This window comes from Acinetobacter sp. FDAARGOS_558 (assembly GCF_003937785.1).
Lineage (GTDB): Bacteria > Pseudomonadota > Gammaproteobacteria > Pseudomonadales > Moraxellaceae > Acinetobacter > Acinetobacter baumannii.
In genome coordinates this window covers 3,228,753-4,151,498 of sequence record NZ_RKJH01000001.1, presented here as the reverse complement: position 1 = coordinate 4,151,498, position 922,746 = coordinate 3,228,753, and the positions used below count along the sequence as shown (strand labels likewise).

The window sequence follows — 922,746 nt, the reverse complement described above, 5'->3', positions numbered from 1 at the left end:
TAAAGGCCCACTTATAGTAAAAACCACCATACCTAATCAAAAAATTAACTACTAAACATAGCTATTCAATTATAAAAAAATTAATGCTTAGCATTGAGTTTTGTTCTTTTATTATTTTTAAAAAACCTATTTTTTTCTATCAATAACACTCAATACAATGTAAAATTTCGCGTTCGTGCTTTTTATTTGTACACTCGACCTTTAGGCTAATAGCAAAATATTTGTGTGAGGCTACTAAAATATGTCAAAAAAAGATGACATTATTACCACTGCTTTAAGACTTTTTAATTCATATAGTTATAATTCTATAGGGGTAGATCGTATCATCAGTGAATCTGGTGTAGCGAAAATGACATTTTATAAATACTTTCCTTCAAAAGAGAAACTTATTGAAGAGTGTTTATTATTAAGAAACTCACTTTTACAAAATTCTCTTACTGCGGCAATCTCTAAAGAAGACGAAACCAACCCACTAGCTCGTATTAAAGCCATCTTTTTATGGTATTCAGATTGGTTTAATAGTGAAGACTTTAATGGTTGCATGTTCCAAAAAGCCTTAGAAGAAGTATTAAAACAATACCCGTCAACACATCAACCAGCAACTTTATACAAAATCTGGTTAACACAATTAATGCAAGATCTTCTTATTCAATATGAAATTGAAGAGTCTCGACCTTTGGCATTGCTTTTAGTCAATATTTTAGAGGGTATGACCATTCAAGCTCAAGTTGAGCATGGTTCAGTAAAAATTGATGACTATTGGAAGCGTGTAGAGAAACTCATTGAATTTGAAAAAATTGCACATTAAAAAATAAAGCGTGATATTATTCTTCTTATCTTGTTGAATCTTCTTCTTATTCATCACGCTGCGTCTGAAAGTCATTCTAGCTTAGAGTTTGACATTTTTTTAAATTATCATCCCAAACTAGAATATACAGACCTGTCTGTACATGGTCGATTATAACTTTAGAAAATAAAAACACAATCTTTTTTTCTTGCCCTTTTATATATAAATCAGATTTAACTATTGATAGAGAGAAAAATAGAATTTATTTTCTTTGACTTTGTTTCATTTATACTTAACAATTACGCTTCTCACACAAAGCAACACTTTTGACACAAAATAAATACAAATTCTTGTTTTACCTTAATAATGTTATATATTTATCAATTACACTTATAAACCTTTTCAACAAAAACAATTGGATTGATTAGTTTTGCTACATTCATTTTCTTAAGATCAATCTATACTATGCCGGCCATATTGATATAGGTATAAAGTATGAAAGATGGACTCCAAATTGAAGAAATGAAAAATGCGGCGGATTCAGTCGTAGGAACATTAAAATCTTTAGCTAACACTGACCGTTTATTAATTTTATGTCACTTAGCCCATGAGGAGTTAAATGTCTCTCAAATTGAAGAGAAAACACAAATCACCCAACCCACCCTTTCACAACAATTGATGATGCTACGTAAAAGTGATGTCGTTTCAACACGTCGTGATGGCAAGCAAATCTTCTATTCGATCAAGGATGATAAGATGCATTCAATTTTAAATATGCTTTACCAGTTATACTGCATAGAATAACTGCTCTAAACTTATAAAATTATAATAATATTAATGTATTCCTGAAATATGCGATTTTTCAACTTGGTAGCTGGTAATTATCCGAGCAAAGAGGATTGAAAATTCGCGTAGTTTTTCTAGCATTCCAATCTATTAAAAAAACAAAAATAACCTCTCCTATTTCTTTTTATATCTTTTCTCCCTCTTCACTAATTTTTATAGCAAATAATAAGAACTTAAGCGTTACTGGCTGTAATATAAGCAAAATATCAGATACCAAACTTTAACCAATCAATTTTCTTTATTTAAAAACAAATACTTAATATTACCAAATCTTATAAAACTGATGACTTGATATAAAAAAGCTTAAGATTCACATCACTTACGTATAAAATACTCAGCTTGTTCAACCTTTAGCCATGAATAGGTTAATAAGGCCTTTATATGCTTGAATTCTTTTCTCGATTAAGCTTAGTCACTAAAATTATTATCGCCATTATTTTAGGGATAGGCGTCGCACTATTATTTCCAACCGTTACGCCGTACTTAAGCTTGTTTGGTGAACTATTTATTAAAGCATTAAAATCGGTTGCTCCTATTTTAGTCTTTGTACTGGTTCTCTCATCTATTGCCAACTTCCAAGTCGGTCATAGTGCAAATTTACGCCCAGTATTACTACTCTATGTAGTAGGTATGTTATTAGCTGCTTTTAGTGCTGTGATCGCTAGCTTATCTTTTCCTAGCACCCTTTATCTCAACACTGTTTCTCATAATAATTTGCAAGCGCCTGGTAGTCTCGCTGATATATTAAAAAATCTGCTTTTAAGTTTTATTGCAAACCCTGTTCAAGCAATCAGTGAAGCGAACTTTATTGGTATTCTTGCGTGGGCAATTGGTCTCGGCTTAGCAATGCGCCATAGCTCGGATACGACCAAACAAGTAATGCAGGATGTTTCACATGCTGTAAGCGCTATTATTCATAAAGTCATTGCGTTTGCACCTGTTGGTATTTTCGGTCTAGTTGCAGTAACTTTTGCAGATGCTGGACTAGCAACACTTGAAAGTTATGCACAATTACTTGCTGTTCTATTAGGAACAATGCTGTTTGTTGCTCTAGTGATTAACCCAATTCTGGTAGGTTTAACAATTCGCGGTAATCCCTACCCATTAGTATTTAAATGCTTAAAAGAAAGTGGTATCACAGCGTTCTTTACACGCAGCTCAGCAGCTAATATTCCTGTAAACCTTGATTTAGCTGAACGTTTAGGCGTAAATCCTTCAACTGCGAGCGTTTCAATTCCTTTAGGTGCTACTGTTAACATGGCTGGTGCAGCAGTTACGATTACTGTACTTACTTTAGCAACTGTGCATACGTTAGGAATTCATGTTGATTTGGCAACAATGATTATTTTATCTGTTGTAGCTACAATATCAGCATGTGGTGCATCTGGTGTTGCAGGTGGTTCCCTACTTCTAATTCCAGTCGCATGTAGCTTATTTGGTATTTCATCAGAAATTGCAATGCAAGTTGTTGCAGTGGGTATGATTATTAGTGTATTACAAGATTCAACAGAAACGGCGCTTAACTCATCTACCGATGTTTTATTTACAGCCGCAGTTGATATTCGCTCAAGACAAAACTCATAGAGAACATGCCATTTCAAAGTTTACCAAACTGGTTCCAACTTGGCGCCTTCTTACTGGCAATAAATGCCGGAATGATTAATGTATTAGGGCTTATCACCCTTTTACATCAATCGGTGTCGCATATGACTGGTAATGTCAGTATGCTAGCCATGAGTTTGGTAAACTGGCAGTTTGAACACATCATATATTTAGTACTAGTTATATTATGTTATGTATGTGGATCATTTTACAGTGGTTTTATTCTAGGCAATAGCCATTTCAAATTAGGCCGCCGGTATGGCCTTCCTTTAAGTCTAGTTTCACTATTTATTTTTCTCTGTTGGTTACTGCTGCCTTATTTTCCAAAATATGGACTATTATGGGCTTGTGTCGCCATGGGGCTACAAAATGCAATGGTAAGTCACTATAAAGGAACCATTATTAGGACTACTCACTTATCGGGTGTCTTAACAGATCTTGGGCTTGCACTTGGTTATATAGCACGAGGTTTAAAAGTAGAGAATCGCCGCATTATTTTGCATCTACTTATTTTTATAGGTTTTCTATCTGGCGGTATAATTGCTGCTTTAGTTCACCCTTATTTAAAATTGCAATCATTTTTGCTTCCAGCAATTTTAAGCTTAACTCTCAGTATTTCGTATTGGGCAGTTTACTTTCATAGTTCTTCCTCTTCAAATTCGGATTAAGTCATGGTTAAAAATGCCTTACAAGCTCAGTTACTCAAAGCTGGTTTAGTTGACAATAAAAAAGCGAAAAAACTTACCAAACAAGCTCAGCATGAGCAGCGTACTGGTCAAAGCAATGAAGCAGAAATTAAAGCTAATATTGAAAAAGCTCAAAAAGAGAAACAAGCAAAAGATCAAGCTTTGAATCTAGAAAAGCAGCAGCAACTCGAAGAAAAAGCATTAAAGGCTTCAATCATTCAAATGATCAAGCAACACAAAATTGTAGATTTTGCCGGAGATGTGGCTTATCAATTTATTGACGAGAATAAGATTAAAAAGGTTTACCTATCTCAGCAAGTTTATAATGCACTTGTTACAGGCAGTTTAGTGATTGCTAAAGATCAAGATCAATATGCTTACCTTCCTAAAGCCTTAGCTGAAAAAATTGATCAAAAAATGAAAGGATTTATTTTGATCAATAATGCTGAGAAAAATGAACAAACTACTGATGAAGAAGATCCATATGCAGTATATGTAATTCCGGATGACTTAATGTGGTAACTGTTATGAGCCTTTATCAACATTCGGATAAAGGCTCATACTGCTTAAAATAAATATTAATATTTTATCATTTATTAAAAAAATTTATAAAAATTACATTCAAGCCAAATTCATTCACCACTTCATCTATTATTATCGATATAATGAATAAAACATTTTTTGTCTTTACGATGCCTTTTAGGCTTCTTCCCGATTCCAAATTTATGTCTTGACTAAATCATGTCAGTTTTAGCCAAAGATATACAACATAAACTTTGACGTGTATCCACACACCCAACAGATCAATACCTTAATTAAGTTTGATCTAACTGACTTTATTGCAAATTAAATTGCGAAATTTTACTAAAGTAGCTGATGTATAAAGGTAGTCATTCATGCTGAAGTGGTTTGAAAAACTTGTAGATCCTTATCCAACCAAAGGTTTGGATGAGCCCTTACCAACACGCTTTTTCCCATTTGTTTGGCAAGCTACTGAAGGTGTGCGTCCATATTTATTGCTACTTATTATATGTACAGCTGGTGCAGCTAGCTTTGAAGCCCTACTCTTTCCAAAAATTGGGCAACTTGTAGATTGGCTTAGTAATAGTCAGCCTGAAAGTTTCTTAAGCCAACATGCGTCAAACATCCTTATTCTCATTAGCGTGTTATTTGCTAACATTTTATTTGTTAATATTCAATCTATTATAAAACATCAAATTTTATATAGTACTTTTCCAATGCGCTTACGTTGGCGCTTCCATAACCTTTTATTAAAACAAAGCCTAGACTTTTTCCATAATGATTTTGCTGGTCGACTTTCTGCAAAGGTCATGCAAACAGCTTTAGCAGTCCGTGAATTCTGGATTATTTTAGGCGACATGTTGGCTTACGTCAGCATTTACTTTATTACCGTAAGTATTGTTCTTGGTGCAATCTCACCCACATTACTTATTCCACTTATGGTTTGGTTAGGGTTATTTTTATTAAGCGCATGGTTCTTTATTCCACGTTTAAGCAAAGTATCACAACAACAAGCCGATGCACGTGCTGTAATGACTGGCCGTGTAACTGATGCCTATACTAATATTCAAACTGTAAAACTCTTTGCGCATGCCGGGCGTGAAAGCCAATATGCAAAAGCGTCAATGAAAGAGTTTATGACCACAGTCTATGCGCAAATGCGTCTAGGTACTCTTTTTGAAGTTAGCATTAATTTACTGTCTGCTGTTTTATTTGTTGGGGTAATTGGTACCGCAGTTTGGTTATGGACTCAAGGTTTAGCAGCGTTAGGCGTAATTGCAGCCACTACTGCCATGATTTTAAAACTTAATAGCATGGCTGAGTTTATGATGTGGCATATGTCAGCATTATTTGAAAATGTTGGTACCATTCAAGATGGCATGCAAACACTTGGTAAAAAAATCAATATTCAAGACAAGCCAGATGCAAAACCACTTGCAGTCACACAAGGTGAGATTGTATTTAAAGATGTGACCTTTGCTTATAACAATAAAAATGTCATCGATCACTTTAATCTACACATTAAAGCAGGTGAAAAGATTGGTATCGTTGGCCGTTCAGGTGCGGGTAAATCTACCCTCATCCAATTACTTCTACACTTTTACCATCTTAAAGAAGGTGCAATTTTAATTGATGGGCAGAATATTGAAGATGTTACACAAGATAGTTTGAGAGCAAATATTGCTTTAGTTACTCAAGACACTTCTCTACTACATCGCTCAGTTGCCGAAAATATTAAATATGGCCGTCCAGATGCAACTGATCAAGATATGCAAAGTGCCGTGCATAAGGCAAAAGCAGCTGAATTTATTCCTCAACTTGTCGACTTAAAAGGGCGTTCAGGTTATGAAGCACAAGTGGGTGAACGTGGTGTCAAACTGTCAGGTGGTCAAAGACAACGTATCGCTATTGCGCGTGTTTTCTTAAAAGATGCACCAATTTTAATCTTAGATGAAGCAACTAGCGCTTTAGACTCAGAAGTTGAAGCAGCTATTCAGTCTAGTTTAAATGACCTAATGGTAGATAAAACAGTTATTGCAATTGCTCACCGTTTGTCTACCATTGCTCAAATGGACCGTTTAATTGTTCTTGATGAAGGTAAAATTGCAGAGCAAGGTACTCATGAAGAATTAATTGCTAAAAATGGTATATATGCACAATTATGGAAACGTCAAACGGGCGGTTTTCTTATTGAGCAAAAAGTAGTACAGGGTCAAGATTAATGCTTTATTTAGAAGATTTAAAAATTGGTGATCGTTTTATCAGTCGTGAGTATGAAATTACACTTGATGAAATTAAACAATTTGCAAGCCACTATGACCCTCAACCTTTCCATACAGATGAAGAGTTAGCCAAAGAAGATCCAATCTTTAAAGGTATTGCCGCTAGTGGGTGGCATACCTCGGCAATTACTATGCGCTTATGGACTGAATGCATGCCGATTCATGGTGGACTAGTAGGCTCAGAATCTAGTCTACGTTGGCCACGCCCTACTCGGCCTGGTGACCGTATTCATGTTGAAGCTGAAATTTCCGCCATTACGCCATCCAAAACAAAATTGGATCGTGGTATTGTAAGCTACGTTACGCAAGCCTTAAATCAGCATGGGGATGTTTTACTTATTTCAACGACAAAAATCGTTGTCTTTAAAAAGAATGTTTAATGAATCGTTGATATGATTGTCTAACAGTTTTTATAAACCCAAATTATATTTCATGACAAGATGTGTAAGAAATGCACGTAGAAAATTGATGAGAGCAACGGAACGCATATGAAAATTACCTCAGCTCGTCAAGATCAAGGTATTCCAGGAGTCTATGGCTTATTGCTATTAGATGTAGTTTCACGTTGGGGATACAACGATGAAACATTATTTGCTCCTTTTCATCTTACTAGTGAGCAATTGGCCGATCCTGAATATCGTATTTCAACACCCGTAGCAAATGAGCTGGTCAAACATGCCTTAAATCTTACCGGTGAAAGTACACTGGGTTACCATATTGGCACTCAAATGCGTATTTCCATTCACGGATTTATTGGCTACGCGATAATGACAGCAAAAGATATTACAGAAGCGATTGCTCTCGCTGCCCGTTTTATCCAATTACGCTTACCTTTTTTACAATTATATTTTTCTACTTTCGGACCAAAAGCCACATTACAATTGCAATGTGATATTGAGTTAGAACCACTTCGTACCGAAATTGTTTTAGGCTTAACCATTGGCATCATGACAATGGCAAAAGCAATGACAGGTATCGAAGATTTAGCAGGCGATGTTGACCTAGATTTTCCAGAACCAGCAGGTTTTGATAAATATAAGAACAAACTCAGCAGTACTATTCGATTTAATCAACCTCATTTAATTTCTAGTTTTGATAAAAAATATTTAGGACTTAAATTAATTAATTCAGACCCAATCGCTAGTCAAATTGCCATTAACCAATGTGAAGCTGAACTATCTGCTTTAGGCGAACGCCGCCGTTTGGCAATGCGCGTACGTGATATTTTAAGTAATTCTGAACAACATTACTTAAGCATAGAAAATGTAGCAGAATACCTACATATGTCAGATCGCACCTTAAAACGACAGTTGGCAGCTGAAGGGACTTCATTTTCAACATTAGTAGATGAAGTTCGATATCGTCATGCGACTTCTTTACTTTCACGTACAGATTATAGCCTTGAACAAATTGCAGATGAACTTGGTTACTCCGATGTCGCAAATTTCAGCCGTGCATTCAAACGCTGGAGTGGCCGTAGTCCGAGTAACTGGCGCAAAGACCCCTATTTATAATGTTATTAAAATATTGGACACAAGCTTAAGGAGTTGTCATGAACCACCCTTCAGAATTGAAGTATGCGCGTACACATGAGTGGGTAAAAATTGAAGGTGATCTTGTTATTACAGGAATTACCGACCATGCACAAGATGAACTTGGAGACTTGGTCTATGTTGAGACTCCTGAAGTTGGCAGCAAAGTAACAGCTGGCGAACAAGCCGGAGTTGTTGAATCAGTTAAAACTGCTTCTGATATTCATGCCCCTGTCTCTGGTACAGTAGTAGAAGTTAATACTGATCTTGAAGATGATCCGGATTTTGTAAATGAAGATCCATATGGCAAAGGCTGGATTTATAAAATCAAACCAGACAATATTGCAGATGTTGAAAAACTTTTAACAAATGCAGAGTATGAAGCTGGTCTATAATATAGATATAGTTTTTAATAAAAAAAACCAGTTTAGATTTAACTGGTTTTTTTATATATGTATAGATCAGATTTAAAAACCAAATTCATAATGGATCATTCATATGACAAAACTTGTGGTATTTTCCGGCGCCGGTATGAGTGCAGAAAGTGGAATTAGTACTTTCCGCGATAGTAATGGTCTCTGGGAAAATTATGATATACAACAAGTTGCCACTCCCGAAGCGTGGGAAAGAAATCCAGCTTTAGTTCAACGCTTTTACAACGAACGTCGTAAAAATATTTTAGAAGCCCAGCCGAACGAAGCTCATCAATATATTGCTAAACTACAAGACTATTATGATGTACAAGTCATTACACAAAATATTGATGATTTACATGAGCGTGCTGGAAGCCAAAATGTCTTACATCTACATGGCAATATTCGACTAGCGAAAAGTTCTGGGCCAGATGCACAATATACAACTCAATTTTATGAAGTTAATGGTTGGAAGCTCGATTTAGAACAGGACTTTTGTCCAAATGGTTACCCGCTTCGCCCTCATGTCGTTTGGTTTGGTGAAGCTGTACCTGCTTATGAAGAAGCAATTCGTTTAGTACAAAGTGCTGATATTTTTATTGTAATCGGGTCAACATTAAGCGTATATCCTGTTGCCGCCTTGGTCCATGAGATTCCTCATTATTCCAAAGCGTATTATATAGATCCCCAAGCAGATCATTCTCGTGTTCCACCTCAATATAAATTATTAACTATGACGGCTACAGAAGGTATGCACGAGTTATTTCATCAATTGACGAGTTAATATTTCCTCTTTTGATATTCTTTTTTCTTATTGAAACCATTTTTTCACGTGAAATTGATGAGAAATTATTCATCTAAATAATAACTTTTCTTAAAAGACATCCTGTCATTATTATTTTTGTAACTAAAAAACTGAATTTAACTCTTAGTTTTTTTAAATTATTAGTTTTTTAATAAGTTTTGATATTATTTTAAATTCATAATTAATTGATTTCATTAAACTAAATATAATATGTAATCAAATTTACACTTGTTTACACAAAGATACACAAAATACATCACAAAGATAACAGAGCAAAAAAATTCTTTTATGGTTGAATCTCAACCTCTTGAAATGCCGTACAAGAAAACAGCGACCTGGATTAGGTTACAATCACGGATTATGGATATAAGGACACACATCCATTATGAGTTATTTTGATCCCACCCTCATCATGTTTATGGTGTACATCGTAGCAATGGTACTTATCGGCTTATTTGCCTACCGTGCTACAAGCGACTTCTCTGATTATATTCTTGGTGGTCGTAGTTTAGGCAGTTTCGTTACTGCATTATCCGCAGGCGCATCGGACATGAGTGGTTGGTTACTCATGGGCTTACCAGGAGCGATTTATCTTTCTGGTTTATCTGAAGCGTGGATTGCAATTGGTCTAATTATCGGTGCTTGGCTTAACTGGTTACTGGTTGCTGGTCGATTACGCGTTCATACTGAAATCCAAAATAATGCACTTACTCTGCCAGACTATTTTACAAGTCGATTTGATGACCAGAAAAAGATACTTCGTATTTTCTCTGCCGTTATTATTTTGGTTTTCTTCGCTATTTACTGTGCTTCAGGCATGGTAGCTGGTGCCCGTTTATTTGAAAATTTGTTCGGTATGTCATATACCACCGCCATCTGGTTAAGTGCTATTGCAACAATCAGTTATGTTTGTATTGGTGGTTTCTTAGCAATTAGCTGGACTGATACTTTCCAAGCAGGCTTAATGATTTTTGCCCTCTTGCTCACCCCAATCGTGACTTACCTCGCAATTGGTGACACAACTCAGTTTGTGACGCTTATTGAAACTGCTCGTCCACATGCATTTAACATCATTTCTGATTTAAGTGTGGTGGCCGTTTTATCTTCCATGGCTTGGGGTTTAGGCTATTTTGGTCAACCGCATATCCTTGTACGTTTCATGGCTGCTGACTCTGTAAAATCAATTCCTGCTGCTCGCCGTATTGGTATGACCTGGATGATTTTATGTCTAGTCGGTGCTGTCGGTGCCGGTTTCTTTGGTATTGCTTACTTCCAGCAACACCCTGAACTTGCAGGTGTGGTAAGCAAAAACCCTGAAACTGTATTTATGGAATTGACCAAAATTTTATTCAATCCATGGATTGTCGGTATCATTCTAGCTGCTATTTTAGCTGCGGTTATGAGTACATTAAGCTGTCAGCTTTTGGTATGTTCAAGTGCACTAACTGAAGATTTGTACAAAGGCTTCATTCGTAAAAATGCATCTCAAAAAGAGCTTGTATGGGTTGGGCGTATCATGGTTCTTGCAATTGCCGTTCTAGCAATTGTGCTTGCGGGTAACCCTGACAGTAAAGTTCTTGGCCTTGTTGCTTATGCTTGGGCTGGTTTTGGTGCTGCATTTGGACCACTCATCATCTTGTCATTGTTCTGGAAACGTATGACTTTAGAAGGTGCTTTAGCAGGTATGATCGTAGGTGCTGTTGTTGTAATCGGTTGGAAAAACCTTTTCGCAAGCACTGGTGTTTACGAAATTATTCCAGGCTTTATCTGTGCATTTATCAGCATCATCGTAGTAAGCTTGATCAGCAAAGCGCCAAACTCTGATGTGACTGGTCGCTTTGAGCAAGCAGATAAACTCTATAAAGAAAGTACATAACTCATTGAAATAAATAAAGGGGCTTCGGCCCCTTATTTATTTTTAGTTTTGATTTTAATTTTTGAACTATCTTTCACAACTTGCATCACGGGATAACTACGAGTCTCTTTTACACCGGGTAATTGCCATAGCACTTGCCCTGCGATACGTCGAAACTCCTCCATACTTCCACTGCGTAATTTAATTAAAAAATCAAATCCCCCACTGACCATATGGCATTCAACGATTTCTGGATAGTGCACGACTGCATCAATAAACTCATCTAAAACATTGGGTGTGGTTTTATCAAGTAAGACTTCGACAAAAACCAAAAAATTTGCATTTAACTTAACCGGATTTAATTTAGCTTCATAACCTAAGATGAATTCATCTTTGGTGAGCTTCTGCACTCGTGCCATAACTGCTGTTGGAGACAAATTGACGAGTTCAGCTAATTTGCTGTTGGAAATACGCCCATCTGTTTGAAGAATATCCAAAATTTTTAAATCGGTGCGATCAAGGCTTAATAATGGGCCATTCATCTGAATTTTCCTCTAAAAAATGGGCAAAATATAGTGAGTTATTCGGTGTTTCTTCTGTAATGATAAATTATCTAAACCTCTCTACTCAAGATGAGTTTACGAGAGCTGGTTGGCGGAAATAGATATGAACACAATGGATACTTTTCATCAAATGGATAAATCTCACCAAGGCTATATCACCGAATTCAACGATAAAAGTGAGTTTGAACAACGCATTAATACAGCTTGGCGACGTGCCGAACCTGAAGCTGTAGAAGAGCTATTACAAGCTGCTGCGGTATCTGATGATTTAGATCATAAAATTTATGACCTTGCATTTAACCTTGCCCATAATTTACGTGAACGTAAGACCTCTTCAGGTAAAGCAGGTATTGTTCAAGGGTTATTACAAGAATTCTCTCTTTCTTCACAAGAAGGCGTGGCTTTGATGTGTCTTGCTGAAGCTTTGCTTCGTATTCCAGACACAGCAACACGTGATTTGCTCATTCGCGATAAAATCAATCAAGGTAACTGGAAAGAACATGTTGGCCAAAGCAGCTTAATGTTTGTGAATGCTGCTGCATGGGGTCTCATGTTAACTGGTAAGCTTATGGAAACACCAAAGCAAACCAGTCTTTCAAGTGTACTTACTGGCCTTTTAGCACGTAGTGGCCGTGGCATTATTCGTAAAGCAGTTGACGTTGCAATGCGTATGATGGGTGAACAGTTTGTGACTGGTGAAACCATCGAAGAAGCTGTCGACCACGCAAAAGTACTTGAGGATAAAGGTTTCCGCTATTCTTATGACATGTTAGGTGAAGCTGCCTTAACCGACCATGACGCTGAACGCTACTTTAATGATTACACACAAGCCATTCATGCAATTGGTAAAGCGTCTAATGGTAAAGGCGTATATGATGGCCCAGGTATCTCAATTAAGCTTTCTGCTTTGCATCCACGTTACCAACGTGCGCAAATTGAACGTGTTCACAAAGAACTCTACGGCAAAGTATTTGAGCTCGCTCGTTTAGCTAAACAGTACAATATTGGTTTAAATATCGATGCAGAAGAATCAGAGCGTTTAGAAATTTCTCTTGAGTTACTTGAGCGTCTCTGTTTTGAGCCAGAACTTGCGAACTGGAAAGGCATTGGTTTCGTAATTCAAGCTTACCAAAAACGCTGCTTCTTTGTGGTTGATTATATTATCGACCTTGCTAAGCGTAGCCAAAAGCGTCTGATGATCCGTCTTGTAAAAGGCGCATATTGGGATAGCGAAATTAAGAAAGCACAAATCGAAGGTATGGATGACTACCCTGTCTTCACGCGTAAAGTTCATACTGATTTGTCTTATATCGCTTGTGCTAAAAAATTACTTGCAGCACCAGAATTTATTTATCCGCAATTTGCGACGCATAATGCTCAAACTTTAGCAACGATCTATCATTTAGCAGATCCAAGCAAATATTACGCTGGTCAATATGAGTTCCAATGCTTACATGGTATGGGCGAGCCGCTTTATGAACAAGTTGTTGGTCCACGTGAGCAAAATAAATTAGGCGTGCCATGCCGTATTTATGCTCCGGTTGGTAACCACGAAACATTGTTAGCTTATTTAGTCCGTCGTTTACTTGAAAATGGCGCGAATACTTCATTTGTTAACCGTATTGCCGATAAAACTCTTAAAGTTGAAGATCTTATCCAGTCTCCAATTTATGATATTCGTAATGCAGCTAAGCTTGAAGGTTCAGTTGGTTTAAAACATCCATCAATTCCACTACCTTTAGATATGTACGGAACGCTTCGTAAAAACTCTAAAGGTTATGACTTAGCAAATGACACCCCACTTGCAGCTTTAGATAGCACAGCTCAAGAATTACGTAATCGTATTTGGCAAAGCCATCCGTTGTTGGCTAATACTGATTCTTTAGAACAAGGTCATTCTGTTGCAATTACAAACCCAGCACAAAATGATGAAATTGTTGGTTATGTACAAGAAGCTGATCTTAAGCATGTCGAAATCGCTCTTACTGCAGCTGAACAAACCCAGTCAGAATGGTCAAATACACCTAAGGATCAACGCGCTCAATACTTAAAACGCGCAGCTGACCTCATGGAAAGCCGTATTCAAGAGTTGATGGTATTACTTTGCCGTGAAAGTGGTAAAACTTATGCCAATGCGATTGCAGAAGTTCGTGAGGCTGTAGATTTCCTACGTTACTATGCAACCCAAGTTGAAAATCTTCCTGCAAATACAGTTATTCAGCCTTTAGGTACTGTACTTTGTATTAGCCCATGGAACTTCCCTCTTGCAATTTTCTCAGGTCAAATTGCTGCGGCATTAGTCAGTGGTAACTGTGTTATTGCTAAACCAGCTGAACAAACTCCATTGATCGCAGCCCAAGCAGTTCAGATTTTAAGGGAAGCTGGTATTCCACATGGTGCTGTACAGCTACTTCCTGGCCGCGGTGAAACAGTAGGTGCTCAGCTCAGCCAAGATAGCCGTATCGATGGCATTATGTTTACTGGCTCGACTGAAGTTGCAAAAATTTTACAGAAGACCGTTGCAAAACGTTTATCTGAAAATGGTCAATCTATTCCACTCATTGCAGAGACTGGCGGTCAAAATGCAATGATTGTTGACTCATCTGCTTTAACTGAACAAGTTGTATTAGATGTTGTAAGTTCTGCTTTTGATAGCGCAGGTCAACGCTGCTCTGCTTTACGTATTTTATGTGTACAAGAAGACAGTGCTGCAACCGTTATTAAAATGCTTAAAGGTGCAATGCAACAGTTGATCGTAGGTAACCCTGCAATTTTAAAAACTGACATTGGTCCTGTTATTGATGACGAAGCAAAACAGACGATTGACCAGCACATCCAGAAAATGAAATCGAAGGGTTATCCGGTACATCAATTGATGTTTGGTGCAACAAGCCAAACAGAATTAGATAAAGGAACTTTTGTTGTGCCAACAGCAATTGAGCTTCCTAATCTTGATGACTTACAACGTGAAGTTTTTGGTCCAGTTTTACACATCATTACCTATAAGTATGGTGAACTTGAGCAACTCATCTCAAGAATCAACGCTAAAGGTTATGGTTTAACTATGGGTCTTCATACCCGTATTGATGAAACCATCCAAACCGTAATTCAACATGCTGAAGTGGGTAACCTTTATATCAACCGTAATATTGTTGGTGCTGTTGTTGGCGTACAACCATTCGGTGGTGAAGGTTTATCTGGTACAGGCCCTAAAGCGGGTGGCCCTCTTTATATGTATCGCTTAATGCAGCATTGTTCTAACAAAGTATTAGCAACTCCATTTGCGGTAAAAAATGAGCAAACCATTTTTGAAGGCTTTAACCGTGAGGTTTATCAAAGCTTACAAAACTGGGCGAAACAACATTTACCACAAGCAAACCGTGAAATTGAACCTTTTGGTGTTGGTAAGTTTTATGAGTTACAAGGCCCTACTGGGGAAAGTAACCAATATATTATTTTGCCGCGTCATCGTGTTCTTTCAATTGCTGATACAGAACAAGATCAATTGCATCAGTTACTTGCAATCTTTGCAGTTGGCAGCCAAGCTGCTGTAATGCCAAATAGTCCATTATTGGCAAAACATAAACAAACGTTGCCAAAAGATGTACTTGATGCGATTACAACCATTAAAAACATCACTACAGATGATTTTGATGCAGTTTTACATCATGGCAACCGCGAAGAGATCTTCTCATTACAGCAAGAAATTGCTAGCCGTTCTGGCGCAATTGTTGGTATTACTCATGTTGAACCAAATGAGTCGATTCCACTTGAACGTTTGGTAATTGAACGTGCAATTAGCGTAAATACAGCTGCGGCTGGCGGTAATGCAAGCTTAATGACAATGTCTGAATAATTAAGTAATTTTCTAAAAAGCCCAAATTACGATATTTGGGCTTTTTTGTTTAATAAAATAATCTATTCTTAAATATATAAATTTTATCAATTTGAGTTTTTAATAATGATTCTTTTTGAACCAGAACAATACCAACAAAGATGCACTCAGCTTTTTAGCTTATACCGAAAACAAATTTCCGCTCTGCTACCATCTGCCCAAATTGAGCATATAGGTTCCTCTGCAATACCTAATGCATTCTCAAAAGGTGATTTAGACATTTATATTGAGGTTCTACCCGATCAATTTGAGTTTGCAATAGAACAGTTAAAAACGCTTAATTTTATAGAAAAGCAAAATACATTAAGAACAAATGAGCTTTGCATGCTCGATTCACTCAACAACGATGATGTTGCCTTTCAAGTTGTAGTAATCGGTTCAATATTCATATTTTTCTTAACCTTTAGAGATAAGCTTATAGCTTCTCCACCATTAGTTAATGAATATAATCAATTAAAGTTAGAGTCCACTCACTTAGATCATGACCAATATAGAACAGTAAAATCTAATTTTATTGAACGCGTTTTAAGTCACTCCTAGTGTAAGTATTTTTTCTTTATGAATAACTAACTAAAATTGGCTCCTTTAAGCTCAATTTTTTGGTACCATTCACCATTTGATTCTGTCTAAATTTTCTTTGTCTATGACTTCTTCTTATCGTCAACAACTTCAAGCTAAAATTGATCGCATTACTACTCAATTTTCTGAATTTACACCGCCTACATTAGAAGTGTTTGAATCGCCTGAACAACATTTCCGTATGCGTGCTGAATTTCGTATCTGGCATACAGAAAATGATATGTTTTATGCCATGTTTGAACGTAATGACGATGGCAAGCAAAAAACCGTTGTACGCATAGATGATTTTCCTATTGCAGATAAAAGCATTAATGACTTAATGCCACTTCTTTTAGCAGAACTTAAGGCCAACTCTTTACTTTCTCAGCGTTTATTTGAAGTTGACTTTCTCGCAACTTTAAGCGGAGAAATGTTAGTTACCTTGATTTATCACCGTAAGCTTAATCAGGAATGGGAACAAGCAGCTAAAGCACTTGCTGAAAAATTAAATATTAAAATTATGGGCCGTAGCCGCGGCCAGAAAATTGTTATTGGCGATGACTTTGTTGTAGAAGAATTTGAACTTTTAAACCGTTCATTTAAATACAAACAAATCGAAAGTAGCTTTACGCAGCCTAATGCACAAGTTTGCAAAAAAATGCTGCAATGGGCATGTGATGCAGCTGAAGGATCAAAAAAACACCTATTAGAACTTTATTGTGGTAATGGTAATTTCACGCTTCCACTCTCTTTAAAATTTGAAAGAGTACTTGCGACTGAACTTGCAAAATCATCAGTTTATGCGGCGCAGTGGAATATCGAACAGAACCAGATTGATAATATTCAAGTAGCTCGCCTCTCGGCTGAAGAGTTCACTCAAGCCTATCAAGGTGAACGTGAATTCCGCCGTCTACAAGAAGCAGATATTGATATTCAAAGCTACGACTTCGGTACGGTATTCGTTGATCCTCCACGCGCAGGAATTGACGATGAAACTTTAAAACTATTGCAGGGCTTTGAACGTATTATCTACATTTCATGCAACCCCGACACTTTATATGAAAATTTAAAAACGCTCACTCAAACTCATCGCGTTACTAAGTTTGCTTTATTTGATCAGTTCCCTTATACGCATCATGTAGAGTCTGGTGTCTTACTTGAGAAGATTTAAACAAAATTTTTCAATGTAACCCTATTTTATAAGGAGATAAAATATCTCCTTATTTTTCAAAGTCTTTTAATTAAATATTTAAATTTAAAAAAAATATCATGTCATCTATTCGTCATAATTTCGTTTAACTCGACCATTACTATCGAAAATTCTCTAGTTCAACTGGTGGATTTATCACATATAGAGTCTTGTATTTTAATTTATATTGGCTATATTTCGAGCTATGTTAGGTTGTATATGAAGGCTCTATGAGTTTTTGGCAAAAGCTGTTCTTGGCAGATCAACAGCATAACGAGCATAAAAACCAAACTGCTTGTGTTGAAAATGACTGCTCATGTAAAACTAATGAACAACTTCTAAGTGCGCTTGCGCAAGCGACTGATGAAGATGTCATTAAGGGAATCAAGAAAGTTCTTATTTCCCGTGGTTATAGCCGAAAAGAGTTAAATGAACTCACTCAAAAACCATCTATTCATTAATTAAAAAGCCAGTCTTGTACTGGCTTTTTTATATTTTACTTGGGTCTACAATCTGCCTGATCCACCCATCCAATAATAGGCCCCATATTAAATCTTTTATCATTTCGATTATTCTTGTGCAAATATAAACTAGAGATAGAACCGTCAAGGTATAGAGCTTGCTCGACTTCAAGATTTTTTTGGAAGAACTGAGCAAAACTATAGAAATTCACTCTATTTTTAGATATCACAAAATACAATTTATTATTTTTTATACCTACCCCATTACGTATTTTCTTTGAATCACTATTTGCTAGGAATAAGGGATTTATTTTGCCATTAATCACTAACATAGGACCGGACTGCGTAGCATAATCGGGTTGAAAAACTTTTGCTTTATATTGTTCAGTTGTCAATATAACGGCTTGTTTGTCATTCCATGCTAAAACTCCATTAGGCTGCAAAAAGAAGTTTCCCCAGCCTTTATCTTCATTTAAAGGTTGGTTCTCTCGTCCGTTTTCAATATATAGTCCTACTGGAGAAAAACCGGAATGGAACATGCCTCCATTCATCGCAAAAGTAAGCTGTTCACATGCTTTAAGTTGATATTGAATATTGTCGAAACTTTTATAATATTGATGAGTTTGCGGATTTTTCAAAAATAAGCGTAATTGTTCTAAATTAGAAATTTCAATTACCTCAAACTGATCATCAGTAGTATTTCTAATCTGTCGATACTCTAGTGCTAAAGCGGATTGTGTAAAGATTATGAAGTTCACGATACACAGTACTAGTATTTTCATTAATGCCAAACCTTAGATGTCATTTTATTTTCATAAACACACTTTATTAAATAAAAAATGTTTGAAGTGATATATACCCGAAAGTCGCTTATTCCACCTAATCAATACACTAGAACACAACTATATTCGTTATAATAGTCACAGCTTTGTATAAAAGTGATTAAACTTTATTGGATCAGCGTGAATATGCAACAAACAAATAAACGCTACCCTTTAGGGGCTCATCTTATTGTAAAACATCTCGGCTATAGCCATCATGGTATCTATGCTGGGAGAGGTCGAGTTATTCATTATTCGGGCCTCGCACATTTCATCAAAAAACGGCCCATTGAAATCACTTCCCTAGATGCCTTTTCGCATGGCAAGAAAATTCATGTACGTTCTTACGATGCACCACGCTACAGAGGAAAAGTTGTTGTACGACGTATGCGTTCACGTATGCATGAAAACCATTATCATTTGATTATTAATAATTGTGAGCATTTATGCAGTTGGGCTATTACTGGTATCGAAAGTAGTACTCAAGTTGAGCGTATGATGCATCGTTTAACCACCATTGGTTACGTGAGTTCAATCATGAGCTATATGAATGGCATGATGCTAACCGTAGCAACCACCTGCTTTGCTCTTGTTCTTTATATTAAAAAGAAATTACGTGATCAGGCAAAAATGAATATTCCGACTTATCAATTTCTAAGAGAAAAAGCCGAAAAAAGAAATATAGACCCAACCTCACCTTTAGTCTTTATAGAACCAGATAAAAAAGAAACTATCTAATTAAAAAAGTCCTCAAGTTGAGGACTTTTTTAGAAAACTTACAACTTATTTTTTAGCTGCACTAGCCGCAGTTGCTTCAGTTGTAATGTTTACAGTGATCTTATCACCCACGTTTGGTACATAGTTACCTAAACCAAAGTCAGAGCGATTGAACGAAGTTGTCGCGTTAAAACCAATCGCTGGAACTTTTGCCATTGGGTGCTCGCCTTGCTTATTTAAGACAGCATCAAGTACAACTGGCTTAGTGATACCTTTAACAGTCAAATCACCAGTAATTTTAAAATATTTTTTATCTTTAGTTTCTACTTTCGTACTTTTGAAAGTAATGTTTGGGTATTTAGCTGCATTAAACCAAGCTTCTTCTTGGAACTCTTTATCTAAAGCAGGTACATTGGTATTCACACTGCTTAAAGGAATGGTCACATTTACAGATGAGTTTGCTGGTTTAGCATTGTCAACTTTAATTACACCTTGGATGTCCGAGAAGTTAGCACTTGGGGTTGAAAAACCGAAGTGATTCCACGAGAAAACAGTAGCTGTGTGTGTTGGATCAATTTTATAGTCCACTGGTGCAGCTAATGTAACTGTACTTGCCAATGCTACTGCTAAACCGAAGCTTAATGTTTTAAGATGCATTTTTCGTATCCTTTATTGATATAGTCGTTAGTGTATACATCAAGTAATTTAATTCACTATTCTTTATAAAACGATATGTTTCATCCATGCAACAATAAAAGCGTTACAGTTGTTATTCAAAAACCATATTATAAAGTATAGGTATTCTTCTATTCGAAGCTTTCAGATTTATTAATTTTTACTACGATTTTATTGATAAATAACAAGGTAAAACATGGTTAACACTGCCCAAGCACAAAGTACTTTAACTCCTTATCGAGTAACACTTACCGATCCTTCGGGTCATCAATGGTTTGCAGATGAACCCACCGACAAAGGTGGACAAGATACAGCTCCAAATCCGGTTCAGCTTTTATTATCGGCTTTAGGAGCTTGCACTACAATTACACTAGAAATGTATGCAAATCACAAAGGCATCAAAATTGAGCATGTACAAGTTGATTTAGCATTAAATCCAAATGGTGATCCAGAAGCAGGTCAAAATAATATTGAGCGTAAAATTACTCTAAAAGGTGAATTTACTGAGGATCAGCATAAAAGATTATTAAAAGTTGCTGAAAACTGCCCTATTCATAAGCTTTTAACTTCTAATATTACGATCCAAACTGAACTTAACATTTAAATAGCCCATAAAAAAGCGCCCCAATCGGGACGCTTTTTATTCTGCTCAAAAGATTAAGCAGTTAACTCTTTTACCGCAGCAACTACAGCCTCAGTTGTAATACCGAAGAATTGGAACAAGTCTTTTGCTGGTGCTGACTCACCATAAGTTGTCATACCAATTACTTTGCCATCAAGACCAACAAACTTCCACCAGTAGTCAACGTGAGCAGCTTCTACAGCAACACGTGCACGAATGTGAGCTGGTAATACTGCTTCACGATATGCAGCATCTTGTTTCATGAACTCTTCTGCACATGGCATAGAAACAACACGAACACCTTCAAGTTGAGCATAAGCTTCCATTGCTAAAGAAACTTCTGAACCAGTAGCAATAATAATTGCTTTCAACTCACCTTTCTCTTGAGCAAGAACATAACCACCTTTTGCCGCATTTTGGATTTGCTCTTCAGTACGCGTTTGGAATGGTAAGTTTTGACGAGAGAAAATAAGTGCTGTAGGGCCATCTTTACGCTCTAAAGCAGATTTCCACGCAATTGCTGTTTCTACAGTATCAGCAGGACGCCAAGTATTTAAGTTTGGTGTGCCACGTAAAGAAGCAATTTGTTCAATTGGTTGGTGTGTTGGACCATCTTCACCTAAACCGATTGAGTCATGTGTATAAACATGAATCACGCGTTGCTTCATTAATGCAGACATACGTACCGCATTACGTGCATATTCCATAAACATTAAGAACGTTGCAACGTAAGGAATGAAGCCGCCATGCAATGCAACACCGTTAGCGATTGCAGTCATACCGAACTCACGTACACCATAATACACGTAGTTACCAGCCGGGTTTTCTTGAACGCCTTGGCAACCTTTCCAAAGTGTTAAGTTAGAACCTGCCAAGTCCGCAGAACCACCTAATAATTCAGGTAATAAAGGACCAAATGCTTGTAATGTGTTTTGGCTCGCTTTACGAGTTGCTACAGTTTCAGCTTTAGCATTTGTTTCACGAATAAATGCATCTGCTTGAGCTGAAAATTCTGTTGGTAAGTCACCGCTAATACGACGAAGTAACTCAGCTGCTTCCGTTGGATATTTTGCTTGATATTGAGCAAACACTTCATTCCAAGCTGCTTCAGCTTCATTACCTTTTGCTTTAGCATCCCATGCAGCATATACATCAGCAGGAATAACAAATGCTTCTTCAGTCCAACCTAAAGCTTCACGAGTTAAGGTAATTTCATCTTTACCCAGTGGTGCACCGTGACAGTCTTCTTTACCTTGCTTGTTTGGAGAACCTAAGCCAATAATTGTTTTACAAATAATAATCGTTGGTTTTTGAGTTTCTGCTTTAGCTTCAACTGTTGCTTGACGAATCGCATCAGCATCATGCCCATCTACACGAAGAACTTGCCAACCATAAGACTTGAAACGCTCTTCAGTGTCATCACTAAACCAGCCTTCTACTTCACCATCAATCGAAATGCCGTTGTCATCATAATAAGCAATCAATTTACCAAGCTGTAAAGTACCTGCTAAAGAACATACTTCATGAGAAATACCTTCCATTAAACAGCCATCACCTAAGAAACAATAGGTAAAGTGATCAACTACTTTTAAGTCATCTTTATTGAACTGAGCAGCTAAAGTTTTTTCTGCTAATGCAAAACCAACAGCGTTCGCAATACCTTGACCCAAAGGACCTGTCGTTGTTTCAATCCCTGGAGCATAACCATATTCAGGGTGACCAGGAGTTTTTGAGTGCAATTGACGGAATTGTTTTAAATCTTCAATTGAAAGATCATAACCTGTTAAATGAAGCAAAGCATATTGCAACATTGAACCATGGCCATTTGATAAAACAAAACGGTCACGGTTTGCCCATTGTGGATTATTTGGGTTGTGATTTAAAAACTCGCGCCAGACGACATCAGCAATATCTGCCATCCCCATTGGAGCACCTGGATGCCCTGAGTTTGCCTGTTGCACAGCATCCATTGCCAATACACGAATTGCGTTTGCAATACGACGTTCGTTTAAAGGGGTCGTCATAGATCAGAATCCAATTTTAATAGATTGATGAAAAGAAGAAGATGAATAACCATTCAATGCCGCTATATTGTCTTAAAAAAACGCCTAGGGGTAAACCCCAACACTGTATATTTCTTTATTTTTAACTATTTCTTGGTTACTCAAAAAACATTTAGATTCTTAAGCTGTGTAAAACAATAGTATTTATACTTATTTCCATACTCAACGATTGTAAGCTTCTTCCTCTTAATCAACATATAGAGTTGTATTTATTTTCTTTATTTATAGCTTTCACTTCATAGTCTAAATCTTCTTGATTAATATTTAACAAAATCAAATGTTTAAAATTTAAACATTTTATTAAAACTCTAATATAAAAATGATTAATTTTCATCTATCTATATCAATTTCCCTGATACACATATCAATTAAAACATAGTAGAAATGAAAGAAATTCATGCTTTTTAGTCAGTATGAACTGGTCCTCAAGCTCAAGTCGATGTAACATATTATGTCTTTTTGAAATAACCAAGATAGGACTTTCATGCGCGAGTACGCTGTTTTTACCTCGGAATCTGTAAGCGAAGGTCATCCCGATAAAATGGCCGACCAAATTAGCGACGCTATTTTGGATGCAATCTTAAAAGAAGACCCATACGCACGTGTTGCTTGTGAAACACTGGTAAAAACAGGCGCTGTTGTACTTGCAGGTGAAATCACAACAACTGCGAATATTGATGTAGAAGCTGTTGTTCGCCAAACTGTTAACGGTATCGGCTATCACCATTCAGATTTAGGCTTTGATGGTTCAACTTGTGCTGTAATCAACATGATTGGTAAACAATCACCAGAGATTGCACAAGGTGTAGACCGCCAAAAACCTGAAGACCAAGGTGCTGGAGACCAAGGTTTAATGTTTGGTTATGCAAGCCGTGAAACCGACGTGCTTATGCCAGCCCCTATTTCTTATGCTCACCGTTTAATGGAACGCCAAGCTGAACTTCGTCGTTCTGGTGCATTACCATGGTTACGTCCAGATGCAAAAAGTCAGGTAACTTTTGCTTATGAAAATGGCAAACCTGTACGTTTAGACGCAGTAGTACTTTCTACACAGCATGATCCTGAAATTACTCAAACTCAGCTTAAAGAAGCTGTAATTGAAGAAATTATTAAACCGATCATTCCTGCTGAAATGTTCCATGCAGCAACTAAATTCCACATTAACCCGACTGGTATGTTTGTTATCGGTGGACCTGTGGGTGACTGTGGTTTAACTGGCCGTAAAATCATCGTTGATACTTATGGCGGTATGGCTCGTCACGGCGGTGGTGCATTCTCTGGTAAAGATCCATCTAAAGTAGACCGCTCAGCTGCGTATGCTGGTCGTTATGTAGCTAAAAATATTGTTGCTGCTGGTCTTGCGGACAAATGTGAAATTCAGGTGAGTTATGCAATTGGTGTTGCAGAGCCAACGTCTATTTCAATCAATACTTTTGGTACTGCAAAAGTTTCTGATGAGTTAATTATCCAGTTAGTACGTGAACATTTCGATTTACGTCCGTTTGGTATTACTCGCATGCTTAACTTAATTCAACCTATGTATAAACAAACAGCTGCTTACGGCCACTTTGGTCGTGAAGGTTCAGATACTGCATTTACATGGGAAAAAACTGATAAAGTTGAAGCACTTAAAGATGCCGCAGGCCTTTAAGCTGATTATATTAAAAGCCCGCTCTTCAGCGGGCTTTTTTTATTATTTTTGTATTTGATTAAAATTAAACAATAGCCCCTTCAACATACATTATTTAAAGGCATGAAGTGAGTATTAAGCAATATTATTGTTTTGTGCTCTTATCACCTTCATTTAATACATCTAACAGAGTCGATTGCACAGGTGTATCTTGATGATTCTGGATATAAAGATGAACAACTTTGAATACGACAACAACTGCTAGACAAGCCATCACGCAAAACATCCATAGGCCATATGGACTACGAATATGGTGTGAACCGCAATATGGACATGATTTATCAGTTGATGCCACAACTTTGTCGCAACAAGCACAATGATATTGATATAGCATAGGTAACCCTCCTTCCCTCACTTCAACCGTTGTTGTTTTAATAGGTTTGCTACATTTTTAAATTTATACATCCTTTATATTTATCCTATGTGAAATGAAAAGATAATTCAATCTGAATGAACAATCCGTTCAAATTTCAAATATTTAATTTATACAAAGAGATAGGCTAAATATTATTTTTTTAGCACTATTTTTCTTATTTTGATATTTTGTTGAATTTGTTAAAATAGAAATATATTTTATTTTCTAGGCGAATTTATGACACAGCTCATTAATAAAGGTGGCTTTCGTGAAAGAGCCAATAGAAGCCGAAAATATCAACAATCTGAAAACAAGCAAGTAGCTCTGCCTTCAAACAAGTATCAACCTCAAACTAAGCTCCAAGATAATCAAAACGAGATGATTCAAGCAAAAGCAGGTACTTCTGAAACTTCAGATGATTAACTGTTATAAATTAAAAAGGGCCTAAATCTTTTAGATTTAGGCCCTTTTTGTATAATAGATTAATTAATCTTTATTTTTATGCTCAATTTTCTTGTGGTCTGGAGTAACTTCTCTCGCTTCGCCATCAATAATACTAGAATCATGATATTGGCTACCACCACCTTGTTGATTCTGCATATCCTGCATTTGACGCATTAAATCTGCAAATGGGTTTTGACCAGCACCTGCACCACCCATGCCGCCCATCATTTTATTCATCATGGCTTGCTGACGTTTTGCGAGTGTTCTCATTGCAATATTACGAAACGCAGTTTGTACGCCCGGAATAAGAATTAAGAGCGCTAATACATCCGATACCAAACCTGGCAACATTAATAAAAAACCAGCAAAAGCATAAGCTAATTTTTTAGTCACAGTCGGATCATTACCCAATTGTCCAGTCATCTGCATTTGTTGTAATTGCGGCATAATACCAGCCGTACTATTACGAATAAGCGTTAGACCAATAAAGAAAGCAATAATGAACCAGAAAAACACATACCATCCACTGATGAACTGTGCTACGCCAATCCATACGGCAATTTCAACAATCGCGCCCAGAACCACAATAAGAAGTAAATTCATGTAAAACTTTATCTATCTCAAAAAGAAAATTCATTGCAGTTGTTACTACTTAACTAAACTCATCCATTTTTCATTTGAAATCATGGATTAAATTTAGTTGCAAAGCTTAGACAATGTTTTTGTTGTAACCTAAAATCATAGCTAAACTAAGGTTCTGCAATACTATAAATAAGACTGATTCTAACTTAATAAAACAGTCATACTCTATTATTAATGAGTGCTATAACAACTTTATCAAGTGTTTTTTCTACAAGATTGCAATTTTTTCATGAATTGGCCGATGCTTTTATCTATTAGCAGCTTTTTTATAAAATTTAACTTACATTTTTGATATCTAATAATTGATCTACTCAAGTTACATTAATTAGCTAAACTTCAAATTCAATCTTATAAGTCTTATGAACATTAAAGCACTCTTACTTATAACAAGCGCTATTTTTATTTCAGCCTGCTCACCTTATATAGTGACTGCTAATCCAAATCACAGTGCTTCAAAATCTGATGAAAAAGCAGAGAAAATTAAAAATTTATTTAACGAAGCACACACTACGGGTGTTTTAGTTATCCAACAAGGCCAAACTCAACAAAGCTATGGTAATGATCTTGCTCGTGCTTCGACCGAGTATGTACCTGCTTCGACCTTCAAAATGCTTAATGCTTTGATCGGCCTTGAGCACCATAAGGCAACCACCACAGAAGTATTTAAGTGGGATGGTAAAAAAAGGTTATTCCCAGAATGGGAAAAGGACATGACCCTAGGCGATGCCATGAAAGCTTCCGCTATTCCAGTTTATCAAGATTTAGCTCGTCGTATTGGACTTGAGCTCATGTCTAAGGAAGTGAAGCGTGTTGGTTATGGCAATGCAGATATCGGTACCCAAGTCGATAATTTTTGGCTGGTGGGTCCTTTAAAAATTACTCCTCAGCAAGAGGCACAGTTTGCTTACAAGCTAGCTAATAAAACGCTTCCATTTAGCCAAAAAGTCCAAGATGAAGTGCAATCCATGCTATTCATAGAAGAAAAGAATGGAAACAAAATATACGCAAAAAGTGGTTGGGGATGGGATGTAAACCCACAAGTAGGCTGGTTAACTGGATGGGTTGTTCAGCCTCAAGGGAATATTGTAGCGTTCTCCCTTAACTTAGAAATGAAAAAAGGAATACCTAGCTCTGTTCGAAAAGAGATTACTTATAAAAGTTTAGAACAATTAGGTATTTTATAGAGTTAGTTTATAGCCCGGTTCACTTTTTACCATTATGATCTGGGCCATTGCTATTTTAAAACTGCTAATCTATCCATCCATTGGTTCAAATGGAGTATTCAAAATTAATTGGTAAAAAGCAGCGTCAAGCCATTGCCCAAATTTAAAGCCCACTTGTTTAAAAGTACCAGCGTGGGTAAAGCCCATTTTCTCATGAAGGCCTATACTGGCTTGATTTGTCGCATCAATACAACCAATGAGCACATGAAGTTGAGCGTGTTGAGCACGTTGAATTAACGCTTGCATTAAAACTTTACTTAGACCACAGCCACGATGTTCATGATGAATATAGATACTATGCTCAACCGTATATTTATAAGCTGGAAACGCTCTAAATGTTCCCCAACTAGCAAATCCTAATAACTTACCTAACTCATCTACTACCCCAATGACAGGGAAACCATTTTCTCTTTTTACCGAAAACCATGTTTTCATTGAATCAAGTGAACGGGGAACATAGTCGTATAATGCGGTAGAGTTAACAATCGCATCATTTAGAATTTCTAATATCGCTGCCGCATGCTCTGCTTCATTACAATCAATTAAACGGAAATTAGAATCGAGGGAATAGTTCATAAAGATTCCTTAAGAGCGGGCACCAGTTGATTAGAAACGACTAAAATATAACGAGCAACTTGAGCTGAATGATTACTGTATATGACAGGTTGATCTAATTGCATTGCCAAGCAATCCCCTTGACCTAATGCATAAGAAGTTTCACCTAATTGAATTTCAATTTTCCCTTCAACGACCCAAAGCTGCTGCTGTACCACTCTAGAGCTTTCATTAGTTTCATAAGTAATTCGAGAATGAGGCGGAAATTCAATTTCAACAATCTGAAAGGGTAATTTTAAGTTCGGAGGTGAAACTGTACGGCGTATATAGCCAGTTTCCGGATCTCGCCACTCAGCTTGTTCATTCCGACGAATAAGCGGTTGAGATGATGAATTACCCGCTTCATTCGTAAAAATTTGAGTTAAAGGTACTTCAAGACCATTCGCTAGTTTTTCAAGAACAACTGCCGTAGGGCTCGTTTCTCCTCTTTCAATTAAAGAAATAGCTGAACGGCTAACTTGGCAACGGGCAGCTAACACATCTAAAGTATATCCACGTGCTAAACGCAGCTCTCGTATTCGATGTGCAATCCTTATATTGATATCATCCATTAAAGAAGCTCAATTCCATCATTATAGATAAGTATTCCATTAAAATAGAATTACATCAAATGATTTCAAACTCTTCATTATGAATATATGGAAAATTGGGTGGACAATATAAATCTTTAGGATTAAAAACCGAAAAATAACCATTCATAGCAGCATTCTTTAAATTACTCATGCAGAACCGTTTTGGCTATGTAACAATACCCTCTAAACTATTTAAGTAAGTCTTCACATGCCATTGATTATTGGAATTGATCCAGGTTCACGCTTAACAGGTTACGGAATCATTGAAAAAGATGGTAGTAAACTACGTTTTGTTGATGCCGGTACAATCCGAACGGAAACTCAAGAGATGCCAGAGCGCTTGAAGCGTATTTTTGCTGGTGTTGAGCGAATTGTGAAATTTCATGGTCCTACTGAAGCTGCGGTCGAGCAAGTCTTTATGGCACAGAACCCCGACTCTGCCTTAAAACTTGGTCAAGCCCGTGGAGCTGCTATAGCCGCTTTAGTGAATTTAGATTTACAAGTTGCAGAATATACTGCGCGCCAGATTAAACAGTCTGTAGTGGGATATGGTGCTGCCGATAAAGAACAAGTACAAATGATGGTAATGCGTTTACTTAACCTGACCATTAAACCTCAAGCCGATGCAGCCGATGCTCTTGCTGCTGCAATTTGTCATGCCCATGCTTCAGGAAGTATGAGCAAACTAACCGTCTTGAATGCTTTAGGTGGTATGGCTCGTGGACGAAGTCGCTCTAGTAGCCGTAGACGCTAAAGTTTTATTGATTTACTACTTGAGTAATTGCTTGATTCATCTCATAAGCTTGTAAACCGCGCATGCCTTGTTTGGCAAGTTGGTCACCTGCCTGAGCATGGAGAGTTACGATCTCATGTAGGGTAACTGCTTTGTGGAATTGGGCTTTTAAGCTTGCAATCATGCCCGCCAACACATCTCCCATTCCACCAGTTCCCATACCTGCATTACCTTGCGTACAAATATACAAGTTATCTTCTAAAATTAAGCTGCCTGCTCCTTTAAGCACCCACTGGCCTGCATATTTTTGCTGCAACGCATAAATCGCAGCAATTCTGTCATTTTCAATTTGCCAAGTAGAACAACCAAGTAGTGTAGCGGCCTCCCCCGGATGAGGTGTTGCATAAATATGTAAACTCAATTTTTCAGGCTGCTTTGCGAGAAACCATAGGGCATCTGCATCTAAAACAACTTCTAAATGTGAAGTCTGATTTAAATAATTAAACCACTGTTGATAGATTTGGTGTGCCCAGTCATCACGACCTAACCCCATTCCAAAACATACTGCATCAACCTGAGATAAAATTTCTTTAATACCGTTTTCATCGAAATCATTAATATCACGAAGCATAATATTAGGAGCTCGCGACAAAATAGCCTGATGGTGGTTGCTATGACAAACCACTGTCACTTTGCCTGCACCCGCATGAAAAGCAGCTTCAGCAGCCATAATAACAGCCCCACCCATTTGCTCATGTCCACCTATCACCAAAACATGCCCATAACTTCCTTTATGTCCAAAAGCCAAACGTTTAGGAAGTTTGATATGTGTTGGCGTCAAGTAAGCAAGAGGTTTCAGCTCTTGGTCTATTGGTATTAAATTAATTAAATGAATTTGTCCTGCATATTCTTTGCCTTGGCCTGTAAATAATCCTGCTTTAAGCCCTAAAACAGTAAATGTATGATCAGCCCGTATTGCAAAAGATAAGGTAGAGCCAGTATTTGCTTTTAAACCACTTGGTATATCAATCGAAATTTTTAGCCCTGCTTGCCCATTAAATTGTTGAATAGCGTGTTGCCAATAACCGTTTAATTCACGGTTTAAACCAATCCCAAACAATGCATCAATATGACAATCAAATGTCCCGTTGATCTTAAAACCTTGGTGTATTTGAACATGATTTGCTTTAGCAAAATGGACAGCGTGGTGTAAATCAGCTGACTCGCCCAACTCAGCCGCAAATATTTCAACCTGAAACCCAGCTTGTTTGAGATAGCTTGCTATAAAATAGCCATCACCAGCGTTATTATCCTGTCCGCACCAAACAGCAATATTCTTAAAATTTTGTTTTTGAAAAAGTACAATGAGTTGTTGAGTGATTGACCAAGCTGCTTGTTGCATTAGGCCTAATGAGGAGTTTTGCGCAGCAAACCAACGTTGCTCCCATGCCTGGATATCTTGGCTATGGTAAACTACCGCCTGCATATTCTTATCCTCTTGCATTTTTCGGTTTATGACATCTTCCAACACATCACGCATTGCAGTGCAACAAATTGATCCACATGAATTAAAAGCATGGATCAAAGCTCAAGCATTAGACTTGGGTTTTGCTGATTGTGTCATTGCCAAACCAGATGCTCAAGAGCAAATGCCACGTTTTTTAGAATACCTTGAACGTGGTTATCATGCAGATATGACCTATTTAGAAGAAAATCTGGAAAAGCGAGCAGATCCAACTTTATTGGTGCCTGGAACAAAAAGTATTATTTGCGTACGTATGAATTATTTGGTGGAATCGCCAAAACCACGATATGTACCCTTCGAACCAAACTCTGCGATTATTGCCCGTTATGCTCGTGGTCGTGATTACCATAAGGTGATGCGTGGCAGATTAAAAACGTTAGCCACACGTATCCGTGAAAAAGTGGGAGATTTTGAATCTCGCCCTTTTGCAGACTCGGCACCTATTTTTGAGAAATCATTAGCTGAAAGTGCTGGGATGGGCTGGACAGGTAAACATACTTTACTCATTCATAAAAAGTCAGGTTCATTCTTTGTCTTAGGTGAACTATTTACATCACTTGACTTACCTTTTGATGAACCTGCTACTTCTCACTGCGGTTCTTGTAGTGCGTGTATTGATATTTGCCCGACACAAGCGATTGTCGAACCTTATATGTTAGATGCTAGACGCTGTATCGCTTATCTCACCATCGAATATAAAGGAATCATTGCAGAAGAATTACGTGCAGGCATTGGTAACCGGATATTTGGTTGTGATGACTGCCAATTAATTTGCCCGTGGAATAGTTTTGCTAAAACAACGTCTATTCCCGATTTCAATCCTAGACATGGTTTAGATAATATTAGTCTGCTTGATATTTGGCAGTGGGACGAAGCTACTTTTTTAGCCAATACAGAAGGCAGCCCAATACGACGTACAGGTTATCAATCCTTCAAACGTAATATCGCTATCGGTTTAGGGAACGCACCGTACTCAAAAGAAATTGTAGATCAGCTAAACAAAGGCAAAAGTTTACATGACGAAATCGTCAATGTGCATATTGATTGGGCAATTGAACAGCAACTTAATCAACTTTAGCTATCAAATTAAAAAAATGATGTTTTTTGCCCTATAGCTTTAATACGAATTCTGTATGATTATGTATAGTGAATTAATGCCATCATCATGGATATGACAATGACTCTACGTAATGATTGGACTCGTGAAGAAATCCAAGCTCTATATGAACAACCTTTTTTGGATTTAGTTTTTAAGGCTCAACAAGTACACCGTGAGCACTTCACTGCCAATACAATTCAGGTCAGCACCCTTTTATCTATTAAAACGGGTAAATGTCCTGAAGATTGCAAATATTGCTCTCAATCTGCACATTACGATTCAAAATTAGAAGCAGAAAAACGTATTGCTGTTGAAAAAGTAATTAGCGAAGCAAAAGCTGCAAAAGATTCAGGTTCATCTCGCTTTTGTATGGGTGCTGCTTGGCGTAACCCTCATGAGCGCGATATGCCTTATGTTTTAGAAATGGTACGTGAAGTTAAAGCACTAGGTATGGAAACCTGTATGACTTTAGGTATGCTTAATCAATCACAAGCAGAACGCCTAAAAGATGCTGGTTTAGACTATTACAACCATAACCTTGATACATCTCGCGAGTATTATTCCCACATCATCAGCACACGTACTTTTGATGATCGTTTGAATACTTTAGATTATGTCCGTCAAGCTGGTATGAAAGTATGTAGTGGCGGTATTGTTGGTTTAGGTGAAAGCCGTGAAGATCGCATTGGTTTGTTACATGAATTAGCAACCTTGCCTATTCATCCAGAATCTGTACCAATTAACATGCTTGTTCCAATTGAAGGTACACCATTAGCTGATGTTGAAAAACTAGATGTTATTGAATGGATTCGTACTATTGCGGTAGCACGTATCATTATGCCGCATAGTTATATTCGTTTATCTGCTGGTCGTGAATCTTTAAGTGACTCAGATCAAGCTTTAGCATTTATGGCGGGTGCAAACTCTCTGTTCTCTGGTGATAAATTACTTACGACGCCAAATACAGGTGAAGGTAAAGACCAAGCGTTATTTAATAAATTAGGGTTAACAGCTGAAAAGCCAAAACCAACTGTTTCTGAATTATCAGTAGATGCGATGAGTGCTTAACCTCATCAAAATTGAAAAGCCCTGATCATTCAGGGCTTTTTTCATTTATACAGAAGTGACTAATATGCCATAAGTAGCATTCAGAAAGGTTCCAACTCGAATAATATCTCTACCTGCCGCATGTGTAACCGATAATTCTTGGCTCAATACATCAAAGTGAAAAGATTCAAAAACATCTTGATGGTGTAAGAGCCAAGTCACTGTATCTGCTATATTATCATCTGCAATATAAGTTAAGGCTTTAAAGTCTTTACTCATAAATAACTCTTAAAAATAAATTTTATGAATTCTATATGAGTTCATTCTACCTTAAAAGAAAATCTAAGCAGCCTTCGGATTCACTAATGAACGCCCCGACAATAAGCTTGTTAACGCTTTAGGTGAAAACTCTAAAGAAAGTACATGATTCTTTAAATTGATTGAGTGGCTACTAATCAATGGTAAAAGGCCCTCTTCTGTTTCTAAAACATACTCATCCGCAATGTTTAGAATACCTTCTAGATTTGTTGTGCTAGAGGCTAGATCGTGGCTAAAGACATCATAAATTGTTTGTAAATTAAACGTCGTGTTCTGTTCAGTAGGATGTTTGAGTAAATAGTCTTTTAAAAACAAGACTAATTTATGAGCAAAGAAAAAATAATTCGGTTTATACGTGTATTTCATGTTGTTCATGGAACCAAACTCCAGATGATCTTTTATTGAATTACAACTAAAACACTAGGAATTAAACCTTAAAATTTTCTTAAAAAAATAAATATATTTACACGATATATAAAAATTAATTTTAATAATGAAAATCAACTAGTTAATTTATCCAAAAATATATAATTTATATAAAATTACAATAAAAAAATCAATTCTTAAAATTTAAAAAACTTAAATGAAAATTATTATCAAATTAATTTAAATAAAATAATTTCATGATATTTTACCATATGGTATAAATTAAAATAAAAACCGCATTTATCAATAAAAAACAACCAATCAAAATACATAAAAATATAATGTTATTCTTGTTTTTTACTTGAAAGGTGCTATATTTCCACCGCATTACTTGATCAGAATAAAAGCACTGAAGAGTAATAAAGCGATATTTATTGAATATTCTGGGGATTTTATGAAAAAATTTATTTTTATTGCGGCTAGTTCTCTTTTTAATATTGCAGCAGCACAAGCAGCTGATGGTACGATCACTATTAATGGTTTAGTAACTGATAATACGTGTACGATTGATACTGGTGATAAAAATCTCACTGTAAATTTACCAACAGTATCATCTCAATCTTTGAAAAATGCGGGCGATGTTGCTGGTCGTACACCTTTTCAAATCAATTTAACGAATTGTGCTTCAGTTGGTAAAGTCGCGACTTATTTTGAACCAGGCGCAACAGTTGATTTTAATACTGGTCGACTATTGAACCAAGCTACCTCTGGTGCAGCTGCCAATGTCAACATCCAATTATTGGGTAGCAACAATGCAGTAATTCCTGTAATTGCGAAAGGCGCTTCTGGTGCACAAGATAACTCACAATGGGTAAATGTTTCTGCTGGGGGGAATGCCGATCTTAATTATTATGCTGAATATTATGCAACTGGAGCATCTACAGCGGGTACTGTAACGTCACAAGTGAAATACACAATTATTTATCAATAAATTAAAACCAGCTTCTATTTTTAAATAGAAGCTATATCTCATCTATTATTTATTATTGAGAATATGACTCATGCTTTTTCGTGGTCGTAAATTTTTTTGGGGAATGACTTGTCTTCAAGCATTAATTGCTACTACAGGGCATGCCGAAATAGTACTTCATGGTACACGTGTAATCTATCCATCAGATGCTCGAGAAGTAAACTTACAACTCAGCAATAACGGTACAGCACCTTCCTTGGTTCAAGCTTGGATTGATGATGGAAACGCTAAATCAACTCCCGATGAAGCGAATGTCCCTTTTATCATTACACCACCTATTTCAAGAGTAGAACCCTCTAAAGGGCAAACTTTACGAATTACTGCACTACCTAATGCTTCTCAATTAAACCAAAATAAAGAAAGTGTATTTTGGCTTAATGTATTAGATATACCACCAAGGCCGGAAGGTAAAAAACAAGAAAATAATGAAGTATTAACCAATAATTTTCTTCAATTAGCGATACGTTCACGAATTAAGTTCTTTTATCGACCAGTAAGTCTAGAAGAAAATATTAATACATTAAGTGAAAAAATTCAGTGGGTAAAAAATGGTGAAAACTTGCTTATTAAAAACCCTACTCCCTTTTACATTACAATAAGCTCAGTTTTTCAAGAAATAAATCATCAAAAAACAGATTTATTAAAACAGGGTTTAATGCTTTCTCCTTTTTCAGAAGATCAAATAAAACTTAAAAATAGCAATATAACAAATATGAGCTTTGTTTATATAAATGATTATGGTGGAAGAATTGAACAAGTAATAAGGTTCTAAGCTTACCTACTTTTTAATTTAAACACCTACTCATGAACAGGCATAAAGACGATGTCAGAATGGTTCATATCCAGTATATGCTTTAAAAAGCGCACTACATATTATTTAGTATTGAGTCTCGCAATTAATATCCCCTTAACTATATATGCATCAGACAATATAAATAGGGAAAATATTTTAAAAGCTGACTTTGATACTAATTTTTTAGTGGGAAATGCACAGAAAATTGATATTGGTCGATTTAAGTACGGCAATCCTATTTTACCGGGTGAATATAGTCTTGACGTCTATATTAATGGGCAGTGGTTAGGAAAACGAAAGTTTGTTTTTAAAAGTACTCGTTCGAATGAGAATGCAAAGACCTGTTTTACCCCAGATATGCTTTTAGAATATGGAGTTAAACCAGAAATTTTTCATCATGAAGTAAGTAGTACCTTTACCTGTAATGACTTAGACAAGTGGGTTAACGATGCTTTTTATCAATTTGATACTTCTCGTCTGAGACTTGATATTTCAATACCGCAAGTAGCTTTACAAAAGAATGCTCAAGGGTATGTCGACCCACGTTTATGGGACCGTGGTATAAATGCAGCTTTTTTTGCATACAATGCTTCTGCCTATCGTATTGTAAATAATAACCATGAAACAAATCATGCGTTTATGGGTACAAATGTTGGTCTAAATCTCTATGATTGGCAATTACGCCATACTGGGCAGTGGAAATGGCAAGATCATAATGAAATACAAGAAAAGGTTTCTTCCTACACATCAAATAATACATATGCCCAAAAGGCTTTTCCCAAGCTCAATAGTGTTGTTACTTTAGGTGATTATTTTACCAATAATAATTTTTTTGATGCCCTACCTTATCGTGGGATTAACATATCAAGTGATGACCGCATGCTTCCTAACAGTATGCTCGGATATGCTCCCCAAATTCGAGGTTATGCCAAAACCAATGCAAAAGTAGAGGTGCGTCAGCAAGGAAATTTAATTTATCAAACGACTGTTACACCCGGAAGTTTTGAAATTAATGACCTTTATCCCACAGGCTTCGGTGGCGAATTACAAGTCTCTATATATGAAACAAATGGAGAAATCCAAAAGTTTTCTATTCCTTATGCTTCTGTCATTGAGATGCTAAGACCTAAAATGAGCCGATATTCTTTTACTTTGGGACATTTTAGAGATGCCAATATCAATCTAAAACCATGGCTAGTGCAAGGTAAATATCAAAGAGGTATTAATAACTATTTAACAAGCTATACAGGCTTTCAGGCAACTGAAAACTACCAGTCTTTTTTAATAGGTAGCGCATTTGCAACCCCAATCGGTGCAATTTCATTTGATGCAACTCAGTCGTCAGCTGAGTTCGAACAAAAGCCCACCCTTAAAGGGCGAAGTTATCGTTTAAGTTATAACCGACTATTTACTTCAACCAACACCAATTTAACTTTAGCTACGTATAAATATTCCACAGAAAATTATTTGAAATTACGCGATTCAATTTTAATTCGAGACTTGCAACAACAAGATATTGATAGCTTTTCCGTGGGGAAACAAAAAAGTGAATTTCAGATCACATTAAACCAAGGCCTTCCAAATCAATGGGGTAATTTTTATTTAGTAGGCTCGTGGATTAATTATTGGAACCAGCCTAATCGTAATCAACAATTCCAATTTGGATATAGCAATCAATTTAAAGATCTGACTTACAGTATTTCTGCAATTACTCATGAGCTTGACCAAGAAAATCAAAATTCTGGTCATGAAACTCAATATTTGTTGTCTTTATCTTTTCCACTTCAATTTAAAAAAAATACCGTTAATTTTAATAGTTCTATTTCAGAAGATAGCCGAACTTTAGGAATGAGTGGTTATATCGGAAACCGCTTTGATTATGGCTCATCAATTTCATATCAAGATCAAGGACAGACAAGCCTAAATATTAATGGCACCTACCGTACTAACTATACAACTATAGGCGCTTCTTTTGGTCAGTCCGATACATACCAACAAGAAATGATCAATTTAAATGGAAGCTTGGTCGCTCACTCACAAGGTATTTTATTTGGCCCAGACCAAGTACAGACCATGGTATTGGTATATGCGCCTCAAGCAACTGGTGCTCGAGTCGGCAATACCTCTGGTCTAAGCATTAATAAACAAGGTTATGCTGTCATTCCTTATGTAACCCCCTATCGCTTAAATGACATTAGCCTTGACCCTCAAGGGATGCCATCAACTGTTGAACTTACGGAAACAAGTCATCGTATTGCCCCGTATGCAGGATCAATCACTAAAGTTAACTTTTCAACAAAAACGGGATATGCAGTTTTTATTAGCACCCAAACACCTAATGGCGGCCATTTGCCATTTGCAGCACAAGTTTTTAATCAAAACAATGAAATAGTCGGAATGGTAGCCCAAGGTAGCCGGATTTATTTACGTACTCCCCTAACTCAAGATCATCTTTATGTGAAATGGGGACAAAGTAATAGTGAAGAATGTCAACTTGATTATGACATTCAATCAAAAATCTTACAGGAAAAACAATTAATTATTATGACAGAGGCAGTCTGCAAATGAAAAAAATGCTTATAAAGAGCGGTTTACTCATTACTAGTTTTTTTATTTATAACCAAACCTATGCCAACTGTACTTTAAGCAAGGGCTTTACCACAGTCGATATTCCAATGACGATTGGGACTATTGTAGTACGCCCGACCGATCCAATCGGAACAGTTCTCCAAAAGAATACTTTTACTATTTCACCCAATAATTCGACTGCAACTTGCAACCGTGCCAATGACCAAATTACAGCGGCACTTCCATTAAACTATCCTGTTAGCTCGATTGGAAATAATGTGTATGCAACCAATATTCCGGGTATAGGTATTCGACTTTATAGAGAGGCATTCGACTCTACAGATTTTTCTGGATATTACCCTTATAAACGCAGCTTGACTCCTAATACAACATATACGCTTTCACCAGGATATTTTGTCATGGAAGTGATTAAAACTGCTGCAACTACAGGTTCAGGTGCATTAGTTGCTGGTCGTTACAGTACCTATTATGTAACAGGACAACAAAATCGTCCTTTCTTAACAACTACAGTATTGAGCAGCTCCCCTATTCTTATTGCATCATCTTCTTGTGAAATTCAAAACGGTATAGATACGGTTGTTCAGCTTCCCACTGTGATGAAGTCAGGTTTTAGAGCCATTGGATCAACTCAAGGTGAGAAAAACTTTAATTTATCGATTCTTTGTAATGGTGGGGAAAATAACTCGGGTGTACCAACGAGTAATACACTGAGTTTAAGCTTTGACTACAATTCTGATACTTCAAATAGTCAGGTTATTAATAACAGTGCTGCTGACTCAACTAAAGCGAACGGAGTTGGTGTGGAATTGTTATGGAATATGAATGGCGCGAACAATCCTATTCGAAAAGGAAACAAACTAGATATTGGTACAGTAAGTTCTAACCAGACAGTACAGTACGATATTCCTTTAACGGCGCGTTATTATCAAACTGCTTCGAATGTAACAGCTGGTGAAGTCAAAGCTAATGCAACGGTAACGATCCAATATGATTAGTATTTCTTCTAAACACTAGATCTTAGTAGTAAGTAGTAGGCTTTATAGAATGAATAATTTTTAATTAATACTAAAAAAGTCAAATGATCACACACATTATTTTTTAAATTTTACTAATAAATAAATTAAAAAAATGCTCATAAGCGAAAAAAGCTAATGAGCATTAGTGATAACCACTTAACCTGAAATACAAATTGTGGGAAATAGATCACAATTTGCATGACTATAATTTCAAAATTTAGCTTAAATATCAAGTCTTTTTTTTAACAAAAGTTTGATAAATTTATTTAACCCCTTAATTTTAAATGAAAATAAGTTAAAAATAAAGTTTGCGATTTTCATTTTACAGGCTTTCTAAAGAATTATCATTCTATTAATTCAAAAAACATAAATTTTATATATACGAATGTATAGTAAAATTAAAAAGTGCTCAAATAGGAGGGTTTAGTTAAAAGTAAATATTATGTAATTCGATAAATTATAAAGCTTTACATAACCTATAAGAAAAAAAACAAACACATATCTGGAAATATTTTTCAATTACAGCCTAACTTCAAGTTTTTATTACAAAACCACATGCTCATTATTTGGAAAATATTTTGTATTTTATTATTAAGTTTAGGGGCTTTCGGAGTTGGTTTAGGTATTAGTTATTTAGATTTTTTCTTATTTTTTATTGGCTTACTTTTTTTGCTGTGTTTTTTTCTAGCCTTGAAGCAAGCAAGAGAAGATGCAGGAAGTTTTCCTGATGAATAAAAATTAATTAAGCTAATTGAAGTCAAGGCTTAAGCAATATTAAACACGAAAAGATTCAAAACAATCTAAAAGAAAATCCATCACTACCCTTACTGCAGGACTACTCCGCAGATCTTCATGAATTACTAACCAAATTTCAGCACTCATTGGGTCATCATCAGGTAATTTTACTAAATGACCTTGCTGGCCTAAAAAATCAGGTAGTACAGCTAAACCAACTGCTCCACAAGTAGCCCGCCATTGAAGCTCAGGATGATTCGTAACCATAACAGGCTCTTTATAATTTAACCGTTGTTTTAGCTTTTGCTGTTTTTGTCCTTGAACTCCACCAACTTCAACACTAATCCACCCATAGTTTTCTTCTTGTATAGCATCCAAATATTCTTGGGCTGCATATATGCCAAAAGGAACTTCACCAGCTTTACGCGCAATTAGATAATCATCTTTAGGGCGTCCAAAGCGAACTGCGATATCTGCTTCGCGATGCTGTAAGGAGGCATAATGAACATCACCGAGTATTCTCAATTGTAGCTCAGGATATTGACGATAAAACTTACCAAGATGAGGCATTACCAAATGTGCAGCCGTAGCTGGCGGTAGACTTACCGAAACTACTCCACTAATTTCCTGTTGTCCTGCCTGAGCCAGACGTTCAATAGAAAATGTTTCTTCCATCATACGTGTCACGATTTTGGCCAGACGCTCCCCCTCTGAAGTTAAAATATAAGTACGAGGTCTACGGTCCACTAATTTTAGTTTTAAATTATCTTCTAACTGGGCAATTCTTCTTGCAACAGTAGCATGGTCAACACCTAACTTTCTTGCAGCAGCTGAAAGTGTCTTCTCTTCAGAAAAAACTGAAAAGTAATGTAAATTTTCCCAATCAATCATTGTGCAAATTTTCACATCAGAGATGAATTAATATGGAATTGTACACCTTTATGTGATTACTCAGAATAAAGACATTCTTTTTCGGAGCCCAATCATGAATAAATCAATGGTGTATGCCTATACTGGTGTTGTAATCACAATGCTGTTTTGGGGCTCGGCATTTAATGCAATGTCTTATGTGATTCAATATATGCCACCTCTTTCAGCAGCAGCTGAACGTTTTACAATTGCAAGCCTTGGTCTATTTATTCTTTTTGCAGCTATAGGAAAGCTACGTTGGGCCGCATTACGGCAAAATTTAGCTATCTATCTTATTATTGGAATTATAGGTATTGCCGGTTTTAACCTAGGCTGTTTCTATGGTTTACAAACCACCTCAGCAGTCAATGGCGCTTTAATCATGGCCACAACACCTTTAATTACTTTATTGTTAACAATTTTACTTGATGGAGAAAAACTAACACTTAATAAGTCTATTGGTGTTGTATTTGGCTTAAGTGGTGTACTTTTTGTTATTAGTCATGGCCATATTTCAACGCTACTACATTTAAAAATAGCAATCGGTGACTTATTCATCTTACTAGGTGGTGTCAGTTTTTGTTTAGCGAATGTGCTATCACGCCGTTATGTAAAAAATGCTACACCTTTAGAGACCACAACCTTTTCCATGATGTTCGGTGCTTTGACTTTAATCATATTAAGTGTAATTTTTGAGCACCCTTCTCAAGCAATTGCTATGGCGCCTATCACTGCACACTTAGCTATGGGATACGTCATTATTTGTTCTACCATGATTGCTTATTTATTTTGGTTTAATGGTATTCAAAAACTAGGTGCAGGCCGAGCATCAATCTTTTTTAACTTTGTTCCGGTTTTTAGTATGTTAGTTGCCTTGTTAGCTGGTCAATCACTTAATATCTGGCAACTTATAGGCACAGCTTTAGTCATGCTTGGCGTGATGAGTAGTGGAGGATTTATTCAGATTAAACGTCCTGCACTTATAGCTAAGCCTTGCACAAAGTAATGATCACACAAATTCATCTTAATTATTGCGTTGTAACAAAGAATGTATGTTTCTTTAAAACTTAACAAATGGTTGCCATATATAGTTTTAAAACACAACAAGGAGAATTAAGATGAATTTGGATTTTACAACTATCGAAAAACAGGCCAAATTGCTAAAAGAAGAGCAAGAGAAACTAGAACAGCAAGATCATGATTTTCAGTTAGCTTTAGACAAGCATAGAGAATCATTAAAAAATTTATTTAAAGAACTTTTTCATGATCGAGAAATTAAAACAGAAAATGGAGGACAGTTTTGTGTAGTATTTGGTGATTTTAAAATATCTCTACTCATTGAAACAGCCAAATTCGAGAATGGTGTTCCTGTTAAATTAAATTCCGTTAATCCTATTATTGTTAAATTTAAAAAGGATAAGCCCGTTGCAAAAGCCCAATTTTCTGATGCAACCCAATATCTTGATAGTGGTTTTGAAACACCCCACTATCAGTACTATTACAAACACGCTGATAAAACACAATTAGTTCAATTTTCGGAGTTACCTGTATTTTTTCAAGCAATCCTTGATGCAGAAGTCTGATTATCTGCCCTCTATGGAGGGCTTTTTTATAAACTGAATTTACGGATCAAACAGACTCATCTTTATAAAAATAGTCATAACATCAGTTTCGTTTTCTCAACTCGTTTTAATTTACAAACAAAAAAATTTTAAGGTATCGGCTCAAAAAACCATTTGCTTCTTTCTCAAATAACTTGTATATACATGTTTGTATTTGTTTATACATAAATGGATCTAATAATAGAAAAGCTCTTAAAGGATAAGGAGAGTGTTATGGACTCATCAGCTGGGAAATCGAAAAGCGGATTTGTTGAAAACCGAAGTATTGACTTTATTCCTGAAAATGAAAGGCATGGCAGTATATTTGCCCAATTTACGCTTTGGTTCGGGGCCAATTTACAGATTACAGCTATTGTTACAGGTGCATTAGCCGTCGTATTAGGTGGTGATGTATTTTGGTCAATCATTGGCCTCTTTATTGGACAATGCTTTGGTGCTGCCGTCATGGCTTTACACGCAGCTCAAGGTCCAAAACTCGGCCTCCCACAAATGATTTCGAGTCGAGTCCAATTTGGGGTATATGGTGCCTGTATCCCCATCATTCTTGTTTGTCTTATGTATATTGGCTTTACGGCCACTGGTGAGGTACTCGCTGGTAAAGCAATTGCTCATCTAGCACAGATGAGTAATACAACAGGTATTTTAATCTATGCTTGTTTTATTATTATATTTGCGACAATTGGCTATCGTTTAATTCATTGGGTAGGCAAAGTTGCAAGTGTTATTGGTTTAATTGCTTTTGTTATTATTTTAACTCAAATTTTAGCTCTCTCTAATATTTCAGAATTGCTTGCTGTACGGCATTTTAGCTGGTCATCATTTTTATTAGCAGTTTCTCTTTCTGCTTCTTGGCAAATTTCATTTGGACCTTATGTAGCAGATTATTCTCGTTATCTTCCTACAAAAACATCTTCAACACGCGTATTTTGGGCAGTTGGGCTTGGGTCTTTAATAGGCTCCCAAATTTCAATGATGCTCGGTGTATTTATTGCTCAAGTCTCGAATGGTGGTTTTGTTGGCAATGAAGTTCAGTACGTTGTAGGCATGAATCCAATCGCTCTTGTGATTACTTTTTTATATTTTAGTATTGCGTTCGGAAAGGTCACTTTATCTACACTTAATGCTTATGGCAGTTTTATGTGTATTGCGACCATTTGGAACAGTTTTAAGCCAAGTGCTCAAATTTCAAAATTAACGCGACTTACAATTGTTCTTGCAATGGTAATTATCTCAACATTTATTGCAGTTGTAGGTGAACATACTTTTTTAAGCGCATTCAAATCTTTTATTTTGTTTCTTCTTACATTTTTCATTCCTTGGAGTGCAATTAATTTAGTTGATTACTATTTTATTTCTAAAGAAGAATGTGATGTAGATGCTTTATATAACCCAAATGGTAAATATGGCCGCTGGAACACAATCGGGATCGCTTGTTATTGTATTGGTATCTTACTTCAGTTGCCCTTTATTGATAGTAAATTCTATAAAGGACAAATTGCCGAAATGTTGGGTGGAGTCGATTTATCCTGGTTAGTGGGATTGTTATCCACTGCAGTTTTATATTATGTACTTGCCAAAAGAGCTCAAATAAAAATTTCAAAAGCTCTTCAACTTGAACGAGTAAAATAATGTTAAGACGAGATATCAAAGTCTAAAATAATACTTTGATATCTCATTAATATTTTTCTACTGTTGAGCAGTACTTGGTTGTGCAGAGGCAGGCAATCCAAATAACTTATCGAATGTCCAATTAAATATGAATGTATAAATTGGAATGATAATAATAAATGCAACATCTAACCAAAATGCAGCAACAAGAGAAATATTCATCCACCACGCAATAAGCGGAATTAAGAATATTACTAAAGTAATTTGAAATCCGATCGCATGCGCAATTCTTCGTTTAACCGTACGCGACTTACTTTCTTGGCGAGCCTCCCATTTTTCATAAAGAATGTTATAGATAAAGTTCCACGTTACCGCAATAGTAGTAATCATCACTGAAAGTGGCCCAGTGTGCTCTACACTATCTCCGGCCAAAAGAGCCAAACCTACTGATGAAATCACCATTCCAATAATTTCATATGAAGAAACATAAACAATACGACGTTTTAAACCTTGCATAATCTTTCAACTTTTATCACTTCTTTTTATTTTAGTTTCAGTTAAAATCACATATAAAGTTAACAGCTTTCAGTTCTACTGATATCAAAATGAATTTTAATAGTGAAAATATCGAACTTTTCTTAACCGTATTAGATACTGGATCTTTCTCGGCCGCGGCACGAAAGTTAAATCGAGTGCCATCAGCAGTGAGTATGGCAATTGCCAATATTGAAGCAGAACTTGGTTATCACTTATTTGAACGTACACACCGCAAAGTTATTCCTACCGCGGCGGCTTTAGCATTGGAACCTCAAGCCCGTATTATTGCTGAACAGCTTAGGCTATTAGCTACGCATGCTTATGAACTTTCACTTGGTCTTGAAAGTAAATTAAAAATAGGTGTGGTTTCAGATGCGAATACTGAATTACTTTTTAAAGCCATAAAGCAACTAGCAGAGAAGTTTCCTCTTCTTAACCTAGAAATTATTACAGCTCCTCAAGATGATATTCTAAATTTACTTTATACAGAAAATATTAGCCTTTGCCTTGCAGGTTCAAACCTCAATATAAAAATGCGTGAAAGCTTACAATTAGTAATGACAGAAACAGTTGTTGCTACTATCTCTGCTCATCATCCGTTTTTAAAAGAACAGAATAAGTTAAACACGATTGAAGAGTTAATTAATATTCGGCAAATTGTGGTCGCGAGTAGTGAGCTGGATATGGAAGACTCACGTTCAATCATTGGAGCAATGTACTGGAAAACGAATAGCTTACAAACAGCAATTAATATGGTCGAAGCTGGCTTAGGATGGGGAAATTTTCCCTTATCTTTGGTAAAAGAAAAGATTGAACAAGGCCACTTAGTTCAATTAGATTTTAAAAATACGAAAAATCATTTGCCTTTATCTATTTATCTTATTTGGCTTCAAGATAAACCGTTATCGAAAGCAGCCAGAGAGCTTGTCCAGATTGTTCAAGCAAACTTATCTCAAAATTATCATTAAAAAACCGCCATTTAGACGGTTTTTTTAGGAGCTATTTAGATTTATTAGACTCTATAACTTTTTCATCATAATGCTTATAACAATAGCCAAACATTGCGCCTGCACTGAAGAAAAACATTGCTTTAAACATGATGACACTCCTATGCCTTATTGATTGAAAGTTAAACTTAGCATTTAGCCATGTTTCACTTTGAGTACTATTTAAATCAGTTTTGTTCATAATGAAAAATTACGTGACAATCTTTTTCAATTTATTAAAAACACTTATTTTATTGATTTTATTATATTAATTTTCATAAAAACGAGAACTCTATGATTAAATTAAAGAAAGCAAAAAGCCTATTCATGATGAATAGGCTTCTTACTGTATTTCAGGACTAAGCAATAATAATAATTATCAAAAATACTCTACTACTGTATAAATTCCAAGTGTTTTAGTCAAGTATAAAATTGATCAATTACAAAAGGTTGTAGAAAATGAGAAACAATCTTCATTCTAGGTTTTATCCATAAAACTTACTTTAAATTTATACTATTTTTGACCCTGTACGGCTTCTATTTCTAGCTTTGAAAGTACAAAATTTTATAGATTAATATTGATAGATTTAATAAGTTCATCTCGATAGGGACCAAGAATAATTTGCTCAACCTTGTTCATTCTATTACGCATATCCTGAGCATGAGCAATATTCTTAACGTCTAGCTTTTCTTCATACTGATCTGTTCTTTTGCTAGCTAATGGTTTATTAGTTAAATGATTTAACACAAAATAAAATGTTCTACGTAGATCTTGAAAAGTAAAAGAAAGATTACATTGCTCATTAATTTTTTTTCTAAATTTCGAAATATTAATAATATGACCAGATTCAGATTTTACAGATGGAAAAACCCACTCTCCTTTATTTTGTATTCTTCGTTTTTTCATCAGATGCCAAAGAAAGTTTCCCATATAAATTTTATAGTACACATTATTATATGGATTTATAAAAGAAAGAGTTCCTTCCTCTAAATCTATATTTTTCCAATGTAAAGATTCACACTCATTCCTAAAAAGCCCTGTTAATATAAGTGTTAATAAAAAATCCTTATTTGTTTCATTTTCCTGTCCCCTACCTTTATATTCAATAATTGCTTGCACCCACTTGGTTAGATTATCCACATCGATATAGTTTCTTCGAGGTGGAATTTCTTCCCAGAGCTGTTTCTTCTTTAACAAATTAACCGGGTTTATCCTTGGTATAATTACTTCACAATTTTTATTTTGATAATACATAATTGAAAAACGATAGACCGCTCTAAGTAAACGCATAGATAAATTAGCTTTTGCATAACTATACTGAGATAGCTGAATATACTTTTCTTCAATCCTCTGTTCAGTAATATCAATCAGTTTAAGTTCACTTAAGTCTATTAAATATTTTTCTATAACTTCTCTATAGTCGGCTAATGTCCTTTCTTTTAACTCGTGGTGATTTATATATACTTGGAAAGCTTCTTTGAGATAAGGCTGATCAATTTTCTCATTTAAACTATTTTTTAATATTTTATTATTTTTAATGCTTAAAGGGTTTGAGTCAGTTAACTCTTTTAACTTCTGCTGTGCAAGTATACGGGCGTCTTCAACAGTAATTTTTTCATAATCCCCTAATTTACAACGAATTGATTTTCCCTTTACTTTCTTCTCCACAATGTAAGTTTTATAAGAGTTATTTACACGAATAGCAAAGCCAATAATCTCACTGTCACGATAAATAGCCGGTGTGAGTTCAAGTTGATCGATAAATGACTTAGTTAGCTTTACTCGTGAAGTGCTCATAAGCTAGAATCCCTATCGCTTGTGATAATTAACAATATAGCAAAATATTTTTCAGGTCTACTGCTGCTACTTTTGAAAAATACTTGTGTTTAATAAAAAAATTGATTAGTATTGCAGGCACTGAAAAGCCTTGAGATTAAAAGCTTTTCTGATTATAGGGCCTATAGCTCAGTCGGTTAGAGCAGCGGACTCATAATCCGTTGGTCCACAGTTCGAGTCTGTGTGGGCCCACCAAATACAAACCCCAAAAACTTTAAGTTTTTGGGGTTTTTTAACTTTAGATATTTTTAAAATATAGCCAAATATCACTTCATTATTCAAAAATTGTTCAATTAAACGTTAAAAGTCTTTTCCAATTTCCATATTGTTGAGCTTTCTTTTTCAACCTTTGGGACTGTTATATATGTTTGAGTTGATTATTTGACCTGATCTTAAGCTAAATTTTGTTTCAAGATTGATTTCGAGTTTTCCATTTGAACATCCCAAAACTTTTCCCATAAATCACAGTATTCGAGGCATAGGTTTTCTAAATAAGTGTAGTCTTCTTCTGTACAAGCTTGCATTAAAATAAACCATAGATCTTCTTCATGATCGTCATCTGCTGCCTCAGCAGTTTCATCTTCAGATACTCCATGCACATGGTAATAGCCACCACCCTCGACCGCTATACCTACAGCACTGGTTGCTTTTCGTAAAGGTGGACTGTACAAAATAACTTCTTCTTCAGCTACAGCTAATAAAGCAGAAACGGCTTTATAGTCTTTATAGGAATTTTCTAGAAACTCTCTCACCTGATGTGCAATTTCAGTTGGTTGATAACTCTGGCGCTCTTCCTCCGTTACTTCAAAATCATCAAGGACATCTTCAAATAAAGGATAATGTGCATATTCTGGGTTACCTTGATAATAACCGTCTTTGTCGGTCCCAGGCCGAAACCCAAACTCATCAAATATGTTAAGACTCAAAAGACAGCGCGGAAACATCTTTGCACCTGCATGCAACCTAGGTTCTAACTGCTTTGTCTGGTATTGAGCCATTAATAAAGCATCTGTAAAAGTTTGTACGATTGCATGGCGATACTCTAAATGAATACGCTTTAAGTTTTCTTTATTAATTTCACCGTTATTTAAAGTTTCTATTGCAGGATGATGAGATACTGGATGTTTCGCGATCTTGGCTCTTAATTGATTTAAAAAATTAAGATTTTTGTCCCAAAGTTCAGCTGAAATGCTTTGTTTCATCCCTGCAAGTGCTTTTTTCCTAGGATTATTAAAGTCCTCAAATTTTTTAGGCATAATCCACTCTCATTAAACTTATTAATTTTTTAAATTTCCGTATTCTGTTTTTAAAACAAATAGTTAAGTTAAAAATAAGACTCTTTTGTTGAAAATTCATATTAGAATTAAAATTCTATTAAATCAAATAGAATATTTAAAAAATTTAAAAATAATCTTGAGTAGCTTTTATAATATTCGCTTGAATAAAATTATGTTTTTGATTATGATTAATTTGATTAAAATTTTAAAATCTATATCAAGTAATAATTAGTTTCAATTATATGGAAATGTAATGTCAAAAAAAGAAGATATTATAAATACTGCTTTAGAACTTTTTAACCAAATTGGTTACAACGCTACAGGAGTAGACAAAATTATTGCTGAATCAAATGTAGCCAAGATGACTTTCTACAAATATTTTCCTTCTAAAGAAAGTTTAATCATGGAGTGCCTACATCATCGAAATATTAATATACAAAATTCAATTTATGAAAAATTAAGCTTACATCCAGATGTGAGTCCAATTGAGAAAATACATCTAATTTTTAATTGGTATATTGACTGGATTAATAGTGAGAATTTTAATGGTTGCCTATTCAAAAAGGCTTTTATTGAAGTGTCTAAACAATACACCTCAATTCGTGAACCATTTCAAGAATATACAAACTGGCTTATAAATTTATTAAATAGTTTATTAGTAGAGCTAGATATTAAAGACCCTACTCCACTTACTCATATCATCATTTCAATTATTGATGGTATTATTATTGATGGGACAATTGATAAAGATCTGATTGATCCCTCTAAGAAATGGCAATATATTGAATACTTGATTAAAACTGAAAATCCTTAATACTTCTAATATATACAATAATATTTTAAAAATTCAATTATATATTTTTCTATTATAAAATTAGAATATAATATTCAAAAATATTTTTAAATTAAAATAAATAAAATTTGTTTGGAAGATAATTTTCTACCTTTTTAGACAAACTCATATTAGAATTCTGCAACCTTATTGTCTCCCACATCTCTATGAAAAAGTTTTTAGGCAATTCTATCTTCAAAGCAGTTGGTTGGACCTATGATGCAGATCCTACAATTCTTGAGAAAAAACAAGTTATTATCGGTTTTGAACATACTTCTAACCTTGATGCGATCTTATCAATCGCTTTGTTTCAAATATTAGATTTAAAAATTCATACACTAATAAAAAAAGAACTTTTCAAAGGTCCAATGAAGCCTATTCTTGAAAAGCTAGGTGGCATTCCCGTAGACCGAAAAGCAAGCAAAGATATCGTCTCTCAAATGGTCGAAAAATTCCAAAGTAGCGATACATTTAACCTAGTAATTGCACCTGAAGCAACGCGTGCCAAAGATGGATCGGAACGCAAACCTATTCGTACTGGTTTTTGGCATATTGCTAAGGCAGCAAATGTTCCAATTGTACTGATGTATGCAAATGCAAGAACCAAAAAAGGCGGTATTTTAGGTAAGATTTATCCTACGGATTTACAGAAAGATCTTGAAACGATTAAAGAACTTTATGCGCAATATGATATTGATGTGAAAATTAACTAGCTAACTCTCTCATGAAGTTTGAGCCTATATTTTTATGTAAATTTAGGCTCTCTGAGCTTATTTAATTGGCTAACAAAACGTAAGGCAACAGTTTTCAAGAAAACCATGCCTATGCTAATATTCTGTCACTTTTGCATTTTTTAATTTTTGGAGTTCACTTCCATGGCGGGTCATTCTAAATGGGCCAATATTAAGCATCGTAAAGCGAAACAAGATGCCAGTCGCGGTAAAGTTTTTACTAAATATATTCGTGAAATTGTCACTGCTGCAAAACTTGGTGGTGCAGATCCTGCCAGTAACCCTCGCCTTCGTGCTGTTGTCGAAAAAGCGCTTTCTGTCAACATGACACGAGATACCATTAACCGTGCAATTCAACGTGGTGTGGGTGGTGAAGATAATGATGATTTAAAAGAAGTAACCTACGAAGGTTATGGTGTAGGTGGTGTTGCTGTTCTTGTTGAAACAATGACAGACAACCTGAACCGTACAGTTCCAGATGTTCGCCATTGTTTCAGCAAAACTAATGGTAACTTAGGTACCGCAGGTTCTGTTGCTTACCTATTTACCAAACGTGGTGAGATTACTTTTGACGATGTTTCTTTAGAAGATAAGATCATGGACGTTGCTTTAGAAGCTGGTGCAGAAGATATTGAAGTTTCAGAAGATGAAATTTTAGTAATCACTTCTCCAGAGACTTTTGGTGAGGTTCAAGATGCTCTTGCAGCTGCTGGTTTAAAATCAGACAATGCTGAAGTAGTGATGAGCCCTTCTACTAAAGCAGAAATCACTGATATTGATCAAGCTAAACAAGTGATGAAACTCATTGATATGCTTGAAGATTTAGACGATGTACAAAACGTTTATACAAACGTTGAGTTTAGTGATGAAGTTTTAGCGCAACTTGATGCCTAAGACGAGAAAACGCACCAACTGGTGCGTTTTTTTATACTTTATTTAATAAGTTATAACAGTTAAATACATTGTATTCTTTAATGACAAAGCTCGAATGCAGAGCAACGACATTATCAATTTTACCAATCCGTCTTAATAAAATTTCGCTGTAGTCGTCCATATTACGTGCAACTAATTCAAGAATAAAATCGGCGCTTTGACCAGTCACCAAAAAAGCATTTGTTACTTCAGGAATGGCTTCAATTTCAGAAAGAAATTTATCAAATGTCTCACTATCATGCTTGCTTAAAGAGACTTGTAGCAAAATATGCAAAGTAAAACCCAATTTGCTAAAGTTAATTTCTCTTTTGAGTTGCCCCATGATATTAGCTTCAATCAAGTGTTTAATTCGGCGATGAACAGAACTAACTGAAAGATTAATCCGTTCTGAAAGCTCATTCAAATTCAGGTCTTCATGAGACAAAATTTCCAGAATTTGTTTATCAAAACGGTCTAACTCCATTCTTTGCTCCAATTAACACGCTTTATAAATTACAGTATATCCTAAAGCTAAGCCTACTTTGGAAATCAAATATCATTAAAAGAGAGAATAAAGCTTTACCACCCTCTTAACTTAACTTTTGCTTGTTAACTGTGCAGTAGTATAACGTTCATAGCGCATTTTCAATTGCTTATAGCCTATAACTCTTCAATGATTTAATTAGTATATGAATAAAAACATATTTAATTTTTAAAAATTTTATAATTTCTTAATTAAAATCAATGAGTTTAAATAATTTTAAAAAGTTGGCACTCTTTTTGTTATGCACATATTGGAAATCTTTTATATCCAATGTGGGGAATGCCTGTGAAAAATATCAAACCATTAATTCTTGCAATAAGCACTATTAGCTTAACTAGTGTAGTTATGCCAGCTCATGCTGCTACTGATGCAGAAGTAGATGCTTTACGTAAAGAAGTCAGTGAGTTAAAGCAACTGGTCCAGCAATTATCAAATCAGCAAAAAGCGGTAACTGTAGTAAATACTCCAACAGTGCCGCCAACTACAATTGCAGCAAGCTCACCCGTTCCTCAGAGCAAACCGGGTTGGATGCAAATGCCTGATGGCCAAACGCAAGTCAAGCTTTATGGGAATGTCCGTGTAGATGCAACCTATGACTTTAAGGGGACAAATGGCAGCATTTCAAATGGTGCTAACTATCCTTTGAATAAAGATGACCCAAGACAGGACTCCTTAAATGTATCTGCAGCAACTACACGCATTGGGTTAGATCTTACTCGACCTACACAATACGGCGATTTAACAGGCAAAATTGAAGCCGATTTTATGGGAGGCAATGGCGATAATGGCAGTGGAACTTTCCGTGTACGCCATGCCTATATGTCTTTAGGCAAATGGTTAGCTGGTCAAACCACTTCACCTTTCGTCAATACAGATACTTCTCCGGAAACACTAGACTTTACCGGTGCAGTAGGTACAGGAACCACACGTACTGTACAGGTTCGCTATACTCAACCAATTAATGCTCAACAAAAAATATTAGTTGCCTTAGAAGGTGGTGATGTTGAAAAAGTGAGTAATGCTGCTGGAGGGAGCCGTTTCCCTGCTTTAACTACACGCTACGACTTCAAAACAGCCGATAATAAAGGTCTATTACAGTTACATGGTCTTGCCCATGAAAATCGAGTAGCGCCTAAAGATAGTTCATCTGAAGAAAAATTTGGCTGGGGTGTAGGCATCGGTGGCAAGTACGATATCAAGCCTCAGGATAGTGTCGTTGCCAACTATTATCATGTTAAAGGTGATGGCCGCTATTTATCTTATAGCAACTCTGCGTATGCATACGATACGACTACTCAAGATATCAACTTAGGTGAATTCGATAGTGCGGTGATCGGCTACCAACGGAAATGGAGCCCTATTTTCCGCTCTACTTTCGCAATAGGCGGTATTCAATATAAAGATGATAACGTCTATGCAAATAACAATTTAACCAATACTAGCTATAACAAAGAAATTTATAACGCTTTGGTCAACTTAATCTGGAATCCGGTTAAAAATATTGATTTAGGTGCAGAATATACTTACGGCCAGCGTGAAACTTTTGCAGGTGATAAAGGTGATTACTCACGCATAAATTTATTAGCAAAATATAATTTCTAAAATTTAGATGTAAAAAAAGAGCCACTCATGGCTCTTTTTTATTGTCACAATTAGTGCATTGCCTGAATTTTTTCCAAGAAAATTTTAGCGCGCTCATGACGTGCTTCTAAATTATCAAAGAATTCATGGGTTGGGCAATCTTCAAGAATTTTACCTTCATCCATAAAAATTAAACGGTTAGATACGCGTTTTGCAAAGCCCATTTCATGTGTTACACACATCATAGTCATACCTTCATGAGCAAGTTGCACCATCACTTCAAGAACCTCACCTACCATTTCAGGGTCGAGTGCCGAAGTAGGTTCATCAAACAACATACAGATTGGGTCCATTGATAAGCCACGGGCAATAGCAACACGCTGTTGCTGACCACCAGAAAGTTGCCCTGGAAATTTATCCTTATGGGCAAGCAGACCTACACGTTCTAAATATTTAAGACCTTTTTCACGCGCTTCTGCAACTGAACGTTTTAAAACTTTTACTTGGGCAATGGTTAAATTTTCCAAAACAGTCATGTGAGGAAAAAGTTCAAAATGCTGGAACACCATTCCTACCCGAGAACGGAACTTTGCAAGATCAGTTTTCGGATCTTTTAATGAAACCCCATCAACAATAATGTCACCTTGCTGAAACGGCTCTAAAGCATTTACAGTTTTGATGAGCGTTGATTTGCCTGAACCGGATGGCCCACAAACAACAACGACATCACCTTTTTCAATACTCGTCGTGCAATCTGTTAAAACCTGAAAATCACCATACCATTTAGAGATATGTTGGATGTCTATCATTGGCATTTAAAATCTCCAATTAGCGAATGATGGCAATTTTTTTCTGCAAACGTTTGACTAATTGCGATAGCACAAACGAGCTACAGAAATACACCACAGCGACGATTAAATAGAATGTTGCTTTCGTTTCAGGACCATAGGTATTAGCCAAAGTATCTGCACGACCTAAGAAGTCTGGTGCACTAATGACATAAACTAATGACACATCCTGAAATAAAATGATGGTTTGAGTAAGTAATACCGGAAGCATATTGCGAAAGGCCTGCGGTAACACCACATAACGCATGGATTGTCCATAGGTAAAACCTAAAGCGTAGCCTGCATTGACTTGCCCTTTTGAAATAGACTGAATACCCGAACGTACAATTTCCGAGAAAAACGCAGCTTCAAAAATGGCAAAAGTCACAACGCTGGAAAATAATGGCCCCCAATACGTATCTGATTGAAACTCAAATATCTTTGGCAACAAGAAATAAAAAATAAAAATAACCTGAATTAATGGGATACCACGGAATAAATCTACATAGAACTTGGCAAAGTTACTTGCAAGGGCGTTGTTGGATAAACGCATCATTGCCAAAGGAGTTCCAATGAGGATGCCCCCCATCATTGCAAGCACGGTTACGGTAAGTGTAAAAATAAATCCTTCTTTTAATGCCGCAATAACATCAGGATTATGCAATAGAGAAAAATCCATAATTATTTTCCTCCCGAGCCTAAACCTGGTACAGCCATGCGTTTTTCAATCCATGCCATTATAAATTTAATGGTGTATGTAATGATTAAATAGACAGGTGTAGACAGAATAAGAATGATAATGTCCTGTGAAGTCTCTTCACGCATGGTTTTGGTATAAGCAAAGAAATTTAAAACACTTAAGGCATATAAAACTGCCGAGTTTTTAAAGACGTTCATTGCTTCTGACGTAATCGTTGGCCATACCGTACGGTACGCAACTGGCAAAATCACATAACGATAACTTTGAGCGGTGGTAAATCCCATAGCCGATGCCGCGAACTTTTGACCACGAGAAACCGTGTTAATTCCTGCTCTAACATGCTCCGAAACACGCGCCGCAGTATAAAGGCCTAAAGCAAAAACACCGATAACAGCGGGTTGTTGATTTAAAATGTTTTTCCACCATCCCCCTGCTACAACATCTCCACTTCCTGCACTTAAACTGTCCGGTAAGAACTCCGGAAAAACAAAAGCCCAGAAGAATAACTGTACAATTAATGGAATATTACGGAATATTTCGACATAGCAGTTGCCGATAAAAGCAAGTGGTTTATTGGGTAAAGTACGAATTACCCCAAGGAGAGAACCTAATAAAAATGCGATAAGAAAGGCTACAATGGCAGTCCAAACCATAGTAAAGACACCAGAACCTAACATTTGTAACCATGTGGGCGCCTCAGCATAGGCATTGTAGCTAGAACTACCAATAACCTTACAAACTGATTCTGCCCATGCGGCTTTATCGACACCATATTCATTAGACTCCGCACAGAATATAGTCCAGTTTAGTGAGCCGACTGACATGTTTGCCCCTTAAATTAATATCTTTAGAAAATAGACCACTTGTGCAAATGAATTTTTACACCTGCACAAGTAAATTTAGGACAAAAAGATCCAGTTAGATTCCTGCATCTGTTGGGTGAGCTTTGAGTTTTTTATAAGATGAACTTTGTTGCATGTTCAAATTAGTATTTTTCGGTGGAATTGGCGATAAGAACCATTTTTTATATAAAGCATCCATTTGACCAGTTTTCCATAAGTTATTTACAGTACGGTCAGCAATTGCTTTAAATTTTGGATCATCTTTTGCAATCATAATGCCATAAGGTTCTGATGAAAGTACTGGACCAACAATTGCAAATGCTTTAGGTGTAGAAGACTTAGCAATTAAGCCTGCTAAAATATTATCATCCATTACAAATGCAGCAGCGCGTCCAGATGCCATCATGGCAAAAGAGTCAGCATGGTCTTTACCATAAATATTTTGTACATTAATTGCTTGGCCTTTTTCATTCATCTTAATGTACTTGTCAGATGTAGTACCTTGAGTCGTAACAACTGCTTTACCATTTAAGTCTGCCAAACTTTTAATACCAGAGTTTGCTTTAACAGCCATGCGTACTTCTGTTGCATAGTAGTTAGTTGAGAAACCCACTTGTTGCTGACGCTGTTTAGAGTTTGTGGTGGTACCACATTCCATATCAATATTGCCCGCTAAAAGCTCAGGAATACGTGTTGATGAAGTTACTGCCTTGTATTCAACTTTTAAACCAGGCATTTTCAATTCTTTTTTAATATCATTTGCAAACTGGTTACAAATGTCGACTGCATAACCTACTGGTTTACCTGCAACAACATATGAAATCGGGTCAGACGATTCTCGATGGCCAATAACGATTTTCCCAGTACTTTTAATTTTAGCTAATGTATCTGCTGCCTGAATTTGAGAAGTAGCACCAACCGTACAAAGCATAACTGTTGAAACAATGAGAGAGGTTGCAGAACGTTTCATAAGAACTCCTTGATGATCATTCCCTCTATTTGTCTACAGAATCATTCATATAGAGAAATAGAGTGATTTATTATTAAATTGCAATTATCGAGCCAACTTTTCCAAGTAGGACACGTCCATTTGCTTCACTTATTATTTATCTGTTTCGCAGAATTAATACCTTTAAAACTGCTCACATGTTTCTACTTTAATCTATGTTTTAATCTTCTGTCTATTATTAAGCTCATCTATTTACACTTAAATGTGGCAATTATTGATTACAATGTAAACACATGCACAATAAAGTGGCTTAAATTTTTCTAAAAACTGTTTTTAGCAAAAGTAACTTTTATCCCAAAAATAAAAGATCAAATTTATTAGTAGCTTATACTTAAGTTGAATAAACAGTAATAAATATTAAATTAAGCATCAAAATAATATACATAAATGTTTTATTAAAAATCATTTATAAAATTGATAGTAATATTTTTTAAGTATCTTTAAAGTTAAAAAATAAAAAAGCCCCGATTTTATCGGAGCTTTTTAAAAACTAAAATTTAAATTCCTCGCCAATCAACGCGTGCATTACGTTCAGTTTGATATATTCTTAAAACGTACTGTCCAAGCGGCAAATCAAGTAAATATTTCTGATAATTACTCCAATCGGGCGATACTTCCCCATCTTCTTCCCTTTCCCATGGTGTACCTTTTATTTCTAATAAAGGTGCAAGCATAGAACATACTGAAATATCAGCGAGGCTTAAGCGGTCACCAACCATATAACGTGCTTGGTTTTCAATTAAATAGTGGTTTAACTCATTAATAAGTTCATCCATGCGTCCTTTTGACTGACTTACGAGCTCTTCTTCAAGCTTATAGTTCTTCTTGACTAGAGTCTTGAGAAACGGTTTTGATATTTTCTCAAACTGTCGTAAGTAGCCTTGTTCGCCCATCATAATCTCTAGAGCATGATCACCTTGAGCTAAAGTATGAGCAAGTGCCCAACGACGTACATGCACCCCAAGTTCATCTGCCAAACTATCAATTTTAAGAGTTTGCTGTCTAAGTTGTTCATCACGGCGTAAAAGTGCATGTTCCGGATAAGTATCATCCAGATAAAGCGCAATTTTAGTCGACTCAGCAATCCAGCGATGGTCATCTTTTAAAATCGGCAACAAATTTTGACCTGTTTTAAGTTGTGCAAAAGCACGGTGAAATCCAGGAATCAAATTATGTGCAACGTAATCAAGTTCTTTATGGTCTAACAACCAGCGAGCTTTTTCACAATAATGAGACAAAGGAAACTGATACAAAACCCGCATAAAATCTCCACGTTTATTTTTATTTGACTATTCGTACAAAAATCGTCTTCGGTAAGTAGATACTTTAGAAGCTATTTTTAATGAAAACAATGGATATTGTGCTCATTTTTCACTGACAGTTAGGTCTATATTTTTTATATCTTTTTTTACCGTACTTATAGCTGTTTTTCATATTAAAGTCCTTTTAGTTATTCATTTTACAAATAAAAATTATAATTTATTGATTTTTAATATATTTCTATATCTCTATTTATATATTAAAAATCAAAAAAAGTGCTTTGCATTTTTATTCATAAGCTGAGCATAAGTCCTCGTTTAGTGGAAAAATATTTCTTTTGTAAGGTAATGACAGTAATACAAGGTGTCATTATGTCTAATTCTCTATCTAAAACGACGGCATACGTCCAAGTCATTCAAAATGATCAACAAGCGATTAATGCTGCTTATCAAGTGGCTGATTTTGCTTTAGAGGGTCGTAATACACGTGATCAACAACGCTTATTACCGCATGAGCAAATCGAAAGCTTTAGCCAAAAAGGCTTAGGCGGAATTCGTATTGCAAAAAAATACGGCGGTGCTTTTGTTTCCAATAAAACACTGGCACAAGTTTTCCGTATTTTAAGTAAAGGTGATGCAAATGTTGGTCAGATTCCACAAAATCAGATTAGTCTGTTAAACCTGATTGAAATCATGGGTACAGAACAACAAAAACAATTTATCTTTTCAGAAATATTAGCCGGTAAACGTCTTGCCAACGGCGGTCCCGAACGAAATACCCATGACTCAAAAACCTTAAAAACCACGCTTACTATTGAAAACGGCAAATATTTTTTAAACGGCGAAAAGTTTTATTCGACGGGAACAAGTTTTGCGCATTGGCTCGCAATTAAAGCGATTCATCCTGAAGGTCATGTGGTTTTAGTCATTGTGAATCGAGATGCTCAAGGCATTGAAATTATTAATGACTGGAATGGGTTTGGTCAGCGTACTACAGCCAGTGGTACGGTTAAATTAAATCAAGTTGAAATTAATCCTGAACTTATTTTTGATGAGCGATTATTAACACAAGTTCCAACCTATCGCGGTGCGTATTCGCAGTTATTACAAGTGGCAATTGATGTGGGTATTGCGGAAGCTGCTTTTGAAGATACTTTATCGACCATACACAAAGCGCGCCCAATTATTGATGCAAATGTTGAAAAAGCCAGCTTTGAACATTACACCCTACAAGAGGTGGGTAAGTTAAATATTTTACTCGACGCAGCAATTTTACTGCTTGATGAAGCTGCTGGATATTTAGATGAACTTGATCAACTTCAAACGGTGACTGACGAACAAGTAGCAAAAGCTTCAATTTTGGTCGCAGAAGCAAAAGTCTATGCCAATGATGCTGCCCTACAAATCTCTGAAAAACTACTAGAGCTAGGCGGTAGCCGCTCAAGCTTAAGCCAACATAATTTAGATCAACATTGGCGAAATGCCCGTGTACATACCTTACACGACCCTGTTCGCTGGAAATTACATGCCATTGGCAATTATTACCTTAATGGTCATTTCCCTGCCCGCCATGCCTGGATTTAAGGAGCAATTGTCATGACTTCATATCAATCGGTTCAAACCAAACAAACATCGGCATCAGGCCAAGCACATATTATTCAAAATGATGCAGAAGCATTAGAAATTGCCGAACAATTTGCCGAACAATTTAAAAAAAACGCAGTTGAGCGAGACGCTAAGCGAATTTTACCGTATACCGAAATTGATGCATTAAGCCAGTCTGGGCTTTGGGCAATTACAGTGCCAAAGCAATATGGCGGTGCCGAAGTTTCAAGTCATACCGTTGCTCAAGTAATTGCACTTTTAAGTGGTGCAGACGGTTCAATCGGACAAATTCCACAAAACCACTTCTATGCATTAGAAGTGTTACGCAATACAGGTACAGAAACTCAGAAAAAACGCTTATACGGCGAAGTGTTAAATGGTACTCGCTTTGGTAATGCTCTGGCTGAGTTTAAAACTAAAACTTCAACCCATAAACAAACTAACATTCGTCCACATGAAAATGGCTATCTTATTCAGGGTGAAAAGTTTTACTGCACAGGAAGTCTATTTGCTCACCGTATTCCTACCTTAGTTTTAGACGATGCAGGACGTGAGTATCTGGCATTTGTAAAAAGTGGTTCACAAGGATTAAAACTTGTAGATGACTGGTCTGGTTTTGGGCAAAAAACCACAGGCAGCGGTACAGTTAAATTTGATCAAGTTTTTGTCGATGCAGATGATGTTATTCCTTTTGATACTGCATTTTTACAACCAACCTTAGTCGGACCTTTTGCCCAAATCATGCATGCATCGATTGAGGTAGGCATTGCACGTGCAGCCTTTGAAGAAAGCTTGCAAAGAGTGCATCAAGCTCGCCCCTGGATTGATTCAAATGTAGAAACTGCAAACCAAGATCCTTTAACGATTTATGAACTAGGACGCATTGCGGTAGATGTACGAGCTAGTGAAGTTTTATTAAAACAAGCTGCTCAATCAATTGATGCCGCAAAAATTGAAACTACACCTGAAAGTATTGCTAAAGCATCCATCGATGTTGCCAAAGTACGTGCTCATAGTACCGATATCGCACTCAAAGCATCGTCTAAGCTGATTGAACTTGCTGGTAGCCGTGGTAGTCAGTCTCAAGATGGCCTAGACCGTTTCTGGCGTAATGCCCGTGTACATACCTTACATGATGCCGCACGATGGAAATATTACTTTATTGGGAACTACGTTCTTAACGGTGTGCTTCCACCTCGTCGGGGGACATTGTAATGGCAGATTTCAAAGCAAAAGAGATTTTATTAAACGCCTTTGACATGAACTGTGTTGGGCATATCAATCATGGCTTATGGACACATCCACGTGATGAATCACACCGCTTTAATGAACTGAGCTATTGGACAGAACAGGCCAAAACTTTAGAAAATGGTTTATTTGATGGTTTGTTTATAGCTGATATTACCGGTGTGTATGACGTCTATCAAAACGGTATAGATCTCACTTTAAAAGAGTCCATTCAGCTTCCGAGCCATGACCCGTCTACACTCATTTCAGCAATGGCGGCAGTCACTCAAAACTTAAGTTTTGGGGTCACTGTGAACTTAAGCTATGAACATCCATATCAATTTGCTCGCCGCTTTGCGAGTCTTGACCATTTAACTCAAGGTCGTATTGGCTGGAATATTGTTACAGGTTATCTAGATAGTGCCGAACGCTTAATTGGTCAAAAGGGTTTAAAAGACCACGATGCCCGCTATGAGCAAGCCGAAGAGTTTTTAGAACTTTGCTACAAATATTGGGAAGGTTCTTGGGAAAACGACGCAGTTAAAAAAGATAAAGCACGGCGTGTTTTTACAGATCCATCTAAGGTGCATACCATTCACCACCATGGAAAGTATTACCAGAGTGAAGGTGTGTTTCAGGTATCTCCTTCTGTGCAACGCACTCCAACCCTATTTCAAGCAGGTGCTTCACCTAAAGGTATGCAGTTTGCAACACGTCATGCTGAATGTGTATTTATTGGGGGGGATAAACCCGAAAAGATACGCGAACAAGTGAAAAAGATTCGTACTCTTGCCGAACAGCAAGGACGCTCAGCGAATGATATTAAAGTGTTTGTCGGCATAACTGTTGTTGTGGCCGAAACACATGATCTGGCTGTACAAAAACTTAATGAATATCGTCAGTATGCAAGTCCTGAAGCAGGCTTAGCGCATTATGCGAGTTCAACAGGCATTGACTTAAGTAAGTTTGCTGACGATGAAGCGATTCCTTACCAAAAAAGTAACAGTATTGTTTCAATTACTGAAAAGTTTAAAGAACAGCAAATCACAAAAAATGACTTAAAAGCTCAACATGTTTTAGGCGGTCGCTATCCCCTTATCGTGGGTAGTGGCGAAGAAGTTGCCGAATACTTAATTCATCTTTTAGATGAAACTGATATTGATGGCTTTAATTTGACACGTACTGTTGCACCTGAGTCTCACCATGACTTTATACGCTTGGTCATTCCAGAGCTACAACAACGTGGTCGCTATAAAACTGCATATAAAACGGGTTCACTACGGAACAAAATTTTTAATCGGGGTGATCAATTACCAGAACAACACCCTGTTCAAGCATTCCGATGTAGTCCCTATAACAACAGCAAAAACTTAACAAAAATTGAAGAAATAACCGCTTAAATTTGGAGATAGACATGGCTCAAACAGCCTCTAAAAAATGGCTAGGCATAGGCTTAGTCGTTGTAGTCCTTTTTGTTGCTTTGTTCTTATGGAATAAACATCGTCAAAGTGGCTCAAATGAACTTGTGATTGGCATTAGTCCACCATTTGCAAAACCTTTACAAGCTGCTGCCGATGAAGCAAAGAAACAAGGTTTAAATGTAAAACTGGTCGAATTTTCTGACTGGAATACCCCAAATATTACTTTAAATCATGGGGATATTGATGCGAACTTTTTCCAGCATCAACCTTTCTTAGATAATGCAATTAAAGAAACTGGCTTTAAATTAAAAGCATTTGCAGTAGGTGCAGCATCACATGTGGGACTTTATTCAAAGAAATATAAAAGCCTTGATGAATTGCCACAAAACGCACGTGTAGTCATTCCAAATGATCCGGTGAACCAAGGTCGTGCCCTACTTCTTTTACAACAAGCTAAGTTAATTACGCTTAAAGATTCAAACAATCATTTATCTGCACTCAAAGATGTTGTTTCAAACCCTAAAAATTTGCAATTTATTGAGGTTGAAGGACCACAGACTGCTCGTGCAATTGATGATGTTGACTTGGCTTTTGGCTATCCACATTACTTGCGCTTAGCAAAAACAGCTGACCCTAATAGTGCGCTTTTACTGGATGACAATACCAATAAACGTTATGCGATTTTGTTTGTAGTGCGTGAAGACTATGAGGATAAGGGCGACAAATTAAAGAAATTTGTTGAGATCTATCAAAACTCACCAAAAGTTAAAGCTGTGTTAGATGCTGAAATTGGGCCAAAACTTTGGTTCCCTGGCTGGAAGTAATAACGGAAAGATTATGACGATTCAGTTCAAACAGCATAAGCCTTGGTTACTCGGAATTACGATTTTAATCGTAGTTCTGGGCCTTGTCGGTTACCGTTATATTAAAAATAAACAAGCCGACGATGTTTTAACGATTGGCATTAGCCCGCCTTATGCTGAGCTATTACAAAGCGTTGCCAATGAAGTAGAAAAGCAAGGCGTTCATGTCAAACTCGTTGAATTTTCTGATTGGCGAGCACCCAATGTTGCCGTACAAAACGGTGATATTGATGCAAACTTTTTCCAGCAAAGCGTATTTCTACGTAATGCTGTTAAAGAAACGGGTTATGACTTACATGCATTTGGTGTGGGTTCAGGAAGTCATGTGGGTTTATATTCAAAAAAATATAAATCACTTGAAGATTTACCTTTAAATGCACGTGTTGCCATTCCAAATGATCCGGTTAATTTAGCCCGTGCTTTAATTTTATTGCATCGTGCTGGCTTAATTCAGCTTAAAGATATTAATAATGAACTTTCAACTACTCAAGACATTATAGCTAATCCTAAACAACTGAGCTTTGTTGAAGTTGAAGGCCCACAGACAGCACATGCCTATAACGATGTCGATTTAATTTTCGGCTTCCCCCACTACTTAAAAATGGCAAAGGTAACCGACCCACATAGCGCATTATTTTTAGATCCAATCGATAAAAAATATGCAATTTTGTTTGTGACCCGTCGCGATTACCAAGACAAAAACCAAAAACTTGCAACCTTTGTTAAAGCATTCCAGAACTCAAAACAAGCACAAGATATTCTGGATAAAGACTTTGGTAAAGGTATGTGGTTTCAAGGCTGGAAATAAGGAGAATGACGATGGTGAGTTTTGGATCACAAGTTGATTTTTCTCTACCCCACATCAAAATTCGTGGTTTAAATAAGTTTTACCAATCTCAAGGTCAAAACCTGCATGCTTTAAAGGAGATTAACCTTGATATTCCTCAAGGTAAGATTTTAGGCATTATTGGTAAAAGTGGTGCAGGAAAATCTTCCCTACTCCGCACGTTAAATGGCTTAGAACAAGTGAATACAGGCAGTATTCATATTCATCAACAAAACATTGCTGAATTGAGCCATGCTGAACTCATTCAAACTCGCCAACGAATTGGAATGATTTTTCAACATTTCAATTTAATGTCTGCAAAAACGGTTTGGGAAAATGTGGCATTGCCTTTAAAAGTTTCCAATTACAACAAAGCAGATATAGACCAACGTGTAAATGAGGTTCTAGCTCTCGTAGGTCTTGCAGATAAGTCTGGCTACTACCCATCGCAACTTTCAGGTGGACAAAAGCAACGTGTTGGTATTGCACGCGCACTTGTTCACCATCCAGAAATTTTACTGTGTGACGAGGCAACCTCGGCACTTGATCCTGAAAGTACTGCCACTATTTTGGCTTTGCTTAAAAAGATTAATCAGGAGCTGGGTCTCACCATTGTATTAATTACTCATGAAATGCAAGTGATTCGAGAAATTTGTGATCAAGTCGTGGTGATTGACCAAGGTGAGATTGTAGAGGCTGGGCAAGTTTGGTCGGTATTTTCACGACCAGAGCAACAAATTACTCAAGAACTATTAAACCTTGAGCAGATCACTCTGCCTTTTAAAATCAACCCTCTACCCGATGAAGATTCGACTCATATTATTGTAAAACTGAAATATGAGGCTGAAGCACATCAGGTTCCAGATATCCAAGAACTACTTGCCAGATTCAAAGCACCAGTCAATTTATATCAAAGTCAGGTCGATATCATTCAAGGGCACATTATTGGTTCACTTTTAGTTGGTATTCCTAACGTAGAAATTGATCTTTCATCTATACAACAAGATGCATTAACAGCAATTGCACAATTTGAGGTACTTGGCTATGCAAGACCAGCTCATTGATTTATTAATTACTGGAACTGTAGATACCTTGCTCATGGTAGGCGCATCTGCATTCATTGCCTTTTTAATTGGCTTACCTATCGCTGTTATTTTAGTGAGTACTTCTGAGCATGGCATTCATCCGTCACAAAAAATTAATCAGGCTTTAGGTTGGGTCATCAACATTACTCGTTCTGTGCCCTTTCTTATTTTAATGGTTGCACTTATTCCGCTTACTCGCTGGATTGTAGGTACAAGTTATGGCGTTTGGGCAGCCGTTGTTCCATTGACGATTGCGGCAATTCCCTTCTTTGCTCGTATTGCAGAAGTTAGCTTACGTGAAGTCGATCAAGGCTTAATTGAAGCTGCACAAGCCATGGGTTGTAACCGTAAACAAATTATCTGGCATGTACTTTTACCAGAAGCTTTGCCGGGTATTGTGGCAGGCTTTACAGTGACTATTGTGACAATGATTAACTCATCTGCGATTGCTGGTGCTATTGGTGCAGGTGGCTTAGGAGACATTGCTTATCGATATGGTTATCAACGTTTTGATATGCAAATTATGTTGGCTGTTATTTTAGTATTGATTGTTTTAGTCATGTTAGTACAAGCGACTGGTGATGCATTAGCCCAGCAACTCGATAAACGTAAAGTTTAAACACAACAGAACCCTGCTCTAGCCATGACTTTGTCATGGCTTTCATGTAAAATCAGCCACAATTTTTAATTTACACATTTGTGAGTGGTTTTCATGGGTTTTAATTGCGGTATTGTTGGTCTGCCAAATGTAGGGAAATCTACCCTTTTCAATGCATTAACTAAAGCAGCGATTGCAGCGGAAAACTTCCCGTTCTGTACCATTGAGCCAAACACAGGTATTGTTCCTGTTCCAGATCCACGTTTAGATAAACTTGCTGCAATTGTTAACCCTCAGCGTGTTTTGCCGACCACTATGGAATTTGTGGACATTGCAGGTCTTGTTGCTGGTGCATCAAAAGGCGAAGGTTTGGGTAACCAGTTCCTTGCTAATATTCGTGAAACTGATGCAATTGCTCATGTGGTACGTTGTTTCGAAGACGAAAACGTCATCCACGTAAATGGTAAAATTGATCCATTAGATGACATTGCAACTATCAATACTGAACTTGCACTTGCAGACCTTGAGACTGTTGCTAAAGCAATTTTACGTTTAACTAAAGTTGCTAAAGGCGGTGACAAAGAAGCTGTAGCAACTAAAGCAGTTTTAGAGAAAATCCAACCGTTACTTGACGAAGGTAAACCAGCTCGCGCGGCTGATTTGTCTGATGACGAACGCAAATTAATTCGTGGTTTTGGTTTAATGACTTTGAAACCAACCATGTACATTGCAAACGTTGCAGAAGATGGTTTTGAAAACAACCCACATTTAGAAGCTGTTAAAAAACTTGCTGCCGAAGAAAATGCAATTGTTGTGCCGCTTTGCAACCAAATCGAAGCTGAAATTTCATTATTAGAAGATGAAGATCGTGCTGAATTCCTAGAAGCAATGGGCATGGAAGAACCGGGCTTAAACGTAGTTATTCGTGCAGGCTATAAACTTTTAGGCTTACAAACTTATTTCACTGCTGGTGTACAAGAAGTTCGTGCATGGACAGTAAAAGTTGGTGCAACGGCTCCTCAAGCAGCTGGTGTTATCCATACTGATTTCGAAAAAGGCTTTATCCGTGCTGAAGTTGTTGCATATGATGACTTCGTACAATACAACGGTGAAAACGGCGCTAAAGAAGCAGGTAAATGGCGTTTAGAAGGTAAAACTTACGTTGTTCAAGACGGCGATGTAATGCACTTCCGTTTTAACGTTTAAGTTAAAGCTTAAAAAAGCCCCACTAGATTGGGGCTTTTTTATATTTAATGGCTTAAATCCATCATCTCTCGTTTACTGCGCGCCTCTTGTAAAATTCGCTCATGTAAAGGCCTTCTAAAGCCTAACATAAATATAAATTCTGCCAATACAAATAACGGTCCTATCGCGAGTCCAATCACATCATCAACAAAAGCAGGTTTTTTCTTTTCAAAATAATGCCCCACAAACTGAAAAGCCCATCCCACAACAAAGAAACCAATACTTGCAGCCAACCATTGTCCTAAAGAAAGTTCGGCAATTTGGCTCGCTAGTGGATACACAGCAACCAATATCATGAGCATGAGTAAACCAAAAACTTTATCTAGAAATAAATAATAGATCGTACTAGCTGCAATCAGTACCATAGCTAAAGTAACTTTAAAATTACCAATATCGATTCCTGCCCTCGCTGTTAAACATAAAATTGAAAACACGATGAGTGGAATGCCTATAAAATGCGTCAAAATATTTTGATGATTTAAATGATAAGCCGCATATTGGCTCAGTTTCTGCTCCAGATTTGACATGAGTTATTCCCTATTCACTTAACTATAGTCATACTGTACAAATAAGGAAAATTTAAAGTTGTCAGCTAATTGACAAAGTAATGAATTTTTTCATGGATGACCGAATATTGGACCTAATTTATATTACCCGATTAAAAGAAAACACATGGTTTAGTGTGCTTCCGGAAGCATTCCAAAAGTTTATTTTAGAACATGGCAAGCAAATCACCTTTGAGAAAAATAGCTACGTTTTCCACGCTCAAGATGAGTTTGATGGTATTTATACCGTCCTTGAAGGCTCAATTAGCTTAGGTTATGTCGATGTAAATGGTAATGAAGCACTTTCTGCAATTGCTGAGCCGATTATGTGGTTCGGTGAAATATCTTTAATTGATCATGAGCCACGGTCACACGACGCGATTGCTTTGAAAAAAAGTATAGTTCTGCATATTCCTGCAAAACCATTAAATGAGCTACTAAAAGAACATCCATATTATTGGTATTATTTTGCACGTTTAACTAGCCAAAAACTCAGGTACGTTTTCTTAGAACAGATTGCGATACAAACACGCAGTATTTCTCAAAGGCTGGCACAACGTCTTCTGTTCATTTTAGAAGGATACGGTAACCATATTCTTATTCAAGATCATCACATTCAGATTTCTCAAGAGCAATTAGCCAACATGCTGACTACATCTAGGCAGACGATCAACCATGAATTGAGCCTACTTGAAAAACAGAATATTATTAAAATTGCTTTTAGAAAAATTGAGATTTTAGATATTGAAAAACTAAAAGTAATTGCTCAAGTTCATTCATAATTGTAAGAAACGCTGCTATATAATAAAAACTTAAAATTAAATTAAAAAATTAGATAACACTGCAAATCAAAACATTGTTCAAACTCTATTTCCACAAAATAAATGTTTTAAAGCAGAATTTTTCACCTTACACTCAAGCTGAGCAATAATACTCAACAAGGCGCTGATTAACATGAAAAAATTATCAACAATTCTTACAGCAGGCGTATTGGCTATGTTAAGTGTTTCGGCATTTGCATGTCCAAAAGGAACTCAACTACAAGGCGGTACTGGACCAAATCACAAAGGTGGAAAATGTGTAGCGGTACATGGAAAAGCTACAGCTCAAAAAGTAAAGAAAGAGGCAACTAAAACTAAACAGGAAGTTAAAAAAGACTTAACCATGCAAAAGCATGATGCAATGACCAGTGCGACTCATGCACAACATGAATCACATCAAATGACTCACCAAATGAAGCAAGATGCTGTAAAAACTGCCAACACAGCTAAAGCTGCAACAAAACCGTAATTATCATTCACCCATTATCGTTTAAAGCAAAAAAGCGAGATTGATCATCTCGCTTTTTTATATGTATAGGCTTTATTTAGGAGATGTGTTTCCTAAATTCGGATTTTCAATCGCTTCCTTACACTGTTGTTTATCGTGCTCATAATCTGCCTGTTTTTGAGCAACCGAACTATTATTTTCAAGCGTTTCGCGCGCCCATACATCTAGACTCGTTAAAGCTTTACGGCAAAGCGCATATTTTCCTTCAGTGACCGAATCTGTCATTTTTACATTAATACGCCAGTCTGTACTGAGCTGACGTAGTGGTTTACGAACATTATCATTAATTTGACTGAGCTGTTTTTCATAAACTAAATGATCAACAGTATTGATTAATGTCCATGCCTTTTTTGCATAAACTGTCGCATCATTCGTTAATTTCGGCGCTGGTTTAATTTCTACTTTTTTATCTGAGCTCTGATTGCCATTATCACAACCTTGCAATATAAATACGCTCGCACTCAGGATGGCGATATAAACTAAACGAGTCTTTGATTTGAACATATCAAACTGCCGAATTAAACATTTCGGCACTATGCTATTAAATTCGGCTACAATACTCAATCTTTCAAGTTTTTATAATTGGTTTACTGCCAAGGTGTATTGTGTCAAATCAACAACAGATGGCTGCTCAAACAGCAACTTTTTGGCAAGGTGCCAAAGATAGTCAAGCCATCGTTCTCACCTACTTACCAGTTTCTTTTGCCTTTGGCGTTTCTGCATCTCAATTTGGTTTTAGCCCATGGGAAGCATTTTTTCTTTCTTGTTCCATGTATGCAGGGGCAAGCCAATTTTTAGTGGTCGCACTTTTAGCAAGTGGTTCTTCTATATGGTTAACCGCCTTAACAGTCATTGCACTTGATATACGACATGTACTTTATGGGCCTGCTCTTTATAATTTAATTCCCACTAAATTAAATTTAAAGAAGACAGCCGTTTGGGCTTGGGGTTTAACGGACGAAGTTTTTGCCAGTGGTATGATCCAACTTTCACAGCGCAGACAACAATGGTCCGAGTCTTGGATGTTGGGCTTAAGTCTATTTAGCTGGATGTCTTGGGCAAGTGGTTCATTATTAGGCGGGTTATTTGCAGATCAAGTCGCACACCTTCCAAAGTTTTTACAAGCAGCTTTAGATTTCTTATTACCTGCTTTATTTTTAAGTTTTTTATTAGCGGCATTTGAACGAAAGCATAGCCTTGTAGTTGCTGTATCGTTAGTGGTGTCAGCTTTGGCATGTTATTGCATTAACTTATCAGCGGCTATCTTTATTGGCATTCTTTCAGGCATTTTAGCAGGTCTATTTAAATATTATGTGCTGAAACAATTTGATGAGGTTGAAGGTTAATATGAACCTAGAAATTATTTTGGTCGGCATCATTGTGGGTATTGCTAATTTTGCTTCACGCTTCGGACCATTTTTCGTAATACAAAAACTACAGGGCAACCAACAAAGACGCGGCTCAATCTGGTTAAAAATCGCTTTAGGAAGTATTGGTATATCTGCGATTAGCGCCATGCTTGTGGTTGCAACCCTTCCACCTTTACTTGAAACCCCAAATAAGAGTTTAGCAATGCTTATCGGTTTTATGGTTCTAGCTGGTCTTTATTTTAAATTTAAGAAAATTGTTCCTGCCACCTTAACAGCCGCAATCGTTTATGGCCTTATCTATACTTATTTACCTTTATAAATAGATAAACTGATCAACCTTATATAATATATAAATGCTAGAAGTGATTAAGAATAATAACTTCTAGCATAAAAACTCATTTTTGAAATTTATTAGAAGATAAATCCATCTAGCGATTAGAGATAAAAATGTCACAAGTTAAAATTTATGCAAATGAACGAACCATTATTCAGTATCGCGAACTGCTCTCTCATGCGATCCATCAAGCACTTATTGAAGAATTGAAGTATCCCGTCGAGAAAAGATTTCAACGCTTCATTAGTCTTAAACCTGAGAATTTTATTTATCCATCTGACAGAAGCCAACATTACATTATCATCGAACTTTCAATGTTTGCAGGCCGCAGTCCAGCCACTAAAAAGCAACTTATTCAAACCTTATTTCGCAATATTGAAGAGCAATGCAAAATTGCACCTCAGGACATTGAAATTACCATTTTTGAAACACCTAAAGAAAATTGGGGCATCCGTGGTAAAAATGCAGATGAATTGCTTTTAAACTATCAGGTTAATATCTAAAAACTACTTTTTTAATTGTCCGACAAAATTACTTTTTTATGCATGATAAGGCTTAACTCCACCCTAAGTTCTGCTATGCTTAAAAAAATAATTTTGTCAGGATGATTCGCATGAGCGTGACACTCGGTACCCCACTTCAATCTTCTGCATTTAAAGTTTTATTGTTAGGTTCAGGAGAGCTTGGCAAAGAAGTTGTAATTTCCCTACAACGCCTTGGTGTAGAAGTACATGCAGCCGACCGTTATGATCATGCTCCAGCTATGCAAGTAGCACATTTTTCTTATGTGTTAAACATGGCAGATCCAGCCCAATTAAAACAACTCATTGAAAAAGTTAAACCAAATTTAATTGTTCCAGAAATTGAAGCGATTGCGACAGAAGTTTTACTGGAAATTGAAGCAAATAAAACTGCAACAGTCATCCCATCTGCTAAAGCTGTAAACCTGACCATGAACCGTGAAGGTATTCGCCGTCTTGCGGCTGAAGAACTTGGTTTACCTACATCTGCTTATCGTTTTGCTGATACGCTCGAAAGCTTCCGCGCTGCTTGTGATGACATTGGTTATCCAAACTTTGTAAAACCGGTCATGTCATCTTCAGGTAAAGGCCAGTCTCGTGTAAAAAGTTTCGATGAAGTCGATGCTGCTTGGGAATATGCGATGCAAGGTGGTCGTGTTAACCAAGGCACTGTTATTATCGAGTCTCAAATTGATTTTGACTTTGAAATTACACTCCTTACCGTTCGCGCTAAAAACCCTGAAACAGGTGAAATTGAAACTCACTACTGTGACCCAATTGGTCATCGCCAAGATGCAGGCGACTATGTCGAAAGCTGGCAACCACAACCCATGACTCCTGCAGCACTCGAGGAAGCCAAACGTATTGCAAATAAAGTGACTACAGCACTTGGTGGCTGTGGTATTTTTGGTGTAGAACTGTTTATTAAAGGCGACAAGGTTTGGTTTAGTGAGGTTTCACCTCGTCCACATGATACAGGCCTCGTCACTTTAGCATCTCAATTTCAAAGTGAATTTGAATTACATGCACGTGCAATTTTAGGCTTACCTGTAAATACAGCACGTCACAGTGTTGCCGCAAGTGCGGTAATTTATGCTGGAGTTGATGCTAACAATTTAAGTTATAGCAATCTGAATGTGGCTTTAGCTCATCCAGATACCGACTTACGTTTGTTTGGTAAACCAGAAGGCTTCAAACGTCGTCGTATGGGTGTGGCAACTGCTCGCGCTGAAAATACTGATCTTGCCCGTACTTTAGCGAAAGAAACCGCTGATCAAGTAAGCGTTCAAACTAACTCTTAATTTTTACTTATTGGTAGACCCATTTTCATGATCAATACATCGCCATTGCTGAACTATGTCTCAAGTCATCATGATATTAAAGCCATTAATCAGTGGCGAACGGATGTAGAAAAGCAATTGCAAGATTCATATGAAAATGGGCAATCTATTCGAGAAATCATTAAAGCTCGTTCAGATTTAGTAGATGAAGCGCTCGTCTTTTTATGGAAACATGCAGAACTTGACCAGTCAAAACTAGGTCTTTTTGCAGTAGGTGGTTACGGGCGCCGTGAAATGCTGCCCTATTCTGATGTAGATATCATGATTTTGTCTGAAGATGAAATCAGTGAAGAAAATGAAAAACGTATCTCTACATTTATTTCCTCTTTATGGGATGTAGGAAATTTCAAACCAGGTATTAGTGTTCGCACCATTCAAAGCTGTGTTGAACAAGCCGCTACCGATTTAACTGTTGCCACTACATTAATTGAAGCGCGTTTAATCACGGGCAATACGCAACTTGCGAAATGGCCTCGCCGTATTGTTTCACAGACATGGACAGACAAAACATTTTATGACGCAAAAATGGCTGAACAAGCCAAGCGTTATCACCAACACAATAATACCGAAAGTAATTTAGAACCTGACATTAAAAATGCACCGGGCGGTATTCGTGACATTAATCAAATTGGTTGGATTGCCAAACGCCACTTCCGTGTGAACCGTATCTATGACTTAGTGCATTTAGGTTTCATTTCAGAGTTTGAATTGGCTGTTTTAGAAGAAGCTGAAAGCTTTCTTTGGGAAATTCGACATCATTTACACCGTTTAGCCAAACGTGATGAAAACCGTTTACTCTTTGACCACCAAAGAGAAATTGCTGCTAAATTTGGTTACGTTCGTCAAGAAGGCCAACCTGTAAATTACGGCGTTGAGCAATTCATGAAACGCTATTACCGTACGGCGCAGCAGGTTTCAACACTCAATGAAATGTTGCTGGCGTATTTTAGTGAGTCTGTCATTACTCCTCGACTCCCCAACTATGAACGCAAAATTGAAGTTGTGAACGATCACTTTAAGATTGTCGACAATAAACTTGCAGTACAGCATCATAAAATTTTTGCAGAGCATCCAAGCGCGATTTTAGAGTTGTTCTATATTTTAGCCAATCGACCAGATATTGAAGGTATTCGCGCTCGTACTTTACGCTTACTTATTCTTGCTGCGAAACGAATTAACCAAAGTTATCGTGATAACCCAGAGCATCAAGCACTATTTATGTCGATTATTCGCTCACCATATCGACTATACGATACCTTGGTCGCGATGAAACGTTATGGTGTGTTAGGAAACTATATTCCTGCTTTTGGCCAAATTATGGGTCTTATGCAATATGACCTATTTCATATCTATACGGTCGATGCTCACACCTTATTATTGCTGCGTAATTTAAATCGTTTTAGAGAACCTGAATTTGCCAAAGAATTCCCTGTAGTAAGTTCGGTTTTCCAACGTCTTGCTCGTCAAGATATTGTCTTTATTGCTGCTTTATTCCACGACATCGCAAAAGGCCGTGGTGGTGACCATAGTGAACTTGGCGCAGAAGACGCGATTGAGTTTGGACGTGCACATGGCTTTACAGAGCGTGAATGCAAATTAATTGCATGGCTTATTCAAAACCATTTGCTCATGTCACTCACAGCTCAGAAAAAAGATATTTCTGATCCTGACGTCGTGAAAGATTTTGCAGAAAAACTTGGTGACATGGAGCATCTTGATTATCTCTACACTTTAACAGTTGCAGATATTAACGCCACAAATCCAAAACTTTGGAACACATGGCGCGCATCGCTTATGCGTCAACTTTATACGCATGCCCGTGATGTAATCCGTACAGGTTTAGGTCGTCCTGTTGACTACCAAATGTTAATTGAAGACACCAAATTTGCAGCAAGTGAATTACTGGTAAATAACTTTGCATTGGCTGATGTCGAAAAAGTATGGCAAGAACTTGGTGATGAATACTTCATTAAAGAGTCGGCAGATGAAATTGCATGGCATACACAAGCAATTTTAAAACATGGTGATAATCCAGAGCCATTAGTCCTCTTGCGTGCCCACCGTAAAGCAGCTCAAGATGCGGTGCAAATCTTTATTTATACACGTGACCAACCTAACCTATTTGCTACTACTGTTGCTGTTTTAGACCGAATGAACCTAGACGTTCAGGACGCAAAAATTATCACAGCAAGTACAGCATTTAGCTTAGACACTTATGTTGTACTCGATCGTTTCGGTACATTGCTTACCGACCCAGAACGTGAAGAAACCGTTAAAAATGCATTAGTGAAGGCGCTTAGCCAACCAGACCAATACCCAGGACTCATGCAACGCCGTATTCCGCGTCAATTACGTCACTTCGATATCGAAAATACAGTCGACGTAACATTAAATGAAGCCTTACAGCAAAATATGGTCGAAATTTCAACACTCGATCACCCTGGCCTACTTGCACGCGTGGGTGGTTTATTTATGATGCAAGGTTTAGACATCCATTCAGCCCGAATTGCAACTTTAGGTGAACGTGCCGAAGATATTTTCTTTGTCACCAAAAAAGATGGTAAACCGCTGAATAACGAAGAGGTCAAACTCTTCTCGGAAAAACTGAAAGCTGCATTAGATGAAGCATCTAATCAAATTTGTCAGCACTGAAACTCAACTACTTGGTAACTGTTTAATGAACTCTAGCTTGTCGTTATTACACCCGTATCCATTTGAAAAGTTAAACCAACTTTTTAAGGATACTACTCCTGCTAACCTTCCCTTGATTCCTCTATCAATTGGCGAACCGAAGCACCCAGCACCAGAGTTTGTTAAACAGGCTATTATTGATAACTTTAATCATCTATCCACTTATCCAAACAGCAAAGGCTTACCTGAGCTTCGCCAGAGTATTGCAGACTGGCTAACTAAACGCTTTAAACTTAACAGTATTAGCGCTGAAAACCACATTTTGCCAGTGTCTGGTACGCGTGAAGGAATTTTCTCTTTTGTTCAAGCATTAATTAACCGTGAAGATGCACCGTATGTGGTAATGCCGAACCCGTTTTATCAAATTTATGAAGGTGCTGCTTTACTCGCAGGTGCAAAGCCATACTTTATTAATTGCACAGAAGAAAATGGCTATTTAGGTGACTTTGATGCTGTGCCAGCAGAAGTTTGGGAAAAGACAGCCCTTCTTTTTGTATGTACACCGGGTAACCCAACAGGTACTGTGCTTTCTAAAGAACAATTTAAAAAGCTGATTGACTTATCTGATCAATATAATTTCGTTATTGCGTCTGATGAATGCTATTCAGAACTTTGGTTTGACCAAGCTCCTACGGGTTTATTAGAAGTATGTGCGGAACTTGGCCGTGATGACTACAAAAACTGTATCGTTTTTCATTCACTTTCAAAACGCTCAAATTTACCAGGTATGCGTTCAGGTTTTGTAGCGGGCGATGCTGCTTTATTAAAGCCATATTTGCAATACCGTACCTATCACGGCGCAGCAATGCCAGTACAACATCAGCTTGCCTCAATTGCAGCATGGAATGATGAAAGCCATGTTGAAGAAAACCGTAAGCAATATCGTGCAAAATTTGACTTATTTCAATCTGAGCTAGGTCATTTGCTTCCATTACAAAAACCAGATGCTGGTTTTTACTATTGGTTAAAAGTGGATAATGATGAAACTTTTGCCAAAATGCTGATGGAAAAAGCACATATTAAAGTCTTACCGGGCCGTTATTTATCTCGTGATACCGAACAAGGTAACCCTGGAGCTAACCATGTACGTATGGCGTTAGTGGCAGATTTAGCTCAATGTGAAGAAGTAGTTAAGCGTTTAAAAGCGATTTTGTAAGCCTCTTCTTAGCAGTTGTACAGCCTATTACTCAGGTTGTACAACTGGGCTATAACACTATTTATATGTAATCAAAAGCACAGCAAAAAGAATAAAAGCTACCGCAGAACAATAATATAAACCTGTTGCAGAGCGCTTAATTTTGACTAAGATTCGTTCATCGGCCAGCAGTTTAACCAATATGATATTCCAGATTAAAACCACACCGACCATCCATACACTCATAAGCAGTTTTTGAAATAAACTAAATTTATGTTGTATAAGCAGCATTAAGCTACTATAAAACATAATATTTTTTGGATTTAGAAGACTCGATTGTAAACCTAACATCAAGCTTTTAATTTTGTTGTGCTTATCTTCTACCTGATCACTTAAATTATTTACATCGGTTGAGAAATTTAGAACTGTAGATCGGGCTGCATTAAAACAAAGGAAACTCAAATAAGCCAAATACAAAGCGCCAAGCCATTTAAATATTAAAAGTAAAATACTACTTAGATTTCCAAGCAACATAAAACTAAACAGGCATCCAGCCAGAATTAAAGCATTTCCCAAAGTGATTCCTAGAACAATACCATATGTATAACGGCGTCCTTTTTGTAGAAGACTAGTGAGAATAAGAAAGAAATCTGGACCCGGTGATAAGAGTGCTAAAAAATGAGTAAATGCAATAAATAAAAAAACTTCCATAACAGCTTCATCTGTAAAACAGTCTGGAAAATCTTAAAAATAGAGCTAAACAATTTCTTGTAAATTATTGCGCGGCTGCGAGCTGGAACTGCCGAGGAGTTACCCCTGTATGTGCTTTAAAAGCTTTATGGAAATGACTTTGATCACTAAAACCTAAATTTACAGCCAATTCGGCAAGTGGCACGCCTTGTTTGAGCTGCTCTCGAGCCTGATTAATCTTTAAGTTAATTTGAAATGCATGTGGAGTTAAACCTACATTTGCTTTGAATAAACGTATGATTGCATATCTGCTTAAACCTACTCGTTGAGCAAGTTCTTCTAAAGAAATAAAAACCTCTGAGGATGAAATCACATCGATCAGATTTAAAAAGTCTTTATATAAATATTGAGGCTTTTGTATTTCTTCTAAAATAAAATGAGGTAATAACAAATGAATCAGGCAATGGAGAAGAGACTGCTCTTTTTCAAAAATTAATTTTTGCGCATCAAATAATGTCTCATTCATTTCAGTAAAAGCTTCATATAAAAATTCGTCTTTTATAATGAGCGGCTTATGCTGAGGTATATGTAAATCAAGACCTTGCTCTTGAAATTCTGAATACAGTTGATTTAACCATGCTAGATCTAAATGAAGCATCTGGTAACTCCATGCCTGATTTGGCATAGGATTACATGAATGCTCAACATGTGCGGGCACAATAACTAATGTACCCGCCGAGATCTTTTGTGCAGTGCCAAAAGAACTTTGAAAAACACTATTCCCCTCATCTATAGCACCAATTGAAAATGTTGGATGGCTATGAGACTTATAACATGTTCTGCCAAAACATGACCTTCGGGTTTCCACATAAGGCATTCGCCGATCTTGCCAAAACTCGAAAGTTTGAGGAATAGCGTTCATTGAACCCATTAACTCGCTAATGCTTTTTCAATATCAGCTTCCAATGCTTCAGGCTTGGTTGTTGGCGCATAACGATTTAAAACCGAACCATCTTTACCAACTAAAAACTTGGTAAAGTTCCATTTAATAGTACTGCTTCCTAAAATTCCTTTTGCTTCACGGGTTAAATATCTAAAGATCACATGAGCTTCAGGACCTTTTACATCTACTTTGGCAAACATAGGGAATTTCACTCCATAGTTACGCTGGCAGAATGTACCTATCTCTTTATTGCTTCCGGGATCTTGCCCACCAAACTGATTGCAGGGAAAACCTAAAACTTCTAAACCTTGGTCTTTATATTTTTCATAAAGTTTTTCGAGGCCCGCAAACTGTGGAGTAAAACCACATTTACTTGCAGTATTTACAATTAATAAAACTTTACCTTTGTAATCAGCGAATTGTTTAATATCTCCCTCTAACAATTCAGCTTCAAACTGATAAATGTTACTCATGGATAGGTTTCCTCATCATTTTTTTCTTGTGTTTTCAGTTGTAATGATGCCGAGTTCACACAGTAGCGCAAACCTGTCGGCTGTGGTCCATCTTCAAAAACATGCCCAAGATGAGCTTCGCAATCATGACAAACAATTTCCGTTCTGACCATACCATGCGTTAAATCTTCATGTTCATCAATAACGCTTCCATTCAGAGGGCGAAAGAAACTTGGCCAACCACAACCGCTATCGTATTTTGCATCTGACGAAAACAATTCCGCGCCACAACAACGACAAACATATGTGCCATGTTGCTTAGTATTCCAGTATTGCCCCGTAAATGCTGGTTCAGTGCCCTTTTGTCGCGTTATCCGATATTCTTCAGGTGATAACTCTCTTTGCCATTCTCGGTCTGTTTTATTAACTTTTCCCATGACCTGCACCTTTTATTCTGATGTAAACATAAATTGATAATCGTATTTTATATTTACGCCATTCATCAAAAAAACACTAGTCTCTGAACGTAAAATTTGTTGGATTTTAAACATCTAAGTAACAGAAAGCAAAAAGTAAGCAAAATACAAAAACAAAAGAAAGCAATTTTTTATTTTATTTCCTTTTAAGGAAGCAAAGATGGTGCTATTCTTGTGTGGCACGGTTGTATAGGACAAAACATGTCTCAGAAAAAAAGTGTGCTTTTCCAGCAACTATTACCAGTTATCAAACAGTATCAGCAATCGGGCTTTACCCATGAAAAAATTGTTGAATTACTTAAAGATCAACATGATCTGAATTTGGTAACAGTCAAAACATTTAAAAGTTATTTATACCGATATGCAAAAGTGAATCCAGCTATGTCTAAAAATACTGCTACTCTCCAATCCATGCCAACTTCACGAGAAATTAAAAAATCATCGAAGCTTGAGCATGTTTGTTATGACATTCGCGGACCAGTATTACGAGCCGCCAATGAAATGGAAGAGCAAGGACATAAAATCATTAAGCTGAATATCGGCAACCCTGCCCCATTTGGTTTTGAAGCACCACAAGAAATTATTAATGACGTTGCTTTAAACCTACCAAATGCAATTGGTTATGTAGATTCAAAAGGTATCTTTCCGGCACGTAAAGCAATCTGCCAGTACTACCAGCAAAAAGGCATCTTAAATATGCACGTTAATGACGTGTATATCGGTAATGGTGTATCTGAACTCATTGTCATGGCTATGCAAGGCCTACTCGATGATGGTGATGAAATGCTCATTCCGATGCCGGACTATCCGCTATGGACAGCTGCCGTTAACCTGTCGGGCGGTACAGCGATTCACTATAAGTGTGATGAAGAAAACAGTTGGTATCCTGATATTGCCGATATTGAAAGTAAAATTACTTCAAACACACGTGGTATTGTCATTATCAATCCGAACAACCCAACTGGTTCGGTATATCCACGTCATGTGCTTGAGCAAATTGTGGCACTTGCAAAGAAACATGACCTGATTTTATTTGCTGACGAAATTTACGACAAAATCGTTTACGATGGCATTGAACATGTTGCTGTTGCTTCTTTAGCAGGCGACCAATTATGTATTTCTTTCAATGGGCTATCAAAAGCATATCGTATTGCTGGTTTCCGTTCAGGCTGGATGGCAATCACAGGCGATAAGAGCCGTGCAGCAGACTATATCGAAGGTCTGGATATGTTAGCTTCAATGCGTTTATGTGCAAACGTACAAGCTCAGTATGCAATTCAAACAGCGCTTGGTGGCTATCAGTCTATTAATGACTTGATCCGACCAGGTGGACGTTTATATGAACAGCGTAATATCGCATGGGAAATGTTAAATGAAATTCCTGGGGTAAGCTGTGTTAAACCAGAAGGCGCAATGTATTGTTTCCCGCGTCTTGATCCTAACATTTACCCAATCGAAGATGATGAAAAGTTAATGTTAGATTTACTTCGTGCTGAAAAAGTACTATTAGTTCAAGGAACAGGTTTTAACTGGCCAACACCAGACCATTTCCGTGTTGTTTTCTTACCGGCAGAAAACGAATTACGTGAAGCAATTGGTCGTTTAGGTCGTTTCTTGGCCAATCGCCGTTAAAAAAATGCATAATAAAAAAGGCATCTTAAATTAGGTGCTTTTTTTATTTTTACATCATTTAAATAATTATTTAAAAACTAATATCACCTATTTTAATCAGATCAATAAACCAAATTAATATACTGAATAATATAAACTTTTAAAAATAATATATAAGAATTATTTTCTCAAAAAACCTCATCCATATTTTTTTACCAAACGTTTAAATTACTATATTTATCCCCTATTCCTCCTTTCGTTATTATGCAAAAAATGCATAAGTTGATATTTTTTTGCATTTCACACTGCTTCAAAATCGAGCAACAATCCCTTCCCATAACAACATCACCATATTCGATTCGGTTAATACTGATGCAAATTTAGGAAGATGAAATCAGTTACAGGACCGAACTGAACTACAAGGAAAGCTTTCAATCATCGTTATCCCATCTAAAAGATGATTGAACCCAAAGGATAGAGGTTCCTATGAAGCAAAAGAAATTGCTCAAGTATATTGTAGTTGCTATTTTACTAGGAGTATTGACGGGTTGGATCTGTCATCACTTCTTTAATGAAGGCGAGCAACTGAAGCAAATCGCTTCTTATTTCAACATCGTCACAGATATCTTTTTACGTCTCATCAAAATGATTATTGCCCCATTGGTATTTGCTACAATTGTGTGTGGCATTGTGTCAATGGGCAAATCAACTTCAATTGGTAGCATTACACTCAAGTCAATGACTTGGTTTATTACCGCTTCGTTTGTCTCACTTGCCATCGGTATGGGTTTAGCAAACTTTTTCCAACCTGGCGCGGCGCTAGACCTAGCATTACCAACAGCTCAACAACTTAGTAGTTCTTCTCTCCCAACAACTACTGGTTTTACCTTGCAATCATTCTTGAGTCACGTGTTCCCACGCAGCATTGCAGAAGCAATGGCGAACAATGATATTTTACAAGTCCTTGTTTTCTCTATTTTCTTTGGTTCAGCTCTTGCTTTTGTAAATCAGGGCAAAGAAAAAGACTCAGTTATCATTCGCTTAACTGATGAACTCAGTAAAATCATGTTTCGCATTACTGACTACGTAATGACGTTCGCACCTTTTGCAGTATTTGCTGCAATCGCTTCAGCAATTACAGTACAAGGCTTAGGCTTAATTGTTGATTATGGCATTTTAATCGCAGAATTCTACTTCGGTCTGCTATTACTTTGGGTCATTTTGTTCTCTGTTGGCGCAATCGTACTTAAAAAAGATATCTTCCGTTTAGGTAAATTGATTCGTGAACCTGTAACACTTGCCTTTGCTACAGCTTCAAGTGAATCAGCCTATCCTAAAGTTATGGATGCTTTAAATAAGTTCGGCGTGCCTAAAAAAGTAACTAGCTTCGTTTTACCTTTGGGTTATTCATTTAACCTTGATGGTTCGATGATGTACACCACCTTTGCGGTACTCTTTATCGCCCAAGCTTACAATATTGATCTGAGCTTCACTCAACAAATCTTGATTTTGTTAACGCTTATGGTGACAAGTAAAGGTATTGCGGGTGTTTCAAGAGCTTCTATTGTGGTTATCTCGGCAACACTCACAATGTTCCATTTGCCTGAAGCCGGCATTCTATTATTGCTTGGTATTGATCAGTTCCTTGATATGGGCCGTACTGCAACAAACGTAGTAGGTAATAGTATTGCGACTGCAGTTGTTGCCAAACTTGAAGGCGATAAAGTGGCAGATACTGAAGAATTACCAGAGCCTGTATTAATTAAATCAACTCAAGAACAAACAATCGCTTAAGTTTCCTTTTTCTCCCACTCTCCCAACTTAAGAGCAATTTTATACGACCTTATAAAATTGCTCTTTTTTTTCTTCAAAACTAAACAATAAAAAGTTATCAGTATTTCTATATTAAATAATAGGCCAAATTACGGATTTTAATTCCTATTAAATTTCTTAAAAGTAAACCTTAAAAACAGAATAAAAAACAATCATTCAAAAATTTATATACTTAGAAATATGCACTAACTGATTATTTTTTAATTCAATTTATGATTAATTCATTATATTAAACAATTAAGATTATTATTTAATTCGAACATGAAAAATTTTATTTTATATTCTTAATAAATATAGTTTTAAAAATCAATTCAATAAATCCACCAAATGTTAAATAAAGGCCCAACCCAACCTATTATTTTTTAATTTTATAAAGACTAAAAAATCATTTGCGTGAATTATATTAAAAAGTAAATAAATTCAGATAAATTAGAAAAACTTAATAGATTTTTAATTTTTTTCATGATATTTATTAGCGCTGAATAAAAGCAATGTTTAAATGATTGTTGTCGAAACAAAATGATATTCAAGGATGCTTTTATTCAAACAAGTTACGGATATGTTTTACATGGTATGTATTTTGCTTAGGAAAAGCAGGCGTATTCGGCAAACTTTATACTTCGTCACTTCATAAGGATATTTTCGATGTTGACTAAAACTGTTAAATCTTTCGGTTTAGCGATGGGCTTATTAGCCTGCTCTCTCCCACTTTACGCAAAAAACAATGTTGTTGTTGTCGCTACTGGCGGTACCATTGCTGGTGCTGGCGCAAGCTCAGCAAATAGTGCAACTTATACAGCGGCAAAAGTTCCAGTTGATGCTTTAATCAATGCAGTTCCTCAAATTCAAGATTTGGCAAATGTATCTGGTATTCAAGCATTACAAGTAGCTTCGGAAAGTATTACTGACAAGGAATTATTACAAATTGCTCGTCAAGTAAATGAACTTGTTAAAAAGCCAACTGTAAATGGCGTTGTGATTACACACGGTACAGATACTTTAGAAGAAACAGCATTTTTCTTAAATCTTGTTGTTCATACTGATAAACCAATCGTACTTGTTGGCTCAATGCGCCCATCAACTGCTCTTTCAGCAGATGGTCCACTTAACCTTTATAGTGCTGTTGCATTGGCCGCTTCTGATGATGCAAAAAATAAAGGCGTTATGGTTCTCATGAACGACTCTATTTTTGCTGCTCGTGATGTAACTAAAGGCATTAACATTCATACAAATGCTTTTGTAAGCCAATGGGGTGCTTTGGGTACACTTGTTGAAGGCAAACCATATTGGTTTAGACAATCTGTTAAACGTCATACCAATGCTTCAGAATTTAATATTGAAAATATTAAAGGTGATGCTCTTCCGACAGTACAAATCGTTTATGGTTCTGATTCTATGCTTCCTGATGCTTATGAAGCATATGCAAAAGCTGGCGCTAAAGCGATTATTCATGCAGGTACAGGTAATGGTTCTGTAGCGAAATATATCGTTCCAACATTACAAAACCTTCATGACAAAAACGGTATTCAAATTATCCGCTCATCACGCGTTCCACAAGGTTTTGTATTACGTGATGCAGAACAACCTGACTCTAAATATGGTTGGGTAGCAGCTCATGATTTGAATCCTCAAAAAGCGCGTCTTCTTGCAGCGTTGGCACTTACAAAAACCAACGATGCAAAAGAAATTCAACGCATGTTCTGGCAGTACTAAAATTTCTAGCCAGCCCAAATCAATTTGGGCTGGTTCTCTTTACTCGCTTTAATTTTCTCTTTAAAAAATAAAAGAACAACTTTGATCAATCCTTCACTTTCGTGTTCTCAACCTTCTGTTTAAATACTAAAATCCATAACAGTTGCCAAAATATTAAGCATTTCGTTTGAACTTTGCGTGTTAAACTATGCTGCGGTCGCATTAAGGATTGGTTTATGCAGTTTGTTCATCTCGGTATTTACACAGAATTTTCGATTACAGAGTCGATTGTTCGCATACCCGACTTGGTCAAGACTGCGGTAAAGGATGAAATGCCTGCGCTGGCACTTACCGACTTATCCAACCTTCATGCTGCTGTAAAGTTTTATAACTCTTGCCTTAAGAAAGGTATTAAGCCTATTTTGGGTAGCACAATCCGTCTTAATGATGCCCAACATCGTGCAACTTTGCTTGCAATGAGCGATATTGGATGGAAAGGACTGACCGAAATTGTTTCGCGTGGCTTTATTGAAGGCCAACAACTCAGTATCCCTTGTGTACAAAAAGAATGGGTCCTAGAGCAGCATCAAGATATTATTGTTTTACTTGGCCAACATAGTGATGTTGGGCAAATGCTTTGCTCATCTAACCCGCAAAAAGCAGAACCTTTACTTGAAGAGTGGATCGAAAAGTTTGGTAATCGTGTTTATCTAGCCTTAACACGTACTGATCGTCCTGGCGAAGAAGATTTTATTCAAGAAGCAGCCAAACTTGCAGCTAAATATAATATTGGTGTTGTTGCGCACAACGATGTGCACTTTATTGAAAAAGAAGATTTCGAAGCGCACGAAGCTCGTGTATGTATTGCAGATGGTTATGTTTTAGCAGATGATCGACGTCCACGCTTATATAGTCCAGAGCAGTATTTCAAAACTTCTGATGAAATGATTGAGCTGTTCTCAGATATTCCTAGTGCTATTGAAAACACCTATCAAATCGCTAAACGCTGTAATGTCACTTTAAAGCTCGGTACTTACTTTTTACCTGAGTATCCAATTCCTGATGGTTTTACCATCGATACCTATTTTGAGCACTTATCAAAAGAAGGTTTGGAAGAGCGCTTAAATTACCTTTACCCTGTCGAAAAGCGTGGTGAAGACTGGCCTGAAATTCGTAAACCATATGATGAACGAATAGATTATGAAGTCGGAATCATCCTGAAAATGGGATTCCCTGGTTACTTCCTGATTGTCATGGACTTCATTCAATGGGCGAAAAACAATGGTGTCCCTGTTGGACCGGGCCGTGGTTCAGGTGCAGGTTCATTAGTAGCTTATAGCTTAAAAATTACAGATCTTGATCCACTTCGTTATGACCTCCTCTTCGAACGTTTCTTAAACCCGGAACGTGTATCGATGCCCGACTTTGACGTCGATTTCTGTATCGCAGGTCGTGACCGTGTGATCGATTATGTATCACGTACTTATGGCCGTGAAGCGGTTTCTCAGATTGCAACGTTCGGTACGATGGCTGCAAAAGGTGCGATTCGTGACGTTGCCCGCGTTTTAGGGAAGTCTTATGGTCTAGCTGACCGTATTTCAAAAATGGTTCCAACTAAGCCACTTGGTGTGGATTTGGCAACTGCGATTGAAATGGAACCTCAGCTTAAAGATATTGTTACCAACCCTTCCAACCCAGATAATGATGATGCCAGCGAAATTTGGGAAATGGCATTAAAGTTAGAAGGTATTACCAGAAATACAGGTAAACATGCCGGTGGTGTTGTTATTGCACCCGGTAAAATTACCGACTTCTCTGCTGTGCTTTGTGACGCAGACGGTACTAACCGTGTAGCACAGTACGATAAAGATGATGTAGAAGCTGCAGGTCTCGTAAAATTCGACTTCTTGGGCTTACGTAACTTAACCGTTATTGAAGATGCTATCCAAAATATTAATAAAAACCGCGATAGCAATGACCCTTTAAACATTTCGCACGTCCCTCTTGACGACCCTAAAGCTTATTCTGTCTTTGCTGATGCAAATACAACCGCGGTATTCCAGTTTGAATCCGTCGGTATGAAACGAATGCTGAAAGAAGCACGTCCAAGTAAATTCGAAGAAATTATTGCGTTCGTATCTTTATATCGTCCGGGTCCGATGGATCTGATCCCAGACTTTATTCACCGTATGCATGGTGGAGAATTTGAGTATCTTCATCCATTGCTTGAAGGTGTATTAGAGCCAACCTACGGGATTATGGTTTACCAAGAACAGGTAATGCAAACTGCACAGATTTGTGCAGGTTACACACTCGGTGGCGCCGACTTGCTCCGCCGTGCGATGGGTAAAAAGAAACCTGAAGAAATGGTGAAACAGCGCCAAATCTTCCTTGAGGGTGCTGGACAAAAAGGCATTGATGAAAGCACAGCCAACCATATCTTCGACTATATGGAAAAGTTTGCAGGCTATGGTTTTAACAAATCGCACGCCGCAGCCTATGCGCTTGTTGCATATCATACAGCATGGTTAAAAGCCCACTATCCTGCCGAATTTATGGCAGCAGTAATGTCATCGGAAATGCAGAACACTGACAGTGTCGTATTTTTGATTGATGACTGCCGAAATAACGGACTCGAGGTCTTACCGCCATCAGTCAATATGTCGACTTATCATTTCCATGCGAGCGATGATAAAACCATTGTTTATGGTTTAGGGGCAATTAAAGGTGTTGGTGAACAGGCAATGCAGTCTGTTATTGACTCACGTCGCCAACAAGGGCCTTATACTGACCTATTTGATTTCTGCCATCGTATTGATTTGAAAAAAATCAATAAACGAACCTTAGAAGCACTTATCCGTGCTGGTGCGCTTGATTGTTTAGGTATTGAACGTTCAAGTCTAATGGCTCAATTGCCAGAAGCTGTACAAGCTGCCGAACAGGCACGTAGTAACCGTGAAAGCGGTATTATGGACTTATTTGGTGAAGTTGAAGAAGTTCAACGTAAACCAGCTAAACCTGTTAAGCCATGGAGTGATGAAGTTCGTCTCAAAGGCGAAAAAGATACACTTGGACTATATTTAACAGGTCACCCAATTGATGTTTATCGTCAAGAACTCAAAGCGTTTATTCCTGCAAAACTTAATGAAATTACTGCAACTCGTCGCGGTGTAACGACTGTTTATGCAGGACTTGTCCTTGATGTAGCGAATTTCCCAAACCGTGTTGTTATTGTGCTTGACGACGGAACAGCACGTATTGAAGTCAGCTGTAACCACGAACGTTTCCAACGCTTTAAAGATATTATTCAAGTTGAGCGCGTAGTCGTCTTTGAAGGCGAGATCTATGAGCGTGAAGGTTTTGATCGTCCAATGGGACGCTTGAACAAAGCGTTTAGCTTAAATGAAATCAGACAAAAACGCGCCAATAGTATTCAAATCAAATTAACCCATGATCTATTGCAACCAAGTTTGGCAAAAGATCTACAAAATATATTATTGCCTTATTGTAATGTCGATATGCATCAGCATATTGCAATACAGTTACAGATTGACCAACCATATGCTCAGGCTGAGCTTCAGCTTGGCCCACAATGGAAAGTCGCTCCTTTAGATGAACTTCTTGCCAAACTAAGAGATTACTTTGGTAAGGATAATATTCATATTGAATATCAGGTAAAATCTAAGGCAGCTAAAGCAGCAGAACCTGTTCGTCCACAACCTGTTGCCTCACCTCCTGTGGACATGACTATTGATGATGCATTGGATTCATACCAAAGCGAAGTTTCTCAATATTCGTAATTTCTGGAAATCTTATGAGTTTGTTTGACGACACCGCCGTGTCAAAACAATTAGCACAAGTGCGTATTGTCATGGTCAATACCACTTTACCAGCTAATATTGGCAGTGCTTTACGCGCAATGAAAACGATGGGCTTGAGTAAGTTGGTTCTGGTTTCACCAAAAACGTATCCACATCCAGATATTCAGGCGCTTGCTGCTGGTGCACAAGATTTATTAGAACAGGTTGAAATTGTTGAAACACTCGAAGAAGCAATTAAAGATTGCCATTTAGTTTTCGGGACAAGTGCTCGAAGCCGTACTATTCCATGGCCTTTGTTAGATGTTCGCCCTGCTTCCAAAGAAGCAATTAAGGCGGCTGCTCAAGGACAACAAATTGCGATCGTTTTTGGACGTGAAGACCGCGGTTTAACCAATGAAGAATTGGCTTTGGCAAACTATCACCTTACTATTCCTGTAAACTCGGACTATGGTGTACTTAACGTTGCTCAAGCGATTCAAGTGGTTTGTTATGAACTTCGTATGTCGGTATTAGAGCAAAAAGATGTTGCTTCTGATGCTGGGCAAATGCCGCTTGCTCAAGGTCAAAGCATGCAATGGGATGAGCCGTTAGTGACTCAGCAGCAAATGGAAGAGTTCTACCCCCATTTGGAAAAAATGCTCACCGAAATTGAATTTTTAGATCCAGAAAATCCACGTTTACTACCTTTACGCTTGCGTCGTTTATTTGGTCGTATACAATTAGATCGTATGGAATATCATTTACTTCGCGGTATTTTTAGTCGAGTCCAAGCCCTCACAAGCGGCAAATGGAAAAAAGCATCATCGGACAAGGAGGATCAATCCAATGCTTAAACAGCTTAAAGAAGATATACAGGCTGTATTCGCGCGAGATCCTGCTGCACGAAATACACTCGAAGTACTTACCACTTACCCAGGTATACATGCTTTACTTTTGCATAGGCTTGCACATGAATTGTGGAAAAAAGATTGTAAAGGTACCGCCCGTTTTGTTTCGTCATTTAGTCGTTTTGCAACGGGTATTGAAATTCACCCTGGTGCTAAAATCGGCAAACGCTTCTTTATCGATCATGGCATGGGCGTTGTAATTGGTGAAACTGCTGAAATTGGTGATGATGTAACGCTATACCACGGTGTTACCTTAGGTGGTACGACTTGGAATAAAGGTAAGCGTCACCCAACTTTAGAAGATGGCGTGGTTGTCGGTGCTGGTGCGAAAATCTTAGGTCCATTTACGGTAGGTAAAGGCGCCAAAGTTGGTTCAAATGCGGTAGTCACAAAAGCAGTTCCTGCTGGTGTAACAGCTGTTGGTAACCCTGCACGTTATATCTATAAAGATGCCGACAAAACTAAAGATAAAGATGAAGAACGTCGCCGTGATTATGCACAAAGTATTGGTTTTGCTCCGTATGCGACTACTGCTGATCAATCTGACCCAATTTTAGAAGGAATGCGAGTTTTACTTGACCGTATTCAGCACAATGAAACGCGTATGAATAATTTGTGCCAGCGTTTGTCCGAACTTGACCCAACTTTCAAAAAAGAAAGTCAAGATGAACAGCCTTTTAGTGATGAAGAGCTAAAAATTCTTGAAGAAGTTCGCCGTGAATGCGGTGCGCAGAACAAGACATCAAAAACGTAATATTCTTGATTCATAATGTAACACGCTTACCCTTGCATGTCGGTTTAGGTTTTCCTAGACTTGTTGTACCTTATTTAACTTTATAAAATGAACGGAAGATCCTATGAATTTTAAGCCTTTGGCATATATCCTTCTTGCGACCTCAAGTTTAACAGCGTGTACCATGGCACCTGTAAAAGAACAAAAAATTGAGCCGTTTGTTTTTAAGGAACCAGAGCTTACACCTCCATTTTATGCATTAAACCCATTTAATTATGATGCTCCGCCTGCATTTGAAGTTGCTTTAAAAGAAGCTGCTGCACAGCCTGTAACCAAAATGGTTGTAACTCGTCAGGACGATCCAACCAAAACACTTACATTAGATACGAATAAACTGATTGTACCTACAGTCAACAACTCACAACGTTCAATGAAGTACGCAGTTTTAGCGGGCGATAATGAAATTGATGTAACTGAAATTGATGACTTCTTACAACTTGTTGAAGGTAAAGCGCGTCACTATCCACCTCGTTTTACTGATCGTCAAGAACGTAAAGGCTTTGAAAGCAAACTTAAGGAAGTTACTCAGCGCTTAGATACTTTAGCTGCTAATCCAGATGCTTCATTTGATATTCTTATTCGTGCTTTTAAAGCAAGTGTACTTGCCCGTAACCTTGATTTAGGTACTGCTCATACCACTAAGTCTTTAGAATATGCACAAAGACTTTTAAAAATTAATCCAGATGATGCTGAAGCGAATTTCTGGTTTGGTTTTGGTTTGTCTGAAGGCGGTGGTCAACGTGAGGCTATTCCGTATTTAGATAAAGCTATTAAAGGTAATGTTCAGGAAGCATATTTAGCCGCTGCAAATAACTATATAGCAATGGAACAAAAGAAAAATGCGATTCAGACTTTAAAAAATTACAAGGTTAAATACCCTGATGAAGCTGAAGTAGCAGACCGTTTAATTCAAGAAATTGAAAAACAAGGTCGCTGGAATGTATGGCAAGTTTTAACAAACCCTGCTATGTCTTCTGCTACCCCAAGCGCAGCTACAAAAAAGTAAGCACTTAAACTTTAAAAAAGGGCTGATTTGACAGCCCTTTTTTTATGTTTGATCAATTGAAAAATACTTTAAAATTTGTATGATCAGCATATTACTGATCCACATATTTGACCATAATGTTTGTTAGAAAAAGAAACTCAGCGCTCTTCACGGTCATACTCCTCGGTTCAATCCTGAGTGGATGTCAGGTCGTCAATGTTAAGCAACAAGCTCTCAACGTTACTATTGCAAATGAGCGTAATAGTATTCTTACCCAAGATAAACTAAGTGAAGCAAGTCTTAATGTTTTGTCCATGTCAGGGCAAGAAGCTAAGGCCTGTACAGACTCCCCTGATACTTGTGTTAATCAACTTAAAAATCTGCCCCAAATTTTAGATGAACAGCTGTTATCGGCTGCGAGTGAAATGTATCTCGCAAAAGCAATGGCTTTGTCAGATTCTTCTGAATGTAAAATTAGTCGTTTCACTAAACATAAGCCAACTGAAGAACAAAAAGTTATTCAAAATAAATATGATGAATGCTTAGATCAACAGTTAAGTCTACTCGATAAGAGTATCCGTTATAGCTATGCTTATCTGTTTTCTACAAAACGTCAGCCAACTGATCGTATTTTTGATAATAGACAAGTTCAGATACGCGACTTCTATAATCAAGCGATTGCCAAAATGGTCAGTGTGTATGATTTAAGGTATCCACAAAAAAATGTGGTAGAGCCACAAATCCATATTGGTAAGAGTGTATATTCAATTGATTTTGAGTTTCATAGACAATTATCTGGCCAAAAATTAGAAAAATTAATTTCAAGTTATAACTTAAATTTCTCAGGTTTAAGAACAATCAACCGTCGTGATGGTTTCGGTTCCGAATTTGTGGCTGTCTTCCCAAGTTCAGGCAAAGAAGACATTAATGAATACATTTTAGATCCACTTAATTACAGCTATAAAAATGGTGTAAATCCTAATATTCACCATGCACGTTATTTAGCGGCGACTATTGTTGCAGAGCCTAAACATGCCAAAACCGTTCAAGAAATTATTAATGACCCAGAATTTGTGATTCGGGTCTATGATCCTTATCGAACCGATAATATTAATGTCGCTGGTAAGCAGTATCCTTTAGCTGCAAACTTCTCAGCTCCTTATGGTCTGTGGTTAGCAGAAAACAACCTAGGTGTAGCGGCTTATTTAAGCTTGATTGATCGTGATCAGCACTTAACCATGCCGCATTTATATATGCTTGAACCTTATAATCCAAACAAAAAAATTATTGTGTTGGTACATGGTTTGGCAAGTAGCCCCGAGGCATGGATTGCACTCACTAACGATGTCATGGGCGATACTGTTTTAAGAGATAACTATCAAGTTTGGCAAGTTTTCTACTCGACCAATATGCCAATTCTGGAAAGCCGGTTCCAGATTTATGCCCTTTTGAAACAAGCGTTCGGTTCGTTAAACCCAAGTGATCCTGCCGCGCATGATGCGGTGCTTGTAGGTCATAGTATGGGAGGAATTATTAGCCGTTTACTTGTAAGTGATGCTGATATTACTAAACCTGCCTTGGAGATGATGACGATCCGTCAGCAAAACCGTTTTAAGAAACATCCTATGGTGACTGAACGGCTGCAAATGCATTCAATTAGTAACTTTGATCGTGCAATTTTCTTGGCATCGCCACACCGAGGTACTGATTATGCAGATCGTTGGTTTACCTTGGCAGCACGTAAAATTATCCGCTTACCGGGTGCTTTTTTATCAGCTGTTGCAACTTCGCTCACCACAGAAAATTTAGATATTAAAGATTTCTTGAATAATATTGATAATGGCCTGATTCAAAATGGACCAAGCGACTTAAGCCATCAATCTAAATTTATGGAACTCACTGAGAATATTAATCCACATCAAGGGTTAATCTTCCACTCAATTATGGGCAACATTACCAAAAGTGATGATCCAAATGTGATTACCGATGGTATTGTTCCTTATAAAAGTGCTCACTTAGAAGGTGCTAAATCTGAGAAAGTTCTACCGGGTGGACACTCTATTCAGTTAACACCACAAGCCGTATTAGAACTACGTCGTATTTTACGAGAGCATTTAGTTGAACATGGTTTGTATAAACCATAAAAAATAAAAAGAGCCAAAGGATATCCTTTGGCTCTTTTGTTTTAGGTTAGATTTTACTGTCTAGAACGAATAATGTAATCAAACGCAGAGAGTGATGCTTTAGCGCCTTCACCTGTAGCAATAATGATCTGCTTGTAAGGTACAGTGGTACAGTCACCTGCAGCAAATACACCTTTTACATTGGTTTCGTTGCGGTCATTCACAATGATCTCGCCACGGTTGGTTAACTCAACCTCACTGTCTTTTAAGAAGTCAGTGTTTGGAAGTAAACCAATCTGTACAAAGATCCCTGCAAGCTCTACCACATGCTCTTCATCAGTCGCACGGTCTTTATATTTAAGACCCGTTACTTGTGAACCGTCACCCAATACTTCTGTGCTTAATGCATTCATAATCACAGTGGTGTTTGGCAAGCTATTTAACTTGTTTTGCAAGACTTGGTCAGCACGAAGTTTAGTGTCGAACTCAACCAGAGTTACATGCTCAACAATACCTGCAAGGTCAATCGCCGCTTCAACACCTGAGTTACCGCCCCCAATCACGGCAACACGTTTGCCTTTGAACAATGGACCATCACAGTGTGGACAGTACGCTACACCACGGGTACGGTATTCAGCTTCACCCGGTACATTCATTTCTCTCCAACGTGCACCTGTTGAAAGGATCACAGTTTTCGATTCAAGTTTTGCACCGTTTTCAAGTTCAACTTCAACCAAGCCATTTGCTGTTTGATCTGCACCAGTGATTTTGCTGACACGTTGCAGGTTCATGATATCCACATCGTATTCACGAACATGTGCTTCCATCTCGGCAGCAAACTTAGGACCTTGAGTCTTTTGCACAGAAGTGAAGTTTTCAATGTCCATGGTATCCATGACCTGACCACCAAAGCGTTCAGCCACGATACCTGTGTTAATGCCTTTACGTGCTGCATAGATTGCAGCTGTTGCACCCGCAGGTCCACCACCAATCACCAATACATCAAACGCATCTTTGGCATTGAGTGCTGCTGCGTCTTTTTCAGCTGAATTGGTATCAAGTTTTGCCACAATCTCTTCAAGGGTCATACGACCTTGACCAATGTGTTCATTGTCCTGGAATACCATCGGTACAGCCATGATTTTGCGTTGTTCCACTTCGTCTTGGAAGAATGCACCATCAATCATGGTTGCTGTGGTGTTCGGGTTATAAATGGCAATCAGGTTAAGCGCCTGTACCACGTCCGGACAGTTATGACAGCTTAGCGATACAAACACATCAAAGTTAGCTTTGAGGTTTAAGCCTTTAATCTGATTTAAAACTTCATCCGATACTTTAGGTGCATAGCCAGACACTTGTAACAGAGCCAAGATCAAAGACGTAAACTCATGGCCCATTGGTAAGCCTGCAAAGAACACACGAGGTTGTTCACCTGCTTTAGCCACACCAAAGCTTGGACGACGTGTATTGTTACCGTCAAAACGGGCTGTTACCTTGTCAGAAAGCTCAGCGATTTCAGTTACTAATTCTTTAATTTGAGCAGCTTTATCTGATTCATCTAAAGCAGCAACTAATTCGATTGGACTTTCTAAACGTTCTAGGTAAGCTTTTAATTGAGTTTTAATGTTTTGATCTAACATCTGTTTTTTACTCCAATGCATCCAAATTCTTTCAATAGATGCATAGTACGTTAAAACAATGAATAGGTAAAACAGTATGTTTTTATATATTTGATCGGTTTTTTAGATTTTATAATTTCTTCAATCAAAAAAAGCCAACCTGAGCTCATCCCAGCGCAGGTCGGCAAACTGGTTAAACTAGAGTAAGACCACACCAAATACAGCCCCAGCAATCAAAACATGCAATGGATGAACTTTTTTAATTAAAGATAATAAAGTTGCAATCACCACCATAATGACAAGTAAAGTATTTATTGCCGCTGCCTCAGAAATAATCCATGCACTGGCAAGCACAGTCCCCACAGTGACAGGTTGTAAAGCAAGCTGTAAAACACGGCGCCATTTCTTATCTTTGAATTTTGACCAGCCTCTCATCACAAATACAGTAATAAGAGATGACGGTAAAAATTTAGCAGTAGACGTCACCAATAGACCAGACAACCCTGCTACATGCCACCCTACCAAAGGTACAATCATCATATTTGGACCAGGTGCAGCTTGTGCCATAGCAAACAACGCACTAAATTCTTGCGCCGTCATCCAATGGTGAATATCAACCACTTGGCGTTGCATTTCGGGCAAAATCGTATTCCCACCACCAAATGCAATAAGAGACAACTGAGTAAAAATGATTGCTAAAGTAAGTAGTACGGCACCCATTACACACGTCTCCAAATGATGGCTGAATAAAACGCAAGTAAAATCAGCATAGTCAAAAGTAAAGGAATTTTTAGAAAGGCAATGCTGACAATTGCCACTACCACAACACAGATTGCTAATGGATTACGTAATAAAGGCTTAAGCATTTTCAGACCTGTGGCAACCAGAAGCCCTGCTGCTGCTGCTCCTAAACCTTCAAAAAGGTGTTTAACCATTAAGTTGTCTTGGAACTGCTCATAGACATAATGTAAAAGTACAACAATTACGGTAGGTGCGAAGATTAAACCAATGAGTGAGCTCACTGCTCCACGGACACCGCGAAACTCCATGCCAATCGCAACCGATAAATTAATAATATTGCCGCCCGGTAAAAATTGACACAGACCAAGTAACTCAGTGAATTTTTCAGGGCTTAACCAATGCCTTTGCTCTACAATAACTTTACGGGCTAAAGGCAGCACACCACCAAATCCAATTAAACCTAATGTTAAAAAACCTAAAAATAACTCTGTGCACGTAGGAACAGTATCCTTCTGCACGGCAATCTCAACATGGTTCATTTTCGTTACTTTTCACTTTATCCGACCAAGATAGAATGATACTTTTATGATATATCTACAAATGCTTTTATTTTCATTAACCATACCCTAAAGGTATTCCTATGCTCGATTTATATAAGCTTCATGCCTTTGTAGTGGTGGTTGAAGAAAGAAATATTACTCATGCAGCAAACCGTTTGTTTATTCAACAGCCACCTTTAACGCGTTTACTTAAAAAACTTGAACAAGAACTCGGTACACAGTTACTTATTCGTCAACCGCGCGGGATTGAACCGACAGAAGCAGGTTTAGCATTATTTAAAGAAGCACAACTTTTATTAGAACATGCCCGCCATATTCCTAAATTAGTCCAAGATGTTAGCCAAGGTAAAACTGGACAACTCAATATTGGCTTTACAAGTTCCGCAGGTTTGCATCCGCTCATTTCACTCGTATTACGTTCATATCGAGAAATATACCCTGCTGTGCAAACCAAACTTGAAGAAGCAGGCAGTCAAAAGCAACTGGACTGGTTAATTTCAGAAAAACTTGATATTGCCTTTTTAAGAGCGCCGATTAGCCGAGATATTGGTTTGAAGCATCTTCATATATTAAACGAGCCAATGGTGGTGGCCTTACCTATCGGCCATCCGCTTACACAGAAGAAAAAAATTAGTTTAAGTAACTTGTCAGAGGAAAATTTTGTTTTATACCGTCGCTCTTCAGGGCAAGGCTTATATGACAATATTTTATATAGCTGCTATCAGGCAGGTTTTAGTCCGCGTATTATTCAAGAAGCGCCACGCCCTACTGCGACCCTCAATTTAGTGGCTGCCGGTATTGGAATTAGTATTGTGCCCGCTTCAATGCATAACTTTTGGGACCATGAAATCGTCTATCGCGAGTTTGATGATTCGATAAAACTAAATGCGCCTATTTACTTAATTACACGAGAAAATGAAAACTCAGCTAAAGTGTCAAACTTCATTGAACTCATGCAAAAACTATTACCTACAATGACCTAAGTGTAAAAACTAGGCAATAAAAAATGCCTATATAAAGGCACTTTTTAAAGTCATTTTTAGCAAAAAATAGTTCAAATAAATTTTACGATTTTAAGAGTAATACTTTTTCTTTAACCAAAGCGAAACGGTGACGAGTGAAATTAAAACGGGTACTTCAACCAATGGTCCAATCACTGTGGTAAATGCTACAGGTGATGCTAAACCAAAAGTTGCAATAGCTACAGCTAAAGCCAACTCAAAGTTATTACCTGCCGCGGTAAATGAAATAGCAGTGGTACGTGGGTAGTTATTCCCCATCCGTTTACTCATAAAGAAACTAATAAAGAACATCACTACAAAGTAAATCGTGAGTGGAATCGCAATACGTAATACATCTAAAGGTAAGCTCACCACATCGCCACCTTTTAAACTAAACATCGCCACAATGGTAAAAAGTAAAGCAATTAAACTAATCGGGCTGATCTTTGGTAAAAATTTAGTTTGATACCATTCCAACCCTCTCGACTTGACTAAAATCAAACGCGTCAAGAACCCCATTAAGAATGGAATACCTAAGTACACCAAAACAGCATGTGTGATGGTCCAGAAATTGACGTCAATCACTTGCCCTGCCACACCAAAATATGGCGGCAAGAAAGTTAAGAACAACCATGCATAGGTACTAAAAAATAAAATCTGAAAAATACTGTTAAAGGCGACTAAAGCTGCAACATATTGGTTATCACCACAAGCTAAGCCATTCCAGACCAATACCATTGCAATACAACGTGCCAAGCCTATCAAAATAAGGCCCGTCATATACTCCGGATAGTTATGCAAAAAAACAATCGCAAGGATAAACATTAAAACTGGAGCAATAATCCAGTTTTGTACCAGCGATAAAGTTAAGGTTTTCTTATCCTTAAATACTTCTGGTAAAGCCGCATATTCCACTTTTGCCAATGGCGGATACATCATTAAAACCAAACCGATTGCGATTGGAATATTAACGTTATCTACACTTAATTCATTTAAAGACACAGATGCCTGAGGAAAGAAAACTCCAATCGCTAAACCTAAAGCCATTGCTATAAAAATCCATAACGTCAGGTTTCGATCTAAAAAGGAAAGCCCTTGTTTAGTCATGTTCTACTCGAAGAAAGAATTGATTAATTTTGCTCAATACACACAAATGCTTATGCACTTATGCTAAGAAAATCTAAATTTTAAAGACGGAAATCTAGGAAGATTAATCACAACACGTTGTCGTGATGAAAGGCTGATCTTGTTGTTTTATTCTTGTCCCACTCTCGTCATTTTCTATCACCTTTAAAATATCTAAAGCCCAAACAGGTAAATCAGGATTTAAGCTGTAATAAACCCACTGTCCTTTTCTTTCATCCAGTAATACGCCATGAGTTCGTAACAAAGCTAAGTGTCTAGAAATTTTGGGTTGGCTCAACTCAAGCTGTTCGGTTAGCTCACAGACACAAATATTTTGTTTATTTAGAACTAATTTAAGAATATTTAACCGAGTTTGGTCAGATAGACATTTAAAGAAATCGACTTGGTTGATCATATCTTCAACAAAATATATTCGTTATTGCAAATATACGGATATCCATATATAAATGCAATATCTTAATTTGACAATAAATTTACCATGACTGAGCTAGTGAAGATTTACCATAACCCTGCTTGCGGGACCTCGCGCAATACATTGGCGCTTATTCGTCATGCAGGAATTGAACCTATCATTATTGAATATTTGCAAACACCGCCAAGTAAAGATGAATTGATTCAACTCATTAAGGATTCGAACCTAAGTGTACGTGAAGCAATTCGTAAAAATGTTGAACCCTATAAAGATTTAGAGTTAGAACAAGACCATTGGACCGATGAACAGTTAATTGATTTTATGGTGCAATATCCAATTTTAATTAATCGCCCATTTGTGGTTACACCAAAAGGCACGCGACTTTGCCGCCCTTCTGAGATGGTACTAGACATTTTAGATTCACAAAACTTAGGCTATTTTGCAAAAGAAGATGGTGAAGTGATCATTGATGAACAAGGCCGTCGTTTAAAGTAATTGAAGATAATTATCAATATAAAAAGCTAAATGATATGGCACCATTTAGCTTTTTTGAATAAAACAGCTTAAAAATAGGACTTAATAAAAGGAAGCAGTTGCTCTCCTATTACCATGCCTAATAAACCGACTAATGCAACAAGAGGTGGAGCTGGTGACTTAACATTTAAAACATAATATAAGACACCAACAAGCAACCCTACAGCCAAAGATAACAAGTACATTTTCATCGTACATACCTTAAGGAAACAAGCTATTTAATGAGGCAGGTTCCCATACTGTTTTATTTAAAATGCAAAACACGAGCACCCAAGTGCGCCCCAGAAAGATTTTTTGTCCTTATCATTTACAGGAACATCAAGCATCCAAGCGTGGCTGTGTCCATGCATTCCACAGCTACTAGCACATGCACACAATGCACTTTGTGACTGTAATGATTGATTCGATGGTGCATTACGGTTTTCAGATAAGCGCCACTGACCACCGAAGCGTTTTACTGGCGACCATGTTGGAGATGCTGGCGGTAACGGCGGATCGTCTTGCTTAAACTCTGCCCCTGCGTACACCACTTTTCCACCTAAAACAGTGAGTACAGACTCAATCCACTGGATATCTTCTGCTTCAACTTTAAAGTAGTCATCTGACAGCACAACCAAGTCAGCAAGTTCACCTGCTGTGAGTGAACCCTTAATATCTTTTTCACCTGAGAACCAAGCCGAACCTTTCGTCCAGAGTTTGAGGGCGGTTTGACGATCTAATAGATTTTTTTCATCATACAAAGGTAACCCACCTACTGTTTTACCTGTAGTCAGCCAATACAAACACACCCAAGGGTTATAAGATGCAACACGAGTCGCATCTGTTCCCGCACCCACAGGTACACCGAGTTCTAACATTTTCTTGACTGGTGGCGTTGCTTGGGCAGCTTCGGCACCATAGCGTTTTACGAAAATCTCACCTTGATATGCCATACGATGCTGAATCGCGATACCACCACCCAACGCACCAATACGTTCGATATTACGCTCAGATACAGTTTCGGCATGGTCAATAATAAATCGTGTCGCAAATGGCTGTTTTGAATTGACGCGCTCAAATACATTGAGTAACCGACTAATACTTTCATCATAAGTTGCATGAATACGGAATGGCCATTTCTTTTCAGCCAAGTGTTCTACAATGGCTTCGAGTTCGCCTTCCATTTTTTCTGGTAAATCTGGACGTGGCTCATAGAAATCTTCAAAGTCACCCGCTGACCACGTCAGGTTCTCACCTGCTCCATTCATTCTAAATAATTCATCACCATCACCCGGAAATGTCATTTCTGTCCAACGGCGATAATCATCAAGCTCTTGACCTGCCTTTTGAGCAAATAAGTTGTAAGCAATTCGCACTGTCATTTGATTTTGATTGTGCAATTGCTTAATCACATCATAATCTTCAGGGTAGTTTTGACCTCCACCACCTGCATCAATTGCTGAAGTAATACCTAATCGGTTTAATTCACGCATGAAATGACGAGTTGAATTGACTTGATCTTCAACTGGCAATTTTGGTGCTTTCCCTAAGGTCGAATATAAAATCATAGCCGATGGCGTTGCGAGCAGCAGTCCTGTTGGCTCACCTTTTTCATTTCGTACAATCTTGCCACCCGGCGGGTCTGGTGTGTCTTTGTTAAAGCCTAATACATCAAGGGCAGCTCGGTTCAACATGGCACTAGCGTATAGATGTAAAACGAATACTGGAGTATCTGGCGCAGCTTTATTAATTTCTTCTAAAGTCGGTAAACGCTTTTCAGCAAACTGGAATTCAGTCCAACCGCCTACGACACGAACCCATTGTGGAGCTGGCGTATTATCTGCTTGTTCTTTGAGTAAGCGTAACGCATCGGCAACGGATGGCACACCTTCCCAGCGCAGTTCCATATTGTAATTGAGGCCACCACGAATAATATGCAAATGACTGTCATTTAGACCCGGTATAACGCGACGACCATTTAAGTCTACAACTTTACTTGTTGGAGTTGCGAGTTTCATAACCTCATCAGTTGTACCCGTGCGGACGACTTTACCGTCTGCAATCGCAATTGCTTGTACTTCAGGGTTTTGAGGATCTAGTGTTGTAATTTTACCGTTTTTAAGTATGAGGTTTATGTCGGTCATTCTGAACTCCATTCTTGTGAATTATCGTTCTAAAAAAATAAAGATATATCTGTATTAATATCACTTAAATATTGAATACTAGACATACCTTTATCTAAATCAGTACTGTTTTATTTTGCAGGAACTGGTGCAAGTACTTCATGTTTTGATGTTGTACGCTCAGGTGCCTTATGTACCATCGTATAGGCATAGTCCACACCCATACCGTAAGCACCAGAATGCTCACGTACAATTGCCATAACTGCATCGTATGTATCACGGTGTGCCCAATCACGCTGCCATTCGAGTAATACTTGTTGCCAAGTTACCGGAACAACACCTGCCTGAATCATGCGCTGCATGGCGTAGTCATGTGCTTCTTTCGATGTACCGCCTGAAGCATCTGCGACCATATAAATCTCATAATCCCCTTCAAGTATCGCACCAAAAGCAAAGGTGTTGTTGCACACTTCAGTCCACAAACCTGAAACAATCACTTTTTTACGATTATTTTTTGCAAGCGAATCACGTACTTTTTGGTCATCCCACGAATTCATTGAAGTACGTTCTAGTAATGGAGCATCTGGAAATACATCTAAAAGTTCTGGATAGGTATGACCAGAGAAGCTTTCAGTTTCAACCGTTGTAATGGTGACAGGAATATTGAATGTTTTAGCCGCTTTTGCTAACCCTACAGTATTATTCTTTAATACTTGGCGATCTATTGACTGTACCCCAAAAGCCATTTGCGGCTGATGATCAATAAAAATAACCTGACAATTGGTTGGTGATAGTTGTTCTAAAAGTGATTTATTCACGTCTAAACTCCATTATTCATTATATAAGGCTTTTAAAATTGCCTACTGGTTATTATCAAAACAGATAAAAATGTAAAAACATAGACAGCAAAACAGCTCGAATCTGTATCCTGTATGGATACAATCAAATCAATGATTGCTTTTTAATTTTTATAGTTTAATCATGGATATATATTTTTTAATTTTTAGTTATCCATGGATCGATTAGACTGTATTTCCACTTTTGTAAGTGTCGTAGAACATGGGAATTTTAGTAGCGCAGCTAGAGCACTCGATATTTCTCGTGATTTGGTAGCCAAACGTGTTTGCTACCTTGAAAATGATTTAAAAACAACGCTATTAAATCGAACAACCAGACAAATGAATCTGACCAGTTGTGGGGAAAAATTTTACCAACATTGCAAGGTTATATTGAGTGAATTTGAATGGGCAACTTACGAGATTAGCTATAACCAGCAATATCCTGAAGGCGAACTCAAGCTCAATACGCCCATGTCTTTTAGCAACATTTTCCTTCAACATATCATTTCAGACTTTATTGAGAAATATCCCAGTATTAAAATTGATTTGTTTATGACAGATCAGCTATTAGATGTGAATCAACACAAATTTGATCTGACCATACGCTTAGATGGATCTGCGCCAAGTTTGGCAAATAGTAAAATTTTAAATACCTATCAACGTTATTTATATGCAACACCTGAATATTTCAATCAACATGGATTACCTACTTCTTTAGAAGAACTTAAAGAACATAAGTTTCTAATTTACTATCAAGATAGCCGACATAAAAAATTGATTTTTCAAAAAGATCAGAAAGAAGTGTCTTTTAATTGTTTCCCTGTGATGACGTGTAATAATGGTGAACTATTATTGGATATGTGTTTAAAAGATCACGGTATTGTTTTTCTTCCAGAGTTTATTGCAGAGCCTTATTACAAAGAAGGTAAGTTACAGAAATGTTTGGAAGATTATACCAGTCAGCCACTTCACTTATATGTCACATGGCCAAATCGTAAGATTTTATCGAAGAAAGTAAAACTATTTATTGATTTTTTAACACATCAAATCATTCCCATAAAATAACCAATCTGGGCCTTTTCCACAGGAATTGGCCCAGATTTTTAATTAGTTTGAGTTGTTTCAATTCTCTTATTTTTAAATAAATTTAATAAATTTTGCTCGGCAGATACTGCACTGTTTTCTTCAATAAATGTGGTTGCGTAGTGTTCTAAATGTTCTTCCATCAATTGCGTTGCTCGTTTTTCATCGCCTTGTTCAATGGCATCTAAAATTGCACGGTGTTCATCTGCCGAACAATTATTATGTTTTGGAATTTCATATAAGCCAATTAATAACGAAGTCCTCGCAATAAGTGTCTGCAAATAACTGGTCATGATCGAATTTTGATTAGCTTCAATCAGCTTTAAATGAAATTGCCCTGATAGCTTAATCCACTCGGCCCAATTTCCAGCTAAACGCTCATCCGACTCTTGTTCTACCAAAGTCCGAAGCTCACTAAAATCTAGGTGATGAGACTTTTGTGCTAGTTTTTTTACAGTGGCGATTTCCAGCATGCTGCGTGCTTCAAAGACTTCTTTTGTTTCATTTGCACTATGTTTTGCGATGAGTGCCCCACGATTGGGCTGAATTTCGATGACCTTATCATGTGCAAGTTTGACGAAAACACGTCTTAACACTCCTCGCGTTACACCAAATGCTTCACATAAGGGTGCTTCAACTAAACGTGCGCCAGGGGCAAGTTGTCGATTTAAAATAGCATCTACAATAGCGTTATATATATGGTCATCAATCTCATCATTGCTCATTTCTACGGCTTTTTTTGGTGCATTCGATGACATTGATTTCTCCATTTTTATTAATGTCTCCTCTTTTTAGAACTTCATCTATTTTGAATAGTGTAAGTTTAACTTAAGCGTTTGGAAATATTTCTCTCATTTTCACACTATCTATGCTGAGCTGAACAATTCAATATTAAATCTCTAAATATCCACTTATACACCTAAATTTATTTGCTTTTTATAAAAATTAGGCACGTCTCAGTTTATAAATCTCTCTCTTTATATTCCAAAATTGTATCAAGCTAAATCACTCATCAATACACCATCTCAAGTTTGGCATAACTTTTGCTCAATAAATTGTGCACAATCTAAATATAACATTGTGCACAATTTTAATTTCATTCTTTTAGTCAGTATTTCAAGCTGCTGAAGAACGTGCCCGCCCAACATAGGGAAGTGAGTGTTCAAGATGAATAATACCGAAGCGATAATTAAACCTTCTTATGATGCAAAACTAACAAATCAAGACTTAGCTCCTTTAAAAAAGCAAACTTGGGGCGCTTATAATATTTTTGCCTTCTGGATGTCTGATGTTCATAGCGTCGGTGGTTATGTCATGGCTGGAAGCCTTTTTGCACTAGGACTCAACAGCTGGCAGGTACTTCTATCTTTACTGATCGGCATTGCAATTGTTCAGTTTTTTACAAATCTAATTGCCAAGTCTAGCCAACAAACAGGCACGCCCTATCCTGTGATTTGTCGTGCCACTTTCGGTGTGCTTGGTGCAAATATCCCTGCCGTTATCCGTGGTCTTATTGCTGTCGCATGGTATGGCATTCAAACTTATTTGGCCTCCAGTGCCTTTTTATTGGTCATTTTAAAGTTCTTTCCAGAATGGTCAGTCTATGCTGATGTTTCAACTTACGGCTTTCTTGGGCTTTCCTATTTAGGATGGGTTGGCTTCATGCTGCTTTGGCTACTGCAAGCGACTGTTTTCTGGTCTGGCATGGACAGTATTCGTAAGTTCATTGACTGGGCAGGCCCAGCTGTCTACATCGTAATGTTTGCGATGGCAGTATGGCTCATCTGGAAAGCTGGCTGGCAAAATATTGATTTAAACTTGAGCGGTGTTCAATATGACGGCTTTGCGGTTGTACTTGTCATGATTGGTGCTATTGCGCTTGTTGTCTCATATTTTTCAGGGCCTATGCTGAATTTTGGTGACTTCTCTCGTTATGGTAAAAGTTTTAACGCGATTAAAATGGGCAACTTTCTTGGCTTACCGATTAACTTCTTAGGCTTTTCTTTACTTACTGTGGTGTGTATTGCTGCAACGCTTCCAGTGTATGGAAAACTTATTACAGACCCAGTCGAGATGGTCGGTAAACTTGATAATACTTTTGTGGTGATTTTAGGTAGTTTAACCTTAATGATTGCCACTATCGGGATTAATATTGTCGCTAACTTTGTTTCACCTGCCTTTGATTTTTCCAACGTTTCACCGAGCAAAATTAGCTGGCGCATGGGTGGAATGATTGCAGCAGTAGGTTCAATTTTCATTACCCCATGGAATTTATTTAATAACCCTCAAGTGATCCATTACACCATTGATATTTTAGGTGCATTTATCGGTCCACTTTTTGGTGTATTGCTCGCCGATTTTTACCTCGTTAAAAAACAAAAGATCGTGGTAGATGATTTATATACTTTAGATAGCAAGGGTTTGTATTGGTACAAAAATGGTTATAACCACTCTGCCTTTTATGCCTTAATTCCAGCTTCATTAATTCCTATTCTCTGCGTACTTTTACCACAACTGTCTGGGCTGGCTAATTTCACATGGTTTATCGGTATGGGATTCGGTTTTGTCATTTACCGATTTCTTAACCAACCGCTTACCCATGCTAAATCGGCAATGACTAAGGTAAAAGCACAATGAAAATTAAAATTATTAATCCCAATACCACCCAAAGTATGACTGACAAAATTGCTGCATCAGCAAAGATAGCCGCAAATTCTGGTACTCAAATTATTGCCGTGAGTCCTCAAATGGGCCCCGCAACGATTGAAAGTTATTATGATGAAGCCCTAAGTGCCATAGGTGTGCTAGAGGAAATCCGCCAAGGTGAACTTCTAGATGCAGATGCTTATGTTATTGCCTGTTTTGGTGATCCTGCGCTTTATGCTGCCCGTGAAATGACGTCAGCACCTGTGATTGGGATTGCCGAAGCAGCTATGCGAACTGCAAGTTATGTAAGTACTGGTTTTAGTGTGGTCACAACCTTACAACGCACAGTGAATATGAGCTGGCATCTGGCTCATCGCTACGGGGCTACGCCATTTTGCAAAAATGTTCGAGCTTGTGACATTGCAGTTGAAGAGTTGGAGCTTTCTGACTCAGACGCTTATCAGACCATACGAGATGAGTGCAAAAAAGCGCTCGCAGAAGATAAAAGCGATGCGATTGTTTTAGGCTGTGCAGGTATGAGTGATTTATGTCTAAAGCTACAAAGCGAGTTAGGTGTAATCGTTATTGACGGCGTTGCAGCAGCCGTTAAACAAGCTGAAATTTTAGTCCAGTTAAATTTAAAAACCAGCAAAATTGGTGATTGGGCCTCACCTCCCGTGAAAAATTACACAGGCATATTGTCAGGTTTTGGAATGCGCTAAAGAGTTACTGTTTCAATTCCAGCTCAAAACTCAGAGTTGGAATTGAAACAAAGAATAATTAAAGGAATTAAGCCTCTGCTAACTCTGGCTGTTGTTCTTCTTTATAAAATGGCACATCGCCATTAATAGTTGCGCGGTGCATAATTCGATGGGCGTCGCCATAATCAAATAATGCTTTATGTTGTGTGCAACGGTTATCCCAAATCGCGACGTCACCGTCTTGCCATTTCCAGCGTAAATGAAATTGCTCTTGGGTCGCATGTTCAAACAAGAAATTAAGTAATTGCTCACTTTCTTGCTCGGGTAACTCATTAATGTGTGTGGTAAAACCCTCGCTTACAAATAACAAAGGCTCACCTGTAACCGGATGAGTACGTACCACTGGGTGAACTACTGGCGGGTTACGCTTAAAGGTTTGTAAAAGTTTTTCACGCTCTTCTTCGTTATGAGCAAAACGCTCAAGTGGAAAAGACTTACGAATATCGTGCGTTGCAGTTAAGCCACGCAATTTTTGCTGCAACTCAAGCGGAAGCCCTTTAAAAGCTGCTGTGTTGCTCGACCATAATGTATCGCCGCCTACAGGTGGAATTTTAATGGCTTGCAACACACAACCTAAAGGTGGAGTTTTACTAAAAGTCACATCTGTGTGCCAAAGTTCATTGTCACGCAAATCTTGTTTCCAACTGTCGAGCACCATCACCTCAGGTACATCTTCAATTGAAGGATAAATCGGGTGCACATGTAAGGTGCCAAAACTACGGGCCAAGTCTGCTTGTGCTTGTGGTGCTAATTGTTGCTTTCGAAAAAAAATGACCTGATGATCAAGCAAAGCCTGCTGGATTTGTTGCGTTGTCTGTTCATTTAACGCATTCAAATCAATATCGTGAATAATTGCGCCAATGGTAGGCTTGATCACTTCTATATTTAAGTTTGCTACTACTGTATTCATCTTCTTTACTACAACTGCTGACCATACCAAGGAGAAAACTGTTTTTGTAACCAACGTAAAAACAGCTCAAAACTAACTGCGACAATCGCAATCACAATAATGCCCAGAATCACCGTATCGGTAATTAAGAACTGTGCTGCCGATTGCACCATAAAACCAATACCACGGTCCGCTGCAACCAACTCAGCTGCAACTAATGTTGACCAGCCCACCCCAAGACCAATACGAATACCGGTAATAATATGAGGCAAAGCCGTTGGTAAAATGACATGCCAAAAGACTTGTGACTGACTTGCCCCTAATGACAATGCCGCACGTTCACGATTTAGCTGATGGCTTAAAACACCATGTGCACTACTAATGATGACAGGCGCCAAAATCGAGAAGAAAATCAAAAGTACTTTTGTGGTTTCGCCAATACCGAACCAAATTACAAGTAACGGCAAATACGCTAACGGCGGAATTGGACGTAATAATTCAACTAAAGGATCTAGAACAGCGCGAACCCATTTGTTCAGGCCCATCCATAAGCCCAATGGTACGCCAATCACCACGGCAGCAATCAAAGCCAAAAACACACGCGAGATACTAGCGGCCAAGTGTTGCCACAAAGTAGCCTTCATAAAGCCTTCTTGGCTGACCGATATAAATTTTTGCCAGACTGCCTGCGGACTCGGTAAAAACAGTTCAGGTACAACATGCAAAGCACTAATGAGGAACCAGAGTGCAACTACACTTCCCACACTGATTATGCTGACCGCCAAAGTACGATGCTTCTCAAAAAATGATGATAGAAATGAAGCATTTTCTGTTTGCACATTTAACTCAGGTTTAAGCTCTGCTTTGTCATATTCATAGACGTTATCTTTAGTGTTCATGTAGGTAACGCCTCCTTACCGCTTTGTTTTTGTGCCCTTAAACTTTCAAATAGCTGTTCTCTGAGCTGAATAAATTGGGGGTCCGATTTAATTGAGCGAATAGACTCACCCTGACGGTACCGTTGGGCAAAATCGAGATGTAGAGTTTCTACAATCTTGCCTGGATGCGCTGTCATTAGTACCAGCTGATTGCTGAGTAATAATGCTTCTTCAATGTCATGAGTAATCAAAAAAGAAGCTTTTATTTTGTTGAATCCATAAATCGAGCACTAACTGCTGCATGTTTTCACGCGTAAAAGCATCTAATGCGGCAAAAGGTTCATCTAATAAAATAAACGGCGCGTGACTGATCAAAGCTCTGGCAATACCAACACGTTGTTTCATACCACCAGAAAGTTCCCAAATATTGGCTTTTTCAACGTGACTTAAACCCACAATTTTTAAAATTGCACTCACTTGTTTCTCAATCTCTGCACGCTTTAAACCTTTTAACTGCAAAGCGAAGCCAACATTATCTGCAACATTCAACCAAGGAAGTAAGGCGTGATCTTGAAATACAACAGCACGAGTTACATCTGGTCCAGTTACGACTTCATGATTTACAAGCACATCACCAGAACTCGGCTTTTGAAACCCTGCCAAGATATTAAGCAAAGTTGTTTTGCCGCAACCCGACTCACCTAAAATCACGGTTAAAGAACCTTCTTCAATGGTTAGGTTAATGTCTTGTAAAACTGGCTTTTGCTGTTTAGGAAAAGTCAGATGAATATGTTTGGCTTCAAGTACACTCATGACAACTCCTTAAGGCTGCAAAAATGAAGAATTCACATTGCCTTTATAATCGGCTTTAAGTTGATCGACTTTGCCCTGACCTTTTAAGAATTTCGCTGTATCAAAAATATTTTGCGCAAATTCACCATCTAATGTTTGTTTTTGCTGAGCGTGGTCAAGGTAAATATTTCCACTTAATAAAAGCGGGATATCTTTTGCATCAGAACCTGTGAGCTGCGCAATTTTTTGCACGTTATCAGCATCTTTAACGTAAGCGGCTGGGTCTTGGTTATATTTTTCGAGTTGCTCAAGTGTGGTTTGGACAAAAGCTTTCAAAAAGTCAGGATTTTTCTCTGCAAAGTCTTTACGTACAACCCATAAGTCATAAGTTGGAGCACCCCATTCACCGACTTGTTTTGAGTCGGTTAAAACCGTACCAGATGCTTTGGCTTTACTTAAAGCAGGTTCCCAAACATAGGCAGCATCAATATCACCACGTTCCCAAGCAGCTGAAATTTCAGGTGGACGCAAGTTAATAATTTTTACTTTGTCTTCTGGAATGTTCCAATGTTTAAGTGCAGACAAAAGGCTGTAATGGGTTGTCGAAACAAACGGTACAGCAATGGTTTTGCCAATTAAATCTTGAGGAGTTTTAATGCCTGATTTATTACTCACCACGAGTGCTTCAGATGCACCAAGTTTTGAAGTAATTAAGAATACTTCAATCGGTAAATTACGGCTTGCCGCGGCAGCAAGTGGGCTTGAACCAATATTACCAAGTACGACATCACCTGAAGCCAGAGCATTGACAACATCTGAACCCGCATCAAATTTTTTCCATTGAATAGTACGTTGACTATGTTTTTCATAGTCTCCATTCGCCTGTGCAACTTTGCTTGGGTCAACCCCAGTTTGATAAGCAATCACGACAGGTTTATTGTCACGAACTGAAGCACTTGTATTATTGTCTTTTTTATTTTGCCATACGATAAATGCAACAATTGCGACTATAACAATTGCGGTGATAATCAACGGTTTGGTCTTCGTGCTCATAATTTCATGATCTTTCAATAATATAAGCTCATGGTATGCAGCTGGCCTTATAATGAAAAATAAAAAAATATGAGTTGCTTATCTGGTTTTTATAAATAACTTTTCTTCATAAGTTTTTATCTTTTGGTAAAAAGCAAATTTCAAGCAAACTTACAGATTAGTGGTAAAATTAAATTACTTATATATCAATAATTAAAAACGATATTCCCAAATCATATGATTAGAAGACCCTGTCATCCCCCTTTTAATTATTTTATCCTACTCATATTTCATCATTTTTATTTTTGTCTCTATACCCAGATTTTTGCATCTAATTAATTTTCGAGATTTTTTATAACGGTCAGATTTTTATTATCTTTTTATCTTAAAACTTCTGCAAATATTGAGATTTGGACAAATCTTTTTCTGGTTTATACATGACGCAAATTTAATTTTTATTTTTAAGAGGAGAAAAATTCTTTTGTTTAAACATTCTCAAATTTTGAAAAAAACATTAATTACAACGTCTTTAATTACATTCAGCCTCTCAAGTCATGCAGCGCTTACCTTTGGCAATGCTGAAGAAGGTCAACTTAAAGTAAGCGGTACTGTTCGAGCCAAATATATTTATGATTTTGACTCTGAACCGTCTACCAGTAAATTTTCCTTTAATGACGCCGTATTATGGCTGGACTATAATTCCCCAAAATGGATTGGCCGTCTAGATTATCGGGTTTATGAATATTACGGGCATTTAGGCGATGCCAACTGGCTCACCGATGCATGGTTGGGTTATAAAATTAATGACAACAGTAAAATTATTGCTGGCTTAAACCCCGTTCCTTTTGGCTTGGGCCGCTTTTGGGGAAATACTTATTATTTAGGCATTGCCAATAGTGCTGGTTGGGAAGATGTACACAACCTTGGGGTAAAATATGATTTCAATGATGGAATCAATGAAGCACAACTCGCCTTTTATCCTACCGATGGTGGCACCTATAGAGGTAAAAGCAAAGGCACTGTTGCAAATAGAGATTTGAGTCGATGATGTTCCCTTTAAAAAGTACTTAGAGACCGAAAACCCTGTTGATTAGACACACTTCACCCTGAGGCTGACCATAATAAAATGACGATGCTTGTCCTTTACGTAGTGCACGCATGACTTCAATACCTTTAATTGTGGCATAAGCCGTCTTCATAGATTTGAATCCTAATGTGGCCCTGATGATCCGCTTTAGCTTGCCATGATCACATTCAATCACGTTATTTTTATACTTAATCTGCCTGTGCTCAAGGTCTGGTGGACATTTACCTTCCCGTTTTAACCGTGATAAAGCACGTCCATATGTGGGTGCTTTATCCGTGTTGATCACTTGTGGAATTTGCCACTTCTTCACATTATTTAAAATTTTTCCAAGAAAACAATATGCTGATTTGGTATTACGTCTAGAAGAAAGATAAAAATCAATGGTATCGCCACGTTGATCGACTGCACGATACAGATAAGACCATCGTCCATTCACTTTTACATAGGTTTCATCAATATGCCACGAGCTCAGATCTGTAGGATTACGCCAATACCAGCGTAAACGTTTTTCTATTTCAGGAGCATAACGTTGAACCCAACGGTAAATAGTCGTGTGATCAACATTCACACCCCGTTCGGCCAGCATTTCCTGCAGTTCACGATAGCTAATGCCATATTTACAATACCAGCGCACAGCCCAAAGAATGATTTCGCCCTGAAAATGCCGACCATGGAAAGGATTCATATGCTGCACCTTTAGCTAAAACAGTCTTCAGCTTACCATTCGTGGTTATTTGCAACAGTGCCCTGGCGAATGGATCTCTAGCCGACAGTTGCCCCACCGGCCTGCCGCAAAGGCTGACAGTGCATGGATTGAGAACTTAGGCGCGTCAATTAAATAGGCAAGTCTGCGATGGGTCGAACAGGCTGGGAGTCAGTGGCGGGGCTCGCTCTGGCGGCAATTCGTGCTGTTTGGCAGCGTCAACCTTAGCGGCTTTCTGCCTGAGGTAATTAAGAATCAGCTCAATCACCTTCGGGTCTTCAATGCTTGCAATCACTTTGACTTGGCCACCGCAGTGTTCACAGACCTCGATGTCGATGTTGAAAACACGCTTGAGTCGTTGCATCCAGGTCATAGCGCGGTGGCGCTCTGCGGGCTCTTGTCACACCAGCCAGTATCGAGACCTTCCGATTGATCGGGCTTTTTGCCCCGCTTAGCGGGTGTTACTTGAACGCGGTGTTTGCTGTTCGGTGCAAAAAGCCCGTGGAATCGAGTAAGGTTGACCCTAGGCTTGGGTACCAAAGCCGCTAGCTTGGCAATGAAATCCAGTGGTTCGAAGATCACATGCGTAGTGCCATTGCGGTAAGGGGTTTTGAGCTCGTAGCGGATTTGTCCATTGGCGGTCAATGCCAGACGCTTTTCCGAGATCGCTGGCCGACTGATATAGCGACACAGGCGCTCAAGCTTATCTCGCTGATGCGCTTCGGCCATGACACCGGCGTGTAGCGAGAAGCCGGCATAGTTCGCCACTCGGCTGTTGGTGTCGGCCTGATTCTCTCGCCCCGGTAAGGTTTGTAGGGTGAAGACCTTGCGCCCCTGCTGAGGACCGGTGGCGATGCGATAGGTCACTGATGCGCCCTGCAGTTGCGTCAGCACATCGCCTTCCTCCTCTTCCAGAGTCAACCAGGTATTCTCGGCATCGCGCTCTAATACGCCTCGCTTTTCCAGACAGCGAGCAATGCGATGGCTAAGCGTGTGGACGAGGGTATTCAGCTCATCGTGGGTCGGCGCTTTGACCCGATGGAAGCGCTGTTTACCATGGCCGTCTTCGGTGTAAATCCCGTCGAGAAACAGCATGTGGTAGTGTACATTCAGATTCAGCGCGGAGCCAAAGCGTTGGATGAGCGTTACCGATCCACTTTGTGCCGTAGCCTTGGTAAAACCCGCTTTCTTAATCAGATGGGTTGAGAGTATACGGTAAACGATGCTCAAGACCTTGCCCATCAGCTCCGGGTAACGGGCCAGCAAAAAGCGCAACTGGAAAGGAAAACTCAGCACCCATTGGCGAATAGGCTCTGCGGGAAATACTTCATCCACCAAAAGTGCGGCACTCTCCACCATCCGGCGGGCACCGCAGCTGGGGCAGAAACCACGCCGTTTGCAGCTGAAAGCGACCAAACGCTCGTGATGACAATCTTCACAGCGCACACGCAAAAAGCCATACTCTAGCCGACCACATTGGAGAAAATCCTCGAATTCTCTCTGAACGTAACGCGGCAAACTTTGTCCCTGGTCATCTAAAGAAGACTTAAAGACCGGATAGTGCTGCTGAACCAATTGATAGAGAAGCGTCTGTTCGGGCCGATGACGTTCATAGTTCGGTACTTGACTCGCCCTGGCATTCCTTGCCGATGACATGAGCATCTTCCCTGATACTGTACATATAAACAGTATACAGAAGAAGCTTCTAACTGACGATCAGGAATAATTCTGGGCACAAGTTTTTAGTCCGCTATTCAACAAGAGCCAATAACATCGCGCGCATCGGGGGAGCGGTTATAGTACGCTTCTACGAGGGTGAGGTTTTCCATCGCTTCAGTGAATTTATTCAGTTTTGTCTGGATGCCCGCCATATTGAGGCGGGCTGAGGCTTCTCCACGTTGATCTTTCTGTTGGATTACGTAGTCTAAATATCCCTTATAGTGTAAGCGATCATTTTAGCTCGTCTTTTTTCTCTTAATCTCATTCGGTATCGTTATTGCCATTCGTTCACCTCAAAAAGGGAAAGGCAATAATGGCAACTAAACGAAGAACCCAGACCCAATGGCAGCAACTCATCGAACAATGGAAACAGACTGATGAGACCATTGCCAATTTCTGTGTTCAGCACGGTTTAAATCAGGCGAGCCACGGCTGAAGCCGAGAAGCCTGGCCTGACGTGCGACCGACAGTTTGTGTGTTCGGTCGATCATTTCTTTCCGCCCAGCAATCCCGCTTTGCCGAGCGCTCCGGCTAAAAAATCATTCTCCAATGTCAGTTCGCCTATTTTGGCGTGCAGCGTTTTGACATCGACGGTTGGACCTGCCGGTTCCGCCTTCGCTTCATCGCCGAAAACGCCTGTCGCCCCATCAAGGAGCTGGTCTTTCCACTGTTTGATCTGGTTGGCATGCACGTCGAACTGCTGGGACAATTCCACCAGCGTCTGCTCACCTCGGATCGCGGCGAGCGCCACTTTTGCCTTGAAAGCCGGGCTGTGGTTCCGGCGCGGTCGTCTTGTCATGGTATCTCCTGTTCCCGGCATCTAAGCCGAAGTCAGGCAGAAATTCCACTTATCACCGCTGTGCAGATTTCCCGAGCCACCTCTGATAGTCCGGGTGCACGAGCGTCATTGGGATGATGATGTCCTGCGAGTAATTCCTGCGAATCTCGCTGACCGCAGCGATCGTAAGTCCCCTCCACAAGGGGAGATCCTGATAGTCTCCGCTCGCTGGTATGGGGACCGTTTCTTTCACCACGAACCCGATTTCCTCAGGGTCAAAGATCAGCGATTTCGGACGCCGATCGCGCAGCCGCTCAGCGAGAGTCGTCTTTCCGGCGCCGAAAGGTCCGTTGATCCAGATTATCATTGTCGACGGCCTCTAACCGGAAGGCTCGCAAGAGCGCTGGGCGGCTTCGTGTGCTGGCACGATCGGAGTGGCTCCGAAGTGCTTCTCAAGATAGGTGACGCCGAACGTCACGATGTCCTGCGCGTCGAACAGGTAGCACTGAGCAAAGCCCACGACACCTTCTCGATGGCGACCGAGCTTCACGTAAGCATTTGCTATAGTTTCGACCGCATCCGGCTTTCCTTCGATAGCAAAGCAATCGAGAATGCCGTTTGAATCGTATTCTGATGCCGTTTTCCAGGCGACTTCACCGTTTCTTCCAAGCATCGGCATCTCATACGTCACCCATCGTTTGTTGGGGATATCCGCAACCGCCTCGGCGTAGTGCAATGCGGTAACGGAGTTTAGCGGCGCACCCAACAGCAGGGCCTTCCCGCCAAGGCGGACGAACCGCTCGACGGGCGACCCTTCCCCCAAGGCGTGACCGAGTTCGTGAGGCTCCGTCAGCGTTTCAGCTAGCGGACCAACCGCGACCATCGATGCATCGGGGTGCGCGCTGCGCCGCGCGCCGGGGGCTTGAACCAGAAATTGATTCAGCAGGCCGAACCCACGGTAAGTCCCGGCCGTTGCGGGATCGAACGGCGGCCAGGTACGGCGGGCTTTGTCATCCAACCGAGCGCCATTCAGAGTCTCCTCGTAGGGTGATCGGTCCCACGACGCGTATCCCATCACAGTGCCAGTCGGCCCAACCGCGGAGCGTAACGCGGCAACGACCGTCTCCGCTCCTCCTTCGACCGGACCAATCGCTTTAAGTGAGGCATGCACCATCAACAGGTCACCGGTTTGGACTCCGAGTTTTCGAATTGCCTCCGTTATTGCCTTCCGCGTATGCATCGCGATATCTCCTCTAAACTGCAAAACACTATACCTATCGAGAGGCACTGTTGCAAAGTTAGCGATGAGGCAGCCTTTTGTCTTATTCAAAGGCCTTACATTTCAAATCTAAAGTATATATGAGTAAACTTGGTCTGACAGTTACCAATGCTTAATCAGTGAGGCACCTATCTCAGCGATCTGTCTATTTCGTTCATCCATAGTTGCCTGACTCCCCGTCGTGTAGATAACTACGATACGGGAGGGCTTACCATCTGGCCCCAGTGCTGCAATGATACCGCGAGACCCACGCTCACCGGCTCCAGATTTATCAGCAATAAACCAGCCAGCCGGAAGGGCCGAGCGCAGAAGTGGTCCTGCAACTTTATCCGCCTCCATCCAGTCTATTAATTGTTGCCGGGAAGCTAGAGTAAGTAGTTCGCCAGTTAATAGTTTGCGCAACGTTGTTGCCATTGCTGCAGGCATCGTGGTGTCACGCTCGTCGTTTGGTATGGCTTCATTCAGCTCCGGTTCCCAACGATCAAGGCGAGTTACATGATCCCCCATGTTGTGCAAAAAAGCGGTTAGCTCCTTCGGTCCTCCGATCGTTGTCAGAAGTAAGTTGGCAGCAGTGTTATCACTCATGGTTATGGCAGCACTGCATAATTCTCTTACTGTCATGCCATCCGTAAGATGCTTTTCTGTGACTGGTGAGTACTCAACCAAGTCATTCTGAGAATAGTGTATGCGGCGACCGAGTTGCTCTTGCCCGGCGTCAACACGGGATAATACCGCACCACATAGCAGAACTTTAAAAGTGCTCATCATTGGAAAACGTTCTTCGGGGCGAAAACTCTCAAGGATCTTACCGCTGTTGAGATCCAGTTCGATGTAACCCACTCGTGCACCCAACTGATCTTCAGCATCTTTTACTTTCACCAGCGTTTCTGGGTGAGCAAAAACAGGAAGGCAAAATGCCGCAAAAAAGGGAATAAGGGCGACACGAAAATGTTGAATACTCATACTCTTCCTTTTTCAATATTATTGAAGCATTTACCAGGGTTATTGTCTCATGAGCGGATACATATTTGAATGTATTTAGAAAAATAAACAAATAGGGGTTCCGCGCACATTTCCCCGAAAAGTGCCACCTGACGTCTAAGAAACCATTATTATCATGACATTAACCTATAAAAATAAGCGTATCACGAGGCCCTTTCGTCTTCAAGAATTTTATAAACCGTGGAGCGGGCAATACTGAGCTGATGAGCAATTTCCGTTGCACCAGTGCCCTTCTGATGAAGCGTCAGCACGACGTTCCTGTCCACGGTACGCCTGCGGCCAAATTTGATTCCTTTCAGCTTTGAGTATAGGAAGTATAAAGCACCTTTTCACCCCTAAGCTGAAGTATCATACCCGAAATTGCTGCTCATTTTTATTGCCTAAGCCCCAGAATTTAGCTTCACAGCGCCTAAAGCAGGTCGTATTTTGGTCGATTTGACCGAAAAGTGCCTGGCGAATGGATCTCTAGCCGACAGTTGCCCCACCGGCCTGCCGCAAAGGCTGACAGTGCATGGATTGAGAACTTAGGCGCGTCAATTAAATAGGCAAGTCTGCGATGGGTCGAACAGGCTGGGAGTCAGTGGCGGGGCTCGCTCTGGCGGCAATTCGTGCTGTTTGGCAGCGTCAACCTTAGCGGCTTTCTGCCTGAGGTAATTAAGAATCAGCTCAATCACCTTCGGGTCTTCAATGCTTGCAATCACTTTGACTTGGCCACCGCAGTGTTCACAGACCTCGATGTCGATGTTGAAAACACGCTTGAGTCGTTGCATCCAGGTCATAGCGCGGTGGCGCTCTGCGGGGCTCTTGTCACACCAGCCAGTATCGAGACCTTCCGATTGATCGGGCTTTTTGCCCCGCTTAGCGGGTGTTACTTGAACGCGGTGTTTGCTGTTCGGTGCAAAAAGCCCGTGGAATCGAGTAAGGTTGACCCTAGGCTTGGGTACCAAAGCCGCTAGCTTGGCAATGAAATCCAGTGGTTCGAAGATCACATGCGTAGTGCCATTGCGGTAAGGGGTTTTGAGCTCGTAGCGGATTTGTCCATTGGCGGTCAATGCCAGACGCTTTTCCGAGATCGCTGGCCGACTGATATAGCGACACAGGCGCTCAAGCTTATCTCGCTGATGCGCTTCGGCCATGACACCGGCGTGTAGCGAGAAGCCGGCATAGTTCGCCACTCGGCTGTTGGTGTCGGCCTGATTCTCTCGCCCCGGTAAGGTTTGTAGGGTGAAGACCTTGCGCCCCTGCTGAGGACCGGTGGCGATGCGATAGGTCACTGATGCGCCCTGCAGTTGCGTCAGCACATCGCCTTCCTCCTCTTCCAGAGTCAACCAGGTATTCTCGGCATCGCGCTCTAATACGCCTCGCTTTTCCAGACAGCGAGCAATGCGATGGCTAAGCGTGTGGACGAGGGTATTCAGCTCATCGTGGGTCGGCGCTTTGACCCGATGGAAGCGCTGTTTACCATGGCCGTCTTCGGTGTAAATCCCGTCGAGAAACAGCATGTGGTAGTGTACATTCAGATTCAGCGCGGAGCCAAAGCGTTGGATGAGCGTTACCGATCCACTTTGTGCCGTAGCCTTGGTAAAACCCGCTTTCTTAATCAGATGGGTTGAGAGTATACGGTAAACGATGCTCAAGACCTTGCCCATCAGCTCCGGGTAACGGGCCAGCAAAAAGCGCAACTGGAAAGGAAAACTCAGCACCCATTGGCGAATAGGCTCTGCGGGAAATACTTCATCCACCAAAAGTGCGGCACTCTCCACCATCCGGCGGGCACCGCAGCTGGGGCAGAAACCACGCCGTTTGCAGCTGAAAGCGACCAAACGCTCGTGATGACAATCTTCACAGCGCACACGCAAAAAGCCATACTCTAGCCGACCACATTGGAGAAAATCCTCGAATTCTCTCTGAACGTAACGCGGCAAACTTTGTCCCTGGTCATCTAAAGAAGACTTAAAGACCGGATAGTGCTGCTGAACCAATTGATAGAGAAGCGTCTGTTCGGGCCGATGACGTTCATAGTTCGGTACTTGACTCGCCCTGGCATTCCTTGCCGATGACATGAGCATCTTCCCTGATACTGTACATATAAACAGTATACAGAAGAAGCTTCTAACTGACGATCAGGAATAATTCTGGGCACAAGTTTTTAGTCCGCTATTCAACAAGAGCCAATAACATCGCGCGCATCGGGGGAGCGGTTATAGTACGCTTCTACGAGGGTGAGGTTTTCCATCGCTTCAGTGAATTTATTCAGTTTTGTCTGGATGCCCGCCATATTGAGGCGGGCTGAGGCTTCTCCACGTTGATCTTTCTGTTGGATTACGTAGTCTAAATATCCCTTATAGTGTAAGCGATCATTTTAGCTCGTCTTTTTTCTCTTAATCTCATTCGGTATCGTTATTGCCATTCGTTCACCTCAAAAAGGGAAAGGCAATAATGGCAACTAAACGAAGAACCCAGACCCAATGGCAGCAACTCATCGAACAATGGAAACAGACTGATGAGACCATTGCCAATTTCTGTGTTCAGCACGGTTTAAATCAGGCGAGTTTTTACAATTGGCGTGCACCCGTCAATCCGGCACGCCGGGCTTTAAACTCGCCTCGATGGAAGCGCATACTGATCTTCTGGAGATCGCTCGTAAAGATGCCCGTCTGATGCTGGAGCGCGATATTGATCTGCAATCTGAGCGCGGTCAGGCACTTCGTCTGCTGCTCTATATTTCGGGCGTGACGAAGCCATCAGACTGCTGCGCGCGGGATAATACTGCATCAGCCAGCAATCTTGCAGCTGCCCTTCATGCATTTCATGGGCGGGCAGCAAGCGGAGTTTTTCAAAGCCGCATTTTTCATAGCAGGCAATTGCGCGTGAGTTGCGGCTTTGCGGGTCGAGAACAAGGCGCTGTGCGGCCTTGTCTGTTATGAGATAATCGCGCACCAGCGAGACAAGCTCAGTACCAAGTCCCAGCCCCCAGAAATCCGGTTCGCCGATAAACTGATCCAGCCCGTAGATCACATCCTCAACCGGTAGTTCCAGCGCCTGTTTATCTTCGCTATCCAGCGGGTAGAACTGCACATAACCAAGCGGTTTATCATCCAGTAACACCAGACACGGTGTGGTTTCCCCCTGATCCTCGATAAAAACTTCAATGACCGTTTGCAGATCGAAGTGTTTGTCACGCCCTTCGTAAAATTCCAGCACCCGCTCATCCTGCAGCCAGCGCAGCATCACCGGCGCATCGCTTTTCTGTAATGCACGTATTGCCAATCTGCCTTGCTGCACCAGCATAACCACTCTCCCGCTGAGTATAGGAAGTATAAAGCACCTTTTCACCCCTAAGCTGAAGTATCATACCCGAAATTGCTGCTCATTTTTATTGCCTAAGCCCCAGAATTTAGCTTCACAGCGCCTAAAGCAGGTCGTATTTTGGTCGATTTGACCGAAAAGTGCCTGGCGAAGGCACTGTTGCAAATAGAGATTTGAGTCGATGATGTTCCCTTTAAAAAGTACTTAGAGACCGAAAACCCTGTTGATTAGACACACTTCACCCTGAGGCTGACCATAATAAATGACGATGCTTGTCCTTTACGTAGTGCACGCATGACTTCAATACCTTTAATTGTGGCATAAGCCGTCTTCATAGATTTGAATCCTAATGTGGCCCTGATGATCCGCTTTAGCTTGCCATGATCACATTCAATCACGTTATTTTATACTTAATCTGCCTGTGCTCAAGGTCTGGTGGACATTTACCTTCCCGTTTTAACCGTGATAAAGCACGTCCATATGTGGGTGCTTTATCCGTGTTGATCACTTGTGGAATTTGCCACTTCTTCACATTATTTAAAATTTTTCCAAGAAAACAATATGCTGATTTGGTATTACGTCTAGAAGAAAGATAAAAATCAATGGTATCGCCACGTTGATCGACTGCACGATACAGATAAGACCATCGTCCATTCACTTTTACATAGGTTTCATCAATATGCCACGAGCTCAGATCTGTAGGATTACGCCAATACCAGCGTAAACGTTTTTCTATTTCAGGAGCATAACGTTGAACCCAACGGTAAATAGTCGTGTGATCAACATTCACACCCCGTTCGGCCAGCATTTCCTGCAGTTCACGATAGCTAATGCCATATTTACAATACCAGCGCACAGCCCAAAGAATGATTTCGCCCTGAAAATGCCGACCATGGAAAGGATTCATATGCTGCACCTTTAGCTAAAACAGTCTTCAGCTTACCATTCGTGGTTATTTGCAACAGTGCCAAAGCAAAGACTCGAGTCGATTTAGTATCAACCCTGTCAATGCAGATGACTCTGTACCGCAAGGCACTAATACCAAAGAAAAGAACTCAATTGTTGTTCGCGGTGCTCATACCTTTAAGAATATCTTAGGCCAAGAAAATTTCTCTACTCAACTTGGCGCCTCCGCATGGTATTCCACCATTGAAAATAAGCGTTCAGGGCAAGATGGCGATCGCCAAGTTTATTCGGTTTTTAGCAATACCAATTATAATCAATGGAATTTACAGCTTTTGGCTGGTTATCAAGACATTGATAATGCCGACATCCAATATAAAGATCATCTGACTTTGGGCGGTTTCGATTATTCATTTAACTCGGCAACCAAAGGTCAGATTTATTCAGCCGAACTGAGCTATTTATTTCCTCAGCAGTTTGGCCCCATTACCTCTGTTCGTCCTTACCTAAATTATAGTTCTTATCGAAAAGAGCAAGATGGCTTTAAAGACTCCACCCGTTTTATTCCCGGCATTGCCTTTAACTATCAAAAATTGACAGTACAAGCCGAGTTGCTGGTGGGTAAACACGATCCATATTTAGGAGACAGTGAAGGCCTTGCGGCTGGTGGAAGCAATAATAAATGGAATAAAAAAGCATTTGTAATTTTTGCTTATTACTTCTAACTCCAAAAACAAAGGCCAACATCTGTTGGCCTTTGTTTTTATCTAGATATTTATTTTTACTCTAGTCGATTACTGGTGAATTATTGAGAGGAAGTTCTGTTTTATCTTCATCAATCACATCGACATCTTGGGCGGTAGGCTCAAACTTAATTAGTAGTCCAATCACAATTAAAGGAATAAACGCAAAGATAGAAATAATCAGATAAACATCGGTTTTATATCCCGCCATCCAGATCGGTAAAACAAACAAAGCAATGGCTTGAGCAACACCTGTTACCGCACGGTTAAAGCCAACCCCAACACCACGAATCGAAGCTGGATAAGCCATAGTTGGATAAACCATCATTTGTGCCCCTGGCCCAAAGCCTTCGGCAAAAAGCCACAAACCGAGCATACCAATTGCAGTGTAGAGTAAAAAGCTATTACCGGGTTCACCAATTAATGCCAAGGCAATGAGGGCTATAAACTGGAGTAAAAAGCCTGTAAGCAACACATGACGAGATTTAAATCTGCTGGCAACAAATACACCTAACAGCCCGCCCGTAAATGCAAACAATAAATTAAGCCCGAATGTTGTAGTAATGGTCGTCAAGACATCGGTATGAAAGAAACGCGTTAAAATAGAAGGTAAAAAGAAGGCAATGGTCGTGTACTGAAATGCCACCGAAATATGAATCACAATGGCCACAATAGTTCTTGGCAAATAGGTTTTATTAAATAGAACTGCAAAACCCTCGCGCTTTTTCTTTTCAGCAGTTCTTTGTACTTTTTCAACTGTAGCGACTGCATTAATTGCATAGGATTCTTGTAGAACTTGAGCGGCTCCTTTTAAATCGCCTTGGTTTGCAAGCCAGATTGGTGACTCAGTTAAATATTTACCGCGAATAAAAATAATGAGTAACGCTGGCACTGCTCCAAAAATTAAAGATGCTCTCCATAACCAGTTGCTATGCTCAGGGGGTAAAAGAAAATAAAGCGCCAGAACTAGGCCAAAACACACCGAAGAAGCGGCATACCACATTGGGCACCATGCGGCTAAACGCGCTGCCTTATTGCTACTACCGTTAAATTTGGAAAACTCAGATAAGTATGACATTGCCACAGGCAGATCAATACCAACACTAATTCCCATAATAAATCTGGCTAAAATCAAAACCCAAACATTTGGTGCAAAGCCTGCAACAATTGCCGCAATAACAAACAGCACCATGTCCGCCATGAAGACCCGATAACGGCCAATTTTATCTGTCAGCCAACCACCAATCAGGTTACCAACAATAGTTCCGCAGACAATTGCTGAAGCTACCACACCGGTCATGACAGGGCTTAAGGAAAACTCTGAGATGACTTGCTCAATACCGAAAGAGAGCGTTGTTAAATCATAAGCATCAATAAATACACCAATCAGTGCCAACCAAATAACTTTATTCGATTTACCCTTCCCTGCAAATTTGGAAATTAATTGTGAAACATCATCGGGAGATTTAATTTCATAACGGTGGTTATGATCGAGTTCTTTTGTGCTCACTTAATAATTCCTGTATTTTAATCACAGGAACAAAATAATGATTATTCACACCATACAAAAACAAATTAATCTGATGTTTTAATCTAAATTATAGAATTATCTTTTCATTATTAACTCAGCAATAAAATCGATATAAAAAGACAAAATAAAAGCTGGCATTTAACCAGCTATTTATTTAAAGACTTTCCAAAATATTTAACTCGCCTCAGCAAGTTTTAACTCTTTTAGATTACGATATTTTGCACCTCGGTGATTTTCAGGTAAATATGGCCCAGCACCAAATAGTTTTTCTCTTAATGTTCCTTGTGCATATGAGGTTTGATATACCCCACGTTTTTGCAACTCTGGCACAATAAACTCAACTACATCGGCAAAGGTTTGATGTGCCAAAATGTAGGCAAGGTTAAAGCCATCGACATCGGTATCTTCAACCAATTGCTCTAGAGCATCCGAAACGGTTTCTGCCGAACCTACAAGTACAGGTCCATTACCACCTAAACTGTTCCAGTTAGCAATTTCTTCAATGGTCCAGACACGTTCCGGATCTGCATTTACATAAGAATCTAATAAAGATTGAATCGCGTTGGTTTGAATATATTCAACTTTATCGGTCGGTTGATATTGTGAAAAATCGACACCAGACCAGCCAGACAGCAATGTTAATGCCCCATCGTAGCTTCCATAGCTTTGATATTCTTTAAACTTAGCCTGTGCTTTTGCATCGGTTTCATCAGTGACAATCGACAAAAGCGCATAAATTTTAACAGAGTACGGATCGCGGCCTTCTTGAGCCAATTTTTGGCGAATGCCTTGTACCACTTTTTTAGTGGCAATTTTAGACGGCGCTGCTATGAATACACACTCGGCATTTTGACTAGCAAACTTCTGCCCGCGTGAAGATGCGCCTGCTTGGTAAAGTACTGGTGTTCGCTGCGGTGATGGTTCACAAATATGGATGCCCGGTACAGTAAAGTATTTACCCTCGTGCTGAATTGGATGCACTTTTTTATAGTCAGCAAAAATACCGCTTTCACGGTCACGAAGTACCGAACCCTCTTCCCAAGAACCTTCCCAAAGTTTGTAAAGGACTTCTAAGTATTCATCAGCAATATCATAACGATTGTCATGATTGACCTGAGTTTTTAGGCCCAAGTTTTTCGAACCACTTTCCAAATAAGACGTCACGATATTCCAACCAACTCGCCCTTTGGTTAAATGGTCTAGCGTACTAATACGCCTAGCAAAAGGATAAGGATGTTCAAAGGAAATAGAGGTCGTGACACCAAAACCCAAGTGCTTTGTGACTGCGGCCATCGCTGGCACAATCTGTAGCGGATCATTGACCGGAACTTGTACTGCACCTGTTAAAGCATGTTCAGCACTTTGATGATAAACATCATAAATACCAAGCACATCTGCAATAAAAATACCATCAAAAAAACCACGCTCAAGAATTTGTGCTAAATCTGTCCAATATTCTAAATCTTTATATTCAACAGATCGGTCTTGAGGATGTCGCCATAATCCAGGAGATTGATGGGCTATACAATTCATTTCAAAAGCGTTAAAACTAATTCTCTTAGTCATAAAATATCAACCAGAATTTTATTTAATTTTATACTAAAGCAATTTTTATATTTTCTTTATAATATATACCCCAAACAAAATATGATTTTATTCTAATAGTTTTTTATAATTTATTTTAAGAAATAAAAATAATATTAAGCCACTCAAAATAGCAGCTTAATATCTAAAACTATAATTTATTGTTTAGCAACTTCACCAATACGCCATTGATAAGGTGGTAATGTTCCATTCACACTAAAATCACCAATAATTCGATTTTTAAATACTCTCGGGTTATGTGAAGCTAGAGTTCGTACATTACGCCAGTACCGATCTAGACCTAAATCTTTGTCTGTTGCAGAAGCACCTAAAGCGTCAAATAAAATCGTAGAAGCATTTAAAATTAGATCGGTAATGACCGTCTGAGACTGCGCACTTTCAAGCTCAGCAAGTGCATTTTGTTCTTCTTCAAGCTGCTCATTATTTTGAAATGCAGCCAAGTAAGCACGCTGTAAGCTTTGTGCCACTTTTTCAACAATCGCTCCTGCACTATAAGCCGCGCCACGAATTTGTCCTACTACTTGTAAAATTTGCGGATCCTGTTTTACAAACTGGGAATTCGCATGCGTGTAGTTTCGGGTACGTTTAGCAACAGCTTGAGAAACATCATAGGTTGCAGCACGCCCTAGACCTGTAATGATTGCCAGTTGAACCAGTTGATAGTAAGCAGCCGAATATTTAAAACGGTCATCGTCAGGTAAAATTTCAGCTTCATCGACCAATACATCGTGGAAATATGCCGTACCACTTGCAGTAAGCTGCTGTCCAAAACCATTCCAGTCATCGACAATTTCAACACCTTCATCTTCACGGCGAACAACAACTGAGCCAGACTCTCCTTTTAAATCTGTTACCCCAACATCCACCCAGTCTGCATATAGGCTCCCTGTGGTGTAGTATTTTTTGCCTTTAACGCGAATTTTTCCGTCACTGTCTCGATATAAGTGAGTTTCAAACTGATCGATTGACTCTTTCCCGCCTTCAGACCATGCACTACCGACTGTTTCCCCATTGGCAATTCGGCTAAGCCAACGCTGTTGAAACGTTTTGTCTTTACTTACCAACACATCTTCAGTGAAACCAAAATGCACACGCAAAGCTTGCGGTAAATTTGAGTCGGCCTCTGCAAGTTCAATGAGCAATGCAAATAGTTCAGGAATAGTTGCATCAAAACCACCATGAGCTTTAGGAAGTCTTAACCGTGTAAAACCAATATCTTTAAGCCACTGAAGTTGCTCATACGGCAAAATATGCTGCTGCTCACGGATTAAAGCCCCTTCTTTAATACGGGCAAAAGTCGGTCTGAAGTTACTTGCCAATTCATCATACCGTTCAGAAGGTCCTTCACCCCATACCCGCGAAATGATTGAAGCCTGACTCAGTGCAGCGTGAGTTAATGAACCGAGATGATGCTCAAAATTTAAATTTGTCATGTAAGTAAAACCAATATTGCTTTGCTTTTACCATAAAATATTTATTTCACATGAAAACGATTATTTTTTTATAACAGTATTCAATCTTGATATAACACCAACCAAAAGCATGGCATTGCTAAGCAATTTGTTTTTTGTGAAGACTATGCTGACTTTGCAATAAGGTTTGCATATATTCTGAATAAACAGAAAGTTTTTCGAAAATATGCTCTGAGTAAAACATATCATCAATTAAGTGTGTCATTTGATTGACAGTAAAGGTATCGCATAGGCCGACCAGTGCTGCATTCATTTGAGCAAACAGAGCGCATAATTGAACATACACTTCATCTTTATTTTTAAATAATAATTTACGCATATCCAACTGATCCAAGTCTTTTAGACCCTCATCTTTTACGACTTTTACCCAATGAATTTTTATTTTTAAGAACTGTTCAAGTTGCATTAAAGCCTCTAAATCAAGCTCTAAATGGGTAATTAAAAAAACTGTAGAGATATCACTTCGACACAATGCTTTGATTAAATTTAAATAAATAAAGTCAGTCTCTCCCATCTCTATTAATTCTAAATCTAGATATATTTTTAGGCTTTCTAAAACTTCGTCTACCTTAAATACGACCTTCTTGTCAGCTTGATAGTATTTATTAAGGATATTTAGCGCAGGTGGAGTCGCCGGTGTTGTATAAATGGCTGCTTTGTTTAAGTTTGCAAAAATAAATGGCGAGAATAGATAAGCCAAACTGCTTTGCTGTGGCTCAATGTGAGACTGAATTAAATACACGGTTTGAGTTTTAGAAAAATCCCTGAGTACTTTCGCTCTAAGTAAGGTTGCTTCAAGGTTCACATACGTCTGTTCCAACTGATCTATTACCAAGGTGGAAATAGACTGATTTTTAATAATTTTATGAATAATGTTCAGTTGAGAAGTGATAAACATTTTTTAACATCCAAGCTATTTTAGAAGCGCTACACTTACACTTAGGTCTTTAAGAAACACGCATCAACCAGACCCTACACAAAACAACAATGGAACAAAAAAGAAGAATACTATCATGTACTTATATAAAATCTAAAACAGCGTTCACATTATGTCTTGAAAGTTGATTTAGGTTGGCGGTAAATCCTGTTCATTTTTATTTTGAACTTTAGAGGACTGGATATATAGCTACAGATGATTGAAAAAAAACTATAGCACGCCATCAAAACACGGTTTAACTGTTATAGTTTTATAAAAAATTTCTGTATCTACATATACAAATACAGTGAGTGCATGATTAAGAAAACTTCTTAAGGTAGGTAGTTTTCATGAAACGATCTATTGCATATCGCCAGATATTTCATCAATGTTTCAATGCAACATGTATTTTTACAAATGCAACATCAAGCCTAAACTTTGTTAACAGATTGAGAACAATCAATCGTTCTATTCTCTTGAAATATCAAGCAATTATGTTGCTTTACCCTGTTGGCACTTTACTTGCTAAGAACATTTATCACAGAAGTAAGCTTAATTGCCAAAGTACTTTTTTGCCTGAAATTAAGTATTTAAATCATTTAATCATCATCAGCTAGTTCACAGGGGGAAAGTTTATGAGCCTCGGTCTAACCGCTTTAGAATTAGCACGAATACAATTTGCTTTTACAGTATCCTTCCATATTATTTTTCCGGCCACCTCTATTGGACTTGCCTGCTTTTTGGCAGTTTTAGAATGGAAATGGTTAAGAACGCAAAACCCTATTTATAAAGATCTATTTAAATACTGGATTAAGATCTTTGCCGTTGCGTTTGGTATGGGAGTTGTTTCCGGTGTCGTGATGAGTTACCAGTTTGGTACCAACTGGAGTGAGTTTTCACGAGTAGCAGGAAGCATTACTGGTCCTTTACTTACCTATGAAGTCTTGAGTGCCTTCTTCTTAGAAGCGGGTTTCTTAGGAATCATGCTATTTGGTTGGGGCCGTGTTGGTCCTAGAGCCCATTTCTTTGCAACGCTTATGGTTGCCATCGGAACATGTATTTCGATGTTCTGGATTTTATCGTCCAATAGCTGGATGCAAACACCGCAAGGTTTTGCCATCGAAAATGGCATTATTGTGCCAAAAGACTGGCTAGCTATTGTCTTCAACCCGTCCTTCCCTTACCGCTTTGCACATATGGGTGCTGCTGCCTTCTTGGTTTCATCTTTATTGGTAGTGGGAACATCTGCTTGGCACTTGGTAAAAGGCCGTCGTGATGAATTGGTGAAAAAATCATTCTCGATGGGTCTTTGGATGGTGCTTGTGACTTCTTGTTTACAAGTGGTGATTGGCGATAACCACGGTTTAAATACTCGTGAGCATCAACCTGCCAAACTTGCTGCTATGGAAGGCCACTGGGAAACCAATCATAACGAGCCTATGCCACTACTGTTATTTGCCATTCCGGATATGAAAGAAGAACGAAATCACTTTGAAGTGGGCGTTCCATATTTGGGTAGCTTAATTTTGACTCACAGTTTAGATGGACAAGTGACTGGCTTAAAAGAATTCGCACCTGAAGACCGTCCAAACTCGACCATTATTTTCTGGAGTTTCCGTGTCATGGTTGGTCTTGGCGTCCTTATGGTCACCTTATCACTCATTGCTCTTTGGTTACGTAAAAGAGGAAAACTCTATGAAACATCATGGTTTCATAAATTTGCTGTAGTGATGGGGCCTGCAGGCTATGTGGCAATGTTGGCTGGATGGATTACTACCGAAGTAGGCCGTCAACCTTGGGTAGTATATGGCATTATGCGAACCAAAGATGGTTTATCACATACTGTTTCAGCAGATCAGGTGGGTCTAAGTCTCTTTATTTTTGTGGTGGTTTACACCATCGTTTTTGGTAGTGGAATTTACTACACCTTAAAACTCATTAATAAAGGCCCTGTATTTATCGACACGCCAAATATGGAAGCAGGCGGCGTAGGACACTTTAAAACACCGATGCGTCCACTTAGTGCAGTTGATGAAAATATTGACAGCAAACAAAACTCTGGGGAGAACCGTCATGATTGATCTTTCTTTAATATGGGTCGGTATTATCGGTTTAGGTGTTTTAATTTACGTGGTCATGGATGGCTTTGACTTAGGAATCGGGATTATGTTCCCCTTCATTAAGAATAGCCAAGAACGTGACGTGATGATGAATACCGTCGCTCCTGTCTGGGATGGTAATGAAACCTGGATGGTACTTGGGGGTGCTGGCCTGTATGCAGCCTTCCCGCTGGTCTATTCAACGGTTTTATCTGCGCTCTACCTGCCTATTATTTTCATGGTCATTGCCTTGATTTTCCGTGGAGTTGCTTTTGAATTCCGTTTTAAAGCTCATCGGACCAAACACCTTTGGGACTTAGCTTTTATTTGGGGTTCGGTTTTAACGAGCTTCCTCCAAGGGATTATTTTAGGGGCCTATATTCAAGGGATTAAAACCGAAAACGGTATTTTTGCCGGTGGCCCTTTTGACTGGCTTACTGCATTCTCCATTTTCACAGGTATTGGTGTAGTTGCCATGTATGCCACTTTAGGCTGTGGTTGGCTCATTTTAAAAACTGAAAAAGGCTTGCAGCAACGTATGTATGAGCTGATGCCAAAGTTAATTATTGCGCTGCTCATTATCTTTGGTGCCGTCAGCTTATATACGCCGTTAACACACCCCGAAATTGCAGATCGTTGGTTCTCTTTACCAAATCTGTTTTATTTTAGTCCAGTGCCTATTTTGGTCTTATTGTTTGTTGGCCTGATTTTATCGGCATGTAAAAAACAGCAAGATCACAAACCATTTATATATACCTTGGCATTGGTCTTCCTTGCCTTTACTGGTTTTGTAATTAGTTTGTGGCCAAATATCATTCCACCATCAGTTACGATTTGGCAAGCGGCAGCGCCTCATTCCAGCCAAATGTTTGCTTTAGTGGGTGCGCTTATTTTGATTCCAATCATTATTACTTACACCATTGTGTCTTACTGGGTATTCCGTGACAAAGTTCGTGTAGGTGATGAAGGTTATCATTAAGGTACGGGGGTGTTATGAAAAAGTCGTCAGTTAAACTCAGTCAAACCCAATGGTTTATTCTGTTATGGCTTGGTGGTTTTTTAGCCTTAGCTGTGATTGCGGGTTTGTTTAAAGTGATATTGATTTATGCTGCCCCTTACTTAAAGTAAACCCATCCTTATAAACAAATGCCGTTTGTAGATTCTGCAAGCGGCATTTATTATTGGTTCAGTGCATCTTTTATTTTGTTATTTCGTGCAGCCCATACATGTATAAATCAGAACAACTCGCCCATAGCATTCGCCAACTTATTGAAAGCGGCACTTTAAATGCACATGAGAAATTACCTTCATTAAGAGATCAGGTCCAACGTTCTGGTTTTAGTTTAATGACTGTGATGAATGCTTATCAGGAGCTTGAATCACAAGGTCTGATCTATTCAAAAGAAAAATCGGGATATTTTGTTGCCGAGCAAATTGCACTAAAGCCACTAGAACAATATTCGGTCGTTTCACTCAATTCTAAAATTGAAATTAATTCTTTAGTTTTTAAATATCTTAAATCGATTCAACATGAGTCTGTTGTGCCTTTTGGTTCAGCTTTTCCGGACAGTCAACTTTTAGCTGCTCCCAAACTTATTCAAATTATGGGGCAACTTGCACGGCAAAGGCAAAGCTATGACCAGACAGCAAGCCTACCTCCCGGTAATTTAGCGTTAAGAAAACTAATTGCTCAGCGCTACTGTATGCAAGGCATACAGACCGATCCAGATGACATTGTCATTACATCCGGAGGATTAGATGCACTCAATCTTTCTTTACAAGCAGTAGCCAAACCGGGTGACTATATTCTATTGCAACAAACCGTGTTTTACGGTGCTTGGCAGGCTGCTGAACGTTTAGGACTTAAGGTCATTACCATTCCCGAACATCCACAACATGGTTTTGACCTAGAGGCTTTTGAACAGGTTATTCATACATATCCAATTAAAGTATGTTGGCTCATGTTAAATAGCCACAACCCGATCGGGTTTACGGTCAGTGATGAGATTAAATATAAAATTGCCAAACTGCTTCATGAACACCAAATTTACTTAATTGAAGATGATGTGTATGAAGAGCTTTATTATGGCGGGCAAAAGCCACTTTCGATGAAATACTTTGACCAACAAAATCTGGTACTGCACTGCTCTTCATTTTCTAAAACTTTAGGGGCAGGTTTTCGGGTTGGTTGGGTCTATGCGGGTAAATTTTCGGACCATATCCAACACTTGCAGCTCATGAGTACTATTTCAGTGAATGCACTCATCCAAAATGCATTGGTTGAGTTCTTGTCTCATCATCATTATGAAAAGCATTTGCGCACACTTAGACTTTCACTTGAACGTTATAAAAAGCTGTTTTACCACTATTTGAAGCAACATCTGCCCGCGACCTGCGAGATTTATTATTACCCAAGCGGTTATTTTCTATGGATTAAATTGCCTCATAAACTCGATAGCATGCAAATTTATGAAGAACTCATCCAACAAGATATTGGTGTTGCGCCAAGCCCACTCTTTAGTGTTTTACCCGCACAGCAGCATTATTTAAGAATCAATTGTTCTTTTGAGTGGAACGAAAAAATTCAAGCTGCTTTAGATCAAGTGATTAAAACTATTCAACAAAGAGTTGAAGCAAGTCTGTAAAGTGATGCTTCGACCTAAGCACAATTTTAAAGTATTTAATTTATGATAGTTTCATCTTAAAGCGCGATTTTAAGGGTAAGAATATCTGGATGTTAATATGGAAATAGATGAAGAACTGACTCTTAAAAAAATACAGATTTTTTTGGCCTTTATGCGCTGTGGCAATTTGTCTAAAACCGCGGCAGAAATGCAACTGAGTAATGTCAGCGTTCATAAAGCACTACACTCTTTAGAAAGCGCTTTACGTTGTCCTCTTTTTAAAAATGAAGGCCGTAACCTCATTCCTTTAAAAAGTGCTTATGTATTTGAAGAACGGGCGCAAAAAATTGTACAAGACATTTTTATCACCGTAAATAAAACCAGAGAAGCCGCTGGCTTTGCAGCCAAGGTTTTACATTTAGGTTCACTTTATTCTTTGACGGTAAACACAATTCCAAATGTGATTAGTGGTCTTAAACTCAGACGTAGTGAGCTTGATATTCAACTGTTGCTGAGTTCAAATCAGGATTTGGTAAAAAAGCTGAAAGCCACTGAGCTGGATGCAATCATTGTAGCTTTAAATGAAACCACTCAAGATGATGACTTTGAAATTTTGCCAATGTTTTCAGACGATATTTTTTTGGCAGTTAATAAAGATTCAAAATATGCCGATTTTAAAGACATTGATTTAAGCCTTTTAAAAGAAGAAACTTTTTTAACTTTAACCAAGGGTTTTGCCACTCATAACGACAGCGACATCATTTTTAAAAAAGCCGGTTTTTCACCTAAAGTTGCTTTACAGGTCAATGATATTTTTACCCTCATTAGTATGGTCAGCTCAGGTGTCGGTTTCGCACTATTACCTGGTCGTATTTCTGCGGTTTATGAAAGTTCGGTAAAACTTATTCCCTTAAAACAGCAATACCACATGCAACAAGAAATTGGTCTGGTCTTTTTAAAAAGTAAAGAACGCGACCCAAACTTACTTGCTCTGATTGCTGAATGTCGTATGTTTGCATCTAACTTTAAAAGATAGAAGCTGCTGCGAATAACAACAGCTCTTTTGCCTGATTATAAAATACGTATTAACCCACCAAAGCTTTAACCGCAAAGAACAGAATAGTTGGACCCATTAAGCAACCAAGGCCCGTGTGAAAAGTTGCTGTAAGTGCACCGTAAGGCACTAAACGGCGGTCTGTAGCAGCTAAACCAGCTGACACGCCACTTACCGTTCCTGCCAAACCACCAAAAATCATCGCAGAACGTGGATTGTCTAATCCCATAAATTTCGCAGTGAGTGGTGTTGAAACCATTACACAGATTGCTTTCACCAAGCCAGTTGCAATTGATAACGCCATGACCTCAGAACTCGCACCAATGGCCGCACCCGTAACTGGCCCAACAATGTAAGTCACTGCACCTGCGCCAATTGTGGTAATACTTACCGCATCGCGATAGCCAAAAATCCACGCAAACATACAACCGACAATAAATGGCAAAATGGTCCCGAGAAATAAAGAGAAGGCACCAATAAATCCAGCTTTTTTGGCCTCAGTCGCTTGTACTTCAAATGCTGTGGCTACAATAGTAAAGTCACGAAGCATTGCACCGCCCATGAGTCCTACACCTGTAAAAAGTGCAAGGTCAGTCAAGCCTTTTTCACCACCTGTCATTTTTCCGCCAAACCATGCCAAAATCAAACCAATTACAATCGCAATTGCTGAAGCATGCACACGTCCATTGGTTAAATATTTAGAGAGCTTGGTCGACAGCCACATAATTAAGGCAATTAAAGCAAAAGCTGTAATTAAACCTAAATGTGTTAAGTCTTTTAATAATAATTCAACCATGAACTTTACCTCCGATTCGGTTTAAGGCTGTGTCCTCTTCTTTAGGTAAAGGGCTGGCTTTGTTAAATCGACTTAGACCAGCAATAGTAAGCGTACAAACTGCAACTGAGACTACAGCCGCAAAGAGTGCCATATGGCCACTCGATAATGCTGCCACTACATTTTGTTGGGCTGCCATAGCAACAACAACCGGGATATACATGGTGCCCCAGAATGAAACTCCTTTTTCAGTTTCAACTGTCATCATTCCACGTTTTTCCATCCATAACCGTATACAAATGAGTAAAATCATGGCGATACCCACGCCACCAACATTGGACTTTACACCCAATAAAACGCCTAATAGATCACCAGCAATTACACCAACCAAGGTGCAAAGTGCGAGTAAACCAACTCCATATATAATCATGACAATCCCTCATATCCTTGGATCATTTATGCTTTTGTAAAATCTGACTCAAAAAGAAAAACTATTTGCCTGTTCTTTTTGCATTGCCATCTGAATGCTGTCTAAACGTGTTCCCTGAAATGACAATACAGTTCCTTCTTTAAATGTTCGACGTGCAAGTGTAGTAAGCACCGTTCCCGGCAAAGCTTCGATCTGTAACCTCACACCTCGCTCCCATGCAGCTTGGATGGTACTTTCCCAATCTACAGTTCGACTCATATTAAAAGCCAAGTCATCACCAATCTGTTCTGGCCTGCTAAGCGTACGAGCCGTTGTACCACTTAAATAACGTATTTTAGGCTGCTTTAAAGTCACTCCCTCCATAGACGCTGCAAGTTGCTTTGCTTGCTGACTTAATAATTCACAGTGCGATGGAACCGATACATCTAATTTTTTTGCCACCACGCCTTGTTGCTTTGCCAAAACAGCAACTTGAGTCATGGCTTCAAAGCTTCCTGAAATAACAATCTGGTTATGTGCATTAATATTTGCGACAAACACCTCTGGCGTTATTTCATAAATTTGTTTGACCCATGTTTCAACAGCTGCACGGTCTGTACCAATCAGGGCCGTCATACCATAGCCTGTTGGATAGGCGTTTTGCATGAGTTCACCTCGATAGGCAACCAAACGAACGGCATCCTCAAGGGCTAAAACTCCTGCTACAACCGCAGCCGACCATGCGCCAATTGATAGACCCGCTACATAATCAGGTGTTAAGTTTTCCGCTGTTAATAAAGCTGAACTCACCACACCTGAAATCAGTAAACAAAGCTGTACTGCACGTGTCGACTGCAATGCAGCCGGACTATCTAGCATCAAAACATCTGCTTTGAGTGCATCCGATGCACGCTCAAGGTATTCTTTAACCAGAGCGTTTTGAGGTAAGTCGTGCAGCATATTGCTTCGTTGCACACCTTGTCCCGGATATACCCAAATTGAAGCCATGATATCTATTCCCTAATTCCATGGGTTTTCTAATAAAACAGCACCATCAGGACGTTTTAATAGAACTTTTCTGCTATTCCTTGCCCATTCTTTTAATGCCAAACCGCCTTGTGGAAGTTGAAGCTGTATATCCACATTCAGCCCTGCTTGCTGAAAATTTTCGAGTAGCTCAACCGCCTGCTTTTTGGCAAAAGGCTGTTCAGCTCGAATCAACAAATCTATGTCACTTTGCTCGGTTACTGTTTTAATGCCCGTTGCTAGTTCAAAGCCGAAACTTCCTGTATATCCCCAACATTCTGAAAAGTTTTTCATAATGCTGGAAATGCTCTGTAAACGTTCTGCCAAGTGCTCAAACTGTTGCGTATCTACGCGAGTCAGCGCTTCTGGCTTAAGCTGTCTGCTAATTAAAGATCTTGGCATTTGAGCTGCATATCGTTGATAGCGAAGTTGTCCTCTTACACCCACAGCCACCTGATCTACAGGAGTAATTGCCCGTCGAACCACAACAGGATCACCACGTTGCAATACCTCTCTCACCCAATGCGGAGCATCATCAGCCAAGCAATCGACCGTTATACCCCACAACAAATCATGGGCTTCGAGTTCCAGTTTCATGACCATTGCTCACGCAATAATTCACGGACCTTTTTAGACATTTGACGGTTTTGGCCATGCAGTCTTTGTTCCAGTCCTCTCGATTGCTCAGCATTAATTTCTTTAAACGCTTGAGCAATTGCCTGTTTCGCTAACAAAAGATCATCGTTTGTCGGTTGTTCAGGGTTTTCAACAGATAACAGTTCAGATAACAAACCAAGCGTGGCATAACTTTCAATGTCATAAGCCATTGGTGGAATGCTTGAGGCCAATTGCTCTAACTCATCAACCGACCGTAAGGTAACGCGTGCAGCAGATTCCTTACCCATTGCATGCACCATAACACCTGAATCTTTTAAGGCAATAATACGATTGGCTTGGTATCCATGCGCCAAGAAAGCACCAGACATCGACTTACCAACCAATAAACTCACAATTGGATGACCTGCCAATCTGGCTCTAGCATAGCTATCTACTGCACCCGCTAAAGCTTGATGAATGCCTAATAATTCTTCACGACGCCCATAGGCCTGACTTGGAACATCAACTAAACATAAAATAGCGCGTTTAGTTTCCGAATGAATATCAGCTTGAATCACTTCATTAACTGCTTTTGCTAAACTCCAGCCTTCTAATAATCCAACTTCCCCTTGTTTTGCCCGAGGGAACAGATTATTGCTGTCTTGAACAACGGCAATCACACGTACCGCTTGCTGGTCAAGCTGACCATCAGCCACCCAAATCGAAGTTGGAAAACCTTCAACTGTTTTAAAGCCCTGTGTGAGTGCTTTAAACCAATGTGCACCACGAGTAGATGCTTTTAATGTATCAACGGCGATATTCATGCTTGCTCTCCTTGATACAAAGCTTGAACTTGTGCTGGGGTAATCTGCTCAGCAGTATCAACTTGTTGTAGCTTTTCTAAATAGAATGAGTAATTTGAACTACGATGCTGATGAGGTACGCCTTGAGTTAAATAATCGATGACTCGCTGACGAATTTTCTGGCGATCATCGTCTACATAAGCATCTACCAAACCACTAGTGAAGCGCTGATTACCACCCGTAATACTCCATATAAATGGACGATCTTTGGCGTTATATTCTCGTACACCAGCTTCTTGTTCTATCACTTGTGGGCCATTTAGACCTAAACGTCCTTCTTGTGTCATTACAATATAGCTACATAGTCCAGCTGCAATTGACATACCGCCGAAGCACCCTACACTGCCTGCGACCACAGCAATCACGGGTTGATACTGCCGTAAGTTCACAATTGCAGCCTGAATTTCAGCAATTGCAGCCAAACCCAGATTTGCTTCTTGTAAGCGAACGCCACCCGTTTCCAACAATAAAATTGCAGCTGTTGGAATGCCTTTCAGATTGTCTTCAACCGCAAGTTCTAAGGCACCCGCAATTTTGGCACCGCCCACCTCACCTAAACTGCCACCTTGAAATAAACCTTCAATTGAAATTAAAACCACTAGGCGTTCTTGAATAGATCCTTTTGCAATCACCACGCCATCATCGGCTTGCGGCACAATATTTTGCTTAACGAGCCAAGGCGACATAACACGGGCAAATGGGTCGAGTAACTCTCGAAAAGTCCCTTCATCTAATAATGTTTTAGCACGCTCTCTCGCACTCAGCTCAATAAAATCTTGTTTATTTAACAAACTCTGAATATCAGTCATGAGCGATCTCCTCCAATGCTTGTTCCAGACGTAAGCGAACGACACCGGGAGTTGCACCAAAGTCATGAATATCAATATTGACCGCTGGCGGTATTTGAGCAGTAAAAATCCGTTCAAAAAGATTGTGCCAACGTGCTGCACTGCCATCTACCGAAGTCACTACCTGAATAGAGGTCTTTCCCTTTTCACCGGGTTCCATCAAAATTTCTAAATCGCCAGAGCCGACACATCCTACTAGTGCTTTTTTTACAGGTGGCTCTGTGGCCACAAATTCAAAATGAAGTGTTTCCATAATCAAAATCCCTTTTTATTTTTCACAGATGACTGCTCAACACGATCTATAAACAAGGTTGCTGCCAACAAATCTGCGGCACCACCAGCAGACGCCTTCATCCGAAGCAGGTCAATCTCTAAAAGATGCAAAGCACGTCGACCTTCTAAGCTTGAACTGCCACCCAAATCCAATACTTGCTGAGCACCTTGTTGCATACGCTTTAAACCAGATGTGCCAGAGCGATAAAGCACACAGGTATCGGTCAAATCTGTCATCATGGCAAGTAAGGCATCTAAGCGAGCGAACTCTTCTTTCATGGGTTTACTACGACTTTGATAAAGTTGCTTTAACCCAAAATTCACAATAGTTGGAAAGCCTTGTTGTGCCTGTTCTTTGGCACCTAAGATGCCTAATTTCTTTTGTACTTGCTGACCATGACTCAAAGCCTGCTTTGGAATAAAGCGATCTTCAAGCTGAGCAATCTGGCCTGCTAACTGGCATAGCTCAACAGCAGAAAAGTACTGTTGATTCGTGTGCGCTAATGCTGATGCGGTAACCATTAACCCTAATGCCCAAATTGCACCGCGATGTGTATTGACACCATTTGTCTCCAACATCATGGTCTTTTCACCTTGGCGGCCAATTTCTCCAATGTCTTCACGCAAGGCCAAACAGACTTTTCCATGATGCTTTGCAGCTTGGGCCATTGCCTCAAACATGGGTCCTAAACTTTTCGCAGAGCGCTCCATTAACTCCAAAGTCAGGTCATTGTGTGCACCACTGCCACGGCGATCGACCAAAGCTGGTTTCGGTGTCAGATTAACTTCATCAATTAACGCTTTGACTGCCATATCTGCCAAAAGCTGACCATCGCTGAGCGTTTGATATTGAACTTGTGCCATCATTACCAACTCCTGAATTTTGCAGGTGGTTGATATAAGCCATCAGACCATGTCACCAAGTCGGCAATATTTTTCGCCGCTAAAAGTTCACGTGTGGCATCGGTACGGCGAATACCTAAATCTTCAGGGAATACCACCAGACCTTCACGTCTCAAGCGCGCTGTCGTTTTTGGGTCTTGAGTTAAACCAATACTGGTCACACCTGCTACCGCAGCAATCATGGCTTGGCGCTCTTCTTGGCTGCTTGCTTTATATAGATAAGCAATGCCTTCTTCGGTCAGTAAATGGGTCACATCATCGCCATAAATCATGATCGGGGCTAAAGGCAAACCTGCGGTTTTAGCCACTTCAATCGCATCAAGACGTTCTACAAAAGTTGGCTTACCACCCTCTTGGAAGGTTTCCACCATTTGAACAACTAACTTTTTACCACGTGCCAAATAAGTTTCGGTTTCATTGGCACCTTGCAAACGCATATCTAACCATGCAGGTGTATCGTGACGACGTCCGCGTGGATCATGCCCCATATTTGGTGCACCACCGAAACCAGCTAAACGACCTTTGGTGACAGTCGAAGAATGGCCCATGCCATCAACTTGCAAAGTTGCGCCAATAAACAAATCAACGGCGTACTGACCTGCAAGCTGACACATCATACGGTTGGAACGTAAAGCGCCATCACGACCTGTAAAGAACACATCAGGACGAGCTGCAACATATTTTTCCATACCAAGTTCGGTACCAAAGCAATGCACGCTTTCAACCCAACCGGTTTCAATCGCTGGAATTAAAGTTGGATGCGGATTCAGTGTCCAGTTTCGGCAAATTTTTCCTTTTAAACCTAGAGACTCGCCATAGGTCGGTAAAATCAGTTCAATTGCCGCAGTGTTAAAACCAATACCATGGTTTAACGATTGCACATTATGCTTTTCATAAATTCCGCGAATTGCCATCATCGCCATGAGCACATGCACTGGCTTAATGTGTTTCGGGTCACGAGTAAATAACGGTTCGATATAAAATGGCTGTTCCGCCACCACCACATAATCAACCCAAGAAGCAGGAATATCGACACGGGGTAACTCTGAGACGTCATCGACCAGTTCATTGACCTGAACAATCACGATACCGTCACTAAAAGCAGCAGGTTCAATAAGTGCTGGAGAATCTTCGGTACTTGGGCCTGTATAGATATTGCCTTGACGGTCTGCCATAAAGCCCGCTGAGAGCACCACATTTGGAATGAGGTCGACTACCAAACGCGAATATAGTTCGATATAGGTATGAATCGCACCAATCTCTAGTAAACCATCTTCAATTAACTGACTAATACGCAAACTTTGTGGGCCAGCAAAAGAAAAATCGAGCTTACGCGCAATGCCTTTTTCAAACAGATCAAGATGTTCTGAACGCCCTACGCTTGGCATTATCATATGCAAATCATGCAAAATATCTGGATTGGTTTGAGCCAAAGAGCGCGATAAAAAATCAGCCTGCTTTTGGTTATTCCCTTCGAGTACAACCTTGTCACCCGGTGTAATTAAGGTTTCTAAAACTTTAATAATGTCTTGAGTTGGAATCACCACACCATCGGTATATTGGTTTGCCATCTCTAGTTTTAGTTGTTTGGCATGCCGCCGCTTTGTCCATAATCGTTCTTTATTCTGAACTGATCCTTCCATGTACTTACCTATAGATCGCAGTTTTGTTCTGAATCTATAAAAACGCTTTATGGAATTTCGATCAATCAACCTACTTCGTTAGTTATTAACTTCAGGTTAACGATTAATTTTATATTCGATGAATTTCTTCAAAAAACCAATCTAGACAGATTTTGACTTTGGGTAAATTTGCGTATTGTGGTCGGTACACCAAATAATAAGAAAAGGGCGATGAGAAGTGAATTTGAGGAAATAATCGTATCAAACGTCCGGTTTGTATATCTTTTTGCACCATAACACTACGCGCTAACGCAACACCATGTCCTTCCATTGCAGCCTGTAAAACTGCAGATGAACTGTTGATTTGCATACCACGGCTAATATTAATGTCATTCAAACCTACACTTTTTAGCCAAGATTGCCACCCCGGAAATTGTTGATGTTTTTCCATCGAAAGATCATGAATTAAAGTGATATTCTTTAGATCGTTCGGCGTTAAAAGCGATGAATGTTCATTTAAAAATGTAGGCGAACATACGGGATAAACCTCTTCATCCATAAGTTTAACGGCTTCTAAACCTTGCCATTGTCCTTGACCATATCTGACACCCACATCGACTTTTTGCTCTAAAAAATCTACGGCTTTAAGGTTAATGTCTAAACGAATATCAATATCTGGATATTGTTTTTGAAAATGATCAATTCTTGGTAATAGCCATTTTTCAGCAAATGCTGGACTGACCGCAATATTAAGCACACCTGATAGAGAATCTTGCTTTAATTTTTCTAAAGCCAAAGTGAGCTTATCAAAACCCGCACGAATATCCGGTAAAACCGATTCAGCCAGTTCAGTAGCGACCAGCCGATTTTTACCGTTAGTTTGCCGATGAAACAACGGAAAGCCTAACCAATCTTCGAGTGTACGTACCAATTGCCCCACTGCGGCCGGAGTAACATTTAACTCTTTTGCTGCAGCAGAAAAACTTTTGTGTCGTGCACTGGCTTCAAAAGCACGAAGTGCATTCAAATAAACTGGTGAATTCATAGCGCTAAAGTTTTTCTTTATTGGGTAAGTAGATTATCTCATTTGTACTTATAAATCTTTATTTCTAAAATACTCTGTAATCTCTTCATAACGATTAAATTTTTACATCTTGAGTAGGCTTGCTCACTCACTCACTTTATTTATTTTGTTATTGAATAAAGAGAATTGCCTTTAGGAGGAGAGTATTCATGTTGATCCATGCCGATTTTTCACAGGCTGTGATTATCAAACCTGAAGACTATCACTGGGTGAAATCTCCCCGTGGGGAAGTTGATCGTGTCATGCTCGATCGTATTGGCGATGAAGTAGCCCGTGCAACCAGTTTGGTGAAATATGCACCCCATACAACCTTCCCTGAACATCGACATCATCATGGTGAAGAAATCCTCGTACTTTCAGGCGTATTTACTGAAAATCAAAATCAGCACTACCCTGCTGGATGGTATTTACGCAGTCCCCATCAGTCGGGACACCAACCATCGAGTGAAGAAGGTACATTGATTTTTGTTAAACTTATGCAAATTCCTACGTCAGAAACGCAAACCTTACGGATCAATACCAACGACCCAGCACAATGGCAAGAAATAGGTTCGCGTTTAATTTGCACATTGGTTGATGCAAGTTATGAACACACTTATTTAGAAAAACTTAAGCCGCAGCAACTTTTTACTGAAAAAGCTGAGGGTGGAATCGAAATTTTGATTACCCAAGGTCAATTAGTTGATAAAGAAATAGTTTATGAAACTGGCACATGGATACGCCTACCACCGAAAACACATGCACATTTTCAAACTGGTTTATCTGGCGCTTCTCTTTATGTAAAAACCGGACACCTAGCCTCAGCCATTGCTGAATATAATTAAAGGCTCTTTATGCTTCAAAATACCATGCACCGCCAAGTATTAATTTTGGCGAGTTCCCAATCACTTTTCCAAACCGTTTCTGTCATGGTCATGACCATTGGTGGCTTGGCTGGGGCAAATATTGCAAACACCCCCACACTTTCAACGTTGCCCATCGCCTCTATGTTTTTGGGTACGGCCTTAATGATGTTTCCGGCCTCAATATTAATGGCACATATTGGACGGCGTAACGGTTTTCTATTCGGTGCTTTTTTAGGTGTGCTCGGCGGCATTATTGCATCAATCGGCATTTTTTATAGCTCACTCATGCTTCTGGCTTTGGGTACGCTATGTGTCGGGGCCTATCAATCCTTTGCTCAGTTTTACCGTTTTGCTGCCAGTGAAGTGGCAAATGATGCGTTCCGCTCACGCGCTATTTCTTGGGTAATGGCAGGTGGAATTGTTGCAGCACTGATTGGCCCAACTTTAGCACGCTTCGGCGGACCTTTATTCCAGCATTTAGAATATATCGGTTCATTTTTAATTATTAGTATCATCTCACTTGTGGCAATGGGCATTTTATCTAACCTACATATTGCCGATACAGTTGAGCAAAAGTCTGACTTTACTGCTGGTCGTCCGTGGCAACAGATTGTCTTTCAACCTACCTATTTAGTTGCTTTATTTGGCGCAATAACAGGTTATGGCATCATGATTTTAGGTATGACTGCCACACCAATTGCTATGCGACATTCACACCATGAACTTGGGTCAATTACGACAGTCATTCAGCTACATGTGCTTGGTATGTTTCTGCCTTCATTCTTTACTGGACATTTAATCGCTCGATTTGGTGTGCTTAAAATCATGTTTGCAGGTCTTTTATTATTTGCCTGCTATATCGGATTTGCTCTCTCAGGTATTCAGTTCACATCTTTTGCTATTTCTTTAATTTTATTAGGTGTGGGATGGAACTTTTTATTTATTGGCAGTACTTCTTTACTCACAGGAACTTATTCTGTGGCTGAAAAAGCCAAAGCCCAAGCTATTAACGATATGACCGTTTTTGTTGTCGGTTTGATTTGTTCGTTTAGTGCAGGTGCTTTACTGGATTTATTTGGCTGGAAAGCAATGAATATGGCTTTAATACCATGGCTGGTGATTGCCGCAGCTTCTCTCTTCTGGCTAAGCCAAAAAAGAGAAAAGCAGTTTGTTTAAATTCTTTTTAACGCGGTTTGCTCAATAGCCATTCTAGATTTTGACGGACCGCAGGCCACTCATGTTTTAAAATACTGTAAACATGAGTGTCCCGCAAAATATCATCTTTCACAATTTGATGGCTTCTTAGCACACCGTCTAGCTTTGCACCCAAGCGTACAATCGCGGCTTGACTTTGAACATTTAAAGAAGATGTGCGTAACTCAACCGCAATACAGTTTAAAGTCTCAAATGCATGAGCCAACAATAGCTTTTTACATTCAGTATTTACAGGCGTACGTTGTGCAGACTTTCGATACCACGTCGAACCAATTTCTACACGGCGATGAGCTTCTTCAATATGCATGAGAGTGGTCATGCCCAGCGCTCGCCCCGTTTTTCGGTCTTCAATATAAAATGGCAACATAGAGCCAGCTTTTTGCAAATCAAGACGTCTTTCAATTTCAGCAGTCATCTGTTCAGGTCTTGGCACACGGGTATACCAAAGATTATAGAGTTCCCCATCGCAAACGGCCTCTTTGAGCGCTTCAGCTTGAGTTACATCTAACGGCTTTAAAATAACGTGTTCACCTAGCAACTCAACAGGTGTAGTCAAAGACATCTTTATCTCCTCAATTGATATTAAGCTTTTATATTTTCAAAATTATTTATTTAAATCAGCCACACTGTACATGGCATTCGCTATAGTTTGATGACCAGATTTCGATAGGCCATCTGCCGCGCCTAAAATGTCTCGGCGTTCTTTGTTTTGCCCAAGTTTTGATTTTCCTTGCAGCTTGGTAATTTCAATCTCAATACCTACAATGGCTTTTAACATCGGTTCAAGATAATCCTTTGGTGCATCAGACATTTTCCATGGTTCAGGTTGAGAAGCTTCATGGGTGCGGGTTAAGTGAGCCACTACACCACGAACATAGCGTTCATCATCTCGAATCGTCACTTTGCCATAAGCATGCACAACCCTATAGTTCCATGTGGGTACTTGTCTGTGCTGTTCATGTTTGGATGGGTACCAGTTTGGTGAAATATAAGCATCGCCTGCTTGAAAAACGACCAATACCTCATCTCCATTTTTAATGTCCTGCCAAACAGAATTATTTCGTGACACATGGGCATGTAGCATGCCAAATTTCCCTTCATTTGCTTGCAACTCGAATGGAAGATGATTTGCATCTAAGCCATTACTTCCATGCGTAAAAAGCACCCCAAACGGATGTTCTGTAATAAGAGAATGCAATACATCCAAACGGTTTTCTGCAAAATCATCAGGGATATACATGGCTAAAAACCTCGCTGTAAATATCAGGGCTATTTATATTTTGTGTTGTAAATTTTCTGGTTTCTGTGGTTTATTAAAAAGAACCACTTTGTATTTTTTTAAGTAGACCAGAATTATGGCAAGAATGGCAAAAGTTGTGGAACTTCCGTCTATTGCAAAGATTGATAAAAGCAAAGGAAAGATAAGTGCTCAACTGACTCAAGCTTTACGTGAAGCTGTACAAAGTGGTGATTTACAACCCGGCGATCCATTGCCTTCTTCTCGTGAACTGGCTTTAACCCTAGGTGTCGCTCGCGGAACCATTATTGAAGCTTATGATCAGCTTTTAGCTGAAGGTGTGTTTGACTCTCAACCACGAACTGGCACTTATGTGTCTCATGCTTTGGTTAAAACACCTGTAATACAACATTCATCAAAAGAAAATAAACCTAACTCGATATCTTTGACCAAATCGGCACGTTCATATGCCAAAGTGCTTGATGAATTTAAGCCACTTCCCCATGTTCCTTTTGCGGTATCTGTCCCCGTCGGTCGTACTCAACCAAGTGATATCTGGCGCAAATTTGGTAATAAATATAGATCACGGGGTGCAGGAATTCCTTCAGGATATGGCGAACCGCAAGGTGTATTATCACTAAGAATTGCTATAGCAGACTATGTACGACGCTCACGTTCTGTCCACTGTGAACCTGATCAAATTGTGATTACTCCCGGTATTCAGCAATCACTTTATATTTGTAGTCAGATTTTATTTGAAGCGAAAGATGAAGTTTGGATTGAAGATCCAGCTTATCGCGGTACAACAGCCATTTTTGAACATGCTTTACAAAACATTCGGATGGTGCGTGTTCCTGTTGATGAAGAAGGCATTCAGGTTGAAACTGGGATTAAGCTTTCTAAACATGCGCGTGCTGCTTTTGTAACCCCATCTCACCAATATCCACTGGGTATGCCGATGAGTCTAGCAAGACGCACGGCATTATTAGCTTGGGCAAAACAGCGAAACGCATGGATCATTGAAGATGACTATGACAGTGAACTCCGTTATAACGGTCAGCCCTTCCCATCTTTACAAGGCATGGCACCCGACCAAGTGATTTATCTTGGGACTTTCAGCAAAGTCTTATTTCCATCGCTTAGGCTTGGCTATGCAGTGTTGCCTAAAGAACTGGTAGCTCCTTTTTGTGGGCTTAGAGTCTTAATTGATAGACACCCGCCTGCTGCCGACCAACACGTTTTGGCTGCTTTTATTCAAGAGGGTTATTTAGAGCGACATATTCGACGTACTCGAAATGTCTATGCAGAAGTTCGAGAATACATTATTGGCTTGATTGAAAAATACATACCTCAAGAGCTTGCTTGGTTACAACCGGGCGATCAAGGCATGCACATGGTGTTATGGCTTGCTCAACATATTAATGATATTGAAGTTGCAAGCTCGGCAGTCGATGCAGGTATTGCCATCAAAGCAATTTCACCGACATTTTCAAAAGAGCGGCGACGTTCGGGTTTAATTGTCGGCTTAGGCGATTTTGAACCCGAACTGATGCAACAAGCTATCAAAAAATTATCAAAGATTATTCAACAGCACGCCAAGTCAATGTAGGTAAACCTTACAACAGCAACCATAGATGAATCGCAAATGGTCCAATGAGTACCATTAAAATACCAGCAATAACCATGGTTAAACTGGCAATCACCCCTTCTTCACTATTGCGCTGCTGTGCTCTGACTGTACCAAAACCATGCGCTGCGTTACCCAAGGCGGCACCATTTGCCACATTAGAACGGATTTTAGTAATTGCCAAAATTGCATCGCCACAAATCATACCGACCAAACCGGTAATAACAGTAAATAGGGAAACCAATGCCGCCGAACCATGAATATCTTCAGCTAAAATCATGGCAAAAGGTGTTGAAATAGAACGTGCCATCAAACTGTTGGTGACTTCAGGGCTAAAGTGGAACCACTGCGCCATTTTATAGGCAGTCATCACGCCTACACTCATGCCCACAATAATCGCAATCGTAAGAACTCCGAGGTTTTTACGAATCGTTTCCCGATAGCGATAAATCGGTATAGCGAAAGCTACCGTTGCAGGACCTAATAAATTAACAATCCACTGCGTATCTTCAGCATAAGTTTGATATGAAATTCCAAAAATCGTCATCAAAATGATGGTAAGTACAGGCACACTAATTGCGGGTGATAACCAAAGTTTTGGATGTTTTTGATAGATTCGCTTTGCCACAACATAAGCGACCAAAGTCCAGATGAGACAAAGAATTGACCAGATATTCATTTCATTATGCTCTTTAGATATGCTTATGTTGAAGACGTTTTCTAGCCTCTAAGTAAGCCTTCAAACGATTGTAATAATGAATAGTCAGTGAAGTGCTTAACATGACTAAAATGGTTCCAACCGCAATGCTTAAGACGATTTGCCATCCTTCGGTCATAAACAGGGTTTTATACTGGACAACGGCAACGACTACAGGCACAAAAAATAGTAATAGCTCACCTAAAACCACGGTTGCTCCCATTGCCACCTGATCCATTTTGATAATTTTAAAGAACAGGCATAAAAGCAATAAAAACATACCTAAAATACCTGCCGAGACAGGCACACCGAGTTTTTGGTGTAAGAGATATCCGATCCACCAAAAACCAGCCAAAATGAGAATTTGTTTAACTAACACGAACAGTGATGGTTGTGAGGGTGTTCCAGAAGCAGATTCAGTACTCATTTTTCGAAATTAAATGGTTAACTACACTATTATGCTAGCTTGATTAAACCTGCTAAATATGAATTATTCATGTTAATATTATTCCAAAATGGAATAATCTATTCTTTATTATGCTTTCTCTAAAATCATTACAGTGCTTTGTTACTCTGGTTAAAACTAAAAGTTTTACCCGTACTGCTGAAGAGTTATATCTGACTCAGCCCACCATTAGTAAAATATTACAACAACTCGAAGAGCAGCTTCAGGTACAGCTTTTAGTTAAACCCGATCATGGACGAAAAAGACAAATTGAATTAACCGAAATTGGAGAGCGTATTTATCAACATGCGGTCGAGCTTCTTCAGGCAGAGCAAAACATCTTTCTTGAAATAGAAAACTATCAACAATTAAAAACAGGTACTTTAAAACTTGGCGTTCCACCTTTAGGTTCACAGCTCCTAACGACTGCCCTATTTGACTTTCATCGCCAATGGCCAGATATTGAATTGGCTTTTATGGAAGTGGGTTCACGCGGTATTGAACAGGCTTTACTCAATAATGAGCTAGACGTTGGTGTTTTATTGCAACCTTTTGATGAACAAACTTTTAATAGCATCGAGTTATGTAACTACCCTTTAATGGTACTTTTACGTCGTGATGCAACTTGGGCAACCCGCAAAAAAATAAATCTAGAAGAGCTACAACACCAATCATTTTTAATGTTTCCTGAAAATTTCTCTTTAAACAGTATTATTCTCGATGCATGTAAGCAGCATGGTTTTTACCCAACCATTGCTTGCCGTACCAGCCAATGGCACCTTTTGGCAGACATGGTGCTACAACGTATGGGAATCGCGCTTCTTCCTCAATATTATACAGACATGCTTGACCCAACTTTATTTGCAGCAGTGCCACTCGAAAAACCAAATATTCAGTGGCACTTAGTGATGGCTTGGAAAAAGAATCTTCCTGTCTCACCAGCAGTACAAGCTTGGCTTAGCATTGTCCGTCAACATTTTCAGCACATTAAACCCTAACGTTGACCACCGAAATAGCTTAGTTCAAAAACCGATAAAGCTTTTCCACAAAAAAGCTACCCAATCTTGGCTTAGCTCACTTAGACTAGACCCATCTGTTTATCACACGGACAATAACAATGAATAACGAGCATTTTAAGCTGTATACAGATTCACAATTTCTAAGTCCCTATGCATTTACAGTTTTTGTAGGACTACACGAAAAACAAATTCCATTTGAAATAGCAACCATCGACTTAGGCCAGCAAGGCCAGTTTGAAAAATCTTATATAGAAAAGTCATTAACTGCCAAAGTGCCTGTACTTGAGCATAATGATTTTGCCTTATCAGAATCTTCTGCCATTTTGGAATATTTAGAAGAACTTTATCCAGACACAGCTATTTATCCAAAAGATATTCAAGCTCGCGCAAGAGCAAGACAAATACAGGCATGGCTCAGATCGGACTTAGTGGCACTAAGAACTGAGCGTCCAACCGATGTTATTTTTATTAAGCCCACCTCCACTCCACTTTCAGAAGAAGGCAAAAAAGCAGCCGAGAAACTTTTCTTTGTTGCAGAAAAACTTCTTGTATCTGATGCCGAATTTCTTTTTGGTTCATGGAGCATTGTAGATGCTGAACTTGCCCTGATGTTGCAACGCCTTATTCAAAATGGTGATGCTGTACCACAGCTTTTAAAAACCTATGCATTACAGCAATGGCAACGTCCGTCTGTACAAAAATGGCTTGCCTTGCGACATAAATAAATCCTTATATTTACACCAAACATGAGATAAAAAATGAGTGATTCAAACTATATTCCTCCACAAGTTTGGCAATGGACTGGAGAGAAAACCGATTTAAACCAACCTACCTCAGGTGCGCGTTATGAACATACACTTCCTGTAGGGAAACATCCGCTCCAGCTCTACTCTTTAGCAACGCCTAATGGTCAAAAAGTCACTATTTTGCTAGAAGAGCTTTTAGCATTAGGACATCAAGATGCTGAATATGATGCATGGCTGATTAAAATTGGTGAAGGACAGCAATTTGGTAGTGGCTTTGTAGAAATTAATCCAAACTCTAAAATTCCAGCGTTAGTTGACCATAGCCAAAACCCACCATTAAGAGTGTTTGAATCTGGCTCAATTTTGCTTTATTTGGCTGAAAAGTTTAAAGCTTTCATTCCAACTGATATTGCTGCACGTACTGAATGTCTCAATTGGTTATTCTGGCAAATGGGCAGCGCGCCCTACTTAGGTGGTGGTTTTGGGCATTTTTATGCTTATGCACCCGTTAAAATTGAATATGCAATTAACCGCTTTGCCTTGGAAACGAAACGTTTACTTAATGTATTAGATAAGCATCTAGCAAAAAACGAATATTTGGCTGGTTCTGAATATAGCATCGCTGATATTGCAGCGTTCCCTTGGTATGGCGGTCTTGTTAAAAACTGGGTGTATAACGGCGCGGAGTTTTTAGGTGTCGATCAATATAAAAATGTTCAACGTTGGGCAGATGCGATTTTAGAGCGCCCTGCGGTACAACGTGGCCGTATGGTCAATCGTACTTTTGGTGATTTAACTACGCAGTTGCATGAACGCCATGATGCGAGTGATTTTGAGACCAAGACTCAAGATAAATTGCAGAATCAGTCTTAAAAATATCATTTAGTTTTTGACTTACCCGCAAGATATTTCATTTTTGCGGGTATTCAAAGTTGGCAAAATAGCCCGTGTATAACTCACTCAGCCAAGCGACAAAAACTCGTACGCGTGGCGAGAGCTGCCGATGCTGCGGATATAATGCAGAAACTGACATCTTCGGGATTTCCCACTCAGATAAAACCTGAACCAGACGCCCATTTTTTAATTCATTTGCCACATGGTAGCGCGGTACTTGAATTAAGCCAGCCCCTTGTAAGGCAGATAATACATAGTTTTCAGCATCATTTACCGCGATCCAACTTTTCAAAAAATAATCTTGTTTTTTGCTATTCACCATCAATTCAAATGGGTAATTCCGTCCGCCTGATGTCGAAAAGAAATTGACACAATAATGTGATAATAAATCTTCTGGTTGCTCTGGCGTTCCATGTTTATTTAAATAGTCAGGACTTGCACAAATCACTTGCGGCATATCGACCAAATGTCTAGCAATTAAAGTGGAATCATCTAAACGCCCCGCTCTCACCACGCAGTCTATGCCTTCCCTGATCAGATCAACCAAGCGATCCCCCGTACTGATTACCAGTTCAATGTCGGGGTATAACTCGTGAAATTGATCTATATTGGGTAAAACAATTTTAGTTGCATGTGCGCCTGATAAATCGACACGTAATAAACCACGGGGCTGAGCAATTACATTGCGTAAAGATGATTCGGCATCATCAAGTTCCGATAATATTTGTGTGCAGCGTTCATAAAATGCCTGTCCATCTAGTGATGGCCTTACATGCCGAGTCGTCCGCTCTAGTAAACGGCACTGTAAATTACTCTCTAACTCCTTAATGGCATTACTTGCTGTAGCACGTGGGATATTTAGCTGATCGGCTGCCTGACTAAAACTACCCAGCTCTACGATGCGGGTAAAAAGTTGCAAGGTATCAAATTTATCCATGGTGCTATCTTTTAACCCTACCTATTATTAATTTATATGGAATTATCTTATCCAATTCTGACGATTTATCCCATATTTCTATATTATTAAAATAAGCCATACTTACTCAAACAGGCAATCTAAAAATGAATATTTCAAGAAAAACAGCTCTGATTACTGGCGCATCACGTGGTATTGGCCGTGCTGTTGCAGAACGTTTAGCTCAAGATGGTTTTTATGTGATTGTTAACTATGCTGGCAATAAAGCGCATGCCCAAGCCACTGTAGAACATATTATTGAGCAAGGTGGTCAAGCCTCAGCTATTCAAGCGGACGTCGCAAATGAACATGAGGGGAGTCGTTTGTTTCAAGAAGCTAAAGCGATTAACGGTCAGTTAGATGTGGTAGTTCATAGTGCCGGTATTATGCCTATGGCAAAAATTACACCTGAAAGCCTGCCAGATTTCGATAAAGTGATTCATACCAATTTACGTGGCGCGTTTTTAATATTGGCGCATGCGGCCAAAACGGTGCCAGATGGTGGCCGGATTATTGCGCTTTCAACCAGTGTAATTGCCAAATCTTTTCCGGCATATGGCCCCTATATTGCTTCAAAAGCAGGTGTTGAAGGTTTGGTACATGTGTTAGCAAATGAGTTACGTGGGCGAAATATCACTGTAAATGCTGTTGCGCCCGGCCCGACAGGCACTGACCTTTTTTACAATGGAAAAACTGAAGAGCAAGTGGCAGCTATTGCAAAACTTGCTCCATTGGAACGAATCGGGACACCTGACGAAATTGCTGGCGTAGTTGCCATGCTGGCTGGTCCAGATGGGCGCTGGGTAAACTCTCAAGTCATTCGTGTAAATGGTGGATTTGCTTAATTTTAAAAACCGTGCGGATTATTTTAATCTGTACGGTTTTTTACTAAATAATAAAATTTCTTAAATCTATTTTATTTTAATAACTTTATAAAATTAACTAATACTAATTTATATAAAATATTCACCGCTCTTATTTATCAAAATAATATATATAAATAGATATTCCTTATTTTTGCTTATATTTAAAACCGCGTAAATTGAACCTTAACAATCTGAATCAAAGATAAGGATATATTCAATGAACGCTAAATTAAATACTGATACTCCGCAAAGTTTTATCTCAAATGGTTCAAATACGTCCTTTTCAGCCGAAGATATCCTTGCTAAAGCACAGCAATATGCACAAGAACACGAACTAAATTTTAGTGGCAGTTTATCACCTGTTGACGCATGGCAACTCGTACAACAAGGAGAAGCCGTTTTAGTTGATGTGCGTACTAATGAAGAACGTAAATTTGTGGGTTATGTCCCTGAAAGTATTCATGTCGCTTGGGCAACAGGCACGTTATTTAATCGTAATCCACGCTTTTTAAAAGAACTTGAATCAAAAGTTGCTAAAGACAAAACCATTCTTTTGTTATGTCGTAGTGGCAACCGTTCAGCACAAGCTGCCGAAGCCGCATTTAATGCAGGTTTTGAGCACATTTATAACGTTCTTGAAGGCTTCGAAGGCGATCTAAATGATCAACAACAGCGTAATCAGAAAAATGGCTGGCGCATCCACCAACTTCCTTGGCAACAAGACTAATACTTCAATCAATTTTCAGTGAATCAAGGAAAGCTTGTGACTCAATGGAACATTAATGCGGTTGTACAAGGTTTACAACAAGCAAGGCATGACTGGCGTCAGCAACAGCACAGAACAAAAGAATTTGGAGGCCGTGAACTTCCATCTAAAGAAGCTTTAAAGGCCATTTTAGATGACCTGTGCGGGATTTTATTTCCAATGCGTTTAGGCCCTGCCGACTTACGCCAAGAAACTGAAGATTCTTATATTGCCTATACCTTAAATCGGGTGCTAACAGCTTTACATGCTCAAGTACAACTGGCTTTGAATTATGAAGCGAAACGACATTTGAGTCATTCAAGCCCAGTGCAGCAGCCACAAGAACTTGCTCAAACTATTGTGCAGGATTTTGCCAACACTTTGCCCTCTATACGGCGCCTTTTAGACGGCGATGTGCGGGCGGCTTATGAAGGTGATCCAGCAGCACATAGTGTAGACGAAGTATTACTCTGCTATCCGGGCATATTTGCGATTATTTATCACAGAATTGCCCATCAGCTCTATGCTCAAGTGCCTTTATTGTCACGCATTATTTCGGAGTTGGCTCACTCTGCAACAGGTATTGATATTCATCCGGGTGCACAAATCGGTAAAGGATTTTTCATTGATCATGGTACGGGTGTGGTGATTGGTGAGACTTGTGTGATTGGGGAACGCGTTCGTATTTATCAGGCCGTGACTCTTGGAGCAAAACGCTTTGAAACCAATGATGATGGTGGTTTGAAAAAAGACTATATACGCCATCCGATTGTTGAAGATGATGTCGTGATCTATGCAGGTGCCACTATTTTAGGCCGTATTACCATTGGCCGAGGGTCAATTATTGGAGGGAATGTTTGGCTAACCCATAGTGTTGCTGCAGGTAGCCAGATTTTACAGTCACCGAATGAGTCTTATCAAAAAAATCATATTGCTGGTTAAAAACTATAGATGTGAAATAAATAGATAAGGAGATAAATAAACAAAGAACGTGCAGATTAATAAAATGCTTATTTCTAGTTTAAATATATTTTTATTTAGAAAATAGATAACTCATTAATAAGCTCAGTATTTAAAAAATTTATAACGCGATTTTAATTTTAAAACCAGAACTAATTCTAGTTTATATACATCCTAGAATTTTTATTTTCAAAAAGCCAATGTAATAAGGAAAAATGATTCATGGCGAAAAATACAGACAAAGCCCAACTTGCACTTGGGGACCATGCGGCCCGTCAACTGGCCAATGCAACTAAAACAGCTCCCCAGCTTTCTACAATTACTCCCCGCTGGCTGACTCACTTACTTCAATGGATTCCTGTTGAAGCAGGTATTTATCGCCTAAACCGTGTCAATAATACCGATGATATTCAGGTGGCTTGTACACAACGTGATGAAGCAACTTTACCTCAGACTTTTGTTGATTATGACCCTGAGCCACGCGAATACTTTTTAAATGGTGTCTCTACTGTTTTAGATGTGCATACACGTGTTGCCGACCTTTACAGCAGCCCACATGACCAAATTAAAGAACAGCTTCGCTTAACCATTGAAACCATTAAAGAACGTCAAGAAAGTGAGCTCATCAATAACCCTGAATACGGTTTACTAGCAAGTGTGACAGATGACCAACGTATTTCGACTTTAAATGGCCCACCCACTCCTGATGATCTTGATGATTTGCTACGTAAAGTCTGGAAAGAACCGGGATTTTTCCTAGCACACCCTGATGCGATTGCAGCATTTGGCCGTGAATGTACACGCCGTGGTGTACCGCCTCCAACAGTTAGTCTGTTTGGTTCGCAGTTCATTACATGGCGCGGAATTCCACTTATTCCATCAAATAAAATCCCTGTAGAAGATGGCAAAACTAAAATATTGTTGCTTCGTGTTGGTGAAAAACGTCAAGGGATTGTTGGTTTGTTCCAACCGGGTCTTGCGGGTGAACAGTCACCGGGGCTTTCAGTACGCTTTATGGGAATCAACCGTAACGCGATTGCGTCGTATCTAATCTCGTTATATTGCTCACTTGCAGTATTAACAGACGATGCTTTGGCAGTGTTAGATGATGTGGAGGTGGACAAATATCATGACTACCCAGTTAACTACAAGTAATCTGCAAGGTAGTCCAACGGGGCCTGAAGTGACTGGTGTTAACCCACCAGCCAACTTCCCTGATGAGTCCACCATTGCTCGACTTGCTAATGAGTTTTTTTCAGCAGTGCCAAGCTCAAGCAGTTCGACTTCTTCATCGGGCCTTAACTTGGACTTACCTGTCGGAGCGCCACCTCACCCACCGCAACCGGGTGAACCATTTTCTGCACTCAGTGGTCGTGCGCCCAATATCGCCTTTCAGAAAAGTCTCAATCCGGAATATCCTGAGCATATTCCAAATTTGCCAGACTATCCTGAACGTCGAATTGTAGCGTCTGCGCCTGTGGTGGGTGGAGCTAATTTGCCACGCCCACCATTTGAACCACATTTGCCAGAAGCTGCTCATAGTGAACCCAATGTGCCACGCATTGAACCAAGCTTACCAACGGGTGCTGGTGAATCACCTTATTATTTTTTAAATGATTTTTCTGCTCCGAATGCAGCAGAGCCATCTGTTAAAGGTGTTGAAGATAATTATTCGGTTGCACAGTCTTTTCAGTTGCCACATGGTGACCAGCTAAAGTCCTTACTGACGGAAGATCGTTTTGCAACGAACACGCCTCCCCAAAGTTCAGCAAGCTCTGCATTTTATTTTTTAGACTTGCCTCAAAGTGGACAAAGTTATAGTCACTATCAACCATCACAACCCACTTTTGTAGCAAGTAGTGCTCAACCACTTGATGTGCATGCCATACGTCGCGATTTTCCTATTTTACAGGAACGCGTCAACGGTCGACCTTTGGTCTGGTTTGATAATGCAGCGACCACACAAAAACCGCAGCGTGTGATTGATCGGATTGCTTATTTTTATCAGCATGAAAACTCAAATATTCACCGTGCTGCCCATGAGTTAGCGGCTCGTGCAACCGACGCCTATGAACATGCGCGAAATGTGGTTGCTCGATTTATTGGTGCACCCTCTTCCAAAGAGATTATCTTTGTACGAGGAACAACCGAAGGCATTAACCTGATTGCAAAAACATGGGGTGAGCAAAATATTGGTGAAGGTGATGAAATTATTGTTTCTCACTTAGAACACCATGCCAATATTGTGCCTTGGTATCAACTCACTAAAAAAACTGGAGCGAAATTAAGAGTCATTCCTGTGGATGACACGGGCCAGATTATTTTAGAAGAGTTACCAAAACTGATTAATGAACGCACTAAACTGCTGTCGATTACTCAAGTTTCAAATGCTTTGGGTACAGTCACACCTGTTGCTGAAGTCATTAAAATTGCCCATGCCAAAGGTGTACGCGTTTTAGTTGACGGTGCTCAATCTGTTTCGCACATCCCTACCAATGTACAAGCTCTCGATGCAGACTTTTTTGTGTTTTCTGGACATAAAGTGTTTGGGCCGACGGGCATTGGTGCGGTATATGCCAAACCAGAGTTGCTAGAAAGCATGCCTGTATGGGAAGGCGGCGGTAACATGATTCAGGATGTCACCTTCGAACAAGTAGTTTACCAACCTGCACCAAACAAGTTTGAAGCCGGAACTGGAAACATTGCCGATGCTGTTGGTTTAGGTGCTGCACTTGAATATGTGGAGAGTCTAGGTATTCATAACATTGCTCGCTATGAACATGATCTACTCGAATATGGTCAAAATGCACTGAGCAGTGTGTCTGGTTTACGTCTGATCGGAACGGCACGTCACAAAGCCAGTGTGATGTCCTTTACCTTACAAGGCTATTCAACTGAACAAGTCGGTAAAGCTTTAAATCAACATGGTATTGCGGTACGTTCTGGGCACCACTGTGCACAGCCAATTTTACGTCGTTTTGGTGTAGAACAAACCGTGCGTCCGTCTTTGGCTTTTTATAATACGACGGAAGAAATTGATTTATTGGTGTCGGTGTTACATCAACTGACACGTAATAGGCGTAGCAATTAAATTTATTAAAAAAGACTGCTTTCGAGCGGTCTTTTTTTATGGATTATTTATTAAAACTACTTGAGCTCAAAAATCATTTATAGATGTAATAAGTCAAAGTAGTTATCACTGCGGAGTCTTATTACTTTAGATCCGATTTCTAGGTTAGCCTTCGGCTCGAGCTAAAAGTCATTAATAATCTAAAAAATTTAAAGTGCTTATCACGGCGGAGTCTTACCGTTTTCAAATCCAAAGAAAGTAGCTAATTCCATTACTTTTTTAAAAAGTAACCAAAAACTTTCTCATCCACAGAACCTGTTCTCTGTTTTCATCTTTCAAAAAATATTGCAAATACATTATCTTTATAAATTATGGGCAGGCTGTGGATGAAATTTAGCACTAGCAAATGCAAGTATGAGCTCCGTTGTGCTAGTCTAAAAACTTGCAGATGACTTTAACCTGAGGAAATATCAATAGATATCCAACTTAATTAAACAAACTCCAAATCAATCTCAACGCAATCCCAATCAACAACACTCCCATCACCCTCTCAAAATAAACTCCAAACTCCAAAAATCTTTTACGTACGATAGGCTGTGCAAACAATACACTCACCACCATAAACCAGATGGCATTGACCATACACATCCAAACCCCATAAAAAACCTGAACTTTCATTGGTGTGGCCGTACTTACAACCGTCGTAAAAATTGCCAGAAAAAAGATAGTGGCTTTTGGATTTAACGCATTGGTAAGAAAACCCATCGTAAAAGCTTTAAATAAACTTGGCGTGTCACTACCTGCTTGGCCATTAATATCAATAGTGGTATTCGGCTGGCTACGTAAACACTGCCATCCTAAATACACTAAGTAAGCTGCCCCCGCTGTTCTGATCAGTGACATGAGCCATTCGCTTTGCTGAATCAAAAAGCCAATACCAACAAGTGTATAAAACACATGTACTGAAATTCCGACACCAATACCAATTGCAGTCAGACATCCAATCAAATAACCATAACGTACACTTTGTCTTACCGTAATCACAAAATCTGGTCCCGGTAAAATCACCGCCATAAAGTGAATAAGAGCTAGCGTTAAAAACTCATGCCCATACATCTGCCACATAACAATTTAGTTTCCTGAAAATCACCTAAAAGATTGTATTGCGATTTTTTAAACGCGATAATCCAATCAAAATCCAAATAACTTTTGCCTCATGAGCACAAATCAAAGTCCGGTTCTGTTAAATGAAATGGCGACCTTCGTTAAGGTTGTCGAGTCGGAAAGCTTTTCTGAAACTGCACGCCAGCTAGGTACAACACCTTCTGCTGTGAGCCGCGCGATTGCCCGTTTAGAACGTGCTTTAGGTACCCGCTTACTCTATCGGACTACACGGAAACTTCGTTTAAGTGAAAGTGGACAACAGGTCTATCAACGCTGTTTAGATATGGTGAATGCGGCACAAGCAGTCATGGAAAGTTCGGGTCAATTTCATGTTGAGCCAGAAGGTATTATTCGTCTGAGTGTTCCGAAAGCTGTGGGACATTTTATGATTCATCCGCATTTACCCGAATTTTTAGGACGTTATCCAAAAATTGATATTCAAATGCTTTTAGAAGATCGCTATGTAGATCTCATTGATGATGGCGTCGATTTAGCGCTTCGAATTACAGAGCAACCACCGGGTGGCCTTATGGGTCGAAAGCTGATTGATATTGATCACTTGGTTTGTGCCACACCTGAGTATTTGTCCAAGCATGGCACACCGAACCATCCTCATGATTTAAAGCAGCATGAATGTATTTACTTGGGTGAACAAGCCAGTGACTCAAAATGGAAATTTCAGCAAGGAAACAAATCGATCAGTGTGGCTGTGCGTGGGCGTTATGCAGCAAATCATACGGGTGTGCGTTTGAGTGCTGCATTACAGCATTTAGGTATTGCGAGCTTGCCGTACTTCGTTGCACGCCATGCTCTACAACAAGGTACCTTAGTTCAGGTTTTACCAGATTGGTATTTTAAGACCTATTATAGCGGTGGGCTGTGGTTACTCTACCCACCGACACGGCATGTCCCGCCTAAATTGAGTGTGTTGATTCAATATTTGGCAGATAAATTAGCAGCAGAGCCGACTTTATTTAAGTTAAAGTAATATAAAGTCAAAGAATTAGCACGATTGAATCCTACCTTTAAACTCTAAAGCAATCAGCTAATTCTGTTACTTTTTTTGGAAAAAGTAACCAAAAAACTTTCTCATCTACAGAACCTGACCACTGTTTACATCTATAAAAAATATTGCAAAAACATTACCTTTATAAATTATGGGCAGGCTGTAGATGAATCTTAGTTCGAGTAAATACTATCTAGAGTTCTAATCATTAGAGGTTATTAGCACGATTACTCAACCAATAAATCTTTTGGATTAATCGTATCGCCATAGACTGGTTTTAAGGTTTTTTCATAAGCCTGATGAATCACGCCTTCTTTTGCCAGTTTCTCTAAATCTTGGTTCAACCAGTCTAATAACTCTTTATCACCCTTTTTAACTGCTGGTGCAATTAAGTCCTGCTCACCTAAATTGGTAATGCCAACGGTGTAATTTGGATTTTCTTTAGCCCACGCTAAAACCAGCAAGTTATCATGGGCAAGCGCAGCACCACGTCCATCTTTTAAAGCATCAAAAGTTTCAGTGTTTTGTTCATACTTTTGTAGTTTAATTTCAGGATGCGTCTTGGTGAAGAACGAATCAGCCGTTGTACCTTTGTTTACCAATAAAGTTTTATCTTTAAGTTGAGCCACATCGGTAATTGGATGGCTTTTAGGAGAAACCACACCTAGTGCCACTTTTAGGTAAGGCTTAGCAAAATCGACAACTTCCTTACGTTCTGGCGTAACAGTAAAGTTGGCAAAAATAATATCTACTTTATTGGCTTTTAAATATTCGACACGGTTAGCCGCTTCAGTTAAAACAAACTCAACTTTGTTTTCATCACCCAGCAAATCTTTAGCAACATGCTTGGCAATCTCTACATCAAAGCCTTGGTTTTTACCTTGAGCATCTAAATATCCAAACGGCGGTTTATCACTAAATACGCCAATTCGTACCACACCATTCTTTTTGATCTGTTCAATACTTGACGTAGTTTGTGTGGTATCAGCCGTTTTTTCAGTAGACTGAGTTCCTTTGTCACATGCAACTAAACCTAAACTCAGTAAAGACGCAGCTAAAATATGCTTTATGTTTTGAAATGTTAATGTTGTCATTATTTCACCCTATCGTTCTTGTAAAAGTCTTATTTAGAATCACAGCGCCTACTTTTAGGCACTGCTCTAGCGATATCGAAAATTATTGGCCTACGTCTAAAAACACATTCGGATTAACCGAGTCACCGTAAATTGGTTTCAAGGTTTCATCATAAATTTTCTTAATTTCACCGCTTGTTCTGAGCTGCTTGATTTCAGTATTGAGCCAATTCAATAGTTGGGTATTGCCCTTTTTAACTGCCGGTGCAATAAACTCTTGATCACCAATAGACTGAATACCTGCAACATAACTTGGGTTTTTCGCGGCCCACGCCAAAGCATAAGTACTATCTTGTGAAATTGCGTCACCACGACCGTCGGTTAAAGCTTTGAAGGCATCCGAGTTTCTTTCAAACTTGAGTAAATTCACTTTCGGATAGTGCTTGGTAAAGTAGGTATCTGAACTTGTGCCTTTATTTACAATTAAAGTTTTACCTTCTAATTGGGCAATATCTGTAATCGGCTTAGCTTTAGGCGAGACAATCCCAAAAGCCCCTTTTAAATAAGGCTCGGCAAAATCGACAACTTCCTTACGTTCAGGGGTTACTGTAAATGTCGCGAACACCATATCGGCACGATTTGATTTTAAAAACTCCACCCGATTTGAAGCTTCAGTCACAATAAACTCAACTTTCTTTTCATCACCAAGCAAATCTTTAGTCACCCGTTTTGCTAGAGCCACATCAAAGCCCTGATTATTCCCCGCACTATCTACATAACCAAACGGCGGATCATCAGCAAAAACAGCAACGCGTAGAACTCCATTTTTTTTGACTTGTTCTAAAGAATGGTCTTCTTGAGCATTACTTGCCTGTTCAGTTGATGGTGTTTTACTACATGCAGTTAATAAAACCCCAGCAACGGCAAGACTGCTTAATATTTTTATTGAATTACGTTTAAACATTCACTTCCTCATGATTCAAATAATAAAAATTTAGTACGACAAAATATTTAAGAAAGCTTTCGCTCGTTCTGTTTTCGGCTGTTCAAAAAATTCTTCTGGTGAAGCCTGCTCAATAATCTTGCCCTTATCCATAAAAATAATGCGGTCGGCAACCTTACGCGCAAAGGACATCTCATGTGTCACAATCAACATGGTCATTCCTTCATTCGCCAATTTCAGTACTACATCGAGTACTTCCCTAACCATTTCTGGATCAAGCGCAGCAGTAATTTCATCAAGTAAAATCACTTGAGGTTGCATGACCAATGAACGAACAATGGCAATACGCTGTTTTTGTCCACCTGAAAGTTGTCGTGGATAATCGAGTTTTCGCTCATATAGCCCGACTCGCTTTAACAACTCATCTGCTACTTGTTCTGCTTCATCGCGGTGACGTTTTTGTACTTTAAGTGGCCCGAGCAAAATATTGTCAATGACGTTCATATGCCCAAATAGCTCATAGTTCTGAAAAACCATGCCAATTTTTTGACGAGCATTAGTCCAGTCCACGTCTTTACCAAGCACACCTGAGCCAGTTAAACGAATTTCGCCACCCTGAATCGGTTCTAAGCCGTTAATACAGCGCAATAAGGTACTTTTACCGCAGCCCGATGGGCCTAAAATAACAACCACCTCTCCTTGTTCTACATCTAGATCAATGCCCTGTAAAATATGACTTTGTGCAAATGATTTCTGTAATTGTTGTATCGATAGCAAAGGCATAATTACTCCCAGACCTTTTCTAAATGTGCCGCCAAACGAGATAAGGGATAGCAAATCAGAAAATACAAAATAAAAATAAAGCCATAAATCCAAAGAGAAGCGCTCGGCACGGTCAACAGCGAGTTTTCAATAATTTGCTGGCCAACTTTAATGACCTCAACCACACCAATTAGGACTGCCAAAGAGCTGGTTTTCACCATTCGAGTGAATAAATTAATCGCGCCTGGTGTTACTCGTTTTAAACTTTGCGGAAAAATGACGTAGATCAAAGCTTGAACATGAGTTAGTCCGAGCGCATAGGCTGAATCACGTTGATGCTGATCAATCGAAGTAATGGCTGCACGGACCAAATCGCCCATTTCTGCCGTACCCCATAAAACAAATACAACAACGCACACCCACATTGCGGAAAACTGCCAGTTAAACCATGTCGCAAAGCCGAAATAAAACACAAATAGCAAAACTAAAATTGGAATGATTCGAATAGCTTCTAAATACAGACGGCACAGCGCTTTAACGACTATGTTTTTAGAAGTCATAATGACGCCGAAAACTGTGCCAAAAATTGCAGAGAAAAACACTGAAATAAATGCAATTTTTGCAGTTGCCCAAAGTCCCCACATTAAACGTTCGAGGTGACTCGCTTGAAATAGATAATCAAGTTCCATGGCTCACCTTCCGACTTCTGTGCTCCAGATAACTGGTTAAAATAGACACGGGCAATAAAATAATCAGATAAGCCATGATGAGTAAAAACAAAGCTTCCGTAGTTTTATAGTCCATGCCAATTAAGTCTTTAGTGACAAAAAGCAGCTCAACGACAGCAATGGCGCTCACCACAGAACTTTCTTTAATTAGAAATAGGCAATTTGCCCCTATTGCCGGAATTGAAATGGCAAGCGCTTGAGGGAAAATGACATATCTAAAAATTTGAGTCGGTTGTAGACCAATACTTTTTGCTGAGTCAATCTGCCCTTTGGCCACCGACTGCAAACCTGCTCGGAATGCTTCGGCCATATAGCTTCCACCTAAAAAGGTCAATCCGATCACACCGCAAGTGAAACCATCGATTTTGATACCGAGTTTTGGCAAACCGTAATACAAAAAGAACAGTTGAATTAATAAGGGGGTATTTCGAGATAACTCAATATAGAACTGGGCAATTCTATTTAGCACCCGCACGCGATATGTGATTAAAATGCTGCAAATCAGCCCTACAATAATCGCCAAAATAATGCTGATAATTGAGATTTTCAGCGTGGTCAAAGTTGCAGAGAAAAATTGCGGCAACACACTATGGATATACTGCCAGTTCAAGGAAAATTCCAACAAATAATATTAAAACGTTATAAATATTTAGCTTTCGTCAGCCATTAAATATTTGTGCAAAGAGTTTATTTTTTTCCCAATTGGTCTAAAACTATTTTTATTAGATAAGCTTTTCTATAAGTTTGATAAATTCGATTTGGCAATCGAAAACCATCAAATCAGTTGGATACAACTGCTTAAAACATATTCACTAAAACAAAGATAAATAACAAAGCCAATAAAAAATCGGACACCAACGCCCGATTTTTATTAAATGATTTTTAATCTATTGCTTACTTTCTAAGTACATCACCAATACTTGGGTCTTTATCAAAAACCGATTTTGCATATGGGCAAAGCGGAATTACTTTTACGTCTTTTTCACGAACAAAAGCCACCAAAGCATCAAGTAATTGGCGACCTACACCTTGTCCACGATAATTTTCGTTTACATCTGTGGCATCAATAATTAGCATGCTTTCACCTGCCCATGTATAAGTCATTTCACCTGCAACGGTTTCACCATCAAGTAAGCTAAAGCTGCCGTGTTTTGTATCATCTTTTTGTTGAATATTCACAATGAATTCCTCATATTACAAATCGTATTTATTTAAAAATAACTTTGTATAATCTTTATCTATAAGAACAAATTTAACTGTAAAAAAATAGCCTATTTTTAGCAGTGAGTCTGTATGCTTTTTAAATACAATCTTCACTTAAATTAGTGAAACTCTTGCACCAAGCTATTAATATGCGCCACCGCAGCAGTTCGGTTTTCAACGCAAAGTTTTTCAAAAACATGCTCTAAATGTTTATTCACTGTCCGTGGACTCAGCTCCAAAATTTCTGCAATATCTTTATTGGTTTTCCCTAACAACAACCAGTGCATGACTTCTGCCTCACGTTGAGTCAACTGCGGGCAATATTTCAAAATATCAGCCATTTCCAAAGCCGGCGTAGAAGTTTTTATCTGGATAAGATAATTTTTTGCCACACTTGGCTCACTTTCCCACGGCGTAAGCAATAAAAGCTGTAATTGCTGAGATGGTGTTGAATAAGAACAGCTGGTTAATTTTTTAGGGTCTTTTTCATGCTCTAAGTCTGAAAACCAAGCTTTTAAGCCTGCCTCAAAACCTTCTAATTCAGGTAAATATTGATTCAGTAAATCACTGGCTTTTTGAGTTTTCCAAACAATTTTACCGTGAACATCTAGTGCGAGAATGGCTGTTTCCGTTGCATCAATCACCTGCTTTTGTTGCTGCAATAGTTTGGCATGTGCCAAATGTGTTTTTACTCTTGCTAATACTTCTTCAATATTTAGTGGCTTGGTTACATAGTCCACCCCACCGACCTGAAAACCACGCACAATATGCTCTGTCTCAGACAAACCTGTCATAAAAATAACGGGAATAAACTGCGTAATCGGACTTGCTTTAAGCTGTATACAACTTTCAAAACCATCCATATGTGGCATATTGCCATCGAGCAAAATCATATCTGGTAAGCATCGGTGTGCTATTTCAATAGCACTTAATCCATCGGTTGTGACAAGTACGCGATAACCTGCCTGATCCAGACTTTCATGTAGTAAGCCTAAATTTTCCGGCACATCATCCACAATCAGAATAACAGCCTGCTCGTTTGGTGAAGCTTGCTGAAAAGAAACATGTTGCGTACTCATGACTTATCCTGAATTAATCGTTGCGCGTGTTTTAAATCAAACTTTTGAATAGCCTGTTCAAGCTGTTCCCATAACTCGTTATGCTCCGGAAAATTTTGACGGCATTGCGTTAAAGTCTGTTGAATTCCACGGATATAACCTTGTCCAATCAAATCATTTAACTGTTGCAAGCTTTGCGGTAAATCAAGCAGATCATTATTTTCTGGTTGTTGAATTGGTGTATGAACAGCAACTTGCTCTTGCTTATATATATTTAAATCGAGTACTTGAACTTCATTATTTTCAAGGAGTGTCTCTGATTTGGAATCAATCCACACCAAGCCCAACTTATCTCCAATTTTACTCAGCAACAAATTCAGGTCGATTGGTTTTAACATAAAGTCTTCACTTAAGACGGCGTCTTGTGGATTGACTTCACGCTCGCCTGCATTGGCTGAAATAATTAAGATCGGCACATTGGTAATATTATTCTGACGCAATAATCGTGCTGTTTCCCACCCGCCCATCAAAGGCATATTTAAATCCATCAAAATCAGATTAGGTTGGAAAATAGGTACACGTCTTAAACAGTCAATGCCCGACTCGGCTTCTTCAATCATAAATCCCAAAGGTTTGAGAAAATTAGCAACTAAACCTCGATCCACAGCTTCATTATCGACAACTAAAATTCGTTTTCGCTCGCCTTGATAACCCGTAATCTGGTTGGAGTAAACATTAGAAATCGGATGAACCACTTCTTTTGAAGGTAAGTAAAACTTAATCTTAAATTGTGAACCCTGATTGAGCTGACTAGTCACAGATAACTGCCCACCAAGTAAATCGACTAATAATTTTACAATTGGTAGTCCGAGTCCTGTTCCAGTAAATCCGCCTTGAACCACATTACTGCCCCGTTCAAACGGGTTAAAGATTCGCTCTAAATCTGCCTCGGCAATACCACAGCCCGTATCTCTAATTTCAAAATAAGCCGTTTGAAAACGGTACTCGACTTTTAAAGTAATTGTGCCACTCGTTGTAAACTTTAATGCATTGCCCAGCAAATTGATGAGCACTTGCTCTAAGCGTTTTTTGTCGGTACGAACATAGTGCGGTAGGTTCTCTCCAATTTCATAAACAAACTGTAAATTCTTCTGTTCAAACTGAGGCTGAAACATTTGAATAATCTGTTCAATAAAATTGGGGAAATGCACATCCACTACATTTAAAGAAATTTTGCCTGTTTCAATGCGTGCTAAATCTAGTAAACCGTCAATGAGTGAAGTCAAATGCTGCCCACTACGGCTAATCACTCCGAGTGCCATTTTGCCTTGTTCAGAGAGTTGTTCTTGTTTTTGAAGTAATTGGCTATAGCCCAAAATACTATTTAAGGGTGTCCGTAGTTCGTGGCTAATGCCAATGACATAACGGCTTTTTGCATCATTGGCCCGTTCTGCTGCTATTCTGGCATCTTGTAAGTCTTTTGAAGTGACTTCATGGGCAGCAATTTCATCAATCAATAATGCTGTTTGCTGATGCGTTTCGATTTCAGCATTACGACGGCTTTCATCGTTTAACACTAACCACCATGCAGCAACGCTCATTAATAAAAATAAAATGGTATAAATTTTGACAAACAGCGTAAATAGTTGAGGAACAGCTGCGGCATTAATGGTTTCTAAGTAGGTTTTTTCTTGGATATAAACCAGACTCAAACTCACTGCCAAAACAATAGACAATCCTAGAGTCAGCAATAGATACAAACTGACCCTGCTATTTAAACGGCTGGCCCAACGCTCTGGTAAATAGTGCCAGATGGCTTTTTTGAGCTGAACTGACCAACGTGCATCGGGTTTACATAAATCGTGACAGCGGGCTTCAAGTGAACAGCATAGAGAACAAATCGTACCGTTATAGGCTGGGCAGCCCGCCATATCAGCAAGCTCATAATCCCGTTCACATACCACACAGTTAGCAACCGACGTCGCCTGAATTTTTTCAGGCTGGCGTGCAATGTAATATTTGCCTTTGGTTAGGTAAGCAATAATAGGAACGCATAACACCGCACTCCCCAAAGCAATGAAACTCGCCAAACCTTTCGCCATGAGTCCGAAAAAGCCCAAGTAACTCAGCATCGATAACACTGAAGCAATCAGTAAAGCGCCCACGCCTACGGGGTTGATGTCATATAAGTAAGCACGACGAAATTCAATTCCTTTCGGGCTTAAACCTAAAGGTTTACAGATAATTAAATCGGCAACAACGGCGCCAATCCATGCCAAAGCGATATTGCTATATAGTCCCAAAATACGTTCAACCGCATGGCTAATGCCCATTTCCATCAAAACAATGGCAATAAACACGTTAAAAAGTAGCCAGACAATTCGCCCTGGATGGCTATGAGTTAAGCGCGCAAAAAAGTTGGACCAAGCTAAAGAGCCAGCGTAGGCATTGGTCATATTAATTTTAATTTGCGCCAAGCAAACCAGTGCTAGAGTCAATATTAAAGCAAGCTGAGGATTTGGAATAAACTTTTGATAGGCAACCCAATATAGATAAGTCGGATTGTCTAGTTCAGAGACAGGAGTAAACAGCTGAAAAGCCAACACCATCAGCAGCATGCCCATCAAAACTTTTAAAAATCCAAAAATAATCCAAGATGGACCACCTAAAAAAACGGCAAAACGCCATGCAGTTCTATTCTTTTCTTTTTGCGGTAAGAAACGTAAATAGTCGGCTTGCTCACCAATTTGGATCACAAATGAAAAAATAAGAGTGCACGCCGCACCAAAGTAATACAGATTAAAATCGGTCGAGTTTGAAACTGCCCCAACAAAATGCAGACTACTACTTAAAATTTGTGGTTGTTTCCAAAGTACAAAAAACCACGGTAATAACAGTAATAAGAGCCAGATTGGTTGTGTGATCGCCTGAACTTTATTAATAAAACCAATGCCTTTGACCACTAAAGGCAAAATCACTAAGGCAGAAATTAAGTAACCAATAACTTGCGGAATGCCTAAGGCAAGCTCAAGTGCCATCGCCATAATTGCGGCTTCAAACGCAAGCAAAATAAAGGTAAAGCTGGCATAAATCAGAGATGTAATGGTCGAGCCAATGTAGCCAAAACCTGCACCACGAGTAAGCAAATCGACGTCTACATTATATTTTGCAGCATAGTAACTAATCGGCCAACTGGTTAAAAATATGATGGTACATACGACAATTGCTGCCCATAACGCATTGCTAAAGCCATATTGCCAAAGCATGGTTGCCCCAATGGCTTCCATCGCCAAAAAACTGACTGTCGAAATTGCGGTATTGGTTACAGTCCAAGGTGACCACTTACGTACCGAGGTGGGTGCGTAGCGGAGCGCATAATCTTCGATACTTTCATCTGCCACCCAAATATTATATTCACGGCGTGTTTTGATCACACGTTGTGGCGCTTGTTGGGGGCGTGAAGAATCTGGCATAACACTCATGTTTGGCATGTGGCTGCATTAAACCCAGCAATCCTTATGCCAAAAGTCATTTATCATGGCGATTTTTTCTAATACGCACATATACGCAAAATAACGTATTTTCAATTTTTCCCAAAAATCACACACTCAAAACCATCAAAAAACAATGATCAATATTTATGTTGATTGACCGAAAATGATTGGGAGATTGATGTTATGAGTGTATCTGAACATCCAAATCTGGACACTGTGCAAGGTGCAGATTCACAAAAAGCAGTGAATGAAACCTTAGAAGATTATACTTTACGTTATGCTCCACACAGCTTTCGGCGCTGGAGTCCCAAAGTTGTTGCTATTACTGCACTTGGTGGTATTGCCTATCTTGCTGACTTTTCTATTGGTGCCAGTATTGGTATGTCTTATGGAACAACCAATGCTATTTTCTCCATTTTATTTGCAGCGATTATTATCTTCTTAACCGGCATTCCTTTAGCCTACTACGCAGCTCGCTATAACATCGACCTTGACTTGATTACCCGCGGTGCAGGTTTTGGTTATATCGGTTCGGTCCTAACCAGTATCATTTTCGCCAGTTTCACCTTTATTTTCTTTGCCCTTGAAGGTTCAATCATGGCGCAAGGGTTATTGCTCGGTTTAGGCATTCCGCTTTGGGCAGGTTACCTCATCTCAACCGTTATGGTCATTCCACTCGTCATTTACGGCATGAAAGCTTTAAGTAAATTACAAGTCTGGACTACCCCACTTTGGCTCGTTCTAATGATTGGTCCTGTGGCGTATCTGATTTACCAAGAACCTACCTTAGTTAGCCAGTTTGCAACTTTTACAGGTCATGAAGGTTTTGCACCTGTAGATATGGCAGCGATCATGCTTGGTGCGGGTATATGCTTATCCCTAATTATGCAAATCGGTGAACAAATTGACTACCTACGCTTCATGCCTGCAAAAACAAAAGAAAATAGCAAAGCATGGTGGGCAGCGGTTATTTCAGCAGGTCCGGGCTGGGTGATTTTAGGGGCGATTAAACAAATTATTGGGGCATTTTTAGGTTTCTATTTACTCACTAAAATACCGGGCGTAAACAGCACTGAACCTGTTCAACAGTTTAATGCGGCGTTTCATGACATGCTTCCGGGCTGGGCGGCTTTAACACTTGCGGTTATTTTGGTGGTCATTTCTCAAATTAAAATTAATGTGACCAATGCTTACTCTGGTTCCCTCGCATGGACAAGTGCCTACACTCGTATTAGCAAACATTATCCGGGGCGTATTGTTTTTGTGATCGTAAACTTGGCAATTGCGCTTGCTTTGATGGAAGGCAACATGTTTGCGGTACTGGGTAAAATCTTAGGATTCTATTCAAACTTTGCAATTGCATGGGTTGTGGTTGTCGCAACAGACATTTCAATCAACAAATATGTTTTAAAACTTTCACCAAAAGAACCGGAATACCGCCGTGACATGCTCTACAACGTAAACCCTGTCGGTATGGTTGCTTTCCTTGTATCAGCAGGTTTATCGATTGCAGCATTCTTCGGATTATTGGGTAGTTTCCTAGCGCCTTACTCTCCAATTATTGCACTTGTACTTGCCTTTGTATTAACACCAATCATGGGCCTATTAACCAAAGGAAAATACTACATCAAGTCACACGATGACGGCGTTAAAGAACCACGTTACGATGCTGAAGGTACACCAGTAGCAACTGTTTATCACTGCCGCGTATGTGAGCAAGGCTATGAGCGCCCAGATATTATGTTCTCTCACAAACATAACGGTACAATTTGTTCTTTGTGTAAAACACTTGATGCTTAGCCCCCTTTACCAATTAAAAAAGAAGCTTTAAAGCTTCTTTTTTTATATCTGATGATTTAGCCAATTGGAAATAAACGCTCAGGCACCACATCTTTCATCACAATGGTTGAGATGAGCCGTTGCACACTTGGAATAGCAGATAATTTTTCATCATATAAACGCTGAAAAGCCGGTAAATCTTTAGCGACAACATGGAGTAAATAGTCAGGTTCACCAAACAAACGCTGCGCCTGAATAATTTGCGGGATGTCTATTACGGCATTTTCAAACTTCTCAACCGCCTGTTTATCGCCTTCTTTAAGCGTAATAAAAACAATCGCTGAAAACTCAAAACCGACTAAGTTTGGGTCGAGTTCTGCCCGATAGCCTTTGATAGCTCCCGACTCTTCTAAAGCCTTCACTCGTCTGTGACAAGGTGAAATGCTCAAACCAACTTTTTCTGCCAATTCAGTGATAGATAATCGGCCATTTAATTGCAATTCAGCAAGAATCTTTTTATCTGTGCGATCCATTTAGAAAAATTTACCCCAAATGTATGTGATATGAGCAAACATTTAAAAGCACATTCTAAATACATGAGCATATTATTTTCAACAAGCTCGAATAAATAGGGATTTTTTCTAAACCACGGGCGAAACCTTTGGAAAATAGTTTGCCGAGATAAGTATATGGCTTTTAATATTTTTATTGCATTTTGGAGTGTCTCCATTCTTTTTATTATTACGCCAGGAGCAGACTGGGCCTACGCCATTTCGGCAGGTATTAAGGGTAAAGTCGTCGTCCCCGCTGTTGCAGGTATGCTATTTGGGCACTTTATTACGATTTTATTGGTAGCGGCTGGTGTTGGTCTGCTTGTAGCAAATAACCCAACTGCTCTGATGATCCTTACTGTTGCGGGTTCTGCTTATTTATTATGGATGGGAATAAATTTATTACTCACCCCTCCTACTCCGAACGAGTCTGGTTCTGAAAAGGCTCAGTCATGGTTGAGATGGGCTACCAAAGGCGTTTATGTGAGTGGATTAAACCCGAAAGTTTTTTTACTCTTTTTAGCTCTGCTTCCTCAGTTTATTGATACTACTGCTTCATGGTCAGTGACAACTCAAATTCTTGCCTTTGGTGTTGTTCACATGATTAGCTGCGCGATAATTTACTTAATGGTGGGTTATGGTTCAGAAGCCATTTTGAAAACCAGACCACAGGCAGCCCAATTAGTTGGCCGTTTTTCGGGTGGCGTGATGGTCGTTATTGCGACGTGCTTATTGATTGGGCAAATTTAAAAAGTCATTCAACGAAAAGTTACTGACCATCATTTCTGGCCAGTAACTTAAATAATAAAATATAAGAAAATTTATCTCATACGTTTAAGGTTATAGGTCACGACTCCCCAAATCACCAGTTCTTGCCCCTCTTCAATATAAATATTTTGATAATCAGGATTTTCTGCTTTTAGCCACACTTTAGGGGGTTGAAATTGGGTATCAATCATTAAGCGCTTAACAGTGAAATCATTATCGATAAGTGCAATCACAATATCGCCCGATTTAGCAGGAATACTACGGTCCACAATAAGCGGATCATCAATATCAATTCCGGCATCTAACATAGACAACGAATTGGCTTTGACAATAAAGGTGGCATTTTCATTTCTAATTAAATATTCATTTAAATCGAGTGCTTGCTCAATATCATCTTGCGCTGGTGATGGGAATCCCGCAGCAACACGTTCTGTCGCCAAAGGAATGTGGTAAATTTTATCGTTGTTTGGATGAACCTGCTGTATCTTTAGTTTTGAAGTGAAATCTGTCTGGTGATCGGTTTTGACATTATTCAGTAACCAATTTTTGATAAAGTTGACTTGAGATTCAGGAACACGAATCACTTTAGTGGGTTCATTGAACTGTGCTTTACGGCCGGCGTTTTCCCGTGCACCGCCATGCTCGAATTCTTTCTTCTTTGGCATATCGCCTCCATTTCACCGTTCAAATCCTACACAAACAATGTAACTTGAAAAAGTTACATTTTCAAGTTGACGAAATATTTTTTTTGCATAACAATAAATTTCATGATCAGATTTTAATCCATTTTGCTTTTAACAGGGATGTTAAAACGGAAATGGTAATTTGAAGAGAATCAAAACCTATTGTGAAATAGTTCTTATTACTGACTGTTTTGATTTTTATCAATGAAATTCTGAACACTTAAATATGAGTTAGATTCAGTTTTTGGTATGGAGACATGCGAAATGAAAAATCAACGTGATGCAGTTTTAGGTTATGCAGATGAACAACATGCCTACTATATCCGTCTTATTGAAAATGATGCGGTATTAGGCGAAAGCTATGGAATTTTCTGTGAAAATCCGGAAAGTGAAGCAGCCGAAAGTATTATGACGACACTATTTTTAAAGAAATCATTTTGGTTAAATGGCTCAGAATTCACAGATATTGTAAAAGGCTTACATCCCCTTACCCACTCATAAGTTTAAAATAATAAAAATAAAGGAGGCATAATGCCTCCTTTATTCTCAAAAACTGTTTGCTTAAGACGTAAAGCGTCCATAAGCATCGCGTTTTTGATTACGAGAGTTCTGACCACGACCATCTGAACGGCCACGGCGGTCATCATCGTCGTCATCGTCATCACGACGGCTGCGACCACGGCCTCGGCCACCTGAACGACCACGATCATCATCTTCATCGTCATCATCATAACGACTGCGGCCACGGCCTCGACCACCTGAACGACCGCGATCATCATCTTCATCGTCATCATCACGACGGCTGCGGCCACGACCTCGGCCACCTGAACGGCCACGTTCATCATCTTCATCGTCGTCATCATAACGACTGCGGCCACGGCCTCGGCCACCTGAACGACCACGATCATCATCTTCGTCATCATCGTCACGACGGCTGCGGCCACGACCTCGACCGCCTGAACGGCCACGGTCATCATCTTCATCGTCGTCATCATAACGGCTGCGACCACGACCTCGGCCACCTGAGCGACCGCGATCATCATCTTCATCGTCGTCATCACGACGGCTGCGACCACGGCCTCGGCCACCTGAACGGCCACGATCATCATCTTCATCGTCGTCATCATAACGGCTGCGACCACGACCTCGGCCACCTGAACGGCCACGATCATCATCTTCATCGTCGTCATCACGACGGCTGCGGCCACGACCTCGACCGCCTGAACGACCGCGATCATCATCTTCATCGTCATCATCACGGCGGCTGCGACCACGACCTCGGCCACCTGAACGACCGCGATCATCATCTTCGTCGTCGTCATCACGACCGCGACCACGGCCTCGACCGCCTGAGCGACCGCGATCATCATCTTCGTCGTCATCATCACGACCGCGACCACGGCCTCGACCGCCTGAGCGACCGCGATCATCATCTTCGTCGTCATCATCATAACGACTGCGGCCACGGCCTCGACCGCTTGAACGGCCGCGGTCATCATCTTCGTCGTCATCATAACGGCTGCGACCACGACCATTACGATCATCGTTTTTATGACTTAAAGCACCAGCTTCACGAGCCTCTTCTGAGGTAAATTCATGTGCGTTACCACTGGCATGTGCAGCACGGCCAGCTTCACGAGCTTCTTCTGAAGTAAATTCATGCGCATTGCCACTGGCATGTGCAGCTCGCCCACCTTTACTGGCTATTTCTCTGACTCTTTCAGGATCCATACTTGCAAATCCACGATTTGAAGTACCTGAACTATTGTTATCATCTTCATATCTAGTATTAGCCATAGTTATATCTTCCTATATTAAAATTATAAGTCGCTACCGCTTTTATTGAACGGATAAATTTAAGATAAGAGATTTAAATTATTTTTATACCCATGCTATGTTTCAATCTTTTTAAATGTATATAATTTAAATTTCAAATAAAAACTCTAACTTCATTATTTAAATAAAGATTTCCTTAGTTAAAATATTTATAAATTATTAGCTAATTTTACTTTTTAAATACTCACCATACTTATTATTACTCAAACCTACATAACAATATATTTTTACAAATGCATTTAAAAATTCAGGCTAAATAACACAAACTTTCATAACATACAAATCAATAAAAAACAAAAACATCTTCACTATTGAAGAAACAAACATAAAATATAATTAAAATTATTTAAAAACAATAACATAAACCATTACTTTTGCATAAAAACTTTACTTGAGTGATTAAAATCAAGATTTAAAATTAACATATAATATTTGTGAGAAAAGAATGATGCAACCTACTCATACACACTCAACGCTACAATATATTCATATTTCTGTACCTGAAATTTTACTCAGTAATATTCAAATAAAAAATTCTTGGCAAGATTATAACCAAGAATGGAGCTATAGATTAGATCCGCCTCATGCAAGCCATCCTTTTCAGAGAGACTTGTATATTATTAAATCAAAAAATATTGAAACAGAAGATATAAAAAAATTACTAGATAATATAGTTGTTAAAAACAATAAAAATAAAGATGACTTAAAAAATATAGTTGAAGCGGAAACAGTAATAAAAGAAATTTTAGATTTATCTAATTATATACCTATAGAAAATTGGCTAAATGATACAGGTAATCGATCAATTATTGAAAGTATGATTGATAAAAACAAGGTTAAGTTATTAGATATTATCTAACCTAACTTGATATGTTATATTTTTTTACATCCTTATATATAAAATAACAAAGACAACTTTTTAAAAAAGACTATTTACTCATATTCACGTGCAGATTAACCAATATAGAGGGACTGAAAATTAAATAGAGGTAGTCTAGACATGGAAAATACAACGAATCAGTATCCATCAGAAGTTCCTGCACAAGTTCAACCTCATCAACCAGGTGATCAGGAGAAAATGCATCCTGAACCAGAAATTATTAAAGCATCCCATAAAGGCAGTGAAAAACTAAAAGGCAAAATTGCCGTCATTAGCGGTGGTGATAGCGGTATAGGCCGTTCAGTTGCCGTACTATTTGCCCGTGAAGGTGCCGATATTGCTGTACTGTACCTTGAAGAAGACCAAGATGCCGAAATTACTAAACAGCTTATTGAAAAGGAAGGACAACAATGTCTTTTATTAAAAGGTGATATTTCCGATCCAGACCTTGCAAAACAAAATATTGATAAGGTTTTACAGCATTTTGGAAAAATTAATATTTTAGTGAATAATGCGGGTGTGCAATATCAACAAAAAGAAATTGAAAGTATAAGTAATGAACAATTAGAAAAAACATTTAAAACAAATATTTTTGCCATGTTTTATTTAACCAAAGAAGCCATTCCTTATATGGAGGAAGGCGATAGCATTATTAACACCACCAGTATTACCAGTTACCAAGGTCATGATGAGTTGATTGACTATGCAAGTACTAAAGGTGCAATTACCTCTTTTACTCGTAGTCTATCGAACAATTTAATGAAGCAGAAAAAAGGTATTCGTGTAAATGGTGTTGCACCAGGCCCAATCTGGACTCCCCTTATTCCAAGTAGTTTCGATGCCGAAACTGTCGAAAAGTTTGGTAAAGATACCCCAATGGGTAGAATGGGTCAGCCAAGTGAAGTCGCCCCTGCTTACCTTTTCCTTGCCTCAGATGATGCAAGTTATATTACTGGTCAGGTTATTCATGTAAATGGCGGTCAAATTGTTAATGGCTAATAACATAAGTTAGAAAAAGCCCTGAAAGCGTTTAAACTTTCAGGGCTTATTTATTTAAGCCGGTACATGTGCGGCTATTTGTTCTCGTGACCAAACACGGTGTGCTTTAATCAGGTTCTTAAATTTTTCCGCAACATGCTGGAACTCATCTTCAATTAAAGTTCCTTCATCCGCCACTAAACCTAATGGTTCAAGCAAATCAGATTTATTACCTAAAAATACGATTGGCTTTAAGTGCTTATAAGCTTCGAGTAAGTAATGGCGAGCTACCCCGTCTTGCATAACCGTATTTAGGTTATCGCCATCCGGAATAATTACCGCATCATAGGCAATTGAAGGCTCAGACATTTGCATGCCATCAGCCACAATAACGTTATCTTTATGATCTTTGACTGGAGCCAAGCTCGGCGCTAGTAAGTGAAGGATTACGCCTTCTTTAATTGCCCAGTTTTTAATAGCCTCCAATGCATCAGACTTCACCATGTTATGGATAAGTACGGCAACTTTTCTACCTTGAATATCTTCAGGTGGGAAAGCTAAAAAAGATAACTTGGCAGATTTTTCAACTGCTGTTTTCTTATAATTTAGGGTTAAGTCAGGCACTTCAATACCTAAATTTGCCCCTACTTGGCGTGCCAAATCTAAGTCGATATTAGCCAAAATTTGTTGAACTTGACGCTCACGAATATGCTTTCTTTGAACTTTACTTAATTCAAAAGTATAGGCATCGACCACATGTTTTTGTTCATGCGGTGCAAGGCTTTTGTAATATAGTCGCGGTTGAGAGAAATAATCAGAGAACGTCTCACTTCTTTGACGAAGTTTATGTCCACTAATTTTTTCAGGATAACTTTCAAAACCACCATTTGATGCCGCTGGCGGTGTTTCTACTGGCCAATTTCCATCAATTGAGTTTGGTTGATATGCAGCCTGTCCTTTATGAATGGTATGCTGATGAATACCATCACGTTGATTGTTATGGAATGGACACACAGGTTTGTTAATCGGAATTTGGTGGAAGTTTGGTCCACCTAAACGGCTTAACTGGGTATCTGTGTATGAAAATAGACGTGCTTGTAAAAGTGGGTCATCTGTAAAATCAATACCAGGTACTACATGACCCGGACAGAAAGCTACCTGCTCTGTTTCAGCAAAGAAGTTATCTACATTTCTATTTAAAACAAATCGGCCAATTGGTGTAACAGGAACTAATTCTTCAGGAATAATTTTTGTTGGGTCCAGCAAATCGAAGTCAAAGTTCATTTCATCTTCTTCTTCGACAATCTGCACACCGAGTTCCCATTCTGGATAAAAACCTTGCTCAATTGCTTCATAAAGATCACGACGGTGGAAATCCGGGTCTTTACCCGCAAGTTTTTGAGCTTCATCCCATACCAGCGCACTCAAACCTTGTTTTGGTGTCCAGTGAAATTTCACAAAATGCGATTTACCTTCAGCATTAATTAAACGGAACGTATGCACACCAAACCCTTGGATCGAGCGTAAGTTACGAGGAATCGCACGGTCTGACATCGCCCAAATTACAGCATGTGCTGACTCGGGTACTAAAGACACAAAATCCCAGAAAGTATCATGCGCAGTTGCACCTGTTGGGATTTCTGTGTCCGGTTCAGGTTTTACCGCATGTACAAAGTCTGGAAATTTAATCCCGTCTTGCACAAAAAAGACAGGTGCGTTATTTCCTACCAAGTCGAAGTTACCTTCTTGGGTATAAAACTTAATGGCAAAACCGCGGATATCACGAACAGTGTCGGCAGAACCACGAGGCCCTTGCACTGTTGAAAAACGTACAAAAATAGGCGTCTGAATAGTTGGGTCTGTCAAGAATCCAGCTTTGGTTAAACGTTCGTTTCCTTCATATGCCTGAAAATAACCATGCGCCCCTACACCACGCGCATGCACAATACGCTCAGGTATACGCTCATGGTCAAAGTGGGTGATTTTTTCTCTTAAAATGAAATCTTCCAATAAAGTCGAGCCACGAATACCCGCTCTTAAGCTATTTTGGTTATCCGCTATTTTAACCCCCTGATTTGTGGTTAAAGCTTCATTAGTTGCATCATCTCTAACTGTGTCTAACTGTTCAGTTTTCTGGGTAGTATTGGCTTTATTTGCTGCATCGGCACCAGCCATTTCACTTGTTTTATTGGTTGATTTAGTATTGTCGTTCATGTCCATTACCTATGTTTTTGAAAGTTAAACTTGGGGTTGAAGTAGAAAACGTTTATAAAACTAGTTTTTAAACGTACCTAAATAAGGAAAAAGGAGTTCTACGTATTTACGAGTACTCCAAAGACCAATACTTTTATGATGAGAATCTGGGGCAAGAAACGGAGTAAGTTTGCAAATCTTTATGGCAAGGTCATTTGATTGTTGGACGCGCTCTTGTAGTGCATCAAGTTCGCCATCCGAGATATAACTAAATAGATAGTCCTGAATACGCTGGCTATTCTTTAGTTCTCTGCTGTATGCCAAGAAGTTAGAAGAATGATCACTACCAGCAATCCAGTCATGAATAATTTGGCGCTCTACAGGGTTAAACACCCCAAACATTTTTCCATTTTCTTCATTAATCATTCGCCAGAATACGCTCTGTTCAGGGTCGGTATTAAACTTAATCCATTTGTGTTCAGTTAAATGAGTGATTAAACCTGCAATGTCATCGGGATTTGATAACCATTGATTAATGGTCTTGCACCCAAACTGTCGGGTTTCGTTATGAATTAACTGACCGACAAGCGCCTTTCTTTTGAAAATTCTATGGACAAAGTCTTCAGTATTTAAATTTTTTATAATGTTTGAAGAGGACACCCCATGATTATTAAGGGCAAAACCACGTTTTAGCTTGGTCAAGAAGAGTTTTTTATCTTTATATTTATTATAAATATCTTCAATAACTTTAATGGCTTTATAGGCATGACCATTGTCAATATTGTCGATAGTGATATGAAGATTAAAGTATTTAGAATCAATACCTAATTCAGCAAGCTCATAATTCGAAATTAAAAGATGCAGTGGTAACTGCTCATAGCCTAAATTAAAACCCACAATCTCCGGAATAAACTCAGGAGGTGCATAACCCAGAGCAAGCTGCACAACTGCTTGATGATAATACTCGTCTTCTAAAAGCAGATCGAAACTGTCTAGCCCTAGACTGCGTAAAAGATCATCATAGATACAAACATGGTTTGCTTTTGGCTCACCTAACCCAAGCTCTTCGAGATAAGTAATAATTAATTCATGAAAAATAGGATCATTCCAATAATGCACTGAGCTATATAGCCATGCACCGTCTACTTTTTTGGTTGGAGACACCTTTATTAAAAACTCAAATGCCTGAGCGACGTTCTTAAAATACTCTCTATCTTGACCAGATTGTCTACGATTTAAATATGCCTGAAATTCCTGACAATTTTTTTTATTATCGTTTTCACACCATGCCTTAATCAAATTGATATCCGAAGGAAAATCTATTTCCTTCATCTCTAGTTTATCTATCTCTTTAACAAGAAAATCTCTAGCCTTTTTCTCTTTCTCAAAGCTAGAAACATCAGGATCAAGGAAAAAAACAAACAATTCATAATAATTTTGTTGATTATCTTGTAATAAGTCTAATAATCGTTTTTTCACTACAACAGGCATTTTCATTCTCCGTTTGTGAGATATCAATTACCATACGTCACCCTAACTATAATCGAGTTTTAAGTTTGTTATTTTGCGTTATTAAAAAACAAGGTAAATACAATAAATCTAAAAAATTCATATACATATAAAATAACGCAAAATTACATTTAAACTTTTAGTATTATTTAAGCTGCTGTTTTTATATAAAATTTGCAAAACTTAATCCAATTTTACATTAACTTCACCATCAAAATTATAAACATTAAAAAAATAACAAAGCAAACAATTAAATAGTTTTATAACATTTTAAAAACAATTGTAGGGAGAATTAAAATGTTCAATAAATGTTGCGAATTATTAGCAAAGGAAAAAATTAAAATTGCATTTTTTGAAAGCGCCTCTGCGGGTTACCTTGCTTATCGTTTCTCTTTAAGTCCTTATTCAGGCGATATTCTGATTGGAAGCCTTGTGAGTTACGACCTTCGTGTAAAGGAAAATACCTTGCATATTTCAGAAGAGCTTATTGAAAAATATACTGCAGAATCAATGCAAGTGACTGTTGAAATGATTAATAAAGGTAAAGAACTTTTATATGCTGACCTGTATGTTGCCTGCACAGGTCTTTTGAAAAAAGGTGGCTCTGAAACACCAGAAAAACCTGTAGGTACTTTCTTTTACTCAATATATTATAAAAATAATTTTTATAATTTTAGACGTGTTTTAAGGGGGCCTGCCTTTTTAAAACTAAGAAAGTTAATTTACTATGTTACTCAAGATATAAAACTTATTATATTAGAAGACAAAAGGCGTTAATTTTATATAAAAGTTAACAAATATACATTTAGAAATATTTATTATCTTTCTTAAATATTATGTGCTGAAATGTAATTTTTTAAATGTTCATATTAATAATGTTTATGACTTAAAATTACATACATTAAAAAATCAGCAAGTTATTTAAAATTTATAAATTTTAAGTTTACAGTTAAATATAGGGTAACACCCCTACCCTACACATTTAAAATCTACATGTTTTAATAACCCTATCTGAAGCTCTCAGATAAAACACATCGTCATAATTGATATGAGGTATTAAAAATGAGCACTACTAATAATCAAGCAAATCAACGCAATAATCAGCAGCAACAACAACAGCAAAATGACAACCGTAATCAACAGCAACACGGTAACCAACAGCAAAACGATCAACAGCAACAAAATAACCAGCAACAACAGCAAAATGATAACCGCGGTCAACAACAAGGATCTAATCAAAAAGATTCTGGCCAACAAAACTCAAATAACAACCAACAACGTTAATCGTTTGTAGTTGTTCTTTGATGCGGTCGATCATTTAGGAAGGTGACCTCACCTTCCTAAATCAAAATATAAGCATAAAATTCAATAAAATATGAGGGAATTCTGATGACAGATCAAAATACAGATCATGCTCAATTGGTAGCTGGCGATCATAACTATTCTGACTCTCGCTGGCGCGAAAGCTATCTTACTCGACCTTATTATCAAGAAGCGCAATTAACTACACCAGATCTAGATTATGATCGTGATTTCTCTGCAGCTTATGAACTTGGTCATCGAGCTCGTTCTGAATCTAAAGAAGGAACTCAGTTTGAAGATATGGAAGGCAGCTTGCAGCAAAAATGGGAAGAACTAAAAGCTGAGTCCCGCCTAAAATGGGAACACGCTAAACAAGCGATTAAAGATGCGTGGGATGATATGTAACATCCTCAAAAGGTCCATAGCTATAAGCTTATTTCCTATTGGCCCTGGGAAATAGGCTTTTTTATTGTCGTAACATTATGAGCATTAAAAAAATGGTGGCATATTAAAATTATGACTAAGATATTGATTTGCTAAATTTGGATCATCAAAAACTTCTTTTTTAAATTGTACACTCGGTGTTGTAGCGAGTACATGTGTCGGTTTAATAGTGACTTCCACTACATACTTATTTTGCTCATACTTGGCTTTTACGCCATAAATCTCAGAATCATTAATGCAAGTTCCATCTGTAAAATATACAAACATACGTACTACCTTAAATATTACTCATCATAGCGGTCTTATCAAAAATAAAGCCTGACTCAGATAATCAGGTCAGGCCTTTCATCAAAATTAACTTTGATTTTTCTTAAAATATTCAATTATTTCTTCCCCATTATTTACAGGCTTTTTCTGCGAAGGGTAAGTTTCTTCATAGGCATAGGCGGGTAAAGTAATTTTAGCTCGAATTGGAGGTAATTTTTCTTGTCCACCTGTGGTAATTCGCTCAATAAAACCAGCAAGCCAAAGGACAAACTCCTGAGTATTTTTACTTTTAGGAATAAGACTTAAATCCAATTTAATTTTTGACTCTTGCAAAGGTTTAATGAGTATTTCGGCAAAATCAATATAATTATATAAAAGCTTTAATTTTGTCCCCTTTATTTCTTGTCTGAGTTCAATCATCAAATTATTAAGATCTTCCATCGGATCATCCGTAAAGCCTTTTTTTTCTTTAACATTTTGATATATTTTCTCAGCTATTTTTAAATATTGGGGCATATCCTTACCTTTTATAGTTCGCTCTTACTAAAATGAATTTTGGATGAATATAAGTAAGCTATTGTGTTTGTTTTATTAACTTTTTGAAACGGTAACTTAAGATTGCAACAAAACGGTAACAACAAATTCTCCAAATTGTAAAAACAAAATAAATATTTGATTAATTTTATATTTTTATATATTTCATTATTATTAAATTATATTTTTTATATAAAATAACGATTAAAAAAGCCTACTAATAAAGTAGGCTTTTGAAAGAAGCTAATCTATTACGAGTTTTTATTCATGTCATGAGATGTAGCTGGATCACTTGCTTCATGCATGCCGTCATTTTTTGAATTACGATCTTGGCAAGCACTCATACCCATAGCAATTGCCAACACCATACTTACTGCACAAACGATTCTTACCATTTAAATCACCTTTATAAATATTAAAATGTAGGTTTATGAATAACATTATCTTATGTTGGCCTACCGCAGTGGTTCTCTTAACTTTTGTAGATTATGCAAGCTTTTGTAAAAACCAAAAATTATGATTAATAAAATTATATTTCTTGCAATTGATATTTTGGTTATTTTTTGGCAAGCAAAGTTTAGGAGACTCTGGTCATGTTATAAAATTCGAATTATTAAATAGTTTAGCCAAACAACACACCTAATTAGAGATATTGATATACTATACAAATAAACAATTAATAAATATTTGATATATAAGATTAAAAAATAATAGTGTGACTTATATTTAAATTATTTATACTCATATTATATTTTTAAATTTTTCTATTTTCTAAATAAAAACAGTGAAATATTTATATCAAGTTATATAAATCAATCTTTTATTTTTGCAATTGACCCACCCTAATGCTCAGCTTATGATGCTCGCGCTGACCAATTTTGTCAGTCGGTTTTAGCAGACCGTCTACCTAAGTGCACTAAAAACACGTTTTTTGGTGTGACGCCCCTCGTGCCTTTGATGGAGGAACGGGAGTGGGACACCCTTGGGTGTGCTGGTTTCTTAGGTATCAGTCTGCTAACCCTCTTTCGTTTCGCCACCATAATAATGAGCAATGAGTGGGCATAACTTCTTTTAACCAAGGAGTCACTCATGACTATTATTCTATATTTTTTAAATTCTTTTATTAAACCTACTTACATTCAACTTCTTTTACTCAAGCAGTCATTTCTTAGAGTTCTTTCTCATCCTCTGTTTAAAAGAACTACACACTATAGAGTTCGAAAAATTTTTACTTAATCTTTTTGTGTACCCATCTTGATATACAAGATTGGGGCAGAAGTTTTATTTATTCAAAATCACATAAAGATTAAAACTTCTATCAACATCACTTAACGATAACAACAACCTATGAAGAGTAACAAGAATGTTTTTTCTCTATCGTTTTGTTTTGGTGAGCCTTCTGACAATAGGTGTTTTAAATTTGATGGGGTGCAGGCCAATGAGTAAAAATGAATTTAATACGCGTTGTGTATGGGCCGGACATGACCTTTCAGCGTGTAATTGTATTTATAATTCTTTAGAGCAGCATTATTCACCCCAATTTGTAGAAAGTTTACCAAAATTAAGTTTGCAAAATATTGATGCGAAAATGAACTTTGTAGAAACCATGAATCAAACAATGCAGCAGTGCCAATTGAGTGCGAGCAAACACTAAACTAATTTATAGAGGCATGCTCTACCAAAAAATCCAAGAATGTACGTACGCGATTAGGAACATACTTATCATGGCCAATCCAGACAGCATGAAATTCTTCAGAAGCATGAATATTCCAATCTTCAAGAATTTTGACGAGTTGTTTTTGCTGTAACGCATTTCGAATCTGGAATTCATTTAGTTGAGCAATGCCAGCACCTGCCAGTGCCAACTGTAAAATTGCTTCGCCATGGTTTACTTTTAAAACTTTAGAGGGGGTTAGGCTGATTTCCTGAGTTGCTTTTTTGAATAGCCAGGTTTTGTTCTGGCGTTGATAACTTACATCTAAAAGCTGATGTTCATGTAGTTCATCTGGATGCTCAGGACAACCGTACTTTTCAATATATACAGGAGAGCAAACATACTGTTTATAAGTACTGCCAAGCGATCGGGCCACCAGATTGGAACTTTTCAAAGGTCCTGTTCGAATCGCAACATCAATTCTTTGTTCAACAAAATTAATTACTTCATCACTCAAATGAGCTTCTAATTCAATTTCCGGGTAACGTTGGTTAAACAAACTAATGCATGGCAATAAAAAGTGTGTCCAATATGAAAAACTGGTATGGATTCTAATTCGCCCTTTCGGTGTATGATTTGCGGTAACCGATTGTTCCAGTTCGTCCAAGTCATTGAGTATTTGAATGCCTTGCTCATAAAACTGGCATCCTTCACTGGTAAGCTGAAACTGACGTGTTGAACGATTGAGTAACCTGACACCCAGTCTTTTTTCTAAACGAGAAATTAACTTGCTTACGGCAGACGGCGTCATGTTACATGCTCTTGCTACCGCTGAAAAACTTCCAAGCTCGACCACCCGTATAAAAATTGCCAACTCGCCAGAACGATTGATATCAAAATAAGACATAGCAAAATTTATTTATGAATTGTATTCACAAATCTTATTCCGCTTAGCCCGCTATAACAAGGCATCAATTTGTTTCAACATACCTTTAATTCGTTTTAAAGAGTTCTTGAGATGAAACTTTATCAAGCTACCCTATTTTCTTTGGTTTTATTTACGAGCTTTGCACAAGCTGATGCAGAAAACAGCCAATGGATTACCACTTGGTCTGCGAGCCCTCAAAAAGTCTGGAATAAAGACTTCGTTTTTCCAACACTCATTCCAGAGCAAATATCTAATCAGACTATTAGACAAATGAGCAAAATTAGTTTGGGCGGTGAAGCTGTTCGGCTCGTTTTTACCAATCAATATGGTGAACAGCCACTTTATATCGATCAAACAACGATTGGTTTAGCGAACACAGCAACTCTAAAATCTAAGAGCACCTATCCCGTTTATTTTTCTGGTCAACTTAAAGCAAGAATTTTACCTGGCAAACAACTCATAAGTGATCCAATTCAGTTGCCTGTACCCGATCATACTCAATTGGTGGTGAATAGCTTTATTCAAAAGCCTACAACGTTTAAAACATTTCATTGGGATGCCAAACAAACCAGTTGGCTGATTAGTGGAAATCAGACAACAAATTTAACTACGCCAACCGATGCCAAAACAACGACGGCACGGTTATTACTGTCTGCAATAGAGGTAAAACCCAAACAAAAGGCTCATGTAGTTGCAGTTGTTGGAGACTCAATTACCGATGGGGCGACTGCAACCTTAGATGCAAATACAAGATGGACCGATTTTTTAGCGAAACGTTTATCTGTACATCGTGTGGCCGTGATTAATAGTGGCATTTCAGGAAATCGATTACTTACCGATGGTATGGGTGATAGCGTTTTAAAACGTTTAAACAGTGAGATATTTCAATATTCAGGCGTTAAAACTTTAATTGTTTTGGTCGGTATCAATGACATTTCATGGCCCGGTACAGCTTTTGCACCTAAACAGCAAATACCTTCTTTTGAAGGCTTAACTGAAGGTTATCGACGTGTTGTAAGTGAGGCCCATAAACATAATATTCAGGTGATTGGTGCAACCTTACTTCCGTTCTCTGGTGCTTTGCCTAATACCCCTTTAGATAATTATTATCAACCCAACAAAGATCAATTACGTCAGCGCATTAACCACTGGATGAGAACCAGTCATACCTTTGATGGTGTGCTTGATCTTGATGAAGGCTTAAAAGATCCAAAACATCCCAATCGATTAAATCCAATTTATGATTCTGGAGATCATTTACATCCTAATGATCGCGGCAATCAGCATATGGCAGAATTGGTAGATTTAGATCAAATTATTAAAAATTAATGATTCCCCCATCAGGTGAAATCTTCACATGATGGGGCTGCTTATTTAAAAATCATAACTCGCTATCATGTTGAAGCGGTTATCAATCCCGTTACGATTATCAAATGTTTCTCGTTCCCCATAAACATATTCGATACCCAAAGTAATCGGCTTATACGGGTTATAAAGTGCATTCACCCAACCTTGCCAAAGCTGTTTGTTTTGGGTGGTACTAGTACGCTGTAATTCGGCAAAACGGTTATCATCTTTAGCCTTCATATAGCCATAGCCTAAAGTCGAGCGAATTTGCGGTGTAAATTGATGAGTGATACCCAAAGAAACCGTGTCAAATTCATTGCTATGCATATTGTTTTGATCGTCTATTGCATAGCCACTGTTACTCCATAGCAAGAAACGTCCATCACCCTTAACATGGTAATAATCGGCTTTAAGTAATGTATCAGGGGTAATTTGATATTTACCGCCCAAGCCTACCCCCCACGCCCACTCGCTATCATTGTTAGTTCTTTTTTCTGCAACAAAACTACGGCCTGAAAGCATTGAACCATTGGCAAATTTATGATTTAAACGCCCCACTAAAGCGGGTAAACGCATTTTATTATCTGGATCTGTTGCCGCAGTATATTTCGGGTCTTCAACTGATACTGCAAAACTTGTATTTGCCGTTAAGTTATCGCTATAGCGAACAAGCGGTGATCTTAATAATGCACTACCTACAAATGTACCTGCATCAATCGTTTCTGGATAATATTCAGGGGCAATAAATGTCGACCATGTTTGACCAATAAGCCATTTATTAAAAGTTAAATAGGCATGACGTATGCGAAACTGATCACGTGTAGCCGCCCCAAAAAAGTCCATTTCTAACTTTCCGCCTACATCACCAACGGCTGTAGGTGTTTTAAAATTCAATCCGAAGCGTGTCACATACACAGTACTGTGCAACTGGTCTTTCTGTGCAGATTCTTCTGGCGTATTTTCAAGAGGAACGCCACTAATATTGTTATACATCGTAGATGCACCCTTAATTTGATAAGAAGCATCTGCTCGTATATAACCGTATAAGTTAAATTCCGCACCAGATTTAGTTAATGTTTGCTGTATAGGTTGTGGAGCTTGAGTAACTACAGGAGCAGCTTGTTCTACTCTTTTTTGAGCTAAAGATTTTTGAGCCTCCATATTAGTTTGTAGCATAGCTCGTAGTTCTTTTATTTCTTGGCGAAGTTGCTCTATTTCAGGGTTTACCTGGTCTGCAAAAGCAGAAGACATAAGCAGAGTCACAGAAACTGCCAACAAGCTTTTTTGAACCGTTGTATTTAAAATTTTCATCATGAAATTTTCCTTTAGACCTTTAAGTAGTCTTAAAAGTCTCGACATCCTTTTTGTTATGTACCTATCTAAAATAGATCCTTGAAAATTTGCCTTTCTTTCACAAGAAAGACGTTCCCTTATATTTTTTAGATCCACCCTCCCTAGTGCAGCAAAAGCAACTTTTTAATTTTCCATTTTTTATATTCTCTTCCACATTGAGAATATTCGGTTTTAAACCCTTATTTATATTCCCCAATAGTATTATTTTTTTGCAATAAACCCTTGATAAGTCAAAATTTGCGTATATGGCTGTACGCTTTCAAAGCCTGTCTTTTCCAAAAGCTTTATATATCCTTCAGTCGTTAAACTAAAAAAGTCCTCCGCCATACGCTCCAACATTTTTTGACATTGTTCTTCTGTTAACCCTTGAGCCAAACACAAATAACGTAATGTTTGAAGCTGTTGTGGATGTACACAAGTCATGAGGTCATAGGTAAGTAAAGGCGCCTTTTCTTTTAAGCGATCATAAATATCCTTAAAGAAGGCTGGTTTTATGTCATCTGCAATAAAATGAGCCACGAGAATAGAAAGTGCAGCATCAAAGCAATTCTCGAGAGGTAAAGCTGAAGTTTCACCGTGAACAAAAGTGACTTGGGCAGATTTACCTAAAATCTCCACCTGCTCCTGAGCTTTTTGCAGCATGGTTAAAGATGGATCAACCGCTGTAAATTGCCAGTTTGGATGTCTTTTAAGTAAATATTCGAGTTCGTAACCCGTACCACAGCCCACAATTAAGATATGAGCATCGGGTCGCAACACCGACTGCAAAATGGCATCCACCTGTTGGTGGATCACTTCATAGCCCGGAATTAATTTACGAATATGCGCATCATATCCTTCGACTACTTTAGGGCTATTAAAGTCTTTCGCCATTTTGCGTGTCCTCTATTTAAACCGTATTTCGATTTTCCTTTGCTGCATTTGACTTATTTAGTCAAAGACATTTCCCGTTAAATTAAGTTCAGCTCGCATAATTTCCTGCAATTTAAACTTTTGGGCTTTGCCAGAAGCAGTCATTGGAAACTCATTAAAGAATCGGACATAACGCGGCACTTTGTTGTGTGAAATGTGTTCTTTGCAAAATTGGCGGATGCTGTCTTCATCGACTTGGTGATGCTCATGCAGAATAATGCATGCACAAAGTTCTTCACCATATTTCGCATCTGGCAAGCCAATCACCTGTACATCGCTTACATCTGGATGAGTATATAAAAAGTCTTCAATCTCTTTTGGAAAGAGGTTTTCCCCACCACGAATCACGACATCTTTAATACGGCCTTTAATTTTAATAAAACCGTCTTGATCCATCTCGGCAATGTCACCCGTATGCATCCAGCCAGCCGCATCAATCACTTCACGGGTCTTTTCCTCTTCACCCCAATAACCAGCCATCACTGAATAACCACGGACGCATAGCTCCCCCAAAGTCCCTTGCGGAACAATTTGCCCTTCTAGATCAACAATTTTAATTTCAACATGCGGATGAACATGTCCAACTGTGCTTACCCGTTTATCAATCGAATCATTTACCGAGCTTTGTACACTCACTGGCGAGGTTTCGGTCATGCCATAACAAATGGTGATTTCAGACATATGCATTCGGTCTATAACACGTTGCATAATTTCACGTGGACAAGGACTACCTGCCATAATGCCTGTTCTTAAGCTCGACAGATCAAAATCATTAAACTGTTCATGCTCTAAGGTTGCAATAAACATGGTTGGTACGCCGTAAGCTGCCGTACAACGTTCTTGATGAATCGCTTTTAAAGTTTCCAAAGGATTAAATACAGCAGATGGATAGACCATAGTTGACCCATGTGTCACACACGCCAGATTTCCCATCACCATGCCAAAACAATGGAACAATGGCACAGAAATACAGACTTTATCTTGGGGGGTTAAACGAATGCCTTCACCGACAAAATAACCATTATTTAAAATATTATGATGGGTTAACATGGTCCCTTTCGGGTTACCTGTTGTGCCTGAAGTAAATTGGATATTAATAGTTTCATCAAACTGGAGCTGTCTGGCTAATTGTTTTAATTGTTCTAGCTGTTCAGAAGTTGGTGTAGTTAGTAAATCACTAAAACGATAAATACCAGTATGTTGTTGGTCATCAATTTTAATGACAAATTTTAAATGTGGCAGTCGCTCTGAACTGAGCACTTTATCTGTACAGGTAGTTAACTCAGGGGCAATTTTTGTGAGTAATTCTTGGTAATCCGTCGTTTTAAATTGAGAAGCAATAATCAATCCTTTGCATGAGACCTTATTCAACACATATTCAAGCTCATGACTTTTATAAGCTGTATTTAGATTGACTAAAATAATCCCTGCTTTAAAAGCTGCAAACTGCGTAATGGTCCATTCCACACAGTTAGGTGACCAAATCGCTAATCGGTCTCCTTTTTTTAATCCCAATTTTAATAGGCTACAAGCAAAAGCGTTTACTTCATCCTGTAAAGCTTTATAGGTTAATCGTCTGTTTTGATGAAAACTGACAATCGCTTCCTTTTCAGCATATTGCTGACAGGCCTGATCAAATTGTTCACCAATGGTCATACCCAATAAGGGTTGTGTACTTGGTCCCGAGGCGTAGCTTAACCGTTCTTGTTGCATTGAATCATTCTCCTTGATTCTTTGTAATTCTCTTCTTACCTAATCTAATTGTTGTTACTGCAACTACTTTTCCAAACTACTTATTTTGTGTCGTTTTATCCTTTATATGCCCTATTTCTTTTGCACAGCATCTACACAAAAGTCAGCAATCTGTTTTGAAAAATAGTCTTTGTGCGCATGATCAAACTTTGTATTTTGAGCTGGGTCTAGGGGTTCAACCACCACATAAGTCATAGCACCGACTACACAAAGTGCTGCTGTGTTTAAATCATCCAAGACAAACTCACCACTTGCATTTCCATCCGCAAGTATTTTTTTAATACTTTGTTTAATCAATTGCTTCACACGAAAACGTTCATGTTCAACCGTGGAATCGACAGGTTCAAACATGAGTGAATACGCAAGCTGAGGACTATTCAGTGCCCGTTTTACAAAAGTTGCCACCGCCTTGTGTAATTTCTGCTTTGCCGATAAGTCACTTTCGGTAATCGATTCAATCACCAATAGTTCTGTATTAATGGCATCAGACAAAACTTCTATTAGCACTTGGCTTTTATTATCGAAGTAGCGATAAACCAGTCCACTAGATACACCCGCTTGCTCTGCAATTGTTTGTATTTGTGCGTCTTTGAACCCTCCCTCTGAAATTATTTTTCTGGCTGAACTCAAAATCGATTTTCGATTTTGTTCCATCCGCTCTTGCATTAAAGATGATCGTTTATAGCTCATAATTTATTCTCTAACAAATAAAATGAATTGTAAATCATTTTATGAATCTGTATTCACTTTTTCAAAAAATCATTGTATGGTAATTATCAAATACCCACAAAATATTTTATGGACAACAAATATAACCAATAGGATGAAAATATCATGAACCTACGCAGCTTGAATTTCGGTCTAGATGAAACTTTAATTGCGCTTCAAGATTCGGTAGCCGCATTTTGTGCAAAGGAAATTGCACCAATTGCCCAACAAGTTGATCAAGACAACAAATTCCCTGCACATCTCTGGAAAAAATTCGGAGATATGGGCCTTTTAGGTATGACGGTTTCTGAAGAATATGGCGGTGCCAATATGGGTTATTTAGCTCATATTATTGCCATGCAAGAAATTTCCCGTGCTTCGGCAGCCATTGGTCTTTCTTATGGTGCTCATTCTAATTTATGTGTAAACCAGATTAACCGTAACGGTAATGAGCAGCAAAAACAAAAGTATTTACCAAAACTGATTTCCGGTGAATATGTGGGTGCCCTTGCCATGTCTGAGCCAAATGCCGGTTCCGATGTCGTCAGCATGAAATTACGCGCAGAGCAAAAAGGTGATCACTTTGTTTTAAACGGTTCAAAAATGTGGATTACTAACGGCGGTGATGCAGATGTACTGGTCGTTTACGCTAAAACTGATCCACAAGCTGGCCCGAAAGGCATGACCGCATTCTTGATTGAAAAAGACATGAAAGGCTTTAGTCACGGCAACCACTTAGACAAACTCGGTATGCGCGGCTCTAACACTTACCCCCTATTCTTTGACAATGTAGAAGTCCCTGCTGAAAACGTACTTGGTGGTGTGGGTAACGGGGTTAAAGTACTCATGAGTGGTTTGGACTATGAACGAGCAGTTTTAAGTGCCGGACCTTTAGGCATTATGGATGCTTGTTTAGATGTGGTAATCCCATACTTACATCAACGTGAACAGTTTGGTCAGGCTTTAGGTGAATTCCAGCTTATGCAAGGCAAACTTGCCGATATGTATTCAACTTGGTTGGCATGTAAAGCTCTCGTTTATGCGGTTGGTGCTGCCTGTGACAAAGCTGACCATGACCGCAGCCTACGTAAAGATGCTGCAAGTGCCATTTTATATGCTGCCGAAAAAGCAACATGGATGGCGGGTGAAGCAATTCAAACTTTAGGTGGCAACGGTTATATCAATGAATTCCCTGCTGGCCGTTTATGGCGTGATGCAAAACTTTATGAAATTGGTGCGGGAACTTCTGAAATTCGCCGTATGTTGATTGGCCGCGAACTCTTCAATGAAACCAAATAATAATTATAAATAAGGACGCATCTTATGAACCAATTACAAAGCAAGATTAATGTTCGAAGTGAAGACTTCAAAACAAACCAGCAAGCCATGCAAACATTGGTCACAGATCTCAAACAAGTTGCCCAGCGTATTGCTTTAGGCGGTGGTGAAAATGCCCGTCAAAAACATTTGGCTCGAGGTAAGCTTTTACCCCGTGAACGTATTGATCAACTGATTGATGTCGGCACGGCATTTTTAGAAATTGGTCAACTGGCAGCGTACAACGTTTATGAAGATGATGTTCCTGCTGCGGGTGTGATTGCGGGTATTGGTCAGGTCAACGGCATCACTTGCATGATCGTTGCAAACGATGCAACGGTTAAAGGTGGAACGTATTACCCACTTACGGTTAAAAAGCATTTACGCGCACAAGAAATTGCTGAACAAAATCACTTGCCTTGTATTTATTTAGTAGATTCAGGCGGTGCCTATTTACCAATGCAAGATGAAGTTTTCCCAGACCGTGATCACTTTGGGCGTATTTTCTATAATCAGGCACGCATGTCGAGCCTAGGTATTGCTCAAATTGCCGTGGTAATGGGTAGCTGTACCGCAGGTGGTGCTTATGTACCAGCCATGTCTGATGAAACCATTATTGTACGTAATCAAGGTACGATTTTCTTAGGTGGCCCTCCTCTGGTAAAAGCTGCAACTGGCGAAGTGGTAAGCAGTGAAGATTTAGGCGGTGGCGATGTACACACACGTCTTTCAGGTGTAGCTGACCACTTAGCTGAAAATGATGAACATGCCATTGCGATTGCACGAAACATTGTTGCGAACTTAAATAAAAAGCCAAATGAGTTAAATAAGCAAGTTGATGAACCCTTATTTGATGCCTCAGAACTCTATGGCGTGGTGCCAAGTGATGCGCGTAAACCTTTCGATGTGCGTGAAGTCATTGCACGTATTGTAGACGGCTCTCGTTTTGACGAGTTTAAAGCCCGCTTTGGCTCAACACTTGTAACGGGTTTCGCTTCTCTCTACGGCATGCCAGTCGGTATTATTGCCAATAACGGAATTTTATTTTCCGAGTCTGCTCAAAAAGGTGCTCACTTTATTGAACTGTGCACACAGCGCAATATTCCATTGTTATTTATACAAAACATCACCGGCTTTATGGTTGGTCGCCAGTATGAAAATGAAGGGATTGCAAAAAACGGCGCTAAACTGGTGATGGCAGTTGCAACCGCAAATGTACCAAAACTTACCCTGATTATTGGTGGTTCGTTTGGCGCAGGTAACTACGGTATGTGCGGCCGTGCTTATTCACCACGCTTTTTATGGACTTGGCCGAACTCACGTATTTCAGTCATGGGCGGCGAACAAGCAGCAAGCGTACTCTCAACTTTAAAACGTGATCAAATTGAGCAAAAAGGTGCCGAGTGGTCAGCGCAAGAAGAAGACGAATTTAAACAACCAATTCGTGAACAATACGAGCGCCAAGGCCATCCATACTATGCTTCTGCCTGCCTTTGGGACGACGGTGTAATTGATCCAGCTCAAACTCGTCATGTACTTGGTTTAAGTCTTGCAGCTGCCATGAACGCTCCAATCCAGCCAACCAAATTTGGCGTGTTCCGCATGTAAGAGGTGTATATGAGCTATCAATTTTTACAACTCGAACAACAAGGTCAGGTTGCCTATGTATGGCTGAACCGCCCTGAATTGCACAATGCTTTTAATACGACAGTCATTGAAGAATTGCATACTTGCTTTAAGCAAATTAATACTCGTGATGACATTCGTGTTGTGGTCTTAGCTGGTCGCGGTAAAAGCTTTTCGGCAGGCGCCGACCTCAACTGGATGAAACAGGCAGGTCAAGCATCTTCGGCTGAAAATGAAGCAGATGCATTAAAACTTGCGCAAATGCTTGATGCACTTGCAACACTTAAACAACCGACTATTGCCCGCGTGCATGGCATTGCCTTTGGCGGCGGTATGGGCTTAGCGTCGGCATGTGATATTTGCATTGCCAGCACTGATGCCAAGTTTGCAACCTCTGAAGTTCGTTTAGGGCTTGCTCCATCTACCATTAGTCCCTACGTGATTCGTGCGATTGGTGCAAGACAAGCTTCCCGTTACTTCTTAACTGCCGAGCGGATTTCAGCACGTGAAGCCAAGCAAATTGGTTTAGCACACGAAGTAGCAGATGCTGAAGACTTAGATAAAAAAGTTCAAGAAATTATTGATGCTCTATTACTCGGTGGCCCGCACGCTCAAGCGGCTTCAAAACAACTCATTCAAATGGTGAGCAACCAGACCATGAGCAATGACTTGCTGCAACAGACAGCACATCATATTGCTCAAGTTCGTCAAGGCAGTGAGGCAAAAGAAGGTCTAAGTGCCTTTTTAAATAAACAACAGCCTGCTTGGGTTTCTAACTCGAATAACAACAATTAAGGACGATCATCATGTTTGAAAAGATTTTAATTGCGAACCGTGGCGAGATTGCCTGCCGCGTAATTCGTACAGCTAAAAAATTAGGTATTAGAACGGTTGCCGTTTACTCAGATGCAGACGCAAATGCACAACACGTCAAACTTGCAGATGAAGCGGTTTATATTGGTCAGTCCCCTGCAACTCAGAGTTATTTACAGGTTGATCGAATTATTCAAGCGGCGATTGATACAGGCAGTCAAGCGGTTCATCCGGGCTATGGCTTCCTTTCTGAAAACGACCAGTTTGCGCTCGCTTGCCAACAGCACAATATTTGCTTTATTGGCCCACCAGTGGATGCCATTTTAGCGATGGGCTTAAAAGCAACCTCTAAAGCTTTAATGGAAAAAGCAGGTGTCCCTTTAACACCGGGCTATCACGGAACCAACCAAGATGCTGACTTTTTAAAACAGCAGGCAGACCGAATTGGCTATCCTGTTTTAATTAAAGCCAGTGCGGGCGGCGGTGGTAAAGGCATGAGTCTAGTTGAACGCAGTGAAGATTTTCTGCATGCCTTAGCCTCTTGTAAACGTGAGGCCAAATCGAGTTTTGGTAATGATGATGTCTTGATTGAGCGTTATGTGATTCAACCGCGCCATATTGAAGTGCAAGTGTTTGGCGATACACATGGCAACTACGTACATTTGTTTGAACGCGACTGTTCAGTACAACGCCGCCACCAAAAAGTGCTAGAAGAAGCCCCTGCTCCACAAATGCCAAGCGAGAAGCTCGATGCAATGCGCCAAGCTGCAATTGATGCTGCACGAGCGGTAAATTATGTTGGTGCAGGTACGGTCGAGTTTATTGTGGAACAAGACGGTACGGCGTATTTCATGGAAATGAATACCCGTCTACAAGTCGAGCATCCTGTTACTGAAATGATTACAGGTGAAGACTTGGTCGAGTGGCAACTTCGTGTGGCTTATGGCGAACCTTTGCCTAAACTACAAAACGAATTGCAGATTCATGGACATGCGCTTGAAGCACGGATCTACGCAGAAGAACCAGAAAAAGGCTTTTTACCCGCAATTGGTAAAATTGACTATCTGCACTACCCAACGCAAAACCAATATGTGCGTGTAGATAGCGGTATTGTTGAAGGCGATGAAATCACGACCTATTACGACCCAATGATTGCCAAACTCATCGTATGGGGTAAAAACCGTGAAGCTGCGCTTATTCAAATGCAAAATGCTTTAAGCCAATTCCATGTGGATGGCTTAGGTAACAACATTGCCTTTCTTGAAAAAATTGTACGCAGTGAGTCTTTTAAACAAGCCAAGCTTGATACCAACCTGATTCAACGTGAACAAAACTTCTTGTTTAGTCCTGAAGAAATTAAACCGGAACTGGTGGTAGCAGCGGCATTTATTGAGTTTTTAAGCAAACTGAATAACAACAGCTCAAGCCAAAAACAGCTTTGGCAAGCTCAGCCACTTTGGCGTTTAAATATTGCTTATCAGCACAGCATTAAACTGAATTATTTAAACCAAAATATTCAAATCAAATTTGCCTCAAATGAAGATGGCTTCACCGCAGAATATAACGGCCAAGGCTACCCAATTTCAGGTCAATTGATTGATGCTCATACTGCCTCTGTTCAAATTGGTGGGACTCAGCAAAAGCTATCTTTTAACCAAAGTCAGCAAGGCATTACCTTGTTCCAAAATGGACAAAGCTATAAGTTTGCTTATATTTGCCAAGATTTTAATCAGGCAGATAGCCAAGCCGATGAAGGTCACTTAAAAGCCCCAATGCCGGGTGTGGTCACTCAAGTGCTAGTCAGTGCAAATCATAGCGTGAAGAAAGACGATATTTTAATGACGCTTGAAGCAATGAAAATGGAATATACCATCCGCGCCCCTAAAGATGGCGTGATTGTAGACTCCTATTTCCAAGTCGGTGATCAGGTCAAAGCTGGCGATGAGCTTGTGGAATTTCAGCCTGCACAGGAGGAAGTTGCATGAGTGAGTTTGTCAAAATCGTAGAGGTCGGTCCCAGAGACGGCCTCCAAAATGAAAAGCAGGCTTTAACTGTCGAACAACGCTTAAACTTTATTAATGACCTAATCAGTGCAGGCCTAAAATCCATTGAAGTCGGTTCATGCGTTTCGGCAAAATGGGTACCACAAATGGCTCAAAGTGACGAGCTATTTATGCTTTTACCCCAAACAACCGATGTGCAATTTAGCCTGCTTACTCCAAATATTAAAGGTTTTGAAACTGCTCAAGCGGTAGGATGCAAAGAGGTTGCGGTGTTTACCGCAGCTTCTGAAAGTTTTACCCGTAAAAATATTAACTGTTCAATCGACGAAAGCTTTGAAAAGTTTAGCGATGTCATGAACGCAGCAAAAGCACATAACATCCGTGTACGCGGCTATGTCTCTTGTATTGTCGATTGTCCTTATGAAGGTGCAATTGCACCTGAGCAAGTGGTGAAAGTGGTTAAACGGCTCTATGACATGGGCTGCTATGAAGTGTCTTTAGGTGAAACCATTGGCACCGCAACACCTGATCGCGTTCAAAAGGTATGGCAAGCCTGCCTTGCTGAACTCGATAGCAAGGTTTTAGCTGGGCATTTCCACAACACCTATGGCATGGCAATTGCCAATATTTATCAGTCTTTACAGCAAGGTATTCGTGTTTTTGATTCGTCTCTTGCAGGACTTGGGGGTTGCCCTTATGCCAAAGGCGCCACTGGCAATGTATCAACCGAAGATTTGTTTTATTTGCTGTCACACATGGGTTTTGAAACTGGCATTAATTTAGAGAAATTGATGCAAGCCAGCCAAAATATTAGCAATGTATTAAACCGAAAAAGCTTGTCGAATTATGCCAATGCTTATTGGCAAACTAAGTGTGCATCGTAATCAATTAAAATAGCTCAGCATCTGGTATAAAGCTGAATATTAGGCAAAGTACCAGATCATCCTATCTCATCTTTATCTCATTCTGTTCAGGAATTGGGACTCAATCCCTCATGCATTTTTTTAAAATCTATTATTTATTTCTGTATTAAATGCCTCTTTAAAAAGAAGCATTTTCTACCCTATTTTTATTCTAATCCGTATTATTCTTCATCCTTTTTCAATTGTAATCCTTAAAAAATTTATCTCATTATTTATAAAAATAAGATGCATCCATTTCAATTCTTGGAGAAATATATTCTTCTACCCAATCCAACCATGCGCGTGTTTTGGCATCAATAAAATGGCGTGAAGGCAATAAGGTATAAACTCCAATATCGGGCGAACGCCACTCAGGCAAGATATGACATAATCTTCCATTTTGAACCGCGTCTAAAGCCGAAAACATTGGCAATAATGCGACACCCATATCCTGTTGTACCACATCTAGTAATAACTCAGGGTTATCTGCAATGAGTTGCCCCCCAATGTCGATTTGATAAGATTCACCATTGGCATTTAACAAATGCCAATCTGGTGTAATAGACGGGTTTACCAAGCGTAAACAGGCATGATTTTTTAAGTCTTCTGGAGACTTAGGAACACCATGTTTTTCTAGATACGCAGGTGAAGCACATAAAACAGAAAAAATAGTGCCAATTCTACGTGCCACAAAACGAGAATCTGTTAATGATTCAGTGAGATAAAGACTGACATCCACCCCTTTTGCCAACAAGTCTGGAACGTATTGTGAGGTCGTATATTCCACGGTTAATTCGGGATAATGCTTACAAAACTCGGCCATGACAGGGAAAACATAATGATGCCCAAAGCTTCCCATACTTAATACACGTAAACGACCTTTAGGTTTAGATGCCGTTCCAGTGACTTCTGCCTCTGCTTCATCCACCATTGAAATAACTTGCCGACAACGCTCTGCATAAGTTGCACCAATATCAGTCAGTGCCTGCTGGCGCGTTGAGCGTTGTATTAATTTTGTACCTAAGCGTGTTTCTAGCTCGCTGATAAGACGTGAAACCTGTGCTGTGGTCAGATCCATCTGCTCAGCTGCTGCTGTGAAACTCCCGCTATCAATCACTTTCAGGAATGCATGCATTGCATGTAAAAGTCCACCATCGAGATTTTTGCGCATAACGTAAATATCTTTTCCTAAATTACGGATTGTTGCACCAGTTTAGATCAACCACAATGACTAAATGTACATACATTGGCACTAATTCTTTTTTAAGAAGAGGAACCGATCTTTTTTATTTCGTATGTCACTTGCTCCAAATATTCAACTGGATGTTGAAAAAAGAAAGTAGTCCGAGCTACTAAAAATTCTAAGGAGATATAAATGAATATAGCTACAAAAGTCACTCCAAATATTATTGCAACAAAGGATGTGTCACTTGAAGATAAATATGTAAGTGATAACGGTACAGCATTTATGACCGGCATTCAGGCACTTGTTCGCTTGCCTCTTGCCCAAACTCGCCGTGACGCGATCAATGGTTATCATACTGCTGGTTTTATTTCTGGTTATCGTGGTTCCCCTATTGGTAACTATGATAATTTCCTTTGGCAAGTTGAAGGATTACTTAAATCCCATAATGTCGTATTTCAACCTGGTGTAAACGAAGACTTGGCTGCTACCGCAATCTGGGGTACACAACAAGCAAATCTTTCAGGTCAAGGCAAATATGATGGAGTGTCTTCATGGTGGTATGGTAAAGGCCCGGGTGTTGACCGTTCAGGCGATGTACTCCGCCATGCTAACTTAGCTGGTACCTCTGAACGTGGTGGTGTCGTTGCTTTATTCGGTGATGACCACTCATGTAAATCTTCTACAGTTCCCCACCAGTCTGAACATGTCATGATTGGTTGCGGTATTCCAATTTTCTACCCAACATCCGTTCAACAAATTTTAGACTTTGGTGTTCACGCCATCGCAGTTTCACGTTTTTCTGGTCTTTGGACTTCCATGAAGCTAGTCAGTGAAATTGTAGAAACTTCCGCTTCAGTTCATGTCGACTTAGACCGTGTCACTCCTGTTATACCAGAAGATGTTAATTTCCCAGAGGGTGGCGTTAACATTCGTTGGCCAGATCATGGCATCCAACAAGAAGAACGTCTTTATAAATATCGCTTACCAGCTGTTTTGGCCTATGCTCGTGCGAATAAAATCAATACCGTAACATGGCCTTGTGAAAATGCCCGTATTGGTATTGCTGCAAGTGGTAAAGGTTATTTAGATACCATTGAAGCCCTACGTATTTTAGGAATTGAAGATGAAACAGCCCAACAGCTTGGGCTACGTGTTTATCAAGTTGGTCTAATCTGGCCTTTAGAACCACAAGGTATTCGTGAATTCGCCAAAGGTTTAGAAGAGTTGATCGTTATTGAAGAAAAACGTCCAATTCTTGAAACACAAATTAAAGATGAGCTTTACTCACTTCCTGATGACCAACGTCCTCGTGTCATTGGTAAAGCAACTGACGGCAAAGGTGAATGGAGTACCTCTATTGAAGAAGCACCACTCATTGGTCACTATGAGTACCAGCCTGAACCGATTGCAAAAATGCTGGCTGCTCGCTTCTTAAAACTAGATATTCCAGAAAGCTTAAAAGTACAAATTCAAAGCAGAATCGACCTCCTACTAAAAGCAGAGCAAGAATCAAAACGTGTTATTGACCTTGCTGAACGTAAACCTTATTTCTGTAGTGGTTGCCCACATAACTCATCAACAGTCGTTCCTGAAGGTAGCCGTGCATTAGGTGGTATTGGTTGCCACTATATTGCCGTTTCGCTTGACCGTGGTACGGAAACATTCTCTCAAATGGGCGGTGAAGGTGTAAGCTGGGTTGGTGCATCGCCTTTTACCAATGAAAAACACATTTTTGCCAACCTTGGTGATGGAACTTACTTCCACTCAGGTTACTTGGCAATTCGTCAGTCTATTGCCGCAAAAACCAATATCACCTACAAAATCCTTTACAACGACGCTGTCGCTATGACAGGCGGTCAGCATGTAGATGGTCATTTGAGTGTTGCACAATTAACTCGTCAGCTCGATGCCGAAGGTATTAAAAAACAAGTCATTGTGACTGATGAAATCAAGCTGTTAAATGAAGAAGACGGTATTGCACCAGGTGTAGAAATTCGCCACCGTAATGAACTTGACGCAGTTCAACGTGAGCTGCGTGAAATTTCAGGTGTAACTGCTTTAATTTATGTACAAACCTGTGCCAGTGAAAAACGCCGTCGTCGTAAACGTGATGCTTACCCTGACCCAGCTGAACGTTTATTCATTAATACCGATATTTGCGAAGGCTGTGGTGACTGTTCTAAAAAATCAAACTGTTTATCTATTGAGCCAGTAGAAACAGCTTTAGGCACTAAACGTCAAATTAACCAAAGTAGCTGTAATAAGGACTTCACTTGTGCTGAAGGGTTCTGCCCAAGCTTTGTGACTGTTCATACACGTGATATGAAACGTCCTGCTAAATTTGAAGGTATTAGCGCAGGATGGCCAACATCCCCAATTATTCCTCAGTTATATGACGCTCCAAGTCGTATTATGGTTGGTGGTATTGGTGGTACGGGTGTTGTGACTATCGGTGCACTTCTTGGTATGGCAGCTCACCTAGAAGGCAAAGCAACACGTGTTATGGATATGGCAGGTCTTGCGCAAAAAGGTGGTACGGTTTATTCATACGTACAACTTGCAGCAAGTGATGAGCAAATTTCTTCGACCAAGATTCCAGCAGGTCAATGTGAATTACTCATTGGTGCAGATGCGGTAGTTGCTGGTAGTGGTGCAGCCCTCTCTCGCTTAAAAGAAGATGCCTTAGTGATTGTGAATGAAGACAGCACTCCTACTTCTGAGTTTATTAAATCTCGCGACTGGTATGCACCTATTACTGATTTAATTGACCGTCTTCGTGGTCGTGTTCGTCAAGGTCAACTGGTTTCTCTACCAGCGGCTCGCATTGCCACACTACTCTTGGGTGATTCAATTTATACCAACCAGTTATTACTCGGTATGGCATGGCAATCTGGTCGCATTCCGCTATTACGTGAAAGCATTGAAAAAGCAATTCGCCTAAATGGTACGGCTGTTGAAAAGAACATCGAAGCTTTCCGCGTGGGTTGTCATCTTGCAAGTGACCCGACTTTAGCTGCTCGTTTACTTGCAGCAATGCCAAAAACTAAAACTCCGCAAACTTTGGCTGAACTTGTTGAAGACCGTTCTGCTCGTCTAACAGACTACTGGAATGAAGCTTATGCAGCTAAATACCGCACACTTGTAGAATTGGCAGCTAAAAAGTTACCAGAAGAGTTAACAGGTACGATTGCAACTCAGCTTTACAGAGTCATGGCTTATAAAGATGAATATGAAGTTGCACGTCTACTAACAGGTAAAAGCTTCAAAGAATCGATTGAAACCCAATTCGGTAAAGGCTTACGTTTAACGTATCATCTTGCTCCGCCAGCATTACTTGGTGGCCTGAAAAATGTCCGTAAACGTGCGTTTGGTTACTGGATGCGCTTCCCAATGATGATGCTTGCTCGCTTACAATGGCTTCGTGAAACTTTCCTTGACCCATTTGCACGTCAAGAAGAACGTCAACACGAACAAGCTTGGCGTGACCGTTACATCGCATTTGTTGAAGCACTCGTTGAAGCACCAGACAATCATAACTTGGCAGTTGCTGAACAAATTGCAAAACTACCGGCAGAAGTCCGCGGTTATGGACATATCAAAATGAAAGCAATGGACGCTGCAAAACAACGTTGGGATGAACTTACCCCAACACTGCTAAAAGTCCGTAACTAAAAATTAAATCTCAAAATAAAAAAGTCATCCTGAGGGATGACTTTTTTATTGGCTCAAAAATTTATTTAGTCATTTTACGTAAAGTCAAAATCTGCTCGCTTCGTCCAAATGGACCATACACATCATGTAAAACTGCACTGGTTAAACCTATGCCATCCGAACCATATTGCTGAACGGTTTCCAAACCTAGCCATTTCCCTTGCGGATAACGGTGCATGTGGATTTGTAAATCAAGATTTGGGAAGCCCCAAGTAAATTCTCCTTCTTGTCTTGGGACAATGCCATTTGCCGCATCTACCATGCCAATTAAATGCGCAAAATCTGTGGTCGGCTGCCCTTCAACCATTTCTTTGTCATTGTTTAGCCAAACAATGCCTTTGCCCGCGCGATGCTGATCATTAGTTTTAGTGACTAATGTCTGGATAAAACCACCCGGCCATCTTTTCATGCCCGACCATTCAGTAAAGGTATCGGGATGATGAATTGGTTGATCTTCAAGCCCCGCAATCTCGGAACTGTCTTGAGTACACATGCGCCATGCTCTAGCCACAATACAAGTTTTACCTTGTGCTTGTAGTTCTGCTTCAATCAATTCAATCGTTTTACCGGCACGAATCACATGGGTCTTAATCGTAAATTCACCAAAAGCGATCAAACCAAAAATATCAAAACTAATTCGGCCAATTCGCATATCTTGTCGCGGTGAAAACTGTTCTAACTCTACTGCGATGACACCACTTGCAGGCGCCATATGCTGTTCATGAGGGTTCCAAGCACCTTGTGCATGAACAGTTGAGCAATAATGAGCAATCACTTCACCTTGAGGACCAATTGTTCTATTCAGTAATTGATAATAAGCATTCATGATTTTCTTTCCTTAGTCCTTATACAACTTCAATATTTGATGAAAATTCACGTTTTAATGCTTATGTTAACCCTCTATTTCATTGGCTCAACTGGTTTTTCCTACCAAAAACTGATGAGTCTAAAATTACAAATTTAATCACTAGGTAAAATTTCGCATGTCAATTTCACCCAGTGATTCTAGAACTTATCATTCACTAAAATGCAAAAGCATCTTGATCGAGCTCCATCACAGATTCAGCTCCTGACTCAATAGAAGCGGCATGGCTCTGTGTACGATGCAAAAGCTTTTGATAGAAAAACTTAGCTGTCGTTAATTTTGCTTTATAAAAATCTTCCTCTTGTGTACCCGATTCTAATTTTTCATGGGCAACTTGTGCCATTCGAGCCCACAAATACGCGAACACAACGTAACTGGAAAAATAAAGATAATCTACTGAAGCGGCTCCTATTTCTTCAGGGTTGTGCTTGGCTTTCTCTGCAATCAATTTGGTCAGTGACAGCCATTGCTGCTTAAGCTCAGCTAATTTTTCTAGATAAGGTTTCAGCACTTCATTGGATTGCTGTTGACCAATAAATTGATCAATTAAGTCGGTCATATTCTTTAAAAGTTTGCCTTCCGACTTTAGGACTTTACGTGCCAGCAGATCTAGGGACTGAATCTCTGTTGTTCCTTCATACAAGGTTGAGATACGTGCATCACGTACAATTTGCTCCATACCATGCTCAACAATAAAGCCGTGGCCGCCAAATACTTGAACGCCATGCTTTGCAGACTCATTACCCGACTCTGTTAAAAAGGCCTTAGCAATTGGCGTTAAAAAAGCCAGTAATTCGTCGGAGTGTTTTTGCTGTTCCTGATCGTTTGAGCTTTCGACAATATCGACATGCTGAGCCAGAAAATAAGCCAGCGCACGACCACCTTCGGAAAAAGCTTTTTGTGTCATTAACATTGAACGTACAGCGGGATGCACAATAATTGGATCGGCATTTTTGTCAGGATATTTAGGACCGGATAACGAACGCATAGCAAGGCGCTCTTTGGCATAACTTAATGCACCTTGAAATGAAATTTCAGAAGCAGCAAGCCCTTGTACAGCTGTTCCAATACGTGCGGTATTCATGAAGGTAAACATACAATTAAGCCCGCGATTTTCCGGACCAATCAAATAACCTTTGGCGCCATCAAAATTAAGTACACAGGTGGCATTGCCATGAATCCCCATTTTATGTTCAATCGCGCTACAGACGACTTTATTACGGTCCAGCACCTGACCGTCGTCACTCACATTAAATTTAGGCACAATAAATAAAGAAATGCCTTTAGTCCCTGCAGGTGCCTGAGGCAAACGGGCTAAAACAATATGGATAATATTTTCAGAAAGATCATGCTCACCCGCCGAGATAAAAATCTTTTCACCTGTAATGGAGTAGCTACCGTCCGGATTTGGTTCTGCTTTCGTTCTAATTAACCCAAGGTCTGAGCCTGCATGGGATTCGGTTAAACACATGGTTCCGGTCCAAGCCCCACTAATGAGTTTAGTCAAAAACTTTTGTTTTTGTTGCTCGGTCCCATGATGCTCAATTGTTCTCATTGCGCCATGAGACAATCCCGGATACATTGCCCAAGCCCAATTAGAACCACATAACATTTCAGAAATCGCAATCCGCAGCAATGTCGGCAAGCCTTGCCCACCATATTCTGGATCGGCCGTTAGCGAGGTAAAACCTAGCTCAGCATATTTTTGGTAGGCTTCTTTAAACCCTTTCGGGGTTGTGACTACACCTTGATTTAAATGACAGCCTTCCTGATCACCATTTTGGTTAATCGGCGCCAACTCATTTTCACAAAAATCTGCTGCTGCTTCTAAATATTGATCAATTAATTCTCGATTTACGCTTTCCTGATATTTTCTTAAACCTTGATAGTTTTGTTCTGTTTGAAGCATTTCATGCAGTACAAATTGCATATCACGTAATGGAGCTTTGTATAAAGGCATCGTTTTTTCCTTTCACTTCACTGCCTGTGTCATGGGCAGATATCGTTTTTCCTTAAAATGGACTTTTATTGTTTCAATCTCATCAAAATATCAAAAAATTTCTTATAGCAAAATATGTTTTCACTGGTTTAATAAAATTATTCTAACTTAGCCATAGAGAAAAAATATAAACATATGTTTTTAAATATAAATGTAATATAAAAAGTAGTTGATCTCGTTTAATTAGAATAAATTTATATTTTGTATTGCAAAATTTTATTCCGTAAAAAATCAATTTATAGTATGGTGATTAGACTGCTTAATCATGCAAGGACGATTTATGGAAAGCCCGAAATACACAGGTCTTGAGTTTTTAACCGCTTTAAAAAATGGTGAAGTTTCTCCATCACCTATGGCTCACACCATACCGATGGAACTCGTTGAAGTTTCCGAAGGTAAAGCAACTTATAAAGTTACTCCTCGCAAAGAACATAGAAATATACAAGGCGGTGTACACGGCGGCTTTTGTGCCACAGCTTTAGATACGGCGACAGGCAGTGCGGCCCATACCCTACTTGAACATGGTGTTGGCTATGGAACCATTGATTTAAATGTAAAAATGATCCGCCCCATGCAGGTTGATACGTCTTACTATGCGACGGCCGAGTTGATCAATGCGGGCCGCAATATTATTAGTACCCAAGGTAAAATCGTAGATGAGAACGGCAAAGTGTATGCTTTTGCTTCGGCAACCTTAATGATTATTCGCAAATAATAAAATATCTAAGCTCCTATTTATGGAGCTTTTTCTTGCTTTGCTATCTTGTTCATTTCATAAAAATCTAAGCGATCAATCACGAAACTTAACATTGCCATCGCTAAACCTAAGGCTGCACATGCTTCCCATCCCCAATGTTTCCAAGCATACACCGCAATAAAAGAACCTAAGGCGGCTCCGCCAAAATATAAGGTCATATAAATTGAATTAATACGGGAACGTGCCTCGGCCGAAATTCGATAGACCAAATTTTGGTTAAGCACATGAAATGCTGACAAACCGAAGTACGCCATAATCACACCAACAGCGTAGGCAACCAGAGACTGCTGCGCAAAAAATAGGGGTATCCATGCACTCATTAATAACCCCATGCAAATCACTGCAATTTTATTTTCAAGACCTGCTGCAATTTTCTTACCTGCCCAAGGAGTCGCAAATACGCCAGCCAAGCCCACAATTCCAAATAAACCAATTTGGAAATCGTTAAAGTGATAAGGCTCATTCGCCAAAATAAAAGTCATGGTGGTAAAAATAAGAGCCAAAATACCAAAGCCAATTCCCCCTGCAAAACCACGGCGTAGTAAATGAGGCTGGTGAGCTGCTAATGAAAATAGTGAACCATAAATCTGTAGAATATTGAGTTGGTGAGACTTACGCGCAACTGGTAACTTTACCCACATTACCCAAGCAAACACCAAAATGACAACTCCGCTAATTAAATAAACCGCATGCCAAGACCAAACTGTAGAAAGTAAGCCTGCAATAGAGCGTGCCAATAATATTCCCAAGAACAAACCGCTCATGAGAGTGCCTACAACTTGAGGGCTTTTTTTCGGACTAGCTAAACCTGCGGCGAAAGGAACTAAAACTTGAGTCGCAATCGAAAAGAATGTGGCTAAAAAGGTAAAGCCATATAAAGCTGGCAAGGTTTGACTTAAGGATAGTCCTACTTGTGCAAGCCCCGTACAACACATGAGCAAGCAAATATAACTACGCTTTTCAAAAAAGTCGCCTAAGGGAACCAATATAAAAAGGCCAACTGCATATGACAGTTGGCTAATCACAATAGTTAAAGCAACTTGGTCGGCATTAACTTTTAATGCTTCAGCAATCGAATAGATTAAGGGCTGGTTATAATAGTTTGAACCCGCACAAATTCCACATGTCATTGCCATGATAAAAATAAAGCTTTTTGACAGTATATTTTCTGCATTGGGCTCAACTATTTTTTCCATTTTTAACTACGCCCTATTTTAAAATTTATACATCGAAACAAAGTTTACACGTGATACATCAGCGGTTCTGCCATCAAACACTTCTCGTTTACCTTGGTGATATTCCATCCCAATATCCATTTGCTCAATCGGTGAATAAAAGACGTTAGCTGCGTAGTCCGTTAAGCGTTTATTAGCATCTGGGTTGAGTTTGGCATACGCCGTGTCGTCATCATAATCAAACATTGAAGCCGATAAGTTTGCACGCCATTGCTCATTAAATTTATATGAATAGCCAATATTGATGCTATTCAACTTATTCATAACCAAATCTGTTTTATCTTCGTTTAAAGAGAAATCACCCGCGGCATTTAAACTTGTTGAATTTGCCAACCCACTTTGGGTGGTATACGGCATAAATTTTTGATCACCGACAATATATTGATAATTTGCTTGTACCGATTGTTGTGGCGTGAGTTGATATTTTAAACCGCCGCCAGCACCCCAACTTACTTTTTTCACCGTGGCAGTTGCGACATCTGTAGACTTTTCATTAATAAAGCCTTGAGCAAGAGCTGTTAAAGGCCCTTGTTTAAAGGTATAGCGACCCGTTAAAGTTGGAAATGCCGATACTCTCGAACCTGTATATTCCAAAGCTACTTTTAAATCATTATTGGCATCAATTTTCCAGTCATAACGAATTTGAGGAGTACGTGTATAAGAAGTCCCCACAAATTGGGTGTAATCGACAGCTTCTGTACGGGTTTCCATGTTAGACATGAGTGACCATGTTTGACCAAAAGTCCAGTCTTTATAGGTAAAAAATGCATGACGGATACGGAATTTACCATCCCCCGTTCCCATGTTAGAGCTATCAAAGAAATCGGCTTCGATATTCCCTGTAACCGCTTTATTTGGGCTATTAAAATAAACACCTAATCGGCTTGCATTAATCATGGCATCAGAGCGTGCATGGTTTGAACGTTTTTCACTTTCAAAAGGTGTTCGGTACAGGCTGCTGGTCGTTCTACCACCCGAGTCTGGTGATGATTGAAAATCGACCGCTGCATCAATACGGGCAATACCGTAAACCTTAACATTATCTGTCCAAGTGACCCATGAAGGAGCAACAGGCTTTTCTGTTACTGTTGCTTTAGTTTTTTCAATGTTCTCTTCAATCTTAACCTGTTTGACCTGTAAATTATTTTGAGTTTGTTTCTGAGCAGCAAGTTCTGTTTTTAATTTTTGCAGCTCGGTTTCTAGCAAATTAATTCTTTGTTCTGTCGTATCTGAAGAATTTGCAAAAATAGTCCCTGAAGCCGCAGCACAAGCTGCAGCTAAAATTAATTTTTTCATCTTTTAATCCTTAAAGAAGCGTTTTTCCGTGTGTATTTAGGCTACACGTGCATCGATTAGTTCACAGTCAGTGACTGCCTGTAACTCATCAAAAGTTAAGCCGTCTACCATTTCCTTGACGTAAGCTTTTTGGTCTTTGAGTTCAATAATGCATAAATCGGTATAAATACGGTTTACACACTGCTCACCCGTTATTGGATAGCTCAGTTCTTTTACAATTTTGGGCTCACCTTTTTTAGTGACATGCTCCATATAGACATAAATCGTTTTTGCACCGACTGCCAAATCCATAGCACCGCCAACTGCCGGCACATCATCTGCCTTACCGGTATGCCAGTTTGCCAAGTCTCCATTTACCGCAACTTGGAATGCACCAATCACACAAATGTCCAGATGACCGCCACGCATAATGTCAAATGAGTCGCCATGATGCATAAAGCATCCACCGTCTAACAAAGTAACAAGCTCTTTTCCGGCATTAACCAAATCTTGATCTTCCTCACCCGGTTGTGGTGGTGGACCAAAAGCCAAAACCCCATTTTCCGAATGTAAAAAGATTTCTTTGTCTTTTGGCAAAAATTTAGCAACGTTGGTGGGTAAGCCAATCCCTAAATTGACATAAGAACCTTCCGGAATGTCATTGGCAATGAGTTTGGCAATATCTTCACGAGAACGCTTTTGAACTGACATTAGATATCTCCTACTTTTACAACGTGCTGAACAAAAATTCCCGGTGTAATAATGCACTCAGGGTCAAGCGTTCCTAGCTCTACGGTGTCATTCACTTGAACAATCGTGGTCTTGGCGGCTTTTGCCATAATTGGCCCAAAATTGCGGGCCGCTTTGCGGTAAGTTAAATTGCCCCAGCGGTCAGCTTTATCGGCATAAATCAGTGCAAAATCAGCTTCAAGTGGGTATTCAAGCACATAGTTTTTACCGTTAATGGTTCGGGTCTCTTTACCCTCGGCAACTTTAGTGCCATAACCAGTCGGAGTAAAAATAGCCCCGAGACCAGCACCTGCGGCCTGAATACGACAAGCCAAATTACCTTGTGGAACCAGTTCTAACTCAATTTTTCCCGCTCTATATAAGTCTTGAAAAACGGTTGATCCAGCAGATTTCGGAAAAGAACAAATCATTTTTTTAACACAACCGGCAATAATCAGATTTGTTAAACCACGATCACCAGAAGCTGCATTGTTATTTACAATGGTGAGTTCTTTTTTTCCTAAATCAATTAAGGCTTCAATTAATTCAGCAGGTTGCCCCGTCACACCAAACCCGCCTGTCATGATGGTTGCCCCATCAGGAATAGCTTTTAAAATCGGTTCAATGTCACTGGTGATTTTATTTATCATCTCACTTGTCCCTTTTCATCCTTAATTTAAGGTGACAGATTGATCTGTCACTCTGCCTTTTGCGGGTTAAATAGTCGGTCTTTAATAAATAACAATGGAATTACCCCGCAGATAAAATAAGCCGCAGCCATCACCAAGAGCCCTAAACCAATAGAACCGTTTTGCGATAGAAAACCAATTGTTAATGGAGAGAAAATAGAAAGTACTTTGCCGATGTTATAAGCACCACCCACTGCCGAACCTCGAATAGACGTCGGAAAGCTTTCTGTCATATAGGTGGCATTAATTGCGTAAGGCATACCGTAAAGGAAACCGAAGAACAGCATCATCCATAAAATATTGGTTGGTGTATTTAAGTAAACAATCACTGGAATAAATAAGGCTGTACCAATGGTTCCGAAAGCAAATACAGCGCGGCGTCCTAATTTATCGGCAACGATCCCTGCGATCACTTTTGCAAACATCATAATTAGAAATGTACCGACCATATACATGGCCATTTCTTTAAACTTGATGCCAAGGTCAGACTCTAAATAAGCAGGTAACCAGTTACTTACCCCGTAATAACCAAACTGCAATGCCCCAGTACTAATAATCCAAAGAATAAACATGGTTCCATGTTTTTTATCTCTTAAAATCTCAAGATATGGATTTTGACGTTTTTTAGGTTGGTTACTTTGAGCGACTTCTAGCGCTTTTAGTTGACGCGCTTTTTTCCAAGACTCAGGTTCAGGTACGCAAAAGTGCATCAAAACTGACAAAACCACAGGCGTAATTGCAATCCAGTATAGAAAACGCCAGCCATGTTCAGGAATAATATGACCTGCTAGTAATGTCGCTAATAAAGAACCTAGGGTATAACCTGTCATCAGCGTTGCTAAAACGGTAGAACGGTGTTTCGTTGGCACCATTTCAGACATTAAGATATTACAGGCAATATAAAGTGCACCTAAGCCCATGGCGCCTATTGTTCTTAAAACTGCAAATTGCATATAAGAATGTGTAAAGCCGAGTGCGCAGGTTAATATCGAAGAAAAAGCAATAAAGAAAACAATAATGCGAACCCGACCAAAACGGTCGCAAGCCCAACCACCAATAAGACCACCCACGGCCGAACCAAATAGTGTCAAGCTTCCTAATGTTCCGGCTTGCACACCAGTTAAATGAAACTCTGCTTTAAGACTAGTGAGGCTTAATGCCAAAAAACCTAAGTCGGCCCCGTCACATAAAAGTGTAAAAAAAGCGAATATAAAAGCTGTAATCCAAATCTTTTTTGGTGTTTGAATAGCTTCAGTGCTACTCATATTCTCTGTAACAGTCTTTGTTGTCATGTCCATATCCTCAGAAGGAACATGAGGCATCCCATGCCTCATGGCATTTGATTTTTTATTAGGCTGTAGCTTCCCTAATCATGTTTTTGGCAATAATAAGTTGTTGAACTTGCGTGGTTCCTTCATATAAACGGAACAAACGCACATCTCGATAAAAACGCTCAATCGCATATTCACTGATATAGCCCGCACCACCATGAATCTGTACACAGCGGTCAGCAACACGTCCGCACATTTCAGTCGCAAACATTTTTGCGCAAGATGCTTCTGTGCTAATGTTTTCGCCATTGTCACGGCGGCGAGCTGCATCTAGGACCATACATTTAGCTGCATAAATCTCGGCTTTTGAGTCGGCAAGCATGGCTTGAATAAGCTGGAAGTTTGCAATAGGTTGACCAAACTGCTTACGCTCAATCGCATAGTGCAATGCGTCGTTTAACATGCGTTCGGCAACACCCACGCTATAGGCACCAATATGCAAACGCCCTTTATCAAGCACTTTCATGGCCGTTTTAAAACCGACACCCTCTACGCCACCAATCAATGCAGAAGCAGGTACACGGCAATTTTCAAAAATCACATCACAGGTGTGTGAGCCCTTTTGCCCCATTTTTTGGTCAATTTTGCCTAATGTAATGCCCGGTGTATTGGCCTCGACTAAAAAAGCTGAAATGCCACCCGACCCTTTAATTTCAGGATTCGTCCGAGCCATTACGGTAAAAGTTGCAGCATGGGGTGCATTGGTAATAAAACGTTTGGTGCCGTTTAACACATAAAAGTCACCATCTTTTACGGCACTGGTTTTTAAAGAGGCAGCATCAGAACCAGATTCAGGCTCGGTTAAACAAAATGAACCAATAATTTCGCCACTTGCGTAACGTGGTAAATATTTCTGCTTTTGCTCTTCTGTACCATCAATCAAAATTGCACTTGAGCCAATACCGTTATTAGTACCAATTAAAGAACGGAAAGCTGGTGAAGTTTGTCCAAGTTCAAATGCAACTCTGACTTCCTCTTCCATAGTGATGCCTAGGCCACCATATTCTTCGGGAATTGTGAGGCCGAATAAACCCAGCTCACGCATTTGCTGCACAATGTCATCTGGAATTTTGTCTTTCTCTACCACTTCGTTTTCACGAGGGATCAACTCATTTTTTACAAAATCTCGAATTGTTGAAAGTAACTGCTCCAACATCCCTTCATCACGGATCATCTGTGATCTCCCTTTTTATGTATTTCCATCGTACCCATCAGCCATCTCCAGCTAATCTGGATACCATGTTTTAAATCTTGTTTACTGCGGATGTGTTTCATAGTACGAGAACAAAAATACAAATTTCAAGCTTTTTTGAAAATTAATTTCGTTTAACGAAATTTAAAATTGGAGCAATACGTAATATCAATAACTTAACTATTTTAAAAGATAATAACTACGCTCTTAAAAGAAATAAGACTTGAAATAAATTCCAAAATAAGCATCATAAAAGGAATATAGTTTTGATATGCGAAACAAGGAATTCAAAAATGAGTGTGTCAACAGGGAATAATTTCGTAGAAGTCGACTTTTCTATTCAAAAAATAGCGGTTGTTAAAATTAACCGCCCAGAAGCAAAAAATGCTTTAAACGGTGAAGTTCGCAAACAACTCGCTCAAGCTTTTACCGAGTTAAGTTTTAACGATGAGATCAATGCGGTTGTGCTCACGGGCGGTGAAGAAGTCTTTGCTGCAGGTGCAGATCTAAAAGAAATGGCAACCGCAACTTCCACAGAAATGTTATTGCGTCATACAGAACGTTATTGGAATGCGATTGCCCAGTGCCCTAAACCCGTGATTGCTGCCGTAAATGGTTATGCATTAGGGGGTGGCTGCGAACTTGCAATGCACGCTGACATTATTATTGCAGGTAAAGGTGCAACCTTTGGCCAGCCGGAAATTAAAGTTGGTTTAATGCCTGGTGCTGGCGGTACACAACGTTTATTCCGTGCTGTGGGTAAATTCCATGCCATGCGCATGATTATGACAGGCGCCATGGTCAAAGCCGAAGAAGCTTATTTGATTGGTCTTGTTTCACAAGTCACAGAAGATGACCAAACTATTCCAACTGCAATTCAAATGGCACAAAGCCTCGCAAAAATGCCGCCCATTGCCCTGCAACAAATTAAAGAAGTTGCGTTGATGAGCGAGGATGTTCCATTAAATGCAGGCTTAACGCTAGAACGAAAAGCATTCCAGTTGTTGTTTTCTACGGAAGATAAAAATGAAGGCGTTCAAGCTTTTATCGAAAAGCGTAAGCCGTCGTATCAAGGTAAATAATTTAAAACCATAATAACAAAGGAATGAAAATGGCCAGGAAAGTATTAATTAGTGCAGGTGGTTCAGGGATTGGACGATGCATTGCCGAGGTATTTTTAAACAATCAGGATGAAGTTTTTGTTTGTGATATTAATGCTAAAAGCCTAGAACAATTTCAACAAGATTATCCAAAGCTACATATATATACCTGTGATTTGGCTGATCATGAGCAAATTAAACTGATGTTTAGTCAAGCCATTCAGAAACTTGGCGGTATTGATATTTTAGTCAATAACACAGGCATCTCCGGCCCAACCGTTGCAGCAGATGAGCTAAGTTTTGAAGATTGGAACACGGTGATTAATTTAAACCTGAATAGCACTTTTTTAATTACCCAGTTAGCCATTCCCTATTTAAAGCAAGCACAGGCAGGCGTGATTATAAATATGTCATCTATTGCCGGACGCTTAGGCTATCCATATCGATTGGCCTATTCCACTTCAAAATGGGGACTGATTGGTTTTACCAAAACGCTTTCTATGGAACTCGGTGCAGATAATATTCGAGTTAACGCTATTCTTCCGGGTGCAGTCGATGGTGATCGGGTTCAACGCGTATTACAGGCCCGTGCCGATGTAGCGCAGACCTCACTTGAAGAAGTGACTCAAAATGCACTGAAAAATCAGTCGCTCAAATATTTTGTCAATCCAAAGCATATTGCAGATTTATGCCTATTTTTAGCGTCAGACAGTGGTCGCTCAATTTCAGGACAAATCTTACCAATTGATGGTGATAAACAATGCTTAAGCTAAATCACCCAACCCTATTTTTCCGTTTAATTTCAAATATAGATCAATAATCAGGATGATCGACATGACTTATGATATTAAAAGCATGGCTGTGATTGGTGTAGGTGTGATGGGCAGTGGTATTGCTCAAATTGCTGCACAGTCAGGTCATACCACTTATTTATATGATGCCAAAGCAGGTGCAGCAGAACAGGCTAAAGAAAAACTGGCTGCTACATTTCAAAAGTTAGTCGACAAAAATAAAATTACATCTGAGCAAGCAGCAGCGGCAAATAACCATTTAATTGTTGCTCATCAAATTGAAGATTTAAAAAATTGCGACCTCATTGTAGAAGCAATTGTTGAACGTCTTGATATCAAACAAAGCTTGATGCAGCAGCTTGAAGATATTGTTTCGGATAATACTATTTTAGCCTCAAACACCTCTTCTCTTTCTATTACAGCCATTGCTGCAAATTGCAAAAAGCCTGAGCGTGTTGTGGGTTATCACTTTTTTAACCCCGTTCCACTCATGAAAGTGGTCGAAGTCATTCGTGGTTTAAAAACAGACCCACTTATTATTGATGCTTTAAACGATCTGTCTCGTGCATTTGGTCATCGCCCTGTTGTAGCGAAGGACACCCCTGGATTTATTATTAATCACGCGGGCCGAGCTTATGGCACCGAAGCGCTCAAAATTTTAAATGAGAATGTCTGTGATATCAGTGAAATTGACCGAATTTTACGTGACGGCGTTGGTTTTAGAATGGGGCCATTTGAATTAATGGATTTAACTGGCCTTGACGTCTCGCATCCAGTTATGGAGTCGATTTATCATCAGTACTATGAAGAAGCCCGCTACAAACCAAACCCGCTCACCAAACAAATGCTAGATGCCAAACAACTTGGACGTAAAGTTAATCAAGGTTTTTATAACTATGAAACCGGTTCAAAAACAGGTGAACAACCTGCGAAGTTTGTAGAGCGTTTAGCACAATATTCAAAAGTTTGGATCGCTGCCGATTTCTTAGACGATAAAAAACAGCTCGAAGATTATTTAACTCAGCAAAATATTACCTTAGACACCAATTCGGAACCACAAACAGGTAGCTTATGTTTGCTCGCTTGTTACGGTGAAGACACAACCCAAGCGGCGACCCGACTAGGGATTAACCCAGAACAAGCCGTTGCTATAGACATGCTTTATGGTATTGCAAAGCATCGAACCTTAATGCCTTCACTCATTACCAAACCTGAATACCGACAAGCCGCTCACTCTATTTTCAATCTAGATGGAAATATGGTCAGCATGATTAATGAAAGTATTGGCTTTGTTGCGCAGCGCGTTTTAGCAATGGTCATTAATTTAGGTTGCGATATTGCCCAGCAAAATATTGCAACGGTAGATGACATTAATGCTGCAGTACGTCTTGGCTTAGGCTATCCATTTGGACCAATTGAATGGGGCGATCAAGTCGGTAGCGAAAAAATCTTACTCATTCTGAACCGTATAACAGCACTTACGCATGACCCACGTTACCGCCCTAGCCCGTGGTTACAGCGTCGTGTCGCACTTCATTTACCTCTTACTTTTACTCACGAGTCTTGAAAAGGAATTTCTCAATGTTAAATGCATATATCTATGATGGTTTACGTAGTCCATTTGGTCGTCATGCAGGTGAACTTGCCTCAATTCGCCCTGATGATTTAGCCGCAACTGTCATTCAAAAACTACTAGAAAAAACTGGTGTGCCGGGTGCGGATATTGAAGATGTGATCTTAGGCGACACCAACCAAGCGGGTGAAGATAGTCGTAATGTGGCACGAAATGCATTATTACTTGCAGGTCTACCTGTTACTGTACCGGGCCAGACAGTAAACCGTCTATGTGCGAGTGGTTTAGGCGCTGTGATTGACTCAGCACGTGCCATTACTTGTGGTGAAGGCGAACTGTATATTGCAGGTGGTGTAGAAAGTATGTCACGTGCTCCCTTCGTGATGGGTAAAGCGGAAAGTGCTTATAGCCGTGATGCAAAAATTTATGACACCACCATTGGATCTCGTTTTCCAAATAAAAAAATTATTGCTCAGTACGGCGGTCATTCAATGCCTGAAACGGGCGATAACGTTGCAGCCGAGTTTGGGATTAGCCGTGAACAAGCCGACTTATTTGCAGCCCAATCACAAGCCAAATATCAAAAAGCCAAAGAAGAAGGTTTCTTTGTCGATGAAATTACACCAATTGAGGTTTTCCAAGGCAAAAAATTGCCCCCTAAACTCGTTTCAGAAGATGAACACCCCCGCCCAAGCTCAACTGTTGAAGCACTCACAAAGTTAAAACCACTGTTTGAAGGTGGCGTGGTTACAGCTGGTAATGCCTCAGGTATTAATGATGGTGCAGCAGCACTTTTGATTGGTTCAGAAGCTGCAGGTCAAAAATATGGCCTAAAACCAATGGCAAAAATCTTGTCAGCAGCAGCTGCGGGTATTGAGCCACGCATTATGGGTGCAGGTCCGATCAAAGCCATTAAAAAAGCGGTTGCACGTGCTGGCCTTACTTTAGATGACATGGATATTATCGAAATTAATGAAGCCTTTGCTTCACAGGTTTTATCTTGTTTAAAAGGTTTAAATGTTGATTTTAATGATCCACGTGTGAACCCGAACGGTGGTGCGATTGCTGTTGGTCATCCACTTGGTGCTTCAGGCGCTCGTCTTGCGTTAACAGTAGCGCGCGAGTTAATTCGCCGTAAGAAGAAATATGCCGTGGTGAGCCTATGTATTGGTGTAGGTCAAGGTCTTGCGATGGTGATTGAAAACGTTTCATAACCATTGAACCGGATATCCATTCATCACAACAGCGCAGTGATGAATGGATTTATTTTGCAGAGCGAAATATAATAGCAAAACTATTGCTTTAATTATATTTGAGGATCGAATGTCTCAAAACACGGAAACTGAAAAACCAATAAATTTTGATGAGATACGTTTAGATCCTATTTCGCATATACATCGGGAAAACAACCCGCAATTTATTGCTTCTTTAGCACGTGGTTTAGAACTTTTAAGATGCTTTTCTGCAAATAATCAGGTGCTTGGCAACCAAGAATTAGCAAAAATGACAGGTTTACCTAAACCGACCATTGCACGTATTACCAATACCCTTGTGTCATTAGGTTATTTAAAACAATTGCCTAACTCGACCAAATATACATTAGATATTGGCGTTTTATCTTTAGGATATGCAGCATTATCTAACATCTCGATTCGTAATATTGCTCATCAATATATGGAAGAGATGAGCCAGTATGTTCAAGCGCCTGTAGCGATGGCAACGCGTGACCGTTTGAATATGGTGTATATCGATGTTGTGCAAATTGAAACTGCATTAAATATGCGCCGTCCAATTGGTTCGACTTTACCACTGCATAGCAGTTCTATGGGACGAGCATGTTTGGCTGCGACTCCTGAACGTGAGCGCAACTTTCTACTTGATGCGTTGAAACAAAAGAATCCAGAAAACTGGCCAGCCATAAAACGTTCTTTAGAACGAGCTTTCCGTTATTACCAAGATTATGGATATTGTTTGTCTTTAGGCGAGTGGCATAAAGAAGTGAACTCGGTGGCTGTACCTTTGGTTAGTTCTAAACACGGTCTTTATGTTTTTAACTGTGGTGCGCCAAGTTTTCATTTAAATCCGGAAAAACTTGAAGGTGAAATTGGGCCACGTTTAATTCATATGGTGCACAATATTCAAGATGCTTTGAATGAAACACATTAATGATGTATAAATTTATTTTATCGTCTTTATTGTATAAACTTCTATAGTTTACTTTCCATTAGCTATCTAAAGTTATAGTTATATGATGAAGCATAACCCAACTCAATTTATTAATTTTAGTTGGGTTTTTTATAAAACCAAATAAAACTACGCTCTTTCCAAAAGTAAAGCAGATTGAGTAATTATAAGAATTAATAAAATCTTATTTAAACGATTTACCCCCTATAGAAAAATTTTTTAAGTTTTTTTCAAAAATACAACAGCACAAAATACTACTTAATTGTTTAATTTTATTAATAACACCTATAAAGAAAATTAATATATTAGAACTTTTATTATTAAAAACAATCTACCCACAAGGTATAATTAATAAAATTTAAAAAAATCACACAATGAAAAATATATTTAAATTCAACTTAATATTTAATATAAATTAAAAAATAAATTCAATATTTTAATTTTATATAAAATATAAATATTTTATATAAAAAACTTGAAAAATTAAAAAAAACTCAGTATTTTCAGTAATCAAAAATTAACCTATATCATTACTAAAAAATTCATTCCCCAAGGAGGCAGAATAAATCCTTTTATATTACAAAGCGAAACTTTTAATAATCATTTCTTCATGTATTGGTTTAAAACATGGGGATTCTTAACAAATAAAGCTACTACATTGAGTATCTATAATGGTTAAACTTTATCAGGAAAAAATTAATAATACAGAACCTACATTTCTTCCTATTCCGAATACTATATTAAAAGATATACATCTTAAGGATCGTCAATGGTTCACTAAGTTAGTTCATCTTGAGGAAGTTTATCCATATCTAGAAATTATTTGGAAAAATCTAGATTTTTTATTTTCAAAAGAGATTAGAACTACGCATAACAATCTATTATGTGCTATTTCTGAAAATCAGTTTACTAATGATAAAGATTTACTAAGAAAACCAAGTGAATATATAAATTTATTAAAAAATAAAGCTTATTATCAATTTTTTTATACTCAATTTAGCCCTTTATTTAAGACAATTGGTAGTTGGCTTACAGGTATCTCCTCCATCAATTATGCATGGAAAGAAGAAGGTGGAGTATTGCTTAAAATTCATGCAGATATGGTTGGGAGTGGAAATATTTCTCATGGTTTGTCTCATCAATTTGAGTTAGATGCCAGTACGGTAGACTTAATTTTCCCTGATGTATTTAATAATACTTTTACACAAAATCTTAACATTCAGGAGTATGCATTTAATCTACCAGTATTCCTACTCAGTATTGCTCAATTTCCTGAAAAATTATATCCAGAGTCTTTAGGCGTTAATTTAGCAATGGCCCAATATTTAGATAAATTAAGCTTAATTAACCAATATGAAAAAAGTATTTTTAGCAATTTAAAACATAGAAATTTTACTAAAATTTCCATTTTAGCAATTAATCAATATATTAAATATAATAACACATTAGACAAGATTAATAATGGCTACAATACAACCATTAATATTATTAGAAAATTTGAAGATTCTCTATTTTCAGATTTAGTAGATTCTAAAAAATTTAGCAATAATACAGCCATGTTATCTTTAATACAGAAGCTAGGAAAATATGGTCATGGATACCATAAGCGTGGCAAGATATCTGATAAACCAATTGACGATTGGCTTATTTCAGATAACTTTTCTCCAAACCATCTTCTTAATGCTTTAGCTTCTTCCAGATATATATCACCTGGACAACCTGATAAAAGTACTTTTGTAAAACTTATCAAAAATCCTAAAGGTGCAATGTTTGGTGTATTTTCAGAACAAGATATTGAGATAGTAGAAACATGGATTAAAGATTTAGCTAATCAAGATATTACACAAACTAATTTTCTTGTTAGTAATAGTAATAACAAGATTAATTCGGTACCTATTAAAGATTTGGATGAAAAAATAATAGCTCAAGCTAATCTTAAAGCTTTAGATAAATACAGTAATTTTACTCTCCAAGAATTGTATCCACTATTTTTACATGCTGGATGTTATCCCGATATATTACCTACAGCAAAAAATTTTGCTCAAAATTGGCTTGCAGCACATAAACAAGCTTTAAAACAAGAGGGACTACCATTTTATCCATATAGTCATGAACGATTAGATAAATGGCTAGATGTTCAACATCTACATCAAGTGAATAGTTATATTCCCTTAGAAGGAATACCAAAAGAAAGCCGAGAGGATATTATTAATGATGCTATAGCCTTAGCACCATTAACCCTAATTGATGGGGCATGGCTGCGTAATGCCTCAACTCCTGCAAGGGTCAGTACGTATATTGGAGGATTACAATATCGGACACTTCTTGATGAACTCGGAGGTGGAGATATAAATCTCCACCATGGAAATATCTATAAACAACTATTAGAAAGTATGGGAATAGATATTGGGAAATTTACTGATAAAAAATTTGCCACTTCTATCTTATTTGATGAAGACGATTTCAAAGTTCCAACTTTCTGGCTAGCCATATCTTTATTTCCACATTCCTTTTTACCTGAGACTCTTGGATTGAATCTGGCAATGGAGCTTTCTGGTGTAGGTGGAGAATATCGTCGATCTGGAGACATTTTAAGTTATTACGGTTTTAGCTCACTTTTCACCAGTCTTCACAATACTATCGATAATGTAGTCACAGGACATTCAGCTTGGGCTATAGATGCTATTAAGCATCACCTCGACAATATTTTTCAACAAGGTGGTGAACAAGCGAGAGAACAACACTGGGAACGTATATGGACAGGTTATCGTTCGCTTAACCATCCACCGAAAGAAAATTGGTTCCGAAGCGGTATGAACCATCTTCTACATCGTACTTTCAAAAAAGCATTTAATGGAAAAGCACTTAATGAAAAGGTTAAGTAATGAATTATAATTTTTTATCTTTTGTTCTCACAGCATTAGTAATTAATTTAGCGCCCGGCCCTGCTATGTTTTATGTAATGAATCAATCATTAAAATATGGAGTAAAAGCTGGGTTAAAAGCAGCGGCAGGAGTTGAATTTGGCGTATTCTTCTATGTTTTGTTATCAGCATTTGGATTAATGTTTATCTTTCAACAAATTCCGTGGCTATACAAAATTATTCAATTCATTGGCGCTTTATATCTACTGTACTTAGCTTATATATCTTGGCCCAAACGTAAATCAGTAGAAAGCTCCAATGTTCTTTCACAGAACTCTACGGAAGCAGACCGTTATTCATTTAGCAAAGGAATGTTGATTAATCTATCTAATCCCAAGATTGGTCTATTCTTTGTGAGTTTATTACCACAATTTATACCTGCAAGTTCTCAACCTGCTTGGCTATATTTTCTCTTATATGGACTAATTTTCAACTTCGGAGGTATCTGTGTAAATATGACCGTTGGTGTGATGGCTCGCAAATTAAAATCGATTATACAAAGAGCATCTTGGTTTGATTATATTCCGCCCCTTCTATTCTTATCTATTGGCATTTTAACTATCACACGGGAAGGATTATGAGTTACATTCTAGGCATTTCCGCTTTTTATCATGATAGCGCTATTACCTTACTTAAAAATGGCGAGATTATATGTGCATTACAAGAAGAACGTTTTTCTCGCATTAAGCAAGACAATCGCTTTCCCCGTCAAGCATTACTTGCTTGTTTTAAGCAAGCTGGAATTACTCTTAAAGATATTTCTTATATTGCCTATTATGAAGATCCAGAAATTAAATTTGAACGTATATACACGACTTATAAAAAGAACTTTCCAAAAGGTGCATTAAATTTTGCAAAACAATATAAGCGTTTTGTTGCAAGAAAAAATATTATTTCTCTTATAAAAAAAGAACTTACAGACATTTTTCAAGAACAAGTTTTACCTCCGTTCTATATATGTCAACACCATCAGAGTCATGCTGCATCGGCATTTTATCCCTCCCCTTATACTAATGCTGCTGTGCTGTGTGTCGATGGGGTTGGAGAATGGTCAACAACTACAGCTTGGCATGGTTGTGGTACAGAGTTACGCTCTTTATTTGATATTCGTTTCCCACATTCTTTAGGACTACTATATTCTGCGTTTACCTATTACTGCGGTTTCAAAGTAGATTCAGGTGAATATAAATTGATGGGACTCGCCCCTTATGGCACCCCACGCTATGTCGATATTATTTTAAAAAATCTAATAACAATCAATCAGGATGGCAGTTTTTACCTAAATCGTGATTATTTTGACTATGAAGTCGGGAATCGGATGATCACCGATAAATTCGAAGTATTGTTTGGAGGAGCTGCCCGAGAGCCTGAAAGTATTATTACAAATAAGGAGATGGATCTCGCTGCGTCAATACAAGTTGTTACTGAAGAAATTATGTTGATGCTGGCAAAGAAAATTAAGTCTCTTACTCAAGCTGAAAATCTTTGTCTGGCTGGCGGTGTTGCGCTTAACTGTGTAGCGAATGGCAAGTTGCTACGTTCTGGTTTATTTAAGAATATTTTTGTTCAACCTGCATCTGGAGACTCGGGTGGATCACTTGGAGCAGCATATCTATGCTACTACAAGCAAATGCAAGGAACTAGGAAAGTTGATGAGTTCAGTGACCAAATGCAGGGCGCCTATCTTGGTAATGCATATAAAAATTCTGAGATTCAAGAAGCCCTAAATCAATGGGGCGCCAACTATCAATATCTTGAAGAGAATACATTACTACAAAAAACAGCAGAACTATTGGCAAATAATAAAGTAATTGGTTGGTTTCAAGGGAGAATGGAGTTTGGTCCTCGTGCATTAGGAGGACGTTCAATATTAGGAAATCCTCAATCTGAAACAATGCAAAGTGTTATGAACTTAAAGATTAAGAATCGTGAATCATTCCGTCCATTTGCTCCTGCTGTACTAGCAGAGGATGCAGCCCAATGGTTTGATCTCAATAGTTCTTCACCTTATATGCTAATAGTTGCTCCAATACATGCTAATAGGCGTAAGACAGTTAACAATGAACATAATTACTCAGGTATAGAAAAATTAAAACTCACCCGTTCTGAGATCCCTGCTGTAACTCATGTTGATTTTTCAGCAAGAATTCAAACAGTAGATGGAAAACATAATATGCGCTTTAAAAAATTGATAAGTAAGTTTTCTACGATTACAGGTTGCCCAATATTAATCAATACTTCTTTTAATGTCCGAGGGGAGCCTATTGTCGAAAGCCCAACGGATGCATATCGTTGCTTTATGAGAACAGAAATGGATGGCTTGGTTATTGGCAACTTTCTTTTAATAAAATCTGAACAACCTGAATGGCAAGAAAAAACCGATTGGAGAAAAGAATATGCGCTTGACTAATAAACCTATACTTGACCACAAGCAAGCCATTCAAGAAGTCTATCGTTGGACTCCACAAATTCGTGATTATGATAATTTTATGCATGTAGGAGCCAGATGGGTACCTTATACAATGTATTTCCATGAAAAAAATTTTCGTTCTGAGACAGTTAATACTGATTCATTAGGATTTCGCTATAGCCTTCTAAATGGAAAGCGTTTTTCTGTTGGTGAGCGTCCCTCAAATGGCCGAGTAAATTTATTAGTCGGTGGGTCTACCGCTTTAGGAGTTGGCGCTACTTGTGATGAAAATACCGTTGCCTCACGTTTAAGTGAAATTACTGGCGAACGATGGTTAACTTTTGCAGGACGCGGCTACAATGCAACCCAAGAACTACTCTTATACTTAATGAATCAAGAGCGAGTTGGAGAGATTGGTCATGTCGTAGTCTTCAGTGGCATGAATACACTAGCTCTAGAAGGTATCCCAGATGAATTTGCAAGTGAATACGGACGTTATTATTATTCTTTTGAATTCCAACATTATATGAACAAATTTAATGAGGATATGAAACGTAAAAAAGATTCTTTTGATACAGCAAATAGAGATTCATTTTTTCAACGTTTCAAAAAAGTATTTTCAAGAAATAATCCAGCGGATGAGATTATCACAGACGCAGGCATTTCCTTAGATGAAAGATTAATCCGCGCGGCAGATGCAATAACAGTTGCCCTACAACAATGGAAACTATTATTAGCTGCTCATGGAGCATCTCTAACATTTATTCTCCAGCCCTTATCACATTGGTGTAGAGAGTTTCTTACCCAAGAAGAAGATGCTGTATTCCATGCTATAGAAAGTTGTCCAAATAATTTCTATCGATTATTCAGTGGAGTATTAGGGAAAGAAGTTCATATCCCATTCTTTAATCATATCCAAAATAGAGCTAATGGCATCCCTTGTTTTGACATGAATGAACTTTTAAAAGATTCTCCAGCATTTAAAGACACAATTTTTGTTGACCGAGTACATTTTAATGACCTCGGTAATGACCAATTAGCACAAATTATTTCAACAAAAATATATAAATGACTTACAAAGGAGATAAAGATGAGAATCATCAAAAATATTTTGAGTCTATTTAAACGCAAGAAAAAGAAAAAAGGAGGTTCTATCTATCCATTACGTTAAAATAAATTCTATAAAATGAAAAAATTCTTTAATAGAATTCGTAAAATAATGCCCATTTAATTTATAAGATGGGCATTTTAACAACCATATGTAAAATAAATAAAAATCCTATAAAAGCCCTAATAACCGACCACGAATAATATCTTCTGCCTCTTTGACAATCCGGCTAACCAGTTCATCGCATGTCGGAATATCATGGATTAAGCTTGCGACTAAACCGCATGACCATGCACCTGCATTAACATCACCATTAATCATGACTTTTGGATAAACCCCTGCAACTTCTTCAATAATATCTTCAAATTTAATGTTATCGCCGAGTGCTTTTTCTTTTGCCACGATTTTTTCTACGGCCGCATTATTCATGACACGTTCAGTATTTCGCAAAGCACGCATAATTAAACGCGTATCTCGTTCGGTTGCATTTAAAATCGCCTGTTTCACATTTTCATGTACGGGAGCTTCCTGAGTCGCAATAAAACGCGTGCCCATATTAATTCCATCAGCTCCCATCGCTAAAGCAGCCGCGAGTGAGCGCCCATCTGCCATACCACCTGAGGCAACAAACGGGATGTCTAATGCATCGGCTGCTAAGGGCAATAAAATCATATTTGGCACGTCATCTTCACCAGGATGCCCACCACACTCAAAACCATCTACAGAAACCGCATCACATCCAATTTGCTGAGCTTTTAAGCTATGTCGAACCGAAGTACATTTGTGAATTACTTTAATACCAGCAGCCTTTAAATATGGCATCACCTGTTCAGGATTACGCCCTGCTGTTTCTACAATCTTTACGCCACCTTTAATAATTGCCTCTACAAAACCCGGATAATCAGGAGTATTTACGGTAGGTAAAAAGGTTAAATTTACCCCAAAAGGTTTATCGGTCATTTCTCGGCAACGTGCAATTTCTTTTGCCAGATTTTCAGGTGTACGCTGAGTCAGGCCAGTGATAATACCTAACCCGCCCGCGTTCGAAACCGCAGCAGCAAGCTCTGCAAAACCAACATAATGCATACCGCCTTGAATAATTGGATGCTCAATTTCAAATAGTTCTGTAATTTTGGTCTTCATATTCTTTCCACTCACTGTTCTATAGCCAGCCTCTTATTTCCCTAGCAGGGCTAGATGCTTATTTACACATAAATCCTATCAGTATTTAAAGTAATTTAAGTTAAAAATTTCACAATACAAAATTTTATACCACAATATAAAACAAAATAATTGATAACGGAATTATTTTTCGATAGCATCAGTTTAAATTTTAGACGGAAAATTATTTAAAGGAATGAACGATGCAGCAGAACAACAAAACCCAAAGCGAGCTTAAAACAGGCACAATTCATAAGTATTTTGATAGAAATATACTAACGCTCACCATGAGTAATGCCACTAAAAAGAATGCAATTAATTATGAAATGTATGCAGCTTTAAGTCAGGCATTAGATCAAGCTGCAACCAATCAAGACATTCATGTGGTTGTGCTTACTGGTGAAGACTCCGCATTTACCAGCGGCAATGATGTAAACGCATTTGAAAAACGAGATACCACCACTTCAGAACCACCCGCTTCGATTGTTTTCTTAAAAAGCTTAGCAACTTTTCCAAAACCGATTATTGCTAAAGTAAATGGTGTGGCAATTGGCATTGGCAGCACTATGCTTCTACATTGCGACCTTGTGTATGCAAGCCAAAACTCTATTTTTCAGTTCCCCTTTGTGAATTTGGGGCTTGTACCTGAAGCGGGTTCAAGTTACATCTTGCCAAGATTATTGGGCTTTGCTCGAGCTTCGGAAATTATTTTACTCGGTGAAAAGTTTTCGGCGGAACAAGCAAAAAATTATGGTCTGGTAAATGAAATATTTGAAGCCAATGAGCTGGATCAAGTGGTTGAAGATGTGGCAATTAAACTTGCTCACAAACCAAGCCAAGCCTTACAGCTCAGTAAAAAGTTACTAAGAGATATGCCAATTGATGATCTACTCAATCGTATTGACCATGAGTCGACTATTTTCTCGCGTTGTTTACAAGGTTCCGAGTTTAAAGAAGCATTAAGTGCTTTCAAAGAAAAACGGAAACCGAACTTTCACAACCAAACAGCCTAAAGCTTACCCATTAAAAAGCCAGCCTTAAAAAAACAAAGCTGGCTCTTATAAATGAATCAAATAGGTTTAGCTAATCTCGGTACGAATATTATTCACCATATGTAAAAGACGTGGTGCAATATCTTCTTCGAGTTTTTCACGGTTCATAATAAAGCTTGGACCACCACAGTTAAATACCAGCAAACCATGTTGTTCATGAATGAGTGGAACCGCAACCGAGTTAACGTCTTTATGCCATTCGCCAATTGAAAAACAATAACCAAAATCTTGGTAGTCTTTAAACGCTTTGTCTAGATCACGGTTAATTTTGATCCAGTCTTCTTTATGCTTGTTACGAATGGCATTAAGTAAGAACTCTCTTTCATCTTCAGGCATTGCAGCTAAACATGCACGCCCCATTGAACTTAAATGAATCGGTAAATACGTTCCGACTTGACGGCGCATGGTCATATTGCCTTTGCCTTGCACCACGTCAAGATAAATCATATTCAGACGATCGCGTGTTGCCATGGCTACAGCAGCACCAGCATAGTCTGCCAAATTTTTCATATATGGATGAGCAATAGAGCGAATCGATACGTTAGACAGCATCGAATAACCAAACGCAAGAACTCCTACTGAAAGCTGAAATTTGCTTGAGTTAGGTACTTGTTTGATATAGCCCAAACGCGACAAGGTATGTGTGAGGCGAGTAATGGTTGGTTTTGGCAAACCTGTCATCTGCGCAAGCTCTTGATTGCCCAAATGCTGATGTTTAGGCGTAAAACAACGTAATAGCTCTAAACCACGTGCTAATGCAGTAATAAATTGGCGATCATTTTCATCCTGCATATCTTCAATCGGATGTAATAATTCATGCCTTAAAGGCGCTAATAATTTTTCTGTCTGTTCTGCATCAACTGCATCGTTCATTGTCATACCAATCCACATTTTGTTTCGCACTGCGAAAATTATAATCTATTTTTTCAATAAATAGCAAAAGAGCAAACATCCTAGTCTGCATTTTAAAGATAACTTCATTTAACTTATTAAAGCGAAAGTTTAAATATTTTATTTTCTGATTTTAAATATAATTGTAATCTTCCGCTTTTAAGCCACCTACCCAATTACGCCCTTTTCTTTAAGCTCTGCTAGTTTTTCTGAAGAAACTATTCGCCCCAAAACGGCCTGCGTATGTTCACCTAGCAGCGGAGGTGCTGTTTTGTACTCTACGGGTGTTCTCGAAAGTTTGATTGGTGACCCAATTACCTTCAGTTTCTCACGTTGAGGGTGATTCATCTCGACCAGCATTTCTCTGGCAATCACTTGTGGCTCTTCAAAAGCTTGTTCCAAGTTATTAATCACACCAACGGGAACTTTAGCAGCATAGATTGCATCTACCCATTCATCTGCTGTTTTTGTTAAAAAGTGAGTTTGTAAAATTCCGATAATTTCATCACGATGCTTAATGCGGTCTGCATTTCGGGCAAAACGCGGATCATTTGGTAAATCGGGTAAACCAATACTACGACAGAGTTGAATAAACTGAGTGTCATTTCCACATGCAATAATAAAATCACGGTCAGAAGCTTTGAACACTTGATAAGGGACAATATTGGCGTGTGCATTGCCATAACGTTTAGGGATATTACCCGATGAAAGATAGTTCATTCCCTGATTTGCCATTGTGGCAATTTGAACATCAAGCAAAGCCATATCAATGTATTGGCCTAAACCCGTCACATGACGGTTGAGTAAAGCAGCCTGTATGGCAATCGTAGAGTAAAGACCTGTGGTTAAATCGGAAAATGCGACCCCTACTTTTTGTGGTCCACCACCAGGCAAATCATCACGCTCACCTGTGACCGACATGAGCCCGCCCATACCCTGAATAATAAAGTCGTAACCGGGCTCCTCTGCTCTTGGACCAGTTTGACCAAAGCCTGTAATTGAGCAATACACCAGTTTAGGATTAATCGCAGATAAAGACTCGTAGTCTAAGCCGTATTTTTTTAAAGAACCCGCTTTGTAGTTTTCAATCACGACATCGGTGTCTTGAATGAGGGCTTTAATCAATTCTTGGCCTTCAGAACTGGCAATGTCGATGGCAACCGATAATTTATTACGGTTGGTAGACTGATAATATGCAGCTTCTTGAGTGTCTTGGCCAGAATCATCTTTCATCCAAGGTGGCCCCCAAGAACGGGTATCGTCACCGACTTTCGGTCTTTCAATCTTGATTACTTCTGCGCCTAAATCGGCAAGAATCTGTCCACACCAAGGTCCAGCCAATACCCGACTTAAGTCAAGCACCCGAATTCCATTTAAAGCACCCATCTTCATCCCACTATATTTTGTGACTCATTTCCTCTAGGAAAACTTATCCATTTAAAATTTCGCATAGCGATATATATTTTTAATATACACAGCTCATTTGAAAAATCAAACTTTAATTTTCCACTAAAAATAATGATTTTTTATAAGGAAATATAGCTCAAATAAATCAATAAATTAGCCAAACACAAATCAACAATAAAGTATCGCATTGCGAAATTAATTTTCAAAATATATTGTTTTGCGTTCATCCTTTGATTACTATCGCTTCAAATATTGGTGATTTTACGAACATCACATTGATGTTTTCTGCATGTAGTAAAAGGACGAGACTATGATTCGAGATCAGGAAACCTTAAATCAACTTGTTGATATGATTCGAAAATTTGTTGAAGGTGTATTAATTCCTCATGAGAATGAAGTCGCTGAAACGGATGAAATTCCTCAAGATATCGTTGAGCAAATGAAAGCTCTCGGTTTATTTGGTTTAACCATTCCTGAAGAATACGAAGGTCTTGGCCTAACGATGGAAGAAGAAGTCTATGTCGCTTTTGAATTAGGTCGTACCTCTCCTGCTTTTCGCTCTCTCATTGGAACCAATAATGGCATTGGCTCAAGTGGCCTGATTATTGATGGGACCGAAGCACAAAAATCATTTTTCTTACCGCGTTTAGCTCGTGGTGAAGTGATCAGTTCTTTTTGCTTAACCGAACCGGACGCAGGTTCTGATGCGGCATCTTTAAAAACCAGTGCAGTAAAAGATGGCAATTTTTATGTGTTAAACGGCACTAAACGCTTTATTACCAATGCACCTCACGCTGGCGTATTCACAGTCATGGCACGTACAAACTCTGATATTAAAGGCGCTGGTGGTATTTCTGCGTTTATTGTCGACAGCCAAACTCAGGGTATTTCTCTTGGCAAACGCGATAAAAAAATGGGGCAAAAAGGTGCCCATACCTGTGACGTTATTTTTGAAAATTGCCGCATCCCTGCTTCGGCACTCATTGGTGGTGTTGAAGGTGTTGGTTTTAAAACGGCCATGAAAGTGCTCGATAAAGGACGTTTGCATATTGCTGCTTTAAGTGTCGGCGCAGCAACCAGAATGCTAGATGATTCTTTAAATTACGCCATCGAACGCAAGCAATTTGGACAACCAATTGCCGAATTCCAACTCATTCAAGCCATGCTTGCTGACTCGAAAGCTGAAATTTATGCCGCCAAATGTATGGTCTTAGACGCTGCACGCCTACGCGATGCAGGGCAAAACGTTAGCACCGAAGCTTCTTGCGCAAAAATGTTTGCAACCGAAATGTGTGGCCGCGTTGCTGATCGCTGCGTACAAATTCACGGCGGTGCGGGCTATATCAGTGAATATGCCATTGAACGTTTTTATCGAGATGTTCGTCTGTTCCGTCTTTATGAAGGGACCACTCAAATTCAACAAATGATTATTGCCCGAAACATGATTCGCGCTGCGTCTTAATTAAATTTTAAGCACTTTAAAACGACTTGGAGTGCTTTTTATCAAATGTAGGTAATGGATTATGGCTACAAATTACAAAGAAGGTCTTTCTCGTATACAGCCTCATACGTGGAAAATAGCATTTATTTTTGCATTTCTAGCACTATTGGTAGATGGGGCAGATTTGATGCTGCTGTCTTATAGCTTAAATAGTATTAAGGCAGATTTTGGATTAAATTCAGTACAAGCAGGTATGCTTGGCAGTTTTACATTGGCAGGTATGGCTGTTGGTGGAATTTTTGGGGGATGGGCATGCGATAAATTTGGTCGCGTGCGCATTGTGGTTATTTCTATTTTAACTTTCTCGCTCCTCACCTGTGGCTTAGGTTTCACCCAAAGCTTTCTTCAGTTTGGTATTTTAAGATTTTTTGCATCACTGGGTTTGGGTTCACTTTATATCGCCTGTAATACCCTCATGGCCGAATATGTTCCAACCCGTTATCGCACTACAGTACTGGGCACTTTACAAGCAGGTTGGACGGTTGGCTATATTGTTGCGACCTTGCTTGCAGGCTGGATTATTCCTGATCATGGCTGGCGCATGCTGTTTTATGTTGCGATTATTCCTGTTGTTATTGCCGTTCTCATGCATGTGCTTGTACCAGAACCAGAAGCATGGCAAAAGTCTCGACTACAACAACCAGTCATGGCTCAAAACGCATCGAAAACCTCGGCATTTAAGCTTATTTTCCAAGATAAACGAAACCGTAATATGTTTATCTTATGGGCGTTAACGGCAGGCTTTTTACAGTTTGGCTACTATGGTGTAAATAACTGGATGCCGTCATATCTAGAAAGTGAACTCGGTATGAAATTTAAGGAAATGACGGCTTATATGGTAGGTACATATACCGCCATGATTTTAGGTAAAGTCCTTGCGGGCATGATGGCAGATAAATTAGGGCGCCGTTTTACTTATGCTTTTGGTGCAATCGGCACTGCTATTTTCCTACCTCTGATCGTTTTTTATAACTCGCCAAGCAACATTCTATATTTACTGGTGACCTTTGGTTTCCTCTACGGCATCCCGTATGGCGTAAATGCAACCTATATGACTGAAAGTTTTGCGACAGCAATTCGCGGTACAGCTATTGGTGGTGCTTATAACGTCGGACGTTTAGGCGCTGCATTAGCCCCTGCAACAATTGGTTTCTTAGCCTCTGGCGGCTCAATTGGTTTAGGTTTTGTCGTCATGGGCGCTGCCTACCTGATTTGTGGTGTGATACCAGCCCTATTCATTAAAGAAAAAATATACGACCCTCAAAAGTCGTAAAGAGATCCATCACAAAAAATCCTATAGGTCCTATGCCTATAGAATTGATGGTCTAACGATCTAAACATGTGTTTTAGATGGTTAGCAGGAAATAAGGAGTTTACTCCTCAAAGTTACTCCTTATTTCCACATATGTAGAGTTTATTAATCTTCATTTTAATTTTTTAGGTAAGCTTAGCTCCCAAGGGAGCTAAGCTTAAAAATATATTGGCCTAAACTATCTTTAAGGTCGTTCACCCTGCCCCAAACGGCGTTCAATATCATCGAGTACATTTGGCAAATCAGCGACACTATCAATCACATAGTGAGCGCCCGACGCATTCATTTTTTGGTATGCCTTATCTTTTAGAATAATCTGTTCATCGGCCGATAATGCGCTCCACTCTTCATAGCTTAAACCGACTTCATTGCCACTAATCGCAAGCCCGACTGTCCAGCACCCTGCGTTTAAACCTTCGTCAATTCCCACCACAGTATCATCTACTTTTACAACGGTTTTGATGTCGGATACATCGAGTTGAATTAAGTTTTTCCATAGCATTTCAGGATATGGACGGCCATATTTCACGTCGCTAGCAGTAACGATACAGTCCGGTCGGTAACCCTGATCAGCAGCATCTTTAACTAAACGACCAATCATCATGGATGCATAGCCCGTGTTACTGCCAATTTTTGCACCACGCTTTTTAATATTTTCAAACGTTTCCAATGCGCCCGGAATTAAAGCAGAACATTTCGGAATAGAATTTAACTGATACGGAATAAAGTCTTTATATAAACGGTCAATATCTGCTTCAGTTGCAGGTTTCCCATATACTTCCTGCCATGCCGCTGCTACACGCGGCATTTTTAAAACTGCTGCAATATGATCACGTTTCTCTAATCCCATGGGCGCACGCGCTTCTTCAACCGTAATTTCAACTTTATTGTCTTTAAATAAAGCCATAAAAGCTAAAATTGGTGCGCGTGAGCCAAAATCTACAGTTGTACCAGCCCAGTCAAAAACCACAGCCTGAATTTGTGTATTGTTGGTTGTCATGATGTATTCCCCTTAATTTAATAAAAATTATACTGTTACAGCTTGGTTTATGTGGCTTTCGCAGTAGCTCGCAATCGCAGCAAGAAGTCCTTCAATGTCTCGTACATAAACTTCACCAATATTGCCAATACGGAAGCAGTTAAGATCTGTGACTTTGCCTGGATAAATTACGTAGCCTGATTTTTTCAGCGTTTCATAAAATGACTGGAAGCTAAATGTTTCGGCTGTCGGGTACAGAAAAGTGGTAATGATGGGTGATTGTGGACACTCTTTACCAAGTACCAACTCAAAGCCAAGTTGTTGCATACCTTGCGATAAGGTTTGTTGGTTTTGTAAATAACGTTGATAACGTGCAGCAACACCGCCTTCTGTCTCAAGCTCAAGCAATGCTTGATAAAATGCACGTACCACATGGGTTGGCGAGGTAAAACGCCATTTGCCGTTATGCTGCTCCATGGTATTCCACTGATCATACAAATCGAGGCTAACCGAACGTGCCAAACCTTTACATGCTTCTAGACAATCACGCTTTGCCAAAATAAAACCAAAGCCCGGAACACCTTGAATGCATTTATTTGCACTTGAAATCAGAAAATCAATTTCAAGCTCGGCAATATCCATAGGCACACCACCAAATGAACTCATGGCATCCACAATCCAGATTTTTCCTGCTGCTTTAACTAAACGGCCTATCTCTTGAATCGGATTTAAAATACCTGTGGTGGTTTCACAGTGCACACAAGCAACATGGCTAATGGTTTTATCTTCTAAAACGCGCTCAATTTCTTGTAAATCTGGTGTTTGGGTTTCTAAATAGTTCAGCTCGATCACTTCAATATTTAAGCAACACGCCATTTGCACCATACGTGCACCGTATGCGCCGTTATTGATAATCAAGATTTTGCCATCACGCGGAATAGCTGACCCAAGCACAGACTCCACAGCAAAACTTCCACTGCCTTGCATTAACACAGCCGTATATTTTTCAGGTTGGCTGGTTGCTAAGTTGACTAGACGAGAGCGAATATCTTGTACCAGCGAGTTGTATTCTTGGTCCCAAGTACACCAGTCTTTTTGCATGGCACGGCGTACTGTTGCCGATGTTGATAAGGGTCCTGGAGTAAGAAGCAAATATTTGTTCTCTAAATCCATATCGAGTTGGGGTTGCATGTTCATAATATTACTCATTTCTTTCGCGTTCATTTCAATATACATCAATCTGGTTTAAACCAGATGACAAACTAGTAAATATTTTGTTCTAATATTTCTTTCATAAAGCCAGCCCCTGTGGTCATGCCTTTGCCAGCAATAGCACTCACCAGAAAGATATTTTTTTCGGCTTCAGTGACACAGGCCAACTCATGTTCATGAGTCAGGTAATAACCATTCCAACGTTTTTGAATTGGAGGTAAATTCAGCCCTAGTTTTTCGTAGCAGTAAGCTTGAATAAACTCATTAATCTCTTCACGCTGCTCGAACTGAGGCGCTTCATTAATCGGATGGTATTCGTGACTATCGCCCACGATCAGTTCACCAAATTCGTTTTGTTTAATCAGAATGTGAATACCGAATTCTTTAATGAAACCTTGTTGTGATGCTTTAACCAGCTCGGCATGACTTGGGCAAATGTCAAAAGCCGGATAACGTGAAATAGATAAGCCTGAATAAAGAGAAGCATTTAAATTTTGGTGAAACGGTTGAGTTAGAGCCATTTGTAGGCCACAACGTTTCAGATTCAAACTTTGTAAAAGATCCGGATATAAAACATCGATGACTTCACCGTGACAGATCAAAACTTTATTTGCCCGATATGCCTCGCCACTTGCCAAACGAACCTGACAACTTTCCTTCTGATATTGGGTTTGAACAACACAGGCATTGGTATAAATCTTTACGCCGTTTCTTTCGGCATATGCCAACAGTCGCTGCCCAATCACATGCGGTTCGACCGAATAGTCTTCTTCAAAAACTAAGCCGCCTTGAAACTGCTGCGAAGGATTTAAATAGGAAAATTGGGTGACCAGTTCATCATGGCTAAACAAATGCACAGGTATTTGATATTTATTTGCACGCTCGGCAAACTCATTTAAAACCTGCCATTCAAGTGCCGTATTTGCCAGATACACACCTTGTCTTTGCTCAAATGAAATATCGGTTTCAGCTTGAATACGTTGATAAAAAGAACGCGTTTCAAGCGCGTACTTTCGCCACTGTTGCTCTGGATGGGTTAAAGTCGATGTTCCCACCATGCCAAAATTACGACGAGTTGCGCCCACAGGCTTAGCATTTTTCTCGAAGATACAAACTTTTAAGCCTTGTTCTTGCGCTTGTATGGCCGCGGACAAACCTAAAATACCGGCGCCGACAACAATTAAATCAAACTGTGCGTGATTCATAAGACTTCCAATTTGCGAAATTTAGGATGAATACACCCTTGCCTTGTTGAACAAAGCATTCAATTTCAGTCAGTTAAATAAAAATTGTGTTTAGCTAAAACTTAGTGAGCGCTTTCACGCCATTGCTGACTTCTTGCCATAATTTTTCTGGTAAATAACCAGTGAATGAGTTTTACAACACATGAGGTGGTTAAAATGAGAATACTCATCGCAACAGCAGCAACCGTGTCTCCCGCATCATCCATATTTAAAACCGCCACCGCCGCTAAACTAGTGTCTGGTGAATAAAGGAAAATGGCAGCCGACACAGTGGTCATGGCATTCACAAAAATATAAACCGATACATCGCATAGCGCTGGAAAACACATAGGCAAATACACTTTCCAAAAGGTTTTCCACTTCGATGTTCCTAGAGTTTCCGCAGCCTGATCGAGCTGTAGCGGAATTTGTTTAATGGCATTGGTTAAAGTGAGGTGTGGCACGGTGTAATAATGCACAATGGTTGAAATCACCAAAATGGTCATGGTCCCATACAGCACATTTAACGGGTTGCTTTGCTGGTTAAAAAACAAAATATAAGCAATACCCAAGACCAGCCCCGGCACAGCAAGAGGTAATAAAACCAAAGCTTGCACATAGTTCTTAATGAGTGGATATGCTTTAAAACGTTCGGTTAATAGCGCCACCATAAAAATGATTGCTGTTCCAAAAAACGTACTAAAGAGTGCCATGCGAACCGAGTTAAAGTACGCCGCCCAACCACCACCATCGACATATTCAAAACTGTAATGTGCCAAGGTTAAAGACAAATCATAAGGCCAAGACTGGATGAATGACGCCAGCACAGCCGTAAAGATAATCAGTAAAATCGCACCTGAAACCAAACCACAAAATAGGCTCAGAACGACTTCAAGTTTTTTATTCGGTGCTGAAACATAAGGTTTAGCCTGAAAGGCTTGAAACCGTGCATGGCGTTTGCTTTGTATTCGATCGAAAATAAAGACAAACACTGCCGGTAGCAATAACAAGATGGAAATTACCGCACCCATACTCATGTTTTGCTGACCAATAATCTGTTTATAGACATCAAGCGCCATCATGTTAAATGAACCGCCAATGACTTTCGGAATTCCGAAATCGGTCAGTACATAAATAAAAGCCACTAGACTTGCGCTAATGAGTCCATAGCGAATTGCAGGTAGTGTGACGTGGTAATGGGTCTTCCAGATATTTTTGCCGAGCGACAAAGATGCCTCAATTAAACGCTGATCGACACTGCGAAAAGACACCATCATCAACATCAACATTGCTGGAAATAGCCAAAAGCAGTAACTGATTAAAATACCGATTGGCCCATAAATTTGCATATCACCCAGTAAGGGTTTTAATACGCCTTGCTTACCAAACAAATAAACCAATGCCAAAGAAGGCAAAAGTGATGGCGCTAAAATGGGTAAAAAAGCCACCAGTTTAAAGAAGCCTTTACCTTTTATATTCACATTGGTGAGTGCAAAAGCATAAATACTGGCAAGAAATACTGTAATGACAGTAGCAGTACAAGCAACCCACACTGAGTTAAATACAGAGCTGAGTAAAGCTGGACTGCCAAAATAATGATAAAAATTTTCAAGCCCAACAAAATTTTGATTTTCATTAAAAAATGCAGTTTCAAACAGCATGATTAATGGAGCAATAATCACTAAAGTCAAAGTAATTGCAACGCTTGCTAAAGTAATATTTGATCTTAATGAATATTCAGTTTTTCGACGCGGCTGTGTTTTTAAAACCGCTGATGCAGCTTCATTTAACATAGTGCGTACCCTTGTTCGTCAAAGACATGAATGAGCTGATTAGGCACTTTTATAAACATGATTTCTTGCAAAGATTTGAACTTGGTATTTTCAATTTCAATTTGCAAAAGATGTTTTGCTTGCTCAATTTCATCGGTATGAATAGCGCAAAACAAACGACGTTTCGCACCTAAAAATTCAGTGCTTAATACTTTAACTGGCAAATACAACGTCTCTTTATCAGTGCCAAAATCATCAACCAACTCGACAGCTTCGGGTCTAAAACCAATGCTGTAATTTTCCCCTGCTTTAAGTTTTTGTTGCTCCAAATTTAGAGGAATAAAACCCAAAACCTCGAGCTGATTAACGACCGAACAAGTAGCTGCCAAAAAGTTCATGGTGCCAATAAACTTTGCAACGAATTGGGTTTGTGGCTTGTAATAAATATTGTGCGGCGTATCAATTTGCTCAATAACACCATGATTCATGACTACCACACGGTCAGAAATGCTTAAGGCTTCTTCTTGGTCGTGTGTGACCATAATCGTTGGCAAATTAAGCTGCGTTTGAATCGAACGGATCTTTTGTCTTAGCTTTAGACGTACCTGAGCATCGAGTGCAGACAATGGTTCATCCAAGAGTAAAATATCAGGCTTCGGCGCAATTGCCCGAGCAAGCGCAACACGTTGTTGCTGACCACCCGACAATTGGTTTGGATATTTTTTAGCAATATCAGGTAACTCAATCAGTTCTAATAATTGCTGAACTCGTTGGCTACGCTGTGCCTTATTCCATTTCTTTTTATCTAAGCCAAAAGCAATATTTTCTTCTACATTTAAGTTTGGAAATAACGCATAGTTCTGAAACACAATGCCACAGTGACGCTTTTCAGCACTCAACAACGTAATGTCTGTGCCTTTTTTTATGACTTTTCCATAATCAGATTTTTCCAGACCCGCAATTATGCGTAGTAATGTGGTTTTACCGCATCCAGAAGGTCCTAAAAAGCTCACGAACTCGCCTGCTTTAAGGTCTAAATTAATATGCGTTAGAGCCTGAAAGTGTTGGAATTTTTTTTGTATATCTATCACTACTAAAACTGAGGAGCCATGTTCAGGATATTTATAGGTCGTTAAGGTCGACAATAAATGCCCTGCTAACTCGCCTTTTGGGTTTTGACCTAGCAGAGATGATTGCAATGACGAAGGTATTTGCATAATGAGGCCCTTATCCAAAAGATCACTTTTCAAAACGCTTTGACCATTCAGCCAAAATACGTTCACGCTGCTCGGCTGCCCAATAAAAATCATTTTTTACCAGCATTTGAGGAAGATTTTTCGGGAAGTCCATAGTGGTATTTTCAATGCCTTTATAAGCCACCATTGAAAAGTTGTGTGCATAAGCTTCATTTGCTGCTTTGCTTACCGACCAATTTATAAATTTCTGTGCGCTGCTTAATTTCTTGGTTCCTTTCACAATTGCTGAGGCTTCCATTTCCCAGCCTAAACCTTCAGTTGGATAAACCACTTCTAAAGGTGCACCTTCTGCTTTTAACTTAAATGCCGGATAACCAAAAGAAACACCAATTGGAATTTCGCCCTGTGCGGCCATTTTGCAAGGTTTTGAACCCGAGTGAGGATATTGTGAAATGTTTTTATCCAAAGCCTGCATATAGTCCCATGCCTGCTTTTCGCCCCAAATTTGTATCCAAGCCGTGACATCTAAATAGCCTGTGCCACTCGAAGCCGGATTTGGCATCACAATTAAGTTTTTATAAATGGGGTTGGTTAAATCTTTCCAAGTTTTTGGAATCGGTAACTTACGTTTTTCTAATTCGACTTTATTGACACAAATTGCAGATTCCCATGCATCCATACCCGTCCAAGTTGGTACAGATTTTTGACTTATAAATTCTGGTTTTAAATTTTCAATGCCTTCAGGTTTAAAAGGCTCAAGCATGTCTTTCTTTTCCATGACCAGCAAACTGGTTAAAGCCACACCAAAAACCACGTCCGCTTGTGGGTTTTTCTGCTCTGCCAAAAGTTTAGCGGTGATTACACCAGTTGAATCACGTACCCATTTTACTTTGAGTTCAGGATAGGCTTTGTGCAATTCTTCTTGGTATTGCTTAAGCTGGTCGGCTTCCACTGCCGTATAGACTGTAATTTCTTCTGATTGTTTTGATGTTGCTGATGAACATCCCATTTGAATAGCGACCACTACACCTAAAACTGATGCAGTGCCAAGTTTAATTGTCTGTTGAACGTACTGTTTCATCTGCAAACCATCGAATGCAATTATTTGATGATCGTATTTCAACAGCTTTATATGACAGTTTAATTAATCTGGTTTAAACCAGATTTTATTTTATGCTCGCGCTTCGAAATGTAAATCTAAAACATCATGTAGCCAATATTCTTGGTCAACATCGGTAATCACACCTTCTTCATTTCTGTTGCTACGGCAAATATATAAACCGAGCGCGCCAACATTCACATGTAGTGCTTTGGCCTGCTGTTCCGATAAAGCTGTTGGATACAGATTAATATCGGCTCTGGTGATATGGCAGTTATATTGATTTGCCATCAGCAAAGTAATCGATTGCTTGAGATCATGAGTTAAAAACTCGGGAAAAAGCTCGGCATTCACACGTAAATGTTCAACCAAAACAGGTCGACCATTAATACAACGACGTCGCCAAACTGAATAAATCGGATGCCCTTTTTCAACTTTTAAATGCTTGGCATCCCAAGAAGTAGCCTGAGTCAGCTCACTCGAAATCACTTCTGTAGAAGGTTCATAGCCTTGTTCAATCACAAACTGATTAAAGTTTTTAGTCGATTGTGGGTGATAAATAATACGAGGAGAACGAACATACCAACCACGGCGGTCTAATCGATAAATCAGACCATCAGTTTCCAAAGCCAGTAAAGCTTCACGTGCAGCCACTCGTGTGGTTTGGAATTGTTCCGAAAGTACTCTTTCCGAAGGGAGTTTTGCGTGGGCTTCTAATACGCCAGATTCAATATCATGGGCAATTGCATCGCGGATAGGAATATATTTAGGTATGCGTGCTTGGTCCTGTTCCATACAAACTTAGAATTTATAAATAAAGAAATTAATAGCAATATACTGAAAAAATATGACAAAAGCTTTTATTAATGCTGATCTTTTAAGCAAAACAATCTCTTAAGCTAGTACGGCCCACTTAAATTTTTCTATAAAAAAAGAGCATTTTCATGCCCTTTTTATTTTTACTTAGTCTTTAGCTTGCGTGCTTAAAACTATCAATTTGCTTAATCTCATAAGGCAAACCGACATAATTTTCGGCCAATGTGGTTTTACCCGCAATCGAACCCAGTACATAACTCAACTCGGCTTGTTTAATCTTATGGTCAAACTCACTTTCAGTTTCAAAACGATGCAATAAATGAGTCATCCACCAAGAAAAACGCTCTGCTTTCCATACGCGTTGTAAGCATTTTTCAGAGTATTCATTTATCCCTTGTTCGGAACCTTCGGCGTAATATTCAATGAGTGCGCTTGATAAATAAGCAATATCAGATGCAGCGAGATTTAAGCCTTTTGCTCCTGTTGGTGGAACAATATGCGCAGCATCACCTGCTAAAAATAGTTTTCCAAAACGCATTGGCTCGGTCACAAAGCTACGTAACGGCGCGATACTTTTTTCAATAGAAGGTCCTGTCACTAACTTTTCACGGCTTTCAGGATCTAGGCGGTTTTTTAACTCGTCCCAGAACTTTTCATCGGACCAGTCTTCTACGTGATCTGTTAAAGGGACTTGTAAATAATAACGGCTGCGCGTTTCTGAACGCATACTACATAAAGCAAATCCACGTTCAGACTGTACGTAAATCAGTTCATCGGCTACAGGTGGCACATCGGCCAATACCCCTAACCAGCCAAACGGATAAACTTTTTCGAAGGTTTTAATTTTGTCTTCAGGCACGCTGGCACGGCAGACACCGTGGTAACCATCACAACCAGCAATAAAGTCACACTGAATTTGAAAGGTTTTACCTTGGTATTCAAATTCAACTTTTGGTGCAGTGTAGAAATCTTTTACTTGTACATGGTGAGCTTCATAAAATGAAGTGAGCTGTGCTGCTTCACGCGCAGCCATTAAATCTTTAGTCACTTCGGTCTGACCATATACAGTCACTTGTTTTCCACCCGTGAGTGCGGCTAAATCAACTCGATGTAACTCACCATTGGTTAAGATTTCGATGCCCGAATGCGGTAATCCTTTGTCTTTTAAGTTTTGGTCAACGCCTGCTTGTTTCAGTAAGTCGACCGAAACTTGCTCTAAAATTCCTGCACGAATCCGTGAAGCCACATATTCAGCGCTACGTTGCTCAACAATAATATGATCGATGCCAGCTTTATATAGAAGTTGCCCAAGCAATAACCCTGCTGGTCCAGAACCAATAATTGCAACCTGTGTCTTTAAAATATCCATAACTTCATCCTTGTTTCATCCTGACTTTTAAATTACTGGCTTTAAGTTTTGTTCACTATGTATCCAAGACGAAAATAACCGTTTATCATTTAGTTTGTCCGAATAGCGGACAGAAACAATCAAAATAACAGGAATGAAAGGATGCCTTCTCTCGATGCTTTTCTAGAGCACCCGAACTCGCATGAGAAAATTCGTCAAGATGACTACATTGCAGGATTAGCAAAAGGCTTGGCTTTATTGGAAGCTTTTGGAACAGATCGGCAACGGCTTAATGTCACTCAAGTGGCTGAGCGAACCGGTATTAGTCGTACAGCGGCAAGGCGTTACCTAAAAACTTTAAAATACTTAGGCTATTTAGAAACCGATGAACATTACTTTTGGCTCACTCATCGCGTGCTGCGCTTTTCGAGTTCTTATCTAAGCTCTGCCCATCTGCCTAAAGTTGCTCAGTCATTTTTAAATCTTTTATGCGCGCAAACATCTCTTACTTTTTCGATTGTAGTTCTGGACGATAACGAAGTGGTGCCGATTGCCCGTAGCTATTTACCGCAGCAAGATAATTTACGCGTTAGCCCTTATGGCATGCATTTAGGAAACCGACTGCCTGCCCATGCTACGTCTACAGGTAAAGTATTGCTGGCAGCACTACCTGAAGAAGCCCAACATACGTGGGTAAAAAATTACGGTTTAAAACGCTTAACGCCTTTTACCATAGTAGATGAGTCAAAGTTTTTTGAAGTGCTTAAGGGTATTTCGTTATCGGATTATTGTCTTTCTAAAGAAGAACATGAACTTGGTGTAATTGCGATTGCCGTGCCCGTTTTTAATGCACAAGGTCAAGCAGTGGCAGCACTTAACTGCATGTCTCAAACCAACCGCATACAAGAAGATTATTTGGTTCAGCAAATTTTGCCATTGCTGCGTAACACGGCAAATGAACTTAGAAATGTAATTTAAATAGACTTAGAAACTCTTGTCATCAATCAGAGGTACAAGAGTTTCAACTTATAATTTTAAACAGCGAATTCTTTAACTTGCTGGTTTGCCAAATCTAAAGCATTGCTGCGATAGGCCTGCATGTCTAAGCCTTCTGCATAGATAAAATCGACGTCATGAATGCCCATTAGCCCTAACACTGCTTTGAGATAAGGCGTGACTGCCTCAGTTTCTTGGCCGACATGAATACCACCCCGACTACTTACCACCACAGCTTTTACGCCTTCAACCAAACCTTGAGGATAAGTTTCGGTGTAGCGGAATGTTTGTCTTGCTCGTGCAACTAAATCAAACCAGTTTTTGAGTTGAGTCGGGACATTTAAGTTGTACATCGGTGCACCAATAATGAGTAAATCGGCATTTTTTAATTCAGCAATTAATTCGTCCGACAAAGCAACGATTTGTTGAATGTCTTGATTTACATTTTCAGCTCCACGAAGCGCCTGAAAAATTTCCAGATCTAATACAGGCAGGTTCATTTCAGCTAAATTGCGTATGGTAATGTCATCTTGCAAACCTTGGTCTTTACGGTGCTCAAGCATTACATCGATTAGGCGATTGGTTTGTGAACCCTCACCCATAATGCTGGATTTTAATACCAATATTTTAGCCATGACCATCTCCACGTTTTTGATGAAGCCATATTAACTCCATAATAAATTCAACAGTGGTGATATTATTTCTTTATATTGGTTCCTTTTAGGCAACAATCATGCAACATGAGCTAAGTGCAATTTCTATATTTGTGACTGTGGTTGAAGCTGGAAGTTTTGTAAAAGCTGCCGAGCAATTGCATTTAACTCGCTCAGCCATAAGTAAAAATATTGCTCGGCTTGAAGAACAGCTTGGTGTAGTTCTATTTAAAAGAACAACACGTTCACTCAGCATGACTGACGAAGGTACTTTGTTTTATGAGCATAGCCGCCGAGCGTTAAGTGAAATACAAAATGCGGCGGCGTTATTAGACCAAGGCAAAATTAACGCAACAGGCCGATTAAGAATGTCTGTGCCAGTGCTGTTCGGGCAACTTTTTGCTGCTCCGCTCATGGTTAAATTTGCTCAGCAACATGCGGACTTACAGTTAGAAATTTCATTTAATGACCGAAATGTAGACTTGATCGAAGAAGGTTTTGATTTATGCATCCGCATTGGTTCACTGCCTGACACCACTCAGCTCGTTGCCAAGCCGATTGGTGAGCATCGAATGCTACTTTGTGCCTCACCTGACTATTTAAATAAAGCAGGTCCATTAGAAAATATTGAAGACTTAGACCACCACGCCACAATTGCCGATCCGCATTTTGGTCAAATGCAAAAGTGGCGACTTCAAAAGGAAAATGACGAGCCTTTCTTTATTAAGCCCAAAGCAAAACTTCTTTTAAATGACTTACAAGCCATTAAAAATGCAGCACTTGCTGGCGCAGGTATTGCTTGGCTGCCCGATTGGCTCATTCAAAATGAATTACAGGACGGTAAGCTGGTACAAGTGTTAGAAACTATGTCGAGCATTGCTTTTCCGATCCATTTAGTATGGCCTACGTTGCCTTTTATGCCGCTGAAAACCCGCCTTGCAATAGATTATTTGGCCCAACATTTACCACCTGAACTGAACAAACAAGCTTAAAATAAATAAGGCCTTGCCCACTTGAACAAGGCTTTTTTAATATTCAAAGCCAACGTTTATTGCTCAGATTCAAACTCTTTAATTGCCTCTTTAGCAATTCGAAAACTATCTACAGCAGCAGGCACGCCACAGTAAATTGCAACCTGCAAAAGCACTTCACGAATTTTCTCTTTAGGTACGCCATTTCGAAGTGCACCTTTAACATGTAGTTTTAATTCATGCGGACGATTTAAAGCTGAAATCATTGCCAAATTAATTAAACTACGCTCAGGCTTACTTAATTCTTCACGTCCCCAAACAGCTCCCCAGCAATATTCAGTGACTAACTCTTGAAGAGGAAGGTTAAATTCATCGGCATTGTTGATTGAATTATTTACATATTCTTCACCAAGAACTTGTTTGCGAATTGCTAAACCCTTTTCAAATTTTTCATTACTCATATATTCAATCCTCCAAACAAGGTGTATTTAATTTCTAGGTAATCTTCAATACCGTATTTAGAACCTTCACGCCCTAAACCAGACTGTTTAATTCCACCAAACGGTGCAACTTCATTTGAAATAAGGCCTTTATTAATTCCGACCATGCCATACTCAAGCTGTTCACTCATTCGCCAAGCACGGCCTAAATCTTTGGTATAACAATATGCGGCTAAACCAAATTCAGTTGCATTTGCCATTTCAACTGCTTGTTGCTCGGTTTCAAATTTGAATACAGCTGCTAGCGGACCAAACGTTTCTTGGGTTGCCACATCCATATCAGCGGTAACATCTGCAATCAGTGTTGGTTCAAAAAACAATTCACCCGCTTTATGCTTTTTACCACCAACCACAAGACGACCATTTTTATCTAATGCATCTTGAATATGAGCTTCAACTTTTTTCACCGCACTGGCATTAATTAATGGCCCAATGTCATGCCCAGCTTCTAATCCATTACCAATATTAAAGTTTTGGATTTTTTGGCTTAAGGCAGCAATAAATTTTTCATAAATGCCCGCCTGCACTAAGAATCGATTGACGCATACACAGGTTTGCCCTGCATTTCTAAATTTGGCGATGAGTGCTCCCTCAATTGCTGCATCTAAATCGGCCTCATCAAATACAATGAACGGCGCATTGCCACCCAATTCTAAGGAAACTTTTTTTAAGGTTTTTGCTGAACGCTCAAGCAACATTTTGCCAACTGGTGTTGAACCCGTAAAAGTAAACTTGCGTACAACATCACTTTCAAAAATTGCATCACCAATATGAACTGCATCACCTGTAATCACACTAAAAATTTCAGCAGGCACGCCCGCTTGCACAGCTAAGTCCACTAAAGCCAAAGCAGTAAAAGGCGTTTCTGGTGCTGGTTTTACAATACAAGGACAACCTGCCGCCAAGGCTGGAGCAACCTTACGCGTAATCATGGCAGCGGGAAAATTCCACGGCGTAATAGCTGCAACGACGCCAATAGGCTGTTTATTTACAACAATACGAGCATCTGGATATGGGCTTGGAATAATATCTCCATACACTCGTTTTGCTTCTTCGGCAAACCATTCAATAAAACTGGCAGCATATAAAATTTCACCCTTGGCTTCAGCTAAGGGCTTTCCTTGCTCACTCGTTAAAATAAAAGCCAATTCATCTGCATTTGAAATAATTAAATCGAACCATTTTTTTAAAATAATTGATCGATCTTTTGCTGTTTTATTTTTCCATAACGGCCAAGCTTCTTTGGCAGCTTCAATGGCACGCTCGGCTTCAGCCTTACCCATATTTGGGACAGTACCAATAATCTCTAATGTCGCCGGATTTAAAATTTTGGATGTTTGTTGATGGTCTGCATCGCACCACTTTCCAGCAATAAAAGCTTGCTGATGAAATAAAGCGAGTTCATTAAGCTGCATGATCATTATCCTGTTGAGATCTTCTGCATTGATAGTCGAGCGATACATAAATTAAATAGCTAACCATCAACTTTGTATTATGGCATACCAAAAATTAATTTAAAAAATTTTCGGTATGCCCGAATGTTTAAATATATTTAGAAATAATAAAACAGCGTTAAGTTAAGCAACTTATTCCACTGGTTATCATCCCCTTGTGCCAATGAATTTTGATTCCCACCAATGAATGGATCATTTTTACTCATGATGTATTCAGCCACCAAAGATAGCTGTTTATGGTCAATAGACACACCAATAATATTGCGAATCGAATCTTTCATACTGTCCTGATCTTTGTCGTACTGACTGTACATAAAGTACGGCGTAATGTTTCCGATTTGCTTAACATTTTTGAAAGAATAACCAACATCTGCAGTATAGAACGTTCCTTTGTTAGCGACATAATATTCGGTGTCGTAGGACCCCATGAGTGACTGATTAGGATTAAGCTGATCCTGATTAGTTACATCATTTTTACCGCCTGTAAGGGTCACATTAAAATTGCCATAATTGGCTTTACCAAAAAGTGCCCATGCATGACGACGCCCATCACTCGAAGCGGCTTTATTTTCAATATCGGATGTCCAATAGGAGCCACCGAGTTGTGTGGTTAAACCATTAATTCCAAGATTTATATCTTGAGTCACTCGGCCTACCCACATGTTCTTTTCTTGCAAATCGGTTTTATTCGGATCATCTGAACTCACATAATTTGCAGTGTAGCGACCTGAATCTTGGGTAGAGCCTGTGTAGTTCCCACCATCTACCGCAAAATAACCCACATCAAACTTGGTTGCTGTCGGCAATTCAAAATGATAATTCAAACCAAGATTATGAACGTCTTCTAAACCTGCGGTTGTGCTCATACTTCCATATAGGCTATTTCCCCAAAAACGTCCCGGTCCAAATGGAATCGGCTGAACACCTGCCACCACTTGATCTGTTTTATTTAATTTGTACCCTACATAACCATCAATTAACGTAGAAAAATCACATAGACGGTCATATTGATAGCACCGATATTCCGCATGACCAAATAACGGCCCATGCTCGTAGTCCAGTTTTAACTGCGCAGCATCAAAACGAATTTTTTGATCAGAAGCAGTTTCGCCATAGTGTTTATCTTGATAGTTAGCGCGAACATAGCCGGATACGGTGAGCTTGCCGTATTCATCATCGGTGTTTCCAAAACTTATACCTGCGTAACTCGGATAGATTACAGCCATTAATGCTGTGCTTATAGCTGCTTGTAAATAGCTTTTTTTCATTGTCGGATTCCTTTCACTACAATGCTTATTGATGTAATTTTGCGTTTAATGCAGGTGCAGAACATTTAATCTTTCCTAGATTAAAGACGTAATACACCACCAGACTCACCAACAATCCAATCACCCATGAAATATCCGCATCCGGAATTACATCGGCCAATGCACCTGTGAAAAACGCATTTTTTAAGAACGGAATTTGTACCGCAATCCCAATGAAATAAGCCGTAAGCGCTTTTGCATTAAATTTGCCGTAAATACCACCATCACGTGCAAAAATCGATTGAATGTCATAAGACTTTTTATTCACGACATAGAAATCTAGTAAATTAATAGACACCCATGGCACCAAAATAAATAACAAGGCAAAAATCACATTCAAGAAGAAACTAATAAAGTTACTTGATGCCCAAAGCGCCGTTAAAGTCGCTAGAACTAACACAATGATTGATAACACGACTCGGATATTTCGGCTTGGCATCCACTGCCCTGCAAAAGTCTGAATAGAGGTAATACAAGACAGAACCGCACCGTATAGGTTCATGGCATTGTGACCAATGATATTGCATAAGAACAAAATCATAAGAACATAACCGAACAGCCCAGTGCCTGACTTTACCGCTTCCATCGCATCTGTGGTTGAGCCAATACTGACTGCAATCGTACCAAATGCCATCGCAAAAATAGTTCCTAACGATGCGCCTAAATAGGTAAAAATAAATGGCTTATAAATACCAATCGACTTCGGCAAATATCGTGAATAGTCTGAGGTATAAGGCGAGAAACTAATTTGCCATACCGCACACAAACCAAACATGGCAAACCAGCCTTTCATATTGAAAGAGCCTTTAGCAAGTACATCTGCATTAATATGCGGCACCATAATCATGAGGCCGATGAGCAACGAACCACCCATAAACCAAGTTCCAATTTTATTGAACTTATGAATAAAGTGATAACCGATCACGCCTATGGTAGTTGCTGCGATTGCGCCAATCACGGTCGCGGTCGGCACAGGAATAGCAGGAACAACGGTATGAAGGGTTTTGCCTGACAAAATAATGTTAGAGATGAAAAAACCTAAATAAATGAGGGTAGTAAATAGTACAACCAGCAATGCCCCATAACGCCCGAACTGCGCACGGCTCTGAATCATTTGAGGAATGCCGACCTGTGGGCCTTGTGCAGAGGTTAAGGCCAGAATCGCTGCACCAAAAAAATGCCCGCAGCAGATCGCAAGCAATGCACTTACAATATTGAGGTTAAAGGTTAAAATTGACATTGCGCCCGTAATGACGGCAAGCGGTGCAATATTGGTACAAAACCATAATGTGAATAGATCGCGAACTTTCCCATTACGTTCAGAGGGAGCAACATAATCAATGGAATGACTTTCGATAGCGAAAGCATTATTGCTATTTTCGTTTTGGCTCATATCCTTAATCTCTCTTTGAGGAATTCATTTCCTCAACATCAAAAAATCTGCCCAGCCAAAGTCATTTCAATATGACTCGGCTTCATCTTTTTATTTCCTTTTACAAACAGCTCATACCTCTGTTTGTATTGTTTTAGCCAAGAAAAAGGTAAAGCCAGTCCAATCAATACTTGATTAAGCATCGATACATCTAGTTTTACGTTTTCAACTATTTAAAGCTTTAGGCGATTGCTAAGTTTGACTGATTCATTTTTTCATCCTTGAAATTAAAATCCCGATATATTTCCACACCTCAAGTCATGACTTATCTCATGACAAATGGGTCATCAATTGGCTCATCTGAGGTACGTAACCAAACTGTTTTGGTGGTGGTGTAATCTAGAACCGCATTTGCGCCACCTTCCCTCCCATGTCCCGAAAGCCCATGTCCACCAAAAGGCGCAAGTGGAGAAACAGCGCGGTAAGTATTGAGCCAAACAATTCCCGACCCAATCACTTTAGTCATGCGGTGTGCACGGCTTAAATTGGTGGTAAAAACGCCTGCTGCCAACCCGTAAGGCGTACTATTGGCTTTTTGCACGGCTTCCGCTTCATCTTTGAAACTATCTACTGATAACACCGGACCAAATAGTTCCGTGGTAATGCAATCTGCTTGAGGTGCATCAGTGCAATCTAAAATGGTCGGTGGATAGTAATACCCTGCTCGCTCAAGGCTTTTACCACCAGTAAGCAGTTTTGCACCTTGCAGGATTGAACTTGCAACGACTTGCTCGATTTTTTGGCGTTGGCGTAAGGTACAAAGCGGTCCAAACTCGGTGGCCATTTCATGGGGTAAACCAATTTTTATGGTTTGTACGCGCTCAACCAAACGTTGAACAAATTCATCTTTAATGCTTTCTTCAACCAGTAAGCGTGAACCTGCTACACAACTCTGCCCTGTTGCAGCAAAAATAGCAGCGACCTGAGCGTTTACCGCACTTTGAATATCTGCATCAGCAAATACAATAAATGGTGATTTGCCACCTAATTCGAGTGAAACTTTTGCAAGATTTTCAGCCGAGTTACGCACAATATGCCGTGCCGTTTCTGGACCACCTGTAAACGCAACATGAGCAACGTCCGGATGACTGCTCAGCACGGCGCCACATTCAGGTCCGAAACCAGTAATTACATTGACCACTCCAGCCGGAAAACCCGCCTCATGGACCAATTTAGCAAAAGCCAATAATGGTCCAGGACCGTCTTCAGAGGCTTTTAGCACGACGGTACAACCTGCCGCTAAAGCTGGGCCAACCTTTACTGCCGATAGAAATAACTGGCTGTTCCAAGGAACAATTGCAGCAATCACGCCTACTGGTTCACGAACAATCCATGCTTGCATGTCTGCCTTATCAATCGGTAGAAAACTTCCCTCTAATTTGTCGGCAATACCTGCATAGTAGCGATAATATTCAGCGACATAGGCAATCTGGCTCGATGTTTCACGAATAATTTTGCCCGTATCACTGGTTTCAATTTGGGCAAGTTGCGGTGCAGCTTTTTCAATTAAATCAGCCAACTTATAGAGCAATTTACCACGCTGGGAAGCCGTTAAACCTGCCCACTCCGGTGCTTTTAATGCCCGAGATGCCGCCTGAACTGCTCGGTTGACTTCATCGGTTCGAGCTTCCGGCATGTGTGCCCAGACTTCACCTGTTGCAGGATTAATACTTTCAAAAGTCGCTGCACCAGATTCAAACTGACCATTAATATAAAGCTGAAAGTCTGCTGTCATGATATTCGCCTCTATGCAAATGCCGGCATAACTTCATTGATCATACGTTCTAATGAGGCTTTTTTACGTTCAAAGCTCATGCCTGTATCAATCCAGAAAGAATATTCGTTATAGCCCATCGCTTCATAAGCTTTTAAGCGGTCAATGACTTCTTGGGCTTGTCCAATCACGTTATTTTTGCGCATCGCCTCAGGTGTATAAAAAGGATGTGCAGCAATTTCTTCAGGGCTTAAAGGTGCAATTAAACCTTGATGAATTTCGCGCTCATTTTTAAACCAAGCGCCGAAGTAATTATAGAACGTATTAATTTCATCTGCGGCCAGTTGAGCATCTTCTTCACTATCTGCCACATAGGTATGGCGGAGCAACATAATTTCCGGACGCGGTACATCACTGAACTTTTCACATGCCGCATTAAAATGCCCCATGAGCTTTTCAACTTCTTCGTCACCTAAATGTAACGGTGTTACCTGTACATTACAGCCATTTTGCACAGCAAATTCGTGGCTATTTGGATCACGGGCAGCAACCCAAATTGGTGGATGCGGTTGTTGAAGCGGTTGAGGCGCCGAAGTCGTTTTTGGAAACTGCCAAAATTCCCCGTTATGCTCATAATCGCCTTTCCAAAGGTTTTTAATTGCGGGAATCATTTCACGTAAACGCTGACCTGCACTCCATGCATCCATGCCCGGAACCATACGTTCATATTCAAACGAATAAGCACCACGAGCAATACCAATATCTAAACGGCCGTTGGTAATAATGTCGGTCATTGCAGCTTCGCCTGCAAGTTTAATCGGGTGCCAGAATGGCGCTACTACCGTACCCGTACCTAAACGAACATTTTTGGTTTTATTCGCTAAATCGACTAGATTTAGAAATGGGTTTGGTGCAATGGTAAAGTTCATGGCATGGTGTTCGCCTGTCCATACCGCATGCATACCACCACGGTCTGCAATCTGACAAAGCTCAATCATTTCATCATAAAGCTGCTTCTGGGTTTGCTGATCAGAAACACGTTCCATATGCACAAATAATGAAAAACGCATGATTAAACTTCCTCTTTAACGATTTGACGAACTGTACCTGTTGTCTGATTTCCGTAATAAACACCATAAGTTTTCAAATGGTTTTCTTTGCGATAGCGCATCAGCATACTTTCTAAAGCACTGTCTACAAACTCAAGTTTCTCAAGATCATTTAAATCGACAAACTGACCTTTGGTGGCTTGAGCTACGGGTGTGTTGCATAAAAATGAAATATATTGCTGCTGGTTTTCAACGTTTTCATATACAGAGTAAATGAAGTTGGCAGAAGCATCTGGCTGATATTGTGCAAAGATTTTCTCAAGCGCTTTATCGGCACCGTCTTTATCTACCATGACATGCGGAATAGTCCATTTATGATCGGCAGTTTCTTCAAGCAAAATGGTATTTTCATGTCCAATAATGGCACTCATCACCACTTTAGGGCCAGAGATCACCTCGGCAGAAAGTTTGGCTGGTGTGAAATATCCACCACGATAATAACCAAGCCCTGCAAAACCGGTTGAAGCAAAATCTTCAACTTTACCAATTAAAATCGCATGGTCACCTGCATCGACAACTTGATAGGTTGTACAGTCAAACCATGCACTGACATGATCGATCAGTGGGTTCTGGCAAGCGCTTTTTGACCATGAAATATTTGCAAAACGATCTTCGCTTGGACGAGCAAAGGTATTTGAAACATCCTTTTGCTCTTCTGCCAAAATATTGATTGCAAAATGTGTGGCATTTGCAAAGTTATGATAATTGCTTGATGTCTTGGCAATACTCACTAGAAGTAAAGCTGGGTCCAAAGACACCGAAGCAAAAGAGTTCGCTGTAAAGCCAAGTGGCGTTCCATCTTCTTTACAGGTTGTGACCACCGTAACGCCCGTCATAAATGACCCGAAGGCATCACGTAGTTCACGCATTTTATTAATCGTATCCATTTCACTCATTGTTATATTCCTTCAGCAATGTGTGGCAAATTAAACGCTGGTTTCCAACCACGCTTGCATTGCATTATTCACTTTGTCAGGGGCAGTTAAGTTCACCATGTGACGTTCATTTTCAATGACAATTGCAGTGCCATGCTTTGCCTGTTTTGCCATCTGTAATGCCATTTCTGCAGTTGAGTTCGGATCATCCGTACCGGTCAACACCAAAGCAGGACAAGTGATCTTTGACCAGTCATCTGCATAGGTTTCATCGCCTTGTGCAAACGCAGAATACGCAGTGGTATAACCAGATAAGTCGACATTTTCGAGCCAAGTTTTCACTTTGGCAGCTGCTATACGCTCGACTTCACTTTCACCAAACCAGCGTTGTAGCGGAGTTTCAACATCAATACGGCCTGTTTTTAACTCTTCAGCTCTTTGGATGACTGCATGACGTGCCTGTGGTGTCCGTTTATACACACCATTGAGTACAGCCATCCGTTTAACTAAATCAGGACGGGTAACACTGACGCCTGTGGTAATTAGCGAGCCCATTGAATGCCCTGCTAGATTTACCGGGCCTAAATTTAAGGCTGTAATAAATTCGATGGTCCATTCAACAAAATCTTGTAATTTTGCTTCTGCTGGTAATTTGGTACTTTGACCATGTCCCGGCATATCTACTGAAATCACATGATAATGTTTAGAAAAATATTCAATTTGTGGATACCATGCCGCAGCTTGCATTCCCACTCCATGGATCAGAACCAGAGGCTCTCCTTCGCCTTGCTCAAAATAGTGAGCAATACGGTTATTTGACAGCTGCAGGGTTTTTGACATCATGACCTAACTCTTCCAAATCTTTATAACGATCACCAATACGATGATGTGGTCGACCACCTGTTGCTGCACCAATCACAACAACCAGTTCGTCGGCAGCAGGTGCATCTGGAATTGCAAATTGCAATGTTAAGTAATGAGAACGGCGGCCTTCGTCATTTTTATCCATCATTGGAATTAAAATCGGCGCATTTGCTGGGCCACGGGTATTGTTAAATGCCAAATAAGATTTCGCACCGACAGCGCTACGGTAAGTATTACCAAAATGTAAGGTGTGAATTAAAGCTGATGCATGCTCAAGTTCACCATTTAAGCCCACCACTGCACTTTTACCAAAAGCTTCAACGGCTTCGCCCGAACCGACTTCATCAAGAATAAGCTTGGTTAAATGCTCGCTTAAGATTGGCGCAATGCGACGAATTTCTGGTGTTAGGTTTTCTACATAACCTTGCCCTGCCCACGGATTTTTAATTACCGCTGCTGCTGCCACCATTTTTAAAGGCTTGGCTGCTTCTTTGCCGCCATCTACATAAGTGGTTTCTACATGAAGCACAGTTTTACGTATGAGTTCCATTGCTCTTCCTTGCAAGTAAATTATCTTGTCATTCGTATTATGGTATACCATAATACATACTGAAAAAAAAGCAAGAGTTTGCTATGCTAATTTTTATTGAAAAACATGTAATGAAACTCAACATGTTAAAAAACAGGAAAATTTAATTACCTATGAATCTTAAAATTGAGAACCCGCCCGTAACTTTACGAGAGCTGTGTTTAGATAAAGTGCGTAATGCCATTATTACGGGCTATTTCCCTTCAGGAAAAAGATTGGTTGAAAGAACGTTATGTGAAGAACTTGGCGTAAGCCGTTCTGTAGTTCGCGAAGTGATTCGTTATTTGGAAGCAGAAGGTTTAGTCGAGATTTTGCCAAACAAAGGCCCTATTGTTTCGCTACTTAACTGGGACATCGCTTCACAAATTTATGAAATTCGTCTTTTGTTAGAGCAAAGTGCTGTGGTTGACTGCACTAAAAATCTAGATGAAAAAACTGCTGAAAAATTAAAACTTCTATTAGAAGATCTTAAAGCTGCGTTTGCCGCCGATGACATCAATCTCATTATTGCGACCTCTACTCGGCTTTATGAAACTATTTTTACTACAGCCAATCACCATATTGCTTGGGAAGTGGTTCAACGTTTAAACGGTCGAATTAGCCGTCTTCGTGCCATGACCATGAAATCGACAAAGCGTGAAATTTCAGGTTATCAACGTATTAAAAATATGTGTGAGGCCATCTATCTTTACAAAGACCCTGAAAAGGCAAAACAAGCGGTTGCTGAACATATTGCTGAAGCTGCTGCTGTCGCAAAAAATATTTTAGATGCGTGAAGTCACAAATTTTAGGAAAAGGTAAATAGGCCTTTATTTAATAAGTTATAGGGAAATACGATATGTCTGCGTACTGGATTGCTCATGTCACCATTCATGATATGGAACAATATAAACAATATATGGCCACTGCTCCGCAAGCTTTTCAAAAGTATGGTGCCAAGTTTCTTGCGCGTGGCGGTGCCTCGGAAGTCTTAGAAGGACAAGAGTTTGAACGTCATGTGGTGATTGAGTTTCCAGATATGGAAACTGCACGTGAATGTTATTTTTCACCTGAATATCAGCTTGCCAAAAGTAAACGCCAAGGCTGCTGTGATGTCATGGTGAGTTTTGTTGAAGGGATCTAAATAGCTGAATTGATTTCTCAACTTGAGAAATCAATTCTATTTTAAGTTGTTATATCAGCGAGCTTATTTATATGTTTTAAATAAACCCTATAAAAACCTCACCATTAACTCATCGTTCAATCGAAAACTTTCAAGCAAACTAATCAGCTTCTTCTTTTTTAGAAGAAGGCCCCAAAGCCATACTCGAAAATACGCCATCGCGATAAATCCATGCATGTAATAATGCAGCAGACAGATGACCAATAACGACAGCAAATAATAGCCAAGCCAAAATTCCGTGTAGAGTACGGAACCAAGCGTAAAGCGTAGAGTTGGTTGGTGCTATAGGTGGAAGATCCCAACCCGGAAATAAAGTGACAGGCCAATTACCTGCCGATAGCGTCGCCCATCCGAGCAATGGCAAACTAAACATCAAAATATAAAGTAGCCAATGTGATGCATGGGCAAGAAACACCTGCCAGCGCGGTACAGTCGGCGGCAAAGGTGGAATTGGATAACAGAGTCGATTTATTAATCTTATGATGACCAATAATAAGATTGCGATTCCTAAAGGACGGTGAATATCAATTAACCACGGACGCCAAGTCATTGAGGTGGTCATTCCTACCCCAATAAATAGCATAGCCAGAATTGCTGCCGCCATAAGCCAATGCAGTATTCGAGCGGTCAAATTAAAATGACGTGGAGCAGCATTAGATTTATTTTGCATTGTTCATCTCTCCTATTTGCCCACGGCATCCGTTGCTTTGCCAAATCCAATTTCACGTAATCGAGCATTGTAAGACTGTGAATAGATAGCCGCTCGTGCTGCGAGTACTGGGTCATCTGATAACTCAATTCCCGGTGGCACCAAAGTTGGGTCAAAGTTAATATCACGACAAGCGCCATTTACCTGATCAGTCACATTTTTAACTTCCAATGTTCCGGCTATAACTTCTTTACGGTCTTTTGGCCAAGGCTGAGATGGGTCATTCACTGGGTCTCCCGGCTCGGCAAGTTGCAAAACCAAGTCCCAATAGAGCGGTCCTTCAGCCAAACGTTTTTTGATGTCTTTAAATAAGAAATCATGATCAGCTTGATCACGTTGCTCTTTCGTCAGACTAATAAATTTTGAATGAGGACGCATAGACCAACGGACTGGCTGTTCTTGTCCATTGGCTGCCCGCAATATAAAGGCATTTACGACATAAAATTCTGCACCGCTGAAACTACCAGTTAATGGCATCTTGGCCTTTTGCTCAATAGACTTACGCGCTTCGGGATATTCTTTTAAAAACGCCTCAACAAGGGCTGGATCAGGTTTCCCAGTAGACGGAACCGGTTTAAATGCTTTTTGCTGCGCCAAAAAACCTTCAGCATTTCGCGTCGGGAAATAAGGAAAGTTGTTTAATTTCATGCGCCACTGCGAATGATCGGCCGGAGAAAGCAATAAAGCCATACTCACTGTTGCGGTAGAATTATCTGCCGCATGCGGATTACCGCTTCCAATAGAAAATCGGCCAATTGCTGGTATATCAGACTTGGCAAATACAGTGGCTTTAGAGAGTGCTGCTGCCGCACCATTACTATGGTAAGTGCCATCAAAACAAATACCTTTACCATGTGCACGTCGATATCCGGGATCAAAGTTTTTTAATGTATCACCCAAAAAAGTTTTGGATGTTGTTCGATGTCCAAATAGACCAGCGGTCCAAGCAAATGCCAATACTAAAGCGCCTGCGATTACAGCAATACCCACGAATCGCAGCCAGTACTTCTTTAGAGTTTTAAAATTCAAATTATTCATTCTTCATCCTGTGTAAATTATATAGCTGCATTTATAAAGAAAAGTTTTATCCTATAAAATACGCAGGACTTCTTATCCTGTCGTCCTTTTGAACCAAGAAAATAATTTACGCTTAAGCTTATTTTTTTATAGGTAGTAGTAAAACAGGGTCTTCAATATCGTAACCAGTTTCTTCTGGAACCCCCAAATATTTAACGACAACCAACCTCTTATCTTGTTTAGGCACCTTATAATTTTGGGAAATTTTTATTGCTTTGCTGTAATGAACCGCAACATGGGTCTTACTTTGTAAAGACGGCGATTTTACAACATATTCTGTTTTATATTGCGTGATCTTTCCTGAAGGATCAAACCAAGCTGATACTTGATTCTGATGAGTTTTTAATGTTTGAATTTTTACAGTCTTACTATTACTTACGATCAAAGGAGTTAAATTCTTTTTAATTTTATTAAGTGCCTTATTAAACGCTGTACTATCTTGATCATAATCAATCTTATGTGTTTTTAGATTGATATAGAGAGATTTAACCTCGATAAGTTTATCAGGCGATTTACTATTTAATAGATAATAATAGAGTTGTGGTAGGCGTCCTCGGCCATCTTCATAATGTCTTAATACATAAAGTTTCTTCTCTTTTTGCTGATAGCCCAATACTTCAATTTTTTGTCCACCACCTACTGTCGCATAGCTATGTGCGGATAAGGTAAGAATCGTGCTAAAAGTTAAAAATTTTAGAAATTTCATCGGTTCATATCCTTGTGATCTGGTAACTATATTGTATAAATATCAATCATATTAAAATGACACTTGAGTAAGTGTTACTTGCTGTTTTTATATTCTTTTGTACACAAGCAGCCTTTCTAAGGAGACTTTATTTATTATTTCTCTCCCCCCCTTCAAAACAACTCGTCTAGCTTTTACATATAAGCCGTCATAGAAGAACAGGCTAGCACTTGCTAGCATCGACATGAGTAAACATACATGGACTAAAATTTCTAACAAAAGAGTTTAAAAAACAATCCAATATCTTTTCCCGCTCGAGTGCCCCATCTGAACTTAAAAGCTGAATGATTGTGCCCTCCACCATATATACAAATAGCTTGGCATCGGTAAAAGAAGCATCTGCGTTTAAAACTCTAAGCTGGCTATAAATTTCATTTTTTAGCCATGTTCTATAGCGCATTGCGGTCTGATAGGCGTTGGAATAACTATTTTTAATCTCAAATATGGCTTTAAATAATAAGTAATACGGCCCTTCTAAATCGGTATGTAAATAATAAAGCTTTTTAAGTTTCTCTATTGCGGGGGTACTTAAGTCGTACTCGACCATTGCGACCACTTGTTCTTGGAGCTTTTCTTTTTGCACCATAAGGCAAATTTCAATAAGCCGCTCTTTTGATTGAAAGTAATTATAAAAAGTCGCTTTCGTAATTTCTGATTCTTTCACTATTCTGTCGACGCCAATAAGGTGAAATCCACGGTGATGAAACAGATCAATTGCTTTATTTACAACATATAAGGTACGTGTTGGGAGAGCTAAATTTGGCATAGTTTTACCGTTATAAAAATTTTTGTTGTATGTAGAGATAAAAAACCTGTGCCCCTTTTGGGAGAAAAAAAGGCACAGCAAAGCCGTAAAGACTGTGCTTGGCACATCTCAAGTTTGTTGTTGCTAAGTTTTAAGTAAAAATGACTTTAAGCCTGAAAACCTTGGGGCGTTTAAGCTGCTTTAATTTTTAAGCTGTGTCGTTATAGCTTTTGGCATTGAGAGCCAAGAAATAATGGATGTGCAAAGCCAACTCCTTTTTTATTGGGAGTTCTGCCAGACATTAAATTTATGGTCGCAGAACGAGAAAGGGTTCGCGGACTGGTGAAAGATATAACCAGCACACCCGAAGGTGTCCCTCTCCCGTCCTACCGCTACGGGAGGAGACTGGGAGTTCACGCATAAGACTATCCCTCAGACGGAATAACTCTGATGCGATCTTTCATCACGGTCCGCGACGACCGTCTGGCAATGTGGCCAGCAGGCAAAGAATAGTGTCCAACCCTTTTGCAGTCAAGCACGCAAAATGCCATTTGTTTTAAATTAAATCATTAGAAAAGTAAGGCTAAATAATGAGTGGGTTATTGTTAAGTGGGGGTTGTAGAGAGAGGATTTTTAGGCTTATTGCGGTGCTCATTTTGTAATTTAAGTGAGAAATTAGAAGTTTGTTAACACTTTATTCGTTTTATATTTTGCTTCTTCTCTATTCTTTTTATTAGTTGAAATTGATAAGCTTTACATATCTGGAGTGCCAGCTAAAAGATAAATATAAAATATTATTAATTTTTTAACTACTTACTTTAAATTTATCTTATTTCATAAAAAGGCTATTCTTTTTTCTATAAAATCTTAATCATTCTCCTCCGCATACCTAGTAAAATTATTCGATTTTTATATATTAATTCTTATATATTAATTGATAATTATACCTAGAAAATTTATAAAAATTTAAATATGATTTAGAAATCAAATACACTTAATTTCTAGCTTATGGAAAATTATCTAGAAGAAAATGAAAGATACAAAAAATGGCTTAATCAATTTGAGGAAGTAGATCAACCTTATGCTCAATTGTTAATACAAAAATTACAATGGGTTTCAAGTCATGAATTTCAAGTAAAAATTAAAAATGAAATATATAGCCTTTTTAACAATGATAAGATTGCACTATTTGTCGAACGAGAAGTATCTAATGGAGAAACTGTATATAAATTTGCAAGTGAAAGACCAAGAAGAGCTATAGGTTCAGCCTTTCCTCCTATCAATAATGGTATAAATTCTAATCATGAAGTTGGAAGTGAAGGAATTTTAAATAATATTGCAACTACCCTACAAAGATCGAACTCCCAAAATTTTTTTTACTATCCTAGTGCAGAAAAAATTAGAGCAAAAAAAATTAATAAAGTGATTATATTAACGGACACTATAGCTTCAGGTAATCAAATTAGAAAATTTCTTGAAGCTTTTGCACAAACACCGTCTATCGAAAGTTGGCATTCTTCAGGTTATATTAGTTTTTATATTGTGTGCTATGCAATTACGGAAAATGCATTAGATTTCGTTAGTAAACATAAACTTAAACCACAAATAAACTATGTTTGTGTTTGTCCAACTATATCCAACTCTTTTAATCCAATAGAGCAAAAAAAAATTAGAGAGATTTGTAATAAATATAATCCTAATAAACGATCAGATCCTCCTTTCGCAGTAGGTTATGGAGATGTAGGATCACTAATTTATTATGAACATGGCATACCGAACAATGCTCCTGAAATTCTTTATAAAAGGTCAGAAAAATGGTTCCCTCTATTCAGAGGAAGAACGACTATAGATTTCAGTGAGCAATTACCAACTAATATAAAGTCATTAGATACAGAAGACTATTTAAATTTAATGAAAGATAAAAATATCGTTGTATCTAAGAAGTTTTCAAATTTAAGTGAAAAAGGGAAATCTTATATACTTGTCTTATTTTCTTTAAAAAAACCTCCTAGATCAGTACGAGCTATTTCTAAAAAGACTAAGCTTTCATCTAGCTCTGTAACCGATATAATTGTTAATCTACGCTATTTAGAGTGGATTGATGACTATAACCGAATAACAGATGAAGGATATTTACTAATAAAATATTTAAAAAAAAATGAGTCGAATAACGTTACTATACTTCCCAATATTGATAAAAAGGAATATTATCCTACATCGTTGAGGAGACCATAATGTTTCATTTAGCGTTCGCTCAAGTAACTATTACAGTTACTTGTCTGATTAGTTTTAAACTCAATCAGTCGGCTATATTCTATATAAGCCCAAGTAATAGCTCTCGCAAAAGAGTAACCAAGATCACGACAATAGCGACTAAAGTCGCTCGATTGTGTCCTCACTTATTGTCGCGATCTTACTTACCCCTCCGGGGCCAAAGTAAATGAAATCATGGTCTCCTCAGCACTATAAAATTGAAGGCAAAAAAAATAAGATTGATAAAGAAATTATTGATAGTGCATTAGAACATGCTAAAAGAATTAGATCTAAAAATAATATTAATCCCATATTCACTTTAAGACACCTTTCATATTTAGCTAACGTCGAATATAGTTTCCTTCGTTCAATAGTTTATAGAGATTTAGAAGATTATTGGGATTTAGAAGAACCTCTATATCGCTATTTTCAAATAAGAAAAAAAAATTCTTTAGAAAAAAGAAGAATTTTTATTCCGCATCCTCAACTTGTTAAAGTTCAAAAATATATTCATCAAAATATTTTGAAATTTGTTGAATGTCATGAAAATAGTTTTGCGTATACTCCTGGTATTTCCATTGTTGATGCAGCTAGCCTACATACGAATAGTAAATGGTTGATAAAATTAGACATTACAGCTTTCTTTGAAAGCATCTCCGAAGTATCTGTGTACAAAGTGTTTCGATCCCTAGAATTTCCGGCTCTTTTATCTTTTGAACTTGCAAGAATATGTACATGGAATAGTCCTAGAAACCGGAATACTATTCCACCAAGGTTTAAAATTTCAAAAAAAACCAATTATACGGTTTATTCTTCTACCGAAGGTATTGAATTGGGACATTTACCTCAAGGAGCACCAACGAGTCCAAGTCTTTCAAATCTAGTATGTAGAGAACTTGATAAACAATTGACAGCATTTTCAGTTAAAAATGAATTAGAATATTCCCGATATTCAGATGATATTACCTTTTCATCTAAAAATATAAATTTTTCAAGAAAAGATGCTATTGAAATTATAAAAATGGTATATAAAATTTTAATAAATTATGGTTTTACTCCTAATATACAAAAAACAAAAATAATCTCTCCTAAAGCTAAAAAAATAGTTTTAGGTTTAAATGTTGATAGAGAAAAAGTAAAGTTAGATAAAAAATTTAAAAACAAAATTAATCAAAACATTTATTTTTGTTTACATCCTGATATTGGTCCGGTACGACAAGCTAAATATAAAAAATTCTCTTCTGTTCTTGGTTTTAAAAATCATTTGCATGGATTAATAATATATGCTCTATCGATAGATAAAGAGTTTGGCGAAAAAGCTTTAAATAATTATAATAAAATCGTATGGCCAATACATTAAACTATTATATTTTAATTATCATATCCTTTATTTATCATAATGAGTTGAGTGCTTTAATTAATTTCAACTCATTACACATCTTTATAGACCATAACTTCCATTACTAAAAGGGGAGAAAATTAAGCTTTATCTTTATAGCTGAACTAGACTTCGTGCCACGTCCTAGCTAGTTAAATATAGCCAGTGTTTAGATATTATTCGACCATCAGCTCACTTTTAGAGTAGAAGTTTTGATTATAAATACCTCCTAAAGATAATACTAAATATTACTTCTGACTCGCTTAAACTTTATATCTTCTAATATATTACTTATTTAGTTAAGTTCTGCTTCGGAGATCTAATCCCCCAAATAACCACCTGTTACGGCGCAAGTCTGTAACAGGTAGACGTAAATAAAGCGACTCTATTATTTAAACCGTCTGTTATCACAACTTCATAATGCGCAAATTTTTTACTACTTCCGACCTTAGTTGCCGTTGCAACTAACACCCTATCTTTCGCGCCGCTCATATAGCGAATATCCGCCTGTAGGCCAGTATATGGCGCATCCCCCGCATTACACGCCATCGCAAAAGCGATATCGGCTAAAGAAAATATGACCCCACCATGTACGCCGCCCAAGGCATTCATGTGTTCGTCTTTTACATTAAGTTGACAACGCGCTTCATCAAAACTGCGATGCAGCACTTGTACACCCAATAGCTCTGCGAATTGATCAACCGCAGTAGTTTCCATTTTTTGCACAAACGTCTCCCTACTCGTGCGAGTATTCCCTAAAGGTTATGAACTCATGTGTATTGAAATCGACTTATGAATAACCGTTAAACACTATCTTGTTTAATCTGATAGTTTGAAGAACTAAAGTCCTTATAGGTCAGGCGGTCATCCAACTCTGAGCTTAAAGGCTGAACTTCTTGCATTGAGTTTAAGCAGCGCTGTGCAAGCACCATGTATTCTTGCGTGCCTCTAGTTTTCCACTTTTTTTCTTGTTCTGATAAATCGCGTGCAACTTTGGCAGGACTACCCATTGCCAATACATTTGCCGGAATAATATCTTTAGTTTTGACCAGACTATTTGCACCAATAATAGTGTTTTCACCAATTTCGGCATAGTCCAAAATTACGCTGTTCATGCCAACCAAAACATTTTTGCCAATGCGGCAACCATGTAAAGTTGTGCCATGCCCTATGTGCCCCATTTCCTCAACTAAAGTCACGCTTTGCGGAAAACCATGTACGGTGCAGCTATCTTGTATATTGGCATTTTGCTTAATATGGATACGACCAAAATCGGCACGCAATGAAGCAAATGGTCCTACATATACGCCCGCTTCAATAATCACATCACCAATTAAAACAGCGGTTGGGTGTACAAAAGCCTCTGGGCTGACCACGGGAATAACACCGTCAATACTATAACAAGGCATGATTTAACCTCTCATTTGTCGCCACCAAACCTCCGAAACGGCGCCAATAATGTGCTGTGGCATTTGGCATTGGTCCTTCTGCTGTTGCGGCAACAGACAAGAAGTATTCATCGGCAGGTTCAAATACTTTTTTATAAATATTCATTGATAACGTTCGTGCACTAATCGCGGGCCAGTCAGTTGGCAATAACTCAAGCGGTAGTGCTGGGTCTTTCAATAAAATCCGTCGATAATAATGAATCAGCAAAGTTCGAATCTGAAAGGCCTGAACAGGTTCAAGTTGTTCGTTTTCCTGCATCAGCAACACGCCAATTTCTCTAAAAATATCGAGAAACTGTAGGTATCTTTGGCGTAATTCATCGATTGGCCAGTTAGTTCTGAGCATACGGCCAATGGTATCGACCGAATTATTAAAGAGCTGCAATGTTTCGGCTTTAAACACCACCACCTGCTCACTCATATTTAAGTCAACCAACAAGCGTTGCAGTTCAATACGGTTACACCCCGGATAAGCCATTAAGTTTGTCGAAATATTGGCAAATCCTAACCATTCGAGTTCTTTTTTTAACAACGCTTTATTTTCAGTGTCGAGGCTAGACATCAGAATAAGATCCCAATAATGATCCCACTCTTTCATCTGGTCGTTATAAATACGTTGCTCGGCCTGCAAATAAGTCGAACGACTCGAATCAGTAATGCGATAAAAACTGGTTCTACCGATTTTGTCTGAACATAACCAATCATTTTTAACTAAACGAAAAACTGAGGTTCTTACAGCGCGGTCATTAAAACCAAATAGCTCTAATAACTGAATCAGGCTTGCAAGACTAATATTTCCACCCCGATGAAGTACTGAATCTCCAAAAATTGTCGAAATAAGCGAAGTTCCACTTAAGGTTTCATTCTTTACAACAGAATCAATTATTTGCTGTATTTTTGCACTCATACTCATGTCTTGGCGTTTAGTTTCAGGGTATAGATTCTATACCCTGAATGATCTTGATGTTAAGCAATCTGACGCATATCGATTACCCGCTTTGCCTTACCTTCCGAACGAGGTAAGGTCGCTTCTGTCACAACTTCTACAGTAACGCTAATCCCAATCATGGTTTTAATGCGTTTCATCAACTCCTGAGCAAGTTGATTGGCCTGTATAGTACAGTTATGACACATCTCTGTACGAATATGCAAAGTATCCATATGGCCTTTTTTAGTCACCAAAATTTCATAATTTGGAACTAAATGTGGAACTTGCAAAATTTGCTCTTCAATCTGAGTCGGGAAAACGTTCACGCCGCGAATAATCAGCATGTCGTCACTACGACCCACAATTTTATCCATTTTGCGCATTGCCAGATTTTCACCCGGTAGTAAGCGGGTCAAATCACGAGTACGGTAACGAATAATCGGTAAACCTTCTTTGGTAATAGTCGTAAAGACTAACTCGCCAAGTTCGCCATCTTTGCAGACTTCACCTGTTTCAGGGTTAATAATTTCTGGGTAGAAATGATCTTCCCAAATGGTTAGTCCTTCGCCCTCACCTAAACACTGCATCGCAACACCCGGTCCCATCACCTCAGACAAACCATAAATATCGAGTGCTTTAATATTAAGGCGTTCTTCAATTTCACGGCGAAGTTCGTTGGTCCACGGCTCGGCACCAAAAATCCCGACTTTTAAAGAGGTATTACGTGCAGTACCAAATTGCTGTTCAAGCTTTTCAATAATACTCACGCAATACGATGGCGTAACCATAATTGCAGTCGGTTTAAAGTCTTGAATAAGCTGAACTTGCTTTTCAGTTTGCCCGCCAGACATTGGAATAACCGTTGCACCTAAGCGCTCGGCACCATAATGTGCACCTAGACCACCTGTAAATAGTCCATAGCCATAAGCCACCTGAACCATATCTTTCGCGGTTAAACCCGCCATGCGTAAGCAACGCGCAACAATGTCCGACCACGTATTAATATCTTTTTGGGTATAACCCACCACAGTCGGTTTACCCGTTGTACCCGATGATGCATGTAAACGCACAATTTGCTCTTGCGGTACGGCAAACATACCAAACGGATAGTTGTCTCTTAAATCCTGTTTGGTGGTAAATGGAAACTTCGCCAGATCGTCTAAAGTTACGAAGTCGTCAGGATGCACACCCGCTTCATCGAACTTTTTCTTATAGACCGGACTATTTTCATATACAAAAGTCAGGGTTTGTTTTAACCGTTTAGTTTGCAGCTCTCGAAGCTCTGCAAGTGTTAATTGCTCAACATTATCCATTGTAAGGCTGTCCATCGCCTCTCTCCTCATTATGTAATTTTAAAAACCGTCTAAGTTAATTTAAGTTTTCCAAAATCAGTGCGACACCTTGTCCAACACCTACACACATCGTGCAAAGTGCATAGCGTCCACCGCGTTTTTTTAGCTCACGTGTTGCCGTAATCACTAAACGTGTACCACTCATACCTAACGGATGGCCTAACGCAATCGCACCACCATTTGGGTTCACGCGTTCATCGTCATCTTTTAGACCAAGCTCACGCATACAAGCTAAAGATTGGGCTGCGAATGCTTCATTCAGCTCAATCACATCCATCTGATCTAGCGTTAAACCTGTTTGCTTTAAAATTTTCTGCACAGCCGGAACAGGACCTATACCCATATATTTGGGTTCAACCCCTGCACTTGCAATGCCAATTACACGTGCTAAAGGTTTTAAACCATGTGTATCTGCAAATTCACGGTTGGTAATTAACACACACGCGGCACCGTCATTTACACCAGAGGCATTTCCGGCAGTCACCGAACCGCCTTCTTTTTTAAATGGTGCTTTTAGTTTAGCGAGTGCTTCAAGTGTTGTTTCACGCGGATGTTCATCACGGTTCACCACAACCACGTTTTTCTTACGGTCTGTAATCTCGACAGGCAAAATCTCATCGTTAAAGAAACCGTTTTGTTGTGCCGCAGCCGTTTTTTGTTGGCTACGCAATGCAAACGCATCTTGGTCTTCACGACTAATCTGATATTTTTCAGCTACATTTTCGGCAGTTTCAGGCATGCTGTCGGTGCCGTATTGCGCTTTAAGTTGCTTATTTACAAAACGCCAGCCAATGGTGGTGTCATAAATTTCAGGTGTACGGCTAAACGCTTCTGTTGGTTTAGCTTGTACAAATGGCGCACGGCTCATGGACTCTACACCACCTGCCAACACAAATTGTGCTTCACCAGCTTTAATTGAGCGTGCTGCAAGGCCTACTGCATCTAAACCCGAAGCGCATAAGCGATTAACCGTCATGGCCGGAACTGTATCAGGTAAGCCTGCTAACAGTGTTGCCATACGTGCAACGTTACGGTTGTCTTCACCTGCTTGGTTAGCACATCCTAAAAACACTTCGTCTACCGTATTCCACGGCAAGTTCGGGTGTTTATCTTTTAAATATTTGATGGGCAATGCAGCTAAATCATCTGCACGTACTGCACTTAGGGCACCTGCATATCGTCCAATTGGGGTTCGAATAAAATCGCAAATTAAAACGTCTTCCATGTTGACTCCTGATTATGCAAATTCGGTCATATCGCGTGAATATTGGGTAGCAATGTTTTGATTTTTCGCTACATATTGCTTGAGGTAGATACTCGCGCGATATTTTTCCTCTCCATACAGTGCATATAAGTTATTTAAGGTTTGGAGCACATAAGCACCGCCCATTTGTGTCAACCACTGGTAAGGGCCTTTAGGATAATTCACTCCATATTTCATGGCATTATCAATATCTTCCAGACTCGCAACACCATGTAAACTTGCTTCACAGGCTTCATTAATGAGTAAAGCGATGGTGCGTAAGGTTAACAGTGCCGGATGGTCTTTAATCCACATTACGCTGATGCCAAACTGTGCAAAGTACGCTTCAACTTTAGCGAGATCACTTGCTTCACAAAGTTCGTTATGACTAAGCACCACAGCCTGAGCTTTTTCAAAATCATGATGCCAATCCATTAAAACTACTTTACGGCTTAAGTAATGAATATTGGCTGACTCACCTTGGCTTAAACGTAAGTCGATATCATCTATTTGAAGGATATTGTCATCACTCGCAGATCCGCCTTTTAAACCTAAACGCGTTAAAAAAGCAGGTATTTGAGACCAAGTCCCTTTTAGCTGAATATGGGCATCGACTGGCTTGGCAACCACAGCTTGAGGCTGAAATGTCTCGTACTGATTTTTTTCGTTATAGGTATAAAAGCCTTGTTTTGACTTACGGCCCCAAGCACCTGCATCGACCAATTCTTTTTGAATCAGGCTTGGGCGGTAACGTGGCTCGTAAAAAAACTCTTGGTAAACGCTTTGGGTCACCGAAAAGTTAACATCTTGCCCAATGAGGTCGGTTAGTTCACAAGGCCCCATCGCAAAACCACCACATTGCTTTAAGGCATAATCTAGCTGTTCATAGCTGGTGACTTGTTCTTGCAGTGCTCTAAAGCCTTCTGCATAAAACGGCCGTGCAATTCGGTTAACAATAAAACCGGGAGTCGACTTGGTGAGTACTGGAATTTTTTTCCAATTCAACATCAAATTTTTTAGAGCCAAACATAAGCTGTTTGGTGTTTTTAAGCCTTGTACAATTTCAACCAGTTTCATGACTGGCGCAGGGTTAAAAAAGTGTAAACCCACTACGCGCTCGGGGTGAGCAATACCCGCCGAAATTGCAGTCACTGAAATTGAAGATGTATTGCTTGCAAAAATGGTTTGCGCACTACAAATTTCAGCGAGCTGTTTAAATAAAGACTGTTTAACTTCTTTTTTCTCAACGACTGCTTCAATAACCAAGTCAGCATCACGCAGCGCTTCAATTTGATTGACCACTGTTAAACGCGCTAAGGCTTCATCAGCTTGCTGTTGGGTAAGCTTGCTCTTTTCAACCAGCTTTTTAAACGTCTGCCCTAAGCCTTGAGCGGCTTGTTGCGCTTTTTGAGCGTCCAGATCATATAAAACGGTCGAGTGCCCATTAACGATCGCTAACTGGGCAATGCCGATGCCCATGGTGCCAGAACCAATAACGGCAATTCGGGCACGAGATAAGTCTAAATCTGTCATGCTTAACGCCCTTTAAAATTTGGTTCACGTTTATTCATAAAGGCTTGTACACCTTCACGGTAGTCTTCGGAACGGCCCGCAATACGTTGTAAGTCACGCTCTAAAAGCATTTGCTCATCAAAGGTGTTGTTGCTTGATTGATGAATGGCTTTTTTAATGAGAGATAGGCCAAAAGTAGGTTGTTTCGCTAAACGTTCAGCGAGTTCAGTCACTTTTGTTTTAAGCTCGGCGTCTTCAACCACATCCCAAATCATGCCCCATTCTTTTGCGGTTTCTGCTGGGAGCTTGTCACCTAACAAAGCCAATCCCATAGCACGTGCATGACCTACAGCACGTGGTAAAAACCATGTACCCGCAGAGTCTGGAACCAAACCTAAACGGCAAAAGGCTTGTACGAAGTTTGCCGATTTAGCTGCAATCACCAAGTCACACGCTAGTGCAATATTTGCCCCTGCACCTGCTGCCACACCATTTACCGCGCAAATGACAGGCTTTGGCATATTTACAATCGTTTTAATGAGCGGGTTATAGTAAGTTTCAATGGAATATCCTAAATCTGGAGCTTCAGCGTTTGGGTCAACTACACGGTCCCCTAAATCTTGCCCTGCACAGAAGCCGCGGCCTTCACCACTAATCACAACACATCGAACATCTGGATTTTTGGTCCACAGGTTTAAAACCTCGGCTACTTCACGGTGCATATCGACGTTAAAGCTATTCAGTGCTTTTGGGCGGTTAAATGTCAGGTAGCCAACACCATTTTTTTCTTCAGCAATAATATTTTGATAGTCCATCATTCACCTCTAAACACTGGCTTTCTTTTCTCAAAGAAAGCGTTAATCCCTTCGTTTCGATCTTTTGTAGCCGCCAGCCAGACAAAGTTTTGACGTTCAAACTTGAGTCCCTGACTTAACGTTGTTTCATGAATACTTTTAATTGATTGTTTAATTACGCGAATCGCTAACGGCGCTTGTTTGGCAATTTTGGCTGCAAGTTGAATGGCATATTCAACGGTTAATTCGGTCGGAACCACTTGACTGCAAATGCCGTGTTGCTCTGCCTGTTTTGCCGAAATCATTTCACCTGTCATAGCCCAGCGCATGGTGAGTTGTTGTCCAACCAAGCGTGCTAAACGCTGTGTTCCGCCTGCACCCGGCAACATACCTAAGGTAATTTCAGGTAAAGCGAATCGGGCATTTTCACCGCAAATCACCATATCTGAATGCAAAACCAACTCGAACCCAGCGCCTAAGGCATAGCCATTGACTGCGCTAATCAGTGGCTTACTAAACGCATCAATTTTCTGCCAAAGCTTCGGGCGAATATCGAGTTGCAAAGACACGGCGTCCATTGCAGCCAACTCACTAAGATCTGCTCCAGCCGCAAAACACTGGGCGTTACCCGTTAAAACCACTGCTTTGACTTGAACATTATGTTCAGCTTCTTCGAGCAACTCGCATAAACACTGCAATGTTGCATTGTTTAAAGCATTTCTTTTTTCTGGACGGTTTAGGGTTAATAACAAAACACCGTCAGCAGCTGTACTGGCTTTGATCAACTCTTGCATGACAGCCTCTATTCATCAAAACTCAAGCGAACATTTGAGCCTTTTGGTAAGGTCTGACAGCTCAGCACATAGCCCTTTTCAACTTCATCTTCTTCAAGACTATAGTTAAGGAACATGTCGACTTCGCCAGAAAGCACCTTACAACGACAGGTCGCACACACCCCACCTTTACATGCATACGGTAAGTCGGCACCCGCACGTAAAGCCGCATCAAGAATACTTTCATCATCTTGAGCCACAGAAACAATCAGCTCACGACCATCTAAAATGATGTTTACTTTTTCTTCTTTACGGTTTGCATCCGCTTCAACACTACGTTTACGCGCTTGCCCTGTATGGAAACGTTCGGTGTGAATGCGCTCTTTGGCAATACCAAAGTTCGGTAAAGTATTTTCTACGGCATTCATCATTTCGTCTGGGCCGCAGGCAAAAACATGGTCAAAGTTCGTTTCAAGCACTTCAAAATCAAAAAGTTGCTTAAGCTTTTCTGCATCAATACGACCGTTCATTAGTTCACTATCGTTGAACTCACGAGAAAAAATATTGATGAGTTGAAAGCGTTCTTTAAACTGATCTTTCAAATCCATAATTTGCTCAGCAAACATGGTTTGTTTCCATGAACGATTGCCATAGAGCAAGGTAAAGTTAGCTTCAGGTTGTTCAAATAAAACTTGTTTAATAATTGATAAAATTGGCGTGATACCACTACCCGCAGCAACGCCTAAATAGTTTTGTCCGCCCATCTTGGCTGCTTTTTGAAAAAATACGCCTTGTGGTGGCATGACTTCAAGTACATCGCCCACTTTTAAATGGTCATTTGCCCAGTTTGAAAATTGACCCTGATCAATTTTTTTAACCGCAATACTGATATCTTCTTTGCCCGCATAGCTACAAATTGAATAACATCGGCGGATTTCACCCACTTCGGTTAAATGGCGAATGGTTAAATGTTGCCCCGGTTGAAATTGAAATTGTTCTTGTTGTTCAGGTACAACGTCAAATGCAATACAAATTGCCTGATCGGTTTGCGGTGTAATACTTTTTACTTTTAATGGTACAAATTGGCTCATGGCTGATTTCCTTATCTAAAGACTTAAATACATTTGAAGTAATCAAAAGGCTCAAGACAGTCCTGACATTTATAAAGTGCTTTACAGGCGGTAGAACTAAACTCTGTTAACAGTCGAGTATGTCGGCTTTTGCAACGTGGGCACTCAACACCATCATTTAAATGAACGTGAGTTCCACACTGATGCGCCAACCCTTCAGGTGGTGCAATGCCATAAACTTGCAGTTTCTTTTTCCCTGCTTCAGACATCCAGTCCGTGGTCCATGCTTCTGATAAATCGACCATGACTTTGACCGGTGTCAAAGCTTCTGCGGTAAATGCCTCAACAATTTGTGCTTTGAGCATATCTGTTGCTGGGCAACCGCTATATGTCGGAGTTAGACGAACAATAATTTCTTGTTGATCGTTAATCTCTACACCGCGGATCATGCCCAAATCGACAACTGATAAAACCGGAATTTCAGGGTCACTTACCGTTTGTAGAACGTCCCAACATTGGTCGATGCAATGACGAATCATTTGCATGGCTCACCTCCTTGTCTTACCAGGTCATTCCCGGATAAGTTCTTTGAATACATTGCATTTCAGCCAATAAATAACCCAAATGCTCGGTATGCAATCCTTGTTTCGCACCACGGCGATAAGCACCGTTCACAGCAACATTTAATTCAAAACGCTTAAGCTCATCTGCAATAGTTTGGTTCCATTGTTCTTTTTCATTTGAAAAATCTGGAATCACACCTTCTGCAACTAATGCTTGTTCGTCTGCACTCAGTTCAAATAATTCAGCGGTAAAGCGCCATAAATTATTTAAACCGTCTTGCACACGTTGATGTGCTTCATCTGTACTTAAACTTAAACGTTCCATCCAGCTTGTTGAAAAGCGGATGTGATACTTCACTTCTTTTAAAGATTTCACAGCAAGCGCGCTTAATTCAGGAAGTGAGCTTTGCGCTAAAGCCGTAAATAAATGAAGATGGTAATGGTCCATCAACCACTGGCGTACAATCGTTTGTGCAAAGTCACCATTGGGTTGTTCGCACAACAAGAGGTTTAAAAACTCACGTTCTGTACGGAAATACGCAAGTTGGTCTTCATCACGCTTAGCTTCATCATATTGACCAGCCAAAGTTAGAAAGTTTCTTGCTTGACCTAACAAGTCCAAGCCGATATTTGCTAAGGCAATATCAATTTCTAGCTCAGGTGCATGCCCGCACCATTCAGCCAAACGCTGAGATAAAACCAGTTGGCTATCGCCAATATGTAATAAGAATTTAGATAAAACTGAATGATTCATTTGCCATTCCCCTTACATGTGCTCAATGCCATCTGGGATATGGTAAAAAGTCGGATGACGATAAACCTTGTCTAAAGAAGGATCGAAAAATTCAGCTTTTTCATCTGGCTGTGATGACTTAATCAGTTCTGAACGAACTACCCAAATGCTAATTCCTTCATTACGACGCGTGTAAACATCACGAGCATGTTGTAGTGCGATTTCATCATCAGGTGCTCTTAAGCTGCCTACGTGACGGTGGCTTAAGCCTTGTTTACTACGTACAAATACTTCGTAGAGCGACCAGTTGTTTTTATCTTCCATTTTGATTTCCTCAAATTTTTCCATAAATCTTGTTAAGCCACTTTGTTCGCTTCAAGCTGCTGTTTTTTCGCGTAGACCACGGCTGCATCACGAACCCATTTGCCGTTTTCCCATGCTTTACGGCGTGCTTCGATACGCTCGTGATTACATGGTCCACGTCCGGCAATCACTTCATTAAATTCGTGCCAGTCAATCTCGCCAAACTCATAGTGTCCTGTTTCTTCATTGAACTTTAAATCTGGGTCCGGTACTTCCAAGCCAAGTTGCAACACTTGCGGTACAGTGTTATCGACAAACTTTTGACGTAATTCATCGTTACTAAAGCGTTTGATTTTCCACGCCATGCTTTGTGCGCTGTTTGGAGAATGTTCATCGCTTGGACCAAACATCATGAGTGCTGGCCACCAGAAACGGTTCACTGCATCTTGTGCCATCTGCTTTTGTTCCGGTGTACCGTTTGCCAAAGCCATCATGGCTTCAAAACCTTGACGTTGGTGGAAACTTTCTTCTTTACAAATACGTACCATCGCACGTGCATATGGCCCATATGAAGTACGGCAAAGCGCAACTTGGTTCACAATGGCTGCCCCATCGACAAGCCAACCAATTGCAGCGACATCTGCCCAAGTCAAAGTTGGATAGTTAAAGATTGATGAGTATTTCATTTTCCCATTAATCAACTTTTCCATCATGTCATCACGGTCAGCACCTAAGGTTTCTGCTGCGCTATACAGATATAAACCATGACCCGCTTCATCTTGTACTTTCGCGAGCAAAACCGCTTTGCGTTTTAAAGTTGGCGCACGAGTAATCCAGTTTCCTTCAGGCAACATACCTACAATTTCAGAATGGCCATGTTGCCCGATTTGACGAATCAATGTTTTGCGGTAGGCATCAGGCATTTGATCCTTAGCCTCGATCGTAATTTCATTGGCAATATTTTGTTCAAATTTCTGGTAATTGTTTTCCATTCTTTCATTCCCTGTAGGTATCACCCTTAAATCTATTTTTCGATACACAAAAAACAAAGTCAACTAATTTTTTAGTATCAAATTAAATCCACAATAACAAACCAATACAAGATATTGAAATTTATACAATTAAGTTAAATGTAAAAACCTTTTTTACTTTTAAAAATCAAAATAAAGTTGACTTTTATACAAATTAATCTGAAATTATGAATCATATTTTTGCAATTTTTATAATTGATGTATCAAATAAAAAAGGAGTTTGGTCATGCTTGAACAAGCACACCTAGAAGGAACCTCAACTGACACAGATTTTCAGCAGTCTGAGCATCAACTGCCTCATCTTGCTTCTTATGTCTATGGAACATGGCATTCGTCTGACGAAGAATTACGTACCGTTTATCATGCCATTACAGGTGAATCGATTTATGCCGTAAGTAGTCATGGCATAGATATGAAACGTGTTGTTCAGTATGCCAAACAGAATGGTTCAGAACTGGCTAACTGGACGTTTCACCAACGTGCCAATGCATTAAAACAAATTGCCCAACATTTACTTGAACGTAAGGAAGACTTCTACAAACTTGCTTATGCCACAGGCGCAACTCGTAAAGATGCGTGGATTGATATTGAAGGTGGGATCCAGACATTATTTGCTTATTCGAGTCTGGTTCGCCGTGAACTCAATGATGAAAAAATTATTACTGAAGATAGCTGGATTCAACTCTCTAAAAATGGGACTTTTGGTGCTAAACACATTTTAAGTCCTAAAGCAGGTGTTGCCGTTCACATTAATGCTTTTAACTTCCCAATTTGGGGAATGCTTGAAAAGATTGCACCGACGCTACTTGCAGGCGTGCCATGTATTATGAAACCAGCAACCGATGGTGCCCAATTAACTCAAGCAGTTGTAAAAGCCATTGAAGAAACACATGTCTTACCAAAAGGCTCACTACAACTCATTTGCGGTCAGACTTATGACCTGTTAGAACAGTTAGGCCCACAAGACTGTGTGACCTTTACAGGTTCTGCTTACACAGGTCAAAAACTACGTAACCACCCTCACCTCAATAAATATTCAATTCCATTTAGCATGGAAGCCGACTCGGTAAACAGTGCAATTTTAAGCCCTGAGGCAAATGAAGAGACTGTCGATTTATTTGTGCGTGAAGTCTTCCGTGAAATGACTACAAAAGCAGGCCAAAAATGTACTGCAATTCGTCGTGCATTTGTTCCTGAAAACTTGTTAGCGACTGTACAAGAGAAGCTGACTGCCAAACTTGCTAAAGTTGTGGTGGGTGACCCTCAAAAAGAAGAAACCACCATGGGGGCTTTAGCGAGCATTAAACAAAAACATGACGTTGCAGAAAAAGTTGCTGAACTCAGCAAAGATGCAAAAATTGTTTTTGGTGGCAACGATAGCTTTACATTTAATGCAGACCATCCTGAAAAAGGCGCTTTTTTCGCTCCAACTTTATTGGTGTGCGAACAGCCTTTACAAGCGACGAATGTTCATACCACGGAAGCTTTCGGTCCGGTATGTACACTCATGCCATATCAAAACATTGAAGAATTAGCTGACCTTGTTTCACGTGGTGAAGGTAGCCTAGTGGCTTCTGTCGTTAAAAATAACGATGAGAATATTGAGCAGATTATTCAAAAAAATGCGCCTTGGCATGGTCGTGTGCATGTACTTGATGCAGAGTCAGCAAAAGAAAGTACAGGACATGGTTCACCACTTCCACATTTAGTACACGGCGGCCCTGGCCGTGCAGGTGGCGGTGAAGAGTTAGGTGGTATTCGCGCGGTTAAACATTATATGCAGCGCACTGCAATTCAAGGCTCACCAAACAGCCTGACGCAAATTACTCACTCATGGACTGTTGGCTCGAAAGTTAATGAGGACCGCGTACATCCATTTAAAAAGTCTTTTGATGAGTTAGTGATTGGTGAGCGTTTATTAACGGCGCGCCGTACAGTCACTGAGGCAGATATTGTCAATTTCGCGTGTTTAAGCGGTGACTACTTCTATGCACATACTGACAAAATTGCAGCTGCCGAGTCTTTCTTTGGTGAACGTGTGGCACATGGATATTTCATTGTGTCTGCCGCAGCAGGTCTATTTGTAGATGCAGCACAAGGTCCTGTGATTGCCAATTATGGTATGGACAACTTACGTTTTGTTGAACCGGTTAAAATTGGTGACTCAATCCAAGTTGAACTCACCTGTAAACAAAAAACACCTAAACCACAAAAAGACCCGTCTCAGCCTGCACATGGCGTTGTGGTATGGGATATTAAAGTCAAAAACCAACGCGGTGAACTTGTCGCAACTTACGACATTTTAACTTTAGTTGCTCGCGAGGCTTAATGTTTAAAATGAGATGGGGTCACCTCGTCCCCATCTCATTTTTTTAACACTCAATGGCGTTAACAGCGAGACCACCTTTTGAAGTCTCTTTATATTTCTCAGACATATCTTTACCTGTTTCCTTCATAGTCTGAATGACTTTATCTAGTGTGACAAAGTGTTCATCGTCATCATGAAGTGCCATTTGGGCTGCATTAATGGCTTTTACGGCTGCAATTGCATTTCGTTCAATGCAAGGCACCTGAACCAAACCACCAATCGGGTCACACGTTAACCCTAAATTATGTTCAAGCCCAATTTCAGCCGCATGCTCCACTTGCTCAGGTGAGGCACCTAAGATTTCGGCTAAACCTGCCGAAGCCATTGCACATGCCGAGCCGACTTCTCCCTGACACCCTACTTCTGCACCAGAAATAGAAGCATTGAGTTTACATAAAATGCCAACGGCTGCCGCACTTAAAAAGAAACGAACCACTTTATCTTCGGAAAAGTCTTTAGAGAAAGTCACGTAGTAATATAAAACTGCCGGAATAATTCCTGCGGCCCCATTTGTAGGTGCCGTCACTACTCGACCGCCAGCAGCATTTTCTTCATTTACCGCTAAGGCAAATAAATTGACCCATTCCATCGCATGAAAAGTCGTCACAATCAGGTTTGAGTTTTTCTTATTTAATAACTTATCGTGAATTTTTTTAGCCCGACGTTTTACGTTTAATCCGCCCGGTAATATGCCTTCATTAATTAATCCGTTGTGAATACATTGCTGCATCACTTTCCAGATTTCCATAATCTTGCTACGAATCTCAGCTTCACTCCGCCAGCTTTTTTCATTTTCAAGCATTAACTCGCTCACTGATAAATGATGAGTCTTACATAAGCTTAAAAGTTCAGCCGCACTGTGAAATGGATATGGAACTTTAACGTCGTTGGTTTCAGTGTGGGTGTGTGTTAATTGTCTTTGGCTAACAATAAAGCCACCACCAACCGAATAGTAAGTTTCTGCATATAAAATTTCTTGAGCCTCGTTATACGCAATCAACTCCATTGCATTGGGGTGATAAGGCAAAGATTCATCTAAAAAAAGCACATCATGCTTATAGTCAAAAGAAATAGTTTTTTGCTGATTAAGCTGGATGGCTTTATTTTCAAGAACATCTTCAATCAAGCTTGTACTTACTTGGGTATCAATATGTTCAGGGTCAAAACCCATTAAACCTAACAGAACAGACTTATCTGTCGCATGACCGACACCGGTTGCCGACAGCGAACCGTATAACTTCACCTGAACTCTAACCGTGGCTTGTAAATCGTCTTGCTTCAATAAATCTTCCACAAAACTGTATGCCGCTCGCATGGGTCCAACTGTATGGGAGCTAGATGGGCCGATGCCAATTTTAAAAAGATCAAATACACTAATAAACACGTGGTCCTACCTTCGATTCATTATTATTCGTATGTTCGTCGTTATTGTGTCCTTTCGGATAGCTCTAAAATTATCATTAAGCCATCTATAAAGCACTGAAAATAAATGGTTCATTGCCTAAAAACAACACAATCAATTGCTAATACAGCCTTTTTAAAAAATTGAATTTTCCATTAATTTAAATGGTAAATGACTCAACCAATATTGAAGAATTGTTCTTTTGAGCAAATAAAATCACAAACCTTTGCCAATTTTTTATAAAAAATATTTGGTTTTCAAGTTATTTACTTGAAATTTAAAATATTTAAAATCAATTAAAAACAAACATTTACATAGTATTTAAATCATTCATTGTCCATAAATAGAATAAAAATTCCCCTATTTACCAATAACCATATATCGTATACGATATATGAAAGAACAATAGTTCTGTCGTTAAGGAAAACGTAATGACAAGTCAGTTTAAAAAACAGTTATCTCTAATGGATCTTACATTCATTGGCTTAGGCGCCATTTTTGGTTCAGGATGGTTATTTTCAGCAAGTCATGTGGCCTCTCAAGCCGGCCCTGCGGGTATATTGTCATGGATTATTGGGGGCTTTGCCGTTTTAATTCTGGGAATTATTTATTGTGAGTTAGGCGCAGCCTTACCCCGAGCAGGCGGTATTATCCGTTATCCCGTATTTTCACATGGCCCATTACAAGGATATTTATTGGGTTCTGTGACCGTCATTGCCTTTTCAAGTTTAATTGCAATTGAAGTCGTCGCTGCCCGCGAATATGCAGCAGCATGGTTCCCTTCTCTTACCGCCGTACATGATGGTGTTCGAACTCCAACTACCATTGGATGGTTGTTTCAGTTTGCACTTTTATGCGTATTTTTTGCATTGAACTATTACAGCGTAAAGACCTTTGCAATTGCCAACAACCTGATTAGTGCGTTGAAATTTGCTGTTCCGGTTTTAGTGATGGTTGCACTTCTATACCATTTTAAACCTGCAAACTTTTCAATGACCGAGTTTGCCCCAATGGGCGCTCACGGCGTACAAGGTGCCGTATCTGCTGGTGGTATTATTTTTGCGTATTTGGGTTTAACGCCGATTATTTCGGTAGCAAGTGAAGTAAAACGTCCTCAATTTACGATTCCTTTTGCACTCATCTTATCTGTCGTTTTGGCAACGATTATTTATGTAGTGCTTCAAGTTGCTTTCTTAGGTGCAGTACCTACCGATATGTTAGCAAATGGTTGGTCAGGACTTAGTGACAAGTTCCCATTACCTTACCGCGACATTGCCATGTTATTAGGTTTGGGATGGTTAGCACTTTTAGTTGTTTCAGATGCCATTATTTCTCCGTCTGGCTGCGGCAATATCTATATGGCTGCAACTCCACGTGTCATTTATGCATGGTCAAACAGTAATACATTCTTCCGTATTTTTACGCGTGTAGATCCGAAATCAGGTATTCCTCGTTATGCATTATGGTTAACGTTTGCACTTTCAGTATTTTGGACCATGCCGTTTCCATCTTGGGATAAATTAATTTCCGTAGTTTCGGCAGCTTTAGTTTTAAGTTATGCCCTTGCTCCTGTCACAGTGGGTGCTTTACGCCGTAATGCTCCTGAGCTTGAACGTCCATTCTATGTAAAAGGCTTTACTGTTCTCGGGCCTCTCGCTTTTGTCATTGCGTCTTTTATTGTGTATTGGTCTGGCTGGAATGTCATTTCATGGCTATTAGGCGCACAAATCGTCTTGTTTGCACTCTACGTCATTTTTAAGCGCTACGTGCCAACCCAAGAAGTCAGCCTTGCCCAACAGTTAAAGTCATCAGCGTGGCTCCTTGTTTACTACATTTTAATGATTCTTGCCTCTTACCTTGGCAGCTTCGGTGATGGCGCATCACACCTATTGGCAGCGCCTTTCGACACCTTATTCGTCATGGTGATTTCTCTTGGTTGCTACTACTGGGGTATACGCTCAGGTTTACCAAAAGCACTGATTAAAAATGACGATGAAGCTTAGCGTTCGTTTGCTTAAACACATATAAGTTAAGGTTTTCTTTTGATTAATACCGTATACAAAATACAATATTTTCAAATGTAAAACCTTCGCTTTGATAACTCTCCAACGTCATAAGAACCACTTTTGACGTTCACTCTCAAGTGAGGTTGATAATGTTAAATATTACTGGTCAAAATTTTATTGCAGGTCAACGTTCAAGTGCAGGCAGTAAGTTTGTATTAAGCTACGATGCTGCAACAGATGAAGCATTACCCTATCAATTTGCTCAAGCAACTCCTGAAGAAATTGATCAGGCAGCTCAAGCAGCTGCATTGGCTTATCCGGCTTTTAGACAAACTACGCCAGAACAACGCGCTGTTTTTCTAGAAACGATTGCCAGTGAAATTGATGCGCTTGATGACCAGTTTATTGCAACAGTCTGTCAAGAAACTGCTTTGCCGGAAGCGCGTATTCGCGGTGAACGTGGGCGGACCACAGGTCAATTACGCCTATTTGCTCAAGTATTACGCCGTGGTGACTATTTAGGTGCCCGTATTGATTTGGCTTTACCTGAGCGCCAGCCACTTCCACGTCCAGATTTACGTCAATATAAAATCGGTGTTGGACCAGTGGCCGTATTTGGCGCAAGTAATTTCCCTCTAGCCTTTTCTACTGCGGGTGGCGATACCGCTTCAGCACTTGCTGCTGGATGTCCAGTTATTGTGAAGGCGCATAGCGGTCACATGGCAACGGCCGAATCTATTGCAAATGCCATTTGTAGTGCGATTGAGAAATGCGCTATGCCAAAAGGTATCTTTAGCATGATTTATGGTCAAGGTGTCGGTGAACCACTGGTAAAACATCCAGCAATTAAAGCTGTTGGATTTACAGGTTCACTCAAAGGTGGCCGTGCTCTCAGTGATTTAGCTGCTGCACGTCCTGAACCCATTCCTGTTTTTGCCGAAATGTCGAGCATTAACCCAATGATTTTATTACCCGAAGCTCTAAAAGTGCGTGGTGATAAAATTGCGACCGAACTTAGTGGTTCAGTGGTTTTAGGCTGCGGTCAGTTTTGTACTAATCCGGGTTTAATTATTGGAATTAAATCACCTGAATTTAGCCAATTTCTTGACCAGTTCAAGGCTACAATGGCTCAGCAACCGCCACAAACCATGCTTAATAAAGGCACTTTAAGAAGCTATGAACATGGTCTTAAAGAGTTACTCGTACATGACAAAATTGAGCATTTAGCGGGTCAACCACAACAAGGCCAGCAAGCCTATCCTCAGCTCTTTAAAGCCGATGTATCTCTTTTATTAGAGCATGATGAATTACTTCAAGAAGAAGTATTCGGCCCAACGACGATTGTGATTGAAGTTGAATCGGCAGAGCAGCTTGCTCTCACATTAAGCGGTCTACGTGGTCAACTTACAGCATCATTAATTGCCGAGCCACAAGATTTTGAGAACTTCGCAACCCTTATTCCATTACTTGAAGAAAAAGCAGGACGTTTACTTCTAAATGGTTACCCAACAGGTGTGGAAGTCTGTGATGCCATGGTTCATGGCGGGCCATATCCTGCAACTTCAGATGCACGCGGTACATCGGTAGGAACCTTAGCAATCGAGCGTTATTTACGACCAGTATGCTATCAAAACTATCCAGATCACTTATTGCCACTCGCCCTTCAAAATGCCAATCCGCTTGGTATTGCGCGCTTGGTCAATGGTGAAATGAGTAAAGCTGCTCTTTAATTTTTTTAAAGGAGTTTATCCAAGAGATGAACTCCTTTTTTTAGTTCAAAGCCTCCAGCGTAACCGCACATTATTTAAATAAAAAAGTGCAAAAAATGAATAGCAAGATGCTTCATCAAATCAATGCGTAACATATTTTCAAATAAGGATATTGGTATATGACGACAACACTAAAAAAGGTAGTAGCGGCCTCCATGGTTGGCTCCGTAGCAGAATGGTATGAATTTTTCCTTTATGGAACAGCCTCAGCCCTTGTCTTTGGCGAACTTTTCTTTCAACAAACTGGCAATGCTATAGATGGCATTTTGGCGGCCTTTGCCCTCTATGCTGTTGGCTTTTTAGCAAGACCCCTCGGTGGCCTCGTGTTTGGGCATTACGGCGATAAAATTGGACGTAAGAAATTATTGCAAATTAGCCTGATTATTGTCGGTATCACTACTTTTTTAATGGGCTGTATTCCGACCTTTCATCAAATTGGCTATTGGGCTCCTACATTCCTAGTGATACTGCGTTTAATTCAAGGTTTTGCTTTTGGTGGTGAATGGGGCGGCGCAGTTATTTTAGTTTCAGAGCACAGTCCAGATGATCGCAGAGGTTATTGGGCAAGCTGGCCACAAACTGGTGTACCGCTCGGAAATTTAGTAGCCACACTGGTTTTATTATTACTTTCAAAAAACCTCTCACCCGAACAATTCCTAGACTGGGGATGGCGCTGTGCATTCTGGTTCTCAGCAGTCGTGGTACTAATTGGTTTATGGATTCGAAAAAATGTAGACGATGCCGAAGTGTTTAAAGAAGCACAGGCCAAACAACAGCTTCTTGAAAAGCAACAACTCGGGATTATTGAGGTTTTAAAATATCATAAGAAATCTGTTATTGCGGGTATCGGTGCCAGATTTGCAGAAAACATTTTGTACTATATGGTAGTTACTTTTTCGATCAGTTATTTAAAGTTAGTCGTCCATAAAGATACTTCGCAGATCTTACTGCTCATGTTTGGCGCTCATCTGATCCATTTCTTTATTATTCCTTTTATGGGGCATTTAAGCGATATATTTGGCCGCAAACCTATTTATCTTATTGGGGCTGTACTTACTGCTTTTTGGGGTTTTGTCGGCTTTCCTTTAATGGATACAGGCAATGACTGGCTCATTATGTTAGCAATTGTGCTTGGTTTATTTATTGAGTCCATGACCTATTCGCCTTACTCTGCCCTAATGACTGAGTTATTTCCTACTCATATTCGCTACACGGCGCTTTCATTTTGTTATCAAGTCGCACCCATTATGGCAGGTTCGCTTGCTCCATTAATTGCCCTAACATTACTCAAAGAATTTAATAGTTCGATTCCGATTTCTTTATATTTGGTTGCCGCAAGTCTAATCTCTATTGTCTCGATTTTGCTAGTTAAAGAAACCAAAGGCCGATCTCTAGCTTTTAAAGATTAATCTTTGATATACAAATTCAGCACTTAATAATGATTTGGGTTGTTCTATACAACCCATTTTTTTATCTAAATATTTTTGATAGAGGCCCGATACAAAGTAGGTGACATGCCTGTATGCAACTTAAACTGACGACAAAAAGCACTATGGTCGGTATAACCACAGCGTAAACCAATTTGAGTAATCGGTAAGTCAGTCGCAAGCAGTTCAGTGGCGACTTGGAGACGAATTTTGCTAATCATTTGCCGAGGCGTTAAATGGTATATTTTTTTGCAATAACGTTCTAACTGAGCCACCGACACGCCAGCAATTGCGGTCAAATGCGCCAAAGTAATGGTTTCGGCGTAATTCTTTTTAATATATTCCTCAACCTGAACCATTTTATAAAAAGCAGGATGTGTATTTTCAGGCACATTTAAAACATTAGAAATACCCGCTATTCCTACTAGGTTTCCATCCGCATCAAATAAAGGTTCTTTATAAGTTAAACACCAACCCGACTGATTTTTTGCATATAAATGTAGTTCTAATTGCTCTGTTAACTTTTTACCGCGGCGAATGACTTGCAAGTCTTGCGATGTATATATTTTTCCAAGTGAATGAGGAAAAACTTCAGAAGAGGTTTTTCCCAATATTGCAGTTTTATCCTTTAGACCGCAGCGATTTACTAATGTTTGATTGACAAAGACATAGCGTGCTTCGGTATTTTTGATGAAAAACACCACCGAAGATAAAGCATCAAACAATGGTTCTATACTTTCCAGATTTTTTAAGAAATCTTCCAAAGTGGTAGTTAATTTCGGAATTTGAACCAAAGTCATGAGCTAGAGCGGACAAAGTTATAACTTGTCTACTCTAGAACATTTCATTTTTGATTTAAAGGAGAAGTAGACATCGCCATGAGGCTTTTTACACGAGTAGGAAGTAATGGTGGTCGAGAGTTAGGCAACTGCCAATCAAATAAACAAGCTGCTGCTGTTGCACACGTGCTTCCTTGGCACGCCCCCATTCCACAGCGTGTATGTAATTTTGCATCAATCCAACTATTACGCTCGGCAACTTTATCAAAAGTTACATCTTCACATCGACAAAAAATAGTTTCTGGGCGTGCAAGCGTTTTTAACTCAGCACGTAACTTAAAGCTTTTCTCAAGGAGATGTGCAAATAAACGATATCGTTGTCTTTGAGCAAATAATTGTCTCGCTTTTTCATTTTGGCCTATAGCGGCATAACCTGCGATGCTACCTTCAACCATCGCCAGCTCACTTCCGCCAAAACCTGTACACTCACCTGCTGCCCACACCTGTGGCTGTGATGTACGTTGATAGTCATCGACCGTAATCGCATTGTCCTTAATTTGACAACCCATTAACTGCCCTAATTGAGTATTCGGGACTAAACCAAATCCGCACGCGAGTCGATCACACTCAATTTCAATGATTCCCTTCGGCGTTTGTAGCCTTACCCGTTCAAGACGCTCCTGACCAATCGCCTCAACCACATAACTGTCAGGTTGATATAAACGATAAGGCAAAGATAACGCCTGTATTATTTTCGCAGGCCAACGCCAAAGTTGTAGTGCAAACTTACGAACGGAAGATGAAGCCGCCTGTTCGGCAACATAGAGAACTTGAGCCTCTGCTTTTTTTGCCGTATCCGCACTTGCTAAAAGTAATGGCCCTGAACCTGCAATCACAATGCGTTCATTTTTGACAGGTGTGCCTGCTTTAATTAAGGCTTGCAAACCACCTGCCCCTGTTACGCCAGGTAAAGTCCAACCGGGAAAAGGCAAAAACAGTTCTCTTGCTCCCGTACACAATATAAGCTGGCGATAAGACAAGTTTAGGCTGTCGTGAGGTCGCTCAACGAGTAACTGGCCTGCAAAAGGTGCGGCGACAATTTTCGCACCAAACATAAATTCAATATTAGAATGAGCCTTAATTTGTTGATATTTCTGCTGCGCCATTTCAGGTACGGGAAAAATCGGTCCAGCCCGCCAGATTTGACCACCCGCCTGTGGGTTATTATCCAATATTAAAATTCGACCGCCACTTTCGGCGGCTGTAATAGCAGCTGACAACCCTGCAGGCCCAGCACCGACAACCACCACTTCGTATTGTTTTTCCATTATTGTGTTTCCACTTTCATGTCTTGCTGGCACAGCGTCTGACAAGCAAGCACTCTGAGTCCATTAATATTGACACGGCATTCCTGACACACTCCCATTCCACAAAATGGAGTGCGTTTTTCACCACAGACAGACAAACGACTATAAGACTTCGCTTGTGCTAAAGCAGCAGCAACACTGGTGCCCTCAATCACAGAAACCGATTGTCCGTTAATAAAAAGCTGAATCATCTATGCAGCTCCTATAAAGCGATGAGGTAAAAAAGGTTCTGGATCTATATCAAAAGTTAATCCACATATGTGTGAGGCAATCAGTTTTGCTGTACCTGTTGCTGTGGTTACACCTAAACCTTCATGCCCAACCGCTAAATAAACCGATTGAAATGCAGGATGTCGTCCAATTACTGGAATACCATCGGGTGTGGCTGCGCGAAAGCCAGTCCATGCCCGAATAACATTAAGATCAGCCAAAGCTGGGAAATAATCAGTAGCTTCTTTAAGTACCCGAGTAAAGACTTCTGGCTCTACAGTTGGATCAACCGTATTGAACTGACGAGATGACCCAATAAAAAGCTGGCCCGTCGGTCTAGGCTGAATATTACAAGCCACCGAAATTCCACTTGTCGCTTGAGTACTGGCCGCATAAGCCAAAGCCACCAACGTATGCTTTACATTTAATTCAGGGTAACGGTCAGTAATCGCCAAATGACCTTTTTTAGGTTCAATCGGTAGCTCTGGAAAAAAATCTGTCGCATGAATACCGTTAGCCAAAACGATATGTGCAGCTTCTAGCCATGTGCCATCACTTAACTGAACCCGATTTTCTTCAATATGAATAACTTTAGCTTGTTGAACCTGAACCTTGTGGGGAAATTTTTTTAATAACCATTCAGCAGCACAAGGTGCATATAAAATTCCATCATCAAAAACTTCTAAACCACCATAAAGACCCTGCTTTAAGTGAGGTTCAAGCTGATGAACTTCATCTGCGTTTCGAAGTTGGCAACGGGCACCTTGTGCAGTGAGACGTTGATATTTTTCCTCAGCAATCTGCATTTCTTCTGGGCTACTTGCCAGCCATAAAGTTGGCGTTTGGCGATAGGCACATTCTTCCGAAAGTTCGTGTCCTAATTCATGCCATAGCTGAACTGACCAATGACTAAGTTTTAATTCGGCTTCCAAGTCATCCATAATGACCAAATGCCCCATGCCCGCGGCTGTGGCACCACCGATCCGAGCATCCAAAACTTGCACATTTAACCCTTGCCGAGCCAATTCATAAGCACATGCCGCCCCCACAATACCTGCACCAATGACGATGGCATCGGTTCTCATAGCTGAATACCCCAAGCAAATGGGTCATTTTCATCCATAAATAAAGTTGCTTCAGCACTCATGTAAGCTTCTCCACGAATGGTTGGAATCACATATTCCCCTGCTTGCTCATAAGAGGCAATAAACTGGCTACCAATAATGCTGGCTTGTTTCCATAACTTTCCTGACTCAAGTTTGCCATCTGCAGCCAAGCAAGCAATTTTCGCACTGGTTCCGGTTCCACACGGTGAACGGTCATAGGCCTTGCCTGGACAAAGCACGAAATTTTTACTGTCTGCTTCGGCGTCACTCGCAAATAATTCGATATGGTCAATTTCTTGCCCATCTTTACCGGTTATTCCTTGTGCCGTAAGCGCTTGTCTAACCGTCCACGCATATTCAGTAAGTTGATCTAAATTATCACTTGCAACACGTTGACCATGATCATTAATCAAGAAGAACCAGTTACCGCCCCATGCAATATCACCAGTAACTTTTCCATATTTTTCAACATTAACTTCGACTGCTTTTTTATAACGATATGCCGGTACATTTCGCACACTCACTGAATGATCTTCATGCAGTGTCGCTTCAACATCACCTACTGGAGTTTCAATTAAGTGTGTACCAACTTGTATTTTTCCCAAGTGTGCTAACGAAGCCACTAAACCAATCGTGCCATGACCACACATGCCTAGGTAGCCCGTGTTATTAAAGAAAATAACGCCCGCACTCGCTTTGGGATTCACTGGCTTACACAATAATGCGCCAACCAACACATCATTACCGCGCGGCTCTAACATGGTTGCTCTACGGAAATGGTCATATTGTTCTGATAATATTTTTCGGCGGCTTTCCATATCTCCTGTGCCTAAATCAGGAAAACCTTCAAGTACTAATCGTGTTGGTTCACCACCAGTATGAGAGTCCAAAATTTTTACTGTTTTCATAGAAGTATCCTTACATTTTCCTTTAGGATGACTGATCTCAAAACAGCAAGCTTGATCGTTTTCTTATAAATCTATGACGAAATCAGCATAGTGAAAACTTACTTCAGCTAAAATAAAGACAAAAAAATTAGGCCATTGGCCTAATTGAAATGATAAAGAATGCAGCGCTTATTTTTTCACATTTTTATGGTGAGGTAGGTGCTCATAAAGTGATTGGCACACACCATTAATATGCTCTTCAATTAACTTAACCGCCAAATCAACATCCTTGGCTTTACAGGCTTTCACAATTTCTTTGTGCTCATCATTTGCACGTGATTTGCCTTCGGAAACATTCATCTGCAATCTTAAATAACGCTCAATTTTATCGTAAATAGAACGAATTAATCCGAGCATATAAGGTCGCTGTGCTGGTTCATAAAGGCACGCATGTAACTGCCAATTTAATGTAGTCCAGCTTCCAATATCCATGTTATCAATAAAGGCATTACAAATTTCATCTGCCTTTTTATAAGTTTCTTCTGTCATATTCGGCACGGCGAGCTGAATCAGCTTCGTTTCTAACATAACCCGTACTTCAAAAATCTGAGCTAATTCTTCTTCAGAGATGCGGGTCACAATTGCACCGCGATTTTTTATAAACTCAACTAAACCTTCGGCTTCAAGTTGCTTTAAGGCTTCACGTACCGGAATTTTGCTGACATTAAATAGCTTGGCAATTTCATCCTGACGGATAGGCTCACCTTCAGCAATATGCCCTGCAATAATTGCTTCTCTAATATATTTGACAATAACTTCAGATACCGAAGGCATTGCACCAAGATTTGATACATTAAAAGATGGTAGCGTCACGAATATTCTCTTAACCTCAAAATATGACACAAACAAAAGGATGATAATTTTAGTCATCCACCATAATGAAATTATTGCTTTGAAAGCATCATTTTCGGTACGGTTTATCCTTCATACAAAGCTTTTAAAAACTATTTTTATATCACTATAAACCAATAATTTTTAAAATCATTCATATACAAAGTATACTTTATACCATTTAATTCACAAAACTATTATTAGACTATGCCGAAATCGTCATTATTTTATTGTATTTAACCAAGCAAATCGTCATAAATACCAGCATACTACCCTGTTCTCTTGACGGGAAACTGTCAAAAATTCTTATACATTGAGCTGATTATTCCTTACAAGGTAAAAATTATTATCTTGTAGAAATCTTGCTGCATAAAACTTTCAGAGTTTGAGTCACTTCATATGAGTACGCCAACAGAAGCAAAATTTTCCCTGACTTATTATACGGGTTTCTTATCTGTACTATTTGCTGCTTTTCTATGGGGTACGGCAGGCACAGCAGCATCTTTTGCAAAGGGCATCAGTCCACTTGTAATTGCTACTATTTCTGTGGGCTTCGGTGGTTTAATTCACACATTTTTAAGTTTAAAAGCTATTAAAAAAGATTACCGAAAGCTTTTTGACTATAAAACTAAAGTTTTGATTGCCGTCATTGTTTCTATTCTTTGTCCGTTTGCTTTTTATTCCTCGGTCTCATTAGCTGGTGTTTCTATTGGTACTGTTATTTCAATTGGCTGCGCCCCTTTGTTCTCAGTTATGCTTGAGTGGCTATTAGATAAACGTAAGCTTTCTTTAAAATGGCTTATCAGTTTTATTCTTGGTTTTTTAGGAGTCGTTTTACTCTCATATGCAGGCGAACATAGTCACCAACATCAAGGCGTCCAATCCGAACGGCTATTAGGTGTATTTTTTGGCTTACTCTCAAGTCTGAGTTATGCAACATATTCGTGGATTATGAAAAACTTAATCCATAAAGGCATCGACTCAAGAGCTGCCATGGGCGTGATCTTTGGGATTTCAGCAGTTCTGTTATTACCTACTTTATTAATTACAGCAACCCACCTATTTAATTATCCAAATAATATTTGGGTAGCCCTTTATATCCCAATCGTACCTATGTTCTTAGGCTATTTATTTTTTAGCTTTGGTTTAAAACGTATTCCAGCCAGTCAAGCCATGACGTTAGCTTTGGTCGAAATTCCTGTGGCAGCTTTATTGGCAGTTGTTGTCGTAGGCGAAAGTTTAACAATGAATAGTTATTTAGGTTTAGTTTTAATATTCCTCTGCGTTATTGTTCTCACTAAAAAATAAATAATAGAAATAAAAAAGAGGCTAAATTGTTAGCCTCTTTTTTTATAGATATTTACTTAGATTTCAGCTGACCAGTTACGGTACCAAGTACGGAATAATTCATACTGAGTTTCAACGTATTTACGTTGTGATTCACTCAATGCATCCGTTTCGTTAAAATGTAAGGTATATTCTTTATCGCCATTAAGTACCATTAAGTACTTGTAATAAAGGACTAAATCAGTACCTTCATCAAAAGACGATAAAACTTCTAAAGCGCTTGATAATTCTTGTGCCAAACGACGAGCTTTCGCATCCCCTGCTGCAGCTTTCTTACTAAGGTCAACCAACTGTAAAACTTCTTTAGGCAAAGCATTACCAATACCCGTAATTGCTCCCGTTGCATTGCAGTTAACGAAACCATGGAAAACTTGAGTATCTACACCAGCCATTAATGTCACAGAGTCATCTTGGGAAGTGATGAACTCAGCTGCATAACGCATATCAGCAGCACCACCAAACTCTTTAAAACCAATTAAGTTTGGAAATTCACGGCGTAATTCAAAAAACAAATCTGCACGAGTCGCAAATCCATAATACGGGCTATTGTAAATTACCGCAGGTAAGCTAGGAGCAGCTTTTAGAATCGCAGAAAAGTGTGCCTTTTGTGCAGTTGGCGATGCACCACGTGATAATACACGTGGAATTACCATAAGCCCTTGTGCACCTACTTTTTCTGCATGAGCTGCATGAGAAACGGCTTCTTTTGAATTAACTGCCCCAGTACCCACAATTGTCGGAATACCAGCAGCTACAAGTCGTGCTACACCTTCTTGACGTTGAGCTTCGGTCAATAAAGGCCAATCGCCCATTGAACCACAATACACTACCGCACTCATTCCCGCTTCAATAAGCTCATGCCCTTTTTTCACAAGCGCATCAAAATCTGGCTCACGGTTAGGAGTACATGGAGTCATTAGCGCCGGGATACATCCTGTGAAGATATTACTCATAATTATTCCTCAGTAATATAGTTAAAACTATTGGTAGTTGTACTTTTGAGTTAATCCATCTCAAAAGTTATGGAATGGGTATCAATAGCTGTCCAATCATTCTTCATATATCGTATACGATATACATAAAAAAGAATAGTCTTTGTTCTAAAATTCTTTTCATCTAAAAAAACGTATAAAAAACAAAGATAAAAACTGCAGAACTGATAAATAGGATATGTTTTGAAAGCTTTTTTCTGATTTATTAATAATAAAGATTCAAAAATTAAACGGGTCTGAAGAAAATTATTTACTTTCAAAAATGGTTAAAAAAGATACAGTAAACATTAGCCATTAGTCGCACATCCCTATTTTTACTCATTTTTACTGGTAAAGTGCTCTACATGGTTTGATACAACCTACTTAACTCAGATGCATAATTCACCTGTTACCTGCATCTGAAGTTTTTCTGCCTCTAGTTCCGCTAGGGGCTTTTTTTATGATTACTTAAAATATGTTCTATTCAATAGTTTGGAATAATACAAAGAAAAAAGCCTACTCAAGAAGCAGGCTTTTTTAATCATTTATTTTGAATCATTGGCTTTTTTAACTTTAGCATCGTAATGACGATAGCAATAACCAAAAACTGCTCCAGCACTAAAGAAAAACATTGCTTGCATCATAGCTCGGTCCTACACATGATTTAAAAGGAACTTAAAACTTAACACCTATGTTTGTTTTTCTTTGAATGAGGTTTAACAGGTTTTTGTGCATTATGAAAATTTATGTGATTAAGCTTAACAATTTATTTGGCTGACTAAAAAAGCCTGTCTTTTGACAGGCCTTCTTGTTCGAACTTAAATTAATTCTTTAATTAAAGAATTAACCACATGTTGCTTGAGTAATTTTTTTAGAAGTTGGATCAATTGTGACAGTTACTCGATTTGAACGATAATCCATTGTCATCGGTTGACCTGGAGCAACTTTACGAACAATTTCTGACTTCGTTTTTTGCTTAATTTGATCATCGGTTAAACCAGATAGCCCAACTAATTTTTGAGCTTCTTCTGAAACACAGTTCGCCTGATTATCACGGAATAATTTCCACTCTTCGACGACTTGTCCATTTGGCAAATGGCAATAACCTACCTGACCATTTGCTTCATTTCTAATTTCTAATTTCCCGCCTTGTTCAACGCAATATTGACTAGCAGGATTTGGTGAACCAATTTTTGGAGGAGTTGAATCTTTATGTTGTACTGATGAGCAAGCCGTTAACGAAACAAGCGCTAAACCAAGAAAGATAATTTTTTTCATAAATTTTGCTTCTTACTAAAAGAAATAAAGATATCAAAAAAATTTATGTTTTATATGACTTGTTTACAATAAAAAACCTTCATAGTGAGCAACTTACAAAATAATTCTCTATTGCAAATGTTAAATTATGATGCGTTATATCTAACAATAAAATTTATCTTCTATGGTCTTTCTAAAATACGCGGCCCGGCACCTTCTTGCCCCAACACATCATTGGGATTTCTTAATGGACATTGTTCTAATGACAAACAACCACATCCAATACACCAATCCATTTCGTCTCTGAGTCTTGTGAGTTTTTGAATACGCTCATCCAAATTCTTCCGCCAATCGAGAGATAGCTCTTTCCATTGTTGTGCAGTTAATTTAGAACCCATCGGATATTTACTTAGGGCTTGTTTTATTTCATCTAATGGAATACCAACTTTTTGAGCAATTTTAATGATCGCAATGTAGCGTAACACCACTAGAGTAAAACGGCGTTGGTTACCATTGGTTCTTATACTTTTAATTAAACCTTTAGATTCGTAAAAATGAAGGGTTGAAACTGCAACACCGCTACGTTTTGCAACCTCACCAACCGTTAACAAACGACTTTGATTCCTTTCACTCATTTTTATTAATCTCAAGCTTAGTTGAGGTCTTATAAAAGGATGCTAAAATTTTGTCAAATTGCAATCTAACTTTAACCTTTCAGCAATTTAATCTATTTATAAAAATTAAAAACTATAATTTGCAAAATTGAATAAAAAAACATCAAAATTATTTAAATTCACTATTCATTTTAGATTCAATAAAAATATTATGGTCTGTTTTCACAACCACATATCCAGAACATATTATAAACAAATGGCATAGGTGCGCCTAAAGGATAGACTTTAGCCTCCTCTATTTTATATGTCTTTTTTCTTGATTCGATATGTAAAATACTATCGCAACGTGCAATTACAGTTCCTTTTTTATATAGTTTTTTTCTTTCATTTTTTGCATCGAATTTATATACCAAAAAGTAAACTTTTTCCCCTACCTCTATCCTTGAATGATTAACCATAATGTAACCATTACAATACTTACATTGCCAATCGTCCATATCTTAAAATATCACATACTCAAATGAGAAAAATAGAATAACTGTTTTAGTATAAATTTATTAAAAATATAAATCTAAAAAAATATTTAAATTTAAAAAATAATACTTATTTGAGACGTTCATCACACAATTTTCCTAGCTAAAACTTAGTAGATAAATATATAAAAGACAAATAGTTACACAAATATAAAATTATTACTATTTTCCATTGAGTGCACTTTTTTAACAATAGAAAGTTAAAATTATTTTTAATAATATTACACAAATATAATATATTATTTGTTATATGTAATAAAATTAAAAAATACTTTATTATTCAGCACAAATAATAAAGATTAGATATTTTCATCATTAATTGAAAAAAATTCATTTTTATAAGCAGTTAAAAAATCTAAAATATATAAAAATATAACTTATTTTTTAATTATGGCTATTCAACGTCAAAAACTCGAACTCCCATCTGGACATAATAAATTATTACTCCATTCTTGCTGTGCTCCCTGCTCTGGAGAAGTAATGGAGACATTAATTGAGTCTAATATAAACTTTTCTATATTCTTTTATAATCCTAATATTCATCCGGTAAAAGAATATCTCATTCGTAAAGAAGAAAATATCTGCTTCGCAGAAAAACATAATATTCCCTTTATTGATGCAGATTATGACACCGATAATTGGTTTGCCCGTGCTAAAGGTATGGAAAATGAACCTGAACGCGGTATCCGCTGTACCATGTGTTTTGATATGCGCTTCGAGCGTACCGCTTTGTATGCATATGAACATGGGTTTAGTCTAATCAGCAGCTCATTAGGGATTTCAAGATGGAAAAATATGGCGCAAATCAATGACTGCGGGATTCGCGCTGCTTCACACTATCCCGATATTCAGTACTGGGACTACAACTGGCGAAAAAATGGTGGCTCTAGCCGCATGATTGAGATTAGTAAACGTGAAGAATTCTACCAGCAAGAATATTGTGGCTGTGTGTATTCCCTACGTGATACGAATCGCTGGCGTATGAGTAATGGTCGAGATCGCATTAAAATAGGTGTTAAGTTTTATAGTAATGCAATGGAAAATGATTAAAAAAACTTATAGCGATTCAAAAATAAATATTTAATTATATTTATTTACTTCTAGATTTTTCTAACCGCAAATAAAAAGAGCCACATCTGGAGAATGTGGCTAAAAGGTGTACTTAGACGAGCTTTGTTTTATTAGAATAATAAAGCTAGCTTAAAATAAGATTAATAAAAAAATTTTTATTTTAGAAAGTTATAAAAATAAGCAATTTCTTTTCTCATCAAATTTATTGTGTTAGTTTTTAATACTTTAATGTTTCTATAAAACATTTATATCCAACATATAATTTCATCAATTAGTCAGAATGAAGTGTAATTATGATTCAAAATGAAACGATCGAAGTCTCGCCAGTTCAACAACAAGACTATACTCAATGGTTAGAATATTGGGTTGCCTATCAAAATTTCTATCAGGTCAATTTACCCCTCCATATCACAAAAAAGACTTGGGATCGTTTTTTCGATGAAAAAGAACCTATTTATTGTGCTGTTGCCAAAAATAAAGAACGTATCTTAGGTTTTGTCACTTATATGTTTCATCGGTCTACTTGGGCAGAAAATAACTACTGTTATTTAGAAGATCTGTATGTATCACCTGAAGTTCGTGGACGACACATTGGTAAACAACTTATTGAGTATGTACAGAAGCAAGCCACCGAACATAGCTGTGAACGTTTATATTGGCATACTCAAGAAAGCAATCAAACAGCCCAAAAGCTCTATGATTGGATTGCACAAAATCCCGGCGTTATTCAGTACCGTATGTCTTTGAACTAAGTGAAGTTAAACACCAAAAATTTTTACTCTTTTGGTGTTTTAGCTTTAATCATTTTTGACTACCCAAATAGATTGGTACTTAAAGCTTGCTGCGAATGAGTTTGACTACCTTATCATTCACAGTTGAGCATTGATTAAATGCTGCAAAACGCTTGAGTTCCTGATCTAATTCAAAAAAGAAATGCTCTTTATCTTTTACCGTTTTTTCTAAATGTAGACTAATCACTTCTAGTTCTTTTACTGTCCGGTGTGCTTTACAGTCGATTCGTCCTACTAACTCATTTTGATAAAGAATAGGCAAACAAAAATATCCAAATACCCGTTTGGCCGCTGGTACATAGCATTCGATCCGATAATCAAATTCAAATAAAGAAGTTAAACGGTCACGATGAATAAGAGAGTTATCAAAAGGCGAAAGTATTTTTAGACCAAAATCAGTATCCAATTGTTGCTCTATTGCAGTTACATCAACATATAAAGTTTGTCCGTCGGCAAGTTTAATCGCTGATACGACACCTGCATCAATCTGCTCTTTTAGCACGACACGCATGGTTTCTTTTAAATCATTTTTCTTTAAATGAACCAATTGTTTCCACGTAAATGCACCATGAGCTCGAAGCGTATTATTAAATAAATACTGAGCATATTCGTAAAGCGTAGGCAAACTTAAATCAATATTTTCAGGTAGGCAGCGTTCAGTTAAATCGTAAACTTTTTCCATACCATTACGTTCACAGATCATCAGGTCACCTTGCATATATAACTGCTCAAAAGCACGGCGGCCTGGACCGGTATTCCACCAATTCCCTAAACTCTCTTTATTTTTCTTATCAATATCCCTTAACCGAATTTTACCTTCGGCACGAACACGTGCCAGAATTTCATTCATAAGGCGTTGATCGCCTCTATTAAAATAGCGACTTTCCCCTTTTCTGACAGACATCATTGCCGGTAATGCATATCGATAATCTTTCATAGGAAGATAAGATGCCGCATGATACCAATATTCGAAAATCTGCCGCTCACGAACCAAACTGTTTAAATGGCTTAAATCATAATTTGGCACTCGACTCCACAATATATGGTGATGAGCACGTTCAACGACAGATATGGTATCAATCTGTACATAACCTAAATGCTCAATCGCCTCTAATGTTCCTTGCCTACCTGCTGCGAATGGACTATTTTTTCCTAAGCCCTGTTTTAATAAAGCTATTTTTTTCAAAGAAGATGTCATAAAAATCAAATATTGTTGTGTTCATTTAAAAACTAAAAGTTTCAATATTATCCTATCACTTTTCTTTAACTATCTTCCCTTCAAAATAGTATTTCTTTGGGTCCGTAATATTCTTTAATCACCTAAACTTTTATTAGTGAATTTTGTTATAACTTCTTGGAGCTAACCTTACCACTAACACAATGACCAATATCACACTACATAAATGAAAAATCCAGCCTGCCTTATAAGTCCCTGTAAAGTCATGCAAAACTGCTACAAACCAAGGCGGTATTGCAGCAAGTAAAAAACCGCCTCCTTGCATAAGTGCAGATAAAGCACCCGCATTGTTCGGCTCTTCAAAATGATCTAATGCCACAATAAGTGTTAAGGCAAAACAACCTCCCAAGCCTATTCCTAAACAAATTGCCCATAACACAGATGCAAATTCAGGTATAAAAGCAAGTCCTGCAAAGCCAGCAAATTGCATGAATAGAGTAAACCACAACCACGGACGTCGATCTTTATATTGTCTAGCTAAAATAGGCAAAGACAGAGCCGAGGCTGCTTGACTCAAGGCAAGTAAGGCAAGCAATTTCCCACTTTGAGAAATACTCCAGCCATGATCTTGAAACGAAGGTGCCAGCCACGCAACCACCGAAGAATAGCCACCATTGACCAAACCAAAACACAGCATTAACAACCATGTTCTAGGTTTCTTTAATAACGTTTTTACAGGTGACAGATGGGCAGTCGAACTTACAATGGAGGGTAAAAAAATAAATGTTGATAATAATGCTAATACAGCGGGTATAGTAAAGAAAGCCAGCCCCAGTGACCATAGACCCGTTATATTGGAAATCACAGGTGCCAACCATGCGCCTAATGCACCACCACCCATAAGCATAGCTGAATAAAGCCCCATCATAGGCCCGATATGTTGACTAAACTCTCGTTTAATAATTCCTGGAAAAGCAGCCTGTATCAGCGCGACGCCTAAACCAATAATTATTGCACTAGCAATTAAACCCTCAGCTGTAGGAAATAAAAATCTAAGTGCGCATCCAATACAAATAGTCAGCAAAGCACCCAAAACAACTCTGCGTTCTCCAACCATGCTCTGTACGATTGGACCAATAAAGGCAATAAGTCCCATCAACATCATGGGCAATAAAGTGAGTAGAGCTATTCCTTGTAGACTTAATCCGGTACCTACTCGAATCTTTGAGACTAAAGGACCAATACTGGTCATAAAAGGTCTTAAATTAAGTCCAACCAGAGCGACTGTCAAAATAAGCATGGGACGAGCCAAGAAAGCTTCAGACTGCTTCATTACTTTAGGCCCGATTGCTTAGCTTGATAATTTTTCCAAAACACATAAAGATCGGTACGGTCTTCAAATCGAACAGGCACATATTCGATTTTCATGGACTGTTCAGCAAATGGTTTTACAAGATCGGCATATATTTCAGCTGTAGATAAACCAAATGGTGCGCCATCTTCATTAGAATAAGCATAGTTAACTGTTTTTATACCCGCTAAACGCATTGCAGCCATACACATAGGACATGGATGCCCGCTTGCAAATACCGAACAGCCTTCTAAATTCGCGGTTCCTAGAATTTGGCTGGCTGCACGAATTGCCAATAGTTCAGCATGTGCAGTCGGATCATTGGTTGTCAAAATTTGATTAACACCTGAAGCAATTACTTTGCCATCTTTTACAATTACTGCGCCAAATGGTCGGCCACCTTTTTCTATATTGTTATAAGCAAGCTCAATGGCTTGACGTAAAAATTCCTGATTTGCTTTCATTTATTCCTCCTCCATCTACTTTGCACCAGCTACAAGAAGGAGTTTTTCAATTTCACGATATCCTCTTGTACGTGCATGTTGTAATGGTGTGATCCCATCTTTATCTGCCAAATTCGGATTGGCACCAGCTTTTAGCAAAAGTGCCACAATTTGCTGATAGTTGGATTTGCCATTACCTAAAATGATTGCTTCTAGTAAAGCTGTCCAACCTAAATTATTGACATGATTTATGTTTACACCTGCAGCAATTAAAGTACGGACAGTTTCTACATGGCCCCGTTCTGCTGCTGGAATAAGCGCGGTTCCCCCATAACGGTTAGTACTCTTTAAATCGGCACCATGCATGAGTGTCATTCGTAAAATTTTTAAATAACCTTGTGCGCCTGCATACAAATAAGGACTATCTTGTATATTATCTTTAGCATTTACATCTGCGCCGGCCTCAATCAACATATGAGCAGCATGTAGATTGTTTGCTCTTGTTGCCACCATTAATGCTGTTGAACCTGTTTCATCACGTGCATCAATTAAGGTCTTTTGAGACAAAATATGTTTTATTAACTGAATATCGTCATTTGCAGCTGCCATGTGTAAAGGGTATTCATCCTTTGCATTTACCACATTTGTAAAACCCAAAGCACCCATCGCAATGATCAGATTGATCCATATGAGGGACTTACGCATGAAACACTCCAAATAAAAATGAATTGCATAACAATTTGGCACTAGAATAAGCGCGCTTAAAAGTATTTGAAAATTAAATTATTTAATCGATTGTATTAAGATTATAAATACTTAAGCATCTTGTTCTCTGTGTTATTGATGGTATTCATTTATGTTTGACCCTCGTCTTCTTCGTGCATTTGTAACCATTTTTGAAAGTGGTAGTTTTACAGCCGCCGCTGATAAGTTGCATCTGACACAATCAACTATTAGTCAGCAGTTAGCACGCCTCGAAGAATCGGTTGGTCACTCCCTTATTGATCGCACAGCAAGACCATTACAATTAACAGCTTCAGGTGAATATTTAATTGGTTATGCTCAAAGGATTTTGACGCTTCAACAAGAGGCCGAGGCGGTCTTAAAAGATCCAGCTGGCAGCATCCCTATTCGAATTGGATTGCCAGAAGATATGATGAGTACTGCTATGGCAGAAGTTTTCGGTCTATTCGCTCAAGAACATCGTACTATTCGGTTAGATGTCACTTCAGGCTTAAGCCGTAACCTGACAGAGCGCTATCGTAATGGTGAACTGGATATTGTTATTGTGAAAGAATCAGCAGCCAGCGCCGATTGTTATGCCTCTTTTCCTGAAGAAATGGCATGGTTTGAAAGTGAAAATGCGATTACATCTTTATCTGAACCAATTTGTTTAGTGACCTTTCCTCAAGGTGGACTTTATCGAGATGAAATGTTTGAAACATTAGAACGTGAACGGCGACGTTGGTATATTGCTTTTACAGGCAGTAGTTTAGAAAGTGTTCTAGTAAGTGTCGAAACAGGTTTGGGAATATCTTTACTACCAGTTAGTACAACAAAAGGCCGTCGTGTACGTAGATATAAATCTTTAGGTGAAGCTTCACCTATGGTTGTTTCAATTTATACATGGGAAAAAGCTGGGTTGATTTCCCAGCTTGTCGATCACATGACTACCGTTTTACATGATCGCTTCCAATCAGGCTCATAGGTTTAACTGATGTCATTTAAGCTTTCAGCAATCAGCTTTTCCGCCATTTCTTGAGTTTTCTTCAAGCCTGGCATTCTATATTCTGTATGGCCATAATCTTGTATAGATTTCCAGCGACCACCCCAGGTAAGCCCGACAGACTCAGCAACTTGCCCATATAGGCGGTAACCCTGCATAGCCCATGGGTCACGTTCAGAAATAACAACTTTACCGTTTCGCTTAAAGGCCACATCTGCCGCTAAACCAAATTGATGATAACTTTGATACCCTTTTGCTCTGGTTGTATTCGGATTGCCTGCCAACATATTTTGACGTGCTGGACTACGATAACCTTCAAGCAAAACAAGTTCATAACCATATTGTTCTTTCATAATTTTAAAGACCATAAGCAAACGCTGCTTATAGCGTGGGTTCATTTTATCCCACTTACGGTTGACTAAACTCGTATCTAAAATCGCACGGCCATCAAAACTTGTATTATCAATTGGTGAAGAATTTATAACACCACTTTCTTGAGAAGCATATTGCTGCTCTAACTGAGTTGCTTCAACAATTGCAGCTTCAATCAGGCTTTCATCTACTTCAGGTGGAGGCGATAATATTTCTCCATTTAATAATGCATAAATTTGCGGATCAGTTTTTTTAAGATACTCGGCTTCAATTCGTGTTGAACTGATTGGGCGAGTAAAAGCAAAAATTAAAATACTGGCAAATAAAAAAAATCCTGCGATTACAATCCACCATTGCTGTAAATGCCAATGTGATTGTAGTTTTTCAGGAGCCGCAGCCTGATTCATTGTTTGAGCAAATTGTCTAACTTGATTTAGCTGCCGACGCCCCTGAGGTAATAAAGATAGAACAAATGTTCTACCCTTATTTCTTAACTCATAAGACATCAAAAATGCTAGCCCTATAGCAAGACAAGCAAAACAAAAGAAAATTAGAAAAATCATCATGACTTAACTAATTCACAGCAAATGGACTTCGTGTAATCTTAATATCAACCGAAGCTTTAGGTGGTTCCACATCAGCCTCTTGTTCAACCGGAGCTTTATTTACCTCAGCGGGTTTGGCTTGAACCACTTTCGTTTGGGTAGCCGGTTTTTGCTGAACTACCTGTAGTTTTGGCTGTACAGGTTTAGCTACAGCCTGTTGCTTAGGCACAACCTGTTCACCTGTTAACTGTGCATCAAAAGGTGAAACGCGTTGTGGGTTAGGTGCGGCCTCTTTATGAGGAGCAGGCTTAAAAATGTTACTTAACTCATTCTCTTTAGGTTGCTCAAAACCATCATGGCTCATCGGATCAGTTTGCTCTTGCTGATCACTTACTGCTTGGTCATGTGCAGAAGAATTAGTCATCAAGACTTGGTCAAGCTCCTGATCTTGATTCGATTTGCTCTCAACACTTGTAGGGTCGGATGAATACGGTTGAGACAAGAACAGGAACAACGAGATACTTACAAAAACACCTGCAATAATACCAATGATGATATAGATTACGGGTGATCTCGACTTTTTTTTATTCGATTGCAAAACTCGAATAGAAGTTGGTTTTTCCTGAGCCATTTCTTTCCATCATCAAGGTAAGTAAATTGTAATATGTGCCTGCTCTTGTGGGGCAGAAATCACATTTTGATAATTAGATAATGCTTTATCATTTTGATTGTTAAGCATAAATCTTAAACCTGCAAAGGTAAGTAATGCAAAAATCAATAAGAAAATCAAAATCCAGAAAAAAGGTAGCTCACGATGGATAATATTTCGTATCTGATCAGGAATTGCCGAGAATGGCGAAAAAGCCACTTTTTTCCCTTTCAGATAATCAATTTCATCGCCTACTCGTGCCACCAAATGGTTAAGGCTTTCAATTGACTCAATTCGGTATTTACCCTGAAAACCTAATAATAAGCAGTAATGGAAGACTTCAAGAGCAGCTAATCGCTCTTTTCCACGACTACGTAGTTGCTCTAAAATTTCGAAGAATTGATAACCCGCTAACTGAGAACCAAACAGACTTAACTGTAATGGGCTAATTAACCAAGAATTTTGTAAATTAAAATAGCTTGGGTCTTGCTGGGTTACGATCGTTTCATCAATTAGCGCACAAAACGCATATTTAGCATCATGAATATCATCAGCTGAAAATTGTAACTTTTTCGCTTGTTGCTCAAATCGATTAAGCAAATCTAGAATTTTTTCACGAAAGCGCTGTGGATCAGCTGGCACATACTGATTTCGAATTAAAAAGATTAAGTAAAAACCATCATGCAATAAATCAATCAGATTAATTGCCTGTAACTTTACTTGGGACTGGCTATTATTATTCCCCCCTGTCCCAATTTGCCCATCGTCAAATAAAGAAGGAGCACCTGTAGATTGTGACATTTTTCTCTCCTTTATCTTTAAGCGTTCATGACCGCAATCAGCTCAATACTGATATCTTGGAATCCAGCCGGAACATAAATACAAATCGTTTCTGAATCCAACATACGTTGATAGAGTTCATGATGCGGTTCGATTTCAAAATAGCTCACACCCGAACGTACTGGAATAGCAGTTGGAACTTGGATTAAGTGATGTAATGGAATTGCTGGTAATGCTGCAACAACACGTTGTTCAACATCTAAAGTACTACCGATTTTAAAACGTAGAGGAACGATTTGAATCAACTCGTGGGTCTGCATCGCGCTACTTGATACAGCAATATAAAGTCTGGTATCTCGAGTAATCTTATCGGTTTCGAGACTTCCCACCCAATATGAAGGGCGAATTTCTTTAAGGGCAATACTGATGTAACGACTCGAAATAATCGTATCGAGTAAATCACGTAAAATTGTGTCGAGCTGGGTGAAGCTCTCTTGCAAATTATGATGTTTATATGCAGGCAACTGATCAACTTCATAAGCTGTCGAGAAAGTTAATAATGAACCTGCCAAACGTAGCAATTCAAAGAATAAGCGTTCCGGATGAATTTGCGGATATTGCAAGAAATGGCTCAGACCAGCATGAGCAGTATTTAAAGCATTTACCAACCAAAACGAAACGATATCACCTGAACGGAATTCAATTAATTTCTGCTCATTTTCTCGGTTATTGGTTTGAATCGTTTTAATTTTTGCCTTAATAACATTCAAGGTTCTTTTTAAATTTGAAACCAAGGTCTCAGATGCATCGACATGCAAAATGGGCGGAATAAATTTGCGGTCAATTTCAAAAGCACCTGAACTCTGACGTTTAATTTTGCCTATTGGCAAATATAGGAAACCATCTAAATTATGATCAGGATTACTATGTGCATCTAATAATTTAAACACAGCTCGACGACGTAATAAGCTGATATCAGCCTCTGTCGCGTTTGTGAACAGATCATGGGTCTCAACCAAATGTGATTGATAGCGCCCCTTTTGTGATTGATTTTGATCGATTAAATTTTGTTTATTGGCTTGTAATACTGGTAATGCCAAATAGATGACCATCTCACCACGTAAATTAAGCTCATCAAGCAAAATAGGTTCAGGTAATAAATCATAAGCAGGCGCTTGATATATTTCACCGTCTTGCCAAATCATTTCTACCGATTCAAGTGCAAGAATATGCGTACTTAACTGTGCTTCATCAAAACTAAGTTTTTGAACGCCATAGGAAAATGGCACAACAGCACGAACCGTGTGATTTAAACGTTGTTCATGATAGGTATCTTGAATCTGGAAATGTTGAGGTCTTAAAAATAAACCTTCGCCCCACAGGACTTTTTCAGCTTTAAACATATCTCTTTACCAATCTTTATTCATATTCATTTTTAGGTTGAACACCTAACATTTCCTGAACCATTTGTAATGGATGCTCATCTTTAATCACTTGTGCTAACCATTCATGCAGCGGCATTTGGCTCCATTTAATGGTCTTTTGGAGCATATAGCTCACAGGACTATGTGGCTCATTTGCTTGAAAATAATCAGCTATTTCTTGCAGCACTTTCATTGCTTGCTCGCGATTGGCCAAGTGAGTTTGTGCTTGTGGCTGAAACATAGGCTGGTCTGATACGATTTGTACAGGCACTTGATTTTCCATAGACGGTGTCGTGATGACAGCGGCCTGTTCTTGGCTCGGCGCAAGCCCAGTACCAAAAGCCTCTGCTTTGTAAATTTTACGTAAAGTGCTGTGTATTGTTTCAAATGCAGAATCAATTGCAGCAAAACTCGGTGAATCTAATCCCATTAAATGGTCGAGTGTCTGTTTTAAAACATTCCACTCCGTTAAAACCGAAGTAAACTCTTGATAATTTGAGTATTGAAAGGTTTTAGAGGTATTAAAGATCGCTTGATCAAATTGTTCTAATTCAGATGGACCTGACTGACTCTCGTACTCTTCTGTTTGCTTACGGCGTATATTTTCGTGATATAGAAAATTATCATAATCAAGCAAGTTATAATAAGGAGCTGTGTTGGTTAAAGGTACTTTCTTCAACAGCATTGGCAATTGATTAATAAGACCTTGTAATAAACCAATACGCTGATCCAAATCATCATCTTCAATAATCGGATGAATATCCTGCCAATATTGGTTCAGCATGGTATGAGTTAAAGTGATTCCCTTTACCATGCCTTCAAAACCATTTAGATGAGTCCAGGCTTCTATTACCCAAGTTAATAGACGGATATCTTTGGTTTTTTCAATGAGCAAAGTGCTTACACTCTTCGCAACAAAATCCCAATCTGCCTGTTTCCGTTCAGCAACCCAATCCCCCTGATCTAATAATAAATCATCCTGTGTTCTGGCTTTCTTTATCTCGTGAAATTCATTAGAAAATGAATAATCCTCACCACAAAGCAAGCTGTCATTAATGGGTTTAAGTAGTTCAGAAATATCAATACTCATCTAATTTTGGCTCTATTAAATTTTTAAACTTCTGATTTCAACTTTTTACTAGTCCGTTTTTTAACAGGCTTCGCCACAGGATCTAGTAAATATTGGATCTCGTCATCTTTCGCATCAATCATGATCAATTTCGGCAATTTTTGATCTGCTAACGCCACTAAAATTTCAGTTGCCAAAGCAGGTAAAACTGTAGAATTTAAGATGTTATCAACATTACGGGCGCCACTATCCACTTCAGTACAACGGCTGAGTAGCAACTCGACCAAGTCATCTGAATATTGAACTTCCGTTCCATATTGTTTTTCAATTCGAGCAGTAATTTTGCCCAATTTATGTTTAATAATTCGAACCAATAAATCATCATGCAATGGGAAATATGGCACAACTCTCATACGCCCTAAAAAGGCTGGCTTAAACTGTTTATATAAACTCGGCTTTAAATGTTCGATTAAATCTTCTGCGGTAGGCCATTCTTCTACAGGCTGATTTAAACATGCCTGCATAATTGCACTCGAGCCCGTATTTGAAGTTAATAAGATTGTCGTGTTTTTAAAATCAATAACGCGCCCTTCACCATCCTCTAAAGTACCTTTATCAAATACTTGATAGAACAACTCCTGAACATCGCTATGTGCTTTTTCAATTTCGTCGAGTAACACAACACTATAAGGATTACGGCGTACAGCTTCAGTTAAAACCCCACCCTGACCATAGCCAACATAGCCTGGAGGTGCACCTTTAAGCGAAGAGACAGTATGTGCTTCTTGATACTCAGACATATTAATCGTGATTAAATGCTGTTCACCGCCATATAACTCATTAGCTAAGGCTAAAGCAGTTTCAGTTTTACCAACCCCACTAGGCCCGACTAAAAGGAACACCCCTTGAGGTTTATTTGGATCTTCTAATTTAGCTTTTGAAGTTTTAATCCCTTGAACTAATTGTGTAAGTGCATAATCTTGCCCCATTACACGCTCACCTAATTTATCTTCAAGCGTTAAAATCTGCTTAATTTCATCATTGACCATTTTCCCAACAGGAATACCTGTCCAATCAGAAATAATTTCATTGATAATCTGAGAGTTTACTCGCTCAAAAACTAACGGCTGTTGTCCCTGAATATCAGCAAGGTCTTTGCGTATTAAATTAATCTGATCGTAGGCTTCAGACTCATTAGAATGGCTCTGCGCTTCTAATTCCTGAATTTTACGAACTAGCTCTAATTCTTTTTGCCATTGTTCCTGAGTCTCTTGGATCTCACTTTGTAATGACTCTAGTTGGTTTTTCAGATTTTCTAATCTTTCATGATGTATTGGAATTTGACGGTGTTCATTTTCCAAAATTTGTTGCTCAAGCTTTAAGTTATGTTCTTGTGCTTTCAATTGATCAAGTTTGACTGGTTGTGCATTTTGGGTCAAAGCTACACGCGCTGCTGCAGTATCAAGAACACTTACTGCTTTGTCTGGGAGTTGACGACCACTAATATAGCGATGAGAGGCATGTACAGCCGTTACAATTGCTTCATCATCAATTTGTAAATTAAAGTGCTTTTGCATTACGGGAATCATTGCACGTAGCATATCCACAGCAACTTCTTCGGTCGGTTCTTCAACTTTTACCACCTGAAAACGGCGGCTCAATGCAGCATCTTTCTCAAAATACTGTTTATATTCTGCCCATGTTGTTGCAGCAATAGTACGTAACTCGCCACGAGCAAGTGCAGGTTTTAAAAGATTGGCAGCATCGTTTTGCCCCGCTTGTCCACCTGCTCCAATGAGCGTATGCGCTTCATCAATAAATAAAATAATAGGATGAGCCGATGATTGGACTTCTTGAATAACTTGCTTTAAACGGTTTTCAAATTCACCTTTAACACTTGCACCAGCTTGCAAAAGCCCCATATCTAAAACGTGCAAATGAACATTTTTTAATGCTTCAGGAACTAAACCTTGAGCAATTTTTAAAGCCAACCCTTCAACTATAGCTGTTTTACCTACACCTGGCTCACCAGTTAAAATTGGGTTGTTCTGACGTCTACGCATTAAAATATCGAGCATCAAACGAACTTCATATTCACGCCCAATAACAGGGTCAATCCCACCATTCTTCGCTTTTTCAGTTAAATTAATTGTATATTGATCTAAAGCAGGTGTTTTTTGAGTTTTTGCAGTTGGAGTCGCGGCTTGTTCTAACTCATCTGCTTGTGAAGATGTTTTTGATTCTTCTTGTTGTTCTACACTTTTTTCACAAATTTCGAGAAACTTATGTTTCATTGAGTCTATCGGGAAGAGATCAAATAAACTCGAAGCTCTTGTTGCAATTTGATAGAGGTCTGGTGCAGTTAATAATGCAACCAATAAATGACCACTACGAATGACAGGATTTTGTTCTGCTGAAGCCAATAACCAAGCTTGTTCAAATAAACGAACAATTGATTTAGCAAAAATTGGAGTACGTGTATTACCTTTTGGTAATTGAGAGATTGTTTCTTTTAAATCATCTGCTAAAGCATCGGCTGAGATTTTATATTTTTTTAATAAAATTTTTAAATCGTTTTCTAAAGGCTGATTAAGTAACTCTAAAAATAAATGTTCAATTTCAATTTCGTAGTTTTGCTGAAGAACACAAGCATTAGCAGATTTTTCTAAAGCAGTGCGTGCAGCTGTAGAAAGTTTTGTAATTAAAATTTTTAAACTACTCATCATTACTCTCAATATTTTTAAATAATTTAATACTTAAAATCATAATGCCCGTATATTACCAAAATTTAGCTTTATCCGACAAATAACCCAGCATTACAATCATTAATATGATTTATTCGATTTCTTATATCTAAATAAAAAATCTAATACCATTTAAGATCATTTAATTAGTACACATATCTTTTTAACTTAAACATTTAAGAAAAAAAAATATACCCTCTGCTACCCTTGATTAACCAAACTTTGTTTCGGTAATAATTTACAGCCACACGATAATGAATCATTTACTCTTGCAGCTGCTTTTCCCATCACTTGCATATTTGGGTCACCGGAAACAATCGTAGAAACCGTTTTATGCGCCGGACAAGTTGCTTTATCACCTACACATGCAATTGCGATTCCATCAATTAAAAATGCACTATTACCAGAAATGACTTGCCCTCCACCTGTCGTTGGGCATCCAATCGTAATGTAAGGGCTAGCCATATTCTTCTCCTTATCCCTATAAAACGGTGAACTCAATTCGGCGGTTTTTCTTTCTACCTTCCGCAGAAGTATTGTCCGCTACAGGCTTAGATGAACCTAAACCCTCGGTAGATAAATGATCAGCAGGAATATTCTTACTAATTAAATAATTTTTAACTGCCAAAGCTCGATCTTGGCTGAGTTTTAAGTTTTTGGTCGCATCACCAGAACTATCGGTATGCCCCACAATTTTGACTTTTTTCCCGCCCACTTTATTTAAAGCAACAGCCATTTCATCAAGAATTTTTTGCCCAGCTTCAGTTAATACTGCACTACCAGATTCAAATTCAATAATTCGATTTTTTAAAGCATCATCAATAATCTTCTGCTCAGCCTGATTTACAGAAAGCTGGGAAAATAATTGATATGGAGGCTGTACCAAACTCTGAAAAGACTGAATGGTTGGCTGTATTTCTGTCGGATTTAGCATTTTCCCGGTCAGTTCAAATCGGGTTCCATTAACACTTAACTTACCCTGAGAAACTTTTTTAAGATCAGGTGTAATCACTCGTGTGACAGAGTCACTCCATCCATTTGGAGCGGCAACTGGTCGAACTTGTATTTTATCGACAACTTGATCTGCACCATAAACAGACTGCATTTTCATTAAAATAGCCTGTTTACTTGCTTCATTTGGCACTACACCTTCTACAACTATAGGCTGTGCTAAAGCATAATTCGCAATTGCATATATAAAACAGCCTTTTATAAGTTGTGAAAGTTTAATTTGATATTTTTGATTCATTGTTATTCACCCAAAAAAGTCTGTCTAAATAGTTTTAAACCTTGATTTAAACTTAATTGGCGTTGACATAAAGATTGTTCTAGCGTTGCTAAACCAGCATTCTGTTCCAAATAAGTATCAATCCATTGAGCTTGTATTAAAGAAACCCAATGTTTGCTATCCATATTCTGAGTAAAAATATCGCTAAGAGCTAAAATATCAGCACCCTGAAAACCAAAGAATAATACCGGCTGCTCCCGATGTAACAACCCAATTAATACTTCGGTATTATGCTGTTTTAAAAAACGACAAATAATACTGACCCAGAATGCCGCTATTTCATAACAATAAGCAGGATTATTAATCGGTAGAATCAAGACTTTATTTAAACGGCTAGTTCCATTTTGTAAAATTGGTTGTAGTAGTAATCCTAAACCAATCATACTTTGAGCTAACTCATAAATACTTAGCTTCATTAACTGAGCAAATGAATGCATGGTATGATTTTCATAAAAACCTACACATTCACGTTCAGATAAAACCTGAATTTGATTTGGTAAATGATTTAGCTTACCAAATAATAAATCAGAATCTTTAATCCCTCTTAATGCACGATTATTTTGAAATAAATCAACTAAGACATGCTTATAGCTATAAGGTGCATATAGTAAATTTTCATATGGCAAATCAATCTCAAGTAAATGACTGAGTACCATCGGAAAAGCTCGGCCTGAACTGTCTTCGCTCGCCAACAAATTAGCCGCCAAGAACATGTTCTCTTGTGGATTTGCAATAAAGAAATCCAATGAAGGCAACTTACTATATGCCTCTTTGAACATATTTGACTGCATTGCATATTCCAATGCTTCTGTTATCCACTGATCAAGTACCTGTATTAAGGCATATTGACCTTTTGTCTTTAAGAAATCACCACGCGCAGGGCTTTTCCCGTAATACAGAGGAGTTGTTTTTAATGTATGCATCAATGCTCCTCCTTGAATGTAGAGGTTAGTTTCCATGTCATGGCTTAACTCCCGCAGCAGGTTGTGCTAGTGCAGAAACTGGATTTTCAGTTTTGGCAGGAGCAGCAGCCTGAGCTGGTGCTTGCTGTGCGGATACAACGCGAGCAGCTTTATCCGCAGTTACTTTATCAACCAGTTGCATACCAGAGTAGCCACGGCTTGAACCGATACTTCCTGAATTACTACTAATAAGACGGAAGTTCATTTTCACAAAGAGTGATGGATCTGTCTTACTGCGCCAAAGCATTTCAAAACCACCGTTTTGCTCTTTACGCTGTGCACTATCGATTAAACGGTTAATCCCGTATTCGCCTGGTTCATCAAAAATGGTATGTGTTTGACCTTGTAAATCTACAGCCGTAATACGAGCACCCGGAATACTGCCTTGATTTGGCCAAATAAAGTTAACCCATTGCTGTACCCCATTTTCATAAGTCATACGCTGACCATCAATATCAACGGTATATGAAAGTAACTGCGGGTTTTGAATTGGATAGAGCTGGAAGTTAGACTGATTGGTTGCCGGAGCAGCTGGTGCTTGGCTATTTAACTCACCTGTTGCCATTCCATTTGTAGGTGCGACATAGCGTTGGAAGTTCATGACAAATTGTGGGTTTAAACTAATCCCCAAATCTTTCCATGTTTTTGAGGTTAAGGTATAACCACGGCGGATAACAAACGGATCTAAACTCTCTTTAACAAAACGGGAAATACTGCCGTTTTCACCAAGAATTTGTCCAATTTCACTACTTGTTGCTTGTAAAGAAGCTGATGAGTTAAATGGATATTTCTTAGCAAGATTTGCAGTAAATGGTTGATAAGCTTGCATTACCCATAGCTTATTAATTTCATCTTGAGTAGGTGTAATTAAACTTTCAAAGGCTTGGGTAAGTGGACTCACCACTAATTTTTGTAGAAGTTGCTGATCAATTTCACTGAAACCAACCGCCATCTTTTCATCTACAATTTTTTGAGTCTGGTTAAATACCGATGTCTGCTCATTTAAAGTTTGCTTAACCAATGTCATCGCATTCGGTCCGATCTCACCCGCATTCTTAAGTTCATTAAACTTACTACGTACTAAGGCAAGATTCGTCATATATTCATCAAGCAAAGATTTACCTTGCTGATCATCACGTTTACGAACCAATTGATAGAACATTTGATATTCTTGAGAAATAGGCCCTTGAGCATTCGTTACAGCCTGATTTGCTAATTGTTTATCATCATGGTTTAAAACCTTACGTTTAAACCATGCAATAAATCCTTTTTGAGGTGCTGCTAACTCGGCTTGAACGACCGGATTATCCCAATTTGTTTCAATGGCTACGCGTTCAATAAGTGTGCGAATTGGTGAATTTTGTGGTTCGCCCAATACATCAATATTTTTAACTTGCTGAGCAAACTGAGTTGCTTTTGCATAGTGAATACCACTTAAGAATTTTCTCCACTCTGCAATATATTCTTGTTTATACAATGCAGTAAGCTGCTTTCTAATTTGCTCTGGACTACCAGAGAAAGTTAAATCATCAGATTGACGGCTATTAAGCACCCAGTCTTTAGTATCCGTAGGTTTGTCTGCTGCTTCCTCAATTGCTTTTTCTACATACTCGTTCCAAGCTTTTTGAGTAAATACCCCTGGTAATGCATAACTACCCAATACAATATTTTTATTTGCGTCACCAACAATCTGGCTCACAGTTAAAGCTGGGAAGCGCACAGCAGCACGCATTTTAATTTCATTATAAACACGGTCACGTGCTGGCATACCTCTAATAACAGAGAGCAATACTTGACGTGTCTGATCTACAAGTTGAGAGTCAGCATCCAAGATCGGGAATTGTTTATCATTTGCCAATGTCATTGCATAAGATAAGATCTGCTCAGCTTCTTGAATCATATCTGCACGTGGCATCTGCCCTTTATTGGCATCAAGCCAAGAACGCCAGAAACGCGTTACCTGATCACTTAAGTGACTCGCATCCATATACTGTGGATTGCTCATCATTAAATATGCTTTTAAAGCATTATAAGCATCTTGAGGGTTGGTATCCGAAGGCTCCAAATATTGCTGAGTTTGAGCAGTTTGCTTGATCTCAACATTGGTATGATTTGCTTTTAAAGTTGCTTCGTTATTTTTTACACGTTGCAAATACTGAGCAATATTTTGCTGTGTAGGTATCAAAACAATTTGCTTAACACCTTTTAAATATTCAGCTTTTAATTTTTCACGTAGCTCATTACCTTGATATAAACCAAAACTAAATTTTAGTGGTCTATTTTCATCAAATTCGTCTAACTGTTGTAGACGTCTTTGCAAGATAAGTAAGGCCTCTAATTGAGTCGACAATTGTTGACCTGAACTCTTTTCCAATTGAACAACTTTATTTAAATCAGCTTGAACTTCGGCAATAAGTTGTTGATTGTTACGATATGACCAAACCCACACACCTAGAATAATGGATACGCCAGCTAAAGCACCAATAAATGCAATATAACGCTGACGCTTTTTGCTTGTATTGACATGCTGTTTAACCAGATCTTTATCTTTTAAAATGACATCTGAAAACAAGCCTTTTAAGAAATAACCATGGTTAGGCGTTATTTTTAGCTGATCTTTTACTTCACTTTGAGCAATTTGGGAAAGCTGGAATTCCTGTGCAATTTGCTCAGTCATTGGACTTTCTATTACGCCTTCTTGCAAAGCACTCGTGAAATAAAACCCGCGGAAAACTGGTTGGAACTGGTAAGGGTTATCTTCAAACAGTGTCGCAATAAAACTTTTTAATGCAGGTTTTAATGTCTTAAATTCTAATGGGAAAGTCATCACACTAGGTGAGATATTTTGAGAATGTCGACGGCTAAGATGAGTTGAACTGACCCCTTTTAAACCGTCATAAAGAATATTGTAGTGTTTCTCAAAAAGATCTACGGCATTATGAGAAGAGTTTTGCTCATATGGTAGTGTTGCGCCCCACGCCTGATTATATTCTTGTGCTTCATAGAATTCGAAAAATTCGGTAAAACCCGCGATCAAATCCATTTTTGAAAAGACTAGATATACAGGTACAACCACTTCTAAACGTTCGGTTAAATCCTGAATACGAGCGCGTAAATTTTTCGCAAGCTTTAATGAGTGTTCAGGACTCTGACTAACAAGCTCAGCAATACTAACAATAAGAATTAAACCATTTACTGGAGCCTTAGAACGGTTCTTCTTTAAGATATTTAAAAAGCCTAACCATTCAGAGTGATCTTCACTATAGACCGAATAACGTCCAGCAGTGTCGAGTAAAATACCCTCAGTCGAAAAAAACCAGTCACAATTACGCGTACCGCTTAAACCAGCCGAAACCATTTTTTGATGGGTTTCTTCAAAAGGAAACTTTAAACCAGAATTATAGATCGCAGAACTTTTACCAGCAGCCGGGTTACCAATGACCATATACCATGGCAACTCATATAGTGCTGCGTTCCCCTTTTTATCGCCTAGCTTTGACTTACGAATCAATTGAATAGATTCTTTCATTTGTTGGCTAATAAGTTGCAGCTCTTCTTTATCTTTATTTTTGCCGTACTCTGCTTGTGTATCCTTTTCAATCGCTTGCGCAAGTTCTTCACCTTGGACAGCATGCTTTTTACGCTGAATTAGCCAATAAATTCCATAAGCGATGAGCCCTAAAGCATATGCAGATGCTAAAGCCCAAAATATATGGCGAGGAATTGAAGTATAGGAAGACATCAATGCCACGAACAATGACAAGGCGATAATTGCTTTAGGATTCGTGATGTACTGCCACAAGTAGCCTAAAATTGTATGCATTCTATTCTCGTTCTAAGTTCAAAGTTTAAATTAGCTATTCAACACCATCGCATCATCTTCTGAATTTTCAGTGACACTCTGCACAAATGTATGTGCTGACACTGTATTTTCTCCAAAGACAAAAGGAACGATATGTTCAGGAAAATGCATACTGAGCATAAAGCCATAAATATCAACTAAATGCTGGGTATGCCCCAATGAAGATTTCACATAAATATAGTGATGTGGTTCAACAGATGTTTGTGCAAACTGCTGTTGTAATTGCTTCGATGCTTTTATATCTGTCTGATCTGAAAGAATAAGTACATATGGCTCATCTCCCTCATACTGCTGTAATTCATTTAAGTTCAGCGTATGAAGAACTTTGGCTGCTTTTTCTTGGCCCACCACAATTTTTAAGTTTTTAGCTGGTTCGAGTTCTTCGATTTTTAATGATGGGTCCGCAAGGAGGCAGCTTGCAGCAAATTCAGCCGGAATATAATCTTTGACCATCCATGATTTTTCATCAATAAGATCTTGATCAATCTCTGAATCAACAGCCAGCATGAGAAATACCTCATGCTCTTTCTTTTGAATGCGTTTTAATAAATGAATAAATTCTTGATAAGCTACACGCTCACCCAAAAAATGATATTCGATATGAACTTTTTGGGAAATAATACCAATCTCAGTAAAAAACTCTAAAATCAGATCATTACTTTGCTCATCATTCCAAACATGTAATAAATCTTCTGGAAGAAAAATATGCAAATTCAGTCGATTTAAACGGTGTACTTCAACTACTGGTGTTTCCGCATCTTCATATTCGCTATTTGGATCGACCCAAGCAGGATGCATATGATATTCACGGATCTGATGAGACTCATAAAATAAAATTGAGCGCTTTAAATGTTCAGCCAAGCGATACAAATTCTCTATATTTTGTTCTAGTTGTTGTCTGATTAAAGACATGATACGAACTTGTCTTGGTGAAGCAGTGTATTGAATATCTTCATCATTTGTCTCAGCTAAATCTTTAATTCGATAAGATAAAAGAGGCAATCCATACGAATTCAACAATTGCTCATCAAGCTCGGGGCTTTTAAAATTTTGTATTTCTTCAATAATAGTTTCATTCTCGCCTAGGGCATGTATGGCAAAAGCGGAATATACATTAAAATCCAGCTGTTCTAGAGGTTGTTCAATTGCAGCAGATGGTTTTTGACTATCATCATCTTGACTTTGATTTGCAGCCTGCTCTTTCTTTTCTTTATAGCTTTTATAAGCACTAGAAATTAACCAAGGTGATAAGATCACCAAAGTAATGATTGCTGGTAATAATAAAAAATAAAGGAAAAAGTCGATTTTATTTGGGTTATATTGAACATCACGCCAGTAGAAAATGATAATTCCACTAACAACTGTAAAAATAGCGATGAATGAGAGTAATATTTTTTTAATCATATTCGCTCTCCTATAAGGCTATAACATGTTTCATCGTTATGTGTATTAGGCTTACGAGACATTAAAAAAGCGCCTTGCCCTAAGCCACTTTCTTGGCCTTGAGTTAAGCGAACAGGTTGTATTTCAGACTCATCCAATATCAATCTTAAATCTATCGATAAAGTTGGACTGCACCAGGTTTCTACGATTTTTTTGAGCTTTAAGCTAAGCTCTTGATGAGGTAAAAATTTTAAATATTGCTGACGCTTAAGCGGTCCTATTTGAATCTCAATTTTTCCATCAATTTGTTGAATCGTTTCCCCACAAAATGTGTTAATACCAAGTAAGCTCGGTTGACTTCCACCCAAAGTGGTTAGCTGATCATCCGCTAACTTAAACGATTCCTGTACAAACTCTTTAATTGTAATTTCATGCTTAAAAATACAACTCAACATCGTCTTTAAAGCATGAACCGTATTATTTTGCCCTTGCATTAGGCCTGAAAATTCAGCGAAATATTCATCCAAGTCTTGTTGCTGATGTTGTGAGCGAACATAGCCATTCAATGCATGAAGAATATCCAAATAATCATTTTTATTTTCAATTTCATAGCGCACAGGCAAGTGATAAGTAATACTTGACTCTACATACTGACTGGTCAACTTATGATTAAATAAGCTTAAAAACTCTTTCGTTTCAGCGCGTTGTTGCCTTGGAGCCTGCTTAATTTTATTTGTATATGTATAAGGTAATGCACCTTGTATACCGGTAAGACCAACGATCAGGTTTGTTAAATGAACACGCTCATCTACTAATTCTAAACTTTCAATTTCAGTGGCCGGAAAGTTTAAGTTAAATGAGGTCTCAAATTTAAAATGGTCAGACCATGACAAAGCTGCGTCATTGGCAGGCATATGACGCAATAAACGTGTTGCTTGAATAAACTCAAAAGACTTAGGGCGTTGAAACAACTCAGCCGTTATAGAAGAGTCTTGCCACCAACGTTCTGACTGCATTGGTATAACTCCTGCTGAGATGAATAATCCTTAACCACCAAATCAACAAAACTATTAATTTGAACCTTTAAATTAAAAACACGACTTAATAGTTGACTAAAAATATATAAGCTATGCCCTCTAAATACGGATGAATCAATTTGTAATTCAGCTTTTACCCCTCTCACAAACATTGGAAATGGTTTGCCATCTACAAGTTTATGGGTAAGCGAAAATTCTAATTTTTTAATTGATTCTATAATTAAATAATTTTCTTTTGACTGCGGTAAGTTATATAAAGCCAACAGCTCTTTAACATGAGAAACAGCATCCCCTTTCATAAGCGCCAAGCTATTTAATGAAAGATGCGAGATCACACGCCACTGTTCACTTTGGCCTTGTTCAAACTTATAGGGCTTGGTAGGTCGTTTTAAAACAATGGCACGTCTCGCCAAGCTACTATCATTTAAATTTAATACGTTATTAGACTGACCCAGTGCTTCATGAGGTAAATCACGGTTTGAACATAATAATTTAGTGCTAATAAAATCTGAGCGCGTTGAAAATGGATTTAAATTTTTAGAAATAATGGAATAGCCCATTTCAACGAAATTGGACTGTAACTTTTGATAGTTTACTGAGTAAAAAAAGCGAGCTGTATCATTGTGGTAATGGCTCATCGCAAAAAACGGCAAAACAGGAACATAGCTTTCTTCCTGATTTGTTTTTTCACGCACCATATTCATCTCAAGTATTGAATATACCTGATAAAACTCAGGATGATGTGCATCTGTAACTAAAGGATATTCTAATTGCTTGTGAACTATCTTCTGAGGTTCAGCATATTTTTCAAATAAATTAATTACTGGGGTAGTAAATAATTTAAAGTTTGCAATATTTAGCTCAGAATAGTTTCTAACAACAGCTTGATCATTTAAGTTTAATTTGAAATGAATTAAAAGCTCAAATTCGGATACATGCTGAGGTATTCGCCTTAAAAAATCCAAATCGAGCTTAAGATAACTAAACTTTTCCGGGAAACAAAAGTATTCCATTAACAAACGATAAGCATGATGAGTATGTTGATCAAGGGGTAATAAACTTTCTTGTTCTGCAAAACCAATCAATTCAAATGGATTCTTGCTCAATTCTACAATTGTTTGTCCATATTTAACCGCAAAACTGGTTCCTTTTTTGAAAATACTATCAAGGACCTGTAGAGGAAAATTAGAGATAGCATCCAAATAAATAGGAAGCTTCTCATCAGTTAAACAAGCATGAGCATTATTAAAAATTTCAAATTTAAGGCTCAACGTCGCATTTTGATTTAAGTGCATATGTGCACTAGGTGTAGTTTTAAAATCTAAACCACTTAAATGAATAGGCAGTAATTTAACATCTTGAGTTGTATTAAACTCACACTGTACTCCTTTGAAACTACGAGATTTCAAAACCGTATGATGAGGTACAAGATGAGGTTCTGTAAGCTGTTTAATCTTATTAATATCTTCAAAACTAACAACTGAACACGCAGGAAAATGTCGTAAGTATTGAGGAAACATCACCTCAAATAAAGAACGAGTAAAAACGTCGTAACTGTCTGTTAGTTTTTTATCGATTCGAGCAGCAATCAGCGAAAAAGCCTGAATCAGACGTTCAATATGTGGGTCATCAATTTGCTCTTGATTTAAAGATAAGCGCTGAGCAATTTTTGGATATTTTTGGGCAAATTCCCGAGATTGTTGACCAAATTCTTGTAATTGTTTTTCATAAAACGGTAAAAGCTCTTCTATCACAACACACCCACTACGCTTAAGTTCTTGCTGAAATTACATATTGCTGCGTTGTTGGTTTTAACAATGCATCAAATACAACAGGTTCATATAAGGGGTGAATATTTAGATAAGCCTGAATACTTAAACATAATGCGCCCATATTATGTCCATCTAATAACATCTCTACCCGTATTTGTCTTAGCCGAGGTTCATGAGCTGCTATTGATTGCTCAATGGATTGGCAAATTTTATCCCGATCCAGAGGGTTGGCTGTAGAAAGTCCCACAAAATCAATAATCCCGAACTGAAGTATCGATTTTTTTACAAGTGGATAGTCATCAATCACATGATCTAACTTTGCTACCCGACTATTGAGCAAATCTTCTAAATCCTTTGCTACAGATTCTCTTAATTGCTGAATAGAAAGACCTTTTGCATAATCTTCACTTTCTGGAATTAAGCGATCAAATAAAGTTGAACGAAATCCGTATGGATAAAGCCGATCTAAGTTCATTCGAGTTCACAACAAAGTATATTTAAAGACAGCAGAGGCTAACTTTATGTCAGCCTCCACCAAATATTCACTTAAATAATTACGCTGCGTAAGAAGCTGTATTATTAGAAAGTGACCATTTCTTAGTAACAGCACCTTTAGCAGTACCGTTAATATCTTGTTGGTTATAAGTCCACTCAACAGCAGCATATTTCAAACCGAATGCTTCTGTAGGAACGCCTTCTTCGTTAACAGTTGGAGTCACACTAGAAACTAAAACGTGCTTCAATTTGATTTGTAAGTACTTGATACGTTTATCGCCATTTGCACGATAGAAGTCGATTTGTACTTCATCAAATGTATAACCAGCTGAACAAGCTTCCCATAATTTAGGGCTAGTTGCGTCTAAGTCTTTCACGAAAACCATGTCAGAATGTTCAACACGTTCAGCAGTGTGGCCGCCTACACTACTTGAAGTAGCAGATTTAGGTTGACGGATGTTATGAGACCAAGAGTTAACTTCTAACCAACCTTTGTGCTCAGAATCACGAGATTCTCCATCAACTTTATATTTACCGCGAAACTCAACGTATATATCTTTCATTTAGAACTTTCCTATTTTTAATTTAAAGTTATTCTTTAGCTGACCTTGATTAATTTGAGGACTGAGGTAACTCAGTGACAAGTCGTAAAGAAACCGACAACTCATCCAGCTGGAAATGTGGTCGCAAGAAAACCACAGATTTGTAGTGACCTGGTTGAGCAGGATCTTCTACAACTTTTACAGACGCTTCACGTAACGGGTATTGAGCTTTTGCTTCTTGAGAAGCACCATCGTCAAGTAAGACATACTGTGACAACCACTCATTTAAGAATGCTTCAACATTTCCAGCAGAAGCAAAGCTACCCACTTTATCTCGCATCATTGCTTTTAAGTAATGTGCAATACGTGAAACAGCCATGATGTACTGAATCTGACTTGATAAAGCCGAGTTTGCATTGGCTGTATCATTGTCATATTTTTTAGGTTTTTGAGTTGATTGCGCGCCAAAGAAAGCTGCGTAATCTGTATTTTTACAATGTACTAACGGAATGAAGCCTAGATCGCTTAACTCTTTTTCACGGCGATCCGTGATTGCAATTTCAGTTGGACACTTGAATACCACTTCGCCATCTTGTGTTTTAAAAGTATGTACTGGCAAGCCTTCAACTAAACCACCACCTTCAACACCGCGAATAGCAGCACACCAACCATGCATATCAAATGCATTTGTTAAGCGAGTACCAAAAGCATAAGCTGCATTCATCCACAAATATTCATTGTGGTTTTCACCAGAAACATCTTCAATAAAATTAAAGCCTTCTGTCGCAGTACCTTCTTTTGGATGATATGGGAGACGACCCAAGACATGAGGCAAAGTCAATGCAACATAACGTGAGTCTTCACTATCACGGAACGAACGCCATTGAACATATTCAGCGGTTTCAAAGATTTTTGAAACATCTCTAGGACGATCAATATCTGTAAATGATTCAAGGCCTAAAATGCTCGGACTAGCAGCTGAAATAAATGGTGCATGTGCTGCCGCTGCAACATGAGAGATTTGCTCAAGCAAATACATATCAGATGGAGTACGATCAAACTCAAAATCACCAATTAATGCTGAGTATGGTGCACCACCAAAAGAACCGTATTCTTCTTCGTAGATTTTCTTAAACAAAGTGCTTTGATCAAAGTCTGTAGCACCTTGGAAATCTTTTACCAACTCTTTCTTGGTCGTATTAAGCATACGAATTTTAATGAGCGGATTTGAAGGCGTTTCCTGACAAAAGTAATAAAGACCACGCCAAGTTGACTCAATTTTTTGGAATTGTTCATTGTGCATGATCTGACTTAACTGCTTTGAAATCAGAGCATCAATTTCTGCAATACGCTTATCAATTGATAAAGTCATATTTTCAGAAACAGTAATGGTCCCTGCCATTACTTCTTTAGCAAGCTCACCAATTAAGCTTTTAGCACGAGAATGTTCTTCTTCATTTCGTGCAATACGACTTTGTTCAACAATCGAATCTAAAAGATTAACTTCTTCATTTTCAACAAGTGGCATTGCTGCTGATTGAGTATTATTCATGATCGGCCTCCGCACTTAATTTACGGATTTGATCAGTATTTTTAAGAACCTCATCAAGCAGATCTTCTAAACGCTCACTGTTTGAAATTTTGTTTCTTAAATCGGTTAAACGCTCACGCGCCTCAACCAATTTCTTTAATGGATCAACTTGCTGTACAACATTTTCCGGGCGAAAATCTTCCATTGACTTAAACGTTAAATCAACAGCCATTTTACCGCCTTCTTCTGTCAACGTATTGTCTACTTGAAAAGCAGCTCTTGGAGACAGAGATTCCATTACTTCATCAATATTATCTAAATCGACATTAATGAATTTTTTATCTTTTAATTTTGTACGCTCAAGCTCAGATGCAGCTGAAAAATCACCCATTACACCTACAACGAATGGTAGTTCTTTCGCTTCTTTCGCATCACCAATTTCGACATCATATGTAAGCTGAACACGTGGAGGTCGAATTCGCTGAAGCTTCTTTTATACGCTTTCTCTCTTAGCCATAAGATTCTATTCCGGATTATTTAATTAAAGGGTCAAAAGGCGAACTTTTTGATTTATTGACAGTGGCTGCAGGTGCAGTTTTAGGTTTTACTGCGGTGGCCTTTGCTGGACTTACTACTCGTTTATTTGATGTTCTAGAAGTACTCACTTTATTACGCGTTGCGTACTGTTTTTTATAACTTCTTTTTTCATTATCAGTTGAACTGCTTTCCGAGTTGTTAGTTTTGAAACTCGAAGGATCAGGAGCTGGCATTGCAGTATGAATATTTTCAACTAACTGCTTTGCAGGAGGATATGTTATGTCATTCGTTAAATATCGCATTTCCTGATTACGCATTTGTTGCAATGAATTATTTGCAATGCTCACACCAGATAAAAATAAGACATCTGTGATTAATGAACCGCGTATATTTTGACTTTGCAATTGACTTGCTAAATTCAATGCTTTAACTGGTTGATTGGTTTGATAAAACCGCATAGCAGCTTTAGCTAATAAATCATTTTTTTGAGTTGTATTATCACTATCACAAACTTGTTTAAAAATATTCAATAGCTCAGGGTCATTTTGGCCTTCTGCTAGAGGATTCTTCTTAATACAACTTTTTTTAAGTTTTACAGGCTCTAGTTCTGCTGCTTGAGCATATGATAGACCGATAATGTTTCCAGTCAAAAAAAGTATCAAAATACTTCGTTTCAACACAACTTTCATTCCTCTGTTTTCTTATTTATTCAAGGCCTTACCGAAAAGTTAATATTTTTAGAATATTAAAAAATCAGTATAAAAACCTTATATTCAAAAAATTTAGTCGCAGTTTAACATATAAATAAACATATTTTATATAAAAAACATATTAACTTAAACTAAAAGCCAATAGTTAAGATGCCTATAAAATATAGCTTAATAAAGTTTTTCTTATAAAAAAATAATATTGTTAATTTTTGTAAATAAAAATAAATTATTGATTTTTATTACTTTATTTAAAAATTAAACTAAATTAAAAATTGATTTAAATATCATAAGATTAGGCATTATGAAACATTTTCTTAAGAATATTTAATTATAAAGGGCATCTAAGTTAATCCTATTTGATTAGTATCGATACAGCCCACTTTACAAAAAGACAGGCCCTACATAAAGTCCATAAAATTGTCAAGACTAATCTGTCTACCTATCATATTTTTTTAAAATTAATTTAATGCTTCCTTAGCACTAAAAAACATACTTTCCCTACATAACCATAACTTTTCTATATTTTTTGCTTAAACATGGCTTTAGATAAAAATTACAAGTAATTATTTTTGGTTCTTGTAATGGCTCAGACCAAGAGAAGTTTATTCAACCTAAATTTTATTTTCTCAAAAATTGTAGTTCTTAACTTTATAGCTCATATGAATTACCAATTTTTTCAAAGAAATTAATACTACCCATCAGTATCCAAAATATCTGGCTATTTTGGCTGATATAGATACCCTCATAGCTATAAAAAAAGCAATATTTTTAATCTGCGAATTAATCATGACTTGAATAACAAATAGATTAGTTCATTTATGTTGCTTTATATAAAAAGTACATTGTTGGCAATGATTAGCGGCTGCTTGAGCGCTAATATAAATCAAATCAATTCATCGATTGATTACATAGGTTAAGATTGTTAGAAGAGAATATGGTCTGAAATATTAATCGATAAATTTTATTTAGTACTGTCTGTACATCACAATTCCACTATTAACATACTTTTTTAATTGCAGCTTTGCTCTGCTTACTTTCACTCATTCCCGTTTTAAAGGAGAAAACCCATGTCTAAACAAATGGATCAGGCCATTCAAAGTGTCATTGACTTACATGTTTTGATCGAAAATGTTTTTACAGGTCAAAATGCAGAACAAAGTCTCACACCACTTTTAAACAGTTTTGATCAAAATTTTAAGATGGTTACGGTTCAAGGTCAGAGTATTGGTTTAGCCGAAGTTAAGAACTTATTTAGTCAAAATATTGGAAAAAAGCCCTCTTTAAAAATCACTATTCTTAAAAGCACAGCCTTATACGAATTTGAAAATTACTGTTGCGTGCAATATCAGGAATATCAGCAAACTGATGAAACCGAGACAGTACGGACTTCCACAGCCTGCATTAAAGTAGAAGACGAAAAATGTTATTGGGTTTATTTGCATGAAACTTTAGTTCCCTCATCTTCTTAACTCATCTAGAGCACCTTAAAGATGGCACCTATTTTGCTTAACAATATTACGTTTTATGAAAATCGTAATACCGATCAAAATGGGGAGCTCTCGATATGGGTTATGTTGCAAAGGAATTTACGCAAAAGAACAAGCTGATTCTCAGTATTTGTTCTTTCGTGATTCCAATATGTCTTTGGTGCGCAATCAGTTACTTACCTTTTGTTTGGCATCCTCAAGTACAAATCACAAGTTCAGGCAGTGTTCCTTACTTACAAGTAGGAAGTCGCATTGATAAAAATGTGTTCTATCTCGAAGCACAAAATGCAGTCAATCGAAATTCTGCACCACCACAAGGTATTTTGGTTAATCCGATTTATTTACCCGCTCCCCATGAAGTTGCTAAGGCTTTGGTCACCGCATTTACCACACCACCTGAACAACCTGATTCGCCGTGGTTTCACCAAAGTTTATGGCACAGTATTAAACTGGTATTTTCAGCCTTTTTTATCTCTTCATTGATTGGGATTCCACTGGGTATTTTGTGTGGTTTTTCTAAGCGTATATCCTTGTTAACAGAACCGTTTGTCGAATTTTTTCGTTACTTACCCGCACCTGCATTTGGTGCGCTTGCTGTGGCAATTTTAGGGATTAATGACGCACCTAAAATTGCCATTATTGTGATTGGTACACTCTTTCAGCAAATTCTAATTATTGCCAATACCACACGAATGGTAGATCGAAACTTAATTGAAGCTGGTTATACGCTTGGCACCAATAAGCTCAAAAGTTTATTTCACGTGGTGATTCCTGCGGCCTTACCTGATATTTACCGTGACTTACGTGTGCTATTGGGCTGGGCTTGGACCTATTTAATTGTTTCGGAGTTGATTGGTACGACCTCGGGTATTACATGGTTTATTACCCAACAGGCTCGCTATCAAAACTTTGACAACGTCTATGCGGCTATTTTGATTATTGGCGTGATTGGGCTGGTCTGTGATTGGGTATTAATGAAATTAAGTGAGCGGATGTTCACTTGGAAAGTAGGAGCAAAATAATGAACGATTCAACATTTAACGCGCATGAATACTTTCAAAAAATTTATGAACGTCCTGTGATTTTAGAAGCTAAACAACTGAGCCAAGTTTTTAAGCATGGTCAAAACGAACGCACTGTTTTAAATAAGCTCGATTTAAAAATTCATAAAAGAGAATTTATTTGTGTGATTGGTCCTTCTGGCTGTGGCAAATCGACACTAAGCCGTGTTATTGCAGGTTTAGACCCCTACCATAGTGGAGAAGTTTTAGTAGACGGCGAATGTATTACGGGGCCATGTCCTGAACGCGGCATGGTGTTTCAGGGATATACCCTTTTCCCGTGGAAAACTGTAAAAGAAAACGTAATGTTTGGTCCGCAAATGCGCGGCGCTAGTCAAATGACAGCCGAAGCTCAAGCACGCGAATGGATCAATATTATTGGTTTAGAAAAATATGAAAATCAGTATCCACACCAACTTTCTGGTGGCATGAAACAGCGCGTTGCGATTGCTAGAGCTTTAGTTAATCAACCTAAAATTTTACTTATGGATGAACCTTTTGGTGCACTCGACCCACACACCCGTCAAAAAATGCAAAAGCACTTAATGGATTTATGGCAAAACATTGATATCACCATTATTTTTGTGACCCATGACATGGATGAAGCCATTTTGCTGGCAGACCGAATTGTGGCACTCAAAGCCAACCCGGGTGAAATTAAGGAAATTATTGAAGTTAATTTGCCGCGTCCACGCTCACTCGATTTAATGAGTACACCTGAGTTCAAACAACTTCGGACACGAGTTGATTATCTGGTTCACGCTGAAGAAGACGAGCTTGACCCTGCGTTGCAAGACTTACCAAAAATACCGCGTATGACTCAAGTCAGTACAGAAAAATAAGTAAGACATTAAAAAGCCCAAGTTCAACTTGGGCTTTTTGCTTTATGGAGCTTATTTGAGTTGTTCGATGAGTGTTGGATAAATCAGCCCATCTACATTTTGTTCAGTTTTATAAATACCGTTTTCGACGTTAAATTTATTGACGTGATAGCTAGAGCCATAAATCGAGTCAAAGCCTTGAGATTTAGTAAATACTTTTTTATTGGCATTGATATCTAATAGATGCGTACCGCTAACCATCAACTCATATTGCTTTGGATCAACCCCTGAACGGTTTGCCATAATTTTAACCGCATCGGCATGGGTTGCAGGGTCATTAATATATTTAACTGTTTTATCCCACACTTGAATGATTTTTTTCCATTCCACTTGATGAGCTGTTAAATGACTCATGTTGACTGTTAAGGTGTCGTAAATTAAACCCGGCTTGTCTTTAGAGGTGTAGATAATTTTAGAGCCTGCCACTGCTTTTAATGCCTGACCTGCAACGGGTTGCCAAACAGCAATCGCGGAAATATCTGGGCTATTAAACACTTGAGGTAATTGGTTCGTCGCTGAATTTACCAGCTTCACCTCATTCGCTTTAATGTTATGGTCGGTTAAAGCTGTTGCCAATAAAAGATGGTCAACCAAGCCTTTTTCGACACCGATCGATTTTCCTTTTAAGTCTTGAATGGTATTAATGCCCTCTTTTGCAATAATGACATCATTGCCCGCAGAATAATCCGTTGCCAAAATCATCATGCCTTGCGTACCACCCGAAGCTGTTACCAAGTTATCGCCATTGGTGACCAACACAGCGTCGAGCTGATTTGCCGAAAAAGCCGAAAGCGACGCGGAATAATCAAACCATTTAAACTCTACATTTAACCCTGCTTCTTTTAACCAGCCTTTTTCAATAGCCACTTGCCAAGCCACCCAGCCCGGCCAATCACTATACCCGATGGTAATTGGTTTTGTATTTGCGGCTGCCTGAGCATCTTGTTTAGCCTCGGGCACTTTAGCCGTATTGTCACATCCACCCAATACAACTGCCGATAAAATAGATACGGATAACAACGCTTTTTTAATCATATAGAAACTTCCCCAACATTTTTACTAACAACACTTTGAGCGGTTTGATTGAGTGACTGTATATAGGCTCGCCAGCCTCCAAAATGGCTAATATCGATTGCATCCTGAATGGCATACGCTTCGCAAATAAAGCCTTTAACCCATGTACCATCTTTTAGTTTCAGGTTCCCAATACCAAGTGGTGCAGGTACTTCAGCCACAATGGCTCCAAAATTTGCTAAAGGAACATCCCATACTTCGACTTCAATTGACGTACCTGCTGCATCGCACTGCAGGCCTGGTTTTGGTGGCGTGGTATTTTTTAAAGCAAAGAGTTTATAAGCATCTGTCGTCTGAGTTTTCTTGAGCAAAGTGGCATTACGGCTAGTGAGCTGAAAATTAAGGGGCATGCCTGTTAAATGTGCTCCCACAACGGCAAGCTGTACTGAATGATTCGACTTAATCTCTAGACTTTTTTGATAATGTTGAGTTGATTTACCTAAACTCAGCGATGTCTCGGTTTGCCAAAGCTGCGCAAAATTGGCGAGTGCCTGATCGTGCCAAGCCAGTGCAATAAAGGTTACGCCGCTTGGTAGGCCATCTTCACGAAGTACATTAGGTAAAGCTAAAGCAGAAAGATCAGCAAAATTAACAAAGTTGGTATAGGCCCCCATGTGTGCATTTTTAGTCAACGGGTCGGCTTCAACTTCGGCAATGGTGTAAATGGTTGGCGCTGTCGGAACCATCAATGCATCAAAAGGTTGTAATGCCAAATTAATTTTTCGAGCTAGTACGGCGCGGTTATATTCGGCTTGAAGTGCATCTGTTGCCTTGAATTTATCTGCCTGCGCAATAATTTGAGCAATAACAGGATGAGCCTTTTCACGTGTTGTCATGCGTTCAACGGCGACTGTTCTTTCTGCCACCCATGCATCGTTATACAGTGCGGCAGCAAGCTCATTAAACGCGCTGAAATCAATACTCTCAACTTCGTAACCCAGTTTTTTTACACGCTCGACTGCAACTAAAAAGGCTTTTTCAGATTCAATATCGCCATAAAACTCAAGCTGAGCTGGAATAGCTATTTTTCGTTTAGAAAATTGAGTCGGTACATTGGCTGGATGTGCTCGTGAATATTCATCTGTTTGATCGTAGCCCTGCATTAAGCTGGCAATGATCCACGCATCATCAATATGCAGCGCAAAAATAGAAATGACATCAATGGTTCGACATGCAGGGATTAAACCTGTGGTAGAAAACCAGCCCTTTGTAGGTTTAAGGCCCACAATATTGTTATGGCCCGCAGGTACACGCCCTGACCCCGCCGTGTCTGTCCCCAAACTAAAAGGTACAATACCGTTGGCGACCACCACTGACGAACCTGAGCTTGAACCACCACTAATATATTCGGGGTTAAAACTATTTTTTACTGCACCATAGGGAGAACGAACACCAACCAGTCCCGTTGCAAACTGATCAAGGTTAGTTTTACCCACCACAATCGCCCCAGCTTTTTTTAGCTTGGCAACTACGGCAGCATCTTGTGTCGCTAAATATTGAATCTCTTTACAGGCAGCAGTAGTGTGAAAGCCAGCGACATCAATGTTGTCTTTAACTGCAAATGGCACACCATATAGAGGTAAGTCAGCAATATTCTGGTCTTTTAAAATATCAATTTGCGATTGAATCTGCTCGTTCGATGCAATTTCAATCCATGCATGATCATCATTTTTAATTTCTGCCACATAGCCAATCAGATCCTTAAGATGGATTTGCCCGTTTTGATATGCTGTTTTCCAGTCTTGGATGGTCCATAAATTTTTCAACACCCTACTCCTCATTTAGTCATTTTGCTGTATAGGCGGCATGACGGCATCCATCAGTTCTAGATGTCCTTTGATTACCCCTTTCAGCACAATAAATTGCTGGCTAATTTGTCTAAGCTCAGAACTCGCGCCCTGCATTAACATGACTTGCAATATCTTTTGTTGGTCGAGCTGAATATGAAGTGAACTAATTACCTGTGCTAAAAACTGTTGTTGTAAATCGACCAATTGATTACGTAAGGTCATTTGGCTAACGTCATAAAGCAGCGTTAATGTGCCCACCATGACTTCATTGGCCTGTGCTTGCTCTGCAATCAGGTGTTTATTAATCATGTCGACAATGGCTTGCGAGCGACTTTCATAGTTCTGCTCGACAATTTTTTGGTCGAGCGCGTTGAGGGTCGATTCAGGTACGGTAATACTGATTCGAGCCAACTTTTTTTTCGGCACAGTCTTATCCTTTTGTTTTAGGCGGCTGATTGTTTTGCTTGATATATACGCCTGCACGTACGCTGAGTAATTCGACTAAAAAGGCTTTTAAAGTTTGCTTTGGTTGAACCACAGGTTTTACATCATTCATATCGCACCTCTAGCTTGGTATTACCAAATTCAGTTTTTGTATTACTGATAAGAGATGCAGAAAATGTGCCAGTTTTTAAGTGTGTTTTGATGGATTAAACGGGTATTTATGAGTGTTTTTTGGGCAAAAAAAAGCCCCATGCACAGGGATGGGGCTAATATTTATATTTTTAAAAAGTTAATTTTTTCATCTTATGACTGATTAATCATCGTATGTGCCCATACCGATAAAGACTCTAAAACAGGCTTAAAAGATTGGCCTAATTCGGTCATTTCATAAACCACTTTAATCGGTGCTTTTTCACCATAAACCGTTCTAGAGATTAAGCCACTTTGCTCTAATTGCTTGAGTTGAAGACTTAAAGTCATTTCTGTGATGGTGGGCATTAATTGATTGATTTCATTAAAGCGTTTTGGCCCATCTTTTAGATAATACAAAATAACGCATTTCCATTTTCCACCTACCAAATCCATAGCCATACTGATATGACATGGATACGTTTTTCCATTTACCGTAACTTCACATTTATTTTCAGTTTTTGCCATTTTTAAACGCTACCTATCAACTTTGATAGTTATTGTACGCCCATACTATAAAAATTATAGTGACTATTATTTTTATAGTTTAAAGGCACTCTCATGGCTTTACTGATTTTAGCTCATCCCTACTACGCTCAATCAATTGCAAATAAAACGATAGTGAATGAACTTATAAAAACCTATCCGGACCTTGAAGTGCGAGATATTTTCCAGCTTTATCCAGACTATAAAATTGACGTCAGCGCTGAACAAGAAGCGTTGTTACGCCACGACACGATTATTCTGCAATATCCAATGTTCTGGTTTAATATGCCGGCAATTTTGAAGTTATGGTTTGATGAAGTTTTTACTTATCAGTTTGCTTATGGCTCTCAGGGCAACAAATTAAAAGATAAAAAAGTCATTATTAGTATGACGGTCGGGCAAAAAGAAGCGAACATGGTGAACGACCAAGAAAACTTAATCGATAGCTTTTTAAAAGCGGTTCAACATTCAATTCAATATACGCAAATGCAGTTAAGCGGCACATTTTTGCTTTATGACGTATCGCCATTATCGGGTAACCCAGAGTCAAAAATTAAATTAGAAGCTGTTGAACATGGCCATAAATTATTAAAGCATTTGACCGAAGCATAATAAAAAAGAGAGCATCAATATCGATGCTCTCTTTTTAATTTAGGCCACAGGTGCCAAGGTAAATAGCACTTGTCCTGTTTTCACAGTTTGCCCTTTTTCAATGGTAATGGTTTCAACCTTCATGCGTTCGGGTGCAATAATTGGAATTTCAATTTTCATTGCCTCAATTACTGCAAGGGTTGCGCCTTCTTCAACAATATCTCCCGATGCACATTCAATTTTCCAGATTGACCCCGGCATGTGTGATTCGACTGCACAGCCGCCTTCAGGAATAACTACGATTTCACCTTCATCAACAGCATCTAGGCTTTCAGAAATATATTCCTGCAAGCCCGCTTCGTGCCAACGGCGGCGTTCAGCCTCAAAATTGGCTTGTTGCATATCTTTAAAGGCTTGAATGCTGTCTTGATGTGTTTTTAAAAACTCGTTGTATTCTTTTAAGTTGAGCACCCCATCTTCAATACGAAGTTGTAGACGACCTGCCTTAAAGTCTTCACGCATTTGTAGAAGTTCAGTCTCAAAAACTTCATAAAACTTAACTTGGTCAAAAAAGCGCAGTAACCACGGTTTACCTTCTTCAAAGTTGGCATTTTTACGGTAACGGCTCCACATTTGGGTCGTGCGACCAACAAACTGGTAGCCACCCGGTCCTTCCATACCGTACACACACATATACGCCCCGCCAATGCCGACCGCATTTTCAGGTGTCCAAGTTCGTGCCGGATTATATTTTGTGGTGACTAAACGTTGGCGTGGGTCGAGCGGCGTGGCAACGGGTGCCCCTAAATACACATCGCCTAGACCCATCACCAAATAGTTTGCGCTATAAACCACATCTTTAACTGCTTGCTTAGAAGCTAAGCCATTAATACGGCGTATAAACTCGACGTTATCTGGGCACCATGGCGCATCTGGACGAACAATTTGTGTGTAGCGTTCGGTAGCAAGTTGAGTTTGCGAATCTTCCCAAGCCAAAGGTAAATAGACAGTCCGTGAAGGCACCTGCATATTTTGAATATCGGGTAATTCGGCTTCTGCCTGTTGAAGTTTCTGTAAAAGCTCCAGTTGATCAAGCTGGATTGAATCAAAATGAATTTGCAGTGAACGAATGCCCGGTGTTAAGTCGATAATACCTTGAATGTTTTGATCTTTGACCCATTGCATGAGTGCATGAATACGAAAACGTAAATTTAGATCAAGTACTAACTCTCCATATTCCACCAACAAATAGCTATTTCCTGCTGGTCGATAGGTCACGCTTGGTAAGTCAGCTTCACCTTCTAAAGTTGCTAAAACCGCATCTTTTAAAGTGTCTGGTTCTGCTTGAATAGCTGGATTAAAATCGATCTGAGTTGTATCAGTCGCGGTTAAACTTTGATGATATTTTTGATCGAGTGCTTTTGCTTGCGCATAACTCACAGGTACAAATTTGACCTTATCGCCTGCTTTTAGCTGCCCGATTTTCCAAAGCTCGGAATGAATGACTACCGCAGGACAAACAAAGCCACCTAAGCTTGGACCATCTGGACCCAAAATAATTGGCATATCGCCAGTAAAATCAATTGCGCCAATCGCATAAGCATTGTCGTGAATATTGGAAGGATGTAAGCCTGCCTCACCGCCATCTTCACGTGCCCACTCAGGTTTTGGCCCAATTAAACGAATGCCTGTCCGGCTTGAGTTATAGTGAATTTCAAACTCGTTGGCAAAGAAGGTATCAATATCTTGTTTGGTGAAAAAATCAGGTGCGCCATGTGGTCCATACATCACGGCAATTTCCCAGTTTTGGGTAAAGCTAGGAATTTGCGCTTGAGCTAAAGCTGTAGTCGATTGAGCGGAATATTCAGTAATCGGCAGCATATCGCCAATTAATAAATTACGGCCTGCGTGCCCACCAAACTGCCCCAAAGTGAAAGTCGCCTGTGACCCTAAATAGTCAGGAACATCAAAGCCACCTTTCACGCCTATATAGCTACGGCAACCTGAACGGATAATCCCACATTTTAAAACTTGGCCTTTTTTCACATTAATGGTTTGCCACATCGGCACCAGTTCGCCATCAAGTTTTGAAGGCATATCACCGCCCGTAATGACAATTTGGCTGTCGCAGTGAAACTTTAAAGTTGGCCCTTGCAAGGTACATTCAAGCCCTGCCGTATTTGGCTCATTGGCTAACAGTTGGTTTGCCACAGTTAAACTGAGTGGATCGATCGCACCTGATGGCGGCACCCCAACATCCCAATAACCTAGTCGACCTGTTACATCCTGAATGGCGGTTTGAATGCCAGCCTGCAACACCTCAATTTTTTGAGTTTTCCATTCAAAGGTATTTAAAAATCGGGTGGTTTGAGTACCTAAAGCAAACACATCACAAGCAATAATATTCTGCAAATATTCCAGATTGGTTTCAATCCCTGCCACTTGCGTGTCGGCAAGACTAGCACTCATTGCCTGTATGGCTTGGTCTCGTGTTGCAGCAGTTACAATGATTTTAGCAATCATTGGGTCATAAAAAGATGATACTGTTGAACCTGTTTCAACCCATGTTTCAACTCGTGCGTGCGGGTCAAATTTAACATGAGTGAGTAAGCCTGCACTCGGCTGGAACTGTTTAATTGGGTCTTCTGCATAAAGACGAACCTGAATGGAATGTCCTGTTGGCTCTAACTTTTCTGTGGGTGCTGACCAGTCACCGCTTGCCAAAGTAACCATCCATTCAACTAAGTCGACACCAAACACTTGCTCGGTCACGCCGTGCTCGACTTGCAAACGCGTGTTGACCTCTAAGAAATAAAATTCTTGCGTTTCGGTGTCCATGACAAACTCAACCGTGCCTGCCGAACGGTAGTTCACCGACTGCATGAGTTGAATCGCAACTTTTTGCAAGTAGTCACGTTGCTGTTCATTTAAGTGTGGTGCGGGTGTTTCTTCAATAACTTTCTGATTACGGCGTTGCACCGAGCAATCACGCTCACCCAATGCCAAAACTTGCCCTTGCCCATCACCAAAAATTTGTACTTCGATATGGCGTGCATGTTGTACAAATTTTTCTAAATACAAACCTGCATCTTTAAAATTGACCTGCGCTAAATAAGATACGGTTTGGTAGGCATCTTTTAATTCAGTTTCATTCCAGACCAGACGCATACCAATACCACCACCGCCCGCGGTGCTTTTCAGCATGACTGGATAGCCAATACGGGCTGCCTCAAACAAGGCCTCGGCTTCATTAGCAAGTAGTGAACTACCTGGAAGTAAAGGTACATTGCTTTTAATAGCGAGTTCACGTGCTGTATGTTTTAAACCAAAATCGAGCATTTGGCTTGAAGTTGGCCCAATAAAGGCAATGCCTTGGCTTTCGCACAAATCACAAAACTCGGCATTTTCAGACAAAAAACCATAACCGGGATGAATGGCTTCTGCTCCCGACTGTTTTGCAACCTCAAGGATCTTTTCAATATTTAAATAACTTTGATGGGCAGGTGCGGGACCAATCAGAAAAGCTTCATCGGCCAAAGTCACGTGTAACGAGTCACGGTCAGCTTCGGAATAAACCGCAACCGAAGCGATCCCGAGTTTTTTAAGGGTACGAATTACGCGACAGGCAATAGCACCGCGGTTTGCAATCAGAACTTTTTTGAACATGCTTACACCCCTTCCGCTTCACGGACAACCAGTTGAATTTTGGTTGGGTTATAGGCATTACATGGGTTATTGAGCTGCGGACAATTTGAAATTAAAACAATCAAATCCATTTCCGCCCGAACTTCGACGTATTTCCCCGGCCCTGAAATTCCATCATCAAATTTAAGCTGACCGTCTGGTGTAACAGGCACATTCATAAAGAAGTTAATGTTTGGGCCGATGTGACGGACATTTAAGCCATGCTTTTTTGCAATCGGATGTTTTGCCAAGGCATACATAAAGTTGTTACGGCAACTATGCATTGGGTAGGTTTCATGTGCATAGCGAACTGTATTACTTTCACATGAGCAAGCACCGCCAATGGTGTCATGGCGCCCACAGTTATCATCATGAATAACCGCAATTGGACGACCCAAGTTACTATAGAGTTTGGTGCCCTTTTCTAAATAGATTTGTTGGTTGATGGCCAAAGTGTCCATTGCGCTATAACGCTCAGTCGGGTTTTCTGCACTCATAAATAAAGTATCGACCGCTTGGTTTCCCTCAAGGTCAATAATTCGAAAATATTGGCCCTTTTTAACCTCGCACATCCACGCTTCGCCAGCAGGACAAACTTCATTTAAAACTGCTTTTTCAAATGATTGTAAAACTGTCATGATGCTTCTCCTGATTTAAATATTGCTAAGTGCGTAGTAGCGGGCTGTGTTTTGAAACGCGCGCTGATTTTGCGAACATGCATCACGACAAATATCGCTGTCTGTTAGTGAATTGGCTTTAAATAAACTGAGTTGAATATCGGCGGGTTGATAGATTGGGCTGGTGTCTAAACCATGCGACGCAGCAGATAAAAATACCAAGCAGTCCATTTCAAAACGCAGTTCAATGCTTTGATCGGTGTTATCAGAACTGACATAAGACAAAGCACCGTTTTCATCTGGTACAACTTTAGAAAATAGATTAACCGTGGCACTGAGATCTTGGCTGGCAAGTCCATATTTACACATTTCAATGAGTAAGCTGTCTAAGCCGTTTTGGTACATATCATTGCGGGCATCTTGAAATGTACGAGTACCGAATTGCTTTTCAATTTGTTCTGGTCGGCTTGGGCCACAAAGTGCATCGTTCCAACCATGGTCATCATAAACAATGGAAGCCATGACTCGGCCAAGGTCTGAGTACAATACGTTGGAAGCTTTTAAATAGGCAGTGTGTTGCCCTTTTAAACTGTCGGGCATGTTGAAACGTTCAAGCACATCGGCAGCATTTACACAAAACAAAGAAACATTTGCCTGAGCGCCAAGTGAAGTAAATTTAAGAATAGTTCCCTTTTGAATACGACCCGACCAGTGATGTCCTCCGGGTAAAAGTTCGGTCCAAATCGCCTGATTGTTATGATAACTTGCAGTGTTCATAGCCACTCCTGTCGGATAGTTTTAGACTTCCTCCCGGGCTTTTATCCCTCCGTGTAGTTCGCTAGGAACCGTGAACTCTCGGTCCAGACATACTGTAAGTATCGGAACCCTAGATCACTTTTGATTGTTTAAGACTATGCAAAGGACATGCCAGCTTAGTATTACGTTTTTGGTGAAAAGTAATACTCAATTTGAGCAAATTGGGTGCGCTTTAGAATGGAAAATAAAAAGCTGGACTCAAAATTGTGCATCTTGAAAATAAAAAAGCCCCTTTCACGAAGAGGCTTAAGAATGAATTATAAGATTGAGAGTGTTAAGGAAGCAGAATCACCTTACGGCAGTCCTCTTCTCTTTCATTAAAAATGCGGTATCCTTCTGCGGCATCTTCTAATTTCATTCGGTGGGTAATAATCGTTTCAGGTGTTAATTCGCCACGCTCAATCAATTCTAAGAGTTGCGGTAAATATTGATGCACATGGGTTTGTCCCATTTTAAAAGTTAGCCCTTTATCAAAAGCATCACCAAATAAAAAACCATGAATCGGGCCTGCATAGACACCTGGTACGCTGACCACACCACCACGGCGAACCGCGGCTATACATTGACGAAGCGCTGCGCCACTTGAACCTTCAAGTTTTAAATTGGTCAGGACTGTTTCAATGACACTGCCTTTTGCCTCAAAACCAATCGCATCAATTACCGCGTCGACGCCACGATAATTGTCCGTATTTTGAATAATAAATTCGGCTGCATCGACTTCATCAAAATTAACCGGAATAGCGTCATAGGTTGCCGCCGCATAGTTCAATCGATATTCATTGTGATCGACCATAAATATTTTTTCAGCGCCAAGCATCTTGGCACAAGCAGCACTTAATAGCCCGACTGGACCAGCACCATAAATTGCAACGGTTGAGCCACGTTTCACTTGGGCATTGGTCACGGCCTGCCAAGCCGTAGGCAAAATATCGGTCAAGAAAAGCACTTTTTCATCTGACAGTGAGCCGGGCACTTTAAAAGGTCCTTTATTAGCTTTTGGTACGCGAACATATTCTGCTTGCCCGCCCGGTACGCCGCCGTAAAGATGACTATAGCCAAATAAAGCTGCACCCGGTGGAATCTGCTTTTTATTGATAATCGCGCCGCGCCCTGTATTGGTGGTCTCACATGCAGCGGTTAAGTCGAGTTGACAAAAGAAACATTCACCACACGCAATCACAAATGGCACAATCACACGGTCACCCTTTTTGACTGCGGTGACGGCTGGACCGACCTCTTCAACAATACCCATGAACTCATGCCCAAAGATATCGCCATGTTCAGTCTTTGGGATTTTGCCTCGATATAAATGTAAGTCGGAACCACATATCGCTGTGGCAGTCACACGTAAAATAATGTCATCTGGTTCTTGAATAATCGGGTCTGCAACTGTTTCTACTCGAACGTCTTCTGCACCGTGGTAAGTAAGAGCGCGCATTTGTTATTCCTCTATTTCCTATAATTGTCATTTGATTATGAGGAGGCTTTCTTTACGGTTTGCAACGATTGTTATTTTTCACGTAAGGCATATTGCTCAAATGCAAATGAATTAAGGCTCCACTTCTAACAAAAAACGTGCAATATAGAGATGAAATCACGCCGACGAACTAGAATTCCACCCTAGTGAAAAGCATGCTAATATCCAAATTCTGACAATTACTCATGTCAAATTTACTTTAGAGGGAACAAGATGTTAAAAACTCAAAAAATCAACATCGTACAAGAATTTGATGCACCCGTAGATAAGGTCTTTGCCGCATTAAGTGAACACGAAAATCTAAGCAAACTTTTTGCCCCTGCTAAAGTCACTCGCATTAGTAATGGTAAGGATGCACGTAACGGCGTTGGCTCTGCACGTAAGATGTCTATTCCGTTTACACCTTCATTTGTTGAAACAAATTTAGTCTACAAAGAAAATGAACTGATCGAATACGCAATTACAAGCGGCATTAGCCCAATTAAGGCACACCGTGGTGTGATGCAATTTACAGACTTGGGAAATAACCGAACTCGTTTAAATTACACCATTAGCTTTAAAGGTCGCGTTCCTTTTATTGGCCCAATTATTAAAGCGGCTTTACAAAATGGCGTGAGTCGTGGCCTTAAAAAACTTAAGTTTTAATAGCCTCATACCCACTAAAAAAGCCCAGTGATGGGCTTTTTTATTTTACTGTTTCTAGACTTAACACTCAGACAGCTTTCTTAAAAAATAATCTAATAATTTATCTCGTTCATCTGTTTCCTCTTTACTTAAAAGCTGAACCATTGCCCCATCAATCAAAAACAAAAACATGTGAGCATCTTCCATTAAAGCTGTGGATTTGACGGTTAAAAGTAGGCCATGTATTTGAGTCACTAACCAGTTTCTATAATCAACCACCACTTTATAGGCAGTGGGATAAAACTTTTCAATTTCAAAAATGGCCTTAAAAGGCAAACGGTACAGCCCTTCGAGGTTGGCATGGAGATAAAATATTTTTCTCAGCTTATCAAACACCATAAGTTCACGATAAGAATGAATAATAGAAAATACCTCTTCTTTTAACCCATCTTTTTGAAAGGTTAAGCACATTTCAATGAGCCTTTCTTTTGAATGAAAATGGTTATAAAACGTGGCTTTGGTCACCTTAGATTCGGCAATAATTCGGTCAATACCGACTTTATGAAATCCATATAGGTTAAATAAATCTTTTGCTGTATGAAGCACTCTAAGTGCTCTAAATGAAGCTTCTAAATTTGGCATAGTTATACCGTTTAAAATAATTTTTTGTTGTATATAAAAGAGATAGACGTGCCGTCACTCTTAAATTGAGTGCTAAATACAGGCATGCAAAAGCCGCACAATAAAGATGTGCTCGCCTATCTCTGGTTTATTGTTGCTATGATTTTTTAGTCGTAACGATGTTTAGGTGTAAAAACCTAGAGTCGGTTAAACCAATTTATAGAGTATTTAAACGGTATAAATAGAGAGATTTTGGCAAAAGCCAAAAATTGAGAAGAATTAGTACGCATAGCGGACTCCTAGATGAAATAGAAGTTCTACCAGATCACTGCTAAATGATTATGGTGGCAGAACGAAGAAGGGTTAGCAGACCAGTCATCTAGGAACTGGCACGCCCGAAGGCGTCCCTCCTCCGTCCTACCGCTACGAAGGGGGACGAACGAGTTCACCACCAAAAAATTACTTTTTTGATGTTCTAGATGAAAACGGTCTGCTAAAACCGACTGGCAATGTAGGCCAGCAGGCAAAGGATAGTATTCGCTATTGTTGGCGTCAAGCGTAGGAAATGACATTTGTTTTAAAATAGATCATTAAAAAGTAAGGGGAAATAAATTAGTTTCTTTGTTATTTATTTTCTTAAATATTATGCTCTTGGTATATTATCTATCTTGAAATCCTATGTACTCGATCAATTAAATCTTTTTTTAATAATGGATCTAAAAATTCATCTATCTTTTCCCAATTCTTTACATAGGACTTCATTACATCATTCATGAAAATTTTTTTCATATAGACCTGCATGTAATATCCATCTATAACTACTCCTACAAATCTACATTTACTATCAATAAATATATAACCTCCATTTATCATCTGCACAAATGAACGACTTACATAATCAAGTGTTTCTTTTGTAATCGAAGTTTTAGCAATCATAAGAGGAGAAAAATCTTGAAAGATAATATCTTCGTTATTATTAAGAGGAATCCAGTATAACTTCTCACTCTCTCCTCCCATTATTGAGCATAAATTCTCAAATAAGGGTAGATGACAACTTTCTTTAGAATAGTCAAAGAAATCTAATAATTGAAACCCAGTCTTAACTTGACCAATATCAGATTCTAATGCGTAATTATTTTTATTCCACTCACTAAATAAACTTAAAAAACTAATTAACTCGTTATCATCCAATAAACCATAATATTCTTTTAAAGGGTCATTTTCTTCAATCCACGGCTTATTTTTCATAACGTATCTCTATTACTTCTTACTTAAAAATCTTATTTTTATATTACAAACTTCTATATAACTATTCTTCAAATAGCGATAAAGCATCCTTATTGCCATTTTCAGCTGCTTTTCTTAGCCACTTTTCAGCTAATTCATTGTTTTGCTGTACACCCTCACCTTTGTAGTACATCATCCCTACAGTAAATTGTGCTTCGTCATTTTCCTGTTGAGCAGCTTTGCTATACCATTCGAATGCTTTCTTATAATCTTGATTTACACCTATCCCAAGAGCATATATCGCCCCCAAGTTATTTTGTGCTTTTTCATTTCCTTGCTCAGCCGCTTTGCTATATAACTCAAAGGCTTTTTTATTATTTAGCTCTACACCCTTACCTTGTGCATAAAGTGCTGCAAGATTATTTTGCGCATCGGCATAATTTTGTGCAGCAGCTTTGCTATACCATTCAAAGGCCTTTTTATAATCTTGGGTTACCCCATAACCTTCTTCATAAAGTATGCCCAAATAGTATTTAGCTTCGGCATTATCTTGTGCAGCAGCTTTGCTAAACCACCCAAAGGCTTTCTGATAGTTTTTAACTCCACCATCACCATTTGCATAATATGCACCTAAATTATTTTGTGCTTTCACTTCTCCTTGTTCAGCAGCTTTACTATACCATTCGAATGCTTTTTTATAATTTTGCTCTACCCCTTGTCCAAGAGCATACATTGCTCCCAAATTATTCTGTGCCTCTGCATTTCCTTGATTAGCAGCTTTGCTATACCATTCAAAGGCCTTTTTATAATCTTGAGGAACAACCTGTCCCTCTACATATAATTCGCCAAGTTTTGCTTGAGCTCCTGCATCACCACTTTCTGCTAAATGCTTAATATCTTTAAAATCTGGTTGATGGCCACAAGCTAATAAGTTGATTGCTACGAAAATAATGCCGATTTTTTGAAGTTTTTTTCTTAAAATAAAAAACATAATAAATATTAAATTGTTTGTGATGAAAAATATATTGAATGAATTTTAGCATAAATCCTCAAGCACAATTGACCCAAAACCCAATCAAGCCCTACCTATAAACCACTTACTAATCCATCAACTTTTTACGGCGATACAACCCACAATTCCCAGAAAATAGCGCTGCCAACAAACAAGTAATAATCGCATAAGTGGCAACATTCATTCCAAATAGCTCAACAGCTAAAATAATAGATGTTAACGGTGCCTTACTCGCGCCTGAAAAAAGACTGACCAACCCTAAGCCTGCAAGCAATGAAATTGGTAGGTTTAAAACCGCCCCTAAAGCATTCCCTAATGTCGCCCCCACATAAAACAGTGGTGTAATTTCACCGCCTTTAAAACCTGAACCTAAAGTAATGGCGGTAAAAATGGTCTTGTTAAAAAAGTCGTAAAACTCAATCGGCACATAAAAAGATGAAATGATTTTATCGGTACCCAAACCATTGTATTGCTGATGCGCAGTGAACAAAGTAAGTAGCATAATGACGATACCGCCCACCATCGTTCTTAAAGGCAAATACCGAACATATTTATAAAAAACGTCACTCGCAAAATGAATAGCTGCAATAAAGAAACGCGCAACTAAACCAAAGATCAACCCTGCCGCAATCAGGCTCATGAGCGTGCCAAAATGAATAGCTGGAAACTCACTAATCACATAAAAAACATGCGGATGAACAATTTCGAATAGCTCAGGTATGGCCGAAGCAATCAGCGCCGACACAAAACATGGAAAAATGGCTGAGTATCTTAAATTACCTAAGGCAGTAATTTCTAAACCATAGATTGCACCTGCCAGAGGCAAGCCAAACACCCCCGCAAAGCCCGCGCCAATACTGGCGATTAAGCAAATTTTTCGATTATCTTCCGAGATTTTTAATATATGGCTCAGGTGGTCAATTAAAGCACCCGAAAGTTGAACTGCTGGCGCCTCTCGCCCTGCCGAACCACCAAACAACTGCGTTAAAATTGAGGTGATAAAAATGATGGGGCTCATTCGTTTAGGAATAAACGACTTCGGTTGGTGAATTTCATCTATGAGTAAATGGGTTCCACGTTCAATCGGTGAACCATATTTTTTAATGAGATAACCAATACCAAAACCCACAAAAGGCAAGAAATAAATAAGCCAGTGATGCAGGCTTCTCACTTTATTTGAAATATCAAAAGCTACAAAAATTAAAGTCGATGCCAACCCTGCAACGACTCCAATCACAATCGAAATGAAGAGCCAGTAGACACTGTATTTTAGAATTTGATCATATTCAGATGAAGGTAGAATTTTCATTCGCTTTCTTCAATTCGCCTTTGAGTGAGTGCCAAATTCTCAAATTGTTTTTATGCTGCCAGCTCATTAAGTGAGAAATGCTTAAACTGGGCTAAAAATTAAAGCCCGCATATGCGAGCTTTCAATACAGTGATTAATTTTTAGTATCACCAAACTGTGACAAATATCTCATAATTACTGTATTTTTTCAAGACGAAATTCGTTAACGACAACGTAGAAAAAATTCTTCACTCACTTGATAGATAAAGGTTATGTTGAGCCGTAGCGGACTAAGACTCAATCAATTTAAAACAGTTCAAAGCTTAGTGAATACTCGCAATAGCGGTTTCTGCATGACAGGTCGCGCCTTTCTCGGCACCAATCTGAATAACGCCACTGCGGTGTGCCAGTACCTGAACTTCCATTTTCATGGCTTCCATAATGGCAACCACTTGCCCCTCGGTGACCTGCTCACCATTTTCAACTTTCCAAGCGCTAATCACACCATTAATTGGGGCAAGTAAATGCTCGGCACTGACTTCTGGCTCGGCAGTCTGCGCTTGAACTGCGGTTGCTGGGACTTGTGCAAACATGCCCGCAGGTAAACCTAGACGGTGTAACTTGCCATCAATTTCAATGTAGCTCAGCAACATTGGTTGTTGATGGTTTGGAATGCCACGTTTAGTCGGCTTTAACTCTTGTTTAAAGTCATTTTCAATCCAACGCGTGTGTACATTAAATTCATCTGTAAAGTCAGGTTCATTGAGTACCGCACGGTGAAAGTCTAAAACCGACGCCACACCTTCAATTTTAAATTGCTTTAAAGCACGTTTCGCACGGGCAATTGCAACTTCGCGGGTTGGACCAGTGACAATCAGTTTTGCCATGAGTGAGTCAAAGTGGCTAGATACCAATGAACCAGTTCGAACGCCAGTGTCCACGCGTACCCCGTTACCAAACGGCGCTTCAAACAAACTCAACACACCAAAGGCTGGAATAAACCCACGGGCTGGGTCTTCGGCATTAATACGGAACTCTATCGCATGGCCTTGTGCTTTTGGTGTTTCTTTAATAGAAAGCTCATGGCCTTGTGCCACGCGAATTTGCTCAACGACCAAATCGACTTTGGAAGTTTCTTCGGTCACTGGGTGCTCAACTTGCAAACGTGTGTTTACTTCTAAGAAAGAAAGCTTGCCATCACGACTCAATAAATATTCAACTGTTCCCGCACCCACATAGTTTGCAGCCTGACAAATATTTTTTGCCGAGCTTAAAATTTGTTGGTAAATCTCATCGCTAATAAATGGCGCGGGCGCTTCTTCGACTAACTTCTGGTTACGGCGTTGCAATGAACAATCACGTGTACCAAGTACCACAATATTGCCATGTTGGTCGGCTATTACTTGCGCTTCTACATGGCGCGGTTTATCAAGATATTGCTCGACAAAACACTCACCACGGCCAAAGGCCGCTTTTGCTTCACGTACTGCCGACTCGTAAAGCTCTTTCACTTCTTCGAGTTTCCACGCAACTTTTAAGCCACGGCCACCGCCACCGAATGCGGCTTTAATGGCAATTGGTAAACCATATTGTTTGGCAAACGCTAAAGCCTCATCTGCATTATTGAGTGGATCTTGCGTACCCTGAACCAAAGGCGCACCGACTGAAGCAGCAATTTTACGTGCTTCAATTTTATCGCCTAGTTTTTCAATGGCACCTGGTGACGGCCCTACCCATTTTAAGCCAGCGTCAATGACCGCTTGGGCAAATTCGGCACGTTCAGATAAAAAACCATATCCCGGATGTACCATCGTTGCTTTTGATTTCTTTGCAACCTCAATAATGGCAGGAATGTTTAAATAAGTTTCACTGGCAGTCGCACCAGCCAAGCCCCATGCTTCATCTGCAAGTTCGACGTGCATGCTACCAATGTCGTCATCTGCATATAACGCGACCGATGCAATTCCCATATCACGACAAGCATGGATAATACGAACGGCAATTTCACCACGGTTAGCAATCAATAATTTTTCTGTATTCATCATTCATTCTCAAAATCTGTAAATTCGGCAATTTTTTTAAATTTGATGCGGCAACCTGCCGGAATCTGTGCCACCAAATCCCAATGGTGTTTAGCAACTGAGGCAATGACCGGATATCCGCCCGTTAAAGGATGATCATTCATAAACAAAACCGGCTGCCCACTCGGTGGAATTTGCAAAGCGCCAATACACGTGCCTTCGCTTTCCAGTTCATGGGTAATTTTGCGAGTTAAAGGCTGTTCACCTGAAAGTCTTAGCCCGACTCGGTTGCTTTCATTGGTTACCAGCCATTCTTGCTGACAGAGCAGCTCAATACTGTCTTGTTCAAACCAGTCTGTGCGCGGTCCCATCACAATATCTAGCTCAACGACTTCGCCAGCTTTTGGCAAATCGGTTTTACCAACTTCATTTACGCTAATATTGGCTGCCTTTACTTGCCCTTGGTAAATGCTATCTCCAAGCTTTAAAGGCTCTGGCCCTAACACTGCTAAGCTATCAAACGAAGCACTATTGAGCACTGGTTCAACGTCTATACCACCGCGAACTGCCAGATAGTTTCTTAAGCCTGCGGTTGGTGGCTGAATTTGAAATTCATCGCCTTCATCTAAATCAATCGGTTGATAGCTTGAAAAGTCTGCGGTTTGACCATCGGCAAATTTCACACGAATGTTTGAGATAGCACCTGCCACCGCAATAACGCCTGCATGCTGCATTTTGGCTTTTAGGCCGCCATTTAAAACTTCAATGACAGGTGTATCGGTTGGGTTACCCACAATACGGTTGGCACTATGCATGGCAGATAAATCCATTGCACCTGCCACACCAACACCAATATTGGTCTGATTTAAACGTCCTTCATCTTGAATGAGCATTTGTAAACTTGGCGCAGTGATCGTAAACAGTGGCACAGATTGTTTCGGCTCAGCCTTACACGTGATTTGCTGCGGTACATTCACCGTAGTTGGACGATGCGTGACATCTTCAAAATGTACAGTCATGCCCGGTAACAGCAATGCAGGATTTTTACGCTCTAAATCCCACATTTTTTCTGTTGTTGTACCAATCAGCTGCCAACCACCCGGACTGTCTTTTGGGTAAATGCCAGAGTATTTTCCAGCCAACCCCAAAGAGCCTGACGGTATTTTTTTACGGGGAACTGTTAAGCGTGGAATATCGGTAAAAGGCTTATCGGGACTGCTCATATACGCAAAGCCCGGCGCAAAACCAATAAAAGCCACATTCCACACGCTTTGGTGATGTTTTCTAATCACATCGGCAATGGACAGCCCTTGTAACTCGGCAACTTGCGCAAGGTCTTCGCCGTTATAGCAAATCGGCACAATCACTTCTTGGCCGCTACGCTCAAATCCAGAATCAATTTTGAGGCTCTGAATTGAAACAACTAGCGTTTTAAAATTGGTTTCGATCTCATTAAAAAAAACCAAAATTGTTTTTGCAGCGGGGACTAAGTCTTTAATTCCATTCAATTGCGTATTTTGCAATTTATTGTACAACGCCAATGTTTCTTCTAAGCTCGCAAGCTCAATCAGAAAACAATCGGCGTTTACCGATAAAAAACGCATTTGCTTATCCTTTTTAATTCTTCTTTAGCTATTTAGCCCATCCAAGCACGGTCAGGAATATCGGTAATAAACATGTAACCAGGAGCATGACTAATGGCAAAAGGAATTTTCGAGTTCATGACTGCTGCTTGCGGTGTTACCCCACATGCCCAAAATACTGGAATTTCACCCGCTTCTATGCGTGAAGCATCACCAAAGTCAGGTTTATTTACATCCTTAATACCTAAGCTTTCAGGGTGCCCGATATGTACAGGTGCCCCATGTACACTTGGCATACGCGCTGTAATTTTTACTGCTTCACTAATTTGATGAGACGGAATTGGTCGCATGGAAACCACCATATTTCCTGAAATACGCCCTGCCGGTTCGCACTTTATATTGCTCAGATACATCGGCACATTGGTGTCGTCATGAATATGGCGAACTTCAATACCTGCTTCTTGCAAAGCTGTTTCAAACGAAAAACTACAACCAATTAAAAAAGTCACCAAATCAGGATGAGCATTATAAATTTCTCTCGCATCAGTCACTTCATCGACCATTTCGCCATCTTTCCAAATGCGATAACGTGGAAAGTCAGTTCGAATGTCTGAATCTGCTGCAAGCTTAGTTGCATAGATGCCTTCTTCGAGCACATCAAGCACCGGGCAGCTTTGCGGGTTACGGTGTGCATAGAGTAAAAAGTCATATGCCCAATCTCTTGGCACTGAAATCATGTTGACCTGCGTCATACCCGCAGCCATGCCCGCCGTTGGTTTATCGAAACCTGCACGGATTTTTAAACGTGCATCTAATGCGGCTTCAAGCTGAGCTGGGTCAACTTTAATATCCTTATACATTGCGCTCTTCCTTATGCTTTATTTACAAATGGGCGAATTTCAATATTATTTTTTACAAGCTCGGCTTTAATGGCAGCCGACATTTCTAGTGCACCGTCGGTATCGCCGTGTAAGCAAATCGTGTCAGCCTGAATTGGGGTAAATACACCATCAATTGACTCAACCCCACCATTTTTAAGCATAGACACCACACGGCTCGCAACAAATGCCGAGTCGTGTAAAACCGCACCTTCTAGACGGCGAGATACCAGTGAACCATCACTGTTATAGGCACGGTCTGCAAATGCTTCGGACACAACTTTTAAACCAGCAGCTCGTGCTTGCTCGACTAAGTTTGAACCCGCCAAAGCCACCAAAACCAGTTCAGGGTCATACATTTTAATGGCATCAATCACTGCTGCTGCCTGAGCTTGATCATGTGCAATGGTGTTGTAGAGTGCGCCGTGTGGTTTAACGTACTGCACTTTTGAGCCTGCCACCTTTGCCAAACCATCGAGCGCAGAAATTTGGTAAAGCACGTCGGCAATCAGTTCGTCACGTGACAAATCCATATTACGACGGCCAAATCCAACAAGGTCCGGGTAAGACACATGAGCACCGATGGTCACGCCAAGTTCAACCGCTTTACGAACTGTTTTTAAAATGCCGAGCGGATCACCAGCATGAAAACCACAAGCAATGTTCGCACTGGTCACAACAGGTAAAATCTGGTCATCATTACCCATTTTCCATGAGCCAAAGCTTTCGCCCAAATCACTATTTAAATCTACAAACATGGCATTATTCCTTTATCACTTAACAAAGTCTGGCTTAAAGCTTGGTCAAATAATTAAATACTGTCGTAAATGACATATAGCCCATCCACCACGTTAACAGACATGTTAATCCACCTAAAATAAGCAACCACTTTGGATAGTTATAATTACCCATTAAATCTTTACGGCATGCAGCCACATACACAAAAATTGTAAGGCCAATTGGCAACACCAATCCGTTAAAACCACCTACGAAAATGAGTAGGCCTGCCGGAGTTGCACCCAATAACACATAGAGCAATAACGCTAATGCGATAAAGGTAATGGTCGTATAGTTGGTCTGTTTTGGTGTTAAGTTCTTTTTAAATGCAGTAAAGAATGACACTGAAGTATATGCTGCGCCGATCGTGCTACTAATACCAGCTGCCCAGAAAATTAAACCAAATAATTTAAAACCAAATGTGCCTGCCGCATATTGGAATGCTTGGGCTGCCGGATTGGCATCGTGACTGGCTAAATCAATATGAGCACCGCTTACTACCACACCTAAAAAAGCCAAGAACAACACATAACGCATGATGCCGACTACAACAATGCCCTTGGTCGCAGCTTTGGCAACTTCATTAATATTTTCAGGTCCAACAGCACCTTTATCGAGTAAACGGTGTGCTCCAGCGTAACAGATATAACCACCAACTGTACCGCCAACAATCGTAGTAATAATGGCAAAGTCGATTTGGTCTGGAGCAAAGGTTTGCTGAACTGCTTGCCCAACAGGAGGCATTACAATGACGGCCACAATAATAATCAGCAAGATTTTAAGCAATCCCAGCACGATCATGCTTTTATCCATGGCAAGCGTTGCTTTTTTGGAAGCAAAAATCAAAATGGCTAAGGCACCACTTAAAATACCGCCCCACTTTGTATCTAGGCCAAAAAGTGCATTTAAACCTAAAGCTGCACCTGCAATATTACCGACACTAAAGAAAAACCCACCCAATATCACCAGAAACGCCAGTAAGTAACCACTACCCGGTAAGGCTTTATTGGCAATGTCTGATGCACGCATCTGGGTAAGTGTCACCACTCGCCAGATATTTTGTTGGACGACATAATCAATTAAAATAGAAATTAAAATTGCAAAGCCAAACGCAGCACCTAACTTAACTGTAAATACAGCAGTTTGGGTTAAAAATCCTGGCCCCATTGCAGAGGTCGCCATCATAAAAATTGAGGCAACAATGGCCCATTGGCGATCTGATAAAAAAGAAGATTTCAGTAAAGACATATTAATGCGTTCCTCATCCATTTGAGCTTAACAACGCTATTTTCAAATTGAATCAAGAACATCATTTTTTGTCCCAAACGATATTCTTTAATCCTTTTAAATGACAAAGATTCCCTGTTCCCCAATCAACACAATCGGTGATCAAATCTTGTGTTTAAAATAAAAACATAGCTAATCCCTACGAACAATAAGACTTTTTACAGAAATTTAAAATTTTAAACTATTGATTTTTATAAACTTATCTTCAAAAGGAAGAGTGAGATAAATTTTACTTATTGAAGTACATAAGCTGCTTTTATCGTTTTACCTACAAAACAGCTTTTTTTAATAAGAAAAAATAGGGATAAAAAGCATTCAAGAAACATCTTATTTTTTAATTTGTTCATTGAGTCTTTTCATGGCACTTTCTGAAACATGAACCGCTACTTCAGTTAATTTTTCTTTCAAAGCAACGTCATTACCATGAATATAAATTGACGTGAAATGAAAAGTTTTTAAACGAATGGGCGTATTTAATATTTCCAATCGTCCGTCGGTAATTTCCTTTAATGCCGTTAAGGTTGGCACGACCGCAATACCCAAACCTTGCTCTGCTAGACGCAATAACGTCGCTAAAGAATAACTGGTAATAGAAAGTGGTTCATCAATCCCCTTTTCTTTCATTTTTGCCTTTAATTCTTTATAGGGATAGGTAATTTTGGGATAGGTTAAAATGGTATGCGACATTAAGGATTTAAAAGACATTTGCCCAATTCCACCTTTAAAAGATGGTGCCGCCAAGAAACTCAGTTCAAAGTTACAAAGCGACTGCTCAATACATTCAAAAGCCAAAGTTGGCCCAAGCAAAAAGGCCATGTCCAAGTCGCCTGTACGCACCCCTTCTTGCAAGTTAGGGGTCAGATCTACCACAATTTCAACCGAAACTTTTGGGAATTCCTGTTGAACTTTTTCGATATATTCAACCAACCACGTATACACGATAGTCTCAGAAACGCCTAAACGTATGGTTCCGGTCAGGTGCTGATTTTCGGTAAGCTCTGCAACCAAATCAGTTTCTAAACGCATAAACTTTTCAGCATACTTAAATAAGGTCATGCCTTTATGGGTCAGTTTAAACTGCCGCAAGCTTCGGTCTAAAACTTTAAAACCTAATTCATTTTCAAGAGATGTGATTTTTTGAGATACCGCAGGCTGCGTGGTTTGTAATTTAGTTGCTGCCTTATTGAAGCTATTTAAAGTCACCACCCAGTAAAATGCTTCAAGATTCTTTAAATTCACGTTTCGTCCTGTCTTAAAAATTCCTTTACTTTTATAGTATGTAAGCTTTTAGCTGAGTTAGGCTACCCATTTATTCGTTTTTAGTTAAATTTGATTTATTTCACTTAAAAAATAACGTTGAGTTTTTGATAGAAACTTACTTAAAGCGAAATGTATTCAATGTTTTCATTCTTCTAAAATCTACAAATATAAAATACTGTAAATTGCATCAACCGCCCTTAAGGACGGTTGATCGTTATAAATTAAAAGTAATTAAAGGTAATTTTTATAACATCACACGTGGTTACTGTGCTGCATTCACACCAACAATAAACTGACTACAATTTGAACCTTCAGAAGCATTACCTAATTGCTTTTCAGAAAACTTAAATTTTGATGCAACAGAAGCATAATCTTTTTTAAGGGTTTGACCTGTGAGCTCACCTAACTCTTTCACTTGTTCAGGCTTCAAGATTTCATGTTCAACTGCCTGATTCACCATTACACATGCGGTGGTCATCGCATCATAACGTGCGGCCGTTTTAGAGTAACCTATCGCACCGACTACACCACCAATAATTAAACCAACCACTACAGCCAAAGTTACATGCATTTTATTCATTTTAAATACCTAAAAAATCAAACTAAAAAGGAGCACTTTAAGAGTTTGTGCTCAAGCCTGATTAAGATAACTACTTTTTCTTGATCATAAAAGTTAGAATCTTTCAGTTTTATTGATAGTTGAGGTATCTGTTAAGTTCTAAATAACCCGTTATGATTGCTTTGAGCTAACGTCAAAGTTATTTAAAAAATTTATGAATATTTCAACTATATATTAAAAAAATCTAAGAATTATTTAAGTCTTAAAAGCTTTAGCCAGGCTAATACTTTTAAAACTTTATCTATTAATTATTTAAAAATTCAATTTTGATTTTTTCAAAATTTTCAACAGGAATGACTACTTTAAAGCTTCCTATAACTTTAAAAAACCTTTTAAAATTACTTTCTCTCAAACTATATCTAAACTTTTAATTGTACACTTCAACTCATTTCTTTAAATTACTTAAATATTTATAAATATCTTTATAAGTTAAAAAATATAAATTGAGTTTCTACTCTTCCTTCCATACATCTTCGTAACCCTGTTTATCTATTACAAATCTAAATCTCTCTTCTAACGCCAAATAAGGAATAACTTCGGGAAGATAGTTTTCTAAATGAGATATATGCATTGGTTTAAAGAAATCATCATCTTCAGAAAATTCTCCACAATAGAAAAACCATGAGACATTTTCTCCTTCTTCAAGTATATTACGTATTCCTGTAATTGGTATTTTTCCCAATGAATCTAAAGCTATAGCAACCGTTTCATTTTCCGAAGGTTTCACGAACTTAGAATTAAATTTTTTACATATATGTTTTTGCATTTCAATTACGCACATATTTATATCTAAAACCCTAATTTTTTATTTATTGCCTTAGAAAATCAGAGGCTTTCCTACTTAACTTAGAAAAAATATAGCAATATGAATATAAATTCCAAATTACACCTGAATTATTTATCAATATTTTCATATAAACACCCCATTTGCAGAATTTTAAAGACTATACAATATAGGGTAAAACTATTTAATAAACAAAAACTAAAATTTTATCTTTATCAAAAGAATTTTTTAATGAAAAATTATCAACAGCACAACTTAATATATTATATAACTTCCCATGTTTAGCTGTTAAAAATTGATAACCACAAACTACATGCTTCTTGAGCATAGGCTCTGTTTTTGCTCTACACATGTTCTATAATTATTTAATCTTCAATTAAATAATTATATATTTCACTGAGCCATTTCAAAGTATCTTCATTATTTTCAAAATAAATATTTGATAGTTGAGATATATATTTATAATCAATCATTTTTTTTATCAAAATTTCTTTAAACTCTAATTTTAACGAGTCTATTTTTTCACTCTTTGCTACCTTTTTATAATTTTTTACTACCTCCTGATATGTGATATCTTCATAATCTAAATCACTAAACCATGCACCAAGCAATTGATACATTAGAGGAAAATTACTTTCAAAATTATCTATCATTAATAAACTCCTATGGTGGATGTGAAGTCAAAATTGTATATTTACCATTACCTATAGTTATCAGCACAACTTAGGCATCATATCTATCACTTATAGTTGTTTACCTTCTACCAAGCCCCTCACCAATCACATCTATTCCATTTCCTATTACCTTTTTATCACCAGAATACAATTTCTTTAAAAAATATTATTAGTCATTTCATCAATAACCATAAATTAACTATCGTCTTTAGGTTTAAAGTATTGTAATACCCATATCTTAGGAGGATGGATATTTAATTGATAATTAAAGTTGATTTCTAACTTTTCGAGAATTTTATTGGATGATTAAAGATAACCTTCACAAGAGTTCTAATCATTACCTCACATTTTCAATAGAATTTATTTTCTCTACAATCTCATCTTTAGTAAGTGAAAATTCTCCCTCTTCGCCTGCATCCATTCCAATCAATTCATCAAGCAAATTTTGTAACTCCTCACTGAGTTCTAAATAATCCATATCAAGACGAATTAAATATGCTTCTTTAGCAACTATCCGATAATCAAATATTTCATTTTTTAAAATTAAATGAAGTTTATCTAATACTATTTTATCAATATTACGTAACATTATAAAGTATATCCTTTTTTATAGTTATCTATTTCGTATTAATTTTATCTTGCTCTGCATCTATTTTTGTAGAGAATTTATAATACCAACAACATCACCATTTATTAACTATTTAGCATTTATAATCACAACCCCATATTTACATATAGATCTTACATCGATCGTTGTTACATGATAAATAATTATTTTTTTATTAATTAATAATGTAAACTTTAATATTAAATAATATTCGACCAGATACTAATTAACAGCCAATAACACTATAGTATTTGGCTGTTTTTTTATTTAAATACAAAGTGATAAAGTTTTTTTCATAAAAAAGATTATTAAAAAAACTATTAACTGAATCTCAGATATAGCAAAAATAGTCATCATACCCACCATTATTAGCTGCCCATGGCTCAATAGATGAAGAAGGTAAAGAGACACTTAAATCAGCATGGATGTTTTTAGGTTGGGTACCACTTGTGCCATAATATATATTGTATGTACGCTTATTTACTACGGCACAAGTTGCAGTTGGTAATCAGCCCCTGGCTTCTCTTATTGTTTTACCTTCTTAACTGTCTCATCATACGCATTAGGTCTTACTTTAGAGCTTAACCCAAGTGGATTAATCCACCCTACTGGACTCGGCGTATAAGCATATACTTTATCTCCACCCAATTAAGCCAATTGAGTCTCTGGAAATAAAACGTCCTATATAATAATTTCATTATTTACTAAGGTATATCATTTAAAGCTTCATATAGTTTAGTTTTAACAATATCATCTGGTATATTAATTACTTTAAGTAATGTAAAAGCCCAATCTAAACTATCACCTATATCCTCAGAAGGTGGTTTGGTCCATAAAGGTATAATAGAAAACTTTAATTCAGGCTCACTATTAATATTAAAGTCAATATCTTTCTCCTCCATATATTTAATTATTTTTACTCTTCTATTAATTATCTCTTTTTCATCAATATTACTTTTGCTATCAAACCAGAATGACTTAGCTTTTTGAATAGACTCTATAATATATTCTGAATTAATATTACTTAATAAAGGTATTATTTTATAGCAAAATTTTATGTATACAAAATATGCTTGCTCTAGTTCCAAATCATATAGTTGGTCTATCAAGTCATCTAACTCTTGATTATTTCTCATTACTCTTTACTCCAAATTGCTTTAAAACATTACTGCAACTGCTACAAGCAGGTTTATGAGTTCCATGACGTTTATCATTAGAATTAATATTTACAACGTCAATTGTAGCACCCTCAATATTCATACCTTTCTTTAGTGCTTTATTAATCGCATCAACTTCTGCACATGCTCCATGCCATGGCGCTTGTTCTTCTTTAGGAACATCTCTAAGTGCTTTTTTTAATTGTGGATGAACATTTTTTCCTACTCGTCCACTTATACCTGTAATATTAACATTTCCAACTTGTAGATCAGCTGCAGCACCAGAAGTCTTGCCTAGTTCAAATCTAGCTCTATCTGCTGTTAATTGAGCAGGAGTTTTTTTAGAGTTAAGCCCCAAAGGATCAACCCATTCCACTGGATTCGGCGCATAAGCATATACATTATCTCCACCCAATAATCCAATAGGATCTTTGGAAATAAAACGCCCTACATACGGTGAATAATAACGATACCGGTTGTAATGAAGCCCTGTTTCTTGGTCGAAATATTGCCCTTGGAAACGGATATTATTACTGATGATCTCAGAGTCTTCAAAGAAGTTAGATTTAGCTTTTTCAGCTTTACACTCACCCCAAGCCTTATATTCAGCTTTCCAAATGACCGCACCTGTATGATCCGTCATTTCTTGTGGTGTACCCAAATGATCACAATGATAGAACCAAAAATCTTTAAAGTCTTTTGCAGTTTTGGTTACTTTCCATAATGGGTCACGTTGTAAACTATAAGGCTTATCTGCCCAGTCAGGTGTTTGATGAAGCTCTATTTCTTCTGCATAAACCGCTTGTGCCAGTGGTACAAATGAATCTTTCTCATATATATAATGCTTGGTAATTTGCTCATTCGACTCATAAGCAAGTGTATTGCCATCCCATCCATAAATGATGTTATGTTCACCACTGGTATGATGATGTTTACTTCGCTTTTGAATCCGGCGTCCTAATGCATCATAGCGGTACTCTGCCGTATATTCAGCATTACGACTTTTAATTAGTCGTCCACACGCATCCCACTCAAGATATAAATTACCCTTGGTTGATTTCTGGCAAACCAGTTGTCCATAAACATCATATTGGTATTGTTGATCTAGATATTCTTTAACTACGTTATTAACCAAACGATTATAACCATAGACTGTTTCATCTAGCTTTTGTGAATGGCTTTGAACTTTCTGACTATGATATGAATCTAGAATGTTACTCGCAGGGTCAAAACTAAATGTTTCTTTACCTAACTTACTGCTAGCCTCAAGCAAACGCCCAACTGGGTCATATTTATAATTGATATTACCCCTACGCGTATCATTAATTCCTGTTAATTGACCAGTTTTATCGTATTGATATAAACGTTGAATCAACTGCTGAGTTTCTTGAATTGCATTGTTCTGGGTCTGGCTAACTTGTTCATTTGACGGATAACCGAACTCATGACCATTAACAATATTTTGCTGGGTTAAACGTCCCATCGTATCGTAATGTTGTTCTTGACTAATTCCGTTGGCATAGTGACGGGCGATTTCTCGGTGTAAATCATCACGCTCGAAACTTACAACATCTTGGCCATTCACGATCAGACTATGAACATGACCTGAACCATAAGTTAACCAGTCAATCTTTTGTCCATCTGGACGCACAGTCTTTATTCGATCATTAATTTCATCATAACTGTGTTTCCAGACTCCAGTTTTCTTGGTTTTATAGTCTTGATGATGTTCACGAATTACATTGCCTACAGCATCGTAATACCACTGTAGGTTACTTTCAGCATTTTTGGCTTGAATAAGATTGCCATTACTATCGTAAGCAAATTCTTCAACTAATTGTTGCTCTAAATCATGCTCAACATATCCATAGCCTGCTGTACGCTGTTCTAAGCGCCCCATGCTATCGAAAAGAAACTTTTGAATACGATCTTTCGGTGCAATTCGATCTCGTAAATCTTGACCATGCATAGAAGCGACTTCAACACTACTAACAAGGTTTCCGTCTGTTTCGTCATAGTTATAAATGGTTTCTTTACCATCAAAATCAATTTCTTTAACGAGTCGGCTTGCGACATCATAGAAGAATTGGTAACTGGCACCATTTTCATTAATTAGGCGCTTGAGACGATTAAGCTTATCCCACTCATATTTAAGTTTATGATTGAGCGCATCTGTTCGTGATGCAATTAAACCTGCCGCATCATATTCATATCTGGTGATATTCTGTTTCTGATCTATATGTGCCAGTAAACGCCCTTCAGCATCATGAATGAAGTGTTCTTCTGTGCCATCAGCATGTTTAATCTTTTCAAGTTGACCAAAAGCATTTAGAGGTAAACCTTTAATAATTGGTTCACGTTGCTCAATTGTTAGATCACTATAAAAGTATTCAACTTTTTGCTTTAAAGCATTTTCTATTGCAACAACCCGACCTTTTTTGTCGTAAGTCCATTTGGTTTCTTTACCAGAACAATCGATATAACTAATTAAATTGCCTTGGTCGTCATAACTTAAGGTTTTAGTGCCACCTTTAGGATCTTTAATTGAAGTAAGTAAACCTAAACCGTTATAGCTATATTGTGTTTCACGCTTCAGTGGGTCGGTTTCTTTGGTAATGTTTCCAGCCGCATCATATTCTTTAAACCAACGTCCGCCTTCAGCATCCACCATACCTATAAGCTGACGGTTTTCATCATAAGCATAATATAGAAGGGAACCGTCTGGTTGTGTCATAGACACAATATTGCCGTGCTCATCATAATCATAAATAGTCACCGCTGCATCAGTGTCTACATGCTTAGTTACACGGCCAAAGTCATCACGGAAGAACCACTCTTCCAGCCCATCAGGATAAATAATACGGTAGGTATAGCCTTCAATATCGTAGTAATACCAAGTCTCGGCTCCATAAGCATCTGTCACATACGTTAGACGAATATTTTCGTCCCACTGTAAAATTGTATCTGAACTGCCATCATCCGCCCATTCATGATAAGCCTTAGACGTTGGTTCGACACCATCATATTCAAGGTTCATACCCCGACCTGTAAGATCGGTATAACGAGTTAAAAGATGATGGTCATATTGGTAATGATAGCTCGCTCCATTTTCGGTAATCGCTTCAACCAAATCGCCTTTTTCATTGTAGTTATAACTCGCAAGTGGTCGAGCAAGTTGACCATTTTCAACCAGCCACACATCTTCAATTCTTCCAGAAGCATTTACCTGAAATGCCACATGAATTAACTGTTTTTGTTTTTCTTTAATAACAATATCTGAAATAAAACTTAGACCTTCGAAGTGATGGTCATAACGTACTGCTAAAGTAAGTCCATTCTTGTATTCTATGGCTGAAAGTCGATAACCATCCTGATATTTTTCAAATAAGTGTTTCTCTTCTTTTTGATAAGAGATCATCTGAACTTTTTCAGAAATTACACTATAGTAAAAATCTTCAGTCTTATTATGGAAACTCTCACCTACTTTCAGGTTTGGTAACTTAACTGGACGAGCATCTGCTCCAATAAACTCAAAACCACTTAAGTGTTTTAAATATCCAGCGCGTTCCTCTGTCTCTTCAATATATTCACTCTGTGGAACAATACGGGTTGTAAACGGTGTTATCCATCTTGCACCAAACTCACCATGATCTAGTTGATAAAGATTAGATGCATATTTCCGAATTAATACAAAGCTTAAAATTGATGACACATAAGCATCTTGATGAGTTAAACACTCTGTACCTAAAGCAAAGGTAATATTTCTTTTTGTACCAGAGGTAGATTTGGGCTTGCTTTTACCACCCCTTAAATTTAATGCACATACAGTTTCACTCGGATTACCCTTTGACTTTGCTTGAACATTAGCTTTCTCAAGCTCTCCGTTTGGTTTTTGTCTTCTTTTTTCAGTGACTTGTGTAGGTTTAATATTTGCAGTCTTTGTACCCTTTAGTTTGAACTTCTGTACAGCTTTAAGCAAAACATTGAGTAGCCAAGCGATACTCATTGCTTTCGCTGGATCTGCCAAAGCCATTAAATATGAAGGTGCTTTTCTACCAAAAACACGAATAGAAGTGATTGCATTCTGGATCGGTTGTGTTGCACTAGCAGGCACAACAGCAGATACACCTTTGGCAACGGTATTTATTTGCTCTTTTACACCTGCTTTCCAAATATTTACGAGCCCATCAACAGCATTTGATATCGTTGCTTTAGGATTGCGTTGTAAATTATTTAAGTTAACTTTATTTAATTGTTTCTGCGCGTTTTTTAAATTACCAGCAGAGCTATATACTTTTCCATTAAGTACTTTTTGAATTCCGTTAGCAAAATCATTACTGATAGCTGTAATTTTTGTTCCACAATTTTGCAACATCTGGTTGACAAGGGGTTGGGCATTTTTCGCAAATTGGTCTAATTCCCCAGCAATTCTTTCATTTAAATGATCGCTAAGAATGACCAGAATCGTATCAGAAATTGTGCCTTTTGCCTTTTGTCTAACCAAATTCAACGTAGGTCTTAGGCTCATTCGCATTGTTGCCATGGTTGGCGGTGCTGGAATAATACCAATAACATCCAGTCCCAAATTCAACCAATCTGTAAAAGCTGGGCTAGGTTTTTTACTAATGTCTATAACATCATAAATTGCATCGACTAAAGCAATTGCATTTCCAATGACTGGCAGTGTGCCAAGAGTACTTTTAATCGTATTTAAATCGACATAACCTTTAGTATTCGTTTTTAGCCATGAATCAATTTTATTCATACCTGCTTTAACATCGGCGGCATACAATTTATTTAAAGGTACTACCGCGACCTGTCCGGTATTTGTTCTCACACTTGGCTTTGCTTTCGCTTGAGAAATAGTTTTTGGTGCTGTTGGCATTTTTATAAATTCTCAATTCTTATTTAAACTTAAAACTCATAGGATTAAGAGCAGTCTCTGTATTTTTCGAGTCTTGAGCCCTTAATGGATTTACATTTAATCCGCTGGTAACTGGAGCAACGGGGTTAGTTTTCCCATGCATCCATCCTTGCCCTGTCGAACTTTGGCTTAAAACCTTAGAGGTAAAATTAGTCAATTGACTCGTTAAATGTGATTCAACACCTTGTTGCACCATCGGCAACAATGCACTTGCACCATTTTCTTTTAATTGCTTTGCAGTATCGATTGTTCTCATAATCGAACTTGGATTTGTGAAAGTTTGACCTAAAGCTTTTTTAGCTTCTGTCACTGCACCTTTCAAAACACTATCTGCTTTACCCATTAAAGTTTGAGCACTCGTATCATTATCACTTGGCCACATAGGAGGACGTTTAAAATCACTCGCTTCATCCCAAGGATTACGCTTATCCTCTTCAAATACAATTTTGGCTGAACCTGTAGCTAAACCCGAAACACGAACAAAACCTTTATCATCCAGTTGTCCTTTGAACTGTTTCCCTAACGAATCAGTCACTGTATAACCGCCTTGTTTAACAAACTCACCATGTGCATATTCATGGAACAACTCAAGTACACCCTGCCCACGTTTTGGTGGTGGTGGCAAACTAGATTGAACACTTGCCGATGCGCCGCCTTGGAACACATGCTGTCCGGCATTGACTTGGAATTTCCCGCCAGTTTTCGGAAAGATTCCTGAACCATTTAAGGTAATTTGTGAACTTGCACCAGTAATTACAATTTCTTTAGGACTACTAATTTCAATGCAGTCTTCTGTCGAAGAAATCGTAATACCTTTATTAGCAAGCACATCTAAAGCATCTGACTGGGCTTGTATTTCTACCTTGCCTTGTGCAGCAACAGCTTTTAGTCCACTCTGAGCAGCAAAAAGGCTGAGCCTATTTTGGGCATGGGCAATCACATTCTTTTGAGTACTTATATTAATGCTGTCTCCAGCAATCTGATTAATTTGTGCATCAGCCGAGATGTGAATATCTTCTGAACTACTTAGAGCTATACCATCCGGTGAACTCAAAAGAAGTAAAGCTTTTTCAAATTTAGCGATTTGCTGCTGAATTTGTGAGGCAAAATCTTTTAACTGTTCAATCGATTCGATTTCATCGGTTTTCTGGTTTTTAGCAATGTCACTTAGCGCTTTACTGTTAGTTTGACTACCTTCAAGTTGCTTTTTCGCAACTTCGGCGTCAAGGTGGTCTCCTTTGGCATTATCCTGTTTATGGGTGGATACCAATAAACCTTGCCCCGCGCGCAAAGCTCCCCATTGGTCCGTACGCAGTTCAAAGCCTTCTCCACGGTCTTCACTTTCCGCTTTATCTTTAGGATGACTCAGTTTCCCGAGATTTAACTGGCTTGCACCATGGCTGCTTTGTAGCTGGGTACTAATTTGTCCCGGTGTATCATCAAATCTGAGTTGCCCAAACCCACCACCTGACACTTCTTTAGAACGGATACCACTGAGCTTTTTAGTATCAGGAAGCTTACCTTTGTTATCAAATTTGGTTGGATGGCGCTGGGCCTCATGAATTCGGCCCATTACAAATGGTCGGTCGATATCGCCATTAAAGAAGTCAATAACGACGATCTCACCGATACGCGGTAAAAACCGCGCACCATAACCTTCTCCAGCCCACGGCGTTAGAACGTCAATCCAAGCTGAATCGGTGTCATTGTTGTTGGTTCCTGCTCCACCATCATGGCTATGGTCATCACTACGCGTAAATAGGAAGCGGACTTTAATACGCCCCCACTCATCTACATAGATTTCTTCACCTTCAGGACCCACCACTTTTGCGCGTTGTGGATGAGTGACTGGACTATGAATTTGCGGGTTATAAGCTGGTGTTGTTGGAATATGACGACGTTGTAAAATCAGTTGATTCGCTTGGCGTTCATCACTGTTCTCGGGGTTTTGAATTGCCCAGTTACTTTGCGCCAATAAACCATTGATTTGATCATTTAAATCTTTAGGTAAATTATTCTGATTAAAGAAGTTTTTAGAAACAATCAAAAAGCTTTTATCTGAGCTTTCATGCTGGTCTATTTCTGGGTGTTCATTTAATTCGAAATAGTAACCCACATAGGCATCGCGGACTGTTGTTTGTGCAATAAAGCGTTTCGCCTGTGCCTCGTAGTAATTGTGGAGGTTCTGGTTTAATCGTTCAACTTGTTGATTTCCAGATTTAGTAACCCCATCCTCACCCTTTAAGTCACCAATCCATGCAGGCGCATAGTTCCAAGCTTGCTCCAAGCCAAGTGTAGCATTGTCATAATGTTCACTATGCTGATGCTTACTTTGAACACTTCCAATCCCTTCTTCTTGATCTAATATTTCTGCTTGCCAACGTTGTATATGCATAACATTGGGTTGAAGGGAACGCTCAGCAGTTAAGCGAGTCATACTGTCATATTGTTCGACCGCACTACTACGGTGGTAACGAATCGTTTTACGGTCTAAAGGCTGATATTGACTATTGGCATCAATTAACCTGAGTTTCTGAGCTTGAATAGGTGTATCGGTACTTGGAACAATATGCTGAGCTTCATCAATGAGCCAACTGATATTTTCACTACGAAGTAAGCGTGTAAGGAAATTCCAGTCACTTTCGTTATGTTGCATCACAAAAGGACGCACTTCATAAGTTTGTGTTAGACCGCTTAAATCTAAACTTAAACTTGCAGCAAATAGCGGATTTTTAGTTTGCCATTCTTTAAATAATATTTCCCATATCTCAACCACGCTTTTATTCATAAATACACGTGAATTACGGCGATATTTCCATAATGCGGTTGGATCTTCTAAGGTCAGCTTATATAAAGTTAGACTTCCATCTGATTGGCCCTGTTGAGCATGAGTAATAATGCCTGTAACGCGAGTTAATTCACCTCGCTCCGTCACAATATCTACAGCAGCCTGAACACCAATAAAAGATTTAAGTTGAATCGTTGCATTTGTCGATAGGCATAAAAGTTCTGCTTTTAAACCATCATTGAGTGCATGTACACCATCAATTCTTTGCAGAAATACTTGGTCATTCAATATCGGAGACGTAAATTGAACATGAATAGCACGTTTCTGCGGGCTAATACCCAAACTATCTAAAACTTGATGAATACTGTTCAACATCTTTATAGGACTAAATTATATTTTGCAGTATTTTATAAAATACATACAAATCTGTCTATTTCATTAGCAGTGAATTTTAAGTGTAAGAGACACTTCTTATCAGTGCATAAACAATATTTTCGAAACTTAAATATAATGAAAATAATGTTTAATTTTATATATTAAGCTTAATTTTTAGCTTATATTTTTTTTAAAATAAGATAAAGAATCTATTACTTAACAAGATAGAGGTAACAAAAAACAATACTTATCAATCTTTTGTTTTTTATATTCTTTTTTCAAAATTAATTAAAAAATTTCTTATATCTATAAATCTAGGTAGAAAAATTCTTTTATTGAATTTTTAGTTTAAAATATTTATATATTTCAAAAGACTAATTAATTTAATCTTAGAGAAAAGAGTCATCAATGTTGAGTGTTCTAAGTTGTCTGTAAACTTTATTGACAGCCATGTTTTTATAGTTAATTAGGGTTTGATAGGCGTGTGAATAGGTATTTTTAGTCTCGTAAATAGCTTTAGATAATAGATAGTTGAGTCCTGTTAAATTAGTATGTAAATAATAAGTGCTTTAAAACTATTTCATAAAAACTGTAAATGAGTCTAAATATAAGAGGACATTTAATGAAGAACTTTCTCACCAGGAAAATGTACGTAACTAGAGCTTTATTTTTTGCTGTAAGTGTTATGGTTTTGGATGTTTCCCCTATTGTTATTTCTACTACTCATGCAGCGACAGAACAAAAAATGGATAATTTATCGACTACACTTTCATTAATTTTTGCAGATAAACCCATAGAAGCTTCTTTATTTAGCCCTCAATTTTTAGGACAAGTTCCCATCACACAAATTCAAAAAATCGTTGATGATTTAAAAGTCTCTTTAGGTGCTCTTAAAAATATTAATGTTTCAAATGGCTCTGGGACTATTGATTTCGAAAAGGGAGAATTACCGGTTTCAATTAGCTTAAATGAGCAAGAACAAATTAGTACTCTTTGGTTTAGTGCGCCTCATTTTAAGACAATAAGCCTAGACGAAATGGTTAAAGGTCTACATGAAAATGCGATCGGTAAAACTTCTCTTTTAGTTAGTGTAGATAACAAGCCTGTGGTTGTAGAAAATGATAAAACCCCTATGGCTGTCGGTTCGACTTTTAAGTTACTAGTTTTAAAAGCTTATGAAGATGCGATAAAAAAAGGCGAATTAAAAAGAGAAACTATTGTTTCTTTAAAAGAAATGAATCGCTCGTTGCCAACAGGAGTTTTACAAAACTTGCCTGCTGGTACGCCTGTAAATCTTGAACTTCTTGCGCAGTTAATGATACAAATTAGCGATAATACAGCAACAGATAGCTTGATAGATGTATTAAAGAAACCTCGTATAGAAGCGTTATCACCTAGAAATTCTCCTCTGCTGACGACACGAGAGCTATTTCAACTGATTGATTCAAGTAATGAAAAGCTCAGAAATAAGTTTAAAACAGGAACAAAGTCGGCTCGTCTGGAAGCACTCTCTGAGCTAGACAAACTGCCGCTACCAAGTGTGAGTAGCATTGGAAAATCGACTACTTGGCAAGATGCTGAATGGTATATATCAGCCCATGAGATTTGTCCTCTTCTTGAAAGTGTTCAAGATGCTCCGGCTCTGAACAGTTCTTTAAATCCACTTTTTAAAAATTTAAATTGGCAAAAGATTGGTTTCAAAGGTGGTTCCGAATACGGCGTCATCAACTTTTCTGTGATTGGAAAAACTCAAAAAGGCCATAAAGTGTGTGCAGTATTTACCGCAAATGGAAATGAGCCACAACCCGAATCAAAACTAGCAATATTATTTACAGGCATACTTCAAGCTGTTGATTCTATGAATCATTAGACATAAAAGATTAAAAAATTGAAGATCATATTTAAAGGAAGAATAATGGAAGTTTCATTAAGATTCGCGAACACTGCCGATCTCAAAGTTATAAACGAACGCTATGCCGAGATTGATTTTGTACCATCACATGATGATGAACTTATTGTACTAGCTTCTATTAGTGAGAAAACTGTTGGTCAAGGTAGAGTTGTGGGTATTGATGCTAACAGCGGCGAACTCGGTGGAATTTATGTTTTTCCGGGTAATGAAGGGTTAGGAATCGCCCGTAAGGTAGTTGATTTCTTAATTAAAAATTCAGATTTTTCTATGCTTTACTGTTTACCCTTTGCCGAGTTAGAAGACTTTTACGGCTCTATGGGTTTTGCTGCTGTGAAAGACATGGCTCAGGTTCCAGAAGCTGTGCTAAAAAAACATGAGTGGTGTAACAGTAATTACGACAAACCCGTTTTACTTTTAGAAAGAAATAAATAAAAGAATATCTATAAAAAAACCGCCCCAGAAGGCGGTGGCTGAATTTAAACCAGCAATATATAGAAGTATGGTGGACGAATACTTCTATATTCTTTTATGAAGGAGTTTTATTGGTTTTCATAAAATCTTCCGATTTAAAATATTTAATAATCATATCTGCATGCTCTTCTTTAGGAGGAGCAACGGTCACAGGAAATGATTCTTTCGAAATTTTAAATCCGTGCGGAATTAATTGTGAAATTGGTGGAAATTTAGGTTTTCCGCCATCGGTAATTCGCTCGATAAAACTTGCTAACCAGAGCAAATACTCTCCTTCGTTCTCAAACTTCGGCATTACACTTAGATCAACTTTGACTTTACATTCACTAAGAGGCTTCGTGAGCTGCTCGTCAAAATCAATATAATTGAACTTAAGTTTAAACTCAGTCCCTTTAATGGCCTTACGTATCTGACTGATTAAACAATTCAGATTTTGTGTAAGGTCATTGGTGAATAAGTCGTCTTTTTTAATATTCTTATAAACCTTTTCAGCCACGGCTAAATACTTTGGCATTTTTACCCTCCTCAATCTCAATTGTTATAAAGTTTTGATCTTAAAATGTTTTATGGTTCTGATTATGATTAAACAAATGTAAAGGAGTGAAACAATATTATACTCAAACGTAAGTAGTTAAAGCTTTATGTAAAGACTATTGAACAATCACCTAAAAAAATTATGGTTTTGATAACTCATCCGCAATTTTTTTAAAATATTATTATCTTTTGAAATATTTATTTTCAATTAAAATTTACCATTTGGTAAAATTAATACGGTCTCATTTGCTGATCTCGTCTTACAAGTCCTAGAACGGATCTACGAACTCTTATTTCATCTTCAGAAAACGGTAAATGCTCTTTTAGCTCATCTATAGAAAGTGAATTATTTTCTATTAAAAAACAGTCTTGTTCGGTCGTCCAACGTGAAGCTATTGATTCGGTTTGTTTCCAGTAACGTTTCATATGTCCTAATAAATTAATCAGTCTAAAAGCTTACGATGAGTGCAAGCTTTTTATAGGTTTTGTGCGGAAAGAAGAATAGGAATAGTACCGAAATACTCAAAAATAAAAAAGCCAAACACCTCAATAAAACGCTGTTTGGCCTTTCATAAAAACTGGCTTAATCCAACTCTAATTTTTGTCTCAATTTTAAAATATCGACCAATCCTTTATCCCTTTTCTGAGATAAATTGACATCTTTATAATGTGTTAAAAGTTCTTTAGTTTGTTCTTCTAGCAACTCAGTAGTTTCTTCAGAGTGCTGAAAATTTTGCATATCATTCCACCATTCGGTCATAGGCGGTCCTAAATGGTGAATTGCCTCTTTAAATCCCTTCTGATTGGCAAGTTCCATATTTATGTAGGGGCCAAATAAAGCCCATCTCAGCCCAGGCCCACTAGTGATTGCGATATCAACATCTTCTGCTGAACACACCCCTTCTTTAACCAGTGAAAATGCCTCTCGCCACAAAGCAGCTTGTAAACGATTTGCTACATGTCCTTTAACTTCTTTTTTTAAAACAATCGGATGCTTACCCAAACTTTGATAAAACTCGGAAGCTTTCTTTAAAATTTGCGGATCTGTTAATTTTCCACCCACAATTTCAACCAAAGGTAATAGATGAGGTGGGTTAAATGGATGACCTAAAAAAATACGCTCGGGATGAGTTGCATTTTTTTGAAAGTCAGAAACTTTTAGACCTGAAGAGCTTGAAGCAATTAGTGTTTTTTCAGGGCAATATGAAGTGATTTCTTGATATAAATTTTGCTTTAAATCTAACCGTTCCGGTGCATTTTCTTGAATAAAATCAGTATCAATCACAGCATCTTTTAAGTTGTTGTAAAGCTCTAAATTTAGGAAAATATCTTGTAAATGATGACTTGAATCTGTTTGCTGATCTAAAGCGAGTAAATCACTAAGATTTGCCTGTATTCTCTTTTTAAATAATTCTTCGTCTATTGGATAAGGGTCATACACCTTTACCTTAAAGCCTTTATATAAAAATAATGCTGTCCAGCTTGCACCAATGACACCGACACCAACCACACCGATTGTTTTAATTCGTTCCATATCTTCCTCGTGACCTTATTATTTCAAAACTTTTCTTATTCCCTGCATGACTATTAAAATAGTCGACTTCTTACCTTTTCTCAGTTATTCAAAGTCAATTTATAATAAGCACGCCTAACCAGAACTTCATACCATTATTGTACTTTTCTTGCATTACCTTCATTTTTTAAGCAAATTTTGGCTACCGCTTGCAGCCCTATAAGCACTAAGGGTGTATGATTGGCAAGATTTTGAGCCATTTAACTTTAATATGACAAATACATTTTCTGACCACAAGCAAGTTGAAGTGGTATCTACTTTTGCTGAACTTGTGAATACACATTTTCAGGGAAATAAGAATGCTATTTGTTGGCACAGAAATTTGGTGGGCGACTTTAAAGAAATTGTGGCTAAACTTGAGTTAAAAGAAAATATTACCGAAATTTCTACAGAAGACCTGTTAGCACTTGAGCTTTCAGAACAAGGTGATTTGGCTCGAGATATTATTTTAAAAGACATGCAGCTCTTAACTGATATGGGTGCATCACCTGTACTTAATTTACTTAAGCATTATGAACGTGATGAAGAGCTCGATTTTATTTCAACAGATGTCTATTCATTTCATGTTGATCGTTCCCCTATTGAAACCGACACATTCTTATGTACTTATCACGGTGCGGCTAGCGACATTGTGCCGAATGATCAGGTTGAACAAAAAGTTTTAATTCCTGAAATTAGAGAAAAGCTCAAAGCTTTACATGACGGCCCAGAAGCCGAATTTGAAAGCTTTTTAGCAGAGTATTTTTTTGATTTACATTATCAGCCTAAACCCGATGCACAACCTATAAATTTAGGTATTGGACATATTTGGCGCTTAGCAGTAGATCATCCAACTCAAAAGGTTTTACCGTGTGTGCATCGGGCACCAGTTGAAAATGACGGTGAATATCGGTTGCTATTGATTTGTTAGGTATTTCAAATATCTTATATAAAACCAGACAAAAACCAAAAATTACTTTTAGAATCGTGAAGAATTTCTGGTCGTTAAACCACAGTAAAAAGATAAATCTGAACATTTACCAAAAATAAAATAATAAAAAATTATGATTTAAAGTAGTTGACCCTCACGTAACGTAAGCCCCTAGCATAAAACACGCCTAAGGAAGAAGGAGCTAAAAAGATGCTGTTAAAAGTTGGTGAATTGGCTAAGCAAACAGGACTTACTGTCCGTGCTCTTCATCACTATGACGATATCGGTTTACTTCAGCCTTCGGCCCGTTCCGATGCTGGTTATCGACTATATACCCCTAAAGACATTACTCGTTTGCATCAAATTCAAGCATTACGAGGGCTGGGTATGTCGCTAGCCGAAATCTATACGGTTCTTGAAGATCCCAATCTAGCACTTTTACCAATTATTGATCGGCAGATTCAAGCAATTGATCAAAGACTGGCAGAGCAGAAGAAATTGCGAAATCAGCTTGGACAATTGAAATCTCAGCTCATCAATGGTGAAGAACTTGATTTGGAGGATTGGCTAAATATGCTGGAGCTTATAGCAATGTACGAGAAATACTTTACGCAAGAAGAACTTGAAAAGCTTACATTTTTACAATCAGGTACTAAAAGCCACCAAGAATGGCAAGAGTTAACTCAAGCAGCAAATGCACTATTTAATGCTGGAGAATCATCTAGCAGTGAAACCGCTCAAAAGCTCGCCCATAAGTGGATGAAAACACTTGAGCAGAATACGCGCACCAATCCAGAATGGCTTGTTAAATTAAATAACATCAATTCAGCAGAACCTGAATTTCAGGAAAAATTAGGAGTAATGCCAGAAGTTGTTGAGTTTTTACTTAAGGCCTTTTCAGAGAGTAAGCTGAGTATTTTTGCTCGTTATTTATCTGATAATGAGTTTGCTTTTTTAAAGGAAAATTATGTTCGCGAAATGAAAAAATGGCCTCAACTATTAGTCGATATTGAGAAATTGATTGACGCTGAGGTTAAACCGAATAGTGAAGGAGCAAAGCGTTTGGCACAGCAATGGCTCTCTATGCTACAAGGTTATACTGGCCAAAATCCAAGTACTCAAGAAAAGATCCGTACAGCAATGCAAAATGAACCAAGCCTTGCTGACGGTACTTGGCTCAAACCAGTTACCCTACACTTTCTAGAAAAAGCAGTAGCAGCACTAATGCGTGGTGCTTAGTTCTATCAAAGCAGCTGGCTACACCATAATTTGGTGTAGCTTTTTAAAATACTCTACTCCCCCCTAAAAACAGGTTTTTTAAAAATTATTTTTTGATATTTATAATTATTTTGGTTTTCACAATTAATATATAACATTCACACGAACCCAATCTTCATACTTAGTCGCCTGAACATTGGTGCTTGATGTGATTGCCCCGTGGATAGGAATATTTTCTTTCATCCCTGTCGCAATTCGTGAACGTAATTTATCCGCCGCCCCTCCCCAAATTTGAGTGTGGCCCGCATCTTGATACAGTACATATGCAACAGATGCTGGGCTGGCAGTAGATTTAAGTTCAAAGTTATTGTCAGAGGTTACTGCCAATTGATACGGTGTATTTTTGCTGCATTGCACAGTTACATCCGTTCTTGCAGTAGGGACTGGCTGAGCACGTTCAACCGAACCAAAATCTAAGTTTCCTTGTGTGGAAACTTCACAAGTGTCTACAATGGTTAAGCTCACCTTTAATGAAGTAGATGCATTTCCAGCCTCTGCGCTATTTATTATCAACACTCCCCTAAGGGAAAATAAGGCGTATTTAATGACTTTCATTTCTTCTCCTTATCTTTTTTTGCTCTAATTTCTACTCATCTTTATATTGTCATTTTTCTGTTTTACTAAAGAAACAGTTTGAGGGTCATTAAGTTATAAAACTTAATATCATCTACTGTCAATCGATAATAACCACATGATTTTCATATTATTCTTATAATTTGTGATGAATTAAACGTAATTTACTTAGTTTAGAAAGTAGTTAATATTTTTTATTTATATTAATTGTCTACACCAATCTATCTAATGATGAATTGAAACTTTTAGATGCATTAATTCAATAGATACTAAAAAATTAAAATTATTCTTTGGTGCAGCCTAACAAAGTTTAATTTATCGCGTCTTATTAAGCTGTATTTGTAAAAGTTGTCTTAAGTTAATAATTTATTTATCAAATAGATAAATAAATTATTAACTTCTTATCGCCAATCAGAATAGAAAATTCTTATTTTTAATGATGGAAGGTAATTTCTTTACTTCAATTCCGACCAAATCAAATTCAACAAATGGATCACGCTTAAGAACATCTTGAAGATGGTCTTCATTAACGATTGTACTTAAAATAAAACCAGCGTTTTCATTCTCGATGGGTCCAGCCAAGATGAAATGACCCAAATCAATATTTTCCTTCAACCATGCTTTGTGGCTTTCAAGATGATTACGAATGATCTCACCAGAAACTTTATAAGTTAACGTAATACATGAAAGCATAATCACTCTTCTCTTTTACTTAAGTTACTAATTACTTCATCAATACTCGACAAAGCTTTTTGAATTTCAATATCTTTAATGGCTGGGGCTTTTGATGTTCCCTCTGCTCTAACAAAGTAAATATCTTTAATGCCTAAAAATTTAAAAAAAGCTGTGATGTATTTTTCTTGAAAGTCCATATGAGAGAGAGGCTCTTTTGAATAGAATCCTCCTCTTGCAGATAAAATTACTACTTTACGCCCCTCTGATAAGCCTACAGGGCCATTTTCCGTATATTTAAATGTTTTCCCAACCTGTGCAATTCGGTCAAACCACGCTTTTAACTGAGTGGGAATAGAAAAGTTATACATAGGGGCTGAGATTATAATGAGTTCACTATTTAAGAACTCAGCAACCAACTCATCGGAAAGCTGATGTTCCTTAATTACATTTTCATCAGAAATATTTATATTTAAGTTTCTAAAACCTGCTGCGATTTCTCCTGTTAAATGATTTATAGGGTCTTTAACAATATCTCTATAAGTAATTTCATTTTGATGATCTGCTTCATTCAAGCGTTCTATAAATGTAGCTGCCAGTTTTCGAGATATAGATTGTTCGCCCAGAATACTCGAATCAATATGTAAAATTTTCATAAATATCGCCTAATAAGGAATTATTATTTAAAGCTTTTAGCTGCTTTATCAATAAGTTTGGAAACTTGATCTGGATGAGAAATCAGAGATAAATGACTAGAGTTAACTCGGATTACACTTGAGTGAGTCTGTTTAGAAATCAATTCCTGTGTTCGCGGACTCAATGCATTATCGTGAGTTGTCATGAGATACCACGTAGGTTTTACACGCCACGCAGCTTCAGAAATTTTTTGCGTGAATGCTTTAGCAGAGATAGGCTGTTGAACAGATGCAAGTAATTTAGCTTGCTTTTCCGACATATCATTGGCCATTACGTTTTGAAACTTTTTAAAGTCATCTAACCAAATCAAACCGTTTTTATCAGGCTCAAGCCCTTCCATTGGAGACTTTAAGCGCGTGAGTAAATCAGATGCCGATTCATTACTATCTGGTACGAGCGCAGATAAATAAACAATACCTTTCACATTTGGTGCATTACCTGCTTCTGTTACAACCACACCACCCCAAGAATGACCAACAAGAAGTACATCACCTTTTTGTCTTTCTAGAACTCGTCTTGTCGCATCAACATCTGCATCTAAAGAAGTTAATGGATTTTGAACGGAAGTAACATGGTATCCAAGTGATTGCAATCGACTTGAAACTGCATTCCAACTCGACCCATCAGCAAAAGCACCATGTACTAAAACAATATTTTTAACTGCTGCATGAGCATTTTGAATTACAAATGGAGATAGAGTTAACGCAGATAGAATTAAACGGTAAGTTAAATTTTTAACTTTATTATTTTTCATCATCATTCATTCCTATAACTATTCAACTTTTAAAAAGTATAGTAGGTTTGAATTTATGGGATAGATGTCTTATAAGACAACATTCATGTAAAATCAGCCAAATTATGTAAGTTCATCTTATGAAAATCTTAATCTATGTGCCTCAGTTTTGTATTTATTCAGTCATAGCTGGAATTAATGATATTTTCTGGATTGCTAACAATATTATAAAAAGCAAAAACTTATTGAATTTTAAAAACTTAAGTGAGATTAATGAGTTTAAAGTTGACCTCGTAAGTATTGATGGTAAGCCTGTCGTAAATGCACAAAACAAAATGATAGATGTAGATCTTTCGATAGAAGAAGCAATAAGTAGTGATTTAATTATCGTGCCAGGAATGATGCTGAGCGATGAGCAAACTCCTATTATGCCTTCAGAATATAAAGCAGTATTAAAGTGGCTTCAAAACGAAAATATCAAAAAAACAATTATATGTGGTGTTTGTGCTGGAACCTTCGTACTTGGAGATGCAGGCTTATTAAATAGGAAGAACTATGCCACTACATGGTGGTTGTATCATACCTTTCAAAAAAGATTTCCCCATGGGAAATTAAGTTGGGGCAAAACCTTTGAAAAAGATAAAAATATTATTACAACTGGTGGTCCGCTATCTTGGATTGAACTCGTACTTTATATTATTAATCAATTTGCAGGACCGGAAGTCGCTAAAGCAACCTCAGATTTAGCAGTTGCAGGAGCACAGCCCGTATCTCAGCAAATATACGTGCCTGAAGGTTTTACGAGTTCAGTTGATCCTTTGCTCATGAAAATTGAAGAGTTTGTTAAATATACTAATCCGAATATTTCACTTGAAGAACTAGCAGAAAAATTAAATATAAGCGAAAGAACGCTTTACAGAAAAGTTAAGAAATTGACGAATGAAAGTCCTAAAGATTTAATTACTAGATTTAAAATTGAAAAAGCATGTTACTTATTAGAAAACAATAATTTATCTATTAAGATAATCGCACAAAATTGTGGCTACAGTGAAGACACTGCCTTTAGGAAAGCTTTTACAAAGATCTTAAATATGAACCCATTAGAATATAGAAAATATATTAAAAATAGAGTTTAAAAGAATTGAATAACTGAAAGGAATATCATTCTAAGATGAATTAAACGTAATTTATTTAGTTTAAAAAGTAGTTAATATTTTTTTATTTCCCTTCACTATAAATTAATTTTCTTCGGGTTTTACTTTTCTAAATACTTTAGAAAACCATTGTTTGATCTTAGCCCAATATTCCTTACTTAATAGAGCAATTGCAATTAAAAATAGAAAATCTCCTAGTACCATCAGTCCTGTGATCACGGCTGCTTTATAAGGAATATCTAGAAAAGGAAGAATAGGAAACGAAATCCAATGCAAGGCTACAAATCTTAATAAAACTAAGCCTATTTTCTTTTTGAGGTTCAATTGAGGACGTGTCATAAACAGCTTTTAAACTTAAAAATTTATAAATCTCATTATTCACTTCTTTGTGTATAGAGCATTGAAGAAGTGTGTAAAAAGCATGGAGAAATAAAAATCTCTAAAAACCGAAGAATTCTGTCCATTCTCGCAATTGCATAAGTAATGTATTCAAAATAATATCCAAACAAATAGATTATAACTTTACATATTGTTTAGCTTATAGAGCAATACTAAGAAGACTGTGAAGTTAAATTTAAAATGAATCATTTTGGCAGTTAAAGCCATCCATATTTAATTAGAGAAACATTTGATATGAAAAAATATTTATTCTTACTTTTACTGAGTTTTTACTCAATTCATTCATTTGCTTCGGACAAACTACATGGCAGTGTTTGGAAAACTATTGATGATGCCACCAATCAACCGAGAGCGCTGGTAAGATTTAGCCAAGACAAAAATGGAGTTCTATCCGCAAATATTGAAAAAATCCTTGTTCCAAGTGAAGCCAATAAATGTACGATGTGTGAAGGGACTTATAAAAATAAATCTTTAATTGGTTTAACCATTGTCAAAAATTTAAAAAACGTAGGTCAAAATAAATATGACAAAGGATCTATTCTCGATCCTCAGTCAGACAAGACTTATCGCTTTAGCGTAACCGTATCACCAGATGGGGAAAAACTTACCGCTCGCGGCTACATTGGTATTTCTGCAATTGGCCGAAACCAAACATGGTATCGAGTTAAATAATCCATGAATAGCTTGGGACCAACTCTCTTTAGCTACTCACCGATCATAATTACGGTCTATATGTGCACTATGTAAATTCTATATTTAGACCGTATTATGACCGATACTTGGCCTGAATCATCAGCATGATAATGACGAATAGCGAAGGTATGGCAGCAATCACAAATAAATGGGTAATGACCAAAAATTGAGAGAGATAACCGCCAAATAACGGCCCAATGACAGAACCCAAACGAGCAATTCCAATACTCCAGCCCACCCCTGTAGTACGAAGTGAAACTGGGTAATAACTGGCCGACAAAGCATTAATGGCAGGTTGCCCACCAACAATGGCAAAGCCGGCAATAAAAATGATAATAAACAATAAAACGATATGACTAACAGAATAGCCAATTAAAGCAACACTAATTACTGCAACCAAAAAAACAGGAATTAATACTTTATAAAATCCTGTCTTATCAATTTTAAGACCCATCACCACACTACCAATCGTACCGCCTAATTGTAGAGTGGAGCCGATCAACAATGCCTGATTTAATGAAAGCCCGAACTCTTTGGCCAAAGTCGGTAGCCAATTTGCCAGAAAATATAAACTGATCATATTTAAAATACTGATGATCCAGATGGAATAGGTAAAAAACGCACGCTGATTTTTAAATAACTCAAGCGGTGACTTTTTAACCTGAACCTCAGTATTATTGATGATTTTTATCTCTGCATTGAATGTTAATGCTGGATAAAACTTCTTTAACCAAAACAAAATTTTGGAGCTATTTTTGCTATTTTCACTTAAAAAATATAAAGATTCTGGCAACTTAAAGAATGTGATAAAGAAAATAATTAAAGGGATAATACCGCCAAAATAAAAAATCGCCTGCCATCCTCCCCAAGGAACTAGTAAGGCTGATATTCCGCCCCCCAACATTGCCCCTACCGTATAGCCACAAGAAATGACCATCATGGTAAAAATACGAGATTTATATGGAACAATTTCGGAGCTATAAGCCATCACATTTGGCATGATACCGCCTAAAAAAATTCCTGTAACAAAGCGGATTACGGTTAATTGCTCAATATTACCTACATGTGGTGTTAACAGCATCAATATGGAAAATATAAAGGTCGAGATCAGTAGTACCGGACGGCGACCAAAACGATCAGAAAGTGAACTTAATAAAAATGATCCAACAAACAAACCAAACAAACTTGCACTAAACACAACTCCCAACATCGATTTTTGAACACCCCATTCTTCTATAATCAGTGGGGCTGCGTAAGCCATGGACTGAATGTCATACCCATCCATAATCATTAGTAATAAGCAGGTAACCAAAATAAACTTTTGATAAGGTCCAACTTTCTGCTGATTGATCAAATCACTTAATACAATTTCTTTCATGGTATTCCTTTCTCCATGACTCGCTTTAAATTAATTCCATTTTAATTATGATATACGTAATCTATTTACGATTAGCGTAAAAATAAAATAGCAATATTATCGCTACAAAGTCAAAAATATTAATTTTTATAATATAAACAGTATATTAGATAGAATTATTTAATCTAACCCAAGTAATGAGCTCACCTCATCGCATGGTGTATATGGTCTGCTCATCTAATAAAAATCAAGCAAACCATACATCCTTTTATTTAAATAACTCATTTACCTCAAACAAGTTGGCTTAAAAAAATACTCCACCATCACATCCCTTTCATCCAAACTCTTTGTACTTAAAAACTCAAACATCAAGCCATCTATTAAGTTTAAAACCATGTTGGCATCGGGTTTTAACGCACGTATTTCTAAGCTAAAAATCAGTTCAAAAATTTCACGAGTCAGCCATTTTCTATACTCAATTGCCATACGGTAAGCCTGCTGGTAAGCCACCTTAATTTCAAAAAAAGCTTTAAGTAGCAAGTGATACAGACTGTTAGAGTTAACATGTAAAACTACTATTTCCTTGAGCTTATCGGTTGGCGTGCAATAACGGCTTGAATAGATAATCGCAAGCACTTCTTCTTTAAGTAGGCTTTTTTGGAAAGCTATACACATTTCAATAAGTCGTTCTTTTGAGTGAAAGTAGTTATACAAGGTGGCTTTCGGTATTTCTGATTCTTTGACGATCAGGTCTACGCCTGTTGTATGAAATCCATGTGTGGTAAACAAACGAATAGCGGTACGAATAATGTGTAATTTTTTAGAAGAGGTTTCTAAATTTGGCATAGTTTTACCGTTATAAATTCTTGTTGTATGTAAAGAGATAGAAATGCCGTCACTCTTAAAATGAGTGCTAAATACAGGCATGCAAAAGCCGCACAAGTGGTGTGCTCGCCTATCTCGAGTTTTGTTGTTGATATGATTTTTTAGTCGTGACGATTCTTAAGGTGTAGAAAACCTAGAGCCGTTTTAAAGACTGTTCCGGCGGTATAAATAAAGAGAATTTGGCAAAAGCCAATAAATAAGAAATAGTACGCATGTGCGAACTCCTTTGGGTAAGAAAGAAGTTTCGCCACATCACTGCTAAATGATTATGGTGGCGAAACGAAAAGGGGTTAGCAGACTGATTTACCCAAAAATCAGCACATCCGAAGATGTCCCCCTCCCGTTCCGCCGCAGAGGGGGCACGTAGGGATGCCCACAAAAAAGAGAGACTTTTTCGTGTGCTTTGGGTAAATACGGCCTGCTAAAACCGACTGGCAATGTGGCCAGCAGGCAAAGGATAGTGCTCTGCCCTATTACAGTCAAGCACACAAAATGACATTTGTTTTAAAATAGATCATTAAAAAGTAAAGATAAATAATTAAAATTTATTGTTCATTTGGGATTTATAAAGTCTCGGTTTAAAGGCCTTTAAATCTCTCAGTTGACTGTATAAAAAGGCATAACAAAATCAGTAAAACTTCGCTTCACCAGCAGGACGAGTTTTAAACCTTCTATGAAACCACATGTATTGTGTTGGGGCGATCCGAATCTGGTTTTCAATAATTTTATTGACGCGTTCGGCATCATTCACTTCGCATTCGCTAGGAAAATTTTCAAGTTTAGGTTCTACCAGTACATTGTATTGAGGATCTCGAATATCCCCACTTCTGTAAAAATATAAAGGTATTGCAACAGCGTTTGAAATATCCATGAGTCTTCGGTGTGCCGTGACTGTTGCTGCTTGTATTCCAAAGAATGAAGCCATGACACCTTGCTTTAAACCAAAGTCCTGATCAGGGCTATACCAGATTGCATGACCATTTTTGAGTTTTTCAATTAAGCTACGCATGTTGTCTTTTGCAATCTGATTTTTATAAACCCTAGCGCGACTACGATGAATGAGGAAATCCATAAAAGGATTATTTTGAGGTCTATACACCACATCCATATCAAAAAATAACGTACATGCAGCACCTCCGGCATCGAGTAATGTGCTATGCGTACCTAACAGCAGAATGCCCCGATCCCGATTGTCATTTAGATGTTCCAAGCCTTCTATATGAACTCTTTTTTTAAACCATGCAGGACAATACCAAGCATTTAAGGCTTCAAATATACCAATCATCGTATCGGTAAAAACCGACTTAGCCTTGGCCTCAATTTGCTCAGGTGTTTTTTCCGGAAAACACGCACCTAAATTTCTTAAAGTCGTTTTTCTTCTAGAAGCCAATAGTGTCCAAGCAATTTTTGAAAATAGTTTTGCTAAGCGCCACTGGATTGCCCAAGGCAAATACGCAAGAAACATTAGAATAAAAGCTGTGAACCAGATACCCCAATATTTTAATGATAGAAAGGAAAATTGAAATTGCCCTGATTGATACTGCGCTTCAGGTTTCGTCATATTGTAAATATCTAGAGGTATAGAAATTCATCCTAACACACTCGCACTCTACATACGTTTGTAAAGTGTGTCTTAATATTAGGCTCAATCTAGCAAACTACTGCTAAACAGTACTGGTGGGTGCTCCAATTTATTCTTTATCGGTCTTGATGGGCAATTGCTTGATAAACTCATTTAAAGACATTGGACAGCCCCATAAATAGCCCTGAAACTCGGTACAACCATTACTTTTAAAAGCACTAAACTGTTCAGCCGTTTCTATTCCTTCTACCAACACGCGAAGGTTTAAATCTAGGCCAATTTTAATAATACCCGTCACTAATTTATTGCTGCGTTTATCATCTAAAGCTGCCTGTACAAAGCTGCGATCAATTTTAATTTGTTTAATGGGCATTTTTTGTAAATAGCTTAACGATGAATACCCTGTACCAAAGTCATCAAGTGAAAGCTGAATACCATGCTTAGACAAGAAGTGCATTTTTTCAATCATGCTCGCACAATTATTTAAAGCAATATTTTCAGTAATTTCTAATATGAGCCGAGATGGATTAATATCATACCGCTGAACCAGACCAATCACAGTGTGCTCAAAGTTAGATTGCATAAAATGATCAGCACTAATATTGATTGAAAGCGTAAGATCTTTGGTCTCTTCTTTTTTACTCCATTCTTGTAAAACTTTGCAGGCTTGGGCCAGTACCCACTCTCCGATCTCTGGCATTAACCCAAAAGTTGCTGCTGCCGGAATAAACTCTTTTGTTGGAATATACCCTAAAACAGGATGATGCCATCTTAACAAGGCTTCCGCACCAATCAGCTTTTCTGACGAATTAACTTGGGGCTGATAAAAAAGCTCAAATTGTTGCTTAGTGAGTGCCAAACGTAGATTGTGCTCCATACTGCTTTCTATTTGTATTTCTAATTGCATGGTATAAATTGAAATACAAATCATAAGAGTAGCGACACAAGTGGCTATCCACCCACCATGATCACGAATATCTTCTGATAAAGGTATGGCACTATCGAGAGTAAAAGAGCTACCACTAAAAAATATAAAGCAGCCAATCGACAGTAAAATTAAAACAATTTGTAAGAAGCTTGGCTCTCTACGGTAATTCAAATATCCCAATATCGCTCCGGCAGGTAAAAACAAATGGGCCACTCGAGGGCGATCAGGCGTAGCAACATCGAAAAATAAGCAAAAAACGACTGGAAACACCAGCAAAACCGCTTGTGATAAAAGTATCCCTGCCGAAATACGGTTTATATAAATAAGAAAAAAGCTAAATATGGAAATTAGTGTGAAACAGATATCCATATAAACAATCACCCACATTTGGGCAAATGCAAAATATATAGTCCAAAATAAGCAAAACATAATACAAATAAAGATATTTGCTTTGGCTGCGATTGTAAGCTGTTGGTCCTTTAGGGAGCGATAATGTTTCTTGTGTTTTTTAAAGTAAGACGAAGTTATCATAAATAAACCAACCGTAAATATTTCTTTAAAGGACCCCAGCCAGCTTGGTCATTGATACTCCATTTCAATATTTACCAATAAAACGTAATCATTTCTCCCATTGTGATTTGTACTTATTATTTTGAGATCAAGTTTTAACCACCTTAATGGTATAGCCCGATTAGGTCACTTGAACGATACTGCTTTTTAAACACTCTATAATTTTAAAGTATCATGTCTTAACGATACATGCCTATGACTCTCAGGTACAGCCTTTAAGTGCAGAAAAATTAGTGAATTACAATTTTTGCGTTAAATATTTTTATTATTTAGATTCATCAATAGGACCATTTAAAATAATGCACATGTGTGCTTAATTAGGCTGCTAATGACCAAGTTGTGAGCTTTGTTGTTCTGAGATTGGAGCTAAAAACTAAAGAAGCCATGAGATATCCATCTCATATTTTTGATCGGTCTATCTCATGTTTACCAGAAATATTTATTTTTAATAATATAGAAGTCTCAGCTTATACCTTATTACGTTTATAAGAAAAATAAGAGCAACCTGCACACGATGCCATAATAATTGTTATGCCTAGAACCTGAAAACTATTTAATCGTTCATCTAAAATCAGCCATCCAGCCAAAGCGCTCACTGCGGGTGATGCACTTAGTAAAATCCCAAAAACTCGAGGATGCAGTTTTTTCATGGCAATCATATCTAATATAAATGGAATAGCACTCGCTAGCATCGCCATAAGTAAACATGTAAAAAGAATCTTATAACTATCAAAAATATGGATAATGTGAGATGCACCTAAAGGTGTTGCAAATAAAGCCGCTATAAACATTCCAGTCGCAACAGAGCTGCCACCACCTTGTGCAACTTTTGAGCCATAAATTACATACAGCCCCCAACCCACTGCGGCTAATAAAGCATACGTCATGCCAATAAAACTAAAGTTATTATTGGTATTGCCCAAAGGTAAAAGAAGCAAACCAATAATAGATAATCCTCCCCAAAAATAATCTAATTTATTTTTAGACATTAAAATAGCAACTGTAAGTGGTCCTAACACTTCGATAGAAATCGCAATCCCAACAGACATGTAAGAAAAAGCTTTATAAACCAAAGTATTCATTAAAGTGAGGATTGATCCATAAATAATTAGATTTTTCCAATTGGTCTGTTTATTCCACTGCCGCCATGGTTTAAAGACTACCCATAAGAAACAGGCCGATAAGGCAAGTCGAGTTAAGGTGACTCCTTCAGCAGTAAGAATCGGAAAAAGGACTTTTGCTATTGCTGCGCCGATCTGTACAGAAACTAAAGATAAAAATGCGGCTGCAAATGCCATACCTTGTTTGGAGTTTGTCTCAATCATCATCTTTACTATTGGGGGGAATGATTGAAATTTTAATTCTCTATAATCAATATATTTCTTCTATTTTTCACGGTAAAACGATTAAATAACTCTATATTTAACCTTTAATGAGAGATTTACTCATGTCAGAGATTTCTTTAGATAATTTTGATTATGCGATCTTAAGAATACTGCAAAAAGACAATAAAACTTCCCATCGAGAAATTTCTGAAAAAATCGGTCTATCCGCTGCATCTGTACAAAGGCGTATAACTCGGATGGAAGAAAAGGAAATTATTTTAAAAAATTGCGCTATCTTAAATCCTCTCAAATTTGGTGAAAAAATTACTTCTATTATTGAGGTCCGCCTTAGCGAAGATCGTTCAATAGTTATGGACAGAGCGAAGCTATACTTTGCTTCTGTTGAAGAAATTCAACAGTGCTACTTCGTGAATGGAGGAGTCTCATTTATAATTATCATGCTGAGCAATAACTTATCTCATTTTGAAAGTTTAGTTAGAAAACATTTCGCTGATAATGAAGACGTGAAAACTTATAGAACACTCATTGTTTTAGATCGCGTAAAAGTAAACTTTGAGTTGAATATTTAAATTTTTCAATCCTTGGCTTAAAAGACCCAATTGCTCTATTTTTATGTCTTGCTACATTCAACCTCTATTTCAATGCTTGATCACTTTTTTTCGTTAACTCAAATTTGTTACCATTGCACCACTGGAATGGTCTGAAGTCACTTTATACTAGGGATGCTGATTCTAAAGTTCATCCAGTTGTTGTACTTTTCTTGAATTACATTCATTTTTTAAAGACTTGAAATTGGTTAATAAACCAAAAGTAGATTTTTCGTTTTTTAAGGGTTTATTACGCATGAATAGCGCTGAAATCATGGCTGATCTCTCCAACCACACTCCAATGATGCAGCAATATCTCAAAGTCAAAAAAGACTATCAACATGCGTTGCTGTTTTATCGTATGGGCGACTTTTATGAATTGTTCTTTGAAGACGCGCATTTAGCAGCCAAACTTTTAGGTATTACCTTAACCCATCGGGGTAAAGCAAATGGCAACCCGATTCCAATGGCAGGTGTTCCCTACCATTCAGCCGAAGGTTATTTGGCGCGTTTAGTAAAAGCCGGCCGAACTGTAGCTATTTGTGAGCAAGTCGGTGAAGTTACTGGCAAAGGCCCGGTTGAACGCAAAGTTGTTCGTATTCTTACACCGGGTACTTTAACCGACGACGCACTACTTACAAGTTATCAATCGTCTAACCTTGTTGCGCTATGTATCCATCAAAACCAGATCGGTTTTGCTTTACTCGACTTAAGTGCGGGTATTTTTAAAGTTCAACAACAAGACTACAAACCGGAACAACTTCCAATCGAACTGGCTCGCCTCATGCCAAGTGAAATTTTGATTGATGAAGATCTGGTTGACCCAAATATTATCGAACAAATTAAAAAGCATTTAGATTGCCCTGTAACCAAGCGCCCAAATGTCGATTTTAATTTAAACAATGCGCAAAAAACCTTATGTGACCAGTTCTCTGTATCAACACTCTCTGGTTTCGGACTAGACCCGTTACCTTTGGCTAAAGCCGCCGCGGCAGCACTTATTCACTATGCCAAAGAAACTCAAAAAACGGCGTTACCTCATATCCGTTCAATTCTTTTAGAACAAAGTACTGACTTTATTGCGCTCGACCCAATCACGCGCCGTAACTTGGAAATTATTGAACCTTTGTTTGAGCACGGAACTTCTTTATTTCAACTTGTGAACGATTGCCAAACCGCAATGGGTGGACGTTTACTTAGCCGCACACTCATGCAGCCTGTTCGTGATACAGCATTACTTGACGCACGTTTAGATGCGATTGAGCAATTGATTCAAGGCTACCATGAAAGCCCTGTTCGTCTGGTACTTAAAGAAATTGGGGATATTGAACGTGTGCTTAGTCGTGTGGCGCTGGGTAGTGCGCGACCACGTGATTTAGTTCAACTTCGTCATGCTTGCGCGCAAATTCCATTTTTACGAAATGCTTTAGCACCTGTTGTACAAGCAAAGAAATCTAAGTTATTAGGACAGCTCGATCAGGAATTGGGTGACTTTAAATCGCTTCATCAACATTTAATGGCTGCAATTGTTGAAAATCCGCCTGTATTACTTCGTGATGGCAATGTAATTGCAGAAGGTTATGATGCTGAACTTGATGAATTACGCCAAATTCGTGATCATGCAGGTCAATTCCTCATTGATTTAGAAATAAAAGAGCGTGAACGTACTGGTATTAGCACTTTAAAAATCGGTTATAACCGTGTGAGTGGTTACTACATTGAGCTGACTCGTGCTCAAGCCGAGCAAGCCCCGGCCGATTATATTCGCCGTCAAACCTTAAAGAATGCCGAGCGCTACATTACGCCTGAACTAAAAAGTTTTGAAGATAAAGTTTTATCAAGTGAGTCGCGTGCATTAGCTCGTGAAAAAGCATTATTTGAAGCTTTACTTGAAAACCTTCGTGAAAATATTGCTCATCTACAAATGATGAGCTCAGCAATCGCGCAAATTGATGTAATTGCAAACTTTGCTCATCAAGCGCGTTTAAACAACTGGGCACGCCCTGAATTTACACCAGAAACAGGTATTAAGATTCAAGGTGGCCGTCATCCTGTAGTTGAAGCGTTAAGTAAAGCGCCATTTACACCAAATGATACTTTCCTTGATGTGCAGCACCGTATGGCAATTATTACCGGTCCAAACATGGGCGGTAAGTCTACCTTTATGCGCCAAACAGCATTAATTAGTTTGCTTGCTTACTGCGGTAGTTATGTCCCGGCACGAGCTGCCAAACTTGGCCCAATCGACCGTATTTTTACCCGTATTGGTTCAGCCGACGACTTATCGACAGGCAAATCGACCTTTATGGTTGAGATGACTGAAACTTCACAAATCTTGCACCATGCAACGAATCAATCGCTCGTGTTAATGGATGAAGTTGGTCGCGGAACCAGTACCTATGATGGTCTTTCTTTAGCGTGGGCTTGTGTGGTTGATTTAACCAAACGCGTTAAATGTCTTTGCTTGTTCGCGACCCACTATTTCGAATTAACAGAGTTGGGTAGCGAACCTGGTATTGATAACTACCATGTCACTGCTCAAGAGTTAAATGGTAATCTCATTTTATTGCATAAAGTCCAACAAGGACCAGCGAGCCAAAGTCATGGTTTACAAGTTGCAAAATTAGCCGGTATTCCAGCTAATGTGATTAAAGAAGCTCAGAAGCGTTTACGTATTTTAGAGAAGCAACAACAGCAGCATTTACAAACTAGTGTTCAAAGTGATTTGTTTGCAACTTTAGATTCAGAAGTTACCCCAAGCACTCAAGTCATAGAGAAAGTGATAGAAGTTGAAGTCTCTTCACCTGCCCTTGATTTACTTAAGCAAATCGAAGTAGACAACCTGACTCCTCGTCAGGCACTTGAACAGCTTTATGAGCTAAAAGCAGCGCTTAATTCATAATCACTCATTGAGCAAACATGTGTATAGGCATGTTTGCTCTTACTTTAAGGAGAATAAAATTTCTATTTTCTTAAGGCCACTACAATACACAGAGATCGATTTAATTTGGCAACAGATTAATCGTCGTGAACTGATTACCCAACTCTACTTACAAAAGCAAGAACACTTAGAATTAACAGATTGTTTTTATGATGTTAAACATTGGGATGCTTATCATTTAGAAAATGATCCGCCCAAATTAAAAGAACTCTATGAACAAGGGGCTTTATTTATCGGTGCTTTTGATGCGTCTGAACAGTTGGCTGGCATTAGTGTAGTCTCGAATCAGACTATTACTGATTATCCCAATGCAAAATTACTGCAATATTTTTACGTCGATGCCGATCAACAAGGCAAAGGTATTGGTGCAAAGCTGATGCAAGCGGCAAAAGAATCGGCCAAGCAATTGGAAGCCAATCAACTTTATATTTCAGCTACGCCAAGTAAGCGTACAGTAGATTTCTATATAAAGCATGGCGCGGACGTATTAAAGCACCCAGATCGTCAATTATGGGAACTTGAACCAGAAGACATCCATTTACTTTGTACACTTTAAGCTCATTACTTGACGATTTTTTTGTATATCAATTCAGCATAGAGGCAAAATTTAAAAGTAAATGTTGTAGTTGAGGTGTCTGCCTAAACAGATACCTTGACCCAAATGACATTAAAACTCATGACAAAAAAATTATTTAAACTATTGTTTTATAAAACTTATTATTATCCTGATTTTATAATTTAGCTCTTATTTAAGCTGAAACATTCTTTTGAATATCAATGTATTAACTTATCTTCATATGTATAAATAAACAATATCAATAAAAGCAATTGTTTGTTTACCCCTTTTTTGCCTAAAATAAGCTATTCGAAATGAAACCATATTTTTTAGGTAGCTGTCGCCATGACCTTTGTTGTCACTGAAAATTGTATTAAATGTAAATACCAAGATTGCGTAGAAGTTTGTCCTGTAGACTGTTTTTACGAAGGTCCGAATTTCCTAGTGATTAATCCGGATGAATGTATTGACTGTGCATTGTGTGAACCAGAATGCCCTGCAAATGCAATTTTCTCTGAAGATGAGCTACCAGAAGGTCAAGAAGTATTTATTGAATTAAATGCTGAACTTTCTCAAAAGTGGCCTAACATTACTCAAATTGGTGAACAACCTGCTGACCGCGAAGAATGGAACGGCAAACCAGATAAGTTACAGTATCTAGAAAAATAATTTCAAAAAGATCAGCAACCGCTGATCTTTTTTATACCCTATTCAAACATTTCATTGCAAATTCCTCGTAATTTGTGCACTGTTTTGCATTAAAATAGGCGCAATATTTATAAGCTTTTGATTTTTCTTATGCGGAAGTTTTTGCAGAGCATGCTGCCCCTATGCATAATCCCTGCGATTATGGTGGGTTGCGCCAGCTCTCCTCAACACACAACAACAGGCAAAACCTCTCCAAGCGGTAAGCGCATCTTTATTCCTCAAGAGCGCGTTATTATCGAACGTCCAATTCCACCTAAAGTTGAACCTGCTTCCTATCGCGCTTGGTTAAATACAGGCGATCATTATGAACGTGTACGCGAATATGAAAAATTTCTGGCGCGTCATGATGTGGCAGGTATCGTACCAAGTTTTGAATTATTAAGATCCGCTCGTGATTGGCAGAAGTGTGGCCGTTCAGAATATGCGGTACCTAACCGTGAACTTTGGAATAATTCTTTATCGACCTTACGTGTCTTTAAATATCTTATTGCCGCAAAAGTTTTAACCGACTTTGAGGTAACTTCAGTTTACCGAGACTTACCTTTAAATGAATGTGCAGGCGGCGCAAGTTCTTCTAAGCATTTATTTAACTCTGCCATCGATTTCCGTATTGGGCCAGAAGTTCCACAGCCACAAGACTATGCGTTTATTGAAAATACGAAGTTTAAATTGTGTCAGTTCTGGGCTCAGCACGGCCAAAGTTTAAATTTAGGTATTGGTTTATATAGTTCAGGACAAATCCATATTGATACTCAAGGCTATCGTACTTGGGGACCTGACTTAACCCGCAATACATCAATGTGTAATTTCTAAAATATATATCCCCTTATGCGCTTCAGTTTAAGGGGATTTGCTCATTCTATAATCAACCAAAATTTCTTGAATCGAAGATTTTTGCACTCTAGTCATAAACGTTTAAAATACGCCTATCAATATACAGGTAAATTTGACTATGCAGCAGATGTGGACAGACATTGACGAATATATCGATTCACATTTAATTCCCGAAGATCCTCGACTCGACTTTGCATTAAAAAATACCGACGAACACGGCTTTTCAAATCATCTTGCAGTTGCTCCAAATCAAGGAATGTTCTTGCAAATGCTCATTCAGATGAATAAGTGCAAGCGTGTTTTAGAAATTGGGACCTTTGCTGCCTACAGTACAATCTGGTTAGGACGTGCACTGCCTGAAGATGGCTATTTGCTTACCATTGAAGGTCGTGATACTCATGCAGAAATGGCTCAAAAGAATATCGATCATGCCAACCTGCCTGTAAAAGTTGAGCTTAAATTAGGCCGTGCTGCCGATGTACTTTCCGCAATTGACCCTCAATCGATTGAGCCTTTTGATTTTATCTTTATCGATGCCGATAAACAGGGCTATCCGGAATATTTAGAACTCAGTCTCAAATTTTCAAAATCTGGCACTATTATTGTGCTAGATAATGTCATTCGTGCCGGTGATATTTTGAATCCTGAAAACAAAAAACCAAGTATTGAAGGCATTCGTGAAACCTTTAAAGCCCTAGAAAATCATCCGCAAATTTTGTCTTGCACAGCTTTACAAACGGTTGGCTCAAAAGGTCATGATGGTTTTGCAATTGCAATTGTGAAATAATGGTTAAAAAATCATCTTTTTCATTTTATTATTTATAATCAATAAATTACTTTTATTACCCCTGCTTTTCCATATAGTTATCCACAAGATTTGCGGATAACTATATGCAAATCTCATCATTTAGCCACAAGTAATGGTACAGTCGCGTTACGGAAAATCGTGGTTGCAATACTTCCCAAGAAAAACTGATGTATTTTGCTATGGCTAAATGCGCCGAGCACAATAATTTGAATACCATGTTCTTGTTGGTACTCTAGAATATTTTGCGCCACATCGCCGTATCTATAAACGGTCACTACATCTAGCCCCGCTTGTTTCAAGTAATGCTCTGGTTCATTCAATATTTCAGGATGGTCACCGACATAAACTAAATGGCACTGTAAAGTCCGTAATAAGTCGCTTTGCGCAATACGGCGCATCATCTTTTGACATGTCGGAGAGTATTCATAAGCAAAAATAAAACGTGTCGGTACTTTGAAGTTTTCACCAATGGTCAAAACCGTACAATTTGCACCACGGATAAAGTTTTCAACATTGCTACCAATCGGTTTATGTTTTTCGGCGGCTCTTTCACCTACGCGACCTAAAATCACGATATCATTTTCGTGTAAGAGATTAAAACTTTGCTCTAGAAAATCCCCTTTTTCCTGAATTTTTGAGCAAGTAATTCCGTGTTTTTCTTTAATTAAGTCAGAGATATGTCTGAGTAAATTATTGCTGTAATCTAAAGCGAGTTCACTTTGTTTTTGCTCTAATTCAGCTAACTCTTTAAGCAACATTGCATTGCTTTCAAAGCCGATTACGCCACTAATTTCACCAAGGTGATAACTTGCCGGGTAGTAATCTAGAATTTGTAATAATACAAGCTCTCGTCCAGTTGCTTTCGCAACCCAAGCCGCTGCATCTGCAATAGCATTAATACAAGGTGATGAGTCAATACACGCAATAACACGGTTCATTTTTGCCTCTCTTCTTCAGGTCTATTTGCCTTGGAGATTTTTCTATAACTTAGCTTTAACTTAACATAGATAAAAATCCGTATGTTAAGGTTTATGTATTAAAATCCACTTTTTTGTTTAAAGATCAAACATTTTATTACATTCTTGAGACTGCATTATTCTCTTAAACGGATAAATTTTGCTGGGTTTCCTCCCACAACATGGTATGGCTCCACATCTTTTGTCACCATACTATTCATGCCAACTACAGCATGTTTTCCAATTTTAATCCCGTCTTTAACCCCCACATGTGCACCTAACCAAACATCTTTTTCAATTTCGATACCCTGTGAGCGAACTGGCTGTTGGTAAAGTGGACGGTCGAGTTGCATGCCATGATCAAATGCATAGAGATGACAATAAGCAGCAATACGAACTTGATCATGCAGTTTTATGCCTGCTCGACCGCCATCTAAGATACAGTGGTGGTTAATTGCAACCTCATTACCAATCTCAAGCGGTCCATGCAAACTACAATCTGCCGCAATAAAACAATTATCACCAATCTTAATTTTCCGACCCGGCTCGGCAAAAATATGAGCTAACGGTGAAATAAAACAGTTCTCCCCGATCTCGACCGTTTCCATATCCATTAAATAAGCCTGATATTCTTTTTGCCATTCTTCCGCCCAAACACGGTGTTTGGGTTTCAATGTCCAATATAGCCATGGCATATAATTTAAACGGTGTTTATGTTGCTCGCGGTACTTGAGTAAAGAATCAGTCATCAGTCAATTCCTCCTCAACTTTTAATTCTTCGCGACCACGAGTCACATCTCGTATTTTTAGAGCGAGTGGTTCAATTTGGTGAACCTGTAGCCTCGCTTCAATATCGACACCTGTTGCAGTATAACTTTCCTGATATTCAATTTGCTGCTGTGTCAGCTCATACTGAAAGATAGCCCATTCATTAAAATGACAAGAAAAATGAATCGTTTTCTTGGCAATCAGTTCAATACGTTCAGCTAACAATAACGATTGTCCGGCACAACCACCATATGCCCGAACAAGCCCCCCAGTTCCCAGTTTTATACCGCCATACCAGCGGTTCACCATGACAATAATATTAGTCAGGTCATTTCCTTCAATAGTTGCCAGAATTGGACGTCCCGCTGTACCAGATGGTTCGCCATCATCATTAAAGCGAACGTTATGTCCAATTTTCCATGCCCAACATTGATGTGTGGTCGAGATATCTTTATTTAATTCTAAAAACTCTTTCACTTGTTGTTCATTTTCTACTGGCGCAGCAATCGCCTGAAATCTACTTTTTTTAATTTCTTCTTCAAAAGTAACGGGTGATGCAATCGTAAAAGGCATAAATAAAATAAAGCATAATAAAAATCAAATTATAACGTGAATTTAATAGAAGCAAACCTATAAAAAAGCCCCGAATTTCGGGGCTTTTTTTCTTATCTTTCTCTTAATGCTTCTTTGGCTTTATTAAATGGTTTCAGTAAGTAATCCAGTACAGTCTTCTCACCCGTACGAATATCTACAGTTGCCACCATACCCGGTGTAATACCGAATGCTTTACCTTCTTTATTGTAAAGCTTATCGGAGTCAGTTCGGATATAAACACGATAATAGAATTGATCCTGTTTCACTTCATCGCGAATGGTATCTGGAGAAATAACCGTAACCTTACCTTTTAAACCACCATAAATTGAGTAGTCATAGGCCGTGATCTTAACCAAAGCTTCTTGACCAGGACGAATGAACGCAATGTCACGAGGCAAAATACGGGCTTCAATTAATAACTGTTCATCAATTGGAACGATGGTCATTAACTTACCGTTTTGTGGAATCACACCGCCATGCGTTGTCACTGTGATTTCTTTTACCACACCGCGCACAGGGGCTTTAAATACGGCACGCTGTAAACTGTCATTACGGCCCATGACCACTTGTTGTTGAGTTTGCGTGTCAGTATTTGCTTTAGATAACTCTTCACGTGCTTTAACGTAGTATTGGTTACGTGCATCGTTCATCTTGTTTTGCAAATCATTTGCTTCACGGCGTAAGCGTAAAACCTCAACCTCACTAGCAGCACCTTTAGCAACCAAAGGCTCTGTCATGGCCAATTCTTGCTGAACCAGTTGTAAAGCCTGTCTTAATCCTGAAAGCGTTTGTTCAAGATCGGCTCTGCGTGATTCATACAAAGCAGTCTCTTCATGAACAAGCTTCGGATCTTGTGCAACTATTTCAGGGAAAACCAGTGGTGTACCGTTCACTTCCGCACGTAAACGTGCTGCTGTGGCCTGAGCTGCAATTAATAAAGATCTCGACTCGCCCACATTTGAAGCAAAACGGGTTGGGTCGAGCTGAGCAAGAATTTGCCCTTTTTGGACAATATCGCCTTCTTGTACATTTAGCTTAGTTAAAATACCGCCCTCTAAAGACTGGATGACCTGTTCTTTAGATGATGGGATAACCTTACCTGTACCGGTCGAAACTTCTTCAAGCTTAAAAAACCATGCCCAGATAAAGAAAATCACTAAACCAATGCCCACAATCCAGATGACTAAACTGGCACGTGGTAATGGTGGTTCACTATAAGATACATTCATTGAACGGGTAAGTTCTTGTTGTTGTTCGCTCATGAATTGCCCCCTTGGCTCACTTGTTTTTGTTGGGCTGTAGATTGATTAAGTACCTGATCTCGTGGTCCATCCATCACGATTTTGCCTTCATTGACAACAATAATACGGTCCACCAGTTCAAGAACAGCTCGGCGGTGGGTCGCCACAACCAACGTTCGGTGTGCTAACCATCCTTTGAGATGATCAATTAATTGTTTCTCTGCAACATCATCAATGGCTGCTGTCGGCTCATCAAGCAATAAAATATTCGGTTGACGAATCAATAAACGAGCCAATAATAACGCTTGTTTCTGACCACCAGAGAAACCAACGCCTCCTTCTAAAACCAAGTAATCCAAGCCTTCTTTTTTCTCTTGAACAAAAGATAAAGCACCTGTTACCACCAATGCACGAAGAATGTCTTCATCTGTTGCAAGCGGTGCACCTAAAGTCAGGTTTTCACGGATTGTTCCGTAGAATAAATGTGCATTCTGGTTGAGTAGCCCCATATCTCGGCGCACATCTGATGGGTCGATTAAAGAAAGATCGAGTCCATCTAAATGCACAGCTCCCTGAGTTGGAACCTGCATACCGGATAAAAGCTGAAGCAATGTCGACTTACCAGCACCATTACGACCCAAAATCGCAATTTTTTCTCCGGCACGAATTTTTAAATGGCGGATCGCAAGACTTGGTCTCGGATCTTCTTCTCCATATTGGAACAAGATATTTTTTAATTCATAGTCGCCATTTAAAACAGCTTTGTGTACCAGATGTGAACGGTCGGCCTGATCAATCGGACGTTGCATGAGCTCATCTAAACTTTGCTTAGCAACTTTTGCCTGTTGTAGACGACCTAATACGCCCGTAATCTGGGCAATTGGCCCTAACATACGCGAAGATAGAATTGAACATGCAACTAACGCACCTGTGGTCATTTCACCGTCCATTACCGCAAAACAGCCCACTAACACCACAATGGCATAAGTTAAACCCTGAACCATTTGGGTCCACGCCATTAAGGTACCCACAATTTTACGCTGTCTCATACCAATGTCGGCTGAGACTTCATTCATATGGTTCCATTGGTTTTGGAAACGTGATTCAGCACGTAAGAGCTTAATGTCTTCAATACCTTGTACCGCTTCTACCAAAATTGCGTTACGAATTGAAGATTCTCTCATGCCTTCTTGTGCCAGTTGAGCCAGCTTCTTCTGTACCAAAATACCTGGCAAGATCATAAGCGGCACAACAAGTAGCATTACCCAGAACAGTTTTCCACCAATAATGGCAAAAATTACTAAGAATAGGAAAAAGAACGGAAAATCGGCAATCGCACTAATTGTAGTTGAGGTGACCAGTTCACGAACGCCTTCGAGTTCACGAATCTGGGAAATAAAACTACCTGTAGATTTCGAGCGATCTTTATTTTTAATTCTTAAGGCATGGCCAAATACACGATCCGACACACGTAAGTCAGCACGTTTACCAATAATATCGGATAAATATACTCGTGAAACACGTAAGGTAAACTCAAAAAGAGCGGCAATCAGTACACCACCCGCCAAAACCCATAAAGTGGGAATTGACTGGGAAGGAACCACGCGATCATACACTTGCATCGAGAAAATAATGGTTGCTAGTGCCAGCACATTGGCAATCAGCGAGGCAAACATAATATCAACGTAGCGTTTCCAGTCTCTTAAAACGATTGACCAAAACCAGTTGGCTTCATAAGGTTTGATATATTCGTCAATACGTGCATCCGGAATAGACGTTTCAGGACGCAAAATATAGACATTTTTAAGTGTAGTTTTTAAGGCGTCTAAAGATAAACTTTGCGAAAGGCCCTGATCTCCACTGAACTGGATACTCACATTTCCTTGTGTATCGGCCTTATCGATTACACCGACTTGGCCATCATTAAACTCCACCATGACAGGTAAACGCCATGGGTTGAGTAAGTCTAAGGAAAATGGTGCCTTACGAAGATTCAGACCGACTTGACGTGTCATTAACTGCAAGACGTTATCTAAATTCTGATTTTGGTTCCAATCAAGTTGTAAACGAATTCTTTCTTCTGAAGGCTCTATTCGATAATGTTTAGCAATAGTTAAGACCGCCTGTAGCCAAGGCTGGTAATTTATTTTTGTCATCATGGTTGTACTTCGAACCCCTGAATTGAAATATTATTTAAGCCATAGGCTTGGCGGGAACGTCCTGTTGCTTCAATGTACTGAACAATGCTGCTATAAATGTCATAACGTGCTGATTCGAGTTCTGAGTTGGCACTATGAATAGCTTGTTCAGCATTTAATAAATCGACCAATGAACGCGTACCGAGCTTGTATTGCTCTTGATAGAGCTCACGTGTACGAACCGTTGTTGCTTGGCGACTTGCCAAAACCTGCATTTGACGCTGTTTATTTTCAATCTGTTCGCGACTTGTTCTAATTTGGTCCAGAACATCCATATACACCGAATTCACTTTGGCTTTTGCAGCTTCTTCGGCATAACTTGCCATTTTTACTTGTGAAGCGGTAGCACCACCTTGGTAAAACTGACTGGTTGCTTCAAGCATGACTGAACTATATAAACCGTCATCTTTGTCGTTATTCGGGTTTTTACCATTAATCGCCTGACTTACCGAACCTTTCACAGCCAAGGTCGGATATCGGGTTAAACGGGTTTGTTGTTTTTGAGCTTTTGCAACCTCAACACCTGCCTGCGCGGCAATCATTTTTGGAATAGTATTAAACTCAGGTTCACCATAAAGATCAGATTGCTTCACGAGATCATCGGAAATAATCCATCCGGTATGACTAACATCTGCACCTAATAAGGTTCTTAAATGCTGTTGGTATTGACGTAATAATGATTGCTGAGCAATCAAAGCAGACTGCGCTGCCTGTAAGTATGACTGCGCCTGAATTGGGTCGGCTTGACTCGCGACACCAGCGTTTGCACGCAGGTTAGCAATTTCCTGAATACGTCGAATACCGGCGATTTGCTGCTCAGCAATTTTATTAAGCTGTAGATAACGCTGAATATTCACAATGGTCTGTGCAACGTCCAAAGCTAGAGTATCAACACTAACCAAAACATTGGCTTGTTCGACCTGAACTTTCGCTTCTTCAACATCAACACCTGATTTGACTTTACCGAAGTCATAAAGCATTTGAGTAGCACTTAAGGTTAATAACTGCCGACCTCGTTCTCCACTGCTTAAATCACCAGTCGTAATCCCTCCTGAAAGCTGGGGATAGTAACCGGCTTTAGCAACGTCAACTCCTGAATTTTGACCTGCTAAAGTTGCAATAGATTGTGAAATATCGGGGCTACGCTGAATGGCAATTTTTACCGCATCTTGCAATGTCATCGTTCTAGATGGCAAGTTAGAAAAAGATGAAGCTCGATTATCATTAAGTTGAACAGTAGGAAATTCCTGCACAATAGAACGGTCTAGCTTAAAATTACTAAGCTTGTGCATTTTGGCAACTTTAAAGTCATCACTACTTTTAGGGACAAAAAGTTGTGACAAGTTCTCTTTCAGGGTGTGGTATTGCTCACTTGGCTTAGCAGCGTATATCACGACAGGTACATGTAGTGTACTTAAAAGCATAAGCCCTTTCAGGAAAGCCTACTTTCTACATATCCCTCTTACTCTTCTTTGGTTATATCCAATCATGCTTATCTTGTTGATCTTGTTTGTTATCGTTTAAAAGCTTCTACATTCTACATAGTTTTTCACCTAAAGCAGCATAATTGATGGAATAAATCACACATTATTTTTTCATTAAATGATTGATATATGTATTTGTTTTTATTTATAAAATACTAAAAATTAAAAAAAGAGGCCTTGACCTCTTTTTAACCAAACAGATTAATGTCTTTAATTAAACTGTGAAATCATCACCTAAATAGACTTTACGTACCTGTTCATTGTCTAAAATTTCTTGTGGTGTGCCTTCGGCAATTACCGAGCCTTCACTTACAATATAAGCACGTTCACAAATTGCTAAAGTTTCACGAACATTGTGATCGGTAATGAGGACACCAATACCTCGATCCTTTAAGGTCTGGATAATATCTTTAATATCGCCCACTGAAATTGGGTCAACACCAGCGAACGGCTCATCCAAAAGCATAAATTTCGGATCTGCGGCCAAAGCACGTGCAATTTCTGCACGACGACGTTCACCACCAGATACACTCATTCCCAATGAATCTTTAATATGACTAATTTTAAAGTCATTTAATAACTCAGTAAGGCGCTGCTGACGTTGCTGTTTATTCAAATCTTTACGCGTCTCTAAGATCGACATAATATTTTCAGCAATCGTCAATTTTCTAAAGATAGAAGCTTCTTGAGGTAAATAACCAATACCCTTACGCGCACGTTCATGCATCGCTAGGTCTGACATATCCAAGTCATCAAGATGAATCTCACCTTTATCCATGCGCACTAGTCCAACTACCATATAGAAACTGGTGGTTTTTCCAGCACCGTTAGGACCAAGCAAACCAACAATCTGTCCACTTTGCATACTAAAAGAGACGTCTTTGACAACCCAACGCTTACTATAGTTTTTTGCTAAGTGTTTAATACACAAAGTTTGCGGTTGTTGAAGAGCTTGCTGCATTAGTCACGCGCTCCTGGGAAACTTTTTGAACTTGAAGGTGGAATAATGATTTGTACACGGTTTGAAGAAGAACCTTGAGCTTCAACATCACCCTTATTCATACTATATTTCAGGGTGTTACCGCGAATACTTGAACCATCTTGGTATAAATATGCACCGCCAGACAAGGTAATAATGCCTGTATCTGCATTATAAACAATCGTTTGTCCTTCACCGCGTGCGATACCTTTATCAGCACTTATTTGTTGCTGAAACTTAGACGGTCTACCTTTAGCAGTGATCGTTTGAATTTCACGTTTAGAGTTTAGCGTAGCAACAATTGAGTCAGCCTGAAGCTTCATGGTGCCCTGCTCAATCACGACATTACCCGTATAAGTCGTCAAACCGGTTTTCTCATTATAAGTTGCACGGTCTGCCACTAACGAAATTTGTTGATTACGGTCAGACGGCAAAGCAAAAGTCGAAGCAGATGATAAAGCAACGAATGTAATTACCGCAGCTTGTTTTAGGAAAGCTGAAGAACGTTTTAAATTAAGACTTTGGTGCATACTTTCCTCGAATATTAAAAAATTCGTACTGACCATTATTCAAATTGGCTTTTAGTCCTTTGCTCACAAACTCGCCTTGTGGAGACTGAACTGTCACTTGATGATTAGTTTCAATGTCTCTAGTTTTTGGATAACCAGTTAATTCATCGGTTTGAAACTCAATGGTTCCTTGCGGTGCCAACTTAGTGGCTACCACGTCACCCGATAACACAACCTTTTGATTATCATCATATCCATAAGCTTGTTTAGCAAAGAATGTTGCATCAACTTTACCTAATTTATACATAGTGGCATTGAGTTGATCCAACTTTGACGTTTTTTGTTGCATATCCTGTTCAAGCTGACGAACTTCAGCACGAATATACAAATTGCCTTTGTCATCAGTTTGAGTCAAATGGACGCCCTGCGCCGAATAAGTCATATTCTTCGCCGAACCAATGTCCAGTTTTTTTGCCTTGCCACTATAGTAGTAGTAACCACCACTCACAGCAGCAACCACTACAGCAACAATATATAAAACTCTGGTATCCATGAGCAGGAATAGCCTACCTTTTTAAGTAATCTTGTTATTAATGCGGTACTGCAAGATATTTTTCAAGAAGTTCTTGGTAAATGCCTTTTGCGATCAGCAACATATCACAAACTTCACGCACAGCTCCACGGCCACCCATCGCCTGTGTTACCAAATCCGCACGACGGCGCACTTCTTCATGTCCGTTTGGAACAGTAACACTCATTCCGGCAATGGCAAATGCTGAAAGATCCGGCCAATCATCACCCATATATAAGCAGTCTGAAGGCAGAATATTAAACTGTGCACACGCTTCACGTAGTGCCGAGCCTTTATCTTCACGGCCTTGGAAAACCAGATCGACGCCTAAATCGGACATGCGTTTTTCAACGATATTACTTTTTCGTCCAGTAATAATGATGACTTTCATACCCGCTTGTTGCGCAAGTTTCATACCCAAACCATCACGAATGTCGAATGATTTAATTTCATCGCCCGTGTTGGTTAATGTCACAAAACCATCACTTAAAATACCATCAACATCCAGAACCAATGCCTGCAAATGACGTGCTTGTTCTAACAATGCATACGATGCCATTGATTAATTCACCCCTGCCTGAATAAGGTCATGCATACTAATTACACCAATCACTTTGTTCTGGTCATCGACTACTACAAACTGACTGATTTTTTTCTGGTTAAGTTGTTGTAAAGCTTCTACAGCTCGTGCTTCTTGAGAGATCGTTGACGGTTTCTTTGTCATCACTTCAGACACAGGTAAATTTACATCAAACCCTTGCTGTTTATCGATGAGACGACGTAAATCCCCATCTGTAAAAATACCAAGTAGATGGTCTTGTTCATCAACAATTGTTGTCAAGCCTAAACGCTTATTTGAGATCTCGTAAAGTACTTGATTCATTGGTGTATCAGGTGAAACTTTTGGTAACTCTTCGCCTGTATGCATTAAATGTTTTACATGTAACAGTAAACGCTTACCCAACGCACCTGCCGGATGCGAACGAGCAAAGTCATCAGCAGTAAAACCACGAGCTTCAAGTAAAGCAACTGCTAAAGCATCGCCTAAAACCAAAGTCGCTGTCGTACTTGAAGTAGGCGCTAAACCTAAAGGGCATGCTTCGTCAGACTCACCCAGAGTTAAAGCAATATCTGCATTTTGCGGCATTGGGCCTTTATCATCACGACTAATCGTAATAAGAGGTACACCAAGATGCTTAATGAGTGGCATCAACATCATGATTTCATCGCTTTTTCCCGAGTTGGAAATTGCAATAAGTACATCGCCACGAACCAGCATTCCTAAATCGCCATGCCCTGCTTCGCCAGGATGCATAAAGAAAGACGGCGTGCCTGTCGAAGCAAATGTCGCTGCCATTTTTCGGCCAATATGTCCAGATTTACCCATACCCGTGATCACAACACGACCTTTGCATTGTAATAATATTTCACAAGCACGATTAAAACGGTCATCAATTTGTGTTGCTAATACATCTATGGCTTGTTGCTCAATGCGCAATGTCGCTAATGCACTGCTTTGGAAATCTGTAGGATTAGGCATACGAGTTTGACTCAAAATAATTGATCTGATCTCTGGTTGAGATCGGTGATTTTAATCAAAAGATTTGGGGGCATTCTAGCATAACTCAATCAGTTACACGTTTTTAAATGTATAAGATTTCACAAGCTTATAAAATTCATGCATAAAACTTTGTTAAAAATGATGCATCAGTTATGATGTAACACTATTTTTGTTGAGTGTTTGAAAACCCTTATGCAACCGTTTGTTTTATATAACTCTGAGCAACGAAAAAAAGTTGAATTTGTACCTCGCAAAGAAGGTCACATCGATATGTACGTCTGCGGTATGACCGTTTACGACTACTGTCATATCGGGCATGCTCGAGTTATGGTTGCATTTGACTACATTATCCGTTTTTTGCGTAGTCAAGGCTGGAAAGTCCGCTACATTCGCAACATTACCGATATTGATGACAAAATCATCAAACGTGCGAATGAGAATGGTGAAACAATCCAACAGCTCACCACGCGTTTCATCGATGCCATGAATGAAGATGCAGCGAACTTAGGCTGTTTAGCACCAGATGAAGCACCTAAAGCGACTGAATATATCGACCAGATGCAAAATATGATTGGCAATCTGGTGAATAAAGGCGCTGCTTACCCTGCTTCAAACGGTGATGTTTATTTTGAAGTCACCAAATTTGAAAAATATGGTCGTCTCTCTGGCCGTAAGCTTGATGACATGCAAGCTGGTGCAAGTGAGCGTGTTGATGTAGAAGTTGAAAAGAAACATCCTTTTGACTTTGTGCTTTGGAAACATGCAAAAGAAAATGAACCATCTTGGGCGTCCCCTTGGGGTAATGGCCGTCCGGGTTGGCACATTGAATGTTCTGCAATGTCGACTTGCTGCCTAGGCAATCACTTTGACATTCATGGTGGCGGTTCAGATTTAATGTTCCCGCACCATGAAAATGAAATTGCGCAAAGTGAAGCTTCGACTGGTGAGAAATATGTAAACTACTGGATGCATGTTGGTTTTATTAACGTTGATGGTGAAAAAATGTCTAAGTCTTTAGGCAACTTCTTTACGATTCGTGACGTAATGGAGAAATTCCACCCTGAAGTGATCCGCTACTTTATTGTGTCTTCACACTATCGTAGCCCTGTGAACTTCTCTGATGTAGCACTTAAAGAGGCAAAAACTTCTTTAACTCGTTTCTATCATTCATTTAAAGCTTATCAACAAGTGTACGGTCAAACGACAACTGAAACGCTTGATCAAAGCTTTATTGAACGCTTTAACAATGCAATGTGTGACGATTTCAATACTGCCGAAGCAATGGCTGTATTGTTTGAACTGAACAAAGAGTTAAACCGTGCTGTAAAAGAAGAGCAAGCTGACCAAGCGACTGTGCTTTATTCGACATTACGTCACCTCACCAACATTTTAGGTTTGGTACAACACAATGTAGACGATTTCTTAAAATCAGATATTGGACAAGATGCACTTGCTTTGTCTGATGCTGAAATTGAAGATTTCATTCAACAACGTGTTGATGCGAAAAAAGCAAAAGACTTTGCTAAAGCAGATAGTATTCGTCAGTCTTTACTTGAACAAGGCGTAGTTCTTGAAGATACACGTCAAGGTACAGTTTGGCGTCGTGCTGATTAAACGTTCAATTAGATCACAAGAGTGTTGACACTTTAATGAAACACTCTATAATGTGCTCACATTGCGGGAATAGCTCAGTTGGTAGAGCATAACCTTGCCAAGGTTGGGGTCGCGAGTTCGAGTCTCGTTTCCCGCTCCAAAATTCAAAAACCACTTAATTCGAAAGAATTAGGTGGTTTTTTTATTGGCTGTTGATTAGCTTTGACTACTCAAAATAGTCAAAATTCGCATTAAAAAATGCTTTATATTTCCGTGCCCCTTTTGAACAGTACTATCAAGAAGAAGGCAGAAAAATGAATAGTGCCCGCTTAATTGTTCAAATACTTAAATGCCTAAAGAAAAAAGAATAATGAAAATATAATTAATATTTTATGATTAAACCCATCATTAAGTTTTTATTGATATTGAAATTAAAAATGGCTTAAAATTAAAAATTAGGTTAAAAGTATATTATCGCAAAGTCTCCCCCATTGAGGAGACTTTCTAAGTATTAAATGACTTAAGGATGAATTTTTTTCAATCCATCTTCTACAGCAAATTTAGCGTCCTCCCACTGTAAGCGTGAACTGCCTTTAACTTGTTCCCATTTAGTTTTCAATTTAGATTCAACCTCGGAAAAATTAATTTCTGCATTATTATCTACACGATTTTCATAACCTAAACGATAAGCCGCCCGATAATCACGATCATATTCTAGATTCTTGTTTTCAGTATAATATGGCATTTTTTTATAGTTTTCTCGCCAATAATTATCTTCTTCTTGCCAGTCATTACTATCATCTTTTTGATTATTTGTTTGAGCTATATCATTACCTGCTATTGCCCCTACCACACCACCAATAATCCCCCCAACAACAGCACCTGGAGGGCCACCAACAACACCAAATGCAGCACCTACCGCCGCTCCTCCCAAGGTTCCTGCACCTGTAGCAACCAAATTCTCTCCCCCTTCATTCATATTGGGTACATGATTGTTATTAGTCGGTGGAGAGTTTAAATCTGGACGAGCATTATCAATTGGGGATGAAATGTCTTGTAATGGCTTGCTATTTGATACATTACCATTAGAAGGTGGCTCTTTTTGAGTCGTATGATTACCAACTGAATTTGATTGTTTTGTATTTACCATTTTCTTACTCCCTATATTTTAAAATCTAGTGTCTTTCAAAAGAGCTAGAATATTAAAAGAACTTTTGAAGTATGCTTGACAATTATTATTATAATTCACCTTTAGGTTAGTTATGTTTCATAAATACCCCTATTAAGTAAGGAGATGTTATTCATTAAAGAAATTATTTCTCATCAATAAAAATTCTTATTCAAATAATCTTCACAATTATATCATCCTTTATCCAATAATCATTATATTTCGCTAGATTAAACATTACCTACAACATTCTAGTTTTACACTACCCTGCAGGAAATTATGATTTTATGTATATGCAATTTAAAAAGCCTAGTTAATTAATGCTAGGCTTTTTAAATGTATTTTTTAAAAGATAATAATTATATATTATTTCATATTTTTAAATATATCTTCAGCTGCTTTTAGGTGTTTCGCAACAGCATCACGTGTTTGTACGAGCATATTTTTTAATTCAGAACTTTTCGTGTTTGGTATTAACTGCTTATCAATTATCGTTAAAACTTTACGGTGAACTTTAACTTGACTCATCATATAATTTTTATCAGTATCTGATGTTATTTGATTAAGCTTACTAACAATTTTATCACTATCATTTTGCAATGATTTACTAAGATTACTGGTTTGTGAAATCAACTGTAACCGACTTGCCAATGCTTGTGCATTTTTTTCATTGGCTGAATGTTCTTTAATCATCATTTCAGCATATTTCTTAGCTTCATCCATTTTTAATTTTGGTAATGCAGTTTTTGCCTGCTTAATTTCACCATTATTAGCTGTACTTAATATCTTGAAAATTTGACTATCAGTCAAATTTTCATGGTTTTCATTTAATATTTTAGAGTGATTCTTCCCATCATTTATAGTTTGTTGATTTGCTGCCATAATCTCAAATGCACTGAAGCTTAAAACACCACTAATTGCGATACAGCTAATAATTTTCTTCGTTAAAATAGCTTTCATACCAATATCCTTTAACTTAATTCATGAGTATTTCTACCTATGGGTAGCTTTTTCACATTTCCAACCTATATCCCTACTTGTAAATTCAAGGTTGGGATTATTTATTCATTATTTCAATCAACCATATTTATACCGCTCGTTGAATATTCTTCGCAAAGGGTAAATAGCTTATTTAAAGTAGATGATATAAATTTAATAATGAATCATGCCTCTGTATCCAATCTTATTAATGTAAATATAAAATATATATAATTTTAAAAAACATTAACTTAAAAAAATTTTTATTTTTTATTTTTACGAAAATAACAATAAAGCTCGTTATATTAACTTATAGATACTAAAGCTAAAATTAAATATATTTAAAGAAAATTTAAACCAATTTAACTTATTCACCCATCTATAAAAAAGCGTTCTCCTGAAGACTTTAATTCACACACTGCACACAAACAGTGACATGCACTTTTGTAGATATCGTATGAGCTGTGCAACCTGAAAGTAGAATACACAGCGAAATCAGAACCTTCATAGTGAAACGCGGTTAGCGATCCAACCATAAAAGAATTGCTCTTGGGTAGGATTTCGTTCACAGATTTCAATGTAACGTTGGCCTTGCATGATATTAAGAACTCGAACTAATACCTTCCCTCCTTCTTTACCGCACTTAGCCAGTGTTAGTGAAGAGGTAAGTAAGAAATAAAGTTCTATCTTCCAACCTAAGCTAGCCATTTCCCCCTAACACTCACATATTTTTAGCTAATTCTTTTGCCAAACATTGTTCATGCCAAGTGGTTTGAAAATTTTCAACAGCTTTTGATTTGATAAGAGGGTCTTCAAATAGCTTTGAAGAATATGCAGATTTGATAAGTTCTTGATAAAGTTGTTTAGCTTGTTGCTCTTCAAGATGATTGGCGATGTCATGTAACTCTTTAGCTGGCACTTCATGTTGTCTAGCATCCATCACGCCACTCGCTGCTTTTTTCACAGTTTCACAGTAATGAAGCTCCATCGCTTCAGATGCTGCATAACATTGAATTGAAATTGCGCTTATAAAGAGGAATATAAATCTCATAATCTCACCTTAATTTGACGCGCAAGGTTAGCAATTAATCTCCCAAAATTTAAGTTAAAAAAGGTTAATTTTTCTATTCTCTTATTTTATTTCACCTTTTGCACTTGAGTATCAGAGGCTTTTAGCACTTTTCCATCTGCTGTGACTGGTGCCATAAATGGAATTTGCTGACCTGTATTTTTATCAATTAACAGAGAATGGCGCTCACCACTTTCGAATAAGTTGTGTTCTCCCCATTGACGTAGAGCAACAATCACAGGAAATAAACTCTCCCCTTTAGGGGTTAGCACATATTCCTGATAAGCCGTACCATCTGAGGCATCTTGCATTTCAAAAACACCAACATCCACCAACTTTTTCAGCCGGTCAGAAAGAATATTTCGTGCAACGCCTAAGCTCCGCTGGAAATCTCCAAAACGGCGCATTCCATCAAAAGCATCACGCACAATAAGCAGTGACCAGCGATCTCCTATGAGATTGACACAGCGTGCAACAGGACAAGGCTCATCTTTTAATAATGTAGAGTTAGCCATTGAGTTTCCTTACCAATAATCAGTAACAAGATATCTAGTTGCATTTTAAAACCAGTCAATCTAATATTCAACCAGTTGCATTTTAAAACTAGATTGAATGGATTTAGGATAATGAAAGCTTCTCTTGTATCTTCAACGTCTCCAGTAGATAACAATAAAACGCATTCGAACCTACCTCGTAGCATAGTTTTACTATTTGCTATAGCAAGTGGTGCAAGCGTAGCAAATGTCTATTATGCACAGCCTTTGCTCGACATCTTGGCGAGTGACTTTAATGTTAGCCATGCCGCCATTGGTGGTGTGGTTACAGCCACTCAAATAGGTTGTGCACTTGCCCTCGTGTTTTTAGTGCCGTTAGGTGATCTTATAAATCGGCGTCGGTTAATGACACTGCAACTACTGGCTTTAATATCTGCATTGCTAATGGTTGCCTTTGCCCACTCTACAATTGTTCTTTTGACAGGAATGCTTGCGGTAGGTCTACTCGGCACAGCCATGACACAAGGACTTATTGCCTATGCTGCAAGTGCTGCGGCCCCATATGAGCAAGGGCATGTGGTTGGTACTGCACAGAGTGGTGTATTCATTGGGTTACTGCTTGCCCGTGTATTTTCAGGAGGAATAAGTGATATAGCGGGTTGGCGCGGCGTGTACTTTTGCGCAGCCATCATCATGCTCATGATTGCATTGACGCTTTGGAGGCGACTCCCTCATTTAAATGTTCAGCCTGTTACCATGCGCTACCCGCAACTTCTAGCTTCTATGTTAAAGCTACTGCGCCAAGAAAAAGTCCTACAGGTACGCGGCGTATTAGCTTTACTCATGTTCGCGGCATTTAATATTTTCTGGAGCGCATTGGTACTACCGTTAAGTGCACCACCCTATAACTTTTCACATACTGTAATTGGGTCTTTTGGACTGTTCGGTGTAATCGGTGCTCTAGCCGCCACTCGTGCTGGCCAATGGGCCGACCGCGGATATGCTCAGCGCACAAGCTTGGCAGCACTGTTAATATTGCTGCTCGCATGGTGGCCGCTTTCACTCATGGCCTACTCACTTTGGGCGCTGGTGATTGGCATAGTATTGCTCGACTTAGGTGGACAAGCCCTGCATGTGACCAACCAGAGTATGATTTTTCGTACTCGCCCAGAAGCGCATAGTCGGCTTGTGGGTCTATACATGCTCTTTTATGCAATAGGTAGTGGACTGGGTGCAATCAGCACAACAGCGACTTATGCTTATGCAGGATGGCTCGGTGTATGTAGTCTAGGCGCATGTGTGAGTTTATTGGCATTATTATTTTGGTGGAGAACGATGAAGCTATAACCCAAGTATTTTAAAAGTTCGCTCATCTAATTCTCTCAATTCATCCAAAGTATAGAGCCGCCCCTTTGGATCAAAAAATTTATCAAAATCAAATTGCCCTTCTTTATATAACTTATAACGTTTAGGGCCTAACCATTCTTTTTGGAAAAAATTATCGGTCAGGTTAAAAAATTCTTTGAAGGAAATATTTGCATCTATTTGACCCATTAACTGAGTCCGCTCATCTTTAGGAATATCTCGTACTTTCCTCTCATCCATAACGAAAGATCGGTTTCCAATAAGCCTTCCATCCTTACTTACGGGGACCAGAATACTTCGGCAATTCGGATGCAAAGGTGGCACTCTTTTCGCCGGGTCATTCAGTTTCCAAATAGAACCATCAACGGCTGCACAGATTTTAGAAGTCCTGCCATCTAAAACACTCACGAACCTTACATATTCAAAATTAAAATTTTTGAAGTTATATAAATAGATCTGATTTGATATATGGCTACGTAGCGTTCTAATAATTCTTTCAATATCGATTTTGGTACTGTTGAGCAATCCATCTTCGTACTTAAGGCGTTTTGTACCCGTAATACGTTTGATGATTTGCTGAGGCGTCATCCCGGTATTCATACCATCCCGAATAGCATATTCAATGCGTTGAAGGGCATTTTCACCAATTTGAGCTAAGGATTCATCAACCAAGGCACCGCCAGCCAAAGGCACTCGTTTTATTGACTGATAAAGCTGCTCTCCCTCTAAATTTTTAATAACCTTACCAAATATTTTGGCCATATAGTTTGACTCATATATAGCCAAAGCAGTTGCCGAATGAGTAAACATTTCCGGTAAAACTGTGCTAATTGAATTAAACCAGTTCGAAATAACAAGTTGAATGTTTTTTAGATGCTGAGTTGTATACTCACCACCAGCAAGAGCAAACCTCTCAGTTTCATTCAGCTCTTTCATTAAATCGCCTAACCGATCAAGCATATCCATCGTTTCACTATTAAAAAACTTATAAAGTTCATTTACCGATCGCGATGATGCTCGGTAGAGATAAGCTTGATGCTGGGTAAAAACATCAAAAAGTGATTTTTCAGTAATATTCTTCATGTAAGTTACCTCTACAAAGGTGCACTTTATTTTCCTTTTTATATCGCTGTTCTATAAAATTTATTAATAGTTTTGAGTAGTTAAAAAGTTTATAAAGCTAATTAAAATAGTACTTTTGTTTTACGAACTTTTTTTGCACACTAATATTTCTAATAAAATTAGTGAGCCACAAAATAAACTCATCTCTATACTCAAAACGAGGAAGTAGACTTAAGTCAACTTTTATCTCTCTTTCAGAAAGAGGCTTAGTTAAACATTCTTCAAAATCAATTTTGGTATATTTTAACTGTAAATCATTTTGTTCGGCTTCTTTTCTAATTTCTGCCATCACTCTATTGAGATTGGTTACAGGATTATCCGTAATCTGGTACTTTTCATACATATTTTCGTATACATTTTCGGCAATATCTAAATATTTAATGAGTTCAGCATTCTCATTCATCTCTTCATCATCCTATTTTTTTGGAAATTATGTACCAGTAAATGTTTCTATACGTAATTTAAGATTATTTTTATGTGAAAAATATTTTAATAAAAATAACAATATAATCTCCAACTTATTATTTTTTATATCATTATTAATTCTTTATAAAACATTTCCATATTTACTGACATTTTTGATAAGTTTTATATGCTGATCATTTAAACTGGTTAAATAAAAAACCGCCCCAGAAGGCGGTAGCTGAATATTATCAGCCAGATATAGAAGTAAGGTGGACAAATACTTCTATATTTAAGAGGATATTTTATTATTTTTAATGAAATCCTCAGATTTAAAGTAGTTAATAATCATCTCGGCATTTTCTTCTTTGCTTGGTTCAGCAGCCACAGGAATTTCGGCTTGATCAATTTTAAAGCCTTTTGGAATATAGTTTGAAATTGGAGGAAGCTTCTCTTTCCCTCCAATTGTCATTCGCTCAATAAAGCCTGCAAGCCACAAAATGAATTCATCTTCATTTTTAAACTTGGGCATAAGACTTAAATCAATATGTACTGATTTTTCTTTATTAAATTGATTTAAGCATTCTTCAAAATTTATAAAATTGTACTTAAGTTTGAACTCAGTACCTTTAATTGCTTTGCGAATCAAGCTAATTAAACAGTTTAAATTTTGAATCGTATCTTCAGTAAATAAATTATCTTTTTTAATTTCCTTATATACTTTATCTGCTATAGCTAAATACTTTGGCATTTCTTCCTCCTCAATATTCTTATAAACAATTGAAAATAAAAAAAATTCATCTTCTGATTATGATGAATTAATTGTAATTGAGTGAAAACAAATTAGATTTCAATGTAAAGATTACCGATATTATGTAAAATCGCACCATAACGGACCCCAAAAAAATTAAGATTGTGTTAACTGATCCGCATTTTTATTTAATAATTTTAACTAATTAGAAATGTTTTCTTTCAATTGTAAATGATTATTTTTCACACAACATGAGTAATAAATTATCATTAAAAAACAATGTAGAAATAATTTTTATAAGTACCTTTCATGCTTCTAGATTCACCATACTTTAGTCTTTTTTCAGTCATAAATTTGAAGAAAAACTTAATTAAAGATGAGGTTATAACACCTACCCATCTGTTATATTTTTTTGAAAAAATTCTGTATCTATGATTACACCTTGCCTTTCTTCATGATAGTAACTATCTAGACACGAGGTAGCTAACATGAGTTTTTTAAGAAAGAAAAATAAAGCTAGTTTTGTACTATTTATTATTACCCTCTATTCAATGCTAGGGTTCGGCTTAGGTTTTATTATTTGGGAGTATCTCCTACAAATTCCATAACTTGAGCTAATAATTGATTTTTAAAGTAGCCGTTTTGATGGTTCTTTGAAAGATAATGTTTGCTTTACCTTTATACGGCTAAACCATGGTGGTTAAAAAAATACCTTCCAAATATAAGGTGTTAATATTTGGAAGGCACTTTGTAATCAGCTAAAGCTAGTGTCTCGTAATTTCTGCATTAATTTCTAAGCTTATTTCTTTACTACGATGGTAAGCTGCTTTTAAAGCCAGCCGAATATCATCAGAGAGGTTGCCTAATTCAAACATTCGTAATGCAGACTCTGTAATACCATTCGCTAATGTGACCTTGCCACATAACTCACTAGGCTGAACATTACTTTTACGAACCATTTCTACAGCGCCTGATGCAGCTTGAAGTATTAGATCTAAAGCAAATTGCTTATCTAGCCCCATAGACACCCCTGTTTTCACCATACTGTCGAGAATATAGAAGAAGTAAGCTGGTCCTGAACCCGATAAAGCAATAATCGCATCACTTTGGGATTCTGAATTTGCCCAATAGGTTCGCCCTGTTGCTGAGTAAATTGTTTCTATCACTTCTTTATCTAAAGGCTCTAAATAGTCTGAACCAATTAACACATGAGTACCTGTATAGGTTAATACAGGGGGATTAGAAATGACTCTGATAATTTTTTTTGAACCCGTAATACTCATTAATTGTTGAATATTAACTCCGGCCATCATCGACACAATGGTTTTATCAGCTAACCATTTTTTTAAGGGCGCCAGTATAGCCTTTAAGTCTTTTGGGTCTAGTAATAGAACAACTATATCTGCCTTTTTCACCTCATGTTGCTTTTGCTTTAGAATGATTTGATTCTCAAATTTGACTTCCTCTATTAGATTAATTTTTTCTCTTTGAAAGCCTTTTAAAACTAAACCTCCAATTAAAGCTAAAGACAAATTACTGCTACCAATGAAGCAAATATTAGGCTGTACTATATTCAACATTTAGAATTATTTCCTTCCTTTAGATATACTACAAAAAGAAATATTATTTATGACGTAAGTCATGCACCGTTAAGACAAGAAAAATTTAATAAATTTTCATGAATGTTAAGTTTAATTTTACAACGATTTTAAATTCTGAGCTAAGATTACTCTTTACTTATGACTTTATGAATAACAAATTAATCTAAATTGTTAAAAATATGTAATTAAAAATAATTTTTAGCTTATCTCATTAAAGAAATAGACTTACCAGACTTAAAGTATTTAATTAAAATTTACTTAATAACAACTTTGCTCTTTTTTAAAGAAACTTTCAGCTATTCTGGAGGCTTCTTGAAAATTGATTTCATTACACACCCAAAATGATAAAAGCTTTCCATCCAAATGGAAATATTGCTTGTGATACTCCGTTACATCATCTGAATGAGGATTTCCTATAGAGAAATAATTTTCATTATTCTTTCTTACTTTACCGTTTAAAATACCGCCAATACAAATATCCATTTTTATACCAGTTATAAAGTCAACTTATACAACACAATTCTAATTTCTATATTATATAAAACAAATAATCAACTTATTTAATTATCCATATAAAAAACCCACAAAGGAAGAAGTGGGTTTTTTAACTATATTGATGATTAGAGCCGTTTAATTGAGCAAATCACTACAGATCAAATCGTCTAAAATCATCAAATTACTTTAGTTTAAGCATTCGTCACAATTGTGATATTCGAAGCTTGTGGGCCTTTTTTACCCTGTGTTACAGTAAACTGAACACGCTGACCTTCTAAAAGAACTTTAAAGCCTTGTGTTTGAATCTCAGAAAAATGTGCAAAAACATCTTTACCTTCATCAGTTTGAATAAAACCGAAACCTTTAGTTTCATTAAACCATTTTACTGTACCAGTAGTATTAGACATAAATTAATCCTAACTTTTAAAAACATTATCATTTATTATTGGGCAAACCAATAGAACTAAAAAATACACATTCTACTTAAATATCTAAAAATATACGGAGGATTATAAATAAAACTGCGAAAAGAGAGACTTTGGGTAACATGAATATTTTTGTAGTTAGTGTCGACTATACACGCTTCTTAACGAATTGCAATCGATATCTTGATTAATTCATTTCTTATTGAATACGAAGGTATCAAATTTTAACTTTCTAACTGATTTTCAATGATATTTAAATATAGTTTTCTAACACTGTATCTATATATTAATTAAACATATTTAATGCTTTTTAAAGCATTGGATTTTTAATTTTCAAATAATTTAAAAATAAGATTGTGTAGGAACTTTCAAATATTATCCTATTAATTTACTTTTTTATAAATTATACATACTTGTCTGTATACATAATTCCTATTCTGCTTTAAAGTAGACATGCAATTAACATATTGATGATAAACAGGAAGTATCAACGTGAGCGGTCTTTTAGTTTTTATAACCATTGCTTTTCTTACTTTATCAAGCCCAGGCCCAGGCGTTTTATTTACAGTAACAAATTCAATAAATTATGGTGTGAGGACAGCTTTATTTGGTATTAGTGGTTTAATTATTGGTATGTTTATTATCGCCGTGATTTCTGCAAGCGGTGTCGGACTTATTATTACTAGCAACCCTACTATCTTCACTGCTTTAAAATTTATTGGGGCCTTTTACTTAATGTACTTAGGTTATAAAAATTTTATTAAAAAATCCCCAACTCAAGACTTATTAGAAACTGAACATAATGAAAAAGGGATAAAAAAATCAAAGCTTTTCTATCAAGGGTTGTTTGCCTCACTACTTAATCCCAAAACAATTGTCTTTTTTATTGCCCTTTTCCCACAGTTTATTGATATTAAAAAAGAAATATTAAATCAGTTTTTGGTTTTATCTTTAACATTCTGCTTGATCGGATTTTTAATTCATTTAGTTTATGCCAACTTTTCCTCAATATTCAAAGAGAAGATGCTTGCCGGAAATAATTTTTCTAAGCTCAATAAAGTCAGTGGTTGTATATTTTTTCTTTTAGCAATTTTACTTATTACTCAATAAAACTATTTTATGAAAGTGAGCCAACTTGTAAGGCTATAACTCAATAGCTTTAGCAAGTTGGCTTTTTTATAAGCTGATACGATTAGCAAGCCATCCATAAAAGAATTGCTCATGCTTCGGATTTGTTTCCGTAATTTCAATATAGCGCTGGCCTTGCATAATATTAAGAAGCCGTACCAGCACTTTTTCACCTTCCTTACCACGGTTTTTAATATATTTTATTAAAGCCTGCAAAGTGGCTGGCCCATATTCACCATCTACCTTAAGGTCTACCCAGCCTTCTTTGCCCTGCCTATTCAATAAATTTAATGCACGTTGTAAAAGTGGTTTTGTGAAACTAATACCACAATTCACACCCGTGTCGAATAACTCTTCAGCAACAAGTACGCTGATCAAATTAACTTGATCAAATCGCGGCTCAAGCCAATATTGATTCCTATAAATTTCTCTGGCTGTCTCTAAGGTTAAATTCTCCATTGTACCTTGATAACCATAACTACGAGCAACGGCTTGTGTAATTCCAAATTTAGTCGCATGCCCATGATCAAGTGGATCATTTACATAGCCACCTTCGCGTTTTATTAGTGCATCTAAATATTGCTCAATATTCATAAGAGTTGTCCTCATCTTTATTAGGGCCAAACAGCTATTAGCTTTGGATATCATCTTTCGCTTTTTTTAGATCTTTCATGACTTCAACAATGGTTTTTCCTTCTTGTTTATTAATGAAATTAAATATCCACCTCACAATTGCCCAACCAGGTAAGCCACAAATAAAGAAGAATCCACCTAAAGTGATCATTCCCCATATATCTGTCACCCACTCATGTAAATTCCATTTCATGATAATGAATGAGCCACCAGTCAAGCTTGAAACAACCGTACAAATCAAACCAACGATCCATTCTTGAGGTGAACGTGGAAAGCGCATAATTAAAACTACTGCAACAACTAAGCTCACTGCTAAAACCACCATCATGACAGTGCCATAGAGATTAAAAGCGGCAGCTAGCCCATTTGAAGTTAAAAAATTTTCCATAATTTAATCCTGCCTAAAGCGTAATTTTTTGAAAAATAATCATGGCTACTGCTTTGTTATTTTTCATATTTTTATATCTAACTCTGCTATGTACACAGATTTAATCTAGTCGATCTTGTTCTTTTTAAACCGCTATGAATGACATAAGCCTCAGTAAAACTACACCGCTAGATAACCTCTCTTTTTTGACCAAAAAGTTGAGATAACAGGTTGCCGTATATCGGAAACTTTTGTGACGCATTAAATTCTTTGTTAGATTCTTCATGTTCTTGATACCCTTTATCGACGAACATTAAGCCTGATCCACGGAATCGGGCTTTTTTTATTCCATTTCTTGTTTTTAATAGTCGGTACAAACCACTCATCGACTATCGCCATTTTTATATTCTGTCGTCCAGTGAGGCAGAATAATCGTTACTTTCTTAATAAGGTATTGATAAAATTAAGAAATCAATTTCAAATAAAATATTATTTTCGTTCTATCAATATGTCCTCATAACTGATATTATAACTATAGTTATTATTAGTCAATAACTATAGTTGTTTTACTAAATATAACTTAAGTTATATATTTGTTATAAGTTAGCTGGTGCGATCATTATGGCTCTTAAAGACCGTTTAAAAGATTCAAGGATTAAAGCTAAAAAAACACAGGCAGAGGTTGCTGAAGCAGTAAAGATGTCTCAGCCTGCTTATCAAGCTTTAGAATCGGGGAAGAATTTAAAATCTGCTTTTCTTCCACTCATTGCACAGTTTTTAGGTGTAGATGCTTATTGGCTTACTACAGGAAACTCAGAAGACTCTTTTAGAGAAAGTGATGTATTTAGTCCTACTGTTGTGAGTAACGATGCAGCAGACCAATATGTCTGGATCGAAGTAGTGGAAGCGAGTTTTTCTTGCGGTACAGGCGAATCAATTGAATTTCATTTTGATGCAATTAACGGAAAAATTCCTTTCCCCGCTTCATTCTTTAAAGAAAAACGTGTTGCTCAGGAATGCATGCGTATTATCAAAGCTAAGGGCGATAGTATGACCGATTACATCAAAGATGGTGATCTGGTCGGTATTGATATTTCTCAAACAGAAGTAATTGATGGTGAAATCTATGCCGTTTATTTTGCTGGTGAAGGCATGATTAAACAAATTTTTAAAGAGGCAGATGGTTCTTTAATTTTGCATAGTTTAAATGAAAAATTTAGGGACCGACGTGTCACCGAAGAGAACGGTAAAAACTTTAAGGTCATGGGGCGTCAGTTCTGGAGAGCAGGCTAATTTAGTTATTAAATATAACTAAAATAATAATAAGAGCTTTTTAATCACTTTCGTCTTTTTATAACTTTAATTATTTAGCTTTCTTCTCGATATAAAAAAACCTATCTCCTTTAAAAGAGATAGGTTTTTTTGCTTTATTACCATGATTTTATCAACAATATGTATTTAAACGATAAAGTTGATTAAACCCAGCATAAAAGCTTTTTCCGTCTTGGTTTAACTCAATTTCTTCACCAGTTTGAAGCTGAATTTTCTTTCCAACCTCAACCCAACGATAACCATCAAGCGAGTTTTGCTTACGGACGTGAGGAACAATCCTCACATTAATTTCATTGCCATTTACGGCTGTGGCGATTTGCCACTCATTTACTATATTCACAATCATTCACTCATCACTGAGCTCATGTGATTTAACGGTATTTAATTAGAACGCTAGATTTAAGGTATGGACAATTCGTCTAGAATTTAATATTTAGCTTTATATAGGGTTATTTATAAGCTAATTGCTTTCCATGATTTCGTATCATGAAAAGTAGTACATCACAGAGCATAATATTTTGGATGCGGGGGTCGGATTTGAACCAACGACCTTCGGGTTATGAGCCCGACGAGCTACCAGACTGCTCCACCCCGCAATTGGAAGTAAGCTTTATACGCTTATATATTTTATAAAGCAAACTTTATTTTTTAATCGGTTGTAATTATTAAGAATTATCTTTTTATTAATTTTTCTTTTTATCCGCTCAAATTAAATAAGCCCCCTCAATTTCAATTTTAATGCTCTAAATTGTTGTATTTATTTTAAACAGAACCCGTTATTCATAGACAACAATTGCCATGCTTGGGTAGCTTTTATACTATCTAGTTTCAACCCATCATTTATAGTTTATATGTCTGATCCTCAGCTCTCTCTTAGTGAATATCTCGGTACAGTGCAGGAAGTCATACGCCTGACTTTTGACGAGCCTGTATGGGTGAGAGCGGAAATTCGGAATTTAAATGTTAAAGGTGGACATTATTATTTAGAGCTTGCAGAAAAAGATGCTGACACCGACAAGGTCATTGCAAGCTGTAAAGCGACTATCTGGAAGTTTTCAGCAAGTAAAATTGTTCTCAAGTTTGAACGTGAAACAGGTATTGAGTTAGCTAGTGATTTAAACGTTTTAATCAAAATTAGAGCGCGTTTCGATCCGCAATATGGATTTTCAGTCAATATTGAAGAAATAGACTCAAGTTTTACACTTGGAGAAATTGCAAAACGTTATCAACAAATTGTAGAACGTTTAACTCAAGAAGGGTTAATACATAAGAACAAACTTCTCCCTACTCCTTTTGATATACAAAATGTATTAGTTATTGCTCCTCAAAATGCTGCGGGTTTAGGTGACTTTAAAAAGGATGCGGATGCTCTTGAGCGAAATAGGGTTTGTCATTTTGTTTATCAAAGTGCGACCTTTCAGGGAAATACGGCTGCCGTCAGTCTTATGGAGTCGTTGGCAACAGGTTTAAAACAATGGGCAAATAATTTTAACTTTCCACCCGACCTGATTGTAATTATTCGCGGGGGTGGCGCTGTAAATGATTTAGCTTATTTAAATGATTATGAGCTTGCCGCTCTCCTCTGTAAACGCAGCGTGCCGATTTGGGTCGGTATTGGACATGAAAAAGATCGTACTATCCTTGACGAGATTGCACATCGTTCGTTTGACACTCCAAGTAAAGTGATTGCGGGTATTCGCAACCATATTGTTGAACGTGTACAAGAAGCTGTGGACAGCCTGCAAACAATCAAACTCTTGTCTCAACATCAAATTACGACCTATCAAAGTAAGAGTGATCAATATCTACAACATATTAAATCCTCTGCCCAAGCTCAGCTTAATTCAGCTCACCAGTTCCTTGAGCAGATGAAGGAACGCATTCAATTTGTTTCACAGCAACAAGTTAAATTTTCTTTGTCGCAAACTGAATCCCTTATGCGAGAAATTCTTTTGCAAAACCCCAAGCAAATTCAAGCAAAAGGTTATGCAATTGTAAGATCAGAAGGCAAAGCAATTCGTTCTATTCACCAAATCACTAGCTCTACCATTACTGTTGATATGCAAGATGGAGCAATTAACGCTAATATTACCGAGGTAATTCCAAATGAATGATAAAGAACTGACTTTTAAAGAAGGTCATGACATTTTAAAGCGAAATGCCGAATTACTTGAATCTCAGGAAAGCCCGGATATTGATAATTTGATGAAGATTGTTGAAGAATCTATTGGTGCTTATAAAGCTTGCAAATCTCGCATTGAAGCAGTCCAGCAAGCTTTAGATGAAACTTTTAAAGAATAAATTTCCATAAAAAAAGCCCATTTCTACTTCTCATTGAAGAAATGGGCTTAGTGAACACCACTTAGTCCTGAAATACAAAAATGTGGATTAGGTCACATTTTTGCAAAAACATAGTCCCATAAGGACCCCTTGGTGTTCAAGATTTTAATTGTGTCTATACGTTAGTTTGCTTTTATTTTAAGCAACACTAAAACAGATGAAAAAATCAACTTTTCTTCGCCCCTCTATAATTCATCTTCATTAAACGGGCCAACTAATTTATAAATTTTTCCATCTTTTGGGTTTTCATAGAGTAAATCCATATTCGGTAGAATAATATCGTCATCAATTTCGATATGCTCTACACTTTTATACAGCTCTAATTTCTGATCGTTCGCAGGCCTAACCTTTGCTAAAGCAATACTTTCTTGGTCAAACTGATCTTTAATAACGACTTTTAATCTCTTCATGAAAAAACTCCTGTATATTAAATTTTTTAATATAAATTAATTTGTTAGGTCTAAAATGAGCTAATCGCTGAATAGCCGATTGGCATGGCGAAAAAAGTTAAAATAAATGCAGCAATACGTTGTAAATTACGTTGATTTAACCAAGTGACTTTATTTGAGATTAATACTGTTCCAAACATAATCCATAAAAAAGCAATTGGGGTAATTAAAGATAAAAAGACAACAATGTGAATAAAATATAAATGAGGAATTTCCCACGCTGCATGTGGAAAAATTGCTGAAGCAAAAAGTAAAGCTTTCGGATTTAAAAGTGTCGCAAGAAACAAAGCTTTTGGCGTAATAAGCGGTCGGTCTAACTTAATATCTTCAGACGATGTCATCCAGAGTTTAAAAGCAAGATAGAGTATAAAGCCCGCACTTATCAGCTTTAATATGGCTGGAAGCCATGGAATGAAATGAGACACCGATTCAAGTAAAACACCCCATGAGGTAATTGCGATCAGGTAACCTATTACCTCTGCCGGAATCAACTTAAGAGAATGCTTTACCCCTGCTTGTATGCCAGCCGAGGCTAATAATGTATTTGTTGGTCCTGGAGTCAACAAAATAGTGACTACAAGTCCAATAAATAAAAATGACACCATAGGCAAAAAACTCTATTGATTACGCTAGGCGAAATATGTCAAAAACACTCCTGTATTGTCGACAAAATCGTTGTAACAAGAAATATTACAAATATTTTTAATTTTTTAAAATCAAATCATTAATAGAAAATGAACTCAAGCTTCACAATAAATTGTTTAATTTTAAATTTGCAAAATACGTCACATAAATTTAAAAAAACCAAATTTAAGTTAAAAATAGACTTAATTTATCTATAAAAATGAAGTGGTTATTTTTGTATCTTTTTTAGACGAATTCTCACGTTTTTCATCCCACAAAAAAGAAAAATTACAGAGCTTGAAATTACCAAATTGATCAATATATATACACATGAAAATCGTGATTTTACTGAATAGATGTATCGTTCCCATCAATTCATTGATCGCCGCTTTCATCGAATTAAATAGTTGATGGAGGATGCATGATGAATGCTTATGTACGCCCTCATCCCGATGGTTTTAAATCTTATTTAGGAAAGGATCAGAAAACCGGCCTCTATACAGTACGGGTTGGTTGGACAGTATATGAAACCAATGCCAATGGTTCTGTTTTGTATATTGTTAAAGAGGAAAGTAAGATTCCACTGGATGTAGAAAAGTTTAAAACTGACCGACCTAAAATCTATGATGCACTTTTAAATGAAGTGCAATTTCAACGCAGAAAACAATTGGCTATTGATCTTCAAAAGTCCAATATTCCCTCTTATGATCGTAAAGCCTACAAAAAGCGCCGCGGCTTTACAGGTTCTTAATTTAATCCACCCATAGTCAAGTCATACAGAAAAAGCACCCGTGGGTGCTTTTTCTTTATCGACCAGTTGCAATTAATACAAACAAGCTCAGTATTAAAGTGCTTAATGATCGTTTGCAGTGTACGTGGACTTCATGCTCAGCTCCGTGAGCGTACTGTTCTATGTTTTCCATTACGTGTGCCCTTAAAGTTCACACTAATAATTTGCCTAATTTTCATACATTAAAAAATTAGCCAAAAGTATTATATCCAAACAAATTTTATTTTTTGTTTTTAGGTATCTCTTCTTAAGGTTTTACTGTCTTTTTAGAATTTAGCTAACAAAGTACCTGTAACATTCTTATACGAGGTTAATCTCGTATTGAGCATTTGTAGATCTTTCATTTCAAAGTGCCCGATAGGAAAAATGTTTTTATAAAATGAAAAAAGATAACAATATTCGGTTTTTTAATAATAGCCTTTCAAAAGGAGAATATTAAAATGAATAGCTCACAAGAACCAAATCAATCTCTGTTTAATCAAGCATCTACTTCTATTCAAGCCTGCATTGAATGTATGTTTGCTTGTAAGCATTGTGCCTCTGCATGCCTACAAGAAGAGCATGTGCATATGATGCGTGAGTGTATCAAACACTGCTTAACCTGTGTAGAAACCTGTCAGTTATGCACATCTTTAGAACTAAGACATTCCGAGCTTGCTGAACAAGCCATGCAGCTATGTGCTAATGCATGTCAACTATGTGCAGCTGAGTGTAGTAAACACGAACATGAGCATTGTCAGGTTTGTGCAAAAGCATGTTTAGCGTGTGCTCAAGCTTGTCAGGCATATCGTGCTTAATTTTTAGACGTGTTTAGAAACCTACGGCCTATTACGTTCGTAGGTTTTTAAACTTTATAGAACAAAGAATTAAATTTTTAGATCAGCTGAGTCATTACTTTTTTTAGGCATAAAAAAAACCCGCATCTTGGGGAAAATGCAGGCTCTTAGATCTCCCACAACGACCATGAGTTCATTATTAAGCTTGAACTTTAAACCGTTAACTAAATGTACCCTTAATAAAAATAAATTGCAATACAGAATAGTCTGTATATTTGAAATATTTTATTATTTTTACATTACTTTTTCTTAAATAGTTGAGAAACATAAGCTATCCCACACTTAGAAATAACTTTTCATAGGCATTAAAAAAGCCCGTTTCACGGGCTTTTCTGCAACGTTGAGCACTCAAAAAATGTGTCTATCCATTTTTATTTGCTCTTTGCTAGCTGTTTATAAGGTCTTATCGTATCTTTTACCCTGTCCCAAGTTTCCCTGTGGATCGAGGAGATATTACGATTACCTTAAGTACATTTATAGCACATTATTTATTCATGGCTAGTGCTGTTCACGTTTTTTTACAAATGAATAAAATACTTCAAACCTTCATATTTCAAGGGTTTTCGACGCCATTTGGGTACTGGCGAGCCGTATCACAAATTGGATACCACTTCACTTGTGAATTGACAAATGCATGAGAGATGACTGGCGTCGATATTTCTTCATTAATGAGCCCTATCCTTAAACGCACCACATCAGGTTTATCTAAACGTTCACTCCAGACAGGTGAACCGCAGGTTTTACAGAACACTCTCTTTTTATTAGGCGATGCAAAATACGCTTGCAAAAGATTTTCACCCTGTACAATCTCTAAATCGCTTTTTTGTACTTGAGTGATAGCCGCAAAAGCAGCCCCTTGTGCTTTTTGACATTGTGTACAATGACAAACCATGATGGGTTCTAATTCGGCATTAATACGGAGTTGAATCCCATTACAAAGACAAGAAGCTGTATAAGCCATGATTTTCCTTTTTTATTTTTATAAGATTTAACTTACGCCTACACCTTTTTCAATGTGGTCTAAAATCGCACACGAAGCCTGTTGGTCACCACAGCAATCATCAGCTGAAGCCTGCAAAATATTAACCATTTCTTGTAGGTGGGCAATTTTTTGCTTTAATTCGGCAATGTGTTTGACGGTTAAGGCTTTCACCTCTGCACTATGCCGATCGGTATTTTTCCAAAGTGAAATAAGCTCTTTCATCTGTTCAGATGAAAAACCTAACTCTCGAGCATGTTTTAAAAAGTTTAAAGTTTTAAGGTCTGTTTCTGAATAAATACGATAGCCAGAAGCAGAACGTTGAGCTGCTTCAAGTAAACCGATTTCTTCATAGTAGCGAATCATTTTCGCTGAAATACCCGAATGTTTGGATGCCTGACCGATATTCATCTCACACCTCAAATACTAAATTTGGTTTAAGACCTGCTGTCATGATCTTAAACCAAAAGTTGATTTTCAGCACGCTTACTTTACTGGCGCATGAAAGCGTTTTAAGCGTAACGCATTGCCTAAAACAAAAACCGAAGAAAGTGCCATTGCACCTGCTGCAAACATAGGTGAAAGTAACACACCAAATGCTGGATATAGGGCACCTGCTGCAATTGGAATAAGTGCAACGTTATATACAAATGCCCAGAACAGATTTTGGCGTATGTTTCGCATAGTTGCTTTACTTAGCGCAATTGCGTTCGGTACGCCTTTTAAACTACCTGACATCAGCACCACATCGGCAGCTTCGATGGCCACATCTGTTCCTGTACCAATGGCTAAGCCCACGTCCGCTTGCGCCAAGGCTGGTGCGTCGTTAATGCCATCACCAACAAAAGCTAAGCGACCATATTGTTTTTGCAGTTGGCGGACTGTATCCACTTTGCCCTCGGGTAAAACCTCTGCCACAACTTCATCAATGTTCAGCTTTTTGGCAATTGCTTGCGCCGTATGACGGTTGTCTCCTGTAATCATGGCAACTTTGAGACCTAATTGATGCAAGGCTTCAATCGCAGCATAGGTTGTTTCTTTAATTGGGTCTGCCACGGCAATAATTGCTGCAAGTTGCTGGTCAATGGCAACATAGAGTGGTGTTTTGCCTTCTTCACCTAATTGAGCTGCAATCGCTGGGAATGAGTTGGTATCTAAACCAAGTTGGTGCATATAACGATCTGTGCCAATTTGTACTTTTTGGCCTGAAACTTCCGCTTCAATACCTGAACCTGTAATCGAGTTAAATGCTGTTACTGGTAATAAGTTTATGCCTTCACTTTCTGCTGCTTGAACAATAGCTAAAGCGATTGGATGTTCAGACTTGGCTTCGACAGAGGCAACTAAAGTCAGCACTTGCTTACGTTCAAAACCTGATTGCACATTAAAGTCTGTCAGTGTCGGTTTGCCTTCGGTGAGCGTACCCGTTTTATCAACTGCAACCACTTGTGCTTCTTGTAAAAGCTGCAAAGCTTCACCTTTACGGAACAAGACACCTAGCTCAGCACCACGTCCAGTACCGACCATGATAGAAGTTGGTGTTGCAAGCCCCATCGCACAAGGACAAGCAATAATCAGTACCGCAACAGCATTCACCAAGCCAAAAGTTAGCGCAGGCTCTGGTCCCCAAATAAACCAAACCAAGAAAGTAATTGCAGCAATTAGCATCACTACAGGCACAAACCCCATAGTGACTTTATCGACCAACCCCTGAATCGGAAGTTTAGAACCTTGGGCTTGTTCAACCATGCGAATAATTTGTGAAAGTACAGACGAAGAACCAACGGCGGTTGCCCGAATGTTTAGAGTACCGTTTTGATTGACCGTGCCTCCAACCACCTGCTGTCCCACTACTTTTTCAACAGGAACAGGCTCACCCGTAATCATAGATTCATCAATATAGCTGTGCCCTTCAACCACCTCACCATCGACTGGCACACGCTCACCCGGACGGATTTCTACAATAGTTCCACTGACCACTTCGGCAACTGCAACTTCCACTATTTGTCCATCGCGCTGAATGCGAGCAGTTTTTGGCTGCATTCCTACCAAATGTTGAATCGCTTGCGAAGTACGTCCTTTAGCTTTTGCTTCAAAATAACGTCCGAGTAAAATTAAACTGACAATTACAGCAGCCGCTTCAAAGTAAACATTGACCGTGCCTTGTGGTAAAACCTGCGGCATAAAGGTTGCCACGACTGAGAAACTGTAGGCAGCTAAAGTTCCAACAGCGACCAACGAGTTCATATCGGGTGCCAAACGCCATAAGGCTGGAATTCCTTTTTGGTAAAAACGGCGACCAGGAAAAACGAGTACTAAGGTGGTCAAAACAAACTGTAAAAGCCAGCTATTGTATTGACCAATTGTGTGCATGACCCACATGTGAAAAGCTGGAACGAGATGTGAACCCATTTCCAAAATAAACACAGGTAAGGCCAACACAATCGAAATGATCAAATCTTTTTTAAGCTGATCTAACTCTGAAGCTTTTTTATCGAGTTGCTCATCTTGTTTTTTTTCAGCTGCTTTCGCGTCATAACCTGCTTTTTTAACAGCACGAATTAAGTCTTCAACATTGACTGATGCATCTGCTTGTACCCAAGCCTGCTCTGTTGCTAAGTTGACAGTTGCCTCTTGAACACCGTCTACTTTTTTGAGGGCTTTTTCAACACGTGCAACACAAGATGCACAGGTCATGCCCTCAATAGATAACTCCACTGGTGCAGCTTTTGGAACATCATAACCTGCTCGTTCAACTGCTTTAACCAGTGCTTCACGCTGAATCGGTTGATTTGAATAAACAACGGCTTTTTCTGTTGCCAAATTAACGTTGGCAATCTCTACATTTTCAACTTTCTTAAGTGCTTTTTCGACACGACCTACACACGAGGCACAGGTCATGCCTTCGATTGGAAGTGTTTCACTATATGCTGGCAATTTTGTGTTTTTTGAGTCCATCAAACACCTCTGCAAATCTGCAAAATTTAATATTCTGTATTGAGCATACAGATTCCCATCATGGGAAGGTCAAGCATATTTTTTTAAAAAATTGGTCTTGACCTTACAATCATGACAAGGTTTAGACTCAGTGTTATCCAAACAAACATCTCATTCTTGATGGAGTATGAACATGAAACTACTTATTGAAAATATGACTTGTGGCGGCTGTGCACGTGGTGTAACAGCAACGATTCAAGATGTAGACCCAAATGCAAAAGTAGATGTAGACTTAGCAACCAAAATCGTGACTGTTGAAAGCAGTGAAAGCGTCGATAAAATTACTGAAGCACTTGAAGAAGATGGTTTCCCAGCGAAAGTGCAATAATGAATAAGGCCTAACATTTAAAGTTAGGCCTTTATTTTTGAGCGTGTTGATATTGACTCAAAGCTGAAATTTTTTAATTCGATAATCTAATGCTGCCCGAGATATTCCCAATAAACGTGCCGCTTCAGACACATTATGATTGGCTTTTTTTAAGGCTGTTAAAATCAACTGCCTCTCATGTTCTTCTAAATTAAACTCTGCCTGCAACAATTGCTCAAAGTCAGTTTCACTAGCTATAGCCTGCTCTGGGTCGTGCTTGATCTGTGGAAAAATGGCATTTAACTTAATCAGCTGCTGATCATCCGTTAGTAAAACCGCCCTTTCTAATAAGTTTTCCAACTCACGAATATTGCCCGGCCATTCATATTGCTGCATAAAAACTTTGGTCTTTTCACTTACACCCTGAATGGTTTTACCGTACATTTTTTCAAAGCGATGAAGAAAGTGTTCAACTAGTAAAGGGATGTCTTCACGGCGCTCCCGCAAAGGCGGAATCTGAACTGGAAAAATATTTAAGCGATAATACAAATCTGCCCGAAATCGTCCTGTTTTCACCGCTTGCTCAAGATCTTCATTGGTTGCTGTAATTACACGAACATCTAAAATACGAGTTTGTGAGTCTCCTACTCGCTCAAATTCACCTTCTTGCAAAATGCGTAATAGTGCTGCTTGTGCACGAGGCGAAAGCTCAATCACTTCATCTAAAAAAATCGTACCGCCATTGGCTCGTTCAAACTTACCCAAGCGAGACTGATGTGCCCCCGTATAGGCACCCTTTTCTACTCCGAATAACTCAGACTCAATTAACTCTGGTGGAATCGCTGCACAGTTTACCGCAATAAAAGGTTGGTCTTTTCTTTGGCTATTTTCATGAACTCCTCGTGCAAAAGCTTCTTTACCAACGCCGGTTTCGCCTTGTAGCAAAATAGAAACTTTCGAACCTGCTGCTTTGGTTAATAATGCACAGACCTGTTTATAAGAGGCTGATTTACCCACAGAACTAAATAATTGGTAATCGGCTTCGCTGTCGCTATAAATTGATTTCTTTAATTCAAACAGTTCAGCCTGCAACGCAATCAGTTCTTTTTCCATAGGTTCGGGTGACATGAACTGAATCAGCTCATCAGCATTTTCCCACTCTTCTAAAGGCTTACCAATAATACGGCAATGCTCATCGCCGCAAGCTTTACATTCTATTTCTTGATAAATAATGGTCATGCCCGTCGCAAAACTACTGTAGCCGCATGCATAACCCAGAAGCATCCAGCACGCAGGTTCATCACTTGGGCCAAAGTGCTCTAAATGCACATCAGCTTCAAAGGAATTGAGCCAATTTAAATCAGCATAAAACTGTTTTTTGTCGTGGCTTAAATTGAGCTGGTTGGCCTGTACTTGCACCATTCCACGAATCGCATGCATTTGTGGGCCCGCCATAAAAGCATCGTGTTCATTTAAATCGGGACGCATTTTTGTTGTAACTTCTGCATCCTTTAATCCAGCTTGATACCCTAATCGAATAAAGAAACGCTTGGTTCGCTCAAGTCCAATCATGTGCGCTAAATCTTTACGCAAATATCCCATAATGCTGGTGTGTAAAAGTAGCATCCGATATTCATCAAACCAGATTTGGCCGTGGGCAGTATCAAAGTGCAATTTAGACAGCAAATCGTGAATTTCTTGCGGATGATCTGCGTATCGTCCCGTTGTATCGTATTTTACTCGAGCCATGAATGATCTGTTTTAATCCATTAAACACATTTGGGTGTTATCTCATCTTATCGAAGAACACGATACATGTCCTAGTGCCTTAAAGACATAACTTCATACTAAAAAAGTATTTCTAAATCTCTCCCATTTAAAGCCTCAAACAAGCTAAAAAAAAATTTTACAACCCTATTCATCAAATCATGAATATCTCTATTTCACCATTCAAAAAATTTCATGAAATAGTGAATTTAAAAAACGCCGCACTTTTCATATAAATCTTAATTAATTGTTTTTAATAATAAAAATAAAGTTGGCATAGCTTTTGTAAAGCTAATAGCGCGAGCAAGGAGCATTCATCAATTTCAAGACTATGTCTTGATGGAGTACAGCATGACGCAACCTCAAGTCGAAGCATTAACCAAATATATTCGGGTCACTGGCGACTTAAACGCAGAGTTTATCGAATTCGATTTTGCCATTCACGACCCAAGTCTATTTGTGGAACTGGTTTTGCCTAAACATGCATTTAATGATTTTTGTAAGACCAATCAAGTGGTTGAAATGACCCAAGAGCAGCAAGCTTTTAATGATGCTCAGGAAGAAAAATGGCGCTATGGCACTGAAGCCACCTTAGTCGGCACGCAACGTAATAGCAACGATCACGATGATCAGATGTAAAAATATAAGGAGATAAAGCCATGACTTTAGAAATCAAAACGTCAAATGTCGAACCTATCCGCCAGAACTATGCCTATATCGAAAGACGATTTGGTAGTAAGCCAGCAACTCGATATCAAGAAGTAAGTTTTGATGTACAGGCAGAAACTAACTTTCACTATCGTCCTTTGTGGAAACCTGAAAAGACTTTAAATGACAAAACCCATACTGCCCTGCAAATGCAAGATTGGTATGCATTTAAAGATCCACGTCAATTCTATTATGGAACTTATGTTCAGCACCGTGCGCGGTTACAAGACACCGCCGAAAGTAATTTTGCTTTTTTTGAAAAACGTCAGCTTGCAGAACATTTGTCTGATGAAGTCAAAGCTAAGATCATTGAGTACCTATTGCCATTTCGCCACGTTGAACAAACTGCAAACTTACACATGATGTCTGGTAGTGCCTATGGATATGGCACCGTGCTTACCCAAGCTTGTATTTATGCCGCGATGGATCATTTAGGAATTGCGCAGTACATCTCAAGGATTGGCTTAGCTTTAGATGGTAATAGCGGCGACTCACTACAGCAGGCAAAACAGGCTTGGATGCAACATCCAGCATGGCAAGGCTTACGCCGTCTGTGTGAAGAAAGCCTCACTGAGCAAGACTACTTCAAACTTTTCTTATTACAAAACCTTGTGATTGACGGCTTTGTGACAGAGCTTGTTTATCAACAGTTTGATCAGTGGTTAGTCACTCAAAATGCGCGCGACTTAGCCATGCTGACTGAGTTTATGAAAGACACTTTAGGTGATTTACGTAAGTGGTCAGACACCGTCATTAAAACTGCCGCAGCAGAATCCGATCATAACAAACAGCTATTAAATGAATGGTTCACTGAGTCTCTAGCTCAAGTGAAAGCAGCCTTTACACCTTGGGCAACAGCAGCCTTAACAGTAGAGGCAGTTGATCAAGCAGAACAAGCCGTTATTGAACGTGCAAAAAAACTCGGCCTACAGCCACTTACAAATGCTTAAGGAGAAGCAACATGTCTAAAGTCTATCTCGCATTACAAGACAACGATACTTCACGCTATATCCTCGAAGCGATTGAAGAAGATAACCCTGAAGCTTCAATTCAGTATTTACCCGCCATGATCCGAATTGAAAGTGAAACTGATTTGGTGATTAAAGCCGAAACCGTATCTGAAAAACTAGGCCAAGATTGGGACATCCAATCGTTACAACTCAACATGATTACGCTGGGCGGCAACGTCGAAGAAGATGACGATACTTTCCGCCTTCACTGGAATTAATCACAACATAGATGTTGTTTAACAAAGATTTAAGGATGATCAATCATGACAACTCAAACGAAAGAAACCAGCAAAAAGTTAAATGCTAAAGATCGTTATCGTGCATTAACCCGTGATCTGGACTGGGACTTTTCCTATGCTGATCGTAAAGACGCCTTCCCTTATGAAGAGTTTGAAGGCATCAAAATTACTGACTGGTCTAAATGGGAAGATCCATTCCGTTTAACCATGGATGCTTACTGGAAATATCAGGCAGAAAAAGAGAAAAAACTATATGCCATTTTTGATGCCTTTGCTCAAAACAACGGTCAGATGAATGTCAGCAATGAACGCTACTTAAATGCAATCAAACTCTTTTTAACAGCGGTGACCCCACTTGAATATCAGGCTTATCAAGGCTATGCCCATGTAGGCCGCCAGTTTAGTGGAATTGGAGCACGTATTGCTTCTCAGATGCAGTCGATTGATGAGCTGCGTCATGTACAGACTCAAATTCATGCCATGAGTCATTACAACAAGTTCTTTGATGGTTTTCAGGACTGGGCGCATATGCATGACCGCGTTTGGTATTTGTCTGTGCCTAAATCATTTTTTGAAGATGCCCGTTCTGCTGGTCCTTTCGAGTTTTTATTAGCCATTAGCTTTGCTTTTGAATATGTACTTACCAATTTGCTATTTGTTCCGTTTATGTCTGGAGCAGCTTATAACGGCGATATGGCAACCGTGACCTTTGGTTTTAGTGCGCAGTCAGATGAAGCGCGCCACATGACACTTGGTCTGGAAATCGTAAAATTCTTACTCGAACAGCATGAAGACAACGTACCGATTGTGCAGGAATGGATTGATAAATGGTTCTGGCGTGGGACGCGTTTGCTTTCAATTGTAGGCATGATGATGGATTACATGCTGCCAAATAAAGTAATGTCTTGGAAAGAAGCATGGGAAGTTTATTTTGAACAGGCAGGCGGTGCGCTATTTAAAGATTTAAGCCGTTATGGCATTCGCATGCCGAAATATAGCGATGTCATTGTGAAAGAAAAAGAGCATGTCTCACATCAGGCATGGTGGATTTTCTATAACTTTGGTCATGCTGCTGGTTTCCATACATGGATTCCAACCGACGAAGAAATGGATTGGCTATCTGCTAAATATCCAGACACTTTCGATAAATACTACCGTCCAAAATGGGAATTGGCTCGCAAAATGGAAGCTGAAGGTAAACGCTTCTATAGCGCAGGTTTACCACAGCTTTGTCAGGTTTGTCAGATTCCAATGACCTTTACTGAAATGGGCGATGACCCGACTCAGTTTAGTTATCGCCATAGCATCTACCAAGGCGAACGCTACCACACCTGCTCAGATGGCTGTCATGACATTTTCGAGCGCGAGCCTGAGAAATATATACAAGCATGGCTACCTGTAAATCAAATTTTGCAAGGTAACTGTGGTAGCGGTGACCTCGAAACCATGCTCAGCGATTATTACCGTATGAATGTTGGTGCTGACAATCTAGATATTGAAGGTTCACCAGACCAACAGCGATGGAAAAAATGGAAAGGCAACGCAGCTTAAGCACAAGGAATTGTTCAGGCAGTCATCAAGCTGCCTGATAGGAAATAAGGAGATTGAACATGACTGTTCGCGCGATACACAACAATTATCAATTTGAGCCACTTGATCTACAAAAAAATTATGGCGATCAATTCTTACTTTACGTGGGTTGGGATCATCACACCCTTTTTTGCTCGGCACATGCCATGCTTGCCTCGCCTCAACAAACTCTTGGACAATTGATTGAGCAACAAATTACTGGTGGTTTTGCCCAGCATCCAGATTTTGCCAAAATTGATTGGTCAAAAGTGCAATACACCTTAGATGGTCAAATAATTAGCCCAGAGAGTACACAAAGCTTGGCAGAGCTTGGTTTTGGTCATAAGTCATTACTTCGTTTCGTTACGCCAGAATTAAATGGCTATAACGACAGTTACGTTTAATTCGGAGGTGTGTCATGAGTTATCAAGTCACCATTGAACCGATCGGAACAACGATTGAAGTAGAAGAAGACCAGACCATTTTAGATGCAGCTTTACGCCAAGGTGTTTGGTTACCCTTTGCCTGTGGTCATGGCACTTGCGGGACATGCAAGGTTCAAGTCACCGATGGTTTTTATGATGTCGGTGAAGCTTCTCCCTTTGCGCTCATGGATATTGAACGTGATGAAAATAAGGTGCTTGCCTGCTGCTGCAAACCACAGTCCGACATGGTCATTGAAGCCGATGTCGATGAAGACCCAGATTTCTTAGGTCATTTGGTTCAAGACTATCAAGCGACCGTCATTGAAATAAAAGACTTGTCCCCGACCATTAAGGGTATTCGTCTACAACTAGATCGTTCAATCGAATTCCAAGCTGGCCAATATATCAATGTCCAATTTCCAAACATTGAAGGAACTCGTGCATTTTCAATTGCCAACTCACCAAGTGAAGTCGGCATCGTTGAGCTGCATATTCGTAAAGTTGAAGGCGGTGCAGCAACGACTTATGTGCATGAACAACTTACCACAGGTGATCAGCTCGATATTTCAGGCCCTTATGGTCAATTTTTTGTACGCAAGTCAGATGATCAAAATGCCATTTTCATTGCGGGTGGTTCAGGTCTTTCAAGCCCACAATCGATGATTTTAGATTTGCTTGAGTCTGGAGATAGTCGCACGATTTACCTCTTCCAAGGAGCACGAGACTTGGCAGAGCTATACAACCGAGAATTGTTTGAACAGCTCGTAAAAGACTATCCGAACTTCCGCTATATCCCTGCTCTCAATGCACCAAAACCAGAAGACCAATGGACTGGATTTACCGGATTTGTGCATGAGGCTGTTGCCGATTACTTTGAAAATCGATGTGGTGGACACAAAGCGTATTTGTGTGGCCCACCCATCATGATCGACTCGGCAATTTCAACACTCATGCAAAGTCGCTTATTCGAACGGGACATTCACACTGAACGCTTCTTAAGTGCAGCCGATGGTGCTGCCGGACAATCGCGTTCAGCTTTATTCAAACATATTTAAAGATAAACCTTTAAGCACTCGGCTTTTTCAAATGAGCTTTGTATTTGTAATTTAGAAAGCAAATACAAGGCTCACAAGAGTTCTGCATTCCAAATTTACAGGTTAAACAGACTCAAATTTTTAAAGACCGTTAAGGAATAACGTTTTTTTAGTGACAAGCCAAACAACACAGAATAGGACATTCTATGAATAACAAAATCTCTGCAATCATATGTGGTGTAATCAGCTCCCTTTACCTTCCGTCTGCATTTGCGACAGAAAATGGCTCAGACTCTTTTGCTTTAGGTGCCGAAGGTATGATAGCAGGTGCTCTACCACCTGCTGGCGTCTACTTACTCAGTTATTATCAAAATTACCACGCATCAGAGTTTCAAAATGGTCCCAATCAGTTCCATGTTGATGTCAACGCTGTGGTTCCGCGGTTGGTTTGGATGACCGATCAAAAAATTATGGATGGACAACTCGGTTTTTATGCAGCCCAACCATTGGTTTATCAAAGGCTTAAAATAAATGGAATGGCTGACTCAAACCAAGGTCTCGGAGACTTGATTTTGGGTGGCATGCTCGGCTGGCATCAAGGAAATCATCACTGGATTGCAGCCCTAGAAACTGTGCTCGGGACAGGTGAATATGACACTCCAAGTGCGACACATCCAGTTGAAGCCAATCTCGGGAAAAACTATCACACCATTCGACCAATTATTGCCTATAGTTATGCCAACGCGGCAGGTTTAGATCTATCTACTAAATTGTCTTATAGCTGGAATACGCGTAATGACGCGACCGACTACCAGTCTGGACAATACATTGCGGGTGACTATAGCTTGGGTTATCGCATTAACCCAAAACTCAAAGTTGCAGTTGAAGGCTATGCCTTTAAACAAACCACAGATGACAAAGTAAACGGAAGTGACATTGGGTTTAAAGGACAGGCTTTTGCAATTGGGCCAGGCATTCAATATGCCGATAAGAATTGGTCTATTGAAGCCAAATTTCTAAAAGAAACCGAAGTCGAATATCGCCCCGAAGGCCATACCAGCTGGCTAAAATTAATTTGGGCTTTCTAAAACACATCAATGCATAGCTTCAACCTTTGAGGCTATGCACCTCCCTTATTTAAGAGTCGATACCATTTGAATCATCTATCGGGTTCTGGTCAAGTGTAAAAACAGTTCGCTGATAAGGTATCCCTTCCAAGTCATAAACCTGATAAATACAATCGAACAATGATTGTAAGTCTTCACTTCGGTCCATTGCCCGTGCAGTAATAAAAATTGGGCTGACCGCGCCGTTATCTAAAATCGGAATATAGTTTAAGTGTGGAAATCGAATGGTATCAGCACTTGCTGGAATAATGCAGATCCCTTCCCCCGCTGCGACTAAGCCCAAAGCCAATTGAATTTCCCGTATCTCATGCATATTTTTGGGAACCAAACTATGTTCGGCAAAAATATTTAAAAGCTGGGTCGAAAAATTGGGTTTCGGTGAAGTGGGATACATAAACATCTTTTCATCAATCAAATCGGCCAGATATACCCCTTCTGTGCGCTGTGCAATTGGATGACTGGTATGCGCGGCAACGACCAAACGCTCTTTACGTAAAAGAATTCGTCTCACGGCAGGATCACTAATTCTTAAACGTCCAAACCCGACATCAATACGGCCTTCTTTTAATGCCTGCAACTGTTCGGTTGTACTTAATTCCATGAGCTGAATATTCAGATGAGGCTGCTGCTGACGAAATAAATAAATGATTCGAGGCAGCAACCCATAAAGTAAAGACCCGACAAAACCAATGGTCATGCTTCTTTCGATGAGACCAATACGCTTGGTCATACTTTTTATTTCTTCAGCATTCGACAAAAGTTTAACAGCGTGCTGATAAAAGAAATGCCCTGCTGGTGTGGTCTGTAAAGGACGGCTTCCTCGTTCAAAGAGTTGAATTCCAAGCTCACTTTCCAAATTTTGGATTTGCCGACTCAAAGGCGGTTGAGCAATAAATAGTTTTTCGGCTGCCTTGGTGAAGCTCTGTTCTTCTACAACAGCCACAAAATACCGTAAATGTCTTAGTTCCATCAGGTTTCCATACCTTTAAGATATATTAAAATGCAAATTCAGTCTTAGACACAGTTTAACCATTCTTTTAAGGTATATACAAGCAATAACCCGATGAAGTTATAGATCACTTGTATAGCACCGATTGAAATCATACTGGCCAACATTCGATCTATCTTTATCCATTCGCGGTTAAACACCCGACGCGTTTATACGCTTCATTGACATATTAGGATATCAAGACCTTTTAAATCGTAGCGAAGGTCTTGATGACTTCCACCCTTTGGAAAGTCGGAGAACGGACATGCCACGTATTCCTGTAATCAATACCAGCCATCTTGACCGTATTGATGAATTACTTGTAGACAATATCGATACAGGTGAATTTAAACTTCACCGCTCAGTTTTTACTGATGAAGCCTTATTTGACCTCGAAATGAAATACATCTTCGAAGGTAACTGGGTTTACTTGGCACACGAAAGCCAAATTCCAAATAATAATGACTACTACACGACTTATATTGGTCGTCAGCCGATTATCATTGCCCGTAACCGTAACGGTGAACTTAATGCCATGATCAATGCGTGTTCACACCGCGGAGCACAACTTTGCCGTTACAAGCGTGGTAACAAAGCAACGTATACTTGCCCTTTCCACGGCTGGACTTTTAATAACTCAGGTAAATTGCTCAAAGTAAAAGACCCAACTGACGCAGGTTACTCTGACTGCTTTAACCAAGACGGCTCACACGACCTTAAAAAGGTAGCTCGTTTTGAGAGCTACAAAGGCTTCTTATTTGGTAGCTTAAATCCCGATGTTCCTTCGCTTGAAGAATTTTTGGGTGAAACCACCAAAATCATCGACATGATTGTTGACCAGTCTGAACATGGTTTGGAAGTTTTACGTGGTTCATCTACCTATACCTACGAAGGCAACTGGAAACTAACTGCTGAAAATGGCGCCGATGGTTATCACGTTTCTGCTGTTCACTGGAATTACGCAGCAACAACTCAACACCGTAAAGAAACTCAAGCTGCCGATAACATTCGTGCCATGAGTGCAGGTTCTTGGGGTAAACAAGGCGGTGGCTCGTATGGCTTTGAAAATGGTCACATGTTGCTGTGGACACAATGGGCAAACCCAGAAGACCGTCCTAACTTCCCAAAAGCAGACGAATACACCGAAAAATACGGTGAAGCGATGTCGAAATGGATGATTGAGCGTTCACGTAATCTTTGTCTGTATCCAAACGTTTATTTGATGGATCAATTCGGTTCACAAATTCGTGTACTTCGTCCACTTTCGGTCAATCGAACTGAAGTCACTATTTACTGTATCGCGCCTAAAGGTGAAACACCTGAAGCTCGTGCACGTCGTATCCGTCAATATGAGGATTTCTTTAATGCTTCAGGCATGGCAACACCAGACGATTTAGAAGAGTTCCGCGCTTGTCAGGCAGGCTACGCAGGTATTGCCCTTGAATGGAATGACATGTGCCGTGGTTCAAAACACTGGATTTATGGACCGGACGATGCAGCAAACGAGATTGGTTTAAAACCCATGTTAAGTGGGATTAAAACTGAAGATGAAGGCCTGTATCTGGCCCAGCATCAATATTGGTTAAAGACCATGAAACACGCGATTGCATCAGAGAAAGAAATTGCTGATCAGGGAGAAACAGCATGAGTACTCAAGACAAAGCAACTTTAGAAAATATTGCTCAGTTTCTTTATCGTGAAGCTCGCTTTTTAGATGATGAACAATGGGATGACTGGCTTGAATGCTATGCGCCAGAAGCGTCTTTCTGGATGCCAGCTTGGGATGACGACGACAAATTAACTGAAGATCCTCAATCTGAAATTTCACTTATTTATTATCCAGACCGTCAAGGTTTAGAAGATCGAGTGTTCCGTATCAAAACCGAACGCTCATCTGCAACCATGCCGGACACACGCACAAGCCACAATATTGCCAACGTTGAAGTTCTCGATCGCGACGGAGACAAAGTTACTGTTCGCTTTAACTGGAATACCTTGAGTTTCCGTTACAAGACAAATTACAGCTATTTCGGTATGTCACGTTATGTGATCGATTTTTCAGGTGATCAACCAAAAATCTTGAGCAAGTATGTCGTTTTGAAAAATGACTATATCAATCAAGTCATTGATATCTACCACCTTTAAGACATACCCACTCAGCTAAACGGACTGTTGGCTGAGGGTAAAAGTTTCAAATATTTTGTAGGATACATGCCATGTCAAACCACAATGTTGCACTTCAATTTGAAGATGGTGTTACACGTTTCATTAGTGTAGCTCAAGGCGAAACCCTATCTGACGCAGCCTATCGCCAAAAAATTAATATTCCTTTGGATTGCCGTGACGGTGCATGTGGAACCTGCCGCGCATTTTGCGAGTCAGGTCATTATGACATGCCAGAAGAAAGCTATATTGAAGATGCATTAACACCAGAAGAAGCTGAGCAAGGCTATATTCTTGCTTGCCAATGTCGACCAACTTCAGACGCCGTATTCCAGATTCAAGCGTCGTCAGATGTTTGCAAAACAGAAATTCATAGCTTTCAAGGTACATTAGCCCGCGTTGAAAACTTATCAGACTCAACCATCACATTTGATATTCAACTTGATGATGGCCAACCGGATATTTATTTCCTTGCAGGTCAGTATGTGAATGTTGCAATTCCAGAAACTGGCGAAACACGTTCATATTCATTTAGCTCAAAACCGGGCAACCGCTTAACGGGCTTTGTGGTACGTAACGTACCGAATGGCAAAATGAGTGAATTCTTAAGCAAGAATGCCAAAGCTGGTGACAAAATGACTTTTACTGGTCCATTCGGTAGCTTCTATTTACGTAATGTAGTACGTCCAGTGCTTATGCTGGCAGGCGGTACTGGCATTGCCCCATTTATGTCGATGTTACAAGTGCTTGAAGAAAAAGGTTCAGAACAGCCTGTTCGTTTAGTCTTTGGTGTAACCAATGACTTTGATTTGGTTGCTCTAGAAAAACTCAATGAGTTGCAGGCGAAATTCCCATGGTTTGAATACTGCACTGTAGTTGCAAGCCCTGAGAGTAACCATGAACGCAAAGGCTATGTAACGGGTCATATTGAAAGTGAATGGTTAAACGGTGGCGACGTCGATGTTTATCTATGTGGCCCAGTACCGATGGTAGAGGCTGTACGTGGTTGGTTAGAAACTGAAAATATCAAACCAGCAAACTTCTTGTTTGAAAAATTCTCTGCAAACTAACTTAAGGTGGAGAAATTATCTATGTCAAACCGTCAAAGATTTACGGATAAAGTCGTAATTGTTACGGGTAGTGCCCAAGGTATTGGTCGCGGCGTGGCATTACAAGTCGCGGCTGAGGGCGGACAAGTCATCATGGCTGACCGCTCTGAATATGTTCAAGAGGTTCTCACAGAAATTCAGCGTACAGGTGGTGATGCTGTCACGGTTAATGCTGACCTAGAAACCTATGCAGGTGCACAAGCGGTTGTTGCAAAAGCCATCGAACATTATGGTCGGGTAGATATCCTGATTAATAACGTAGGCGGCGCGATCTGGATGAAACCTTTTGAAGAGTTTTCCGAAGAAGAGATCATTAAGGAAGTCAATCGCTCATTGTTTCCAACTTTATGGTGTTGCCGCGCTGTGCTACCCGCCATGATTAAGCAACAAGCGGGCGTTATTGTAAATGTATCTTCCATTGCAACCCGTGGCATTAACCGTATTCCCTACTCCGCATCTAAAGGTGGGGTAAATGCCCTAACAGCGTCTCTTGCTTTTGAACATGCTAAAGACGGGATTCGAGTTAATGCTGTTGCGACTGGTGGAACCGAAGCGCCACCTCGCAAAGTACCACGCAATGCCAACTCGTTAAGTCAAAATGAAAAAGACTGGATGCAACAAGTAGTTGATCAAACAAAAGATCGAACATTTATGGGCCGTTATGGCACAATTCTAGAACAAGTCAATGCAATTTTATTTCTTGCATCAGACGAAGCATCGTATATAACGGGGTCGGTCATTCCGGTCGGAGGTGGAGATCAGGGTTAACCCTGATCTTTTTATATATTTGGATAAATAACATGATTTGCATGGAGGCAATCAGACATGGCAACCCTGTTCAAGACATTAAAAAATGACTGGTCCATATCAGCAACAGTTGCGGGCTTTCTTGCAGTTTTAATTTCTTACTCAGGCCCACTGATTATTTTTTTCCAAGCTGCTCAGCGTGCCCATGTATCCACAGATATGATGGTGTCATGGATTTGGGGAATTTCAATTGGCGCTGCCGTTTCAGGTATTTATCTTTCGATTAAATATAAGACTCCTGTGATTACCGCGTGGTCTGCACCGGGTACTGCCCTGTTAGTTACCCTATTTCCAAACATCTCATTGAATGAAGCAGTAGCCGCCTATATTACTTCTGCCATCGTTATTTTCTTAATTGGCATTACAGGTTATTTCGACAAATTACTGAAGTGGATTCCACAAGATGTTGCTGCGGGCATGATGGCAGGTATTCTTTTTCAGTTTGGTATTAGCCTATTTACCGCATCTGATAGCATGCCTTTGATTGTCTTTAGTATGCTCATTGTCTTTTTAATTGCCAAACGTTTAATGCCTCGCTACACCATGATTTGGGTGTTAGCTGCTGGAGTTTTATTAAGCCTCATTTTAGGCAAAATGAATCCGGTTGATGTGAGTTTTAATTTAGCAATCCCCCAGTGGATTAGCCCGGAATGGACTTGGAACTCAACACTCAACCTCGCCGTTCCTCTTATTTTAGTCAGTCTAACTGGCCAATTTTTACCGGGTATGGCGATTATGAAACTTAGCGGTTATGACACGCCAGCCAAACCCATTATTACGGCTACCAGTATTGCCTCGTTAGCCGTTGCCTGTATCGGTGGTATTACCATTGTACTTGCCTCGATTACCGCGGCTTTATGTATGGGTAAAGATGCACATGAACTTAAAGAAAAACGATATATTGCAGGAATCGCCAACGGAATTTTTTATATTTTAGGAGGCTTATTTGCTGGCAGTATTGTCATGCTATTTAGCTTACTTCCTAAAGAGTTGGTGGCAGCACTGGCAGGTTTAGCCTTGCTTGGTGCAATTGCTACCAATATTTCTGTTGCCATGAAAAATGATGGTCAACGTGATGCTGCACTTATTACCTTTTTAGCTAGCGCATCAGGTATGCATTTTCTTGGATTAAGCTCAGTTTTCTGGGGTATTTGTATTGGCGTAATCGCCCATTTCATTCTTACCCCACGCTCGACTCCAGCCACAAATTAAATTTTTATCTAAGTGCCCACCACTAAAATAAAGCTTCAAACGCCAAATCAGGATACAAATAATTCGCTATCCGTGATTTGGCAATTTTTTATTTAATATAAATTAAATTTCATTTTAAGATGAGTTTCTAAAATAATTGACTTTAATATTTTTTATTTATTTCCACTTTAATTCCTAATATAAATTTAGCTATATTTCTAGCTGTGATTCTCAGCAATAAAATCTATAAAAAGATATCTATAAAATCCTTAAAATTCTCACAATACAATATTCAACCCTATTTTAAACATAACAAAATCAACAACCAAAATTATTAAAATAAATTATAATTTTCAACATCTTAACCCAATAAAAAGACAATACCTTAAAGACATAAAGATATATCAATTAGGTTTTTGACTCTATTCCAATAACAAAATAGTTTATTAAAAAATAACGCGATGCTTCACAAATTGGAGGTGAAGAAAATGGACACAAGCAAGGTTAATATTAATGAGTTAATTGATAAAGCCCGTTTTACATCTTTTCATTGGAAAGTTTTAATCTGGTGCTTACTTATTATTATTTTTGATGGATATGATTTAGTTATTTATGGGGTTGCTCTTCCTCTGTTAATGCAGCAATGGTCGTTAACTGCTGTTGAAGCTGGTTTACTCGCCAGTGCCGCTCTATTCGGCATGATGTTTGGTGCCATGATTTTCGGCACACTTTCAGACAAACTGGGACGCAAAAAAACCATCCTGATTTGTGTCACCTTATTTAGCGGATTTACCTTTATAGGTGCCTTTGCCAAAGGACCAACAGAGTTTGCTATTTTGCGCTTTATTGCAGGGCTTGGGATTGGCGGTGTCATGCCAAACGTTGTGGCACTTATGACCGAATACGCACCAAAAAAAAACCGCAGTACATTAGTTGCAATTATGTTTAGTGGCTATGCAATTGGTGGCATGACATCTGCTCTACTCGGTGCATGGCTCGTAAAAGATATGGGCTGGCAAATCATGTTTTTAATTGCGGGTATTCCCCTGTTGCTGCTCCCGCTCATTTGGAAGTTTTTACCAGAGTCTCTCGCCTTTTTAGTGAAATCTAACCATAGCGAACAGGCAAAAAGTATTGTGAGTAAAATTGCACCTCAAACTCAAGTCAATGCCAATACTCAACTAGTGTTAAATGAAAGCACCACAACAGATGCACCTGTCCGTGCACTTTTCCAACAAGGCCGTACTTTCAGCACATTTATGTTCTGGATTGCTTTCTTTATGTGCTTACTTATGGTGTATGCCTTAGGAAGCTGGTTACCTAAACTCATGCTGCAAGCGGGCTATTCGTTAGGTGCGAGCATGTTGTTCCTCTTTGCACTTAATATTGGCGGCATGGTCGGTGCAATTGGTGGCGGTGCTTTAGCAGACAGATTTCATTTAAAACCTGTTATTACAATCATGTTTATTGTGGGATCAGCAGCTTTAATTCTGCTTGGTATTAATAGTCCACAATTTATTTTATATAGCCTAATTGCGATTGCTGGTGCAGCCACCATTGGTTCGCAAATCTTACTCTACACGTTTGTTGCACAGTTCTATCCGACAGCACTTCGTTCAACCGGCATGGGCTGGGCATCCGGCATTGGCCGTATTGGCGCGATTATTGGACCAGTTTTAACAGGAGCCCTACTCACACTTGAGCTTCCTCACCAAATGAATTTCTTAGCTATTGCAATTCCAGGTGTGATTGCTGCACTTGCAATATTTATGGTCAATCTCAAAGCCTCTGTTGCCGCACAAACGCCATCAACGTTTAACCCTCAAAACACGCTTACCCAGCAGTAAAAATACATGCGCCGAGGACTGGCGCATCTTTTTGGAAATGGATTATGGAATTCGTACACCGTTTTAAACCATGTAATTTAGCAATAACCACATTATTCGGTTTATTAACTAGCTCAAGTTTATGGGCAGCAGACACCACTCAACAAAGCGAAGATGAATGGAAGTTCACTTTAAAAAATGCCTATATCAACCGCGATTTTGACAATGATGCACTCAAAGACACAGGCAGTTGGTCTCAGGCAGCCTCATTATTTTATAAGTCGAAAATGCATGACACTCCGTTAATCATAGCAGACAAGCCTATTACCATTGGAGCTGATGCTTCCGTTCAATACGCCGTACGTTTGAGTTCAGACAAACATGTTGCGGACACGGTCTTACCTTTTAATAAGGAAACCCAATCTCAAGTATCTGACTTTTTAAAATACGGCGCAACTTTAAAACTAGGCTACGACAAAACCCTTTTAAGTGTGGGTGAACTCTGGTTGGATTTACCTGTAACAGCTGTGGATGCCAGCCGACAATTGCTTGCCTCTTATTGGGGAACCAATCTTAAGTCACAACTTTCAGATCAGCTTTATGCTGAAATTGGACGAGTTGAAAAAGTGTCGCCACGCAATGAAGAGGACTTTAAAAAGTTTTCCTTTACGGCAAATGGAATGACCAAAGAATCCGATGGCTTAAATTATATTGACCTACGTTATCAATTTACGCCGTCACTCAAGGGTGAATATTACTTTGGTAATTTAGAAGACCTCTACAATAAACACTATGTAGGGCTTGAGCATAATTGGAAACAACCTAATTTTGCCCTCACCTCTAAGTTTAAATACTTCAATGCAAAAGATGATGGCAATACTTTTGATATTGATGCGCAAAACATCGGGGTGCTAGAAACACTTAAAATAAAAAATCATACCTTCGGTTTGGGGTACCAGCAGATTATTGGTGAGTCGGCTTATCCATTACCGGATGGTTTTTTACCAGAAACCTATTTCATTAACTGGAATGCCACTGGCTTCTTTAAAGAAGATGAGAAGTCTTATCATGTGATGTACGGCTACGACTTTAAAGACTATGTGCCTGGCCTAAATGCAATGGTGAAATATGTTTACGGTCATGACTTTAAAGCAGCCAATGGCGAGAAAAACCACGAAACCGAGTCAAATGTGATTTTAAACTACGCGTTTCAACAGCCTTTCTTAAAAGGCTTTGCCCTGCAATATATTCGAATTGATTACAACGTAAAACATGGCAATGACTTTGGTGAAGATCGCTTGTTTGTAAACTACACTAAAAAGTTTTAATCATTTTTGATTCAAATGAAGCGGGCTAATTTTGGCTCGCTTTATTATTTTTGTGCCATAAAAAAACGCTCTTACGAGCGTTTTTAATTAATCTAGTAACTTAAGCAACATGCTTTTGTACAACAATCGAACCTACTGAATAGCCAGCGCCAAAAGATGAAATCACGCCATATTCGCCATCATCCACTTCGTGGCCTGTACGGTGTAAAGCAATAATTACACCTGCTGAAGAGGTATTGGCAAACTCATCTAGAATAATTGGTGCACGGCTTAGATCTGCATCTTTACCTGCCACATATTTCAAGATTAATTCATTCATGTTGGCATTGGCTTGGTGTAACCAGAAACGCTTAATATCGTTTGCAGTTAACTGCATTTTTTCCAACTGCGCATTAATGATTTTTGCCACCAACGGACAAACATCTTTAAATACTTTGCGGCCATCTTGACGGAATAACTTGTCATCAACCACTGCATCTTCGCTACGATTTAAGAAACCGAAGTTATTGCGAATGTTGTTTGAAAATTGGGTAAATAAATGAATATCTAAAATTTCAAAACCAGTTTTAGTAGTGGTTTCTTCAATAATAGAAGCGGTCGCCACATCACCAAAAATGAAGTGGCAATCACGGTTACGGTAGTCTAAGTGACCAGATGTAATCTCAACATTCACTAATAAAACACGGCGAGCGCCTGAATGAATTGCATCTGCCGCTTGTTTCAAACCAAAAGTAGCAGCTGAACACGCAACGTTCATGTCATATGCATAACCTTGAATACCAAGTGCCGACTGGATTTCAATTGCCACAGCCGGATAAGCACGCTGCATGTTTGAACAAGCCAAAATCACAACATCGATATCTTCAGCAGTTACACCTGCATTTTCCATTGCCTGTTTTGCAGCAATAACGCCCCACTCTGCTTGAATTGAAAGTTCATCATTTGAACGTTCAGACAAACGCGGACGTAAACGTGTTGGATCAAGAATACCCGATTTTTCAATCACGTAACGGCGCTTAATACCAGAAGCTTTTTCAATAAATTCAGCACTTGAACCACGTAATTCTTCTAGTTCGCCTGCTGCAATTTTCTCTGCATTCTCTTGGTTATATTGTTCCACATAAGCATTTAAACTGTCGGCCAGTTCTTCATTAGAAATGATTTCTGTTGGGTGAAATAGCCCAGTACCTGTGATACGAATGCCCATGTAAAACTCCTAAAAAAATGAATAGGGTCTGTTAATCTTTCATTTATAAATTGCGTTGCCAGCTAAAAACAACATAAACAGACCCCGATCTATTTTAACTGATTCCCAAACGATCCCATAACTTTTGTAGTCGAGTTGGCGAAATAGGCATCTTGGTTTTCATCGGCTGAGAAAATAAAGAAATACGTAATTCTTCCAGCATCAAGTACAATTCTTTGATTCTTGGATCATTTTTGAACTTAAATACCTTGTCCATCCATGGATCGACATCGTCAATAGCAGCATGATCTCGCTGTAGATTATTTGGCAATCGATCTAAACGCAATAGCAGCGCTTTTAAATAACGTGGATATTCCTGCCAAAGATCAACTGGCTGACAATAGACAAAATTGCCAAGTGACATTAAATCTAGCTGATCTTCAATATCATCGATACTGCGTCCAAATACGTCCGGATCAAGTACTAAAAGTTGACGACGGATTTGTTGCCACTGAATATAAATATCACTTAATTGCTCAAGTGCTTGCTGCCCATAGCTCAAAAATTGTTTTTTGACCTGTTCTAGCAGCTTATTAAATTCATCAGCATTGATTGGCAAAGTCGTAATTGCCATTTGTAAAGTCGCGTATACCAGCATTTGCTCAAGTTTAGCTTTATCGCCTAAAGGTGAATAAGCCAACGCAAGAGGTTTCGAAATCTGCTTTTTCAACTGGCGAACCAAATCGCCAAGTTGCATATGGACCAGACGAATAATACCTTCTCGATGCTGTTTAATCGCCTCTGCCTGATCGTTAAATGTTTGTATAACCACGCCAGACTCATCTTTCGCCTCAAGTTCGGCAAAAGTTTTAGTTGGCACTAAAGCTTGATATTGTTTAACAACAACACCTGTCACCTTCTGTGAAGCTTCAAAGGTAAAGTTTTCAGGGAAGGTTTTAAATTCACCTTTTTGCTGTTTCACCGGACGATGCGTTTCTACGCGACAACGAGCCTTCAACTCAGCCAAGTCACGGCCTTTGGCGATCAATTTACCTTTTTCATCAATCACCTTAATAAAAGGCACCAAATACGGATCTATGCGTTCAAATGAAAAATCTTTTTCCGTAATCTGCTCACCACGTAAAGCAAACGCCAGATAGCTAAAGATATGTTGTCGCAAATGTACAGCATCAATACCTTGCATTAGCTTACGCGCCGTATCTGGAATTGGTACGAGGTTACGACGTTTATCTTTTGGTAAGGCTTTCAATAAGGCTTCAATGAGATCTAAACGCCAGCCTGGAATCCCCCACGACCAAATATTTTCATCTACCTGTGGCAATGCCTGTACCGGAATTTGGACCGTTGCGCCATCTTCATCATGACTTGGGTCAAAGCGATAAGTAGTTGCCAAGCGTAACTGACCATTATGTAAATGATCAGGGAATTGCTGCGTGGTCGGACGGTCATTGAGCCAAAGCGCATCATCTTCCACGTATAAATAACGCGGATTTTTTGCTTCTACGGTTGCACGCCAGTCTTCAAAACTACGACGACTCGCAATTTCTTCAGGAATTTTCGACGCATAGAACTGATAAATCGTTTCTTCATCAACCACCAAATCGCGGCGACGTAATTTATCTTCAACTCGCTCTACTTCTTCAAGTTTAAGCAAGTTATGTTTTAAAAATGGTGGAACTGTACCCAGATTTCCTGTGGTTAATGCATCACGTAAGAAAATCTCATGTGCAGCAGGTTGGTCAACTTTCTCAAAATTAACCAAACGCTTCGGTTCAATAATTAAACCAAACAATGAAATTTGTGCATAAGCATTTACAATACCGGCTTTTTTAGACCAATGCGGCTCGAAATAGTGATATTTCAATAAGTCGCGTGCAGCAAGCAAAATCCATTCAGGATCAATTTTTGCTAATGTACGTAAATAGACCTGAGAGGTTTCCACCATCTCAAAAGCCATCACCCACGCAGTATTGGTTTTATGCAAAGTACTGGCCGGAAAAACTTTAGCCTTTTGCTGACGCACTGCCATAAAGGTATTACGTTCATCAGTTTTATTGGCAATGAACGATAATAAACCGGTCAGCAACGCACGGTGCAAGTTTTCATAATTTGCAGGCTTTTCATTAAAACTAAGTTTTAAACCTTCGGCCAGCTCAACCAGCTGCTGGTGTGTCTGTTTCCATTCACGTAACCGTAACCAGCTTAAGAAATGCTGCTTAGCAAATTGACGACGCTTGTTTTCCGACATTCCTGCTTCGCCTTTAGGATTTAAAGTATCCCAAAGTTTTAAATAAAACAGAAAATCTGAATCTGCTTCGCGAAACAATGCATGCTTTTGATCAGCTTGCATCTGTTTATCTGCTGGACGTTCACGCGGGTCTTGAACAGCAAGTGCACTGACCACCACCAAAATTTCTTTGAGTACACCAAAATGAGCCCCACCCACAATCATACGTGCAAGTCTTGGATCAATCGGCATACGTGCCATCATTTGGCCGACTTTAGTCAGTTCGTTTTTCTTCTCGTTCAGCGCCCCTAACTCAATGAGCAACTTACGACCATCATTGACTAGACGGAAATCTGGCGGCTCAATGAAATCAAAGTTTTCCAGCTCACCTAAACCTAAGCTCTGCATTTGCAGAATAACCGATGCCAAGTTAGTTCGCTTAATTTCAGGTTCGGTAAACTCAGGACGACTTAAAAAGTCTTCTTCGCTATATAAACGAATACATACACCTGGAGCAACACGACCACAGCGCCCTTTACGTTGATTTGCTGCAGCTTGTGAAATTGCCTCAATCGGTAAGCGTTGCACGCGTGAACGGTAGTTATAACGAGATATACGTGCAAAGCCGCTATCAATCACGTAGCGAATATTAGGAACAGTCAGTGCAGTTTCTGCAACGTTCGTCGCAATAATAATACGGCGGCCCTTTCCACTTGGGCTAAAAATCTTTTGTTGCTCAGAAACGGCTAAACGCGCATACAAAGGTAAAATTTCGGTATGTCTCGGCCCGTACTTTTGTAAGGTTTCCTGCAATTCTCGAATTTCTTGCTCTGTACTTGAGAAAATCAGAATATCTGCATGTTCTGGATGGCCTTTTTCCTCGGCATCAGCAAAGCATTCTTCTACAGCTTGTACGACTGCACGCGGCAGGTTTTCTTCAAAGTCGTCGAATTCATCGTCATCACTACCACCAATATTCATTTCTGAAATTGGGCGATAACGCACTTCAACCGGATAACTACGCCCTTCTACTTCAAAAATTGGTGCATTATTAAAGTAGTTACTAAAACGATTTACATCTAAAGTTGCCGAAGTCACGATGACTTTTAAATCTGGGCGTTTTGGCAGTAACTGCTTTAAATAGCCCATAATAAAATCGATATTGAGTGAGCGCTCGTGCGCCTCATCAATAATGATGGTGTCATATTTAGACAAGAAGCGGTCATTGCCTAACTCGGCAAGCAAAATACCGTCGGTCATTAACCGGACAATCGAATCTTGCGAACCTTGTTCATTAAAACGGATTTTAAAACCAATCGATTCGCCGAGCTTTTCGCCGACTTCTTCTGCAATACGCTGCGACACACTACGTGCAGCTAAACGACGTGGCTGGGTATGACCAATCATACCAGTCAAGCCACGCCCTGCTAACATTGCAATTTGAGGGAGCTGAGTAGTTTTCCCTGAACCTGTTTCACCAGCCACAATAATGACCTGATGCTTTTGAATCGCTTCAATTAAACGGTCAGCATATTGGGTTACAGGAAGATCCTGATTTAATTTGATTTTTGGTAAGCGCTCAAAACGCTGTCTAACTTTTGCATTAGACTGTTCAAATAATTTTTCAATCTCTGCAGTATTAGCTTTTTTATCTTTACGTAAACGATTTAAACGGTAACGATCTCTTGCCATCACCCATTGATCTATATTTAAACCATTCAGCACAGATAAATTTTCCTGAAAATTCAACAATCCTCTATTTTACGCCTTAATGACCATAAGGTAAAACAATTGGTTTTTTATATATTTTTAATTTTTTTACATTTCACCCTTGAATTTTTAGTATGTAAGCTTCATGTTGTTAGGCAAGTTTCTTTTACTATAACTGTCATTTGATTTACATGTTTTTGCAGTCAAATCGAATACAGTATTTGGGGACTTTAAAATCGAAAATTTCATACTTATTCAATTTTCCGATTTTAGTCATGTAAAAATACTATTTCCCCAATAAAGAATTTTTATTTATTCTACATCTCGTAAACAAGTTTAAATATAAACCTCAATCATGGAGACAATGATGAGCTTGATTAATACTGAAGTTAAACCTTTCCAAGCAACTGCTTACCACAACGGCCAATTCATCGAAGTGAACGAAACTAACCTTAAAGGTAAGTGGTCTGTTGTATTCTTCTATCCTGCTGACTTCACTTTCGTATGTCCTACTGAGCTTGAAGACTTAGCTGATAACTACGCTGAATTCCAAAAATTAGGCGTGGAAATCTACGGTGTTTCTACTGACACTCACTTCACTCACAAAGCTTGGCACGACACTTCAGACGCGATCAAGAAAATCCAATACCCATTAATCGGCGATCCAACTTGGACTCTTTCTAAAAACTTTGACGTTTTAATCGAGTCTGAAGGTTTAGCTGACCGTGGTACTTTCGTTATCGATCCAGAAGGTAAAATCCAAATCGTTGAAATCAACGCTGGCGGTATCGGTCGTGACGCATCTGAACTTCTTCGTAAAGTAAAAGCTGCTCAATACGTACACTCTCACCCAGGTGAAGTTTGCCCAGCTAAATGGAAAGAAGGCGAAGCAACTCTTGCTCCATCTATCGACCTAGTTGGTAAAATCTAATCTCTCTTAGATTTTAAAAACCTAAAGAACCATCCTTTATCGGATGGTTCTTTTGTTTTGAATAAGCACATCACATTTTCTACTGATACTTTTACAATTCTGCCCTTCCCCGTTACCTAAACATTGAGTAATGTCAAATAAACAACTGGTTAATTTTTGAGTACGTTTGATATGAAATAAAGGGGTGCATTTATGGCGAATACAGCGGTCGTCACTTCATGGAAATACAATGCGACATCGCGTCATTTAAAAATCTTTTATAGCGATGGCTCAGGAGATCTTTATCATCCTGTTCCTGAGTTTGTTTATGACAACTTATTACGCTCAACCGATAAAGCCGCTTTTGTACACAAATACTTAGAATTTAATTTGCACTTTACCCGACTCTCTTTGGTGATTGCCTCATAAAATTATAAAAAAGGCCTGTTCAAAACAGGCCCCAACTGGAATATGAAAAATTATTTCAGCATAACTATTTTGTGACCACTAAACACAAACCTGCGCCGACAGGCAAAATGCTACTCATGTAATCCGGATCTTTTTTAATTAAGGCTATAAATCGATTTACTTCTGCCGCATGGGATATCACATTATCGACAACTAAAACCCCACCTTTAGGCTTCATTAGGCGTTTTAAATCTGGCCAATAATTTTCATATGCATCGCGTTCAGCATCTAACAAAATAAAATCAAATTTTTCCTGAGCTGCTTTTAAGTAATCGGCTGCATCTCCTACCCAAAATTGAACAATTTCACTGAGCTCTAACTCAGCTACATGACGTTTTGCCTCTGCACTTCGCTTTGCATCAATTTCAACTGTAATGACTTGCCCACCAGTCGCTTGGGCAGCTTCGGCAAGCCACAAAGTTGAATAGCCTGTTGAAGTGCCAATTTCCAAAATAGACTTGGCTTGCTGCATACGAATAAGCTGGGAAATTAGCTGAGCAGATTCTACTTCTATATTACGATATCGTTGTAAACGATCGGATTGCTGTGAGTCATGCTGTTTAAAGGTGTCATATAAATCAGCAACTCTTTGTAAGAAAATAGTATTTGGCATCTATTTTACTCCTTCTTTATATGACAGCCATTTTATTTAAGTACTTTGTATTAATTTAAAACGCGGTACGACGCTACCATCACTCATTTGCACGGTTTCAGTAAACATATCAAGTGGTCGAACCCAAGTTGAATAATCACCATATAAACATTGATAAACAACCAATTCCTCTTCAGTTTCACTGTGTTTTGCTACAGAAAAAACTTGATAGAGATTACCTTTATAATGCTGATAAATGCCGCGTTGCAATGACATGAAAGTACCTTTTAATGTTATGACATAAAATCTTTACAGCCATATAACATATATAAAGTTTCAAACACTTTCACTTTAAAATACTGCAAAACTAAAAATGAAATTAAGATGCTCTTTCTGTACTTTCTTAACTTACGCGTTGTTGCAAACCAACATTCAAAAAAACGATTAAATTCATAAAAACATACTGTTTTACCCATTCATTGTTTTAACGTACTATGCATCTATTGAAAGAATTTGGATGCATTGGAGTAAAAAACAGATGTTAGATCAAAACATTAAAACTCAATTAAAAGCTTACCTAGAACGTTTAGAAAGTCCAATCGAATTAGTTGCTGCTTTAGATGAATCAGATAAAGCTGCTCAAATTAAAGAATTAGTAACTGAAATTGCTGAGCTTTCTGACAAGGTAACAGCCCGTTTTGACGGTAACAATACACGTCGTCCAAGCTTTGGTGTGGCTAAAGCAGGTGAACAGCCTCGTGTGTTCTTTGCAGGCTTACCAATGGGCCATGAGTTTACCTCTTTGATCTTGGCTCTGTTACAAGTGTCTGGCTATGCACCTAAAGTGTCGGATGAAGTGCTTAACCAGATTAAAGGCTTAAACCTCAAAGCTAACTTTGATGTGTTTGTATCGCTTAGCTGTCATAACTGTCCGGACGTGGTACAGGCACTTAACCTGATTGCCATTTATAACCCGAACACCACGGCAACCATGATTGATGGTGCATTCTTCCAAGACGAAGTGGAACAACGCAAAATCATGGCTGTACCGATGGTCTTCCAGGACAATGAACACATTGGTCAAGGTCGTATGACGCTTGAAGAGATTGTGGCAAAACTTGATACCAATTCAGCTGAAAAAGACGCAGCAGCACTCAATGCCAAAGATGCGTTTGATGTATTGGTGATTGGTGGTGGACCTGCGGGTGCAACAGCTGCAATCTATGCGGCACGTAAAGGCATTAACACAGGTATCGTGGCTGAACGCTTTGGTGGTCAGGTCATGGACACCATGGACATTGAAAACTTCACTTCTGTGCAAAAGACCCAAGGTCCTAAGTTTGCTGCCGAGATGGAAGCACATGTTCGTGAATACGATGTGGATATCATGAACCTGCAACGTGTCAGCAAAATCACTGGTGCAGACCAAACAGCAAATGGCTTGGTTGAAGTTGAACTTGAAAACGGTGCAAAACTTGAATCGAAAACTGTGATCCTTTCAACAGGTGCACGTTGGAGAGAAATGAATGTACCGGGTGAAGCTGAATACCGTACCCGTGGTGTAGCGTACTGTCCACACTGTGATGGTCCATTGTTCAAAGGCAAACGTGTTGCCGTGATTGGGGGCGGTAACTCAGGTGTTGAAGCGGCGATTGACCTTGCAGGTATTGTTGAGCATGTAACTTTAGTTGAGTTTGACACTAAACTTCGTGCTGACCAAGTCTTGCAAAACAAGTTAAACAGCTTGCCAAACACCACTGTGATTATGAATGCATTAAGTACGGAAGTATTGGGTGACGGTTCACAAGTAACCGGTCTTAAATATAAAGACCGTGCGACTGATGAAGAGCATGTGGTAGAGCTTGCAGGGATCTTTGTACAGATTGGTTTACTTCCAAACACTGACTTCTTAAAAGACAGTGAAGTTGAGCTAACCAACCGTGGCGAGATCATTGTTAATGACCGCAACGAAACCAATGTAAAAGGTGTATTTGCTGCAGGTGACTGTACCACTGTACCTTACAAGCAGATCATTATTGCTACAGGTGAAGGCGCTAAAGCATCACTCTCTGCGTTTGATTACATTATTCGTTCTGGGCAATAAAACTGGTCAAATCACTATCATTTGGTTCAAGCCTAGCATTACAAAATGCTAGGCTTTTTTAATACGAGAGTTACAACTTTTTAACAATTTTTGATCTTTATTAATCAGTTACTTTATGTTTATATTTTAGACATCCATAATTTTGGATGCCATGAATTAGAAGGAAAAACACAATGAATAAATTACTTGTTGCTTTAGGTCTTGCTGCGACTGTTGCCCTTGTTGGTTGTAATAAAGATAAAGCTCCAGAAACTGGTGCTACTACAGGTGAACACTTAGAAAATGCTGCTCAACAAGCAACAGCAGATATCAAATCTGCTGGTGATCAAGCTGCGAGCGATATTGCAACTGCAACAGACAACGCTTCAGCTAAAATTGATGCTGCTGCTGACCACGCTGCTGATGCGACTGCTAAAGCTGCAGCTGAAACAGAAGCTACTGCACGTAAAGCGACTGCTGATACAGCTCAAGCTGTTGAAAATGCAGCTGCTGATGTGAAAAAAGATGCTCAACACTAATTAGCTATAGCATTAAAAAAGCCCCTATCACTTAGGGGCTTTTTTAATGCTTTTTGAAAATTGCTTATGAAATTAAACCTTCATCACGCATTGCAATTTGTACAGATTGACGTTCTGCAACTTTATTACGTAGCGCAATAATATGTTTATACGGCGTTAAATCATGCTCAATTGAGTTTGACCAATTTGTTAAAACAAATAAATACGCATCTGCTGGACCAAAATTATCATTTACCAAATAGTCATAATCCGACTCAGCCAAATAATTATCGATATATTTTAAAAGACGGTCGATTTCAGCATAAGCTTTGGTCTTTTCATCGGTTGTTAACGGCGCCCCAAAAAATACCGCGTATGCATCATGCAATTCAGAATTTAAATAGCCCAACCATTCCAATACTTTCGCACGGCCTAAGCCCGAAGGAGGAATCAAATCTTGTTTAGGGTCGTGCTGAGCAAGGAAAGGTAAAATCGCTACGTTTTCAGTTAAAATTAAACCCGGATTAATTTCTAAAGCTGGTACATATCCCTTTGGGTTAATTTCATAATAATCTGCACCTTTTTCTGTTTTATGTGTTTTTAAATTTACTCGTTCTAAATCAAAATCAACATTAATTTCATTTAAAATAATATGTGCAGCTAAAGAACATGCGCCTGGCGAATAATATAATTTCATATCTGATCCTTGTTATCTCACATTAACGTTTTAAATTGGTTCTAAAAAACCTGCAAGGTTTGTACAATTCCTTAATTGTAAAAAAGCGTAAATTTATAAATTACTTACACTACCTAATATTCTTGAAAAAGTTTTCCCTTGCAAGTTGTCTTGCGTGACGATTGTTTAAAATATGATAAAACACATTCACATCACGCATTTTTATCGTTAACTACGTTTAAAAAGCTGGCTAATCCATTCCATTAATTGAGATAAGAAATCGAAAATTGGACTTTTCTGGTTATCATTTGGCTGATTCGAGTCTTTGCCATTTAAATCTAGATCGACAATCACCGGGTCATGGTCCGAAGAACGATAGGCATCTTCACCATAGAACAAAGCTTTTTGCTCATCAGTTTTATATTCTTCGTTGTAATCTAGAACCGTCGGCTCGTCAGCATTAATATGCCAAGCAAAAGTACGAACTACTTTTGGATATAAATCTGCATCAGCAATAGCATGATCCAAATTACCCGCTCCACCATTACCATTTGCATCACTTGCCCCACCAAAAACATAACTGTACGCCTGAGCGCCTTGCCCAACTTTAGCGTCATTGAGTAAGACTTTATAATTGGCTTTTTCAAATGCCAAAATCGGTGCCTCTTTTGCATAACTATTCATGTCTCCAACGAGTAAAGCATTTTGCTTAGGCACTTGCGTCGGATTTTTTGCGAGCCACTGCACAATTTGATCAACTGCTTTTACACGGGTTGGATTCCAGCATCCCTGACCATCATTTTGATCTGCATCAGAAGAGTTGGCATCTACTCCACTACATCCTTTTGATTTCAAATGGTTTGGAATAACGGTAAATGTTTTATTACCACGGATAGCTTGGAACGTTTGAGCTAAGGTCGTTCTGTTTTTCTCACCTAAATCAAGCACAACAGCTTTATTTAAAGGCTTCACACGCTTGCTGTTATAAATAATCGCTACAGCAATAACATCGGTACCTAAACGATCCAGATTTTCAGGAATAACATATTTCCAGTCTGGACCTAGTGCACTCGTTAAATGAGCAATCGCGCTGTTTGGGCCATAGCCATTGTTGGCAATTTCCATTAAACCGTAAACGTCAGCATCAATCGATTTGAGTGCACTCACAATTTTACGGTGCTGTTTATCAAACTCTGCTTGTGTGTTTGCACCACGCTCTGTTGGGAAACCTGTTGCACCATTGTCATAGTTCAAGACATTAAATGAAGCTACACGAATATGATTGGCATTTTTCGCAATAACATTTTGACGAGAGTTGGTTTGAGCAATAACTTCTGGTTGCGTACGTCCAAGCACTGGTTGTACGCGCCAACCGTTAAAACGATATTCTAAAATCCCTTCGACATTTTTAAGCTGGTAGCCTGAACGCAATGTATTGGCAGCACTAAAATTTGTAGGTAACCATGGTGTACGGTTTTGATTGTTATAACCATCATCAAAAATAATTTTAGATAATAAATTTTTCTGAGCTAGAGCTTTAGCTTCAGGAGATAGCGCTGGATATAAATTGGTTGGAATATATAAGCGACCTAAACTTAACGATAACTCACCATAACGACCATAATTATAATTCTCACTCACCGTTAAAGTCTGAGGCAATTTCACCAACATGCCTTGATAACGCTGCGGAGAATGAGTTGAACCGCCTGTTAAACTCGAAAATGGTAGTTCAAGGCTAATGGGTTGAACCTGATTTGCCATATTGCTATTACAGGTTTGAATATCTTGTTGTAATTGGTCAATCTGTAGCTGATTTTGATAGCTGGTTAAACGACCACGTAAAATAACCTCATCACCAATTTGTCCACCTTTCACCGCACTACTATTCGGAATATAAACAAAAATAGCATTGCTCACATTTGCACGTGCTTTCGTATCAGGTGTTTGAACATAAAAACCTGAGAAACCATTTGCGTAACGATAGTCGGCAGTAATTACCCCACGCACGGTATAAGTCTGGTTTTGTGCTGATGTTGCTAAATCGGCAATTGGTGTATCTGAGCTTGAACAGCTGACCGTTTCAATAGGAGGCTGAGTAGTAGTACCTGATAGATTTGTAAAATCATTTCGGTTTGCCCATGCTGTCCATGAATGGTCCAAATCAAATGCCGCTGTCGGATCAATACTCAAAGCTGGATTTTCAGTTTCAATACGTTTAAAGCTATTTCCCAAGCTTGAAACAGCAGTTCCCCATCCTGCCTCAGGTCGCTCCCCAATACGGCCAAAACGATCTACAGGTGTGCCTTTATAAACAAGCACAACTGCATCATCCCCATTAAAAGATAATGCAGCCACTTGATTTACTTTATTGCCAAGTTCTGTCTGTAATTCTGAACGCCCCACCAAAAATTTTTGTTTACTTGCAAGCGTACCTTGTAAACGGAAGGTAGCTGTTTTCGCAGTTCCACCATTATTAAATTGTTGAATTTCATAATCAGCCAAGTTAACGGTAGTACCATCCGGGTTATAAATTTCTAACCCTTTTTTATTACTGCTACCATCAACATACTGGCTAAACATGAGCTGTGCCTGAGCAACAGAACTATATGAAAATGCACCTAATGCACTTAAAAAAACCGAAAGTGTTTTTAATTGAAAAGTTTTCATGAGTAAAAATGTTCATGTGAGTTTTAATTAGCCTCTTAGCTTAAATATTGATCATGACATCTACATGAAGAAAAACACCGAAACATTTGACTTGACCACCTGAAGACTTAAAATACCGCATTTGAATTTCAATATTGCCAAGGTTATGTCGATCGATCAGTTAGAAACGCAAATTGCAGAATTGGACAATTTGCCTGAACACCGTGAAATTGTGACGTTTATGCGTCGTTCAGCCCCACTCAATACGTCTCAACGCACGGCTTTAGAACAACATCGCGATTTAATTTTGGAATATCCCGTGGGTGACTTACGTCAGCACTTTGAGCATCCGGAGCGCCCTTTAACAGTTGAAATCGGTTTCGGTATGGGCCGTTCTTTAGTGCTTATGGCTAAAGCGAACCCTGAACGCAACTATGTGGGTATTGAAGTCCATGTACCAGGCATTGCTCAATGTGTCTATGAAGCAGGTATGGCAGAGCTTAAAAATTTACGTGTACTCGATGCTGACGCAATTCAAGTACTACGTGAAATGCCTGACAACAGTATCAACTGCGTACAACTTTACTTCCCGGACCCTTGGCAAAAGAAACGTCATTTCAAACGCCGCTTCGTTATTCATGAACGTATGCAATTGGTTGAACAAAAACTTGAACTTGGTGGTACATTCCACGCTGCAACAGACTGGGAACCGTATGCTGAGTGGATGTTAGATGTTTTAGACAACCGTCCAAACCTTGAAAACTTGGCTGGTAAAGGCAACAGCTATCCTCGACCAGACTGGCGCCCAGTAACTAAGTTTGAACGTCGTGGTATTGAGTCAGGTCATAAGATTAATGACTTCATCTTTAAGAAGATTAAGTAAGAAACAGGGCTTAGTAACAAACTAGGCCCTTTTCATTTCAATATTAAAAATTAAATAAACCTATAACTTATCTTGTCCATTTTTCTGGCTAATTAAAGATTGCTAATTGAACTCAATCTCGTTATTTATAGAAAAGGTACTTGCCATACTAAAAATACTAAGGACAACACATGTTAAAAATCTTAGGGCGTGATAATTCTATTAATGTTCGCAAAGTCTTATGGCTATGTGACGAATTAAATCTTACATATGAGAGAGAAGATTGGGGCATAGGTTTTCGCTCCGCTCAATCTCCTGAATTTTTGCAATTAAATCCTAATGGTCAAATTCCAGTGATTTTAGATGGCGACTTAGTCCTTTGGCAGTCGAATAGCATTATACGTTATCTAGCAAATGCTTATGATAAAGACCATATACTCTACCCAACTCAAGCTAAGCAAAGAGCTATTATTGACCAGTGGATTGATTGGCAAGCTATAGAACTGAATAACAGCTGGACTTATGCATTTATGTCGCTCATTCGACATTCAGCCCTTCATCAAGACCCGAATTTGTTACAACAAGGTATTGATCAGTGGAATAAACAAATGCAGATTCTCGATCAACAACTTGCAAAAACTCAAGCCTATGTTGCAGGTACTGAGTTTACCCTAGCCGATATACCAATTGGGCTGTCTGTGCAACGCTGGAAAGCAACTCCTTTTGACCATCCAGCGCTTAAACATGTTGACCAATATTTTGAACGTTTAAATCAGCGTAAAGGCTTTTTAAAATGGGGCAATAACGGTCAACCTTAACCTCTTAAAATTAAGATGAGTGATGGCGCTTTACGATGCCATCACTTAAAAGTTGATAAACCTGTTTTAAATCATCTCGATTTGCTTGGGCTAATAAGCTTTGATGCATTGCCAAGATATTCTGATCTCCTCGCATTGCAGGTCCTGTTTGCATTTGCTTTGGATCATTTTCAGTAGCTTTTTTTGCTGTTTCCAGAATTAATGGATAAAGCAAGCCAAAGTCGACCTGCTCCGCATCTACAACTTGCTTTGCCATATCAAAACAATAATTACTAAAATTACAGGCAAACACGGCTGCCAAATGCAAAGTTAAACGTTGCTTGGAGGTGTATTGATACACTCGCTTACTTAGGCTATTTGCTAAATCAGAAAGTATGACTAAATCGTCTTTACTGGTCGCCTCTACAAATAATGGTGTGGCTTTCCAATCAACATCTCTTTCTAAGCTAAATGTTTGTAATGGATAAAACACCCCTGCTTTTTCATGTACCTGACTGATGACTTGAATGTCTGTACTCCCCGAAGTATGAACCATAAGCATTTCGGGAAATAACTCGTGTACCTGCGTTGCAAGTTCAGTAATAGCACTGTCTGAAACAGCTAGAATAATTAAATCAGTGGGTTGAAACTCTTGAAGAGACTGACATGCTTTCGCTTGAATTTGCTCTGCAAACTTCTTGGTTTTCTCAAAATCACGTGCATAGACTTGTACGATGTTATGTCCCTTAGCCAAAAGTGCCTTTGCCAAATGGAAGGCAACACGCCCACTCCCTAACAAACTAATTTTCATGCCAACCTAACAATATTTATTTCTATAAAAAAAAGCTTCTCAAAATGAGAAGCTTTTTTCAAATTAGAATTCAATAAAATCTGTTTTTTATTGAGCTACTGAAAACTCAATACGACGGTTTTTAAAGCGTCCTTCTTCGGTCGTATTGTCTGCAACTGGCTGTTCTGAACCATGGCCTTTAGCAACCAGTTTAGAAGCATCCACTCCTTTAGAAACTAAATAATCTACTACTGCTTGAGCACGTCGTTGAGAAAGCGCTTTATTAGCAGCGGCATTCCCTGTTGAGTCGGTGTGACCACCTACATCTAACTTAACACCAGACACTTTATTTAAAAGGGTTGCTGCTTGATCAAGAATAGCTTTGTTATCTGCTGGAATGTCACTTGAGCCACTCGCAAAGTTAATAATTTGTAAATTAAGTGCTTTAACTAGTGCGTTTACATCTACATTGTTCGGGTCAATTGCAGTTAAGGCTGTTTGCGAAGCACTTAAACTGTTGCTTACAGACTGTTCAGCTGTTTCTGGTGCTGAGGCAACAACTTCAGTATGTGGAACAAGTGCTTTTACTTTAGCAGTTAACGCTTCTAACGCTGCAGCATCACCTGCTTTCAATGTAATCTTGTCACCCACCCATTCTAAAGAAGCGTTTGGAATACCTTTTAATGCACCCAACACACCTGCCAAAGCATCCTTATCGGTAAAAGCAGCCGCATAAGTTTGACTTGTATCAACATCACAATCTTTAGTAGCTGAAAAGACTTGTTTAACTTGAGTTTGTAAAGTCGCCAAGAAACCTTGATCGCCAATTCCAGCCTGACACTGGCTCACGGCACCTTTATCATCGGTACTTAAAGTTAAAGTAGCTGGAGCAGCCGCAGCCTCTACACCGCTTGCAGCTTTAGTTTCAGGTGCAGGTGTAGCTTCTTTATGCTGGCAAGAGCGCCACAACCAAGCAATTAATAACCCGAGAATAATGAGCGCAATAATGGGTAAAAAACCACGAGATTTACCCGTAGTCTCTGTTGCTGCTGCAAGTGGCGGTGCTGTCGATGAAGTTACAGAAGATAAACCAGCTCCAATACCTAATGGAGCTAATAAGCCCACGGCCCATCCTGGTAAATATGAACGGATCGTTTCAGCATGCTGACGTAAATAGTTCACAATACTTTGTTGATCATTTCCGGCAACGTCAGAAATTGCATTAAGGCTCGGTTTTAATGCGCTATTGAGGGTATTTTCGATTTCATTATTTGGTGCTGTACCGCTTAAATGGGTAAGCACAGTATTCTTAATTTGCTCATTATGAGAAAAAAGATCGGATAATGACGGAGCCAAACTGTTTTTCAATTGTCCTATAAGATCAGGTTTAGCAGCTAATAGTGAAAGTAGAATTGGATAAAACTTAGATAAAGCGTTTGTTTTTTCGCCGAGGTATCCATCCTGATTATTTAATATTGTTGAAGATACTTTTCCTTTAAGCAGTTCTATAGGGTTTATCGACATTGGTTATTCTCCCGAATCTTATACGTCGTAACCAGCAACTTTTTGATTATTCAAATACTTCTCTTTGCTGATAGTTTTTTATTCTAATGCGCTCGAAATCTTTTGTTGTTTTTTAAATAATTTATATACAATTTTCCATCTAGTATTTACAAAACAGGCAGATCTTTATGATCTACCTGTTTATATTTTATATTGGCATTTTGCGGCTTAAAATTAAACAGCAAAAGTCTGTAAGACTTTACCTGTAAGCTTTTGACCCAGTAAAGGGGTATTTTTTCCTTGAGATAAAATAGTGTCTTTACTTACAGTCCAGCTTAACTCAGGATCTACTAACACCCACCCTGCTTCGGCTTGCCAACGTGCTGTCATATTTGCTACCTGTGCAGGAGCACTTGTCACTTTAGTTACCCATTCTAAAGGTTCAAATAGACCTTCATTAATGAGCTGAATACCTAAAGCCACATAGGTATCAAATGCAGTAATACCCGGTTGGGTCTCTGCAAATGGAGCCATTTTGGCTGAACTGCTTAAAGGCTCATGGTGGGTACAGATTGCATCAATTACACCCTGTTTTAAACCTTGGCGTAAAAGCTCTTTATCTTGCTCAGAACGTAATGGTGGACGAACATGTGCAAGTGAATTGAAGCCATCAATTAGTTGCTCAGTTAAATGTAACTGATGCATCGCTACATCGGCAGTAACCGGTAAACCTTTTGCCTTTGCAGCACGAATTAATTCGACCGAAGCGCCACAAGACAATAAACCAAAGTGAGCTTTAACACCTGTCGCTTCAATCATAAGTAGATATTTTGCAATCGCTACGGTTTCTGCAATTGCAGGAATCATTGGTAAACCTTGACGTGATGCAATAAAACCTTCATGAGCACAGCCATCTTTAGCAAGTTGTGGCTCTTCAGCATAGAAAACGACGGTTAAACCAAGACCCGCAGCGTACTCTAATGTACGAACAACGACATCGTCATTTTCAAAAGCAGCATTCGCATTTGAAACAGCAGTACAACCACCCTTTTTAAGGCCGGCCATATTTGCTGGTTGCTTACCATTTAGGCCTTGAGTCTGGGCACCGATGATATGCATGTGAATACCACCATCATGCCAAGCTTTTTCAATTAAGCCGTGAATGAGCGCACCGTTGTCTTGTACAATCGGCTTTGAGTCTGGCGGCGTAATGACGTGCAAAATACCGTTAGCACGTGCAGCTTTACCTTCTGATTTCAACGTTCCATGCTGCTGCTGACCTGGTTCACGCAAACGTGCACACAAATCAACCATAGTTGGCATTAACCATTTACCCTGACCATCAATAGTTTGTTCAACCTGATCGACTGGGGCAATGAGCTTACCGTCTTGAAGATATACAGTTTGTACGCTGTCTGTTTTTTGGATTGGGTCTAACACACGTACATTTTCAATTTTTACAATACTCATGTGATCCATTCCTTACAACGTAATCGCTTCAATTAAACCTTGTTCTTGGAGTTGCCCTTGCATAGACAACGCTAGCACAGCCATACGAACTGCAATACCGTTAGTGACCTGTTTTAAAATCACTGACTGTTCGCCATCAGCAATACTCGAATCAATTTCTACACCACGGTTCATTGGTCCCGGATGCATAACAATACAGTCCGGTTTAGCCAAGCTAAGGCGCTCTTTGTTCAAACCGTACATTCTGTAAAATTCAGATTGCGAAGATAATGCTGGTGAATCGATACGTTCATTTTGAATACGTAAAGCAATAATCACATCACAACCGGTAATGCCTTCATCCATGTTATTGAACAAACGAACATGGTCGCCATATTCTGAAAAACCAACCGGTAATAAGGTGTTCGGCGCAATCACACGGATATCTTTACATCCGAGTGTTTGAAGTGCAGCTACATCTGAACGCGCAACGCGAGAGTGTTTAATGTCACCAATAATGGCAACACTCAAGTCTTCAAATGGTTTTTTCGTCTCACGGCGAATAGTGAGCATATCGAGCATCGCTTGCGTTGGATGGGCATGACGTCCATCTCCGGCATTAATAATTGCGACTTTCGGACATACATCTTTAGCAATGAAATGTGCAGCACCTGAAGATGAATGACGTACAACGAAAATATCGGCAGCCATTGCTTCGAGGTTCCAAAGCGTATCTCGTAAAGTCTCACCTTTTGACGTGCTTGAACGTGCAATATCAATGTTCAATACATTGGCAGACAAACGTTTTGCTGCTGCTTCAAAAGTAGTACGAGTACGGGTGGAGTTTTCAAAGAAGAGATTCATAACCGTCCGACCTTCTAAAAGCGGGCGGTTAATTAAATTATTATTATCATCTAAAAAGCTTTGCGCGGTATCTAAAATCTTAGTGAGGTTTTCTTTTGAAAGGCCCTCAATCGTTAAAAAATGTTTTAAATTTCCGTCTTGATTGAGCTGAACCTGGCTCGGTTGATGCAACGCTGCAATATGCATAATGGATTCCTATGGGTCGAATCGCGAAAACGTGCATAGTGTAGCTGAATTCCGTTCTTTTCGCAGAAGAACTTTACAGAATAAGGCCCTAAATTGACCAGAAAATTTAGAGCCGTGCTCAGATTACCTTAAAGCACCAATATAATGATGTGGAACTTGTGCCCGATAAATGTCTTCGGCTGTGATTTCTGATTCTTCACTAGTTTGAATACTTACTGTCATTTCTTTTTGAGACTGCTCTGGTATTGAATCAGTCAATACCATTAATCGTTCAACACAGCGTTTTAATTCGTCATCTTCTGCTTCTAGTGCCAGTGCAATTACATATTTCGCATAGTCTTTATTTTGAACAAAGTACATTGCATCTATCACCCGTCCCGTTACTCTGCGCATACGCACATAAATTTGAGTAGCTAGTGTGAAAGCTTCTGCATTCGCTATAAAACCATTCCCCATCATATCTTTCATTTATATTCCCCTATGTATTCAAATCATGAAATTGGTTAAAAACCATCAATAATGATTAATTAAATAAGTTTTATTTCGAAAGATTTAGCAAAATACATACCAGTTTTTATATTTTAAGCTTTAAAAATCAATTTATTGGTTGCCAAGTGATAGGTTGCAATAATTTAAAAACTTTTAGACACCAAAATACGTTAAACTTTGCATCGTTAATATTTATATGTTTTGGTCAATCGAGTTTATGAATACCTCTTTACGTTTAAACCACTATTGGATTACTTGTGCTGATGGTTTAGAAACCCTCTTACAAGAAGAAATAGAACAGCTTGGCACCAAAGTGACAGAACGTAAAGCAGGACGTTTAATCATTGAAGGAACGCTTGAACATGCTTACCGTATTTGCATGTGGTCACGTCTTGCTTCACGTGTTTTACTTCCAATTCATACTTATGAACTTGAACGTACCCACGATGCGCGTGATGTAGCAGAAGAGCTTTATGAAGGTGCAATTAGTTTTGATTGGTCACTTATTTTTGCACCACAAAGTACCTTTGCAATTCGCTTACATGCAGAGCGTGAAATTAAGGTAAATACGCAGTTTGCAACCCTTCGTGTAAAAGACGGTGTTGTTGATTCCTTTATGGAAGCTGTAGGTCGCCGCCCAAGTATTGATACCAAACAACCGGAAATTACATTATATGTGCTTGCGGGCAAAACCGAGCATACATATTGCCTAGATTTATCTGGTGATTCATTACATAAACGCGGCTACCGTCGTTTCATGACAGATGCGCCAATTAAAGAAAACCTCGCAGCAGCAATTTTACAAAAAGCCAAGCTTAAGGAACGTAACCCGGAAATTGTACTTGACCCAATGTGTGGTTCAGGCACATTTATTATTGAAGCATTAATGATTTTAACTGATCGTGCGCCGGGTCTTGTACGTCGTTTTGGATTTAATGGCTGGCATGGTCATGACCGTGAACTTTGGCTTTCACTCAAAGCCGAAGCAGCAGAGCGTCATGAAAAAGCACTTGAACAACCGTTACCTAAGTTTTATGCATACGATGCTGACTGGGAAGCTGTAAAAGCAACACGCGAAAACATTATTGCAGCAGGTTTTGAAAAGCTACTAGGCGATATTCAAATTGAAGAGCGTACTTTAGCAGACTGGCCAGATTTCGGTGCTGAAAATAAAACTGCTTTTATCGTTACCAACCCTCCATATGGTGAGCGCTTAGGTGACAAAGCTTCTAACCGTTCTCTTTACTTAGGCTTATCTGCCCTCTTACAAAAGAACTTCCCAAATCAATATGCAGCAATTATTGCCGCACAAATTGAACAAGCCGATGTTTTAGCATTTGAAGCACCAGAAACATTACGCTTAATGAATGGTAAATTACCGATTTATGTTCGTTTCGGTACAGTTAAACCTGAAAAAGTCACTCAACCATTCTTGGCAAACTGGCAAGCTCAACCTGTTGAAATGGAAGAAGCTCAAGACTTTGCTAACCGTTTGCAAAAGAACATGGCTGCCTTGAAAAAGTGGGCAACCAAAGAAAATATCTATTGCTTACGTTTATACGATGCAGACCTCCCTGACTTTAACCTTGCTGTAGACTTATACGGCGACCGTTTACATGTTCAGGAATATGCACCACCTAAAAAGATTGATCCTGAAAAAGCAAAAAAACGTTTCAACTTAGCGCTTGCTGCTATTCGTGCGGTAACAGGATTAAATCGCGATGCAATCTTTATTAAAACACGTGCGCGTCAAACTGGTACCAATCAGTACACCAAACAAAGTACAGCCAATAAACGTTTCATCGTTCAAGAAGGTAAAGCTAAAATTTTAGTGAACCTGACTGACTACCTTGATACTGGTTTGTTCCTTGACCACCGTCAAATGCGTTTACGTATTGCTCAAGAAGCACGTGGTAAGCACTTCTTAAATCTTTATAGTTATACCTCGACAGCCAGCTTACACGCGGCCTTAGGCGGCGCTGCAAGTACAACCAGTGTAGATTTATCTAATACTTACTTGAGCTGGTCAAAAGAAAACTTCGTTTTAAACGGTTTAACGGTAGATCATGCAGACGAACAGCATATGTTCTTTGCAAGTGACTGTTTTGAATGGTTAAAAGAAGGTCATGAACAATATGATCTTATTTTTATTGACCCGCCAACATTCTCTAATTCTAAAAAGTTCCACGGTACTTTTGATGTGCAACGCGATCACGTCTCTTTGATTAAACGTGCAATGAACCGCTTAACAAGTGAAGGTACACTTTACTTCTCAAATAACTATCGTGGTTTTGAGATGGATGAAGAGATCGAGGCTTTATATGACGTTGAAGAAATTACTTCTGAAACGATTGGACCCGATTTTAAACGTAATCAAAAAATCCACCGTGCATGGAAAATTCAGCATCCTGGATTAAATTAATCTGAATTTGAAAAAGGAAGTTATCATTACTTCACGGTAATGATAACTTCACCATGTACATTCTTTGACTCAAAATCATAACGTGTAAATCGATCAGCTCTTTCTGGCAGAGCAACCATTTCTAACTTTTTCTTCTCTTTTCCATCAATGACCTGATTTTGCTTTTGTTCTTGATAAGGCGATAACACACTTGTGCGCAGTGAATTCCATCGAACCTGTTGTAAATAGTTATCCCCTAGTGTTTGCCGAACTTGACGTTGCTCTATTTCTGGCTTCTTCGCATCATCTTGAGCTTTCGCAATAATTACGGGTAGAGCTGCCGTTACTGCTCCTGTTTGAGTTGCAAGCGCACTTTCATTCATAGGCTGTGCAGCCCATAGATTCGTCGGTAATACCACTATACAACTTAAAATTCCCAGCACACACCCTTGCTTATTGTTCATCATGTTCATCCTAAAATTGTTATTGTTTGTTATATCGAATCAAACTAACAAGTTTTTAACCTTGTCGCAATGTTATAAAGAAACTTCCCGATAATTAGCATTGATCATTTTAAAACCTGAAATTCTTCACAGGCTTTTTGTGAATATTCAAATAGTTTTATAGATTTTTATCTTAGACTTGAACCATACCCTTAGATCACTTAACGTGATTTTATAATTTATTTGTAGTTAGATTTATTCATAAATAAACACCATACGAGGTGGAATAATGCTTCAGCAATGCTGTCAGTTATTAGAAGACCGTTTACTTAAAGTCGCGTTTATTGAAAGTGCCAGTTCAGGTTACTTAACCAGTCAGTTTTCGATTCATAAAAATAGTGGTGCTGATATTTTACTGGGTGGGTTAGTCAGTTATGACCCCAGTATTAAAATCAGTGTTTTAAAAGTTGATCCAAAGTTAATTGAAACCTACACAGCAGAATCACCACAAGTAACTGAAGAAATGTGCAGGCTTGGCCAAACCCTATTTCAACAAGCTGACATTGTTGTGAGCTGCACAGGTTTATTAAAACCTGGCGGAAGTGAAACCACGGAAAAACCTGTAGGTACTTTCTTTATCTGTATTTCTTATCTAGGACGTATTTATCATTACCATTATTTTTTATCAGGTCATGCCGAACAAAAACTTAAAACTCTCACACAGAAAGTAGCAGACTCAATTATTGCGCTTATATCTTCAAATCAGCATAAAAGTTAAATATAAAAAAAAGAGAATATGTTTCCATATTCTCTTTTCGGTTTTAGCAGAAAAAACTTAGCTGAGTTTCAGCTTATCAAACACTAAGTGACCATTTTCGCCTTTAACTAAAATGGTATCACCCGCAACAAAGTCACCTGACAAGATTTTTTGAGCTAGTGTATTTTCAACCTGTTGTTGAATTGCACGTTTCAATGGACGCGCTCCGTATACAGGGTCAAAACCAGCGTCAATCAATAAGTCAAATGCACTGTCATCTACAGTTAAACTCATATCACGATCAACAAGTCGTGAGCGTAAACGGTCTAACTGAATATCGGCAATGCCACGAATCTGTGCTTTTTTGAGTGAATGGAAAATCACCAACTCATCAATCCGGTTAATAAATTCTGGACGGAAATGCTGACTTACCGCATTCATTACAATAGTACGCACTTCATCATCAGTTGCACCTTCACCAAGTTCACGTACATCTTGTGAACCCAAGTTCGATGTCATCACAATAACCGTGTTTTTAAAGTCCACTACACGACCTTGTGAGTCGGTTAAGCGTCCATCGTCTAACACTTGTAGCAAGATATTGAAGACATCTGGATGCGCTTTTTCAACCTCATCAAACAACACTACGCTATATGGTTTACGGCGAACAGCTTCGGTTAAAACACCGCCCTCTTCGTAACCTACGTAACCCGGAGGCGCACCAACTAAACGGCTGACAGAATGTTTCTCCATGAATTCACTCATATCGATACGAATCATGGCATCATCACTGTCAAACAAGAAGTTAGCTAAAGCTTTAGTTAACTCAGTTTTACCTACACCTGTTGGACCTAAGAATAAGAATGATCCGCTAGGACGATTCGGGTCAGACAAACCGGCACGTGAACGGCGAACAGCATTCGATACCGCAACGACTGCTTCATCTTGCCCTACAACACGGTCATGCAAGAACTCTTCCATATGAAGGAGTTTTTCACGCTCGCCTTGCATCATTTTAGCAACCGGAATACCTGTTGCAGCACTAACGACTTCGGCAATTTCATTTTCAGTTACTTTTGTACGAATGAGTTTTGGCTCTTCGTTTTCTTCAGCAACTTCGTCTTGCTCCAATTGTTTTTGAAGCTCTGGAATTACGCCATATTGCAAACGTGCTGCTTCTGCCAAATCGCCTTCGCGCTGAGCTTTTTCAAAAGCAATACGTGCTTTATCAAGTTCAACCTGAGCTTGTTTAGTGCCTTCTACCAGTGTTTTCTCAGCTTTCCACACTTCTTCCAGATCGTTGTATTCTTTCTCGACTTCAGCGATCTGTTTTTCAAGATGAGTAACTTCGGCCTTACTGCCTGCGTCTTCATCTTTTTTCACCGCTTCCAATTGCATTTTCAACTGGATTAAACGGCGATCAAGTTTATCAAGTGCTTCTGGCTTAGAATCGATTTCCATCTTAATACGAGAAGCGGCCTCATCAATCAGGTCAATCGCCTTGTCGGGTAATTGACGGTCTGTAATATAACGATGAGACATTTTCGCCGCAGCAATAATCGCTGAGTCTAAAATCTGTACGCCATGGTGAGTCGCATACTTTTCTTTCAAGCCACGTAAAATCGCAATGGTATCTTCTACACTTGGTTCATCGACCAGCACTTTTTGGAAACGACGCTCCAAGGCTGCATCTTTTTCAATGTATTGGCGATATTCATCTAAGGTTGTTGCCCCCACACAGCGCAACTCACCACGAGCCAACGCAGGTTTTAACATATTACCTGCATCCATCGCGCCGTCACCTTTACCAGCACCAACGAGTGTATGTAACTCGTCAATGAATAAGATGATTTCGCCTTCGTGTTTCGCCAAATCTTTTAAAACAGCTTTTAAACGTTCTTCAAACTCACCACGATACTTAGCACCTGCAAGCAATGAACCTAAATCTAACGATAAAACACGTTTATTCTTTAAGCCTTCTGGTACTTCACCATTGACAATACGTTGTGCCAAACCTTCAACAATAGCGGTTTTACCTACCCCAGGTTCACCAATGAGTACTGGGTTATTTTTAGTACGGCGTGACAAGACCTGAATGGTACGGCGGATCTCATCATCACGTCCAATCACCGGATCAAGTTTCCCCGATAAAGCCCGCTCGGTTAAATCAATCGTATATTTATTAAGTGAGTCACGTTGGTCTTCGTGATTATTACTCATGACTTTGTCACTACCTCGAATATTTTCAATTACTTTGCGTAAGCTGTCGGGAGTTACACCTACGGCACTTAAAATATTTTTTGTTTCACCAGTTTCTGCCAAGCCCAATAAAACCCAGTCAGTTGACAAAAACTCATCGCCAGCTTTTTGCGCGTATCGATCTGCCAAGTTGAGTGCTTTAACTGCTTCTGGGTTTAAATTGACATCGCCCGTCGGGTTAGCAATAGTCGGAGCATCTTTTAAAGCCTGCTCTAGCTTTTGTTTAAGTTCAGGTAACCGTGCACCTGCTTGTTGCAACAAACTAATATTGGACGGCTCTTCCAATAAAGTACTCAAAATATGAATACCTGCTATAGCTGTATGGTCTTTACCCATCGCTAAGGATTGAGCATCTGAGAGGGCTTGCTGCAAGCGGTTCGTAAATTTTTCAAATCGCATTCTTGTTATTCCTCACAACAAATTCGTACTTGTGTAATAGATGGGAACACTTTTTCGGATTTCAAATAAATTTTTATATATTTTTCATTAAGTTACAAAAAACACTGCGAGTAAAACTCGATTATAATATGGGTTTGTTTTGTATATATTTCAAGTACACTTCGGCTATATTTTATTAAATAGCTTGGATATTTATATTTACTCTTATCTATTTTATGGTCTTCACAAAGACTTCATTGAGAATTCCCGAATTAAGAATTAATTTATCTTTCCAATTCCATCCTGTTTTTGAAATTAAAAATGCGCTTAAAACATATTATATTAACAACTTGTCTTTTTAGCTCGACTCTAGCAATGGCGGAGTTACCCCAAGATTCAAGAAGACCCGGTGGTATTGCAGTTATTCCTTTAACTTCGGATATTACTCAGGTCACTTTTCAACACAAACCGGTTTTAATTAGCCAAGAACGACAGCAGCGTTATGCTGTTTTCGGTATTCCGTTATCTACTCCACTTGGTAGTGTTCAACTCGAAACCAATAAAACCCCTATTCAAATAGAAGTTAAATCCTATCCATATGCTGAGCAACGCCTTAAAGTTACCAATCAAGACTATGTAAATCCCAATCAAAGTCAATTAGATCGTTACGCTCAAGAAGCTAAAGAACAAAATGATGTTTATAGTTCATTTACGCAAAGTCCGTGGCAAGCCTTACCAAAATTTATACGCCCAACTTCTGGTAAATTTACCAATTCTTTTGGAAGAAAACGCTTTTTTAATGGTGAAGAACGTGCTCCACACTCAGGTCTAGACATTCCAGCACCAATAGGCCAAAAAGTAGTTGCTCCAGCAGACGGTGTAGTCGTTCAAACAGGTCATTATTTTTTTAATGGACAAACTGTATTAATCGATCACGGCCAAGGCTTAATTAGTATGTTTTGCCATTTAAGCGAGATAAAAGTAGAAAAAGGCCAGCATATTCGTCAAGGGGAAACTTTAGGTCTAGTCGGTAAAACAGGACGTGTCACAGGCCCCCATTTACATTGGGGAATGAGCCTTAACAATGCACGGGTAGACCCTCAACTTTTTCTAACTACGACTCATTAATTTAAAGCTTTACGAAAGTACTTTGGCGCTTCGACATAGCCTTCTCTTAGGTAAAATTGATGTGCCAAAGGTCTTTGTATCCCCGAATGAAGTTCCATTCGGTCACAACCACGTTGCTTTGCTATCCGTTCTGCTTCTTGTACAAGCAAATGCCCCACTCCTTTACTACGCATTTTCTCGTCAACACACAGATAGCATATTTTGGCAAAGTCACCTTGTAAGGCAATTTGTGGAATAAAATAAAGCGATAAAACTCCATACACTTTTAAATCGTCAGCTGCGACCAACGTAATCGCATTAGGATCTTTACTTAGTATTTGAAATTGTTCTTGAACTACTTTTAAAGGCTGTGAATATCCCATTTGTTTAAGTAAATAACATATGGTCTCGGTATCTTCCCATTGTGCTAAACGGATATTCACTTAACTCTCCTTTTATTTTTTAATTATTCTTATCATAAAAAAAGCCAACATGACTGTTAGCTTTTTATTTTTTAGGCATTCACAAATAAAATTACGCTGCTTCAATAATTTCAAAATCGTGAGTAATTTCTACGCCACCATCTGAAAGCATTTTACTTGCTGAACAATATTTCTCAGCTGATAGCTCTACTGCTTTTGCGACCTGTTTTTCTTTTACAGCTTTACCTGTCACTACAAAGTGTAAATGGATCTTGGTGAAAACTGCCGGAATTGCATCTGCTCTCTCAGCTTTAAGCTGACATACGACATTCGTCACATCTTGACGGGATTTCTTTAAAATAGTCACAATATCAAACGAAGCACACCCACCAAGTCCCATTAATATCAACTCCATAGGACGTGGTCCACGGTTTTCACCACCGTACTCAGGTGAGCCATCCATCACTACACTATGACCGCTCTCTGATTTCGCTTCAAAAGCAACATTCTCTAGCCAATGTACACTTGTTTGCATTGCAACTACCCAAAAAAAATTATAAATTTAAGCAGGGTCTGTTGACATTTCATCTATGGATTGCGTAATAGCTAAAAATTAATCCAAATAAAACGCAAAACACAGACAAGGGCAATCCTTTGTCCAGTTTTGTAATAAAGTTTGTTAAATTTCAGCCGGAATCTGAGGTGCAATTAAAGCATCTTTGATGCAGCGCAAGGCCAGATTTTTTTGTTCGTTTCGTTGTTAAGCTCTATTGATTTAGAATGACTAAATTCCATAGTTCTTGCTTCGTAACGTCCAGAAAAATTGTCTTATGTCGCAACCATCTGTGAAATGTCAACAGACCCTTGTTTTGTACACTAACATAAAATGAGTTGATAAGGAATTTCATCTCTTCTGTGTAATAGCTCATCTCGAGCTTGTGTGAATTGTTTACCCTATTCGGAACATATCAAGCATGACTTCAAATTTTTCACAACTCAGCACAGATGCTTTATCTCCGGGGCAACTACCTGAATCCGTTAAAGCATTGTTAAAACGTGCTCACATCAACAGATATCCAAAACGAACCACAATTGTTGATGCCGGAACAGAGTCAAAATCTTTATATTTAATTTTAAAAGGCTCAGTTTCAATTATTTTACGTGAAGACGATGAACGTGAAATTGTTGTGGCATATTTGAATCCTGGTGACTTCTTTGGGGAAATGGGGCTTTTCGAACCGAACCCTCAACGTACAGCTGAAGTTCGTACCCGTGATGTCTGTGAAATTGCAGAAATTTCATATGACAACTTCCACGAACTGAGCAAACAGTATCCAGATCTCAGCTATGCCGTTTTCGCGCAACTCGTTCGTCGTTTAAAAAATACAACTCGTAAAATGACCGATCTTGCATTTATTGATGTGTCAGGTCGTATTGCGCGTTGCTTAATCGACCTATCTTCACAACCAGAAGCAATGATCTTGCCGAATGGCCGCCAAATTCGTATTACTCGACAAGAGATTGGACGCATTGTCGGGTGTTCACGAGAAATGGTTGGCCGTGTATTAAAGACCTTAGAAGATCAAGGTATGATTCAAACTGACGGTAAAGCTATTTTGATTTTTGATACTTCATTAGAAGAAACCCCAGTCACTGACGAAGACTATGATGACGAAGAATAATTACTCGTAATTATTGAATAAAGAGCAAACTTCGGTTTGCTTTTTTTATATGCAACAATGAGTTAATACACAAAGCTTACAAACTATTCTGTTTTTATGATTTAAGTTGAATACATATTCTCCGTTAGGCTAACTTAAAATTTCTTAAGGATTTCGCAGTATGCAATTTAAACCACTTGGTCACACTGGCATTAACCTTCCTGAAATTTGCTTAGGTACCATGACATTTGGTGAGCAAAATACTCAACAAGAAGCTTTCGAACAACTCAATTACGCTTTAGAACACGGTTTATATTTTTGGGATACGGCAGAGATGTATTCCGTCCCTCCTAAGCCAGAAACATATGGAGCAACCGAAACCATCTTAGGCAATTGGTTTGCACAGCATGGTCAGCGCGATAAAGTATTCCTTGCTTCAAAAATTGCAGGTCCCGGCTTTGGTGGAACACATATTCGAGACGGCCATACCAAGTTTAATAGTGAACATATTTCACAAGCGATTGATGGCTCTCTCAAGCGCTTAAAAACTGATTATATTGATCTTTATCAATTACATTGGCCTGAACGCCATACCAACTTCTTTGGAACGCTCGCTTATGGTAATCAGCAAGCCCAAAATGATTATGACACTACTCCCTTAGAAGAAACATTACTCGCTCTCCAAAAAGAGATTAATCGAGGCCGCATTCGTTACATCGGCTTATCTAATGAAACACCGTGGGGCACCATGAAGTTTCTTCAGCTTGCTGAAAATTTAGGTGTGAGTAAATTTGTGAGTGTGCAAAATCCGTATAGTCTGCTTAATCGCACCTATGAAATCGGTATGTCAGAAATTGCCAAATATGAAGGTGTAGGTTTACTTGCATACTCTCCTCTTGCTTTTGGTTATTTAACTGGCAAATTTAGAAATGGGGCTCGACCAGCCAATGCCCGCGTTACACTCTTCCCTCGCTTTAGCAGATACAGCAATCCGCAAAGTGAATGGGCAACTGAACAATATGCACAGCTTGCTGAAAAGCATGGTTTAAGCCTGACTCAATTGGCTCTGGCTTTTATTAAGCAGCAATTTTTTGTGACGAGTACAATTATTGGTGCAACCAATTTAGATCAGCTCAAAGAAAATATCCAAGCTTTTGAAATCGAGCTTTCACCAGAGATTTTACAAGGCATTGAGGCTATTCATATACAACAGCCTAATCCTGCTCCTTAAAAACAAAAACGGATGCTCAAGCATCCGTTTTTAACTTCAGTTCTATAAGTGTTAAAACTTACTTACGACCATTATAAATAGCTAATGCCGCAGGTAAATTCTTACGCATGTCATTAATACGTTGAGCGTTTGATGGGTGAGTAGACAAGAAAGATGATCCACTGCCTTCAAGCTTGTTCATTTTTTCCCAAAGCGTAATCGCTGCATTCGGGTTATAACCTGCACGCGCCATTAGCATTAAACCACCTTGGTCAGCACGGCTTTCCAAACTACGAGAATATGGCAGACCCACACCTACTTGCGTGCCTAACTGAGCCGCAGCCGCGCCTAGTTGACTCACATTACCACCATTAATCTGACTTAAGCCAATATTTAACGCTAAATCAGTTAAAGCTTGTGCGCCAATTTTACTTTTTGCATGCTCTTCCAAGGCGTGAGTCATTTCATGGCCCATAACTGCTGCAATTTCAGCATCAGTCAAGTTCAGTTTATTTACAATACCTGTGTAGAACACGACCTTGCCACCAGGTGCAACGTAAGCGTTAATCGTATCTGACTTCAATACAGCCAATTGCCAACTAAATGGCTGGCCTGTCTGATTCATTTGATTCGCATAAGGTTTTAAACGGTTAAAAACCGCATTAATACGGTTATAGGTACTTGAACTTGTATCTAAAGCACCTTTACCACGCGCTTCCTGCACCATTTTATTGAAACTTTGTGCAGATTGAGCATTTAAGGTTGCGGTATCTGCACCTGCCATATCAGCCATTGTGGCACAACCAGAAATTGTTACTGCACCTGCTGCGCACAAGCTTAGAACGAACTTTTTATTCATTAACATGGGTCACCTAAATCGTTAAAAAACTGTTTATTCTTTTGCACTTATTATAAGAAATACCACTCACGCTTTAAATCTCTCATTTCTTCACGATCATAGTATTTATGTAACGGTCAATTAGATAAAGTCATCAAATAAATCCAGAATATTAAACATATTATGTTTAAACCAAGATAAACGTGACTTAAAGTCTTAACTTTCTCTTCAAGATTAGGACTTTTCCTCTTCCAGAGTAAATAACTGTTTTGTATGAGAACAACCGGAATGAGGACACAAGCAATCAGGACAGAAAGACTCATAAATGCCGTCATGAAGAAGTCCGGATTATAATTTTGACCATAAATAATCAGCATTGCTAATGTGGGTGAACCACCTATAGCAAATAAAAAAGAATAAAAAATGGTTTTTGAAATAGTGGGTTGCAGCTTCATCCTGAGCCTATGATTCCTGAACTATATATCATGTTTTAATCTGAATCGAACCAAACCAAAACTGCACTTTAGTAGGGTATAAAAAAAGCCCCCTTTTAGGAGGCTATTTTTATCTTTGCGAATTACGCAGAGAATGGATGACGTAAAATGATTGTTTCTGCACGGTCTGGACCAGTTGAAACGATATCAATCGGACATTCGATTAATTGTTCAATACGTTTTACATAAGCCAAAGCATTTGCAGGTAATTGGTCAATGCTCGTTAAACCAACAGTTGACTCGCTCCAACCTGGCATAGTTTCATAAATTGGTTTCAAGCATTCGAAAGAAACCGCATCAGAAGAACCTACACAACCTGAATCTGTATTTTCATAACCCACACAGATTTTCACTTCTTCTAAACCATCTAAAACGTCAAGTTTAGTTAAGCAAATACCTGAAAGTGAGTTTACATCTACAGAACGGCGTAAGATTTCAGCATCAAACCAACCACAACGACGTTGACGACCAGTAGAAGCACCAAATTCATGACCCACAGTACCCAAATGTTTACCAATTGGGTCACCAGAATCACTCGCAGCATCGTAAACTAATTCAGTTGGGAACGGACCAGCACCTACACGTGTTGTATAAGCTTTCGTAATACCTAATACATAATCAAGATGTAAAGGCCCCATACCTGAACCAGAACTTACACCACCAGCAGTTGTATTTGAGCTGGTAACATACGGATAAGTACCGTGGTCGATGTCTAGAAGTGAACCTTGAGCGCCTTCAAACATTACAGCCTTACCTTCTTTGCGGTAGTCATGTAATACTTTAGTTACGTCAATCACTAATGGAGCAAGAACTTCACGCCATTGGTTGCAAAGAGCCAATACGTCTTCAAATTTAACCGCTTCTACACCGTAGAACTGAGTCAATTGGAAGTTATGTAACTCTAGCATTTCGGCTAGTTTTTCTTCTAACGCTGCACCACCACGAACAAGGTCAGCAACACGCACTGCACGGCGCGCAACTTTATCTTCGTACGCAGGACCGATACCACGACCTGTAGTACCGATTTTAGCGTTACCACGTTTCTTCTCACGTGCCTGATCAAGAGCAATGTGGTTAGGCAAAATAAGTGGACAGTTTGGAGAAATGCGTAGACGCTCCTTAACCGGAACACCCTCAGCTTCCAAAATTCCCATTTCTTCAATTAATGCTGCTGGTGAAAGCACCACGCCATTGCCAATTAAGCACAATACGTTTTCACGTAAAATGCCTGATGGAATGAGGTGTAATACAGTCTTTTTACCACCTACGACAAGAGTATGACCTGCGTTATGTCCGCCTTGATAACGTACTACCGCAGCCGCCTGATCTGTGAGCAGGTCGACGATTTTACCTTTACCTTCGTCGCCCCATTGGGTACCAAGTACCACAACATTTTTGCCCATAATAGCCTCATTACATCATGCTGTTAAAATTGGAAACCATCAGTAAAAAACTTACTGCTGGCGTTTAAATCTTTTCAATATTCCATTGTCCGTTTTGCAATACCAATTGATGTGTTGCATAAGGAATAGAACTTAAATCATCATTACCTAACAATTGAACTACACGTAAACCCTCTGAACGCGCATTCGCAATTGCTTTAAGTAAATCAGCTTCTGTACCTTTAGGTGCCACTACAGTTTCGATTTCGGCAAACTGGTTCGCACCTAAAGCATATAAATCACAACTAAAACCGGTAGCCGGACGTGCACGACCGAAGTGTTCCCCAATACCATCATAACGGCCGCCTTGCGCTAAAGGTGCGGCACGATTTGGTGCATAAACTGCATACATCAAACCAGTGTGGTAGTGGTAACTGCGAAGTTCAACCACGTCAATTCCAACATTAAGTGCTGGCCAACGGTTTTTAATCTGTTCGAGAGTGGTTTTAAGTGCATTTAATGCAGCATCAAATTCAGTATCTTTTAAAATATCTGCACTTAAATGCGCTTGTAAGGCATCTAAATCACTTGCATAACGGCCAAGTGCATAGAAATCTGAACCCATATTTAAATTTTGGGTAAATTCAGCTAACTCAGGTAATGCTTTTCTTTGATAAAGATCAGATAACTCATGCTCTTCATTTTTAGAAAGACCAGCATATTTTACTAAGCTACGAAATAGACCTACATGCCCTAAGTCTAAATGTGCGCCTTGCAAAGTATAGGCATTTTCAATTAGACCAAGCATTACGTCGACCATTTCGACATCAGCTTCAATACTATCGTGCCCATATAACTCTGCGCCTAATTGTAAAGGTGCGCGAGTCGCATTGAAATTTTGTGGTTTTGTATGTAATACAGTCCCTGCGTAACAGTAACGTGCAACACCTTCAACAGGTCTTACATGTGCATCAATACGTGCAACTTGCGGTGTCATATCAGCACGGATACCGAGTAAACGGCCTGAAAGCTGGTCAATCACCTTAAAAGTTACTAAATCCAGGTCTTGATTTGATTCTGATAATGAAGACAACGATTCGATGTATTCGATAAATGGTGTATATACCAGTTGATAACCTCGTACTGCGAGGAAATCTATAGCTTCACGGCGAAGTTTTTCAATGACTTGCGCCTGTTCCGGCAATACATCTGCTACCCCGTCAGGCAGCAACCATGTCTCTGAAATGGTCATATTTCAAGCCTAAAATCTGATCAACGTGGAACGACCCCACATAAAAAAATCGGGAACACACCCGATTTCTCTTAGTGTAGCATGATACTTTGTGCCATGCACCTGACAATTTGCATAAATCTTTCTTAATAAACTCTAAAGTCAAAAAGTAGACTCTATGAATTAAAAATAATATTCAAAGACTTATTGTTTTTGACTTCTATTATCAATAAAAGTTCTTAGACCAAAGAATGGGGCAATAACTGAACTATCACCCGGTTTCCAATTAACCAAATTTAACTTTTGAAAGAATCGCACAAATCCAATAAACGATTTGCATAGCCCCATTCATTATCATACCAAGCAAATACTTTAGCTTGATGTCCAACAACCATGGTCTGAGTTAAATCAACAATAAGTGAATAAGGGGAATGATTAAAATCACTTGAAACTAATGGTTCATCTGTTACAGCCATAATTTCTGCATAATCTGTTTGAGATGCTTTAATTAGCAATTCATTAATATGATGGACCGTAATTGGAGATTGCGCGATAAACGTTAAATCAATTGCCGCTACATTAATGGTAGGTACCCGAATTGAGTAACCATCAATACGATCTTCCATTTTTGGCATTACACGCTTTAAAGCACCGAGCGCACTAGAGGTAGTCGGGATAATGTTTTGCCCAGAAGCTCGAGCACGACGCAAATCACGATGCGCATGATCAAGCACCGACTGATCTGCCGTTACCGCATGAATTTCGGTCATAAGCGCTGTTTCTATGCCAAATGCATCATCAATGATTTTAACCAGTGGAACTAAAGCCTGTGTCGTACATGACACACTCGATATAATCTGATCAGTCGCTTTCACATCAGCATGGTTAACACCATAAACAATTGCAGCATCAACATGATCAAAAGGCGCAGCGCCAATAATGACCCTTTTAGCCCCTGCTTCTAAATGGCGGGTAGCATCAGCATGGGAGCGGAATAAACCTGTACACTCAAGTACAACATCAATTTTTAAACTTGCCCACGGTAAAAGTTCCGGCTGTTTTTGCTGCAAAACTTCAACCTTTAAGAGTCTCTGGTTAGATTGAATATTTAAATAAATCTTTTCATTTTCAATGGTGATATCAACCTTGCCATTAAAACGACCATGGGTTGAGTCATATTTGAATAAATGTACCAGTGTATGTACATCTGCTATATCGTTAATCGCCACGATTTCAAAATGAAATTGTTTCGGGCTCTCAAACCAGGCACGTAAAACATTACGTCCAATCCGGCCAAACCCATTAATGGCGATACGTTGCATGACCTATCCTTATCTACAAAACGAGAAGCGAAAGAAGGCATATAGTAAAACACGTCATGGCTAATTGAATATAGATTTTTAGCCAAATCACAGTTTTGTAAGATATTCCCTCTAAAATCGTTGGTTCGGTGGGGTTTTTCCGTTACAATTTAGCGTTTTTTAAAAATAAGCCCCGTATCACATGCGAGTTTTGTGAACAAATAAACTTGTGGTGATGCTTTTAGCCAAATTCGAAAATATGGAGTGACTTGGTTGTGAGTACTCGTTTAATGACATCTGCTGAAATTCGTGAAGCATTTTTGCGCTACTTTGAAACGCAAGGGCATACACGTGTTGCATCGAGTTCTCTTGTTCCTGCCAACGACCCAACTTTATTATTTACAAATGCTGGGATGAACCAGTTTAAAGACTGTTTTTTAGGTCTTGAAAAACGTGATTATGTACGTGCAACAACATCACAAAAATGTGTACGTGCAGGTGGTAAACATAACGATTTAGATAATGTTGGTTATACAGCTCGTCACCATACATTCTTTGAAATGTTGGGTAACTTCTCATTTGGTGACTATTTCAAACGTGATGCTCTCAAGTTCGCATGGGAATTTTTAACTAGCGAACAATGGCTTGCTTTACCAAAAGATAAACTTTATGTCACGGTTTACCATACTGATGACGAAGCTTATGACATCTGGAATAAAGAAATCGGCCTAGCACCAGAACGTATTATCCGTATTGGTGATAACAAAGGCGAAAAATACGCATCAGATAACTTCTGGGCAATGGGTGATACAGGTCCTTGCGGTCCATGTTCAGAAATTTTCTTCGACCACGGTGAACACATTTGGGGTGGTTTACCTGGTTCACCTGAAGAAGACGGTGACCGTTTCATTGAAATCTGGAACAACGTTTTCATGCAGTTTAACCGTACTGCTGATGGCGTACTTCACCCACTCCCTGCTCCATCTGTAGATACAGGTATGGGCTTAGAGCGTATTTCTGCCGTATTGCAACATGTTAATTCAAACTATGACATTGACCTGTTCCAACACTTATTAAAAGCTGCTGCAAACATCATTGGTATTGAAGATGAAGGTCAGCCTTCTTTACGTGTAGTTGCAGACCATGCCCGCTCTTGCTGCTTCTTAATTGCTGATGGTGTAAACCCAAGTAATGAAGGACGTGGTTATGTATTACGTCGTATTATCCGCCGTGCTGTCCGTCACGGTAACAAGCTTGGCGCAACAGGTACGTTCTTCTACAAAATGTTGCAACCATTAATTGAAGTAATGGGACAGGCTTATCCTGAGTTAGAAGCTCGCCGTGAAGTCATTGAAGCAACATTAATTCGTGAAGAAGAACAGTTTGCTAAAACCTTAGAGCAAGGTTTAAAACTTCTTGAAGGTGAACTTGCTCAGTTAAAAGATAAAACTATTCCGGGTGCGACTGTATTTAAACTTTACGATACTTATGGTTTCCCAACAGATTTAACTGCTGATATTGCACGTGAACGTGGCTTTATTATTGATGAAGCAGGTTTTGAAGTTGAAATGGCTGCACAGCGTCAACGTGCGCGTGATGCTGGTAAATTTGCTGTTGACTATAACAACATTGTAAAAGTTGAAGGCGAAACTCAGTTCGATGGTTATACCAACACAACCGGTCAAGGCCAGATTGTAGCGATCTATAAAGATGGCGTACAAGTTGATGAAGTTTCTGAAGGCGACGAAGCACTTATCGTTCTAAACCAAACTCCATTCTATGCTGAAAGCGGTGGTCAGATTGGTGATACTGGTATCTTCAAAAACGAAACAGGTATTTTTGAAGTTCAGGATACGAAAAAGTCTGGTGGTGCCTTTGTTCATCAAGGTATTGTGACTGTTGGTAACCTTAAAACCAGTCAAAATGTAGAAGCGATTGTTAAAGCAGACATTCGTGAAGCTACTGCGCGTAACCACTCAGCAACTCACTTGTTGCATGCTGCCCTTCGTCAAATTTTAGGTTCACATGTACAACAAAAAGGCTCTTTGGTTGCAAGTGATATCTTACGTTTTGACTTTGCAAATGACCAACCTGTGTCATTTGAACAACTACAACAAGTTGAACGTCTCGTAAATGCTGAAATCATTGCAAATACTGCTGTAACAACTGAACTACTCGACATTGAAACTGCGAAAGCAAAAGGCGCAATGATGTTGTTCGGTGAAAAATACGGTGATGAAGTTCGTGTGCTCTCTATGGGTTCAGTCATTGACGAGAAAAACTTCTCAATCGAACTTTGTGGCGGTATTCACGTAAAACGTACAGGTGATATTGGTTTATTCAAAATCACTTCTGAAGGTGGTGTAGCTGCCGGCGTACGTCGTATTGAAGCAGTGACCGGTACTAAAGCATTAGAAGTAGTACAAAAAGCTGATCATGATATTCAGCACATTAATAGCTTATTAAAAGCACAGAAAGACCAAATGGTTGAGCGTGTACAAGCCAATGTAGAATTGGTTTCTGCATTACAAAAGCAGATTGAACAACTCAACCAAAAATTGGCAAACTTCCAAGCGGCTGATTTGATTGACCAAGTTCAAACTATTGCTGGTCGTCAAACGCTTATTACTACTGTTCAGGGTGTTGATGCCAAAGCGCTTCGCAACTTACATGACAGTGTAAAATCAAAATTAGAGAACGCAGTGATTGTGTTAGCAGGTGTAGAGGGTGACAAAGTCAGCCTGCTTGCATCAGTCGCGTCGCAATACACTGCAAATCTAAAAGCAGGTGACATCATCAAACATTTAGCGACCGAGTTAGGTGGTAAAGGTGGTGGTAAACCTGACTTAGCACAAGGTGGCGCGCCACTTAACGAGAAGTTTGGACAAGTTATGGCAGCATTACCTGCTTGGCTTGAACAAAAATAAGACTTCACTTTTTGTGTAACTGACCCTGACAAGCCTCTCAGGGTCATGGCTTATATGGAACAACTATGGCATTAATCGTTCAAAAATATGGCGGTACTTCTATGGGTACCCCCGAGCGCATTTTAAATGTTGCTCGTCGTGTGAAGCGTTGGCATGATCACGGTCACAAGGTTGTTGTGGTCGTATCTGCAATGAGTGGTGAAACAAACCGCTTACTTGCCCTCGCTAAAGCCATTACCGAAACACCTGACCCACGCGAGTTAGACCAAATGGTTTCAACCGGTGAACAGGTGACGATTTCCATGTTAGCTATGGCACTTAATTCGATTGGTGTGGAAGCTAAATCCTATACCGGACGTCAAGTCGGTATTAAAACTGACAGTGCATTTACTAAGGCGCGTATTGAGTCGATTGACACAGATGTCATGACCAATGACCTAGATGCAGGCCGTGTTATTGTAGTTGCAGGCTTCCAAGGCTTCGATGCCAACGGAAATACTACAACTCTAGGACGTGGTGGTTCAGATACTTCTGGTGTTGCCATTGCAGCTGCCCTAAAAGCAGATGAATGCCAAATTTATACTGACGTTGATGGGGTTTATACTACAGACCCTCGTGTTGCCCCTAAAGCGAAGAAAATCGATCGTATTTCTTTTGAAGAAATGCTAGAAATGGCATCATTAGGTTCTAAAGTTTTACAGATTCGCTCAGTAGAATTTGCCGGAAAATATCAAGTTCCTTTACGCGTATTATCAAGTTTTGATAATGATGACGACGGCGCATTTGACGACGAATTTAAAGAAAATGTAGGTACACTCATTACTACTGAGGCAGAAGACACTATGGAACAGCCAATCATTGCAGGTATCGCTTTTAACCGTGACGAAGCAAAATTAACAATTTTAGGTGTACCTGATGAACCGGGTATTGCTTCTAAAATTTTATCACCAGTAAGTGATGCCAACATTGAAGTGGATATGATAGTCCAAAATGTTGAAGAAGATGGCACAACAGATTTCACGTTTACTGTAAACCGTGTTGATTTAGCAAAAGCTGAAAAAATCTTAAATGAAACTGCCAAAAATATTGGTGCACGTGAAGTTTCAACACGCGATGACATCGTTAAAGTATCTATCGTGGGTGTAGGTATGCGCTCGCATGCGGGTGTAGCAAGCAAAATGTTTACTGCCCTTGCTGACGAAGGTATTAACATCCTTATGATTTCAACATCTGAAATTAAGGTTTCTGTCATTATTGATGAAAAATACCTTGAGCTTGCAGTTCGTTGCTTACATACCGCTTTTGGTTTAGATCGTGAACATGGTGAAAGCAGCGCACGCGCTTAATTTTACCGAACGGTCAAGAATTCATTAAAAAATGTTTACTTGTCCGACAATAATCAAAGAAAACACAGAGCCGCTATAGTTTTTTTTATAGCGGCTCTGTTATATTAAACGGAAAGTTTTTTGGCAGTGATTATCAAAATATGACTTTGTTCTCATATTTCTGTTAGAATCTGACTGAAAACTGAGGTTGAGCTTTTTATTTGGGTACCAATATTGCAGTTTTAAGCGTTTAGCAAGGAGATAAACATGCTGATTCTGACCCGCCGTGTCGGGGAAACATTAATGATTGGGGATCAAGTCAGTGTTACTGTGCTTGGCGTCAAAGGAAACCAAGTTCGAATTGGTGTAAATGCACCAAAAGAGGTTTCTGTTCATCGCGAAGAAATTTATCAACGTATTCAACATGAACGTGCAATGCATGAACACCTTCAACATCTTGATCAAGATTATCAAGTTTCATATGAAGATGATAATTATGCACAGAAAAACTTCAATCGTTAGTATGAAGTTGTTCTCTCCCTAATTAAAGCGACTTTATAGTCGCTTTAAATTTTTTGGGAATATATAAATTTATAGACCTAATGCCCGTTTTACAGGTGCATAACTACGACGGTGTTGATCAATCACGCCATGAGCAGCAATGGCTTCAAAGTGTGCTTTGGTTGGATACCCCTTATGCTTGGCAAAACCAAATAATGGATATTGTTGATCTAATTCTGCCATTTGACGATCACGCGTAACTTTAGCCAAGATACTCGCCGCACTAATTTCGGCATGGCTTGCATCTCCCCCTACAATCGCCTCACAAGGAATAATAATTCCTTTGGGGATTTGATTGCCGTCTACAATTACCTTTTGAGGTTGTGTTTTCAGACCTTCCACTGCACGTTGCATAGCCAAAAAAGTTGCCTGCAAGATATTCAGCTCATCAATTTCTGCATGTGTAGCTTCTGCTATTGACCATGCTAAAGCTTTTTCTTGAATTTCAATAAACAACTTTTCACGTTTCTTTTCAGTTAATTTTTTAGAGTCGTTTAATCCTAAAATTGGATTATTCGGATCTAAAATAACAGCTGCAGCAACAACAGAACCCACTAATGGGCCTCGTCCTGCCTCATCTACGCCTGCAACAAACATGTATACTCCAATGAAAAAGAGGCCGATTTATAAGAATCGGCCTTCTTTAATGCTTAAAACATCAATTATTTTTGTAAAGCTTCTGCCACACAAGCATTTACAGTTTTAGAAACCACTTGGTTTACGATTGTAGCACGTGCATTCACGTCAAGCGCAGCAGCAGCTAATTCTACTGCAGTCACACTATTTGGTGCTTTTTCACTTACACAGCCGCAAACATTCGTTTGGATGCTATCACGCTGTTCAGCAGTCATATATTTTGTTGCTGTCTTCCATGCAGCAACATTATTAATTTCTGTAATACATTTCGCATTAACAGCAACTTTTAATGCAGCTACGCCTAACTGTTGAGTTGTTGTTTGTGCAGAAGCACCGCCAGTACCGGTACCTGTAGTGGTTGCACATGCAGTTAAAGCTAAAACAACTGGTGCTACAGCGAGCATCAATTTTTTCATCATTTTTTCCTTTGATCGAACGTAAGCAGCGCGTATTTTGCCTAAACTTGTGCTTAGAAGAAACAAATAAATTGATGCATTTATGCAAATTAAGTCCCTTAATCTCTAGCTCAACTTAACCGTGTTTTTTAAATTGAAGCGTTCTGTTTATAGCACGCTCTGTTACGGGAACAACATTTCTCAAATTTAACAGTTTCCCATAAAATCTAGCGCTAGAATGACAAAAAAAAGGGTCTTTTATGCCTGCCTCAACCTCTCAATACTACACCCGTACTGCACAGATTCTGCATTGGGTCATGGCCATCATTTTTATCACTGCTTGGGTGATTGGTTTCTATAGTGGAAATTTTCTAAGTTATGACGTTGATGGCAGCTTTAAAGGCGATGTCATTACGCTACATAAGAATATCGCCACCACCATTATCTTCCTCGTGGTCATTCGTCTGCTTTGGCGTTACACCCATCCTGCCCCACAATTGCCTGACACGATGTCACCAACAATGAAAACTTTAGCTCACATCGGACATTTATTACTGTATGTGATTTTAGTCGCTTTACCAGTCACTGGCTGTTTATTTAGCTGGAGTGCTGGTCACCCTGCTCCGGTTTTATATTTATTTGAAATTCCACGCCTGGTGCAAGATAACCCTGAGTTATTAGCCATTGTTAAGCCATTACATATTTATATTTCATGGTTTGCAGGTTTACTTATTGCTGGACATGTACTTGCAGCTTTAAAACATCACTTTGTAGATAAAGACAATGTTTTAAACAGTATGACCAAACAACCTAAATAAATTCAATGTTAAAAAAACCGCCTATCACAGGCGGTTTTTTTATTTAGATTTTCTGGATTTCTGAAATCCACTTTTGTTTCTCTTCATCTGAAATGAAAGAGGCTTCAAAAGAGTTAATTGCGAGTTGCTTCAACTCATCATTGGTTAAATCTAATGCCTGTTGAATGGCAAAGAAATTATCATTCATATAACCACCGAAATATGAAGGATCATCTGAGTTAACAGTCACGTGTACGCCTTTTTGTAAAAGACGGCGGATATTGTGATCTTTCATATCCTTAACAACACATAGCTTTAAGTTACTTAAAGGACAAACCGTTAATGGCATTTTTTCATTAATTAAACGAGCCATTAGTTGTTCGTCTTCTTCAGAACGCACGCCGTGGTCAATACGGTTTACTTTGAGCAACTCTAAAGCCTCCCACACATATTCAGGTGGACCTTCCTCACCTGCGTGAGCCACGATTAAGAAGCCTTCTTCACGTGCTTTAGCAAAAACACGTTCAAATTTAGCTGGTGGATGGCCTACTTCACTTGAATCAAGTCCTACAGCGATAATATCTTGTTTAAACGGTAAAGCTTGCTCGAGCGTTTCAAATGCAGCTTCTTCGCTTAAATGACGTAAGAAACACATGATCAGCTGAGAACTGATACCAAATTTGGCTTTTGCGTCAGCACATGCACGTTTAAGCCCATTGATCACCGTTGCAAAAGCAATACCACGGTCAGTATGAGTTTGCGGATCGAAGAACATTTCTGTATGAACGACACGATCTTCTGCACACTTTTCAAAATATGCCCATGCTAAATCGTAAAAATCTTGCTCATGAACAAGAACATTTGCACCAGCATAGTAAATATCTAAAAATGATTGAAGATTATGAAAGTTATAAGCTTGCTTTACTTCTTCAACAGATTTGTAAGGAATCTGAATCTGATTACGCTGTGCAATGGCAAACATTAATTCAGGTTCAAAGGTCCCTTCAATATGCACATGCAACTCGGCTTTTGGTAAGGCCTGAATCAGCTCGACTTGATTCATATTAACTCCACATCTAAAGAAAAAAGGGTGTGGTAAGCACACCCTTCTATAATTTCCTTCTTATATCCCTATCACTAAAATAGTTCTAGAAGGAAATTATAAACAATCGTATTAACCGCCAAAGGCGATAAATTTAAATACCCAAAGGGCAGCAATAATCCACACCATGTATGGAACAGTTTTTGCCTTACCCGTAAATAATTTAACTAATGCATAGCTGATAAAGCCCATTGCAATACCATCTGCAATTGAGTATGCAAATGGCATAAATACAATCGTTAAAAAGGCTGGTACAGCTTCTGTAATATCATCCCAATCGATGTGAGTGATCCCTTGGATCATCAATACACCAATGAACAATAAAGCGGGTGCTGTTGCAAAACCTGGCACAGATTGAGCAAGAGGTGCCAAGAATAAACAGCAAATAAATAAGAAAGCGACAACTACCGCGGTTAAACCTGTACGTCCACCTGCTGCTACACCTGAAGCCGATTCAATATATGGCGTAGTTGATGAGGTACCTAATGCAGCACCAGCAACGATTGCAGTAGAGTCAGCAAATAGCGCTTTTTTCAAACGTGGCAATTTACCATCTTGTAAAAGGCCGGCACGGTGTGAAACGCCAACCAAAGTACCTGTACTGTCAAACAAGTCAACAATAAAGAATACGAAGATGACACCAACCATACTTGCGGTAAACAACCCTTCAAAGTCCATTTGCATGAATGTTGGCACAATTGAAGGAATTTCACCAACCACACCCTTAAATTCATTTAGACCTAAAGCTGTGGCAATTGCTGTAACAACTAAAATACTAATAATGATTGCACCACGGACTTTAAGCTGATGCAAAATTACGATAAGTAAAAAGCCAAATAAAGCTAATAATACAGTAGGTTGTTTAATATCGCCCAAACCGACCAACGTTGCTTGGTTTGCGACAATAATTCCGGCATTTTTTAACGCAATAAGCGCAAGGAATAAACCAATACCACCACCTATCGCAAATTTAAGCGACATCGGGATTGCATTGACAATCGCCTCACGAATTTTAAAGAAACTAATTGCAAGGAATACCACACCTGAAACAAAAACAGCTGCTAAAGCTGTCTGCCATGGCACTCCCATGCCCATACAAACCGAATAGGTAAAATAAGCATTAAGCCCCATACCGGGTGCCAAGGCGATTGGATAATTAGCAATAATACCCATCACTAAGCAACCGATTGCTGCTGCCAAACAGGTCGCAACGAATACGGCGCCATGATCCATGCCGGTTTCAGATAAAATGAGTGGATTGACAATGATGATGTAGCACATTGTTAAAAATGTAGTTACACCAGCAAGAACTTCTGTTCGAAACGTGGTTTTATTGTCGCTTAACTTAAATAAACGCTCTAACCACCCTGCCGAAGAATTGGGCGCCGCCATAAGTAGCCTCTATGCAAAATCTGAGCTGTGGAATATGTACTTCTATGTAGGTATCTGAGCAATCTTGTTTTTCTGTTCAGATCTCTAGACAAAAATCTTAAATAGACGAAGCAACAAATATGCCACTCATTTGATTTCTGCTGTTATACACAGAAAATAGCCACAGCCCCTCTTGAAACACAAAAAAGCTGCATAACCCCTATGCAGCTTTTTTACTATACGTTCAATAAGTTTAACAGATTCAACAGCAACATGATCAAAATTTATGAAAAGATATGATCAATGGCACACTTTTTAAAGCAAATCACAATCGCCACTGTGCTTAGAAAAAAACTTTTTTATCACTGATATATTTTTGCAAATTATATGAAGCTAAATTGCTATGACTAACACGGTTAGGATTACGTTCGATGGTCTGTAAATTTTTTTCAGCTTCTTGAATGATCCTCATGAGCTCTTGATGTCTTTTATTTTGGGTATCTAAATATGCCCAATACCCTAATACAAATACAATACTCACGCATAACACTATTAATACTTTATTGATCATTATTATTATCTCTATGTTTTTAATGTTAATGATCTTAACAAAAAAAAATAAGGTTGTGAATACTTTCACATTTATTTACAATAATTATCAACTACACAAGTTATTGATATAAAAATGTTTTCCACTATACAATTTAAAAAATTGATTAAAAAGAAAACTTTTCACTTAAAAATTCATTTTTAAAAATAGCTATATTATTTTAAATGAAAATTATATAGACTGCTTGGCCCATTTTTATTTTGAAGTATATTTAAATTTATCGTTTACTTTAACTTCATTATATTATTTATTGAATTTTCATATATTTCTTTCATTATTTAATAGTAAAAAGCCCACCTTCCTCAATAAAGTGGGCTTTTATAAATTAATTAACCTGCGACTTCTTCAACTTTAGGTTTTACTTTTACAAGATCAGCTTCATAGATGACATCGTATTCTTCTAAATTTAAATGATGTAAACGCTGTCTAAGCTTTTTCAATGACCATGGCCATGCTGCAAAGTTGCGACCATTTGCATCAAGGTAATAACTCTTACAACCACCACTATTGAATACTGTGGTTTGTAAATGCTTTTGTACAAGCTCATTATGCTTTTTAATTATTTCTGATTTTACAGAAAGTTTAGCAATACCTTTCGCTTTCATTTGCAATAAACCATCTACAATATATTGCAGTTGGGCTTCAGCAAGACCAATGAATGAGTCGTAAACCAAGACATTTGGCCCTAGCATAAGAAATGCGTTCGGCACATTTTCAATGTTGGTTCCTAGGTAAGCTTCCGGTGAGGAGTCTTTCCAGAGTTCTGCCAGACATTCCCCTTTTTCGTTATGTACCCGTTTACCAATGGGTGGATGAGACACTTCAAAACCTGTACCCCAAATAATCACATCTACTTCGTGACGTTCACCGTTAGCTGCAACCACGGTGTTGCCTTCCACTTTAACTAAGCCATGTGGAATAAGTGTGGTATTCGGTGCTTGTAATGCTGGATAATAGTTATTGGCAAATAAAATACGTTTACAACCAATATCAAAGTTAGGTGTGACGTTTTTACGTAAAACCGGATCTTTAATTTGTAACTTTAACAATTGTTTCGCAGCAAAATTGACAGGCTTTAAAGCTTTTGGGTTGCGTAAACCAAAATTGATGACATTTAAGGCACCTGCTACAGTCTGGCGCCAAGAGGCCTGTATTTTTGGGTATTTGGCAATAATTGATTTACTTAACTCACCCAAATCCGTATCTGGTTTTGGCAGCACCCAAGGGGCTGTACGTTGGAATACAAACAGTTCTTTGGCTTTAGGTTGAATTTGGGGCACAAACTGGATGGCAGATGCACCAGTACCAATCACCGCAATACGTTTTCCAGTAAGGTCATAGTCATGGTTCCATTTCGCTGAATGGAACATTTCACCTGTAAAGGTATCTAGACCTTCAAGACGTGGAATCTGGGCTTCAGTAATTGGACCTGTAGCAAATAGAACTGTTTTAGCAATATATAAACCAGAGCTTGTCTCTAGTTTCCAGACATTTTTTACATTGTCCCATTCCGCTTTTAATAGTTCGGTATTGAATTCAATTAAGGACTCAATATCGAACTCACGGCTTACATTTTCTAAATAACTTAAAATTTCCGGCTGGCGTGCAAATAAATGGCTCCATTTTGCACTTGGGGCAAACGAGTAAGAGTACAGAGCCGAAGGTACATCACAACCACAGCCCGGATAGGTATTTTCACGCCAAGTACCACCAACGCGGCTTGCTTTTTCAATAATTTTAAAATTAGTTAAGCCTGCTTCATTTAGCTTAATTGCAGCAGCAAGACCAGAAATACCCGCACCGACAATAAAAGTGTCATAAATATGTGCAACTTCTTGGGTTTTACGGGTGCGTGTATTTGTTCTAGGTTTAGTGACCATAATTTTTCTGCCTATACAAAATTTTATTTAAATAACTGATACGAAAGCCCAAGGAACTTTGCATATAGCGTTGGAGATGTCCTTTTCATAAGCCAGAATAATTTGGCGTCGATCTGTGGCGTGGTGTAGAGCTGCCCACGATCTAATCGATTCAATGTTAAAGCCGCAACTGCATCACTGGTTGTCATGGCATAGTTCATGAGTGCATGGTCTGCAAGCTTGGAATAACGCCCCGGAATACGACCATTTTTAATGATATTGGTTGGCACCAAAGTCGGGCAAAGTACATTGACTTTAATATTGAATTTGCGAAGCTCGGCTGAAAGGGTTTCTGATAATGCCAAAACACCCGCTTTCGTTACATTGTAGACACTCATTTCTGGTGCTGCGGTATAAGATGCGGCAGAAGCCACATTAATGATTGCACCGTAATCTAGTTTTTTGAACTTTGGCACAAATGCATGACAACCATGAATAACACCCCACAGGTTTACATGCATACACCATTTCCAGTCTTCTAAGCTCATTTCATCAAATTTGCCACCTAGCCCTACGCCAGCATTATTAATAATGAGAGTTACCGGATGATCAAGTAACTGCTCTGCTTGATCAGCCAAAGTCTGTACTTGTTCTGCTTGCCCAACATCGCACTGTACAGCAAATGCTTTTTGTCCCAACTGTTCAATTAACTTTACGGTTTCTTCAGCAGCTTCTAAATTAATATCTGCGCAGACTACGCTGCCACCACGTTTTGCCAGTTCAACTGCAAAGCTTCGTCCAATCCCACTGCCTGCCCCAGTTACGACCGCATATGCGTTTCGGCTCGGCTGGTCTTTCTTACCAAATAAAATCATAGTAAATCCTAAAAAATTTTAGGGAGACGGCAGTAATTGTCATATTACTGCCATGACCAATAGGCTTATGAAACTGCACGAACTGGTGGTGTGAATTCCTTCACAAAGTAAGGCGCAATTGCACCGCCCTCGTTAAGTAATTTCTTTTTGTAGTACTCCAGATATTCGGTCGTGTCATGATCATTTGGATGGAAGTCTGGACGTAAGTAATCAAAAATCTGACCAATGGTGCTACCAAATACGCCATCTTTTGGACTAAAAATTAAGTTGACGCCACGACGTGCATCTTTCCAGAATTTTCTGGTCAACAGTTCTTTTGGCTTACGCAGTAGAGGTACAAATAAAGTTGCTGTTGGAATAAGCCCTAAAATAGTAATGAAAGCCATTAAAAAGCCCGTTGCCCGTAACGGATAATTACCGTTTAAAACCTGATAGACGTCATAAGCAATATCTTTATGCTCAGATTCTTCAAGCATATGCCACATCCATAAGGCACGACTTTTGGCATCGTCGGTATAATAGAAATTCTTTTCATGCTTCATCATGTATTCGGCAAGTACCGCCGTAAAATGTTCAATACCTGCCATGAGTGAAAGCTTTAATGGCTGCGGGAATTTTAAGAACACATATTTAAAGAAGTTCTCACCCAAGAAACGATAAAAATCGACCGGATATTCCAGCTCTTTAATTGCATCATTGAACTCATTATGCAATTTTGAATGGATAGCTTCTTGACCAATCAGCGATGTAACACGCTGTTTTAAAATCGGATCTTGAATAAATTCACGGTGGTGACGAGCTGTTTCAATCACCAGATCTTCACCATAGGTCAAAAAAACCGAAAGCGTTGCAAAGAACAAAGTTGCAAACTGGTTGTTGACGTAAAACTCGATATCAATTTCTTTACCATCAAATCCGATATTTAAATGGCGAATTGGGATAGTTCCTTTATTTGAGAAATCTATCTTTTGATACTGAGCTATAACTGATTTAGGAGAAATAATATTTCGGATAGCTTGAGCGACCATTTTCGACACCCTATAAAATTTGTTAAATACAAGGCAGCGTCAAATCAAACAGCTAAAGTTGTCTTTAGATTATTTCTTGCAATCTTTAACTGCTCTCGAACAAAAATTTGCTCGAATACCTCTGCCTTGTCATGTTTTATGAACTTAAGCGTTGTTAAGTTCACCAAATCAGGTTAAATAGTGCGCTTGCTATAACACTCGAACAAGGACAAAAAAAGCCAATCCATTTTGAAACTTTTTGCCAACTCAAATATTTTTCGATTATTTTAAATTATTTATATAAACTACTATTATTCATTATGATTTAAATAAAATACATTTGTCCTAAAATGATAAAAACATGGCTTAAAAAGATAACACACGAAATATTCTGCCTATTTCTATACATGCCTTAGTTCTATATTTGAGCGTTCCAAAAATCACACCAAGCTTTCTGTTTTTAGAGCTTTATTGCACAAATGAAAACGATAAACTGCATTCAGAGAAAAAAATTGGATGAGGAGAATAAATCATGTTTGATATGCGTTTATCTCATGAGCGTGGTGCAGCACATCATGGCTGGTTACAGTCGAAACACACGTTTTCATTTGCAAATTATTGGGATCCGAAACAAGTTGGTTTTTCAGATTTACTTGTAATTAATGACGATACAGTTGCTCCATCAAAAGGCTTTGGTACCCACCCTCACCGTAACATGGAAATTATTTCTTATGTGCTTGAAGGTGCGTTAGAACATAAAGATTCAATGGGTACAGGTTCGGTTATTGTGCCTGGTGATATTCAGTTAATGAGCGCAGGCCGTGGGGTTGCACATAGTGAATTTAATCACTCTGCTCAAGAAAACGTGCACTTCTTGCAAATTTGGGTAGTTCCAAATGAAGTGAACACAACACCGGGCTATCAACAATTGCATATTTCCGAGGAAGACAAACGCGGCAAATTGCACTTGATGATTTCACCAAAAGGTGGCGAAAAAACTTTATCCATCAAACAAGATATTAATATTTATTCAGGTCTTTTTGATGGTGAGGAAACAGCAGAGTTTGCAATTCCTGAAGGTCGTTATGTTTACCTACATGTGGCAAAAGGCCGTATTGAGGTAAACGGTAAAACCTTTAATACCGGTGATGCTGCGCGTATTCGCGATGGAGGCAAGTTATCATTTACCAATGGTGACAATGCTGAAATTCTAATTTTTGATATGCGTCCGGAAGAAATTCCAACCATGCCATAAACAATAAAAACACCTGCGTAGAAATATACGCAGGTGTTTTTTATCACATTTGAAAATCTAAAAATTATGATTGATCTTCTGAGCGTGCCATTTCGGTATTGATATAACTCATAATCATAGTGGTTAGCCCCTGCACCATTTCATCAAAACTAATAAATGGGTTGGGTAAAATAAGATGCCTTGCAACGTTAAAAATACCGCTATTAATACAAATATAGGTAATTACAGGTAAGTTATTAATTTTTAAATATTTAGGATTATGCATCATATACTTCATGATGACTTCCATTAAAGCCTGTTCAATTTTTGGAATATATTTATCATATTGCAACTCACCTGCATAACGTAAAACGGTTAAATAACGGTCATTATTTTTCTTTAATAAATCACTGAACGTATAAAAAATCATTTCAATAACAGGTTCTAACTCCAACTCTAAAATTGTAGGAGTTAGCTCTTTAATCATGTCTAAAATTTCACTCACAAAGTAGTGATTCATCGCATCATAGATTTCTTCTTTGTTTTTAAAATACTCATAGAGTGACCCCACACTCACCCCTGCAATTTCTGCAATATGACGTGTAGTGGTACCACTTGGTCCATGCAATGCTACAGCAATAAAACCTGCTTCAATAATGGTATCGACAGTGACTTTGGCTCGTGCCTGACGGGGCTTTCGCGTAGACATATTTTCTTATAAATAATCCGAACATAAGCTCAGATTAGCATGTAATTTAGCCCTACCCTACTAAAAAAACAAAATCCGAATAGTTGTCAACTTTCATGAAATATTTCTTTTAAAACTACAATGAAACACAGTTATAAGTTCTTTTATGTTTGAGTATTTCTTTTTAATTACATTAAAATATTTAAATAAAAATCAATATATTAATAAATTTTAAACTAATTTTTTATTTTATAAAAACATGAAACTTTGGATTTAGAAACTTGAAAAGTTACCCGAATTGAATCCGAACATAAACTCAGATTAACATGAAAAAATCTAAAAAGAGGTTGAGCCGTTTTACTGAACTTCCCTCTTTTTCCCGTTATTCAGTCAAATAATCACACAAATAACGGAGCAACATCACCGTAGTCAGTAAGCAGAGAAAACTGCTTTTTGAAAATGGAATTTACAGTGCCCTGTTGCAAATCAAAGCTTTTGGTTTTCGACGTAGCCGCACTATCACTGATTGATCTGAAGGTGTCACCATGATCTCGACCACAGTTAAAAAATCACTAAACAAAATTAAATTTTACCGTGAAATCGAGTTACCGGATTTTGCCAGTAAAAAATCCATCCCAATCCGTCATTTAAATATCGGATTTGAAGGTAAAGAGATTGATGTTGAATTCTATATGAACAATCAATTTGCCACGATGTTTTTTGCTACGCTTTCAGTATTTCTGACTTATGGTGAAGATCTGGTGATTGAAACAGCTCGTCATCACCGTGAATTTATTCAAGACCCAGTTTTAAAACAGCGTGTTACTTCATTGATTGGACAAGAGGCGATTCACTCTAAACTGCACAATGAATATAACGATGCACTTAAAGATGTTGAATACCCTGTCGATTTATACCGTTTCTTGGGCGAAAACTTCTTTAAATATGTGTTTTTGAAATTCCCGCAACCGCTTAAATTATCGATGATGGCTGGTATTGAGCATTTTACTGCGGTACTTGCCGAATACATGATGAAGCACGAAAAGAATTTCTACTATTCAGATGATGCAAAAAGCCGTGCTTTATGGATGTGGCATATGCTTGAAGAATCTGAGCATAAAGATATTGCCTATGATGTATATCAATTACTCAATGGTAGCTACCCACTACGAGCTTCTGGCTTCTTCTTAGCTTTCTTTACTATTTTAGGTTTAATCCCAGCAACTACCTTGTTTATTCCGGTTTTAAGAAAACCACAGGAAATGTTGACTAGAAAATTCTGGAAAGACGCGCGCCGTGGTGTAGGGCTTATTTTTGGTCCAAAAGATGGTGTATTCGGTAGCACCATTGGCCAGATTTTTGATTACTTACGTCCTGACTTCCACCCAAATGATCATGACACGACCGAATATTTAGAGTACTACAAAGACAAATTACTCAAAGAAGGTGGCGCGATTGCACCTTACTTTGTGAAGGAATTTACCCCACCTGTACGCTTGTCATAACTGGCTTGCAACCAGCCATTACTTAATGGCTGGTTTTCCTTAAATCTATTTCGGGATGAATCATGATTTTATTTGGCAAAAAGAAAGTTAAACCAAGCCAAAAAGCTTATGCCGTCGTGACGGGTGCAGGCAGTGGAATTGGACGAAGTTTTGCAGTTGAACTGGCAAAACGTGGCGGCAGCGTAGTCTGCGCAGATATTAATTTAGAAGCTGCTGAAGAAACTGTAACGCTGCTTGAACAACAGGGTGCAAAAGCATTTGCAATGCATTGTGACGTAGGTAATCCTGAACATGTCACAAATTTGGCTGAAACTGCTGAAATTTTACTTAGTCATCCTGTCACCCTTGTCATTAATAATGCGGGTGTAGGTTTAGGCGGTAAGTTTGACGAACTCAGCCTAGAAGACTGGAACTGGGTCATGAATATTAACCTGTGGGGTGTTATTCATGGTTGTCATGCATTTGTGCCAAAGTTCAAAAAACTAGGTTACGGCGCAATTATTAATGTAGCTTCTGCGGCATCTTATACCGCAGCACCAGAAATGACGGCTTATAACGTAACGAAAGCGGGTGTTCGTGCGTTGTCTGAAACACTTTCGGCTGAGCTTCGCAAATTCAACATTAAAGTGAATGTGCTCTGCCCGACCTTGGTGCCTACCAATATCATTAAAAATGGTCGTATTCCGGGCCGTTATTCAAAACTTGCAGACCATGCGCTCATGAACTACGCACTCACCACAAGTGATGATGTAGCCAAACTCACACTTAACCGTCTTGATCAGGATGAGCTTTATACCATTCCTCAAATCGATGCGAAGTTGTTCTGGCTGATGAAACGTGCATCACCAAGTTTGTATACCAAGTTTCTTGGTACCTCTTACAAATTATTTAAATAAGAAATTTTATAGGTAGTACCCATATGACTGCTCAAATGAAAACAAATGCATCAGCAAAAAAAGCTGTCAATTCACCTAACCATATTTACGATACCTTTATTGTCGGTGCTGGAATTTCCGGTATCGCCGCAGCGATTCGTCTCGACCAAGTTGGCTATACCAACTATAAAATTATTGAAAAAGCAGGACGTGTAGGTGGCACTTGGCGTGAAAACACCTATCCGGGCTGTGGCTGCGATGTACCGTCGGCTTTGTATTCTTATTCGTTTGCGCCTAGTGCAAAATGGAGTCACTTATTTGCGCGTCAGCCGGAAATCTTAAGTTATTTAGAAGATGTAAGTAATGAGTTTAATATCACGTCTAAAATTGAGTTTAACAACGAACTACTCAATGCTGCTTGGGATGAATCACGCCATTTGTGGGTACTTGATACAACTACTGGTCAATATCTATCTCGAACTGTTATTTTTGCAACAGGCCCAATTACCGAAGCCCAGATTCCACGTCTTGAAGGTCTAGATACCTTTACTGGTGAAATGTTCCATTCAGCGAAATGGAATCATGACTACGACCTTACTGGAAAACGCATTGCCGTGATTGGTACTGGTGCATCTGCCATCCAGTTTGTGCCCCAAATTCAACCTAAAGCCAAAGAGCTATTTGTGTTCCAACGTACAGCCCCTTGGGTACTGCCAAAACCGGATACGGATTTGGGTGAGTTTAGTAAATCAATTATTGCCAAATATCCAGCGATTCAGGCAAGTTGGCGTAAAAGTGTAGCGCTAACCCTCAATGCGATTAATTTTGGTTTACGTAACCCACTTGCGCTAAAACCAGTAAATGTACTCGGCAAGCAATTACTTAAACTTCAAATTGCAGACCCTGAGTTACGTAAAAACGTAACGCCTAATTTTGATATTGGCTGTAAACGTATTTTGTTTGCTAACAATTACTACCCTGCACTACAAGCACCAAATACCACGCTTATTCCACATGGCCTGGTTAAAGTCGAAGGCAATACGGTGATTGCAGCTAATGGCGAACGCCATGAAGTTGACGTGATTATTTGGGGTACAGGTTTTGAAGTATCTCACCCACCAATCGGCAAACGTGTGTTTAATGAAAAAGGCCAACGTTTAAATGATTTGTGGAAAAATAGTTCACCGGAAGCTTACTTAGGAACCAACATTGAAAATGTACCAAATGCATTCTTAGTGTTGGGACCAAACGTACTGGTTTATGACTCATTTATTGGTTTGGCAGAAGCACAGCTCGACTATATTGTAGATGGCTTGTTAAAAATTAAAAACAAAGGAATTAGCAAGTTAAATGTTAAGGCTGATGTAATTAAAAAGCACAACGACTTGGTGCAAAAGCATCTTCAAACCACTGTATTCAATAGTGGTGGCTGTAAGAGTTATTACCTTGATGCTAACGGTCGCAACTTTGCAGCATGGCCGTGGTCATTGAAAAAGCTTAAACAACGTTTGAAAAAACTAGATTTGAAGGATTATGAAGTTACATATCAAATGTCAAAGACACATTAATTTGTAAATTTGACCAAATCAGTTGTAAGGAATGGGCAGTGTATTTTAGATTTTCATGAAATACACTGCCTTCTTCATTCAATCTTCAAGAAATAAAAGAACAGGTTAAAGATGAAAGAAGGTCAATCAAGCCGTACTGCCGAAGCCGCTGCTGCTTTACGTGCGAATCACTTTAAAAATACGACAAATCCTGTATTTTCAGACCCCTATGCTTTTGAAATGACCAGTAAAGGTTGGAAAAAGCTTTTATCTACACCACTCATTGTTAAATTAATGAATTCACCCATTTTAAACCGTACCTTAGGTTTATTGAGTGGACAGGTTGTCGGCCGATCACGTTATGCCGAGGACTTACTTAACCAAGCTGTTCAACACAATATTGAGCAATATGTTTTGGTTGGAGCGGGTTTAGACTCTTTTGTACTCCGAAAATCACAGCATTATCCAACTTTAAAAATTTTTGAGGTCGACCATCCTGATACTCAGGCTGCCAAACAATCTAAACTCAAAAAATTAGGCGAACTCCCCTCTACTGTTGAATTTGTTTCTATTAACTTTGAGAAAGAATCTATCTCTGAGGCGCTTGCCCGAAGTCGCTATATACGAAAAGCTCCGGCTTTCTTTTCTTGGCTGGGCACCACTCATTATTTAAAACCAGACACTACGCTACAAACTTTAAAAAGTATTGCTGAGTTTGCTGCAAACGGTAGCGAAGTGGTACTCGACTATTCAACCGACTTTCAGGAGCTAAACGGTATTGAGCGACTTGGAAGTATGGGGGTTGCACAGTTTACCCATTTACTGAAAGAACCTTTATTAGGTCAATTTAAACCTTCAGATTTACATCAGGCAGTTGAAAAAATGGGTTTTGAAGTAGTCGAAGACTTGTCTGGTGAAGCTATTACTGAACGTTATTTTTATAACCGTGCCGACAATATACGCCATACATCGGCAACACGTTTGCTACATTTGCGTTTAAAGAAATAAAGATACTTTGACTATTGGCTATTTAACCGCATGGCATGAGGTGTTTTCCCATGCCATCTTTTATAAGCATGAATAAAACTGGCAGGTTCGGCATAACCTAACCACTCGGCAATTTGCTCAACAGAAGCTTTTGGTAATGCCAAATATTGCTCTGCCAAAACCTGTCTAACCTCTTCACGAATCTGGATAAAAGTCATTCCTTCCGATGCCAAGTGACGGCGCAGGGTTCTTGTATTTAAATGTAGTCGATCAGCCACTATATCCATAGATGGCATTTCCCCACGCATACTCATCAGTTGCTGTTGCACTAAGGTTGTAAATTTATTTTGTGATTGGCGCTTTTCTAATATTTGACGACATTGTTCTTCTGCAGTGTGCAGAACCAACTCATTCGCCATGAGTAATTTTTGATCCACTTTTTGCGGATCAAGAATTACAAAACTTTTAGCTGCGCCAAATTCTGGCATGACCCCAAATAAATTCCGATAAGGCTCGGCATCACCTTTGGGTTGGAAAGAAAAAGCCAAATATTGGCAAAAATTGTCCTGCACCAAATCTCGCTGTACCGTAATGAGTGCAGCGGCATCGCGTTCAATAATGAATTGACGCACTGAAGATGGGATATCTTGCTCATCAATTTCGATACGGATTCCTTGCGGTGTATCCGACACATCAAAGCGGGTAAAAGCAAAGGTCAAAGTAAAATAGGTTAAAGCCAAATCCAGTGCTTCACGAATGCTCGCACTACTCATCAGAGCCATGCCTAATGGCCCAAATGTGGTGAAATGATAGCGTGTCCCCACCTCTAAGCCTAATGTCGGTCTGTCTCCTAGTTGCTCAACCAAGTTATGAATCAACTGTAATTCCTGATGGCCTGTCACCACCATATTAGGGTCAAGTAATTGTTGTTGGCTAAGCCCAGTCCCTTGCAAAATTGTCTGATAAGAGATGCCTGATTCCATCGCGAAATCAGCCATTAACCGAACACTATGTACACTGCGTTCAAATGCCCATGCATACTTCACTGTATCGCTCAGAATGTCCTCGAATCACAATATTTTGTCCTCATCCATCCTCTAAATCAAGTTAATAAACGTCTATTCTGCATACAGGAAATTGCGATTTTTTCGCTCACTGTTTTTAAGGATTTTAGAGCAGCCTATGTTTAATTCGTCGTCTAATTCAAATAAAAATGTACGCATCGCCATTATTGGCACTGGCTTTGGTGGTCTAGGACTTGCCATTCGTCTCAAACAAGCAGGTTTTGAACAATTTACTCTATTTGAAAAAGCTGCCGATGTAGGTGGTGTCTGGCGTGACAACACTTACCCGGGCGCTGCATGTGATGTGCCGTCACATCTTTATTCTTTTTCTTTTGAACAGGAACTTGGTTGGAAAAATCGCTACGGGACATCTCAAGAGATTTATCAATATTTACGTCACTGTGCCGATAAATATGACCTTCGCCCGCACATCAAATTTAACACTGAAATAGCCAGCGCCGAATTTGATGCACTGCAAGGTGTATGGCACATTCAAAGTACAACTGGTGAACAGTTTGAAGCTGAATTTTTAGTGGGTGCGGTAGGCCAACTCAACCGCCCAGCCTATCCAAAACTTAAAGGCATTGAAAACTTCAAAGGTAAGGCATTTCACTCAGCGCGTTGGGACCATGACTATGACTTAACTGGTAAACGTGTTGCAGTCATTGGCACAGGCGCAAGCGCGATTCAGTTTGTACCTGAAATTGCAAAACAAGTGGCTCACCTAGACGTTTATCAACGCTCAGCGCCCTATGTTATTCCAAAACTGGATCGGGTTTACCAACCTTTAGAGAAAAAAGCTTTCCGTAAACTGCCGATCTTACAAAGTCTAGACCGTGCCTTGCAATATGGTCATCATGAAATTCGCCTACTTGCCTTTACAACTTCACTCAATGAAATGCCTTTGGTGGAATACATATTCCAGCGCCACATTCGAAAAGTTGTTAAAGATGGGAAGTTACGCCATCGTTTAATGCCGGACTATCCAATTGGTTGTAAACGTATTTTAATCTCTAACCACTGGTATGAAACGCTGACCCAACCTCATGTTGATGTGATTAATACCGGCATTCAAGAAATTACCGAACATGGCATTTTAGACACGGAAGGAAAGCTGCGTGAAGTTGATGCCATTATTTACGGTACAGGTTTTACGGCGACTGAATTTATGGCGCCAATGCAAATTACTGGACTTGATGGGCGTACATTAAAAGACACATGGAAAGATGGTGCTGAGGCTTATTTAGGCCTAACAGTAAACGGATTCCCTAACTTCTTTATGTTGTATGGACCAAATACCAACCTTGGTCACAACTCAATCGTCTATATGATTGAAAGTCAGGTGAATTATATTTTAGATGCACTGCGCACTACTTTGAAAAATAATCTGCTGTTCACCAACATTCGTGCCGAAATTCAACACGAGTTTAATCAAAATATTCAGGAAAAAATGAAAAAAACGGTGTGGGCACAAGGCTGTACCAGTTGGTATCAAACTGCTGATGGCAAAAATACCAATAACTGGCCAGGTTTTACCCTTGAATATCGCCAACGCACTCGTCGCTTTGACATTGAAAACTACACTCAGGTGTCGGCTATTTCTTAAATACGCTTCGCCATAGGAAATGAGAAAAATAAACGGAGAATTTTATGAAGTCTTTTAAAAATAAAGTCGCAGCTGTGACAGGTGCGGGTTCAGGTATTGGACAAGCAATTGCAATCGCCCTCGCCAAACAAGGTTGCCATCTGGCACTTTCTGATATTAGTGAAGCCGGGTTAGCCAAAACAGTCGAGCTTTTGGCACCTTATTCTGTCAAAGTCACCACTCAAAAAGTTGATGTAGCTAAGCGTGATGAAGTTGCCACTTGGGCAAAGGCAGTGGTAGATGAGCATGGCCAAGTTAACCTGATTTTTAATAATGCTGGTGTCGCAATAGGGAGTACGGCTGAAGGTGTGAGCTACGAAGATCTTGAATGGCTCATTGGTATTAATTTTTGGGGCGTGGTTTATGGTACCAAAGAGTTTTTGCCTTACTTAAAGCAAAGTGGTGATGGGCATATTATTAATATTTCCAGTATGTTTGGCTTAACAGCTCAACCGACCCAAAGTGCTTATAACGCAAGTAAATTTGCCGTTCGTGGTTTTACTGAATCCTTGCGCCAAGAACTTGATATGCAAAATGCTGGTGTGAGCGCGACTTGTGTGCATCCGGGTGGTATTCGCACCAATATTGCCAAAGCTGCACGTATGAATAATAGTGTCCAGTCTTTAGGAATGGACCCGCTAAAAAGCCAAGATGCTTTCGATAAATTACTTCGCACCCCTGCTGATGATGCAGCTCAACAAATTTTGGAAGCTGTTCGTAAGGACCGTCGCCGTTTACTTATTGGAGCCGATGCAAAAGCCGTTGATGTAATTCAGCGTATTCTGCCGCAAGGTTACCAAAAGATCTTTGCAGCCGCGACCGCTTGGCAAACTCGCCTACTCAACAAATCAGCAAAATAAAAATAGTGGTCAGCATGCTCTTAATCTTAAGAGATGCTGACTAATCTCACATGCTTAGTATGAGTCCTTATTATGAAGCAGCTTCTTGCATGGACCATCCGTACCACACTACGTCCAGCTTTATCCCCTAAAACACCACTAAGGCTACAACGTTTTTGTAGTGATGCAGCCAGCGCTATTGTGCTTGGGCCTCGTGGTTATCAAACAAAAAAGCAAATAATTGCTCAAGTTCCTACACTTCATATTCTGCCTAAGACCATTAAGTCAGGTCTCGGTATTTTGTATTTACATGGTGGTGGCTATGTCGTGGGCAGTAGCAAAAGCCACGCTAAACTTGCCGCTCAGATCGGACATGTAGCTCAAGCACAAGTCTGGTTACCTGAATATCGTCTGGCCCCAGAACACCCAAGCCCTGCTGCTATTGAAGATATCGTTGCTGTCTATAAAGCTTTACTTGCTTACGGACAAGACCCTAAAAAACTTGTAATTGCGGGTGACTCCGCAGGCGGCGGGCTGAGCTTAAGCACCGTAATTGCTTTACGAGATGCGGGTTTACCTTTACCAGCGGCTTTAGTTTTACTTTCGCCTTGGGTTGACTTAAGTCTTTCAGGAAACACAATAAAAACTCATGCTGCTCAAGATGCAATGCTCTCCGAAGGCTGGTTAGCTTGGTGTGCAAAAAACTATTGCGGCCAAAAATCAGCAACCGATCCAACCTGTTCTCCACTCTATGCTGACTTAACCGGATTACCGCCGGTTCTGATCCATGTCGGTACCGAAGAAGTCTTATTAGACGATGCAAAACGACTTGCTGAACAGACTGAAAAATACGGCATTCCGACGAACTTAAGGGTTTATGATCAAGTCGGACATGTTTTTCAATTTCATGCAGGTATACTAAAGGAATCTAATGACTCCATTGAGCGCATTAGGCAATTCATTGATAAACATACAGAGTCAATATAAAAAATATCATTAGACAGGAGCCTTCATCATGACAATAAACAATTATGACTATGATTACCTGATTATTGGTTCAGGCTTTGGTGGTAGTGTTTCTGCTTGCCGTTTAACCGAAAAAGGCTACTCGGTTGCCGTAATGGAAATGGGGCGACGCTGGAAAGCTGAAGATTTTGCTAAAAACAACTGGAATACCCGCCGCTGGATTTGGCGTCCGGGCATGAAACTTTTCGGTTATTTCAACATGCGTTTTTTTCGCCATGTCACCATTATTTGTGGTAACGCCGTAGGTGGCGGTTCAATTACCTATGCCAATACCCTACTGGTTCCACCTGAACATATTTGGGATGAAGGCACGTGGGCAGATGCCGCGGACTGGAAAAATGAAATGCCTCAGCACTATGCTGAAGCAGAACGTATGCTTGGCGTGACTGATAATAAAATTTTCGGCCCTGCCGACCACATGCTAAAGAAAATGGGCGAAGCAGTCGGTGTTGGCCATACATTTAAACCTACTCGTGTTGCCACTTTCTTTCCACCGGAAGGTGAAGAAGGTGGGAAGACCTACCCTGACCCTTATTTTAACGGCGAAGGTCCAGACCGTGGCACTTGTACCGCATGTGGCGGTTGTATGACGGGTTGTAAACACAACGCAAAAAATACATTAGATAAAAACTATTTGTACTTTGCCGAAAAAAATGGCGCCAAGGTTTATGAAGAAACCAAAGTAGTTGATGTTAAACCACTCAATGGTAAAGCCGATGGCAGCGATGGTTATGAAGTCACGACTGAATGTTCAAGCTCATGGTTTAACAAACAACGTCGTACTTGGCGAGTTCGTAATGTGATTTTCTCGGCATCTTCTTTAGGGACACAAGAGATGTTGTTCCGTTTAAAACAGTCCGGTTCTCTGCCAAATATTTCTGATGATTTGGGTAATCGGGTTCGTACCAATGCCGAGTCAATTTTAGGTGTTCGCTTTTTTGGTAAAGATGTCGACATGAGTAAAGGTGTTGCTATTGGTTCAAGTATTTACATTGACCATGACACTCATATTGAAGCGACTCGCTACCAAAGTGGTTCAGATGCTATGGGCCTTATGTGTACTTACATGGCTAAAGGAAAACCGGGTTGGACGCGTATTTTCTTTTGGTTATGGGCACTCATTTGCCATCCATTTATTTTCCTTCGCATGAGTAATCCTGTCAGTTTTGCACGTCAAACCTTAATTTTCCTTGTCATGCAAACTGCAGATGCGTCCATTAACATGCGCTTGAAACGTAACTGGTTCTGGCCTTTTGGTAAGGTGTTATCGAGCGAGGGTAAAAAGCTACCTGTTTATATTCCGCAGGCCAATGCATTTACCGAAAAAGTTGCCAAAATGTTTAATGGCCACCCCATGACGACCATTACCGAAATTTTGTTTAATGTACCTTTTACAGCTCACTGTATGGGTGGTTGTGCAATTGCTTCAAGTCCAGAGCGTGGGGTGGTAGATGGACAAAATCGGGTGTTTAACTATAAAAACTTATACGTTGTAGATGGTTCAATGTTAGGTGCAAATTTGGGCGTTAACCCAAGTCTCACCATTACAGCTCTGGCAGAACGTGCAATGTCTTATATTCCGGCTAAACATACTTTAGAAGAACAAGCTTATACTCAAACTCAGGGTGAAGTTTTAGAAGCAGCAAAAGTATCTGCTTAACCACATCCAAAAGCAGGTTAAAACCTCAAATAAAAGGTTTTAACCTGCTTTTTTAATATTTAAAATTTAAAGGTGTAATCGACATTCAAACGTGTTTCATTTGCCGAGTGGAAGGTCATATTCGTTGGCATGTCATTACGGTAGTGAGAAAAGCGGGCCCGCATTCCTAAGCCTTTTAACTTGCCTTCTGGAATTTTATAACCCAAATCAAACGCCAGCGAATCTTCTTTAAATCGCTGATCGCCATATTGCAGTAAATCAATATTTTCACCTTTAGCATAACGGGTCATAAAACGTAGTCCGTTTAATGACACATCACCTAATCGCGCATCTTTAAAGTCATACTCATAACGAACTGAATAGACTTTTTCATTTTTGTTCGAATAGTCCGAACTCATAAAATCAAGCACAACCGGACTTTCGGTTCCCGACAAAAATGGCAGACCAGTCGAGCCAAACGACTGCATGTAGCCCAAAGAAACCGTATGATTTTGATAGTTCAAACCAAATAAGCCACTAATATGGCGGTTATCGACTTCACCTATTTTCTTACTTCCGGTTTCCGCACTATTAAAAAAACGCACGTCACTTAAAAAATTAAGCTGATCGTTTAAAGGTTGTTTGCCGTTAAAGCCTAAAAATTGTTGCTGGTAAATGTCTTTGAGTTCAGCATGATAAGCACGTAAACGGTAGTCTTTTAACTGGTAACTTCCACCTAAAGTATAAAACGAGTCAGTGGTTGCTGCTTTGTTAAATCGATGATTGATATTGTCTGTTCCAACATCGGTATAACGAATAGAGTCACGCTGCCGTACTTCGTCGACATAAAATCCTTCGAGTTGAAGATTTGGAACTTCATTTGAAACAAAGCGGATACCGCGATAAGTCTGAGGGAACAAACGCGCTGGCGATGAAAATATGGTTGGCAACTGTGGAACCAAGTCCCCCACAAAAAGCTCATTTTTTCTAAATTTAGCCTTCCCAGTAATGCCTATTTTTCCATAATAATCATCACGCGAGTTATCAGGATTAACTGGGAGTAAGCCACTACGTGCATAGTCGTCAGCACGACTTCCCATCAGGTTAAAACCTGCCATTGCGAGCACATCAACACCAAACCCCACTGCCCCTTCGGTATAACCCGACTGTCCTTTAAAAATTAAACCCTGTGCCCAATCTCTGGCCGCCGTATAGGGATATGGGTCTTTTTTATAGTCTCGGTCGAAGTAAAAATTACGCAGTGTCAGCTCAGCTTTACTGTCTGCTATAAACTCGGCATGCACAACTTGACTAAATAATGGGCACAAGCATATCCCCACCCACCATGGTGTCTTTTTCATTTTTTAACTCAACTATTTAATTTTTAATGGATTAAGGTGCTGTTTTAAGTGAGAAGTTTTGCTCTTTCTTACTTCGGTAAAAAGCGTTGCCTAAACTTAAAATCAGGAAAATAGCTAAAATAAAGACCACACCGTAATAGGCATATAGCGTTGCAGGTGCTATGCCTTTATCTAAGAAAATGCCTGCGACTGTTGGCGATAAAATTGCCCCAATTCGTCCAAAACCAATTGCATAGCCCACGCCCCGACTACGAATTTCAGCATCATAAATTGTTGGAGAAATCGAATATAAACCTGCCACACAGCCATTAATGAGCGTGCCAAGTAATAAACCGACTGTGAGAGCAATGCTCACTTGAGATGAAACGGCGACAAATAGGAAAACACAGACAGCGGTTAATCCCAGAAATAAGCTTAGGGCATAGAATATTTTCATACGCGATGCCAATAAACCAATAATGGCTGCTCCGAAAATCCCACCAATACTAATTAAAATACCGGTACTTACGCCTTGTTCAGGCGACATTCCCATTGAAATCAGAATTTTTGGTGTCCAGCTCATGACAAAGTAAAAGCCAAACATCACTAAAAAGAATGCAAACCATAAACAAAGTGTTTGGAACCCCTGCTGCCCTGAAAATAATTTACCAATATCACCTGTATTTTTTTGATTATTCTGGCCGTAATAAGGTAAAGCTTTTAAAGCAGTTAAACCCATACGGTTCACTGTTACATTAATGCGTTCTAATGCCTGTTTTGGTCTTTTCGCCAACAAATAATCTAAAGATTCAGGTAATAACCATGCGCTAATTAGTAACATCATTATGGTTGTGATGCCCCCTGCCAAAAAGATTGAACGCCAACCTAAATGCTCAATCAAGGCCAGTGAGAGTACTCCGCCTAGTGTCGCACCAATGCCATAACCTGTAGACATTAAACTCACTGCGAGACTGCGCCAGCGTGCATTGGCATATTCACTTGCCAAGACATTACTACTCGCAAGAATCCCACCTACCCCAATACCGGTAATAAACCGAAGTGCGGCCAACATGCCGTGGCTTTGCACTAAAGCACAGCCCAACATGCTAAGACCTGCAATTACAAGACAAACCAAGATGAGTAAACGGCGACCGATTTTATCGGCTAAAGGTGCGAGAAAAATTGAACCGGCAGCCATCCCAAAAAGACCTGAACTCAGCAATAAGCCAATTTGTGCGCCTGAAAGTGACCATTCTGCTGACACGGATGGAGCGGTAAAAGCCATTACCATCACGTCAAAGCCATCAATAATATTGAGACAAATACAGATCAAAATGATGAACCATTGATAACGGCTCATATTATTGTGATTGATCTCACTTAGAACATCTCTTTCCATTTGTGCATCTCCCAATGTGGATAAGAGATACACACGACATTGCTAATATGAGCGATTGGGTGGTTATGCATATCCGTATCCATCATGACCTAGAGGAATATTTGTTTTTTTGAGCATCCTGCTCTTTTTCTATACTGAATATTTGGATCCAAAAAATCAACTAAAATTATAAATTGATTATTAAAACATCTATAAACATATAAATTATATAAGTATAAAATTATTAAAAACATAAAATTAGATTGTTTGAATATTTTTATGGATCCACAATAAAAAATCTATTATGATCGATTCCAGAGCATTTTTTAGCCAAAAAAGCTCTGTTCATTTCCATGGAATGCAAGATGCATTTATAAAACTTCAAAGGATTGTGTTATGAAACTCAAAAGAGTAAGCCAGCTTACATTGGGACTTTTTTTTGCCAGCCAATTGTTTTACACAGCGCAAGCAGCATCTCCAAAAAATCAACAACCACCGAATATCATGATTATTTTGGCCGATGATCTTGGATTTTCAGACATTAGTGCCTATGGCAGTGAGATTAAAACACCTCATATTGACAGCCTGTTAAAGCAAGGAAAAATGCTTTTCAATTTTCATGCTTCATCAATGTGTTCACCTACTCGTGCACAGCTTATGACAGGTGCAGATAATCACTTGGTCGGTTTAGGTGCCATGTATGAAACTTCAAAACGACAAGAAAAATTGGTTGGCACCGATAGTCCGCGTGCACTGCTCAAAATTGATGGATATTCAGGTCACTTAACGCAAAATGCTTATACACTCGCAGAAATTTTAAAGACTAAAGATTATTACACCTTCATGGTCGGTAAATGGCACTTAGGCTATGCTCCCGAACAAAACCCTAAAGCCCGTGGTTTTGATCAATCTTTTGCCCTGCTCGATGGCTTCGATTTACATTTTAAAGACCAACCTAAAAACTATCCGCGCAACACCCAATACACGGAAAATGGTCAAAAGGTCACACTGCCTGACCACTACTACTCAACCGACTTTTTTACACAAAAAGCGTTTGAGTACTTAGACAAAAATAAAGCGCAAAAACCATTTTTTGCCTACCTCGCCTATACTGCTCCCCACTGGCCAATACAGGCACCAGCTCATTATAGAGACTTATATAAAGGTAAATACGATCAAGGCTACGATGCGATTCGCAAACAACGCTTTGAGAAACAAAAGCAATTAGGATTAATTCCTACAAATGCAGAATACCCAGTCGAACGTGGTAACCAAGCTTTAGGCACCAAAAGCTGGAATGAACTCACCCCACAAGAGCGCAAATATGAAGCGCGTAAAATGGAAGTTTATGCGGGCATGATTACCCAGTTAGACGACCGCGTGGGTGATGTCATTCAATATCTTAAAAAGCATCATTTATATGACAACACTTTGATTGTGTTTATGTCAGATAACGGCGCTGAAGGTGGTGATCATAATTTCCCAATGGGTGATGCCGATAATCGCTATGAAAATATAGGCAATGCCAGCTCATATGTTTATATGGGACCACGATGGGCCGAAGTCAGCAGTACACCATTCACCTATTGGAAATCAGCTGCTTCGGAAGGTGGAGTACGTGTTCCATTTATTGTTAAATCACCTGTGCAAATTTCTAAACAACGTGGAATCAACAATAACTTTGCGACAGCCAGAGATATATTCCCGACTGTTATGGAACTCGCGGGTATTCAAAATAATCAAATCTATCCAACTTCAAGCACTAAAATTAAACCGTCTGGTTTTAGCCTAATTCCTGCTTTTAAGGATAATACTGCCCGTATTCGCCCTGTTAATTATTATGACTTTAAAGAATTGCATGGCAGCCGCTACGCCAAAACTGACGAATGGAAACTTGTTGAAAACTCGCCTTCTAAATTTAAAAGCCACGGTTGGGAACTCTACAATTTAAAAACAGATTTTAATGAGCAACATAATGTTTATGCAGAACATCCTGAGATCGTCAAAGTCTTAAATGATAAATATTTAAGATATGCCGATGAAAATGGTGTTGTGGATTTTGAGCAATACAATAAAAAGTAGAGAAAACCAGATGAAACAGATCATGATGCTTTCATCGTTCCTCTTACTTGGTGCATGCCAAAAAACCACGCCTCAACTAGAACAGACCACCTTGCCCGACTTAGGCAGCAAAGCTAAATGTAATTCTTATTCGGGCCTTCCTTCGGGTTGGCCTAAAAACAAAGAAGCCGGCATGGTCAAGCTTCCGCAAGGAAAAATTGTTTTAGGCACCACACAAGGTTATGAAGATGAACGCCCATTAAACTTACAGACAACTTCCGTTCCCGCTTTTTTAATTGATGCAACTGAAGTCACCAATGCCCAATTTCAAGAGTTTGTTAAACAAACGGGTTATGTCACCGATGCAGAGAAGCAAGGCGGCGCAGCTATGTTTGTACAGCCAGATCATCCAGTTGAAGAATTACAGTGGTGGAAATTTGAAAAAGGTGCCAACTGGAAACATCCTTGGGGATTAAACAACCCTAAACAACCTGCACCTCATGAACCTGTACGTATGGTGACATGGAATGATGCTTATGCTTATGCAAACTGGCTCGGTCATGACTTACCGTCTGAGCTTGAGTGGGAGTATGCAGCCAAAGGTTTTCAGCAAAACTCCGACATTGGCCCCACCCATGAAGGCCATATTGTAGCCAACTTCTGGCAAGGTGAATTTCCATACAAAAATGTTCAGGAAGATGGTTTTAAGGATGTGGCCCCTGTGGGTTGTTTTAGCAAAAACCCATTTGGTTTATACGACTTGATTGGCAATGTATGGGAATGGACGCAAACACCCTATACAGGTCCAAGAGATCATCATATGGGAGATCCATCGAAATATCGGCAAAGTCACGAACAGATTTTGCAATACACGATTAAAGGTGGGTCTTATTTATGCGCAACCAACTATTGCGCGCGTTATCGTGCTGCCGCGAGGCATCCACAAGAACTCGACCTTGCCACCAGCCATGTCGGTTTTAGAACAGTAAAACGCTTTTAAACGGATTTAAAAATGAAGCATATTTTTATTTATGGGATTTTCTTCTCAGGGACGACCCTTGCCTGCTGTTTAGCTCATAGTGCAGTCGATGTTAATTTTCAAAATACACTCACGCTAAAAACATTCAACTTCGACAGACAATATGAAAATGGGACCAGCCCCGATACTCATAGCTTGAGCCAAGGTCTGATCTATCGTGGCGACTGGTCAACCAAACTTAATGAGGTTCAGCTACACCTCAATCCAAGCATTCAATATGCTTATCGCCTAAGTAGTGACCAACACACCAATGATATGGTCATACCCTTTGACCCTAATACCAAAAAACAAGCACAAGACTACGTTAAATATGGCTTAGGAGCTGGAGTTGAATATCAAAACTTTCACATGAATATAGGTGAAATTATTCCCGACTCACCACTTACCCCACAAGTCGACACACATCAATTACGCGTGAACTACAAAGGCTTGGAATTAAAATATAAGACACCGCAACAAAATTTCGAGCTGGGTTTGATTAACCGTTATTCACCCAAAAATGAGGAGGACTACCACAAACTCGCCATATCAAAACATGAATCTGACGGACTCTATTTCTTTCAATGGGATGGCAAAACACCACGGTACCACTGGAAATTTTATAATGGTTACTTAACAGATCTCATCAATCAAAGTTACCTTGCTTTTGATTATCAATGGACAAAGCAGCACACTACAAAATTACGTGTGTTTCGCCACGACGATGTCGGTAAATCAAAGCTTGGTGAATATGACAATACATCCATAGGCGCTATGCATTTCATCAAACATGGCAACTTTACAACCGGAATTGGCTATCAAGAAAACTTTGGCAAAGATGGTATTCCAAAACTCGACAATATACCCATCCCTCATATGGTGAACTGGACCTTAGGTGCGTTTACCAAAGCAGATGAAAAGTCTTATCATTTCGTTGCCTCGTATGACTTTAAAGACTACATCAAGGGCCTAAAAGTGACCTATAAATATATTTATGGCGATTCATTTCAGACCATGAATCAAAATGATTTTGAGCAAGAAAGTGATGTGTTGATTCAGTACGACCTAAATGCTTGGGTTAAAAATCTTAAGTTTCTTTTCTTAAATATTAACTACGACACCAAACATGGCAAAAGTCTGGATGAACAGCGCATGATGCTTCACTACACGGTTAATTTCTAAATCTCTACACTCCCATAATGGCTTAACTATAGCCATTATGGATCCAAATTAAGATGAGTAAAAATTTAGCCTCTAAAATTCAAAGTAAATACAAAAGTCTTTAATAGCAATTAAAAATCTACAAAACAACCAAACCTAAAGAACAACATTTTTAAAAAATATACTGCTTATCAATTGACCAATATTTTTATTTATTATAAATTGGATCCAATAAGTGATAAGGAGTCGTCACAATGTTTATTAAAAATGCTTGGTATGTTGCCTGCCGTCCAGAAGAAATCCAAGATAAACCATTAGGTCGCACCATCTGTGGTGAAAAAATCGTTTTTTATCGCGGTAAAGAAAACCAAGTTGCAGCCGTTGAAGATTTTTGTCCCCATCGCGGCGCCCCTCTTTCACTTGGCTATGTCGAAGATGGCAACCTCGTGTGTGGCTACCATGGCTTAGTCATGGGTTGTGACGGAAAGACCGTTTCAATGCCAGCTCAGCGTGTAAACGGTTTCCCTTGTAACAAAGCATATGCAGTTGTTGAAAAATTCGGCTTTATTTGGGTATGGCCAGGTGAAAAAGCTTTAGCAGATGAAGCAAAACTGCCAACTTTAGAGTGGGCAGATCATCCGGAATGGAGCTATGGCGGAGGCCTATTTCACATTCAGTGTGATTATCGCCTGATGGTCGACAACCTCATGGATTTAACCCATGAGACCTATGTTCACTCAAGCAGTATTGGGCAAAAAGAAATTGATGAAGCCCTGCCAGTGACTAAAGTTGACGGTGACCATGTCATTACCGAACGCTATATGGAAAATGTGATCGCACCTCCATTTTGGCAAATGGCCCTTCGCGGCAATCATTTAGCAGATGATGTACCTGTCGACCGTTGGCAACGTTGCCACTTCTTTGCGCCAAGTAATGTTCACATTGAAGTAGGTGTGGCGCATGCTGGACATGGCGGTTATCACGCACCGAAAGACAAAAAAGTGTCCTCAATCGTGGTCGATTTTATTACTCCAGAAACTGAAACATCACATTGGTATTTCTGGGGAATGGCGCGTAACTTCCAGCCAGATAATGCTGAACTCACCGATCAAATTCGTGAAGGCCAAGGCAAAATCTTTACTGAAGATTTAGAAATGCTGGAGCAACAGCAGCAAAATATTTTAAACAATCCACATCGCAAGTTACTGATGCTCAACATCGACGCAGGCGGTGTCCAGTCTCGTAAGGTCATTGACCGACTACTTGCCGAAGAAAATAAAACACCTCCTGAAACATCCACACAGAAGTTTCCAAACATTCGGATTATTTAAAGGAGCATGAACATGGACGTTATCATTCAAAAAATTCACCAGCTCACCCCGACCATTCGTGCATTTGAGTTGGTTGCAGCAAATGGTACGGAGCTGCCGAGTTTTGAAGCAGGTGCACACATTGATGTGCATCTGAAAAATGGTCTCACCCGTCAGTATTCACTTTCAAATTGCTGCACTGAAAAACATCGTTACGTGATTGGTGTTTTACATGATGCCAATTCACGCGGTGGTTCACGTTGTATCCATACTGAATATCGTGAAGGCGATCATTTGAAAATTGGTGAGCCGCGTAATTTATTTGAAATTCACCCTCAAACAAAACAGGCAGTTTTATTTGCTGGTGGTATTGGTATTACCCCTATTTTGTCGATGGCATATCGGCTTAAGTCGGCCAATATTCCTTTTGAATTACACTACTTTGTTCGCAGTCATGAAATGATTGCCTTTTATGGCAACTTAACCGAGCACTTTGGTGACCAAGTCCATTTTCATATTCAAGATCAACCGGACACCGAATGTAATATGACAGAGGTTTTGGGCCAAGCTTCACCTGATAAACACTTATATGTGTGTGGGCCTACAGGGTTTATGCAGTTTGTCATGAACGCGGCCGAACAAGCAGGTTGGCATAGCGAACAGTTACATCAAGAGCATTTTGTCGCGCAAAAAGTAGATACGTCTAATAATGAAGCTTTTACAATTGAAGTGAAAGGTACGGGCCGCCGAATTGAAGTATTGCCAGAGCAGACTGCAACAGAAGCATTAATTGCAAATGGTTTTGATATTCCTGTTTCATGTGAACAAGGCATTTGCGGTACCTGTATTACCCGCGTGGTAGAAGGTATACCTGATCATCGTGATCTATTTATGACTGATGAGGAGCATGCACTAAATGACCAATTTACGCCTTGTTGTTCTCGTGCAAAAACTAAACATCTTGTGATTGAGCTTTAATTCTGGAGTTCCTTTATTCAAAAATAAAGTAACTTTTCACTTTAAGCGCTGAGAACATTTCTTAGCGTTTCACCTAAAATCACCACACTACTGTGTTCGCGCATTAACGTTTCAGCACGCCCTGCCTGACGATTTACCAATGCATCGAAAATCGAACAATGCTGTAAATGCGCATAGTGCAAACGGCGATATTCCGATAAAGCTTGGTTCTGGTCATAGGTAATGGCTTGGGCAGAAGCCATTGGCAATTGGTTGTTTTTAGCCAACGCTTGGATGAGCGCAACGTTTTGCGCTCCCTCAATAATGGTGTCATGAAAGATGACATTAAAATGGTGATAACGTTCTAGCTCAGCATCGCCAAACTCGTCTTTTTCATTAAAGAGTTTTTCAGTTTCCTGAATGCAATGTTGCAACGTCTTTTTCTGATCTTCGCTTAAGCCTTGCTCTGCCAAAGTTTTCGCAGCCAACCCTTCAAGCACACCGCGTACTTCAAGTGCGTCATGCACCAGTTTTCCGGAAATTTCACGAACCGTATAACCACGAGTTGGGTTTTTAATGAGGAGACCTTCTTGTTCGAGCAACCGAAAGGCTATACGAACAGGCTGGCGTGAAACGCCAAGTAACTCGGCAGTAGGAATCTCGGCAATTCTGGCACCGCCTTCAAGTTCCCCTGAAATAATCATTTTTCTTAGTTTTAGTAAAACTTGTTGTCCTGAAGACATTCGTTGCCACACATCATCAAAAACGTCACTTCGATGCTAGCAAGTTCATTTGCAAAATGAAATCAATTTTCTGTGTGAATCAGTATTTAGCAATTTAACTCTACCTAAACAAACACACTTATTTAAAATTTTTAAGATTATTGACCATAATATCGAGATTATTACGGATTAAATAAGCCAAGTTAATATCAATGCCTTCAAGCATTTTTTCTTCAACTTTCAAAACCACTTCATTACATTTATTTAGCTTATCAATACCGCTGTCTGTCAGTGTAATTAAAATACGGCGGCCATGTGTTGGATCAGGTTTTTTCTCAATCCAGCCATTCACCAGTAAATCTTGCAAAATTTTGTTGGCTGATTGCGGCTTTATGAAAGAGCGCTCAGCAAGCTTGGCATTGGATAAATTACTTTTTGAAGCTAAAACAGAAAGTGCAGTAAATTGCGGTAAGGTAATTTCAAGCTCTTTTAAATGTTCTGTTAAATGTTTACTAATAATTCGGTCAACACGAGCAATCATGTAACTTAACTTAGGCTCATCTTCTACTTTTTTTGGAACTAAATTCGAACGTACCATAACCTTTCAATCATCATAAGAAAATCTGTAGTGAAAGTATGAGGTTCTAACCCCATACTTTCGTTAAAACTTAGCGAGCACCTGAGCTTTGTACTAAATGTACAGGCTGTTTAGGTTTTTTGACAAGAAGTAATGCAGAGATCGCTGCAATTAAGATCACTGGAATACTTGAACCAATTACGATGGTCGAGCTTTGCCCAAGCGAGAGTAAAAAACCAGCCATTAAAGGTCCAGCAAACGAACCAATACGCCCGATTGCAACCGCAGCGCCAACTCCGGTTCCACGCATTTCGGTTGGATAATACATGGCAGCCAAACCATACAACGCCGATTGCCCACCCACAATGAATAAGCCACAACCCACTGCCGAAAGTGCAAGTAAAGCAACGGTTGGAGAAATTGCTAAACAGCATAGTGAGAATAAAATGCCGAGATAAATTAGCTTAATCACAAAGCTCATGCGTAATTTATCAAGCAATACGCCCATCAGAACCGAACCTAAAATTCCGCCAACGTTATAGCCCATCTGTACATAGTTCGCCTGTAGTTTTGATAAGCCTTGGGCACCCATCAGTAACGGCAACCAGTTCAACAAGAAGTAGAGCACCACCAATGTGCAGAAAAAACTTATCCAAAGTTGAATGGTCGACATACGTCGTTCTTTAGCAAATAAAACCTCAAAGAATGGCGTGGTTTGCTGTGCTTGAACTTTGCGTTGCAGGTAGTCATTTGACTCAGGTAAAAAGCGCATAATCAGTGGGATTAGTAAAATAGGCGCAATCCCCCCGATATAGAAAATATGACGCCACTCTGCATCGCCTGCCAATGCCATGGCGACCACCGATGTCAGTAAGCCACCAAAAGGAATGCCGCTATACATCACACTAACTGCAGTACCTTTGTGCTGGTCAGGTACAGCTTCAGAAGCAAGTGTAATCATCATGGGTAATGCCCCACCCATTCCCAAACCAGTACAAAAACGAATGAGTAGCAACAGACTAAAATTGGCCGCATAGGCGGTTAGCAAAGACATAATTCCAAAAAGTAAGATACTAAAAATCAGAATTTTCTTACGCCCGACAATATCGGCAAACCGACCACCTAATATTGCGCCTGGGAGTGTTCCCAAAATTGCAGCACTAAATGCCCACGCCATCTGGGCATTATCTAACATAAACTCAGCCCGCATTCGTGGAGCGGCTACCCCCATTGATTGAAGATCAAATCCTTCAAAAATCGCTATGGCAAAGCACAGTAGCAACGTGATTTTTGCCCTTGAAGGCTGTCCTGATATTTTTTCCATTGTGTTGTCCTTTATTGACTAGTCGTTCCATTTAGCCCTTTGTGTATTATTTTTAAACACACCAAAAATATCAGTTAAACTTATTAAAAAATCAACATATTTTTATTTAAAATTAATTTTTAAAATAATTAATATTTAAAATACAATAAATTATAAAATATTTATGAAATTTTCCAAAAAAGACTTGAATGTAAGTTTAACTGATATTAGATTAAATCCCAGAACAGCAAGAAATCATTCAAGGAGTATGAAGATGAGTTATGAAAACCGCTGGGAAACAGTAGATGTTAAAGTTGAAGATGGAATTGCATGGGTCACTTTAAACCGCCCTGAAAAGAAAAATGCCATGAGCCCAACCCTCAATCGTGAAATGATTGATGTGCTTGAAACCCTTGAGCTTGATCAAAATGCTAAAGTTTTGGTTCTGACTGGTGCAGGCGACTCTTGGACAGCGGGTATGGATTTGAAGGAATATTTCCGTGAAGTCGATACTCAACCAGAGATTTTCCAAGAGCGTATTCGTCGTGACTCATGTCGCTGGCAGTGGCAACTTCTTCGGATGTATTCAAAGCCAACCATTGCCATGGTCAACGGCTGGTGTTTCGGAGGCGGTTTCTCACCTTTAGTGGCATGTGACCTAGCAATTGCAGCAGATGAAGCAACTTTCGGTTTATCTGAAATTAACTGGGGTATCCCACCGGGCAACCTTGTAAGCAAAGCAATGGCAGATACCGTAGGTCATCGTGCATCTTTGTATTACATCATGACGGGTAAAACCTTTAGTGGTAAAGAAGCTGAAACCATGGGACTTGTGAACAAAAGCGTACCGCTTGCCCAATTAAAAGCAGAAGTGACTGAACTTGCAAATTGCTTACTCGAGAAAAACCCTGTGGTTCTTCGTACCGCTAAAAATGGCTTTAAACGTTGTCGTGAACTGACATGGGACCAAAACGAAGATTACTTATATGCCAAACTCGATCAATGTATCCACCGCGATACTGAAAATGGTCGCCAAGAAGGTTTGAAACAATTCTTAGATGAAAAATCAATTAAACCGGGTTTACAGAGTTATAAACGTACTGGTTAACTTTTGATTCTTTAATGGCAATGTAAGGACGCAACCCATGCAAAATGTACAGTTACTTATTCACGGTCAATCTGTTGATGCATCAAATCAGGCAACTTTTGAGCGTATTAGTCCAATTGATGGAACGGTAGCAACTAAAGCTGCTGCTGCAACATTGGAAGATGTTGATCGTGCCATCGATTCGGCACAGCAAGCTTTTAAAGTTTGGTCGAAACTCTCGCCTACCGAACGCCGTTTACGTTTATTAAAAGCAGCCGATTTAATGGACCAAAAGACCGAGCAATTCATTGAAACTGGAATGCAAGAAACAGGTTCAACTGCGACATGGTATGGGTTTAACGTTCACCTTGCTGCCAACATGTTACGTGAAGCAGCAGCAATGACCACACAAATTGACGGAAGCCTGATTCCGTCAGATGTGCCGGGCAATCTTGCAATGGGTGTACGGGTTCCTTGCGGTGTCATTGTTGGCATTGCACCTTGGAACGCCCCTGTCATTTTGGCAACACGTGCGCTTGCCATGCCTTTGGCTTGTGGAAACACGGTTGTATTAAAAGCATCGGAAGCCTGCCCAGCAACACATCGTCTCATTGGTGAAGTGTTACATGAAGCAGGTCTAGGTGAAGGTGTCGTGAATGTGATTACGCATGCCGCCGAAGATGCACCACAAATCGTAGAGCGTTTAGTCTCTCATCCAGCCGTAAAGCGCATTAATTTTACCGGTTCAACCAAAGTCGGCAAAATTATTGCCGAGACTGCTGCTAAATATTTAAAACCTGTTTTACTTGAATTGGGTGGTAAAGCCCCTGTTGTGGTTTTAAATGAAGCTGACATTAATGAAGCCGTAAATGCAGTCGCTTTTGGAGCATTCTTTAATCAGGGTCAAATTTGTATGTCGACCGAACGTGTTTTGGTTCAAGATAAAATTGCCGACCAGTTTATTGAAAAGTTGATTGAGAAAACCCGCTCTATTCGGGCAGGTAATCCAACCTCAAAAGACAATGTATTGGGTGTTTTAGAAAGTCGCCGCGCTGCAAACCGTATTCAACATTTGCTAGAAGATGCCCAAAACAAAGGTGCTGACTTACCTTTAGGCATTCATATTGAAGACACCACCATGCAACCGACGCTGGTACTCAATATTAAACCAGACATGCTGCTTTACCGCGAAGAATCATTTGGACCTGTATGCACAGTTCAACGTTTTTCAAGTATTGAAGAAGGCATAGCACTGGCAAATGACAGCGAGTTTGGTCTGTCTTCGGCAGTATTTAGCCAGAATATTTCACAGGCATTAGAAGTCGCTAAACAGATTGATTCGGGTATTTGTCATATTAACGGCGCAACCGTACATGACGAAGCTCAAATGCCATTTGGCGGAACAAAATCGAGTGGTTACGGACGTTTTGGTAGTAAAGTCTCTGTTGCCGAATTTACCGAACTACGCTGGATTACCATTCAAACCCAATCACGTCATTACCCGATTTAGTCAGGGTAATACGGACAACAACATATTAAATAAAAATTGCATGATGCAAAAAATAAAGCGCAGTGATGCGCTTTCCATGGAGTGAAAGAAATGCAAATGAATGCCACTCAATCACAAGACCGCGAACGGTTCGTAAAATTAGGGCAACACGATATTCATTATCACTATAAAGATCAAACGCTCTATATCAGCCCAAAAGAGCAATTAAAACCGTATCCACAAAAACTGACAGATCGGTTAATTCATTTTGCACAAACCAAGCCCGACCATATTTTTGCAGCAAAACGTAATGCTCAAGGCGAATGGGTCAAACTGAGTTATGCAGAAGTTCTACAACGCGCATGGCACATTGCTCAGGCTTTGCATGACCGTAATTTAAGCCAAGAACGACCACTCGTTATTTTAAGTGGTAATGATCTCGAACATTTAACACTCTCTATGGGTGCCATGCTGGCGGGTGTGCCTTTCTCGGCTATTTCCCCTGCCTACTCTCTTATTTCTCAAGACTTCGGCAAACTCAAACATGTGTTTGAAGTGCTCACACCTGGTATGGTTTATGCCAGCGATGGACAAGCTTTTGCCAAAGCCATTCAAGCATGCATTACATCCGACATTGAAGTGGTGACCAACAAAGGAATTGTGGGCGATCAGATCTGCACGTCTTTTCAATCGCTGTTAGATACACCAGTTTCAAATGTTCAAGAGTTTTATCAAACCCTTGATGAAAACCAGATTGCCAAATTTCTGTTTACATCAGGTTCAACTAAATTACCTAAGGCTGTACCGACCACACATTTAATGTTGTGTGTTAATCAGCAAATGTTATTGCAGACTTTCCCTGAGTTTGAAGAAACACCGCCTGTCCTACTCGACTGGCTGTCTTGGCACCACACATTTGGCGGCAGTCATAATGTCGGCATCGCACTCTATAACGGCGGTACGATTTACATTGATGATGGCAAACCCGTTGCAGGAAAATTTGACGAAACTATTCGTAATCTCAAAGAAATTTCTCCAACTGTTTATTTAAATGTGCCAAAAGGTTGGGAAGAACTCACCGAAGCATTAGAAAAAGATGAAGAATTAAGAGAGCGCTTTTTTGCCAAAGTTAAAATTTTATTCTTTGCCGGTGCTGCACTTTCAGAAGCGGGCTGGAACAGACTCGATAAAATTGCTCAGCAACATTGCGGAGAAAAAATCCGCATTATGAGCGGATTGGGCATGACCGAAACTGCTCCCTCTTGTGCTTTTACAACTGGCCCACGCGTAATGGCTGGCTTTATTGGTTACCCTGCTCCGGGATGCGAAATTAAGCTAGTTCCATGTGGTGACAAACTTGAGTTTTGCGTTCGTGGCAAACACGTCATGAAAGGCTATTGGCGCTTAAAGGCGGACCAACAAAGTACTATTTTTGATGATGAAGGCTTTTTCCATACAGGCGATGCCGTTCGTTTAGTCGATGTCAATGATCCAACCAAAGGCCTAATGTATGACGGACGAATTGCCGAAGACTTTAAACTCAATACGGGTACTTTTGTGAATGTGGGCACATTACGCAACAAAGTGCTCATTCAAGGTAATTTACTCATCCAAGATGTCTGCATTACAGGTTCAAACCTAAATGCGGTTGGCTTTTTGATTTTTCCAAAACTAGATGCTTGTGCTCAATATGCAGGTCTTAAGCTTGGTGAACATTCTGCAACAGAGATATTACAGCATCCTAAAGTCCAGCAATGGTTCCGCCAATTTTTAACGACCTTTAATAAAGATGCGACTGGCAGTTCAAATACAGTCTCAATGCTTTATTTAATGACCGAGCCCCCTCAACTCGATGCAGGCGAAGTGACCGATAAAGGCAACCTCAATCAAAGCAGTATTACGAAACGTCGAGCCGCTTTAATTGATGAACTTTATCAAAAGCAGACTGATAACCCGCTGATTATTCGGGTGCCCACCTTAAAGCAATAAGCAATTGAAATAGAAAAGGAAGCTCAAATTTCGGTTTGGGCCTTAGCCTCACTTTTGCCTAAAAAAGGTTCAACATGCCACACGATACAGAATTTGAACTATTTCGGGACAGCTATCGCAGGTTCTTAAAAGAACAGGTTGCTCCATACTACGAACAATGGGAACACGATGGCCTTATCCCACGTGATCTATGGCTTCGTCTTGGGGAAAATGGTTTTTTGTGTGTTGATGTGCCTGAGGAATATGGCGGCTATGGCGCTCCTGTGCACTACTCACTCATGCTGGTTCAAGAAACTGCTCAAGCTGGCTTTGCATCTTTAGCTGTTGCCATTGGTGGGCAAAATGAGCTGGTTTCCCCTTATCTGCAAAATATTGGAACCGAAGAGCAAAAACGTTATTGGTTACCCAAAATGGTCACAGGTGAAGTCGTGACTGCAATTGCCATGACAGAGGCCAATGCTGGCTCAGACTTACAAGCCATACGCACTCAAGCGGTTTTAGAAAATGACCACTACCGTGTGAATGGTTCAAAAACGTTTATATCAAATGGCTTGCATGCCGACCTGATCGTTCTGGTAGCAAAAACCGATCCGCAAGCCAAAGCAAAAGGTATTTCTATTTTTTTAGTGGATGCTGCTTTAGACGGCGTTAAAAAAGGTCGCTCTTTACAAAAAATCGGACTCCATGCCCAAGATACAGCCGAACTATTTTTTGATGATGTCTGTGTACCTGCAACTCAGCGTTTGGGTGAAGAAGGACAAGGCTTTGCCTATTTAATGCAAGAGTTACCTCGCGAACGTTTAAGCATTTCAATGATGGCTTTGGGGGCAATTTTAGGCGCCATCGAACTGACCAAAGACTATGTGCTGGAACGTAAAGCTTTCGGGCAACCTTTAAGCCAAATGCAAAACACACGATTTGTACTCGCAAATGCGCAAATCAAAGCCAAAGCCGCTCAAGCTTTTGTAGACCAATGTGCAGCGCTGTATCAACAACACCAGTTAAGCGTCACTCAAGTTGCCGCACTGAAATGCTTTATTACCGATGTCCAATGTGAAGTGATTGATCAATTACTTCAGCTTTTTGGTGGCTACGGTTACATGCAGGAATATCCGATTTCACGCTTTTTTGTGGATGCACGGGTACAAAAAATTTATGGGGGAACCAATGAAATTATGAAAGAAATCGTCGCCCGAGAACTGCTCGGAAAATAATTCGATTTAAAAACCAAATAAGGCAGACACAACAACTATGCCTTGTTGAAAACAAAAAATGTTATTTCAGGAAGAAATGCTATGTCGAAATTATGGATGTACTCTACCCTTATGCTCTCAGGTTCAGTGTGGGCTGGCAGTTTTATTGATAACAGTTCAGTAGAACTCACCACGCGAAATTTCTATTTTGACCGCGACTACCAAGAGCAATCTGCTTACCCTGCTGCCAAGGACTGGACACAAGGTTTTATTCTTAAAGCCAATTCAGGTTATACCGAAGGGACTGTCGGTTTTGGGCTAGATGTGCTTGCAACGGCAGGCTTTAAACTCGATGCTGATGCCGAGCATGGCGGTACAGGAAACTTACCTAGAGACACGCGTACCAATGAACCTGCCGACTCTTATGGCGAAATTGGGGTCACAGCAAAAGCGAAAATGAGCCAGACCGAACTACGCATCGGTACATTAATGCCAATGAACCCTGTTTTAGTGGCTTCACCTGCCCGTTTGCTTCCTCAAACCTATCGAGGAATTTCACTGACCAGTAAAGATATTAAAGATTTTGATTTACAGGCAGCCTACCTCGATAAAGTGAATCATCGGGATTCGACCAACTATGAAAAAATTAAAATTTCAGGCGTAAATGGACGATTTAAAAGTGCCGAAACTGATGGACTTTATTATTTAGGTGGAAACTATCAGTTTAATCCTGCACTCAAGCTCACCGCTTTTTACATGGACGTTGACGATCTTTATAACCAAACCATGGTTGGTGCTTTACACCAACACAAAATTAATGACACCACTAACTTTAGCTCGCAATTACGTTACTACCGCAGCCGAGATGATGGACAAGCAAAAGCAGGCTTAGTCGATAATGACCTCTATCATGCGCATTTCGAACTCAAACATCAAAACCATAAATTTATTTTTGGGACTTTCCAACATCATGGCGACACCGCGTTTCCGTATTTAACGGGAGGTGAAACGGGTCTACTCATTGATACATGGCCGGGCGAGTTTTTAAACCCAAAAGAAAAAGCCTATAGCTTCCGTTATGAATATGACTTTAAAGATTATGTACCGGGTTTACGTTTTATGACTCGTTACACCACAGGTCACAATATTTATGCACCTAACTTAGGTGGGACCAATTTAAAAGAACGCGAAACAGACTTTGATTTAGGCTACACCGTTCAAAGTGGCTGGTTAAAAAATCTAGGGCTACGCGCGCGCTACGCCATTTATGACAACAACATGCTCTCTACAGCCAATATCAAACCTGTAAACGAAACCCGTATCAACATCGACTACACATGGAAATTTAAATAATTAAAACCAGAGGTTCTGTCACACATAGAACCTCTTTTTATTTCGGGAAATTCATCATGAAGAAAGTTGTAACACTACTCTGCGGAATTTGTCTCATTGGCCTAACTCATGCCGAAACGCAATATAACCCACCACCTATTCAGCTTGAGCCTTTAGCAAAATTTAGTGTTGATTTAAATGCTCCTGTTTGGGAGTTAGGTACCACCAGTGATGCAGGTAAACGCCGAATTATTCCCATTACAGGTGGGACATTTGAAGGCAAATCCCTTAAGGGCCGCATTTTAAATAATGGTGCAGATTGGCAAATCGTTGACAGTAAAGGACTGGCCATTATTGATACGCGATATTTGTTAGAAACCGATGACGGTGCGCTTATTTACCTTCAAACCAAAGGTTACCGCCATGGCTCGGCAGAGACGCTAAAACAGCTTGCCCAAGGCAAAGATGTGGACCCGAAAAACTACTATTTCAAAATTACCATGCAGTTTGAAACCAGCTCACCAAAATATTCATGGCTCAATCAGACCGTTGCGGTAGGCAGTGCAATGCGTTTGGGTAAAGCAGTTATTTATGATGCCTATACCCTGAAATAATAATTTTTATAACACCTACAAAAAGGATGGAGCCTTCATTATGGATCAAAAAACTTTAGAACACTTACCGCCCATCCATCACCATTTGGGTGGACATAATATCCATTGGAATGACCAAAACACTGAACTCACCATCCACTACACGGCGCTAGAAAGCTTTACCAATCCACGCGGCACCGTTGAAGGCGGCATGATCTGCGCCATGCTTGACGATGTGATGGGACTTTTTGCATATCTCGCCAATGACCATAAACCCGCTACTACCATTAACTTAACGATGGATTTTTTAAAGCCCTGTGCTGTGGGCGAAGTCATTACAAAATGCCGATTCATTAAACAAGGCAAAACCGTACTGAATCTCGAAAGTGAAGCTTGGCAAAACAACAAAATGATTGCACGAAGCACAGCTAATTTTCTGGTTTTAGATTAATTACAAACATTCATTCAATAAGGATATGAATAAATGAATTACACCAACAATAAACGAATTTTGATGCACTCCGCTTTAGTGCTTGCCATGCTTGGTTCTTTGGCAGGCTGTGGAAGTGATAATGATGACACAACGGTTCCCTCAACAACCAAACCACCGCAGTTGTCTCCTGCTGTTGGCGTAAAAATGACAGGAAGCTGTTCAGACTTACTCGGATTTCAGTACAACAATACCGTTATTAGCTCAGCTACCCTTCAAGAAGCAGGCACATTGACGGTCGCCAATAAACCGATTGGTGCACATTGTTTGGTCAAGGGTTATATGGATCAACGGGTAAGCCCTGTCGATGGACAAACTTATCAAATTGGTTTTGAAATGCGTTTACCTGTTGATTGGAACGGCCGTTTCCTCTATCAAGGTAATGGCGGAACCGATGGCAACATAGTGCCTGCAACGGGTCAGGTCGGCAGCGGCGGTCCACTCACCAATGCCCTACATGATGGTTTTGCGGTCATTTCTTCCGACGCAGGACATAATGCTTCACAAAATCCAATGTTTGGTTTAGACCCTCAAGCCAGAATTGACTACGGTTATGGTGCAATTACCAAACTCACGCCTATGGCAAAAAACCTAATTAAAGCCGCATATGGTAAATTGCCAGACCGCTCCTATGCAGGCGGTACATCTAACGGTGGGCGTCATGCCATGATTGCTGCAACTCGTTTGGGCGACCAATATGATGGAATTTTAGCAAGTACACCAGGTTTTCACTTACCTCGTGCAGCTGCGGCTCAACTCTATACAGCACAGCAGCTCCGTCGTGTCGCAACAGATGAAAATGACCTAAGTACCGCACTTACTCTTTCAGAGCGTAAAGTATTAGCAAAAGCGATTTTAGATCGATGCGATGCTTTAGACGGTGTTGCAGATGGACTGGTTCAAGATGTCGAATCTTGTCGTACAGCTTTTGATATTCATAAGCATGTACCCGTTTGCTCAAGCACAAGAGATGGTACTTGTTTAAGTACCGAACAAATTGGCACTGTTGCAAAGTTAGCGATGAGGCAGCCTTTTGTCTTATTCAAAGGCCTTACATTTCAAAAACTCTGCTTACCAGGCGCATTTCGCCCAGGGGATCACCATAATAAAATGCTGAGGCCTGGCCTTTGCGTAGTGCACGCATCACCTCAATACCTTTGATGGTGGCGTAAGCCGTCTTCATGGATTTAAATCCCAGCGTGGCGCCGATTATCCGTTTCAGTTTGCCATGATCGCATTCAATCACGTTGTTCCGGTACTTAATCTGTCGGTGTTCAACGTCAGACGGGCACCGGCCTTCGCGTTTGAGCAGAGCAAGCGCGCGACCATAGGCGGGCGCTTTATCCGTGTTGATGAATCGCGGGATCTGCCACTTCTTCACGTTGTTGAGGATTTTACCCAGAAACCGGTATGCAGCTTTGCTGTTACGACGGGAGGAGAGATAAAAATCGACAGTGCGGCCCCGGCTGTCGACGGCCCGGTACAGATACGCCCAGCGGCCATTGACCTTCACGTAGGTTTCATCCATGTGCCACGGGCAAAGATCGGAAGGGTTACGCCAGTACCAGCGCAGCCGTTTTTCCATTTCAGGCGCATAACGCTGAACCCAGCGGTAAATCGTGGAGTGATCGACATTCACTCCGCGTTCAGCCAGCATCTCCTGCAGCTCACGGTAACTGATGCCGTATTTGCAGTACCAGCGTACGGCCCACAGAATGATGTCACGCTGAAAATGCCGGCCTTTGAATGGGTTCATGTGCAGCTCCATCAGCAAAAGGGGATGATAAGTTTATCACCACCGACTATTTGCAACAGTGCCAACAAATTGATGTATTAGCCAACATTTACCGTGGTCCTGTAAATTCGGCTGGACAAGCACTCTATGCAACCCAACCTTTCGACCCGGGTTTAGTCGGTAGTAACTGGGCAAGCTGGAAATTTGAATCTTCGGTGGGAACAGCGCGTGACCCCGTTGCAGTCGGCATTCTTTTTCAGGTTCCACCAGACCCAACTGTGACTCAAAACTCTAGACAATTTGCCTTTAATTTTAACTTCGATACCGACTATCCAAAACTCTCGGCAACCAATGATGTCTATACCGAAAGTTCCATGTCATTCATGATGCCACCCGATGAACTCAATCTAGATAAACTCCGTAATCACGGTGGAAAAATGATTGTAGTACAAGGCACAGCAGATGGCGTTTTCTCTGTAGATGACACCCAAAATTGGTACGATCAACTGCTACAACACTATAAAAATGATGCAAAAGGCACAGCACCTGAATTTGCACGTTTCTTTAGAGTTCCAGGCATGAACCATACCCGTGATGGCATTGCGACCGACCAATTTGATGCATTGACTGCTTTAGTTAATTGGGTGGAATATGGGCAAGCACCTGACAAAATCATTGCGACTGCACGCGGCGCAGGTAATCCGAGTGGTCAAGTGAATACTGAACTTCCACAAGACTGGGCACCAGACCGCACCCGTCCACTTTGCCCTTACCCGCTGATTGCCCGTTACAATGGTCAAGGTGATAGCGAAAAAGCTGAAAACTTTAGCTGTAAATAGCGCCTTATAAAATTAAAAGAGAGCTAAACAGGCTCTCTTTTTTATCTTAATCTTAGCTCAAGCTTTACTGCTTAAACTTTTTAATACTTTTAGACAAATGAGCTCGCATCATTTGTCGGGCCAATAATCCGTCCTGATCCACAATTGCGTTATAAATATTGACATGATCATGGTGAACCGCTTTTAAATATTCTTCGCGATTTTCAGGACTTTGCTCAATAGATTTAACACGTGCACGTGGAATAATTTTTTCGCCAAGATACTTTAAAAAATCAACGAAATATTGGTTTTCAGAAGCTTCAGCAATGGCAATATGGAAATCATAGTCAGCTTTTACCGTACCATCATTTGCATCTGAAGAAATATGTCGTTCAAAGTCTTCAAGCGCAGCTTTCATTTTATCGATGTGGATTTGCTTACGGCGCTCAGATGCTAAAAAGACAGCTTCAGATTCAAGACTAATCCTAAGCTCAAGCAAGGAAATAATGTCATTAATGGTTTCTAAACTGGCATTAGACAACAGAAAATTTTGCTCAACTGTCTGCTCTTTGACAAAAGTACCAATTCCGTGACGAGTCTCGACAAATCCTAATGAACGCAACTCAGTAATTGCTTCACGAATAACAGAACGGCTTACTTCAAAAGTTTCAATTAATTCAAGTTCGGTCGGGATTTTTTCTCCAACTTTAAATTCTCCAGACTGAATTTTTTCGATCAGTTGTTCTACAATAATCTGGCTTAGTTTTTTTGTTGATCTAGGTTTAATTGCGCTAGACATAATCTGAAGAACTCATGAAATGTTGAAAAAAATTATAAAATTCATTTTACTATAAACTTAGCCGATAGTCATATTCGGTTTTTAGACCCCTAAGTTATTAAAAATAAAATATTTTCTCTCACCTATTAAACCACTACTCATATTTAAAAAGTAAGCAATTTGTGCTTATTTAAATATTTAACAATTCATTGAATAAGTTAAAAAATATGCAGCTCAATAGCATTGATTGAGCTGCATAACTTTTAAATTTTGGCCTGAGTTAATTGCCCATTAACCAGACGAGTAATCTGTAGTGGATTACTATCTTTTAATGCATCGGGTAATAAAACTTGTGGTGTATTTTGGAAACATACCGGACGCAAGAAACGCTCAATCGCTCCCGTACCTACCGAAGTGCCACGGGCATCACTGGTTGCAGGGAAAGGACCACCATGTACCATAGCATCCGATACCTCTACCCCTGTCGGGAAACCATTAAACAATACACGGCCAGCTTTACGGGTTAACAAATCAAGAAGCTCACCTGCCTTAGACAATTCGTTTTCATCACCAATAATGGTTGCTGTAAGCTGTCCACCTAAAGCTTCAATACCCTTCAACAGAGTGGCTTCATCCTCTACGCCAATCACAATCGACATCGGTCCGAAAACTTCATGTTGTAGTTTTGGGTTGCCTGACAATAAAACAGATTGGTCCGCTTTAAACAGATGTGCTTTTGCTTGAGAAACTAGCTCAGGTTCCTGACCCGATGCAATGATCTCAAAACCAGCTTCATTTATTAATGCATCAATACCAGTTCGATAGCTTTTTAAAGTACCTTCATTCAACATAACCTGAGGCACAGCTTTCTGCGTGTTTTCAGCTAAAGCCGTAATAAAGCGGTCAAACTCGGGGCCTTTTATACCTAAAATTAGACCCGGTTTTGTACAGAACTGGCCACATCCCATATTAAAAGAAGCAACTGTATCTTGTGCGATTTGTTCACCACGTGAATAAAGTGCTTCAGGTAAAACCACCACAGGGTTCACACTCGACATTTCAGCAAAAAATGGAATCGGCTGAGGACGGCTCTGCGCAAGGTTATAAAGCGCCATTCCTCCTTCAAGTGAACCTGTAAAACCGGCTGCCTGAATCAGTGGATGTTCTACCAAGTTTGCACCAATACGGCCACCAAAAATCATATTGAATGTGCCTTTAGGCATACCGCAAACTTCAATTGCTTTTTCAATGGCTTCTGCAACAAGCTCAGCAGTCGCCATATGGCCAGAGTGTGCTTTAAAGACAACCGGACATCCTGCTGCTAAAGCAGCTACGGTATCACCGCCTGCAGTTGAAAATGCGAGTGGGAAATTACTCGCACCAAACACGGCAACTGGTCCTACCCCAACTTTATATTGACGCAAATCAACACGCGGCAAAGGCTTACGTTCTGGCAATGCCACATCAATACGGGCACCATAAAAATCGCCGCGGCGTAAAAGTTCAGCAAATAGTCTTAGCTGTCCAGTAACACGGCCTGTCTCCCCTTGAAGACGAGCAAGTGGCAAACCTGTTTCAAGTGAAGCGACCTCTTGCAGGTTGGCACCTAATGCTTCAATTTGGCGAGCAATTTCTTCAAGAAAAGAGGCACGTTGTTCTTGAGTCGTTTGGCTATAAACTAAAAAAGCGTTATGTGCAGCTTGAGCAGTCTGATCTACTTCTTCAAGTGTTGCCTGACTAAATACATAACCTGTTGGTTGATAGTCTTTTGCAGCTATACTTTCTAGAGCTGGCGCATTTACAGCAACGCGTTGACCATTAATAAACTGCCGACCGTTATTTTTACTCATTTTAAAGCTCCAATACCTAAACAGTTAGAATTATTGCGGACCAAGTGTCGCAATGAGAGCAGCCAAATCTTCATAGTCTGCTTGAGTTAAATCACTTAATGGTGGACGCACAGGGCCTGCATCATGCCCAACAATTTTGGCACCTGCTTTAATCATGCTTACCGCATAACCTGATTTACGGTCGCGAATTTTAATAAGAGGCAAGAAGAAATCTTTAATCAAACGATTGGTTGTTTCAAAGTCATCACTGCGAAGCGCGTTATAAAACTCCATTGCAGTCTTTGGAATAAAGTTAAATACAGCTGACGAATAAACTGGGCAACCTAAGGCTTTATATGGCGCTGCAAAAACTTCTGCTGTTGGCAGGCCACCTAAATACGACAAACGGTCTCCAATAGTTTGAGTCACTGCCGTCATCATATCGATTTGACCAGAGCTGTCTTTAAAACCGATTAAGTTCGGGCACATCTCAGTTAACTTTTGGATCGAATCGAGATTTAATCTTGATACGCTACGGTTATAAAAAATTACGCCAAAGTCTACTGAGTTACATACTTGCTTAACGTGTTCAATTAAACCTTCTTGGCTTGCTTCAGTTAAGTAATGTGGCATTAACAAAATACCGTGTGCCCCTAAACGTTCCGCTTCTTTTGCCTGTTCAATCGCCTGACGTGTCGGACCACCTGCCCCAGCAATAATCGGTACACTGCCTTTGCATGTATCTACCGCAGTTTTAATTACTTCAGAATATTCATTGCCAGTTAATGAGAAAAACTCACCTGTACCACCTGCAGCAAATAAAGCACTGGCGCCGTATGGAGCTAACCACTCAAGACGTTTTGCATAAGAAGACTTATTAAAATCTCCGTTTTGATCGAAATCTGTTACCGGGAAAGACAGTAAACCATCAGAAATAATGTTTTTTAACTCAAGAGCATCCATTTGCAAGTTTCCATACGTGTTCATGTTGTCAGACATCTTACATCATCAATCTAATTTCTTTCAATATCTTTTTTCTTTTTAAAATTAATTTTTTTATAGCAATAAAAAAGCTGCCCCAAAGGACAGCTATCAATTCAATATTTAAATACAAATCGAGTCAGATTAACGAACCAAACATGGCTTTTTATTATTAAAAGTCCAATTAGGAATTAGAAATTGCATCGCATCCGCATCATTACGAGCTCCTAAACCTTTTAATTTATAAAGTTCATGGGCTTGATTAATTTGGTCCCAATCAAGTTCGACACCAAGTCCCGGTGCTGTTGGTACCTGAATTTTACCGTCTTTAATTTCAAGCGGTGCTTTAGTCAGTTGATCTGTACCTTCTTGCCAAATCCAGTGCGTATCAATTGCAGTCACATTACCCACGGCAGCCGCCGCAACATGGGTAAACATGGCAAGGGAAATATCAAAGTGATTATTTGAATGCGATCCCCACGTTAAGTTATACATTTTACATAACTGAGAAACACGCACCGAACCTTCCAATGTCCAGAAATGCGGGTCAGCTAATGGAATATCAACAGCTTGCAATTGAATACTATGCGACATTTCCCGCCAGTCGGTCGCAACCATATTCGTGGCGGTCGGTAACCCCGTTGCTCGCTTAAACTCAGCCATAATTTCACGGCTTGAATAACCTTGCTCTGCACCACACGGGTCTTCTGCATAGGCCAGCACACCTTTTAAATGTTTACCTAAAGCAATTGCTTCATCTAAAAACCACGCACCATTTGGATCAAGCGTCACACGTGCATCCGGGAAACGGCGCGCGATAGCTGTAACAGCTTCGGCTTCTTGTTCGCCCTGTAATACACCACCTTTTAATTTAAAGTCTTTAAAACCATAACGGTCATAAGATGCTTCTGCTAAACGCTGCACAGCCTCAGGTGTTAACGCTTTTTCATGACGGACTTTATACCAATCATGGTTATGTTGAGGTGTAGTCGCATAGTCTAATGAAGTCTGTTTGCGGTCACCAATAAAGAATAAATACCCTAATACTTCAACTTCACTACGTTGTTGCCCTTCACCAAGTAAACTTGCAACATTTACATTTAAATGCTTACCAAGCAAATCAAGTAATGCTGACTCATAAGCCGTTACAACATGAATTGTGGTACGTAAATCAAAGGTTTGATTGCCTCGACCACCACTGTCACGATCGGCAAAAGTTTGCTGAATTTTTTTGAGCAAGTTTTTATATTCACCAATCGGCTGCCCTTCTACCAAGGCTTTAGCATCATTTAATGTCGCTAAAATTTTCTCTCCGCCTGGAATTTCACCTACACCAATATTGCCAGAGTTATCTTCAATGATGAGTATATTACGAGTGAAATAAGGTCCATGGGCACCACTCAAATTGAGCAGCATACTGTCATGCCCAGCAACAGGGATTGCTCGAATGGATTTAACAAGAGGTGTAGAGGTCGCCATTAAAATACTCCTTGGCATACTGATACTATTTTTTCATTACCAAAACTTATAAGACATCAGACAACATGTCAATATAAACTCGCACAAAAATTATTTTTCGAGCCTACTTGCCAAAATAATATTTTTAATCATATGATGTCATACATCTAAAGGCGCGGTTTTAGAATTAGGACTATAGAGTAGATACAACATTCCGTTTTCTCATCTATTCTATCGATGAATTTGACATGACGTCACCTATTTCACGGATATGCAAATAGGTCGATTATTAAAAAGAGTTTGTATATGGATAATCTGCAAACAAATATTGCTGTAGTGACTCAGCAAAGAGCCAAGCATACAAAAACTCGCTATTACATTCTTGCGATGATTTTTTTGGTCACGGCTTTTAATTACGGTGATCGTGCAACTCTCTCAATGGCAGCAACGCCAATGTCTCATGAACTGGGAATTGACTCAGTCACTATGGGATATATTTTCTCGGCCTTTGCATGGGCCTATGTGATTGGTCAAATTCCAGGTGGCTGGCTACTCGATAAGTTTGGTGCTCGCCGTGTATATTTCTGGAGCCTGTTTTTATGGTCTTTGTTCACTGTTTTAATCGGTTTTACCGACATTTTAGGTGATACTGCGACCATCATTACTTCACTCTTTGTACTCAGATTTTTAGTCGGTTTGTCTGAGTCGCCTGCTTTTCCGGGTAACAGTAAAATTGCTGCTGCATGGTTTCCAACCAAAGAACGTGGAACTGCCGCTGCCATTTTTAACTCATCCTCTTATTTCTCAACCGTACTTTTCGCTCCCCTCATGGGTTGGCTTGTTGCAACCGTCCACTGGCAGTCTATTTTCTGGGTCATGGGTGGTCTTGGAATCATTCTTTCCTTTATCTGGCTCAAGGTCATTTATAGCCCGACCAATCATCCAACAGTCAATCCTGAAGAAGTAAAATACATTGCTTCAGAAGGTGCTTTACTCGATATGGGCGAAAACAGCCAAAACGCTAAAAAAGAGAAAATTACTTGGAGTAAAGTTAAACAACTTCTTGCTTCACGTATGATGCTCGGTATTTTTATTGGCCAATATTGTGTAAATACACTGACCTATTTTTTCTTGACTTGGTTCCCTGTTTACCTTGTCAAAGAAAGACATCTCAGCATTTTAGAAGCGGGTTTTGCGGCGGTTGCACCAGCACTCTGTGGCTTTGTAGGCGGAATTTTAGGTGGCTTAATTTCAGATAAGTTAATTCGAATGAATTACAGCTTAAGCTTTTCGAGAAAGCTCCCTATCGTAGTCGGCTTCTTGGTTTCAACCTCAATTATCTTATGTAATTACGTAGATTCTCAAGCAGCAATTGTATTCTTTATGTCCTTATCATTCTTCGGTAAAGGAATCGGCTCTTTAGGTTGGGCAGTGATGTCTGACGTTGCACCCAAAGAAATGGTTGGTTTATCAGGTGGAATGATGAATGCATTTGGTAATACAGCAGGAATCGTGACCCCAATTGTGATCGGCTATATCTTGGCAAGTACAGGCTCTTTCAACCTTGCATTAACTTATGTCGGCATACATGCCATCGCAGCTGTCATTTGCTATACCGTTATTGTCGGCAAAATTCAGCGTTTCGAATTAAAACCTACTTCTTAAACCTTTACACCATAACGCTTAAACACATTAAGCGTTATGACCTCTCTTCAAATGTATACAAGGAACGATCATGCTGAAGCCTCTCCTAATAAGAATCAGTCCTCTCGATAATGTAGCCATTGTGGTCAATGACGGTGGCTTACCATCCTCTACATATATTGAAGAATACCAACTCACCTTGGTTGATGAAGTACCACAAGGACATAAGGTTTTATTGGAGCCGTTAAAGCAAGGTGAAGCAATTGTTCGTTATGGCGAAATCATTGGCTATGCCAATAAAGATTTACCCGCAGGTTCTTGGGTAAATGAAGCCGTTACCCAAATGCCAGAGGCACCTGAGCTAGATGATCTTGAATTAGCAACTCGCCCCGATCCTAAGCTTCCTCCACTGACCGGATATACATTTAAAGGTTATAAAAATAAGGATGGCAGCGTCGGCACAAAAAATATTTTAGGTATTACGACCAGTGTTAACTGTGTAGAGGGTATTGTCGATTATGTCGTTAAAATTATTGAACGTGATTTACTTCCAAAATATCCAAATGTAGATGGTGTAGTTGGATTAAACCATTTATATGGTTGTGGTGTGGCAATCGATGCACCCGCTGCAATTGTTCCTATTCGTACCATACATAACCTTGCACTCAACCCTAATTTTGGTGGAGAAATTATGGTGGTGAGTCTGGGCTGCGAAAAAATGCAACCCGAACGACTTTTAAATATTCCTAAAGAAAACAAATATATTCCTCTAGCAAACGAAGATATTATTCAATTGCAAGATGAGCGCCACAACGGTTTTGAAAGTATGGTGAACCATATTTTAACTGTGGCAGAACAACATCTTGAAAAGCTTAATCAACGTACTCGAGAAGAAGTTCCAGCTTCTAATTTAGTTGTAGGCATGCAATGTGGGGGGAGTGATGCATTTTCTGGAGTCACCTCTAACCCTGCCGTTGGTTTCGCAGCTGACTTGATTGTGCAATGTGGTGGTACAGTCATGTTCTCTGAGGTTACGGAAGTCCGAGATGGTATTCACCTACTTACTCCACGTGCAGCAAATGAACAAGTTGCCAAAGATCTAATTCGGGAAATGAAATGGTATGACGATTACTTAGCAGCAGGCCAAGTGGACCGAAGTGCCAATACCACACCCGGCAATAAAAAAGGCGGACTGAATAACATTGTAGAAAAAGCGATGGGATCGATCGCCAAATCGGGCCGCTCACCGATTGTAGAAGTTCTCACACCGGGCCAAAGACCGACTAAAAAGGGTTTAATTTTTGCGGCCACTCCTTCGAGTGACTTTATCTGTGGTACGCAGCAAATGGCATCTGGAATTACGGTCCAAGTCTTTACTACAGGCCGCGGTACACCCTACGGGCTGGCAGCCGTACCTGTCATTAAAATGGCAAGCCGAAACAATATTGCAAACCGTTGGTATGACCTCATTGATATCAGTGCCGGCGATATTGCGATTGGGAAGAAAACTATTGAAGAAGTGGGCTGGGAACTTTTTGAGCTGATTTTACAAGTAGCTAGCGGTGAAAAACAAACGTGGTCGGACCGTTGGGGTATCCATAACTCACTCGCTGTATTTAACCCTGCACCAGTGACCTAATAGGGTTTAGAAGATGAGGTTATATCACCTCATCTTTCTTATTTCCCCTATTAATTACGACACATTTCACTAAAACTTAACAGCGCTGCTAAAATAACATCGAAAATTAAGAACTCTATTTCTCTATGCAAAATCAGACTGCTTCAAACCTCCCCTCTACACAACTTGGAAAAGCGCTGCTTTGTCTTATGACGTCGGCATTATTATTTTCCATTATGGGAGTGTGCATTCGTTTTGCTTCACAAACGGTAGATAACGCGACCGTCGTATTTTTTAGAAATGCTGTAGGTTTATTTATTTTTATTCCGATGCTCTTTAAACAAGGTTTAGACTTTATTAAAACCGATAAACTCTGGATGCATACTTGGCGAAGCATTGTCGGGCTAGCCGCTATGTATGGTTTTTTCTATGCCATTGCGAACTTAAAACTATCGAACGCCATGGTTTTTAGTTATTCATCTCCTATCTTTATTCCACTGATTGCATGGCTTTTCTTAAAAGAAAAAATTACCAAGTCTATGATTTTTGCCGCTGTGATTGGGCTCATTGGAGTTTTATTTGTCGCTAAACCCGATCAAGGTCTATTTAACGCATTATCTTTTATTGGCTTGGGTGCATGCTTTTTATCAGCAATGGCCTTTGTCACCGTAAGAGCTTTAACCAGTACAGAGCCACCTGAACGTATCGTTTTTTACTTCTGTGTTTTTGGTAGTTTAATTTCCTCTATTCCAATGTTCTGGCATTGGCGTATTTTCACTTGGCATGAACTAGCACTACTCATTGCCGCAGGACTTTTAGCTAATATTAGTCAACTGTTTATGTCTTATGCCTACAGCTTAGCGCCAGCAGGACAAATTGGCCCAATGAATTACATTGCTATTATTTTTGCAGGAATTTGGGGATTTGTTTTTTGGCATGAATTACCGGATCTATTCAGTATTATCGGCATATTTATTATTTTATTTGCGATTTTGCTCTGTAATCCATTTTTGCAGAAAAAGCTACTTTCTCTATTTAAGGTCTAGATATAACCCATTCTAATATTAGTTTTTATAACAATTGAAAACTAATCAATTGTTATAAATATCTCCCCATATTCAACCTCTTCAAAAACTCTAGCTCTACCATGCGCATTTAATCCTTCATATTTAATTTTTGCATTCCAAGAATCAACGATTTTTTGCGCGATTAATAAAGCCTGCTCTACTGTCATCTCATCATGTAGGCTTGTAAATTCTATGAGATTCATCCAAAACTGTGTTCTATTTATCTCTTCCATCTTTCGCAAATTATTAAATTTGTCTTGATCAAACTCACTCGCTAAAAAAATATGATTTTCAATTATAAGGAAATCAGGAAAAACTAAATTTAGAATCTTAAAAAGCAAATCTACGGGGAGTTCTTTAATTTTAAAAATTGAGTAAATATACTCAATATCACCAAAGAAATTTGGTTTATTTGTATTTTTAAAACTTTCAAAACTTAAATCGCAATCCTTTTTATCCATATAATTCAACTCATCACTATTTATAAAACTAATTTCTCACGATACTCATTTGGTGAAATGCCTGTCCAGTGACGATAGGCTTTTCTAAAATTAGAGGTATCTGAAAAGCCAATTCTCTCGGCAATTTCGTCTACGGTTAAAGTTGTCTCTCGCAAATACTCATCCGCAAGCCGGCGACGAGTTTCATCTAACAGTTCCTGATAGGTTAAATCAAAACCTGCCAAACGCCGGTGTAAGGTCCGCTTTGAGATATGTAAACGTTCAGCCATTTCTTGAGCTGATGGAAAAAGCCCTGTTCCATCCAATAGTATTAAACGAATCGTTTTCACCAACTCAGGCTCCTCAAGTTCAGCAGCACCTAGCATCCGCTCACAAAACGACTTACACATGTCCGCAGTAATCGGGTTGGCATTTGGACAAGGTACATCGAGCCATTTTAAATCAAAGTGCCATTGCATTACCCCAGCATTAAACTGAACAGGACAATGAAAAACTTTTTCATATTCTTCTGCATAGTCAGGCGCTGGATAGGGCAATAAAAGCTTCTTCGCTTGAAATGGTCCTTCAAGCACCCGTTCAATTAAGGTTTGCATGGAGCTAAACCAAAACTCGCATACCAAGGGCAGAAGCTTACCAAGTGCAATAATGTCCTGCCCTTCAAAAACTGCAACATCATCTCGAATATAAAATGACTTCTTTAAAATAGGTCCTGCAAGCTTAATGTGTCGGATACCAAGCTCTACCGCTTGTCTAAAATTACGTGAGGAATATAACGCATAGCCATATACCGCAAAATCAGACAACCGCTGCTTTTGCCCTGCGCGCAGACCAATGAGTGGATCATGTGATAGCTTTTGAATATTTTGAAATAGCTGAATTTTTTGGACTTGGGAAATATATAAAGAGGATTGATTTATCTCATCTGTTGAAATATTCGTGCCAGATAAAACATCGGATATTGAATGGCCTTGCAAACCCATTTCATCAAATAAACTGGTTAAACCTAGCAAATATGTATTGGCACCTAAGAGTGTATTATCATAATTTCCTTCGATAACACTATTTGCATTTTTAAAAATATTTTTAGGCATTTAATTCACACCATCCCTAGAGTGACGTGCATAATGGCACTAAACTACCTCTTGTTGTCTCAATTTAACATCGACCATATGACGCTTCAAGCATAAAGTATGATAAGCAAAAGTATGGAAGGAATAATAATGGAACAGTCCACCTTAAAAGAATATAGCGGCTCTGCCACTGAACATATGGAACTTATTTTTTCCAAACAACGTGCTAATTTTGAGGCAGATCCTTACCCAAGTCTTGAAGCACGCCGCACAAAACTGCATAAACTTAAAAAACAAATTATCCGTTATCAAGATGCTTTGGCTGCCGCGATTAATGCTGACTTTAGTTCAAGATCACTCGATGAATCTAAACTACTAGATTTGCTTGGTTCTGTGTTGGAAGCTGATCATGCGATTCATCATTTACGCCGCTGGATGCGTCCAAGTAAACGCCGTACCGAGCTTTTATTTTTATCGAACCGTTTAAGTGTGCAATACCAACCTAAAGGCGTGGTTGGTGTGATTGTTCCTTGGAATTTCCCCGTTTATTTAGCACTTGGCCCGCTCATTGCAGCTTTGGCTGCGGGCAATCGAGTCATGATTAAACTCCCTGAAATTACACCGAATACCAATGCAATGCTAAGACGCATGCTTGCTGAAGTCTTTAATGAAGATGAAGTGGCGGTTTTTGGTGAAGAAATTACAGACCCAGCAAGATTTACCTCTTTACCATTTAACCATATTGTCTTTACTGGCTCGCCAGCGATTGGCAAAGTCGTCATGCGAGCAGCAGCTGAAAACTTAACACCTGTTACACTTGAGTTAGGTGGTAAATCACCAGCCATTGTGAGCCGTAATTACCCACTTGCCGATGCGGCAAAACGTATTACCCATGGCAAAGCAACTAATAGTGGTCAAATCTGTGTAGCGCCTGACTACGCGTTGGTTCCCAAAGAAAGTATTGATGAATTTGTTGAAGCTGCGAAATCAAGCTTTATAAAAATGTTTGGTCACGACATTGAAAATAATGAGAATTACACATCCATTGTGAACGACCGCCATTTAAAACGTATTCAAGATATCTTGACCGATGCGCAAGAAAAAGGTGCTCGTATTATTCCTTGCGACACTTACAGCTTCGATCAACAAGGCTGCAGGATGCCTGTGCACATTGTGCTGAATTGCACGCCAGATATGCGCATTATGAAAGAAGAACTCTTTGGCCCTATTTTACCTGTGGTGGCTTATGATTCTTTAGATGATGCGATTACCTATGTGAAATCGGACGAACGACCTTTAGCGCTTTATTGCTTTACACATAGCTCGATAGAACGTGATCGTATTTTACGTGAAACTCATTCGGGTGGTGTGACCATCAATGACTGGGGTTGGCATGTAGTTAACCATGATGCTCCTTTTGGTGGTATCGGCAACTCGGGCATGGGGTCATATCATGGTGAAGAAGGCTTCCGTGAACTTTCACATGCAAAAACTGTATTTATTCGTCATCGGTTTTTTCCGACTCAGCTTTTCCACCCTCCTTATGGAACATTCCTACAAAAATTAGCGATTCGCTTTTTCTTGAAAAAAGGCGATCCAAGTATTAAATAAAGAATATAAAAGAAAGCCTCGTAATGAGGCTTTTTTATTGGGTTTTAAATAATAAGATTTCTAATAAAATCACTAAAATTTATTTAAATATAATCAACCTTTTGAGCTTTTAAGATATCAAGCTGCAACATCTTTTTCTTTTTATATTTATAAGCAATAAATAAACCAATAAACCAGATTGGTGAGCACTCCAATGCAATTAAAGTGTCATGGTCTAAAGCTAAAATTACGATAGTAAACACTAAAAACAACATGGTCATCCAAGCCATAAATAATCCACCCGGCATTTTATATTTTGACTGGATGTGTAGTTCAGGGCTTTTCTTACGATAATAAATATATGAAAGCACAATCAGCATAAATGTAAAAATGCATAAAATTGAAGTGAGCGCTGAAATAATCGTAAAGGCGGTCATGACATTAGGCACAATAAATAAAATAGAAGTACCAACCGTTACGCATGCCATTGAAAATACGAGTCCGCGAATTGGAACTTTTCTTTTTGACAGCTTACTAAAGCTTTTAGGTGCATCGTTGTCTAAAGCCAAACCATATAGCATACGACTGGTTGCAAAGATTCCACTATTTGCAGAAGATAAAGCCGAAGTCGCAACAACAAAGTTGATTAAACCTGCCGCAATTGGTAATCCAACCAAGGTAAACATTTCTACAAATGGGCTCTTTTCTGGTGAAACTTTTGCCCAAGATGTGACTGCAATAATACAAACCAATGCACCCACATAGAACAATAAAATGCGTAAAGGTATAGAGTTAATTGCTTTCGGAAGTGATTTATGCGGATCTTTGGTTTCAGCAGCAGTTGTACCAACAAGTTCAATACCCACAAACGCAAAGATGGCAATTTGAAAGCCTGCCAAGAAACCGGTTACACCATAAGGAAACATCGACTCTGTTTCAAACAAATGGCTCATTGAGGCCTTAACCCCATTTGGAGAAGTAAACCCTGTCCCAATTAAATAAATACCAGCCAGAATAAATAGAATAATTGCAGTAATTTTGATGAGTGAGAACCAAAACTCAAGTTCACCGAACAATCGAACGGCCACAAAGTTGAGTATGGTTAAGATCGCTAATGAAGTAAATGCCGGAATCCAAACAGGTAAATCAGGATACCAAAACTGCATATACCCCCCGATCACGATTACATCGGCAATGGCTGTAATAATCCAGTTACACCAATACGACCAACCAAGGAAAAACCCCGCCCATGGACCGAGATAAGCCGTTGCAAAATCGGCGAAGGTTTTAAAATTGGTATTCGCAAGCAACAATTCACCCATTGCCCGCATCACGAAGAAAAAGAAGAAACCAATAATTAAATAGGTTAAAACAATTGAAGTACCCGAAACACTTAATGTTTTCCCGGAACCCATAAATAATCCAGTACCAATTGCACCACAAATTGCGATCATCTGAATATGACGATTGGTTAATGAGCGCTGCAATTTCTCTTCTTCTTGCTCAGTCATATGTTGACTACCAAGAAGATCTCCTTCCAGGAACTGCTTTCCTTTATTCTTACTCATGTAATATTTACTCCAATTTATAGCAACCGTCGTAAATGCTTTAATAATAAATAAGTTATATGATTATTAATTTAGTCCATTAAACCATTCTAAAGATATTATTAAATCACTTAAGACCTTATAAATTCCTTTTTAAAAGCTATCACCTATAACAATAAAAATTATTCATCATTCCTTTCCTTCATTATTATATTAACCTGCTCTCCAAAATATAATTTCGATAAATAATTAAAATATATAGATTAATTAAATATTTTATTGATTTACCCTTTATATAGAAAAACAGGCTAATTAATTCCAGCTCAGCAAGCAAGATTGTATTTATCCATATACTTATCTTGCGCTAGCGATAATATATTATTCCTTCTTAAATTTGGTGAAATGTATAGTAATTTCCGCTTAATTAACAGCCATTCGAAAATGTTCAGTCTCTTTGAGTTTATTGACCACTTCTGGATTCGAAACATGTTTAACTTGAACACTGAGCACCCGAACTAAAGAGCCATTTTCAACATTCAATTGTTTTGCCTGTTCTTTTGTTAATTGCAATATGTTCTGATGAGGCTGGCTATACACAAGAATGGCGCGATAATTTTCATAATCATCATTGGCTACAATGTAAGCTTCATCACCTACAGCGATATTTTCAGGTTGTTCAATTTGTACCGCTACAGACTGACTTTCTTTAATCGCCCGTAAATTTTCGATATCTGCTTGCAGCGTCGCACCACCATCAAAAATATCGACATAGCCTTTGTAGCGTAGTCCCTCTTCAAGCAAGAGGTTGTAGGCTGGTCGAGTATTGGGGTGAACAATTCCAATCGCGGCTTTAGCATCGTCAGGCAGCATATCAACATAGAGTGGATGTCTTGGCATCAACTCAGCAATAAAAGCCTTTTGTCCCACCCCACTCAAATAATCGGCTTTGGTAAATTCAATATTAAAAAACTTATGGCCTACCGCATTCCAAAATGGTGACTGCCCATTTGCATCAGAGTATCCACGCATTTCGGCAACAATCGTTTCTTCAAAATATTGGCGAAAGGCAGAGAGAAACAAAAAACGGACTTTAGATAAAAATTTGCCATTTTTATTTAAGCGATAGTCAGGATCTAAAAATAAAGTACAAAGCTCACTACAGTTAGTATGGTCATTACTCAAATACAAAGTAGGTAAAGCATTATAAACACTTAACGGTTCTGAAGCATGAACTTGGGTTCCTACATGGAAATTGTACCAAGGCTCTTTTAAACCAAGTGCGACTTCAATTCCGCAAACCCCGACAACTTTGTTGAGTTCAGTATCTTCTAAAACAAATAAGTAAACCTGATCTGCTTTTGGAAGTTCACCTGCTACGGTTTTACAGGCCCGTTCAATACGTGCAGCCAACTTTTCCATATTTGGCTGCAAAGATGTCAAACCAAAACCCGCTTTTTGCGCCAACAGGTAAAGGTCATTAATATCTTTAGGTTCAATGTAGCGAATAATCATCATGCTGCTTGTTCATCCTTTTGAATTTCCACAAAGCGAGCAAGCGCACGTTCAAAGCGTTTTAAACCTTCATCAATATCAGCAAATGGAACGATTAAAGAAGGTGTAAAACGTACAACATTTGGACCAGCAATAAGACTCAGTAAACCTTCTTCACCCGCAAGGTTATTAATATCTTTTGCTTTACCAGCAAACTCGTCTTTTAAAACACATCCGAGCAATAAACCACTGCCACGAATTGCTTTAAAGACTTCATATTTTTCATTTAATTGATTTAAAGCGTTTTTATAGTAGTCGTGACGCTCTTTCACACCTTCAAGTACTTCTAGTGTATTAATAAACTCAAAAACTGCACCTGCAACTGCACTTGCTAACGGGTTACCGCCGTAAGTCGTACCATGTGTGCCTACAGAAAAATGCGGAGCAAACTTATCTGTTGTTAACATTGCACCGACCGGGAAACCACCGCCCAATGCTTTTGCAGTCGTAAGTACATCTGGAATCACACCGTAGTTCATGTAGGCATAAAGTGCACCGGTACGGCCAACACCCGTTTGTACTTCATCAAAAATAAGTAAGGCACCAAACTGATCACACAGTTCACGTAAACCTTTTAAAAATTCGATATCAGCGGGAATAACCCCACCCTCACCTTGCACAGGCTCTACAATTACTGCACAAGTTTGTTCATTTATGACTGCTTTAGCCGCTTCTAAATCATTATAAGCAACATGGCTAATACCGTTTGGAAGTGGTGCAAAGTCTTGTGAATATTTTGGTTGGCCACCTGCCGAAACGGTAAATAAAGTACGGCCGTGGAAAGCATTGTTAAATGCCACAATGCCACTTTTACCTGCAACACCGCTGTCGAGTCCAACTTTACGCGCAAGTTTTAAAGCTGCTTCATTCGCTTCTGCACCTGAGTTACAGAAGAATACTTTATCGGCAAATGTATTTTCGGTGAGTTGTTTTGCAAGGCGTAGAACGGGTTCATTTGTATAACCGTTACCGACATGCCAAAGTTTTTTTGCTTGTTCTGTTAACGCATTGACTGCCACTGGATGCGCATGACCTAATGCATTTACTGCAATCCCGCCTGCAAAATCGATATATTCTTTATTTTCTTGATCCCAGATACGTGAACCTTCACCACGTACCGGAATGAAATTTGCCGGTGCAAATACTGGAACCATCCACTCGTTAAAGTCACCACGAGAAACTGCAAAATTATTCATCTTATCTAGTCCATTAAATTGAATTATTCGGGTTAACTGATGACCTTATTATTCAAAATCAAATTGATTCACAAAATTTGTAATTCAGTAAAAAATGAATTATTTTTTACCAATCTGATAATTGACAATTATATTATGGACAATATTGATCAAATTATTTTAGGTTTACTTAAAGATAACGCACGGATGTCTGTAACCGAGTTAGCCGAAAAAGTTCACGTCTCAAGAGCAACGATTAAAAAGAGAATGGAGTATCTTGAATCTTCGGGCATTATTACCGGATATACGGTTCGTTTTAAACCAAATGCGGAACGGAATGTCATCCGTGCATGGATGAGCATTATGGTCGAAGGCACCAAAGCACAGTCTGTGATTAAAGAACTACGCCTAGAAAGTGCGGTTGAATGTCTGCATAAAACTAACGGTAAATGGGATATTCTGGTTGAGCTACGTTCAGACACTTTAGAAAACTTCGATAAAGTATTAGAAAGAATTAGAAATATTTCAGGTATTTATAATAGTGAAACTAGTATTTTACTTGCTAGCCATAAGACCTAATCACTGCGTTCAAACTTAAATTAAACATGGGGTGAGCCAACTATACGGCTGAGCTCATCCATTCCCTTTCATTCAAAAATTTCTCTATCGCTGCTCGTTAAATCTAAAAGCGCCATCCTCATGATGAACCTATTCTAACAATCCTCAATAAATTTTTAATTTTTTTAAATAATCAAAATCAAAAACTTAAAATCTAATTTGATTTAAATTCCCACTTTTTCACTCACTCCCCTCATCAAAGCATTTGACAGAAAATTTAAAACATAATACATATAGTATTATATGTTATATGTTAAAACCTAAGGACAAGGTATAAAAATGGCTAAAACTCAACTACAACACTTCATTAATGGCGAATATGTTGCTAGCAAAGGAAATGATTTCTTCGATTTGGTAAGCCCAGTCACTGGTGAAGTCTATGCACAATCGCCGAATGCGACCGAGGCAGAAGTTGATGCAGCTTATGCTGCTGCAAAAGAAGCATTTAAAATTTGGGGACGTAGTACACCTTCGACTCGTCAAAAAGCATTACTTAACTTGGCAGATGCCATTGAAGCAAATGCTGACCGTTTAATTGAAGCGCAAAGCCGCAATACAGGTCAGTTAAAACATTTAATTGCATCTGAAGAAGTAGGTGCATCGGCAGATCAAGTTCGTTTCTTTGCAGGCGCTGCCCGCTTACTCGATGGCACAGCAACTGGAGAATATTTAGAAGGTTTAACTTCTTCTATTCGTCGTGAACCAGTCGGTGTGGTTGGTCAGGTTACGCCTTGGAACTATCCACTCATGATGGCGGTTTGGAAAATTGCTCCAGCTTTAGCCGCAGGTAATACTGTCGTATTAAAACCAAGTGACACAACTCCTGAAAGTACCCTTTTACTTGCAGAAATTGCTGCACCATTTTTTCCGAAAGGTGCATTTAACGTGGTGTTAGGCCAAGCGCAAGTCGGTTCAAAAGTTGTATCACACAAAACCCCTGCTCTTGTTTCGATTACTGGTTCAGTTCGTGCCGGATTACAAGTTGCTGCTTCTGCTGCTGCAAATTTAGCAAAAGCTCATCTTGAACTTGGTGGTAAAGCACCTGTACTGGTTTTTGAAGATGCAGACCTTGATAAAGCCGTTGAAATGATCGCTTTAACCGGCTATTTCAACGCAGGCCAAGACTGTACTGCTGCAACACGTGTGATTGTGGCTGAATCTGTTCATGACGAGTTTTTAACTAAACTCGTTGAAGCTGCAAAAAATACCCGTTTTGGCGATCCAGATGATCAAGACGCGCTTTATGGTCCACTTAACAATGCCAATCAATTAAAGAATGTTAAAGCGTTTATCGACAACTTACCTGCTCACGCCAAAGTTGAAACAGGCGGAAAACAGGCAGACCGCCCAGGCTTCTATTTTGAACCGACTGTTATTAGTGGCCTAAAACAACATGATGAAGCTATTCAAAATGAAATTTTTGGACCAGTGATTACCGTTCAGAAATTTACCGATGAAAATGATGCCATTGAAAAAGCCAACGATGTTGAATATGGCCTAGCTTCAAGTGTTTGGACCAAAGATCATGCTCGTGCAACACGCCTATCACGTGAACTTGATTTCGGTACAGTTTGGATTAATACCCATATTCCTTTAACCGCGGAAATGCCACATGGCGGCTTCAAAAAGTCAGGATATGGTAAAGATTTATCTGGTTACGGTTTTGAAGAATATACCCGTGTTAAACATGTGATGAGTTCAAACGAATAATAACAATGCGTTTTGAAAGGAGATCAAAATGAATAAGCAAGAAATGAAAGACTTGGTGACTAAAGCCCATCATGAGCTCTTTAATTTGCATGACACCACTGCTCTAGACCGTTATTTTTCTGAAGACTTTATAGAACACTCACCACTCGTTGCAAATGGTATTTCAGGTCTTCGTCAATTAGTAGAAGATTGTCCGGATATGCAACACGAAGCTGTACGTGTACTAGCAGATGGTGACTTGGTTGCAATTCATGGCCGCTTTCAAGGCTTAGATGAAAATCCATTGGTTGGATTTGATATTTACCGAGTAAAAGACGGCAAAATTGTCGAGCATTGGGATGGTCTTGTGGCAGAAGCTGCACCGAATGTAAGCGGTAGAACTCAACTAGATGGTCCGACTGAAATCGTAACTCACCATGACCCAGAGAAAAACCGCGAGATTGTGACGTCTTTCTTCAAGAAGTCATTAATTGATGGAAATTATGAAGCCTTTAAAGAATATACCGACGGTGATCAGTTCATTCAACATAGTCCAGATATTGGTGATGGCGTTAAAGCCGTGATTGATTTTTTGAACAATATCCGTAATGAAGGACAAGGTTTGGTATACTCAAAAACGCATCGCTCCATTGCTGATGGTCAATTTGTATTGACACATTCCGAAGGCAGTATTGCCGGAAATCGACATGCCTATTTTGAACTATGGCGTGTAGATAATGGCAAAATTGTTGAACTTTGGGATGCAATACCTGCTGTGCCTGAAGATGAACAGGCTGTCCATGGTTATGGCGTGTTTTAATAACTATTTATCCGCTTCATTAAGCTAAGTCTTTTGACTTAGCTTTTAGAGAATTCGCCATGTCAGCATATACGATAATTTTTGCACCTATTGCTCAAGCAACTCGTTCGGAACAAGTTGTAGAACGCTTGGAAAATGCAATTATCTCTGGTTTGCTCAAAAGCAATGAACAACTTCCTAATGAAGCAGACTTAGCACGCTTAATGGGAGTTTCACCCATTACCGTTCGCGAAGCATTAAATACTTTACGCGTAAAGGGTTTAATTGATACACGTCGCGGAAGAAATGGTGGAAGTTTTGTTTGTGAGCTACCTTCGGATTTACTTTTAAATCAACATCCTTTGCGCCAAGCTTCAAATGAGTATCTTGCCGATTTAGGTGAGTTTCATAGTGCAATTTTAAGTCATAGTGCCTATCTGGCCGCTCAAAGAACAACTGAATACGAACTTAACAAAATCAAAGAGTTGATTGATCAATTTGAACAAGCTGTTGAAGCAGATACACGTGCACAGCTTGATTTACGTTGTTTACTCACACTCACCTCATTTGCCCAATCTTCAAGACTGGCAAATCAGGAACTCACGATTCAGGCTGAATGGGCTCCGCTCATTGCCGTGCTTTATCAAGATGATGATTTTCACCGTGAAGTTGTAAAGCAATATCACCATCTTTTGTCGTCTTTTATTGACAACAATGAAAATGAAGCTGTTATTCAAGCCAGAAAAATAGTTTCAATGCTCACTGACCAAATGCTTCGATATAAGTTATCGAGTGAATAAAAATAAGAAATAAGATGGCTTATCAATACACAAGTTAGGAATATGGAATTTTAGGAGTTATAGGAATGACCCAACATTTAGATGTAGAAGAGCTTCAAAATTTGTTAAAGACGGTGGTTGACGAAACAACCTCTATCACGGAAACACTCGCAAGTAAAGCAAGTAAAATTCTGTCAAAACACGCTTCTGAAAAAAATGCAGATATTAAGCTTTCAACTTCAGAACGCGCTGCTTTGCAGAAAGAAATTAAAAAAGCACTCTCTCAGAGCCATTATAGTCAAGGTACGGGTTTTGCAAGTTATAGTCCGGCAACTCAAGATGAGCAAGACTATTGGACGCTAGAATGGTGGTATAAAAAAGAAGATCAATTACAACAAGCGAAACTTGAAAACTACCAAAATGCGCAGCGCTTTTTAGATTTCCGCTCATTTGAGTGGTTCCATAAACCTGCACAAAATAAAAGTCCATGCATACATGGTCCTTATGTGGATTATATTTGCAATGGAGCCTATACCATTACCATTGCTCACCCTGTCATGATTCATGACCATTTTATCGGTGTCATTGCGACCGATATTTTAGTTTCGGCCCTTGAAAAACTACTTATGCCAAAACTCAAAAACATTAAGCAAAAGGCGGTCATTATGAATGATTCATCTCGAGTCATTACTTCAAATGACATTAGCATCAGAACCGGGACATTATTTAAAGATAAGACTGATCAACAATTTTTCTCGCAACCCTGTCAGTCTTTCCAGTTGGTTGTCATCTAAAAAGCAAAGAATATTGGCCTTTTATTCCCGCTTTAGTGTACCACCAAGGTGATATAGCACTTTAAGTCCCTAGCTATTGTTCAAACTTTCTTCAAACAGACTTGTTTATTCAGGTCTAGGAGAAGTTTTGGCCTAAAAATAGCATCGCCTTTCTGGATGAAAAGCAAAAACAACGAAATTTGAGGTTGAAAAGACATGGAAAATAAAGCGTCTTCCTTAAAAAAATTATCGCTATGGCAAGTGACAATTATTGGTATTGCCTATATGACCCCCATGACGGTTTTTGATACTTTCGGTATTGTTTCCGGAATTACCAACGGGCATGTCCCTCTCGCATATTTACTTGCTTTAGGTGCTATGTTGCTTACCGCTTGGAGCTACGCAAGGTTTAGTCAAAATTCGGAAAAATCAGGCTCAGCCTATAGTTATACTGCCGAAAGCTTAGGACCCAAAAGTGGTTTTTTTGTCGGCTGGTGCTCTCTACTCGACTATCTGTTATTACCACTCATCAATGTGTTACTGGCTGCAATTTATCTCACCGCACTGATTCCAAGTTTGCCTTATTGGGTTTGGGTGCTGGTATCGGCGGGCCTTGTGACTTTAGTCAACTGTTTCCGTATTCGGTTACTTGCCAACTTAAGCCTCGTGTTTGTGTTCGCACCGATTATCCTCATGGTTATTTTTGTATATTTAGTGGTCCAGGGTATTGGCTCTACTCAAGGTTACGAACATGTACTTACCTTGGCTCCCCTATGGCATGGTCAGCAATCACTGTTACCACTTGTTGCTGGGGCCTCCGTTCTATGCTTTTCATTCTTGGGTTTTGATGCGGTCACCACCCTTTCAAATGAAACCAAACAACCCACCAAAAATATCCCCCGTGCAGTCATGTTAACTACACTTGCTGGCGGAGCTATTTTTTTCACAGCCGCTTGGTTTATTCAGCTTTATTTTCCAAACAATGTCCGTTTTCACCATCCTTCAGAAGCGTTACCAGAAATTGTGCTTTATGTCGGTGGTGCTTTGTTTCAGTCCATCTTCTTATGCGGACAAATTATGAACACTGTCGCCTCTGGCCTTGCCTCACATGCCAGTGCTTCGCGTTTACTGTATATAATGGGTACCGACAATATTTTCCCTAAAAAGTATTTTGGAACCATCCATAGCTCTTTAGGGACACCCTTTTTCTCGGTTTTATTTGTCGGGCTTATTTCAATGTCGGCTATTTTCTTAGATTTAGCTCAAGTTGTCAGTCTGATCAGTTTTGGTGCGCTCGTTGCATTTACAGCCGTAAACTTCTCAGTTTTTATGAAATTTTATATTAAAGATAAGCAACGCTCAGGTTTTAAAAATAAATTTCTAAACCTATTTTTACCGCTGTTATCGGTCGTCAGCATTATTTGTTTATGGCTCAATCTCGACTCGTCTTCACTGACTTTTGGATGTTTCTGGTTGGCTTTAGGCATTCTCCTATTCATTTATAAAACGATTAAAAAACAAAGTATTGCAATTAGTAATGCTTATTAATTTTTTAAGGAACTTCGTCATGAAAATTATTTCTAAACCTCAACTTTTAAAAGATGTGGAATACAAACCAAGTCAGTCTTTACAAGTGGGTAAAGAATGGAGCTGGTTAAATCCAAAACATGCACAATTTGATACATCCACGGTTAACGGCACTTCGGTAGATAACCCAGCAAACTACTATGAAAGTTCCCTCTCGAATTGGCATACATTTGACAGTTTAAATGCTGACATCGAGTGTGATGTGGTTGTTATTGGTGGTGGCTTATTAGGTTCATCAACTGCCTTACATTTAGCTGAACAAGGTGTAGATACGGTTTTATTAGAAAAAAATCGTATTGGTAGTGCAGCTTCAGGTCGAAATGGTGGACAACTCACCCCGGGTTTAGCACGTTGGGAAGCTCAAGAAATGGCCGATCGACTCAGCTACGAAGATGCCAAAAAGCTATGGCATTTTACTTCTACTGAAGCGATGCAACTGATTGATGATATCTCGGAAAAATACCAACTCAACTTTGACCGTAAATACGGCCATATTACTGCCGCCGTTCATGAAGGACATTTGGTTGGCTTAACACAAGGTGCCGATGCCCGAAAATACTTAGGTGAAGACCATACCCGTATTGTAGGTAAACATGAACTCATGGACTATATTAAGTCTGACTACTATACAGGTGGTTTAATTGATGAGTTAGGTGGACAAATCCATCCGCTGGCTCTAAACCGTGGCTTAATTTATGGCTTTTGCCAAAACGGCGGCTCTGTGTATGAGCAAACAGAAGTTATTTCAATAGAAGAAAAAGCAGATGGTATTTATGTTCAAACTGCAAATGCAGTCGTAAAAGCTAAAAAGTCTGTGGTTTTAGCGGTACACCATGCTTCATTTAAACTTTTATCTGAACAGAACAATACCACTATTCCGTTTTACACTTATGTCGCGACCACCGCTCCTTTAGAGCTTGATACCAAAGAGCTTCTGCCATTTGGACATCCGGTTTATGACACTCAGTTCCAGATTGATTACTACCGCCCTGTCTTTAATAACCGTTTACTGTTTGGTGGACAAGGTACTGGAACATGTTGGGGACCAGAGAAAACTCTAAATTATCTAGAGCATCGAATTCATACCGTATTCCCGCAAATTAAAAATCTAGAGATGGATTTCGTCTGGAGTGGAACTACTGATTTAACGGTAAATGGTGCAGTCGATAGCCGTAAATTTGGCAACAAGTTCCCGATTTATGCAGTTCACGGATGGAGCGGTCACGGCGTGGCACAGACAGTACGTATTGGTAAAGCCATTGCCAATGACTTTGTTGGGCAATCTAATGACTTTGAAATGTTATCTAAAATTGACCACCAAAATATTATTTTTGGTCGTACCCTTGCCCCAGTTGTTATTCCACTCGCTAAAAGCATGTATGGCCTCGGTGCAATGATTAATCCGGGCAAAATGGTTTCTTTCTAATTTATAAGAACGTCATTTTCTAAAAAAAGATTCGTACAGTTTTGTGCGAATCTTTTTATATCAAAGCAATATTCATTTTCAAACTAGGTTATCCCTTTTCAATCTATTACAATAACGCCGGCTTCTTTATTCAGCGCATAGTATTTTGAGTAACTCATCTTCCCAATTAAAACGTGGACTTAAAAATCGTCACATCCAGTTAATCGCTATGGGTGGTGCTGTGGGCACAGGACTATTTTTAGGCTCGGCACAAGTCATTCAGTCTGCTGGTCCTTCAATCATTTTGGGTTATGCCATTGTCGGTTTGGTTGCATTTTTAATCATGCGCCAAATGGGTGAAATGATTGTCGAAGAACCTGTAGTCGGTTCTTTTAGCTACTTTGCACAAAAATACTGGGGAAGATTTCCCGGTTTTTTATCGGGCTGGAATTATTGGGTAGTGTACATTTTGGTTGCCATGACCGAGCTTACCGCCGTGGCTAAATATGTACATTATTGGTGGCCTCATATACCTGCTTGGGTTTCAGTTTTATTTTTCTTTGTACTGGTCACTTGCTTGAACTCAGGCAATGTTAAATTTTATGGCGAATCTGAATTTTGGTTAGCTATTATTAAGGTTGCTGCGGTCATTTCAATGATTGTATTTGGCTTATATTTACTGCTTACCGCAGGTAATGACTCTATCGCTAGCTTTTCAAACCTATGGCAGCATGGCGGATTTTTCCCTCATGGATTCTCGGGCCTGTTTTATATGCTCGCCTTTTTAATGTTTGCCTTTGGCGGTATTGAACTCATTGGAATGACGGCAGCTGAAGCTGAAAATCCTGAAAAAAGTATTCCACAAGCCATTAACCAAGTCATTTTTCGAATTTTGGTATTTTATGTAGCTTCGCTGGCAATTATTATGTCGCTTATTCCATGGAATCAACTGGACCTTGGCGGTTTAGATAAGAGTCCATTTGTCATGATTTTTAGTCAGCTTGGCATTGGTTGGGCAGCACATTTACTTAACTTTATTATTTTGACTGCTGCACTTTCTGTTTATAACAGTGGTATGTATGCCAATAGCCGTATGTTGTACGGGCTAGCAGTTCAAGGCAACGCACCTAAAGTTTTTGCAAAAGTAAGCAAACAAGGTGTACCAACAGCCGCTGTTATCTTCTCTTCTATTTTGATTTTTGGGTGTGTATTACTTAACTATTTCATACCAGAAGAAGCTTTAAGCTATCTTATGTACATGGCTGTAGCAGCTTTGGTTTTAAACTGGGCAATTATTAGTTTTACCCATTTAAAATTTAAACGTTCGATGAAGCTTGAAAATAAAGTTGCCAAATTTCCTGCACTATTTTCACCTTTGAGTAACTATATCGTTTTGACTTTTATTGGCATGATTTTATATATAATGTGGACTCAAGGCTTTGAAAAGTCGGTGATTATTATTCCAATCTGGATTGCTTTTATGTTTGGGTTATATACAATTTTGAGTTGGAAAAAATCACTCTAATCTTCAAACAAGGCTTATTTAAACAGAATAAGCCTTTGCTATTTTAGCCTTTACAAATGATTTTCCTTCAGAACAAACCAATCATGTCATATGCCTATTTCTAATTTAATTCACAATAATTAATTCTGAGATATTTTATGTATTCTTTATTCATTCTAAAACAAGCAATTAGCCTATACTCAACAGATCATGATTAAAATACAAGTGTTTACATGATCTATAATTATTTGTGCTTATGTTCAGCTAAAATCGAGGCTGACAAAGTATATTGTTGCGATGCCCTTCTAGGAAAAAGACACTTCATCTAACCCAGTGCTTTACCCACATATAGATTTCGCGCTATTTACTGCGTCGCTCAATGATGAAAGACAGGAAAATTTTATGGAAAAAACACTGCAATGTCCGAAATGTGGTTCTACAGAAATTGAAACACGTGATCATGACAAATTACTTAAAACCACTGGCGGTGTTTTATTAACAGCTGCAGGCACTACGGCAGGTACTGTAGGCGGTGCCGCAACTGGTGCTACTGTAGGGGCAGCGATTGGTACTGTAGCCGGACCATTAGGTGTAATTGTTGGTGGAACTGTAGGAACATTTGTCGGTGCAATCAGTGCAGGCATTACTGGCGGTGTGGTAGGTAATATTTTTGGTAAAAAAGCAGGTGTAATGATTGATAAAAATATATTTCAGGACTATCGCTGCTTGAAATGTAAATACCGTTTTAAACAGAAGAAATAACCCTATTTCATTAAGCTTAGTTTTAAAGCACTGTTGTGACTTTAAAATATAGGAAAGCCTCTATTTAAGTTGCTTTCCTCTTAGATAAACTTAAGACAATTTATAATTTAAAAAATCTTAAGTATAAGTGTTAGATATATTTACCGTTTTCACTGGAAGTATATTAACGAGTGTTGAAAAATAGTCCATTTTAGACCAAGTATCCACATTACCGATCACATACAAACGACTCTTGGCTCGTGTCACAGCAACATTTAATAAATTTGGACTTGAGGAAGCCCAAGCTCTAGCTCCTTCCCCAGTACGATCCTTCGCTGTACCTAATACTAAAAATACGATATCCGCCTCTTTACCCTGAAAAGTATGTACAGTGCCACATTCAATGCCTTTTATTCCTGCCTCTTCAATACTGCTTTTACATGCTTGAATAACTTTTCTAAAAGGTGAAATGACATATATTTTAATTTTTGAACTATTAATTGTAGTTTTTCGCTTTTCTTCAAGCTTTCTTAAAGAATCAATCAATACATCAAGTTCTTCAGAATTAATAGGATGAGCAAAATCTATTGAATCTACATGCATCCATGTACTCACACCAATATCATAAGCTATATTTGCTGGTGTAGGCTTTCCTTCGCGATCAACACGCCCCTGAACCATTTGACCCGCATAAGCAATACTGTTTGCAATAGAAAACATAGGGTCATCACAACGACGATGTGTTCTTAAGGGCATACCAGTCCAGATTCTTGATTGATTATCTCCACTACCATCATCAATCCATGAACCAAATGGCGTTATTCTGTCAGCAATTGTTTGTACAGATTCGAAGACAGGAGACCAAGATAAATCCACATCATTTTGTTTGCGTAGAATCTCAACTACACTATCTGGTAGTGTAAATACCGGTTCAACCTGCAAAGGGTCACCAATTAAAATAGCCCTTTTACTTCGCCAGATTGCACCTGCTGCAGATTGAGGTGTAGCCTGGCCTGCCTCATCAATTAATAACCACCCTAAACTATCTTGTCCCATGCCTGCAAAAAGCCGACTAAATGAAGCTAAAGTTGTGGAAACCACAGGAACCACAAAAAACAGGCTGTCCCAAATTACAGGACGATCATGAAGGAAAAGACCTTTGGTATTTCCTGAAAGCATTTGCCCGACCATTCTCAAATTACTTAAAAATCTTTTGGCATTAGATAAAATCGTTAGTCTGTGTAGCTGTATCGATTTAATAAAAATACGGGCACGAATATCATCGATAATTTCTGAAGTATTTACTGAAGTCCTATGCAATTCTTCAAACGATAATTTCCAAAAATCAGGCCCAATGACATGTCTTACCCCTAAAGCGTGTACCGCCTGTAAATCGGAAATCAACTTGTCGCATTTTTGCCTTATTACAAGAAGCTCATCATTTAATTTCAATAACTCCTGCTCGCAAATTTTTATAATTTTATGGCTTGATGTCTTATCATTGATGAGCTTTTCATAGCGAGCGGTAGTTTCTTGTAATGATAAAGTTGCTTCACTAATTCGCTTATCATAGACTTCTGTACGGTGAGTCCGGTAACCAAATAATGCACATAGACGATCCCATAACCGAGGTCCATGTGATATCTGAATTTGCCCTAATATTTGCTGTTTAGATTGTATTAAAATAGCCTGGTCTTGTAACTCTCCCTGTATTTGACGATATAAATCTTGATGCTTATTTAATTCTTCATTTTTGAGCGTAATCGTTTCCGATAATTCTTCCTTCTTCTCCATACATTCTGAAATAACAAGTGAAGCCTGCTCTGCTTTTATTAAAACTGAACGCTTTTTCTCTAATTCTTCAATTAATTCACTTTTGACTGTGTGCCATTTCTGACAATAAGCACTAATATGAGGAATTGCATCCTCAAGTATTTGTTTCATCGATATAAATGAATTTTTGCTCTCCTCCTCATCATTCTCAGCAATATGATCCTCTTTAAAAAAAGCACGAGCAAAAGATCTCCGATTCGTACTGTTACCTAAAGCCGCAGCAATTAAACCCCATGCAGGAATTGTTTTTTGATTTTCATCCTGAACTCGTTGACTATCAAAAACTCCACTTATGACTTCAGAGAAATATAAAGAATCTGTTTCATACCGCTTGTCTAATTTACTAGTAGCAGGCAACTCCTGTGAAATATTTTTTACAGCATTGTTATTGTTGCTACTGACAACTATTGAGCTATCTCGCACCAACTCCTCAACAATGGGTGAAAATCTTCGTCCCATAAGCTGAATAGGCTGTTTAAATATAGCTTCAGGTGTAGAAAGTGCAGAAATTCGCTTAGCCCTGTCAGTAATAACCGTCGCAATAACATCGCACAGTAAAGTTGTCTTCCCAGTACCTGGCGGTCCATTTACACCGAGAATACCATCTTGATTTTTCAATGAGTTTTCTATATGAGCAACTACCGCCTGCTGTGCCAACACTAAAGGTCTATCTGGTGCGTTAGGCCAACGCGCAATAGGTAAATTGGCTGCACAGACAAGTTTTCCCATAATTTCATGATTTTTTAAAATATCTATTCGCTTATCATGAATAATTGAAGCCCCGAGATATGTAGATAACGCTTGGCCAAATGGTTGACTTAATGAACTTTGTTTCAGCATTTTATCTAGATCATCTAAATAAAATGAGTTCAGATAATTAACCTCTTGTTCAATATCCTCTAACGCTTTTTTTCTAGGTAATCGCTTTGTAGCAACTACGACTCGCCAATCTAATCCAATCTGCTCATCATGAGCAAAAATAGATCTAATTAAATCCGTTTCACTTTGCAAATCCTTCCATGAACATCGATAATCCTCTTTCAATTGAACTAAGCGATGACAACGCTGAGCAAACTCCTCCTTAGCTCTAGTAAGTCTTGCATTTAAGTCAATAAGGGGCTCTCCTTGACTTAAAGCCTGGGTACCATATACATAACTGGCTGGTGCATAGCTATCTGCACTTAAACATCCATTTTCGTTTACAGTAAAAGACGCTAACCACCCAGTACCCGAAATACGTTCACGTTCTTTATCACTCAACTCTTTGCTTACAATCTTACGCAAAACAAGTCTAGTCAATTCTTCTTGATCTGCTACACCAATATAAACTGTATGGATATACATATCCTTTAATGTTGGCTGATATTCCACCATTTCCCAAGGTAGTTTCTCACCAAATCTTAAAGTTATTATTTTTGTGAATTTATTATTATCTTTTGAAGTTGGAGCAGAAGGTATAGTAAATATTTCTAAATCACGCCAAAATGCAAGAATATGACTATCCTCAATAAAGTTACTTTTCTTATTATCCATAAAGAATCTCGAAGCTATATAGTGTTAAAATCCTGTTTAAAATAAATATATCATGCCTAGAATATTAATCCATTAGCACCATCATTCCAATATCATCAAAAATCTTCCTATACCATTTATAAATAGATATTTATCTTAAATTTAAACTCCTCAAACCGAATTAAATAAGACTATAAATTTCAAAAATTTACTCCTCAGATTGCTCACACATATCATCTCCCCATTTGTTATAGCTATAAGATATAGCATCAGAATTATAATCTGTTATATTGAGTTTCCCACCTTGGTAATCAAAAACACCTATCATAGTAGGGCTCACAACATTAATTCTATTATTTCTCCCTAAACAATAAGTATCAACTCCTTGTCCTTTGCCTTTTAACACCCACCCATCTTCTTCTAATTGGTTGATTACTTTTTTCAATTTATTAGGATCTTTTTCAAATCTAAAAGAAGAAATTTGAACTTCTGCTTTACGTATTGAGTTCACAATTTCAAGGTTATCCCCTAATAAAGCTTTCATTTTCACTTCAAATGGATATTTATCAGAAGGTTGAGAATAAATTTCACCACACCCAGTAAATATAAAAAGTATAAAAACAACCAAACTCAACTTATTTAACTTCATACTTATTTGCCCCTCACTAATCTCTTAACTTTATCTTTACACTTAAATATTTTTTCTACTAAATATTTATTATCGGTAATTCATTTCCACAGTACAATGTCCCTTGTTCTTGATAATACATACCGATATTCTATTCTTTTTCAATTGAAGTAAAAGTTAACCTATTTTCTTCATTAATAGTTTCTTTAGAGTAATCTTTAGGCCGAATAACCTCTAACTGATATTTCTTACCATTACAAAAAACATCTGAATTTTTATACGCTTCTCAAGAATCCAACCATTCTCTCTAATTCTAGGAACAATATTTCTTTGATAGGTTTCCTCATTTAATCTCTCTACAGGAATTTGAACAACAAGAAAGCTTTGAGTAGGAGCAAAAGCAATACCCTCATCCCTCAAAATAAACTTTTGATTAGTAAAGATTTTATCCAATTGTTCTTTAAAAAACTTAATTTCCCTTTAAATTGTTCTGCAGGGACACTGCTATAATCATGTGGAGTAGCTTCATTCGAACTTTTAAATTGAGGTTTTATTTCAACATCTTTTTTGCATCCTGATAATAAAAGACTAAGACCTGTAATCAATATTAAACAATTAATTTTAATCATAACTCTTTCTTATATTTTGCGTACCAACTATTAAATTTAGATTCAACAATAATTTCAACAAATCTAATTAAAACTTAAAACCAGATTATCAAATTAAAATAAATACTATAAATTCAAGAAATCTTATTTAAATAATCAAATTTACTTACCATAATATTCCATACAATTATTAACTCCTAATTTATTAAAGTATAATGCAAAATACCAATAATCTTTGCTTTTAAAATTAACTTCATCACCATCTCTTGTATAATGTCTATCATGAATAGGATTTAATATATCTATAGAATAATTATTAGTTTTACAAAAATTATAATAATTATCGTATGAATCAACAAAATCCCATTTTCTACTTAATAGTTTGTTTTTAACATCATTATAATCATTAATCGAAAAATTTTCTTTATTTATTTTTATCACAATTAATTGAGTAGAGCTTTTATTTCTATCAGTATCAACTTCGTATTTATATGTACTAAATAATTCATTAGAAAGCTCTTGTAAGCTAGTTGCGTTAGTACTACATGCTATTAGGGAGCAATAGAGACTAAAAATGAATAAAGAAAATATGAATTTTCTCACAATCATAATAATTTATCCCAATCAACTATTCATATTACATACATAACGTTTATGTCTAGAATGGATAAAACCTATATTCCAATAATCTACTAACTGATTCAATGACTGTCCTTCTCCTGATTGCATAACTGTACCTATCTTTATAGGAGGAACTAACTCAAGTTGATTCATATCTCTATCACAATAAATGTAAGCTTCTTTGTATTTTTCTTTATAGTTCCAACCCCTCTTATTCAGCCTACCATCTATTTTATTTATAAAATTATCACTATTTTGCTCTAGATCTTTCACTTGAAATATTAATCGTTCTGCATTATAGGAAGAAAATATTTTTTTACCTAAAATTTGATTACCAAAAATATATTCAGCATCACTTTCAAATTTTTTAATTATTATATTCTTATTTTCAACAACTGTTACTTCATTTTTTTTTCTAAGATCGCATGCAATACAGCAAGTACCCATTAAAATAATAGTCATAAATTTAAAAAAGGCTTTATTCCATGTTTGCATTACTTAATCTCTCTAATCTATTATTTCTTACTAGGTTTCACAGCATCTAAAATTGTATCAACACTAACAGTACCGCTCACACCTACATTGAAACCTGGTGTTCCTACTCCTAACTCAGAGGCCCACGTACCTTTTACAGGACTGCTTTTACTTACTAATGGAACCACTACGTTTGCTACTGCTCCATAAGCTCCACCACCAACAGTAACTGAAGCTCCACTTACAAATTCATTTGTAATCTCGCCCATAGTCATTGTTGTTTTGGTATAACTTGGTATGTTGTGAATATTACCACCTACACAACTAGCCCCTGCCAGATCTTTAGCGCTAAATTGTTTATTTTGAGCAACTGATTTTGCTACAGGAATTAATAGCGAATCCTTCGAACCACTAATATAATATTCGCCAGTCCATTGATTTTTAACAAAGCCCACTCCTATTCCTAAACCTCCGCCGCTACATGCAACATAATCAAATAATGGTGGCACTTTTATTTTACATAATTCTCCTGTTTCAGCATAACACTCATAATTTCGTTGACCTTGATATGCTAGACCTGACTGGGCACTAGCTGGAATACCAAACATTTCACCATAATTAAAACTATTTAATCCTTTTGGATCAATCCATTGATTTGGATCACTTACATAACTAGAGGTATTCATACCACCCTCTAACCCAATCGGGTCTTTACTTACATATCTTGCGCTATGAGGTTCATAATAACGATAACGGTTATAGTGCAATTCTGTTTCTTGGTCGTAATACTGGCCTTGAAAGCGTAAATTATTTTGTTCAAATGGATTATCTTGATTTAGTGCTTTAATTTGCGACACCGCGCCCCATGTATCTTGGAGAATTTCCCATACACACTCTCCTCGGATATCGGTCATGGTTTGTGGTGTTCCGACCTGATCACAATGGTAAAATGTGATTTGCTCTAAATCAGCACGCTTTTTCCGAGTAGTACTATTCCATACTGGGTCTTTATAAATAGAATAAGGTTTTGTTTGATATTCCTGATAATCAGGAGTTTCTATCAGTTGAATGAAATCCTTATAACCTGCTTGTAATAGTGGAACAAAGCTATTAGGTTCATAAATATAGTGCTTTGTATAACTCATCTGTGCAGATTTGACAGACTCCCATATCATTAAATCTCCATCCCAACCAAATAAGGTTAATTCATTGGTTGTTTTTTTGTAGAGTCGACGACCAAAGACATCATAGCCATATTCTGTAACTAGACCATTATTATCACTTCGAATAAGTCTGTTTTGATTATCCCAAGTCAGTTTAAGGTTTTTGCCCGCTTGAATAATCTCTGTCACATTACCTTGAGCGTCATATTGATAGTGTTTACCTTTATAACTTTTAATAAGGTTATTTTTAATTTGCGCCGGACTTAATACCGAGTCAGAATCAATTAAGTTACCTGCTGGGTCAAAATTAAAACTTTCTGTTTTATGTAAACTTTGAGCTGCGATTAAACGCCCAATTGGGTCATATTGATAATTGAGCCTACCCAAACGACTATCTTCGACTTGACTAAGCAAATAGTTTTGATCGTATTGATAGTGTCTATGTGCTTGATATTGTAAATAGTCTTGGGTTTCTTGCTCAGGTTGAATTAGCTGTGAACTCAGTAACCCTACATCATTATATTGTTTAGTTTGAATAAGCCCATTTGCTAGTAACCTTGTTGTTTCTCTATGCAAATCATCACGCTGAAATGAAGCAACTTCTTGGTTATTTAAACCAATTGCATAAATATGCCCTGAACCATAAACAAGATGATTCAGTGTATGTCCATCAGGTCGAATTGTTTTAATTAAATTTCCAAGCTCATCATATTCATAATGTAATACTGCTGTGAGCGATTTCAGTTCTGGAATTTTATAATGCTGGTGCTCTCTAACCAACTGCCCAAGTGCATTGCGATAGAAATCAATTTGGCTAACCTCATTACTGGCTCGGCTCAGTTGGCTATTGAGGTTATAGTCAAATTGTTCCGTTTGTTTCTGCCCTGTATGTAAATGGGTAAAGCTTTTCGAAGCAATTTGCCCATCTGCATAATAGTCAAATTCGGTCAGTATATTTGGTTGACGGATTTGAAATAATCGACCATTTTCATTGTAACTATAGTGCTTTTCCTCTCCATCAAAGGCCTGTTCAAGTATCAAATATCCATACGGATTGTATCCAAACAAATATTCGGCTTGATTCTGGTTAATCAGCTTTTGAATGCGGCCTTGTTTGTCCCATTGATAAGTTACGCTATGTCGATTGGCATCAATACGCTGCTCTAATAAGCCAACTTGATTGTACTTATATTCCGTTACTAAACCTTTAGTGTCTATATGCTTAAGTAAGCGTCCTTCTTCATCATGCTCAAAGTATTCTTTTAACCCATCAGGATAAATAATACTTTGCAACTGTCCTTTATCTCGGCCTTTGGTACTGTAAAAATACTGTACAACTTTATTATTTGCAGTTTGTTGAGCTGTCAGTGCACCATCTTCATCATATTCCCATGTACTACTCTTACCTGAGCAATCGGTATATGAAATCATCTGCCCCAATTCATTATATTGAATTTTCTTAACCCCACCTTTTGCATCAATGACTTCAACCAGTTGATTATCATTGTTATATTTGTACTGTGTGATATGCCCTAATGGATTGATTTCCTTACTAAGATTACCATTTTCATCATATTCCCGTTTCCAAATACTGCCTTCTGGGTCTTTAATTTCAACTAAATTACCCTGTTCATTATATGCAAAATGAATTATCCCACCGTTTGGCTGCACAATTTTAACAAGTTGATCTTGATCATTATATTCCTGTTGAGTCTCTCGCCCTTCAAAATCAATTTGACGAGTAATCCGCTTTTGCCCATCACGGCTATACCATGACTCACGCCCATCCGCTAAACGTGTGCGGTAAGTAAACCCATTGAGGTCAAAGTAATAGTGGGTTGGTACATCATAGGCGTCATAAACCGCCACTTGACGTAAGCGCGGGTGCCATTTTAGTTTGGTATGGAAACTACCATCATCCGCCCATTCTTCTACTGCTTTAGCTTTGGCGTCTGTTGATTCATAACGAATATTCTGTCCACGCCCTGTACGGTCTGTATAGCGTGTTAGTTGATGAAAGTTGTTATATTCATAAGTTCTTGTATAGCCATTCTGATCAATAGCTTTAATTAAGTTCCCTTGGATATCGTATTCATAACGTGCTAATGGTTCGGCTTTATCATCTAAAAACACCGCCATAATTTTAACTTGCTCATTAAAAGCAAATTTTAATTGGTGTTTGGCATGCTCTAATTGAAAAACAACATATTGAAGATAAGCAACCTTTTCAAAAATAAGATAACTTAAATCAATTTTTTCTTGTGTTTTTTCATTGAATTGTTGAATCAATTGATAAGGCTGTCCGACTGAAAACTGATGAAATTGAAAAGTCCAGTCTCCCCCAAAGTTTAGAACCAGATCTCCATTTTTAAGAGGTTGTATTGTTATTCCCTCATAAGGCACTTCATATGTTTCAAATGTAATGGAAGCTGGCAGTTGATGCTTTCGCCCTTTACTATCAATAAATAGATAGCCTTGGGCATTTTGTTGAATCATATTGGAAAATGGCATCATCCAACGTGCACCGACCATACTTTGATCAAACTCATCCATTTGTGAGTTATATTGCCGTGTAAAAGAAAAACCTATTTTTGGTAAATAGAAGTCTGCATGTTGAACCCGTTCAGCACCAATTGAATAGCTAATACTTTTTCCAGATTGTGAATCAGCACCTTCACATGGAGGAGCATTTAAAGCATCTGCCTGCAAACTTACAAATTCTAAAGTGTCTCCTTTCGTATGCCGTTCATATTCACCCGTCTGGTTGACTGGCACACTTGCATTACCTTTATTTTCTAATGCTTGTATAGCTTTCAGTGTTTCTTGTAATAGCCATGCCAAAGTATATTTTTGGCCAGCATTTGCTTGTTGCTGTAAAGTTTGACTTAAAGCCGCAATAGCTTGAGTTGCTTCTTGTTGCAAACGACTTGTTATATTTGGTTGTATTTTAGGGGTTAAATTTGCTTGGCTCGGCTTCCCTAATAAATCAATGAGTGGAACAGCCCAGTTGGTAAATTTGAGTTTCGGATCTCGTTTTTCTGCACTTGCACCTGCCGCAGTGGTTATTCCTGCATTTATACCTGTTGCTGGGGTCGCCATGCTTTGTAGAATGGTTACACCCAATGTTGTAGCGCTAGTAAGTAAACTGCTTAACTTCGCTTGAGTCTCTTTTAAGAAGTTCTCTAGATCTCCAGCGATCATCGCATTGAGATGTAAACCTAAACGCTTAATATCCGTTTCTTTAATTTTTCCATTTTCTCGATATAAGCACTCTGCCATTAAGCCAAACATCGGACGTAAAGCCATTCGCGCATGTGCTTCATTATTCGGTTCTGAAAATAAACCAATTAAATTTGCCGCAAGTAATGCCCCACGTTGTACAGCAGCATCACCAGTTTTTTTATCTGTAGCATAGAGCATTAGATCTAGTACACTACCCGTCAATGCAAAAATATTAGCAACCGTGGTTATATTGGCCTTACTTTTTATTTGTTCTAATGTCGTGTTTCCACACACTTGTAAATACAGCTGAACCTGACTTGCGATCATTTGCAAGTCCGCTACATCCGTCACGCTATTTAAGTTAAAAACAGCAAGTTCAACAGTAGGTTGTTTTTTAATTTCTTTCTGTTGTGTATTCTCTTTAGCCATCAATATAAAACCTTTAATTCATTCAATTGCAGCAATATTTTTCTAAGTTGAATCGCCCTATTCACCAAACTACTGTTTTGACCGTACAAAAGTATCTAAATCGCCCTGCTCTTTAAGCATTTCAAGAGATTGACTTGGATTTGTCGCCATTTGGCCAAGACTTTTCATTTGATCGGCCGATAAATTGAGATTAAGTTGTTTTGAAACAGTATTAAGGGCAGTATTAGTTACCTGATTTTTAATCTGGCCTACTGTTTGGCCAGCTAAATTAGCTAAAGTATTCTTACCTAAGTTTTTGAAACTATTTTTATCCGTTGAAAGAAGATTATTTTGCAACTGAGACATCGTATTTTGCCCCACTGCTTCTAGAGCATTTTTCATTAATCCTTGAACACTTTTGACTGGTTCAGCCCACGTATAATTACGTTTAAAATCACTGCTTTGTAGCCATGCACTTGTATTATCCTTCTCAAAAACTACTTTAGCTGGTCCGGGTGCAATACCTGTTACTTGTGCAAAACCATTTCCATCGAGTTTGCCCGTAATTTGCTTACCTAATGAATCAATGACTTTATAGCTATTTTGCTTGAAGAAGTTATCTCCACCATAACTCCGAAGTAGCTCCAATGCTCCCTGCATAGGTTTAGCTTTAGGCAACTCAGGAGCACTGGCGTTTGCACTTGCTCCTGCCATAAACAAATGCTGACCTGCATTGACCTGGAATTTCCCACCAGTTTTCGGAAAGATTCCTGAACCATTTAGAGTAATTTGCGATGAGCCGCCCGTGATTTTGACTTCTTTTGGGCTACTAATGATGACCTTATCATCAGTTGATGAAATAGTAATCCCAAGTTTACTCAGTACATCCAGTGCATCTGCCTGAGCTTGTATTTCTACCTTACCTTGTGCAGCAACAGCTTTTAGTCCACTCTGAGCAGCAAAAAGGCTGAGCCTATTTTGGGCATGGGCAATCACATTCTTTTGAGTACTTATATTAATGCTGTCTCCAGCAATCTGATTAATTTGTGCATCAGCCGAGATGTGAATATCTTCTGAACTACTTAGAGCTATACCATCCGGTGAACTCAAAAGAAGTAAAGCTTTTTCAAATTTAGCGATTTGCTGCTGAATTTGTGAGGCAAAATCTTTTAACTGTTCAATCGATTCTATTTCATCGGTTTTCTGGTTTTTAGCAATGTCACTTAGCGCTTTACTGTTAGTTTGACTACCTTCAAGTTGCTTTTTCGCAACTTCGGCATCTAGGTGGTCTCCTTTGGCATTATCCTGTTTATGGGTGGACACCAATAGACCTTGCCCCGCGCGTAAAGCTCCCCATTGATCCGTACGTAGTTCAAAACCTTCTCCGCGGTCTTCACTTTCTGCTTTATCTTTAGGGTGACTGAGTTTCCCCAGATTTAACTGGCTTGCACCATGACTGCTTTGGAGTTGGGTACTAATTTGTCCCGATGTATCATCAAACCTGAGTTGTCCAAAACCACCACCTGACACTTCTTTAGAACGGATACCACTGAGCTTTTTAGTATCAGGAAGCTTTCCTTTGTTATCAAATTTGGTTGGTTGGCGCTGTGCCTCATGAATTCGACCCATCACAAACGGTCGGTCGATATCGCCATTAAAGAAGTCAATAACGACAATTTCACCAATACGCGGTAAAAAACGCGCACCGTAACCTTCTCCAGCCCACGGCGTTAGAACGTCAATCCAAGCTGAATCGGTGTCATTATTATTGGTCCCTGCGCCCCCATCATGACTATGGTCATCACTACGCGTAAACAGGAAGCGGACTTTAATACGACCCCATTCATCTACATAGATTTCTTCACCTTCAGGCCCCACCACTTTTGCGCGTTGTGGATGAGCAACGGGGCTATGAGTCTGTGGGTTATAAGCTGGTGTTGTTGGAATATAACGACGTTGTAAAATTAACTGATTCGCTTGACGCTCGTCGGTATTACTCGCTTGCCAATCGCTTTGTTGAACTAAAGTTTGGATTTGCTGGTTTAAATCTTTGGGTAAATTATTTTGGTTATAATAATTCTTACCTATGATTAAAAACTCTTTATCTGTGCTTTCATGCTGATCAATTTCAGGGTGTTCATTGAGTTCAAACCAATAGCCAACTTGTGTATCTCGTACTGTGGTTTTTGCAATAAACTGCTTAGACTGAGCATCATAATAAGCACTTAGGTTCTGGTTAAACTTTTCTAGTTGTTGATTACTTGCTGAGGTTGCCCCATCTTCGCCATTTAAATCCTGCATCCATGCCGGACTAAAGTGCCATGCTTCTTCAAGACTTAAGCTTTGATTGTCGTAGTTAGTACTATGCTGATGTTTACTTTGGACACTACCTGCCCCATCTGTTTGTTGTAATACGTCTGGCTGCCAACGCTGCACAAATATAGAAGTCGGCTGTAAACTGCGATCAGCCATTAGGCTGGTCATGCTATCAAATTGTTCAGTTGCACTACTGCGGTGGTAACGAATCGCTCTTCTTGTCAGAGCTTGATATTGGTTATTATCATCAATAAGACGTAATTTTTGTGGCTGAATATTGTCCATATTGCTCGCCACGGTAAGCTCTGCTTCATCAATGAGCCAGCTAATACCTTCACTACGCCATAAGCGAGTTAAAAAGTCATAGTCGCTTTCATTGAGCTGCATAACAAAAGGACGGACATCGTAGGTCTGTTTCAAGCCGCTCAAATCTAGAGTCAGACTAGAAGCAAATAATGGGCTTTTTCCTTGCCACTCTTGAAACAGAATTTCACTAATTTCTTTCACACTCTTGTTCATAAACACACGGCTATTTCTGCGTTTATGCCAGAGATAAGTTGGATCACTTATAGCAAGTTTATATAAAGTTAAAGCACCATCACTTTGCCCTTGTGATGCTCCAGTAATAATACCTGTAGTACGGAAAAAACTTCCTCGATCTGTTACTTGATCAACAGCAACCTGCACCCCAATAAATGTTTTGAGTGGAATATGAGCATTGGTTGATAAACAAATCAGCTCGGCTGTCATGCCCTGATTAAGATAATGTTGCCCATCTATACGTTGTAAAAAAACCTGACTATTCAGGGATGCATCTGAAAACTGGAGATACACCGAACGATGCTGTGAGAGAAAACCAAAACTCTCTAAGATCTGAAAAATATTATTAAACATCACTTATTTTATAAATTTGAGTTGCAATCGACTATATTTTATAAAAAATAGACAGATTTGTCTATCTTGTTTATATTAACTTCAGTTTTAACCTTAGTCTTACAACTATTTTATAGGAAAAAAATATAATACTAAAACCTGAGTAAATTATGCTAATTTGCTATAAATCAGAGTTAAAATTAAAAATTATCGCCAACTGAAACAAGTAAGAATAAAAACCTAAAATCATATGCTGTGCAATTAATTAGTTTTCCTCTCTAGCGTACTGGCATAAAAAAACCGCTCCAACACCTCATCCCTCTCACTCAAACTATTGGTACTTAAAAACCCAAACATCAAACCATCTATTAGGTTTAAAACCATATCGGCATCAGGTTTTAAAGCACGAGTTTCCAAACTAAAAATTAGGTCAAAAAGTTCTCGAATTAGCCATTTTCTATACTCGATTGCCATACGGTAAGCCTGAGGATATGTCCCTTTAATTTCAAAAAAGGCTTTAAGTAATAAGTGGTACAGACTATTCAAGTTGACATGTAAAACCACAATTTCTTTGAGCTTATCAGTTGGCGTGCAGTAACGGTTTGAGTAAATAATCGCGAGTACTTCTTCTTTCAGCAGGCTCTTTTGAAAGGCGATACACATTTCAATTAGACCTTCTTTTGAGTGAAAGTAGTTATAGAGCGTAGCTTTCGGAATTTCGGATTTTTTAACAATCAGATCTACACCCGTGGTGTGAAATCCATAGGTAGTAAATAAGTTTATAGCCGTACGAATAACATGTAATTTTTTGGAAGAGGTTTCTAAATTTGGCATAGTTTTACCGTTATAAATTCTTGTTGTTTCTAAATGAGATACTTTTTTGGGAGAAAAAAAAAGGCACAGCAAAGCCATAAAGACTGTGCTTGGCACATCTCAAGTTTTATTGTTAATGCAAGTTTTTTGAGCCGTAATGACTTAAAGCATGAAAACCCTACAGGCTATCAAGCTGCTTTAAATTGTTAAGTTGTGTCGTTATAGCTTTTGGCAAAGGCTGCCAAGAAATAGTGGATGTGCAAAGCCAACTCCTTTTTATTGGGAGTTCTGCCAAAACATTTAAATTATGGTGGCAGAACGAAAGGGGGTTCGCAGACTGGAAACAAAGGAACCAGCACACCAGAGGTGTCCCCCTTCCGCCCTACCGTAGAGAAAAAGGGGGCGAACGAGTTCCCGACACACAAAACAAGAATTTTGCATATCGACTTTGTTTTCCCGGTCTGCGACAACCGGCTGGCAATGTGGCCAGCATGCGAAGAATAGTATTCCACCCTCTTGTAGTCAAGCACACAAAATGACATTTGATTTAAATTAGATCATTAAAAAGTAAGGATAAATAATGAATGAGTTATTGTTAATTTGAGGTTTATAAAAATAGTGAAAATCTTAATAGCATGTGTAAGGTGAGGTGTTTAGGATTTAAGTGAGAGCAAGTTATGTTTTTTTATTTTTAAATAATTAATTCTATTCTGATCAAACGCTAATGATTTATCCATACAAAAAAGGAGTGAATTTACTCACCCCTTTCTTATTAAATATTCGTGAATTACCAACCCCAGCACGTTCCTGTAGCCGGTTTTCCACATAACTTGTAATTTACCGCATACCAAATACTTCCACCTGTACGAGGCGTTTTATCTTTCTTAATTTCGTCACGGGTCAAATCTGCAAGATTAGAAATTGAAGTCGCCGTAACAGAACCTTTAGCGGCATTTTTCATAAGCTGTAATGCGCCCAAATCTGCGGCAGTTGAAGTACCATAAATAATATCAGTCGGTTTGGTACTTCCCATCAGTAAGGAATAATCAGCAACCGCTGCCTGATAGCCTGTTGCACTGCCCGATACAGTTAAGTCACTTTTTATTTCAGTAGTTGCCAATACATCTACAGCACCATACACACTCGCATCGGTATGATAAAAACTTAAAGGATGAACCAGATTATTAGCGATTTGCTTGTTAAACCAATCTTCCCATAAAAACTCAGTATAGTCCGTTGCATTAGCAACTTTGCTATAACCAATATCACGTGTGAAATAGACCAGTGAACGATATGGATTATTTTGCATACCGTCAGGGTTAGTTGCAGATTTCAGGCCTAAGTTTTTAGGTAATTGTTGATATGAAATCGGTTGGTTTTTTCCATCTCTTAACCATGCTTGGCCATTGGCAAGCATTTTCGCCCAAAACTCATCCGCAGTTTTACTATCGCTATAATTCCCAACAACTTTCACCCATACTTTAAGTTGACCACCGCCATCAGGCAGCTCACGGAATTCGGTCATTGTATGATGACCATCGGTCAAATAAAGGCGCCCATCATAACCAACAACAACTGTTTTCAAATCAGCCGTTTCAGTGCCCGGTTGTTCTTGACAGTTAAATGTCTCCAATTGTTTTAAATTGGCCTTTTGTAGGTCTTGCAGACTTGTAAAATCATCACGACCTTTTGCACCAATCGCTTCACAATAATCGCTAAACTTCTTACCAATGGTTTTATTTAAATAAATTAATTGATTGACTGGATCTGCTTGCCAAGTTGGGCGCTGTAAATCACCTTGCCAACGCCCTAATTTATAATAAATTTGATCATAACCAATTGCACCCTGCGTTGGGATCAAATCAGCAATCGTAACTTGAATTACGTCATTTGTTTTTGCTGTTAGAAAACGCTGGTCACGGGTATCTGTAGGTGTTGGGGAAACTACTGTAGATTGCTGATTTTGGCTATCATTGCAGGCAGTAATAGCCATCATGCTCGCAACAAGAAATACTAAACTTAGAACTTTATAAGATTTTTTCTGCATGTCTGGAAACTACCCCAATAAATTGGATTATTTTTAATCAACAGAGTTTCATTTAGATGACTAATCGATGTCATTTTGATGAATATAGTTATAGATCAATCGATTAGAGTAACGAAAAAATCGTCAATAATATTGTAGTCCATATCAAAAATGGTCTTGTAATATGCTATTTTTAAATTATGCACTGATAAAATATCTATCTTACAAACATAGACCAATACTTCATATAGATCAGTTGCTAGACTGATACTATCTAATTTAAAAACTAGAGAATTAACATCTTCAAATATATCTAAATCATGAGCGTTATTTTCATTAAAAAGCTTTCTTAACTTTTCTATTGAAATATTTTCAATATTCAAATAACTATTAGACCTCTTGCGAAAGTAAAAACCACCTCAATCTAAATTTCATGAGATATCAGAAATTAAATCGTTTTTCAGATTCTGAATTCCAGCGCTTGGTTGGTGTACCTCGACCAGTTTTTAGTGAAATGATCGAAGTTTTAAAAGAAGTAGAATCACTTAAAAAGAAATCTGGGCGTCCTCATACTTTAGCTATAGAGGATCAATTATTATTAACACTCAATTACTTACGGAATTACAGCACTCAATTGGAGTTGGCTGCAAATTACCATATCGCTGAAAGTAATGTGAATCGAACCATTAAAAAGGTTGAAGATGCATTGATGAAATCAAGACGGTTTACTCTGCCAAAACGAAGCATTACCACAGCAGACGAACAGTTTAACTGGGTCATTATTGATGCGACAGAATGTTCAATAGAACGTCCGAAAAAAAAATCAGAGTAAGTTCTACAGTGGTAAAAAGAAGAAACATACGCTAAAAGCACAAGTGATCTATCATCCGAACAGCAAACAAATCATAGGGCTAGATATATCGAATGGCAGTCAGCATGACATTAAATTGGCAAGAAGAACGGTTAAAAAATTCAAACATTGTAAATATGTTATGACCGATTTAGGGTACTACGGATTAGAGCAAGATGGCTTTAAATTATTGATGCCAATAAAGAAAAAGAAGAATTTACCCTTATTTGATGTTGAGAAAAAGTACAATAAAATGATTGGAAAAATACGAGTTGTGATCGAACATATTAATAGTCAATTGAAAACATTTAGAATATTAAGTGAACGCTATCGAAATAGACGGAAAAGATTCGGTTTACGCATTAACTTAATCGCTGCACTGGTAAATCGGATGAACTTGCAATAACGACTTTCGCAAGAGGTCTATTAACTAATGTTTTAGCATGCATATTATATACAATACCCTCTATTTAACATTACGTAATATTTAAAGTAGATTTTTCGTTTAAAAGTTCAATTAAGTATTCAAAATCATCAGGGTTATCATAGTTATTAAAAGAATACTTTGTTTCTTCAAAGTACTTCCAAGTAATGTTTAAAGGTACAGTTATACAACCAATCCCACCAGTGAGACTATCCGACAAACCACCAAAACTAGAACCAAAGTAGCCCATCAATCCATTCACTTCCTCACCTATACAGCATAAGAAATCATTAAATGACTTAATATTTCTACCATCTATAACTATTGAACTTACTAGGTCTAGAGGCTTGTACTGTTGAACCCAATGCGAAACTTCTATCCACTTCTTTTTCTCTTCTTCGTTTAAATTACACCAATCTTGTAATCTAAGCTGATTTTTTCGATATTTCTTAATTAAATCAAATTTAAACTCATCAAAATAAGTCTCCTCTTCGCATAAATTTAATATCAATTTATTATCTTTCACTTCAAAAGATTCAATACTAGAACCTAAAACCCCGAAATATTCGTTATTTTCTTTTAAGAAGAATAAATTAATGCCATAGATATCATACTTATACTTTTTACTTTTTTTATCTTTATTTATTTCACCCTCACCAAAAAAACCATGAAAAACAACTTGAGTATCAGTGATTACACAATTTTCTGAAAGATATCCGCTCCAAATAGTTACATCATCATCAAACTCACTAAATTCACTTATTTCAATATAAAAAATATACTCTTCTGTAAGTTCAGAACTCATATAATATTTTCCTCTATCTCTGCTTTATTTTTAAATTTTGACGGGTTACTAATATGAAATTTCTAATGACGAGTATTTTTTTAACACTTCAATAAAATCATCTAAATGATAAAAATCTTCTTTCGACTCAAAATTATCTTTAGAGTACTGAAAATTTATCCATTTAACTTTTAAAGGCAAATCCCGCAGTACATCAGCAAATGCATTAAAGTTATAACCTAAGTATCCTAATACCCCATAAACCTCCTCTCCAAAATAACAATACACATCTTCTTCACACAGTAGGTATTTACCATCAACTGTTATATTTAATGATAAAGGTTCCCCTCTTTCGTTCATTCTAAAATAAGCAAAATCTAACCAGCAATTTTTTTCTAGCTTTGTAAAATTTAGCCATCTCTTTTTACCTATAGTTTCATTTGAAAGACGAATCAATAGCTCTTCTTTCTTTTTAAATTTTTCAAAATCTTCTAAGTTGTTTTTTGTTATAAGATCAAAATCTGGATCAAATTCAATAGAGAGTTCTTCACCATTAAAAGTAAAGTTTTCAGAAAGAATTAAACGATTTGCTATATTATTTTCTTTTAATTCTGTAGTGAGCTTATGCCGAGATTCAATCATTATATAACAATAGCAATAATTATTTTTTCCGAGATAACTATTAAAAATCTCCAAAGACTTTTCAACCTGTTGCAAATTATTAAAATTACTTACTACAACTTTATTATTATCAACGCATATTTTTTCAAAATAAATTTCATCAATAATTTCTTTTTTTTCTTCTTCATAAATGTACTTACATAAGTTTAGTTCAAACAATTTTCGATTGTCCTAATTCTCAGATATATTTATTAAATATCTTATCATATATATCTAATATTGAATAATTTTTATAGATACATGTATGAACTAAATCAGATATGTATCAACTCCTGTTTTTCTTAATTCATATTGCAACCCAGAAGCCAAAGCAACAATCGTTAATACAGCAAAAAATGGATTCCTCTTAGATTCTTTCAATGAATGGTCGTAAAGCATGAGCTTAATCCCATCTGTATATCCTCTTTCATTGACGATAGCGAACATTGTTCCAATTTCTAATCCTTTTAGACTTGATAAATTATCTGAATATCGTTGTTGTATTGCCTTATTTGGTAAGGAAGAGAAGACCTTTAATTCAATTTCATCAAAATTATGATTAACTGTAATAACCCAAAACTTTTTATTAATTTCAAATATTAAACTTTCGACTGGGTCTTCAGAAATGGACTCTCCATCTACAACTAAATAAAGATCATCTATTTTTCGAACTTCATCAATATTTTTAATTGCATCAAAAATATCGCTTTGCACCATATTTTTACCTTATTATCAATTTCCAATTCCAAAAGTTATATATTTTAAAAAAACCACTCTATGAGTAATTTAATTTCTCAGACTATGAATACTAACGCAACAACTAACTTTAAATATCTTCCCCACTTAATTTTCTAATGGAATTAATAAATATTTTATTATAAGAGAGCTTAAGAACAACATTATAAATAAAAAGCTAAGCTCCGATTACCGAAGCTTAGCTTTGAAAAATAATTCTAATTAAAAAATTATTTATTTAATGTCTGCAAATTCAGAAACAGGTTTGTTCACTTCAACTTTTGTGCCACCAAATTTTTCACTCACAAATTTTTGTACTTTAGGTAAGTGGTAAAGTTCACCAAGTTTCGTATAGATCGGGTCATTTTTGTTTGCTTCAGCTACACCCAATAAATTGACATAAAGCTTAGTAGACTGATCAATTGGCTCACGGAAGATTGCGTCTTTCATTACATTGAGGCCACCCTCAAGTGCCAATGTATTACCCAACACAATTGCATCTACATCGTTTTTAACACGAACCGCTGTAGTCATTTGAATTGGTTTTAATTGTAAGTTTTTAGGGTTTTCAGCAATATCATTCACTGTCCCTTTTACAGGGTCAAAACCTGGTTTAAGTTTAATTAATTTAGCAGACTGCAATAATGTTAATGCACGAGCTTCGTTAGCAGTATCGTTTGGAATTGCAATGGTAGCGCCTTGCGGGAACTCATCAACGGTTTTAACTTTATTTGCATAAATACCCATTGGCTCTAGGTAAGTTGTCGCAACAGCAGCAACTTTAGCTTTATTTGAAGCATTATAAGCTGCCAAATAGTTGAATGACTGGAACGCATTTACATCTTGTTCGCCACTTGCTACAGACGTATTGAGCACAACATAGTCAGTCAAATTGGTCACTTCGAGTTTAATGCCCGCTTGAGCAGTTTCAGGAAGTGTTGCTACGTATTTCCATACGTCCGTATCAGAACCTGTTGAAACCAATTTAATTGTACGAACTGACTCAGTTTTATCTTTGGCTGCTGCTGTATTTTCAGTTTGTGCAGGTTGCTTATTACATGCAGTCAGTGTCAGTACAGAGGCACTGAACAGTACGCTAAATAATTTTTTCATAAATATATCCTAAAATAGGAAATGCCTACTCTAAATCAGAGCGAGACATTTCCAACCATTGGGTCGAAATGCAATATTTGGCTGGATATAATTTCCAGATATAGGGTTTAGAAGCCTGATTTCAGCATCATTCCTTCCGTGAATTTGCACGCTGAACAATAGAATTATGTTTTGAATCAGTTTCTAAATATGGCCTCATCATATATCAATAAATGAATATTCTACAAATAACTTGTTCGATTCTGATATATAGGCCTCTTATTGCTAAGATATTGAAAACAAAAAACATATTATATAAAGATAGTAATTTTGATTAAAATATATACTCGCTTGATTTATATGAAATTTTCGGCATTTATTAGCAAGATTTAAGCTAAATGAAGTTGTAATTTTTATTTTAAGCATAAAAAAAGCCCCTGCTTTTAACAGGGGCTTTTAGAATTTGGCGGAAGCGGTGAGATTCGAACTCACGGAGGACTCACACCCTCGTCGGTTTTCAAGACCGGTGCATTAAACCGCTCTGCCACGCTTCCATGTGCGTAAGAATACAAAGCTTATTCATTTTATTCAAGAAAAAAATCATCGCTTTGTGTTCAAGTGCATATTGTTTCATCAATTTTACAGTTGGGCAGCCAATTCTGCTCCTTCTTTAATCGCACGCTTCGCATCTAGCTCTGCTGCGAGCTTTGCACCACCAATAATATGGTAGTTCGCTATAGTCGACTCCCCTTCTTTTGGCATCAAGTCTTTTACCGACTCTTGCCCCGCACACACCACAACGGTATCTACACGTAAAAGCTGGTCCTGACCATTATGCTCAATCCAAAGCCCTTCATCGGTAACTGCTTTATATTGCACGCCACGAAGCATGCGTACACCATGCTTTTTAAGCTGGGCACGATGTACCCACCCCGAAGTCTTGCCAAGACCAATACCGAGTGGGGTTGTTTTACGTTGCAATAAATAAATTTCTCGTATCGCTGGCTCAACTACTGGTGGTTGCATACCACCTTCAGAAACATAATTTGGATCTGGGTCTACCCCCCACTCACGTTGCCACTCGGCTAAAGGTTGAGGCTGTGGTTGATGTGGAGGTTTAAGTAAAAATTCTGAGACATCGAAACCAATACCACCTGCCCCAATCACTGCAACTTTTCGTCCAACTTCAGCGCCCTGTAAAACTTGAGCATAAGAAAGAACTTGAGGTGAATTACTTCCTTCAATCTTTAATGCACGCGGCACGACTCCAGTTGCCACAATCACCTCATCAAAACCTTCGCGTTCAAGTTGTTCACGATTAACACGAGTATTTAAACGAACATCTACGCCAGTTTTTTGAAGTTTTACTTTAAAGTAGCGAATCGTTTCGTGGAATTCCTCTTTACCCGGCACAACCTTTGCAAAGTTAAACTGACCACCTACATCTGCATTGGCTTCAAACAGGGTAACTGCATGACCGCGACTTGCAGCAACAGTTGCAGCAGACATACCGGCTACACCACCACCTACAACGGCGATACGCTTTGGTTGTTTGGTTTTTAAATAAACCAATTCAGTTTCATGACCTGCACGTGGGTTTACTAAACAAGACACACGCTTATTTTTAAATGCATGATCTAAACATGCTTGGTTACAGGCAATACACGTATTGATTTCATCTACACGATTGGTCGCAGTTTTATTTACCCAAAAAGCATCGGCCAATAAAGGGCGTGCCATTTGAATCATATCTGCTTTGCCGGCTGCCAAAATCTCTTCAGCAGTTTCAGGCATATTAATACGGTTAGACGCAATGACTGGAATTGAAATATGTTGTTTTACATGAGCCGTATAATCGACAAACGCGGCACGAGGCACAGAAGTGACAATAGTCGGCACACGTGCTTCATGCCAGCCAATACCCGTATTTAATAAAGTGACACCCGCTTTTTCTAAAGCTTTCGCAACCGTAACCACTTCTTGCATGGTATTACCGTCATGCACAAGGTCAAGCAGCGATAAACGGAAACAGATAATAAATTTTTCGCCAACTTTTGCGCGGATCGCTTTGACAATTTCAACAGGAAAACGCATACGGTTTTCAATTTCACCACCCCAACGGTCTGTACGCTGGTTTACATGGCGACTTAAAAACTGGTTAATCAGATATCCTTCCGACCCCATAATTTCAACGCCGTCGTAGCCTGCCTTTTTGGCAATGTCGGCACATTGTGCATAGTCTTCAATGGTACTGAGAATATTTTTTTCAGAAAGTTGACGTGGTTTAAATGGTGAAATTGGTGATTTTATTCCACTCGAAGACACTACAAATGGCTGGTAACCATAGCGTCCTGCATGCAAAATTTGCATCAAAATTTTTGAACCATGTTTATGGACGGCGTGAGTCACCAAACGGTGCTGCGGAATATCAAATAAGCTATTCATGGTTCCGCCAGCCGGAGCCAACCAACCTTGACGGTTCGGAGAAATACCGCCAGTCACAATCAAACCAACTCCACCTTTGGCACGCTCTTCAAAATAAGCTGCCAGTTTTGGGTAGTTAAAAAAGCGGTCTTCAAGCCCCGTATGCATAGATCCCATAACCACACGGTTTTTAATGGTAGTGAAGCCCAAATGTAATGGTTTTAATAAATTGGCGTAACTTGTCATGCTGCGTCCCAATATTTTTTTGCAACTTGTTGCATAGTACTTTAATACTTTTTTGATAATTTTGGATGACCAAGAATTATTTTTTATTTGAGATTATGGTCAATCTATAAATGAAGCAGGTAATCCCATATTTTTCTTTAAATAATAAATAGCCATCAGAACAAGTGAATTAATGCTTTTTTTGCCAAAAAAAGCACCATGAATAGTGCTACAATAGCCGCCATTCAGAATTCTCGAGACCGCCTCAACGGGGTCTTTTTCATAAATGTTAGGATTAGCAATGACTGATAATGCAACTATCTTGCAGCATGTACCAGTAGGCAAAAAAGTTGGGATTGCCTTCTCCGGTGGTCTAGACACTTCAGCTGCTTTATTGTGGATGAAACAAAAAGGCGCTGAGCCTTATGCATATACTGCAAACTTAGGCCAGCCAGATGAAGATGACTACGATGCAATTCCAAAGAAAGCAGAACAATATGGCGCTGTAAAAGCTCGCTTGATTGACTGCCGCTTACAATTGGCGCTTGAAGGTATTGCTGCAATTCAGTGTGGTGCATTCCATATCAGTACAGGTGGTGTTCCTTATTTCAATACAACTCCACTCGGTCGTGCAGTAACAGGTACTATGCTCGTTACTGCCATGAAAGAAGACGACGTAAACATCTGGGGTGACGGTTCAACTTATAAAGGTAACGATATTGAACGTTTCTATCGTTATGGTTTGTTGACTAACCCAAATCTTAAAATTTATAAGCCGTGGTTAGATCAAAACTTTATTGATGAGCTTGGTGGCCGTGCAGAAATGTCACAGTTCCTCATCGACAACGGTTTTGACTACAAAATGTCAAAAGAAAAAGCGTACTCAACTGACTCAAACATGTTGGGCGCAACTCACGAAGCAAAAGATCTTGAATACCTAAATGCAGGTATCAAAATCGTTGACCCAATCATGGGCGTTGCTTTCTGGAAAGAAGAAGTTGAAATCAAACCAGAAGAAGTGACTGTACGTTTTGAAGAAGGTGTACCTGTTGCATTAAATGGTCAGCGTTTTGACAATCCGGTTGAGCTTATTCTTGAAGCAAACCGTATTGGTGGTCGCCATGGTTTAGGTATGTCTGACCAAATCGAAAACCGTATTATCGAAGCGAAATCTCGTGGTATCTATGAAGCACCAGGTATGGCCCTTCTTCATATTGCTTACGAGCGTTTGGTTACTGGTATTCACAACGAAGATACGATCGAACAATACCGCATTAACGGTTTACGTTTAGGCCGTTTACTTTACCAAGGCCGTTGGTTCGACTCACAAGCGCTTATGTTGCGTGAAACTGCACAGCGTTGGGTAGCTAAAGCGATTACTGGTGAAGTAACACTTGAACTTCGTCGTGGTAATGACTACACCATTATGAACACTGAATCTCCAAACTTAACGTACGAAGCTGAACGTTTAACAATGGAAAAAGGTGATTCAATGTTTACGCCAATGGACCGTATTGGTCAGTTGACTATGCGTAACCTCGACATTACCGATACACGTGCAAAACTAGGTATCTATACAGATGCTGGCTTGCTTTCAATCGGTCAAGGTTCTGCTGTACCTCAATTAGACAATAAGAAAAAATAATTTCTTATAAGGTCAAAAAAGCCACCTCAATAGGTGGCTTTTTTATACTTAAAGTTAAGTTAGGCAATTTCGGCGACCTGTAATGGCTGATAATAAATTTGATTACGACCAAGCTGTTTTGCCCGATATAAAGCCTGATCTGCCGCATGAATAAGCCTATCTTGTCCCATCTTTAGCCCACCCGTATATACGGTAAACCCTAAACTGATAGTGACATACTTCGACACTAAAGAAGCTGCATGAGGAATCGCTTGCCGCTCAATGGCTTTATAGATATTTGCAGCCACTGAATAAGCACCCTGTGCAGGTGTTTCAGGTAAAAGTACAACGAACTCCTCGCCCCCATAACGCGCAACAAAATCGACATGACGAATTGAGTTTTTAATTGCTGCGGCAATGCTAGAGATGACTTTATCTCCCATCTGGTGCCCGTAAAAATCGTTATAGTTTTTAAAAAAATCAATATCAATAAATAAAACAGCTAAAGGACGCTTCTCTTGATTTGCTCGGTAGTAGAAAAAATCAAACATCTCATCAAATGTACGTCGATTCGAAATTTGAGTCAGGGCATCCTGCTGGCTTAAATGCAATAACTCCGACGCTTCAATCCGTAAGATCTGTTCATTAATTTCAGCAAGCTGGTTATTTAAAAAAAGGCTCCTTTCTCTTGAGATGAGCATACTGCTAATCGAGAAACCTAAAATACAACTACCGAACAAAGCACGGCCCAGCGCAATATAATCACAATTTACATCTAACAAAATAAGAAAAGCAAAAACTAAAAATGCTGCCAATAAACCAACACAAAGCATATGCAAAGGTTTAATACCGCTTAATATGAACCCGAGCATATATAAAAATGAAAGAAGCAACATAGACTGGTTCTTAAGCGCCATATTTCCGACACTAAGCAATAACATCGCATTAATAATAATGGTTAAAAATACAATACCACATGCAGCTAAATAAAAGTGCTCGGAGAGTTTTGTAAATTTGGCAAAAACCCAGAACAATAACAGGGCAAGTGCAATATTCATTGCGCTAAGTAAGCAATGAATAAAGTCCAAAGTAATATAAGGTACCCCAATCACTAAATAGTCGGTCGGCAGGGCCAATAAAATAAAAATTAAATAAGTGAGTACACCACTTGCTAGAAACTTTGAGATGTTCTGTCTAGTTCGATCAAGATTTAAACACCAGAATTTTTTTTCCAGTTGTTTGGGCAAAGGCATATTGGCATAACGATGGGTATGTAGAGTGACCAAATACTCGATTTCTTCTTTAGATTTGAGTAATTGATGTACATTTCCCCTATTCGCCACTAGTCGATTCCTACATATTCTGCATTAACAAAATATAACATTATTTTTTAAAGCTCCCTGCGCTTTATTTTGCCATTTGTCCGTAATTCTCGTTACCATTTTCACACTTTATCGATTATCATTTGTTTTATTTCGAAGTTTGAACTGCCTTGAACTCTATTACCCTGCTCCAGCCAGATGATTGGCATGCACATTTACGTGATGGTTTAGCATTAAAACGTACTGTTCCAGATTTGGCTAAACAATTCGCCCGCGCGATTTGTATGCCTAACCTTGTACCGCCTGTAAAAACAGTAGAAGAAGCTTTAGCTTATCGCGAACGCATTCTTGCTCATGTTCCAGAAGGCAATAATTTTGACCCTCGTATGGTGCTTTATTTTACTGACCACACTTCACCAGATGAAGTTCGTAAAATTAAAGAATCAGAACATGTAAATGCGATTAAGCTTTATCCTGCTGGTGCGACCACAAACTCCGATAATGGTGTGAGTGATATTCGTAAAGTTTATGCAGTCATTGAGCAATTAGAAGAGCATCAAGTTCCGTTATTGCTTCATGGTGAAGTAACTCATAATCATGTAGATATTTTTGATCGTGAAAAACGCTTCCTAGATGAGGTATTATCACCTCTATTGAAACAGTTCCCGAAGCTTAAAGTTGTGCTTGAGCACATCACTACCAGTGATGCAGCACACTTTGTTTTAGAACAAGACCGTAATGTAGCGGCAACAATCACTCCACAACATTTATTATTTAACCGTAATGATATGTTGGTTGGTGGTATTAAACCGCACTTCTACTGTTTACCAATTTTAAAACGTCAAACGCATCAAACGACTTTGCTTGAAGTGGCGACAAGCGGTAATCCTAAGTTTTTCTTAGGTACAGATAGCGCTCCTCATGCACAAAATGCAAAAGAGAATGCTTGTGGATGTGCAGGCTGCTATAGTGCACCAAATGCAATTGAGCTTTATGCACAAGCATTTGACCAAGTCGGTAAATTAGAGCGTCTAGAAGGTTTTGCTAGCCATTTTGGTGCGGACTTCTACGGTCTACCACGTAATACTTCTACCATTACTTTGGTTAAAGAAGATAACCTCGTTCCAGAATCTTTTGATTATTTAGATAATCAAAAAATCATCCCGCTGCATGCCGGGAAAACGCTGCAATGGAGAAAAGTGTGACACAAGAAAACTCTGTCCCGGTCATTGGCCAACGTTTTCGTGGCTTCTTACCTGTTGTTGTCGATGTTGAAACGGCAGGTTTTAATGCCCAGACAGATGCATTGCTAGAAATCGCATGCATTCCGATTGTGTATGATGCTCAGGGACAATTTGTCCCTGGTCCTGCATTTCATGCACATATTAACCCTTTTGAAGGGGCTAACCTCGACCGCCGTTCGCTAGACTTCATTGGTATTGACCCATTCAACCCAATGCGTATTGCAATGGCTGAAGATGAAAGAACTGCTTTACGTCGCATTTTTAAATCGGTCAATGAAGTTCGTAAACAGCAACATTGTACTCATGCAGTACTCGTAGGCCACAACGCGCATTTTGACCTTGGGTTTTTACAAGCGGCCATTGCTCGCTCAGGCACAAAAAACCAAAACCCGTTCCATAGTTTTTCAGTGATGGATACGGTCACTTTAAGTGCAGTAATGTTTGGACAAACTGTACTTGCAAAAGCATGCATTCAAGCTGGAATTGAGTTTGATGGTAAAGAAGCACACTCTGCTTTATACGATACTCAAAAGACTGCTGAACTGTTTTGCTATATTTTGAACAAACTGTCTCCTTACCTCCTTGACAGTTTGGTGGCGGCTTCTTAAGATACCGCCATCCTCAACGTCCCTATCGTCTAGAGGCCTAGGACATCGCCCTTTCACGGCGGTAACCGGGGTTCGAATCCCCGTAGGGACGCCATATTCTCTTCATATAAAATTTTTCTCTCTAAGTTCTGTCTTCTTATTCTTTTTATATTTTTCTTTATTTCTAAATAAAATACACTTGTGCAAATATATCACTGATCCAGTATTTCCTTTACATCGTTTTACAATATAATAATTCTTATTTTTATACTGATATTTATTATCAAAAAGGTTTTAAATGGATCTTAAGCTTCGCCTTCTCTCCCTGAGTATTGCACAACTATGCTGTATTCCAGCTGCTTTTGCAGACACGAACAACTCTTCAACTACTCTTGCAACTATCAAAATTAAAGCCCAACAGGCATCTGACCAGACTTATAAAGTGGATAGTTCCAGTAGTGCTACGCGTAGTGAAATTGCATTACAAGATACCCCGCAATCTGTGAGCATGGTAACCCAAAAAGTAATTGAAGATATTGGTGCAACTCGCTTAGTTGAAGCACTTGATTTAGCTGGTGGCGTGACTCGTGCTAATAACTTTGGTGGTCAAGGTTTAACTGGTTTTAACATGCGCGGGTTTACCAGTGGTGAGTTTTATCGAAACGGGTTTCCAATTAACCGTGGCTATCCAAATGCGCCGGATAGCAACACAATTGAACGTGTAGACGTTTTACGTGGCCCCTCTTCTAGCTTATATGGCCGTGGTGACCCAGGCGGTACGTTTAACTTAATTTCTAAAACACCAAAGTCTGAGCAACAAACCACTTTAGGGGCACAGCTCAGTAGTGAAGGTTTATATCGCACTACCGTAGACACGACAGGTACTGTACCCGATGCAGAAAATATCGGTTATCGCCTAAATGTAATTGCAGAAGGTGGGGATAGTTACCGTGACCATGTCGAATCTAAACGTTATGGAATTGCACCAGTCATTCAATGGCAAGCTACTGATGCCACCAAGGTTACTTTTGAAGCCGATATTTTAAGAAACCAACATCCACTCGACCGTGGTCATACACGTTATCCAACACAGAAATCTTTTAATAGCTCACCAGAAACCTATTTATGGGAAACGGGTAAATACTACAATCGACTCTACAATGATAACAATATGACTCAATTACGAGTTGAACATGACCTTGGGAATGACTGGAAGCTAAATGCTGGCGTGCAATATTTAAATGGCAAATTGCATGGCTATGCAGTAGAAGCAAATGGCATTCAAAATGACGGAGAAACATTAGGGCGAAATTACAATTATCGCGAATTAAAATGGCAAGATACCGATGCCCAAATTAATCTCACAGGTAATTTTCAGCTTTTAGGTTTAGCCCATACTTTAGTGACTGGGCTTGAATATGAAAATTATGATTATAAGTCATACATTATTCGCTCAAGCGGAGATATCGGTAGCTACCCTATTAATATTTATAATCCAGTTTTAGGGCAACCTTTACCTGAGCTCAATCGTGTAACCACACATGACCGTGAAAACTTAAAAACAACGGCCCTTTTTGTACAAGACCAAATCGGCTTAAATGAGCGTTTAAGCGCACTCTTAGGCTTACGATTTGAACATTACGAGCACGATTACAAAAACCTATTACCAAATACTACCAACTGGAATACCAGTCATGATGCATTTATTCCACGTTTAGGCTTAGTTTATAAAGCAAGTGATGACCTTTCACTCTATGGCAATGCTGCAAAATCTTTTAAACCAAATACTGGCGCCAGCCGTAACGGAGAAGGTTTTGATCCTGAAGAAGGTACGGCTTACGAGTTAGGTTTTAAATGGCAAGCACTTGATAATATGTTATCGATTGATTCCGCTATTTTTTATGCTAATAAAGAAAATGTATTAACATTAGACCCTGTTGATTCAGCTTATAAAGTCGCTGCTGGCGAAGTTCGTAGCCGTGGCATTGAGTTAAATATTGCTGGTCAAATTACACCAGCTTGGAAAATTATTGGTGGATATGCTTATACAGATGCGGAAGTAACTAAAGACAATACTTTGCAAAAAGGAACAGCTCTAGCCAATATTCCAAAAAATAGTTTTAATCTTTTAAATATCTATGAATTTCAAGATGGCCCTTTACAAGGCTTAGGTCTAGGCATCAATCAAAAATATATTGATAAACGTGCAGGTCAGACAGCTAATAGTACCTATACCATGAAAGGTTATGCAGTTACAGATTTGGTTTCTTATTATCAGGCGACACCAAAACTTCGTCTTAACTTAGATGTGAAGAACATTTTTGATAAAGTTTATGATGAAAGTGCTTTCAATTTATATGCTTATCCGGGTGAATCACGTACCGTTCAATTAGGTATGAGCTATACGTTCTAAATTGAGCATAAAGGTACTATTTCATCCTTAGAAATAGTACCTTTACTTTAAGAAATTTTTACGCTGACTTACGTGAATTCACGCGTCCTTGAACAACAGCCTTAATATTACCCTTGGCATAATTTAAAAACACGATTAAAGGTGACAGTTTAGGATTTGGCTTTTTACCCTGCCCAATGGCTTTAAATTGTGCCGCGTACCAAATAATTTCCATAATTGCCATTTTATCGACAAAAGGTAACCCTGTTTTAATTGGTTTTACGGCGTAGCGAACGTCTTGGCCTGCGATTAAACGGTCAGTTAAATCTGTTTCAACAGCAAGTGGACGAGCAATACCAATAAAGTCGCATGCCCCACTTGCTAGAGCAGCATTCATGCCTTCTACTGTACGGAAGCCACCTGTCACCATAAGTTTACATTTTACATGCTGACGGATTTTTTCAGCGAAGTCTAAGAAATACGCTTCACGTGCAATAGTACTTGCCTTACGTTTATCAGCTTTGGCACCAGCCATTGCAGGTGCTTCGTAAGTTCCACCTGAGATTTCAATTAAGTCGATCCCTGCTTCATCAACTGCTTTAAATACCGAAATCACATCTTCTTCGCTAATACCGCCGCGTTGGAAGTCAGCAGAGTTGAGCTTAACTGAAATAATAAAATTATCAGAAGTTGCTTCACGTACTGCTTTATAAACTTCTAGTAAAAAGCGAGTACGGTTTTCGATTGAACCACCCCACTGGTCTGTACGTTTATTGGTTAATGGTGATAAAAACTGGCTAATTAAATAGCCATGTGCACCATGTAACTGTACCCCTTCAAAACCCGCCTTTTCACAAATACGAGCAGCAGTCGCAAAACGTTTAATAATATCCAAAATTTCTTCATGCGTAAGAGCACGTGGAGTACCAAACATAGTCGCTAAAGCTGGGCTAAAAGGAACTGCCGAAGGTGCAACTGTTTCTTTATTTAGGCCCTTTGGACACTGACGCCCAGGGTGAGACAATTGAATAAGTTGTACCATCCCATATTGTTTACCGACTGCTGCCCATTCTTTTAAACGCTCTAGGTCACGCTCGGTTTCAATCACCACTACCCCAGGTTCGTTTTTGGCCTCTACATTGACCATAACATTTCCAGTAATCGCACAGCCCAAACCACCTTTGGCCCATGCACCATACAAACCTAAATGTAAGTCATTCGGCTGGGCTTCATAGTTTGCAAGTGCCTCACTCATTGCACCTTTAATAATCCGGTTTTTAAATGTGGTATTTCGAATTGTGATTGGTTGTGCAATCTGGCTCATGGTTAACCTCTTTTAATATTTTAGAGCAATTACTCTAATTTAGATGAGTTATAGGTCATGTCAAGGGGAAATCGATAACTGACAATAGCACATGTCAAATTTAAAAAATATAAAAAAATGCAACTTTTTGCATTAAAAATTTAAATAAAATTTATTTTTATAAAACACAACCTTATTAAATAAATTTAACAACTTGCCGCAATTAATTGCTTGGTATATTCAGTTTTTGGGGCATTAAACAACAGCTCAGTCGGCTGATATTCCATAACTTTTGCATGTCGTAATACCATCACTTTATGACACAGTGCTTTGACCACATTTAAATCATGACTAATAAAAATATAGCTCAAGTGCTCTGTTTGCTGTAAACGTCGTAATAATTGAATCATCGCTTTTTGCGTGGTTCGGTCTAAGGCAGACGTTGGTTCATCTAAAATTAAAAGTTTAGGTCGAACTACTAAAGCTCGCGCTAAAGCAACACGTTGTCGTTGCCCACCAGAAAGTTCATGTGGATAGCGATGTTGAAAGCCCTCTGCCAACTCAACTTTTATCAAAGCTGATTCAACTTGCTGTTTAATTTCTTTATCAGTTATCGCTTTGACTTTTAACCCTTCAGCAATAATCTGCCCTACCGTCATACGTGGGTTTAGACTACCAAATGGATCTTGGAAAACAATCTGTAAGTCTGACCTGATCTTGCGTAAAGCTTTTTGTTCTAAGTGGTTGATATCTTGCCCTAGAAAGTTAATCTGTCCCTCACTTTTAATTAATCGAACCAGAGCCAAAGCCAATGAAGATTTTCCGGATCCACTTTCACCCATAATGCCTAATGCTTCGCCTTGAGCAAGCTCAAAATTTACATTTTCAACCGCATTGGTATAACCCTGAATTCGGTTAAAGAAACCACGTCGTATTGGATATTTAACATTGAGTTGTTGAACAGATAAAATTTTATGACTAGTTGAATGTTGCTCAGCGAAACCAAGATCATGATCTAACAATTGCTGGGTATAAACTGAAGTTGGGTGTTCAAAAATCTGTTGAAGCTTACCTTGCTCTACAACTTGTCCTTTATGTAATACAATCAGTTCATCAGCATAACGGCGTACCAAATTTAAATCATGGCTAATTAAAATCAGCGCCATACCATATTTGCTTTGCAAAGATTTTAATAATTCTAAAATTTGCGTCTGTAAAATCACATCAAGCGCGGTAGTTGGTTCATCTGCAATTAAAATTTTAGGTTGAAGAGCTAGCGCAGCCGCAATCATCACCCGCTGTTTTTGACCACCTGAAAGTTCATGCGGATAACGCTTTAAAATGTACTCTGGATTAGCAATTCCTACATCTTTTAATAATTGAATTACCTGCTGTTGAGCTTTCGCTTTTGACCCACCTTGTAAAATAAAATTTTCACCGACAATTTTTTCAACACGATGCAATGGATTTAAAGCCGTAGAAGGCTCCTGAAAAATCATGGCAATTTGGCGGCCGCGTATATGTGTTTGCGTCTTTTCGTCTATTTCTAAAATATTCTTTGAATCAATAATAATACGACCAGATGTTTTTAATTTTTCTGGTAATAATCCCATCATTGCCAAACAGCTTATTGTTTTACCTGAACCGCTCTCACCTACAATTGCAAGCGTATCACCAGCTTGTAAGTGTAAATTGAGACCTTCTAATAAAGGCTGATCTTGCGTAGAGATTGAAAGGTTTTCTATATTTAGCAATCTAGCATCTACATTTAAGTTATTTTCTTGGGTCAAATGCATCACGTGCCGCCTCCCCAATATAAATTAATAATGACAATACAAAAGCTAAGCTAAAAAACCCAGATAAAGCCAACCACGGTGCGTCTAAGTTATTTTTACCTTGCAACAACAACTCACCTAAAGAGGCTGCATCTGGCGGCAAACCATAGCCCAAGAAATCGAGTGCGGTTAAAGCAATAATATTAGTCGTCAAAATAAAAGGTAACTGCGATAGACTAGAACTTATGGCATTTGGCAAAATGTGCTTAAAGATAATTGCTCTATCAGTTACACCTAAAGCCTGAGCCGCACGCACATAGTCAAGTTGACGCGCTTTTAAAAATTCGGCACGGACAATTCCCACAAGTACAGTCCAGCTAAAGAACAGCATAATAAAAAATAGCCAATATACATTTGGGGTAAACATGCTGACGAAAATCATGACCATAAAGAGCATGGGTAAACCATTCCAAACTTCTACCAACCGTTGCCCTAACAAATCGACCCAGCCACCATAGTAGCTTTGTATAGCACCCACAAAAATACCAAGTAGTGCTGCACAACCTGTTAAAGCCAAGCCGAAAAGTAATGAGACTCTAAGCCCATAGAGAATACGTGCAAGCACGTCTCGCCCTTGGTCATCTGTCCCTAACCAGTTCTGCTTAGAAGGTGGTGATGGCACAGGTACAGCTAAATCTAAATTAGGAGTCTGGTAAGAAAATCTTATAAGGGGCCAAATAGCCCATCCTTTATGATTGATAAGCTTTTGTACAGCGGGATCTTTATAATCTGCTTCTGTTTCAAACACGCCACCAAAAGTGGTTTCGGAATATGTTTTAAAGATAGGCAAATAATAAGCGTCCTCATATTTCACCAACAATGGTTTGTCGTTAGCAATGAGCTCAGCAGCCAAGGACATCACTAAAATGAGGCTAAACAAGATAAAGCTTGCCCATCCTAATTTATGTTGCCTAAACTTTTGTAGTCGTGACCGCACAATAAAAGACATTATTTGCCTCCTTGTACGTCAAAGTGAATACGCGGATCAATCCATTGATACAGTACATCGCAAATAAGTCGTAAAAGCAGACTAAACAGCGTGAAGAAAAACAATACGCCAAAAATAACCGGATAGTCTCTCTGAACAACTGCTTCAAAGCCCAACAATCCTACACCGTCTAGGTGAAAAATAATTTCAATAAAAAGATTTCCCACAAAGAAAATGCCTGCTAAAGCTTCCGGCAATCCAGCAAGAACCACTAAAATGGCATTACGGAATACATGTTTATATAAGACTTGTTGGCTATTTAAACCTTTTGCATAAGCTGCCAAGACATAAGGTTTATTAAGCTCTTCTAAAAATGAATATTTGGTTAGATAAGTTAGGCTGGCAAAACCACCCAACACCATGGTAATAAGCGGCAACGTCATGTGCCATAAATAGTCCGTAATTTTTCCGAACCAACTCAATTGATAAAAATTATCTGACACTAGGTTTTGTAATGGAAACCACTGAAAATATGAACCACCAGCAAAAAAGACAATAAGCAGTATGCCAAAGACAAAGCTGGGTACTGCATAACCCACCACTAGCAATAAAGAAGTGGAACGATCAAACCATGTCCCTTGTTGCTTCGCTTTTTTAATTCCAAGTGGAATTGAAATAAGATAAATCAGCAAAGTGCTCCATAGCCCAAGTGAAATTGACACAGGCATTTTTTCCCAGAGCAGCTCAACCACTGATTTATCTTTAAAAAAGCTTTGTCCAAAGTCTAAAGTCAAATAGCCTTTTAACATCAGTAAAAAACGTTCTACTGGAGAATGATCAAACCCGTATTGGGCTTTAATTTGCTCGACCATTTCAGGACTTAATCCTTTAGCACCTTGATAATACATTTCAGTGCCTAATATACGCCCTGCTCCTAAACCACTTTCTACTTCATGAATTGCCTGTTCAACTGGTCCACCCGGTGCAATTTGCACGACCACAAAGTTGATCAATAAAATAATGAACAACGTTGGAATCATTAAAAGAAGTCGCTTTAGAATATATGAACCCATATAACAGGATTTCCTTTAGGTACGTGCTTTTATTGTTGATGTAAATATTGAGCAACTTTCTTAGCTTGGTTTGCATTACTCCACCAATACTCTATACCGGCAGAGAGCACAGGTTTCACTTTAGGCTGCTGATACATATTCCAGTACGCATACCAATAATCCCCTTTTCCATAAGTCGGGATCTGGTAATATCCTGCACGAAGTAATCGGTCAAGAACATGAGTATAAGTGATTTGCTGTTCACGGTCTTTGGCAGTGACCAGTTTTGAAATCACCTCATCAATTACCGGATTACGAATACCAGCGTAGTTATAGTTGCCATTTTGAACTGCTGCTGCACTTCCCCAGAACTGAGCCTGTTCATTGCCCGGGTTTAAAGATTGCGGCAAATTCATCGTAGTCATGTCAAAGTCATAACGGCGTGTACGTTCTAAATATTGCGGCGCATCAACCTGCCGTAAATTAATATTAATTCCTAATTTTTTTAAATTTCTTACAAATGGCATCAGTGTTCTTTGTTTGCCATCTTGCTGAATGAGAAACTCAATTTGTACAGGTTTGCCTTCGGGCGTATATAACTGCCCTTCTTTAATTTTATAACCCGCCTCAATCAGCAACTGTCTAGCAAGTAATAGGTTTTGCCGGTTAAAACCACTGGCATCTGAAGCTGGATATTTCCAATCAGCTAAAACAGCTTTTTGCATGACTGGAGAGAGCTTTGGCAAAAGAGGCTTTAGTATGGCCAGTTCATTGTTTGAAGGTCGACCTGTCGCTGCCAAATCACTATTTTCAAAATAACTTTGTAGTCTTTGATATTGTCCGTAAAACAAAGCTTTATTTTGCCATTCAAAATCATAGGCATAAGTTAAAGCTTGTCTAAAGCGGATGTCATTGAAAGGTTTGCGCCGTGTGTTAAAAACATAACTCTCGGTTGCAATGGGGTTATGATGTCTAAATTTATATTGCGTTACCAAACCTGCTTTTACAGCCGGAAAATGATAGTCAGTGACCCATTTTTTAGGATTAGTTTCTTCATGCAAGGTATATTGCCCAGATTTAAAACCTTCGAATGCAATATCCCAATTTCGGTAATAAACATACTTTAAATGATCGAAGTTATAGCGCCCTTTATTAATAGGTAAGTCTTTTGCCCAATAATTCGGATTACGTTTATAACTAATACTTCGACCTGCATCAATTTTCTCAACAACGTAAGGCCCTGAACCTATAATCGGTTGCAAGCTAATACGGGTAAAATCACGTTTCTGCCAATCTGCTTTTGAGTAAATCGGTAAACTCGCCACAACAAATGGCATTTTAGGATTATGGCTGGACTTAAAAGTGAATTTAACTTGATGTGGGTTTATCACTTCTGTTTTCACTAAGTCTGCAAGATACATTTGTAGACCAAAATTAGATTTGGTTTGATAGGTATCAAAGCTAAATTTCACATCTTCAGCTGTTACGGGCAGCCCATTACTAAATCGAGCTTTTGGGTTTAAATAAAAAGTAACTGACTGAGTTTTTATAGGATCATACGAAACTTTTTCTGCCAGAAGTGGATATAACACCCCCACTTCATCAAGTGACTGGGTCATTAAAGTATCAAAAAGATAATTTACCCCTTCTGTCGCATTTCCCTTACCGTTCATACTGTTTAAGTTATCAAATGTCCCTTGCGCAGCCTGACTCAATACTCCGCCTTTAGGTGCATTCGGGTTGGCATAAGGCATAGCAGCCATTGCCAGATATTTAGGCTTAGAATGAATTGCGATATAAGGCGTGGTCTGCTGAGCAGAGAATATAACTTGCGAAAAAACACTGAGCCCGACTAGCAGGCTCAGTTGAGAATATAACTTTTGCATAAAGTACTAATTATTCTATAAATTAGGCACTTTAATGATATCGCCAATACGCAATTGAGTCGACGGTGTTAGGTTGTTGAGTTCCGCCAGTAAAGTGGTTTCTAAACCATATTTGCTCGCAAGACCAATTAAGGTATCACCACGTTTGACTTTGTATTCCACTACAGTTTTTGGAATCACAATATTTTGTCCACGCTGTAAATTGGCATTTGCTTTTAATGCATTCATTTCAGCAAGTTCACGAACTGAAATACCCGCACGACTCGCAATAGCATTTAACGACTCACCAGCTTTAACCGTGTACTTTTCAGTATTTTTTCCTGCAACTACAGCTTTTGGGGACGATTTCGCCGTATCCGTTTTAGCTGTTTCTACTGTTGGTAAATCACCTGTTAATTTTAAGCGTTGACCAACACGAACATTACTGTTGCGAGACAAACCGTTCAATGCAGCGAGGTAATCTAACTGTAAATGATAGCGGTTAGCGATATTTCCTAGGCTATCACCAGATTTAACTGTGTAGGTCTCTGGTGTTTCTTCTTTGGTATTTTTAGCCGAAACTTTGCTAGTTGTTTCAACTTCACCAGTTAATTTTAAACGCTGACCAGCACGAAGGCCTGCAGTACGTGACAAGCCATTCAAATCCGCCAAATAACTGGTTTGTAAGTTATATTTAGCTGCAATTGCATTTAAGCTATCGCCTGACTGCACAACATATTGATCAGGAACTGATGCACCAGCCGGAACTTTTAGAGTTTGTCCCAGTTGGACATGACTGTTCGCTTTTAAGTTGTTCAGTTCAGCAAGCTCAGCTAGGCTAATTTTAGACTTGGTCGCAATGCTTGATAATGTATCACCACGCTGCACTTTATAACTTTCAGTTTTATATGATGGACCTGCTGCAAGCTTTTCATATTTACCAGAAGCCTTGCTGTCATCAACTTCATCAACAGTGATTTCTTTTGCAGGTACATTAATTTTTTGGCCTACAATTAAACTACTACCAGCTGATAACCCTGGTGTTAGGTCTGCCAACTCTTGATTAGATAATGCATAACGGTCTGCAATTAATTTCAAATATTCGCCACGTTTAACCGTATAACTCTTTGTTGCAATACGACGTGTACTTGCTTGAATTGCCTTTGGCTCTACTTTAGCAGCACGATTACCTTTAGGTTCTTTTAACTGTAATTTTTGCCCTACAAACAAGCCATCTGTTACAGACAAATCGTTATATTCAGCTAGCTGTTTCACTGACAAATTAAATTGATTTGCCACTCCTGTTAAACTGTCATTTGCTTGAACAACATAGACATCAGGTTTAGCTGCCGATTTTGCCGTAGTTTCCGCCTCTTGAGGCTTAGCATCATAGAGATATAGACTGGTTCCTACAAATAAAGTCTTTTCAGGGTCAATCTGGTTCCATTTAGCTACATCACGCCAGTTCACACCATTCTTCATGGCAATAACTGCTAAAGTATCGCCAGGTTGTACTGTATAAGTACTACGCTTACCTTTAGGTTGTACAACCACAACATCTGTATCAGTCTTAATATAAGGCTTATCTTTATTGCGCTGAGCATCTTCAGAGTTTGCAAGAGTTGCATCTTCAGCTAAAGTTTTTGGATAAGCAAAACCTTTACTTACTTCTTTACCTTGCTGCTCAGCAACAGATTGACTGGTCTGAATTGCGGTTAACTTAATTTTGCCATCATACGGATCGACAATTTCTGTACCCTGAGGTGCAAGTGCTTTTAACTCGGCAACAACTTGGTCTTTTTCAGCTTGAGTAGCTTGTGGTTCCAAAGCCTGATCAACTGTTTCCTTTTCCCCTTCAGCACGCACTGCCGCTAAAATTTTCTCGCGTTCAGTTGCTGAAATTGGCGGTTCCGTTCTCACAGGTTTGATATTTGCAGCCGGAGTGACCGCAACAGGAATACGTGGTGCACTTGGTACATCAGCTGACGCTGCAAAAGCAGCTAGTGCATCAGAACCACGAGGTGTTGCAGTTTTTACCGTTACCGAGCTGCTACTTGTTTTAGCAGGTGTCGATGGTCTTACTGGCTGAGCTGGAGTTGATGGAGTAGTTCTAACTGTGACTGAAGTTGAAGTCGTTGTGGTCGGCTTAGACGGCGAAGTAACACTTGCCCACCAGCCTGAACTTCCACCTGCTTTCATTCCTTTTAGCTTGTTATCCACTGAAGGACTTATATCAGCTGGAATCAAAATACGCATTGGACTTGCAGGATCTACTGTTTCACCACGATAGGCTGGGTTTAATGCATATAACTCAGCACGGCTAAGGCCCGTTACCGATGCGATTTCATTTAAAGATAATGGTGCAGATAAGGTAACTTCACGGAAATGGGGTCTGTTTGCAATCGGAGGTAACGAAACCCCATAAGCGCGTGGGTTTTTAATAATTTGAGCGACAGCCAAGAAACGCGGAACATAGTTCATGGTTTCTTGCGGTAATTTTAGTGACCAATAGTCTGTTGGCAAACCAGCAGCCTGATTTCGGTTAATCGCCTGTTGAATACGACCCGGACCAGCATTATAAGCAGCCAAAGCTAATTCCCATGAACCGAACTGGTTATATAAGCTTCCTAAAAACTCATAGGCAGCACGAGTAGATTCCACAACATCACGGCGTCCGTCGTACATACCCGTTTGTTGTAAACCATAAATACGACCAGTACTTGGAATAAATTGCCATAAACCCGCCGCCGCCGCACTACTTGTTGCAGCAGGGTCATATGAACTTTCAATCACTGGTAATAACGCAAGTTCGGTTGGAAGACCACGGCGTTCTGCTTCTTTAACAGTATGATATAAATAACGACTTGCGCGAGCACTTAAGCGGTCAAGGTAGGGCTGACGTGAGATAAACCAACTACGCTGCGCTTCAATACGTGGATCCCAATGATTGAGGTCCATTTTGAAGCCTACAGCCATACGCTTCCAGACATCACCGTGTTTTAAAATAAGTAAACGGTCGCCCTCTACAGCACGCATATCTGTTGCTGAAAGTAAGTCTTCTAAAGAGTCCAGACTGCTTGCATCAAGATAGCCTGCTCCACTCACCTGTTTTGTTTTCGAGGTTTTTGCAGATTGCGGAGTCGAAGAACAGCCTGTTGTAATACCCAACGCAGCTAAAGCAGAGCTAAGGACTGTAATTTTGAATAATGATGCTGCAGATGGCTGCCACACAAATGTGGTTGGTTTATACATAAAAACTTCCAAACAACTCGCGTAATATTTCTTGGGGTCTGCCCACAAACCCTAGGTCTTCGATGCCATTGTAGTAAAGCATGCAAGATAGACAAGGCAATAATTTAATGTCATTTGCATGGAAATGTTACAAGAAATTAAAAAAAGCTTGCTTTGTAACGATGGAACCGAACTTTTTGCGTATACAATACACCAAATTCAGCTCTTTTTCTTTCAGTTTAGGTTTCGATTTATGTCTCAAACAATCACACTGTATGTTGATGGTGCATGTCGTGGCAATCCGGGTTTAGGCGGTTGGGGTGCATATGTCATTACCGAACAGGGTGAACATAAATTATTTGGCGGTGAACCCGACACAACAAATAACCGTATGGAACTTACTGCGGCTATTGAAGGAATTTCTTTTTGCCCTCCTGATGCTCAATTAATTGTCTGGACAGACTCAAATTATGTGAAGCAAGGTATTACAGAATGGATTCATGGTTGGAAAAAGAAAAACTGGAAAGATGTTAAAAATCCTGACCTATGGCAAAAACTCGATGCCGTTTGTGCGGGTAGAAATATTGAATGGAACTGGATTAAAGGCCATGCAGGACATGCAGGTAATGAAATGGCTGACCAACTTGCGAATTTAGGTGCAGACAAAACTGCTCAAGAACTTAAACAACCACAGTCAGCCACTGTATCGCAAGATATAAAAAAGCCTGAACAAGACTGGTTACTAGACGATCCTTTCGGATTCGATCTGGTTGAAACAACCGAAGATGAAACGGTTACTTTAGAGCAGACACAAGAAGTTGAGATGATTGTTGTGGATGAAGAAATGAATGTAGTTGAGGCTGTAGAACAAGAAGAACAACAGCAAAATACCAATATTCATCCACAAATTGTGATGACTGAAGCCAAGCTTAAATTACAAGGCCCAAGACAACTCATACTCGATACGGAAACAACTGGTTTCTATTTCCAAGATGGTGACCGCATTATTGAAGTCGGTGCGATCGAAATGATTAACCGTAAGCTTACGGGTAGTTCGATTCACATTTATATTAATCCTGAAAAACCAGTGGGTGACTCTGTTCAAGTCCACGGTATTACAGATGAGTTTTTGGTCGACAAACCAAAATATGCAGAAATTGCAGATACCTTATTTGAATACCTAAAAGGCGCAGAAATTATTGCCCATAACGCAACCTTCGATATGAACTTCTTAGATATGGAGTTTAAACGTGTTGGGTTACCTGCTCTTTCAGAAGTTTGTGAAGTTACCGATACTTTAGCTTTAGCGAAAAATAAGCATCCTGGGCAGAAAAACTCACTTGATGCCTTAGTTAGACGTTATGAAATTCCAGCGCGTGACCGTACTTTCCACGGCGCATTACTCGATGCTGAAATTCTTTCTGATGTTTACTTGGCAATGACAGGTGGTCAAGTTTCCTTTGATATGGATGCCCTATCGCAAAGTGAAAGTGACCAGCAAAAAACGACCAAAGCTAGAGTTCAAATTGAATTACCTGTTATTTACCCTTCAGATGAAGAGCTAAACATACATGAGACTTGGGTCAAAGAATTTGAGAAAAAACATGGAGAACCTTGCCTTTTTGCAAAATAAATTTTTGATTCTCTAATGTTTTTTTAGTTTCCCCTTTTGCAAGTTAAGTTATATTAGTCGTATAGATTTTTAGCTCAAACTATTGAGCCATGACGAATATAACAATTGATTTTTTTGCAAAGGGGAATTTTTATGTCTGAGCATAATTCGATTCAATTTGATCCAACAGCGTTGCTCATCATTAAAAATGAAATTGATAATTCAATAAAACTGGTGGAAGGCGCTGTAAGTACCTTAATTGAAGAACAGGCTCTCCCTTTTGGTATTGATGATGCATTAGAACAATTTAAACAATGTACTCAAGTCTTACGTCTCATTGATATTCCGTATTTGGCAAAAATCACTCAATATTCAACCGAGTTGATGCAAAAGATTATGGCGAATCCAGAGCGCATCAATACAGATGACGTTGTTGCTTTAAGTGAAGGCACAACCATGGTTAAACGTTATATTGAGTTCATCTGTTTACGTGAAGTCGAAGTACCTCAGTTTCTTTTAGACACCTTAAATAATTTAGAAAAAGCCTTAAATAAGCCACTAACCTCTTCTGGACAACAGATTGCGTCAAAGCTTTCAACAGTTTCACTTGAGTTACCGTTACCCGAAGTGCTTATTAATGAAAGAACTCAGTTTATCCATCAACTTTATAAATTATCACTACATCAATTTTTAAATAAAACTGAAAGTGCTCGAGACTTTCAAGCATTTAAACTGATTGGCAGTTATTTAGTGAGCATGGCTCAAGGCCAACCAAGCCAGCAATACTGGCAATTGGTGAACTCTGCCTTTAGCCATATTGATGAACTTGTTTTAAATGATGCTCGCCTACGTGTGTTCATTAACCTTGAAAATGCCATAAGTTTATTTTTAGCTTCACCTGAAGGCTTTGAAGCAAACTTAACTGCTCTAGCAGATATCATGAGTATCGTGATTGGACAAGAAGACCAACTTGCGCAGCATATCCGTAGTCAGTTAAACATTGGCCATGAGTTTCTCACCGACACTCAACTTAAAGCACTGAGCCAACACTTGTATGGTCCAGACTTTGATACCATGCAAACGGTAAGTCAATTAATCTTAAGCGAAATGAATAAAGTTCGTAATGATATTGAATATAACTACCAAAACATGTCACCAGAAAAAGCTCAGCAACTACAAAGCAATCTTATGCAGCTTGCTCATACTTTTAAATTACTCAACTTAAATGAAGCTGCTTCAGAGCTTTCTCAACAAGCCAGCAGTTTAAGCCAAATCAATATCTTGAGTAATGAAAACTATGCTCAGCAGTTGATGAAAAGCATTTTATCTGCCATGAATGCCATTGGTATTTTGGTGTGCCATTATTCATCTAACCGTCTACAAATTCGTGTGAACAATACCAATATCTCTCTAGATCGTTTAGATGAAGCACATCAGACATTATTGAATGAGACCAAAAATTTAACCGATTTTGTATGCCAAAGTTTGACTCTCTATGCCAACGATCAAACTCAAAATATTGAAGCAATTGCAGGCTCTTTAAAAGAGTTGGCTGGCGCGGCTGAATTTTTAGGAAGCACAGTTCAACAAAATGCTTTGCTTGAAACTGCCAAGTTTGTCCAAAAGCAAATCGATCAAAATCAGCCTTTCAATCATGATCAGATTCACTGTATTTTTAACGTTTTAGCTGGGCTAGATATGTTAGTTGACAATTTAAAAAATAAACAGCCTGTTCTACAATCCATGTTTGATGTAGCATTGCTAAGTAGTCAACAACTTCAAAAAAAGGCAGCTTAATGTCTGAGTTATCACTTGCTTATATTTTTCATCATCAACAATTATTGGTTGACCAAAACCTTCAATTACCTAAAGTCGAAAAGTTAGCAAGTGATCTGCTTTTCACTCATGATGAACAGGTCATTGCACGTGACCTGTTGAGTGAAGAAGCCATTCCGGAAGGACTGCAACTCGTTCCAATTCGTCAACTTATTTCCAACTGGTCAAAAGAACAATTTTTACAGGCAAGTCGTGCTGTACAGTTGCTCGAATGGCGACGTAATCACAAGTTTTGTAGCCACTGCGGGCATGCTACCGAAGTACACCCTACAGAATATGCTATGGTGTGCCCTTCTTGTCGCTACCACCAATATCCGCGTGTAAACCCATGTATTATCACCATCATTACTAAAGGCGATGATGAAATTTTATTGGCGAAATCTATTCACAATAAAACCAATATGTATGGCTTGATCGCAGGATTTGTAGAAGTTGGGGAAACGCTTGAAGAAGCTGTTCAGCGCGAAGCTTTAGAAGAAGTGGGACTTAAACTCAAAAATATCCAATATATGTCAAGCCAACCTTGGCCTTTTCCAAGCAATCTCATGATTGCATTTAGAGCTGAATATGAGTCAGGTGAAATTTCTTTGCAAGAAGATGAAATTGCCGATGCGCAGTTCTTTAAATTTGATCAGCTACCTGAAATTCCATTTAAAGGCAGTATTGCACACGCAATGATTACGCAGATTACTCAAGCGAAGTAATCTGCGCTCTCAAACAGATGTTTTAGAATACTTCATCCAGAAAGTGCAAAATGGTCCGTTTAGTTCGGAAGTAATGACTTACAAAACTCGATAAACTCGCCAAAATTGTAATATGACCTGTTTTAGGAATCACAGCGATATGACTGTGATTTCCGCTTTGTCTAAGTGCCTGATCAAGATCAAAGGTATTTTCTTTTTTTACAAGCTGATCATTTTCAGCCATGAGCAGATAATGCTTAATATGATTTTGATTTACAAAATAATATGGCATCACTTCTTTATAAGAAATGCTTTGATCAAAAGCATCTTCGGCAAGCGGATCACCTTTATAATCAAAATGATAAGGACCTGCCAAACCAAAAATTGCTTTAATATTACCTAAACATTGAATTGTATTTGGCTTTGGATGATAAACAGCAGACATCACATTAAATGCACCTGCCGAATGTCCCATAAGCACAATATTCTCTGTCGAGATTTCCAATTTTTCTTGGTTCTGGTGTAAATAGTTTAACGCTTGTGTTAAGTCATCTACATAACTTGGAAAAATATTCTTTGGTGCGAGCTGATAGTTAATGACAGCAACGTCATAACCTTCTTTCGTAAACGCTTCACCTATAAATAAATAGTCTCGTTTATTACCATGTTGCCAAGCACCACCATGTACAAAAACAATGAGTGGTCGATGAGCTAAACGCTTAGTAGAACGATAAATATCTAGACGATGGCGAGGCTTTAAGCCATAACGCACATTTAAAACCTGCTCAAAACCATCTTTTGGTGTAAAACGGTTTAAAGCAAAGCTCCCCAAATCATACAGACGGAACTCTTTATAAAGAGTTCTCGCCTGCTCAATTTTGCTTTGTAATTGTTCAATCAGGTTCATATTTTATTGTGCAGAAGATGCTGGATCTGTTTGGTCCGGATCAATTGCAACAGGAGTTTGAACTGTTGGTTGAGCAAGAACGTTATTAATTACTGGTGTAGTTGTTGCACTGGCAGTACTCGCTGCCGGAGCAGGCGCTAAATCAATATTATCAATGAGCGTTACAATCTTAGTCACGTTACCGACATTTTGAAGCACATTGTTTAAGTCATTAATTTCAGCTGTGTTTAAACGACCCATCACATATAAAACACCATCTTCGGTATGAACCAGTACTTTACTGTCCGATACTACTGGAGCTTTCATTAATAAAGCACGTGTATTTGCAGTTACCCCAGCATCTTGCATGATCGTGTTATAGCTTACTTTGTTACCCACAGTAATGTAGTTATGTACAGCTTTCACATCACTCATGGCCTTAACGTTGTCTTCTGCCAACTGTTTTAAGTATGGGTCTGGCACCTGTCCAGTTAACAATACTGTGCTATGGAAGCTTTCGATGTTAATACGAGATTGTTTAAAACGCTGATCAAGCTTATAGAGGTTAATATTCGCTGTACGCTTAATTGAAGAATCAATAAATACTTGGCCTAAGCTACGTACACCACTATCTGTTCCAACTGGAGCTGTACCTGTTCCACCAGAAATAAAACTTGCGCAACCTGACAAACTTGCGACACAAAGCGCTGTTACAGCAATACGTTTCAACACTCCACCAGACTCCTATCAATCTCTTCTTGGCTTGATCATAAAACATCAGTCTTTAATTTGCTCAAAAGAGTAATGAACTCTTAATCCAAAGTAAATGCATTTTCGATCCATTGCAGATCATAATGGAATTTTGAAAAGTCTTGCTGTACTGTTTTTGCAATTTTCTGTGGAAAATCAAAACAAATCACATCAAAACGACAATAAAAATCCTGATAAGATGGGTAGCGCTGTAAAAACCTCATCGCCGTCTTAATTATTTTTTTCTGTTTGCTCAAGGTCACCATTTCACAAGCTTGACCATAATTTCCCTGCCCTCGCGCTTTTACCTCAACAAAAATCAATTCGTTACCGCGTTTTACAATCAGATCGACCTCTCCACGGCGTGAATGATAATTACTGGCGACCCATTCATAATTTTGTTCTTTTAAAAGTTTTAGTGCTGTTTGTTCCGCCCATTGGCCCAACTGCTGTGCAACTAACATAATTTTTTTGTTTCCCCAATTAAAAATGTAAATACTGTTAATGCCGGTTCTATACCTTTTTATTTTTGAATTGAACAAATCAAAAGCAGATGTTTCGAAAAATAAAAAGCCTACTGACATTGTTCACGCCAAAAACATAATTTCGGGTACACTAACCCATTAAAATTGTTTATCTGTACGGAGTAAAAACCAAATGAGTGCTCAGTTATTTGTTGTAGCCACCCCAATCGGGCACTTAGATGATATGACTTTCCGTGCAATTGATATCTTAAAATCAGTTTCTGTTGTTGCTGCCGAAGATACACGCCAATCAGCTCAATTATTCAAACACTATAATATATCTACTCCACTTACCGCATGCCACGACCATAATGAAAGCAACAAAATTGAGCAGTTAGTTCAAAAGCTACTTGCTGGTGAAAATATTGCTTTGATTAGTGATGCAGGCACACCACTTATTAGTGACCCTGGGTTTAAACTGGTCCGTGCTGCTCAAGAACATGGTATTAGGGTTGTACCTGTACCGGGTGCATGTGCTGCAATTGCGGCGTTAAGTGCTGTGGGCTTACCAAGTGACCGCTTTAGTTTTGAAGGTTTTTTACCATCAAAAGCTTCTCAACGTATTACGCAACTTGAAAAGCTTAAAAATGAAACTCAAACCTTAATTTTCTATGAAGCACCACACCGTATTTTAGAATGCGTAAAAAATATGGCTGAAGTATTTGGTGAAAACCGCCCTGTGGGTTTCGCACGTGAAATTACCAAAACTTTTGAAACCATCAAAAAAATGACTTTAAAAGATTTGGTTAGTTTTATTGAAAATGACCATAACCAAGAAAAAGGTGAAATTGTTCTTGTAGTTGGCGGTGCACCAGAAAAAACCGATCTGGAACAAGAAAAACTAGATGAGCTTTTAAAGCGCTTACTTCAAGATTTATCAGTTAAAGCAGCATCTCAACTGGCTGCTGATTTAACGGGTATTAAGAAAAAAGTCGCTTATCAACGTGCGCTTGAGTTAACACAATCTTAATTTATTAACTAAACGGTGATGACCAAAGCCTATGTCATCACCGCGCATAAATTTTGCACAACAATATTAAAGATAAAAAAATAAGAGTATTGATATGACTGAATCACTTGGAAAACTTGGCCCGCATGAAGGACAAGAACTAGAATTATTATTGTCTGGTCATAAATCGATTGCTTTATTTTATGAGTTATTACCCATTGAATTTATAAAACATCTTGAGCAAGGATCTTTATCTATGCTCAGTAAAGACATTGAAACTTCTCTGTCTCTCCCCTTTTCAATTATGTTGATCTATAAAGATGCGTCTTTAGCAGATTTGAATGAACTCATGTTATGTATTGAAAAATCACTAAAGGAGACTCAGCTCGAAGATCGCTTAGAGCTTGACCGTAGAATCGGACAACTTTTAGGTTACTCAACACAAGATATAGAGTTTTATATTCAACACATTTCAAATCGACATTTAAAAACTAAGATCTAAAATTATCTCAATATCTGCTTTGCTGATTCAACAATGGTCTCAGTCAGTACATCAAGTTGTTTCGACTGTCTTTTCCAGTGATGCCAATATAAAGGAACATCAAGTTGAGCCTCAGGCATAATATCAATAAGTGTTCCATTTTCGAGTAATGGTTGAACCTGAAGCTCGGGCACCATGCCATAGCCCAAACCTAGTTGAATTGCTTTAACAAAAGCATCTGTCGCCGGAATAAAACTATAAGGATAACTCTGCATTGGTAAACCGTATCCTTTTAATAAAACCTCTGAATGCATTAAATCTTTATGGTTAAAAATAACCGCCGGTGTTTTTCTTAAAACTTCTCGGTTAACTCCACCACTAAACCACCGATTTACAAACTCGGCCGATGCCAGCATTTTATAGCGCATTTTACCAAGAGGCTGAGCTAAGCAACCCGCCATCACCTGCTCTTCTGCTGTAATACATGCATTGACCTGACCCGTTTCTAGCAAAGTATGCGTATGTGATTGATCATCAATTTTTAGCTCTAATACTATTTTTTCTTTAAAAAGTGTTTGCTGAATACTGGGTAAAAGCCAAGTTGCCAATGAGTCTGCATTTGAAGCCAACGCAATTTTATAAAATTCTGATTCAGAAGATTTGCCCATTAAACCTTGTAAAAGATTTTGCTCCATTAACCTTGTATGACGTAAATGCTGGAGTAAAGTTTGCCCTGCTTGTGTAAGCACACATGGACGGCCACGTATTATTAAAATCTGCCCTAAATATTTTTCTAGGGCTTGTACACGTAGTGATACAGCAGAGGGAGTTATACATAAATGCTCTCCTGCTGCATCAAAACTTCCGACTTCTGCAACCGCCAGAAAAGCTTCACACTGCTTACTATCCAACATACAAGACCTAAATTATTTTTAGCCAAACCTAAATATTCTTAATTTTACTTATTTCTTAATAAAAAGTCAGATAATTCTCCCATCTGATTTTTTTCTGCTTAATGGTTATGCTTTCTCTGAGTGTGTTTTTTAAAGGTTTAGGTATTGGTAGCGGCCTAATTGTAGCGATTGGCGCCCAAAACGCTTTTGTTCTAAAACAAGGGCTTAAACAGCAATATGTATTTTGGCTATGTTTAATTTGTGCCCTATCCGATTCAATTTTAATCGCCTGTGGGGTATTAGGTTTTGCCGAAATTATGACAGCATCACCCATCTTAATCACAGTCGCTAAATATTTAGGGGCAACATTCTTATTCGTCTACGGTGCAAAAGCCTTCTATGCCGCGTTTAAAACTAACCAAGGCATGGAACTTGATAGCAGCCAAAAGCAGACTTTAACCCAAGCACTTATAACCTGTCTTGCCTTTACTTGGCTGAATCCACATGTTTATTTAGATACCATTGTACTGATTGGTTCGGTTGCGACACAGCTAGAAGATAAAATCAGTTTTGCCTTAGGTAGCATTCTTGCCTCTTGGATTTTCTTTTTCAGTCTAGGCTATGGTGCAAGATTTCTAAAACCATTATTTATCAATCCAAAAGCTTGGAAAATTTTAGATTTCATGATTGGTTGCGTTATGTGGAGTATCGCAATATCACTTCTCATCTAATGCATTCAAAAACAAAAAAGTACCATGTAAGCATGGTACTTTTTTATGCAATCAAAATTAAGCTTCTGAACCCAACATTAACTTTGATTGTTTTCTTTCTTGTAATGATTGCTTAATCACAGCATAACCCGAAGATACACCTAAATATGCAATAACAAAGGCTACGAACAAATCAGGAAATATAGTGCCTGTTCCAAACACGCCTACAGCAGCCAAAACAACAGCAATGTTGGCGATAGAATCATTTCGACTACACAACCAGACAGAGCGCATATTGGCATCGCCATCGCGGAATGCATAAAGCATTAAAGCAACAGAAACGTTAGCAATTAAAGCGATTACCCCAATTGCCCCCATGACCATCGGTTCAGGTGAAACGCCATGAAAAAATGACCAAACGACTTTTGCAATAACGAAGAACCCAAAAGCGGCCATCGTTATACCCTTAACAAGTGCTGCGGTTGCACGCCAGTAAAGGCTCATCGAAAGCACGACTAAAGACAGAGCATAATTTGCAGCATCTCCGGCAAAATCTAATGCATCTGCCCATAATGAAACAGATTGGGCTTTATAACCACCGACTATTTCAACGACAAACATGAGTGCATTAATTACAAGTGCAATCCATAACGCTTTTCTAAAGCGTGGGCTTACTTTCTTTGTAGGAGAGCAGGTTGAAGCACATCCACATCCAGCCATTTTATTTCCTCAAAAACTCTTTTATAGTGATTAAAAACCCTTGAGTAGCTCCAGAGTCAAGTCTTATGAGTCTTTCTATTGGTCAATTATCAAAAAAAGCGGATGTCCCGATCGATACTATTCGTTATTACGAAAAAGTAGGTGTGTTGGACCGAATTCAGCGCTCAGAAAATAATTATCGTGTTTACACAGATCAAACACTTGCAGACCTATTATTTATTAAACATTGCCGTGAATTAGATATTTCTCTCAGTGATATTAAAACGCTAAAAGAAATGAAAGCTCAGCCGAAACGGGCTTGTACGGAAGTCGATAACTTGGTGAATAAATACTTGATAGAAGTATCGGAAAAGATTGAGCGACTGTTGCTTTTAAAAGAAACCCTAATCGATTTAAAACAACACTGCTCTACCGACCGTACAGTAGATGAATGCGGCATTTTAAAAGAACTACAAAACCATCCTTAAATCATCATAAAACGGGCAATAAAAAAGCATCACTCAAGTGATGCTTTTTTAATATTAACGATCGCTATGTTCATCTGGTGGAACTTCTGTGATTCTTCCGCCACGAGCTAAAAACGCAGCGACTTCATCTTCCAACGCTTGGCGTTGTTTTTGTTTCGCAGTTACGGTAAGCGTTTCTGCTTCTGCAAGATCAGCATCAGTTAAGTTGCCTGCTTCTTCATCAGCTGCGCCACTTTCAGCCGCTTTGGCTTCATCTTCATCTACAGCAGAATCTTCTGCATCTTCATAATCATTGATATCTGTCATTTTTACACTCCCCACAATGATTTGTATTGCATCATCGCTATGGTCTTCAAGACCTCAGAAATTTAGCAATCTCTTTGCATTTAGCAAAGAGCCAAATTGGTCAAATCCGTATCTTTTCTGACCGAATTGGTAATGATATATAAATGATTGTTTAAAAAATATCTACTGATATTTATTTAGATCAGTAGAGCATAAACTTCGTAATTATTTTAACGACTATACTGGGTGTTTTGTAAAGCCCCTAAACCATTTGCTTGTTGCATAAAACGCTCTTTTAAGAACGAAATTTGTTCAACTTGCTTGAGTCCCACATTCCGGGCCCAAATCAATGGAAATAGCTCACTGCTTTCTAGCCAACCAATTGCCGACATACTATGCATCATCGCATCATTCTGTCCTTTACGGCGGTGTTCATAACGCATTAAGGTTTGTTCATGCGCCCATACACCACGACCTAAATCATGCAATAGTGCATCACAGAGTACCGCTGCATCTAAACAACCAATATTCACCCCTTGTCCAGCAAGTGGATGAATCACATGAGCTGCATCACCGATTAGGGCTAGGCCAGCTTTAACGTATTGTTTTGCAGCGCGCGCTTTCAATGGAAATTGTGCTCTTGAACGAACATCTAATACTTCGCCCAACATATGTTGGCTTTCTCGAGTTAAAAGCTGCATAAACTCGCGATCACTTAAAGCCGAATATTCATCGGCATAATCATCTGGCAGTGTCCAGACAATGGACTGCCAGTAGCCATTTTCACTTTCTTCAAGACTAGCCATCGGCAAATATGCCAAAGGTCCAGTAGGTAAAAAGATTTGCCGAGCAACATAATGATGAGGCTTAGACGTTTTAATCGCACAGCTAATCGCTGCTTGTTTGTAATCTAGTACATCTAGATCAATAAAGGCTTGCTCACGTACAAATGAATTGGCGCCATCAGCGCCAATAAGCAGTTTTGTTTTAAGTGTCGTGCCATCTGCCAATTGAATATGCCAACACCCAACACCTTGCTCAATACGTGTCACGCGGACTTGAGTACGATAATCTGTTAACTGCTCAAGCATTTTTTGTTGTATAGCAACATTCAATACACTTGGCTCAACCATAGAACCCAAGGCTTGTTCTGGCATTGGTCTTTGCACAGACTCATGGCCAAAATTAATTTCACCATAGCCATTTAAGTTCCACACTTGCATGCCGGTATAAGGCATTTGACGTGCCAGATCATCCCAAACATTGACTGTTTTAAGTAAATGAATCGTCGCTTGGCTAAGTGCTAAAACACGCGGGTTCATCACGCTTAATGTTTTTTCAACATCAAGTACAGGGGCAGCATCAAGCACGGTAGGCTGTACACCACCTTGTGCAAGTAATAAAGCAGTTAAGCCACCAACTAGTCCACCACCAACAATGACGACATCTAACACTTCACTCATGCTTTTAACCCCATTGCATAGTTTGCTACCAGTGGCTTAACACCCGGAATGACATCAAATGCAATTAATCCTGTATTACGGATTAATTTTAATAATGGGTTTTGGTTACTAAAGCCCCGGACTACGGTATCGCAGAACTTAATTACTCGCTGCTGGTCAGATAAACGGGCTTGTTCATAGGCAAGTAAATTATCTGGGTTACCAATATCATCAGATGCGCTTAACTGGTTCACTAAATAACGCAGCAATACATCTGCATCACGCAGACACAAATTAAAACCTTGCCCTGCAACCGGATGGATTGTATGCGCTGCATTCCCCATTAAAATAACGCGTCCGACAGCTTGTTTATGCGCAAGCACTTGTGAAAGCGGGTAACTAAAGCGTTTACCCGTTTTTTCAAATTTACCCGCTCTGTCACCATAAGTTTTTTGCAAAGCATCTAAAAAGTGTTGGTCGTTTTCTTCACCTAACCACTCACCTTCAGTGCCTTTTTTAACAGGCCATACCACTGAGCGACGGTATTCACCCGGTAATGGCAACAAAGCTAAAGGCCCTAATGCACTAAAACGTTCAAACCCTACATGCTCATGCGGTTTTGAAGTCTGAACAGTCGTAACGATCGCAACCTGATCATAGTCGTGGACATCAACACCCACACCAATTGCTTGACGACAGAAAGAATCGCGCCCATCTGCTGCAATTAATAATTTTGACTCAAGCTTTAAGACTTCATCACCACGCTGAGCTTCAATATGTACCTGTTCAGCGTCTTGAGTTAAAGCAGTTACTTGTACGCCATCAATCAGTTCAATCAAAGGTTGTTGACGTACTTGAGTTAATAAAACACGACCGAGCCATGCATTTTCAATGACTTGCCCAAAGCTTTCAACTTTCTCTTGTTCTGCAATTAAACGTGCTTTCCCAAAACTGCCTTGCTCAGTAATGTGAACTTGCAAAATTGGAGTGGCATGCTGTTGTAAGGCATCCCATAACCCTAACTTCTGATAAATCTGTACGCTACGACGTGATAAAGCCGTATTTCGCGCATCAAAACTGGAATGATAAGGGGCAACATTTTGATCATCATAGTTTGGGTATTTCACAGCTTCTAATAGCTTTACCGCGATATTAGCCTTCGCCAGCATGAGGGAAAGGCTTAAACCCACCATCCCCCCACCTACAATAATCACTTGTTGTTGCATCGAGTTTTGCTCCTTTGGCGAATACGTTTAATTATGCTTTAGCTTGCGCCATTAAATGTTCAATATCTGCAATATCTTTAACCACGTCAGCCGTTAAAACTCGTGGGCCTTTTGAGGTTGCGACTACATCATCTTCAATACGAATGCCAATACCACGCCATTTTTTATCTACAGTTTCGTCATCTAGTGCAATGTATAAACCGGGTTCAACAGTAACAACCATGCCCTCTTCATATTGGCGCCAGTCGTCATCTTTTTTATAAGAACCGACATCATGTACATCCATACCTAACCAGTGGCCTGTACCATGCATATAAAATTGACGATAAGCTTCTGTTTCAATCAGCTCACTCACATCACCTTTGAGTAAACCTAAATCAACTAAGCCTTCCGTTAAAATTTTGACTGCAACCTCATGAGGCTCACGGTACGAATTACCTATACGTACTGCATCAATCGCCGCATATTGAGAGGCCAATACCACTTCATACAATGCTTTTTGTTCGGGGCTAAATTTCCCGTTTACGGGAAAAGTACGGGTAATATCCGATGCATAGAACTCATATTCACATGCAGCATCAATTAAAACCAAATCACCGTCTTTAAGAGCTTGGTTATTTTCAACATAGTGCAAAATACAAGCATTGGCACCGCCACCAACAATACTGTTGTAAGAAGGCACACAGCCGTTTTGCCCAAATATATAATTGAGCTCGGCTTCTAATGCATATTCCATCATGCCGGGGCGAACAGTTTGCATTGCACGAGTATGTGCCTTAGCACTAATTGTTGAAGCAATTTGCATCAGCTCAATTTCTTGCGGTGATTTAATTAACCGCATTTCATCAACAATGCGATCAAGTTGAACTAACTGGGCTGGAGCGGCTTCATGACGATGCTCGGCATTCGCTTTTTTGATCCATTGGCTTACTCTGGCATCAAATGCAGCATTGTGTCCGATTCGATAATAAAGACGCTCTTTATTTAATAATTTTTCAATAATTTCTTCATCAAGCAGATCAATTGCATAAGCTTCATCTGCTTCGTACTCTTCAATTGCGCCGTCAATTCCCGCACGATAACCATTCCAGATTTCCATCTCGCGATTACGTTCACGGCAAAAAAGACTATAGCTATAGTCAGTAACGTCATCAAAGGTTTCAATGACAGCAACTGCCTCAGGCTCTGCAAAACCCGTCAAATAGAAAAAACTACTATCGGCACGGAATTTATAATCCGCATCACGATTACGGTACATTTCCTCACGCGTCGCAATAATTGCAATGCTGTTTGGACCCATTTTTTCTGCTAGACGGTTTCTGCGATGTTGAAAATCAGCTTGAGGCAATTTCATAATGATCTACTTAATTTAGAATTTTAAAGTCAAAAAATTAAACACAGCCAATAACACATCGCCTCAATTAACTTGGGCGATGTGGTGTAAACATTTCTACAATATTTTGATCAGCGGTGCCTACAGTAGAAGTTTTACTTTTTGCATAAAAGTTTTTCAACAATGAACTTTCAGCCACTGTTACTTTCTTTCTACCAATAGATAAGCTCACTGGAATAAGGCGTACAAATTCATACAATTCTTCGTAACTGCTTTCGCCTTCTTCGTCGTTATCAGAGTCTTCAAATTCTACTGCTGCAACATCTTGTAAATGTTCGATCAATTCACGCTCATCTGTACGAACATGTCCCGATGCCAAACCAAAACCGAGCACAACGCCAGCACACCAATCTGACAACGCTTGTACACGGTCTTGAAGAAGATGTTCATCATCTGGAAGCATTGGTAAATAGTCCAATTCATCTTCCGATAATGCATGTGCTACATCTTCTGCTTCATCTGTTAAAAGCGCTAAAGCTTCTTCATTTAACTCAGGCACATTAAGAGTTGTTAAAATTTGTGTCCATTCTTCACGCGTAGGCGCTTCTGTCACACAAACAATACCTGTTAATAAACCATGTAACTCACTAGGGCTTGAAATTTCTTCAATTCCTTCAAAATGAGCGTTCCATTCTGTCCAGCCTGAAATATCGTCTTGCATTCGTTTATCCAATCTCTATACTTCGTATATATTACCTTTGATTGCAATTCTGTGCGACCTCGTTATGTTAGAACAATTACAGCGTCTACAAGCGCATATTGGCGTTTTAAAAACACGCTTACATCATCTAGAGAGTGAAAATTCTGCTCTCTCGGAAGCTAAAGAACTGGCTGAAACAGAGCATCACGCACAAGTTGTGCAAAAAAATAGCATCATCACTAAAAAACAAGAGGAAATTGAGACATTAACTGAGCAACTCACTCAGTTACAAGGCCAATTTCAACAATTGAATCAAGATGCTAACACACTTGCAGAGCGTTACAGCCGCCTAGAAAAAAGTACAACCGATTTAAAAAATCGTTTTCAGGAAATTTTGGCAGAGCGTAATGAATTACGCGTTACCAAAGAAAAACTTCAGTCACAGCAACGTCAAACTCAACAAGAGTTACACGACTTGCAGCAAGATCGTGACCGTTTGTTACAAAAAAATGAACTTGCCAAAGCAAAAGTTGAAGCCATCATTCAACGTTTAGCAATTTTAGGTACAGCTCAAGATCAACATGCGCAAGAAATTCAGCAACTTGCTCATCCAAATGCTGAAGCTGGTGAGGAGACACAATCATGAGTGAACAAGTCATGGTAGAGCTTCGGCTGATTGAACAAACTTTTAGGCTTGCAACGACTTCTGATAAAAGAGAAGAGCTTGAACGTGCAGCTGAGCTTCTCAATGAAAAATTCAACGATATGCGCCGTAGTGCACCTCGTGTTGAGCATAATAAACTTGTCATCATGGTAGCTCTACAGCTCACCCAAGAAGTGTTAAGTTTAAATAAATCTTTGCAAGAATATGCGCATTGTGAACGTTTACTCCAGACTATTTTGGAAGATGTTGAACAAATAGTGTAAACAATTCGCATAAAGCTTCATCAAACGCAAAGTAAGTTTACAGTTCGATAGGCTCAGATGATTGCCAACGAAGTCAGATCAGTTATACTAAAGCTGTCTCTGGGATGTTCGCCAGCCGGTCTGATTCCCCTGAGCCGATATCATCTCTTTAGGATGGTGTTCTGCATATTTAGAGCGTATGCCTACCCCGAGTAGGAAACCCAGCAAGTATGCGTCACCTCCACCTTGAACTTTAGGGTTCAAGGGTAACGACATGCAGCGGCATCTTCGGAGCATTTATTTTTAATAGATAACAATAACTTAAAACAAAATCCCCTACTTAAAACTCTCTTTTTTAATAGACCAAACCTTCAAAATAGACTCTTAATAGACTTCACAATTATTGTATTGTATCGTTAGGTATTGCTTTGTATTGCTTAATTTAAAGATGGCTCAACACATTAAATTTACTAAATCGGTAATAGACTCTATTCCTTTGTCTGAAGAGAAACAAATCTTTTACAGAGATACAGTAACTATAGGATTTGGCTTATGTGTGGGCAAAACTAAAAGCTATTTTGCTGAAAAGAAAATGCCTAATGGCAAGTCTAAACGTAAAGTTATTGGAAAACATGGCGTCTATACATTAGAACAAGCCAGAACTGAAGCTAAACGGCTTCTTATCTTGATGGATGAAGGTGTAGATCCAGTTAAGCAAAAGCGTGATTTACGAGCTTCAGCAATTCAAAATGATGCCTTACAAAAGCTAGTCCCTACCCTTAGTGAAGCTTACCAATACTATAAATTGCGTAAAAAGCTGGCGGAAACATCTTTAATTGCCTATGACGGATGCATAGAAAACTACTTTAGTGATTGGAAAGATTTAAAACTTGACCAAATCACCAGTGCAATGATTATTGATCGTCATCTGAAGCTTTCGAAAGCAAGCCCTTCCCGAGCTAATCTTGCATCAAAATTTTTACATGCTCTCTTTAACCATACGATTAGCAGGTATAAGGATGAGTCCGGGAATAAAATTCTAAATATAAAAAACCCGGTTGTTATCGTTAAAGAAGAAAAAGCTTTCAATAAAATTAAACGTAGAAAAGGCCATGTTCGTGCAGATCAGCGCGAAGCATGGGCATTGGCTGTGGCCACTACTTATTGGATGGGTGAACAAAATAACGATTTTAGAGCGTACACAAACCAAGACTTTTTATTCTTACTTGCTCTAACTGGTTTTAGACGTAGTGAAGCAGAATCTGTTGAATGGAAAAATGTAGATCTTCAATTTGGTACCATCAAAATTATTAATACGAAAAACCATGAGGATCTTTTGCTACCTATGGGTGATACCCTTTGGCACATTATGCGTGAACGAAAAAAACGTGCCGGTGATAACAAATATGTCTTTACCGATAGAAATGGTGTTTCCCATATTTCAGACCGCCGAGCAGCACGTGACAAAGTAACTGAGAATTCTGGTATCGAATTTACGTTCCATGATTTACGCCGCACCTTTGGCACTATCGCGAACAGCTTGGCCATAGGAAGCTATACGATTAAAAGGCTAATTAACCATACCACTGACGATGATGATAACGATGTGACTGATGGATATATTCAAGTTTCTTTCGATGATTTAAAGAAAGCTATGAATATGATTGAAGACGTGATTATTTCTGAACCAGTAAAAGCATTAATCAAAAGTCGCTTATATTTCGAGAAAAATGAATCGAGAAATCAGGCTCAAGAATTAATTAACCACCACATTCAAGTGTTAGATAACTTTAAAATGGCAGGCCAAATTCTAGATTTTTAGAACTCAAGTTTTAAGAAATCCTTAAGTAATTGAAAAATTCTTCTAAATAGTTAAAATTAATGTGACGCATTTATCACTTTATATAAATTATGAAAAAGATATTTTTAGCTGCTTTAGCAACAATTGGTTTACAAGCCTGTACTACACCTTATCAAGAAATGGGGGCTTCTGGTGGCGTTGAAGCCACTATTATTGATGATAATGTCTTTCAAGTACGCGCATCTGTAAACGGATATACCCATAAATCGATAGCAAACCAGTACGCATTACGTAAAGCTGCTGAAGTATCTAAATCGCTAGGGTGTAGTTATTTCTCAGCTATTAACAATACAAGCCAGAGTTACAATCAAAATATTTCTAAAGTTGATGCTGGCCTTAAGACTACCCCAAATGGTGTCTATTATGTCTCAAGTGCTGGTACACAATATAAGTTAATTAAACCATCCAGAAACAATACCTATGTTTGCTTTAATGAAAAGCCAAACACTGTTTTGCCTGGTTTAATTTACAACGTTAAGTATGTTCTGGGTTCTCCAATGCCTACAGGTAAATTCAAAGTTCCGAATAGCTGGCGTTAAAGATATATACCATGAGGGTGAATAATAGCGTCTACAGTCTATTATTTACCCTCTTTTTATTTATATTAGTTATGATGGAAAAGTAATTTCGAAAATCATAAAGAGGTTACTTTGTATGTGCGCGAACTATGAACCTATAAATAAAGATCGAGTTCACCTACTAGATCTATTCGAACCGACATTCGACTATAAGAATGGTGTTTATCCGGGTTACGACTGCCCTCTTATTTTTTAAATATAAAAGAACCAATACATTTTATAAAACGAAGCAAGTCTATTTTGCTTCGTTTTATATAAATTAAAAATATATTTATTTACATTGGCTCAACATATCAAGTTTGTTATTTACTACCTGAGTTTTTACATCCAGCAAACTTAACAAACTTGGGAATAAATTATCCTGACTTAACTTTTGTTTAGTTTGTTGGCTTAAACAATTCACTTGAGCAAGATTATGTTGTTTCCAACTTTCAGAGAACCACATAATCATTGGTACATGTGTTTGTTGGCTCGGTGCGATTGCATAAGGTGAACCATGTAAATATAAACCATGTTCTCCGGTTGATTCGCCATGATCAGATAAATACCATAAACCTGTCTGATACTTTGATATTTCTTTTAGAGTATTAATCATTTGGCTTAATACATGGTCTGTATATACAATTGTATTATCATAACTATTTAGCAATTCAGTTTGCGAACAGCCCTGTATCGCATTAGTATCACAAGTCGGTTTAAAAGGTTGATATGCCTCAGGTGCACGCTTGTAATATGCAGGTCCATGACTACCCACTTGATGCAGAACAATCAAACGCGGACGATCATCATCTTTGGCAATAGTAGCCAAATACTGCTTTAAGCTGTCAATGAGAATGTCATCATAACATTCGCCATCTTTACACCATTTTTTCTTTAAGTTTTCTGGAATCTGGTATTGTTCAACGCGATCACATGCACCTTTACAACCCGAGTTATTATCAATCCAAGTCACTTGGTAACCCGCACGTTTTGCAATATCTAATAAACCTTCGCGGTGACTAGCTAATTGCTCATCATAATCTACACGTGGCATACCCGAGAACATACATGGCACAGAAACAGCTGTCGCCGTACCGCATGAGCTCACTTGCGAAAAGTTGAAAATATCTTGTTTAGAAAGCTCCGGATTCGTATTTTTTGCATACCCATTTAGAGAGAAACTTTCGGCACGTGCCGTTTCACCTACAACAAGTATCATTAACTTAGGGAGGTTCTTTTGTACTTGCTGAACTTGATGAGCATCTTGTCCATATATCACAAGAGGCAGATTTTTCTTCGGAGCCTTCTTATGATAGTAAGACATAAGCGATGAAATACTATTTTGCGGTGAAATCATCCCTTTTAAATCACGATGCTCACGAAATATTGCAGCGAAATCGACATAGTAAGTAAAAAGTAAAACACCGACCACTGCAAATGAAGCTACCAGTGAGAATACTTTCTTCAATAACAACCGTGATGCTTTTTCTTGTTTAAATTTAACTTGAGTAATTAAAAAAATGGGCAAAATAACAAAAAAAACTGTCCATAAAACAAAGCGTAAAGAGATTAGATCGGTAAATTCCGAAACATCGGTCTGCACCATATTTTGAATTTGGTCGGGTGAAATAATGACACCCAATGTGTTTACAAAATAAGAGCTAAAGCCACCAATAAATATCAATAAAATTGCAAAGATTTTGGCAGTCCATTTCCAATTTATTAATTGAAAAATTAAATTATATGCCGCTATTAAAATAACTAATGTCGCCCCTAAGAAAAGAACTGACTTAATACCATTATAAGGTGTAAGTTGATGGATTTTTTTAAAAAAACCTATATTCAGAAATAAACCTAGCCAGATAGATAAAAGCAAATTAAAATTTAATAGTGTAACATCCTTGCATATTTTTTTGAATTTAAAAACATTAAGTGCCATTTTTAAAAACCATTAAATATAAAAAATGCTAAGATTAGATACCATACCTTAAAGAAAAATTAAAAAAGAACCTTTGTAATATTCTTTATTTATATGACGATGGCTCCTTGAGCTAAAAAATCAGTTCATTATTTGAACACATTTTATAAATAAAAAATTTTAAACTTTATAATTGATTATTTTAAAATCTTAAAACCGATTAATTATTCGGCTTTAAGACTATATTTTTATTACTAAATTTGAAGACAGGAGATAAGAACTAACTTTATATCTTTAGCAACCTAAATATGCATAGTTATCCCCAGTTGAAATGCTCGCCCTGGTAGAGGGGCAATATATTTTAGAGGAGAGTTTTGTGGTCTAGCCTCTTCGTTCAGCAGATTTGTACCATTTAAAAATATATCAAATGAAGCATTTTTAATCTTTAATTTTTTATCTATCTTAAATTCAAGTAAGTTGTAACCAGATAAAGGAACTTCCTGTATTACATTCTTACCTAGATATCTTGGCTCATCGTAGTAAATACTTGAAATTTTACCTTTCCAAGAATCATTTCTCCACTCAAGAAACATGCCATAACGATTAGTAGGCATATTTGGTAGGTAAACTCCATCATTAGCTAACCTTATATCTGTAGGATTAACAGCCTTATTTTTAACAAAATCAGCTAAACCACCTAGTTTAATATTCCCAATATGAGCTAGATTAAAATCATAAATTAAATCAATTTCAAACCCTTTGACGTCAGTGTCTGTCTGTTTCCAGTATTTTAAAGGTAATCGATTTTGCACAGCAACACCTGAATGAGATAAATACATATAATTTTCAAAATCCATTTGATACCCAACAAGTTGCATGACCCAATTATTCCAATTCAAAAACATACCTAACTCTAAACTTTTAGATTTTTCTGGTTTGAGATTCTGGTCGCCTTCTTCTTGTGCCATAACAGAATAGTGAACATTACTTGAATAGAGCTCATTCACTTCAGGTGCTCTTTCTGAAATACCATAATCAACTTTTAAATTTATAAAATTATTAACCTTATATTCTCCTCCGATAAAATATTGGTTTAAATTATATTTTCTATTTTCTATTCTTGAATTACTAGCATTTCTTGCTAGTTTAAAATCATTATCTTGAAGCTCATGTTCAATTCTTTCAAAACGATAGCCCGTATTTAAAGTAAATTGTTTGATATTTAATTCTTCTTGTAAGAATATAGCTTTACTAATAGTACTTACATTAGGTAAATAGCGCTGAGTACCACTTCCTTCGATATTCCTATTTTTAAGGCTAAAACCAAGTATCCCATCTAATCCCTTAAAGGATGACTGTTTCATTATTAATTCAATTAATTGATTATCAATTTTATACTCATTAGCTTTTGCAGTACCAACATATTCTCCAGATTTATTAGAAAGCTGTTGAAAATTCAAACTTATCTCTTCTGCAGAGGAAATTGGTTGGATAAAATTGGAATTTAATACAAAACGATTTTGATCTATTTTCACACCAACCGGTAATGTTTCATAAGAATCAGCAAAAGATTGATTTTGTAATGAAAATCCTGGTACACCATATTCACTTTTTTTCTTATCTGCACTCAATCCAATGAAACCTTTATCAAAAAAGTATGTTGTTCCAAACCCAATATTCTCATTCTGAGCATAACTGTTACCTAATTTTTTAAAATAATTTGGTGTAACATCCGTATTGATCTTTTTTATTGTATTTTGCGGAGTATTAGGTATGTACTCTGGATTTTTTGGATTTATATATGTTTTTCCTCCCCATATAGATGTGGGCTTATCTGTATAAAAAGAAAAATCGCCATCTGCCCAATCAGGATTCTCAGTCATAAATTTATCTATGTATGGTTGTGACGACTTGTTATAAATATGTTGGACTCTACTATCTTTTTGACAGGAAGCTGCTAATGCACTATTGATCCCACCTGAATTTGAAAAAATCTGGTCTTCACATAATTTGGCTTTACTATTTCCTGGAATTTTATAAGAAGAAATTTCATATTCTGAATATCTTATATTTGTAGACCAGTTTTTTTGATCATTGATGTTAAAATTGAACCCCTTTACATCAAAATCATTAAATCCTTTCCGAAAGACAATATCTAATTTGTTTGGCTTTTCTTCAATTTTTTCAGGAATTAAACCCGATTCTATTTGAACACTCCCGCCTATTGCATTTCCGCCATAACGAATATTATCTGTATTTTTGTTCACTATCACTTTTTCTATAAAAATTGGATCGAATGGTATATTAATATTTCCACTAAATGCATTCATTCCATTAATAAATTCTCCATTTTCAATTACTCCAACCCGATTTCCACTCAAACTACGTATAACTGGTGCACCTGCATTGGGTCCAAATGAAGTACTTTGTATACCTGTTATATTTTTAAGAGCATCACCTATTGTATTGGAACTTTCTACTTTTTCTTTGTCCACCACATAATTTTTTTCCTTTAATGCATTTGCCTTAAAAACAAGAGGCTTTAAAATTGCAATTCTCTCCTCAGCTTGCACTTGCTGAATTGCTATAAAAATTAACGGTAAAGCTGCCAAAGGTTTCATAATCCCCCCCTTTTTTAAGAAAAGGTTATATTATAACATAACATTAAAAAAACAATCCCTATACATCCAAGCACTTTCATTTATTAGTAAACAGAAAATGATGATTCAAGTTAAATAAGTAGTTTCTTTATTCATTTGATGCTTTTTGGATTCTTTTAACAGATTGAAAAGCTTCTCAACTACAACAGAAGAAATTTCATTACACAATTTAAGGATAGAAGTATGTGCACAACCCTAGGATGAAAGATAGAGGATTATCAAGCTATACAATAACAAACATAAGACTACTCGAGCTTTGTAGAAGTATGTGAATTGAAGTTTATTAAATAGCCCTGATCATTCAGGGCTTTTTTTTATAATGCTCTAGCGCAAATTGAGACATTGACATTGCTATTGATCGTATGAGCTGTGCATCCTGAAAATAGAATGCACAGCAATGTAATTGTTAAAGCTATCTTTGATCGTCTGCAATGAAAGACTTTCATATAACAACTCGATTGGCGATCCAACCATAGAAAAACTGTTCCTGGCTAGGATTGCGTTCACAGATTTCAATGTAACGTTGCCCTTGCATGATATTAAGAACACGCACCAGGACTTTTTCGCCGTCTTTTCCACGCTTGGCCAGATAAGTTTTGAGTGCATTAAGAGTTGCTGGACCATAAATTCCGTCAACTGTTAAATCTGGCCAACCTGCTTTACCTTGGTTATTCAGCAAATTTAAAGCACGCTGTAAGAGTGGTTTTGCAAATCCGGTACCGCAATTTACCCCAGTATCTAAAAGCTCTTCAGCAACTAACGAGCTAATTACATTCACTTGATCAAATCGCGGATCTGTCCAATACTGCTTTTTATAAATGGCTTTGGCCACATCAAGCGGTAAATCTTTCATGTTGCCCTTAAAGCCGTTAGTACGTGCTACTGCTTCAGTAATACCGTACTTTGTTTCACCGCCTCGATCTGCTGGGTTGTTTACGTACCCGCCCTCACGCTTAATTAACTCGTCCAGATATTGTTCAATGTTCATTTCGGTTTCCTTCAGATGTAAAAAACCGCCCGAAGGCGGCATTAGCTGTTTTCAATGTCTTTTCTGGCTTTCTTAAACTCTTTGATCACTTCAACGATCGTTTTACCTTCCTGTTTATCTATAAAATTAAAAATCCAACGGACTAAAGCCCAACCGGGTAAACCACAAACAAAGAAGAACCCACCTAGAGCAATCATCCCCCATACATCAGTAACCCATTCATGAAGTCCCCACTTCACAATAATGAATGAGCCGCCAGCCAAACTTGATACAACCGTACAGATCAAACCAACTGCCCACTCTTGTGGTGAGCGTGGCATACGAGTCATTAATACAACTGCTGCAACCAAACCGACTGCTAAAGTCACCATGATTGCAATCCCATATAATTTTAAAAGTGCTGTAAAACCGCTAGTGGAAACTGGTTCCATTAATTTCTCCAGAAAATTTAGGTAATAAAAAAGCACCCGAATTGGGTGCTCAAAGTTCTTATAAGGTTTAAAGGGTTTGTAAGATTTTCCCTCCATTAATCAATTGAGTTGTCAGTGGTGCAACTCCCACAATTGCAGGTCCACCTGGCCCCGGCTGACCTTCAGTTGTGCCATGGTATTTCCAGTTCCATGTTCCATCATTAGTAGACTTGGTACCACGTTCGCCCCAGTTTCCGCCATCACCTGATAATGGGGATCCATAACGGTCATTTTGGGTTCGGTAGCCTTTTCCGGGTACCGAAGCTTCGGCATCAGTAATTTTTAAGACATTGAAGTAACTTCCAAAATACCAGCGCCAATCTTGTGAGTCGCTTGAAATTGGCTGGCCTGTCATGACCCGTCCAAATGGTGCACCAGCTCCACCCGGAATACCTTGAACACCATAAGACAACCCAGTGTAAATACCGCTTGGTGTTGCTCCACCACCAGATCCACCTCGAGCTAGAGTGCCGCCATCAATAATCAGGTTTAGTTTGCTGTGCCGGTTCAATAAACCGGGTGCTCCCTGAAACCCATCACGTCGGGTTTTAGTAAAGTTGTAATCCGGATCGGACTCCCATGCGCCAAATGCCAAATGAGGTAAACCGCCATCACCACCACGCCCAACAACAGCACCTTTAATAGTCAGATTTACCACCAGATCAGGTGGGAACTCACCAGTATCAATGGCGGGTAGTTCAGTCGCTGCAGGGGCAATAAATTCCTGTTTCGGCGGACTGGAGTTGTAGTCGAATTTATAGACAAATCTGGTTTCCGGTCGATAAGAACTCGAACTAGAAACTAGTGCACCAGATTCAACTACAAAACTGATTTCGCCAGTCGTTGGCAAATCCCCTCTTTGCATCTGATATAAACGCGCCAGATTAATATCCAGCTGGTCATATCGAATGTAAATTGGAGAATCATCAACCGGCACGTCAATAAAGTCTTTATCGTTGAGGTAATAGCGCTCATCGTAATTAATTGCTGTAATAGTATTAGAGAACTGGTCAACCGGTTCTCTTTTTGCAACCAGATAAGGCAATGAACCTTTAGTATCATCATTAACTACTGTATAGATGGTATTTACAAAATCATCAGGACTTAGCTTTAAGGCCCCGTTCGGCAACCGCCCTAAAACCACCTTATTTTTGGCTGAACCCGGTGTAACAGGAATCAGGTCCACTGTGCCATCCGCCATTTGCAGATAAATCACATAGCTCTTGCCTGCAATGAAATCTACATCATGGCTTAAGGTGAGGACTAAACCTTCTTGCTGTACCACCTCACCGCTTTGATGAATACCATTGCGATAATCCGCTACAGCAATCCGGTCACGTAAAACCAGTAATTCTGATTCTGGTGCCGCATCAAAGGTAATGGATTTGCGCTGGAAGCGCATCTTGTTCCAAATCCGGTATGCATTGAAATGCGCTTGCCACTTGTTTCGTACACCAACAGATTTCACCTCTTTTGGGTTTTTGGCTCCTTTATCCGGTAAATAGATATTGATACGGCTATCGTCGGTCGGATCCGTGTATTCATAGATCAGTCCGTCGTAGTCATCCATCACGCCAAAGGTCAGGTCATGCTTGTAACTATCCGGAATGATATTCCTGAAGTTAAACAGCATTACCGAGTTATCAGTTGGCCGTTCAAAATAAAGCTTGAGCTTATTGTTTTGCCGATATGCAGTACAAAACACCGCATCACAAAGATTGGTAACCAGCTCTTCAAAAGATAGATTCGTATCATCAATGGTAGTACAGAACTCAGCCGCTAGCGGCGTACCAAAATAATCAACTACATCATTATAGGTCCGATAGATGTTTTCAAGATCAATCTCATCGATCGAACGGCGGCCAATCTTGTCATCGAGTGCCATAGATACCAAAGCATCAGCAAAGCTAGACGTTGGATATAGCTCTGTTGTCATTGCCCCGTTTTTATAAGTCGGCAACATTCGCTGAAGATCAAAATTGATCTTGCGGGACTTAACAGATAAAGCTCCAGTGGTTGCATAAGTACGCGCACGAAAAACCGTTTCATGTTCATACACTGTGCTTTGTAAAGGATAAGCACCGTAAAGCGCCTGCCACTTTACTTCATCAACAACTGTTGTGACTGTCGGAGTCGGAGTTAAACGGCGTGCACGGACACTACAACGCCCCTGAAACGTGACCATATCAAGTGTTGCACCAACGGTCTGACGTGACTTTGCCGAACCTTTCAAAATGATCTGCTTCAGCATCGGATTACCAATCGCTGCACCAGATTCATTTACCGGTGTTACTTCAACTTCAATCGTGACATTAACAGCGGCCCGATACCCACCTGGAGAAACGGTATAAAGTCCATTGGTGGCCACAAAATTACACAGCACCCGGCTACGTTCAACATTGTCCAGAATGAATGGACCAATCCATTTTTCACCTATTGAACTGATCTTTGGTGACAAAGCTGCAGTTTGTTGGTTATTTAACTCTTTAAGCTTTAACCAGTTAGCATTAACGGCCGCCGGATTTGATAACGTCATACGGTCATCAGCTACCGATAGAACGCTATAAGTACCATTTAAATCAAAAGTCTGGCCATTAAACGTGAATGAGGCATTGGTGATTTCTACGCGGTCATTACTTACAAACTTAGTGGTTAAATCTGTGTTGTTTGCCGTTGCCCGAAGAATCTCGTTTGGATATGCAAAATGAAGGTAGTTCGTACCTTCTAAAGATTGTGTATCAGCAGGACGTAAAACTTGGCCATTAACAGAAGTTTGATGCTGAACCGTTAGTGGCGGCGTGGTAATTTCGGTACCAAGCGAGAAATATGGCTCACCTGAAACAATATCTACACCTGGTCGAAAGACTTCTACCGATGCGCCAGCAATATCGACAATATTGGTTTCACCGTCATAAGCTCCATTGATTTTATAGTGTCCACGCCCAATACAGCCCACTACATGCTCAACTTCAACGTTGTTTTCATATACCTTGTAAGGTACTGCGATTAGGTCGGGAGTATTCCACCCAGCTCCATAGTTATCAGCAATACGACCATTCACCCGGATCTTGTTTTCCCGGTTAGAAAGTTCATTGTTTGCTGAAGAAGACTGGTTAGTATTTTGAGTCGTTTGTGCTATTGATGGCGTTGGCATTAAAAATGCGATCGCAATACTAATCACAATCGAAACAATAGCCGCGACCCATTTAGGGTTCTCAACTACGATAAAAGTGCCCGGTAAGAAATCAAGCTGCTTTAAGTCATATGCATTCTTTGGTGTGACTTCATTCGCAAATGAAATTTCGGCATGATCCATATTGCTTGTAGTATGAAAGATACGGACATGCTCAGGCATATGTTCATATTTTGAAGTGAGCCATTGCCCAATGGTTTGAGCCTGCTCAATTGTCTTTTCTTCAGACAAAGCGTCTTTTTTATAAATAACTTTAATCATAATAACTGACCCGATTAAACCCCATTTCCATCACAACCTCTTCAGGCAAATAAGTGACTCCGCTTTCCATGAGGTGAAGAATCTTTTGCCCACGAAAAAGCCCCACATGCGGGGGCTTATTTCTTTGTCTCGGATGGAAGGCGACTATGCAGCCTTCCTTGGGCATGGGTAGCGGATTTAAAAGTTTTAACCGTGAAGATAAAAAAGTAATTTTGCCCTTAGGCTGCATAAAGAGTTCAAGCGCTTCAGCCCGATCTATGCCATATAGGTCCATTGCAGCTTCATGAACAAAGTGAACACAGTTGTAGTGATCCTCGTCATATTGCCTATCGAGCAAATGATCATGACTTTTCATATAGCCCCCTTCAAACCACTAAAGCGATCCAGTGCAAAAATGTCCCCAGTTTTAGTGGTATTTAATCGTGGTGATTCAGCCTTGAATGTCACAGCTTTATGGTTCATGGCGACACTTGAGAGTTGCAGTCCAAGTAAATAAAACATTGGAGAGTTCAGATTGTCTGAACTGTAAATCCGGTAATTTACGGTTGGCTTTACATCTGGATATTGCCCTTCGATTACCCGTTCAAACTCATCAGGCATCACATCACCTAGACCAGAGATAGAAACGGTTAATGTCTGGTCCAGATCACCAAGCATTCCGGATCTTTGTATAGAGACTGGCAAGAACTCATAATAGACCTGACCGGATCCTTCCTTATGTTGTACATAGACACCTCGGTCATCATTACGGACTACCCGATAAGTATTCATAAAAGAAGGATGTGATAGCTCAATACACTCCAGTTGATAGACATCAACTTTCCGATTGAAAAAGAACTTGGCATATTCGTTATCCATTAGACCTCCCAATCTTTAATTAATGCTATATCGGCATTCAGGTTAGGCTGGTTTTGAACAACTTCGAGCTGCGCGTTCACACGATATAAGTTGCCGTTGACTTCATTGGTCTTGAACGAGTTTGGAATGAAATTGCATAGATATTGCTGACGTGTTCCCTGATCAATCACCAAATCCGCATAAAATGAGGCTGGTTTGTTCTGGTAGACCCGCCAGAAAGCCATCATTTTATTGAAATCGGTTTTACTTAAGTTCCAGTTCACATCAACAATGTGGCTGTTACGTTTCACATCGATGTAATAGCGACCACGACCGCCATCCATCTGCTGACGTTTCACATCATCACCCGGTGTTACGCCATAGCCGCTGGTCTGAGGATTTAGCTTTAACTTGTACATAACTTTCCTTCAGGTAATAAAAAACCACCCCGAAAGGTGGTTTGATGAAATAAGGTTTAGATATTTAAATTAATTACAAAAACGATTTAACATTAAGAAATCGATTTAATAATAGTTTCTTTACCATCTTCAAAAATCTCTTTTACTACAAACTTGCAGTAGGCTTCATCTTGAGATGGTTCAGTCAGTAAAGCTGGATTCACAAAATCTTTGATCTGTTTTAAACGGATCAATTCATAATTTCCATTTCTTTCCAACTGATAGTCCATTTTTACATCACAACTATACATAGTAGTTGACCCAATAACAGAAGTAAGCCTGAAAGTTAACTTCTTATTTGCGGGTACTTTAAACTCAAAAAACTCTTCACCATTATTTAAACTGATTGTGGGTTTAGGCATATTTAATTTTTTGGGCTCATGCATAGAGCCATACTTTGTTAAATTATTTGAAATCTGCTTAGTTATTAGGTTTTTTGAAATTTTTTCACCCTCATTATTTTGATAAGTAATATAGAACTGCACCATGGGAATATTACTTCTATAAACCCTTAAATTTGCAGTATTTCCCGAAACATCATCCTGATACATATTTGTGGATCTTACGAGATTATTTACCGCAGGAATGGCACATCCCGTAAGGCCTAAAAGTGTTGTAGAAATTACAATTATTTTTTTCATGTCTTAACCATCAATTTTAATGCCAACAGACTCTATCACCTTGAAATTTAAATATTATGAAAATGAACCCTCCGAAAAGGGTTCAAATTATTAAGTACGATTTCTTCTCGCTGTCGTATTCTCAGTCAAAGACCGACTAATGGTTGAGTTTGGATTTGCGATTTGATCACTTACAAGCTTAGGTACCGTTCTTGGAAGCTGCTTATCCAGTTCATCTTTAACAATGATCCGGACTGTTTGCTCGTCCAGTTGTTCGGCTTCAACTGTCGCCCCACTCACCTGATTAATCACTTCAATTTTGAAATTGATTGTCGGTGAAGCTGGCTCAATTGAAGGCATCATCTCAGCTTGAGGGCGTGAAGTACTTCCTAAAGTAAAGTCCTGAACATCATCCAGATTTGAACGATCCTGAACTAAACCATTGGATGAGAAGTAGACCTTGCCATCATGGAATAAGTCTAAATTTCCAGAAGAAGCTAATTTAGGTGTGTCTCTATTACCCTTATAGATAATCTGAGTATCTTGAACCGGTTGATTAAAGATGTCAGCCTGCTTTTGGCTTTCTATAAAGGCACTAGAGCTCATCATTGCACGGCGCATGACACTATCTGCCAAGGCATTGTTATTGAGAAAAGCTTCAGGGTTTGCACTCTTACGCATTTTCTCGACTAAGCCAACACCGCCCCAGCGTTTAATATCTTCTTGGGACCAGACCACCTCTCCTTTATGGACAATACCAGCAGGCTGATATTTCCCACCTGATCCAGTGTAACCACCGTCAGCAAAGCCTTGATCTTTAATTGCCCGGATGTTTGCAATGATGCTTGCACCTTGTGCAATAGCACTTGCAATTAATGGGATATTTGCTGGAAAACCAACACTAGCCGCCTTTGCAATACTTTGCTGAATAGAAATACCTGCAGCTGCAATGGCATAAGCTTTATCAGCAGCAAACATGATCTTGTATGCTTTTGATTGCTCGCCAAACATTGAACCAAACATCGATGTGAGTGAACCCATCATTTGGCCACCAAGAGCAATTTGAGCATTCAATCGATCTTGGTGATACTTATCTTCAATATCCTGAGCATTCTGAGCATATTCGGCAGCGATCTGATTGCGTTGGTCCTGAGCAGCTTGAATGATAGCTGTTTTCCGGTTTTCGAAGTCCTGTTGCTTGATGAGTCCTGCTTCCATGTGTGCATTTAGAACATCTAAACCATTTTTTTCATCAAGATCAGTAGCAGCAAATTGACTATCTGCTAAATCATTTGCAGCATTTAAACGGCTAAATCGTTCCTGATCCTGTCTGAAAAATTCTCCGGTACCATTCATATCCGCTTGGATACCACCCCAGTTTTGAACAGCATTATTCACTTTATCGCGTGTCTCTTTATCCTGATTGGCTTTAGATAATGCGATTAGCTTTTGCCGCTCTTCTATAGAAAGCTTGGTATTCTTAAGAATTTCCTCCCGTTCGAGTCTGTAACGTTCCTGCATGGCTTGCGTTTCAGAAAGCAGAGATAAACGGGCTTGAAACAACCGCTGTTCCTGAGCTAGTTTTAATAACCCTAACTCTTGCTGTTTTTGCTGTTCCAGCAATTCAACAGCTTGCTTCTGCTCAAACTTACTTAATTCAAGGTCATGAGCTGCATTGAACTTTTTACGGTTAAAGGACTCTTCTAGTAACTGTTCCTCGGTTTTCTGGAACTCCTTATAGTCTTCCAATTTCGTTCTAAGGGCTTGTTTGGCTATAGCAATATCATTATCTGCACGACGATTTATTTCCGCCTTTATTTCTGCAGTACGTTCCGGGCTAAAGTTTGCTTTATCAACATCCTCCAGTCTTGCCTTTCTATTATTGTTAATCCGTCCGACTTCACTAGCCACCTCATTTTCAAGTGACCGTTGCAAATCCTGTTGACGTTCAAGTTGAGATTGAATATCACCAGCTGCTTTATCACTTCCTTTACTTGCACCACCTTTCACCTTGCTCTGCATCTTGGGAGATTGATGTAGAAGCTTAAGAGACACTCCATCCTCAAAGATCACTTCACTGACATAACCACCTCCCTTGCTGTCATACCATGTCTTGATATCTTTCACAGCAACATTGGTCGTGATTGGTGTTCCTTCAGGCATTGAAAAATCAATACCTTTATGAAATGAAGAAGCCCCTTTAGTTGGGGCTTTTCGTGGACCATAATTAGAACTGATCTTGTAGGAAGTTAAAGGTTTTCCTCCCGCCTGTAATCGAGCCAGATGTTCATTAGAAACTTTCTGACCTGACAATGAGCCACCATATCGGACGTCAAGATGTGGACCAGTACCAATACCGGATTGACCGGAAATACCGACCAAGCGTTTAGTAAGTTTTGCTTGTTTTTCAATTTCCTGCGTCTGCTTTCTTTTAGCTTCAGTTAATTTATCTTCTCGCTCCTGTTGTTCTTCGATGATCTTGAGATTTCTAAGTGCGCTATCAATTTCATCTTTAGACAAAATTGCACTCATTCCTTTAGCTTTTTGCAGTTCTAAAATGGCATTAGCTTGAGCAACAGTGTAACCTTTATCAAGCCAACCTGATTTATAGATTGAATCAATAACGCTATCTTTTTGCTTGGCTTGATAATCTTGCAAAGCCTTAGTTGCCTTTTCTGCTTCAGTAGCAGTATTTCCTAAAGCATCCGCTTGTTTTTGATGCTGAATTGCCGCATTTTGTGCTTCATTACCTCCAAGTTTCACTTCAACTCTTAATAATTTAAGTTTCTCAGCTGATAAACTTGCTTTAGATGCATTGTCATCATACTGCGCAGCCTGTTTTTTCAGATTTTCATATAGATCTGTAGGCAACTTAATTTTATTTAGACGTTCAATGGCTTCTGTATAGCTGATAGTTCCAGTTCTCGCTTCTTGGGAAATTTTTTCAACCTCCCTATTTCCTCGTGCATAGTTCTCGATATCAATTAATGCAGACCCTACAGCACGCGATGATTTCTCTAATGCTTTATTTTGTGCATTAAAAGCAGTAGTTAAATCATTAACTGCTTTAGCCTTATCATTGCCAGTTAATTTTTTTAACTCCTCATCAGCTTTCTCAGCAACTTTAGCTTGTTCAGCAAGCTTTTGCTTTGCCTCCTCTGCCTTATTATTAAAATAAGAATAGGCTGCCGCTAATCCCATTACTCCTAATGTTGCAACTCCAGCCCACCCACCAATTAATCCAAACGCCCCTTTAGCTAGTCTCCCTGCAATTGAAGTTGCAGTATTTAGCTTAATTTGAGCTGCTGTTTGTGCATTTGTAGCAGCAGTTACTGCTGCCTGTGCTTGTGCGTATCGAGTTGCTGCCGCTGTTGCGCCAAATTTAGCTTGGGTTTCTGCATTTGTTGCTCGCACATTCGCGAGATGAGCTTTTGCTGCATTCAAAGCAGCGGTAGCTTCTGCATATTCTGCTTGAGCATTTAATACAGATGCTTGGCGGCTCGCTAAAGTTGAAGCCATTCCCTCTTTAATAGCAGCGCTCTTCATCAAAATTGCACGAGTGATATATCCAATACCAACTACTAAAGCCCCATCAGCAATTAAATCTAAATTACTTGCAAGAGTTTGAACTGATCCAGCTAATACCTGTGCCGCACCACTTCCCTTACCTGCTTCGCCAACAAATTTTGTGATCTCGTTGTTTAGGAGTGTGAGAGACTGCCCGATTGTGATATCTGTTTTAGCAAAAAGAGCATCAACATCAGATTCTACATTTCTAAGCGCTTTTACAATTTCTTGTGAAGTAATTTTTCCTTCAGCTGCTACTGAACGTAATTCACCTACAGTAATACCCATACCTTTAGCAATAGCCTTTGCTAGTGCTGGGGTTTGCTCCATTACAGAATTAAGTTCTTCTCCACGCAACGTTCCACTAGCCAAGGCCTGCCCGAACTGAACTAAAGCTGCATCAGCAGCTTCTGCGCTTGCACCACTAATTGCTACAGCTTTAGAAACTGTTTCAGTTAAACGTGCTGTGTCATCCATTGTGAGGTTTAAAGTTTTGGCATTATCACTAAAACGCTGGTAAACCTGTAACACAGAATCCCAAGCTGAATAGGTTTTTTGAGCAATTCGGAAAGTGTCTTCCGTTGCTTTATTTAGTTCAACTTGATTGTTAGTGACTAACTTAAGGCGATTTTGTAATCCAGTATATGTATCCATCTTTGAAATGGCTGAACCTACTGTTAATAAACCAGCCATGTGTCCAGCTAAAGCTCTGGTGGCTACAGACAAGCTGTCCATAGACTTAGATGCAAATTCACCTTTACGTTCAATGCTAACAAGTTCATTGCCTAGATTACGCGCATTACGTTCAGCATTTTGCGAATCAATAACAATGACCAAACGGGATTCTTGTGCCATTTTACTTTCCTCTAGGCAATAAAAAACCCACTCAATGAGTGGGTAGTTCTTTTTAAGTTAAATATAATTACCAAGCAGGGTAGTTAAACCAATTTTAAAAAGCATCCTAGGGTGCTTATGCAAGATATTATTTATTCTCATGGTAACGAAGAATACTAGCTACTTTTTGAAATAAGTAGCCTGCAAGGAATCCATTAAATATAATTCCGATTCCTGTTGCTATCATAACTCCAGACCAAACCGTTTCTTTACCATAGTAAGAAGCTACTTCAATTCGACCAAATGCAAGAATAAATAAAAAACCTGCGATAAAGCCAAGAGCTATTAACACCCACCCGATAGCATTACAAACTTCACTTTCTCTCATTGGTTTATATTGTGGTGCACTCATCTTAATCTACCTTGTTAAAGTTCTTCAAAACTTTGTAAGTAATATCTTGATTAGTGGCATCAATTACTTCCAATAAAGCACCTTTATAACCTATTTGCTTAGATTGGCTTAAATCATATTCAACATCATTATTGAATGCAGGACGTGCTTGATTACTTGAGAATTCACGGTACCCGACATTAATTTTATTTCCAAATTTTCCACTATAAATTAATGTTTGTTGGAAGGAATTATCTGATGCAATTGCTACTGTCTTCATAGTAGCTTGATGTTTATCAGTACAGTTTTTTGCATTAAATACTGTTACTACACAGAGCTTACCTTCAGTATCTAACATAACTACTTTAAATGGGTCAGCTAAAGGGTTTTTCTGAACCATCCCCCCACCACTGACAGTGTTGAATGGCTGAAAATATTGCCCTTTTTCATTTTTGCCTGTTTTTAAGTAAATGCCTGAAGTAAGTGAATAAGCAAAACTAATTTTAATATTTTCAGGGACGTTTAGAACTTCACGATCAACCACCATTCCCTGTTCAAGCATTTGATCCCCTACAAATGCTTTATTAACTGATCCAATTGGCGGTTTGCTTATATTTTTAGGTATAGCTTGATAATTATAGGCTGGAGTAGCGCACCCCACCAACCCAAGACCAATTAAACCCGCAGCCAATATTTTTTTCATGAATTTCACCGTTTGTTATAAAGTGTACTAACTTTAACAAACTGGTTACTAAATGTCACATAAAGGAAAACCACCCGAAGGTGGTTTCTATCAAATAAAACTAACTAAGCTATTTCACAATTGGTTTGATGCCATGAATGGTTATTTCCATATGAAAAACTAATTTCACTTGGTACTAAAGTTCGTTCCTGATGATTTAATGACTCAATCATACTTCTTAGTTTGCCATCACCTTGAACATGCTCTTTATATAATGCACGAAGTAATAGCTCAGTAGGTTTACCAATTAAACCGCGATCAGCTTCCCAATGTCTAATACTAGTCTCACTGACTCCTAAAAGCCCAGCAAGATTCTTCTGTGACAAGTTTAGTTCTTTACGTAAAAAACGAATTTCCTCACCATTCAAGTCAGGCTTTTGCGTAATTAAGAACAACCCAATGGCATTATGAAGCTCATGAACAGATTCAATAGATACGAGTTCACCATAGTCTTCATCATTTTCAATTGTAAATCCATTGCGCAGCCAAATATTGCTCAGACCGCATTCTTCATAGTGATACATAATTTAGCCTACTCTCTAAATGTAGTGACTACTACTGAGAATTCACCGTTCTCGCTCTGCTTGATTGCAACAGCTGTTGTTATGTATTCGCCTGCAGTGCGAACAGAAACATTTAACTGGCAATCACCACGAGTATTTGGGTACGGCCCCTCAGTAATATCTCCATGCTCAAAACAGCAAATAATTTGCTTCATAGAGATACAGCGTTCTTTCATTCTTTCTTTTGCATGTGCAGTTAACTTGATTTTGCTAGTATCTCTAGCAAATGCTCTAAGTTTTTGTTTAGCTTCAGTTAATGTTAAACACATACAAGCAAACACCAAGGTTCTTGGAAAGAGTAAAAGAATGCTGAACCGTCAAATATTGACGGTAAGGTGATTATTCATCATTTGATAATCACGCGCAACACCTTAAAGGTAATTTTCTGTCAATCCAGATCAAGTATTTTGTAACATCGACTGCGTTATTTTGAGTCGCGTTTAAGAGCAACTGCTTAATTGTTTGACGTTTTGACCAAATTAGGCTTTTCAGTCCCTGGCAATACCTAATTTGGTCACTTACCTTTGCTTTTGGTTGATATCTTCTTATGGCACTCCTCCAAAAACAAATTATCCAACGCAAAAATACAGTCATTAAAAATATGAGCAGCCACTGGCAAATCATTATGCTCAGCATAGACATTGATAGCCTGCTGATCTAAAGATAACGGTATGCTTTGCTCATAACGTCTGGATCGACATATAGTGCTAAATGCCGAAAGAATTGAATCAGCCGCATACGAATATTCTGGCGGATCCGGAATACGGCCGCCTAAGAACTTGATTTGCTCGATTTCGTGCGGCGTTTTCGACGCATACGTTTTTTGGTATTTGTAGAGCTCCATGACTTTCCCAGAATTAAAGCCTTGTCCTTGTCTGCGTCTTCCTGAATCTTCTGGGCCTGTTCTTTAATGAATAGCCAGATTGAAATACCAATATCACCAAGATTAAGAAGCTTTGAGGCATTCTCAGGTGTATATGGCTTTTCGGACTCAACAGTTTTACCGTCTACGATTTCGGCAAATACCACACCTTTCCAGTCTTCGATTAAGTGGGCCGCGCATGCATCCATTAAAAGCTCGTGGTAAAGCTTGGCATCTTCATCTTTGACCATCACATCATAGCCTTTAGACGAGATCTGGTTTCCTGCCCGTTCAATAGCTACCTGAAAAGGCTTATAAGCGATACCACGGACTTTGAACTCAGCCTGTACATCGCCATCAGCACCCTTGTATTCACACCATTTTGATACGTCTGAGCTTTTAATAATTCCGACTTTTAAAGCCATAACAACCTCTAATTTTTAGAAATAAAAAAGCCCATGGGTTTCCATAGGCTTTGTTACTGAATAAGTTGATTACACAAGAGCACGTACAATCGTTGGACTGGTACGCACTTGGGCAAAATTGATATCTATTGTAATAATGTCATCGCCACCACCATCAGGGTGATTTGCTTCCTTAACTTCAAGTTGCGGGAAGTTAAACGAGTACTTACTGCCTTTGGTATCTGTAATATCGAAGGTCAATGTAAATACATCACGGGTTTTAATAGCATCAATCCAAGAAGCAGATGTTGCTGAAAACATGAAATTAGCATTTACGCCAATATCCATCATTTTCTCTAAGTAAAACTCAGGCGTGTACTTACCAGAACCGATACAACGGATCGCTTCCAGATTATTACTAAAGTTGATGGTAAGTGTCTGCAGACAAGCTTTACCCTGAATTGATTGACCATTAATAAGTAGCTTTTCAACATTTGGCATACTCACCAGAGGGCGAGTCGATGCTGGAATAGGATTTGTAACAGGATTAACCTGCTGTCGCGTAAATGAGCTACCTACTAAACCAAAGTTACCAGTGATTTTGCCTGTGGTCTGGATCGTCATTTCACCTGTATTCACTTGAATACCACGATAAATAAAGACTTGACCAATATCTTCAAAGACTTTTACCAAGGTAAGAGACTTACGTACTCCACCACCAAAACTTAAAGCATTTGCAGCCCAGTTATTGAAAGCGAGAACATTTAAGAATAAGTCAAAGGTACCTAGTGATAATTCAAACTCTAGTTGACCAGTTACTTCGGCTTCCGTTACAACAGCGCCTTGGCGAAAACGTGAATCAACTACTTCACTGCTATCTTCAGTAGTAACATTTTCAGTCAAACTATCAGTAACACGGCGAACGGTGTACCAGACTGGATTTGCAGGAGTTGTTCCTAAAACTGCTTCCTCACAAGCATATAATCGAATTTTTGCGCCTGAACTCATTTATGGTTCTCCAAAATTTAGGCAATAAAAAACCCGCTGTTTAAGCGGGTTATTAAAGTGTTTCGTCTGTTTCTGAGATTTCTGGCGGTTCCACGCCATTCATGGCTGCAGCAACTGCCTGAGATAAGTTAGTCGGCTGGAAATCCACTGGTGTTTCACTCAACGGCTCTTCAGGCTCTGGTTCAGGTTCTTCATGCAGACGGATATCAATCCAGCGGCCTTCTGGAATATCAAGTGGATTTTCGAGATCAGCTACAATGGCTGCCTTTTCCACATCAAACTTACGTTTATAAGTTTTAATAGAAAGATCACCATTTTCTAAGGTTGAATATTCAACTGCTACTACCGTATTACCGTTGGCATCCTTAGGTACTTCGATATACCAACCTTCCTGTGCAAAACCTAATGAGCCTTTCACTAAGTAATCACCAGTACCCAACTTATCGAAAGTGATTGGTTGCCTTTCAGCTTCGTCATTGAGTTCAATATGATCATTAAACAACTTGACAATAGGTGATGCTGCTTTAATAAAACCATTTCCATCAGTTGTAGTATTTTGTGCAGTTAATAAATTAAACCAATTAGACCAAGTACCACTATTATTAAATCGATATTTCAGTACAGAATATGACGCTGCTTTCCCAAGCTGAAATGAATGGCTTCCATCTGTATATACACCCATTGAGCGTCGGGTACAGTGTAAAAAGAAACCATAAGGACCAATACTATTACCAGTATCATTTGTTAAAGTGTCATCTGTTCGAAAAAAACCATTATTAAGAGGAGCAACCATATCAGATACACGAGAACCTTCAGCCCCCATCCCCCAATCACCGACTCTTAGTGCTCGTCCCGGCGTAGGATCATATTGACTTGTTGTTGATGTGAGTATGGCAGCAGTTCCTAATCCCAAATTCATTCTAGCTGTCTGTGCATTATTAGCTCCTAATCCTCCCTGAGAAATTGATAAAGGGGTTGTGAGTCCCTTAAGCTCACTAATATCACTATTTACACCACTTGCCGCTGCACCTAGGTTAGCTCGTGCACCCGCTGCCGTAGTTGCCCCCGTTCCACCTTGAGAGATAGCTGCAGTACCAACTACTTGAGAAAAGTTGGGTGCCAGATTGGGAATACCTGACGCAAATGGCAACATAAACTGCCGCTTGCCCTGTGAGGCGTTATATGGGAATGGCCGATGATCCCAACTAAATTTAAAAACAAGATTTGCCATTATGCTGTTACTCCGTCAATCACTTGGAAAGTCAAAGTTTCAGTGTGCTGTGTAGTGCCACTAACTACAGCTTTAATATCCATCTGACACAGCCCTAAAGGCCAAGTTGCAGTGCTTGCACTAGATTTAATGTTCAGCCACCCTTTCTGTGTGCTTTGGCTTAATGCAGTACAAGTTAATGTGGCCACAGTAGCACCATCAGCCAGAGCTTTAACCTGTGAAGTGAAGGTATAACCTGTAAGATCAATTGCACGGCGCACATCATCTGGTGGATATTGCAGGGCTTCATCCATATCAACTAGCTGAAGATTTAAGTTGAAAGTGTCACCACGCTTAAATACAAAATTGCTCATAAGTGATTCCTATAGACATAAAAAAACCACCGATGAGGTGGTAGTGATTAAGACATAAAGTACCTCTCAAAATGGAGGTCTCATAATTCAAATTAATTAATATCTAGGTTTATATCTCTTGTTTCCTCCACTCGTAATACAGTAGTGCCCACCTCTAGGACCCACGCAATAATCCACCACAGCACATGAACAATCACTATCGTAGTAGGTTTTTTTCTGTTTTCTTTCAGAATGATGAGGATGAGATTTTAAGGCCTGATAATTATTTGACGTGGTTGATCGAGACTTTTGTTTAAAACAGCCATCCGTTTCACATAATAGCTTTGTTGATAACCACTGAGGTGATGAGGAATTTAAGGAAATACGTGCCCAGTTTCCTTTCATCTCATAAATATCAACTTTTTCCCCACGTCCTAACTTTCCTACTACTTGACCGTTTGGTTTATCTCTAATATTTAAAGAATTAGTGTTGATATATTTTGATTCGATAACTTCCTCTACTGCACTCTGCGCATTTTCTGAGTCTGAAGTTTGTTTTGGAGAGTTATCATTGCCTGAACCAAAAATCCCTAAAGCTACTAATCCTGCGGCACCCCAGCCTAAAGTTGATTTTTTCATGTTTTACCATTTGTTATAAATTTCCATTACTGTAACAGAATGTAATCACAAATGATAATATGCTGAGGTCATTAAAAATAATCGCCTTGCAGTAGCTTTTTCTTGAACTCAAAGCTCATTATCTAAATCGACACTTACTCCAGTAACAACGTTATGTTTAGGCCCTCCGAGACTAACAACATTAGCCAAGCGTATATTCACATCAGAAACACATAGCTTGTTTTCAGATTGCCATTTGCTCAACTCAACAGACATAACATCTTCAAGATGCCGTTCCAGTTCTTGCCGTTTAATTTCGATTTCTTCTAAAGTCAGCATACATGACATATCAATTCACCTTGTACCCAATGCTCACATTATACTGAATGAAATCAGCATCTTTACCCGCATAAATAGATTGGCCATTCAAACATTCTAAGTGTTCGATTGTGAAATATTCAAAATGAGCCAGCAATGCATCGCTTAGAACCGTTACGGCCTTCTCTCCAGTATGTAATCGGTCAAAGCATTGGATCATGATATTACCGGTACGGCGTGTACATGGCTTATCTGCAATGCCTGAGGTAAAACTCGGGCCACCTGCAATCGTTAAACGGCACCATACACCTTTTGTTGGAACAGTAAAGTCAGGTGCATTTGGATACTGAATCCGTTCTTGAGCAATACCCGTAAAGCTTTGCATGCGATCAATAATAGCTTGCCTTGTCTGCTCTAAAGTCATTGCCATTTTAGCCACCGTACTTTTGAGAAATAAAGTTAAACGTGAGGCCATAAATACCTTGTGGTGCTTGATCAGACCAGCCGTTTTCTAAGCGCGGTCCATAAGCTTTATTGTTCTGGATATAAACCAAATTACCTAACTTAATCTTCATTGCCTGAATCGCTGCGTCGTTAATAGGGTTTGTTTCAGGTTCACGCACGCCGAAATCAGCAGATCCAACCGAAACAATATGTGAAGCACGGTATGCTCCAGTATCAACAGGACTTAAATTAACTAAGGATTGCACAGTATCCATAACAATATGCTTCACCTGGTCTTCTGCTGCTTTAGACACATCAAAACTAAATTCAGTTGGCTTTTTCCCCTTCCATCCCATCATTCACCTCGCTTTCTTCATACATTTTAAAAAGGTCTTGAGCGATCGCCTGAATTGAATAAGCTTCAAACTCAGAGCTCGGTTCTCGTTCACCCATGAGCTTTTTAATCTTTTGCCAGACATGAACAGCTTCATGTAAAAGCAATCCATAAACTTGAATTCGGTCTTTATCCGCCGTATCACCAATTTGGACGATTGCATATGCACCATCAGAAAAAGTACTAACTTGCGCATCCGCTCCCATATCCAAAAATTGATCGGCCTTATCCATATCTTCAAATAACAAATCCATGTGTAGTTGATTTCGAGCAAGCGTGTACTGCACATGTTGAAAAGGCGAGATATACCATTCAGGAACATAATCAGGATTAACCATTTTAGCCCCTACACTTTTCGAAGCTGACATTTCCAAATAGTATTAGCTGGATCCTGTTGAATATTAATTACCCGGAATGAGCCTAAGGCAGTTAACCATTCATCTTCAATTTTTGGAGTCATAGTTACTTCATTTTGAAGCACGGTTGCCTTTTTATCCGTGGCCAGTACTCCAAGTGTTTGGATCTCATATTGACTGTATGAGCCAAACAGAACGCCACGGCCAGAATAGTTTTCTTTAACTTCAACATAAGTTTCAGTTTTAGGATCCCAATTCGTTTTAGAGATCCGCTCACATGTAAAGGTATGAATGGCATCTGCTAAATCATCATTAAATGCTTCAGCAATGTCTGCCTGAATTTCGTCACGTAAGCCCATATCATGCCCTGTAAAGTGGTATGCCAAAGCCATTAAAACTTGCATTTGGATCTTTCAAATCAAGTGAATCAATAAAATCAATTGCTATCTGTTCAAAGCTAGAGATTGCTTCAGATCCGTCTTGAAATTCTTTTTCTGACTCAACAGAATCAGCCTTAACTTTCTTACGCTTCAACTGCTGCTCTTTGCCGTTATAAATTACTTTGGCCAGAATTCCTTTGATAATTTCACAAGCCGCGTCCTTAAGAAGTGGATCAATTGGATCTGGTACAAAACCAATTCTGTTTTTCATCCACACATTTGCCAGCTTCACCAGACGAGCCTTATCACTGTCTGGTGCAAAATCGCTGCCCAAAATTGAATTTGCGTCATCTACAGTAATAAAGCTCATTGCATTATTCCTTCGGGATTAATTTAAGAAGTTCTGCTTTTGTTGCAGACGGCTTGTAACCAATGTTTTTACTAGCCAAATACTCTTTTAATTGATCATTTGACCAGTTTTCAAAATCATTAGCTGCCGTTTCTGTAGCTGGGTTTTCTGCCGCTTTTCCAGCTTCCAATTCAGCAATACGTGCCTGCATTGCAGGAATATCATTTTTAAAAGCTTCAAATTCAGTTTTTATACCGACCACTTGAGCTTCAGCATCTTTGAGAGCTTTATCTGCTAAGACTGCTGCATCTTTTAATCGTGAATTTTCAGATAACAACTCTGACTGGTTACCACCGGCCTGCTCTAAGATGGCAATTTTCTGCTTAAGCTGAGTGTTTTCTTCAACTACCTTTTCACATTCAGCTTTTGCATCATCCATCACAGCTTGAAGTTCAGGGGTAATTCCCACTGCGACATTTACTGTGGCCAAAGTCGTTTTTTGTGGCACTTCCAACTTACGAACTTCAACTGGAACTTCCAAAGATTCATAATCCTTTTGAATCTTTGGATAATTACCGTAAATAATTACCTCTTTTGCTTTCAAATTTGGGTTTTCATAATAGTCAGGGTTAGCAATAATGCCTGTCTCTAATGCAGCCGCTGCTGCAATGCGTGTATAGATAATCTTCATGGCGCTTTTCTCTTAATAATAAAAAAGAGGGCTTATTAGCCCCCTTAGGTTTTAATTTTTAGGTTTTAACCAGTTGTCGCTGTACCCGATAAATCAAGTAAGGTACCTGCTGTCATTTTGTTGCTGGTTGCATATTTGATCCAGTTAGCGCTTGAACCAAGTAATGTAAGGTCAGGATTTTCACCTTTCGATGTATCCCAACTATAACCAAGAATATCTAAGTTAAATGCACCTTCAGCACGCATACCGATTGCTAAGTTTTCTTCATCATTGATGTCATAAGCTCGGAAGCCCGGTACTTGTGATTCAGTTACAGTGACAGCGCCATACTGCAAACCAAAAGCATCGTTATCACCTACAGCGTCCGTCACCAAGACCGGCTTTCCTAAGGTTCCCGGTAAACCACCGTAGATAACGATTTCAGATTCACCATAAATTTGCTTAGTGATTGCATCATCGACAATATCGAAATATGTATCTGAGTTCATCACCCATAAGCCAATGCGGCCAAACTTATCACCAAACTTTCGCATACCACGAGTCAATGCTTTGCGGCCATCAACAACGATACTACCTTTTGCAACCATGTCTGGATTGCTAGAAATAGCAGCTTTTAAAGAAGCTAAACTGTACTCTAATCGGCCTGCAACCAATGCATCTGCAAGATCGTAACCAACAACCATAGCAAATTCTTCTGGTGTACGAGCACGGCGCTTAAATGCCTCTTCAGTTGATGCATAAGGACCATATTTATATGGGACTTTTACGCCTACAGACTCACCAGAACCAATTTTCTCTGGAACTACTTTGGCGGTTGAATTCACATCACGATGTTTGATGCTACCGCCCACTTTGTAGAATGCTTCTTTATTGAAATCACCTTCAATGATCTCATTGCGATAAACAATTGCACCATTAGAGGCTTGGTTAAATACATTCAAATTATCTTGCAAACGCTCTAAATAAGCAGTTTGAGCCAATTGATTATAGATGATCATGTCTGAATTAACTGTCGTAGTCATAACTACTTATCTCCAAATATTTAATGATTAGTTCGGTAGTTTTAGGAAGGCATCATTGCCATGTTCTTTGATGTAATCTGCTTTCTGAGAAACAGACATTTCACTGCGTTTCATTCCAGTAGGTGCTCCACCTTTGCCCCCACCTTGAAAACCGCCACCAGTTCCTTTACCACCTTTAAGAATTAAGTCTTTATGCTGGTATCCACCAACCAATGACTCTAAAGCTTCATCAACATTTGCAAGTTCACCCGGGCGGACACGTGAATAAATCTTTTCGCCGTTCGGATCATATGCAACCACCTTGCCTTCTTCGATTTTGAAGTGATGACCAAAGGTTGCCTGAACCATGTCCACAGGTACTGCAATGTTGTCTTGAATGTACTTAGAACGAGCAAAACCACCGCCGATAAGTTCTTTATGTAAAGAGGCTTCTAGAGCATCACGTTGCGCAACAATCGGGGCATATTTTTCCTCAACTGCTTTGATAGCTTCAGCTTTAACTTTCTCAACTTCACCGGCATCCACCAGCTTTTTATCATCGAGATTTTGGATTGTTTGTAATGCCTTTTTAGCTGCCGCTGGGTCTTCAATTCCTTCAAAAGCTTTTAATGCTTTTTCGGCTGCTTCTTTGGCTTCACGATGTGTTTTAGCTTCATTGTTTAAGCGTGCAATTGTTGCTACCGAGTGTGGTGCATCATGTGGCATTTCTTTGCCGTCATCATGAATATAGATCGGCTTATCACCGTCTACTTCCGCATAAACTTTACCGTCGATTGTTACTGTTTTAAGTTTCATTGGTCATCCAACCTATATATACAAAATGGGCATCCGCCCGGATTCGCCGTTAGCATCCGCTTTCGGCAGGCAATAAAAAAGCGCCCTTTAGGACGCTTCATTTCTATAAATGATTATTTACTTAAAGCTTGGCGTACAAATGCATCTTTTGCTTCAAGTAGCTTTCTTAATCCTGTGGATTTTTCAGGCCCGTCAGGAAGTTGCTCATCCATTTGCCGAGCTAAATCACCAATTGGCTTACTAACTTGCTGCAAATGTTCAGGTAAATGTTCATATTGGAAATATTGGATAATAGGGCTTGGCATTTTCTTCTCGCAAAAAAAGCACCCGAAGGTGCTATGGTTAAAAATTAAGTTCTATTTGATGAGTGCAATTGCTTTTAATCTTTCAAAAGTAAAACCATAAATTGCCATGGCTTGAAACCTTAATTTGAAGAAATGGCACCAGAATTCATTTTGTGCTCAGAATATATTGAGCATCTGACATATTGATTTGCTTTTCAGGCATTTGTAGTGCCTTTCGCTACGTTTCCTTTGCACTCCAAACCTTTTGTCTAGGTTCATCACCAACTAAGCGGATGCCTTGAGGACCACCTACATCAAATGTTGCCGTGATAGTCGCTGGACCCTCAAAAACACTACAATTCATTTTTACAGCGGTTAATCCAGCTAATGGAATACCTGTTTCCTCGTCACAAAGAGCAAGATGAGAAGATTTATCTGAAACTCTTTTAAGTACCAAATGTCTAACTTTTGATTCACTCATAAGCCAAACTCCATAAATGACAAAAGCGCCATTTGGGCGCTTATATAGGTGAAAATTGTGTCTTAAGTGAGTTTAGAATTACCTGTAATCGGCAATAATTACTCACAGTTAAATCCAGTTCCAACAAGGTCTTTTTTCAAATTTGAAACGAGATTTTGTTGTTCCTGCTGTTGTCCACTAAGATAATTTTTATCTAGAGTCTCTGCACCATCAATAGATTTATAAAGCTCTTTAGATTCCTCTAAATTGTCTTTTAAAAACGTGGTGAGGTTTAGTTTCGCCTGGGCAGCTCTACATAAATTATTTTTAGCTTCTAAACCTTGAGTAGCCTGTTTTACTTGACCAGTTGCAGGATCAAAAGAATATGCATTTGCCATTGCTGACTCCAAAGCTTCAGACAATCGATCATATTCTTTAAGATATTTTTGACTTGGTTCAGCTAAACAAGTGATGGAAATTAGGGTTAGACATACAAAAGCTATTGTTTTCATATTGTATAAATTCTGATGTTTTAAAAAATATAACATAAGAAAAATTACAGACCCAACTTTTTAAAAGCTTTTTCATCCAACTTTCTCAAATCATCTAAGCTATAGAAACGGCCTTCAGGATCAAAGAACTTATCAAAATCAAATTTCCCATCTTTATAGAGCTTAAAGCGCTTTGGCCCTAGCCACTCCCTTTGAAAGAAATCATCTGTTTTCTTAAAGAACTCTTTGAATGTGGTGTTTGCATCTAACTGTCCTATTAACTGGCTTCGCTCTTCTTTGGGGATGTCTTTAACTCTACGTTCGTCCATTACAAATGGCCGTTCGCCAACAAGTTGACCGTCCTTCTCGACCGGAACCAAGATACTGCGACAGTTAGGATGTAACGGCGGCACTCGCTTTGCCGGATCATTTATTTCCCACACTGAACCATCTAATGAAGCGCAAAGCTTAGAAGTTCGTCCATCTAAAACGCTAACAAATCGGACATATTCAAAGCCAATTTGGTTGAAGCTATTTAGATAGGCTTGATTAGCTACATGACTTCGCACAGTTCTTACCGTTCGCTCAATATCAGTTTTGGTACCATTTAAGATCCCATCTTCATAGTTAAGCCGTTTGGTACCACGAATACGCTGAACAATTTCTTGGTTAGTTTTGCCTGAATTAATACCATCTCGAATTGCATATTCAACTTTTTGGCGAGCACTTTCTGCAATTCTTGATAAAAGTTCATCAACAAGAGCTCCGCCTGCCAACGGAACTTTTTTAGCGGATAAGAATAGTTTTTCCCCATCAGGCTTATTAATTTTTGCTCCATAGAGCTTAGCTACGTAATTGGCCTCATAAACAGCCAGCGCCGTAGCAGAAACGGCAAAAGCTTCAGGTAATGCTAAATTAACACTGGCAAACCATTGGGCAATCAAATCCCTAATTTCCCTTAAATTTGAAGTTGTATATTTACCACCAGCTAAAGCAACTTTCTCCGACTCATTAAGCTCATCCAATAAATCCCGAAGCTTAGATAGCATCTTGCTCGTATCATCATTGAATAAAGCCAATAACTCATTTACCGTTTTTGATGAAGCACGATAAAGATAGGCCTGGTGCTGAGTGAGTGCTTCAAATAGTTTTTTGATATCTGTTGCCATCTCACTCTACCTTTTGATTTAAAGTCCCATCTTGCTCTGCTTCAACATTCTGAAGCTCTTCTTCATATTTTTGTTTAGGGAACATACCTGTTTGGTTGTATTCCCACCATGATTTAAATGAAGATCGGCCTTGTAGAGCTGCTTCAAATAACTGTCGAGCTAACTCAGCTAAATAACCCTGTTTGTTAAATTCTTGACTGATTTCGAACATCAAATCATCTTTAGTTAGAACATCCACATTAGGCGTTACAAACTTAGCAGCCCATCGTAATGCTGCTGACAAGGCTTCATTCATATTAACGACACAGAGCGAAAGAACTGAATGCTGAACGGCGTCATCACTATTTGCCTCTGTAGCAGTCTTTTTGCTTCCAGAACCCTTCTCGATTAAACGTGCCCCCATCTCCTTCATTTTTTCCCACTTGTCTTTCATGGCTTCCCGGGCAAGCGTATTAGGATCAGCTTGAACAATACCTAGACCACCATTTTCAGGTAAAGGCAAAAGTACTTTCGCTCCAATGTAGATGCCACGTTTCTTGGCTTGGTCATACCACTCCCAATTAACACCCTTCGCATAATATTGAGGTTGCCCCATATAAAAAACGGACTCTTGAAAGTCCGCACTGTCTCTGTAATGGGCTAAATTGAGATTAGCCAAAGGAAGTAATGGAGGCTTTTTAATCTCTTCTGAATTATCAATTGCACCTACAAATGTAAAAGGTATATAGGTCCAGAAATTCCCGTTGTAATCTGTTGGAAACTTCTTATCTCCGCCAACCCAGTTACCCTTTTCACCCTTTGTATACACCTGAACGGAATAAATATATTCCCCATTACCCTCTTGCTCTAAACGAAGTACACGATATTGCTCTTGTTCGGTTTTACTAAATCCATCAGCACCGCGCTCAGACCTAAATTCACGGATAACTACGAGACAAAGTTTTTTCTGGTTATCGATCATTACTGAATCCCAATTCACTACATCAAGGGCATTTAGTAAATGAATCATCGGATAGGCTTTTTGTGCTTTAAATTCCGCTAGATTACGAGCTGGCGGCACATCAGGATAATCTACATATAAAGCACAACGATAATGCTTCAATAAATGGCGAATTCCATTTTGAGCCAATTGATAAGTACTTAAACCAGCACCATTTGCATTACGTTCTAAATGAGCAAGTTCCGGAGGAAATTTAAAACTTGGATCGGTTGCAAAAGCTGCACCAACTAAACTATTTAATGTAGTCCCTGTTACTTCATAAAAGACTGCACGGGTAAGATAAGCCTCATAAGCGCTTTTATTTGCAGGTGATTTATCATGTGCATTTGGCATCGGCAAATATTTTTCACCTTTAGCCTTAACTGCATCTTCACCTTCACAAACATCATCAAGTTTTTGCCAGTATGGCAAGTTCTTAACATATTCAGCATGTTGAAAAGTTACATCACTCATCGAGCAAATCCCATATCAGCAAAGAAGGCTTCAAAACCTTCATGTAATTCATTAAACGCATCTGAAGCTGCATCCACTTGGTCGTCATGTGTGCCATTAGGAAAATGACGAAGCTCATCAATAAAATCCTTATTCCATTCACCTTTGAGCATTCGTACATTTCCTACGTTAACTTGGGCCGCAAATGGTTGTGCACGTGTAAGCTTGTCACCTGAAATTGGCTTAGCTATCACGCTATAACCCGCAAGAAGCTTCACAAATGAACTAGCTTGTGATTTACCAGCTTGACCGGGATCTTGTGGTAGACGCACAGAAACTTTTTTCCCATCTATTTTTGCTGTTTGTTCTAAGCGCTTATTCACATTGTCAGGTCCAAGCTGTCCTCTAGTTACATCGACAATGTAAGTAAAACCATCTGCGCCTAGAGCTTCTCGCACACCTACTGTAAAGTCGCCCTCATTTTCGGTAGCCCCAAAATCCCAAGCCCTAACTTGTTTCACTACATCCGCAGGCAAAGCATCAACAATTTGAATATTGTCGGGCTTAAAAAAACCGCCTGCTGGCGGTGATGGCATTTGTCGGTACTGCCCGGCAAATACATATGGTGCTGCTTGCTCCATTAGCCTCAATTTTTGGATATTGTGTTTTGCTGGCCACAGTGCGGATCCGTCTTCCTGAATAGCTGAAAGACATAGATGCTCCCACACTTCACCGTTACCACCAGCTACAGGAACGCCGTCTTTTCTATCACCTAGCAACCATCCAGCTAAATCATCTTCATGAAGTCGCTGCATAATCACAATGATCGGCGTATCTGGCGAGTTAGTACGCGATTCGAGTGTGTTCTGAAACCAATCAATTACCCCTTCTCGAATAGTTTTTGATGAAGCTTCATGTGCTTTATGTGGGTCATCAATAATAATGCAGCCACCAAAGCCTTTACGAAGTTTTCCTGCACCAAAACCAGTAATCGTACCGCCTGTACCTGTCGCATAGCAGACACCGCCTTGAGAAGTTCTCCAGAAGTCTTTAGCCTTACTATCATCACGCAATGTAAGCTCAGGAAAGACTTTTCTATACGCCTCTTCTTGTACAAGAGTTCGTATTTGGAAGGCATTATTTGCGGCAAGCATTGCCGAGTAACTGATATGAATAAACTCACAGTCTGGATTCTTACCAAAACACCAAGCCATGAAATTAATTACAGCAATTTCAGTTTTAGAATATCGTGGTGGAACGTTAATAATTAACCGCTTTATCTCTCCGCGATAAACTTTCATTAAAGCTTCGCAGATTTCTAAGTGGTGCCAATTTTGCATCCATTTATAACCACGGCGCTCCTTAAACATGTACCTTGTGAAGAAATATAAATCTTCTTGCGCCTCGATCCGGATGGCTTTATCCCGAGCCGCATCAGTACTCATCTAAGACTTCCCTCCGCGCTTTTAAGTAATCTTCCATTGGAACTGGAATTTCTGAATTAACTGTTTGGACTGGTCCGCCGTCTTTGCCTGTAATTTCTTGGCGATTAGTAAATTGACCACCAATGTCTTTAGCGGCTTGCTCAAGAATTTTTAAGGCTGTTTTGACGTTTCTAGTCTTCTCAAGTTGTCTTTGGTATTGCTTCAATCGGTAGTACTTATTAGCAATTGGAATATCAATTAAGCCTTTATCAAACTCATCTCTGGTTTTTTCAAATAGTTCGACATACTTTTTGCTTAAGTTCTTACCAGCAACCTTTGTAGGGTCATAAGTTGCAACTTGAACACGATCTATATCAACGCCAAACTCTTGTTTTACGAGTTCAGCCACTTCTTGAGGTGTATCACGACAAGCAAGAGACTGAACTATAAAGATTTTCACAGGCTCTTTTAGTGTCGCCATAACTTCCTCATCGTATAACTACGTATAACAAAATGGGCAAAAAAAAGAGCCATTTGGCTCAATTGATTACACAGTTTCCGCAGCATTTTGAAATATCAAGATTCGAAACAAACGGCGGATTTTTTGCGACTTCAATAAGTCGCTTAACATTTTTGCTTGGTCCATAACGTTTAACTACGCCAATAAACTCTTCAACGTCATGACCTGCAAGATAGTGCTTAGGAAGACCAGAACTATCGCTATAAACAATTTCTCCGTCCTCGTCTCTCATCACTCCAATGTGGTAAAGCTCATGTTCAAGTAAGTAACAGAACTCTGTATCGTTTGCACGCTCACAGAAAGAAGCGTCGACAGTTATTAAGTATGTTGGCACAAAGCCGAACCAGTCTCGCATCTGTTGCTCTTGTCTGGCCTTACGCCATCCACCAACATTGAACATGACTTTTTCGCACTGGCCTAACACCATAGCTTGCTTGCTTTTATATGCAGAAGAGGCCCAAGCAAATGCTAAAAATTCTTCATTATCGTGAAGCAGCTCAGCTATGTGATCATGATCGGGGTTATAAAGAGGTCCACCAATAGTTAAGTAATTAGCAACAACCCATTTTTTTAGATCTGGTGCTGGTGTTAGTCTAATTGCTTCCTCTTCTTCAGATTGATCAATAAAATCAGTCGGTGGAAATGGTCTTATTTGCTCCATCTTCAATTCTCGCTAATTCACTTTTTATCCAGTTGATGACATATCCCGACAAAATAGAATCTGGATGAAAGCGCTCTATTTTGTATCCCATCTCTTCAGCAAGATCATATCGATCAAGATTCCATGCTTTATTTGACAGCTTTCCACCACGCCCACCAGACCAGGGCCCACCCTCAATTTCAATGAGCAAACGCAATTTCACTATATGAAAATCAAAGCGCCAGTGTTTGGTATGGATCGGCTGAAACTTACTTTCAAATCCAATCGCCAAATCCTCAAGCTCTTCCTTAAGTGTTGCCTCAGCCTCGAGATATTTTTGCTTCGCTTTAGGTAGCGGTCTGGATTTAGGCTTGGTTTTAGGTTCTTTTTTCCGAGTAAGCCAAAAGTATTCTGTAGAATCCATTATTCTCACCCATAAAAAAACCGCCCTAAGGCGGTGGCTCTAAACTCACAGGCAATATAGTATTACTTCTTAAAAGTTGCCTTATAAAGCTTTGAATTAAAGTAATCCGTAATTTCTTTACCTTCGTTTTGAATTTTTTCCTCATTTAAGGGTAAAAAATCTAATTCAGATTTGAAGCTCATATACTCTGGAATAAATTTCTTTATAGGCGGAGGTGGTTTAGGTCCACCTTCTGTAATTTTTTCGATAAATCCAGCTAACCATAAAATATACTCACCTTCTGAATTATGAGGAGGAATCAAACTCACATCTATTTTTACTTTACATTCATCTAATTGTTTACTAAACAATTCAACAAAATCAATAAAATTATATTTTAATTTAAATTTTGTTCCCTTAATTTCTCTGCGTATACATGTCATAAGTAAGTTCATATTTTCAATACAGTCATGTGAAAACAATTCCTCATCTTTAATTTTGTTATAAATATTTTCCGCAAACATGAGATACTGTGTCATTTCAGCAGCTCCTCATTTTTATAAAGTATTTTTCTTAAGGTAGCCCTATTATAACAATGTTGCAACAAGAAATTTTCCATTTTTAGTTTAAGAAAATTTTAAAAATTATAAAAACGATTATATTCAATAAATTAGTACAAATAAAAGCTATGGAAATTTGATCTTTCTGTTGAGCTTTAAAATGGATTATTGTGTTTAAATCATCAATTTAAAAAGCTTGCCTAGTAGGCAAGCTCCCCCTTTTTTTGATATTTGCGCTGATCAATAAGGTTTAGTGTTACTTAAAGCAACACACTGATAATACTGAAATATTTAAAAATAAAAAAGCCCACTTCCTATTTTTATTCAGAAATGGGCTTAGCGAAAAAAACGCTTAGACCTGAAATAGGAAATATCTATTCGGAAATATCTCCAACTTCATATTGGCATAATATTTAAGCACTAGCAATAGGGATTGAATTAAAAATATTAAATATTCATATTTAAATAGATAAAGATTTCTTTTTAAATAGTTTTATTTTTAGCCTACATAATTTTTTTACTTATCAAGAGTTATAAAGAATATGTGCCCATCAATAGGTAATACTTAATAAGGTCTTATGTGTAGTAACCATTAGGCTCTAGAGACTAAGAACTCAAACTGACTAAAAATAAAAAATAATTAATTTTCAATATTAATGATCATATACTGCAAAGTTATGTATATTCCAACTTCTCCATTGTTGAGTGCCTCATATAAGTCTTCATCAACGAAATCTCCAGATTCATCATATAGCCATTTATGAATTTGAATAATTTGTATATTCCCTTTTTTGTCTATTCTTGCTATTGGGTCTATTACGGACCGAACTATCACCTTCTTCTTCGTCTTAACATCGAGCAATGTGATAATTGTCATTTTAAAATCCTTATAAATATCCTGTATAACAACTACTCTCAATCAATAAAGATTTTTATATTTAAATTACTTAAATAGCAATCTTTTCAATCTAAAAAATAAATTAAAAACACTTCAATAGTATGTGCCTATTAGAAAAGATACCTTAAATATTCTACTAGCAATAAAAAACCGCTTTAAGGGCGGTTCATCTAAAATTCACAGGTACTTAATGAAGATTTTTTCTGTCTTTGCATCTTTCTGGGCTCACAAATTTTTCCAATAAAGTTAGTTAACCACAAAATACTTTCTTCACGATCTTCAAAATGAGGTATAAGGCTTAAATCTACTTTTATTTTGCGATCAGCTAAAGGCAAACTTAAACAATGTTCAAAGTCTATTGAGCTGTACTTCAATTTGAGTCTTTTTTCTGCAGCTTGATTCTTTATCTCAGCCATAATGCGATTTAGATTAACAATCAAATTATTTGAAATTTTATTATTTTCATATACCCGTTCGTAAACTGTCTCAGCTACATCAATGTAATTTATTAGCTCTACATTCTCATTCATAGCATTTGTACTCCGTTTTTTTAATTATTCTCCTAAAATCATGTTTATTTGAGTTACCTAATGCATCATCTAAGTAAATATTGTTTAAATTCGATTAATTTAATTTTAAATAAATTATTGAATTAATAATATAATTATTGGATTTTATAATATTTTTATACATCTTTATCCTTAGCAAATTCAATTAAAATTTAATTAAAAGCCCCGCCAATAATCGATATTTAGCGGGGCCGTTTGTGCCGTAATACGTCCGGCAAACGATAAAACTAGTTTTTAGGTGCTCTAAGGATATTTAGAACTTTCTCAGACATATCATGTAAGTCAGATCCAATTGGCAACCAGAAATGGAACACCGTATTGTCGCGGTTAAAAACTTGCTTGTAGTACTCAGTTTTAAAAGATGGGTCGATATCTGAAGCTTTTAACAATCGCCCTTCTTTTTCAATCTTTTGCCCGTCAAGTTCACCACCAACACAGATATTCATTTTAAGTACCAGATTTTAATTAGACTGGACTATAGCACAAAATAAAAAAGCCCACCGATTGGCGAGCTCTTAAATTCATTCTGGCGATTACTTTACATTTCGCCCATTTTAGAAATCTTTATACTCAAGTGTATACCCAACTGTCAAGCGTAAGTTTCTTGACTATCAGGAAGTTCAAAACGGAATGATCGAGAAATACGCGTTCTAATTTCATTTTCCCATTCAGCAACGATTGATTCTCCAAACAGCTCAAATTTCTGATAACTCTTTATATAAGCTGTTTTGGTTGCATCAATGCCAGCAATATTCATTTTCTCTTTCAACGTATATGGTCGCTTACCAGTACCATTACATTTTTCACAAAACCTTGCCCCATCAGGAAAACCCTTTGAATTAAAAGTTTCAAGTTTTCCTATTCCTTGGCATGCTCCACACATAGCTTTAACAAAAACATGGCCACGCAAAATAATCTCAGCAATTCCTTTTGCCAGATTAGTAAGATCACCTTGGGCATTAGTAGGGGTAAATTTTTTCTTTACCATTTCTTTATGAATCTCTACCGCTAATTTATTTCGCGCTCGGAAAAAATTACCTGATTTAATCTCACCACGAACAAACTCAACCTTACCCGGAATATCTTCAATACGGCGTTCGGTTTGAAAATTAAAGTCATACTTACTGTAAAAAGTTTCAGTCTGTTTTTGTGCTGGGGTAATTATTGCGATTCGCTCAAAATCAACCTTTTCAATCAAGACAGTGGCCCAAAGCTTTGCAGCTGGCGATAACAGCGCTAATTCACCTAAAACTACATCTTTCGAAATTTTCTTTCCTTCAGCTTTGCCTTGAGCAATAGCAAGGCGAAGTAACTCAATAAAATCAAACTTTTCAACCAACATAATCGCCTTCCTATTTACCCTTAATTAATAATTCAATTTGCTTTAATGCCATACCGGACTTAACTTGCTCTGTGCTGAACCGTAAAACTGTAAAACCCATCATTGCTGCGGAGTTGTATTTCTCCATATCCCCTATATAGCCTTTGCCCCTTGTATGGCGGCCTCCACTCCAGATCCCGCCTTCAACCTCAATCAAAATTTTTGTACCAGTAATCAGAAAATCAGCTCTCCATTTGCGTTTTGGATGGAACTTATATTCCTGTTCAAAACCTATCTTGCATGCTCTTAAATGCGTTGCCAGAACCATTTCACCCACACTTGGTTGTCTGGCAACTTGCTTTGCTGAACGCCGCTTTTTATTTTTCTTAATAGGAAATAACTTACGGTATTCAGCAATGCTGACTGATGACATCAAGCACTACCTTTCAGCAAATGGTCCAATTGATTAGCAAAGCAGTTATAAACTCGCGCTTTATCCTGATCACCAAAAAGGCTGGAAGAATGAGCATCTTGTTTATACTTCTGAGCCAGTTTTTCAATTGACTCCCTTAGTTCAACCAGAGTGCTTTGCTTTTTACCGCTGAGTGGTTCAATTGAGCGTGATACGTGGTCAGCCATTTCTTTTTCCATATGATCGAAGTAACTTTGACGTGCTAAATTCCTCGACTTGATTGGCTCTGGTGAAATAAGCTTTTCCATTTCACGGCGTTGCGCTTCAATCCATCTACTGTCCATTTTTTGCGCCCTCCGCATTAAACTTCTTCGCTTGGTCAAGTGCCTTTTCTAATTGAAGTAGCTCGTTGTAATCAGTATTAGATAGCCCACTCCGGTTATATCGGCCTCGTAATTTTTCGTAGCGAGCCTTTGCTGCGTCTATATCAAAAGTTTCTAATGGTTTATTCATGACTGGTCCTCTTTATAACTCTCAAAGAAAAACTTCACAGGCTCAGATTTGATTTCAATCAGCCCAAAACGTAGTAAATGACGAGCATGTGTGCTATCGCGTAGTAACTGCACATCACGGTAATGTGTAAGCATTTTTCGCCACCCTTCCAGCGGCATAGACAATTTGTTTGTATTGCAAGGAACACATGCAGGGTTCATGTTTTCTAAAGTGTCGTTTTGCGGTCTAGTCATTTCACCCGTAATTAACTTTCCACCGCCAACATGAATTAAATCTCGTTTAACAGCTTCGATATGATCTGCATGCCACTTTTCACCAAGCAACTCACCACAGTAAGCGCAATGTCCACCAAACTTTTGTTTTAGCTCAGCACGTTGCTGTTTAGTTAACTTCATCGGCTATGCTCCACTTTCATACCGTCAAACTCTTGATCAATTACGGCCATACCGCGCACTACAGCTGCTTGTGAAGGAAGCTTCTTAAAATCAATAGTGTTTACTTCATGGCAGTGTTTGCACATAAACTTATTTTTCTTTTCAAGCTTTGCCTGTATTTCACGGACCTCTGCCAGCATTCTGTTATTGCGCTGAGTAACTTGATTAAGATCTTTTAAATATTTTGCTATCCATAAAACAGGGTTTAATTTCGTGTTGCAGTCAGTGCATAAAACTTCACTGTCTTCTTCAGAAATTTGGATATGGCCATGATCACATTCACTAATTTCACGCTTGCGTGTGAATTGAATAACCTGCTTGTCTTTATCAACCTGAATAGTTTGCACATCATGAAAATGACTCATTTTTCACCATCCTTAAGCACTGGCTCTACATATTCAGGACGTTTCTCAAGTGAGTCTTTCCAATCACCTCTGAAGGGGTTTTGGCGTTTCGTTAAGTTAAAAAACGCTGAAAGATGAGATTGGTTTCGCCATGCATTACCAACAATATGAGGCTCAACCAACCAACCACATGCCATCCTATCCTCATCTGTTGCCATAAAGTTGACATGTGCAGGAATTACAGACCAATCATATTTTTGTTCCAAACAATGTTTGATAGCGTCTTCAAGTAAGCGAAATTGTTTTTCTGCTACCCCGTCTAATAGAACAACCCAATCAAGATATTGGTTCATACGGATACTGCGATTACCAATTTTCAACCAGTCGCCATCAACAACAACTTCAGCCTTAATCATCATTTCACCTCATCATGTTCTTTACGCGCCAACCACCACAAAACCACCGCACCGCAAATAGCGGCTGTGAATAATGAAATGAGTAAACCCCACGCCAAAATCTCGAATTTGTTCATATATTCGCCCCATCAATTAGCTGAAGAATATTTCTTGGAATAGGCATACCTTCACGGCGGCACATCTCAGCGTATTCGTGCGGATTGTCAAAAGGATCTGGACCTAGCTCTTGTTTGAGTTCTGGCTCTTTTTCCTTAGCCTTAAGCTTTTGTACTGGTGCAGGTTTACGACCATTGATTTTTAAACGTTCCATCAATGATTGGAGATGCTTTTGCGCTTCGTCATTGCTTACTGGGGTGTGTTCAGGTTCTTTATGCTCTAGTTGTAGCGGTGGAGTGTAAAACTCTTGCTGACGGCCTTTTAACTGAGCTTTAGCCACCATCACGTTGTATGTCCCGAAGAAATTATCTTGAGCTGCTCGCATTTGGCCAGCTTCGATCAAATACATAACCTCGTCTAAGGCGTACTTAGTGATTTGGGTAATAACCACGGAACGGTCAGTTGTAAACTTACATGCGCGAGACCAAGCTTCTTCTGGAGACATCCAACTTTCACCGATACACCAGGTGCGAAACTCGGCAAATGACGGCATAAAGCGTCCACCTGCTGTAAGTAAACGACCAAGTGCGTTGTTAAATTGGTTTTGTTGAACGCCAACCAGTGTTTTAAGTGCGATTTGCTCAACCACTGACAGAGGAATTGCACTTTCGCCTGTTGCTGGAAATTGCTTATTGAACTGAGCAGCGTAAACAGTGCGAAGAGAAGCGATTAATTGACGCACTTCGCTCAAGGTAATCTCATGCATGACCTACCTCCTCAATCATTGGAAACTTTTTTGCTGGGGTTACATCCACGATTTGAGATTCGCTCTGTTCTTCAAAAAGATTAGCGAAGTAACCCGACTCTTGTGGTTTTTGACCGGTTGAAGTGATTTGCTCTTGTTTCTTGCGGTTTGCAGCAACTTGTTTCTCGTTGTTTTGAACCCAAGAGAACCACTTAACCAACCAGATGCTTGGTGTATTCAACGAGCTTGATTCGTTTGCAAAGTACCAGTCACCGAAGTTTTGAATCATGGTTCTCAAGTCGATTTCAGGTACCGAAACAAATCTTTGTTGAGCAAGTGAAATGAAATCGTATTGAAACTCGCTGTATTCAGAAATGAATTCACGCATTGAATAGCGTTTGTGATCATCGATCTGATACTGAGCAAATTGAATTGGAGTTAATTGCGAATTTTCTCCACGCGTATTACTACTACTATCTATATATTGGTTATCGGTTAACGGTTTATGGTTAAGGTTTTTTTGGCTTTCACTTTCAGAACCCAAAATTAACCCACTGGGTTTTTGTGGGTTTTCAGAATTAACCGAGTCGCCTTCACTTTGGTTTTCTTTTGGTTTTTCCTTACGTGGACGCCCACCTTTCTTACCATTTTCACGATTTTTATCCCCTACTTTTTGATAAGCGGCGATTTCTGAATCACAACGTTTGTTGTGAAACCCGTCTTCCTCTTCCACAAAAAACTCTTGCAGCACAATTAATACTGCATCCCTTTCTTCTTGGGTATTTGCACGTAACCGACGAAAAACCGACTGGGTTTCTTTGGGTAATGGTTTTTCATTCAAATAATAAAAATCGAGAGCACGGCGATAAAAGCACTCTTCAACTGGGCTAAGGTGCGCTGTAGCAACCATAAAGTCGCTGATATGGTGGAGATATTTATACATCAGTGACTGCTCCTAATTTTACAAGACCGCGCACTTCCAACTGACGAATAATTCTTGGAGGAATAAATTCGTTGTTGATTTTGTAGCGAATACGAGACTTTTCTTTCACCTGAATTAGTTTGTGCCCATCCTCCATGAGACGGCGAACTGCTATAGCCTGCCCCCCCATATGGGTTAATTCTTCAAGTTGATAAAATCTTTCCTGAGCCTCAATTGCGGCATTCATAACTGAAAGTGGCATAGCTGCTAATTCTTTAGCCGAATAGATCTTTACTGGTTGTTCCAGTGGAATTACCACCTCTAGCGGTGTGGTGGAAACGGAAATATCCTGTTTTCTTCTTGCTGCATATCTCACTTTTCACCACCCTTTGGCTTAACATAGCCTCCAAAAGAATCAACCAAACATGCCTTGGTTAAGCTGGTTACAATCTGCTGTGCTAACCACTGCGTTATGCGAAATTGACGAGCCATAGCCTCTGAAAATTCAATCTTTGTTACCGCTGCATTATTTTCGTCATAACCTTTGTTACGTAAATTTTGCTTTTTCACCTCAAATAGGTGTCCAAGTACTCGCAATGCAGGCTCATAGAAAGATTGGATTTCACTTTGCTGGCGAGAATCTTTGATTTGGTGTGTAAAGCTGTTCATGACACCTCCGCTAATGCTTGCTCAGCGCTTGTTAGCCGGCGTTTAGCGTTGAGCTCTGCTACTGTTGCTGTGCGGATTTCTTTTGAAGAAACCAGAATCAAATGATTCTCTGATTTGATAGTCCACAACCTGGTCAAAGTTTTGTTTTTAACTTCAAACAAATCATTTGATTTAAAACTACGGCACTCTTCAGTAAGTACCACTACATCACCCACTAAAAACTCTTGTAAGTTGTGTTTGGACGTTTGATTTGATAAATTAGTTTGCATATTCATGGGTTCCTAAATTTGTGAATTAAGAAGCCTGATCTTGACCATCAGGCTTTTTTATTGCGTTCTCTCCGAACGGATTGTTTTCTTTGTTCATATAAATCAAAACGTTCTCTGGGTATTCCAGATACCTGTGACATAAGATTCTTGTCATCTTCACAACGCTTCATATCCAGAATGGCTAACCATCTTAAATACTGGCTGTTAGACCAGCCTCGTTCATATGCTTCCCTTGCCACATGCTCAGCTACAGGCTCAGATAAATGTGTCGGCATGCACACCGTCTTTTTTGCACTTGGCTTTTGTTTGGTCATGGTTGTTCCTAAACTGATATTTGTTCATGAGGTCAGTTATGCTATAGACGACTCTGGCTTAGCATTCTCAAGTAGCCATTCAGCCGTAAACTTTCCACCGCTATTAATTGCAAGTATCTGGGCATATTTGGTTTCGCCCGTATATTCAGTTCTTGGTAATACCCCTCGTTTTTCCATCTTGCTCATGGCCATGTATGTACGGTTTAGTAACGCTGCTGCTTTAGATCGACCACCAACAGCATCAAAAGCATATTTAATGGGATTCAAAGTTAAATCTCCCTTTTAATTGATTTCACCAAAATTAAATCATAGGTTTAATTTTAATACAATCCATGATTGCTTCTATTTTTTTAAATTTCCAATAGAATTTTAAACCAAAGGTTTATTTTATTAATGATTATGGAATCTATAGCTGAACGCATCCAAGCAGCACTTGATTATGCAAATCTAAAATGGTCAGCAGCATCTCTCAAATTGGGACTATCAGCTCAAGCTGCATCTAACTGGAAAAAGGGGAAAATTGGTAAGGAAACCCTGAAAGAGCTAGCGGCTTTAACTGGAGTAAGTGCCGGATGGTTGCTAGATGGTTCTGGATCAATGATCGAGTTGGCTGACAATCCTGAGAATGCTGATGCATATAGGCCAGTTATGGCATGGGAAGCACCGGATGACCTCGATCCTAATTCTTTTATGATTATTCCGCATGTAGACGTCAAGTTTTCCGCAGGTAATGGCCGACTGGTTGAATTTGAGCCAACAACCAGGATGACGGGATGCGCACAACGCATGGAGTGGTTTCATAAGAAAAAAGTTTCACCTAAAAATCTTGTAGAAGTGGATGTTGATGGTGACAGTATGGAACCAAGGATACCAAGCGGCAGCGTTGTAATTATCGACAAGTCTGTTAATAGACTAGAGCAAGTTCAGAACAGAAAGGTGTATGCAATCAGGTATGGTGATGAACTAAAAATCAAAAGATTATCTCGTAGATATGACGGAGCCTTGATTATTGATAGTGATAATCCTAGCTATGAAAGAGAGATCGTTGAGCCGCAAGACTTGGAGCATATTGGCATCATTGGTAAATATGTTTCTCATTCTTATGATGGTGAAATTTAGGCGAGCTAAGTAATTAATTTTTAAAGAAAAGAGGGTATTATGATCGCAACACTTAATAAATCCAAAACTGCGCTAACGATTAATCGCCAAGAGTTCAAATTAGCATTAGGTAAAATTGGCGAAGGTATTGAAAAACAAATAGCCTCACTTAAAAAAGCCAAGCAAAGTTATGACGCTACTGAAATGGCATGTGAGGTCATTAATGAAGCAAATATCTTTGAGGCTATAATCGAAGGATTTAATGAAGCTGAAGGTACTAATTTAAAACTATCAGATATAAGTAATTTGGAGCAAGCGCAAGGCTGGGTTGATGATTTTCTAGAAAAGTACAGCACTTGAAAAGGTAAATAAGAAGAAGTTGATGAGGTAAGATTCGTAATGAATAAAAAATATATGCCACCAGAACTTTACGAATACAGGCATCTAACAAGCACTGAACAAATGGCAATTCATCAGATGCTTATTTCTTATGTTCGTGAAGATCACCGCTTCAATATCATCATGATGGGGGCTGCGGAGCCTTACAACTTAGTAAAGATAATCAGTGTGAATTTTGAAAATGAAGCTGCAGGTATATGGATTCACTTCGAAACTATTGTTGGTGAAAAGCTGGCCTTGCCTATTGATTTCATTTCAAGAATTGAGTTTTCAGGGCAGCAGGAAATTTAATAAAAAAGATTAGTTTAGGGTTGGAGGAATATTAGGAAATGAAGTGGAATCCACAATATGCAAAAAATTGAAGTTAACTCCCGTAATATCAGCCATGTTCTTTATCAACACTTCTTGTTGACGGTAGTGCTTAGAACAGGTGAAAGGTTTATTTACAGACTTCTTGAAGCAACCACATTCAAAGAGTTTGTTGATTCAGAAGATAAAGATAAATTTTATAGAAGTCATATTGAGGCTAATAAAGAATTTAAGCGGATTCAGCTTTTTGTTTAATTGAAACCGTGACCCGACACAGTGCTTTAAACCATATCGGTAGAGAATATATGTATAAGATACCTAAAGTAGTTATTCCTGATTCCGCTAAAAAATATAGGCCTCCCAAAGTTAAATTAACGCTAGAAGAAATCAAGCAACTTTCAGATGACGAGTTAATGATGCTTTTAAGCGGTGAAGGCCGAAGCGGAATTATCCCAGCACCACTTCTACAAGCTATAAGCTATGAATTGACATCAAGACAGATTAAAAAATCCAGCAAACCGCATTGGACTGCTTATGTTGGGGTGCTGCTGGCCTTAATTGCTGCAGTCACTGGTGTTGTTGCAATACTAAAATGAGAGTAACGATAACAGAGCACATTGAGATAAAACTAAGCACAAAATTTACTATACGTTTGTTTTTGATTTTCATGACATATCCACCAGTAGCACCCTCTTAACAAGTAAAGCAATTGAGGTGATTAGAGGTATTAAGCTAATTAACAGACCAGCTCTCGTCAACTTTATTTCACACATAAGAACTCTCTTTAAAATGTGAACCAAATGGCAATATTCACAAGTATTGTTACCATGCTAATAAACATTTGCATATTTAGTATCTGATCTAATTTCATAAAAATACCTTTGTCAGGTTAAATCAGCGACCAACCCACCACCACGGTGGGTTTTCTTTTGTCTATTAAATCTAAAATTTAAAATAAATTCAATCTTAGGTTTAAATATCTATTGCATCAAAATTAAATCTAAGGTTTAATAATTTTCACCAGATAACAAAAAAGCACACCGCCCCTCCCCAGGTCCGATGTGCTTTGCTATATGCGAGATCAATTATGAACGTAAAAGCTCCTCCTTTCAACTCATTTGCATTTGTCAGCATGGCTGCTCTTGCAATCTCTGGTGGTTCTTTAGTTGCTTGCCAATTGCAACCAGCTTTCCAAACAAAAGAAGCCCCTTCTCTATTTACCCCTAAGACTCAACCAAGTACTTACGGTGTTTTAACCGCAAAAATCACAGGTAAACATTCTGGCGTTGCCGTAATCAAATTAGATAGCTTCCGTTTAAACGTTAGCTTTGATTTTGAAGCTCATCCAGACAGTTACGGCGTTCCGGGTTCTGAATTTACCGCTGTTGATATTACTCAACTCACGGTAAATGAAATTACTGACATTAACGGTAAGTCATATAACGATTTCACCGAATTTGAAGACATCCGCAACATCAATGACCTTCTAAAAGGCTTCATCGAACGTAACAAGTTGGTGGAGGCTTAAAGATGACTAATTTCAAAAAGCACCCTGATGGCTACATGTCATTTTTAGGCCGTGATGATAAGGGCCTCTACTCTGTTCGCATTGGCTGGCAAGTGTACGCATCTAATGCTAATGGCTCAGTTCTTTACAAAGTTAAAGACGGAGTTAAGACGCCTTTAAATGTGTTCAGGTTCCAAACTTCTTATCCAAAAGTTTGGAATGAACTCACCCAAGAAATCGATTTTCAGCGCAGAAAGCAGCTCGCTATAAAACTGCGTGAAACAAACATCCCTACCTATGACCGCAAAGCTTATAAAACTAAGCGCGGCTTCACTGGCTCAAGATAAGGATAAGAAAAATGGCTCTACCGATTATTACTGCTGACCAAACTTTATTGGTTCAAGCAATTATTGTGTACCTATACGCTGATCCGGGTTTAGGTAAATCATCGATGGGTTTTACTGCAGAAAAAACAATTTCTTTTGACTTTGACCGTGGTGCTCACCGTACTGGTGAATTACGTCGAGGTGCGGTTGTACAGGTTCAACAATGGAGTGATGTTGCAAACCTTACTCCGCAGGACTTAGCACCATATAAAACCGTAGTCATTGATACCGTGGGTGCAATGCTTGAATGCATTAAAACCCACCTGTTACTTACGGCAAATAACCGTCAAAAAGATGGTTCTTTAAAGTTAAAGGCTCAAGGTTTAGCGAACCAAACGTTCAAGCAATACATCAATACTTTGATCAGTTTAGGTAAAGATGTTGTTTTCATTGCACACGCATCAGAAGATCAAAACGGTGATCAAATTATTTACCGACCAGATCTAGGTGGTAAAAACCGTAACGAGCTTTACCGTATCGCAGATGTCATGGGTTATCTAACAACTGTTACTACTGGTGAAGGTAAAAATGCCCGCGTTATTAATTTCAAACCTTCGCCTACACATCATGCGAAAAACTCAGGTGCTTTAGGCGGTGAAACCGGTGAAGTATGGGTACCTGATCTTAAAGCACACCCTACTTTCTTGGCTGACCTGATTACTCAAGCTAAAGATCACATTAACACCTTAACGCCTGCACAACTTGCAGCAGCTAAAGCCCAAGAAGAGCTAGAAAACTGGAAACAAAGCTGTGAGGAAGCTGAGCATGCAGGTGACCTTAATCAATTAACAGAGTCCCTTGATAAAGAACACATGTATTACCAGAACATGCGCCAAGCAATGTTAATGAGAGCTAAAGCATTGAATTGCACGTTTGATAAGCAACGTGGCACTTGGATTAGTCCACCAGAATTTGACGGTATCTCAGATCAACAAAGAGATGAACTTCAAAACTTTATTGCTGAACGTGGCCTCGATGTAAAAACAGTTTGTGAGCACTTAGGTATCGATGCCCTTATCCAAATTGAAGCGGCAAAACTTAAGGCAGTTAAACAAGAAATTGAAACCTTAGCGAAAACGGGGATGACAGCATGAAAAATATTTTAACTGCTCAAGAAGCATTTGCAGCACTTCAAAAAGGTAAAACTGTTCTATGTCGTCCTATTGGAGACATGTTGGACTTTTCTGACTTAGATCAATTCCCCGCTTCTGTTTTTGGTAAACCGGGTTTTGAATTCTGCATCAAAATCGAAACTATTGAGCTGGCTGGCATTACATTCACAAAGCCATTAACTATTGATGAATATGAGGAAGGACAGGATGTTTTTGTAATTACTACATATTCGCCTTCTATTTACGTCGTGAATTTTAGAACCACCGCATTAATTGAATCTATTAATAGCGGCTTTGTTCAACGTGATGCAGAAAACGCCAAGCTTCAATTAAAAGCACTATCTAAAGCGTTAGGTTTTGAAGTTAGTGACGATTTTAGTGTTATTCGCCTAGGTGACGAACCAAAGAAACAGCGTGCTAAGAAATCAAAAGGTGCACAGACAGTAGTTGTAGAAAAGACTTCTGAAATTGTTGATGAAGTTAAACAACCTACAATTGTTATTACTGAGCAAACAAATGTAACTACTTCTGAAGACTCATTGGTGCAATCCGAAGATATTTCAGAAAATATAGGATCAGCTTTAGATAGTGCGATTGTTATTACAGAACAACCTTATGTGTCTTCACCTGAAGATTTTTTAACTCAGCCTACACCTGAGCAAGAAAAAAACAATGAGTATCAGCAAACCCTAGATACTCTTCTACAGCGTGTAAAAGAGTCAAAAACACCTGCAGAAGTAAATGCGGTTTATCGTTATACCCGCACATGGGATGACGAACAAATGAAGCCTATCCTTCTCGCCACTCACAAACGTCTTGAAGAGCTAGAAAAAGAAAAGGCATCTGCTAATGAGCCACCCTCTTTAATGGTTCAAATCCAAACTGCACCAGACCTTACAACGCTAGATGCTTTGGAAATAGACGTGGCTGCACGAGATCCGCAGATTCAACCGAAGCTAATGGGGTATGTGAGAAAACGCCGCTATGAATTAGAGAATCCTACACCTACTCAACAAGAATCTACCCCTGATTATTTATTAGTGGACGGTTTCTAACATGAAAGATCAGTACAAGAAAGTGAGCCAAAAACACATGCTTGGTTTTATGTACTACTTGCAATTGCTGGGCTACGTAATAGTCCGGCAAGGCATGGATCAAGCAATGTTTCTAACCAAGCATTATGCGGTACCAGTCGCTTGGCGCCGCATAACGATCGACTATCACAACCGATTAAATAAACCAGCACAACAACTTTATAAAGAGTTTGTTGAATGGACTAAAGAAGAATATTTGAGGGCTTAGGTAATGATTGATTTAAAAACTAAACAAGCATTTTGGGCTGAGCAATTGCCTATTTTTAAAGAAAAATATTGGATTCCCGAACATTTAGATGTCCTCGAATTCGATATGAATGGCGGCTGTTTTGATATTGCTGAAGGTGTCAAAACTGATCTAAGTGAAGAAGACCTTTTTGATGTTTACCATCGTGTAAATAGTGGTTGGGCAATGTGGAAGAAAGCCGTAGATTTCATGAAATCCAAAGTTCCAACTTGGATTAGCGTGACTGATGAATTGCCTCCTACTGACATAATGGTACTTATTTGTTGGGCAGATGCTCCTGATGTCACCCCAGAACAAGACTATATGACTATTGATGAGGATTTAAATAGCGTATGGGCAAACTATCAAAATGATCCACCTTCACATTGGATGCATTTTAATAAAGTACCAAGCGTAAAAGTCACCAGTGGTTTTAAATATCAAATCCAGCCAATAGATCTACCTGAAAACCTTTTCAATTGGTTTCATCCAGATATTGAATTGTTTAACACCATTGAGGAAGGTGTTGAAGCGTATACACAAGAACAGTGGGAACAACTTAAGTTAAATCTCAGGGTTGAAATTGAAACTCAGTTATTAGATTACGACGAAATTCCGAATGTTCCAGAAGATGCAGTAGTTTGGCCCAACTGGAAGCCAGAACCGCCTGAACAAGGACTCTTTTTAATTGCAGCATTTGATTCAGAAGATGGCCCTGTACTTTGGTGGGCAAATCCTAAAGCGGAAAGTAAGGAGAAATAAATGTCACGTTTAACTAAATTAGATCGTATGACTCATGCAGAAAAAGAGGCTGCTAAGAAGGAATTTTGGGAAGCTGCTGATAATCAAACTTTTCCACCTGAAACAGTAGCTATTGTTATGCACGTATCCTTACCGTGGTTGCAGAAGAAAAGATGTGAAGGTGGCGGCATTCCATTCTCTAAACCTCATAAACGACAAGTAAATTATATGAAGTCTGATGTTTTGGCTTATATTGAACAAAACAAAATGGCACATACAGCATAAGCGGCTAAGTGCCGCTTTTTTAATCACCAAAAATAGACCTTTAATAGACTTAAACTTGAAAAATAGACCGTATTTATCAAAATAGACCATTAATAGACTATTTTTGTATTGCTAAAGATTGTGTAATATTGCATTGTATTGCTTTAATATAAATTATTAAAAATATTGATTTTTTAATATCGCTAGGTATTGCTTAATATTGCAATGTATTGCTAGAATTGAGAAAGACCCGCTGAACTTTAGGGTTCAAGGGTAACGACATGCAGCGGCATCTTCGGAGCATTTATTTTTAAATAAATCCCTATAAATTCGAATTTTATTTTCAAATTAAAATACCTAGACAGACCTGTCAGTCTATTTTTTTATTCTCTTAACTAATTAGTTGTTCTTAAAATTAAATACTCATTATTTTTTTTAATTATTATTCATTTCTACGTAAACATTCCTCATACCATCCCGCTTGGAAATCTTCAATTGCTTGGCGTTTAAAGAAACTTGTCTTAAATACTTTGGCAGCATAAGCTGAGCTAATTAAGTCTTGATAAAGCTGCTTGGCTTTTTCATCTGCTAACCCATCGGCAATTTGTTGTAAATCTTGTGCTGGTACTTTTTGCTGTCGTGCTTCCATCACGTTATAAGCGACCTTTTTTACGATATTACAAATATCCGGGTCAGCTGTACTTTCATTAGCATAGCAACTGGTGGCAATAAAACTTAATAATAATATTTTAAATTTCATATCCCTATCCTATTATTCATCTTCCGTTCTTAAAAAAGTAATAGATGAGAAGACCTATTCCTTTCAAAATGTTCATGCAGGATTAATTACATAAAAATAAATGATCATGACCACAAGCAAGATGGAAGCAAGTGTTAAATAGGTGCCGACTGTATTAAAACTCTGTAAAAATTTTAAGATCTGCATTTCAAATCCAGAGAAAAGTTTAAGTAATTAACAGAAGAAATTTAGCACAACTAAATAATGCCAATCAATTCACACTTTTAAATTTTTATCGTGATTTAATTCAAATATTATTCATTACATTTTATCCCCAAAGTCCCTTTATAGTAGTCAGTTGCACTTTTCAAATCTGACAATAATTTTTCTTCAGTGTACGGTTTTGGTGAAACTTCTATCAGTGCAGGCATGTATTGTTTTTTATACACATCAGGATAGTCATGACATAAAATTTTAACTTTAACTTCTTGAGGGGTATTTGGATTATCTAACTGATCTAAAAATTCACCAATTTTTCGGTCCGACTCTTCAAATTGAGCTTTATAATCAATTTGAGGTGCCTCAGATTCTGCCTGTTTCGTACATGCGCTGAGCAATGCCACCCATAACATCATTGTTAAACATTTTAACTTCATAGATTTCACATTTTCATATTCATCCTTAAATATACTTATCCTGATTAAATGTAAATAAATACTGTAAATACGTAAAAAAGAAAAAATTATATGTAGATAGTTTCTCCTAACAACAAAACTATTTTTACTTGGTCTAATACATTAGAAGACTACTTTTTAATAATTTTTAAATTTCGGTGAAGCCATAGAAAAACAGGTATAATTTTACTCGACTGACCTCAAATCTTTGTTAGATTTCTCCATGAATGAATTAAGTTTTATTAGAAAAAATTTAAGATCTAGAAGACGAGCTTTAACCCAATTTGAGCAAAAACAGGCTCAGCTTAATGTTTTACATTACCTAAATCACCTTCCTATTTTTCATTCATCAAAAAAAATCGGTTTATATCTGCATGCTTTTGGTGAAATCCATACCGATCTTCTTATCAAATTATGTTTTAAAAAGAACAAACAAGTTTATTTACCCATGATTTGTTCGATGAACCAACGTTTAGTATGGGTAAAAATAAATAAAAACCAATATTTAAGTCGTCGTTTTTCTCATCACCCATTGGGAATGAAAGAACCTATGGCGACTCGCGGAAAACATGTATCACAGCTTGATTTGCTACTTATGCCACTTTTAGCTTGCGATCACTATGGGACACGTATTGGTATGGGTGGTGGTTATTATGATCGTACATTAGCTAGTGCTAAACATAAGCCCTACCGTTTAGGATTGGCACATCAATTTCAATTTATTGAACACACTTTAGAACGTCAAAGTTGGGATCAACCGTTAGATGGTTTATTGACTCCACAGCACTTTTATTATTTTAAAAGATGATTTTTATATAAAATTTATAAAATCTCCAATATATCCTTTTACTTTTTTAGCTCCTTAAAAACGAAAAAGTAACCACCCTAAGGATGGTTACTTTGCCGTGACAGACCGTTTTACCAACTTATATTAACACGTCTATTTGGCGCTAAACATTGAATAAGTTGTGAACTATTGTTATCACTACACTGCTTGTATAAGTCGGTCTGGCTATTCGCCTGTATTTGTATACGGCTTGGTTCAACACCTTGTCGTACCAGTAACTTGGCAACCGTATTCGCTCGTTTAGATGATAACTCTTGGTTATAACTAAACTTACCCAATGGGTCTGTAAATCCAGAAACAATAATTGGGGTTGTTGTTGGACTTTTCTTAATTTCCTCAGCAATTTTCACAACGCTATTAGTACCTTCTTCAATCGCACTCGCATCAAATCGATCAAAAGCAAATAGGACACTCGCTGTACGATCTGCAATTACAGTGCTATATGCTGGTGCCTGATTATTTTCTCCCAAAACAACTAAACCTTCACACGCTTCACCCTTCCAAGATAAACGTTCTGCTAAATAGTGCTTATCAAAATCAATACGCAACTGGCAACGCTGGTACTGGTGTGTGTTGGGAACACGGATATCTAGCACATAGTTCCAAACTTTTACTGCAAAAAGCCCTTCACTAAATTGTGGATTGCCTAGTAAAGCTCGAATTTGATCTTTATTTAGTCCTGTATCTAAACGAGCAATATCTTGGTATTCATAACGTTTTACTTGTTTCAAATAACTCTTTTCAATCGCTGGAAAATGAATTTCCTGTTGCTGAGCCTGTTCATTTGCATAAGTTGTGACTGCGAAACCAGCAAAAGCTGCTACGACTAAGCTTTGGATTGTTTTGTTCATCTCTATAATCTCTTTAATCTGTCGAGCAAGGAGAGCATTGCCCTCCCAACCAGTTTCTTAATTAATCACACCACTAATACCAACGCGGACGCTTGGCTCACCTTGAGAAGCAGCTGCCACACCACCTGTAATTGACCAACGGCCATTGTCAGAAGTTTTGCGTAAGGTCACACCGACTGCGTTCTCACCACCATGATATGCAGCACCAACAGCATAGGTATATTTACCTGCTACAAACGGCGCATTTTCTAAGGCCATGGCAGCGGCAATACCTGCATTAGCTTTTTTCTCAACGTCATCAATACGTTTATTGGTGTCATAGAACACTTGTTGTAACTGATCACCCAGATTGGTAATTTTGTTACCCAATTCTTGGTTCGACTGGTTTAAGGTCCCAATCGCATCATTAATATTGTTCTTACCTGTACCACCAATATTGTTGGTTGTAATTGAGCCATCTTTAGGATCAATCGTAGTATTTCCACCAATACTGTTTTTGATGCTTTCTGAAATTTTATGGATTTGACCACCATTTACAGCTTGGTTCGAACCAGCTTTAATCTCACCATCTTTAACACCTTGGACAACTCGATCACCGTCTTTACCAGCCATATTTACGCTAGTGCCACCAGTATCTTTACCGACCGTGATTTCACCATTTGGTTTTTGCTGTTGAACTAAACCGGCTTTACCATTAGAAATATTGTCAATGTTGTTTTGAATGTTTTTAATATCATTCGAGTTCTTATCGACTTGATTTTGAACATTCCATAATTGACCACCATTCACGGCATCTTTAGAGCCTTCAGCAACTTTACCGTCAGCTACATTTTTCAGATTGGTACCTTTTTCTCCACCACCTAAAGTGACTGAGTTCTTGTCGACATTGCCATTTTTATCTTTGTCATACTGCACAGCATGATCAGAAAGCTTGCCAATATCTTTACCAATTTGATCTTTAACTTCGTTAATTTGCTTGTCTAATTGGCCTTTGTTCACCGCATCTTTTGCATTAATACCGTCTGCAACATTGGTAATTTGTTTACCACCTGCATTAATACCATTCACTGTGATGCTTGGCCCACCCTTAATGGTTAGACCTTGTTGATTTAAGACATGGCCCCCGACATTCACGCTATCGAACTTCACATCTTTTAACATCTCAATTTTGACACCATCTTCTGTGGTACGGGTAATGATGTTCTCGCCACTAGTTTTATCTTCAGCAGTTTTTGCGTCCGCACCACCTACAATATTGATAGTGTCACCAAGCTTACGGTGAACTGCTTTGCCTTGGGTTGCTTTCTGATCATTCGCACCAAAATTTAGCCCTTTTTGAGTCAAGTCATTTACACCATTGGTGACTTTTTCATCTACAGACTTAATTGCGTCATTGATGTTATTTTTACCTGTTCCACCAATGTTATTGGTCGTCAGACTACCATCCGGATTAACAACGGTATTTCCACCAATACTGTTTTTGATGCTATTAGAGATATGGTGAACCTGACCGCCATTTACAGCATCTTTAGAATTTTGTGCAATAACGCCATTAGCCACATCAGTAATTTTCTTACCGCCAGCATTAATGCCATCTTTAGTAATGCTTGGACCATCTTTAATGGTTAAGCCATTATTATTAAGTACGCTATCACCCGTGGTTACACTATTTAATGTCAGATCTTTTTTGGTCGATACTTCATAGTTAGTACTGCCATCTTTATTAACAGTTTCTTTTACAACAATGTTGTCGCCTTCAGTTACAGTAGTCTTTGCTTTCTTAGCTGTATTTTTTACTTCGCTAATCGCATCATTGATGTTGTTTTTACCCGTTCCACCAATGTTATTGGTCGTCAGACTACCATCCGGGTTTACAACGGTATTTCCACCAATACTGTTTTTAATACTGTTTGAAATATTGTGAATTTGGCTACCATTTACTGCTTCTTTTGAAGTCGATGAAATGTGGCCTGCTTTCACATTATCTAAAACCGTCCCATCTTTACCTTTTAAGGTAACTTTATCTTTGGTCTTGGCATCATCGTATTTCACCGCGGCATCATCGGTTGCATTTTGCTTGGCAGCAAGATTGTCCAACTGACTCTTATTCACTGCATCTTTGGCATTGATACCATCAGCTACATTGGTAATCTGTTTGCCACCAGCATTAATGCCTTCTTTGGTAATGCTTGCACCTTCTTTAATGGTTAAACCATTATTATTAAGTACGCTGTCACCTGTGGTTACACTATTTAATGTCAGATCTTTTTTAGTCGACACTTCATAGTTTGTACTACCATCTTTATTAACAGTTTCTTTTACAACAATGTTGTCGCCTTCAGTTACAGTAGTCTTTGCTTTCGTAGCTGTATTTTTTACTTCGCTAATCGCATCATTGATGTTGTTTTTGCCAGTACCACCAATATTGCTAGTAGTCAGACTACCATCCGGGTTTACAACGGTATTTCCACCAATACTGTTTTTAATACTGTTTGAAATATTGTGAATTTGGCTACCATTTACTGCTTCTTTTGAAGTCGATGAAATGTGGCCTGCTTTCACATTATCTAAAACCGTACCGTCTTTACCTTTTAAGGTAACTTTATCTTTGGTCTTGGCATCATCGTATTTTACCGCAGCATCATCGGTTGCATTCTGCTTGGCAGCAAGATTGTCCAACTGACTCTTATTCACTGCATCTTTTGCATTGATACCATCAGCCACATTGGTAATCTGTTTGCCACCAGCATTAATGCCCTGTTTGGTAATGCTTGGGCCTTCTTTAATCGTCAAACCATTCGTATTTAAGGTGGTGTTGCCAGTAGTCACACTGTCAAACTTCGAGTCTTTTAATAGTTCAATCTGAATGCCATCTTTGGTAGTACGGGTAATAACATTTTCACCGCTGGTCTTAGCCGTCGGAGTTGACGCAGCTGCACCACCGATTATGTTAAGCTTCTCACCAAGTTTACGATGTACATCAGTCCCGCTATTGCCAGCAAAGTTCAAGCCTTTGTTTTCAAGCTCAGTCTTGGTGTTACCAATCGTGTTGTTTAACTCAGTTTTAGTATCGTTAATCTGAATTGTTAACTGATCTTTAGTGGTATTTAACTTGGTGTTGGTATCATTAATCTGGTTACCAAGGTCTTTCTTGGCATCATTCAGATTCTTGTTGGTATCCGCGATCTGATTACCTAAATCTTTTTTCGCATCATTTAACTGATTATTCGTGTCAGTGATTCTGCCATTTAAGTTCTCTTTGACTTTAGTGAGCTGATCAACATTTACAGCATCTTTGGCATTTACACCATCGGCTACATTGGTAATGTGTTTGCCGCCAGCATTGATGCCTTCTTTGGTAATGCTTGGACCTTCTTTAATAGTCAAACCATTCGTATTTAATGTGGTGTTGCCAGTAGTCACACTGTCAAACTTCGAGTCTTTTAACAGTTCAATCTGAATACCATCTTGAGTTGTGCGAGTAATAATATTTTCACCACTTGTTTTTGAAGCTGGTGTTGAAGCAACTGCACCACCTACAATGTTGAGCTTCTCACCAAGTTTACGATGTACATCTGCACCGCTATTGCCAGCAAAGTTTAGACCTTTATTTTCAAGCTCGGTCTTGGTATTGTCGATTTTGCTATTCAGCTCAGTCTTGGTGTTACCAATCGTGTTGTTTAACTCAGTTTTAGTGTCGTTAATCTGAGTAGTTAACTGATCTTTGGTATTATTTAACTTGGTGTTTGTATCCGTAATCTGGTTACCCAAGTCAGTTTTTGTATCATCTAACTTTTGATTTAGATTGGTAATATTCTGAGCATTTTTACTAATATTGCTCGTGTTTTGGTTTACACGTCCATCAACATTTTTAAGCTGGCGTACTGTTACCGCATCTGAGTCAGCTGAGCCATCTTCTACATTGGTAATACGGCGTTCTTTTCCAGCCGACCCAACAGAAATCACACCATTAGATTGAGTAGCATCACGATTGGTTAGGAAAGAGCTTCCTGTCGCTTCGGTTGCTACTGCATCTTGGCCTAGAGCAACACTATTTTTAGCTTCTACTTTGCTGCGTGCGCCTAAAGCTACACCACCTTCTACTAATGACTGAGCACCTTGGCCAACTGCAACTGCATTTTCTTGATCGGCAATTGCACCGCCACCAATCGCTGCAGCATTTTTACCCGTGGCTTTAGCACCACCGCCTACAGCAGCAGCATTTTCATTTGTAGCCTCAGCTCCTTTACCAATTGCCGCTGAGTTATCACCTGTCGCTTGCGCACCACTACCAATTGCTGCAGAACTGTTCCCAGTCGCTTTTGCTCCTTCTCCTTGTCTATTACCAGAGCCAATTGCTGTTGAATTTGTACCCGATGCCAATGAGTTAATACCCATTGCCGATGCGCCATCACCTGTTGCTTGTGCAACAGCACCGAATGCAGCGGCGCCTTTACCCGAAGCATTTGACATGACGCCAAAAGCAGAAGAAGCATCACCAGTTGCTTTAGAGGTCATACCAAAAGCAGAAGAAAACGCTCCTGTACCTACAGCTTGAACCCCAACAGCAGTTGAACCATGATTCGCTTCGGTTGTTGGATATTTACCTGCCTGTAAAGTACCACCAGTAATTTCCGTATAGGTATTACTTAATTCCGTATCACGTGCAATTTTATCAACGTCATCGCCACCAATCGCAACTGATGAATTTCCTTTTGCAATCACGTCGGCACCAATTGCTACTGACTGATCCCCAATTGCTTTCGTCTGATCACCAATCGCAACAGATTGATTACTATTGACTCCTTCGGCACCTTGGGTCGATGCATTACGACCTATAGCGACATCCCCACGTCCTACAGTTTGGCTACTACTTCCCATTGCAATAGCACCAGAACCTATTGCCTGTGCATTGCCCCCAATCGCCATTGCCTCACGACCAGCAGCAGAAGCATTTACCCCTACAGCAATGGCATTACGACCAGTCGCACCATCATTTTCAAAGTTACCACCTGGCTGGCCATTGTCATTAATACTGACATAATGGGTACGAGCAGCTTTTAACTGACGCACAGTTGCAGCATCAGAATCTGCTGCACCATCTGCCACATTTTGAATACGGCGTTCACTTCCTACATCACCAATTGATAAAACACCTGTTGGTGCTGATTGTTTAGTCAAGAAACTTTCACCGGTTGCTTGACTGGCTTTTGAATCTTTACCTAAAGCAATACTGTTTTCCGCTTCAGAACGGGCACCTTTACCAATTGCTACGCCGCCTTCAAAGCTAGCTTCTGCTTGGTCCCCAATAACAACTGCATTATCTTTTTGTGCCTTTGCACCGGTACCAATTGCGACAGACTTTTTACCTTTAGACTCTGAAAATGCACCAATTGCTAAAGCATTTTCTTCAGTAGCAACCGCACCTCCACCAAATGCAATCGAGTCTTTACCCGTTGCTTTAGTAGCCATTTTTGGTTGATAAGCAGCGCCTGCCTGCCCAGCAACAGGGTCAGCATTTTCAATATCTGGTGAGCCAATCGCAATTGAACGGTAACCTTCTGCAGTGGCTGAATGCCCTATGGCTAAAGAACCTTTACCCGTCGCAGCAGCAACATTACCAATAGCTTGTGAGAAGTCGGCTGTCGCTGCAGATTGACGACCAACTGCAAGAGCAGTATTTCCAGAAGATAAAGCACCCGTACCAATTGCCACACCTGAAATACCTTGAGTCGTCGCATAAGAACCTATTGCTGTTCCTAGGCCTTTCTCAACTACAGCCCCCGTACCAACACTGATTGCTCCGCCTTGTTTCATTGCGCCAGCATAAGCACCGGTAGAATTATTATATGGATTATTACGATTTGCGATGTTAGAGCCAGTTCGGTCTTGAGTTTGTGCCCCGCAGCCAATAGCAATATCTTTTTGATTAGCCGTATTAGCGTTTCCTTCACGACATGAAGTTGTACCAGAAATGGATGTTCCTTGGCCTATTCCCCCTTCGGTATTTGTCCCAGCAAAAGCATTTGGAGCAAAACAAATTACACCCGATAAAACTGCCGCTGATACATTTAAAGTTTTTGATTTAGTCTTTGTTTTACTTTTTGCAATTTCAGAGGTTGCAACCCATGCTCCAATCGAAGCATTCCAAATGACCTTGTAAACTTTATTCATAAAACTTCTCAGACAAATACCGAACTCAACGACCAATAAAAATGTACAAATACATTTTTAAAATTTTTGGCCCCAAAAAAAGAGGCGGCATCCTAATTGAATAAATTTAAAGGGTAAATATAAAACCGAAACAATGATAAGAAAATTTGTGATTTTAATCACAAAATATATTTTTATAATTAATTTTAAGTTTTTGAATTAATTTAATAAAATTTAAATTATAAATATTGTGTGTTGTTTTTGTTAATAATAAGTAACTTTATTTTAAAATAGAATAGACCTCTTGCGAAAGTAAAAACCACCTCAATCTAAATTTCATGAGATATCAGAAATTAAATCGTTTTTCAGATTCTGAATTCCAGCGCTTGGTTGGTGTACCTCGACCAGTTTTTAGTGAAATGATCGAAGTTTTAAAAGAAGTAGAATCACTTAAAAAGAAATCTGGGCGTCCTCATACTTTAGCTATAGAGGATCAATTATTATTAACACTCAATTACTTACGGAATTACAGCACTCAATTGGAGTTGGCTGCAAATTACCATATCGCTGAAAGTAATGTGAATCGAACCATTAAAAAGGTTGAAGATGCATTGATGAAATCAAGACGGTTTACTCTGCCAAAACGAAGCATTACCACAGCAGACGAACAGTTTAACTGGGTCATTATTGATGCGACAGAATGTTCAATAGAACGTCCGAAAAAAAAATCAGAGTAAGTTCTACAGTGGTAAAAAGAAGAAACATACGCTAAAAGCACAAGTGATCTATCATCCGAACAGCAAACAAATCATAGGGCTAGATATATCGAATGGCAGTCAGCATGACATTAAATTGGCAAGAAGAACGGTTAAAAAATTCAAACATTGTAAATATGTTATGACCGATTTAGGGTACTACGGATTAGAGCAAGATGGCTTTAAATTATTGATGCCAATAAAGAAAAAGAAGAATTTACCCTTATTTGATGTTGAGAAAAAGTACAATAAAATGATTGGAAAAATACGAGTTGTGATCGAACATATTAATAGTCAATTGAAAACATTTAGAATATTAAGTGAACGCTATCGAAATAGACGGAAAAGATTCGGTTTACGCATTAACTTAATCGCTGCACTGGTAAATCGGATGAACTTGCAATAACGACTTTCGCAAGAGGTCTAATAATAACTCTAAATAAATGTTTATTTTTTATCAAATTAATTAAATATAAATATTTTAAAAAATCAATTTTACTTCAAAAAAAAATAGAATATTAGCTCTAAAAAATAATATCTAATTTTATTTAAAATATATTATAAAAATACAGGTGTATATTATAAATTATAGTGTGATTATTCTAATATCAGACAAATGATATAAATAATTAATATTTAAATATACTTAATAAAAATATGTATTTTAAAATTAAAACTAAACAAATAATTTTACTTACAAACAAGTCTTGCTCCAGTAAGAGAAGAAGAATTATTAAGTAAAAATGAGTAGCCGCTCTACAAAATTTTATTCTTCTTAAGAATTAATCTATTGATTCATAACATTTTTAAAAAAAAGTTGACTAAATTAGTCCTTTTTTCAACATTTTCTATTGTCATGCCCTTGTAATTTTTAAAATACACATCACTATAAAAAACATGGCAACCTCGTTGTCACTCATTAGGAGTGCCCATGTCTGAACTTATTATGAATGAAAAAACTGACTTAGAGCCTCAGGTTCCAAGTGTATTACCACTATTAGCCTTACGTGATGTGGTGGTTTATCCACACATGCAGATTGCGCTATTTGTGGGTCGTGAAAAATCGATCAATGCAGTTGATGTGGCTCGTAACAGTGACAATTTAGTATTTGTAGTTGCGCAAAAAGATTCGCTTACAGAAGAAATTGATCACGACAATTTATACCAGTACGGTACAGTCGCTAAGATTGTACAAGTAGTTAATCATGAAAATGATGAAAACTGCATTAAAGTACTTATTGAAGGCTTACATCGTTCTAAGTTGAAAAAAATTATCGATGAAGATAGTTATTTGACTGCCGAACATGAATTAAGTCCAATGACGATTAATGTAGATAAGGCAACGCAAGAAACTCGTTTACAAGAGTTACGTAACTTATTTGCTCAATATGCAGAAGCAAAATTACGTAATGCACGTGAACTGGTTGCTGCTGCCAACAAAATCGAAGACTTATTGCAATTGATGTTCTTCGTAGCAACTCGTGTGCCTCTAAATATTGAAATTAAGCAGAAATTTTTAGAGTACGATGAGTTTGAAGCTCATTTGCAAGAGTTGATGAACTACTTGATGAATCAATCTGCTGAACAGCAAATTGAGCAAACTTTACATGACAGCGTAAAACGCCAAATGGAAAAGAACCAACGTGAATACTTTCTAAATGAAAAAATGAAAGTCATTCAACGTGAACTTTCCGATATGAATGGCGGTGCTGAAGATGACGTTGCTGAAATAGAGAAACGTCTTGCTGAAGCTGATTTACCTGAACACGTACGTAAAAAAGCCGAAGCTGAGTTCCGTAAACTTAAAGCAATGCAGCCTGCATCTAGTGAAGCTGCTGTGGTACGTAACTATCTAGAAGTGATTCTAGATACGCCATGGAACAAAGCGAGCAAAGTCAGTATTAACCTGAACAAAGCGCAAGAGATTCTTGATGCCGATCATTATGGTCTTGATGACGTTAAAGATCGTATTGTTGAATACCTAGCTGTTCAATCACGTGTGAAAAAACTCAAAGGCCCTATCCTTTGCTTGGTTGGACCTCCAGGGGTTGGTAAAACTTCACTTGGTGAATCAGTAGCGAAAGCAACAGGTCGTGAATTTGTTCGCATGGCGCTTGGTGGCGTACGTGATGAAGCAGAAATTCGTGGACACCGTCGTACTTATATTGGTGCGATGCCAGGTAAAATCGTGCAGTCTTTAACAAAAGTTGGTGTGAAGAACCCATTGTTCTTACTCGACGAAATTGACAAGATGGCACAAGACTACCGTGGTGATCCTGCTTCAGCTTTGCTTGAAGTGCTTGATCCATCACAAAACAGTAAGTTCAACGATCACTATTTAGATCTTGATCTTGATCTTTCTGAAGTGATGTTCATCTGTACTGCAAACAGCATGAATATTCCAGAAGCCTTATTGGACCGTATGGAAGTTATTCGTCTACCGGGTTATACCGAAGATGAAAAAGTTAACATTGCTGAGCGTTACCTTGTTCCAAAAGCAATTAAGAACAATGGACTACGTCCAAAAGAGTTAACTATTCATGAAGAAGCGATTCGTGACATTGTTCAACGCTATACACGTGAAGCTGGCGTACGTAATTTAGAACGTGAAGTTTCTAAAATTGCACGTAAAGTCGTAAAAGAAGCAGTAAGTAAAAAATCTAAAAACTTACAGCTTGACGTTACCTCTGCCAATCTTCCTGAATATCTAGGTCCACATAAATTTGACTTTGGTATGGCCGAAGATGAAGCACAAGTAGGCCGTGTAAATGGCTTGGCATGGACTTCTGTAGGTGGTGAATTGCTTACTATTGAAGTTGCCGCGGTTAAAGGTAAAGGTAAATTCATTACAACCGGTTCACTCGGTGATGTAATGAAAGAATCAATTACCACAGCAATGACAGTAGTACGCACACGTGCCGATGAACTTGGCATTGAAGCATCTCGCTTTGAAGAAACTGATGTACACGTTCACTTACCTGAAGGTGCAACTCCAAAAGATGGCCCATCTGCTGGTTTAGCGTTAACAACTGCACTTGTATCAGCATTTACTGGAATTGCGATTCGACCAGATATTGCAATGACAGGTGAAACAAGTCTAGGTGGTCGTGCGATGCGTATCGGTGGCTTGAAAGAGAAACTTCTTGCTGCACATCGTGGTGGAATCAAGCTCGTCTTTATTCCTCAAGATAACGTTCGTGATTTGGCAGAAATTCCAGACAATGTGAAAGAAGGATTAGAAATCAAAGCTGTGAAAAGCATTGATGAAATCTTACCTTTAGCATTAACTTCGATGCCAAAACCTTTACCTAAAACACCGATTGTAAAACCGGTGGAAGGCTCAAAAGCAGCGCGTCACTAATTCACATATAAAAAAAGAGGGCTTCGGCTCTCTTTTTTTTGTTACACAATTTGATTGAAAAATATCCAACCATCCTCATAATAAGAAGTAAGAGTAATTAATTCTATTATTTGCTCTTGTCTATCTTATGTCACAGATAGCCTTGTTTTTATTCTCTATGATCATCTGAACTCCAGACAGATGATCATTTGATCGCAGTCCAACACCGTTTTTTGGACTGCGTTTTTTATGCCCACTTACTCCCCCGCAGTTAACCTCTCCTCAGGTATAATGTGCCAGCTGTTTTGACTGAATAGACAACATGAAAATTCGTATTCTGACCATTGGTCAAAAAATGCCTGCTTGGGTACTTACTGGTTTTGAAGATTATTTCAAACGCATCCAGCCTTTTGTTCAAACTCAGGTTATTGAACTCCCAATGGCAAAACGCGGTAAAAATGATTCAGAAGCAGATATTTTAAAATACTGCCAAATCGAGGGTGAAAGTATTTTAAATGCTTTAAAACCTAATGAGACCCTCATTGCTTTAGAAGTTGGCGGTCGCGAGCTCAGCACAGAAAAACTAGCAGACACCATGAAACAATGGATGCTTGAAGGTAATGATGTGGCACTCGCTATTGGTGGCCCAGATGGCTTGTCAGATCAAGTACGCAAAGCCGCTGCTTGGCACTGGTCACTTTCAAAACTTACCATGCCGCACCCTTTAGTACGTATTTTATTAATCGAGCAACTTTACCGAGCAATGAGTATTAATCATAATCATCCTTACCACCGTGCATAAAAAGAACAAACGTTTCATTTTAAGAACAATCCGTTGAAATCAGGATACTTTTAACATGTCCTGATTTTGGCATAATGACTATTATTCTGCTTTTCAACTCAGGTGTAATGAAATGGAACTACAAACCCTTCCCGGACTGTTTATTTCACATGGTTCGCCCATGCTTGCACTTGATCCAGAACAAGTGGGTCCTGCCTTACATCGTCTTAGTGTAAATCTGCCTACTCCAAAGGCAATCATAGTGATGTCTGCTCACTGGGAAAGTAAAGCACTCGAAGTAAGTAGTTCGACTCGTCCGGAAACTTGGCATGACTTCCGTGGTTTCCCGCCAGAGTTGTATGAAATTCGCTATAGTGCCCCCGGTCAACCCGAGCTTGCAGAAGAAATTTTGAAGTTGTTAGCAGATGCTCATTTTGTCGCACATGCCAATAGCACTCGCCCTCGTGACCACGGCGTATGGATGCCTCTTTTACATATGTATCCAGATGCAGACATTCCTGTCGTTGAAATTTCTTTACCTATGGGCTTAACTGCACAGGAAATTTATCGGATTGGCCAAACGCTGGCACCTTTACGTGAAAAACAAATTTTACTGATCGGTTCTGGAAGTATTACCCATAATCTTGCTGAACTGTCTTGGCAAGGTGACAATTCAAAAGTACCTGAATGGGCTTCAACTTTTAGAAATACAGTGGTCAGTAAGTTGAGTCATCAAGACTATGATGGTGTACTGGAGTGGCAAACCCTGCCGTTTGTGAAACGTAATCATCCTTCACTTGAGCATTTTGCACCTTTGTTTTTTGCTATGGGTACGGGACATCGTTTTACGATTGTTCATAGTAGCTTCACAATGGGCTCACTAGGTATGGATATATACCGCTTTGATTAATTTTTGGAAAATACCCCGTTTTGCGGGGTATACCATTATTTTTGTTGAAAAATAGAATAATTTACAAACTTATACATTTTAAAAACCGAAACAATCAAATGTTTACATTTTCTTTTTTTAAGAATGTTTTAAGCTTAGTGCTGTTGTTTTTTTACTTGAAGTTTTTTTAAATGAAAATTAAATATTTAATTCTTGCGTTATTACCTTTTTCTTTGATGGCGTGTCAAACAGTTTCAAACACTCAAGCTCCAATTGTATCTGAGCAACAACAAAATCTTGCTACTACTTTAAGTGAATATGCTTGGACTTATCAAAATGTAAAAGCATCTAAGCCACTTGTTCTTAACTTTAATGCAGACGGTAAATTAGCAATTAACACTGGCTGTAATGGCCAAGGCGGTACTTGGAAAGTTGAAGGCAACCAACTTGTAACTTCTCCACTTGCATCAACAATGATGGCTTGCCAAGACGATTTAATGAAACAAGAACAATTGTCTAATAGCATCTTTAGTGAAGCGAAATTGCCAATCGAAATTAGTAATAACAATGGTCAGGTAATCTTAAGCGTGACAGATAAAGCAGGTCAAAAGCATATTTTCCAAGGCGAAAAAGCAACCAATACTCAAGCTTTAACTGATTATTCATGGTCATACCAACCTGAAAATACTAAAAAGCCGATCGTTCTTAACTTTACAAATGACCGTTTATCAATTGATACGGGTTGTAACCGCCAAGGTACCACTTGGAAAGTTGAAAACAATACGATTGTAACGACTGATGTCATGTCAACTATGATGGCTTGTGAACCTGCTTTAATGAAACAGGAACAATTCTCTAGCAGCCTCTTCCAAAAACGTGCGATTCCATTTGAACTTAATACAACAAATGTTGATCAACCAACATTGACAGTAGCTGACGCTCAAGGCCAGAAATATACGTTCACAGGTAAAATGACACCTGAAGCAAAATATCAATCTGAAGGTAAAACTGTTTTCCTTGAAGTAGCGCCAGAAACTAAATCTTGCACAGGTGTTGCACCACAAACTTGCTTGCAAGTTCGTGAAGTTAAATATGATGACAAAGGCGTAAAAACTTATGCTGACAAAAATTGGTCATTATATTACGGTCAAATCGAAGGTTTTGAACACAATCCAAACCAACGCGTAATCTTACGTGTAAAACGTTTTGAAGTGAAAAATCCAGCAGCAGATCAATCTAGCCAAGCAGATGTGTTAGATATGGTTGTAGAACAAGAACTCGTTAAAAAGCCTAAAAAATAAGTTTTAGACTAAAAAAATCCGATGCTTTGGCATCGGATTTTTTTATTTCTATATTTTAATAGATACCTTGTGCAAGCATCGCATCAGCAACTTTTACAAAACCAGCAATATTGGCACCATCTACATAATTCACAGTACCATCTTCTTTAGTACCGTATCTAACACAGTTGGCATGAATATCTTTCATAATTGCATGTAAGCGTTCATCGACTTCAGCATGTGTCCAGCCTAAACGAATCGCATTTTGAGACATTTCTAAACCAGACGTTGCCACCCCACCCGCATTAGAAGCTTTACCAGGCGCATACAAAATCTTAGCTTCAATAAAATGCTCAACAGCTTCAAGTGTAGATGGCATATTAGCGCCTTCAGCCACACAAATTACCCCATTAGCGATGAGCATTTTAGCATCTTCGCCAGTTAATTCATTTTGTGTTGCACATGGTAAGGCAATATCTACAGGAATATGCCAAGGTGTCTTTCCTTCAAAATATTCAAAGCCATGCTTAGAAGCAAATTCTGAAATACGACCACGCTTGATATTTTTGAGTTCCATAACTTCAGCAAGCAACTCATCTGTAAAACCATTTTTTAAATAAACGGTACCATTTGAGTCCGATAGCGTAACCACTTTTGCACCTAAGAACATTGCTTTTTCAGCAGCATACTGCGCAACGTTACCAGAACCAGATATCGAAACAGTTTTACCAGCAAAAGACTGCCCACGTGTTTTCAGCATTTCTTCTGCAAAATAAACCGTACCGTAGCCTGTTGCTTCAGGGCGCATTAAGCTACCGCCAAATGAAATTCCTTTACCTGTAAACACACATGCCGTGTCATTACTGAGCTTTTTCATCATGCCAGCCATATAACCTACTTCACGTGCACCCACACCAATATCTCCAGCAGGGATATCAGTATTTGGACCTAAATGGCGATAAAGCTCAATCATAAGTGCCTGACAGAATCGCATAATTTCAGCATCAGATTTACCCTTAGGGTTAAAATCTGAACCACCTTTTCCTCCACCCATTGGCAAAGTTGTAAGTGAGTTTTTAAAAGTTTGCTCAAACCCTAAAAATTTTAAAATAGATAGGTTGACCGACGGATGGAAACGCATACCCCCCTTGAATGGACCAATTGCTGAATTGTATTGAACACGGAAAGCACGGTTAACTTGAGTCTGCCCTTGATCATCCATCCATGAAACGCGAAATTGGATCACACGTTCTGGTTCCACTAAACGTTCTAGCAATCCCTGCTCGGCATATTCTGGATTTTTTTCAATAAATGGCCACAAGCTTGTCATGACCTCTTCGACAGCTTGTAAAAACTCAGGTTGATGCGGATCACGCGCTTGCACGTAATTCAGGAATTCATTCAGGTTGTTATATTTCAATGCACGGTCCTCAGCATAGTAATGAATTAAATTGGTGCAATACATTTTAAAATGCATCATTTAGCAGCAAAATATTAAATCCCTTTCCATCAATTTTAACAATAGTTATTTTAAATTATTTTATTTTTCTTAATTATCATAAACTTATTTTTAGAAAAACTATCTAACAATCAATAATAGTCATTTATCTTTTCACTTTTATTGATCTATTATTGTGCAATATTGGCGACATTTTAGGTCAATCAAAAAGCCAATAAATTCGTTAAAATCCATTGACCTTACTTAGGTTTTTCTTCATTATCGCATCGTTTTAAGCAAGCTATTTTCCTCTATGAATCCATCTATTTCTCTCATACGCGAGATTGATGCGTTATTACCACAAACACAATGTGGTCTGTGTGGGCACCGTGACGGCTGTCTACCTTACGCAAAGTCCATTGCTGAAGGTGAAGAAGCAAATAAATGTGTTCCTGGTGGACAGCCAGTGGCCGATGCACTAGCACAATTATTAAATCGCCCATTATTACCTGCTGAAACGAGTGTCTGGCCTGTACAGGCGGATGGACGCCCACAACGCATGAAGGCAATTATTCGCGAAGATGAATGCATCGGATGTACAAAATGTATTAATGCCTGCCCAGTAGATGCCATTATTGGTAGTGGTAAGCTCATGCATACAATTTTGACTGATCTATGCACAGGTTGTGAGTTATGTATTCCACCCTGCCCAGTTGACTGTATTGATCTAGTCGAAGACACTCAAGCATTGCCAAGCGAACAGCAACGCATTGCGGAGCAAAATGATTTACGACAACGTTATTACGCGCATATTCAACGTGAAGAAAAACGCCGTATTCACCGCAAAGGCCCTGTTGTACGTGCTGAAATCGATACCCAGCTGTTTGCACAGTTCTCTCAAGCACTTGATGATTTACCTTCAATTCAGCTCATCGAGAAGCCAAAAGAAGCGATTGTAAACGATGCAAAAACCACAATTGAATTAGCGAAAATTCGCACACAAATTAAAAAGTTGGAAAAGCAGCTCAGTGTTCGAGAAGATGCTAAAAAGCGTCTTCAACTTGATGAACTACAACAGCAACTCATTCAATTACAGGAGGTCTGAATGGCCGTCAAAAATATGACGAAAAAGCAGATTCAAATTTTCTTTGAACGCCTTCGTGAACAAAGACCTTCTCCACAGACCGAATTAAAGTATTCATCACCATTTGAATTGCTCATTGCCGTTATGTTATCGGCGCAAGCAACCGACGTTAGCGTGAACAAAGCAACTGATAAGCTCTATCCTGTTGCGAACACCGCTGAAAAAATCTATAACTTAGGCGTAGACGGGTTAAAAGAGTACATTAAAACAATTGGTCTTTATAACGCAAAAGCCGAAAATGTTATCAAGACCTGTAAGATTTTAATGGAGCAGTTTAACGGTGAAGTTCCAAGTAACCGAAAAGATTTGGAAGCTTTGCCAGGCGTAGGCCGTAAAACAGCCAATGTAGTTTTAAATACCGCATTCGGTCAGCCGACTATGGCTGTCGATACACATATTTTCCGTGTTGGAAATCGGACGGGCTTAGCAATAGGTAAAAATGTTCTGGAAGTTGAACATCGCCTAGTAAAAGTCATTCCTAAAGAATTTATTTTAGATGCACATCACTGGCTGATATTACATGGTCGTTACTGCTGTATTGCCCGTAAACCAAAATGTTCAGAGTGCGTGGTTGCTGATGTATGTAATTGGCCGGACCGCTTTGAGTTTGGTGCACAAAAACAAATTGCGGTTAAAAATATTGAGGCAGAATAAAAGTTGGGTATAGCTTATACCCAATTTGGTTACTTTAAACGCTTTTGCTGTTTTCTTTCTTCTTTCGCTTGTTTTTGTACTTTTCTCAGCATTTTGTAGCTTTGATACAGTAAAAATAACAATAGTGCCAGACTCAGCAATACCACCAAAATCAAAATGATTTTCAAATCATTCTCCTGCACTTAATGAAAGAAAAGAGCCCTCACAAAGAGGGCTCGGTATTACAAATAATATTAAATTATTTGTCTAAGATGTTGAACAAATCTTTTTGTACATCTTCAATTGTACGCAAGCCATCAAGCTTGTCATAAGTTGGCGCGTTTTCACCAGAAGCAGCACGACCTTGGTAGAAACCAACCAATTGTTCTGTTTCCGTGTGATAAGACGCTAAACGCTTACGGATTGTTTCTTCTTGGTCATCTGGACGTTGAACAAGATCTTCACCAGTTTCATCATCTTTACCTTCCACTTTAGGTGGATTGTATACAACGTGATAAACACGACCAGAAGCTGGATGCTGACGACGACCAGAAAGACGTTTTACGATTTCTTCATCAGGTACATCAATTTCGATTACATGATCAATGCTGATCCCTTCTTTTTCCAAAGCTTCTGCTTGAGGAATAGTGCGTGGGAAACCGTCGAAAATACAACCATTCACGCAGTCAGGTTGAGCAATACGTTCTTTTACTAAACCGATAATGAGTTCATCTGAAACTAAACCGCCAGATTCCATCACACTTTTAGCTTTTAAACCTAATTCAGTACCTTCACGAATTGCAGCACGGAGCATATCACCGGTTGAAATTTGTGGGATATTGTAGCGCTTACAGATCAACTGAGCCTGAGTACCTTTGCCTGCCCCAGGTGGTCCGAGTAAGATAATGCGCATAAAAAACATCCTCATTTAAAACAATGAATGTGAGGTCCGGCAGATTTAGTTTCATTGATCTTCAATAGATCCTGCCCGACTTCGAATTATAAGAAAGCCACAAACAAATGTATTGTACCAGCAATAAATCCGGTTACCCCACCTAGTACAATAAGAATCCACTCGTCCTCTTGAAATGCTGGACGTAACAAATTCTGAAACTCTTTTGGTGTTAGTTCACGAATACGCTCTTTAAACATTTGAAAAATCTTCTGTGCCCGGCTTGCATTTAGTGCAGGGTCACATACCGGTCCCATCGTAATTTCAATTGAACGATCAATCAAGTCCGTCTTTAACCTTGCATACTCTCTTGGGCCTAAAGAAAGCTGTAAAGATGTTCGAACAAGTGGAGTTTCCATGATTTCGTTAATATGACGTTTAACAATACGACGCGTTTTGTCCTTGCGTGAACCATACATCATTTCTGTCATAATTGATTTTAACGTAATCAGATCTTCTGTCACTACGCTTGAGAAGACTTCTGAAACTTCTTCTTGACGCTTCATGAAAGCCCCTTGAACATTATAAGTACCAATTCGTAAAACAGGTACAATCCAAGGGAACTTACGATCTTTTGTTAATCTAAATATTTGCGGATAACGAATGTAATGCGGTTCAATCGGGTTAAATACCATCCAGATTGCAATCCAGTTAGTTAAAAAGCCCCAAATAGACGCCCAAAACGGTACTGTCCAATGCCAAGGCACCACAAACCAGACCACCATTTGGAAAACACCAAAGAACATCCCGATTAGTGCACTAATATGCCAAATAAAGTTGATTTCTTTTTGTCCAACTTTTAAAAACATACGTACCATTAAACGGCGATCACCTTCCATTTGGCTCACCACCATTTCACGCATATCAACCAGTGACTCAACGTTCATAGTCAGCTCAGTCACTAATTCTCTGAGTACACCTGGTAATTGCTTATGCGCTTGAGCATAAATACGGCGTTTAATCGAATAAGGTAAATTTTCCCAAAGCACTGCATTACGATCGATCATGACTTCATCAATCAAATGCTCAAGTTCAAATCCGACTTGCTCACCAATAATACGCGCCATGTCTTCAGGGTCCATTGCCTCTAAAAACTCACGCAAAGAACCTAACTTGGATAAAGTATTATCGGTAATAATTCCAGAGATACGTCCAGCTTTACGTGGCACAATACCTTGCCAGCCGACTGGTAAAGGACCTAAATGAAATCCCCAAAACTTGATTGGGTAAAACACCATTTTTAAAGCCATCCACACATGTGCCCATGTGACAAAGGCAGTGACCGGAATGATACTCAAAACGGCCCAAAAATCAGGTCTGTGTAAAAAGGTCTGCCACAATCCGCTGACGTACTCTAACATGTAAGACTCTCGTATTTATTTGTGCTCTGCTTATGGCGAGTTAACGATAAACTGCTTTGTTTTATAAACCAAAACTTAGAGAATAAGAAAATTGAATTTGTGGTTTAGTATCTGCAGCAACATCACCATTCTGGTCCGTTAATTTTTCCGCTGCGCCGATACCCACACTAAACGTACTAATTCTTTCTGAATTCAACAATACATATGCCAAATCGACACCAGCCCCTAAACGAGATTTATAATCTCCGTCTACCGATTTGCTATCAAGATGTCCAGCGTAAAAGCCAATATAGTAACCATTTTTATCTGTTCCAGTAAGGTAGTACGGATAGCGGAATCCGACTTGCCCTCCAGCAGTTTTATCGCCATTTAAAAATGCACCAACTTTTGCGTAAGCAATTCCATAAGGATTTACCCACTCACCATTGAGATGTAACAATTTTTGTGTAAAACCGGCGCCTACATTCCAGGTAGATGCTTTATGATCTGCTAATTTTGCTTCTGGAAGAAATGAGTATTCTTGCGCATGTGCCCAACTGCTTACTGTCAAAACTGCAAGTAAGGGATAAATTTTTCTCATTATTTTCTCCATTTTCCCTAATCGTATGGTGAGAACAACCCTATTCTATTGAATGAGAGACTTTAACAGAATTATTTTGCTTCTTATATACAAGACTCTACAATTTTGTTGTCTACAAAGTCAAAAAAGCCAATTTGCCTCTTCACTGAAACTTTGAAAAATATGCGATATTTTAAGTGCGCTTGCGTTAGAATAAGCAGCTATTTTTCTCACCCTATGTCATTAAGTCGATCCGTATGAAACAGCACTTTCCTTTAAAAGATATCCAGCAAGAAAAGCGCATTTATCGAGGTCGTATATTTTTTGCCGTAGGGCTTGTGATTATCTGTTTATTGGTACTAGCCAGCCGATACGCTTATCTACAAATTTTTCATTATGATGAGTTCTCGACGGCATCGGATAAAAACCGTATTCGCCTACAACCCCTTCCACCTGCTCGTGGTTATATTTATGACCGCAATGGGGTTTTACTGGCAGATAATTACCCTGTTTTTACCGCAACATTAAGTAAAGCAGATGTTGAGAACGTTGATACCGTTATTGAACAATTACAGCCTATTTTAGAACTCACTCAAGAAGATGTAGATCGTTTTAAAAGCCGCATTAAAACAGCACGTAAAACTGAACGTGTGGCCATTAAACTGAATTTGACCGAGACAAATATTGCCAAATTTAGTGAAGTTAAATACAAGTTCCCCGGGGTTAGAATTGAAACCCAAATGACGCGCTATTATCCACATGGTGATTTATTTGCTCACGTGATTGGATATGTTGGCCGTATTAACGATAAAGAATTAAAAAGTATTGATAAAGATTTATATGCTGGAACAAACCTAATTGGTAAAATTGGTGTAGAAAAAAGCTATGAAGATTTACTTCATGGAACACCTGGGTATGAGTCTGTAGAAGCAGATGCTCATAGTAATATTTTGCGTCACTTAGGTCGTAAAGACCCAACCCGTGGTAACGATCTCTACTTATCATTAGATTATGGTTTGCAAGTTGTCGCGTCGCAACAACTCGCTGGTCGACGTGGTGCAATTGTTGCGATAGACCCGCGTACCGGTGAAATTCTTGCGTTGGTTTCAAGTCCAAGCTTTAACCCTAACTTATTTGTGACGGGTATTAATCATAAAGATTATAGTTCTCTACGTGACAATATAGATCAGCCTCTTTATAACCGTGCAGTACAAGGTGTATACCCTCCCGGTTCAACCATTAAGCCAATGGAAGCGATGGGCGGTTTACATTATGGAATTGTTGATTGGGCTACTGCTATTTCCGACCCTGGTTATTTCCATTTACCGGGTGACTCGCACAAATTCCGTGACTGGAAAAAAACCGGTCATGGCATCGTGAACATGCACAAAGCCATTATCATGTCTTGTGATACCTATTTTTATATTTTGGCTAATCAAATGGGCATCGATCAGATGAACCAATGGATGCGCCAATTTGGCTTTGGCCAAAAAACAGGTGTCGATTTACCAAGTGAAAGTGAAGGCTTATATCCAAATCCTGAATGGAAAATGCGTACACGTAAATCCAAATGGATGAAAGGTGAAACGATTTCAGTCAGTATTGGTCAAGGTGCATTTACCGCAACTCCTTTACAACTCGCCATGGCAACTGCCATTACGGCGAACCACGGCTCGCATGTAGTTCCACATGTTTTACGTGCAACCCATGGTGCAAAACCTTTTACCGTACGTAATGCACCTGATGGAAAAATTAATTTCAATGGTACAGATGAAGATTGGGTAAAAATGCGAGAAGCCATGATTGATGTAATTCAATCAGGTACTGGTCGTGGTATCCGTACACCCCTATATCAAATTGCCGGAAAAACAGGTACAGCACAGGTTAAAAGTATTGCTCAAGGCAAACGTTATAACGAAGCTGCGCTTAGTGAACGCCAACTTGACCATGGTCTTTTTGTTGGCTTTGCTCCGGCTGATAAACCAGAAATCGCTATTGCAGTTATTTGGGAAAATGGCCGTCATGGTGGTTCAGCAGCCCAACTTGCTAAACCCGTGTTTGATTACTGGTTATTAACCCGTAAGAAAAATCCGATTCGACCAGCCAACCATCAGGTTAATGGTGGCTTGATGACTGCTGGGATTAAACCGGGTGAACTCCCAAGTGGTAATGAAAGTGCCAGCTCTACTCCTGCGACCTCTGCTCCGACTTCCGCAGCAGCCTCTACTCCACAGGCAACACCAACTCGTCCTGCTACAAACGAGGTCGATGAATAATGAAAAATCAATTACGCATTATTGGGGGCGAATGGAAAAGACGAGTTTTACCATTCGCCAGTATTGAAGGATTAAGACCAACTCCCGATCGTGTCCGCGAAACTTTATTTAACTGGCTTATGTGGGACATTCAAAACGCTCATGTTCTAGATATCTGTACAGGTTCTGGGGCATTAGGCTTTGAAGCATTATCGCGCGGTGCTGCATCTGTTTATATGATTGAGCCAGATAAGACTCAGGCACGATTTTTAAAAGATAATATTCAAATGCTCAAAGCGCAGAATTGCCATTTAATTAATGCAACTGCTCAACAAGCCTTACCACGCTTAAAAGAACAGTTTGATGTCGTTTTTTTAGACCCTCCTTATAGTCTTAATTTATGGCAAGAACTTGCCCACTTAGCAGACATCCATATTAAAAATAATGGGTACATTTATGTTGAAGCTGACCGAGATTTATCTCAGCTTCACCTTCCTGCAACATGGCAGCAAGTTAAAACAACCAAAGCTGGTACAGTCCATGCAGGGCTTTACCAAAAAGTAAACGAATAAAAAGGTAGCCTTAAGCTACCTTTTTCGCTACAAAGTTTTAATTAACTCAAACCAATCACTGCAACAAGTGCTGCACAGGCACCTACAATTTTTTTGCCATATGGCACATAACGTGTAAATACTGCACCGAGTGCAAGCCCACTACAATAGATAAGTGCCATACCAGCAACCATACCAGTTACTAACGCCACGATATGCCCTGCATGTGCTAACTCAACACCATGAGCCATACCATGAAAGCTTGCGAGTAAAGCGGCAGCGATAGGTAAAATCCGATTTGATTTTGTCCATAGCGCAATCGCTGTAATAATTAAAGAAGCAACAATACCGTATTCAGCAACATTGGCGGGCACCAAACCGTGAGCACCTACCAAAAAGCCGATCACTAAGGTGATACTTAAAGTGATGACGCCAGCGATTTTCCACTGTTTGGCTGCCGACCATAGCAAGACACCAAAGCCTAAAGCCATTACTAAATGATCCAGCCCTGTAAACGGATGAATAAAGCCTGCCATAAAACCTGAATGTACATGATCATGCCCCGGATGAGCCATAGCTAACGCAGGTAACATGCTAAGGAGCCCAACGCTCCATTTTTTAATGAAGTTCATAGTTACTCCTTAAGCCTTAAACAGCCCTTGCTTCTCAATAAATTGAATAATTTCTTCAAGCCCATCTTGTGTTTTCATGTTTGAAAATAAAAATGGCTTTTCACCACGCATGCGTTTTGCATCTTGGTCCATGACATCAAGGTTTGCTCCCACCATTGGTGCGAGGTCAGTTTTATTAATAATCAGTAAATCTGACTTGGTAATACCCGGTCCTCCTTTACGAGGGATCTTTTCGCCACCTGCTACATCAATGACATATAAAGTTAAATCAGAAAGCTCTGGGCTAAATGTTGCTGCTAAATTATCACCACCGCTTTCAATAATAATGAGTTCTAAGCCATCAAATTTTTCGCACAGATCATCAATCGCAGCTAAATTAATTGAGGCATCTTCACGAATTGCTGTATGCGGGCAACCACCTGTCTCGACACCTACAATACGATCTGGTGACATCGCTTCATTACGGGTTAAAAAGTTTGAGTCTTCTTTGGTATAAATATCATTTGTCACTACTGCCATATTATATTTATCACGCAAGGCACGGCATAAGTTAAGTGTAAGTGCTGTTTTACCTGAACCGACTGGTCCGCCAATTCCGACTCGTAATGGACTACGTTCTGTCATGATTTTTTATCCTTTTTCCTAAACTTAAGATCTGAATAACCGTGAATATTGAGTTTCGTGTTTCATGCTCAGCATGGCATAGCGCGGCAAAGCACTACTCAATTGCTCATCTTTAAGTTTTAAAGCCTTCTCTACAGCTTGTGGTACTCGCCCATGCAAATGCCATAAAATTCTTTGTCCTGCCATTTGGCCCAATGGGACAGTTTTTACCGCGGCTAAAACCTGATTTTCTAAAACGGTAAAGGTATACGCCGTAAGTACATCCACATCTTTAAGTTCTAAACGACCGCAAAGCTGCGCATAGACAGGCACAAAACCAAACTGCTTTTTAACCTCAACTGTTTTCTTTAAAACATCTTTAATCCATGCATTTAAAGAAAATGCGAGTTGCTGAGATTCGGCCAAAAGCTCTTTACTTTCTCGGCTTGCCTTATACAAATGTGCCCAAATTAGAAACTGATCTGGGTCATCATAATATTGCATAAGACGTTTAAGTACAGGTAACTCAAAGCGTACTAGCAGCATTTCAAGCACTTCTTCAAAGTAAGCAATTGCCGAGGATTCATCGTGTATTAAGCCAATATCAATGGCGGTTTCCACACCTTGCGAATAGCAATATGCTCCAACTGGTAATGCCGCAGAAGACAATGTCAGCAGTTGCAGTAATTGCGCAGCATTATGAGTGGACATGGTGTAAAGCTTTGATTGGACTTAAACGATGGTCATGGCTATGCTGTGCATAGGCACCGCTTTCAGGTTCAAATGGATGATCGGTTTCTGTCACAGTAAGTCCCAAACCTTCTACCATTTCTGCAAGCACATGATCAGGCTCAAAATATAAAGCTGTTGGTGTCAGCATTAATGGCACATGTCGGTTACCTAAATGATAAGCCGCTTTAAGCAAATCAAATTCAGTCTGAGCAGTGACTTGCATTAGCCGTTCAGGTTTGGCATCGACACGTAATACATCGCCCTCTTGCGTTGCAATATATGAACCACTACGCAAAATGCCGGTACGTGGCAAATCCGCACCAATATCTACGCCACTCGCTAAAGCCGCTCGAAAACGTGATTTTTGGCGGGTATCAAACGTTAGCTCAACCGTTTCAAATGCTTGATCAGGAGAAATATCTTCAAGACGTTGGGTGTAAATTTTCATTTAGCTTTTCTCTCCTTACTTATTTCTTTCATATATAAGGTAATGAGGCAAATCACCTCTATAAATTCATTAAAACAAGAAATAACGTTGTGCCATCGGTAATACGTCAGCAGGTTCACACGTTAGTAATTCACCATCGGCCCGCACCTCGTAAGTCTCAGGATGAACCTGCATAACAGGACAATATGTATTGTGTTTCATATCGGCTTTGGTAATTGAACGCGTGTTTTTACAGGGACTGATTAACTTTTTAAGGTTTAGCTTCTCAGCAACTTTTTCATCAATTGCGACTTGAGATAAAAAGGTAATACAGGTGTTATGTACACCACGTGGATAAGCACCAAACATTGGGCGATAATGCACTGGTTGAGGTGTAGGAATTGAAGCATTAATGTCACCCATTGGCGCTGCTGCAATCATGCCACCTTTAATGATCATGGAAGGTTTCACGCCAAAAAACGCAGGCTTCCATAACACTAAATCAGCAAGTTTTCCGACTTCAACCGAACCAATTTCATGGCTTAAACCATGGGTAATTGCCGGGTTAATTGTATATTTGGCAATGTAGCGTTTAACGCGATTGTTATCATGAAACTCATTATCACCCTCTAATGGGCCACGTTGTACTTTCATTTTGTGGGCAGTTTGCCAAGTTCGTAAAATCACTTCACCCACACGTCCCATTGCCTGAGAGTCAGATGACATCATGGCAATTGCGCCTAAGTCTTGTAAAATATCTTCAGCAGCAATGGTTTCACGACGAATACGACTTTCTGCAAAAGCAATATCTTCAGCAATTGCTGGGTCTAAATGGTGGCATACCATGAGCATATCTAAATGCTCATCAATGGTATTGATCGTGTAAGGTCGTGTTGGGTTGGTCGAAGATGGCAAGACATTACTTTGCCCAATTGCTTTTAAAATGTCGGGAGCATGCCCGCCGCCCGCACCTTCGGTATGGTAAGTATGAATCGTACGGTCTTTAAATGCCGCTAGCGTTTCTTCTAAAAAACCACCTTCATTTAAAGTATCCGTATGAATTGCGACCTGTACATCATACTCATCTGCAACGCTCAAACAGTTATCAATAGCCGCAGGAGTTGATCCCCAATCTTCATGTAGTTTTAATCCAATTACTCCTGCTTTAATTTGCTCGCGAATGGGGTCAGGTAAACTTAAATTCCCTTTACCCAATAGACCAATATTCATAGGCAAATCATCAATCGCCTGCAACATGGTCGCAATATGCCAAGGCCCTGGAGTCACTGTCGTTGCCGAAGTACCTGCTGCAGGTCCTGTTCCGCCACCCACCATTGTTGTTGTACCCGACATAAGTGCAGTTTCAACTTGCTGTGGGCAAATCCAGTGAATGTGAGTATCAATACCACCTGCCGTTAAAATTTGCCCTTCACCCGCAATTACTTCTGTCGCAGCACCTAAAGGAATGGTAATGTCGGGTTGAATATCAGGGTTTCCAGCTTTCCCAATTTTCCAGATTCGTCCATTCTTTAAGCCCACATCGGCTTTAACAATTCCCCACCAATCCACAATTAAAGCATTGGTTATGACTGTATCGGCAACTTCATCAGCTAGAAGCTGAGATTGTCCCATCCCGTCACGAATAACTTTTCCGCCACCAAATTTAACTTCTTCACCATATGTCGTTAAGTCTTGCTCAACTTCGATAAAAAGCACTGTGTCAGCCAAACGAATACGATCACCAACCGTTGGACCAAACATTTCTGCGTATGCACGACGTGACATTTTCATACGATTAGTTCCTTATTTTTCTGATGGCAAAGCATAATATTTTGTCATCGGGATAAACTGGATTCCCCATTTTTCAGCAGCATCACCACTTACAATAAAACCAAATTTTTCATAGATATCTTGAGCATAAAAACTTGAATTCACCGTAATTTTTTCAATGTCTATATTTTCATTTTTAATTTTTTCTTCTATGAAATCCCAAAGCTGTCGCCCTAGACCTAATTTCAAATGTGTTTTTTTAATAAAAAAATGCATTAAATGTGAGGGTTCCATATAAGCAACTATACCCACGATTTGTTGATCAATCTCTCCAACAAAATAATGAATATCTTCTCGATCAAAAATTGTTTGTATGACTTCTGGTTTAAAGCGTGAGTGCCCTTCGTCATTTGCAATCACTTGATCTACATATGGAGCAATTATGGCAACGATAGTATCTGTGTCATCTTTCGTTGCTTTTCTAATCAACATTTTCATCCAAACGTCCCATTACCCGACCAGCAAAACCATATACTTCTCGCTTACCAGCTAAAGCAACAAGCTCTACTTCTCGACTTTGTCCTGGTTCAAAACGTATTGCTGTGCCTGCTGCAATATTTAACCGAAAGCCTTTTGCTACCTCACGATCAAACTGTAAGGCATCGTTTGCTTCATAAAAATGAAAATGCGAACCGACCTGAATAGGCCTGTCGCCAAGATTAGCCACCACAACTTTCAAAGTTTCTCGTCCAATATTTAATTCAATGTCAGTTTCTGGAGTAATAACTTCACCGGGAATCATAAGTATTCCTTTTTATACAATGGGCTGATGAACAGTGACTAATTTCGAACCATCAGGAAAAGTTGCTTCAACCTGTACCTCAGCAATCATTTCCGGTACGCCATCCATGACATCTTCACGCTTTAATAAAGTCGTTCCAAAGTGCATAAGTTCACTCACCGTCATACCATCCCGTGCACCTTCAAGTAAGGCTGCAGAAATAAATGCAACAGCTTCCGGATAGTTCAACTTTAAGCCTCGTGCTTTACGACGCTCAGCCACTAAGCCTGCAGTAAAAATGAGTAATTTATCTTTTTCTGTTGGATTGAGTTCCATATCTCTTTCCTAAATAGCATCTAATTTTCTTTAAGCAAAATGCGTGCTCAAAAGCAGCATACCGGTTTTAATCGTTTTTAAAATACGCAATTTAACGTAACTTAAGTTTTCCAAATTCTTGGAAATTCTTCATCTAAATCAAACCAATAACGTCTTAATTTAGCCCGTATAGCTGCGAAAGCATCATGACATCGTCGTACATCATTTCCTAAAAAACGCGCACACAGTACATCTTCTAATAAGGTCAACGTCACGGGAACATCCATACGCATAATAAGTTCACGGATGAGTTCAATATGTTGCTCTAAATAAAATGAAGAACGGAATTTTTCAGGGGGCACGGCCCAAAAGCTGGCCATTACCGCTTGATTATTCATTCCTAAACACGAGCTTAACCAGCGGTCGCCTCCCTCAAAATATAAAGTATCGGCAACTAATAACTTGTTTTTGCGCCATAATTTAAACTGGTTGTGATAGCTTCCCTGAACAAAATTCTCAGCCCGAGCCTGCCGCCCCAAGACCAACATATCCCATCCAATAAAACTTGCTGTTTGTTCAAGATGGATATCTGTTTCAGAGTGGGCTAAAGCACCGTCAAAAAGCATTGTTTCTTGCGGCATCCACTCTAAAATAGAATCATCTTTTACATTCAAATAAATATGCTGGAAAGCCTGTTTTCCATTTGTTCTATACCACTTACCCGCTCCCGGTGTGGTAATTACAGCATGCGCCTGCCCTTCTGTTTCAATTTGAAAAGTAAGATGATCACCGCCTGCAATTCCAGCCGGTGGATGAACAATAATGGCATGACAAACCCCAGTTTTTTCGGGCCAGAGCATTTTTTGCACCCGAACGGGGCCATAATGCTTTCTGTGACTCATTATGGTGCGAGAGTTTTCATAACAAAACCCCAGTTCTAACTGGGCATACCAAAATGGTGCTGAAGAAGTCTGAAAATTTTGTTGAATTCGATTCATTTTGGCTCATTTTTGATAATGGCTTTTTTGATAAGCAAAATATGCACCAAAAGCAAAAAGTGGCTATTACAAACTTAGAAACAATTTTTTTATTTTAATGAGTCAAAAAATCATCAATGTCTAACATAAAACCACAGTAAAGCATGGAATTATTTATACAATAGCGCCCATCCTCGCTCTTATAAATTTTTCCCATGAAAATCTTTTTCGTGTTAGTACCGTTTGTATTTTTAACTGGGTGTATTTTTGGCCAATCAAGTGAGGTCAAACGTGCAGAAAAACTTTTAAATAACTTTCAATGTAAAAATATTGAAACAAATGAAATTTCTACAAGTTCAATCAACTCTTATTACCAGCAATCTTTAGCGGTGAGTAAGGAAAAAGCGACCTCTTATGTAGAAAGCTATAAAAATGGTGAAGAATTATTCGCGATGCCCTTAGATGAAGTCGTAGAACAGCAATACCAACTTTATAAAGCAGCGTGCGATTCTTTAGGTGGGGTTTCTGCCCAACCATAAATTCTTAAAAGTATCCATTAAATCACTTTAGTGGATACTTTTAATTCTCAACTAAAATATAAAAAAACATAGCCCCAATCTGTGCAATTTTTACTCACTTTACCTTTTGTTAAAATTAAGCTACATACTAGAGCTTTTATTTTCGATTCTTTTTTCCTAGCCTGTCAGTACTTTATATTTATTTTTTTGAGGTTTTATTCATTATGAAAAAATCATTATTAGCAATTGCACTTATGAGTACTCTTCTTGTCGCATGTAATAAACATGAAAATAAAACAGAAACAACCTCTGATGCATCTACTCCTGTACAATCTGCTCAAACAAATAATAATGAAGCGGTAGATACAGCACATACAGCCGAGAATTCTTTAGACTGGGATGGTAAATATAAAGGTACGCTTCCTTGTGCAGACTGTGAAGGCATCAAAACTGAATTAGAATTAAAAGATGATAAAACTTATGAGCTAACAGAAACCTATCTTGGTAAAGGTGATGCAAACCCATTTGAAACCCATGGTAAGTTTACTTTCGATAAAGACAATACTTCTGTTATTACCTTAGATGATAAAGCTCAAAGCCGTAAATTCTTTATTGGTGAAAATACCGCGGCCGCTTTAGATATGGAAGGTAAAAAAGTTGAAGGTTCTTTAGCTGAACATTATGTTTTGAAAAAAGAAGATTAATCTATTTTTTAATATAAATAAAAAACCCGCTCAAATGAGCGGGTTTTTTATGAAGTCAATTCTTAGTGAGCTGAGAATTGGTTCATTGTGTTTTTAGCATCGTCACCAGCTTTAAGTGCATTTTCACCAGCGAAGATTTCTTTGTGGTCATCACCGATGTCAGAACCAGCCATTGCTTGGTGTTTCACACATGCGATACCGCCACGGATTTCTTTACGTTGTACGCCAGCAACATAAGCTAACATACCTTGGTCACCGAAGTAACCTTGTGCTAATTCATGAGTAGAAAGAGCAGCAGTGTGGTATGTAGGAAGTGTGATCAAGTGATGGAACACACCAGCTTCACGCGCAGCATCTGCTTGGAAAGTACGGATTTTTTCATCAGCTTCAGCAGCTAATTCAGTATTGTCGTACTCAGCGCTCATTAATTTAGCACGGTCGTAAGCAGATACATCTTTACCTTCTGCAACCCAACGATCGTACGCTTGTTGACGGAAGTTTAAAGTCCAGTTGAATGATGGGCTGTTGTTATAAACAAGCTTCGCATTCGGAACCACTTCTTTTACACGGTTAACCATGTGCGCAATTTCTTGTACGTTTGGAGTCGGAGTTTCGATCCAAAGTAAGTCAGCACCGTTTTGAAGGCTAGTGATACAGTCAAGTACAACACGGTCAATCTGAGTGCCTTCACGGAATTGGTATAAACCAGAAGCTAAACGAGTTGGACGATGTAATTTACCATCACGTTTAATTAAGATCTCATCTTCTTGAGCTTCTGAGATATCAATTTCTTGAGTATCTAAGTAACTAATATATTTAGATGCGATATCACCTGGCTCTTTAACTACAGGGATCTTCTGAGTTAAGTCAGCGCCTTCAGAGTCAGTACGAGCAACGATAACGCCGTCTTCAACACCCATTTCTAAGAATGCATAACGAAGTGCATGGATCTTAGCGATGAAGTCTTCATGTGGAACAGTTACTTTACCAGCTTGGTGACCACATTGTTTTGCATCAGATACTTGGTTTTCGATTTGAAGTGCACAAGCACCAGCTTCAATCATTTTCTTAGCAAGTAAGTAAGTTGCTTCTTCGTTACCGAAACCAGCATCGATGTCTGCAATAATTGGCACAACATGAGTTTCGAAGTTGTCGATTTGAGCTGTGATTTCAGCTACTTTCGCAGAGTCACCAGCTTCTTTTGCTTTATTTAAAGCACGGAACAAGTCATTTAATTCTTTTGCATCAGCTTGACGTAAGAAAGTGTAGATTTCTTCGATCAAAGCAGGCACTGAAGTTTTCTCGTGCATAGATTGGTCAGGAAGCGGACCAAATTCTGAACGAAGAGCAGCAACCATCCAACCAGAAAGGTAGATATAACGTTTGCTTGTCGTACCGAAATACTTTTTGTTAGCAATCATTTTTTGTTGAGCGATGAAACCATGCCAGCAACCTAATGATTGAGTATATTTGCTTGAATCAGCATCGTATTCCGCCATATCACGACGCATAATCGCAGCTGTATACTTAGCAATATCTAAACCTGTTTTGAAACGGTTTTGAAGTTGCATACGAGCAGCATCTTCTGGGCTAATGTCTGCCCAAGTGTTGCCGAATTTTGCTTTTAATTCACGTACTGCATCAATCGCTGTTTGATATGTAGTCATGATATTGTCCTGTATTCATTTTAGGATTTCATCGATCGAAGCCTAGAGTCATGTTATGAAAATTCCCTATGACACCAGCTGCTTCTTCATGTACACAGCTTAGACTTAGCCAATCAATTAATCCAATATCCTTCGTTAATCTTCAGTATTTATTTAAAAAATATACCAATAAATCGATATTATAAGTAAAACTAAAAAACATAACACTTTGTTTATAAAAACAAAATAATCCTAAAGGAGTATAGAATTTTGATTAAAAAACACTCCAAGCTTTATTTTTATACAGTTTTTGAAAATTTTCCATTCATTTTTAATATAAAAAGTCAATTGTAAATTAGGCGAATTTTGCCAATGCAAAATGTCAATCAATATGCTAGAACAGTACTAAATATTAAGAAAATATTTTTGTTCAATAATTATAAAAATAAAAATAGATCAACGATAATAGAATCCAGCATTTGAGATACTTTTTGCCCATACTTAATTTCAACAAAAAATGTCGTTTTTCTCATCATTTTTTCACACAATGTTCTTTAAATATGGCATAATTTGAAACAATTTTAGGGTTTTATTTTCGGTATTTTTTTTATGAATCTGGAGCGGGTAGATCTTAATCTATTAATATATCTTGATGTTCTTCTTCGTGAAAAAAACGTTACTCGCGCAGCCGAACAGCTTGGTGTTACTCAGCCTGCCATGAGTAATATTTTACGCCGCTTGCGTAATTTATTTAATGACCCTCTCCTGATCCGCTCATCTGAAGGGATGACACCGACAGAACGTGCACTTGAATTACAACCGCGTATTCGTGATGCTCTTTCTGACCTTTCAATGATTTTGGAACCGCGTACCGAATTCCGCCCTTATACCAGTAATCGCGTTTTCCGTATTATGACTTCTGACTATGCAGAAGCCACCCTAGTCCCTCGTCTTGTTAAAGCCCTCCGCTCAGAAGCACCAAACGTTGTACTCGATTTTCTTACTCCAAGTGATGTGTCATATAGAGACATGGAACAAGGTAAAGTTGATCTAGCCATTAACCGCTTCAATGAAATCCCGCAAAGCTTCCACCAAGTTTTGGTTTGGCGTGATAGCTTTAGCTGTATTTTAAATGACAAACACCCTGCTGTGACTCATTTAAATCTAAAAAGCTATTTAGATGCTCAACATATTTGGGTATCTAAAACGGGTATGGGTGTTGGCTTTGGGGTAAACCCAGATAAACAAGGTGGCTTGGGCTGGATTGATCAAGCATTAGAACGTATTGGTCAACGCCGCAAAATTTCTGTATTTACGCGTCACTATCAGATGCCGGCATTACTTGCTCAAAATGTTGACTTGATCGCTACTCTTCCAACTCGAATGGCACGTTTACAAGCACAAAATCCAAAATTAGTTATTAAAGATCCACCGTTTTACATTCCTGAGTTTGAACTTAAAATGGCTTGGTGTCCATTATTGCACCATCACCCAGCTCATCGCTGGTTACGCCAACTCATTCTATTTGTTGCTCGCCAAATGATCGAAGAGGAAAATCGTGAATTCCTAACCAATAATTCACAATTTTCCCACTATTAAATAAGTTTTAATTTAATTGTCTCTTTCAAACATTATCTTTAAGCGCTGAGCAATCAATCTGATTACCTCAGCGCTTTTTTGTGTTAAAACATAGTCATAATAATGATGATCCTCGGGTGATTTGTGAGTCTCTTTCAAAATATCATTATCATCGTACTGCTCATCATCGCAGCAGGCTTTTTATCTTTAACTGAAATTGCTCTAGCTGGTGCCAGAAAAGTAAAGTTAAAGATTTTAGCCGAAGCTGGCGAAGAACGTGCTCAAAAAGTACTTGATTTACAAGAACAATCTGCAGACTTTTTTGCAGCGTCCCAAATTGGCTTAAATGCTGTTGCAATCTTAGGCGGTATACTGGGTGAAGCTGCGTTTCGTCCTTTTTTTGTGAACTTAGTTGACCGTTTCTATGAAGGACCTTGGACGCAAACCATCGGATTTGCCCTATCTTTCACATTGGTAACTTCTTTGTTTATTTTATTTGCCGATTTAATGCCAAAACGCTTGGCAATGATCGCACCTGAAAAAATTGCAATTAGTGTAATTAATCCTATTCAGATTTTTATCAAAATCTGTAAGCCTCTAGCATGGGGAATTAATGCAATTGCCAATTTGCTATTCCGCTTGTTTAAAGTAAATACCACACGCGAAGACAATATTACTTTTGATGATATTTCAGCAGTGATGGATGCAGGTGCTCAAGCAGGTGTACTACAAAAACAAGAACATCATTTTATTGAAAACGTATTTGAGCTTGAAGAGCGTACCGTTCCATCAAGTATGACAACGCGTGAAAATGTTGTTTATTTTACGCTTAACGAACATGAAGATAGCATTCGCCAAAAACTGGCAGAATATCCTTATTCCAAATTTCTGGTTTGTAACGAAAATATTGATCAAGTGATTGGCTATGTAGATGCTAAGGATATTCTTGTACGTATTTTAAACAACCAATCTTTAACCCAGCTCAATGAATCGACTATTCGTACGGTTCTAATGATACCTGATACTTTAACACTATCAGAATTACTCGATCGCTTCCGCTCAACAAAAGAAAAGTTTGCTGTTGTAATTAATGAGTATGCGCTTGTCGTTGGGGTAATTACGCTAAGCGATATCATGATTACTGTTATGGGGGATTGGGTTACCCCTATGGAAGAAGAACAGCAAATTATTAAACGTGATAATAATTCTTGGCTAATTGATGGTAGTACACCTATTGAAGATCTTAAGCATGCGCTTGAAATGGATGAACTACCTGATGAAGAGAATTATGAAACATTAGCTGGTTTCATGATGTACCGTTTACGCAAAATTCCTCGTCCAGCCGACTTTGTTGAATTTGGTGGTTATAAATTTGAAGTTGTTGACGTAGACCATTTTAAAATTGATCAGCTATTAGTAACACGTGTATTAGAAAAAAATGATTTACCATCTCCACCTGATGAAAATTGATTTATTTTGGTGCAAAATATCCTGCAAATGCAGGATATTTTTTCGATAAATAATTTATTCCTTTTAAGATAATTATTGTTTTTAAATAATTTTATATTAAAAGTTAAATTAATTATCCTAATCACAATTTCAAATATATAAATTAACTCATTCATTAAAATAAAAAAATTAAAATGAATTAAAATAAAATTTTGCACATAAAAGATTTACAGATTTACTTTCGTTATGTAACGTAGGGAGTAGAAGCTTTGTAAATGGGTATACTTCTCATTTCAGTATTCAAACAGAATATAATTTTTAAAAATACATGATAATTTCAAACATGATAAAGGTTTTATAAGTATATATAATAAGCACTATACATTATAAATAGACTATACCATTATTATATATGTTCAGTATTTCTTCAAAATATACCTTTCCAAGTGAATATATATTAACCAAATAAACTAAATATATTATTTGTCTTTTTAATAAAAATTCATAAGAATAATCGAGGTCAGAGTTTTTGAATAAACTTGTTCAGTAAAACTAAAGGCAAAGGATTGATTGTATGCTGACATTACTTGGTGTTGGTATGATTTTATGCTTCATGTATTTAATCATGTCCAAACGTTTAAGCCCTATTATTGCTTTAATTCTCATCCCATTTATTTTTTCTCTTATTGCCTGGGGCCTTGGTCACTACTTTGAAAGCTTGAGCCATATTGAGCTTAAAGGTCTCAGTGAAATGATGCTAGATGGCATCAAAAAACTTGCGCCTACTGGCGTAATGCTATTATTCGCAATTTTATATTTTGCCTTAATGATCGATGCAGGTCTTTTCGATCCTCCGGTTAAATGGATTTTGAAAAAAGTTAAAGGTGATCCCCTAAAAATTACATTAGGGACAGTTTTTTTAACTACATTAGTCTCTCTTGATGGCGATGGCTCAACCACTTACATGATTTGCGTGGCAGCCATGCTCCCTCTTTATCAACGCCTCGGTATGAATACACTGATCATGACAGCACTTATGTTGTTATGTAGTGGTGTAATGAACCTGACCCCATGGGGTGGCCCTACTGCACGTGCAGCAAGTGCACTCCAAGTTGACCCAAGCCATATCTTTGTACCAATGATTCTTCCAATGGTGATTAGTATTGGCTGGTTATTCTTCTTGGCATATTTATATGGTCGCTATGAGCAAAAACGTTTAGGCGTGATTGAGCTTGAAAGTCACCATGGTGATAACATTACAGTTTCAAAAGACCCAGAAGCAACTCGTCCACATTTACGTAAAGTAAATATGGTACTTACCATTCTTCTTATGATTGCATTGATCAAAGGTATTTTACCGATGTCAGTGTTATTCATGCTGGCATTCTGTATTGCAATGCTCATCAACTACCCTGATGTTGATATGCAGAAAAAGCGTATCGCTATGCACGCAGACAGTATCTTGGCTGTTGTAGGTTTAATTTTTGCTGCAGGTATTTTTACAGGTATTTTATCTGGTACAGGCATGGTTGAAGCCATGTCTAAAGAATTTGTTGCAATGATCCCTACAAGTATGGGGCCATATCTAGCGCCAATTACTGCTCTGGTGAGTATGCCATTGACGTTCTTTATGTCAAATGATGCATTCTTCTATGGTGTATTGCCAATTCTTGCTGAAGCAGCTTCACATTATGGTATTAGCCCAGAAGCGATTGCTCGTGCATCAATTGTAGGTCAGCCAGTGCATTTGTTATCACCTCTCGTTCCATCAACCTACTTGTTATGTGGTCTTGCTAAAGTCGACTTTGCAGACCATCAAAAGTTCACTTTTAAGTGGGCATTTATCACTTGTATGGTATTGATGGGTACAGCTTTAGTGATTGGTGTTTTTCCACTTTTTAGTACGATGTAATTCTGCTCTACTATAAAAATAAAAGCCCCTATCGGGGCTTTTATTTTTTATTTATTTACATACTCAATCATGGCATCTAAGAACGCATGAAAGTGCAAGCTAATATCTTCTTGTAAAATTTTATAGGCATTATCAAATTGCACCATTGGAAAGCCTTCTTTCCAAAATGGGAAAATATTATGCAAGTCATGAGTAACTATTGCATCTTCTCGGACAATTGCTTGTGAAATTTGTGCCAAAACTTGCGCTGTCTCTGCACCATCAATAGCAAGATAATCAATACCACGCACTTTTAAAATACGAATTCGATCTTTTTTATAGCGGATTTTTTTAGCTTGACCTGCATTTAAACCTAGTGCAAGAGTAACTGCCTCTACAAACTTCTCTTCAAAATTTGTATTTAGTGCCACCAAAGCCTGCTTATGTGCTTCCTGACGTCCTGCTTTCCCCCCGTTACGGATGATCTCATTGGCTTCCGTATCTAGCTTATCTTTTTTCATCGACTGTAAAATGTCTAAAATTTCGATATCGCTTAAAGATTCAGGAGATTGCTCAAACATAGGAGTCTCTATACATACAACTAAAGGCGTATTCTCTCATAAAAGCGATACTAAAGCAGAGTAAAATTTTAAATAGCATATTATCTTGACTATTTTTATAGTCCTAATCTCAGAGACTGCACTCATAAAATCAGTTAATTCTTTGGTTATGATTTTACCATTTGCCAAATTAATTTTACCCTGATAATATTATTTTACCCCGATAAAAATATGTAGCTAAAATGAATACTAAAATCACCTATACTGCTTTCACTGGAAGCACGCTTATTGCGAGTGACTCCCTTGTTGAACTTGCAAAGAAACTAAAAGCTCTTCCTAAAACAACAGAAAATATTCTGATTTTTAATGATCAAACAGGTCAACAAATTGATCTTGATCTTTCTGGTTCGGAGCAAGAGCTTCAACAACGTTATGCTGAACCGGAAGAAATTAAAAAAGTTGGACGACCTAAACTTGGAGTAATTTCGCGTGAAATCACTTTACAGAAAAAACATTGGGATTGGTTAGATCAACAAAGTGCGAGTGCATCAGCAGTGATTCGCAAGTTAATTGATAAAGAGTTAAATAACCCAAATTCTGAAGGCAATATTATGCTAGCCAAACAAGCCATCGACCGCTTTATGTCTGCTATGTTAGGCAATATGCCAAATTACGAGGAAGCAACACGCGCCTTATATCAAGGTGATCGAGATATATTTTTAAAAATGATTCAGAGCTACCCTAAAGATTTAAGAGAATATTTAACTTTAAAAGCTCAAAATGTTTTCTAAACTTAATAAAAAACCCGCTTACGCGGGTTTTTAGAACTTATTTTCAATCTATTAAAGACGAACTAATTCCACAATTTTCTCTACTGCTTCTTCTACCGTTTCAGCAGTTATCTCGGTATCTGTACCATCCACAGCGGTTGTGATAATAATAACACCCGTCTCACGTAATAGAACCAATTGCTCAGCTGTTAAGTTTGTTTTCGCGATCGCAACTACACCTTGCTGAATCAGTAAACTTTCTAAAGCTTGAGCTTTTTCAATTAACTGTGCAGAAACACCAATAACAGCAGGTTTTTGACCTAAACGAGCAGCACGATCTTCAGCAGTAACAGGATTACTATGAGCCGTCCACTCTACCGCGGCTTCTACCATGCCCGCGCCAACAGTTACGTTACTTAAACGGTCAATAAAAATAAATGAACCTGTGTAACGTGAATCTTGATAACGGTCAAACACGACTGGAGCATCAAACTCAACCACAACATCTGCAATCGCATTTAACTCAAGCTCTTCAACTTGAGTGTGTTCGAGCGTATTCACATTTACACGGTAGTTAATATTAGTTACTTTTGCTGGAACAGTTTGTGTACCAATCTTAATATTGTACAACTTACCTTTTACAAGTGGGTGTTCATTCATCCATACCACTGAAGCACGAACACTTCTTGAAATTAATGGTTGCTCGCCTGCACGTACTAAGACATTACCGCGACTAATATCAATTTCATCATTTAACGTTAAGGTGACTGCTTGACCCGCAACTGCCTGCTCAAGGTTACCGTCAAAAGTAACAATTTCCTTAACTGTAGAACGCTTACCAGAAGGCAACGCCACAATCTCGTCACCAACTTTAATTTCACCTAATGCAACTGTACCCGCAAAGCCACGGAAGTCGAGATTTGGACGGTTTACATATTGAACAGGGAAACGGAATTCATGTTTACTTGACTCGCGGTTGATTTCCACAGACTCAAGAATACTCATTAAGGTTTGCCCCTTGTACCAAGGAGTATGAGCTGATGGATTTACAACGTTATCGCCATTTAAAGCAGAAATTGGAACAAATAAAATATTGGCTGGACGGCGATCACCCAATTGGCTCACGAACGCATCATATTCAACCTGAATTTCATTAAAACGTTCAGATGAATATTCAACCAAGTCCATTTTATTAATGGCAACAACAATATTTTTAATTCCAAGCAAACTCGCAATAAACGTATGACGACGAGTTTGAGTTTGTACACCATAGCGCGCATCGATTAGGATGATTGCAAGATCAGCAGTCGATGCACCTGTTGCCATGTTACGAGTGTATTGTTCATGGCCCGGTGTATCAGCAATAATAAACTTACGTTTTTCAGTCGAAAAATAGCGATAAGCAACATCAATGGTAATACCCTGCTCACGCTCAGCCTGCAAACCATCTACAAGTAATGCCAAGTCCGGTGCATCACCTGTTGTGCCCACTTTCTTACTGTCACGTGTTACAGCTTGCAATTGATCTTCATAAATCAATTTTGAATCGTAAAGTAAACGACCAATTAAGGTACTTTTACCATCATCTACGTTACCGCAAGTCAAAAAGCGCAAAAGGTCTTTTTGTTCATGTTGTTTTAAATACGCCAGAATGTCTTGGCTGATTAAGTCTGATTGATGAGACATTGCTCAAACTCCACAAATTTAGAAACTGTCTTAGAAATAGCCTTCTTGCTTTTTCTTTTCCATTGAGCCTGCTTCATCATGGTCAATCATACGACCTTGACGCTCAGAACTTGTTGCCAATAGCATTTCCTGAATAATTTCTGGCAATGTATCAGCCTCAGACTCAACTGCACCTGTTAATGGATAACAACCAAGCGTACGGAAACGTACAGACTTCATTTGTGGAACTTCACCCTCTTTTAAGCGCATACGTTCATCATCAACCATGATTAGCGTACCACTACGCTCAACCACAGGACGAACAGCAGAGAAATAAAGAGGAACAATTTGAATATTTTCTAAATAGATATATTGCCAGATATCCAACTCTGTCCAGTTTGATAACGGGAATACACGAATACTTTCGCCTTTGTTCACTTTACCGTTGTAAAGATTCCAAAGTTCAGGACGTTGGTTTTTAGGATCCCAACGATGTTTACTATCACGGAATGAATACACACGCTCTTTCGCACGTGATTTTTCTTCGTCACGGCGCGCCCCACCAAAAGCAGCATCGAACTGATATTTATCCAAAGCCTGTTTTAAAGCTTGGGTTTTCATAATATCCGTATATTTCGAACTGCCATGATCAAATGGGTTGATTCCTGCTTCACGGCCTTCTTTATTCTGATGAACAATTAAATCAAAACCATGTGTTTTTGCCATGTTATCGCGAAACGCGATCATGTCTTTAAACTTCCAACCCGTATCTACATGTAATAAAGGGAAAGGAAGTTTTGCAGGATAAAATGCCTTCAATGCAAGATGAAGCATCACAGCCGAGTCTTTACCAATTGAGTAAAGCATGACTGGATTTTCAAATTCTGCGGCTACTTCACGGATAATATGAATACTCTCAGCTTCAAGTTGCTTGAGATGTGTAAGTCTTGATTCAGTCATGAACACGCCCTTCTCTATCCATTTTGCCCATAAAATCTAGAAGCGGTATTACACCACCACTTAGAAGACCATGTGGAGGAACGAGTGCCATAACAACTCCAATTTTTCGTGATAAATAGTCCAACCACAAGCCCTTTATGAGGCTTATAGCATTAGTTATGCATTATAGTGATTTAAAACTGTTTTCTTTTGCTTGTTTTTTCATATTGATATTCAAATTCATCATATACATGTAATATGCTGATTCACTTATAACTTTAAAATCGTAACTGGTGTAGTCAACTTAAGCAAATCACCATCTGTGCTTTGGATTTCTCTAAAAACAATAAAAAAGAGAAGCCTCTGTAGCCTCTCTTTCTTATTATAAGGTTAACTAAAAATTAGAAACCAAACATTTTACGCTCTAGAGGAATTTCTACTCCAATTGATGCACCAGCATCATTACCTTCTAAGTCAGAATCACTTACCCAACCATTAATTTTTAATGGAAGATCAGGTTTGATGTAATGTGTCCAAGTTAGATCAAGCGCTTTAATTTCATCATCTTTAGGGAATGCTTTATTAATTGCCAAGTTAGATTGGTTAACTTTAACCACCATAGCACGACCGCTTAAACGGTTCATCACGTCAAAGCGGATATCACCACCCACAGAATACATTTGTCCATCGCCACCCATCGCATGTCCTAATGGGAAGCCATGTTGGTAATAACCATCTTTATAAACATAATGATTATAGGAAATACCCTTCACATCATTATTAGTGCGGGTATCAGCCCATTCTGCATAAAGTTGATATGGCATATTATTATAGCTAGAAGAATAGTCGACTCCTGCTAAATACATTTTTTTAGAAGGAAGTAGTCCAGCTTCATCTTCACCAACATATTGACCATAAATACCAACAGGAGCATTTATAAGAGATTGTAGATTTAAACGAGCATCAAAACCTGCAATTTGGTTAGAACGATCTTCATCAGAATCATACACATTGTCATTCCCTTTAATTGCATTCCACAAAGAATCCCAACTTTCAGAACGTCCTTCACCACCCCATTGTAAAGTACGAGAAGCACCTAGTTCTAAATAGGGTAAAGGTCTTGCAGTTAAACGTAAGCCTAATAATTTCGCATGAGGAACCGCTTTATAATCATCTAATTGGCCTGCAAAAGCTTGATATTGCCAAGGTCCAATCCAAGATAACCATTTTGTCTCAAAAGCATTTTGTACAGCTCTTTGTGCCGTCACGCCATACACAGGACGACTTGCATCGCCACGGATTAAGCTACCATCATGTCCAGGTCCCCACCATGTTGGAATTTGACCTGCAACAAGCCACTGGTTCCAGAGTTTACCAGCGACATATGAACCCTCAACGTTAACGTCATGCCCACTATCAATTTGAGGGTCTTTTTCTGCGTTTACACGGATTTTTGCATCCCAATTTTCACCACCAGCATTAAACTCTAATGAACCTTGATACTGCGATTTTTGGTTATCACCAAATGCTTGAGGAATATTTTTGATATCAGTTTCAGCAAAAGCACCCACTTTAACTGTATCGTTATCTGCCTTTAATGCATTGAGAACTGAATTAATAACTTTTTGCTGTGCTGGATGAGTCACTTTAGCTTGAGAGAGAGCTCTTTGAATTTCATCACCACTTAATGGCCAAGTAGAAGTGCTGATGTTAATAACACCTTGTTGATTCAACCAGTTTAAGTCGGTACGTAAATCATCATTATTAAGCACTAAACCTTGTGCAAAAACAGCCGATGAAGCCGTTGCTAATAATGCAATCGAAAGTGTTTTTCTTAAAAACATGTCAGCACAATTCTCAAAGTTATTTATGAGCAACACATTAATTTTTTTATCGCAAATTTGCAATTGTTAAACTGTGCAATTACATTTTTTAACGGTGCTTTAAGTTTTCTATAACTTAAGTATTTTTTATATATAAATAGTTAATAAAAAAGGCAGTATAAACTGCCTTTTTCTGCATTGAAGATTAAATTAACCTTCTTTACGACGCATATGCGGGAATAAAATCACATCACGAATACTTGGTGCATCTGCAAAAAGCATAACCAAACGGTCAATACCAATACCTTCACCCGCTGTTGGAGGTAAACCATATTCAAGTGCTTCAACAAACTCTGCATCGTAATGCATTGCTTCATCATCACCAGCATCTTTTTCAGCAACTTGCGCTTGGAAACGTTCAGCCTGATCAATCGGATCATTTAACTCGCTAAAGCCGTTTGCCAATTCACGGCCACCAATAAAGAACTCAAAACGATCAGTAATGTGCGGATTATCATCATTACGGCGAGCAAGTGGAGAAGTCTCTGCTGGGTACTCAGTAATAAAGGTAGGTTGACGAAGTTTAGTCTCAACTGTTTCTTCAAAAACAATCGTTTGAAGCTTACCTAAACCAAAACCAGGTTTAACTTCTTCTTTTAATTCCTCACGGACAAATTTTGCAAGGAATTCACGATCACCTACATTTTCAGGTGTGAACTGCGGATTATTCTCCAAGATCGCATCAAACATAGAGATTTTCTTGAATGGTCCTTTAAAGCTAAATACTTCACCTTGGTAAGGCACATCAGTCGTACCTAAAATATCAAGGGCTAGCTTTTCAAGCATGTTTTCAGTCAAAGCCATCAAGTCTTTATAATCAGCATATGCCTGATAAAACTCGATCATGGTAAATTCAGGGTTATGACGTGTTGACACCCCTTCATTACGGAAGTTACGGTTAATTTCGAACACACGCTCAAAACCACCAACAACTAAACGCTTTAAATAAAGCTCCGGTGCGATACGCAAGAATAATGGCATATCTAAAGCATTATGATGCGTTTCAAACGGACGTGCAGACGCGCCACCCGGAATCACATGCATCATTGGCGTTTCAACTTCCATGAAACGTTCATTGGTTAAAAATGCGCGAATACCTGCAACGACTTTGGCACGAATTTCAAAAGTCTTACGCGTTTCTTCATTAACAATTAAATCAAGATAACGCTTACGATATTTAACTTCTGTGTCGTTCAAACCATGAAATTTATCCGGCAATGGACGAAGCGATTTTGTAAGAAGTTCAAAACCTTCAAGGTGTACATATAAGTCACCTTTGCCCGAACGGCCGATATAACCTTCAGCAGCAATAATATCGCCAAGGTCTAAACCTTTAATAGTTTCAAGCGTATCTTTTGGTAAACCTTTACGGTCAACATATAATTGGATACGACCAGTCATGTCTTGAATCACCATGAAAGAACCACGGTTTAACATGACACGGCCAGCAACTTTTACATAAACATGTTCAGCGCTTTCGATTTGTTCTTTAGACTGATCTTTAAATTGTTCTTGTAAATCAGCAGCGTAATGTTCACGTTTGAATGTATTTGGCCAAGGACTCTTTCCAGTTTCCTTTGCAACATCTTGGATTTGCTTTAATTTGGCATGACGCTGTGCAATTAAATCGTTTTCGGAAATAGTTGGTTCAGAAGTCGATTGAGCGTTTTGTTGCGTCATCTCTGCCTCGATTAAGTAAAAATGAAGTGGCATAGCTTAACAGATTGCTGAGGTTTTTCGAATGATTTCAATCAAACAAAAATGAAAAAAGTCCAAGCCGTCAATCTGAGTGGACATTGAATGATAAAAATTACTTAGACCAATCGCTAAGTTCATTTTTTTTAGGTTTGAGTAAAATATAAAAAAATCCAAATAACCTCGATTTGAAAAGGCCCTATTTGCCTTTTATTTTATCTATGAGATTGTGTAGTAAATAATGAAAATTCTATTTTTACATGGCTTGGATTCTTCTCGTGAATCAACAAAATTTCATGCCATTTTACATCCTGAAAAATTTTGTATTGATGTTGATTATCGCAACCTAAGTTATGCTTCAGTTAAAGACTTTTATCATCAAGCGATTGAAACAATTAAACCTGATTTGTTAGTCGGTCATAGCCTCGGCGGTTATTGGGCTTTGAAAACTGCTGCTCAACATAAATTAGCTGTTATTGTTGCCAACCCAAGCCTTACACCTAATTTTCGTAATGATTACCCTCACCTTTGTGACGAAGATCTTGACCACTCTAACCCTAAAATGGCCTATTTAGAGTTAGGAGACGAGCAACTTGATATGTATCAAGTACAGGAAAAGCTGTCACCATATATGACAATAGAAACTTATGACGGAGGCCATCATCGTCTTGCTTATCCTTCTCGTCTTAATGATCTCATTACTAAAATTCATAAAAAATATTTTGCTTGAATTGACGTATGACACATAATTTTCAAAAAACTTATTATGTAAAAAGATAACAAGTTAAATTACAGAAACTTATTTTTCAGCCATTTGTTTTACAGCTTCAAAGCCTTGAACGAAGCCACTTTTTAACATACCGATGTACTCAGGTAAGGTGGCTAATTCTACTTTTACCGTTGTAGTATCCCCATTTTGACTTAAAAAATATTTTTCTAGCGAACCACTCCAGCCTTTCACCTCTTCACTTTCCAAGTCTTCTTTCCCGTCTTTAATCATTCCTAAATGTTTAAAAATTAGTACTTCAGGCTTTTTCATTTCTTCAATGGTCGAAACCATTCCATTTCCTTCTCCATCTAGAAAATATGTTTTACCGCCCACTTTCCAATCTGTGCGCATTGAAGAATCTGGAGCAAAGAATTTCGTCCATGCATTATAGGTCTCACTATTCCAGAGTACGTCCCATACTTTTTCTATAGGGGCATTAATTTCTACTTCATATATTAGAGTTTCCATATTCGACTTCCTTATTCTCCGTTAATTAAGTGTTCCATAAACTTTTCTGTTTTATATAAACATTAATTTATTTGTCCATTTATTAACCAGATTACTTTTTTAAGAACTTTATTTATATAAATGCTTTGCTCTTTTTGTAACCCTTCATATCACTCACCGTCTCCTTGCATGAATAAACTTATAAAAACATATGATTTATTATGTGTTTATGTTGAAGTTTTGCCTAAATAACCATTTATTTGTCTCGATATGCCATTCATCTTTGCTTATGAATGATTAAACTCCCTTATATGCTTTACTTTAAATGTAGAACTGCGTAAAAATTTGATATCCGATCAAAGCGACATTAGTTATTATTGAGCGGATCGTAGTTACATTATTAATAGATGGAATAGTTTTACTGAAAGGCAGCTTTGAGCAAACTTATCAGTGCGGAGAGTCTCATGAAAAAATATCAATGTATCGTTTGTGGATGGATTTACGATGAAGCAGAAGGTTGGCCACAAGACGGCATTGCAGCTGGAACAAAATGGGAAGATATTCCTGATGACTGGACTTGCCCTGATTGCGGCGTTTCAAAAGCTGACTTCGAAATGATCGAAATCTAATGTCTTAAATTAAAAGGCCATGATTTACATGGTCTTTTTTATATATCACCAATCACCGTTTTAAATTAAAAATTCTAATTCTGGAGAAAAAAATGCATCCAATCGTCATTATCGGATCAGGCATGGCGGGTTATACCTTAGCACGTGAATTCCGTAAGCTTAACCCAGAGCAAGAACTTGTGATGATTTGTGCGGATGATGCGGTGAACTATGCAAAACCAACCTTATCCAACGCTTTTGCAGGAAAAAAAGCCCCAGAACAGATTCCATTAGGTGATGCTGCAAAAATGAGTGCCCAACTCAATATGCGTATTGAACCTTTTACTTGGGTGAAAGAAATTTTAGCTGAGCGTCATGAACTTGTTCTAGAAAAAGACGGCGTTATTTCTCAGCAACCCTATTCAAAATTAATTTTAGCTGTCGGTGCTAACCCGATTCGCCTTGCTATTGCTGGTGATGGTAGTGATGACATCCATGTGGTTAACTCACTCATTGACTATCGTTCTTTCCGAGAAAATCTAGCTCAGCGCAAAGATAAACGTGTTGTGATTTTGGGTGCAGGTTTAATTGGTTGTGAATTTGCCAATGACTTACTTCATAGCGAATATGATGTAACAGTAATTGATTTAGCGCCTCAACCATTAGGCCGTTTATTACCTTCACATATTGCTTCAGCATTCCAGCAAAACCTTGAAGAAGCGGGTGTTAAATTTGCCTTAGGCACAACCGTTGAAAAAGTAAGTAAAATCAATAATGGTGAAGATTACGCGGTTACATTGGCAAATGGCCAGACTTTGGTCGCTGATATTGTACTTTCAGCGATTGGCTTACAACCGAATATTTCTTTGGCTCAAAGCGCAAATATTCAAACCAGCCGTGGTGTGATTACCAATAGTTTGCTTGAAACCAATCAAGCAGATATTTATGCGATTGGTGACTGTGCGGAAGTTAACGGTACCCTGCTTCCATATGTAATGCCAATTATGCAACAAGCCCGTGCTCTAGCAAAAACATTAAGCGGTCAACAAACAAATGTACATTACCCTGCTATGCCTGTTGCGGTAAAAACTCCGGCTGCACCGCTTACAGTTTTACCGGCACCCGTTGATGTAGATGTAAATTGGGAAACTGAAGAATTCGACGATGGTATGCTTGCCAAAGCAATTGACAATGAAGGAACATTGCGTGGCTTCGTATTGTTAGGTGCAACAGCAGGCAAGCAACGTTTAACTTTAACTAAGCTTGTTCCAGATCTTATTCCTGCCCAAGCATAAGGTTTAAATTGGGAATGCTCATGATCTTGAGTATTCCCTCAAGGAATGAATAACATGAATAGCGCCTTACAATTTAGTATTTCACCGTACACTCCATTTATGCAGGAAACCAAAGTCAATTTAGGCAATGGTATCGAGCTACATGTAGAAGTAGGTGGAAAACCAGAACATCCGACTATTTTGCTGATTATGGGTTTAGGTGCCCAAATGCTATTTTGGCCGGACTTTTTCTGCAAATCACTCATTGATCAAGGTTTTCGTGTTATTCGTTTTGATAACCGTGATATTGGCCTTTCTTCAAAAGTCCGCCATCAAGGTAAACGTTTAAATACCATGAAATTGATGGGACGTTTTGCTTTAGGGCTAAGAAATCAGGGTGCACCTTATACGCTCTATGATATGGCAGATGACGTTTCTATGCTTCTCGACCGTTTAGGAGTAAGCAAAGCACATGTGATTGGTGCCTCAATGGGTGGCATGATTGCCCAGATTCTCGCTGCAAAATATCCGGAAAAAGTAGAAAAATTAGGTTTGATGTTTACCAGTAATAATCAACCGTTTCTACCACCACCATTCCCTAAGCAACTTTTAAGCTTGATTGGCAAGCCAGAATCACGTGATGAAGAAGGAATTGTGAATCACAGTTTAAAATTATTCCAATTGATTGGTTCTCCTGGTTATATTAACCATATTGAAGCCGTTCAAACTGCAAGAAAACTTTATCAACGTAGCTACTATCCTGCTGGTGTACTTCAACAGTTTTTAGCAATATTATGTACAGGTTCCTTACTGCAACTGGACCGTGAAATTAAGCAACCCACTTTAGTCTTGCATGGCTCTCGTGACCGCTTACTTCCACCGAGTCACGGTAAGGCCGTAGCAAAAGCAATTTCCGGTGCTAAGTTTGAATTAATTGATGGAATGGGGCATGATATCCCTGCCCATTTTATTCCACAGCTTAGCGGTTTATTTGCGCATCATTTTAAATCATCATACTAGGACACTATGGCTGCATTACCCTCACTAAGACAGCTATCATATTTAGTTACGTTGTCGGAAACTTTGCATTTTACTGAAGCAGCACGTCGCTCTTTTGTTACCCAATCGACTTTATCGGGCGGCATTATGGAGCTGGAAAGGCTACTAGGTGGCGTTCTGGTTGAGCGTGACCGTCAGAATGTGCGTTTAACGCCATTAGGTGAGCAAGTTGTTGCTCGAGCCCGTGTATTGCTAGCAGATGCTCAGGATTTAATGCGTTTAAGCCGTGAAATGAGTGAACCATTAACAGGTGATCTTCATTTGGGTGTTATTCCAACAATTGCACCTTTTATCCTGACACGGTTACTTGATGAAGTGCATCAACAATTACCGAAGATTCAGTTGCATTTACATGAAGCTCAAAGTGAGAAGATTGTAGAGCGCCTAGAACATGGTAATTTGGACATGATTGTCCTTGCTCTACCTTTTGACACAAGAAGTTTAAAAGTAGCTGAAATTTCAAAAGAAAATTTATATCTTGTTTGTAGTAAGCAAGATACAAATGCACTTCAAGCAAATTCTCTTGATAATCTCGATTTATCACGTCTTATTTTGCTTGAAGAAGGCCACTGTTTACGTGATCACGTATTAAGTGCCTGTCCAATTGGTGAACGTAAAAACGATAACCGCTTAAAAGCAAGTTCTCTACCAACATTGGTTGAGATGGTTTCTTCCGATTTAGGCTTTACTCTTTTACCAGAAATCGCAATTGAAAATAGTATGATCAAATTTAATGATCAGATTACTGCAAAACCAATTGAAGACGCACCTAGCCGTACTTTAGCACTTGTTACTCGTAAAAGTACGCCGTTGCAAAGTGAGTTTGATGTTCTTCTGCAAATCATGCAGAAAATTACCACAAACTTACATGAATAAAAAAAGGAGTCTTCGGACTCCTTTTTATTTTACTGTGCTGTTAGAGAAGCCCATTTAAATACCCAAGCCGATCTCAAGTCCAAGCTATCATCTGCAATTATTTTTTCTCGAATAATTTGTGCAATTGCGTAGTCATTGGCAGGATCGACCATGACTCGTATTCCTTTTGTGGTTGGGCTGGTAACAACTTTATACCCTTTAGCCTGTAATTGGGACTGAATCATATTCGCTTTATTTTGATTAGGTGCCAAAGCAACTTGTACCATCCATTTTTTTTCACCGTTTTCTAAAATTTCTTTCGCGACCGCTGCATCAAGTTGCTTTTTCTTCTCAATATTTTTCTTTTCTTCAATTTTTTTTAACTGATTATCGTCAATCTTCTTTTGTGCTAACAACTCCTCTTGGGTAAGTTTTCTTTTCTGAATTACGATTGTCTTATTTTGTGTTTCATTCTTCTTATTTTTCTCTCTAGAAGGATGTATAAAATAAGGATATATCATTTGATCATCAAATTTCTGAAATACAATAATATCTCCATAGCACTTCTGATCCGCATAAGCAGTCACTGGCATTAACCCCAAAAATATTCTAATAAATAAACTTTTAATAAAGCCTTGCATATTATTCACTTACCAAAGTTAAGTATATTTAATGCGGCGTATTAAAGTAGATTTCTTGTGATTTGTATATTTTTAAAATTCAATGTTTTATGTAAAGAATCACATATTTTTCAAACATATTGCATTAATTCAAATTATTGCCGTTTATCCTACAACCATTTAGAAAAATTAATTAAATTATTATGAAATTCAGTAAATTAAAAAGCCGACATGATGTCGGCTTTTTAAAAATAATTTTTTATTTAAAAGTTTCTAATAATTCTCTTTGAGCATTATGCAATTTTTCGCCTTCGGCTGGCTGGGCACGTACCCATGTACCATCGCCCTGTAACAACCAAGCTTGCTGATTATCTTGTAAATAATTAAGGAGTCCTTGCTGATAAATACGTTTTTTCAAAGCAGGATCTTCAATTGGGAAGCATGCTTCAACACGATTAAATAAGTTACGATCCATCCAGTCCGCACTTGAACAGTAAATACGAGCATCGCCATTATTACTAAAGTAATAAACTCGTGTATGTTCAAGGAAACGGCCTACAATTGAACGTACCCGAATGTTTTCCGATAAATTTGGTAATCCCGGACGTAAACAGCAAATCGAACGAATAATGAGATCTACTTGCACCCCTGCTTGAGAAGCTTCATACAATTTATTAATAAGCTGAACTTCAGTTAAAGCATTCACTTTGACAATAATTTGGGCTTTACGACCAGCCTTTGCATTGGCAATTTCTTCATCAATAAAGTTAATGAGCTGAGCATGCAGAGTAAAAGGTGCATGGAGTAACTTTTTCAGTTTTGCCATTTTACCCATACCCGTGAGCTCTTGGAAAATACGGTGTACGTCTTCACACAAGTCTTTATCGGTGGTCATTAGGCCGTAATCGGTATAAATGCGAGCATTCATAGCATGGTAGTTACCCGTTCCTAAATGAACATAACGCACCAGTTTGTTGTTTTCACGGCGTACCACCATAATCATTTTGGCATGGGTTTTATAACCTACAATACCGTAAACAACGACTGCTCCTGCTTCTTGTAAAACATTAGCCACTTCGATATTCGACTCTTCATCGAAACGGGCACGTAATTCAATTACCGCCGTCACTTCTTTACCATTACGCGCAGCTTCTGCTAAAACTTGAACAATTTCCGAGTCTGCACCACTACGATAAAGTGTCTGTTTAATTGCGAGTACTTGCGGGTCACGTGCTGCTTCACGGAGTAACTGAATAACAGGTGCAAAAGACTCAAATGGGTGATGAAGTAAAATATCCTGCTTTTGCATAGCCGAGAAAATACTCTCGGTCTTTTTAAACACTTTTGGTACGACTGGCGTGTGTGAGTCGTAACGCAAATGAGGACGTTTAAAGTTCGAAACCAGACGAGCCAAGTTTACAGGGCCATCAACTTTATATAATTGTTCTTCGTTTAAGTCGAACTCTTCAAGTAGATATTCATAAATATGCTGTGGACAATTTTGGGTTACTTCTAAGCGTACTGCACGACCAAATCGGCGTGAACTTAACTCACCTTTTAACGCTTTTGCCAAATCTTCAACGTCTTCATTAAGTGCCAAATCGGCATTACGAGTTACACGGAATTGATAGCAACCAGTTGCAGTCATGCCCGGGAACAAGTCTGAAACATGTTCATGAATAATTGCAGACAACATGACGTGATGTTCTTTACCACCCGTTAACTCATCTGGTAATCGTACAACACGTGGCAATGAACGTGGGGCTGGTACAACAGCCAAATCAATTTGTCGCCCGAACGCATCTTTACCTTCTAAAGTCACAATAAAGTTCAGGCTTTTATTGACTAAACGCGGGAATGGATGGGCTGGATCTAAACTGATTGGAGTTAAAACAGGCGCAACCTGTTCCTGAAAATATTTTTTTACCCAAGCTGATTGAGCTGGTGTTAATTCACCACGACGTAAAAAGCAGATATCTTCTTCACGTAACTTAGGTAATATTTCTTCGTTTAAAATACGATATTGGCGCTCAATTGCAGCATGAGCAGTTTCAGAGATTTTTTGTAAGACTTGTCTTGGCGTTAAACCGTCCGGGCTTCGACTTTCATTGCCTAGAGCGAATTGCTCCATAACACCTGCTACACGAATTTCAAAAAACTCATCTAAATTACGCGAAAAAATGAGTAAGAAATTCATTCGTTCCAGTAATGGATGTAAAGGGTCGACGGCCTGTTCCAATACGCGCAAATGAAAGTCAAGAATAGACAATTCACGATTAATATAACGGTCATTATAACTATATTCTGTTGGGGTCGTTGCTGTAATCGCTGTATTCATGTCTAACCTAATCTCTTTCCAACCAAAATCTCTGCAAAATAGTATGCTGCAAAATTATGTCAATTTGATAAAAACTAAAAAAATAACACATCTTTAAGACAGTGTTATTCAGGAATCTGGGTGCTATTCATATAACGTAAAATAACGCGTTTTCTATATTGTAGTTTACGATCATTGCGATGATCTTGATAATATTTCGGATCAGGCAATAACGCGGCTAAAAAAGCAGCTTGTTCGCGCGTTAAGCTTTTGGCACTTTTGCCGTAATAATATTGGGCTGCTGCTTCAACGCCATACAAATTTTTGCCAAATTCAACAGAGTTCATATACACCTCAAGAATTCGACGTTTCGACCACATGCGCTCCATCATCCATGTCGCTACAGTTTCTTGGCCTTTACGAATAAATGAACGTTTCTTATATAAGAACAAGTTTTTTGCAAGTTGTTGAGATACGGTAGAACCACCAGCAACAACCTCTCCTTGCTCATTGTTACGCTCTAGCGCAAAACGAATACCATCCCAGTCAAAACCATGATGATGAATAAATTTTGCGTCCTCTCCTGCTAAAATTGCATGTTTGAAATTGTCACTAATGTCATCATAGTCAAGCCATTCATGAATGATCGGCTCAGATGGATCTGACCAATAATCAATTCGCATAAACATGGTGGTATCAACTTCATGTGTACGCCACCAAACCAAACTTGAGAAGATCCAAAGCTGAATAAGGAGAATTGCCCCAATAAAAATTAACAACACGCGAACAATAAAGGCTTTCATGTTCGTCCTGATCTCCTGTATTCAACTTTTTTCATGTTAAGCTGTAAAGCATGTTCATATATAACAAAAGCATAGCATGACTCAATATCAGCCTCCGCACATTAATCGTAAACTCAATGTACAAGCTTGGTGGCTGACCGCCCTACTGATCTCGATTAATGTAGGTTTGTTCATCTGGCAAATTATATCTGGAGTGGACATTAGTGACCCAGCTATAAAAGATGCACTTCACTGGGGTGCAGATTTTACACCACTTACTTTTTCCGGGCAGCCAGAACGTCTATTTACCAGCATGTTTTTTCACTTTGGCATTATTCACCTTATGCTCAACATGTGGGCTTTATATATTTTTGGTAATGTCGCTGAAGCTTTATTTGGACGTTTATACTTTATTGGTCTGTATTTACTTGCAGGCTTGTTTGGTAGCCTTTTGAGTAGTTATATTAATATTCAAAATGGGCATGAATTATTACAACATTTTGATCAGAGCTTACTTCCCCATGTCAGTGCTGGTGCTTCGGGCGCTGTGATGGGATTAGGTGCAGCATTAACTGTTCTTTCTTTATTTCCGCCGCTGCCTCATCAAGCTTATATACTTGATAAGAAATCATTATTAATGATTATGGCGATTAACCTTATATTCGGTCTGGTTGCCACAGGTATTAATAATGCTGCACATGTCGGCGGTATGATTATAGGTGCATTACTCGCACTGATTTGGTATTTAAGCTACCGCACTCCATTTAAAACCCTCCTAAAATTTTTAGGTCTATTGGGAGGACTTTTAATGACTGTCGGCTTCTATGTTTACTGTAATCAGCTTAACTCACCATTACTTCCACTTTGGCATGAGGTTTTAATTCAGAACCCAGAAATACTCCCCTAACTTAAATCTGGTTCAGCTCACGTAAACTTTGTAGTGGCGGTAAATTACACAGATAACCGAGTCGATATCGGCCAATCAGAGCGCAAAGCAACATCATGGCAAATGGTAAAATCAACCATATTTCAATATGCCACTGTAAAGCCATATTCATTTTATAACTTGCAATAGCGCTAATTACCTCGGCAAAACAGCAGGCAACAATGCCTGCTAACAAACCTAAAAAACCAATTTCCAGACTGTGCATCTGCTTCATTTTATTTTTAGAGAGACCAAATGAACGCAACAAAGCCACTTCCCGACGGCGTTCATCCATTAATAGATTTAAACAAGCAATTAAAACAAGTATTCCAGAAAAGCCAACTAACGCTGCAAGCACAGTCACAATTTTAACCAAGACATTCATTAAGCGCTTTACTTCATCCAAAATACGGTCAACATCAATAAAAACCGTATTTGAGAATTGCTGAATCATATGGATCATTTTAGGTTGATCTTGCTTAGGCACATAAAAACTACCCAAGTAACTACCAGCATTTTCATCTAAAGTTTTAGGCGAAAAAATAAAGAAAAAATTAGGACTAAAGCTTTCCCACTCAACGCTCCGAAAATTTATAACTTTAGCTTGCAAGGTACCTTCTGGCAGACTAAAAGTAAGCCTGTCACCAATCTGGATTCCTAAACTTTCTGCTGTTTTACTCTCAACTGAAACTTGGCCTACTGCATTAAATTCCGCTTGACCTTTTGTAATGACATTGTCATCTGGTAAAGCACTCGACTGCGTTAAATTTAATTCGCGGCGTAAAGCATTATTTTGCTTTATGGCTTCTTCTGAAAAAGGAACATCATTCTTGGCAACTAATCGCCCACGAATGTTTGGATATAACGGTGTGCTTTGCCAACCATTTTGCTTCAACTGTTGCTCAAAAGCTTTTAAATCAAATGGTGGTAGGCCATAAACAAACTGATTAGGTGTACCCTCCGGTAACTGCTGATGCCAGCGTTCTAATAAATCTGTTCTTAACACGCTTAACACTGTAATAAGACTTAACCCTAAAGCCAATGCCGTAATTTGTAAGGCACTTTGCGATGGTGAACGAATATAAAAAGACAAACGAGTTTTCATCTTTTTTAAAGTACGAAGCAATAGCCAGACGACGGTATAAAGTAAAATGCAAAGCAGAATAATCGCTATTAATACCCAAATACTGAGCATTAAATTTTCACTTAAAACTAAGCTAAAAATAACAAGGCTAGTGATGCCTGCAAAAAACATAAAGAATAATGATTTTCGGGATTTTGCCTGTTCCCGAATAACACGGATGGGAGGAGTATTTAACAACTCCCAAATGCTTGGCAAAATGAATCCAAGTAGCACAATTACACTGGTAAAAATGGCAATTGGTAAGGGACCAAGTAAAAAACCAACCACAGAGAAACTTAACTCTAGTTGTGGAATCAGTTGTAGCATGAGCTCAAGCAAGCCATAGCCCATCATTATTCCTAAGAGACTACCGATCACAATCGAAATTGCACTGACTACACAAAGTAACCCGATATAGGCCCATAAAATTTGAAACTTACTCGCACCTAAACAACGTATTAAAGCAATGTGATCTTGGTTTTGCTGAACATATCTTTGACTTGTTAAAGCAATGGCGATACCACACAATAAAATCGTTAAAATATTGGCCAATTGCAAAAAGGTATCTAGGTTTTCTAACGGACGTAATAATCTGCTATTTGATTCACTGGCATCGCGTAAACGTAACCCTATGGTTTCTTCCTGTTCATTTGCAGGTTGATGCTGTTGCTTAAATTGCCTTGAAAATGACTGAACCTGTTCAGGCTGACCAGACATTAACTGTCGATAATCGATTCTACTACCAGTTTGAATTGCATGAGTTTTAGCAATATCTGCTTGATGAATAATGACAGTAGGCGAAAAACCAGAAAAACCAAGTTCTTGATTTGAATCTCGCACAATCACGCCACTAAAGCGAAATGCCGCATCTGCAATAGATACCATATCGCCTAGTTTAACTTTAAGTAAATCGGCTGCCCTTTGACTTAGCCATACTTCACCTGGTTGGATACCACGCGCCCTAGGCTCAATCTCAAGCTTTCCTCTTAATGGGAATGCAGGTTCTATTGCTTTTACATTGACCATGACAAACTGATCTTGAGTATGTGCCATTGAACTAAACATGGTCACATTAGTCTGCTTTAAGCCAAGCTGATCTGCCCTTTTTTGCCATTTTGCGTCTATAGGTTCATTATTCGACAGAACCAAATCTGCTGCTAACATTTGCGCTGCTTGTAGACTTACCGCATTTTTAACTTGGTCATTACTAAACTTAAGAGCAGTGGTTGCACTGATCGCAAGTGAAAGCGCAATAATAAGTAAATATAAGCCTCCGGTACGAAAGCTTTGTAACAAAAGTGGTTTGAGAAGATTACGCATAGTTTAACCACCCTGTACCGTCTTTAGTCGGCCATCATCTAACTCGACATGTCGTTGGCAAAGTGCTGCCAAATTACGATCATGTGTGACCAAAATAAGGGTGGTACCAAGCTCTCGATTTAAATCAAAAAGAAGGGTTTCAATTTCTTGTGCGGTTTGGCCATCAAGGTTTCCGGTGGGTTCATCGGCAAAAATAATTTGTGGCTCGGCAATGAGAGCCCGAGCAATTGCCACACGTTGTTGCTCGCCGCCAGATAAGACCTTAGGCGTTTGTTCAGCTTGACGGCTTAATCCTACCCGATGCAGCCAATCTAAGGCTTTTTGTTCAGCTGTTTTATAATCAAAGTCTTTACGTAACCGAAGCGGTAACATCACATTTTCAAGGGCACTTAACTGTGGCAAAAGCTGGAAAGACTGAAATACAAAACCAATATGGTGCATTCTGATTTGGGCACGTTGCTCTTCTGTTAACTCATGAACCGCCTGACCACATAACCACACCTCACCTTCAGAGGGTTGGTCTAAAGTCGCTAAAATACCCAGTAAAGTTGATTTTCCTGAACCAGAACGTCCTGTAATTGCTACCTGCTCCCCTTCATAAATCTCTAAATCAATATTTTTTAAAATCGTAAATTGATTTTGGTTAATCTGAATAGTTTGTGTAACTTGATGGGCAGCAATGATAGGTTGTGGCATGATGTGAACAGTCCTATATATTGAGTATTCGGGTCGAAACACAAATGTATAAATCTTATTTGTTTGGTTCTAAAAGTCTCTTGCTCATCTCATTGAGCATGTTGCCCATGTTCGTCTCGGCAAAAACTATTTTAATTTTAGGAGATAGTATCAGTGCCGGTTATGGAATAGACCCTAAACAAGGTTGGGTACAATTACTACAAAAACGTTTAGATCAACAGTATCCCAAACAACATAAAGTGGTCAATGCAAGTGTGAGTGGGGAAACCACTAGCGGTGCTTTGGCACGATTACCAAAACTTTTACAAACTTATAAACCCGAGGTAGTTGTTATTGAATTAGGCGGGAATGATGGCTTACGTGGTCAACCACCACAAATGATTCAAAAAAATCTGTCTCAGCTCATTCAATTAAGCCAGAAGCAAAAAGCCAAGGTTATTCTTTTTGGTATGAAGATTCCGCCCAATTATGGCACGGCTTATAGCAAAGCATTCGAAAATAACTACAAAACTGTAAGTCAAAAATATCAGGTGAAATTGCTACCCTTTTTTCTTGATGGCGTCGCTGGGCAAAAGCAACTAATGCAAAATGACTTGATTCATCCAAATGCCCAAGCACAATCAAAATTACTGAATTTAGCTTACCCATACATAAAAGGTGCCCTATAGGCACCTTTTAGTTTTAAATATTTTTATTATGATCAGAAGTCAAAGAAAGTAACTTCACCAGTTTCTAGCGAATATTCAGCACCAACGACAATCAGTTCACCTTTTGCAATTAGATTTTCTAATACAGCCGAACCATGACGTAATTGGTTTACCGAAGCAAATACGTTTGAACGCACCGCATGACATGAGAGTTTTTTCAAGTCATTTTTTAAATCAGTCTGCATTAAAATCTCAACTGATGGACGAACACGGTTCACAATCGACATTAAGTTAGAAGATGGCGGGTGCTCAGGGTTCATCAACGTATCAATTGTCGCTTGAATCGCGCCGCAATGGCTGTGTCCTAATACAACTACAACCGGACAGTCATAACGTTCTGCCGCGAACTCAACACTACCAACTTGTGAAGGTGCAACAACATTACCAGCAACACGGATTACGAATAAGTCACCAAGACCTTGATCGAATACCATTTCTGCTGGTACACGAGAATCTGAACAGCCTAATACAATTGCAAATGGATTTTGATCCTTTGCCATTTCAGCGCGTTCATGATGTGATAAGGTTTTTGCAAGGGAAGTATTTCCATTTACAAATCGTTGATTACCTGCTTTCAAACGATCTAAAACTTCTTGCGCAGTAGGCATTTTATATTTCCATTGTTTTTTCAAGGTTAGAAATCATTTTAATGTGTCAAAATTTGAATGTCACTGACAAAAAATAAATCCTTTTTCAGGAAAATTTTTTAAAACTTTAATTAGTTTTATAAGGAAGATCACCGCACAATTACCTACTGTTTAGTGAAAAAATAGACATACTTTAGTTTATAGATTGACTATAATTTTCTTGATTCCAAACGTTTGGCAAATGACTCATTGGCAAAGTTTTTCAATAATTTTTCAAACTCGCTTAAGCATCAAGGATGAAATCTATGACAAGGCTGTCCGCATCAATTAAAGCCTCTATGAAAAAAACTGCTACTGCACTGACTTTGGCTTGTAGCTTATTGTCAGTCATGAGCATTTCTCAAGCGCAGGCAGCCGATAATATTGATGTCAGCTTTCAAACAATATTACAGCAGGAACGTAACTGGGCAGGACTGCAAAGCAAAAGCCTAAAGGTGGGCGATATCACTTGGTCATATAGTGAAGGTGGCTCTAGCACAAAGCCAACTTTACTACTCATTCATGGCCTAGCGGGCAGTCGAGATAACTGGAACCGAGTTGCCCATTATCTCACGACAAATTATCACGTTATTATTCCTGACTTACCGGGCAGTGGCGAAACTATCGTTTCACAAGACTTTGATTATTCAGTTCCAAACTTAGCTGAAAAATTACGTCGCTTTGTTGAAGCCGCCAATTTAAAAGGCCCAATTCATATTGCTGGGCACTCACTCGGCGGATCAATTGCCCTACTCTATGCTGGACAATATCCATTTGAAACCAAAAGTCTATTTTTAGTCGATAGCGGTGGTATTTTCCGTTCTGCCAACACAATTTATCTAAAAGATCCAACCTATCTAAAACAACTTTTAGTCTCTAAAAAAGGTGATTTTAATTATTTATTAAAACAAACCATGTTTAATCCTCCGTTTATTCCGAAAGAGTTCCTGCAAGCTCAAGAAAAACTGATGATTAATCAAGCACCTCAAACCCAGAAACTGGTTGATCAATTGATCGCACTCAATAAAGTCTATACCCCAGATTCTTTTGCCGTACTTACTAAAACGATTGACGCCCCTACACTCATTTTATGGGGTAAACAGGATAAAATTATTAATGTAGAAGTAGCAAACGAGCTAAAACGGCTTTTAAAAAATGCCCAGCCTCCAGTTATCTTAGAAAACGTAGGCCATATGCCAATTTTGGAAGCTGAACAGTTGGTTATCCAACAATACGTACCATTTTTACTGAAAGTAGAAACAAACCAGTCGTCAAAAACGACAACACCTTAAATAAAACTTCCGACTTGTGAGACCTTATGTCTACCCAACCCATGATTGAAAAACTTATTGAAGCTCATCTAGATTTTTTAGATGAGCAGTTTGCTCAGGCTCAGGTGATCCAACAAGAGTTTGAGCAGTTTTATCATTGGTTGGGGAGTCGACAATTACAACACCTTTGGACGTTTGAACAGGTTCAACGGCTCATTCAAAAGCAGATTTTAGACACACCCGCTTCGGATTTTCTTATTGAACAGATTGCGGAGCATATCCGCTTTGCACTGATCCATCCTGCAAATGACACCGCAACTGTTGAAGACGTTATTCCTGTTTTAACCATTGATCGAATTGCACAATACGTTGCTAGTAAAGAAGAGCACCGTAAAAAACTCATTAAAACAATTGTGAATAACCCTGCCTTTTCAGCACTGTTGACTCAATTGATTCAGCAAACAATGCATGATTATTTAGATGAATCTATGTCAAAACGCGTGCCTGGTGTAGGTCGTTTTATGAAGATGGGCAAATCTGTATTAGAAACAGTAACCGACTCTAATCTTGACGATACCATTAACCATTACTTGCAAAAGAATATTTTAAAACTCAGCCAGATGAGTGAGCGTGTTTTAAACCAACATTTTGACAATGATAAGCTCTACCATTTTCAGGCAAATGTTTGGCATAAAGTTAAAACCTCGCCACTTTCTGTTTTAAAAAACTATATAGAAGTTCAAGATTTAACAAAAACTGTTGGCCTAGGACATGAAATCTGGGACCACATTCGTCAAACTGATTATCTAAAACAGCAAGTACATGATGGTATCTATACTTGGTATGTACGTAATCAGGAACGTAATTTTGATTTGTTGCTCCGTGATCTTAATATTGACGAAAATTTAGTGAAGCATGAACTCACCGAATTGCTTGTACCCGTACTACAACAATTAGTCACAACAGGACATTTAAGACGTCGTGCCCGTGTGTACTTAGAGAAGTTTTATTATTCTGAAAAAGCATTAGAGATTTTAAATAATAAAGGCGCTTAAAGCGCCTTTATTATTTTATTGATTAAAAAGAATATTTTAAAGATGCGTAATAAGCCCGACCTGGCTCATTATAAGTTTGGCTAATAGAATTACTGTCTCTTAAAATTTGTTTATCAAACAGATTACTCACACCAACACGCGTACTAATTTGGTCTGAAAACTTATAACCAACATTAATACCAGCGGTACTATAACTTTTTACCGTACTTGGCTTAAGCGCAGAATTCGCACCTCCTGAACCTATACCGGATTCAAGTCTATTCTCTGCAAATTGACGTGATTTTTGACGACCATATTGAGTAAATACAAAATTTACATCCAATTGATCAGTAATGTCATAATCAAAAATTGAGTTAATTGTATAGATTGGAACTAAAGATAATGGATTCCCAGTTTGCTTGTCTTTCGAGTCCATCATGTAGGTAAAGTTATTAGTCCAGCGAATATCACCGAAATCTAATCCCAAACTTCCTTCAAAACCTTGAATTAAGGCTTTAGGCGTATTTTCCCAACGCAAAATATTCCACTTCGTATTGGTCACAGCTCCTGTATTTGCATTTGTACTTGAGCCATCAACTGTTCCAACAACATGAGTACCCGCAACAATCTTATCTTTATAATCATTACGGAACCAAGTTAAGCTCGCATTCACGATATCTTTTTGGAACTGAATACCGAGCTCTTTGTTTACCGATGTTTCAGGTTTTAAATCACCATTACCTTGTAATAAACAACGCGACTCAATATTAGCAGGGCAGCCATTGCCATTTGTACTTAATAAATACCCTTCGGCATTTTGATACATATTTGGTGCTTTATAAGCTTTTGCTACCCCACCTTTTAAAGTGAAATAATCATTGAGTTTTTGAGTAATATCTCTGTACACGACAAATTTCACAGAACCCTTATCCTATCAGGATTCTGCTTTCTTAAAATTGCCAAAATTTCCTTAAACTCTTCTTTTTTCCCAAAACCAATTAAACGCTGAATCGCCATTTGAACATAGTCTAAACCATAGCGAAATAAACTCATTGAGAGTCGTCCATGCTTCTTTATTTTTATCGCTTTTTTTTGATTATGTTGCCATTCACCCGTTAAGTAACACCAACAGAAGCTTATAGCTAACACCGCAATCAATTTTTTCACTCGTCTAGGGTCTGTCAAGCGCGTATTTTCAAGATTAAACCCGCGTCCTTTGAGACAACTGAATAAGGTTTCAATTTCCCAGCGTAATGCATAATCCTGAATAGCATTGGCATTAAACTGAGGAGAAACGACGAGTAAAAGCTCTCCATTTTCTAACTGTAGTGCACTTATATATAGTTTCACCCGACCAACCAAAATCCGTCGTTTACGACATTCAATTTGACCAACTTTAAGATGGCGAAATAAATCACTAATTTTATGATTCTTTCCTAAATGATTGGTGACAATGAAGTTTTTTTAACACGAATGCAGAAGTTGATGTCTTGTTCAATTAACCATGTAAACCACTGCTCACCGATAAACTCTCTGTCTGCGAACACATTCACAATACGGTCTTTACCAAAAATGGCTATAAAGCGTTGAATCAAAGCAATACGCTCTTTCGTATCTGAATTTCCACGTTTATTAAGCAATGTCCAAAGGATAGGTATCGCTATTCCACGATAAACGATTGCGAGCATCAGGATATTAATATTTCGTTTTCCCCATTTCCAATTGGTTCTATCTAAAGTCAGTTGCACTTGGTCGAATGAAAACATATTGAAAATCAACTGAGAAATTTGACGATAATCAAAATACTGACCTGCAAAGAAGCGCTGCATACGTCGATAAAATGATTGTGGTAAACACTTGATGGGCAAGGCTTTAGATGCAGAAGAAAGATTACATGTTTGCTTTAAAATAATCACAAGCATGATGAGCGCAAAGCACTTTAAATGTGACTTGTTCCATTTTAGAGATTTGTTTAAGATAAGATATAACTCATTGAGATGTGTCATAGTATTCGTCGTTAGAAAACAATTATTGTGACATTATTTCAATGAGCTATCTATTTTTGTCGTGTACAGAGGAGTAATATTTAAGCTTGGGCTCCAATTAGAACCAGATTTACTATGGTCATCAAAACGTAAACCTAATACAACATCTGTGCTGTCTGTAACTTTCAGGTTATCTTCAATATATGCAGAAGCAATACGTGACTCCATTTTACTACGATCACCTTTCGCTAATTGATCGCCATAACCTGAACCACTGCTGTCTTTACCTTGAGTTGTCGAGACATTATCTTTAAATCTGTCTTCAACCCATTCGGTACCTACAGTTAATACTTGGGGTAAATAGTATTCAAAAGGAATATTAGCCTCGCCGTTAAAGCGAAGAGTTTCTAAACGCGAAGTGGCTTTATCATCAAGATTATTAATTTTTCCTTCTACACTTCCCGCCAAGCCTTCAGGTAGACGTTTGTTATGGGTCTTATCATATTGAGCAACTAACTTACTCTTACCCCAAGACCAATCACCTTCGTGCGTTAATGCATAGCTATCACGATACATGGTATTGGTTTCTTTACCAATCAGCTGTGAAAGAATCGCATCCGCTTCAGCATTTGCATTTAACTGAGAGTCACCAGAATAAATATTACCTTGTTTGCTAGAAGAAATATCGAGCAAGACAGTTTGCTGGTCTGTTGCCTGCCAAGCTAAACGGCCTGAAATATCTTTATTTTTAACACCTTCACGGCCAGCTGCGGTACTACCAATTGATTTATTAATATCAACATCGTCAGCTTCTGTTTTATTATAATTACCATATAAACGATAAGATAAAACGTCCTTAATTAGTGGCCCACTTACGTTAAAACCAACACGATTTGATGAACCTTCTTTGGAGTCTTCAGGCTGTGAAGTATAGAACTCTACTGAACCATGAGTTTCATTCGTTACTTTTTTAGTAATGATGTTAACCACCCCACCTGCCGCACCAGAACCATATCGAGCAGCTGCTGGTCCGCGTAAAACTTCAATCGACTCGATGGCTTCTGCTGGTACCCAGTTTGAGTCGCCTCGTGTATCACGCTCTCCTTTCCAGCCATAACGGACTGAATTACGAGAGTTAATTGGTTTACCGTCCACTAAAATAAGCGTGTTTTCAGGGCCCATTCCGCGAATATCAATTTGTCTATTATTACCACGCTGCCCTGTAGCACTATTGCCTGTCAGGTTGACACCTGGCATACGACGTACATAGTCAGAAATATCATTACGAACTGGTAGTTTTTCTAAATCTTCTTTGGTAATAACCGATACACCGAGCGATTGCTTCACTTGCTCTTCTGCTGTTACAAAAATTGTTTCCAATTTCACAGGTTCAGCAGGCTTTTCTAATGTTTGTTCAGCTTGTTCTTGCTCATTTTGTGCAGCAAAAGCCATAGACATCATACTTGCCAGTACTGAAACAGAAAGCACTGACTGGATAATACGCTTCGACATAAGTATTCCCAATATATTGATTTATTAAACATCTCTCATTTTCAGTTTCGCATTGTAACAAAGATAAATAAAATTACAAATGATATTGATAATAATTATCATTATTTATATTGAATAATAAAAAAACCTCATTGCGAGGCTTTTTTATTTTACTTTTCAAATAATTTAATTATTTGAAATAAGCACCTTCTGCTTGTGTATGGTCTGTTTGGTCAACCACACGTTGTAGTTCAGGAATGTGTTCTTTCAAGGTTGTTTCAACACCTTGTTTTAAAGTCACATCAATTGCTGAACAACCTTGGCAACCGCCACCAAATTTCAATACAGCAGTAAGCCCGTGTTCAGGGTCATCTTGCACTTCAACTAAGCTACAGTTACCGCCGTGTCCTGCAAGACCCGGGTTAATTTCTGCTTGAAGTACATAGGTAATACGCTCTTCAATTGATGCATCAGGCCCTACGCGCGGCACTTTAGAGTTTGGAGCACGGAAAGTTAACTGACCACCAAAACGATCTTTGTTGTAGTCAATAACCGCGTCTAAAAGATAAGGGATAGACGGCGCATCAATATATGCAGGGAAATCAGGATAGTCCTGTTTATAATCCGTCGGCACCACTTCTTCTGGTGCACTATATGCCATACAGCACTCTGCACGTGGTGTACCCGGATGTTCAACAAAAATTCGAACGCCAATTCCCGGAGTATTTTGCTTCGCCAATAATTCGTGCAAATACTCTTGTGCAGATGGTGTAATCAAAAGGTTCGGAATTTCTTCTGCAACAGCAGTGTTGGTGTTCTCAGTCGACATAACAATATTCCTCAAGCTGATGCCTTTATATTAACCGAAGATGAGGTAGATTTAAAAAAAATCAACTAAATTTGTCGGATTTATACACAACAGGGTTTCAAGTTGTATTTTTAATGGCATTATTGCCATCAGTATTGATCATTTTTAAATATTTCTTATGTTGCATTTGCCGTTTAATCACACCATTACTCTTATTATTATTACGGTCATTGTGTCTTTACTTGCTTTTAGCAATCAAAATGTCATGAACCGTCTGATCTTCTGGCCGCCTGCAATGCAACGTGGACAATTTGATCGATTCATTACTCATGGTTTTATCCATGCAGATGGTACTCATTTGCTCTTTAATATGATTACCCTATTTTTCTTTGGCAGCATCATCGAAAGTTTTTATCGCCAATATTTTTATGACATGGGTTTTGTGCTGTTCTATTTAGGCGGATTAATTTTTGCGATCTTGCCAAGCTACCTACAACATAAAAATGATGCAAACTGGGCAAGTCTAGGTGCTTCAGGAGCCGTATCTGCTGTTCTGTTTGCCTATATTTTATTTCAGCCGTGGAAGCTGATTTTTGTATTTTTCATCCCTGTGCCAGCTATTATTTTTGCAGTTCTCTATGTTGCTTATAGTATTTGGGCAGGTAAACGTGGTAATAGTCATATTAACCATAGTGCACATTTATGGGGGGCAGCTTACGGCGTAATTGTAACGATTTTGATTGAGCCAAGAGTGATTCCTCATTTCTTAGATCAACTTACTCGCCTACCTTTTTAAATCCATATTTTTGAGAAAAGCCCAATATGGGCTTTTCTTTTTTTCTCATTTATTTATCAAGATAAATTCTCAGATATTTTTCTGATTTTCTTTGATCAATTCCTTGTTTTGATTGCAAAAACCATCTGATTAAACTCAAGCACAATTCTTTTAATAATTCAGATGATACAATGAAGTACAAAGCTCTTCTATCTAGTCTTTCCATTGCTTTATTTAGCTTATCTTTAGCTGGATGTAACGATAATGATTCACAAGAAACTGCAGTAAGTACACCAAAGCAGCCGAATATTTTATTCATTATGGCCGATGACTTAGGCTATTCAGATTTAGGAGCTTTTGGTGGCGAAATTCATACCCCAAACATTGATAGTTTAGCGCAAGAAGGCCGAATTTTAACTGACTATCACACTGCACCTACATGCTCGCCTACTCGTTCACAACTCATTTCTGGTACTGATCACCACTTGGCTGGTATAGGTGCTATGGCAGAACTTACCCCGGACCATTTAAAAGGACAGCCTGGCTACGAAGGCTATTTAAATGAACGCTCACTATCGATTGCTCAGGTGCTCAAAGATAATGGTTATCGAACTTATATTAGCGGTAAATGGCATTTGGGATTAACACCTGAAACCAATGCACATGCTAAAGGTTTTGATCATTCATTTACCTTATTACAAGGTTTAGACCACCACTTTAAACAAGCTCCAAGTGCGTTTAAGCGAAATTCAACCTATACCGAAGATGGGAAAATTATTCCTGTTTCAGCATTGCCTGATGACTTTTTCTCGACCAATTATTTTACCGACAAATTGCTGAGCTATTTAGAGTCAGGCAAAAATAGTGGTAAACCATTTTTTGCCTATGCAGCCTACACAGCACCCCACTGGCCTATACAAGCGCCAGCAGAATACCGTGAAAAATATCGTGGCGTTTATGACGTTGGTTACGATGCTATCCGTAACGCTCGTATTGCACGCCAAAAACAGCTTGGAATTATTCCAGTAAACTTTGAGGCTGCAGAACCAATTGCAACTCAAAACGCACCACAAAAATATGGCAAGTGGAATGAGTTAACAGCTGAACAAAAAGCGCTTGAAGCTCGCAAAATGGAAATCTACGCAGGCATGGTAGAAAATCTTGATGCCAATGTAGGCAGAATTATTCAATATCTCAAACAAAATAATCTTTACGACAACACTTTAATTTTCTTTGTTTCTGATAATGGCGCAGAAGGTTTTGTTCGCGGAAGCTATGGTAGTGAATCAGGCTTTGATAATTCTGTAGCAAATGTAGGTACCCCTACTTCTTATCATTACATTGGTCCACGTTGGGCCGAGGTCAGTGCAGCACCTTTCCATTTATGGAAAGATACAGCTGGTGAAGGTGCAACTACCGCTCCTGCTATTGTGAAATTACCAAACCAAAAGAAAGCTGAAGAAACCAATCATAGCTTTGCATCGGTACTCGACGTTTTTCCAACATTATTAGATTATGCTCATATTCCAGTACCTCAAGGGCAATATAAAGGCCGAACCATTAATACGCCAAGCGGTTATTCTTGGAAGTCTGTACTTGAAAATAAATCACAAACGATACACCCTGCCAATTTCAGTTTTGCCGATGAATTGCATGGTAGTAAATATGCAAAACAGGGTGAATGGAAAATCGCACTTCAAGGTCGCCCTGAATTAGAAACAGGTTCTTGGGAGCTCTATAACATTGCCACTGATCGTGGAGAAAATCACAATGTCGCGCAGCTTTACCCTGCAAAAGTTCAAGAGCTATTAGCGGTTTATCAAAAATACACTGAACAAAATGGCGTACAGGAATATAACGCCAAATGAAATTGAAACTGGTTTTAAGTACTACAATCAGCCTGTTGTTCATCACAGGCTGTAGCAAGTCTGAACATAACGCTGACACTAAAACGGTTTTACCAAAGCATGCCATTCAATCGGCTGCTTTGGGTTCCATTGAACAGTGTAAGAGCTATACCGGACTTCCTACAGGCTGGCTTAAAAATACAACCGCAGGCATGGTATTCATTCCAGATGGGCATTTTAATTTTGGTTCTGAAAAAGCTTATCCAGATGAACTTAACTTTGGAAAAAAACAACGGGAAGTTAAAGGTTTCTGGATTGATCAAACTGAAGTCACTGTTGCTCAGTTCGCGAGTTTTGTGAAGGCAACTGGTTATATCACCGATGCTGAAAAACAAAAACAAGCTGCTGTTTTTTCTCCAGACCCACATCATCCTCAGCAATGGTGGCAACTTAAGACAGGATATACATGGAAAACACCAAACGGCAAAAATGGTGCTCTTCCTAATCCTCATGAACCTGTACGCTACGTGACTAAGAATGATGCTGAACATTATGCAGTTTGGCTAGGACGTGATTTACCCACAGAACTTGAATGGGAATATGCCGCTAAAGCAAACTCACCAACTGATACTCCTTTACATCAAGCACCTACCGATGAGCACCAGCACCCACAAGCGAATTACTGGCAAGGTGCATTTCCTTTTGAAAATCTGAACCAAGATCATTTTACTGGTATTGCTCCTGTCGGATGTTTTAAACCTAACGGTTTTAAACTATTCGATATGATTGGAAATGTTTGGGAGTGGACATCATCTCCTTATCAAGGTGCGCATGACCAGCACATGGGTAATTATTCTGCTTTAAGACAACAAGAAATGAGCAGTACTCAATATGTGATTAAAGGTGGATCGTTTTTATGTGCTGAAAATTACTGCTCACGTTATCGTAATAGTAGCCGCTATCCCCAAGATTTTGATTTAGCCGCTACCCATGTGGGTTTTAGAACGATTTTACGCTCTCCTTAATTTCTTCTTAATTTAGCTGCTAAAAGATATTTTTTAACCAAAAACTGATCGAAATATAATCAAAACATTTCTATAGTAAAAGGGAGAATGATAAAAAAGCGAGAACAACATGAAAACTTTACTTCTTTGTGCCGCAGCAATTTTCACAATGTCATTATCAGCCTGTGCAGTACATACACCTGAGGGTAGTATTGTGATTGATCCTGACTCTCCGTATTACGGACACCCAGGAGGTTTTTGCCCACCTGGACAGGCGAAAAAAGGACGTTGTTAGAAGTACTCTTTTAAAGTCATTAGATAGAGACTTCTATTAAATGATGAACTGAATACCGAAATGGAGGGTTCCAGCCCAAAATTAGATGGGATGAAACTAGAAAATTATGGTGTAAAAAATCACCATATCCCCAAGATTTTTAAAAGACAATCTTACGTTGTCTTCTATCTAGTTTCACCCCAATTCTTTCTTATTTCGTTTGACTTTTCTGATCATTTAATAAAAAAGTCTAGTTTTTACTCATCGTTGTATCTTTTTATTGATACATTTTGATCATTTTACCTTCAGGTCAAACCTGATGAATTCGCTCTATACAAAATAACTATTTATGTAACGTAAGTCTATAAAAATGTTCTAAAAATGTGAAAAAAAATGAAGGTAAAATGCGATGTAATTATCATAAAAAATGACTCATCTTATATTCATCACAAAAATATTGAATTTTATTTTGGCAGTTATTGCCACACGTTTCTTTTCGTTGGCATAGATAATGTATACACCTGTATATTAACCTTATCGTACAAGCGAGATATTTTATGTCCAGCCAGAGTTCAGCCGAAGGTCTACAATTTCCGATTCACGCCTCGATAAAAAAGCAAAGCACGTCTCTTACAGGCCAAGAGATTTTGTCAGAAGCTTTATCTATTGTAGATAATAAAACTGCTCAACAGATTTTGGCTGAAAAAAATTGGCGAAAAAATTATCCTATTTACTTTAAGGCACTTGTTAAGCACGGAATTACTAACAGCAATAATCCAATTACCATTGCAAAACAGGGATTGCATAAGGCTCATCATCTTTTTGATTATTACCGCGATGGTAAACACTATCTTTTAAAAGATGCTCTACACATCCCCACTTCTACTCCTTTAAATACAGTAAGATTTAAAGGCGAAAGTGAAGCTGCACCAGAATGGTATGTTCCATATAAAGGCCAAAAACTGAGCGGGCAAAGCTTACTTGACCAAATTCAAAAATGGGAAAATGCAGGTATTATTGAACCAAGCCATGCTACGGCTTTACGTGAAGCTGCTGCTCATCCTGAATGGTTTGATTTATCTGACCGTACGATGGTGTTATTTGGTGCAGCCTCAGAAGCAGGACCATTACCTTGGCTAGCAAAATGGAAAGCGAATATTGTTGCAATAGATTTACCAAACCCACGAGTTTGGGGGAAAATTCTAAATACAATCCAGCAAGGAAACGCAACGCTTATTGCACCAAGTATTGAAAAAATTGACTCGTCGGCAAAAGCTTCAGCATTGAGAGATAAATTGGGTGCCAATTTATTAACGCAAATACCAGAAATTGCCCAGTGGTTAGTTCAATTTCCTCAAAAATTAGACTTGGCTGCTATTGCTTATTTAGACGGAGAAAAACATGTCCGTGTTTCTATGGCAATGGACAGTATTATGCAATATGTGAGTGAACATAAACCTGATACCAGCTTAATGTTTATGTGCACACCAACCGATGTTTATGCAGTACCAAAAGAAGTTGCAGAAGCTGCTCAAGAGAAATTTAAATCTCGTTCACAACTACAAAAAATGGCTGTGAAAGGTGTTTCTACACTCTCACTCAAACGTTTTTTCCAAGCACCTTATCAAGATTTGATTACTAGCGAAAATGGCAAAACTTATGGTATTGCAGACTGTTTGGTAGTTGAACAAGGGCCAAACTACGCTTTGGCAAAACGTATTCAACAATGGCGTGCGACACTTGCCCGTCATCAAGGTCAACGTGTAAGTATTAATATTGCACCATCTACCACAACTCATTCGGTCACAAAGAATCCGCTCCTTAAAGCTGCTTTTAATGGCGCAGAACTTTTTGATGTAGAAGCATTTAGTCCAGAAACCACGAATGCGATTATGGCGGCGTTATGGATTCATGACTTAAGAAATGATTCTTCTGTCGCAAACCCTGAAACCGTACTCGACCATCCTCTAGAGTTGATGATGGAGGGGGCTAACCATGGCGGTTTATGGCGTGTGGCTTATTTGGCACGTACAGCTCTTCCTTTTGCAGCCATCTATGGCTTTGCAGCCGAGAAACTTCCATTTAGGAAATTTTCTAAAAAATAATGAAGTTGAAAGCCCAATTTTAGAATTGGGCTTTTTTGTGCAATTAATTGCTTTGGCTATGCGTTAAATACTTCTGCATTTCATCAGGTGGAACCATTCCTCCTCCTGTCGCCCATACCACATGTGTCGCATGTTGTAACTTTTCAGCTGACAATTGATGCAAAGCCAAATAATCAGGAGTAGTTTGCACATAATATGGCCCCATCATGCCTGCCGCTGCCGAGGGCTCAACTTGAATATTTTCAGTTTGATTTAAAAGCGCAATGAGTTCATATAAACATTCATCATGAATGGTGTAGTAACCGTCAATTAACTGCTGCATAGCACGTCCGACAAAACCAGAAGCACGGCCAACAGCTAACCCATCTGCCGCAGTGAAGTTATCTAAACCAATGTCATTTACTGAAATCTGATCATGTAGGCCTGTATAAACACCAAGTAACATACACGGAGAATGGGTAGGCTCTGCAAATATACAATGTACATGCTCACCAAAAGCAAGTTTTAACCCAAAGCTCACCCCACCAGGACCGCCCCCTACTCCGCATGGCAAATATACAAATAAGGGGTGATCTGCATCGACTTTAATTTGCTTTTGTTCAAACTGTTGTTTTAAACGCAAACCTGCAACTGCATAACCTAAAAATAAAGTAGTCGAATTCTCATCATCAATAAAAAAACAAAATGGGTCCTGTTCGGCTGCCTTACGTCCTTCTTCTACAGCAACTCCGTAATCACTGGCATATTCCACCACATTTACACCAAGTGAACGTAGCTTATCTTTCTTCCATTGTCTTGCATCGGCAGACATATGTACGGACACTCTAAACCCAAGCTTCGCGCTCATAATACCGATTGATAAACCAAGGTTACCGGTAGAACCTACTGCAATTTGATATTTGGAAAAAAATGTTCGGAATGAGTCTTGGTCTAATTTACTGTAATCATCTTCTAGCTTGAGAAGCCCTACCTCAATGGCTAATTTTTCAGCATGGGCCAATACTTCATAAATACCACCACGTGCCTTGATTGAACCCGAAATAGGTAAATGGCTATCTTTTTTCAGCCAAAGTTTCCCTGTAAGTGTCTTATGCTTTTGTAGCGATAGACCTTGTTGCATCTCCGTAATTTCTACTAGCGCTGATTCAATTTTTCCATGCTGGGCTTGAGTTTCAGGGAAGACTTTTGCCAAATAAGGTGCGAAACGCGCTAGCCTTGCTTCTGCTTCTTTTACATCCTGTTCTGTAAGACCCACTTTCGCTAATGCTTCATTTAAAGGATAACGGTGAGGATTAAACCAAAATGTTTCTTGATAGTCTTGTAATGTTTGAATGAGTGGAAATTGTTGTTTTAATTGGTCGAGTTGAACCGTTTTCATCTTATATCCTTTCATAAAAATTTTAAGCTAAACCGTTTACTACAGGTGTTCTAGATAGCCATTAACTTATTAGTGAATTTACCTTAAAAAAAGATTTTTTTTGAAATATAGAAATAAAAAAAGCCACTGATACTAGTGGCTTTTTTTTATTCAAACAGACAGCTTATACAAACTGTAAGAACAACCAGTATAGACCACCAGACAAACAGATGGTTGCAGGAAGTGTAAATACCCATGCAGAGAGAATTGTTTTTACAGTATTGAAATTCAGGCCTGATTTATTGGCAACCATAGTACCTGCAACAGCACTATTTAAAACGTGTGTTGTTGAAACCGGCATACCTAAACCATCTGCTGCAGCAATTGTACTCATTGCAACAAGTTCAGCAGACATCCCTTGACCATAAGTCATGTGATGCTTACCAATACGCTCACCGACAGTTACCACAATACGTTTCCAGCCAACCATAGTACCAAGTCCAAGCGCTAATGCGACTGCCACTTTCACCCAGTTTGGAATGTATTGTAAGAATGAATCCAAGCTACTACGATAATCTTTCACAAGCTTTTTCTGTGAGTCATCCATTTTTGGTAAAGCATCTGCCTTATCCAAACGCTTAAACGTCGTTGTGCTCAAATACATGTCATTACGGATTTCGCTAATTGCAGCTTCTGGAATATCTTTTAAGTTGCTATAGCTAGAAACACGCTCACCTAAATGGTCAGTCATGCTTGCCAATGCAGGCACAACTTCAGGCGTTTGTTGCTTGGTTTGAATGTATTTAGTTAAAACCGCACGCGCTTTTTCGTCAGTCAATTCTGGTTGATTTTGGTTTAACAAAACCGCAGTTTGAGAAGAAAGCTGATGGAATGATTGAACCTGCTGTGTATCGAGGTTTTTATTTAATGAATAAGCTAATGGCACTAAACCAACCAAAATCAGCATGATAAGACCCATACCTTTTTGTCCATCATTAGAACCATGTGCAAAACTCACACCTGTACAGGTAAAGATAAGAATTGCACGAATGATTGCTGGTGGTGGCTTATTCCCTTCAGGTGGCTGGAATAATTCTAATTGGCGTTTGAAAATAGTTTTAACCAACAAGAATACAATTGCCGCAAAAGCAAAACCAATTAAAGGAGAAAATAATAATGCCTTACCTACTTTAATCACCTGATCCATATCAACACCACTGGTTGTTACGCCAGTCGATGCACTCAACAGATGATTCATAATACCCACACCTAAGATTGAACCAATCAAGGTATGAGAGCTAGAAGCAGGAATTCCCAAGAACCAAGTACCAAGATTCCAAAGAATTGCAGCGATCAACAATGCAAAAACCATTGCAAAGCCAGCACCACTGCCCATGTTCATAATAAGTTCAACTGGAAGCAATGCAATAATGCCATACGCAACAGCACCACTTGCGACCATTACCCCAAGGAAATTACAAAAACCTGCCCACATGACTGCAACCGGTGCAGGCAAAGCATTTGTATAAATAACCGTTGCAACTGCATTAGCAGTGTCATGGAAACCGTTTACAAATTCAAAGCCTAGTGCAATCAAGAGTGCAGTAGATAAAAGAATAACTGAATAAAGGCTTAAAGGTGGAACATGCGCTAAATCAGCACTGACCTGAAACCCAATATAAATAAGTGTTGCAATAATAATCGTCAGAAACACCGGCATAAAAAACTTAGGTGTCGGGACATGTACATTCGTCGATTTTGCTTGCAGGTTTGCCGCAAGTTTTGAATCCGAAACAGGGGGTAGATTAGAATTCATGCAGACGGTAAGAGGATAATAAAATCCTCTGTATTCTTAAATTAAATTATGACAATTATATGACAAAGAGGCGCCTGATGAAGTCAATTTTTTATATTTTGACCTCATTTGATGCACCTTTCCCCGACTATTTTTATTTTTTTATTAAAATACAATAATTTAAACCATTAATTATGAACTCCTTTTGTGCTTATTTTTACAGCAAAAAAATAAATAAAATGACCCATATGTCTATTTTTCATACAAAGTAACTGTAACATTTCGGCATATTGAGCATGAAATATTTCAATATCATGATCATTTGATGAATATTTCATGAAAATTCTTTTGTTTTTGACATAAAGCGATCTCTTTTTTTAACTTTTTAGTCAGCTACACCTGACCTTCGTAGATCATCATTTGTGCTGCTATTCTGTTACAATAGCGCCGCATTTTTAAATTCATATAAAGATCGGGGTTTTCTATGTCTACGCTTGCCACCCTAAAAGCGCTTCTTGCTAAACGCATTCTGATTATTGATGGTGCAATGGGAACCATGATCCAGCGCCATAAATTGGAAGAAGCTGACTATCGTGGTGAGCGTTTTGCTGATTGGGCACATGACTTAAAAGGTAACAATGACCTTTTGGTTTTAACACAGCCTCAAATCATTCAAGGTATTCATGAAGCCTACCTCGATGCTGGTGCAGATATTATTGAAACCAACAGCTTTAATGGCACACGTGTTTCAATGTCTGACTACCACATGGAAGATCTTGTTCCAGAGATTAACCGTGAAGCAGCACGTTTAGCCAAAGCAGCTTGCGAAAAGTATTCAACGCCAGACAAGCCACGTTTTGTGGCAGGTGTACTAGGGCCAACATCTCGTACATGTTCAATCTCTCCAGATGTGAACAACCCTGCTTTTCGTAACATTAGCTTTGATGAACTAAAAGAAAATTATATTGAAGCGACTCATGCACTAATTGAAGGTGGTGCAGACATTATCCTGATTGAAACCGTATTTGATACTTTAAACTGTAAAGCAGCGATTTTTGCAGTCAAAGAAGTATTCAAACAAATTGGTCGCGAATTACCAATTATGATTTCAGGGACCATTACCGATGCATCAGGCCGTACTTTAACAGGTCAGACAGCGGAAGCTTTCTGGAATTCGGTTCGTCATGGCGATTTGCTTTCAATCGGTTTTAACTGTGCCCTTGGTGCAGATGCCATGCGCCCTCACGTAAAAACTATTTCCGATGTCGCAGATACCTTTGTTTCAGCGCACCCAAATGCAGGCTTACCAAACGCATTTGGTGAATATGACGAAACTCCAGAGCAAACTGCAGCTTTCTTAAAAGAGTTTGCTGAAAGCGGTTTGATTAACATTACTGGTGGTTGCTGTGGTACGACACCAGACCATATTCGAGCTATTGCCAATGCGGTAAAAGACATTGCGCCTCGCCAAGTGCCTGAAACCGTACCTGTTTGTCGCTTAAGTGGTTTAGAACCATTTAATATTTATGATGATTCATTGTTTGTAAATGTTGGTGAACGTACTAACGTTACCGGTTCTAAAAAATTCTTACGTCTCATTCGTGAAGAGAACTTTGCCGAAGCTTTAGAAGTTGCACAGCAACAGGTTGAAGCTGGCGCACAGATTATTGACATTAACATGGATGAAGGGATGCTCGATTCGCAAAATGCGATGGTGCATTTCTTAAACCTTGTAGCATCCGAACCTGACATTTCACGTGTACCGATCATGATTGACTCATCGAAATGGGAAATCATTGAAGCCGGCTTAAAATGCGTACAAGGTAAACCGGTTGTTAACTCAATTTCCTTAAAAGAAGGTTATGACGAGTTCGTCGAAAAAGCCCGCCTCTGCCGTCAATATGGTGCTGCAATTATTGTGATGGCCTTTGACGAAGTAGGTCAGGCCGACACTGCTGAACGTAAACGTGAAATCTGTAAGCGCTCTTACGACATTTTAGTAAACGAAGTAGGCTTCCCTGCTGAAGATATTATTTTTGACCCGAACGTATTTGCGGTTGCAACTGGTATTGAAGAACACAACAACTACGCAGTCGATTTTATTGAAGCAACGGGCTGGATTAAACAGAACTTACCGCATGCCATGATTTCTGGTGGTGTATCTAACGTTTCGTTCTCATTCCGTGGTAATGAGCCAGTTCGTGAAGCCATTCACTCTGTATTCTTGTACCATGCCATCAAACAAGGCATGACCATGGGTATTGTGAACGCAGGTCAAATGGCTATTTATGATGATATTCCTACCGAGCTAAAAGAAGCGGTTGAAGATGTCATTTTAAACCAGAATCAAGGTGAGTCTGGTCAGGCTGCGACTGAAAAATTACTTGAAGTTGCAGAAAAATACCGTGGACAAGGTGGTGCAACAAAAGAAGCCGAGAACCTTGAATGGCGTAATGAGTCAGTTGAAAAACGTCTTGAATATGCCTTGGTTAAAGGTATTACGACTTATATTGACCAAGACACCGAAGAAGCCCGCTTAAAATCAAAACGTCCTTTAGATGTAATTGAAGGGCCACTGATGGACGGCATGAATGTGGTCGGTGACTTGTTCGGTTCAGGCAAAATGTTCTTGCCACAAGTTGTAAAATCTGCCCGAGTCATGAAACAAGCAGTGGCATGGCTCAACCCGTACATCGAAGCTGAAAAGACCGAAGGACAGTCTAAAGGTAAAGTCCTAATGGCAACGGTTAAAGGTGACGTACACGATATTGGTAAAAATATTGTAGGCGTAGTACTTGGCTGTAATGGCTATGACATTGTTGACCTTGGCGTAATGGTCCCTTGCGAGAAAATCTTGCAAACTGCGATTGATGAAAAATGTGACATCATCGGATTGTCTGGTCTGATCACCCCATCTTTAGATGAAATGGTATTTGTTGCTAAAGAAATGCAGCGTAAAGGTTTTAATATTCCTTTATTGATTGGTGGTGCAACCACTTCTAAAGCACACACAGCAGTAAAAATTGACCCTCAGTATCAAAACGATGCGGTAATTTATGTTGCCGATGCTTCACGTGCTGTTGGTGTAGCGACAACCTTGCTTTCGAAAGAAATGCGTGGTGCATTTATTGAAGAGCATCGTGCTGAATATGCCAAAATTCGTGAGCGTTTAGCCAACAAACAACCAAAAGCGGCCAAACTGACTTATAAAGAGTCGGTTGAAAATGGTTTTAAAATTGATGAAAGCTATGTGCCACCAAAACCAAATCTTTTAGGAACACAAGTTTTAAAGAATTATCCGCTTGCAACACTCGTGGATTATTTTGACTGGACGCCATTCTTTATTTCTTGGAGTTTAACTGGCAAATTCCCGAAAATTTTAGAAGATGAAGTGGTCGGCGAAGCAGCAACTGACTTGTACAACCAAGCACAAGCGATGTTGAAAGATATTATCGACAACAATCGTTTTGATGCTCGTGCTGTATTTGGTATGTTCCCTGCTCAGCGTACAGATGCAGATACCGTCAGCGTATTTGATGAAGCTGGTCAAAATGTTACGCATACTTTTGAGCACTTACGTCAGCAATCTGACAAAGTGACAGGTAAACCGAACTTGTCTTTGGCAGATTACATTCGTAATGACCGTGAGCAGCAAGACTACTTAGGCGGATTCACTGTATCGATTTTTGGTGCAGAAGAATTGGCAAATGAATACAAAGCCAAAGGTGATGACTACTCTGCAATTTTAGTGCAGTCATTAGCTGACCGTTTTGCCGAAGCTTTTGCCGAACACTTACATGAACGTATTCGTAAAGAGTTCTGGGGTTATAAAGCTGATGAACAGCTCAGCAATGAAGAGCTGATTAAAGAGAAATATGTCGGTATTCGCCCTGCACCAGGTTATCCTGCTTGCCCTGAGCACTCTGAAAAAGCAGTGTTGTTCGACTGGTTAGGCTCTACCGACAAAATTGGTACTAAACTGACTGAGCACTTTGCAATGATGCCGCCATCTTCGGTAAGCGGTTTCTATTATTCTCATCCACAAAGTGAATATTTTAACGTGGGTAAAATCTCTCAAGACCAACTTGAAGATTATGCAAAACGTAAAGGTTGGACACTGGATGAAGCGAAGCGTTGGTTAGCTCCGAATTTAGATGACTCGATTGTTTAGGTTTTTAAATAACCCTGTTTAAAAATAGGGCGTGAAGGAATTTCCATTACGCCCTTTTCAATTTGAAAGTTTAATCTTTCTACTTCAAATGTGACTTAATCTTCTCTTTAACTGCTTCAGTTGAAATACCATATCGATCATGCAAAGTGGGTAATGCCCCTGCATCTAAAAATGCATCTGGCAAACCAATCATGTCAAAACGAGGATGTTGACCATTTCTTAGAAGTAGTGAGCCGACAGCTTCACCTAAACCACCAATCACTGAATGATTTTCGGCAGTTAAAACAGGCCGGCCACCTTTTGCGACTTCATCCAAAATAGTTTGTTCATCTAGAGGCTTAATAGTCGGTACATGTAGCACTGAAACCTCAATGCCCTCTTTTTCAAGTTCTTCAGCTGCCTCAAGCGCACGCATGGTCAATAAACCAGTCGAAATAATGAGTAAGTCTTTACCGGGTTTAATCACCTGTGCCTTACCCAATTTAAACTGGTAATTGTATTTATCGAGCACTAACGGAACTTGTCCACGCAATAAACGCATGTATACAGGGCCATTATGCGCAGCAATCTGAGGAATCGCCTGTTCGATTTCCAAGGCATCACATGGATCGATAACCATCAAGTTCGGCATAGCACGGAAAATTGCAATATCATCTGTCGCTTGATGACTTGGGCCGTAGCCCGTGGTTAACCCTGGAAGTGCCGCCACAATTTTGACATTCAGATTATCTTCCGCAATTGCCATACAAATAAAGTCATAGGCACGACGTGATGCAAATACGGCATAGGTGGTCGCAAAAGGAACAAATCCTTCACGAGCAAGTCCTGCTGCTGCACTCATCAAAAGTTGTTCTGCCATGCCCATTTGGAAAAACTTGTCTGGGTTTTCTTTGGCAAAAATATGTAGATCAGTATATTTTGATAAATCTGCTGATAAACCTACGATATTGTCACGCTCTTTTGCTAAGGCATTGAGTGCATGTCCAAATGGAGCTGGTTTGGTCGGTTGGCCCTCGGCAGCAATAGAAGCAATCATTGCCGAAGTGGTTAGTTTTTTCTTAGGGGGATTGGCTAACTGGCTCATGGCGTATTCCTTACTGTCCGTAGTGGGTCAAAATATTTAAAGCGTCGTCCCATTCATGTTCATCAACACGAATGAAGTGTGTTTTTTCGCGGCTTTCCAAGAACGACACGCCTTTACCCATTTTGGTGTCACAAATAATGACTCTTGGGCATGCTCCCTGATGGTTTCGTGCCTGATCGAATGCCTCAAGCAGAGCTTCCATGTTGTTGCCATCTACACGTTGGGTATACCAACCAAATGACTGCCAACGATCAACAATTGGCTCAAACGCTAAAATTTCGCTTGAGTGCCCATCCGCCTGCTGATTATTCACATCAATAATGGCAATCAGGTTATCTAGTTTCCAATGCGAAGCAGACATCACGGCTTCCCATGTTGAGCCTTCATTTAGCTCTCCATCGGACAGTAAGTTATAGACAAAAGCATCCGACTTTTTCTGTTTTAGCCCTAGACATGCACCGACTGCAATTCCAAGACCATGACCCAATGAGCCACCTGTAATTTCCATACCCGGTGTGTAAGAAGCCATACCCGACATCGGTAGACGACTGTCATCTGCACCGTAGGTTTCAAGCTCTTCAAGCGGGATAATTTTTGCTTCAATTAAGGCTGCATAGAGTGCAATTGCATAGTGCCCAATAGAAAGATAAAAACGGTCACGCCCTTCCCATTCGGGGTTTTCTGGCTGATATTTCATGGCATGGAAATAAGATACTGCCAGTAGATCTGCTGCACCCAAAGCTTGCCCAACATAGCCTTGGCCTTGTACTTGCCCCATACGTAAAGCATGCTGGCGAATGTGGTAGGCACGTTGTTGCAACTCGGCAATTTGGCCTGCTTTATCAACATTTAACATTGTCATTTACTATTCCTTATTAACGATTGACCAGTTTTGCCGGAACACGCAGAACCAGACTGGCACCGAAAATTAATACTGCTGTGATTAAGAACATGCCGATTGCATTTGAACCAGTGTTAGTAGTAATCCAACCAATTAAATACGGCGAGCAAAATCCGGCAAGGTTGGCAAAGCTATTCACTGCTGCAATACCTGCCGCTGCGGAAACACCACCCAAAAAGTTGGTCGGTAACATCCAGAATAAAGAGGATGCCGTCAGCACACCTGAGGCTGCAATGCAAAGGCAAATTAAAGAGAGCGTTAGATTTGAAGCGAATAAGGTCGCAAATGTGAGTGCTATAGCGCCTGCACACATGGGGATAATTAAGTGCCAGCGGCGTTCTTGAAAATGGTCACCACTACGTCCTGCCAAAATCATGACTACAATGGCACACATATAAGGCAAGCTTGTGAGCAAACCGATATGCCAGTTATCACTAATGCCAGAGTTACGAATAAGAGTTGGTAGCCAAAATGTAATGGCGTATTGGCCCATCACGACACAAAAGTAAATACCTGCCAGTAGCCATAAGCGTTTATCCGCGATGAACTCTTTGACGCTTGCATGGCCTTCTTTGTGCTGGTTATCTTGAGCAAGCTCTTGCTTCACCAAATTTTTTTCGTCTTGGGTTAACCAGTTAGCGTCTTGAACTGAATCTTTTAAAACAGCGAGTACCAATAGGCCAACAAGTACGGTAGGAATGGCCTCAATTACAAACATCCACTGCCAGCCAAACCAGCCATGTACGCCGCTCATTCGGTCCATGATTAAGCCTGAAAGTGGGCCACCAATCATTCCTGAAATTGGAATCGCGATAAACCAAAGTACGGTCATGCGTGCGCGGCGGTAAGATGGGAACCAGTAAGTGAGGTAGAGCAACAAACCCGGAGCTAGTCCAGCTTCGGCGACACCCAATAAAAAACGTAAGGTGTAAAATTGCCATTCAGTTTGAACAAAAGCAAAACAGCCTGACAAAATGCCCCATGTGATCATGATTCGGGCAATCCAACGCCGTGCACCTACTTTATGAAGCACAATATTACTTGGTACTTCACAGAGAAAGTAACCAATAAAGAAAATCCCTGCGCCTAACCCATATACAGCTTCACTAAACTGTAAATCGCTCATCATTTGGAGCTTGGCAAAACCCACATTTACCCGATCTAAATAGGCACAAAAATAACAAAGCATTAAAAATGGCATGAGCCGAAATGCAATTTTTCGATACGCCGATTTACGAACCGTTGTATCTACTTCAGATGAAAATACTGTATCCATCATGCGAATCCCTTTACATTTGGCCACAGTATCCTCTTGTGACCATCATTCTATTTTTATTTAAATGGTGAGCGTTTAATGAATCAGCATGCCACCATTTACATCGAGTGTTACACCAGTCAAATAAGCTGACAGGTCACTTGCCAAAAATAGTGCTACATTTGCAACGTCTTGTGCTTTACCTAAACGGCCAAGCGGAATACCAGCCAGAATGTCGTGACGACGGTCATCATTCATTAAACCGCCAGTAATATCAGTCTGGATTAGACCTGGAGTAAGAGAATTTACACGAATCTGGTCACCACCAAACTCACGAGCCATCGCTTTTGCCAGACCTAACACGCCTGCTTTAGCAGCGCTATAGTGTGGCCCGCCAAAAATACCACCGCCGCGTTGTGCTGAAACTGAAGATAGGCACACAATGCTTCCACCACCGTTTGCTTTCATAGATGGAATAACCGCTTGCGACATAATCAGTGTTCCGCGCAGGCTGACATCTAAAACACGGTCATAGTCATTGCGTTGAATATCAAGTGTTTTGATAGGCTGAGTAATGCCCGCATTGTTAATTAAAATATCAATCTTTCCATAGTGCTGTAGTGCTTGTTCAACAGCAGCTTTGACCTGCTCTTCATTTGCAACATTGGCAGCAAGACCCATATGTCCTTCGCCAAGCGCCTTTGCAGCGTTTTGGCTTTGAGCAAGATCTAAATCAACAATAATGACTTTGGCACCTTGTTGTGCAAAGATTTCTGCGGTTGCTCGCCCAATTCCACGTTCTGATGCTGCACCCGTAATTAATGCCACTTTTCCTTGTAGTAACATGTTGAATCCTCTTTTACGCTTTATTTCCTGAGTTCTGACTTAGAATCCCTTTTTTCACAAAGCCCAGCAATCATGTCGAATTCAACAAGACATGAAAAAAATTCATGCCTATGCTATTTTTAAATAATTTTTAGGGATAAAAACGGATCATTTCATGGATAGTAGTGAAAACAATTTCAACCAAATGCCCTCAATTAAAACATTACAGGCTTTTGAACAAACCGCTCGTTTCGGCAATGTTGCCAAGGCAGCCGAGCATTTGAATCTCACGCCTTCAGCAGTGAGTCACCAAATTGCTAAGCTTGAAGAAATGATTGGGCAGAGTTTATTTATTCGTGGTGCACGTGGTGTGACGCTTACTCCTTCTGGCGAACGCTATTTTCAAGATGTCACCACCATTTTGCATAACCTGATGTTAGCCACTGAAAAAGCTGCCGATAAAAGCCCTAAAGACAGTTTATATATTCATTCATCCCCAAGTTTTGGTTTGCTTTGGTTGCTCCCTCGCCTCGAGTCATTTAAAGAAAAGTTCCCCATGATTCAAGTCAACTTGTCATGTTCTTATGAAAATTTGCACTTTACCCGCGATAAGATCGACATTGATATTCGTCATGGTTTACCCAACTGGACAGGGGTAGAAATCAGAACGATTCGGAATGAAAAACTAGAAGTGCTTGCATCTCCTAAGCTACTGGAACGTAGTCCGGTTCATAAACCTCAAGATTTATTAAAGAAAGAACTAATTTTATCGCGTTCAACTTTAGTTACTTGGCCCCAATGGTTTGCCCATCAGGGTTTAAGCATTCCTGAGTTTCCCTACACTTTGAGTTTTGACCGCTCTTATATGTCACTTGAGGCGGCCACACACGGGCTAGGTTTTGTTTTAGAAAGTAATTTGCTTACCCAAAATTATTTAGAATCTGGAAAATTAGTTAGAGTTTTTGCAGATGAACTATCGATTCCTATCTCGGCTCATCATTTGGTATATCCACGAACCCACCAATTTATTCCTAAAATTGAGCTGTTTTTAAACTGGATTCATGATGAATTGGCAGGCTGAGAAATCATTTCTTAAAGGATCTGAATTTCCTCAACTCGTAAGTGATGCATCATCTCTCGAATAAATACAAAGTAGGTAAAAATATAAAGCTGATTTGGATCCACTTGGTTTGTGTAGTAACTCAAACGTTCAATAAAATCATTAAATCCATGCTCAAGCTCAGTACGGCTGATTTGCTTTTTAGCACTAAAAAATAACTCACTCAGTTGTGCCATGGTGGTATCAGCCGTAACGGCTATACCATTTATATTGAGATTTCTGAGTGGCTGCGACTCTATGATTTCTTCAATAAAATAAATCATCTTTTCAATCGCAAGCTCATCAATAACACTATTGCTAATACTTTTTGAATTAATAAAACCTAAGCCCTGCTCAAGGTGAATGTGCTGGCTGTCTACATCAAACGAGAGACTACTTAGACCAAGTGAAAATTTTAAAATTGAATTAGGATGATTCATAAAAATAGCTTACTGCTGAAGTTTGCTAATAAAATTAATTTGTTTATAACCCTAAATGGTATCGACTGTTCACTACTCAGCATTAACTGATCGATTATTATTAACACTATATATAATAAAAACCTCTTTAAAAAGATGAAAAATCAATCTTATATTCATCCAGTCTTACTATTACAAAATAGAGTATAAGCATGAAAAAATTAGCAATTTTAGGTGTTACGGTTTATAGCTTTGCACAACTGGCAAATGCAGCAACGTTAAATGTAAAACCATATGGTACGACTCAAAATGGCCAAAAAGTTGATCTATACACCATGAGTAATAACAATGGAGTCTCGGTATCTTTTATTAGTTTTGGTGGTGTAATTACACAAATCTTGACTCCCGATGCCCAAGGCAAACAAAATAATATTGTTTTGGGCTTTGATGACCTAAAAGGCTATGAAGTCACTGATACCAAGGAAGGTATTCATTTTGGCGGATTAATTGGTCGTTATGCGAACCGGATTGGTAATGCTAAATTTAGCTTAGATGGGAAAACGTATAATCTTGAAAAAAATAATGGCCCGAACTCATTACATAGCGGCAATCCTGGTTTTGATAAACGTGTTTGGCAAGTTAAACCCCTCATTTCTAAAGGTGAAACCGTTAAAGCGTCTCTGAAGTTAACCAGTTCAAATGGTGATCAAGGTTTTCCCGGAAAATTAGATGTGGAAGTGATCTACAGTCTTTCAGATCAAAATGAATTCAAGATTGAATATAAAGCCAAAACTGATCAGCCTACAGTCGTCAACCTCACCAACCACAGCTATTTCAACTTATCAGGCGCTGGGAACAATCCTTATGGCGTGCTAGATCATGTGGTACAACTCAATGCAGACCGTATATTGGTAACCGATCAAAACTCTTTACCAACAGGTGAAATTGCTTCAGTTGCAGGAACACCTTTTGATTTTCGGATGCCTAAGGCGATTGTGAAAGATATTCGAGCGAATAATCAGCAATTGGCCTATGGATATGGCTATGACCAAACTTGGGTAATTAATCAAAAGTCTCAAGGGAAACTCAATCTTGCGGCTGTTGTAGTTGATCCAAAATCTAAACGAACAATGCAGGTTTTAACCACTGAACCAAGTGTCCAAATGTATACAGCCAATCATTTATTAGGAAATATTGTTGGCGCAAATGGTGTGCTCTATCGACAAGCAGACGCGCTAGCATTAGAAACACAGCATTTTCCAGACAGCCCGAATCAACCGGCTTTCCCGTCTACACGTTTAAACCCAAATCAAACTTATAACAGTGTTACCGTATTTAAGTTTGGTGTTCAAAAATAGTCTTTCTAATGAGGCTATGTTCATATTAAAAAGACTCTCAGCTGAATATGGCTGAGAGTCTTTTCATTTATTTAACTTTTGTGTTTGGTAAAAGTGCTGTTGCAAAACCAAGTAATGGCAACAATGAACATAAACCAAATACCCATTCAATCCCGTTAATATCCGCTAAATGCCCTAGCCCCGCTGCGGCAATACCACTTACCCCAAACATAAGGCCAAACATTAAACCTGCAATCATGCCTACACGGCCCGGAACAGCTTCTTGTGCATAAACCACCATCGCTGCAAAAGCAGATGACAACACCAAACCTGCAATAATTGAGAAAACCGTTGTCCAAAATAAGTTTGCATACGGCATCATTAATGCAAACGGCGCCATGCCAACAAATGAAACCCAGATCACAGCTTTACGGCCGATCTTATCGCCAATTGGGCCACCCGCAAATGTACCTACAGCCACAGCTGCCAAAAAAGCAAATAAGTGTAATTGAGCTGTTTGAATACTAATATGGAACTTTTGAATTAAATAAAAAGTAAAATAGTTACTAATGCTGGCAATGTAAGTAAATTTAGCAAACATCAACACACTAATTGTGCCCAAGGCGATAATGAGCTTACGGCCATGCAATTTGGTATGTGCTTGCGTAGCACGTGTAACCACCTGACTTTTAGCATGGTTTACTGTCCAGCGGCTTACACCGAATAAAACCCAAATCGCTAAAAGTGCAAATATCACCAAGCCCGCAACTGCATGCTGCCCAAATGGAACAATTAATAATGCTGCTAATAATGGACCAATGGCAGTACCTGTATTTCCGCCCACTTGGAAAGTCGACTGAGCTGTACCGAAGCGCCCACCCGATGCCATACGCGCCACACGCGAAGCTTCTGGATGAAAGGTGGCAGACCCTACCCCAATCAGTGCAGATGCACATAACAACACGGCAAAACTTGGCGAAAAGGCTAACAAGATAATGCCGCAGAATGTGACGACCATTCCAAGTGGGAGAAGATACGGTTTTGGATGTTTATCGGTATAAAGTCCAATCCAAGGCTGTAGCAGCGAACCTGTAATTTGATATACAAACGAAATCAGGCCAACCTCCGCAAAACTCAGCGAAAAGTTTGCTTTTAGCATTGGATAGATAGCTGGTAGCACTGCCTGAATTAAATCATTCAGTAAATGTGCAACCGCCACGGCGCCTACAATTTTAATAATCATTCCTTGAGGCTGATCATTTGCAACGGTATTGGCAATACCATCTTTCAATTGTATTGAAGACGTCATACCTGAAAAACTCCAATATTTTTAAATGAGATGTTTATTGTAAATTGTCGCTTATAAAGTTATCTTCCAATAATCATCGTATAAGTGACAATTTTTAGGATAGTTTATGTCCGATTCTCTTATTCAGTCCGATTTGTCTGAACTGGTAATTGGACTCTCTTCCGAACATTCTTACCGAGAAATCACGCCTACTCATACACATACGCGTGCTCAGTTTTTATATGCGTCCACTGGCAACATTCAGGTGTTTACACCTAATCATGTGTGGATTGTGCCGCCCATGTGTGCGTTATGGATTCCGGCAAATGTAGAGCACAGTGTGATTTCACTGAGTCACGTGAAGTTAAATACGGCATTGGTTGAAGTAAATGCAGCCGCACTAATGGGACAACATTGTTTTATTATTCGGGTAAGCAATCTGTTGCATGAACTTTTAATACGTTTAAATGAAATTGAACGAGAGGAAACGCCAAATACAGCAACCTCTCAAGAGCTTTCCCGTTCTTTACAAATTTTGATCTTTGAAGAAATACATCGGGCCAATTTATTACCCATCCAGATACCTTGGCCAAAAGACAAAAGACTCTTAAAAATTTGCCAAGAGTTATTACATACTCCTAACCATTCAAGAGATTTAACAGATTGGGCTGATGATATTGGCACGAGTTCTAGAACTTTAATGCGTATGTTCCAGAAAGAAACGGGGCTATCTTATCGGGCATGGGTACAGCAAATGCATATTGCACTTGCCTTGAGTAAAATTGCGAATGGTGAATCTATTGCTCAAATTTCAGAGTCACTGGGGTATACCAACCCCAGCGCGTTCAGTGCGATGTTTAAGCGACATCTAGGTAAAACACCTCAGCAGTTTAGAAGTGCTGCGATGTCGCTATAAGTCTTTTTTTTTGCAGGGATCTCATGCTTTTCAAGCAAATCATCGAAATCATGATAAACATGAAGTTCTCGATCTTTAGCTGTTCTTGCATGATCTAATCGTTGCTCAGGATCGACTAAAACAAGAGTATGGCCATCATCAATCAGACGATCTACACCTTCTAAGAACATACGTTTACCCACATCGTGGATAAGTGAAATCTGGGTTAAATCAATCACGATTGTGCTTTGGTCAGTGGTCTCGTCTTGTAAAATACGCAACAACATTTCAGCTTCGGTAAATTTCAATACCCCTCGAAGCACATACACACTTAACGATGCATCTTTTCCTGTACGGTAATGACTTTGTACAATCGTTTGTGCAGAAGGCGTACCTTCCATGAGATGTAATCCCATGTCACGAGATAATCGCTCTAAAATATCGATTCCTCGAACGCTATGACCGTGCTCATCTAGTCGAGGTGAAAAAGCAGCAATACTAACTTGTCCCGGCAGCACACCCAAAATACCGCCTGCTACACCACTTTTAGCAGGAATACCGACAGTTGAAAGCCAGTCACCCGCGGCATCATACATACCACAGCTCATCATGACACTGAGTACTTGCCTAACTACAGATCGGTTCAGTAATCGTTTTCCAGTTTTAGGGTCGACCCCGCCGTTGGCAAGTACACTGCCCATACGTACCAAATCTTTAACTGTAACCATGATCGCACATTGACGAATGTAACCATTCACAATATCGACTGGGTCAGTTTCTAAAATTCCCACCGTTCGCAACATATAACCGATCGAAAGATTACGGTAGGCGGTTTTGACTTCCGAATCATAAACAGACTCATCAAAACTTAATTCGCGACCAGCAAGCTCGCTCATAAAACGGCGTAGAATTTCTGCACTATGCAAACCATGTTTGACCTGAATCAAGGAATGTACAGTAATTGCGCCAGAGTTAATCATCGGGTTTTTTGGACGACCATCTTTACCCAAGGAGATTTCATTGAAGGCTTCCCCCGAAGGCTCTACCCCTACTTTCGCAAGAACTGCATCAATGCCAAGTTGTTGTAAAACGTAAGCATACACAAAAGGTTTAGAAATCGATTGTATGGTGAATTCAACATCATCATCGCCGACCGAATAAATTTCACCATCTACCGTAGACATTGCTAGAGCTAATCGATTTGGGTTTGCATTGGCCAACTCAGGAATATAATCGGCGAGATGACCGCTGTTATCGATGTCACAGGCTTCTATAACATTTGCCAAATAATCTGGGAGAGGGGTTTTCATGGTCAGTAACCTTAAATGAGGAGATTTACAACATCGCGCAAAATTTCAGCACAACCTGCTGATAATATTAAAATTATATCTTTTGTAATGAGTTAAAAATCACGATATAAATATTTTAATTCTGTTCTCTTATTTATTTCAAGCTCATTATAGGTTTTTCAAAACTTTAAACTGAAGATTAGCTTATTCTTTCTACAAACAAGATTCCATTTAAATGATCGACCTCGTGTTGAACAATACGAGCAGGAAAACCGTGAAAAATTGTTTCAACTGCTTCACCCTGAAGTGTTAAGTATTTCACCTTAACCATTTCTGCACGTTCAACTTGTCCACGCTCATCCGGTACACTTAAGCAGCCTTCTTCGCCCAAACACGTTTCACTCGAAAATTCTAAAATTTCTGGATTTACCATGACCACAGCATTCATTTCAGGCGCATCCGGATAGCGTGGATTTGGTCGAGAAGCCACAATAATAACGCGTTTAGAGATATAAACTTGCGGTGCAGCAATCCCCACTCCATTACGCTCAAGCATTGTCGCATGCATAGCATCAGCAAGCTGATAAAGCCAATTACTGTTTAACTCATTTGCCGAAACAGGAGCCGCAATTAGTTTTAAAATATCTTCACCACGCTTCGCGACAGATAAAACCACACTCATCCTTTGAATCTCTTATTAAACTGGCTATGACAAGTTTTATTGTGTCGCTGAACGCCCCAAAAGAAAAGTCATTCCTACATCTGTTTTTGTTTTATCTAAAGCGTTTTTTGTTTTAAAGCTTTTTGATCTGTGTAAGTCCAATCAGCGTTGCCCTATAGAACAAATTTCCTCCATTTACTTTTATTTCACTTTTCCATTAATATCCAAACTTCAATTACAACAATTAAGTAAAAAATGGATCAGGAATTAACTTTGCAGGACGCGAACTATCTTAATAAAGAAGATAAACAAACTCTTGCCCTTTCTTCATTGGGTGGAGCTTTAGAGTTTTACGATTTTGTGATTTATGTGTTTTACGCCAAAATCATTTCCGACCTCTTTTTCCCAAGCACGCTTAGTCCGTTTTGGGCCATGCTCAATACTTACGGCATTTTTGCAGCAGGTTATTTTTTTAGGCCCTTAGGCGGGGTTGTTATGGCCCATTTTGGTGATTTGGTGGGGCGTAAAAAACTATTTTCGCTTTCTATTTTACTGATGGCGCTGCCTACCCTATTTATCGGGATTTTGCCAACTTTTGAAAATATCGGATATTTGGCACCGCTACTTTTGTTACTTATGCGTGTGGTACAAGGGATTGCGATTGGGGGTGAAATTCCAGCTGCATGGACCTTTGTATCTGAACACGTGCCTGAAAGAAAAATCGGACTGGCCAATGGTTTACTCACCGCTGGGCTGTCTTTAGGGATTTTACTAGGTGCACTGATGTCTCTATGGATTTCACTTAATTTTAGTGAAGGACAAATCCATGACTGGGCATGGCGTATTCCTTTCATTGTGGGTGGTATTTTTGGACTCGTTGCACTTTATTTAAGAACGTATTTGAAAGAAACCCCTGTGTTTAAAGCCATGCAGGCCCGTAAAGAAATTTCTAAAGAAATGCCAGTGAAGCAAGTCTTAAAAACGCATAAAACAGCCGTTGCAATTGGCATGTTATTTACATGGTTTTTAACGGGATGTGTGGTGGTGGTGATTTTAGCCATGCCAAATTTGTTGATTGGTTCATTTGGCTTTGAGCGCGCACAGACTTTTGAAATGCAAAGTGCAGCCATTGTCATGCAAATGGTGGGCTGTATTTTAGCAGGCTATTTTGCTGACCGTTTTGGCTGTGGCAAAGTCATGATGATCGGTGCGCTTGCCGTGGCACTTACAGCGGCAGTTTTTTATAACAGTTTGGGGCACGCGGCACATTCAACCATTTTTGGTTTATATATGTTGTTGGGTCTATGCTCTGGTACTGTCGGCATGGTGTCGAGCAGTATGGTTAAAATGTTCCCCGCGCCTGTTCGCTTCTCAGGCATTTCATTTTCTTATAATTTATCGTATGCAATTGTTGGCGGTATGACGCTGCCTTTAGTGCATTGGCTCAGTCAATATAGTGATATTGGTGCGATGTATTATATTTTCATGCTAACCATTTTGGCCTTTGTAACTGCCTTTGTGTTTTGGAATAAGTTTGAAAAAAACAGGTATTAAAAATTTTCACTTATTAAATAAAAAACCACGCCGATTGTGTGGTTTTTTAATGCTGCTTATTTTAGAAAGTAAACCCGATATTAAAGTTAATACGGTATAGCCATTTATCACTATTTGGTGAAGTTGCAGAGGTATACCCTGTTGAGTTGGTTGCCCCACCAATAATGTTAGAGTTTTTACCCCAGGTATAATCTGCCCAAACCATAAATGGTGAAGCAATAAACATCATTCCTGTAGTATTCATTTGCGAGTCTGACCAATCATCACGTTTTTTATCGAGATAACTATAGTCATTATAAAACTTAATGGCTTTTAGCTTACCCATATTGGTCACAGGTAACGTATAGGCAAGGTTTAAACTGGCAATCGTACCTTCCGAAGCAATGAAATAGGCAGGTGTAAGACCATTTGCTCCCATCAAAGTCATATCACTATTTACACCATCGGGATTTTTAGCATCGTACTGATAGTGAATAACCGAACTTTGTAAGTTAAAGCGCTTATAGTTGTTTTCGGTATGCAAACCAACTGCATAATATTTACCGTCTTTATCGGTAATATCATTATGCAGCTGGGCAATTGCACCCGATACACCGAACTCTTGCTTACCGAAATCAGTTTCTAACTTGCGAACAATACGGGTATTCACCTGATTGCGCTTTTCATTTTGATAGGCTTTTTGAGATGGAAATGCATTTCCTGCTAAGTCATCATAAGTTGCACTCTCAGGGGAATAACGCAAGTTAGTCTCTAACATTTGCGGGTAGTAACCGAGTTTTACATCCCAATCTTTGTCGTGATAATTCCAGTTAATCCCCGGCGCAATGTTATTGCCATAACCTAAAAAGAATGGGATGTGATAGGTCCAGCCATTTTGCGGATAAGGATAAATCGTAAAAGGCTTATAAACTAAACCTGCTTCAATGCTGTTATTGGCATCTAAGTTATAGCCGACATATGCTTTTTCAATGGACGTTTTCTGTTGGTCTTGAACCATATAACTGGCATTGATATAGGCATCATCAAATTTACCTTTGAGATCTACCCTGAAAATATCAAAATGAAGTTTTCCAAAACCACGGTTTGGCCCTTCCCAATCTTCATAACGTTGATTTAACCGAACCACCCCACCTAACTTTAATGAGTCAGTACCATCATCACTTTTCCATTCAAGCAATGAATCTTTTGCAAATGCATTGACGCTTACCCCCAGCGTAAGCGGTGCAATGAATGCCATGATCAATGAAGTCTTTTTCATCTCTACATCCTTGATTGAGTTCCAGCGTCCTGCTGGAACTTTATTTGTTTTACCTGTAAAACTTCGTTTTTATTGTTTTTTAGACAAAAAAATTTATCTAAAAAAAGGATGGCTTAGCAGCTCCCATCGCATATGTACTAAACCATCCAAACTGGTTAATACAGTTTCTTTTGCGGTGGACCCGCGAAGTTTAATGGTCCAATCGAGTTCATATCGAGCTCAATCACGGTTGGCCCTTCAAAAGAAACAGCCTCTTGAATAACCGTTTTAAACTCATCTGCACTACCGACTTTCCAGCTTTTCACACCCATTGATTCGCCAAGAAGTTTATAGTCAGGCGTATGCAATTCATTGAAATACTGACGACCACCGAAGTAGTTATTTTGAATGCCACGCATTACGCCATAACCACCGTCATTCATAATCATTAAGACCATATTGGTGTTTTCTTGCACCATGGTTGCAATCTCACCAATGCCAAGCATTAAGCCGCCATCGCCGACTAAACCAATTACTTTTTTGTCAGGGTTAGCAATCGAAGCACCGATTGCTGTTGCAAGGCCTAAACCAATTGCACCCGCAAGTGAGTGGATGTTTTGGTTTGGCGCTTGTACCGGGAATAAACGACTGCCCCATGTACTACCCGACATGGTGATGTCACGTACAAAAATACCGTCTTGAGGTAAAGCTGCACGTAAGTGGTCACAAATTAAAGCGTACTGATCGATTTGTTTACGCAGTGCATCAATTGCAGCCTGTTTAGCAGCCACTACAGCAGCATCGTAATCGGCGTCAACTTTTGAAGTGCCTTGAAGTTGTTCTAACACACGTGTTAAGACATCTTTGGCATCGCCACAAATGAAGTTGCGAATTTTGTAATTACGTTGCTGAGCCACCGGGTTTGCATCTATCTGAATAATATTTTCAGGGAATTCAACCGAATAAGTTTTTGTTTCATTACTACGTAAACGAGAACCCACTACCACCATCAGGTCGGCATCTTTTAATAACTGCTCAACGCCTGCCGAGTTATGGAACGCACCTAAACTACGTGGATGATCATCTGGCAACACCCCACGAGCATGAGTCGATGAAACAACTGGAATACCTAAATCTGCAATTGCTTTAACTTCGGCAATGCTATTTAAAGTTCCACCACCAATCCAGAAAATCGGGCGTTTTGCTTTTTTGATCTCGCTTACAAGAAGATCAATTTCAGCTTGCTCTGCCTGTGGCAACTCAAGTGCTTTCACTGGCCCAAGATTAAGTGGCAAATCAATCTCTGCTGCTTGTACATCAATGGGTAGCTCAACACTTACCGGTCCCATTGGAACTGTAGTTGCGACACGAATAGCCTCACGAATCACACCAACGGCATTGTCTGGACTGGTAATTCGGAACGCCGCTTTGCTTGATGCACGTAAGAATGTAAGTTGGTCTTTGGTTTCATGAATGAAACTTGCATCACGGTCAAGGTACTCACGCTCAACTTGCCCCGTTAAATGCAATACAGGGCTACCCGCATTCATTGCTTCAATCAGTGAACCCACTGCATTACCAGCGCCAGCACCTGTACTGGTCAACGCTACACCTAGGCCTTTAAAGCGTGAGTGTGCATCTGCCATGGTGACTGCACCTGCCTCACCACGTGCTGCAACAAAGCGCATTTTTTCACGGCGCCCTACTGCATCGGCAATAGGTAAATTGTGGATGGAAATAACACCATAAATACTATCAACTTGGTGCGCTTCTAAAACTCTTGCGATTGCTTCGCCTACATTTACACGTTCAGTCATGTCTGTTCCTCAAAATTTGTTTTCAGTCCTTGAATTTATTAATCGCACCAAGGGTTAGGCTGTTCATTCAGCCCCATATAAATACTCTTTTGTTGCATGTACGATAAAATGCCCAAACGGCCTTTTTCGCGCCCGATCCCACTGTCTTTAAAGCCACCAAACGGTGCACTAATCGAGAATTTTTTGTAGGTATTAATCCATACCGTTCCCACTTCTAATGCACGTGCAATACGCCAAGCTTTACGATAACTTTCAGTCCAAATACCTGCGGCAAGACCAAAACAACTGTCATTGGCTTGGGCAATTAAATCTTGCTCGTTGTCGTATTTCATAACGACTAAAACAGGACCAAAAATTTCTTCCTGACAGGTTTGAGCACTGTTATTTAAGCCCGTGATAATGGTCGGTAAGTAATAACTTCCTTTGGCATAATCACCAGTCGTAAGTGCCTCACCACCAATCAGAACCTGACCACCTTCGCTTTTAGCAAGTTGCACATAGCGATCAACTGACTGCAAATGTTTGTCATTGACCAGTGGTCCTAAATGCACGCCTGCCTGTTCCGGATGGCCCACACGTAAGCCTTTGGTAATTTCAACCAAACGCGTTAAAAACTGATCGTAAAGACTGCTATGAATAAACAAACGAGAACCTGCGATACACGCTTGGCCTGCCGAGCTAAAAATACCGTAAGCCACACCTTTAGCAGCCAGTTCGACATCTGCATCCGGTAAAACGATGGTGGGTGACTTACCACCCAACTCAAGTGAAGTGGTAATGAGTTTGTCAGCGGCAATGTGTGCCAAATGACGACCCGTGGTTGTTCCACCTGTAAAAGAAATATTACGAACCAATGGGTGCTGAGCAATTGCGTCACCAATGATAGAACCACGCCCCACTAACACACTAAGTAAGCCTTTTGGTAAACCAGCCTCTTCAAAAATTTTGGCAAGCTCTAAAGCAATCAGTGAAGTTGCTTCTGCTGGTTTTAACACTACGGCATTTCCTGCTGCCAAAGCTGGAGCAAGCTTTTGAACTTCACTCGCAATTGGAGAGTTCCAAGGGGTAATAGCTGCTACAACACCTACAGGTTCATGCACACTCATGGTCATAAAGTCTGGAGCACGCTGAGTGGTGAGCTCATCGTTTAGCGTTTCACAAGCCGCCGCAACATAACGCGCAGTTGCCGCCGCGCTCATCACTAAACCACGAGTTTCGGTTAAAGGCTTACCATTATCGCGGGTTTGTAGTTTCGCTAATTCATCTACACGCGCTTCAATAATGTCTGCAACTTTGTAGAGAATACGTGCGCGCTCATGCGGCAAGCTGTTTCTCCAGCTCGGTTGACGCCAAGCCTGATCTGCTTTTTCAATTGCCTCATTTACATCTTCAAGCGTTGCTGTTGAAAGCTCAGCGTTTACCGACTGATCTGCCGGAAACAGGCTTTGAATGACTGCACCACGGCCTAATCGCCATTCACCCGCAATATAAATTTCCTTTGCCATGATCAAATCCTTCTTAAATCTGTATTGCTTCTACACTGTTGCGACAAGCACGAATCACGCTAAGCGCAGCCAAAGTTGATGTTTTCGGGTTACTTGGCAGCGGCACACCCACCAGTTCAATGGTCATTTGTCCAAAGCCACCTTCCGCCACAATGGTGTGTTTGTTCTTGTTGATAGTTGGATCAACAGTTAACTCAACCATGGTTTCATCCATTCCAAGCCCTGCAAGTGCAATCGTTGCTGCAACGTTGGCATTGGCCGGAAATTTCATAGCAGCTTCACGAGCAGTTCCAGTAAAAAAGACCGTAGGTTCTGAAACATGGTCTAAATCGACCAATTGCTCTGCATAACTGCCCTTCCAGCTTTTTGGACTTTTACAGCCTTTATAAGTGACCTTTTGCAAGCCACCTTCTTTAGCAGCAGAAATACCGTCAATACCTGCGATAGCCCCTGCCAGTAAATGCAGATGGGCATCATTTTTTTCGGCAGTTTGCTTAAGCTGAACCAAAAATTCACTATCAGCCAAAGTACCCACCGAAATCAGACCAATGGTCCAGCCTTTCGCTAAAACTTTTTGAGCATGCTCTTTTACTGCTGCTTGACCTGCCACCTCAATGACATAGTCTGGTGTACCATCACATTGCTCAATATCTGAAATCACTTGAATGTCAGAAGAGACTTGTGATTGCACTTTTTCAATGCTGCGAGATGGCACGACAATCCATTTCAGTTGCAGATCTTGAGGCAAGTGGGCATACACTTCTGCTGCCATTGCACCAAAACCAATCATCATCAACTTTTTCATGACAGCACCTGATATTTATAAATGTTTGTTAAAACCACCCGAGACATCTATTGCCGAACCTGTGGTGTAAGATGCCAATGGTGATGCCAAGAAAACTAAAGCACGTGCAGGCTCTTCTGGACGGCCTAAACGCTGCATAGGAATGCCACGATTTTTTGCAATATTGCCTGTCCACTCTTCCCATGACAGATTTAAATCTGAACGGGTTTCATAACGGCGTTTCCACTGCGCAGATTCCACCATTCCGAGTAAAATCGAGTTAACGCGGACCCCATATTGAGTAAATTCATGTGCCAACGAGTGGGTTAAATTCAACAGTGCAGCGCGTGCAGATGAAGTCGCAATCATGTGTGGTTCCGGTTGCAATGCCAGTAACGAATTCACATTGGTAATTGAGGCATTTGCCGACTGTTTTAAGTCGTCAAGAAAAGCCCGTACCGGATGTAAAACACTGAAATATTTCAGCTCAATCTCTTTCATCCAGTCTTCATCTTGCGTATTTTCAAAATTTGAAACACGGCCTTGTCCAGCATTGTTAATAAGCATGTCCACATTGCCCAAATTGAGTTTGACCTCTTTGGCAAATTGCTGAACTTCTTCTTTTTTCAAAACATTACATGCTTTGGTAAAAATATTGGCATGTGGAAATTTTTCTAAAATATAGTGCTTAGAAGTATTTAAACGTTCTTCATCGCGACCACACCAAGCAACTTTTGCACCCTCTGCAACCAGTATTTCAACAGCAGCCAGCCCAATCCCAGATGAGCCACCGGTAACAACTGCAACTTTTCCTTCAACTTGGAAGCTCATAATCCTTAATCTCTCTTACGATTGTTCCTGAATCGTCAACATAATTTGGTTAAATGCTTGCGGTTGGTCGACATAACTTAAATGTCCTGCATCTTCTATGACGAAGCGCTGTTCCAACTGCAATTCCTGAGCAAGCTCTTGTATACCTAACGCAGGAGTGATTTGATCTTGCTGCCCTGCAATCACTGTGCATGGGACTTTTAAATCGGTTAAATAATTACGTATTTCGTCATATGCCAGTAAGTACGATGCATGTGTGAAACCTTGTAAGGTCAACTGCTGCATCACTTCTGAAACTAAAGCTAAGGCTTGTGGCTCTTGTTTATAAATCAAATGAGGTCCACGGCTTTCGGCCATTCCTTTAGCACCTAACTCTTTCAACATTTTTGGTCTTTTTTCAAAAACCTGAATTTGTGTTTGTTTATCGTGGCACTGGTAGCCTTGAGCTAAGTTAGCAACAACTAAGTGTTCCACTCGCTCTGGGTACAGTGCAGCAAATGCACTGGCCTGTAAGGCACCTAATGAGTGTCCCACTACAATTGCTTTTTCAATTTTTAAAACATCGAATAACGCTGCCAAACGCTTTGCGTAGTCGGTAGCATTGGGCTGATCAGTTAAAAGTTCATCTGATTTGCCATAGCCCGGTGCGTCCCAGGCAATGACATGAAAATGATGAGACAGCACTTCAAGTTGGTTTACCCATGAAGCAGAACCTGAACTAATGCCATGCAACAGCACAAGGTACTCGCCCTGACCGGCTTCCCGATAGGCTTGCTGCTGGCCTTGAACAGTAACGGTTTTCACCGGAAATTCTGCTAACTTTTCAATGAGTGTCATCATTTTTAATTCTTTCCTTTCATTCACTTCATCAAACAATTAACGTTTGATTTGAGACAATGGATGCTCTGGTGGATAGTTAGGAATTGTTGGTTTACCTGTTCCCAACATCACGCACATCAAGGCATCTTCTTGACCTGGGTTAAATAAACCACGGTAGATCCCCGGTGGAATTGAAATCAGGTCACGCTCTTTTAAGCGGGTCTGGAATTTCTCGCCGTTGTGCTCAATAAACAAATCAATTTCGCCGCGGAGCATAAAGAAAACTTCTTCAACGTCGTGGTGAATGTGCAAAGGACCTTCACACTGTGGTGGTAGCACCATAGTCGAAAACGTAAAGTTCTCTGCAGGTACAGTGTTGCTGTCATTTGCAACACCAGTTGCACCCGTACCCATATAGCGCATTTGAGCACGGCGATATTTCGGATCGTAATCGGCCTGGAACTTCAAAGCCTCAAAGTCATATTTACGAGTCTCAAAGCGAGCAATACGTGTGTTTAACCAATCTTCTAAAGAAGCGCCTTCCGGCTGTTTCCACGATTCGAATTGTTGTGTAGTCATTTTTTAAACTCCTATACAGTGAATTAATAACGTTTTAAAAGAGGAACCAAGAACAACGACCCAATGACAGCGACTGCAGCCAAGAAGGTAATTCCCAAATTAAAACTATGTGTTTGCATCACGATGTAACCGATCAGTACAGGTGCAATTGCACTTGCAAAATTGCCTAAACCGTTAAATATTCCACCCGCTGTTGCACCTACATTTGAGGTGGTTACTCGGGCAAGCAAAGCAAATACCGCAGCTACTCCAAAGCCCCACGCCATAGCACTTAAAGACATGGCAGCAATAATCAATAATGGCTCAGTCATAATGACCATCACATACATGAAGATGCCCGCGAGTAATAAACCGCTGAATACTTGAATTGCGCGGCGGCCTAATTTGTCAGATAAAAACGCACCAACCACTTCGCCAATTAACATGGCAATGAATGGAAAGCTTGAATACACCCCAAACTCCTTGAGGTTGAATCCTTTGTCTTGCATGAGATAAGAAGGAACCCAACTGTTTAGGCCCCACAAATAAGTCATTAAGGCAATATTGAATAAGCACACCAACCAGAACGCGCTATTGCTCACAAGTACTTTGGTATTGGCGATATGGCCTTTGAAGTTAGTACGTTTACTTTCACCTTCAAGCTCAACAGTTTTCTTGAGTTGCAAGTTACGCAGACCAAAAACAATGCTTAAAATTGCAATGAGTGTTAGTGCAGCCATCACAAAAAAAGTGGTGTGCCAGTCGTGGTGTGCCAGAACGGCTGCCGTAATTGGGAACCCAAGGAATGCACCAATCGGTGTACCTAGTAAGAACATGGTTGAGGCACGTGCCTGCTGACGGTCTGTATAAGTCTGCTTAACAATGGTGTATGCCAAAGCAAATAGCGGACCTTCTGCCAAACCGAGTAGAACCCGTAAAATCAACATGCCTGAGTAGCTGGTGGTAAAGCCCATGCAAAGCATGAGTAACCCCCAAGAAGTCACACTCCAGAACAACATTTTCTTTGGGTTAAAAATGTCGCCTAAAAAGCTTAGAAAGACTGATGAAAAACCATAAGCAAGTAAAAAACTTGTCATGAGCCATCCGAGCTTGGCTTTATCTTCAGCAATTCCCATCGAGCTTTGAAAATGTGGGTCTGAAAATAAAACCGCAATACTGATCTTGTCGAAAAATGCCAGTACTACACACACCATAAGGACAAAAGCAGGTACCCAATGCTTTAATCCACTTTTTTCTTCATTACTCATGTGTCATTCCTTCGATTTGGTAATGAGAACCAGATTTAATGTTTACGGTTTTAACTTCATGACATTAAATTCAGCATCTGCTAATAATTTTGGATCTAAAACGGTGTTGGCTTGCATCCAACGCTTTGCCAGCTTGATTAACTTCGAGTCATTAATGGCAATCATATTCAGCAAGCGATTTTCATGGTCCAGATATAGATAGCTCACCTGATCTTCACCACCTTGGCGAATCACCACTTCTTTGGTTTTTTCAGGTTGATATGTTCCTAAAATCTGGATATTAAAGTGATATTGATCAGACCAAAGCCAAGGAATATCGGTATATTCAGTTTCAATTCCGAGCATTGATTTCGCAGCTGCAATCGCCTGATTTTGTGCATTTGCCCAAGACTGAATGCAATAGCCCAAACCCGGATGAATCGCGACATCACCTGCGGCATAAATGTCTTGATCTGAGGTTTGCCCAAAACAATTCACTACAATGCCATCTTTCACATCGAGCCCAGCGTGCACGCCTAACTCTTTCGCAATTTCGGCACCTGCACCCACTACAACACAATCAAATAACTGACTATGTTGAGGATGGTTCACCACTTCAACTTTTTGATCTGGTGCTTCCACTAAGTGAAGGCTCTTGCTGTCTAAATGAATTTTTGTGCCTTGAGCCTCATGCATATTTTTTAAAAATGCAGAAACTTCCGGACTCACACTTCTTGCACATAAGCGGTCGCCATATTCAAAAATATGAACATCTTTCCCTTGCTTACGCGCAGTTGCAGCGATTTCCAAACCAATCCAGCCACCGCCAATCACAGCCACATTTTTTGCATTCTTTAAAATTTCAGCCAGACGTTCACAGTCACGCACATTTCGTAAAGTCACAACATTAGGAATGAACTGCCATGTATTGACGGGTACACGGGCACGGCTTCCTGTTGCAATCAGCAATTTGTCATAGGGTAAAACCTGTCCACTTTCTAAATGAACCTGCTTTTGCTCGCGATCGACTTTTGTTGCAATTTCCGGTTTGTGCCATTGAATATTGAACTCTTGAACCTGTTCTGGAGAGAACAAATTCAAACTTTCATAAGTTGCTTCTTTTGAAAGTACTTGCTTAGACAGAGGCGGACGCTCATAAAACACCTGATCTTCATTTGAGACCACATGAATTTCACCCACATATCCATTTTGACGTAAGGTACTAACTGCCCAACCTGCAGCCTGCCCCGCCCCTACAATTACAATCTTTTCCATAGCCTTTCTTCCTTGTAAAGCAATGCCTGTTACACAGGCTTTACCTGACGGCGGGTTTTGTCATCAAGACCACCTTCAATCGCCCACTCAGTGAAAAGCTCTAGACGATGTTCTTCTACACGTGGCTGCCATTCTTCGGTCAAATAATCATCGTTGGTGTAATATTCAAATGCACCACCCAATGGTGAGTTGACGTACCAGAAATAAGCAGAAGAAATTGGATGACGTCCCGGTCCAATAAAGGTTGACCACTCTGAACGGTTCATATGTAAACCGCCTCCAATCACCTCATGAATATCACGGACAACAAATGCAACGTGATTTAGACCCGCAGGTTTATTTGGAACGCTAAGTAAGAATAAATCGTGGTGATAACCTTCACCGCGGCAACGTAAGAATGCACCACGATTTTTATAGGCATCCGATAAATGAAAGCCTACTTTTTCAATATAGAAGTTTTCAGTAGTTGCCAAATCCGGTGTGAAAAACACCACATGTCCAATCGCAACAGGTTGACCTTTTTCATAAACAGGACTTGCTGCATTAACACGCTGAATATTGCCGTATTGGTTAATACCTTCCGTTTTAAGTTCTGGTACTTCTTTTACAAAACTTTGTTCAAAACGAATGGTCATGCCATTTGGGTCAAGACACTGAACTGTATTTTCAGAACGTTTAAAACCCTCTACATCAGCCAAACGAGCTGCCAAGTCATCAAGGTCTTGTGTGCTTTCAACACCCCAAGTCACTTCACGTAAAGTTGAACCTTGTTCAATGGCAGCAGGCAAACGGTCATCATCACAATTAAATAGATAAATCTTGCTGCCGTTTTGAGTCTGGTATAAATCTGCGCCTTCAATATCCGAAGTACTTTGGCTTAAACCAAAATCTGCCAAAAACTTGTTTGAAGCGGCTCTATCTTCAACTCCAAACTTTAAAATCTCGATCCCTGTAATCATTTGACTACTCCTTAGTTAAAGACAAAACCGCCATTGACCGGAATATTTTGACCTGTCACAAAAGAGGACAAATCCGACAGTAGATACAATGCTGTTCCATTTAAATCTTGTGGAAGTTGCTGACGTTGAATCGCTCTTCCGTTGACATATAAATCATGACGTTCCTGTGGCACATACTCGGTTGCTTCAACCAGAGTCAGCCCCGGAGACAAGGTATTGACACAGATATTGAACTGTCCCAACTCTCTTGCCATTGAACGTGTCATAGCAAGAATTGCACCTTTACTTGCCACATAAGCCATCAAGTTCGGTGCACCCCAAAGTGCTGTATCTGACGCAACATTAATAATCTTGCCAGCAGTCGATTGTTTTAAATGTGGAATACAAGCTTTTGTAATTAACCATGTACCTTTCACATTAATATTCATGACCCGATCCCAAAGTTCAGGATCGTAATCAATCATATTTTTTCCACCGACATTGGTTGCAAGCGCTGCACAGTTCACAAGGCCATCTAGTCCTTGTAATACTTCCACGCTTTTTTCAACCGCATTTTCAATAGAGTCTGCATTGGCAAGGTCAACTGTTACTGCATGAACGTTTAGCCCTTGTTGCTGTAACGCTTGCGCTTCTTGTTGCACCAAGTCAGACAAAATATCTGCCATCACAACTTCAGCACCAGCCTCGGCAATAGCTTGAGCGAAATCCCGCCCTAAACCACGTGCAGCACCAGTCACTAAAACTTTTTTGCCTTGCAACAACGCTACATTAGCCATGAGCTTCTTCCTGCATCTCGATACGGTTTAATGCATTTAGCGCAGCAATTTTCTTTAATTGCTTTTCAGCTTCTTTTTTCATTAAACGGCGTAAACGTGCAAGCCCTACATCGTGTTGATATAAGAATTCTCGTGCACGCGCATTTGGCGCAAGGTTTTCTAAAATAATTCGGTCTTGTTCCAATACATCCCAATGCAACTGTTCTAAATGATTGCGATATAAGAAGCGCCATACATTACGTTGCCAACCACTCACCTTACGGCAGCGCCAGAAAAATACACGGGTATTGTTAGCATCAATTGGCGTTGCGTAACCCACAATCCAGAATTCACCACCCGGACCAAACTGTTTACGGTAAGGAATTGAAAGACGTAACCAACTTGCACCGGTCGAACCATATTCAACCCAGTCAAAGTTCACACCTGTTTGGCCTTCTTTTTCAAAAACAAAACCATTTTCAGTTGTGCGGTGTTTCATCTCTGCGGTACGTTCACCTTCTGCCATTGAATGTGAAGTACAGTGCAAATATGTACCGTGCATTGGGTCCATGACGTTATCAATGGCATATTGATGGTTTACTTTCCAGTCTGCTTGGCAAAGGAATGAACTCCACTCTTCGCTTGCCAGTTGTTCTGGGAACTCAAGCGGTGCAGGTTGTTCATTTGCATCGATACCAAACCAGATGAAGATTGCACCATGCTGTTCAATGACCGGATAGCTCTTTAAACACTTGGTTCCAGTCATTGGGCATTCATGAACGGCTGGCACATCAGCAACCACACCATCAGCACGAACTTCAACACCGTGATACCAGCAAGCAACTCGATCACCCAAGTTCCAGCCGAGTGAAAGACGAGCACCGCGGTGTGGACAGCGATCTTCAAGCGCATGTACCTGACCTTCGGCATCACGCCAAACCACAATGTTTTCACCTAAACGGGTAATCCCAACCGGATTAGCAGCGACTTCCCAACTTGCTAAAACCGGATGCCATTGGTCACGTAAACCAAGTTCTAAATATTCTTCAGCGCTTTGTGAAGTTGATACGATTGCGTTCATTTTATTCTTCCCTGAATCAATAACCTAAACGTTGCATTTCTTCTGTAAAGCTCTCAGAAGTCCATTCATCACCAGATTCACAACGGAAACCCTGTTGATTAAGTGCAGAAACAACCTCATCTAATTCTGTTGCGCCCGCAGAAAATGCCTGAATCAAGTTCTTTACAAAGTCTTGTTCGTAGAGAGTCGGTTCTTTATAACGTGTTTGCCAAACCAACAATTCAGATTGACCTGGAACTTGAATATTGTTGATACCTGCTTCGGTTGCTGGCGTTGCATGAATCCAGCTTGCCAACTTTTCATTAAATGTCTTCATTGTTCTGCTTCCTTGTACATGTGAGGACTAGAGTTGAATTTGAATATCCTGTCCTTCAACACGAACTGGGTACGTACATAGGTTTCTACACCCGGGTCCACTTTTTAGCTCACCTGTCTGAATGTCAAAAATTGCTTCGTGCAATGGACATTCCACAGTTTGATCTTCGATAAATCCTTCCGTTAATAAGGCATACGCATGAGGGCAAACATTTTCGATAGCGAAGTAATTTTCATCGACAAAAAAAACACCAATTTTTTTCCCTTCAACTTCGACGGCTTTCGGCTCATCTTCGCTAACGTCACCCTGCTGACAAACTGAGATCCAACTCATACCTTGCGTCCTCATTTTGTTTTATATACAAAACATAATTTGATTTTCAAAACACAAGCTAAGCATAATCCTCTTGATTAATTTTTGTCAAAGTAAAAATAAACATTAAAATCAATTGATTAATAAATTTTAAATAATTTGTTACGTTTCAAGTCGGAAACAATGTTTTAAATATAAAAATTGTTTTATGTAATCTTTATAATTACAATAGTTCTAAAATAAAGCATAATGCCCCAATTCGAACCCTGTTTTATTTATAGGAAAACGACACGAATGAGCCTAGAGATTGAAGAAGATTCGCAAGAATCAGAAACAACAAAAAATGATGATCGGTATTTAGTACCAGGGCTTGTGCGTGGTTTAGCCATCTTGCAAGCATTTAATCAACAAGCACAAGAAATGACCATTACAGAAATTGCCGAAATTTTGGAAGTGAACCGTTCTAGTGCATTTCGGCTTATCTATACACTTGAAGCTTGCGGTTACTTAAGAAAGGCTTCACAAAAAACATATGCGCTTGATTCAAAAGTTATGGAGCTTGGTTTTAACAGTTTATCAAAGCTTTCATTACTTGATTTATCTACGCCTTTAATGAAAGAACTACGTGACCAGACCAAACTTGCAGTACACCTGACCGTTTTAGAAGGTACACACATTGTTTTTGTAAATAACGTTCAATCTATGGGTACGTTTACCAGCAATATTAGTTTAGGTACTCGCTGGCCTGCCCATGCTACAGTTATTGGTCAAATGTTATTATCAGATTTACCAGAGGCAGAAGTACGACAACGCTATCGCAATTTTAATGACTGGGATAGTTACTCAGAACTTACCCCAACCAGTTTAAAAGCATTATTGCAAAAATTGAATTATGTAAAAACTCAAAAGTCGATGGTGAGCTGGGGACATTACAACCATGACATGGCTGCTTGTGCTGCTCCTATTTTCAAACAATCAAATGGAAAAATGGTGGCTGTCCTTTCAGTGAGTTGCCCAATTACCACTTATGATGAGAAGACCTTTAAAGAAGATATCGCAGCTCTGGTCATCGCAACGGCAGATAAAATTTCAAAATTTATCTATTAAAAAAAGCGACGTTAAGTCGCTTTTTTTGTACTCTTATTTCTTCAATTAAAAATTACGCTTAAAAATTTCACCATTCATATCCTGAAAACTCAGTGTTGAATGATTTTCTTTAATATCAAACTTTAAGTACTGCTGTTTAAACTGTACTACTGCATAAAACTCTTCTGCCCCATCATCTAAACCTGTCGCAGAGGCCTGAGTGCCTTGTGGAAAGTCCTTGAGCCAAGCAGCGTTATAAAAATCCGATACTGAATTAAAATCTATATATTTTTCAGGCTCAACCATAATTTTTGCAGCAATTTGATCAAACTGTTGTTGTTTATAAGTATCTAAACTCAACAACATGCTTATTCTCCCAATTAAAGCTGCCCAGCATCTAAGTTCTGCTTTCTTTTAACCTTTTCCCATTGATACCAACCATAAGCTGCCATTAATACAAAGGCTGCATATAAGGCTGAAGTTAAAAACAGATCTTTATAGATAAACATGCCGACATAAACAATATCGACAAATACCCAAAGGATCCATGTCGCAATATGCTTTCGGCTGGTCCAATAAGTTGCAAGCAAGCTAAATGCTGCAAGCTGTGAGTCAAGCATCGGCACCGCCGCATCGGTAAAGTTTTTAAGAACAAAACCAAAGACTAAGCCACCTACCGCGGCAATAATCATTTGAATGATAGCTGTTTGAACTGCAATAGGCTCGATTCGAATGTCATGATCTTGCTGCTTTCCTTTGAGCCAATAGTAAAAGCCATAAAAATTTACGACCATAAAAAAGAATTGCAAAATCGTTTCGCCATAAAGCTTAAATTCGTAAAACAAATAGGCATATAGGACAAAAGCAAAGAAATTAAACAGCCAGCACCACATATTACGGATTACCGTTAATCCAACTCCAATGAGGCTAATTAAGACCGCGAAAATTTCTAGAGGTGACATAAGAGAAGCTGCTTATTGAGATCAATTTGACAGCGTATTATGAGAAAAATATAAAGTGAAGCAAACTGCTAATTTAAATAAATCATGGAAAATGACTCTGTCTAAGGATTTATCCTGTTCGCATGAAATTGATTTATTTCAATGTACAGACAAAAGAAATACTGATCGAGTCGCTAACAATTTCTATTTGCTAGTTTTTAAATGATTGTTTAAAAGATAATGAAAGACAAATAAAAGAGCGTGAAAATATGTCAAATCAAGAAGGAAAAGTCAGCCGTGAAACTCGCGGGCATATTTTTTTAATTGGCTTAGATCGGGCAGCAAAACGTAATGCCTTTGATAGCCACATGATTAAAGACTTATCACTAGCGCTCACCGAATATGAAAATAATGACGCCCTGCGCTGTGCGATTGTTTTTGCTCACGGTGACCATTTTACAGCTGGTTTAGACCTAGTTGAGTTACAACCCAAGCTCGCTACAGGTGTTTTTGACTTTAGTGAAAACGAAATTAACCCTTGGGGCACTGTAGGCCGAAAGCTTAGTAAACCGTTGATAGTAGCAGTACAAGGTTATTGTTATACCGCTGGTATAGAATTATTTCTCAACGCAGATATTGTGATTGCGAGTGAAAATACCCAATTTGCTCAAATGGAAGTTCAACGTGGCATCTTACCTTTTGGCGGAGCAACTGCACGTTTTACTCAAGCCGCAGGTTGGGCCAAAGCCATGCGCTATTTGCTCACTGGTGACTCTTTTGATGCCAAAGCAGCTTTTGATATGAACCTCATTACAGAAATATCCCCAGAAGGTACAGAGCTTAAACGTGCCATAGAAGTTGCTGAACATATCGTGCAAGCTGCACCACTTGCTGTAAAAGCGACCCTTGCCTCTGCTCGTGAGGCAGTCAATGAAGGTTACGAAGTGGCTTTTAACCAACTGCAAAACCATCTTCAACCTTTACTCACAACAGAAGATGTTCAAGAAGGTGTTTTTGCCATGTTGCAAAAAAGACCTCCTGTTTTTAAAGGTAAATAAGTCCTACTCAAGCACCGCGCTCTACAGTTTAAAACTTATGGATATACCGAAATTAGCGAAAAAAAACCCACATGATGTGGGCTTTCTTTCTATAAATGTACTTTATTCAACTCTAATGATTTTACCAAATTCATTATGGTGAACGACCGTAATTTTTTGGCTACGGCCCTGCTCAATTTCTTGCACAGGCAAATCAAAATAGCGCGCATAGTCATCTGTCTGTTTCATGTTAAGTTCACTACCTTCTACACGGCGTTCAGGCAATACATGACTCCAGAGTAGCAACCCGACTGCACAAGCAATCAGCGCTGTAATACCATGTTCAATACCTACACCGAATGCACTGAACAGACGATGTACTAAATGAGTTTTTTGCAGCTCAGCCAATACCCAGATAAACACGAATGGACGCCACAACAACAACCAAGCCGCCCACATCATGGCTGTGCTTGTTGTAGAAGCATAGCGTTTATGCCATGGCAATTGACGGCGTAAATCAATAATCAACGAATTTGTCTTCATTTCTCTTTACCTAACGAAGTGCTGTGGTTTTTCCCCAGACATCAATACAGCACGATCTTTAAAATCTCATGACTCTTGCATTTCATCCACGAATGCCCCGATCCGGGCTCACCCAACGCGCACGTTTCTCATCTCCACGTCGTAAGACTTTTGGAAATGCCACAATAGTTGCCGAGATGGTGATTAGCCAAAAGACCAATGGATACCAGATCATCCAGAAATAGTTTTTTCCTAGATGCGGTTCATAACGACTATCCATCCATTTGCTTAAAGCAAACTGAATGAGACAGGTTGCCCCCAATAAAATACCGCTACCATACGGTAAAAATGGAGAGCTCACAACGGCTAATGCAGGGACCGGTAAAATAAAATGTACCAACCACAACAAAGCCATCGCCAGCATTAAATATGACCAGACTAAAGTTAAGCAAAGCTCAAACATTAAAGGCCATAAAAAATTCAATTTTGGTTTGGTGAACACATCAATATTTTTAATTAATACCTGTGCTCCACCCATTGCCCAGCGTAAACGTTGTTTCCACAATCCGTTTAAAGTTTCAGGCATTAAAATCCAAACCAAGGCATTCGGTTCAAAACGAATGTCCCAGCCAGCACGTTGCAATTTCCAAGTAATATCGATGTCTTCAGTCAACATATTAGGTGACCAATAGTCCACTTGGTGAACAGCGCTCTTACGAAAAGCGGTAATAACACCAGATACGGTAAATAAACGGCCAAAGGTACGCTGAGCACGTTTAATCATGCCGACAATCGAAGAAAACTCACCAACCTGAATACGACCTAATAAAGTTGAACGGGTACGGATACGCGGGTTACCCGTCACGGCTGCAACAGTCGGATTTTGAAGAAAATGACGAACCATCCACTTTGCTGCATGCGGGTCAAGTAAAGCATCACCATCAATACCAATTAAAAACTCGGCATCGGTCATTAAGCTTCCAGCTTGCAACCCCATGGCTTTACCTTGGTTTTGTGCAAGATGAACAACACGGAGTTTTTCATGTTGTTCAGCTAACCGATCCAGCACTTCACCTGTATTATCCGAACTGCCATCATTAATCGCAATCACTTCAAAATGAGGATAATCCAATTTTAAAGCATGAGTAATCGTTTCCTCTGCATTATCCCCTTCATTAAAACAAGGAATTAACACAGCGACTTTTGGATAGCTTTCTAATGGAGCTGGCTGATCATAAGGCGGAGCTTTACGTTCCTTCCAATAGAAAATGATCGCGCCAATCATCCATAAATACGACATAAATAATGGATAATAGAAAACGAATTTTAAGGCATGCGACCATATAGCAGCAAAGATTGTCATGTTTCAGCCTCGCCTATGGCACAAGACGAGATGATTTTTCAGCAAATGCTTTATGCATCACGTTCACGTCCGGATGATCTTTGATTGGGTCATCTGGATAGTATGCAACGTGCATTGCACCTTGCTGATAAAGTGAGTGAATTGTTGCTGCCATTTCTGTTGACGGTACCTTTTCATTGTTGCGCCAGTTTGTTGCTTGTAGCTCAAAAACTGTTTTCTTAATGCCATTTGGATATTTTTTCACGCGATCAATCATGTCTTTATAAAATTGATCGGCGTTATCGACCTGCTCCATATAAGGCATTGCCATAATAGCCGTAAAATCATAACGTCTTAATGACTCTTCAAGCGATTGTGAATACCAGTTTTCCGCATATGGTTTTAAGGCAACTTGCGCGTATAAGTTACGAGCTGTAAGCAAGAACGGCTCATATTGTCGCACGTCTTCAACAAGTTGCATTGCAAAATCATCTAGATATTTTGTCTTATATGCAGTCCATTTTTGCAAATCTTGATCGTTTTCACGGATTTTTGCCAAATCTGTTGGTAAGCCTTGTTTCGCATAAGCTTTTAATGCATCTGGGCTTGCATCTTCATAATCAGATAATGTGACATCGTCATGGAATAAAATTCCATTGAAAGATGCTGACTTGGCCAAATCTTGATAAATCTCACGAATAGTTTGGCGAGCCTGAGGTGAGAACGGACTTAAACGGATATACCCCATATTCAGGTGTTCACCAGCTTTTGCCTGCTCTGTCACGACTAAATCTTTTGATACCGGATCAGTTTTTGGTAATTCCCAGGCCAATAAAGGCATCCAAGCATAAATACGGCTTACAGGCGTACGGGTTTGAATTTGCCATGCTACACGGTTAAACAAGTCCGCACGCATTGGGATATGACGGTTCGGGAAATATACCATATCGGCAGAACCATTCGCATCCGGATCTGAAAATGCCTGCAAATAGACTGTATTTACACCCATCGCATTAATTCGATCTAACAAGTGACCTAAATTTCGTTCTTGTTGTTGCGGATCCGGATCATAAATATAGTCGAGATCAATATGCATGATTTTTTGCGGACGGTTGTTATCCGTTAAGTTTAATTCACGGTTCTTAATCTCTTGAGCCAAATCATTAGTACTCATTCCGCCCTCTACCAAAATACGGCTCATATTTTGTAGAGATTGTTTCGCATGGTCTGCGCCATCATCAAGCGTGATGGTAATTGGCATACCAAGCTTTTTAGCAATTTGGACCGTTTGCATATTATAGCGACCATATGGCCACACCATAATACGTGGTGAACGTATACCATGCTCTTTAAGTAGCTGATTATTCTTTTTTAAATCATTATAAATACGAGCCTGATATTGGCTGTCATTTTCATAAGTTTTAGTTTTTACATCATAAAAACGTGTCGTTGCCGCTGGTTCAGAGTTCCCTTGCGGGTTGCCTGTAATACCGCGGTGTAAATGATAGCTATGGCTTGCGATTTCAACAAACCCGCTATCTTGCATTTCTTTGAGCTCACCCCAGCTTAAGATTTTATCACGTGGAATTTCTTCACCCGAAAAATCGACTTTCTGCCCTGCTTTTGGCTCTAACCATGAACCCACTACCGCAAGTACTACTGGGATTTTTTTAGCCTTAATAACAGGATACGCATTTTGGTAAAAAGACTGATAACCATCATCTACAGTTAATAAAACTGGCTTGGTTGGAAGTGCTGCCTTGCCCTGATGAGCACGGATTAACTGGTCTACGGTAATAAAATGGAAGCCATTTTTTTGCAGCCAATCGACATGCTCAGTAAATTGTTGAGTGGTGACCGCATACTGAGGAATTAAGGCATTTTTAGTATCGGTAATTTCATGATACCCAATGACCGTAAGTGTTGAAGCATCTATTTTAGGAGGGTTAGCTAATGCCATACCTGACAAGCCTGCTAGAGCCAAGCCAAGCGTGAGGTTCAACAAAGGAGATGCAAAGCGGGTAATCATGAAATAGCGTCTCAATAGCAATATAGATTATTTATGTGAAATTTAAACTTAAGAACTAAAATTCACATTTATTTAGTCCTTAAGTTCAAACTGTCCTAACAGAACAGTTTTTCAGTTCACCTTTATAATTAAATAAACTGAAAATAATCTTAAATATTTAAAAAGCTAAAATATAAATATCGAATATATTTATATTTAAAGCTTATAGATAAAGTCGAGCTCTAAACGGTTTGATTTCAATCATCGCGAGTTTTTACATCAAATAATTCAATTTCAAAAATCAAATTTGAGTTTGCCGGAATAATTTTACCCATTTTGCGTTCGCCATAAGCCAAATGAGCAGGAACCATAAGTTTACGTTTTCCGCCAACTTTCATTCCCATAATGCCTTGGTCCCAACCTTTAATCACACGGCCTGTACCAATAACACACTCGAAATAATTTCCGCGGTCAAGGGAAGAGTCGAATTTAGTGCCGTCTTCTAACCAACCTGTATAGTGAGTCGTAATTAAGGCACCTTTAACCGCTTCTTTACCTTCGCCTACTTTTAAATCGATAATTTCTAATTCAGTGATCATAATATTCCCGTTCGTTTAATTTCACAGCTCAGACTTGATCTTTAGTCTAGCAAGTGAATTTGTAAAATTTGTTGCGCTTTTCAGTTTTACTGTAATTGGGTCCACACAACATTCGCTTGGCCCTTGTCACTTAACAAAGTCCATTCATTGTCCATAACATTTAACTGAAGCTGCATGGTACGTTCACAAAGCTGCTCTAACTCTGCTGTACTTTCAGGTGCTAGCTGCCAAACTTGAACATTACTCAATGTTTTAATTTTACTGTTTCTCTTCCACCAATCTTCAACTTGTGAACCATAAGCGACAATTGCCACAGTTTTACAACGGGCACTGGCTTTTTTCACTTTATCTTCAGACGGTAAACCAACTTCAATCCAGGTTTCTAACTGTCCTGTTAAGTCTTTTTGCCAAAGTGCAGGCTCATCGGTTTCAAAAAGGTCTTTGGTAAACTCAAGGCTATCACTTGCGAAACGTGCAAAAGCCATGACACGAACCATTAATCGTTCTAAAGTTTCAGAAGGATGTAAGGCAAGCGTCAGTTGATAATCGCCATAAATATGGTCATCCATATTGGCAATATTCAGATCTGCTTTATAAATTGTTGCTTTAAGCGCCATAGTTAATATGTCCAAAAATTTGGCGCTAAGAATACTCGATTTTAATTAAAAAATTATAGAAAAAACTCAGTAATGTAAAACTTCTTATCCTCTCCATTTGCATCTTATTTCAAAACATCTGACCACTTTCAAAGTTGGCGGGCTTTTTGCTTGAAAGGGGTTGTATTCCTCTCTTGATTTGATGACTTATGTGGCAAAAACTTAAACGTAGTTTATTTCTACAAGTCCTCTGCGCTCTCTTCCTCGGTATTGCAGTAGGTCTTGCTTTTCATGATTTCTCCCTAGCTTTAAAACCTCTTGGTGATGGTTTTATTTCTCTCATTAAAATGTTGATTGCTCCAATTGTATTCTGTGTAGTGGTACTGGGAATCTATGGTGCAAACGACATTAAAAAAATGGGCAAAGTCGGTGCAAAAACGATTCTTTATTTTGAAGTGGTCACGAGTATTGCTTTAATTTTGGGAATTATTGTTGCTTATGTCTTTAAACCGGGCGTCGGTATGAATATCGATATTACTCATTTAGATGCTAAAGATTTAAGTACCTATACCGAACGTGCTCATGACATGCATACAGGTTCGGAGTTTTTACTCAATATTATTCCGAAAACATTTACTGCCGCTTTTGCTAACGGCGATATTTTACAAGTTTTACTCATCGCTATTTTATTTGGCGTTTCCCTACTGTTAATTCCTAAACATTTAGCAGAGTTGGTCCGTCAAGCGCTTGAAGCTTTTTCGGAAGTCTTCTTTAAAATTATGGGACTCATTATTCGCTTGGCACCAATTGGTGTATTTGGTTCAGTTGCTTATACCACTGCAAAATTTGGATTAGATTCACTCCTGCAACTCGGTTATTTAGTTTTACTCTTTTATGCGACTTGCATTTTATTTGTTGTCATTATTTTGGGTTCAATTTTAAAACTCACCGGACTGAATATCTTTAAATTTGTCGGCTATTTTAAAGATGAACTCGCTATTGTTTTAGGGACAGCCTCTTCTGATTCCGTTTTACCCCAAATCATGAAAAAGCTTAAAAACTTAGGAATTAAAGATTCAACAGTCGGTCTGGTTATTCCTACCGGTTATTCTTTTAATTTAGACGGCTTTTCAATTTATTTAACATTAGGGGTGATCTTTATTGCACAGGCCTGCAATATCAATCTCTCCATGCACGACTTACTGGCTATTTTATTAGTTTCGCTTATTACATCGAAAGGCGCACACGGCATACCAGGGTCAGCCTTAGTGATTCTTGCTGCAACGCTTTCCGTAATTCCAAGTTTACCTGCAATTGGTTTGGTACTTTTACTGTCTGTAGACTGGTTTATCGGAATTATCCGTGCCTGCACCAACTTAATTGGTAACTGTGTAGCGACCGTAGTCATTGCCCATTGGGAAAAAGACATCGATCATGCACAAGCGAAACAAGTACTTAATATAAAAAATTAAATCTCTCATAGAGAATATTGAAGTACTTCAATGTTCTCTATTGTTCAATTCTGCAAGCTAATAGTTCAGTTTCAAATGCCAGCCAGTCATGTTCATGTTGGCTAATCATTTCAATGCGGTTATCAATGCCCTCTTCACCAGACTTATAGTTAAACTGCTCAGGATTAAAGTTAAAGGTCTTCCATCCCTGATCTGTATTAAAAATTCCCTTAATACGTAGCCAGTCTTGTTGAGCACACAACACATCGAGCAAAGCATAAAACTCAAATTTCCAACGCTTAGGAAATTTCCAACCCGCGACCATATAACCCTGCGCCGACTCGACATAATGATAAGGCAGTTGGTGAATTTCTTTTGCAACTTCGGCTTCAGTCATTTGCTTTTGCAGCTTGAGTAAAGGCTGTATAGAGCGTGCAGTTAAACGCGCAGGCACATCAATTTGCGCCAGTTCAAGTTGACCATGTTCAGTCTTTAGCCATTGTTGCTGATAAGGTTGGTATTCTTCTTTAAGCTCAACAAGTGCCTGTTCATCTTCAAAAGTCATGGTATCGGCATGAGAAACCACCACAATCTGTGCAGCTTTTAATTGGTCTTCATATAGGTTTTGCTTGACCCAATTGGTGTCATGCAAACGACTACCATCAACCACAGTCACTAGTGCACGCATAGCTAAGCTGTTTTGCCAATGTGGTTCCGTTAACTGATCAAATAATTGCGAAGGGTGTCCAAGCCCTGTAGGTTCAATAAAGAGTCGGTCTGGCTTTTGTTCACTTAACAAGCGAGCCAAAGCAATATGCATAGGAAGTTGGCTACTACAACATAAACAGCCGCCCAATAGTTCTTTGACTGCATAACCTTGATCTTGAGGTAGGAGTTGTTGATCGACCCCGATTTGCCCAAATTCATTCATTAAGACAGCCCACACTTCATCTTTCGGTTTCTGACTTAATAAATGTTGCAATAATGTCGTTTTCCCTGCCCCTAAAAACCCTGAAATAATATGGGTAGGAACAGTTTTTTGGGCAATCAGTTTCACAAGCGGCTCAAATCAACAAGGTTTAAAAACTAAGAAAGGTATATCACTGTTTAAGTAGCATGAAAATAATTTTTCACTTTGAAGATATACTTTTCAATTATCAGGCTAAACCACCAAATATGTGACGTGCATCTCATCAATTATCTAAATTAACTTTAGAAAAATAATAATTAAACGAAATATCCTATTTATAGACATTCACAATTCATGCCAGAGTGTTTTGTTTACGTAACCAACTTGCTTTTTTTTACTCAATACGAAATATTCTTTCACATTTTTAGCGCTCAAGTAGCGCTTTAATTTTACAGTAGACGCACATAAACGGACGTTATATTTCATATTGTTAAGATAGGCGTAATAGATTGTTAAGTTAATTGATGTAATCCCAAGCTCGGCTTAGCATGTGTCCTAGCTTAATCATTCAGCCCTATATGTTCTATGTAGGTCAGAACGATTAGGTTTGATTTATTTTTTAATGAATTTAAGGATGCCATAAAATGAAATTAGCTAAAACTTTACTCGCTACTACCCTAGCTTTAACTGCTGCTTCAACTTTCGCTGCTTCTAAGCACGACCAAGCACATAACACTGCTGGTGAAGAAAAAGTTGTTGTTTCAACTCAAGAACAAGCAAACACTGCAAATGCTGCTTCTGACGCTGTAGGTTCTGCTTCTGAAGCTGCTCCTGCAACTCGTTAATTATCTCTGCACTCTCCTCCAAGCTCAGAGATAATTTTACTGAAACGAAACAGGACGTTAAATTTCGGTGAAGAAAAAAGATCGAACCATGCTGCGGTTCGATCTTTTTTTTAAGAAGTTTTCTTATACATGCTGCAAGAAGGGTTATGATTCTCTTGTAGGCGCAACACCTTACGATGTTCAGCCGCTTCAAATCGGCAACGTTTCCACTCGGTATCTAAATTTAATTTAGGCACTTCGCGTGGTTTACCATGCTCATCAACCGCAACCATCGTGAAATAACAGCTATTGGTATGACGAACGGTACGCTTTTGAATATTTTGAGCCTCCACACGGATACCCACTTCCATTGAAGTACGTCCCACATGGTTCACACTCGCTAAAAATGTAACGAGTTCACCTACATAAATAGGTTCTTTAAAATTTACTTTGTCTACAGACAACGTTACGACATAGCTGCCTGAATAACGACTTGCACAAGCATAGGCCACTTGGTCTAGTAACTTTAGAATTGTTCCACCATGAACATTACCTGAAAAATTTGCCATGTCCGGTGTCATTAAAACTGACATGGTTAATTCTGACTGATCATCAGTTACGGTTGTCATTTCATCTAATGTAGGCATGACTCAACTCTGTCTCAAACAAGCTCAGAAAACATTATGGTTGATAATTCACAAAAAAAACATGCTTAAATCCACAACATAGCATCGTATTTTTTAATATTGTTAATTCTTTTTTTGAACGAATATTTTTTAAGCTATTATTTTTAATAATTTTTTAGTTTTTCTTAAATAAACAGTTATTGAGCGGTCAAAAATAATCAAAAGATGCTATGCCATTTTGTTCCATTTTAAATGACACAGCATCGTTTTATATGAGGTTCGTTATACTTTATGGATCAGTCCGGTAACGCCATTAATAATCATATCAACAGCAATCGTACCGATTAATAAAGCAGATAAACGCCCGACAATATCGAAATAACGATCGATATATTTTGCATGTTTGTACCGCAAATGATCATGTGAAAATTTCATCAAGATCAAAATACTGCATGTTAAAAACATGGTAAATCCGATCACAAGTGCCGCAGCACCAATCGACATTTCAATACCTGTCACCACAGCTGCACTAATGGTACCCGGCCCAATCATAAAAGGCATAGCGATGGTGCCGGCCAAATGTTCTGGTGCACCGCGCATTTCACCAATGGTATCTGCACCCTGAAACACATAGCGGTAACCAATCACCAAAAAGATAAGACCACCAAAAATCTGGAAAGCCTCAAAGCGTACATTCAGGTATTTACTAAAGATTGCTTCACCGCCCCATGCAAACAGCATAAAGACGATATAAGCAATCAAGCTCCCCTGAATTAAGGCTTTGTTAAATACCTTGGTTTCTGAATGGCGGATGAGGCCAATCATATAAATGCTCATTAAAAAAGGATTGAGCAAAGAGAAAAATAAAGCAAAAGAATGCAGATATGGTGAAACCATGCATATTCCCCTTAAGCTTGTGGATCTGGGAATAATGGACGGTTCCCAGGGCTAATACGATTAATATGCAAGAACGTCATATGTCTTTCATATTTATCTAAAATGTCATTAATAACCTGTTCTTTACTGTAACCAACAAGGTCGTTGTCTTGAGAACCTTCATAAAGATAGGTTTCGAGACGGTAATAGAACTGTTTCCCTCGTTTTACACGCTGACTAAAGTTAGGCGCGCTATAACGGACAGGCCAAATCTGATAAACGAAGTTTTGCTCTTCTTCCAAATGAATAGTGATATCGAGGTGATATAGCGCCTCTTCATCTTCAAGTGGTGTTTGTTGCACATCTACGTTCATGCCTTGCTTAATGAGTTCATCGGCAACAGCTTGAACAGCAGGTTTGCAAACGGTATCGAGCATTCGTCTGGTTTCAGTCGTTCCCGGATGATGCATAACCCGAGTCAAACGCTGTTTCCAATTGAGAATATCGACGTTACCCACCACAGGTGCCGCGTTCATACTTCGACTGGCATGCCTGTAGTCTTCAAGTCTGAGCGATTTATAAAGCCCCGCCATCACAAGGAACATCACGAAACTAAACGGCAGTCCCATAATAATGGTTGCATTCTGCAAAGCAGTAATCCCATTGGTCATCAGCATAGCGAGCGTTAATAACCCAATGGCAATTGCCCAAAACACGCTTAACCAACGCGGCGCATCATTATCAATATGGGTAAGCTTGGTCGTGAAGTTACCTAAAACCAATGCCCCCGAATCGGCAGAAGTCACATAGAATAAAAGACCCGTTACTGTTGCGACTGAAGCAATAAAGGTAAAACCCGGGTACTGCGCTAACAGGTCATAAAAACCATGTGCCGGATTAGATAATACCGTTGCAGCTAAAGTCTGGTTGCCTTCAAAAATAACACTGTGCAATGCGCTATTACCAAAAATGGATAACCACGTTAAGGTAAATAACAGAGGAATAATTAAAGTCCCGCACACAAACTCACGAATAGTACGGCCTCTAGAAATACGGGCCAAAAATAACCCTACAAATGGCGACCAAGCAATCCACCATGCCCAGAAGAACAAGGTCCAACTGCTCATCCAATCTTTAGGTTGCTCAAAAGCAAAACTTTGTAAGGCTAAGGTTGGGAAGCGAGTTAAATAATCACCAATATTTTGTACCAGCGCATTGAGTAAAAACTCGGTATTGCCCAAGAACAAAATAAACAGTAAAAGACCAATTGATACATAAATATTGATTTCAGACAAAATCCGAAGGCCTTTATTCACCCCAGATGTCACAGAAATAATACTAATACCAACTGCAATGGCAATGAGTGCAAACTGCATCCAGATATTCTCTGGCAGTCCTAATAAAACATGTAAACCATAGTTCAGCTGTACCACGCCAATCCCGCAGGTGGTCGCAATACCAAAAATTGTCCCGATGACGGCAGCAGTATCTACACTATGGCCGATGGCCCCATTAATTCTGTTTCCAAAAATTGGGTAAAGTGCAGAACGAATGGTAAGCGGCAAGTTATAGCGATAACTGAAATAACCAAGTGCCATACCAATCAAGGCATACATACACCAACCGGTCAAACCATAGTGAAACAGCGTCCACACCATACTTTGGCGTGCCGCTTCATAGGTCTGACCTACGCCAACAGGCGGCTGCATATAATGAGATAATGGCTCAGCCACCGAGAAGAACATTAAATCGATACCAATACCTGCCGAAAACAGCATGGCAGACCAACTCAGTAAACTAAACTCAGGCTTTGAGTGTTTAGGGCCAAGTTTAATCTCACCATACCGTGAGCAGGCAATGAAAATTACAAACACCATATACAGCGTTGCAGCCAGTAAATAGTACCAGCCAAAGGTTGACGTTACCCACGCAAGGACGGTGTTAATGGTTCGATTTGCGAAATCGTTAAATAAAAAAGTAACGAGAGAAAAGATTAAAATGATTAGAGCTGAAATATAAAAAACCACACGGTTAAGCGGGTCTTTTTTAGATTTAGATAATGTTAAATCATCAACTGCTCTTGGATTATCTGTTGCCATACAATCCTCAAGGAATAGAAGAAAAATAAAATATTCAATTTAGTCTTTTCACTATTTAACAATAATGAAAAGACTGCTTTGAACGCAAAAAATATAAATAAATGTGATGAACCAAGGTTATAAAACCTCGGTCACTTTGTTCTGGTCACAATTCGATGGAATAGGAATGTCTTTTGAAATAGCTAACTGCTTTTTCGCAACATTCGGGTCAAAATCATCTTGCTTTAGGGCTTTGGCTAAACCAAACATATAAAGCAAAATAATCACAGAAAATGGTAAACCACATAACACCACTGCACTTTGCATGGAGTTAAAACTACCTGCTAATAATAAGCCGATACTTACAATGGTAATGACCACAGACCAAAAGATGCGTAACCAGATCGGTGAATCACTATCACTGGTGCCCCCTTTCGAGGACAAATTGGCGATCATTAGTGTACCAGACCCAACCGGTGTCAAAAATAAAACGAAACAAATTACAACAACAATCCCGGCAATATACGGATTAAACGGGAGATATTCGAGTAATTTGAATAATGACAACGCAGGGTCACTTAAAACCATATCACCTAAAACTTTCTGTTTTTGATTGAGAATTAAATGAATTGCAGTATTTCCAAAAATCGAAATCCAAGCCAAGGTAAAACCTAATGGAATGAGGCATACACCCAAAACCACTTCTCGAATAGTTCGGCCTTTGGAAATGCGGGCAATAAACATTCCTACAAAAGGTGCCCAAGCAATCCACCATGCCCAATAAAACACAGTCCATGAACCCAACCAGCCACTGGCTTTTTGATTGTATAAATACATATCAAAACTTTTACCCATAAAATTATTAAGGTAATCGCCCGTATTTTGCACAAGACCATTTAACAAATGGTTCGTCGGTCCTGTTAGAAATACAAATAAAAGTAAGGCATAGAGCAAACGTAAATTAATCCGTGATAACCATGCCAAGCCTTTTTCAATCCCGACCACTGTAGTGACTGTCGCCACAAACATCATGATTAAAACTGCAGTAATTAAAGTTGCAGAGTTATCGGGAATTTCAGGAATTAAATAACAAATGCCTGAAACCAATACCAAAGCACCAATACCTAAGTTGGTCACCAAAGAAATTACGGTTGCTAAAATACCAAAGCCATCGACAAAATCGCCTACCAGACCATGAACTCGCTCTCCAAAAATTGGATAGAGTGCCGAGCGTAGTGCGAGTGGTAAATCTTGTCTAAAGGCAAAATAACCTAATGTCACACCCAGCAAGGCATAAAGCACCCAGCCATGAATACCCCAGTGCAAAAAGCTATAGGTCATGGCATTGCGGGCAGCCTGAATAGTGCCTGCCTCACCTTCTGGCGGTCTTAGAAAATGGTCAACAGGTTCAGCAACACCATAATAAAGTAGCGCGATACCAATACCTGCCGAAAACAGCATTGAGGTCCAAGCCAAATAGCCAAACTCAGGTTTGTCGTGGTCTTTTCCTAAAGGAATCTGCCCCACTTTTGAGAAGGCAAGCCAAGCCACAAAGCCTAAACACAGCACAATCACCAACATGTAATACCACCCGAAAAAGTGGTTTACCTGCTCTTGCACATAGGTCAGCCAAAACTGACTTTTTTCTGGAAACAGCACAAATAATAGGCCAAAAATGCCGATACTGACTGCCGAACTCCAAAATACAAAACGATTTAACCGAATATGGTCTGAAGAATATCCATCACTTTTCAACACCATCTTATTGCTCCTTGCAATCGGTGTATTTTTTCCAAAATAACGTGATAAGTACCGGACTTATGCGCATCATCCTATCCGTAAGAACTTCTGATTCTATCTCTTCTACCCCGAAGTAAGATTCAAAAATTCATTGATTTTTACACATCATACTTGTTATTGATTGAACGTTCAATCAATAACAAGTATGATAAAAAAAGTGCTATGATGCTCTGCAAGTTAACATGCTGAATTTAAAGCACCCGTAAAAGTGCTGATGTGGACAATCATGACAAAACGCAGAGTAAAACCAGAGCATGTGCGCCGTGAAGAAATTATGAACGCTGCACTCGACGTAATTTATGAAGTGGGGTTATCCAATACCACCATTGCACAAATTGCAAAAAAAGCCGAGTTGTCGACCGGTATTGTCAGCCATTATTTTGGCGACAAACAAGGGTTAATAAATACCTGTATGCAAGAAATGCTCAATGTTTTGCGTCGGAAAACCGAACAGTACAGAGCAGAAGCAGATTCGCATCCGGAAAGCCAGATTAAGGCAATTATTGACTCTAACTTTGACATTAGTCAGGTAAATGAAAAAGCAATGCGGGTCTGGTTAGACTTTTGGTCTGCAAGCATGCATGTACCGGACCTGAGCCGTTTGCAAAAGATTAATGATCAACGCCTGTACTCCAACTTGAAGTTTTATTTTCTCAAGTTAATGGATGAACAACAGGCCAGTGTTGCCGCAAGAGGTCTGGCAGCATTGATTGATGGATTATGGCTACGTGGCAGTTTAAGCCGTCACAATGAATTTGACAGCGAACTGGCCCGTTCCATTGCTTACGATTATGTAAAAACGCAATTGCAATTTGCGAACAAGCCTTTGCAGGAGAGACAAAATGAGTGATGTACAAGTTCATCAATTGTATATCCATGGACGCTACGTTGAAGCAACCAGTGGTAAAACATTTAATAGTATTAACCCTGCCAACGGCGAAATTATCGCGACTCTTCAACAGGCATCTGAACAAGATATTGAAGCTGCTGTAAAAAGTGCCCAACAAGGACAAAAAATCTGGGCAGCCATGACCGCTATGGAGCGTTCACGCATTTTACGCCGTGCTGTCGATATTCTCCGTGAACGTAATGATGAGCTTGCCCGTCTTGAAACACTCGACACCGGTAAAGCCTACAGCGAAACATCTACCGTCGATATTGTGACTGGTGCAGATGTACTCGAATACTACGCAGGACTTGCAACAGCTATTCAGGGCGAACAAGTTCCACTTCGCGAATCAAGTTTCTTTTATACACGCCGTGAACCTTTAGGCGTAGTTGCAGGTATTGGTGCCTGGAACTATCCAATCCAAATCGCTTTATGGAAATCTGCCCCTGCCCTTGCTGCCGGCAATGCCATGATTTTCAAGCCAAGCGAAACAACGCCACTTACTGCATTAAAACTTGCAGAAATCTATACAGAAGCTGGCTTACCAGACGGCGTATTTAACGTGGTACAAGGTGCTGGTCGTGAAATCGGTCAATGGCTCACAGAACATCCTGTGATTGAAAAAATCTCATTCACGGGTGGCGTAGAGACAGGCAAAAAAGTGATGGCAAGCGCTGCTGGCTCTACACTAAAAGAAGTGACTATGGAGCTTGGTGGGAAGTCACCACTCATTATTTGTGAAGATGCTGACCTTAACCGTGCCGCAGACATTGCGGTTATGGCGAACTTCTTTAGCTCAGGTCAAGTATGTACCAACGGTACGCGCGTATTTGTTCCAAAATCACGTTTAGCCGACTTTGAAAAAGCGGTTGTAGAGCGTGTAAAACGTATTCGCATTGGTGATCCAATGGCTGAAGACACAAACTTCGGCCCGCTCACTAGCTTCCCGCATATGGAAAAAGTGTTGTCTTTCATTGAGTCAGGCAAACAACAAGGCGCTAAAGTGTTAATTGGTGGTGGTCGTGCGACAGAAGGCGAACTTGCCAAAGGCGCTTATGTACTACCGACTGTATTTAGCGACTGCACTGACCAAATGGCGATTGTTCAAGAAGAAATTTTTGGACCTGTCATGAGCATCTTAAGCTATGAAACTGAAGAAGAAGTGATTCAACGTGCTAACGACACGACCTTTGGTTTAGCTGCCGGCGTAGTTACTCAAGACATAAGCCGTGCTCATCGTATTATTCACCAAATTGAAGCTGGTATTTGCTGGATTAACACTTGGGGCGAGTCACCTGCCGAGATGCCAGTCGGTGGCTACAAACAATCTGGTGTGGGCCGCGAAAATGGCTTAACTACGCTTGGGCACTATACCCGTATCAAATCTATTCAAGTTGAACTTGGCGATTATCAAAGTATTTTTTAATACCTCAATCGCTTTAAACACTTCAACCTAAATCACATATGCCGAGCAGTCTTTATAGATTGCTCAGGCAAACTGTTAGTAAAAAAAGGATAGTTATGAATATTAAAGAATATGATTACATTATTATTGGCGCAGGATCTGCCGGAAATGTACTCGCTGCGCGTCTTACTGAAGACAAAGATACCACCGTTTTACTGCTAGAAGCAGGTGGACCAGATTATCGCTTGGATTTCCGTACACAAATGCCGGCAGCTTTAGCCTACCCTCTTCAAGGTCGTCGCTATAACTGGGCTTATTTAACTGACCCAGAGCCACACATGAACAACCGTCGTATGGAGTGTGGTCGTGGTAAAGGCTTAGGTGGCTCATCTTTAATTAATGGTATGTGCTATATCCGCGGTAACGCAATGGATTTAGAACAATGGGCAACCCATAAAGGCCTTGAAAACTGGACTTATGCCGATTGTTTGCCTTACTACAAAAAAGCCGAGACTCGTGACATTGGTGGCAACGACTATCATGGTGATAGCGGCCCTGTATCAGTGGCTACACCAAAAAATGGCAACAATGTGCTATTCCATGCCATGGTTGAAGCAGGTGTACAGGCAGGTTACCCACGTACTGACGACTTAAATGGATACCAACAAGAAGGTTTTGGTCCAATGGACCGTACCGTTACGCCTAAAGGCCGTCGTTCAAGTACCGCACGTGGTTATTTGGATATGGCAAAAGGTCGTCCAAACCTCACTATTTTAACTCATGCGACGACCAACAAAATCTTGTTTAATCAAAAGCAAGCAATTGGTGTTGAATATATTATTGGTGCTGATCAAAACAACTTGCAACGTGCCTTGGTTAAACGTGAAGTATTACTTTGTGCAGGCGCAATTGCGTCACCGCAAATTTTACAGCGTTCAGGTGTAGGTCAAAGTACCTTCTTAAAATCAATGGACATTGATGTGGTTCATGATTTGCCGGGCGTGGGTGAAAACTTGCAAGATCACTTGGAAATGTACTTACAGTATAAATGTAAGCAACCCGTTTCTTTATACCCTGCTTTAAAATGGTATAACCAACCTGCCATTGGTGCCGAGTGGTTATTCAATGGTACAGGTATTGGCGCAAGTAACCAGTTTGAAGCGGGTGGATTTATCCGTAGTTCGGATGAGTTTAAGTGGCCAAACATTCAATACCATTTCTTGCCAGTAGCTATTAACTACAATGGTAGTAATGCAGTAAAAGAACATGGCTTCCAAGCACACGTGGGTTCAATGCGTTCGCCTTCACGCGGTCGTATCAAACTTAAATCGAAAGACCCGTTTGCGCATCCAAGTATCTTGTTTAACTACATGTCGACTGAACAAGACTGGCGTGAGTTCCGTGATGCAATCCGTATCACGCGTGAAATCATGCATCAACCTGCGCTTGACCCATATCGTGGTGATGAAATTAGCCCGGGCAAACATTTGCAGACAGATGCAGAGCTTGATGACTTTGTTCGTAACCATGCAGAAACAGCTTACCACCCGTCTTGTAGCTGTAAGATGGGCGAAGACGAAATGGCTGTTGTAGATGGTCAAGGCCGTGTACACGGTATGAATGGTTTGCGTGTAGTTGATGCCTCAATTATGCCGCTGATTATTACCGGCAACTTAAATGCAACCACCATTATGATTGCCGAGAAAATTGCAGACCAAATTCGTGGACGCGAAGCGTTACCACGTTCGACTGCACCATTCTATGTAGCATCATAAAATCTTAAAGGGCATATTTCTTATGCAGGAATATGCCCTTAATTTATTATTTATAGCACTCATATTAATAAGAAGTATGTATGACAGAAAATAAGGTCATGCAAGGTTATTAATTACATCAATAGGTCATAAATTAAAAATTCATCTATTTTTATCGATGCATATCCTTCAAATGGCTTAAGTTTAACCAAATTTATTTTATTAATTTATTTTCAATAACTTACAATAAGATTAAAACTAAAAATAATCTTATAAAAGTTTAATTTGATCAAATATAAATCATATTTATGATTTTAATAGAACCCATTTATTATAAAAATTGTATTGTCAATGCAAAATTAGTCTAAAATATAGAGTGTTTGCGATAATCCCAAGTAATTTTTCTTTTTTCAAAGTTCTCTGTTTTGGAGAATTTTACTTTCGCATTTATATCCGTTTTGTCTGGATACGCTGTCTAGGTTTCCTCACACCTTAAGTGACTCAAATAACTTATTTTAAGGTCCCCCTTACATGAAAAAGTTTTTGAAATACCTTCTGGTATTAATCATTCTTATTTTAATTGCGGGTATTGTTTTCTTGTTTAGACCGATTGCGTCAAAACAAGTACAAACTGCAAAAGATGAGCCAGTTGTTGATGCTGTTCTTGTTGGCGGCGGTATCATGAGTGCCACTCTCGGTACTTATTTCACTGAGCTTGAACCGAATTGGCAAATTCGTATGTTTGAGCGTCTTGACCAAGTTGCTCAAGAAAGTTCAAACGGCTTTAACAATGCCGGAACAGGCCACTCTGGCTTTATGGAAATGAACTATACCGAAGAGAAAAACGGTAAGATGGAAATTGCCAAAGCTGAAAAAGTTGCTTCTCAGTTTGAAGTTGCTAAACAGTTCTGGTCATATCAGGTAAAACAAGGCGTTTTAGCTGAACCAAAAACATTCATTAACCCAGTTCCACACATTGCTTTCGTTTGGGGCGATAACGTTAAATTCTTAGAAAAACGTTATGCTGCCATGATTCAAAGCCCGCTTTTCAAAGGCATGAAATTTACTGAAGACCCAGCTGTGATTAAACAATGGGCGCCTTTAGTCATGACCGATCGTGATCCAACTCAAAAAGTTGCAGCGACTCGTATGGAAGTTGGTTCTGACGTGAACTATGGTTCAATCACTAAACAATTAGTGAATCACTTAAACCAAAACCCTAACTTCAAATTACAGACTTCAACTGAAGTGACAGGCATCAGCCAAAATGATGACAAAACTTGGACGGTGTCTTTCAAAAATTTGAAAACTGGTAAAACAGACCACGTTAAAACGCGTTTTGTATTTATCGGTGCAGGTGGTGCCGCGGTTAAATTATTGCAACTTACTGGTTTACCAGAAGCGAAACAATATGCTGGCTTCCCTGTAGGTGGTGAGTTCTTAATTACTGACAACCCAGCAATTACTGCTCAGCACACAGCGAAAGTATATGGTCGTGCGGAACTTGGTGCACCTCCAATGTCTGTACCACATATTGATACACGTTATATCGACGGTAAAAAATATGTATTGTTTGGACCATTTGCAACGTATTCAAACAAGTTCCTGAAAAACGGTTCTCAACTTGACTTACTTGCTTCAACCAACAAAAGCAATGTTTTACCAATGACCACTGTTGGCTTGGAAAACCTTGATCTTGTTAAATACTTGGTGAGCCAAGTGATGATGTCAGATGAAGACCGCCTCAATGAACTTCGTAAATACTACCCAGATGCGAAAGCTGAAGACTGGCGTTTAAGCCAAGGTGGTCAACGTGTTCAGATCATCAAAAAAGAACCGGGTAAACCTGCAACACTTCAATTCGGTACAGAAATCTTTGCGTCTAAAGACGGTGCTGTAACTGCATTGTTAGGTGCGTCTCCGGGTGCTTCGACTTCTCCATACATCATGCTTAACTTGCTTGAAAAAGCTTTCCCTCAGCAAACTGAAGGTAAGTGGAACCAGAAGCTTCATGAAATTGTGGTTTCTTATAAACAAGACTTAAGCAAAGACCCTGTGTTACTCGACAAAGTTCGTCAGTACACAAGCTCTACACTTGGCTTGAACTATACATCTCCGTTCAAAGCTGCAAACGATGAAACTGCTGCTGCCCCTGTTGCAAAAGCAAACTAAGTTTGACGATGTATAAGTAAAATATCAAAAGGATGAATTTCGATTCGTCCTTTTGTTTTTTTAAGACTTCTGTTGAGATATTTAGACTTGCCATGACGCCTTTAAAATCATCACCTCGCCTCTTACCGTTTTGTTTTAAGTTCGTGCTTGTTTTGCTACTGGCTTATCTTTTGTTAAGCGGGTTTTATATGTGGATGATTGGCGGTACAGCTATTTATGTCAGCTCAGCTTTGTTACTTGCTCTGACTGCTTATGCATTTAAGCTCGGTAAATATCAAAAACTGTGTTCTGTTTTAAATGTGCTCATGAGCGCAGTCGCGTTATATTTCAGCACGGCTCATCTATTTTTCTCCCCTATCCAGTTCTTTATATTTTTACCTGCCTTATTTTTTGTTGTGTTGGCTTTTACACGCTTGAGTAAAATTCGTCGCTTATCTAAAGTATTCATATTAATTAGTTTATTGATTTGGTCAGGCGTACATTTTACGCAGCTTGAACAACTCAAAGCGTATTATCAAACACAGCATACTGGTGAAAGCTGGCAGCAATACGGCGCGCTATAAGACTATTTTTAGTCTGTATACTTCATGAAAATGTATTTTCATTTTCATATGAAGTTCATCAGTAAAACTGAACATCGTTTACAGAATTCCTCCTAAGAAAAATTATTCATAACAATCTAATTTATTTAGAAATATATCGAGCATATTAGCGATTGAATAGCATTCATCTACACGCTAGATTAGCTGAATTATTTTTCTCCCTTTACGTTGTAATTTATGAAAATTTTAGATGGCGGTTTAGGCCGTGAATTGGCTCGCCGTGGCGCTCCGTTTCGTCAACCAGAGTGGTCTGCTCTTGCACTCATTGAAGCACCTGAAACAGTAAAAGAAGTCCACCTCGACTTTATCAACGCTGGTGCAGAAGTCATTACAACCAATAACTATGCGGTTGTGCCATTTCATATTGGTCAAGAACGTTTTGAAACTGACGGCGTGCGTTTAATTAAAGTTGCGATTGAACAAGCAAAAAATGCAGTTAAAGAAAGCGGCAAAAATGTCAAAATCGCAGGCTGTTTACCACCGTTATTTGGTTCTTACCGCGCCGACTTGTTCCAACCGGAACAGGCTAAAAACCTTGCTGAGCCAATTATTAACACATTGGCACCAGAGGTAGATTTCTGGCTCGCTGAAACTCAATCATGCTTAAAAGAAGTTGAAACAGTCCATGCATTATTGCCACAAGATGGTAAGGACTATTGGGTGTCATTTACGCTACAAGATGAGATTAAACAAGAACAAGCTTTACTTCGTTCTGGCGAAAATATGCAACAAGTGGCTGATTTCATCAAACAATCCAATGCCAAAGCAGTATTGTTTAACTGCTGCCAACCTGAAGTGATCTTGCAAGCAATTAATGAAATTAAAGGACTCATTCCAGAGTCTGTACAAATTGGTGCTTATGCCAACGCGTTCCCACCGCAAGATGAAAGCGCTACTGCTAACGATGGCCTTGATGAAATTCGTAAAGACTTAGATGCTCCAGCTTATCTTGCTTTTGCTAAGCAATGGCAGCAAGCAGGTGCAAGTTTAGTGGGAGGTTGCTGTGGTATTGGACCAGAACACATTGCTGAACTTTCTCAATTTTTTAAAGAATAAATACCATGTCTGCTGCCAAAATCGGATTATTGTCTCTTACAGCGCTGGTATTTAGTTCTATGGTGGGGTCAGGCGTATTTAGCCTCCCCCAAAATATGGCTCAAGTTGCCAACGGCTCTGCCCTTCTTGTTGCATGGCTCATTACCGGAGTCGGCATTATTTTCTTGGCCCTGTCATTGTTGCATTTAACTCGTCAACGACCAGATCTAGATGGCGGTATTTATAACTATGCGCGGGAAGGTTTTGGAGACCTCATCGGTTTTTGCTCGGCGTGGGGTTATTGGTTGTGTACCACCATTGGTATTGTCGGCTATGTGGTGATTGCCTTTTCAGGCGTCGGCATGTTTACCGATAGCAAAGACCATATTATTTTTGGTGAAGGTAATACACTTTACTCACTGATTGGTTCAAGCATTTTTGTATGGCTGGTGCACTGGTTAGTAAGCCGAGGTATTAAAGAAGCTGCGATTGTAAATTTACTGGCAACCATTGCCAAAATTATTCCAATGGTGGTTTTCATCTTCTTTACCTTCATTGCCTTTAAGTTTGATTTGTTCAAACTCAACTTAAATGACTTCTCTTTAAAAGTTCCACTTTGGCAGCAAGTAAAAGACCTAATGCTCATTACCCTTTGGGTATTTACCGGGATTGAAGGTGCGGTGGTTTTATCATCACGTGCAAAAAACCGTCATGACATTGGCAAAGCGACCATTTTAGGTGTGTTGCTGGCATTAAGTTTTTACGTGATGGTGACAGTATTGGCTTATGGTGTAGTGAGCCGTGAAGCGCTTGCAGGCATGCATAACCCATCCATGGCGACCATTTTGCAGCAACTCATCGGTCTACCCGGTACCATCATTATTACCATTGGGCTTATTATTTCAGTTTCATCGTCTTATTTAAGTTGGACGTTATTTGCGACTGAAATTCCATATCTAGCTGCAAAAAATGGCGCATTCCCTAAATTATTTTTAAAGAATAACCAAAATAATGTGCCGATTTCATCACTATGGCTAACTACTATTGTGGTGCAAGGTTCTCTGATTGCCGTGTATTTTTTCAATAAAAATTACACTCAGCTTTTACTGATTTCATCGGTGATGATTTTGCTGCCTTATTTTCTGGTATCGGCGTTTTATCTTAAAGAATCTATTCGCCACAAACGCACGCCGCATATTGCCATTGCAAGTGTCGCTTCAATCTATGCACTTTGGTTGCTCTATGCAGCAGGCTTAGACTTACTGTTGTTGTCTGGTGTGTTGTATTTGGTTGGCTTGGTTATTTTTTCAATCAGCTACTTTGAGCATAAAAAATCGCTCAAACAAAACCAGCTTAATTAATCACTTCAACCACTGTTGAGCTATTTCAGCAGTGGTTTTCTAAAAACAAAAATTCTATTTTGAAGGCGGCGACTGCTTTAAATGCAATCGTAAAATACGGCGTAATTCTAAAATTGCCTCAGGGCTAGTTTGAATCGAATGCCCACCTTTAATAATCAGCTCCGACTGCTCCCCACCCAAATGTGAACTTTGATACGGCACAATCCCATCGCTCATTTTTGACTTATCTATCGTACCATTTATGTTGCCCATAATTGAGTGATAGACCACGTTGGACGAGGGTTGAATGGCTTGGGTCAACTGCATAAAGTTAGAAGAACGACTTAAATTACTCGCTCCATTTTCAATTAAGCCTTTTCTGAGTTTGGTATTTTTCTCATCTCTCATTTCAACGGCAATAAAAAAGTCGGCAGGTAAGCGAATAATACGGCGAGCAATTTGGGTAAACCATCGGTCAGCATAGTCAGTACCATGATGCGACGCCGAAACAAAAACAACCCGCTTAAAATAGGGCAAATCTTTGAACTGAAAACGCTCTCGAATAACCGGATTTTCTTTTAAACGCTTTAACTGTGCTTCATTCATTTTTTGCATGGCTAAATCAGAAACATCTGCATCGCTTACTAGCAAGCGGCTAATCACTCCGCCCATACTATGTCCAACCAATACGGCATCGTGTGCGGCATAACTGTCTTTAGCAACGTTTTGAAAAGCCTGATTCAGCAAAGAATAAATCTGAAAACGACTTTCAAAAATCGGCATATTGGTTGAATAAAACACCTGCCAAACTTGGTAGTTTTGTCTTAATTCGGCATCACCCATAATGTCATTGGTTAGGCTCACCCATGCCTCTGGGCTGCTTGCCAGGCCATGAATAAACACAATAATTTTCTTATTGGGGTTAAAGGGTTCCAACATATATAAATGCGGCATAATCAAATTGGCTTCTTTATTAATTAAAGACCAATAGCCTGCTGCACCTAAATTATATTTCGATAACCATAGTCCATAAGGTGCCGAATAGTTGGCAGTAAGTGGATAGTCCACGCCTTCAACTTTTACGCGGTCCTGTCGGTATGGGTCAAACATGGCAATTTCTAACTCTGCCCCATCAATGACCTGATCGGCTGTGGCCTTTTGTTTTGGGTAGGCAATAGCCGTGACTGGAAAGAAGCGTGGTAAATGAATATTGGGATTACTCTGGTGAGCATAAAAAGCGTCGGGATCTAAAATAAAACCATGATTTACATCATGCTCCTTACGCCCCACAATAAACTCCGCGCCTAAGCCATCCTTACGGTTGACAGTATTAAACCCTGAAAAGTTCATGTTATAGCTAGAGCGAAAGGTATCGACTTCAATATGCTGTACATCTACAGCCTGATCAAAATTGACGTGATACTCATGCCCATCTGCTTTTAGTAAAGGTGGGAAATGAAGCGTATTTAAATGATTAAAATACGTGGTCATGAGCTTCGACAAGGCGACGTTATAAAAAATACGTACCTGATTTTGGCGATGGTCAAATACCCGATCAAAAGGTGACTCTTCAGAATCAAACAAATAGACATAGCTATAGCGCAAGCTTTTATCAAACAACGCAAGCTCTTGCTCAACACAACTGTTACTTTTAAGAGTGACATTACACTGGCTACTACGCCCAACATCTAAAGCTTTTGCCAAATAAATTTCACTTAGCGCAGCATAGCGTTCTTCTCGACTGCTATTTTCAGACAACCCCTGAATTTTATTTAAACAAACATTGAAGTTTTGCAGACAAGACGTTTCACTTTCTTTGACCAAATACAGCAAGTTTTGGGTTTGATGACTTAGAGTATTGTCAGTCAAAATGCTTTCATTTTTACTTTTTAAAGCGCTGCTTAAGTTACTTTCTTTTAAATGAATGACCTGACAACCGCTCAGCAGTCCCATTATTGTAAGCACTAAATAATGGCCGGATTTTGTCATTGTGCATTCCTTTATCGAATGTATTTCCCCACCCATCATTATGCCTGTAAAGCTGTGCCTGAACAATTTCGGCTCAGCTTGGATTGGACTTTATTTAGAAAATAAAATTTGAACGTCTATTTTATTAAGCTTGTTTAAACTTCTGCTGGGAAGCCAAATAAGAAAAATAGAGTATGGGTAAAATAAATGGCGCTACGCTCCAAAAGTCAAAATAGACATAAAGTACCGCTCCTAAGAAAGCACCAATCACAAAGCCAATGACAATACTGGCACTTTTAAGCAAACTTGCCCGATTGGCGGCATTATTGTTTTTAAGCAAGTTAGCAATATCAATCCCAAGCTGGGTAGTGTTGCCTGTCATCATAGTACTTGGGCTAATATTTTTAATGAGGGTTTTGCTTGATGTATTACGAATCGCTAAAGCAATTAAACCGAGGCCACCAGTGATTGCAACCGTAATCGAATCGGCATTTTTAAATGGCTCAAAGTAAAGCCCAGCAGCCATAAAAGCAAAGAGAAAAATAGCTTCAAATAAAAATAAATAAGACAGCGTTTTGTGTTTGGTCTGACTACGATCAATTAAAAGTTTGGTAATAACCACCGTCACAATAAACAATGGAATAGCCGCAAGTTTAATCCATAAACCTGCACCACCCTTCACCAACGCAGCCCCGGCCAATACCAAGTTGCCCGTCACATGAGCAGTAAAAAAACCAAATAACGCGATAAAGCCAATGGTATCAATTGCCCCGCCCACCATAGTCAATAAAACAGGATCTCGACATATTGCCCATGTACTTTGTGTTTCTTGTTGAATTGAAGTCTCTGGCATAAGCAGCATCCTGTTCTTTTAAAGTCATTAAATTCAGTACGAAGATGTTTTAAGTATTTAAAAACAAATCAAAGCTAAAGCATTTATCAAAACAAAAAAGTATGTAAAAACATAGAGTGTTTAATGTCGCAACACTGTCTTCAAAACAGCAACAATAAAATTTGTTTATTTTTAAAACATTAAACGCTTCTCATCCGCAAATCAATTTGACCTCTAAAACCGTTCTAACTATGATGAAGCCGCAAGTTTCGCCAATATTTTGCATAAACGGCTATTGTGCTGAGTGATTGATAAAGAAAACAACAACGACGAGAAGGAATATGTCTCTTTATAATTTTTCAGTTTTTTTGGGTGGATTATTATTTGTATCAATTGCCTCTGCTGGCTATAAAAGTAATGCACACCGAGACTTTTATTTAAAATGCGTAGCTGCTGGACATAGTCGCGCGACCTGTCTGTGTATTTATCACCGTTTAGAGCGCCAATATTCCCCAAAACTCATGCATAAACTTGGAAGTTTAAGTTTGCAAAGTCCTGAAATACCGCGTGATTTTGTAAAATCCATGATGCGTACCATGCAAAAATGCCAGTCATAATTTTATTTTTTAAGCCACATCCACGCCAATACCCCAGCCATACATAAAATTGCCGGATAGACAAACCACGGATGCGGAATGGTCCAAATCATCAGTCCCGCAGCCAGACTCATACTTAAGGTCGAGATGTATTTCGCCTTTTTGGGAATACGCCGATGTTCTTGCCACTCACGAATGAGTGGACCGATATAGCGATGATTTCGAAACCATTGATGAAGTTTTTCAGAGCCTCGAGCCGCAAAGAAAACCGCCAAAATCATAAAGTCGACGGTAGGTAAACCCGGAATAAAAATACCCAATATGCCAAGCGCAATACACAACCAAGCCAAGCTAATAAACACCCAGCGTGCCCACATAGAACGCGCAAGTTTGCTGACTGGTTGAGCGGGTGCTAGCGACTGCTCATGTTTTACCATGACATTGACTTGATTAAGTTTATCCATATCGGGTATTCCCTTTATCCACTTTTTATTATTTCAATTCATCAAGCTGATCAAGCGCCTGACCAAAATATCCAAAGGCATCTAACGCCCCTTGAACGACTCGGTCTTGCTGGGTTTGGTCAAAGCCTGCTTCATCCAGTGCTTGTACAAAACGTTTCCAGACTTTCGCGCGCCCTTCGGGATAGGCCGCTAAATTACGTGCAGCAAACGTTTCAGAAAAACCCAAATGCTTTTGAGCTTCTTTAAATAAAAATGCAGCTCCTAAGGTTGAACCTTCGGACACATAAATCCAGCCTAAAGCCTCGGGTAATTGTACGTTTTCACTTTGTAATTGCTGCCCGTTGGGTTGAATCCCTAAATCATTTAAATCAGCAAGTGCTTGTTTTGAGCGGCCACGAATGTCTAAGTCCGGAATCAGTCCAGCTACACCCTCTTTCTCAAAAAGATGTTCAATTTCACGCTGAAAGTAATATTGAGACAAAGTAAATTGCGCGTATTTTTCTTTACTTGAAAACACCTTTGCCTCTGACATTAATTGATGCATACGTTCGTGTTCAGCAGCAGTTTCTTGTTTCAAACGTAAAGACAAACTGTTGCTAATGATTTGTTCTGTAGATGAATTCATCATCTTTCTCCTACAAAATGGATATTACTCATCGGTTAGCGGCCCCGATTGAGTTTGAGTTGGACTGGAAAATCCACAACAATGGTCACGGCTCGACCGTTAATTTTGTGGGGTTTAAATCTAGATTTACGTACAGCTTGTATGACCCGTTCATCAAGGCTTTGAATGCCCGAACTTTGACGTAATTGAATGTTGATGGGCTGCCCTTTTTCATTAATGCGAATACGAAGCTCAACCAAACGATTTTGTTGTTTTAACTCGCGGTCATCGTAGTCAAGCCCGCCAAAACTCAGCACATCCACGCTACTCACCTGAACAACGTCATCGTGTTCAACTTGAGTGCTAGGGGCTTTGGAATATTCTTGCTGCATTGCGGGTGTTTTGACCCCACCACTTTTAGTTTCACTATTGGTGTTTTGTGGCAACTGCTCAGTTTGCGTTTGTTCAAAGTCTGTCGAACTCAGTTTTTTATCGGTATGAGTCACCAGCCTTTCTGTACGCTGCGCTGGTTGGAGTGAAGTTGAATTATTTAAAGTCGTTTTTGATTGTACTTGCTGTTTGTCATTTAAATTATTTTGCACGGCCTCTTTAGAAGCAGTTTTTGACGCTAATGTTTGAACATTTGTAGGCGAGTTTTTTGGCTGATCGGGCGCATGAGATACCGAACTGTTTAAAGTAGATTGAGGCGTTACACTGTTTTTAGGTTGGCTTTCAGTCTTTTCAGCCGATGGCTTTTTAGCGGGCGCCAATGACACAAAACTTACTTTTAAGGCATCTACTTTGGGTGTTGCTTTAAAAGTATAAGGTTCAATTAAATGACTCAGCATCCAGACAACAAACACATGCAGACCAATCACCACGACTACGGTTAAGCACTTATAAAAATGCTTTGGCCCTTGTGGTAAAGGCAACATAACCATCGGCTTATGTGTAGGGAATAAAGATTTTGATTTCATGACTTATTCCCTAAAAACGATGCTCAAGCTTGAGACTAATGTTGTGTTTATCGTAGGAATACAGCCAATCGACATTGCTTTTATTATGGTTATAGCGATAGGTTAAATTAGGCGTCATGCCATAAAACTCAAAGCGCGGCATTTGCACAACAAAGGTATAGTTTTGTTCAAAATCATGACGACGAGCTAAGAAAGTTTCTGCGTATTTATCAAACAGGCGCCAACGATAAGAACTCAGCAAAGTGGTATTAAATCCTGTACTCCAAGATTTGCTTAAGCCCAATCGCACACCTTGCTGTTGGTAGGCAGCCATGTATTTTTCTTGGGTCGAATGCTCGACTACATCTAAACCACTAAAAATGGTCCACTGGTCTGGAAAAATTTTCCAGAAAGTAGCAAAAGCTGAGCTTTCTACCCCATCTAGGGTTTTATATTTCTGATAATTTAAATCTTTACTCTCAGCCTCAAGCTTGAAAGCTTTATCTGCAGAGATAAAATGCATCCACTCGGCACGCGCACCCCAGGCATTGTAAAGACCATCATTGCCATAACGTTTATGTTCAAATAGCGGACTCACCCCAATTTGATTTTTTAAGTCAAAGTAACTGTAGCCTGCATTAATGTTAATGGTAGATTCATTAAATGCCGCGTGGTCGTTATAGGACTGTCCAAACGCCAGCGCACGTAAAGCCACGCCATGATGCCCCTTAATCACATAGCGTTTAATCAGACTGGCTTCGTAATCTAAACCTGTTGCCGACTCAGCTTTAGGGGTCCCACGGGTAACTTGCTCAATTGGGATAATATTACCGTCACTATCTTTGCCATAAAGCGTCCATGTTTTGCTTTGTTCAGACGAACTATTTAAATTACTGACATAGGTGTAACCCGCTGAAACCGAGCCTTGCCAAGAGTCTCGCTTTTTTAGTGCCTGAACAAAAGTATTTACTGTTGTTAAAACTCCAGACGGAATTACCGCAGGGTCACTTTGTTTCAGTTGGTCTTGAATGGAAATAAAAAGGCGTGCTGCTTCCTTATTCTTCTGTTGTTCAAACAGCACGCGCGCTAACTCAAGTTCACAAATTAAATTATGAGGTTGTTGTTTTAGGCTGCTTTGAAATTTTTGTTCAGCCAATTTCAGTTGACCCTGAGAACGTGCAACTGCCCCTTCGGCAAAGTCGGTTAAAGCCCGATCGTAGCCAACATATTTTTTATAATGTTCTAAATAAACCGTGGCTTTGAGCCACTGTTTTTGCATGACTGCCAAATATAACGCCTTGGCAAGATCATTCGGGTTTTGCTCAACACTGTATTCTTGTCCATTAATTTGAAGTTTTGGTAATTGCTCGGTACTACGAATGGTTCCCAGCTCGTGAAACTGGCGCTGTTCTTGTAAAAGCGTTTGGTCCAAGCTTTGATTGAGACGAAGCTGTGTGTCTTCGTCGGCATATAAAAATGGACAACTCAACAATGTCAAACAGCACAAAAGCGTTCGTTTCATAAAACAATAAACCTGAAGCAACCAAGCAAAAGCCAAAAAAACAAAAGGAACCTACATGTGTAGATTCCTTTTGCATTGATTAATTTTTAGCACCACCAAAAGCAGTGTTGTAAGACACGTTATCAAACTGGGCAATACCCGCTAAAGCCGAAGCATTTGCACCAAAGAATTGACCTTGAACCACACCAGAGTTGTCGACACCAGCCGTACCGTTAGCCGTTGCCAAACCTGCAAATGCAGCAGTACCCGGGTTAAATGCCACACCATCTAGGCTTAATGATGAAACAGCCGTACCTGTTCCGGTAAGTGTTCCTTCAAGTGTACCCGCGCCATAATTTGCGGTGAACGTACCGCTTAACAGATTGCTTCCAGAGCCGTTAATCCCTGCAACGGTATAGGTTGCAGTACCCGCGGTTGGAACAGTGGTATTGGTGTTATCACCCGCGTAGTAAACGGTATGGCTCGCACTTGCCGGCGTGTCGCCCGCTTTCCACCATTCACCAAAATAGACTTCCTGTGTGCCCACCTGACCAAAGTTAAAATTACCTAATGCACTGTGTGAAGGTGGCATTGCAGACACTGGAATATGCGAAATATTAAAGGTTTTGCTGCCAACCGTTACATTGGTATTACTCGTTCCCTGAGCAGCAAAAGCCTGAGCCAAACCTTTTAACGAACTAAAACCTGTAAAAGCGTTATATGGTGCACCCGCAGCTTGAACCGACACCGCTGCTACACCACCCGGATGGCTTGCATTGGCAGCAGCACCGATTTTGATGTTACTTTCATTACTCGAAATACCATCAAAACCTGCATAAGCAAATGCAGTTGAACAAGCAACGAGGCCCAAGAACAATTGAGAGATTTTCATTTGTTGTTACTCCATCTTTTTTAAAACTAAGTTATTGTTTAATTTAAAATAACGATTTCGCTATTTTTAGTTTATTGAGTAGGCCCAGCTGCAAACCTACTCGGTTTTTTGTAAATAATAATCATTCAACCTTATTATTTACCGTTACCTGACTCCCCTTTTATGTATGTGTAGAGGGAATCAAATTCTGTTTAAAATTTAGTGGTCCAACTAATTTTCATCGTTCGGCCGGGTGCGGCCATGGCACTACGAGTTAAAGGATCGATATAAAACTGGTTAGAAAGATTACTGCCGACAAACTCAACCGTGTTGTAGTCATCGACCTGATAACGCGCATAAGCATCAAAAATCCACGTGTCATCCCAAGCCAAAGGCACATTGAGGTAATAGCCTTTATTGACGCTAGCATCATTGTTTTTGCGTAGCGGGCTTTCATAAGCTTTATAAAATGTTGCACGTGCACCGAGTTCTAACTTTTCATCAAAAAAGCGTGCGCCAAGTAAACCGTGGAAACTCAGTTCAGGAGTAGCCATTGTTACTAAGTAGCCATTTGGAAAACCATCATCAACACAACGCTGATACGGTTCGCGGAACTCAAGGCCCTGGTCGGTTTGAACCGTGCCGCCTAAAATCATTTTGTTAATGGCACTATTGGTGTCACATACTTCATTTTTTAAGTTATAGGCCACGCTCAAGTCTGTGAAAAAACCGCCATTATCAAAACGGCTTTGTAACTCTAGACCTGACAGCTTTTGCTCATCCATATTGGTAAAAATAAGGTTCTGGTCACGCTCAATCACATTTTTGGTTTTGTTGTAGTAATAGGCGAGCTTAATGTCGGCATTGCGTGCTGTGCTAAACCAGTCACGCATGTCATAGATATAGCCCACTTCGTAGTTAAAAGCGTGTTCAGGTTTGATTGCTTGATATGGCAACATGGCAGAAAAACCGACAGTGCTTTCAAACAAACTTGGTAAGCGATATTCCTCTGCATAGCGTGCATAAATTCTGCTGTTTGGCGTGAGGTGAATTGAGGCGCCTAACTGCGGTGCCCAGCCGCTATCTTTAACTTTGTCGGCAGACTCAACCGGAACTTGGTCAACCACCGACATAAAGTTCCCGCCAGTTACGACGTACTTTTGTCCAGAGGCATTGAGCTGGTTTAAAGGATTATCTGCAAGCGACAATTGCCCATTCGCATCGGCTTTCCAGCTCAGCGTATTTTTCTGTGACCAGATCATGTTATACAACGTGCTCTCTGAGGCAGGTACAGTTTCGAGCTGCCCATCCCACTCAGGATTTTTTGTGGCATAGCGCTGTTTTAAAACATTGATTAAACGCTGCTGAGTCGAGGTATAACTCTCAGGCATGGTCTGATATTCAAAGGTATATTCTTTAAGCCTACTTTTTTTGGTAAAAAGCGGATTTAAACTCGGGTCAATCTCGCTCTGCAAAGACTTATTTAAAAAGTCATCAACAGCCCAATACGAGCGATAACGCATGCCCGCATCAAAACTTAACCAAGACAGGGGTCGATAATTAAAATTAAAGTCGAACGTTTTTTCCTCACGGCGCCCTGCCCGTGGCAATGCTTGATAGAGCGAATAACTTGGGCCAAATTCGCCATATATATCGTCAGACGTTAATTTTTCTTTTAAGAAACTTCCACCGAGCGTCAAATCAAGCTGGTCTAACAAACGGGTTTTATTACTGACTGTAATACCTTTACGCGTATTGTCAGAATGGCTTATTGCCGTGTTAATAATGGTATTATCTCGAAAATCGATTGTAGTTGGCCACCCACCACGTGTATAGGTCTGGCTTTCAGTGTTGGTTTGCCAAATGTTGGCATAGAAATCAATCCAGCGATTATTCTCAGGCTTAAACTTATATTCGAGGCTATAGGCTTTAGAGTGAATATTGCTTAAAGGCCACTGCGGAACACCCAAGTCAGGCGTAATGCCCCAAACAATACGAGACGGCATAATTTCACCAAAAATATTTTTGGTATCTCGGTAAGTCAGTTTAAGGGTCTGATGATCAGTTGGCCGATAGGTCCCTTTTAACAACCACGACTCCATATGACTTGAAGTGTTGGGAACTTCATCTCCTGGTTGATAGGCATAGGCAAAGTAAGGAATAAAATCGAGGCTGCTGTCTGGCGTCGCTCGTTTATAGTAGCCCGCGCCATGTGTGCCAGAAAAATAGTTGCCGCGCTCACGTACTGCATAAACAGCCAATAAATCAAATTTATCTTGCTTGGTGGCAATTGCCAGTCGGCCCGCCAAGTCATCGCCCGAAAAATGAGAGTTATCACTTCTGGTCCGATTCTTTTTATAAATATCGGGGTCATACTTTGACCCGTTCATGTCGATCCAAGGCTTTGTGTTATCGTAGTTTTGGCCCACTTTGCCCATATCTGGCAAAGACGGATCAATTGAGTTGGTTGAGCCTTCTACTTTTAACTCGGCACCAAAAGACTTACCGGGACGAACAATGTCATCGGCCTCTAGCGTTTTAACTACCACACCGCCGCCAACAGAAGTTGTGGTATTGCGCTCTAAAGACGGGCCTTTAATGACTTCAATGCCCGCAATGAGATTGGGGTCGATATAGTTTCTGTTATTTACCCCGTTGTAGCCACGCCACACCGCGATCGACTGTTCAGTGCCATCAATGGTTAAAGGCACACGGCCAACGCCCTGCACACCACGTACACTTGGGTCGAGCGCGCCACTGTTACGGGCATCGCCGCTATAGACTCCTACCATGCCTTGTAAAACATCGGCTGGGTTGGTTCCTTTAAATCGCTCAACATAGTCTTTGCCCGCATAGACCGAAGAGCGGTTTGCGTCATAAACTTTGTTATAGCCTTCTGTGTCACGGTCTTCTTTGCCGTATACCACAATTGGCGTGAGTCGTACCGATGCATCTTCTTCAATTATGGTGCTACTTGGCGGCAGGCTAACAGCCTGAACATTAGATGTAGTTACTCGCGGCGTAGGTTTTTTGCTGAGTGTGTAACCCTGCCCAACTTTTACAGCATTAAATTCGGTTGCTTTTAAAAGCTGCTCAAAACCTTGTTCGACTGCAAAGTTACCTTTTAAACCTAGGCTGTGTAACCCTTGAAGTTGCTGAGCATCCATTGCAATTGAAGTACCCGATTGTTCGGCAAACTGGTTGAGTACGTTAGCAAGGCGACCAGCAGGAATATTATAGCTTTTAACTCCGGCTGTTTCTGCATAAGCCTGTTGCATAGGCAGCGCAACAAGCCCACCCATCGACACAGCATGTATGGCAAACGCCAGTGTCGAGAATCGAAAAATCGATCGATTCCGCTTTTGCCCCATTCCCGCTTTTTTCATTTGCCCGCCCCAGTAAATCGTAATAAGAATCATTCAATACAACAAATTAAAATGATCCATATTTATTGCTTCTACTTACTATGACGAACGACTTTCAAAAAAGTGGAACCTAAAATCGAAAATAAATTTAATTTTTTATTATTTTAAAGAAACCATAACCACAAACGGCGTGATTTGCTTAATTTTCAGGTCAGGAAAAACCGTAGCCAAAAGCTTAAGCGACTCTGTGGTTTGGTCTAAAGGCAACACCGCATTGACCCGCACATGTTGCAACGCCGCATCATTAAAAATAATTTTGCCTTTGTAGTTGCGGTCTAGCTCTTGTAGCACTTGATTCAGCGGCAGGTTTTCCACCATAAGCTGATGCTTTTGCCATTTTTGTTGTTCGTTATAAACATTCAATGCAGGCAGTTTTTGTACGCCATTTTGGTCCATTTTGATGGCTTGCCCTGCTTCAACAATGGCCTGACGAGTGGTGTGCAATTGGGTGGTTTTAACCTGTGTGGCTTCTACTTTTACCTTTGAGTGCAACATGTTGAGTTCGGTTGCCGAAGGGTCATAGGTTACGCTAAAAGCTGTGCCGAGTGCCTGAATTTTCCCATGACTGGTTTTAACCAAAAACGGTCTAGTCTTATCTTTGGCAACATCAACATAAATTTGACCTTGCACCAACTCAACCACTCGCTGGTTGGTTTTAAAATCAAGATTAACTGCACTTTTACCACGTAAAATTAAACGTGAACCGTCTGGTAAGGTTTGCGTGGTCCACTGCCCCGAGTGCCCTTGAATGTCAGCAGTCACATAGGCCACGGTGGTGTCAGTTAAATAAAATAACGCCCCACTCATGGCAACAAACACGACAGCAAACGCTGTTCCTGCACGTAAATGTTTATAGGCTTTGCCTGAGTTTAGGCCAGCTTTAAGGGCAACTTTAGTAACTTTTTTATGTCCAATGGTTTGAGAAAGTTTTTGAATTGACCCAATACACTGTTCAATATCGGCAGCCACTTGGCGGTGTTGCTCACTGGTTTTTTTCCACTCTTCAAATTTTTGTTTGGCGGTTTTCCGTGAGTTCTCATCATCCGAACTCAGTTGAACAATCCAATGTGCAGCTTCTTCAACCAACTGGTGATGTTTGCTTTTATCCATGGCCATTTAAATGCAAGCGTCCATGTCTTGTCGGTTTTGGTAGCACTGAATTAAACAGCTCGCCAAATATTTTTGAATCATTTTGGTCGACACATTTAAACGCTCGGCAATTTCTTTATGGGTATAGCCTTCAAGGTAATGCAAAATAAAAGCTTGCTGTGCTTTTTCACAAACCCCTTCGAGTGCTTTGCAAAGCTGGTTAATTGCTTGAATAATTTGCATCTGGTCTTCGGGTGACGCCACTGCATCAAGCATATATTCCATTTGACTCAAGCCATCTAAATAAGCTTGTTCAATGCGTTTACGGCGCACTTGGTCAATGAGCAGATTTTTAGCAATCGAGGTTAAATAGGCACGCGGTTCCTTAATGCCGAATAGCTCGTCACGCGTTTGTAGCAGTTTAATAAATGTGTCCTGAACCAGATCTGCAGCCTGATCAGTATTACCTAATTTTTGTCTCAACCATTGGTGAAGCCAGCTTTGGTGACTTCTATATAACTGATCTACAAGCAAAGAAGTTTTGTTCACAGCAATTGGACTCAAAACAAGGAACCTACAAATGATAATAATTATCATTTAAACAAGTCAAGCAATAATTCAAGTAAAACTTAAATCACTGTTTAATAAATTGAATTAATTATCCGCTCGCTTTGAGGCACTTCTCTTAAAGCAAATCAGCCAAATTTCTAATTTCTTCCATCACCGCCTTACACGCAGGCGTTAAATAGCCGTGCTTAGAAATAGACAAAGAAATATAGCGCTTGAGTGCTGGGTTAATAATTTTTGCGGCTTGAATTGAGGTGTATTGACTGGCCTTTTTTAACGCTTGCGGCCCCAGCATGGTATACATGCGAGACTCGGAAACCAAATGGGTTTGTAAACTAATCGAGTCGGCTTCAAACACAATATTTAGCTCTACCCCATTTTCATAAGCCATGTGGTCTAAAAAATTGCGCCAGTTACTTGGCCTGCAAAACGTGACCAGCGGTAACTGACTTATCTCTTTAAAGTCGACTTCATTGGCCTGAGTGAGCGCGTCTCCTTCGCAGCCGACCAAATAGGTATCGGCTTGGGTAAGGTAAACATCGCCCTGTTTAGGTGTCGGGTTAAAGCGATAGAGAATGGCTAAATCGACACTGCCATCTTCCAGCCATTTTTCTAAATGCACCCCTTGCCCTTCACGCACCGACAGTTTAATTAGGGGATATTTCTCTTGAAGCACTTTATAGAGGGTCGATAACAATGGATGTGCAGTAGACGGCAAACTGGCAATACGAACCGTACCAATCGGGGTATCGGTCGAGTGCAAAATTTCATTATTAAGTTGGTCGGTTACGTTCAGCCATGAACGAATTTTAGGAAGTAAATGCTGGCCTAAATCGGTGAGTTCTACGCCACGTCCAGTTCGGTTAAATAAACGTCCGCCACACTGTGCTTCAAGCTCGTTCATTTGCCGACTGATTTGCGGTTGGTTGGTGTTATGCAGCATTGCGACTTTGCTTAAGCTACCGAGTTCCACCGCGTCTAAAAATATTTTCCATAATTCATAATTCATCGATTCTTCCTAAATCGTAAATAGGCAGCTTTTTGAGCCATACATTTTCAGTATAACTGAAATTCAAGAATTGGTAATTCCTACATAGCTCACCTATTTCTATACTCCAATCATGTTCTCTACAACACGATTTAAGTCAGATTAAGAACCAGAGAATATTTAATTACACTGTATAGGAAGTACGATTATGAGTTTAGATTTACGTGGATTAACCCCAGCACCTGTGACTCCTTTTACCCGTGACGGACAAGTAGACCATAATGCAATTCAACGTTTAGGTTCATGGTTAGGCAGTATTGATGGTGTGAAAGGCTTGGTTGTTCTTGGGCATGCAGGTGAAGGAACATTCTTGTCGCAAAAAGAACAAATGCAGGTCATCGAAAGCTTTGTTAAATCGGTAGATGACAAAATTCCGGTAATCGCAGGGATTACACTCGAAGGTACTTCGGTTGCAGCAGAAGAAGCAAAACGTGCAGTCAGTGCAGGTGCTTCGGCAGGTTTGATTTACCCTTCACATGGCTGGTTGCGTTTTGGCTATCAAAAAGGCGCACCACAAGACCGCTATAAAGCGATTTATGAAGAAAGTGGTTTGCCATCTATTTTATTCCAATATCCAGATGCAACGAAGGCCACTTACGACCTAGAGACTCTACTCGATATTTCTGCACAGCCAGGTGTATTTGCCATGAAAAATGGTGTGCGTAACATGCGCCGCTGGGATGTCGAAATTCCGATTATTCGCCGTGAACGCCCAGACTTACAGGTGTTGACTTGCCACGATGAATATTTGCTTCACACCATGTTTGATGTAGACGGCGCTTTGGTTGGCTACGGCAACATTGCCCCTGAACTTTTAATTGAAATGATTAAAGCAGGCAAAGCCAAAGATTATGCTAAAGCTCGTGCAATTCACGACCAATTATTACCAGTAACTCGCAATGTTTATCACCGCGGTTCACACATGGAAGGTACGGTCGCGCTGAAACATGCACTGGTTGCTCGCGGAATTTTGGACCATGCCACTGTGCGTTCGCCACTGCTTCCACTGTCAGATGGTGCTGAGCAAGAAATACATGATGCAATGCGTCAAGCCGGAATTGGCAAGGTCGATTTAACCCAAGCCGTTGCTTAAATTCCATTCGGGCTAGCATATACGCTAGCCTTTTTTTCCTGTACGCTGCCTGAGGCCAAACATCGGGCATGTCTCTTAAAAACAATAATAAAAAGCATGCAAACTGTGGTGAACAGGTAGTGCGAAATAGAACAACAAAACTACGAGGAATGTAGTAATAAGGAGATAGAAGATGACAAATCTAGCGGATGTAGAACAAATTAGTCATCATCAAAAAAATGCGGAAATTATTGCAAGACTCGAACGGCTACCCGTCACTGGTCGGTTGCAATTTATGCGAATTACCATCGGTATCGCGACTTTTTTTGACGCTTATACTGTTCTTGCGATTGCCTTTGCTTTACCCCAACTGATTACCGAATGGCACCTGACGCCTGCCTATGTCGGCGCGATCATTGCTGCGGGCTATGTCGGGCAACTGGTCGGTGCGATCTTTTTTGGTTCTCTTGCCGAAAAAGTCGGTCGTTTAAAAGTACTGTCTTTTACTATTTTACTGTTTGTGGCAATGGACATTTCTTGTTTGTTTGCGTGGAGCGGAATGTCACTGTTAATTTTCCGTTTCTTGCAAGGCGTTGGGACAGGTGGCGAAGTGCCTGTTGCGAGTGCCTATATTAACGAGTTTATTGGTGCAGAAAAGCGTGGTAAGTTTTTCTTGCTCTATGAAGTTTTGTTCCCGCTCGGTCTTATGTTTGCAGGCATGGCAGCCTTTTTCCTGATGCCTATTTACGGCTGGAAAGTCATGTTTATTGTAGGCTTAGTTCCATCTTTACTGGTGATTCCTTTACGGTTTTTCTTACCTGAGTCACCACGCTGGCTTGCTTCAAAAGGCCGCTTTAAAGAAGCCGATCAAGTGGTTACAAGCTTTGAAGACGGTGCCATTAAAAGCGGTAAAACTTTGGCTGAACCTGTGGTTAAAGAAATTAACCCGCAAGGCTTGGCAAAAACCGACTGGCGCGAACTGTTCCGTGGCATTTACCGCAAACGTACCTTTACCCTGTGGGGCATGTGGTTTTGCGTGTATATGGTGAACAATGCCATGGTGACTTGGCTGCCATCGCTCTACAAACAACACTTTGGCTTGTCGCTGCAAACCAGTTTAGGTTATGGCTGGATTACCTCGGGCGTGGGTGTGATTGCCTCTATTATCTGTGCATTAATGATTGATAAAGTCGGTCGTCGTCCTTGGTACAGTGCAGCGTTTTTCTTGGCGATCATTCCACTCATGAGTCTCTCGGTTTTAGGTGCAAAATCGGCCATGCAAGTTGTGATTTTAGCAACGCTGAGCTATGCCATTTTGCAGACCATTTCATTCTCTTTATACCTTTACGCTGCAGAACTTTACCCAACTCGCCTACGTGCGATGGGCATTGGTTTTAGTACCGCTTGGTTACGTGCTGGCTCTGCGATTGGACCTGTTATGGTCGGCCTCGTGGTTGGTGGTTACGGCATTCAATATGTGTTTAGTGTGCTGGCCGTTGTGGCACTCATTGGTGGCCTAGTGACCTTCTTGTTTGCCATTGAAACCAAAGGCCAAGTGCTCGAAAAACTCTCTCCTTAATTCATCCATTTCATAAAAAGCTTGCCTAACCTAAGCGTTAGGCAAAGGGCTTATTCATGCTTAAAAAAGGAATTTAAAATGAATAAATATTTGCTATGGGGCTGTATTGGTTTAGGCAGCGTGAGCAACGCTTATGCAGAGCTTCCTCAAGAATTTGGCAAGTTAGAATTAAAACTCAACACCCGTTACTGGAACGATGAAGGCACCGCCCACCCCACGCTCGCTAACCCTTCGCCTTCGTCGAGTGAATATGAACAAAGCGCGTTAGGGCTTGAGTTAAATTATCAGTCACCTTACTTGTGGGACTGGCTTGGGGTGGATGGTTCACTCTATGCAGTCACCAAGTTATTTGACTCTGGCAAGCCTAGCGCTCAGCTTTTAGAAGTCGAAAATAACGGCAAGCTTGACCAAAACTTTGCGACTTTAGGGCAGCTCTACCTCAAGGCAAAACTCGGCGACAAAGGCGAAATTAAATTAGGCCGTCAGTTGCACGATTCACTGTTGCTTAAAAGCACCAATAACCGTGCAGTGCCCGATACTTTTTCGGGTGCGAGTGGCCAGTTTCAATTGAATGATCAGCTACAGACTTACATCGCCTACTATGACCGCTGGAAACCGCGCAGCATGGACTCTTTTGAAAAACTGGTGACTGAAAATGACGAGCGAATCGATTATGTCGGTTTGCTTGGTGCCAAGTATCAGTACAAAAACTGGAGCGTGAATGCCGAATATTTAAATAGCAAAGATTATTTAAAAAAGTACGGGGCAATTGCTCAATATAAATTTCCCCTGCATGGCTTGGTCTGGACATTCAACACAGGTGCTTTTTTCTCGCGTGATGATGGCAAGCTGTTTAAATGCGGTGCCGAAACCGAGCTGGACTGTGTCAAAGGCCAAGACATTAACAACCGTGGCAATGGCTATTTTATAGATGTAAATGTAGCCAAGAATAATATTGAGGGCGGCATTGCCGTTTCAAAGTTTGATGGTTTTTGGATTGAAGATAACTTTGCTGTGCACTCTGCCCGCAACTCGGTTTTAACGCAAGATCACGGCACCAACCCGTTTCCGACCTCTGCGACCATTGGCCCAGACTTTACCAATAACGATGAAACCGCTATTGCCCTTCGCTTGAAATATAACTGGAAAGACTACGTGAAAGGCTTAAAAACCGAAGCGAAGTATATTTATGGTTTTGGCGCTCACCAAAGTAACATCAGCAGTGATATTGAAGGTAAAGAGCGTTACTTTGACTTTACGGTGAGTTATGCCTTGCCGTGGGTGAAAAACTTAGATGTGCGTTATTCATTTTTGCATTATGAATCAAAGTTTGAAAATGCAAACCTAGGTGAAAAAATAAATGGCATGTCTCGGAAAGATTGGGACCAGCACCGTGTATTTATTAATTACCATTATACATTTTAAGCACAGGCTAAACGTTTAGTTTAGCTTTATTATTTTTATTAATATATAGCTTTAGAGATATTAACTTTTGAGTTTAATTAAAATATAAATTTATATTTAAAATTTTTATAATATTTTATTTAAATTGAATTGACCTGTTAAAAACTTATGATTATTATGGTCCCGCTGGCCTACATTGCCAGTCGGTTTTAGCAGACCGTAGATCCATGGCGGGTTATAGTTCCACTATAAGTCGTTAGACCCTTGCGTCCCTTTTCTTTGCGGTAGGACGGGAGGGGGACGCGCTTGCGCGTGCTGGTTCCTTGGATCCCAGTCTGCTAACCCCCTTTCGTTCTACCACCATAATCAATTGACGGTGATCTTTGGTGGTAGAGCTCCATACATTTTAAGGAGTTGACCATGCCACGATATAAACTTATCCCCTCTCCCTTATAAACTTTTTATTTATTTAAAATTTAGGTTTTCTATTATCTAAATTTTCAAATTTATAAATTATTTTTATTTTAAAATTTAAGTCATTTTATTTTATTGCTTTTACAGGCGGGTTAACTATTGCCTTTAAAAATGATTTTAAAACTTAAAATATAGCGGTTTATTTTTTCTCATTGAGATATCCCCAAATCATCACGAGAATAATATGAAATTTTATAAAACTATTTTGGTTTTAGGCCTCGTTGTAGTCGATTACAGCGTTTCTGGTTGCGACCTCCGCACGCAGCAGGAATTTGAAAAAATTTGCCTGTCGGGTGGGCATACCCAAGCCAGTTGCGACTGTATATACCAACGGCTTGAACAAGTTTATTCGCCTCAGCTCATGCAACGCCTAGAACATGTCAGTTTGCAAAGTCCTGCTCTCCCACAGGACTTTGCCCCTACTTTTTTTAGTGTGATGCGGCGGTGCGATAAAAATGACATGGGCTAAGCGTTTGGCTTAGCTCCCTTATCTCTGTGTCGCAATGGTGGATGACTTTAAATCAGCGCAAAAAATTAAAGTTCTGTTGTGGCATGGGGGCCTTGGGAAATAAGTTAACTCTACTGAACAATAAAACTATACAGTATTGTCTACCCTCTATTTGGTATGCTTTTGGCACTTCATAAAGATAAGAAGGAATAAGTTTGGCAACACCATATATAACAATAGGCTGCCCCACTCATAAAGTTGTTGCAACGATTGTTTCTGACGACGCTTATATGAATATCTCTTTTAATCATGCGTTGCCATACAACCCAAATAGGTTGTCGCAGTGAAATCATTTAACTGTTCCTGCTTCATTGAAGGTGTGGAATAATTTGGTTGCTCATAAGCATCACGAGTAATTGAGTTATATAACCTTTCCACATTTTTATTATGAATTTTTTTAAAAATATCGTCATTTTCTTCTAACGCTTTAGAAAGTGGTAACCCATTTTGTTTTTTTTCCATAATAACCTGAGCAATTTCCATTATCGTTCTACAATTTTGCTCATGCACACTATAGCTATCTTGTTGTACAGGTTTTGCAAATGTCAAAGCTGGAAGGAAAATAAGACCCAGCAAAATAATTTTTTTCATTAAATTACTCATCAATATTAATGGGTAAAATTTACCAGTTCAGAAGGTTAAAAACCAGCTTTGAAGTATTTCTTCTTTCTTAATAAAGAGTTAGTAGTTAACTCGTTCGCAAACATGAAATGTACTATTTACAATTTTCTTTATTGAGGGTAATTAGTTTAAGTTTTTCCCCAAGTTTAGTTAAATAAAATATATCAATTTGATGGTTATTTTCTCTCATATAGTTAAATTTGAACAATTCATTACACCAAATTTGCATCCCCTCATCAGATTCCATAAAATCTGTAACCTCTTTTTCATCTTCAATTGGTGGTTTTATAAATAACTTTAGCGTAATTGATGAATAAAATGGACTTGTTATTCCTTCTATTATTTCAACGTAATCATTGGATTTATAAGGAAATGAAGCTTTTGCTGCTTCAGATTCATTTTTAAAAAATTCAGTTGCAAGATTAAGATCTTTATACTTAAAATTTTGCCCAATAATCCCTAATTTAATAAGCTCATCATCTGCATTAAAATTATAATTCGCTACCGTACTTTGACTTATAGCTAAAAATAGGAAAACAATTAAAAATTTCGGCACTTGAAATCCTCTTATTTAAAGATAATTTAATAAGTGATTAATTATGGTGCAATAAAAAACCGCTAATTCTAGCGGTTCTGTGTTACTCGAAGTGGCTAGAAAAATTATCAACATCCAATCTAACAATTATTATTAAGTAATACTCAAAATGAATACACTTCACGAAAAAGCACCCTGGGTGCTTTTTTAATTAATTAGATTCAATTACCAATTTTCATTGGTCTGCTTCGAAGTAATTGCTGTCTTGTATTGTTCAATCACATTATTAAGTTTTACAGCAATTTTTTGTTGATGCTGAACAATTGTGATAGGAACATCTTTACCAATGTTATTAATAGCGCCTTGTACATAAGTTAGATTTGTTCTAGTAACATCATTAATTGTTACTCTTGCTTTATTTTCCTTGGTATCAATCTTAATCGTAAAATTAACTTTATCGTTGCCAAACGCCCCACAATCAATAAAACCATCACAAGGATACGGAATATTACCCTTCCCAATTATTGAACCAGTACTTTTATCAGAATACTGGATAACATTATTTGCAGACTTAAAAGACTGGGCTATCCAAATCTTTGAATCTTCAAAAATTTGATCTTTTGTTTTATTAGGGACTTCTATTACTTGAGATATCTCTGGCATTGCTTGTTGTGTAGATGTCATTGGTGTCATACATCCAACTAACCCTAAACTAATTACAGTAGCTGCTATGATTTTCTTCACTAATTTTCACCATTTGTTATAAAGTGTACCAACTTTAACAAACTGATTACTAAATGTCACATAAAGAAAAACTACCCGAAGGTGATTTTTAAAAGCTGTTTAATATTCTTTTTTAATCAAAAGTATTTAATTTATCTGAGAAAATAAATTGAGAAGTCTCTCGTATAGGATATGGATAACCATTAACAATTAAAAAGTAGAATATCTCTTTCTTTCTAAACTCTTCCAATACATAAATCTAGTTCAGGCACGCCACTACTATTCTTAATCTTTGCTAAAGTTATATTTCCATTATTATCTGCCTCTGAATAAATCGTAATTTTTCGCTCCTGCCCTTTAATATAAATTTTAAAGTGCTTAAATTATAAATGATTTCAGCCACAATTAACGTTAAAAGTTTTTTATAAAATTCAATAACCACTTAATTTACAAAGTAAAAAATTAAGCCATTCATATTGTAAGAACACTCGATAAATATACTAGTTCAAATTTTGAAAGTCTGGTACTTTCAGAAAATTTATTAGAGAAATAAACGGCTGTTAAGAAATGAGCTTTATTTTTAACTTAAAAATTATCTATTTTTGCATAACACCGAAGCCATAATCATAAGACCAAGTAGGTATTTCATCTCTATTGTAAGGTGTTAAAGATATACGGCAGCCTTGCTCATTGGCAATTTGGTACTCATAACAGTAATCTTTCATTTGTTGTGGATCGAGAGCTAACCATGCTTGTGGCTTAGCAGGAATTTCTTCGAACTTCACTAGATCCCATACCAAACCATATTTTGGATATTTTAAAGTTTTAGTCGCTTTTTCATCAAAACCATAAACTTGTTTTTTAACAATCAAGCTATTAGTCCACTCAAACATATAGGTTTCTTGATAGTTACGTTCTCGTAAAGGCGTTAAATTATAAATATTCTCTGTCATGATACTTGCATCTACATCCGACCGAGAAAATAACTGCTCCCCTTGATCATTAAAATAATTTTGGCAAAAATTTCCTATTTGTTGATCATCATGTTTTGCAAATAAACAATTTACTTGATCAAAACGCAAACGGGCATTAATGACTAATTGAGATTGATGATCCCATGGTAAAAGCTCTTTTAAATCTTGAGATGAATAAGTTGATGTTACAGATGAACCATACCCTTCATAGCCAGGATATACAAATACAGGTCGACGCTGCTTACTTTGCTGCTTAAGTTTTTCAATATCACGTTGTTCACAATAACGATAATTCCACTGGGGAATCATAATATTGGGTTGTTGTACTTTTTCTAACCGGTGACGATTAACTCGGCCTGCTGTTTGTACAATTGATTGTACACTTGATGCATCAATAATAGCCCAATCAAAATCATGATCTCGCCCAACTTCTTCCACTGGTGTTGCAATCACAATAAATGGAATATTTAGAGAATTAGATTTTTGAATGAGGTCAATGATTTCATCATCTTGCTCGATCTGCTCATTACCAGTTTTTCTTTTTTTACCGTCTTTATGACGTGTTAAAAGCTGATCTAAACGTTGCTCTTTATAAAATCTTGAAATAAGCCAGTCATTCGCATGATAACAAGCTATTTTTGCCTCAGGTAAATGATCTGATAAAAATTGGGCAAGTCGAATTGCATGTTTAATATTGGCAACCCGTATAAGCCCCAAAGAAATTTTCTTTTCGGTCTTTTTAAAATTCCATGCATGCTCTTGATGAAGTTGCTTTACTCCTTCCAATACCGACTGTTTCCACGATAAAACTGTAGTTTCAGGTAACGAAAGCAACTGAGCCAGTCGATGGGTAGGCTTAGAGAGCAAGTGAACTTGTAAATTATCTAAATGCTTTTGGTAGTTTGTATTAAATTCTGATTTTTGATTTGATCTTTCTAACCAGACCTGTGGTTTAAGCTCATTATCAATAATCGCAATGATTGATTTTTTCTCGGTACCATAAAGGGCTGCCCGCATTTGCATACCCGACTCAAAAGCCCGATGAATTGTTTTGGCAACTGTAAGTGATAAGGTTGCCGACGAACAAATAACGTTTCGACCATACATTGCAGCTAACTGAACTAAACGTAAAACAGCGATCAATGCTTTAGGTTCATAGCCATCAACTTCATCTAAAATCAAGTCGCTACTCACCACTCTAAGTAATGCTTTAACGTGATGTCCTTGTCTATGTGGCTCACCTGCTGCAATCAGATAATCAATGGTTGAAACTAATAATGGCGAAGCAAGGATTGTAGTTTCCTTTTGATCTAAAACTTTATGTCCATTTTTTTCAACCGTAAATAATGGATGTAACCACTCAGATAAATCACAGTCCTCACCCCAAGCATCAAAAATAGGTTCTGGATGATTTTCATCTTCATCAACAAACTCAATTTTCTCTTTACTTTGATCGAATAAAGTCTGAGTAACGGTATCTCCAATAATTACGGCGATTTCATCTTCCGATAGATTCATCGAGGTTTTCAGTGCATGCCCAGTCTGCAAAGTTAGAGAACGCAAATTAAGCGCAATCGCTATTCTTGGGTCATCTGGTCGTAAAGTACAAGCGGCGCGCAAATTCATGCGGGTTTTACCACTTCCAGTCCCTGCAATATTGAATACCAACGCTGGTGTTTCAGGATGCTTCTGTATATTTTTTTGCAATACACTTGCTGCAATATTTTGCCATTGGAAACGCGGGTGAGTTGTGGGCTGGCAAATATATTCAACGGTTTGCTCAGATAGACCAGGTAAACTCAAATCAGTCATCATTTGAACTGCAATGCGTGAAGCCCGATCTCCGACTTGGTGTAAATGCCATTCTAGTGGTTGATCTTGTAATTTGGCTTTTTTGTCTTGGTCTATAGTTTTAAGCTTTGTATTTGCAAATAACGATACATTTTCAGGTTTTTGCAAAGAATATTGTTGTGCCGAGACAATATGATCGGCATGAATGAGTGCTGCTCGTGAATGTAGTGCTAAGGCTTTCCAGTACAAAAGCTGGTTTATTTTTTGTTTTGGTATTAATGCAGTTAAACGCTGCATACGTTTTTGATGACTTTTAAAAATAGAGTCTGGCAATTCACCTGCACAGCTCATTTGTTCAAGGCTTGGAACCAATGTCCGGACATGATTTCCATAGTGAGGTAAGGCTAATGGATCATTTTTTAAAGCTTCTTCCACCCCTAATAACCCATGATGCGTAACAACCAAATAATCGACTGCTTCTAATTCGTTTTGGATTCCCTGTTCAATTTCTTGTCGATCACCTAAAGTAAATTTATCTAAACCTTTATCTAAATTTTTCCAAGCAAGCTGCCAGTCCCATCCATTTTTTCTGAGTTGTTGTAATAGTTTTAAAGACAACCATTCATGTCGAATGTCATCTCTAATTTTTTGCCCTGCCATTTCTGGACTTAATTTTTTCTGAAAATGCTGGGATGCCTTACCAATATCATGCATGTCTCCTGCTGCACCTGCCAACAAGCTACTTACTTTGACCCACTCATCAAGCATGAGTAACTTTTGCTGTTTCTTAGTCGATGCAACTGGGTATGCACCATCGTGTGCAAATTTATGTTTTGCTCCCACAACCCATGCAAGCTTCATTCTGCGTACACCAAAATTAATGTAAGCGGCCACCGCAGTTTGTCGGGTAGCTACTTTTTTTAATGCACTACGAATTTCTTTTAAGCCGTCCATTGTCATTGGTGCTTGCCAAGACGAATGTCCTGTACGAATAGCATAGCTATCCAAAATTGCTCGAGTTTTCTTTAAAGCTCTTTTTTCACAAGCCGAGATGAAAATGACATGCATAGTTTATTGTTAAAGTTTAAATATCATAAAAATATAATCTTTTGTTTTAAAAAGAGAAAGTTTTTATCAGCTTAATACAACCTTTTAACGACAAAATACGTCGTCTTAAATTTTGAAAGAAACTCTTTTAAATCATCTAGGCGATGACAAACAAAAACAGAACGGATGCTTAATCTTAAAGATCATTTCTAAATCATCTGGGCGATGAATAACATCGGTAGAAAACTTGCAATGGCGCGTGATATTTTCTAAATCATCTATGCAATGAGCAACTGAATCTTTGAAATCAGGATACAAGACTTTATAAATCATCTGGAGGATGAGCAACATAGGCGATTACCCGGACCTCAACGCGAAACATTTCTAAATTATCTATGCGATGAACAACATCAGATCCGGGCAAAACTATATGTCGCTATGTTTCTAAATCATCTATGCGATGAACAACTGTGGCCACATAACCGTTATTTGATTGGTTTTTTTCTAAATCATCTATGCGATGAACAACGCCGTATAACGGTTATTACGAATGACTTTACATTTCTAAATCATCTATGCGATGAACAACCAAGTATCCCATACACGCGAAAAGAACCCAGATTTCTAAATCATCTATGCGATGAACAACTTAATAGTTCAATAAATTCCACTCTTGTTAATTTTCTAAATCATCTATGCGATGAACAACCAAAAGATGATTAATCCATCGGCTTTTACCCATTTCTAAATCATCTATGCGATGAACAACAGAATCACCATTCCACTGACCAGGACCAATAATTTCTAAATCATCTATGCGATGAACAACATCACTGGTTTACTGGTGATATTCGTGATTATTTTCTAAATCATCTATGCGATGAACAACGTGAACTGTTTTCATCAGGTGTTTTTTATTTCTTTCTAAATCATCTATGCGATGAACAACCCAGTATCGCAATTTAATTATCAAATCGCATATTTCTAAATCATCTATGCGATGAACAACGCGGGTTCGCCAATGACAAGACCGCTCCGGCATTTCTAAATCATCTATGCGATGAACAACGCAGTCCCTCGAACATGTGGGGTTTTCTCTGTTTTCTAAATCATCTATGCGATGAACAACGATTTCCGCATACTTCGCGATCTTATTGGCTCTTTCTAAATCATCTATGCGATGAACAACTCTTACTTTTTATTGAGGTTTGGATTGTGCTATTTCTAAATCATCTATGCGATGAACAACGCAGCTTAACGATATCACACACATAACTATAATTTCTAAATCATCTATGCGATGAACAACAAACCGCAGGGCCTACAGCTAACTATCCTTTATTTCTAAATCATCTATGCGATGAACAACTACATAAAACCTTTTTGGCTGTTTCGGTCATGTTTCTAAATCATCTATGCGATGAACAACGAACTGGTGTCGAGTGGAAATTAAAGTACATTTTTCTAAATCATCTATGCGATGAACAACTACTGGTTCTTCATACCAGTCAGGCAATTGTTTTTCTAAATCATCTATGCGATGAACAACAAAAACCGCAAAATTCATTTATGGATTTAAACTTTCTAAATCATCTATGCGATGAACAACAAAAATGGATTTTTGTTGGCTCACCTTCAAGATTTCTAAATCATCTATGCGATGAACAACTTATGCAACTGGTAAACCTGTAGGTAATCCGTTTTCTAAATCATCTATGCGATGAACAACATAAGCAAATAAGTGATACGCTTTCTACAATTTTTCTAAATCATCTATGCGATGAACAACTCAATACACATGGCAACCAATTTACCTGTCGTTTTCTAAATCATCTATGCGATGAACAACGTGAGACATACACAATAACAGTTTCTCATCAATTTCTAAATCATCTATGCGATGAACAACGCTGAACGTGCAACAGCGCAACCGTCGTTATTTTTCTAAATCATCTATGCGATGAACAACCAAACCCACTTGCGATTTTTGATGATGCGGATTTTCTAAATCATCTATGCGATGAACAACGTTGAAACTTAATTAAATCAAAGAGATTAGTGTTTCTAAATCATCTATGCGATGAACAACAAGTCACATCAATATGTGATACCCAAGCACGATTTCTAAATCATCTATGCGATGAACAACATAAAAAGTTAATATCCTTCAAAACTGGTCTTTTTCTAAATCATCTATGCGATGAACAACTACCATAGGCTCTTGGACCCGCTGTATGAGTTTTTCTAAATCATCTATGCGATGAACAACATAAAATCAACACTTTTAAATTTTATAGGATTTTTCTAAATCATCTATGCGATGAACAACTAGAGCTAAGTAAAAACAAAACTCTTAAAAACAATAATATAAAGTTTTAATGAATTAAAAACCTTCAAAATAGAAGAACAATATAATCTATTGAATTATATTAATTTTTCTAATTTTATAAAAATATAACCTAATCGTCTTAGGCTAAATTTATGAAGCATATAATATTTTCATCCAATTGTCTTTACGACTTAATTTGTCGCAGCTCTCACCTTCAATACTTTCATTTTTCAAATAATGTGTTAAAAATTGGCTAGATAACAAAAACGGGGAAGATAATGCCTGAACCACAAACTGATATTTTTATAAACGCTTTAGAAGAATCGGTACACTTTAGTTTAAAGACGATTAATTCCAATATTGAAAAAGGTGGAATTCGTTTAAGTAAACAACAAGCACTTGATTTACCCTATCTCAGTGCTCGAACTTTATTAAATGAAGACTTCCTTATTCCAACCGATTATCAGGCAAATGCAGGTAAAACGGCTTCTATTTTTAAAGTCGTAAAAGCGGCCATGATTAATGATGATATCAGTTCAGAAGAAGCTGAGTTTCAACAACAAGTGGAACAGCTCAAGCCATCCATTTCATCTATTTTTAATGAGCCGTATCAAGCAGGTACAGAAAATATTGATATACGTATGCGCCAGCTTTTAATTCCAAAAAATGGTGAATACGTTTCAGTTAGCCCACTTACTGCTGCTGGCGTAAATTATCTGGTGAACCAAGAAGTTGATGCTGTAAATGAATTACGCAAAGAAAAAGACAGTGAATTTAATCGCATTCAAACTGCTGTTTTTGGCATAGGCGGAGCCAATCCACAAAATGTGGGAAGCCTCGTTCGTTCAATGCAACGCCCTATTACAGTGGATGCTCCTCAAGCAAGTGAAAAAGTACGCCAAGCATTAGCGATTTTCTATAACGGAATTACGATACGTCTATCCCGCAAAATAAAACTGCTTAATGGAACTAAACGGGCAAAAGAAGCAATTAAAGAGTGGTCAGAAATTTTAAATCGCCAACTTATTATCACCGCGACGAATACCATTCAAAATTGGCATGACCTCGAGATTTTCGCTCCCTCTACCAATCGGGATGTTCGAGATCAGGAAGTTATTTTCCTGAATATCCTTGCTAAAGATGTATTAAGACAGGCGACTTTTCAAAAAAATATTTTAGAAGAGGCTGAATCAATTTTACCAAGTATGGAAGAAATTGAGCGTCCTTCATTCTGGGTTCATCCGAGCCTTTCGTTTGTTTTACAAGGTTTGATTGACCCAGAACTACGAGATGATCACTGGAGAATAAAGTTCTCAGATTATCTTGCTAGAAAAATCACCAATGAAACCTTTGATATAGAAATAAATAATGAAACTGTAACGATTAGCCTAGATAGCAATTCAGAAGGTTATATCGCCCGCCGCTTACGGGAGATTATTCGATGAGTCGTTATGTCGTTATTCCTCGTATGCGAGTACAAAATGCAAATATGCAAACTAATGGCTTCTTATTAGGTGGTGTGCCTTTGTTTGCAGCCAATATGTTTGCACATCATTTGGCAAGACAATTAGGCACTCAAGAAGAAGGCATTATTTATATTCATCATGACCAACAGCGTTTAGGTGGGCAAGCCTATGGCCGCTTTACGCCTGCTCAACGTCGTGGTGCCGTGTTTATTGGTAAAAAGGACTATTCTTCTAAAAATAAATATGCGTTGTCTTTACAACCAACTGCATCTTGTCATTTAGAGTTTAGCCTTGTTATCAAATTTTCTAGCTCTCGTATTAGTCCAGAAAAACTAACAAACATACTTAAACGTAGCCGTTTTGCTGGTGGACAAATTATCGAGTTTTTAGAAATTACGACACATGCTGAAAATGAATTAGAAACAGCTTTAAAGAAAATCAAAACTGGGTTTGCCATTTTAGATCGACAAGATTTGCTTATTGAATATCAGCAACGTAAACAAATTAATCGAGTTCAGGCATTTACCCAACTGTTGGCATTAAAAGCAGATGCGCTTAGAACTTTCTTTAATGACCAAAATTTAAGTTGGATATCGGCAACTAATTTGGGTTACGCCCTACTTGAGCCACTCACAGACCAACGAGCTGGTATTCGCCAAGCACAAGATCAGGAAACGACAGCCCATGCCTATGCAGAACCACTTACAGGCATTGTTCAGTATTTTTCTTTAGGCGAGATTCTAAGGAAAAATACCGAGACTGAGGATGACACTTGGCATAACTTGCAAAAATTATTGTGGACCTACCACTGGCCACAAGACGACATTTTTCTTTTAAAACAAAATTGCATCAATGCATAACTCACTTTTAAACATAAGGATTTTTTCACATGACAATTTTTAAGAAATTACCGGGTAGCCTTTCTTTACAACGCGGTACAGTGGTAAGTGATGGGGCTTTTTTTAATTTATTTGAAGATGGCAAACAAGAGCCGTTACACGTGATGTATCACGGTATTCGAGGTACTCAAAACGTAGCAGGTAACAAAGAAAAAGGGGCTGCAACAGGTAATTCACTTGCTCGCGAAGTCACCAATATTCAGCTTACCGAATCTGCAAAATTACAACCTAAAGCGAAACTTTTGGTGAAATGGGACTTTCGTTTTATTGATTTAAGCTATGTACTGTTTGCAAGTGCTTCTAAAGCTGGTGCTGATAAAACTGAAGAATATAATTTCCGCCAAGCTTTCTTAAATTTTGTAAATCGCGCCAAAGAAAGCGATGGACTTAAAGAAGTTGTGCGTCGTTATGTACGTAATATTGTTAATGGCCGTTGGTTATGGCGCAACCGCATTGTCGCTGAAACTATTACCATTCAAGTGACTGCTCAAGACTACCCTGAAATATTTAGCTTTGATGCTCTTTCTTATAACCTTAAAAGTTTTGATCAAACGTCTGAACAAGAACAAAAACTAGCAGACATTTTGTTAAAAGGAATTACAGGTGAATCCACAAGTGCAGCACTACATATTGAAGCGATTGTTGACTTCGGAATGGGTGGTGTAGAAGTTTTCCCTTCTCAAAATTACTTAGAAGATAAACCAAAAGGTTTCTCTCGATCTCTGTATCAATTAACACCGAAAAAACCAGACCACCAAGCAAACGACAACCAATATCTGGGGCAAGCTGCTTTACGTGACCAAAAAATTGGAAATGCTCTAAGAACAATTGATACTTGGTATCCATTGTTTAAAGAAAACGATGAGAAACCAATTGCGGTAGAGCCTAACGGTGCAAACCTAGAAGGTCAGATTTTCTATCGCGTAGGTAAAGACAAAGTTTCTGCATTCGATATTTTAAAAGAAATTGATGAGCTTGATCCAAACAGCGAAAAAGGTATGTTCCTAATTGCTTGTTTAATTCGTGGTGGCGTGTACTCTGAGGGTGAATAATCATGGATGCCAATTACTATCTGGATATCCGTGTTCTTGAGTCATCAGACGATACGGATTTAAAACTTGGTCATATTCGTAATCAAATTTACACCGTCATTCATGGTGCTTTTCGGAAACTGCCTGCGCATTACGCCCTTGCACTAGAGATATCTGATAAATTGAAAGCGAAGCAGGAACAATTTGAAAAAAAACATGGTCGTTCGGCTAAACCTAACTTTGATATTTTGCGAATTTTTGCAGAAAAACAGGATGAGTTAGATGAGTTAATCGAGGCAATTAAAGGACACTGGAAAATTCGCGACTATACCGTTTTAGGTGCCGCAATTCCTGTTCCTACTGCCAAAATTTCTGGTTGGAAAAGTTATCGAAAGTTTCGTATTCCAACTCTGAAATCTGAACGTACTAAGCTTTCCCACCAAAATGAACCTTTAAGAGATAGACGCTTAAAAACGGCCAAAGGAATGCCCTTCTTTCAGGTGGTCAGTAGTACAGGTCATGGTTTTACAGTCATTATTGATGTTCAGGAGAGTGAAAACGCGGGATACGGGCTGCCAGATAGCTATGGGCTTGCCCGTAAGGAAAGTCCTTTTGCCCTACCCGTCTTTTAAGGAAATATAATATGAGTCAACTCCGTCAAGAACGCAGCCGCCCACTTATGCTTTCAAAGCGTGCCTGCGTATTTTACCTAGAAAAAGTTCGTGTCGTTTTAAAAGATGATCGAATTGTTTACTTGACGGAGAACTCACAACCTGTGGAATATTTTTATAATATTCCAGAGAAAAACACCGCCTTTTTACTACTTGGCAAAGGCAGCTCATTAACAGATGCGGCTGCCAGACGTTTAGCGGAATCTAATGTCATGGTTGGGTTTTGCGGTTCCGGCGGTTCCCCTTTATTTTCATCATTAGACTTAACATTTTTAGCACCCCAAAGTGAATACCGCCCCACTGAATATATGCAAATTTGGATGAGAGCGTGGTTAGACGATGACGCACGTTTACTCATGGCAAAAATATTATTACTTGAACGTATTGCCCTCGTATCACAATCATGGAAAAAGAATTTTGATTTGATTCAATCTGGTATTTATATTGATGAAAATGCTTTAAACACGTTCAAACAAGATATTGATCGCTCCGAAAATCAACAGGAATTACTTGCAGCCGAAGGACGTTGGGCCAAAACGCTATACAAACAACTTGCTAAAGGCTTTGGAGTTGAGTTTATTCGTGATGAAGGCAAAAACTCTCATGACTCTATTGCGGATATAGCCAACAGCTACCTTGATCATGGAAACTATATTGCCTATGGCTATGCAGCAGTTGCTTTAAATGGGATGGGAATTAGCTTTGCCCTCCCTATTTTGCACGGTAAAACACGTCGTGGAGGTCTAGTCTTTGACCTAGCTGATCTAGTTAAAGATGCTTTTGTAATGCCACTCGCTTTTACATGTGCAGCAAGAGGATTAAATCAAAAAGAATTCCGAATGCAGCTTATTGAAACATGCCAAGACCAAGATATTTTAGATTACATGTTTAGCTTCATTACTGACATATGTAGTAAAATCAAATAAAATCATACTTTTAACCCAAGTACCTCATAACGAAGTATTTTCACTCATTAAAAACTTATATAATTGATTTTAAGAGTTTTGTTTTAACTTAACTCTAGTTCGTCATCGCCCAGATGATTTAGAAATAACGAGCATGGTTTAGATTTAAGAGATGGTAGTTCGTCATCGCCCAGATGATTTAGAAATTTTGAACTTGTGCATTCTCAATGATTGTTTTGTTCGTCATCGCCCAGATGATTTAGAAATTATTGTGAGCACCTTGATTGCTGTGCGCTGCGTTCGTCATCGCCCAGATGATTTAGAAATACAGCGGGAAACTTGAAAGTCATTGCGAAATGTTCGTCATCGCCCAGATGATTTAGAAATGATTGCCCCCTGAGGAAACTGTATAAAGTCCGTTCGTCATCGCCCAGATGATTTAGAAAAAACACCAACTAAGCCATTCCCTATTCAAAAAGTTCGTCATCGCCCAGATGATTTAGAAAATGAACTTTTAATGGATGCATGCGCCGCCCACGTTCGTCATCGCCCAGATGATTTAGAAAACGAACAACGATAATTTGGAATACACGCTCATGTTCGTCATCGCCCAGATGATTTAGAAATCAGGAGAAAGATCGTTCAAAAGCTCAAAACCGTTCGTCATCGCCCAGATGATTTAGAAATGAAAGTTTTGATATCCACTCTGCTGTTTCAAGTTCGTCATCGCCCAGATGATTTAGAAAAGATGGTAAGAAAATTATTGAGTCTGGAGACAGTTCGTCATCGCCCAGATGATTTAGAAACGACAGTCCAGTTGATCAGATCTTGATTAGACGTTCGTCATCGCCCAGATGATTTAGAAAAATGACATGGTTCAACAATTAAATTCATCTCAGTTCGTCATCGCCCAGATGATTTAGAAAGTTCTTTTCTGCAATATGTGCCATTAGGTATTGTTCGTCATCGCCCAGATGATTTAGAAAATTTTAGATGAAACAAAAGATAGCAGGATTATGTTCGTCATCGCCCAGATGATTTAGAAAAGACCAAGCGGATTGACCGTATTGATAAATAAGTTCGTCATCGCCCAGATGATTTAGAAATTCTGCAATACAAATCACTGGATCAGCCAGGTGTTCGTCATCGCCCAGATGATTTAGAAATGAGTCTTTGATTTCCCAAATATTACTTGAAAGTTCGTCATCGCCCAGATGATTTAGAAACCTGAAAAATTTCACTGTGTCCATTTCGTTATTAGTTCGTCATCGCCCAGATGATTTAGAAATATGTCTTTAAATTCTGAAAAAACACTTGTTCGTTCGTCATCGCCCAGATGATTTAGAAAGAAAAAATTGAAAACTTTTTAGAAGTAAATGAGTTCGTCATCGCCCAGATGATTTAGAAAGCCACACATGCCTAAAAACGCAAGTGCGCTCGGTTCGTCATCGCCCAGATGATTTAGAAAATTATCAGATAAGCCTTTTATGAATGATCGTTGTTCGTCATCGCCCAGATGATTTAGAAAATTAGCTATTAGCTTTTTGGCAACAACAACAGGTTCGTCATCGCCCAGATGATTTAGAAAAGTTCATGAAAACAGCTTTAAAAAGAAAGCACGTTCGTCATCGCCCAGATGATTTAGAAATCCGAAGGTAGTGAAGCTGTGTGTGAATTTACGTTCGTCATCGCCCAGATGATTTAGAAATTGCAAGCTCGTCTAGCTAAAGTAGACCCTAAGTTCGTCATCGCCCAGATGATTTAGAAATGGTACGACAACTACGAAAAGCTGAGCAAAGTGTTCGTCATCGCCCAGATGATTTAGAAATCAACTTAAATGGATGCTCCCCGCGGTGAATTGTTCGTCATCGCCCAGATGATTTAGAAATTGATTGCTAGACGGATTTTTAGGCAGATCATGTTCGTCATCGCCCAGATGATTTAGAAAGAGTTTAATGCGCTATATGGCGACGAGGATTTGTTCGTCATCGCCCAGATGATTTAGAAACATGCAATCGCGTTGATTACCGCAGCTTCGAAGTTCGTCATCGCCCAGATGATTTAGAAAATGAGCCGCAACCATACGGTCTATGACTTCCAGTTCGTCATCGCCCAGATGATTTAGAAAATAGCGCCCTGCTCTATGTTGTCACTTCCGAAGTTCGTCATCGCCCAGATGATTTAGAAATCCAAGTGAATCGGCTCCTAATGCAAATGACCGTTCGTCATCGCCCAGATGATTTAGAAATGAAAACCAATATGCTGCCTAATTGCCATAAGGTTCATCATCGCCCAGATGATTTAGAAAGATCTGCGTCCATTTGTACTTGCTGCGGGTGCGTTCTTCATCGCATAGATGATTTAGAAAATATACAGCACCGCTTAGTGCGACGCGGTCATGTTCTTCATCGCATAGATGATTTAGAAAGCCCACAGGTTGAGCATCAACGGCCATCGAGAGTTCTTCATCGCATAGATGATTTAGAAAATCATAGAGCTCACTTTGTCGTTGAGCCTGCAGTTCTTCATCGCATAGATGATTTAGAAAAGAAGGCCCGTAATTTAACTGTAAGCCGTGGTGTTCTTCATCGCATAGATGATTTAGAAATCTTCCTGAGTTTTAATCCCATTTGCCTTACAGTTCTTTATCGCATAGATGATTTAGAAACATCTTCGCCAATTGCTTTTGGAGAGTTGCTAGTTCTTCATCGCATAGATGATTTAGAAATTCAGGGAATTATCGTGAAACTTTCATTGACTGTTCTTCATCGCATAGATGATTTAGAAATGCACCAGCTGCTGGCTGGTTGAAATCTGCAAGTTCTTCATCGCATAGATGATTTAGAAAAGAAGGTGCAGAGTTTTGGGACTTTGGGTGGTGTTCTTCATCGCATAGATGATTTAGAAATGTTTCAAAAGCTACACCATCAAAACCATTGCGTTCTTCATCGCATAGATGATTTAGAAATATTTAAGTAATAAGTTTAATAACGACCTAGTGTTCTTCATCGCATAGATGATTTAGAAAAACACGTTCTCTATATCGCTGTTTGCGGTCATGTTCTTCATCGCATAGATGATTTAGAAATTCAGTTGGATATGCCTTTGATACCAAGAAACGTTCTTCATCGCATAGATGATTTAGAAAGCCTGCAGACACGGATTTACGCAGCTGATCGAGTTCTTCATCGCATAGATGATTTAGCAATAACCAAACTATGTCATCGATCGGAGATTTCAGTTCTTCATCGCATAGATGATTTAGAAATTAAAATAAATGCCTGTGGTTTTTTCTTAACTGTTCTTCATCGCATAGATGATTTAGAAAAGTTTCCGAAGTTGAATTACACTCGCCAAGTTGTTCTTCATCGCATAGATGATTTAGAAATAACACAGTGATTTGATTACCTTGAGCAACCCGTTCTTCATCGCATAGATGATTTAGAAAATCTTGATGCCGAGGTCTTTAGCTTCTTGAGAGTTCTTCATCGCATAGATGATTTAGAAATCATCCACCTTTGATGAAACGGATCCACGCAAGTTCTTCATCGCATAGATGATTTAGAAATCTTGTGTGACGGCCTCCACTCCAGATCCCGCGTTCTTCATCGCATAGATGATTTAGAAATTAAGCTTCAAAAATAGCCATTGATTATAAAAGTTCTTCATCGCATAGATGATTTAGAAATGACAACTTTCCACGGCAATCAGGGCTTTCCAGTTCTTCATCGCATAGATGATTTAGAAATAAAGATGCACGTGGCCTAATGCAAGTTATTCGTTCTTCATCGCATAGATGATTTAGAAATTTAAAATTAGGTGCTGAGTTACCACGGCTCAGTTCTTCATCGCATAGATGATTTAGAAATAAACCAAGAACTTGAAGATTTTGATGCTTATGTTCTTCATCGCATAGATGATTTAGAAATAAAAATAGTGTGTTAATTATTTATGATGAAAGTTCTTCATCGCATAGATGATTTAGAAACGTATACATGCACATCAATACGATATCCCGATGTTCTTCATCGCATAGATGATTTAGAAAATACTATTATAATGATCTAAACCCATTACAACGTTCTTCATCGCATAGATGATTTAGAAATGCAGCTACTCGACATGTTGGTAGGGCAGATGGTTCTTCATCGCATAGATGATTTAGAAACAGTCGGCTGGTGCTAATTGAATAAAATCGTTGTTCTTCATCGCATAGATGATTTAGAAAAGATTGAGGCGATTTTTATCGCGGACATTGCCGTTCTTCATCGCATAGATGATTTAGAAACAGTCCCCGCTTTGAAGCATTCCCATCAGTACGTTCTTCATCGCATAGATGATTTAGAAATCACAGCTATCGTCTGGCTGCCGTCGCGTAGAATTCTTCATCGCATAGATGATTTAGAAATTATTATTAAACGGGAAAAGTATATTCTTGCTGTTCTTCATCGCATAGATGATTTAGAAAATACTATTATAATGATCTAAACCCATTACAACGTTCTTCATCGCATAGATGATTTAGAAAATCATCAATAAGTTGGCCTTGATTTAAATAGTGTTCTTCATCGCATAGATGATTTAGAAAAGATACAAACGAGTTCGCATCTCGACCAGAAGGTTCTTCATCGCATAGATGATTTAGAAAATTATCCAGATAAAACCATATCTACAAAGTGGGTTCTTCATCGCATAGATGATTTAGAAATCAACCTGAACACAGACATACATGTTCTATTGGTTGCTCATCGCATAGATGATTTAATAATTTGAATCTTAAAAAGAGAAAACCCCGAAACTTTCGTTTCAGGGCTTTTCACGAATCTTGGTGGAGATGGCGGGAGTTGAACCCGCGTCCGCCAGCACTACGCTCGAGAATACTACATGCTTAGATATCGTCTATTGTTTTAACACCAAGTGACCCGACGAACAGGGTACAAGGTGCGATCCTCTAAGTTTGGTATAAAGCCCCGAGGCTTGACTCTATACGGACTTGTGTGCGTGCGCTTCAGTCGGGTTCCCAGACCACAAGTATTCTAGGAAGCGGACAAGCGGCCCTTAGGCAGCTAGAGCGTAAGTTTCGTCGTTTGCGACTATTTAAATGCAAATTTTATTTACGAGAGAAAATGCGCTCTCGGCATGCATCTATGAGTTTCATCACCGGCGTCGAAGCCAATAACATCCCCATGAATGTCTGCACATCATAGCATAACTAAAATAAAATGCTGTGCATTTTATCAACAGTCTGCCACTGATGAACATACTTACATAATTGAGTGCCTTTTGTTTTTTTCAAGGCCCCTTATAAAAAAAGCTGCCAAAAATGACAGCTTTTTTAAAGTTTGCTCTATAAAGCACCATTGCCTAACACAATCCCTTCACGGCGTGGGTCTACCCCACCTGCGTATTTACTTTGATTATTTATATTTACTTTCATAATCGTAGAAATACCACTGGTTTGCGCAGTGTTCGATATGCCATGCCCTTTTGCTTTTAAGCCTTCAATCAGGTCAACTAAGGAAAGCTGTACATTCGAGCTATCAATATTGGTGTTTTTGCTATTGGTTGCGCCAAAGTTTACAAGCGAAGTGGCCTGCTGTGCATTTAAGTTCCAGTCCAATGCACCCACCAAGGTTTTAACCACATATTGAATGATCGTACCGCCACCTGGTGAACCTGTTGCCATATAAAACTCATCTGGCGTGGTGCCTTTAAACACTAAGGTTGGCGCCATAGTACTACGTGGGCGTTTGCCGCCTTCTACACGGTTGGCAACTGGTGCCCCAGTGCTGTCATAAGGGTTTGCGCTAAAGTCAGTTAACTGGTTTGACAGCAAGAAACCATCCACCATGTGGAATGAACCCATGCTCGATTCAACAGTCGATGTCATTGAAACCACATTGCCATAGGCATCTACAATCGTGAACTGAGTCGTGCCATGTTCAACAGTGGTATCCACTCCTGCCGCTGTATTGAAATTACCTGCTGGTGCTACTCCCATACTTTGGTTCGGGTTAATCAGTGCTGCACGCTGCTTCAAGTAATTTTTATCAATAAAACTTGGAATACCCTGTGCCGGCAAACGAACAAAGTCGGTATCTGCAACATATTTGTCACGGTCAGCATAGGCCAAACGCTCTGCTTCAGACACTAAATGCACTCCCATCACATCGGGCACACCACCTTCATTTTCAGGGTTTTTAGGTGGATAAAGCGACATATCAAAGTTTTCTAAAATGCCCAGCGTTTGCGCAACTGCAATCCCTCCCGAAGATGGAGGTGGCATGGTACATACATAGTAACGGTCACGGTACGTTGTACAAATCGGGTCGCGTTTTTTCACCTGATAGTTCGATAAATCCTGCAAGGTCATCAAACTTGGGGTAATTGGAGTTTTTGCTGGGTCGTCTCCTTCAGTTCGGCCAGCTTCACTAACAATCGCTTGAGCAATCCGACCAGTATGCAATGCATTCGCACCCTCGGAGACTATTGCTTTGAGAGTATTTGCATATTCTTTATTGGTTATGGTCTCGCCGACTTTGCGTGGTGAACCATCTGAATGAAAATAGATTCTCATTGCATCTGCATCGAGCGCTAAATTGCTCGCATTGCTTGCAATAGCATCTGCCAAACGTCCCGGTATACGGAAACCGTTATCAGCCAAATCGATAGCTTCACCAAAAAGCTGTTTCCATTCAAGCTTGCCATGTTCTTTTTGGGCTTGTTCAAGCAAACGCATCACACCCGGCACACCAATCGAGCGACCGCTACGGCGGGCACTTGGTACAGGTGCAGGTGAATTTGGGTCATATATATTTTGGCGAATTAAATAATATTCGTTGGCTGCCGCTGGAGCGGTTTCACGGCCATCATAAGCAGTGACTTGTTTGGTTTTAGCATCGTAATAGATCATAAAACCACTACCGGCAATGGTACTCGACTGTGGCTCGACCAAACCAAGTACGGCTTGTACCGCAACGGCTGCATCGTCTGCGCTTCCGCCTGCTTTTAACACATCACAACCTGCTTTTACCGCAAGTGGCGTGTTTGCCACCACCATATATTTATCTGCGTATTTAACCGTGTTACCGAGTCTATAACCCGAAGCACCCTCTGGCGCGGCGGGGTCACCATTTTGGTTTGAACCAACCACCACACTTGAACCGTCTTGTGCCAGTTTGCTACAACTGGTCGGGTCATTATCTACAATTAAATTGGGCGGAGTTGTATTTGAATCATCCTTGGGCTGATCTGACGAGGAGTCATCTCCACATCCTTGTAATAAACCGACTGCTAATAAACTACTGAACAAAAATGAATATCTTTTATTCACGTGATAACTCCAATATATACGCCTGCCTATCCATGCAATTGCCATGCAAGCTTCTTTGTTTTCAGGTCTTCAGTTTTTTAATCTTTGATAAAAATAAAGTTTTAATAATATTAAATGATTAAGGGTGTTTATTTTGTGCTCTGTGTGATGTCTCCTTGTTTGTTATCACACTCTTTTATAACTGATTTGCCCAATTCTGGCATGCTTTATTTCTTTAAATACAGGCAAAATCTGCTATTTATAAACTCGCTCATTTTGTAGTAGGTCTAAAAAAAGCACCTCCGAAGAGATGCTTTTTGATGTTTAGTGAGAAGGCATACCGCTAACCTGTTTGGGTTTTGGACACAGCCAAATGACCAGCCCTGCAAAGACAAACACAATCGCAAATAGCAAAAACACATGGTTTGCCGACATGGTAATGGCTTCTTTATCGACTAGATTTGAAATAATTCCAAGCGTCGAGTCAGCCGTAAAACCATTTTGCAAAAGTGTGTTTTGTACTTCAGTCGTATGTAGGTTTGACACCATTTCACTACGGGCAACTTTGGCATGGTCGTCCCACACGGTCACTGCAATTGAAGCACCAATCGCCCCTGCCATGGTTCTTAAGAAGTTCATGAGGCCCGCAGCAGATGCAATTTCTTGCTGGAGTACCGAACCCAGTGCAATGTTAGACAGTGGAATAAAGAAGAACGGTACTGCAAAACCTTGCAGGATTTGTGGCCAAGCCAGTGCCATAAAGTCGGCATCTGTGGTCCAGAATGCCCGCATTAAGGTCACAATACCCAGCAAAATTAAACCAAAGCTCGCCAGTGCACGCGGGTCATGTTTGGTCGAAAGTTTTGCCACAATCGGTGACATGGTCAAACTACCAAAGCCCATGGTTGCAGTTAAATACCCGGCCCACGTCGCGGTATAGGAAAGGTTCATTTGCAGCCACTGCGGAATCAGTACAATACTGCCAAAGAATGCGCCAAAGCCAAGCGACAAGGCCAGTACCGAAATGGCAAAGCCCCTATGCCTAAAGACTTTGACATCTACCACAGGGTGTTTGTCGGTCAGCTCCCATATCAGGAACACCACAAAACCAATCGCAGCAGTTAAAGCTAAAACCACAATGCTGGTGCTGTTAAACCAGTCGCGTTCATGCCCCAAGTCGAGCATAAGCTGTAACGCACCAATCCACAGAATTAACAGCCCTAAACCAACAGTGTCGATTCTTAAAGAAATGGTTTCTGTTTCGGCCACTCTTAACAAGCGCATTGCTGCTAATACACAGACAATACCAACCGGTAAGTTAATAAAGAAGATCCAGTGCCAAGACAGGTTATCACTAATCAGACCACCCAAAATTGGTCCTAAAATTGGCCCGACGACTGTGGTCATTGCCCATAGGCCCATTGCCTGCGCATGCTTTTCTTGAGGGAAAATACGCATAAGCAAAGTTTGGCTGAGTGGCATAAGTGGACCACCACAAAGGCCCTGCCCAATACGGAAAAACACCAACATTTCTAACGATGTTGCCAAACCGCATAGGAAAGAAAAGACCGTAAAGCCAATTAAACCAAAGATAAAGACCCGCACCGTTCCAAAGCGGCCTGCCAGCCAGCCCGTTAAAGGTACACAAATCGCTTCTGCAACTGCATATGAAGTAACGACCCATGTGCCTTGTGTGCTTGAAACAGCAAGGTTACCGGTAATATGCGGTACAGAGACGTTGGCAATGGTCGTATCAAGTACGACCATAAAGTTCGACAAGGCAATAACAAACGCTGCCAGTAGTAAACGGCCACCGCTTAACTCGGCAAAAGGTGTTTGCGTTTTCATAAGCGTTTACTTCGCAGATAAGTCGACTTTTGCTTCCATCGACAAGCCAACACGTAATGGGTGTTCAGCAAGTTCTTTCGGGTCAAGTGCAATACGAACCGGTAAGCGTTGAACCACTTTAATCCAGTTACCTGTTGCGTTTTGAGCCGGAATTAAGGCAAAGGCAGAGCCTGTACCACCAGAGAAGCCCACCACTTTGCCGTGGTATTCAACATCATCACCATATAAATCTGAGGTTAATGTGACTGGCTGACCTGGGCGGACTTTTTTCAACTGACTTTCTTTGAAGTTAGCATCTACATATAAATCGTTAAGCGGCACAATCATCATCATGCTTGTACCCGGTGCAACGCGTTGACCCACTTGAATATTACGGCGTGTAATCACACCATCAACTGGTGCACGAATCACGGTACGCTCCAAGTCAAGCTGAGCTTGTTCTACATGCGCTTGTGCAACTTGTACATCCGGAGTCGAGGTTTCGCTTACACCCTGAATTAACGCTTCGTTTGCAGCTAAGGTGCTTTCGGCTGCCTTACGACTAGAAGTCGCTTGTGCAAGGCCGGCTTTAGCAAGCTCTAGCCCTGCTTTAGCAGTTTCAACTGCACTTTGTGCTTTGGTGAGTTCTTCTTTAGACACAGCGCCAGATGCCGCAAGCTGTGCACGGCGGTTCAGTTCTAAAGCAGCTTTGTCATAGTCGGCTTGTGCTTGAGCAACCTGTGCTTTAGCACTGTTAATTTCGTCAGCACGAACCACCACTTGAGAGTTTAAAGAACTACTGTTTGCCGCAGTTTGTTTATATTGGCGTTTTGCTTTGGCAAGCTCTGCCTCGGCTTGTGCCAACGCGATTTTGGCATCACGGTCATCAATACGAACCAGCACATCACCGCGGTGTACTGTTTGAGTATCTTTTACCAAAACCTGAGCGACCTGTCCGCTAACCATTGAGGTAATTTGCGCGGTTTCTGCACCGACATAAGCATTATCCGTACTCACCGAGTGATTTAAAAATAATGCCCAGATTGCATATAAAATAGCGGCGATCAATAAAATCAGCGCAAAGAAACCAAGAAATTTTTTGCGCTTGTTTTGCATGTTGTCATCCGAGGCAGATGTTGTTGGCACTGTTTCTTGTACATTGCTTTGTGCATCAGTCATGGTATGTTCCTAAAGATGAGTTGGCTTTGCCATCAATCTCGCACTACACCTTGTTATAGAGTTTTTATTTTTCTATAAACAAGACATACCGCATTGTCAAAGGAGACAATTTTAACGCTAAAACCTCATGATATGAGAATAAAAAAATATAACTAATGCGTTCGTTCTAATTAAATTAATGTTTATCTCAAAGTTTTTGTGAAATTTTTATCTTTTTTAATATGAAAAAAAGCGCCCTGAGCGCTTTTTAAATGCTTAAAATGCCTAGATTAATAGGCATATGAGGCAATGCCGGCAGCAATCTGTTTATCTTGATCATTGACCATGGTCATGCGCATGGTACAGCCCTTGCGGCCTAAACGTAGGACTTCGGCACGTGCAATAAAATATTTACCACGCCCCGGTGCCAAATAATCTACACGCATATCGACAGTTGCCAACCGTGTAACCTGTTTAATGGTTTCCGGTAGGGTTTCGGGGGTTGAACGGCGATAGAGATGTTCCATTGCCACAATTCCACCAATGCTATCGAGCAAAGTTGCAGCCACACCACCATGCAAAACCTGAAAAGCCAAATTGCCAATGAGGTCAGGTTGCATTTCAACATAGCCTTCAATGTGCCCATCTACCACACGCATAATCATTCCACTATGCTTAAAAAATGGACAGCTATTAAACGCCTTACACAATTGGTTGAGAACCACATTTAGGTCGGTTTTGGCGCCTAATTGTATGTTCCCCGTCCAATTTTTCTTTTCATCACTCATACGTTGCCTAAATTTAAAAGCATGATAAACACCCATAATTTTGTACAAATCCAGCATTATGGGGCTACAATACAGCAGTCGGTTGACAGTAATGGAATATCCGCCAACCTATCCTAGTGTAATACCGAACATCGAGATTGTTATGACTTATACGTTCAATCGTCCTGCATTTCCAGCTACTCGCATGCGCCGTATCCGTAAAAATGACCAGTTGCGTGCGATGGTCAGCGAAACACAGCTCACTACCAATCACTTGATTTATCCAGTATTTGTATTACCGGGACAAAATCAAACCCAAGATATTCCAAGTATGCCAAACATTCAGCGTTTGTCGGCAGATTTATTACTGAAAAAAGCTGAAAGACTTCTGGAATTAGGTGTATCCAAACTGGCTCTTTTCCCTGTAACACCTCAAGAAGATAAAAGCCTTACCGCAGAAGCTGCATGGCGTGAAGATGGTTTAGTTCAAACCACTTGTCGTTTGCTTAAAAAAGAATTACCAGAAATGGTGCTAATCACCGATGGTGCACTCGACCCATACACGACTCATGGTCAAGACGGCATTATTGATGAAACTGGCTATGTGCTCAATGACGAGACTGTAGAATGCTTGATTAAACAAGCTTTAAGTCACGCTGAAGCAGGTGCCGAAGTGATTGCACCAAGTGACATGATGGATGGCCGTATTGGCGCAATTCGTCAAGCTTTAGAAGCCAATGGTCACATCTATACCAACATCATGGCCTACTCTGCGAAATATGCATCTAGCTTCTATGGTCCGTTCCGTGATGCTGTTGGCTCTGCATCCAACCTAAAAGGTGGTAATAAATATAACTACCAGATGGACTTTGCCAACCGTGCCGAAGCATTACATGAAATCGCGCTTGATATTCAAGAAGGCGCCGACATGGTGATTGTAAAACCGGGCATGCCTTATCTGGATGTGGTACGTGAAGTGAAAGATACCTTTGGTATTCCGACATTCATTTACCAAGTGAGTGGCGAATACGCAATGTTAGCCGGCGCAATTCAAAATGGCTGGTTATCAGACTCAGTGATTTTAGAATCGCTCATGTGCTGCCGCCGCGCTGGTGCAGACGGAATCTGGACTTACTTTGCAGAAACCGCTGCTGAAAAACTCAAGGAAATGAACTAAGTTCGCAGAGAAAGGATAACACTGCATGCATATTGCAATCATTGGCGCGGGCATAAGTGGATTAATGTCTGCGCTGGAGTTGGTTGAACAAGGCTGTACGATCAGCATTTTTGATCAACAACAAGCGGGACAAGCAGCCTCTTGGGCTGGCGGAGGTATTCTCTCTCCGATGTACCCGTGGCGCTATGTGCATGCAGTGAACCAACTTGCCCAATTTGGCAAAGCCTCTTATCAAGCATGGAACCAAAAGCTCTACCCTGTTACAGGGATTGATTTTGAAATTCATGACACAGGCATGCTGATTTTTGATGAAGAAGATTTTGACGTGGGGCTTTCCTACGCCGAGCAGCATCAAGAACCGATGCAGCGCTGTGAATATTTACAAAGAGATGCGCTAGAACAAGTTAATCCTCATATCTCCGATCAGTTTCAAGAAGCGATTTATTTCCCTGAACTGTCTAATATTCGTAATCCACGCGTATTACAGTCCCTAATTAGCTATTTAAAGCAACATCCAAATGTTGAGTTTTTCGAACACACTCCTGTTAAAAAACTGATTCAACAAGGCGATGTGATACAAGCGCTCCAAACCGAAGATGGTCGCAAACATACAGCAGACCATTTTGTAATAACTTCGGGCGCTTGGAGCCATTACTGGAACTCACAATTACAACTCGAAATTCCAGTCGAACCTGTTCAAGGTCAAATGCTGTTATTTAAAACCCCTGCTCACTGGCTACCGACCATGTGTATGAATCGAGTCATGTACCTGATTCCACGTATGGACGGTCATATTGTGTGTGGTTCTAGCATGGCACATCGTGGTTTTGACACCTCTACCGATGAAACTACGCAGCACAATATTTTAGAAGCGTGTTTAGAAATGGTGCCTGAACTGGCCGATTTCCCGATTGTACATCGTTGGGCAGGACTCAGACCAAGTTCACCAAATGGCGTTCCGTACATTGGCAAAATGCCTGAAATGGATAACCTATGGGCAAACTTTGGTCACTTTAGAAATGGTTTGTGTATGGGCGCAGGTTCTGCGCAATTGCTCCGTCAGCTTATGCTCGGTCAACCGACCTTAGTTGATGCCAAAGCATATTCACCAGAGCGTTTGCAAAATAAAATCTTAGCCTGAGGCGAGTATATTCTCTAAAGCCATTTTTAATTGAGGATAAGCAAACTCAAATCCTTCTGCTTGTAAGGCTGCGGGTTTGACGTATTGCCCATTCAAAATCAATTGCGACTGCTCTCCTAACAAATAGCGAAAAACTGTACTAGGCGCCGACAATAGTGGTTTCTTATTCAAAACTTTGGCAGCTTGTTCAACAAATACCTTTTGGGTCACATTTTCTGGTGCCACGACATTGTGAATTTGAGCTGATTGAGGATGTTGAAATATAAACTCAATTGCGTTTAATACGTCTTCAATATGTACCCATACTACAGGCTGACGTCCGTGACCAATTTGACCGACTAAATTGAGTCGAATAGGAAGCAACATTTTAGGCAAAATGCCACCGCCCTGCCCAAACACAACGCCTAAACGAATAATTTTAGTATTTTGCTGAGGATCCGCTAACGCCGCGCGTTCCCACTCTTGGCAAAGCTGAGACATGAAAATGGGCTGTGGCGAGCTTTCTTCAGTGCACACCTCTGTCCACTTTTCTTGATTATCTATACCGTAATAACCAATTGCAGAACCAGAGACAATCACTTCAGGAAAAATTTGAGATTGCTTGAGCCATACATACAGTTTTTGGGTCGTATTTACACGGCTTTCAATGAGTTGTTTTTTACGTGACTCGGTCCAGCATTTCTCACCAATATTTGCACCCGCCAAATTCACCACATAATCAATTTGACGGGTCGAGATATCTTCGAACTTTTGTACCCACTGTAAGGCAGGATGGTCAGATTCCCTTCCAGCCTGCCGTGTCACCGCAATCACGTTATAATTTTTTTGTAATAGGAACCTAATTAAATGCGTTCCAATAAAGCCACTGGCACCTGTAATTAATACATTCTTATTCATATTTCCTCCAAAACCGAGGACAGCAGTTTTTAATTGATATAGTTATAAAATTTAATATCGAACTAATCGTATCAGTTTTGTGGTGAGTTATGACACATTAAACATTTTATTTGCCATGCGCTGGGCTTGTTTGCCATAAAACCAATAAGTAATTAAATAAAGCGGAATAGCTAACATTAAAAGCATAATGACCATAATGCTTAAGAACTGAGGCTGTTTGAGGTAAAGCATAAAGTTTTGCAAAATCTCAGGGTCTTTTCTTGAAAATAAAAACAGACCAAATAAAACACCACACAAGTTATAGCCCCAAAATATGAGCGTAAAACCTAAAGTAAATTTCTTTTTTTCTGGTACAGTCGGTGCACGGCGTTCTTTCTTTAAAAATCTAAATAAGACAAAAATCATTGCGCCTAAATATGGAACGGCTGTTAAAATACCGCCTACACTCGCTGGTAATAGTGCTGCAATTACACCGACAATTAAAGTGAGCACGATGCATAAAGCAAAAAACCAGAGAAAGTAAGAACGTAATTTGGTCATATTTTTGCCTAATTTATGGGTTCAAAAAATAATTATAAATTTTTTTCGATTTTTTTTCATTTTTCTGTCAACCAATCCTGATCTCTTGACGTTATATAGGGTAACAAGGTCGCAGCAACCGAATACTTCCTTTGCACGGCATCCGCAAAATTGTTTCGGTGACCTTTCATTACGACTCTTTCTTCCTTCGGATTAGGTTTTGTTAGCAGCCGAAACCCTTGATGAAGTTTTTGACCGACGATTCTCTCATCACTCGAATCGTCGGTTTTTATTTTCTAGCACTTTCATTTATTTTACGCTCACCATACACAATAGTGCTTTCGTGGCTATAAAGGCTATGCGTATACTTTTTACACCATAAAAATATGATTTAAATAATATGAACAATATTGCCTATTTTGAAATCCAGTCTTCAAACCCTGCCCGCGATGCCCAGTTTTATCAAGCTGTGTTTGGTTGGCAATTTAAACTCGATGAAAGCTTACCGATTGAATATTACCGCATAGAGACACCTTCAATTATGGGAGGACTCTTAAAACGCCCTGCTCAAACACCGCCAATGGAATATGGCACCAATGCATTTACCTGTTCGGTTCAGGTGGAAAACTTCGATGAAGTGGCTGCAAAAATTTTAGCGCAAGGTGGCATTGTGGCAATGGATAAATTCGCTATTCCGGGCCGCGCTTGGCATGGTTACTTTGTCGATTTAGACCACAACGTTTTTGGTATTTTTCAAGTCGATGAAAATGCAGCTTAAAGATTTTATTTAACGACTTTAATTATTTTTAATTTATAGCCACCGCCTCTTATCGGTGGCTATTTCATATGAATTATTCAGCAAAGCTAAAGCTGGCTTCACATGTAATTGGAAAATTTACCGAATTGGCAATCATACATTCGTGATGTGCTTCTTCATGTAGTTTTGCTGCAAGCTCTTGGTCAGCACCTTTTTCTAAAACAACCTCAGGCCTTAAAATAATTTGGGTAAAGTGGCCACGTTTGACCGGGTCTGTATCTTCCATAAATCCCAGTGCATGATCGACATAACTCACAACGTGAATATGATTGACTGCACATAGGTGTAAATACCAAAGCTTATGACAAGCTGAAGCTGATGCAACCAATAAATCTTCGGGGTTCCATCTGGTCACATCGCCCAAATAGGCAGGGTCTGATGAACCTTGAATAGTCGTCTTTTGAGGATGCTGAATACTAAAGTCGCGTTTATATGAACGATAAGATGAAGTGCCTGTACCCGTATTGCCTTCCCACTGTATTTTTACTTCGTATTTATGAATAGCCATTTTGTTCTCAAAGTTCATGGTTTGACCTGATAGTAACAAAGCAGAGCTTAAGGAGACAAAATAATTCAGATTTCATTGCTGGCTTAAATAACGAGCACTTTAAAATGTCTTGATAAAATCTCCTGCCAATTTATGCTAACGTATCTGTGTTTATCTTGGCTTGATGTCTGTTTCTATGTCCGTACATTTTCTACATACTTCTGACTGGCATTTGGGGCAGTTTTTTTATAATCACTCACGACACTACGAACACCAACAATTTTTAAGTTGGTTGCTCACTCAAATTCAAGAAAAACAACCTCATGCCCTGCTTATTGCTGGCGATATTTTTGATGTCATTAACCCGGGTTCACAAGCACAAAAACAACTCTACCAATTTTTAGCAGATGCCCATCGTATTGCACCGCACATGCAAACACTCATGATTGCGGGTAACCATGACTCAGGCTATCGTATTGAACAGGTCGAACCGCTTTTAGAAAAATACAATGCAAAAACCGTAGGTGTGGTTCGCTGGAATGAAGATAAAACTCTAGATCTCGATCGACTACTTTTACCTATTTATAATCAAAATCAAGATATTGTGGCGTGGTGCCTTGCCCTGCCTTTTTTACGCTCAGCCGAAATTACGGGCTTTAACGAACATACCACCAATAGCAAAAATGCGATTGCCTATTTGCACCAGCAGCTTATTGCCGAAGCCAAACGTCGTAAGACACCAGACCAAGCGCTTATCTTAATGTCGCATGCCCATATGCAAGGTGGGGAAACATCCGACTCTGAACGCCCTATTATTATTGGTAATGAAGAGGCGCTTTCAACGACATTGTTTGAAGATGCTGTCGACTATGTCGCTTTAGGGCACTTACATAAACCACAAAAAGTAGGTCAGCCACACATTCGTTATAGCGGTTCACCCATTCCGCTTTCTTTTAGCGAAATTAACTATAAGCACCAAGTGGTTGAAGTCAAAATTGACCCAGCTCAAGACACAGACAGCCGTTTGCAATTTGAAGCTGTGGAAATTCCGCGCTGCATACAATTGCACCGCATTCGTGGTGAGCTAAACGAGGTGCTGCAACAACTCAAAGCCTTGCCACACGGTGTGATTGAAAATATTGACCACCGTGAATATGTCGATATTGAATATTATAGTTTAACGCCGCCACAGCCTAATTTACGTCAGCAGTTTGAAGCAGCTCTACCACCTGACCGCTATCGTTTAGTGCGTATTTCACGTCAATATGTAAATAAAGACACGACTAATTCAAATACTACCCAACACATTGCACTTGAACCGCCAACACCAGAAAAGCTCTTTCAAAATATCTGGGAAAAACAAGGTTACAGCGCCGATGATGCGGTCTTAAAAGATTTTCTGAGTCTGGTACAAGAAGCACAAAAACATCTTGAAAATGATGCAAGCCATTAGGGATATGCCATGAAAATTTTATCCATTCGAATAAAAAATCTGGCATCGCTTGCTGATGAACATTTTATTGACTTTGAAAGCGCACCTCTGGCCCATGCAGGTCTCATTGCAATTGTGGGGAAAACTGGCGCAGGTAAGTCGACCATTTTAGATGCGATGTGTCTGGCCTTATTTAATCGGGTTCCTCGCCTTAAAGACAGCGACGGTAAGTTAAAAGATGTTGATGGCTCTGAGTTGCTGACCAACTCTCCTTTAACTGTTTTACGCCGTGGTACAGGCCATGGTTTTGCTGAACTTTGCTTTATTGCGCAAGATCAAAAGCGCTATTTGGCTCGTTGGGAAATTAAACGTGCACGTGAAAACCCAAATGGTAAATTACAAAGTGTGCAGCGCCACTTAAAATGTTTAACCGATGGTGTAGTACTTGCCGACAAAGCCAAAGCGGTTGATGAAAAAGTTAAGCAAATTACCCAGCTTTCTTTTGAACAGTTTACTCGTGCGGTGCTACTTGCCCAGTCCGAAGTGACCGCATTTTTAAAAGCTCGAGACAGCGAACGTGGTGAATTACTTGAGTACCTGACCAACTCCAGTATTTTCGCCAAAATCGGCGAACTGGCTTTTCGTAAAACAGCCGATATTGCAAAGCAGCGTAAACAACTGGAAGAGTTTTTAGGTCACATTGAAATTTTGTCTGATGAAGAGATTGCTGCATTTACCAAGCAATACCAGCAAGCCGAACAAAACTATCAACAATTAGAACAACAAAAACATGTCTTAGACAAACAGCAACAATGGTTTGAGCGTAAAGCAAAACTTGAGCAAGAAGTTCAAGCGAAACAGCAACAGTTTCAAACCCAGCAAAATCACCATCAACAACTGGTTAGTGAACGTGAGCAATTAAAACGACTCGAAATTTTCTCTGAAATACGCCCACAAGTTTTTCAGCAAGCTCAAAATTTACAGACCCTACAACAACTTGAGCCGCAAATTCAGCAAGCTCAAACCAAGTTTAATGAGTTGGTGCAAATTTTTGAAACGGGACAAAAACAATATCAACTTGCAGAACAACAGCTCAAACAAACACTCGATTTTGAGCAACAGCATCAACATGCTTTAAATCAAGTTCGACAGTCCATTCAAGAACGCGCTTTTATTGCCGATGAATATAAAAAGTGCAAAGAAAAAAGACAGGTACTTGAGCAAAACCTAAGCCCACTACAACAGCAGCGAAACGCTGTACAACAGCATATTGCACAGCTTGAGCAGAACAAAATTCATCTACAACAGCAGCTGATCCAGACTCAGCAATATGCTGCATTAGATAAGGGCCTTTCAGCACATCTACATCAGCTTGGGCAATTTATTCAAAACTATGAAGCGATTGAACAACAGATTGGAAACCCTACCCTTGCTCGCCAAAAGCTATCGGAAGCTAAAAGTGAACTAGAACAACTCACAGTCTCACTAGGCACAGTTGAACAAGTTGAGTTAAAGCTTGAACAACAGCGTAAAGATAAAGATCAGAAACTTGCTCAAGTCACGCAGTTAGATCTGATTCAACAGAAAATAAAAATTTATCATGAGCTATATGCTGAGCTTCAGCAATTCACCGAAAAACATACTCAAGCCTCCACGCAAGAAGAGCAACTTAAAACCGTTTGCCAGTTAGCTGAACAAGACTACCAAACAGCAAAAAATGAACGTGAAAAGTTACAGCACATCCTGCAACAGCAACGTTTACTACACACCGAAAATATTGAACAGTTACGTGCCAATCTTAAAGAAGGTGAAGCATGTTTGGTCTGTGGAAGCATCCATCACCCCTACCGTGTTGACAATAGTGCAGTCTCCAAGGCCTTGTTCGATTTACAGCAACAGCAAGAGCAACAAGCTATTGCACTCGAACAAACTAAGTTTAATGCATGGCAAACCCAGCAACATGCACTTACTCAGTGCCGGGCCGAGCTTGAACAAGTTCAGAAATATCTAGCTCAACTGCAAGTAAAACAGACGCACTTACAGCAAGAACTTGAGCAAGCGTTTAACCTCAATCAATTACAGATTGAGCTTAATCAAGCTCCTGAACAAATCTTACAAACACTTAATGAGCTGAGACAAACGACACAAACTGCCATAAGTTTATTTGATTCAGAAAATGCGCGTTTAACCCAAGCGATTAAACAACACAATCAGCTTATTCAAACTATTCAGCGTAATGAAAGTTTGCTTAATACCGCACAGCAATGGCAACAACAAGTTCAACATATTGTCGAGTGTTTATCAGAAACCGAACAGCACGCATGGCAGCAAGCAAGTAGCCAAACAGCTAAGCAGACTTGGGCTATTCTTGATGCACGTGCTAAGCAACTTGAACAACAAGAACAGCTTTCACAGCGTTTTGAACAACAGCAGCAAGAACTTAAAATGCTGTCTGCTAGCCTTGAGCAAATGACCAAGCAAATTGATGAGATCGATCAAAATCTCCAAGAGATTACGCTTAAAGGCCAACAAAATAATGAAAAAGCGGTATCGCTCATTCAGCAAATGACAGGCCGTTCGGATATTAAGCCGCATGAATGGTTAATTGAGCATGACGCTAAACGTCAGCACCAACAAACGGCGTATCATGAGGCTAAACAGCGTTTCGAACAAACCAGACAACACTTTGAACAACAAAAACAGGCGCTCGATCAACTTAAACATCAGCATCAACACACAGAACAACATCAACAGCAGATTGATGGGCAAATTCAAAATTGGTTAAAAGCCCATACTGATTTTCAGGCATCTGATCTTACAGCACTCATACAGATTAATTCAGCTCAAGAGCAAGATATTCGTAACCGTCTTAATCATGCCGAGCGTTTATTAAGTGAAGCCTCTTCTGCCCTTAAAACGATGCAAGAGCAATTAAGCGAGCACTTACAAACTCAGCCAGATATTGAATACGAAAAGCTCGTTACCCTCATTCAAGACAATATTGCAAAGCTCAAAGCACAGCTTGAAGTGCGTGACGGGCTAAAGCTGAAGCTTGAATTACATCAGCAAAACCTTGCCAAACAGCAAAAATATGCTGAGCAAATTCAAAACATTCAACAAGAAGAACATCGCTGGAGCAAAATTTCAGGCTTGATTGGTGATGCCAAAGGTAAAGAGTTCCGTGACTACGCTCAGCAATATCACCTAGATATTTTAGTTGAACATGCCAACCAACAACTGGCGATGCTTTCTCAGCGTTATACGCTAAAACGTCTTGATCAGTCCTTAAGTCTTGCCATTATTGACCACGACATGGATGGAGAAACCCGCTCAGTTGCCTCTTTATCTGGCGGTGAGTCGTTCTTAACTGCCCTTGCCTTGTCTTTAGCGATTGCCAATATGGCATCGGGTTCAATGAAAATTGAATCACTGTTTATTGATGAAGGTTTTGGTACTTTAGATGCCTCATCTTTGCACATGGTCATGAATGCTTTAGACCAACTGCAAAATCAGGGACGTCAGGTCATTCTCATCTCACACATTCAAGAAATGCATGAACGCATTCCTGTACAAATTCAAGTGAAACCACTTGGCGCTGGTGCAAGTACCATTGAAATAGTGGGTTAAAAACTAAAAAGCCCCGACATCCTGTCGGGGCTTTTTTAGATTCTGCGTTGGTATGACTCCTGTCGTACCTGTCTGCATCCATTCATGACTTTTTATTGTTATTCTTAGAAACATCCTGTTTCCTGATGAGTTCATAGTACAAAAAAAGCATGGTCTACCATAGCCGCAAAAGGCCGCAATTTCTGTAAGAAATCGCTTACATCAGCCTTTTTGTGAATAGTCTCTAGCCCCAAATAAAGCTGTGCCTACACGTACCATGGTTGAACCAGCGGCAATTGCGGCTTCTAAATCACTCGACATTCCCATACTCAATGTATCCCATTCTTCTGGGTGAGCATGTTGGTCTTTTACCGCATCAAATAATTTTTTGGCATCTACAAAAGCAGCTGTATTGTCAGGTGCCGGAATCACCATTAAACCACGTAACCTGATTTTCGGTAGTTGACTCATTTGAGCAACCAGCTCGGCAACGTCTTCCGGTGCACAACCATCCTTACTGTCTTGCCCATCAATATTCACTTGCAAACAAATATTAAGCGCAGCTTGGTCATCACCACGTTGGTTAGACAGGCGTTCTGCAATAATTAAACGATCTACCCCATGAACCCAATCAAACTGCTCGGCCAAATGCTTAGTTTTATTCCGCTGAACATGACCAATGAAATGCCATTCAATATCCAAATCCTGTAAAGCATCAATTTTATCTAAAGCTTCTTGCAAATAATTTTCGCCGAATGCTCTTTGTCCTGCTGCATACATTTCACGCAATCTTTCACTCGGATGAGTTTTCGATACGGCTAAAAGTTGCACAGTTTCAGGCGCACGCTGAGCAAGTTCACAAGCTGTTCTGATTTGCTGTAATACGTGCTGTCGCGCATCTTGCAGGTAATTCATTGACAAGGTTCTCATTTTCAAAAAACTTTTTTGCTTTTCACCTAAAGCGAGGTGTTGGTAAGCCTCGGTGAAAGCCGTATATTATTCTACAAAATAATGACATATTTTGATTTACTTGGGGAAATTATGGATATTACAGAGCTACTCGCCTTCTCTGTGAAAAATGGCGCGTCCGATTTACATCTTTCTGCTGGCATGCCACCAATGATTCGTGTTGACGGTGAAGTTCGTCGTATTAACTTACCAGCTCTAGAACATAAAGATGTCCACCGTTTAGTCTACGACATCATGAATGATAAACAGCGCCGTGACTATGAAGAAAAACTCGAAACTGACTTTTCTTTTGAAGTACCTAATGTTGCTCGTTTTCGTGTTAACGCATTTAACCAAAACCGTGGTGCTGGTGCAGTATTTCGTACCATTCCATCTAAAGTCCTCACCATGGAAGATCTAGGTCTAGGACAAATCTTTAAAGATATTTGCGACTATCCTCGTGGCATTGTACTGGTGACAGGACCAACAGGTTCAGGTAAATCAACTACGCTTGCAGCGATGCTCGATTATATTAACGAAAACCGCTATGACCATATTTTAACGGTGGAAGATCCAATCGAATTTGTACACCAGTCTAAGAAATGTCTCATTAACCAGCGTGAAGTGCATCGTGACACACACGGCTTTAATGAAGCACTTCGCTCAGCACTGCGTGAAGACCCTGATATTATTTTGGTCGGTGAGATGCGTGACCTTGAAACCATTCGCTTGGCATTAACCGCTGCCGAAACAGGTCACTTGGTGTTTGGTACACTCCACACCACGTCAGCTGCAAAAACTATTGACCGTGTGATTGACGTATTCCCTGCCGAAGAAAAAGACATGGTTCGTGCCATGCTGTCTGAATCTTTACAAGCGGTTATTTCACAAACCCTGCTTAAAAAGAATGGTGGTGGCCGTGTCGCAGCGCATGAGATCATGATTGGTATTCCGGCTATTCGTAACTTAATTCGTGAAAACAAAGTCGCGCAAATGTACTCAGCCATTCAAACTGGTGCCAATCATGGCATGACCACACTCGACCAAAGCTTAAAAGGCTTAGTCGCTCGCGGTGTGATTAGTCCACAAACCGCACGTACTGCGGCAAAACAGCCTGAATCATTCCTATAAAAATAACAAAATAGCGAGAATACAATTATGGATTTTAATGACTTGCTCAATCTGATGGTTGAAAAAAAATCATCCGACCTCTTTATTACAGATGGCGTTGCGCCCTCTATGAAGATTAACGGGCAAATTGTTCCAATTTCAAAAAATAGTCTTTCTGGGGAAGTGATTGGTCAACTGTTACAGTCCATCATGAGTGAAAAACAACGCAAAGAATTTGCAGAAACTCGTGAATGTAACTTTGCCATTATGAACCGTGAAAAAACGGCGCGTTTTCGTGTCAGTGCTTTTCAGCAGCGCGACATGCCGGGCATGGTACTACGTCGTATTGAAACCAAGATTCCTTCAATTGATGACTTGCAGTTACCGCCTGTACTTAAAGATTTATCGATGACCAAACGCGGCATTATTATTTTCGTAGGCGCGACAGGTACAGGTAAATCCACTTCATTGGCTTCAATGATCAGCCATCGTAACCATAACTCTAAGGGCCATATCATTACCATTGAAGACCCGATTGAGTTTATTCACGAACATGCAGGTTGCATCATTACTCAGCGTGAAGTCGGGATCGATACCGACTCATTTGAAATTGCCTTGAAAAATACACTACGACAAGCGCCGGATGTGATCTTAATTGGTGAGATCCGTTCTCGTGAAGTCATGGACTATGCGATTGGCTTTGCTGAAACAGGTCACCTTGTATTAGCTACCATGCACGCTAACAACGCCAACCAAGCGCTCGACCGTATTATTCACTTTTTTGAAAGTGATCGTCATAGTCAGCTTTACATGGACTTGTCACTTAACTTAAAGGCTATGATTGCGCAGCAGCTCATTCCAACACCAGATGGTAATTCACGCCGTGCAGCAATTGAGATTTTAATTAACTCACCATTAATTTCAGACTACATCCGTAAAGGTGAAATTCATGAAATTAAAGATTTGATGAAACGCTCACGTGAACTTGGTATGCAGACCTTTGACCAAGCTTTATTTGATTTATATAAAGCTGGTCAAATTACCTACAAAGATGCACTTAAACATGCTGACTCACCGAACGATTTACGTTTAACCATTAAACTTGCTGATGAAGGTCCCGATCAATTATCAGACGGGAAACAGTATTTAACTTTTGACCGCCAGTAATTTCTTCATAAAAAAAGGAAGGTTAAACGTAACCTTCCTTTTTTATTTGTTTTCTTTATGTGAAAACGATTATTTCTTGCGCAATGCTTCCTGACATTCAGGTTCATTACAGTAACCATAGAGATTTAATGAGTGACCCGTTAAGGTAAACCCATGTTGTTCTGCTACAGAATGCTGTTCTTTCTCGATAACATCATTAGTAAATTCAATGACTTTGTTACAGTTTTGGCATACTAAGTGATCGTGATGATCTTCTTGCATGATTTCGAAAACAGAATGGTTATTTTCAAAATGATGACGTTGAATAATACCCGCAGCTTCAAATTGTGTTAACACACGGTAAACTGTCGCAAGTCCGACATCTTCCCCTTGCTCTAACAAAGTCTTGTAAATATCTTCGGCGCTAAGATGATGTTGTTTTGAATTTTCTAATAATTCCAAAATCTTAATTCGTGGAAGGGTAACTTTAAGTCCAGCTTTGCGCAAATCTTGATTGGAAATAGGCATGAAAAAAGGTCTCTCAACAAATCTCAAGTTGGAATAGGCAATAGAATTCAGATGAAGTATGATCTATCCTTTGATCAAATGCATCATAATTTATTGGGATAGTGTAGCAAAATGCAAAAACTCGTGCTGACGTTATTCGTCACTTCACTCCTAGCTGGTTGTTCAATCTTTGGTGTATATAAGGTTGATATTCCTCAAGGGACTCCATTGACTAAAGCTCAAGCCTCTCAAGTACAGGTCGGCATGAATTTCCAGCAAGTGCGCTTTTTGCTTGGTAGCCCAACAGTGACTGATCCCCTCAATCCACAACGTTGGGACTATATCTACAACTATATCCCGGGAACATATGCTAAAAAAGCGAAAATCCCCGCAGCACATGGTCAGCATTTAAAAATTTACTTTGATGGAACTGGAACCGTAACTAAAATTGAAGGTTTAGAGACTATTCCAGAATCGCAACCAGGTTTACCTGCTTCCAAAGAAGCAATTTTAACTGCCCCACCACTATAATCGTTTTTTCTAATAAAAAGAAACCCCTCTAGTGAAATACTTGAGGGGTTTTGCTTATTGAGCTGATTGCTTAAAGCGATTGCCTTTAATGTATCTGCCTACAGGGTTTTTCGCAGCACGTTTCCGGCGAATATCTTTTGGATTAATCGTTAATGGTCGATAAACCTCAACTCGATCGCCTGCATGTAATACCGCATCAGTTTCTACTTTTACTCCAAAAATGCCGAGCTGAAGTGGTTCAGGCAAATCAACTTGATTTGATAAACCACTTGCTTGAACTGCCTGTGCAGCAGTCATTCCCTCTTCAAATGGAACAGAAATTAAAAACTGTTGTTCCGGTACCGCAAAAGCGACCCAAACTTGTTGTGTACGTTCCATTAGATACTTTGTCCAATTACAGCAATCATTGCCACAATAATTGAAAGCGGCAATACGATACGTACAGCAATACGCCATAGGTTATAAAAAAGCTCATTGCTGAAATTCATCGATTTACGCAAGTGGCTAATTTTCATAATCCAACCTGCAAAAATTGCATAGATTAAGCAAATAAGTAAGCCCCACAGCATAAGAATGAGCGTGAATAAATTATGAACTTCCGACACAGCCCAAACTGCAATTGCTACAACAATAATCACCCATTGTAAAACAGGCATAAGCTGACGCTGAGCAAGTTGTTCTCTAGCCAACTGCACAAATAACGCGGATGTCATTACACCAGTAAATATCCACGTTAAAACAGGTAATTGAGCCTGAAGCGAGAAAAAGCCAAAAGCAACCACAGCAATGAGCTGAGCTAACCAAATTGGAAGAACAGTTTTCGTTGCTCCTTCTTGCGCCTGAACAGCACCTACACTATTTTGCCAGTAAAGCCCTAAACCTAACCCGCTCGCGACAAGTGCAAGTACAGTTGCATTACCCCACTCCTTAAACTCAACACTGGTCCAATGCCAAGGTTGTAAAGTCGAGCCCATCATATTTGCCAACACAATAGAAGCGATTACTCCTAAGGTCATTAATAGAATAAGTATTTGGCGTGGAATAAAAGATAATACCAAGGCAGCAACTGCAAGGCCTGCAAAAATAATTTGACCGGAAATGCTTGGGGCAAACTGTGCAACTAATATATTGCTCGCAGTACTTAGAACGTTACCCGCTAAGAAAGGAATAAAAACAACAGCAAGCCAGCCAACCACACGCCATTTAGGGGAACTATCAGCTTCACGAGTTAAACTCGATAACGCATTTAAAGCGGTTGTTTTTGATCGTTTTGCTAAAGCAATTTCCAAATAACAAACTGGTAATGCCAATAACAACATAGTGCCAAACCACAATAACCAGAAATCGATTTGACGATCAATCTGGATTCCCATGGTTGGTGCCAAAGTGGCCATGATGACAAAAGATAAGCAAAACGCCATAAGAGGCGATAACCATCGTGACATAGGTATGTCCTGCATTATGCATTCCTTGAAAAAGTCTATAGATATTTTGCCCGTCTCATGCATGAAAATCAAAGTTTGCACAATAAAAAAAGCAAACCACCGAAACGATAGTTTGCCGCGCTAACTGTATATTAGAGTTTTTTTAGTTAAGGTTATGAGAAAAAACGGGCGAACCAGTTCTTTCCTTTCTTCTTTTCTTTTTCTCTAATAATCCCCATCATATTTTCTTTTACTGCCCCCACATAATCGGCATCATCATGTTGAATATGGTTAATTAACCATTTAGCCAAGATCTCTTGTAATTCTGCTTCAATCGTATGGCCCATTTCAAAACGTTCACGATATAACTCTATTTTTTTAATAAATAAGTCATGTACACGTTTATGAGGCACTCTATATTTATAATCAGCTTCCTCTTGTAAACTTTCTTCAAAGGTAAAATGTGATTGCGTATAATCAATAATATTGTCTAAAACGTCTTTAATACGACGTCTATCCTCATCATCTTTTACATCATCAATCTCGTTAATATAATCCAGTATTCGTTTATGTTGCTCATCAATAACGTCAATACCAGTATTATATTCTGAAGCCCATTTCATTTTCATACATCACCCCCAATGATGTTCAATGACTGTTGCATAAACCGCATCTTATCTTTAAAGGGTATAAATAAAAACAAAGCTATTTTGTCGGCTTTAAATAAATAAAAATGAATAAATAGTTAAGATTTTGATTTTTAAAAAATTAATTAATATTAACCAACTAAAAAGATAAAGTATTTTTTAAACAAAATACTTTATTATTAAATAAACAAAAATATATATTTCTTAAGAAATTACATTACATTCAATAAAAAATTAATATTGGTCAGCACGAGTAATACGCTTAAGTTCAGGATTTTTCTCTTCACGTATTAATCTTTCAACTTGAGTAATCGCTTTCTTTATAGGTTTACCATGTTGAAATAAAATCATTTCACCAGGTTGATAAGCAATCCATGTTTCATTATGAGTTAAAGGCTCAGTGGTAATTACTGCAACTCGATCTTCAGGAGTCGTCACCTGACTAAAATCAACCTCAACATCTAAATCAATTAAATGTGCATTATTGAATGGATATTCTCGAACTAACCAATGTAATTTAGTAATCGCATAACTAAATAAAGCTTGCCCATTTGATAAACAGAAATTAAATGTCCCATATTCTGCAATTTGAGGAGAAATCTTTTCTAATACTTCAAATATCTGCTCAAGCGTTGGTTCTTCATAACCAAATACTTCGACCAGTTGATCTAATAAATAACAAAATGCTCTTTCGCTATCGGTATTCCCTACCGGCGTAAAACGTCCGCTCAAGGGTGGATTAAAATCATGTAAATCGCCATTATGGGCAAAAATCCAGTGACGTCCCCATAACTCCCGAATAAAAGGATGTGAGTTCTCAAGCGTAATTTTGCCTTGAGTCGCCTTACGAATATGTGCGATTACATTACGTGATTTAATGGGATAATTACGAATAAGATCAGCAATTGGTGATTCAACTGCAGACTGGTTATCTACAAATAAACGGCATGCCTTATCTTCAAAAAAGGCAATACCAAAACCATCACTATGGTCAGAGGTAATTCCTGCGCGTTGTGAAAAACCACGGAAAGAAAAAGTGATATCCGTTGGTGTTGCACAATTCATTCCTAATAGCTGGCACATATTGTTTTTAAACTTTCACTTCATTACCCCATGCGTACTATTGTGCATGAGAGTAAATTGGCTTGTAAATCCCAATATGCGCTCGCTATTACAAAATATAAGATAACTTTATCGCTGAGCCATTTTGTTCATTACAAACGAAGTGGCAATTTTATTCACTTCTAAAAATACAAAGTAATCGAGACAGTTAAATTCAGCATCAAAGAAAGCATCTTTGGATAATTTAGACTGCATACTCAAATACATTTGGAATAGTTTCGGCATCCGCTCGTCTTGAGGGAAACTAAACTCCGGATATTCAGGTTCATAGATTTTCTTAGAACGAATATCGATAGTTTTAGTGTCCGGTAATTGCTGAATTTGACGGTGCGTATAGTACGCTCTAGCCAAATTATCTTGCAGATGAATACTGACACATCCCATCAAATATTTAGCACGCATTGACCACAATACTTTAGGTGCAAGATTCAGCCATAATGTTGAAAGTGCCTTACCATTACGAAAACGTGGATGTACACAAGTACGCCCTATCTCTAATACATTTGGCAAATGCGACAAGTGTGGAACAATGTCAAACTCATTAGCACTGTAACTTTGCCCTATTTCATGGCCTTGAAAGAGCTTAAGTCGTGTATAAGCAACTATCTCTCCTGTCCATTTTTCTCTTAATACAGCATGCTCACAGCCAAAATCGTAAATATCTTGATCTAAATTATCTTCAAATTGAATGCCGAATTGTTTACTAAATTGTTGTGCACGAAACCGTTGTACATCTTGTAATTCTTTTAAATTATCAACCCATTCAAAGCGAAATTGTGTTTGATTGTTAGCCTTATGGCGATTTAAAGGTAAAGTCCAGGTTTGGCGATATTGATTAAATTTTTCCAGCATAATGAACGCTCCTAGTGACACCCACTACACTAGTCAAAGCTCATGACAAAAAAATGACCAAAATTAAATGGCATAAAAAAAGACCACTTAGCGTGATCTTTTAATAAAAAATAATAAGGTTTAGTGAGTTGTTTGTGTACGGTTAGAAATAAGCGTACCAACCCCGTGATCTGTAAAGATTTCAAGTAATGTTGCGTGCGGTACACGACCGTCAACAATATGTGCGCTCACAACACCACCTTTTACAGCGTCAAGTGCACAGCCTACTTTAGGAATCATTCCACCGTAAATTACGCCTGTTTCGATTAAACGGTCAACTTCTTGTGTCGTTAAACCGGTTAAAAGGTTTTTGTTTTCATCTAATACGCCACTAATATTAGTCAGCAGAATTAATTTTTCTGCGCCTAATGCTTCTGCGACCTTCCCAGCCACCAAGTCAGCATTAATATTGTAAGTATTACCTTTTTCATCAACACCTAATGGAGCAATAACAGGAATAAAGTCGCTTTGAGTAAACATCTCTAATACATCAGTTTTAACCCCGGTCACCTCACCAACCATACCTAAGTCGATATGTTTGATAGAACCGTCCTCTTCTTGTTTTTCCATTAACAATTTACGGGCACGTAATAGGTTGCCATCTTGACCAGTCAAGCCAATTGCACGGCCGCCGTGTTTATTAATCAAATTAACAATAGATTTGTTTACGCTACCGCCTAGGACCATTTCAACCACTTCCATCGTAGCTTCATCGGTCACACGCATACCATCAATACGGTCAGACTCACGTCCTAATTGCTTTAAGAAAGAGTCAACTTGTGGACCACCGCCATGCACAACGATCGGGTTTAAACCCACAGTTTTAAGTAAAACGATATCGCGGGCAAATGAACTTTCCAATTCAGGATCAGTCATCGCATTACCACCGTATTTCACCACCAGCGTCTTACCAGAAAAACGTTGAATATATGGCAAAGCTTCAATCAAGATTTTTGCTTTGTCGACGCCGAGATGCTGATCTTGTGGCATTGCGCCTCTCCTTATTAGGCCTCAGAAAGTTCTTGTGCAATTTGCGGATAACGCTCTTGCAACATATCAATAAATTTTTGCTGGATTTCCTTTAAACGTAAAGGATTATCAGCGTCAAATCTTACGGTAAAATACTCACCTGTATTTGATGCTCGAATAATGCCAAAACCATCATCAAAATCAAGACGTACGCCATCAATTTTACTAATTCGAGCACTTAAACGATGGCTTAAAATTTCAATATCTTGTAGTACATGTTTAGGGTCGGACTGATGGGTACCAATATAAGTATCTTCGGTACAGCATCTTTCAGGATAATTAGAAAATAAATCAGAAACTGTTGTCGCACTCGACTCGGTGAAATATTCCATTACACGTAATGCAGCGTACAAACCATCGTCATACCCAAAACCACGCCCATCATTAAATACATAATGACCCGCGTATTCGCCCCCAAAAATAGCGTTACCATTTGATTGAGATAAATACGCGCGGAGGAAGCTACTTCCCGTGCGAATCATTTTGGGTTTACCACCAAGTCGTTCTACGGTTCTTTGAACCATGAGCGAGCATTTCACATCAAATACAATTTCTTTGTCTGGTTGCTGCTCCAGACACATTTGTGCAAATAGTGACAATAAACGGTCAGCAGTAAGTATATTGGCTTTTTCATCAAGCAATACGACACGGTCGCCATCACCATCAAGGGCAATACCAATATCTGCCCCCTGTTCAATAATCGTTTTACGTAGTTCTTTTAAATGCGCAGCATGTGAAGGGTCTGGTGCATGATCAGGGAACTCACCATTTGGAGTTGTACGTAAAGCAATGACTTCACAACCCATTTTTTCAAGTACGAGTTTTGAGCAATGCCCTGCCGATCCATGCAGGCCATCTAATACAACTTTTAAAGGACGCTTGAGTTGAATATCGTTAAAGATTGCTTGTTGGTATTTTTTACAAAATTCTGAATTAAATTGAGGAGTTGATAATTCTAATAATGAAATTGTATGAGTAGGTACATAAGTTTGCGCAAATTCACCTACTTGCTGGATCATTTCAGGAGATGGAGGTTCCCCTCTTAAAATCCATTTAATACCATTATCTGATTTAGGATTATGGCTAGCTGTTACCATTATGCCATTACCACCAAACTCCCGTGCAATGTAGTACATCATCGGGGTTGAGCAACAACCAATATTTGTAACATTTAAACCCTGCTCTACTAATATCTCTTCGATTAAATGCGCATAAGCCGGACTCGTCAGGCGCGCATCATAACCAATGATCAGTTGAGTTTGTTCTGCTTGTTTATATTGTTGTGCCAATCCATAGGCAATTGAACGGACGACGTCCGTAGTTAAATAAGAAAGTTTGCCTCTAATATCGTAAGCACGGAAAATATTTTTTGGAAATGAGTGTCTTACATTCATAGCGTATCTTCTATTTAAAGATCAATTTGATCTATCGCAAAAACATAGAGTATTCAAAATCTGAAAAATGGGTATTTGCTAAAAAAAGTTAAAAGAATATGAGTAAAGCGTTTTGTAATATAATTCATTGTAACATTCAAGGTGTAAAAAGAAACACTTGTAAAACAAGCGTTTCTTTTCATTATTTTTTATAAATTAATTATTGTTTACCAGTGTGACCAAAGCCGCCTGCGCCACGTAAAGTTTCTTCAAATTCCTCTACTTGCTCAAATTCAGCCTGAACTACTGGAACTAAAACATACTGTGCTAAACGCTCACCCGGTTCTAAACGGAAGGTGGTTTGACCACGGTTCCACACTGAAACCATCAACTCACCTTGATAGTCCGAATCGATCAAACCAACTAAGTTGCCAAGCACGATACCGTGTTTATGGCCTAAACCTGAACGCGGTAGAATTAAACCAGCAAAATTCACATCATGAATATAAATTGCCATACCTGTTTTAACCAAAACAGTTTGGCCTGGTTCAATCTCAATTGCTTCATCTAAACAGGCACGTAAATCTAAACCTGCTGACCCTGCTGTTGCATATGAAGGTAAAGGCCACTCTTTACCTAAACGCGGATCGAGCAATTTAACTTGAACTTTCATGGGATTTCCTAAAAATTAAAAAAATTAACGCTTTAATAAAGCTTTTAAATTTGCCAAATATTGTTGAGCCTGTTCTTTAGGATCAACATTTGCTGCAATTTTCTTTTTACGCCCTAACCATTCGAGCTCATCTTGCGGAAGCTCATCGAGGAAACGGCTTGGGGTCATCTGTTTCATTTGACCACCATTTTTACGCTGCTCTGCCAAAGTCAAAGTTAAGCCTTGACGTGCACGGGTAATTCCCACGTACATAAGACGGCGTTCTTCTTCAATAGTTTCAGCAGCAATCGAGTTCTTATGCGGCAACAGCTCTTCTTCAAGACCCATAATATAGACATATGGGAATTCCAAACCTTTAGCGGCATGTAGAGTAAGTAAGTTCACTTTATCAGTGTCCTCTTCCTCTTGCTGCTGCTCTAACATATCAAGCAAGACTAGTTTTCGAATCACACTTTCAATGTTCTTTTCATCAACATCTTCAGCACGATTAATTAAGTTTTGAATACTACTAAACAAGTTCTCGATATTATCGAGTTTACTTTTCTCTTGCGCAGGCGTTGCGGACTGCTCACGAATATAGTCGATATAACCCGCTTCATTCATCATTTGACGAACTTTAGGCACAGGTTCATCATCTTCCAGCAGCTCACGTGTAAACGTCGAGATAAAATCAGCAAACTCATGCAATTGAGTTTCTGCCTTTTTAGGAAGCACCATACTTAAGCGTTGGTCAGAAGAAGCACCAAGTAAAGACAAATTATTTTCTTGTGCAAATAAGCCTAACTTCTCAAGAGTAACTGGGCCAATCGCACGTTTAGGCGTATTAATAATACGTAAGAAAGCACTGTCATCTTCTGGGTTAATAATAAGACGTAAATAACTCATTACATCTTTAATTTCTGCACGAGCGAAGAACGATGTACCGCCAGAGAGTTTGTACGGAATCTGCATTTGGCGAAGTTGTGTTTCCAATACACGCGCCTGAAAGTTACCACGGTACAATACAGCGTAATCTTTCCAGTTCTTACCGTTCATAAGTTTATGAGTCAGTAAGTCTTTGACTACACGTTCTGCTTCATCATCATCATTACGACAGGTAATAATTCTGATGACCTCACCATGGCCTTTATCACTCCACAATTTTTTATCAAAAATATGCGGGTTATTTTGAATTACACAGTTCGCAGCTTTCAAAATACGGCTGGTTGAGCGGTAATTTTGCTCAAGTTTAATAATATGTAGATTTGGGAAATCCTGTTTAAGCAAAGCCATGTTTTCGGGCTTAGCCCCACGCCATGCATAAATCGACTGGTCATCATCACCTACGGCAGTAAACTGCCCCATTACGCCAACTAGTAATTTCACCAAAATATATTGCGCGGTGTTGGTATCTTGATACTCATCCACTAGCAAGTAACGAACACGGTTTTGCCACTTGTCACGCACTTCTGCATTTTCTTGCAATAAGCGGGTTGGCATAACAATGAGGTCATCAAAGTCAACTGCATTGTAGGCACGTAAATTACGTTCATAAAGTTGATAAAGATGGGCAAACTGGACATCTTCAGGAGTTTCGCACGTCGAATGTGCTTGTTCAGGCAAAATCAGATCGTTTTTCCAATCTGAAATTTTCTTCATTGCCTTGGCAATTAGCTCTTTACTCTCTGCACCCGATAAATTATCGCGATGCATCAAATCCATTAAAATACGTTTACAGTCATCTGCATCCAAAATCGAAAAATTAGCTTTTAAAGGTAAATTTTTAAGTTCTAAACGTAAAAGATTTAAACCAAAAGTATGGAAGGTCGAAACGGACAAACCTTTTGCTTCTTCACGTGATAAAAGCTTAGTGACACGCTCTTTCATTTCACGTGCAGCTTTATTAGTAAAGGTCATCGCTGTAATACGATGCGCAGGAATACGGCAATGTTGCACCAAATAGGCAATTTTACGCGTAATTACCGATGTTTTACCTGAACCAGCGCCAGCAAGCACCAATAAAGGGCCCTGAGTATATTTCATGGCTTCTTCTTGCTTGTTGTTCAGTTGACTGGCAGATGACATCGTGTATTACCTCTTAATTTTTCGAGCATGATTATAGTCATCTCTTTTTTAGAATCCCAATAGTAAATCTACGGATATGTATAAATGATGTCTAATAATGCGATTTATGCGCCGCAGAATGTCGTGATTATTTTTTATACTTCACCCATAAAAAAACCACCCGAAGGTGGTTTTTGAAACAATAAACTAGATCTTATTGTTTAGCATAAATGCTGATTTCTACACGGCGGTTTTGTTCACGACCAGAAGCAGTTGAGTTGTCTGCGATTGGGTTAGAAGAACCATAACCTTGTGCATCGATACGGCTAGATGGAACACCTTTACCAGCTAAATAGTTTTTAACTGATTGAGCACGCGCTTGAGATAATGGGATGTTAATAGAATCATTACCAGTGTTATCTGTATAACCAGTAACTAAAATCGCGCTCTTGTTATCTTCAGCCAATGTTTGAGCTACTTTGTCCAAAGTTGCATAGAAGTTTGGCTTGATGTTTGATTTGTTAGTATCAAAAGTAATGCTACCAGGCATGATCAATTGAACAGAACCATCTGGGTTACGGCCTACTTCTACACCAGTACCAGCCATTTGTTCGCGTAATTTTTTCTCTTTTTGGTCAAGATATAAACCGCCAGCTGCACCAAGAACTGCACCAATTGCCGCAGCACGGTTGTTTTGACGGCTAGAGTTTGCATTTGATTTAGAAATACCGTAGCCAGCTGCTGCGCCGATCAAAGTACCTAATGCGGCTTTATCGTATTCAACGCCACCAAGGTTATTACCTGTTGTTTGACAACCAGAAAGTACTACTGCTGCCCCTACCACTGTTGAAATAACTAATGCACGCATTGCATGCCTCCTCACTTTGAGTGTTTTGTTGTTGAATGAATAATGAAACAAAAAGGAAGTATAAAACATTGATATTTTGTTAATAATAAACAGTTTAGTTATTTTTTTGTAATATTTTGATGCACTTTAAGGTATGCACTCATCACAATTTCTTCATTGTTGTCTAAGATACCGTTGTATTTCATTTCACGATAGTTATAGTTGAACAACTTTCTATGGATTTTGGATATTCGGGGCCATTTATATGTCAACTGCACCCAATAAGCAATCTGCGCTAAAAAAAATTACACGTGGACTCACTGTAGGTACAGTCATCACAGGTAGTACTTTTTTTCATGGACCACCTGTCTTAGCTTTAGGTTTAACAAAGCTATTTAAAAAGTCTTCAAAAATTGATGAAACCAATATTCAAATTACTAATAGCTGGCTTGGTGTCAATAATTGGCTCATTGATCATGTTTTACCTAATTTAAAATGGGACATTAGCATTGACGAAGATCTTGATCTGAATATGCAAGGCCGTTATTTAATGACTTGTAACCATCAAAGTTGGGTTGATACCACGGTAAACCAGTATTTTGGGTTAACCCGTATGCCGCTTACCCGCTTTTTTACCAAGTGGGAACTCATCTTTATTCCTTTCGTGGGTCAAGCTTTTAAAATCTTAGGCTTTCCAATGATGAAGCGTCATACAAAAGAGCAAATCGCGAAAAACCCTGAACTCAAAGACCGCGATATGATGGAAGCACGTAAAGCGTGTGAACAGCTCTTAAGTCAACCTTTTACATTATTAAATTATTTGGAAGGGACTCGTTTTACTCAGGAAAAACACGACCAACAAAAATCACCATATAAACATTTATTAAAACCTAAAGCAGGTGGTTTGGCTCTGGCATTAAATATTTTGGGCGACAAAATTGATGCTTTAGTTGATATGACCATTGTCTACCCTGATGGCGTACCAGGTTATGGCGATTTCTGGCTAGGTGACGTTTCAAAAATTGCGGTCAATCTTCGAAAAATTGAAATACCAGACTGGGTTCTCGGGGGCAATTATGAAGATGACCCAGTTTACCGTGAACGTTTTCAACAATGGGTACATGAACTCTGGACTGAAAAAGATCAGCTCATCGAGAAAATGAAAGCTCAATACGCGACTACGAATCTTTAAAAAAGAATCCACTTTTATGCAAAACAGTTCCGGAAAGCAAACGAAATATCACCGTGTAGATTCAAGCAGCCTTTCATTTAAGCTGTTTTTGGTCTACGACATCTTTATGGTGTTTATTATCATTTTCAATCTGTTCTGTCTTGCAGCCAATTTCTTTTTAATGAGCAGTATTGGGGCATGGTTCTTTGAACATATCCATTTGCCCCAAGTATTGTCTTTCTACCGTACCCATCTACACCCATGGGTTATTACCTCTGAAGCCTGGTTTATTGGTTTTCTAATTATTGAACTACTGGTCCGTTGGGGAATTGCTATCGTTTATAAACATCATAAACGTTGGTTTTTCTTCCCTTTCATTCACTGGTATGAAATTTTAGCTATTATTCCTCAGCTACGTTTTCTACGTTTATTCCGTGCCGGGATTATTGCTTACCGTTTACACGAACTTGGTTACCCGGTTATTCCTGAAAGCTGGAGAAAGACAGGGCTCTTTTATTACCGTGTGGTTATGGAAGAGTTGTCGGACCGCGTGGTGATTACCGTAATTGACGGTATTCGATACGAGCTTGAAACGAGTTCTAGCCATAAACAAATTATTCATGATTTGGTTAATCATCATCGTGAACAATTTACCGTAACCCTAACTGCCCTATTACAAGAATCTTTAGCAACTGCTTTAAAAGAACAAAAGCCTGCAATCACCCGAGCTGTCGGACAAATTGTAGATCAGGCAATAGAAGATACGCCTGAATTAACACAATTATTAAGGCTTATTCCACTTGTAGGGGGACGTATTGAGCAACAAATTCAAAGTATTGGTCAACGTCTTGGTGAAAATATCAGTGCTGGTTTAATAGAACCGTTAATTGAAGGTTCAGCCACACATCCTAATTCAACTTATCAATTAATTTCTCAAAAAATTAGCCATATAAATATTGATAACCATGAACTTGAGCAGCTGGTTGAGTCTGTCGTTTTTGAAACGCTAGAAGCTGTCCGTAAACAAGTTAAAGTTAAACAGTGGCAACAAACACTCGCGGAGTATGATCGAATCAAAGAATAAGCATTTATTTATTTTTTTATAAATCACGCTAGAGAATTGGTACGATTTGTTCTAGCATTTGCTCTATTTACAATAAACTTAACGATATTACAGCTCGTTTTAACGCCTTGAAGGAAGACTTATGGCTGATATCCGGATTACCGGCAGAATGGTTAACTTTAGCAGGATAACCTTCGATACGAATGATCATGATGTGATCCGCCAGCAATTATCAAATATATTAAATGAAGGTTCCTATCAGGGAACTGTCGTTATTATAGATAGTACTGTTGAACAAGAGCTTATTGCTTTAATTCAGCTATTAGTCAGCTTAGGCTTACAGCCTATGGCTGTCATTGACGGTATTTTAGGCGACGAAGCACGCGCCATTCAGTTCCCTGTATTACCGGCAGATCAGCCATTACAACGTATTAAACCAACTGCAGAGCAAGTTGCAATTGTAGAGAAGCCTACCTCTGCACAAGCTTCAGTAGAAACAAAAAAACCACTAAATAATAATGCAGTTGCCCATATTACCTCTTATCATGATGAAATTTTGCGTACAGGCCAATCTCTTGTACAAGACCAAGGCGATATTATTTTAAAAGCTGGCATGAATAGTGGTTCCGAAGTGATTGCTTCAGGAAATATACATATTTATGGCACGGTTCGTGGTAGAGTCATTGCTGGTGCGGGTGGGCACGCTGCTGCACGCATTTTTTGCCAATCTTTAGAGGCTGAACTCGTTTCCATTGCCGGAACATATTGTGTCGCAGATGATATCCCTAAACATGTGGTAAAAAAGCCAGTACATATTTATTTAAATGAAAAGCAAGAGCTTGAATTTGAAGCTCTAGAACTTTAGTTTATTAAGCAAATCACCAAAAAACAGCCCTTTTAAGGGTGTATGTATGACCATAATAGGAGTGGATTCGGTGGCCAAAATTGTTGTCGTAACATCAGGCAAAGGTGGTGTAGGTAAAACTACAACGAGTGCATCTTTTGCAACAGGTTTAGCCCTTCGTGGTCATAAAACTGTTGTGATTGACTTTGATGTAGGCTTACGTAACCTTGATTTAATTATGGGTTGTGAGCGTCGTGTTGTTTATGATTTCGTCAATGTAATTAATAATGAAGCACGTCTGCAACAAGCCCTTATTCGCGATAAAGATATCGAAAACCTTTACATTTTGCCGGCTTCCCAAACCCGTGATAAAGATGCTTTGAGCGACGAAGGTGTTGCTCGTGTAATTGATGAGCTTTCTCAAGAATTTGATTACATTATTTGTGACTCACCTGCGGGGATCGAGCGTGGTGCAATTTTAGCAATGTACCATGCAGATGAAGCAATCATTGTGACAAACCCTGAAATTTCTTCAGTACGTGACTCTGACCGCATCATCGGAATGTTAGATAGCAAAACTAAAAAAGTTGAACACAACGAAGGACGTATACGTAAACATTTATGTATTACACGTTTTAACCCTGAACGTGCTGACCGTCAGGAAATGCTGACGATTGATGATATTTCTAAAGATATTTTACGCGTACCGACATTAGGTGTTATTCCTGAATGTCCAAGTGTATTACAAGCATCAAACGAAGGTAAGCCAGTTATTCTGTATTCAGAAACTAAAGCTGGACAAGCGTATGATGACTTGGTTGCTCGCTTTCTTGGCGAAGACCGCCCTTATCGACACATCACAGCTCAACCTAAAGGCTGGTTAGCACGACTATTTGGAGCGTAGATATGGCAGGATTCTGGAGTAAATTATTTAGCAGTGAAGAAAAACCATCAAGTGCTCAAACTGCCAAAGATCGTTTAAAAGTCATTGTTGCATCAGAACAAGGTTTAGGCCGTCGTTTAAGCCAAGACAAGATTGACCAAATGAAGAAAGAAATTATGCAGGTGGTCAGTCGTTATGTTAGCGGTGTAGGCGAACAGCATATCCAAATGCAAGTTCGTTCTGAAGCAAACATCGAAATGTTAGAAATGAATATCAATTTACCTGAAGAACGATAATTCTATTTCTGACTATTCAATAAAACAGAATCAAGGCAAAATAACGCAAGTTATTTTGCCTTTTTTAAAATGAGGAGATTGTCATGGCATTATCACAGCCAGCAACTTTCAATGAAGAATGGTCCGATGAGCGTGTTTTTGCCTACCTCAACCAACTTCCTCCAAATGGTGTGAACGCAGACTTCCATGTGCTCTACCATGCTTTCAAACATATGCGTCCAAATGACTATGAACGTCTTTTAACTAAATTTGTTGCAGATGGACGAGATATTAATGCGACTAATCCGGAAGGCGAACGCATCCATGACGTGATTGCTAAATTCCCACGTCAATCAGCGCCGTTTTTAGAAGTTTTAGCAAAGTTTGCTTAAAAATAAAAAAGCCTCATAAAGAGGCTTTTTTCTTATTTAAAATTATCGATTTCCAATCAGGAAAATACCGAAAATGGTAAAAATTCCCCCAGAAATACCATCAATCCATTTTGAAAAATTACGGTAAGCGGCTCTAAAGCTCGGTAATGAAAAAATAAAAGTCACAAAGCAGAACCATAAAATTGTTTCAACCGACACAATAATAAAAAGCAGCCAATGGACTTGATCAAGCTGAGGGTTTGCTAAAAATAAAGAGAATACGCTACCAAAATAGATCACAGCTTTAGGGTTCGATAAATTGGTGAGTAATCCCTTCATAAAAAATAGATACGGCGCTTTTGGTAATTCAACAGTTGTCACCTCTTCCTGCTGATTTTTTGAAAATGCCGAACGCAACATTTGGTATCCTAACCAGCATAGGTATAAACCGCCGGCAATAAGTAAACCTTGCTTTAACCAAGCCATTTTCTCAAAAATAATATTTAAGCCCATCAGTGCTAAAGAAGCCCAAAACATAACACCCACTGTTATTCCTGCAACAACCAGCATTGCTTCTTTACGAGATCGGCTCACTGCGGTCTGTGATACCAGAAAAAAATCAGGCCCTGGAGTAATAAGCGCACAAAAATGAATAAAAGCTAACGTAATTAACGCGACTAACATGTTGTCCTCCTGATTTGTTTCATTGTTATTTATTGAGAAGCACACATTAGCATTTTTTACTATTTGATAAAATCTCAAACTACCCGTAGTAATTATTATTTTTAACCATAAAAAAGCCTCCGAAGAGGCTTAATTTTAACTGTAGATCTTAAACTAAAATATCGCGCTTACCGTTGGCACCCATAGCACTCACAATGCCATTCTCTTCCATTTGGTCAATGATACGAGCGGCACGGTTATAACCAAGGCTAAACTTACGCTGTAATGAAGACGTAGAAGCTTTTCGAGTTTCTAAAACAAACGATACACATTGATCATAAAGTGCATCACGGTCTGAACCACCATCACCTTCTTCAAAGCCACGCGAAGCAGGCTCTTCATCAAATGGAGTTAAGATCTCATCTACGTAGTCTGGTTCGCCACGTTCACGCCATGCATCACAAATACGGTTAACTTCATCATCACTAATAAATGCACCATGCACACGTTCTGGCTCAATCTTACCTGGCCCTAAGAACAGCATATCACCATGGCCTAACAAGTCTTCTGCACCACCTGCATCCAAAATAGTACGTGAGTCAATTTTACTGTTTACACGTAAAGCTACACGCGTTGGAATATTGGCTTTAATAAGGCCTGTAATGACATCTACCGATGGACGTTGAGTTGCAAGCAATAAGTGAATACCAGCAGCACGAGATTTTTGCGCCAAACGCGTAATCATTTCTTCTGCTTTCTTACCAACTTGCATGATCATGTCAGCGAACTCATCCGCCACAATCACAATTGATGGTAATGGCGTTAAACGAGGCGCGCGCTCTTGTGTCGCCGAGTCACTTGGTTTCCACGTCGGGTCAATCAAGTCTTCTCCATTTGCAAGCGCTTCTTCAACTTTTCGGTTGTAGTCACTTAACTTACGAATTTTTAAGAACGACATAAGCTTATAACGGCGTTCCATTTCATTTACACACCAGTTTAAAGCACTCACTGCATCTTTCATGTCAGTGACTACAGGCGTTAATAAATGCGGAATATCGTTGTAGTTGGCTAATTCAAGCTGTTTTGGGTCAATTAAAATCAGACGCAATTGGTCAGGCGTATATTTGAGTAACATCGATAAAATCATCGAGTTAACGGCAACAGATTTACCCGAACCTGTAGTACCCGCAACTAACATATGCGGTGCTTTTGCCAAGTCTGTTAGTACCGGATTACCTGAAATATCTTTACCCATTGCCATACTAATGAGAGCACTTGGGTCACGATATGCGGGTGTTTCCAATAGTTCAATCAAACGTACCATTTCACGAGCACTATTTGGAACTTCAATACCAATATATGGTTTACCCGGAATAACCTCTACTACACGTACAGAAGCCATAGACATTGAACGTGCCAAGTCACGGGAAATATTAGTCACTTTAGATGCTTTCACACCCGGTGCCAAATCTAATTCAAAACGTGTAACCACTGGACCCGGCTGAGCTTCAACCACCTGAGCCTTCACATTAAACTCTTGTAACTTGATCTCAAGTAACTCAGACAAACGAGAAAGCTGTTCCTCGGTAAAGTTAACTTTCTTATTTGGATCAACCTTATCAAGCAATTCAAAGCCCGGTAATGTTGGTAAATCTAAACGCTTTTTGGCCACTTGCATAGCACGAGACATGGGTCGACCTGATGCATCTGTTAGAGGCGCATCAAAATCAAACTCATCCTCAAGGTCATTCTGAGGTTTTCCAGCAGTTTCCTGCCAAGCTTCAATAAATTCTTCTTTTGACAGCTTCTCTGCACCAATCGTAGTTTGAATAGGCGCTTTTACAAAAGCCGAAGATTGCGCATAGCTACTTGCCTTGATCGGTTGAGTTGCTGGCGGGATATCCTCATCAATCAATAAGTCGTCAAAATCATCAAAGACTTCTTCATTCGATAAATTTTTAGGTGACTGATTTAAATTCGATACAGGTACAGATGATTCAACTAATTTTTGAGGAGCTTGCGGTGTAACTTCTGGTTCAACATGATGATCTTGAACAAATGGCGTATGCACGTCAGTTGCCGTTTTACTATTTGGAACTGCAGCAAGTAGTTCATCAAAAATCTCATCATCATTCCAATCTAAACCTTGATGAGTATCCGATGGTTGTTTTTGTTTAGCCTGATAAACTGTTTGCTGAAATTGCTCATGAGTCGAAGGCTGTTCACTTGAATCATCAGCAGCTCGTAACAGCGCATCAATTTCTTGTTTATGGCTTACATCATCACGCTGTAACGCACGCCAAACCTCTCCCGTAGCCACTAAACGCTCACTGTCTTTTTTAAGCTGTTGGGCTTGCTCAAGTGTACGCTCAAAGTTTTCTGGCTGAGGAGTTGGTTTTTCTTCAATTGTTTCAGGTTGACTTTGTTCTTTAGCTAAAACGTCGGCAAATAAACGCTCTGCTATTTCATCATGTCGTGTAGAGCTCGCTTTGCTTTGAGTTTTTTCTGGTTGGGCATTTAGCTCTACTTCATCCGTAACTTCTTCTGCTTTAGGCAACTCTGCAACTTTTACCGTTGCTGCTTTATTCGCAGGCTGTGTGGTTAAGTCATAAGCAGATTCGTTAGGAGATACATTTTTATAGAATAAATCTTGTAAATAACCAGGCATTGCTTTAAGCGTAACCCATGTTTTGCTCCACTGCACCCCAAATGCCAAAGTGAACAATACCACTCCGAAAACAAGGAGAAATAATGTCGCACCATAAATTGTTAACAGTTGAGATAAGCTTTGCCCCAACTCATAACCAATAATCCCACCTGCGGCATTATCTAAAGTATCTGCAGGTACATTCCAGTGAAGGTAAAGCAAACTCGACACAACAAGAATTAAGAAGAACTGCGCAGCATAACGGAATGGGCGGTTTAGAAAACTATGTGGCCACCAGACTTGAATCGCTTCAACAAATAAGAAGATTGGAATAAGTAAACTTGCCCAACCTAAAAAGCCAAACAGCAAATCTGCAATCCATGCACCGGCAATACCACTTGCATTGGATACTTGCTGAGTATCACTTGAAATATGCATCCAGCCCGGATCAAATGGTGTATATGTTACTGTCGCCAGAAACATATAAATCCCAAAAGAGACCAAGAATAATGTCATCAATAAGCGCTGTGCATAAACACTTGACACCGCAGTCATATACTGTCCTGTAACCCATTTAATTATTGGTTTAGAGATGTGAAGACCTACATTTCAGATCTTCAACGATTGAACTTTATATTATGCACCTGTTCTTACAAAAAAGGTGCATGATTCTTTACAGTTGTTGTTAACATAAGGCTCTTCTATATTGTTATATAACTTAATTCGATTGACCTGATCAATATTATCCACATTGATTTAACGCTATTGGTCGGCAATTTCACGTATAATTTTCAAAATTCTCGAAATAAATAAGGATACCCTCAATGAGTGCTCGTCATTCTCGGTTAATTATTCTCGGTTCTGGCCCTGCGGGTTATAGTGCAGCTGTTTATGCAGCACGTGCAAATCTTAAACCAACACTTATTGCAGGTTTACAACTTGGCGGCCAACTTACAACAACAACCGAAGTTGACAACTGGCCGGGCGATCCTGAAGGTTTGACTGGTCCTGTCCTAATGGACCGTATGCAAGCACATGCTGAACGCTTTGGTACCGAACTTGTCTATGATCATATTAATGAAGTGGACTTAAATGTACGTCCTTTTGTTCTTAAAGGTGATATGGATGAGTACACTTGTGATGCTTTAATTATTGCAACTGGTGCGACAGCTCAATATCTTGGCTTAGAGTCTGAACAAAAATTTATGGGTCAAGGCGTGAGCGCATGTGCCACATGTGATGGCTTCTTCTACAAGAACCAAAATGTGATGGTTGTGGGTGGTGGTAATACTGCTGTTGAAGAAGCACTTTATTTATCAAATATTGCTGAACATGTGACACTTGTACACCGCCGTGATTCTTTACGCTCTGAGAAGATTTTACAAGATCACTTATTTGCTAAAGAAAAAGAAGGCAAAATCAGTATCGTTTGGAACCATGAGGTTGAAGAAGTTCTTGGTGACAATACTGGCGTAACAGGTGTTCGCTTAAAATCTACGAAAGATGACAGCAAACAAGAAGTACAAGTTCAAGGCTTATTCATTGCAATTGGCCATAAACCAAATACCTCTATGTTTGAAGGTCAGCTAAACTTACGTGATGGCTATATCCAAGTACAAAGTGGTACTTCAGGTAACGCAACAGCGACTTCTGTAGCAGGCGTTTTTGCTGCTGGTGATGTTGCTGATAGTATTTATCGTCAAGCGATTACTTCGGCGGGTTCAGGCTGTATGGCTGCACTAGATGCCGAAAAATATCTAGATAACCTTTAAGTTTAGATATTTCAAACAGCCGTTTTATAACGGCTGTTTTTTTGGAATTTATAATAATTACTGGCTGCCCTGTATTAATTTTTATAGCATAGCCCTAAAGCACATATTATTTTGGTTTTATGAAAACACTGCCTCTATCTCAATATATTTTCCCAGATCCGGAGGAATCAGATCCAGATGGTCATGGTTTAATTTGTATAGGCGCTGACCTCTCCCCTTCCACACTCTATGAAGCGTATACACATGGGCTTTTCCCATGGTTTAATGAAGATGAACCTATTTGTTGGTGGAGCCCTGAACCACGCTGTATCATTTATCCTCAAAACTATAAACCGAGTAAATCGCTTATTCGTAACATGAAAAAATATGATTACACCATTACGGTAAATCGTGCTTTTGAGCAAGTCATTCGCTCATGTTCACTACCTCGAAGCTATGCTAATGAAACATGGATTAGTGAAGATATTATTGAAGGCTATTGTGGAATGTTTGATGCCGGTTATGGCTATAGCGTAGAAGTCTGGCAAGAAGAGCAGCTGGTAGGTGGTTTATATGGGGTAACGATCGGTAAAGGTTGTTTTGGCGAGTCTATGTTTAGTACCCAAACCGATGTTTCTAAAATGGCTTTTTATACGTTAATGTTAATTGGTCAAGAAAATCAGCTTCCTTGGGTTGACTGTCAACTTGTAAATAGTCACTTAATTAGTCTTGGGGCTTGTACACTTTCTCGGCAAGAATATCTTAAATCGTTACAAGATGTAATTATTCACCCCTCTATCAATTGGAAAAAGTATCAAGAACGTGTATTTTCAAGTAAAACAATAGCATTAAATGCAAAATTAATGGAATGATAACAGGAGGGACCAATCATGAAATCATATCACCCGAAGTCCCTTTTAAATGATCTGCAATATTATATTACTCCACCTCATGATTGCAGCTATTTAGAAAATAAATCAGCACGCATGGTCTTTTTAGACCCGATTCATCGGATTGATGTGGTGACGCTTTCTGAATTATCGCGATTAGGTTTTCGTCGTAGTGGCGACTTTGTATACCGTCCTGAATGTCATTTATGCAGGCAGTGTTTATCTTGTCGTGTACCTGTTGCCGATTTCCAAATGAACAGCATGCAAAAAAAAGCATGGAAGCGAAATCAAGATCTCACCATGACTGTTCTACCAACACGGCAAGCCTCACAAATTCATTATGATCTATATGAACGTTACATTAACGAGCGCCATGCCGATGGTGATATGTTTCCGCCAAGTTTAGATCAGTTTGAAAAATTCTTGGTCCATAGCTGTACAGATAGTTTCTTCTTAGAACTATGGAAAGACAATCGTCTTATTAGCGTTTCGACTTGTGATTTAATGGATGATGGGTTATCTGCCGTCTATACGTTCTTTGACCCAGATGAACACCGTAGATCTTTAGGCGTTTATTCAATTCTGAATCAAATCGAATATGTAAAAACACTCGGTTTAGAATATGTCTACTTAGGCTATTGGGTTCCCCACTCAGCTAAAATGAACTATAAATCTCAATATACGCCGCTAGAACTTTTACTAGATGGGCAATGGCGCCGCTTAAATAGATCATTATCACCAGAAGAGATCAATCAGTTAGGCAATTCCCTCATGACCACATTACCTTCTGAATGGAATAATTTAATTATTAAATAATCTGCTTCTGTCTTGTTGTTCAAACAGCAACAAGACAGGCATTCTTAGAATAAAGAAGCAAAATCATCAGTACAGCTTTTTACCATAATAACGGCATTTTCACGCCCACCCTCTTGGGTTGGATAATAGTTACGACGCACATCAATTTGGTGAAACCCTGTTTTTTCGTATAAACCAATAGCAGCTTTATTACTTTCACGTACCTCTAGAAAAATTTGTACGGGGTGATTTTCTAAACGCTCAATCGACGCATCTAACAATTGATATCCTAATCCTTTACCTTGCATTTGAGGATCAATTGCCATGAGCAGTAAATTCGCTTCATCTAATACAGGTTGTAAAATACAAAAACCAACCACCTTATTATTTAATTCTATTACCGTACATTGGTAAGAATTTAAAGATTCTACAAATTGCTGCCTAGACCATGGGTGTGTTTGAACAAGCTTCTCAATTTGAGCAACACTATCAATATCTGAGACTTGCATAGTACGAATCATGAGTTTCAACACATTTTTAGATTTCAAAGTAAACGTATTATAGAAACTTAAATAGAAAAAACGAGTAAAAAAAAGAGCAATTAAATTGCTCTTTTCCAGTCAGCTTTTTAAAGACCTAATTTTTCACGCCAAGTGGCCAATAAAGCTGTCGTATCCGAATCATTTGGATGGAATTTTGGTCTTAAGAAATCTAATAATTCTGGAATTTGACGAGTCATAAAACCTTTACGACCATACATGAACTTAAGCATGTATTTGGTATCTTTCCATGTTAATTTATCATCAGTCTTAAGTAACTTAGCAGTAAAATAAGACTGAGTAGCAAAAATTAAGGCCATTGCAATGATTAAAGCAGTTGAACGCATAAAATAAGCCTTTGGCCCCTGCCCATACATATTGGTATAAACATCAAACGCCACAGCTTTGTGTTCATTTTCTTCTACCGCATGCCACATCCATAAGTGATACATAGTGTCATCTTGGAACATGGCTTGAATTTCAGGGTTTTGTAAAAGCTCAGCCGCAATAGTTGAGGTAAAATGTTCTAAAGCACAGGTACCTGTTAAATCAATCATTTCTTTTGTATAACCAAAAGGTTTCATTAGCTTGGTTACAACCGCAGTACCTACTTTAATAACTTTACCTGTCTGTTTTTCCATTTTACGAACATCATATCCATACGCCTGCGCAGAAGCATTAAATGCTAGATGCTCTTTAGAATGCATAGCTTCTTGGCCAATAAAAGCACTTATTTCTTTTTGAAGTGCTGGATCAGCCAGTTTAGGATCGTTTCGCACAGCACGAGTACTGTTTACAAAGAACTGCTCTCCTTCCGGAAAAAGAGCCGATAATGCTGTCATAAAATGAGTTAATCCTGCATCGTAATTTGCCCAATAGCGTGGAACTTGAGCAAACTCAAAGTCCATACGACGCACAGGGAAACTTGCTCCGGCACGATTAGAAATATTTACTTTAGCATTCATGTCAGACTCCTTTAAGCGAATCGAAAATTCACTTATATCCTTATTTATTTTCTTAATATTTATAATAATACGCCTTTAAAGGCGCTATTTAAGTGCAGATGAGGCCAGCAAATTATCAGATGAGGTCATCAATAGCCTCATACTAGGGCAAAATTAACAAGTATCTTTTAAAAGTGAGTCATAATTTATAGACAATAAAAAAAGGACTGTTAACAGCCCTTTTCATTTACTTTCAGCTTAAAGTCCAAGTTTAGATTTCCAAGTTTTTAACAAACTAACCGTATCTAAATCATTCGGGTGGAAACCTGGCTTAAAATAAACCAGCATCTCTTTAGCCATACCTGTAATAATGCCTTTCGACGGGCTATAACCATATTTATAAATCACAAATAACTCATCTAAGTTTAATTTATGGTCTTGCTTTAAAAGACGAACCACAAACGAAGATTGAATTGCGAAAATAAGAGCCATTGCAAAAACAAGTGAACTTGTGCGTAAAGCATAAGCTTTTACACCTTTACCAAAGACACCTTCATACACATCAAATGCGACTGCTTTATGTTCATTTTCTTCTATTGCGTGCCAATACCACATGGTTGACATCGTTTTATCTGTCATCAACTCTTGAATATGGGTATTAACTAAAAGCTGAGATGCAATGGTTGCAGTAAAATGTTCAAGGGCTGTAGTAGCAGTCAGGTCCACCATTTCTTGCGTCATACCAAATGGTTTTACGAGCTTTGCAAAAGTTTTTCGGGCAGTTTGAATAGCCGTATCGGTGAACTTTTCTAAAGTTTCAACATCATGACCAAATTTTTGGGCAGAAGCATTAAAGTTTACATGCTCTTGAGTATGCATCGCCTCTTGACCAATGAAAGCACTAATTTCTTTTTGTAGCTCTTCATTGTCTTTAATTGCTGGGTGATAACGTACAGCACGTACACTATCAATAAAGAACTTTTCACCAGCTGGAAATAGCGCTGATAACGCTGTCATAAAATGTGTAAGTCCAGCGGAACCATTCATCCAGTATTCTGGCACATCATTAAAATCAAAGTTCATACGACGTACAGGAAAGCTTGCCCCTACACGATTTGTGATATTCACTTTAGCATTCATATTGAAAGCTCCTTACCAGTAACCTAAGTTACTTAAACTTTATTGTTCGTTTTCTTGATTCTTATCATACAAACTTAATAAAAAGGCTTAAGTGCAAATAGGGACATTGAAGTATCAGTTAAGGCCAGCTTTCAACTGAATTGTCTAACAATTCGATATAAAAAAAGCGCCCCAAAAGGAGCGGTTGTTACTTATATAAATCAGTAGGTTAAATAATATTGCTACACTTTTGTTGCACTATTTTTTAAATCTGCATTTGTCTTGTTTTACGTATTTTTAAACTACATTTAAAATTATTTTAAATCTACTTTAATGGGAAGTTCCCAACGGCGTCTATTAAATGTCACGGTTCCATCCAAATTAATAGGCAACTCTTTTAATGAATAGTCATAGATTTTAAGAACATTCCCGTTCTTATCTAAATCAGCGGGTAGATTGCAAGTATTCTCCATTCTGCCCACTTCCGAAACCATGATCATGACTTGCGACATCACAAAGCCCTTACACAAATCGAGACATTCACATTACTATTAATAGTGTGAGCTGTGCAACCTGAGAATAGGAGGCACAGCAATGTGATGATCGATGCAACTTTGGTACGTTTACACATATAAGTTACTTCTTTAAAAAGAGTGCTCGTTCTGCTTCTCGGCGACGAACTAGGCCCTTCATAACCTTGCCACCTGCTTTGTTCCAAACTAGGAATTGATCAGCAGCACCTTGATAGTCACGTTTATTGAGTTTCTTTAATAAGGTTGAATTATTAAAAGCACCAGAGCCAATGTTGTAAGTCAGCGATACTAATGCATCAAACTGATTTTGAGTTAAAGGTACAGTTACCGATTCATTTACAGTCTTTTCAAATTTGGCTAAGTCATGCTTAAAGTAAGTCTTAGCTTGCTCAGGTGTGCAAGTATCACCTTGCTTAACCTTCACGCCATTTGGATAAACTGTTGTGCCAGTGCCAATAGTCCAGACTCCTACACCATCGTCATAAGCTTTGAATCGTGTGTCTTCAAATCCTGAAATTAGATTTACACCAACATCACTTGTAGTCATGCCAGAAGGCGCAAGTTTATCGACCACCTTATTTAGATCATCTACTTGTGCTTGTGTAAGCTTGCCACCTGCAATCACACGAGCAGCATCAAAGAATGGTTTAGTTGTCATTGGATTCACCTTTCTTTTTCTCTAACTCAGAGCTACCAAAATAAAAGCCACATGCAGTTGTCATAGCCCCAGCAATAAAACCCAATGCCGTATTAATCAGATTGCTGTTTTCTCGCGGCATATCCACAAAAAATAAAGCAATCACTAAAACAAACATCAGTCCCACTAATGCGAAAGCTAGATAAGCTCTTGTGTTTTCACTATTCATCGTCCTGCTTCCTCTAACCGTGAAACCTTCTCTTTAATTAAAGATTGATCTTGGCTTAATTGAATAATTGAAGATCCAACCCAAGCGCACAGCGAAAATACGATTCCTGCAAAGATGCCAAGCAGTACACGCAATACAGAAATTCCACCATCTTGCGCTGCTGTGCGGTTTTCTAAATTGGCGACTTTGATATCCAATGTATCGATATCCTTTTTGTTCTGTTCGCTAGTCTCTTTGTGTGCTTCATTAATAAAAGTCAGTCGAGTAACATGATCTGACAACATGCGAATATCACTCTGAATTGAGTCAATTTTCTTTTCAAATCTCAACCCGTATGATTCATTTTCAGTCATGCCTTCCCCCTTTCGTTTAGGCAATAAAAAAGCACCCGGTTGGGTGCTGTTACTTTTTCATTTCAATAACACTTAACGTTCTCGAAGTAATCATAAAGTTGCTTCTTGATTCCACATTTAATGGAATATTAACGCCCTCCTGTCGAGCAAATCCTGCTTTAAGTGTGTAGGTAACATTGCCAATAGTACTGTTATCATCAATAGCTGAAACGATAACCGCAGTCCCGTTGAAATTGACATTAATAGTACCAGTTTCAAGATTTGCACCTAATGAACCCCGTCCAATTAAATTTCCATTCCGATATATAGAAATATAAAAAGAAGCCATGGCCCTGTCATTTGCTGCAATTGGATTACCTCGTCCGTCACTTACACTAAAAGCGCCAAAAGTAGGTGTGCAAATATTTACTGAAGCATCAATTCTAACTTTTCCACCACTTCTATTTAACGTTACTTGTAAAAGTGTACCTATATGATTTTCCCACGCTGATAGGTGGTTATTAAAATCATTATTAGGCAACCCACCAGTTGATCCTCCTGAAAAACTATTGATAGTTTTGATATCAATTGCTTTAACTCCTATCGGTACAGTTACAGCCTCATCCTTGATCTTTAGAGTATCAATTGCGCCATCTTCAATATTCGCAGTTTTGACTTTAATTGTTCCCAAGTCCGCACTAATAACACTTAAGTTTTCTGCCCAGATCCGATTGGCATTGATATATCCAAAACTACCATTATCGACATACAAACCACGCGGAATAACAGTACCGTTTGGCAAAGTAACTGGAGTATTTTGCAGTGTCATTAATGGTTTAGGTTTTACACCATCAACACCGACAGGCGTACCAAACTGAATTGCATCATAATTGAATATGAAAGTTGAAGTCGTACCATCATTCATTGAACCATGTCCTGAGACATGGCCATTCACATCAAACTTCATGAATTGCTCTGCATAGACACCATCTACACTTTTTGACACTTCCTGAATCGATGCTGTATGTCCGTCAACAGTTGTTTGAATAGTATCAACTTTCTCTGCTGTCGCACTCTGAGCATCCGAAACCGCATTCACTTTTTGTTGAACTGTTGCCAAATTGGTGTTTGCTGTATTTGCCTTATCCAAGGCATCATTAGCCGTTAATTGTGCATTACCCGCTGCTGCATTTGCAGATGAAGCAGAAGCTTGAACAATATCAATTTGACTTGCTTGCGAAGACTGACTATCTGTAAGCGTTTTGATCTGGCTCTGAACTGTTGCTTTGTTACTTTCAAACTGAGTTTGAACAGTATCAATACGTTGCCCAAGTGCGCTATCAGCATTTACACGCGCAGTAGATTCAGAGGCAATAGTTGCCTTATTTTCATCTATCTGAGCCTGAGTAATATCAATCCGCTTACTTAAAACCAAGTCACCTTCAGCTGCTGCTGACTGTAATGACCATGATCCAGCCTCTGTTGATGAGCTGTCAGCAGTTAGTGAAGTACTATCTGCGGTTAGTGGGGTAACTTTTGCATAGACTCCGCTTAATCGCTCAGTATTTGCATTGATCAAATCACCCTGCTCATCAACGGTAGCTTTCACACTATCCACATAACCTGTTGAGGCCTTGTCACTAAGCTCAGCCTCTACAGACTCAACACGCTCAATTGCAGCACTAGATGCATCTGCTGCTGCATTGGCTTGTGATAGTGCTGTGGCTGCATTTGCCTTAGCTGTTGCAGCATCACTACTTGCAGTGCCAGCTGTTGCTTTTGCCTGATTTGCTACAGTAACAGCAGACCCAGCTTCCGAAACTGCTGCTTCAGATTTAGTTACAGCAGTAGCACTATTTTCAAGTGCCTGACCTGCTTGATCAGTTGCAGTATTGACTTTGACATCAATTGCATCAACTTTTAAAGCGGTTGCTTCATTGTCTGCAGTATTAATATCAACTCGTTGACTCACTGCTGCTAAAGCTGCATCGTTACTCGCTTTATAAACATTTAAAGCTTGGACTGTAGCAGCATCACCACTCGCTCTTGCTGTAGCTTCCTGTTGAATTAATGCAGTGTTTTCACCAACTGAAGCTGAAACGGTATCGATGCGCTTACTTAAAGCTAAATCGCCATCAGCATAAGCAGACTGAATTGTCCACGCCCCTGCTTGGTTGCTACCACTATCAGCTGTCCAGTTGTTTTGGTCAGCAGTTAATGGAGTAACTTTTGCATAAACACCATCAAGCTTCTGCGTTTGAGCTTTAACAACGCCATCAATATCCTCTACATCCGCTTTGACTTCTTCAAGCGCACCAGTTGAAGCCTTGTCCTCTAAAGCAGCATTGATTTCATTAATAGATAATGCATTAGCACTAGAAGCATCAGCAGCAGCTTGCGCTTTACTGATAGCAGTTGCAGCATTGGTTTTTGCAGTTGCAGCATCACTACTAGCGGTATTGGCTGTATTAATAGCACCATCTGCTTTTGAACTTGCCGATTGTGCTGTTGCTGTTGCTTCCCGTGCCATTGATGAAGCTGAACCTGCTTGAGACACCGCTGTATCAGCCTTGCTTATGGCAGTAGCACTATTTTCAAGTGCTTTGCCAGCATCATCCGTGGCAACCTTTACACTGGCTCTTAAACCATCAATTGCCTGTGTATTTGCACTAGTGTCATCAACAACTGCTGTTACATCGTCTATAACCGAAGCCAGAGCCAAGTCATTGGAAGCAATGTAATTATTCAGTGCCTGAACCTGTGCTCCATCGGCATCAGCCAAAGCAATAAGTTTTTGCTGAACAGAAGCATTGTTATTGCCAAAATCTGAACTCAACGTATCAATTCTTTGGCTTAGTGCGCTGTCACCATTGACTCTTGCTAAGGCTTCTTGCTGAATAGCAGCTTGGTTATTTCCCACCTGAGCATTAACAACATCGATACGTTTACTTAGGGCTAAATCACCTTCAGCAAATGCTGACTGAATTGTCCAAGCAGCAGCTTGGTTACTTCCATTATCTGCGGTCCAGTTGTTCTGATCAGCCGTTAAAGGTGTTACCTGTGCGTAAACACCGTCCAGTTTTGTTGCTGTAGCATGTAAGTCATCTGCAACAATATCAACCGATTCTTGAACAGCTGCAATTGATGTGTCGGTGCTTTCTTTATAGGTAGTGACAGCATTAAGAATCTGCTGGTCACCATCAGTTCTAGCCTGAATCTCTTGAGTTAAACCATCACTGACACCTTTAACTGCAGCAATGCGGTCATTGGTTTCTTTCGCAACGGCATCAGAAACTTGCTTAACTTCACCCTGCCGTACCAAAGATTCTTGTGCAATTGCATCTGCACGGGCTTGTGCTTCAGCTGCATCTGCTGCAATTCGATCACTAATTTCTTGTGTAAGGCTATCGTTTAATCCAGAAACATCACTTACTCTTTGCTGGGTTTCAGCATCGATTGCTGCATTCGCAGAATCAATTTCACCCTCAAGAGCAGTAACTTTGTCAATTAAATTTCCGATATCTCCATCAAGACCTTCAATCGTATCAATCTTATTGATCGTATCTCTTAAGTCCTGATCTAACTGCGTTGCAGAAATTAAGCCATCAAGCGCATCAAGAATATCATTCGCCTGTGCAGTTGAAGTGCCACTAACCCAACTAGACCAATCCCCTTTATTACCGATCCGGTCAACCAACCGCCCCCGATACCAGAGTGTCACATTAGCAGCCAAACCCTGCTGCTGTAGTGAAGTCGTTGGATAAGCATAAGAACCCAGAGGCTGAATATTGGCACCATTGGAAGTCGTAGAATATTCAATTTCCGTATATGCAGTATCTAATGCGCCAGTTGCAGGAAATTCCCATTCCACTTTCATTCCGAACATTGTGCCAATCGCTCGGATAAAAGCTAATTTTGGTGGTAACCCCTGCTTACCAGTCAATGCAGTCAAAACTGAGTATGCCGGTAAAGAAGAAATTTCAAATGCTGAAATTGCTGTTACACGCGCCTGATATTGACCCGCATAAATACCTGGTACCTCTACCGAGTTATTGCCTGTCAGTGGTAATTTAATCCAGCTCCCGTCATCTTTACGCCACTCAACCAGATACTTAACTGCTCCACGGGCTTGTGCCCATGACACAATCATTGTGGCAACATTAATACCTTGATCTACTCGGCTTTCACTTGTAATGGTGACGTTTGTAACCGCATCCTGAACAGTAGGATTAACAATTGAAATAGGTGCTTCTTCAAAATGTGCTCCAGTGTCGATTGCATCAAACTTTGAAGGATTGTATTGAAGAGCAGTAATGCTAAATTGATGTTTATCATCTTGAGTAATAGAGATGACCCGAAACTTCATTGTTGCCAAGTCTTGAGCATCTAAAACCCAAATGTTTTGCACAGCAATCGAATTCACATCAAAAGCCGTGGTTACTGTAATAACTCTACCTGCTATTGACTGAACAATACGTGTTTGGGCTTTGCCATTTTCTCCATTAATTACGAGTCGGTCGCCAGCTTTTGCAACCACATTATCTCGGTCCAAAGTAATACTTTTACGATCTGCCGAAATAGCAGATACACGACCACCATTTGCACGACCTGCAAATAGAGGATCAGCAACTTCAATTACTTTCCCTGGCAAAGGAATGTGTCCATCTAGACCAACTTTGAAAGACACTGTACGTGTTTCAAGTTGCTCTGACTTTAAAGCCCAGTGACCTGCTCTCTGCGCTTGTCCGCGCGAAGTGCATCCCCAAGCATCAATTTCCAAAATACGAACTTGGCCCGCTTCAGCAATTGCTTTCTCATCACGAACAAACTCATATTCGGTTTTGTAGTGATTAGCTGGGTTATCCCACGCAATTTTTACAACATTATGGCGATCACGCGCACGGGTTCCTGAGTATTCAAAATTGCCATCAATGACATTGGCACGTGTATAAGTGAAATATGTATCTTGGGGAATATCCGCATCGCAAATAATGCTATTACCATCCCAAAACGTTATCGCACGAAACACACCAGCTAACTTAGTTAAAATCTCAAATGCACCTTCTGCGCTCTGAAGATAAACGTTACAAGTAAAGCGTGGTTCCTGCCCCCCTAGACCATCCGGCACCATTTGGTCACAGTATTGTGCTAAACGATATAAAGACCACTTATCAATCATTAACGGGGTTAAGCGGTCACCCAAAGCATAACGGTCTACGGTACATATATCGTAATAGATCCATGCCGGGTTATTTGTGTATGCCTCTTTAAATGTACCGTCCCAAATTCCTATATATTGACGTGTAACCGGATTGTAGTTTGTGGGAACCTTGATAATCCTACCTTTCGTATCCATTGCAACTTTAGCAACATTCCCAAAGGTTTCAGCATCGTACTGGAGGCCCAATAATGCTGTATTTGGATAACGTAATTTTGCATCAATTACCTCTGTTACCGCAGATACATACATCTTGTCGCTGATATATTCGGATGTTGAGTTGGGAGTAATTCGGCGAACACGAACCAGCCAGCCTGAATCGGCTTTGGGTAAGTCAATACGATGTGGACGCTCATAATTATCAGATGTTTTATCTGAAATTTTTGCTCTTAATACTTCTGACCATGCTCCGCCATCAGTTTGCAAGTCCACCGCGTATTCAATGGTATAGCCAGTAACATCACCTGTTGTTGGGTCTTGGTTGCGTAGTGGACCCCAACGTAATCGTAATCTAACCGCATCAAGATCAAGGTTATTAAAAGAACGTACCCAAGGTGTAGATGATTTAAGCTCTACGTCAATCGGGATTTCATTTTCAACTGCCGGGAAGCCTTCAATGTATTCCTGATCATTAGTACCATTTCTAAAATCAACTTTTACATTTTCAAAGTTAAGGCTTCCATCTGCATTTTGAAGTGGAGTTTCTTCTAAATAAATTGACTGAAGCCCATTAGCTAAACCTTCAATCTCGCCTTCAGCTAAACCATATAGAACCTTGATAAAGGTTTTCGATTGAGCAGAATCTGGTGAAATGACAGGTTGCCGTTGTTTTTTACTGCCTTTTTTGCGCCTACTACTGCATTCATAAGAAATCTCACGCAATAAAAAAGGCGCTAGAAAGCGCCTGTTAAATAATTAAAATTTACATCTGATCTTCAGGATATTGACCAGCACTGATAATGAAGCCGCCGATTTCCCGTTGACCATAAAGAATTGGAACAGGATTACCTTGTGCAACTGTAGTTACTGCACCGCCAAAGCCTTTGTTGGCACGGTTGCCATCTTGGTTTTGGTCTTGAGTATTATCAATTTTTGGCATGAGCATTGATGCAACCCCTCCCATAGCCATGCCAGCACCTGCACCTATCAATGCAACCTGAGCAGCCTGACCAATACCTGGTATAAATGAAGCAGCTATCAGAATCGCACCAAGTACAAGTTGCAAAATCCCATTATTGCCACCAGCCCCCATTACACGCGGGACGATATGAATAGTGTCTGCTTCAGTATGCATGTCTAGCTGCTCTTCACCGATGTTATCGCCGGTAATGAGCCGCTTAGTTTCATGATCGTAAATTGCTGGGCGTTTCTTGCCTCGTTTATTACTCGAGTTCTTTCCTTTTAGAAACACGGCAAAGCGTAGCCCTTGCTCATGTGCATGCAACATAAAGTGTTCAAAGCCAGCGATCTGAACAGATAATGCACGCATGGCTTCACGTGTATTTGCGACATCGAGCTTAAATTCACGACCGAATTTTTGCCCCAAGATGCCGTACAACTTAATTGTTTTTAACATCTCTATGCCTCAAGATTTTTACAGTACGTTCAAGCCATTGTTGACCATATATTTCCCGCACAGATTTACGGTTATACGGATGATGAAGGATTAAACTTGAACCGATGCAATGCTCAGTTTGTTCCGATTTAAGCTGCCCATTATTACCCAACCATATAACTGCATGATTGGGATGTTCAGTACGCCCAACACGACAAACAAGCATATCGCCATATTGTGGTGTATCTACTTCATAGAAGCCTGCTTTTTCATAGTTTTCAAGATAAAGTGATGGATGGGATTTATCCTCCCACCAAGCATCTTTTCGCTGAAAATCCAACAGCTCCACACCTAACTCACGGCTATAAAAATCACGAATCAGCGCGTAACAATCTTGCCAGCCATGAAAATAATTACGCCCCACTAAAGGGGCGCGATAATCACACGGCTCGTAGATTTGAAAATCCAGATCCGGATATGAACAAATTACCCACGGCTTTTTATGTAGTTCAATCTGAATCAGATCGAGTTCCGATGCTCTTGTTGTTCCATCTGGATGGGAATGCACATAAGCTAAGATTTCGCCTTGATCTTCAGCCATAGCTAAATCTTCAGGATGGATTTCAAACTGATCAGATTGAGCTGAAACATTGCGGCAGCGGATATATTCTTTTCCAACAATTACCCCACAGCATTCATGCGGATAGCATTCATCGGCATGGGTCATGATTGCTTTTTTGGTTTTTGCTGTAAGTTTCATAAAACCTCACAATAAGCTTGAAGCCGGGAACCCACCGAAAGGCAAAGGTTTATTGTCTCCGTGACGCAATCGGCAGTCTCTTAAATGACCTCCACAATTATCTTGTGCCGGGTCATCTGTTGGCTCACCTTTTTCTGTGAACATAGCCGCGCCCGTATAACCACACTCTTCGCCGCGATACTTCCCCATCATGCACCAATGACAAAGTGAAGTAATTTGACGTACAGGAATTTTCAAACCCTCAAAATCGATTGGATTGGACAGCTCGAAAGTCACTTGTTGTGCATTTTCAGATGTCTTTTGCTCGATGTACCAGATTTGCTCTTTTGATTCATTCGATGCAATTGGATTGCCTTCTGTGAAGTTTTCAGCATCTAAGTATTTAGCAAGTGTGGTAATCACTTTAAGTTTTGCACCAGCAAAGTCTTTAAACTGCAAACAGTAAGCAGACACAGCATTTTGAATGCCGTTGATATTGTTGGCCATGCTTAAAGTTGGTGCTGAAGCTTTACCGTCCGAACGCATTTCAAGGCCAGACACCTCAAGCGCCATTGGCTCAAAAACTTGACCTTGCCAAATAATATTTCGCATCCATACTTTCTGATCGCCAATATTAAAAACTTTATCGGCCTTGATTGTTGCTGTGTCAGCCTTCCAACTTGTTAAGTCAGCTGAGACATAAATCTTTTCCCAATCTTCATAAGAAATATGCCCATGGAAACGTAAAATGCCAGCACCTAAGCTGCTGGCATCTAATTCATACAATGTTATAAGGCCGTCTACATAAAGTTTCTGGAAATCACTATTCAGCGTCATCTGGTAGTGTCTCCTCTAAAACTAGCTCTTCATGTAATCGAACGTCTATCCACCGACCATCAGGAATGTCCATTGGATTTTCATGATCACCAACGATTGCAGCAAGCTCAATATCAAACTTACGCTTGTATGTCTTGATTGAAATGTCGCCATTTTCTAGGGTTGAGTATTCAACAGCAACTACCGTATTACCGTTGGCATCTTTAGGTACTTCGATGTACCAACCTTCCTGAGCAAAACCGAGCGAACCCTGAATTAAGTAATCACCAACACCTAGCTTGTCAAAAGTAATTTGCTGCTTTTCAGCATCATTATTTAATTCGATATGATCATTAAATAACTTAACAATTGGTGAAGCTGCTTTAATAAATCCATTACCATCGACAGTCGTATTTTTCTGCGTCCACATTTTATAAAGTGAATATGCACCAGAATTCACATTAGAATGTCTTACTCGGTAATAAATTTCATGACTACTTGGGGCAGCTAAAATCTGTGCGTGTACACCACCACCGCGAGTCATAGTCAATCCACAACAATATGCTGGTATTGTTGAGGAAGCAGTGGTATTAGACCAAACAAAACCATTCGCAGGTGGATAATCCGATGCATCTGACTCGGTTAAAGCATAAGCTCCCGTCCCAGTAGCAAGAGAATCACCAAGACCAAAAGCTCCATTACGCATTAATGAATTTTGTGTAGTATCAGTTTTTGATGTCTGGGCTGTGCTTGTTGCGGCAGTCCCCAAACCTAATGCAGTTCGAGCAGATGTTGCACTGGTTGCCCCTGTACCACCCTTTGCAATTGGCAAAGCAGTTGGAATCGTAGCTCCATTAGTGCTTCCAGTTAGGAAATCATATAGCTCAGTAAAGTTTGCGTTTATATACTGGAAAGCTGTTCGAGCTGGTGTTCCTGATCCGTCATTTGCAGCTGAACCAACATTAATAACTTGCTTAGTCATTTTCTTACTCGCATAAAAAAGCCCCTAAAAAGGGGCTTTAAAGGGGTTTAAATTAAGGGTAAAAAACTTGGGTGAATGTCGTAGAGATTTGCCAAACATCACCGCCCAAACAGCGTGGTTGATATTCACCTGTTTTAACTCGGACCTCACCGTCTAAAGGTGAATCCCAAAGGAACGAGTCAGCACCCTTATGTTGATCGAAGAATGCTTTGATTTGCATAATTTCGGCTTTATAAGCCGTTCTTTGATAAGTCCATTCGCCAGCTCGGTTATTGATACCTACAGCAATGTTTTGTTCATAACCATCGCCAAATTTGCTTGATAACGTATTAAAGCTCTGCGAACCTGAATTACCTTCTAAGTCTTGGCACCAAGTGAATTTACGATTACTCATCTTTTTTTGACCACTCAACTTTCATACTAACCGGACTATCTTTAAAACGTTTTTTGCAACTTTCTAGATCCTTCGTATCTTGATCTGGAGCCAATAAACCTGCCCACCTACTTTCACGAACTGCCCATTCTTTTACATGTTTGTTTAGTAGCTCTGCAGCTTTAGAACTCTTAGATTCCTTTTGAAAAATGAGTGTGAGCGCCAAACCAAATACAAAACCTGTTGCATATGCAATATGATTAGACTTAATCAAACTTAAACTTATGTAAAAAACTGCAGTTATCAAAAAAGCAAAGAGGAATGCTATAAAATATCTTTTCATATTCTCACTTCCTGAAAAGCAATAAACCCACTCAGTAAAGTGGGTTTATTTGGGTTTAAGTGGTTAAATTTAGGTATTAGCGTCTCACTAGATTAAACAAGACACCACCTTGACGACTTTCACGTCTAGCCCATGCGTCCATTGCATTATTCAGAGATTCAGCAATTTGCTTTTGACCTTGTGTATTGACGCTTGCAGATCCATCAGCAAACGTAATTTGCTGACTAATTTGTACATTGCCCTCACTAGCCCCGTTTTGACGATTATTTAAATAATTCGTCAAATCTTTGTTCTGTTGAGGGTTTAATACACGTTCACCACCATCTAAAAGCCATGTGCCTTCACGCGGGATATTATCTATACCGTTGTGGGCCATACCTTGGATTGTTTGGGCTGCCATGATGCCAACTGAAGCGTAACCTGTTGCCCTAACAACTCCAGCCAAAACACTCCCATAAGCACCACCTTGCGCCAGTGCCTTAGTAGCACCTTCCTCCGTATTAACAATTGCTTGAGCTATTGAAGCAGCCTTAGAGGCAAAGAACATAGTTTTGTAAAGTGCATTTGACTTCCCAACACTTTGCTCTAATAGTGCGGTCATGTCTGAAAAGACCTGCCCAGTCATTCCAGCAATTTGCGAATAGACTTGCATTTTGGTTTCAAAATTCTGTTGATCCAAATCACGCTCTTTTTGTGCGTAATCTGCATCAAGTGCAGCTTTCGCTTGCAAATACTGCTCATGTGCATCTAAAAGCATAGAATTGCGAAGATTCTCATCTGATATTGCACTTATTCCAGCAACTTCATCGTTATAGGATGTTTGGAGTCCTCCGAAATCTGAAGAATATTGATTTTGCAAATTAAACTTTGAAAACTCTTCAGGATTAAGTCTATTAAATAGAGATTGAGCAGAGTTCTGACCAACTTGAAAGACGCTGTCAGAAGCTTGGTTTAAAGTTTCAAAAATTGCATAATCCTTAGATTTTGCCATCTCTTCGCGAACACGTTTACTTAAACTATAAGTTTGAAGTATTTCTTCACGTTCACGTTGGTAACGCTTCACAACAATTTCAGTCTGGTTTAGATAACCCTCAAACGCCGACTGAATTTGTGCATCTTCTTCGCGTTTTACGGCAGCAATTTCAACTTGTTTTTGACGCTCAAGAGCAGCTTTAATCTCTAAAGCTTTTTTCGATTTCCCGTACTCATACTCGGCATTAGAGTCGATTAACTCTTTTTGTCGATCAAAGTTTTGTTCAATCTGCTTGATTCGATCAGTTTCAAAAGCAAAGTACTGGTTGTACTCTTCCTTTTTATCAGACTCAAGTTTTGCAATTTGAGCGGCATATAGGGCATTTTCCTTATCAATCATCTCCTTAAGCTGCGGTGTACCAGCATAGGCGAAGGTAATCTTTTCAATATTATCTTGATGCTCTTTTGCAAGTCGTTGAGCTTCGGTGTAATACCGAGCATCGACATCTTTTTTAGCATCATCAATGGCTTTTTGAGATTCAGCAGCCTTATTAATTAATTCAAGTTGATCTGCCTGTGTAGGCATTAAAATTGAATTGTCTACAGTAGATTTTCCAGATACTCCGGCGAACCACTTCTGGAAACCCGGTGCGTAACCAGCAACCTCTTTACGCTTGCTATCTGATAGACCACCTTTTAAATAGGTTCTTAAGCCACCTGCACCTGCATTGTAGGCCATGAGTGCTTTATCCATGGCTCCAAAATCAGCCAAATGTTTAGATAAGTCTTTAGCTGCTGCTGTTGCAATTTCTTCAGTAGAACTTTTGGCATTAAGACCATACTGCTTTCTAAACACACTCGTTGTTTGGAAAAGACCTATTGCCCCAGTATGACTTTTTGCTCCAGCATTCGCCCCAGACTCTTGAAGAATCAAGGCAGCAAGTGTTCCAGCAGGCAAACCATACAAACTTTCAATCTGAGCAAAATTATTTGCCTTAGCAATACCTTGCGCACGAGCAATTGCCGCCAACTCGTCTTTACTAAAAGTATAATTTTTTAGATTGAAGTTTTCGCGGGCAGCAAGTAGCACATCCTTTGGCAATGGTGCTTTAAAAGCATTTTCTCCATTTGCTGCGATCTGTGCATCAGCATAAACATTCGCTTTATCTACACTTACCCCCTCTCTTACAAGTGTCTTGATATATCCTTCTCTAAGCACATCTTGTTTGGCTTGGGTAATGTAGTCACGTTGTTTTTGTGTCAGTGATTGCCATGCCTTAGTAGAGTCTTTGACAGCTTTTGCTTGAGCTTGCTGTGATTTAGTTGTCTCATCAGTAACATCTTTAACTAATTTTTGGATCTCTTTTTGACGATCTATAGAGTTATTTGCAGCATTAATTTTTGTATCTAATTCAGCAACAAACTTAAGTGTACTCTCACTAACCAAGCCTTGCTTTTGTAGCTGAGCAAAAGCATTCTTAGCTTCATCCCCACCTTGTTTTAAGCTAGCAAGGTACGCTTGAACCGCTGTAAATTGCTTAATATCACCTTGAACTTTCAAGTCGTTTTCAAATTGTTCTAACGCTGTAAGAAGACTTTTTAGTTCTTTGGTTTGTTTTTCAACCTCCTCACTTGCCTCAATACCTTTTATAGCTAACTGTGCTGCGGTAAAGCTTTTATATTTTTGTCGAAGTTCACTAAGTGCTAAACCTTGCTCTTCAAATGCACTTGTTGCATCTTGAGTGTGTTTGGTCATCAATAAATATGCACCACCAGCTACAGCAATTTGTGTTGCTAACATTGCCAATCCAGCAGGACCACCAAGTAAAGCCATGACTCCAGCTGTAGCGCCAGCAGATCTTGCAAAGCTTGCTAAGCCCACGCCCGCACGAACTGCAAAAATAGCAGTTTGCCCAAGTTGATATGTAGCGACAACCAAAGCAGGAACAAATCTAGTTGCAATGCCAGCAGATACGGCAATAGTTACCGCTTTAATATCATCCCAATTCTCTATAACTGTTTCGATAGCAGGAACAACATTATTTACAAGTCTTGCCTCGACTCCCTGCCATTGTAAATCCATTAATTGAAGGTTTTCTCTTGCTTGAGCTAGGCTTTTAACCAAATCATCAGACATGATTGCACCAGCTTTTTCAGCCGCGTCACCCCATTTTTTAAATCCTTCACCACCATTTTCTAGCAATGGTATAAGTAAAGAAGAATCTGAAATGATTGCTTCCATGTAGAATTTCATATCATTGGTAGAGGCTCCAGCTTTTTCCAATGAGTTATAAAATAGTTGAAGTGCTTCTGGACCGGACAGCTTTTGAAACTGTTGAATCGTTACACCAACTTTAGGGGCTATATTGGTGAAAAAGTCAGCTAAAGGCCCACCACCAGTTTGTTGGAAATCGCCTATACGATCTTGCATGTCTTTCATTTTATCTGCAAAAGATTCCAATGAAATTCCAGCAGTTTCTGCCCCTTTGGCGTAATACTGAAATTCACGCACTGAAGCATTCGCAAGTTTTGAAAACTTTTGAATATCATTTCCAGTCTGAATAACTTGATCACTAAAATTAACAAGTTGAGCCACTGAAAGACCAGCCACCGCACCACTTAATGCACTTACAGCAATAGCTGCAATATTTAAAGAATTGGCAATCCCTTGACTCGATGTTCGCGCCTGCCGTTCAGCTCTACTTAGTGGCTCTGAAAAACTAGCCGTCTGAACCACTAGATCCAGTGTTAATCTGCCAAGTGAATTTGTAGCCATTTCTTTTCTCCGGGCAATAAAAAACCGCCTTACGGCGGTTCATTGAGATGGTCTGGTTTAAAGTTTACTCTCAGCCTCACTAAAACCAGTTGTGTTAAATTTGAATTGTCTTGTTCCATTTCTATAAAATGGAACCTCAATAGTAATTGAATTAAATTTTTTAATATTTTCTAAAAAAGCAGCAGAATTACCATAGAAGGCAAGAATAGTCCCATCTGTACCTTGTACATCATGAATGGAAACATCCATTTTCTGTACTGAATTTTCGCCAAATTTCACAAAAACATCACATCCATATCGCCCGCAATCATATTGGCCTTTATCTATTGTTAAAAAAACTCTTGGTGTGCCTGTTTTAGAATCTAATATATCTAGTTGAAGTCTATTTTCTCCATCATATGGGAATTTTAGATCTGCATTATTCTCCGACCTAACAGCAAGCCATTTTAATTCCTTATTACGCATTTCATCTTTACTAACTACAACCTTCCAATTGGATTCAGAAACTTTTTCCCTGCTTTCTGAAGCGAAAGAAGAAGATATTTTATTGTCTTTTTCGCAACCAGCACCCACCAAACATAGGGCAAAAATTATCAAGACTCTATTCATAATCACACCGTTTTTCAATTTTCTTCAATTTAACAAAACGGTATGTAAATGTCACATGCCCCACCTTATGGCAGGGCTAGTTACTATGATACTTCTCAAAATACTCCTCTAATGACAATGAATTGTCATCGTCTGGAGGCGTTTCATGAGGCATAAATATATAAGGGTCTACTTTTGTTCCCTCTTTAACTTTGAAGCCTGTGTAATGCGCCATCCAGCTTCCAAAGCTTTGCTCTAGCCGGCGACCAAAGAAAAGAGAGCCATATTTTTGACGATAGGCTCTCCATTCCATCAACTCTTTATGACTAATGTTTAATTCGGCTTCTGCTAAAGTGCTTCCACCGATTCCATTGAGGACGAGTTCAATGAGGAGTTCTCTGTCTGCAAGCTCTTCTTCCGAGACTTTCCCAAAAAATTATTAACTTCATCAGCAGCAGCATACATAGCATTTATTAAACTAGGCTCTGCTTTATAGATGTCATTAACACTTGAGAAAAAAGGTGTTCCCTTTTGATCTGAGCAAATTGAACCAAGTAATTGAGCAGCTTGCATGTGAGTTGAATCGATTTTCTTAACCTTTGAATCCTCAAGATTCTCATAATTAAGATCCCATTCAATTGCTTTGGATGCCTCGCGACTTTCCTTGAAGTTCATTTTTTTGACAAAAATATCAGCTTCAAGCTCAACAATATCACCCAGCTCTAATGAATTGTTTTTCGTCAATTTTTTAAGTGACTCAATATTACTTTCAGTCACTTCAACATTCCACTTGACGGCTTTTTTAACTGGAACGTTTAGAGTAGTTACACTCTGCTTTAAGTCTGTAATGCTGATCTTAGCCATTATGGAGCCACCGTGCGTTTAGTTGGAGTTACGCCAGAAGTACGAATCAATGTGAATGAATAACCAACTACAGAATCGACTTCAAATGCATTAGGTGCAGTAGGATTAATATAACCCTTGAATGACCACCACATACGATCCTCTGGCAAATCAATACCGGTAGTAGCATCATAAGTTGGAGCGGTGGAAGCATGACCCGAACCAACATGCCACTCTAAAATCTCTCCGGATTCGGCAATTTCAATTAATTTGTCATGACTGGTGTTCGTATCATCGTAATCGATTTCTACTGCACCTTCACCAGGATCACGCATACCGCGAACATACTGTTTTGATTCTGCATCAAGACAAGTTACATCAATTTTTTGAAATGAATCTTGCCCCAAGTCAATCCGTTTAGAGCAAACAAAACGAACCACTTGACCATTTAACACAGTAAATAACTGTGTTTTTTGAGTTTTAACATTAGCCATTAAGAGCGCTCCTTAATTTTAGGCATAAAAAAGCACCCGAAATGGGTGCTAAGTGAAAATATGGTTTAAGTTTTATTAGCGGTTTACGATCCAGCTAACATCAAAAGAATAGTGGGGCATTCCTGTTACGGGGTCCTTATCTGCCTCGCCATAACGAACCACATAACAATCAAGTTCAATTGCGAAGCGAATTGCTTTTGCAACCTGCTCAACAACCTCCTCATCAGTTGCATATACATCAATTTGAATAATTGCATTATCTGAAACAGGACGTGAATCAAGGTTGCTATTTGAATCACCAGAAATTGTTTGCCAAGTAACATACGGTGTTTCTGGCTCATCTGGAGCTAATCCAAACTTCCAGACACGTAAAATATTATCGTTTTCAAGTAGAGCCTTAACCGCTGGATCTGCTCTGGCTAATTTAAAAATTGGAACATCAATCATTAAGCTGCACCTAAAACCACGCTGAGTTCAAAATTAAACACCTGAACAAATTTATCGGTAACTTGTTCAATGTTTTCGTATAAAGCAGGGCGTAAAAATGGAGTAGCAGGTTGTTTACTTGTGCCTAACTCAAGGAATCGCCAGTAAAAGACTCGGCCGTCCGCTTGGTAAGTTTGACCAACACGCCCAGCACGTCTATTTTGAGCATTGTTTGTATATGGGATACGTGCACCACCACGCACTCCCACGCGCATAACCAAAGTGTTTTTATTTCTACTCCGGCCATTTTGAACCACAATTTCTTTCCAGATTTTTTCAGGAGTGGTGGGATCATCTAAACGTTTAACTTTTTGACGAGCTGCATCTCTTGCAATGTTCATTGCCTGCCGCATCGCTTTACGGGCAATACGTTTTACAGTCTTGTCATTACCAATTGCCCGCATTCGTCTTAATGCAGGCTCCAAGCCATGTATTTGAGTTGTCATAATTTACCCATTCCATGCTTTATCACCTGTTGCAAGGTTGATAGTTAAATACTCACGGCGTGAGTCTGGGTCTCGCATTGGGTTCCCATCAATCTTGTAATAGTACCCTTCAAAAAGAACCCGCATTGTGCTATCAACTTGTTTTGTTGTGCTGCTATATCGCACTTTTGCACGGGCTTGTATCAAGCTATTGGCTGCTTTGGCAGCAATAACATCACGTGTTGATAAGTCGGTAACTTCCGCCCAAACTGTTGTGAAATTTGACCATGTGATAATCAATTTACCTGTCTTTGGGTCTTGAGTTTGTATGGGCTTTTGAATGGTGATGCGGTGACGTAGGTCGCTTGCTTTCTGTCCCATAAATACCTCATGGTTTTTTTGGTGGCTTACTTAGCTCGCCAGATTTTTTAGCCTTGTGGCATGGTTGATACCCACCACCTGCACGAATGTTCTTGCATGCCCAACATTGACATCCAAATAAATATTCCCGAATACCCATAAATACCTCAAACAGCAGTAGGCGTTCGATAAGTAAATAGAAGAGATTGCACTGGCTGTGGCATAAAATTGCCATTCACTGGCGCATCTGCTTCGGCGTTACGGTGTTTGTCGTAATATCCAACAAATACGAGCACAGCTAAACGGAACTCTTCTGGATATGGCTCAACATGGTGAATCACATCCGTATAGCGTAAAACGGCCGATTCAGCCGCTTTTCTATAGATTTCTAAGTTCGTGTCATTTGAATCATCGTCATAGCGAAGGTGTTCTTTGACTTCTGCAAGTGTAACTATGCTCATTCTGTCCACTCCTTCGCGCACAACTTAAAGTTTTTATGATCAAATTCGCCTAAATGGTCATTCTCAACATGCCATAACGAGCCATTTTTAGTGACGAACTGCCCTTTTTTATAAGCCACATCATCTTTAAAAACGCCCGTATAAAGCGATTTAAGCGCGTTTTCACCTTCTGGCTGTTCTGCATCGGGTTTCGGTGTTTCCGCAGACTGTGAAGCGCTAGATGAAGGATTAAATGGGTCATCCTTGGCATCACGCTTAGCAAGTGCTTCAAGCGAGAAGTTTTGCTGTTGCATGTAAACTGTATCGCCTCCATTTAGAGGCAATTTGCCGATTTTTGCTCGGCCCTCATTAGGTGTAAGCAATGAACCTTTCACGTCATCACGAACCATAGTATGGAATCGTTCAGAATCCATGCGAATAAGCATGTCGATATCAAGGAAGGACTCAACGTTAAAAGATGGCAGGTCTAAACCTTCATCCAATAAGTTTTCACGTGCTTCGATTAAGGCTTGTAGGCAGTCAGAATAATAAATCCCGTTAGCCTTCTCTGAATCGTCTGGAACAGTGCCAATGCCAATCTTGAAAGGTGGAACATTGAATACACTACAAACCACACGGCCAGACATTTCTAATAACTCAATCATTTGAGAGTCAGCAGCACTCATACCTAAGGATTGGTAAGTCATGCCATCACCAATGACGGCCGTCTTACCAAAGTTCGCACCAGAATAATTCGTGTTCCAACGAGCTTGGATTTCTTCAGCCTTTTCTTTCGTGATAGATCCTGGAGCAACCAAGATTCCACCCGGTCTGCTTCCATTTCCAAAGAAGTTAGCAGCGTTCTTGATTATCTTCACTCCCATGCCTGCTGCAACGCCACACGCCATAATTGGTGATAAACCAACTAATGGATGGTAGAAAGCGTTAATACGGTCATGGATGATTTCAGAGGCAGGAACAATCACTGATTCGGTTTGTGTTAAGCGGTCTGTATTGAACTGATAAAACACATTGCCGTAGTCATCAACTAAAGGACAAACAAGATCAGGGTTAAGCACCACCATTCGGTAGACTTCACCAAAAACATCGCGCAATTTCCAAACGTAAGTATTGCCACGAAGCAATAAACTAGATGTCCACTGCTCTTGAAACTGCTGCCAAGTCTGGTAATTGTTCGGTTTCTTTAAAACTCGCAACTTTTCAGGGATATCAACATTAACCAACACCCCTTCTTTCTTGCGCTTCAAGAGAATTGGCAATTTTCCAATATCTTTAGAGATAAGGCTTACACATGCAAAAACAGCATAAGACGCGACAAGGTCATCACGTGTTAATTCATCATTTTTCTGCCAAGCACCTGAGTATGGCTCTTGCACAAATAGGCTATTCCAAGTCTGCCCAGCACTATGGACACTTTGAAAGCTCTTTTTACCTCTTAACCAGTCAAAAATGCCCATTTTTACCGCCTTTATTCGCTAGTTTTTACTTCTTTTTTAGGTTTGCTTGTTGCCTTTTTTGGTTCCTCATAAGGCTTAGCAACACCTGTTTTAATCAAGATATTTGCTTCAAAATCGGTTACTTCTTTGATATCACCAACATTGGCGTCATGCATAACCTGTAAATATTCAATTTTCATAGCTGCTCCCATAGCTCAACAATGAAATCTCATTGCTCAGATATGAAAACAGCCCCAATGAAGGAGCTGTTTTAAGATCAATACGCCAACTTATGGAGTTGGAGTAGTTGTGTAGTCTAGATAAGCTGCGGCCACTGGACGACGCTTAGCCCAAGTAATGAACTTCTCTACACGTACAGCAAATTTGTTTTCTTGCCATAAGTGGTGAGTCGTTCCACCATCAACTAATGTCGCTTGGTCGCTGTAAGAAACATCCACACCACCATCTTGTGCAAGTAAGATCTCGCTTGTTTTCACAAGGATGATTTTGTTGCCAAGTGCTTGTGAAGTGATTACAGGAATACCAAGCAAGGTACGAGAACCGCGTAATGCCATGCCGTTGAAATAAGAATTACCCAAGGCATCACGTAACAAAGCGATTTGTGCTGCACGTGTTTCTGACATCAAGAAGTACGCACCATCCAAACTTAAGTTGTTAGTAACGAAAGTGTTAATCAATGCAAGTAAATCTTTTTCATATGCAGCTGCCGTCTCACCAGTGTTTGGCGTCATGGTTACACCATTAAGTACACCAGCCGGACGAGTTGAAGAAGCTGCTACAGCATCAAGGAAGGTGTTATCGACCAATGTTGCACTTGCAGCGATTAAGTCATCACGTACCAGCACGCTTACAGAAGGATCTGAGCGACGCATCAACTCTTGGGTATAAACCGTAATAGCAGCTAGCTTGTGCTCTCCGATTTCTACTTCACTAAAAGTTGGGTTTGTAAGTGGCTTAGCAGCACCCTCACCAACCCATGAAGCCGTACCACCTGTTACTTGAGAAGGAATTTTTGAACGGAAAGGAACTGCACGGAAGCCTTGAAGCTTATCGAAGACAGTTGCTTGGCGAAGCAATTCAACAAACTCACCAACCAAATGGTTCTCATGTACCAATGTCGCTGCAAAACCTGAATCAGTCGTAGTACCAAGAGTCGCCTTAGTAATTAAGTCTTGAACTTCTTCACCAAAGCCCATTTTCTTAGCAACTTCCAATGGCGACTCGAATCGGCCTTCTTTAGCATTTAACTGAGAAATCAGTTTTGCTTGGGCATATTGTGCAAATCCAACACCTTTAGGAAGGTTCGACTTAACAATAATCTTATTGTCGCCTTTTGGATCTGGATCACCTTTCGCAGATTTTTTAGATTCTTCTGGATTATCACCAGCAACAGGAGTCGCATTTTCAGCGGCAGCTTCAGTAGCAGCGATTTGCTTTTTAGTGCGCTCGATGTTGACTTCAATTGCTGCAATTTCTTTTTCGAGAGCTTGGATTTCTTTTTCGGTTTCTTCATCTGGTGTAGTACCAGCTGCGGCCGATTTAGATAATGCCGTCTGCATTGCTTGGTTCTTTTCAGCTAATGCCTTTAGCAATTTTTTTAAATATTCATTCATAGTTTTACTCCACCCTTTGTTGGGCTATTAAGTTTTACAATTACGTGTTTTTGCTCAGATGAATCGCCATCTGCTGCGGGTTTCTGAGGTTGTTTGCCCAACGCGGCTTTGTGTTCCTCAAATGCTTTTCTAAAATCTGTTCCGCTATCACGGTTATCAGGGATTGTTACAAGGGAGAGTTCGTACCATTCCCACTCGTCAAACTGAATGCCGCCACCTTTAATCATTTTGGCTTGATCCCAATTTGGGATAAAACCAACTGATAAACCTTTTACTAGGTCATACTTCAGTGATTGATAAGCTTCATTTACTCGCTCTTTTAAGCGCCCATCTTCTTTGATTTCAGGAATATGTAGCGTTACCTCAATCCCTTTTTCTGTGACCTTTGCTTCGGTTACATGTCCAATTGGCTGACGCATGTCGTGGTGAAATAGCAACGGCATTGGCAGTTGAAACTTCGCGCCTTTAGGGATCATGATGTCTTTTGAACGATCCTGATTAGGTGTACTAGCCACCCCTGTAAATGTTCGCTTTTCTTCATCAACGGCTTTTATTTCGAACGAGCCGAATGATTTGTGCAGAGCAGTCATAGCCCCTCCAAAATGCAAAAACCGCCAATTAAGGCGGTCATTAGTTGAAATTAATTAGACGAAAAAGACGTTGTATTCTGCTTGCCTAATTTCCTCGAAATTAGACACACCACAAGCCATAGCCAATGCTACGATTGGGTCAATGCGGTTTGTTGCTTTGGACTTATCCAGCTTCCTACCCCCAGCAGGATCCTTAACCACTACAGCATTTGCTGCTGCAAGTTCAAGAACAGGGTTATCACTATGGATAATTCGTGCATTAAGAAGCTCAGCCTCTAATGTGTCCAAAGCTGGGGACATATCTTTAAAACCTTGCCCGAATGGAACTAATGGCAATTCCAAGCCAATCAAGTCACATTCTTTTTTGAATACATCGATACGCCATCTGTCAAATGCAATTGCATGCAATATCTTTAAATCAGATGCAATTTCACCAATCATTTGCGCTACGAAACCATAATCTACAGTTGCGCCTGGTGTGGTGAACATGTGCCCTTGTTTAACAAACAGGTCATACGGCACACGGTCACGCTTTGCCCTGTCATCTAGTCCGACACTTGGAGTCCAGATATACGGGTAAACATGAAACTTGTTGTCTTTTTTTCCTAAAAATACGCATGCTGTTAAGTCTGTTCGAGCTGATAAATCCAGTCCTGCCCATACTTCATCACACTCGTAAATTGGCGGCAATTCACCAAGGCAAGTATCCCAAGTCTGTTTTGCAATAAACGGTGAAACAGTAGAAACACGCTGATTCAAGTTTAGGTTCCTGAAAGTGTTTTCTGCACTCGGCATCCGACTAGCCTTTTCTGCTAACTTCTGCATATCAGGCTCCGATCTAAACTTACCCAATGCTGGATTGGATAGCTTCCATGAGTTCTTATCTAAAATATCGCTATCCATTGGTGTGGTGTATAGGTGACACACTGTTTTTGGGTCTTCGCCTTTTAAAGCGTCATCAATCCAGATGCTTAATAGGTCTGCATCAGTAGCAGCCTGCGTACTAATCACCATCAAGAGTGGCGCTTCATGTGCACCCTGTGCTGTTACCACTGCGTCCACAAACTCATCTTGCGGCCCTTTTACCTGACCTGTCTCATCAAGAATCGCCAGAATAGGAGATAAACCATGTGTTGTTTTACCCTCAGCAGATAAGGCTCTAAACTCAACGTTTTTCGCTAATCCTATTAGAGTTTTTGTCGATGGGATGATATGAACTAGGTCTTGAAGTTCCTCATTCAAGTTGATCATCTTTACAGCCAGTTTAAATACAATGGCAGCCTGATCCCTTGATAATGCACCACTAACAATCTGGCTGTTTTGCTTTGCTTCTGGGCCAATCAAGTGAGCTAAAAGGATGCCCGCGATTAAAGCTGTTTTCCCATTTTTTCTAGCAATACTCAATATTGCTGTATGTGTTCCATGCGGATTGTCATAAACATCTAAGATGAACTTTTTCTGGAAGTCCTCAAGAATAATCGGCTGCCCAACATGTGCTCCTTCTGGAGCCTTGCAATATCTTTCAATAAATGCGATTACTCGCTCACCACGTGTCATAACTCACCTATAAGACGATAGGTAATAAAAAATCAGCTCGGTCGAGCCAGTAAATCATCTGATCCCTTTGTCTTTTCTGCTGTCTGTCTTCCTTTTGCAGCGGCTGAATTTTTACCTCTTTGTTTATCTGAATCCCCAACCGTTGCCACAGCATGCACCTGGATATGTTTTGACAGTGCAATTGATCTTCTGCTGAGTGTTTCCAGTAGTGAATGCTTAGGATTGAGGACAACCGTTCCTCGATCATTCGTCAGCGTGTCACCCTCAATCAGAATCTCTTGCTGAATTCGCTCAATGTCTGCCTGACAACGAGCTAAGTTTGCTGCATGTTGCAGGTCTACCGTATTCCAACTTTCCTTTACGCGCGCGCGCACGAGAGCATACCAAAATGGCATATCAATATCTCGAAGTTGAACGTGTTCTGGTGGTGCAATATCTTGATCATCTACCAGTTGCGTTTTGACATGAGTACTGTCAGATCGTTTTCTTCCTGCCATGTGTTTTAACCCTTAAAATCCCAATAGAATTAAAATGTGATTTCGGTGGCGGTCTCTAAATAAAATAATTTTGAAATTTTACCCTCCCCCCTACCTCATTGATTTTTTTATTTTTTATTCCAATGGTGATTTGGGTCGAGTGGAATGCCACGATCATCACAACCTATAACAACTTCTAGTTTTTCCTGTCTTTGAATCGTTGAATCATGATGGAACTTACAAACTGCTTGCCAATTGCTTCTATCCCAAAATAATGCTTGATCCCCTTTGTGCGGAACAATGTGATTGACCACATTTGCAACTTCAACCTTGCCCTGCTCTTTGCACATTACACAAAGTGGGTTTGAACGTAGATATGTTTCTCTAGCCTTTCGCCACTTTGAATTGTATCCACGTTCACTCGATGTTCTTTTGTCACTTCGCCATGTAGGAGTCTTCACAATATTCACCCTATTTCACATAACGCCATGAGCTGTCAATCTTTTGTGGTGTTCTCTGTGCCTGTAGCGTCTGTAACTTGTTCTTGAATGTTTGGAGTTTCATTTAAGTTTACTCGCGCATCTACACCATTAAGTAAGTCAATGGATATCCAATCGATATCCAAACCGTCACGTTGATAACTTTGAACCAGTTTAACTAATTCAAGCTCCAGTTCTTTGCGCTTCAATTCAGGAGTTCTAGTCTGTTCCAGCATACTTAAAGCATTTTTATCCCACATCTTCCGAGTATCTTCATCAATTAAGAAAAATTGCTGGCCTTTATTCATTATATTCACCCATCCAATGATGTAGATTTACGTGTTGGTTCGCCGTCTTCAAACATCATTAGAACTTCATTTAATTGGGCGGCTTGCTCAGCATTGATTTGGACAATCAAGCTGTTTTGTTCAATCAACTTATTGTTTTGCTCTATCAGCTTAAGCACCACGTCTTGCAAATTTGAATCATTGCTCATTTTGATAACACCACTTAAGGTCATCCGGGATAATCAACATCACGCCCAAGTCTCTATGTGCATAGATGTTGATCTTATCCAGATATTTGGTGAATTCTTTAATGGTGGCCTTCTTGCTTTGCAGGTGGTCTTTAATGAAGGTATTGACCAAAACTTGGTAATCCTTTTCAAGTTGACGGCGCTTAGGTCCATCGAATGCTTGAATAACATCTTTAAAGTTCTGCAAAGCCATGTACTTTTCTGCAGTCTCTTGCCGACCTTCAACATAGATCCGGGCAAGAAACTTTTTCTTAAAAAGTAAATGAAGGTCATCCTTTGAGTTACCGGTCTTTTGCTTGATCTGCTCAAGCCAAGCCCAATAAAGCCGATTTTGTGCGGCGCTCCTGTCGTCTTCCTTCTGGTTGATTCTAACGACTAAAGGTTTACCTTCTGCGGCTGCTTTGGAGTGGTTATTGTTCAGATAGTTAATTACCTGAACAATTCCTGAATAACTATTGATTGGGAATGTTGCTGGTTCCATATTCCCACCTATACCTTAACCCACCGCTTTTAATGGGTTTGTTTGGGTTATTTATAATTCAAAATAATTCTTTATCAGACTCAAGCATTGCGTTGGTTCGCTTAAGCCACTTATTAAATAAGTCTTCGCTTTCCTGTCTGTTGCCTAGTTGGTAGGTATCAAATAAATGATGGCAGGAAAAACACATAGAAACAGTTTTAGAGTCGCAAGCCTTAATAGATCTGCCTTTACCGTCTTTGCTTGAATTAGAGTGCGCGGCTTGGCTTGGTGCTGGTGCACCACATCTCATGCATGGCAGCTTGCGTACTTCGGCTAGTCTTTTGGCATCACGCATTCAACATAGACCGTAAATTATTAATCTTGTTTCTCAGTCGAATAATGATTCGATCTATAACAAGCATTTCTTCACGACTTAACCCAGTGCGAGATAAGTTCTGGTAGCGGTTTAATTCATCCGAATATTTATTTAGATTTTTCTTGGCTTCGCTTGTGTCCATAGTCACCCCATTAATAGCTTGTAAGCCCCGTAGACAGCCAGACCTAAGATAACCAAGATTGAACCCAAACAAATGTAACTATGAATACGATCTGCTCGGTCTGCCTTTCTAATTCTTTCTTGCATTCGTTTTGAATAGTCATCCATTGGCATTCTCCAAAAATAAAAGCCCCGCCAATAACTAGTATTTGGCAGGGCTTCATGCGCCGTAATCCGTTCGGCAAAATTGAGAGGTGCCCCAACAAAGCACCTCCCGCGAGATATTCTTGGTGGAAGATGTGAGACTCGAACTCACACGGCTGTAACACCCAACTGTTTTCAAGACAGCGACCCATAGACCGACTTGGTTTAATCTTCCTGAATTGCCACAGCTTTCTCAGTACTGTGGCCTACTGCTACTCAACACTACTTGCTTCTCAAAGTTAGCTATTGATCGGCTTTTGTGTCTTTCGTTCGCTTTGGGCGGGGTGTCACCCACAACTTAGGGCTCTACGGCTAACTCAGCATGTGACGAAATCATACTGGATTCAAACCATCTACACGGCAGGTTTCAGCATCTCACCGTTTGCAATACAAATACTGCAAATCTCATCACAAAAAGATGAGCGCCTATTAACTTAAGGTTCCCTAATAGGTAGGACCAGAAACGCAAAAAGCCCATCAACTTAATGACAGGCTTTGATCTAGTTTCGCCTTCTTGCGTATGGTGCAAGGGTTACTTACTAATTTAGTTGCACCTTATTTACACTTCGCACAACTTTAACATAAAAATACCACTAGCCCTGATCAGGGTCAAGTGCTCAAGCAAAATTATTTGCATATTTCTCAATAATTTTTTGATCATGTGGTTTTGTAAATAACACGGAGAATTGAACTAGGTTTTCAGGGGTAAATAAGCGATTACCTCTTTTTATATAGTCCTCCAACTCCCTCAAATTTTGGTCATGCTGTCTAAGCTTTTTGGATAATGCCTTAATTGCCACCCCGTCCATTTGGTTGGGGTTCTTGATTTCCCTGTACAGACGATCAAAGTAGTCCTTTAACCTTTCAGCATTATGCCAATTGGCGATAACATCATATTCAGCAATATTTGCGACCAAAACCCGCTTGATGTCTGAGATGTTCTTTCTACCACTTAGGATTTCAGCATTGATTTCTTCTTCTGTTTTGAAGTCATCAATAAAATAGATCCGTTGCTTGTTACCTCTTGTCCAATTCTCCTTCGCATCCAGTAATCAAATGCATCTTCTTTAAAGCTCTTTACTGCCATCTTTATTTGCAAGAATGTCATTTTGCCCGACTGGTTCAAAATTCTTTCTAGACTTTCCTTTAACTGTGGCAGCTTTTCATACATTGCCTTAATTTGCAGATATTGATTCGCATTGTCTCTAAGATGCTTGAATTGTTTAGCTTTTTCATCAAAACTCACACCAAAGTGTTTTTTCCCGCACTTATGGCCAATGATAATTTCATTTCCATCATGCAGTGCTGCGATATAACCTTTTTGATGTTTCTTTCCACAACTAGAAATCCCACAACTAACAAAATCCCTTAGCACATAAAAACCAACTAAATCAGAGATAGTGTTTTGAACATCCTCACCCCTAGCAATCGTCACTTTTTCAACAAAATTAGGTCTAGATGTGATTTCTTCAAAATTTGTTATTAAATTAAAATGTTGCGGATTTTCTATCATTCTTGCTCACCGTTGTTTAATCTTCATACAATTATCTGAATTACCAATAAATATCAATAGTTAGATCATACTGAGCCATTTTTATATCTAATAAACTGGTAGCGATTGTGCAAAGCTGCTAAGCCACAACGAACATCGTATTTTGCATCCATGGCTGTTCGCTCTGGAGTTACTAACTGAGTCCATGATTTTTGATTGAAATAACGCTCAATAATTGCATCCATCCAATCAAGCATAGCCTCAGAAGTGCAACCGTCTAAAATATCAATAATCAAGCGCTGTACGGCTCTAGCCTCGTCATCTGTAATTAGGCAGACATTTGGTTTTTTTGAGTGTTTATCAATAAAGTTTTCGTCACATAGGTAATAGGAAATGATCTTTTCTCTATCGCCCTTCTTAAGTCTTAGTTTTGCTTTCTTAATCGCCCCCACTAACGGGTTTTCAGTAGATCCACCAAATCGAATCACTGCCCCTTGCCAATAACCAAATTGACGCAACCATTCCGGCAAATCATATTTAGACCAGTCTACACCTTGCATGATATGTAACTTTGAATTCATAATTATTTTTCCCCTTACTTACCGTATCTCTTGATGTGACTTCTGACTTTTTCTCTATTGACTTCTCCACTTGCTATTTGTCTGTACATTTTTTTGGTTTGCCAAACGACATAGATAATTAAAATTGGAGAATACAGAACCCGTAGAAGGATTAAGAGTATTTTTAAAGTTACCTCCAAATAGTCCAAAAGGTCATACCATTGATCCTTAAACCAACCCTTCAAAAAGAATCCTTGCCATTGCATGGTGAGCTTTAATGCATCCACATCAACTTTGAATTTCATAGAACCCAACCCTCAACCAAACTTATTAAATCTAAAATTATTGTCTGCCACTTCAAATCAAATACTCCTTTCCGCACTGATGGCAAATGATCAGCTTGTTAAAGAATTTCTGTGCTTTTGGTAAGTCGGTACACTTACATTTCTGGCTATTGGCTTCGATCAAATTTTCAAGATGATCAAGCTGTTTCTCTACCTGCGGAATCTCCTCATTGGACCAAAGGTTGTATTCACTTCTTAAGCTTAAAACGTGGTCTTTAATCTGCTTTTTAAATTCAAGCATTCGCTCTAAAGACTGGTCATGCTGCGTAATGATCTTGTGTTGATGGTTTACCAGCCACTTGAGTTTGCCTATTCTGATTTGTGTTGCTTCTGCCTCTACAGCAACCTCATCCGCTTTAATCGCTGCCTCAAATATTGAGAACACACCCCATAAGAGAACGAGCCATAAAAACCATGACGGGAAGCCATTTGCAGAGAGCGCTGTATATACAATTGCCACCATGCCAAAAATAGAAAATCTCGCAAAAACCAAATCAAGGTCGGGTTTAATTATTTTATGGCTCATGCTTTGCGCTCCCCACTTGACATATCCACCAAACCACCATGGACAGCTACTAATTCTCTTTGAACTTCCCCTGTATCGCTATGTGAATGTCCAAGCATTAAAGCTATCCCATCACCAACAATAAGGTAATTTGCATCTGGAAAGCTTTTGCGAATATCTTTCATCAACCTTCCAAAACCTTTGGCTAGTTCTTTAAATTGCTTTTCAAAGTTAGGATTAATCCAATTAAGTAGCGAATTAGCATTCACATCTCCACCAGCAATAACGTTCAATACCTCCTGATTGTTCATGCAAATTCTGATTACTCCGTCATATCCCGACTCGCTTTCTTTTTTAAACTTTTCTATCAAATTTGACCTTCTTAATTTTACGTATAAACAATTTGCTGCACGGGTTTCCGCATCTCTTACCCCTTGTCCATAAGCGCTGCGTAAGGACATCATTTTTTTGTAAGTCATTTGTTCTTTCATGCTTTACGCTCCCACTTATTAGAACGGTAAAAAATTAGGTATAAAGCCAACAAGAATTGGGTTAGATGAGCGAACGCCAGATACTTACCCCCATCAAATACAGCCAGAGCCGATACACATAAAAAGAAAAAAGTGATATCCATGAAGGCTAGTGAAAAGCGAAATTTAGCTAGACTTCCTGAAAACTGGTACAGCTTTGCAGCTATTGCAGCTACAACCAGTCCCATAAAAGCAGCAATACAGATAACAGTCATAATGATTAGGAATGTTTTCATTCTTCTAGCTCCTGAATGGCTTTAAATCTACACATGTCTAAATGCTCTTGAACTCTGACTGCCCCCCTTTTCCCGTGTCGATTTTTGGCAATAATTAATTCTGTAACCCCGAGAGGTTGAAGTGTTTTGTCATCAGTTAATGGATTAACAAGGATGATCTGGTCTGCATCTTGCTCGATCTGCCCTGATTCCTTAATGTCAGAAGCTTTCGGTTTCTTACCTTTTTCTGATTCACGATTTAATTGAACGAGCGCTACAACCGGGCATTCAAACTCCTTAGCCATAGATTTAAGTTCACGACTAATAGAGCCAACTTCTTGAAAGCGGTCTTTTTTGCTTGGATCTCTTACAAGCTGAAGATAATCAACAATGATGCAGCCAAGTTTGGTACCTGCTTTGGCAAAACGGCGCTTTGCTCTTCTCGCGTAGGCTCTAACCTCACTTATGCTTGGTTTCTGCTTTGGTTCGATCCAAATTGGTAGACCGCTGTAAACCTCTCGATACCTTGCATATTCCTTTAGTAATCCGTCATAAAGTGTTGCATTGTGCAAGTTGTCATATGGAATAGAACTAAGTGAACTAAACATTCTGTTTGAGAGTGTCTCTTTGTCCATTTCTGCTGATATAAAAAGAACCCCCTCCTTTTTAACCATAGCAGTATCAATTGCCATCATTTGTGCCAGAGTTGATTTACCAGAACCAGGACGACCTCCAACAACACAAAAATGACCGTTTTGTACTGTGCCAAGCATCTTATCGAGCGTTACAAGATTGAATCTAACTCCAGATAATTGATTCTTAGTTTTCTTCTCTGATTTCTCTATCATTTGCGCCAATGCGCTAGTCAATGCTTCACCAAAGCTTGCGCCCATATCGCCATCTTCTGTTTTATCGATTTGACTCAAAAGATTTTCAGCTTCAATGAATGCGTCTGGCACTGTAGTGTCTTTAGCCATTGCGGCAATGCGAAAACCAATTTGCTCAATTTTTCGGTGCGTCTTGAGTTTTTTTAATTGAGTTACATAACTTTCAGCATTGTAAAAACTACTTGGCGCATCCTGCATAAGCTGAATCAAATAATCCTCACCACCCATCAAATGCAAAACATTTTTGCCCTTTAAGTAGTTACTAACCATAACCACATCGTAAGGATGGTTGCTTTCAGAAAGCTCTACGATTGCCTTGTATATTTGTTGATGACGATCTGAGTAAAAACATTCTGCATCCAACTCCTGACCAATAGACTCAAGTGACAAGGATGTAGCCATTAAAGCCGCAAGAACACATTGCTCCATGTTCACATCATGAATATTTGAATTAAATGACATTACCAATCCCCCTCAATTACCTTGTATTGAGCAGGAATGGTCTGCACATCCTCAATTTGAGGACATGCTATTACCTGTGCTGGATTAGACATGGCAAGAAAGTGATCAAGCTTGGTTGCATCGCGGCAAATTAGCGTTAGATCAGTATGATTGCCCTCAATATGGAATTGAGATTTAGAGCACCCAACAATAGCGGTCTTGATATCTTCAACCGTGTAACCCTCTTTGAGTCTTGCTTGAATTTTGGATTTGCGCGGGTTATCAAGAACGGTTCGATTATTCTTGTTAAACGTCACTTTCCAAAACTCGAAAACCTCTTGAATCTCATTTTTGAAATTCTCTTTAGGCTTTTCAGCAGACATAGGTTCGCCGTTAGGCGGACATATATTTATATTATTTCCCTTATGTTCTATTACTTCTCCCTTAAGAGCAGAATTCGAAGGAATTCCGCTAGATTGATTTTGGCTTTCTTTTGGAGTTCCGTTGGAATTCCGATGGAATTCTTGTGGAACACTTGTGGAAGACTCAACCCAATCTTTTGGACATCCAGCAGCTATCCATTGTTCACTTGTTGGAATATCTATGGATTTCTTGCCTTCTGACTCAAGCTTTTTGTTGTATTTCCGCATTCTGTCCGCAAATTTTGCGTAGTGATGGCCCTGTTTTGATGCCCAGCTTTCCTGTGCTTTCTCGCAGATTGTTGGGTGATAGATGCGGCCATCATTGCACTCTTTCCAGCCATGCAATGCCTCAGCTTTAACCTTTACCCATTCCCCAATGAAGCGACCAAAACCCGCAAGATTTGCAAGAATACGATCATCATTTGGAAGTGATCCAGCAGGCACTTGATGCCATGAAGCACACCAAAGCAAAACACCTGCCTTAAATGCTTCCCCATCTGTAATAGCTGTGAAATCGCTGTCTCTGAAACGCACCACATCAAGTGGCATGTATGCAAAGTCGCGTAAATCCACATCACTATCAATTAATGGATCAGGCAAAATTACCCCGCCATCAATAGAATTATTATCGTGCATTACAACTTATCCTTTGCTCTTAGACGGTTAATTACAGCGCTCTCAAAGCGGTTGATTAGTGCGTACAGGTGCCAGTTCTTTCGCAAGTCTTCAATGATTTCCTTTGCGCTATGAGAAGTTTTGTCAAAGTCCTTCTCAATTCCTAAAGCTTTTTCAAGATCCGTATGTGCTTTTCTATAAGCATCAAGCGTTTCAACATAAGCATCATGATCTACTTGCCATTGAGTAAGGACTTGATCCTCATCATCATATGGGCTTGCACAGTCTGAATTTTGTGCTAAGATTTGTTCATTCATTTTGGTTTGCTCCAAATACGATATTCAAACCGCTATCTGTTACAGCAGATGGCGGTTTTTATTTCTTTGGTGTTGGAATAAAATCGACTAAGAGTAATTCAGGGTGTTTAAGTCTTTCCTTAGCGGGAATGCCTCTAATTTTCCAGTTTTGAACACGCTGAACGTTGTAGCCCAAGGTTTGAGCCAGTGCAGTAGCACCTCCGTGCTTGTCGATAAGCTCAGCATCTTTTTGGACACTACTCATTAGCACCTCGAAATAAATCATTTTGATTGATTCAGTATACACAAACAAAAAAATCATTCAATCATTTTGATTTACACAAAATGTGTTATTATTTGCAGCAATTAATTCTAAGCCTTGCCGAGAGAGTCATGGAAAAGAAGCAAATTCACCCAACAATGGAACGCGTCTACCAAGTCACAAAAATCACTGGGGCCGATTTGGCTTACGCCTTAGATGAGACTCCTCAAATTGTTTACAATTGGGAGCGCCGAGGTATTTCAAAAACTGGTGCTTTCAAAGTATCCAATAAATTTAATATTGATGTCGGCTGGATTCTTACTGGAAAGGGTTCACCATCCATTGATAGTGTTAGAAATAAAAAAATCACCACAGATACTAAACGAGGTGGTTGGGTTCCTGTGAAGTCATACTCGAAGATGGGAATGGATGGTTATTACACTGAAATGGGATATTTAGGTAATGGCGGAGACGGCTATGTACCCTCTCTTACGGCAGGGCCAAATGCTTACGCTGTAAGAGGTACAGGTGATTCAATGTATCCTGCTATTCGTAATGGTTGGTATGTGGTTTGTGATCCAGATGCAGAGCCAACACCTACAGAATTTGTAGAGGTTCAACTGAAAGATGGTAGACGAACCATTAAAGAATTTATTGGAATCGTTAATAATGTACTTCATCTTTTAGCTGTAAATGGCGAGGCAAGGATGACTATTGATATGGAGGATGTGTCTGCAATTGTTGCGGTATCTGATATCATCCCGCCAAGTAAGCATGTGCATGAGTATCCAGTTCAACCCATGCAGAATATATATTTAGATTAAGAAAAATAAAATAAAAAAGCCCGCTATTCAAAAAAGCGGGCTTTTTTATTAACTAAAAATAATTAATCAAAATGATTTAAAATTATCTTGACTAGTTTAAACAAAATGATTTATCTTAAATTACACAAAATGATTGATTCATTTTATAAACACGAAACCCAGAGTCAATGCTCTGGTATTTTAAGATAAATTTTTGTCCTGAAAATTTTGGTCGAGGATCGGGACAAGCAACTCTTGAGTGGTCACATTATGAACCAAATCACAGATACTAGTCAACAAAACAGTATTAATTCACACCTTCGTTCAACCAACAAAAGTAGAACTCTTGAAAAATTGCTTGCTCAAATAGATGCATGGATGGTTGATGAAGAAGTCTGCCATCACTTTTCAATCCAAGCAGAAGGCAAAGAAATTTACCCATTTGGAATAATTAATCGCCCTTTCTTTCATCTTGATCAAGCAGAAAGAAAGCTAGAAAGCTTGAAAAGTGAAAATCCAGAAGTGGATTACTACATTACCGCAGGTGCCTTTGATACCTCTTTTTTAAATTTTGAAGATGAAAACGTACCTATGTGGGAGCGAGTTTGGCTTAACCAGCATGAATTCCGCCTCACAAACTTACGCATCAAAAAAAATGTCTCAGAAACAGTTGGTGGAACTTGTACCAAATTATGAAGAAATGATGGTTTGGCAAGAAACTCAAAACACTGAAAGTGCTTGTCACTATTACATGGCTACAGCATTAGATGAGTCTGACCAAGGCATCTCTATGTCATCAGAGTGGTTTATTGATTTGTTAGATGCCATTAGTGCAAAACAGTATTTTTCCAAAACATGTCCTGGTCGCAAAGTTGAGATTCGCTCAGGCGTTGTGTCCACTGAAGATTTAATGGCTTTAGATGGCCGTACTAGTGATTGCTATCAAGCTCTAATCGATGCTCACAAAGAGCGCTTAGCTTCACTTAAAAATAAAGGGGAATAATCATGCGTACTAGTTCACAACTTTTTCCAGAAAACAAAAGCGTGACTGTGGATGATCTTGTTACAGCACGTAGCGAAGCGAAAAATGATATGGGCGATATAAACGCCCTACTCTCTGCAATTGAGCTAAGTCTTGTTGACAAACTTAAGGACCATAACTTAAGTAAGTTTGCCTTTGATAAAACCTTTCGCTTGATTGATGTTGCCAAAACACATGCAGATTTATCTCAAGATTATCACAACGGCGAACTTGCTCAATTAACTGGTGGCCAGTATCAACTTGATGAGCTGAAAAATAATATTACACACCTTGAGGTTGTCCCAGAGAAGCAAGAAATCAACACAAATCATTTAGCTCCAGCGAATGCAGCCATCTCTAAAACACTTGCAGAAGGTTTTAAAAATGACGGACGGCGTTAATTACGCCGACCTCTCTAGGGAGGTGAAATTCGAGGCGTTTCTAATATGGCTTATAAAGATTGGGTATCGCGGAATTGTTAGACCTTGTGGGCGCATGGAGTTTTATTGCGCCACGGTCAGCAAACTTTTTCCTAGAAACGTACACATCATGTATGACGGAAAAATGAATAAAGCAGCTACCCAACTTTTTAAAGAATTTGAAAATCATTTAAAGGCGTGATCATGAAAAAAATGAATAAAGTGCTTATTGGCCACCAAATTGAGCAGTTTAAATTGCATTGTCTAAAGCTTTGGTTTGTAGGTGACCTGGCAGCAACTTATCAAAATTCGGATCTATTTGATTACTTCATTCATGATAGTGGATTTGTTTATTGGTCTAAGGAACAAATTCGTCAACTTTGGGATTTTTGGCAATCTGCACAATCTAATAAACCAATTGGGGATTATCCAGTTTACTCAGTTGTTGGTTTAGATCTAGAGGTTAATGAACCACATTTAATAGTGGGTGATGATTATCTGATGGTTAGTGAATGTTTTCATACAAATGATGCTGATGAAGCACAAGAGAAGTTTCGACAATTTAAAAAAGCTTTTCCTAAGGCAATGGTCACAAATAACGCCATTATTTCATTGGAGTACTTGGGTATTGAGAAGAAGCGACTTGAAAAAGAGCTTGGCATTACCAACGAGGGCTAAAGACATGTCAAATAAAAGTATTGTAAATGACCGTGCAGCTTTTGACGATTGGCACTTTAAAGACTGGAACGACAACTGCGGAAATGAGCTAGATGATGTGGAAGCAAGACACTTATATAACCGTGTCTATAGCAGTCCAGCAAATAGTAGAGAACGTGAACGTAGTTTCATAGCTTGGCAAGCAGCTACAGAACGGGCAAACAAGAAGCTTGAAGGCTGCATATTGGTACCAAGAACTAGAAAAGTTGTAGTGGCAATTGAAAAAATAGTTCAGCAGCAATGTGATGCCAGTGGAGTACAGGAACCGCTTCACAGATTGGATGGGTGGAGAATTTTGGAGGAAATTGCAGAAAAGGTTGAGGAGATTAAGTAATGAACAATGTATCTGTTTTTAACTTCAATCAAAAAGAAGTTCGCACCATCGTAAAAAAGGATGGTGAAATTTGGTTTGTTCTTTCTGATGTTTGTAATGTTTTAGAGATTGGTAATGTTAGCATGGCTGCCAGTAGATTGGATGCTGAAGAAATTACCCTCAGTACTATTGAGGGTAGCCATAGGCCTACTAATTTAGTCAATGAATCTGGTCTTTATTCTTTAGTTCTAACAAGTCGTAAACCTGAAGCTAAGCAATTTAAGAAATGGGTTACTTCTGATGTATTACCAAGTATTCGTAAAAATGGTGGCTATATTTCAGGTCAGGAAAACGATGATCCCGAAATCATAATGGCTAAGGCATTACAGGTAGCTAATAATGTGATTCTTCGCAAGACTCAAGAATTACAACAAGCTCAGGCTGAACGTGACCATGCTATTACAACCAAAGCGGAAATTGGTAGTCGCCGAGAGGCTACAGCTATGGCAACCGCATCTAAATTCAAGCGTGAAAATGAAGACCTTAAGCAGAAATTAGGTGAATCCATTTCTTTCGCTGCGGTGGCCTCAATCAACACAAAACTCAAAACTAACTTTGGAAATAAAGAAGGTCGCCTACTCTCTAAATATAGTCGTGAGCACCATTTAGAAATTAAAAAAGCGACTGTACAGGGTCAACGCTTCTCCGAAGTAAATTCATATCACCGAGATGCTTGGCTTGCAATTTTTAACATTGATTTAACCTCAGTTTTTGGAGCGTAACTATGAAACAGCCATCTAAACTTATGTGTCAACTAGGTTCATTATCTCGTGGACTGGATAAAGAAAATTCAGAGTTCGAGCCAAAATCACGCGATAAGCTCGCTTTGAAACTGAGAAAGGTTGTAAATAGCGCCCAAAAACTCGAAGCACAGGAGTTTGATTTGTTCTGTCGTATTAATGGGGCAAGGGATATTGTTTTGGATCTTATGGATGGCTTAGGCCTCAAGAAAGGCGCTGAGATTGAAAAGCAATTAATTCTTATTCTTGATGCATTGGATGGTGTGGAATGACAGAAGTTAAATTTGTTTCTATGCCTGCGAATGAATTAGCGCAGTTGATGGAGAAAGCTTGTGAAAATGCGGTATCCAAAGTCTTAGCAGCCCAAGGCGATGAGCTGCTTAACATTACGCAATTATGTGAACGTATACCGGGCTTATCCTACCATTCATTTAAGAAGTTAGCCAAAGAGCATAGATTCAAAGATATAAAAGGCCGTTATTCGCTTACGGCTGTGAAAGCCGCGCTGCAATCTCACTAGATGTGGGATTGTAGTAAATCATCGCACGCCGCGGATTACTCCACCCAAACATTTTACACAGATCAAGCAGCGGGATTTTTAAAGCAATTTTAGTTGCTGCAGTATGGCGGCTATCATGGAAAGTAAAACCTTCTAAACCCGCTTCTAACTTAGCATCACGAAATTCATCGGTTGCATCATCGCTAGTTATGCTAAATACATACCCTTGCTTTTTTGGGCCGATGGATTTAAAGATCTCAACCGCTTGGGAGCTTAAAGGCACTTCCCTTGCACGACCATTTTTTGTAAGGTCTAAAATTAAATAGTTTTTACTCAATCTAATTTTTTCCCATTTCAGATTGCAAATTTCTGAAAGTCTCATTCCAGTTTGTAAAGCGATTAAAAAGATATAGCGCATCTCAGTAGATAAGAAAGGTAATAAAATTTCTATTTCTTCATCACTAATTACACGTTCTCGATGCGGTGATTCTGAAGGGAACTTAATTTCACGTAGAGGGTTCACTGATAGCCATCGCTTGACCTCAATGCACCAAGTGAAAAAAGCTGACAGCAAAATAAACTCACGCCTAATCGTGGCACCTTTAACATTTAAAAGCCTTTGCTCACGCCATTCTGTTAAGAAGTCTTTATTAACTTGAATGAGCGGCTGATCTACATACATGGCTTTTAATAAAAAGTTTATTTTTCTTCGTTCTTTTTCATAGCCACGTTTATTAATAGAGACAGTATCACGGTACTCAATTAAGGCATCTTTAAATATAATATGGTCGAAAATCTCTAACTTTTCATTCTTTAATCTTACTTCTGTTTCTTGCGCCCACTTCTTTGCATCGCGCAAAGTATCAAATGTTTTTGATTTAGCCGGATGCGGCTTAATTCTAACGGTAGCTGTCACTCTACCATTGCGTTTTTGAAAGGTCGCCATTGTTTAAAATCTTGCTGCACTTTTGTTGCACTTGATTTTAAATTCTATGCAAATTGAATTGCAAGCAAATTAAATATAATTTATAAGTCATTGTTTTTTATAATTATTAAACAAATGAAATTTGATTAAATTTAATAAAAAGCGCCCCAAAAGGAGCGCTTTTTTCACTGAAAAGTGATTATGCAGTTACTTTAGCAACAACACCAGCACCTACAGTACGACCACCTTCACGGATCGCAAAACGTAGACCTGGGTCCATTGCGATTGGGTGGATTAATTCTACTGACATTTCAACGTTGTCACCTGGCATTACCATTTCAACGCCTTCTTTCAACTGGATCGCACCAGTTACGTCAGTTGTACGGAAGTAGAACTGTGGACGGTAACCATTTAAGAATGGAGTGTGACGACCACCTTCTTCTTTAGAAAGTACGTATACTTCTGCGTCGAATTTAGTGTGCGGCTTGATTGTACCTGGTTTAGCAAGTACTTGACCACGTTGTACTTCTTCACGCTTAGTACCACGAAGTAAGATACCACAGTTCTCACCTGCACGGCCTTCGTCAAGAAGTTTACGGAACATTTCTACGCCAGTTACAGTTGTTTTAACTGTATCTTTAATACCAACGATCTCTACTTCTTCACCAACTTTGATGATACCAGCTTCAACACGGCCTGTTACTACTGTACCACGACCAGAAATTGAGAATACGTCTTCGATTGGCATCAAGAATGCTTTGTCGATTGCACGCTCTGGCTCTGGGATGTAAGAGTCAAGTGCTGCTACAAGAGCAAGAACTGATTCTTCACCGTAAGGACCAGCTTCACCGTTAAGCGCTGCAAGAGCTGAACCACGGATTACTGGAGTATCATCACCTGGGAAGTCATAAGTAGAAAGAAGTTCACGTACTTCCATTTCTACTAATTCAAGTAATTCTTCGTCATCAACAAGGTCGCATTTGTTTAAGAATACGATGATGTAAGGTACACCTACCTGACGAGAAAGAAGGATGTGCTCACGAGTTTGTGGCATTGGACCGTCAGTTGCAGCACATACAAGGATCGCGCCGTCCATCTGAGCAGCACCAGTGATCATGTTTTTAACGTAGTCGGCGTGGCCTGGGCAGTCAACGTGTGCGTAGTGACGAGTTGGAGAATCGTATTCTACGTGTGATGTATTAATTGTAATACCACGTGCTTTTTCTTCAGGTGCTGAGTCGATTTGTGAGTAATCTTTCGCTTCACCGCCGTAAGTTTTTGCACAAATTGTTGCAATCGCAGCAGTTAAAGTTGTTTTACCATGGTCAACGTGACCGATTGTACCCACGTTTACGTGTGGTTTATTACGTTCAAACTTGGCTTTAGCCATGATGATCTTCCTTTATTAACTACTCATGGAGGGTCGCTCCATGAGCACTTGGTTTTTAACTAAGAATTAGTTAGGGCTTATAGTAATCGAAAGATTACTCGTCGTCACCTTTTTTACCGCCAGCTTGGAATTTAGCGATGATGCCTTCAGCCACGTTACGTGGAGTTTCAGCATATTTAGCAAATTCCATTGAGTATGTCGCACGACCTTGAGACATAGAACGCATTTGAGTCGCGTAACCAAACATCTCAGCAAGTGGAACTTCTGCTTTAATTGCTTTTGTTCCACCAGGAAGATCGTCCATACCTTGAACCATACCACGACGACGGTTTAAGTCACCCATGATATCGCCCATGTAGTCTTCTGGAGTCTCAACTTCAACTTTCATGATAGGTTCAAGAAGAACAGGATCTGCTTTCATGAAACCATCACGGAATGCGTAAGAACCAGCCATTTTGAACGACAATTCGTCAGAGTCGACATCGTGGTAAGAACCGTCAAAAAGAACAGCTTTAACGCCTACAACTGGGTAACCAGCCAAGACACCATTCTTCATACGTTCTTGAATACCTTTGTCAACTGCACCGAAGAATTCTTTAGGTACTACACCACCAACAACTTCTTCAGCGAATTCGTATTCTTTACCAGCAGCTTCAACGTCAAGCGGTTCTAAACGAACATATACGTGACCGAATTTACCTTTACCACCTGTTTGACGTACGAATTTACCTTCTTGCTCAACAGTTTTCTTAATCGTTTCACGATAAGCAACCATTGGTTTACCGATATTCGCTTCAACACCGAATTCACGCTTCATACGGTCAACGATGATGTCAAGGTGAAGCTCACCCATACCAGCAATAATTGTCTGACCAGATTCTTCATCAGTGTGAACACGGAATGAAGGGTCTTCTTTAGCCAAACGGCCTAAAGCGATAGACATTTTTTCTTGGTCAGCTTTAGTTTTTGGTTCAACCGCTAACTGAATTACTGGATCTGGGAATTCCATACGTTCAAGTGTAATGATGTTTTTCTCATCACATAATGTATCACCAGTAGTAACGTCTTTAAGACCTACACACGCTGCGATATCACCTGCACGGATTTCATCAATATCTTGACGTTCGTTTGCGTGCATTTGCACGATACGACCGATACGTTCACGCTTAGATTTAACTGGGTTATAAACAGCATCACCTTGTTTAAGAACACCAGAGTAAACACGTACGAATGTTAAGTTACCTACGAATTTGTCGTTCATGATTTTGAACGCAAGCGCAGAGAACGGAGCTTCGTCAGATGCTTCACGAGACGCTTTAGTTTCGTCTTTATCGTCAAGGATACCTTCGATCGCTTTAACTTCTGTAGGTGATGGTAAGAATTCAATTACAGCGTCCAACATACGTTGAACACCTTTGTTCTTGAATGCAGAACCACAAAGCATTACTTGGATTTCAGAAGCTAATGTACGAGCACGTAAACCTGCGATGATGTCTTCTTTAGAAAGATCACCCTCTTCAAGGTATTTGTCCATTAACTCTTCAGAAGCTTCAGCAGCAGCTTCAACCATGTTTGTACGCCATTCTTGAGCAGTATCAACTAGGTCAGCTGGAATCTCGCCGTATTCAAACTTCATACCTTGAGAAGCTTCATCCCAGATAATTGCCTTCATTTCGATAAGGTCAACTACACCAGTGAATGTGTCTTCAGCACCGATTGGCACAACGATTGGCACAGGATTCGCACCAAGACGTGTTTTCATTTGTTCAACAACACGGAAGAAGTTTGCACCAGTACGGTCCATCTTGTTCACGAATGCTAAACGAGGCACTTTATATTTGTTAGCCTGACGCCATACAGTTTCAGACTGAGGCTGTACACCACCAACTGCACAGTAAACCATGCAAGCACCGTCAAGAACACGCATAGAACGCTCAACTTCGATTGTGAAGTCAACGTGTCCCGGTGTATCAATTACGTTGATACGGTGTTGTGGGAATTGGTTACCCATACCAGACCAGAAACAAGTTGTTGCAGCAGAGGTAATTGTAATACCACGCTCTTGCTCTTGTTCCATCCAGTCCATTGTTGCTGCACCGTCGTGTACTTCACCAATTTTGTGAGATACACCTGTGTAGAACAAAATACGTTCAGTTGTAGTTGTTTTACCTGCGTCGATGTGCGCAGAGATACCGATGTTACGGTAACGAGTAATTGGGGTTTGGCGAGCCATGATGTCTACATTCCTAAATGTTATCTTTAAAACAGGGCGCACCAATTAAATTGATGCGCACGAATACTCAAGCGGGGCAACTTAAATACCCGCAAAGCCCCCACTTTGGTAGAGAGCAATGTTGAATCTAGCTACTGTATGCATGAGTATTCTCCTGATTAGGGACTGTTTTATCCGCTTAGAAACGGTAGTGAGAGAAGGCTTTGTTAGCTTCTGCCATACGGTGCACGTCTTCACGTTTTTTGATCGCAGCACCTTTGCCTTCAGCTGCATCAAGCAACTCGCCAGCAAGACGTAAAGCCATAGTTTTTTCAGAACGCTTAGCAGCAGCATCTACTAACCAACGCATTGCTAAGGCAGTACGACGGGATGGGCGTACTTCCATAGGTACTTGATAAGTAGCACCACCAACACGGCGTGCTTTTACTTCGACCATAGGACGAACTTTTTCAAGAGTAGTCTCGAAAAATTCAACTGGGTCTACTTTGTTTTTTTCTTGAACGCGTTCTAAAGCACCGTAAACGATACTTTCAGCAATAGATTTTTTACCATCTTGCATTACGTGGTTCATGAATTTAGCGATTGTTTGGCTGCTAAATTTAGGATCTGGAAGGATCTCACGAGCAGCGACTACGCGACGTCTTGGCATTTTAATACACCTAATAATATGACACTTCAGGATGATCCAGCAGTTTGTACAAGTGTCATGTACACGACGCTGGCCTTACTATACGTCGCTTGAATTACAAATCTATGAAGAATTCAAACAAGCGAAACGCTAAAGGGCTTTTGGACTAGTTTCCCAGAATTACTTCTTAGGACGTTTAGCACCGTATTTAGAACGTGATTGGTTACGATCTTTAACACCAGCACAGTCTAAAGAACCACGAACGGTATGGTAACGTACACCCGGTAAGTCTTTAACACGACCACCACGGATAAGAACAACACTGTGCTCTTGTAAGTTATGGCCTTCACCACCGATGTAGCTAGATACTTCAAAACCTGAAGTTAAGCGAACACGGCAAACCTTACGCATAGCTGAGTTAGGTTTTTTAGGTGTAGTTGTATAAACACGTGTACAAACACCACGACGTTGTGGACAAGCCTTCAACGCAGGAACTTTGGATTTTTCAACCAAAGTCGTACGACCCTTACGGATCAACTGATTCGTTGTTGCCATATGGCAATTCTCCCGTTATTAAAAAACCTTAAAAAGAAAACACCTCTTTTTAAGGGCACATAATTGTAAGCCAAGATGCAAAAATGGTCAACATGGCAGCAGTTGCCAAATGTTGACCATATCAATGATTGACAGGATTATTTACAAATTTAAATAGGGGTGAAATTTAGTTTTCAAACCCTACCTTTGTAATTGTATTGTTAAGAGTACTTTTGCCCCTCTATAACATCATCATTTTCTTCACTTTCAGGCTCTAATGCTGGCTTTTGTTCACTATGTTCATGTTCAACTACATGTTTCTCTGCAAGATGCTCAATTCCTTGGTGAACATTTTCTTGAACTTTTTCTTCGCTTTTTTCAGAAGTATTTGATTTGACCACAACAGATACTTTTGAAATTACATCATGATTTTCAATTTTATGATGCTGCGTAGCATGGACACTACCATTTTCACCCACATTTAAAAGACGTGGACTCGCTTTTTGAATTAGAGTTACCGCCGCATAGTACGCCTGTAATGGTGATAAATGCTCATTTGGATGTTCATTTAAATAATGTCTTGCTGCACCGAAAATAGCTTGTGCCTTATGGCCTACATCTTCTTGTAACTTCCAACTATAAACAGCACTAAGCACTGCACCAGCTACTGGAGTAAACTTGCCTACCACAGCAAGTTGCGGAACTTTATTTAACCAGTTCCATTTAAACTCACCATTTTCATCAACTAACCAGCTTTTTAAGGTTTCAATATCATTTGAAGAGCCAAGTACTTGCTGGAACTGTTGAATATCTTGAGTCTCCAACATATTTCGTAAGGCTTTAAGTGCCAAGAGTAAAGTCTGCTTTTCCGCAATTAAGCTGATATCAACTTCTTTAAAAATAAATTCAACAACGTCTTGGTCAGTTGCTTCGGTTAAATCAAAGCCGTGTGATCTACCTGTTTGGTAAATTGTTCTCAAAACAAGGACTAATGAAACTGGAATATCTATGGCTGCTCCAACCATTCCAGATACGCCCGTAATTGCACCTTGAATACTGGCAATCAATTTATTTTGTTCAATAAGTGCCTGACTTAAACGTTGGGAGCGTGAGGTATCTTTTGTAAGCTCAAATAAGTCTTTAGCCCCCGCTTCTTCTAAAATTTTTTCAGTTAACGTACTTTTCGAACTAAAGTCATTCAACCAATCAAATAAATAGCTTGATATTTTTTCATTCCAGTCAGGTGAAATAAATGTAGCGATACCATTGACCTTTCTAAAATGGCGTCCAAATACCTGACGAGTAACTTTAGGTAAATGTTCACGTAACATTTGTTGTGGGCTTTCATACTGCTCCACTTCAAACGGACTTTTATTTCTGGCACTACCTTCTACTGTTTTGCCATTTGAAAGTGGCTCAACCAATTTACTTACCTCACCAATTTGACTTTGCTGCAAGATGTTTAAACCAGTAGAACTGAGCTTTTTAGCCACTCCGAAGACCTGAGAAAACAAATTGTCAGATTGATTATTATTAAATTTTGTCATCCAGTACCTCGATTTTTTAATTTATCTAATTAGAGATAAATACTAGGTGGAATGTGGATTTATCTCAACTTGAATGTGTGTATTTTAGTTAACCCTAAATGCAACATACTGTGTATTTGGTTATTTTTTTTAAATGCAAAATTGACATAAAGATTTGCCATAAGAAATAAAAAACCTTTCTGCTATCATGGTAGCAACGAAAACATGGGTCTACTGTTCTTACAGCTATATTCTCCTATCATTTAATAGCTGCTCATGATCATAGACTTTAAATATCACCATAAAGGGACCTGTAGATGAAACGTGTTGTAATCACTGGTATGGGTATTAACTCATGTATCGGTAACTCTTTAGAAGAAGTTACTCATTCACTTAAAAATGGAATCTCCGGGACACGTTTTAACCCAACTTATGCTGAACTCAATTTTAAAAGTCATGTCAGCGCTGCGGCAGAACAAGATTTTGACAATATTGATCGTAAATTAAAACGGTTCATGGGCGTATGTGCAATGTACGCTTATAACTCTGCTGTTGCAGCTGTTGAACATGCTGGCTTAAAAGCAGAAGATTTAGCAGATAATCCACGTTATGGTATTGCCGGTGGTTCAGGCGGTGGTTCAACTGCTTCTGTTGTAGAAATGACTGAGCTTTTAGAAACTAAAGGTGCTCGTAAAGTTGGTCCTTTCTTTGTTCCACGTAACATGACAAATACAATCACTGCAAACGTGGGTGTAGCATTTAAACTTCAAGGTATTGCTCACTCAATTGCAAGTGCTTGTGCAACTTCTGCAGACGCAATTGGTTATGCATATAACCTTATCGCTTTAGGCAAACAAGACCTTATGCTTGCTGGTGGTGGTGAAGAAGATCACTGGTCTCAAAGCCTATTGTTTGATGCAATGGGTGCTTTGTGTTCTAAATACAACGACACACCTGAAACAGCGTCTCGCCCATATTCTAAAGACCGTGACGGTTTCGTTATTGCTGGCGGTGGCGGTTTCGTTGTTCTTGAATCTCTTGAACATGCTCAAGCACGTGGTGCAAATATTCTTGCTGAAGTTGTTGCTTATGCTGCAAACAGTGACGGTGCTGACATGGTCGCTCCAAGTGGTGAAGGTGCAACTCGCTGTATCTTGATGGCTCTTGAAGAAGCGAAACAACACGGCGTAGATAAAATTGACTATGTAAATACACATGGTACTTCTACACCAGCAGGTGACGTGACTGAGCTTAAAGCAATGGAACGTGCTTTTGGTGAAGGTAAAGTTCCACCACTTAGTTCAACTAAATCTATGACTGGTCACAGCTTAGGTGCTGCTGGTGTTCATGAAGCAATTTACTCTGTATTAATGCTTCAAAATGACTTTATCGCGCCAAACATCAACGTGACTGAGCTTGATGAAGGTACTGAAGGCTTTGATATTGTGCTTGAAAAACGTGATACAAAATTGAATACTGTAATGAGTAACAGTTTTGGCTTTGGCGGTGTTAACGCTTGCCTAATTTTCAAGAAGTGGGATGCATAATCCCGCGTAGGATTATCGATGGATGCACCTTCTGATGCTTTTTTGTGGGTAAAAGCATTACATATTATTGCTGTGGTTTGTTGGTTCGCTGCTTTGTTCTACTTACCACGTCTTTATGTTTACCATGCAATGAGTGATGATGCGGCAAGTCATCAACGCTTTGAAGTGATGGAACGTAAGTTGTATCGAGGTATTATGTGGCCGTCTATGATTGCCACATTAATTACCGCACACTTTCTTGTAGAGTGGGGCGATGCAACTCGACATTACCATGAAGCCACTTGGTTTTATCTAAAAGTTGGATTAGTGGCTTTATTAGTGATCTACCATTTAGTTTGTGGTTACTATCGCAAAAAGCTTATTGGAAATGCTCACTACAAATCACATAAGTTCTGGCGTTTCTTCAATGAAATGCCAACCTTAATTTTATTTGCTGTTGTGATTTTAGTTGTTGTAAAACCTCAGTTTTAACTGGGGTTTTTATTATCTAGGACTCTCATCTCATTCTCTTATACATTTTACTGACTCAACCTATTCATAATTTATTATTCAGAGCAAAAGACTTTTATACCAGTCTTAATACATTCTTATAAAAACATCTGATCTTTTTTTATAAATTCAATCAACAGAAAGGATAAAGCATGAAAAGTCTGGCTTTTATTCATCGTAACGATACTCGCTTTGCGGTCGGTGATTTTTATCCAGTTCTTTCTGTTTTTTCCTACCATGAGTTAGGCAATACCCTCTCCCCCTTCTTACTACTCGACCATTTAGGTCCCGGAAAAATTGCACCTTCTATGAAACGTAGAGGAGTTAATGATCACCCCCATCGTGGGTTCGAAACGGTAACACTTGTTTATGCAGGTGAATTGGAACACAAAGATTCATCTGGCGGAGGTGGGTCTATAAGTACTGGTGATGTGCAATGGATGACAGCAGGCGCTGGTGTAATTCATCGAGAATTGTTTAGTGAAGAATTTTCTAAATCTGGCGGTCCCTTTGAAATGATTCAACTTTGGGTCAATTTACCAGCAGCAAATAAAATGAATTCTCCGCGCTATCAAAGTTTAAAGAAAGCTGAAATACCGATGGTGAAACTGGAAAATGAAGCTGGATTTGTACGTATTATTGCAGGGCAGTTTAACCATGTTATAGGTCCTGCACTTACTCACACTCCTATTACCGTATTAGATGTAGAGCTTCAGGCAGGTCAACAAGCCGCTTTCCCTGCTCAATCCGGTGAAACAGCTTTAGTTTATTTACGTTCAGGTCGGGCACAATTTCAAAAAGATGAAGACGTTTTAGAGGAACAAGGCCTAGCAGTCATGTCAAACCAAGGAGAGCATTTCTCTATTACTGCCCTGCAAAGTTGCAAATTACTTATTTTGACAGGACAACCCATCACAGAACCGATTAATGGTCATGGTCCATTTGTAATGAATACTTATGATGAGATTTTACAAGCCTATGATGATATTAAAAATGGAAGATTTGCCAAGTAAAACAGGCCAACTGCCGCATGAGAAATAAATGACAGTTATTTGAGTCTGTCTTTCAACATAGTTGATGTATGTTATGCTACAAACCAATAGATGAACTTATTTACTAGCAAAACTATGTTCACTCTCAACGCTTTTAAACTTGTCATATATCGACAATTTATTATTTTCACCCTTTTTATATTTCGTCACTTAAAAAGCTATCCGATTCGATTTCTTACACCTGAAGAAAAAGCTTTAGCACAAAGGGTGTTTGGGAGTTTGCTAGATTGTGAACGTCCTAAAATTATTGCTACTCGTTACTTACCGTGGCAAGCGCATGGAATTTTGATGGCTCCAAATGGGAATATATACGTCAATCTTTCTGACTACAGCAGTAATTACGCGCTAGAGTCTAAATTCATACAAGGGATTTTTATTCATGAGCTAGCTCATGTTATGCAATACCAACGAGGTATTCATGTATTACTAAAAGGTGCGTTACTACAATCCGCCTACTATCTGAGCTTTAAATATTACAATCCTTATAAATATACTTATCATCCTCAGAAAGCGTTTAGTTCTTACAATATTGAGCAGCAAGGAGAAATTGCTAGAGATATCTGTTCAGGTAAACTGCCAAATATCATTTGCTTACCTCGACTTGATTTGTAACCAAATAATCCAGTTTGTTTTCAACGTAACTTTTTTGCTAACTTATCAATAGAAATTTGATAAACAAAAAACATAAAAATAAAGTTGAGATCTAAATTTATTAATGTCAAATTATTGAAAATAAGTATAAAAACTTATTTCAAATTTTTGAGCGATAAGGCAGTATACAAACAATAAAAATAATGAAGCTTGTTTCTATTGTATACAGAAAATCTCGTTATTTTTACGCAGAAAATATGTGATTGGTATATATTATTGATCTTGACATTTTTGTTTACTATTTTACGTGTTTATTATCGTGCTATACACATCGTTGAAAAATTATATCCATAAAAATCAACACTATGTGTATTTATATTCGTTATGATCTAGGATTAGGTTTGAATGAAAAGTTTTAAAGTTGCCCTTGCTCAGTTTTCTCCGCATATTGGCAATATTGACTCAAACACCCAAAAGATGATTGAGCAAGCAAATCAGGCGAAAAAACAAGACGCTGACCTGATTATTTTTCCTGAGCTTTCTGTGATTGGTTATCCAGCTGAAGACTTATTGTTACGTCCAAATTTAAATAAGCGGATGCAAAAGGCTTTTGCTCAACTTAGTGAAGTTAAAGATATTGTGATGGTTTTCGGCTTCGTAAACCAGACAGAAGATGGCCAACGTTATAATTCAGCTGCTGTTATGAAAGACGGTCAGGTTTTAGGTGTCTTTAATAAACATAACTTGCCAAACTATGGCGTTTTTGATGAAAAACGTTATTTCCAAAAAGGCCATCAGCACTTGGTATTTGAGTACTTAGGCCATAAGTTTGGTGTACTCATCTGTGAAGATATCTGGTCAATCAATACAGTAAAACAATTAAGCCAATTAAATGTTGATACTGTACTTGTGCTTAATTCATCGCCATATGAAGTGGGTAAACCACAGCATCGTAAACAGACATTAAGTGAGCTTGCAAAGCAGCTTCATTTAAATATTGTTTATGTTAACCAAGTTGGTGGACAAGATGATTTAATTTTTGATGGCACAAGTTTTGTCAGCAATCAAAATGGTGAAATTGCTTTACAAGCGCCTAGCTTTAAAGAAGATCTCTATATTGCTGAATTTGACCGCGATACAAAATTATATAAAGTTGTCGAGTCTGCTCCTGCATTAGAAACTTTTGCAGAGATCTATCAAGGCCTAGTCATGGCAACACGTGACTATGTAGAGCGCTCAGGTTTTCCTGGAGTAATTTTAGGTCTTTCTGGTGGTATTGACTCTGCCCTTACGCTTGCTATTGCAGTTGATGCAATCGGTGCAGAGAGAGTTCAAGCTGTGATGATGCCATATACTTACACTTCTCAAATTAGTGTAGAAGATGCAGCGGAACAAGCTCGCCGTATGGGCGTGACTTTCGGTATTGCCGAAATTCATTCAATCGTAAATAGCTTCATGCAAACTTTGTATCCGTTCTTTGGTAATTCACCAGCCGATGCGACTGAAGAAAATTTACAAGCGCGCGCTCGTGGCACATTGCTTATGGGCTTATCTAACAAGTTTGGTAATTTAGTCCTTTCTACAGGTAATAAATCTGAACTTTCAGTTGGCTATTGCACACTTTACGGTGACATGGTGGGTGGCTTTGCTGTTCTCAAAGATGTTTATAAAACAATCGTGTTTGAATTAGCAAAATACCGTAATAGCTTAAGTGAAACTCCGGTTATTCCTGAGCGTGTAATTACTCGCCCACCTTCAGCAGAACTGCGTCCAGATCAAAAAGACCAAGACTCTTTACCAGCGTATGATGTATTGGATGCTATCCTTTATGCATACATTGAGGAAGATTTAGGTCAGGCAGACATTATTGCCAAAGGTTTTGATAAAGAAGTTGTTGAAAAAGTCATCCGTTTAGTTGATCGTAATGAATATAAACGTCGTCAAGGTGCGATTGGCCCGAGAATTACTTCTCGTGCATTTAGTCGCGAACGACGTTATCCGATTGTCAACGGTTGGACAGCGAATGACTGAGCAGAAAAACTCATCAAAAACTACAGCACTTGCTCAAGCACTTTTGCTTGAGCAGGTGGAATTTTTCAAAAAACAATTATCTATAGAAAACTCACCTATTTATTTCCGGCAATTTATTCAGCTTTTTATGCAACATGCCGATGAAATTAAACTTTATGAAGTTGTGGATTTAGAACAATTACAAGCCGTTGTGAAACGCTATGCTTTTGAAATGCAGCTTGGTGCAGGCTTGCTTGAGTTTATTGGGGAAATTGCACAGCGTATTTATTTATCTGCCATGAAATCTCCAGTTCAGCTACAAGACTTGGTATCCGATCACCAGTTTGAAATGTGGCTTTCCAAGTTTTTGGAAATGGAGCATATTCCACATTATCTCAATCAGTTTTTAAGAACTAGCCCATCTGTCCAACAGCTTTGCCAATATATTGCCACTTCAACCTTAGAACAAAAATTACCTAAATTTCTCACAGCCTCTAGAGTGGATGACTACCATTTTGAATGGCAACATAAACTCAAAAAATTCTCTTTTTTACAGCAACAACGTCTTGAGCATAAGCTTGAAACGTGGATTGCCGGCTTTATTCATGAACAACTGACAGAATTAAGCCTTTTATCGGCTGAAGATTTAGAAAGCTTAGTACGTCATATCTGGGAAGATATTAGACATAAAAAAATCTATGAGTTTATGAAACAGCTCACTCCTCTCGATGTTGAGGAGTTCTTTGTTTTAATTTATGAATACTGGAAAGAATTACGACAGTCACAATTTATGCAAGGTCTTATTTTGTATGGTGTCGAAGTTTTTTATGATTTTTATAAAGATCAGAGTTTATTTGAAGTATTAAGTGCAATTGGTTTATCCGAAACTGACTTACAAACTGAAGCTTTACGTTTTTATCCAAAAGTTATGGATGCCTTTAATGAGCACGGTATTTTGGAACCGTTACTTCAAGCGCTCTTAGCTCCTTTTTATCAAAGCTCAAAAA

General features: G+C 39.1%; 862 protein-coding genes, 6 tRNA genes, 2 other RNA genes, 18 pseudogenes, 2 CRISPR repeat arrays and 1 riboswitch (1 of these 891 cut by a window edge). Of the genes and pseudogenes, 347 read left to right on the top strand and 541 right to left on the bottom strand.

The features are described 5' to 3' along the window. The first annotated feature begins 241 nt into the window (after positions 1–241). The 11 genes from EGT34_RS20040 (at position 242) to putP (ending at position 11,351) form a co-directional block, all read left to right on the top strand. Positions 242–808, top strand: coding sequence for a TetR/AcrR family transcriptional regulator (locus tag EGT34_RS20040; RefSeq protein ID WP_000037059.1), 567 nt, complete (start codon positions 242–244; stop codon positions 806–808). Positions 809–1,282: 474 nt separating this feature from the next. Further along, entirely contained in the window at positions 1,283–1,591 is a 309-nt protein-coding gene (locus EGT34_RS20035; RefSeq protein ID WP_000651464.1) for an ArsR/SmtB family transcription factor, read from the top strand. Positions 1,592–2,014: 423 nt separating this feature from the next. Further along, the gene (gene sstT, locus EGT34_RS20030; RefSeq protein WP_000889007.1) at positions 2,015–3,217 is read left to right on the top strand and encodes a serine/threonine transporter SstT; all 1,203 of its coding nucleotides are present in this window, start codon (positions 2,015–2,017) and stop codon (positions 3,215–3,217) included. Between the two features lie 5 nt (positions 3,218–3,222). Beyond that, on the top strand, positions 3,223–3,903 hold the full coding sequence (locus EGT34_RS20025; protein WP_001116532.1) for a YoaK family protein: 681 nt from the start codon (positions 3,223–3,225) through the stop codon (positions 3,901–3,903). 3 nt (positions 3,904–3,906) lie between these two features. After that, the gene (locus EGT34_RS20020) at positions 3,907–4,443 is read left to right on the top strand and encodes a DUF2058 domain-containing protein (protein WP_024437314.1); all 537 of its coding nucleotides are present in this window, start codon (positions 3,907–3,909) and stop codon (positions 4,441–4,443) included. A gap of 374 nt (positions 4,444–4,817) precedes the next feature. Next, positions 4,818–6,665, top strand: coding sequence for an ABC transporter ATP-binding protein (locus tag EGT34_RS20015; RefSeq protein ID WP_125305490.1), 1,848 nt, complete (start codon positions 4,818–4,820; stop codon positions 6,663–6,665). After that, a complete protein-coding gene (locus EGT34_RS20010; RefSeq protein WP_000966086.1) occupies positions 6,665–7,105 on the top strand; it encodes a MaoC family dehydratase in 441 nt (146 codons plus the stop codon). Before EGT34_RS20015 ends, EGT34_RS20010 begins: the two co-directional genes overlap by 1 nt. 108 nt (positions 7,106–7,213) lie before the next feature. After that, complete coding sequence (locus EGT34_RS20005; protein WP_000705528.1) at positions 7,214–8,239, top strand: AraC family transcriptional regulator; 1,026 nt, start codon at positions 7,214–7,216, stop codon at positions 8,237–8,239. A 38-nt stretch (positions 8,240–8,277) separates the two neighbouring features. Next, on the top strand, positions 8,278–8,652 hold the full coding sequence (gene gcvH / locus EGT34_RS20000) for a glycine cleavage system protein GcvH (protein ID WP_001016341.1): 375 nt from the start codon (positions 8,278–8,280) through the stop codon (positions 8,650–8,652). 94 nt (positions 8,653–8,746) lie between these two features. After that, the gene (locus EGT34_RS19995) at positions 8,747–9,454 is read left to right on the top strand and encodes an SIR2 family NAD-dependent protein deacylase (protein WP_086241961.1); all 708 of its coding nucleotides are present in this window, start codon (positions 8,747–8,749) and stop codon (positions 9,452–9,454) included. Positions 9,455–9,860: 406 nt separating this feature from the next. Then, positions 9,861–11,351 (top strand): sodium/proline symporter PutP, encoded by a 1,491-nt coding sequence (putP, locus tag EGT34_RS19990; protein WP_000119795.1) that lies wholly within the window; start codon positions 9,861–9,863, stop codon positions 11,349–11,351. A 32-nt stretch (positions 11,352–11,383) separates the two neighbouring features. On the opposite strand, the gene EGT34_RS19985 is transcribed toward putP, so the two are convergent. Next, positions 11,384–11,872 (bottom strand): Lrp/AsnC ligand binding domain-containing protein, encoded by a 489-nt coding sequence (locus tag EGT34_RS19985; RefSeq protein WP_001014233.1) that lies wholly within the window; start codon positions 11,870–11,872, stop codon positions 11,384–11,386. 124 nt (positions 11,873–11,996) lie between these two features. Here EGT34_RS19985 and putA point away from each other — a divergent pair, with 124 nt between their 5' ends. The 4 genes from putA (at position 11,997) to EGT34_RS19965 (ending at position 17,996) form a co-directional block, all read left to right on the top strand. Continuing rightward, the gene (gene putA / locus EGT34_RS19980) at positions 11,997–15,749 is read left to right on the top strand and encodes a trifunctional transcriptional regulator/proline dehydrogenase/L-glutamate gamma-semialdehyde dehydrogenase (protein ID WP_001094960.1); all 3,753 of its coding nucleotides are present in this window, start codon (positions 11,997–11,999) and stop codon (positions 15,747–15,749) included. A 105-nt stretch (positions 15,750–15,854) separates the two neighbouring features. Beyond that, complete coding sequence (locus EGT34_RS19975) at positions 15,855–16,328, top strand: GrpB family protein (RefSeq protein ID WP_000599967.1); 474 nt, start codon at positions 15,855–15,857, stop codon at positions 16,326–16,328. Between the two features lie 103 nt (positions 16,329–16,431). Then, the gene (trmA, locus tag EGT34_RS19970) at positions 16,432–17,517 is read left to right on the top strand and encodes a tRNA (uridine(54)-C5)-methyltransferase TrmA (protein WP_000204671.1); all 1,086 of its coding nucleotides are present in this window, start codon (positions 16,432–16,434) and stop codon (positions 17,515–17,517) included. A 248-nt stretch (positions 17,518–17,765) separates the two neighbouring features. Next, complete coding sequence (locus EGT34_RS19965; protein WP_000011679.1) at positions 17,766–17,996, top strand: hypothetical protein; 231 nt, start codon at positions 17,766–17,768, stop codon at positions 17,994–17,996. A gap of 35 nt (positions 17,997–18,031) precedes the next feature. Here EGT34_RS19965 and EGT34_RS19960 read toward each other — a convergent pair whose 3' ends face one another. Next, positions 18,032–18,778 (bottom strand): phosphodiester glycosidase family protein, encoded by a 747-nt coding sequence (locus EGT34_RS19960; RefSeq protein ID WP_000699319.1) that lies wholly within the window; start codon positions 18,776–18,778, stop codon positions 18,032–18,034. Between the two features lie 186 nt (positions 18,779–18,964). Here EGT34_RS19960 and EGT34_RS19955 point away from each other — a divergent pair, with 186 nt between their 5' ends. Continuing rightward, positions 18,965–19,555, top strand: a complete 591-nt coding sequence (locus tag EGT34_RS19955; protein WP_001187976.1) for a lecithin retinol acyltransferase family protein — start codon at positions 18,965–18,967, stop codon at positions 19,553–19,555. 45 nt (positions 19,556–19,600) lie between these two features. Here EGT34_RS19955 and EGT34_RS19950 read toward each other — a convergent pair whose 3' ends face one another. Next, on the bottom strand, positions 19,601–20,191 hold the full coding sequence (locus EGT34_RS19950; protein ID WP_024437315.1) for a YceI family protein: 591 nt from the start codon (positions 20,189–20,191) through the stop codon (positions 19,601–19,603). 214 nt (positions 20,192–20,405) lie between these two features. On the opposite strand from EGT34_RS19950, the gene EGT34_RS19945 reads away from it, so the two are divergent. Further along, positions 20,406–20,813, top strand: coding sequence for an OsmC family protein (locus tag EGT34_RS19945; RefSeq protein WP_000248279.1), 408 nt, complete (start codon positions 20,406–20,408; stop codon positions 20,811–20,813). Positions 20,814–20,866: 53 nt separating this feature from the next. Here the strand turns inward: EGT34_RS19945 and tkt are convergent, their stop codons facing one another. Continuing rightward, a complete protein-coding gene (gene tkt / locus EGT34_RS19940; RefSeq protein ID WP_000211075.1) occupies positions 20,867–22,855 on the bottom strand; it encodes a transketolase in 1,989 nt (662 codons plus the stop codon). A 523-nt stretch (positions 22,856–23,378) separates the two neighbouring features. On the opposite strand from tkt, the gene metK reads away from it, so the two are divergent. Next, positions 23,379–24,545 (top strand): methionine adenosyltransferase, encoded by a 1,167-nt coding sequence (metK, locus tag EGT34_RS19935; RefSeq protein WP_001209544.1) that lies wholly within the window; start codon positions 23,379–23,381, stop codon positions 24,543–24,545. A gap of 124 nt (positions 24,546–24,669) precedes the next feature. Here the strand turns inward: metK and EGT34_RS21145 are convergent, their stop codons facing one another. Next, a complete protein-coding gene (locus tag EGT34_RS21145; protein WP_000966850.1) occupies positions 24,670–24,918 on the bottom strand; it encodes a hypothetical protein in 249 nt (82 codons plus the stop codon). 258 nt (positions 24,919–25,176) lie between these two features. Here EGT34_RS21145 and EGT34_RS19925 point away from each other — a divergent pair, with 258 nt between their 5' ends. Beyond that, positions 25,177–25,362 carry a hypothetical protein gene (locus EGT34_RS19925; protein ID WP_000192620.1) on the top strand — a complete coding sequence of 62 codons (186 nt, stop codon included), beginning with the start codon at positions 25,177–25,179 and terminating at the stop codon, positions 25,360–25,362. A 63-nt stretch (positions 25,363–25,425) separates the two neighbouring features. On the opposite strand, the gene EGT34_RS19920 is transcribed toward EGT34_RS19925, so the two are convergent. Then, a complete protein-coding gene (locus EGT34_RS19920) occupies positions 25,426–25,986 on the bottom strand; it encodes an FxsA family protein (RefSeq protein WP_001050729.1) in 561 nt (186 codons plus the stop codon). Between the two features lie 398 nt (positions 25,987–26,384). Here EGT34_RS19920 and EGT34_RS19915 point away from each other — a divergent pair, with 398 nt between their 5' ends. Beyond that, on the top strand, positions 26,385–27,209 hold the full coding sequence (locus EGT34_RS19915) for an OXA-51 family carbapenem-hydrolyzing class D beta-lactamase OXA-65 (protein WP_001021782.1): 825 nt from the start codon (positions 26,385–26,387) through the stop codon (positions 27,207–27,209). A gap of 69 nt (positions 27,210–27,278) precedes the next feature. Here the strand turns inward: EGT34_RS19915 and EGT34_RS19910 are convergent, their stop codons facing one another. Together EGT34_RS19910 and EGT34_RS19905 are read right to left on the bottom strand one after the other, a co-directional pair. Next, positions 27,279–27,824, bottom strand: coding sequence for a GNAT family N-acetyltransferase (locus tag EGT34_RS19910; protein ID WP_001109736.1), 546 nt, complete (start codon positions 27,822–27,824; stop codon positions 27,279–27,281). After that, positions 27,821–28,414: a helix-turn-helix domain-containing protein gene (locus tag EGT34_RS19905; protein WP_000340963.1), complete on the bottom strand. Its 594-nt coding sequence runs from the start codon at positions 28,412–28,414 to the stop codon at positions 27,821–27,823. Before EGT34_RS19905 ends, EGT34_RS19910 begins: the two co-directional genes overlap by 4 nt. A gap of 229 nt (positions 28,415–28,643) precedes the next feature. Here EGT34_RS19905 and ruvC point away from each other — a divergent pair, with 229 nt between their 5' ends. Continuing rightward, a complete protein-coding gene (gene ruvC, locus EGT34_RS19900; RefSeq protein WP_001128330.1) occupies positions 28,644–29,189 on the top strand; it encodes a crossover junction endodeoxyribonuclease RuvC in 546 nt (181 codons plus the stop codon). Between the two features lie 4 nt (positions 29,190–29,193). On the opposite strand, the gene EGT34_RS19895 is transcribed toward ruvC, so the two are convergent. Beyond that, complete coding sequence (locus EGT34_RS19895) at positions 29,194–30,654, bottom strand: bifunctional ADP-dependent NAD(P)H-hydrate dehydratase/NAD(P)H-hydrate epimerase (RefSeq protein WP_024437316.1); 1,461 nt, start codon at positions 30,652–30,654, stop codon at positions 29,194–29,196. A 28-nt stretch (positions 30,655–30,682) separates the two neighbouring features. Between EGT34_RS19895 and queG the strand changes: the two genes are divergently transcribed. Together queG and bioB are read left to right on the top strand one after the other, a co-directional pair. Then, on the top strand, positions 30,683–31,771 hold the full coding sequence (gene queG / locus EGT34_RS19890) for a tRNA epoxyqueuosine(34) reductase QueG (protein WP_024437317.1): 1,089 nt from the start codon (positions 30,683–30,685) through the stop codon (positions 31,769–31,771). Between the two features lie 99 nt (positions 31,772–31,870). Then, positions 31,871–32,860 carry a biotin synthase BioB gene (gene bioB, locus EGT34_RS19885; RefSeq protein ID WP_000175363.1) on the top strand — a complete coding sequence of 330 codons (990 nt, stop codon included), beginning with the start codon at positions 31,871–31,873 and terminating at the stop codon, positions 32,858–32,860. A gap of 45 nt (positions 32,861–32,905) precedes the next feature. Here the strand turns inward: bioB and EGT34_RS19880 are convergent, their stop codons facing one another. Continuing rightward, positions 32,906–33,118, bottom strand: coding sequence for a hypothetical protein (locus EGT34_RS19880; RefSeq protein WP_000030991.1), 213 nt, complete (start codon positions 33,116–33,118; stop codon positions 32,906–32,908). Positions 33,119–33,181: 63 nt separating this feature from the next. Further along, positions 33,182–33,532, bottom strand: coding sequence for a hypothetical protein (locus EGT34_RS19875; protein ID WP_001061891.1), 351 nt, complete (start codon positions 33,530–33,532; stop codon positions 33,182–33,184). Between the two features lie 445 nt (positions 33,533–33,977). On the opposite strand from EGT34_RS19875, the gene EGT34_RS19870 reads away from it, so the two are divergent. From EGT34_RS19870 to EGT34_RS19845, 5 genes are all read left to right on the top strand, one after another. Further along, a complete protein-coding gene (locus EGT34_RS19870) occupies positions 33,978–34,514 on the top strand; it encodes a fimbrial protein (protein WP_000713424.1) in 537 nt (178 codons plus the stop codon). 70 nt (positions 34,515–34,584) lie between these two features. Beyond that, positions 34,585–35,325: a molecular chaperone gene (locus EGT34_RS19865; RefSeq protein WP_000898902.1), complete on the top strand. Its 741-nt coding sequence runs from the start codon at positions 34,585–34,587 to the stop codon at positions 35,323–35,325. A 51-nt stretch (positions 35,326–35,376) separates the two neighbouring features. After that, the gene (locus EGT34_RS19860; RefSeq protein WP_031979490.1) at positions 35,377–37,914 is read left to right on the top strand and encodes a fimbria/pilus outer membrane usher protein; all 2,538 of its coding nucleotides are present in this window, start codon (positions 35,377–35,379) and stop codon (positions 37,912–37,914) included. Beyond that, entirely contained in the window at positions 37,911–38,930 is a 1,020-nt protein-coding gene (locus tag EGT34_RS19855) for a fimbrial protein (protein WP_000738468.1), read from the top strand. The genes EGT34_RS19860 and EGT34_RS19855 overlap by 4 nt, the downstream gene beginning before the upstream one ends. 576 nt (positions 38,931–39,506) lie before the next feature. Further along, positions 39,507–39,686, top strand: coding sequence for a hypothetical protein (locus tag EGT34_RS19845; RefSeq protein WP_000905609.1), 180 nt, complete (start codon positions 39,507–39,509; stop codon positions 39,684–39,686). A 39-nt stretch (positions 39,687–39,725) separates the two neighbouring features. Here the strand turns inward: EGT34_RS19845 and EGT34_RS19840 are convergent, their stop codons facing one another. Continuing rightward, positions 39,726–40,577, bottom strand: a complete 852-nt coding sequence (locus EGT34_RS19840; RefSeq protein ID WP_000568099.1) for a LysR family transcriptional regulator — start codon at positions 40,575–40,577, stop codon at positions 39,726–39,728. A 94-nt stretch (positions 40,578–40,671) separates the two neighbouring features. On the opposite strand from EGT34_RS19840, the gene EGT34_RS19835 reads away from it, so the two are divergent. The 3 genes from EGT34_RS19835 (at position 40,672) to EGT34_RS19825 (ending at position 43,846) form a co-directional block, all read left to right on the top strand. Further along, positions 40,672–41,601 (top strand): DMT family transporter, encoded by a 930-nt coding sequence (locus EGT34_RS19835; RefSeq protein ID WP_001043467.1) that lies wholly within the window; start codon positions 40,672–40,674, stop codon positions 41,599–41,601. Between the two features lie 112 nt (positions 41,602–41,713). After that, entirely contained in the window at positions 41,714–42,178 is a 465-nt protein-coding gene (locus tag EGT34_RS19830; protein ID WP_001046931.1) for a hypothetical protein, read from the top strand. A gap of 252 nt (positions 42,179–42,430) precedes the next feature. Beyond that, a complete protein-coding gene (locus EGT34_RS19825) occupies positions 42,431–43,846 on the top strand; it encodes a purine-cytosine permease family protein (protein WP_000378378.1) in 1,416 nt (471 codons plus the stop codon). A gap of 57 nt (positions 43,847–43,903) precedes the next feature. Here the strand turns inward: EGT34_RS19825 and EGT34_RS19820 are convergent, their stop codons facing one another. Further along, positions 43,904–44,341: a PACE efflux transporter gene (locus EGT34_RS19820; protein ID WP_001161756.1), complete on the bottom strand. Its 438-nt coding sequence runs from the start codon at positions 44,339–44,341 to the stop codon at positions 43,904–43,906. 89 nt (positions 44,342–44,430) lie between these two features. Between EGT34_RS19820 and EGT34_RS19815 the strand changes: the two genes are divergently transcribed. After that, on the top strand, positions 44,431–45,330 hold the full coding sequence (locus EGT34_RS19815; protein WP_001010559.1) for a LysR family transcriptional regulator: 900 nt from the start codon (positions 44,431–44,433) through the stop codon (positions 45,328–45,330). A gap of 583 nt (positions 45,331–45,913) precedes the next feature. Here the strand turns inward: EGT34_RS19815 and EGT34_RS19810 are convergent. Then, positions 45,914–47,146 carry an integrase family protein gene (locus EGT34_RS19810; protein WP_000108031.1) on the bottom strand — a complete coding sequence of 411 codons (1,233 nt, stop codon included), beginning with the start codon at positions 47,144–47,146 and terminating at the stop codon, positions 45,914–45,916. A 157-nt stretch (positions 47,147–47,303) separates the two neighbouring features. Here EGT34_RS19810 and EGT34_RS19805 point away from each other — a divergent pair. Further along, a tRNA-Ile gene (locus tag EGT34_RS19805) sits at positions 47,304–47,380 on the top strand. A gap of 197 nt (positions 47,381–47,577) precedes the next feature. On the opposite strand, the gene EGT34_RS19800 is transcribed toward EGT34_RS19805, so the two are convergent. After that, positions 47,578–48,441: a hypothetical protein gene (locus EGT34_RS19800; RefSeq protein ID WP_001124719.1), complete on the bottom strand. Its 864-nt coding sequence runs from the start codon at positions 48,439–48,441 to the stop codon at positions 47,578–47,580. A gap of 274 nt (positions 48,442–48,715) precedes the next feature. On the opposite strand from EGT34_RS19800, the gene EGT34_RS19795 reads away from it, so the two are divergent. From EGT34_RS19795 to EGT34_RS19785, 3 genes are all read left to right on the top strand, one after another. Next, a complete protein-coding gene (locus EGT34_RS19795; RefSeq protein ID WP_002047279.1) occupies positions 48,716–49,276 on the top strand; it encodes a TetR/AcrR family transcriptional regulator in 561 nt (186 codons plus the stop codon). Between the two features lie 185 nt (positions 49,277–49,461). Next, positions 49,462–50,007 (top strand): 1-acyl-sn-glycerol-3-phosphate acyltransferase, encoded by a 546-nt coding sequence (locus EGT34_RS19790; RefSeq protein ID WP_000713973.1) that lies wholly within the window; start codon positions 49,462–49,464, stop codon positions 50,005–50,007. A 162-nt stretch (positions 50,008–50,169) separates the two neighbouring features. Beyond that, entirely contained in the window at positions 50,170–50,919 is a 750-nt protein-coding gene (locus tag EGT34_RS19785) for a YebC/PmpR family DNA-binding transcriptional regulator (RefSeq protein WP_000907230.1), read from the top strand. Positions 50,920–50,950: 31 nt separating this feature from the next. Here EGT34_RS19785 and EGT34_RS19780 read toward each other — a convergent pair whose 3' ends face one another. After that, on the bottom strand, positions 50,951–51,421 hold the full coding sequence (locus tag EGT34_RS19780) for an Lrp/AsnC family transcriptional regulator (RefSeq protein WP_000418050.1): 471 nt from the start codon (positions 51,419–51,421) through the stop codon (positions 50,951–50,953). A 345-nt stretch (positions 51,422–51,766) separates the two neighbouring features. Here EGT34_RS19780 and EGT34_RS19775 point away from each other — a divergent pair, with 345 nt between their 5' ends. Then, positions 51,767–53,083, top strand: a complete 1,317-nt coding sequence (locus tag EGT34_RS19775; protein WP_192899024.1) for a DcaP family trimeric outer membrane transporter — start codon at positions 51,767–51,769, stop codon at positions 53,081–53,083. A gap of 50 nt (positions 53,084–53,133) precedes the next feature. Here the strand turns inward: EGT34_RS19775 and EGT34_RS19770 are convergent, their stop codons facing one another. The 5 genes from EGT34_RS19770 to EGT34_RS19750 form a co-directional block, all read right to left on the bottom strand. Continuing rightward, positions 53,134–53,877 carry an amino acid ABC transporter ATP-binding protein gene (locus tag EGT34_RS19770; protein WP_001132006.1) on the bottom strand — a complete coding sequence of 248 codons (744 nt, stop codon included), beginning with the start codon at positions 53,875–53,877 and terminating at the stop codon, positions 53,134–53,136. Positions 53,878–53,890: 13 nt separating this feature from the next. Beyond that, the gene (locus EGT34_RS19765; RefSeq protein WP_000347804.1) at positions 53,891–54,568 is read right to left on the bottom strand and encodes an amino acid ABC transporter permease; all 678 of its coding nucleotides are present in this window, start codon (positions 54,566–54,568) and stop codon (positions 53,891–53,893) included. Between the two features lie 2 nt (positions 54,569–54,570). Next, entirely contained in the window at positions 54,571–55,413 is an 843-nt protein-coding gene (locus EGT34_RS19760; RefSeq protein ID WP_000110649.1) for an amino acid ABC transporter permease, read from the bottom strand. A gap of 94 nt (positions 55,414–55,507) precedes the next feature. Continuing rightward, a complete protein-coding gene (locus EGT34_RS19755) occupies positions 55,508–56,401 on the bottom strand; it encodes an amino acid ABC transporter substrate-binding protein (protein WP_000830363.1) in 894 nt (297 codons plus the stop codon). Between the two features lie 536 nt (positions 56,402–56,937). Further along, complete coding sequence (locus tag EGT34_RS19750; protein ID WP_001265503.1) at positions 56,938–57,702, bottom strand: glutathione S-transferase family protein; 765 nt, start codon at positions 57,700–57,702, stop codon at positions 56,938–56,940. 345 nt (positions 57,703–58,047) lie between these two features. Here EGT34_RS19750 and EGT34_RS19745 point away from each other — a divergent pair, with 345 nt between their 5' ends. The 8 genes from EGT34_RS19745 to ychF all read left to right on the top strand — a co-directional run bounded on the left by EGT34_RS19745 (position 58,048) and on the right by ychF (position 66,530). After that, positions 58,048–59,283, top strand: a complete 1,236-nt coding sequence (locus EGT34_RS19745; protein ID WP_086241967.1) for an SfnB family sulfur acquisition oxidoreductase — start codon at positions 58,048–58,050, stop codon at positions 59,281–59,283. A 12-nt stretch (positions 59,284–59,295) separates the two neighbouring features. Further along, a complete protein-coding gene (locus tag EGT34_RS19740; protein WP_000205187.1) occupies positions 59,296–60,519 on the top strand; it encodes an SfnB family sulfur acquisition oxidoreductase in 1,224 nt (407 codons plus the stop codon). Then, entirely contained in the window at positions 60,519–61,931 is a 1,413-nt protein-coding gene (locus EGT34_RS19735) for an LLM class flavin-dependent oxidoreductase (protein ID WP_000753085.1), read from the top strand. Before EGT34_RS19740 ends, EGT34_RS19735 begins: the two co-directional genes overlap by 1 nt. A 14-nt stretch (positions 61,932–61,945) precedes the next feature. After that, positions 61,946–62,776, top strand: a complete 831-nt coding sequence (locus EGT34_RS19730) for a MetQ/NlpA family ABC transporter substrate-binding protein (RefSeq protein WP_000079417.1) — start codon at positions 61,946–61,948, stop codon at positions 62,774–62,776. Positions 62,777–62,789: 13 nt separating this feature from the next. Next, positions 62,790–63,623: a MetQ/NlpA family ABC transporter substrate-binding protein gene (locus tag EGT34_RS19725; RefSeq protein WP_000155161.1), complete on the top strand. Its 834-nt coding sequence runs from the start codon at positions 62,790–62,792 to the stop codon at positions 63,621–63,623. Positions 63,624–63,628: 5 nt separating this feature from the next. Continuing rightward, positions 63,629–64,705 (top strand): methionine ABC transporter ATP-binding protein, encoded by a 1,077-nt coding sequence (locus EGT34_RS19720; protein ID WP_086241966.1) that lies wholly within the window; start codon positions 63,629–63,631, stop codon positions 64,703–64,705. Then, a complete protein-coding gene (locus EGT34_RS19715) occupies positions 64,686–65,345 on the top strand; it encodes a methionine ABC transporter permease (protein ID WP_001153960.1) in 660 nt (219 codons plus the stop codon). Before EGT34_RS19720 ends, EGT34_RS19715 begins: the two co-directional genes overlap by 20 nt. A gap of 93 nt (positions 65,346–65,438) precedes the next feature. Further along, entirely contained in the window at positions 65,439–66,530 is a 1,092-nt protein-coding gene (gene ychF, locus EGT34_RS19710; protein ID WP_000506572.1) for a redox-regulated ATPase YchF, read from the top strand. Between the two features lie 44 nt (positions 66,531–66,574). On the opposite strand, the gene EGT34_RS19705 is transcribed toward ychF, so the two are convergent. Beyond that, positions 66,575–67,096 carry a DUF962 domain-containing protein gene (locus tag EGT34_RS19705; protein ID WP_000067180.1) on the bottom strand — a complete coding sequence of 174 codons (522 nt, stop codon included), beginning with the start codon at positions 67,094–67,096 and terminating at the stop codon, positions 66,575–66,577. Positions 67,097–67,188: 92 nt separating this feature from the next. Here EGT34_RS19705 and EGT34_RS19700 point away from each other — a divergent pair, with 92 nt between their 5' ends. Continuing rightward, positions 67,189–67,896 (top strand): Crp/Fnr family transcriptional regulator, encoded by a 708-nt coding sequence (locus EGT34_RS19700; protein ID WP_000342700.1) that lies wholly within the window; start codon positions 67,189–67,191, stop codon positions 67,894–67,896. A gap of 172 nt (positions 67,897–68,068) precedes the next feature. Then, positions 68,069–68,404 carry a hypothetical protein gene (locus EGT34_RS19695; protein ID WP_000736702.1) on the top strand — a complete coding sequence of 112 codons (336 nt, stop codon included), beginning with the start codon at positions 68,069–68,071 and terminating at the stop codon, positions 68,402–68,404. Between the two features lie 72 nt (positions 68,405–68,476). On the opposite strand, the gene EGT34_RS19690 is transcribed toward EGT34_RS19695, so the two are convergent. Further along, positions 68,477–68,947, bottom strand: coding sequence for a hypothetical protein (locus tag EGT34_RS19690; RefSeq protein ID WP_000477055.1), 471 nt, complete (start codon positions 68,945–68,947; stop codon positions 68,477–68,479). 119 nt (positions 68,948–69,066) lie between these two features. Here EGT34_RS19690 and EGT34_RS19685 point away from each other — a divergent pair, with 119 nt between their 5' ends. The 6 genes from EGT34_RS19685 (at position 69,067) to dapC (ending at position 75,855) form a co-directional block, all read left to right on the top strand. Next, positions 69,067–69,789, top strand: a complete 723-nt coding sequence (locus EGT34_RS19685; protein ID WP_086241968.1) for an AzlC family ABC transporter permease — start codon at positions 69,067–69,069, stop codon at positions 69,787–69,789. Position 69,790: 1 nt separating this feature from the next. After that, entirely contained in the window at positions 69,791–70,132 is a 342-nt protein-coding gene (gene ygaH, locus EGT34_RS19680) for an L-valine transporter subunit YgaH (protein ID WP_001047284.1), read from the top strand. Between the two features lie 128 nt (positions 70,133–70,260). After that, positions 70,261–70,650 (top strand): tautomerase family protein, encoded by a 390-nt coding sequence (locus EGT34_RS19675; RefSeq protein ID WP_000084509.1) that lies wholly within the window; start codon positions 70,261–70,263, stop codon positions 70,648–70,650. 101 nt (positions 70,651–70,751) lie between these two features. Beyond that, the gene (gene purT, locus EGT34_RS19670; protein ID WP_085940543.1) at positions 70,752–71,969 is read left to right on the top strand and encodes a formate-dependent phosphoribosylglycinamide formyltransferase; all 1,218 of its coding nucleotides are present in this window, start codon (positions 70,752–70,754) and stop codon (positions 71,967–71,969) included. Positions 71,970–71,996: 27 nt separating this feature from the next. Further along, a complete protein-coding gene (gene glnD / locus EGT34_RS19665) occupies positions 71,997–74,660 on the top strand; it encodes a [protein-PII] uridylyltransferase (RefSeq protein WP_000611178.1) in 2,664 nt (887 codons plus the stop codon). A gap of 25 nt (positions 74,661–74,685) precedes the next feature. Further along, a complete protein-coding gene (gene dapC / locus EGT34_RS19660; RefSeq protein WP_024437436.1) occupies positions 74,686–75,855 on the top strand; it encodes a succinyldiaminopimelate transaminase in 1,170 nt (389 codons plus the stop codon). Between the two features lie 57 nt (positions 75,856–75,912). Here dapC and EGT34_RS19655 read toward each other — a convergent pair whose 3' ends face one another. The 4 genes from EGT34_RS19655 to msrB all read right to left on the bottom strand — a co-directional run bounded on the left by EGT34_RS19655 (position 75,913) and on the right by msrB (position 78,356). After that, entirely contained in the window at positions 75,913–76,545 is a 633-nt protein-coding gene (locus EGT34_RS19655; RefSeq protein ID WP_000451650.1) for a LysE family translocator, read from the bottom strand. A 64-nt stretch (positions 76,546–76,609) separates the two neighbouring features. After that, entirely contained in the window at positions 76,610–77,455 is an 846-nt protein-coding gene (locus EGT34_RS19650; protein WP_000535304.1) for an AraC family transcriptional regulator, read from the bottom strand. Next, positions 77,455–77,940 carry a glutathione peroxidase gene (locus EGT34_RS19645; protein WP_000066032.1) on the bottom strand — a complete coding sequence of 162 codons (486 nt, stop codon included), beginning with the start codon at positions 77,938–77,940 and terminating at the stop codon, positions 77,455–77,457. The genes EGT34_RS19650 and EGT34_RS19645 overlap by 1 nt, the downstream gene beginning before the upstream one ends. Beyond that, entirely contained in the window at positions 77,937–78,356 is a 420-nt protein-coding gene (gene msrB / locus EGT34_RS19640; RefSeq protein WP_000521160.1) for a peptide-methionine (R)-S-oxide reductase MsrB, read from the bottom strand. Before msrB ends, EGT34_RS19645 begins: the two co-directional genes overlap by 4 nt. A gap of 240 nt (positions 78,357–78,596) precedes the next feature. On the opposite strand from msrB, the gene EGT34_RS19635 reads away from it, so the two are divergent. The 8 genes from EGT34_RS19635 to EGT34_RS19600 all read left to right on the top strand — a co-directional run bounded on the left by EGT34_RS19635 (position 78,597) and on the right by EGT34_RS19600 (position 92,161). After that, on the top strand, positions 78,597–80,027 hold the full coding sequence (locus tag EGT34_RS19635) for a pyridoxal phosphate-dependent aminotransferase (RefSeq protein WP_000078703.1): 1,431 nt from the start codon (positions 78,597–78,599) through the stop codon (positions 80,025–80,027). 465 nt (positions 80,028–80,492) lie between these two features. Continuing rightward, positions 80,493–81,800 (top strand): dicarboxylate/amino acid:cation symporter, encoded by a 1,308-nt coding sequence (locus EGT34_RS19630; protein WP_000810600.1) that lies wholly within the window; start codon positions 80,493–80,495, stop codon positions 81,798–81,800. 684 nt (positions 81,801–82,484) lie between these two features. After that, entirely contained in the window at positions 82,485–83,552 is a 1,068-nt protein-coding gene (locus EGT34_RS19625; RefSeq protein ID WP_000956445.1) for a type II asparaginase, read from the top strand. A gap of 215 nt (positions 83,553–83,767) precedes the next feature. Beyond that, the gene (gene dnaE / locus EGT34_RS19620; protein WP_001160984.1) at positions 83,768–87,331 is read left to right on the top strand and encodes a DNA polymerase III subunit alpha; all 3,564 of its coding nucleotides are present in this window, start codon (positions 83,768–83,770) and stop codon (positions 87,329–87,331) included. Between the two features lie 14 nt (positions 87,332–87,345). Then, positions 87,346–88,185, top strand: a complete 840-nt coding sequence (locus EGT34_RS19615; protein WP_000051399.1) for an RNA methyltransferase — start codon at positions 87,346–87,348, stop codon at positions 88,183–88,185. Next, a complete protein-coding gene (gene cysE, locus EGT34_RS19610) occupies positions 88,178–88,993 on the top strand; it encodes a serine O-acetyltransferase (protein WP_000917698.1) in 816 nt (271 codons plus the stop codon). The genes EGT34_RS19615 and cysE overlap by 8 nt, the downstream gene beginning before the upstream one ends. 103 nt (positions 88,994–89,096) lie before the next feature. Continuing rightward, complete coding sequence (locus tag EGT34_RS19605) at positions 89,097–90,038, top strand: ABUW_2363 family tetratricopeptide repeat lipoprotein (RefSeq protein WP_001009738.1); 942 nt, start codon at positions 89,097–89,099, stop codon at positions 90,036–90,038. Between the two features lie 116 nt (positions 90,039–90,154). Then, positions 90,155–92,161 carry an esterase/lipase family protein gene (locus EGT34_RS19600; RefSeq protein ID WP_000498044.1) on the top strand — a complete coding sequence of 669 codons (2,007 nt, stop codon included), beginning with the start codon at positions 90,155–90,157 and terminating at the stop codon, positions 92,159–92,161. 53 nt (positions 92,162–92,214) lie between these two features. Here EGT34_RS19600 and ahpF (EGT34_RS19595) read toward each other — a convergent pair whose 3' ends face one another. From ahpF (EGT34_RS19595) to EGT34_RS19585, 3 genes are all read right to left on the bottom strand, one after another. Next, the gene (gene ahpF / locus EGT34_RS19595) at positions 92,215–93,780 is read right to left on the bottom strand and encodes an alkyl hydroperoxide reductase subunit F (RefSeq protein ID WP_038405974.1); all 1,566 of its coding nucleotides are present in this window, start codon (positions 93,778–93,780) and stop codon (positions 92,215–92,217) included. 177 nt (positions 93,781–93,957) lie between these two features. Beyond that, positions 93,958–94,479 (bottom strand): chromate transporter, encoded by a 522-nt coding sequence (locus EGT34_RS19590; RefSeq protein WP_000501458.1) that lies wholly within the window; start codon positions 94,477–94,479, stop codon positions 93,958–93,960. After that, complete coding sequence (locus EGT34_RS19585) at positions 94,479–95,039, bottom strand: chromate transporter (RefSeq protein WP_001017025.1); 561 nt, start codon at positions 95,037–95,039, stop codon at positions 94,479–94,481. Before EGT34_RS19585 ends, EGT34_RS19590 begins: the two co-directional genes overlap by 1 nt. Positions 95,040–95,140: 101 nt before the next feature. Between EGT34_RS19585 and EGT34_RS19580 the strand changes: the two genes are divergently transcribed. Further along, positions 95,141–96,043, top strand: a complete 903-nt coding sequence (locus EGT34_RS19580) for a LysR family transcriptional regulator (protein ID WP_024437511.1) — start codon at positions 95,141–95,143, stop codon at positions 96,041–96,043. A gap of 90 nt (positions 96,044–96,133) precedes the next feature. On the opposite strand, the gene arsB is transcribed toward EGT34_RS19580, so the two are convergent. Together arsB and EGT34_RS19570 are read right to left on the bottom strand one after the other, a co-directional pair. Beyond that, positions 96,134–97,168, bottom strand: coding sequence for an ACR3 family arsenite efflux transporter (gene arsB / locus EGT34_RS19575; RefSeq protein WP_024437512.1), 1,035 nt, complete (start codon positions 97,166–97,168; stop codon positions 96,134–96,136). Between the two features lie 103 nt (positions 97,169–97,271). Continuing rightward, a complete protein-coding gene (locus EGT34_RS19570) occupies positions 97,272–97,601 on the bottom strand; it encodes an ArsR/SmtB family transcription factor (RefSeq protein ID WP_000610149.1) in 330 nt (109 codons plus the stop codon). A gap of 84 nt (positions 97,602–97,685) precedes the next feature. Here EGT34_RS19570 and arsC point away from each other — a divergent pair, with 84 nt between their 5' ends. Beyond that, positions 97,686–98,114, top strand: a complete 429-nt coding sequence (gene arsC / locus EGT34_RS19565) for an arsenate reductase (glutaredoxin) (protein WP_000138006.1) — start codon at positions 97,686–97,688, stop codon at positions 98,112–98,114. Between the two features lie 68 nt (positions 98,115–98,182). Here arsC and EGT34_RS19560 read toward each other — a convergent pair whose 3' ends face one another. The 3 genes from EGT34_RS19560 to EGT34_RS19550 form a co-directional block, all read right to left on the bottom strand. Then, positions 98,183–98,344, bottom strand: coding sequence for a DUF1427 family protein (locus tag EGT34_RS19560; RefSeq protein WP_000784879.1), 162 nt, complete (start codon positions 98,342–98,344; stop codon positions 98,183–98,185). Between the two features lie 57 nt (positions 98,345–98,401). Then, positions 98,402–100,276, bottom strand: a complete 1,875-nt coding sequence (locus EGT34_RS19555; RefSeq protein ID WP_000129811.1) for an amidohydrolase — start codon at positions 100,274–100,276, stop codon at positions 98,402–98,404. A gap of 110 nt (positions 100,277–100,386) precedes the next feature. Further along, positions 100,387–101,073 (bottom strand): hydrolase, encoded by a 687-nt coding sequence (locus EGT34_RS19550; protein ID WP_001043286.1) that lies wholly within the window; start codon positions 101,071–101,073, stop codon positions 100,387–100,389. 195 nt (positions 101,074–101,268) lie between these two features. On the opposite strand from EGT34_RS19550, the gene EGT34_RS19545 reads away from it, so the two are divergent. Continuing rightward, entirely contained in the window at positions 101,269–102,159 is an 891-nt protein-coding gene (locus EGT34_RS19545) for a LysR family transcriptional regulator (RefSeq protein ID WP_000375416.1), read from the top strand. 38 nt (positions 102,160–102,197) lie between these two features. Here EGT34_RS19545 and EGT34_RS19540 read toward each other — a convergent pair whose 3' ends face one another. After that, the gene (locus EGT34_RS19540; protein WP_161631897.1) at positions 102,198–102,947 is read right to left on the bottom strand and encodes a GntR family transcriptional regulator; all 750 of its coding nucleotides are present in this window, start codon (positions 102,945–102,947) and stop codon (positions 102,198–102,200) included. Positions 102,948–103,344: 397 nt separating this feature from the next. Here EGT34_RS19540 and EGT34_RS19535 point away from each other — a divergent pair, with 397 nt between their 5' ends. Together EGT34_RS19535 and EGT34_RS19530 are read left to right on the top strand one after the other, a co-directional pair. Further along, a complete protein-coding gene (locus EGT34_RS19535) occupies positions 103,345–104,814 on the top strand; it encodes an NCS1 family nucleobase:cation symporter-1 (protein WP_001066263.1) in 1,470 nt (489 codons plus the stop codon). Then, entirely contained in the window at positions 104,811–105,545 is a 735-nt protein-coding gene (locus tag EGT34_RS19530; RefSeq protein WP_000694023.1) for an aspartate/glutamate racemase family protein, read from the top strand. Before EGT34_RS19535 ends, EGT34_RS19530 begins: the two co-directional genes overlap by 4 nt. Positions 105,546–105,612: 67 nt before the next feature. Here EGT34_RS19530 and tauD read toward each other — a convergent pair whose 3' ends face one another. The 4 genes and pseudogenes from tauD to tauA form a co-directional block, all read right to left on the bottom strand. Further along, complete coding sequence (gene tauD, locus EGT34_RS19525) at positions 105,613–106,494, bottom strand: taurine dioxygenase (RefSeq protein ID WP_001099243.1); 882 nt, start codon at positions 106,492–106,494, stop codon at positions 105,613–105,615. An 8-nt stretch (positions 106,495–106,502) separates the two neighbouring features. Next, positions 106,503–107,372: a taurine ABC transporter permease TauC gene (tauC, locus tag EGT34_RS19520; protein ID WP_001092654.1), complete on the bottom strand. Its 870-nt coding sequence runs from the start codon at positions 107,370–107,372 to the stop codon at positions 106,503–106,505. Continuing rightward, positions 107,369–108,164: pseudogene (locus EGT34_RS19515) on the bottom strand (taurine ABC transporter ATP-binding protein). The gene tauC and the pseudogene EGT34_RS19515 overlap by 4 nt, the downstream one beginning before the upstream one ends. Before the next feature lie 9 nt (positions 108,165–108,173). Then, positions 108,174–109,214, bottom strand: a complete 1,041-nt coding sequence (gene tauA, locus EGT34_RS19510; RefSeq protein ID WP_000651495.1) for a taurine ABC transporter substrate-binding protein — start codon at positions 109,212–109,214, stop codon at positions 108,174–108,176. A 442-nt stretch (positions 109,215–109,656) separates the two neighbouring features. Between tauA and EGT34_RS19505 the strand changes: the two are divergent. Continuing rightward, positions 109,657–110,190: pseudogene (locus EGT34_RS19505) on the top strand (hypothetical protein); the annotation flags it as partial. A 52-nt stretch (positions 110,191–110,242) separates the two neighbouring features. On the opposite strand, the gene EGT34_RS19500 reads toward EGT34_RS19505, so the two are convergent. Both EGT34_RS19500 and EGT34_RS19495 read right to left on the bottom strand, forming a co-directional pair. Continuing rightward, complete coding sequence (locus tag EGT34_RS19500) at positions 110,243–110,947, bottom strand: IS6-like element IS1006 family transposase (RefSeq protein WP_001067784.1); 705 nt, start codon at positions 110,945–110,947, stop codon at positions 110,243–110,245. Positions 110,948–111,092: 145 nt separating this feature from the next. Further along, positions 111,093–112,627 (bottom strand): annotated as a pseudogene (locus EGT34_RS19495) (IS91 family transposase). 370 nt (positions 112,628–112,997) lie between these two features. On the opposite strand from EGT34_RS19495, the gene tnpA (EGT34_RS21460) reads away from it, so the two are divergent. Continuing rightward, on the top strand, positions 112,998–113,120 hold the full coding sequence (gene tnpA / locus EGT34_RS21460; protein ID WP_255879371.1) for an IS66 family insertion sequence element accessory protein TnpA: 123 nt from the start codon (positions 112,998–113,000) through the stop codon (positions 113,118–113,120). Here tnpA (EGT34_RS21460) and EGT34_RS19490 read toward each other — a convergent pair. From EGT34_RS19490 to EGT34_RS19465, 5 genes and pseudogenes are all read right to left on the bottom strand, one after another. Beyond that, positions 113,107–113,483: pseudogene (locus tag EGT34_RS19490) on the bottom strand (transposase); the annotation flags it as partial. The gene tnpA (EGT34_RS21460) and the pseudogene EGT34_RS19490 sit on opposite strands and share 14 nt — an antisense overlap. Positions 113,484–113,841: 358 nt before the next feature. After that, the gene (aac(3)-IIe, locus tag EGT34_RS19480; RefSeq protein WP_000557452.1) at positions 113,842–114,702 is read right to left on the bottom strand and encodes an aminoglycoside N-acetyltransferase AAC(3)-IIe; all 861 of its coding nucleotides are present in this window, start codon (positions 114,700–114,702) and stop codon (positions 113,842–113,844) included. Positions 114,703–114,843: 141 nt separating this feature from the next. After that, positions 114,844–115,704 carry a broad-spectrum class A beta-lactamase TEM-1 gene (locus EGT34_RS19475; RefSeq protein ID WP_000027057.1) on the bottom strand — a complete coding sequence of 287 codons (861 nt, stop codon included), beginning with the start codon at positions 115,702–115,704 and terminating at the stop codon, positions 114,844–114,846. A 182-nt stretch (positions 115,705–115,886) separates the two neighbouring features. Beyond that, positions 115,887–116,048: pseudogene (locus tag EGT34_RS19470) on the bottom strand (helix-turn-helix domain-containing protein); the annotation flags it as partial. 228 nt (positions 116,049–116,276) lie between these two features. Then, positions 116,277–117,806, bottom strand: coding sequence for an IS91 family transposase (locus tag EGT34_RS19465; protein ID WP_000093022.1), 1,530 nt, complete (start codon positions 117,804–117,806; stop codon positions 116,277–116,279). Positions 117,807–118,182: 376 nt separating this feature from the next. On the opposite strand from EGT34_RS19465, the gene tnpA (EGT34_RS21555) reads away from it, so the two are divergent. Continuing rightward, on the top strand, positions 118,183–118,404 hold the full coding sequence (gene tnpA, locus EGT34_RS21555; RefSeq protein WP_000201914.1) for an IS66 family insertion sequence element accessory protein TnpA: 222 nt from the start codon (positions 118,183–118,185) through the stop codon (positions 118,402–118,404). A 63-nt stretch (positions 118,405–118,467) separates the two neighbouring features. Here tnpA (EGT34_RS21555) and aac(6')-Ian read toward each other — a convergent pair. Together aac(6')-Ian and EGT34_RS19450 are read right to left on the bottom strand one after the other, a co-directional pair. Continuing rightward, positions 118,468–119,034: pseudogene (gene aac(6')-Ian, locus EGT34_RS19455) on the bottom strand (aminoglycoside N-acetyltransferase AAC(6')-Ian); the annotation flags it as partial. 222 nt (positions 119,035–119,256) lie between these two features. Then, positions 119,257–119,959 (bottom strand): annotated as a pseudogene (locus EGT34_RS19450) (IS6-like element IS1006 family transposase). Between the two features lie 61 nt (positions 119,960–120,020). Between EGT34_RS19450 and EGT34_RS19445 the strand changes: the two are divergent. Next, a pseudogene (locus EGT34_RS19445) lies at positions 120,021–120,680 on the top strand (hypothetical protein); the annotation flags it as partial. Between the two features lie 61 nt (positions 120,681–120,741). Here EGT34_RS19445 and EGT34_RS19440 read toward each other — a convergent pair. The 4 genes from EGT34_RS19440 to EGT34_RS19425 all read right to left on the bottom strand — a co-directional run bounded on the left by EGT34_RS19440 (position 120,742) and on the right by EGT34_RS19425 (position 126,204). Further along, positions 120,742–122,208, bottom strand: coding sequence for an MFS transporter (locus EGT34_RS19440; protein ID WP_024437496.1), 1,467 nt, complete (start codon positions 122,206–122,208; stop codon positions 120,742–120,744). A gap of 195 nt (positions 122,209–122,403) precedes the next feature. Next, on the bottom strand, positions 122,404–123,795 hold the full coding sequence (locus EGT34_RS19435) for an LLM class flavin-dependent oxidoreductase (protein ID WP_024437495.1): 1,392 nt from the start codon (positions 123,793–123,795) through the stop codon (positions 122,404–122,406). A 176-nt stretch (positions 123,796–123,971) separates the two neighbouring features. Beyond that, positions 123,972–125,267, bottom strand: a complete 1,296-nt coding sequence (locus EGT34_RS19430) for an acyl-CoA dehydrogenase family protein (RefSeq protein WP_024437494.1) — start codon at positions 125,265–125,267, stop codon at positions 123,972–123,974. Between the two features lie 118 nt (positions 125,268–125,385). Next, the gene (locus tag EGT34_RS19425; RefSeq protein WP_000471030.1) at positions 125,386–126,204 is read right to left on the bottom strand and encodes a hypothetical protein; all 819 of its coding nucleotides are present in this window, start codon (positions 126,202–126,204) and stop codon (positions 125,386–125,388) included. Positions 126,205–126,857: 653 nt separating this feature from the next. Between EGT34_RS19425 and EGT34_RS19415 the strand changes: the two genes are divergently transcribed. The 5 genes from EGT34_RS19415 to EGT34_RS19395 all read left to right on the top strand — a co-directional run bounded on the left by EGT34_RS19415 (position 126,858) and on the right by EGT34_RS19395 (position 131,981). Further along, a complete protein-coding gene (locus EGT34_RS19415) occupies positions 126,858–128,303 on the top strand; it encodes a cytochrome ubiquinol oxidase subunit I (RefSeq protein WP_000052002.1) in 1,446 nt (481 codons plus the stop codon). After that, positions 128,296–129,300, top strand: a complete 1,005-nt coding sequence (cydB, locus tag EGT34_RS19410; protein ID WP_000566431.1) for a cytochrome d ubiquinol oxidase subunit II — start codon at positions 128,296–128,298, stop codon at positions 129,298–129,300. The genes EGT34_RS19415 and cydB overlap by 8 nt, the downstream gene beginning before the upstream one ends. A gap of 14 nt (positions 129,301–129,314) precedes the next feature. Continuing rightward, positions 129,315–129,449, top strand: a complete 135-nt coding sequence (locus EGT34_RS19405; RefSeq protein WP_000749814.1) for a hypothetical protein — start codon at positions 129,315–129,317, stop codon at positions 129,447–129,449. Between the two features lie 98 nt (positions 129,450–129,547). Then, entirely contained in the window at positions 129,548–130,966 is a 1,419-nt protein-coding gene (locus EGT34_RS19400; protein WP_000278278.1) for a PLP-dependent aminotransferase family protein, read from the top strand. Between the two features lie 97 nt (positions 130,967–131,063). Further along, the gene (locus tag EGT34_RS19395) at positions 131,064–131,981 is read left to right on the top strand and encodes a LysR family transcriptional regulator (protein WP_000401804.1); all 918 of its coding nucleotides are present in this window, start codon (positions 131,064–131,066) and stop codon (positions 131,979–131,981) included. Positions 131,982–132,030: 49 nt separating this feature from the next. On the opposite strand, the gene madM is transcribed toward EGT34_RS19395, so the two are convergent. The 10 genes from madM to gcvA form a co-directional block, all read right to left on the bottom strand. Beyond that, on the bottom strand, positions 132,031–132,795 hold the full coding sequence (gene madM, locus EGT34_RS19390; protein WP_000229914.1) for a malonate transporter subunit MadM: 765 nt from the start codon (positions 132,793–132,795) through the stop codon (positions 132,031–132,033). Beyond that, a complete protein-coding gene (gene madL / locus EGT34_RS19385; protein ID WP_000587904.1) occupies positions 132,788–133,204 on the bottom strand; it encodes a malonate transporter subunit MadL in 417 nt (138 codons plus the stop codon). The genes madM and madL overlap by 8 nt, the downstream gene beginning before the upstream one ends. A gap of 48 nt (positions 133,205–133,252) precedes the next feature. Beyond that, positions 133,253–134,191, bottom strand: a complete 939-nt coding sequence (gene mdcH / locus EGT34_RS19380) for a malonate decarboxylase subunit epsilon (RefSeq protein ID WP_000146916.1) — start codon at positions 134,189–134,191, stop codon at positions 133,253–133,255. Positions 134,192–134,203: 12 nt separating this feature from the next. Continuing rightward, positions 134,204–134,812 (bottom strand): malonate decarboxylase holo-ACP synthase, encoded by a 609-nt coding sequence (locus EGT34_RS19375; RefSeq protein ID WP_000245138.1) that lies wholly within the window; start codon positions 134,810–134,812, stop codon positions 134,204–134,206. Next, positions 134,803–135,630, bottom strand: coding sequence for a biotin-independent malonate decarboxylase subunit gamma (gene mdcE, locus EGT34_RS19370; protein ID WP_024437493.1), 828 nt, complete (start codon positions 135,628–135,630; stop codon positions 134,803–134,805). Before mdcE ends, EGT34_RS19375 begins: the two co-directional genes overlap by 10 nt. Continuing rightward, positions 135,627–136,478, bottom strand: a complete 852-nt coding sequence (locus EGT34_RS19365) for a biotin-independent malonate decarboxylase subunit beta (RefSeq protein WP_000129862.1) — start codon at positions 136,476–136,478, stop codon at positions 135,627–135,629. The genes mdcE and EGT34_RS19365 overlap by 4 nt, the downstream gene beginning before the upstream one ends. After that, positions 136,471–136,770, bottom strand: a complete 300-nt coding sequence (locus EGT34_RS19360; protein WP_000448953.1) for a malonate decarboxylase subunit delta — start codon at positions 136,768–136,770, stop codon at positions 136,471–136,473. Before EGT34_RS19360 ends, EGT34_RS19365 begins: the two co-directional genes overlap by 8 nt. A gap of 2 nt (positions 136,771–136,772) precedes the next feature. Then, positions 136,773–137,657, bottom strand: a complete 885-nt coding sequence (locus EGT34_RS19355) for a triphosphoribosyl-dephospho-CoA synthase (RefSeq protein ID WP_000968291.1) — start codon at positions 137,655–137,657, stop codon at positions 136,773–136,775. Then, positions 137,657–139,336 carry a malonate decarboxylase subunit alpha gene (gene mdcA, locus EGT34_RS19350; protein WP_000399248.1) on the bottom strand — a complete coding sequence of 560 codons (1,680 nt, stop codon included), beginning with the start codon at positions 139,334–139,336 and terminating at the stop codon, positions 137,657–137,659. The genes EGT34_RS19355 and mdcA overlap by 1 nt, the downstream gene beginning before the upstream one ends. Positions 139,337–139,445: 109 nt before the next feature. After that, the gene (gcvA, locus tag EGT34_RS19345; protein WP_001087994.1) at positions 139,446–140,360 is read right to left on the bottom strand and encodes a transcriptional regulator GcvA; all 915 of its coding nucleotides are present in this window, start codon (positions 140,358–140,360) and stop codon (positions 139,446–139,448) included. A gap of 188 nt (positions 140,361–140,548) precedes the next feature. On the opposite strand from gcvA, the gene EGT34_RS19340 reads away from it, so the two are divergent. Next, positions 140,549–141,223, top strand: coding sequence for a cupin domain-containing protein (locus EGT34_RS19340; protein ID WP_000905130.1), 675 nt, complete (start codon positions 140,549–140,551; stop codon positions 141,221–141,223). Positions 141,224–141,232: 9 nt separating this feature from the next. After that, positions 141,233–142,420, top strand: a complete 1,188-nt coding sequence (locus EGT34_RS19335) for an MFS transporter (RefSeq protein WP_000941189.1) — start codon at positions 141,233–141,235, stop codon at positions 142,418–142,420. 7 nt (positions 142,421–142,427) lie between these two features. Here EGT34_RS19335 and EGT34_RS19330 read toward each other — a convergent pair whose 3' ends face one another. Further along, positions 142,428–143,021, bottom strand: a complete 594-nt coding sequence (locus EGT34_RS19330) for a GNAT family N-acetyltransferase (RefSeq protein ID WP_000060327.1) — start codon at positions 143,019–143,021, stop codon at positions 142,428–142,430. 42 nt (positions 143,022–143,063) lie between these two features. Next, complete coding sequence (locus EGT34_RS19325) at positions 143,064–143,699, bottom strand: FMN-binding negative transcriptional regulator (protein ID WP_000275761.1); 636 nt, start codon at positions 143,697–143,699, stop codon at positions 143,064–143,066. 115 nt (positions 143,700–143,814) lie between these two features. Here EGT34_RS19325 and EGT34_RS19320 point away from each other — a divergent pair, with 115 nt between their 5' ends. Further along, a complete protein-coding gene (locus EGT34_RS19320; RefSeq protein ID WP_000113408.1) occupies positions 143,815–145,305 on the top strand; it encodes a PLP-dependent aminotransferase family protein in 1,491 nt (496 codons plus the stop codon). Between the two features lie 7 nt (positions 145,306–145,312). Here EGT34_RS19320 and EGT34_RS19315 read toward each other — a convergent pair whose 3' ends face one another. Both EGT34_RS19315 and EGT34_RS19310 read right to left on the bottom strand, forming a co-directional pair. Then, entirely contained in the window at positions 145,313–146,002 is a 690-nt protein-coding gene (locus EGT34_RS19315; protein WP_001028710.1) for an LrgB family protein, read from the bottom strand. Positions 146,003–146,015: 13 nt separating this feature from the next. Next, positions 146,016–146,447: a CidA/LrgA family protein gene (locus EGT34_RS19310; RefSeq protein ID WP_000102766.1), complete on the bottom strand. Its 432-nt coding sequence runs from the start codon at positions 146,445–146,447 to the stop codon at positions 146,016–146,018. A 110-nt stretch (positions 146,448–146,557) separates the two neighbouring features. On the opposite strand from EGT34_RS19310, the gene EGT34_RS19305 reads away from it, so the two are divergent. The 3 genes from EGT34_RS19305 to yghU all read left to right on the top strand — a co-directional run bounded on the left by EGT34_RS19305 (position 146,558) and on the right by yghU (position 149,103). Further along, positions 146,558–147,463 carry a LysR family transcriptional regulator gene (locus tag EGT34_RS19305; RefSeq protein WP_000949917.1) on the top strand — a complete coding sequence of 302 codons (906 nt, stop codon included), beginning with the start codon at positions 146,558–146,560 and terminating at the stop codon, positions 147,461–147,463. Positions 147,464–147,582: 119 nt separating this feature from the next. Beyond that, positions 147,583–148,209, top strand: coding sequence for a glutathione transferase (yfcF, locus tag EGT34_RS19300; protein WP_001058353.1), 627 nt, complete (start codon positions 147,583–147,585; stop codon positions 148,207–148,209). Between the two features lie 33 nt (positions 148,210–148,242). Next, positions 148,243–149,103: a glutathione-dependent disulfide-bond oxidoreductase gene (gene yghU / locus EGT34_RS19295; protein WP_001285225.1), complete on the top strand. Its 861-nt coding sequence runs from the start codon at positions 148,243–148,245 to the stop codon at positions 149,101–149,103. A gap of 37 nt (positions 149,104–149,140) precedes the next feature. Here yghU and EGT34_RS19290 read toward each other — a convergent pair whose 3' ends face one another. Further along, a complete protein-coding gene (locus EGT34_RS19290; protein WP_000357077.1) occupies positions 149,141–150,061 on the bottom strand; it encodes a LysR family transcriptional regulator in 921 nt (306 codons plus the stop codon). Positions 150,062–150,186: 125 nt separating this feature from the next. On the opposite strand from EGT34_RS19290, the gene EGT34_RS19285 reads away from it, so the two are divergent. The 5 genes from EGT34_RS19285 to EGT34_RS19265 all read left to right on the top strand — a co-directional run bounded on the left by EGT34_RS19285 (position 150,187) and on the right by EGT34_RS19265 (position 155,741). Beyond that, complete coding sequence (locus EGT34_RS19285; protein ID WP_001027429.1) at positions 150,187–150,924, top strand: SDR family oxidoreductase; 738 nt, start codon at positions 150,187–150,189, stop codon at positions 150,922–150,924. A gap of 238 nt (positions 150,925–151,162) precedes the next feature. Then, positions 151,163–151,672, top strand: a complete 510-nt coding sequence (locus EGT34_RS19280; protein ID WP_000992231.1) for a rhodanese-like domain-containing protein — start codon at positions 151,163–151,165, stop codon at positions 151,670–151,672. A gap of 18 nt (positions 151,673–151,690) precedes the next feature. Continuing rightward, complete coding sequence (epsC, locus tag EGT34_RS19275) at positions 151,691–152,632, top strand: serine O-acetyltransferase EpsC (protein WP_086230959.1); 942 nt, start codon at positions 151,691–151,693, stop codon at positions 152,630–152,632. Positions 152,633–152,872: 240 nt separating this feature from the next. After that, positions 152,873–153,805, top strand: a complete 933-nt coding sequence (locus EGT34_RS19270; protein WP_001107594.1) for a family 2A encapsulin nanocompartment shell protein — start codon at positions 152,873–152,875, stop codon at positions 153,803–153,805. Continuing rightward, complete coding sequence (locus tag EGT34_RS19265) at positions 153,780–155,741, top strand: family 2A encapsulin nanocompartment cargo protein cysteine desulfurase (RefSeq protein WP_000211577.1); 1,962 nt, start codon at positions 153,780–153,782, stop codon at positions 155,739–155,741. Before EGT34_RS19270 ends, EGT34_RS19265 begins: the two co-directional genes overlap by 26 nt. A gap of 465 nt (positions 155,742–156,206) precedes the next feature. On the opposite strand, the gene EGT34_RS19255 is transcribed toward EGT34_RS19265, so the two are convergent. Beyond that, a complete protein-coding gene (locus EGT34_RS19255) occupies positions 156,207–156,845 on the bottom strand; it encodes a LysE family translocator (protein WP_024437491.1) in 639 nt (212 codons plus the stop codon). A gap of 91 nt (positions 156,846–156,936) precedes the next feature. On the opposite strand from EGT34_RS19255, the gene EGT34_RS19250 reads away from it, so the two are divergent. Then, on the top strand, positions 156,937–157,872 hold the full coding sequence (locus EGT34_RS19250) for a LysR family transcriptional regulator (RefSeq protein WP_024437490.1): 936 nt from the start codon (positions 156,937–156,939) through the stop codon (positions 157,870–157,872). A gap of 75 nt (positions 157,873–157,947) precedes the next feature. After that, a complete protein-coding gene (locus EGT34_RS19245; RefSeq protein ID WP_001990052.1) occupies positions 157,948–158,067 on the top strand; it encodes a hypothetical protein in 120 nt (39 codons plus the stop codon). A 50-nt stretch (positions 158,068–158,117) separates the two neighbouring features. Here EGT34_RS19245 and EGT34_RS19240 read toward each other — a convergent pair whose 3' ends face one another. From EGT34_RS19240 to EGT34_RS19220, 5 genes are all read right to left on the bottom strand, one after another. Beyond that, positions 158,118–158,984, bottom strand: coding sequence for a cysteine ABC transporter substrate-binding protein (locus EGT34_RS19240; RefSeq protein WP_024437489.1), 867 nt, complete (start codon positions 158,982–158,984; stop codon positions 158,118–158,120). Positions 158,985–159,066: 82 nt separating this feature from the next. Further along, the gene (locus tag EGT34_RS19235) at positions 159,067–159,927 is read right to left on the bottom strand and encodes a transporter substrate-binding domain-containing protein (RefSeq protein WP_000476789.1); all 861 of its coding nucleotides are present in this window, start codon (positions 159,925–159,927) and stop codon (positions 159,067–159,069) included. 30 nt (positions 159,928–159,957) lie between these two features. Next, positions 159,958–160,689 (bottom strand): amino acid ABC transporter ATP-binding protein, encoded by a 732-nt coding sequence (locus EGT34_RS19230; protein WP_001130362.1) that lies wholly within the window; start codon positions 160,687–160,689, stop codon positions 159,958–159,960. Between the two features lie 2 nt (positions 160,690–160,691). Further along, positions 160,692–161,357: an amino acid ABC transporter permease gene (locus EGT34_RS19225; RefSeq protein ID WP_000418066.1), complete on the bottom strand. Its 666-nt coding sequence runs from the start codon at positions 161,355–161,357 to the stop codon at positions 160,692–160,694. Beyond that, the gene (locus EGT34_RS19220) at positions 161,347–162,006 is read right to left on the bottom strand and encodes an amino acid ABC transporter permease (protein WP_001104474.1); all 660 of its coding nucleotides are present in this window, start codon (positions 162,004–162,006) and stop codon (positions 161,347–161,349) included. The genes EGT34_RS19225 and EGT34_RS19220 overlap by 11 nt, the downstream gene beginning before the upstream one ends. Positions 162,007–162,070: 64 nt before the next feature. Between EGT34_RS19220 and EGT34_RS19215 the strand changes: the two are divergent. Beyond that, a pseudogene (locus tag EGT34_RS19215) lies at positions 162,071–162,181 on the top strand (hypothetical protein); the annotation flags it as partial. Positions 162,182–162,290: 109 nt separating this feature from the next. Here the strand turns inward: EGT34_RS19215 and EGT34_RS19210 are convergent. The 3 genes from EGT34_RS19210 to EGT34_RS19200 all read right to left on the bottom strand — a co-directional run bounded on the left by EGT34_RS19210 (position 162,291) and on the right by EGT34_RS19200 (position 167,139). Further along, entirely contained in the window at positions 162,291–162,575 is a 285-nt protein-coding gene (locus EGT34_RS19210) for a GNAT family N-acetyltransferase (RefSeq protein ID WP_001025680.1), read from the bottom strand. Positions 162,576–162,718: 143 nt separating this feature from the next. Beyond that, positions 162,719–163,678 (bottom strand): response regulator transcription factor, encoded by a 960-nt coding sequence (locus tag EGT34_RS19205; protein ID WP_000107125.1) that lies wholly within the window; start codon positions 163,676–163,678, stop codon positions 162,719–162,721. Continuing rightward, positions 163,675–167,139: an ATP-binding protein gene (locus EGT34_RS19200; RefSeq protein WP_031972076.1), complete on the bottom strand. Its 3,465-nt coding sequence runs from the start codon at positions 167,137–167,139 to the stop codon at positions 163,675–163,677. Before EGT34_RS19200 ends, EGT34_RS19205 begins: the two co-directional genes overlap by 4 nt. A 195-nt stretch (positions 167,140–167,334) precedes the next feature. On the opposite strand from EGT34_RS19200, the gene EGT34_RS19195 reads away from it, so the two are divergent. Beyond that, positions 167,335–168,951 (top strand): purine-cytosine permease family protein, encoded by a 1,617-nt coding sequence (locus EGT34_RS19195; RefSeq protein WP_000116420.1) that lies wholly within the window; start codon positions 167,335–167,337, stop codon positions 168,949–168,951. A gap of 56 nt (positions 168,952–169,007) precedes the next feature. Here EGT34_RS19195 and EGT34_RS19190 read toward each other — a convergent pair whose 3' ends face one another. Beyond that, positions 169,008–169,463, bottom strand: coding sequence for an Lrp/AsnC family transcriptional regulator (locus EGT34_RS19190; protein WP_000376211.1), 456 nt, complete (start codon positions 169,461–169,463; stop codon positions 169,008–169,010). Positions 169,464–169,619: 156 nt separating this feature from the next. On the opposite strand from EGT34_RS19190, the gene EGT34_RS19185 reads away from it, so the two are divergent. Further along, positions 169,620–170,231, top strand: coding sequence for a LysE family translocator (locus tag EGT34_RS19185; protein WP_000885231.1), 612 nt, complete (start codon positions 169,620–169,622; stop codon positions 170,229–170,231). 71 nt (positions 170,232–170,302) lie between these two features. Here the strand turns inward: EGT34_RS19185 and EGT34_RS19180 are convergent, their stop codons facing one another. After that, positions 170,303–170,914 carry a LexA family protein gene (locus tag EGT34_RS19180; protein WP_001124835.1) on the bottom strand — a complete coding sequence of 204 codons (612 nt, stop codon included), beginning with the start codon at positions 170,912–170,914 and terminating at the stop codon, positions 170,303–170,305. Between the two features lie 282 nt (positions 170,915–171,196). Between EGT34_RS19180 and EGT34_RS19175 the strand changes: the two genes are divergently transcribed. Then, positions 171,197–171,433, top strand: coding sequence for a hypothetical protein (locus EGT34_RS19175; RefSeq protein ID WP_000795915.1), 237 nt, complete (start codon positions 171,197–171,199; stop codon positions 171,431–171,433). Positions 171,434–171,493: 60 nt separating this feature from the next. On the opposite strand, the gene EGT34_RS21455 is transcribed toward EGT34_RS19175, so the two are convergent. After that, positions 171,494–172,729, bottom strand: coding sequence for a KGG domain-containing protein (locus EGT34_RS21455; protein WP_031979416.1), 1,236 nt, complete (start codon positions 172,727–172,729; stop codon positions 171,494–171,496). Positions 172,730–173,213: 484 nt separating this feature from the next. On the opposite strand from EGT34_RS21455, the gene EGT34_RS19165 reads away from it, so the two are divergent. Further along, a complete protein-coding gene (locus tag EGT34_RS19165) occupies positions 173,214–173,627 on the top strand; it encodes a DUF6367 family protein (protein ID WP_000983630.1) in 414 nt (137 codons plus the stop codon). Between the two features lie 141 nt (positions 173,628–173,768). Continuing rightward, the gene (locus EGT34_RS19160) at positions 173,769–174,647 is read left to right on the top strand and encodes an SDR family oxidoreductase (protein WP_000432324.1); all 879 of its coding nucleotides are present in this window, start codon (positions 173,769–173,771) and stop codon (positions 174,645–174,647) included. A 54-nt stretch (positions 174,648–174,701) separates the two neighbouring features. Here the strand turns inward: EGT34_RS19160 and katE are convergent, their stop codons facing one another. Further along, positions 174,702–176,846, bottom strand: coding sequence for a catalase HPII (gene katE / locus EGT34_RS19155; RefSeq protein ID WP_085941324.1), 2,145 nt, complete (start codon positions 176,844–176,846; stop codon positions 174,702–174,704). Positions 176,847–176,900: 54 nt separating this feature from the next. Then, complete coding sequence (locus EGT34_RS19150) at positions 176,901–178,310, bottom strand: iron-containing redox enzyme family protein (RefSeq protein ID WP_001145686.1); 1,410 nt, start codon at positions 178,308–178,310, stop codon at positions 176,901–176,903. A gap of 315 nt (positions 178,311–178,625) precedes the next feature. Here EGT34_RS19150 and EGT34_RS19145 point away from each other — a divergent pair, with 315 nt between their 5' ends. From EGT34_RS19145 to surA1, 3 genes are all read left to right on the top strand, one after another. Beyond that, positions 178,626–179,105 carry a CinA family protein gene (locus EGT34_RS19145; RefSeq protein WP_000482092.1) on the top strand — a complete coding sequence of 160 codons (480 nt, stop codon included), beginning with the start codon at positions 178,626–178,628 and terminating at the stop codon, positions 179,103–179,105. A 285-nt stretch (positions 179,106–179,390) separates the two neighbouring features. Further along, positions 179,391–179,612: a hypothetical protein gene (locus EGT34_RS19140; protein ID WP_000108365.1), complete on the top strand. Its 222-nt coding sequence runs from the start codon at positions 179,391–179,393 to the stop codon at positions 179,610–179,612. A 105-nt stretch (positions 179,613–179,717) separates the two neighbouring features. Beyond that, positions 179,718–180,035, top strand: a complete 318-nt coding sequence (gene surA1, locus EGT34_RS19135) for a surface antigen protein 1 (RefSeq protein ID WP_000132045.1) — start codon at positions 179,718–179,720, stop codon at positions 180,033–180,035. Positions 180,036–180,119: 84 nt separating this feature from the next. Here the strand turns inward: surA1 and EGT34_RS19130 are convergent, their stop codons facing one another. The 3 genes from EGT34_RS19130 to EGT34_RS21070 all read right to left on the bottom strand — a co-directional run bounded on the left by EGT34_RS19130 (position 180,120) and on the right by EGT34_RS21070 (position 181,270). After that, positions 180,120–180,341, bottom strand: a complete 222-nt coding sequence (locus EGT34_RS19130) for a hypothetical protein (RefSeq protein WP_000498477.1) — start codon at positions 180,339–180,341, stop codon at positions 180,120–180,122. Positions 180,342–180,428: 87 nt separating this feature from the next. Then, positions 180,429–180,857 (bottom strand): hypothetical protein, encoded by a 429-nt coding sequence (locus tag EGT34_RS19125; RefSeq protein WP_001136759.1) that lies wholly within the window; start codon positions 180,855–180,857, stop codon positions 180,429–180,431. Positions 180,858–181,126: 269 nt separating this feature from the next. Next, the gene (locus EGT34_RS21070; protein ID WP_000251687.1) at positions 181,127–181,270 is read right to left on the bottom strand and encodes a hypothetical protein; all 144 of its coding nucleotides are present in this window, start codon (positions 181,268–181,270) and stop codon (positions 181,127–181,129) included. A 968-nt stretch (positions 181,271–182,238) separates the two neighbouring features. On the opposite strand from EGT34_RS21070, the gene EGT34_RS19120 reads away from it, so the two are divergent. Next, positions 182,239–182,529, top strand: a complete 291-nt coding sequence (locus EGT34_RS19120; protein ID WP_001984002.1) for a hypothetical protein — start codon at positions 182,239–182,241, stop codon at positions 182,527–182,529. 1 nt (position 182,530) lies between these two features. Here the strand turns inward: EGT34_RS19120 and EGT34_RS19115 are convergent, their stop codons facing one another. After that, positions 182,531–183,436 carry a LysR family transcriptional regulator gene (locus EGT34_RS19115; protein WP_000119788.1) on the bottom strand — a complete coding sequence of 302 codons (906 nt, stop codon included), beginning with the start codon at positions 183,434–183,436 and terminating at the stop codon, positions 182,531–182,533. Between the two features lie 111 nt (positions 183,437–183,547). Here EGT34_RS19115 and EGT34_RS19110 point away from each other — a divergent pair, with 111 nt between their 5' ends. After that, complete coding sequence (locus EGT34_RS19110; RefSeq protein ID WP_000781119.1) at positions 183,548–184,786, top strand: SGNH/GDSL hydrolase family protein; 1,239 nt, start codon at positions 183,548–183,550, stop codon at positions 184,784–184,786. A 45-nt stretch (positions 184,787–184,831) separates the two neighbouring features. Here the strand turns inward: EGT34_RS19110 and EGT34_RS19105 are convergent, their stop codons facing one another. The 4 genes from EGT34_RS19105 to EGT34_RS19090 form a co-directional block, all read right to left on the bottom strand. After that, positions 184,832–186,115 (bottom strand): DcaP family trimeric outer membrane transporter, encoded by a 1,284-nt coding sequence (locus EGT34_RS19105; protein ID WP_086241970.1) that lies wholly within the window; start codon positions 186,113–186,115, stop codon positions 184,832–184,834. A gap of 243 nt (positions 186,116–186,358) precedes the next feature. Next, complete coding sequence (locus EGT34_RS19100) at positions 186,359–187,030, bottom strand: class I SAM-dependent methyltransferase (RefSeq protein ID WP_001029899.1); 672 nt, start codon at positions 187,028–187,030, stop codon at positions 186,359–186,361. A gap of 57 nt (positions 187,031–187,087) precedes the next feature. Next, entirely contained in the window at positions 187,088–188,782 is a 1,695-nt protein-coding gene (locus tag EGT34_RS19095; RefSeq protein ID WP_001183741.1) for an AMP-binding protein, read from the bottom strand. A gap of 111 nt (positions 188,783–188,893) precedes the next feature. Continuing rightward, positions 188,894–189,511 (bottom strand): TetR/AcrR family transcriptional regulator, encoded by a 618-nt coding sequence (locus tag EGT34_RS19090; protein WP_000120692.1) that lies wholly within the window; start codon positions 189,509–189,511, stop codon positions 188,894–188,896. Between the two features lie 144 nt (positions 189,512–189,655). On the opposite strand from EGT34_RS19090, the gene EGT34_RS19085 reads away from it, so the two are divergent. From EGT34_RS19085 to EGT34_RS19065, 5 genes are read left to right on the top strand one after another with little or no spacing between them, the layout of a single operon-like run. Next, a complete protein-coding gene (locus tag EGT34_RS19085) occupies positions 189,656–190,828 on the top strand; it encodes an isovaleryl-CoA dehydrogenase (RefSeq protein WP_001053637.1) in 1,173 nt (390 codons plus the stop codon). A gap of 24 nt (positions 190,829–190,852) precedes the next feature. Further along, entirely contained in the window at positions 190,853–192,454 is a 1,602-nt protein-coding gene (locus tag EGT34_RS19080; protein WP_031974831.1) for a carboxyl transferase domain-containing protein, read from the top strand. A gap of 9 nt (positions 192,455–192,463) precedes the next feature. After that, a complete protein-coding gene (locus EGT34_RS19075; RefSeq protein WP_000121724.1) occupies positions 192,464–193,267 on the top strand; it encodes an enoyl-CoA hydratase/isomerase family protein in 804 nt (267 codons plus the stop codon). Between the two features lie 11 nt (positions 193,268–193,278). Continuing rightward, positions 193,279–195,270, top strand: coding sequence for an acetyl/propionyl/methylcrotonyl-CoA carboxylase subunit alpha (locus tag EGT34_RS19070; RefSeq protein ID WP_000461809.1), 1,992 nt, complete (start codon positions 193,279–193,281; stop codon positions 195,268–195,270). Continuing rightward, positions 195,267–196,172, top strand: coding sequence for a hydroxymethylglutaryl-CoA lyase (locus EGT34_RS19065; RefSeq protein ID WP_001288914.1), 906 nt, complete (start codon positions 195,267–195,269; stop codon positions 196,170–196,172). The genes EGT34_RS19070 and EGT34_RS19065 overlap by 4 nt, the downstream gene beginning before the upstream one ends. A 247-nt stretch (positions 196,173–196,419) precedes the next feature. On the opposite strand, the gene EGT34_RS19060 is transcribed toward EGT34_RS19065, so the two are convergent. After that, complete coding sequence (locus EGT34_RS19060) at positions 196,420–197,361, bottom strand: LysR family transcriptional regulator (protein ID WP_001230727.1); 942 nt, start codon at positions 197,359–197,361, stop codon at positions 196,420–196,422. A gap of 204 nt (positions 197,362–197,565) precedes the next feature. Between EGT34_RS19060 and EGT34_RS19055 the strand changes: the two genes are divergently transcribed. After that, positions 197,566–201,048, top strand: a complete 3,483-nt coding sequence (locus EGT34_RS19055; RefSeq protein ID WP_001017550.1) for an indolepyruvate ferredoxin oxidoreductase family protein — start codon at positions 197,566–197,568, stop codon at positions 201,046–201,048. Between the two features lie 61 nt (positions 201,049–201,109). Here the strand turns inward: EGT34_RS19055 and EGT34_RS19050 are convergent, their stop codons facing one another. Both EGT34_RS19050 and EGT34_RS19045 read right to left on the bottom strand, forming a co-directional pair. Continuing rightward, positions 201,110–201,913 (bottom strand): thioesterase family protein, encoded by an 804-nt coding sequence (locus EGT34_RS19050; protein WP_000995505.1) that lies wholly within the window; start codon positions 201,911–201,913, stop codon positions 201,110–201,112. 196 nt (positions 201,914–202,109) lie between these two features. Continuing rightward, on the bottom strand, positions 202,110–203,912 hold the full coding sequence (locus EGT34_RS19045) for an acyl-CoA dehydrogenase C-terminal domain-containing protein (RefSeq protein WP_001131915.1): 1,803 nt from the start codon (positions 203,910–203,912) through the stop codon (positions 202,110–202,112). A 304-nt stretch (positions 203,913–204,216) separates the two neighbouring features. Between EGT34_RS19045 and EGT34_RS19040 the strand changes: the two genes are divergently transcribed. After that, complete coding sequence (locus tag EGT34_RS19040) at positions 204,217–204,666, top strand: PaaI family thioesterase (RefSeq protein ID WP_001984007.1); 450 nt, start codon at positions 204,217–204,219, stop codon at positions 204,664–204,666. Positions 204,667–204,686: 20 nt separating this feature from the next. Here EGT34_RS19040 and EGT34_RS19035 read toward each other — a convergent pair whose 3' ends face one another. The 6 genes from EGT34_RS19035 to EGT34_RS19010 are packed head-to-tail and all read right to left on the bottom strand — an operon-like array spanning position 204,687 to position 211,141. Further along, the gene (locus tag EGT34_RS19035; RefSeq protein ID WP_000411830.1) at positions 204,687–205,904 is read right to left on the bottom strand and encodes an MFS transporter; all 1,218 of its coding nucleotides are present in this window, start codon (positions 205,902–205,904) and stop codon (positions 204,687–204,689) included. An 18-nt stretch (positions 205,905–205,922) separates the two neighbouring features. After that, a complete protein-coding gene (dcaP, locus tag EGT34_RS19030) occupies positions 205,923–207,239 on the bottom strand; it encodes an outer membrane trimeric porin-like protein DcaP (protein WP_000733495.1) in 1,317 nt (438 codons plus the stop codon). 36 nt (positions 207,240–207,275) lie between these two features. Beyond that, positions 207,276–207,929, bottom strand: coding sequence for a 3-oxoacid CoA-transferase subunit B (locus EGT34_RS19025; RefSeq protein ID WP_000116039.1), 654 nt, complete (start codon positions 207,927–207,929; stop codon positions 207,276–207,278). Next, positions 207,929–208,597, bottom strand: coding sequence for a 3-oxoacid CoA-transferase subunit A (locus tag EGT34_RS19020; RefSeq protein WP_000608703.1), 669 nt, complete (start codon positions 208,595–208,597; stop codon positions 207,929–207,931). The genes EGT34_RS19025 and EGT34_RS19020 overlap by 1 nt, the downstream gene beginning before the upstream one ends. Before the next feature lie 47 nt (positions 208,598–208,644). Continuing rightward, positions 208,645–209,928: an MFS transporter gene (locus tag EGT34_RS19015; RefSeq protein WP_195196991.1), complete on the bottom strand. Its 1,284-nt coding sequence runs from the start codon at positions 209,926–209,928 to the stop codon at positions 208,645–208,647. Between the two features lie 58 nt (positions 209,929–209,986). Next, a complete protein-coding gene (locus EGT34_RS19010; RefSeq protein WP_000617392.1) occupies positions 209,987–211,141 on the bottom strand; it encodes an acyl-CoA dehydrogenase family protein in 1,155 nt (384 codons plus the stop codon). 311 nt (positions 211,142–211,452) lie between these two features. Here EGT34_RS19010 and EGT34_RS19005 point away from each other — a divergent pair, with 311 nt between their 5' ends. The 9 genes from EGT34_RS19005 (at position 211,453) to EGT34_RS18965 (ending at position 223,213) form a co-directional block, all read left to right on the top strand. Further along, positions 211,453–212,241, top strand: coding sequence for an enoyl-CoA hydratase (locus tag EGT34_RS19005; RefSeq protein WP_000116913.1), 789 nt, complete (start codon positions 211,453–211,455; stop codon positions 212,239–212,241). A 29-nt stretch (positions 212,242–212,270) separates the two neighbouring features. After that, positions 212,271–213,032 (top strand): SDR family oxidoreductase, encoded by a 762-nt coding sequence (locus EGT34_RS19000; protein WP_000101935.1) that lies wholly within the window; start codon positions 212,271–212,273, stop codon positions 213,030–213,032. 61 nt (positions 213,033–213,093) lie between these two features. Continuing rightward, entirely contained in the window at positions 213,094–214,617 is a 1,524-nt protein-coding gene (locus EGT34_RS18995; protein ID WP_000220498.1) for a 3-hydroxyacyl-CoA dehydrogenase, read from the top strand. Positions 214,618–214,631: 14 nt separating this feature from the next. Continuing rightward, a complete protein-coding gene (locus EGT34_RS18990) occupies positions 214,632–215,837 on the top strand; it encodes a 3-oxoadipyl-CoA thiolase (protein ID WP_000930808.1) in 1,206 nt (401 codons plus the stop codon). A gap of 109 nt (positions 215,838–215,946) precedes the next feature. Further along, positions 215,947–216,789: an IclR family transcriptional regulator gene (locus EGT34_RS18985; RefSeq protein ID WP_000081484.1), complete on the top strand. Its 843-nt coding sequence runs from the start codon at positions 215,947–215,949 to the stop codon at positions 216,787–216,789. Between the two features lie 689 nt (positions 216,790–217,478). Then, positions 217,479–219,692, top strand: a complete 2,214-nt coding sequence (locus EGT34_RS18980; protein WP_024437435.1) for an iron-containing redox enzyme family protein — start codon at positions 217,479–217,481, stop codon at positions 219,690–219,692. Continuing rightward, complete coding sequence (locus EGT34_RS18975; protein WP_001108710.1) at positions 219,692–220,312, top strand: LysE family translocator; 621 nt, start codon at positions 219,692–219,694, stop codon at positions 220,310–220,312. Before EGT34_RS18980 ends, EGT34_RS18975 begins: the two co-directional genes overlap by 1 nt. Then, positions 220,309–222,141 carry a carbamoyltransferase gene (locus EGT34_RS18970; protein ID WP_000120405.1) on the top strand — a complete coding sequence of 611 codons (1,833 nt, stop codon included), beginning with the start codon at positions 220,309–220,311 and terminating at the stop codon, positions 222,139–222,141. Before EGT34_RS18975 ends, EGT34_RS18970 begins: the two co-directional genes overlap by 4 nt. Continuing rightward, positions 222,128–223,213, top strand: a complete 1,086-nt coding sequence (locus tag EGT34_RS18965) for a hypothetical protein (protein ID WP_001241325.1) — start codon at positions 222,128–222,130, stop codon at positions 223,211–223,213. The genes EGT34_RS18970 and EGT34_RS18965 overlap by 14 nt, the downstream gene beginning before the upstream one ends. 207 nt (positions 223,214–223,420) lie before the next feature. Here EGT34_RS18965 and EGT34_RS18960 read toward each other — a convergent pair whose 3' ends face one another. Then, positions 223,421–224,392 carry an NAD(P)H-dependent flavin oxidoreductase gene (locus EGT34_RS18960; RefSeq protein WP_000850356.1) on the bottom strand — a complete coding sequence of 324 codons (972 nt, stop codon included), beginning with the start codon at positions 224,390–224,392 and terminating at the stop codon, positions 223,421–223,423. A gap of 221 nt (positions 224,393–224,613) precedes the next feature. On the opposite strand from EGT34_RS18960, the gene EGT34_RS18955 reads away from it, so the two are divergent. Beyond that, positions 224,614–225,423, top strand: a complete 810-nt coding sequence (locus EGT34_RS18955; RefSeq protein WP_001186961.1) for an enoyl-CoA hydratase — start codon at positions 224,614–224,616, stop codon at positions 225,421–225,423. 66 nt (positions 225,424–225,489) lie between these two features. Here the strand turns inward: EGT34_RS18955 and EGT34_RS18950 are convergent, their stop codons facing one another. After that, entirely contained in the window at positions 225,490–226,335 is an 846-nt protein-coding gene (locus EGT34_RS18950) for an IclR family transcriptional regulator (protein ID WP_000996083.1), read from the bottom strand. A 186-nt stretch (positions 226,336–226,521) separates the two neighbouring features. Then, positions 226,522–227,739 carry a CaiB/BaiF CoA transferase family protein gene (locus EGT34_RS18945; protein ID WP_000501122.1) on the bottom strand — a complete coding sequence of 406 codons (1,218 nt, stop codon included), beginning with the start codon at positions 227,737–227,739 and terminating at the stop codon, positions 226,522–226,524. Positions 227,740–228,070: 331 nt separating this feature from the next. On the opposite strand from EGT34_RS18945, the gene EGT34_RS18940 reads away from it, so the two are divergent. Then, positions 228,071–229,222, top strand: a complete 1,152-nt coding sequence (locus EGT34_RS18940) for an acyl-CoA dehydrogenase family protein (protein ID WP_000617415.1) — start codon at positions 228,071–228,073, stop codon at positions 229,220–229,222. Positions 229,223–229,283: 61 nt separating this feature from the next. Further along, entirely contained in the window at positions 229,284–230,534 is a 1,251-nt protein-coding gene (locus EGT34_RS18935) for an MFS transporter (protein WP_000224806.1), read from the top strand. 223 nt (positions 230,535–230,757) lie between these two features. Here the strand turns inward: EGT34_RS18935 and phnX are convergent, their stop codons facing one another. The 8 genes from phnX to pobA all read right to left on the bottom strand — a co-directional run bounded on the left by phnX (position 230,758) and on the right by pobA (position 240,239). Continuing rightward, positions 230,758–231,573 carry a phosphonoacetaldehyde hydrolase gene (gene phnX, locus EGT34_RS18930; RefSeq protein ID WP_000210522.1) on the bottom strand — a complete coding sequence of 272 codons (816 nt, stop codon included), beginning with the start codon at positions 231,571–231,573 and terminating at the stop codon, positions 230,758–230,760. Between the two features lie 27 nt (positions 231,574–231,600). Then, positions 231,601–232,788 carry a 2-aminoethylphosphonate--pyruvate transaminase gene (gene phnW, locus EGT34_RS18925; protein WP_024437434.1) on the bottom strand — a complete coding sequence of 396 codons (1,188 nt, stop codon included), beginning with the start codon at positions 232,786–232,788 and terminating at the stop codon, positions 231,601–231,603. Positions 232,789–232,814: 26 nt separating this feature from the next. Further along, positions 232,815–233,969 carry a TIGR03364 family FAD-dependent oxidoreductase gene (locus EGT34_RS18920; protein ID WP_001015045.1) on the bottom strand — a complete coding sequence of 385 codons (1,155 nt, stop codon included), beginning with the start codon at positions 233,967–233,969 and terminating at the stop codon, positions 232,815–232,817. A 101-nt stretch (positions 233,970–234,070) separates the two neighbouring features. Next, positions 234,071–235,780, bottom strand: a complete 1,710-nt coding sequence (locus tag EGT34_RS18915; protein ID WP_000930936.1) for a putative 2-aminoethylphosphonate ABC transporter permease subunit — start codon at positions 235,778–235,780, stop codon at positions 234,071–234,073. Continuing rightward, positions 235,774–236,976 carry an ABC transporter ATP-binding protein gene (locus tag EGT34_RS18910; protein WP_001166804.1) on the bottom strand — a complete coding sequence of 401 codons (1,203 nt, stop codon included), beginning with the start codon at positions 236,974–236,976 and terminating at the stop codon, positions 235,774–235,776. The genes EGT34_RS18915 and EGT34_RS18910 overlap by 7 nt, the downstream gene beginning before the upstream one ends. Positions 236,977–236,998: 22 nt before the next feature. Continuing rightward, the gene (locus EGT34_RS18905) at positions 236,999–238,036 is read right to left on the bottom strand and encodes a putative 2-aminoethylphosphonate ABC transporter substrate-binding protein (RefSeq protein ID WP_000816397.1); all 1,038 of its coding nucleotides are present in this window, start codon (positions 238,034–238,036) and stop codon (positions 236,999–237,001) included. A gap of 90 nt (positions 238,037–238,126) precedes the next feature. Beyond that, positions 238,127–238,849 carry a UTRA domain-containing protein gene (locus tag EGT34_RS18900; RefSeq protein WP_000434318.1) on the bottom strand — a complete coding sequence of 241 codons (723 nt, stop codon included), beginning with the start codon at positions 238,847–238,849 and terminating at the stop codon, positions 238,127–238,129. Between the two features lie 175 nt (positions 238,850–239,024). After that, the gene (gene pobA / locus EGT34_RS18895) at positions 239,025–240,239 is read right to left on the bottom strand and encodes a 4-hydroxybenzoate 3-monooxygenase (RefSeq protein ID WP_000353506.1); all 1,215 of its coding nucleotides are present in this window, start codon (positions 240,237–240,239) and stop codon (positions 239,025–239,027) included. Positions 240,240–240,380: 141 nt separating this feature from the next. Between pobA and pobR the strand changes: the two genes are divergently transcribed. Next, complete coding sequence (gene pobR, locus EGT34_RS18890) at positions 240,381–241,196, top strand: IclR family transcriptional regulator PobR (RefSeq protein WP_001139492.1); 816 nt, start codon at positions 240,381–240,383, stop codon at positions 241,194–241,196. Positions 241,197–241,252: 56 nt separating this feature from the next. On the opposite strand, the gene EGT34_RS18885 is transcribed toward pobR, so the two are convergent. After that, positions 241,253–241,849, bottom strand: coding sequence for an NAD(P)H-dependent oxidoreductase (locus EGT34_RS18885; RefSeq protein WP_001062878.1), 597 nt, complete (start codon positions 241,847–241,849; stop codon positions 241,253–241,255). 98 nt (positions 241,850–241,947) lie between these two features. Here EGT34_RS18885 and EGT34_RS18880 point away from each other — a divergent pair, with 98 nt between their 5' ends. Continuing rightward, positions 241,948–242,859 (top strand): LysR family transcriptional regulator, encoded by a 912-nt coding sequence (locus EGT34_RS18880; protein WP_001163451.1) that lies wholly within the window; start codon positions 241,948–241,950, stop codon positions 242,857–242,859. 56 nt (positions 242,860–242,915) lie between these two features. Here the strand turns inward: EGT34_RS18880 and EGT34_RS18875 are convergent, their stop codons facing one another. From EGT34_RS18875 to EGT34_RS18830, 10 genes are all read right to left on the bottom strand, one after another. Beyond that, positions 242,916–243,299, bottom strand: coding sequence for a carboxymuconolactone decarboxylase family protein (locus tag EGT34_RS18875; RefSeq protein WP_000064100.1), 384 nt, complete (start codon positions 243,297–243,299; stop codon positions 242,916–242,918). After that, positions 243,296–244,753 carry an NAD-dependent succinate-semialdehyde dehydrogenase gene (locus EGT34_RS18870; protein ID WP_001176546.1) on the bottom strand — a complete coding sequence of 486 codons (1,458 nt, stop codon included), beginning with the start codon at positions 244,751–244,753 and terminating at the stop codon, positions 243,296–243,298. The genes EGT34_RS18875 and EGT34_RS18870 overlap by 4 nt, the downstream gene beginning before the upstream one ends. Positions 244,754–244,890: 137 nt before the next feature. Further along, on the bottom strand, positions 244,891–246,060 hold the full coding sequence (locus tag EGT34_RS18865) for a hypothetical protein (RefSeq protein ID WP_000750365.1): 1,170 nt from the start codon (positions 246,058–246,060) through the stop codon (positions 244,891–244,893). A 25-nt stretch (positions 246,061–246,085) separates the two neighbouring features. Then, positions 246,086–247,492, bottom strand: coding sequence for a purine-cytosine permease family protein (locus tag EGT34_RS18860; protein WP_000081161.1), 1,407 nt, complete (start codon positions 247,490–247,492; stop codon positions 246,086–246,088). Positions 247,493–247,530: 38 nt separating this feature from the next. Further along, positions 247,531–247,674: a hypothetical protein gene (locus EGT34_RS18855; RefSeq protein WP_000934374.1), complete on the bottom strand. Its 144-nt coding sequence runs from the start codon at positions 247,672–247,674 to the stop codon at positions 247,531–247,533. Between the two features lie 122 nt (positions 247,675–247,796). After that, positions 247,797–249,266: a (Z)-2-((N-methylformamido)methylene)-5-hydroxybutyrolactone dehydrogenase gene (gene tgnC / locus EGT34_RS18850; RefSeq protein WP_000123064.1), complete on the bottom strand. Its 1,470-nt coding sequence runs from the start codon at positions 249,264–249,266 to the stop codon at positions 247,797–247,799. A gap of 11 nt (positions 249,267–249,277) precedes the next feature. Then, a complete protein-coding gene (tgnB, locus tag EGT34_RS18845; RefSeq protein WP_001212562.1) occupies positions 249,278–250,315 on the bottom strand; it encodes a flavin-dependent trigonelline monooxygenase oxygenase component in 1,038 nt (345 codons plus the stop codon). Between the two features lie 2 nt (positions 250,316–250,317). Then, on the bottom strand, positions 250,318–251,250 hold the full coding sequence (gene tgnA / locus EGT34_RS18840; protein ID WP_001293244.1) for a flavin-dependent trigonelline monooxygenase reductase component: 933 nt from the start codon (positions 251,248–251,250) through the stop codon (positions 250,318–250,320). Positions 251,251–251,280: 30 nt separating this feature from the next. Further along, positions 251,281–252,072 (bottom strand): alpha/beta fold hydrolase, encoded by a 792-nt coding sequence (locus EGT34_RS18835; protein ID WP_000987220.1) that lies wholly within the window; start codon positions 252,070–252,072, stop codon positions 251,281–251,283. After that, positions 252,041–252,643, bottom strand: coding sequence for an amino acid synthesis family protein (locus tag EGT34_RS18830; protein ID WP_000420415.1), 603 nt, complete (start codon positions 252,641–252,643; stop codon positions 252,041–252,043). Before EGT34_RS18830 ends, EGT34_RS18835 begins: the two co-directional genes overlap by 32 nt. A gap of 152 nt (positions 252,644–252,795) precedes the next feature. On the opposite strand from EGT34_RS18830, the gene EGT34_RS18825 reads away from it, so the two are divergent. Beyond that, positions 252,796–253,458 (top strand): GntR family transcriptional regulator, encoded by a 663-nt coding sequence (locus tag EGT34_RS18825; RefSeq protein ID WP_001049496.1) that lies wholly within the window; start codon positions 252,796–252,798, stop codon positions 253,456–253,458. Between the two features lie 62 nt (positions 253,459–253,520). Next, complete coding sequence (locus EGT34_RS18820) at positions 253,521–253,805, top strand: DUF1330 domain-containing protein (protein WP_001277471.1); 285 nt, start codon at positions 253,521–253,523, stop codon at positions 253,803–253,805. A gap of 139 nt (positions 253,806–253,944) precedes the next feature. Here the strand turns inward: EGT34_RS18820 and EGT34_RS18815 are convergent, their stop codons facing one another. The 4 genes from EGT34_RS18815 to EGT34_RS18800 all read right to left on the bottom strand — a co-directional run bounded on the left by EGT34_RS18815 (position 253,945) and on the right by EGT34_RS18800 (position 257,141). After that, complete coding sequence (locus EGT34_RS18815) at positions 253,945–254,514, bottom strand: cytochrome b (RefSeq protein ID WP_001180283.1); 570 nt, start codon at positions 254,512–254,514, stop codon at positions 253,945–253,947. A 12-nt stretch (positions 254,515–254,526) separates the two neighbouring features. After that, on the bottom strand, positions 254,527–255,591 hold the full coding sequence (locus EGT34_RS18810; protein WP_001061479.1) for a catalase family peroxidase: 1,065 nt from the start codon (positions 255,589–255,591) through the stop codon (positions 254,527–254,529). A 118-nt stretch (positions 255,592–255,709) separates the two neighbouring features. Then, positions 255,710–256,336, bottom strand: coding sequence for a hypothetical protein (locus EGT34_RS18805; RefSeq protein WP_000670324.1), 627 nt, complete (start codon positions 256,334–256,336; stop codon positions 255,710–255,712). A 202-nt stretch (positions 256,337–256,538) separates the two neighbouring features. Next, positions 256,539–257,141 (bottom strand): TetR/AcrR family transcriptional regulator, encoded by a 603-nt coding sequence (locus tag EGT34_RS18800; protein ID WP_002108267.1) that lies wholly within the window; start codon positions 257,139–257,141, stop codon positions 256,539–256,541. A gap of 987 nt (positions 257,142–258,128) precedes the next feature. On the opposite strand from EGT34_RS18800, the gene EGT34_RS18790 reads away from it, so the two are divergent. After that, positions 258,129–259,355 carry a hypothetical protein gene (locus EGT34_RS18790; RefSeq protein WP_024437433.1) on the top strand — a complete coding sequence of 409 codons (1,227 nt, stop codon included), beginning with the start codon at positions 258,129–258,131 and terminating at the stop codon, positions 259,353–259,355. A 205-nt stretch (positions 259,356–259,560) separates the two neighbouring features. Continuing rightward, positions 259,561–260,733: a reverse transcriptase family protein gene (locus EGT34_RS18785; protein ID WP_002108265.1), complete on the top strand. Its 1,173-nt coding sequence runs from the start codon at positions 259,561–259,563 to the stop codon at positions 260,731–260,733. Positions 260,734–261,093: 360 nt separating this feature from the next. Here the strand turns inward: EGT34_RS18785 and EGT34_RS18780 are convergent, their stop codons facing one another. The 13 genes from EGT34_RS18780 to paaA all read right to left on the bottom strand — a co-directional run bounded on the left by EGT34_RS18780 (position 261,094) and on the right by paaA (position 272,462). Then, positions 261,094–261,477, bottom strand: coding sequence for a PaaI family thioesterase (locus EGT34_RS18780; protein WP_001171042.1), 384 nt, complete (start codon positions 261,475–261,477; stop codon positions 261,094–261,096). Between the two features lie 77 nt (positions 261,478–261,554). After that, positions 261,555–262,160, bottom strand: a complete 606-nt coding sequence (locus tag EGT34_RS18775) for a DapH/DapD/GlmU-related protein (RefSeq protein WP_001112278.1) — start codon at positions 262,158–262,160, stop codon at positions 261,555–261,557. Further along, positions 262,147–263,112 carry a phenylacetic acid degradation operon negative regulatory protein PaaX gene (gene paaX / locus EGT34_RS18770; RefSeq protein WP_000062822.1) on the bottom strand — a complete coding sequence of 322 codons (966 nt, stop codon included), beginning with the start codon at positions 263,110–263,112 and terminating at the stop codon, positions 262,147–262,149. The genes EGT34_RS18775 and paaX overlap by 14 nt, the downstream gene beginning before the upstream one ends. A 53-nt stretch (positions 263,113–263,165) precedes the next feature. Continuing rightward, positions 263,166–264,455 carry a phenylacetate--CoA ligase PaaK gene (gene paaK / locus EGT34_RS18765; protein WP_000377856.1) on the bottom strand — a complete coding sequence of 430 codons (1,290 nt, stop codon included), beginning with the start codon at positions 264,453–264,455 and terminating at the stop codon, positions 263,166–263,168. A gap of 40 nt (positions 264,456–264,495) precedes the next feature. Continuing rightward, the gene (gene pcaF / locus EGT34_RS18760) at positions 264,496–265,704 is read right to left on the bottom strand and encodes a 3-oxoadipyl-CoA thiolase (protein ID WP_000390392.1); all 1,209 of its coding nucleotides are present in this window, start codon (positions 265,702–265,704) and stop codon (positions 264,496–264,498) included. 12 nt (positions 265,705–265,716) lie between these two features. Then, a complete protein-coding gene (locus EGT34_RS18755; RefSeq protein WP_000130569.1) occupies positions 265,717–267,255 on the bottom strand; it encodes a 3-hydroxyacyl-CoA dehydrogenase in 1,539 nt (512 codons plus the stop codon). Positions 267,256–267,257: 2 nt separating this feature from the next. Then, positions 267,258–268,049 carry a 2-(1,2-epoxy-1,2-dihydrophenyl)acetyl-CoA isomerase PaaG gene (gene paaG, locus EGT34_RS18750; RefSeq protein ID WP_000386291.1) on the bottom strand — a complete coding sequence of 264 codons (792 nt, stop codon included), beginning with the start codon at positions 268,047–268,049 and terminating at the stop codon, positions 267,258–267,260. Then, positions 268,049–268,822 (bottom strand): enoyl-CoA hydratase-related protein, encoded by a 774-nt coding sequence (locus EGT34_RS18745; protein WP_001156953.1) that lies wholly within the window; start codon positions 268,820–268,822, stop codon positions 268,049–268,051. The genes paaG and EGT34_RS18745 overlap by 1 nt, the downstream gene beginning before the upstream one ends. Positions 268,823–268,830: 8 nt before the next feature. After that, positions 268,831–269,892 (bottom strand): 1,2-phenylacetyl-CoA epoxidase subunit PaaE, encoded by a 1,062-nt coding sequence (paaE, locus tag EGT34_RS18740; protein WP_000077467.1) that lies wholly within the window; start codon positions 269,890–269,892, stop codon positions 268,831–268,833. A gap of 23 nt (positions 269,893–269,915) precedes the next feature. After that, positions 269,916–270,416 carry a 1,2-phenylacetyl-CoA epoxidase subunit PaaD gene (paaD, locus tag EGT34_RS18735; RefSeq protein WP_001177938.1) on the bottom strand — a complete coding sequence of 167 codons (501 nt, stop codon included), beginning with the start codon at positions 270,414–270,416 and terminating at the stop codon, positions 269,916–269,918. 16 nt (positions 270,417–270,432) lie between these two features. Then, positions 270,433–271,188 carry a 1,2-phenylacetyl-CoA epoxidase subunit PaaC gene (gene paaC / locus EGT34_RS18730; RefSeq protein WP_001016793.1) on the bottom strand — a complete coding sequence of 252 codons (756 nt, stop codon included), beginning with the start codon at positions 271,186–271,188 and terminating at the stop codon, positions 270,433–270,435. A 12-nt stretch (positions 271,189–271,200) separates the two neighbouring features. After that, positions 271,201–271,491, bottom strand: coding sequence for a 1,2-phenylacetyl-CoA epoxidase subunit PaaB (gene paaB, locus EGT34_RS18725; RefSeq protein ID WP_000389648.1), 291 nt, complete (start codon positions 271,489–271,491; stop codon positions 271,201–271,203). 32 nt (positions 271,492–271,523) lie between these two features. Further along, a complete protein-coding gene (gene paaA / locus EGT34_RS18720) occupies positions 271,524–272,462 on the bottom strand; it encodes a 1,2-phenylacetyl-CoA epoxidase subunit PaaA (protein ID WP_000431128.1) in 939 nt (312 codons plus the stop codon). Between the two features lie 265 nt (positions 272,463–272,727). On the opposite strand from paaA, the gene paaZ reads away from it, so the two are divergent. Beyond that, on the top strand, positions 272,728–274,830 hold the full coding sequence (paaZ, locus tag EGT34_RS18715; protein ID WP_024437432.1) for a phenylacetic acid degradation bifunctional protein PaaZ: 2,103 nt from the start codon (positions 272,728–272,730) through the stop codon (positions 274,828–274,830). Between the two features lie 43 nt (positions 274,831–274,873). Here the strand turns inward: paaZ and EGT34_RS18710 are convergent, their stop codons facing one another. Further along, positions 274,874–276,253: an L-serine ammonia-lyase gene (locus EGT34_RS18710; protein ID WP_000470944.1), complete on the bottom strand. Its 1,380-nt coding sequence runs from the start codon at positions 276,251–276,253 to the stop codon at positions 274,874–274,876. 449 nt (positions 276,254–276,702) lie between these two features. On the opposite strand from EGT34_RS18710, the gene EGT34_RS18705 reads away from it, so the two are divergent. The 3 genes from EGT34_RS18705 to abaF all read left to right on the top strand — a co-directional run bounded on the left by EGT34_RS18705 (position 276,703) and on the right by abaF (position 281,455). Beyond that, a complete protein-coding gene (locus tag EGT34_RS18705; RefSeq protein WP_000203773.1) occupies positions 276,703–278,274 on the top strand; it encodes an APC family permease in 1,572 nt (523 codons plus the stop codon). Between the two features lie 152 nt (positions 278,275–278,426). Further along, the gene (locus tag EGT34_RS18700) at positions 278,427–280,007 is read left to right on the top strand and encodes an aldehyde dehydrogenase (NADP(+)) (RefSeq protein WP_000932304.1); all 1,581 of its coding nucleotides are present in this window, start codon (positions 278,427–278,429) and stop codon (positions 280,005–280,007) included. 158 nt (positions 280,008–280,165) lie between these two features. Continuing rightward, positions 280,166–281,455, top strand: coding sequence for a fosfomycin efflux MFS transporter AbaF (gene abaF / locus EGT34_RS18695; protein WP_000214017.1), 1,290 nt, complete (start codon positions 280,166–280,168; stop codon positions 281,453–281,455). Positions 281,456–281,520: 65 nt separating this feature from the next. Here the strand turns inward: abaF and EGT34_RS18690 are convergent, their stop codons facing one another. The 6 genes from EGT34_RS18690 to EGT34_RS18665 form a co-directional block, all read right to left on the bottom strand. Next, positions 281,521–282,273: an AraC family transcriptional regulator gene (locus EGT34_RS18690; RefSeq protein ID WP_024437431.1), complete on the bottom strand. Its 753-nt coding sequence runs from the start codon at positions 282,271–282,273 to the stop codon at positions 281,521–281,523. Positions 282,274–282,317: 44 nt separating this feature from the next. Further along, complete coding sequence (locus tag EGT34_RS18685; RefSeq protein ID WP_000415238.1) at positions 282,318–283,580, bottom strand: FAD-dependent oxidoreductase; 1,263 nt, start codon at positions 283,578–283,580, stop codon at positions 282,318–282,320. After that, positions 283,580–283,810: a (2Fe-2S)-binding protein gene (locus EGT34_RS18680; protein ID WP_000615330.1), complete on the bottom strand. Its 231-nt coding sequence runs from the start codon at positions 283,808–283,810 to the stop codon at positions 283,580–283,582. Before EGT34_RS18680 ends, EGT34_RS18685 begins: the two co-directional genes overlap by 1 nt. Then, positions 283,811–284,914, bottom strand: coding sequence for an NAD(P)/FAD-dependent oxidoreductase (locus EGT34_RS18675; RefSeq protein WP_001258342.1), 1,104 nt, complete (start codon positions 284,912–284,914; stop codon positions 283,811–283,813). Further along, entirely contained in the window at positions 284,911–285,843 is a 933-nt protein-coding gene (locus EGT34_RS18670; protein ID WP_000859587.1) for a 4-hydroxyproline epimerase, read from the bottom strand. The genes EGT34_RS18675 and EGT34_RS18670 overlap by 4 nt, the downstream gene beginning before the upstream one ends. Positions 285,844–286,011: 168 nt before the next feature. Beyond that, the gene (locus tag EGT34_RS18665; protein ID WP_000174668.1) at positions 286,012–286,695 is read right to left on the bottom strand and encodes a GntR family transcriptional regulator; all 684 of its coding nucleotides are present in this window, start codon (positions 286,693–286,695) and stop codon (positions 286,012–286,014) included. A gap of 417 nt (positions 286,696–287,112) precedes the next feature. Between EGT34_RS18665 and EGT34_RS18660 the strand changes: the two genes are divergently transcribed. Continuing rightward, on the top strand, positions 287,113–288,021 hold the full coding sequence (locus tag EGT34_RS18660) for a DMT family transporter (protein ID WP_000106978.1): 909 nt from the start codon (positions 287,113–287,115) through the stop codon (positions 288,019–288,021). 56 nt (positions 288,022–288,077) lie between these two features. Here EGT34_RS18660 and EGT34_RS18655 read toward each other — a convergent pair whose 3' ends face one another. The 4 genes from EGT34_RS18655 to EGT34_RS18635 form a co-directional block, all read right to left on the bottom strand. Beyond that, positions 288,078–289,013, bottom strand: coding sequence for a dihydrodipicolinate synthase family protein (locus EGT34_RS18655; protein ID WP_000065199.1), 936 nt, complete (start codon positions 289,011–289,013; stop codon positions 288,078–288,080). 861 nt (positions 289,014–289,874) lie between these two features. Further along, positions 289,875–290,309, bottom strand: coding sequence for an I78 family peptidase inhibitor (locus EGT34_RS18645; RefSeq protein WP_000720060.1), 435 nt, complete (start codon positions 290,307–290,309; stop codon positions 289,875–289,877). A gap of 161 nt (positions 290,310–290,470) precedes the next feature. Continuing rightward, the gene (soxR, locus tag EGT34_RS18640) at positions 290,471–290,923 is read right to left on the bottom strand and encodes a redox-sensitive transcriptional activator SoxR (protein ID WP_000004112.1); all 453 of its coding nucleotides are present in this window, start codon (positions 290,921–290,923) and stop codon (positions 290,471–290,473) included. Positions 290,924–291,111: 188 nt separating this feature from the next. After that, positions 291,112–291,399 carry a hypothetical protein gene (locus tag EGT34_RS18635; protein ID WP_000342965.1) on the bottom strand — a complete coding sequence of 96 codons (288 nt, stop codon included), beginning with the start codon at positions 291,397–291,399 and terminating at the stop codon, positions 291,112–291,114. A gap of 426 nt (positions 291,400–291,825) precedes the next feature. Between EGT34_RS18635 and EGT34_RS18630 the strand changes: the two genes are divergently transcribed. Together EGT34_RS18630 and EGT34_RS18625 are read left to right on the top strand one after the other, a co-directional pair. Next, a complete protein-coding gene (locus tag EGT34_RS18630) occupies positions 291,826–292,485 on the top strand; it encodes an epoxyqueuosine reductase QueH (protein ID WP_071543100.1) in 660 nt (219 codons plus the stop codon). 314 nt (positions 292,486–292,799) lie between these two features. Then, complete coding sequence (locus tag EGT34_RS18625) at positions 292,800–293,258, top strand: GNAT family N-acetyltransferase (RefSeq protein WP_000615565.1); 459 nt, start codon at positions 292,800–292,802, stop codon at positions 293,256–293,258. 79 nt (positions 293,259–293,337) lie between these two features. Here the strand turns inward: EGT34_RS18625 and EGT34_RS18620 are convergent, their stop codons facing one another. The 4 genes from EGT34_RS18620 to EGT34_RS18605 form a co-directional block, all read right to left on the bottom strand. After that, on the bottom strand, positions 293,338–294,495 hold the full coding sequence (locus tag EGT34_RS18620; protein ID WP_000204300.1) for a winged helix-turn-helix domain-containing protein: 1,158 nt from the start codon (positions 294,493–294,495) through the stop codon (positions 293,338–293,340). 133 nt (positions 294,496–294,628) lie between these two features. Further along, entirely contained in the window at positions 294,629–295,807 is a 1,179-nt protein-coding gene (locus tag EGT34_RS18615) for a cyanate transporter (protein ID WP_000813790.1), read from the bottom strand. Continuing rightward, complete coding sequence (locus EGT34_RS18610; protein WP_000646721.1) at positions 295,807–296,289, bottom strand: nucleoside deaminase; 483 nt, start codon at positions 296,287–296,289, stop codon at positions 295,807–295,809. The genes EGT34_RS18615 and EGT34_RS18610 overlap by 1 nt, the downstream gene beginning before the upstream one ends. A 15-nt stretch (positions 296,290–296,304) precedes the next feature. After that, entirely contained in the window at positions 296,305–296,973 is a 669-nt protein-coding gene (locus EGT34_RS18605) for an ankyrin repeat domain-containing protein (protein ID WP_001232210.1), read from the bottom strand. 151 nt (positions 296,974–297,124) lie between these two features. Here EGT34_RS18605 and EGT34_RS18600 point away from each other — a divergent pair, with 151 nt between their 5' ends. Next, positions 297,125–297,976: a LysR family transcriptional regulator gene (locus tag EGT34_RS18600; protein WP_000460185.1), complete on the top strand. Its 852-nt coding sequence runs from the start codon at positions 297,125–297,127 to the stop codon at positions 297,974–297,976. 2 nt (positions 297,977–297,978) lie between these two features. On the opposite strand, the gene EGT34_RS18595 is transcribed toward EGT34_RS18600, so the two are convergent. The 18 genes from EGT34_RS18595 to EGT34_RS18510 all read right to left on the bottom strand — a co-directional run bounded on the left by EGT34_RS18595 (position 297,979) and on the right by EGT34_RS18510 (position 319,675). Then, positions 297,979–298,932, bottom strand: a complete 954-nt coding sequence (locus tag EGT34_RS18595; RefSeq protein ID WP_000972583.1) for a M15 family metallopeptidase — start codon at positions 298,930–298,932, stop codon at positions 297,979–297,981. 7 nt (positions 298,933–298,939) lie between these two features. Further along, the gene (locus tag EGT34_RS18590) at positions 298,940–299,542 is read right to left on the bottom strand and encodes a hypothetical protein (protein ID WP_000046446.1); all 603 of its coding nucleotides are present in this window, start codon (positions 299,540–299,542) and stop codon (positions 298,940–298,942) included. A gap of 12 nt (positions 299,543–299,554) precedes the next feature. Then, positions 299,555–300,361 carry a type IVB secretion system protein IcmH/DotU gene (icmH, locus tag EGT34_RS18585; protein ID WP_000083629.1) on the bottom strand — a complete coding sequence of 269 codons (807 nt, stop codon included), beginning with the start codon at positions 300,359–300,361 and terminating at the stop codon, positions 299,555–299,557. A 17-nt stretch (positions 300,362–300,378) separates the two neighbouring features. Next, positions 300,379–301,743 carry a type VI secretion system baseplate subunit TssK gene (tssK, locus tag EGT34_RS18580; protein ID WP_000471450.1) on the bottom strand — a complete coding sequence of 455 codons (1,365 nt, stop codon included), beginning with the start codon at positions 301,741–301,743 and terminating at the stop codon, positions 300,379–300,381. Positions 301,744–301,759: 16 nt separating this feature from the next. Continuing rightward, positions 301,760–302,854 (bottom strand): type VI secretion system protein TssA, encoded by a 1,095-nt coding sequence (gene tssA / locus EGT34_RS18575; protein WP_000020715.1) that lies wholly within the window; start codon positions 302,852–302,854, stop codon positions 301,760–301,762. 23 nt (positions 302,855–302,877) lie between these two features. After that, the gene (gene tssH / locus EGT34_RS18570; protein ID WP_086319600.1) at positions 302,878–305,559 is read right to left on the bottom strand and encodes a type VI secretion system ATPase TssH; all 2,682 of its coding nucleotides are present in this window, start codon (positions 305,557–305,559) and stop codon (positions 302,878–302,880) included. 219 nt (positions 305,560–305,778) lie between these two features. Then, on the bottom strand, positions 305,779–306,042 hold the full coding sequence (locus EGT34_RS18565; protein ID WP_000168111.1) for a PAAR domain-containing protein: 264 nt from the start codon (positions 306,040–306,042) through the stop codon (positions 305,779–305,781). Between the two features lie 16 nt (positions 306,043–306,058). Continuing rightward, positions 306,059–306,826 (bottom strand): OmpA family protein, encoded by a 768-nt coding sequence (locus tag EGT34_RS18560; protein WP_001072410.1) that lies wholly within the window; start codon positions 306,824–306,826, stop codon positions 306,059–306,061. 2 nt (positions 306,827–306,828) lie between these two features. Then, complete coding sequence (gene tagF, locus EGT34_RS18555) at positions 306,829–307,788, bottom strand: type VI secretion system-associated protein TagF (RefSeq protein WP_000557241.1); 960 nt, start codon at positions 307,786–307,788, stop codon at positions 306,829–306,831. 37 nt (positions 307,789–307,825) lie between these two features. Continuing rightward, positions 307,826–311,650, bottom strand: coding sequence for a type VI secretion system membrane subunit TssM (gene tssM, locus EGT34_RS18550; RefSeq protein ID WP_000556909.1), 3,825 nt, complete (start codon positions 311,648–311,650; stop codon positions 307,826–307,828). A 30-nt stretch (positions 311,651–311,680) separates the two neighbouring features. After that, positions 311,681–313,093, bottom strand: a complete 1,413-nt coding sequence (locus EGT34_RS18545) for a hypothetical protein (RefSeq protein WP_000591877.1) — start codon at positions 313,091–313,093, stop codon at positions 311,681–311,683. Next, complete coding sequence (gene tssG / locus EGT34_RS18540; protein ID WP_001190388.1) at positions 313,090–314,088, bottom strand: type VI secretion system baseplate subunit TssG; 999 nt, start codon at positions 314,086–314,088, stop codon at positions 313,090–313,092. The genes EGT34_RS18545 and tssG overlap by 4 nt, the downstream gene beginning before the upstream one ends. Beyond that, on the bottom strand, positions 314,052–315,863 hold the full coding sequence (gene tssF / locus EGT34_RS18535; protein WP_000568823.1) for a type VI secretion system baseplate subunit TssF: 1,812 nt from the start codon (positions 315,861–315,863) through the stop codon (positions 314,052–314,054). The genes tssG and tssF overlap by 37 nt, the downstream gene beginning before the upstream one ends. A gap of 16 nt (positions 315,864–315,879) precedes the next feature. Then, positions 315,880–316,356 (bottom strand): type VI secretion system baseplate subunit TssE, encoded by a 477-nt coding sequence (tssE, locus tag EGT34_RS18530; RefSeq protein WP_001047031.1) that lies wholly within the window; start codon positions 316,354–316,356, stop codon positions 315,880–315,882. Between the two features lie 79 nt (positions 316,357–316,435). Beyond that, positions 316,436–316,939, bottom strand: a complete 504-nt coding sequence (locus EGT34_RS18525; protein ID WP_000653195.1) for an Hcp family type VI secretion system effector — start codon at positions 316,937–316,939, stop codon at positions 316,436–316,438. Between the two features lie 49 nt (positions 316,940–316,988). Then, on the bottom strand, positions 316,989–318,470 hold the full coding sequence (gene tssC / locus EGT34_RS18520; RefSeq protein WP_001066523.1) for a type VI secretion system contractile sheath large subunit: 1,482 nt from the start codon (positions 318,468–318,470) through the stop codon (positions 316,989–316,991). Then, positions 318,463–318,927 carry a type VI secretion system contractile sheath small subunit gene (gene tssB / locus EGT34_RS18515; protein WP_225488920.1) on the bottom strand — a complete coding sequence of 155 codons (465 nt, stop codon included), beginning with the start codon at positions 318,925–318,927 and terminating at the stop codon, positions 318,463–318,465. The genes tssC and tssB overlap by 8 nt, the downstream gene beginning before the upstream one ends. A gap of 55 nt (positions 318,928–318,982) precedes the next feature. Next, positions 318,983–319,675, bottom strand: a complete 693-nt coding sequence (locus EGT34_RS18510; protein WP_000869712.1) for a hypothetical protein — start codon at positions 319,673–319,675, stop codon at positions 318,983–318,985. Between the two features lie 1,088 nt (positions 319,676–320,763). Here EGT34_RS18510 and EGT34_RS18500 point away from each other — a divergent pair. From EGT34_RS18500 to EGT34_RS18490, 3 genes are all read left to right on the top strand, one after another. Further along, positions 320,764–321,165, top strand: coding sequence for a hypothetical protein (locus EGT34_RS18500; protein WP_000043349.1), 402 nt, complete (start codon positions 320,764–320,766; stop codon positions 321,163–321,165). A gap of 95 nt (positions 321,166–321,260) precedes the next feature. After that, the gene (locus EGT34_RS18495; RefSeq protein ID WP_000542520.1) at positions 321,261–322,205 is read left to right on the top strand and encodes an ABC transporter permease; all 945 of its coding nucleotides are present in this window, start codon (positions 321,261–321,263) and stop codon (positions 322,203–322,205) included. Then, positions 322,205–323,086, top strand: a complete 882-nt coding sequence (locus EGT34_RS18490; protein WP_001000087.1) for an ABC transporter ATP-binding protein — start codon at positions 322,205–322,207, stop codon at positions 323,084–323,086. Before EGT34_RS18495 ends, EGT34_RS18490 begins: the two co-directional genes overlap by 1 nt. A 51-nt stretch (positions 323,087–323,137) precedes the next feature. Here EGT34_RS18490 and EGT34_RS18485 read toward each other — a convergent pair whose 3' ends face one another. From EGT34_RS18485 to EGT34_RS18465, 5 genes are all read right to left on the bottom strand, one after another. Next, entirely contained in the window at positions 323,138–324,160 is a 1,023-nt protein-coding gene (locus tag EGT34_RS18485; protein ID WP_000591243.1) for an ABC transporter substrate-binding protein, read from the bottom strand. Then, entirely contained in the window at positions 324,157–325,968 is a 1,812-nt protein-coding gene (atzF, locus tag EGT34_RS18480; protein WP_000916842.1) for an allophanate hydrolase, read from the bottom strand. The genes EGT34_RS18485 and atzF overlap by 4 nt, the downstream gene beginning before the upstream one ends. 12 nt (positions 325,969–325,980) lie before the next feature. After that, the gene (locus EGT34_RS18475) at positions 325,981–326,415 is read right to left on the bottom strand and encodes a CopG family ribbon-helix-helix protein (RefSeq protein ID WP_001124851.1); all 435 of its coding nucleotides are present in this window, start codon (positions 326,413–326,415) and stop codon (positions 325,981–325,983) included. A gap of 4 nt (positions 326,416–326,419) precedes the next feature. After that, positions 326,420–326,545 (bottom strand): hypothetical protein, encoded by a 126-nt coding sequence (locus EGT34_RS18470; protein ID WP_001000630.1) that lies wholly within the window; start codon positions 326,543–326,545, stop codon positions 326,420–326,422. A 191-nt stretch (positions 326,546–326,736) separates the two neighbouring features. Continuing rightward, positions 326,737–327,090: a winged helix-turn-helix transcriptional regulator gene (locus tag EGT34_RS18465; protein ID WP_001140304.1), complete on the bottom strand. Its 354-nt coding sequence runs from the start codon at positions 327,088–327,090 to the stop codon at positions 326,737–326,739. Between the two features lie 93 nt (positions 327,091–327,183). Here EGT34_RS18465 and EGT34_RS18460 point away from each other — a divergent pair, with 93 nt between their 5' ends. Next, positions 327,184–327,720, top strand: a complete 537-nt coding sequence (locus EGT34_RS18460; RefSeq protein ID WP_001196266.1) for an NAD(P)H-dependent oxidoreductase — start codon at positions 327,184–327,186, stop codon at positions 327,718–327,720. Positions 327,721–327,759: 39 nt separating this feature from the next. Here EGT34_RS18460 and uca read toward each other — a convergent pair whose 3' ends face one another. The 4 genes from uca to EGT34_RS18440 all read right to left on the bottom strand — a co-directional run bounded on the left by uca (position 327,760) and on the right by EGT34_RS18440 (position 334,254). Continuing rightward, on the bottom strand, positions 327,760–331,365 hold the full coding sequence (gene uca, locus EGT34_RS18455) for an urea carboxylase (RefSeq protein ID WP_000475265.1): 3,606 nt from the start codon (positions 331,363–331,365) through the stop codon (positions 327,760–327,762). A gap of 2 nt (positions 331,366–331,367) precedes the next feature. Beyond that, positions 331,368–332,021, bottom strand: a complete 654-nt coding sequence (locus tag EGT34_RS18450; RefSeq protein ID WP_000217385.1) for an urea amidolyase associated protein UAAP2 — start codon at positions 332,019–332,021, stop codon at positions 331,368–331,370. A 15-nt stretch (positions 332,022–332,036) separates the two neighbouring features. Then, complete coding sequence (locus EGT34_RS18445) at positions 332,037–332,777, bottom strand: urea amidolyase associated protein UAAP1 (protein ID WP_001090532.1); 741 nt, start codon at positions 332,775–332,777, stop codon at positions 332,037–332,039. A gap of 28 nt (positions 332,778–332,805) precedes the next feature. After that, positions 332,806–332,901: riboswitch (guanidine-I (ykkC/yxkD leader) on the bottom strand. A 189-nt stretch (positions 332,902–333,090) separates the two neighbouring features. After that, positions 333,091–334,254, bottom strand: a complete 1,164-nt coding sequence (locus tag EGT34_RS18440) for a zinc-dependent alcohol dehydrogenase (protein WP_001202397.1) — start codon at positions 334,252–334,254, stop codon at positions 333,091–333,093. 252 nt (positions 334,255–334,506) lie between these two features. On the opposite strand from EGT34_RS18440, the gene EGT34_RS18435 reads away from it, so the two are divergent. After that, a complete protein-coding gene (locus EGT34_RS18435) occupies positions 334,507–334,938 on the top strand; it encodes an SRPBCC family protein (protein ID WP_000921226.1) in 432 nt (143 codons plus the stop codon). A gap of 60 nt (positions 334,939–334,998) precedes the next feature. On the opposite strand, the gene EGT34_RS18430 is transcribed toward EGT34_RS18435, so the two are convergent. The 17 genes from EGT34_RS18430 to EGT34_RS18350 form a co-directional block, all read right to left on the bottom strand. Further along, entirely contained in the window at positions 334,999–335,559 is a 561-nt protein-coding gene (locus EGT34_RS18430) for a TetR/AcrR family transcriptional regulator (RefSeq protein ID WP_001133089.1), read from the bottom strand. A gap of 642 nt (positions 335,560–336,201) precedes the next feature. Then, positions 336,202–336,786 carry a hypothetical protein gene (locus EGT34_RS18425; protein ID WP_000792045.1) on the bottom strand — a complete coding sequence of 195 codons (585 nt, stop codon included), beginning with the start codon at positions 336,784–336,786 and terminating at the stop codon, positions 336,202–336,204. Between the two features lie 61 nt (positions 336,787–336,847). Continuing rightward, positions 336,848–337,756 carry an SEL1-like repeat protein gene (locus EGT34_RS18420; RefSeq protein WP_024437428.1) on the bottom strand — a complete coding sequence of 303 codons (909 nt, stop codon included), beginning with the start codon at positions 337,754–337,756 and terminating at the stop codon, positions 336,848–336,850. Between the two features lie 109 nt (positions 337,757–337,865). After that, positions 337,866–339,086, bottom strand: a complete 1,221-nt coding sequence (locus EGT34_RS18415; protein ID WP_000698620.1) for a chloride channel protein — start codon at positions 339,084–339,086, stop codon at positions 337,866–337,868. Between the two features lie 302 nt (positions 339,087–339,388). Further along, positions 339,389–341,107 (bottom strand): acetyl/propionyl/methylcrotonyl-CoA carboxylase subunit alpha, encoded by a 1,719-nt coding sequence (locus EGT34_RS18410; protein WP_001090990.1) that lies wholly within the window; start codon positions 341,105–341,107, stop codon positions 339,389–339,391. Then, positions 341,107–342,690: an urea amidolyase family protein gene (locus EGT34_RS18405; protein ID WP_001211808.1), complete on the bottom strand. Its 1,584-nt coding sequence runs from the start codon at positions 342,688–342,690 to the stop codon at positions 341,107–341,109. Before EGT34_RS18405 ends, EGT34_RS18410 begins: the two co-directional genes overlap by 1 nt. Positions 342,691–342,722: 32 nt before the next feature. After that, positions 342,723–343,529 (bottom strand): putative hydro-lyase, encoded by an 807-nt coding sequence (locus EGT34_RS18400; RefSeq protein WP_000276200.1) that lies wholly within the window; start codon positions 343,527–343,529, stop codon positions 342,723–342,725. Between the two features lie 11 nt (positions 343,530–343,540). After that, positions 343,541–344,305 (bottom strand): LamB/YcsF family protein, encoded by a 765-nt coding sequence (locus EGT34_RS18395; RefSeq protein ID WP_000496066.1) that lies wholly within the window; start codon positions 344,303–344,305, stop codon positions 343,541–343,543. A 34-nt stretch (positions 344,306–344,339) separates the two neighbouring features. After that, positions 344,340–345,593, bottom strand: a complete 1,254-nt coding sequence (locus EGT34_RS18390; protein WP_001987220.1) for an NRAMP family divalent metal transporter — start codon at positions 345,591–345,593, stop codon at positions 344,340–344,342. 345 nt (positions 345,594–345,938) lie between these two features. Then, entirely contained in the window at positions 345,939–346,850 is a 912-nt protein-coding gene (gene mumR, locus EGT34_RS18385; protein WP_001049894.1) for a LysR family transcriptional regulator MumR, read from the bottom strand. A gap of 283 nt (positions 346,851–347,133) precedes the next feature. Then, positions 347,134–347,451: a hypothetical protein gene (locus tag EGT34_RS18380; RefSeq protein WP_001038418.1), complete on the bottom strand. Its 318-nt coding sequence runs from the start codon at positions 347,449–347,451 to the stop codon at positions 347,134–347,136. A 490-nt stretch (positions 347,452–347,941) separates the two neighbouring features. Next, positions 347,942–348,271, bottom strand: a complete 330-nt coding sequence (locus EGT34_RS18375; protein ID WP_000337804.1) for a hypothetical protein — start codon at positions 348,269–348,271, stop codon at positions 347,942–347,944. A gap of 368 nt (positions 348,272–348,639) precedes the next feature. Next, positions 348,640–348,927, bottom strand: a complete 288-nt coding sequence (locus tag EGT34_RS18370; protein ID WP_000566663.1) for a contact-dependent growth inhibition system immunity protein — start codon at positions 348,925–348,927, stop codon at positions 348,640–348,642. Between the two features lie 358 nt (positions 348,928–349,285). Continuing rightward, positions 349,286–349,537, bottom strand: coding sequence for a hypothetical protein (locus EGT34_RS18365; RefSeq protein ID WP_000945589.1), 252 nt, complete (start codon positions 349,535–349,537; stop codon positions 349,286–349,288). A 722-nt stretch (positions 349,538–350,259) separates the two neighbouring features. Continuing rightward, entirely contained in the window at positions 350,260–350,691 is a 432-nt protein-coding gene (locus EGT34_RS18360) for a hypothetical protein (protein WP_001245610.1), read from the bottom strand. After that, entirely contained in the window at positions 350,681–355,597 is a 4,917-nt protein-coding gene (locus EGT34_RS18355) for an RHS repeat-associated core domain-containing protein (protein ID WP_024437427.1), read from the bottom strand. The genes EGT34_RS18360 and EGT34_RS18355 overlap by 11 nt, the downstream gene beginning before the upstream one ends. A 19-nt stretch (positions 355,598–355,616) precedes the next feature. After that, complete coding sequence (locus EGT34_RS18350) at positions 355,617–358,799, bottom strand: type VI secretion system Vgr family protein (protein WP_000935004.1); 3,183 nt, start codon at positions 358,797–358,799, stop codon at positions 355,617–355,619. Positions 358,800–359,421: 622 nt separating this feature from the next. Between EGT34_RS18350 and EGT34_RS18340 the strand changes: the two genes are divergently transcribed. After that, positions 359,422–360,669 (top strand): serine hydrolase, encoded by a 1,248-nt coding sequence (locus EGT34_RS18340; protein WP_024437426.1) that lies wholly within the window; start codon positions 359,422–359,424, stop codon positions 360,667–360,669. A 45-nt stretch (positions 360,670–360,714) separates the two neighbouring features. Then, complete coding sequence (locus tag EGT34_RS18335; protein ID WP_000453966.1) at positions 360,715–361,143, top strand: GNAT family N-acetyltransferase; 429 nt, start codon at positions 360,715–360,717, stop codon at positions 361,141–361,143. 94 nt (positions 361,144–361,237) lie between these two features. Here EGT34_RS18335 and EGT34_RS18330 read toward each other — a convergent pair whose 3' ends face one another. From EGT34_RS18330 to EGT34_RS18320, 3 genes are all read right to left on the bottom strand, one after another. Further along, positions 361,238–361,696, bottom strand: a complete 459-nt coding sequence (locus EGT34_RS18330; protein WP_001127331.1) for a hypothetical protein — start codon at positions 361,694–361,696, stop codon at positions 361,238–361,240. Between the two features lie 251 nt (positions 361,697–361,947). After that, a complete protein-coding gene (locus tag EGT34_RS18325) occupies positions 361,948–362,142 on the bottom strand; it encodes a hypothetical protein (RefSeq protein ID WP_001984101.1) in 195 nt (64 codons plus the stop codon). Between the two features lie 157 nt (positions 362,143–362,299). Beyond that, positions 362,300–363,250 carry a 3-hydroxyacyl-CoA dehydrogenase NAD-binding domain-containing protein gene (locus EGT34_RS18320; protein WP_000439689.1) on the bottom strand — a complete coding sequence of 317 codons (951 nt, stop codon included), beginning with the start codon at positions 363,248–363,250 and terminating at the stop codon, positions 362,300–362,302. 250 nt (positions 363,251–363,500) lie between these two features. Here EGT34_RS18320 and EGT34_RS18315 point away from each other — a divergent pair, with 250 nt between their 5' ends. Together EGT34_RS18315 and EGT34_RS18310 are read left to right on the top strand one after the other, a co-directional pair. After that, positions 363,501–364,199, top strand: a complete 699-nt coding sequence (locus EGT34_RS18315) for a DUF1826 domain-containing protein (protein ID WP_024436155.1) — start codon at positions 363,501–363,503, stop codon at positions 364,197–364,199. Between the two features lie 210 nt (positions 364,200–364,409). Further along, on the top strand, positions 364,410–365,438 hold the full coding sequence (locus EGT34_RS18310) for a MerR family transcriptional regulator (RefSeq protein WP_000925253.1): 1,029 nt from the start codon (positions 364,410–364,412) through the stop codon (positions 365,436–365,438). Between the two features lie 123 nt (positions 365,439–365,561). Here the strand turns inward: EGT34_RS18310 and EGT34_RS18305 are convergent, their stop codons facing one another. The 4 genes from EGT34_RS18305 to EGT34_RS18290 form a co-directional block, all read right to left on the bottom strand. After that, positions 365,562–366,032, bottom strand: a complete 471-nt coding sequence (locus tag EGT34_RS18305) for a spore coat U domain-containing protein (protein WP_000864626.1) — start codon at positions 366,030–366,032, stop codon at positions 365,562–365,564. A 429-nt stretch (positions 366,033–366,461) separates the two neighbouring features. Further along, on the bottom strand, positions 366,462–366,743 hold the full coding sequence (locus EGT34_RS18300; protein WP_002053587.1) for a YciI family protein: 282 nt from the start codon (positions 366,741–366,743) through the stop codon (positions 366,462–366,464). 2 nt (positions 366,744–366,745) lie between these two features. Then, complete coding sequence (locus tag EGT34_RS18295) at positions 366,746–367,378, bottom strand: FMN-dependent NADH-azoreductase (RefSeq protein ID WP_125305489.1); 633 nt, start codon at positions 367,376–367,378, stop codon at positions 366,746–366,748. A gap of 23 nt (positions 367,379–367,401) precedes the next feature. After that, the gene (locus EGT34_RS18290) at positions 367,402–368,175 is read right to left on the bottom strand and encodes an alpha/beta hydrolase (protein ID WP_000977349.1); all 774 of its coding nucleotides are present in this window, start codon (positions 368,173–368,175) and stop codon (positions 367,402–367,404) included. Positions 368,176–368,291: 116 nt separating this feature from the next. On the opposite strand from EGT34_RS18290, the gene EGT34_RS18285 reads away from it, so the two are divergent. Further along, complete coding sequence (locus EGT34_RS18285; RefSeq protein ID WP_000698006.1) at positions 368,292–369,287, top strand: GlxA family transcriptional regulator; 996 nt, start codon at positions 368,292–368,294, stop codon at positions 369,285–369,287. A 102-nt stretch (positions 369,288–369,389) separates the two neighbouring features. Here EGT34_RS18285 and EGT34_RS18280 read toward each other — a convergent pair whose 3' ends face one another. Further along, positions 369,390–369,644 (bottom strand): transporter suffix domain-containing protein, encoded by a 255-nt coding sequence (locus EGT34_RS18280; protein ID WP_000197928.1) that lies wholly within the window; start codon positions 369,642–369,644, stop codon positions 369,390–369,392. A 294-nt stretch (positions 369,645–369,938) separates the two neighbouring features. On the opposite strand from EGT34_RS18280, the gene EGT34_RS18275 reads away from it, so the two are divergent. Next, positions 369,939–370,376: a DUF2147 domain-containing protein gene (locus tag EGT34_RS18275; protein ID WP_000760331.1), complete on the top strand. Its 438-nt coding sequence runs from the start codon at positions 369,939–369,941 to the stop codon at positions 370,374–370,376. A gap of 94 nt (positions 370,377–370,470) precedes the next feature. Here EGT34_RS18275 and EGT34_RS18270 read toward each other — a convergent pair whose 3' ends face one another. From EGT34_RS18270 to EGT34_RS18245, 5 genes are all read right to left on the bottom strand, one after another. Beyond that, the gene (locus tag EGT34_RS18270; RefSeq protein ID WP_000659384.1) at positions 370,471–371,775 is read right to left on the bottom strand and encodes an MFS transporter; all 1,305 of its coding nucleotides are present in this window, start codon (positions 371,773–371,775) and stop codon (positions 370,471–370,473) included. 264 nt (positions 371,776–372,039) lie between these two features. Further along, positions 372,040–372,600, bottom strand: coding sequence for a TetR/AcrR family transcriptional regulator (locus EGT34_RS18265; RefSeq protein ID WP_153906015.1), 561 nt, complete (start codon positions 372,598–372,600; stop codon positions 372,040–372,042). Between the two features lie 667 nt (positions 372,601–373,267). Further along, positions 373,268–374,200, bottom strand: coding sequence for a lauroyl acyltransferase (locus tag EGT34_RS18255; RefSeq protein WP_000165396.1), 933 nt, complete (start codon positions 374,198–374,200; stop codon positions 373,268–373,270). 130 nt (positions 374,201–374,330) lie between these two features. After that, positions 374,331–375,680 (bottom strand): EAL domain-containing protein, encoded by a 1,350-nt coding sequence (locus EGT34_RS18250; RefSeq protein ID WP_073392632.1) that lies wholly within the window; start codon positions 375,678–375,680, stop codon positions 374,331–374,333. Positions 375,681–376,186: 506 nt separating this feature from the next. Further along, on the bottom strand, positions 376,187–377,047 hold the full coding sequence (locus EGT34_RS18245; protein ID WP_000972449.1) for an EamA family transporter: 861 nt from the start codon (positions 377,045–377,047) through the stop codon (positions 376,187–376,189). 119 nt (positions 377,048–377,166) lie between these two features. Here EGT34_RS18245 and EGT34_RS18240 point away from each other — a divergent pair, with 119 nt between their 5' ends. The 6 genes from EGT34_RS18240 to EGT34_RS18215 all read left to right on the top strand — a co-directional run bounded on the left by EGT34_RS18240 (position 377,167) and on the right by EGT34_RS18215 (position 383,478). Then, positions 377,167–377,634 carry an Lrp/AsnC family transcriptional regulator gene (locus EGT34_RS18240; protein WP_001290072.1) on the top strand — a complete coding sequence of 156 codons (468 nt, stop codon included), beginning with the start codon at positions 377,167–377,169 and terminating at the stop codon, positions 377,632–377,634. 274 nt (positions 377,635–377,908) lie between these two features. Then, positions 377,909–380,554: a DNA mismatch repair protein MutS gene (mutS, locus tag EGT34_RS18235; RefSeq protein WP_001083263.1), complete on the top strand. Its 2,646-nt coding sequence runs from the start codon at positions 377,909–377,911 to the stop codon at positions 380,552–380,554. A 64-nt stretch (positions 380,555–380,618) separates the two neighbouring features. Then, positions 380,619–381,149: a GNAT family N-acetyltransferase gene (locus tag EGT34_RS18230; protein ID WP_086241995.1), complete on the top strand. Its 531-nt coding sequence runs from the start codon at positions 380,619–380,621 to the stop codon at positions 381,147–381,149. A 345-nt stretch (positions 381,150–381,494) separates the two neighbouring features. Beyond that, positions 381,495–381,818, top strand: a complete 324-nt coding sequence (gene fdxA, locus EGT34_RS18225; RefSeq protein WP_000144889.1) for a ferredoxin FdxA — start codon at positions 381,495–381,497, stop codon at positions 381,816–381,818. A 129-nt stretch (positions 381,819–381,947) separates the two neighbouring features. Then, complete coding sequence (locus EGT34_RS18220) at positions 381,948–382,670, top strand: D-Ala-D-Ala carboxypeptidase family metallohydrolase (protein ID WP_001986294.1); 723 nt, start codon at positions 381,948–381,950, stop codon at positions 382,668–382,670. Between the two features lie 139 nt (positions 382,671–382,809). Further along, complete coding sequence (locus EGT34_RS18215) at positions 382,810–383,478, top strand: O-methyltransferase (protein ID WP_001186837.1); 669 nt, start codon at positions 382,810–382,812, stop codon at positions 383,476–383,478. Positions 383,479–383,594: 116 nt separating this feature from the next. Here EGT34_RS18215 and EGT34_RS18210 read toward each other — a convergent pair whose 3' ends face one another. The 11 genes from EGT34_RS18210 to EGT34_RS18160 all read right to left on the bottom strand — a co-directional run bounded on the left by EGT34_RS18210 (position 383,595) and on the right by EGT34_RS18160 (position 394,339). Beyond that, positions 383,595–384,437: a universal stress protein gene (locus EGT34_RS18210; protein ID WP_001082436.1), complete on the bottom strand. Its 843-nt coding sequence runs from the start codon at positions 384,435–384,437 to the stop codon at positions 383,595–383,597. 155 nt (positions 384,438–384,592) lie between these two features. Beyond that, positions 384,593–385,204: a chloramphenicol acetyltransferase CAT gene (locus EGT34_RS18205; RefSeq protein WP_000132358.1), complete on the bottom strand. Its 612-nt coding sequence runs from the start codon at positions 385,202–385,204 to the stop codon at positions 384,593–384,595. Further along, positions 385,197–385,796 carry an IMPACT family protein gene (locus EGT34_RS18200; protein ID WP_001116932.1) on the bottom strand — a complete coding sequence of 200 codons (600 nt, stop codon included), beginning with the start codon at positions 385,794–385,796 and terminating at the stop codon, positions 385,197–385,199. Before EGT34_RS18200 ends, EGT34_RS18205 begins: the two co-directional genes overlap by 8 nt. A gap of 92 nt (positions 385,797–385,888) precedes the next feature. Then, complete coding sequence (locus tag EGT34_RS18195; protein WP_000003555.1) at positions 385,889–387,079, bottom strand: HlyD family type I secretion periplasmic adaptor subunit; 1,191 nt, start codon at positions 387,077–387,079, stop codon at positions 385,889–385,891. Continuing rightward, positions 387,076–389,217, bottom strand: coding sequence for a type I secretion system permease/ATPase (locus EGT34_RS18190; RefSeq protein ID WP_000988402.1), 2,142 nt, complete (start codon positions 389,215–389,217; stop codon positions 387,076–387,078). Before EGT34_RS18190 ends, EGT34_RS18195 begins: the two co-directional genes overlap by 4 nt. Beyond that, positions 389,214–390,680 (bottom strand): TolC family protein, encoded by a 1,467-nt coding sequence (locus EGT34_RS18185; RefSeq protein WP_000927323.1) that lies wholly within the window; start codon positions 390,678–390,680, stop codon positions 389,214–389,216. Before EGT34_RS18185 ends, EGT34_RS18190 begins: the two co-directional genes overlap by 4 nt. Positions 390,681–390,954: 274 nt before the next feature. After that, positions 390,955–391,701 carry an LPS export ABC transporter ATP-binding protein gene (gene lptB / locus EGT34_RS18180; protein WP_001183458.1) on the bottom strand — a complete coding sequence of 249 codons (747 nt, stop codon included), beginning with the start codon at positions 391,699–391,701 and terminating at the stop codon, positions 390,955–390,957. Further along, on the bottom strand, positions 391,701–392,249 hold the full coding sequence (gene lptA, locus EGT34_RS18175) for a lipopolysaccharide transport periplasmic protein LptA (RefSeq protein WP_000554244.1): 549 nt from the start codon (positions 392,247–392,249) through the stop codon (positions 391,701–391,703). The genes lptB and lptA overlap by 1 nt, the downstream gene beginning before the upstream one ends. Continuing rightward, complete coding sequence (gene lptC / locus EGT34_RS18170) at positions 392,233–392,781, bottom strand: LPS export ABC transporter periplasmic protein LptC (protein ID WP_000381220.1); 549 nt, start codon at positions 392,779–392,781, stop codon at positions 392,233–392,235. The genes lptA and lptC overlap by 17 nt, the downstream gene beginning before the upstream one ends. A 37-nt stretch (positions 392,782–392,818) precedes the next feature. Next, the gene (locus EGT34_RS18165) at positions 392,819–393,358 is read right to left on the bottom strand and encodes a KdsC family phosphatase (RefSeq protein ID WP_000179337.1); all 540 of its coding nucleotides are present in this window, start codon (positions 393,356–393,358) and stop codon (positions 392,819–392,821) included. Between the two features lie 3 nt (positions 393,359–393,361). After that, positions 393,362–394,339 carry a KpsF/GutQ family sugar-phosphate isomerase gene (locus EGT34_RS18160; RefSeq protein ID WP_001133556.1) on the bottom strand — a complete coding sequence of 326 codons (978 nt, stop codon included), beginning with the start codon at positions 394,337–394,339 and terminating at the stop codon, positions 393,362–393,364. A gap of 213 nt (positions 394,340–394,552) precedes the next feature. Here EGT34_RS18160 and cysS point away from each other — a divergent pair, with 213 nt between their 5' ends. Beyond that, a complete protein-coding gene (gene cysS, locus EGT34_RS18155; protein WP_001182274.1) occupies positions 394,553–395,974 on the top strand; it encodes a cysteine--tRNA ligase in 1,422 nt (473 codons plus the stop codon). 63 nt (positions 395,975–396,037) lie between these two features. Next, positions 396,038–396,113, top strand: a tRNA-Gly gene (locus EGT34_RS18150). Between the two features lie 360 nt (positions 396,114–396,473). Here the strand turns inward: EGT34_RS18150 and EGT34_RS18145 are convergent. The 5 genes and pseudogenes from EGT34_RS18145 to EGT34_RS18125 form a co-directional block, all read right to left on the bottom strand. Further along, positions 396,474–397,103, bottom strand: coding sequence for a hypothetical protein (locus tag EGT34_RS18145; protein ID WP_000248342.1), 630 nt, complete (start codon positions 397,101–397,103; stop codon positions 396,474–396,476). 384 nt (positions 397,104–397,487) lie between these two features. After that, on the bottom strand, positions 397,488–398,081 hold the full coding sequence (locus tag EGT34_RS18140) for a DUF4142 domain-containing protein (protein ID WP_000644342.1): 594 nt from the start codon (positions 398,079–398,081) through the stop codon (positions 397,488–397,490). Between the two features lie 522 nt (positions 398,082–398,603). Beyond that, positions 398,604–398,750 (bottom strand): annotated as a pseudogene (locus tag EGT34_RS18135) (putative peptidoglycan-binding domain-containing protein); the annotation flags it as partial. Positions 398,751–398,820: 70 nt separating this feature from the next. After that, the gene (locus EGT34_RS18130; protein WP_001210983.1) at positions 398,821–399,150 is read right to left on the bottom strand and encodes a hypothetical protein; all 330 of its coding nucleotides are present in this window, start codon (positions 399,148–399,150) and stop codon (positions 398,821–398,823) included. Positions 399,151–399,236: 86 nt separating this feature from the next. After that, positions 399,237–399,683 carry a winged helix-turn-helix transcriptional regulator gene (locus EGT34_RS18125; protein WP_000024017.1) on the bottom strand — a complete coding sequence of 149 codons (447 nt, stop codon included), beginning with the start codon at positions 399,681–399,683 and terminating at the stop codon, positions 399,237–399,239. A 111-nt stretch (positions 399,684–399,794) separates the two neighbouring features. Between EGT34_RS18125 and EGT34_RS18120 the strand changes: the two genes are divergently transcribed. Next, positions 399,795–401,009 (top strand): MFS transporter, encoded by a 1,215-nt coding sequence (locus EGT34_RS18120; protein WP_000648031.1) that lies wholly within the window; start codon positions 399,795–399,797, stop codon positions 401,007–401,009. Here the strand turns inward: EGT34_RS18120 and EGT34_RS18115 are convergent. The 3 genes from EGT34_RS18115 to EGT34_RS18105 form a co-directional block, all read right to left on the bottom strand. Continuing rightward, entirely contained in the window at positions 401,004–402,110 is a 1,107-nt protein-coding gene (locus EGT34_RS18115) for a minor capsid protein (protein ID WP_024437424.1), read from the bottom strand. The two genes, EGT34_RS18120 and EGT34_RS18115, sit on opposite strands and share 6 nt — an antisense overlap. A gap of 97 nt (positions 402,111–402,207) precedes the next feature. Further along, a complete protein-coding gene (locus tag EGT34_RS18110) occupies positions 402,208–402,552 on the bottom strand; it encodes a hypothetical protein (RefSeq protein ID WP_001004679.1) in 345 nt (114 codons plus the stop codon). A 291-nt stretch (positions 402,553–402,843) separates the two neighbouring features. Continuing rightward, positions 402,844–403,302 carry a hypothetical protein gene (locus EGT34_RS18105; RefSeq protein ID WP_001127320.1) on the bottom strand — a complete coding sequence of 153 codons (459 nt, stop codon included), beginning with the start codon at positions 403,300–403,302 and terminating at the stop codon, positions 402,844–402,846. A 488-nt stretch (positions 403,303–403,790) separates the two neighbouring features. Between EGT34_RS18105 and EGT34_RS21065 the strand changes: the two genes are divergently transcribed. After that, a complete protein-coding gene (locus tag EGT34_RS21065) occupies positions 403,791–403,910 on the top strand; it encodes a hypothetical protein (RefSeq protein ID WP_086241981.1) in 120 nt (39 codons plus the stop codon). 156 nt (positions 403,911–404,066) lie between these two features. On the opposite strand, the gene EGT34_RS18095 is transcribed toward EGT34_RS21065, so the two are convergent. From EGT34_RS18095 to EGT34_RS18085, 3 genes are all read right to left on the bottom strand, one after another. Next, entirely contained in the window at positions 404,067–404,882 is an 816-nt protein-coding gene (locus EGT34_RS18095; RefSeq protein WP_000932373.1) for a pyrroline-5-carboxylate reductase family protein, read from the bottom strand. A gap of 279 nt (positions 404,883–405,161) precedes the next feature. Then, positions 405,162–405,386, bottom strand: a complete 225-nt coding sequence (locus tag EGT34_RS18090) for a hypothetical protein (RefSeq protein ID WP_000350297.1) — start codon at positions 405,384–405,386, stop codon at positions 405,162–405,164. A 203-nt stretch (positions 405,387–405,589) separates the two neighbouring features. Continuing rightward, a complete protein-coding gene (locus tag EGT34_RS18085) occupies positions 405,590–405,805 on the bottom strand; it encodes a cold-shock protein (RefSeq protein WP_000072673.1) in 216 nt (71 codons plus the stop codon). Positions 405,806–406,315: 510 nt separating this feature from the next. Between EGT34_RS18085 and EGT34_RS18080 the strand changes: the two genes are divergently transcribed. Further along, entirely contained in the window at positions 406,316–406,933 is a 618-nt protein-coding gene (locus EGT34_RS18080) for a LysE family translocator (protein ID WP_000015970.1), read from the top strand. 66 nt (positions 406,934–406,999) lie between these two features. On the opposite strand, the gene EGT34_RS18075 is transcribed toward EGT34_RS18080, so the two are convergent. Next, complete coding sequence (locus EGT34_RS18075; protein ID WP_001019695.1) at positions 407,000–407,545, bottom strand: glycoside hydrolase family 108 protein; 546 nt, start codon at positions 407,543–407,545, stop codon at positions 407,000–407,002. A gap of 37 nt (positions 407,546–407,582) precedes the next feature. After that, positions 407,583–407,972: a hypothetical protein gene (locus tag EGT34_RS18070; protein WP_000427183.1), complete on the bottom strand. Its 390-nt coding sequence runs from the start codon at positions 407,970–407,972 to the stop codon at positions 407,583–407,585. A gap of 600 nt (positions 407,973–408,572) precedes the next feature. Between EGT34_RS18070 and EGT34_RS18060 the strand changes: the two genes are divergently transcribed. Then, the gene (locus EGT34_RS18060) at positions 408,573–409,244 is read left to right on the top strand and encodes an XRE family transcriptional regulator (RefSeq protein ID WP_001185373.1); all 672 of its coding nucleotides are present in this window, start codon (positions 408,573–408,575) and stop codon (positions 409,242–409,244) included. Positions 409,245–409,395: 151 nt separating this feature from the next. On the opposite strand, the gene EGT34_RS18055 is transcribed toward EGT34_RS18060, so the two are convergent. Further along, entirely contained in the window at positions 409,396–409,629 is a 234-nt protein-coding gene (locus EGT34_RS18055; RefSeq protein WP_000636785.1) for a transposase, read from the bottom strand. Between the two features lie 173 nt (positions 409,630–409,802). Continuing rightward, a tRNA-Met gene (locus tag EGT34_RS18050) sits at positions 409,803–409,879 on the bottom strand. Between the two features lie 255 nt (positions 409,880–410,134). Here EGT34_RS18050 and xseA point away from each other — a divergent pair. After that, the gene (gene xseA / locus EGT34_RS18045; RefSeq protein WP_001283240.1) at positions 410,135–411,397 is read left to right on the top strand and encodes an exodeoxyribonuclease VII large subunit; all 1,263 of its coding nucleotides are present in this window, start codon (positions 410,135–410,137) and stop codon (positions 411,395–411,397) included. Next, the gene (gene xseB / locus EGT34_RS18040; protein ID WP_000998196.1) at positions 411,390–411,584 is read left to right on the top strand and encodes an exodeoxyribonuclease VII small subunit; all 195 of its coding nucleotides are present in this window, start codon (positions 411,390–411,392) and stop codon (positions 411,582–411,584) included. The genes xseA and xseB overlap by 8 nt, the downstream gene beginning before the upstream one ends. A gap of 224 nt (positions 411,585–411,808) precedes the next feature. On the opposite strand, the gene EGT34_RS18035 is transcribed toward xseB, so the two are convergent. Together EGT34_RS18035 and EGT34_RS18030 are read right to left on the bottom strand one after the other, a co-directional pair. Continuing rightward, on the bottom strand, positions 411,809–412,033 hold the full coding sequence (locus EGT34_RS18035; protein ID WP_000825869.1) for a hypothetical protein: 225 nt from the start codon (positions 412,031–412,033) through the stop codon (positions 411,809–411,811). Between the two features lie 50 nt (positions 412,034–412,083). After that, positions 412,084–412,677 (bottom strand): LysE family translocator, encoded by a 594-nt coding sequence (locus EGT34_RS18030; protein ID WP_000253364.1) that lies wholly within the window; start codon positions 412,675–412,677, stop codon positions 412,084–412,086. 440 nt (positions 412,678–413,117) lie between these two features. Between EGT34_RS18030 and EGT34_RS18020 the strand changes: the two genes are divergently transcribed. Continuing rightward, positions 413,118–413,447, top strand: a complete 330-nt coding sequence (locus tag EGT34_RS18020) for a hypothetical protein (RefSeq protein WP_000980495.1) — start codon at positions 413,118–413,120, stop codon at positions 413,445–413,447. A gap of 479 nt (positions 413,448–413,926) precedes the next feature. Further along, positions 413,927–414,283: a four-helix bundle copper-binding protein gene (locus EGT34_RS18015; protein WP_001088962.1), complete on the top strand. Its 357-nt coding sequence runs from the start codon at positions 413,927–413,929 to the stop codon at positions 414,281–414,283. Between the two features lie 592 nt (positions 414,284–414,875). Here the strand turns inward: EGT34_RS18015 and EGT34_RS18010 are convergent. From EGT34_RS18010 to EGT34_RS18000, 3 genes are all read right to left on the bottom strand, one after another. After that, on the bottom strand, positions 414,876–415,283 hold the full coding sequence (locus EGT34_RS18010; RefSeq protein ID WP_000331911.1) for a GFA family protein: 408 nt from the start codon (positions 415,281–415,283) through the stop codon (positions 414,876–414,878). 27 nt (positions 415,284–415,310) lie between these two features. Further along, positions 415,311–415,712, bottom strand: coding sequence for a Cu(I)-responsive transcriptional regulator (gene cueR, locus EGT34_RS18005; RefSeq protein ID WP_001020650.1), 402 nt, complete (start codon positions 415,710–415,712; stop codon positions 415,311–415,313). Between the two features lie 75 nt (positions 415,713–415,787). Continuing rightward, on the bottom strand, positions 415,788–418,259 hold the full coding sequence (locus tag EGT34_RS18000; protein ID WP_000377526.1) for a heavy metal translocating P-type ATPase: 2,472 nt from the start codon (positions 418,257–418,259) through the stop codon (positions 415,788–415,790). 166 nt (positions 418,260–418,425) lie between these two features. Between EGT34_RS18000 and EGT34_RS17995 the strand changes: the two genes are divergently transcribed. Next, positions 418,426–418,626 carry a heavy-metal-associated domain-containing protein gene (locus tag EGT34_RS17995; protein WP_001985155.1) on the top strand — a complete coding sequence of 67 codons (201 nt, stop codon included), beginning with the start codon at positions 418,426–418,428 and terminating at the stop codon, positions 418,624–418,626. A 57-nt stretch (positions 418,627–418,683) separates the two neighbouring features. On the opposite strand, the gene mobR is transcribed toward EGT34_RS17995, so the two are convergent. Continuing rightward, entirely contained in the window at positions 418,684–420,354 is a 1,671-nt protein-coding gene (mobR, locus tag EGT34_RS17990; RefSeq protein WP_024437423.1) for a phenol degradation transcriptional regulator MobR, read from the bottom strand. A 369-nt stretch (positions 420,355–420,723) separates the two neighbouring features. Here mobR and EGT34_RS17985 point away from each other — a divergent pair, with 369 nt between their 5' ends. The 7 genes from EGT34_RS17985 (at position 420,724) to EGT34_RS17955 (ending at position 426,445) form a co-directional block, all read left to right on the top strand. Next, a complete protein-coding gene (locus tag EGT34_RS17985) occupies positions 420,724–421,011 on the top strand; it encodes a phenol hydroxylase subunit (RefSeq protein ID WP_000193471.1) in 288 nt (95 codons plus the stop codon). 20 nt (positions 421,012–421,031) lie between these two features. Beyond that, positions 421,032–422,030, top strand: a complete 999-nt coding sequence (locus EGT34_RS17980; RefSeq protein WP_000171368.1) for an aromatic/alkene monooxygenase hydroxylase subunit beta — start codon at positions 421,032–421,034, stop codon at positions 422,028–422,030. 11 nt (positions 422,031–422,041) lie between these two features. Then, positions 422,042–422,308 carry an MmoB/DmpM family protein gene (locus EGT34_RS17975; protein ID WP_000049450.1) on the top strand — a complete coding sequence of 89 codons (267 nt, stop codon included), beginning with the start codon at positions 422,042–422,044 and terminating at the stop codon, positions 422,306–422,308. Between the two features lie 45 nt (positions 422,309–422,353). Beyond that, positions 422,354–423,880, top strand: a complete 1,527-nt coding sequence (locus EGT34_RS17970) for an aromatic/alkene/methane monooxygenase hydroxylase/oxygenase subunit alpha (RefSeq protein ID WP_000211829.1) — start codon at positions 422,354–422,356, stop codon at positions 423,878–423,880. A 59-nt stretch (positions 423,881–423,939) separates the two neighbouring features. Further along, positions 423,940–424,302 carry a phenol hydroxylase subunit P4 gene (locus EGT34_RS17965; protein WP_000218247.1) on the top strand — a complete coding sequence of 121 codons (363 nt, stop codon included), beginning with the start codon at positions 423,940–423,942 and terminating at the stop codon, positions 424,300–424,302. Positions 424,303–424,316: 14 nt separating this feature from the next. After that, positions 424,317–425,378 (top strand): NADH:ubiquinone reductase (Na(+)-transporting) subunit F, encoded by a 1,062-nt coding sequence (locus tag EGT34_RS17960; RefSeq protein ID WP_000122050.1) that lies wholly within the window; start codon positions 424,317–424,319, stop codon positions 425,376–425,378. Positions 425,379–425,563: 185 nt separating this feature from the next. Further along, a complete protein-coding gene (locus EGT34_RS17955; protein ID WP_001060339.1) occupies positions 425,564–426,445 on the top strand; it encodes a SphA family protein in 882 nt (293 codons plus the stop codon). Between the two features lie 49 nt (positions 426,446–426,494). Here EGT34_RS17955 and EGT34_RS17950 read toward each other — a convergent pair whose 3' ends face one another. Continuing rightward, positions 426,495–427,454: a LysR family transcriptional regulator gene (locus EGT34_RS17950; RefSeq protein WP_000423281.1), complete on the bottom strand. Its 960-nt coding sequence runs from the start codon at positions 427,452–427,454 to the stop codon at positions 426,495–426,497. Between the two features lie 283 nt (positions 427,455–427,737). Between EGT34_RS17950 and benA the strand changes: the two genes are divergently transcribed. The 7 genes and pseudogenes from benA (at position 427,738) to EGT34_RS17915 (ending at position 435,896) form a co-directional block, all read left to right on the top strand. After that, positions 427,738–429,120, top strand: coding sequence for a benzoate 1,2-dioxygenase large subunit (gene benA / locus EGT34_RS17945; protein WP_001137402.1), 1,383 nt, complete (start codon positions 427,738–427,740; stop codon positions 429,118–429,120). Further along, a pseudogene (benB, locus tag EGT34_RS17940) lies at positions 429,117–429,636 on the top strand (benzoate 1,2-dioxygenase small subunit). Before benA ends, benB begins: the two are co-directional and overlap by 4 nt. Positions 429,637–429,688: 52 nt before the next feature. Further along, entirely contained in the window at positions 429,689–430,705 is a 1,017-nt protein-coding gene (gene benC, locus EGT34_RS17935) for a benzoate 1,2-dioxygenase electron transfer component BenC (protein ID WP_000064951.1), read from the top strand. Between the two features lie 21 nt (positions 430,706–430,726). Then, positions 430,727–431,512 carry a 1,6-dihydroxycyclohexa-2,4-diene-1-carboxylate dehydrogenase gene (locus EGT34_RS17930; RefSeq protein ID WP_000071238.1) on the top strand — a complete coding sequence of 262 codons (786 nt, stop codon included), beginning with the start codon at positions 430,727–430,729 and terminating at the stop codon, positions 431,510–431,512. Between the two features lie 57 nt (positions 431,513–431,569). Next, positions 431,570–432,763, top strand: coding sequence for a benzoate/H(+) symporter BenE (gene benE, locus EGT34_RS17925; protein ID WP_000212305.1), 1,194 nt, complete (start codon positions 431,570–431,572; stop codon positions 432,761–432,763). A gap of 467 nt (positions 432,764–433,230) precedes the next feature. Then, positions 433,231–434,589 carry an aromatic acid/H+ symport family MFS transporter gene (locus tag EGT34_RS17920; RefSeq protein WP_000381296.1) on the top strand — a complete coding sequence of 453 codons (1,359 nt, stop codon included), beginning with the start codon at positions 433,231–433,233 and terminating at the stop codon, positions 434,587–434,589. A 44-nt stretch (positions 434,590–434,633) separates the two neighbouring features. Further along, positions 434,634–435,896, top strand: a complete 1,263-nt coding sequence (locus EGT34_RS17915) for an OprD family outer membrane porin (RefSeq protein WP_000397480.1) — start codon at positions 434,634–434,636, stop codon at positions 435,894–435,896. Positions 435,897–435,996: 100 nt separating this feature from the next. On the opposite strand, the gene EGT34_RS17910 is transcribed toward EGT34_RS17915, so the two are convergent. Next, positions 435,997–437,103 (bottom strand): beta-ketoacyl-ACP synthase III, encoded by a 1,107-nt coding sequence (locus EGT34_RS17910; protein ID WP_000512830.1) that lies wholly within the window; start codon positions 437,101–437,103, stop codon positions 435,997–435,999. A 94-nt stretch (positions 437,104–437,197) separates the two neighbouring features. Continuing rightward, entirely contained in the window at positions 437,198–441,055 is a 3,858-nt protein-coding gene (hrpA, locus tag EGT34_RS17905) for an ATP-dependent RNA helicase HrpA (protein ID WP_024437422.1), read from the bottom strand. Between the two features lie 352 nt (positions 441,056–441,407). Between hrpA and ahpC the strand changes: the two genes are divergently transcribed. After that, positions 441,408–441,971, top strand: coding sequence for an alkyl hydroperoxide reductase subunit C (gene ahpC / locus EGT34_RS17900; protein ID WP_000052794.1), 564 nt, complete (start codon positions 441,408–441,410; stop codon positions 441,969–441,971). A gap of 192 nt (positions 441,972–442,163) precedes the next feature. Next, positions 442,164–442,379, top strand: coding sequence for a KTSC domain-containing protein (locus tag EGT34_RS17895; RefSeq protein WP_000024050.1), 216 nt, complete (start codon positions 442,164–442,166; stop codon positions 442,377–442,379). 64 nt (positions 442,380–442,443) lie between these two features. On the opposite strand, the gene EGT34_RS17890 is transcribed toward EGT34_RS17895, so the two are convergent. Further along, positions 442,444–443,031: an O-methyltransferase gene (locus EGT34_RS17890; RefSeq protein ID WP_001133993.1), complete on the bottom strand. Its 588-nt coding sequence runs from the start codon at positions 443,029–443,031 to the stop codon at positions 442,444–442,446. 36 nt (positions 443,032–443,067) lie between these two features. Beyond that, the gene (locus EGT34_RS17885; RefSeq protein WP_000058246.1) at positions 443,068–443,286 is read right to left on the bottom strand and encodes a DUF1653 domain-containing protein; all 219 of its coding nucleotides are present in this window, start codon (positions 443,284–443,286) and stop codon (positions 443,068–443,070) included. Positions 443,287–443,548: 262 nt separating this feature from the next. Between EGT34_RS17885 and ahpF (EGT34_RS17880) the strand changes: the two genes are divergently transcribed. Together ahpF (EGT34_RS17880) and EGT34_RS17875 are read left to right on the top strand one after the other, a co-directional pair. Beyond that, positions 443,549–445,114, top strand: coding sequence for an alkyl hydroperoxide reductase subunit F (gene ahpF / locus EGT34_RS17880; RefSeq protein WP_000886807.1), 1,566 nt, complete (start codon positions 443,549–443,551; stop codon positions 445,112–445,114). A gap of 173 nt (positions 445,115–445,287) precedes the next feature. After that, positions 445,288–445,632 carry a hypothetical protein gene (locus tag EGT34_RS17875; RefSeq protein WP_001037895.1) on the top strand — a complete coding sequence of 115 codons (345 nt, stop codon included), beginning with the start codon at positions 445,288–445,290 and terminating at the stop codon, positions 445,630–445,632. A gap of 64 nt (positions 445,633–445,696) precedes the next feature. On the opposite strand, the gene EGT34_RS17870 is transcribed toward EGT34_RS17875, so the two are convergent. Together EGT34_RS17870 and EGT34_RS17865 are read right to left on the bottom strand one after the other, a co-directional pair. Next, positions 445,697–446,308 carry a glutathione binding-like protein gene (locus EGT34_RS17870; RefSeq protein ID WP_000781340.1) on the bottom strand — a complete coding sequence of 204 codons (612 nt, stop codon included), beginning with the start codon at positions 446,306–446,308 and terminating at the stop codon, positions 445,697–445,699. Between the two features lie 207 nt (positions 446,309–446,515). Next, complete coding sequence (locus EGT34_RS17865) at positions 446,516–448,954, bottom strand: ExeM/NucH family extracellular endonuclease (RefSeq protein ID WP_000847242.1); 2,439 nt, start codon at positions 448,952–448,954, stop codon at positions 446,516–446,518. A gap of 145 nt (positions 448,955–449,099) precedes the next feature. Here EGT34_RS17865 and trmB point away from each other — a divergent pair, with 145 nt between their 5' ends. After that, positions 449,100–449,816, top strand: coding sequence for a tRNA (guanosine(46)-N7)-methyltransferase TrmB (trmB, locus tag EGT34_RS17860; protein WP_000020859.1), 717 nt, complete (start codon positions 449,100–449,102; stop codon positions 449,814–449,816). Between the two features lie 170 nt (positions 449,817–449,986). Beyond that, complete coding sequence (locus tag EGT34_RS17855; RefSeq protein ID WP_000912925.1) at positions 449,987–450,613, top strand: glutathione S-transferase family protein; 627 nt, start codon at positions 449,987–449,989, stop codon at positions 450,611–450,613. Positions 450,614–450,623: 10 nt separating this feature from the next. Here EGT34_RS17855 and EGT34_RS17850 read toward each other — a convergent pair whose 3' ends face one another. The 5 genes from EGT34_RS17850 to EGT34_RS17830 all read right to left on the bottom strand — a co-directional run bounded on the left by EGT34_RS17850 (position 450,624) and on the right by EGT34_RS17830 (position 455,852). Next, positions 450,624–451,403 carry a Rossmann-like and DUF2520 domain-containing protein gene (locus tag EGT34_RS17850; RefSeq protein WP_000703548.1) on the bottom strand — a complete coding sequence of 260 codons (780 nt, stop codon included), beginning with the start codon at positions 451,401–451,403 and terminating at the stop codon, positions 450,624–450,626. An 87-nt stretch (positions 451,404–451,490) separates the two neighbouring features. Then, complete coding sequence (locus tag EGT34_RS17845; protein WP_000026496.1) at positions 451,491–452,906, bottom strand: OmpA family protein; 1,416 nt, start codon at positions 452,904–452,906, stop codon at positions 451,491–451,493. A 213-nt stretch (positions 452,907–453,119) separates the two neighbouring features. Then, the gene (locus EGT34_RS17840) at positions 453,120–454,355 is read right to left on the bottom strand and encodes a dihydroorotase (RefSeq protein ID WP_000029356.1); all 1,236 of its coding nucleotides are present in this window, start codon (positions 454,353–454,355) and stop codon (positions 453,120–453,122) included. 12 nt (positions 454,356–454,367) lie between these two features. Continuing rightward, positions 454,368–455,384 carry an aspartate carbamoyltransferase catalytic subunit gene (locus EGT34_RS17835; RefSeq protein ID WP_000546640.1) on the bottom strand — a complete coding sequence of 339 codons (1,017 nt, stop codon included), beginning with the start codon at positions 455,382–455,384 and terminating at the stop codon, positions 454,368–454,370. A 123-nt stretch (positions 455,385–455,507) separates the two neighbouring features. Continuing rightward, on the bottom strand, positions 455,508–455,852 hold the full coding sequence (locus EGT34_RS17830) for a hypothetical protein (RefSeq protein ID WP_000654260.1): 345 nt from the start codon (positions 455,850–455,852) through the stop codon (positions 455,508–455,510). A 238-nt stretch (positions 455,853–456,090) separates the two neighbouring features. Here EGT34_RS17830 and rlmKL point away from each other — a divergent pair, with 238 nt between their 5' ends. Next, complete coding sequence (gene rlmKL / locus EGT34_RS17825; RefSeq protein WP_001098010.1) at positions 456,091–458,295, top strand: bifunctional 23S rRNA (guanine(2069)-N(7))-methyltransferase RlmK/23S rRNA (guanine(2445)-N(2))-methyltransferase RlmL; 2,205 nt, start codon at positions 456,091–456,093, stop codon at positions 458,293–458,295. A 26-nt stretch (positions 458,296–458,321) separates the two neighbouring features. Here rlmKL and EGT34_RS17820 read toward each other — a convergent pair whose 3' ends face one another. Next, complete coding sequence (locus EGT34_RS17820) at positions 458,322–458,738, bottom strand: hypothetical protein (protein ID WP_001060743.1); 417 nt, start codon at positions 458,736–458,738, stop codon at positions 458,322–458,324. Positions 458,739–459,006: 268 nt separating this feature from the next. Between EGT34_RS17820 and EGT34_RS17815 the strand changes: the two genes are divergently transcribed. Further along, entirely contained in the window at positions 459,007–459,495 is a 489-nt protein-coding gene (locus EGT34_RS17815; RefSeq protein WP_000941316.1) for a CinA family protein, read from the top strand. A gap of 57 nt (positions 459,496–459,552) precedes the next feature. Here the strand turns inward: EGT34_RS17815 and clpB are convergent, their stop codons facing one another. Further along, a complete protein-coding gene (gene clpB, locus EGT34_RS17810) occupies positions 459,553–462,132 on the bottom strand; it encodes an ATP-dependent chaperone ClpB (protein WP_001210050.1) in 2,580 nt (859 codons plus the stop codon). Between the two features lie 300 nt (positions 462,133–462,432). Between clpB and EGT34_RS17805 the strand changes: the two genes are divergently transcribed. Further along, positions 462,433–463,239, top strand: a complete 807-nt coding sequence (locus EGT34_RS17805) for a peptidoglycan DD-metalloendopeptidase family protein (protein ID WP_024437421.1) — start codon at positions 462,433–462,435, stop codon at positions 463,237–463,239. Here EGT34_RS17805 and EGT34_RS17800 read toward each other — a convergent pair. From EGT34_RS17800 to EGT34_RS21140, 3 genes and pseudogenes are all read right to left on the bottom strand, one after another. Continuing rightward, the gene (locus EGT34_RS17800; protein WP_001026231.1) at positions 463,236–463,661 is read right to left on the bottom strand and encodes a GNAT family N-acetyltransferase; all 426 of its coding nucleotides are present in this window, start codon (positions 463,659–463,661) and stop codon (positions 463,236–463,238) included. The genes EGT34_RS17805 and EGT34_RS17800 overlap by 4 nt on opposite strands. 91 nt (positions 463,662–463,752) lie before the next feature. Next, a complete protein-coding gene (locus EGT34_RS17795; RefSeq protein ID WP_001195082.1) occupies positions 463,753–464,175 on the bottom strand; it encodes an OsmC family protein in 423 nt (140 codons plus the stop codon). A 78-nt stretch (positions 464,176–464,253) separates the two neighbouring features. Continuing rightward, positions 464,254–464,373 (bottom strand): annotated as a pseudogene (locus tag EGT34_RS21140) (hypothetical protein). A gap of 241 nt (positions 464,374–464,614) precedes the next feature. Here EGT34_RS21140 and crp point away from each other — a divergent pair. After that, entirely contained in the window at positions 464,615–465,322 is a 708-nt protein-coding gene (gene crp / locus EGT34_RS17790; RefSeq protein WP_000203217.1) for a cAMP-activated global transcriptional regulator CRP, read from the top strand. A gap of 160 nt (positions 465,323–465,482) precedes the next feature. Beyond that, on the top strand, positions 465,483–466,532 hold the full coding sequence (locus tag EGT34_RS17785) for an NADP(H)-dependent aldo-keto reductase (protein ID WP_001159800.1): 1,050 nt from the start codon (positions 465,483–465,485) through the stop codon (positions 466,530–466,532). 58 nt (positions 466,533–466,590) lie between these two features. Here EGT34_RS17785 and EGT34_RS17780 read toward each other — a convergent pair whose 3' ends face one another. The 5 genes from EGT34_RS17780 to gap all read right to left on the bottom strand — a co-directional run bounded on the left by EGT34_RS17780 (position 466,591) and on the right by gap (position 471,778). Beyond that, complete coding sequence (locus EGT34_RS17780) at positions 466,591–467,370, bottom strand: M48 family metallopeptidase (RefSeq protein ID WP_001034598.1); 780 nt, start codon at positions 467,368–467,370, stop codon at positions 466,591–466,593. Between the two features lie 116 nt (positions 467,371–467,486). Beyond that, positions 467,487–467,804, bottom strand: coding sequence for a hypothetical protein (locus EGT34_RS17775; RefSeq protein ID WP_000776216.1), 318 nt, complete (start codon positions 467,802–467,804; stop codon positions 467,487–467,489). Between the two features lie 122 nt (positions 467,805–467,926). After that, positions 467,927–469,246, bottom strand: a complete 1,320-nt coding sequence (locus EGT34_RS17770; protein WP_000517792.1) for an adenylosuccinate synthase — start codon at positions 469,244–469,246, stop codon at positions 467,927–467,929. A 64-nt stretch (positions 469,247–469,310) separates the two neighbouring features. Continuing rightward, on the bottom strand, positions 469,311–470,477 hold the full coding sequence (locus tag EGT34_RS17765; protein ID WP_000155682.1) for an ATP phosphoribosyltransferase regulatory subunit: 1,167 nt from the start codon (positions 470,475–470,477) through the stop codon (positions 469,311–469,313). 275 nt (positions 470,478–470,752) lie between these two features. After that, positions 470,753–471,778, bottom strand: coding sequence for a type I glyceraldehyde-3-phosphate dehydrogenase (gap, locus tag EGT34_RS17760; protein WP_001188823.1), 1,026 nt, complete (start codon positions 471,776–471,778; stop codon positions 470,753–470,755). A 269-nt stretch (positions 471,779–472,047) separates the two neighbouring features. Between gap and alaS the strand changes: the two genes are divergently transcribed. From alaS to csrA, 3 genes are all read left to right on the top strand, one after another. After that, positions 472,048–474,684: an alanine--tRNA ligase gene (alaS, locus tag EGT34_RS17755; RefSeq protein ID WP_024437420.1), complete on the top strand. Its 2,637-nt coding sequence runs from the start codon at positions 472,048–472,050 to the stop codon at positions 474,682–474,684. 65 nt (positions 474,685–474,749) lie between these two features. Continuing rightward, positions 474,750–476,030: an aspartate kinase gene (locus EGT34_RS17750; protein WP_001185176.1), complete on the top strand. Its 1,281-nt coding sequence runs from the start codon at positions 474,750–474,752 to the stop codon at positions 476,028–476,030. A gap of 246 nt (positions 476,031–476,276) precedes the next feature. Further along, the gene (csrA, locus tag EGT34_RS17745) at positions 476,277–476,531 is read left to right on the top strand and encodes a carbon storage regulator CsrA (protein WP_000906487.1); all 255 of its coding nucleotides are present in this window, start codon (positions 476,277–476,279) and stop codon (positions 476,529–476,531) included. A gap of 69 nt (positions 476,532–476,600) precedes the next feature. On the opposite strand, the gene rnhB is transcribed toward csrA, so the two are convergent. Then, positions 476,601–477,167 (bottom strand): ribonuclease HII, encoded by a 567-nt coding sequence (rnhB, locus tag EGT34_RS17740; RefSeq protein WP_000495836.1) that lies wholly within the window; start codon positions 477,165–477,167, stop codon positions 476,601–476,603. Positions 477,168–477,232: 65 nt separating this feature from the next. Continuing rightward, positions 477,233–477,622: a hypothetical protein gene (locus EGT34_RS17735; RefSeq protein ID WP_000735756.1), complete on the bottom strand. Its 390-nt coding sequence runs from the start codon at positions 477,620–477,622 to the stop codon at positions 477,233–477,235. A gap of 239 nt (positions 477,623–477,861) precedes the next feature. Between EGT34_RS17735 and EGT34_RS17730 the strand changes: the two genes are divergently transcribed. Then, on the top strand, positions 477,862–478,419 hold the full coding sequence (locus tag EGT34_RS17730) for a cytochrome b (protein WP_001111769.1): 558 nt from the start codon (positions 477,862–477,864) through the stop codon (positions 478,417–478,419). A gap of 43 nt (positions 478,420–478,462) precedes the next feature. Here EGT34_RS17730 and EGT34_RS17725 read toward each other — a convergent pair whose 3' ends face one another. The 6 genes from EGT34_RS17725 to EGT34_RS17700 all read right to left on the bottom strand — a co-directional run bounded on the left by EGT34_RS17725 (position 478,463) and on the right by EGT34_RS17700 (position 485,243). After that, positions 478,463–479,461, bottom strand: a complete 999-nt coding sequence (locus EGT34_RS17725; protein WP_031974755.1) for an adenosine deaminase — start codon at positions 479,459–479,461, stop codon at positions 478,463–478,465. A gap of 111 nt (positions 479,462–479,572) precedes the next feature. Continuing rightward, positions 479,573–480,892 carry an NCS2 family permease gene (locus EGT34_RS17720; protein ID WP_000729981.1) on the bottom strand — a complete coding sequence of 440 codons (1,320 nt, stop codon included), beginning with the start codon at positions 480,890–480,892 and terminating at the stop codon, positions 479,573–479,575. 322 nt (positions 480,893–481,214) lie between these two features. Then, positions 481,215–481,442 (bottom strand): hypothetical protein, encoded by a 228-nt coding sequence (locus tag EGT34_RS17715; protein ID WP_000608974.1) that lies wholly within the window; start codon positions 481,440–481,442, stop codon positions 481,215–481,217. Positions 481,443–481,810: 368 nt separating this feature from the next. Continuing rightward, entirely contained in the window at positions 481,811–483,361 is a 1,551-nt protein-coding gene (locus tag EGT34_RS17710; protein WP_000256764.1) for a flavin-containing monooxygenase, read from the bottom strand. Positions 483,362–483,384: 23 nt separating this feature from the next. Next, on the bottom strand, positions 483,385–484,215 hold the full coding sequence (locus tag EGT34_RS17705; RefSeq protein WP_000599994.1) for an SDR family NAD(P)-dependent oxidoreductase: 831 nt from the start codon (positions 484,213–484,215) through the stop codon (positions 483,385–483,387). Between the two features lie 65 nt (positions 484,216–484,280). Continuing rightward, positions 484,281–485,243, bottom strand: a complete 963-nt coding sequence (locus tag EGT34_RS17700; protein ID WP_000226456.1) for a metal-dependent hydrolase — start codon at positions 485,241–485,243, stop codon at positions 484,281–484,283. 511 nt (positions 485,244–485,754) lie between these two features. Here EGT34_RS17700 and EGT34_RS17695 point away from each other — a divergent pair. After that, complete coding sequence (locus EGT34_RS17695) at positions 485,755–486,477, top strand: pirin family protein (protein ID WP_000459996.1); 723 nt, start codon at positions 485,755–485,757, stop codon at positions 486,475–486,477. A gap of 64 nt (positions 486,478–486,541) precedes the next feature. Here the strand turns inward: EGT34_RS17695 and EGT34_RS17690 are convergent, their stop codons facing one another. Continuing rightward, positions 486,542–487,165, bottom strand: coding sequence for a TetR/AcrR family transcriptional regulator (locus tag EGT34_RS17690; protein ID WP_000107496.1), 624 nt, complete (start codon positions 487,163–487,165; stop codon positions 486,542–486,544). A gap of 524 nt (positions 487,166–487,689) precedes the next feature. On the opposite strand from EGT34_RS17690, the gene EGT34_RS17685 reads away from it, so the two are divergent. The 4 genes from EGT34_RS17685 (at position 487,690) to EGT34_RS17670 (ending at position 492,079) form a co-directional block, all read left to right on the top strand. Beyond that, positions 487,690–488,649, top strand: coding sequence for a metal-dependent hydrolase (locus tag EGT34_RS17685; RefSeq protein ID WP_000626177.1), 960 nt, complete (start codon positions 487,690–487,692; stop codon positions 488,647–488,649). A gap of 62 nt (positions 488,650–488,711) precedes the next feature. Then, on the top strand, positions 488,712–489,545 hold the full coding sequence (locus EGT34_RS17680; protein WP_000600028.1) for an SDR family NAD(P)-dependent oxidoreductase: 834 nt from the start codon (positions 488,712–488,714) through the stop codon (positions 489,543–489,545). A 23-nt stretch (positions 489,546–489,568) separates the two neighbouring features. Further along, the gene (locus EGT34_RS17675) at positions 489,569–491,092 is read left to right on the top strand and encodes a flavin-containing monooxygenase (protein WP_000126747.1); all 1,524 of its coding nucleotides are present in this window, start codon (positions 489,569–489,571) and stop codon (positions 491,090–491,092) included. Positions 491,093–491,203: 111 nt separating this feature from the next. Further along, entirely contained in the window at positions 491,204–492,079 is an 876-nt protein-coding gene (locus EGT34_RS17670) for a class I SAM-dependent methyltransferase (RefSeq protein WP_000658004.1), read from the top strand. 11 nt (positions 492,080–492,090) lie between these two features. Here the strand turns inward: EGT34_RS17670 and EGT34_RS17665 are convergent, their stop codons facing one another. Then, positions 492,091–493,104, bottom strand: coding sequence for an AraC family transcriptional regulator (locus EGT34_RS17665; RefSeq protein ID WP_024437419.1), 1,014 nt, complete (start codon positions 493,102–493,104; stop codon positions 492,091–492,093). A 136-nt stretch (positions 493,105–493,240) separates the two neighbouring features. Here EGT34_RS17665 and EGT34_RS17660 point away from each other — a divergent pair, with 136 nt between their 5' ends. The 4 genes from EGT34_RS17660 to EGT34_RS17645 all read left to right on the top strand — a co-directional run bounded on the left by EGT34_RS17660 (position 493,241) and on the right by EGT34_RS17645 (position 498,292). Continuing rightward, complete coding sequence (locus EGT34_RS17660) at positions 493,241–494,728, top strand: flavin-containing monooxygenase (RefSeq protein WP_000483425.1); 1,488 nt, start codon at positions 493,241–493,243, stop codon at positions 494,726–494,728. Positions 494,729–494,772: 44 nt separating this feature from the next. Next, the gene (locus EGT34_RS17655; RefSeq protein ID WP_000834590.1) at positions 494,773–495,627 is read left to right on the top strand and encodes an SDR family NAD(P)-dependent oxidoreductase; all 855 of its coding nucleotides are present in this window, start codon (positions 494,773–494,775) and stop codon (positions 495,625–495,627) included. Between the two features lie 72 nt (positions 495,628–495,699). Continuing rightward, positions 495,700–496,593 carry an alpha/beta hydrolase gene (locus EGT34_RS17650; protein WP_000811588.1) on the top strand — a complete coding sequence of 298 codons (894 nt, stop codon included), beginning with the start codon at positions 495,700–495,702 and terminating at the stop codon, positions 496,591–496,593. Positions 496,594–496,621: 28 nt separating this feature from the next. Next, on the top strand, positions 496,622–498,292 hold the full coding sequence (locus EGT34_RS17645; protein ID WP_000154593.1) for a GMC family oxidoreductase: 1,671 nt from the start codon (positions 496,622–496,624) through the stop codon (positions 498,290–498,292). Between the two features lie 59 nt (positions 498,293–498,351). Here the strand turns inward: EGT34_RS17645 and EGT34_RS17640 are convergent, their stop codons facing one another. Together EGT34_RS17640 and EGT34_RS17635 are read right to left on the bottom strand one after the other, a co-directional pair. Beyond that, on the bottom strand, positions 498,352–499,632 hold the full coding sequence (locus tag EGT34_RS17640) for an OprD family outer membrane porin (protein WP_000753564.1): 1,281 nt from the start codon (positions 499,630–499,632) through the stop codon (positions 498,352–498,354). A gap of 31 nt (positions 499,633–499,663) precedes the next feature. Further along, on the bottom strand, positions 499,664–501,010 hold the full coding sequence (locus EGT34_RS17635) for an MFS transporter (RefSeq protein ID WP_024437418.1): 1,347 nt from the start codon (positions 501,008–501,010) through the stop codon (positions 499,664–499,666). Positions 501,011–501,385: 375 nt separating this feature from the next. Here EGT34_RS17635 and EGT34_RS17630 point away from each other — a divergent pair, with 375 nt between their 5' ends. The 5 genes from EGT34_RS17630 (at position 501,386) to EGT34_RS17610 (ending at position 507,517) form a co-directional block, all read left to right on the top strand. Beyond that, positions 501,386–503,071, top strand: coding sequence for an arylsulfatase (locus EGT34_RS17630; protein ID WP_000769550.1), 1,686 nt, complete (start codon positions 501,386–501,388; stop codon positions 503,069–503,071). Between the two features lie 25 nt (positions 503,072–503,096). Then, positions 503,097–504,050 (top strand): formylglycine-generating enzyme family protein, encoded by a 954-nt coding sequence (locus EGT34_RS17625; protein WP_086319569.1) that lies wholly within the window; start codon positions 503,097–503,099, stop codon positions 504,048–504,050. Between the two features lie 12 nt (positions 504,051–504,062). Then, positions 504,063–505,250: an OprD family outer membrane porin gene (locus EGT34_RS17620; protein WP_000680440.1), complete on the top strand. Its 1,188-nt coding sequence runs from the start codon at positions 504,063–504,065 to the stop codon at positions 505,248–505,250. Between the two features lie 233 nt (positions 505,251–505,483). Then, the gene (locus EGT34_RS17615; protein WP_000470076.1) at positions 505,484–506,560 is read left to right on the top strand and encodes an aromatic ring-hydroxylating oxygenase subunit alpha; all 1,077 of its coding nucleotides are present in this window, start codon (positions 505,484–505,486) and stop codon (positions 506,558–506,560) included. A 12-nt stretch (positions 506,561–506,572) separates the two neighbouring features. Further along, positions 506,573–507,517: a PDR/VanB family oxidoreductase gene (locus EGT34_RS17610; protein WP_000382543.1), complete on the top strand. Its 945-nt coding sequence runs from the start codon at positions 506,573–506,575 to the stop codon at positions 507,515–507,517. 41 nt (positions 507,518–507,558) lie between these two features. Here the strand turns inward: EGT34_RS17610 and EGT34_RS17605 are convergent, their stop codons facing one another. From EGT34_RS17605 to mhpT, 3 genes are all read right to left on the bottom strand, one after another. Further along, the gene (locus EGT34_RS17605; RefSeq protein ID WP_081405555.1) at positions 507,559–508,251 is read right to left on the bottom strand and encodes a GntR family transcriptional regulator; all 693 of its coding nucleotides are present in this window, start codon (positions 508,249–508,251) and stop codon (positions 507,559–507,561) included. Between the two features lie 106 nt (positions 508,252–508,357). Then, entirely contained in the window at positions 508,358–508,816 is a 459-nt protein-coding gene (locus EGT34_RS17600) for a MarR family winged helix-turn-helix transcriptional regulator (protein WP_002120484.1), read from the bottom strand. A 70-nt stretch (positions 508,817–508,886) separates the two neighbouring features. Continuing rightward, entirely contained in the window at positions 508,887–510,119 is a 1,233-nt protein-coding gene (gene mhpT / locus EGT34_RS17595; protein ID WP_024433354.1) for a 3-(3-hydroxy-phenyl)propionate transporter MhpT, read from the bottom strand. A 247-nt stretch (positions 510,120–510,366) separates the two neighbouring features. On the opposite strand from mhpT, the gene EGT34_RS17590 reads away from it, so the two are divergent. From EGT34_RS17590 to EGT34_RS17555, 8 genes and pseudogenes are all read left to right on the top strand, one after another. Further along, positions 510,367–511,206, top strand: coding sequence for a p-hydroxycinnamoyl CoA hydratase/lyase (locus EGT34_RS17590; protein WP_002040868.1), 840 nt, complete (start codon positions 510,367–510,369; stop codon positions 511,204–511,206). 37 nt (positions 511,207–511,243) lie between these two features. Further along, positions 511,244–512,695, top strand: a complete 1,452-nt coding sequence (locus EGT34_RS17585; protein ID WP_024437415.1) for an aldehyde dehydrogenase — start codon at positions 511,244–511,246, stop codon at positions 512,693–512,695. A gap of 81 nt (positions 512,696–512,776) precedes the next feature. Next, a complete protein-coding gene (locus EGT34_RS17580) occupies positions 512,777–514,663 on the top strand; it encodes a feruloyl-CoA synthase (protein WP_171058563.1) in 1,887 nt (628 codons plus the stop codon). A 74-nt stretch (positions 514,664–514,737) separates the two neighbouring features. Next, positions 514,738–515,877: an acyl-CoA dehydrogenase family protein gene (locus EGT34_RS17575; RefSeq protein WP_001119797.1), complete on the top strand. Its 1,140-nt coding sequence runs from the start codon at positions 514,738–514,740 to the stop codon at positions 515,875–515,877. An 81-nt stretch (positions 515,878–515,958) separates the two neighbouring features. Then, entirely contained in the window at positions 515,959–517,209 is a 1,251-nt protein-coding gene (locus EGT34_RS17570; protein ID WP_000041308.1) for an OprD family porin, read from the top strand. 56 nt (positions 517,210–517,265) lie between these two features. Further along, positions 517,266–517,802 (top strand): DUF3237 domain-containing protein, encoded by a 537-nt coding sequence (locus EGT34_RS17565; protein WP_000758290.1) that lies wholly within the window; start codon positions 517,266–517,268, stop codon positions 517,800–517,802. A 40-nt stretch (positions 517,803–517,842) separates the two neighbouring features. Beyond that, a complete protein-coding gene (locus EGT34_RS17560) occupies positions 517,843–518,232 on the top strand; it encodes a PaaI family thioesterase (protein ID WP_024437413.1) in 390 nt (129 codons plus the stop codon). A 33-nt stretch (positions 518,233–518,265) separates the two neighbouring features. Next, positions 518,266–519,288: pseudogene (locus EGT34_RS17555) on the top strand (tannase/feruloyl esterase family alpha/beta hydrolase); the annotation flags it as partial. 34 nt (positions 519,289–519,322) lie between these two features. On the opposite strand, the gene EGT34_RS17550 reads toward EGT34_RS17555, so the two are convergent. Then, entirely contained in the window at positions 519,323–520,027 is a 705-nt protein-coding gene (locus tag EGT34_RS17550) for an IS6-like element IS26 family transposase (protein WP_001067855.1), read from the bottom strand. A 62-nt stretch (positions 520,028–520,089) separates the two neighbouring features. On the opposite strand from EGT34_RS17550, the pseudogene EGT34_RS17545 reads away from it, so the two are divergent. Next, positions 520,090–520,845: pseudogene (locus tag EGT34_RS17545) on the top strand (tannase/feruloyl esterase family alpha/beta hydrolase); the annotation flags it as partial. A gap of 64 nt (positions 520,846–520,909) precedes the next feature. Here the strand turns inward: EGT34_RS17545 and EGT34_RS17540 are convergent. From EGT34_RS17540 to gudD, 4 genes are all read right to left on the bottom strand, one after another. Continuing rightward, positions 520,910–521,623 carry a FadR/GntR family transcriptional regulator gene (locus EGT34_RS17540; RefSeq protein ID WP_000092890.1) on the bottom strand — a complete coding sequence of 238 codons (714 nt, stop codon included), beginning with the start codon at positions 521,621–521,623 and terminating at the stop codon, positions 520,910–520,912. Positions 521,624–521,865: 242 nt separating this feature from the next. Then, positions 521,866–523,452: an aldehyde dehydrogenase (NADP(+)) gene (locus EGT34_RS17535; RefSeq protein ID WP_024437382.1), complete on the bottom strand. Its 1,587-nt coding sequence runs from the start codon at positions 523,450–523,452 to the stop codon at positions 521,866–521,868. 30 nt (positions 523,453–523,482) lie between these two features. Continuing rightward, on the bottom strand, positions 523,483–524,394 hold the full coding sequence (gene kdgD, locus EGT34_RS17530) for a 5-dehydro-4-deoxyglucarate dehydratase (RefSeq protein WP_000339250.1): 912 nt from the start codon (positions 524,392–524,394) through the stop codon (positions 523,483–523,485). A 162-nt stretch (positions 524,395–524,556) separates the two neighbouring features. Beyond that, on the bottom strand, positions 524,557–525,891 hold the full coding sequence (gudD, locus tag EGT34_RS17525; protein WP_024437383.1) for a glucarate dehydratase: 1,335 nt from the start codon (positions 525,889–525,891) through the stop codon (positions 524,557–524,559). A 285-nt stretch (positions 525,892–526,176) separates the two neighbouring features. Here gudD and EGT34_RS17520 point away from each other — a divergent pair, with 285 nt between their 5' ends. The 3 genes from EGT34_RS17520 (at position 526,177) to EGT34_RS17510 (ending at position 530,178) form a co-directional block, all read left to right on the top strand. Continuing rightward, positions 526,177–527,535: an MFS transporter gene (locus EGT34_RS17520; protein ID WP_005129164.1), complete on the top strand. Its 1,359-nt coding sequence runs from the start codon at positions 526,177–526,179 to the stop codon at positions 527,533–527,535. Between the two features lie 70 nt (positions 527,536–527,605). After that, a complete protein-coding gene (gene garD / locus EGT34_RS17515) occupies positions 527,606–529,153 on the top strand; it encodes a galactarate dehydratase (RefSeq protein WP_024437384.1) in 1,548 nt (515 codons plus the stop codon). Positions 529,154–529,278: 125 nt separating this feature from the next. Next, on the top strand, positions 529,279–530,178 hold the full coding sequence (locus tag EGT34_RS17510) for a DMT family transporter (RefSeq protein ID WP_001181014.1): 900 nt from the start codon (positions 529,279–529,281) through the stop codon (positions 530,176–530,178). 41 nt (positions 530,179–530,219) lie between these two features. Here EGT34_RS17510 and EGT34_RS17505 read toward each other — a convergent pair whose 3' ends face one another. After that, positions 530,220–530,660, bottom strand: coding sequence for a hypothetical protein (locus tag EGT34_RS17505; protein ID WP_024437385.1), 441 nt, complete (start codon positions 530,658–530,660; stop codon positions 530,220–530,222). Between the two features lie 20 nt (positions 530,661–530,680). Then, complete coding sequence (locus EGT34_RS17500) at positions 530,681–531,751, bottom strand: AraC family transcriptional regulator (protein WP_024437386.1); 1,071 nt, start codon at positions 531,749–531,751, stop codon at positions 530,681–530,683. Between the two features lie 129 nt (positions 531,752–531,880). On the opposite strand from EGT34_RS17500, the gene EGT34_RS17495 reads away from it, so the two are divergent. Continuing rightward, positions 531,881–533,341, top strand: a complete 1,461-nt coding sequence (locus EGT34_RS17495) for a coniferyl aldehyde dehydrogenase (RefSeq protein ID WP_024437387.1) — start codon at positions 531,881–531,883, stop codon at positions 533,339–533,341. 83 nt (positions 533,342–533,424) lie between these two features. Here the strand turns inward: EGT34_RS17495 and EGT34_RS17490 are convergent, their stop codons facing one another. The 3 genes from EGT34_RS17490 to EGT34_RS17480 form a co-directional block, all read right to left on the bottom strand. Then, positions 533,425–534,888 (bottom strand): amino acid permease, encoded by a 1,464-nt coding sequence (locus EGT34_RS17490; RefSeq protein WP_024437388.1) that lies wholly within the window; start codon positions 534,886–534,888, stop codon positions 533,425–533,427. Positions 534,889–535,287: 399 nt separating this feature from the next. Then, entirely contained in the window at positions 535,288–536,382 is a 1,095-nt protein-coding gene (gene astA, locus EGT34_RS17485) for an arginine N-succinyltransferase (protein ID WP_024437389.1), read from the bottom strand. Further along, positions 536,379–537,614 (bottom strand): aspartate aminotransferase family protein, encoded by a 1,236-nt coding sequence (locus EGT34_RS17480; RefSeq protein ID WP_024437390.1) that lies wholly within the window; start codon positions 537,612–537,614, stop codon positions 536,379–536,381. The genes astA and EGT34_RS17480 overlap by 4 nt, the downstream gene beginning before the upstream one ends. A 135-nt stretch (positions 537,615–537,749) precedes the next feature. Here EGT34_RS17480 and EGT34_RS17475 point away from each other — a divergent pair, with 135 nt between their 5' ends. The 9 genes from EGT34_RS17475 (at position 537,750) to EGT34_RS17435 (ending at position 547,509) form a co-directional block, all read left to right on the top strand. Further along, positions 537,750–538,172, top strand: a complete 423-nt coding sequence (locus tag EGT34_RS17475) for an Lrp/AsnC family transcriptional regulator (protein WP_002001056.1) — start codon at positions 537,750–537,752, stop codon at positions 538,170–538,172. 318 nt (positions 538,173–538,490) lie between these two features. Continuing rightward, on the top strand, positions 538,491–539,921 hold the full coding sequence (locus EGT34_RS17470) for a gamma-aminobutyraldehyde dehydrogenase (RefSeq protein ID WP_024437391.1): 1,431 nt from the start codon (positions 538,491–538,493) through the stop codon (positions 539,919–539,921). A gap of 28 nt (positions 539,922–539,949) precedes the next feature. Beyond that, complete coding sequence (locus EGT34_RS17465; protein WP_001041177.1) at positions 539,950–540,720, top strand: nuclear transport factor 2 family protein; 771 nt, start codon at positions 539,950–539,952, stop codon at positions 540,718–540,720. Positions 540,721–540,779: 59 nt separating this feature from the next. Then, positions 540,780–541,499 carry a FadR/GntR family transcriptional regulator gene (locus EGT34_RS17460; protein WP_001277431.1) on the top strand — a complete coding sequence of 240 codons (720 nt, stop codon included), beginning with the start codon at positions 540,780–540,782 and terminating at the stop codon, positions 541,497–541,499. A gap of 65 nt (positions 541,500–541,564) precedes the next feature. Beyond that, entirely contained in the window at positions 541,565–542,272 is a 708-nt protein-coding gene (locus EGT34_RS17455) for a cache domain-containing protein (protein WP_000191922.1), read from the top strand. A 195-nt stretch (positions 542,273–542,467) separates the two neighbouring features. After that, complete coding sequence (locus EGT34_RS17450; RefSeq protein WP_024437392.1) at positions 542,468–543,799, top strand: APC family permease; 1,332 nt, start codon at positions 542,468–542,470, stop codon at positions 543,797–543,799. Between the two features lie 19 nt (positions 543,800–543,818). After that, on the top strand, positions 543,819–545,264 hold the full coding sequence (locus EGT34_RS17445; protein ID WP_000691965.1) for an NAD(P)/FAD-dependent oxidoreductase: 1,446 nt from the start codon (positions 543,819–543,821) through the stop codon (positions 545,262–545,264). 145 nt (positions 545,265–545,409) lie between these two features. Continuing rightward, entirely contained in the window at positions 545,410–546,768 is a 1,359-nt protein-coding gene (locus EGT34_RS17440) for an amino acid permease (RefSeq protein ID WP_071543105.1), read from the top strand. A 381-nt stretch (positions 546,769–547,149) separates the two neighbouring features. Beyond that, complete coding sequence (locus EGT34_RS17435; protein ID WP_000416092.1) at positions 547,150–547,509, top strand: hypothetical protein; 360 nt, start codon at positions 547,150–547,152, stop codon at positions 547,507–547,509. A gap of 117 nt (positions 547,510–547,626) precedes the next feature. Here the strand turns inward: EGT34_RS17435 and EGT34_RS17430 are convergent, their stop codons facing one another. The 9 genes from EGT34_RS17430 to EGT34_RS17375 form a co-directional block, all read right to left on the bottom strand. After that, the gene (locus EGT34_RS17430; protein WP_024437394.1) at positions 547,627–550,854 is read right to left on the bottom strand and encodes a DEAD/DEAH box helicase; all 3,228 of its coding nucleotides are present in this window, start codon (positions 550,852–550,854) and stop codon (positions 547,627–547,629) included. Positions 550,855–551,041: 187 nt separating this feature from the next. Further along, positions 551,042–551,482 carry a hypothetical protein gene (locus tag EGT34_RS17425; RefSeq protein ID WP_024437395.1) on the bottom strand — a complete coding sequence of 147 codons (441 nt, stop codon included), beginning with the start codon at positions 551,480–551,482 and terminating at the stop codon, positions 551,042–551,044. A 749-nt stretch (positions 551,483–552,231) separates the two neighbouring features. After that, on the bottom strand, positions 552,232–552,678 hold the full coding sequence (locus tag EGT34_RS17410; protein WP_024437397.1) for a hypothetical protein: 447 nt from the start codon (positions 552,676–552,678) through the stop codon (positions 552,232–552,234). 15 nt (positions 552,679–552,693) lie between these two features. Continuing rightward, the gene (locus EGT34_RS17405; RefSeq protein WP_024437398.1) at positions 552,694–553,185 is read right to left on the bottom strand and encodes a hypothetical protein; all 492 of its coding nucleotides are present in this window, start codon (positions 553,183–553,185) and stop codon (positions 552,694–552,696) included. A gap of 20 nt (positions 553,186–553,205) precedes the next feature. Continuing rightward, positions 553,206–557,978, bottom strand: a complete 4,773-nt coding sequence (locus EGT34_RS17400) for an RHS repeat-associated core domain-containing protein (RefSeq protein ID WP_024437399.1) — start codon at positions 557,976–557,978, stop codon at positions 553,206–553,208. A gap of 69 nt (positions 557,979–558,047) precedes the next feature. Continuing rightward, positions 558,048–561,167, bottom strand: coding sequence for a type VI secretion system Vgr family protein (locus EGT34_RS17395; RefSeq protein ID WP_024437400.1), 3,120 nt, complete (start codon positions 561,165–561,167; stop codon positions 558,048–558,050). A gap of 240 nt (positions 561,168–561,407) precedes the next feature. Further along, a complete protein-coding gene (locus EGT34_RS17390; RefSeq protein ID WP_024437401.1) occupies positions 561,408–561,980 on the bottom strand; it encodes a TetR/AcrR family transcriptional regulator in 573 nt (190 codons plus the stop codon). 766 nt (positions 561,981–562,746) lie between these two features. After that, positions 562,747–564,006, bottom strand: coding sequence for a ParB/Srx family N-terminal domain-containing protein (locus EGT34_RS17380; protein ID WP_024437402.1), 1,260 nt, complete (start codon positions 564,004–564,006; stop codon positions 562,747–562,749). 95 nt (positions 564,007–564,101) lie between these two features. Beyond that, positions 564,102–564,368: a hypothetical protein gene (locus EGT34_RS17375; RefSeq protein ID WP_031979891.1), complete on the bottom strand. Its 267-nt coding sequence runs from the start codon at positions 564,366–564,368 to the stop codon at positions 564,102–564,104. Positions 564,369–564,418: 50 nt separating this feature from the next. Between EGT34_RS17375 and EGT34_RS17370 the strand changes: the two genes are divergently transcribed. Next, positions 564,419–565,241 (top strand): IS5-like element ISAba27 family transposase gene (locus EGT34_RS17370; protein WP_076611894.1). Its coding sequence is split into 2 segments (ribosomal slippage): positions 564,419–564,799 and positions 564,801–565,241, totalling 822 coding nucleotides; the frame shifts between segments, so codons are not numbered across the junction. Between the two features lie 70 nt (positions 565,242–565,311). Here the strand turns inward: EGT34_RS17370 and EGT34_RS17365 are convergent. From EGT34_RS17365 to EGT34_RS17340, 6 genes are all read right to left on the bottom strand, one after another. Continuing rightward, positions 565,312–566,064, bottom strand: a complete 753-nt coding sequence (locus EGT34_RS17365) for a barstar family protein (RefSeq protein WP_000093650.1) — start codon at positions 566,062–566,064, stop codon at positions 565,312–565,314. A 48-nt stretch (positions 566,065–566,112) separates the two neighbouring features. Further along, positions 566,113–566,883 (bottom strand): hypothetical protein, encoded by a 771-nt coding sequence (locus EGT34_RS17360; protein ID WP_024437404.1) that lies wholly within the window; start codon positions 566,881–566,883, stop codon positions 566,113–566,115. A gap of 90 nt (positions 566,884–566,973) precedes the next feature. Further along, positions 566,974–567,420: a DUF6334 family protein gene (locus EGT34_RS17355; protein WP_024437405.1), complete on the bottom strand. Its 447-nt coding sequence runs from the start codon at positions 567,418–567,420 to the stop codon at positions 566,974–566,976. 252 nt (positions 567,421–567,672) lie between these two features. Next, positions 567,673–568,551, bottom strand: a complete 879-nt coding sequence (locus EGT34_RS17350; RefSeq protein ID WP_000732871.1) for a MetQ/NlpA family ABC transporter substrate-binding protein — start codon at positions 568,549–568,551, stop codon at positions 567,673–567,675. 443 nt (positions 568,552–568,994) lie between these two features. Then, positions 568,995–569,084: transfer RNA gene (locus EGT34_RS17345), tRNA-Ser, on the bottom strand. An 85-nt stretch (positions 569,085–569,169) separates the two neighbouring features. Continuing rightward, complete coding sequence (locus EGT34_RS17340; RefSeq protein WP_000205093.1) at positions 569,170–571,200, bottom strand: NADPH-dependent 2,4-dienoyl-CoA reductase; 2,031 nt, start codon at positions 571,198–571,200, stop codon at positions 569,170–569,172. 265 nt (positions 571,201–571,465) lie between these two features. Between EGT34_RS17340 and argG the strand changes: the two genes are divergently transcribed. Continuing rightward, the gene (gene argG / locus EGT34_RS17335; RefSeq protein ID WP_001986427.1) at positions 571,466–572,824 is read left to right on the top strand and encodes an argininosuccinate synthase; all 1,359 of its coding nucleotides are present in this window, start codon (positions 571,466–571,468) and stop codon (positions 572,822–572,824) included. Between the two features lie 59 nt (positions 572,825–572,883). On the opposite strand, the gene EGT34_RS17330 is transcribed toward argG, so the two are convergent. Then, positions 572,884–574,146 carry a diguanylate cyclase gene (locus EGT34_RS17330; protein ID WP_000013374.1) on the bottom strand — a complete coding sequence of 421 codons (1,263 nt, stop codon included), beginning with the start codon at positions 574,144–574,146 and terminating at the stop codon, positions 572,884–572,886. 149 nt (positions 574,147–574,295) lie between these two features. Between EGT34_RS17330 and pyrC the strand changes: the two genes are divergently transcribed. The 4 genes from pyrC to EGT34_RS17310 all read left to right on the top strand — a co-directional run bounded on the left by pyrC (position 574,296) and on the right by EGT34_RS17310 (position 578,369). Then, entirely contained in the window at positions 574,296–575,330 is a 1,035-nt protein-coding gene (gene pyrC, locus EGT34_RS17325; protein WP_001084867.1) for a dihydroorotase, read from the top strand. After that, complete coding sequence (gene rnt / locus EGT34_RS17320) at positions 575,315–575,977, top strand: ribonuclease T (RefSeq protein WP_001982681.1); 663 nt, start codon at positions 575,315–575,317, stop codon at positions 575,975–575,977. The genes pyrC and rnt overlap by 16 nt, the downstream gene beginning before the upstream one ends. Positions 575,978–575,995: 18 nt before the next feature. Next, positions 575,996–576,071 (top strand) — tRNA-Glu (locus EGT34_RS17315). A gap of 183 nt (positions 576,072–576,254) precedes the next feature. Next, positions 576,255–578,369 (top strand): TonB-dependent siderophore receptor, encoded by a 2,115-nt coding sequence (locus tag EGT34_RS17310; RefSeq protein ID WP_000364465.1) that lies wholly within the window; start codon positions 576,255–576,257, stop codon positions 578,367–578,369. Between the two features lie 58 nt (positions 578,370–578,427). Here the strand turns inward: EGT34_RS17310 and EGT34_RS17305 are convergent, their stop codons facing one another. The 6 genes from EGT34_RS17305 to EGT34_RS17280 form a co-directional block, all read right to left on the bottom strand. Then, positions 578,428–579,672: an NADH:flavin oxidoreductase/NADH oxidase family protein gene (locus EGT34_RS17305; protein ID WP_024437406.1), complete on the bottom strand. Its 1,245-nt coding sequence runs from the start codon at positions 579,670–579,672 to the stop codon at positions 578,428–578,430. Between the two features lie 185 nt (positions 579,673–579,857). Further along, positions 579,858–581,447: an ABC transporter ATP-binding protein gene (locus EGT34_RS17300; protein ID WP_000550793.1), complete on the bottom strand. Its 1,590-nt coding sequence runs from the start codon at positions 581,445–581,447 to the stop codon at positions 579,858–579,860. Next, the gene (locus EGT34_RS17295; RefSeq protein ID WP_000008510.1) at positions 581,425–582,435 is read right to left on the bottom strand and encodes an ABC transporter permease; all 1,011 of its coding nucleotides are present in this window, start codon (positions 582,433–582,435) and stop codon (positions 581,425–581,427) included. The genes EGT34_RS17300 and EGT34_RS17295 overlap by 23 nt, the downstream gene beginning before the upstream one ends. Further along, positions 582,435–583,487, bottom strand: coding sequence for a microcin C ABC transporter permease YejB (locus tag EGT34_RS17290; RefSeq protein ID WP_000536104.1), 1,053 nt, complete (start codon positions 583,485–583,487; stop codon positions 582,435–582,437). Before EGT34_RS17290 ends, EGT34_RS17295 begins: the two co-directional genes overlap by 1 nt. A 29-nt stretch (positions 583,488–583,516) precedes the next feature. After that, positions 583,517–585,352 carry an extracellular solute-binding protein gene (locus EGT34_RS17285; RefSeq protein ID WP_001171030.1) on the bottom strand — a complete coding sequence of 612 codons (1,836 nt, stop codon included), beginning with the start codon at positions 585,350–585,352 and terminating at the stop codon, positions 583,517–583,519. Positions 585,353–585,367: 15 nt separating this feature from the next. Beyond that, entirely contained in the window at positions 585,368–588,583 is a 3,216-nt protein-coding gene (locus EGT34_RS17280; RefSeq protein ID WP_024437407.1) for a lytic transglycosylase, read from the bottom strand. A gap of 232 nt (positions 588,584–588,815) precedes the next feature. Between EGT34_RS17280 and dnaQ the strand changes: the two genes are divergently transcribed. The 3 genes from dnaQ to nudC all read left to right on the top strand — a co-directional run bounded on the left by dnaQ (position 588,816) and on the right by nudC (position 592,714). Further along, on the top strand, positions 588,816–590,195 hold the full coding sequence (gene dnaQ, locus EGT34_RS17275) for a DNA polymerase III subunit epsilon (protein WP_000084042.1): 1,380 nt from the start codon (positions 588,816–588,818) through the stop codon (positions 590,193–590,195). Positions 590,196–590,327: 132 nt separating this feature from the next. Beyond that, a complete protein-coding gene (locus EGT34_RS17270; RefSeq protein ID WP_001289244.1) occupies positions 590,328–591,971 on the top strand; it encodes a hypothetical protein in 1,644 nt (547 codons plus the stop codon). Then, on the top strand, positions 591,971–592,714 hold the full coding sequence (gene nudC, locus EGT34_RS17265) for an NAD(+) diphosphatase (protein WP_001292948.1): 744 nt from the start codon (positions 591,971–591,973) through the stop codon (positions 592,712–592,714). Before EGT34_RS17270 ends, nudC begins: the two co-directional genes overlap by 1 nt. 22 nt (positions 592,715–592,736) lie before the next feature. On the opposite strand, the gene EGT34_RS17260 is transcribed toward nudC, so the two are convergent. The 3 genes from EGT34_RS17260 to EGT34_RS17250 form a co-directional block, all read right to left on the bottom strand. Further along, positions 592,737–593,600 carry an alpha/beta hydrolase gene (locus EGT34_RS17260; RefSeq protein WP_001048902.1) on the bottom strand — a complete coding sequence of 288 codons (864 nt, stop codon included), beginning with the start codon at positions 593,598–593,600 and terminating at the stop codon, positions 592,737–592,739. Between the two features lie 3 nt (positions 593,601–593,603). Then, a complete protein-coding gene (locus EGT34_RS17255; protein ID WP_000919363.1) occupies positions 593,604–594,311 on the bottom strand; it encodes a BON domain-containing protein in 708 nt (235 codons plus the stop codon). 80 nt (positions 594,312–594,391) lie between these two features. Next, positions 594,392–594,793, bottom strand: coding sequence for a YraN family protein (locus EGT34_RS17250; RefSeq protein ID WP_000959396.1), 402 nt, complete (start codon positions 594,791–594,793; stop codon positions 594,392–594,394). A 193-nt stretch (positions 594,794–594,986) separates the two neighbouring features. On the opposite strand from EGT34_RS17250, the gene rsmI reads away from it, so the two are divergent. Next, positions 594,987–595,823: a 16S rRNA (cytidine(1402)-2'-O)-methyltransferase gene (gene rsmI, locus EGT34_RS17245; protein WP_001275988.1), complete on the top strand. Its 837-nt coding sequence runs from the start codon at positions 594,987–594,989 to the stop codon at positions 595,821–595,823. 94 nt (positions 595,824–595,917) lie between these two features. After that, positions 595,918–596,304 (top strand): hypothetical protein, encoded by a 387-nt coding sequence (locus EGT34_RS17240; RefSeq protein ID WP_000140375.1) that lies wholly within the window; start codon positions 595,918–595,920, stop codon positions 596,302–596,304. 2 nt (positions 596,305–596,306) lie between these two features. Here EGT34_RS17240 and EGT34_RS17235 read toward each other — a convergent pair whose 3' ends face one another. Beyond that, positions 596,307–597,197, bottom strand: a complete 891-nt coding sequence (locus EGT34_RS17235) for a LysR family transcriptional regulator ArgP (protein ID WP_000887366.1) — start codon at positions 597,195–597,197, stop codon at positions 596,307–596,309. Positions 597,198–597,304: 107 nt separating this feature from the next. Between EGT34_RS17235 and EGT34_RS17230 the strand changes: the two genes are divergently transcribed. Beyond that, positions 597,305–597,907, top strand: coding sequence for a LysE/ArgO family amino acid transporter (locus EGT34_RS17230; RefSeq protein WP_000950251.1), 603 nt, complete (start codon positions 597,305–597,307; stop codon positions 597,905–597,907). 57 nt (positions 597,908–597,964) lie between these two features. Here the strand turns inward: EGT34_RS17230 and EGT34_RS17225 are convergent, their stop codons facing one another. Next, on the bottom strand, positions 597,965–598,606 hold the full coding sequence (locus EGT34_RS17225; protein ID WP_000896586.1) for a cation transporter: 642 nt from the start codon (positions 598,604–598,606) through the stop codon (positions 597,965–597,967). Positions 598,607–598,671: 65 nt separating this feature from the next. Here EGT34_RS17225 and EGT34_RS17220 point away from each other — a divergent pair, with 65 nt between their 5' ends. After that, on the top strand, positions 598,672–599,073 hold the full coding sequence (locus EGT34_RS17220; RefSeq protein ID WP_000058923.1) for a MerR family transcriptional regulator: 402 nt from the start codon (positions 598,672–598,674) through the stop codon (positions 599,071–599,073). Positions 599,074–599,127: 54 nt separating this feature from the next. On the opposite strand, the gene EGT34_RS17215 is transcribed toward EGT34_RS17220, so the two are convergent. The 5 genes from EGT34_RS17215 to EGT34_RS17195 all read right to left on the bottom strand — a co-directional run bounded on the left by EGT34_RS17215 (position 599,128) and on the right by EGT34_RS17195 (position 604,080). After that, positions 599,128–599,379: a hypothetical protein gene (locus EGT34_RS17215; protein ID WP_000129799.1), complete on the bottom strand. Its 252-nt coding sequence runs from the start codon at positions 599,377–599,379 to the stop codon at positions 599,128–599,130. Between the two features lie 209 nt (positions 599,380–599,588). After that, entirely contained in the window at positions 599,589–600,821 is a 1,233-nt protein-coding gene (locus EGT34_RS17210) for an FAD-dependent monooxygenase (RefSeq protein WP_000005684.1), read from the bottom strand. Continuing rightward, positions 600,818–602,026, bottom strand: coding sequence for an FAD-dependent monooxygenase (locus tag EGT34_RS17205; RefSeq protein ID WP_001187361.1), 1,209 nt, complete (start codon positions 602,024–602,026; stop codon positions 600,818–600,820). The genes EGT34_RS17210 and EGT34_RS17205 overlap by 4 nt, the downstream gene beginning before the upstream one ends. A 31-nt stretch (positions 602,027–602,057) precedes the next feature. Next, positions 602,058–603,380, bottom strand: a complete 1,323-nt coding sequence (gene pepP, locus EGT34_RS17200) for a Xaa-Pro aminopeptidase (protein ID WP_000775468.1) — start codon at positions 603,378–603,380, stop codon at positions 602,058–602,060. Positions 603,381–603,447: 67 nt separating this feature from the next. Next, positions 603,448–604,080, bottom strand: a complete 633-nt coding sequence (locus tag EGT34_RS17195) for a UPF0149 family protein (RefSeq protein WP_001150153.1) — start codon at positions 604,078–604,080, stop codon at positions 603,448–603,450. A gap of 64 nt (positions 604,081–604,144) precedes the next feature. Here EGT34_RS17195 and EGT34_RS17190 point away from each other — a divergent pair, with 64 nt between their 5' ends. The 6 genes and pseudogenes from EGT34_RS17190 to EGT34_RS21135 all read left to right on the top strand — a co-directional run. Next, positions 604,145–604,705 (top strand): hypothetical protein, encoded by a 561-nt coding sequence (locus EGT34_RS17190; RefSeq protein ID WP_000893185.1) that lies wholly within the window; start codon positions 604,145–604,147, stop codon positions 604,703–604,705. Next, the gene (locus EGT34_RS17185) at positions 604,702–604,986 is read left to right on the top strand and encodes a cell division protein ZapA (RefSeq protein WP_000003719.1); all 285 of its coding nucleotides are present in this window, start codon (positions 604,702–604,704) and stop codon (positions 604,984–604,986) included. Before EGT34_RS17190 ends, EGT34_RS17185 begins: the two co-directional genes overlap by 4 nt. Before the next feature lie 93 nt (positions 604,987–605,079). Then, positions 605,080–605,264, top strand: a non-coding RNA gene (gene ssrS / locus EGT34_RS17180) — 6S RNA. Between the two features lie 149 nt (positions 605,265–605,413). After that, positions 605,414–606,787 (top strand): tyrosine-type recombinase/integrase, encoded by a 1,374-nt coding sequence (locus EGT34_RS17175; RefSeq protein WP_000046989.1) that lies wholly within the window; start codon positions 605,414–605,416, stop codon positions 606,785–606,787. Positions 606,788–606,876: 89 nt separating this feature from the next. Then, positions 606,877–607,365, top strand: a complete 489-nt coding sequence (locus tag EGT34_RS17170) for a CC0125/CC1285 family lipoprotein (RefSeq protein WP_000718101.1) — start codon at positions 606,877–606,879, stop codon at positions 607,363–607,365. A 115-nt stretch (positions 607,366–607,480) separates the two neighbouring features. Continuing rightward, positions 607,481–607,597 (top strand): annotated as a pseudogene (locus tag EGT34_RS21135) (SOS response-associated peptidase); the annotation flags it as partial. A gap of 78 nt (positions 607,598–607,675) precedes the next feature. Here the strand turns inward: EGT34_RS21135 and EGT34_RS17165 are convergent. The 56 genes from EGT34_RS17165 to EGT34_RS16885 form a co-directional block, all read right to left on the bottom strand. Then, positions 607,676–609,322, bottom strand: a complete 1,647-nt coding sequence (locus EGT34_RS17165) for a phosphoethanolamine transferase (RefSeq protein WP_001207327.1) — start codon at positions 609,320–609,322, stop codon at positions 607,676–607,678. 281 nt (positions 609,323–609,603) lie between these two features. Beyond that, positions 609,604–611,922, bottom strand: coding sequence for a TonB-dependent receptor (locus EGT34_RS17160; RefSeq protein WP_060454635.1), 2,319 nt, complete (start codon positions 611,920–611,922; stop codon positions 609,604–609,606). Positions 611,923–612,403: 481 nt separating this feature from the next. Further along, the gene (locus EGT34_RS17155) at positions 612,404–612,949 is read right to left on the bottom strand and encodes a glycoside hydrolase family 108 protein (RefSeq protein ID WP_001019739.1); all 546 of its coding nucleotides are present in this window, start codon (positions 612,947–612,949) and stop codon (positions 612,404–612,406) included. 41 nt (positions 612,950–612,990) lie between these two features. Further along, positions 612,991–613,380, bottom strand: coding sequence for a hypothetical protein (locus EGT34_RS17150; protein WP_000433907.1), 390 nt, complete (start codon positions 613,378–613,380; stop codon positions 612,991–612,993). 67 nt (positions 613,381–613,447) lie between these two features. After that, a complete protein-coding gene (locus EGT34_RS17145) occupies positions 613,448–616,873 on the bottom strand; it encodes a host specificity factor TipJ family phage tail protein (protein ID WP_060454634.1) in 3,426 nt (1,141 codons plus the stop codon). Then, a complete protein-coding gene (locus EGT34_RS17140) occupies positions 616,866–617,228 on the bottom strand; it encodes a hypothetical protein (protein WP_000835160.1) in 363 nt (120 codons plus the stop codon). The genes EGT34_RS17145 and EGT34_RS17140 overlap by 8 nt, the downstream gene beginning before the upstream one ends. Further along, entirely contained in the window at positions 617,225–617,731 is a 507-nt protein-coding gene (locus tag EGT34_RS17135) for a DUF1833 family protein (RefSeq protein WP_000368388.1), read from the bottom strand. Before EGT34_RS17135 ends, EGT34_RS17140 begins: the two co-directional genes overlap by 4 nt. Next, the gene (locus EGT34_RS17130; protein ID WP_000277448.1) at positions 617,731–618,129 is read right to left on the bottom strand and encodes a hypothetical protein; all 399 of its coding nucleotides are present in this window, start codon (positions 618,127–618,129) and stop codon (positions 617,731–617,733) included. The genes EGT34_RS17135 and EGT34_RS17130 overlap by 1 nt, the downstream gene beginning before the upstream one ends. 92 nt (positions 618,130–618,221) lie before the next feature. Continuing rightward, positions 618,222–618,809: a hypothetical protein gene (locus EGT34_RS17125; RefSeq protein WP_000721057.1), complete on the bottom strand. Its 588-nt coding sequence runs from the start codon at positions 618,807–618,809 to the stop codon at positions 618,222–618,224. Between the two features lie 90 nt (positions 618,810–618,899). Then, positions 618,900–623,210 carry a tape measure protein gene (locus tag EGT34_RS17120; protein WP_000046573.1) on the bottom strand — a complete coding sequence of 1,437 codons (4,311 nt, stop codon included), beginning with the start codon at positions 623,208–623,210 and terminating at the stop codon, positions 618,900–618,902. A gap of 127 nt (positions 623,211–623,337) precedes the next feature. Next, on the bottom strand, positions 623,338–623,601 hold the full coding sequence (locus EGT34_RS17115; protein WP_001275792.1) for a hypothetical protein: 264 nt from the start codon (positions 623,599–623,601) through the stop codon (positions 623,338–623,340). Position 623,602: 1 nt separating this feature from the next. After that, positions 623,603–624,283: a hypothetical protein gene (locus tag EGT34_RS17110; RefSeq protein WP_000721572.1), complete on the bottom strand. Its 681-nt coding sequence runs from the start codon at positions 624,281–624,283 to the stop codon at positions 623,603–623,605. A 104-nt stretch (positions 624,284–624,387) separates the two neighbouring features. Further along, a complete protein-coding gene (locus EGT34_RS17105) occupies positions 624,388–624,846 on the bottom strand; it encodes a helix-turn-helix domain-containing protein (protein WP_000274931.1) in 459 nt (152 codons plus the stop codon). An 8-nt stretch (positions 624,847–624,854) separates the two neighbouring features. Next, a complete protein-coding gene (locus EGT34_RS17100; protein WP_000335868.1) occupies positions 624,855–625,154 on the bottom strand; it encodes a DUF4258 domain-containing protein in 300 nt (99 codons plus the stop codon). Positions 625,155–625,656: 502 nt separating this feature from the next. Then, on the bottom strand, positions 625,657–626,172 hold the full coding sequence (locus EGT34_RS17090) for a hypothetical protein (protein ID WP_001185585.1): 516 nt from the start codon (positions 626,170–626,172) through the stop codon (positions 625,657–625,659). 69 nt (positions 626,173–626,241) lie between these two features. After that, complete coding sequence (locus tag EGT34_RS17085) at positions 626,242–627,159, bottom strand: phage tail tube protein (RefSeq protein WP_000094278.1); 918 nt, start codon at positions 627,157–627,159, stop codon at positions 626,242–626,244. Positions 627,160–627,211: 52 nt separating this feature from the next. Next, on the bottom strand, positions 627,212–628,390 hold the full coding sequence (locus tag EGT34_RS17080; protein WP_106451095.1) for a phage tail protein: 1,179 nt from the start codon (positions 628,388–628,390) through the stop codon (positions 627,212–627,214). Continuing rightward, the gene (locus EGT34_RS17075; RefSeq protein WP_000064593.1) at positions 628,390–628,743 is read right to left on the bottom strand and encodes a hypothetical protein; all 354 of its coding nucleotides are present in this window, start codon (positions 628,741–628,743) and stop codon (positions 628,390–628,392) included. The genes EGT34_RS17080 and EGT34_RS17075 overlap by 1 nt, the downstream gene beginning before the upstream one ends. 96 nt (positions 628,744–628,839) lie before the next feature. Beyond that, a complete protein-coding gene (locus EGT34_RS17070; protein WP_000749909.1) occupies positions 628,840–629,361 on the bottom strand; it encodes an SH3 domain-containing protein in 522 nt (173 codons plus the stop codon). Positions 629,362–629,469: 108 nt separating this feature from the next. Next, the gene (locus EGT34_RS17065) at positions 629,470–629,688 is read right to left on the bottom strand and encodes a hypothetical protein (protein ID WP_001277696.1); all 219 of its coding nucleotides are present in this window, start codon (positions 629,686–629,688) and stop codon (positions 629,470–629,472) included. Between the two features lies 1 nt (position 629,689). Continuing rightward, entirely contained in the window at positions 629,690–630,133 is a 444-nt protein-coding gene (locus tag EGT34_RS17060) for a phage tail terminator-like protein (protein WP_002016455.1), read from the bottom strand. Next, positions 630,090–630,458: a hypothetical protein gene (locus tag EGT34_RS17055; protein WP_000539748.1), complete on the bottom strand. Its 369-nt coding sequence runs from the start codon at positions 630,456–630,458 to the stop codon at positions 630,090–630,092. The genes EGT34_RS17060 and EGT34_RS17055 overlap by 44 nt, the downstream gene beginning before the upstream one ends. Continuing rightward, a complete protein-coding gene (locus EGT34_RS17050; protein WP_000247952.1) occupies positions 630,430–630,834 on the bottom strand; it encodes a hypothetical protein in 405 nt (134 codons plus the stop codon). Before EGT34_RS17050 ends, EGT34_RS17055 begins: the two co-directional genes overlap by 29 nt. An 8-nt stretch (positions 630,835–630,842) precedes the next feature. Further along, positions 630,843–631,211: a hypothetical protein gene (locus EGT34_RS17045; RefSeq protein WP_000524213.1), complete on the bottom strand. Its 369-nt coding sequence runs from the start codon at positions 631,209–631,211 to the stop codon at positions 630,843–630,845. A 1-nt stretch (position 631,212) separates the two neighbouring features. After that, positions 631,213–631,602: a hypothetical protein gene (locus EGT34_RS17040; protein WP_000008496.1), complete on the bottom strand. Its 390-nt coding sequence runs from the start codon at positions 631,600–631,602 to the stop codon at positions 631,213–631,215. A 4-nt stretch (positions 631,603–631,606) separates the two neighbouring features. Beyond that, positions 631,607–632,272, bottom strand: coding sequence for an Ish1 domain-containing protein (locus EGT34_RS17035; protein WP_000692540.1), 666 nt, complete (start codon positions 632,270–632,272; stop codon positions 631,607–631,609). Positions 632,273–632,337: 65 nt separating this feature from the next. Next, a complete protein-coding gene (locus tag EGT34_RS17030) occupies positions 632,338–633,294 on the bottom strand; it encodes a major capsid protein (protein WP_000214198.1) in 957 nt (318 codons plus the stop codon). Positions 633,295–633,321: 27 nt separating this feature from the next. Continuing rightward, positions 633,322–634,089 carry a DUF6651 domain-containing protein gene (locus EGT34_RS17025; RefSeq protein ID WP_000770049.1) on the bottom strand — a complete coding sequence of 256 codons (768 nt, stop codon included), beginning with the start codon at positions 634,087–634,089 and terminating at the stop codon, positions 633,322–633,324. A gap of 113 nt (positions 634,090–634,202) precedes the next feature. Continuing rightward, the gene (locus EGT34_RS17020) at positions 634,203–634,394 is read right to left on the bottom strand and encodes a hypothetical protein (protein ID WP_001139861.1); all 192 of its coding nucleotides are present in this window, start codon (positions 634,392–634,394) and stop codon (positions 634,203–634,205) included. Positions 634,395–634,611: 217 nt separating this feature from the next. Then, a complete protein-coding gene (locus EGT34_RS17015; protein WP_000004363.1) occupies positions 634,612–634,854 on the bottom strand; it encodes a hypothetical protein in 243 nt (80 codons plus the stop codon). A 98-nt stretch (positions 634,855–634,952) separates the two neighbouring features. Further along, positions 634,953–635,381 carry a hypothetical protein gene (locus EGT34_RS17010; protein WP_000965231.1) on the bottom strand — a complete coding sequence of 143 codons (429 nt, stop codon included), beginning with the start codon at positions 635,379–635,381 and terminating at the stop codon, positions 634,953–634,955. An 8-nt stretch (positions 635,382–635,389) separates the two neighbouring features. Continuing rightward, positions 635,390–636,493 carry a minor capsid protein gene (locus EGT34_RS17005; RefSeq protein ID WP_060454538.1) on the bottom strand — a complete coding sequence of 368 codons (1,104 nt, stop codon included), beginning with the start codon at positions 636,491–636,493 and terminating at the stop codon, positions 635,390–635,392. Position 636,494: 1 nt separating this feature from the next. Then, complete coding sequence (locus EGT34_RS17000) at positions 636,495–637,946, bottom strand: DUF4055 domain-containing protein (RefSeq protein ID WP_060454539.1); 1,452 nt, start codon at positions 637,944–637,946, stop codon at positions 636,495–636,497. Beyond that, the gene (terL, locus tag EGT34_RS16995; protein ID WP_000102080.1) at positions 637,943–639,370 is read right to left on the bottom strand and encodes a phage terminase large subunit; all 1,428 of its coding nucleotides are present in this window, start codon (positions 639,368–639,370) and stop codon (positions 637,943–637,945) included. Before terL ends, EGT34_RS17000 begins: the two co-directional genes overlap by 4 nt. Then, entirely contained in the window at positions 639,360–639,830 is a 471-nt protein-coding gene (locus tag EGT34_RS16990; RefSeq protein WP_000212566.1) for a DUF2280 domain-containing protein, read from the bottom strand. Before EGT34_RS16990 ends, terL begins: the two co-directional genes overlap by 11 nt. A gap of 58 nt (positions 639,831–639,888) precedes the next feature. Next, positions 639,889–640,530: a putative metallopeptidase gene (locus tag EGT34_RS16985; RefSeq protein ID WP_060454540.1), complete on the bottom strand. Its 642-nt coding sequence runs from the start codon at positions 640,528–640,530 to the stop codon at positions 639,889–639,891. Beyond that, positions 640,499–640,933: a hypothetical protein gene (locus tag EGT34_RS16980; protein WP_000378505.1), complete on the bottom strand. Its 435-nt coding sequence runs from the start codon at positions 640,931–640,933 to the stop codon at positions 640,499–640,501. The genes EGT34_RS16985 and EGT34_RS16980 overlap by 32 nt, the downstream gene beginning before the upstream one ends. A gap of 62 nt (positions 640,934–640,995) precedes the next feature. Then, complete coding sequence (locus EGT34_RS16975; protein ID WP_000195754.1) at positions 640,996–641,451, bottom strand: hypothetical protein; 456 nt, start codon at positions 641,449–641,451, stop codon at positions 640,996–640,998. A gap of 661 nt (positions 641,452–642,112) precedes the next feature. Then, positions 642,113–642,349, bottom strand: a complete 237-nt coding sequence (locus tag EGT34_RS16970; protein ID WP_000152665.1) for a hypothetical protein — start codon at positions 642,347–642,349, stop codon at positions 642,113–642,115. Between the two features lie 191 nt (positions 642,350–642,540). After that, positions 642,541–642,900, bottom strand: a complete 360-nt coding sequence (locus EGT34_RS16965; protein ID WP_060454541.1) for a hypothetical protein — start codon at positions 642,898–642,900, stop codon at positions 642,541–642,543. A 266-nt stretch (positions 642,901–643,166) separates the two neighbouring features. After that, the gene (locus tag EGT34_RS16960; RefSeq protein WP_001017703.1) at positions 643,167–643,385 is read right to left on the bottom strand and encodes a hypothetical protein; all 219 of its coding nucleotides are present in this window, start codon (positions 643,383–643,385) and stop codon (positions 643,167–643,169) included. 143 nt (positions 643,386–643,528) lie between these two features. After that, positions 643,529–644,281 (bottom strand): hypothetical protein, encoded by a 753-nt coding sequence (locus EGT34_RS16955; RefSeq protein WP_060454542.1) that lies wholly within the window; start codon positions 644,279–644,281, stop codon positions 643,529–643,531. A gap of 10 nt (positions 644,282–644,291) precedes the next feature. After that, positions 644,292–644,693, bottom strand: a complete 402-nt coding sequence (locus tag EGT34_RS16950; RefSeq protein WP_002120863.1) for a DUF559 domain-containing protein — start codon at positions 644,691–644,693, stop codon at positions 644,292–644,294. Then, on the bottom strand, positions 644,693–645,016 hold the full coding sequence (locus EGT34_RS16945) for a hypothetical protein (RefSeq protein ID WP_060454543.1): 324 nt from the start codon (positions 645,014–645,016) through the stop codon (positions 644,693–644,695). Before EGT34_RS16945 ends, EGT34_RS16950 begins: the two co-directional genes overlap by 1 nt. Continuing rightward, on the bottom strand, positions 645,006–645,185 hold the full coding sequence (locus tag EGT34_RS16940; RefSeq protein ID WP_001039748.1) for a hypothetical protein: 180 nt from the start codon (positions 645,183–645,185) through the stop codon (positions 645,006–645,008). The genes EGT34_RS16945 and EGT34_RS16940 overlap by 11 nt, the downstream gene beginning before the upstream one ends. Further along, entirely contained in the window at positions 645,182–645,580 is a 399-nt protein-coding gene (locus tag EGT34_RS16935; RefSeq protein ID WP_060454544.1) for an HNH endonuclease, read from the bottom strand. The genes EGT34_RS16940 and EGT34_RS16935 overlap by 4 nt, the downstream gene beginning before the upstream one ends. Continuing rightward, positions 645,577–645,984, bottom strand: a complete 408-nt coding sequence (locus EGT34_RS16930; RefSeq protein WP_000017820.1) for a hypothetical protein — start codon at positions 645,982–645,984, stop codon at positions 645,577–645,579. The genes EGT34_RS16935 and EGT34_RS16930 overlap by 4 nt, the downstream gene beginning before the upstream one ends. Then, the gene (locus tag EGT34_RS16925; RefSeq protein WP_225488964.1) at positions 645,981–646,382 is read right to left on the bottom strand and encodes a hypothetical protein; all 402 of its coding nucleotides are present in this window, start codon (positions 646,380–646,382) and stop codon (positions 645,981–645,983) included. The genes EGT34_RS16930 and EGT34_RS16925 overlap by 4 nt, the downstream gene beginning before the upstream one ends. Beyond that, positions 646,379–646,495, bottom strand: a complete 117-nt coding sequence (locus tag EGT34_RS16920) for a putative phage replication protein (RefSeq protein WP_001031753.1) — start codon at positions 646,493–646,495, stop codon at positions 646,379–646,381. The genes EGT34_RS16925 and EGT34_RS16920 overlap by 4 nt, the downstream gene beginning before the upstream one ends. Beyond that, positions 646,492–647,241 (bottom strand): hypothetical protein, encoded by a 750-nt coding sequence (locus EGT34_RS16915; protein WP_060454545.1) that lies wholly within the window; start codon positions 647,239–647,241, stop codon positions 646,492–646,494. Before EGT34_RS16915 ends, EGT34_RS16920 begins: the two co-directional genes overlap by 4 nt. Next, positions 647,234–648,163 carry a YdaU family protein gene (locus tag EGT34_RS16910; protein WP_060454546.1) on the bottom strand — a complete coding sequence of 310 codons (930 nt, stop codon included), beginning with the start codon at positions 648,161–648,163 and terminating at the stop codon, positions 647,234–647,236. The genes EGT34_RS16915 and EGT34_RS16910 overlap by 8 nt, the downstream gene beginning before the upstream one ends. Next, positions 648,156–648,518: a hypothetical protein gene (locus EGT34_RS16905; RefSeq protein WP_001267987.1), complete on the bottom strand. Its 363-nt coding sequence runs from the start codon at positions 648,516–648,518 to the stop codon at positions 648,156–648,158. The genes EGT34_RS16910 and EGT34_RS16905 overlap by 8 nt, the downstream gene beginning before the upstream one ends. Next, a complete protein-coding gene (locus EGT34_RS16900) occupies positions 648,515–648,811 on the bottom strand; it encodes a hypothetical protein (RefSeq protein WP_001084131.1) in 297 nt (98 codons plus the stop codon). The genes EGT34_RS16905 and EGT34_RS16900 overlap by 4 nt, the downstream gene beginning before the upstream one ends. Next, positions 648,808–649,080 (bottom strand): hypothetical protein, encoded by a 273-nt coding sequence (locus EGT34_RS16895; RefSeq protein ID WP_001194330.1) that lies wholly within the window; start codon positions 649,078–649,080, stop codon positions 648,808–648,810. The genes EGT34_RS16900 and EGT34_RS16895 overlap by 4 nt, the downstream gene beginning before the upstream one ends. Positions 649,081–649,127: 47 nt before the next feature. Continuing rightward, on the bottom strand, positions 649,128–649,394 hold the full coding sequence (locus tag EGT34_RS16890) for a hypothetical protein (protein ID WP_000166124.1): 267 nt from the start codon (positions 649,392–649,394) through the stop codon (positions 649,128–649,130). Between the two features lie 36 nt (positions 649,395–649,430). Next, positions 649,431–649,661 (bottom strand): hypothetical protein, encoded by a 231-nt coding sequence (locus EGT34_RS16885; protein ID WP_001068174.1) that lies wholly within the window; start codon positions 649,659–649,661, stop codon positions 649,431–649,433. Positions 649,662–649,787: 126 nt separating this feature from the next. On the opposite strand from EGT34_RS16885, the gene EGT34_RS16880 reads away from it, so the two are divergent. From EGT34_RS16880 to EGT34_RS16825, 12 genes are all read left to right on the top strand, one after another. Beyond that, a complete protein-coding gene (locus tag EGT34_RS16880; protein WP_000605245.1) occupies positions 649,788–650,513 on the top strand; it encodes an XRE family transcriptional regulator in 726 nt (241 codons plus the stop codon). Positions 650,514–650,552: 39 nt separating this feature from the next. Beyond that, positions 650,553–650,852, top strand: coding sequence for a hypothetical protein (locus tag EGT34_RS16875; RefSeq protein ID WP_000562174.1), 300 nt, complete (start codon positions 650,553–650,555; stop codon positions 650,850–650,852). Positions 650,853–650,891: 39 nt separating this feature from the next. Further along, a complete protein-coding gene (locus EGT34_RS16870) occupies positions 650,892–651,182 on the top strand; it encodes a hypothetical protein (RefSeq protein ID WP_001037047.1) in 291 nt (96 codons plus the stop codon). Between the two features lie 57 nt (positions 651,183–651,239). Then, positions 651,240–651,455, top strand: a complete 216-nt coding sequence (locus tag EGT34_RS16865) for a KTSC domain-containing protein (RefSeq protein ID WP_001169164.1) — start codon at positions 651,240–651,242, stop codon at positions 651,453–651,455. Between the two features lie 50 nt (positions 651,456–651,505). Beyond that, positions 651,506–651,796, top strand: a complete 291-nt coding sequence (locus EGT34_RS16860) for a hypothetical protein (protein WP_000276791.1) — start codon at positions 651,506–651,508, stop codon at positions 651,794–651,796. A 491-nt stretch (positions 651,797–652,287) separates the two neighbouring features. Further along, positions 652,288–652,728 carry a hypothetical protein gene (locus EGT34_RS16855; RefSeq protein WP_001101023.1) on the top strand — a complete coding sequence of 147 codons (441 nt, stop codon included), beginning with the start codon at positions 652,288–652,290 and terminating at the stop codon, positions 652,726–652,728. Between the two features lie 2 nt (positions 652,729–652,730). Next, complete coding sequence (locus EGT34_RS16850; protein ID WP_000181048.1) at positions 652,731–653,054, top strand: hypothetical protein; 324 nt, start codon at positions 652,731–652,733, stop codon at positions 653,052–653,054. A gap of 11 nt (positions 653,055–653,065) precedes the next feature. Beyond that, the gene (locus EGT34_RS16845; RefSeq protein WP_060454547.1) at positions 653,066–654,187 is read left to right on the top strand and encodes an ATP-binding protein; all 1,122 of its coding nucleotides are present in this window, start codon (positions 653,066–653,068) and stop codon (positions 654,185–654,187) included. Then, a complete protein-coding gene (locus tag EGT34_RS16840; protein ID WP_020752379.1) occupies positions 654,184–655,260 on the top strand; it encodes a hypothetical protein in 1,077 nt (358 codons plus the stop codon). Before EGT34_RS16845 ends, EGT34_RS16840 begins: the two co-directional genes overlap by 4 nt. A 1-nt stretch (position 655,261) precedes the next feature. After that, complete coding sequence (locus EGT34_RS16835; RefSeq protein ID WP_000654847.1) at positions 655,262–655,507, top strand: hypothetical protein; 246 nt, start codon at positions 655,262–655,264, stop codon at positions 655,505–655,507. 3 nt (positions 655,508–655,510) lie between these two features. Beyond that, the gene (locus EGT34_RS16830; protein WP_075884373.1) at positions 655,511–656,287 is read left to right on the top strand and encodes a DUF551 domain-containing protein; all 777 of its coding nucleotides are present in this window, start codon (positions 655,511–655,513) and stop codon (positions 656,285–656,287) included. After that, positions 656,288–656,551 (top strand): hypothetical protein, encoded by a 264-nt coding sequence (locus EGT34_RS16825; protein WP_000088974.1) that lies wholly within the window; start codon positions 656,288–656,290, stop codon positions 656,549–656,551. A gap of 421 nt (positions 656,552–656,972) precedes the next feature. Here EGT34_RS16825 and EGT34_RS16820 read toward each other — a convergent pair whose 3' ends face one another. The 3 genes from EGT34_RS16820 to EGT34_RS16810 all read right to left on the bottom strand — a co-directional run bounded on the left by EGT34_RS16820 (position 656,973) and on the right by EGT34_RS16810 (position 657,925). Next, the gene (locus EGT34_RS16820; protein WP_000669365.1) at positions 656,973–657,290 is read right to left on the bottom strand and encodes a hypothetical protein; all 318 of its coding nucleotides are present in this window, start codon (positions 657,288–657,290) and stop codon (positions 656,973–656,975) included. Positions 657,291–657,362: 72 nt separating this feature from the next. After that, positions 657,363–657,476 carry a hypothetical protein gene (locus tag EGT34_RS16815; RefSeq protein WP_001166305.1) on the bottom strand — a complete coding sequence of 38 codons (114 nt, stop codon included), beginning with the start codon at positions 657,474–657,476 and terminating at the stop codon, positions 657,363–657,365. 107 nt (positions 657,477–657,583) lie between these two features. Further along, positions 657,584–657,925, bottom strand: coding sequence for a hypothetical protein (locus tag EGT34_RS16810; protein ID WP_000767942.1), 342 nt, complete (start codon positions 657,923–657,925; stop codon positions 657,584–657,586). 241 nt (positions 657,926–658,166) lie between these two features. Here EGT34_RS16810 and EGT34_RS16805 point away from each other — a divergent pair, with 241 nt between their 5' ends. Beyond that, positions 658,167–658,751, top strand: coding sequence for a 5-formyltetrahydrofolate cyclo-ligase (locus tag EGT34_RS16805; protein WP_001004365.1), 585 nt, complete (start codon positions 658,167–658,169; stop codon positions 658,749–658,751). Positions 658,752–658,861: 110 nt separating this feature from the next. On the opposite strand, the gene tpgA is transcribed toward EGT34_RS16805, so the two are convergent. Further along, positions 658,862–659,641 carry a trimeric autotransporter adhesin/peptidogylcan-associated protein TpgA gene (tpgA, locus tag EGT34_RS16800; RefSeq protein ID WP_001044112.1) on the bottom strand — a complete coding sequence of 260 codons (780 nt, stop codon included), beginning with the start codon at positions 659,639–659,641 and terminating at the stop codon, positions 658,862–658,864. Between the two features lie 57 nt (positions 659,642–659,698). Further along, positions 659,699–665,815 carry a trimeric autotransporter adhesin Ata gene (gene ata / locus EGT34_RS16795; protein WP_031979517.1) on the bottom strand — a complete coding sequence of 2,039 codons (6,117 nt, stop codon included), beginning with the start codon at positions 665,813–665,815 and terminating at the stop codon, positions 659,699–659,701. A 317-nt stretch (positions 665,816–666,132) separates the two neighbouring features. On the opposite strand from ata, the gene EGT34_RS16790 reads away from it, so the two are divergent. The 5 genes from EGT34_RS16790 (at position 666,133) to EGT34_RS16770 (ending at position 672,860) form a co-directional block, all read left to right on the top strand. Beyond that, positions 666,133–666,955 (top strand): IS5-like element ISAba27 family transposase gene (locus EGT34_RS16790; RefSeq protein ID WP_076611894.1). Its coding sequence is split into 2 segments (ribosomal slippage): positions 666,133–666,513 and positions 666,515–666,955, totalling 822 coding nucleotides; the frame shifts between segments, so codons are not numbered across the junction. A gap of 525 nt (positions 666,956–667,480) precedes the next feature. After that, positions 667,481–669,910 carry an endopeptidase La gene (lon, locus tag EGT34_RS16785; protein WP_001292274.1) on the top strand — a complete coding sequence of 810 codons (2,430 nt, stop codon included), beginning with the start codon at positions 667,481–667,483 and terminating at the stop codon, positions 669,908–669,910. Positions 669,911–670,211: 301 nt separating this feature from the next. Next, complete coding sequence (rlmH, locus tag EGT34_RS16780; protein ID WP_000702193.1) at positions 670,212–670,691, top strand: 23S rRNA (pseudouridine(1915)-N(3))-methyltransferase RlmH; 480 nt, start codon at positions 670,212–670,214, stop codon at positions 670,689–670,691. 112 nt (positions 670,692–670,803) lie between these two features. Next, positions 670,804–671,580 (top strand): dioxygenase, encoded by a 777-nt coding sequence (locus EGT34_RS16775; RefSeq protein WP_000422998.1) that lies wholly within the window; start codon positions 670,804–670,806, stop codon positions 671,578–671,580. 170 nt (positions 671,581–671,750) lie between these two features. Then, entirely contained in the window at positions 671,751–672,860 is a 1,110-nt protein-coding gene (locus tag EGT34_RS16770) for an META and DUF4377 domain-containing protein (protein ID WP_000696029.1), read from the top strand. Between the two features lie 55 nt (positions 672,861–672,915). Here the strand turns inward: EGT34_RS16770 and gdhA are convergent, their stop codons facing one another. Next, entirely contained in the window at positions 672,916–674,319 is a 1,404-nt protein-coding gene (gene gdhA, locus EGT34_RS16765) for an NADP-specific glutamate dehydrogenase (protein WP_000972050.1), read from the bottom strand. A 271-nt stretch (positions 674,320–674,590) separates the two neighbouring features. Between gdhA and EGT34_RS16760 the strand changes: the two genes are divergently transcribed. Both EGT34_RS16760 and nth read left to right on the top strand, forming a co-directional pair. Then, positions 674,591–675,382: an RnfABCDGE type electron transport complex subunit B gene (locus EGT34_RS16760; protein WP_001069885.1), complete on the top strand. Its 792-nt coding sequence runs from the start codon at positions 674,591–674,593 to the stop codon at positions 675,380–675,382. After that, positions 675,383–676,075, top strand: a complete 693-nt coding sequence (nth, locus tag EGT34_RS16755; RefSeq protein ID WP_000279329.1) for an endonuclease III — start codon at positions 675,383–675,385, stop codon at positions 676,073–676,075. A gap of 29 nt (positions 676,076–676,104) precedes the next feature. Here nth and EGT34_RS16750 read toward each other — a convergent pair whose 3' ends face one another. The 4 genes from EGT34_RS16750 to EGT34_RS16735 form a co-directional block, all read right to left on the bottom strand. Next, entirely contained in the window at positions 676,105–676,242 is a 138-nt protein-coding gene (locus EGT34_RS16750) for a hypothetical protein (protein ID WP_000691574.1), read from the bottom strand. A gap of 71 nt (positions 676,243–676,313) precedes the next feature. Next, positions 676,314–676,967 (bottom strand): adenylate kinase, encoded by a 654-nt coding sequence (adk, locus tag EGT34_RS16745; RefSeq protein WP_001220244.1) that lies wholly within the window; start codon positions 676,965–676,967, stop codon positions 676,314–676,316. A gap of 86 nt (positions 676,968–677,053) precedes the next feature. Next, the gene (locus tag EGT34_RS16740) at positions 677,054–678,367 is read right to left on the bottom strand and encodes a membrane protein (RefSeq protein ID WP_000895449.1); all 1,314 of its coding nucleotides are present in this window, start codon (positions 678,365–678,367) and stop codon (positions 677,054–677,056) included. A 61-nt stretch (positions 678,368–678,428) separates the two neighbouring features. After that, entirely contained in the window at positions 678,429–678,947 is a 519-nt protein-coding gene (locus EGT34_RS16735) for a hypothetical protein (RefSeq protein WP_001227327.1), read from the bottom strand. Between the two features lie 236 nt (positions 678,948–679,183). Here EGT34_RS16735 and mrdA point away from each other — a divergent pair, with 236 nt between their 5' ends. Further along, on the top strand, positions 679,184–681,202 hold the full coding sequence (gene mrdA / locus EGT34_RS16730) for a penicillin-binding protein 2 (protein ID WP_000809155.1): 2,019 nt from the start codon (positions 679,184–679,186) through the stop codon (positions 681,200–681,202). Beyond that, entirely contained in the window at positions 681,202–681,753 is a 552-nt protein-coding gene (gene rsmD / locus EGT34_RS16725) for a 16S rRNA (guanine(966)-N(2))-methyltransferase RsmD (RefSeq protein WP_000795849.1), read from the top strand. Before mrdA ends, rsmD begins: the two co-directional genes overlap by 1 nt. Positions 681,754–681,794: 41 nt before the next feature. Here rsmD and EGT34_RS16720 read toward each other — a convergent pair whose 3' ends face one another. The 9 genes from EGT34_RS16720 to EGT34_RS16680 form a co-directional block, all read right to left on the bottom strand. Continuing rightward, entirely contained in the window at positions 681,795–682,364 is a 570-nt protein-coding gene (locus EGT34_RS16720; RefSeq protein ID WP_001009286.1) for a HupE/UreJ family protein, read from the bottom strand. Between the two features lie 9 nt (positions 682,365–682,373). Then, positions 682,374–682,988 (bottom strand): urease accessory protein UreG, encoded by a 615-nt coding sequence (gene ureG / locus EGT34_RS16715; protein ID WP_000140200.1) that lies wholly within the window; start codon positions 682,986–682,988, stop codon positions 682,374–682,376. A gap of 24 nt (positions 682,989–683,012) precedes the next feature. Further along, a complete protein-coding gene (locus tag EGT34_RS16710; RefSeq protein WP_000103629.1) occupies positions 683,013–683,678 on the bottom strand; it encodes an urease accessory protein UreF in 666 nt (221 codons plus the stop codon). Further along, positions 683,665–684,147, bottom strand: coding sequence for an urease accessory protein UreE (ureE, locus tag EGT34_RS16705; protein WP_000708731.1), 483 nt, complete (start codon positions 684,145–684,147; stop codon positions 683,665–683,667). Before ureE ends, EGT34_RS16710 begins: the two co-directional genes overlap by 14 nt. Before the next feature lie 69 nt (positions 684,148–684,216). Next, a complete protein-coding gene (gene ureC, locus EGT34_RS16700) occupies positions 684,217–685,917 on the bottom strand; it encodes an urease subunit alpha (protein WP_000784174.1) in 1,701 nt (566 codons plus the stop codon). A 12-nt stretch (positions 685,918–685,929) separates the two neighbouring features. Beyond that, positions 685,930–686,388 (bottom strand): GNAT family N-acetyltransferase, encoded by a 459-nt coding sequence (locus tag EGT34_RS16695; protein ID WP_024437178.1) that lies wholly within the window; start codon positions 686,386–686,388, stop codon positions 685,930–685,932. After that, positions 686,378–686,698 (bottom strand): urease subunit beta, encoded by a 321-nt coding sequence (locus EGT34_RS16690; protein ID WP_000612139.1) that lies wholly within the window; start codon positions 686,696–686,698, stop codon positions 686,378–686,380. Before EGT34_RS16690 ends, EGT34_RS16695 begins: the two co-directional genes overlap by 11 nt. Before the next feature lie 12 nt (positions 686,699–686,710). Next, positions 686,711–687,013 carry an urease subunit gamma gene (gene ureA / locus EGT34_RS16685; protein ID WP_000422460.1) on the bottom strand — a complete coding sequence of 101 codons (303 nt, stop codon included), beginning with the start codon at positions 687,011–687,013 and terminating at the stop codon, positions 686,711–686,713. Positions 687,014–687,114: 101 nt separating this feature from the next. Beyond that, entirely contained in the window at positions 687,115–687,990 is an 876-nt protein-coding gene (locus EGT34_RS16680) for an urease accessory protein UreD (protein ID WP_001984367.1), read from the bottom strand. A 194-nt stretch (positions 687,991–688,184) separates the two neighbouring features. Here EGT34_RS16680 and EGT34_RS16675 point away from each other — a divergent pair, with 194 nt between their 5' ends. Together EGT34_RS16675 and EGT34_RS16670 are read left to right on the top strand one after the other, a co-directional pair. Beyond that, positions 688,185–688,508: a hypothetical protein gene (locus EGT34_RS16675; RefSeq protein ID WP_000688337.1), complete on the top strand. Its 324-nt coding sequence runs from the start codon at positions 688,185–688,187 to the stop codon at positions 688,506–688,508. A 203-nt stretch (positions 688,509–688,711) separates the two neighbouring features. Next, positions 688,712–689,191, top strand: a complete 480-nt coding sequence (locus tag EGT34_RS16670) for a copper resistance protein NlpE (RefSeq protein ID WP_000749172.1) — start codon at positions 688,712–688,714, stop codon at positions 689,189–689,191. A 62-nt stretch (positions 689,192–689,253) separates the two neighbouring features. Here EGT34_RS16670 and EGT34_RS16665 read toward each other — a convergent pair whose 3' ends face one another. Further along, positions 689,254–690,858: an isocitrate lyase gene (locus EGT34_RS16665; RefSeq protein WP_000214787.1), complete on the bottom strand. Its 1,605-nt coding sequence runs from the start codon at positions 690,856–690,858 to the stop codon at positions 689,254–689,256. A 588-nt stretch (positions 690,859–691,446) separates the two neighbouring features. On the opposite strand from EGT34_RS16665, the gene EGT34_RS16660 reads away from it, so the two are divergent. The 3 genes from EGT34_RS16660 to EGT34_RS16645 all read left to right on the top strand — a co-directional run bounded on the left by EGT34_RS16660 (position 691,447) and on the right by EGT34_RS16645 (position 695,776). Beyond that, positions 691,447–692,436: a LysR family transcriptional regulator gene (locus EGT34_RS16660; RefSeq protein WP_001047619.1), complete on the top strand. Its 990-nt coding sequence runs from the start codon at positions 691,447–691,449 to the stop codon at positions 692,434–692,436. A gap of 123 nt (positions 692,437–692,559) precedes the next feature. Further along, positions 692,560–693,885: a hemolysin family protein gene (locus EGT34_RS16655; RefSeq protein WP_000051871.1), complete on the top strand. Its 1,326-nt coding sequence runs from the start codon at positions 692,560–692,562 to the stop codon at positions 693,883–693,885. A gap of 553 nt (positions 693,886–694,438) precedes the next feature. Further along, on the top strand, positions 694,439–695,776 hold the full coding sequence (locus EGT34_RS16645; RefSeq protein ID WP_000956799.1) for a CitMHS family transporter: 1,338 nt from the start codon (positions 694,439–694,441) through the stop codon (positions 695,774–695,776). A 47-nt stretch (positions 695,777–695,823) separates the two neighbouring features. Here EGT34_RS16645 and EGT34_RS16640 read toward each other — a convergent pair whose 3' ends face one another. After that, the gene (locus EGT34_RS16640; RefSeq protein WP_000462922.1) at positions 695,824–696,336 is read right to left on the bottom strand and encodes a hypothetical protein; all 513 of its coding nucleotides are present in this window, start codon (positions 696,334–696,336) and stop codon (positions 695,824–695,826) included. Between the two features lie 221 nt (positions 696,337–696,557). Here EGT34_RS16640 and EGT34_RS16635 point away from each other — a divergent pair, with 221 nt between their 5' ends. Next, a complete protein-coding gene (locus tag EGT34_RS16635; RefSeq protein ID WP_001092987.1) occupies positions 696,558–697,106 on the top strand; it encodes a DUF2239 family protein in 549 nt (182 codons plus the stop codon). A gap of 51 nt (positions 697,107–697,157) precedes the next feature. On the opposite strand, the gene cysN is transcribed toward EGT34_RS16635, so the two are convergent. The 5 genes from cysN to lysS form a co-directional block, all read right to left on the bottom strand. Further along, positions 697,158–698,771 (bottom strand): sulfate adenylyltransferase subunit CysN, encoded by a 1,614-nt coding sequence (cysN, locus tag EGT34_RS16630; protein ID WP_000019500.1) that lies wholly within the window; start codon positions 698,769–698,771, stop codon positions 697,158–697,160. A 30-nt stretch (positions 698,772–698,801) separates the two neighbouring features. Then, positions 698,802–699,710 (bottom strand): sulfate adenylyltransferase subunit CysD, encoded by a 909-nt coding sequence (gene cysD / locus EGT34_RS16625; protein WP_000140408.1) that lies wholly within the window; start codon positions 699,708–699,710, stop codon positions 698,802–698,804. Then, positions 699,703–699,834: a hypothetical protein gene (locus EGT34_RS16620; RefSeq protein WP_002011285.1), complete on the bottom strand. Its 132-nt coding sequence runs from the start codon at positions 699,832–699,834 to the stop codon at positions 699,703–699,705. Before EGT34_RS16620 ends, cysD begins: the two co-directional genes overlap by 8 nt. 256 nt (positions 699,835–700,090) lie before the next feature. Beyond that, a complete protein-coding gene (locus EGT34_RS16615; RefSeq protein ID WP_000479765.1) occupies positions 700,091–701,533 on the bottom strand; it encodes a capsule assembly Wzi family protein in 1,443 nt (480 codons plus the stop codon). Positions 701,534–701,722: 189 nt separating this feature from the next. Further along, complete coding sequence (gene lysS, locus EGT34_RS16610) at positions 701,723–703,252, bottom strand: lysine--tRNA ligase (protein ID WP_000193744.1); 1,530 nt, start codon at positions 703,250–703,252, stop codon at positions 701,723–701,725. A 256-nt stretch (positions 703,253–703,508) separates the two neighbouring features. Here lysS and EGT34_RS16605 point away from each other — a divergent pair, with 256 nt between their 5' ends. Next, positions 703,509–703,997: a YqiA/YcfP family alpha/beta fold hydrolase gene (locus tag EGT34_RS16605; RefSeq protein ID WP_000697203.1), complete on the top strand. Its 489-nt coding sequence runs from the start codon at positions 703,509–703,511 to the stop codon at positions 703,995–703,997. A gap of 69 nt (positions 703,998–704,066) precedes the next feature. On the opposite strand, the gene EGT34_RS16600 is transcribed toward EGT34_RS16605, so the two are convergent. Then, positions 704,067–704,504 carry an SRPBCC family protein gene (locus EGT34_RS16600; RefSeq protein ID WP_000449050.1) on the bottom strand — a complete coding sequence of 146 codons (438 nt, stop codon included), beginning with the start codon at positions 704,502–704,504 and terminating at the stop codon, positions 704,067–704,069. Between the two features lie 443 nt (positions 704,505–704,947). On the opposite strand from EGT34_RS16600, the gene rubA reads away from it, so the two are divergent. From rubA to oxyR, 4 genes are all read left to right on the top strand, one after another. Then, positions 704,948–705,112, top strand: coding sequence for a rubredoxin RubA (rubA, locus tag EGT34_RS16595; protein WP_000760495.1), 165 nt, complete (start codon positions 704,948–704,950; stop codon positions 705,110–705,112). Positions 705,113–705,204: 92 nt separating this feature from the next. After that, positions 705,205–706,386: a rubredoxin reductase RubB gene (gene rubB, locus EGT34_RS16590; RefSeq protein WP_000553407.1), complete on the top strand. Its 1,182-nt coding sequence runs from the start codon at positions 705,205–705,207 to the stop codon at positions 706,384–706,386. Positions 706,387–706,440: 54 nt separating this feature from the next. Further along, entirely contained in the window at positions 706,441–707,385 is a 945-nt protein-coding gene (estB, locus tag EGT34_RS16585) for an esterase EstB (protein WP_001083350.1), read from the top strand. Between the two features lie 6 nt (positions 707,386–707,391). Then, positions 707,392–708,300 carry a LysR family transcriptional regulator OxyR gene (oxyR, locus tag EGT34_RS16580; RefSeq protein WP_000729508.1) on the top strand — a complete coding sequence of 303 codons (909 nt, stop codon included), beginning with the start codon at positions 707,392–707,394 and terminating at the stop codon, positions 708,298–708,300. A 29-nt stretch (positions 708,301–708,329) separates the two neighbouring features. Here the strand turns inward: oxyR and EGT34_RS16575 are convergent, their stop codons facing one another. Next, positions 708,330–708,920 (bottom strand): SPOR domain-containing protein, encoded by a 591-nt coding sequence (locus tag EGT34_RS16575; RefSeq protein ID WP_001161243.1) that lies wholly within the window; start codon positions 708,918–708,920, stop codon positions 708,330–708,332. 57 nt (positions 708,921–708,977) lie between these two features. Between EGT34_RS16575 and EGT34_RS16570 the strand changes: the two genes are divergently transcribed. Next, positions 708,978–709,106, top strand: coding sequence for a hypothetical protein (locus tag EGT34_RS16570; RefSeq protein ID WP_085920711.1), 129 nt, complete (start codon positions 708,978–708,980; stop codon positions 709,104–709,106). Positions 709,107–709,158: 52 nt separating this feature from the next. Here EGT34_RS16570 and ppk1 read toward each other — a convergent pair whose 3' ends face one another. Both ppk1 and mtgA read right to left on the bottom strand, forming a co-directional pair. Further along, positions 709,159–711,237 carry a polyphosphate kinase 1 gene (gene ppk1, locus EGT34_RS16565; RefSeq protein ID WP_001090302.1) on the bottom strand — a complete coding sequence of 693 codons (2,079 nt, stop codon included), beginning with the start codon at positions 711,235–711,237 and terminating at the stop codon, positions 709,159–709,161. Positions 711,238–711,341: 104 nt separating this feature from the next. Next, complete coding sequence (mtgA, locus tag EGT34_RS16560) at positions 711,342–712,019, bottom strand: monofunctional biosynthetic peptidoglycan transglycosylase (RefSeq protein WP_000642931.1); 678 nt, start codon at positions 712,017–712,019, stop codon at positions 711,342–711,344. A 76-nt stretch (positions 712,020–712,095) separates the two neighbouring features. Between mtgA and EGT34_RS16555 the strand changes: the two genes are divergently transcribed. Then, entirely contained in the window at positions 712,096–712,905 is an 810-nt protein-coding gene (locus tag EGT34_RS16555) for a rhomboid family intramembrane serine protease (protein ID WP_000195949.1), read from the top strand. 1 nt (position 712,906) lies between these two features. Here EGT34_RS16555 and EGT34_RS16550 read toward each other — a convergent pair whose 3' ends face one another. Further along, positions 712,907–715,366: an ABC transporter permease gene (locus EGT34_RS16550; protein ID WP_001245167.1), complete on the bottom strand. Its 2,460-nt coding sequence runs from the start codon at positions 715,364–715,366 to the stop codon at positions 712,907–712,909. A gap of 3 nt (positions 715,367–715,369) precedes the next feature. Next, a complete protein-coding gene (locus EGT34_RS16545; protein WP_001136101.1) occupies positions 715,370–716,062 on the bottom strand; it encodes an ABC transporter ATP-binding protein in 693 nt (230 codons plus the stop codon). Between the two features lie 44 nt (positions 716,063–716,106). Between EGT34_RS16545 and EGT34_RS16540 the strand changes: the two genes are divergently transcribed. Next, positions 716,107–716,730: an arylesterase gene (locus EGT34_RS16540; RefSeq protein ID WP_002036590.1), complete on the top strand. Its 624-nt coding sequence runs from the start codon at positions 716,107–716,109 to the stop codon at positions 716,728–716,730. Between the two features lie 32 nt (positions 716,731–716,762). Here EGT34_RS16540 and EGT34_RS16535 read toward each other — a convergent pair whose 3' ends face one another. Next, on the bottom strand, positions 716,763–717,377 hold the full coding sequence (locus EGT34_RS16535) for a carbonic anhydrase (RefSeq protein ID WP_001141695.1): 615 nt from the start codon (positions 717,375–717,377) through the stop codon (positions 716,763–716,765). Positions 717,378–717,661: 284 nt separating this feature from the next. Between EGT34_RS16535 and EGT34_RS16530 the strand changes: the two genes are divergently transcribed. Then, the gene (locus EGT34_RS16530) at positions 717,662–718,687 is read left to right on the top strand and encodes an alpha/beta fold hydrolase (protein WP_000197540.1); all 1,026 of its coding nucleotides are present in this window, start codon (positions 717,662–717,664) and stop codon (positions 718,685–718,687) included. A 26-nt stretch (positions 718,688–718,713) separates the two neighbouring features. Next, positions 718,714–719,721 carry a hypothetical protein gene (locus tag EGT34_RS16525; RefSeq protein ID WP_000107261.1) on the top strand — a complete coding sequence of 336 codons (1,008 nt, stop codon included), beginning with the start codon at positions 718,714–718,716 and terminating at the stop codon, positions 719,719–719,721. 22 nt (positions 719,722–719,743) lie between these two features. On the opposite strand, the pseudogene EGT34_RS16520 reads toward EGT34_RS16525, so the two are convergent. From EGT34_RS16520 to nfuA, 4 genes and pseudogenes are all read right to left on the bottom strand, one after another. Next, positions 719,744–720,598, bottom strand: a pseudogene (locus EGT34_RS16520) (TonB-dependent receptor domain-containing protein); the annotation flags it as partial. A 17-nt stretch (positions 720,599–720,615) separates the two neighbouring features. After that, positions 720,616–721,706, bottom strand: a protein-coding gene (locus EGT34_RS16515) for an IS4-like element ISAba1 family transposase (RefSeq protein ID WP_085940648.1) whose coding sequence is annotated in 2 segments (ribosomal slippage) — positions 720,616–721,166 and positions 721,166–721,706 — 1,092 coding nt in all. Because the reading frame shifts where the segments join, the coding sequence is not laid out codon by codon here. Between the two features lie 72 nt (positions 721,707–721,778). After that, a pseudogene (locus EGT34_RS16510) lies at positions 721,779–723,197 on the bottom strand (FepA family TonB-dependent siderophore receptor); the annotation flags it as partial. A 169-nt stretch (positions 723,198–723,366) separates the two neighbouring features. After that, the gene (nfuA, locus tag EGT34_RS16505; RefSeq protein ID WP_000102721.1) at positions 723,367–724,005 is read right to left on the bottom strand and encodes a Fe-S biogenesis protein NfuA; all 639 of its coding nucleotides are present in this window, start codon (positions 724,003–724,005) and stop codon (positions 723,367–723,369) included. A 157-nt stretch (positions 724,006–724,162) separates the two neighbouring features. Here nfuA and EGT34_RS16500 point away from each other — a divergent pair, with 157 nt between their 5' ends. From EGT34_RS16500 to EGT34_RS16480, 5 genes are all read left to right on the top strand, one after another. Continuing rightward, entirely contained in the window at positions 724,163–724,780 is a 618-nt protein-coding gene (locus EGT34_RS16500) for a rhomboid family intramembrane serine protease (RefSeq protein WP_000902940.1), read from the top strand. Between the two features lie 170 nt (positions 724,781–724,950). Then, the gene (locus EGT34_RS16495; RefSeq protein WP_000875349.1) at positions 724,951–726,627 is read left to right on the top strand and encodes an arylsulfatase; all 1,677 of its coding nucleotides are present in this window, start codon (positions 724,951–724,953) and stop codon (positions 726,625–726,627) included. After that, on the top strand, positions 726,624–727,631 hold the full coding sequence (locus EGT34_RS16490; RefSeq protein ID WP_000769064.1) for a formylglycine-generating enzyme family protein: 1,008 nt from the start codon (positions 726,624–726,626) through the stop codon (positions 727,629–727,631). Before EGT34_RS16495 ends, EGT34_RS16490 begins: the two co-directional genes overlap by 4 nt. A gap of 109 nt (positions 727,632–727,740) precedes the next feature. Further along, positions 727,741–727,905, top strand: coding sequence for a hypothetical protein (locus EGT34_RS16485; protein WP_000854552.1), 165 nt, complete (start codon positions 727,741–727,743; stop codon positions 727,903–727,905). Between the two features lie 536 nt (positions 727,906–728,441). Then, positions 728,442–729,989, top strand: coding sequence for a hypothetical protein (locus tag EGT34_RS16480; protein WP_000098380.1), 1,548 nt, complete (start codon positions 728,442–728,444; stop codon positions 729,987–729,989). Between the two features lie 43 nt (positions 729,990–730,032). Here the strand turns inward: EGT34_RS16480 and EGT34_RS16475 are convergent, their stop codons facing one another. Both EGT34_RS16475 and EGT34_RS16470 read right to left on the bottom strand, forming a co-directional pair. Beyond that, positions 730,033–731,367 (bottom strand): D-serine ammonia-lyase, encoded by a 1,335-nt coding sequence (locus tag EGT34_RS16475; protein WP_000859905.1) that lies wholly within the window; start codon positions 731,365–731,367, stop codon positions 730,033–730,035. 163 nt (positions 731,368–731,530) lie between these two features. Continuing rightward, complete coding sequence (locus tag EGT34_RS16470) at positions 731,531–733,162, bottom strand: inorganic phosphate transporter (protein WP_001087641.1); 1,632 nt, start codon at positions 733,160–733,162, stop codon at positions 731,531–731,533. 463 nt (positions 733,163–733,625) lie between these two features. Here EGT34_RS16470 and metH point away from each other — a divergent pair, with 463 nt between their 5' ends. Continuing rightward, complete coding sequence (gene metH, locus EGT34_RS16465) at positions 733,626–737,312, top strand: methionine synthase (protein WP_000105336.1); 3,687 nt, start codon at positions 733,626–733,628, stop codon at positions 737,310–737,312. 79 nt (positions 737,313–737,391) lie between these two features. On the opposite strand, the gene EGT34_RS16460 is transcribed toward metH, so the two are convergent. From EGT34_RS16460 to EGT34_RS16445, 4 genes are all read right to left on the bottom strand, one after another. Continuing rightward, positions 737,392–738,396: a transketolase family protein gene (locus tag EGT34_RS16460; RefSeq protein ID WP_000080251.1), complete on the bottom strand. Its 1,005-nt coding sequence runs from the start codon at positions 738,394–738,396 to the stop codon at positions 737,392–737,394. Between the two features lie 10 nt (positions 738,397–738,406). Continuing rightward, on the bottom strand, positions 738,407–739,252 hold the full coding sequence (locus tag EGT34_RS16455; protein ID WP_086241969.1) for a transketolase: 846 nt from the start codon (positions 739,250–739,252) through the stop codon (positions 738,407–738,409). 19 nt (positions 739,253–739,271) lie between these two features. Next, positions 739,272–740,573 carry an MFS transporter gene (locus EGT34_RS16450; protein ID WP_000381876.1) on the bottom strand — a complete coding sequence of 434 codons (1,302 nt, stop codon included), beginning with the start codon at positions 740,571–740,573 and terminating at the stop codon, positions 739,272–739,274. A gap of 75 nt (positions 740,574–740,648) precedes the next feature. After that, on the bottom strand, positions 740,649–741,398 hold the full coding sequence (locus EGT34_RS16445) for an SDR family NAD(P)-dependent oxidoreductase (protein ID WP_000926504.1): 750 nt from the start codon (positions 741,396–741,398) through the stop codon (positions 740,649–740,651). A 184-nt stretch (positions 741,399–741,582) separates the two neighbouring features. Between EGT34_RS16445 and EGT34_RS16440 the strand changes: the two genes are divergently transcribed. Further along, positions 741,583–742,458, top strand: coding sequence for a LysR substrate-binding domain-containing protein (locus EGT34_RS16440; RefSeq protein WP_086223974.1), 876 nt, complete (start codon positions 741,583–741,585; stop codon positions 742,456–742,458). Between the two features lie 11 nt (positions 742,459–742,469). Here the strand turns inward: EGT34_RS16440 and EGT34_RS16435 are convergent, their stop codons facing one another. Then, positions 742,470–742,916, bottom strand: a complete 447-nt coding sequence (locus EGT34_RS16435; protein ID WP_001016334.1) for a hypothetical protein — start codon at positions 742,914–742,916, stop codon at positions 742,470–742,472. 191 nt (positions 742,917–743,107) lie between these two features. On the opposite strand from EGT34_RS16435, the gene EGT34_RS16425 reads away from it, so the two are divergent. Further along, positions 743,108–744,253, top strand: a complete 1,146-nt coding sequence (locus EGT34_RS16425) for an aldose epimerase family protein (RefSeq protein ID WP_000731763.1) — start codon at positions 743,108–743,110, stop codon at positions 744,251–744,253. Between the two features lie 67 nt (positions 744,254–744,320). On the opposite strand, the gene EGT34_RS16420 is transcribed toward EGT34_RS16425, so the two are convergent. Next, positions 744,321–745,541, bottom strand: a complete 1,221-nt coding sequence (locus EGT34_RS16420) for an MFS transporter (protein WP_000204249.1) — start codon at positions 745,539–745,541, stop codon at positions 744,321–744,323. Between the two features lie 106 nt (positions 745,542–745,647). Here EGT34_RS16420 and EGT34_RS16415 point away from each other — a divergent pair, with 106 nt between their 5' ends. Beyond that, on the top strand, positions 745,648–746,436 hold the full coding sequence (locus EGT34_RS16415) for an AraC family transcriptional regulator (protein ID WP_004748029.1): 789 nt from the start codon (positions 745,648–745,650) through the stop codon (positions 746,434–746,436). Here EGT34_RS16415 and EGT34_RS16410 read toward each other — a convergent pair. Together EGT34_RS16410 and def are read right to left on the bottom strand one after the other, a co-directional pair. Continuing rightward, entirely contained in the window at positions 746,403–747,725 is a 1,323-nt protein-coding gene (locus tag EGT34_RS16410; protein WP_000856712.1) for a glutaminase, read from the bottom strand. The two genes, EGT34_RS16415 and EGT34_RS16410, sit on opposite strands and share 34 nt — an antisense overlap. Positions 747,726–747,903: 178 nt before the next feature. After that, positions 747,904–748,386: a peptide deformylase gene (gene def / locus EGT34_RS16405; RefSeq protein WP_002132514.1), complete on the bottom strand. Its 483-nt coding sequence runs from the start codon at positions 748,384–748,386 to the stop codon at positions 747,904–747,906. 234 nt (positions 748,387–748,620) lie between these two features. On the opposite strand from def, the gene EGT34_RS16400 reads away from it, so the two are divergent. Next, positions 748,621–749,919, top strand: a complete 1,299-nt coding sequence (locus EGT34_RS16400; protein WP_060454535.1) for an MFS transporter — start codon at positions 748,621–748,623, stop codon at positions 749,917–749,919. Positions 749,920–749,980: 61 nt separating this feature from the next. Here EGT34_RS16400 and EGT34_RS16395 read toward each other — a convergent pair whose 3' ends face one another. The 14 genes from EGT34_RS16395 to EGT34_RS16330 form a co-directional block, all read right to left on the bottom strand. Further along, a complete protein-coding gene (locus EGT34_RS16395; protein ID WP_000753764.1) occupies positions 749,981–751,177 on the bottom strand; it encodes a hypothetical protein in 1,197 nt (398 codons plus the stop codon). Positions 751,178–751,332: 155 nt separating this feature from the next. Beyond that, the gene (locus EGT34_RS16390; protein WP_000140217.1) at positions 751,333–752,973 is read right to left on the bottom strand and encodes a thiamine pyrophosphate-binding protein; all 1,641 of its coding nucleotides are present in this window, start codon (positions 752,971–752,973) and stop codon (positions 751,333–751,335) included. Between the two features lie 38 nt (positions 752,974–753,011). After that, positions 753,012–754,478: an aldehyde dehydrogenase gene (locus EGT34_RS16385; protein ID WP_024437179.1), complete on the bottom strand. Its 1,467-nt coding sequence runs from the start codon at positions 754,476–754,478 to the stop codon at positions 753,012–753,014. A gap of 13 nt (positions 754,479–754,491) precedes the next feature. Further along, positions 754,492–755,283: an aspartate dehydrogenase gene (locus tag EGT34_RS16380; protein WP_000735778.1), complete on the bottom strand. Its 792-nt coding sequence runs from the start codon at positions 755,281–755,283 to the stop codon at positions 754,492–754,494. A 15-nt stretch (positions 755,284–755,298) separates the two neighbouring features. Continuing rightward, a complete protein-coding gene (locus EGT34_RS16375) occupies positions 755,299–756,093 on the bottom strand; it encodes an SDR family oxidoreductase (protein ID WP_004748037.1) in 795 nt (264 codons plus the stop codon). Positions 756,094–756,108: 15 nt separating this feature from the next. Further along, positions 756,109–756,933 (bottom strand): alpha/beta fold hydrolase, encoded by an 825-nt coding sequence (locus EGT34_RS16370; protein ID WP_060454534.1) that lies wholly within the window; start codon positions 756,931–756,933, stop codon positions 756,109–756,111. Positions 756,934–756,969: 36 nt separating this feature from the next. After that, on the bottom strand, positions 756,970–757,491 hold the full coding sequence (locus EGT34_RS16365; protein WP_000211626.1) for a cupin domain-containing protein: 522 nt from the start codon (positions 757,489–757,491) through the stop codon (positions 756,970–756,972). Positions 757,492–757,514: 23 nt separating this feature from the next. Beyond that, on the bottom strand, positions 757,515–758,738 hold the full coding sequence (locus EGT34_RS16360; RefSeq protein ID WP_000064049.1) for an MFS transporter: 1,224 nt from the start codon (positions 758,736–758,738) through the stop codon (positions 757,515–757,517). 42 nt (positions 758,739–758,780) lie between these two features. Further along, entirely contained in the window at positions 758,781–759,992 is a 1,212-nt protein-coding gene (locus EGT34_RS16355; RefSeq protein ID WP_000411888.1) for an NAD(P)/FAD-dependent oxidoreductase, read from the bottom strand. 29 nt (positions 759,993–760,021) lie between these two features. Next, positions 760,022–760,951, bottom strand: coding sequence for a VOC family protein (locus EGT34_RS16350; protein ID WP_004748041.1), 930 nt, complete (start codon positions 760,949–760,951; stop codon positions 760,022–760,024). An 11-nt stretch (positions 760,952–760,962) separates the two neighbouring features. Beyond that, complete coding sequence (locus tag EGT34_RS16345) at positions 760,963–761,727, bottom strand: SDR family oxidoreductase (RefSeq protein WP_004748043.1); 765 nt, start codon at positions 761,725–761,727, stop codon at positions 760,963–760,965. Next, entirely contained in the window at positions 761,720–762,787 is a 1,068-nt protein-coding gene (locus tag EGT34_RS16340) for an aromatic ring-hydroxylating oxygenase subunit alpha (RefSeq protein WP_004748045.1), read from the bottom strand. Before EGT34_RS16340 ends, EGT34_RS16345 begins: the two co-directional genes overlap by 8 nt. 16 nt (positions 762,788–762,803) lie before the next feature. After that, positions 762,804–763,103 (bottom strand): recombinase-like helix-turn-helix domain-containing protein, encoded by a 300-nt coding sequence (locus EGT34_RS16335; RefSeq protein WP_000847096.1) that lies wholly within the window; start codon positions 763,101–763,103, stop codon positions 762,804–762,806. A 27-nt stretch (positions 763,104–763,130) separates the two neighbouring features. Further along, positions 763,131–763,436, bottom strand: a complete 306-nt coding sequence (locus EGT34_RS16330; RefSeq protein WP_000118514.1) for a non-heme iron oxygenase ferredoxin subunit — start codon at positions 763,434–763,436, stop codon at positions 763,131–763,133. 273 nt (positions 763,437–763,709) lie between these two features. Between EGT34_RS16330 and EGT34_RS16325 the strand changes: the two genes are divergently transcribed. After that, on the top strand, positions 763,710–764,522 hold the full coding sequence (locus EGT34_RS16325; RefSeq protein WP_000051057.1) for an IclR family transcriptional regulator: 813 nt from the start codon (positions 763,710–763,712) through the stop codon (positions 764,520–764,522). A 45-nt stretch (positions 764,523–764,567) separates the two neighbouring features. Here the strand turns inward: EGT34_RS16325 and EGT34_RS16320 are convergent, their stop codons facing one another. Together EGT34_RS16320 and pnuC are read right to left on the bottom strand one after the other, a co-directional pair. Continuing rightward, complete coding sequence (locus tag EGT34_RS16320) at positions 764,568–764,867, bottom strand: hypothetical protein (protein ID WP_004748049.1); 300 nt, start codon at positions 764,865–764,867, stop codon at positions 764,568–764,570. A gap of 14 nt (positions 764,868–764,881) precedes the next feature. Continuing rightward, positions 764,882–765,463, bottom strand: coding sequence for a nicotinamide riboside transporter PnuC (gene pnuC / locus EGT34_RS16315; RefSeq protein WP_004748051.1), 582 nt, complete (start codon positions 765,461–765,463; stop codon positions 764,882–764,884). Between the two features lie 248 nt (positions 765,464–765,711). Here pnuC and EGT34_RS16310 point away from each other — a divergent pair, with 248 nt between their 5' ends. Continuing rightward, positions 765,712–766,500, top strand: coding sequence for a crotonase/enoyl-CoA hydratase family protein (locus EGT34_RS16310; protein WP_060454533.1), 789 nt, complete (start codon positions 765,712–765,714; stop codon positions 766,498–766,500). A gap of 102 nt (positions 766,501–766,602) precedes the next feature. On the opposite strand, the gene pgaD is transcribed toward EGT34_RS16310, so the two are convergent. From pgaD to EGT34_RS16285, 5 genes are all read right to left on the bottom strand, one after another. After that, complete coding sequence (gene pgaD, locus EGT34_RS16305) at positions 766,603–767,022, bottom strand: poly-beta-1,6-N-acetyl-D-glucosamine biosynthesis protein PgaD (RefSeq protein ID WP_000856365.1); 420 nt, start codon at positions 767,020–767,022, stop codon at positions 766,603–766,605. Between the two features lie 82 nt (positions 767,023–767,104). Then, positions 767,105–768,364, bottom strand: a complete 1,260-nt coding sequence (gene pgaC / locus EGT34_RS16300; RefSeq protein WP_000151613.1) for a poly-beta-1,6-N-acetyl-D-glucosamine synthase — start codon at positions 768,362–768,364, stop codon at positions 767,105–767,107. Positions 768,365–768,377: 13 nt separating this feature from the next. Beyond that, a complete protein-coding gene (gene pgaB / locus EGT34_RS16295) occupies positions 768,378–770,372 on the bottom strand; it encodes a poly-beta-1,6-N-acetyl-D-glucosamine N-deacetylase PgaB (RefSeq protein WP_000632825.1) in 1,995 nt (664 codons plus the stop codon). Between the two features lie 236 nt (positions 770,373–770,608). Next, the gene (locus EGT34_RS16290; RefSeq protein ID WP_000627259.1) at positions 770,609–770,950 is read right to left on the bottom strand and encodes an FKBP-type peptidyl-prolyl cis-trans isomerase; all 342 of its coding nucleotides are present in this window, start codon (positions 770,948–770,950) and stop codon (positions 770,609–770,611) included. An 86-nt stretch (positions 770,951–771,036) separates the two neighbouring features. Further along, positions 771,037–771,567: a YaeQ family protein gene (locus EGT34_RS16285; RefSeq protein WP_001185269.1), complete on the bottom strand. Its 531-nt coding sequence runs from the start codon at positions 771,565–771,567 to the stop codon at positions 771,037–771,039. A gap of 188 nt (positions 771,568–771,755) precedes the next feature. Between EGT34_RS16285 and dctA the strand changes: the two genes are divergently transcribed. Beyond that, a complete protein-coding gene (dctA, locus tag EGT34_RS16280) occupies positions 771,756–773,018 on the top strand; it encodes a C4-dicarboxylate transporter DctA (RefSeq protein WP_000267735.1) in 1,263 nt (420 codons plus the stop codon). Positions 773,019–773,055: 37 nt separating this feature from the next. Here the strand turns inward: dctA and EGT34_RS16275 are convergent, their stop codons facing one another. After that, positions 773,056–774,054, bottom strand: a complete 999-nt coding sequence (locus EGT34_RS16275; protein ID WP_000766451.1) for a CobW family GTP-binding protein — start codon at positions 774,052–774,054, stop codon at positions 773,056–773,058. A 497-nt stretch (positions 774,055–774,551) separates the two neighbouring features. Here EGT34_RS16275 and EGT34_RS16270 point away from each other — a divergent pair, with 497 nt between their 5' ends. Next, a complete protein-coding gene (locus EGT34_RS16270; protein ID WP_000761577.1) occupies positions 774,552–774,752 on the top strand; it encodes a hypothetical protein in 201 nt (66 codons plus the stop codon). Positions 774,753–774,862: 110 nt separating this feature from the next. On the opposite strand, the gene EGT34_RS16265 is transcribed toward EGT34_RS16270, so the two are convergent. The 4 genes from EGT34_RS16265 to EGT34_RS16250 form a co-directional block, all read right to left on the bottom strand. Next, positions 774,863–775,378, bottom strand: coding sequence for an acyl-CoA thioesterase (locus EGT34_RS16265; protein ID WP_001142469.1), 516 nt, complete (start codon positions 775,376–775,378; stop codon positions 774,863–774,865). A 261-nt stretch (positions 775,379–775,639) separates the two neighbouring features. Then, entirely contained in the window at positions 775,640–776,254 is a 615-nt protein-coding gene (locus tag EGT34_RS16260; protein WP_000254582.1) for a MarC family protein, read from the bottom strand. Positions 776,255–776,265: 11 nt separating this feature from the next. After that, positions 776,266–778,332: a choline transporter gene (locus tag EGT34_RS16255; RefSeq protein ID WP_000179784.1), complete on the bottom strand. Its 2,067-nt coding sequence runs from the start codon at positions 778,330–778,332 to the stop codon at positions 776,266–776,268. Positions 778,333–778,449: 117 nt separating this feature from the next. After that, on the bottom strand, positions 778,450–780,072 hold the full coding sequence (locus EGT34_RS16250; protein ID WP_004748059.1) for a BCCT family transporter: 1,623 nt from the start codon (positions 780,070–780,072) through the stop codon (positions 778,450–778,452). A gap of 265 nt (positions 780,073–780,337) precedes the next feature. On the opposite strand from EGT34_RS16250, the gene betI reads away from it, so the two are divergent. From betI to EGT34_RS16215, 7 genes are all read left to right on the top strand, one after another. Further along, on the top strand, positions 780,338–780,961 hold the full coding sequence (gene betI, locus EGT34_RS16245; RefSeq protein WP_000166965.1) for a transcriptional regulator BetI: 624 nt from the start codon (positions 780,338–780,340) through the stop codon (positions 780,959–780,961). Continuing rightward, positions 780,954–782,426, top strand: a complete 1,473-nt coding sequence (betB, locus tag EGT34_RS16240; RefSeq protein WP_001286303.1) for a betaine-aldehyde dehydrogenase — start codon at positions 780,954–780,956, stop codon at positions 782,424–782,426. The genes betI and betB overlap by 8 nt, the downstream gene beginning before the upstream one ends. A gap of 95 nt (positions 782,427–782,521) precedes the next feature. Further along, entirely contained in the window at positions 782,522–784,180 is a 1,659-nt protein-coding gene (betA, locus tag EGT34_RS16235; RefSeq protein ID WP_001021934.1) for a choline dehydrogenase, read from the top strand. A gap of 510 nt (positions 784,181–784,690) precedes the next feature. Next, positions 784,691–786,331 carry a malate dehydrogenase (quinone) gene (gene mqo / locus EGT34_RS16230; protein WP_000714073.1) on the top strand — a complete coding sequence of 547 codons (1,641 nt, stop codon included), beginning with the start codon at positions 784,691–784,693 and terminating at the stop codon, positions 786,329–786,331. A 92-nt stretch (positions 786,332–786,423) separates the two neighbouring features. After that, positions 786,424–786,894, top strand: coding sequence for a hypothetical protein (locus EGT34_RS16225; RefSeq protein WP_004748061.1), 471 nt, complete (start codon positions 786,424–786,426; stop codon positions 786,892–786,894). A 216-nt stretch (positions 786,895–787,110) separates the two neighbouring features. Continuing rightward, the gene (locus tag EGT34_RS16220) at positions 787,111–787,989 is read left to right on the top strand and encodes a homocysteine S-methyltransferase family protein (protein WP_000696107.1); all 879 of its coding nucleotides are present in this window, start codon (positions 787,111–787,113) and stop codon (positions 787,987–787,989) included. Between the two features lie 5 nt (positions 787,990–787,994). After that, a complete protein-coding gene (locus EGT34_RS16215) occupies positions 787,995–789,329 on the top strand; it encodes a basic amino acid/polyamine antiporter (RefSeq protein ID WP_001271328.1) in 1,335 nt (444 codons plus the stop codon). 54 nt (positions 789,330–789,383) lie between these two features. On the opposite strand, the gene EGT34_RS16210 is transcribed toward EGT34_RS16215, so the two are convergent. Continuing rightward, positions 789,384–791,297: a lipase family alpha/beta hydrolase gene (locus EGT34_RS16210; RefSeq protein WP_000167375.1), complete on the bottom strand. Its 1,914-nt coding sequence runs from the start codon at positions 791,295–791,297 to the stop codon at positions 789,384–789,386. Positions 791,298–791,421: 124 nt separating this feature from the next. Continuing rightward, positions 791,422–792,129 carry a YoaK family protein gene (locus EGT34_RS16205; protein ID WP_001115352.1) on the bottom strand — a complete coding sequence of 236 codons (708 nt, stop codon included), beginning with the start codon at positions 792,127–792,129 and terminating at the stop codon, positions 791,422–791,424. A gap of 320 nt (positions 792,130–792,449) precedes the next feature. On the opposite strand from EGT34_RS16205, the gene EGT34_RS16200 reads away from it, so the two are divergent. After that, a complete protein-coding gene (locus EGT34_RS16200) occupies positions 792,450–792,725 on the top strand; it encodes a hypothetical protein (protein WP_000061137.1) in 276 nt (91 codons plus the stop codon). Between the two features lie 2 nt (positions 792,726–792,727). Here the strand turns inward: EGT34_RS16200 and EGT34_RS16195 are convergent, their stop codons facing one another. The 9 genes from EGT34_RS16195 to EGT34_RS16155 form a co-directional block, all read right to left on the bottom strand. Continuing rightward, positions 792,728–793,168: a YbaN family protein gene (locus EGT34_RS16195; RefSeq protein ID WP_000359621.1), complete on the bottom strand. Its 441-nt coding sequence runs from the start codon at positions 793,166–793,168 to the stop codon at positions 792,728–792,730. 28 nt (positions 793,169–793,196) lie between these two features. Further along, on the bottom strand, positions 793,197–793,796 hold the full coding sequence (locus EGT34_RS16190; protein WP_002062720.1) for a biliverdin-producing heme oxygenase: 600 nt from the start codon (positions 793,794–793,796) through the stop codon (positions 793,197–793,199). A gap of 32 nt (positions 793,797–793,828) precedes the next feature. Then, a complete protein-coding gene (locus EGT34_RS16185; RefSeq protein WP_000837764.1) occupies positions 793,829–794,749 on the bottom strand; it encodes an energy transducer TonB in 921 nt (306 codons plus the stop codon). Between the two features lie 10 nt (positions 794,750–794,759). Then, positions 794,760–796,226 carry a porin family protein gene (locus EGT34_RS16180; protein ID WP_085947930.1) on the bottom strand — a complete coding sequence of 489 codons (1,467 nt, stop codon included), beginning with the start codon at positions 796,224–796,226 and terminating at the stop codon, positions 794,760–794,762. Between the two features lie 103 nt (positions 796,227–796,329). After that, entirely contained in the window at positions 796,330–797,121 is a 792-nt protein-coding gene (locus tag EGT34_RS16175) for a Slam-dependent surface lipoprotein (RefSeq protein WP_002002089.1), read from the bottom strand. Positions 797,122–797,312: 191 nt separating this feature from the next. Further along, complete coding sequence (locus EGT34_RS16170; RefSeq protein ID WP_031946917.1) at positions 797,313–800,486, bottom strand: TonB-dependent receptor domain-containing protein; 3,174 nt, start codon at positions 800,484–800,486, stop codon at positions 797,313–797,315. A 138-nt stretch (positions 800,487–800,624) separates the two neighbouring features. Further along, positions 800,625–801,641 (bottom strand): FecR family protein, encoded by a 1,017-nt coding sequence (locus EGT34_RS16165; protein WP_001240499.1) that lies wholly within the window; start codon positions 801,639–801,641, stop codon positions 800,625–800,627. Then, a complete protein-coding gene (locus EGT34_RS16160; RefSeq protein ID WP_004748062.1) occupies positions 801,642–802,163 on the bottom strand; it encodes a sigma-70 family RNA polymerase sigma factor in 522 nt (173 codons plus the stop codon). 136 nt (positions 802,164–802,299) lie between these two features. Further along, complete coding sequence (locus EGT34_RS16155) at positions 802,300–803,190, bottom strand: LysR family transcriptional regulator (RefSeq protein ID WP_060454530.1); 891 nt, start codon at positions 803,188–803,190, stop codon at positions 802,300–802,302. A gap of 187 nt (positions 803,191–803,377) precedes the next feature. On the opposite strand from EGT34_RS16155, the gene EGT34_RS16150 reads away from it, so the two are divergent. The 5 genes and pseudogenes from EGT34_RS16150 to EGT34_RS21550 form a co-directional block, all read left to right on the top strand. After that, on the top strand, positions 803,378–804,322 hold the full coding sequence (locus tag EGT34_RS16150) for a dihydrodipicolinate synthase family protein (protein ID WP_000050880.1): 945 nt from the start codon (positions 803,378–803,380) through the stop codon (positions 804,320–804,322). A gap of 172 nt (positions 804,323–804,494) precedes the next feature. Next, positions 804,495–805,880 (top strand): MFS transporter, encoded by a 1,386-nt coding sequence (locus EGT34_RS16145; protein ID WP_004743513.1) that lies wholly within the window; start codon positions 804,495–804,497, stop codon positions 805,878–805,880. A gap of 78 nt (positions 805,881–805,958) precedes the next feature. Next, positions 805,959–807,305, top strand: coding sequence for an OprD family outer membrane porin (locus tag EGT34_RS16140; RefSeq protein WP_004743512.1), 1,347 nt, complete (start codon positions 805,959–805,961; stop codon positions 807,303–807,305). 637 nt (positions 807,306–807,942) lie between these two features. Beyond that, complete coding sequence (locus tag EGT34_RS16135) at positions 807,943–808,227, top strand: hypothetical protein (RefSeq protein WP_000675277.1); 285 nt, start codon at positions 807,943–807,945, stop codon at positions 808,225–808,227. A gap of 194 nt (positions 808,228–808,421) precedes the next feature. Then, positions 808,422–808,505 (top strand): annotated as a pseudogene (locus EGT34_RS21550) (PAAR domain-containing protein); the annotation flags it as partial. 4 nt (positions 808,506–808,509) lie between these two features. Here the strand turns inward: EGT34_RS21550 and EGT34_RS16130 are convergent. From EGT34_RS16130 to cas3f, 4 genes are all read right to left on the bottom strand, one after another. Then, positions 808,510–808,857, bottom strand: a complete 348-nt coding sequence (locus EGT34_RS16130) for a hypothetical protein (protein ID WP_000720592.1) — start codon at positions 808,855–808,857, stop codon at positions 808,510–808,512. Between the two features lie 124 nt (positions 808,858–808,981). Further along, positions 808,982–809,443: a hypothetical protein gene (locus tag EGT34_RS16125; protein ID WP_001123847.1), complete on the bottom strand. Its 462-nt coding sequence runs from the start codon at positions 809,441–809,443 to the stop codon at positions 808,982–808,984. A 204-nt stretch (positions 809,444–809,647) separates the two neighbouring features. Further along, positions 809,648–810,166: a DUF4468 domain-containing protein gene (locus tag EGT34_RS16120; protein ID WP_000719869.1), complete on the bottom strand. Its 519-nt coding sequence runs from the start codon at positions 810,164–810,166 to the stop codon at positions 809,648–809,650. A gap of 575 nt (positions 810,167–810,741) precedes the next feature. Beyond that, positions 810,742–813,978, bottom strand: coding sequence for a type I-F CRISPR-associated helicase Cas3f (gene cas3f, locus EGT34_RS16115; RefSeq protein ID WP_000558128.1), 3,237 nt, complete (start codon positions 813,976–813,978; stop codon positions 810,742–810,744). A 359-nt stretch (positions 813,979–814,337) separates the two neighbouring features. Next, positions 814,338–816,286: direct repeats of the CRISPR family, unit length 28 nt; unit sequence TTTCTAAATCATCTATGCGATGAACAAC. A 278-nt stretch (positions 816,287–816,564) separates the two neighbouring features. On the opposite strand from cas3f, the gene EGT34_RS16110 reads away from it, so the two are divergent. The 5 genes from EGT34_RS16110 to cas1f are packed head-to-tail and all read left to right on the top strand — an operon-like array spanning position 816,565 to position 821,279. After that, positions 816,565–817,731, top strand: coding sequence for a hypothetical protein (locus EGT34_RS16110; protein WP_024437182.1), 1,167 nt, complete (start codon positions 816,565–816,567; stop codon positions 817,729–817,731). Further along, complete coding sequence (gene csy2 / locus EGT34_RS16105; RefSeq protein WP_000092769.1) at positions 817,728–818,612, top strand: type I-F CRISPR-associated protein Csy2; 885 nt, start codon at positions 817,728–817,730, stop codon at positions 818,610–818,612. Before EGT34_RS16110 ends, csy2 begins: the two co-directional genes overlap by 4 nt. A gap of 29 nt (positions 818,613–818,641) precedes the next feature. Continuing rightward, a complete protein-coding gene (gene csy3 / locus EGT34_RS16100; RefSeq protein ID WP_000151794.1) occupies positions 818,642–819,703 on the top strand; it encodes a type I-F CRISPR-associated protein Csy3 in 1,062 nt (353 codons plus the stop codon). Between the two features lie 2 nt (positions 819,704–819,705). After that, on the top strand, positions 819,706–820,314 hold the full coding sequence (locus EGT34_RS16095; RefSeq protein WP_000339854.1) for a type I-F CRISPR-associated endoribonuclease Cas6/Csy4: 609 nt from the start codon (positions 819,706–819,708) through the stop codon (positions 820,312–820,314). A gap of 11 nt (positions 820,315–820,325) precedes the next feature. Continuing rightward, positions 820,326–821,279, top strand: a complete 954-nt coding sequence (gene cas1f / locus EGT34_RS16090) for a type I-F CRISPR-associated endonuclease Cas1f (RefSeq protein WP_000080844.1) — start codon at positions 820,326–820,328, stop codon at positions 821,277–821,279. A 97-nt stretch (positions 821,280–821,376) separates the two neighbouring features. After that, a CRISPR array of direct repeats spans positions 821,377–826,026; the repeat unit is 28 nt; unit sequence GTTCTTCATCGCATAGATGATTTAGAAA. A 58-nt stretch (positions 826,027–826,084) separates the two neighbouring features. Here cas1f and ssrA read toward each other — a convergent pair. The 5 genes from ssrA to EGT34_RS16065 all read right to left on the bottom strand — a co-directional run bounded on the left by ssrA (position 826,085) and on the right by EGT34_RS16065 (position 832,343). Beyond that, positions 826,085–826,444, bottom strand: a transfer-messenger RNA (tmRNA) gene (gene ssrA, locus EGT34_RS16085). A gap of 161 nt (positions 826,445–826,605) precedes the next feature. Beyond that, positions 826,606–828,591 carry a gamma-glutamyltransferase gene (ggt, locus tag EGT34_RS16080; RefSeq protein WP_031974894.1) on the bottom strand — a complete coding sequence of 662 codons (1,986 nt, stop codon included), beginning with the start codon at positions 828,589–828,591 and terminating at the stop codon, positions 826,606–826,608. A gap of 303 nt (positions 828,592–828,894) precedes the next feature. Then, positions 828,895–830,418, bottom strand: a complete 1,524-nt coding sequence (locus tag EGT34_RS16075) for a DHA2 family efflux MFS transporter permease subunit (RefSeq protein WP_000857095.1) — start codon at positions 830,416–830,418, stop codon at positions 828,895–828,897. Between the two features lie 6 nt (positions 830,419–830,424). After that, on the bottom strand, positions 830,425–831,576 hold the full coding sequence (locus EGT34_RS16070) for an EmrA/EmrK family multidrug efflux transporter periplasmic adaptor subunit (RefSeq protein ID WP_000128703.1): 1,152 nt from the start codon (positions 831,574–831,576) through the stop codon (positions 830,425–830,427). A gap of 269 nt (positions 831,577–831,845) precedes the next feature. After that, complete coding sequence (locus tag EGT34_RS16065; RefSeq protein WP_031971910.1) at positions 831,846–832,343, bottom strand: thioesterase family protein; 498 nt, start codon at positions 832,341–832,343, stop codon at positions 831,846–831,848. A gap of 142 nt (positions 832,344–832,485) precedes the next feature. On the opposite strand from EGT34_RS16065, the gene hemB reads away from it, so the two are divergent. Further along, entirely contained in the window at positions 832,486–833,499 is a 1,014-nt protein-coding gene (hemB, locus tag EGT34_RS16060) for a porphobilinogen synthase (RefSeq protein WP_000222569.1), read from the top strand. Between the two features lie 25 nt (positions 833,500–833,524). Further along, positions 833,525–834,640 carry an NAD(P)/FAD-dependent oxidoreductase gene (locus tag EGT34_RS16055; protein WP_000546694.1) on the top strand — a complete coding sequence of 372 codons (1,116 nt, stop codon included), beginning with the start codon at positions 833,525–833,527 and terminating at the stop codon, positions 834,638–834,640. Here the strand turns inward: EGT34_RS16055 and EGT34_RS16050 are convergent. Together EGT34_RS16050 and EGT34_RS16045 are read right to left on the bottom strand one after the other, a co-directional pair. Continuing rightward, a complete protein-coding gene (locus EGT34_RS16050) occupies positions 834,632–835,537 on the bottom strand; it encodes a TIGR01777 family oxidoreductase (protein WP_001039370.1) in 906 nt (301 codons plus the stop codon). The two genes, EGT34_RS16055 and EGT34_RS16050, sit on opposite strands and share 9 nt — an antisense overlap. Positions 835,538–835,624: 87 nt before the next feature. After that, positions 835,625–836,077, bottom strand: coding sequence for an ABZJ_00895 family protein (locus tag EGT34_RS16045; protein WP_000164153.1), 453 nt, complete (start codon positions 836,075–836,077; stop codon positions 835,625–835,627). Positions 836,078–836,456: 379 nt separating this feature from the next. On the opposite strand from EGT34_RS16045, the gene EGT34_RS16040 reads away from it, so the two are divergent. Continuing rightward, positions 836,457–836,834 carry a VOC family protein gene (locus EGT34_RS16040; protein ID WP_001059437.1) on the top strand — a complete coding sequence of 126 codons (378 nt, stop codon included), beginning with the start codon at positions 836,457–836,459 and terminating at the stop codon, positions 836,832–836,834. Positions 836,835–836,907: 73 nt separating this feature from the next. Here the strand turns inward: EGT34_RS16040 and EGT34_RS16035 are convergent, their stop codons facing one another. Further along, entirely contained in the window at positions 836,908–837,381 is a 474-nt protein-coding gene (locus EGT34_RS16035; RefSeq protein WP_000974355.1) for an OsmC family protein, read from the bottom strand. Between the two features lie 163 nt (positions 837,382–837,544). Here EGT34_RS16035 and EGT34_RS16030 point away from each other — a divergent pair, with 163 nt between their 5' ends. Both EGT34_RS16030 and EGT34_RS16025 read left to right on the top strand, forming a co-directional pair. Further along, entirely contained in the window at positions 837,545–838,813 is a 1,269-nt protein-coding gene (locus EGT34_RS16030; RefSeq protein WP_002060799.1) for an exonuclease SbcCD subunit D, read from the top strand. 9 nt (positions 838,814–838,822) lie between these two features. Beyond that, a complete protein-coding gene (locus EGT34_RS16025; RefSeq protein WP_000698803.1) occupies positions 838,823–842,419 on the top strand; it encodes an AAA family ATPase in 3,597 nt (1,198 codons plus the stop codon). Positions 842,420–842,620: 201 nt separating this feature from the next. Here EGT34_RS16025 and EGT34_RS16020 read toward each other — a convergent pair whose 3' ends face one another. After that, entirely contained in the window at positions 842,621–843,313 is a 693-nt protein-coding gene (locus EGT34_RS16020) for a YggS family pyridoxal phosphate-dependent enzyme (RefSeq protein ID WP_001108516.1), read from the bottom strand. Between the two features lie 126 nt (positions 843,314–843,439). On the opposite strand from EGT34_RS16020, the gene EGT34_RS16015 reads away from it, so the two are divergent. Further along, positions 843,440–844,477 (top strand): type IV pilus twitching motility protein PilT, encoded by a 1,038-nt coding sequence (locus tag EGT34_RS16015; RefSeq protein WP_000355489.1) that lies wholly within the window; start codon positions 843,440–843,442, stop codon positions 844,475–844,477. Positions 844,478–844,504: 27 nt separating this feature from the next. Continuing rightward, the gene (locus EGT34_RS16010) at positions 844,505–845,623 is read left to right on the top strand and encodes a PilT/PilU family type 4a pilus ATPase (RefSeq protein WP_000347041.1); all 1,119 of its coding nucleotides are present in this window, start codon (positions 844,505–844,507) and stop codon (positions 845,621–845,623) included. Positions 845,624–845,692: 69 nt separating this feature from the next. Here the strand turns inward: EGT34_RS16010 and fur are convergent, their stop codons facing one another. After that, a complete protein-coding gene (fur, locus tag EGT34_RS16005; protein ID WP_001122847.1) occupies positions 845,693–846,130 on the bottom strand; it encodes a ferric iron uptake transcriptional regulator in 438 nt (145 codons plus the stop codon). A 111-nt stretch (positions 846,131–846,241) separates the two neighbouring features. On the opposite strand from fur, the gene EGT34_RS16000 reads away from it, so the two are divergent. Beyond that, positions 846,242–846,640: an outer membrane protein assembly factor BamE gene (locus tag EGT34_RS16000; RefSeq protein WP_001170994.1), complete on the top strand. Its 399-nt coding sequence runs from the start codon at positions 846,242–846,244 to the stop codon at positions 846,638–846,640. Positions 846,641–846,694: 54 nt separating this feature from the next. Here EGT34_RS16000 and EGT34_RS15995 read toward each other — a convergent pair whose 3' ends face one another. From EGT34_RS15995 to EGT34_RS15945, 10 genes are all read right to left on the bottom strand, one after another. Continuing rightward, a complete protein-coding gene (locus EGT34_RS15995) occupies positions 846,695–847,018 on the bottom strand; it encodes an RnfH family protein (protein ID WP_000442585.1) in 324 nt (107 codons plus the stop codon). Beyond that, the gene (locus EGT34_RS15990; RefSeq protein ID WP_029642282.1) at positions 847,018–848,085 is read right to left on the bottom strand and encodes a membrane protein; all 1,068 of its coding nucleotides are present in this window, start codon (positions 848,083–848,085) and stop codon (positions 847,018–847,020) included. Before EGT34_RS15990 ends, EGT34_RS15995 begins: the two co-directional genes overlap by 1 nt. A 152-nt stretch (positions 848,086–848,237) precedes the next feature. Next, positions 848,238–848,693: a bacteriohemerythrin gene (locus EGT34_RS15980; protein ID WP_000782976.1), complete on the bottom strand. Its 456-nt coding sequence runs from the start codon at positions 848,691–848,693 to the stop codon at positions 848,238–848,240. 252 nt (positions 848,694–848,945) lie between these two features. Next, positions 848,946–849,794 (bottom strand): class II glutamine amidotransferase, encoded by an 849-nt coding sequence (locus EGT34_RS15975; protein ID WP_000336554.1) that lies wholly within the window; start codon positions 849,792–849,794, stop codon positions 848,946–848,948. A 108-nt stretch (positions 849,795–849,902) separates the two neighbouring features. Beyond that, entirely contained in the window at positions 849,903–850,685 is a 783-nt protein-coding gene (locus EGT34_RS15970; RefSeq protein ID WP_000890283.1) for a GNAT family N-acetyltransferase, read from the bottom strand. Between the two features lie 120 nt (positions 850,686–850,805). Next, positions 850,806–851,714: an acetylglutamate kinase gene (argB, locus tag EGT34_RS15965; protein WP_001135419.1), complete on the bottom strand. Its 909-nt coding sequence runs from the start codon at positions 851,712–851,714 to the stop codon at positions 850,806–850,808. Between the two features lie 14 nt (positions 851,715–851,728). Beyond that, positions 851,729–853,147, bottom strand: coding sequence for a phosphomannomutase/phosphoglucomutase (locus EGT34_RS15960; protein WP_001102850.1), 1,419 nt, complete (start codon positions 853,145–853,147; stop codon positions 851,729–851,731). Between the two features lie 199 nt (positions 853,148–853,346). Further along, positions 853,347–853,799 (bottom strand): dUTP diphosphatase, encoded by a 453-nt coding sequence (gene dut / locus EGT34_RS15955; protein ID WP_000868152.1) that lies wholly within the window; start codon positions 853,797–853,799, stop codon positions 853,347–853,349. A 24-nt stretch (positions 853,800–853,823) separates the two neighbouring features. Beyond that, positions 853,824–855,863, bottom strand: a complete 2,040-nt coding sequence (gene rep / locus EGT34_RS15950; RefSeq protein WP_000093035.1) for a DNA helicase Rep — start codon at positions 855,861–855,863, stop codon at positions 853,824–853,826. Between the two features lie 193 nt (positions 855,864–856,056). Next, positions 856,057–856,710, bottom strand: coding sequence for an OmpA family protein (locus tag EGT34_RS15945; RefSeq protein WP_001202415.1), 654 nt, complete (start codon positions 856,708–856,710; stop codon positions 856,057–856,059). Positions 856,711–856,954: 244 nt separating this feature from the next. On the opposite strand from EGT34_RS15945, the gene EGT34_RS15940 reads away from it, so the two are divergent. The 6 genes from EGT34_RS15940 to EGT34_RS15915 all read left to right on the top strand — a co-directional run bounded on the left by EGT34_RS15940 (position 856,955) and on the right by EGT34_RS15915 (position 861,317). Next, positions 856,955–857,881: an acyltransferase gene (locus EGT34_RS15940; protein ID WP_000100967.1), complete on the top strand. Its 927-nt coding sequence runs from the start codon at positions 856,955–856,957 to the stop codon at positions 857,879–857,881. 16 nt (positions 857,882–857,897) lie between these two features. Beyond that, on the top strand, positions 857,898–858,944 hold the full coding sequence (locus EGT34_RS15935) for a hypothetical protein (protein WP_001181638.1): 1,047 nt from the start codon (positions 857,898–857,900) through the stop codon (positions 858,942–858,944). A 121-nt stretch (positions 858,945–859,065) separates the two neighbouring features. Then, on the top strand, positions 859,066–859,788 hold the full coding sequence (gene minC, locus EGT34_RS15930) for a septum site-determining protein MinC (protein WP_000763675.1): 723 nt from the start codon (positions 859,066–859,068) through the stop codon (positions 859,786–859,788). 70 nt (positions 859,789–859,858) lie between these two features. Further along, complete coding sequence (gene minD / locus EGT34_RS15925; protein ID WP_001074362.1) at positions 859,859–860,671, top strand: septum site-determining protein MinD; 813 nt, start codon at positions 859,859–859,861, stop codon at positions 860,669–860,671. Positions 860,672–860,673: 2 nt separating this feature from the next. Continuing rightward, positions 860,674–860,946, top strand: a complete 273-nt coding sequence (minE, locus tag EGT34_RS15920) for a cell division topological specificity factor MinE (RefSeq protein ID WP_000896934.1) — start codon at positions 860,674–860,676, stop codon at positions 860,944–860,946. A gap of 83 nt (positions 860,947–861,029) precedes the next feature. Next, positions 861,030–861,317 carry a PA4642 family protein gene (locus EGT34_RS15915; protein ID WP_001218560.1) on the top strand — a complete coding sequence of 96 codons (288 nt, stop codon included), beginning with the start codon at positions 861,030–861,032 and terminating at the stop codon, positions 861,315–861,317. Between the two features lie 42 nt (positions 861,318–861,359). On the opposite strand, the gene rhtC is transcribed toward EGT34_RS15915, so the two are convergent. Further along, positions 861,360–861,980 carry a threonine export protein RhtC gene (gene rhtC, locus EGT34_RS15910; protein WP_000959262.1) on the bottom strand — a complete coding sequence of 207 codons (621 nt, stop codon included), beginning with the start codon at positions 861,978–861,980 and terminating at the stop codon, positions 861,360–861,362. Positions 861,981–862,128: 148 nt separating this feature from the next. Next, on the bottom strand, positions 862,129–865,161 hold the full coding sequence (locus EGT34_RS15905; RefSeq protein ID WP_000127814.1) for a DNA translocase FtsK: 3,033 nt from the start codon (positions 865,159–865,161) through the stop codon (positions 862,129–862,131). A gap of 269 nt (positions 865,162–865,430) precedes the next feature. On the opposite strand from EGT34_RS15905, the gene trxB reads away from it, so the two are divergent. From trxB to EGT34_RS15890, 3 genes are all read left to right on the top strand, one after another. Then, a complete protein-coding gene (gene trxB / locus EGT34_RS15900; protein WP_001276144.1) occupies positions 865,431–866,378 on the top strand; it encodes a thioredoxin-disulfide reductase in 948 nt (315 codons plus the stop codon). Between the two features lie 119 nt (positions 866,379–866,497). Beyond that, on the top strand, positions 866,498–867,229 hold the full coding sequence (gene aat / locus EGT34_RS15895; protein WP_000854785.1) for a leucyl/phenylalanyl-tRNA--protein transferase: 732 nt from the start codon (positions 866,498–866,500) through the stop codon (positions 867,227–867,229). Between the two features lie 18 nt (positions 867,230–867,247). Then, positions 867,248–868,063 (top strand): arginyltransferase, encoded by an 816-nt coding sequence (locus EGT34_RS15890; RefSeq protein WP_000844343.1) that lies wholly within the window; start codon positions 867,248–867,250, stop codon positions 868,061–868,063. Positions 868,064–868,107: 44 nt separating this feature from the next. Here the strand turns inward: EGT34_RS15890 and rimI are convergent, their stop codons facing one another. The 48 genes from rimI to EGT34_RS15675 form a co-directional block, all read right to left on the bottom strand. Continuing rightward, positions 868,108–868,563, bottom strand: coding sequence for a ribosomal protein S18-alanine N-acetyltransferase (rimI, locus tag EGT34_RS15885; RefSeq protein WP_000621547.1), 456 nt, complete (start codon positions 868,561–868,563; stop codon positions 868,108–868,110). Between the two features lie 107 nt (positions 868,564–868,670). Next, complete coding sequence (locus tag EGT34_RS15880; RefSeq protein WP_000992291.1) at positions 868,671–869,546, bottom strand: metal-dependent hydrolase; 876 nt, start codon at positions 869,544–869,546, stop codon at positions 868,671–868,673. 237 nt (positions 869,547–869,783) lie between these two features. Next, positions 869,784–870,665, bottom strand: a complete 882-nt coding sequence (locus tag EGT34_RS15875; RefSeq protein ID WP_031974898.1) for a metal-dependent hydrolase — start codon at positions 870,663–870,665, stop codon at positions 869,784–869,786. Positions 870,666–870,958: 293 nt separating this feature from the next. Then, entirely contained in the window at positions 870,959–871,156 is a 198-nt protein-coding gene (locus EGT34_RS15870) for a hypothetical protein (protein ID WP_125305474.1), read from the bottom strand. Between the two features lie 124 nt (positions 871,157–871,280). Beyond that, a complete protein-coding gene (locus EGT34_RS15865; protein WP_031975085.1) occupies positions 871,281–871,835 on the bottom strand; it encodes a lysozyme in 555 nt (184 codons plus the stop codon). Continuing rightward, complete coding sequence (locus EGT34_RS15860; protein ID WP_001083663.1) at positions 871,825–872,043, bottom strand: hypothetical protein; 219 nt, start codon at positions 872,041–872,043, stop codon at positions 871,825–871,827. Before EGT34_RS15860 ends, EGT34_RS15865 begins: the two co-directional genes overlap by 11 nt. Beyond that, complete coding sequence (locus EGT34_RS15855) at positions 872,040–872,396, bottom strand: hypothetical protein (RefSeq protein WP_000138204.1); 357 nt, start codon at positions 872,394–872,396, stop codon at positions 872,040–872,042. Before EGT34_RS15855 ends, EGT34_RS15860 begins: the two co-directional genes overlap by 4 nt. Before the next feature lie 49 nt (positions 872,397–872,445). Further along, positions 872,446–878,475, bottom strand: a complete 6,030-nt coding sequence (locus EGT34_RS15850; protein ID WP_228713130.1) for a phage tail protein — start codon at positions 878,473–878,475, stop codon at positions 872,446–872,448. A 40-nt stretch (positions 878,476–878,515) separates the two neighbouring features. Then, positions 878,516–879,169 (bottom strand): tail assembly protein, encoded by a 654-nt coding sequence (locus EGT34_RS15845; RefSeq protein ID WP_106451090.1) that lies wholly within the window; start codon positions 879,167–879,169, stop codon positions 878,516–878,518. Beyond that, positions 879,153–879,908, bottom strand: a complete 756-nt coding sequence (locus tag EGT34_RS15840) for a C40 family peptidase (protein ID WP_060454549.1) — start codon at positions 879,906–879,908, stop codon at positions 879,153–879,155. Before EGT34_RS15840 ends, EGT34_RS15845 begins: the two co-directional genes overlap by 17 nt. Before the next feature lie 6 nt (positions 879,909–879,914). After that, the gene (locus EGT34_RS15835) at positions 879,915–880,724 is read right to left on the bottom strand and encodes a phage minor tail protein L (protein ID WP_060454550.1); all 810 of its coding nucleotides are present in this window, start codon (positions 880,722–880,724) and stop codon (positions 879,915–879,917) included. Continuing rightward, complete coding sequence (locus tag EGT34_RS21320) at positions 880,711–881,685, bottom strand: hypothetical protein (RefSeq protein ID WP_060454551.1); 975 nt, start codon at positions 881,683–881,685, stop codon at positions 880,711–880,713. The genes EGT34_RS15835 and EGT34_RS21320 overlap by 14 nt, the downstream gene beginning before the upstream one ends. Before the next feature lie 52 nt (positions 881,686–881,737). Further along, positions 881,738–882,079, bottom strand: a complete 342-nt coding sequence (locus EGT34_RS15825) for a phage tail protein (protein WP_000071079.1) — start codon at positions 882,077–882,079, stop codon at positions 881,738–881,740. After that, a complete protein-coding gene (locus EGT34_RS15820; RefSeq protein WP_060454552.1) occupies positions 882,072–882,401 on the bottom strand; it encodes a hypothetical protein in 330 nt (109 codons plus the stop codon). The genes EGT34_RS15825 and EGT34_RS15820 overlap by 8 nt, the downstream gene beginning before the upstream one ends. 76 nt (positions 882,402–882,477) lie before the next feature. Further along, positions 882,478–886,149: a transglycosylase SLT domain-containing protein gene (locus EGT34_RS15815; protein ID WP_125305488.1), complete on the bottom strand. Its 3,672-nt coding sequence runs from the start codon at positions 886,147–886,149 to the stop codon at positions 882,478–882,480. Between the two features lie 57 nt (positions 886,150–886,206). Next, on the bottom strand, positions 886,207–886,758 hold the full coding sequence (locus tag EGT34_RS15810) for a hypothetical protein (protein ID WP_060454554.1): 552 nt from the start codon (positions 886,756–886,758) through the stop codon (positions 886,207–886,209). Positions 886,759–886,834: 76 nt separating this feature from the next. Further along, positions 886,835–887,050, bottom strand: coding sequence for a hypothetical protein (locus tag EGT34_RS15805; protein WP_025468566.1), 216 nt, complete (start codon positions 887,048–887,050; stop codon positions 886,835–886,837). 35 nt (positions 887,051–887,085) lie between these two features. After that, positions 887,086–887,601 (bottom strand): phage tail assembly chaperone family protein, TAC, encoded by a 516-nt coding sequence (locus tag EGT34_RS15800; protein WP_060454555.1) that lies wholly within the window; start codon positions 887,599–887,601, stop codon positions 887,086–887,088. Continuing rightward, positions 887,601–888,074 (bottom strand): phage tail tube protein, encoded by a 474-nt coding sequence (locus EGT34_RS15795; RefSeq protein WP_000024425.1) that lies wholly within the window; start codon positions 888,072–888,074, stop codon positions 887,601–887,603. Before EGT34_RS15795 ends, EGT34_RS15800 begins: the two co-directional genes overlap by 1 nt. 75 nt (positions 888,075–888,149) lie before the next feature. Further along, positions 888,150–888,521 (bottom strand): tail completion protein gp17, encoded by a 372-nt coding sequence (gene gp17, locus EGT34_RS15790; protein ID WP_000568015.1) that lies wholly within the window; start codon positions 888,519–888,521, stop codon positions 888,150–888,152. Further along, a complete protein-coding gene (locus tag EGT34_RS15785) occupies positions 888,521–889,006 on the bottom strand; it encodes an HK97-gp10 family putative phage morphogenesis protein (RefSeq protein WP_000211398.1) in 486 nt (161 codons plus the stop codon). Before EGT34_RS15785 ends, gp17 begins: the two co-directional genes overlap by 1 nt. Before the next feature lie 3 nt (positions 889,007–889,009). Then, positions 889,010–889,366 carry a phage head closure protein gene (locus EGT34_RS15780; protein ID WP_060454556.1) on the bottom strand — a complete coding sequence of 119 codons (357 nt, stop codon included), beginning with the start codon at positions 889,364–889,366 and terminating at the stop codon, positions 889,010–889,012. Between the two features lie 146 nt (positions 889,367–889,512). Then, positions 889,513–889,806 (bottom strand): head-tail connector protein, encoded by a 294-nt coding sequence (locus EGT34_RS15775; RefSeq protein ID WP_039908105.1) that lies wholly within the window; start codon positions 889,804–889,806, stop codon positions 889,513–889,515. Continuing rightward, the gene (locus tag EGT34_RS15770; protein ID WP_060454557.1) at positions 889,803–891,263 is read right to left on the bottom strand and encodes a phage portal protein; all 1,461 of its coding nucleotides are present in this window, start codon (positions 891,261–891,263) and stop codon (positions 889,803–889,805) included. Before EGT34_RS15770 ends, EGT34_RS15775 begins: the two co-directional genes overlap by 4 nt. 11 nt (positions 891,264–891,274) lie before the next feature. Continuing rightward, complete coding sequence (locus EGT34_RS21060) at positions 891,275–891,442, bottom strand: hypothetical protein (RefSeq protein WP_167850441.1); 168 nt, start codon at positions 891,440–891,442, stop codon at positions 891,275–891,277. A gap of 90 nt (positions 891,443–891,532) precedes the next feature. Next, positions 891,533–892,876 (bottom strand): phage major capsid protein, encoded by a 1,344-nt coding sequence (locus tag EGT34_RS15765; protein WP_060454558.1) that lies wholly within the window; start codon positions 892,874–892,876, stop codon positions 891,533–891,535. Next, positions 892,873–893,466 (bottom strand): HK97 family phage prohead protease, encoded by a 594-nt coding sequence (locus EGT34_RS15760; RefSeq protein ID WP_060454559.1) that lies wholly within the window; start codon positions 893,464–893,466, stop codon positions 892,873–892,875. The genes EGT34_RS15765 and EGT34_RS15760 overlap by 4 nt, the downstream gene beginning before the upstream one ends. A 54-nt stretch (positions 893,467–893,520) precedes the next feature. Continuing rightward, positions 893,521–895,023 carry a terminase large subunit gene (locus EGT34_RS15755; RefSeq protein WP_060454560.1) on the bottom strand — a complete coding sequence of 501 codons (1,503 nt, stop codon included), beginning with the start codon at positions 895,021–895,023 and terminating at the stop codon, positions 893,521–893,523. Between the two features lie 32 nt (positions 895,024–895,055). After that, positions 895,056–895,520, bottom strand: coding sequence for a TerS protein (locus EGT34_RS15750; protein WP_125305487.1), 465 nt, complete (start codon positions 895,518–895,520; stop codon positions 895,056–895,058). A 107-nt stretch (positions 895,521–895,627) separates the two neighbouring features. Then, positions 895,628–895,960, bottom strand: a complete 333-nt coding sequence (locus tag EGT34_RS15745) for an HNH endonuclease (RefSeq protein WP_228158101.1) — start codon at positions 895,958–895,960, stop codon at positions 895,628–895,630. A gap of 35 nt (positions 895,961–895,995) precedes the next feature. Then, positions 895,996–896,238 (bottom strand): hypothetical protein, encoded by a 243-nt coding sequence (locus EGT34_RS15740; protein ID WP_060454569.1) that lies wholly within the window; start codon positions 896,236–896,238, stop codon positions 895,996–895,998. A 53-nt stretch (positions 896,239–896,291) separates the two neighbouring features. Beyond that, positions 896,292–896,474 (bottom strand): hypothetical protein, encoded by a 183-nt coding sequence (locus EGT34_RS15735; RefSeq protein ID WP_024437298.1) that lies wholly within the window; start codon positions 896,472–896,474, stop codon positions 896,292–896,294. Next, entirely contained in the window at positions 896,464–896,994 is a 531-nt protein-coding gene (locus EGT34_RS15730; protein WP_000433061.1) for a hypothetical protein, read from the bottom strand. The genes EGT34_RS15735 and EGT34_RS15730 overlap by 11 nt, the downstream gene beginning before the upstream one ends. A gap of 58 nt (positions 896,995–897,052) precedes the next feature. Further along, positions 897,053–897,283: a hypothetical protein gene (locus EGT34_RS15725; RefSeq protein ID WP_125551029.1), complete on the bottom strand. Its 231-nt coding sequence runs from the start codon at positions 897,281–897,283 to the stop codon at positions 897,053–897,055. 37 nt (positions 897,284–897,320) lie between these two features. Continuing rightward, positions 897,321–897,491 carry a hypothetical protein gene (locus EGT34_RS21055; RefSeq protein ID WP_162830746.1) on the bottom strand — a complete coding sequence of 57 codons (171 nt, stop codon included), beginning with the start codon at positions 897,489–897,491 and terminating at the stop codon, positions 897,321–897,323. A gap of 2 nt (positions 897,492–897,493) precedes the next feature. Then, positions 897,494–897,637 carry a hypothetical protein gene (locus tag EGT34_RS21050; protein ID WP_153310298.1) on the bottom strand — a complete coding sequence of 48 codons (144 nt, stop codon included), beginning with the start codon at positions 897,635–897,637 and terminating at the stop codon, positions 897,494–897,496. A gap of 120 nt (positions 897,638–897,757) precedes the next feature. Next, positions 897,758–897,848: transfer RNA gene (locus EGT34_RS20915), tRNA-Ser, on the bottom strand. 442 nt (positions 897,849–898,290) lie between these two features. After that, positions 898,291–898,590, bottom strand: a complete 300-nt coding sequence (locus tag EGT34_RS21315; protein ID WP_228713129.1) for a hypothetical protein — start codon at positions 898,588–898,590, stop codon at positions 898,291–898,293. Positions 898,591–898,625: 35 nt separating this feature from the next. Then, complete coding sequence (locus EGT34_RS21310) at positions 898,626–899,186, bottom strand: hypothetical protein (RefSeq protein WP_228713128.1); 561 nt, start codon at positions 899,184–899,186, stop codon at positions 898,626–898,628. 65 nt (positions 899,187–899,251) lie between these two features. Further along, positions 899,252–899,746, bottom strand: a complete 495-nt coding sequence (locus EGT34_RS15715) for a hypothetical protein (protein ID WP_060454562.1) — start codon at positions 899,744–899,746, stop codon at positions 899,252–899,254. A 14-nt stretch (positions 899,747–899,760) separates the two neighbouring features. Further along, on the bottom strand, positions 899,761–900,030 hold the full coding sequence (locus EGT34_RS15710) for a hypothetical protein (RefSeq protein WP_034117036.1): 270 nt from the start codon (positions 900,028–900,030) through the stop codon (positions 899,761–899,763). Positions 900,031–900,082: 52 nt separating this feature from the next. Beyond that, on the bottom strand, positions 900,083–900,595 hold the full coding sequence (locus EGT34_RS21125) for a hypothetical protein (protein ID WP_075884367.1): 513 nt from the start codon (positions 900,593–900,595) through the stop codon (positions 900,083–900,085). Then, entirely contained in the window at positions 900,592–901,065 is a 474-nt protein-coding gene (locus EGT34_RS21305; RefSeq protein WP_223618379.1) for a hypothetical protein, read from the bottom strand. The genes EGT34_RS21125 and EGT34_RS21305 overlap by 4 nt, the downstream gene beginning before the upstream one ends. Then, entirely contained in the window at positions 901,062–901,340 is a 279-nt protein-coding gene (locus tag EGT34_RS15695) for a hypothetical protein (RefSeq protein ID WP_034117038.1), read from the bottom strand. Before EGT34_RS15695 ends, EGT34_RS21305 begins: the two co-directional genes overlap by 4 nt. Beyond that, positions 901,337–902,668 carry a replicative DNA helicase gene (locus tag EGT34_RS15690; RefSeq protein WP_079391551.1) on the bottom strand — a complete coding sequence of 444 codons (1,332 nt, stop codon included), beginning with the start codon at positions 902,666–902,668 and terminating at the stop codon, positions 901,337–901,339. The genes EGT34_RS15695 and EGT34_RS15690 overlap by 4 nt, the downstream gene beginning before the upstream one ends. Beyond that, positions 902,668–903,705 (bottom strand): DUF1376 domain-containing protein, encoded by a 1,038-nt coding sequence (locus EGT34_RS15685; protein WP_060454563.1) that lies wholly within the window; start codon positions 903,703–903,705, stop codon positions 902,668–902,670. Before EGT34_RS15685 ends, EGT34_RS15690 begins: the two co-directional genes overlap by 1 nt. Next, complete coding sequence (locus EGT34_RS15680) at positions 903,705–904,001, bottom strand: hypothetical protein (RefSeq protein WP_060454564.1); 297 nt, start codon at positions 903,999–904,001, stop codon at positions 903,705–903,707. Before EGT34_RS15680 ends, EGT34_RS15685 begins: the two co-directional genes overlap by 1 nt. Before the next feature lie 58 nt (positions 904,002–904,059). Further along, positions 904,060–904,245, bottom strand: coding sequence for a hypothetical protein (locus EGT34_RS15675; protein ID WP_002028116.1), 186 nt, complete (start codon positions 904,243–904,245; stop codon positions 904,060–904,062). Between the two features lie 128 nt (positions 904,246–904,373). Between EGT34_RS15675 and EGT34_RS15670 the strand changes: the two genes are divergently transcribed. The 10 genes from EGT34_RS15670 (at position 904,374) to EGT34_RS15630 (ending at position 908,835) form a co-directional block, all read left to right on the top strand. After that, positions 904,374–905,066, top strand: a complete 693-nt coding sequence (locus EGT34_RS15670; RefSeq protein WP_002028118.1) for a S24 family peptidase — start codon at positions 904,374–904,376, stop codon at positions 905,064–905,066. Between the two features lie 249 nt (positions 905,067–905,315). Further along, complete coding sequence (locus tag EGT34_RS21300; protein WP_227505935.1) at positions 905,316–905,741, top strand: hypothetical protein; 426 nt, start codon at positions 905,316–905,318, stop codon at positions 905,739–905,741. Next, positions 905,701–906,048, top strand: a complete 348-nt coding sequence (locus EGT34_RS21295) for a hypothetical protein (protein ID WP_227505936.1) — start codon at positions 905,701–905,703, stop codon at positions 906,046–906,048. The genes EGT34_RS21300 and EGT34_RS21295 overlap by 41 nt, the downstream gene beginning before the upstream one ends. Positions 906,049–906,050: 2 nt before the next feature. Beyond that, positions 906,051–906,467: a hypothetical protein gene (locus EGT34_RS15660; protein WP_060454565.1), complete on the top strand. Its 417-nt coding sequence runs from the start codon at positions 906,051–906,053 to the stop codon at positions 906,465–906,467. After that, on the top strand, positions 906,451–906,687 hold the full coding sequence (locus tag EGT34_RS15655; RefSeq protein WP_060454566.1) for a hypothetical protein: 237 nt from the start codon (positions 906,451–906,453) through the stop codon (positions 906,685–906,687). Before EGT34_RS15660 ends, EGT34_RS15655 begins: the two co-directional genes overlap by 17 nt. A gap of 2 nt (positions 906,688–906,689) precedes the next feature. After that, positions 906,690–907,163 carry a hypothetical protein gene (locus EGT34_RS15650; RefSeq protein ID WP_060454567.1) on the top strand — a complete coding sequence of 158 codons (474 nt, stop codon included), beginning with the start codon at positions 906,690–906,692 and terminating at the stop codon, positions 907,161–907,163. Positions 907,164–907,167: 4 nt separating this feature from the next. Then, a complete protein-coding gene (locus EGT34_RS15645; RefSeq protein ID WP_017724774.1) occupies positions 907,168–907,536 on the top strand; it encodes a hypothetical protein in 369 nt (122 codons plus the stop codon). After that, complete coding sequence (locus EGT34_RS15640; protein WP_002000332.1) at positions 907,536–908,297, top strand: Bro-N domain-containing protein; 762 nt, start codon at positions 907,536–907,538, stop codon at positions 908,295–908,297. The genes EGT34_RS15645 and EGT34_RS15640 overlap by 1 nt, the downstream gene beginning before the upstream one ends. Before the next feature lie 2 nt (positions 908,298–908,299). Then, positions 908,300–908,587, top strand: a complete 288-nt coding sequence (locus tag EGT34_RS15635) for a hypothetical protein (protein ID WP_000813002.1) — start codon at positions 908,300–908,302, stop codon at positions 908,585–908,587. Continuing rightward, positions 908,584–908,835 carry a hypothetical protein gene (locus EGT34_RS15630; protein ID WP_017724775.1) on the top strand — a complete coding sequence of 84 codons (252 nt, stop codon included), beginning with the start codon at positions 908,584–908,586 and terminating at the stop codon, positions 908,833–908,835. The genes EGT34_RS15635 and EGT34_RS15630 overlap by 4 nt, the downstream gene beginning before the upstream one ends. Here the strand turns inward: EGT34_RS15630 and EGT34_RS15625 are convergent. From EGT34_RS15625 to EGT34_RS15600, 6 genes are all read right to left on the bottom strand, one after another. Further along, the gene (locus tag EGT34_RS15625) at positions 908,801–909,760 is read right to left on the bottom strand and encodes a tyrosine-type recombinase/integrase (protein WP_000190202.1); all 960 of its coding nucleotides are present in this window, start codon (positions 909,758–909,760) and stop codon (positions 908,801–908,803) included. The two genes, EGT34_RS15630 and EGT34_RS15625, sit on opposite strands and share 35 nt — an antisense overlap. A 178-nt stretch (positions 909,761–909,938) precedes the next feature. Further along, positions 909,939–911,129, bottom strand: coding sequence for an elongation factor Tu (gene tuf / locus EGT34_RS15620; protein WP_001029610.1), 1,191 nt, complete (start codon positions 911,127–911,129; stop codon positions 909,939–909,941). A 94-nt stretch (positions 911,130–911,223) separates the two neighbouring features. Next, a complete protein-coding gene (fusA, locus tag EGT34_RS15615; protein WP_000113824.1) occupies positions 911,224–913,362 on the bottom strand; it encodes an elongation factor G in 2,139 nt (712 codons plus the stop codon). 178 nt (positions 913,363–913,540) lie between these two features. Then, the gene (gene rpsG / locus EGT34_RS15610) at positions 913,541–914,011 is read right to left on the bottom strand and encodes a 30S ribosomal protein S7 (RefSeq protein ID WP_001138055.1); all 471 of its coding nucleotides are present in this window, start codon (positions 914,009–914,011) and stop codon (positions 913,541–913,543) included. A 159-nt stretch (positions 914,012–914,170) separates the two neighbouring features. Further along, on the bottom strand, positions 914,171–914,545 hold the full coding sequence (gene rpsL / locus EGT34_RS15605; protein ID WP_000246374.1) for a 30S ribosomal protein S12: 375 nt from the start codon (positions 914,543–914,545) through the stop codon (positions 914,171–914,173). Between the two features lie 200 nt (positions 914,546–914,745). Further along, positions 914,746–916,071 carry an EcsC family protein gene (locus EGT34_RS15600; RefSeq protein ID WP_000160004.1) on the bottom strand — a complete coding sequence of 442 codons (1,326 nt, stop codon included), beginning with the start codon at positions 916,069–916,071 and terminating at the stop codon, positions 914,746–914,748. Between the two features lie 296 nt (positions 916,072–916,367). Here EGT34_RS15600 and EGT34_RS15595 point away from each other — a divergent pair, with 296 nt between their 5' ends. From EGT34_RS15595 to EGT34_RS15570, 6 genes are all read left to right on the top strand, one after another. Continuing rightward, the gene (locus EGT34_RS15595; protein ID WP_000832710.1) at positions 916,368–917,597 is read left to right on the top strand and encodes a beta-ketoacyl-ACP synthase II; all 1,230 of its coding nucleotides are present in this window, start codon (positions 916,368–916,370) and stop codon (positions 917,595–917,597) included. 18 nt (positions 917,598–917,615) lie between these two features. After that, positions 917,616–918,068, top strand: coding sequence for a protoporphyrinogen oxidase HemJ (gene hemJ, locus EGT34_RS15590; RefSeq protein ID WP_000339888.1), 453 nt, complete (start codon positions 917,616–917,618; stop codon positions 918,066–918,068). A gap of 170 nt (positions 918,069–918,238) precedes the next feature. Continuing rightward, positions 918,239–919,099 (top strand): pirin family protein, encoded by an 861-nt coding sequence (locus EGT34_RS15585; RefSeq protein WP_000838107.1) that lies wholly within the window; start codon positions 918,239–918,241, stop codon positions 919,097–919,099. A gap of 90 nt (positions 919,100–919,189) precedes the next feature. After that, the gene (locus EGT34_RS15580) at positions 919,190–919,750 is read left to right on the top strand and encodes a hypothetical protein (RefSeq protein WP_001048355.1); all 561 of its coding nucleotides are present in this window, start codon (positions 919,190–919,192) and stop codon (positions 919,748–919,750) included. Between the two features lie 384 nt (positions 919,751–920,134). Then, a complete protein-coding gene (locus EGT34_RS15575) occupies positions 920,135–921,760 on the top strand; it encodes an NAD+ synthase (RefSeq protein WP_000834616.1) in 1,626 nt (541 codons plus the stop codon). Beyond that, positions 921,753–922,746: the 5' portion of a hypothetical protein gene (locus EGT34_RS15570; RefSeq protein WP_000139295.1), read on the top strand. Its footprint extends 35 nt past the window's final position; the window shows 994 of its 1,029 coding nt (coding positions 1–994); it begins with the start codon at positions 921,753–921,755; the stop codon falls past the right edge of the window. Before EGT34_RS15575 ends, EGT34_RS15570 begins: the two co-directional genes overlap by 8 nt.

What these genes read in the sequence shown, in the direction of transcription:
- EGT34_RS20040 (WP_000037059.1), top strand. Translation starts at nt 242, where the DNA reads ATGTCAAAAAAAGATGACATTATTACCACTGCTTTAAGACTTTTTAAT.
- EGT34_RS20035 (WP_000651464.1), top strand. Translation starts at nt 1,283, where the DNA reads ATGAAAGATGGACTCCAAATTGAAGAAATGAAAAATGCGGCGGATTCA.
- sstT (WP_000889007.1), top strand. Translation starts at nt 2,015, where the DNA reads ATGCTTGAATTCTTTTCTCGATTAAGCTTAGTCACTAAAATTATTATC.
- EGT34_RS20025 (WP_001116532.1), top strand. Translation starts at nt 3,223, where the DNA reads ATGCCATTTCAAAGTTTACCAAACTGGTTCCAACTTGGCGCCTTCTTA.
- EGT34_RS20020 (WP_024437314.1), top strand. Translation starts at nt 3,907, where the DNA reads ATGGTTAAAAATGCCTTACAAGCTCAGTTACTCAAAGCTGGTTTAGTT.
- EGT34_RS20015 (WP_125305490.1), top strand. Translation starts at nt 4,818, where the DNA reads ATGCTGAAGTGGTTTGAAAAACTTGTAGATCCTTATCCAACCAAAGGT.
- EGT34_RS20010 (WP_000966086.1), top strand. Translation starts at nt 6,665, where the DNA reads ATGCTTTATTTAGAAGATTTAAAAATTGGTGATCGTTTTATCAGTCGT.
- EGT34_RS20005 (WP_000705528.1), top strand. Translation starts at nt 7,214, where the DNA reads ATGAAAATTACCTCAGCTCGTCAAGATCAAGGTATTCCAGGAGTCTAT.
- gcvH (WP_001016341.1), top strand. Translation starts at nt 8,278, where the DNA reads ATGAACCACCCTTCAGAATTGAAGTATGCGCGTACACATGAGTGGGTA.
- putP (WP_000119795.1), top strand. Translation starts at nt 9,861, where the DNA reads ATGAGTTATTTTGATCCCACCCTCATCATGTTTATGGTGTACATCGTA.
- EGT34_RS19985 (WP_001014233.1), bottom strand. Translation starts at nt 11,872, where the DNA reads ATGAATGGCCCATTATTAAGCCTTGATCGCACCGATTTAAAAATTTTG.
- putA (WP_001094960.1), top strand. Translation starts at nt 11,997, where the DNA reads ATGAACACAATGGATACTTTTCATCAAATGGATAAATCTCACCAAGGC.
- EGT34_RS19975 (WP_000599967.1), top strand. Translation starts at nt 15,855, where the DNA reads ATGATTCTTTTTGAACCAGAACAATACCAACAAAGATGCACTCAGCTT.
- trmA (WP_000204671.1), top strand. Translation starts at nt 16,432, where the DNA reads ATGACTTCTTCTTATCGTCAACAACTTCAAGCTAAAATTGATCGCATT.
- EGT34_RS19965 (WP_000011679.1), top strand. Translation starts at nt 17,766, where the DNA reads ATGAGTTTTTGGCAAAAGCTGTTCTTGGCAGATCAACAGCATAACGAG.
- EGT34_RS19960 (WP_000699319.1), bottom strand. Translation starts at nt 18,778, where the DNA reads ATGAAAATACTAGTACTGTGTATCGTGAACTTCATAATCTTTACACAA.
- EGT34_RS19955 (WP_001187976.1), top strand. Translation starts at nt 18,965, where the DNA reads ATGCAACAAACAAATAAACGCTACCCTTTAGGGGCTCATCTTATTGTA.
- EGT34_RS19950 (WP_024437315.1), bottom strand. Translation starts at nt 20,191, where the DNA reads ATGCATCTTAAAACATTAAGCTTCGGTTTAGCAGTAGCATTGGCAAGT.
- EGT34_RS19945 (WP_000248279.1), top strand. Translation starts at nt 20,406, where the DNA reads ATGGTTAACACTGCCCAAGCACAAAGTACTTTAACTCCTTATCGAGTA.
- tkt (WP_000211075.1), bottom strand. Translation starts at nt 22,855, where the DNA reads ATGACGACCCCTTTAAACGAACGTCGTATTGCAAACGCAATTCGTGTA.
- metK (WP_001209544.1), top strand. Translation starts at nt 23,379, where the DNA reads ATGCGCGAGTACGCTGTTTTTACCTCGGAATCTGTAAGCGAAGGTCAT.
- EGT34_RS21145 (WP_000966850.1), bottom strand. Translation starts at nt 24,918, where the DNA reads ATGCTATATCAATATCATTGTGCTTGTTGCGACAAAGTTGTGGCATCA.
- EGT34_RS19925 (WP_000192620.1), top strand. Translation starts at nt 25,177, where the DNA reads ATGACACAGCTCATTAATAAAGGTGGCTTTCGTGAAAGAGCCAATAGA.
- EGT34_RS19920 (WP_001050729.1), bottom strand. Translation starts at nt 25,986, where the DNA reads ATGAATTTACTTCTTATTGTGGTTCTGGGCGCGATTGTTGAAATTGCC.
- EGT34_RS19915 (WP_001021782.1), top strand. Translation starts at nt 26,385, where the DNA reads ATGAACATTAAAGCACTCTTACTTATAACAAGCGCTATTTTTATTTCA.
- EGT34_RS19910 (WP_001109736.1), bottom strand. Translation starts at nt 27,824, where the DNA reads ATGAACTATTCCCTCGATTCTAATTTCCGTTTAATTGATTGTAATGAA.
- EGT34_RS19905 (WP_000340963.1), bottom strand. Translation starts at nt 28,414, where the DNA reads ATGGATGATATCAATATAAGGATTGCACATCGAATACGAGAGCTGCGT.
- ruvC (WP_001128330.1), top strand. Translation starts at nt 28,644, where the DNA reads ATGCCATTGATTATTGGAATTGATCCAGGTTCACGCTTAACAGGTTAC.
- EGT34_RS19895 (WP_024437316.1), bottom strand. Translation starts at nt 30,654, where the DNA reads ATGCAGGCGGTAGTTTACCATAGCCAAGATATCCAGGCATGGGAGCAA.
- queG (WP_024437317.1), top strand. Translation starts at nt 30,683, where the DNA reads ATGACATCTTCCAACACATCACGCATTGCAGTGCAACAAATTGATCCA.
- bioB (WP_000175363.1), top strand. Translation starts at nt 31,871, where the DNA reads ATGACTCTACGTAATGATTGGACTCGTGAAGAAATCCAAGCTCTATAT.
- EGT34_RS19880 (WP_000030991.1), bottom strand. Translation starts at nt 33,118, where the DNA reads ATGAGTAAAGACTTTAAAGCCTTAACTTATATTGCAGATGATAATATA.
- EGT34_RS19875 (WP_001061891.1), bottom strand. Translation starts at nt 33,532, where the DNA reads ATGAACAACATGAAATACACGTATAAACCGAATTATTTTTTCTTTGCT.
- EGT34_RS19870 (WP_000713424.1), top strand. Translation starts at nt 33,978, where the DNA reads ATGAAAAAATTTATTTTTATTGCGGCTAGTTCTCTTTTTAATATTGCA.
- EGT34_RS19865 (WP_000898902.1), top strand. Translation starts at nt 34,585, where the DNA reads ATGCTTTTTCGTGGTCGTAAATTTTTTTGGGGAATGACTTGTCTTCAA.
- EGT34_RS19860 (WP_031979490.1), top strand. Translation starts at nt 35,377, where the DNA reads ATGTCAGAATGGTTCATATCCAGTATATGCTTTAAAAAGCGCACTACA.
- EGT34_RS19855 (WP_000738468.1), top strand. Translation starts at nt 37,911, where the DNA reads ATGAAAAAAATGCTTATAAAGAGCGGTTTACTCATTACTAGTTTTTTT.
- EGT34_RS19845 (WP_000905609.1), top strand. Translation starts at nt 39,507, where the DNA reads ATGCTCATTATTTGGAAAATATTTTGTATTTTATTATTAAGTTTAGGG.
- EGT34_RS19840 (WP_000568099.1), bottom strand. Translation starts at nt 40,577, where the DNA reads ATGATTGATTGGGAAAATTTACATTACTTTTCAGTTTTTTCTGAAGAG.
- EGT34_RS19835 (WP_001043467.1), top strand. Translation starts at nt 40,672, where the DNA reads ATGAATAAATCAATGGTGTATGCCTATACTGGTGTTGTAATCACAATG.
- EGT34_RS19830 (WP_001046931.1), top strand. Translation starts at nt 41,714, where the DNA reads ATGAATTTGGATTTTACAACTATCGAAAAACAGGCCAAATTGCTAAAA.
- EGT34_RS19825 (WP_000378378.1), top strand. Translation starts at nt 42,431, where the DNA reads ATGGACTCATCAGCTGGGAAATCGAAAAGCGGATTTGTTGAAAACCGA.
- EGT34_RS19820 (WP_001161756.1), bottom strand. Translation starts at nt 44,341, where the DNA reads ATGCAAGGTTTAAAACGTCGTATTGTTTATGTTTCTTCATATGAAATT.
- EGT34_RS19815 (WP_001010559.1), top strand. Translation starts at nt 44,431, where the DNA reads ATGAATTTTAATAGTGAAAATATCGAACTTTTCTTAACCGTATTAGAT.
- EGT34_RS19810 (WP_000108031.1), bottom strand. Translation starts at nt 47,146, where the DNA reads ATGAGCACTTCACGAGTAAAGCTAACTAAGTCATTTATCGATCAACTT.
- EGT34_RS19800 (WP_001124719.1), bottom strand. Translation starts at nt 48,441, where the DNA reads ATGCCTAAAAAATTTGAGGACTTTAATAATCCTAGGAAAAAAGCACTT.
- EGT34_RS19795 (WP_002047279.1), top strand. Translation starts at nt 48,716, where the DNA reads ATGTCAAAAAAAGAAGATATTATAAATACTGCTTTAGAACTTTTTAAC.
- EGT34_RS19790 (WP_000713973.1), top strand. Translation starts at nt 49,462, where the DNA reads ATGAAAAAGTTTTTAGGCAATTCTATCTTCAAAGCAGTTGGTTGGACC.
- EGT34_RS19785 (WP_000907230.1), top strand. Translation starts at nt 50,170, where the DNA reads ATGGCGGGTCATTCTAAATGGGCCAATATTAAGCATCGTAAAGCGAAA.
- EGT34_RS19780 (WP_000418050.1), bottom strand. Translation starts at nt 51,421, where the DNA reads ATGGAGTTAGACCGTTTTGATAAACAAATTCTGGAAATTTTGTCTCAT.
- EGT34_RS19770 (WP_001132006.1), bottom strand. Translation starts at nt 53,877, where the DNA reads ATGCCAATGATAGACATCCAACATATCTCTAAATGGTATGGTGATTTT.
- EGT34_RS19765 (WP_000347804.1), bottom strand. Translation starts at nt 54,568, where the DNA reads ATGGATTTTTCTCTATTGCATAATCCTGATGTTATTGCGGCATTAAAA.
- EGT34_RS19760 (WP_000110649.1), bottom strand. Translation starts at nt 55,413, where the DNA reads ATGTCAGTCGGCTCACTAAACTGGACTATATTCTGTGCGGAGTCTAAT.
- EGT34_RS19755 (WP_000830363.1), bottom strand. Translation starts at nt 56,401, where the DNA reads ATGAAACGTTCTGCAACCTCTCTCATTGTTTCAACAGTTATGCTTTGT.
- EGT34_RS19750 (WP_001265503.1), bottom strand. Translation starts at nt 57,702, where the DNA reads ATGCGGGTTTTGTATCAGTTTCCTTTGTCTCATTATTGTGAAAAAGCT.
- EGT34_RS19745 (WP_086241967.1), top strand. Translation starts at nt 58,048, where the DNA reads ATGACAGTAATACAAGGTGTCATTATGTCTAATTCTCTATCTAAAACG.
- EGT34_RS19740 (WP_000205187.1), top strand. Translation starts at nt 59,296, where the DNA reads ATGACTTCATATCAATCGGTTCAAACCAAACAAACATCGGCATCAGGC.
- EGT34_RS19735 (WP_000753085.1), top strand. Translation starts at nt 60,519, where the DNA reads ATGGCAGATTTCAAAGCAAAAGAGATTTTATTAAACGCCTTTGACATG.
- EGT34_RS19730 (WP_000079417.1), top strand. Translation starts at nt 61,946, where the DNA reads ATGGCTCAAACAGCCTCTAAAAAATGGCTAGGCATAGGCTTAGTCGTT.
- EGT34_RS19725 (WP_000155161.1), top strand. Translation starts at nt 62,790, where the DNA reads ATGACGATTCAGTTCAAACAGCATAAGCCTTGGTTACTCGGAATTACG.
- EGT34_RS19720 (WP_086241966.1), top strand. Translation starts at nt 63,629, where the DNA reads ATGACGATGGTGAGTTTTGGATCACAAGTTGATTTTTCTCTACCCCAC.
- EGT34_RS19715 (WP_001153960.1), top strand. Translation starts at nt 64,686, where the DNA reads ATGCAAGACCAGCTCATTGATTTATTAATTACTGGAACTGTAGATACC.
- ychF (WP_000506572.1), top strand. Translation starts at nt 65,439, where the DNA reads ATGGGTTTTAATTGCGGTATTGTTGGTCTGCCAAATGTAGGGAAATCT.
- EGT34_RS19705 (WP_000067180.1), bottom strand. Translation starts at nt 67,096, where the DNA reads ATGTCAAATCTGGAGCAGAAACTGAGCCAATATGCGGCTTATCATTTA.
- EGT34_RS19700 (WP_000342700.1), top strand. Translation starts at nt 67,189, where the DNA reads ATGGATGACCGAATATTGGACCTAATTTATATTACCCGATTAAAAGAA.
- EGT34_RS19695 (WP_000736702.1), top strand. Translation starts at nt 68,069, where the DNA reads ATGAAAAAATTATCAACAATTCTTACAGCAGGCGTATTGGCTATGTTA.
- EGT34_RS19690 (WP_000477055.1), bottom strand. Translation starts at nt 68,947, where the DNA reads ATGTTCAAATCAAAGACTCGTTTAGTTTATATCGCCATCCTGAGTGCG.
- EGT34_RS19685 (WP_086241968.1), top strand. Translation starts at nt 69,067, where the DNA reads ATGGCTGCTCAAACAGCAACTTTTTGGCAAGGTGCCAAAGATAGTCAA.
- ygaH (WP_001047284.1), top strand. Translation starts at nt 69,791, where the DNA reads ATGAACCTAGAAATTATTTTGGTCGGCATCATTGTGGGTATTGCTAAT.
- EGT34_RS19675 (WP_000084509.1), top strand. Translation starts at nt 70,261, where the DNA reads ATGTCACAAGTTAAAATTTATGCAAATGAACGAACCATTATTCAGTAT.
- purT (WP_085940543.1), top strand. Translation starts at nt 70,752, where the DNA reads ATGATTCGCATGAGCGTGACACTCGGTACCCCACTTCAATCTTCTGCA.
- glnD (WP_000611178.1), top strand. Translation starts at nt 71,997, where the DNA reads ATGATCAATACATCGCCATTGCTGAACTATGTCTCAAGTCATCATGAT.
- dapC (WP_024437436.1), top strand. Translation starts at nt 74,686, where the DNA reads ATGAACTCTAGCTTGTCGTTATTACACCCGTATCCATTTGAAAAGTTA.
- EGT34_RS19655 (WP_000451650.1), bottom strand. Translation starts at nt 76,545, where the DNA reads ATGGAAGTTTTTTTATTTATTGCATTTACTCATTTTTTAGCACTCTTA.
- EGT34_RS19650 (WP_000535304.1), bottom strand. Translation starts at nt 77,455, where the DNA reads ATGGGTTCAATGAACGCTATTCCTCAAACTTTCGAGTTTTGGCAAGAT.
- EGT34_RS19645 (WP_000066032.1), bottom strand. Translation starts at nt 77,940, where the DNA reads ATGAGTAACATTTATCAGTTTGAAGCTGAATTGTTAGAGGGAGATATT.
- msrB (WP_000521160.1), bottom strand. Translation starts at nt 78,356, where the DNA reads ATGGGAAAAGTTAATAAAACAGACCGAGAATGGCAAAGAGAGTTATCA.
- EGT34_RS19635 (WP_000078703.1), top strand. Translation starts at nt 78,597, where the DNA reads ATGTCTCAGAAAAAAAGTGTGCTTTTCCAGCAACTATTACCAGTTATC.
- EGT34_RS19630 (WP_000810600.1), top strand. Translation starts at nt 80,493, where the DNA reads ATGAAGCAAAAGAAATTGCTCAAGTATATTGTAGTTGCTATTTTACTA.
- EGT34_RS19625 (WP_000956445.1), top strand. Translation starts at nt 82,485, where the DNA reads ATGTTGACTAAAACTGTTAAATCTTTCGGTTTAGCGATGGGCTTATTA.
- dnaE (WP_001160984.1), top strand. Translation starts at nt 83,768, where the DNA reads ATGCAGTTTGTTCATCTCGGTATTTACACAGAATTTTCGATTACAGAG.
- EGT34_RS19615 (WP_000051399.1), top strand. Translation starts at nt 87,346, where the DNA reads ATGAGTTTGTTTGACGACACCGCCGTGTCAAAACAATTAGCACAAGTG.
- cysE (WP_000917698.1), top strand. Translation starts at nt 88,178, where the DNA reads ATGCTTAAACAGCTTAAAGAAGATATACAGGCTGTATTCGCGCGAGAT.
- EGT34_RS19605 (WP_001009738.1), top strand. Translation starts at nt 89,097, where the DNA reads ATGAATTTTAAGCCTTTGGCATATATCCTTCTTGCGACCTCAAGTTTA.
- EGT34_RS19600 (WP_000498044.1), top strand. Translation starts at nt 90,155, where the DNA reads ATGTTTGTTAGAAAAAGAAACTCAGCGCTCTTCACGGTCATACTCCTC.
- ahpF (WP_038405974.1), bottom strand. Translation starts at nt 93,780, where the DNA reads ATGTTAGATCAAAACATTAAAACTCAATTAAAAGCTTACCTAGAACGT.
- EGT34_RS19590 (WP_000501458.1), bottom strand. Translation starts at nt 94,479, where the DNA reads ATGGGTGCCGTACTACTTACTTTAGCAATCATTTTTACTCAGTTGTCT.
- EGT34_RS19585 (WP_001017025.1), bottom strand. Translation starts at nt 95,039, where the DNA reads ATGAACCATGTTGAGATTGCCGTGCAGAAGGATACTGTTCCTACGTGC.
- EGT34_RS19580 (WP_024437511.1), top strand. Translation starts at nt 95,141, where the DNA reads ATGCTCGATTTATATAAGCTTCATGCCTTTGTAGTGGTGGTTGAAGAA.
- arsB (WP_024437512.1), bottom strand. Translation starts at nt 97,168, where the DNA reads ATGACTAAACAAGGGCTTTCCTTTTTAGATCGAAACCTGACGTTATGG.
- EGT34_RS19570 (WP_000610149.1), bottom strand. Translation starts at nt 97,601, where the DNA reads ATGATCAACCAAGTCGATTTCTTTAAATGTCTATCTGACCAAACTCGG.
- arsC (WP_000138006.1), top strand. Translation starts at nt 97,686, where the DNA reads ATGACTGAGCTAGTGAAGATTTACCATAACCCTGCTTGCGGGACCTCG.
- EGT34_RS19560 (WP_000784879.1), bottom strand. Translation starts at nt 98,344, where the DNA reads ATGAAAATGTACTTGTTATCTTTGGCTGTAGGGTTGCTTGTTGGTGTC.
- EGT34_RS19555 (WP_000129811.1), bottom strand. Translation starts at nt 100,276, where the DNA reads ATGACCGACATAAACCTCATACTTAAAAACGGTAAAATTACAACACTA.
- EGT34_RS19545 (WP_000375416.1), top strand. Translation starts at nt 101,269, where the DNA reads ATGGATCGATTAGACTGTATTTCCACTTTTGTAAGTGTCGTAGAACAT.
- EGT34_RS19540 (WP_161631897.1), bottom strand. Translation starts at nt 102,947, where the DNA reads ATGGAGAAATCAATGTCATCGAATGCACCAAAAAAAGCCGTAGAAATG.
- EGT34_RS19535 (WP_001066263.1), top strand. Translation starts at nt 103,345, where the DNA reads ATGAATAATACCGAAGCGATAATTAAACCTTCTTATGATGCAAAACTA.
- EGT34_RS19530 (WP_000694023.1), top strand. Translation starts at nt 104,811, where the DNA reads ATGAAAATTAAAATTATTAATCCCAATACCACCCAAAGTATGACTGAC.
- tauD (WP_001099243.1), bottom strand. Translation starts at nt 106,494, where the DNA reads ATGAATACAGTAGTAGCAAACTTAAATATAGAAGTGATCAAGCCTACC.
- tauC (WP_001092654.1), bottom strand. Translation starts at nt 107,372, where the DNA reads ATGAACACTAAAGATAACGTCTATGAATATGACAAAGCAGAGCTTAAA.
- EGT34_RS19500 (WP_001067784.1), bottom strand. Translation starts at nt 110,947, where the DNA reads ATGAATCCTTTCCATGGTCGGCATTTTCAGGGCGAAATCATTCTTTGG.
- tnpA (WP_255879371.1), top strand. Translation starts at nt 112,998, where the DNA reads ATGGCAACTAAACGAAGAACCCAGACCCAATGGCAGCAACTCATCGAA.
- EGT34_RS19475 (WP_000027057.1), bottom strand. Translation starts at nt 115,704, where the DNA reads ATGAGTATTCAACATTTTCGTGTCGCCCTTATTCCCTTTTTTGCGGCA.
- EGT34_RS19465 (WP_000093022.1), bottom strand. Translation starts at nt 117,806, where the DNA reads ATGTCATCGGCAAGGAATGCCAGGGCGAGTCAAGTACCGAACTATGAA.
- tnpA (WP_000201914.1), top strand. Translation starts at nt 118,183, where the DNA reads ATGGCAACTAAACGAAGAACCCAGACCCAATGGCAGCAACTCATCGAA.
- EGT34_RS19435 (WP_024437495.1), bottom strand. Translation starts at nt 123,795, where the DNA reads ATGACTAAGAGAATTAGTTTTAACGCTTTTGAAATGAATTGTATAGCC.
- EGT34_RS19430 (WP_024437494.1), bottom strand. Translation starts at nt 125,267, where the DNA reads ATGACAAATTTAAATTTTGAGCATCATCTCGGTTCATTAACTCACGCT.
- EGT34_RS19425 (WP_000471030.1), bottom strand. Translation starts at nt 126,204, where the DNA reads ATGTTTATCACTTCTCAACTGAACATTATTCATAAAATTATTAAAAAT.
- EGT34_RS19415 (WP_000052002.1), top strand. Translation starts at nt 126,858, where the DNA reads ATGAGCCTCGGTCTAACCGCTTTAGAATTAGCACGAATACAATTTGCT.
- cydB (WP_000566431.1), top strand. Translation starts at nt 128,296, where the DNA reads ATGATTGATCTTTCTTTAATATGGGTCGGTATTATCGGTTTAGGTGTT.
- EGT34_RS19405 (WP_000749814.1), top strand. Translation starts at nt 129,315, where the DNA reads ATGAAAAAGTCGTCAGTTAAACTCAGTCAAACCCAATGGTTTATTCTG.
- EGT34_RS19400 (WP_000278278.1), top strand. Translation starts at nt 129,548, where the DNA reads ATGTATAAATCAGAACAACTCGCCCATAGCATTCGCCAACTTATTGAA.
- EGT34_RS19395 (WP_000401804.1), top strand. Translation starts at nt 131,064, where the DNA reads ATGGAAATAGATGAAGAACTGACTCTTAAAAAAATACAGATTTTTTTG.
- madM (WP_000229914.1), bottom strand. Translation starts at nt 132,795, where the DNA reads ATGGTTGAATTATTATTAAAAGACTTAACACATTTAGGTTTAATTACA.
- madL (WP_000587904.1), bottom strand. Translation starts at nt 133,204, where the DNA reads ATGATTATATATGGAGTTGGTTTACTCGCACTTTGCACCTTGGTTGGT.
- mdcH (WP_000146916.1), bottom strand. Translation starts at nt 134,191, where the DNA reads ATGGCTTCAATTTGGGTATATCCGGGACAAGGTGTGCAACGAAGCAAT.
- EGT34_RS19375 (WP_000245138.1), bottom strand. Translation starts at nt 134,812, where the DNA reads ATGGTCATGAAACTGGAACTCGAAGCCCATGATTTGTTGTGGGGTATA.
- mdcE (WP_024437493.1), bottom strand. Translation starts at nt 135,630, where the DNA reads ATGAATATCGCCGTTGATACATTAAAAGCATCTACTCGTGGTGCACAT.
- EGT34_RS19365 (WP_000129862.1), bottom strand. Translation starts at nt 136,478, where the DNA reads ATGACTGATATTCAGAGTTTGTTAAATAAACAAGATTTTATTGAGCTG.
- EGT34_RS19360 (WP_000448953.1), bottom strand. Translation starts at nt 136,770, where the DNA reads ATGGAAACACTTCATTTTGAATTTGTGGCCACAGAGCCACCTGTAAAA.
- EGT34_RS19355 (WP_000968291.1), bottom strand. Translation starts at nt 137,657, where the DNA reads ATGATGGCACAAGTTCAATATCAAACGCTCAGCGATGGTCAGCTTTTG.
- mdcA (WP_000399248.1), bottom strand. Translation starts at nt 139,336, where the DNA reads ATGGAAGGATCAGTTCAGAATAAAGAACGATTATGGACAAAGCGGCGG.
- gcvA (WP_001087994.1), bottom strand. Translation starts at nt 140,360, where the DNA reads ATGAATTCACCAGTTTATTTGAATGCACTTCGTGCTTTTGAAGCCAGT.
- EGT34_RS19340 (WP_000905130.1), top strand. Translation starts at nt 140,549, where the DNA reads ATGTTGATCCATGCCGATTTTTCACAGGCTGTGATTATCAAACCTGAA.
- EGT34_RS19335 (WP_000941189.1), top strand. Translation starts at nt 141,233, where the DNA reads ATGCTTCAAAATACCATGCACCGCCAAGTATTAATTTTGGCGAGTTCC.
- EGT34_RS19330 (WP_000060327.1), bottom strand. Translation starts at nt 143,021, where the DNA reads ATGTCTTTGACTACACCTGTTGAGTTGCTAGGTGAACACGTTATTTTA.
- EGT34_RS19325 (WP_000275761.1), bottom strand. Translation starts at nt 143,699, where the DNA reads ATGTATATCCCTGATGATTTTGCAGAAAACCGTTTGGATGTATTGCAT.
- EGT34_RS19320 (WP_000113408.1), top strand. Translation starts at nt 143,815, where the DNA reads ATGGCAAGAATGGCAAAAGTTGTGGAACTTCCGTCTATTGCAAAGATT.
- EGT34_RS19315 (WP_001028710.1), bottom strand. Translation starts at nt 146,002, where the DNA reads ATGAATATCTGGTCAATTCTTTGTCTCATCTGGACTTTGGTCGCTTAT.
- EGT34_RS19310 (WP_000102766.1), bottom strand. Translation starts at nt 146,447, where the DNA reads ATGAGTACTGAATCTGCTTCTGGAACACCCTCACAACCATCACTGTTC.
- EGT34_RS19305 (WP_000949917.1), top strand. Translation starts at nt 146,558, where the DNA reads ATGCTTTCTCTAAAATCATTACAGTGCTTTGTTACTCTGGTTAAAACT.
- yfcF (WP_001058353.1), top strand. Translation starts at nt 147,583, where the DNA reads ATGAATAACGAGCATTTTAAGCTGTATACAGATTCACAATTTCTAAGT.
- yghU (WP_001285225.1), top strand. Translation starts at nt 148,243, where the DNA reads ATGAGTGATTCAAACTATATTCCTCCACAAGTTTGGCAATGGACTGGA.
- EGT34_RS19290 (WP_000357077.1), bottom strand. Translation starts at nt 150,061, where the DNA reads ATGGATAAATTTGATACCTTGCAACTTTTTACCCGCATCGTAGAGCTG.
- EGT34_RS19285 (WP_001027429.1), top strand. Translation starts at nt 150,187, where the DNA reads ATGAATATTTCAAGAAAAACAGCTCTGATTACTGGCGCATCACGTGGT.
- EGT34_RS19280 (WP_000992231.1), top strand. Translation starts at nt 151,163, where the DNA reads ATGAACGCTAAATTAAATACTGATACTCCGCAAAGTTTTATCTCAAAT.
- EGT34_RS19270 (WP_001107594.1), top strand. Translation starts at nt 152,873, where the DNA reads ATGGCGAAAAATACAGACAAAGCCCAACTTGCACTTGGGGACCATGCG.
- EGT34_RS19265 (WP_000211577.1), top strand. Translation starts at nt 153,780, where the DNA reads ATGACTACCCAGTTAACTACAAGTAATCTGCAAGGTAGTCCAACGGGG.
- EGT34_RS19255 (WP_024437491.1), bottom strand. Translation starts at nt 156,845, where the DNA reads ATGTGGCAGATGTATGGGCATGAGTTTTTAACGCTAGCTCTTATTCAC.
- EGT34_RS19250 (WP_024437490.1), top strand. Translation starts at nt 156,937, where the DNA reads ATGAGCACAAATCAAAGTCCGGTTCTGTTAAATGAAATGGCGACCTTC.
- EGT34_RS19240 (WP_024437489.1), bottom strand. Translation starts at nt 158,984, where the DNA reads ATGACAACATTAACATTTCAAAACATAAAGCATATTTTAGCTGCGTCT.
- EGT34_RS19235 (WP_000476789.1), bottom strand. Translation starts at nt 159,927, where the DNA reads ATGTTTAAACGTAATTCAATAAAAATATTAAGCAGTCTTGCCGTTGCT.
- EGT34_RS19230 (WP_001130362.1), bottom strand. Translation starts at nt 160,689, where the DNA reads ATGCCTTTGCTATCGATACAACAATTACAGAAATCATTTGCACAAAGT.
- EGT34_RS19225 (WP_000418066.1), bottom strand. Translation starts at nt 161,357, where the DNA reads ATGGAACTTGATTATCTATTTCAAGCGAGTCACCTCGAACGTTTAATG.
- EGT34_RS19205 (WP_000107125.1), bottom strand. Translation starts at nt 163,678, where the DNA reads ATGAGTACGCAACATGTTTCTTTTCAGCAAGCTTCACCAAACGAGCAG.
- EGT34_RS19200 (WP_031972076.1), bottom strand. Translation starts at nt 167,139, where the DNA reads ATGAGTGTTATGCCAGATTCTTCACGCCCCCAACAAGCGCCACAACGT.
- EGT34_RS19195 (WP_000116420.1), top strand. Translation starts at nt 167,335, where the DNA reads ATGAGTGTATCTGAACATCCAAATCTGGACACTGTGCAAGGTGCAGAT.
- EGT34_RS19190 (WP_000376211.1), bottom strand. Translation starts at nt 169,463, where the DNA reads ATGGATCGCACAGATAAAAAGATTCTTGCTGAATTGCAATTAAATGGC.
- EGT34_RS19185 (WP_000885231.1), top strand. Translation starts at nt 169,620, where the DNA reads ATGGCTTTTAATATTTTTATTGCATTTTGGAGTGTCTCCATTCTTTTT.
- EGT34_RS19180 (WP_001124835.1), bottom strand. Translation starts at nt 170,914, where the DNA reads ATGCCAAAGAAGAAAGAATTCGAGCATGGCGGTGCACGGGAAAACGCC.
- EGT34_RS19175 (WP_000795915.1), top strand. Translation starts at nt 171,197, where the DNA reads ATGAAAAATCAACGTGATGCAGTTTTAGGTTATGCAGATGAACAACAT.
- EGT34_RS21455 (WP_031979416.1), bottom strand. Translation starts at nt 172,729, where the DNA reads ATGGCTAATACTAGATATGAAGATGATAACAATAGTTCAGGTACTTCA.
- EGT34_RS19165 (WP_000983630.1), top strand. Translation starts at nt 173,214, where the DNA reads ATGATGCAACCTACTCATACACACTCAACGCTACAATATATTCATATT.
- EGT34_RS19160 (WP_000432324.1), top strand. Translation starts at nt 173,769, where the DNA reads ATGGAAAATACAACGAATCAGTATCCATCAGAAGTTCCTGCACAAGTT.
- katE (WP_085941324.1), bottom strand. Translation starts at nt 176,846, where the DNA reads ATGGACATGAACGACAATACTAAATCAACCAATAAAACAAGTGAAATG.
- EGT34_RS19150 (WP_001145686.1), bottom strand. Translation starts at nt 178,310, where the DNA reads ATGCCTGTTGTAGTGAAAAAACGATTATTAGACTTATTACAAGATAAT.
- EGT34_RS19145 (WP_000482092.1), top strand. Translation starts at nt 178,626, where the DNA reads ATGTTCAATAAATGTTGCGAATTATTAGCAAAGGAAAAAATTAAAATT.
- EGT34_RS19140 (WP_000108365.1), top strand. Translation starts at nt 179,391, where the DNA reads ATGAGCACTACTAATAATCAAGCAAATCAACGCAATAATCAGCAGCAA.
- surA1 (WP_000132045.1), top strand. Translation starts at nt 179,718, where the DNA reads ATGACAGATCAAAATACAGATCATGCTCAATTGGTAGCTGGCGATCAT.
- EGT34_RS19130 (WP_000498477.1), bottom strand. Translation starts at nt 180,341, where the DNA reads ATGTTTGTATATTTTACAGATGGAACTTGCATTAATGATTCTGAGATT.
- EGT34_RS19125 (WP_001136759.1), bottom strand. Translation starts at nt 180,857, where the DNA reads ATGCCCCAATATTTAAAAATAGCTGAGAAAATATATCAAAATGTTAAA.
- EGT34_RS21070 (WP_000251687.1), bottom strand. Translation starts at nt 181,270, where the DNA reads ATGGTAAGAATCGTTTGTGCAGTAAGTATGGTGTTGGCAATTGCTATG.
- EGT34_RS19120 (WP_001984002.1), top strand. Translation starts at nt 182,239, where the DNA reads ATGTTTTTTCTCTATCGTTTTGTTTTGGTGAGCCTTCTGACAATAGGT.
- EGT34_RS19115 (WP_000119788.1), bottom strand. Translation starts at nt 183,436, where the DNA reads ATGTCTTATTTTGATATCAATCGTTCTGGCGAGTTGGCAATTTTTATA.
- EGT34_RS19110 (WP_000781119.1), top strand. Translation starts at nt 183,548, where the DNA reads ATGAAACTTTATCAAGCTACCCTATTTTCTTTGGTTTTATTTACGAGC.
- EGT34_RS19105 (WP_086241970.1), bottom strand. Translation starts at nt 186,115, where the DNA reads ATGAAAATTTTAAATACAACGGTTCAAAAAAGCTTGTTGGCAGTTTCT.
- EGT34_RS19100 (WP_001029899.1), bottom strand. Translation starts at nt 187,030, where the DNA reads ATGGCGAAAGACTTTAATAGCCCTAAAGTAGTCGAAGGATATGATGCG.
- EGT34_RS19095 (WP_001183741.1), bottom strand. Translation starts at nt 188,782, where the DNA reads ATGCAACAAGAACGGTTAAGCTACGCCTCGGGACCAAGTACACAACCC.
- EGT34_RS19090 (WP_000120692.1), bottom strand. Translation starts at nt 189,511, where the DNA reads ATGAGCTATAAACGATCATCTTTAATGCAAGAGCGGATGGAACAAAAT.
- EGT34_RS19085 (WP_001053637.1), top strand. Translation starts at nt 189,656, where the DNA reads ATGAACCTACGCAGCTTGAATTTCGGTCTAGATGAAACTTTAATTGCG.
- EGT34_RS19080 (WP_031974831.1), top strand. Translation starts at nt 190,853, where the DNA reads ATGAACCAATTACAAAGCAAGATTAATGTTCGAAGTGAAGACTTCAAA.
- EGT34_RS19075 (WP_000121724.1), top strand. Translation starts at nt 192,464, where the DNA reads ATGAGCTATCAATTTTTACAACTCGAACAACAAGGTCAGGTTGCCTAT.
- EGT34_RS19070 (WP_000461809.1), top strand. Translation starts at nt 193,279, where the DNA reads ATGTTTGAAAAGATTTTAATTGCGAACCGTGGCGAGATTGCCTGCCGC.
- EGT34_RS19065 (WP_001288914.1), top strand. Translation starts at nt 195,267, where the DNA reads ATGAGTGAGTTTGTCAAAATCGTAGAGGTCGGTCCCAGAGACGGCCTC.
- EGT34_RS19060 (WP_001230727.1), bottom strand. Translation starts at nt 197,361, where the DNA reads ATGCGCAAAAATCTCGATGGTGGACTTTTACATGCAATGCATGCATTC.
- EGT34_RS19055 (WP_001017550.1), top strand. Translation starts at nt 197,566, where the DNA reads ATGAATATAGCTACAAAAGTCACTCCAAATATTATTGCAACAAAGGAT.
- EGT34_RS19050 (WP_000995505.1), bottom strand. Translation starts at nt 201,913, where the DNA reads ATGAATGCTTATTATCAATTACTGAATAGAACAATTGGTCCTCAAGGT.
- EGT34_RS19045 (WP_001131915.1), bottom strand. Translation starts at nt 203,912, where the DNA reads ATGCCTTTATACAAAGCTCCATTACGTGATATGCAATTTGTACTGCAT.
- EGT34_RS19040 (WP_001984007.1), top strand. Translation starts at nt 204,217, where the DNA reads ATGCAAGGACGATTTATGGAAAGCCCGAAATACACAGGTCTTGAGTTT.
- EGT34_RS19035 (WP_000411830.1), bottom strand. Translation starts at nt 205,904, where the DNA reads ATGGAAAAAATAGTTGAGCCCAATGCAGAAAATATACTGTCAAAAAGC.
- dcaP (WP_000733495.1), bottom strand. Translation starts at nt 207,239, where the DNA reads ATGAAAAAATTAATTTTAGCTGCAGCTTGTGCTGCGGCTTCAGGGACT.
- EGT34_RS19025 (WP_000116039.1), bottom strand. Translation starts at nt 207,929, where the DNA reads ATGTCAGTTCAAAAGCGTTCTCGTGAAGATATTGCCAAACTCATTGCC.
- EGT34_RS19020 (WP_000608703.1), bottom strand. Translation starts at nt 208,597, where the DNA reads ATGATAAATAAAATCACCAGTGACATTGAACCGATTTTAAAAGCTATT.
- EGT34_RS19015 (WP_195196991.1), bottom strand. Translation starts at nt 209,928, where the DNA reads ATGACAACAAAGACTGTTACAGAGAATATGAGTAGCACTGAAGCTATT.
- EGT34_RS19010 (WP_000617392.1), bottom strand. Translation starts at nt 211,141, where the DNA reads ATGATCCGTGATGAAGGGATGTTGGAGCAGTTACTTTCAACAATTCGA.
- EGT34_RS19005 (WP_000116913.1), top strand. Translation starts at nt 211,453, where the DNA reads ATGAGTGTGTCAACAGGGAATAATTTCGTAGAAGTCGACTTTTCTATT.
- EGT34_RS19000 (WP_000101935.1), top strand. Translation starts at nt 212,271, where the DNA reads ATGGCCAGGAAAGTATTAATTAGTGCAGGTGGTTCAGGGATTGGACGA.
- EGT34_RS18995 (WP_000220498.1), top strand. Translation starts at nt 213,094, where the DNA reads ATGACTTATGATATTAAAAGCATGGCTGTGATTGGTGTAGGTGTGATG.
- EGT34_RS18990 (WP_000930808.1), top strand. Translation starts at nt 214,632, where the DNA reads ATGTTAAATGCATATATCTATGATGGTTTACGTAGTCCATTTGGTCGT.
- EGT34_RS18985 (WP_000081484.1), top strand. Translation starts at nt 215,947, where the DNA reads ATGTCTCAAAACACGGAAACTGAAAAACCAATAAATTTTGATGAGATA.
- EGT34_RS18980 (WP_024437435.1), top strand. Translation starts at nt 217,479, where the DNA reads ATGGTTAAACTTTATCAGGAAAAAATTAATAATACAGAACCTACATTT.
- EGT34_RS18975 (WP_001108710.1), top strand. Translation starts at nt 219,692, where the DNA reads ATGAATTATAATTTTTTATCTTTTGTTCTCACAGCATTAGTAATTAAT.
- EGT34_RS18970 (WP_000120405.1), top strand. Translation starts at nt 220,309, where the DNA reads ATGAGTTACATTCTAGGCATTTCCGCTTTTTATCATGATAGCGCTATT.
- EGT34_RS18965 (WP_001241325.1), top strand. Translation starts at nt 222,128, where the DNA reads ATGCGCTTGACTAATAAACCTATACTTGACCACAAGCAAGCCATTCAA.
- EGT34_RS18960 (WP_000850356.1), bottom strand. Translation starts at nt 224,392, where the DNA reads ATGAAGACCAAAATTACAGAACTATTTGAAATTGAGCATCCAATTATT.
- EGT34_RS18955 (WP_001186961.1), top strand. Translation starts at nt 224,614, where the DNA reads ATGCAGCAGAACAACAAAACCCAAAGCGAGCTTAAAACAGGCACAATT.
- EGT34_RS18950 (WP_000996083.1), bottom strand. Translation starts at nt 226,335, where the DNA reads ATGAACGATGCAGTTGATGCAGAACAGACAGAAAAATTATTAGCGCCT.
- EGT34_RS18945 (WP_000501122.1), bottom strand. Translation starts at nt 227,739, where the DNA reads ATGGGTGCTTTAAATGGAATTCGGGTGCTTGACTTAAGTCGGGTATTG.
- EGT34_RS18940 (WP_000617415.1), top strand. Translation starts at nt 228,071, where the DNA reads ATGATTCGAGATCAGGAAACCTTAAATCAACTTGTTGATATGATTCGA.
- EGT34_RS18935 (WP_000224806.1), top strand. Translation starts at nt 229,284, where the DNA reads ATGGCTACAAATTACAAAGAAGGTCTTTCTCGTATACAGCCTCATACG.
- phnX (WP_000210522.1), bottom strand. Translation starts at nt 231,573, where the DNA reads ATGACAACCAACAATACACAAATTCAGGCTGTGGTTTTTGACTGGGCT.
- phnW (WP_024437434.1), bottom strand. Translation starts at nt 232,788, where the DNA reads ATGTATATTGAAATGAACGCGAAAGAAATGAGTAATATTATGAACATG.
- EGT34_RS18920 (WP_001015045.1), bottom strand. Translation starts at nt 233,969, where the DNA reads ATGAATCACGCACAGTTTGATTTAATTGTTGTCGGCGCCGGTATTTTA.
- EGT34_RS18915 (WP_000930936.1), bottom strand. Translation starts at nt 235,780, where the DNA reads ATGTTAAATGAAGCTGCATCAGCGGTTTTAAAAACACAGCCGCGTCGA.
- EGT34_RS18910 (WP_001166804.1), bottom strand. Translation starts at nt 236,976, where the DNA reads ATGCAAATACCTTCGTCATTGCAATCATCTCTGCTAGGTCAAAACCCA.
- EGT34_RS18905 (WP_000816397.1), bottom strand. Translation starts at nt 238,036, where the DNA reads ATGAAACAGTACGTTCAACAGACAATTAAACTTGGCACTGCATCAGTT.
- EGT34_RS18900 (WP_000434318.1), bottom strand. Translation starts at nt 238,849, where the DNA reads ATGGAACAGGACCAAGCACGCATACCTAAATATATTCCTATCCGCGAT.
- pobA (WP_000353506.1), bottom strand. Translation starts at nt 240,239, where the DNA reads ATGGATATTTTAAAGACACAGGTTGCAATTATTGGTTCTGGACCAGCA.
- pobR (WP_001139492.1), top strand. Translation starts at nt 240,381, where the DNA reads ATGCCTTCTCTCGATGCTTTTCTAGAGCACCCGAACTCGCATGAGAAA.
- EGT34_RS18885 (WP_001062878.1), bottom strand. Translation starts at nt 241,849, where the DNA reads ATGGCTAAAATATTGGTATTAAAATCCAGCATTATGGGTGAGGGTTCA.
- EGT34_RS18880 (WP_001163451.1), top strand. Translation starts at nt 241,948, where the DNA reads ATGCAACATGAGCTAAGTGCAATTTCTATATTTGTGACTGTGGTTGAA.
- EGT34_RS18875 (WP_000064100.1), bottom strand. Translation starts at nt 243,299, where the DNA reads ATGAGTAATGAAAAATTTGAAAAGGGTTTAGCAATTCGCAAACAAGTT.
- EGT34_RS18870 (WP_001176546.1), bottom strand. Translation starts at nt 244,753, where the DNA reads ATGCAGCTTAATGAACTCGCTTTATTTCATCAGCAAGCTTTTATTGCT.
- EGT34_RS18865 (WP_000750365.1), bottom strand. Translation starts at nt 246,060, where the DNA reads ATGAAAAAAAGCTATTTACAAGCAGCTATAAGCACAGCATTAATGGCT.
- EGT34_RS18860 (WP_000081161.1), bottom strand. Translation starts at nt 247,492, where the DNA reads ATGAGCCAAAACGAAAATAGCAATAATGCTTTCGCTATCGAAAGTCAT.
- EGT34_RS18855 (WP_000934374.1), bottom strand. Translation starts at nt 247,674, where the DNA reads ATGCTTAATCAAGTATTGATTGGACTGGCTTTACCTTTTTCTTGGCTA.
- tgnC (WP_000123064.1), bottom strand. Translation starts at nt 249,266, where the DNA reads ATGACAGCAGACTTTCAGCTTTATATTAATGGTCAGTTTGAATCTGGT.
- tgnB (WP_001212562.1), bottom strand. Translation starts at nt 250,315, where the DNA reads ATGCGTTTTTCATTATTTGTGCATATGGAACGTGTTTCTGATCAGCAA.
- tgnA (WP_001293244.1), bottom strand. Translation starts at nt 251,250, where the DNA reads ATGAGTGAAATGGATACGATTAATAAAATGCGTGAACTACGTGATGCC.
- EGT34_RS18835 (WP_000987220.1), bottom strand. Translation starts at nt 252,072, where the DNA reads ATGATGTCAAAAACCCTGCAGCTGTCAAATAACCGTATTGCTCACTAT.
- EGT34_RS18830 (WP_000420415.1), bottom strand. Translation starts at nt 252,643, where the DNA reads ATGGAACTCATACGTAAAACTGTGCTTCATGTAGAAACCACTTATGTA.
- EGT34_RS18825 (WP_001049496.1), top strand. Translation starts at nt 252,796, where the DNA reads ATGAATCTTAAAATTGAGAACCCGCCCGTAACTTTACGAGAGCTGTGT.
- EGT34_RS18820 (WP_001277471.1), top strand. Translation starts at nt 253,521, where the DNA reads ATGTCTGCGTACTGGATTGCTCATGTCACCATTCATGATATGGAACAA.
- EGT34_RS18815 (WP_001180283.1), bottom strand. Translation starts at nt 254,514, where the DNA reads ATGCAAAATAAATCTAATGCTGCTCCACGTCATTTTAATTTGACCGCT.
- EGT34_RS18810 (WP_001061479.1), bottom strand. Translation starts at nt 255,591, where the DNA reads ATGAATAATTTGAATTTTAAAACTCTAAAGAAGTACTGGCTGCGATTC.
- EGT34_RS18805 (WP_000670324.1), bottom strand. Translation starts at nt 256,336, where the DNA reads ATGAAATTTCTAAAATTTTTAACTTTTAGCACGATTCTTACCTTATCC.
- EGT34_RS18800 (WP_002108267.1), bottom strand. Translation starts at nt 257,141, where the DNA reads ATGCCAAATTTAGCTCTCCCAACACGTACCTTATATGTTGTAAATAAA.
- EGT34_RS18790 (WP_024437433.1), top strand. Translation starts at nt 258,129, where the DNA reads ATGGAAAATTATCTAGAAGAAAATGAAAGATACAAAAAATGGCTTAAT.
- EGT34_RS18785 (WP_002108265.1), top strand. Translation starts at nt 259,561, where the DNA reads ATGAAATCATGGTCTCCTCAGCACTATAAAATTGAAGGCAAAAAAAAT.
- EGT34_RS18775 (WP_001112278.1), bottom strand. Translation starts at nt 262,160, where the DNA reads ATGCCTTGTTATAGTATTGACGGTGTTATTCCCGTGGTCAGCCCAGAG.
- paaX (WP_000062822.1), bottom strand. Translation starts at nt 263,112, where the DNA reads ATGAGTATGAGTGCAAAAATACAGCAAATAATTGATTCTGTTGTAAAG.
- paaK (WP_000377856.1), bottom strand. Translation starts at nt 264,455, where the DNA reads ATGGACAGCCTTACAATGGATAATGTTGAGCAATTAACACTTGCAGAG.
- pcaF (WP_000390392.1), bottom strand. Translation starts at nt 265,704, where the DNA reads ATGGAAGACGTTTTAATTTGCGATTTTATTCGAACCCCAATTGGACGA.
- EGT34_RS18755 (WP_000130569.1), bottom strand. Translation starts at nt 267,255, where the DNA reads ATGACAGATTTAGACTTATCTCGTGCCCGAATTGCCGTTATTGGTTCT.
- paaG (WP_000386291.1), bottom strand. Translation starts at nt 268,049, where the DNA reads ATGGACTATCAAAATATTATTGCTGAAGAAAAAAATGGTGTTGGCTAC.
- EGT34_RS18745 (WP_001156953.1), bottom strand. Translation starts at nt 268,822, where the DNA reads ATGCAAGAGTTGATCAAAGCCAGTACAGCTGCTGACGGTGTTTTGTTA.
- paaE (WP_000077467.1), bottom strand. Translation starts at nt 269,892, where the DNA reads ATGAGCCAATTTGTACCATTAAAAGTAAAAAGTATTACACCGCAAACC.
- paaD (WP_001177938.1), bottom strand. Translation starts at nt 270,416, where the DNA reads ATGCAAATGATTCGTCATTGCATCGACCAATGTTGGGACGTTCTACAA.
- paaC (WP_001016793.1), bottom strand. Translation starts at nt 271,188, where the DNA reads ATGAATCATTCAGTTTTATCTAAATTCTTATTACATATTGGCGATAGC.
- paaB (WP_000389648.1), bottom strand. Translation starts at nt 271,491, where the DNA reads ATGGAAGATAAAAACAACTGGTCGCTCTACGAAGTATTTGTACGTAGT.
- paaA (WP_000431128.1), bottom strand. Translation starts at nt 272,462, where the DNA reads ATGGAAAACAATTACCAGAAATTTGAACAAAATATTGCCAATGAAATT.
- paaZ (WP_024437432.1), top strand. Translation starts at nt 272,728, where the DNA reads ATGCTTGAACAAGCACACCTAGAAGGAACCTCAACTGACACAGATTTT.
- EGT34_RS18705 (WP_000203773.1), top strand. Translation starts at nt 276,703, where the DNA reads ATGACAAGTCAGTTTAAAAAACAGTTATCTCTAATGGATCTTACATTC.
- EGT34_RS18700 (WP_000932304.1), top strand. Translation starts at nt 278,427, where the DNA reads ATGTTAAATATTACTGGTCAAAATTTTATTGCAGGTCAACGTTCAAGT.
- abaF (WP_000214017.1), top strand. Translation starts at nt 280,166, where the DNA reads ATGACGACAACACTAAAAAAGGTAGTAGCGGCCTCCATGGTTGGCTCC.
- EGT34_RS18690 (WP_024437431.1), bottom strand. Translation starts at nt 282,273, where the DNA reads ATGACTTTGGTTCAAATTCCGAAATTAACTACCACTTTGGAAGATTTC.
- EGT34_RS18685 (WP_000415238.1), bottom strand. Translation starts at nt 283,580, where the DNA reads ATGGAAAAACAATACGAAGTGGTGGTTGTCGGTGCTGGGCCTGCAGGG.
- EGT34_RS18680 (WP_000615330.1), bottom strand. Translation starts at nt 283,810, where the DNA reads ATGATTCAGCTTTTTATTAACGGACAATCGGTTTCTGTGATTGAGGGC.
- EGT34_RS18675 (WP_001258342.1), bottom strand. Translation starts at nt 284,914, where the DNA reads ATGAGAACCGATGCCATCGTCATTGGTGCAGGTATTGTGGGGGCGGCA.
- EGT34_RS18670 (WP_000859587.1), bottom strand. Translation starts at nt 285,843, where the DNA reads ATGAAAACAGTAAAAATTTTGGACTCTCATACTGGTGGTGAACCAACA.
- EGT34_RS18660 (WP_000106978.1), top strand. Translation starts at nt 287,113, where the DNA reads ATGAGTACGCCAACAGAAGCAAAATTTTCCCTGACTTATTATACGGGT.
- EGT34_RS18655 (WP_000065199.1), bottom strand. Translation starts at nt 289,013, where the DNA reads ATGAGTAATATCTTCACAGGATGTATCCCGGCGCTAATGACTCCATGT.
- EGT34_RS18645 (WP_000720060.1), bottom strand. Translation starts at nt 290,309, where the DNA reads ATGAAAAAAATTATCTTTCTTGGTTTAGCGCTTGTTTCGTTAACGGCT.
- soxR (WP_000004112.1), bottom strand. Translation starts at nt 290,923, where the DNA reads ATGAGTGAAAGGAATCAAAGTCGTTTGTTAACGGTTGGTGAGGTTGCA.
- EGT34_RS18635 (WP_000342965.1), bottom strand. Translation starts at nt 291,399, where the DNA reads ATGGACGATTGGCAATGTAAGTATTGTAATGGTTACATTATGGTTAAT.
- EGT34_RS18630 (WP_071543100.1), top strand. Translation starts at nt 291,826, where the DNA reads ATGGCTATTCAACGTCAAAAACTCGAACTCCCATCTGGACATAATAAA.
- EGT34_RS18625 (WP_000615565.1), top strand. Translation starts at nt 292,800, where the DNA reads ATGATTCAAAATGAAACGATCGAAGTCTCGCCAGTTCAACAACAAGAC.
- EGT34_RS18620 (WP_000204300.1), bottom strand. Translation starts at nt 294,495, where the DNA reads ATGACATCTTCTTTGAAAAAAATAGCTTTATTAAAACAGGGCTTAGGA.
- EGT34_RS18615 (WP_000813790.1), bottom strand. Translation starts at nt 295,807, where the DNA reads ATGAAGCAGTCTGAAGCTTTCTTGGCTCGTCCCATGCTTATTTTGACA.
- EGT34_RS18610 (WP_000646721.1), bottom strand. Translation starts at nt 296,289, where the DNA reads ATGAAAGCAAATCAGGAATTTTTACGTCAAGCCATTGAGCTTGCTTAT.
- EGT34_RS18605 (WP_001232210.1), bottom strand. Translation starts at nt 296,973, where the DNA reads ATGCGTAAGTCCCTCATATGGATCAATCTGATCATTGCGATGGGTGCT.
- EGT34_RS18600 (WP_000460185.1), top strand. Translation starts at nt 297,125, where the DNA reads ATGTTTGACCCTCGTCTTCTTCGTGCATTTGTAACCATTTTTGAAAGT.
- EGT34_RS18595 (WP_000972583.1), bottom strand. Translation starts at nt 298,932, where the DNA reads ATGATGATTTTTCTAATTTTCTTTTGTTTTGCTTGTCTTGCTATAGGG.
- EGT34_RS18590 (WP_000046446.1), bottom strand. Translation starts at nt 299,542, where the DNA reads ATGGCTCAGGAAAAACCAACTTCTATTCGAGTTTTGCAATCGAATAAA.
- icmH (WP_000083629.1), bottom strand. Translation starts at nt 300,361, where the DNA reads ATGTCACAATCTACAGGTGCTCCTTCTTTATTTGACGATGGGCAAATT.
- tssK (WP_000471450.1), bottom strand. Translation starts at nt 301,743, where the DNA reads ATGTTTAAAGCTGAAAAAGTCCTGTGGGGCGAAGGTTTATTTTTAAGA.
- tssA (WP_000020715.1), bottom strand. Translation starts at nt 302,854, where the DNA reads ATGAGTATTGATATTTCTGAACTACTTAAACCCATTAATGACAGCTTG.
- tssH (WP_086319600.1), bottom strand. Translation starts at nt 305,559, where the DNA reads ATGATGAGTAGTTTAAAAATTTTAATTACAAAACTTTCTACAGCTGCA.
- EGT34_RS18565 (WP_000168111.1), bottom strand. Translation starts at nt 306,042, where the DNA reads ATGGCTAGCCCTTACATTACGATTGGATGCCCAACGACAGGTGGAGGG.
- EGT34_RS18560 (WP_001072410.1), bottom strand. Translation starts at nt 306,826, where the DNA reads ATGAATCAAAAATATCAAATTAAACTTTCACAACTTATAAAAGGCTGT.
- tagF (WP_000557241.1), bottom strand. Translation starts at nt 307,788, where the DNA reads ATGCATACATTAAAAACAACTCCTCTGTATTACGGGAAAAGCCCTGCG.
- tssM (WP_000556909.1), bottom strand. Translation starts at nt 311,650, where the DNA reads ATGCATACAATTTTAGGCTACTTGTGGCAGTACATCACGAATCCTAAA.
- EGT34_RS18545 (WP_000591877.1), bottom strand. Translation starts at nt 313,093, where the DNA reads ATGATTAAAAAAATATTACTCTCATTCATCGCTATTTTTACAGTTGTT.
- tssG (WP_001190388.1), bottom strand. Translation starts at nt 314,088, where the DNA reads ATGCAGTCAGAACGTTGGTGGCAAGACTCTTCTATAACGGCTGAGTTG.
- tssE (WP_001047031.1), bottom strand. Translation starts at nt 316,356, where the DNA reads ATGAACTTAGATCGGCTTTATCCATACGGATTTCGTTCAACTTTATTT.
- EGT34_RS18525 (WP_000653195.1), bottom strand. Translation starts at nt 316,939, where the DNA reads ATGAAAGATATATACGTTGAGTTTCGCGGTAAATATAAAGTTGATGGA.
- tssC (WP_001066523.1), bottom strand. Translation starts at nt 318,470, where the DNA reads ATGAATAATACTCAATCAGCAGCAATGCCACTTGTTGAAAATGAAGAA.
- EGT34_RS18510 (WP_000869712.1), bottom strand. Translation starts at nt 319,675, where the DNA reads ATGAAAGTTGTGTTGAAACGAAGTATTTTGATACTTTTTTTGACTGGA.
- EGT34_RS18500 (WP_000043349.1), top strand. Translation starts at nt 320,764, where the DNA reads ATGTCTAAACAAATGGATCAGGCCATTCAAAGTGTCATTGACTTACAT.
- EGT34_RS18495 (WP_000542520.1), top strand. Translation starts at nt 321,261, where the DNA reads ATGGGTTATGTTGCAAAGGAATTTACGCAAAAGAACAAGCTGATTCTC.
- EGT34_RS18490 (WP_001000087.1), top strand. Translation starts at nt 322,205, where the DNA reads ATGAACGATTCAACATTTAACGCGCATGAATACTTTCAAAAAATTTAT.
- EGT34_RS18485 (WP_000591243.1), bottom strand. Translation starts at nt 324,160, where the DNA reads ATGATTAAAAAAGCGTTGTTATCCGTATCTATTTTATCGGCAGTTGTA.
- EGT34_RS18470 (WP_001000630.1), bottom strand. Translation starts at nt 326,545, where the DNA reads ATGAATGATGTAAAACCTGTGGTTCAACCAAAGCAAACTTTAAAAGCC.
- EGT34_RS18465 (WP_001140304.1), bottom strand. Translation starts at nt 327,090, where the DNA reads ATGGCAAAAACTGAAAATAAATGTGAAGTTACGGTAAATGGAAAAACG.
- EGT34_RS18460 (WP_001196266.1), top strand. Translation starts at nt 327,184, where the DNA reads ATGGCTTTACTGATTTTAGCTCATCCCTACTACGCTCAATCAATTGCA.
- uca (WP_000475265.1), bottom strand. Translation starts at nt 331,365, where the DNA reads ATGTTCAAAAAAGTTCTGATTGCAAACCGCGGTGCTATTGCCTGTCGC.
- EGT34_RS18450 (WP_000217385.1), bottom strand. Translation starts at nt 332,021, where the DNA reads ATGACAGTTTTACAATCATTTGAAAAAGCAGTTTTAAATGAAGTTTGT.
- EGT34_RS18445 (WP_001090532.1), bottom strand. Translation starts at nt 332,777, where the DNA reads ATGAACACTGCAAGTTATCATAACAATCAGGCGATTTGGACCGAACTT.
- EGT34_RS18440 (WP_001202397.1), bottom strand. Translation starts at nt 334,254, where the DNA reads ATGCGCGCTCTTACTTACCACGGTGCAGAAGACGTTCGAGTAGAAACA.
- EGT34_RS18435 (WP_000921226.1), top strand. Translation starts at nt 334,507, where the DNA reads ATGTTAAAAACTCAAAAAATCAACATCGTACAAGAATTTGATGCACCC.
- EGT34_RS18430 (WP_001133089.1), bottom strand. Translation starts at nt 335,559, where the DNA reads ATGCCAAATTTAGAAGCTTCATTTAGAGCACTTAGAGTGCTTCATACA.
- EGT34_RS18425 (WP_000792045.1), bottom strand. Translation starts at nt 336,786, where the DNA reads ATGAAAAATAAGCCGTGGATTGAAGAAAATGACCCTTTAAAAGAATAT.
- EGT34_RS18420 (WP_024437428.1), bottom strand. Translation starts at nt 337,756, where the DNA reads ATGTTTTTTATTTTAAGAAAAAAACTTCAAAAAATCGGCATTATTTTC.
- EGT34_RS18415 (WP_000698620.1), bottom strand. Translation starts at nt 339,086, where the DNA reads ATGAAAATTCTACCTTCATCTGAATATGATCAAATTCTAAAATACAGT.
- EGT34_RS18410 (WP_001090990.1), bottom strand. Translation starts at nt 341,107, where the DNA reads ATGAATACAGAAAAATTATTGATTGCTAACCGTGGTGAAATTGCCGTT.
- EGT34_RS18405 (WP_001211808.1), bottom strand. Translation starts at nt 342,690, where the DNA reads ATGCGTTTTTTATCGGTAAACGCCGATTGTTTTCTGATTGAGCTTGCG.
- EGT34_RS18400 (WP_000276200.1), bottom strand. Translation starts at nt 343,529, where the DNA reads ATGTATAAGGATATTAAAGTTGACCCAGCTCAGCTTGAAGCCGCATTA.
- EGT34_RS18395 (WP_000496066.1), bottom strand. Translation starts at nt 344,305, where the DNA reads ATGTTTGTAGATTTAAATAGTGATTTGGGCGAAAGCTTTGGCTCATGG.
- EGT34_RS18390 (WP_001987220.1), bottom strand. Translation starts at nt 345,593, where the DNA reads ATGGATGAGGAACGCATTAATATGTCTTTACTGAAATCTTCTTTTTTA.
- EGT34_RS18380 (WP_001038418.1), bottom strand. Translation starts at nt 347,451, where the DNA reads ATGAATAAAATGCATGTAACTTTGGCTGTAGTGGTTGGTTTAATTATT.
- EGT34_RS18375 (WP_000337804.1), bottom strand. Translation starts at nt 348,271, where the DNA reads ATGTGCGTAATTGAAATGCAAAAACATATATGTAAAAAATTTAATTCT.
- EGT34_RS18370 (WP_000566663.1), bottom strand. Translation starts at nt 348,927, where the DNA reads ATGATAGATAATTTTGAAAGTAATTTTCCTCTAATGTATCAATTGCTT.
- EGT34_RS18365 (WP_000945589.1), bottom strand. Translation starts at nt 349,537, where the DNA reads ATGTTACGTAATATTGATAAAATAGTATTAGATAAACTTCATTTAATT.
- EGT34_RS18360 (WP_001245610.1), bottom strand. Translation starts at nt 350,691, where the DNA reads ATGAGAAATAATCAAGAGTTAGATGACTTGATAGACCAACTATATGAT.
- EGT34_RS18355 (WP_024437427.1), bottom strand. Translation starts at nt 355,597, where the DNA reads ATGCCAACAGCACCAAAAACTATTTCTCAAGCGAAAGCAAAGCCAAGT.
- EGT34_RS18350 (WP_000935004.1), bottom strand. Translation starts at nt 358,799, where the DNA reads ATGTTGAACAGTATTCATCAAGTTTTAGATAGTTTGGGTATTAGCCCG.
- EGT34_RS18340 (WP_024437426.1), top strand. Translation starts at nt 359,422, where the DNA reads ATGAAGAACTTTCTCACCAGGAAAATGTACGTAACTAGAGCTTTATTT.
- EGT34_RS18335 (WP_000453966.1), top strand. Translation starts at nt 360,715, where the DNA reads ATGGAAGTTTCATTAAGATTCGCGAACACTGCCGATCTCAAAGTTATA.
- EGT34_RS18330 (WP_001127331.1), bottom strand. Translation starts at nt 361,696, where the DNA reads ATGCCAAAGTATTTAGCCGTGGCTGAAAAGGTTTATAAGAATATTAAA.
- EGT34_RS18325 (WP_001984101.1), bottom strand. Translation starts at nt 362,142, where the DNA reads ATGAAACGTTACTGGAAACAAACCGAATCAATAGCTTCACGTTGGACG.
- EGT34_RS18320 (WP_000439689.1), bottom strand. Translation starts at nt 363,250, where the DNA reads ATGGAACGAATTAAAACAATCGGTGTGGTTGGTGTCGGTGTCATTGGT.
- EGT34_RS18315 (WP_024436155.1), top strand. Translation starts at nt 363,501, where the DNA reads ATGACAAATACATTTTCTGACCACAAGCAAGTTGAAGTGGTATCTACT.
- EGT34_RS18310 (WP_000925253.1), top strand. Translation starts at nt 364,410, where the DNA reads ATGCTGTTAAAAGTTGGTGAATTGGCTAAGCAAACAGGACTTACTGTC.
- EGT34_RS18305 (WP_000864626.1), bottom strand. Translation starts at nt 366,032, where the DNA reads ATGAAAGTCATTAAATACGCCTTATTTTCCCTTAGGGGAGTGTTGATA.
- EGT34_RS18300 (WP_002053587.1), bottom strand. Translation starts at nt 366,743, where the DNA reads ATGCTTTCATGTATTACGTTAACTTATAAAGTTTCTGGTGAGATCATT.
- EGT34_RS18295 (WP_125305489.1), bottom strand. Translation starts at nt 367,378, where the DNA reads ATGAAAATTTTACATATTGATTCGAGTATTCTGGGCGAACAATCTATA.
- EGT34_RS18290 (WP_000977349.1), bottom strand. Translation starts at nt 368,175, where the DNA reads ATGATGAAAAATAATAAAGTTAAAAATTTAACTTACCGTTTAATTCTA.
- EGT34_RS18285 (WP_000698006.1), top strand. Translation starts at nt 368,292, where the DNA reads ATGAAAATCTTAATCTATGTGCCTCAGTTTTGTATTTATTCAGTCATA.
- EGT34_RS18280 (WP_000197928.1), bottom strand. Translation starts at nt 369,644, where the DNA reads ATGACACGTCCTCAATTGAACCTCAAAAAGAAAATAGGCTTAGTTTTA.
- EGT34_RS18275 (WP_000760331.1), top strand. Translation starts at nt 369,939, where the DNA reads ATGAAAAAATATTTATTCTTACTTTTACTGAGTTTTTACTCAATTCAT.
- EGT34_RS18270 (WP_000659384.1), bottom strand. Translation starts at nt 371,775, where the DNA reads ATGAAAGAAATTGTATTAAGTGATTTGATCAATCAGCAGAAAGTTGGA.
- EGT34_RS18265 (WP_153906015.1), bottom strand. Translation starts at nt 372,600, where the DNA reads ATGCCAAATTTAGAAACCTCTTCTAAAAAATTACACATTATTCGTACC.
- EGT34_RS18255 (WP_000165396.1), bottom strand. Translation starts at nt 374,200, where the DNA reads ATGACGAAACCTGAAGCGCAGTATCAATCAGGGCAATTTCAATTTTCC.
- EGT34_RS18250 (WP_073392632.1), bottom strand. Translation starts at nt 375,680, where the DNA reads ATGATAACTTCGTCTTACTTTAAAAAACACAAGAAACATTATCGCTCC.
- EGT34_RS18245 (WP_000972449.1), bottom strand. Translation starts at nt 377,047, where the DNA reads ATGATGATTGAGACAAACTCCAAACAAGGTATGGCATTTGCAGCCGCA.
- EGT34_RS18240 (WP_001290072.1), top strand. Translation starts at nt 377,167, where the DNA reads ATGTCAGAGATTTCTTTAGATAATTTTGATTATGCGATCTTAAGAATA.
- mutS (WP_001083263.1), top strand. Translation starts at nt 377,909, where the DNA reads ATGAATAGCGCTGAAATCATGGCTGATCTCTCCAACCACACTCCAATG.
- fdxA (WP_000144889.1), top strand. Translation starts at nt 381,495, where the DNA reads ATGACCTTTGTTGTCACTGAAAATTGTATTAAATGTAAATACCAAGAT.
- EGT34_RS18220 (WP_001986294.1), top strand. Translation starts at nt 381,948, where the DNA reads ATGCGGAAGTTTTTGCAGAGCATGCTGCCCCTATGCATAATCCCTGCG.
- EGT34_RS18215 (WP_001186837.1), top strand. Translation starts at nt 382,810, where the DNA reads ATGCAGCAGATGTGGACAGACATTGACGAATATATCGATTCACATTTA.
- EGT34_RS18210 (WP_001082436.1), bottom strand. Translation starts at nt 384,437, where the DNA reads ATGAACCGTGTTATTGCGTGTATTGACTCATCACCTTGTATTAATGCT.
- EGT34_RS18205 (WP_000132358.1), bottom strand. Translation starts at nt 385,204, where the DNA reads ATGACTGATTCTTTACTCAAGTACCGCGAGCAACATAAACACCGTTTA.
- EGT34_RS18200 (WP_001116932.1), bottom strand. Translation starts at nt 385,796, where the DNA reads ATGCCTTTTACGATTGCATCACCCGTTACTTTTGAAGAAGAAATTAAA.
- EGT34_RS18195 (WP_000003555.1), bottom strand. Translation starts at nt 387,079, where the DNA reads ATGAGCGAACAACAACAAGAACTTACCCGTTCAATGAATGTATCTTAT.
- EGT34_RS18190 (WP_000988402.1), bottom strand. Translation starts at nt 389,217, where the DNA reads ATGATGACAAAAATAAATTACCAGCCTTGGCTACAGGCGGTCTTAACT.
- EGT34_RS18185 (WP_000927323.1), bottom strand. Translation starts at nt 390,680, where the DNA reads ATGCTTTTAAGTACACTACATGTACCTGTCGTGATATACGCTGCTAAG.
- lptB (WP_001183458.1), bottom strand. Translation starts at nt 391,701, where the DNA reads ATGCAGCAAGCTCTTCAACAACCGCAAACTTTGTGTATTAAACACTTA.
- lptA (WP_000554244.1), bottom strand. Translation starts at nt 392,249, where the DNA reads ATGCACCAAAGTCTTAATTTAAAACGTTCTTCAGCTTTCCTAAAACAA.
- lptC (WP_000381220.1), bottom strand. Translation starts at nt 392,781, where the DNA reads ATGGATACCAGAGTTTTATATATTGTTGCTGTAGTGGTTGCTGCTGTG.
- EGT34_RS18165 (WP_000179337.1), bottom strand. Translation starts at nt 393,358, where the DNA reads ATGGCATCGTATGCATTGTTAGAACAAGCACGTCATTTGCAGGCATTG.
- EGT34_RS18160 (WP_001133556.1), bottom strand. Translation starts at nt 394,339, where the DNA reads ATGCCTAATCCTACAGATTTCCAAAGCAGTGCATTAGCGACATTGCGC.
- cysS (WP_001182274.1), top strand. Translation starts at nt 394,553, where the DNA reads ATGCAACCGTTTGTTTTATATAACTCTGAGCAACGAAAAAAAGTTGAA.
- EGT34_RS18145 (WP_000248342.1), bottom strand. Translation starts at nt 397,103, where the DNA reads ATGGTAAATACAAAACAATCAAATTCAGTTGGTAATCATACGACTCAA.
- EGT34_RS18140 (WP_000644342.1), bottom strand. Translation starts at nt 398,081, where the DNA reads ATGAAAGCTATTTTAACGAAGAAAATTATTAGCTGTATCGCAATTAGT.
- EGT34_RS18130 (WP_001210983.1), bottom strand. Translation starts at nt 399,150, where the DNA reads ATGAGATTTATATTCCTCTTTATAAGCGCAATTTCAATTCAATGTTAT.
- EGT34_RS18125 (WP_000024017.1), bottom strand. Translation starts at nt 399,683, where the DNA reads ATGGCTAACTCTACATTATTAAAAGATGAGCCTTGTCCTGTTGCACGC.
- EGT34_RS18120 (WP_000648031.1), top strand. Translation starts at nt 399,795, where the DNA reads ATGAAAGCTTCTCTTGTATCTTCAACGTCTCCAGTAGATAACAATAAA.
- EGT34_RS18115 (WP_024437424.1), bottom strand. Translation starts at nt 402,110, where the DNA reads ATGAAGAATATTACTGAAAAATCACTTTTTGATGTTTTTACCCAGCAT.
- EGT34_RS18110 (WP_001004679.1), bottom strand. Translation starts at nt 402,552, where the DNA reads ATGAATGAGAATGCTGAACTCATTAAATATTTAGATATTGCCGAAAAT.
- EGT34_RS18105 (WP_001127320.1), bottom strand. Translation starts at nt 403,302, where the DNA reads ATGCCAAAGTATTTAGCTATAGCAGATAAAGTATATAAGGAAATTAAA.
- EGT34_RS21065 (WP_086241981.1), top strand. Translation starts at nt 403,791, where the DNA reads ATGAGTTTTTTAAGAAAGAAAAATAAAGCTAGTTTTGTACTATTTATT.
- EGT34_RS18095 (WP_000932373.1), bottom strand. Translation starts at nt 404,882, where the DNA reads ATGTTGAATATAGTACAGCCTAATATTTGCTTCATTGGTAGCAGTAAT.
- EGT34_RS18090 (WP_000350297.1), bottom strand. Translation starts at nt 405,386, where the DNA reads ATGGATATTTGTATTGGCGGTATTTTAAACGGTAAAGTAAGAAAGAAT.
- EGT34_RS18085 (WP_000072673.1), bottom strand. Translation starts at nt 405,805, where the DNA reads ATGTCTAATACTACTGGTACAGTAAAATGGTTTAATGAAACTAAAGGT.
- EGT34_RS18075 (WP_001019695.1), bottom strand. Translation starts at nt 407,545, where the DNA reads ATGAATATTGAGCAATATTTAGATGCACTAATAAAACGCGAAGGTGGC.
- EGT34_RS18070 (WP_000427183.1), bottom strand. Translation starts at nt 407,972, where the DNA reads ATGGAAAATTTTTTAACTTCAAATGGGCTAGCTGCCGCTTTTAATCTC.
- EGT34_RS18060 (WP_001185373.1), top strand. Translation starts at nt 408,573, where the DNA reads ATGGCTCTTAAAGACCGTTTAAAAGATTCAAGGATTAAAGCTAAAAAA.
- EGT34_RS18055 (WP_000636785.1), bottom strand. Translation starts at nt 409,629, where the DNA reads ATGATTGTGAATATAGTAAATGAGTGGCAAATCGCCACAGCCGTAAAT.
- xseA (WP_001283240.1), top strand. Translation starts at nt 410,135, where the DNA reads ATGTCTGATCCTCAGCTCTCTCTTAGTGAATATCTCGGTACAGTGCAG.
- xseB (WP_000998196.1), top strand. Translation starts at nt 411,390, where the DNA reads ATGAATGATAAAGAACTGACTTTTAAAGAAGGTCATGACATTTTAAAG.
- EGT34_RS18035 (WP_000825869.1), bottom strand. Translation starts at nt 412,033, where the DNA reads ATGAAGAGATTAAAAGTCGTTATTAAAGATCAGTTTGACCAAGAAAGT.
- EGT34_RS18030 (WP_000253364.1), bottom strand. Translation starts at nt 412,677, where the DNA reads ATGGTGTCATTTTTATTTATTGGACTTGTAGTCACTATTTTGTTGACT.
- EGT34_RS18020 (WP_000980495.1), top strand. Translation starts at nt 413,118, where the DNA reads ATGATGAATGCTTATGTACGCCCTCATCCCGATGGTTTTAAATCTTAT.
- EGT34_RS18015 (WP_001088962.1), top strand. Translation starts at nt 413,927, where the DNA reads ATGAATAGCTCACAAGAACCAAATCAATCTCTGTTTAATCAAGCATCT.
- EGT34_RS18010 (WP_000331911.1), bottom strand. Translation starts at nt 415,283, where the DNA reads ATGGCTTATACAGCTTCTTGTCTTTGTAATGGGATTCAACTCCGTATT.
- cueR (WP_001020650.1), bottom strand. Translation starts at nt 415,712, where the DNA reads ATGAATATCGGTCAGGCATCCAAACATTCGGGTATTTCAGCGAAAATG.
- EGT34_RS18000 (WP_000377526.1), bottom strand. Translation starts at nt 418,259, where the DNA reads ATGGACTCAAAAAACACAAAATTGCCAGCATATAGTGAAACACTTCCA.
- EGT34_RS17995 (WP_001985155.1), top strand. Translation starts at nt 418,426, where the DNA reads ATGAACATGAAACTACTTATTGAAAATATGACTTGTGGCGGCTGTGCA.
- mobR (WP_024437423.1), bottom strand. Translation starts at nt 420,354, where the DNA reads ATGGCTCGAGTAAAATACGATACAACGGGACGATACGCAGATCATCCG.
- EGT34_RS17985 (WP_000193471.1), top strand. Translation starts at nt 420,724, where the DNA reads ATGACGCAACCTCAAGTCGAAGCATTAACCAAATATATTCGGGTCACT.
- EGT34_RS17980 (WP_000171368.1), top strand. Translation starts at nt 421,032, where the DNA reads ATGACTTTAGAAATCAAAACGTCAAATGTCGAACCTATCCGCCAGAAC.
- EGT34_RS17975 (WP_000049450.1), top strand. Translation starts at nt 422,042, where the DNA reads ATGTCTAAAGTCTATCTCGCATTACAAGACAACGATACTTCACGCTAT.
- EGT34_RS17970 (WP_000211829.1), top strand. Translation starts at nt 422,354, where the DNA reads ATGACAACTCAAACGAAAGAAACCAGCAAAAAGTTAAATGCTAAAGAT.
- EGT34_RS17965 (WP_000218247.1), top strand. Translation starts at nt 423,940, where the DNA reads ATGACTGTTCGCGCGATACACAACAATTATCAATTTGAGCCACTTGAT.
- EGT34_RS17960 (WP_000122050.1), top strand. Translation starts at nt 424,317, where the DNA reads ATGAGTTATCAAGTCACCATTGAACCGATCGGAACAACGATTGAAGTA.
- EGT34_RS17955 (WP_001060339.1), top strand. Translation starts at nt 425,564, where the DNA reads ATGAATAACAAAATCTCTGCAATCATATGTGGTGTAATCAGCTCCCTT.
- EGT34_RS17950 (WP_000423281.1), bottom strand. Translation starts at nt 427,454, where the DNA reads ATGGAACTAAGACATTTACGGTATTTTGTGGCTGTTGTAGAAGAACAG.
- benA (WP_001137402.1), top strand. Translation starts at nt 427,738, where the DNA reads ATGCCACGTATTCCTGTAATCAATACCAGCCATCTTGACCGTATTGAT.
- benC (WP_000064951.1), top strand. Translation starts at nt 429,689, where the DNA reads ATGTCAAACCACAATGTTGCACTTCAATTTGAAGATGGTGTTACACGT.
- EGT34_RS17930 (WP_000071238.1), top strand. Translation starts at nt 430,727, where the DNA reads ATGTCAAACCGTCAAAGATTTACGGATAAAGTCGTAATTGTTACGGGT.
- benE (WP_000212305.1), top strand. Translation starts at nt 431,570, where the DNA reads ATGGCAACCCTGTTCAAGACATTAAAAAATGACTGGTCCATATCAGCA.
- EGT34_RS17920 (WP_000381296.1), top strand. Translation starts at nt 433,231, where the DNA reads ATGGACACAAGCAAGGTTAATATTAATGAGTTAATTGATAAAGCCCGT.
- EGT34_RS17915 (WP_000397480.1), top strand. Translation starts at nt 434,634, where the DNA reads ATGGAATTCGTACACCGTTTTAAACCATGTAATTTAGCAATAACCACA.
- EGT34_RS17910 (WP_000512830.1), bottom strand. Translation starts at nt 437,103, where the DNA reads ATGGGCATTCGTATCACAGGTACTGGGCTATTTCACCCAACAGAAATC.
- ahpC (WP_000052794.1), top strand. Translation starts at nt 441,408, where the DNA reads ATGAGCTTGATTAATACTGAAGTTAAACCTTTCCAAGCAACTGCTTAC.
- EGT34_RS17895 (WP_000024050.1), top strand. Translation starts at nt 442,164, where the DNA reads ATGGCGAATACAGCGGTCGTCACTTCATGGAAATACAATGCGACATCG.
- EGT34_RS17890 (WP_001133993.1), bottom strand. Translation starts at nt 443,031, where the DNA reads ATGCCAAATACTATTTTCTTACAAAGAGTTGCTGATTTATATGACACC.
- EGT34_RS17885 (WP_000058246.1), bottom strand. Translation starts at nt 443,286, where the DNA reads ATGTCATTGCAACGCGGCATTTATCAGCATTATAAAGGTAATCTCTAT.
- ahpF (WP_000886807.1), top strand. Translation starts at nt 443,549, where the DNA reads ATGTTAGATCAAAACATTAAAACTCAATTAAAAGCTTACCTAGAACGT.
- EGT34_RS17875 (WP_001037895.1), top strand. Translation starts at nt 445,288, where the DNA reads ATGAATAAATTACTTGTTGCTTTAGGTCTTGCTGCGACTGTTGCCCTT.
- EGT34_RS17870 (WP_000781340.1), bottom strand. Translation starts at nt 446,308, where the DNA reads ATGAAATTATATTATTCGCCAGGCGCATGTTCTTTAGCTGCACATATT.
- EGT34_RS17865 (WP_000847242.1), bottom strand. Translation starts at nt 448,954, where the DNA reads ATGAAAACTTTTCAATTAAAAACACTTTCGGTTTTTTTAAGTGCATTA.
- trmB (WP_000020859.1), top strand. Translation starts at nt 449,100, where the DNA reads ATGTCGATCGATCAGTTAGAAACGCAAATTGCAGAATTGGACAATTTG.
- EGT34_RS17855 (WP_000912925.1), top strand. Translation starts at nt 449,987, where the DNA reads ATGTTAAAAATCTTAGGGCGTGATAATTCTATTAATGTTCGCAAAGTC.
- EGT34_RS17850 (WP_000703548.1), bottom strand. Translation starts at nt 451,403, where the DNA reads ATGAAAATTAGTTTGTTAGGGAGTGGGCGTGTTGCCTTCCATTTGGCA.
- EGT34_RS17845 (WP_000026496.1), bottom strand. Translation starts at nt 452,906, where the DNA reads ATGTCGATAAACCCTATAGAACTGCTTAAAGGAAAAGTATCTTCAACA.
- EGT34_RS17840 (WP_000029356.1), bottom strand. Translation starts at nt 454,355, where the DNA reads ATGAGTATTGTAAAAATTGAAAATGTACGTGTGTTAGACCCAATCCAA.
- EGT34_RS17835 (WP_000546640.1), bottom strand. Translation starts at nt 455,384, where the DNA reads ATGCATATTGCAGCGTTGCATCAACCGAGCCAGGTTCAGCTCAATCAA.
- EGT34_RS17830 (WP_000654260.1), bottom strand. Translation starts at nt 455,852, where the DNA reads ATGAAAGATATGATGGGGAATGGTTTTATAGCGAATGCAGAAGCTTTC.
- rlmKL (WP_001098010.1), top strand. Translation starts at nt 456,091, where the DNA reads ATGAATACCTCTTTACGTTTAAACCACTATTGGATTACTTGTGCTGAT.
- EGT34_RS17820 (WP_001060743.1), bottom strand. Translation starts at nt 458,738, where the DNA reads ATGAACAATAAGCAAGGGTGTGTGCTGGGAATTTTAAGTTGTATAGTG.
- EGT34_RS17815 (WP_000941316.1), top strand. Translation starts at nt 459,007, where the DNA reads ATGCTTCAGCAATGCTGTCAGTTATTAGAAGACCGTTTACTTAAAGTC.
- clpB (WP_001210050.1), bottom strand. Translation starts at nt 462,132, where the DNA reads ATGCGATTTGAAAAATTTACGAACCGCTTGCAGCAAGCCCTCTCAGAT.
- EGT34_RS17805 (WP_024437421.1), top strand. Translation starts at nt 462,433, where the DNA reads ATGCGCTTAAAACATATTATATTAACAACTTGTCTTTTTAGCTCGACT.
- EGT34_RS17795 (WP_001195082.1), bottom strand. Translation starts at nt 464,175, where the DNA reads ATGCAAACAAGTGTACATTGGCTAGAGAATGTTGCTTTTGAAGCGAAA.
- crp (WP_000203217.1), top strand. Translation starts at nt 464,615, where the DNA reads ATGACTTCAAATTTTTCACAACTCAGCACAGATGCTTTATCTCCGGGG.
- EGT34_RS17785 (WP_001159800.1), top strand. Translation starts at nt 465,483, where the DNA reads ATGCAATTTAAACCACTTGGTCACACTGGCATTAACCTTCCTGAAATT.
- EGT34_RS17780 (WP_001034598.1), bottom strand. Translation starts at nt 467,370, where the DNA reads ATGAATAAAAAGTTCGTTCTAAGCTTGTGCGCAGCAGGTGCAGTAACA.
- EGT34_RS17775 (WP_000776216.1), bottom strand. Translation starts at nt 467,804, where the DNA reads ATGAAGCTGCAACCCACTATTTCAAAAACCATTTTTTATTCTTTTTTA.
- EGT34_RS17770 (WP_000517792.1), bottom strand. Translation starts at nt 469,246, where the DNA reads ATGGGCAAAAATGTTGTGGTACTTGGTACCCAATGGGGCGACGAAGGT.
- EGT34_RS17765 (WP_000155682.1), bottom strand. Translation starts at nt 470,477, where the DNA reads ATGACCATTTCAGAGACATGGTTGCTGCCTGACGGGGTAGCAGATGTA.
- gap (WP_001188823.1), bottom strand. Translation starts at nt 471,778, where the DNA reads ATGCAACGTATCGCCATTAATGGGTTTGGCCGGATTGGACGTAATGTT.
- alaS (WP_024437420.1), top strand. Translation starts at nt 472,048, where the DNA reads ATGACATCTGCTGAAATTCGTGAAGCATTTTTGCGCTACTTTGAAACG.
- EGT34_RS17750 (WP_001185176.1), top strand. Translation starts at nt 474,750, where the DNA reads ATGGCATTAATCGTTCAAAAATATGGCGGTACTTCTATGGGTACCCCC.
- csrA (WP_000906487.1), top strand. Translation starts at nt 476,277, where the DNA reads ATGCTGATTCTGACCCGCCGTGTCGGGGAAACATTAATGATTGGGGAT.
- rnhB (WP_000495836.1), bottom strand. Translation starts at nt 477,167, where the DNA reads ATGTTTGTTGCAGGCGTAGATGAGGCAGGACGAGGCCCATTAGTGGGT.
- EGT34_RS17735 (WP_000735756.1), bottom strand. Translation starts at nt 477,622, where the DNA reads ATGAAAAAATTGATGCTCGCTGTAGCACCAGTTGTTTTAGCTTTAACT.
- EGT34_RS17730 (WP_001111769.1), top strand. Translation starts at nt 477,862, where the DNA reads ATGCCTGCCTCAACCTCTCAATACTACACCCGTACTGCACAGATTCTG.
- EGT34_RS17725 (WP_031974755.1), bottom strand. Translation starts at nt 479,461, where the DNA reads ATGAATCAAGTCGAGCTGATTCAGGCCTTACCAAAAGCCGAGTTGCAT.
- EGT34_RS17720 (WP_000729981.1), bottom strand. Translation starts at nt 480,892, where the DNA reads ATGGCGGCGCCCAATTCTTCGGCAGGGTGGTTAGAGCGTTTATTTAAG.
- EGT34_RS17715 (WP_000608974.1), bottom strand. Translation starts at nt 481,442, where the DNA reads ATGATCAATAAAGTATTAATAGTGTTATGCGTGAGTATTGTATTTGTA.
- EGT34_RS17710 (WP_000256764.1), bottom strand. Translation starts at nt 483,361, where the DNA reads ATGGTCACTAAACCTAGAACAAATACACGCACCCGTAAAACCCAAGAA.
- EGT34_RS17705 (WP_000599994.1), bottom strand. Translation starts at nt 484,215, where the DNA reads ATGATTTTATTTGGTAAGAAAGACCAGCCGAGCCGAAACGCATATGCG.
- EGT34_RS17700 (WP_000226456.1), bottom strand. Translation starts at nt 485,243, where the DNA reads ATGGTCGCTCAAGCTATCCGAAATATTATTTCTCCTAAATCAGTTATA.
- EGT34_RS17695 (WP_000459996.1), top strand. Translation starts at nt 485,755, where the DNA reads ATGTTTGATATGCGTTTATCTCATGAGCGTGGTGCAGCACATCATGGC.
- EGT34_RS17690 (WP_000107496.1), bottom strand. Translation starts at nt 487,165, where the DNA reads ATGTCTACGCGAAAGCCCCGTCAGGCACGAGCCAAAGTCACTGTCGAT.
- EGT34_RS17685 (WP_000626177.1), top strand. Translation starts at nt 487,690, where the DNA reads ATGATCTCGACCACAGTTAAAAAATCACTAAACAAAATTAAATTTTAC.
- EGT34_RS17680 (WP_000600028.1), top strand. Translation starts at nt 488,712, where the DNA reads ATGATTTTATTTGGCAAAAAGAAAGTTAAACCAAGCCAAAAAGCTTAT.
- EGT34_RS17675 (WP_000126747.1), top strand. Translation starts at nt 489,569, where the DNA reads ATGACTGCTCAAATGAAAACAAATGCATCAGCAAAAAAAGCTGTCAAT.
- EGT34_RS17670 (WP_000658004.1), top strand. Translation starts at nt 491,204, where the DNA reads ATGAAAGAAGGTCAATCAAGCCGTACTGCCGAAGCCGCTGCTGCTTTA.
- EGT34_RS17660 (WP_000483425.1), top strand. Translation starts at nt 493,241, where the DNA reads ATGTTTAATTCGTCGTCTAATTCAAATAAAAATGTACGCATCGCCATT.
- EGT34_RS17655 (WP_000834590.1), top strand. Translation starts at nt 494,773, where the DNA reads ATGAAGTCTTTTAAAAATAAAGTCGCAGCTGTGACAGGTGCGGGTTCA.
- EGT34_RS17650 (WP_000811588.1), top strand. Translation starts at nt 495,700, where the DNA reads ATGAAGCAGCTTCTTGCATGGACCATCCGTACCACACTACGTCCAGCT.
- EGT34_RS17645 (WP_000154593.1), top strand. Translation starts at nt 496,622, where the DNA reads ATGACAATAAACAATTATGACTATGATTACCTGATTATTGGTTCAGGC.
- EGT34_RS17640 (WP_000753564.1), bottom strand. Translation starts at nt 499,632, where the DNA reads ATGAAAAAGACACCATGGTGGGTGGGGATATGCTTGTGCCCATTATTT.
- EGT34_RS17635 (WP_024437418.1), bottom strand. Translation starts at nt 501,010, where the DNA reads ATGGAAAGAGATGTTCTAAGTGAGATCAATCACAATAATATGAGCCGT.
- EGT34_RS17630 (WP_000769550.1), top strand. Translation starts at nt 501,386, where the DNA reads ATGAAACTCAAAAGAGTAAGCCAGCTTACATTGGGACTTTTTTTTGCC.
- EGT34_RS17625 (WP_086319569.1), top strand. Translation starts at nt 503,097, where the DNA reads ATGCTTTCATCGTTCCTCTTACTTGGTGCATGCCAAAAAACCACGCCT.
- EGT34_RS17620 (WP_000680440.1), top strand. Translation starts at nt 504,063, where the DNA reads ATGAAGCATATTTTTATTTATGGGATTTTCTTCTCAGGGACGACCCTT.
- EGT34_RS17615 (WP_000470076.1), top strand. Translation starts at nt 505,484, where the DNA reads ATGTTTATTAAAAATGCTTGGTATGTTGCCTGCCGTCCAGAAGAAATC.
- EGT34_RS17610 (WP_000382543.1), top strand. Translation starts at nt 506,573, where the DNA reads ATGGACGTTATCATTCAAAAAATTCACCAGCTCACCCCGACCATTCGT.
- EGT34_RS17600 (WP_002120484.1), bottom strand. Translation starts at nt 508,816, where the DNA reads ATGGTACGTTCGAATTTAGTTCCAAAAAAAGTAGAAGATGAGCCTAAG.
- mhpT (WP_024433354.1), bottom strand. Translation starts at nt 510,119, where the DNA reads ATGGAAAAAATATCAGGACAGCCTTCAAGGGCAAAAATCACGTTGCTA.
- EGT34_RS17590 (WP_002040868.1), top strand. Translation starts at nt 510,367, where the DNA reads ATGAAGATGAGTTATGAAAACCGCTGGGAAACAGTAGATGTTAAAGTT.
- EGT34_RS17585 (WP_024437415.1), top strand. Translation starts at nt 511,244, where the DNA reads ATGCAAAATGTACAGTTACTTATTCACGGTCAATCTGTTGATGCATCA.
- EGT34_RS17575 (WP_001119797.1), top strand. Translation starts at nt 514,738, where the DNA reads ATGCCACACGATACAGAATTTGAACTATTTCGGGACAGCTATCGCAGG.
- EGT34_RS17570 (WP_000041308.1), top strand. Translation starts at nt 515,959, where the DNA reads ATGTCGAAATTATGGATGTACTCTACCCTTATGCTCTCAGGTTCAGTG.
- EGT34_RS17565 (WP_000758290.1), top strand. Translation starts at nt 517,266, where the DNA reads ATGAAGAAAGTTGTAACACTACTCTGCGGAATTTGTCTCATTGGCCTA.
- EGT34_RS17560 (WP_024437413.1), top strand. Translation starts at nt 517,843, where the DNA reads ATGGATCAAAAAACTTTAGAACACTTACCGCCCATCCATCACCATTTG.
- EGT34_RS17550 (WP_001067855.1), bottom strand. Translation starts at nt 520,027, where the DNA reads ATGAACCCATTCAAAGGCCGGCATTTTCAGCGTGACATCATTCTGTGG.
- EGT34_RS17540 (WP_000092890.1), bottom strand. Translation starts at nt 521,623, where the DNA reads ATGTCTAGCGCAATTAAACCTAGATCAACAAAAAAACTAAGCCAGATT.
- EGT34_RS17535 (WP_024437382.1), bottom strand. Translation starts at nt 523,452, where the DNA reads ATGAGTAAAAATAACGGTCGGCAGTTTATTAATGGTCAACGCGTTGCT.
- kdgD (WP_000339250.1), bottom strand. Translation starts at nt 524,394, where the DNA reads ATGGATGCTCTTGAGTTAAAAAACATTATTTCTGATGGTTTACTGTCT.
- gudD (WP_024437383.1), bottom strand. Translation starts at nt 525,891, where the DNA reads ATGGCGACCTCTACACCTCTTGTTAAATCCATTCGAGCAATCCCTGTT.
- EGT34_RS17520 (WP_005129164.1), top strand. Translation starts at nt 526,177, where the DNA reads ATGGATAATCTGCAAACAAATATTGCTGTAGTGACTCAGCAAAGAGCC.
- garD (WP_024437384.1), top strand. Translation starts at nt 527,606, where the DNA reads ATGCTGAAGCCTCTCCTAATAAGAATCAGTCCTCTCGATAATGTAGCC.
- EGT34_RS17510 (WP_001181014.1), top strand. Translation starts at nt 529,279, where the DNA reads ATGCAAAATCAGACTGCTTCAAACCTCCCCTCTACACAACTTGGAAAA.
- EGT34_RS17505 (WP_024437385.1), bottom strand. Translation starts at nt 530,660, where the DNA reads ATGGATAAAAAGGATTGCGATTTAAGTTTTGAAAGTTTTAAAAATACA.
- EGT34_RS17500 (WP_024437386.1), bottom strand. Translation starts at nt 531,751, where the DNA reads ATGCCTAAAAATATTTTTAAAAATGCAAATAGTGTTATCGAAGGAAAT.
- EGT34_RS17495 (WP_024437387.1), top strand. Translation starts at nt 531,881, where the DNA reads ATGGAACAGTCCACCTTAAAAGAATATAGCGGCTCTGCCACTGAACAT.
- EGT34_RS17490 (WP_024437388.1), bottom strand. Translation starts at nt 534,888, where the DNA reads ATGAGTAAGAATAAAGGAAAGCAGTTCCTGGAAGGAGATCTTCTTGGT.
- astA (WP_024437389.1), bottom strand. Translation starts at nt 536,382, where the DNA reads ATGATGATTATTCGCTACATTGAACCTAAAGATATTAATGACCTTTAC.
- EGT34_RS17480 (WP_024437390.1), bottom strand. Translation starts at nt 537,614, where the DNA reads ATGAATAATTTTGCAGTTTCTCGTGGTGACTTTAACGAGTGGATGGTT.
- EGT34_RS17475 (WP_002001056.1), top strand. Translation starts at nt 537,750, where the DNA reads ATGGACAATATTGATCAAATTATTTTAGGTTTACTTAAAGATAACGCA.
- EGT34_RS17470 (WP_024437391.1), top strand. Translation starts at nt 538,491, where the DNA reads ATGGCTAAAACTCAACTACAACACTTCATTAATGGCGAATATGTTGCT.
- EGT34_RS17465 (WP_001041177.1), top strand. Translation starts at nt 539,950, where the DNA reads ATGAATAAGCAAGAAATGAAAGACTTGGTGACTAAAGCCCATCATGAG.
- EGT34_RS17460 (WP_001277431.1), top strand. Translation starts at nt 540,780, where the DNA reads ATGTCAGCATATACGATAATTTTTGCACCTATTGCTCAAGCAACTCGT.
- EGT34_RS17455 (WP_000191922.1), top strand. Translation starts at nt 541,565, where the DNA reads ATGACCCAACATTTAGATGTAGAAGAGCTTCAAAATTTGTTAAAGACG.
- EGT34_RS17450 (WP_024437392.1), top strand. Translation starts at nt 542,468, where the DNA reads ATGGAAAATAAAGCGTCTTCCTTAAAAAAATTATCGCTATGGCAAGTG.
- EGT34_RS17445 (WP_000691965.1), top strand. Translation starts at nt 543,819, where the DNA reads ATGAAAATTATTTCTAAACCTCAACTTTTAAAAGATGTGGAATACAAA.
- EGT34_RS17435 (WP_000416092.1), top strand. Translation starts at nt 547,150, where the DNA reads ATGGAAAAAACACTGCAATGTCCGAAATGTGGTTCTACAGAAATTGAA.
- EGT34_RS17430 (WP_024437394.1), bottom strand. Translation starts at nt 550,854, where the DNA reads ATGGATAATAAGAAAAGTAACTTTATTGAGGATAGTCATATTCTTGCA.
- EGT34_RS17425 (WP_024437395.1), bottom strand. Translation starts at nt 551,482, where the DNA reads ATGAAGTTAAATAAGTTGAGTTTGGTTGTTTTTATACTTTTTATATTT.
- EGT34_RS17410 (WP_024437397.1), bottom strand. Translation starts at nt 552,678, where the DNA reads ATGATTGTGAGAAAATTCATATTTTCTTTATTCATTTTTAGTCTCTAT.
- EGT34_RS17405 (WP_024437398.1), bottom strand. Translation starts at nt 553,185, where the DNA reads ATGCAAACATGGAATAAAGCCTTTTTTAAATTTATGACTATTATTTTA.
- EGT34_RS17400 (WP_024437399.1), bottom strand. Translation starts at nt 557,978, where the DNA reads ATGGCTAAAGAGAATACACAACAGAAAGAAATTAAAAAACAACCTACT.
- EGT34_RS17395 (WP_024437400.1), bottom strand. Translation starts at nt 561,167, where the DNA reads ATGTTTAATAATATTTTTCAGATCTTAGAGAGTTTTGGTTTTCTCTCA.
- EGT34_RS17390 (WP_024437401.1), bottom strand. Translation starts at nt 561,980, where the DNA reads ATGCCAAATTTAGAAACCTCTTCCAAAAAATTACATGTTATTCGTACG.
- EGT34_RS17380 (WP_024437402.1), bottom strand. Translation starts at nt 564,006, where the DNA reads ATGCAGAAAAAATCTTATAAAGTTCTAAGTTTAGTATTTCTTGTTGCG.
- EGT34_RS17365 (WP_000093650.1), bottom strand. Translation starts at nt 566,064, where the DNA reads ATGAGTTCTGAACTTACAGAAGAGTATATTTTTTATATTGAAATAAGT.
- EGT34_RS17355 (WP_024437405.1), bottom strand. Translation starts at nt 567,420, where the DNA reads ATGGTGCAAAGCGATATTTTTGATGCAATTAAAAATATTGATGAAGTT.
- EGT34_RS17350 (WP_000732871.1), bottom strand. Translation starts at nt 568,551, where the DNA reads ATGAAAAAATTATTTAGCGTACTGTTCAGTGCCTCTGTACTGACACTG.
- EGT34_RS17340 (WP_000205093.1), bottom strand. Translation starts at nt 571,200, where the DNA reads ATGACAAGTTACGCCAATTTATTAAAACCATTACATTTGGGCTTCACT.
- argG (WP_001986427.1), top strand. Translation starts at nt 571,466, where the DNA reads ATGTTAGGATTAGCAATGACTGATAATGCAACTATCTTGCAGCATGTA.
- rnt (WP_001982681.1), top strand. Translation starts at nt 575,315, where the DNA reads ATGGAGAAAAGTGTGACACAAGAAAACTCTGTCCCGGTCATTGGCCAA.
- EGT34_RS17310 (WP_000364465.1), top strand. Translation starts at nt 576,255, where the DNA reads ATGGATCTTAAGCTTCGCCTTCTCTCCCTGAGTATTGCACAACTATGC.
- EGT34_RS17305 (WP_024437406.1), bottom strand. Translation starts at nt 579,672, where the DNA reads ATGAGCCAGATTGCACAACCAATCACAATTCGAAATACCACATTTAAA.
- EGT34_RS17300 (WP_000550793.1), bottom strand. Translation starts at nt 581,447, where the DNA reads ATGCATTTGACCCAAGAAAATAACTTAAATGTAGATGCTAGATTGCTA.
- EGT34_RS17295 (WP_000008510.1), bottom strand. Translation starts at nt 582,435, where the DNA reads ATGTCTTTTATTGTGCGGTCACGACTACAAAAGTTTAGGCAACATAAA.
- EGT34_RS17290 (WP_000536104.1), bottom strand. Translation starts at nt 583,487, where the DNA reads ATGGGTTCATATATTCTAAAGCGACTTCTTTTAATGATTCCAACGTTG.
- EGT34_RS17285 (WP_001171030.1), bottom strand. Translation starts at nt 585,352, where the DNA reads ATGCAAAAGTTATATTCTCAACTGAGCCTGCTAGTCGGGCTCAGTGTT.
- EGT34_RS17280 (WP_024437407.1), bottom strand. Translation starts at nt 588,583, where the DNA reads ATGTATAAACCAACCACATTTGTGTGGCAGCCATCTGCAGCATCATTA.
- dnaQ (WP_000084042.1), top strand. Translation starts at nt 588,816, where the DNA reads ATGTCTCAAACAATCACACTGTATGTTGATGGTGCATGTCGTGGCAAT.
- EGT34_RS17270 (WP_001289244.1), top strand. Translation starts at nt 590,328, where the DNA reads ATGTCTGAGCATAATTCGATTCAATTTGATCCAACAGCGTTGCTCATC.
- nudC (WP_001292948.1), top strand. Translation starts at nt 591,971, where the DNA reads ATGTCTGAGTTATCACTTGCTTATATTTTTCATCATCAACAATTATTG.
- EGT34_RS17260 (WP_001048902.1), bottom strand. Translation starts at nt 593,600, where the DNA reads ATGAACCTGATTGAACAATTACAAAGCAAAATTGAGCAGGCGAGAACT.
- EGT34_RS17250 (WP_000959396.1), bottom strand. Translation starts at nt 594,793, where the DNA reads ATGTTAGTTGCACAGCAGTTGGGCCAATGGGCGGAACAAACAGCACTA.
- rsmI (WP_001275988.1), top strand. Translation starts at nt 594,987, where the DNA reads ATGAGTGCTCAGTTATTTGTTGTAGCCACCCCAATCGGGCACTTAGAT.
- EGT34_RS17240 (WP_000140375.1), top strand. Translation starts at nt 595,918, where the DNA reads ATGACTGAATCACTTGGAAAACTTGGCCCGCATGAAGGACAAGAACTA.
- EGT34_RS17235 (WP_000887366.1), bottom strand. Translation starts at nt 597,197, where the DNA reads ATGTTGGATAGTAAGCAGTGTGAAGCTTTTCTGGCGGTTGCAGAAGTC.
- EGT34_RS17230 (WP_000950251.1), top strand. Translation starts at nt 597,305, where the DNA reads ATGCTTTCTCTGAGTGTGTTTTTTAAAGGTTTAGGTATTGGTAGCGGC.
- EGT34_RS17225 (WP_000896586.1), bottom strand. Translation starts at nt 598,606, where the DNA reads ATGGCTGGATGTGGATGTGCTTCAACCTGCTCTCCTACAAAGAAAGTA.
- EGT34_RS17220 (WP_000058923.1), top strand. Translation starts at nt 598,672, where the DNA reads ATGAGTCTTTCTATTGGTCAATTATCAAAAAAAGCGGATGTCCCGATC.
- EGT34_RS17215 (WP_000129799.1), bottom strand. Translation starts at nt 599,379, where the DNA reads ATGACAGATATCAATGATTATGAAGATGCAGAAGATTCTGCTGTAGAT.
- EGT34_RS17210 (WP_000005684.1), bottom strand. Translation starts at nt 600,821, where the DNA reads ATGAGTGAAGTGTTAGATGTCGTCATTGTTGGTGGTGGACTAGTTGGT.
- EGT34_RS17205 (WP_001187361.1), bottom strand. Translation starts at nt 602,026, where the DNA reads ATGCAACAACAAGTGATTATTGTAGGTGGGGGGATGGTGGGTTTAAGC.
- pepP (WP_000775468.1), bottom strand. Translation starts at nt 603,380, where the DNA reads ATGAAATTGCCTCAAGCTGATTTTCAACATCGCAGAAACCGTCTAGCA.
- EGT34_RS17195 (WP_001150153.1), bottom strand. Translation starts at nt 604,080, where the DNA reads ATGCAAGACGATATTTCAGGCTGGACAGAATGGAACGCTCATTTTGAA.
- EGT34_RS17190 (WP_000893185.1), top strand. Translation starts at nt 604,145, where the DNA reads ATGTTAGAACAATTACAGCGTCTACAAGCGCATATTGGCGTTTTAAAA.
- EGT34_RS17185 (WP_000003719.1), top strand. Translation starts at nt 604,702, where the DNA reads ATGAGTGAACAAGTCATGGTAGAGCTTCGGCTGATTGAACAAACTTTT.
- EGT34_RS17175 (WP_000046989.1), top strand. Translation starts at nt 605,414, where the DNA reads ATGGCTCAACACATTAAATTTACTAAATCGGTAATAGACTCTATTCCT.
- EGT34_RS17170 (WP_000718101.1), top strand. Translation starts at nt 606,877, where the DNA reads ATGAAAAAGATATTTTTAGCTGCTTTAGCAACAATTGGTTTACAAGCC.
- EGT34_RS17165 (WP_001207327.1), bottom strand. Translation starts at nt 609,322, where the DNA reads ATGGCACTTAATGTTTTTAAATTCAAAAAAATATGCAAGGATGTTACA.
- EGT34_RS17160 (WP_060454635.1), bottom strand. Translation starts at nt 611,922, where the DNA reads ATGAAACCTTTGGCAGCTTTACCGTTAATTTTTATAGCAATTCAGCAA.
- EGT34_RS17155 (WP_001019739.1), bottom strand. Translation starts at nt 612,949, where the DNA reads ATGAACATTGAACAATATCTGGACGAGTTAATTAAGCGTGAGGGCGGG.
- EGT34_RS17150 (WP_000433907.1), bottom strand. Translation starts at nt 613,380, where the DNA reads ATGGAACCAGTTTCCACTAGCGGTTTTACAGCACTTTTAAAATTATAT.
- EGT34_RS17145 (WP_060454634.1), bottom strand. Translation starts at nt 616,873, where the DNA reads ATGATTAAAGTTATTTATAAAAAAGACGCTTTGTCTGAAGAAAAGACA.
- EGT34_RS17140 (WP_000835160.1), bottom strand. Translation starts at nt 617,228, where the DNA reads ATGAAAAGTCATGATCATTTGCTCGATAGGCAATATGACGAGGATCAC.
- EGT34_RS17135 (WP_000368388.1), bottom strand. Translation starts at nt 617,731, where the DNA reads ATGGATAACGAATATGCCAAGTTCTTTTTCAATCGGAAAGTTGATGTC.
- EGT34_RS17130 (WP_000277448.1), bottom strand. Translation starts at nt 618,129, where the DNA reads ATGTACAAGTTAAAGCTAAATCCTCAGACCAGCGGCTATGGCGTAACA.
- EGT34_RS17125 (WP_000721057.1), bottom strand. Translation starts at nt 618,809, where the DNA reads ATGAAAAAAATAATTGTAATTTCTACAACACTTTTAGGCCTTACGGGA.
- EGT34_RS17120 (WP_000046573.1), bottom strand. Translation starts at nt 623,210, where the DNA reads ATGGCACAAGAATCCCGTTTGGTCATTGTTATTGATTCGCAAAATGCT.
- EGT34_RS17115 (WP_001275792.1), bottom strand. Translation starts at nt 623,601, where the DNA reads ATGAGTGCACCACAATATAAACCAATGAGAGAAAGTGAAGTTTGTAAT.
- EGT34_RS17110 (WP_000721572.1), bottom strand. Translation starts at nt 624,283, where the DNA reads ATGAAAAAAATATTGGCTGCGGGTTTAATTGGTCTTGGGTTGGTGGGG.
- EGT34_RS17105 (WP_000274931.1), bottom strand. Translation starts at nt 624,846, where the DNA reads ATGTATCACTATGAAGAATGCGGTCTGAGCAATATTTGGCTGCGCAAT.
- EGT34_RS17100 (WP_000335868.1), bottom strand. Translation starts at nt 625,154, where the DNA reads ATGTGTTTAACATTAACTGAAGCTAAACAAAAACTTAGAGCATTTGCT.
- EGT34_RS17090 (WP_001185585.1), bottom strand. Translation starts at nt 626,172, where the DNA reads ATGGCTTTAAAAGTCGGAATTATTAAAAGCTCAGACGTATCAAAATGG.
- EGT34_RS17085 (WP_000094278.1), bottom strand. Translation starts at nt 627,159, where the DNA reads ATGAGTTCAGGCGCAAAAATTCGATTATATGCTTGTGAGGAAGCAGTT.
- EGT34_RS17080 (WP_106451095.1), bottom strand. Translation starts at nt 628,390, where the DNA reads ATGGCAAATCTTGTTTTTAAATTTAGTTGGGATCATCGGCCATTCCCA.
- EGT34_RS17075 (WP_000064593.1), bottom strand. Translation starts at nt 628,743, where the DNA reads ATGAGCAATTTTGTATTTAAGCGTGGTGACACTTTCAACTTAAATCTT.
- EGT34_RS17070 (WP_000749909.1), bottom strand. Translation starts at nt 629,361, where the DNA reads ATGAAAAAATCAACTTTAGGCTGGGGTGCCGCAGGATTAGTAGCTTTA.
- EGT34_RS17065 (WP_001277696.1), bottom strand. Translation starts at nt 629,688, where the DNA reads ATGTCATGTATGCTGACTTTAGAAGAAATCGAAATTAAACGGCAAGAA.
- EGT34_RS17060 (WP_002016455.1), bottom strand. Translation starts at nt 630,133, where the DNA reads ATGGCCTCACGTTTAACTTTATTTCTCAAAAGTACGGTGGCTAAAATG.
- EGT34_RS17055 (WP_000539748.1), bottom strand. Translation starts at nt 630,458, where the DNA reads ATGGGATGGAAGGGGAAAAAGCCAACTGAATTTAGTTTTGATGTGTCT.
- EGT34_RS17050 (WP_000247952.1), bottom strand. Translation starts at nt 630,834, where the DNA reads ATGGTTAATCCTGATTATGTTCCTGAATGGTATATCTCGCCTTTTCAA.
- EGT34_RS17045 (WP_000524213.1), bottom strand. Translation starts at nt 631,211, where the DNA reads ATGGGCTTACGTGACGAAATTCAGGCAGACATTGCTGAAGCATTTAAT.
- EGT34_RS17040 (WP_000008496.1), bottom strand. Translation starts at nt 631,602, where the DNA reads ATGAGCTTTATTACTGTAGATGACGCAAATTCAATTTTGGGCAGCGAT.
- EGT34_RS17035 (WP_000692540.1), bottom strand. Translation starts at nt 632,272, where the DNA reads ATGAAGATTATCTATACACGCATTGCAGCAGCGGCTGCATTAGAGACA.
- EGT34_RS17030 (WP_000214198.1), bottom strand. Translation starts at nt 633,294, where the DNA reads ATGACTACGACAGTTAATTCAGACATGATCATCTATAATCAATTGGCT.
- EGT34_RS17025 (WP_000770049.1), bottom strand. Translation starts at nt 634,089, where the DNA reads ATGAAACTTAAAACAGTAACAATCGACGGTAAAGTTTATGCGGAAGTA.
- EGT34_RS17020 (WP_001139861.1), bottom strand. Translation starts at nt 634,394, where the DNA reads ATGCCAAGCCCTATTATCCAATATTTCCAATATGAACATTTACCTGAA.
- EGT34_RS17015 (WP_000004363.1), bottom strand. Translation starts at nt 634,854, where the DNA reads ATGAGTGAATCAAAAGTTAGACATTTGGTACTTAAAAGAGTTTCAGAT.
- EGT34_RS17010 (WP_000965231.1), bottom strand. Translation starts at nt 635,381, where the DNA reads ATGTTATATTTTTTAAAACATCAGAATTTATACAATATGAAAACAATA.
- EGT34_RS17005 (WP_060454538.1), bottom strand. Translation starts at nt 636,493, where the DNA reads ATGGCAACAGATATCAAAAAACTATTTGAAGCACTCACTCAGCACCAG.
- EGT34_RS17000 (WP_060454539.1), bottom strand. Translation starts at nt 637,946, where the DNA reads ATGAGTGATGTAACTTTTCAACATGCTGAATATGTTAAGAACTTGCCA.
- terL (WP_000102080.1), bottom strand. Translation starts at nt 639,370, where the DNA reads ATGAGTACTGATGCGGCTCGGGATAAAGCCATCCGGATCGAGGCGCAA.
- EGT34_RS16990 (WP_000212566.1), bottom strand. Translation starts at nt 639,830, where the DNA reads ATGGCGACACTAAAAGAGCCTGTGAAAATCTTTATAGTTCAGTCTCTT.
- EGT34_RS16985 (WP_060454540.1), bottom strand. Translation starts at nt 640,530, where the DNA reads ATGGAGCAAATAAGACCATTTCCACCGACTGATTTTATTGATCAATCT.
- EGT34_RS16980 (WP_000378505.1), bottom strand. Translation starts at nt 640,933, where the DNA reads ATGGATTCTACAGAATACTTTTGGCTTACTCGGAAAAAAGAACCTAAA.
- EGT34_RS16975 (WP_000195754.1), bottom strand. Translation starts at nt 641,451, where the DNA reads ATGACACAGTATCTCATGTTTGCGGAAAATATTTATAACAAAATTAAA.
- EGT34_RS16970 (WP_000152665.1), bottom strand. Translation starts at nt 642,349, where the DNA reads ATGACAATTATCACATTGCTCGATGTTAAGACGAAGAAGAAGGTGATA.
- EGT34_RS16965 (WP_060454541.1), bottom strand. Translation starts at nt 642,900, where the DNA reads ATGAATGAGAATGTAGAGCTAATAAATTACATTGATGTAGCTGAGACA.
- EGT34_RS16960 (WP_001017703.1), bottom strand. Translation starts at nt 643,385, where the DNA reads ATGAATATCTGTGTTGGTGGTGAACTTGACGGGCAAAAGATTGAAAAA.
- EGT34_RS16955 (WP_060454542.1), bottom strand. Translation starts at nt 644,281, where the DNA reads ATGTTGGTTGAAAAGTTTGATTTTATTGAGTTACTTCGCCTTGCTATT.
- EGT34_RS16950 (WP_002120863.1), bottom strand. Translation starts at nt 644,693, where the DNA reads ATGTCATCAGTCAGCATTGCTGAATACCGTAAGTTATTTCCTATTAAG.
- EGT34_RS16945 (WP_060454543.1), bottom strand. Translation starts at nt 645,016, where the DNA reads ATGGACAGTAGATGGATTGAAGCGCAACGCCGTGAAATGGAAAAGCTT.
- EGT34_RS16940 (WP_001039748.1), bottom strand. Translation starts at nt 645,185, where the DNA reads ATGAATAAACCATTAGAAACTTTTGATATAGACGCAGCAAAGGCTCGC.
- EGT34_RS16935 (WP_060454544.1), bottom strand. Translation starts at nt 645,580, where the DNA reads ATGAAGTTAACTAAACAGCAACGTGCTGAGCTAAAACAAAAGTTTGGT.
- EGT34_RS16930 (WP_000017820.1), bottom strand. Translation starts at nt 645,984, where the DNA reads ATGAGTCATTTTCATGATGTGCAAACTATTCAGGTTGATAAAGACAAG.
- EGT34_RS16925 (WP_225488964.1), bottom strand. Translation starts at nt 646,382, where the DNA reads ATGATGATTAAGGCTGAAGTTGTTGTTGATGGCGACTGGTTGAAAATT.
- EGT34_RS16920 (WP_001031753.1), bottom strand. Translation starts at nt 646,495, where the DNA reads ATGAACAAATTCGAGATTTTGGCGTGGGGTTTACTCATTTCATTATTC.
- EGT34_RS16915 (WP_060454545.1), bottom strand. Translation starts at nt 647,241, where the DNA reads ATGCATGAGATTACCTTGAGCGAAGTGCGTCAATTAATCGCTTCTCTT.
- EGT34_RS16910 (WP_060454546.1), bottom strand. Translation starts at nt 648,163, where the DNA reads ATGTATAAATATCTCCACCATATCAGCGACTTTATGGTTGCTACAGCG.
- EGT34_RS16900 (WP_001084131.1), bottom strand. Translation starts at nt 648,811, where the DNA reads ATGAACAGCTTTACACACCAAATCAAAGATTCTCGCCAGCAAAGTGAA.
- EGT34_RS16895 (WP_001194330.1), bottom strand. Translation starts at nt 649,080, where the DNA reads ATGCAAACTAATTTATCAAATCAAACGTCCAAACACAACTTACAAGAG.
- EGT34_RS16890 (WP_000166124.1), bottom strand. Translation starts at nt 649,394, where the DNA reads ATGACCAAACAAAAGCCAAGTGCAAAAAAGACGGTGTGCATGCCGACA.
- EGT34_RS16880 (WP_000605245.1), top strand. Translation starts at nt 649,788, where the DNA reads ATGATTATGGAATCTATAGCTGAACGCATCCAAGCAGCACTTGATTAT.
- EGT34_RS16875 (WP_000562174.1), top strand. Translation starts at nt 650,553, where the DNA reads ATGATCGCAACACTTAATAAATCCAAAACTGCGCTAACGATTAATCGC.
- EGT34_RS16870 (WP_001037047.1), top strand. Translation starts at nt 650,892, where the DNA reads ATGAATAAAAAATATATGCCACCAGAACTTTACGAATACAGGCATCTA.
- EGT34_RS16865 (WP_001169164.1), top strand. Translation starts at nt 651,240, where the DNA reads ATGCAAAAAATTGAAGTTAACTCCCGTAATATCAGCCATGTTCTTTAT.
- EGT34_RS16860 (WP_000276791.1), top strand. Translation starts at nt 651,506, where the DNA reads ATGTATAAGATACCTAAAGTAGTTATTCCTGATTCCGCTAAAAAATAT.
- EGT34_RS16855 (WP_001101023.1), top strand. Translation starts at nt 652,288, where the DNA reads ATGAACGTAAAAGCTCCTCCTTTCAACTCATTTGCATTTGTCAGCATG.
- EGT34_RS16850 (WP_000181048.1), top strand. Translation starts at nt 652,731, where the DNA reads ATGACTAATTTCAAAAAGCACCCTGATGGCTACATGTCATTTTTAGGC.
- EGT34_RS16845 (WP_060454547.1), top strand. Translation starts at nt 653,066, where the DNA reads ATGGCTCTACCGATTATTACTGCTGACCAAACTTTATTGGTTCAAGCA.
- EGT34_RS16840 (WP_020752379.1), top strand. Translation starts at nt 654,184, where the DNA reads ATGAAAAATATTTTAACTGCTCAAGAAGCATTTGCAGCACTTCAAAAA.
- EGT34_RS16835 (WP_000654847.1), top strand. Translation starts at nt 655,262, where the DNA reads ATGAAAGATCAGTACAAGAAAGTGAGCCAAAAACACATGCTTGGTTTT.
- EGT34_RS16830 (WP_075884373.1), top strand. Translation starts at nt 655,511, where the DNA reads ATGATTGATTTAAAAACTAAACAAGCATTTTGGGCTGAGCAATTGCCT.
- EGT34_RS16825 (WP_000088974.1), top strand. Translation starts at nt 656,288, where the DNA reads ATGTCACGTTTAACTAAATTAGATCGTATGACTCATGCAGAAAAAGAG.
- EGT34_RS16820 (WP_000669365.1), bottom strand. Translation starts at nt 657,290, where the DNA reads ATGAAATTTAAAATATTATTATTAAGTTTTATTGCCACCAGTTGCTAT.
- EGT34_RS16815 (WP_001166305.1), bottom strand. Translation starts at nt 657,476, where the DNA reads ATGCAGATCTTAAAATTTTTACAGAGTTTTAATACAGTCGGCACCTAT.
- EGT34_RS16810 (WP_000767942.1), bottom strand. Translation starts at nt 657,925, where the DNA reads ATGAAGTTAAAATGTTTAACAATGATGTTATGGGTGGCATTGCTCAGC.
- EGT34_RS16805 (WP_001004365.1), top strand. Translation starts at nt 658,167, where the DNA reads ATGAATGAATTAAGTTTTATTAGAAAAAATTTAAGATCTAGAAGACGA.
- tpgA (WP_001044112.1), bottom strand. Translation starts at nt 659,641, where the DNA reads ATGAACAAAACAATCCAAAGCTTAGTCGTAGCAGCTTTTGCTGGTTTC.
- ata (WP_031979517.1), bottom strand. Translation starts at nt 665,815, where the DNA reads ATGAATAAAGTTTACAAGGTCATTTGGAATGCTTCGATTGGAGCATGG.
- lon (WP_001292274.1), top strand. Translation starts at nt 667,481, where the DNA reads ATGTCTGAACTTATTATGAATGAAAAAACTGACTTAGAGCCTCAGGTT.
- rlmH (WP_000702193.1), top strand. Translation starts at nt 670,212, where the DNA reads ATGAAAATTCGTATTCTGACCATTGGTCAAAAAATGCCTGCTTGGGTA.
- EGT34_RS16775 (WP_000422998.1), top strand. Translation starts at nt 670,804, where the DNA reads ATGGAACTACAAACCCTTCCCGGACTGTTTATTTCACATGGTTCGCCC.
- EGT34_RS16770 (WP_000696029.1), top strand. Translation starts at nt 671,751, where the DNA reads ATGAAAATTAAATATTTAATTCTTGCGTTATTACCTTTTTCTTTGATG.
- gdhA (WP_000972050.1), bottom strand. Translation starts at nt 674,319, where the DNA reads ATGATGCATTTTAAAATGTATTGCACCAATTTAATTCATTACTATGCT.
- EGT34_RS16760 (WP_001069885.1), top strand. Translation starts at nt 674,591, where the DNA reads ATGAATCCATCTATTTCTCTCATACGCGAGATTGATGCGTTATTACCA.
- nth (WP_000279329.1), top strand. Translation starts at nt 675,383, where the DNA reads ATGGCCGTCAAAAATATGACGAAAAAGCAGATTCAAATTTTCTTTGAA.
- adk (WP_001220244.1), bottom strand. Translation starts at nt 676,967, where the DNA reads ATGCGCATTATCTTACTCGGACCACCTGGGGCAGGCAAAGGTACTCAG.
- EGT34_RS16740 (WP_000895449.1), bottom strand. Translation starts at nt 678,367, where the DNA reads ATGTTAGAGTACGTCAGCGGATTGTGGCAGACCTTTTTACACAGACCT.
- EGT34_RS16735 (WP_001227327.1), bottom strand. Translation starts at nt 678,947, where the DNA reads ATGAGAAAAATTTATCCCTTACTTGCAGTTTTGACAGTAAGCAGTTGG.
- mrdA (WP_000809155.1), top strand. Translation starts at nt 679,184, where the DNA reads ATGAAACAGCACTTTCCTTTAAAAGATATCCAGCAAGAAAAGCGCATT.
- rsmD (WP_000795849.1), top strand. Translation starts at nt 681,202, where the DNA reads ATGAAAAATCAATTACGCATTATTGGGGGCGAATGGAAAAGACGAGTT.
- EGT34_RS16720 (WP_001009286.1), bottom strand. Translation starts at nt 682,364, where the DNA reads ATGAACTTCATTAAAAAATGGAGCGTTGGGCTCCTTAGCATGTTACCT.
- ureG (WP_000140200.1), bottom strand. Translation starts at nt 682,988, where the DNA reads ATGACAGAACGTAGTCCATTACGAGTCGGAATTGGCGGACCAGTCGGT.
- EGT34_RS16710 (WP_000103629.1), bottom strand. Translation starts at nt 683,678, where the DNA reads ATGTCCACTCATAATGCTGCGCAATTACTGCAACTGCTGACATTGTCT.
- ureE (WP_000708731.1), bottom strand. Translation starts at nt 684,147, where the DNA reads ATGAAAATTTACACCCAACGTCTTGAAGATATTTCTCCTGATCAAGCA.
- ureC (WP_000784174.1), bottom strand. Translation starts at nt 685,917, where the DNA reads ATGAAAATGTCACGTCGTGCATACGCAGAAATGTTTGGTCCAACGGTT.
- EGT34_RS16695 (WP_024437178.1), bottom strand. Translation starts at nt 686,388, where the DNA reads ATGTTGATTAGAAAAGCAACGAAAGATGACACAGATACTATCGTTGCC.
- EGT34_RS16690 (WP_000612139.1), bottom strand. Translation starts at nt 686,698, where the DNA reads ATGATTCCCGGTGAAGTTATTACTCCAGAAACTGACATTGAATTAAAT.
- ureA (WP_000422460.1), bottom strand. Translation starts at nt 687,013, where the DNA reads ATGGAACTCAATCCAACAGAAAAAGATAAATTACTCATTTTTACTGCA.
- EGT34_RS16680 (WP_001984367.1), bottom strand. Translation starts at nt 687,990, where the DNA reads ATGAATCGAATTCAACAAAATTTTCAGACTTCTTCAGCACCATTTTGG.
- EGT34_RS16675 (WP_000688337.1), top strand. Translation starts at nt 688,185, where the DNA reads ATGAAAATCTTTTTCGTGTTAGTACCGTTTGTATTTTTAACTGGGTGT.
- EGT34_RS16670 (WP_000749172.1), top strand. Translation starts at nt 688,712, where the DNA reads ATGAAAAAATCATTATTAGCAATTGCACTTATGAGTACTCTTCTTGTC.
- EGT34_RS16665 (WP_000214787.1), bottom strand. Translation starts at nt 690,858, where the DNA reads ATGACTACATATCAAACAGCGATTGATGCAGTACGTGAATTAAAAGCA.
- EGT34_RS16660 (WP_001047619.1), top strand. Translation starts at nt 691,447, where the DNA reads ATGAATCTGGAGCGGGTAGATCTTAATCTATTAATATATCTTGATGTT.
- EGT34_RS16645 (WP_000956799.1), top strand. Translation starts at nt 694,439, where the DNA reads ATGCTGACATTACTTGGTGTTGGTATGATTTTATGCTTCATGTATTTA.
- EGT34_RS16640 (WP_000462922.1), bottom strand. Translation starts at nt 696,336, where the DNA reads ATGTTTGAGCAATCTCCTGAATCTTTAAGCGATATCGAAATTTTAGAC.
- EGT34_RS16635 (WP_001092987.1), top strand. Translation starts at nt 696,558, where the DNA reads ATGAATACTAAAATCACCTATACTGCTTTCACTGGAAGCACGCTTATT.
- cysN (WP_000019500.1), bottom strand. Translation starts at nt 698,771, where the DNA reads ATGTCTCATCAATCAGACTTAATCAGCCAAGACATTCTGGCGTATTTA.
- cysD (WP_000140408.1), bottom strand. Translation starts at nt 699,710, where the DNA reads ATGACTGAATCAAGACTTACACATCTCAAGCAACTTGAAGCTGAGAGT.
- EGT34_RS16615 (WP_000479765.1), bottom strand. Translation starts at nt 701,533, where the DNA reads ATGTTTTTAAGAAAAACACTTTCGATTGCATTATTAGCAACGGCTTCA.
- lysS (WP_000193744.1), bottom strand. Translation starts at nt 703,252, where the DNA reads ATGACGCAACAAAACGCTCAATCGACTTCTGAACCAACTATTTCCGAA.
- EGT34_RS16605 (WP_000697203.1), top strand. Translation starts at nt 703,509, where the DNA reads ATGAAAATTCTATTTTTACATGGCTTGGATTCTTCTCGTGAATCAACA.
- EGT34_RS16600 (WP_000449050.1), bottom strand. Translation starts at nt 704,504, where the DNA reads ATGGAAACTCTAATATATGAAGTAGAAATTAATGCCCCTATAGAAAAA.
- rubA (WP_000760495.1), top strand. Translation starts at nt 704,948, where the DNA reads ATGAAAAAATATCAATGTATCGTTTGTGGATGGATTTACGATGAAGCA.
- rubB (WP_000553407.1), top strand. Translation starts at nt 705,205, where the DNA reads ATGCATCCAATCGTCATTATCGGATCAGGCATGGCGGGTTATACCTTA.
- estB (WP_001083350.1), top strand. Translation starts at nt 706,441, where the DNA reads ATGAATAGCGCCTTACAATTTAGTATTTCACCGTACACTCCATTTATG.
- oxyR (WP_000729508.1), top strand. Translation starts at nt 707,392, where the DNA reads ATGGCTGCATTACCCTCACTAAGACAGCTATCATATTTAGTTACGTTG.
- EGT34_RS16575 (WP_001161243.1), bottom strand. Translation starts at nt 708,920, where the DNA reads ATGCAAGGCTTTATTAAAAGTTTATTTATTAGAATATTTTTGGGGTTA.
- ppk1 (WP_001090302.1), bottom strand. Translation starts at nt 711,237, where the DNA reads ATGAATACAGCGATTACAGCAACGACCCCAACAGAATATAGTTATAAT.
- mtgA (WP_000642931.1), bottom strand. Translation starts at nt 712,019, where the DNA reads ATGAAAGCCTTTATTGTTCGCGTGTTGTTAATTTTTATTGGGGCAATT.
- EGT34_RS16555 (WP_000195949.1), top strand. Translation starts at nt 712,096, where the DNA reads ATGACTCAATATCAGCCTCCGCACATTAATCGTAAACTCAATGTACAA.
- EGT34_RS16550 (WP_001245167.1), bottom strand. Translation starts at nt 715,366, where the DNA reads ATGCGTAATCTTCTCAAACCACTTTTGTTACAAAGCTTTCGTACCGGA.
- EGT34_RS16545 (WP_001136101.1), bottom strand. Translation starts at nt 716,062, where the DNA reads ATGCCACAACCTATCATTGCTGCCCATCAAGTTACACAAACTATTCAG.
- EGT34_RS16540 (WP_002036590.1), top strand. Translation starts at nt 716,107, where the DNA reads ATGTATAAATCTTATTTGTTTGGTTCTAAAAGTCTCTTGCTCATCTCA.
- EGT34_RS16535 (WP_001141695.1), bottom strand. Translation starts at nt 717,377, where the DNA reads ATGCCTACTGCGCAAGAAGTTTTAGATCGTTTGAAAGCAGGTAATCAA.
- EGT34_RS16530 (WP_000197540.1), top strand. Translation starts at nt 717,662, where the DNA reads ATGACAAGGCTGTCCGCATCAATTAAAGCCTCTATGAAAAAAACTGCT.
- EGT34_RS16525 (WP_000107261.1), top strand. Translation starts at nt 718,714, where the DNA reads ATGTCTACCCAACCCATGATTGAAAAACTTATTGAAGCTCATCTAGAT.
- nfuA (WP_000102721.1), bottom strand. Translation starts at nt 724,005, where the DNA reads ATGTCGACTGAGAACACCAACACTGCTGTTGCAGAAGAAATTCCGAAC.
- EGT34_RS16500 (WP_000902940.1), top strand. Translation starts at nt 724,163, where the DNA reads ATGTTGCATTTGCCGTTTAATCACACCATTACTCTTATTATTATTACG.
- EGT34_RS16495 (WP_000875349.1), top strand. Translation starts at nt 724,951, where the DNA reads ATGAAGTACAAAGCTCTTCTATCTAGTCTTTCCATTGCTTTATTTAGC.
- EGT34_RS16490 (WP_000769064.1), top strand. Translation starts at nt 726,624, where the DNA reads ATGAAATTGAAACTGGTTTTAAGTACTACAATCAGCCTGTTGTTCATC.
- EGT34_RS16485 (WP_000854552.1), top strand. Translation starts at nt 727,741, where the DNA reads ATGAAAACTTTACTTCTTTGTGCCGCAGCAATTTTCACAATGTCATTA.
- EGT34_RS16480 (WP_000098380.1), top strand. Translation starts at nt 728,442, where the DNA reads ATGTCCAGCCAGAGTTCAGCCGAAGGTCTACAATTTCCGATTCACGCC.
- EGT34_RS16475 (WP_000859905.1), bottom strand. Translation starts at nt 731,367, where the DNA reads ATGAAAACGGTTCAACTCGACCAATTAAAACAACAATTTCCACTCATT.
- EGT34_RS16470 (WP_001087641.1), bottom strand. Translation starts at nt 733,162, where the DNA reads ATGAATTCTAATCTACCCCCTGTTTCGGATTCAAAACTTGCGGCAAAC.
- metH (WP_000105336.1), top strand. Translation starts at nt 733,626, where the DNA reads ATGTCTACGCTTGCCACCCTAAAAGCGCTTCTTGCTAAACGCATTCTG.
- EGT34_RS16460 (WP_000080251.1), bottom strand. Translation starts at nt 738,396, where the DNA reads ATGAGCCAGTTAGCCAATCCCCCTAAGAAAAAACTAACCACTTCGGCA.
- EGT34_RS16455 (WP_086241969.1), bottom strand. Translation starts at nt 739,252, where the DNA reads ATGTTAAATGTTGATAAAGCAGGCCAAATTGCCGAGTTGCAACAACGT.
- EGT34_RS16450 (WP_000381876.1), bottom strand. Translation starts at nt 740,573, where the DNA reads ATGGATACAGTATTTTCATCTGAAGTAGATACAACGGTTCGTAAATCG.
- EGT34_RS16445 (WP_000926504.1), bottom strand. Translation starts at nt 741,398, where the DNA reads ATGTTACTACAAGGAAAAGTGGCATTAATTACGGGTGCAGCATCAGAA.
- EGT34_RS16440 (WP_086223974.1), top strand. Translation starts at nt 741,583, where the DNA reads ATGCCCTCAATTAAAACATTACAGGCTTTTGAACAAACCGCTCGTTTC.
- EGT34_RS16435 (WP_001016334.1), bottom strand. Translation starts at nt 742,916, where the DNA reads ATGAATCATCCTAATTCAATTTTAAAATTTTCACTTGGTCTAAGTAGT.
- EGT34_RS16425 (WP_000731763.1), top strand. Translation starts at nt 743,108, where the DNA reads ATGAAAAAATTAGCAATTTTAGGTGTTACGGTTTATAGCTTTGCACAA.
- EGT34_RS16420 (WP_000204249.1), bottom strand. Translation starts at nt 745,541, where the DNA reads ATGACGTCTTCAATACAATTGAAAGATGGTATTGCCAATACCGTTGCA.
- EGT34_RS16415 (WP_004748029.1), top strand. Translation starts at nt 745,648, where the DNA reads ATGTCCGATTCTCTTATTCAGTCCGATTTGTCTGAACTGGTAATTGGA.
- EGT34_RS16410 (WP_000856712.1), bottom strand. Translation starts at nt 747,725, where the DNA reads ATGAAAACCCCTCTCCCAGATTATTTGGCAAATGTTATAGAAGCCTGT.
- def (WP_002132514.1), bottom strand. Translation starts at nt 748,386, where the DNA reads ATGAGTGTGGTTTTATCTGTCGCGAAGCGTGGTGAAGATATTTTAAAA.
- EGT34_RS16400 (WP_060454535.1), top strand. Translation starts at nt 748,621, where the DNA reads ATGGATCAGGAATTAACTTTGCAGGACGCGAACTATCTTAATAAAGAA.
- EGT34_RS16395 (WP_000753764.1), bottom strand. Translation starts at nt 751,177, where the DNA reads ATGAAAAAGACTTCATTGATCATGGCATTCATTGCACCGCTTACGCTG.
- EGT34_RS16390 (WP_000140217.1), bottom strand. Translation starts at nt 752,973, where the DNA reads ATGACTGAACGTGTAAATGTAGGCGAAGCAATCGCAAGAGTTTTAGAA.
- EGT34_RS16385 (WP_024437179.1), bottom strand. Translation starts at nt 754,478, where the DNA reads ATGGCAAAGGAAATTTATATTGCGGGTGAATGGCGATTAGGCCGTGGT.
- EGT34_RS16380 (WP_000735778.1), bottom strand. Translation starts at nt 755,283, where the DNA reads ATGAAAAAGTTGATGATGATTGGTTTTGGTGCAATGGCAGCAGAAGTG.
- EGT34_RS16375 (WP_004748037.1), bottom strand. Translation starts at nt 756,093, where the DNA reads ATGAGCTTCCAAGTTGAAGGAAAAGTTGCAGTTGTTACCGGTGGCTCA.
- EGT34_RS16370 (WP_060454534.1), bottom strand. Translation starts at nt 756,933, where the DNA reads ATGATGACACTCATTGAAAAGTTAGCAGAATTTCCGGTGAAAACCGTT.
- EGT34_RS16365 (WP_000211626.1), bottom strand. Translation starts at nt 757,491, where the DNA reads ATGACTACACAACAATTCGAATCGTGGAAACAGCCGGAAGGCGCTTCT.
- EGT34_RS16360 (WP_000064049.1), bottom strand. Translation starts at nt 758,738, where the DNA reads ATGAGTAATGAAGAAAAAAGTGGATTAAAGCATTGGGTACCTGCTTTT.
- EGT34_RS16355 (WP_000411888.1), bottom strand. Translation starts at nt 759,992, where the DNA reads ATGGAAAAGATTGTAATTGTAGGGGCGGGGCAGGCTGCAGGTTGGGCA.
- EGT34_RS16350 (WP_004748041.1), bottom strand. Translation starts at nt 760,951, where the DNA reads ATGATTACAGGGATCGAGATTTTAAAGTTTGGAGTTGAAGATAGAGCC.
- EGT34_RS16345 (WP_004748043.1), bottom strand. Translation starts at nt 761,727, where the DNA reads ATGGCTAATGTAGCGTTGTTGCAAGGCAAAAAAGTTTTAGTGACTGGT.
- EGT34_RS16340 (WP_004748045.1), bottom strand. Translation starts at nt 762,787, where the DNA reads ATGAACGCAATCGTATCAACTTCACAAAGCGCTGAAGAATATTTAGAA.
- EGT34_RS16335 (WP_000847096.1), bottom strand. Translation starts at nt 763,103, where the DNA reads ATGAAGACATTTAATGAAAAGTTGGCAAGCTGGATTCATGCAACGCCA.
- EGT34_RS16330 (WP_000118514.1), bottom strand. Translation starts at nt 763,436, where the DNA reads ATGAGTTGGATCTCAGTTTGTCAGCAGGGTGACGTTAGCGAAGATGAG.
- EGT34_RS16325 (WP_000051057.1), top strand. Translation starts at nt 763,710, where the DNA reads ATGAGCCTAGAGATTGAAGAAGATTCGCAAGAATCAGAAACAACAAAA.
- EGT34_RS16320 (WP_004748049.1), bottom strand. Translation starts at nt 764,867, where the DNA reads ATGTTGTTGAGTTTAGATACTTATAAACAACAACAGTTTGATCAAATT.
- pnuC (WP_004748051.1), bottom strand. Translation starts at nt 765,463, where the DNA reads ATGTCACCTCTAGAAATTTTCGCGGTCTTAATTAGCCTCATTGGAGTT.
- EGT34_RS16310 (WP_060454533.1), top strand. Translation starts at nt 765,712, where the DNA reads ATGTCAAATCAAGAAGGAAAAGTCAGCCGTGAAACTCGCGGGCATATT.
- pgaD (WP_000856365.1), bottom strand. Translation starts at nt 767,022, where the DNA reads ATGAAGACAAATTCGTTGATTATTGATTTACGCCGTCAATTGCCATGG.
- pgaC (WP_000151613.1), bottom strand. Translation starts at nt 768,364, where the DNA reads ATGACAATCTTTGCTGCTATATGGTCGCATGCCTTAAAATTCGTTTTC.
- pgaB (WP_000632825.1), bottom strand. Translation starts at nt 770,372, where the DNA reads ATGATTACCCGCTTTGCATCTCCTTTGTTGAACCTCACGCTTGGCTTG.
- EGT34_RS16290 (WP_000627259.1), bottom strand. Translation starts at nt 770,950, where the DNA reads ATGATCACTGAATTAGAAATTATCGATTTAAAAGTAGGCGAAGGTAAA.
- EGT34_RS16285 (WP_001185269.1), bottom strand. Translation starts at nt 771,567, where the DNA reads ATGGCGCTTAAAGCAACAATTTATAAAGCAGATCTGAATATTGCCAAT.
- dctA (WP_000267735.1), top strand. Translation starts at nt 771,756, where the DNA reads ATGTGGCAAAAACTTAAACGTAGTTTATTTCTACAAGTCCTCTGCGCT.
- EGT34_RS16270 (WP_000761577.1), top strand. Translation starts at nt 774,552, where the DNA reads ATGAAATTAGCTAAAACTTTACTCGCTACTACCCTAGCTTTAACTGCT.
- EGT34_RS16265 (WP_001142469.1), bottom strand. Translation starts at nt 775,378, where the DNA reads ATGCCTACATTAGATGAAATGACAACCGTAACTGATGATCAGTCAGAA.
- EGT34_RS16260 (WP_000254582.1), bottom strand. Translation starts at nt 776,254, where the DNA reads ATGGTTTCACCATATCTGCATTCTTTTGCTTTATTTTTCTCTTTGCTC.
- EGT34_RS16255 (WP_000179784.1), bottom strand. Translation starts at nt 778,332, where the DNA reads ATGGCAACAGATAATCCAAGAGCAGTTGATGATTTAACATTATCTAAA.
- EGT34_RS16250 (WP_004748059.1), bottom strand. Translation starts at nt 780,072, where the DNA reads ATGGTGTTGAAAAGTGATGGATATTCTTCAGACCATATTCGGTTAAAT.
- betI (WP_000166965.1), top strand. Translation starts at nt 780,338, where the DNA reads ATGACAAAACGCAGAGTAAAACCAGAGCATGTGCGCCGTGAAGAAATT.
- betB (WP_001286303.1), top strand. Translation starts at nt 780,954, where the DNA reads ATGAGTGATGTACAAGTTCATCAATTGTATATCCATGGACGCTACGTT.
- betA (WP_001021934.1), top strand. Translation starts at nt 782,522, where the DNA reads ATGAATATTAAAGAATATGATTACATTATTATTGGCGCAGGATCTGCC.
- mqo (WP_000714073.1), top strand. Translation starts at nt 784,691, where the DNA reads ATGAAAAAGTTTTTGAAATACCTTCTGGTATTAATCATTCTTATTTTA.
- EGT34_RS16225 (WP_004748061.1), top strand. Translation starts at nt 786,424, where the DNA reads ATGACGCCTTTAAAATCATCACCTCGCCTCTTACCGTTTTGTTTTAAG.
- EGT34_RS16220 (WP_000696107.1), top strand. Translation starts at nt 787,111, where the DNA reads ATGAAAATTTTAGATGGCGGTTTAGGCCGTGAATTGGCTCGCCGTGGC.
- EGT34_RS16215 (WP_001271328.1), top strand. Translation starts at nt 787,995, where the DNA reads ATGTCTGCTGCCAAAATCGGATTATTGTCTCTTACAGCGCTGGTATTT.
- EGT34_RS16210 (WP_000167375.1), bottom strand. Translation starts at nt 791,297, where the DNA reads ATGACAAAATCCGGCCATTATTTAGTGCTTACAATAATGGGACTGCTG.
- EGT34_RS16205 (WP_001115352.1), bottom strand. Translation starts at nt 792,129, where the DNA reads ATGCCAGAGACTTCAATTCAACAAGAAACACAAAGTACATGGGCAATA.
- EGT34_RS16200 (WP_000061137.1), top strand. Translation starts at nt 792,450, where the DNA reads ATGTCTCTTTATAATTTTTCAGTTTTTTTGGGTGGATTATTATTTGTA.
- EGT34_RS16195 (WP_000359621.1), bottom strand. Translation starts at nt 793,168, where the DNA reads ATGGATAAACTTAATCAAGTCAATGTCATGGTAAAACATGAGCAGTCG.
- EGT34_RS16190 (WP_002062720.1), bottom strand. Translation starts at nt 793,796, where the DNA reads ATGATGAATTCATCTACAGAACAAATCATTAGCAACAGTTTGTCTTTA.
- EGT34_RS16185 (WP_000837764.1), bottom strand. Translation starts at nt 794,749, where the DNA reads ATGAAATCAAAATCTTTATTCCCTACACATAAGCCGATGGTTATGTTG.
- EGT34_RS16175 (WP_002002089.1), bottom strand. Translation starts at nt 797,121, where the DNA reads ATGAAAATCTCTCAATTGTTCTTGGGCCTCGTTGCTTGTTCAACTGCA.
- EGT34_RS16170 (WP_031946917.1), bottom strand. Translation starts at nt 800,486, where the DNA reads ATGAAAAAAGCGGGAATGGGGCAAAAGCGGAATCGATCGATTTTTCGA.
- EGT34_RS16165 (WP_001240499.1), bottom strand. Translation starts at nt 801,641, where the DNA reads ATGGCCATGGATAAAAGCAAACATCACCAGTTGGTTGAAGAAGCTGCA.
- EGT34_RS16155 (WP_060454530.1), bottom strand. Translation starts at nt 803,190, where the DNA reads ATGAATTATGAATTATGGAAAATATTTTTAGACGCGGTGGAACTCGGT.
- EGT34_RS16150 (WP_000050880.1), top strand. Translation starts at nt 803,378, where the DNA reads ATGAGTTTAGATTTACGTGGATTAACCCCAGCACCTGTGACTCCTTTT.
- EGT34_RS16145 (WP_004743513.1), top strand. Translation starts at nt 804,495, where the DNA reads ATGACAAATCTAGCGGATGTAGAACAAATTAGTCATCATCAAAAAAAT.
- EGT34_RS16140 (WP_004743512.1), top strand. Translation starts at nt 805,959, where the DNA reads ATGAATAAATATTTGCTATGGGGCTGTATTGGTTTAGGCAGCGTGAGC.
- EGT34_RS16135 (WP_000675277.1), top strand. Translation starts at nt 807,943, where the DNA reads ATGAAATTTTATAAAACTATTTTGGTTTTAGGCCTCGTTGTAGTCGAT.
- EGT34_RS16130 (WP_000720592.1), bottom strand. Translation starts at nt 808,857, where the DNA reads ATGAAAAAAATTATTTTGCTGGGTCTTATTTTCCTTCCAGCTTTGACA.
- cas3f (WP_000558128.1), bottom strand. Translation starts at nt 813,978, where the DNA reads ATGCATGTCATTTTCATCTCGGCTTGTGAAAAAAGAGCTTTAAAGAAA.
- EGT34_RS16110 (WP_024437182.1), top strand. Translation starts at nt 816,565, where the DNA reads ATGCCTGAACCACAAACTGATATTTTTATAAACGCTTTAGAAGAATCG.
- csy2 (WP_000092769.1), top strand. Translation starts at nt 817,728, where the DNA reads ATGAGTCGTTATGTCGTTATTCCTCGTATGCGAGTACAAAATGCAAAT.
- csy3 (WP_000151794.1), top strand. Translation starts at nt 818,642, where the DNA reads ATGACAATTTTTAAGAAATTACCGGGTAGCCTTTCTTTACAACGCGGT.
- EGT34_RS16095 (WP_000339854.1), top strand. Translation starts at nt 819,706, where the DNA reads ATGGATGCCAATTACTATCTGGATATCCGTGTTCTTGAGTCATCAGAC.
- cas1f (WP_000080844.1), top strand. Translation starts at nt 820,326, where the DNA reads ATGAGTCAACTCCGTCAAGAACGCAGCCGCCCACTTATGCTTTCAAAG.
- EGT34_RS16075 (WP_000857095.1), bottom strand. Translation starts at nt 830,418, where the DNA reads ATGAAAACGCAAACACCTTTTGCCGAGTTAAGCGGTGGCCGTTTACTA.
- EGT34_RS16070 (WP_000128703.1), bottom strand. Translation starts at nt 831,576, where the DNA reads ATGACTGATGCACAAAGCAATGTACAAGAAACAGTGCCAACAACATCT.
- EGT34_RS16065 (WP_031971910.1), bottom strand. Translation starts at nt 832,343, where the DNA reads ATGAGTGATGAAAAGAAAAATTGGACGGGGAACATACAATTAGGCGCC.
- hemB (WP_000222569.1), top strand. Translation starts at nt 832,486, where the DNA reads ATGACTTATACGTTCAATCGTCCTGCATTTCCAGCTACTCGCATGCGC.
- EGT34_RS16055 (WP_000546694.1), top strand. Translation starts at nt 833,525, where the DNA reads ATGCATATTGCAATCATTGGCGCGGGCATAAGTGGATTAATGTCTGCG.
- EGT34_RS16050 (WP_001039370.1), bottom strand. Translation starts at nt 835,537, where the DNA reads ATGAATAAGAATGTATTAATTACAGGTGCCAGTGGCTTTATTGGAACG.
- EGT34_RS16045 (WP_000164153.1), bottom strand. Translation starts at nt 836,077, where the DNA reads ATGACCAAATTACGTTCTTACTTTCTCTGGTTTTTTGCTTTATGCATC.
- EGT34_RS16040 (WP_001059437.1), top strand. Translation starts at nt 836,457, where the DNA reads ATGAACAATATTGCCTATTTTGAAATCCAGTCTTCAAACCCTGCCCGC.
- EGT34_RS16035 (WP_000974355.1), bottom strand. Translation starts at nt 837,381, where the DNA reads ATGGCTATTCATAAATACGAAGTAAAAATACAGTGGGAAGGCAATACG.
- EGT34_RS16030 (WP_002060799.1), top strand. Translation starts at nt 837,545, where the DNA reads ATGTCTGTTTCTATGTCCGTACATTTTCTACATACTTCTGACTGGCAT.
- EGT34_RS16025 (WP_000698803.1), top strand. Translation starts at nt 838,823, where the DNA reads ATGAAAATTTTATCCATTCGAATAAAAAATCTGGCATCGCTTGCTGAT.
- EGT34_RS16020 (WP_001108516.1), bottom strand. Translation starts at nt 843,313, where the DNA reads ATGAATTACCTGCAAGATGCGCGACAGCACGTATTACAGCAAATCAGA.
- EGT34_RS16015 (WP_000355489.1), top strand. Translation starts at nt 843,440, where the DNA reads ATGGATATTACAGAGCTACTCGCCTTCTCTGTGAAAAATGGCGCGTCC.
- EGT34_RS16010 (WP_000347041.1), top strand. Translation starts at nt 844,505, where the DNA reads ATGGATTTTAATGACTTGCTCAATCTGATGGTTGAAAAAAAATCATCC.
- fur (WP_001122847.1), bottom strand. Translation starts at nt 846,130, where the DNA reads ATGCCTATTTCCAATCAAGATTTGCGCAAAGCTGGACTTAAAGTTACC.
- EGT34_RS16000 (WP_001170994.1), top strand. Translation starts at nt 846,242, where the DNA reads ATGCAAAAACTCGTGCTGACGTTATTCGTCACTTCACTCCTAGCTGGT.
- EGT34_RS15995 (WP_000442585.1), bottom strand. Translation starts at nt 847,018, where the DNA reads ATGGAACGTACACAACAAGTTTGGGTCGCTTTTGCGGTACCGGAACAA.
- EGT34_RS15990 (WP_029642282.1), bottom strand. Translation starts at nt 848,085, where the DNA reads ATGTCACGATGGTTATCGCCTCTTATGGCGTTTTGCTTATCTTTTGTC.
- EGT34_RS15980 (WP_000782976.1), bottom strand. Translation starts at nt 848,693, where the DNA reads ATGAAAATGAAATGGGCTTCAGAATATAATACTGGTATTGACGTTATT.
- EGT34_RS15975 (WP_000336554.1), bottom strand. Translation starts at nt 849,794, where the DNA reads ATGTGCCAGCTATTAGGAATGAATTGTGCAACACCAACGGATATCACT.
- EGT34_RS15970 (WP_000890283.1), bottom strand. Translation starts at nt 850,685, where the DNA reads ATGCTGGAAAAATTTAATCAATATCGCCAAACCTGGACTTTACCTTTA.
- argB (WP_001135419.1), bottom strand. Translation starts at nt 851,714, where the DNA reads ATGCCACAAGATCAGCATCTCGGCGTCGACAAAGCAAAAATCTTGATT.
- EGT34_RS15960 (WP_001102850.1), bottom strand. Translation starts at nt 853,147, where the DNA reads ATGAATGTAAGACACTCATTTCCAAAAAATATTTTCCGTGCTTACGAT.
- dut (WP_000868152.1), bottom strand. Translation starts at nt 853,799, where the DNA reads ATGAAAGTTCAAGTTAAATTGCTCGATCCGCGTTTAGGTAAAGAGTGG.
- rep (WP_000093035.1), bottom strand. Translation starts at nt 855,863, where the DNA reads ATGTCATCTGCCAGTCAACTGAACAACAAGCAAGAAGAAGCCATGAAA.
- EGT34_RS15945 (WP_001202415.1), bottom strand. Translation starts at nt 856,710, where the DNA reads ATGCGTGCATTAGTTATTTCAACAGTGGTAGGGGCAGCAGTAGTACTT.
- EGT34_RS15940 (WP_000100967.1), top strand. Translation starts at nt 856,955, where the DNA reads ATGTCAACTGCACCCAATAAGCAATCTGCGCTAAAAAAAATTACACGT.
- EGT34_RS15935 (WP_001181638.1), top strand. Translation starts at nt 857,898, where the DNA reads ATGCAAAACAGTTCCGGAAAGCAAACGAAATATCACCGTGTAGATTCA.
- minC (WP_000763675.1), top strand. Translation starts at nt 859,066, where the DNA reads ATGGCTGATATCCGGATTACCGGCAGAATGGTTAACTTTAGCAGGATA.
- minE (WP_000896934.1), top strand. Translation starts at nt 860,674, where the DNA reads ATGGCAGGATTCTGGAGTAAATTATTTAGCAGTGAAGAAAAACCATCA.
- EGT34_RS15915 (WP_001218560.1), top strand. Translation starts at nt 861,030, where the DNA reads ATGGCATTATCACAGCCAGCAACTTTCAATGAAGAATGGTCCGATGAG.
- rhtC (WP_000959262.1), bottom strand. Translation starts at nt 861,980, where the DNA reads ATGTTAGTCGCGTTAATTACGTTAGCTTTTATTCATTTTTGTGCGCTT.
- EGT34_RS15905 (WP_000127814.1), bottom strand. Translation starts at nt 865,161, where the DNA reads ATGACTGCGGTGTCAAGTGTTTATGCACAGCGCTTATTGATGACATTA.
- trxB (WP_001276144.1), top strand. Translation starts at nt 865,431, where the DNA reads ATGAGTGCTCGTCATTCTCGGTTAATTATTCTCGGTTCTGGCCCTGCG.
- aat (WP_000854785.1), top strand. Translation starts at nt 866,498, where the DNA reads ATGAAAACACTGCCTCTATCTCAATATATTTTCCCAGATCCGGAGGAA.
- EGT34_RS15890 (WP_000844343.1), top strand. Translation starts at nt 867,248, where the DNA reads ATGAAATCATATCACCCGAAGTCCCTTTTAAATGATCTGCAATATTAT.
- rimI (WP_000621547.1), bottom strand. Translation starts at nt 868,563, where the DNA reads ATGATTCGTACTATGCAAGTCTCAGATATTGATAGTGTTGCTCAAATT.
- EGT34_RS15880 (WP_000992291.1), bottom strand. Translation starts at nt 869,546, where the DNA reads ATGAATGCTAAAGTAAATATTTCTAATCGTGCCGGAGCAAGTTTCCCT.
- EGT34_RS15875 (WP_031974898.1), bottom strand. Translation starts at nt 870,665, where the DNA reads ATGAATGCTAAAGTGAATATCACAAATCGTGTAGGGGCAAGCTTTCCT.
- EGT34_RS15870 (WP_125305474.1), bottom strand. Translation starts at nt 871,156, where the DNA reads ATGTCGCAAGTCATGATCATGGTTTCGGAAGTGGGCAGAATGGAGAAT.
- EGT34_RS15865 (WP_031975085.1), bottom strand. Translation starts at nt 871,835, where the DNA reads ATGACAACTAAACCATTCTTTGATGCTGCTCGTGTGATTGCAGGTGGC.
- EGT34_RS15860 (WP_001083663.1), bottom strand. Translation starts at nt 872,043, where the DNA reads ATGAATAGTGAAAACACAAGAGCTTATCTAGCTTTCGCATTAGTGGGA.
- EGT34_RS15855 (WP_000138204.1), bottom strand. Translation starts at nt 872,396, where the DNA reads ATGACTGAAAATGAATCATACGGGTTGAGATTTGAAAAGAAAATTGAC.
- EGT34_RS15845 (WP_106451090.1), bottom strand. Translation starts at nt 879,169, where the DNA reads ATGTTAAAAACAATTAAGTTGTACGGCATCTTGGGGCAAAAATTCGGT.
- EGT34_RS15840 (WP_060454549.1), bottom strand. Translation starts at nt 879,908, where the DNA reads ATGAAACTTACAGCAAAAACCAAAAAAGCAATCATGACCCATGCCGAT.
- EGT34_RS15835 (WP_060454550.1), bottom strand. Translation starts at nt 880,724, where the DNA reads ATGACGCTGAATAGTGATTTCCAGAAACTTTATGTAGACGGCCTTATA.
- EGT34_RS21320 (WP_060454551.1), bottom strand. Translation starts at nt 881,685, where the DNA reads ATGACTAAGCAAGTTATTAATGTTGGTTCAGCTGCAAATGACGGATCA.
- EGT34_RS15825 (WP_000071079.1), bottom strand. Translation starts at nt 882,079, where the DNA reads ATGAGTAATCGTAAATTCACTTGGTGCCAAGACTTAGAAGGTAATTCA.
- EGT34_RS15820 (WP_060454552.1), bottom strand. Translation starts at nt 882,401, where the DNA reads ATGAAAAGATATTTTATAGCATTCCTCTTTGCTTTTTTGATAACTGCA.
- EGT34_RS15815 (WP_125305488.1), bottom strand. Translation starts at nt 886,149, where the DNA reads ATGGCTACAAATTCACTTGGCAGATTAACACTGGATCTAGTGGTTCAG.
- EGT34_RS15810 (WP_060454554.1), bottom strand. Translation starts at nt 886,758, where the DNA reads ATGAATAGAGTCTTGATAATTTTTGCCCTATGTTTGGTGGGTGCTGGT.
- EGT34_RS15805 (WP_025468566.1), bottom strand. Translation starts at nt 887,050, where the DNA reads ATGGAATGGAGAGCCTATCGTCAAAAATATGGCTCTCTTTTCTTTGGT.
- EGT34_RS15800 (WP_060454555.1), bottom strand. Translation starts at nt 887,601, where the DNA reads ATGGCTAAGATCAGCATTACAGACTTAAAGCAGAGTGTAACTACTCTA.
- EGT34_RS15795 (WP_000024425.1), bottom strand. Translation starts at nt 888,074, where the DNA reads ATGGCTAATGTTAAAACTCAAAAAACACAGTTATTTACTGTGTTAAAT.
- gp17 (WP_000568015.1), bottom strand. Translation starts at nt 888,521, where the DNA reads ATGATTGATGTTCCAATTTTTAAATTAGCCAGAGCAGATCCAGCGGTT.
- EGT34_RS15785 (WP_000211398.1), bottom strand. Translation starts at nt 889,006, where the DNA reads ATGACAACTCAAATACATGGCTTGGAGCCTGCATTAAGACGAATGCGG.
- EGT34_RS15780 (WP_060454556.1), bottom strand. Translation starts at nt 889,366, where the DNA reads ATGGGACAGAAAGCAAGCGACCTACGTCACCGCATCACCATTCAAAAG.
- EGT34_RS15775 (WP_039908105.1), bottom strand. Translation starts at nt 889,806, where the DNA reads ATGAGCATAGTTACACTTGCAGAAGTCAAAGAACACCTTCGCTATGAC.
- EGT34_RS15770 (WP_060454557.1), bottom strand. Translation starts at nt 891,263, where the DNA reads ATGGGCATTTTTGACTGGTTAAGAGGTAAAAAGAGCTTTCAAAGTGTC.
- EGT34_RS21060 (WP_167850441.1), bottom strand. Translation starts at nt 891,442, where the DNA reads ATGAAAATTGAATATTTACAGGTTATGCATGACGCCAATGTTGGTGAT.
- EGT34_RS15765 (WP_060454558.1), bottom strand. Translation starts at nt 892,876, where the DNA reads ATGAATGAATATTTAAAAAAATTGCTAAAGGCATTAGCTGAAAAGAAC.
- EGT34_RS15760 (WP_060454559.1), bottom strand. Translation starts at nt 893,466, where the DNA reads ATGACTGCTCTGCACAAATCATTCGGCTCGTTCGAAATAAAAGCCGTT.
- EGT34_RS15755 (WP_060454560.1), bottom strand. Translation starts at nt 895,023, where the DNA reads ATGACACGTGGTGAGCGAGTAATCGCATTTATTGAAAGATATTGCAAG.
- EGT34_RS15750 (WP_125305487.1), bottom strand. Translation starts at nt 895,520, where the DNA reads ATGGCAGGAAGAAAACGATCTGACAGTACTCATGTCAAAACGCAACTG.
- EGT34_RS15740 (WP_060454569.1), bottom strand. Translation starts at nt 896,238, where the DNA reads ATGTGGGATAAAAATGCTTTAAGTATGCTGGAACAGACTAGAACTCCT.
- EGT34_RS15735 (WP_024437298.1), bottom strand. Translation starts at nt 896,474, where the DNA reads ATGAGCAATGATTCAAATTTGCAAGACGTGGTGCTTAAGCTGATAGAG.
- EGT34_RS15730 (WP_000433061.1), bottom strand. Translation starts at nt 896,994, where the DNA reads ATGGAACCAGCAACATTCCCAATCAATAGTTATTCAGGAATTGTTCAG.
- EGT34_RS15725 (WP_125551029.1), bottom strand. Translation starts at nt 897,283, where the DNA reads ATGAGATGTGGTGCACCAGCACCAAGCCAAGCCGCGCACTCTAATTCA.
- EGT34_RS21055 (WP_162830746.1), bottom strand. Translation starts at nt 897,491, where the DNA reads ATGGACACAAGCGAAGCCAAGAAAAATCTAAATAAATATTCGGATGAA.
- EGT34_RS21050 (WP_153310298.1), bottom strand. Translation starts at nt 897,637, where the DNA reads ATGGATGACTATTCAAAACGAATGCAAGAAAGAATTAGAAAGGCAGAC.
- EGT34_RS21310 (WP_228713128.1), bottom strand. Translation starts at nt 899,186, where the DNA reads ATGATAGAAAATCCGCAACATTTTAATTTAATAACAAATTTTGAAGAA.
- EGT34_RS15715 (WP_060454562.1), bottom strand. Translation starts at nt 899,746, where the DNA reads ATGAATTCAAAGTTACATATCATGCAAGGTGTAGACTGGTCTAAATAT.
- EGT34_RS15710 (WP_034117036.1), bottom strand. Translation starts at nt 900,030, where the DNA reads ATGAAATTCAAAGTTGATGTGGATGCATTAAAGCTCACCATGCAATGG.
- EGT34_RS21125 (WP_075884367.1), bottom strand. Translation starts at nt 900,595, where the DNA reads ATGAGCCATAAAATAATTAAACCCGACCTTGATTTGGTTTTTGCGAGA.
- EGT34_RS21305 (WP_223618379.1), bottom strand. Translation starts at nt 901,065, where the DNA reads ATGAAAGAACAAATGACTTACAAAAAAATGATGTCCTTACGCAGCGCT.
- EGT34_RS15695 (WP_034117038.1), bottom strand. Translation starts at nt 901,340, where the DNA reads ATGAAAACATTCCTAATCATTATGACTGTTATCTGTATTGCTGCTTTT.
- EGT34_RS15690 (WP_079391551.1), bottom strand. Translation starts at nt 902,668, where the DNA reads ATGTCATTTAATTCAAATATTCATGATGTGAACATGGAGCAATGTGTT.
- EGT34_RS15685 (WP_060454563.1), bottom strand. Translation starts at nt 903,705, where the DNA reads ATGCACGATAATAATTCTATTGATGGCGGGGTAATTTTGCCTGATCCA.
- EGT34_RS15680 (WP_060454564.1), bottom strand. Translation starts at nt 904,001, where the DNA reads ATGAATGAACAAATCTTAGCACAAAATTCAGACTGTGCAAGCCCATAT.
- EGT34_RS15675 (WP_002028116.1), bottom strand. Translation starts at nt 904,245, where the DNA reads ATGAGTAGTGTCCAAAAAGATGCTGAGCTTATCGACAAGCACGGAGGT.
- EGT34_RS15670 (WP_002028118.1), top strand. Translation starts at nt 904,374, where the DNA reads ATGGAAAAGAAGCAAATTCACCCAACAATGGAACGCGTCTACCAAGTC.
- EGT34_RS21300 (WP_227505935.1), top strand. Translation starts at nt 905,316, where the DNA reads ATGAACCAAATCACAGATACTAGTCAACAAAACAGTATTAATTCACAC.
- EGT34_RS21295 (WP_227505936.1), top strand. Translation starts at nt 905,701, where the DNA reads ATGTCTCAGAAACAGTTGGTGGAACTTGTACCAAATTATGAAGAAATG.
- EGT34_RS15660 (WP_060454565.1), top strand. Translation starts at nt 906,051, where the DNA reads ATGCGTACTAGTTCACAACTTTTTCCAGAAAACAAAAGCGTGACTGTG.
- EGT34_RS15655 (WP_060454566.1), top strand. Translation starts at nt 906,451, where the DNA reads ATGACGGACGGCGTTAATTACGCCGACCTCTCTAGGGAGGTGAAATTC.
- EGT34_RS15650 (WP_060454567.1), top strand. Translation starts at nt 906,690, where the DNA reads ATGAAAAAAATGAATAAAGTGCTTATTGGCCACCAAATTGAGCAGTTT.
- EGT34_RS15645 (WP_017724774.1), top strand. Translation starts at nt 907,168, where the DNA reads ATGTCAAATAAAAGTATTGTAAATGACCGTGCAGCTTTTGACGATTGG.
- EGT34_RS15640 (WP_002000332.1), top strand. Translation starts at nt 907,536, where the DNA reads ATGAACAATGTATCTGTTTTTAACTTCAATCAAAAAGAAGTTCGCACC.
- EGT34_RS15635 (WP_000813002.1), top strand. Translation starts at nt 908,300, where the DNA reads ATGAAACAGCCATCTAAACTTATGTGTCAACTAGGTTCATTATCTCGT.
- EGT34_RS15630 (WP_017724775.1), top strand. Translation starts at nt 908,584, where the DNA reads ATGACAGAAGTTAAATTTGTTTCTATGCCTGCGAATGAATTAGCGCAG.
- EGT34_RS15625 (WP_000190202.1), bottom strand. Translation starts at nt 909,760, where the DNA reads ATGGCGACCTTTCAAAAACGCAATGGTAGAGTGACAGCTACCGTTAGA.
- tuf (WP_001029610.1), bottom strand. Translation starts at nt 911,129, where the DNA reads ATGGCTAAAGCCAAGTTTGAACGTAATAAACCACACGTAAACGTGGGT.
- fusA (WP_000113824.1), bottom strand. Translation starts at nt 913,362, where the DNA reads ATGGCTCGCCAAACCCCAATTACTCGTTACCGTAACATCGGTATCTCT.
- rpsG (WP_001138055.1), bottom strand. Translation starts at nt 914,011, where the DNA reads ATGCCAAGACGTCGCGTAGTCGCTGCTCGTGAGATCCTTCCAGATCCT.
- rpsL (WP_000246374.1), bottom strand. Translation starts at nt 914,545, where the DNA reads ATGGCAACAACGAATCAGTTGATCCGTAAGGGTCGTACGACTTTGGTT.
- EGT34_RS15600 (WP_000160004.1), bottom strand. Translation starts at nt 916,071, where the DNA reads ATGACAAAATTTAATAATAATCAATCTGACAATTTGTTTTCTCAGGTC.
- EGT34_RS15595 (WP_000832710.1), top strand. Translation starts at nt 916,368, where the DNA reads ATGAAACGTGTTGTAATCACTGGTATGGGTATTAACTCATGTATCGGT.
- hemJ (WP_000339888.1), top strand. Translation starts at nt 917,616, where the DNA reads ATGGATGCACCTTCTGATGCTTTTTTGTGGGTAAAAGCATTACATATT.
- EGT34_RS15585 (WP_000838107.1), top strand. Translation starts at nt 918,239, where the DNA reads ATGAAAAGTCTGGCTTTTATTCATCGTAACGATACTCGCTTTGCGGTC.
- EGT34_RS15580 (WP_001048355.1), top strand. Translation starts at nt 919,190, where the DNA reads ATGAACTTATTTACTAGCAAAACTATGTTCACTCTCAACGCTTTTAAA.
- EGT34_RS15575 (WP_000834616.1), top strand. Translation starts at nt 920,135, where the DNA reads ATGAAAAGTTTTAAAGTTGCCCTTGCTCAGTTTTCTCCGCATATTGGC.